This is a genomic window from Streptomyces sp. NBC_00104 (assembly GCF_045160825.1).
Lineage (GTDB): Bacteria > Actinomycetota > Actinomycetes > Streptomycetales > Streptomycetaceae > Streptomyces.
Genome location: NZ_CP108215.1, coordinates 1,321,956 through 2,244,701 on the forward strand (window position 1 = coordinate 1,321,956; position 922,746 = coordinate 2,244,701).

General features: G+C 70.9%; 775 protein-coding genes, 8 tRNA genes, 3 rRNA genes, 31 pseudogenes and 3 riboswitches (2 of these 820 running past the window's edge). Of the genes and pseudogenes, 346 read left to right on the forward strand and 471 right to left on the reverse strand.

All coding sequences use genetic code 11. The features are described from left to right. From OG272_RS05675 to OG272_RS05690, 4 genes and pseudogenes are all read right to left on the reverse strand, one after another. Positions 1-1,051: the 5' portion of a GAF domain-containing protein gene (locus tag OG272_RS05675; RefSeq protein WP_405892734.1), read on the reverse strand. 284 nt of this gene lie to the left of the window's left edge; only the first 1,051 of its 1,335 coding nucleotides appear in the window; it begins with the start codon at positions 1,049-1,051; the stop codon falls past the left edge of the window. A 436-nt stretch (positions 1,052-1,487) separates the two neighbouring features. Next, complete coding sequence (locus tag OG272_RS05680) at positions 1,488-3,437, reverse strand: PAS domain S-box protein (RefSeq protein WP_327730955.1); 1,950 nt, start codon at positions 3,435-3,437, stop codon at positions 1,488-1,490. A 368-nt stretch (positions 3,438-3,805) separates the two neighbouring features. Continuing rightward, positions 3,806-4,207: pseudogene (locus tag OG272_RS05685) on the reverse strand (LuxR C-terminal-related transcriptional regulator); the annotation flags it as partial. A 172-nt stretch (positions 4,208-4,379) separates the two neighbouring features. Beyond that, positions 4,380-4,838 (reverse strand): annotated as a pseudogene (locus OG272_RS05690) (transposase); the annotation flags it as partial. A 50-nt stretch (positions 4,839-4,888) separates the two neighbouring features. Between OG272_RS05690 and OG272_RS05695 the strand changes: the two are divergent. Further along, positions 4,889-5,172, forward strand: a pseudogene (locus tag OG272_RS05695) (ISAzo13 family transposase); the annotation flags it as partial. Between the two features lie 64 nt (positions 5,173-5,236). On the opposite strand, the pseudogene OG272_RS05700 reads toward OG272_RS05695, so the two are convergent. The 7 genes and pseudogenes from OG272_RS05700 to OG272_RS05730 all read right to left on the reverse strand — a co-directional run. Beyond that, positions 5,237-5,677: pseudogene (locus OG272_RS05700) on the reverse strand (transposase); the annotation flags it as partial. A gap of 221 nt (positions 5,678-5,898) precedes the next feature. Continuing rightward, a complete protein-coding gene (locus OG272_RS05705; RefSeq protein WP_405892735.1) occupies positions 5,899-9,093 on the reverse strand; it encodes an RICIN domain-containing protein in 3,195 nt (1,064 codons plus the stop codon). An 85-nt stretch (positions 9,094-9,178) separates the two neighbouring features. Next, entirely contained in the window at positions 9,179-10,948 is a 1,770-nt protein-coding gene (locus tag OG272_RS05710; protein WP_405892736.1) for an amylo-alpha-1,6-glucosidase, read from the reverse strand. A 92-nt stretch (positions 10,949-11,040) separates the two neighbouring features. Beyond that, positions 11,041-11,883, reverse strand: a complete 843-nt coding sequence (locus OG272_RS05715) for a carbohydrate ABC transporter permease (protein ID WP_327730952.1) — start codon at positions 11,881-11,883, stop codon at positions 11,041-11,043. Beyond that, positions 11,880-12,866 (reverse strand): carbohydrate ABC transporter permease, encoded by a 987-nt coding sequence (locus OG272_RS05720; protein ID WP_405892738.1) that lies wholly within the window; start codon positions 12,864-12,866, stop codon positions 11,880-11,882. The genes OG272_RS05715 and OG272_RS05720 overlap by 4 nt, the downstream gene beginning before the upstream one ends. Positions 12,867-12,885: 19 nt before the next feature. Further along, positions 12,886-14,130 carry an extracellular solute-binding protein gene (locus OG272_RS05725; RefSeq protein WP_327730950.1) on the reverse strand — a complete coding sequence of 415 codons (1,245 nt, stop codon included), beginning with the start codon at positions 14,128-14,130 and terminating at the stop codon, positions 12,886-12,888. Between the two features lie 142 nt (positions 14,131-14,272). Then, positions 14,273-15,316 carry a LacI family DNA-binding transcriptional regulator gene (locus OG272_RS05730; RefSeq protein ID WP_405892739.1) on the reverse strand — a complete coding sequence of 348 codons (1,044 nt, stop codon included), beginning with the start codon at positions 15,314-15,316 and terminating at the stop codon, positions 14,273-14,275. A 766-nt stretch (positions 15,317-16,082) separates the two neighbouring features. Between OG272_RS05730 and OG272_RS05735 the strand changes: the two genes are divergently transcribed. From OG272_RS05735 to OG272_RS05770, 8 genes and pseudogenes are all read left to right on the forward strand, one after another. Then, on the forward strand, positions 16,083-18,746 hold the full coding sequence (locus OG272_RS05735; protein ID WP_405892741.1) for a cellulosome protein: 2,664 nt from the start codon (positions 16,083-16,085) through the stop codon (positions 18,744-18,746). A 290-nt stretch (positions 18,747-19,036) separates the two neighbouring features. After that, complete coding sequence (locus OG272_RS05740; RefSeq protein WP_327730947.1) at positions 19,037-19,165, forward strand: hypothetical protein; 129 nt, start codon at positions 19,037-19,039, stop codon at positions 19,163-19,165. Positions 19,166-19,352: 187 nt separating this feature from the next. Further along, positions 19,353-19,610, forward strand: a complete 258-nt coding sequence (locus OG272_RS05745; protein ID WP_405892743.1) for a hypothetical protein — start codon at positions 19,353-19,355, stop codon at positions 19,608-19,610. Between the two features lie 168 nt (positions 19,611-19,778). Further along, positions 19,779-20,657, forward strand: coding sequence for an alpha/beta hydrolase (locus OG272_RS05750; RefSeq protein WP_327732330.1), 879 nt, complete (start codon positions 19,779-19,781; stop codon positions 20,655-20,657). A gap of 148 nt (positions 20,658-20,805) precedes the next feature. Continuing rightward, a pseudogene (locus OG272_RS05755) lies at positions 20,806-20,865 on the forward strand (hypothetical protein); the annotation flags it as partial. Further along, positions 20,862-21,257: a CocE/NonD family hydrolase gene (locus tag OG272_RS05760; protein WP_405892745.1), complete on the forward strand. Its 396-nt coding sequence runs from the start codon at positions 20,862-20,864 to the stop codon at positions 21,255-21,257. The pseudogene OG272_RS05755 and the gene OG272_RS05760, both read left to right, overlap by 4 nt. An 87-nt stretch (positions 21,258-21,344) precedes the next feature. Beyond that, on the forward strand, positions 21,345-22,457 hold the full coding sequence (locus OG272_RS05765; RefSeq protein WP_405892746.1) for a CocE/NonD family hydrolase: 1,113 nt from the start codon (positions 21,345-21,347) through the stop codon (positions 22,455-22,457). A 385-nt stretch (positions 22,458-22,842) separates the two neighbouring features. After that, on the forward strand, positions 22,843-23,604 hold the full coding sequence (locus OG272_RS05770) for a beta-glucanase (RefSeq protein ID WP_327730943.1): 762 nt from the start codon (positions 22,843-22,845) through the stop codon (positions 23,602-23,604). A gap of 319 nt (positions 23,605-23,923) precedes the next feature. Here OG272_RS05770 and OG272_RS05775 read toward each other — a convergent pair whose 3' ends face one another. Continuing rightward, the gene (locus OG272_RS05775) at positions 23,924-25,042 is read right to left on the reverse strand and encodes an acyl-CoA desaturase (RefSeq protein ID WP_327730942.1); all 1,119 of its coding nucleotides are present in this window, start codon (positions 25,040-25,042) and stop codon (positions 23,924-23,926) included. A gap of 7 nt (positions 25,043-25,049) precedes the next feature. Next, the gene (locus OG272_RS05780) at positions 25,050-26,105 is read right to left on the reverse strand and encodes a ferredoxin reductase (RefSeq protein ID WP_327730941.1); all 1,056 of its coding nucleotides are present in this window, start codon (positions 26,103-26,105) and stop codon (positions 25,050-25,052) included. Between the two features lie 86 nt (positions 26,106-26,191). On the opposite strand from OG272_RS05780, the gene OG272_RS05785 reads away from it, so the two are divergent. Then, positions 26,192-27,331 carry a helix-turn-helix domain-containing protein gene (locus OG272_RS05785; RefSeq protein WP_327730940.1) on the forward strand — a complete coding sequence of 380 codons (1,140 nt, stop codon included), beginning with the start codon at positions 26,192-26,194 and terminating at the stop codon, positions 27,329-27,331. Between the two features lie 111 nt (positions 27,332-27,442). Here OG272_RS05785 and OG272_RS05790 read toward each other — a convergent pair whose 3' ends face one another. The 12 genes from OG272_RS05790 to OG272_RS05845 form a co-directional block, all read right to left on the reverse strand. Continuing rightward, entirely contained in the window at positions 27,443-28,099 is a 657-nt protein-coding gene (locus tag OG272_RS05790; RefSeq protein ID WP_405892749.1) for an adenylate kinase, read from the reverse strand. Positions 28,100-28,141: 42 nt separating this feature from the next. Continuing rightward, a complete protein-coding gene (locus tag OG272_RS05795; protein ID WP_327730938.1) occupies positions 28,142-29,104 on the reverse strand; it encodes an electron transfer flavoprotein subunit alpha/FixB family protein in 963 nt (320 codons plus the stop codon). Positions 29,105-29,202: 98 nt separating this feature from the next. After that, complete coding sequence (locus OG272_RS05800) at positions 29,203-30,000, reverse strand: electron transfer flavoprotein subunit beta/FixA family protein (RefSeq protein ID WP_405892751.1); 798 nt, start codon at positions 29,998-30,000, stop codon at positions 29,203-29,205. Then, positions 29,997-30,842 (reverse strand): 3-hydroxybutyryl-CoA dehydrogenase, encoded by an 846-nt coding sequence (locus OG272_RS05805; protein ID WP_405895987.1) that lies wholly within the window; start codon positions 30,840-30,842, stop codon positions 29,997-29,999. The genes OG272_RS05800 and OG272_RS05805 overlap by 4 nt, the downstream gene beginning before the upstream one ends. Before the next feature lie 129 nt (positions 30,843-30,971). Beyond that, a complete protein-coding gene (locus OG272_RS05810) occupies positions 30,972-32,501 on the reverse strand; it encodes an AMP-binding protein (RefSeq protein ID WP_327730936.1) in 1,530 nt (509 codons plus the stop codon). Between the two features lie 95 nt (positions 32,502-32,596). Continuing rightward, positions 32,597-34,369: an MFS transporter gene (locus tag OG272_RS05815; protein ID WP_327730935.1), complete on the reverse strand. Its 1,773-nt coding sequence runs from the start codon at positions 34,367-34,369 to the stop codon at positions 32,597-32,599. Between the two features lie 74 nt (positions 34,370-34,443). Continuing rightward, entirely contained in the window at positions 34,444-35,562 is a 1,119-nt protein-coding gene (locus OG272_RS05820) for an alcohol dehydrogenase catalytic domain-containing protein (protein WP_327730934.1), read from the reverse strand. Between the two features lie 383 nt (positions 35,563-35,945). Next, entirely contained in the window at positions 35,946-37,115 is a 1,170-nt protein-coding gene (locus OG272_RS05825; protein WP_327730933.1) for an acyl-CoA dehydrogenase family protein, read from the reverse strand. Then, positions 37,115-37,654 carry a cupin domain-containing protein gene (locus tag OG272_RS05830; RefSeq protein ID WP_327730932.1) on the reverse strand — a complete coding sequence of 180 codons (540 nt, stop codon included), beginning with the start codon at positions 37,652-37,654 and terminating at the stop codon, positions 37,115-37,117. The genes OG272_RS05825 and OG272_RS05830 overlap by 1 nt, the downstream gene beginning before the upstream one ends. 393 nt (positions 37,655-38,047) lie before the next feature. Further along, the gene (locus OG272_RS05835; protein WP_327730931.1) at positions 38,048-38,575 is read right to left on the reverse strand and encodes a MarR family winged helix-turn-helix transcriptional regulator; all 528 of its coding nucleotides are present in this window, start codon (positions 38,573-38,575) and stop codon (positions 38,048-38,050) included. 50 nt (positions 38,576-38,625) lie between these two features. Next, positions 38,626-39,474: a fumarylacetoacetate hydrolase family protein gene (locus tag OG272_RS05840; protein WP_327730930.1), complete on the reverse strand. Its 849-nt coding sequence runs from the start codon at positions 39,472-39,474 to the stop codon at positions 38,626-38,628. Positions 39,475-39,506: 32 nt separating this feature from the next. Further along, positions 39,507-40,091, reverse strand: coding sequence for a carboxymuconolactone decarboxylase family protein (locus tag OG272_RS05845; RefSeq protein ID WP_327730929.1), 585 nt, complete (start codon positions 40,089-40,091; stop codon positions 39,507-39,509). Positions 40,092-40,293: 202 nt separating this feature from the next. On the opposite strand from OG272_RS05845, the gene OG272_RS05850 reads away from it, so the two are divergent. Both OG272_RS05850 and paaZ read left to right on the forward strand, forming a co-directional pair. Continuing rightward, the gene (locus OG272_RS05850; RefSeq protein ID WP_327730928.1) at positions 40,294-41,196 is read left to right on the forward strand and encodes a VOC family protein; all 903 of its coding nucleotides are present in this window, start codon (positions 40,294-40,296) and stop codon (positions 41,194-41,196) included. Then, a complete protein-coding gene (gene paaZ, locus OG272_RS05855; RefSeq protein WP_405892753.1) occupies positions 41,193-42,767 on the forward strand; it encodes a phenylacetic acid degradation bifunctional protein PaaZ in 1,575 nt (524 codons plus the stop codon). The genes OG272_RS05850 and paaZ overlap by 4 nt, the downstream gene beginning before the upstream one ends. Positions 42,768-43,303: 536 nt before the next feature. Here paaZ and OG272_RS05860 read toward each other — a convergent pair. Further along, entirely contained in the window at positions 43,304-44,347 is a 1,044-nt protein-coding gene (locus OG272_RS05860) for a multidrug effflux MFS transporter (RefSeq protein WP_405892754.1), read from the reverse strand. Between the two features lie 49 nt (positions 44,348-44,396). Between OG272_RS05860 and OG272_RS05865 the strand changes: the two genes are divergently transcribed. Next, positions 44,397-44,903, forward strand: coding sequence for a MarR family winged helix-turn-helix transcriptional regulator (locus OG272_RS05865; protein ID WP_405892755.1), 507 nt, complete (start codon positions 44,397-44,399; stop codon positions 44,901-44,903). Positions 44,904-45,515: 612 nt separating this feature from the next. On the opposite strand, the gene OG272_RS05870 is transcribed toward OG272_RS05865, so the two are convergent. The 9 genes from OG272_RS05870 to OG272_RS05910 all read right to left on the reverse strand — a co-directional run bounded on the left by OG272_RS05870 (position 45,516) and on the right by OG272_RS05910 (position 56,850). Continuing rightward, on the reverse strand, positions 45,516-46,085 hold the full coding sequence (locus OG272_RS05870) for a TetR/AcrR family transcriptional regulator (RefSeq protein ID WP_405892757.1): 570 nt from the start codon (positions 46,083-46,085) through the stop codon (positions 45,516-45,518). A gap of 187 nt (positions 46,086-46,272) precedes the next feature. After that, a complete protein-coding gene (locus tag OG272_RS05875) occupies positions 46,273-47,586 on the reverse strand; it encodes an SNG1 family protein (protein ID WP_405892758.1) in 1,314 nt (437 codons plus the stop codon). Positions 47,587-48,661: 1,075 nt separating this feature from the next. After that, the gene (locus OG272_RS05880; RefSeq protein WP_328222497.1) at positions 48,662-49,624 is read right to left on the reverse strand and encodes a PDR/VanB family oxidoreductase; all 963 of its coding nucleotides are present in this window, start codon (positions 49,622-49,624) and stop codon (positions 48,662-48,664) included. Between the two features lie 55 nt (positions 49,625-49,679). After that, positions 49,680-51,023 (reverse strand): SCP2 sterol-binding domain-containing protein, encoded by a 1,344-nt coding sequence (locus OG272_RS05885; protein WP_326584547.1) that lies wholly within the window; start codon positions 51,021-51,023, stop codon positions 49,680-49,682. A gap of 845 nt (positions 51,024-51,868) precedes the next feature. Next, complete coding sequence (locus tag OG272_RS05890; RefSeq protein ID WP_405892760.1) at positions 51,869-52,333, reverse strand: winged helix-turn-helix transcriptional regulator; 465 nt, start codon at positions 52,331-52,333, stop codon at positions 51,869-51,871. A gap of 189 nt (positions 52,334-52,522) precedes the next feature. Next, a complete protein-coding gene (locus OG272_RS05895) occupies positions 52,523-53,401 on the reverse strand; it encodes an alpha/beta fold hydrolase (protein ID WP_405892762.1) in 879 nt (292 codons plus the stop codon). A 105-nt stretch (positions 53,402-53,506) separates the two neighbouring features. Further along, a complete protein-coding gene (locus tag OG272_RS05900; protein ID WP_405892764.1) occupies positions 53,507-54,208 on the reverse strand; it encodes an SDR family oxidoreductase in 702 nt (233 codons plus the stop codon). Between the two features lie 470 nt (positions 54,209-54,678). Then, the gene (locus tag OG272_RS05905) at positions 54,679-56,037 is read right to left on the reverse strand and encodes a cytochrome P450 (RefSeq protein WP_405892766.1); all 1,359 of its coding nucleotides are present in this window, start codon (positions 56,035-56,037) and stop codon (positions 54,679-54,681) included. 141 nt (positions 56,038-56,178) lie between these two features. Then, on the reverse strand, positions 56,179-56,850 hold the full coding sequence (locus OG272_RS05910) for a TetR/AcrR family transcriptional regulator (RefSeq protein ID WP_326584542.1): 672 nt from the start codon (positions 56,848-56,850) through the stop codon (positions 56,179-56,181). Positions 56,851-56,954: 104 nt separating this feature from the next. On the opposite strand from OG272_RS05910, the gene OG272_RS05915 reads away from it, so the two are divergent. The 5 genes from OG272_RS05915 (at position 56,955) to OG272_RS05935 (ending at position 62,762) form a co-directional block, all read left to right on the forward strand. Further along, complete coding sequence (locus tag OG272_RS05915) at positions 56,955-58,541, forward strand: methylmalonyl-CoA mutase (RefSeq protein WP_405892768.1); 1,587 nt, start codon at positions 56,955-56,957, stop codon at positions 58,539-58,541. Positions 58,542-58,666: 125 nt separating this feature from the next. Continuing rightward, positions 58,667-60,268 carry an acyl-CoA carboxylase subunit beta gene (locus tag OG272_RS05920; protein ID WP_328222501.1) on the forward strand — a complete coding sequence of 534 codons (1,602 nt, stop codon included), beginning with the start codon at positions 58,667-58,669 and terminating at the stop codon, positions 60,266-60,268. 16 nt (positions 60,269-60,284) lie between these two features. Continuing rightward, a complete protein-coding gene (locus OG272_RS05925; RefSeq protein WP_326584539.1) occupies positions 60,285-60,491 on the forward strand; it encodes an acyl-CoA carboxylase epsilon subunit in 207 nt (68 codons plus the stop codon). A 40-nt stretch (positions 60,492-60,531) separates the two neighbouring features. After that, positions 60,532-60,993, forward strand: a complete 462-nt coding sequence (locus OG272_RS05930; RefSeq protein ID WP_326584538.1) for a cobalamin B12-binding domain-containing protein — start codon at positions 60,532-60,534, stop codon at positions 60,991-60,993. Next, entirely contained in the window at positions 60,990-62,762 is a 1,773-nt protein-coding gene (locus OG272_RS05935) for an acetyl/propionyl/methylcrotonyl-CoA carboxylase subunit alpha (RefSeq protein ID WP_405895988.1), read from the forward strand. Before OG272_RS05930 ends, OG272_RS05935 begins: the two co-directional genes overlap by 4 nt. A gap of 784 nt (positions 62,763-63,546) precedes the next feature. On the opposite strand, the gene OG272_RS05940 is transcribed toward OG272_RS05935, so the two are convergent. After that, positions 63,547-63,711 carry a hypothetical protein gene (locus OG272_RS05940; protein WP_327730914.1) on the reverse strand — a complete coding sequence of 55 codons (165 nt, stop codon included), beginning with the start codon at positions 63,709-63,711 and terminating at the stop codon, positions 63,547-63,549. On the opposite strand from OG272_RS05940, the pseudogene OG272_RS05945 reads away from it, so the two are divergent. Next, positions 63,680-63,877, forward strand: a pseudogene (locus tag OG272_RS05945) (helix-turn-helix domain-containing protein); the annotation flags it as partial. The gene OG272_RS05940 and the pseudogene OG272_RS05945 sit on opposite strands and share 32 nt — an antisense overlap. A 198-nt stretch (positions 63,878-64,075) precedes the next feature. Here OG272_RS05945 and OG272_RS05950 read toward each other — a convergent pair. From OG272_RS05950 to OG272_RS05960, 3 genes and pseudogenes are all read right to left on the reverse strand, one after another. Beyond that, positions 64,076-66,202 (reverse strand): glycoside hydrolase family 2 TIM barrel-domain containing protein, encoded by a 2,127-nt coding sequence (locus OG272_RS05950; protein WP_405892770.1) that lies wholly within the window; start codon positions 66,200-66,202, stop codon positions 64,076-64,078. 480 nt (positions 66,203-66,682) lie between these two features. Next, entirely contained in the window at positions 66,683-67,042 is a 360-nt protein-coding gene (locus OG272_RS05955; RefSeq protein WP_405895989.1) for an RICIN domain-containing protein, read from the reverse strand. Continuing rightward, positions 67,023-67,601: pseudogene (locus OG272_RS05960) on the reverse strand (LacI family DNA-binding transcriptional regulator); the annotation flags it as partial. The pseudogene OG272_RS05960 and the gene OG272_RS05955, both read right to left, overlap by 20 nt. Positions 67,602-67,952: 351 nt before the next feature. Between OG272_RS05960 and OG272_RS05965 the strand changes: the two are divergent. Further along, positions 67,953-69,263, forward strand: a complete 1,311-nt coding sequence (locus OG272_RS05965; RefSeq protein ID WP_405892771.1) for an ABC transporter substrate-binding protein — start codon at positions 67,953-67,955, stop codon at positions 69,261-69,263. A 602-nt stretch (positions 69,264-69,865) separates the two neighbouring features. Here OG272_RS05965 and OG272_RS05970 read toward each other — a convergent pair. The 6 genes from OG272_RS05970 to OG272_RS05995 are packed head-to-tail and all read right to left on the reverse strand — an operon-like array spanning position 69,866 to position 75,098. Beyond that, a complete protein-coding gene (locus tag OG272_RS05970) occupies positions 69,866-70,768 on the reverse strand; it encodes an SMP-30/gluconolactonase/LRE family protein (RefSeq protein WP_328222506.1) in 903 nt (300 codons plus the stop codon). A gap of 15 nt (positions 70,769-70,783) precedes the next feature. Then, complete coding sequence (locus tag OG272_RS05975) at positions 70,784-71,704, reverse strand: sugar kinase (protein WP_327732327.1); 921 nt, start codon at positions 71,702-71,704, stop codon at positions 70,784-70,786. Between the two features lie 32 nt (positions 71,705-71,736). After that, a complete protein-coding gene (locus OG272_RS05980; RefSeq protein ID WP_405892773.1) occupies positions 71,737-72,357 on the reverse strand; it encodes a bifunctional 4-hydroxy-2-oxoglutarate aldolase/2-dehydro-3-deoxy-phosphogluconate aldolase in 621 nt (206 codons plus the stop codon). Positions 72,358-72,407: 50 nt separating this feature from the next. Beyond that, the gene (dgoD, locus tag OG272_RS05985; protein ID WP_326584533.1) at positions 72,408-73,553 is read right to left on the reverse strand and encodes a galactonate dehydratase; all 1,146 of its coding nucleotides are present in this window, start codon (positions 73,551-73,553) and stop codon (positions 72,408-72,410) included. Beyond that, on the reverse strand, positions 73,550-74,299 hold the full coding sequence (locus OG272_RS05990; protein WP_326584532.1) for a FadR/GntR family transcriptional regulator: 750 nt from the start codon (positions 74,297-74,299) through the stop codon (positions 73,550-73,552). The genes dgoD and OG272_RS05990 overlap by 4 nt, the downstream gene beginning before the upstream one ends. A gap of 55 nt (positions 74,300-74,354) precedes the next feature. Next, positions 74,355-75,098 carry an SDR family oxidoreductase gene (locus OG272_RS05995; protein WP_326584531.1) on the reverse strand — a complete coding sequence of 248 codons (744 nt, stop codon included), beginning with the start codon at positions 75,096-75,098 and terminating at the stop codon, positions 74,355-74,357. 174 nt (positions 75,099-75,272) lie between these two features. On the opposite strand from OG272_RS05995, the gene OG272_RS06000 reads away from it, so the two are divergent. The 3 genes from OG272_RS06000 to OG272_RS06010 all read left to right on the forward strand — a co-directional run bounded on the left by OG272_RS06000 (position 75,273) and on the right by OG272_RS06010 (position 78,515). Continuing rightward, on the forward strand, positions 75,273-76,619 hold the full coding sequence (locus tag OG272_RS06000; RefSeq protein ID WP_405895990.1) for an ABC transporter substrate-binding protein: 1,347 nt from the start codon (positions 75,273-75,275) through the stop codon (positions 76,617-76,619). 64 nt (positions 76,620-76,683) lie between these two features. After that, positions 76,684-77,589, forward strand: coding sequence for a sugar ABC transporter permease (locus OG272_RS06005; protein WP_326584529.1), 906 nt, complete (start codon positions 76,684-76,686; stop codon positions 77,587-77,589). Continuing rightward, the gene (locus OG272_RS06010) at positions 77,586-78,515 is read left to right on the forward strand and encodes a carbohydrate ABC transporter permease (RefSeq protein WP_327730907.1); all 930 of its coding nucleotides are present in this window, start codon (positions 77,586-77,588) and stop codon (positions 78,513-78,515) included. Before OG272_RS06005 ends, OG272_RS06010 begins: the two co-directional genes overlap by 4 nt. A 170-nt stretch (positions 78,516-78,685) precedes the next feature. Here the strand turns inward: OG272_RS06010 and OG272_RS06015 are convergent, their stop codons facing one another. Beyond that, positions 78,686-80,749 (reverse strand): glycoside hydrolase family 2 TIM barrel-domain containing protein, encoded by a 2,064-nt coding sequence (locus OG272_RS06015; protein WP_328222508.1) that lies wholly within the window; start codon positions 80,747-80,749, stop codon positions 78,686-78,688. A gap of 159 nt (positions 80,750-80,908) precedes the next feature. Here OG272_RS06015 and OG272_RS06020 point away from each other — a divergent pair, with 159 nt between their 5' ends. After that, positions 80,909-82,201 carry a cellulase-like family protein gene (locus OG272_RS06020; protein WP_405892777.1) on the forward strand — a complete coding sequence of 431 codons (1,293 nt, stop codon included), beginning with the start codon at positions 80,909-80,911 and terminating at the stop codon, positions 82,199-82,201. A 612-nt stretch (positions 82,202-82,813) separates the two neighbouring features. After that, positions 82,814-83,188, forward strand: coding sequence for a hypothetical protein (locus OG272_RS06025; protein WP_328224800.1), 375 nt, complete (start codon positions 82,814-82,816; stop codon positions 83,186-83,188). Here the strand turns inward: OG272_RS06025 and OG272_RS06030 are convergent. The 6 genes and pseudogenes from OG272_RS06030 to OG272_RS06055 form a co-directional block, all read right to left on the reverse strand. Beyond that, positions 83,180-83,566: pseudogene (locus tag OG272_RS06030) on the reverse strand (transposase); the annotation flags it as partial. The gene OG272_RS06025 and the pseudogene OG272_RS06030 overlap by 9 nt on opposite strands. Before the next feature lie 570 nt (positions 83,567-84,136). After that, positions 84,137-87,412, reverse strand: a complete 3,276-nt coding sequence (gene tkt / locus OG272_RS06035; RefSeq protein ID WP_405892778.1) for a transketolase — start codon at positions 87,410-87,412, stop codon at positions 84,137-84,139. Positions 87,413-87,556: 144 nt separating this feature from the next. Further along, entirely contained in the window at positions 87,557-88,675 is a 1,119-nt protein-coding gene (locus OG272_RS06040) for a substrate-binding domain-containing protein (protein WP_326585937.1), read from the reverse strand. Between the two features lie 114 nt (positions 88,676-88,789). Further along, positions 88,790-90,091, reverse strand: coding sequence for an ABC transporter permease (locus tag OG272_RS06045; protein ID WP_405892779.1), 1,302 nt, complete (start codon positions 90,089-90,091; stop codon positions 88,790-88,792). Continuing rightward, a complete protein-coding gene (locus OG272_RS06050) occupies positions 90,091-91,686 on the reverse strand; it encodes a sugar ABC transporter ATP-binding protein (protein WP_405895991.1) in 1,596 nt (531 codons plus the stop codon). The genes OG272_RS06045 and OG272_RS06050 overlap by 1 nt, the downstream gene beginning before the upstream one ends. A 156-nt stretch (positions 91,687-91,842) precedes the next feature. Then, positions 91,843-92,598, reverse strand: coding sequence for an IclR family transcriptional regulator (locus OG272_RS06055; protein WP_319699156.1), 756 nt, complete (start codon positions 92,596-92,598; stop codon positions 91,843-91,845). Positions 92,599-92,827: 229 nt separating this feature from the next. On the opposite strand from OG272_RS06055, the gene OG272_RS06060 reads away from it, so the two are divergent. From OG272_RS06060 to OG272_RS06080, 5 genes are all read left to right on the forward strand, one after another. After that, positions 92,828-93,820, forward strand: coding sequence for a cyclase family protein (locus OG272_RS06060; protein WP_328222512.1), 993 nt, complete (start codon positions 92,828-92,830; stop codon positions 93,818-93,820). Further along, positions 93,820-94,887 carry an NAD(P)-dependent oxidoreductase gene (locus OG272_RS06065; protein ID WP_405892780.1) on the forward strand — a complete coding sequence of 356 codons (1,068 nt, stop codon included), beginning with the start codon at positions 93,820-93,822 and terminating at the stop codon, positions 94,885-94,887. The genes OG272_RS06060 and OG272_RS06065 overlap by 1 nt, the downstream gene beginning before the upstream one ends. Then, positions 94,884-95,846, forward strand: a complete 963-nt coding sequence (locus OG272_RS06070; RefSeq protein WP_327730899.1) for an NAD(P)-dependent oxidoreductase — start codon at positions 94,884-94,886, stop codon at positions 95,844-95,846. Before OG272_RS06065 ends, OG272_RS06070 begins: the two co-directional genes overlap by 4 nt. Positions 95,847-95,852: 6 nt before the next feature. After that, entirely contained in the window at positions 95,853-96,749 is an 897-nt protein-coding gene (gene gnd, locus OG272_RS06075) for a phosphogluconate dehydrogenase (NAD(+)-dependent, decarboxylating) (RefSeq protein WP_327730898.1), read from the forward strand. 464 nt (positions 96,750-97,213) lie between these two features. After that, a complete protein-coding gene (locus tag OG272_RS06080) occupies positions 97,214-98,665 on the forward strand; it encodes an MFS transporter (protein ID WP_327730897.1) in 1,452 nt (483 codons plus the stop codon). Here OG272_RS06080 and OG272_RS06085 read toward each other — a convergent pair. Together OG272_RS06085 and OG272_RS06090 are read right to left on the reverse strand one after the other, a co-directional pair. Then, positions 98,613-100,100, reverse strand: coding sequence for a gluconokinase (locus OG272_RS06085; protein WP_327730896.1), 1,488 nt, complete (start codon positions 100,098-100,100; stop codon positions 98,613-98,615). The genes OG272_RS06080 and OG272_RS06085 overlap by 53 nt on opposite strands. A gap of 198 nt (positions 100,101-100,298) precedes the next feature. Next, complete coding sequence (locus OG272_RS06090; RefSeq protein ID WP_327730895.1) at positions 100,299-101,639, reverse strand: MFS transporter; 1,341 nt, start codon at positions 101,637-101,639, stop codon at positions 100,299-100,301. 199 nt (positions 101,640-101,838) lie between these two features. On the opposite strand from OG272_RS06090, the gene OG272_RS06095 reads away from it, so the two are divergent. The 4 genes from OG272_RS06095 to OG272_RS06110 all read left to right on the forward strand — a co-directional run bounded on the left by OG272_RS06095 (position 101,839) and on the right by OG272_RS06110 (position 105,977). After that, on the forward strand, positions 101,839-102,771 hold the full coding sequence (locus OG272_RS06095; RefSeq protein ID WP_327730894.1) for an NAD(P)-dependent oxidoreductase: 933 nt from the start codon (positions 101,839-101,841) through the stop codon (positions 102,769-102,771). After that, positions 102,768-103,553 (forward strand): SDR family oxidoreductase, encoded by a 786-nt coding sequence (locus OG272_RS06100; RefSeq protein ID WP_327730893.1) that lies wholly within the window; start codon positions 102,768-102,770, stop codon positions 103,551-103,553. Before OG272_RS06095 ends, OG272_RS06100 begins: the two co-directional genes overlap by 4 nt. Positions 103,554-103,669: 116 nt before the next feature. Next, positions 103,670-104,719 carry an L-idonate 5-dehydrogenase gene (locus OG272_RS06105; RefSeq protein ID WP_405892784.1) on the forward strand — a complete coding sequence of 350 codons (1,050 nt, stop codon included), beginning with the start codon at positions 103,670-103,672 and terminating at the stop codon, positions 104,717-104,719. A gap of 223 nt (positions 104,720-104,942) precedes the next feature. Next, entirely contained in the window at positions 104,943-105,977 is a 1,035-nt protein-coding gene (locus OG272_RS06110) for a D-glycerate dehydrogenase (protein WP_328222522.1), read from the forward strand. A 435-nt stretch (positions 105,978-106,412) separates the two neighbouring features. Here OG272_RS06110 and OG272_RS06115 read toward each other — a convergent pair whose 3' ends face one another. Further along, entirely contained in the window at positions 106,413-107,111 is a 699-nt protein-coding gene (locus tag OG272_RS06115; protein ID WP_326584509.1) for a TetR family transcriptional regulator, read from the reverse strand. Between the two features lie 153 nt (positions 107,112-107,264). Here OG272_RS06115 and OG272_RS06120 point away from each other — a divergent pair, with 153 nt between their 5' ends. The 5 genes from OG272_RS06120 (at position 107,265) to OG272_RS06140 (ending at position 111,577) form a co-directional block, all read left to right on the forward strand. Further along, positions 107,265-107,942 (forward strand): SDR family NAD(P)-dependent oxidoreductase, encoded by a 678-nt coding sequence (locus tag OG272_RS06120; protein WP_405892786.1) that lies wholly within the window; start codon positions 107,265-107,267, stop codon positions 107,940-107,942. Positions 107,943-108,390: 448 nt separating this feature from the next. Then, complete coding sequence (locus OG272_RS06125; protein WP_327730888.1) at positions 108,391-109,362, forward strand: fumarylacetoacetate hydrolase family protein; 972 nt, start codon at positions 108,391-108,393, stop codon at positions 109,360-109,362. Then, complete coding sequence (locus OG272_RS06130; protein ID WP_328222524.1) at positions 109,359-110,099, forward strand: SDR family oxidoreductase; 741 nt, start codon at positions 109,359-109,361, stop codon at positions 110,097-110,099. Before OG272_RS06125 ends, OG272_RS06130 begins: the two co-directional genes overlap by 4 nt. Positions 110,100-110,144: 45 nt before the next feature. Then, positions 110,145-110,927, forward strand: coding sequence for a CoA transferase subunit A (locus tag OG272_RS06135; protein WP_327730886.1), 783 nt, complete (start codon positions 110,145-110,147; stop codon positions 110,925-110,927). Further along, positions 110,927-111,577 carry a CoA transferase subunit B gene (locus tag OG272_RS06140; protein WP_327730885.1) on the forward strand — a complete coding sequence of 217 codons (651 nt, stop codon included), beginning with the start codon at positions 110,927-110,929 and terminating at the stop codon, positions 111,575-111,577. Before OG272_RS06135 ends, OG272_RS06140 begins: the two co-directional genes overlap by 1 nt. 86 nt (positions 111,578-111,663) lie before the next feature. Here OG272_RS06140 and OG272_RS06145 read toward each other — a convergent pair. The 9 genes and pseudogenes from OG272_RS06145 to OG272_RS06185 form a co-directional block, all read right to left on the reverse strand. Next, positions 111,664-111,830, reverse strand: a pseudogene (locus OG272_RS06145) (thiolase C-terminal domain-containing protein); the annotation flags it as partial. A 205-nt stretch (positions 111,831-112,035) separates the two neighbouring features. After that, positions 112,036-112,773, reverse strand: coding sequence for an HAD-IA family hydrolase (locus OG272_RS06150; RefSeq protein ID WP_328222525.1), 738 nt, complete (start codon positions 112,771-112,773; stop codon positions 112,036-112,038). After that, a complete protein-coding gene (locus OG272_RS06155) occupies positions 112,770-113,576 on the reverse strand; it encodes a DeoR/GlpR family DNA-binding transcription regulator (protein ID WP_326585935.1) in 807 nt (268 codons plus the stop codon). The genes OG272_RS06150 and OG272_RS06155 overlap by 4 nt, the downstream gene beginning before the upstream one ends. An 83-nt stretch (positions 113,577-113,659) precedes the next feature. Beyond that, a complete protein-coding gene (locus OG272_RS06160; protein WP_328222526.1) occupies positions 113,660-114,694 on the reverse strand; it encodes an alcohol dehydrogenase catalytic domain-containing protein in 1,035 nt (344 codons plus the stop codon). Positions 114,695-114,743: 49 nt separating this feature from the next. After that, a pseudogene (locus OG272_RS06165) lies at positions 114,744-115,465 on the reverse strand (zinc-binding dehydrogenase); the annotation flags it as partial. Beyond that, positions 115,462-116,346: a carbohydrate ABC transporter permease gene (locus OG272_RS06170; protein WP_405892790.1), complete on the reverse strand. Its 885-nt coding sequence runs from the start codon at positions 116,344-116,346 to the stop codon at positions 115,462-115,464. The pseudogene OG272_RS06165 and the gene OG272_RS06170, both read right to left, overlap by 4 nt. Beyond that, positions 116,343-117,305, reverse strand: coding sequence for a carbohydrate ABC transporter permease (locus tag OG272_RS06175; RefSeq protein WP_405892792.1), 963 nt, complete (start codon positions 117,303-117,305; stop codon positions 116,343-116,345). The genes OG272_RS06170 and OG272_RS06175 overlap by 4 nt, the downstream gene beginning before the upstream one ends. Before the next feature lie 78 nt (positions 117,306-117,383). Beyond that, the gene (locus tag OG272_RS06180; protein WP_405892794.1) at positions 117,384-118,736 is read right to left on the reverse strand and encodes an ABC transporter substrate-binding protein; all 1,353 of its coding nucleotides are present in this window, start codon (positions 118,734-118,736) and stop codon (positions 117,384-117,386) included. 536 nt (positions 118,737-119,272) lie between these two features. Continuing rightward, complete coding sequence (locus OG272_RS06185; protein WP_326584498.1) at positions 119,273-120,790, reverse strand: FGGY-family carbohydrate kinase; 1,518 nt, start codon at positions 120,788-120,790, stop codon at positions 119,273-119,275. Between the two features lie 1,022 nt (positions 120,791-121,812). Here OG272_RS06185 and OG272_RS06190 point away from each other — a divergent pair. The 5 genes from OG272_RS06190 (at position 121,813) to OG272_RS06210 (ending at position 126,433) form a co-directional block, all read left to right on the forward strand. Further along, complete coding sequence (locus OG272_RS06190) at positions 121,813-121,923, forward strand: keywimysin-related RiPP (protein WP_326584497.1); 111 nt, start codon at positions 121,813-121,815, stop codon at positions 121,921-121,923. Positions 121,924-121,949: 26 nt separating this feature from the next. Next, entirely contained in the window at positions 121,950-123,800 is a 1,851-nt protein-coding gene (locus tag OG272_RS06195) for a lasso peptide isopeptide bond-forming cyclase (protein ID WP_327730878.1), read from the forward strand. Between the two features lie 91 nt (positions 123,801-123,891). Then, a complete protein-coding gene (locus tag OG272_RS06200; RefSeq protein ID WP_326584495.1) occupies positions 123,892-124,146 on the forward strand; it encodes a lasso peptide biosynthesis PqqD family chaperone in 255 nt (84 codons plus the stop codon). Continuing rightward, positions 124,143-124,580: a lasso peptide biosynthesis B2 protein gene (locus tag OG272_RS06205; RefSeq protein WP_326584494.1), complete on the forward strand. Its 438-nt coding sequence runs from the start codon at positions 124,143-124,145 to the stop codon at positions 124,578-124,580. The genes OG272_RS06200 and OG272_RS06205 overlap by 4 nt, the downstream gene beginning before the upstream one ends. Beyond that, a complete protein-coding gene (locus OG272_RS06210; protein WP_327730877.1) occupies positions 124,577-126,433 on the forward strand; it encodes an ABC transporter ATP-binding protein in 1,857 nt (618 codons plus the stop codon). The genes OG272_RS06205 and OG272_RS06210 overlap by 4 nt, the downstream gene beginning before the upstream one ends. 103 nt (positions 126,434-126,536) lie before the next feature. Here the strand turns inward: OG272_RS06210 and gap are convergent, their stop codons facing one another. Together gap and OG272_RS06220 are read right to left on the reverse strand one after the other, a co-directional pair. After that, positions 126,537-127,565 carry a type I glyceraldehyde-3-phosphate dehydrogenase gene (gene gap, locus OG272_RS06215; RefSeq protein ID WP_327730876.1) on the reverse strand — a complete coding sequence of 343 codons (1,029 nt, stop codon included), beginning with the start codon at positions 127,563-127,565 and terminating at the stop codon, positions 126,537-126,539. A gap of 143 nt (positions 127,566-127,708) precedes the next feature. Then, positions 127,709-127,972: pseudogene (locus OG272_RS06220) on the reverse strand (DNA-binding response regulator); the annotation flags it as partial. Between the two features lie 465 nt (positions 127,973-128,437). Here OG272_RS06220 and ppdK point away from each other — a divergent pair. After that, positions 128,438-131,131, forward strand: a complete 2,694-nt coding sequence (gene ppdK / locus OG272_RS06225) for a pyruvate, phosphate dikinase (RefSeq protein WP_327730875.1) — start codon at positions 128,438-128,440, stop codon at positions 131,129-131,131. Positions 131,132-131,696: 565 nt separating this feature from the next. Here ppdK and OG272_RS06230 read toward each other — a convergent pair. From OG272_RS06230 to OG272_RS06275, 10 genes are all read right to left on the reverse strand, one after another. Beyond that, the gene (locus OG272_RS06230) at positions 131,697-132,284 is read right to left on the reverse strand and encodes a universal stress protein (protein ID WP_327730874.1); all 588 of its coding nucleotides are present in this window, start codon (positions 132,282-132,284) and stop codon (positions 131,697-131,699) included. After that, entirely contained in the window at positions 132,281-132,721 is a 441-nt protein-coding gene (locus OG272_RS06235; protein WP_327730873.1) for a hypothetical protein, read from the reverse strand. Before OG272_RS06235 ends, OG272_RS06230 begins: the two co-directional genes overlap by 4 nt. Positions 132,722-132,796: 75 nt before the next feature. Next, positions 132,797-133,417: a hypothetical protein gene (locus OG272_RS06240; protein WP_327730872.1), complete on the reverse strand. Its 621-nt coding sequence runs from the start codon at positions 133,415-133,417 to the stop codon at positions 132,797-132,799. 219 nt (positions 133,418-133,636) lie between these two features. After that, positions 133,637-133,858 carry a hypothetical protein gene (locus OG272_RS06245; RefSeq protein WP_327730871.1) on the reverse strand — a complete coding sequence of 74 codons (222 nt, stop codon included), beginning with the start codon at positions 133,856-133,858 and terminating at the stop codon, positions 133,637-133,639. 173 nt (positions 133,859-134,031) lie between these two features. Next, positions 134,032-135,045 carry a 2-hydroxyacid dehydrogenase gene (locus OG272_RS06250; protein ID WP_327732326.1) on the reverse strand — a complete coding sequence of 338 codons (1,014 nt, stop codon included), beginning with the start codon at positions 135,043-135,045 and terminating at the stop codon, positions 134,032-134,034. A 234-nt stretch (positions 135,046-135,279) separates the two neighbouring features. After that, positions 135,280-135,792, reverse strand: a complete 513-nt coding sequence (locus OG272_RS06255) for a flavodoxin domain-containing protein (RefSeq protein WP_328222532.1) — start codon at positions 135,790-135,792, stop codon at positions 135,280-135,282. A gap of 16 nt (positions 135,793-135,808) precedes the next feature. Then, on the reverse strand, positions 135,809-136,165 hold the full coding sequence (locus OG272_RS06260) for a CBS domain-containing protein (RefSeq protein WP_327730870.1): 357 nt from the start codon (positions 136,163-136,165) through the stop codon (positions 135,809-135,811). A gap of 114 nt (positions 136,166-136,279) precedes the next feature. Beyond that, on the reverse strand, positions 136,280-137,227 hold the full coding sequence (locus tag OG272_RS06265; RefSeq protein ID WP_326584483.1) for a universal stress protein: 948 nt from the start codon (positions 137,225-137,227) through the stop codon (positions 136,280-136,282). Positions 137,228-137,440: 213 nt separating this feature from the next. Beyond that, positions 137,441-139,810, reverse strand: a complete 2,370-nt coding sequence (locus OG272_RS06270) for a glycosyl hydrolase family 65 protein (protein WP_327730868.1) — start codon at positions 139,808-139,810, stop codon at positions 137,441-137,443. Continuing rightward, a complete protein-coding gene (locus tag OG272_RS06275; RefSeq protein WP_328222533.1) occupies positions 139,807-140,565 on the reverse strand; it encodes an HAD-IA family hydrolase in 759 nt (252 codons plus the stop codon). The genes OG272_RS06270 and OG272_RS06275 overlap by 4 nt, the downstream gene beginning before the upstream one ends. Before the next feature lie 681 nt (positions 140,566-141,246). Here OG272_RS06275 and OG272_RS06280 point away from each other — a divergent pair. Continuing rightward, positions 141,247-141,810 (forward strand): cysteine hydrolase, encoded by a 564-nt coding sequence (locus tag OG272_RS06280; protein WP_327730866.1) that lies wholly within the window; start codon positions 141,247-141,249, stop codon positions 141,808-141,810. Positions 141,811-142,105: 295 nt separating this feature from the next. On the opposite strand, the gene OG272_RS06285 is transcribed toward OG272_RS06280, so the two are convergent. Together OG272_RS06285 and OG272_RS06290 are read right to left on the reverse strand one after the other, a co-directional pair. Then, the gene (locus OG272_RS06285) at positions 142,106-143,041 is read right to left on the reverse strand and encodes a universal stress protein (protein WP_328222534.1); all 936 of its coding nucleotides are present in this window, start codon (positions 143,039-143,041) and stop codon (positions 142,106-142,108) included. A 173-nt stretch (positions 143,042-143,214) separates the two neighbouring features. Beyond that, entirely contained in the window at positions 143,215-143,469 is a 255-nt protein-coding gene (locus tag OG272_RS06290; protein WP_328222535.1) for a hypothetical protein, read from the reverse strand. Positions 143,470-144,016: 547 nt separating this feature from the next. Here OG272_RS06290 and OG272_RS06295 point away from each other — a divergent pair. From OG272_RS06295 to OG272_RS06305, 3 genes are all read left to right on the forward strand, one after another. Continuing rightward, positions 144,017-144,910: a universal stress protein gene (locus OG272_RS06295; RefSeq protein ID WP_326584477.1), complete on the forward strand. Its 894-nt coding sequence runs from the start codon at positions 144,017-144,019 to the stop codon at positions 144,908-144,910. 393 nt (positions 144,911-145,303) lie between these two features. Continuing rightward, the gene (locus tag OG272_RS06300) at positions 145,304-146,182 is read left to right on the forward strand and encodes a universal stress protein (protein ID WP_327730863.1); all 879 of its coding nucleotides are present in this window, start codon (positions 145,304-145,306) and stop codon (positions 146,180-146,182) included. Between the two features lie 103 nt (positions 146,183-146,285). After that, on the forward strand, positions 146,286-147,761 hold the full coding sequence (locus tag OG272_RS06305; protein WP_326585933.1) for an AAA family ATPase: 1,476 nt from the start codon (positions 146,286-146,288) through the stop codon (positions 147,759-147,761). Between the two features lie 59 nt (positions 147,762-147,820). Here the strand turns inward: OG272_RS06305 and OG272_RS06310 are convergent, their stop codons facing one another. After that, the gene (locus OG272_RS06310) at positions 147,821-148,660 is read right to left on the reverse strand and encodes a universal stress protein (protein ID WP_327730862.1); all 840 of its coding nucleotides are present in this window, start codon (positions 148,658-148,660) and stop codon (positions 147,821-147,823) included. A gap of 360 nt (positions 148,661-149,020) precedes the next feature. Between OG272_RS06310 and OG272_RS06315 the strand changes: the two genes are divergently transcribed. After that, positions 149,021-149,536 carry a MarR family transcriptional regulator gene (locus OG272_RS06315; RefSeq protein WP_326584474.1) on the forward strand — a complete coding sequence of 172 codons (516 nt, stop codon included), beginning with the start codon at positions 149,021-149,023 and terminating at the stop codon, positions 149,534-149,536. A gap of 73 nt (positions 149,537-149,609) precedes the next feature. Here OG272_RS06315 and OG272_RS06320 read toward each other — a convergent pair whose 3' ends face one another. The 3 genes from OG272_RS06320 to OG272_RS06330 all read right to left on the reverse strand — a co-directional run bounded on the left by OG272_RS06320 (position 149,610) and on the right by OG272_RS06330 (position 151,032). Then, positions 149,610-150,047 carry a PPOX class F420-dependent oxidoreductase gene (locus tag OG272_RS06320; RefSeq protein WP_326584473.1) on the reverse strand — a complete coding sequence of 146 codons (438 nt, stop codon included), beginning with the start codon at positions 150,045-150,047 and terminating at the stop codon, positions 149,610-149,612. Positions 150,048-150,125: 78 nt separating this feature from the next. Then, a complete protein-coding gene (locus tag OG272_RS06325) occupies positions 150,126-150,518 on the reverse strand; it encodes a nuclear transport factor 2 family protein (protein WP_326584472.1) in 393 nt (130 codons plus the stop codon). Positions 150,519-150,651: 133 nt separating this feature from the next. Then, the gene (locus tag OG272_RS06330; protein WP_327730861.1) at positions 150,652-151,032 is read right to left on the reverse strand and encodes a VOC family protein; all 381 of its coding nucleotides are present in this window, start codon (positions 151,030-151,032) and stop codon (positions 150,652-150,654) included. 246 nt (positions 151,033-151,278) lie between these two features. Between OG272_RS06330 and OG272_RS06335 the strand changes: the two genes are divergently transcribed. Next, the gene (locus OG272_RS06335; protein ID WP_327730860.1) at positions 151,279-152,160 is read left to right on the forward strand and encodes a radical SAM protein; all 882 of its coding nucleotides are present in this window, start codon (positions 151,279-151,281) and stop codon (positions 152,158-152,160) included. A gap of 20 nt (positions 152,161-152,180) precedes the next feature. Beyond that, on the forward strand, positions 152,181-152,561 hold the full coding sequence (locus tag OG272_RS06340; protein WP_327730859.1) for a hypothetical protein: 381 nt from the start codon (positions 152,181-152,183) through the stop codon (positions 152,559-152,561). Positions 152,562-152,682: 121 nt separating this feature from the next. Here the strand turns inward: OG272_RS06340 and OG272_RS06345 are convergent, their stop codons facing one another. Further along, the gene (locus OG272_RS06345; RefSeq protein ID WP_327730858.1) at positions 152,683-153,405 is read right to left on the reverse strand and encodes a FadR/GntR family transcriptional regulator; all 723 of its coding nucleotides are present in this window, start codon (positions 153,403-153,405) and stop codon (positions 152,683-152,685) included. A gap of 348 nt (positions 153,406-153,753) precedes the next feature. On the opposite strand from OG272_RS06345, the pseudogene OG272_RS06350 reads away from it, so the two are divergent. Continuing rightward, positions 153,754-154,602, forward strand: a pseudogene (locus OG272_RS06350) (PucR family transcriptional regulator ligand-binding domain-containing protein); the annotation flags it as partial. A gap of 221 nt (positions 154,603-154,823) precedes the next feature. Here OG272_RS06350 and OG272_RS06355 read toward each other — a convergent pair. After that, complete coding sequence (locus OG272_RS06355; protein ID WP_405892801.1) at positions 154,824-156,161, reverse strand: ferric reductase-like transmembrane domain-containing protein; 1,338 nt, start codon at positions 156,159-156,161, stop codon at positions 154,824-154,826. A 294-nt stretch (positions 156,162-156,455) separates the two neighbouring features. On the opposite strand from OG272_RS06355, the gene OG272_RS06360 reads away from it, so the two are divergent. After that, the gene (locus tag OG272_RS06360) at positions 156,456-157,508 is read left to right on the forward strand and encodes a LacI family DNA-binding transcriptional regulator (protein WP_327730857.1); all 1,053 of its coding nucleotides are present in this window, start codon (positions 156,456-156,458) and stop codon (positions 157,506-157,508) included. Positions 157,509-157,894: 386 nt separating this feature from the next. Next, entirely contained in the window at positions 157,895-159,640 is a 1,746-nt protein-coding gene (locus OG272_RS06365; RefSeq protein WP_327730856.1) for a cellulase family glycosylhydrolase, read from the forward strand. 147 nt (positions 159,641-159,787) lie between these two features. On the opposite strand, the gene OG272_RS06370 is transcribed toward OG272_RS06365, so the two are convergent. Next, positions 159,788-160,738, reverse strand: coding sequence for an NmrA/HSCARG family protein (locus tag OG272_RS06370; protein WP_327730855.1), 951 nt, complete (start codon positions 160,736-160,738; stop codon positions 159,788-159,790). 578 nt (positions 160,739-161,316) lie between these two features. On the opposite strand from OG272_RS06370, the gene OG272_RS06375 reads away from it, so the two are divergent. From OG272_RS06375 to OG272_RS06385, 3 genes are all read left to right on the forward strand, one after another. Next, complete coding sequence (locus tag OG272_RS06375) at positions 161,317-161,784, forward strand: MarR family winged helix-turn-helix transcriptional regulator (protein ID WP_326584465.1); 468 nt, start codon at positions 161,317-161,319, stop codon at positions 161,782-161,784. A 343-nt stretch (positions 161,785-162,127) separates the two neighbouring features. Beyond that, on the forward strand, positions 162,128-162,436 hold the full coding sequence (locus tag OG272_RS06380; protein WP_405892804.1) for a GNAT family N-acetyltransferase: 309 nt from the start codon (positions 162,128-162,130) through the stop codon (positions 162,434-162,436). 29 nt (positions 162,437-162,465) lie between these two features. After that, positions 162,466-162,876 (forward strand): (4Fe-4S)-binding protein, encoded by a 411-nt coding sequence (locus tag OG272_RS06385; RefSeq protein WP_327730854.1) that lies wholly within the window; start codon positions 162,466-162,468, stop codon positions 162,874-162,876. Positions 162,877-162,949: 73 nt separating this feature from the next. Here OG272_RS06385 and OG272_RS06390 read toward each other — a convergent pair whose 3' ends face one another. Together OG272_RS06390 and OG272_RS06395 are read right to left on the reverse strand one after the other, a co-directional pair. Next, positions 162,950-163,090 (reverse strand): hypothetical protein, encoded by a 141-nt coding sequence (locus OG272_RS06390; RefSeq protein WP_405892806.1) that lies wholly within the window; start codon positions 163,088-163,090, stop codon positions 162,950-162,952. A 322-nt stretch (positions 163,091-163,412) separates the two neighbouring features. Continuing rightward, positions 163,413-165,716 carry an alpha-L-fucosidase gene (locus OG272_RS06395; protein ID WP_405892807.1) on the reverse strand — a complete coding sequence of 768 codons (2,304 nt, stop codon included), beginning with the start codon at positions 165,714-165,716 and terminating at the stop codon, positions 163,413-163,415. Positions 165,717-166,350: 634 nt separating this feature from the next. On the opposite strand from OG272_RS06395, the gene OG272_RS06400 reads away from it, so the two are divergent. The 4 genes from OG272_RS06400 (at position 166,351) to OG272_RS06415 (ending at position 171,486) form a co-directional block, all read left to right on the forward strand. Then, complete coding sequence (locus tag OG272_RS06400) at positions 166,351-167,790, forward strand: RICIN domain-containing protein (RefSeq protein ID WP_405892808.1); 1,440 nt, start codon at positions 166,351-166,353, stop codon at positions 167,788-167,790. Positions 167,791-167,842: 52 nt separating this feature from the next. After that, positions 167,843-169,120: an IS701 family transposase gene (locus OG272_RS06405; RefSeq protein WP_327727093.1), complete on the forward strand. Its 1,278-nt coding sequence runs from the start codon at positions 167,843-167,845 to the stop codon at positions 169,118-169,120. 559 nt (positions 169,121-169,679) lie between these two features. After that, positions 169,680-170,711: an LLM class flavin-dependent oxidoreductase gene (locus OG272_RS06410; RefSeq protein WP_326584460.1), complete on the forward strand. Its 1,032-nt coding sequence runs from the start codon at positions 169,680-169,682 to the stop codon at positions 170,709-170,711. Between the two features lie 31 nt (positions 170,712-170,742). Beyond that, positions 170,743-171,486, forward strand: coding sequence for an NAD(P)-binding domain-containing protein (locus OG272_RS06415; RefSeq protein ID WP_327730851.1), 744 nt, complete (start codon positions 170,743-170,745; stop codon positions 171,484-171,486). A 121-nt stretch (positions 171,487-171,607) separates the two neighbouring features. Here the strand turns inward: OG272_RS06415 and OG272_RS06420 are convergent, their stop codons facing one another. From OG272_RS06420 to OG272_RS06430, 3 genes are all read right to left on the reverse strand, one after another. Continuing rightward, positions 171,608-174,082 (reverse strand): SpoIIE family protein phosphatase, encoded by a 2,475-nt coding sequence (locus OG272_RS06420; protein WP_326584458.1) that lies wholly within the window; start codon positions 174,080-174,082, stop codon positions 171,608-171,610. 144 nt (positions 174,083-174,226) lie between these two features. After that, positions 174,227-174,790 (reverse strand): MBL fold metallo-hydrolase, encoded by a 564-nt coding sequence (locus OG272_RS06425; RefSeq protein ID WP_326584457.1) that lies wholly within the window; start codon positions 174,788-174,790, stop codon positions 174,227-174,229. Further along, the gene (locus OG272_RS06430) at positions 174,787-175,488 is read right to left on the reverse strand and encodes a TetR/AcrR family transcriptional regulator C-terminal domain-containing protein (RefSeq protein WP_405892810.1); all 702 of its coding nucleotides are present in this window, start codon (positions 175,486-175,488) and stop codon (positions 174,787-174,789) included. The genes OG272_RS06425 and OG272_RS06430 overlap by 4 nt, the downstream gene beginning before the upstream one ends. Before the next feature lie 505 nt (positions 175,489-175,993). Between OG272_RS06430 and OG272_RS06435 the strand changes: the two genes are divergently transcribed. Both OG272_RS06435 and OG272_RS06440 read left to right on the forward strand, forming a co-directional pair. Further along, positions 175,994-176,422 carry a hypothetical protein gene (locus OG272_RS06435; protein WP_327730848.1) on the forward strand — a complete coding sequence of 143 codons (429 nt, stop codon included), beginning with the start codon at positions 175,994-175,996 and terminating at the stop codon, positions 176,420-176,422. 20 nt (positions 176,423-176,442) lie between these two features. Then, positions 176,443-176,889 (forward strand): GNAT family N-acetyltransferase, encoded by a 447-nt coding sequence (locus tag OG272_RS06440; RefSeq protein ID WP_405892811.1) that lies wholly within the window; start codon positions 176,443-176,445, stop codon positions 176,887-176,889. 146 nt (positions 176,890-177,035) lie between these two features. On the opposite strand, the gene OG272_RS06445 is transcribed toward OG272_RS06440, so the two are convergent. Next, complete coding sequence (locus OG272_RS06445) at positions 177,036-178,016, reverse strand: HAMP domain-containing sensor histidine kinase (RefSeq protein WP_327730847.1); 981 nt, start codon at positions 178,014-178,016, stop codon at positions 177,036-177,038. Between the two features lie 311 nt (positions 178,017-178,327). Between OG272_RS06445 and OG272_RS06450 the strand changes: the two genes are divergently transcribed. Both OG272_RS06450 and OG272_RS06455 read left to right on the forward strand, forming a co-directional pair. After that, positions 178,328-178,948 (forward strand): hypothetical protein, encoded by a 621-nt coding sequence (locus OG272_RS06450; RefSeq protein WP_405892814.1) that lies wholly within the window; start codon positions 178,328-178,330, stop codon positions 178,946-178,948. 269 nt (positions 178,949-179,217) lie between these two features. Continuing rightward, positions 179,218-182,838 carry an eIF2A-related protein gene (locus OG272_RS06455; protein WP_405892816.1) on the forward strand — a complete coding sequence of 1,207 codons (3,621 nt, stop codon included), beginning with the start codon at positions 179,218-179,220 and terminating at the stop codon, positions 182,836-182,838. 134 nt (positions 182,839-182,972) lie between these two features. Here the strand turns inward: OG272_RS06455 and OG272_RS06460 are convergent, their stop codons facing one another. Further along, positions 182,973-183,890, reverse strand: a complete 918-nt coding sequence (locus OG272_RS06460) for a helix-turn-helix transcriptional regulator (protein ID WP_326584451.1) — start codon at positions 183,888-183,890, stop codon at positions 182,973-182,975. A 425-nt stretch (positions 183,891-184,315) separates the two neighbouring features. On the opposite strand from OG272_RS06460, the gene OG272_RS06465 reads away from it, so the two are divergent. From OG272_RS06465 to OG272_RS06495, 7 genes and pseudogenes are all read left to right on the forward strand, one after another. Beyond that, entirely contained in the window at positions 184,316-185,167 is an 852-nt protein-coding gene (locus OG272_RS06465; RefSeq protein ID WP_326584450.1) for an aldo/keto reductase, read from the forward strand. A 124-nt stretch (positions 185,168-185,291) separates the two neighbouring features. After that, entirely contained in the window at positions 185,292-186,278 is a 987-nt protein-coding gene (locus OG272_RS06470; protein ID WP_326584449.1) for an aldo/keto reductase, read from the forward strand. Positions 186,279-186,391: 113 nt separating this feature from the next. Next, positions 186,392-187,015: a flavodoxin gene (locus tag OG272_RS06475; RefSeq protein ID WP_326584448.1), complete on the forward strand. Its 624-nt coding sequence runs from the start codon at positions 186,392-186,394 to the stop codon at positions 187,013-187,015. Positions 187,016-187,191: 176 nt separating this feature from the next. Then, the gene (locus tag OG272_RS06480; RefSeq protein WP_327730843.1) at positions 187,192-187,845 is read left to right on the forward strand and encodes a (2Fe-2S)-binding protein; all 654 of its coding nucleotides are present in this window, start codon (positions 187,192-187,194) and stop codon (positions 187,843-187,845) included. A 6-nt stretch (positions 187,846-187,851) separates the two neighbouring features. Next, positions 187,852-188,832, forward strand: coding sequence for a xanthine dehydrogenase family protein subunit M (locus OG272_RS06485; RefSeq protein ID WP_327730842.1), 981 nt, complete (start codon positions 187,852-187,854; stop codon positions 188,830-188,832). After that, entirely contained in the window at positions 188,829-191,033 is a 2,205-nt protein-coding gene (locus OG272_RS06490; protein WP_405892820.1) for a xanthine dehydrogenase family protein molybdopterin-binding subunit, read from the forward strand. The genes OG272_RS06485 and OG272_RS06490 overlap by 4 nt, the downstream gene beginning before the upstream one ends. Before the next feature lie 64 nt (positions 191,034-191,097). Beyond that, positions 191,098-191,481 (forward strand): annotated as a pseudogene (locus tag OG272_RS06495) (XdhC family protein); the annotation flags it as partial. Positions 191,482-191,573: 92 nt separating this feature from the next. Here OG272_RS06495 and OG272_RS06500 read toward each other — a convergent pair. From OG272_RS06500 to OG272_RS06510, 3 genes are all read right to left on the reverse strand, one after another. Beyond that, positions 191,574-192,407, reverse strand: a complete 834-nt coding sequence (locus OG272_RS06500) for a PIG-L family deacetylase (protein WP_326584444.1) — start codon at positions 192,405-192,407, stop codon at positions 191,574-191,576. Positions 192,408-192,957: 550 nt separating this feature from the next. Then, entirely contained in the window at positions 192,958-193,998 is a 1,041-nt protein-coding gene (locus tag OG272_RS06505) for a vWA domain-containing protein (protein ID WP_326584443.1), read from the reverse strand. A 289-nt stretch (positions 193,999-194,287) separates the two neighbouring features. Beyond that, a complete protein-coding gene (locus OG272_RS06510) occupies positions 194,288-195,301 on the reverse strand; it encodes a winged helix-turn-helix domain-containing protein (protein WP_327730841.1) in 1,014 nt (337 codons plus the stop codon). Between the two features lie 593 nt (positions 195,302-195,894). On the opposite strand from OG272_RS06510, the gene OG272_RS06515 reads away from it, so the two are divergent. Both OG272_RS06515 and OG272_RS06520 read left to right on the forward strand, forming a co-directional pair. Next, positions 195,895-196,305, forward strand: coding sequence for a hypothetical protein (locus OG272_RS06515; protein ID WP_405892823.1), 411 nt, complete (start codon positions 195,895-195,897; stop codon positions 196,303-196,305). Between the two features lie 193 nt (positions 196,306-196,498). After that, the gene (locus tag OG272_RS06520) at positions 196,499-196,879 is read left to right on the forward strand and encodes a hypothetical protein (protein ID WP_405892824.1); all 381 of its coding nucleotides are present in this window, start codon (positions 196,499-196,501) and stop codon (positions 196,877-196,879) included. 147 nt (positions 196,880-197,026) lie between these two features. Here the strand turns inward: OG272_RS06520 and OG272_RS06525 are convergent, their stop codons facing one another. Then, the gene (locus OG272_RS06525) at positions 197,027-197,764 is read right to left on the reverse strand and encodes a VOC family protein (protein ID WP_405892825.1); all 738 of its coding nucleotides are present in this window, start codon (positions 197,762-197,764) and stop codon (positions 197,027-197,029) included. A 454-nt stretch (positions 197,765-198,218) separates the two neighbouring features. Between OG272_RS06525 and OG272_RS06530 the strand changes: the two genes are divergently transcribed. Continuing rightward, complete coding sequence (locus OG272_RS06530; RefSeq protein WP_405896144.1) at positions 198,219-198,380, forward strand: hypothetical protein; 162 nt, start codon at positions 198,219-198,221, stop codon at positions 198,378-198,380. A gap of 119 nt (positions 198,381-198,499) precedes the next feature. After that, positions 198,500-198,760, forward strand: coding sequence for a DUF6480 family protein (locus OG272_RS06535; RefSeq protein ID WP_327730838.1), 261 nt, complete (start codon positions 198,500-198,502; stop codon positions 198,758-198,760). 160 nt (positions 198,761-198,920) lie between these two features. Here the strand turns inward: OG272_RS06535 and OG272_RS06540 are convergent, their stop codons facing one another. Beyond that, complete coding sequence (locus tag OG272_RS06540; RefSeq protein WP_405892827.1) at positions 198,921-199,613, reverse strand: type III effector protein; 693 nt, start codon at positions 199,611-199,613, stop codon at positions 198,921-198,923. Between the two features lie 130 nt (positions 199,614-199,743). On the opposite strand from OG272_RS06540, the gene OG272_RS06545 reads away from it, so the two are divergent. From OG272_RS06545 to OG272_RS06555, 3 genes are all read left to right on the forward strand, one after another. Beyond that, positions 199,744-200,178, forward strand: a complete 435-nt coding sequence (locus OG272_RS06545) for an Hsp20/alpha crystallin family protein (protein ID WP_327730836.1) — start codon at positions 199,744-199,746, stop codon at positions 200,176-200,178. A gap of 86 nt (positions 200,179-200,264) precedes the next feature. Next, positions 200,265-200,660, forward strand: coding sequence for a DUF2267 domain-containing protein (locus OG272_RS06550; protein WP_405892829.1), 396 nt, complete (start codon positions 200,265-200,267; stop codon positions 200,658-200,660). A 163-nt stretch (positions 200,661-200,823) separates the two neighbouring features. Further along, positions 200,824-201,258 carry a DUF2267 domain-containing protein gene (locus OG272_RS06555; protein ID WP_327730834.1) on the forward strand — a complete coding sequence of 145 codons (435 nt, stop codon included), beginning with the start codon at positions 200,824-200,826 and terminating at the stop codon, positions 201,256-201,258. Between the two features lie 34 nt (positions 201,259-201,292). On the opposite strand, the gene OG272_RS06560 is transcribed toward OG272_RS06555, so the two are convergent. Further along, entirely contained in the window at positions 201,293-201,721 is a 429-nt protein-coding gene (locus OG272_RS06560) for an ATP-binding protein (protein WP_327730833.1), read from the reverse strand. Between the two features lie 548 nt (positions 201,722-202,269). On the opposite strand from OG272_RS06560, the gene OG272_RS06565 reads away from it, so the two are divergent. Beyond that, on the forward strand, positions 202,270-203,499 hold the full coding sequence (locus OG272_RS06565; protein WP_327730832.1) for a SpoIIE family protein phosphatase: 1,230 nt from the start codon (positions 202,270-202,272) through the stop codon (positions 203,497-203,499). Between the two features lie 56 nt (positions 203,500-203,555). On the opposite strand, the gene OG272_RS06570 is transcribed toward OG272_RS06565, so the two are convergent. The 5 genes from OG272_RS06570 to OG272_RS06590 form a co-directional block, all read right to left on the reverse strand. Then, positions 203,556-204,722: a substrate-binding domain-containing protein gene (locus OG272_RS06570; protein WP_405892832.1), complete on the reverse strand. Its 1,167-nt coding sequence runs from the start codon at positions 204,720-204,722 to the stop codon at positions 203,556-203,558. An 81-nt stretch (positions 204,723-204,803) separates the two neighbouring features. After that, the gene (locus tag OG272_RS06575; protein WP_327730831.1) at positions 204,804-205,928 is read right to left on the reverse strand and encodes an ABC transporter permease; all 1,125 of its coding nucleotides are present in this window, start codon (positions 205,926-205,928) and stop codon (positions 204,804-204,806) included. After that, entirely contained in the window at positions 205,925-207,472 is a 1,548-nt protein-coding gene (locus OG272_RS06580; RefSeq protein ID WP_327730830.1) for a sugar ABC transporter ATP-binding protein, read from the reverse strand. Before OG272_RS06580 ends, OG272_RS06575 begins: the two co-directional genes overlap by 4 nt. Positions 207,473-207,617: 145 nt before the next feature. After that, a complete protein-coding gene (locus OG272_RS06585) occupies positions 207,618-210,782 on the reverse strand; it encodes a SpoIIE family protein phosphatase (RefSeq protein WP_405892835.1) in 3,165 nt (1,054 codons plus the stop codon). A gap of 233 nt (positions 210,783-211,015) precedes the next feature. After that, complete coding sequence (locus OG272_RS06590) at positions 211,016-211,987, reverse strand: cyclase family protein (RefSeq protein ID WP_328222540.1); 972 nt, start codon at positions 211,985-211,987, stop codon at positions 211,016-211,018. Positions 211,988-212,153: 166 nt separating this feature from the next. On the opposite strand from OG272_RS06590, the gene OG272_RS06595 reads away from it, so the two are divergent. Then, positions 212,154-215,315 carry a beta-N-acetylglucosaminidase domain-containing protein gene (locus OG272_RS06595; protein ID WP_328222541.1) on the forward strand — a complete coding sequence of 1,054 codons (3,162 nt, stop codon included), beginning with the start codon at positions 212,154-212,156 and terminating at the stop codon, positions 215,313-215,315. 15 nt (positions 215,316-215,330) lie between these two features. On the opposite strand, the gene OG272_RS06600 is transcribed toward OG272_RS06595, so the two are convergent. Further along, positions 215,331-216,119: an SIS domain-containing protein gene (locus OG272_RS06600; protein ID WP_326584426.1), complete on the reverse strand. Its 789-nt coding sequence runs from the start codon at positions 216,117-216,119 to the stop codon at positions 215,331-215,333. A 170-nt stretch (positions 216,120-216,289) separates the two neighbouring features. Between OG272_RS06600 and OG272_RS06605 the strand changes: the two genes are divergently transcribed. The 6 genes from OG272_RS06605 to OG272_RS06630 all read left to right on the forward strand — a co-directional run bounded on the left by OG272_RS06605 (position 216,290) and on the right by OG272_RS06630 (position 225,931). After that, the gene (locus OG272_RS06605) at positions 216,290-217,174 is read left to right on the forward strand and encodes a MurR/RpiR family transcriptional regulator (RefSeq protein WP_326584425.1); all 885 of its coding nucleotides are present in this window, start codon (positions 216,290-216,292) and stop codon (positions 217,172-217,174) included. A gap of 129 nt (positions 217,175-217,303) precedes the next feature. Beyond that, a complete protein-coding gene (locus OG272_RS06610; protein WP_405892837.1) occupies positions 217,304-221,620 on the forward strand; it encodes an NEW3 domain-containing protein in 4,317 nt (1,438 codons plus the stop codon). A 74-nt stretch (positions 221,621-221,694) separates the two neighbouring features. Continuing rightward, positions 221,695-222,441 carry a peptidyl-prolyl cis-trans isomerase gene (locus tag OG272_RS06615; protein WP_405895992.1) on the forward strand — a complete coding sequence of 249 codons (747 nt, stop codon included), beginning with the start codon at positions 221,695-221,697 and terminating at the stop codon, positions 222,439-222,441. A 183-nt stretch (positions 222,442-222,624) separates the two neighbouring features. Beyond that, a complete protein-coding gene (locus OG272_RS06620; protein ID WP_327730824.1) occupies positions 222,625-223,998 on the forward strand; it encodes an extracellular solute-binding protein in 1,374 nt (457 codons plus the stop codon). Between the two features lie 2 nt (positions 223,999-224,000). Then, positions 224,001-225,020: a sugar ABC transporter permease gene (locus OG272_RS06625; RefSeq protein WP_326584422.1), complete on the forward strand. Its 1,020-nt coding sequence runs from the start codon at positions 224,001-224,003 to the stop codon at positions 225,018-225,020. Continuing rightward, positions 225,017-225,931, forward strand: a complete 915-nt coding sequence (locus tag OG272_RS06630) for a carbohydrate ABC transporter permease (protein WP_326584421.1) — start codon at positions 225,017-225,019, stop codon at positions 225,929-225,931. Before OG272_RS06625 ends, OG272_RS06630 begins: the two co-directional genes overlap by 4 nt. On the opposite strand, the gene OG272_RS06635 is transcribed toward OG272_RS06630, so the two are convergent. Together OG272_RS06635 and OG272_RS06640 are read right to left on the reverse strand one after the other, a co-directional pair. Beyond that, entirely contained in the window at positions 225,895-228,267 is a 2,373-nt protein-coding gene (locus OG272_RS06635; RefSeq protein ID WP_405892838.1) for a glycoside hydrolase family 3 N-terminal domain-containing protein, read from the reverse strand. The two genes, OG272_RS06630 and OG272_RS06635, sit on opposite strands and share 37 nt — an antisense overlap. A gap of 311 nt (positions 228,268-228,578) precedes the next feature. Next, a complete protein-coding gene (locus OG272_RS06640) occupies positions 228,579-229,643 on the reverse strand; it encodes a BadF/BadG/BcrA/BcrD ATPase family protein (protein ID WP_405892839.1) in 1,065 nt (354 codons plus the stop codon). 283 nt (positions 229,644-229,926) lie between these two features. Between OG272_RS06640 and OG272_RS06645 the strand changes: the two genes are divergently transcribed. Then, on the forward strand, positions 229,927-230,958 hold the full coding sequence (locus OG272_RS06645) for a glycosyl hydrolase (protein ID WP_405892840.1): 1,032 nt from the start codon (positions 229,927-229,929) through the stop codon (positions 230,956-230,958). A 295-nt stretch (positions 230,959-231,253) separates the two neighbouring features. On the opposite strand, the gene OG272_RS06650 is transcribed toward OG272_RS06645, so the two are convergent. From OG272_RS06650 to OG272_RS06695, 10 genes are all read right to left on the reverse strand, one after another. Further along, positions 231,254-232,759, reverse strand: coding sequence for a glycoside hydrolase family 3 N-terminal domain-containing protein (locus tag OG272_RS06650; protein WP_327730821.1), 1,506 nt, complete (start codon positions 232,757-232,759; stop codon positions 231,254-231,256). Between the two features lie 170 nt (positions 232,760-232,929). After that, positions 232,930-233,931: a GNAT family N-acetyltransferase gene (locus OG272_RS06655; RefSeq protein WP_405895993.1), complete on the reverse strand. Its 1,002-nt coding sequence runs from the start codon at positions 233,929-233,931 to the stop codon at positions 232,930-232,932. 86 nt (positions 233,932-234,017) lie between these two features. Beyond that, a complete protein-coding gene (locus OG272_RS06660) occupies positions 234,018-234,659 on the reverse strand; it encodes a DUF6629 family protein (protein ID WP_326584418.1) in 642 nt (213 codons plus the stop codon). 128 nt (positions 234,660-234,787) lie between these two features. Then, positions 234,788-235,210 (reverse strand): maleylpyruvate isomerase family mycothiol-dependent enzyme, encoded by a 423-nt coding sequence (locus OG272_RS06665; protein WP_405892841.1) that lies wholly within the window; start codon positions 235,208-235,210, stop codon positions 234,788-234,790. Positions 235,211-235,331: 121 nt separating this feature from the next. Then, entirely contained in the window at positions 235,332-236,096 is a 765-nt protein-coding gene (locus OG272_RS06670) for a Tn3 family transposase (RefSeq protein ID WP_405892843.1), read from the reverse strand. Between the two features lie 520 nt (positions 236,097-236,616). Beyond that, complete coding sequence (locus OG272_RS06675; RefSeq protein WP_327730819.1) at positions 236,617-237,408, reverse strand: ABC transporter permease; 792 nt, start codon at positions 237,406-237,408, stop codon at positions 236,617-236,619. Next, a complete protein-coding gene (locus OG272_RS06680) occupies positions 237,405-238,394 on the reverse strand; it encodes an ATP-binding cassette domain-containing protein (protein ID WP_405892844.1) in 990 nt (329 codons plus the stop codon). Before OG272_RS06680 ends, OG272_RS06675 begins: the two co-directional genes overlap by 4 nt. A 193-nt stretch (positions 238,395-238,587) precedes the next feature. Continuing rightward, positions 238,588-238,914, reverse strand: a complete 327-nt coding sequence (locus OG272_RS06685; protein WP_326584413.1) for a DUF1048 domain-containing protein — start codon at positions 238,912-238,914, stop codon at positions 238,588-238,590. A gap of 1 nt (position 238,915) precedes the next feature. Then, positions 238,916-239,272: a DUF1048 domain-containing protein gene (locus tag OG272_RS06690; protein WP_129771882.1), complete on the reverse strand. Its 357-nt coding sequence runs from the start codon at positions 239,270-239,272 to the stop codon at positions 238,916-238,918. Beyond that, positions 239,269-239,595: a PadR family transcriptional regulator gene (locus OG272_RS06695; protein WP_137982132.1), complete on the reverse strand. Its 327-nt coding sequence runs from the start codon at positions 239,593-239,595 to the stop codon at positions 239,269-239,271. Before OG272_RS06695 ends, OG272_RS06690 begins: the two co-directional genes overlap by 4 nt. Positions 239,596-239,995: 400 nt before the next feature. On the opposite strand from OG272_RS06695, the gene OG272_RS06700 reads away from it, so the two are divergent. The 5 genes from OG272_RS06700 (at position 239,996) to OG272_RS06720 (ending at position 243,383) form a co-directional block, all read left to right on the forward strand. After that, positions 239,996-240,190: a hypothetical protein gene (locus tag OG272_RS06700; RefSeq protein ID WP_405892845.1), complete on the forward strand. Its 195-nt coding sequence runs from the start codon at positions 239,996-239,998 to the stop codon at positions 240,188-240,190. A 23-nt stretch (positions 240,191-240,213) separates the two neighbouring features. Continuing rightward, positions 240,214-240,438 (forward strand): hypothetical protein, encoded by a 225-nt coding sequence (locus tag OG272_RS06705; RefSeq protein ID WP_327730817.1) that lies wholly within the window; start codon positions 240,214-240,216, stop codon positions 240,436-240,438. Positions 240,439-240,525: 87 nt separating this feature from the next. After that, positions 240,526-241,707 (forward strand): phytanoyl-CoA dioxygenase family protein, encoded by a 1,182-nt coding sequence (locus OG272_RS06710; RefSeq protein ID WP_327730816.1) that lies wholly within the window; start codon positions 240,526-240,528, stop codon positions 241,705-241,707. Continuing rightward, positions 241,704-242,045, forward strand: coding sequence for a hypothetical protein (locus tag OG272_RS06715; RefSeq protein WP_405892846.1), 342 nt, complete (start codon positions 241,704-241,706; stop codon positions 242,043-242,045). The genes OG272_RS06710 and OG272_RS06715 overlap by 4 nt, the downstream gene beginning before the upstream one ends. A gap of 219 nt (positions 242,046-242,264) precedes the next feature. Further along, positions 242,265-243,383, forward strand: a complete 1,119-nt coding sequence (locus OG272_RS06720; protein WP_405892847.1) for an SGNH/GDSL hydrolase family protein — start codon at positions 242,265-242,267, stop codon at positions 243,381-243,383. 27 nt (positions 243,384-243,410) lie between these two features. Here the strand turns inward: OG272_RS06720 and OG272_RS06725 are convergent, their stop codons facing one another. Next, positions 243,411-243,932: a hypothetical protein gene (locus OG272_RS06725; protein WP_405892848.1), complete on the reverse strand. Its 522-nt coding sequence runs from the start codon at positions 243,930-243,932 to the stop codon at positions 243,411-243,413. 409 nt (positions 243,933-244,341) lie between these two features. On the opposite strand from OG272_RS06725, the gene OG272_RS06730 reads away from it, so the two are divergent. The 7 genes from OG272_RS06730 (at position 244,342) to OG272_RS06760 (ending at position 258,400) form a co-directional block, all read left to right on the forward strand. Beyond that, entirely contained in the window at positions 244,342-245,043 is a 702-nt protein-coding gene (locus OG272_RS06730; protein ID WP_327730813.1) for a sugar nucleotide-binding protein, read from the forward strand. 246 nt (positions 245,044-245,289) lie between these two features. Further along, positions 245,290-246,279, forward strand: coding sequence for a hypothetical protein (locus OG272_RS06735; protein WP_405892850.1), 990 nt, complete (start codon positions 245,290-245,292; stop codon positions 246,277-246,279). 152 nt (positions 246,280-246,431) lie between these two features. Further along, positions 246,432-246,917: a hypothetical protein gene (locus OG272_RS06740; protein ID WP_405892852.1), complete on the forward strand. Its 486-nt coding sequence runs from the start codon at positions 246,432-246,434 to the stop codon at positions 246,915-246,917. A gap of 790 nt (positions 246,918-247,707) precedes the next feature. Then, positions 247,708-250,986: a DUF6603 domain-containing protein gene (locus tag OG272_RS06745; protein WP_405892854.1), complete on the forward strand. Its 3,279-nt coding sequence runs from the start codon at positions 247,708-247,710 to the stop codon at positions 250,984-250,986. Positions 250,987-250,992: 6 nt separating this feature from the next. Further along, positions 250,993-253,221 carry a hypothetical protein gene (locus OG272_RS06750; RefSeq protein ID WP_327730809.1) on the forward strand — a complete coding sequence of 743 codons (2,229 nt, stop codon included), beginning with the start codon at positions 250,993-250,995 and terminating at the stop codon, positions 253,219-253,221. After that, complete coding sequence (locus OG272_RS06755; RefSeq protein ID WP_405892856.1) at positions 253,221-256,859, forward strand: hypothetical protein; 3,639 nt, start codon at positions 253,221-253,223, stop codon at positions 256,857-256,859. Before OG272_RS06750 ends, OG272_RS06755 begins: the two co-directional genes overlap by 1 nt. A gap of 32 nt (positions 256,860-256,891) precedes the next feature. Further along, positions 256,892-258,400, forward strand: a complete 1,509-nt coding sequence (locus OG272_RS06760; protein ID WP_405892858.1) for a hypothetical protein — start codon at positions 256,892-256,894, stop codon at positions 258,398-258,400. Between the two features lie 38 nt (positions 258,401-258,438). Here the strand turns inward: OG272_RS06760 and OG272_RS06765 are convergent. Next, a pseudogene (locus OG272_RS06765) lies at positions 258,439-258,812 on the reverse strand (transposase); the annotation flags it as partial. Between OG272_RS06765 and OG272_RS06770 the strand changes: the two are divergent. Then, positions 258,807-258,952 (forward strand): annotated as a pseudogene (locus tag OG272_RS06770) (IS5/IS1182 family transposase); the annotation flags it as partial. The pseudogenes OG272_RS06765 and OG272_RS06770 sit on opposite strands and share 6 nt — an antisense overlap. A gap of 62 nt (positions 258,953-259,014) precedes the next feature. On the opposite strand, the gene OG272_RS06775 reads toward OG272_RS06770, so the two are convergent. Genes OG272_RS06775 through OG272_RS06790 form a run of 4 tightly spaced genes read right to left on the reverse strand, consistent with a single transcriptional unit; the run spans position 259,015 to position 264,810 of the window. Beyond that, on the reverse strand, positions 259,015-259,380 hold the full coding sequence (locus OG272_RS06775) for a hypothetical protein (RefSeq protein WP_405895994.1): 366 nt from the start codon (positions 259,378-259,380) through the stop codon (positions 259,015-259,017). 35 nt (positions 259,381-259,415) lie between these two features. Beyond that, complete coding sequence (locus OG272_RS06780; protein ID WP_405892860.1) at positions 259,416-261,560, reverse strand: integrase; 2,145 nt, start codon at positions 261,558-261,560, stop codon at positions 259,416-259,418. Then, the gene (locus OG272_RS06785) at positions 261,557-263,263 is read right to left on the reverse strand and encodes a hypothetical protein (protein ID WP_327730800.1); all 1,707 of its coding nucleotides are present in this window, start codon (positions 263,261-263,263) and stop codon (positions 261,557-261,559) included. The genes OG272_RS06780 and OG272_RS06785 overlap by 4 nt, the downstream gene beginning before the upstream one ends. 20 nt (positions 263,264-263,283) lie before the next feature. Then, positions 263,284-264,810 carry an integrase gene (locus OG272_RS06790; RefSeq protein WP_327730799.1) on the reverse strand — a complete coding sequence of 509 codons (1,527 nt, stop codon included), beginning with the start codon at positions 264,808-264,810 and terminating at the stop codon, positions 263,284-263,286. Between the two features lie 46 nt (positions 264,811-264,856). On the opposite strand from OG272_RS06790, the pseudogene OG272_RS06795 reads away from it, so the two are divergent. Further along, positions 264,857-265,042: pseudogene (locus OG272_RS06795) on the forward strand (dTDP-4-dehydrorhamnose reductase); the annotation flags it as partial. A gap of 23 nt (positions 265,043-265,065) precedes the next feature. Here OG272_RS06795 and OG272_RS06800 read toward each other — a convergent pair. The 3 genes from OG272_RS06800 to OG272_RS06810 all read right to left on the reverse strand — a co-directional run bounded on the left by OG272_RS06800 (position 265,066) and on the right by OG272_RS06810 (position 267,338). After that, positions 265,066-266,247, reverse strand: a complete 1,182-nt coding sequence (locus tag OG272_RS06800) for an aminotransferase class V-fold PLP-dependent enzyme (protein ID WP_327730798.1) — start codon at positions 266,245-266,247, stop codon at positions 265,066-265,068. A gap of 20 nt (positions 266,248-266,267) precedes the next feature. Further along, positions 266,268-266,939, reverse strand: coding sequence for an expansin EXLX1 family cellulose-binding protein (locus OG272_RS06805; protein ID WP_327730797.1), 672 nt, complete (start codon positions 266,937-266,939; stop codon positions 266,268-266,270). Between the two features lie 243 nt (positions 266,940-267,182). Beyond that, the gene (locus OG272_RS06810; RefSeq protein WP_405892861.1) at positions 267,183-267,338 is read right to left on the reverse strand and encodes a hypothetical protein; all 156 of its coding nucleotides are present in this window, start codon (positions 267,336-267,338) and stop codon (positions 267,183-267,185) included. Between OG272_RS06810 and OG272_RS06815 the strand changes: the two genes are divergently transcribed. The 6 genes from OG272_RS06815 to OG272_RS06840 all read left to right on the forward strand — a co-directional run bounded on the left by OG272_RS06815 (position 267,321) and on the right by OG272_RS06840 (position 278,719). Next, a complete protein-coding gene (locus OG272_RS06815; RefSeq protein WP_327730795.1) occupies positions 267,321-268,895 on the forward strand; it encodes an acyl-CoA carboxylase subunit beta in 1,575 nt (524 codons plus the stop codon). The genes OG272_RS06810 and OG272_RS06815 overlap by 18 nt on opposite strands. Positions 268,896-269,043: 148 nt before the next feature. After that, on the forward strand, positions 269,044-270,792 hold the full coding sequence (locus OG272_RS06820) for a fatty acyl-AMP ligase (RefSeq protein ID WP_327730794.1): 1,749 nt from the start codon (positions 269,044-269,046) through the stop codon (positions 270,790-270,792). Beyond that, positions 270,789-275,525: a beta-ketoacyl synthase N-terminal-like domain-containing protein gene (locus tag OG272_RS06825; RefSeq protein WP_405892863.1), complete on the forward strand. Its 4,737-nt coding sequence runs from the start codon at positions 270,789-270,791 to the stop codon at positions 275,523-275,525. Before OG272_RS06820 ends, OG272_RS06825 begins: the two co-directional genes overlap by 4 nt. Positions 275,526-275,547: 22 nt before the next feature. Next, positions 275,548-276,585 (forward strand): alpha/beta hydrolase, encoded by a 1,038-nt coding sequence (locus OG272_RS06830; RefSeq protein ID WP_405892864.1) that lies wholly within the window; start codon positions 275,548-275,550, stop codon positions 276,583-276,585. Between the two features lie 122 nt (positions 276,586-276,707). Next, positions 276,708-277,940, forward strand: coding sequence for a helix-turn-helix domain-containing protein (locus OG272_RS06835; RefSeq protein WP_327730792.1), 1,233 nt, complete (start codon positions 276,708-276,710; stop codon positions 277,938-277,940). Positions 277,941-278,077: 137 nt separating this feature from the next. Further along, a complete protein-coding gene (locus OG272_RS06840; RefSeq protein ID WP_327730791.1) occupies positions 278,078-278,719 on the forward strand; it encodes a cutinase family protein in 642 nt (213 codons plus the stop codon). An 88-nt stretch (positions 278,720-278,807) separates the two neighbouring features. On the opposite strand, the gene OG272_RS06845 is transcribed toward OG272_RS06840, so the two are convergent. From OG272_RS06845 to OG272_RS06855, 3 genes are all read right to left on the reverse strand, one after another. Beyond that, complete coding sequence (locus tag OG272_RS06845; protein WP_327730790.1) at positions 278,808-280,478, reverse strand: hypothetical protein; 1,671 nt, start codon at positions 280,476-280,478, stop codon at positions 278,808-278,810. 197 nt (positions 280,479-280,675) lie between these two features. Further along, a complete protein-coding gene (locus OG272_RS06850; protein WP_326584397.1) occupies positions 280,676-281,275 on the reverse strand; it encodes a hypothetical protein in 600 nt (199 codons plus the stop codon). A gap of 101 nt (positions 281,276-281,376) precedes the next feature. Beyond that, positions 281,377-282,384, reverse strand: a complete 1,008-nt coding sequence (locus OG272_RS06855) for a polysaccharide lyase family 1 protein (RefSeq protein WP_405892866.1) — start codon at positions 282,382-282,384, stop codon at positions 281,377-281,379. Between the two features lie 194 nt (positions 282,385-282,578). Here OG272_RS06855 and OG272_RS06860 point away from each other — a divergent pair, with 194 nt between their 5' ends. Further along, the gene (locus tag OG272_RS06860; RefSeq protein ID WP_405895995.1) at positions 282,579-285,740 is read left to right on the forward strand and encodes a glycoside hydrolase; all 3,162 of its coding nucleotides are present in this window, start codon (positions 282,579-282,581) and stop codon (positions 285,738-285,740) included. 52 nt (positions 285,741-285,792) lie between these two features. On the opposite strand, the gene OG272_RS06865 is transcribed toward OG272_RS06860, so the two are convergent. The 8 genes from OG272_RS06865 to OG272_RS06900 all read right to left on the reverse strand — a co-directional run bounded on the left by OG272_RS06865 (position 285,793) and on the right by OG272_RS06900 (position 297,069). Further along, positions 285,793-287,466: a cellulase family glycosylhydrolase gene (locus tag OG272_RS06865; protein ID WP_405892868.1), complete on the reverse strand. Its 1,674-nt coding sequence runs from the start codon at positions 287,464-287,466 to the stop codon at positions 285,793-285,795. Positions 287,467-287,575: 109 nt separating this feature from the next. Then, entirely contained in the window at positions 287,576-289,741 is a 2,166-nt protein-coding gene (locus OG272_RS06870) for a glycoside hydrolase family 127 protein (protein ID WP_405892870.1), read from the reverse strand. Between the two features lie 144 nt (positions 289,742-289,885). After that, a complete protein-coding gene (locus OG272_RS06875) occupies positions 289,886-290,011 on the reverse strand; it encodes a hypothetical protein (RefSeq protein WP_327730786.1) in 126 nt (41 codons plus the stop codon). Positions 290,012-290,220: 209 nt separating this feature from the next. Then, a complete protein-coding gene (locus OG272_RS06880; RefSeq protein ID WP_405892871.1) occupies positions 290,221-292,206 on the reverse strand; it encodes a glycoside hydrolase family 127 protein in 1,986 nt (661 codons plus the stop codon). Positions 292,207-292,308: 102 nt separating this feature from the next. Then, a complete protein-coding gene (locus OG272_RS06885; protein WP_327730784.1) occupies positions 292,309-293,130 on the reverse strand; it encodes a carbohydrate ABC transporter permease in 822 nt (273 codons plus the stop codon). A gap of 23 nt (positions 293,131-293,153) precedes the next feature. Then, the gene (locus OG272_RS06890) at positions 293,154-294,119 is read right to left on the reverse strand and encodes a carbohydrate ABC transporter permease (RefSeq protein WP_405892873.1); all 966 of its coding nucleotides are present in this window, start codon (positions 294,117-294,119) and stop codon (positions 293,154-293,156) included. 60 nt (positions 294,120-294,179) lie between these two features. Continuing rightward, positions 294,180-295,496, reverse strand: coding sequence for an ABC transporter substrate-binding protein (locus OG272_RS06895; protein ID WP_405892875.1), 1,317 nt, complete (start codon positions 295,494-295,496; stop codon positions 294,180-294,182). Positions 295,497-295,860: 364 nt separating this feature from the next. Then, complete coding sequence (locus OG272_RS06900) at positions 295,861-297,069, reverse strand: RNA-guided endonuclease InsQ/TnpB family protein (protein ID WP_405892876.1); 1,209 nt, start codon at positions 297,067-297,069, stop codon at positions 295,861-295,863. A 62-nt stretch (positions 297,070-297,131) separates the two neighbouring features. Here OG272_RS06900 and OG272_RS06905 point away from each other — a divergent pair, with 62 nt between their 5' ends. After that, a complete protein-coding gene (locus OG272_RS06905) occupies positions 297,132-298,160 on the forward strand; it encodes a LacI family DNA-binding transcriptional regulator (protein ID WP_327730780.1) in 1,029 nt (342 codons plus the stop codon). 299 nt (positions 298,161-298,459) lie between these two features. Continuing rightward, positions 298,460-298,897, forward strand: coding sequence for a glutaredoxin domain-containing protein (locus OG272_RS06910; RefSeq protein ID WP_327730779.1), 438 nt, complete (start codon positions 298,460-298,462; stop codon positions 298,895-298,897). 524 nt (positions 298,898-299,421) lie between these two features. Here the strand turns inward: OG272_RS06910 and OG272_RS06915 are convergent. Continuing rightward, positions 299,422-299,883, reverse strand: coding sequence for a MarR family transcriptional regulator (locus OG272_RS06915; RefSeq protein WP_326584387.1), 462 nt, complete (start codon positions 299,881-299,883; stop codon positions 299,422-299,424). A gap of 116 nt (positions 299,884-299,999) precedes the next feature. On the opposite strand from OG272_RS06915, the gene OG272_RS06920 reads away from it, so the two are divergent. From OG272_RS06920 to OG272_RS06935, 4 genes are all read left to right on the forward strand, one after another. Further along, positions 300,000-300,401, forward strand: coding sequence for an HGxxPAAW family protein (locus tag OG272_RS06920; protein ID WP_405892878.1), 402 nt, complete (start codon positions 300,000-300,002; stop codon positions 300,399-300,401). A 117-nt stretch (positions 300,402-300,518) separates the two neighbouring features. After that, positions 300,519-301,634, forward strand: coding sequence for a LacI family DNA-binding transcriptional regulator (locus OG272_RS06925; protein WP_328507680.1), 1,116 nt, complete (start codon positions 300,519-300,521; stop codon positions 301,632-301,634). A gap of 263 nt (positions 301,635-301,897) precedes the next feature. Then, entirely contained in the window at positions 301,898-303,958 is a 2,061-nt protein-coding gene (locus tag OG272_RS06930) for a discoidin domain-containing protein (protein WP_327730777.1), read from the forward strand. Positions 303,959-303,986: 28 nt separating this feature from the next. Further along, complete coding sequence (locus tag OG272_RS06935; protein ID WP_328222555.1) at positions 303,987-304,592, forward strand: TetR family transcriptional regulator C-terminal domain-containing protein; 606 nt, start codon at positions 303,987-303,989, stop codon at positions 304,590-304,592. Between the two features lie 39 nt (positions 304,593-304,631). On the opposite strand, the gene OG272_RS06940 is transcribed toward OG272_RS06935, so the two are convergent. The 5 genes from OG272_RS06940 to OG272_RS06960 form a co-directional block, all read right to left on the reverse strand. Further along, positions 304,632-305,213 carry an ATP/GTP-binding protein gene (locus OG272_RS06940; RefSeq protein ID WP_326584383.1) on the reverse strand — a complete coding sequence of 194 codons (582 nt, stop codon included), beginning with the start codon at positions 305,211-305,213 and terminating at the stop codon, positions 304,632-304,634. After that, a complete protein-coding gene (locus tag OG272_RS06945; RefSeq protein WP_326584382.1) occupies positions 305,200-305,556 on the reverse strand; it encodes a DUF742 domain-containing protein in 357 nt (118 codons plus the stop codon). Before OG272_RS06945 ends, OG272_RS06940 begins: the two co-directional genes overlap by 14 nt. 1 nt (position 305,557) lies before the next feature. After that, positions 305,558-305,986 carry a roadblock/LC7 domain-containing protein gene (locus OG272_RS06950; RefSeq protein ID WP_020114533.1) on the reverse strand — a complete coding sequence of 143 codons (429 nt, stop codon included), beginning with the start codon at positions 305,984-305,986 and terminating at the stop codon, positions 305,558-305,560. A 46-nt stretch (positions 305,987-306,032) separates the two neighbouring features. Further along, complete coding sequence (locus tag OG272_RS06955) at positions 306,033-308,462, reverse strand: nitrate- and nitrite sensing domain-containing protein (protein WP_327730776.1); 2,430 nt, start codon at positions 308,460-308,462, stop codon at positions 306,033-306,035. Positions 308,463-308,762: 300 nt separating this feature from the next. Then, positions 308,763-309,773 (reverse strand): substrate-binding domain-containing protein, encoded by a 1,011-nt coding sequence (locus OG272_RS06960; protein WP_327730775.1) that lies wholly within the window; start codon positions 309,771-309,773, stop codon positions 308,763-308,765. A 395-nt stretch (positions 309,774-310,168) separates the two neighbouring features. Here OG272_RS06960 and OG272_RS06965 point away from each other — a divergent pair, with 395 nt between their 5' ends. The 4 genes from OG272_RS06965 (at position 310,169) to OG272_RS06980 (ending at position 315,580) form a co-directional block, all read left to right on the forward strand. After that, positions 310,169-312,226: a pectinesterase family protein gene (locus OG272_RS06965; protein WP_327730774.1), complete on the forward strand. Its 2,058-nt coding sequence runs from the start codon at positions 310,169-310,171 to the stop codon at positions 312,224-312,226. A gap of 153 nt (positions 312,227-312,379) precedes the next feature. After that, positions 312,380-313,864, forward strand: a complete 1,485-nt coding sequence (locus OG272_RS06970; RefSeq protein WP_405892883.1) for an alginate lyase family protein — start codon at positions 312,380-312,382, stop codon at positions 313,862-313,864. 57 nt (positions 313,865-313,921) lie between these two features. Beyond that, on the forward strand, positions 313,922-314,296 hold the full coding sequence (locus OG272_RS06975; RefSeq protein ID WP_326584377.1) for a DUF779 domain-containing protein: 375 nt from the start codon (positions 313,922-313,924) through the stop codon (positions 314,294-314,296). A 57-nt stretch (positions 314,297-314,353) separates the two neighbouring features. Next, positions 314,354-315,580, forward strand: coding sequence for a phosphodiester glycosidase family protein (locus OG272_RS06980; protein WP_405892885.1), 1,227 nt, complete (start codon positions 314,354-314,356; stop codon positions 315,578-315,580). Positions 315,581-315,786: 206 nt separating this feature from the next. Here the strand turns inward: OG272_RS06980 and OG272_RS06985 are convergent, their stop codons facing one another. The 6 genes from OG272_RS06985 to OG272_RS07010 all read right to left on the reverse strand — a co-directional run bounded on the left by OG272_RS06985 (position 315,787) and on the right by OG272_RS07010 (position 321,108). Continuing rightward, a complete protein-coding gene (locus tag OG272_RS06985; protein ID WP_326584375.1) occupies positions 315,787-315,981 on the reverse strand; it encodes a hypothetical protein in 195 nt (64 codons plus the stop codon). 116 nt (positions 315,982-316,097) lie between these two features. Beyond that, entirely contained in the window at positions 316,098-316,967 is an 870-nt protein-coding gene (locus OG272_RS06990; RefSeq protein ID WP_327730772.1) for a phosphatidylinositol-specific phospholipase C/glycerophosphodiester phosphodiesterase family protein, read from the reverse strand. A 182-nt stretch (positions 316,968-317,149) separates the two neighbouring features. Further along, positions 317,150-318,235 (reverse strand): acyl-CoA dehydrogenase family protein, encoded by a 1,086-nt coding sequence (locus OG272_RS06995; protein ID WP_327730771.1) that lies wholly within the window; start codon positions 318,233-318,235, stop codon positions 317,150-317,152. Beyond that, complete coding sequence (locus OG272_RS07000; protein ID WP_405892887.1) at positions 318,232-319,413, reverse strand: acyl-CoA dehydrogenase family protein; 1,182 nt, start codon at positions 319,411-319,413, stop codon at positions 318,232-318,234. The genes OG272_RS06995 and OG272_RS07000 overlap by 4 nt, the downstream gene beginning before the upstream one ends. Continuing rightward, entirely contained in the window at positions 319,410-320,387 is a 978-nt protein-coding gene (locus OG272_RS07005; RefSeq protein ID WP_119581774.1) for an NADPH:quinone oxidoreductase family protein, read from the reverse strand. The genes OG272_RS07000 and OG272_RS07005 overlap by 4 nt, the downstream gene beginning before the upstream one ends. A gap of 124 nt (positions 320,388-320,511) precedes the next feature. Then, entirely contained in the window at positions 320,512-321,108 is a 597-nt protein-coding gene (locus tag OG272_RS07010) for a helix-turn-helix domain-containing protein (RefSeq protein WP_405892889.1), read from the reverse strand. Between the two features lie 77 nt (positions 321,109-321,185). On the opposite strand from OG272_RS07010, the gene OG272_RS07015 reads away from it, so the two are divergent. The 5 genes from OG272_RS07015 (at position 321,186) to OG272_RS07035 (ending at position 326,016) form a co-directional block, all read left to right on the forward strand. Then, a complete protein-coding gene (locus OG272_RS07015; RefSeq protein ID WP_405892890.1) occupies positions 321,186-322,133 on the forward strand; it encodes an NAD(P)/FAD-dependent oxidoreductase in 948 nt (315 codons plus the stop codon). 164 nt (positions 322,134-322,297) lie between these two features. After that, positions 322,298-323,836: an ATP-dependent DNA ligase gene (locus OG272_RS07020; RefSeq protein WP_405892891.1), complete on the forward strand. Its 1,539-nt coding sequence runs from the start codon at positions 322,298-322,300 to the stop codon at positions 323,834-323,836. After that, positions 323,833-324,300: an NUDIX domain-containing protein gene (locus OG272_RS07025; RefSeq protein ID WP_405892892.1), complete on the forward strand. Its 468-nt coding sequence runs from the start codon at positions 323,833-323,835 to the stop codon at positions 324,298-324,300. The genes OG272_RS07020 and OG272_RS07025 overlap by 4 nt, the downstream gene beginning before the upstream one ends. A 68-nt stretch (positions 324,301-324,368) precedes the next feature. After that, positions 324,369-325,754, forward strand: coding sequence for an NADP-dependent succinic semialdehyde dehydrogenase (locus tag OG272_RS07030; RefSeq protein ID WP_405892894.1), 1,386 nt, complete (start codon positions 324,369-324,371; stop codon positions 325,752-325,754). A gap of 25 nt (positions 325,755-325,779) precedes the next feature. Continuing rightward, positions 325,780-326,016 (forward strand): DUF6213 family protein, encoded by a 237-nt coding sequence (locus tag OG272_RS07035; protein ID WP_326584366.1) that lies wholly within the window; start codon positions 325,780-325,782, stop codon positions 326,014-326,016. A gap of 22 nt (positions 326,017-326,038) precedes the next feature. Here OG272_RS07035 and OG272_RS07040 read toward each other — a convergent pair whose 3' ends face one another. Both OG272_RS07040 and OG272_RS07045 read right to left on the reverse strand, forming a co-directional pair. After that, positions 326,039-326,701, reverse strand: a complete 663-nt coding sequence (locus OG272_RS07040; protein ID WP_326584365.1) for a transcriptional regulator — start codon at positions 326,699-326,701, stop codon at positions 326,039-326,041. A gap of 120 nt (positions 326,702-326,821) precedes the next feature. Continuing rightward, positions 326,822-328,048 carry an acyl-CoA dehydrogenase family protein gene (locus OG272_RS07045; RefSeq protein ID WP_326584364.1) on the reverse strand — a complete coding sequence of 409 codons (1,227 nt, stop codon included), beginning with the start codon at positions 328,046-328,048 and terminating at the stop codon, positions 326,822-326,824. 172 nt (positions 328,049-328,220) lie between these two features. On the opposite strand from OG272_RS07045, the gene OG272_RS07050 reads away from it, so the two are divergent. Beyond that, complete coding sequence (locus OG272_RS07050; RefSeq protein WP_326584363.1) at positions 328,221-328,865, forward strand: TetR family transcriptional regulator; 645 nt, start codon at positions 328,221-328,223, stop codon at positions 328,863-328,865. A gap of 305 nt (positions 328,866-329,170) precedes the next feature. Here OG272_RS07050 and def read toward each other — a convergent pair whose 3' ends face one another. Further along, positions 329,171-329,710 carry a peptide deformylase gene (def, locus tag OG272_RS07055; RefSeq protein ID WP_326584362.1) on the reverse strand — a complete coding sequence of 180 codons (540 nt, stop codon included), beginning with the start codon at positions 329,708-329,710 and terminating at the stop codon, positions 329,171-329,173. A 163-nt stretch (positions 329,711-329,873) separates the two neighbouring features. On the opposite strand from def, the gene OG272_RS07060 reads away from it, so the two are divergent. The 7 genes from OG272_RS07060 to OG272_RS07090 all read left to right on the forward strand — a co-directional run bounded on the left by OG272_RS07060 (position 329,874) and on the right by OG272_RS07090 (position 338,180). Then, on the forward strand, positions 329,874-331,112 hold the full coding sequence (locus OG272_RS07060) for a MurT ligase domain-containing protein (protein WP_326584361.1): 1,239 nt from the start codon (positions 329,874-329,876) through the stop codon (positions 331,110-331,112). A 38-nt stretch (positions 331,113-331,150) separates the two neighbouring features. Next, positions 331,151-331,879, forward strand: coding sequence for a glutamine amidotransferase (locus OG272_RS07065; RefSeq protein WP_326584360.1), 729 nt, complete (start codon positions 331,151-331,153; stop codon positions 331,877-331,879). Between the two features lie 244 nt (positions 331,880-332,123). Next, on the forward strand, positions 332,124-333,149 hold the full coding sequence (locus tag OG272_RS07070) for a 6-phosphofructokinase (protein WP_327730765.1): 1,026 nt from the start codon (positions 332,124-332,126) through the stop codon (positions 333,147-333,149). A 164-nt stretch (positions 333,150-333,313) separates the two neighbouring features. Further along, positions 333,314-334,258: a cytochrome c oxidase assembly protein gene (locus tag OG272_RS07075; protein ID WP_327730764.1), complete on the forward strand. Its 945-nt coding sequence runs from the start codon at positions 333,314-333,316 to the stop codon at positions 334,256-334,258. 237 nt (positions 334,259-334,495) lie between these two features. After that, positions 334,496-336,013 (forward strand): DUF6777 domain-containing protein, encoded by a 1,518-nt coding sequence (locus tag OG272_RS07080; RefSeq protein WP_405892897.1) that lies wholly within the window; start codon positions 334,496-334,498, stop codon positions 336,011-336,013. 17 nt (positions 336,014-336,030) lie between these two features. Then, positions 336,031-338,010 (forward strand): protein kinase domain-containing protein, encoded by a 1,980-nt coding sequence (locus OG272_RS07085; protein WP_405892898.1) that lies wholly within the window; start codon positions 336,031-336,033, stop codon positions 338,008-338,010. Positions 338,011-338,024: 14 nt separating this feature from the next. Continuing rightward, positions 338,025-338,180, forward strand: a complete 156-nt coding sequence (locus OG272_RS07090; protein WP_149824039.1) for a hypothetical protein — start codon at positions 338,025-338,027, stop codon at positions 338,178-338,180. A gap of 19 nt (positions 338,181-338,199) precedes the next feature. Here OG272_RS07090 and OG272_RS07095 read toward each other — a convergent pair whose 3' ends face one another. The 4 genes from OG272_RS07095 to OG272_RS07110 form a co-directional block, all read right to left on the reverse strand. Then, complete coding sequence (locus tag OG272_RS07095; protein WP_326585922.1) at positions 338,200-339,420, reverse strand: histidine kinase; 1,221 nt, start codon at positions 339,418-339,420, stop codon at positions 338,200-338,202. A gap of 245 nt (positions 339,421-339,665) precedes the next feature. Continuing rightward, positions 339,666-341,411, reverse strand: coding sequence for a cation acetate symporter (locus OG272_RS07100; RefSeq protein ID WP_326584355.1), 1,746 nt, complete (start codon positions 341,409-341,411; stop codon positions 339,666-339,668). A gap of 47 nt (positions 341,412-341,458) precedes the next feature. Further along, complete coding sequence (locus OG272_RS07105) at positions 341,459-341,818, reverse strand: hypothetical protein (RefSeq protein WP_326584354.1); 360 nt, start codon at positions 341,816-341,818, stop codon at positions 341,459-341,461. Between the two features lie 9 nt (positions 341,819-341,827). Next, positions 341,828-342,595, reverse strand: a complete 768-nt coding sequence (locus OG272_RS07110; protein ID WP_326584353.1) for a LytTR family DNA-binding domain-containing protein — start codon at positions 342,593-342,595, stop codon at positions 341,828-341,830. Between the two features lie 102 nt (positions 342,596-342,697). Between OG272_RS07110 and OG272_RS07115 the strand changes: the two genes are divergently transcribed. The 3 genes from OG272_RS07115 (at position 342,698) to rocD (ending at position 345,423) form a co-directional block, all read left to right on the forward strand. Beyond that, positions 342,698-343,189: an Lrp/AsnC family transcriptional regulator gene (locus OG272_RS07115; RefSeq protein ID WP_326584352.1), complete on the forward strand. Its 492-nt coding sequence runs from the start codon at positions 342,698-342,700 to the stop codon at positions 343,187-343,189. Positions 343,190-343,310: 121 nt separating this feature from the next. Next, positions 343,311-344,141, forward strand: coding sequence for a dimethylargininase (ddaH, locus tag OG272_RS07120; RefSeq protein WP_327730761.1), 831 nt, complete (start codon positions 343,311-343,313; stop codon positions 344,139-344,141). A 58-nt stretch (positions 344,142-344,199) separates the two neighbouring features. Beyond that, positions 344,200-345,423: an ornithine--oxo-acid transaminase gene (gene rocD, locus OG272_RS07125; protein WP_327730760.1), complete on the forward strand. Its 1,224-nt coding sequence runs from the start codon at positions 344,200-344,202 to the stop codon at positions 345,421-345,423. 256 nt (positions 345,424-345,679) lie between these two features. Here the strand turns inward: rocD and OG272_RS07130 are convergent, their stop codons facing one another. Beyond that, the gene (locus OG272_RS07130; protein WP_327730759.1) at positions 345,680-346,369 is read right to left on the reverse strand and encodes a TetR/AcrR family transcriptional regulator; all 690 of its coding nucleotides are present in this window, start codon (positions 346,367-346,369) and stop codon (positions 345,680-345,682) included. 136 nt (positions 346,370-346,505) lie between these two features. Between OG272_RS07130 and OG272_RS07135 the strand changes: the two genes are divergently transcribed. After that, positions 346,506-347,426 (forward strand): NAD-dependent epimerase, encoded by a 921-nt coding sequence (locus OG272_RS07135; protein WP_327730758.1) that lies wholly within the window; start codon positions 346,506-346,508, stop codon positions 347,424-347,426. Between the two features lie 160 nt (positions 347,427-347,586). After that, the gene (locus OG272_RS07140) at positions 347,587-348,501 is read left to right on the forward strand and encodes an SDR family NAD(P)-dependent oxidoreductase (RefSeq protein WP_327732314.1); all 915 of its coding nucleotides are present in this window, start codon (positions 347,587-347,589) and stop codon (positions 348,499-348,501) included. Between the two features lie 281 nt (positions 348,502-348,782). Here OG272_RS07140 and OG272_RS07145 read toward each other — a convergent pair whose 3' ends face one another. The 4 genes from OG272_RS07145 to OG272_RS07160 are packed head-to-tail and all read right to left on the reverse strand — an operon-like array spanning position 348,783 to position 352,664. Continuing rightward, positions 348,783-350,066 (reverse strand): FAD-dependent oxidoreductase, encoded by a 1,284-nt coding sequence (locus tag OG272_RS07145; protein WP_327730757.1) that lies wholly within the window; start codon positions 350,064-350,066, stop codon positions 348,783-348,785. Then, positions 350,063-350,866: an amino acid ABC transporter ATP-binding protein gene (locus OG272_RS07150; protein ID WP_327730756.1), complete on the reverse strand. Its 804-nt coding sequence runs from the start codon at positions 350,864-350,866 to the stop codon at positions 350,063-350,065. Before OG272_RS07150 ends, OG272_RS07145 begins: the two co-directional genes overlap by 4 nt. Beyond that, positions 350,863-351,723, reverse strand: a complete 861-nt coding sequence (locus OG272_RS07155; protein ID WP_405892902.1) for an amino acid ABC transporter permease — start codon at positions 351,721-351,723, stop codon at positions 350,863-350,865. Before OG272_RS07155 ends, OG272_RS07150 begins: the two co-directional genes overlap by 4 nt. A gap of 8 nt (positions 351,724-351,731) precedes the next feature. Further along, the gene (locus OG272_RS07160; RefSeq protein ID WP_327730754.1) at positions 351,732-352,664 is read right to left on the reverse strand and encodes a transporter substrate-binding domain-containing protein; all 933 of its coding nucleotides are present in this window, start codon (positions 352,662-352,664) and stop codon (positions 351,732-351,734) included. 198 nt (positions 352,665-352,862) lie between these two features. Between OG272_RS07160 and OG272_RS07165 the strand changes: the two genes are divergently transcribed. The 3 genes from OG272_RS07165 (at position 352,863) to OG272_RS07175 (ending at position 356,500) form a co-directional block, all read left to right on the forward strand. Continuing rightward, on the forward strand, positions 352,863-354,143 hold the full coding sequence (locus OG272_RS07165; RefSeq protein ID WP_327730753.1) for a sugar diacid recognition domain-containing protein: 1,281 nt from the start codon (positions 352,863-352,865) through the stop codon (positions 354,141-354,143). 477 nt (positions 354,144-354,620) lie between these two features. After that, on the forward strand, positions 354,621-355,340 hold the full coding sequence (locus OG272_RS07170; RefSeq protein WP_326584343.1) for a lysophospholipid acyltransferase family protein: 720 nt from the start codon (positions 354,621-354,623) through the stop codon (positions 355,338-355,340). A 134-nt stretch (positions 355,341-355,474) separates the two neighbouring features. Beyond that, entirely contained in the window at positions 355,475-356,500 is a 1,026-nt protein-coding gene (locus OG272_RS07175; protein WP_327732313.1) for an NAD(P)-dependent oxidoreductase, read from the forward strand. 86 nt (positions 356,501-356,586) lie between these two features. Here the strand turns inward: OG272_RS07175 and OG272_RS07180 are convergent, their stop codons facing one another. From OG272_RS07180 to OG272_RS07210, 7 genes are all read right to left on the reverse strand, one after another. Further along, a complete protein-coding gene (locus OG272_RS07180) occupies positions 356,587-358,176 on the reverse strand; it encodes an alpha/beta hydrolase (protein ID WP_326584342.1) in 1,590 nt (529 codons plus the stop codon). A 164-nt stretch (positions 358,177-358,340) separates the two neighbouring features. Further along, on the reverse strand, positions 358,341-359,138 hold the full coding sequence (locus tag OG272_RS07185; protein WP_405892903.1) for an urease accessory protein UreD: 798 nt from the start codon (positions 359,136-359,138) through the stop codon (positions 358,341-358,343). Next, a complete protein-coding gene (gene ureG, locus OG272_RS07190; RefSeq protein WP_326584340.1) occupies positions 359,135-359,818 on the reverse strand; it encodes an urease accessory protein UreG in 684 nt (227 codons plus the stop codon). The genes OG272_RS07185 and ureG overlap by 4 nt, the downstream gene beginning before the upstream one ends. A gap of 306 nt (positions 359,819-360,124) precedes the next feature. Continuing rightward, a complete protein-coding gene (locus tag OG272_RS07195; protein WP_327730752.1) occupies positions 360,125-360,799 on the reverse strand; it encodes an urease accessory UreF family protein in 675 nt (224 codons plus the stop codon). Between the two features lie 57 nt (positions 360,800-360,856). Further along, a complete protein-coding gene (locus tag OG272_RS07200) occupies positions 360,857-362,578 on the reverse strand; it encodes an urease subunit alpha (protein WP_326584338.1) in 1,722 nt (573 codons plus the stop codon). Continuing rightward, a complete protein-coding gene (locus OG272_RS07205; RefSeq protein WP_055523895.1) occupies positions 362,571-362,882 on the reverse strand; it encodes an urease subunit beta in 312 nt (103 codons plus the stop codon). The genes OG272_RS07200 and OG272_RS07205 overlap by 8 nt, the downstream gene beginning before the upstream one ends. A gap of 9 nt (positions 362,883-362,891) precedes the next feature. After that, positions 362,892-363,194, reverse strand: a complete 303-nt coding sequence (locus OG272_RS07210) for an urease subunit gamma (RefSeq protein WP_037705202.1) — start codon at positions 363,192-363,194, stop codon at positions 362,892-362,894. A 305-nt stretch (positions 363,195-363,499) separates the two neighbouring features. On the opposite strand from OG272_RS07210, the pseudogene OG272_RS07215 reads away from it, so the two are divergent. After that, positions 363,500-364,500: pseudogene (locus OG272_RS07215) on the forward strand (ABC transporter permease). A gap of 104 nt (positions 364,501-364,604) precedes the next feature. On the opposite strand, the gene OG272_RS07220 reads toward OG272_RS07215, so the two are convergent. Continuing rightward, the gene (locus OG272_RS07220; protein WP_405892906.1) at positions 364,605-364,883 is read right to left on the reverse strand and encodes a type II toxin-antitoxin system Phd/YefM family antitoxin; all 279 of its coding nucleotides are present in this window, start codon (positions 364,881-364,883) and stop codon (positions 364,605-364,607) included. Between the two features lie 138 nt (positions 364,884-365,021). Here OG272_RS07220 and OG272_RS07225 point away from each other — a divergent pair, with 138 nt between their 5' ends. The 5 genes and pseudogenes from OG272_RS07225 to OG272_RS07245 all read left to right on the forward strand — a co-directional run. After that, on the forward strand, positions 365,022-365,417 hold the full coding sequence (locus tag OG272_RS07225; protein WP_405892907.1) for a hypothetical protein: 396 nt from the start codon (positions 365,022-365,024) through the stop codon (positions 365,415-365,417). 141 nt (positions 365,418-365,558) lie between these two features. Beyond that, the gene (locus OG272_RS07230) at positions 365,559-366,200 is read left to right on the forward strand and encodes an ATP-dependent Clp protease proteolytic subunit (RefSeq protein WP_328507660.1); all 642 of its coding nucleotides are present in this window, start codon (positions 365,559-365,561) and stop codon (positions 366,198-366,200) included. A 7-nt stretch (positions 366,201-366,207) separates the two neighbouring features. Beyond that, positions 366,208-366,525 (forward strand): hypothetical protein, encoded by a 318-nt coding sequence (locus tag OG272_RS07235; RefSeq protein WP_405892909.1) that lies wholly within the window; start codon positions 366,208-366,210, stop codon positions 366,523-366,525. Between the two features lie 331 nt (positions 366,526-366,856). Beyond that, positions 366,857-367,068, forward strand: a riboswitch (cyclic di-AMP (ydaO/yuaA leader). A gap of 3 nt (positions 367,069-367,071) precedes the next feature. Next, positions 367,072-367,545: a C40 family peptidase gene (locus tag OG272_RS07240; protein ID WP_326584332.1), complete on the forward strand. Its 474-nt coding sequence runs from the start codon at positions 367,072-367,074 to the stop codon at positions 367,543-367,545. A gap of 77 nt (positions 367,546-367,622) precedes the next feature. After that, positions 367,623-367,900 (forward strand): annotated as a pseudogene (locus tag OG272_RS07245) (DUF6328 family protein); the annotation flags it as partial. Between the two features lie 56 nt (positions 367,901-367,956). On the opposite strand, the gene OG272_RS07250 reads toward OG272_RS07245, so the two are convergent. After that, on the reverse strand, positions 367,957-368,415 hold the full coding sequence (locus OG272_RS07250; RefSeq protein WP_326584331.1) for an ATP-binding protein: 459 nt from the start codon (positions 368,413-368,415) through the stop codon (positions 367,957-367,959). Positions 368,416-368,662: 247 nt separating this feature from the next. Between OG272_RS07250 and OG272_RS07255 the strand changes: the two genes are divergently transcribed. Beyond that, positions 368,663-369,523 (forward strand): helix-turn-helix transcriptional regulator, encoded by an 861-nt coding sequence (locus OG272_RS07255; protein ID WP_327730748.1) that lies wholly within the window; start codon positions 368,663-368,665, stop codon positions 369,521-369,523. A gap of 9 nt (positions 369,524-369,532) precedes the next feature. Then, positions 369,533-369,757: a DUF397 domain-containing protein gene (locus OG272_RS07260; protein WP_327730747.1), complete on the forward strand. Its 225-nt coding sequence runs from the start codon at positions 369,533-369,535 to the stop codon at positions 369,755-369,757. Positions 369,758-369,814: 57 nt separating this feature from the next. Here OG272_RS07260 and OG272_RS07265 read toward each other — a convergent pair whose 3' ends face one another. Further along, positions 369,815-370,945: an 8-amino-7-oxononanoate synthase gene (locus OG272_RS07265; protein ID WP_326584328.1), complete on the reverse strand. Its 1,131-nt coding sequence runs from the start codon at positions 370,943-370,945 to the stop codon at positions 369,815-369,817. 199 nt (positions 370,946-371,144) lie between these two features. On the opposite strand from OG272_RS07265, the gene bioB reads away from it, so the two are divergent. Genes bioB through bioD form a run of 3 tightly spaced genes read left to right on the forward strand, consistent with a single transcriptional unit; the run spans position 371,145 to position 374,411 of the window. Further along, entirely contained in the window at positions 371,145-372,389 is a 1,245-nt protein-coding gene (gene bioB / locus OG272_RS07270) for a biotin synthase BioB (RefSeq protein WP_326584327.1), read from the forward strand. Next, positions 372,382-373,671: an adenosylmethionine--8-amino-7-oxononanoate transaminase gene (locus OG272_RS07275; RefSeq protein ID WP_405892912.1), complete on the forward strand. Its 1,290-nt coding sequence runs from the start codon at positions 372,382-372,384 to the stop codon at positions 373,669-373,671. Before bioB ends, OG272_RS07275 begins: the two co-directional genes overlap by 8 nt. Positions 373,672-373,685: 14 nt before the next feature. Further along, the gene (bioD, locus tag OG272_RS07280) at positions 373,686-374,411 is read left to right on the forward strand and encodes a dethiobiotin synthase (protein WP_326584325.1); all 726 of its coding nucleotides are present in this window, start codon (positions 373,686-373,688) and stop codon (positions 374,409-374,411) included. Between the two features lie 81 nt (positions 374,412-374,492). Here the strand turns inward: bioD and OG272_RS07285 are convergent, their stop codons facing one another. After that, complete coding sequence (locus OG272_RS07285; RefSeq protein ID WP_405892914.1) at positions 374,493-376,709, reverse strand: LuxR C-terminal-related transcriptional regulator; 2,217 nt, start codon at positions 376,707-376,709, stop codon at positions 374,493-374,495. 109 nt (positions 376,710-376,818) lie between these two features. On the opposite strand from OG272_RS07285, the gene OG272_RS07290 reads away from it, so the two are divergent. Next, complete coding sequence (locus tag OG272_RS07290) at positions 376,819-377,505, forward strand: alpha/beta fold hydrolase (RefSeq protein ID WP_326584324.1); 687 nt, start codon at positions 376,819-376,821, stop codon at positions 377,503-377,505. Between the two features lie 188 nt (positions 377,506-377,693). After that, on the forward strand, positions 377,694-378,368 hold the full coding sequence (locus OG272_RS07295) for a class I SAM-dependent methyltransferase (protein WP_405892917.1): 675 nt from the start codon (positions 377,694-377,696) through the stop codon (positions 378,366-378,368). Between the two features lie 19 nt (positions 378,369-378,387). Here OG272_RS07295 and OG272_RS07300 read toward each other — a convergent pair whose 3' ends face one another. Both OG272_RS07300 and OG272_RS07305 read right to left on the reverse strand, forming a co-directional pair. Further along, positions 378,388-378,762, reverse strand: a complete 375-nt coding sequence (locus tag OG272_RS07300; protein ID WP_326584322.1) for a fic family toxin-antitoxin system, toxin component — start codon at positions 378,760-378,762, stop codon at positions 378,388-378,390. 4 nt (positions 378,763-378,766) lie between these two features. Further along, positions 378,767-379,006, reverse strand: coding sequence for a toxin-antitoxin system HicB family antitoxin (locus OG272_RS07305; RefSeq protein ID WP_326584321.1), 240 nt, complete (start codon positions 379,004-379,006; stop codon positions 378,767-378,769). Positions 379,007-379,246: 240 nt separating this feature from the next. On the opposite strand from OG272_RS07305, the gene OG272_RS07310 reads away from it, so the two are divergent. The 13 genes from OG272_RS07310 to OG272_RS07370 all read left to right on the forward strand — a co-directional run bounded on the left by OG272_RS07310 (position 379,247) and on the right by OG272_RS07370 (position 393,967). Beyond that, complete coding sequence (locus tag OG272_RS07310) at positions 379,247-380,104, forward strand: ABC transporter ATP-binding protein (RefSeq protein ID WP_326584320.1); 858 nt, start codon at positions 379,247-379,249, stop codon at positions 380,102-380,104. Between the two features lie 4 nt (positions 380,105-380,108). Further along, positions 380,109-382,679 carry an FtsX-like permease family protein gene (locus tag OG272_RS07315; RefSeq protein WP_328222560.1) on the forward strand — a complete coding sequence of 857 codons (2,571 nt, stop codon included), beginning with the start codon at positions 380,109-380,111 and terminating at the stop codon, positions 382,677-382,679. Between the two features lie 49 nt (positions 382,680-382,728). Beyond that, entirely contained in the window at positions 382,729-383,646 is a 918-nt protein-coding gene (locus tag OG272_RS07320) for an LLM class F420-dependent oxidoreductase (protein ID WP_405892918.1), read from the forward strand. Positions 383,647-383,757: 111 nt separating this feature from the next. Then, positions 383,758-384,183: a GNAT family N-acetyltransferase gene (locus tag OG272_RS07325; RefSeq protein ID WP_405892919.1), complete on the forward strand. Its 426-nt coding sequence runs from the start codon at positions 383,758-383,760 to the stop codon at positions 384,181-384,183. A gap of 205 nt (positions 384,184-384,388) precedes the next feature. Further along, on the forward strand, positions 384,389-385,789 hold the full coding sequence (locus tag OG272_RS07330) for a hemolysin family protein (RefSeq protein ID WP_327730738.1): 1,401 nt from the start codon (positions 384,389-384,391) through the stop codon (positions 385,787-385,789). Further along, complete coding sequence (locus OG272_RS07335; RefSeq protein ID WP_326584315.1) at positions 385,786-386,802, forward strand: hemolysin family protein; 1,017 nt, start codon at positions 385,786-385,788, stop codon at positions 386,800-386,802. The genes OG272_RS07330 and OG272_RS07335 overlap by 4 nt, the downstream gene beginning before the upstream one ends. Positions 386,803-386,967: 165 nt before the next feature. Continuing rightward, the gene (locus tag OG272_RS07340; RefSeq protein WP_405892921.1) at positions 386,968-387,807 is read left to right on the forward strand and encodes an SGNH/GDSL hydrolase family protein; all 840 of its coding nucleotides are present in this window, start codon (positions 386,968-386,970) and stop codon (positions 387,805-387,807) included. Positions 387,808-388,072: 265 nt separating this feature from the next. Further along, positions 388,073-389,413, forward strand: a complete 1,341-nt coding sequence (locus OG272_RS07345; protein WP_405892922.1) for a radical SAM protein — start codon at positions 388,073-388,075, stop codon at positions 389,411-389,413. Next, positions 389,410-390,426, forward strand: a complete 1,017-nt coding sequence (locus OG272_RS07350; RefSeq protein ID WP_327730735.1) for an aminotransferase class I/II-fold pyridoxal phosphate-dependent enzyme — start codon at positions 389,410-389,412, stop codon at positions 390,424-390,426. The genes OG272_RS07345 and OG272_RS07350 overlap by 4 nt, the downstream gene beginning before the upstream one ends. Then, positions 390,423-391,232, forward strand: a complete 810-nt coding sequence (locus OG272_RS07355) for a methyltransferase domain-containing protein (RefSeq protein WP_327730734.1) — start codon at positions 390,423-390,425, stop codon at positions 391,230-391,232. Before OG272_RS07350 ends, OG272_RS07355 begins: the two co-directional genes overlap by 4 nt. Before the next feature lie 240 nt (positions 391,233-391,472). Next, positions 391,473-392,564 (forward strand): IS630 family transposase, encoded by a 1,092-nt coding sequence (locus tag OG272_RS07360; protein ID WP_327727918.1) that lies wholly within the window; start codon positions 391,473-391,475, stop codon positions 392,562-392,564. 107 nt (positions 392,565-392,671) lie between these two features. After that, positions 392,672-393,010, forward strand: a complete 339-nt coding sequence (locus OG272_RS07365) for a DUF4326 domain-containing protein (RefSeq protein ID WP_327730732.1) — start codon at positions 392,672-392,674, stop codon at positions 393,008-393,010. 297 nt (positions 393,011-393,307) lie between these two features. Beyond that, positions 393,308-393,967: a PASTA domain-containing protein gene (locus OG272_RS07370; RefSeq protein ID WP_327730731.1), complete on the forward strand. Its 660-nt coding sequence runs from the start codon at positions 393,308-393,310 to the stop codon at positions 393,965-393,967. Between the two features lie 163 nt (positions 393,968-394,130). Here OG272_RS07370 and OG272_RS07375 read toward each other — a convergent pair whose 3' ends face one another. From OG272_RS07375 to OG272_RS07385, 3 genes are all read right to left on the reverse strand, one after another. Next, positions 394,131-394,571: an SRPBCC domain-containing protein gene (locus OG272_RS07375; RefSeq protein WP_405892925.1), complete on the reverse strand. Its 441-nt coding sequence runs from the start codon at positions 394,569-394,571 to the stop codon at positions 394,131-394,133. Between the two features lie 86 nt (positions 394,572-394,657). Continuing rightward, on the reverse strand, positions 394,658-394,993 hold the full coding sequence (locus OG272_RS07380) for a metalloregulator ArsR/SmtB family transcription factor (RefSeq protein ID WP_326584307.1): 336 nt from the start codon (positions 394,991-394,993) through the stop codon (positions 394,658-394,660). Beyond that, positions 394,990-395,454 (reverse strand): SRPBCC family protein, encoded by a 465-nt coding sequence (locus OG272_RS07385; RefSeq protein WP_327730729.1) that lies wholly within the window; start codon positions 395,452-395,454, stop codon positions 394,990-394,992. Before OG272_RS07385 ends, OG272_RS07380 begins: the two co-directional genes overlap by 4 nt. A gap of 330 nt (positions 395,455-395,784) precedes the next feature. On the opposite strand from OG272_RS07385, the gene purB reads away from it, so the two are divergent. Both purB and mug read left to right on the forward strand, forming a co-directional pair. Then, positions 395,785-397,227, forward strand: a complete 1,443-nt coding sequence (gene purB, locus OG272_RS07390; RefSeq protein ID WP_327730728.1) for an adenylosuccinate lyase — start codon at positions 395,785-395,787, stop codon at positions 397,225-397,227. After that, positions 397,224-397,769, forward strand: coding sequence for a G/U mismatch-specific DNA glycosylase (gene mug / locus OG272_RS07395; protein ID WP_326585919.1), 546 nt, complete (start codon positions 397,224-397,226; stop codon positions 397,767-397,769). Before purB ends, mug begins: the two co-directional genes overlap by 4 nt. 47 nt (positions 397,770-397,816) lie before the next feature. Here mug and OG272_RS07400 read toward each other — a convergent pair whose 3' ends face one another. After that, the gene (locus tag OG272_RS07400; RefSeq protein WP_327730727.1) at positions 397,817-398,254 is read right to left on the reverse strand and encodes a hypothetical protein; all 438 of its coding nucleotides are present in this window, start codon (positions 398,252-398,254) and stop codon (positions 397,817-397,819) included. 327 nt (positions 398,255-398,581) lie between these two features. Here OG272_RS07400 and OG272_RS07405 point away from each other — a divergent pair, with 327 nt between their 5' ends. Beyond that, positions 398,582-399,739 carry an ROK family protein gene (locus OG272_RS07405; protein ID WP_405892927.1) on the forward strand — a complete coding sequence of 386 codons (1,158 nt, stop codon included), beginning with the start codon at positions 398,582-398,584 and terminating at the stop codon, positions 399,737-399,739. Between the two features lie 236 nt (positions 399,740-399,975). Here OG272_RS07405 and OG272_RS07410 read toward each other — a convergent pair whose 3' ends face one another. Both OG272_RS07410 and OG272_RS07415 read right to left on the reverse strand, forming a co-directional pair. Further along, on the reverse strand, positions 399,976-400,737 hold the full coding sequence (locus OG272_RS07410; protein WP_327730726.1) for a GntR family transcriptional regulator: 762 nt from the start codon (positions 400,735-400,737) through the stop codon (positions 399,976-399,978). A 215-nt stretch (positions 400,738-400,952) separates the two neighbouring features. Beyond that, positions 400,953-401,840, reverse strand: coding sequence for an RNA polymerase sigma-70 factor (locus OG272_RS07415; protein ID WP_326584300.1), 888 nt, complete (start codon positions 401,838-401,840; stop codon positions 400,953-400,955). Positions 401,841-402,000: 160 nt separating this feature from the next. Between OG272_RS07415 and OG272_RS07420 the strand changes: the two genes are divergently transcribed. Next, positions 402,001-402,834: an alpha/beta fold hydrolase gene (locus tag OG272_RS07420; protein WP_327730724.1), complete on the forward strand. Its 834-nt coding sequence runs from the start codon at positions 402,001-402,003 to the stop codon at positions 402,832-402,834. A 123-nt stretch (positions 402,835-402,957) separates the two neighbouring features. Here the strand turns inward: OG272_RS07420 and OG272_RS07425 are convergent. Further along, a pseudogene (locus OG272_RS07425) lies at positions 402,958-403,791 on the reverse strand (DMT family transporter); the annotation flags it as partial. A gap of 47 nt (positions 403,792-403,838) precedes the next feature. On the opposite strand from OG272_RS07425, the gene OG272_RS07430 reads away from it, so the two are divergent. The 5 genes from OG272_RS07430 (at position 403,839) to OG272_RS07450 (ending at position 413,114) form a co-directional block, all read left to right on the forward strand. Next, positions 403,839-405,278, forward strand: coding sequence for a PLP-dependent aminotransferase family protein (locus OG272_RS07430; protein ID WP_327730723.1), 1,440 nt, complete (start codon positions 403,839-403,841; stop codon positions 405,276-405,278). A gap of 353 nt (positions 405,279-405,631) precedes the next feature. Beyond that, positions 405,632-407,227: an alkaline phosphatase D family protein gene (locus OG272_RS07435; protein WP_326584297.1), complete on the forward strand. Its 1,596-nt coding sequence runs from the start codon at positions 405,632-405,634 to the stop codon at positions 407,225-407,227. Between the two features lie 196 nt (positions 407,228-407,423). Further along, positions 407,424-408,950, forward strand: coding sequence for an SWIM zinc finger family protein (locus tag OG272_RS07440; RefSeq protein ID WP_327730722.1), 1,527 nt, complete (start codon positions 407,424-407,426; stop codon positions 408,948-408,950). Next, positions 408,947-411,664 carry a DUF6493 family protein gene (locus OG272_RS07445; protein WP_405892931.1) on the forward strand — a complete coding sequence of 906 codons (2,718 nt, stop codon included), beginning with the start codon at positions 408,947-408,949 and terminating at the stop codon, positions 411,662-411,664. Before OG272_RS07440 ends, OG272_RS07445 begins: the two co-directional genes overlap by 4 nt. Before the next feature lie 148 nt (positions 411,665-411,812). Beyond that, on the forward strand, positions 411,813-413,114 hold the full coding sequence (locus OG272_RS07450; RefSeq protein ID WP_327730720.1) for a GNAT family N-acetyltransferase: 1,302 nt from the start codon (positions 411,813-411,815) through the stop codon (positions 413,112-413,114). A 180-nt stretch (positions 413,115-413,294) separates the two neighbouring features. Here the strand turns inward: OG272_RS07450 and OG272_RS07455 are convergent, their stop codons facing one another. Beyond that, entirely contained in the window at positions 413,295-414,533 is a 1,239-nt protein-coding gene (locus OG272_RS07455; protein ID WP_327730719.1) for a PLP-dependent transferase, read from the reverse strand. 60 nt (positions 414,534-414,593) lie between these two features. Between OG272_RS07455 and OG272_RS07460 the strand changes: the two genes are divergently transcribed. Next, positions 414,594-415,085, forward strand: a complete 492-nt coding sequence (locus tag OG272_RS07460; RefSeq protein ID WP_326584292.1) for an Lrp/AsnC family transcriptional regulator — start codon at positions 414,594-414,596, stop codon at positions 415,083-415,085. 136 nt (positions 415,086-415,221) lie between these two features. Next, a complete protein-coding gene (locus tag OG272_RS07465; protein WP_327730718.1) occupies positions 415,222-416,913 on the forward strand; it encodes a DUF885 domain-containing protein in 1,692 nt (563 codons plus the stop codon). 52 nt (positions 416,914-416,965) lie between these two features. Here the strand turns inward: OG272_RS07465 and OG272_RS07470 are convergent, their stop codons facing one another. Both OG272_RS07470 and OG272_RS07475 read right to left on the reverse strand, forming a co-directional pair. After that, entirely contained in the window at positions 416,966-417,493 is a 528-nt protein-coding gene (locus tag OG272_RS07470; protein WP_327730717.1) for an immunity 21 family protein, read from the reverse strand. A gap of 65 nt (positions 417,494-417,558) precedes the next feature. Then, entirely contained in the window at positions 417,559-418,044 is a 486-nt protein-coding gene (locus tag OG272_RS07475; protein ID WP_327730716.1) for a rhodanese-like domain-containing protein, read from the reverse strand. A 131-nt stretch (positions 418,045-418,175) separates the two neighbouring features. On the opposite strand from OG272_RS07475, the gene OG272_RS07480 reads away from it, so the two are divergent. Continuing rightward, positions 418,176-418,631, forward strand: coding sequence for an Lrp/AsnC family transcriptional regulator (locus OG272_RS07480; RefSeq protein ID WP_327730715.1), 456 nt, complete (start codon positions 418,176-418,178; stop codon positions 418,629-418,631). Positions 418,632-418,669: 38 nt separating this feature from the next. Here OG272_RS07480 and OG272_RS07485 read toward each other — a convergent pair whose 3' ends face one another. Next, positions 418,670-421,663 carry an AAA family ATPase gene (locus OG272_RS07485; RefSeq protein WP_405892935.1) on the reverse strand — a complete coding sequence of 998 codons (2,994 nt, stop codon included), beginning with the start codon at positions 421,661-421,663 and terminating at the stop codon, positions 418,670-418,672. Positions 421,664-421,754: 91 nt separating this feature from the next. Then, positions 421,755-422,918 carry an exonuclease SbcCD subunit D gene (locus tag OG272_RS07490; RefSeq protein ID WP_327730713.1) on the reverse strand — a complete coding sequence of 388 codons (1,164 nt, stop codon included), beginning with the start codon at positions 422,916-422,918 and terminating at the stop codon, positions 421,755-421,757. Positions 422,919-423,611: 693 nt separating this feature from the next. Here OG272_RS07490 and OG272_RS07495 point away from each other — a divergent pair. The 9 genes and pseudogenes from OG272_RS07495 to OG272_RS07535 all read left to right on the forward strand — a co-directional run bounded on the left by OG272_RS07495 (position 423,612) and on the right by OG272_RS07535 (position 431,100). Then, positions 423,612-424,853, forward strand: coding sequence for a PP2C family protein-serine/threonine phosphatase (locus OG272_RS07495; RefSeq protein WP_405892936.1), 1,242 nt, complete (start codon positions 423,612-423,614; stop codon positions 424,851-424,853). A gap of 660 nt (positions 424,854-425,513) precedes the next feature. Continuing rightward, positions 425,514-426,062, forward strand: coding sequence for a DUF5994 family protein (locus tag OG272_RS07500; protein ID WP_326584284.1), 549 nt, complete (start codon positions 425,514-425,516; stop codon positions 426,060-426,062). A gap of 368 nt (positions 426,063-426,430) precedes the next feature. Beyond that, positions 426,431-426,777, forward strand: a pseudogene (locus OG272_RS07505) (hypothetical protein). Positions 426,778-426,820: 43 nt separating this feature from the next. Next, positions 426,821-427,543, forward strand: a complete 723-nt coding sequence (locus OG272_RS07510) for a DUF5994 family protein (RefSeq protein ID WP_327730709.1) — start codon at positions 426,821-426,823, stop codon at positions 427,541-427,543. 10 nt (positions 427,544-427,553) lie between these two features. Further along, positions 427,554-427,823: a hypothetical protein gene (locus OG272_RS07515; RefSeq protein ID WP_405892938.1), complete on the forward strand. Its 270-nt coding sequence runs from the start codon at positions 427,554-427,556 to the stop codon at positions 427,821-427,823. A 630-nt stretch (positions 427,824-428,453) separates the two neighbouring features. Then, a complete protein-coding gene (locus tag OG272_RS07520) occupies positions 428,454-428,885 on the forward strand; it encodes an STAS domain-containing protein (protein WP_405892940.1) in 432 nt (143 codons plus the stop codon). Positions 428,886-428,980: 95 nt separating this feature from the next. Continuing rightward, positions 428,981-429,553, forward strand: coding sequence for a hypothetical protein (locus OG272_RS07525; protein WP_326584283.1), 573 nt, complete (start codon positions 428,981-428,983; stop codon positions 429,551-429,553). Beyond that, positions 429,543-430,304 carry an ANTAR domain-containing protein gene (locus OG272_RS07530; protein ID WP_327730707.1) on the forward strand — a complete coding sequence of 254 codons (762 nt, stop codon included), beginning with the start codon at positions 429,543-429,545 and terminating at the stop codon, positions 430,302-430,304. The genes OG272_RS07525 and OG272_RS07530 overlap by 11 nt, the downstream gene beginning before the upstream one ends. Positions 430,305-430,383: 79 nt before the next feature. After that, a complete protein-coding gene (locus OG272_RS07535) occupies positions 430,384-431,100 on the forward strand; it encodes a GAF and ANTAR domain-containing protein (protein ID WP_327730706.1) in 717 nt (238 codons plus the stop codon). Between the two features lie 205 nt (positions 431,101-431,305). On the opposite strand, the gene OG272_RS07540 is transcribed toward OG272_RS07535, so the two are convergent. The 3 genes from OG272_RS07540 to OG272_RS07550 all read right to left on the reverse strand — a co-directional run bounded on the left by OG272_RS07540 (position 431,306) and on the right by OG272_RS07550 (position 432,424). After that, entirely contained in the window at positions 431,306-431,590 is a 285-nt protein-coding gene (locus tag OG272_RS07540) for an ANTAR domain-containing protein (protein ID WP_326584280.1), read from the reverse strand. A 115-nt stretch (positions 431,591-431,705) separates the two neighbouring features. Further along, the gene (locus tag OG272_RS07545; RefSeq protein ID WP_327730705.1) at positions 431,706-432,062 is read right to left on the reverse strand and encodes a PRC-barrel domain-containing protein; all 357 of its coding nucleotides are present in this window, start codon (positions 432,060-432,062) and stop codon (positions 431,706-431,708) included. An 83-nt stretch (positions 432,063-432,145) separates the two neighbouring features. After that, entirely contained in the window at positions 432,146-432,424 is a 279-nt protein-coding gene (locus tag OG272_RS07550) for a hypothetical protein (RefSeq protein WP_326584279.1), read from the reverse strand. A 380-nt stretch (positions 432,425-432,804) separates the two neighbouring features. Here OG272_RS07550 and OG272_RS07555 point away from each other — a divergent pair, with 380 nt between their 5' ends. Next, the gene (locus OG272_RS07555; RefSeq protein WP_326584278.1) at positions 432,805-433,017 is read left to right on the forward strand and encodes a hypothetical protein; all 213 of its coding nucleotides are present in this window, start codon (positions 432,805-432,807) and stop codon (positions 433,015-433,017) included. Between the two features lie 116 nt (positions 433,018-433,133). Continuing rightward, complete coding sequence (locus tag OG272_RS07560; protein ID WP_326584277.1) at positions 433,134-433,301, forward strand: hydrophobic protein; 168 nt, start codon at positions 433,134-433,136, stop codon at positions 433,299-433,301. Between the two features lie 109 nt (positions 433,302-433,410). On the opposite strand, the gene OG272_RS07565 is transcribed toward OG272_RS07560, so the two are convergent. The 3 genes from OG272_RS07565 to OG272_RS07575 all read right to left on the reverse strand — a co-directional run bounded on the left by OG272_RS07565 (position 433,411) and on the right by OG272_RS07575 (position 435,413). Next, positions 433,411-434,037, reverse strand: a complete 627-nt coding sequence (locus tag OG272_RS07565) for a YigZ family protein (protein ID WP_327730704.1) — start codon at positions 434,035-434,037, stop codon at positions 433,411-433,413. A 66-nt stretch (positions 434,038-434,103) separates the two neighbouring features. After that, positions 434,104-434,649: a histidine phosphatase family protein gene (locus tag OG272_RS07570; RefSeq protein ID WP_327730703.1), complete on the reverse strand. Its 546-nt coding sequence runs from the start codon at positions 434,647-434,649 to the stop codon at positions 434,104-434,106. Continuing rightward, complete coding sequence (locus OG272_RS07575; protein ID WP_327730702.1) at positions 434,646-435,413, reverse strand: hypothetical protein; 768 nt, start codon at positions 435,411-435,413, stop codon at positions 434,646-434,648. The genes OG272_RS07570 and OG272_RS07575 overlap by 4 nt, the downstream gene beginning before the upstream one ends. Before the next feature lie 293 nt (positions 435,414-435,706). On the opposite strand from OG272_RS07575, the gene OG272_RS07580 reads away from it, so the two are divergent. Then, positions 435,707-436,114: a CoA-binding protein gene (locus OG272_RS07580; RefSeq protein ID WP_405892942.1), complete on the forward strand. Its 408-nt coding sequence runs from the start codon at positions 435,707-435,709 to the stop codon at positions 436,112-436,114. A gap of 119 nt (positions 436,115-436,233) precedes the next feature. Here the strand turns inward: OG272_RS07580 and OG272_RS07585 are convergent, their stop codons facing one another. Beyond that, complete coding sequence (locus OG272_RS07585) at positions 436,234-437,211, reverse strand: universal stress protein (RefSeq protein ID WP_327730700.1); 978 nt, start codon at positions 437,209-437,211, stop codon at positions 436,234-436,236. A gap of 78 nt (positions 437,212-437,289) precedes the next feature. Between OG272_RS07585 and OG272_RS07590 the strand changes: the two genes are divergently transcribed. Further along, complete coding sequence (locus OG272_RS07590; RefSeq protein WP_327730699.1) at positions 437,290-437,658, forward strand: VOC family protein; 369 nt, start codon at positions 437,290-437,292, stop codon at positions 437,656-437,658. 85 nt (positions 437,659-437,743) lie between these two features. Here the strand turns inward: OG272_RS07590 and OG272_RS07595 are convergent, their stop codons facing one another. From OG272_RS07595 to OG272_RS07605, 3 genes are all read right to left on the reverse strand, one after another. Continuing rightward, a complete protein-coding gene (locus tag OG272_RS07595) occupies positions 437,744-439,273 on the reverse strand; it encodes a VWA domain-containing protein (RefSeq protein WP_327730698.1) in 1,530 nt (509 codons plus the stop codon). After that, positions 439,270-440,172 (reverse strand): MoxR family ATPase, encoded by a 903-nt coding sequence (locus OG272_RS07600; RefSeq protein WP_326584269.1) that lies wholly within the window; start codon positions 440,170-440,172, stop codon positions 439,270-439,272. Before OG272_RS07600 ends, OG272_RS07595 begins: the two co-directional genes overlap by 4 nt. Positions 440,173-440,272: 100 nt before the next feature. Next, positions 440,273-440,926 carry a TetR/AcrR family transcriptional regulator gene (locus OG272_RS07605; protein ID WP_328222569.1) on the reverse strand — a complete coding sequence of 218 codons (654 nt, stop codon included), beginning with the start codon at positions 440,924-440,926 and terminating at the stop codon, positions 440,273-440,275. A gap of 120 nt (positions 440,927-441,046) precedes the next feature. On the opposite strand from OG272_RS07605, the gene OG272_RS07610 reads away from it, so the two are divergent. Further along, positions 441,047-441,607, forward strand: coding sequence for an NAD(P)H-dependent oxidoreductase (locus OG272_RS07610; RefSeq protein ID WP_326584267.1), 561 nt, complete (start codon positions 441,047-441,049; stop codon positions 441,605-441,607). A gap of 102 nt (positions 441,608-441,709) precedes the next feature. Here OG272_RS07610 and OG272_RS07615 read toward each other — a convergent pair whose 3' ends face one another. The 3 genes from OG272_RS07615 to OG272_RS07625 form a co-directional block, all read right to left on the reverse strand. Further along, on the reverse strand, positions 441,710-442,267 hold the full coding sequence (locus tag OG272_RS07615; RefSeq protein WP_327730697.1) for a YbaK/EbsC family protein: 558 nt from the start codon (positions 442,265-442,267) through the stop codon (positions 441,710-441,712). A 43-nt stretch (positions 442,268-442,310) separates the two neighbouring features. After that, a complete protein-coding gene (locus tag OG272_RS07620) occupies positions 442,311-442,883 on the reverse strand; it encodes an XRE family transcriptional regulator (RefSeq protein ID WP_326584265.1) in 573 nt (190 codons plus the stop codon). Between the two features lie 166 nt (positions 442,884-443,049). Further along, positions 443,050-443,829 (reverse strand): acyltransferase, encoded by a 780-nt coding sequence (locus tag OG272_RS07625; RefSeq protein ID WP_327730696.1) that lies wholly within the window; start codon positions 443,827-443,829, stop codon positions 443,050-443,052. Positions 443,830-443,953: 124 nt separating this feature from the next. Here OG272_RS07625 and OG272_RS07630 point away from each other — a divergent pair, with 124 nt between their 5' ends. After that, a complete protein-coding gene (locus OG272_RS07630) occupies positions 443,954-444,496 on the forward strand; it encodes a gamma carbonic anhydrase family protein (RefSeq protein ID WP_326585917.1) in 543 nt (180 codons plus the stop codon). A gap of 103 nt (positions 444,497-444,599) precedes the next feature. Here OG272_RS07630 and OG272_RS07635 read toward each other — a convergent pair whose 3' ends face one another. From OG272_RS07635 to OG272_RS07645, 3 genes are all read right to left on the reverse strand, one after another. After that, positions 444,600-445,253, reverse strand: coding sequence for a DedA family protein (locus OG272_RS07635; protein WP_326584263.1), 654 nt, complete (start codon positions 445,251-445,253; stop codon positions 444,600-444,602). A 102-nt stretch (positions 445,254-445,355) separates the two neighbouring features. Continuing rightward, a complete protein-coding gene (locus OG272_RS07640; protein WP_327730695.1) occupies positions 445,356-446,957 on the reverse strand; it encodes a carboxylesterase family protein in 1,602 nt (533 codons plus the stop codon). A 161-nt stretch (positions 446,958-447,118) separates the two neighbouring features. Beyond that, the gene (locus OG272_RS07645) at positions 447,119-447,556 is read right to left on the reverse strand and encodes a DUF4442 domain-containing protein (protein ID WP_327732311.1); all 438 of its coding nucleotides are present in this window, start codon (positions 447,554-447,556) and stop codon (positions 447,119-447,121) included. A 238-nt stretch (positions 447,557-447,794) separates the two neighbouring features. Between OG272_RS07645 and OG272_RS07650 the strand changes: the two genes are divergently transcribed. The 3 genes from OG272_RS07650 to OG272_RS07660 all read left to right on the forward strand — a co-directional run bounded on the left by OG272_RS07650 (position 447,795) and on the right by OG272_RS07660 (position 450,743). Continuing rightward, the gene (locus OG272_RS07650) at positions 447,795-447,992 is read left to right on the forward strand and encodes a hypothetical protein (protein WP_405892944.1); all 198 of its coding nucleotides are present in this window, start codon (positions 447,795-447,797) and stop codon (positions 447,990-447,992) included. 126 nt (positions 447,993-448,118) lie between these two features. Continuing rightward, positions 448,119-449,195, forward strand: a complete 1,077-nt coding sequence (locus tag OG272_RS07655; RefSeq protein WP_405892945.1) for a hypothetical protein — start codon at positions 448,119-448,121, stop codon at positions 449,193-449,195. Between the two features lie 150 nt (positions 449,196-449,345). Next, on the forward strand, positions 449,346-450,743 hold the full coding sequence (locus tag OG272_RS07660) for an MFS transporter (protein WP_405892946.1): 1,398 nt from the start codon (positions 449,346-449,348) through the stop codon (positions 450,741-450,743). Here the strand turns inward: OG272_RS07660 and OG272_RS07665 are convergent. Together OG272_RS07665 and tuf are read right to left on the reverse strand one after the other, a co-directional pair. Continuing rightward, a complete protein-coding gene (locus OG272_RS07665) occupies positions 450,705-451,550 on the reverse strand; it encodes a fused MFS/spermidine synthase (RefSeq protein WP_327730692.1) in 846 nt (281 codons plus the stop codon). The genes OG272_RS07660 and OG272_RS07665 overlap by 39 nt on opposite strands. 121 nt (positions 451,551-451,671) lie before the next feature. Further along, positions 451,672-452,841 carry an elongation factor Tu gene (gene tuf, locus OG272_RS07670; RefSeq protein ID WP_326584257.1) on the reverse strand — a complete coding sequence of 390 codons (1,170 nt, stop codon included), beginning with the start codon at positions 452,839-452,841 and terminating at the stop codon, positions 451,672-451,674. Positions 452,842-453,352: 511 nt separating this feature from the next. Here tuf and OG272_RS07675 point away from each other — a divergent pair. Further along, positions 453,353-454,135 (forward strand): VTT domain-containing protein, encoded by a 783-nt coding sequence (locus OG272_RS07675; RefSeq protein WP_327730691.1) that lies wholly within the window; start codon positions 453,353-453,355, stop codon positions 454,133-454,135. Between the two features lie 109 nt (positions 454,136-454,244). Here OG272_RS07675 and OG272_RS07680 read toward each other — a convergent pair whose 3' ends face one another. Then, complete coding sequence (locus OG272_RS07680) at positions 454,245-455,414, reverse strand: thiolase family protein (RefSeq protein WP_327730690.1); 1,170 nt, start codon at positions 455,412-455,414, stop codon at positions 454,245-454,247. A 104-nt stretch (positions 455,415-455,518) separates the two neighbouring features. On the opposite strand from OG272_RS07680, the gene OG272_RS07685 reads away from it, so the two are divergent. After that, positions 455,519-455,989, forward strand: coding sequence for a helix-turn-helix domain-containing protein (locus OG272_RS07685; RefSeq protein WP_327730689.1), 471 nt, complete (start codon positions 455,519-455,521; stop codon positions 455,987-455,989). 112 nt (positions 455,990-456,101) lie between these two features. On the opposite strand, the gene OG272_RS07690 is transcribed toward OG272_RS07685, so the two are convergent. The 3 genes from OG272_RS07690 to OG272_RS07700 are packed head-to-tail and all read right to left on the reverse strand — an operon-like array spanning position 456,102 to position 458,958. After that, the gene (locus tag OG272_RS07690) at positions 456,102-456,812 is read right to left on the reverse strand and encodes a cupin domain-containing protein (RefSeq protein WP_405895996.1); all 711 of its coding nucleotides are present in this window, start codon (positions 456,810-456,812) and stop codon (positions 456,102-456,104) included. After that, the gene (locus tag OG272_RS07695) at positions 456,809-457,744 is read right to left on the reverse strand and encodes a PmoA family protein (protein ID WP_327730687.1); all 936 of its coding nucleotides are present in this window, start codon (positions 457,742-457,744) and stop codon (positions 456,809-456,811) included. Before OG272_RS07695 ends, OG272_RS07690 begins: the two co-directional genes overlap by 4 nt. Beyond that, entirely contained in the window at positions 457,741-458,958 is a 1,218-nt protein-coding gene (locus tag OG272_RS07700) for a Gfo/Idh/MocA family oxidoreductase (protein ID WP_326584251.1), read from the reverse strand. Before OG272_RS07700 ends, OG272_RS07695 begins: the two co-directional genes overlap by 4 nt. Positions 458,959-459,314: 356 nt before the next feature. Here OG272_RS07700 and OG272_RS07705 point away from each other — a divergent pair, with 356 nt between their 5' ends. The 3 genes from OG272_RS07705 to OG272_RS07715 all read left to right on the forward strand — a co-directional run bounded on the left by OG272_RS07705 (position 459,315) and on the right by OG272_RS07715 (position 461,071). Then, positions 459,315-460,190 (forward strand): undecaprenyl-diphosphate phosphatase, encoded by an 876-nt coding sequence (locus tag OG272_RS07705; RefSeq protein ID WP_327730686.1) that lies wholly within the window; start codon positions 459,315-459,317, stop codon positions 460,188-460,190. A gap of 114 nt (positions 460,191-460,304) precedes the next feature. After that, positions 460,305-460,484 (forward strand): hypothetical protein, encoded by a 180-nt coding sequence (locus OG272_RS07710; protein ID WP_326584249.1) that lies wholly within the window; start codon positions 460,305-460,307, stop codon positions 460,482-460,484. Next, positions 460,442-461,071 (forward strand): chloramphenicol phosphotransferase CPT family protein, encoded by a 630-nt coding sequence (locus tag OG272_RS07715; RefSeq protein ID WP_405892948.1) that lies wholly within the window; start codon positions 460,442-460,444, stop codon positions 461,069-461,071. Before OG272_RS07710 ends, OG272_RS07715 begins: the two co-directional genes overlap by 43 nt. 133 nt (positions 461,072-461,204) lie before the next feature. Here the strand turns inward: OG272_RS07715 and OG272_RS07720 are convergent, their stop codons facing one another. Next, entirely contained in the window at positions 461,205-461,945 is a 741-nt protein-coding gene (locus tag OG272_RS07720) for a glucose 1-dehydrogenase (protein WP_326584247.1), read from the reverse strand. A 249-nt stretch (positions 461,946-462,194) separates the two neighbouring features. On the opposite strand from OG272_RS07720, the gene OG272_RS07725 reads away from it, so the two are divergent. Together OG272_RS07725 and OG272_RS07730 are read left to right on the forward strand one after the other, a co-directional pair. Further along, positions 462,195-463,163 (forward strand): expansin EXLX1 family cellulose-binding protein, encoded by a 969-nt coding sequence (locus OG272_RS07725; RefSeq protein ID WP_327730684.1) that lies wholly within the window; start codon positions 462,195-462,197, stop codon positions 463,161-463,163. 181 nt (positions 463,164-463,344) lie between these two features. Further along, positions 463,345-464,580, forward strand: coding sequence for a serine hydrolase domain-containing protein (locus OG272_RS07730; RefSeq protein WP_327730682.1), 1,236 nt, complete (start codon positions 463,345-463,347; stop codon positions 464,578-464,580). 88 nt (positions 464,581-464,668) lie between these two features. Here the strand turns inward: OG272_RS07730 and OG272_RS07735 are convergent. The 4 genes and pseudogenes from OG272_RS07735 to OG272_RS07750 form a co-directional block, all read right to left on the reverse strand. After that, positions 464,669-465,127 (reverse strand): annotated as a pseudogene (locus tag OG272_RS07735) (DUF4291 domain-containing protein); the annotation flags it as partial. Positions 465,128-465,205: 78 nt separating this feature from the next. Beyond that, the gene (locus OG272_RS07740) at positions 465,206-466,000 is read right to left on the reverse strand and encodes a hypothetical protein (RefSeq protein ID WP_327730680.1); all 795 of its coding nucleotides are present in this window, start codon (positions 465,998-466,000) and stop codon (positions 465,206-465,208) included. A gap of 67 nt (positions 466,001-466,067) precedes the next feature. Further along, positions 466,068-466,834: pseudogene (locus tag OG272_RS07745) on the reverse strand (transposase). 44 nt (positions 466,835-466,878) lie between these two features. Beyond that, positions 466,879-467,604, reverse strand: coding sequence for a hypothetical protein (locus OG272_RS07750; protein WP_327730679.1), 726 nt, complete (start codon positions 467,602-467,604; stop codon positions 466,879-466,881). Between the two features lie 335 nt (positions 467,605-467,939). On the opposite strand from OG272_RS07750, the gene OG272_RS07755 reads away from it, so the two are divergent. From OG272_RS07755 to OG272_RS07765, 3 genes are all read left to right on the forward strand, one after another. Beyond that, entirely contained in the window at positions 467,940-469,061 is a 1,122-nt protein-coding gene (locus tag OG272_RS07755) for a hypothetical protein (protein ID WP_328222575.1), read from the forward strand. Positions 469,062-469,196: 135 nt separating this feature from the next. After that, the gene (locus OG272_RS07760; RefSeq protein WP_328222576.1) at positions 469,197-469,889 is read left to right on the forward strand and encodes a hypothetical protein; all 693 of its coding nucleotides are present in this window, start codon (positions 469,197-469,199) and stop codon (positions 469,887-469,889) included. A 193-nt stretch (positions 469,890-470,082) separates the two neighbouring features. Continuing rightward, a complete protein-coding gene (locus OG272_RS07765) occupies positions 470,083-470,676 on the forward strand; it encodes a DUF4291 domain-containing protein (RefSeq protein ID WP_327732310.1) in 594 nt (197 codons plus the stop codon). A 65-nt stretch (positions 470,677-470,741) separates the two neighbouring features. Here OG272_RS07765 and OG272_RS07770 read toward each other — a convergent pair. Beyond that, positions 470,742-470,930: pseudogene (locus tag OG272_RS07770) on the reverse strand (DUF4291 family protein); the annotation flags it as partial. Positions 470,931-471,113: 183 nt separating this feature from the next. On the opposite strand from OG272_RS07770, the gene OG272_RS07775 reads away from it, so the two are divergent. Beyond that, positions 471,114-471,608 carry a nuclear transport factor 2 family protein gene (locus OG272_RS07775; RefSeq protein ID WP_327730675.1) on the forward strand — a complete coding sequence of 165 codons (495 nt, stop codon included), beginning with the start codon at positions 471,114-471,116 and terminating at the stop codon, positions 471,606-471,608. 238 nt (positions 471,609-471,846) lie between these two features. Next, positions 471,847-473,421, forward strand: coding sequence for an apolipoprotein N-acyltransferase (lnt, locus tag OG272_RS07780; RefSeq protein WP_328222577.1), 1,575 nt, complete (start codon positions 471,847-471,849; stop codon positions 473,419-473,421). On the opposite strand, the gene OG272_RS07785 is transcribed toward lnt, so the two are convergent. Beyond that, complete coding sequence (locus OG272_RS07785) at positions 473,367-474,275, reverse strand: Gfo/Idh/MocA family oxidoreductase (protein WP_328222578.1); 909 nt, start codon at positions 474,273-474,275, stop codon at positions 473,367-473,369. The genes lnt and OG272_RS07785 overlap by 55 nt on opposite strands. A gap of 73 nt (positions 474,276-474,348) precedes the next feature. Between OG272_RS07785 and OG272_RS07790 the strand changes: the two genes are divergently transcribed. Continuing rightward, positions 474,349-474,861, forward strand: coding sequence for a DinB family protein (locus OG272_RS07790; RefSeq protein ID WP_328222579.1), 513 nt, complete (start codon positions 474,349-474,351; stop codon positions 474,859-474,861). An 807-nt stretch (positions 474,862-475,668) separates the two neighbouring features. On the opposite strand, the pseudogene OG272_RS07795 reads toward OG272_RS07790, so the two are convergent. The 8 genes and pseudogenes from OG272_RS07795 to OG272_RS07830 all read right to left on the reverse strand — a co-directional run. Further along, positions 475,669-476,751 (reverse strand): annotated as a pseudogene (locus tag OG272_RS07795) (IS630 family transposase); the annotation flags it as partial. Positions 476,752-476,852: 101 nt separating this feature from the next. Further along, entirely contained in the window at positions 476,853-477,374 is a 522-nt protein-coding gene (locus OG272_RS07800) for a hypothetical protein (RefSeq protein ID WP_326584238.1), read from the reverse strand. A gap of 169 nt (positions 477,375-477,543) precedes the next feature. Beyond that, positions 477,544-478,227, reverse strand: a complete 684-nt coding sequence (locus tag OG272_RS07805; protein ID WP_326584237.1) for a uracil-DNA glycosylase — start codon at positions 478,225-478,227, stop codon at positions 477,544-477,546. 132 nt (positions 478,228-478,359) lie between these two features. Continuing rightward, positions 478,360-479,940 carry an ABC transporter substrate-binding protein gene (locus OG272_RS07810; protein ID WP_326584236.1) on the reverse strand — a complete coding sequence of 527 codons (1,581 nt, stop codon included), beginning with the start codon at positions 479,938-479,940 and terminating at the stop codon, positions 478,360-478,362. 189 nt (positions 479,941-480,129) lie between these two features. Then, on the reverse strand, positions 480,130-480,897 hold the full coding sequence (locus OG272_RS07815) for an SDR family oxidoreductase (protein WP_327730670.1): 768 nt from the start codon (positions 480,895-480,897) through the stop codon (positions 480,130-480,132). Positions 480,898-480,909: 12 nt separating this feature from the next. Further along, positions 480,910-481,671, reverse strand: coding sequence for a 3-oxoacyl-ACP reductase FabG (gene fabG, locus OG272_RS07820; RefSeq protein WP_326584234.1), 762 nt, complete (start codon positions 481,669-481,671; stop codon positions 480,910-480,912). Positions 481,672-481,920: 249 nt separating this feature from the next. Further along, positions 481,921-482,331 (reverse strand): DUF3037 domain-containing protein, encoded by a 411-nt coding sequence (locus OG272_RS07825; RefSeq protein WP_326584233.1) that lies wholly within the window; start codon positions 482,329-482,331, stop codon positions 481,921-481,923. Then, entirely contained in the window at positions 482,328-483,083 is a 756-nt protein-coding gene (locus OG272_RS07830) for a HipA family kinase (protein ID WP_326584232.1), read from the reverse strand. The genes OG272_RS07825 and OG272_RS07830 overlap by 4 nt, the downstream gene beginning before the upstream one ends. A gap of 200 nt (positions 483,084-483,283) precedes the next feature. Between OG272_RS07830 and OG272_RS07835 the strand changes: the two genes are divergently transcribed. Beyond that, positions 483,284-483,790 carry a Rieske (2Fe-2S) protein gene (locus OG272_RS07835; RefSeq protein ID WP_326584231.1) on the forward strand — a complete coding sequence of 169 codons (507 nt, stop codon included), beginning with the start codon at positions 483,284-483,286 and terminating at the stop codon, positions 483,788-483,790. A gap of 6 nt (positions 483,791-483,796) precedes the next feature. Here the strand turns inward: OG272_RS07835 and OG272_RS07840 are convergent, their stop codons facing one another. Further along, the gene (locus tag OG272_RS07840; RefSeq protein ID WP_326584230.1) at positions 483,797-484,471 is read right to left on the reverse strand and encodes a cysteine hydrolase; all 675 of its coding nucleotides are present in this window, start codon (positions 484,469-484,471) and stop codon (positions 483,797-483,799) included. 107 nt (positions 484,472-484,578) lie between these two features. Between OG272_RS07840 and OG272_RS07845 the strand changes: the two genes are divergently transcribed. Next, a complete protein-coding gene (locus OG272_RS07845; RefSeq protein WP_327730667.1) occupies positions 484,579-485,046 on the forward strand; it encodes a pyridoxamine 5'-phosphate oxidase family protein in 468 nt (155 codons plus the stop codon). Between the two features lie 38 nt (positions 485,047-485,084). Here the strand turns inward: OG272_RS07845 and OG272_RS07850 are convergent, their stop codons facing one another. Next, positions 485,085-485,993 carry a LysR family transcriptional regulator gene (locus OG272_RS07850; RefSeq protein WP_326584228.1) on the reverse strand — a complete coding sequence of 303 codons (909 nt, stop codon included), beginning with the start codon at positions 485,991-485,993 and terminating at the stop codon, positions 485,085-485,087. A gap of 75 nt (positions 485,994-486,068) precedes the next feature. Between OG272_RS07850 and OG272_RS07855 the strand changes: the two genes are divergently transcribed. Next, complete coding sequence (locus tag OG272_RS07855; protein WP_405892951.1) at positions 486,069-486,998, forward strand: DMT family transporter; 930 nt, start codon at positions 486,069-486,071, stop codon at positions 486,996-486,998. 16 nt (positions 486,999-487,014) lie between these two features. Here the strand turns inward: OG272_RS07855 and OG272_RS07860 are convergent, their stop codons facing one another. Next, positions 487,015-488,346, reverse strand: a complete 1,332-nt coding sequence (locus OG272_RS07860; protein ID WP_326584226.1) for an aminotransferase class I/II-fold pyridoxal phosphate-dependent enzyme — start codon at positions 488,344-488,346, stop codon at positions 487,015-487,017. A gap of 35 nt (positions 488,347-488,381) precedes the next feature. On the opposite strand from OG272_RS07860, the gene OG272_RS07865 reads away from it, so the two are divergent. After that, positions 488,382-489,083, forward strand: coding sequence for a pyridoxamine 5'-phosphate oxidase family protein (locus OG272_RS07865; protein ID WP_328222583.1), 702 nt, complete (start codon positions 488,382-488,384; stop codon positions 489,081-489,083). A 182-nt stretch (positions 489,084-489,265) separates the two neighbouring features. On the opposite strand, the gene OG272_RS07870 is transcribed toward OG272_RS07865, so the two are convergent. Further along, entirely contained in the window at positions 489,266-490,270 is a 1,005-nt protein-coding gene (locus OG272_RS07870; RefSeq protein WP_405892953.1) for an EamA family transporter, read from the reverse strand. 75 nt (positions 490,271-490,345) lie between these two features. Beyond that, positions 490,346-490,915, reverse strand: coding sequence for a Clp protease N-terminal domain-containing protein (locus tag OG272_RS07875; RefSeq protein WP_405892955.1), 570 nt, complete (start codon positions 490,913-490,915; stop codon positions 490,346-490,348). 189 nt (positions 490,916-491,104) lie between these two features. Between OG272_RS07875 and OG272_RS07880 the strand changes: the two are divergent. Then, positions 491,105-491,287: pseudogene (locus tag OG272_RS07880) on the forward strand (hypothetical protein); the annotation flags it as partial. A gap of 121 nt (positions 491,288-491,408) precedes the next feature. Further along, positions 491,409-491,837 (forward strand): SRPBCC family protein, encoded by a 429-nt coding sequence (locus tag OG272_RS07885; protein ID WP_326584221.1) that lies wholly within the window; start codon positions 491,409-491,411, stop codon positions 491,835-491,837. Positions 491,838-491,941: 104 nt separating this feature from the next. Here the strand turns inward: OG272_RS07885 and OG272_RS07890 are convergent, their stop codons facing one another. Then, positions 491,942-492,580 (reverse strand): PadR family transcriptional regulator, encoded by a 639-nt coding sequence (locus OG272_RS07890; protein WP_327730662.1) that lies wholly within the window; start codon positions 492,578-492,580, stop codon positions 491,942-491,944. Positions 492,581-492,689: 109 nt separating this feature from the next. Here OG272_RS07890 and OG272_RS07895 point away from each other — a divergent pair, with 109 nt between their 5' ends. From OG272_RS07895 to OG272_RS07905, 3 genes are all read left to right on the forward strand, one after another. Then, positions 492,690-493,349, forward strand: a complete 660-nt coding sequence (locus OG272_RS07895) for an HAD family hydrolase (RefSeq protein WP_405892957.1) — start codon at positions 492,690-492,692, stop codon at positions 493,347-493,349. An 80-nt stretch (positions 493,350-493,429) separates the two neighbouring features. Further along, positions 493,430-494,209: an SDR family oxidoreductase gene (locus tag OG272_RS07900; protein ID WP_327730660.1), complete on the forward strand. Its 780-nt coding sequence runs from the start codon at positions 493,430-493,432 to the stop codon at positions 494,207-494,209. Positions 494,210-494,334: 125 nt separating this feature from the next. Beyond that, positions 494,335-495,144: a PhzF family phenazine biosynthesis protein gene (locus OG272_RS07905; protein ID WP_327730659.1), complete on the forward strand. Its 810-nt coding sequence runs from the start codon at positions 494,335-494,337 to the stop codon at positions 495,142-495,144. Between the two features lie 84 nt (positions 495,145-495,228). Here the strand turns inward: OG272_RS07905 and OG272_RS07910 are convergent, their stop codons facing one another. Beyond that, positions 495,229-496,029 carry a type II CAAX endopeptidase family protein gene (locus tag OG272_RS07910; RefSeq protein WP_326584216.1) on the reverse strand — a complete coding sequence of 267 codons (801 nt, stop codon included), beginning with the start codon at positions 496,027-496,029 and terminating at the stop codon, positions 495,229-495,231. An 89-nt stretch (positions 496,030-496,118) separates the two neighbouring features. Continuing rightward, positions 496,119-497,633 carry a glutamate--cysteine ligase gene (locus OG272_RS07915; RefSeq protein ID WP_327730657.1) on the reverse strand — a complete coding sequence of 505 codons (1,515 nt, stop codon included), beginning with the start codon at positions 497,631-497,633 and terminating at the stop codon, positions 496,119-496,121. Positions 497,634-498,207: 574 nt separating this feature from the next. Between OG272_RS07915 and OG272_RS07920 the strand changes: the two genes are divergently transcribed. Both OG272_RS07920 and OG272_RS07925 read left to right on the forward strand, forming a co-directional pair. Continuing rightward, positions 498,208-498,792 carry a hypothetical protein gene (locus OG272_RS07920; protein WP_326584214.1) on the forward strand — a complete coding sequence of 195 codons (585 nt, stop codon included), beginning with the start codon at positions 498,208-498,210 and terminating at the stop codon, positions 498,790-498,792. Between the two features lie 398 nt (positions 498,793-499,190). Continuing rightward, positions 499,191-499,397, forward strand: coding sequence for a DUF5999 family protein (locus OG272_RS07925; protein WP_326584213.1), 207 nt, complete (start codon positions 499,191-499,193; stop codon positions 499,395-499,397). A gap of 117 nt (positions 499,398-499,514) precedes the next feature. On the opposite strand, the gene gcvP is transcribed toward OG272_RS07925, so the two are convergent. Beyond that, the gene (gene gcvP, locus OG272_RS07930; RefSeq protein WP_326584212.1) at positions 499,515-502,400 is read right to left on the reverse strand and encodes an aminomethyl-transferring glycine dehydrogenase; all 2,886 of its coding nucleotides are present in this window, start codon (positions 502,398-502,400) and stop codon (positions 499,515-499,517) included. A gap of 172 nt (positions 502,401-502,572) precedes the next feature. Next, positions 502,573-502,669: riboswitch (glycine riboswitch) on the reverse strand. A gap of 123 nt (positions 502,670-502,792) precedes the next feature. Between gcvP and OG272_RS07935 the strand changes: the two genes are divergently transcribed. Further along, on the forward strand, positions 502,793-503,161 hold the full coding sequence (locus OG272_RS07935) for a PRC-barrel domain-containing protein (RefSeq protein ID WP_326584211.1): 369 nt from the start codon (positions 502,793-502,795) through the stop codon (positions 503,159-503,161). 340 nt (positions 503,162-503,501) lie between these two features. Here OG272_RS07935 and OG272_RS07940 read toward each other — a convergent pair whose 3' ends face one another. The 13 genes from OG272_RS07940 to OG272_RS08000 all read right to left on the reverse strand — a co-directional run bounded on the left by OG272_RS07940 (position 503,502) and on the right by OG272_RS08000 (position 519,012). Beyond that, positions 503,502-504,854: a DNA polymerase IV gene (locus OG272_RS07940; RefSeq protein ID WP_326584210.1), complete on the reverse strand. Its 1,353-nt coding sequence runs from the start codon at positions 504,852-504,854 to the stop codon at positions 503,502-503,504. Positions 504,855-504,912: 58 nt separating this feature from the next. Next, on the reverse strand, positions 504,913-505,557 hold the full coding sequence (locus OG272_RS07945) for a MerR family transcriptional regulator (RefSeq protein WP_326584209.1): 645 nt from the start codon (positions 505,555-505,557) through the stop codon (positions 504,913-504,915). Between the two features lie 355 nt (positions 505,558-505,912). After that, positions 505,913-506,386 (reverse strand): bifunctional nuclease family protein, encoded by a 474-nt coding sequence (locus OG272_RS07950; protein ID WP_005475662.1) that lies wholly within the window; start codon positions 506,384-506,386, stop codon positions 505,913-505,915. Positions 506,387-506,470: 84 nt separating this feature from the next. Further along, on the reverse strand, positions 506,471-507,226 hold the full coding sequence (locus OG272_RS07955; protein ID WP_326584208.1) for a MerR family transcriptional regulator: 756 nt from the start codon (positions 507,224-507,226) through the stop codon (positions 506,471-506,473). A gap of 42 nt (positions 507,227-507,268) precedes the next feature. Then, positions 507,269-508,240, reverse strand: a complete 972-nt coding sequence (locus OG272_RS07960) for an FHA domain-containing protein (protein WP_326584207.1) — start codon at positions 508,238-508,240, stop codon at positions 507,269-507,271. A gap of 61 nt (positions 508,241-508,301) precedes the next feature. After that, on the reverse strand, positions 508,302-509,177 hold the full coding sequence (locus OG272_RS07965; protein WP_326584206.1) for a DUF881 domain-containing protein: 876 nt from the start codon (positions 509,175-509,177) through the stop codon (positions 508,302-508,304). A 5-nt stretch (positions 509,178-509,182) separates the two neighbouring features. Then, a complete protein-coding gene (locus OG272_RS07970) occupies positions 509,183-509,515 on the reverse strand; it encodes a small basic family protein (RefSeq protein ID WP_326584205.1) in 333 nt (110 codons plus the stop codon). Next, positions 509,512-510,414 (reverse strand): DUF881 domain-containing protein, encoded by a 903-nt coding sequence (locus tag OG272_RS07975; RefSeq protein ID WP_326584204.1) that lies wholly within the window; start codon positions 510,412-510,414, stop codon positions 509,512-509,514. Before OG272_RS07975 ends, OG272_RS07970 begins: the two co-directional genes overlap by 4 nt. Positions 510,415-510,512: 98 nt before the next feature. Next, the gene (locus tag OG272_RS07980; RefSeq protein WP_326584203.1) at positions 510,513-513,008 is read right to left on the reverse strand and encodes a mannose-1-phosphate guanyltransferase; all 2,496 of its coding nucleotides are present in this window, start codon (positions 513,006-513,008) and stop codon (positions 510,513-510,515) included. A 114-nt stretch (positions 513,009-513,122) separates the two neighbouring features. Beyond that, entirely contained in the window at positions 513,123-513,731 is a 609-nt protein-coding gene (locus OG272_RS07985) for a CDP-alcohol phosphatidyltransferase family protein (protein WP_033528917.1), read from the reverse strand. A gap of 109 nt (positions 513,732-513,840) precedes the next feature. Continuing rightward, positions 513,841-513,957: ribosomal RNA gene (rrf, locus tag OG272_RS07990) — 5S ribosomal RNA — on the reverse strand. Between the two features lie 96 nt (positions 513,958-514,053). Then, positions 514,054-517,178 (reverse strand): 23S ribosomal RNA (locus tag OG272_RS07995). A 307-nt stretch (positions 517,179-517,485) separates the two neighbouring features. Further along, positions 517,486-519,012: ribosomal RNA gene (locus tag OG272_RS08000) — 16S ribosomal RNA — on the reverse strand. Together the 16S, 23S and 5S rRNA genes form the textbook arrangement of a ribosomal RNA operon. A 589-nt stretch (positions 519,013-519,601) precedes the next feature. On the opposite strand from OG272_RS08000, the gene OG272_RS08005 reads away from it, so the two are divergent. Together OG272_RS08005 and ptsP are read left to right on the forward strand one after the other, a co-directional pair. Beyond that, positions 519,602-520,051, forward strand: a complete 450-nt coding sequence (locus OG272_RS08005; RefSeq protein WP_326584202.1) for a PTS glucose transporter subunit IIA — start codon at positions 519,602-519,604, stop codon at positions 520,049-520,051. 75 nt (positions 520,052-520,126) lie between these two features. Continuing rightward, positions 520,127-521,797 carry a phosphoenolpyruvate--protein phosphotransferase gene (ptsP, locus tag OG272_RS08010; protein ID WP_327730648.1) on the forward strand — a complete coding sequence of 557 codons (1,671 nt, stop codon included), beginning with the start codon at positions 520,127-520,129 and terminating at the stop codon, positions 521,795-521,797. A 65-nt stretch (positions 521,798-521,862) separates the two neighbouring features. On the opposite strand, the gene OG272_RS08015 is transcribed toward ptsP, so the two are convergent. Together OG272_RS08015 and OG272_RS08020 are read right to left on the reverse strand one after the other, a co-directional pair. Further along, the gene (locus OG272_RS08015) at positions 521,863-522,774 is read right to left on the reverse strand and encodes a hypothetical protein (protein WP_405892960.1); all 912 of its coding nucleotides are present in this window, start codon (positions 522,772-522,774) and stop codon (positions 521,863-521,865) included. A gap of 79 nt (positions 522,775-522,853) precedes the next feature. Further along, positions 522,854-524,821 (reverse strand): acetoacetate--CoA ligase, encoded by a 1,968-nt coding sequence (locus OG272_RS08020; RefSeq protein ID WP_327730646.1) that lies wholly within the window; start codon positions 524,819-524,821, stop codon positions 522,854-522,856. A gap of 213 nt (positions 524,822-525,034) precedes the next feature. Between OG272_RS08020 and OG272_RS08025 the strand changes: the two genes are divergently transcribed. Then, positions 525,035-527,401: a glycoside hydrolase family 31 protein gene (locus OG272_RS08025; protein WP_327730645.1), complete on the forward strand. Its 2,367-nt coding sequence runs from the start codon at positions 525,035-525,037 to the stop codon at positions 527,399-527,401. 30 nt (positions 527,402-527,431) lie between these two features. On the opposite strand, the gene OG272_RS08030 is transcribed toward OG272_RS08025, so the two are convergent. Further along, on the reverse strand, positions 527,432-527,968 hold the full coding sequence (locus tag OG272_RS08030) for an NUDIX domain-containing protein (RefSeq protein ID WP_326584197.1): 537 nt from the start codon (positions 527,966-527,968) through the stop codon (positions 527,432-527,434). A 260-nt stretch (positions 527,969-528,228) separates the two neighbouring features. Between OG272_RS08030 and OG272_RS08035 the strand changes: the two genes are divergently transcribed. From OG272_RS08035 to glpK (OG272_RS08050), 4 genes are all read left to right on the forward strand, one after another. Continuing rightward, on the forward strand, positions 528,229-528,654 hold the full coding sequence (locus OG272_RS08035; RefSeq protein ID WP_327732309.1) for a zinc ribbon domain-containing protein: 426 nt from the start codon (positions 528,229-528,231) through the stop codon (positions 528,652-528,654). Continuing rightward, positions 528,651-529,841, forward strand: coding sequence for a lipid-transfer protein (locus OG272_RS08040; protein ID WP_327730644.1), 1,191 nt, complete (start codon positions 528,651-528,653; stop codon positions 529,839-529,841). The genes OG272_RS08035 and OG272_RS08040 overlap by 4 nt, the downstream gene beginning before the upstream one ends. Positions 529,842-530,514: 673 nt before the next feature. Beyond that, a complete protein-coding gene (locus OG272_RS08045; protein ID WP_327730642.1) occupies positions 530,515-531,300 on the forward strand; it encodes an MIP/aquaporin family protein in 786 nt (261 codons plus the stop codon). A 30-nt stretch (positions 531,301-531,330) separates the two neighbouring features. Continuing rightward, positions 531,331-532,851: a glycerol kinase GlpK gene (gene glpK / locus OG272_RS08050; RefSeq protein ID WP_405892963.1), complete on the forward strand. Its 1,521-nt coding sequence runs from the start codon at positions 531,331-531,333 to the stop codon at positions 532,849-532,851. A 123-nt stretch (positions 532,852-532,974) separates the two neighbouring features. On the opposite strand, the gene OG272_RS08055 is transcribed toward glpK (OG272_RS08050), so the two are convergent. From OG272_RS08055 to OG272_RS08070, 4 genes are all read right to left on the reverse strand, one after another. Continuing rightward, on the reverse strand, positions 532,975-533,580 hold the full coding sequence (locus OG272_RS08055; RefSeq protein ID WP_326584194.1) for an ATP/GTP-binding protein: 606 nt from the start codon (positions 533,578-533,580) through the stop codon (positions 532,975-532,977). 91 nt (positions 533,581-533,671) lie between these two features. Beyond that, positions 533,672-534,067 (reverse strand): DUF742 domain-containing protein, encoded by a 396-nt coding sequence (locus OG272_RS08060; RefSeq protein ID WP_327730640.1) that lies wholly within the window; start codon positions 534,065-534,067, stop codon positions 533,672-533,674. Positions 534,068-534,076: 9 nt separating this feature from the next. After that, the gene (locus OG272_RS08065; protein ID WP_326584192.1) at positions 534,077-534,514 is read right to left on the reverse strand and encodes a roadblock/LC7 domain-containing protein; all 438 of its coding nucleotides are present in this window, start codon (positions 534,512-534,514) and stop codon (positions 534,077-534,079) included. Further along, positions 534,511-537,387, reverse strand: a complete 2,877-nt coding sequence (locus OG272_RS08070) for a nitrate- and nitrite sensing domain-containing protein (RefSeq protein WP_327730639.1) — start codon at positions 537,385-537,387, stop codon at positions 534,511-534,513. The genes OG272_RS08065 and OG272_RS08070 overlap by 4 nt, the downstream gene beginning before the upstream one ends. Before the next feature lie 419 nt (positions 537,388-537,806). Between OG272_RS08070 and OG272_RS08075 the strand changes: the two genes are divergently transcribed. The 4 genes from OG272_RS08075 (at position 537,807) to OG272_RS08090 (ending at position 543,467) form a co-directional block, all read left to right on the forward strand. Continuing rightward, on the forward strand, positions 537,807-538,358 hold the full coding sequence (locus OG272_RS08075) for a hypothetical protein (RefSeq protein ID WP_327730638.1): 552 nt from the start codon (positions 537,807-537,809) through the stop codon (positions 538,356-538,358). A gap of 331 nt (positions 538,359-538,689) precedes the next feature. Further along, the gene (locus OG272_RS08080; RefSeq protein ID WP_327730637.1) at positions 538,690-540,156 is read left to right on the forward strand and encodes an aldehyde dehydrogenase family protein; all 1,467 of its coding nucleotides are present in this window, start codon (positions 538,690-538,692) and stop codon (positions 540,154-540,156) included. A 112-nt stretch (positions 540,157-540,268) separates the two neighbouring features. Continuing rightward, entirely contained in the window at positions 540,269-541,855 is a 1,587-nt protein-coding gene (locus OG272_RS08085) for an amino acid permease (RefSeq protein WP_327730636.1), read from the forward strand. A 61-nt stretch (positions 541,856-541,916) separates the two neighbouring features. Then, on the forward strand, positions 541,917-543,467 hold the full coding sequence (locus OG272_RS08090; RefSeq protein WP_326584187.1) for a GMC family oxidoreductase N-terminal domain-containing protein: 1,551 nt from the start codon (positions 541,917-541,919) through the stop codon (positions 543,465-543,467). A gap of 82 nt (positions 543,468-543,549) precedes the next feature. Here OG272_RS08090 and OG272_RS08095 read toward each other — a convergent pair whose 3' ends face one another. From OG272_RS08095 to OG272_RS08110, 4 genes are all read right to left on the reverse strand, one after another. Next, the gene (locus tag OG272_RS08095) at positions 543,550-548,262 is read right to left on the reverse strand and encodes a hypothetical protein (protein WP_405892967.1); all 4,713 of its coding nucleotides are present in this window, start codon (positions 548,260-548,262) and stop codon (positions 543,550-543,552) included. Between the two features lie 75 nt (positions 548,263-548,337). Then, complete coding sequence (locus OG272_RS08100; RefSeq protein ID WP_326584185.1) at positions 548,338-549,216, reverse strand: hypothetical protein; 879 nt, start codon at positions 549,214-549,216, stop codon at positions 548,338-548,340. A 148-nt stretch (positions 549,217-549,364) separates the two neighbouring features. Further along, a complete protein-coding gene (locus OG272_RS08105; protein ID WP_326584184.1) occupies positions 549,365-550,888 on the reverse strand; it encodes a hypothetical protein in 1,524 nt (507 codons plus the stop codon). 71 nt (positions 550,889-550,959) lie between these two features. Further along, positions 550,960-551,655: a GntR family transcriptional regulator gene (locus tag OG272_RS08110; protein WP_326584183.1), complete on the reverse strand. Its 696-nt coding sequence runs from the start codon at positions 551,653-551,655 to the stop codon at positions 550,960-550,962. A gap of 171 nt (positions 551,656-551,826) precedes the next feature. Between OG272_RS08110 and OG272_RS08115 the strand changes: the two genes are divergently transcribed. The 5 genes from OG272_RS08115 (at position 551,827) to OG272_RS08135 (ending at position 556,334) form a co-directional block, all read left to right on the forward strand. Continuing rightward, on the forward strand, positions 551,827-553,146 hold the full coding sequence (locus OG272_RS08115) for an MFS transporter (RefSeq protein ID WP_327730633.1): 1,320 nt from the start codon (positions 551,827-551,829) through the stop codon (positions 553,144-553,146). Further along, the gene (locus OG272_RS08120) at positions 553,143-554,021 is read left to right on the forward strand and encodes a putative hydro-lyase (protein WP_405892968.1); all 879 of its coding nucleotides are present in this window, start codon (positions 553,143-553,145) and stop codon (positions 554,019-554,021) included. Before OG272_RS08115 ends, OG272_RS08120 begins: the two co-directional genes overlap by 4 nt. A 77-nt stretch (positions 554,022-554,098) precedes the next feature. Beyond that, positions 554,099-554,857: a 5-oxoprolinase subunit PxpA gene (locus tag OG272_RS08125; protein WP_327730632.1), complete on the forward strand. Its 759-nt coding sequence runs from the start codon at positions 554,099-554,101 to the stop codon at positions 554,855-554,857. Next, a complete protein-coding gene (locus OG272_RS08130; protein ID WP_328222592.1) occupies positions 554,854-555,465 on the forward strand; it encodes an allophanate hydrolase subunit 1 in 612 nt (203 codons plus the stop codon). Before OG272_RS08125 ends, OG272_RS08130 begins: the two co-directional genes overlap by 4 nt. Further along, positions 555,462-556,334 carry a biotin-dependent carboxyltransferase family protein gene (locus OG272_RS08135; protein ID WP_327730630.1) on the forward strand — a complete coding sequence of 291 codons (873 nt, stop codon included), beginning with the start codon at positions 555,462-555,464 and terminating at the stop codon, positions 556,332-556,334. The genes OG272_RS08130 and OG272_RS08135 overlap by 4 nt, the downstream gene beginning before the upstream one ends. 22 nt (positions 556,335-556,356) lie before the next feature. On the opposite strand, the gene OG272_RS08140 is transcribed toward OG272_RS08135, so the two are convergent. From OG272_RS08140 to OG272_RS08160, 5 genes are all read right to left on the reverse strand, one after another. Then, complete coding sequence (locus OG272_RS08140) at positions 556,357-557,205, reverse strand: SGNH/GDSL hydrolase family protein (protein ID WP_327730629.1); 849 nt, start codon at positions 557,203-557,205, stop codon at positions 556,357-556,359. Next, positions 557,202-558,362: a glycosyltransferase gene (locus tag OG272_RS08145; RefSeq protein WP_327730628.1), complete on the reverse strand. Its 1,161-nt coding sequence runs from the start codon at positions 558,360-558,362 to the stop codon at positions 557,202-557,204. The genes OG272_RS08140 and OG272_RS08145 overlap by 4 nt, the downstream gene beginning before the upstream one ends. Continuing rightward, entirely contained in the window at positions 558,359-559,489 is a 1,131-nt protein-coding gene (locus OG272_RS08150; protein WP_326584176.1) for a glycosyltransferase family 1 protein, read from the reverse strand. The genes OG272_RS08145 and OG272_RS08150 overlap by 4 nt, the downstream gene beginning before the upstream one ends. 139 nt (positions 559,490-559,628) lie before the next feature. After that, complete coding sequence (locus OG272_RS08155; protein ID WP_327730625.1) at positions 559,629-561,047, reverse strand: HEAT repeat domain-containing protein; 1,419 nt, start codon at positions 561,045-561,047, stop codon at positions 559,629-559,631. Positions 561,048-561,349: 302 nt separating this feature from the next. Then, positions 561,350-561,742: an ankyrin repeat domain-containing protein gene (locus OG272_RS08160; RefSeq protein ID WP_327730624.1), complete on the reverse strand. Its 393-nt coding sequence runs from the start codon at positions 561,740-561,742 to the stop codon at positions 561,350-561,352. 271 nt (positions 561,743-562,013) lie between these two features. Between OG272_RS08160 and OG272_RS08165 the strand changes: the two genes are divergently transcribed. Together OG272_RS08165 and OG272_RS08170 are read left to right on the forward strand one after the other, a co-directional pair. Next, positions 562,014-562,208, forward strand: a complete 195-nt coding sequence (locus OG272_RS08165) for a hypothetical protein (protein ID WP_326584173.1) — start codon at positions 562,014-562,016, stop codon at positions 562,206-562,208. Between the two features lie 37 nt (positions 562,209-562,245). Beyond that, the gene (locus tag OG272_RS08170; RefSeq protein ID WP_327730623.1) at positions 562,246-563,817 is read left to right on the forward strand and encodes a hypothetical protein; all 1,572 of its coding nucleotides are present in this window, start codon (positions 562,246-562,248) and stop codon (positions 563,815-563,817) included. 66 nt (positions 563,818-563,883) lie between these two features. Here OG272_RS08170 and OG272_RS08175 read toward each other — a convergent pair whose 3' ends face one another. After that, positions 563,884-565,383, reverse strand: a complete 1,500-nt coding sequence (locus OG272_RS08175; protein WP_327730622.1) for a PLP-dependent aminotransferase family protein — start codon at positions 565,381-565,383, stop codon at positions 563,884-563,886. A gap of 99 nt (positions 565,384-565,482) precedes the next feature. Between OG272_RS08175 and OG272_RS08180 the strand changes: the two genes are divergently transcribed. The 4 genes from OG272_RS08180 (at position 565,483) to OG272_RS08195 (ending at position 568,995) form a co-directional block, all read left to right on the forward strand. After that, entirely contained in the window at positions 565,483-566,193 is a 711-nt protein-coding gene (locus OG272_RS08180) for a hypothetical protein (RefSeq protein ID WP_326584170.1), read from the forward strand. Then, the gene (locus tag OG272_RS08185; RefSeq protein WP_327730621.1) at positions 566,190-566,957 is read left to right on the forward strand and encodes a glycerophosphodiester phosphodiesterase; all 768 of its coding nucleotides are present in this window, start codon (positions 566,190-566,192) and stop codon (positions 566,955-566,957) included. The genes OG272_RS08180 and OG272_RS08185 overlap by 4 nt, the downstream gene beginning before the upstream one ends. 41 nt (positions 566,958-566,998) lie before the next feature. Further along, positions 566,999-568,354 (forward strand): MFS transporter, encoded by a 1,356-nt coding sequence (locus OG272_RS08190; protein WP_327730620.1) that lies wholly within the window; start codon positions 566,999-567,001, stop codon positions 568,352-568,354. Between the two features lie 266 nt (positions 568,355-568,620). Then, entirely contained in the window at positions 568,621-568,995 is a 375-nt protein-coding gene (locus OG272_RS08195) for an RNA polymerase-binding protein RbpA (protein WP_003977404.1), read from the forward strand. A 243-nt stretch (positions 568,996-569,238) separates the two neighbouring features. Here the strand turns inward: OG272_RS08195 and fxsA are convergent, their stop codons facing one another. The 4 genes from fxsA to OG272_RS08215 form a co-directional block, all read right to left on the reverse strand. Next, positions 569,239-569,832 (reverse strand): FxsA family membrane protein, encoded by a 594-nt coding sequence (gene fxsA / locus OG272_RS08200; protein ID WP_327730619.1) that lies wholly within the window; start codon positions 569,830-569,832, stop codon positions 569,239-569,241. Between the two features lie 91 nt (positions 569,833-569,923). Next, on the reverse strand, positions 569,924-570,739 hold the full coding sequence (locus tag OG272_RS08205) for a polyprenol monophosphomannose synthase (RefSeq protein WP_327730618.1): 816 nt from the start codon (positions 570,737-570,739) through the stop codon (positions 569,924-569,926). A gap of 588 nt (positions 570,740-571,327) precedes the next feature. Further along, entirely contained in the window at positions 571,328-572,932 is a 1,605-nt protein-coding gene (locus OG272_RS08210; RefSeq protein ID WP_327730617.1) for an amidohydrolase, read from the reverse strand. 106 nt (positions 572,933-573,038) lie between these two features. After that, the gene (locus OG272_RS08215; RefSeq protein ID WP_033532524.1) at positions 573,039-573,479 is read right to left on the reverse strand and encodes an Lrp/AsnC family transcriptional regulator; all 441 of its coding nucleotides are present in this window, start codon (positions 573,477-573,479) and stop codon (positions 573,039-573,041) included. Positions 573,480-573,746: 267 nt separating this feature from the next. On the opposite strand from OG272_RS08215, the gene OG272_RS08220 reads away from it, so the two are divergent. Both OG272_RS08220 and OG272_RS08225 read left to right on the forward strand, forming a co-directional pair. Then, on the forward strand, positions 573,747-574,190 hold the full coding sequence (locus tag OG272_RS08220) for a hypothetical protein (protein WP_327730616.1): 444 nt from the start codon (positions 573,747-573,749) through the stop codon (positions 574,188-574,190). Between the two features lie 134 nt (positions 574,191-574,324). Further along, complete coding sequence (locus OG272_RS08225) at positions 574,325-574,624, forward strand: hypothetical protein (RefSeq protein ID WP_326584163.1); 300 nt, start codon at positions 574,325-574,327, stop codon at positions 574,622-574,624. Here OG272_RS08225 and OG272_RS08230 read toward each other — a convergent pair. Next, on the reverse strand, positions 574,587-575,801 hold the full coding sequence (locus OG272_RS08230) for an acyl-CoA dehydrogenase family protein (RefSeq protein WP_326585911.1): 1,215 nt from the start codon (positions 575,799-575,801) through the stop codon (positions 574,587-574,589). The genes OG272_RS08225 and OG272_RS08230 overlap by 38 nt on opposite strands. A 357-nt stretch (positions 575,802-576,158) precedes the next feature. Here OG272_RS08230 and OG272_RS08235 point away from each other — a divergent pair, with 357 nt between their 5' ends. Next, positions 576,159-577,397, forward strand: a complete 1,239-nt coding sequence (locus OG272_RS08235) for a glycoside hydrolase family 18 protein (protein WP_327732307.1) — start codon at positions 576,159-576,161, stop codon at positions 577,395-577,397. An 87-nt stretch (positions 577,398-577,484) separates the two neighbouring features. Here the strand turns inward: OG272_RS08235 and OG272_RS08240 are convergent, their stop codons facing one another. The 3 genes from OG272_RS08240 to OG272_RS08250 all read right to left on the reverse strand — a co-directional run bounded on the left by OG272_RS08240 (position 577,485) and on the right by OG272_RS08250 (position 579,927). Then, the gene (locus tag OG272_RS08240; RefSeq protein ID WP_326584162.1) at positions 577,485-578,144 is read right to left on the reverse strand and encodes a TetR/AcrR family transcriptional regulator; all 660 of its coding nucleotides are present in this window, start codon (positions 578,142-578,144) and stop codon (positions 577,485-577,487) included. A 103-nt stretch (positions 578,145-578,247) separates the two neighbouring features. Continuing rightward, the gene (locus OG272_RS08245) at positions 578,248-578,394 is read right to left on the reverse strand and encodes an SCO1431 family membrane protein (protein ID WP_326584161.1); all 147 of its coding nucleotides are present in this window, start codon (positions 578,392-578,394) and stop codon (positions 578,248-578,250) included. Positions 578,395-578,544: 150 nt separating this feature from the next. After that, positions 578,545-579,927 carry a peptidase C39 family protein gene (locus OG272_RS08250; RefSeq protein WP_405892976.1) on the reverse strand — a complete coding sequence of 461 codons (1,383 nt, stop codon included), beginning with the start codon at positions 579,925-579,927 and terminating at the stop codon, positions 578,545-578,547. 173 nt (positions 579,928-580,100) lie between these two features. On the opposite strand from OG272_RS08250, the gene OG272_RS08255 reads away from it, so the two are divergent. Both OG272_RS08255 and OG272_RS08260 read left to right on the forward strand, forming a co-directional pair. Further along, entirely contained in the window at positions 580,101-580,754 is a 654-nt protein-coding gene (locus OG272_RS08255; protein WP_327730615.1) for a hypothetical protein, read from the forward strand. 432 nt (positions 580,755-581,186) lie between these two features. Next, positions 581,187-583,061 (forward strand): AAA family ATPase, encoded by a 1,875-nt coding sequence (locus tag OG272_RS08260; RefSeq protein WP_326584158.1) that lies wholly within the window; start codon positions 581,187-581,189, stop codon positions 583,059-583,061. Between the two features lie 176 nt (positions 583,062-583,237). On the opposite strand, the gene OG272_RS08265 is transcribed toward OG272_RS08260, so the two are convergent. The 9 genes from OG272_RS08265 to OG272_RS08305 all read right to left on the reverse strand — a co-directional run bounded on the left by OG272_RS08265 (position 583,238) and on the right by OG272_RS08305 (position 590,746). After that, the gene (locus tag OG272_RS08265; RefSeq protein ID WP_326584157.1) at positions 583,238-584,326 is read right to left on the reverse strand and encodes a hemolysin family protein; all 1,089 of its coding nucleotides are present in this window, start codon (positions 584,324-584,326) and stop codon (positions 583,238-583,240) included. Next, a complete protein-coding gene (locus OG272_RS08270) occupies positions 584,323-585,663 on the reverse strand; it encodes a hemolysin family protein (RefSeq protein WP_327730613.1) in 1,341 nt (446 codons plus the stop codon). The genes OG272_RS08265 and OG272_RS08270 overlap by 4 nt, the downstream gene beginning before the upstream one ends. A 266-nt stretch (positions 585,664-585,929) precedes the next feature. Further along, positions 585,930-586,394, reverse strand: a complete 465-nt coding sequence (locus OG272_RS08275; RefSeq protein ID WP_327730612.1) for a PH domain-containing protein — start codon at positions 586,392-586,394, stop codon at positions 585,930-585,932. A 20-nt stretch (positions 586,395-586,414) separates the two neighbouring features. Beyond that, positions 586,415-587,272, reverse strand: a complete 858-nt coding sequence (gene hisG, locus OG272_RS08280) for an ATP phosphoribosyltransferase (RefSeq protein ID WP_326584154.1) — start codon at positions 587,270-587,272, stop codon at positions 586,415-586,417. 84 nt (positions 587,273-587,356) lie between these two features. After that, positions 587,357-587,629: a phosphoribosyl-ATP diphosphatase gene (locus OG272_RS08285; RefSeq protein WP_257562976.1), complete on the reverse strand. Its 273-nt coding sequence runs from the start codon at positions 587,627-587,629 to the stop codon at positions 587,357-587,359. A 34-nt stretch (positions 587,630-587,663) separates the two neighbouring features. Continuing rightward, complete coding sequence (ribH, locus tag OG272_RS08290; protein ID WP_037701318.1) at positions 587,664-588,149, reverse strand: 6,7-dimethyl-8-ribityllumazine synthase; 486 nt, start codon at positions 588,147-588,149, stop codon at positions 587,664-587,666. 49 nt (positions 588,150-588,198) lie between these two features. Next, the gene (locus OG272_RS08295) at positions 588,199-589,488 is read right to left on the reverse strand and encodes a bifunctional 3,4-dihydroxy-2-butanone-4-phosphate synthase/GTP cyclohydrolase II (protein WP_327730609.1); all 1,290 of its coding nucleotides are present in this window, start codon (positions 589,486-589,488) and stop codon (positions 588,199-588,201) included. Further along, positions 589,485-590,117, reverse strand: coding sequence for a nicotinamide mononucleotide transporter family protein (locus tag OG272_RS08300; protein WP_327730608.1), 633 nt, complete (start codon positions 590,115-590,117; stop codon positions 589,485-589,487). The genes OG272_RS08295 and OG272_RS08300 overlap by 4 nt, the downstream gene beginning before the upstream one ends. After that, the gene (locus OG272_RS08305; RefSeq protein WP_326584151.1) at positions 590,114-590,746 is read right to left on the reverse strand and encodes a riboflavin synthase; all 633 of its coding nucleotides are present in this window, start codon (positions 590,744-590,746) and stop codon (positions 590,114-590,116) included. The genes OG272_RS08300 and OG272_RS08305 overlap by 4 nt, the downstream gene beginning before the upstream one ends. A 155-nt stretch (positions 590,747-590,901) precedes the next feature. Continuing rightward, positions 590,902-591,032: riboswitch (FMN riboswitch) on the reverse strand. An 802-nt stretch (positions 591,033-591,834) separates the two neighbouring features. On the opposite strand from OG272_RS08305, the gene OG272_RS08310 reads away from it, so the two are divergent. Beyond that, entirely contained in the window at positions 591,835-592,593 is a 759-nt protein-coding gene (locus tag OG272_RS08310; protein ID WP_326584150.1) for an NAD(P)H-binding protein, read from the forward strand. 178 nt (positions 592,594-592,771) lie between these two features. Here OG272_RS08310 and OG272_RS08315 read toward each other — a convergent pair whose 3' ends face one another. Continuing rightward, positions 592,772-594,424, reverse strand: a complete 1,653-nt coding sequence (locus OG272_RS08315; protein ID WP_405892978.1) for an ROK family protein — start codon at positions 594,422-594,424, stop codon at positions 592,772-592,774. Positions 594,425-594,724: 300 nt separating this feature from the next. On the opposite strand from OG272_RS08315, the gene OG272_RS08320 reads away from it, so the two are divergent. Then, positions 594,725-595,936: an MFS transporter gene (locus tag OG272_RS08320; protein ID WP_405892979.1), complete on the forward strand. Its 1,212-nt coding sequence runs from the start codon at positions 594,725-594,727 to the stop codon at positions 595,934-595,936. A gap of 169 nt (positions 595,937-596,105) precedes the next feature. Here the strand turns inward: OG272_RS08320 and OG272_RS08325 are convergent, their stop codons facing one another. Next, positions 596,106-597,317: a glycoside hydrolase family 6 protein gene (locus tag OG272_RS08325; RefSeq protein ID WP_405895997.1), complete on the reverse strand. Its 1,212-nt coding sequence runs from the start codon at positions 597,315-597,317 to the stop codon at positions 596,106-596,108. Positions 597,318-597,526: 209 nt separating this feature from the next. Between OG272_RS08325 and OG272_RS08330 the strand changes: the two genes are divergently transcribed. After that, on the forward strand, positions 597,527-598,210 hold the full coding sequence (locus OG272_RS08330; RefSeq protein WP_326584147.1) for a DUF5995 family protein: 684 nt from the start codon (positions 597,527-597,529) through the stop codon (positions 598,208-598,210). A 31-nt stretch (positions 598,211-598,241) separates the two neighbouring features. On the opposite strand, the gene OG272_RS08335 is transcribed toward OG272_RS08330, so the two are convergent. From OG272_RS08335 to OG272_RS08370, 8 genes are all read right to left on the reverse strand, one after another. After that, positions 598,242-599,954 (reverse strand): NAD(P)/FAD-dependent oxidoreductase, encoded by a 1,713-nt coding sequence (locus tag OG272_RS08335; RefSeq protein ID WP_327730604.1) that lies wholly within the window; start codon positions 599,952-599,954, stop codon positions 598,242-598,244. A gap of 92 nt (positions 599,955-600,046) precedes the next feature. After that, on the reverse strand, positions 600,047-600,835 hold the full coding sequence (locus OG272_RS08340) for a carbon-nitrogen hydrolase family protein (RefSeq protein WP_327730603.1): 789 nt from the start codon (positions 600,833-600,835) through the stop codon (positions 600,047-600,049). 265 nt (positions 600,836-601,100) lie between these two features. Beyond that, positions 601,101-602,300 carry an MFS transporter gene (locus tag OG272_RS08345; RefSeq protein ID WP_405892980.1) on the reverse strand — a complete coding sequence of 400 codons (1,200 nt, stop codon included), beginning with the start codon at positions 602,298-602,300 and terminating at the stop codon, positions 601,101-601,103. Between the two features lie 145 nt (positions 602,301-602,445). Beyond that, positions 602,446-603,918 carry an HAD-IA family hydrolase gene (locus tag OG272_RS08350; RefSeq protein WP_405892982.1) on the reverse strand — a complete coding sequence of 491 codons (1,473 nt, stop codon included), beginning with the start codon at positions 603,916-603,918 and terminating at the stop codon, positions 602,446-602,448. A gap of 86 nt (positions 603,919-604,004) precedes the next feature. Next, the gene (locus OG272_RS08355) at positions 604,005-605,078 is read right to left on the reverse strand and encodes an ABC transporter ATP-binding protein (protein WP_405892984.1); all 1,074 of its coding nucleotides are present in this window, start codon (positions 605,076-605,078) and stop codon (positions 604,005-604,007) included. Positions 605,079-605,081: 3 nt separating this feature from the next. After that, positions 605,082-605,930 (reverse strand): ABC transporter permease, encoded by an 849-nt coding sequence (locus OG272_RS08360; protein WP_405892985.1) that lies wholly within the window; start codon positions 605,928-605,930, stop codon positions 605,082-605,084. After that, the gene (locus tag OG272_RS08365; RefSeq protein ID WP_326584140.1) at positions 605,918-606,820 is read right to left on the reverse strand and encodes an ABC transporter permease subunit; all 903 of its coding nucleotides are present in this window, start codon (positions 606,818-606,820) and stop codon (positions 605,918-605,920) included. Before OG272_RS08365 ends, OG272_RS08360 begins: the two co-directional genes overlap by 13 nt. Then, on the reverse strand, positions 606,817-607,968 hold the full coding sequence (locus tag OG272_RS08370; RefSeq protein ID WP_405892987.1) for an ABC transporter substrate-binding protein: 1,152 nt from the start codon (positions 607,966-607,968) through the stop codon (positions 606,817-606,819). Before OG272_RS08370 ends, OG272_RS08365 begins: the two co-directional genes overlap by 4 nt. A gap of 223 nt (positions 607,969-608,191) precedes the next feature. On the opposite strand from OG272_RS08370, the gene OG272_RS08375 reads away from it, so the two are divergent. Next, positions 608,192-608,935 (forward strand): GntR family transcriptional regulator, encoded by a 744-nt coding sequence (locus OG272_RS08375; RefSeq protein WP_326584138.1) that lies wholly within the window; start codon positions 608,192-608,194, stop codon positions 608,933-608,935. Positions 608,936-608,948: 13 nt separating this feature from the next. Here the strand turns inward: OG272_RS08375 and OG272_RS08380 are convergent, their stop codons facing one another. The 6 genes from OG272_RS08380 to rpe all read right to left on the reverse strand — a co-directional run bounded on the left by OG272_RS08380 (position 608,949) and on the right by rpe (position 615,269). Further along, entirely contained in the window at positions 608,949-609,401 is a 453-nt protein-coding gene (locus OG272_RS08380; RefSeq protein ID WP_327730596.1) for an Lrp/AsnC family transcriptional regulator, read from the reverse strand. A gap of 10 nt (positions 609,402-609,411) precedes the next feature. Continuing rightward, the gene (locus tag OG272_RS08385) at positions 609,412-610,941 is read right to left on the reverse strand and encodes an amino acid permease (RefSeq protein WP_327730595.1); all 1,530 of its coding nucleotides are present in this window, start codon (positions 610,939-610,941) and stop codon (positions 609,412-609,414) included. Between the two features lie 350 nt (positions 610,942-611,291). Continuing rightward, complete coding sequence (locus tag OG272_RS08390) at positions 611,292-612,734, reverse strand: GuaB1 family IMP dehydrogenase-related protein (protein ID WP_327730594.1); 1,443 nt, start codon at positions 612,732-612,734, stop codon at positions 611,292-611,294. Between the two features lie 131 nt (positions 612,735-612,865). Next, complete coding sequence (locus OG272_RS08395) at positions 612,866-613,219, reverse strand: barstar family protein (RefSeq protein WP_327730593.1); 354 nt, start codon at positions 613,217-613,219, stop codon at positions 612,866-612,868. 182 nt (positions 613,220-613,401) lie between these two features. Continuing rightward, a complete protein-coding gene (locus OG272_RS08400; RefSeq protein ID WP_326584134.1) occupies positions 613,402-614,445 on the reverse strand; it encodes a sugar-binding domain-containing protein in 1,044 nt (347 codons plus the stop codon). Positions 614,446-614,582: 137 nt separating this feature from the next. Further along, on the reverse strand, positions 614,583-615,269 hold the full coding sequence (gene rpe / locus OG272_RS08405) for a ribulose-phosphate 3-epimerase (protein WP_326584133.1): 687 nt from the start codon (positions 615,267-615,269) through the stop codon (positions 614,583-614,585). A 161-nt stretch (positions 615,270-615,430) separates the two neighbouring features. On the opposite strand from rpe, the gene OG272_RS08410 reads away from it, so the two are divergent. Next, positions 615,431-617,605 carry an MMPL family transporter gene (locus OG272_RS08410; protein WP_327730592.1) on the forward strand — a complete coding sequence of 725 codons (2,175 nt, stop codon included), beginning with the start codon at positions 615,431-615,433 and terminating at the stop codon, positions 617,603-617,605. A 123-nt stretch (positions 617,606-617,728) separates the two neighbouring features. Here the strand turns inward: OG272_RS08410 and OG272_RS08415 are convergent, their stop codons facing one another. Both OG272_RS08415 and fmt read right to left on the reverse strand, forming a co-directional pair. Next, positions 617,729-619,159: a transcription antitermination factor NusB gene (locus OG272_RS08415; protein WP_326584131.1), complete on the reverse strand. Its 1,431-nt coding sequence runs from the start codon at positions 619,157-619,159 to the stop codon at positions 617,729-617,731. A gap of 126 nt (positions 619,160-619,285) precedes the next feature. Continuing rightward, positions 619,286-620,218 carry a methionyl-tRNA formyltransferase gene (gene fmt, locus OG272_RS08420; RefSeq protein WP_326584130.1) on the reverse strand — a complete coding sequence of 311 codons (933 nt, stop codon included), beginning with the start codon at positions 620,216-620,218 and terminating at the stop codon, positions 619,286-619,288. Between the two features lie 355 nt (positions 620,219-620,573). Between fmt and OG272_RS08425 the strand changes: the two genes are divergently transcribed. Further along, positions 620,574-621,191, forward strand: a complete 618-nt coding sequence (locus OG272_RS08425) for a hypothetical protein (RefSeq protein WP_405892990.1) — start codon at positions 620,574-620,576, stop codon at positions 621,189-621,191. Positions 621,192-621,276: 85 nt separating this feature from the next. Here OG272_RS08425 and OG272_RS08430 read toward each other — a convergent pair whose 3' ends face one another. The 14 genes from OG272_RS08430 to pyrR all read right to left on the reverse strand — a co-directional run bounded on the left by OG272_RS08430 (position 621,277) and on the right by pyrR (position 637,926). Beyond that, a complete protein-coding gene (locus OG272_RS08430) occupies positions 621,277-623,469 on the reverse strand; it encodes a primosomal protein N' (protein ID WP_327730590.1) in 2,193 nt (730 codons plus the stop codon). 177 nt (positions 623,470-623,646) lie between these two features. Next, a complete protein-coding gene (gene metK / locus OG272_RS08435; protein WP_326584127.1) occupies positions 623,647-624,855 on the reverse strand; it encodes a methionine adenosyltransferase in 1,209 nt (402 codons plus the stop codon). A gap of 240 nt (positions 624,856-625,095) precedes the next feature. After that, positions 625,096-626,298: a bifunctional phosphopantothenoylcysteine decarboxylase/phosphopantothenate--cysteine ligase CoaBC gene (gene coaBC / locus OG272_RS08440; RefSeq protein WP_327730589.1), complete on the reverse strand. Its 1,203-nt coding sequence runs from the start codon at positions 626,296-626,298 to the stop codon at positions 625,096-625,098. A 110-nt stretch (positions 626,299-626,408) separates the two neighbouring features. Beyond that, positions 626,409-626,678, reverse strand: coding sequence for a DNA-directed RNA polymerase subunit omega (gene rpoZ / locus OG272_RS08445; protein ID WP_005485492.1), 270 nt, complete (start codon positions 626,676-626,678; stop codon positions 626,409-626,411). 64 nt (positions 626,679-626,742) lie between these two features. Further along, the gene (gene gmk, locus OG272_RS08450) at positions 626,743-627,300 is read right to left on the reverse strand and encodes a guanylate kinase (protein WP_326584125.1); all 558 of its coding nucleotides are present in this window, start codon (positions 627,298-627,300) and stop codon (positions 626,743-626,745) included. A 60-nt stretch (positions 627,301-627,360) separates the two neighbouring features. Then, positions 627,361-627,684 carry an integration host factor gene (locus tag OG272_RS08455; protein WP_003977346.1) on the reverse strand — a complete coding sequence of 108 codons (324 nt, stop codon included), beginning with the start codon at positions 627,682-627,684 and terminating at the stop codon, positions 627,361-627,363. A gap of 266 nt (positions 627,685-627,950) precedes the next feature. Beyond that, positions 627,951-628,790, reverse strand: coding sequence for an orotidine-5'-phosphate decarboxylase (pyrF, locus tag OG272_RS08460; RefSeq protein WP_327730588.1), 840 nt, complete (start codon positions 628,788-628,790; stop codon positions 627,951-627,953). Then, entirely contained in the window at positions 628,787-629,893 is a 1,107-nt protein-coding gene (locus tag OG272_RS08465) for a quinone-dependent dihydroorotate dehydrogenase (protein ID WP_327732305.1), read from the reverse strand. Before OG272_RS08465 ends, pyrF begins: the two co-directional genes overlap by 4 nt. A gap of 81 nt (positions 629,894-629,974) precedes the next feature. Beyond that, entirely contained in the window at positions 629,975-633,283 is a 3,309-nt protein-coding gene (gene carB, locus OG272_RS08470) for a carbamoyl-phosphate synthase large subunit (RefSeq protein ID WP_326584122.1), read from the reverse strand. Further along, entirely contained in the window at positions 633,276-634,418 is a 1,143-nt protein-coding gene (carA, locus tag OG272_RS08475; protein ID WP_327730586.1) for a glutamine-hydrolyzing carbamoyl-phosphate synthase small subunit, read from the reverse strand. Before carA ends, carB begins: the two co-directional genes overlap by 8 nt. Further along, positions 634,415-634,981 carry a hypothetical protein gene (locus tag OG272_RS08480; protein ID WP_326584120.1) on the reverse strand — a complete coding sequence of 189 codons (567 nt, stop codon included), beginning with the start codon at positions 634,979-634,981 and terminating at the stop codon, positions 634,415-634,417. The genes carA and OG272_RS08480 overlap by 4 nt, the downstream gene beginning before the upstream one ends. After that, on the reverse strand, positions 634,978-636,264 hold the full coding sequence (locus tag OG272_RS08485; RefSeq protein ID WP_326584119.1) for a dihydroorotase: 1,287 nt from the start codon (positions 636,262-636,264) through the stop codon (positions 634,978-634,980). The genes OG272_RS08480 and OG272_RS08485 overlap by 4 nt, the downstream gene beginning before the upstream one ends. 4 nt (positions 636,265-636,268) lie before the next feature. Beyond that, the gene (locus OG272_RS08490) at positions 636,269-637,249 is read right to left on the reverse strand and encodes an aspartate carbamoyltransferase catalytic subunit (protein WP_326584118.1); all 981 of its coding nucleotides are present in this window, start codon (positions 637,247-637,249) and stop codon (positions 636,269-636,271) included. A gap of 89 nt (positions 637,250-637,338) precedes the next feature. Next, on the reverse strand, positions 637,339-637,926 hold the full coding sequence (gene pyrR, locus OG272_RS08495; RefSeq protein ID WP_326584117.1) for a bifunctional pyr operon transcriptional regulator/uracil phosphoribosyltransferase PyrR: 588 nt from the start codon (positions 637,924-637,926) through the stop codon (positions 637,339-637,341). Between the two features lie 219 nt (positions 637,927-638,145). Between pyrR and bldD the strand changes: the two genes are divergently transcribed. Continuing rightward, a complete protein-coding gene (gene bldD / locus OG272_RS08500) occupies positions 638,146-638,646 on the forward strand; it encodes a transcriptional regulator BldD (RefSeq protein WP_007380685.1) in 501 nt (166 codons plus the stop codon). Positions 638,647-638,820: 174 nt separating this feature from the next. Here bldD and nusB read toward each other — a convergent pair whose 3' ends face one another. The 20 genes from nusB to OG272_RS08600 form a co-directional block, all read right to left on the reverse strand. Beyond that, on the reverse strand, positions 638,821-639,255 hold the full coding sequence (gene nusB / locus OG272_RS08505) for a transcription antitermination factor NusB (RefSeq protein ID WP_326584116.1): 435 nt from the start codon (positions 639,253-639,255) through the stop codon (positions 638,821-638,823). A 2-nt stretch (positions 639,256-639,257) separates the two neighbouring features. Then, positions 639,258-639,824: an elongation factor P gene (gene efp / locus OG272_RS08510; protein ID WP_033532566.1), complete on the reverse strand. Its 567-nt coding sequence runs from the start codon at positions 639,822-639,824 to the stop codon at positions 639,258-639,260. Positions 639,825-639,883: 59 nt separating this feature from the next. Then, on the reverse strand, positions 639,884-640,990 hold the full coding sequence (locus OG272_RS08515; protein WP_327730585.1) for a M24 family metallopeptidase: 1,107 nt from the start codon (positions 640,988-640,990) through the stop codon (positions 639,884-639,886). A 323-nt stretch (positions 640,991-641,313) separates the two neighbouring features. Continuing rightward, positions 641,314-642,297, reverse strand: coding sequence for an AAA family ATPase (locus OG272_RS08520; protein ID WP_327730584.1), 984 nt, complete (start codon positions 642,295-642,297; stop codon positions 641,314-641,316). 177 nt (positions 642,298-642,474) lie between these two features. After that, positions 642,475-643,566, reverse strand: coding sequence for a 3-dehydroquinate synthase (aroB, locus tag OG272_RS08525; RefSeq protein WP_326584113.1), 1,092 nt, complete (start codon positions 643,564-643,566; stop codon positions 642,475-642,477). Next, the gene (locus tag OG272_RS08530) at positions 643,563-644,045 is read right to left on the reverse strand and encodes a shikimate kinase (protein ID WP_327732304.1); all 483 of its coding nucleotides are present in this window, start codon (positions 644,043-644,045) and stop codon (positions 643,563-643,565) included. The genes aroB and OG272_RS08530 overlap by 4 nt, the downstream gene beginning before the upstream one ends. 32 nt (positions 644,046-644,077) lie before the next feature. Continuing rightward, positions 644,078-645,262, reverse strand: coding sequence for a chorismate synthase (gene aroC / locus OG272_RS08535; protein WP_327730583.1), 1,185 nt, complete (start codon positions 645,260-645,262; stop codon positions 644,078-644,080). A 223-nt stretch (positions 645,263-645,485) separates the two neighbouring features. Continuing rightward, complete coding sequence (locus tag OG272_RS08540) at positions 645,486-645,944, reverse strand: (2Fe-2S)-binding protein (RefSeq protein ID WP_326584111.1); 459 nt, start codon at positions 645,942-645,944, stop codon at positions 645,486-645,488. Between the two features lie 154 nt (positions 645,945-646,098). After that, a complete protein-coding gene (locus OG272_RS08545) occupies positions 646,099-648,306 on the reverse strand; it encodes a molybdopterin cofactor-binding domain-containing protein (RefSeq protein ID WP_327730582.1) in 2,208 nt (735 codons plus the stop codon). Positions 648,307-648,509: 203 nt separating this feature from the next. Then, positions 648,510-649,349 carry a shikimate dehydrogenase gene (locus OG272_RS08550; RefSeq protein WP_327730581.1) on the reverse strand — a complete coding sequence of 280 codons (840 nt, stop codon included), beginning with the start codon at positions 649,347-649,349 and terminating at the stop codon, positions 648,510-648,512. Continuing rightward, positions 649,350-651,122 (reverse strand): endolytic transglycosylase MltG, encoded by a 1,773-nt coding sequence (gene mltG, locus OG272_RS08555; protein WP_328507602.1) that lies wholly within the window; start codon positions 651,120-651,122, stop codon positions 649,350-649,352. It abuts the gene before it with no gap. A 124-nt stretch (positions 651,123-651,246) separates the two neighbouring features. Next, positions 651,247-651,711, reverse strand: coding sequence for a Holliday junction resolvase RuvX (gene ruvX, locus OG272_RS08560; RefSeq protein WP_326585907.1), 465 nt, complete (start codon positions 651,709-651,711; stop codon positions 651,247-651,249). A 38-nt stretch (positions 651,712-651,749) separates the two neighbouring features. Next, positions 651,750-654,422 (reverse strand): alanine--tRNA ligase, encoded by a 2,673-nt coding sequence (gene alaS, locus OG272_RS08565; protein WP_326584107.1) that lies wholly within the window; start codon positions 654,420-654,422, stop codon positions 651,750-651,752. Then, positions 654,422-654,796, reverse strand: coding sequence for a hypothetical protein (locus tag OG272_RS08570; protein WP_327730578.1), 375 nt, complete (start codon positions 654,794-654,796; stop codon positions 654,422-654,424). Before OG272_RS08570 ends, alaS begins: the two co-directional genes overlap by 1 nt. 7 nt (positions 654,797-654,803) lie before the next feature. Then, positions 654,804-655,250: a DUF948 domain-containing protein gene (locus tag OG272_RS08575; protein ID WP_326585906.1), complete on the reverse strand. Its 447-nt coding sequence runs from the start codon at positions 655,248-655,250 to the stop codon at positions 654,804-654,806. A 223-nt stretch (positions 655,251-655,473) separates the two neighbouring features. Next, entirely contained in the window at positions 655,474-656,088 is a 615-nt protein-coding gene (gene rpsD, locus OG272_RS08580; RefSeq protein ID WP_005485453.1) for a 30S ribosomal protein S4, read from the reverse strand. 301 nt (positions 656,089-656,389) lie between these two features. Continuing rightward, positions 656,390-657,745 (reverse strand): replication-associated recombination protein A, encoded by a 1,356-nt coding sequence (locus OG272_RS08585; RefSeq protein ID WP_327730577.1) that lies wholly within the window; start codon positions 657,743-657,745, stop codon positions 656,390-656,392. 83 nt (positions 657,746-657,828) lie between these two features. Beyond that, positions 657,829-658,467, reverse strand: a complete 639-nt coding sequence (locus tag OG272_RS08590) for a vitamin K epoxide reductase family protein (RefSeq protein ID WP_327730576.1) — start codon at positions 658,465-658,467, stop codon at positions 657,829-657,831. A 137-nt stretch (positions 658,468-658,604) separates the two neighbouring features. Continuing rightward, positions 658,605-659,867, reverse strand: a complete 1,263-nt coding sequence (gene hisS / locus OG272_RS08595; protein ID WP_326584103.1) for a histidine--tRNA ligase — start codon at positions 659,865-659,867, stop codon at positions 658,605-658,607. Between the two features lie 13 nt (positions 659,868-659,880). Beyond that, a complete protein-coding gene (locus OG272_RS08600; protein ID WP_326584102.1) occupies positions 659,881-660,597 on the reverse strand; it encodes an MBL fold metallo-hydrolase in 717 nt (238 codons plus the stop codon). A 167-nt stretch (positions 660,598-660,764) separates the two neighbouring features. Between OG272_RS08600 and OG272_RS08605 the strand changes: the two genes are divergently transcribed. Both OG272_RS08605 and OG272_RS08610 read left to right on the forward strand, forming a co-directional pair. Beyond that, the gene (locus tag OG272_RS08605; RefSeq protein ID WP_326584101.1) at positions 660,765-661,607 is read left to right on the forward strand and encodes a peptidylprolyl isomerase; all 843 of its coding nucleotides are present in this window, start codon (positions 660,765-660,767) and stop codon (positions 661,605-661,607) included. Positions 661,608-661,742: 135 nt separating this feature from the next. After that, positions 661,743-662,972 carry a DUF349 domain-containing protein gene (locus tag OG272_RS08610; RefSeq protein WP_326584100.1) on the forward strand — a complete coding sequence of 410 codons (1,230 nt, stop codon included), beginning with the start codon at positions 661,743-661,745 and terminating at the stop codon, positions 662,970-662,972. A gap of 93 nt (positions 662,973-663,065) precedes the next feature. Here OG272_RS08610 and OG272_RS08615 read toward each other — a convergent pair whose 3' ends face one another. The 8 genes from OG272_RS08615 to ruvC all read right to left on the reverse strand — a co-directional run bounded on the left by OG272_RS08615 (position 663,066) and on the right by ruvC (position 672,461). Then, complete coding sequence (locus OG272_RS08615; RefSeq protein ID WP_328507600.1) at positions 663,066-665,627, reverse strand: bifunctional (p)ppGpp synthetase/guanosine-3',5'-bis(diphosphate) 3'-pyrophosphohydrolase; 2,562 nt, start codon at positions 665,625-665,627, stop codon at positions 663,066-663,068. Between the two features lie 306 nt (positions 665,628-665,933). Beyond that, the gene (locus tag OG272_RS08620) at positions 665,934-666,482 is read right to left on the reverse strand and encodes an adenine phosphoribosyltransferase (protein ID WP_326584098.1); all 549 of its coding nucleotides are present in this window, start codon (positions 666,480-666,482) and stop codon (positions 665,934-665,936) included. Next, positions 666,479-667,573: a protein translocase subunit SecF gene (gene secF, locus OG272_RS08625; protein ID WP_326584097.1), complete on the reverse strand. Its 1,095-nt coding sequence runs from the start codon at positions 667,571-667,573 to the stop codon at positions 666,479-666,481. Before secF ends, OG272_RS08620 begins: the two co-directional genes overlap by 4 nt. 1 nt (position 667,574) lies before the next feature. Next, positions 667,575-669,332 (reverse strand): protein translocase subunit SecD, encoded by a 1,758-nt coding sequence (gene secD, locus OG272_RS08630; protein ID WP_326584096.1) that lies wholly within the window; start codon positions 669,330-669,332, stop codon positions 667,575-667,577. Positions 669,333-669,465: 133 nt separating this feature from the next. Continuing rightward, positions 669,466-669,972: a preprotein translocase subunit YajC gene (gene yajC, locus OG272_RS08635; RefSeq protein ID WP_326584095.1), complete on the reverse strand. Its 507-nt coding sequence runs from the start codon at positions 669,970-669,972 to the stop codon at positions 669,466-669,468. Between the two features lie 174 nt (positions 669,973-670,146). Further along, positions 670,147-671,241, reverse strand: a complete 1,095-nt coding sequence (ruvB, locus tag OG272_RS08640; RefSeq protein ID WP_327730573.1) for a Holliday junction branch migration DNA helicase RuvB — start codon at positions 671,239-671,241, stop codon at positions 670,147-670,149. 51 nt (positions 671,242-671,292) lie between these two features. After that, a complete protein-coding gene (gene ruvA / locus OG272_RS08645; RefSeq protein ID WP_326584093.1) occupies positions 671,293-671,898 on the reverse strand; it encodes a Holliday junction branch migration protein RuvA in 606 nt (201 codons plus the stop codon). Next, positions 671,895-672,461 carry a crossover junction endodeoxyribonuclease RuvC gene (gene ruvC / locus OG272_RS08650; RefSeq protein WP_326585905.1) on the reverse strand — a complete coding sequence of 189 codons (567 nt, stop codon included), beginning with the start codon at positions 672,459-672,461 and terminating at the stop codon, positions 671,895-671,897. The genes ruvA and ruvC overlap by 4 nt, the downstream gene beginning before the upstream one ends. Before the next feature lie 349 nt (positions 672,462-672,810). On the opposite strand from ruvC, the gene OG272_RS08655 reads away from it, so the two are divergent. Further along, positions 672,811-673,116 carry a hypothetical protein gene (locus tag OG272_RS08655; protein WP_326584092.1) on the forward strand — a complete coding sequence of 102 codons (306 nt, stop codon included), beginning with the start codon at positions 672,811-672,813 and terminating at the stop codon, positions 673,114-673,116. A 76-nt stretch (positions 673,117-673,192) separates the two neighbouring features. Here the strand turns inward: OG272_RS08655 and OG272_RS08660 are convergent, their stop codons facing one another. The 7 genes from OG272_RS08660 to pgsA all read right to left on the reverse strand — a co-directional run bounded on the left by OG272_RS08660 (position 673,193) and on the right by pgsA (position 679,700). Beyond that, positions 673,193-673,945, reverse strand: a complete 753-nt coding sequence (locus OG272_RS08660; RefSeq protein WP_326584091.1) for a YebC/PmpR family DNA-binding transcriptional regulator — start codon at positions 673,943-673,945, stop codon at positions 673,193-673,195. A 49-nt stretch (positions 673,946-673,994) separates the two neighbouring features. Continuing rightward, a complete protein-coding gene (gene pdxT / locus OG272_RS08665) occupies positions 673,995-674,603 on the reverse strand; it encodes a pyridoxal 5'-phosphate synthase glutaminase subunit PdxT (protein ID WP_326584090.1) in 609 nt (202 codons plus the stop codon). A gap of 6 nt (positions 674,604-674,609) precedes the next feature. Next, entirely contained in the window at positions 674,610-675,527 is a 918-nt protein-coding gene (gene pdxS, locus OG272_RS08670; RefSeq protein WP_152167511.1) for a pyridoxal 5'-phosphate synthase lyase subunit PdxS, read from the reverse strand. Between the two features lie 296 nt (positions 675,528-675,823). Beyond that, complete coding sequence (locus tag OG272_RS08675; protein WP_326584089.1) at positions 675,824-676,369, reverse strand: hypothetical protein; 546 nt, start codon at positions 676,367-676,369, stop codon at positions 675,824-675,826. A gap of 405 nt (positions 676,370-676,774) precedes the next feature. Beyond that, the gene (locus OG272_RS08680; RefSeq protein ID WP_326584088.1) at positions 676,775-677,935 is read right to left on the reverse strand and encodes a glycosyltransferase family 4 protein; all 1,161 of its coding nucleotides are present in this window, start codon (positions 677,933-677,935) and stop codon (positions 676,775-676,777) included. Further along, complete coding sequence (locus OG272_RS08685) at positions 677,932-678,969, reverse strand: phosphatidylinositol mannoside acyltransferase (protein WP_327730571.1); 1,038 nt, start codon at positions 678,967-678,969, stop codon at positions 677,932-677,934. The genes OG272_RS08680 and OG272_RS08685 overlap by 4 nt, the downstream gene beginning before the upstream one ends. Further along, positions 678,966-679,700 (reverse strand): phosphatidylinositol phosphate synthase, encoded by a 735-nt coding sequence (gene pgsA / locus OG272_RS08690; protein ID WP_326584086.1) that lies wholly within the window; start codon positions 679,698-679,700, stop codon positions 678,966-678,968. The genes OG272_RS08685 and pgsA overlap by 4 nt, the downstream gene beginning before the upstream one ends. Positions 679,701-679,974: 274 nt before the next feature. On the opposite strand from pgsA, the gene OG272_RS08695 reads away from it, so the two are divergent. Both OG272_RS08695 and OG272_RS08700 read left to right on the forward strand, forming a co-directional pair. Beyond that, positions 679,975-682,173, forward strand: coding sequence for an elongation factor G-like protein EF-G2 (locus OG272_RS08695; protein WP_326584085.1), 2,199 nt, complete (start codon positions 679,975-679,977; stop codon positions 682,171-682,173). Positions 682,174-682,480: 307 nt separating this feature from the next. Further along, positions 682,481-684,151 (forward strand): hypothetical protein, encoded by a 1,671-nt coding sequence (locus OG272_RS08700; RefSeq protein ID WP_326584084.1) that lies wholly within the window; start codon positions 682,481-682,483, stop codon positions 684,149-684,151. A 127-nt stretch (positions 684,152-684,278) separates the two neighbouring features. Here OG272_RS08700 and OG272_RS08705 read toward each other — a convergent pair whose 3' ends face one another. Continuing rightward, positions 684,279-684,839, reverse strand: coding sequence for an HIT domain-containing protein (locus tag OG272_RS08705; RefSeq protein ID WP_326584083.1), 561 nt, complete (start codon positions 684,837-684,839; stop codon positions 684,279-684,281). A gap of 72 nt (positions 684,840-684,911) precedes the next feature. On the opposite strand from OG272_RS08705, the pseudogene OG272_RS08710 reads away from it, so the two are divergent. Continuing rightward, positions 684,912-685,573, forward strand: a pseudogene (locus OG272_RS08710) (potassium channel family protein). A 71-nt stretch (positions 685,574-685,644) separates the two neighbouring features. Here OG272_RS08710 and thrS read toward each other — a convergent pair. From thrS to OG272_RS08725, 3 genes are all read right to left on the reverse strand, one after another. Beyond that, the gene (thrS, locus tag OG272_RS08715) at positions 685,645-687,621 is read right to left on the reverse strand and encodes a threonine--tRNA ligase (protein WP_327730568.1); all 1,977 of its coding nucleotides are present in this window, start codon (positions 687,619-687,621) and stop codon (positions 685,645-685,647) included. A 103-nt stretch (positions 687,622-687,724) separates the two neighbouring features. Beyond that, positions 687,725-688,936: a hypothetical protein gene (locus OG272_RS08720; protein WP_405895998.1), complete on the reverse strand. Its 1,212-nt coding sequence runs from the start codon at positions 688,934-688,936 to the stop codon at positions 687,725-687,727. 218 nt (positions 688,937-689,154) lie between these two features. Next, positions 689,155-689,721, reverse strand: a complete 567-nt coding sequence (locus OG272_RS08725) for a DUF4365 domain-containing protein (protein ID WP_326584081.1) — start codon at positions 689,719-689,721, stop codon at positions 689,155-689,157. 168 nt (positions 689,722-689,889) lie between these two features. Between OG272_RS08725 and OG272_RS08730 the strand changes: the two genes are divergently transcribed. Next, positions 689,890-690,615 carry a 3'-5' exonuclease gene (locus OG272_RS08730; protein WP_327730567.1) on the forward strand — a complete coding sequence of 242 codons (726 nt, stop codon included), beginning with the start codon at positions 689,890-689,892 and terminating at the stop codon, positions 690,613-690,615. Positions 690,616-690,654: 39 nt separating this feature from the next. Here the strand turns inward: OG272_RS08730 and OG272_RS08735 are convergent. Further along, positions 690,655-690,726: transfer RNA gene (locus tag OG272_RS08735), tRNA-Val, on the reverse strand. A gap of 39 nt (positions 690,727-690,765) precedes the next feature. Next, the gene (locus tag OG272_RS08740) at positions 690,766-691,224 is read right to left on the reverse strand and encodes an SRPBCC family protein (protein WP_326584079.1); all 459 of its coding nucleotides are present in this window, start codon (positions 691,222-691,224) and stop codon (positions 690,766-690,768) included. 101 nt (positions 691,225-691,325) lie between these two features. Here OG272_RS08740 and OG272_RS08745 point away from each other — a divergent pair, with 101 nt between their 5' ends. Further along, positions 691,326-693,755, forward strand: coding sequence for an SCO7613 C-terminal domain-containing membrane protein (locus OG272_RS08745; protein WP_405893002.1), 2,430 nt, complete (start codon positions 691,326-691,328; stop codon positions 693,753-693,755). Positions 693,756-693,857: 102 nt separating this feature from the next. On the opposite strand, the gene OG272_RS08750 is transcribed toward OG272_RS08745, so the two are convergent. From OG272_RS08750 to OG272_RS08770, 5 genes are all read right to left on the reverse strand, one after another. Continuing rightward, on the reverse strand, positions 693,858-696,605 hold the full coding sequence (locus OG272_RS08750) for a Tat pathway signal sequence domain protein (protein ID WP_405893003.1): 2,748 nt from the start codon (positions 696,603-696,605) through the stop codon (positions 693,858-693,860). A gap of 112 nt (positions 696,606-696,717) precedes the next feature. Continuing rightward, a complete protein-coding gene (locus OG272_RS08755) occupies positions 696,718-697,326 on the reverse strand; it encodes a hypothetical protein (RefSeq protein WP_326584076.1) in 609 nt (202 codons plus the stop codon). 12 nt (positions 697,327-697,338) lie between these two features. Then, entirely contained in the window at positions 697,339-698,238 is a 900-nt protein-coding gene (locus tag OG272_RS08760) for a carbohydrate ABC transporter permease (RefSeq protein ID WP_326584075.1), read from the reverse strand. Beyond that, a complete protein-coding gene (locus OG272_RS08765; protein ID WP_257563056.1) occupies positions 698,238-699,236 on the reverse strand; it encodes a carbohydrate ABC transporter permease in 999 nt (332 codons plus the stop codon). Before OG272_RS08765 ends, OG272_RS08760 begins: the two co-directional genes overlap by 1 nt. Continuing rightward, positions 699,236-700,525, reverse strand: coding sequence for an extracellular solute-binding protein (locus OG272_RS08770; RefSeq protein ID WP_327730563.1), 1,290 nt, complete (start codon positions 700,523-700,525; stop codon positions 699,236-699,238). Before OG272_RS08770 ends, OG272_RS08765 begins: the two co-directional genes overlap by 1 nt. Before the next feature lie 655 nt (positions 700,526-701,180). Between OG272_RS08770 and OG272_RS08775 the strand changes: the two genes are divergently transcribed. Next, positions 701,181-701,786, forward strand: coding sequence for a hypothetical protein (locus tag OG272_RS08775; protein WP_326584073.1), 606 nt, complete (start codon positions 701,181-701,183; stop codon positions 701,784-701,786). A gap of 230 nt (positions 701,787-702,016) precedes the next feature. Here OG272_RS08775 and OG272_RS08780 read toward each other — a convergent pair. Beyond that, a tRNA-Val gene (locus OG272_RS08780) sits at positions 702,017-702,091 on the reverse strand. A 78-nt stretch (positions 702,092-702,169) separates the two neighbouring features. After that, positions 702,170-702,649, reverse strand: coding sequence for a TIGR02611 family protein (locus OG272_RS08785; protein ID WP_326585903.1), 480 nt, complete (start codon positions 702,647-702,649; stop codon positions 702,170-702,172). Between the two features lie 191 nt (positions 702,650-702,840). On the opposite strand from OG272_RS08785, the gene OG272_RS08790 reads away from it, so the two are divergent. Beyond that, on the forward strand, positions 702,841-703,254 hold the full coding sequence (locus OG272_RS08790) for an SsgA family sporulation/cell division regulator (RefSeq protein ID WP_004002642.1): 414 nt from the start codon (positions 702,841-702,843) through the stop codon (positions 703,252-703,254). Between the two features lie 304 nt (positions 703,255-703,558). Further along, positions 703,559-704,119 carry a CGNR zinc finger domain-containing protein gene (locus OG272_RS08795; protein ID WP_326584069.1) on the forward strand — a complete coding sequence of 187 codons (561 nt, stop codon included), beginning with the start codon at positions 703,559-703,561 and terminating at the stop codon, positions 704,117-704,119. 96 nt (positions 704,120-704,215) lie between these two features. Here the strand turns inward: OG272_RS08795 and OG272_RS08800 are convergent, their stop codons facing one another. Together OG272_RS08800 and OG272_RS08805 are read right to left on the reverse strand one after the other, a co-directional pair. Next, on the reverse strand, positions 704,216-704,368 hold the full coding sequence (locus OG272_RS08800; protein WP_200300465.1) for a hypothetical protein: 153 nt from the start codon (positions 704,366-704,368) through the stop codon (positions 704,216-704,218). A 180-nt stretch (positions 704,369-704,548) separates the two neighbouring features. Next, complete coding sequence (locus tag OG272_RS08805; RefSeq protein WP_405893004.1) at positions 704,549-705,004, reverse strand: hypothetical protein; 456 nt, start codon at positions 705,002-705,004, stop codon at positions 704,549-704,551. Positions 705,005-705,163: 159 nt separating this feature from the next. On the opposite strand from OG272_RS08805, the gene OG272_RS08810 reads away from it, so the two are divergent. After that, positions 705,164-705,682, forward strand: coding sequence for a DsbA family protein (locus OG272_RS08810; RefSeq protein ID WP_326584067.1), 519 nt, complete (start codon positions 705,164-705,166; stop codon positions 705,680-705,682). A gap of 80 nt (positions 705,683-705,762) precedes the next feature. On the opposite strand, the gene OG272_RS08815 is transcribed toward OG272_RS08810, so the two are convergent. From OG272_RS08815 to OG272_RS08825, 3 genes are read right to left on the reverse strand one after another with little or no spacing between them, the layout of a single operon-like run. After that, a complete protein-coding gene (locus tag OG272_RS08815; protein ID WP_326584066.1) occupies positions 705,763-706,587 on the reverse strand; it encodes a GNAT family N-acetyltransferase in 825 nt (274 codons plus the stop codon). 53 nt (positions 706,588-706,640) lie between these two features. Then, positions 706,641-707,462 carry an aminodeoxychorismate lyase gene (locus OG272_RS08820; RefSeq protein WP_326584065.1) on the reverse strand — a complete coding sequence of 274 codons (822 nt, stop codon included), beginning with the start codon at positions 707,460-707,462 and terminating at the stop codon, positions 706,641-706,643. After that, on the reverse strand, positions 707,459-708,502 hold the full coding sequence (locus tag OG272_RS08825; RefSeq protein ID WP_327730561.1) for a chorismate-binding protein: 1,044 nt from the start codon (positions 708,500-708,502) through the stop codon (positions 707,459-707,461). The genes OG272_RS08820 and OG272_RS08825 overlap by 4 nt, the downstream gene beginning before the upstream one ends. A gap of 157 nt (positions 708,503-708,659) precedes the next feature. On the opposite strand from OG272_RS08825, the gene OG272_RS08830 reads away from it, so the two are divergent. The 5 genes from OG272_RS08830 (at position 708,660) to OG272_RS08850 (ending at position 709,137) form a co-directional block, all read left to right on the forward strand. Then, a tRNA-Gly gene (locus OG272_RS08830) sits at positions 708,660-708,732 on the forward strand. A 40-nt stretch (positions 708,733-708,772) separates the two neighbouring features. After that, positions 708,773-708,846 (forward strand) — tRNA-Cys (locus tag OG272_RS08835). A gap of 1 nt (position 708,847) precedes the next feature. Continuing rightward, positions 708,848-708,919 (forward strand) — tRNA-Val (locus OG272_RS08840). A 40-nt stretch (positions 708,920-708,959) separates the two neighbouring features. Next, positions 708,960-709,031, forward strand: a tRNA-Val gene (locus OG272_RS08845). A gap of 34 nt (positions 709,032-709,065) precedes the next feature. Continuing rightward, positions 709,066-709,137 (forward strand) — tRNA-Val (locus OG272_RS08850). Between the two features lie 79 nt (positions 709,138-709,216). Here OG272_RS08850 and OG272_RS08855 read toward each other — a convergent pair. The 4 genes from OG272_RS08855 to OG272_RS08870 form a co-directional block, all read right to left on the reverse strand. Continuing rightward, positions 709,217-709,519, reverse strand: a complete 303-nt coding sequence (locus OG272_RS08855) for a zf-TFIIB domain-containing protein (protein ID WP_327732302.1) — start codon at positions 709,517-709,519, stop codon at positions 709,217-709,219. Positions 709,520-709,614: 95 nt separating this feature from the next. Further along, positions 709,615-710,562, reverse strand: a complete 948-nt coding sequence (locus OG272_RS08860; RefSeq protein WP_405893005.1) for a phosphotransferase family protein — start codon at positions 710,560-710,562, stop codon at positions 709,615-709,617. A 530-nt stretch (positions 710,563-711,092) separates the two neighbouring features. After that, positions 711,093-711,293 carry a hypothetical protein gene (locus tag OG272_RS08865; protein WP_020114444.1) on the reverse strand — a complete coding sequence of 67 codons (201 nt, stop codon included), beginning with the start codon at positions 711,291-711,293 and terminating at the stop codon, positions 711,093-711,095. Positions 711,294-711,547: 254 nt separating this feature from the next. Further along, the gene (locus tag OG272_RS08870; protein WP_033532621.1) at positions 711,548-711,787 is read right to left on the reverse strand and encodes a hypothetical protein; all 240 of its coding nucleotides are present in this window, start codon (positions 711,785-711,787) and stop codon (positions 711,548-711,550) included. 196 nt (positions 711,788-711,983) lie between these two features. Here OG272_RS08870 and OG272_RS08875 point away from each other — a divergent pair, with 196 nt between their 5' ends. Then, entirely contained in the window at positions 711,984-713,303 is a 1,320-nt protein-coding gene (locus OG272_RS08875; RefSeq protein ID WP_326585901.1) for a serine/threonine-protein kinase, read from the forward strand. 122 nt (positions 713,304-713,425) lie between these two features. On the opposite strand, the gene OG272_RS08880 is transcribed toward OG272_RS08875, so the two are convergent. The 8 genes from OG272_RS08880 to OG272_RS08915 form a co-directional block, all read right to left on the reverse strand. Further along, positions 713,426-714,244, reverse strand: coding sequence for an RNA methyltransferase (locus OG272_RS08880; RefSeq protein ID WP_326584062.1), 819 nt, complete (start codon positions 714,242-714,244; stop codon positions 713,426-713,428). A 97-nt stretch (positions 714,245-714,341) separates the two neighbouring features. After that, complete coding sequence (gene cobA / locus OG272_RS08885) at positions 714,342-715,574, reverse strand: uroporphyrinogen-III C-methyltransferase (RefSeq protein ID WP_405893006.1); 1,233 nt, start codon at positions 715,572-715,574, stop codon at positions 714,342-714,344. Positions 715,575-715,830: 256 nt separating this feature from the next. After that, positions 715,831-720,204, reverse strand: a complete 4,374-nt coding sequence (gene cobT / locus OG272_RS08890; protein ID WP_405893007.1) for a nicotinate-nucleotide--dimethylbenzimidazole phosphoribosyltransferase — start codon at positions 720,202-720,204, stop codon at positions 715,831-715,833. 347 nt (positions 720,205-720,551) lie between these two features. Beyond that, complete coding sequence (gene cbiE / locus OG272_RS08895; RefSeq protein ID WP_405893008.1) at positions 720,552-721,763, reverse strand: precorrin-6y C5,15-methyltransferase (decarboxylating) subunit CbiE; 1,212 nt, start codon at positions 721,761-721,763, stop codon at positions 720,552-720,554. 127 nt (positions 721,764-721,890) lie between these two features. After that, on the reverse strand, positions 721,891-722,526 hold the full coding sequence (locus OG272_RS08900) for a GNAT family N-acetyltransferase (RefSeq protein WP_326584058.1): 636 nt from the start codon (positions 722,524-722,526) through the stop codon (positions 721,891-721,893). Between the two features lie 147 nt (positions 722,527-722,673). Further along, entirely contained in the window at positions 722,674-723,507 is an 834-nt protein-coding gene (locus OG272_RS08905) for a MetQ/NlpA family ABC transporter substrate-binding protein (RefSeq protein WP_405893009.1), read from the reverse strand. A gap of 77 nt (positions 723,508-723,584) precedes the next feature. After that, positions 723,585-724,316, reverse strand: a complete 732-nt coding sequence (locus tag OG272_RS08910; RefSeq protein WP_327730556.1) for a methionine ABC transporter permease — start codon at positions 724,314-724,316, stop codon at positions 723,585-723,587. Next, a complete protein-coding gene (locus tag OG272_RS08915; RefSeq protein ID WP_326584055.1) occupies positions 724,313-725,365 on the reverse strand; it encodes an ATP-binding cassette domain-containing protein in 1,053 nt (350 codons plus the stop codon). Before OG272_RS08915 ends, OG272_RS08910 begins: the two co-directional genes overlap by 4 nt. A 453-nt stretch (positions 725,366-725,818) precedes the next feature. Here OG272_RS08915 and OG272_RS08920 point away from each other — a divergent pair, with 453 nt between their 5' ends. After that, entirely contained in the window at positions 725,819-726,178 is a 360-nt protein-coding gene (locus tag OG272_RS08920) for a hypothetical protein (RefSeq protein WP_326584054.1), read from the forward strand. Next, positions 726,159-726,617 (forward strand): hypothetical protein, encoded by a 459-nt coding sequence (locus tag OG272_RS08925; RefSeq protein WP_326584053.1) that lies wholly within the window; start codon positions 726,159-726,161, stop codon positions 726,615-726,617. The genes OG272_RS08920 and OG272_RS08925 overlap by 20 nt, the downstream gene beginning before the upstream one ends. 107 nt (positions 726,618-726,724) lie before the next feature. Here OG272_RS08925 and OG272_RS08930 read toward each other — a convergent pair whose 3' ends face one another. From OG272_RS08930 to OG272_RS08940, 3 genes are all read right to left on the reverse strand, one after another. Continuing rightward, entirely contained in the window at positions 726,725-727,222 is a 498-nt protein-coding gene (locus OG272_RS08930) for a GNAT family N-acetyltransferase (RefSeq protein ID WP_326584052.1), read from the reverse strand. Between the two features lie 45 nt (positions 727,223-727,267). Then, positions 727,268-727,774, reverse strand: a complete 507-nt coding sequence (locus tag OG272_RS08935) for a sigma-70 family RNA polymerase sigma factor (protein ID WP_326584051.1) — start codon at positions 727,772-727,774, stop codon at positions 727,268-727,270. Positions 727,775-727,848: 74 nt separating this feature from the next. Beyond that, positions 727,849-729,039 (reverse strand): glycerophosphodiester phosphodiesterase, encoded by a 1,191-nt coding sequence (locus OG272_RS08940; RefSeq protein WP_405893011.1) that lies wholly within the window; start codon positions 729,037-729,039, stop codon positions 727,849-727,851. Between the two features lie 329 nt (positions 729,040-729,368). Here OG272_RS08940 and OG272_RS08945 point away from each other — a divergent pair, with 329 nt between their 5' ends. Beyond that, entirely contained in the window at positions 729,369-730,043 is a 675-nt protein-coding gene (locus OG272_RS08945) for a lysophospholipid acyltransferase family protein (protein WP_326584049.1), read from the forward strand. 79 nt (positions 730,044-730,122) lie between these two features. Here the strand turns inward: OG272_RS08945 and OG272_RS08950 are convergent, their stop codons facing one another. The 5 genes from OG272_RS08950 to OG272_RS08970 form a co-directional block, all read right to left on the reverse strand. Then, the gene (locus OG272_RS08950; RefSeq protein ID WP_326584048.1) at positions 730,123-731,646 is read right to left on the reverse strand and encodes an MFS transporter; all 1,524 of its coding nucleotides are present in this window, start codon (positions 731,644-731,646) and stop codon (positions 730,123-730,125) included. Positions 731,647-731,656: 10 nt separating this feature from the next. Further along, positions 731,657-732,226, reverse strand: a complete 570-nt coding sequence (locus tag OG272_RS08955; RefSeq protein WP_327730553.1) for a helix-turn-helix domain-containing protein — start codon at positions 732,224-732,226, stop codon at positions 731,657-731,659. Positions 732,227-732,327: 101 nt separating this feature from the next. After that, the gene (locus tag OG272_RS08960) at positions 732,328-733,299 is read right to left on the reverse strand and encodes an aldo/keto reductase (protein ID WP_327730552.1); all 972 of its coding nucleotides are present in this window, start codon (positions 733,297-733,299) and stop codon (positions 732,328-732,330) included. A gap of 180 nt (positions 733,300-733,479) precedes the next feature. Continuing rightward, a complete protein-coding gene (gene argH, locus OG272_RS08965) occupies positions 733,480-734,913 on the reverse strand; it encodes an argininosuccinate lyase (RefSeq protein WP_326584045.1) in 1,434 nt (477 codons plus the stop codon). Next, positions 734,894-735,130 carry a hypothetical protein gene (locus OG272_RS08970; RefSeq protein WP_405893012.1) on the reverse strand — a complete coding sequence of 79 codons (237 nt, stop codon included), beginning with the start codon at positions 735,128-735,130 and terminating at the stop codon, positions 734,894-734,896. Before OG272_RS08970 ends, argH begins: the two co-directional genes overlap by 20 nt. Positions 735,131-735,267: 137 nt before the next feature. Here OG272_RS08970 and OG272_RS08975 point away from each other — a divergent pair. The 5 genes and pseudogenes from OG272_RS08975 to OG272_RS08995 all read left to right on the forward strand — a co-directional run. Then, positions 735,268-736,101, forward strand: a pseudogene (locus tag OG272_RS08975) (hypothetical protein); the annotation flags it as partial. 682 nt (positions 736,102-736,783) lie between these two features. Further along, entirely contained in the window at positions 736,784-737,371 is a 588-nt protein-coding gene (locus OG272_RS08980) for a pyridoxamine 5'-phosphate oxidase family protein (protein ID WP_326584044.1), read from the forward strand. 191 nt (positions 737,372-737,562) lie between these two features. Further along, positions 737,563-738,900 (forward strand): ferredoxin reductase family protein, encoded by a 1,338-nt coding sequence (locus OG272_RS08985; protein ID WP_326585900.1) that lies wholly within the window; start codon positions 737,563-737,565, stop codon positions 738,898-738,900. Positions 738,901-739,081: 181 nt separating this feature from the next. Next, positions 739,082-740,167 (forward strand): FMN-binding protein, encoded by a 1,086-nt coding sequence (locus OG272_RS08990; protein ID WP_327730550.1) that lies wholly within the window; start codon positions 739,082-739,084, stop codon positions 740,165-740,167. Between the two features lie 4 nt (positions 740,168-740,171). After that, positions 740,172-740,966 carry an FAD:protein FMN transferase gene (locus tag OG272_RS08995; protein WP_326584042.1) on the forward strand — a complete coding sequence of 265 codons (795 nt, stop codon included), beginning with the start codon at positions 740,172-740,174 and terminating at the stop codon, positions 740,964-740,966. A 208-nt stretch (positions 740,967-741,174) separates the two neighbouring features. Here the strand turns inward: OG272_RS08995 and OG272_RS09000 are convergent, their stop codons facing one another. From OG272_RS09000 to OG272_RS09030, 7 genes are all read right to left on the reverse strand, one after another. Further along, the gene (locus OG272_RS09000) at positions 741,175-741,717 is read right to left on the reverse strand and encodes an arginine repressor (protein WP_326584041.1); all 543 of its coding nucleotides are present in this window, start codon (positions 741,715-741,717) and stop codon (positions 741,175-741,177) included. Positions 741,718-741,724: 7 nt separating this feature from the next. Further along, positions 741,725-742,951: an acetylornithine transaminase gene (locus tag OG272_RS09005; protein WP_326584040.1), complete on the reverse strand. Its 1,227-nt coding sequence runs from the start codon at positions 742,949-742,951 to the stop codon at positions 741,725-741,727. Next, positions 742,948-743,868 carry an acetylglutamate kinase gene (argB, locus tag OG272_RS09010; protein ID WP_326584039.1) on the reverse strand — a complete coding sequence of 307 codons (921 nt, stop codon included), beginning with the start codon at positions 743,866-743,868 and terminating at the stop codon, positions 742,948-742,950. Before argB ends, OG272_RS09005 begins: the two co-directional genes overlap by 4 nt. Then, on the reverse strand, positions 743,865-745,019 hold the full coding sequence (argJ, locus tag OG272_RS09015; RefSeq protein WP_326584038.1) for a bifunctional glutamate N-acetyltransferase/amino-acid acetyltransferase ArgJ: 1,155 nt from the start codon (positions 745,017-745,019) through the stop codon (positions 743,865-743,867). Before argJ ends, argB begins: the two co-directional genes overlap by 4 nt. Before the next feature lie 112 nt (positions 745,020-745,131). Further along, positions 745,132-746,160 (reverse strand): N-acetyl-gamma-glutamyl-phosphate reductase, encoded by a 1,029-nt coding sequence (argC, locus tag OG272_RS09020; RefSeq protein WP_327730549.1) that lies wholly within the window; start codon positions 746,158-746,160, stop codon positions 745,132-745,134. Positions 746,161-746,185: 25 nt separating this feature from the next. Next, the gene (locus tag OG272_RS09025; protein ID WP_405893017.1) at positions 746,186-747,850 is read right to left on the reverse strand and encodes a hypothetical protein; all 1,665 of its coding nucleotides are present in this window, start codon (positions 747,848-747,850) and stop codon (positions 746,186-746,188) included. A 166-nt stretch (positions 747,851-748,016) separates the two neighbouring features. Beyond that, positions 748,017-748,421 carry a DUF5997 family protein gene (locus tag OG272_RS09030; protein ID WP_327730546.1) on the reverse strand — a complete coding sequence of 135 codons (405 nt, stop codon included), beginning with the start codon at positions 748,419-748,421 and terminating at the stop codon, positions 748,017-748,019. 140 nt (positions 748,422-748,561) lie between these two features. Here OG272_RS09030 and OG272_RS09035 point away from each other — a divergent pair, with 140 nt between their 5' ends. After that, positions 748,562-749,323: a LysR family substrate-binding domain-containing protein gene (locus tag OG272_RS09035; RefSeq protein ID WP_327730545.1), complete on the forward strand. Its 762-nt coding sequence runs from the start codon at positions 748,562-748,564 to the stop codon at positions 749,321-749,323. 110 nt (positions 749,324-749,433) lie between these two features. On the opposite strand, the gene OG272_RS09040 is transcribed toward OG272_RS09035, so the two are convergent. After that, the gene (locus tag OG272_RS09040; protein ID WP_327730544.1) at positions 749,434-751,917 is read right to left on the reverse strand and encodes an alpha-L-arabinofuranosidase C-terminal domain-containing protein; all 2,484 of its coding nucleotides are present in this window, start codon (positions 751,915-751,917) and stop codon (positions 749,434-749,436) included. A gap of 143 nt (positions 751,918-752,060) precedes the next feature. On the opposite strand from OG272_RS09040, the pseudogene OG272_RS09045 reads away from it, so the two are divergent. Continuing rightward, positions 752,061-752,495, forward strand: a pseudogene (locus OG272_RS09045) (DUF6314 family protein); the annotation flags it as partial. A 25-nt stretch (positions 752,496-752,520) separates the two neighbouring features. On the opposite strand, the gene OG272_RS09050 reads toward OG272_RS09045, so the two are convergent. The 3 genes from OG272_RS09050 to OG272_RS09060 form a co-directional block, all read right to left on the reverse strand. Next, on the reverse strand, positions 752,521-753,096 hold the full coding sequence (locus tag OG272_RS09050) for a histidine phosphatase family protein (RefSeq protein ID WP_327730543.1): 576 nt from the start codon (positions 753,094-753,096) through the stop codon (positions 752,521-752,523). A gap of 95 nt (positions 753,097-753,191) precedes the next feature. After that, positions 753,192-753,638, reverse strand: coding sequence for a GNAT family N-acetyltransferase (locus OG272_RS09055; RefSeq protein WP_327730542.1), 447 nt, complete (start codon positions 753,636-753,638; stop codon positions 753,192-753,194). Next, positions 753,635-755,101 carry a PLP-dependent aminotransferase family protein gene (locus tag OG272_RS09060; RefSeq protein ID WP_405893020.1) on the reverse strand — a complete coding sequence of 489 codons (1,467 nt, stop codon included), beginning with the start codon at positions 755,099-755,101 and terminating at the stop codon, positions 753,635-753,637. The genes OG272_RS09055 and OG272_RS09060 overlap by 4 nt, the downstream gene beginning before the upstream one ends. Between OG272_RS09060 and OG272_RS09065 the strand changes: the two genes are divergently transcribed. Next, on the forward strand, positions 755,100-756,110 hold the full coding sequence (locus OG272_RS09065; RefSeq protein WP_405893022.1) for a DMT family transporter: 1,011 nt from the start codon (positions 755,100-755,102) through the stop codon (positions 756,108-756,110). The genes OG272_RS09060 and OG272_RS09065 overlap by 2 nt on opposite strands. A 91-nt stretch (positions 756,111-756,201) precedes the next feature. Beyond that, positions 756,202-756,399, forward strand: coding sequence for a DUF1918 domain-containing protein (locus OG272_RS09070; RefSeq protein WP_326584021.1), 198 nt, complete (start codon positions 756,202-756,204; stop codon positions 756,397-756,399). Between the two features lie 24 nt (positions 756,400-756,423). On the opposite strand, the gene OG272_RS09075 is transcribed toward OG272_RS09070, so the two are convergent. Next, positions 756,424-757,683, reverse strand: a complete 1,260-nt coding sequence (locus OG272_RS09075; RefSeq protein WP_405893024.1) for a glycoside hydrolase family 10 protein — start codon at positions 757,681-757,683, stop codon at positions 756,424-756,426. 177 nt (positions 757,684-757,860) lie between these two features. On the opposite strand from OG272_RS09075, the gene OG272_RS09080 reads away from it, so the two are divergent. Both OG272_RS09080 and OG272_RS09085 read left to right on the forward strand, forming a co-directional pair. After that, positions 757,861-758,736, forward strand: coding sequence for a 3-hydroxybutyryl-CoA dehydrogenase (locus tag OG272_RS09080; RefSeq protein ID WP_326584019.1), 876 nt, complete (start codon positions 757,861-757,863; stop codon positions 758,734-758,736). Positions 758,737-758,927: 191 nt separating this feature from the next. Then, positions 758,928-759,185: a hypothetical protein gene (locus OG272_RS09085; protein WP_326584018.1), complete on the forward strand. Its 258-nt coding sequence runs from the start codon at positions 758,928-758,930 to the stop codon at positions 759,183-759,185. Between the two features lie 27 nt (positions 759,186-759,212). Here OG272_RS09085 and OG272_RS09090 read toward each other — a convergent pair whose 3' ends face one another. From OG272_RS09090 to infC, 10 genes are all read right to left on the reverse strand, one after another. Continuing rightward, entirely contained in the window at positions 759,213-759,758 is a 546-nt protein-coding gene (locus OG272_RS09090; RefSeq protein WP_326584017.1) for an NUDIX domain-containing protein, read from the reverse strand. A gap of 98 nt (positions 759,759-759,856) precedes the next feature. Continuing rightward, complete coding sequence (locus OG272_RS09095; protein ID WP_327730538.1) at positions 759,857-761,197, reverse strand: transcriptional regulator; 1,341 nt, start codon at positions 761,195-761,197, stop codon at positions 759,857-759,859. A gap of 211 nt (positions 761,198-761,408) precedes the next feature. Beyond that, positions 761,409-762,320 (reverse strand): PP2C family protein-serine/threonine phosphatase, encoded by a 912-nt coding sequence (locus OG272_RS09100; protein WP_405895999.1) that lies wholly within the window; start codon positions 762,318-762,320, stop codon positions 761,409-761,411. 352 nt (positions 762,321-762,672) lie between these two features. Continuing rightward, positions 762,673-765,195: a phenylalanine--tRNA ligase subunit beta gene (gene pheT, locus OG272_RS09105; protein WP_327730536.1), complete on the reverse strand. Its 2,523-nt coding sequence runs from the start codon at positions 765,193-765,195 to the stop codon at positions 762,673-762,675. Next, positions 765,195-766,316 (reverse strand): phenylalanine--tRNA ligase subunit alpha, encoded by a 1,122-nt coding sequence (gene pheS, locus OG272_RS09110; RefSeq protein WP_327730535.1) that lies wholly within the window; start codon positions 766,314-766,316, stop codon positions 765,195-765,197. The genes pheT and pheS overlap by 1 nt, the downstream gene beginning before the upstream one ends. 135 nt (positions 766,317-766,451) lie before the next feature. After that, positions 766,452-767,588 carry an ATP-binding protein gene (locus OG272_RS09115; RefSeq protein ID WP_327730534.1) on the reverse strand — a complete coding sequence of 379 codons (1,137 nt, stop codon included), beginning with the start codon at positions 767,586-767,588 and terminating at the stop codon, positions 766,452-766,454. A 53-nt stretch (positions 767,589-767,641) separates the two neighbouring features. Next, complete coding sequence (locus OG272_RS09120) at positions 767,642-768,499, reverse strand: RNA methyltransferase (protein WP_327730533.1); 858 nt, start codon at positions 768,497-768,499, stop codon at positions 767,642-767,644. A 307-nt stretch (positions 768,500-768,806) separates the two neighbouring features. Next, the gene (gene rplT, locus OG272_RS09125; RefSeq protein ID WP_184896197.1) at positions 768,807-769,190 is read right to left on the reverse strand and encodes a 50S ribosomal protein L20; all 384 of its coding nucleotides are present in this window, start codon (positions 769,188-769,190) and stop codon (positions 768,807-768,809) included. Between the two features lie 110 nt (positions 769,191-769,300). After that, the gene (gene rpmI / locus OG272_RS09130; RefSeq protein WP_003977225.1) at positions 769,301-769,495 is read right to left on the reverse strand and encodes a 50S ribosomal protein L35; all 195 of its coding nucleotides are present in this window, start codon (positions 769,493-769,495) and stop codon (positions 769,301-769,303) included. A gap of 131 nt (positions 769,496-769,626) precedes the next feature. Then, entirely contained in the window at positions 769,627-770,310 is a 684-nt protein-coding gene (infC, locus tag OG272_RS09135; RefSeq protein WP_405896000.1) for a translation initiation factor IF-3, read from the reverse strand. A gap of 371 nt (positions 770,311-770,681) precedes the next feature. Here infC and OG272_RS09140 point away from each other — a divergent pair, with 371 nt between their 5' ends. Further along, a complete protein-coding gene (locus OG272_RS09140) occupies positions 770,682-771,038 on the forward strand; it encodes a DUF1844 domain-containing protein (RefSeq protein WP_328222620.1) in 357 nt (118 codons plus the stop codon). A 58-nt stretch (positions 771,039-771,096) separates the two neighbouring features. Here the strand turns inward: OG272_RS09140 and OG272_RS09145 are convergent, their stop codons facing one another. Further along, on the reverse strand, positions 771,097-771,828 hold the full coding sequence (locus OG272_RS09145; protein ID WP_326584008.1) for an SseB family protein: 732 nt from the start codon (positions 771,826-771,828) through the stop codon (positions 771,097-771,099). 149 nt (positions 771,829-771,977) lie between these two features. On the opposite strand from OG272_RS09145, the gene OG272_RS09150 reads away from it, so the two are divergent. Further along, a complete protein-coding gene (locus OG272_RS09150; protein WP_327730532.1) occupies positions 771,978-773,027 on the forward strand; it encodes a serine hydrolase in 1,050 nt (349 codons plus the stop codon). Between the two features lie 177 nt (positions 773,028-773,204). Here the strand turns inward: OG272_RS09150 and mycP are convergent, their stop codons facing one another. Together mycP and OG272_RS09160 are read right to left on the reverse strand one after the other, a co-directional pair. After that, the gene (mycP, locus tag OG272_RS09155; RefSeq protein WP_327732301.1) at positions 773,205-774,440 is read right to left on the reverse strand and encodes a type VII secretion-associated serine protease mycosin; all 1,236 of its coding nucleotides are present in this window, start codon (positions 774,438-774,440) and stop codon (positions 773,205-773,207) included. Between the two features lie 140 nt (positions 774,441-774,580). Continuing rightward, positions 774,581-776,260 carry a hypothetical protein gene (locus OG272_RS09160; RefSeq protein WP_405893029.1) on the reverse strand — a complete coding sequence of 560 codons (1,680 nt, stop codon included), beginning with the start codon at positions 776,258-776,260 and terminating at the stop codon, positions 774,581-774,583. A 1,132-nt stretch (positions 776,261-777,392) separates the two neighbouring features. Between OG272_RS09160 and OG272_RS09165 the strand changes: the two genes are divergently transcribed. Next, positions 777,393-778,595 carry an amino acid deaminase/aldolase gene (locus tag OG272_RS09165; RefSeq protein ID WP_328222622.1) on the forward strand — a complete coding sequence of 401 codons (1,203 nt, stop codon included), beginning with the start codon at positions 777,393-777,395 and terminating at the stop codon, positions 778,593-778,595. A 127-nt stretch (positions 778,596-778,722) separates the two neighbouring features. Here OG272_RS09165 and OG272_RS09170 read toward each other — a convergent pair whose 3' ends face one another. The 4 genes from OG272_RS09170 to OG272_RS09185 are packed head-to-tail and all read right to left on the reverse strand — an operon-like array spanning position 778,723 to position 783,233. Continuing rightward, complete coding sequence (locus OG272_RS09170) at positions 778,723-779,658, reverse strand: DUF2510 domain-containing protein (protein WP_405893031.1); 936 nt, start codon at positions 779,656-779,658, stop codon at positions 778,723-778,725. 46 nt (positions 779,659-779,704) lie between these two features. Continuing rightward, a complete protein-coding gene (locus OG272_RS09175) occupies positions 779,705-780,496 on the reverse strand; it encodes a 3-oxoacyl-ACP reductase (RefSeq protein ID WP_326584003.1) in 792 nt (263 codons plus the stop codon). Then, positions 780,493-781,866 (reverse strand): aldehyde dehydrogenase family protein, encoded by a 1,374-nt coding sequence (locus OG272_RS09180; protein WP_328507578.1) that lies wholly within the window; start codon positions 781,864-781,866, stop codon positions 780,493-780,495. Before OG272_RS09180 ends, OG272_RS09175 begins: the two co-directional genes overlap by 4 nt. A gap of 8 nt (positions 781,867-781,874) precedes the next feature. Continuing rightward, positions 781,875-783,233, reverse strand: a complete 1,359-nt coding sequence (locus OG272_RS09185; protein ID WP_326584001.1) for a glutamine synthetase family protein — start codon at positions 783,231-783,233, stop codon at positions 781,875-781,877. Positions 783,234-783,338: 105 nt separating this feature from the next. Here OG272_RS09185 and OG272_RS09190 point away from each other — a divergent pair, with 105 nt between their 5' ends. The 3 genes from OG272_RS09190 to OG272_RS09200 all read left to right on the forward strand — a co-directional run bounded on the left by OG272_RS09190 (position 783,339) and on the right by OG272_RS09200 (position 786,467). After that, positions 783,339-784,085 carry an FCD domain-containing protein gene (locus tag OG272_RS09190; RefSeq protein WP_326584000.1) on the forward strand — a complete coding sequence of 249 codons (747 nt, stop codon included), beginning with the start codon at positions 783,339-783,341 and terminating at the stop codon, positions 784,083-784,085. Between the two features lie 136 nt (positions 784,086-784,221). Next, positions 784,222-785,661, forward strand: coding sequence for an ethanolamine permease (eat, locus tag OG272_RS09195; RefSeq protein ID WP_328507577.1), 1,440 nt, complete (start codon positions 784,222-784,224; stop codon positions 785,659-785,661). A gap of 107 nt (positions 785,662-785,768) precedes the next feature. After that, entirely contained in the window at positions 785,769-786,467 is a 699-nt protein-coding gene (locus OG272_RS09200) for a gamma-glutamyl-gamma-aminobutyrate hydrolase family protein (protein WP_326583998.1), read from the forward strand. Positions 786,468-786,616: 149 nt separating this feature from the next. Here the strand turns inward: OG272_RS09200 and OG272_RS09205 are convergent, their stop codons facing one another. Together OG272_RS09205 and OG272_RS09210 are read right to left on the reverse strand one after the other, a co-directional pair. Continuing rightward, the gene (locus OG272_RS09205; RefSeq protein WP_326583997.1) at positions 786,617-787,570 is read right to left on the reverse strand and encodes an aminoglycoside phosphotransferase family protein; all 954 of its coding nucleotides are present in this window, start codon (positions 787,568-787,570) and stop codon (positions 786,617-786,619) included. A gap of 74 nt (positions 787,571-787,644) precedes the next feature. Then, positions 787,645-788,571, reverse strand: coding sequence for a LysR family transcriptional regulator (locus tag OG272_RS09210; protein ID WP_326583996.1), 927 nt, complete (start codon positions 788,569-788,571; stop codon positions 787,645-787,647). Between the two features lie 70 nt (positions 788,572-788,641). On the opposite strand from OG272_RS09210, the gene OG272_RS09215 reads away from it, so the two are divergent. Continuing rightward, a complete protein-coding gene (locus OG272_RS09215) occupies positions 788,642-789,838 on the forward strand; it encodes a TDT family transporter (protein WP_405893035.1) in 1,197 nt (398 codons plus the stop codon). Here the strand turns inward: OG272_RS09215 and OG272_RS09220 are convergent. From OG272_RS09220 to OG272_RS09230, 3 genes are all read right to left on the reverse strand, one after another. Beyond that, positions 789,765-790,508, reverse strand: coding sequence for a helical backbone metal receptor (locus OG272_RS09220; protein WP_405893037.1), 744 nt, complete (start codon positions 790,506-790,508; stop codon positions 789,765-789,767). The two genes, OG272_RS09215 and OG272_RS09220, sit on opposite strands and share 74 nt — an antisense overlap. A 16-nt stretch (positions 790,509-790,524) precedes the next feature. After that, the gene (locus tag OG272_RS09225) at positions 790,525-791,103 is read right to left on the reverse strand and encodes an XRE family transcriptional regulator (protein ID WP_326583993.1); all 579 of its coding nucleotides are present in this window, start codon (positions 791,101-791,103) and stop codon (positions 790,525-790,527) included. Positions 791,104-791,930: 827 nt separating this feature from the next. Continuing rightward, positions 791,931-792,440 (reverse strand): glycine betaine ABC transporter substrate-binding protein, encoded by a 510-nt coding sequence (locus tag OG272_RS09230; RefSeq protein WP_327730523.1) that lies wholly within the window; start codon positions 792,438-792,440, stop codon positions 791,931-791,933. A gap of 173 nt (positions 792,441-792,613) precedes the next feature. Here OG272_RS09230 and OG272_RS09235 point away from each other — a divergent pair, with 173 nt between their 5' ends. The 3 genes from OG272_RS09235 to OG272_RS09245 all read left to right on the forward strand — a co-directional run bounded on the left by OG272_RS09235 (position 792,614) and on the right by OG272_RS09245 (position 795,977). Further along, positions 792,614-793,543, forward strand: a complete 930-nt coding sequence (locus OG272_RS09235) for a 5'-3' exonuclease (protein ID WP_327732300.1) — start codon at positions 792,614-792,616, stop codon at positions 793,541-793,543. Positions 793,544-793,718: 175 nt separating this feature from the next. Next, positions 793,719-794,564, forward strand: a complete 846-nt coding sequence (locus OG272_RS09240) for a siderophore-interacting protein (protein WP_326583991.1) — start codon at positions 793,719-793,721, stop codon at positions 794,562-794,564. Positions 794,565-794,633: 69 nt separating this feature from the next. After that, a complete protein-coding gene (locus OG272_RS09245; protein ID WP_405893039.1) occupies positions 794,634-795,977 on the forward strand; it encodes a serine hydrolase in 1,344 nt (447 codons plus the stop codon). A gap of 100 nt (positions 795,978-796,077) precedes the next feature. Here OG272_RS09245 and OG272_RS09250 read toward each other — a convergent pair whose 3' ends face one another. From OG272_RS09250 to OG272_RS09260, 3 genes are all read right to left on the reverse strand, one after another. Next, complete coding sequence (locus OG272_RS09250) at positions 796,078-802,299, reverse strand: hypothetical protein (protein ID WP_327730522.1); 6,222 nt, start codon at positions 802,297-802,299, stop codon at positions 796,078-796,080. Positions 802,300-802,405: 106 nt separating this feature from the next. Further along, complete coding sequence (locus tag OG272_RS09255) at positions 802,406-804,610, reverse strand: hypothetical protein (protein ID WP_405896001.1); 2,205 nt, start codon at positions 804,608-804,610, stop codon at positions 802,406-802,408. A 459-nt stretch (positions 804,611-805,069) separates the two neighbouring features. After that, entirely contained in the window at positions 805,070-805,642 is a 573-nt protein-coding gene (locus OG272_RS09260; protein ID WP_405893041.1) for a hypothetical protein, read from the reverse strand. Between the two features lie 199 nt (positions 805,643-805,841). On the opposite strand from OG272_RS09260, the gene OG272_RS09265 reads away from it, so the two are divergent. The 6 genes from OG272_RS09265 to OG272_RS09290 all read left to right on the forward strand — a co-directional run bounded on the left by OG272_RS09265 (position 805,842) and on the right by OG272_RS09290 (position 816,518). Further along, a complete protein-coding gene (locus OG272_RS09265; RefSeq protein ID WP_327730519.1) occupies positions 805,842-808,103 on the forward strand; it encodes an N-6 DNA methylase in 2,262 nt (753 codons plus the stop codon). A 139-nt stretch (positions 808,104-808,242) separates the two neighbouring features. Then, positions 808,243-810,234 (forward strand): class I SAM-dependent DNA methyltransferase, encoded by a 1,992-nt coding sequence (locus tag OG272_RS09270; protein WP_327730518.1) that lies wholly within the window; start codon positions 808,243-808,245, stop codon positions 810,232-810,234. Then, a complete protein-coding gene (locus OG272_RS09275; RefSeq protein ID WP_327730517.1) occupies positions 810,231-811,496 on the forward strand; it encodes a restriction endonuclease subunit S in 1,266 nt (421 codons plus the stop codon). The genes OG272_RS09270 and OG272_RS09275 overlap by 4 nt, the downstream gene beginning before the upstream one ends. Next, positions 811,493-812,719, forward strand: coding sequence for an AAA family ATPase (locus OG272_RS09280; RefSeq protein ID WP_327730516.1), 1,227 nt, complete (start codon positions 811,493-811,495; stop codon positions 812,717-812,719). The genes OG272_RS09275 and OG272_RS09280 overlap by 4 nt, the downstream gene beginning before the upstream one ends. Further along, complete coding sequence (locus OG272_RS09285) at positions 812,716-813,333, forward strand: DUF4276 family protein (protein ID WP_327730515.1); 618 nt, start codon at positions 812,716-812,718, stop codon at positions 813,331-813,333. The genes OG272_RS09280 and OG272_RS09285 overlap by 4 nt, the downstream gene beginning before the upstream one ends. Continuing rightward, positions 813,330-816,518, forward strand: coding sequence for a UvrB domain 3-containing protein (locus OG272_RS09290; RefSeq protein WP_327730514.1), 3,189 nt, complete (start codon positions 813,330-813,332; stop codon positions 816,516-816,518). Before OG272_RS09285 ends, OG272_RS09290 begins: the two co-directional genes overlap by 4 nt. Positions 816,519-816,572: 54 nt before the next feature. On the opposite strand, the gene OG272_RS09295 is transcribed toward OG272_RS09290, so the two are convergent. Both OG272_RS09295 and OG272_RS09300 read right to left on the reverse strand, forming a co-directional pair. After that, on the reverse strand, positions 816,573-816,779 hold the full coding sequence (locus OG272_RS09295) for a DUF397 domain-containing protein (RefSeq protein WP_327730513.1): 207 nt from the start codon (positions 816,777-816,779) through the stop codon (positions 816,573-816,575). Then, a complete protein-coding gene (locus OG272_RS09300) occupies positions 816,776-817,639 on the reverse strand; it encodes a helix-turn-helix transcriptional regulator (RefSeq protein ID WP_327730511.1) in 864 nt (287 codons plus the stop codon). The genes OG272_RS09295 and OG272_RS09300 overlap by 4 nt, the downstream gene beginning before the upstream one ends. 115 nt (positions 817,640-817,754) lie before the next feature. Here OG272_RS09300 and OG272_RS09305 point away from each other — a divergent pair, with 115 nt between their 5' ends. Beyond that, on the forward strand, positions 817,755-818,234 hold the full coding sequence (locus OG272_RS09305; protein WP_327730510.1) for an ATP-binding protein: 480 nt from the start codon (positions 817,755-817,757) through the stop codon (positions 818,232-818,234). Between the two features lie 5 nt (positions 818,235-818,239). On the opposite strand, the gene OG272_RS09310 is transcribed toward OG272_RS09305, so the two are convergent. Continuing rightward, positions 818,240-819,100 (reverse strand): alpha/beta fold hydrolase, encoded by an 861-nt coding sequence (locus OG272_RS09310; RefSeq protein WP_405893047.1) that lies wholly within the window; start codon positions 819,098-819,100, stop codon positions 818,240-818,242. Between the two features lie 92 nt (positions 819,101-819,192). On the opposite strand from OG272_RS09310, the gene OG272_RS09315 reads away from it, so the two are divergent. Together OG272_RS09315 and OG272_RS09320 are read left to right on the forward strand one after the other, a co-directional pair. Further along, entirely contained in the window at positions 819,193-819,648 is a 456-nt protein-coding gene (locus OG272_RS09315) for a MarR family transcriptional regulator (RefSeq protein WP_405893049.1), read from the forward strand. A 180-nt stretch (positions 819,649-819,828) separates the two neighbouring features. Further along, positions 819,829-821,379: a protein kinase domain-containing protein gene (locus OG272_RS09320; RefSeq protein WP_405896002.1), complete on the forward strand. Its 1,551-nt coding sequence runs from the start codon at positions 819,829-819,831 to the stop codon at positions 821,377-821,379. 21 nt (positions 821,380-821,400) lie between these two features. On the opposite strand, the gene OG272_RS09325 is transcribed toward OG272_RS09320, so the two are convergent. Next, positions 821,401-822,285, reverse strand: coding sequence for an N-formylglutamate amidohydrolase (locus OG272_RS09325; protein ID WP_405893050.1), 885 nt, complete (start codon positions 822,283-822,285; stop codon positions 821,401-821,403). 382 nt (positions 822,286-822,667) lie between these two features. On the opposite strand from OG272_RS09325, the gene OG272_RS09330 reads away from it, so the two are divergent. The 3 genes from OG272_RS09330 (at position 822,668) to OG272_RS09340 (ending at position 826,759) form a co-directional block, all read left to right on the forward strand. Beyond that, on the forward strand, positions 822,668-824,227 hold the full coding sequence (locus OG272_RS09330; protein ID WP_327730505.1) for an amino acid permease: 1,560 nt from the start codon (positions 822,668-822,670) through the stop codon (positions 824,225-824,227). Positions 824,228-824,616: 389 nt separating this feature from the next. Beyond that, a complete protein-coding gene (locus tag OG272_RS09335) occupies positions 824,617-825,771 on the forward strand; it encodes a hypothetical protein (protein WP_327750254.1) in 1,155 nt (384 codons plus the stop codon). A 46-nt stretch (positions 825,772-825,817) separates the two neighbouring features. Then, positions 825,818-826,759, forward strand: coding sequence for an RluA family pseudouridine synthase (locus OG272_RS09340; RefSeq protein WP_327730503.1), 942 nt, complete (start codon positions 825,818-825,820; stop codon positions 826,757-826,759). 18 nt (positions 826,760-826,777) lie between these two features. Here OG272_RS09340 and OG272_RS09345 read toward each other — a convergent pair whose 3' ends face one another. From OG272_RS09345 to OG272_RS09370, 6 genes are all read right to left on the reverse strand, one after another. Further along, positions 826,778-828,250 (reverse strand): cytochrome P450, encoded by a 1,473-nt coding sequence (locus tag OG272_RS09345; protein WP_328222630.1) that lies wholly within the window; start codon positions 828,248-828,250, stop codon positions 826,778-826,780. A 232-nt stretch (positions 828,251-828,482) separates the two neighbouring features. Next, entirely contained in the window at positions 828,483-829,145 is a 663-nt protein-coding gene (locus tag OG272_RS09350; protein WP_326583984.1) for an ATP/GTP-binding protein, read from the reverse strand. Next, complete coding sequence (locus OG272_RS09355) at positions 829,126-829,548, reverse strand: DUF742 domain-containing protein (RefSeq protein WP_327730501.1); 423 nt, start codon at positions 829,546-829,548, stop codon at positions 829,126-829,128. Before OG272_RS09355 ends, OG272_RS09350 begins: the two co-directional genes overlap by 20 nt. After that, positions 829,545-829,952: a roadblock/LC7 domain-containing protein gene (locus OG272_RS09360; RefSeq protein WP_326583982.1), complete on the reverse strand. Its 408-nt coding sequence runs from the start codon at positions 829,950-829,952 to the stop codon at positions 829,545-829,547. The genes OG272_RS09355 and OG272_RS09360 overlap by 4 nt, the downstream gene beginning before the upstream one ends. Further along, the gene (locus tag OG272_RS09365) at positions 829,949-831,586 is read right to left on the reverse strand and encodes a sensor histidine kinase (protein WP_405893051.1); all 1,638 of its coding nucleotides are present in this window, start codon (positions 831,584-831,586) and stop codon (positions 829,949-829,951) included. The genes OG272_RS09360 and OG272_RS09365 overlap by 4 nt, the downstream gene beginning before the upstream one ends. A 344-nt stretch (positions 831,587-831,930) precedes the next feature. After that, the gene (locus OG272_RS09370) at positions 831,931-832,566 is read right to left on the reverse strand and encodes a TetR/AcrR family transcriptional regulator (RefSeq protein WP_405893053.1); all 636 of its coding nucleotides are present in this window, start codon (positions 832,564-832,566) and stop codon (positions 831,931-831,933) included. A gap of 192 nt (positions 832,567-832,758) precedes the next feature. Between OG272_RS09370 and OG272_RS09375 the strand changes: the two genes are divergently transcribed. The 4 genes from OG272_RS09375 (at position 832,759) to atzF (ending at position 839,779) form a co-directional block, all read left to right on the forward strand. Then, positions 832,759-833,583, forward strand: coding sequence for an urea amidolyase associated protein UAAP1 (locus OG272_RS09375; protein WP_405893054.1), 825 nt, complete (start codon positions 832,759-832,761; stop codon positions 833,581-833,583). A gap of 68 nt (positions 833,584-833,651) precedes the next feature. Next, the gene (locus OG272_RS09380) at positions 833,652-834,353 is read left to right on the forward strand and encodes an urea amidolyase associated protein UAAP2 (RefSeq protein ID WP_405896003.1); all 702 of its coding nucleotides are present in this window, start codon (positions 833,652-833,654) and stop codon (positions 834,351-834,353) included. Further along, positions 834,350-837,877: a 5-oxoprolinase/urea amidolyase family protein gene (locus tag OG272_RS09385; RefSeq protein ID WP_405893055.1), complete on the forward strand. Its 3,528-nt coding sequence runs from the start codon at positions 834,350-834,352 to the stop codon at positions 837,875-837,877. Before OG272_RS09380 ends, OG272_RS09385 begins: the two co-directional genes overlap by 4 nt. A 243-nt stretch (positions 837,878-838,120) precedes the next feature. Continuing rightward, positions 838,121-839,779, forward strand: coding sequence for an allophanate hydrolase (gene atzF, locus OG272_RS09390; protein WP_405893056.1), 1,659 nt, complete (start codon positions 838,121-838,123; stop codon positions 839,777-839,779). A gap of 136 nt (positions 839,780-839,915) precedes the next feature. On the opposite strand, the gene OG272_RS09395 is transcribed toward atzF, so the two are convergent. From OG272_RS09395 to OG272_RS09445, 11 genes are all read right to left on the reverse strand, one after another. Next, on the reverse strand, positions 839,916-842,765 hold the full coding sequence (locus OG272_RS09395; protein WP_327730495.1) for a DEAD/DEAH box helicase: 2,850 nt from the start codon (positions 842,763-842,765) through the stop codon (positions 839,916-839,918). 153 nt (positions 842,766-842,918) lie between these two features. Beyond that, positions 842,919-843,869 carry a twin-arginine translocase subunit TatC gene (gene tatC / locus OG272_RS09400; protein ID WP_405893058.1) on the reverse strand — a complete coding sequence of 317 codons (951 nt, stop codon included), beginning with the start codon at positions 843,867-843,869 and terminating at the stop codon, positions 842,919-842,921. A 50-nt stretch (positions 843,870-843,919) separates the two neighbouring features. Next, positions 843,920-844,207 (reverse strand): Sec-independent protein translocase subunit TatA, encoded by a 288-nt coding sequence (gene tatA, locus OG272_RS09405; RefSeq protein WP_327730493.1) that lies wholly within the window; start codon positions 844,205-844,207, stop codon positions 843,920-843,922. 258 nt (positions 844,208-844,465) lie between these two features. Then, positions 844,466-844,660, reverse strand: coding sequence for a hypothetical protein (locus OG272_RS09410; RefSeq protein WP_327730492.1), 195 nt, complete (start codon positions 844,658-844,660; stop codon positions 844,466-844,468). A gap of 10 nt (positions 844,661-844,670) precedes the next feature. Then, complete coding sequence (locus OG272_RS09415; protein WP_326583972.1) at positions 844,671-844,970, reverse strand: hypothetical protein; 300 nt, start codon at positions 844,968-844,970, stop codon at positions 844,671-844,673. A 90-nt stretch (positions 844,971-845,060) separates the two neighbouring features. Then, positions 845,061-846,059, reverse strand: coding sequence for a WYL domain-containing protein (locus OG272_RS09420; protein WP_326583971.1), 999 nt, complete (start codon positions 846,057-846,059; stop codon positions 845,061-845,063). A gap of 15 nt (positions 846,060-846,074) precedes the next feature. After that, positions 846,075-847,028 carry a WYL domain-containing protein gene (locus tag OG272_RS09425; protein ID WP_327730491.1) on the reverse strand — a complete coding sequence of 318 codons (954 nt, stop codon included), beginning with the start codon at positions 847,026-847,028 and terminating at the stop codon, positions 846,075-846,077. 150 nt (positions 847,029-847,178) lie between these two features. Then, positions 847,179-847,550 (reverse strand): FKBP-type peptidyl-prolyl cis-trans isomerase, encoded by a 372-nt coding sequence (locus tag OG272_RS09430; protein WP_319067263.1) that lies wholly within the window; start codon positions 847,548-847,550, stop codon positions 847,179-847,181. A 62-nt stretch (positions 847,551-847,612) separates the two neighbouring features. Next, on the reverse strand, positions 847,613-848,605 hold the full coding sequence (locus OG272_RS09435; RefSeq protein ID WP_326583969.1) for an FKBP-type peptidyl-prolyl cis-trans isomerase: 993 nt from the start codon (positions 848,603-848,605) through the stop codon (positions 847,613-847,615). 130 nt (positions 848,606-848,735) lie between these two features. Further along, on the reverse strand, positions 848,736-850,097 hold the full coding sequence (gene pafA / locus OG272_RS09440; protein WP_037701799.1) for a Pup--protein ligase: 1,362 nt from the start codon (positions 850,095-850,097) through the stop codon (positions 848,736-848,738). A gap of 9 nt (positions 850,098-850,106) precedes the next feature. Further along, the gene (locus OG272_RS09445) at positions 850,107-851,366 is read right to left on the reverse strand and encodes an MFS transporter (RefSeq protein WP_326583968.1); all 1,260 of its coding nucleotides are present in this window, start codon (positions 851,364-851,366) and stop codon (positions 850,107-850,109) included. Positions 851,367-851,475: 109 nt separating this feature from the next. On the opposite strand from OG272_RS09445, the gene OG272_RS09450 reads away from it, so the two are divergent. After that, entirely contained in the window at positions 851,476-852,495 is a 1,020-nt protein-coding gene (locus OG272_RS09450) for a LacI family DNA-binding transcriptional regulator (RefSeq protein WP_327730489.1), read from the forward strand. Positions 852,496-852,646: 151 nt separating this feature from the next. On the opposite strand, the gene prcA is transcribed toward OG272_RS09450, so the two are convergent. The 6 genes from prcA to arc all read right to left on the reverse strand — a co-directional run bounded on the left by prcA (position 852,647) and on the right by arc (position 858,796). Then, positions 852,647-853,387, reverse strand: a complete 741-nt coding sequence (gene prcA, locus OG272_RS09455; protein ID WP_326583966.1) for a proteasome subunit alpha — start codon at positions 853,385-853,387, stop codon at positions 852,647-852,649. A 67-nt stretch (positions 853,388-853,454) separates the two neighbouring features. Next, positions 853,455-854,300 carry a proteasome subunit beta gene (prcB, locus tag OG272_RS09460; protein ID WP_326583965.1) on the reverse strand — a complete coding sequence of 282 codons (846 nt, stop codon included), beginning with the start codon at positions 854,298-854,300 and terminating at the stop codon, positions 853,455-853,457. Further along, positions 854,252-854,845 carry an endonuclease VII domain-containing protein gene (locus OG272_RS09465; RefSeq protein ID WP_405893062.1) on the reverse strand — a complete coding sequence of 198 codons (594 nt, stop codon included), beginning with the start codon at positions 854,843-854,845 and terminating at the stop codon, positions 854,252-854,254. Before OG272_RS09465 ends, prcB begins: the two co-directional genes overlap by 49 nt. 33 nt (positions 854,846-854,878) lie before the next feature. Continuing rightward, a complete protein-coding gene (locus tag OG272_RS09470) occupies positions 854,879-855,094 on the reverse strand; it encodes a ubiquitin-like protein Pup (protein ID WP_123544333.1) in 216 nt (71 codons plus the stop codon). A gap of 189 nt (positions 855,095-855,283) precedes the next feature. Then, positions 855,284-856,795: a depupylase/deamidase Dop gene (gene dop / locus OG272_RS09475; protein ID WP_405893065.1), complete on the reverse strand. Its 1,512-nt coding sequence runs from the start codon at positions 856,793-856,795 to the stop codon at positions 855,284-855,286. A 234-nt stretch (positions 856,796-857,029) separates the two neighbouring features. Beyond that, positions 857,030-858,796, reverse strand: coding sequence for a proteasome ATPase (arc, locus tag OG272_RS09480; RefSeq protein ID WP_326583963.1), 1,767 nt, complete (start codon positions 858,794-858,796; stop codon positions 857,030-857,032). Between the two features lie 245 nt (positions 858,797-859,041). Between arc and OG272_RS09485 the strand changes: the two genes are divergently transcribed. Continuing rightward, positions 859,042-859,347 (forward strand): ferredoxin, encoded by a 306-nt coding sequence (locus OG272_RS09485; protein ID WP_327730486.1) that lies wholly within the window; start codon positions 859,042-859,044, stop codon positions 859,345-859,347. A gap of 91 nt (positions 859,348-859,438) precedes the next feature. On the opposite strand, the gene OG272_RS09490 is transcribed toward OG272_RS09485, so the two are convergent. The 3 genes and pseudogenes from OG272_RS09490 to OG272_RS09500 all read right to left on the reverse strand — a co-directional run. After that, on the reverse strand, positions 859,439-860,014 hold the full coding sequence (locus OG272_RS09490; protein WP_326583961.1) for a hypothetical protein: 576 nt from the start codon (positions 860,012-860,014) through the stop codon (positions 859,439-859,441). 249 nt (positions 860,015-860,263) lie between these two features. Next, positions 860,264-861,166 (reverse strand): tRNA (adenine-N1)-methyltransferase, encoded by a 903-nt coding sequence (locus OG272_RS09495; protein ID WP_326583960.1) that lies wholly within the window; start codon positions 861,164-861,166, stop codon positions 860,264-860,266. A gap of 72 nt (positions 861,167-861,238) precedes the next feature. Continuing rightward, positions 861,239-862,408, reverse strand: a pseudogene (locus OG272_RS09500) (site-2 protease family protein); the annotation flags it as partial. A gap of 1,266 nt (positions 862,409-863,674) precedes the next feature. Between OG272_RS09500 and OG272_RS09505 the strand changes: the two are divergent. Both OG272_RS09505 and OG272_RS09510 read left to right on the forward strand, forming a co-directional pair. Continuing rightward, positions 863,675-864,598 (forward strand): RecB family exonuclease, encoded by a 924-nt coding sequence (locus tag OG272_RS09505; protein WP_326583959.1) that lies wholly within the window; start codon positions 863,675-863,677, stop codon positions 864,596-864,598. A 15-nt stretch (positions 864,599-864,613) separates the two neighbouring features. Further along, on the forward strand, positions 864,614-865,285 hold the full coding sequence (locus OG272_RS09510; RefSeq protein WP_326583958.1) for a response regulator transcription factor: 672 nt from the start codon (positions 864,614-864,616) through the stop codon (positions 865,283-865,285). 97 nt (positions 865,286-865,382) lie between these two features. On the opposite strand, the gene OG272_RS09515 is transcribed toward OG272_RS09510, so the two are convergent. The 4 genes from OG272_RS09515 to metH form a co-directional block, all read right to left on the reverse strand. Then, a complete protein-coding gene (locus tag OG272_RS09515; RefSeq protein WP_326583957.1) occupies positions 865,383-866,966 on the reverse strand; it encodes an ABC transporter substrate-binding protein in 1,584 nt (527 codons plus the stop codon). 92 nt (positions 866,967-867,058) lie between these two features. Further along, the gene (locus OG272_RS09520; RefSeq protein ID WP_326583956.1) at positions 867,059-868,663 is read right to left on the reverse strand and encodes an ABC transporter substrate-binding protein; all 1,605 of its coding nucleotides are present in this window, start codon (positions 868,661-868,663) and stop codon (positions 867,059-867,061) included. 418 nt (positions 868,664-869,081) lie between these two features. Continuing rightward, the gene (locus OG272_RS09525) at positions 869,082-869,786 is read right to left on the reverse strand and encodes an HAD family phosphatase (RefSeq protein ID WP_326583955.1); all 705 of its coding nucleotides are present in this window, start codon (positions 869,784-869,786) and stop codon (positions 869,082-869,084) included. A gap of 195 nt (positions 869,787-869,981) precedes the next feature. Next, positions 869,982-873,509 (reverse strand): methionine synthase, encoded by a 3,528-nt coding sequence (metH, locus tag OG272_RS09530; RefSeq protein ID WP_328507566.1) that lies wholly within the window; start codon positions 873,507-873,509, stop codon positions 869,982-869,984. A 382-nt stretch (positions 873,510-873,891) separates the two neighbouring features. Between metH and OG272_RS09535 the strand changes: the two genes are divergently transcribed. The 5 genes from OG272_RS09535 (at position 873,892) to OG272_RS09555 (ending at position 881,182) form a co-directional block, all read left to right on the forward strand. Continuing rightward, a complete protein-coding gene (locus OG272_RS09535; RefSeq protein ID WP_326583953.1) occupies positions 873,892-874,656 on the forward strand; it encodes an IclR family transcriptional regulator in 765 nt (254 codons plus the stop codon). 374 nt (positions 874,657-875,030) lie between these two features. After that, positions 875,031-875,828: an MIP/aquaporin family protein gene (locus OG272_RS09540; protein ID WP_405893069.1), complete on the forward strand. Its 798-nt coding sequence runs from the start codon at positions 875,031-875,033 to the stop codon at positions 875,826-875,828. Positions 875,829-875,929: 101 nt separating this feature from the next. Beyond that, positions 875,930-877,468, forward strand: a complete 1,539-nt coding sequence (glpK, locus tag OG272_RS09545; RefSeq protein ID WP_327730480.1) for a glycerol kinase GlpK — start codon at positions 875,930-875,932, stop codon at positions 877,466-877,468. Positions 877,469-877,522: 54 nt separating this feature from the next. Beyond that, positions 877,523-879,139, forward strand: coding sequence for an FAD-dependent oxidoreductase (locus OG272_RS09550; RefSeq protein WP_405893070.1), 1,617 nt, complete (start codon positions 877,523-877,525; stop codon positions 879,137-879,139). A 150-nt stretch (positions 879,140-879,289) separates the two neighbouring features. Further along, positions 879,290-881,182 (forward strand): AMP-binding protein, encoded by a 1,893-nt coding sequence (locus tag OG272_RS09555; RefSeq protein ID WP_327730479.1) that lies wholly within the window; start codon positions 879,290-879,292, stop codon positions 881,180-881,182. Between the two features lie 46 nt (positions 881,183-881,228). Here the strand turns inward: OG272_RS09555 and OG272_RS09560 are convergent, their stop codons facing one another. Beyond that, entirely contained in the window at positions 881,229-882,950 is a 1,722-nt protein-coding gene (locus OG272_RS09560) for a GNAT family N-acetyltransferase (RefSeq protein ID WP_327730478.1), read from the reverse strand. A 145-nt stretch (positions 882,951-883,095) separates the two neighbouring features. Here OG272_RS09560 and OG272_RS09565 point away from each other — a divergent pair. The 4 genes and pseudogenes from OG272_RS09565 to OG272_RS09580 form a co-directional block, all read left to right on the forward strand. Continuing rightward, positions 883,096-883,467: pseudogene (locus OG272_RS09565) on the forward strand (purine-nucleoside phosphorylase); the annotation flags it as partial. Then, positions 883,400-883,912: pseudogene (locus OG272_RS09570) on the forward strand (amidohydrolase family protein); the annotation flags it as partial. The pseudogenes OG272_RS09565 and OG272_RS09570, both read left to right, overlap by 68 nt. 66 nt (positions 883,913-883,978) lie before the next feature. Beyond that, on the forward strand, positions 883,979-884,650 hold the full coding sequence (locus OG272_RS09575; protein WP_326583947.1) for a FadR/GntR family transcriptional regulator: 672 nt from the start codon (positions 883,979-883,981) through the stop codon (positions 884,648-884,650). Between the two features lie 157 nt (positions 884,651-884,807). Next, entirely contained in the window at positions 884,808-885,836 is a 1,029-nt protein-coding gene (locus OG272_RS09580) for a PAC2 family protein (RefSeq protein ID WP_327730477.1), read from the forward strand. A 120-nt stretch (positions 885,837-885,956) separates the two neighbouring features. Here OG272_RS09580 and OG272_RS09585 read toward each other — a convergent pair whose 3' ends face one another. Beyond that, entirely contained in the window at positions 885,957-886,961 is a 1,005-nt protein-coding gene (locus OG272_RS09585) for a superoxide dismutase (RefSeq protein WP_327730476.1), read from the reverse strand. A gap of 153 nt (positions 886,962-887,114) precedes the next feature. Here OG272_RS09585 and OG272_RS09590 point away from each other — a divergent pair, with 153 nt between their 5' ends. Next, complete coding sequence (locus tag OG272_RS09590) at positions 887,115-887,255, forward strand: hypothetical protein (RefSeq protein WP_405893071.1); 141 nt, start codon at positions 887,115-887,117, stop codon at positions 887,253-887,255. A gap of 129 nt (positions 887,256-887,384) precedes the next feature. Here OG272_RS09590 and mshC read toward each other — a convergent pair whose 3' ends face one another. The 4 genes from mshC to OG272_RS09610 form a co-directional block, all read right to left on the reverse strand. Next, on the reverse strand, positions 887,385-888,614 hold the full coding sequence (mshC, locus tag OG272_RS09595; RefSeq protein WP_327730474.1) for a cysteine--1-D-myo-inosityl 2-amino-2-deoxy-alpha-D-glucopyranoside ligase: 1,230 nt from the start codon (positions 888,612-888,614) through the stop codon (positions 887,385-887,387). A 101-nt stretch (positions 888,615-888,715) separates the two neighbouring features. Further along, positions 888,716-889,573 carry an SCO1664 family protein gene (locus OG272_RS09600; RefSeq protein ID WP_327730473.1) on the reverse strand — a complete coding sequence of 286 codons (858 nt, stop codon included), beginning with the start codon at positions 889,571-889,573 and terminating at the stop codon, positions 888,716-888,718. Continuing rightward, complete coding sequence (locus OG272_RS09605) at positions 889,537-890,127, reverse strand: DUF3090 domain-containing protein (RefSeq protein ID WP_326583942.1); 591 nt, start codon at positions 890,125-890,127, stop codon at positions 889,537-889,539. The genes OG272_RS09600 and OG272_RS09605 overlap by 37 nt, the downstream gene beginning before the upstream one ends. Before the next feature lie 96 nt (positions 890,128-890,223). After that, on the reverse strand, positions 890,224-890,910 hold the full coding sequence (locus tag OG272_RS09610) for a histidine phosphatase family protein (RefSeq protein WP_327730472.1): 687 nt from the start codon (positions 890,908-890,910) through the stop codon (positions 890,224-890,226). A gap of 73 nt (positions 890,911-890,983) precedes the next feature. On the opposite strand from OG272_RS09610, the gene corA reads away from it, so the two are divergent. Then, positions 890,984-891,967, forward strand: coding sequence for a magnesium/cobalt transporter CorA (gene corA / locus OG272_RS09615; RefSeq protein ID WP_405893074.1), 984 nt, complete (start codon positions 890,984-890,986; stop codon positions 891,965-891,967). 88 nt (positions 891,968-892,055) lie between these two features. Here corA and OG272_RS09620 read toward each other — a convergent pair whose 3' ends face one another. Continuing rightward, positions 892,056-892,844 carry a ferritin-like domain-containing protein gene (locus OG272_RS09620; protein ID WP_327730470.1) on the reverse strand — a complete coding sequence of 263 codons (789 nt, stop codon included), beginning with the start codon at positions 892,842-892,844 and terminating at the stop codon, positions 892,056-892,058. 282 nt (positions 892,845-893,126) lie between these two features. Next, a complete protein-coding gene (locus OG272_RS09625) occupies positions 893,127-894,182 on the reverse strand; it encodes an LLM class F420-dependent oxidoreductase (protein ID WP_327730469.1) in 1,056 nt (351 codons plus the stop codon). 224 nt (positions 894,183-894,406) lie between these two features. On the opposite strand from OG272_RS09625, the gene OG272_RS09630 reads away from it, so the two are divergent. Then, on the forward strand, positions 894,407-895,390 hold the full coding sequence (locus OG272_RS09630; protein WP_326583937.1) for an aldo/keto reductase: 984 nt from the start codon (positions 894,407-894,409) through the stop codon (positions 895,388-895,390). Beyond that, positions 895,387-897,723 carry a helix-hairpin-helix domain-containing protein gene (locus tag OG272_RS09635; protein ID WP_405893077.1) on the forward strand — a complete coding sequence of 779 codons (2,337 nt, stop codon included), beginning with the start codon at positions 895,387-895,389 and terminating at the stop codon, positions 897,721-897,723. The genes OG272_RS09630 and OG272_RS09635 overlap by 4 nt, the downstream gene beginning before the upstream one ends. A gap of 245 nt (positions 897,724-897,968) precedes the next feature. Here the strand turns inward: OG272_RS09635 and OG272_RS09640 are convergent, their stop codons facing one another. Next, the gene (locus OG272_RS09640; RefSeq protein ID WP_326583935.1) at positions 897,969-898,658 is read right to left on the reverse strand and encodes a hypothetical protein; all 690 of its coding nucleotides are present in this window, start codon (positions 898,656-898,658) and stop codon (positions 897,969-897,971) included. A gap of 48 nt (positions 898,659-898,706) precedes the next feature. Here OG272_RS09640 and OG272_RS09645 point away from each other — a divergent pair, with 48 nt between their 5' ends. Then, on the forward strand, positions 898,707-898,895 hold the full coding sequence (locus OG272_RS09645; protein ID WP_005485166.1) for a DUF5703 family protein: 189 nt from the start codon (positions 898,707-898,709) through the stop codon (positions 898,893-898,895). Between the two features lie 69 nt (positions 898,896-898,964). Here OG272_RS09645 and OG272_RS09650 read toward each other — a convergent pair whose 3' ends face one another. The 3 genes from OG272_RS09650 to OG272_RS09660 form a co-directional block, all read right to left on the reverse strand. Further along, positions 898,965-899,927: a chaplin family protein gene (locus tag OG272_RS09650; protein WP_405893079.1), complete on the reverse strand. Its 963-nt coding sequence runs from the start codon at positions 899,925-899,927 to the stop codon at positions 898,965-898,967. Positions 899,928-900,061: 134 nt separating this feature from the next. Next, positions 900,062-900,295 carry a chaplin ChpH gene (gene chpH / locus OG272_RS09655; RefSeq protein WP_326583932.1) on the reverse strand — a complete coding sequence of 78 codons (234 nt, stop codon included), beginning with the start codon at positions 900,293-900,295 and terminating at the stop codon, positions 900,062-900,064. Between the two features lie 218 nt (positions 900,296-900,513). Further along, entirely contained in the window at positions 900,514-901,839 is a 1,326-nt protein-coding gene (locus tag OG272_RS09660) for a M20/M25/M40 family metallo-hydrolase (RefSeq protein WP_327730466.1), read from the reverse strand. Positions 901,840-902,038: 199 nt separating this feature from the next. On the opposite strand from OG272_RS09660, the gene OG272_RS09665 reads away from it, so the two are divergent. The 4 genes from OG272_RS09665 (at position 902,039) to OG272_RS09680 (ending at position 908,373) form a co-directional block, all read left to right on the forward strand. Then, positions 902,039-902,123, forward strand: a tRNA-Leu gene (locus OG272_RS09665). Positions 902,124-902,406: 283 nt separating this feature from the next. Beyond that, positions 902,407-906,282: a Pls/PosA family non-ribosomal peptide synthetase gene (locus tag OG272_RS09670; RefSeq protein ID WP_405893081.1), complete on the forward strand. Its 3,876-nt coding sequence runs from the start codon at positions 902,407-902,409 to the stop codon at positions 906,280-906,282. Positions 906,283-906,359: 77 nt separating this feature from the next. Further along, positions 906,360-907,742, forward strand: a complete 1,383-nt coding sequence (locus OG272_RS09675; protein WP_327730464.1) for a M1 family metallopeptidase — start codon at positions 906,360-906,362, stop codon at positions 907,740-907,742. Between the two features lie 187 nt (positions 907,743-907,929). Beyond that, entirely contained in the window at positions 907,930-908,373 is a 444-nt protein-coding gene (locus OG272_RS09680) for a YchJ family protein (protein WP_405893083.1), read from the forward strand. A gap of 176 nt (positions 908,374-908,549) precedes the next feature. On the opposite strand, the gene OG272_RS09685 is transcribed toward OG272_RS09680, so the two are convergent. Continuing rightward, a complete protein-coding gene (locus OG272_RS09685) occupies positions 908,550-909,257 on the reverse strand; it encodes a FadR/GntR family transcriptional regulator (RefSeq protein WP_326583927.1) in 708 nt (235 codons plus the stop codon). Between the two features lie 142 nt (positions 909,258-909,399). Here OG272_RS09685 and OG272_RS09690 point away from each other — a divergent pair, with 142 nt between their 5' ends. Both OG272_RS09690 and OG272_RS09695 read left to right on the forward strand, forming a co-directional pair. Further along, positions 909,400-909,918 carry a gluconokinase gene (locus tag OG272_RS09690; protein ID WP_327730463.1) on the forward strand — a complete coding sequence of 173 codons (519 nt, stop codon included), beginning with the start codon at positions 909,400-909,402 and terminating at the stop codon, positions 909,916-909,918. A 123-nt stretch (positions 909,919-910,041) separates the two neighbouring features. Beyond that, the gene (locus OG272_RS09695) at positions 910,042-911,439 is read left to right on the forward strand and encodes a gluconate:H+ symporter (RefSeq protein WP_327730462.1); all 1,398 of its coding nucleotides are present in this window, start codon (positions 910,042-910,044) and stop codon (positions 911,437-911,439) included. 109 nt (positions 911,440-911,548) lie between these two features. Here the strand turns inward: OG272_RS09695 and OG272_RS09700 are convergent, their stop codons facing one another. From OG272_RS09700 to OG272_RS09710, 3 genes are all read right to left on the reverse strand, one after another. Next, positions 911,549-912,172: a cytochrome b/b6 domain-containing protein gene (locus OG272_RS09700; protein WP_327730461.1), complete on the reverse strand. Its 624-nt coding sequence runs from the start codon at positions 912,170-912,172 to the stop codon at positions 911,549-911,551. Next, complete coding sequence (locus OG272_RS09705) at positions 912,156-912,947, reverse strand: molybdopterin-dependent oxidoreductase (RefSeq protein ID WP_327730460.1); 792 nt, start codon at positions 912,945-912,947, stop codon at positions 912,156-912,158. Before OG272_RS09705 ends, OG272_RS09700 begins: the two co-directional genes overlap by 17 nt. 87 nt (positions 912,948-913,034) lie before the next feature. Further along, positions 913,035-914,690 (reverse strand): FAD-binding dehydrogenase, encoded by a 1,656-nt coding sequence (locus tag OG272_RS09710; protein WP_326583922.1) that lies wholly within the window; start codon positions 914,688-914,690, stop codon positions 913,035-913,037. 306 nt (positions 914,691-914,996) lie between these two features. Here OG272_RS09710 and OG272_RS09715 point away from each other — a divergent pair, with 306 nt between their 5' ends. The 8 genes from OG272_RS09715 to OG272_RS09750 all read left to right on the forward strand — a co-directional run bounded on the left by OG272_RS09715 (position 914,997) and on the right by OG272_RS09750 (position 921,693). Further along, positions 914,997-915,899, forward strand: a complete 903-nt coding sequence (locus OG272_RS09715) for a DMT family transporter (protein ID WP_326583921.1) — start codon at positions 914,997-914,999, stop codon at positions 915,897-915,899. A 551-nt stretch (positions 915,900-916,450) separates the two neighbouring features. Beyond that, positions 916,451-916,966, forward strand: coding sequence for an NUDIX domain-containing protein (locus OG272_RS09720; RefSeq protein ID WP_327730459.1), 516 nt, complete (start codon positions 916,451-916,453; stop codon positions 916,964-916,966). A 51-nt stretch (positions 916,967-917,017) separates the two neighbouring features. After that, positions 917,018-917,410, forward strand: a complete 393-nt coding sequence (locus OG272_RS09725; RefSeq protein WP_326583919.1) for a DUF202 domain-containing protein — start codon at positions 917,018-917,020, stop codon at positions 917,408-917,410. After that, positions 917,407-917,724 (forward strand): DUF202 domain-containing protein, encoded by a 318-nt coding sequence (locus tag OG272_RS09730; protein WP_326583918.1) that lies wholly within the window; start codon positions 917,407-917,409, stop codon positions 917,722-917,724. Before OG272_RS09725 ends, OG272_RS09730 begins: the two co-directional genes overlap by 4 nt. Positions 917,725-917,905: 181 nt before the next feature. Beyond that, on the forward strand, positions 917,906-918,202 hold the full coding sequence (locus OG272_RS09735; protein WP_326583917.1) for a hypothetical protein: 297 nt from the start codon (positions 917,906-917,908) through the stop codon (positions 918,200-918,202). Positions 918,203-918,339: 137 nt separating this feature from the next. Continuing rightward, positions 918,340-919,251: an MBL fold metallo-hydrolase gene (locus OG272_RS09740; protein WP_327730458.1), complete on the forward strand. Its 912-nt coding sequence runs from the start codon at positions 918,340-918,342 to the stop codon at positions 919,249-919,251. Positions 919,252-919,438: 187 nt separating this feature from the next. After that, positions 919,439-920,473, forward strand: a complete 1,035-nt coding sequence (locus OG272_RS09745; protein WP_327732297.1) for a phosphotransferase family protein — start codon at positions 919,439-919,441, stop codon at positions 920,471-920,473. 5 nt (positions 920,474-920,478) lie between these two features. Next, the gene (locus OG272_RS09750; protein ID WP_327730457.1) at positions 920,479-921,693 is read left to right on the forward strand and encodes an acyl-CoA dehydrogenase family protein; all 1,215 of its coding nucleotides are present in this window, start codon (positions 920,479-920,481) and stop codon (positions 921,691-921,693) included. Positions 921,694-922,217: 524 nt separating this feature from the next. Here OG272_RS09750 and OG272_RS09755 read toward each other — a convergent pair. Next, a protein-coding gene (locus tag OG272_RS09755) for a TetR/AcrR family transcriptional regulator (protein WP_326583914.1) crosses the window boundary here: on the reverse strand, positions 922,218-922,746 show its 3' portion. The gene runs 65 nt beyond the window's last position; the window shows 529 of its 594 coding nt (coding positions 66-594); the start codon falls outside the window, past its right edge — the gene reads right to left on this strand; the stop codon is at positions 922,218-922,220.

The following is a 922,746-nucleotide window of genomic DNA, read 5'->3' on the forward strand; positions in this document are numbered from 1 at the left end:
GCAGCAGCGGACCGGGACAGCGGTCCAGCGCCTCGGCGACCCGGCCCTGGGCGAGCAGCGCGGCCACGTCGGCGAAGTCGGTCCGCACAGGGCGCAGCAGAGCGTACGGCCGTGATCCGAGCAGGGCGGGGCCGAGCACGGTGCGCAGCCGGGTCAGCTCGGCACGCAGTGTCGACGAGCACACGTCCCGCTCGGACAGGTCCACCGCGAGCCGTTCGCCGGTGACGCCCCGGCCCTCGATGACGAGCGCTACCACGATCTCGCTGTGCCGCGGGCTCAGCCGGTGGACACGCCCGTCGCACCGCAGCAGAGCGTTGTCCCGGCCCAGCGCGGTCAGCCGTACCTCCGTCTCACATCGGGCGGCGGACGCACGCAGCACGTGCCCGTCGGGGCCGAGCAGGGCCGGCGGTCCGGGCAGCGCACGGGCGAGTTCCGCCTCGGCCGCCAGCGCGGCCCCTCGCACCGCGGCCAGGGCGGAGGGCGTGGCGATGGTGCCGCCACCGGAGAGGTCGACCACGCCGAGCACCCGCCCGGTGCCGGGGTCGCGCACGGGAGCGGCGGCACACGACCAGCCGTGCACCGCGGAGCTGTAGTGCTCGTCGGCCACGATCTGCACGGGGTGGCCCACCTCCAGCACCGTGCCCGGCGCGTTGGTCCCGGCCTGCGCCTCCGACCACAGGGCCCCCTCGACGAAGCGCATCCGCTCGGCACGCTCGACGGCCGCGGAATCCCCCTCGACCCACAGCAGCGTCCCGTCGGCGTCGCCGACCGCGAAGACATGCCCGTCGTCCGCGGCGCCGGCTCCCAACAGCTCCCGGAACAGGGGCAGCACGGCGGCCAGCGGGTGGACGCTGCGGTACACGGCCAGTTCCTCGGACGTCCTGGGCGAGGGAGGTGGACGACTGCCGTCGGGCCGTACGCCGCACGCTCTGCAACGCCGCCACGAGTCGGCCACCAGACGCCGCACTCCTGACGGCGTTCCGGGTGAGGTCACGAACCGCTCGTGGGCTGCGCGCAGCGTGGAGGCCGAGGCCGCGGTGGAAGCATCCATACGGCCAGCACCTCCCAAGCTCCCTGCTCACTGTCCGGTCGCGCCAGCCTCACCCGTACACGGGACGAGTCGTAGAGGCCGAACGGCCTTCGTGCCTGGGCCATTTGGGTCCTGCCGCTACGAGATGCCCCGTCTGTCGGCCACTCGCCCTGGCGGACGGTCTGCGGGTTCACACGGCGCCGGGCGGAAAGCGATCGACGGCCGCAGGAGCCATCTCGTCCTGGACAACCGTGGACCGGCGCCTCACCCGCCGTACGGCCCGTCCCGCGTACGGCCCCTCCCGCCGAGCGGAGCGACGGTGCCCCGCGCTGTCCGGCGCAGACGGCCCGGCCGACGTGGAACGCCCGGACCGGGGTGAACCACTCGGCTTCGCCGAAGTCGTCGCGCGACGGCTCGGCTCTGCGGGCCAGGGTCACGCCGTCCCGCACCGGGCGGCCTACTCCGGGGAGTCGCTCGGATCGTCCGTCCCGTTCTCGTCCGGGCGGTGGGCGGAGCCGGGCAGGGGGAGCGAGAACCACACGGTCTTGCCGTCCTGGGTGAGCAGGGTGCCCCAGGCCGAGGCCAGTTGGTCGAGCAGGACCAGTCCGCGTCCGGACTCCTCATCGGGACCCGCGGTCCTGGCACGGGGCAGGACCGGGCTGCCGTCGCAGACCTCGATGTGGAGTTCGTCCCTGGCGCGGCGCAGGCGCAGGCGCAGGGGGTCACAGGCGTGGCGCACCGAGTTGGCCATGAGTTCGGAGGCCAGCAGACAGGCGGTGTCGGTGAGGTGCTCACAGTGCCAGTCCCGCAGGGTGCGGCGCAGAAAGCGGCGCCCCTCCCCCACGCTGACCGGTTGCGCGGGCAGCAGCGCGGACACCACGGTCATCGGAGCGGGGGGTATGCGGGCCAGCAGCAGGGTCACGTCGTCGCTGTAGTCCTGGGGATCGGGCAGCAGGGCGGTGAGGACGGAGTCGGCGGCCCGCTCCAGGCAGGGAATGTCGGCGAGGGCCTTCTCCAGAGCTATGGCGAGGGCGTCGATCTGCAGTTCGATGTCGCTGGTGGGGGTTTCCACCAGGCCGTCGGTGTACAGGGCCAGTACCGAGGCCGGCGGCACGGTCATCCGGGTCTCCTGGTGGGGTACTTCTCCGACGCCCAGGGGCACGCTGACCGGAACCGGGAGCCTGCGGACCTGTCCGGTGGGGTCCACCAGCAGCACCGGCAGATGCCCGGCGGAGCACACGGTCAGGGCGCTCTCGTCCGGGTCCAGGACCAGGTAGCAGCAGGTGACGAGCTGGTCGGGCAGTTCGCTGACGACCGCGTCCAGGGCCCGCATCAGCTGCCAGGGGGGCATGCCGGTCTTGGCCAGGGCGTGCGAGGCCGAGCGCAGTTGGCCCATGACGGCGGCGGCCTCCAGGCCACGGCCCATGACGTCGCCGATCAGCACTCCCATGCGACCGCCGCCCAGGGCGATCAGGTCGAACCAGTCCCCGCCCACACCGGGACCCTGCCGTGCCGGGAAGTAGCGACTGGAGGTGTCCATGCCGGGCAGGGGAGCGGGAGAGCCCATCAGGCTGCGCTGCAGGGTCAGGGCGACATGGCGCTGCTGTTCGTAGAGTTCGGCGAGCTGGGCCTCGGCCCTCTTGCGTTCGCTGACGTCGCGGATGGCGGCGGAGACCAGGGTGCCGTCCGGGGTTTCCAGCGGACTGAGGCTGATCTCGACCGGGAACTCGACTCCGTCCTTGCGCAACCCGTACAGGTCCAGGCCGGCGCCCATGGGGCGCACTCGGCGGTTGTCGACATAACCGTGGCGGTGGGCAGGGTGGTGGTGATGGAACCGCTGGGGGACCAGGACTTCCACCGGGTGTCCCAACAGCTCTTCGCGCCGATAGCCGAACAGGGCCTCGGTCTGTGCGTTGACCAACTGGATCGTGCCTGCGTCATCCACGATGACGATGGCGTCGGGAGCCGCCTCCAGCAGCGCGCGGAAGCGTGCTTCGGCCGCCTTGCGCTCGCTGACGTCGCGCACGGCGGCGGAGATCAACAGTCCGTCGGGGGTCTGCAGCGGGCTGAGGCTGATCTCGACCGGGAACTCGGCTCCATCCTTGCGCAGCCCGTAGAGTTCGAGGCCGGCGCCCATCGGACGGACCTGCTGGTTGCCGGAGTAGCCCGCGCGGTGGCCCGGGTGCTGGGCACGGAAGCGCCGCGGGACCAGCATCTCGACGGGCCGGCCGAGCAGCTCGTTCCGAGGGTGACCGAACAGCGCTTCGGTCTGGGCATTGACCAGGCGAATCACCCCGGCGTCGTCCACGATGACCATCGCGTCGGGAGCCGCTTCCAGCAACGCGCGGAACGGTTCCTCGGCCACGGGGATCGAGCCGGGTTGCGCCTTGTGCTCGCCTGCTTCCATGGCGCATCTCAGCATCGACCGACCCCGGAGCGGGCACCTTGTCACTGATTGCCCGTCTATGACATTTTCCCGCCGAAATAAGAGGGATCGGGTTCCGGACGCGGGACGGCCGAGCCGGAGACGGCCGCCCCTGGCCGGCCCGACCGGCACGGAGCCCTGTCGCTCGCGCACGCCGACGGTCGGCCTTTACCGCCTTTGGCGTCCCGCGACCGGCACTGGCCGTCTTTGCGTGGGTGCGTCGGGAACAGGGGTTGACGTCCCGTCACACGGGGCAGTACGCGACCATGTCCAACGGCAGGGCCCGGTGTCTGCGGTTCCCGGTCAGCCCGGTCGAGGGGGCCGGCGCCGCGCCGCCGTCACCGGGATCCTCAGCGGCCCTCCTGCTTCGACCGGTCCTGCGCCTGGGTGGCGATGACGGCCGCCTGGATGCGCCGCTCCACACCGAGCTTGGCCAGCAGGCGGGAGATGTGGTTCTTCACGGTCTTCTCGGCGAGGTAGAGCCGCTGGCCGATCTGGCGGTTGGTGAGTCCTTCGCCGATCAGGGCCAGGATCTCCCGCTCCCGGCCGGTCAGGCCCGGCAGCGCGTCCGGTTCCGTCTCCTCCGGCTGCTGGTCCTGACGGAGGCGGGCCAGCAGCCTGGTGGTGGCGCTCGGGTCGAGCAGGGACTGGCCGGCGGCCACGGTGCGGACGGCGGAGACCAGGTCCGAGCCCCGGATCTGCTTCAGGACATAGCCGGACGCCCCGGCCATGATCGAGTCGAGGAGTGCCTCGAAGCGTCCCGTGGTGATACCGACGCTCAGGGACAGTCCGTTGATGACCAGCGCGAACCCGCCGTCTTCCACATCACTCAGGGCACGCGCGAGCACCGTGAAGGACAGCGCGACGTGCGTGGGCACCTGGCTAGGGTCTGTGTAGCGAACGGTGAAACTCAGTCGGTTTTGTTCAGCGTCGTCCGGCGGTGAGCCGGCCGTCGAAGGTGATGTCGAAGGCTTGGAGCGCGGCCTTCCAGCGCATGGTCCAGCGTTTGCGTCCGCTGCCGGTCGGGTCCAGGCTCATGACGGCCAGGTAGACGCACTTGAGAGTGGCCTGGTCGGTGGGGAAGTGTCCCCGGGCCCGGACGGCCTTGCGGATCCGCGCGTTGATGCTCTCGATCGCGTTGGTAGTGCAGACGATCTTGCGGATCTCCACGTCGAACCGGAGGAAGGGCACGAACTCCGCCCAGGCCGCCTCCCAGAGCCGGACGATCGCCGGATCCTTCCCGCCCCAGGTGTCGGTGAACTCCACGAACCGCTCCAGCGGCGCCTCTTCAGTCGGGGCGGTGTAGACGGGCCTGAGTGCCTTCGCGATCTTCTCCCAGTCCTGCCGGGCCGCGTAACGAAAGCTGTTCCTCAGTAGGTGAAGCCGTAAGGAATCAAGGTGTCGCTTCCGGGGTTGCGTCTCGTTGGTCTGGTATGGCGATTTCGGAGGGGGATCTCGGGCAGCTCGCTGTGCGGTTCGGGGTACTGCTGCCGCACCTGGACGAACGACAGCGGCGTTTGCTGATGGGGTCCGAGGCGAGGCTGCTGGGGCATGGTGGCGTTCGAGCTGTTGCACGGGTCACGGGGGCCAGCGAGACCACGGTTCGACGGGGCGTCTTCGAGCTGGAGGCCGGCGAAGGCGTGGTAGGTGCGGGGTGCGGGTTCGGCGGCCGGGCGGCGGACGCAAGCGAGCCGAGGAGCTGGATCCGGAACTGGTGGACGATTGACGCAGGCCAGACCGTGTTCACGGCGTTCGGGAAGCCGGTCAGGCCGTCGCAGACCAAAGACGACCGGGTAGACGCTGTCCAGGGGACGGTTCTGCCAATCCGTCATGCCGGCCATCACGCTGTCGGTGATCGTGGAGATGGTGGACTTGGAGATCTCCGCGCCGTACACCTCGGCGAGATGCGCGGAGATCTCCCCGTGCGTCAGCCCTTTCGCCGACAGCGACAGGACCATCTCGTCCACCCCGCCCAGACGCCGCTGACGCTTCTTGACCAGTTGCGGCTCGAACGACCCGGCCCGGTCCCGCGGCACCGCGATCTCGACCGGCCCCGACTCGGTGATCACCGTCTTGGAGCGGTGCCCGTTGCGGTAGTTCTCCCGGCCGCCCTCGGCCCGCTCACCGGGCTCGTGCCCCAGATGATCAGTGAGCTCGCCCTCCAGCGCGGACTCCAGCACCCGCTTCGTCAGCTGCTGCAGCAGGCCGTCATCCCCGGTGAGCTTCACCCACCGGCCTGGGCCCGGGCCACCAGCTCGGCGACCAGCCCGTCATCCACGGCGCCCGCCCCACTCACAACGGCCTCCCCGGCCCCGATGTCACTCGCCACGTCAGTCATCAACTGTCGCTTCCAGCTCGGGAGTTACACCGCGCACCGTACAGACCCGACCTGACCTGTGGGGTCCGCCGGAGCCGGCCGGAAGACCCCACAGGGTGCCGGGCGTCAGCTCTTGCCGAGCAGGCGCCAGATCTGGTTCTTCTTGGTGCTCAGAGTGCTCGCGGAGTCGCAGGGCCACTGGTGGATCTTCGCGCCGGAGGCGGTCGATATGTTGCTGACGTCGACGCACTTGCCGCTGTTGACGGCGACCAGTTGGTAGTCCTGGCTGTTGCCGAGCGCGGTGACGGGCTTGAGGGTGAACCGCTGGTTGGTGTCGCCGTGGCAGGTCCACTGCTGGACGGCGGCCCCGTTGGCGGTGGAGTAGGCGGAGATGTCCAGGCACTTGCCGCTGGAGTGGTTGACGATGGTGTAGGTGTCGGTCGCGCCGCTGACGGGGTGGAAGTCGAAGCGCTGTTCCTGGCCGCTTCCGCAGGTGTTCTGCTCGTACTGGGTGCCGTCCGCGGTGGACTTGGCTGGGTCTTCCAGGCAGAGCCCGCTGTGCTGGGCGACTGCCGTGGAGGAGAAGCCGGTCGAGGCGCCGATGTGCAGACTCGCCGGTGCGAAGGAGACCTGGTCGAGGTGGGGCGCGGAGCTGGAGCGCATGGGCTGTCCGATGTCGCTGCCGCCGCCGGAGTAGACCAGGCCTATGGTGGTGCCGTCGTAGTTGTAGAGCTGTGAGGAGGTGAACCTGACGGTGTTGGCGCCCTTGGCGAGGGTGACGGGAACGGTGTAGTCGTTGAACTGGTTCCAGTGCAGCGTGCTGGCGAAGTTGACGCGGGTGGCGTCACCGCCGTTGACCCTGACATCGGCGTGTTCGGCCATGAGGTCGGGGTTGTAGTGCTTGGAGGGTAGTTCCTCGGCGTTCGCGTAGCGCATGGTCATGGCGTACGTGCCGGCCTCGGGCGCGTTGACGTTGAGGGTGAGGGCATTGGCGGTTCCGTTGCCGATGCCGGTGACGACGCCGCCGTTGGCCTGGCTGTAGGTGGTGTCGGCGGCCGCGGTGCCGGTGAGGGTGCCGTTCTCGGCCTGGTAGGTGACGACGTTGCCGGTGGTGACGGCGTTGGTGGGGCTGAACGGTGTGACTGCCAGGCGGTCCAGGGTGAGGGTGCCACCGGCGCCGGTCGCCCTGACCTTGTTGATTCCGGCGTTCAGGTAGACCCGGTTGGCGGAGGTCGACCATGCGTCGGCCGTCGCGCCGGCGAGGGTCTGGTCGTTGACGGTTCTGCCGTTGACGGTGAGGCCGGCCTGGCCGGTGTTGCGGTAGCGGGCCGTCAGGTCCGCGTAGCCGTCCCGCTCGGAGTAGACCCAGAACGTCGCGGACTTGCCGGAGGTCAGGTTCACCGCGCCCGCGCCGGACTGGCCCTGGGAGGTGTAGGAAGTCGTGCCGTTGTCGGACAGCGAGGCCTGCTCGGCCTCGTGGACGGTGGTGCCCTGGACACTGGAGTCCTGGTACTGGAGGTCGATCTTGTCGACGATGGCGTCGCCGTCGGTCGCGGCACCGTTGTCGCCGGTTGTGGCCAGGCTGATGGTGTGGCTGCCCGCGGTCAGGTGCACGGTGGCGTCGCTGTGGCCCCACACCACCCACTGGAAGCCAACCGGCAGGTCGACCCTCTTGGACGCGCCGCCGTCGACGCGCATGTACACATTGGTCGGGCCCTTGACCTGGGCGTCCTTGCGGTAGCTGTTGGCGAAGACCGACACCTTGTAGTCGCCGGTGGTGGGCACCGTGACGGGGAAGCCGATGACGGTGTCGGAGCCGGTGCGCAGGCCGCCGACGTCCCGGCGGCCAGAGGTGGCGAAACCGCCGACGTTGCTGGGCGTGCCCTCGGTGTTGATGTTGTGGTCGCTGCCGCTGAGGTTGGCGTTCTCGGCCTCGTACGTGGCCGTCCAGGTGCTGTCGGAGGCGGTGCTGCTGCCGGTGCCGCCGGGGGAGACGATGATCTCGTAGGCGGACATGGCGTCAAGGGTGATCGGTATGGTCACCGAGCCGTCGGAGCCCACGCTGACGTCGGTGTCGGAGAGCCTGGTCGGGGTGGCCGCCGCGCCGAGGTAGCCGCTGTAGCGGTCCTGGAAGACGCTGACGTGCACGGTGCTGCCGAAGACCGTGGGGTCGATGCTCTTGATGACCGTGTTCGAGTCACCGCTGGTGCCGCCCCCGGCGAGGATGACGCGGGCCTGCTTCTTGTCCGTGTCGAGGCTCGCCAGGCCCTGGAGGGTGTACGCGGCGTCGTTCTCGGCGCCGGTGACCTTGACGGTGTCGCCGCTCATGGAGGTGTACCAGTTGTACAGCCACCACTGGGCGTTGGGGGTGTTCTGGGCGGCGGCGGAGTCGCCGAGGTTGCCGTTGATGTTCCAGTACGGCAGGTTGCCGTCGATCTTCTTGTCCTCGATGGCCGAGATCCACTGCACCATCTGGCCGGGGTCGGTGAGGTGGTAGCGGTGGGCGTACTCGTTGAGGTTGATCGGCAGGTGTGAGGGGATGCCGACCGAGGTCTCGGCGGCGCGGTAGTTGTCGACGGTGCTGCGCACCTCCGCCGGGCTGCCCAGGGTGTGCCAGGTCACCACGTCCGGCAGGCAGTTGTTGGCCTTGCAGTAGGTGAGGAAGCCCTTGAGGGAGGACTCGGTGTAGCTGGAGGTGTTGGGCCCGGCCAGACGCGCCTGAGGCCAGATGCCCTTGATGAAGTCGTAGGTCTGGCGCCACTCGGAGTTGAAGGCGGCCAGCGGCCCTGCCTGTGTGCGCATGCCCTGGAACCACATACCGTCAGGCTCGTTGTAGGGGACGAAGACGATCCGGTCCTTGTAAGGGCTGGCCATCGCCTGTTCGACCTGGGTCTTCATGGCCGCCTGGTAGGCGGCGTAGTCGGCCCGCTCGTAACTGAACGTGCGGTACACGTCCGTCATGTAGATCATGATGTCTTTGCCGCCGCTGTCCACGAAGGGCTTGGCGACCTCCAGCGCGTCCGAGCCGGGGTGCTGCTGTCCGTCCTGGGCCTTCGTGTTGGTGGTCTGGAGTCCCATCCCCTCAATGAGGTTGTTGGTCGGTATGTCCGGGCCGTACAGGCCGTACAGCGCGCCGGAGGCGCCGTAGTGGAGGGCTCCGGTGGTGGTGCCCAGGTCGACGGTGAGGGTGGGGGTTGCGGCGGAGGCCGGCGTTACCGTCCCGGTGGTGACGCCGGCTATCACGGTCAGTGGAATCAGCGTTCTGGTGATGCCGTGGAGAAGGCGTCTCGTGGTCGAGCGCCGTTGCCTGATTCTTGGCATGTGCTTACGTCCCTTCAGGGGTACGGCTGGTTGTTGCTGCGCCGGCCCCCGTGCCGGACGTGTGGGTGGGTTGTCGCTTCGCTGGTCAGGCGACGGTGGTGGCAGTGGTGTCGGTACCGGCGTCCGCGCGGCGCTGTTGGTGGTCGCGGGCGAGGAGGAGGTAGCTGCTGGCGGTCCAGGTGTAGGCGCGGTCGCGCAGGCCGGTCCCGGTGAGGGCGTCGAAGTTCTCGGCGAAGCCGTAGGTCTCGCAGAGGGTTCGGAAGCGGGCGCTGATCTCGTCCGCCAGACGCCGGTGGCCGGCGCGGCGCAGGCCGTCCTCGACAAGAACTGTGGCGGGGGCCCAGATCGGGCCGCGCCAGTAGCCGTCGGAGAGGTAGTGCGGCGAGGTGGGAAGTTCGGTGGCCAGACCGTGCGAGGTGAGGTGGGCCTCGATCCGGTCGGCCAGCACGCCGCTGACGCTTTCGGGCAGGTGTTCGCCCAGCGCGATGGGCATCAGGTCGAGCAGGCTGGAGCTGCTCCAGGTGTCGTCGCTGTCCACACCACGGGCGACGAACCGTTCGCCGGTCCAGAGCTGGTCGAGCATCGCGGCCTGGGTCGCGTCAGCCGTACGCGTCCAGGTGTGGGCGTCGTCGGGCCGGTCCAGTTCGGCGGCCAGGTCGGCGAGTTCGCGGAGCTGGAGGATGAGGAAGGCGGCCAGATCGGCGGTGACGGCCACGCGTTGGGGGTCGAAGGTGGTGGCGTTGTCCCAGCCGCTGTCGTTGCCGTGCTGGTAGTGGGGCAGGCCCGCGCCGGGTGCGCGCCGTGCGGTGAGCCAGAAGTCAGTCCAGCGCGCGAGCCTGTCGTACGCCTCGGTCAGTTCCGTCCGGCCGGGAGGCTCGGGGAGCCGCCTGCGCAGGTGGCCCAGGGTCCAGCCGTGGATGGGTGGTTTGACGAAGTTGTAGAGGACCTCGGAGTGGGTGACGGAGTCGGGCAGGGCCCCGGCCTCGTCCTGGTGGTCGAACGGCAGGGAGAACTGGTCCCAGGCCAGGCGGGGGGATCCGGGGGCCAGGGCGAGGGCGTTGAAGCAGTGGTCCCAGCTCCACACCTTGTCCATCCAGTGCTTGGACATCAGGACGGCGGGCCGGGTGACCAGCCCCGCCGGGCGCACGGTCGCGGACCACACCACGTAGGCGGCGAGTTCGGCGGCCGGGGTGGCGGCCGAGCGCCACGGGGCGGCCGTGTCGACGAACTCGGCGAACGACTGCCGTGCGGCCTCCGTGACCTCGCCGAACGTCGACGACGAGCGGAAGGGCCGTCGCGCGCTGTCGAGTTCCTCGACCGCGGCCTCCCACGAGCCGTCGGCCCCGGCGGTGACCGTGAGACCGCGCTCACCCGCGCCCAGTGTCTGGTAACCGGACACGTCGGCGACCGTGCCGGACAGCACGGTGACCCGGTAGCGGCGCCCGGTCTCGTAGGAGGTGAACACATGCGCGTCGTCCACCGGGTCACGGTAGAAGTAGGTGCCGCTGAAGGGAGTCAGGGTCTTCGCCGCCGCGGTGACGCGCAGGCCCAGTCCCTCGCCGCGCACGCGGACGGTGTCCGGCGACTCGTAGGCGAGATCGATACGCCCGTCCGTGCCGGTCCAGCTGAGCAGGCTCGGCGTCGCCCGGACGGTGGTATCGGCCCGCTCGCCCGTCGCCGCGTCGAGGGGGACGAGGCGCAGGACGGGGTGCATGCCGTTCTGGTGCGAGACGAGGTGGAGGTCCTCGGCGCGCGTCTTCTCCGCCAGCACGGGAGAGATGCCGAACCAGGCTCCGTGCGTGCTGAAGGGGATGTCGTGAACGGAGAAGGCCGGGCCGGATGAGGCGGCGGTCATGAAGGCGGCACTCATTTCTTGAGTGGGGGTGGTCGGCGGTCTGCCGGGTGGGGCGACGGCGCCCTCGGGGGCGCGAGCCGGGTGGTCCGGCGTCAGTCCTTGACGGCGCCGGCGGTCACGCCGGCGGCGACGTAGCGCTGGGCGAGGACGAGTATGACCGCGGCGGGCAGGGAGGCCACGACGGCGGTGGCCATGATGGCGTTCCACTCCTGGTTGTTGTTGCCGATGTACTGGTAGATGCCGAGGGTGATCGGCTCGTGGGCACCTCCGTTGACCAGGGTGCTGGCGAAGATGAAGTCGGACCAGGACCACAGGAACGCGAACAGCGAGACCGTGACGATCGAGTTGCGGCTCATCGGCAGGACGATCGACCAGAAGGTGCGCAGGGGGCCGGCTCCGTCTGTCTTCGCGGCCTGGAGCAGTTCGCCGGGTATCCCCGACATGAACGCGGTGAAGATGAGGACGGCGAAGGGGACGGCCAGCGTGGAGTCGGCGACGATCAGGCCGGACATCGACTGGAGCAGGTCGAGCTGGAGGTAGATGGCGTAGAAGCCCATCGCCATGATGATGCCGGGGATCATCTGGGCTGCCAGCAGGACGAAGTTGAGGACTCCGCCGCCGCGCGGGCGCAGTTTGGCCAGCGCGTATCCGGCGGGTGCGGCCAGCGCCACGGTCAGGGCGACGGTGCCCAGGCCGATGACGAGGCTGGTGCCGAGGTAGGGCAACTGCTGGTCGACGACGGCCCGGTAGCCCTCCAGGGTGGCGTGGGCGGGGAAGAGGTCCGGCGGGCTCTTGCGCATGTCCTGGTCACGGGTGAAGGACACGTTCAGCATCCAGTAGACCGGGAAGAGCATGACCGCGGTCAGCAGGAGACCGATGACCGTCTTCCACCACGTACGGGGGTGCCGGTTCGGGACTGTCTGTGCACTCGTCATGACAGCGCCTGCTTCCGCTGGACTCGGACGTAGACCAGGCCGAAGACCAGGGCGGCGACGACGAGCAGGTTGCCGACGGCCGCGCCGGGGCCGAAGGCGGGCAGGAGGTTGCCGAAGCCGAGTTGGTAGGACCAGGTGGCGAAGGTGGTGGACGAGTCCGCCGGGCCGCCCTTGGTCATGATCCAGATGATGTCGAAGACCTTGAGCGTGTAGACCAGACCCAGCAGCAGGGTGATGGCGGACACCGGGCGCAGGAGCGGGAAGGTGATGCTCCAGAAGCGTCGCCAGGGGCCCGCGCCGTCGAGGGCGGCGGCCTCGTACAGGCTGGTGGGGATGGACTGCAGGCCGCTGTAGAGCACGACCAGGTTGAACGGGACGCCGATCCAGATGTTCGCGATGATCACCGAGGTCAGCGACCAGGACGGCGAGGTCAGCCAGTTCACCGGGCCGATACCGACCGCGTGCAGTACGGCGTTGACGATGCCGGAGTCGCTGTTGAGCATCCACGACCAGGTGGAGGCCGACACGATCAGCGGCAGCAGCCACGGCACCAGGAACAGCGCCCGCAGGGTTGCCGAGAGCCGGAAGTGCTGGTGGAAGAAGACCGCGAGGGCTAGGCCGATCGCGTACTGGAAGAAGAGGCATACGGCGGTGAACACCACGGTGTGCAGGAGTGCGGGGGCGAAGGCCGGGTCGTCGAAGACGGTCCGGTAGTTCGCCAGGCCCGTGAACGGCGCGTCACCCTGGACGAAGGAGCGCACCGTGTAGTTCCGTAGGCTCAGGTCGAGGTTGCGGTAGAGCGGATAGGCGTAGAAGAGGACGAGGTAGAGGACGACCGGGGCGAGGAACGCCCAGGCGGCCCACTGCGGGGAGGCGGGACGGCGCCGGGCCGTGGTGTGGGCCGGGGGCGGAGCGGCAGAGATCGCCGCTCCGTTCCGGTCGCGCACCGGCCGGCGGTCCGGCAGCTGTGTCGTGTGCTTCATCGGCGGGCCCGCGTTCCGGTTACTTGACGGCGGACTGAGCGGCCGTCAAAGCGTCCTTGGGCGACTGGGACCCGCTCAGTGCGGACTGGACGGCCTTCCACATCTGCTCGGAGATCTTGGGGTACTTGGTGCCCAGGTCGTCGCTGGTGCGTCCCTTGGCCGCCTTGACCGCGTCGACCCACGGCTTCAGCTCGGCGTTCGCCGCGACCTGCTTGTCCTGCACCTCCGTGGTGGGGGCGACGTAGGACAGGGTCGTGTCGGTGGCGAGGAGGTTGTCGGTGCTGGTCAGGCAGGTCACGAGCTTCTGCGAGGTGGCGTAGCGGCCGGTTTCTCCCTGGACCGGGACGGTGACGAACTCGCCGCCGGTCGGGGCGGCCGCATTGCCACCGTCGGCGCCGGGGACGGGGATGACGCCGTAGTCGAAGCCGGCCTTCTCCGCGTTGGCGAGCTGCCAGGTGCCGTTCTCGGCGAACGCGTAGTCGCCGCTCGCGAACTCCTGCCAGCTGGTCGTCTGCGTATTGTTGATCACCGAGTTGGGGGCGTAGCCCTTGTCCAACCAGTTCTTCCACAGCGACAGCGCGGACACCGCCTCGGCCGAGCCGATGTCGGTGAGCTGCGCGCCCGAGCCCCAGAACCACGGCAGGAACTGGAAGCTGCCCTCCTCGGTCCCGATCGCCGAGAACGTGATCCCCTTCTTCCCTGCCTTCTCGACCTTCGCCAGCGCCGCCGTCAGCGAGTCCCAGTCCTTCACCGAGGCGATGTCCACGCCGGCCTTCTTGAGGACCTCCTTGTTGTAGTAGAGGGCCAGGGTGTTGGCGCCGACCGGAGTTCCGTACGTCTTCCCGCCCGACTGACCGGCCCCGAGCAGGTTGGCGTCGACGGCCGAGGTGTCCAGCTTGTTGTCGTCGGTCGTGGTCAGCACGCCGGCCTCGGCCAGGGTGGAGACGACCGGGTTGTCGACTATGAGGACGTCCGCGGAGTTGTCCTGCTGCGCCGCCAGCAGCGCCTTGTTCGTCAGGTCGCTGGTGTCGAACGCGGTCCGCTTGATCTTCACTCCGGCCTTGCTGCCGCAGTCGTCCAGCAGCTTCGCCCACGCCGAGCCCTTGTCGAACTGCGGGTACGGGTCCCAGATCGTGTACGTACCGCCGTCCGCCGCCTTCGTGGAGGTATCGCCCGAGCCGGAGGAGCACGCTGTGGCGCCGGCGGTGACGGTGACGACGGTCAGGACTGCGGCGGTGAGACGCCGTCTGGCAGATCGGTTCATGGCGCGTTCCTCATGGTTCTTGGCACGGGTGTGCCCTGGGACAGGTGATCGGTGGCTGCTGAGTTCGCCGAACTCGGGCGGTGAGCTGCTGGGGCGGCCGGTATGGGATGCGGAGGCTGAAGAGGACGGTGTGGAATGACGGTCAGGGGTGCGTGAGGGCAGCGGGGTCGGCTGGGGTGATGCCGGTAGGTCCGGTGCTCGCTCGCAACGAGATCGGTGGCGCGAGCAGGTGATTCCGGGCCGGTGCGTCGGGGTGGTCGAGCCGCTCCACGAGCAGCTCGACGGCGAGGCGACCCATCTGTTCCGCCGGTACGTCCGCTGCGGTGAGCTGCGGCGTCACGGTCTCCGCCCACCTGCTGGCCACCACTCCGGTGACGGAGAAGTCGCGTGGCACATGGCGGCCGGCCTGGGCCAGCCCCCGGTAGAGGCCGCCGAGCGCGGCCTCGTTCAAGGTGACCAGGGCCGTAGTGGCGGGGTTGTCATGCAGGATCCGCTCAAGACAGGCGAGGCCCGAGGCGGCGTCGTCCTCGCAGCAGTACGTCCGGACGGTCAGCCCGCGTTCCGCCGCGGCCTTGGTGAACCCCTCGAGTCCCCGGTGGGCGGACTCGTACCCGGCCCGCAGCAGCTGCTCGGGCCGGTTGACGAAGGCCACCCGATGGTGACCCAGGTCCGCCAGGTGGTGCACACAGGCCGCAGCCAGTGCCGTGTGGTCCAGACCCACCCACCAGCTGCCCTCCGGATGGGCGGTGCGGCCGATGGCGACGGAGGGGAAGTCCACCGTGGTGAGGTGGTCGATCCTGTCGTCCTCCAGCCGGATCTCCATCAGGATCGCGCCGTCGACCCGCCGCTCGCCCAGCAGCCGCTGGAACGAGCGGTCGCTGTCCACACCACTCGGAGAGAGCAGCACGTCGTAGTCGTAGGCCGCGGCGGCCTCGGTGACGCTGCCGATGAAGTCCAGCTGCATGCCGGTGTAGTGGTTCCCGGCCGGAGGAAAGACCAGACCGATGGTGTTGGTCCGGCCGTTGGCGAGGGCCCGCGCACTCGCGTTGGGCTGGTAGCCCAGCTCGTCGATGACCCGCTGGATCTTCTGACGGGTGTCCTCGGACACGGGGCGCTTCCCGCTCAGCGCGTAGGACACGGTGCTCCGCGAGACACCGGCCCGCTTGGCAATCTCACCGATGTTCACGGGGACTCCTCACAGAGAGCAGTCGAATCGGTTCGATGATTCCTGAGAACAAGATCGGCCGGATACCGACCATCGAACCGGTTCGCGTGAAGTGAAGGTAAGAGCAACCAAGACGGGTGTCAACGCACCGTGTCAAATTTTCCGTAACGGCCTGGAAACCTAGGCGTACGGAGGCGTGACCCCTGGCCCGCCTGGACTCGCGCACGCTTACCAGCAGGCCAAGAGACCACATCGGCGGACGGCAACACCTTTCCGCCGTCAGGGCGGCCGACCGCACGCGACTGAAAGAAACGCGTCGGGGGTATTGCTGGCCAGTTTCCTCGGTGCTAGCTTCCCCGAACCGGTTCGACAACGCATCGACAGGCCATGACCGCTATCGAGGCGTCACTCACGCATCGGAGCGTCGCCGGGGACCTGACCCCCTGTACATCCGCCGCCCGAAGCTCCCCCTCCGGGCGGCGGATGCCACCGAGTGACCGTCGCCCTCGTACGTGCCGGCGGTGGCTCGCTGACTCGGCACACCCGCCGCAACGGCATGCGGTTCGCCTCCCGAAGGCCGTCCGAGTGCTCCGTAACCCGGAACCTGAGCACCGGTGAACTGAGGCGACTCCTGTCGGGCAGCGGAACGTCGAACCGATTCGCCCCCTGGCGGGACGGGGCCGGGACCGCCACACGGCCGGCCCCGTCCCGTACGAAACGCATCGGATCCAGCGTCCGAGATGCCATGGAATCCACGGAGACCTCAGTGCGACAAGGAAAAAGAACGATGAGAGCGGGCACCGCGGTGGCGGCCGTCCTCACGACCATGCTCGCCGTGCCGTCCGCCGGAACGGCACAGGCCGCGGAGCCGGAACGGCTCGTCATCGATCTGGCCACCGATACCGGTGCCTTCCACGGCGGGGCGAGCGGCTCGCTGTATGGGATCTACGGCGACGGCGCGCCCAGCCGCAACCTCATCGAGGGCATGAACCTGCGCACGGTGTCCACCAAGGCGCAGGACGGCCCGCAGCACCCGGGCGCGGACGCCCTGGAGATTCTGCCGCCGTTCGTGGACTCGGGCGGCAAGGACGTCTACATCTACATGACCGACATCTACCGAGGGTTCCCGTACCAGTGGCCGGGCGCCAACGGCCCCGAGCGCCTCGCGGACTTCAAGGAGAAGATCAGAAAACAGGTCGCCCAGGTCAAGACGATGGGCGACTACAAGGACCACGTCGTCTACGTCCCCTTCAACGAACCCGAAGGGAACATGTTCGGCTCGGGCGCGTGGAGCTACAACAACGTCTCCTGGCTGAACGACCCGCAGCACTTCTTCGCGGCCTGGAAGGAGACCTACCAGCTCATCAAGAGCCTGGACCCGGACGCGCGGATCGCGGGCCCGAACACCTCCCTCCTCTTCGACCAGGTCAAGGGCTTCCTGCAGTACGCCAAGGCCAACAACGTCGTCCCGGACGTGATGACCTGGCACGAACTGTCCAGCCCCGCCGCGGTCCGCACGAGCGTGGCCAAGTACCGGCAGTGGGAACAGGAGGTCGGAATCGATCCGCTGCCGATCAACGTCAACGAGTACGGCCACAACTACCACCTGTCCGTGCCCGGCCAGGTCGTCCAGTGGGTCTCCGCCATCGAGGAGTCGAAGATCGACGCCGACCTGGCGTACTGGAACATCGACGGCAACCTCAACGACTCGGCCGTCGACGCCAACAAGGGCAACGGCCAATGGTGGCTGTTCAACGCCTACGGCCAGATGTCCGGACACACCGTCCAGGTGACCGCTCCCCATCCGAACCAGCAGTACACCCTCCAGGGCGTGGCTACGCTGGACGCCGACAAGAGGCAGTCCCGGACGGTCTTCGGCGGCAAGAGCGGCGACGCGGACATCGTCTTCGACAACATCGACCCGAAGCTGTTCGGGACGACGGTGCACGCGACCGTGCATGAGATCCCGTGGACCGGGCAGGTCGGTGACTCGGCCCAGCCTCAGCGACTGGCGGACCAGGAGGTCACCGTCGGCGAGGACGGCACAGTGACCCTGCCGATGACCGGCATGAACGAGATGTCCGCCTACCAGGTCATCCTCTCCCCCGGCGGGAACGGCGGAGAATCGGCCGAGCCCTCCGTCAGCTGGCGGAAGTCCTACGAGGCGGAGAACGCCACCTACACCGGCAGCGGTTACTCCAAGAACGGTCCCGAGGGCACACCCTCCAACGTCGGCAAGTTCGCGACAAGCGGCAACTACAACGTCGGCGGCCTGCGCACCGGCTCCGACGGCGTGCTCGCCTTCGACGTGGACGTACCGCAGGACGGCACATACGACCTGAGCGTCTTCGCCAACTCCTACAACCTGGACGGCCGGGTGAAGGAACAGGGCCCCACCAATGTCTTCCTCCGCGTCGACGGCAAGGACCCGCAGGAACTGCGGCTGTCGCTCGGCTACAAATGGGTGGTCTGGGGCCACACCGACACCACCGTGAAGCTCACCGCCGGCAAGCACAAGATCACGCTCTCCGCGAAGGACACGGACCTGGGCGTCACCAAGGGCGACGCGATCATCGACAAGATTGACCTGGCCCTGCGCGACGAGCACGTGACCCAGCCGGCGATCTACGAAGCCGAGTACGCCACCCTCACCGGAACCCGGCCCGGCTACACCTACCCCGAGGCCTCGGGACCGGGCGCGGTGCCGCTGCCCAAGAGCGCCTCCACGACCTTCTGGGTCCACGCCCCCACCGACGGTGAGGCCACGGTCTCCCTCGACCACCTCGGCGGCGGCAAGGCGAAGGTGTCCCTCAACGGTGACAAGCTCGACATCCCCAAGGTGGGCGCCGGCAACAGGGGCACGGACGTCGTACGGGTCTTCCTGTCCGCGGGCATCAACAAGATCACCGTCACCGGCACCAAGAAGGAACTGGTGGTCGACCGGCTGCGGGTCGCGGCGTCGAGCGGCAACCTGGCGACCAAGGTGTACCAGGCGGAGGGAGGCACCCTGAGCGGCGCCGCCAAGGCCACCGAGGCGTACACCTTCGCCACCGGCGGCAAGGCGGTCACCGACATCGGAGACGGAACGGCCAACGCCCTCACCCTCGACGTCGTCGCCAAACGCGCCGGACAGCACGCGGTGACCATCCGCTACTCCAACGCCGAACAGGCACCTGCCACCCACTACAACCCCGACCCGATCGCCCGTCACGCCGACCTCTCGGTCAATGGCGAATCGACACACCAGATCCTGTTCCCGACCACCTTCCACTTCAACAGCTTCCGGGACCTGACCGTCCCGGTCACCCTCAAGAAGGGGACGAACCGACTTACCTTCACCGCCGAAGAGCTGCCCGACTTCAACGGCGACACCTACAACCCATACGACCAGCGATCCCCCTACGCGCCGGTGATCGACCAGGTCGCCGTCACACCGCTGACGGAGAAGTAGCCGCCCGGCCTCGCCGGAACGCCCAGGTGCCGACCGGACTCCGGTCGGCACCTGGGTATCCACAGGTTCCTTGGCCCCGGAGTGGATCGACCTGCCGCAACTACCTCTCAAGCGTGCAGGCCCAACCTCACCCGCAGCTCAGGGCAGTCTGGTCGTCGATGGACTGCGGACCGCCTGGCCGCACACGAGGCAGCGGGCCAGTGCGCGGCGCAGCGGGTAGCAGCGCCGGGTGAGGCACGTTGGGCGACGAACGCCTGGCGAGGCAGGGGCTTCGCAGCGGTAAAGAAAGGATGCCTGCCTACAAGGTGTTCCTGGTATCCCGGATGCGGGAGCAGTACGACCAGCTGGGCAACAGCACGCAAACCGGGGCGACGAGGCTCAGCTCCATCGGCCGCCTGGTCGTGAGCGCTCTGCACTGATGCGCCTGCTGCTCGCGGCGATCGGGACAAGCGGTGTGCCGCCCATCAAGTGTTCGGTGTCGGCATGGTGTTCGGTCCTGACTGACGCGCATCCTGCCAGGAACGGCCGTCATGAGACTGCCGGGCAGGACGGCATGATGGGATCCGGGCCCGCTTCTCCGACCGGTTCGGCATCAAGGAGACCGACGTGTCGGCCGAAACCGACGAGCGGGCGCCTATCGCCTGCTACCTGAAGCCTGCGAGCGGGGTGCCGGTGGCATGGGGGGGGACACAATGCCGGGGACTCACTCCGCCGACCACTCCCCTCCCCCGCAGGCGCGACGATGATGGCGGTGGTTCGATCACCATGTACGTGGAAAGCCTGACCAGCGCCCTCTTCGACGGCGAAGGTATGAGCTGTCATCAGCCCGCCGCCCTGCACCTCACCCACCCCGAACCTATCTGAAGCGCCCCTCCGACATGGTCGGGAAAGCCGGCCTCAAGCTCCTATCGGTGACCCGACTCGGCTGATGCCGCCCTTGAGCTTGCGCTTGGAAACCGATCGGTTTACTGTAGCGGAAACCGATCGGTTTCCGAGTCTATGGAGGTAGCCATGACCGCGCTGAAGGGCGAGATGCCCAGCCACGAGTCACGTCCCACGATTCACATCCCGGGGACCACCAGCCACACCCTCGCCCCGCGCACAGGACGCCACAGCCGCGAGGGAACACTGCGCTACCTCAAGGCGGGCACCGGTGCCCCCCTGGTCCTGCTGCACACCGTGCGCACCCAGGCCGAGCACTTCCGCCACCTCATCCCCCTGATCGCGGACCAGTACACCGTGTACGCCCTCGACCTGCCGGGGATGGGCTACTCCGAGATCGTGCCCGGTGCGTCGTACGACGAGCCGGCCATGCGCGCGGGCGTCAAGCGGCTCCTCACCGAACTCGACCTCCACGACGTCACACTGGTCGGGGAATCCATGGGGGCGGTGCTCGCCCTGACCACCGCAGCCGACCTTCCGGAGCGGGTCCGGCGCGTCGTCGCGGTGAACACCTACGACTTCCGCGGCGGAATCGCCCGGTCCAGCCTCCTCGCCCGTGTCGTGGTCACCGGTGTCCTGGCCCCGGGGGTGGGTCCGGTGATCGCCGGCGTGGAGCCCAAGCCCGCCCTCAGCAAGATCCTCCAGGGCGGCCTCGGCGACAAGAGCGCACTGCGGGAGGACTACATGGACGAACTCCTCCAGGTGGGCAGCCGCCCCGGCTACTCGACCGTCGCCCGAGCCGTGTACCAGGCCCTGCCCAGCCTCATCGCCGCCCGCTCGCGCTACCCCGAGGCCAAGGCGCCCGTCCACCTCGTCTACGGCGAGAAGGACTGGTCCCGGCCCTCGGACCGGGAGGCCAACAAGAAGCTGCTGCCCGCCGCCGAGTTCACACAGGTGCCGAAGGCCGGCCACTTCATCGCCCTGGAACGGCCTGATGTGCTGGCCGACCTGCTGAACGCGGTGGCCTGACCGTCCCGAGGGCGCCGTGCCCACCCCCCCCCATCTGGGGGTGGTGCGTGACCGGGACCGGGTTCGACCATGTCGCGTGACAACGTCGTGGCAGGCAAAGGAACAGTACATGCCAGAGATGCAGATCGAGTTCGATGTCCCGGCTCAGATGCGTGACGGCACGGTGCTGCGCGCCGATGTCTACCGGCCCGGGGGCACGGGACCGTGGCCGGTGCTGCTCATGCGGCTGCCGTACGGCAAGCAGACGCCCCTGCTGGCCGCGGCGTTCGATCCCCTGGCGGCGGGCGGCGGGCGGCGGCCCGGCGCTGCTTCATGGTGGTCGTCCAGGACACCCGTGGCCGGTTCGCCTCCGAAGGGGAGTGGGAGCCGTTGACGTACGAGGAGAGCGACGGGTACGACACCGTACGGTGGGCCGCCGCCCTGCCCGGCGCGAACGGCTCGGTCGGCATGCTGGGCGCCAGCTATTTCGGCAACACCCAGTGGATGGCGGCGCTGCCCAAGCCGCTGGAGCTGAAGGCGATCGCCCCGATGGTCACGTGGTCCCACCCGCACGACGGACTGTGGACACGCGGCGGCGCATCGAACTCGGTACGACCGTGACCTGGTCGCTTCTGCACGGCGCCGACACCCTGATGCGCCGTCACCGCACCGACCCCGCCGCGCTCGTGGCCGGGCCTCGGCGGGCTCGTGCGGGATGTCGACGGCCTCGCGGGCGACGGCTACGCGGAGCTGCCCGCCGGGCAGTTCCCCGCGTTCGCCCGGCACGACCTTCCCGAGCTGGGCTACGAGCGGTCCCGGCGCGAGCCCGACTGGGCGCGCTCCTGCACGATCGCGGGCCGGCACCACGAGGTCGACCTGCCCACCTTCCAGAGCGGCGGCTGGTACGACATCTTCAGCCAGGGCACGCTCGACAACTTCACCGCCATGCGCAGCGCAGGCCGGCCCGCCACGCTCGTCATGGGGCCGTGGACCCATGTCAACCGGGGGCACGTGATCGGTGACGTCAACTTCGGGTTCGGCGCGCACTCCGACTTCATGGGCATGCGGGGCCGCGCGATCGACATGCAGATCGACTGGTTCCAGCGCACGATCGGCGACGGTGAGGCTCTGGAACCGGACACCGGCCAGGTGCTGCTGTTCGTCATGGGTACCAACCAGTGGCGCGAGGAGACCGAATGGCCCCTGTCCCGCGCCGTGGACACCGACTTCCACCTGCGCGCCGACGGACGCCTGACCGCAGAGCCGCCGCCGGTCGCCGAGCAGGCCGAGGAGTTCACCTACGACCCGCTGGATCCGGTGCCCACCACGGGCGGAGCGCTCCTCATGCCCGACGACTTCCGCCCCGGGCCGCTCGACCAGGCGGCCGTGGAGACGCGCGAGGATGTCCTGGTCTTCACCACCGAACCACTCACCCAGGACACCGAGGTGACCGGCCGCGTCCGCGCGGTGCTCTTCGCCGCCACCGACGGCCCCTCGACCGACTGGGTGGCACGCCTGTGCGACGTCGACGAGAACGGCGTCTCCCGCAACGTCACCGACGGCATCGTGCGCGTACGCGCGGCAGCCCCGGGCGAGGCGGCCGAGCATGTCGTGGACCTGTGGTCGACCAGCATCGTCTTCCGGGCAGGACACCGCATCCGGCTTCAGGTCACCTCCAGCAACTTCCCGCGCTGGGACCGCAACCTCAACACCGGCGAACCCGAGGACAGCGCCACCACCGCCCGAGTCGCACGCCAGCAGATCTTCCACGACCCGGACCGGCCCTCCCGCATCATCCTGCCCGTGGTGCCTCCCGCCTGACCGGAAACGGGGAGAGCCGGCCATTGAAGAGAAGGTCACCGCATTGTGTGACGGGACTCTGCGCAGCCGGAACAGAGCCATCTCAGGGCATTCGACGACGACGGCAACTCGTACGAGATCCATGGCGACATCGCACACCCTCCGACCGTCGAGAGAAGGAGTGGGCGCAGCGGGCAACACTCTGTCGAATCAGTAAACCGCTCCGGAGATGAAGTCCACGGTGTCCTCCACCGGCTGGCCAGCTTTGATCACGGCGGCCAACGGCGGCTGATCGCCTCAGTGGACACAACCAATTTTGTGACACGAATTCACCCGTACGAGTTTTCCATTCCGTGGGTTCACCAGCATTTGCATGCCGAAGTCAGATACGGAGCAGCATCCGTGCATGGAGAGTTCTGGATACGACGGAACACCGTCGGCAGAGACGATTTTGTCTGGCACTGAGGTCGTCTTCACGGCGGACTTCGCATCTACCCGTCAATGGGTGGCAGGGCGTTCGTGGGCATATCCGAACGGCGGACCGATCAACCCCGGTGACAACAAGCTGGATCACCTGACGGCGGACCCCGCCTACAGCCGTTCGGGCACCTTCCGTGCCACCCGCCGCAAGGACGGCCGGTGGGACACGGGCCTGCTGACCACGGAGGGGAGCGAGGAGGACTTCACCGTCCGCGCGGGGGATGTCCTAGAGGCACGGGTCAGGTTGCCGTACGAGGTCGGGGCATGGCCGGCCATCTGGACCTGGCGGGACGGCGACCAGGAGATCGATGTCTTCGAGTACCACCCCGACAACGCCGACCTCCTGGAGCTGACCAACCACGTTCGCGGCAGCAACCTCTACTACCGCGACCCCGCCATCGGCCCGGGCACGTGGGTCGATCTTCGCGTCGAGTTCGGTCCGAGGTCCGTGATCTGGTGGGTGAACGGCAGTCGGGTGTTCGCCGACCGCCGAGGTGTGGGACGTTCCTGGCACGCCTACCTCATCGTCAATCTGTCGGTGTGCGCAGGCCAATACCACCCCCCACCGGAACCCCACGTCAAGGAGATGTCGTACAAGGTCGAGCACCTCGCGGTGCGGCGGCCAGTCGCACTCTTGGAGGCACTGTCCGACGAATCCGAGGAGGTGTCCGACAACGACGGACCGTGAGCCTGCGGGGCGACGGAGATGTTCCGCAGGTGCCAGTCGTGAGTCGGCCACGCAATCCTGGATCAGTCTCACCAGAGCATGGCCAAGGTGCTTCTGGGGAGGCGGCAAGGCAGAATTCGTGCAGGTCACTGAACTGCCCCAGCAGGTCTTCCTCGGGCCGTCGACGGAAATGTCCGTCCCATGACCGATCAAGGAAGCGGCCTCGCTGTCGTCGGTCGGCAGACAGGTCCCCCGTCAGTTGCCACCCGGTCACCACCGAGTCTCACCGAAACCTGCGGTGCCGCCGGTACGGCCGAAAGATCTGAACCAATACCGGGAATCAGGCCGCGACGAGCTCCTGCTCGCGGTCCGGCGTGTTGACCTTGGGCTTCTTGTTCGGCAGTGAGAGCCGGAAGACCTTGTGCCACGCGGAGAACACCTGCTTGGGCAGCGGCCCGGTGACGTACTCCAGCTCGTACTTCTCGAACAACGCGCGCACCTTCACCGCGACCTCGGCGTACCGGTTGCTCGGCAGGTCCGGGAACAGGTGGTGCTCGATCTGGTGCGACAGGTTGCCGGTCATGAAGTGCATGGCCTTGCTGCCGCTGATGTTCGCCGAGCCCATCATCTGGCGCAGGTACCACTGGCCGCGCGTCTCGCCCTTGATCGACCGGCGCTCGAAGACCTGCACACCCTCGGGGAAGTGCCCGCACATGATCACCGAGTGGGTCCAGATGTTGCGGACCAGGTTCGCGGTGAACGTGGCGGCGAGCGTCGTGAGGAACGACGGGCCCGACAGCAGCGGGTGGATCACGTAGTCCTTGAGCACCTGCTTGCGGATCTTGCGGCCCACGGCCCTGGCCCGCGCGCGGAACTCCGGGTTCTTGCGGCGGCGCTTGTGAAGGTTCTTGCCGAGTTCCAGGTCGTACGCGGCGATGCCGTACTCGAAGAAGCAGGCGTTGATGAAGTTCCACAGCGGCTGGCCGAGGTGGAACGGGTGCCACCTCTGGTCCTCGTCGACGCGCATGATGCCGTAGCCGAGGTCGTTGTCCTTGCCGATCACGTTGGTGTACGTGTGGTGCAACTCGTTGTGCGAGTGCTTCCACTGGTCGGCCGGCGAGACGTGATCCCATTCCCAGGTGGTGGAGTGGATCTTCGGGTCCCGCATCCAGTCCCACTGGCCGTGCAGGATGTTGTGGCCGATCTCCATGTTGTCCATGATCTTCGCGACGGACAGACCGGCGGTGCCGATCAGCCACGCGGGCGGGAAGATCGAGAACAGCAGCACGCCCCTGCTGACCAGCTCGAGCTTGCGCTGCGCCGAGATGACCTTGCGGATGTACGCGGCGTCTTTCTCGCCGCGGTCGGCGATCACCTCGTCGCGGATCGCGTCCAGCTCGCGGCCGAGCTCCTCGATCTGCTCCGCGGTCAGGTGGGCGGTGGGGTCGATGGCGGTCAAGGTGCTCCTACCGTTCGATGTCGCAGGGGCCCGCCGCGGCGGACACACAGGTCTGGATGAGGACGCCCGGCTCGGCCTCGGTGATCTCGCCGGTGCGCAGGTCGCGGACGGCGCCGGCCTTGAGCGGCGTGACGCAGCCGAAGCAGATGCCCATACGGCACCCGGACGGCATGAGCACGCCGGCCTCCTCGCCGACGTCCAGCAACGGCGTGGCGCCGTCCGCGTCGACGGTCTTGCCGGTGGTGCTGAACGTGACCTCGCCGCCGTCGCCGGCGACAACGATGCTGGGGCGGAAGCGTTCGGTGTGCAGGCGCTCTCGGACGCCGTGCTCGGTCCAGTGCTCCTCGGCGGCGTCGAGCAGGCCCGCGGGCCCGCAAGCCCAGGTCTCGCGCTCGGCCCAGTCGGGCACGAGTTCGTCGAGACGGGCGATGTCGAGCATGCCGTCTGTGTCGGTGTGCACCTCGGTGAGCCGCAGCTTCTTGTCCGCGACCAGGTCGTGCAGTTCGTTGCGGAAGATCACGTCTTGCGGCTGTGGCGCGCAGTGGACCATGACGACGTCGTCGAACTCGATGTCGCGCAGCATGCCCATCACAGGCGTGATGCCGCTGCCGGCCGTCAGGTAGAGCACCTTGGCGGGCTTGGCCTGCGGCAGCACGAAGTCACCGGTCGCCTGGTCGAGCTGGATCAGCGTGCCCGGTTTCGCCCTGCGGACCAGGTGGTTGCTGACCTTGCCGTCCGGGATCGCCTTCACGGTGATCGTGACGCGGCCGTCCTGCCGGTTTGTCGGGGAGGTGACCGAGTAGGCGCGCCACAGGCGCACCCCGTCGACATCGACCCCGATCCGCACGTACTGACCGGCTGTGTGGCCGCGCCAGCCCCGTCCCGGCCTGATCACGATGGTCGCGGCGCTACCCGTCTCGGGGTGCACGGCCTCGATGCGCCCACGCAGGTCAGCGCCCGCACGCAGCGGGCTGACCAGGTCGAGGTAGTCCGACGGCAGCAGCGGCGTCGTGACCATCTCCAGTAGTTTCCACGCCCTACTGCGGAGGGCTGCACTCGTCATGACTCCAGCTTGATGCGCCTCAGGGCGTAAAGTCCTGTCCGCAGGACGTAAATCTGGTCGGCTGAATTGTTCGCAGGGAACAAAACATGAGCCATGCAATCCGGAGGGCCACCGAGCTGGCCCTGGATGAGACGACGGTCACCGCACTTCGGGCCGCGCTGAAGACCACCGCCGACGAGGTCGTCCAGGCGATCATCGACGAGGTCCCTCCCTACGCCAACGCCCTTTCGGGCCGCATGGGCGGCACCATCCGCCGAGCCGTCCGCACCGCCCTGGGGCACTACCTGGACCTCGCGAGCGGGAAGGCCACGGGCGGCGACGCCGGTGACGCAGCTTACGAGCTGGGCCGCGGCGAGGTGCGCGACGGCCGTTCGATGGACGCCCTGCTCAGCGCCTACCGCGTCGGCGCCCGCGTGGCCTGGCGATGCCTGGCCGCGGGTGCCGTACCCGCAGGCCTGCCCGCCGCCGACGTCGCCAAGTTCGCCGAGCTGACCTTCGCCTACATCGACGAGCTCTCCGCCGCGAGCGCCGCGGGCCACGCCGACGAACTGGCCGCCTGGGGCAGGGCCCACGAGCGCCACCTGGAACACCTGGCCCGCGACCTCCTCGCCGACGCGAGCCCGGACGTGCTGCTGGCCTCTGTTCAACGGGCCGGGTGGCAGCCTCCGGTTTCACTGACCGCGGTCCTGCTGCCCGCCGCCCAGGCCCGGCCTGCCTACCGCGCGCTCGACCCGAGCACCCTCGTCCTCGACGATCTGCCGGACGCCACCGGTGTGCTGCTCGTCCCCGACGCCGACCGGTCACGTCTCTTGAGGCAGCTGACCGACCGCGCCGCCGTGGTCGGCCCGGCTCGGCCATGGACTCGTGCGTCCGCCTCGTACGCACGAGCCGTACGCGCGCGCTCCCTCTCCTCTGATATTCGCGACACCGAGGACCACCTGCCGGAGCTGGTGCTGAGCGCCGATGTGGACGCGTTCGCAGACCTGCGTGCCCGAGCCCTCGCACCGTTGCGGACCTTGCCTGTCGCCACCGCGCGGCGACTGGAGGAGACGTTGCGGGCGTGGCTGCTGCACCAGGGCAGGCGGGACGAGGTGGCGGCGGCGTTGTTCGTCCATCCCCAGACCGTCCGGTACCGGATGTCGCAGCTGCGGGAGCTGTTTCCGGATCTCGGGTCGCCGAACCGGGTCCTAGAACTGACGCTGGCGGTCGGTCTTCGGGGCAGCTGATGCGTTCTTCGACCGTCCACGACCGCGTCCGCGAGCGGTCCAGGAATCATGTCTCGTCCTCGGTGCGAACAGCTGGCTCATGCGGCCCGGGGAAGAGCGGTATTGCTGAGCTTACCCGCTGCCCTCTCGCAAAGCATTCATCGAACGCTCGGTCACGCGCGCCACGGGACCCAGGGCTGAGACGCTGACGACCAGTTTCCGCGACCGGTAGTAGTCGATGACCGGAGCGGTGGAGCGATGGTAGACATCGAGGCGTTCGCGGACCGTTGCCTCGGTGTCGTCCTGTCGCTGGTGCAGTTCGCCGCCGCACAAGTCGCAGAGCCCGGGTTCACGTGGTGCGTTGTACATCAGGTGGAAGATGTGACTGCCGTCGTTCCGGCAGATCCGTCGGCCCGTGACCCGCCTGACGGCCTCCTCCTGCGGCACCTCCAGGTCCAGTACCGCGTCGAGCGAGCACCCGTCGTCCTTCAGCAGCTGGTCGAGCGCCTCGGCCTGGAACACATTGCGCGGAAAGCCGTCCAGCAGGAAGCCCCTGTCGGCATCCGGCTGCTCCATACGGGACCTGGCCATGCCGATCGTCACCTCGTCGGGTACCAGCTGTCCGGCTCGCATGTACTCCCGCGCCTGCCGTCCCAGGTCCGTGCCCCGGCTGATGTTCACCCGGAAGAGGTCACCAGTGGAGATGTGCGGAATACAGAGGTTCTTGGCAAGGTGAACGGCCTGCGTACCCTTCCCGGCGCCGGGCAGCCCCACCAGCACTATGCGCATCGGTGTTGAGCCCCTTCGTCATCGTGCGGCGACTCGCCAGAGCTACGCACGCGCGGTCTTGATCTTCTCGGTGAGCTGGGGGACGACGTCGAAGAGGTCGCCGACGACGCCGTAGTCGACGAGGTCGAAGATGGGGGCCTCGGCGTCCTTGTTGACGGCCACGATCGTCTTGGAGGTCTGCATGCCGGCGCGGTGCTGGATGGCGCCGGAGATGCCGTTGGCGATGTACAGCTGCGGGGAGACACTCTTGCCGGTCTGGCCGACCTGGTTGGTGTGCGGGTACCAGCCCGCGTCCACCGCGGCGCGGGAGGCGCCGACGGCGGCGCCGAGGGAGTCGGCGAGGGCCTCGATGAGTCCGAAGTTCTCGGTGCCGTTGACGCCACGGCCGCCGGAGACCACGATCGCGGCCTCCGTCAGCTCCGGGCGCCCGGTCGACTCGCGCGGGGTACGCGCGGTGACCTTGGTGCCGGTGGCCAGCGCACCGAACGTCACGGCCAGCGCCTCGACCGTACCGGCGGCCGGGGCGGCCTCCACGGCGGCGGAGTTGGGCTTGACGGTGATGACCGGGGTGCCCTTGGAGACACGGGTCCTGGTGGTGAAGGAGGCGGCGAACACCGACTGCGTGGCCACCGGACCGGAGTCACCGGCCTCCAGGTCGACGGCGTCGGTGATGATGCCGGAACCGATGCGCAGCGCCAGACGGGCGGCGATCTCCTTGCCCTCGGCGGAGGACGGGACGAGGACGGCGGCCGGGGACACGGCCTCGACGGCGGCCTGCAGCGCGTCGACCTTCGGCACGACCAGGTAGTCGGCGTACTCGGCGGCCTCGTGGGTGAGAACCCGGGTCGCGCCGTGCTCGGCGAGGGCGGCGGCCGTGCCGGCGGCGCCGGCACCGAGCGCGACGGCGACGGGCTCGCCGATGCGGCGGGCCAGGGTCAGCAGCTCCAGGGTGGGCTTGCGGACGGCACCGTCCACGTGGTCGACGTAGACGAGAACTTCAGCCATGGGATTGCTCTCCTGCGGATTGCGAAGGCCCAAAGGGGGCGGGGCTGTGAAGGGTCGGGCCTCGGCCGGACCCACGGGTCGCGGCGGGCCACAGGGCCTTAGATGAACTTCTGGCCCGCGAGGAACTCGGCGAGCTGCTTGCCGCCCTCGCCCTCGTCCTTGACGATCGTGCCGGCGGTACGCGCCGGGCGCGCGGCCGCGGAGTCGACAGCCGTCCAGGCACCCTCCAGACCGACCTCGTCCGCCTCGATGTCGAGGTCGGACAGGTCCCAGGCCTGCACCGGCTTCTTCTTCGCCGCCATGATGCCCTTGAAGGACGGGTAACGCGCCTCACCCGACTGGTCGGTGACCGACACCACCGCCGGAAGCGACGCCTCAAGCTGCTCGGACGCGGTGTCACCGTCACGACGGCCCTTCACCACCCCGTCCTCGACGGACACCTCGGACAGCAGCGTCACCTGCGGAACACCCAGACGCTCCGCGACCAGCACCGGAACCACACCCATCGTGCCGTCCGTCGACGCCATACCGGAGATCACCAGGTCAAAGCCGGCCTTCTCGATCGCCTTCGCCAGCACCAGCGACGTACCGATCGCGTCGGTGCCGTGCAGGTCGTCGTCCTCGACGTGGATCGCCTTGTCCGCGCCCATCGACAGCGCCTTGCGCAGCGCGTCCTTGGCGTCCTCCGGACCCACCGTCAGCACGGTGATCTCGGCGTCGCCTCCTTCCCGTTGGCACTCCTCCGCGATCTGCAGCGCCTGCTCCACCGCGTACTCGTCCAGCTCGGAGAGCAGACCGTCCACGTCGTCACGGTCGACGGTCAGGTCATCGGCGAAGTGCCGGTCGCCAGTGGCGTCGGGCACGTACTTCACAGTGACAACGATCCTCAAGCTCATCTGACTTTCCTTCCAGCCGGAGTGCCGGAGTAGTCGTGGAAGCCCCGGCCCGTCTTCCTGCCGAGGAGACCGGCGTCCACCATCCGGAGCAGGAGGGGCGGTGCGGCCTGCAGCGGTTCCTTGTACTCGGCGTACATGGAGTCCGCGATCGCCTTGAGGGTGTCCAGGCCGATCAGGTCCGCCAGGCGCAGGGGGCCCATGGGGTGGGCGCAGCCGAGCACCATGCCGTTGTCGATGTCGTCGGCGGAGGCGAGGCCCGACTCCAGCATGCGGATCGCGGACAACAGGTAGGGCACCAGGAGGGAGTTGACGACGAATCCGGCCCGGTCCTTGGCGTGGATGACCTGCTTGCCCAAAGTCAGGCTGACGAACGTCGCTGCCCGGTCGCGGGTCTGGTCACTGGTCAGCAGGGACGGGACCAGCTCGACGAGGTCCAGTACCGGCACCGGGTTGAAGAAGTGCACGCCGATCACCTGCTGCGCGCGTCCGGTCGCCGTGCCGAGTTTCATGATGGGGATGGAAGAGGTGTTGGAGGCGAGGATCGCGTCCGGCCGGGCGAGCACCTTGTCGAGTGCCGCGAAGATCTCGGCCTTGACCTGTCCGTCCTCGGCCACCGCCTCGATCACGATGTCGCGGTCGGCGAGGTCGGCCAGGTCGCTGGTGAAGCCGATCCGGCGGAGGGACGTACCGCTGTCGGCCGGGGCGAGTCTGCCGCCGCGTACCGCGCGTGCCAGGGATCTGGCGATTCTTTCACGGCCCGCCTCGACCGCCTCGGGGCCGGTCTCGCTGACGAGGACGTCGAGGCCCGCGCGGGCGCAGACCTCGGCTATGCCGCTGCCCATGAGTCCCGCTCCGACGACACCCACGCGGCGGATGGGCTCGGGGGCCGCGCCGTCGGGGACGGCGTCGGAGGGGGTGCCTGACGGCTGTGTGGTCATGAGTACCTCTCCATGTGTCTGGTCCGGCCGGGCTCAGCCCCGCAGCAGGCTGCGCTGCAACTTGCCGGTGGCGGTGCGCGGCAGACGTTCCCGGATTTCGAGCCGACGGGGGATCTTGTGTCGGGTGAGCGAGGCGGACAGGAACGTCTGGATGTCTTCCAGGGAGCAGTCCGCACCCTCGGCGGGTACGACGATGGCGGTGACGACCTCTCCCCAGACGGGATCGGGCGTTCCGACGACCGCCGCTTCGTCCACGCAGGGGCACGCCGCCAGCGCTTCCTCCACCTCCGTCGGATCCACGTTCTCCCCGCCGGTGATGATCGTGTCCTTGATCCTGCCGACCACCACCAGGCGGCCCTCGGAGTCCATGTAGCCCCGGTCGCCCCCGTGGAACCAGCCATCGGCGTCGCGGGCCGCCGCCGAGTCCTCCGGCAGGCCCAGGTATCCGGCAGCCACGCTGGGGCTCCGGACGACGATCTCCCCCGTCGTGCCGTGCGGCACGGGGCGGTTGTCGGCGCCGACGATCCGGACTTCGGCCAGCGGGGCGGCCAGTCCGGCCTCGCCGGAGCAGCCCGGGCCGTCACGCGGGTCGCGGTAGGTGACGCCGGCGGCGGTCTCGGTGAGGCCGTAGGAGCTGAGGACCGGGATGCCACGGCGGTGGAACACCTCGGCGACCGGCGCCGGTGCCGCCGCTCCCCCGCTGAGGATCCAGCGCAGAGAGGACAGGTCCGCCGCTGCGAAGCCCGGGTGTCGTGCGATCAGGGCGAGCATCGCCGGTACGGCGAAGGTCACGCTGACCCGGTGCCGTCGTACGGTCGTCAGGAAGCCGTCGACGGAAAAGGTGGGCTCCAGGACGACGGTTCCGCCCTTGGCCCAGGTGTACGAGCCCACGCCGCTCAGTACCGCTATGTGGAAGACGGGTGTGGTGATGAGCGTGACGTCGTCCCGGGCCAGGTCCAGGCCCAGGAGTCCGTTGACGCAGCTCCAGAACACGTTGCCGTGGGTGAGGAGCACACCCTTCGGACGGCCGGAGGTGCCTGAGGTGTAGGCGATGAGGGCGAGGTCGTCCTCTGTCACGGGTGCCGGGGTGTCGTCGCCGACGGGTTCGTCCGGCGTCCGGTTCAGTGGGGTGTATCCGTCGGGTGGCTCCTCGTCCAGGCACAGACGGGTGACGCCCGGCGGTACGCCGCCGCCGACGAGTTTCGCGGCGCAGGGGGCGTCCGTGATCAGGACGTCCGCCCCCGAGTCCGCCAGCAGGTAGGCGATCTCGGGAGGCGTGGCCGCCCCGTTGACCGGGACGAACACGCCTCCGATGCGGGATGTGGCGTACATCAGGACGAAGACCTCCGGGCGGGAGGCGCCCGCGTAGGCGATGACGCTGCCCGGCCCGGCACCGTGCCGGCGCAACTGCCGCGCGGAGGCCACGATCCAGTCCCGCAGCTGCCCGTAGGTCCATGCGCGGTCACCGAATACCAGCGCCGTGCGGTCGGGGTGCAACTGGGCGCGGCGTTCCAGCAGCTGGCCCAGGCGGAACATGGAGCGTGATCGGGTAGGGCCGGTCATGGCGTCGGTCCTTTCAGACGTGGCGGCCGGTGGCGCCGGTTCTGCTTCGGGGATCGGTTTCGTCGGTGCGGATGACCGTGAGGTCGTGCGGTCCGTCAGGCATCGGCCGGCTCCGCGGTGGCAGGAGCGTCCGGCCGGTCCCCCTTGATCAGGACGACGGTGACCACCGCCGCCGCGACGGCGCACAGCCCGACGATCAGGTAACCGAGCGAGTACGCGTTGCCCAGGGCCTCGAAGGCGGTGTCCTTGAGCGGGTTGAACGGCACGGTCGAACCGTCGGGCAGGGAGACGGTCCCGGGGACGGCGTTCGCGCCGAGGGGGCCGGAGTTGACGGCCGCGACGGCACCCTGCACGGCCTCCTGCTGCCCGTCCGGAGCGGTCGCCGCCGAGGCGTTGAAGGTGTCCAGGGCCTGGCCGAGGGCCGGGTCGGACGCGACCTTGTCGCTGATCTCGTGCGCCGCCCGGCTGAGGGCGATCGCACCCACGACCGCCGGGCCGAGGGTGAACCCGAAGTCGCGCAGCAGGCTGGTCCAGCCGGCGGCCATGCCGGCGAGGTTGTGCGGCACGGTGTTGATCACCACGGCGGTGACCGCGGACAGCACGAACGCCACGCCGGCACCCGCCACGACGAGCGGAGCGATGAGGGGGGTCACGGACTGCTGGCCGATCGGTATCGAGGCCATCCAGAAGTCGCCCGCGCCGAGGAGCAGAAGACCACCGCCGAGGATCCATTTCGGGTCGTACCGCTCGATGAGGCGGGAAGCGATGGGCACCTGGATCAGAGCCGAGACACCGTTGAACACGATGAACGCGAGGGATGCCTTCAGGGGCGTGAAGCCCTGGATGGCGGTGAGGCGGATGCTGGTCACATAGCCGGTGCCGAGGTAGCAGAACATGCCGACGACCGTGACGATCGCCGCGACGGTGAAGTTGCGGTTGGCGAACAGGTCGAGCTGGAGCAGCGGGGACGCCGAGCGACGTTCGGCGAGGACGAAGGCGACCAGGAAGACGGCGGCCACGACGAAGCCGCCGATGACCTCGATGCTGGCCCAGCCGCTCGTGGGTCCCTGGATGACGGCGAACAGCAGGGCGACGGCGGCGACGGCGATCGTGATCTGCCCCGGCCAGTCGAGGGAGCGGCCCTCGGGCGACTTGGAGTCCTTGGCCAGGACGAAGGCGAGCACGGCCGACACAGCGGCGAGTGCGACCACGACCAGGAACGCCCACCGCCAGCCCGAGTTCGGCCACGAGCCGAACTGCGACTGCGCGACCAGGCCGCAGGCCAGGGGCGACAGCACACTGCCCATGGACAGCGCGGCCGCCCAGACGGAGATGGAACGCGCTCGGGCGCGCGGCGTGTGCGTGCCCGCGGCGATCATCGCCAGCGTCGTCGGGATCACGGCTGCCGCACCGATACCGGCGATGATCTGGCCGGTCCACAGCACGGCGAGCCGGGTGCCGTGGTCGGCCTCGGGTCCCGGCGTCAGCACGCAGACGGCGAACCCGACCGCCACCAGCACCGAACCGCCGACCAGCAGCCGACGCCGTCCGAACATGTCACCGAGCAGACCGAAGGTCAGCTCCAGGACCGTGACAGGGACGAGGAAGGCATCGGTGATCCAGGTCAGCTCGGAGGCCGAGGTGTGAAAGTCCTGCTGGAACAGGCCGTTGAGGCCGGCGGGCACGGTCAGGGCGAACTGGGCCATGAAGACGCAGAGCGCCGCCGCGATGAGCGTGCCCCGTGCCAGGGTGTCGATGCCGAGTGCCTGCTCGTTCTCCTGTTTCACCGTCGAAGAGGCGGTCTTCGCTGACGATGAGGCGGTCGGGGAGCCGGCGCCGCTTCCGACGCCGGTGTCGGATCTGGCCATACGTGGGTCCTTCCGAGGTGATGCGTGACGTGACCTGTCGGTGAGGGGGTGGCTGGTCGTGCTGGTCGTGCTGGTCAGCGCCCGGAGGCGGGTGAGATGACGAAGTTGCTGAACCCCCCGTGGCGGGAACCCACGCTGTTGATCGCGGCGTTCACCTCGTCGAGCGGGTAGACGTGGTGGCGCAGCGGCGACAGATCGAGCGAACCCGCTTCGGCCATGTCGGCCATGTCCTGTCCCTCGCCGGGCGTGAACCAGACCGATCCGCGGACGATCTGGTCCATGTCCATCATTCGGTGCAGGTCGAGGGGCACCTCCCCGGCGACGGCGCCGATGTTGACGGCGATGCCGCCGCGGCCCAGCGCACGCACGCCCTGCTGAAGGGTTTCGTGGGGCGCGCCCGGCCCGAGGGCGTCGATGTAGACGTCCACACCGGCCCCGCCGGTCTCCGCCGCGATCCACTCGTCCACCGGACCGTCGTGCAGGGAGTGCAGGCGCAGCCGCCCCGGGGCCAGCTTGTCGATCTCCGCCAGCAGTTCGCGGTCGCGGCCGGTGCCGTACAGCGTCGTGATGCCCATCGCCGGGGCCAGCAGGGCCGCGGCGATGCCGAGTGTGCCGGTGATGCCGTTGACCAGGACGCTGCGTCCCGGTCCGGCGGCGGCCTTGCGGAGCGCCGAGTACATCGTGCCCAGGTAGCCGAAGCGCGCGGCGGCCTCGAACGACACGGAGTCCGGGATGCGGACGAGCGAGGAAGCCGGAGCGATCATCTTCTCCGCGAGTCCGCCCTGGTAGCGGTCGAGCAACCGGACCGAGGTGGCCGAGAAGCCGAAGTAGCCGGCGAAGGCGTAGCTCGCGCAGTGCACGATCCTGCCGTTGCGGCAGGCGCGGCACGCGCCGCAGGTGCGGCACGGGTTGACGTACACCCGGTCGCCGACCTCGACGCCCTCGACCCCTGCGCCGACCTCTTCGACCACGCCCGCGGGGTCGAGCCCGAACACGGCCGGCAGCGGCGGCAGCGGGTTGAGCGGGAACCAAGTCGTCCAGTTACCAAGGATGTTGGCGAGGTTCGGTACGATGTTCACGGCGTGTACCGCCACCCGGACATCGCCCGGGCCCGGTGCCGGGACGGCAATCCGCTCGATCCTCATCGGCTCGCCGACGTTGTGCATTCGCGCTGCGCGCATGGTCGAGGTCATGGCCTCTCCTCGTTGAGGGCGAAGTTGTCTCCGCGTACGACAGGGCCGCGCACCGGCCAATGAGGGCAAAGAGTGCTGTCGGCCGCTGCCGCCGCGGTCTTCCGGTGGCTCCACGGGCGGCCCCTGAGCCTGGTGACGACACGGGTCGTCGGAGCTGTTCCAGAGGCGTGTGAAGAGTGGGCGAACCCGGTGTGCGGGTCGCGCGGTGAGGGCCGGAGGGGCGTCGGTGTGTCACCTGACGTCGGTCCCAGGTCGGCTTCTTATACGTACGTGCTGGTGGGCGGCCCGGCGGCGAGGCGTCTGTTCCCGTGCTCGGGGTCGTGCCGGCCCTTGCGCGGTGGTCCTACGCCGCGTCGCGCGGGGCCGGTCTCACGGCCGCACGGTCAGCGGTATGCGGCGAGGCCCGTGACGGACTCGCCGACGACCAGAGTGTGGATCTCCTCGGTGCCCTCGTAGGTGAGCACCGTCTCCAGGTTGTTGGCGTGCCGTAGCACCGGGTACTCGGTGGTGATGCCGTTGGCCCCGAGGATGGTGCGGGCTGTCCGGGCGGTGTCGAGGGCGGCGCGGACGTTCGCGAGCTTGCCCAGGCTGACGTGCTCCGGGTGCAGCTGCCCGGCGTCCTTGAGCTTGCTCAGGCGCAGGGCGAGCAGCTGGGAGTGCACGAGGTCGACCTGCATGCCGGCCAGCTTCCCCTGAGTGAACTGGAAACCGCCGATCGGCCGCCCGAACTGCTCACGGGTGGTGGAGTACTCCAGCGCCGACAGGTAGCAGGTGCGGGCCGCTCCCACGACACCGCACAGGATGCCGAAACGCGCCTCGGACAGGCAGGACAGCGGCCCGCGCAGCCCGGTCACGCCCGGGAGCACCGCGGAGTCCGGCAGTCGCACGTCCTCCAGGTGCAGTTCGGCGGTGACCGACGCGCGCAGCGAGAGCTTGCTGTGGATCTCGCTGGTGGTGAAGCCGGGGGTGTCCTTGGGGACGAGGAAGCCGCGGATGCCGTCCTCGGTGCGGGCCCAGACGACGGCGATGTCGGCGATCGAGCCGTTGGTGATCCACATCTTGGTGCCGTTGAGGATCCAGTCCTCGCCGTCACACTTGGCCACGGTGCGCATGCCGCCCGGGTCGGAGCCCTGGTCGGGTTCGGTGAGCCCGAAGCAGCCGATCGCCTCACCGGAGGCAAGCTTGGGCAGCCACTCCTGCTTCTGCTCCTCCGAGCCGTAGCGGTGGATGGGGAACATGACCAGGGAGCCCTGGACGGAGACGAAGCTGCGCAGCCCCGAGTCGGCCGCCTCCAGCTCGCGGCAGGCCACCCCGTACGCGGTGGCACTGGCCCCGGCACAGCCATAGCCCTCCAGGTGCATGCCCAGGAGGCCCAGCTTGCCGATTTCCGGGCCGAGTTCGGCGGTCGGGAAGGTGCCCGCCTCGAACCAGCCGGCCACATGGTCGGTCACGCGGTCGCGGACGAAGGCGGCGACGGTGTCACGGATGAGTCGTTCGTCGTCGTCGAGTTCACTGTCCAGGTCGAGGGCGTCGACGGGGTTGAGGTGGGGCATCAGGAGTTCCTCCGGGCACCGATGAGAACGAAGAGCAGGGTCGCGGGTGAGGTGGAGCGGTTGCGCCAGGCGTGGCGGGTGCCGTTCTGCACGACGACGTCGCCCGGGGCGAGGGTGGTCTCGTTGCCGTCGTCGAGTTCGAGGACGATCTCTCCCTGGAGGAGGACGCCGTAGTCGACGGTGTCGGTGGTGTGCATGCCGGGGTGGTCCGGCTCGAACAGTTCGGCCAGGCCGGGGCTGGTGCGCAGGCGTTCGGCGACGGCCGCGGCCGGGTCGAAGTCCTCGCTCGCGTAGACCGTGTCCGGCGGGATGACCAAGTGCAGCACGCGGGTGGCACCGGACTCGGGGGCGTACGAGGTGACGGCGGGTGTCGGGTCGGTGCCGTCGAAGGGCACGGTGGGCTCGGCGGGGGTGGCCCAGACGAGGGACGAGACGAAGCCGGGGGTGTGCTTCAGTGCGTTGGTGCGGGGTGGCTGCCCGTCCTGGACGACGGCGGCTTTGCCGTCCGCCGTCCGGCCGGTGACGATTCTCCGTGGCATGGTGCGGCTCCTCGGAAGGGGAGGTGCGAGGCCGTGTGTCGGCATATCGGGCGGGCGGGTGGAGAGATGATCGCGCGGGTGCCCGAATCGGACTGACGACGAGGGGCGGCCGGGAGAGGCCGTACGGCTCGAATTGCTGAAGATGTGCGTGACTGCCTGGACTGCCGACAGCGGGTGGCGGCTCGCTGACCCGGGGCAGCGGGAAGGGAGGGACGGCGGTGTTCTCTCCGTCGTTCTCCAGCTGGTGGAGGCGTTTCGTCGGCCACTGGGCGCTGCGTGACCGGAAACTATTCGTAAGAATCCTGACCGTCAAGGGCCGTACAAAACGGTCGTACAGAACGGGCCGACGTCCCACCGAATGCCTCGCGGCACGACGGGGTTCCGTCGAAGCCCCTAGGCAGGGCGCTCCTGGTTGACCAGCCTGCCGAGCAGGACCACCAGCCGGGAGACCTCCTCGTCGTCGAGGACGGCCAGCCAGGCGTGCTCCCGGGCGGTCTGCCCCTCGATCGCCTGGTGCAGCAGGTCCAGCCCGGCCGGCGTCAGTGAGACACGGACGACCCGGCGGTCGTCGCGCTCACGGCGCCGTTCGACGAGCCCGCGCTCCTCAAGGGTGTTGAGCGCGCTGGACACACTCGCCCGGGTGGTGCCGGAGATGCGGGCGATCTCACGCTGCTCCAGATCGCCGAAGATCCACAGCGTGTTCATGATCCGGAAGCCGGCCCAGGTCATCCCGAGCGGCCGGTGTACGGCGCCTTCGAAGTCCTGGACCAGGCGGGCAACGAGCCGGGTGAGGTGGGTGACCGCCTCGACTCCTCGGATCTGGCGCTCCGCGTGGCCCAACTCCTCGTGGTGTGCCCGTACCTTGGCGGCGAACTCGCGGGAGCGCGGATGATCGACGGCGTCACCGGGGACATCCGACACGGGCAGAGCTCCCTTCAGAGGCGGCGGCGCCGTGAGAGCGCCCGGCAGATTCAGCGGCTGATCGGATTGCGCATCGTACCGGCCCCCGAAACCTCGGTCGTCAGCGTCATCCCGGGTTCCAGGTACAGCCGAGGCGTGCGCCGGACCCCGCAGCCGGCCGGGGTGCCGGTGAAGACCAGGTCGCCCGGCTCCAGGGTCACGTACCGGGACAGCCAGGAGACCAGCTCGGGGACGCTGAAGATCAGGTCCGAGGTCCGGCCGCGCTGCACCTCCAAGTCATCGACCCAGCCCGCGACCTCGATGTCGTTCGGGTCGTCGTACTCGTCGACGGTCGCCATCAGCGGCCCGCACGGGCTGAAGGTGTCGTAGGACTTGGCGAGGCTGAACTGGTTCAGCGGCTTACGCCACTGCTCCTTGCGGTCGGTGACGTCCTGGCCGGCGGTCACGCCCGCGATGTTCTGCCACACGTCCGCCTGCTCCACGGCGCGGATGGTGCGGCCGATCACCACCACGACCTCGGCCTCGAAGTCGACCTTGTCGATGCCCACGGGCACGGACACCGGCTCGTACGGGCCGGCCAGCGAGCTGGTGAACTTGGCGAAAATGCCCGGCTCGGCCGGGATGGGCATGCCCGACTCCTCGGCATGACCTCGGTAGTTGAGCGCCACACCCAGGATCTTCCCGGCGCGCGGAGAGACCGGGCCCAGGTGCTTCTCGTCGTAGACGACCAGGTCGGTGCCGGTCGCCGACTGCGCGAGGCGCCGCAGTTCGCCATGGTTCGCCAGGTCGTACAGCACGGCGGGGTCGGGGCCGAGCGCCCCGTTGCTGGCCTTCTCCACGTCGAGGGCGCGGTCGCCGACGATGATGGTGGCCCGGCCGGCGAGGTTGGCGAGCTTCATACGTGTTTCCTCCTCGGAGTTGGGATGGGTGGTCAGGACACCGTCGGCGCGGGCAGCGGGAGTTCCTCGCGCAGCGCGGCGATGTCCGGTTCGGGCTGGATACGGAAGGTATTGATCGCCATGGCCACGGTCTGGTACTGGCCGACCGTGTACACGAGATCGATGAGCTGCTCGGTGGCGAGGTGCTCGCGCAGCTCCTTCCACACGGTGTCGTCCAGGTCGGCTCCCCTGAACAGCTGATCGGTCGCGGCGAGCAGGGCCCGCTCCACGCCGCCGAACCCGGGATCGCCGGGCAGACCGAGGGCGCGGATCTCGTCGTCGGACACCCCGGCCCGGCGGGCGATACGGACGTGCTGCAACCACTCGTACTCGGCCTGGGCGAGCCAGGCGATCCGCAGGATCACCAGTTCACGGGACCTCGCGGGCAGCGTGTTCTTGCCCAGGACGTGGTTGCCGAAGACGAGGAAGCGGCGCAGCGCGTCCGGGTGGGCGGCCAGGGTCGCCCAGATGGCGTAGATCTCGCCGTCGCCGCCCCGGTACGGCCGCAAGGCTTCCAGGGCCTTGTCCGGTATGGCCTTCTCTTCCACCGGAGCCAGGCGCGGCTCGGTTACAGGCATGGCATCGCCCTTCACAGGTGACCGGCGTTGGTTCACGCCACGGACGATAGATAGATAGAACCCAGATAGTCAACAGGTTTACATTTCCGGGTTTCGTCTGTATGAATTTTGATGATTAGAACTCGATCAGACTGACCTGTCGGCAGCCGGGCCATCCCGCACCGCCACCGAGCAGGCCACACAACGACCATGGGAGGTCTCGGTGAGCATTCGCAGCCTGGGTTACCTCGGCATCGGCACCCCTGACCCCGACGGCTGGGTCGCCTACGCCAACGACGTCATCGGCACCATGCCCGTCGGGCCGCCAGGCTCCCCGGGGGAGCGGCTGCTGCGGCTGGACGAGCACCCGTACCGGTTCAGCGTCGAGAGCGCCGAGTCGGGAGGCGTCACCCGGATCGGCTGGGAGATCGGCGATCCGCCCGGCCTGGAACGGATGGCACTGCGGCTGCGCGCCCACGGAGTGGAGATCCATGAAGGGACGCCCGAGGAGTGCGCCGACCGGCAGGTCGACCGCATGGTGTGGTTCGACGGACCGTGCGCGGTGCGCACCGAACTGTTCACCGGCCGGCACCTGTCGCCCGCACCCTTCGTCTCGCCGCTCGGCGTGACGTTCGTGACCGGGGACCAGGGGATGGGGCACGTGGTCCTGAAGTCGCCCCGCGCACTGGAGGCGGTCGACTTCTACCGGAACGTCATGGGCTTCCGGCTCAGCGACGTGACCCACCTGCCGCTGGGCGGGACGTTCTACTTCATGGGCTGCAACCCCCGCCACCACAGCATCGCCTTCGTCGAGTCCCGCAAGCGCGAAGGCACGCACCACATCCTGTGCGAGGTCTCGGACATGGACGCCGTCGGCCGCGCCCACGACCGGGCCCGCACCCACAAGGTCCCACTGATGGCAACGCTCGGCCGGCACTCCAACGACCTGATGTTCTCCTTCTACATGCGCTCCCCCGCCGGCTTCGGTATCGAAGTGGGCTCCGAGGGACGGCGGGTGGACGACGAGACGTGGGTGAGCCGCGTCTATCACTCGGACATCTGGGGCCACCACCCGGTCAACGAAGGCGACGACGCGTACGCGGGAACGGAAAGGACGGCCCGATGAACCTGCTGCCGAGCTATGTACAGGACCGGTGGTACACCCCGACCGGGGACGGCACGCCGGTGTACGACGCGGTCACCGGCGAGGAGATCGCCCGGGCCTCGTCCGCGGGCATCGATATGGCGGAAGCGCTCAACCACGCGCGTACCGTCGGCGGGCCGGCGCTGCGCGCGCTCACCTTCCACCAGCGCGCCGCACTGCTCTCGGACCTCGCCGCCCATCTGCGTGGCCACCGCGAGGAGTTGTACGCCCTCTCCGCCCGGACGGGCGCGACGCCGTACGACTCGAAGTTCGACATCGACGGCGGCATCAGGGTGCTGCTTCACTACGCCGCGCTGGGGCTGCGTGAACTGCCCGGCGGAGACGAGCGGTTGGTCTACGCGGAAGGTCCGCAGGAGTCCCTGAGCCGGGACGGCAGCTTCGTCGGCGGGCACGTCTGCACGCCGCTGCGAGGTGTGGCAGTGCAGATCAACGCGTACAACTTTCCCGTGTGGGCTCCTCTGGAGAAGCTGGCCCCGGCCGTGCTCGCCGGCGTCCCCAGCCTGATCAAGCCCGCCACCCCGACCTGCGTACTGACCAGCCGGCTGGTCGAGCTGATCGTGGAGTCCGGTCTGCTGCCGCCCGGGAGTCTGCAGTACGTCTGTGGCGGCGCCGGCGACCTGCTGGACCACGTCACCGAGCAGGACCTGGTGTCCTTCACCGGCTCGGCGGCCACCGCCGAACGGCTGCGCACCCACCCGGCGGTCGTCCGGCAGGCGGTGCGCTTCAACGCCGAAGCGGATTCCGTCAACTGCTCGGTGCTCGGCCCGGACGCCATCCCCGGAACTCCTGAATTCGACCTCTACATCGATCAGTTGATCACCGAGATGACCGTGAAGGCGGGGCAGAAGTGCACCGCCATCCGCCGCGCCTTCGTCCCCGTCGACCTGATGGACGCCGTCGGTGAGGCCGCCGCGGCCCGGCTGGCAGAGGTCGTCGTGGGCAACCCGGCGGACCCGACCGTGCGCATGGGCGCGTTGGCCGGGCTCGCGCAGCGCGACGAGGTACGCCGCTGTGTGAAGACGCTCCTGGACTCCGCGCGCCTGGTCTTCGGGCACCCGGACCGGGTGGACGTCCGGGGCGCCGATGCCGAACGGGGCGCGTTCCTCTCCCCGTTGCTGCTGCGCTGCGACGACCCCGGCGCCTCCGCACCGCATGAGGTGGAGGCGTTCGGCCCGGTCAGCACGCTCATCCCCTACACGTCACCGGAGCACGTGGCCTTCCTGGCCTCCCTCGGCCGAGGCAGCCTCGCGGGGTCCGTCGTCACCGGCGACGCGGCCTTCGCCCGTGAGGTGGTCCTGGGGGTCGCGCCGTGGCACGGCAGGCTGCTGGTCCTCGACACCGAGTCCGCCAAGGCGTCCACCGGCCACGGTTCCCCGCTGCCCGCCCTGATCCACGGCGGTCCCGGGCGGGCCGGCGGCGGCGAGGAGATGGGCGGCCTCCGCAGCGTTCTGCACCACATGCAGCGCACCGCCCTCCAGGGCAGCCCGCGCATGCTGGCCACGCTCACCGGCCGCACGGCCGAGGAGCGGTGACGGGCGGGAACGACCGCCTCTGAAACCCCGTGGGAGGCCCCTACCCCTGCCTCCCACGGCGACAGGCGGCCAGGCCGGCGCCACGACGGGATGTCCGCTCACCGCACGGCGGGCATCCTGGCCGGTCCGGCCGCCGGGCAGTCACATCGGACGCGATGGCGGCTTCTCCCCTCAGTGCTGCTCCTGCCCCGCAGGCTCCAGCTCTGCGCGGCCCACTGGCACTTGTACCTTCGTGTGCCGCACCGCGTCGCCGACCAGCTCGCTCACAACGATCTTGGTTGAGCCACCCCGGCGCGCCGGGGCCCTGCGCAGAGGGGCGGCCCGCCAGAACCCCGTGGGGCCTGTTTTCGGCCCGGGCGTACCAGGAACACCAGGCACAGAGTGGCGCAGATCAGCGAAACGAGCATGATGGCCGCCATCGGCATGGCACTTGCGGTGCCGAACGCGCCGACGAGCGGTGAGGCGAGGGCGCCGAACAGGAACTGGATGCCGCCGAGCAGTGCGGAGGCGGCTCCGGACGCCTCCCGTCCGAGCGACTAGCCCATGCTCATGCTGGCCGGGAAGATGCCGCCGATACCGAAGGCGGCGAAGAAGAGGGTGACCCAGGTGCCGGCCAGGCTGCCGCCGACCGTGACCAGGAGGAGCACCTGGACCAGTACGGCGGCCACCGCGACCGCCACCGAGGCGCTCAGCAGCGTGCCCATCGTCAGTCGCCGCGAAAGCACGCCGAACACCGCACCGACGAGCAGCATGCCGCACGCGTTCACCGCGAAGACCAGGCTGTAGAGCCCGGCGGAGGTGTCGTACACCTCCTGGAAGACGAAGCTGGAGCCGGCGATGCAGGCGAAGAGCGCGGCGGCGGCGAACGCCAGCGTGAGCGTGCAGCCGAGGAAAGTTCGATGGCCGAGCAGCCGGACCATGGCGCGGAAGCTGCTGGCCACCCCGCCCTGGTGGCGCCGCTCCGGCGGGAGGGACTCGGGGACCCCCGGCAGGACTGCCAGGAGGAGCAGGGCCCCGAAGATCGCGAGTGCCACGAAGGCGAGACGCCAGCTTCCGACCGACAGCAAGGCGCCGCCGATCACCGGCGCGACGACCGGCGCCACGCTCAGCACCATGGTCAACAGCGAGAAGTAGCACGGCAGTTCGGGACCATGGAAGCGGTCGGTGAGGACCGCGCGGGCCAGCACCATGCCCGCGGCACCCGCGACGCCCTCCAGGAAGCGGGCGGTTATCAGCAGCTCGATGGTCGGGGCGAAGGCGCACACCAGCGACAGCACGGCGAACAGCGCGGTGCCGGGGACCAGCAGCCGACGGCGGCCGAGGCCGTCGCTGAGCGGGCCGATGAGCAGTTGGCCGATGACCAGCCCGGCCAGGAACGAGGTCATGGACAGCTGCACGGCCGAGTCGCTCGCGCGCAGCGTGCGGCCCATCTCCGGGAAGCCGGGGACGTACATGTCGGTGGCGAGAGGCGCGATCGCGGTCAGTGCGCCCAGCAGCGCGATCAGCGCACCGGCCCGTCGGGGCGAGGCGGTGACGACCGACGTCTCGGATGCCGGTTCGGAAGTCGTGGTGGGTACCATGAACCGCACGGTAAACTATTTGTCTACCAGTTAACAATTGGCGGCAACAATGACTTCCCCGTCGACCCCCGAGGACTTCCGCGCCATGTGGACGGCAGCACGCCCCGACCTCGACACCTCCCCCATGGATGTCGTGGGCCCCGTCAAACGCATCGAGGCGCTGCTGACCACCGCCCTGGAGCCGCTGTACGAGGGCGCCCCGCTGACCGCACCGGAGCTGGACGCTCTCGTACAACTCCGGCACGCCGAGGGCCCGGTGATCGCGCGTCGGCTCGCCGAGACCCTGGGCTGCTCCCGCGCGGCCGTCAGCAAGACACTGGCCAAGCTGGAGAAGCGCGGCTTCGTCGAGCGCCGTCCGAGCCCCGCGGACCGCCGCGCCGCCCTGGTCACCGTCACACCGGCGGGGTGCGACGCGATCGACACCATGTTCCCCCGACAGCTGGCGGCCGAGGCCGAACTGATCGACGGCCTCGGCGCGGACCGCGACCGGGTCGTGGAGGCACTGAACCTGCTGGAAGAGGCCCTTCAGCAGCGAGTGGTGAGACAACGCGCCTGACACCCCCGCCCGCGTACACGGCTGGCGGCCCCGCCTCGATGCGAGTCGCGCACAGCAGCCGGACCTGGGCGGCAGACCGGCCTGCCCTTCCGCCGGTGGCCCGCCGAAGCGACAGTCGGCCGTCATCCGGTGAATGTCTCGGCATGCCGACGGCTCTCGGCCCGCCGACCTGCCGCTCACCCTCTTCCACGCTGAACTCGCGGCCCGCCGCCCCGCGCAGGTCAGGCGCCGACACGAAGCCGTTCGATGTCGTCGAGGACCCAGGCGGCGGCGAGGGGTCCGGCCGCACTGCTCCACACGTTCCCGTCGACCAACGAAGACCTCAGCGCCGGCCTGGCGGAGCGAGTGCGCGCGTTCGTCGTCCGGCTCACACCACCGATCGCGCCGGCGGCACCGGTGACAGGACGGAATTGCGCTCCGCCATCAAGGTGTCCTCTGCCTGATGGGGTGGGGCAGCTGTTCGGAAAGCCCAGTCAGCGCCTGCGCGTCAGCCGGTCAGACCGACAGGACCACCAGCTTCTTCGCCTGCGGCAATGCTCGGCAGCACGCTTGCGGCCATCGCGCTCCCCCCGATGGCCGCGCGGTGAGGGAGCGCCCTGGAAAGGTGACGCGTCAGCCCACGCCTGCCGCGTCGAGCAGGGTGGTCACCGTGGGTGCGACGAGTCCCGTGAGCTTGTCCGCCCCGATGCCCGCGCGGGCGCTGGCGCCGTCGAAGACCAGGCTGAGCTGCCGGGCCAGCAGGTCCGGATCGGCCGCCCCGCCCCGTTCGGCCTCGACGCGGAAGAAAGTGGTCAGGTTCACCTTGACCTGATGGGCGACCCGGCTCGCGGGGTGGCTCTGGTCCTTGAGTTCGATCTGCACGGCCAGGTACCGGCAGCCTCGGAACTCGGGCGCCCCTGCCTGCGATTCCACCTGCTCGAAGACGTACAGGATCCGCTCGCGGGGCGACCGGCCGCCGTCCGCCGCAGGCAGGAGAGTTGCCACGTAGGCGGCGGCGCGCTCCTTCAGGCTCGCCGCCAGCAGTTCGTCCTTGCTCTCGAACAGTTGGTACATGGAGCGCTTCGACACCCCTGCCGCCTTGCACAGTGCCTCGACGCCGATGCCGACACCGTCTCGGTAGGTGAGCGTGGCCGCAGCCTCCAGCAGTCGCTCCCTGGGGCTCAGTTTCACTTCGGTGGTCATACCAAGAGGTTAACCCGAAGCGGACGAAATGAAAACCGATCGGTTTCCAGGGCCTGCAGGCATGGGCTCGGCGGGCCTGGGGGAAAGACCGTCGCCGAGCCATGATGGTGTGCGCGCCTGTCGTTCCCGGCAGGGCGACACACACCGGGGCCACTTCGAGTAGTGGCCCGTCCTGGGTGGTCTGCCGTTACGCCGGGGCGGCGGTTTTCCCGGGCTTCGTCTCCTCCGGGATGCGGTGCAGTCCCTTGCGGTCGTACCACCCCAGTACGCCGAAGCCGAACAGTGCGGCCGCGACGAGGCCGGCCGCCATCATGACCCAGCCCCGGGTCAGCCCCGCGTCGCCCTGGGCGTCGTAGTAGAGGATCGAGCGGATGCCGCCGGTGATCTGCCGCAGCGGCTCGAACTCCGCGAGGAAGCGGTAGAAGCCGGGCAGCGCCTCGATGGGGGTGGTGGCCCCGGACGTGGGCACCGCCATCCCGATGAAGACCAGTGTGACCACCAGCATGCCGGGCGTGCCGAAGACCGCGAGGAGGGTGAGCGCGCCGATCCCGGTGACGGCGATGGCGCACACCGAGTACAGCCACAGCAGGGGCAGGTGGGCGGCGTCCATGCCCATGATGCCGACCGCGCCGGCCATGACCAGGGTGCCCATCGGCAGGGACAGGGCGGCCGTGAGGGTGCTGCTGATGGTGAGGGTCTGGACCCGGGTGGCCCGGATGAGCGGGCGGTGCAGGCGCAGGGGGCCCATGTCGTTGTGGGTGTAGCCGAGGGCGTGGTCGACCTGGCCGCTGATGACGTTGGCGGAGAGCATGCCGACGACCACGAGGGTGAGCGCGTAGTAGAACGCCGTCAGGCCCAGGCCGCTGTGCGAGTCGAGGGGGTGGCCGTCCTCGACTCGGACGGCGGCCGGGTCGGTGAGCAGGACGCGTGCCGCGGCGGGCAGCTTCGCCTGCCCGGGTCCGATCTGGGCGGCCAGTTCCCTGCCCACCTGGAGCGAGGCGTTCTCGGCCGCCTGGGTCGTCGCCGTCCGGGCCAGGCCGGAGCCCAGGCTGCCGGCGGACTGGTTGGTCAGCACTGTCAGGGTCGGGTGGGCCGGGGTCCCGGTGGGCACGGTGCCGGTCAGTGCGGTGCCGGTCAGTGCGGTGGCGGAGGTGGTGAAGTCGGCGGGCACGACGAGCGCGCCGAACAGTTTGCCCTTGCCGAGCTCGTCCTTCATCTCCTTCTCGTCCATCACCTTCCAGTCGATCCTGTCCCCGCTCGCGGTCGACTTCTTGATCGACTCGGTGATCTGCGCCCCGAGGTTGACCTGCTTGCCGCCGACGGCGGCTCCCTCGTCGGCGTTGACCAGGCCGACGGGCAGGTTCTTCATGTGATCTACGGGATCGATGTTCGCGCCGACGTAGAACACGGCGAACAGCAGCGCGAGTACGCCTGTGATGACGCCGTTCGCGATCCACAGAGGCTTGGCGCGCAGGACGCGGAAGGGGTGAGTGCCACTCATGACGTACGTGTCTCTCGGTCGGTGGACGCGGGGCGTTTCGCCGGGGGCTGCCAGCCGCCGGTGACTTCCTTGACGGGCTTGTGGGGGAAGCGGCGACGGGCGTACTCCTGCGCGTGCGAGCCCGGCAGGACGTAGAGGGTTTCCTTCTTCGATCCATCAGAAGGGCCCTGCCCCAATCCGGCCCACCCCCTCTTCGCAGTGCGGCCCGCGGTCGGCACGCACGGCCGCGCCGTCAGCGACAGGACGCCCGGGGAGGCCGACGCCGGGCGAAACCAATGAGCGGGCGCCTGTCGCGCGGGCCGCACCCTGCGAGCGGGGTGCCGGTGCCATGGAGACGCCCCGCCAGGGCTCACTACCGACCACCCTTCTGCCTCGCGGGCGCAACAATGGTGGCGACGGTTCGACCGCCATGCGCGCGGAAGCCCGACCGCGCACCCTCCGGCAGCGAATCCCCCCGTGCCTCTCCCACGTTTCGCGGCCACCCGAGACCGTGCGGTGCGGATCTCGGCGTGCAGTACTCCAGCCCATGACATCGCGCTGTTCTGGGACGGGGCCTTGCCCGACCGTCCCCCCTGGACACTTGTGCAGACCCACCGTCCACCCACAGAACGGCTGGTGCCCTGCCGCTCGGCGCGCCCGACGAGGGGCGACATGGCCGACAAGACCCGGGGTCGGTCTGCCGGGGTTCCGGCTGGTCCGCCATGACGGCGCGGTCGGAACGCCTGCCAGGCGCCGTGTCCCGGTCAATTGCCGCCGGTCCGGCTCTGGCCGGCGAACGTGGTCAGGTTCAGCCTTGTCACCGCCCGGGCCAGACCCGGGGCCTGGTCGGCGCGCCGGTCGGTGAGTGCGGTGATCCGCCCGGCGTAGGCCTTCCGCGATCGTGGCGCGAGAGCACCAGCCTCAGATACCCCGTGGGCGGCCGGCGCCGCGCCGCCCGGCTCCGCCCGACCAGGCCTACCAGGCCTACCAGGCCTACCAGGCCACCCTCTCGTGTGTGTTCGTGCGATCCGACCTGAAGCGAACCGTCAGCGCCCAACCCACAGGATGGGCTGCGGTCGTCTGCTCCCGATGTGGGTCAGAGGTCGAGGACCAAGCGGTCGCCCTTGGCCCGGGAGACGCAGATCATCATGGTGTCGCCTGCGGCGCGCTCCTGGGTGTCCAGGACCGAGTCGCGGTGGTCGATCTCCCCGGACAACACCTTCGTCTCGCAGGTTCCGCAGATTCCCTCCTCGCACGATGTCATCACCGGCACACCGGCACCTTCGACGGCCTCGAGGATGGACATGTCCTCAGAGATCGTCAGCGTCCTGCCGGACTGGGCGAGTTCGACCTCGAAGGTCGTGAGCGGCCCGGCGGTGGCGTCCTTCTTCGGGGCGAAGCGCTCCAGGTGCAGAGATCCGCTCGGCCACTTCTCGCAGCCGGCCTCGATCGCCGCAAGCAGCGGTTCCGGTCCGCAGGCGTAGACGGCTGTCCTGCGTTGCGGCTTGCCGAGTAGCGAAGCCAGGTCCAGCAGCCCGTATTCATCCTGCGGCCGCAGGCTCACCCGTTCTCCGTATGCCCGCTGCAGGGTCTCACCGAACGCCATCGAAGCTCGGGTGCGGCCCCCGTAGAGGAGGCGCCAGTCGGCGCGGGTCGCGTTGACGGCTGCCAGCATGGGCAGGATGGGGGTGATCCCGATTCCGCCCGCGATGAACAAGTACTTTTTGGCCTTCACGAGCGGAAAGTGGTTGCGTGGCCCGCGGATACGCACCTGCTCGCCTTCTGTGAGCACCTCGTGCACGTAGCTCGACCCGCCGCGGCTTTCCGGTTCACGCAGCACCGCGACCTGGAGGCGGGACCGGTCCGCCGGGTCCCCGCAGAGTGAATACTGCCTGACCAGGTCGGCTCGCAGTATCAGATCGATGTGGGCTCCCGGCTGCCATTCCGGCAGCGGACGGCCTTCCGGGTCCCGCAGCGTCAGCAGCACGACACCTTCGGCCATCGTTTCCTTGCGTTCCAACACGAGGTCGAGCTCGACTTCGGTGCTGAGAGTGCTCATGATCCGCCTTTCAACTCTCACAGTGATGATTCGGTGATGGGTTCTTCCTGACCGATCAGGACGGGAAGCAACGGCCGAAGTCGCGCAGCAGTCGGGGGGAGCCGTGCAGCTTGATCTGCCGACGTACAAGTGCCCACGCCAGCAGTGACGGCTTGGCGAGGAAACGCAGCCAGGTGCGCGTGTCGGCGGTGATCCTGAGATCCGGCTCACCGTGATGTCCGTCGGAGACGTCGAGTTCGCGGTCGCGGATGGTCACGGTGATCTGCCGGGACTCGTCGCCGGTGAAGGTGAAGTGGTAGGTGGCGGACATGTCCTTGGCCTGTTCGCGCTGAAAGATCAGCGGCAGGCCTTCCACGAGACCGTCGATGCTGTTCGCTCGCAGGCTCATCGCCACATGCTTCGTGCTCTTGTTCGGGAACCGATTGGCCACGTGCTGCTCGGCGTCGGAACCCGGGACGACGTAGACGGTCTCCTCCTTGTCCAGCAGGGGGCGCACGACCTGGGTCAGATGTGCCTTGCGATCGTCCAGCCAGGGGCCGATGACGTCCTCGCCGGCCGGGCAGACCGACATGCAGTAGGCGGCTTTGTAATTGGCGCCGAAGGACAGGCTCTGCCACATGGAGGCGCTCTCGCTGTCGCTCACTCGCGAGCGGTAGTCGTGTGCGTTACGGCTTTCTGCGACCTGTTCGGCCCAGTCGCCGAAGCCACCCATGAACTCGCGGTAGTTGTGCGTGTAGCAGGCGGAGAAGTTGAAGTGACCGTCGGAGGCGATCGCCCCGGTCGGGCAGGCTGTCACGCACAGCTTGCATTCCAGGCAGGGGTTGTACTCGATAGGGCGTGTGTATTCGCTGACCTCAGCGTCGATGAGGACGGTGCCCAACAGGATGAAGTTGCCGAATTTGGGGTGGATGACGTTGCGGTGGATACCCATCTTGCCGAGCCCGGCCGCCACGGCGACCGGCTTGTGCGAGACGACCCACGCCTTCCTGGGGAACTTGTCCATCTCCATCGGAAAACCCATCGCGGGGTTGATGGCGCGCACGCCCATCGCCTCCAGCTTGCCCACCACTTCCCGGCCGACCTCGTTGGAGTGGTCGCCGGTGTGATGGAACTCCAGGTTGGCGACCGAGCGCGCGGGAGTGCGGATGTTCTCCCGGTTCATTCGGGACACGATGCTGATCAACGTTCGGACGCCCGGCAGCGCGGCGTCCAGATCCTCTCGCTGGTCGGCGATGTCCGGCCGGCCGATCTCGACGAAGCCGACGTCGTCCGCACCCGCGTCGAGACACAGCTGGCGCAGCCACGACGCATCCAGCGGCTCGGCGGGCCGGGCGGCGGCGCGGTCGCGTCGGCGGGCTTGGACGACGGTGGGATGGTCTTCGAGCTTGTTCTTGGCCATCGAGCGTCACCTCACGGGGCGGGGTACTTGCAAGTTTCATGAAGCAACTCGAACCCTAGCCGGGTGAGTTTCATGAAGCAACTTGCGGTCGGGCTGTGATCATTCCGCCGAGCCTTCCGCTGGATGCGAGTACAGCCGACCGGCCCAGAAGGGGAGTTCGGCATGCTGCGTTCACCGAACCGCGAGAACGGCCTGCACTCCTAGCAGTTACGGCAGCAATAGGAGGTGCGCCCTGATGGTTCACGCCCGGCGGGCAGGGGTGGGAGATGCCGCTGGAGTTCGTCATCCGGTCGGCCGTCCACCACCACTTCTGCCACAGAGGGCGGAAGGCCGGCTTACCGCGGCGTCGGCAAAGCACTCCGGCGGGATGTCGAATCGGATCCCCGGCGAGAGGGTGACGATGTATCAGGCGTCGGCGTGAACTCCGACTGCGAGCCGTTCTTCGCGCGCACTCCAGGGGCGAACCGACCAGCAAGGTCCACCTCACCGCTGACGGGAAGTGCCGCCCACCGGGATGGCGTTCGTCCTGACTGGAAAGACAGGTCACCGACAGCGCGCAGTTCAACCCCGCCTGGGCAAAGAGCGGATCTGCCGGCCCGTCGGCCGCCCCCGCATCGGTCCAGACGGCGATCGAACCGGTGATGACGCGTACTCGGCAGACGCAAACCGGCGGTGGCCCGCCCGTCAGTCGCGCTGCAGATCTCCCCCAGGGAGAGGATCATCGTTGAAGCGTCAACCGCGTGCCGCGATGACGTGGAGCAGGCCTCACGCGGGCCACCCGCTGACAGGGACTCGGCACGCGCCCCAGCTGGTGGTGGCGAGTCCATCGAGGAACATTTCGGATGTCAGGCCGGCGAGTCGGTGAGTGCTGGGCCGGGGAGCAGGTGAACGGCGTCCGGGCCCACCGTTTGTCCGCATTCGGTGCACACGAGCCGTTCCCGAACGTTGCCCCCGCATCCCGCATGGCTGGCGATCCGCGGCGGACCGGCCGGATCCCCGGCGTGCTCATCGCCCCAGTGCATCAAGGCGAGCACGGCAGTGAGCAGGTCCTTGGCCTTGCTCGTCGGCCAGTACTCATAGCGGGCGGGCCGCTCCTGGTAACAGACCCGATCCAGCAGCCCCTCGTCGACCAGCTTGGAGAGGCGGTTGGCAAGCACATTGCGGGCGATACCGAGACTGTCCTGAAATTCCTCGAACCGGCGCAGCCCAAGCTGCGCGTCGCGAATGATCAGCAAGGTCCAGCGCTCGCCCACAACCTCCAGAGTCCTGGCGATGGAGCACAGTTGACTGTCGTATGTTTGGCCCAACATGCTGCGAATTTAGCACGTTGCGTCAAGCAACTGACCGCTGCGAGGGGTGAGGTCGCTCGCCTCTCGAGACGGGCGGCGAGCGCAGCGGCTCGTTCTGTGACCGACGAGTCCGCGGAAGGTCAGCGCCCGCGTCGGGTCACCGGGGCAGGCATCTCCCCGGGGCCGGGTGACCACGGCGCTCCGGGGGGATCAGGCCACCGCGTTCAACAGGTCGGCCAGCACGTCGGGGCTTTCCAGAGCGATGAAGTGGTCCGCTCCCGGCACCTGGGTGAAGTCGGCAGCGGACAGCAGCTGCCTGTTGGCTTGCCGGTCCGAGGGCCGGGACCAGTCGTTCTCCCCGTAGACGAGGTGGACGGGGGCCTTGACCTCGGGGTAGCGCGAGCGGGCCGCGATGAGGCTGGGCATGTTCCGGTACAGAGCGCGGACGACGGTCGGGTAGCCGGGACGCCTGCCCACCTGGAGGAGCTCGTCCAGGTAGTCGTCCCGGAAGGCGGTCTTGTCACCCACGCCGCCCTGAAGGATTCCGCGAAGAATGGGCCTGGGCTCCTGCTGGGCGATCACCGGTCCCACCCCCGGAGCGATGATCCCGCCGATCACTACACGGGCGAGGAGGCTGGAGCGGGCGATTCCATCGCGGTAGTCGTACGCGTTCACCGCGACAACGCGTCGTACCCGCTCCGGGAGATCGGCCGCCGTGGTCAGGGCGAGTACCGCACCCAGCGACTCCCCGACCAGAGTCACATCATGAAGGTCGAGTTCGGTCAGGAGCCGCTCGACGCCCGCGCGCAGCGCCGGCTCGTCGTACGACGCACCGGGCACGATCTCGGAGTAGCCCATCCCCGGCAGGTCGAGGGCGTACACGGTGTACCGCTCCGCGACCAGCGGGATGAGATGGCGGAAGTGCTCGGCCTGCGTGCGCACGGTGTGCAGAAGGACCAAGGGGGCACCCGCGCCCGCCTTGAGGTAGCGCAGCGTCCCCTCACGGCTGCGGCGCCCCGCGCGCGGGGCGAGGGTGTGACTGGCGGTCCCCGGAATGTGGATCGTGGGACCTGAATCGAGGCTGGGCATCTCGCCGACTCCTGGCGTGTGAGTTGTGGATGGGGTGATGCGGGTGTGGGTCCGGGCCGGGAGGGGTGACGTCGAGGTCGCGCGGTCTGCGGCCCCTGCCGCGCTCTACTTCGCCAGCTGGGCGTACAGCCCGGCCAGGTCGCCGGCGAGACCTGCCTTGACCTGCCGCGAGATGTCATCGGCGAGCACCTCGTACGCGCCCGCCTCAACCCCGTCGAGGGCGAGTGCGGCGACGTCACGGGGGGCGGACTTGGGTGCGTCGACGCCGGCCGCCAGGTCGGTGTCCACGTATCCCACGTGCAGCCCCGTGACAGCGATGCCGCGCGGCTGAAGCTCCAGTCGCAGGGAGTTGGTCTGCGACCACAGGGCGGCCTTGGAGGCGCTGTAGGAGCCACTGAGGGCCAGCCAGGAGAGCACGGAGTGCACGTTCAGGAGGTGGCCGCCGCCGTTGCGCTCGATGACCGGCACGAAGGCCCGGGTGACCAGGAGCGGGCCGTAGAAGTTGGTCTCGAACTCCCGGCGTACGTCGTCGACCGGGGAGTCGAGGAAGGACGCGCCGACCGCGGCACCGGCGTTGTTGATCAGTACGGTGACGTCTTCCGCCTGTGCGGCGGCCGCCGCCACGGAAGCCGGGTCGGTGACCTCCAGCGCCACCGGGACCGCATCGGGGTGCGTCACGGCGCGCGCGTCGCGGGCCGTGGCGTAAACCTTGCCGGCACCGCGCGCGTACAGCTCCTCCACCAGCGCCTTGCCTATACCACGGCTGCCACCGGTGACGAAGACGTTGGCGCCCTTCAATGCGGTCATGACTACCTCCACAGAATGAGAAACCGATCGGTTTCCGCCATAGTAAACCGATCGGTTTTCGAACGCAAGGTCAGGCAGGAACTGCTGCCCGGACCGGACAGCGGTGAACTCAGGTCGATCCGCGATCAGGGAACCGCCGCCCGGCCGGCCAGGCCGGACACATTTCGCCCTCGGGGTTCCGGCGAAGCCGGGCGGAGGGCCGTCATGGAGCTAAGCAATCCAGGATCTTCAGGTCGACCGCGATCTCGCTGGTCTCGGCGAGGGGGGCGGAGGTCGCGGCGCATCCTGGCCCGGCCGGCGATGCCGAAGGCATCCTTCGTGCCCAACACACCCGCATCCACCTGGAGCGACGCACCGCCGAAGGAAAGGGAAGACGCGAGGTCATGCGCTGCCTGAAACGCTACGCAGCCCGCGAGGTGTATCTCCTGATCCGCGATGACATGATCACGCGCCCCCAGCAGCCCGATCCTTCAGCAACCCTGGTGGCCGCAGCTTGACGAACACAGGGGCATCCGTTCGACCACCAGCCTCAACGGCGCCCTGAACGACAGCAGATCGAGCATGGGTGGTTCCGGCGCCCCGGTTGCCGGCTGGATGTGCGGGAGTCCGCGTGCTGCCGCGCGCAGGGCCACCGCTGCCTCCGTGCGCGCCAAGGAGGCGCCGGGGCAACGGTGACGACCGGCACCGAAGGCCAGATGGTGGCGGACGTTCGGTCGGCGCAAGCACATCCGTTCCGGCTCCGGAAAGATCTCCGGATCGGATCCGCTGCCCATGAGCATCAGCAGCAACGGTGCGCGAGCCGGCAGTCGCACCCCGCCCAGTCGAGTGGCCTGCGCGGTCACGCGCCGCCACGTGGTCACCGGCGGCTCTCGCCGAAGGATCTCTTCCACCCACGCCTCGGCCAGGCCCTCCTCTCCCGCCAGCCGCGCCCACATACCGGGCTCGGCCAGCGCCCGGCGCAACACGGTGGCTATGAGCTGCCCGGTCGTGGACTGCCCGGCGATGAGGACGAAGAAGCACGCGGCGACCGCCGTCTCGACATCCAGTGGTCTGCCATCGGGTAGCCGGTGGCGAGCGAGCGCCCCGATGAACGACTCGGCAGGGGCTGTGCCGCTACGCACGGTCCCGGTGAGCCACTGGTGGAAGTCCGCGACGAGTGCCGCCGGCTCCAGTTGGCGCTGGAGTGGGTTCCTTCCCCAGAACAACTCCAGTGCGGCGTCGCTCCAGCGGATCAGAGTGGCCGGCGCAATGCCCTGGACACCGAGGAGTTCCATCAACACCCGGCACGGCAGAACCTGCGCGAACGAGGGGAACAGATCGCAGCCACCGGTGGATTCGAGTTGGCCACGCGCTCCGTCGAGCAGTTCGTCGGCTACGGCATCGATCATCGGTACGGCGGCTTGGACACGCTGGGCGTTGAAAAAGCGCGTGACCACTCGACGCAGTCCAAGGTGGCTCGGGGTCCCGTTGTTGGCGAGCGCGGGTGGAAGGGTGAATCCGGCGCGGGCGAGGACGCGCAGGACTGATACGGGCAGCGGGGTGACAGCGTGCTGGGCGTTGTCCGGGAGGAACCGTTCCGTATCGAGCAGGACCCGGCGTATGTCCTGGTGACGGCTGACCAGCCACAGACCGGTGGCAGGGTCGTAGTGGACAGGCGACTCGGATCGCAGGCGATCCAGCCAGGGGTAGGGGTCGCGAACGAAGGGGTCACCGAACAGGTCGAGCAGATCGAGAAGATCAGGGCTGTGGGAAGGTTCCGGAGTGGTCGCCGAGTCGCGCCCGGCTCCTCCGGTACCGGATTCGAGGGCGTTGAGAGCCGGGGAGGTCACGGCGGGAAGCTAGCACGCGCGCGACACGGCCCCGCATCGGTTGTGCGCGGCATCACTCGGTACTCCGCCGTTCAACTCGCGGTGGTCCAAGCGGCCGGTCGGTGGCCTGGACCACACGAAGCGACAGCCCCAGGCAGAGTGTCACTCTTCGACGAGGCGCCGTAGCTCAGGGAGCAGTTCTTCGATGTCCTGTCCCGTGCGGAACGCGACGACGGTGGTCCCCGCTCCTCTCTCCAGCGGGGAGCCCGGCGCCGGAAAGAGCGAGAGTACTTCCCGCATCGCCTCGTCGACCTCCGTGACAGGGTCGGCGGACTCCCCTCGCAGCCACCGCCGTAGCACGTGATTGTGGGCCGCAACGACGGACGCTGCCATGAGTTCGGCTCTCAGCGACGCCGACTCCGTCGGATCTCCCATCCAGTCCGCGATGAACTCGCGGAACAGCCGCTGATACCGGGCCACACTCGCGATCTCCCGGTCACGCAGGGCGCCCACCGAGCTGGTGAGCACGTACCGGCGGCGAGCCAGTTCACCTTCGTCGATGTAGTGCAGCAGGACCAGGCGCACCGCGTCGGAGACCGCGACCAGGGCGGTGCTGTGGCTGGAGGTCGCCAGCCGGTCCCTGATCAGATCCAGCAACCGGTCATGGTCGGGAAAGACGACCGCTTCCTTGGACCCGTAGTGCCGGAAGAACGTCGTCCGTCCCACTCCCGCTCGTTCGGCGATGTCGTCGACGGTGGTCTGCTCGTATCCGCGCTCGTCGAAGAGGGCGAACGCGGCGTCCGCGAGTCGCGTTCGCGCAGGTGACTTGCTCATGACCGGACATCCTTCCCCGTTACCAGCCTCCGGGGCCACTTGCCTCAAGCAATGGAACTGAGTACCGTAAAATTGATATTGAGTACCAGTATGGAGGTTCCGGCGTGGATTCCGTTGCACACAGCGAGTCCGGTCTGCCGATCCAGCCGGTCTACGACGGCCGGGCGCTCTCGGGCTTCGACGCGGGCGCCGGTCTGGGCGCTCCGGGTCGGTTCCCGTTCACCCGGGGTGTGTATCCGTCGATGTACACGGGCAGGCCGTGGACGATGCGGCAGTACGCCGGGTTCGGCACGGCGAAGGAGTCCAACGAGCGGTACCACGAACTGGTCGGTGCCGGCACCGGTGGCCTGAGCGTCGCGTTCGACCTGCCGACGCAGATGGGCTACGACTCCGACGAGGCCATCGCCCGGGGCGAGGTCGGCAAGGTCGGTGTGGCGATCGACTCGATCGAGGACATGCGGACGCTCTTCCAGGGCCTGCCGCTGGACAAGGTCTCGACGTCGATGACGATCAACGCACCCGCCTCCGCCCTCCTCCTGCTGTACCAGCTGGTCGCGGCCGAACAGGGCGTGAGCGGCGACCAGCTGACCGGCACGATCCAGAACGACGTGCTCAAGGAGTACATCGCCCGCGGCACCTATATCTTCCCGCCGAAGGAGTCGCTGCGGTTGATCAGCGACATCTTCGCCTACTGCCACAAGGAACTGCCGCGCTGGAACACGATCTCCATCTCCGGTTACCACATGGCCGAAGCCGGGGCGAGCCCCGCGCAGGAGATCGCGTTCACCCTGGCCAACGCGAAGGAGTATGTGCGTACGGCGACCGCGGCGGGTCTGGACGTCGACGACTTCGCGCCACGTCTGTCGTTCTTCTTCGTCGCCCGGACCACGCTGCTGGAGGAGATCGCCAAGTTCCGCGCCGCCCGCCGTATCTGGGCCCGGATCATGCGTGACGAGTTCGGTGCGAAGAACCCCAAGTCCCAGATGCTGCGCTTCCACACCCAGACCGCCGGTGTGCAGCTGACCGCCCAGCAGCCCGAGGTCAACCTCGTCCGAGTCGCCCTGCAGGGTCTGGGTGCGGTGCTGGGCGGTACTCAGTCCCTCCACACCAACTCCTACGACGAAGCCATCGCCCTGCCCACCCAGAAGGCGGCGCGGCTCGCCCTGCGGACCCAGCAGATCATCGCCTACGAGACCGACGTGACGAAGACGGTGGACCCCTTCGCCGGGTCGTACGTCATGGAGTCGATGACCAACGACCTCGAAGCGGCGGCCCTGGGGCTCATCCAGGCTGTCGAGGACCGCGGGGGCGCGGTCGCGGCGATCGAACAGGGCTTTCAAAAGTCGGAGATCGAGAAGTCGGCGTACCGAATCGCTCTGGAGATCGACAGCCAGGAGAGGACCGTCGTCGGTGTCAACAAGTACGTCCTGGACGAGGAAGAGCCCTACGCAGCACTACGCGTCGACCCCCAGATCGAGAGCGAACAGTGCGAACGCCTCACGGCGCTGCGCAGGGAACGGGACAACGGCGCCGTTCAGCGTGCCCTCGATGCCCTGCGCACTGCAGCGCGTGGCACGGACAACGTCCTGCCCCCGATGCGCGAGGCCCTGGGGCTGTGCGCCACGGTCGGCGAGGTCTCCCACGCCCTCCGCGACGTCTGGGGCGTGCACGTCCCGCACGACGTTTTCTGACGCAAGAGAACCGATCTCTCTTCGGGAGCCCTCGCACACCACTTCCGGAGTACGAGCATGACACCTCAACGACTTTCCTCAGCGTGCCTGCCGTTCGGCCGCCTCAACCAGAAGGGACCCACCCGGTGAGCACCCGGACCACAGACCCGTCCGACGCCGACATTCACACGACCGCGGGGAAGCTCGCGGATCTGCAGCGCCGTATCGATGAGGCGACGCACGCCGGCTCCGAGCGCGCGGTGGAGAAGCAGCACGCCAAGGGCAAGCTGACGGCCCGTGAGCGGATCGAACTGCTCCTCGACGAGGACTCCTTCGTGGAGTTCGACGAGTTCGCCCGGCACCGCTCCACCGACTTCGGCATGGAGAACAACCGCCCCTACGGCGACGGTGTCGTGACCGGCTACGGCACGGTCGACGGCCGCCCGGTCGCCGTCTTCTCCCAGGACTTCACCGTCCTCGGCGGCTCGCTCGGCGAGGTCTTCGGCCAGAAGATCATGAAGGCCATGGACTTCGCCCTCAAGACGGGCTGTCCCGTCATCGGCATCAACGACTCCGGCGGCGCCCGCATCCAGGAAGGCGTCATGGCCCTGGGCATGTACGGCGAGATCTTCCGCCGCAACACCCACGCGAGCGGTGTGATCCCGCAGATCTCCCTCGTGGTCGGCCCGTGCGCGGGCGGCGCGGTCTACTCCCCCGCGATCACCGACTTCACGGTCATGGTCGACCAGACCTCGCACATGTTCATCACCGGCCCGGACGTCATCAAGACGGTCACCGGCGAGGACGTCGGCTTCGAGGAACTGGGCGGCGCCCGCACCCACAACGCCACCTCCGGCGTGGCCCATCACATGGCGGGCGACGAGAAGGAGGCGATCGAGTACGTCAAGCAGCTCCTGTCCTACCTCCCGTCGAACAACCTCAGCGAACCCCCCGCGTTCCCCGAACAGGCCGACCTCGCCCTCACCGACGAGGACCGCGAACTGGACACCCTCGTCCCCGACAGCGCGAACCAGCCGTACGACATGCACACCGTCATCGAACACGTCCTGGACGACGCGGAGTTCTTCGAGACCCAGCCCCTCTTCGCCCCGAACATCCTCACCGGCTTCGGCCGCGTCGAGGGCCACCCGGTCGGCATCGTCGCCAACCAGCCGATGCAGTTCGCGGGCTGCCTGGACATCGACGCCTCCGAGAAGGCGGCCCGCTTCGTCCGCACCTGCGACGCCTTCAACGTCCCGGTCCTGACCTTCGTCGACGTCCCCGGCTTCCTCCCCGGCGTCGGCCAGGAACACGAGGGCATCATCCGCCGAGGCGCCAAGCTCATCTACGCCTACGCGGAAGCCACCGTCCCCCTCATCACGGTCATCACCCGCAAGGCCTTCGGCGGCGCCTACGACGTCATGGGCTCCAAGCACCTCGGCGCCGACCTCAACCTCGCCTGGCCCACCGCCCAGATCGCCGTCATGGGCGCCCAGGGCGCGGTCAACATCCTCCACCGCCGCACCATCGCCGCCACCCCCGACGACGAGCGCGAGGCGGTACGCGCCCGCCTCATCCAGGAGTACGAGGACACCCTCCTCAACCCCTACACCGCGGCCGAACGCGGTTACGTGGACGCGGTGATCATGCCCTCCGAAACCCGCCGCCACCTCACCCTCGGCCTCCGTCAACTCCGCACGAAACGCGAGTCCCTCCCCCCGAAGAAGCACGGAAACATCCCCCTCTAGGCCCCAGGAGCGTGCCATGACGATCAAAGTCGTACGGGGCAATCCGACCCCGGAGGAACTCGCCGCCGCCCTGGCGGTGGTACACGCTCGCGTCGCGGCGGCATATGTTCCCAAAGCACCCGAGCGGCTTTGCGAGTGGGCGGACAAAGCGCGCGATATCCCTCGCCACACCCTCACGCAGCCGGGGTCGACAACCTGGCGAACCTCCCATTGGCCCCGTTGAACGAGCGGGGTCCCGCCTCGTCCCGCGACTTGGAGAACTCATGAATGCCCTGCAACAGCGGCCGGAGCCCAGCACGGCTCCGGCACCCCGCGCCCGCGTGGTGGTCGCCAAGCCAGGACTCGACGGCCACGACCGGGGCGCGAAGGTCATCGCCCGGGCACTGCGTGACGCCGGCTTCGAGGTGATCTACACCGGCCTCCACCAGACTCCCGAACAGATCGTCGCCACCGTCATCGCCGAGGACGCACCCCTCCTCGGGCTCTCCGTGCTGTCGGGCGCTCATCTGACGATCGTCGAGAGCGTATTCCAGCTGCTGAAGCAGGAAGAGGCTGGTGACGTCCGCGTTCTTGTCGGCGGCATCATCCCCGACGACGACATCCCCACGCTGGAAGCCCTCGGCGTCGACGCGGTCTTCACCCCCGGTTCGGGCATCAGTCAGATCGTCGAGGCGGCGAACCGCCTCACCACGATTCGGAGCGACACACTGGAGCCGTCATGCTGACCAAGGTGTTGATCGCCAACCGAGGCGAAATCGCTGTCCGCGTCGCCCGGGCATGCCGGGACGCCGGGATCGCGAGCGTGGCCGTGTATGCCGAGCCGGACCGGGACGCACTGCATGTGCGGGCCGCGGACGAGGCGTTCGCGCTGGGTGGTGACACGCCGGCGACGAGCTACCTGGACATGGGCAAGGTGCTGCAGGCGGCGAAGGACGCCGGTGCGGACGCGGTCCACCCCGGCTACGGCTTCCTTTCGGAGAACGCGGAGTTCGCGCAGGCGGTGCTGGACGCGGGTCTGATCTGGATCGGCCCGCCGCCGCAGGCGATCCGCGACCTGGGCGACAAGGTGGCCGCCCGTCACATCGCCCAGCGTGCCGGCGCCCCGCTCGTCGCGGGCACCCCCGACCCGGTCTCGGGCGCGGACGAGGTCGTGGCGTTCGCCCGGGAGCACGGTCTGCCGATCGCCATCAAGGCCGCCTTCGGCGGCGGCGGGCGCGGCCTGAAGGTCGCCCGCACCCTCGAAGAGGTCCCCGAGCTGTACGACTCCGCCGTCCGCGAGGCCGTCGCCGCGTTCGGCCGGGGCGAGTGCTTCGTGGAGCGCTACCTCGACAAGCCCCGTCACGTGGAGACCCAGTGCCTGGCCGACAGCCACGGCAACGTGGTCGTGGTCTCCACCCGTGACTGCTCCCTGCAGCGCCGTCACCAGAAGCTGGTCGAGGAGGCCCCGGCCCCCTTCCTCTCCCCGGCGCAGAACGCCGAGCTGTACGCCGCGTCGAAGGCCATCCTCAAGGAGGCCGGCTACGTCGGCGCCGGCACGGTGGAGTTCCTGGTCGGCCTGGACGGCACGATCTCCTTCCTGGAGGTCAACACCCGCCTGCAGGTCGAGCACCCGGTCACCGAGGAGGTCACCGGCATCGACCTGGTCCGCGAGATGTTCCGTATCGCCGACGGCGAGGAACTCGGCTACGACGACCCGCCGCTGCGCGGCCACTCCTTCGAGTTCCGCATCAACGGCGAGGACCCCGGCCGGGGCTTCCTGCCCGCCCCCGGCACCGTCACCACCTTCGCCCCGCCCGCCGGCCCCGGTGTCCGCCTGGACGCGGGCGTGGAGTCCGGCAGCGTGATCGGCCCGGCCTGGGACTCCCTGCTCGCCAAACTGATCGTCACCGGCGCCACCCGGCAGCAGGCCCTGCAGCGTGCCGCCCGCGCCCTGGAGGAGTTCCACGTCGAGGGCATGGCCACCGCCATCCCCTTCCACCGCGCGGTCGTCACCGACCCGGCGTTCGGCCCCGAACTCACCGGCTCCACCGACCCCTTCACGGTCCACACCCGCTGGATCGAGACCGAGTTCGTCAACGACATCAAGCCGTTCGCGACCCCGGCCGACACCGAGACCGACGACGACACCGACCGCGAGACCATCGTCGTCGAGGTCGGCGGCAAGCGCCTGGAGGTCTCCCTCCCGGCCGCCCTCGGCATGACCCTGGCCCGCACCGGCCTCGCGGCCGGCGCCAAGCCCAAACGCCGCGCGGCGAAGAAGTCCGGCCCGGCAGCCTCCGGCGACACCCTCGCCTCACCCATGCAGGGCACCATCGTCAAGGTCGCCGTCGAGGAAGGCCAGGAGGTCAAGGAAGGCGACCTCGTCGTCGTCCTGGAAGCCATGAAGATGGAACAGCCCCTCAACGCCCACCGCTCCGGCACCATCAAGGGCCTCAGCGCGGACGTCGGCGCCTCCATCACCTCCGGCGCCACCATCTGCGAAATCAAGGACTGACCCACGCATAGAACCCCCGCGCCCCCTGCTCCACAGGGGCGCGGGGGACCGCGCGAGCAGCCCGCCGACGCGTGCGCGGCCCGTGCGCGGCATTCCTGGAAGCCGGGTCAAGGGGTCCATCGGCCCCACATACTCCCTCGCCCACTGCAACCGACGTCGGGCCGAGCCCGAGCCGACTCGTCCTCAGCACGGGCCAGCTCGCCGATACGACGCTCCAATGCCGTGCAGTACGCGCTGAGGACAGCAGCCTCCTGCCGGCGCCCGGCCTCTTCGCGAAGTGCGTCGGCGAGTTGATCGCGAACAGCTCGTCAGACGAACTCCATCTGCTGCCGCGTCACAGTCTCCCCGGCAGTGAGTCCGAGCGCGGGCAGGCCGCGCCCCATCCACACCTGAGGGTAGGAGCCCGGCCATTGGCCACCGCCTGCGGCCACGGCCAGCGGACGTCGCCCCGCAGTGACAGCGTGCAGGGCAGTGTTGGCCGCCGGCGCCACTGCCTGGCAGGAAGTACGAGCAGTTGCCGTAGCCCCCGACCGCTGCCTAGCACCAGGCGGCCGCCCCGGGCAGAGCACGATCCGGACCATTCCCGGGCCAATGGCTCCGACGAGCTGCCCGTAGTCGCCATGTGCGCAGGTCAGCGATGCATTGGTGCTGTACCACCAGCAGACGAAGAATCTGCCGGTGAGCTACTCACCGAAGAAGCTGGGCTTCTTCTACTGGCTCATCTCGATTGGTGGGCTGGGTAATTGATCGGTCGTCTCTGAAGCGGCGACCTGCCTCCAGGTGGTCATGGGGTGGCTGTGGGGCGTCGTCCGGAGGTGTTCGTCCGGCCGGTCAGTTTGGAGGAGGGTCGGCGGCTGCAGCGGATCAGCCGGACCGCGAAGGATCCGGTGAGGCTGCGGCGGGCGATCGTGGTGATGATGTCCGCCAAGGGCCGGTCGGTGCCGGACATCACCTCGCTGTTGCAGGTCAGCGCCGACTACGTCCACGATGTGATCCACGCGTTCAACGAGCGAGGGTTCGACGCGCTGGACCCAAAATGGAGCGGGGGACGCCCCAGGACGATCAGTAGCCGAGTGCGCGAGCACATCTGCCTGATCGCTCGGACGTCCCCCGCCGACTGGGGACTCACCGGCCCTCCGCGGCGCCCGGCGAGCGGGCCGGCGGCATGCAGCGGCCCGGCTGGACGGTCCCGCCCGGTTGCGTGCCGAGCGCGGGCCCCAGCCGGGTGGCAACGGGTGGCACCGCCACGTGAGCGCCCGCCCTTGCCTGGAACAGGCAGCGGCCGCGACGGCGCCGAAAGCCTTCACTCGATCTCAGGCGAGAGTCCAATTGACGCTGTCGGTGTACGTGGAGCCGTTGATGGTCGCGGTCACCAGCACGGTGTTCTGCCCCGGCTTCAGTGTGATGCCGGCCCACCTGAAGATGTGGTCGCCGCTGCTCAGGGTTCCCAGGGAGGTGCCGTTGAGGGTCGCGGTGACCTGGTCCGCGTTGGAGTAGACCTTCAGCTCGGTGGTGGCATCGGTTCGCTGGGTCCAGCGACGACTGGTGATGTGAAGGGTCGGAGTGCTCGCCCAGTTGGCCTTGTACCAGTAGAAGGCGTCCTTGCGGATCTGCCGGTCGCGGGTGACCAGGCCCTTGTCGTTGATTCCGGGCCGGTCTCCTTCGTTGCGGCCGTCGGAGGCGAAGTCGAACATGGCCCAGACGAACGAGCCCCACATGTACGGACGGGCGGCGAGCTGTTTCCAGGCCGCCTCGTGGAACAGCGCCTGGTACTCCTCCGGGTGCCAGGAACCCCCGGGTGCGGGCTTGGGCGGGTTCAGGGCGTGCTGGGTGGTGCTGGCGCCGACGCCGTACTCCGACATGGCGATCTTGCGGGACGGGGAGTTCGCGTGCAGGTTGTCGGCCCAGGCACCAAGGTCACCGTCCTTGGAACCGTAGTACCAGCCGTAGTACTTGTTGAAGCCCGTGGTCCGCGTGTGCAGCCCTGCCTGCGCGTTGTCGGGGTCTTCGCCGCGCACCGCGTAGGTGGAGAGCCGGTCCGGGTCCTCGGCCTCGATGATGCCGGCCAGTGACGCGAGCAGTCTGTTCGTAGCGGTGCCGTTGTAATCGGTCAGCTCGTTGCCGATGCCCCAGAAGACGATCGACGGGTGGTTGTAGTTCTGCCGGATCAGCTCACGCATCTGGTTCTGGGTGCTGGCAGTGAAGGCGGGCGAGTCGGTGACGGAGTTGACCAGCGGGATCTCGGCCCAGACGATCAGCCCGCGTTCGTCGGCGAGTTCGTAGTCCTTCTGGTCGTGCTGGTAGTGCGCCATCCGGATGGCGTTGGCGCCGAGTTCCCGGATGAGGTCGAAGTCCTGTGTGTGATCGGCGTCGGTCACCGCCCAGCCCTTGACGGCCCGCTCCTGGTGCAGATTGACGCCGTGCAGGCCGAGGTGGCTGCCGTTGAGGTGGAAGCCGGTGTCGGCGTCCACTGCCACGGAGCGAAGGCCCAGGCGTTCGGTCACCACATCCGCGATCCTGTCCGCGCCCGCGGTGACGTCATGGATCTCGACGCTTGCGCTGTAGAGGTACGGATCCGCCAGGCCGTTCCACAGGCGGGGGCGGTCGATGCCGAGGGTCTGTCTGATCTCGGCGCCGGCGGCCGCGGCGAGGGTCTGCGCGGTACTGCTGCTCTCCGCGACGACGGTCCCGCTCTTGTCGGCGATGACGCTGCGGACGACCACCGATCTCGTGGTGCTGCTGTCGTTCCACAGCTTCGTCGTCACCGTCACCGTGGCCGATGCCGCGGTCACGTTGCTCTGCCGCAGGTAGATCCCGGGGCCTGCGTAATCCTCCATCCGCACATGCAGGTTGTCGATGGCCCACAGGCTCACATTGCGATAGATGCCACCCTCGAAGGTGTAGTCCGCGCTCACCGGCGCGATGTTGGTGTCGCGGGCGTTGGTCACCTTCACCGCGATCACGTTGTCCCCGCCCGCAACGAGCACGCCGGTGACGCCGAACCTGAACCGGGAGTATCCGCCCTTGTGCTGCCCGAGATACGTGCCGTTGACCCACACGTCGGCGACCTGGTTGACCCCGGCGAACTGCAGATACAGCCTCTTCCCGGCCAGTTCGGACGGGACGGTGTAACGGCGGCGGTACCAGCCCACTCCACGGTGGTAGTTGTTGCCACCGTCGGCACCGTCGACGGCGTTCCAGGTGTGCGGTGTGTTGATGGACGCCCATCCGGAGTCATCGAATCCGGGATTTTCCGCACCGCTGACGTCTTCTCTGACGAAGCGCCACCCCTTGTTGAGGTCGATGCGAACACGCGGGTTCGGCGCCGTGTACGTCGTGGCCGCGAAGGCGGCGCCGGCCGGCGGAATCCCCGCCAACGAGGCAAGCACTCCCCCGGCCGTCCCGCTCAGCACCTGTCGGCGCGTGGGGAAACCTGTCATCTCATGACTCACTTTCTCAGAGGTGAAGTAGAAGGCTTTTCTGGTGGCGCTTCGTCGACGGACCGCGGCATCACGTTCACGCCGGCGTCACCGTCGCCTCGGCGAGCTGCAGGCGGTACGTGGTGGTCTCGTCCGACGCGGGCTTGCCGAGCTCGGTGACGCGCAGACGGAAGGGACGGCCGGTGGCGGAGGTGAGGGTGTAAGTCCGGGCGGCCCCGTTGGGGTTTGGTTCGGCAGTGATGGTGCGGAAGGTGGTGTGGCGCTGACCCCGCCGGGCCGGCCCTGAAAGGTGAAGTCGACGGGAAGCCCGCCGTGCCGCCGCCGGACTCGCCGGTGTCCGTGCGCGGGTGGAGGGTGACGGAGCCGATCCACCCACTGGCTCGTCGAACTGGCCGCCGCCCAAATCCACTTCGCGCTCAGCAGACCGCGGCGGACGTCATGGAGGGCGAGCGGAGGCCGTGCGGGACAGAGCTGCCGGGCTCACCGACTTGGCCCGCGTGCCCGGCAGGCGGGATGTTGGTCGTCCCTGCCTTTCGTCTGGTCAGTTGATGCGGACGATCTTCCAGAGCTGGTCGTCAAGCTGAGGCTGTTCCACTGGACGACGGCCGCACCTGCCGTGCTGGAGGAGTTGCGGATGTCGAGGTTGAGGTTGCTGTTGCTGTTGACGTTCCTGATGGTCCAGGCTCCGCCGCCGGCGGACCGGAAGGTGAACAGTTGGCAGGCGCAGGCTGAGTCGCGCCGCTGGTTGGCGGCGGTGTTGGCGGTGGTGGAGCCCTGGGGGATGCCGAGGTACTTGCCGCTGTTCTTGTCGACGAGGACGTACGGTCGTATGGCCCAGATCCAGCAGGTGCTCGGTGGCCGCCCGCGCCAGTTCGTACGCGCCCACGCCCACTCCCACGGTCAGGGTCCGGGCGCAGGCGAAGGCCGGTGGCGCGCCCAGGAAGAGGACGGGCGCGTCGATCATGACGGGCACCTCCCCTTCCACGACGGGCTCGGAGACGACGACACCGTCAACTCCCTGTTCGAGGAGCGACAGCACGGCGCCGGCGATGCCTTCGGGGTCACCGTCCACCGTGTTGACCACACGGAGCGCGTAGCCGGCGTCCCGTACGGCCCTCTCGATGCCCACCAGGAGTGAGGTCGTTCCATACCCGGCCGACCCCAGGGCGGCCACACCGATCGAACGATTTCGGCCCGAGGCCACCGCCCTGGCCGCGTGGTTCAGCCGGTAACCGAGTTCCTGGGCGGCTTGGAGAACGCGTCGACGGGCCTCGTCGGAGACATACGGCTCGTTGTTGAGGACCCGCGACACCGTCTTGCGCGAATCGCCGGCCGCACGAGCCACGTCCTCGCGGCGCGGCGCGGGGGGACCCGCGCCGCGCCCCACCACTGGTGTCATGGGAACTCCCGACGAGTGTGACCACGAGTGACCATCGAACGAGGTCAACCGTATGACCGCGCGGTCACTGACCGCGCGGTCATGTCTACGTAGCCGCAGGCTCCGCGTCAAGAGAAGGTGCAGCATTTCTTCCGTCGCCGACCGGATTCCCTCGCCAGGGGCGGTTCGCTCAACTCGTTCTCCGCAGACGCTTGACAGCCAGTCCCTGGAAAGTTCACTCTTCGACGCGTCAGCCGATTGGATCTGTCCGATCACGTTCGCTTCTGGTCGCATCGTCGACCGCTTCTTCCCGCCACGCCCCCTTGAGCCGATGTGCCATGCCCGGGTTGTGACAGCCTCTCAGGAGCCGAAATGCGCCATTCACCCCTTGGTCAGTCCTTGCCTGGCACCAGCCGCCGCGCCGTGCTGCGCGGACTCGGTGGGGCCGCACTCCTCGGTACTGGTGTCCCGCTGCTGTCCGCCTGCGGCGGCAGTGGCACCGCGGCCGACCCCAAGACCGTCACCGTCGGCTCCAACGCGTCCGACGCCGTCCCGAAGAAGGGGTACGCCGACGTCTACGCGGCCTTCACGAAGCAGTCCGGGATCGCGGTCGACATCAACACCAAGGACCACAACACGTTCCAGGAGCAGATCAACACCTACCTGCAGGGCACGCCGGACGACGTGTTCCAGTGGTTCGCCGGCTACCGGATGCAGTTCTTCGCGGCCAAGGGGCTGGCCACCCCGATCGACGACGTGTGGAAGTCGATCGGCGGCAACTTCCCCGGTGCCATGCACGACCTGAGCAAGGGTCAGGACGGCAAGTACTACATGGTGCCGCTGACGACGTCCCCGTGGGCGGTCTTCTACCGCAAGAGTGTCTTCCAGCAGTACGGCTACGAGGTCCCCACCACGTGGGACATGTACGTCGCCCTGTGCAAGCGGATGAAGAAGGACGGCCTCGTCCCGATCGCCTTCGGTGACAAGGACGCGTGGCCGGCGATGGGCTCCTTCGACCAGATCAACTTCCGCCTCAACGGCTACGACTTCCACGTCGAACTGATGGCGGGCAAGGCCTCCTGGACCGACGCGAAGGTCCGCAAGGTCTTCGACACCTGGGCCGAGACCCTCCCCTACCACCAGGAAGGCGCGGTCGGCCGTACCTGGCAGGACGCCGCCCAGACGCTGGTGGCGAAGAAGGCCGGCATGTACATGCTTGGCATGTTCGTGGCCCAGCAGTTCACCGACAAGGCAGACCTGGACGACCTCGACTTCTTCGCCTTCCCGGAGATCGACCCGACGTACGGGCAGGACACCGTGGAGGCGCCGACCGACGGCATCATGCTCAGCAAGAAGCCCAAGAACCACGCCGGCTCCGTCAAACTGCTCGAATTCCTGGGCACGGCCCAGGCCGAGGAGATCTACCTGAAGGCCGACCCGAGCCTTATCGCCGCCTCCACGAAGGCCGACACCTCCGGCTACAGCGCCCTGCAGAAGAAGGGCTACGAGATGATCAGCGGCGCGAAGCATCTCACGCAGTTCATGGACCGTGACAGCCGGCCGGACTTCACCTCGACGGTCATGCAGCCCGCGCTGCAGAAGTTCATCCGCAATCCCAAGGACATCGACAGCCTGTTGTCCTCGATCGAGCGCCAGAAGAAGACGATCTTCGCGTCCGACTGAGACCGACCCCCTTCTGAAGCGGATGAGCACCGACACCATGAGCTCCGAAACGACCACGGAGATCCCGGAGGCGGCCGCGGCGCCGCCTCCGGGCGCCGCGGGCGGCAAGGGGGCGGGTTCCACAGGACCACCGGCGGCTGCCGACCCGCCGAGACAGGCTCACGCTGGGCCTGATGGCGGGTCTGCCGGCCGGACTGGTCGCATCCGGCGCGCTCGACCCCCACGTCACCGACGTCGCGCTCTCTTCGAACATGTCCGGCTCGGTCCCGGCCAGGATCCCGCGGCCAAAGAGCCGCTTGCCGGCGTCACGCAGGAGCAGGACGCACCCGCCGGGATCGAGGTCGTCCGGCGCCGGGGCGCGGAGGCAGACTGCCTGTTCCTCATCGACCACACCGGAAAGGGCGCCGAGGCACCTGCCGAAGGCGTCGAACTCCTCACGGCACACCGGTCACCGGAACCATCACCGTCCCACCGGGAGGCGTCGCCGTCGTCCGCGAGCCCGGCTGATCCACCTGCCGAAGTGACCGGACCGCAGCACCATGCCAGGTGCCGGCCCGGTCACCTGCGCTGTGTCGAAGCCGCTGATCAGTGCGTCCGGGCGGTCAAGCGATGGTGGCCGGACGCGGTCGGCGCCAGGAGCAGGCCTCCGTTCCTCCGACCGGTACGGAGACGCTCAGCACCGCGCCCGAGGCCGCAGTCGGGTTCGTCACCCCGTAGCGAGCGGTGGTGATGTAGAGGCGGTTGTCGCCGGGGTGCAGACACACCGACGTGGGGTGGGGGGCCGGCACGGTCAGGGTGTGGAGCAGGTGACCGTCGGGGTGGTAGCGGCGGACCGCGGAGGCGCCCCACATCGCGACCCACAGGCAGCCCTCCTCGTCGACGGTCATCCCGTCGGGGCTGCCTTCGCCGTCGCGCAGTCGGGCGAAGGTCTCCGGGCCGCCGACGAGGTCGCCGGAGGCGGGGTCGACCCGGCAGCGGAGGATGGTGCCGACGGCCGTGTCGGCGAGGTACATGGTCGTGCCGTCAGCGGTGAAGGCCGGCCCGTTGGCGATGGTCAGGCCGTCGAGGACGCGAACCACCGTGCCGTCGGGGTCCGTTCGGTAGAGCGAGCCCGCGCCGGGGGTGCCGTCGTAGGCCATGCTGCCGGTCCAGAAGCGGCCCGCGGGGTCCGCGACGCCGTCGTTCATGCGGCCGGCGACGGGAGTGCGGTCCTCGGGGCGGTCCAGCCATTCCAGTGCCCCATCGGCGGTGAGCAGCGCGATGCCGGTGCCCGCGGCGGCGATCCACGCCCCAGGCCGGTCCCCCACCGGCGCGACGGCGCCCAACGGCACGTCGAGCCGGGCCAGTTGGCGTGGTGTCGCCAGGTCGGTGCCGTCTCGGAGTTCGAAGAGCCGACCGCTGAGAATGTCGACGTACACGTACCGGCCGTCGATCCAACGGCCGCCCTCGGCGAGCTCGTACGCGCCGTCCACGACGACCGACGTCGGTGTTGATGCGGATGTCATGATCAGTTCTCCGGGTCAGCGAATGGTCGTGCCCTCGGGCTCGTCGAACAGGCCGAGTTCGTCCCGTGTCGGCAGGCCCTCCCAGTCACCCCGGGTGGCGACGGCGAAGGCCGCGGTGGTGACCGCCCGGTGCAGCCGGGCGGGGATGTCCGTGCCGTCAAGGAGGCCGGAGAGGTATCCGGCCACGAAGGCGTCGCCCGCACCGACCAGGTCGACTGCGTCAACTTCTCGCGCGGCACGGTCGGTCGCGCCGTCGGCGGTGAAGACGGTCGCACCCCGGGCGCCCCGCTTGACGACCACCTCGGCGACGCCTGCCGCCAGCACGGTGTGCACGGCCTCGGACTCGCCCGCCCCGGGCACTTCCTGCACCAGCGGCAGTTCGTCCTCGGAGGCGATGAGCAGGTCCGTATGGTCCAGGATCGGTCGCAGGGCGGTGCGGGCGCGGTCGGACGTCCACAGCCGGGAGCGGTAGTTGACGTCGAGGCATACGGTGACACCGCTCTCGCGGGCGGTCTTGGCGGCGGCCAGGACCGCCTCGGCCGCCGAGGGACCGAGCGCAGGCGTGATGCCGGTCAGGTGCAGAACGCGGGACCCCGGGGCCAGCGCGGGCAGTACGTCGTCCGGTGCGACTGCCGAACCCGCGGAACCCGCACGGTAGTAACTGACGCGGGTCAGCGTTCCCAGACGAGGTTCGGTCAGCAGCAGTCCCGTGGGCCGGCCGGCGTCGTCGGTGACCACGTGGTCGGTGTCGACGCCCTCGGCGCGCAGCGTGCGCAGGACCAGCGCGCCGAGTTCGTCCGCACCGACGCGGCCTGCCCAGCGCACCCGGTGGCCGAGCCGGGCCAGGCCGATCGCGACGTTGGACTCGGCTCCGGCGACGGACAGGCCGAGACCACCGCCCAGCCGCAGCGCGCCCTGGGCCCGGAGCGCCGCCATGGTCTCGCCGAAGGTCACGACTTCAGGTGGTGTCACGGCCTCTCCCCGACGGCCATCTCGCGGAACTCGGCGGCGCGGGCTCGGAGTTGGCCCAGGTCGCCGCCGTCGGCCGCGTCCCCGACGAGCGGAGAGCCGACGCCGACGGCGAGGGCACCCCGGTCGAGGTAGTCGCGGGCGGCCTGCGCGTCCACTCCGCCGACGGGCACGAAGGGCACCTCGGGGAAGGGGTCGCGCAGAGCCTTCAGATAGCCGGGTCCGCCGAGGGAGCCGGGGAAGAGCTTGATCGCGTCGGCGCCACGTGCGAGGGCGGTTTCGATCTCGGTCGGTGTCAGGGCGCCCATCAGCACGGGTACGCCGTAGGGCTCCAGTCCGTCGACCAGTGCCGGGGTGACGAGGAAGGAGGCGCCCGCGTCGACGGCACGGGCGGCGTCCGCGGCGGAGCGCACGGTTCCCGCGCCGAGCAGTGCGTCGGGGCCGAGTTCGGCGCATGCCTGCCTGATGACGGTCAGGGCGTCGGCGGTGGTCAGCGAGACCTCGACGGCCGCGATGCCCTCCTCGGCGAGGGTGTGTACGGTGCGCAGTGCCGCGGCGGGGTCCTTGCCGCGGACGATCGCCAGCAGGCGGTGGGTCCGGAGCGATTCCACCAGGTTCATACGAGCGGGTTCTCCTTGGGCGTGGGGTGCGGGGGTCGGCCTGGTGGTGGTCACCACTCGGTGAACGCCCCGTCGGACCCGCGCCATATGGGGTTGCGCCAGCGGTGTCCGGTCTCGGCTGCGCGGCGTACCGCCTTCTCGTCGATCTCGACGCCGAGCCCCGGGCGGGACCCCAGGACGGCGTAACCGTCCACGAATCGGAAGGGTTCGGGGTCCATCACGTAGTCCAGCAGGTCGCACCGCTGGTTGTAGTGGATGCCCATGCTCTGTTCCTGGATGAGGAAGTTCGGCACGGAGAAGGCGATCTGCAGGCTGGCGGCCAGGGCGATCGGTCCGAGGGGGCAGTGCGGAGCCATGGTCACGTCGTACGTCTCGGCCATGGCGGCGATGCGGCGGACCTCGGAGATACCGCCGGCGTGCGAGAGGTCGGGCTGGGCGACGGCGATGCCGCTGGTCATGACCTCGCGGAAGTCCCAGCGGGAGTAGAGGCGTTCGCCGGTGGCGAGGGGAACGCTGGTGGACTCGACCAGGCTGCGCAGGTTGCCCGAGTGTTCCGGCGCGACGGGTTCCTCGACGAACAGCGGGTGCAGCGGCTCCAGTTGGGGCAGCAGGCGGCGCGCCATGGCGGTGGAGGCGCGGCCGTGGAAGTCGACGGCGATGTCGCGCTCGTCGCCGAGCACGTCACGGACCGCGGCGACGCGTTCGACGACCTCGGCGGTGCGGGCCGGGGTGTCGATCGGGGCGAGTTCGGCCGAGCCGTTCATCTTCACGGCGGTGAAGCCCGCCTTCATCTGTTCCTCGGCCAGCTCCGCGACCTCGCTGGGGCGGTCGCCGCCGATCCAGGCGTACATCCGGACGCGGTCGCGGACGGGGCCGCCGAGGAGGCGGTGCACCGGGACGCCGTAGGTCTTGCCGGCGATGTCCCACAGCGCCTGGTCGATGCCGGCGACGGCGCTGGAGAGGATGGGGCCGCCCCGGTAGAAGCCGCCCTTGGTGAGCACCTGCCAGTGGTCCTCGATGCGCAGCGGGTCGCGGCCGACGAGGTAGTCGGCCAGTTCGTGGACCGCGGCGCGCACGGTCTCGGCGCGGCCCTCGATCACGGGCTCGCCCCAGCCGGTGACGCCCTCGTCGGTGGCGACACGTAGGAACAGCCAACGCGGGGCCACCAGGAACGTCTCAAGTCCGGTTATCTTCAAGGAAGTTCCTTCGGCAGCGAATCGGTCGCCGCGTCGTCGTGGTCGTCCCGGTCGGCGCGTACGGCTGCCAGGTCGTCGGAGGCCTGGGCCAGGAGGGACTCGACGGCGGCCACGGCAGCGTCCGGATCGCCCGCTTCGACCGCGTCCAGCAGTTCCTGGTGCACGGGGATGGAGTCGGAGAAGTGCCGGGCGCCGTGCACGATCCGGTCACGGATCCGCAGGCCGGCCTCGATGACGACCTCCATCCGGCTGAGCAGTTCGTTGTGCGCGGCGTCCAACAGGGCGCGGTGGAAGGCCAGGTCCGCCTCGACCATCGCGTCCGCGTCCGTCCCGGCCGCCGCCATCGCGTCGAGCGCCTGCCGCATCGCGTCCAGGTCGGACGTGGTGCGGCGCACGGCGGCGAGCCGAGCTCCGGCGGGCTCGACTATCGCGCGGACCTCGCCGAGGTCCTCCAGGAAGCCCTCGGTGGGAGCGCTGCTGCCCTGCCAGCGCAGCAGGTCGCTGTCCAGCAGGTTCCAGTCGGCACGGGGCCGGATGGTCGTACCGCGCTTCTGCTTCGACTCGATCAGACCCTTGGACGCCAGCACGCGCAGCGCCTCGCGCACCACGGTCTTGCTGACGCCCAGCTCCGTCTCGAACCTGACCGGGTCCACCACGGAGCCCGGAGGGTAGTCGCCGCGAATGATGCGCCGGCCCAGCTCCTCCACGGCCTGTCCGTGCAGCCCCTTGGGGGGATGGGTCACCACGTTCTCCGTTTCCGTATCGGTCCTGTCGGTCGGCGCCCCGCTCGGGGCGCGGCGCTCACGAGGACTCCTTCATGACGCTCCATCCTCCATCGACCACGAGGCTGGCTCCGGTCACATAGGAGGCGTCCGCCGATGCCAGGAAGGCTACGGCGGCGGCCACCTCCTCGGGCCGGCCGAACCGCTTCGCCGCCGTGGCCGCCACGCTGCGCGCGCGGTCGGGCTCCGGTATGCCTTCCCAGGCGGCGGTGAGGATGGGGCCGGGGAGGACCGTGTTGACCCGGATGTCCGGCCCGTACTCGACGGCCAGTTGGCGCCCCAGTGCGCACAGCGCGCCCTTCGCGGCGGCGTAGGCGGCGTGGCCGGGCAGTCCGATGACCGCGTGCACCGAGGAGGTGAGGACGACGGACCCCGAGGATTCGCGCAGCAGGGCCGCGAACGTCTTCATCGCCCGCCAGGCCGGCTTCAGCAGCACGGCCATCTGGCCGTCCCACTCGGCTTCGCTCAGTTCGTGGGCGGGCTTGTTGAGCTGGGCGTAGGCGTTGCTGTGCAGTACGTCCAGCCGGCCGTGGTGCTCGGCGACGTGACGGGCCAGGTTCTCCCAGTCGGCGGCCGAGGTCACATCGCAGCGCACGTACTCCGCGCGGCCTCCGCTGTCGGTGATGCCTGCCGCGACCTCCTTGCCGGCCGCGTCGTCCACGTCCGTGACCACGACCACCGCCCCTTCGGCCGCGAGTCTGCGAGCCGTGGCCGCGCCGATTCCGTGCGCGGCACCGGTGATCACCGCCACGCGCCCCGTCATCCTGCGGCATTCCGTCATCACGTACGTCTCCCCTCGCTCCTGCCTACGCGCCCACCATAGCTGTTTCAATTAATTATGAATATATCTTGACGGGGTGGTGATGCCGCTCCGAAACTGACCGGCAGCACAGGCACCTCTGTACGAAGCGAGGAAGGACCTCCTCCCATGAGCCGCATGAGCCGCACCAAACACCTCCGCAGAAGCCGAGGCGCACTCGCAGTGACCCTTGCCGCCGCCGCCCTGGTGATCTCCGCCTGCGGGGGTTCGACCGGTTCGAAGGACCCCGCAGTCCAGGAACCCGCCAAGCCCGGCCAGAAGGTCGACCTGCGCTTCTGGTCGTGGGTTCCCGGCGTCGACAAGGCCGTCGACAGGTGGAACGCCACCCACCCGGACATCCGCGTCAAACTGGAGAAGATCCCGGCAGGCAGCAGTGGCGGCTACGCGAAGATGCGCGCCGCGCTCAAGAGCGGCAACGCGCCCGACCTGGCGCAGGTGGAGTACCAGGAGATCCCTTCGTTCCTGCTGGAGAACGGCCTGGTGAACCTGTCGCAGTACGGCGCGGACAAGGACCGGTCGAAGTTCGTGGACTGGCAGTGGCAGCAGGGAGTCTTCGGCTCGGCCGTCTACGCGATCCCCCAGGCGTCCGGTCCGATGGGCCTGTTCTACCGCGCCGACCTGTTCAAGAAGTGGGGCATCACGCCGCCCGCCACCTGGGACGAGTTCGCCCAGGCCGCGGAGAAGATCCACAAAGCCGACCCGAAGGCCTACATCAGCACCTTCCCCGCCGGCAACTCCGCCTGGTTCACCGCACTCGCATGGCAGGCCGGCGCCAAGTGGTTCGGCGTGAACGGCGACACCTGGTCGGTGAACATCGACTCCCCGCAGACCCTCAAGGTCGCCGCCTTCTGGGACGAACTGCGTAGCAAGAAAGTGATCAAGACCGAACCTGACTTCGCCAACGGCTGGTACAAGGACCTGCAGACCGGTGCCATCACCTCGTGGGTCAGTGCCCAGTGGGGCGACGCCATCATCAGCGGAAACGCTCCTCGGACCACCGGCAAATGGGCGGTCGCACCCATGCCGCAGTGGACCAAGGGCTCGAACGTGTCCGCGAACTGGGGAGGATCCTCCACGGCTGTCCTCAAGGGCGCCAAGCACATCCCCGAGGCCCTGAAGTTCGCCGAATGGCTCAACACCGACCCCGCGAGCGTCGACCTGCTGCTGCAGGGCGGATACGGCTGGCCCGCGGCGGCCGACGGGTACAAGGGCTCCTCGCTGGACAAGCCGTCGACGTTCTTCGGAGGCCAGAAGTACAACGAGGTCTTCGCGGAGGCGGACAAGAACATCGACACCTCGTGGAAGTGGATACCGACGATCGGCGCCACCTACCAGCACCTCAACGACGGCTTCCAGGCCGCCCTGGCCGGCAAGGGGACGTTCGTCTCCGCGGTCCAGCAGGCGCAGAAGCAGACCGTCGAGGACCTGAAGAAGAAGGGTTTGAAGGTTTCCACCGGCCAGTGACCACCTCCGGAGGGCGCGACACGGCCGCCGCCGCTCTCCCCTCCGGACTCCAGAAAGAACCCTGATGCCCACCCGAGCGCCCCGCCGCCGCAGAAATCTGGCGCCCGTCGTCTTCGTCGCGCCGTTCCTCCTGCTGTTCCTCCTGACCTTCGCCCTCCCCATCGGCTACGCCGTCTACCAGAGCGTCATGGATGTCGAGCGCACCGGAGCCCTGGGGCTCGGCGGCAGCCATACCGTCTTCGCAGGGCTGCGCAACTACTCCGACGCGTTGTCCAATGACGCCTTTGTGCGCAGCATCGGTCGCGTACTGCTGTTCGCGGCCGTCCAGGTGCCGGTGATGGTCGCGTTGGCCGCCGGGCTCGCGCTGCTGCTGGACAGCGCCTCGGCCAGAGGCGTGCCGTTCTTCCGCGCCGCCTTCTTCCTGCCCTACGGCGTTCCCGGGGTCATCGCGTCCATCCTGTGGGGCTTCTTGTACGTGCCGGGAGTCAGCCCTCTCGTGGACGGCATGCGCCACCTGGGGGTGTCGGTCGACCTGCTGGGCGGAGACACGGTTCTGTGGTCCATCGCGAACATCGTCACGTGGGAGTTCGCCGGCTACAACGTCCTGGTTCTCGTCGCCCAGTTGCGCACCATCCCCGCGGAACTGTACGAGGCCGCCCGCATCGACGGCGCCAGTGCGTGGATGACCGTCCGGCACGTCAAACTGCCGCTGCTGCGCCCGGCGCTGATCCTCACCACGGTCTTCACCATCATCGGCACGCTGCAACTGTTCGCGGAACCGCTGGTGCTCAAGCCCGTCTCATCGAGCATCGACAGCGCCTACACCCCCAACCTCAGCGCCTACAACGAGGCGTTCACCAACGACAACTACCACCTCGCCGCCGCCGAGGCAGTGCTGCTCGCCCTAGCCGCGTTCGTGCTCTCCTTCGGTTTTCTGCGGCTGATCAACAAGAGGGGTGGGGACGCGTGAGTCTCAAGACACCGGCCCGCACGGTCCCGCCAAAGGGCGAGACGCCGGCCCCAGACGACGGCACGACGCCGCGCGGCGGCATCACCGGGGTCACCACGCGCAGTCGTATCCTGGTCACCGGCCTGCTGGTGGCGGCCGCCGGGTACTTCCTGCTCCCGGTGTACTGGCTGGTCGTGGCGTCCACGAAGTCCACCGGCGACCTGTTCGGCAGCTTCGGGTTGTGGTTCTCCCATCCCCGGTTCCTGAGCAACCTGCACCAGGTGGTCACCTACGACGATGCGATCTACCTGCGCTGGGCCGCCAACAGCCTGCTGTACGCGGGCGTCGGCGCGGGTGTGGCGACGCTGCTGGCCGCGATGTCCGGCTACGCGCTGGCCAAGTTCTCCTTCGCCGGCCGCGACACGATCTTCAACATCGTGCTGGGTGGCGTCCTGATCCCTGCCACGGCGCTGGCGCTGCCCATGTACCTGCTGTTCAGCGAGGCAGGCATGGCCAACACCTACTGGGCCGTACTGCTGCCGAGCTTCGTCAGTCCCTTCGGCGTGTACCTGTGCCGGATCTACGCCGCGGCATCCATACCGGACGAGCTGTTGGAGGCAGCCCGCATCGACGGCGCGGGAGAGCTCCGCATCTTCACGGTCGTCGCTCTGCGCATCATGACCCCCGCCCTGGTGACGATCTTCCTTTTCCAGTTCGTCGGCATCTGGAACAACTACTTCCTGCCGCTGGTCATGCTCTCCGACTCCAGGCTGTACCCCATCACCCTCGGTCTGACGTCGTGGCAGTCCTTCGCCGACCGCCAACCGCAGCTCTATCAAATGACCGTGGGAGGTGCCTTCGTCTCCGTCGTCCCTCTGATGATCGCCATGATCGCCCTGCAGCGCTTCTGGCGCAGCGGTTTGACCGAGGGCAGCGTAAAGGGCTGACGCCGCCGGAGAAACAAGATGTTGGCGTACTGGTCGTCGTCGGGCAGCGCCTCGGCCAGTTCGCGCGTCCACGTGGACGGTGTGTGCGGCGGCCGCCGCGTCGCTGAGCGCTCGAAGGCGGAAGGGGGAGGGGCGGACCGCCCCTCCCCCTTCCGCCGCACCCTGGCAGGTCACCTGCCCCTGGGATTCACCGCCTCGCGGAACGCGTCGTGGACCAGCTTGGGCCGTTCCTCCTCGAAGGTGAGCAGGCCCATGACGGAGATGCCGTTGTAGGCCTGGTTGTACCCGGCCCGCTGCTTGTAGTCCTTGAGGACCCAGTACGTGAAGCCGGCGACGAACTCGCTGCGCGCGGTCACCTGCGCCCAGTGGGCGGTGAAGCTCGCCGCCTGCCACTCCTCCGTACCCTGTGTGGTGCTGGGGCCGTGGGTGCCCGCCACGGACCAGGTGCCGTTCTCGGTGATCAGGATCGGCTTGCCGGGATACTTCGCGTGCACCGCGTCCAGCGTGGGGCCGAGGTCGGCGTCCTTGCCGTAGAAGTAGCCGAAGTACTCGTTGAACCCGATCACGTCGGCGAGGTCGAAGGCGGGGTCGTTGCTGGTGTTGGAGGCCCAGGTGACGGGGCGGGCGGTGAGGTCGACCGCCTTCACGGCCGCCTTGAGGTCGGCGAGCCAGGCTCGGTAGACCGGGGCGCCGTCGGCGTCGATCTCCGACTCGTTCTGGAGGCACCAGAGGATCACCGACGGGTGGTTGTGCTGGTTCCACGCCATGGTCAGGGCCAGGGCGCGGGCAAGGCCGTAGCGTTCGGTCTGCAGCTTCTCCTGGGCCGTGTTGAGCCACATGGTGTCGATGTCGTCCATCACCAGCACGCCGTGCCGGTCCGCCCAGTCGTAGACGTACGGGTGGCGGTTGTAGACGCAGTTGCGGATGAAGTTGGCGCCCACTGCTGTGACATGGCCCAGTTCCCGGTCGTACTCGGCCGGTGTCATCGCCCTACCGTGCGCGGCGGTCTCCTCGTGCCAGTTGAGGCCCTTGAGGAAGAGAGGTTTGCCGTTCAACCGCAACTGGGCCTCGCCGATGGTCAGTTCACGCACGCCGTACCCGGTGGACAGCGTGTCCACCCGCGCCCCTGAGTGCCTCCCGGCGGTCAGGGTCGCGCGGGCGGTGAGCGTGTGCGGCGCGGCCGGGCTCCAGCGCGGGGCGTGGGGTATCGGGACCGAGACGCGGACCACGCCCGCCGACCGGGCCGCGATCCGGGCCGCGACCACGACGGGCCGACCGCCGCTTCCCCGGCCGGGATCCAGGGTGAGCCGGCCCTCGAAGTCGGAGGCGCTGTGGTTCTCGACGACCGCGCGTGCCTCAAGGCGCCCGTTCGCGCCGACGGCGAGCAGCTTGGCGATGGTGACCTGCGGGACCGCCTCGATCCAGGCCGACCGGGTCAGGCCCGCGTAGGGCCAGTAGTCGACGGGCTTGTACGGCAGCTCATGGTCGTCCGTGACCGGCTGGGGAGTCGAGTCCGTGTAGTCGGTGTAGCTCGCCCGGCGGAAGACCCGGACGGCGATCGTCTGACGCGTTCCCGGTCTCAGCGCCCCCGCCACCGGAAGCGCGAAGGGGGAGTTGGCCCCCTCGTGCTTGCCGAGATGCCTGCCGTCGAGCCAGACCTCGGCGCTGTACCCGGCGGCGAGGAAGGCGATGCGTACGTGCCGGGCACGCCAGGACGCGGGCACGTCGACGGTGGTGCGGTACCAGGCGTAGCCGTCGCTGAACGCGGTGCCCCGGGCGAAGGGGCCGGTCTCCGAGCCGAATCCGGGAGTGTCCAGCAGGTCCCAGGCCGCCGGGACGTCGATGCGGCCCCACGTCCTGTCGTCGTGGTGCGCGGACTGCCAGCCCTCGCCGAACCCCTGGTTGTCGGGGTCGAAACGGAAGCGCCATTTCCTGTCCAGGGACAGGTACTCGCGGGTCGGCTCATGGGTGCGCCAGCCGTCGAACGCGGGGAGGACCGCGCCGTACCGGAAGACAACGTTGGTGCCGCCGATGTCACGCACATGGGTGCCGGAGGGCTCGGTGGTGGGGTGGGTGTCCAGCACCGGGCCGTCCGCGGCGGCGGCCGTACCGTCTGCCGCTCGCGCCGTCTCCGGCCAGGCCGGCAGGGCGACGAAGGCGGCCGCGCCGAGTGCCGTGACGACGGTGCGCCGGGACGGGACGGTGCGCCGGGACGGATGGATGGATTCGGTCATGGCAGACGGCTCCTCGGATCACGTACGTGTTCGTCCGCCCCACAGCCTGGACAACCCCGCCACCCTCGTCAAGGATTATTCATAAATAATGAATTGAGCTAGCGTGGTGCCGTCGAGCCGCCGACGGCGTCCTACCGCACACGAACGACGGGTGACCTCATGACCACCACACCGCAGCGAACAACCACGAGCGAGCCCACGGGCCGGCTCGCCATCACCTTGTGGGACTTCAGCTGGTACACACAGGCAGGACCCGGCGAACCGTTCGCCGACCTCGACCGCGCCTTCGCCGAGACGGTGGAGCGGGGCTTCAACACCGTCCGCATCTGCGCCATGCCCTTCCTGCTGTTCTCCGGACGCGTCCACGCCCCGGAGTCCATCCAGGTCCGCGGCCTGGGCGAGCAGTTCGGGCAGCGCACCCGCTGGTACGACGTGCGTGGCGACTATCCGCTGGACGGCCGCCGGCGGCTCGTCGAGCTGTTCGAGGCGGCCGCCCGCCACGACTGCAAGGTGATCGTGTCCTCGTGGGAGTACCAGCAGTCCCCCAGCTTCGCCGACACCGACGCCTGGCACCGCGCCCTGGCCGCGGTTCCCGGCCCGGACCGCGCCGAGGCGGTGGCCGAATCCCTCGCCGAACTGCTGGACTTCCTCACCGGACGCGGGCTGGCCGACCACGTCGCCTACGTCGAGGTGCACAACGAGGTCGACAACTGCGACCTGGTGCCGGCCGACGGCACCCCCGGCCACTACGCCCGGCTGCGCGGCCCCCTCGAACGCGCGGTGAAGCTGCTGCGGGCACGCCACCCCGACATCCCCGTCACCTACTCGCTGGGTGAGCCCTGGCCCGACGAGCTCGACGACCTGCCGGAGCAGGCCCAGATCGCGCACTTCCACTTCTACGTCTACGGCGTGCTCGGCGCCCTGTACGAGGTGGTGGGACTCGGCCACGGCACCGAATCGGCACCCGAGACGGCCACCTGGCCCACCCCCGAACTGGCCGCCATGCTGCGCCCCGACGCGCCCGCCTTCGCCGACTACCAGCCGGACGAGCCCTGGCGGCTGGCCGCCACCGGCATTCCGCGCGAACTGTTCTACGCCCACGACTGGGTCGACCCCGACCGCTGGGACCTGTGGCTCTACGAGAACTATCCGGCGCACCGACAGGCCATGCGGGAGACCCTGGCCGGATGGGTCGACTCGGTCGCCGAGTTCGCCCGCCGCCGCGGCATCCCCGCCGTCCTCGGCGAAGGCGTCGTGGGCTACACCCCCCTGCTGACGCGCTTCGAGGAGGACGCCGTCGGCAAGGACATCGCCGAGTTCGTCGTCGACAGCTGCCTCGCCGCGGGTTTCCAGGGCGTGCTCCTGACCTCCAACGCGGCCCCGCACCACCCCATGTGGCACACCGACGCGGACTGGATGCGACGGGTCAACTCCCGTATCACCGCGGACTGAACCCGAGTCCCACGGCGGCCCGGGGTGCGGACGGCAAGCCGATCGGGCAGGGCGTCATGCGGTCCGGGTCAGGCCGAGGGACAGCTCACACCGGAGCATGAGCACCGGCTGTCGCGGGAGTGCCCCCAACGCTCCCGTACGTCGGGGGGCTCAGCCGAGGCCGTCCGCGCCGACCTGCACGGCGGACTCGTCGAGACGACCCTGGCAACCCCTGCGGGCGGCGTGACAGGCGGTGGACAGACCGGTGAGGCACCGCCTACCACCACCACGTCCGCCTCGTCGGGCAGATCCTTTCCGGAACGGTGTGCTTATGGCGTGCCTCCTCTGTGTTCGATGTCCGGTAGTCGGCAGCCGCAGCGAGTGCGAGCTCCGCGTCACCCGGGAAGATCCGGTTCAAGTCCACATGGCCCCAGGCCCCTGGCTCGATGTCCTGCTAGGCCGTTGAACCGGCCTTTCGACGCGCCTGACAGGGCCCATGAGAACAAGCGTCCCTGGTCGTCTCCGAGTCCTGAGGAACGGCTCCTCGTCGCCCGTGGTGACGGCTGGTCACAGTCGCGCCGCTACACGATCCCGCACGGCGCCGAACACGCCATTCCGTGGTGCAGTCTGGTCATGGCCTCACCGCTCGAGGACGACCAGGACACCCCGGCGCCTCCCCAGACCCGCGAACGCCCCTCCCTGCTCATAGACATCGCGGTCGCCCTGCTGTTGCTGGTCGCGGACGCGGTCATCGTCGCAGTCGCCACGATGCTGTTCGTCATGGTCGGCATGGGCAGCGCGCAGCCGCCGCGCTCCTCCGCAACCACGCACTCCCGCGACGTCCCCGTCCTGATATGGCTCGTCGTCTGGGGCGTTCCGGCCGTGGCGGCGACCGGTGCCGTCGTGCACGCCCGCCTGAGAATGCCGGTCAGCGCCGTCGTGCAGAGCCTGTTCGCGCTCACCTGCGCGTTCCTCGCCGTGATATGGACGCGAATGCTGCTGTCGTGACGCCGGTCGTTCCGGCGCCGAGGCTCCCCGTCCGCACGCGGCAAAGTCCGGCCGCTGCCCCTTCGCGCCACGTCCGGCCGAAAGCCTCTGCCAGGCCCTCTTCGGCACCTTCTTCACCAGCACATCAGCGCGGAACGGGCCTGCGCCGGTGGTCATTTCGGCTGAGCAGGCCACCGCGAGAACATAACCGGTGCCGCGGTATTCCAGCGCGGATCGCAGTATCGGGTTGCCGCCGTAGACCTCGTCACCCGTGGCCCAGCCGACGCTGTGTCCAGTGTCCAGGAACCTTTCGATCACCATCCGGGCCACTTCCGGCTTGGCCGCGATGACGGTTTCCTCACTGAGTCCCGCGGCCCGGCAACGGTCCGGATCGCAGGTTCAGGAGCGGGGGATCGCCGAACTGTCCGGCCGTCCCCTGCCGACCGGGACACCAAGGCCAAGGAACGGCTCGGCAACCGCGACCGGCCCGGCCGCACCTGACGGCCGGGCAAGGACCCGATCCGCGTGGAGCGGTGTCGGTGCCGTCCTTCTGCTGTTTGCCCTCGCGGCCGTGGCCCTGACCGCGGCCCTCGGCGTGCTCGGCGACGCGACGTGAGCTGATCGCCAGGACGGCATCCGATCCACCGCCCTGCGCCGGTGCCAGAGCATATGGACGGTCTCGCCGAGATCCTCGCCGGTCCTCTCAAGGTCCTGGGCCCGCGCCCCGCGTAGCCGGGTCCAGGCGCACGGGACCAGCGGCCGTCCTGGGCTTCCGGCAGGCCGTCGCCGACCGTGCCGTTGTGCCAAGTCGTGCGCAACGCCCCGCCCCACCCCGCCCCGCCCCGCCCCGCCCCGCCCCGGTGATATGACGCGATGGGCTGGGTCGATGGACTGGGTCGATGCGCCGTTCACTCGGCTGCCAGCCCGTCACGCATCCATCTCGGACCCTCTCGGAGTCGGCCGGCCATCTCAGTCGGCAAGAGCGCTCGCCTTCGGCGGCCGCGCATGCCGTACGGCGTTCAGGAGGCTGTCCCAGGACTGCTGGAACTTCTGGAGCCCTTGCTCCTCCAGGACGTGGGCGACATTGCGGTAGGAGACGCCCAGCCCGGCGAGGGCATCGAGGTCGGCACGGGCCTGCTCGTACGTCCCGGCGATGGTGTTCCCGGTGATCTCGCCATGGTCGGCAGTGGCATCGAGGGTGGCCTCCGGCATGGTGTTGACCGTGCCCGGAGCGACCAGTTCGGTGACGTAGAGAGTGTCGGGATAAGAGGGGTCCTTCACCCCCGTCGAGGCCCACAGGGGGCGCTGCTTGTTCGCCCGGTCCCGGTCGAGGTCCGCCCAGGCGCCGGAAGGCCGTGTCGATCCGTCGGCAGAGCCGAACACCTCCTCGTACGCCTGGTAGGCGAGGCGGGCGTTGGCCAGTGCGGACTTGCCGCGGGCCCCCTTGGCCTCCGGGGTGCCGATCGCGTCCAGTCGCTTGTCGATCTCGGTGTCGACGCGGGACACGAAGAAGGACGCCACCGAGTGGATCTTCGACAGGTCCAGGCCGCGCTCCTTGGCCTTCTCCAGGCCCGCGAGGTACGCGTCCATGACCGCGCGGTAGCGCGCGAGCGAGAAGATCAGTGTGACGTTGACGCTGATACCGAGGCCGATGACCTCGGTGATCGCCGGCAGGCCCGCCATGGTGGCCGGGATCTTGATGAGGGTGTTGGGGCGGTCCACCAGCCAGGCGAGCTGCTTGGCCTCGGCCACGGTCGCGGCCGTACCGTGCGCGAGGCGCGGGTCGACCTCGATGGAGACCCAGCCGTCACGGCCGCCGGTGGCGTCGAAGACCGGGCGCAGGATGTCGGCGGCGTCGCGGACGTCCGCCGTCGTGATCATGCGGACGGCCTCGGAGACCGTCACCCCACGCAGCGCCAGTTCACGGATCTGGTCCGCGTAGTCGTCCCCCTTGCCGACCGCCTGCTCGAAGATGGTGGGGTTGGTGGTCACGCCGACCACATGCTTGCGCTTGATCAGTTCGGCGAGGTCGCCGGAGGTGATCCGTCTGCGGGAGAGGTCGTCCAGCCAGATCGCGACGCCTTCCTCGGAGAGGTGCTTGAGTGCGTCGCCGGTCATGGAAGTCGCTTCTCCTATCTGGTGGTGCTCGCGGTTGCGGTCGCTGTCCAGGGCGGCGATGGACTCCCGGGCCTTGGCGGCCACGTTCTCGGCGGTGAAGCCGAACTCCTGGAAGAGGACCTTGCCGTCGGCCGAAGCACCGAAGTGCTCCAGCGAAACGATGCGACCGGCGTCACCGACGTACCGGTGCCAGGTCAGACCGATCCCGGCCTCGACCGCGACACGCGCCTTGACGGACGGCGGCAGAACGCTCTCCCGGTACCCCTGGTCCTGCTCCTCGAACCACTCCACCGACGGCATCGAGACGACCCGCGTGGGCACCCCGCCGGCCTCGAGCCGCTCACGCGCCCCGACGGCCACATGCACCTCGGAACCGGTCGCGATCAGCACGACCTCCGGGCTTCCGGTGGAGGCCTCGAACAGGACGTAACCACCCTTGGCGGCATCCTCGTTGGCCTCGTACGTCGGCACACCCTGACGGGTCAGCGCCAGACCGTGCGGCGCGCCCTTGCCGAACTCCTTGGTCCAGCGCCTGAGGATCTCGCGCCAGGCGATCGCCGTCTCGTTGGCATCGGCCGGACGGACCACGTTCAGGCCCGGGATCGCCCGCAGCGCGGCCAGATGCTCCACCGGCTGGTGGGTGGGGCCGTCCTCGCCCAGACCGATGGAGTCGTGCGTCCACACATACGTCACCGGCAGGTGCATGAGCGCGGAGAGACGGACGGCGTTGCGCATGTAGTCGGAGAACACCAGGAACGTGCCGCCGAAGATACGGGTGTTGCCGTGCAGCGCGATGCCGTTCATCTCCGCGGCCATCGCGTGCTCACGGATACCGAAGTGGATCGTGCGGCCGTAGGGGTCCGCCTCCGGCAGCGGGTTGTCCGCCGGCAGGAACGAACTGGCCTTGTCGATCGTCGTGTTGTTCGAACCGGCCAGGTCCGCCGAGCCGCCCCACAGCTCCGGGATCACCGCGCCCAGCGCCTGCAGGACCTTGCCGGACGCGGCACGGGTGGCGACACCCTTGCCCGTCTCGAACTCCGGCAGATGCGACTCCCAGCCCGTCGGCAGCTCACCCGCGCTGATCCGGTCGAACTCGGCCGCCCGCTCGGCGTTGTTGTTGCGCCACTCCTGGAGCTGCTTCTCCCAGGCCGCCCGGGCCTCACGGCCACGCTCGCCCAGGGCGCGCGTGTGCGTGATGACCTCGTCGGTGACCTCGAAGTTCTTGGCCGGGTCGAAGCCCAGGACCCGCTTGGTGGCGGCGACCTCGTCCGCACCCAGCGCCGAGCCGTGCGCGGCCTCGGTGTTCTGCGCGTTCGGGGCGGGCCAGGCGATGATCGAGCGCATCGCGATGAACGACGGCCTGTCGGTGACCGCCTTCGCGGCCTCGATCGCCGCGTACAGCGCGGCCGGGTCGAGGTCGCCGTCCGGCTTCGGCTCCACACGCTGCACATGCCAGCCGTACGCCTCGTACCGCTTGGCGGTGTCCTCGGACACGGCCGTCTCGGTGTCACCCTCGATCGAGATGTGGTTGTCGTCCCACAGCAGGACCAGGTTGCCGAGCTTCTGGTGACCGGCCAGCGAGGACGCCTCCGCGGAGATGCCCTCCTGCAGACACCCGTCACCGGCGATCACGAACACGTGGTGATCGAACGGGGAGTCGCCCTGGGCGGCCTCCGGGTCGAACAGACCACGCTCGTAGCGGGCGGCCATCGCCATGCCCACCGCGTTGGCCACACCCTGCCCCAGCGGCCCGGTCGTCGTCTCCACACCCTTGGTGTGCCCGTACTCGGGGTGGCCCGGGGTCTTCGAACCCCAGGTGCGGAAGGACTCCAGGTCCGCCAGCTCCAGGCCGAAGCCGCCCAGGTACAACTGGATGTAGAGGGTCAGGGAGGAATGACCGGCGGACAGGACGAACCGGTCACGGCCCACCCAGTCGGGGTCGGCCGGGTCGTGCCGCATCACCTTCTGGAAGAGGGTGTACGCGGCGGGCGCCAGGCTCATCGCCGTACCCGGATGGCCGTTGCCGACCTTCTGTACGGCGTCGGCGGCCAGGACGCGGGCGGTGTCCACGGCCCGCTGGTCCAACTCGGTCCACGCGGGGGCGGAAGCGGTCGAGCGCGGATTCACGCGTGAGCTCCTGTGTCTACGGAAGGACGGTGAGGACGTGGGAGAAGGTGAGGACGGACGGAAAAAGAGGAGACCGGGGCCGAGGGAGCCGCCCCCGCCCGCCGGGGAGCGACGGGAGGGACGTGCCGGCGCCGACGGTGTCGTCTACTTGCCCCAGAGCTTTCGGTACGCCTCGCGGTATCCCTCCGGGTCCCAGGAGGAGCCGCCGCCGCTGTTGGCCGCCGTGGTGATGTGTACCGGGGCGACGTAGCCGCTGGCGGGCTTGCCGGCGAAGGCGCGGTTGAACTCGTCGACGATCTGCCAGCCCTGCTCGGACAGCGGTTCGGGCACCGTGGCCGCCTGGAACTGCTTGCTGTTGATGCGCTGGAAGGCCGAGGGGTCGCCGTCACCGGCGCCGATGCTGAACGGGGCACCGTTGCCCTGCTTGCCGCCCGCCCGCAGCGCGGGTGCCGCGTCGGCGAAGTACAGGTCGTTGATGGCCACCGAGTGCGTCCACTTGGTGCCGAAGCGGGACAGCAGCGCGGAGACCTCCTGGGGGGTACGGCTGCTGGCGTCGGCGATCGGGATGTTGGAGGTGGACAGCACCTTGGTGTCGGAGCAGGTGGCGAGCTCCTTCTCGATCAGGTCCGACTTGCCCTTGGCGAACGGGATGGAGGCGTCGGTGAAGACCACCACGCCGGCTCGGCCGTTGGACTGGCTGATGACCCAGTCGGCGCTGATCTTCGCGACGTCCTCGACCTTGGTGGTGATGTTGCTGAAGAGCTTCGGGTTCGTGCTGGGTCCGGGGGTACCGACGGCGTGCCAGCCGATGAGCGGGATACCTGCGGCGTTGGCCTGTGCGACCTGCTGTGCGGTCGACTTGGGGTCGAAGCCGGACAGGACGATGCCGTCGGGCTTCACGGCGACGGCCTGGCTGACGGCGGCCTGGATACCGGCCGGGGTGCCCTGTCCGTCGATGATCCGCGCCTTCCAGCCGATGGCCTTCGCGGCCTCCTTGACGCCTTCGGCGGCGCCCGCGACGCCGGGATTGGTCATGCTCTGGGCGACGTAGACGACCGTCTTGCCGGCGACCGCCTTGGGGCCCGTGGTCGGCCCACCCCAGGGGGCGTCGACGGCCTCGGCGCCCGCGACCGCCTTCTTCGCCTTCGCCAGGACGGCCGGACAGCCGGCCTCCGAGGACCCGCCGACGGAGGTGGAGCCGGCGCCCTCGGAGCCCCGGGTGCAGCCTGCGACGGAAGCGGTGAGCACGGCCAGGGCGGCCACGGCTCTGATGGTTGCCTTGCGAGTGGGGTGGTACGACACGGTGGTGCTCCTTGAGGGCGATACGACAGACGGGAGTCGAGCAGGCGACGAGACGGGCGCGGAGGTTGTCCGCGGTCAGGGGGTGTGCGGCGCGTCGTCGTCGGACGCGGCGGTGACGGACGTGACGGACGGACCGGGCGCGGACGAACCGATCACGGCAGGAGCCGGATGCTCCGCCGCGGGTTCCGCCGCGGGTTCCGCCGCGGGTTCCGTCCCGGGTGTGGACAGTGAGCGGCGGGTGGCACTGGCGCCGGCGCGCAGCCGGCGGCGGGCGGAGTAGCCGGCCAGGCCGACCGCGAGGAGCAGCGTGCCGCCGTTGAACAGGGAGGTCGCCCAGAACTCGGCGCCGAGTTGCTGGATGCCGGCCAGGCCGATGGCGAGGATGGCGACGGCTACGACGGTTCCGGCGGCGTTGGCGCGGCCCGGTTTGATCGCGGTGGAGCCGAGCAGGGCGCCGACGAAGGCGGGCAGCAGGTAGTCCATGCCGACACTCGGGTTGCCGATCTGCTGCTGTGCGGCGAGCAGGACGCCCGCGAAGCCGACGACGAGTCCGGAGCCGGCGAAGGCGTAGATGCCGTACCGGCGGGTGGGGATGCCGACGAGGTCGGCGGCGCGGGCGTTGGAGCCGATGACGTACAGGTAGCGGCCGAGCGGCAGGCGCTCCAGCAGCAGCCAGAGCACCAGGGCGAGCGCGAGGACGTAGAACGCGGGGACCGGCAGGCCGAGGAACGTGGAGTCGTACAGGTCGGTGAAGGCCGGGGGCAGGCCGCCTGGGCCGGGTACGATCCGGGCGCCGTCGGTGATCCAGCCGGTGCAGGCGTACAGGAGGCTGCCGGTGCCGAGGGTGGCGATGAAGGAGTCGATCTTGGCGAACTCCACCAGCAGGCCGTTGAGTACACCGACGATGCCGCCGCCGAGGATGACGACGACGCAGGCGATCGGCCAGGGCCAGCCGCTGTTCACGATGAGCTGCATGGCCAGGACGTGGGCGAAGCCGAGTCCGTAGCCGACGGAGAGGTCGAACTTGCCGGTGACGATGGGGATCATCGCGCCGAGGGCGAGGATCGCGGGGATCGACTGGTTGGACAGGATCGACGAGGCGTTGTCCATCGTCGGGAAGGTGTCCGGCAGGGCCAGCGCGAAGATCACGAACAGCAGGAGGGTCAGGCCGAACAGGCCGTAGGTGCCGATGAGATGGCCGCCGCGCAGCCGGGCGACGAGGGAGCCGCTGCTCGCGTCCTTGTCGGCGCCGCCCGGGGACTGCTTGCGCGACCCGCGGGGTGTTCCCTTGCGGGCGCCGTCCCCGACGGTCCCGTCCTGCGGTGGGGTTCCGCCGTGGTCGGCCCGCGGGCGAGCGGCTTCGGTCTCGGTGGCCATCAGTTGTCCGCCGTTCCGGTCAGCGCCGGCATGGCCGACGCGGCGTGGGTGAGTTCGGTGACGGTGAGGGCTTCGCCGCTGAGTTCGGCGGTCACGTGGCCCCGTACGAAGACCAGGGCGCGGTGACACACGTCGGCGACTTCCTCGAAGTCCGTGGAGATGAGGAGGACGGCGAGTCCCTGGGCGAGCGCGTCGTCGAGCAGGCGGTAGATCTCCGCCTTGGCGCCGACGTCGACTCCCGCGGTCGGCTCCTCCAGGATCACGACGCGCCTGCTGAGGCGCAGCCAGCGGCCGATCATGACCTTCTGCTGGTTGCCGCCGGAGAGGGTCGCGATGGGTGCCTCGGAGTTGGCCGGGCGTACGCCGAACCTCTCGACCAGCGCTGTCGCCCGGGCGCGCTCGCGTGACGGGCTGATCCAGCGCCACGGGGAGCGGCTGTCGGCCCGCGGGTTGGCCAGGAAGTTCTCCCTGACGGTGAGTTCGAGGGCGCAGCCCTCCTCCTGGCGGTTGCTGGTGACGAAGCCGATGCCCGCGTCGACGGCCGCGGCGGGCGAGTCGGGCCGGTAGGGCCTGCCGTCGAGCAGTGCCTCACCGTCCCGGATCGGCCGGGAACCGGCGAGGGCACGGCCGAGATCCATGTGGCCGGCGCCGGTGAGGCCGACCATGCCGAGGACCTCCCCGGCGCGCAGTTCCAGGTCGACGGGGCCCGCGCCCTCGGTGGTGACACCGGTGAGACGCAGCACGGTAGGGGCCTCATCGGTGGGGGCCTTGGGGCCGGGCTCGGGGCGGTGGGTCTCCGCTTCGTGGCCGACGATGTCGCGCACGATGCGGTCGGGGCCGTGGTCGGCGAGGCGGCCCTCGCTGATGAGGTGACCGTCGCGCAGGACCGCGAAGCTGTCGGCGACCTGGTAGACCTCGTCGAGCCGGTGGCTGACGTAGACGATGCCGTGTCCTCGGTCGCGCAGGGTGTGCAGGACGTCGAAGAGGCGGGCGCAGTCCGCGGCGGGCAGGCTCGCGGTGGGTTCGTCGAGGACGATGAGCCGGGCCCGGGTGGAGAGGGCGCGGGCGATGGCGACGAGGGAGCGCTCGGCGCGGGTGAGGTCGGCGACCGCGGCGTCCGGGTCGAGGTGACCGGCGACGATGTCCAGCGCCTCGGTGCTGCGCTCGCGGACCTGCCTCCAGGAGACGAGCCCGGCGCGGCGCGGGTAGCCGGTGCCGAGTGCGATGTTCTCGGCGACCGTCATCCATTCGACGAGGCCGAGGTCCTGGTGGATGAAGGACATCTCCGCGGAGGCGGCCTCGGTGCCGAGCAGGTGGCCCGCGACGGTGACCTCGCCCTGGTCCGCTTTGTAGACCCCGGCGAGGACCTTGATCAGGGTCGACTTACCGGCACCGTTGTGACCCAATAGGGCGAGAACCCTGCCCGGGTGAAGGTCGAGGTCGACGTCGGCGAGGGCGAGAGTGCCGCCGAATCGCTTGCGCAGCCCCCGGATGCTTACCAGGGGCCGGTGTGGAGCTGTGTCAGCTGTGTCAGCTGTGTCATCGGGAGCGTCATACACGGACTTCTCCGAAGGGATCTGCCAGCCGAGGACCATTCCATCGGCTCGACCAGAATCCTGTACAGCTACCAGCATGTTGGTCAATGGTTCTGCCGGTTTTTTATTGCCTCAAAGTTACGGCGGCCGTACGGAGAGAACTCCGTACGGCCGCCGCGGGTGACACCGAAGAGGGCGCGCGCAGGCCCTCGAAACTCAGCCGCCGGGCGGCGCCCCCTGCGGAAGCATGGGGTTCTCCAGCCCTGCGGCGATGGTCCGCAGGTCCTTCAGCAGGGCCTCTCGGAACTCGTCGTCGAGCCGGGCCTTGAGCACGGTGACACTGATCGCGAAGGGCGCCGAGTCCGTACGGAAGCCGTTGACCGGCACGGCCAGGCAGAGGATGCCCGCCGTGGCCTCCTCGTCGTCGATCGCGTAGCCGCGCTCCCGAGCCTTCGCCAGGTCGTCCATCAGGGCGGGCACGGAGGTGATGGACCGCTCGCTGAGCGCGGGCAGGGTACGGCCGCGCAGCCGGTCCTCGGCCACGGCCGGATCCAGTGTGGACAGGATGGCCTTGCCGGTGGCCGTGCAGTTGGCCGGGAAGCGGTCACCGATGTTGGCGGTCAGCCGCAACGGCTGCGTGCCGTCGTAACGCCCCAGGTAGAGGACGTCCAAGCCGTCGAGTACGGCCACCCGTGCGGTCTCCCGCGAGATGTGGGCACTGCGCCGACACAGCTCGTAGAAGTCGCGCAGCTGATCGACGGTGGCCAGGTAGCGGCCACCCAGCTCGACGAGCTTGCGCCCCAGACTGAAGCCCGAGCCGTTGCGCGCGATCATGCCGGCCGCCTCCAGCGAGGCGCACAGATTGCCCGTCGAGGACTTCGGCAGGCCCAGGGCGCGCGCGATCTCGCTCACCGACAGCGGGCGCCCTTCCGCCTCGCCGAGTGCGTCGAGGATGGCCACGGCCCGCGTCACAGCGGGAACGAGGCTACCCGGGTCACTTGCGCTCACCAGCAACTCCACCCATCATTCTGTTCGTCGTTCAGCATATTGGCTATTGTCTCTCGTGTGCCCCCGAACGACAATGCCGTCGGCGCACGCTTTGCCGTCGAGATTCTCCGCATCCCTTCGGGACCACTCGACCGTAGCGCGCCCTCCGGGCCGGCCGACGACACCCTGCGAGCCTTGGAGCGCTGAGCAGCAGATGACCAGCAGCCCGCACGATCCATCTCCCCCCTCCCCCCGCGACCACGCCTCCGGCCGCGAACCGGACAACGGACCCGCCCTGTCCCGCGCACAGTTCGACACGCTCTTCGACCAGCTGAGCACCTGGGGCCGCTGGGCCCCGGCCGACGCCGACCGCGGCGCCTGGAACCGGGTCACCCCCGAGCACGCCCGCCGCGCCACCGCCCTGGTCCGCACCGGCACCACCGTCCCGACGGCCCTGCCGTGGAACACGGCGCCCGGCCCGGACAACGGCAAGCCCGCCCTCCACTACATGTCCGACCTCGGCGACGTCGAGGCCCCCGAACCGTCCTGTCACAAGGACTTCATCGCCGTCGACTACCACGGCAAGGGCGTCAGCCACCTCGACGCGCTCTCCCACATCGCCTACCGCGGACAGCTCTACGACGGCCGCACCGCACGCGAGGTCGTCGACGCGGGCGGCGCCCGCTTCGGCGCCGTGTCCTCGCTCGGCCCCTTGGTCACCAAGGGCGTACTGATCGACATGCCCGCCGTCCTCGGCACCGACTGGCTGGAGCCCGGCCGGGCCGTGCACGCCGAGGACGTCACCGCCGCCGAGAAGACCCTCGGCATCACCATCGGCGACGGCGACGCCGTGCTGCTGCGCTCCGGCCACTTCCGGCGCCGCGCCGAGCTCGGCGCCTGGAACCCGGACGACGCGAGCGCCGGCTTCCACGTGGACGCCATGCCACTGTTCGCCGAGCGCGGGATCGCGCTGCTCGGCGGCGACGGCGACAGCGACGTACGGCCCTCCCCGGTCGAAGGGCTGCACTCCCCCGTGCACGCCCTCGCGATCACCGCCATGGGCGTGCCGCTGCTGGACAACCTCGACCTCGAAGCGCTCTCCGCCGCCTGCGCGCAGGCCGGCCGCTACGAGTTCCTGTTCGTCGTGGCCCCACTGAACGTCCCCGGCGGCACGGGTTCGCCCGTCAACCCGATCGCGGTGCTGTGATGAGCGCCGCGGGGTTCAGAGTCGGAGTCAGCCGGGACTTCCTGGACGCGGACGGCCGCAACGTGTGGGGCGACATCCGGCTCGGCGAACTCGACGCCGCCGGCGTCGACTGGCACTACCTGCCGCGCGACACCCAGGAACTCCTCGCGGCGGACGTCGACGGCCTGGACGCCGTCCTGTTCGCCGGCCCCGCCGTCACGGCGCGCACCTTCGAGGGCGCCGCCCGCCCACCGCTCCTCTTCGCCCGCTTCGGCGTCGGCTACGACACCGTCGACCTCGACGCGTGCACCCGCAACGGCGCCCTGGTGACCATCACCCCGGACGGCGCCCGGCGCCCGGTCGCCACCGCCGCCCTCGCCCTGCTGCTCGCCGTGCTCCACAACGTGACCACCAAGGACCGGCTGGTCCGGGAGGGGCGCTGGGCCGAGAAGGAACAGTGGATGGGCCTGGGGCTCACCGGCCGCCGTATCGGTCTGATCGGCCTCGGCAACACGGCCCGCGATCTGGTCGGACTGCTGCGGCCGTTCGAGGTCGACATCGTGGCGTACGACCCCTACTGCCCGCCGGAGACCGCCGCCGGGCTCGGCGTACGGCTCGTCGACGTCGACACCGTGATGGCGCGGGCCGATGCCGTGATCGTGATGTGCGCGCTGACGGAGGAGACCCGTCATCTCGTCGACGCGCGACGGCTGTCGCTGATGAAGCCCACAGCCGTCCTCCTCAATGTGGCCCGCGGACCCATCGTGGACGAGGCCGCCCTGATCGACGCGCTGCGGGTACGGCGTATCAGGGGCGCCGGACTGGACGTGTTCGAGAGCGAACCGCCCGCCGCCGACAATCCGTTGCTGGGCATGGACCAGGTCGTGCTCAGCCCGCACGCCCTGGCGTGGACGGACGAGATGTCCGCCGGGAACGGTGGCAGCGCGGTCCGGGCCGTGCTGGAGGTGTCGGCGGGGCGCGTACCGCCCTTCGTGGTCAACCGGGATGTGATCGAAAGCCCCCGACTGATCGGCCGCCTCGCCGAGTTGACGGCTCGTCAGAGCACTCCGGCGGGAGCCGGCGCATGAGTGTCGCCGACATCGGCCCCGGCACCGGGCGGCCCGGCCGTCCGGCGACTGTCGGATTCCTCGGGCTCGGCGCCATGGGCCTGCCCATGGCGGTGAACCTCGCCCGGGCCGGTTTCGACGTACTCGCCTGGAACCGCGGCCGGACCCCGCTGCAGACCGCCGCGGCCGCCGGCTGCCGTACCGCCGACAGCCCGGAGCAGGTGGCCGCCGCCGCACCGGTCGTCCTCACCATGCTCCCCGACCTCCCCCAGGTGATCGAGCGGCTGGACGGCCCGGACGGACTGCGCTCCGGACAGCCGGTCATGGACACCCTGGTCGTGATGGGCACCGTCTCCCCCGTCGCGGTACGCGCCCTGGCCGGGAAACTGCGCCCGCAGGGCATCACGGTCGTCGACGCCCCCGTCAGCGGCGGCGTGAGGGGCGCCCGCGACGCCACCCTGTCGATCATGGCCGGGGGCCCGGCCGAGACGGTCGCACGAATCCGCCCGTATCTGGAGGCGATGGGCTCGACCGTACGGCGCCTCGGGGACACCGGCTCCGGCTCCCTCGCCAAGGCCTGCAACCAACTCGTCGTCGCCGGAACCCTGGTCGCGCTCGCCGAGGCCGTCCTGCTCGGCGAACGCGGCGGCCTCGAACCCGCCGCACTGCTCGACGTACTCGCCGGCGGGCTCGCCTCCTCCGAGGTGCTCGCACAGAAACGGCACCACCTTGCCGGGGGCGACTTCACCCCCTCCGGCCCGGCCCGCTACCTCCACAAGGACCTCGGGTTCGTCCTGGACAGCGCCGCCGACGAACGCGTCGCACTGCCGCTCTCCACGACCGTTGCCGGGCTGTACGCGGCGGTCGTGGAACAGGGCCTCGGCGACCTCGACAACAGCGTCGTCCTCGGCCTGTTGCGCGGCGCCTCGCCCCACTCCTCCGATCACCCCCACCCCTCCGATCACCGCACGAAGGACTGAAGGCACATGCAGATAGGAATCGTCGGACTCGGACGCATGGGCGGCAACATGGCTGCCCGCTGGCGGGACCGCGGCCACGAGGTGCTCGGCTACAGCCGCACCTCCCCCGACCGCGACGCCGACTCCCTGGAGGAACTCGTCGCGAAGCTCGCCGGACCCCGCGTGGTGTGGCTGATGCTCCCCTCGGGCGACCCGACCCGCCAGGCCCTGCGGCAGCTCGCGGAACTGCTGTCCCCCGGCGACGTGATCGTCGAGGGCGGCAACTCCCGCTTCAGCGACGACACCGAGCACGCCCGGATGCTCGCCGAGCACGGTATCGGCTACGTCGACTGCGGGGTCAGCGGCGGCGTCTGGGGCCGGGAGAACGGCTACGCCGTGATGTGTGGCGGCCGGGACGAGCACGTCGAGCGCGTCTGGCCGCTGCTGGAGGCGCTCGCCCCCGACCGGGACGGGCTGTGCCACGCGGGCCCGGTCGGCGCCGGGCACTACGCCAAGATGGTCCACAACGGCATCGAGTACGGCATGATGCAGGCGCTCGCCGAGGGCTACGAGCTGCTGGAGGCCAGCGAGTACGTGCCCGACGTGCCCAAGGTGCTCGCCTCCTGGCGGCACGGCACGGTCGTCCGCTCCTGGCTGCTCGACCTCCTGGTGCGGGCCCTGGACGAGGACCCGGGCCTGGCCACCCTCTCCGGCCGCGTCGACGACTCGGGAGAGGGCCGCTGGACGGTCGAGGAGGCGGTACGCCTTTCCGTGTCCGCCCCCGCCATGACCGCCGCCCTCTTCGCCCGCTTCGCCTCCCGCAAGCCGGACGCGGACCAGCTCAAGGCCCTCGCGGCGATGCGTCGGCAGTTCGGCGGCCACGCGGTGCACGCCACCGCCGGGGGCGGGGCGACGCAGAGCTGACCGCCCCTGCCGTGTCCCGCCGGGGACCCGCACCAGGTCGGGGAACCGCCGAAGGCCGTACGGCAGCCGTACGCACTGCAGGTGGTCGACGTCCCCGGACGACGGCCCCCCGAAGAGCGAGTGCCAAGCACCACGCGCTCACACCGGGGCCCTCGAGTCGCCCCCCGGTCCGTGGTCCGCGCCCCGCCACGCCCCGGATACCCCACGAGTTCGCCGGGGGAGGCGAGGACACCGTCCGGTCCCGAGGCGGATGCCCCGGGGGCGGGCGACCAGGAGCCGTAGCGGCGGACTGCCAGGGGCGGACACGCCGGCGTGATGAGTGAAGGACACCATGCACACCCAGGACGGCGACAACCCGACGGGCGTCGCCCGTTCGGCGCTCACCCGCCGACGCCGATGTCCGTGCCCATGAGCACCGGCACCGGCGGGCCGTCGTCGGGACAGCACAGTACGGAGAGGCACCGGTGAGTGGCGGGGACGGCCCGAAGGGCTCGGTAGCGGGCCGGGCACTGGCTCTGCTGGTCGCCGGGGCCTTCTTCATGGAGAACCTGGACGGCACGATCATCTCGACGGCCGCCCCCGACATGGCCGCGTCCTTCGGGGTGCGACCGGCCGACATCGGCGTCGCCATGACGGCGTATTTCGTCGCGCTGGCGGTGTTCATCCCGGTGAGCGGCTGGGCCGCCGACCGCTACGGCGCCCGCCGGGTCTTCGTCTGGGCGATCGCCGTGTTCACTCTCGCCTCGGCGCTCTGCGCGGCGGCGGGCGGGCTTCCCGAGCTGGTGGTGATGCGCGTCGCGCAGGGCATCGGCGGGGCGATGATGGTGCCCGTCGGCAGGCTGGCGGTGCTGCGCTCCACCCGGAAGCCGGATCTGCTGCGGGCGATCGCCTGGCTGACCTGGCCCGGACTGCTGGCCCCGGTCCTCGCACCGGCGCTGGGCGGGCTGTTCACGACGTACGCCTCCTGGCACTGGATCTTCCTGGTGAACGTGCCGCTGGGCGTGCTGGCGCTGCCGCTCGCCCTGCGGCTCGTCCCCGATCTCCGGCGGCCGGAGCGCACCCGTCTCGACTGGGTGGGCTTCGCGGCCGGCGGTGCCGGGCTCGCGGCCTTGGCGCTGGCGCTGGAGCGGTTCGGGGATGCGCCCGCCGCCTGGGGCGCGGGCGCGTCCTGGTTCACCGCGGGAGTCGCCCTGTGTTTGATGACGGTGCGTCACTTCCAGCTCAGCCGAAGCCCGTTGCTCGACCTCGGAGCACTGAAGGTGGACACCTTCCGGGTGTCGAACGCGGGTGGCGCCCTGTTCCGCGCGTCGATCACCGCCGTGCCGTTCCTGCTGCCCCTGATGTTCCAGGGGGCCTTCGGCTGGAGCGCGGCCACCGCCGGGCTGGTGCTCATCGCGGTGTTCGCGGGCAACGTCGCCGTCAAACCGCTCACCACCCCGCTGCTGCGCCGCTTCGGCTTCCGTACGGTGCTGCTGGTGAACGGTGTCGCGACGGCGGTGACCTTCGTGCTGTGCGGGCTGCTCGGCCCGCACACGCCGATGGCCGTCGTGGTGTCCGTGCTGTTCATGAGCGGTGTGTGCCGGTCCGTCTCGCTCAGCGCGTACGCGACGATCGGCTTCGCCGACATCGAGGCGGACCGTACCAGCGGCGCCAACACGCTCTCCAGCACGGTGCAGCAGCTCGCCGCCGGCCTCGGGGTCGCCTTCGGCGCCCTGGCGCTGCACGCGGCGGGCCCGATCGCGCCCCTGCTGGGTCTGGCCGGTCCCGCCGCCCCCTACCGGGTGGCGTTCGCGCTGCTGGCCCTGCTTCCCCTGGTCACGGTCGCGGAGGCGGCGCGACTGCGGCGGGACGCCGGCGCGGTGGTCATCGGTGCGGCCTCTGCACCTCGCGCAGGAGCTGGTACAGCTGTTCGCTGAGTCCGCGGGTCTCCGCCAGCCGTCGCGCCGCCGTCGGATCGGGGGTCACGGTGCGGTGGGCGCGGGCACCGGGCACCGGAGAGGTCAGCGAGGGCAGGGCTCCGAGCGCGTGCCGGGCGAGCAGTGCCGCGCCGAAGCCCGAGCCCGCGGTGTCGTCGGTGATCTCCAGCTGCATGTCGAGCGCGGCGGCGACGATCTCCGCCCACAGGGGGGAGCGCAGGGCTCCCCCGGTGGCCCGTACCGAGGTGATCGGCGCGTCGGCGGCGAGCAAGGAGTCGCGTACCAGGGCGAGTTGCTGCCCGACACCCTCGATCATGGCCCGGGTCATGTGGGCTCTGCCGTGTCCGCGGCGCAGCCCGATCAGGGCGCCGCGCGCGTCCGGGTCCCACCAGGGTGCGCGTTCCCCGAGCAGATGCGGCAGGGCGATCAGGCCCTCTGCGCCCGGCTCCACCTGGCCCGCCTCCTTCAGCAGATCGCCCACGTCGACGCCGCCGAAGGACTCGGCGGCCCACTGGGCGACGACCCCGGCGTTGCTGACCGCCCCGCCGAGTACCCACAGCCCGTCCGCGAGGTGGTAGCAGAACACCCGGCAGCGTTCGTCCACGCCGGGCCGGTCGCGTACGACACGGAGGGCGCCGCTGGTGCCGAGGGACAGCGCGGCCGTGGCCGGAGCGGTGGCCCCGACGGCGAGATTGGCCAGCGGGCCGTCCCCGGCCCCCGCGACCACGGGCAGCCCGGCGGGCAGGCCCAGCGCGGCGGCGACGTCGGGGAGCAGTGTGAACGCGGCGGTCGTCGGCACGAGTTCGGGCAGCCGGTCGGCGCTCACCCCGGCGATGTCCAGGGCGGGGCCGTGCCATCGGGTGGTGCGCATGTCCAGCAGGCCGGTGGCGGAGGCGCAGGACCGGTCGGTGACCAGCCGACCGGTGAACCGGGAGAGGACGTAGTCCTTCAGGCCGCACCACGTGGCCGTGCGCCGTACGAGGTCGGGCTCGTGTGCCGTGAACCAGGCGAGTTTGGTGAGCGGGGCCATGGAGTGCACGGGGGTTCCGGTCGCCCGGTGCAGCGCGTCGGCGCTTCCGGTCGCGCGCAGCCGTCGGGCGACGTCGGCGGCCCGGGTGTCGGCCCAGCTCAGCGCCGGGGTCAGCGGTTCGCCGGAGGAGTCCAGGGCGAGCAGGGTGTGCAGCGCGGCGCTGAAGGACAGGGCGACGACCGGGAGACCGCGCCCGGCGCAGATCCCGGCGCTCTCCCGGACCGCTTCGATCGCTCCGGCCAGCACCGTCTCCGGGTCGTGGACGGCTTCCCCGTGCCGTCCGGTGCGCAGGGGTGCGGGTCGCTCGACGGTCGAGACCACACGGTAGGCACCGTCCACCGCGACCACTTTGGTCGCGGTGGTACCCAGGTCGATCCCGAGCACCACCTGGGTCTCGTCCTTCATCACTGTCTCCTTCTCCGTTTCCGTGGCGGGTCTCGACTCGGTGTGCTGTTCCGTGGGGTGGCGTGGATGCCGGCCCCGCGCCCGCGGGCAGGGGGCAGGGCGCGGGGCCGGCTGTCTCAGGGCCCGCCGTCCGGGGGCCGGGCTCAGGGCCCGCCGTCCGAGGGCAGGGGCCGGGCCGCCGAGGGGCGGCCGGATCGCTCAGCGGGCGTCGGCGAGATCGGTGAGATCCCGGCCCCGGGTCTCCGGAGTGACGAAGGTGGTGACGAAGGTGATCAGCGAGAGGACGACGACGTAGGCCGCCAGCGGCCACCAGGCGTCGTCGAAAGCCAGCAGCAGCGTCGCGCCGAGCAACGGGGCGATACCGCCGGCGATGATCGCGCTGAACTCTCGACCGATCGCGACGCCGGTGTAGCGGTGTCTCGCCCCGAACAGTTCGGCGAGCAGCGCGCACTGGGACCCCAGCATGCCGTTGACGCCGACTCCGATGCCGAGGGTGATGACCACGCAGATCAGCACGGTGTTCCCGGAGCTCATCAGCGCGAAGGCGGGGACGGCGAAGACCGCCTGGAACAGTGCGGCCATCCGGTAGAGCGGAACCCGGCCGATCCGGTCGGAGAGCATGCCGAACAGCGGGATGGTGACGATACCGGCGAGCGAGGCGCAGGCCACGGCGAGCGGGCCGACCGAGTTGGAGACGCCGATCACGGTGGTCACGTAGCTGATGCTGAACGTGGAATAGAGATACGAGGTGCCGTTCTCGGCCATCCGCAGGCCGAAGGTGATGAACAGATTGCGGCGGCTGTTGACCATGAGGTCGCGCAGCGGTCGCCGGCTGATCTCGCCGCTCTCCTCCAGTCGCTCGAAGGCTGGGCTCTCCTCCAGCTTCAGCCGGATGTACACCGCGACCAGGATCAGTACGGCACTCAGCAGGAACGGCACCCGCCACACCCAGCCGAACAGCACGTCCTCGTCGAGCTGGGCCAGCGGGATGAACAGGGCGGTGGCGAGCAGCATGCCGACCTGGATGCCGACGAAGGGCAGTGCCGCGTAGTAGCCGCGTCGGGCCGGCGGGGCGTACTCGGCCATCAGCGTCGAGGCCCCGGCCTGTTCCGCTCCGGCTCCGAAGCCCTGGAGCAGACGCAGGAACATCAACAGGACGGGGCTCCACACCCCGGCCGTGTGGTAGGTGGGCAGCAGCCCGATGGCGAAGGACGAGCCGCCCATCAGCGCGACGGTCACCACCAGCACGGCCTTGCGACCGTGCCGGTCTCCGAGCGAGCCGAAGAAGAGCCCGCCGAGCGGGCGGGCGAAGAAGCCGACCGCGTAGGTGGCGAAGATGGCGACGAGCCCGACCGCCGGGCCGAGTCCGGGGAAGAAGAGGTGCTTGAACACCAGGGCCGAGGCGGTGCCGTAGATGGCGAAGTCGTAGTACTCGAGGGCACTGCCCACCGAACTGGTGACGAGCGCACGGCGCAGACGGGGGTTCTTCCGGTCGCTCGCCCCGTCGGCAGGCCGGGATGTCGTCGTTCGCACCTGCATGGGATGCCGCCCTTCCGTCTCCACGGTGCGCGGTGACGCGCCGTACATCTGTAGACGCCCAGGACCGTAACAGCATGCGGGACTCAAGCCAATATGCTGAACAGGCAAGGATGCACGGCGACGAACAGTTGCACTTCCCCATCACCTGCGGCCAGTATGTTGTTCGACGAACAGCATTTGGTTCAGGAGGTTGGTTTGAGTGTCAGGACATCCAGAGGTGGGCCTCGCCGGGCTCGGGGTCATGGGGTCGGCCATCGCCCGCAGACTGCTGCGGCGTGAACGCATCGTGCGGGTCTACGACGTCCGGCAGGACGCGGTGGCGGATCTCGCCAGGGACGGCGCCGTCCCGGCGGACTCGGCGGCACAGCTTGCCTCGTCCTCCGTGGTGATCCTCTCCCTCAACACCGCCGACATCGTCGAGCAGGTGGTCTTCGGCCCCGAAGGGGTCCTCACCGCCACACCCGAGGGCGTCCTGGTCATCGACATGTCCAGCATCGATCCCGGGCGCACCCGCGACTTCGCCGAACGTGCGGCGAAGCTCGGCGCCGGCTGGGTCGACGCCCCTCTGTCGGGCGGCGCGCCGGGCGCGGAGCGCGGCGAGTTGACGCTGATGCTCGGCGGCGAGGACGACCAGGTGGAGCGGGCGCTGCCCGTGCTCGGGGCGCTCTCCTCCCAGCTCACCCACCTCGGCCCGGCCGGCTCGGGGCAGCTGGTCAAGTCCGTCAACCAGGTGCTGGTCGGCTGCGGTCTCGCCGCCCTCGCCGAGGCCGCCGCCCTGGTGCGGGCGGCCGGTCTGCCGCCACGGCAGGTACAGGCGGCGCTCACCGGGGGCAGGGCCGACTCGGCGCTGCTCCAGGAGTTCTTCGTCAAGTTCGCCGAGATCGATCTCGCCCCCACCGGACGGGTCAGCAACATGGTCAAGGACCTGGAGGCGGCCCGCGACTACGCACGCTCGGAAGGAGTGCCGCTGCCGGTCACCACCGCCGTCTCCGAGCTCCACCGCTGGCTGGCCGCGGCGGGCCACGGCGACGCCGACAACGCCGCACTCATGCACTACTACGGAACCGGAACCGGAATGGGAATGGGAATGGGAATGGGAACCGGAAACGGTCCGGCGGGAGACGGGTCATGACGGTTTCAGCCAAGGGCCCTTCGCTGTTCGACCTCTCCGGCCGACTGGCCCTGGTCACCGGATCCAGCAAGGGCATCGGATTCGCCCTGGCTGCGGGACTGGCCGAGGCGGGCGCCGAACTCGTCCTCAACGGCCGCGATCCCGAGGCCCTGGAACGCGCCCGCGCCGAACTCGCCGAACGCACCGGGACCAAGGTGCACGCCGTGCCCTTCGACGTCACCGACGAGGCGGCCGTACAGGCGGCGGTCCAGGAAATCGAGAACGGGGTCGGCCCGCTGGACATCCTGGTCAACAACACGGGCGTACAGCACCGCGAACCGCTCCTCCAGGTCTCGGCCGACAACTTCGAACGGGTCCTGCACACCAACCTCACCAGCGCCTTCCTGGTCGGCCGCGCGGTGGCCGCGGGCATGGTCGGGCGCGGCCACGGAAAGATCGTCAACATCTGTTCCGTCCAGACCTGGCTCGCCCGTCCCGGCATCGCCGCCTACGCGGCCTCCAAGGGCGGCCTCGCCATGCTGACCCGGGGCATGTGCGCGGAGTGGGCCGGGTCGGGGCTGACGGTCAACGGCCTGGCGCCCGGCTATGTGGTCACCGAACTGACCCGCCCCCTCGTCGACGACCCCGCCTTCGACTCCTGGATCCGGGGCCGTACCCCGGCCGGGCGCTGGGCCTCGGTCGAGGATCTCGTCGGCACGCTGGTGTGGCTCGCCGCCCCCGCGTCGGACTTCGTCAACGGTCAGGTGATCGCCGTCGACGGCGGCCTGACCGCGGTCATCTGAGAAGGACCGAGGACATGAACCCAGCAAACTCGTCGAGCTCGAACCCACCGAGCACGAACCCACCGAGCAATAACCCATCAAACTTTCCCTCATCTTCCTCATCTTCCTCACCGACGATGCGAGCGGTCGTGGCCCACGGGGCGGGCGACCTGCGCGTGGAGGAGCGGCCGGTGCCGGTGCCCGGCCCCGGCGAGGTGGCGGTCGACGTCCGCTACGGCGGGATCTGCGGCTCCGACCTGCACTACTGGCGGCACGGCGCGGTCGGCGAGTTCCGGCTGCGCGAACCACTCGTCCTCGGTCACGAGATCGTCGGCCTGGTACGCGCGGCGGGCCCCGGCACGCAGGCACCGCCGCCCGGAACCCCGGTGGCCGTGCATCCCCTGGCCTCCTGCGGCACGTGCCGACAGTGCGCGGCGGGACGGCGCAACACCTGCCTGGACACCGGTTATCTGGGCAGCGCCGCCCGCAACCCCCACGTCCAGGGCGGCTTCGCCGATGTCCTGGTGGTGCCCGCGGAACGGGTCCTGCCCCTGCCCGTGGGCCTCGACCTGCGGCTCGCCGCGGTCGCCGAGCCCGCGGCGGTCGCCTGGCACGCGGTACGACAGGCCGGCGACGTACGGGGCAAGCGGGTCCTGGTGACCGGTGCCGGACCGATCGGCTGCCTGGTGGTCGCGGCCCTGCGCGCCGCCGGAACCGGTGAGATCACCGTGACCGATGTCCACGAGGCGCCGCTGGCCGTCGCCAAGCAGGTGGGCGCCGACTCGACCGTACGGATCGGCGGCCCCGCGAGTACCGGGGACGGTTTGGAGGGACTGGCGGCGGACATCGCCATCGAGTCCTCGGGCAACCCCGCCGGGCTGCGCACCTGCGTGTACGGAGTGGACCGCGGCGGCCTGGTGGTGGGCCTCGGCCTGCTCCCGCCCGGGGACACCCCGGTCGCCGCGAACGCGGTGATCACGAGGGAGCTACGGCTGGTCGGCTCCTTCCGCTTCGACACCGAGCTCGGCGAGGTACTCCGGGCGCTGGCCGACGGCCGCCTCCCGGTGGACCCGGTGGTGACCTCCGTACTCCCCGTGGCGCACACCGGCGAAGCCTTCGAACTGGCAGCCGACCCGGCGCGGTCCTGCAAGGTGCTCCTCGACTTCTCGGATGCGACGAAGCCCTGACGCGGTCCGACTACGCCCTGACCCGGTCCGACTACGCCCGCACGCGGACCGGCCACGCACCGGACCGCCTGTCGCGGCGGCGGTCGTGTCCGCCCGCCGGGCCCGAGCGGCTCCTTCCCTGGCCAGTTCACCCGCACGGTCCCGGCGAGGTGCCCCATCCACTCCGGCCCACCCAGGGCTACCCCTCACCCGCCAACATCCGCTCCGACCATGGGAGTTCAGCATGTCGGGCACACCCGTACCCCGTCCCCGCGTCGCGGTGAGCCGCACCGGCCTGCCAGGCCCCGCCGTCGGACGGCTCGCCTCGCGATACGACGTCACCGCCTGGGAAGGAACGGCGCCCCCCGGCTCCGCCGAACTGGGCACGCTGGTCCGCGGCTGCGAGGGGCTGCTCGTCCTCGGCAGCGACCGGGTGGACGCCGCACTGCTGGACGCGGCCGGCCCCGGCCTCCGCGTCGTGGCGCTCGCGTCGATGGGCTACGACGGCGTGGACGTCGACGCCGCCGCCGCGCGCGGCGTGGTGGTCACGCACACCCCCGACGTGCTCGCCGACACCACCGCCGACGTGGCGATGGCGCTGATCCTGATGGCGCGGCGGCGCCTCGGCGCCAGCATGGCCGCGTTGCGGCGCGGCGAGTGGGGCGCCTTCAGCATGGACGCTTTCCTGGGGCTCGACGTACAGGGCGCGACGCTCGGGCTGATCGGCTACGGGCAGATCGCCAAGGCCCTCGCACGGCGGGCGGCCGGATTCGGCATGCGGGTCCAACACCACCATCCGCGCCGCAAGGAGGACGACGACCTGTCCCGCTGGGTCACCTTCGACGAGCTGCTGCGCACCAGTGACGTGGTGTCCCTGCACACTCCCCTGACGCCCGAGACCGCCGGCATGATCGGCGCACCGGAACTCGCCCTGATGAAACCCACGGCGACGCTCGTCAACACCGGACGGGGCGGAATCGTCGACGAGGAGGCACTGGTCGCCGCGCTGCGCGCCGGGAAGCTGCACTCGGCGGGACTGGACGTGATGGTGGACGAGCCCCGTACGGACCCGGGCGATTCACTCTTCGCCGAGCCTCATCTGGTGGTGCTGCCGCATGTGGGCTCGGCGACGGAGGCCACGCGCGCGGCGATGGTTGAGCTGGCGGCGAGCAATATCGAAGCGGTGCTGGAAGGCGAACCGGCACCGACGCCGCTGCCGGGGACCAGGGCACGGCCGGCGGTGGCCCGGACGAACGGTCGGGCTGACGTGGCGAAGTGATAACCCCAGGCCAATCGGCACACGCCTTCCGTTTCGACTCCGAGGTCGACGACCCGATCGGCCTGCCGGCCCGGGGCCGCCCGTCAACGCGATCGTGACGCGCACCCTGAGGTAGCGCCGCATCCCTCCTTCTACGGGCCAAGCGGGGCTTTCCAGGCCCGGAACGGGCGTCCACGGAACCCCGGCTCGAAATCCGGCGGACGTCAACGCGCCGACGCGCCGACGCGACGGCTGAGAGCACCGGCGCCTCCTGTTCGAAGCGATGAGAACGGGCAACGCTGGTGGTGTGGGATGCGCACGCACGTCGCGACCCGTGCCCTCGCCGGGCTCTCCGGACCGCGGTGCGCCGCATCCAACGCGACGTGCCGCCCTGGTCGCCCTTTCCGAGCGTGCTGCCGCCGCGATTGACCCAGGTACGGCGGGACCGACCTGAGGTCAGCTGGTCGTGTCCGGTTCCGGCGTGGTGAGGTCGGCGGGACTGGCACGGAGCATGGCCTTGTGGAGGTCGTCGTGCGGGGGCGAGGGAGGCAGGGGCCCGCGGGCCGGGGCCTCCAAGGACTGGACGAACAGGGCGACGACGCGCCGCCAGGCGTCGGGGGCGGCGGCGCCGGTGGCGTTGACGACGCCGGCGTTGGCCATGTGGAGCAGCACGATGTCCGAGGAGTCGAAGTCCTCACGCAGCCGGCCCGCGGCCTTGGCACGCTCAATGAGCCGCAGCATGCCCTCGAGTGCCTCGTTGCGGCGCCCCTCCATGTCCTTGGCCGTGGGGAAGGACGTGGTCAGCACGTCGGCGAAGCCGTAGTCGGCGGCCTGCATCGCGCAGGCGGTCTCGAGGTAGCCGACGAAACCGTGCCAGGGATCGGGGTCGTCGAGGGCGGTGGCGACCGCGTCGGCGTAGGCGTCCATCCGGTCGGCGAAGACGGCGGCGACCAGCTCTTCCTTGGTGGGGAAGCGCCGGAACATGGTGGCGATCCCGACACCTGCCTCGCGGGCCACGGATGCCATGGAGGCGTTCAGGCCGTCTCGGGCGAAGACCCCGCGTGCGGCGGCGATGATCCGCCCCCGGTTGCGCTCGGCGTCGCTGCGCAGCGGCTGGGCGGCGGTGTCGTCGGGGTGCTGGGGGCCAGGGGTCATGTCTGCCAGTCTAGCAATCGGATTGACCTATCCATTTTTGGTGCTAGCCTGGCGTCGACGAGCCGGAAAGGTCTATCCGGTTCTTGAATCGGATAGACCTTTCCAATTACTGTCGCTTCCCCGCTCCCTACCGAGACTTACGAAAGGATCGCTGTGACCAGCATCGCCATCATCGGGGCCGGCCCTCAAATGGGCATGGCCATCGCCCGCACCTTCGGCTCACAGGGCTTCGACGTCGCCCTGATCTCCCGCAACCGCGAGAAGCTCGACGGCCTCGTCGACACACTCACCGCCGAGGGCATCACCGCCGCCGCGTTCCCCGCCGACGTGCTCGACCACGACGCGCTCACCCAGGCGCTCAAGGACGCCGCGGCCCGGTTCGGCGGGATCGACGTCCTGGAGTACTCCCCGCTCGCCGTGGAATCCACCATGCTGGTCACTCCGGCCGAGAGCGACCCCTCCCACATCCAGCACGAGATCGAGTTCCAGCTGTACGGGGCCATGGCGGCCACCAAGGCGGTCCTGCCCGCGATGCGCGAGGCCGGCACGGGCACCCTGCTCTACACCACCGGCGCCGGCTCACTCGACCCGCTGCCGATGGTCGGCAACGTCAACGCCGCCGCCGCGGCGCTGCGCAACTGGGTGGTCAACCTGCACAAGGAACTGGAGGGCACCGGCATCCAGGCCGCCCACGTCGCCATCGACGTCGCGCTCGGCGGCGCCTCGATCGACCCCAACCTGAAGGCGGCCACGCCCGAGGCCATCTCCTCCGTCTACTGGGACCTGCACACCACCAAGCGCGACCAGGGCGAGATCGTCTACAGGGGCTGAGGCCGCGTCGGCTCCCGCGCCGACCCTTGGTCGCGACGCGGTGCGGCATGCCGTTCCGCGTCGTGACCAAGGGGAAGGCTGCCGCTCCGGTCACGTGCCGATCGTCCACCGCACGGGCCCGCACCCCTCACCGGGTTGGTCTGCCACCGAGCGGTACGACGACGACCAGCAAGAATAAAACTTGTGGATACCGAACATCCACATAATCGATTTCCCTGATTGTGGCGGCGGGGTCCAGATTGGTCAGACCGCAATCGGGAGGACCCGTCCGTGAAACCTGAACCCGCGCCCGCACACTTCGCCGGGCCATGCGCCCTCGCCGAACGCGGTGTCTTCGTCACCCCGCCGGTCTGACCCCACCCCGACTCCCGGAGGCGCGGTGGCCCTGTCAACCGCCCTGACTGCCCAGCGACGCGCCCCCGGGCCCCAGCCTGCCAGGAGCCGCACCATGCGTTTCGCCACCTACGAACACCAGCACCGCCACCGCGTGGCCGTCGTGGAGGACGACGGCACACTCCTCCCCCTCCCCGGCGTCACGTCACTCACCGCCCTGTTGTCGGAAGCCGACGGTCTGCCAGGGTTGCTGGCCGCGGGCGCGGCCGCGCTGGACGTACCGCCCGGCCCCCATGTCTCGGAGGTCCGGCTGCTGCCTCCTCTCCAGCCCGCGTCGGTACGGGACTTCGTCACCTTCGAGGAGCACGTGGAAGGCGTACGGCGGTCCGTGCAGAGTGCCGTCGGTGTACCCGAACAGTGGTACGCCGCTCCGACCTTCTACTTCACCAACCCGCACGCCCTGTACGGCCCCCATGACGACATTCCGGTGCCACCCGGCTCCAGGGTCCTGGACTTCGAGCTGGAGGTCGCCGCCGTCATCGGCCGCGAGGGCCGCGACCTCACGCCCGAGCAGGCCCGCGACCACATCATCGGCTACACCGTCTTCAACGACTGGTCCGCCCGCGACCTGCAGTCCGCCGAAATGAAGGTCGGCCTCGGCCCCTGCAAGGGAAAGGACACCGCCACCACCCTCGGCCCCTACCTGGTGACCAGCGACGAACTGGAGCGCTACCGCGACGGCGAAGGCTTCCTGCGGCTGGCGCTCACCGCCGACGTCAACGGCGAGGTCGTCGGCCGGGACCTGCTGTCCAACATGAGCTGGACGTTCGAGGAGATGGTCGCCTACGCCTCGCGCGGTACGCGGGTGATGCCCGGCGATGTCCTGGGCTCCGGCACGTGCGGCAACGGCGGCTGCCTCGCCGAGCTGTGGGGCGTACGCGGCGAGCAGACCCCACCTCCCCTCAAGCCGGGCGACACCGTCACCCTCACGGTGGAAGGCCTCGGCAGCGTGTCCAACACCGTCGTCCCGGGCGCCGATCCGGTGTCTCTTCCCGCCGGCCGACGCCGGTCCCGGGAGCGGCCATGAGCGACCTGTATCGCAAGAGGCTCCTGGGCAAGGTCGTCGTCGTCACCGGCGCGGCACGCGGCCAGGGCGCTGCCGAGGCCCAGGCGCTCACCCGGGAGGGCGCGCGGGTGATCGCCACCGACGTGACGCCGGAGGGCGACTGCCGCCGACTCGACGTCACCAGCGAGCAGGGCTGGGCCGAACTCGCCGCCGAGCTGAAGGAGGCGTACGGGCAGGTGCACGGCCTGGTGAACAATGCCGGCATCACCTGGCGCGCCCGCCTCGGCGACGTACGGGCCGAGGACTTCGACCGGGTCCACGCCGTCAACGTCACCGGCCCGCTCCTCGGCATCCAGTACCTCGCCCCGCTCATGCCGCCCGGCTCCTCGATCGTCAACGTAGGCTCGTCCGCCGCGCTCACCGCTCACTATCCGGTCGCCTACACCGCCAGCAAGTGGGGGCTGCGCGGCCTTTCCAGCGTGGCCGCACTGGAACTCGGGCCACGCGGAATCCGCGTCAACACCGTCCACCCCGGCTACATCGAGACCGAGATGACCGCCTCCGCCGCACCGGCCTTCCGCGAAAGCAACATCCGGGAGACCCCTCTGGGGCGCACCGGAACCGTCGGCGAGGTCGCGCCCCTGGTCGTGTTCCTGCTGTCGGACGAGTCGTCGTTCATCACGGGCGCCGAGATCCCGGTCGACGGCGGCCTGACCGCGCACGGCGGCGTCAAGTCCGTGTCCGACGCCCTGCGCTAACGGGACCAACCGGAGCCGCTTACTCAAGGATTAGGAATTCACACCGTGGACAAAGTCATCGGCAGCGCCACCGAGGCGGTCGCCGACATCCCCGACGGCGCCTCGCTCGCCGTCGGCGGCTTCGGCCTCAGCGGCATACCCGCCGTTCTGATCGGCGCCCTGCATGCCCAGGGCACCGGCGCTCTGCGAGTCGTCTCCAACAACTGCGGGGTCGACGGCCGCGGCCTCGGCGTCCTGCTCGCCGACGGGCGCATCGCCCGGGTCACCGGCTCCTACGTCGGTGAGAACAAGGAGTTCGCCCGGCAGTACCTGTCCGGCGAGCTGGAGGTGGAACTCGTTCCGCAGGGCACGCTCGCCGAACGCCTGCGGGCGGGCGGCGCGGGCATCCCCGCCTTCTACACCCCGGCCGGCGTCGGTACTCAGGTCGCGCAGGGTGGCCTGCCCTGGCGCTACGCCCCCGACGGCTCGGTCGCCGTAGCCTCCCCGCCGAAGGAGACCCGCGACTTCGCGAACCGCCCGTACGTCCTGGAGCACGGCATCACCACCGACTACGCGCTCGTCCGCGCCTGGCGCGGCGACCGGCACGGCAACCTCTGCTTCCGCCGCGCAGCCGCCAACTTCAACCCGCTGGCCGCCATGGCCGGCCGCGTGACCATCGCTGAGGTCGAGGAGCTCGTCGACGTGGGCGAGCTGCGTCCCGACGCGGTGCACCTGCCCGGCGTCTTCGTCCAGCGGGTCGTGGCTCTCACCGCTGAAGAGGCCGCCGACAAGCAGATCGAACACCTCCTGATTTCCGCGTCTTCGACACGAGGGACGGTACGACGCTGATGCCCTGGACCCGCGACCGGATGGCCGCCCGCGCCGCCGCCGAACTCACCGACGGCTCCTACGTCAACCTCGGCATCGGCCTGCCCACCCTGATCCCCGGCCACCTCCCGCCCGGCGTGCACGTCGTCCTCCACTCCGAGAACGGCATCCTGGGCACCGGCCCCTACCCCACCGAGGACGAGGTCGACCCCGACCTGATCAACGCGGGCAAGGAGACCGTCACCGTGCTGCCCGGCGCGAGTTTCTTCGACTCCGCCCTGTCCTTCGGCATGATCCGCGGCGGCCACATCGACACCGCCGTCCTCGGCGCCATGCAGGTCTCCGCGGCCGGCGACCTGGCCAACTGGATGATCCCCGGCAAGATGGTCAAGGGCATGGGCGGCGCGATGGACCTCGTCCACGGCGCCCGCCGCGTCATCGTGCTCATGGACCACACCGCCAAGGACGGCAGTCCGAAGATCCTCACGGAGTGCACCCTGCCGCTCACCGGTGAGCGCTGCGTCCACCGCATCATCACCGACCTCGGTGTCCTCGACGTCACCGCCGACGGCCTCGCGCTGGTCGAGACCGCTCCCGGCGTCAGCGTGGAGACCATCCGAGCCCACACGCACGCCCCTGTACGTCTGGACACCCTCACGGCCGCCTTCTGACCCACCCTTTCCCACCCGCTCCCTGCCGCACAGGTCCGCCGCCTCTCCCTTGGCGAACCGCTCCGGACTCGGAGGGCGATGCCGTAGAGCGTGACTACGCAGGCTCCGCCCAGGCCGATGGTGTGCTGGAGTGCGGTTCGTGCGTTGTCGACCTGGCGGGAGTCGGCCTGGCCGCGCAGCTGCCAGACGAGTTCGGCGCACTGGGCCAGAGCGGTGGCGCCCAGGGGTGCCCTTTGGAGAGCAGGCCGCCGGAGGCGAACCTACGCGGTCACGGCACCGGCTCCTCGCCTGCGACGGGTTCCTCGCCGACGTGCGCGCCGACCCGACCGTTCGCGTCTCACCGGTCCTGCCGGAGCCTGGGCGGAACCCCGGCCGACCGGGTTCCGCCGCCACACCGTCGGCTCCGCGGCCTCGGCCTGCGTCGCGAAGACGTCCGTCCACGCGGACCGTCGCCGCTGTCAGGTGACCAGCCGCAGCACATCCGTCAGGCCGCGCTCACCGGTGCGGTATTCCGCCGGCAGGATGTAGGTGCGCAGGCCGCAGGCGGCCGCACCGCCGTCGCGGACCGGGTTGTCGCCGACCATGAGGGTGGCGCGGGGGTCGACTCCGAGGTCGGCGCAGGCTTTGAGGAAGAGCTGCGGGTCGGGCTTTTCGCGGCCCTGCTCGTAGGAGATGACGCAGGTGTCGATCAAGGCGTCGTGCCCGTGGTGGGCGAGGTGGGTGCGCAGGTCCCAGGCGAAGTCGCTGACGACCGCGATGCGCAGTCCGCGTTCGCGCAGGGCGCGCAGGACCGGCTCGGTATCGGAGTAGGGGACCCAGGCGTCCGGGGCGGTGAGCTCCCGGTACGCCTCCTTCTCCGCGCCGCGCAAGAAGTCCACCTGCTCCCACCAGGCGTGCATGGCCCGGCGGTGCTGCTCGGCGGAGAGGTCCCGGCCTCTCTGCAGGGCGACGACGGAGGGCAGCCGGAAGGCCGCGCGCAATCGGTCGGAGATCTCGGACACCGCACCGGGCTCGTCCAGCACGGCGGACCGGCCCGTGGCGGCACCGACCCGGCGCAGCCATGTCTCCAGGTCGATCATCTGGAAGATGGTGTTGCTGAAGTCGAACAGCACGGCCTGCACCGGCGGCACAGGCGCGGCCATCTCGACGTCACTGGGGCGGTAGGCGCTCGGTGTTTCGAACAGGCTGTGAATCATGAGGAGGGCTCTTCTGGGTCGACCGTCTCGACGGGGACCCCGAGGTCGCGCATGGCCGCGAGTTCCGCCTCGGGGGTGCCGGTGTCGGTGATGACGGTGTGGTAGTCGGCCACGGTGCCGTACGCGTGCGTGGCGGTCTTGCCGAACTTGGAGTGGTCCGCCAGCAGCAGGGCCTGTTCCGCGGAGGCGAGCATGGCCAGCTTCACCTCGACGTAGTCGTTCAGAGGGTGGAAGAGCCTGCCGTCCAGGACGGCGGTGGCGGACATCAGGGCGAGGTCGGCCCGGATCCGGGACAGGGCGCGGGTGACGGTGGGGCCGGTGCAGGAGTTGAAGTCGCCACGGTAGTGGCCGCCCAGCAGAGTGACGCTCACGCCGGGCGCGGACCCGAGGCGTTGCGCGAGGCCGACGGAGTTGGTGACGACATGGATCTGGTCCAGCTCGGCCAGCGCGGGGACCAGCGGGAACAGGGTGGTCGAGTCGTCCATGAGCAGCGTGCTTCCCGGGCCGATCCGGTCGGCGACGGCCGCGCACAGCGCGTGCTTGGCCGCGAGGGCGCTGTTCTCCCGGAAGCGGGTGGCCGTCTCCATGGTGAGGGCGGGGAAGGCGACGGCCCGCCCTCGCTGCTTGCGCAGGAGATGGCGCGCGGCGAGGTCGTCCAGGTCCCGGTGCATCGTCATCAGGCTGACATCGAACTGCCGGGCGAGGTCGTCGATGCGGGTCTCGCCGTGCTCGGCGACGTACGCCAGCACGGCCTGGCGGCGCTCCTCGACGGCGGCCTGTGACAATCGCGTTCGGGCGGTCACAGCACCCCTCCTTCCCGGTCGTTGCGGTCTCGCAGTTTCCCACACGGGCCGGTGCGGGGCCGGGGTCCGTCCGGCTTCCCGGCCTAGGGACCGTCCACCGTGACCAGCACCTTGACCTGCTCGGGGTCGACGGACGCGGCGAACGCCTTGGCGGCGTCCTGGAGCGGGAAGGTGGCGGTGACGATCTCGGCGGTGTCCACGGCGCCCGAGGCGATCAGCGACATCGCGGTGCGGTAGTCGTCGCCGGTGTACATCAGGGTGCCCTCGATACGTATTTCCCGGTCCTGGACCAGGTCGAGGCGGACGGAGGTGGTCCCTGCGGCTCCGACGCCGACGACGATGATCGTGCCGCCCTTGGTGACCAGGTCGGTGGCCTGGGCCATGGACTGCTCGCGCGCCACACAGTCGAAGACGACGTCGATCGGTCCGCCGAGCGCCGCGCGGGCCTGCTCGACCAGGTCCGTGGCGTCGGCGGCCAGGGCCGCGTCGGCGCCGAGGCGGAGGGCACGGTTCCGCTTGCCGTCCAGCAGGTCGGTGACGGCGATCTTCGTGGCGCCCGCGTGCTGGGCGGCGGCGAGTACGAGCAGGCCGATGGGTCCGGCGCCGAGGACGACGACCGTGCGTCCGGTGAGGTCGCCGGCCTTCGCCACGGCGTGCACCGGGGTGGCCAGGGGCTCGACGAGGGCGGCCTCGATGTCGGTCATGCCGTCGGGGACACGGTGGACCCGGTCGGCCGGGATGGTGAACAGCTCGGTCATGGCGCCGGGCGTCTGGCAGCCGAAGACCTTCAGCTCCTGGCAGATGTTGTAGCGGCCGGAGCGGCACTGGGGGCACCGGCCGCAGTACAGGTTGGGCTCGATGATCACCCGGTCGCCGGGCGCGAAGTCCTCGGCCCCCTTCCCTGCCACCGCGACGACGCCGACCGCCTCGTGCCCGGGGCGGTAGGGCAGGTCGATGAAGGGGTGATGGCCGGCCGCCGCATGGGTGTCGGAGCCGCAGATGCCGACGACCGTGGTGCGTACGAGGAGTTCGTCGTCCTCGGGCACGGGCACGGGTACCTGCTCGATCATGATGTCGTCGAGGGAGCGGACGAGAACGCGGCGAATCTGCTCGGTCATGGTGGGGGTCCGTTCGGTTCGGGTGTTCACGCGGAGGTGAGACGAGGCCGGGCTGGATCTGGATCTTGCGGCCGATGCCCGCCCGGAAGCGGGCGATCGCGTCCGGGAAAGCGGCCAGGGAGAGGAGAGGCGGTCACTGATGAAGACGTCCGGGTCGATGACACCGGCGGCGAAGAGGCCGCGGCACGTTCGAAGCTGTGCAGGACGGCCATGGAGCCGGTGATCGTGATCTCCTGGTGGCAGATCCGGTACGGCTCGTTGGTGGCCCGTGCGGCGTAGTCGGCGCCCCCGAACTGCGGGTACGTACCGCCCTTGCCGACTCTGCCGAGGGCGTCCTGGATGGCCTGGGCGTTGCCGGTGGCGTCGACGACCAGGTCACGGCCGTAGGGCGGCCGGTCAAGCTCGTCGGCTGACGTGGCTCGGCCGGATCAGCCCGACTGCCGGGCCGTGGCCAGGCGTCCGGTGTTGGTGTCGACGACGTCGACGCTCGCGGCGCCGGTGGCCTTGGCGAGCTGAAGCATCATCCTCGGCGGCGGCGCCCGGGTGGGTGACTCCGATCGCGGCCCCTCGTTCGCAGCGGTTGTTGTGGCCGGGGCGGCAGTAGTGGCACGCGAAGCAGTACAGCGACGGGTCGACCGCGACCCGCGCGCCGACGGCGAGTTCGGTGACGGTGGAGCCGACCGCGACGACGACCTCGCGCGGGCCGGGGGCCGGGGCGTCGACGCTGGCTGGTGCGACACTGCCGGGCTGAATGATGACGGCTGCCTTCACTTGACGGCTCCCAGCGAGAGGCCGCGGACCAGTTTGTCCTGGGCGGCGAACCCGGCGATGAGGACCGGCAACGACACCAGCGTGGCCGCCGCGCACAGCCGAGCCAGGAACAGACCCTCGTTGGTGATGAAGCCGACGAGGAACACCGGGGCGGTCGATGCCTGGGTCGCGGTGAGGTTGACGGCGAACATGAACTCGTTCCAGCTGAAGATGAAGCAGATCAGCGAGGTGGCGGCGAGTCCGGGCATGGCGACCGGCGCGACGACCCGCAGCAGCACGGTGGGCAGGCCCGCGCCGTCGACCTCGGCGGCCTCCAGGATCTCCTTGGGGACCTCGGCGAGGAACGAGCGCATCATCCACACCGCGATCGGGAGGTTCATGGCGGTGTAGAGGACGATCAGCGTCCACACGTTGTCGAGCATTCCGGCGTCCTTGACGATCAGGTACACGGGAAGCAGGGCCGCGATGGCGGGGAGGAACTTGGTGGACAGGAAGAAGAACATCACGTCGGTCCACTTCTCGACCGGCTTGATGGACAGCGCGTAGGCCGTCGGCACCGCCAGGGCGAGCACCAGCAGCGTCGAGATGACGCTGGCCATGGCCGAGTTGAGGAGGAAGGGGGTGATGTCCCGGCTGAAGAGGAGTTCGTACTGGTCGAGGGTGAGGGCGGCGAGGGGGGTCGGCGGGTTGGTCGCCGCGTCCGCCTCCTGGTGGAAGGAGGTGAGGACCATCCACGCCACCGGAGCGAAGAACGCCAGCGTGGCCAGCCACGCGACGAACGTCCACAGGGGGGAGAGCCGGGGCGCACCACCCTGGTCGTCGCGTCGGCGGCGCAGGAGCTTGGTGAGCCTGCCGGGGGTGGCGACTGCTGTGTGGCTCATCGGGATACCTCCTCGCGGAACAGCGACGCGATGGTGCGCAGCGCGAAGGTCGCGATCACGAACGCGCCGAGCACCACGACGACACCGGCGGCGGCCGCCTCGCCGTACTCGTACTTGCGGAACATGGTCAGGTAGATCTCGTAGGGCAGGTTGGTGGTCTGCGAGCCGGGGCCGCCCTGGGTGATGGTGAAGACCGCGTCGAAGGTCTGCACGACGTAGATCGTGCCGAGCAGGACGCCCAGCTCGAGGTACTGGCGCAGGTGCGGCAGCGTGATGTGGCGGAAGGTCTGCAGCGCGGAGGCGCCGTCCATGCGGGCCGCCTCCAGGACGTCACCGGGCTGCGCCTGCAGGCCCGCCAGGAGGATCAGCATCATGAACGGCGTCCACTGCCACACCAGCGAGATCACGACCGCCGGCATCGGGTACGACGAGATCCAGTCGATGGTGGGGCCGTGGTCGGCGCCGAAGAACCGGTAGACGGTGTTCAGGGTGCCGTTGAGCAGGCCGTAGTCGGGGTTGTAGATGGCGTGCTTCCACAGCAGCGCCGCCGCGACCGGCATGACCAGGAACGGGGCGATGAGCAGGGTGCGCGCCAGCCCTCGGCCCACGAAGCGGCGGTCGAGGAGCATCGCCAGCCCGAGGCCGAGGAGCACGCTGATGAGCACCACCGACGCGGTGAGGACGATGGTGTTGAGTACGGCGGTGCGCAGTCGCTCGTCGGTGAAGACGAACGTGAAGTTGGACAGGCCGACGAAGTGCCTCTCGCCCGGCTTGAGGATGTTCCACCGGAAGGTGGAGATGACGAGCGTGGCCACGAAGGGCAGCTGCGTGACGGCGATGGTGAAGACCAGCGCGGGCAGCAGCGGGACGCGGCGCTTCCATTTGGCTGCCGTGCCCGAGGGCTTGCGGGTACGGACGGGTGGGGGTGCCTGCTTGGGGGGTGCGGTGAGCGTGGTCATGGATGGTTCCTCCGCCGGTGACGGCCGGGGTCGGGGAAGCGGCGCCCGGCCGGCGACGGGCCGGCCGGGCGCTGAAGGTCACTTCTGGTAGGTCTTGGCGACGTCCTCGGCGAGCTTCTGGCCGTCGTCGAGGGCCTTGTCCACGCTGGTCTTGCCGGCGATGGCGGCGGAGATCTCCTGGGTGACCTTGGTGCCGAGGTCCTGGAACTCGGGGATGGCCACGTACTGGATGCCCACGGTCGGCCGGGGCTGGACGCCCGGGTTCGCCGGGTCCGCACCCTCGATGGACTTCAGGGTGATGTCACCGAACGAGGCGGCGGCCTTCTTGTACTGCGGGATCTCGTACGTGCTGGCCCGCTTGCCGGCCGGGACACGCGCCCAGCCGAGGTTCTCGCCGACGAGGTTCTCGTACTTCTTGCTGGAGGCCCACAGCATGAACTGCGAGGCGGCGTCGGCGTTCTTCGTGGTCTTGGGCATGGCCCACGACCAGGCCCACAGCCAGCCGCTGCTGTCCGTCTCGACGGTCGGGGCGTACGCGTAGCCGACGCTGCCGGCGATCTTGCTGGAGGCGGGGTCCTCAAGCGATCCGGCGGCGCTGGTCGCGTCGTACCACATCGCGACCTTCTTCTGGCTCAGCGCGTTCAAGCACTCGGTGAACCCGGCCTGCGGGGCGCCGGACTCGCCGTGCTCGCGGACCAGCTTGACGTAGAACTCGGTGGCCTTCTTGAATCCACCGCTGTTGACCTGGGCCTTCCAGTCCTTGGTGAACCAGGTGCCGCCGAAGGTGTTGACCATGGACGTCAGCGGCGCGCCGAGCTCGCCCCAGCCGGCCAGACCGCGCAGGCAGATGCCCTTCATGCCGGGCTCCGCGCCGTCGACCTCGGCCGCGATGTCGGCGATCTGCTGCCAGGTCGGGTGCTCGGGCACCGTGATGCCCTTCGCCTTCATGACGTCCTTGTTGTACATGAGCATCGAGGACTCGCCGTAGAACGGCAGGGCGTAGAGCTTGCCGTCCGAGCCGGTGAGCGACTGCACCATCGGCTTGAGCAGGTCGGCCTTGTCGAAGCTCGTGTCCTTGTCGGCGTAGGAGCCGAGATCGTGCAGCCAGCCGTTCTTCTCCCAGATGGGCACCTCGTAGGCGCCGATGGTGGCGACGTCGTACTGGCCGGCCTGGGTGGCGATGTCCTGGGTGACTTTGTCGCGCAGCTCGTTCTCGGGAAGGATCGTGAAGTTGACCTTGATCCCGGTGTCCTTGGTGAAGTTGTCCTTGGTGAGCTTCGCGATGTCCTCCATCTGCGGGTTGCCGACCATGAGGACGTTGATGCTCTTGGCCCCGCCCGAGGACCCGCCGGCTCCGGCTCCGGAACAGGCGGTGGCGAGGAGGGCGGTGGCGGCGGCGCCAGCGATGAGGGCGTATCTGTTCGATCGCATGTAGACGGGGGACCTCTCGTGCGGGTTCGTCGGGACCTCGACTGAGGCTCGGCGGGGAGGGCGGAGGGGTGGGGTGGGGTGGGGTGGGGTGGGGTGGGGGTGCGTCACTGGGGAGTCGGGCGCGTTTCGATGGCCGAATTATTAGCAGGAGACCGCGCCGTTGTTAACACATATTGCGAGAAAACTTCTTCGAAGTTATCGTCACGCCGTCTCGCGAGGGCTACTGGGCTCCGCCGAACCGCCCCGACCCCTCCGCCCCTCCGCCCCTGCGGCCGACGGCGCCGCGGCCTACCGGCCGCGCCCGGGCGGCTCATGCCTCAACGCCGTCACCGGTCTCCGCCACCTCGGAGTCCCCACGGCACTGCTCGCACGCATCTCCGACGACCACTTCGGCGGCCTGCTGCGCGCACCACACGGCATTCCGGCACCCGGCTCACCCACATGCCGCAGATGTCCGACCCCACCGCGGCCTCGCCGCCGTACACCTGCGCGAGGGCGGGTCGGCCTGCTGTCGGCCCCGACGTAGGCCTTCGTTGTTACTCGGCGGCTTCGGACGCGTCCAGGCGGGCCCAGACCGGCCCGAGCGCATCCATTGCCTCCTGGTACACCTGGTACGCCTCGTCGAGTACGGCGACCCGGTCGGGGCGGGGTTCGTGGCGTCTGAGCACGGCGGCGTCGGCGCGCGGGTCCGTCACGCCCGCGAGAAGCCCGACGGCGGTGGCGGCGAGCAGGGCCGCTCCCCGGGCGGCGCTCTCCTGCACGTCGGTCACCACGACCGGCCGCCGCAGAGCGTCGGCGAACATCTGGCTCCACACCTCGCTGTGCGCGGCGCCGCCGGTCAGCCGGGCCGTCGCCCCGGTGATCGGCAGCTTGGAGCAGAGTGCGTCGACGTGCCAGCGGTGATTGAGGACGACGCCTTCCATCAGGGCCCGTAGGAGATGCCCACGGCCGTGCCAGCCGCGCAGGCCGAGGAACGTTCCGGAGGTGGGGCGCGGGTGCGGGGAGCCGTAGACGAAGGGGTGGAACAACACCTCGGACGGTCCGGCCAAGTGCGCCTCGACCTCGCGGCCGATCGCCTCGTGGATGCCGTCCCGGTGCTCGGCCGGTGTGCCCGTGACCCGCAGGAACCACTCCAGGTTCGCCACCGACGTGGGCGAGGTGGACATGGTCATCCACTGGCCGGGGCGGACGAAGTGGCGGACCTGCCAGCGCGGATCGACGACGGGGCGCTCGCTGACCACCTGGTTGATGCTGAACGACCCGGCGATCAGGGACAGTTCGCCCGGCGTCGTGCCGCCGACCCCGATCGCGGCGGCGTCGACGTCGTGGGCGCCCGTGATGACGGGCGTGCCGGGGGCGAGCCCGGTGAGCGCGGCAGCCTCGGGAGTGACCGTGCCGCTCACCGCGTCGCAGGCCACCACGGGTGGCAGCTTGTCGGCGAGCGCACCGAGGCCGTACAGGTCGAGGAGCTCCGGTGAATAGCCGCCGCGCCGTATGTCGGTGAAGGAGGCACTGGCGTCCGTGGGATCGGTGGCCACCTCACCCGTCAGCCTCAGGCGCAGCCAGTCCTTGCAGGACAACAGCCAACGGACCTGGTGAAGCACTCTCGGCTCATGGCGGGCGAGCCAGACCAGCAGGGCGGCCGGGGACCCCGGGAAGGGCACCGTGCCCGACAGGTCCAGGGCACGGGACCAGACCGGAGTGCCCCGCCACTCCCCCAGCACCGCTTCGGCTCGCGTGTCCATCGCGACGATCGAGGCCCGCACCGGCCGGCCCCGCTCGTCGACGGCGTACAGCCCGTCACCGTGCCCGGCCAGCCCCACTGCGGCGATGGCGCGCCCCGCGTCCGGGCCCGCCTCGGCGAGACAGGCTGCGATGGCTTGATGCGCCGTCCGCCACACGTCGTCCATGTCCCGCTCGACCCAGTGGGGACGAGGGGTGGTCAGCGGAAGCATGCCGCTGCCCCGCGCCACCGGCCGGCCGAAGGCGTCGAACAGCACGGCCTTGGTCACCGTGTGGCCCGCGTCGAGACCGAGCACCAGTTCACGCGTCACCGTTCACACCCACCCCGGGTCGCGGGCCTTGACCGCGTTGGTGCACCAGCCGGTCGCAACGAGCTCGGCGATCTCCTCGGCGACGAGCCACGTCAACGCGACATCGTGGATGTCGCATCACCGGCGTAGCCGACACCCTGGCATCACCCACCGGGTCCATGATCCCGCCGGACACCGCCACCGTCCTGGCCTCGCACCGCTCCACCACGCAATGCGGTCTCCTCACGTACCGAAGCCACACCACACCCACCACATTCCGATCGTCCCACGCAGGGGGGCGGTGGGCCGGTCCGCCACCGTCGGATGGCCCGCGGAGCGGTGGTGCGACCACCCGATAGGGACTCCCGTTCGACCGGCAGCCCCGAGATCGGTACGCCTACAGCTACTGGAACCCGAGGCGCCCCCTGATCCGCCCGAACTCCGTGGCGGTACGAGTTCTGCCAATTGCCGGTTCGTTCCGGGGTGCTGGGCGTCGGTTGCCGGGTGGTGGCGGCCCAGGACCAGGCGGTCGCGAAAGGCGCGGCGGGCGCGGTCGCGGGCCTTGGGGTCTCCGAGGAGCCGGCAGGCGACATTCGATTCGAGGATCGCGCCGTGCAGCTCGAAAACGAGCCGGTCGGTTCGGAGATGGAGCGGCTGGAGACGGCGCACGTCCGGGAGCGACGAATGCGCCCAGCGGCGCCGCCCATGGTCGCCGTCCGGCGCGTCCGACAGGAGCGGCAGGCAGCGACCGAAGCACAGGTCGAAACGTTTCTTTCAACAGACGAACGCCCGAGCATCGAACAATTCAGCGCAAAAGCAATCACAAGGAGAGGGGCACGGATTCCGAGGAATTCAAATTCCTCATATGAGATGAGCTTCGCGCATGCTCTTGCCCTGGGCTCACGGTCTGCAGCTAGCTAGGTGCTGCGCCCACTTCCTGGCCCGGGTTCCCGATGAGCCCTGGGCAGACCGACGGCACACCGGGCGAGTCCCGCGGCCGCCGCTCAGGGAAGTGGCCGGAAAACCGTAGATGAGGAGTAGTCATGCAGAAGGCATACGAGGCCCCGACGCTCGTCCGGCTCGGTACGTTCCGCAAGGAGACGGGGCTCCTGGGACGCGCCGGCAACGACCGGCTGATCCTGAGCAAGAACTGACGAGCGGCGGTCCTTGACCCGACGTCATGACTGCACTGCACGAAAGTGCGGGGACGGGCCCCGGCGACGCGCACTTCGCGGTCTTCACCGACCGTGCGGACGCGGCCGCCGTGGCCCGCTCCTTCGCCCGTCCCGGTAGCCGGACCCTCGCGCATGCGTCGGGCCGGCCCTGGCTGGTCGGCCACTGGCACGACGACGAGGTCGTCACCGCGACCGTCGGCGGCGTCGGCCTCGCCCTGGTCGGCTGCTGCCCGATCGACGCCGACGCGCTGCGGCGGCGAGCCGCACAGCTGCGTGATCTCGCGGAACTCGACGCACTGGCCCGGTCCCTTCCCGGCAGTTTCCACCTCGTCGGCTCCCTCGACGGGCAGATCAGGGTTCAGGGCACGGCCTCCGGACTGCGACTCGTCTTCCACGCGGAGATCGACGGCGTACGGGTGGCCGCCACCCGCGCCGACACGCTCGCCGCCGTCCTGGGCCTCGACCCCGACGTCGAGGAGTTGGCCGTAAGGCTGCTGTGGCCCGCCCCGTATCCGCTGTTCGAAACGTCCCTGTGGCGTGCGGTCACCGCCGTTCCTCCGCAGGACGCCGCGATCGTCGCGGCGGACGGGCGCACCGTACGGCACACCCGGTGGTGGACGCCGCCGGAGCCGGTCCGGCCGCTCTCCGAAGCGGCGCCCCTGATCCGCAAGGCACTGGAGGAGGCCGTCGACGCCCGGACCCGGCAGGGCGGCGTGGTCAGCTGCGACCTGTCCGGCGGCCTGGACTCGACCTCCGTCTGCTTCCTGGCCGACCGCTCCCCCGCCCGCGTGGTGGCCAGTACGTGGCCGGGTCGCGATCCGGCGGACACCGACCTGTACTGGGCCGAACAGGCGATGGGCCACCTCCCGGACGTCGAGCACGTGGTCTGGGACGCCGACGCGTCGCCGCTGGTCTACGAGGATCTGCTCTGCATCGACGACCTCCTCGACGAGCCCACCATCGGTGTCATGGACCGCTCCCGGGTCCTGCACCATCTGCCCGGACTCGCCGCACGCGGCAGCCGGTTGCACCTGACCGGCATCGGCGGCGACCACGTGGCATGGTGCTCCGAGGCGTACTACCACCGAATGCTGCGCACCCGCCCGCTGTTCGCCGTGCGGCAGTTGCGCGGGTTCCGGGCACTGTGGCAGTGGCCGCTCGGCGGCACGGCCCGCGCGCTCGCCGACTCCCGGCCGTACGGGACGTGGCTCGCCGACGCCACCGACCACCTGCGTGACCCGTCGCCCCCCTCCGTCGCGACGGGTCTCGGCTGGGGCATGGCCCCGCGCCTGTTCGACTGGGTGACTCCCGAGGCCGAACGCATGGCACGCCGGGCGCTGCACGGGGCCGCGGCGAGCGTTTCGCCGCTGCATCCGGACCGTGGCATGCACAGCGACCTGGAGCAGATCCGCTCGTGCACCCGGGTCATCCGCCAATGGGACCGGATGGCGGCCCGCGCCGGTCTGCCGATGGCCTCTCCCTTCCTCGACGACCGCGTGATCGAGGCCTGTCTCGCCGTACGCCCGAGCGAGCGCGTCACGCCCTGGGCGTACAAGCCCGTCCTGAGGGCCGCGATGCGCGGGATCGTCCCCGAGGCGTGCCTGGGGCGGGCCAACAAGGCCACCGCCTCGATGGACGCCGCCAACGGACTGCGGGAACACCGCGCCGACCTGCTGGCTCTGTGGGAGGACTCGCGGCTGGAGGCGCTGGGCCTGGTGGACGGAGCCGAACTCCGCCGCCTCGCCCGGCGGCCCGCCACACCGGGACTGTCCGACGCCATCCTCTACTCCACGATCGCCGCCGAGGTGTGGCTGCGGGGGCTCTCCCGCGGCCACACCCGGGTCCCGCGCCCCTGAGACCCCGTCCCCACGTCCCTGAGACCCCGTCCCCGCGCCCCTGACCCCGTCCCCCCGTCCCCACATCCCCGCGTCAGAAAGGTCCCCCCACATGTCCCTGCGTTTCGGCGACAACGTCTCCACGGCCGAGACCGACTACGGCACGGTGCTTCTGGACGAACGGGCAGGCGCCTACTGGGAGTTGAATCCGACCGCCACCCTGGTCGTGCGGACGCTGCTCGACGGCGGCGACGAGTCGGACGCGGCCGCCGCCCTGGTCCGGGAGTTCGACACCGACCGGGCGCAGGCCCTGCGGGACGTCGAGACCCTGGTGGGGCAGCTGCGCAGTGCGGGGCTCGCCTCATGACGACGCCCAGCGCGCTGGAACGACCCACCGGTGTTCCCCTGGCCCGACGCCTGTCCGCCCGCCTCGTCCTGCTCCCGGCCGTCGCGCTCGCCCTCCTGCCGCCCCGCCGCATCCGCGCCGTACTCGGCGTCCTGCGACGCGGTGCCGCTCCCGCCACCACCACACAGGCCCGGAACGCGCGCGACGCCATGTGCGCCGCCAGCCTGCACTGCGCCGGGCCGAAGGGGTGCCTGCCGCGCTCCCTGGGGGCGGCACTGCTGTGCCGGCTCGGCGGGACATGGCCGACCTGGTGCACCGGCGTGCGCGTCGTCCCTCCCTTCACCGCGCACGCCTGGATCGAGGCGGAGGGCCGTCCCGTCGGCGAGGGCGCGCCGGAGGGCTACTTCGCCCCGCTGATGACCGTCGGCCCGCTGCCACGACCGACGGACCGATGACCGGCACGACCGCTCTGGACGGCGGCCGGGCCGAGATCACCGACGGCGACAGGTCCACCCGGGCGGCGGTGGCCACGATGTACCGGCTCACCGCCGGGCACCGCAAAGCCATCGCCGTCGCCGCCGTACTGACCCTCGTGGCCTCCGCCCTGGGGTTGACCCAGCCGCTCGTCGCCAAGCACGTCGTGGACGCGAGCGGCCGCGGGCAGGTCATCTGGCCGCTGCTGGCACTCCTGGGCGCCCTGTTCGTCGCCGAAGCGGCGACGGGGTCCGTGGGGCGCTTCCTGCTGGAGCGGATGGGCGAAGGCGTCGTACGGCAGCTCCGGCACGGTCTGGTGGGACGACTGCTCCGGCTGGACATGAGGGAATACGACCGCCACCGGGGCGGCGACCTCATCTCCCGGGTGACGGCCGACACCACCCTGCTCCGGGAGGTCGTGTCGCAGGCCCTCGTCGATCTGGTGACGGGCAGCCTCGTAGCCGCCGGGGCGATCATCCTCATGGCGTGGCTCGACCCCCTGCTGCTGCTCCTGGTCGCCGTCATCGTGGCCATGGCGGCCCTGGTCGTCACCTCGCTGCTCAAGGGCATCCGATGCGCGTCCGAGCACATGCAGAACTCGGTCGGTGCCATCGCCGCCGACCTCGAACGCGCCCTCGGTGCCCTGCCGATGGTCCGCGTGCACCGTGCCGAGGAGCGCGAGGCGGCGGGCATCGGCGCACGTGTCGAGGCGGCCTACGGCGCGGGGATACGCACCGCGAAGCTCGCCTCGGTCATGAGCCCCGCCGTCGAACTCGCCGTCCAGGGCTCCTTCCTCATCGTCCTGGTCGTCGGCGGCCTGCGCGTCAACGGCCACGCCGGCTCCCTCGGCGACCTCGTCGCCTTCCTGCTGTACGCCTCGTACCTCGTCCTGCCGCTGTCCTCCGTCTTCCATGCCGTGGGTCTCATCCAGCGCGGGATGGGTGCCTACCAGCGCATCGAGGAGGCGCTCTGCCTGCCCGTGGAGCCGACCGCACCGCTGGTGGCGCGCATCCCCGCACCCACGCGGCGGCCGGCCGGGCCCGTCACCTGCCCCGAACAGCCCGCCCTCGCCCTGCACGACGTGCACTTCGGCTACGACCCGGAACGGCCGGTCCTCCGCGGCGTCTCGTTCACCGTGGCGCACCGGCAGCACGTCGCTCTGGTGGGCCGGTCGGGAGCCGGCAAGAGCACGGCGTTCGCCCTGGTGGCGAGGTTCTACGAGCCGGACGCCGGCTCCGTGCTCTTCGACGGGCGGCCTGCCACCGAACTCACCCTTGACGCCTGCCGCCGACGCATCGCCGTCGTCGACCAGAACGCCCACGTCGTCCACGGCACCCTGCGCGACAACATCACCTACGCCGTGCCCGATGCCACGGAAGCCGAGATCCGGCGCGTCGTGGAACTGGCCCGACTCGAAGAAGTCGTCGACCGTCTGCCCGGCGGCCTCGCCGCCGTGATCGGCGAACGCGGCGGCACCCTCTCCGGTGGCGAACGACAACGCGTCGCCATCGCCCGCGCGTTGCTGGCCCGCCCCTCGCTGCTCCTGCTGGACGAGCCCACCTCCCACCTCGACGCGATCAACGAATCGGCCCTCACCACCGTCATGAAGGACGTCGCCCAGGAGTGCGCGCTGCTGGTCATCGCGCACCGCCTGTCCACCGTGCAGCACGCCGACCACATCGTCGTGCTGCAGGACGGCCGCACCGTCGCCGGCGGACGCCACGACGAGTTGCTGGCCGGCAACGCTCTCTACCGCGAGCTGGCCGCGAGCCAGATGCTCCGGCCGGGCCGGGGCCCAGGGAGCGCCGGCCAACCGGGGACATCGGGCGGCTGAGTCCCTTCGCCGAGCGGTAGAGCGCGGCGCCCCGTTCACCGCCGGGGCGGGCGCCATGAAGGTCGCGACGCCCGTCGCGCCCCTGTCGTCGGGGTCTCTCGGGTCAGGCCTGCGGGAGCCTGGCGGCGACGTACTCGGTGAGGTCCAGGAGCCGGTTGGTGTAGCCCCACTCGTTGTCGTACCAGCCGAAGATCTTGACCAGTTCGCCGTGTGCCTGGGTCAGCGGGGCGTCCAGGACGCATGAGGCGGGGTCGCCGACGATGTCGCGGGAGACGATCGGGGCGTCGGAGACCCGCAGGACGCCCTTGAGCGGCCCGTCGGCGGCCTCCCGGAAGGCGGCGTTGACCTCGTCCGCGGTCACGGGCCGCTCCAGGACCACGCTCAGGTCGGTCAGGGAGCCGTCCTCGACGGGGACGCGTACGGCGATGCCGTCCAGCGTGCCGGACAGTTCCGGCAGCACGAGGCCGACCGCGCGGGCGGCACCGGTGCTGGTGGGGATGATGTTGACGGCGGCGCTGCGGCCGCGGCGCAGGTCCTTGTGCGGGCCGTCGAGGACGACCTGGTCGTTGGTATAGCCGTGGATGGTGGTCATCAGGCCCTTGACGAGGCCGAAGTGCTCGTCCAGCACCTTCACCATGGGGGCCACGCAGTTGGTGGTGCACGACGCGTTGGAGACGACGTGGTGCTGCTCGGGGTCGTAGGTGCCCTCGTTGACGCCCATGACGACCGTGGCGTCGACTCCCTTGCCGGGCACGGAGAGCAGGACCTTGCGTGCCCCTGCCGCCAGGTGCGCTCCGGCCTGTTCGCGGGTGCGGAAGCGGCCGGTGGACTCGATGACCACGTCCACGCCGTACTCGCCCCAGGCCAGCTTCGCCGGGTCCCGCTCGGCGGTCACGGCGACACGGTGCCCGTCCACGGTCAGTGAGGCGTCGTCGTGGTCGACGGTGCGGCCGAGCCGCCCGTACGTCGAGTCGTACTGCAACAGATGCGCCAGCGTGGCCGGCGAGGTCAGATCGTTGACCGCCACCACCTCGACGGGGGTCCCGGTGCCGTTCCGCGCGCGTTCCAGTACGCAGCGCAGGTAGTTGCGTCCGATGCGGCCGAAGCCGTTGATACCCACGCGCACGCCCATGTCCCGTGTCCTCCCGATCGATCCCAGGTCTGTGTCTGTTGCACAGCGTGGGCGAGGCGGGCCGGGCGGAACATGGGCCTTACGGGGGCGGGATGAGGGCCGTTCGGCCCGGCGGACCGCACGGCCCTCCGAAGCCGGGGGCTCGGTGTCCGTCCCGCTTCAACCGCTTGACGGAGCCGGGCCATCACCCTGGTGGTGGTGCTGGGGTCGAGCGGGGACTGGCGCCTGGCCACCGTGCGGACCGCCGAGACCAGGTCCGGCATGCGCGAGCGCGTTTCCCGGCACACGCTCACGCCGTCTCCGTCTCCGTCTCCGTCTCCGTCTCCGTCTGGCAGGCGCACGTCGAGCACCGTCACCTGAGCACGCAGGGCGGGAACACGTACCAGGGCGTGCTCGACGGTGGCGGCCGTCGAGGTCGCCGCCCGGAAGACGTCCCGTCCCGCACTCGGCATCCGCATCGGGCCTGTCACCCACGCCGTCCCGTGCCAAACCGTCCCGTGCCATTCCGCCGCCCCCGTCGCGGTCGTCCCGCACGCCCGAGAGCCGGCCCGCTGGAGGCCGCGTCGGGTTCCGGAGGTCGAAGGGCCGGTTTCCGCACGTGCTGAGGGCCGAAGGTCTCATCGCCAAGGACCTCCGGTACCTGCCCTCGCACCGGTGCGGAGCCCGAACCTGGAGCCGCACCGTACCGACAGACACCGACAGACACCGACCGATCCGGGGAACATCGGATGAAGGCAGCGGTCGCCCGGTCCTTCGGCGAGCCGCTGGTGAGCGAGGAGCGGCCCGCCCCGGAGCCCGGCCCCCGGAGGCCGGAAGCCAGAAGCCGGGAGCCGGAAGCCGGAAGCCAACAGTCAGAAGGATGTGCACACGTCATGGTCCGTTATGTGTACGAGTTCACCGAAGGCGGCCGGGACATGGCCGACCTGCTCGGCGGCAAGGGCGCCAACCTGGCCGAGATGACCCGGATGGGCCTGCCGGTGCCGCCCGGTTTCACCGTGACCACCGAGGCCTGCCGGGCCTTCCTGGCCACAGGCTCCGAGCCGGCCGGTCTGGCCCACGAGATCTCCGAGCACCTCACCGCACTGGAGCAGGCCTCGGGACGGCTGCTCGGAGAGCCGGACGATCCGCTGTTGCTGTCCGTCCGCTCAGGGGCACGTTTCTCCATGCCCGGCATGATGGAGACCATCCTCGACATCGGTCTCAACGACGAGTCCGTGCTGGGATTGGCCAAGACCTCCGGGAACGAGCGCTTCGCCTGGGACTCCTACCGCCGCCTCGTACAGATGTTCGGCAGTACGGTCATGGGTGTCGACGGTGCGCTGTTCGAGGACGTCATGGCCCGCCTCAAGGAGGCCCGCGGGGCCACGGACGACCTGGGGCTGGACGCGACCGATCTGGCCGAGCTCGTCGAGGCGTACAAGGAGCTGATCCGCCAGCAGACCGGCGCGTACTTCCCCCAGGCTCCGGCCGAACAGCTGCGCCGGGCCGTTCTCGCGGTGTTCGAGTCCTGGAACGGCGGACGTGCCCGGCTCTACCGCCGCCGCGAGCACATCCCCGACGACCTGGGCACCGCGGTCAACGTGCAGACCATGGTCTTCGGCAACCTCGGCCCCGACTCCGGAAGCGGCGTCGCCTTCACCCGCGACCCGGCGACCGGCCACACCGGCCTGTACGGCGACTACCTGTCCAACGCGCAGGGCGAGGACGTCGTCGCCGGCATCCGCAACGCCGTCCCGCTGACCGAGCTGGAGCGCCTGGATCCGCCGTCGTTCGCTCAACTGCGGGACCATCTGCGGACGTTGGAGTCCCACTACCGGGATCTGTGCGACATCGAGTTCACCATCGAGCGCGGCAAGCTGTGGATGCTGCAGACCCGGGTGGGCAAGCGGACCGCCGAGGCGGCGTTCGCCATCGCCGCCGCGTTGGTCGACGAGGGCCTGATCACGCCGGAAGAGGCTCTCGCGCGCGTCAGCGGAGACGGGCTCGCGCGACTGATGTTCCCGCGGTTCGACACCTCGGCGGTCGGCGAGGCTCTCGCGCATGGCATCCCGGCCTCGCCCGGTGCCGCTGTCGGCGCGGCCGTCTTCGACTCCGCCGAAGCGGTACGGCGCGCGGCCGCCGGGGAGAAGGTCGTCCTCGTACGGCAGGAGACCACCCCCGACGACCTGCCCGGCATGGTCGCCGCCCAGGCCGTGCTGACCAGCCGTGGCGGCAAGACCAGCCACGCGGCCGTGGTGGCCCGGGGCATGGGCAAGGTGTGCGTGTGCGGTGCCGAGGAGATCACCGTGGACCCGCAGGGGCGCCGCTTCACCGTGGGCGCCACCACGGTCGAGGAGGGCACGGTCATCTCCGTCGACGGATCCGAGGGCGCCGTGTACCCGGGCGCGGCGTCGTTGGTCGACTCCGCGGTGATGCGGTACTTCGAGACCGGCGGGCTCGGTGAGCGGTCGGCCGGGCTGGTCGACGCCGTGGCCCGCGCCATGCGGCAGGCCGACGGGGTACGGCGGCTTGGCGTGCGGGCGAACGCCGACACCCCCGAGGACGCCGCACGGGCCCGGCGCTTCGGCGCCGAGGGCATCGGGCTGTGCCGTACCGAGCACATGTTCCTCGGCGACCGGCGGCAGTTGGTCGAGGCGATGATCCTGGCCCGTACCGACGCCGACCGTGAGCGGGCACTGGACGCGCTGCTGCCGCTGCAACGGCAGGACTTCACCGGCATTCTGGAGGCGATGGACGGGCTTCCGGTGACCATCCGGCTCCTGGACCCGCCGTTGCACGAGTTCCTGCCGGACCGCACCGAACTCGCCGTGCGTCTCGCGGCCGCCGAGGCCCAGGGCAGCCCGCCCAGCGCGCACGACGCCGAACTGCTGGAGGCCGTGAACCGCATGCACGAGGAGAACCCGATGCTCGGCCTGCGCGGCGTGCGCCTGGGACTGGTGGCACCCGGCCTGGTCGCCATGCAGGTGCGCGCGATCGCCGAGGCGGTGGTGGACCGCAAGCGGGCAGGCGGAGATCCACGGGCGGAGATCATGGTGCCGCTGATCGACACGGTCGAGGAACTGCGTCTCGTACGCGAGGAAGTGCGGCAGGTGCTGGCAGAGGTCTCCGAGGCCTCGGGGATCACCGTGGAGTGCCCGGTCGGCACGATGATCGAACTCCCCAGGGCCGCGCTCACCGCGGGAAAGATCGCCGAGGAGGCACGGTTCTTCTCCTTCGGCACGAACGACCTGACCCAGACCACCTGGGGCTTCTCCCGCGACGACGTCGAGGCGGCGTTCTTCTCCGCCTACCTCGACAAGGGAATCTTCAAGGTCTCTCCGTTCGAGACGATCGACCGCGAAGGCGTGGGCCGACTCGTCGAGATCGCGGTCGCGGAAGGCCGCGCGGCGCGCCCCGACCTGAAGATCGGTGTGTGCGGCGAGCACGGAGGGGATCCGGAGTCGGTGCACTTCTTCCACGCTGTGGGGCTGGACTACGTCTCCTGCTCGCCCTTCCGGGTCCCGGTCGCCCGCCTGGAGGCCGGCCGCGCCGCACTTCGACCGACGGAGACCAGTGACAGCAGATGAGCGCAGAAAGGGAGTGGCGTGCGCACGCGCCACGACCGCGCGGGACCTGATGTCGACGCCCGCCATCACCGCGCACCCGGAACGGGGCGTCGCGGACGCCGCCCGGGTGGTGGAACGTGGTGGAACGCCATGGGCCAGGCCGTCCCACACCGTGATCGTCGCGGTCCGGGACGGCCTGGCCACCCCGAAGGGACGGTTGGAGCCCCGGGGCCCGGTCCTGGTGAAGTGGTGGCCGCCGGCCGTCCCGCACCACGTCGTCATCGGCTTCTTCGTCGGCGGCCGGCACCTCGGCCGGTGGGACGGTGGACGCGTCGCCGTACTGACGTTGATCGCCGCCGTGACCATGGCCTTCACCGAGAAGTACCCCCACGGACCTGGTCGACCTGATCCTCGGCCTCAACCGGTGGGTGCCGCGGGTCGCCGCCCACGGCTCCCCGATGACGGACGCGTATCCGCCCTTCCGGCTCGACACGGGCGGTAGCGAGCCAAGGGCCGCCGAGAAGCCGTCATGGCCCCCGAGCCGGTGTCGTCGCCGCCGTGACCCGCGACTGCCCGGGGGCTGTGATCAGTCGTGCGGGATCACCGCCACCGGCGCGGAGGCGTGGTGGAGCACCTCGTGGGTGACCGGGCCGATGTGGCTGCCGACCGGTGCGCGGCGGATCCGTCGTCCCACGACGACCAGCGCCGCTTCCCGGGACGCGTCCACGAGGTGGGCGCCCGCGCCACCGACCACGCTCTGCGTACGCACCTCGACGTCGGGGAACTTGTCCTTCCACTGCTCCAGTACATCGGCCGGCCCACGTCGTTCCCGCACGGCCGGCCCGGCGTCGAGCCCGGTGTCCAGGGCATCCTCGTCGCCGTAGGAGGGCGGCACGCTCCAGCCGTGCACGACGCGCAGGACCGCCGCGCGGCGCCGGGCGGCGTCGAACGCGAACTCCACGACCGCGTCGCCGGGGTCCACGAGGTCCAGCCCCAGCACGACCTCCCGGCGGGGGAGGGCGCTGGACGGGGTTCCCGTGGCATCGGGCAGATGCTCGTCCTCGGCGCGCCCACCCGTCCGTACGAGGACGACGGGCCGCTCGGCGCGGGCCAGGACGGCGAGGGCGACGGAGATGGTCGGGCATCTGGGCGTGGACCATACGTTCGACTTCATCCTGGAACAGGCCGGCCGTGCCGACGAGCGGTCGTGGCGACGGTCTCGACCACGAGCCGTCGCGTCTCACCGGGCCGAAGGACGCGCAGACTCTCGGTGCCCGTGCCGGGGCCCGCGGCCATGAAGCGTCCGTCGCGTTCCTCGACCCTCTGGGCGCTCAGGCGAAGGCCCGCGGAGCCCGGCCCCGTCAACTCTGCTTCCATGTCGTGGACCGCTTCCCTGGCGTCGTTGCGGATCTCGAGGAACACCAGCCCCGGGTCACGCCGTATCACGGCGGAGACCAGACGGGCCGTCGACGCTTCACGGTCTCGGAGCTCGGACGCCAACCTCCTGTTGTCCCTGAAGGAGACCAGGAGAGCCACCACGACCGCGGCCAACGTGCCGAGCGCCCCTGCCACCTGCCCAACGGCGCTCAGCCAGTCGGTGATGGACGACATCCACAGGCCCCCTTCCCGGACGGCACCACCCTGCCTTGATCTCTGCCCCGGTGCGCCCCGAGCGAGACCTGCCGGTCAGAGCAGCCACCGGTTCCGGCTGACGAACGGCAGTCGTGCCCATGCCCTGCCGAGCCCCCAGGTGGCACCGGCGCCCGCGGCCGCCAGCGCGATGAGGACGACGGCGTAGACGAGGTGGTAGTCGGCGAACGGGTTGGTGGACATGCTCGCCGAGCCGTCGGAGAGGTGCTGGGCGGGCGGCCACTCCGCGATCCACATGAACGCCATCATCGCGGTCCCGGCGACGGCGGCGAGCCGCAGACCTATGCCCGCCACCAGGGCGAGACCGACTCCGAGCAGGCCGAGCATGAACAGCCAGTCGGCCCAGGTGTCGCCGGCCCAGGAATGGAAGGTGGACTCCATCGGCCCGACGGCCACGCCGCCGAGGAAGCCCTTGGTCGGTGAGCCGCCGTCGATCCAGGCCCTGCCCGACTGGGTCGCGTAGCCGAGGCCGAAGGTCTTGTCCAGGAACGCCCACAGGAAGACGAACCCGGTCAGCAGACGCAGGCCGGCGAAGACGTACGAGGTGGTCGTGATGGTCGCGGTGGTCGCGGTGTCGCCCGCCTGGGCGGCACCGGTCCGGCGCCGCGACGGGAGGTGGAACCGTGTGTGCCGGTGGGGGTGTCCGTGAACCGCCATGTCACTCATCCCTTTCGGAGAGGTTCTGCACGAAGCCTCGGCGACTCCGTCACCCCCTCAATGTCCCGCTCACGCAAGGGAGTTCGGAGGGGCCGCAGGCCCCGGGCACCGGGGCCGAACGTCCCTGCCCGACGGGGACTCACCGGCCCGGTCCTCGTGCAGCCGTTCAGACGCGGGACGGGACGCACCGCGCCGTCGTGGACGGGGTCGAGGAACTGCTCACGCACCCGCTCTCGGCGTGCGGCAGAGCCCGTGCTCCACCCTGCGCAGACCGCCGTTCGGCATGGTCGCGCGCTTCAGCACGTCGAAGTCGAGGACGCCCTCGCGCCGCTCCTCCGGGAAGGGGGCGCTGGCCTGCTGCCGGACGGCGTGCGTGCGGTCCGTGGGACCGGTCAGGATGGACGCGTCACCTTCGTACGGCTGCACAGGTGTGCCTCTCATCTCCGATGCCGGTCTTTCGCGGTACTCGTGGGCCGTTCGGCCGACAGCCCCGCCCGACGGCCTTGAGCACAGCAGCGGTTCGGGCCGCACGACATGGTGGACAAGCGGCTGCTGCCACGGTTTCGCCGGGGACGGACCGCCGTTGCGGGCTCCGCGCCCGTCCGCGCCCGCCCTCAGGTCGGCGAGGGCCGGACGAGGATGTTGTCACCGGTGCGGCCGGCGACGTAGTCCTCGATGTTGGTGACCGTCGTGGCGACGATCTGTTCCACGGCGTCCCGAGTGAAGTACGCCTGGTGCGAGGTGACCAGCACGTTGTTGAAGGTCATCAGCCGGGCGAGGCGCTCGTCCGTCATCACCTCCAGGGACTTGTCGAGGAAGAACAACCCGGCCTCCTCCTCGTACACGTCCAGGCCGACACCCCTCAGCCGCCCCGCGCGCAGGGTGTCCAGCAGGGCGTCGGTGTCGATCAGACCGCCGCGGCTGGAGTTGACCAGGATCGCGTCGTCCTTCATCAGGGCCAGGGCTTCGGCGTCGACCAGATGATGGGTGTCCGACAGGAGCGGCACATGCAGACTGACCAGGTCCGCCTCGGCGAACAGCTCCTCACGCGTGGTGTAGCGCATGCCGAGGGCCAGGCAGTCGGGATTCTCGGTGCTGTCCCAGCCCAGCAACCGCATGCCGAAGCCGTGGGCGATCCGGGCGAACGCGGTCCCGATCCTGCCCGTGCCCACCACACCCGCGGTCCGGCCGTGCAGGTCGCGGCCCATCAGTCCGTCGAGCCGGAAGTCGAACTCCCGGGTGCGGTGAGCGGCCCGGACGATCCGGCGGTCGACGGCCAGCGCCAGCGCCCAGGCGAACTCGGCGACCGCGTACGGCGAGTAGGACGACACCCGGGCCACCGTCAGCCCCAGCTCCTCGGCCACCGTCAGGTCGATGTTGTTGAAGCCGGTGGCCCGCTGGGCGATCATCCTCGTGCCGCCCGCGGCCAGCGAGCGCAGCACCTTCGCGTCCAGGGTGTCGTTGACACCGCAGAGCACGATCTCGTGGCCGTCGGCGGTCGGGGTGGTGTCCTCGTCCAGGAACAGCGACAGACAGCGGAGCCGATGACGGCCGGCGAACGCCCGGTCGAACGCCTCCCGCAACAGCGGCTCCTCGTCCGCCTGGACGCCGTACGCGACGATCTCCACGTGCTTTCCTCCCATGAGGGCGGTCATGAGGACGGGTGGTCCACCTCTCCACCGTAGGACGACACCCATGAGACGACGGGCACGGCGGGCCCCACCGTGGGGCCCACTGGCGCACACCTGCGGAAAAGTGACCCGTTCCGCGCACAGTGGCGACGGCGTCGTGGTGCCGAAGGGCGGCCCTGGCACCTCGCCGCCCCCGAACGGCCGCTGCCCTGTGCGTCGGTGAGGCGGGGGTCAGCTCCTTCCCTGCTCAGCGCCCACGAGTTCGGCCGCGATGCGGGCGGCCCACTCCTGGATGGCGGTGAAGTCACGGAAGTCGCCCCCCTTTCCGGAGCGGAGGATCATCCCGGCGACCCATCCCTTCGCGCCCTCCTCCAGGCAGCCACCGAAGGTGACGTGTTCCCTGCAGTCGAGGCGGTCCATGTCCTTCTTCACCCCCGGTACGGGCGGGATGTCCCGCTCCGAGGCGGAGGGGTCGAGCGGGCCGCTGCTGAACAGCCACAGCGGGCGTTCGGCGAGTTCGTGACGGTGACGGCGGACGAAGCGTCGGGCGTCCCGGTGCCAGCGCCCCGCGTACAGTCCACCGCCGACCACCACGGCGTCGTACGACGCCACGCTCGCCACGGACCGGGCCGGCAGTGCCTGGGCGGCGAGTCCCTCCTTGCTCAGGACCTCCGCGATGGTCTCGGCGATCTGCGCGGTCGATCCGTTCGTCGTTCCGTAGGCGACCAGCACGCTGGTGGGCATGGCGGTCCGCCTCCTCTCACAAGTGTCGTGGTGCGGTCTCGACGATGGGGTGCTCGGTGACGGACGGCCGGGTCATCGACTGGCCGGCGGTACGGGCCTGCGCCTTCGAGGCCCGCCTCCGGGCGCCGCGTGCCAGTCCGGACAACCGGGAGCGACGCTTCGGCCGCCAGGGATCGGGGGTGTCCGCCGGCCGCGACATCAGGTCCGTCTCGGAGATGACGCCGATGGCCTTGCCATCGCCGTCGCCCACCGGCAGTCCACCGACCCGGCGGCCGGCCGGCCGGCGCACCACCTCCTCGAAGGGGGTTCCGTACTCGGCGGGGACGACCTCCGTGGTCATCACGGAGCCGGTCTTGTTGTGTCTCACGTCCATCTTCCCTTCTCGTCGGAGTCGGCGCAGAAGCGTGTGCGGGGGATCTCGCGACGCCCATATCCGTGGGGGGGGGATCTCCATCGTGCGTTCCCTCCTCGACCTGCGCGTGGTGCGTCAGTCGTGTGCGATGACGGCGACGGGAGCGGCGGCATGGTGCAGGACGGCGTGGGTGACCGGGCCGATGTGCGCGCCCAAGGGACTGCGGCGGATCCGTCGGCCGACGACCACGAGGGAGGCCTCGCGAGAAGCGTCGACGATGTGGTGGGCCGCGCTGCCCCAGCGGGGCACTTCGACGACGTCGACGGCGGGGAACTTCTGCCGCCACGGGGTCAGGGCCTCGGTCAGGAGGGTTGCCTGCTGCTTCCTCAGTTCAGGGCCGAGCTCCGGATCGGCCGGGATGGCGTACGCGTAGTACGGCGGCGGGTTCCAGCCGTGGACGACCCGCAGGGTGGTCTCCCGCCGAGCCGCGGCGTCGAAGGCGAATGCGATCACCGTGTCGTGCGGGTGGTCGGTGTCGAGGCCGAGGACGACGGGCCGGAACGGAGTGCCGTCGCCGGACGGGATTCCGGCCGGGTCCACCGCGTGCTCGTCCGCGGTCTGCTCCCCGGCTCGGACCAGGATCACCGGCCGCTCGGAGTGGGCGACGACCAGCTGGCCGACGGAGCCCACCAGGAAGCCACCGATGCCGCTCAGGCCACGGGAGCCGAGGACCAGCAGTTCGGCGTCCTTCGCGACGCGTGTCAGCACCTCGCCGGGCCGGCCGCTGATCTGTTCCACGGTCACGTCCACCTCGGGGTGGCGCACCCTCAGTCCTTCGGCCGCCCCTCGCGGTATCCTCCCCCAGCCTTCGGCCGGGGGTACCCCCATATCGCTTCGCTCGCTCCAGTGCCGCAGCGTCTCGGCACCGAGGAGCGGCGCCTGGGCCATGGGCTCGGGAACGGGTTCCCAGACGTGGACGAGCTTCAGCGGCAGGCCGCGCAGCTTCGCCTCGCGGGCCGCCCACTCCGCGGCGGCCAGGCTCTCGGCCGAGCCGTCGATGCCTGCGACAACGGGGTTGACCATGGTTCTGCCTCCTGAAACGGGATGTGATTCCAGCGTCGCCGCCGGGGAGTCGCCCGTGCAGGGGCCGCAGGTCCCGGCCCGCGGCCCGAGCGGCCCTGAGACCCGCCGGGTGCGGCACGGGTCCGTGGCTCGGTACACGGCATGCGGACGGGGCCGAGGAGGGAGCGTCACCGCGCTGTCCGGCCCCTTACTCGTGCGGGCAGGCCGCGGACGTCAGTCCGGGAGGACCAGTCGGCTCCTCTCCCCCGGCTGGAGACACACACCACGATCGGGCAGACGGACGTCGATCGGGTCCCGGTCGGACGACGGCACCGCGATCTCCACCCACCCGCGCTCCAGCCGCAGCCGCACACCCCAATGCCCCTGGTAGCGCAGGGTGAACCCGTACGACGACAGTTCCGGTAGCGGCACCGGGTCGAGCCACAGCGCATCGTCGCGGGTCTCCAGTCCGGTCAGCCCGCGCTGGACGAGGTCGAGGGTGCCGGCCATGGCCCCGAGATGGATGCCCTCGCCCGTGGTGCCGCCCTGCAGATCGGCGATGTCGCCGCGCAGGGCCTCCTGGCAGAACTGCCACGCCTCGGCGCGCCGCGCCCGGGACAGTACCCAGCCGTGCACCAGGCCGCTGAGGGTGGAGCCGTGGCTGGTGCGTGCGAGGTAGTGGTCGACGGTGCGCCGCCAGGCGTCCTCGTCCAGTCCGTAACCCAACCTGCCGAACAGACCTTGGAGTTCGGCCGGTGAGAAGAGGTAGCCGAGCATCAGGACATCGGCCTGCTTGGACGCCCGGTAGCGGTTCACGCTGTCACCCTCCGCCTCCAGGATCCGATCGAGGCGCCGGATGTCGCCGTACCGCTTCCGGTAACCGTCCCAGTCGAGTTCGGCGAGGTCGCCGTACCCCTCGAACTGGCTGACGACGCCCTCGTGGAAGGGCACATGGAGGGTGCGCGAGACGTCCTCCCACTGTTCGAGCTCGCCGCCGTCCAGGCCGGTCCGCTCGACCAGTTCGCGTCGGCGGGGCTCCGGCAGTGCCCGCAGCACCTCGAGCGTGCGGGTGAGCACCCACACGGCGGTGACGTTGGTGTACGCGTTGTCGTCGAGACCGGGCTCCTTCGCGCCGGGATAGGCGTCGTGGTACTCGTCGGGGCCGACCACACCTCGGATGCGGTGCCGTCCGAGGCTCTCGTCCCAGGTGGCCGAGTCCGCCCAGAAGCGGGCGATCTGCAGCAGCATCTCGGCGCCCTTGGTGTGCAGGAACTCCGCGTCACCGCTGGCCTCGCAGTACCGCCAGACGTTGTACGCGATCGCCGACCCCACATGGTGCTGGAGCCGCGAGTGGTCGGGCAGCCACCGTCCGGAGCGCGGGTTGAGGTGCAGTTTCTGCGTCTCCTCACGCCCGTCGCTGCCGCTCTGCCACGGGTACAGCGCGCCGCGCCGCCCGACCGCGCGGGCCGCGGTACGGGCCTGCTCCAGACGGCGGTGGCGATAGCGGAGCAGGGCGCGGGACACCTCCGGGAAGTGCAGGTTGAGGTACGGCAGCACGAACAGTTCGTCCCAGAAGACGTGGCCGCGGTAGGCCTCGCCGTGCAGCCCGCGGGCCGGGACGCCGACGTCGAGGTCGGCCGTGTGCGGGGAGAGGGTCTGCAGGACGTGGAAGAGGTGCAGCCGCAGGATGTCGCCCGCCTCCCCGCGGACGTCGAGCTCGGCCCGTCGCCACAGCTGGTCCCAGGCCGTGAGATGAGTGTCGAGCAGCTCCTCGAACGCGGGCGCGGCGCCCACCCGCTCGATCGCGGCGTCCAGGGGGTCACTGATCGCGGGGTCGCGTGAGGTGTGCAGGGCGATGGTCTTGTCGACGGTGGCCGCGGTGCCGGGGGTCAGGTGCAGGCGCACGCGCTGAATGGCGTGCGGGGGTGCGTGCCCGGCCAGGACCGGGGCGTCGGCGGTCAGCCTGGCCGCCATCCCGATCCGGATGTCGGAGGTACGTGTCCGGCAGCGCAGCCACACCGTGTCCGGGGCGGCGGAACCGGTGTGCACGTGGGTCAGGTGGTGTCCGTCCAGGTCGCGGTAGCGCGGCACCCCGGCGTTGGTGACGCCGCCGTCGAGCGTGGCCTCGACCTCGACCTCGCCGGAGAACCCTTCGGCGGTGAACTCGGTGCGTAGGGCCGCCAGATGGGGGTCGGCCATGTGCACGAGACGCTGCTGGCGCACCGACAGCACCCGATCCCCGCCGAGCGCGTACCGCGTGCGACGCTCAAGGAGTCCGGAGGCCAGGTGCAGCACCTGCCGGTGGTCGAGGACCTGCGCGGTATCGGGGGTCAGCCAGTGCTCCCCGGCGAGCCGGAACCGGAGCGGCAGCCAGTTCGGGAGGTTGACCATGTCCTCGTTCTCCACGCGGTGTCCCGCGACGTCCGAGGTGAGCCTGTTGTAGCAGCCGGCCGCGTAGGTGCCCGGGTAGTGCACGTCGTCCGCGGCGCATTCGGGCAGCACCCCGCGGGTGGCGAAGTAGCCGTTGCCGAGCGTGCACAGCGACTCCCGCAGCCGCTCGTCCGCGGGCTCGTAGCCCTCGTACTCCCAGAACCAGCCCGTCACGTCGGTGCTCCTCCCCCGACCAGTTCTCCGAGGTCCCGTACGACGATGTCGGCGCCGTGCCGCCGCAGCGCCTCTGCGGTGTCCGGACCGGCGGTGCGGTCCACGCCGACGACGAGGGCGAACCCTCCGCTCCGGCCCGCCTCCACACCTGCCAGCGCGTCCTCGACGACGGCGGCGCGGTCGGCGCCGACGCCGAGCCGTCCGACGGCTTCCAGGAAGAGGTCGGGCCGCGGCTTGCCCGGCAACGCCAGCCGAGCAGCCTCACCACCGTCGACCAGCACCTCGAACAGGTCCAGGACCCCGGCGCGCGTGAGGAGCTCACCGGCGTGGCGGGACGCGGAGGCCGCGGCCAGCGGCACCCCTGCCCGGCGCAGGGCCTGCACCAGCCGGACCGTCCCCGGATAGGCGTCGACGCCGTGCGCGCGCAGCCGCTCGGTGAACAGTCGCTCCTTCTCCGCGGCGACGGCCCGCACCGTCTCGGCCGACGGATCGAGGCCGCGCGAGGCGAGGAAGGCGGCGGCCCCGTCCGAACGGGACTTGCCGTCCACGTACCGCAGGTAGTCGTCCCGGGTGTCGAACGGGCGTCGCTGCCCGGGATCGTCGGGCGGATGTTCGCCCAGGAAGGCGTCGAAGGCGGTCTTCCAGGCGGCGGCGTGCACACGCGCCGAGTCGGTGATCACTCCGTCGGTGTCGAAGACGACGGCCCGTACGTCCCGCAGTACGGGTGCGAGCGCGTCGCGGGACTGTACGGGCATGAGTACTCCCCTGTGAGCGAGTCACCGGTCGGTCCTGATCACACGTTCGGCCAGTCGACCACACCTGTCGCGAACGATCGCCGGCGGACACGGCTGGTGGCACGGCAGCATGTGGGCCACCCGGCCGAGCAGGAGTCCGGAGTGTCCCTGCCCGCGCCGGGCCGGACACCCACGACCAGGTGCGGCTCCACCTGTCCCACCGCCTTTCGCCGGGCCGCAGGGGTGTGCGGGGCTTCATCGCCACTTTCGCACCGTCGGCGGGGTGACGGGAGAGGCCGTTCGGCCCTTGCGCCCTGGTCACCGGTCACCGGTCACCGGTCCTGAGGACGTCGGAACACCGGCGGGCCGGGGTGATGACTAGGGCGTGTTTCGGAAGTGCCTTCTGCTCTGCGACGTTCGGCACGCTCCCCCACTCTCGGCTCCGCTCGAGCGGGAGGGACCCCCACCGCCGCGCCGGACGAAAGGCCAAGTACGCCCAGTACGAGGCCTTTCGTCCGGCGCGCCGAGAGCACGCACCGGACGCCGCAGAGCCGCCCTTCGGGCGACGAAGGGACTTCCGAAGCACGCCCTAGAAGCCGCGGAGTCCGAGGGCTCCTGGGAGAGGATCTCCGAAACCTCCGCCGCAGCTCGGTCGATCCACCAGACCTGCCGTTGTTTCCCAAGGGAGAAGAGGCGGCGGGCATGGCGAACAGCGCGCTTCTGGTGATGGACGTCCAACGGGACGTCGTGGCGATCGCCGATGACGGTTCCGGATATCTGCCGCGCCTGCGCAGGGCGATCGACGGTGCCCGGGCCGCCGGTATCACCGTGATCTACGTGGTGCTCGGGTTACGGCCCGGCGATCCAGAAATCAGCCCCCGCAACAGGGTGATGACCAACGTCATGCGGGCCGGCCTGTTCCGCGAGGGGGCCCCTGGCACCGAGATCCATGACGACGTCGCGCCCCAGCAGGGCGACGTCGTGGTGACCAAGAGGCGGGGGAGCGCCTTCTCGGGCAGCGACCTCGACCTGGTACTCAGGGCTCGCGACATCGACAGCCTTGTCCTCACCGGCATCGCCACCAGCGCTGTAGTGCTGTCCACCCTGTGGCACGCCATCGACCTGGACTTCGGCCTCACCGTCCTGGCGGATGCCTGCCTCGACACCGATCCCGAGGTGCACACGATGCTCACCGAAAAGCTGTTCCCGCAGTGGGCGGATGTCGTCGCCGTCGAGGACTGGCTCCAAGCCATCGCACCGCGATAGCGGGAGGCCCTCCGGCCACCGAAACTCTCGTTCGAGGCGATGCCGTCGCCCTCGACCCACAGCAGGGCCCCGTCGGCGTCACCGACCGCGAAGACGTGCCCGTCGTCCTCGGCACCGGCACCGGCACCGGCACCGGCACCGGCACCCAGCAACTCCCGGAACAGGGGCAGCACCGCGGTCGGCGGATGCGTGCGCCGGTGCGCGTCGCGCGTCGCGCGGCGCGGCAGCCGAGACTGCGGGGGCGGGTTGTTCACGGCGTCGGGCCCGGCCACGGCCCGACGCCCGGGCGAGCGGGTCAGCCGTGCGGTACGACGGCGACGGGGCAGCCGACGTGGTGCAGCACCGCGTGCGTGACGGGCCCGGTGTGCGGGCCGAGGCGGCCCGCCCGGGTCCGGCGGCCCACGACGAGGAGGGAGGCTCCGGCCGACGCGCGCACCAGTGCGGTGGCCGCCCGTTCCTCGGAGACGGTCTCGGTCACGGCGACGCCGGGGAACTTCTCGCACCAGGGGCGCAGCGTCGCGACGACGGCGTGTTCTCGCGCCGCGAGCAGTTCGGGTCCGGCCGGGGCCACGGGCAGTCCGGGTCCGGGCTCCATGTCCGCACCGAGGCCGGCGCCGCCGGTCCGCGTGGCGCTGAAGGCGTGGACCACGTGCAGGGCCGCGCCGTAACGCCGGGCGGCCTCGAAGGCGAACTCGATCAGCTCGTCGCAGGGACGCCGGGTGTCCAGCCCGAGGACGACATCGCGGAACGGGGTCTCGGGGATCTCGTCCGGGGAGACACCGTCGGACGCCGGGAAGTGTTCGTCGGCGGAGGTCTCGCGCGCCCGGACGAGCACCACGGGACGCGGGGACCTGGCGACCAGCCGCTGCGACACCGAGCCGAGTATGAACCCCGCGACACCACTCAACCCGCTGGAGCCCAGCACCAGTACCTCCGACTCCGCCGCCCCGGTGAGCAGGGCGTCGACAGCGGAGTCGGACACCAGCTGCTCCACGATCCGCAGTCCCGGGTGCGCGGCACGCACACTCGTGACCGCCTGGTCCAGGGTCCGCTCGGCCCAGTCGCGCTGGCTCACGTCGATCGGTACGGAGGGGGCCGGGTTCGGGTACCACGTCCAGGCGTGCACCATCCTCAACGAGACGCCGCGGCGCAGGGCTTCCCTGGCCGCCCAGTGTGCGGCCGCGAGACTCGCGGGAGACCCGTCGACTCCCGCAGTGATGTGCCGAAGCATGCTGCGCACCTCCTCCGTCCAAGCCTGTTCGTTCTTCCGCTCCAGCGTCGTGCGTGGCCGGCTTCGCGCTAAGGGGCCGTACAGGCCCTTCCCGGGGGCCCTTCGGCCCAACTCCCTTTGTGTGAAGGGCTCACGCGGCCCGCAGCCGGGACCCGCCCGGGACTCTCGCCGGTTCAGTGCCGGACCAGCACCCCGGCGATCGGGTCGACGGGGCGCTTGGAATGGACCGGCGCACGGTATTCCTTGGTCCCGAGCCCGCGGGCGGGCCGCGTCGGCAGTGCGGTCGGTGGCTCATGGTGCGCGTGGCGGCCCCGCCGGCGCGGCGCGAGCGCGTCGAACAGCGCGGTGAGAACGAAGGTCCCGCCCATCGCCGCGAACAGCAGGAGCGCGAACCGCTTCCGGTGGTCCGGTGTGAGAGTCGTACGCACGGTCCTCGTCCCTCCTCGGGTGGGCATCTTCCTCTGCCGCTCCCAGTCAACTTCGATGCGCCTCGGCCCGCATGAGCCATGAGTCCCGAACGAAGGGCCGCAGTGCCCCTGCCTCTGGCCCCTGCCCCTGGCCTCGTCCGCGGTCCCGCAGCCGCAGCCGCAGCCGAGCGCAGATGCCACGCCGCCCTCGGCAGCCGGACCCTGCGGGCACGTGCCCTCACCTGGCACAACGCACGAGGAGACATCCCCGGAACGGTGTGCGCGGCGGGCGGGACGCGCCTGGGCCGACCGGTCCCGCGGGAGACCCGATCAGCCCCGGTCGGCGGGCCGCCCTGCCCGGCGCCCGGCCCCGACGAGCCGGCATGCGCCGGACGGCTGCCCCGACGCCTCGTACCGCGCCCCGAAGCCGCGATGACCAGCGGAAAGGTCCGTTCGGCCCAGGGCGGGGGCCGTATCGGCCCCCGCCGGTGCCGGTGCCGCGCGGGGATACTGGTAGTGGTCGGCCGCACAGGCACCAGCGGGAAACCGATCCCGGGAGGTGTTCGCCGTGCTTCGCCCTGTGGTCGTGGGACTGGACGGTTCGTCCGAGAGCCTCGCCGCCGCCGAGTGGGCGGCCCGGGAGGCGCTGAGGCGCGACCTGCCACTGCGTCTGGTGCACGCGTGGCCGGGCGGTGTGACACCCGCCGGGTCGGGGCTGCCCGAGTTGGACGCACCGCGTCTCTGGGCGCTGCGGATTCTGCGCGATGCCATGAACCGGCTCGACGAGCGCTACCCACGGGTCCGTCTGAGCGCCGATCAGGTCTCCCGGCCCGCGGCCGAAGCTCTCGTCACGGCGGGCGACGAGGGCGAGCTGCTGGTTCTGGGCAGCCGGGCGTTCAGCGGCTTCGGCGGCTTCATGGCCGGTTCGGTGGCGCTGGCGGCGGTGGCCCGCGTGTCACGCCCCGTCGTGCTCGTACGGGCCGACCGGACCGTCGAGGACGAGCACGTGCCGGACGAGGACGGCCACCGCTCCGCCCTCACGCCGTACCGCGCCGTCGTCGTCGGCGTGGATCCCACGACTCCGTGCGAGGAGTTACTCGCCTTCGCCTTCGAGAGTGCGACGCTACGCTCGGCTCCGCTGCGGGTGGTGCACGCGTGGCAGCTGCCGTACATGCCCAGCGCGCTGGAGGCCAAGGCCTGGAAGGCGGTACGCGGATCCGCCGAGCGCGCTCTGGTCGCCGTACTCGCACCGTGGAAGGAGAAGTACCCCGCGGTGGAGGTCCGCGAGCTGGTCGAGGAAGGACGTCCGGCGCAACAGCTGCTGGAGGCGACACGCGATGCCGGTCTCCTCGCCGTCGGCCGCAGGATCCGTCCCCAGAAGCTCGGCGCACACACCGGGCCGATCGCGCACGCGGTGATCCACCACGCCCGTTGCCCGGTCGCGATCGTGCCGCACACGTGAGTCCACCACGGCGGCTCAGCCGCCACCCCACGCAGCGGCACGGCCGGCATCCGCACGCGTCTCGCGCCGAGAACCTCGGCGGCATGGTCGCCGCAGCTGTTCGGAGATCTCCGCCCGTGGCACGACGGGGGCCCGGATCCGGCGTGCCACAGACGGAAGCCCGGAGACGGGAGCCCGGAGACGGAAGTCCGCAGACGGAAGCCCGGCCCGGTCGGCGGCGAGCTTCTCGCGTTCACCACCGTTTCGCGGACCACATGCGCCACCGAGAGATCTGCGGTACTCCTCGACGGAGAAGCGCCGTGCTCGGCGCGCCGACGGACGGGGACGGCGGCAGTCCGATCGTCGGCAACACTCACCCGTCCTTCCAGCTCTTACGACAGGGAGGCAGTCGTCATGGAAAGAGCCCTCACCGTCGGCCTCGACGGCTCGCCCGAGAGCCTCGCCGCCGCCCACTGGGCCGCCGACGAGGCCGAGCGACGCAGACTCACCCTGCGCCTGCTGCACGCCTGGCCCCTGCTGGTGCCGGAACCGACCCACGTCCCCTCGGAACTGGACCAGAACTACTGGGCGAAACGGCTCGTGCACAACGCTCAGACAGAACTCCAGGCACACCACCCGGGCCTCACCGTCGTCGGAAACCTCGTCGCCGACGACGCCGAGGACGCACTGCTCCAGGCCGGGTCCGACTCCGAGATGCTCGTACTCGGCTCACGGGGCCTGACTCCCGTGGAGAGCTACTTCATGGGCGACATCAGCATGATCGTCGTGGCACGCACCGAGCGGCCCGTGGTCCTGGTGCGCGCGGACAAGCCGGCAGAAGGATCCTCGGCACCCGAGCCAGGTGCGGCAGGGGGTGTGGTCGTGGGACTGAAGCTGCGCGCCCCGTGCGAGGACCTGCTCGAATTCGCCTTCACCACCGCCGCGGCCCGAGACGTGCCCCTCCGCGCCGTCCACGGCCGCAGCACGCCACTCCACGCCTACACCCCCTGGGGCGTGGACCACACCCTGACCCAGGAGATCGTCCAGGACGCGCGGAATCACGTGAACCAGGCCCTCCGCCCCTGGCGCGAGAAGTTCCCGGGCGTGGACGTGTCCGACACCATCCGGCTCGAAAGCCCCGCCAAGGCCGTCGTGGAGGCCGCCGAGGGCGCAGACCTGCTGGTCGTCGGCCGGCACAAACACCACCCCGACCTGGGGCCCCGCCTGGGCCCCGTGGCCCAGGCCGCCGTCCACCACGCGCGCTGCCCGGTCGCCGTCGTCCCCCATGACTGAGCCCAGCCCTCACGGAGAGCCGGTGGGATCGGTTCAGCGGTCCGACGCCTCCGTACTCCGCAGCGGCGCCGCTCACGGGGCTCCGCCGCTGCCGCGTGCGGAGGTGCGCGAGACCCACACCGCCGTGGTCCTCTTCATCGGGGAACGCGCCTACAAGCTCAAGAAGCCGGTCGACCTCACGTTCCTGGACTACACCACGGTCACCGCCCGTCGGGCCGCGTGCGAGCGGGAAGTCGTCCTCAACCGCCGCTTCTCCCCCGACGTCTATCTCGGCGTCGGTGAATTCCACAGCCCGGACACGGACGCGCCCGAGCCCGTCGTCGTCATGCGCCGCATGCCCGACGAGCGCCGCCTCTCCCGACTCGTGCGGGAGGGCGCGGACATCGACGACGCCCTGCGCGCCGTCGCCCGGCTGCTCGCCGCCCACCACGCGAACGCGCCCCGCAGCCGGGAGGTGGACGAGCAGGCGACCCGCGACGCGCTGGCCTCACGCTGGGAGGCGAGCTTCGCCCAGGTCCGCGCACTCTCCGACGACGGCACCGCGCCCGACGGCGTGTCGGAGACCGAGCGCCTGGTGCGCCGCTATCTCGCCGGCCGCGAACCCCTGTTCGACACGCGGATCGAGGAGGGGAGAGCGGTCGACGGCCACGGGGACCTGCTCGCCGAGGACATCTTCTGCCTCGACGACGGCCCGCGCGTCCTGGACTGTCTGGAGTTCGACGACAGCCTCCGCCACGTCGACGGCCTCGACGATGCCGCCTTCCTGGCCATGGACCTGGAACAGCTCGGCGTACCGGAGGCCGCGGCGTACTTCCTCGCCGAGTACGGCGAGTACTCCGGCGACCCGGCACCGCCCTCCCTACGGCACCACTACGTCGCCTACCGCGCCTTCGTCCGTGCCAAGGTCTCGCTGATCCAGGCCCACCAGGGTGCCCCGGGTGCGGAGGCGGCGTCACACCGACTCATCACGACCGCCCTGCGGCACCTGCGCGCCTCCACCGTCGGCCTGACCCTCGTCGGCGGCCTCCCCGGCAGCGGGAAGTCGACGCTCTCCGGCGCCCTCGCCGACCGCCTCGGCGTCACACTGCTCAGCAGCGACCGCCTCCGCAAGGAACTGGCCGGCATCCCGGCCGAACAGTCGGCCTCCGCCGCCTACGGCGAGGGCCTGTACTCACCCGCATGGACCAACCAGACCTACGCGGCCCTGCTCGACCGCGCGTCCGTCCTGCTGTCCCGCGGCGAGTCCGTCGTCCTGGACGCCTCCTGGTCCGACCCGGAACAGCGTGCAGCCGCCCTGCGCATGGCCGAACGTACCCACGCCGACCTGGTGGCCCTGCACTGCCGGGTTCCGGGCGAGACCACGGCCGCCCGTCTCGCCACCCGCGCCCCCGGCGCATCCGACGCCGACCTCGACGTGGCCACCGCCATGGCGGCCACGGAGCCGCCATGGCCGCAGGCCGTCGCGGTCGACACGAGCGGCTCCCTGGAGGCAGCGGTCGTCCAGGCCCTGGCGGCCATCCGCCCGCACGCCGCTGAACAGGCCCCGGTCTTCCGCCGCCCCTACATGGAGCCGGACTAGACGCGTGCGTGCCGAACGGCCCGGTCGGCCGCGGCCAGGCTTCCGTCCGAGCCGTCCTGTCATACGTTCGGCACCACGAGGACAGGGCAGTGCGCCCGGTGCAGCAGAGTGTGGAGGGTGTGGGCGACCGGCCCGAGGCGTGCGCCGAGCATGGTCGCACGGTGGTGGGCACCGATGACGACCACGGCGGCCTCGCGGGTCGTCTCCAGCAGGACGGCCGCGGGAGCGGCGCGGACCGTGCGGGTCTCCACCTCGACGGCGGGGTACCGGTCCCGCAGTCGCGTGAGGGCGTAGCGCGGTACGGGCCCCTCGGCTCTGGCGTCCTGGGTGAGCAGTTCCTGTCCCGGGCTACGGGCCGGTATGAGCGAGGGCAGTTCGGGGGTGTGGTGCCGATGAGTCCGGGAATGCAGGACGCGCAGCCTCGCACCACGCCGCTCGGCCTCCTGGAAGGCGTGGTCGGCCGCCTGGCCGTCGGTGTCGTCCTCCAGTCCGAGCAGCACATCCTGCCCCTGGTCACACCGGTGATCCCCGCGTACGACCAGGAGCGGGCCCCGTGCGAGCGCCGCGAGCCGCAGGCTCACCGAGCCGAACGCGGCACCGGTCAGAGCACCGAGGCCGCGTGTTCCCACGACGGTCAGCTCCGCGTCCGCGCTCTCGCGCACCAGCACCGGTACCGCTCCGCCCTCCGCGGCGACGGTCTCCACCGCGAGATCCTGATACCGCTGTCGTACGCGCGACGATGCGGAGGCCAGGACCGGTGCGGCCTCGTCGCGGTCCGCGACCGCGTACACCACGCGCAGGGCGGTGCCACGGCGGACGGCCTCCGCCGCGGCCCAGTCCAATGCCCGTACGGAGACCAGGGAGCCGTCCACTCCGACGACTGTGTGGTGGAGAGTCATGGCCGTGCTTCCCCTCTGTCGGCGACCGTCCGATGGAGGCGTCCGGCCCGAGGGCCCCGCCTCTTCGAACGATGCTCGCCGTGCGCCGCCTCCCAGGGGCAGAAGCCGGGAGGGCCGTGGAAACGCCGAACGGCCCCTGTTCCAAGGGCCGTTCGGTCCACGCCGGGGAACCCCGGTCGGCAGGGTGGGGAAGGGATGTCCAGCCGTGGCAAGCCGGTCCACGAGCTGGGTCAGGGCCTGCTCGGCCCCCGACCTCCAGCAGGTCGGGCCGTACGGGATGGTAACTCCAGTCCGTACGATCGAAAGGGCAGTACCCTACAGTTAACTGTCCATGGAAGATAATTCTTCGGAAGATGAGTGATGGCTGACGCCGACCTGAAGCTGCTGTACCGGGAGCTGGTCTCGCTGGAGATCGAGATGTGGGACGGCATCGAGGGGCGGTTGCGGGCCGAGTACGACATGGCACTGACCTCGTTCGAGGTGCTGCACCTGCTGCTGCGGCGGCCCGGGCGGCGGATCCAGGACATCGCGGAGGAGTTCTCGATCACGGTGGGTGGCACGAGCAAGGTGGTCGATCGTCTGGAGGCGGCGGGCCTGTGTGGGCGGCGGGCCAATCCGGACGACCGCCGTTCCTCGATCGTCGAGCTGACGCCCGAGGGGCGGAAGCTGGTGGACGGGGCACTGAAGGTCTTCGAGGAAGAGCTGGAACTGCGGATCGGGTCGGTGATTCCCGAGCAGTCCGTACGCGAGGTGACGGCGGTCCTCAGCACACTGCGGGCAGCCGGACGCGCCCTGGACGCGGAGCGGAAGGCCGCCGCACGGACGCCGGCGCCGGCTGTGCGGGGGCGGAAGCAGCCCGGCCGGCCGGCCTCGTGAGCGGCGTCGGCTCCGCAGTGCGCGTAAGTTGATCAGCCGGGGCCGGACGGACACAACTCCCGGCCCCGGCCCGTCAGTCCACGACTCGGTCGGCGATGCCGGCGAAGGCGATGACCTTGTCGATGCGCCCCCGGACGAGGAGGTTGCCGGGGCCGCCGTTGCGTGCGGCGTACTCCTCCGTGCGGTCGTCGCCCATGTATCGGGCGCCGAGGAGGCCGCCCCAGCGCACCATGTCGTCCGCGTCCTCGGAGACCGTCGCGCGGCCCTGGAGGAGAACGAACGCGTACGGGGGCCGGTCCTCGTCGACGCAGAGGGCGAACCGTCCGTCGCGGGCGAGGTTGCGGCCCTTGACCCCGTCCTTCTCGGTGGTGAGCACGATGTCGTCGCCGTCGAGGAGGAACCAGACCGGTGTCACATGGGGGCTGCCGCCGGCGCGGACGGTGGACAGCTTGCCGGTGCGGGTGCCGTGCGTGACGAACGCCCGCCACTGCCGCTCGGTCATCTTCCGCATGGGGGCGCCTTTCGTGTGCGTACGGATCGGCTCGTGGGTGCCCGAGGCCGAGTTCGACGGCCTCGGGCACCGCGGGTTCTAGCCCCAGAAGGCGTCTTCGGCGGCCGGGTCGGAGGAGAAGAGCCACATCTCGGTGATCCTGCCGTTCTCGATGCGCAGGACATCGACGCCGTCCATGCTCATCGACGCGTCGCCGTGGCGGCCGGTGAAGTGGATGGTGGCGGCGACCAGGTCGCCGTTGCCCATGAGGGTGTCGATCTTGTCGATGGCGAAGGAGCCCTGACTGGCCTCCATCATGCCGCCGAGCATCTGGAAGACGGCGGCCTGGCCCTTGTGGTCACCGGAGAACCGGTTGGCACCGGGCTGGTGCCAGACGATGTCGGCGTCGAGGAGTTGGCCGAGAGCGGCCATGTCTCCGGTCTGGACGGCCTGGAAGTAGGTGCGGGCGATGTCGATGTTCGCGCTGGTCATGTCGTGTGCTCCTTGGGTTGGGGTTCTTGGGGTTCTTGGGGGTTCTTGGGGGTTCGTGGGCGAGGGTGGGTGGCTATCGGCGAAGTCGAGGCGGTCGGCGAGTCCGGCTTCGGTGGCGGCCCGCGCGGGCAGGTCAGGGGGCGGGTGTGGAGAAGACGCCGAAGTGATTGCCCGCCGTGTCCCGCAGCCGGGCGAAGCTGAAGCCGGCGGCGTCGGAGACCGGCCCCATGAGCACCTTGGCGCCCAGTTCGCCGGCGCGCTCGACGGTCGCCGCGATGTCCTGGACGAGGACGTAGAAGATCGCGTAGTCGGGGAACTTGCCCTCCGACTCCCACACGCCGCCCGCCGGCTGCTCGGCACCGGGCGGCATCACCGAGTGATAGGTGACGCCCGGGGTGTCGGTGTTGAGGACATAGCTCCAGTCGAAGAGCTCCCCGTAGAACTCCTTGACCTTCTCCGGCTGGTCGGTGCCGAACTCGAACCAGGCGACCGAGTTGAAGGCGGGAACGGTCATGACACTCACTCCTCGACGGTCCCATAGCGGGACAAAGGAAACCCTTCACGGCGGGCTCGATCCGGAGGGCGATGGCCGCACTCCACCGGCATGGCTCACAGGGCCTGCCTGCTGGAGCAGGCAGCCAAGGCCCCGGATCGGCCGCCCGGCAAGCTAACCATTTAGATTCCATGGAATCAACTTCCAAGGATTATTGTTCTAGGTCATACAGGCTGCAGGCTGCAGGTTGCTGAGAGGAAGCCCGTCATGGAACCGGTCGAGATCGAGGCGAAGACCTTGATCCAGAAGTCGAAGACCCCGTCGAACGACTACGTGATCAACCCCTACACCGGCTGTGTTCTGGGCTGCGCGTACTGCTTCGCCTCTTTCGCGGGACGGCAGTTCGGCCGGTCGGCCAAGGAGTGGGGCGATTATCTGTACGTGAAGAGGAACGCCGTCGACCTGGCCCGCAAGGAGCTGGCCAGGATGCCCGAGCACAAGCGCCACGGCACGATGCTGCTCAGCTCGGTCACCGACCCCTACCAGGGCCACGAGACGCGGTACCGGCTCACCCGGGGCATCCTGGGCGAGCTGGAGGCGGTCGAGTACCCGGGCCTGGTCCGCGTCCTGACCAAGTCGCCCGTCGTCACCCGCGACATCGACCTGCTCACCAGCCTGCCCCGGGCGGAGGTCGGCATGACCGTGACCACCGCGGACGACAAGGTCAGCCGCTGGCTGGAGGTGCGCGCCCCGCTCGCCTCCCGCCGCCTGCGCACCCTCGCGGAACTACGTGAGGCCGGCATCCCCACCTTCGCCTTCGTCGGCCCGCTCCTGCCCCACTTCGCCACCCGGCCGGAACTCCTGGACCACCTCTTCGGGCAGCTCGTCGAAGCCGGCGTCACCGAGGTGTTCATGGAGCACATCAACCTCAAGCGGTACATCCGCGAGCGCATGGACCAGGTCCTCGCCGACGAACCCGACGAGGTGCGCGAGGCGTACGTACAGGCCCGCACCCAGGAACACCGCGAACAGCTCGACGCGATCGTGGCCGGCCTGCTGGCCGAGCACGGGCTGCGACTGCGCTTCGACGAGGTCGTCCACCACGACGACAACGACGCCCTGCGGCAGAGGCTGGCGGGCTCGGCCTGAGCGGCGTCGCACCAGCGGGAATGTCAGGTGACGGCGTCGGGCTCGGGACCGGGGACCGCCTCGAGCGCCCTGACGTCACCGGTGTGGTCTCCGTCGGCCAGTACCCCGCGATCACCGGGCCGGACCTGGCCGAGGCGTTCGGCACCCGGCTCGGCCGGGACGTCGTCTTCGGACCGATCACCCCAAAGGAGATGCGCGCCTCGATCGCACGCCTGATCGGGGAGGGCGCGGCCGCTGACATCGCGGGGGCCTACCGGGCGATGAGCACCATGCCGGGCCGTTCGATCGCGCCGGAGGCCTCCGCCCAGAAGCTGCTGGGCGTCACTCCCCCGGACCACGGATCGGAGGCTGGCCGACATCGGCGTCTGACCGTCGTCACCGCCGGCTTCGACCGGGTTTGACAGGCAGCACGTGGCAAGTCGCCCAGCCCTGCGAGCGGCCTGCCACGAGGTGACGGACACCGGCCGCGACACGAGAGGTGAGGGTGTGCGGCAGGGCACTGTGGCGGGCGGCGCGCGCCCGTCACGTGCGCGCTGTCGTCCCGAAGGGGAGAGGTTCGCCGGAGCGCAGGTGTTCCCTCAGCCACTGCTCGGTGTTGCTCACGTGGAGCAGCGCGGCGGCCTGGCTGAGGGCGGCGTCACGGGTGGACAGCGCGTTGAAGATCGCCTCGTGCTCGGCGAGCGTGCGGCCCGCGGCCTTGTCGTCGACCAGACCGCGCCAGATGCGGGCACGCAGGGTGCGACCGGAGATGCCCTCCAGGAGGGTGAGGAGGGTCTCGTTGCCCGTGGCCGAGATGACCGCACGGTGGAAGGCGGCGTCGTGGGCGTTGAGCTGTTCGACATCGTCTCGGGCCTCGCGCATGGCATCCAAGTGCCGCTTCACTTCGGCCAGTTGGGAATCGGAGATCCGGGTGGCGGCAAGGGCCGTGGCGAGCGGTTCCAGGAGCCGCCGTACCTCCATCAGGTCCTGCAGGGCGACCGAGTCCCCCTGGAGCAGCTCCACCGCACCGCCGAGCCCCTCCAGCAGCAGGCTCGGCTGGAGGCTGGTCACGTAAGTGCCGTCGCCCCGCCTGACCTCCAGGACCCGTGCGACGGCCAGCGCCTTGACCGCTTCGCGGGCGAGGTTGCGGGACAGGCCCAGCTGCGCGGCCAGGTCCGGCTCCGGCGGGAGCTTCGACCCCGGAGGCAGGGCGCCGGTCCGGATCAGCTCACGGATCTCATCGATGGCCTTGTCCGTCAGAGACACCGCTCATCCCTCCCTCCACCGTGCACTTGCCGATCATGGAGTTCCACGTGTCGTCCGACCTGTTCCGGAGTCCGTATGCCGAGGGTGACGTTGATGATACGGGGATGCGTGTGCGGGAACGCGATCACGGCGGCGGGCAGAGTGATCCCGTGCCTGCGCCGCGCGGACCTCGGCGATCGCCGAGCTCGGGCGACCGGAGTCGGCGGGGCGTCCTGGTAGTCGTCCCTCATGCTCTCGGCGGGCCGGTCGCGGGAGAGCAGTCCCGAGTTGCAGACACCCACCGCCACCACGCTCCTGCCCGGCGTAGGCAGGCGGCGGCACCATCACGTGGGACCCCATGGAGACACCGTGAACGACAACCACCCGGCCGGCCATGGGCCCACTCGCGCGGTCACCGTCGCCGACGTCCTGGCCCTTCCCGTCCTGGCCGCCGGACAGCCCCAGGTCGTCACCGGTGTGCCCCACCTGGACCGGCCGGTCGGGTGGGTCCACATCACCGAACTGACCGACCCCGCGTCCTTCCTCAAGGGCGGCGAACTCGTCCTGACCACCGGAATGCCGCTCCCGGACGACGTGGCCGGCGTGCGCCGGTACGTCGACGAACTCGCCGACGTCGGGGCCGCGGCGCTGGTCATCGAACTCGTACGCCGCTATCACCGCCCGCCGGACGCACTCGTCGACGCCTGCCGCCTGCGGGGCCTTCCCCTCGTCACGCTCGCCAAGGACGTCAACTTCCTGGAGGTCACCCAGGTCGTGCACGCGCTCCTGCTCGGCAACCAGGCGGACGCGATGCGCCGCACCCAGCGCATCCACGAGACGTTCACCGCCCTGACCCTGCGCGGCGCCGGCCCGGAGGACGTGGTGCGCGCGGCGGCGGAGATGTGCGGCCGCACGGTCGTCCTGGAGAACCTGGTGCACCAGGCACTGATCTGCGAACCGTCCGGAGGCACGGTGGAGGAGGCGCTCACCGGTTGGGAACAGCGCTCCCGAGCCACCGGGGCGGGTGATCACCCGGCGACATGCGGCCCGGCGGGCTGGCTCACCGCACCCGTCGAGTACCAGGGCGAGCGCTGGGGCCGTGTGGTCATGCTCCCGGCCCGCGCCGACGGCCCCGCCTTCGGTCCGGAGGACGTCACCGTGCTGGAGAGGACCGCGATGGCACTGACCGTCGCCCGCCTCATCGCGCACCGAACTCCACGCGGCTCTCACGGCACTCGATGTGCTGCGAGCCCACTGACGTGGAACGAGCCGCGGCCTCGGCAACGCTCCTCCCACCACCGGCGAACACGGCAACCGGACGACCGAGTCCGGCTCGACGACGGCCGGCTCGACGACGGCCGGCCCGCCATCGTCGAACGCGCCCCGTCGAACGCGCCCCGGCGGACGGGGTCGCCGGACGGGGCGGCCGTACAGCGCCGTCAGGCCAGGCCGAACCGCTCGGCGTGCACCTGCTGGTGGGGAACCTTCAGGGTGCGCAGGGCACTGAGCACGGTCGAGGTCATCGCGGGCGGGCCGCAGACGTACACGTCGCGTTCGGTGATGTCGGGAACCAGGGTACGGAGACTCTCCGGCTCGAACGGCGGGCTGCCCTCCCCCGTGCGGCCGGTGAGCAGGTGCAGCCGCCCGCCGCGGTCCGCGACCAGTGTGCGTACCTCGGCGGCCAGCACGGCGTCGTTCTCGCTGCGCACCCGATAGAGCACGACGACGTCGCCCGCCGGTTCCTCCTCCAGCAGGGCTCGAACCGGCGTGATCCCCACTCCTCCGGCGATCAGCAGTGCGCCGGGCCGCGTTCGGTGCAACGAGGTGAAGGCCCCGTACGGCCCCTCGACGAACGCGCGGCTCCCGACCGGGAGATGCCGCAGGCCGGCGCTGGCGCTGCCGACCGCCTTGGCCGTCAGGCGCAAGGTGCGGCCGTCGGGTGCCGCCGACAGCGAGAACGGATTGGCCAGCCACCAGTGTTGGTGCCCGGGGAACCGCCAGATGCAGAACTGGCCCGCCCTGGCCGGCAGCCTGTCGAGGTGGCGGCCGGTGACGTGCACCGACACCACGTCGTCCGACTCCGGCACCACCGCCACGACCTGGAATCGGTGATAGGCGTTGCGCCACAGAGGCATCACGATCCGCCCCGTGACCAGGGCACCGAACGCGAACAGCCACAGGGCCCACCAGTAGATCATCGCGGGCGCGGAGGAACTGAAGGTCGTGGTCTCCTGCAACTGGTGGACGAACGCCAGCCCCAACGCCAGGTACAGCAGCAGGTGCACGCCGTGCCACGTCTCGTACCGCAGCCGCCGCCTCACCTGTCGGGCGGAGACCGCGGCGACCACGACGACGATCGCCGCGGCGAGCATCCCGAGCAGGGAGGCCGGCACTCCGGCCAGCGCGAAGAACGTCTTCGTCGTCGACGTGTCAGAGAGCCGCGCGTAGCCCAGCACGACCAGCACGGCGTGGGTGAGCAGGGTCCACAGCAGGGTGAAGCCGACCCACCGGTGCCACACCGTCAGCCGGTCCATGCCGATACGGCGGTCGAGCCAGGGCAGCCGGGCCACCAACAGCAGTTGGAACAGCATCAGTTCGGCGGCGTGCAGGCCGAAGAACTTGGCGACCGTGAGCACCCCGTTCTTGCCGGTCCCGGCGGTGAGGAACAGGACCTCGACGATCACCAAGTTGACGATGACAAACGTCCACAGCGCCCATCGCGCCGCGACGACCGGAGGTATGGTGCGCTGCCGCACCTGTGTACTCGTCGCCTCCACCGCGTCCCCTCTTGTCCATGTGAACTACTGGCGCCCGGAGCCCGCGAGGTCGCGGGGACCCGAGCGTCCTGATCTGCGTCCTGATCTGATACGGCCCCTGGGCGGGGCAAGAATACGGAACATGGCGAGAAGTTGGCCCTACTTGGCCTCAGCTGTTCTTGTTCCGAGAACATCTGGCATCTGCTCACTCCTCGCCCGACGGCAGCCGTCCCGGCCGCCGTCGCCGGTACGCTGAGTGATTAAGGCGTTAACCACAAGCCCTCATAGGGCTGTTGGGGTGCATGGGGTACACACATGACGAGCTCGCGTGTCTGGCGGCGTCCCACGCTCGGCGCCGTGGCGGCGCGGGCGGGGGTGTCCACGGCCACGGTGTCGAACGCGCTCAACGGCACCGGGCGACTGTCCGAGGCGACCAGGCAGCGCGTGCTCGCCGCGGCGCGCGAGGTCGGTCACGCCCCGGCCAGCACGGCCCGGGCCCTGGCCCGCGGGAGCACGGGAGTGCTCGGCCTGACCATGACGACGTACGGCGACCTTCCCGTCTCGTACATGGAGATCCCCTATTACGCACAACTGGCGCTGGGCGCGATGTCGGCGGCGCACGAGCGCGGCTACATGCTCATGGTGATGCCGAGTTCCCTGTCACCGTGGATGTGGCTCAACACGCCGATGGACGGCGTCATCCACGTCGGGCCACGGGCCGACGACCCGGTGTGTTCCATCCTGCGGGAGCGGGGTATCCCGATGGTCACCGACGGCCGGCCGCCCCGGCCGCACTGGCGCGACGCGTGGGTGGACCCCGACTACGAAGCGGGCCTGCGCCTGCTGCTCGACCACCTCACGGAGGCCGGCGCCCGGCGGATCGCCCTCTCCCAGCCGCTGCACGACGACGAGTATCCGCACCTGATCGGACGCGCCTACGCCTCCTGGTGCGCCGAGCACGGCCTGCCCGCCCTCGTCGAGGAGTACGCCTCGCTGCCCGACTACTTCACGGCAGAACGGGACGCCGTCGGCCGGCTGCTCGACCGCGATCCACGGCCGGACGCCGTCATCGGCGTCTACTCCGACTCCGGTCACAACATCCTCGCCGCCGCCCGGCGCCACAGGCTCCGGGTGCCGCAGGATCTGCTGGTGACGTGCATCAGTGAGGATCCGGACTACGCGACGACGACCCCGCCCGTCACCACGCTCAGCCTCCGCCCGGACCGGGTGAGCGACGAAGCGGTCGACCTGCTGATCGCTCTGGTCAACGCACGCAGCGGAGTGGACCGGCATCGGCTCGTGCAGCCGGCCCTGACCCCTCGCCGGTCCACACGACGCCCGGTACGGCGAGGGAACGGCACCACCTGATCGCAGGGCCGCGGACCGCATCGGCGGGGCCTTGCCTCGCCCGGCCGCCTCTCCGCCTCCGCCGCGGGGCGCTCCGAGCGAGCCGGTCGGAACGGGCAGGTGTCCCTCCAGCGCGTGACCAGAGAAGTGTCGCTCCCCTACGGCCCGACTCGTGCTCGAACGACATGGGGCGCAGGTCCGCGTGGCGCGTACGAGTTCCGCGTCGAGGCCGGGGCCCGCGACGTTCGGCGCCCCCTGACGGACACGTGACCTCGCTCGATCCGACCGCCGGCCGAAGAGGGGCCGGGTCGGCGGATCTGTGTACTTGCTGTGAAGGTCGGCAACCTCCTGCCCGTCGACGGCGACTGAGGGGGGAGACCGGCTCGATCTTCCAGAACGGATGAGCAATGAAGAAGCAGCAGGCCCCACAGCACCGCCGACGCAACCTTCGGCTGGCAGTGGGTACGCCGCTGGCGGTGGCGGCCGCGGGCGTTCTCGCCTACGGCACGGTCTTCGGGACGTTCGGCGACGACGCCCGGCCCGAGGCGGCCGCGGCACCGGTTCCCGGCGACGCGATGGCCGCCGTGGCCGCGATGCAGCCGGGCTGGAACCTGGGCAACAGTCTGGACGCCATCCCGGACGAGACCTCGTGGGGCCAGCCCCGCACCACGAAGGCCCTGCTCGACAAGGTCCGCGCCCAGGGCTTCAACAGCATCCGCGTCCCTGTGACCTGGACCGACCACCAGGGAGCCGCGCCGAACCACACCGTCGATCCGGCGTACTTGAAGCGGGTCAGGCAGGTGGTCGACCAGGCGCTCGACAGCGGCTTCTACGTGATCATCGACATCCACCACGACTCCTGGCAGTGGGCCGACTCGATGTCCACCGACCACGACAAGGTGCTCGCCCGCTTCAACGCCACCTGGACCCAGATCGCCACCGCGTTCAGGAACGAGTCCGCCAAGCTGGTCTTCGAGAGCGTCAACGAGCCCCAGTTCGAGCACGCCGACGATGCCCGGAAGGCCGAGCTCCTCAACGAGCTGAACACGTCGTTCCACAGCATCGTGCGCAAGTCGGGCGGCAACAACGGCAAGCGGCTGCTCATGCTGCCCACCGAGGTCTGCACACCGGACCAGCGGCTGATGAACAACCTCGCCACCACGATCAAGTCGCTGCACGACCCGCGGCTGATCGCCACCGTGCACTACTACGGCTACTGGCCGTTCAGCGTGAACGTCGCCGGCAGAACCCGCTTCGACACCACAGTGCGGAAAGACCTCAGCCAGACCTTCAAGCGGATACACGACACCTTCGTCGCCCAGGACATCCCCGTCGTCATCGGCGAGTACGGCCTGCTCGGCTACGACCACGGCCCCGGCGCCGTGGAACGCGGCGAGATGCAGAAGTACTTCGAGGCGCTGGGCCACACCGCCCGCACCAACAAGGTCACCACCGTCCTGTGGGACAACGGCGCCTTCTTCGACCGCGGCGAGCTGCGGTGGAAGGACGCCGGGATGTACCGCCAGATCAAGTCGAGCTGGACCACGCGCTCGGCCACCGCTTCCACGGACACCGTCTTCGTGCCGAAGGCCGGCCGCGTCAAGGACCGTACACTCACCCTGAACCTGAACGGAGCCGCCTTCAAGGCGCTCAGGCACGGCACGACCAAGCTGGTCGACGGCAAGGACTACACCCTCGCCGGCAACCGGCTGACGCTGAAGGCGGCCGCGCTCACCCGGCTCGTCGGGGACCGTTCCCACGGCGTCAACGCGACGCTGCGGGCCGAGTTCTCCCGAGGCGTCCCCTGGCGGATCCAGGTGATCACCCAGGAGACCCCGGTGCAGTCGAACACGACCGGGACGACGAACTCGTTCCGGATCCCCACGCGGTTCAGGGGTGATGTGCTGGCGACGATGGAGGCCACGTACACGGACGGCGGCAACGCCGGCCCGACCAGCTGGACGCCCTACCAGCAGTTCAACACCGCGTTCGCACCGGACAAGGCCGAGAACACCATCAGCCTCACCCCCGCCTTCCTCGACGCGGTGAAGGGTGACGCACGCGTGAAGCTCACCTTCCACTTCTGGAGCGGCGCCACCACGACGTACTACGTGACCAAGTCGGGAAGCACGGTGACCGGCACGACGTCCTGAACGAAGGCCGGTGCCCGCCCGGGAGGCTCCCGGGCGGGTACCGCGCTCAGCCGCGGGAAACGGCACCGCGACGCGTTCACCGGACGTGACGCGCGATGCCGGTCGCCTTCGCCGTCAGCCACTCCAGCACCCGATTCGCCCGCCCGCTCAACTCTTCTTGATCTTCGAGGAGTTGTCGGCCAGCCAGGCGTCGAAGCTCTTGAGCGCCGGGTTGAGCTCGCGCACCTTGTCCAGATCACGGGCGCCGGTGAACTCCTGGTCGAAGTCGCCGTAGTACTGGAACATGTTGCCGAGCTCGTCAGCGGCCGGGATGTCCAGCGAGCGGAACACGTCGTAGGGCACCGACTGGAAGCGCACCGGCTCGCCGAGCACGGCCTCGAACTTCGCCGCGTACTGCGCTCCGGTCAGATGGTCGCCGGCCAGGCCGACGGTCTCGCCGATGTACCGCTCGCCGCCCTTGAAGAGGGCGAGAGCCGTACGGCCGATGTCCTCGACGTCCACTCCGGAGAGCAGCTTTCCTTCCTCGATCGGCAGGGACAGGGTCAGCACGCCGTCCTCACCGCGCTGGGGCCCGACCGCATCCAGGAAGCCCTGGAAGAAGAAGGTCGTGTTCAGGAAGGTGGTCGGCACCCCGGCCTGGCGGAAGAGTTCGTTGGCCTCGCCCTTGGCGTCGAAGTGCGGCACGTTGTATTCGTCCTGGAGGACCGGCATCCGCTCGTCGTCCAAGGGCAGCAGCTCGCGGGTGTCCTCCAGCGTCGACCAGACGACGTGCTTCAGTCCCGCGGCCTTGGCGGCCCGGACCAGGACCTCGATCTCCTCGATCTCCTTGGCCGCCGAGCCGTGCGCCCAGAAGTTGGTGACCAGAAAAGCGCCGTAGGCACCGTCGAAGGCCTTGTGCACGCTCGGCTCGTCGTAGAAGTCCGCCTGGACGACCTCGGCGCCCAGCGCGGCCAGCTCCCGGGCGGCGGGCGAATCGGGGTTCCTGGTGAGCGCGCGCACCGCGAAGCCCGAATCCGGGTCGGCGAGGATCGCCCGCGCGGCACCGCCGCCCTGGGACCCGGTTGCTCCGGTGACCGCGATGATCCTGTGGTCGCTCATGGCTGCTGCCTCTTTCCGAAGAGAACCGTAAAGTTGATGTGTCAATTAAGCGTAAGGCCGCATGGATGATACGTCAACCTTTTCGGTGAGGCTTGAGTCATGAGTGACTCCCGGGGGCCGACCCAGGCCCCGCCGCATGCCTGGCGGGACTTCAGCGCCATGCAAGCGGCGCTGTCCGGGCGCTTGAACACGTACCTGCAGGAGGACAGCCGGCCGCCCTCCGCGGACTACGCGGTCCTGGTGGCAGACGTTCCGACGCCGTACGGACCGAAGCCGGACGTGCCGCCACAGAAGCCGCCGCACCGTGCCATGCGGCCCACGTACGCGCATGGTCCGTCAACGCGGTGACCCCGGATCAGCTCACCGCGTTCGGCCAGATACGCGAAGCGGTGCCGGCCCGGGTGAACACGCCGGAGGACGACCCCTGCCTGCTGGGCCGCCAGACCTCCGCGGTAGATCCGCGTCCCCCGTCGATCTGCGGCAGGGCGACCTGCCCTTGAAGCCGAAGCGGGTGCCGGTCATCCGCCACATCGACCGATGTCCGGATGACGCGTCAACAACTCGTTACACTTACACGTATGACGGACACACCGCGCTGGCTCACCGAGTCGGAGCAGCACGCCTGGCGAAGCTTCGTACGGCTGCAGGACAAGCTCATCGGCCGGCTGGCCCGCGAGGTGCAGGCCGAGTGCGGTCTGTCGAGCGCCGACTACGGAGTGCTCGTCCACCTCGCCGAGGTACCCGAGGGCCGGCTGCGCCTCCTGGAGCTCGCCAAGGCGGTGGAATGGGAGAAGAGCCGGATGTCCCACCACATCAACCGGATGACCAAGCGCGGCCTGGTCGTCCGGGAGGAATGCGCCGATGACGCGCGCGTGGCGTTCGTCGTCGTCACTCCCGCCGGCCGTGAGGCCCTCGCGACCGCGGCTCCCCTTCACGTCGAGGGGGTCCGCCGCCTTTTCATCGACCCGCTCACCCCGGCAGAGCTCGCCATGTTCGCGCAGATCTCGAACCGCATCCTCGAAGGGCTGGAGGAGGACTGCCCGTGAGCGCGACGCGGTGACCGCCGGTCAACGGCACGACGCAGCCGGACACCTGTTCGCCTGTTCACCTCAAGACGCCCCACCGCCGTGAATCCGGCCGTCGACCCCACCACGCAACCGAGTTTCACCCTGAGCCACCGCGCACCTCCGGCACAGCCGAGCACCACCGCCCACAGAAGTTGACCCATCAACTCCTGGTCCCGTATTTTTGTAGACGCATCAACCAGGTTCCCGGCAGCGAACACCCCCCAGCCGGGCATGTGGACGGCCCGTCTCCGGCGGCACCGGTCCTTCGAGCCGCTGCCGGACGGCGTTCCCTCGATCTGGGGTCGGCCCTCAAGGAGGACTTATGACGGTCAAGGTCATCGACGTACCCGGAGCACGTCGCTACGAGGCACGGATGGACGGCGATTCCGCGGTGGCGGGCTTCGCGGAGTACATCCGCACGGCGGAACTGATCGCGTTCGTGCACACCGAGGTGGCCCCGGAACACGAAGGCAAGGGCGTGGGATCCGAGCTGGTGCGGACCTCCCTCGACGAGGCCCGCACCGCGGGACTGCGCGTGCTGGCCACCTGCCCCTTCTACGCGGGCTGGATCGAGCGCCACCCCGAGTACGCCGACCTGCTGTACCAGGCCCGGAGCCAGGTCAGGGACTGACTGGCCTAAGACGCAGTGAGAGAGGCCGCATGAGCGATCAGCCCCAGAAGAAGACGTACAAGGCGCAGGCCATCACCGTGACCTTCGAGGCGACACGCTGCCTGCACGCAGCCGAGTGCGTCAGCGGCCTGCCCGAGGTCTTCGACTCGAGCAAGCGCCCGTGGATCCGGCCGGATGCCGTCCCGGCCGACCGCCTGGCCGACGTGGTGCGCCGCTGCCCGTCGGGCGCGCTGCGGTACGAACTGGCGGATGGCGGGACGGAGACTCCCGACCGGCCCACCCGGATCACCCCGACACCGACCGGCCAACTGGTCGTGCGAGGCGAGCTGTCGCTGGACACGCCACAGGGGCAGCGCGCCGAGACCAGGGCCGTGCTGTGCGGCTGCGGGCACAGCCGACTGCGGCCGTACTGCGACCACTCGGGCGCCTGCGGCCGGTGATGCCGACGGCGACCGCCACCCACCCCCTTTCCCGGAGCGCCGTGGCGCGACAGCAGGGCTGCGAAGTCCGCGCTCAGCGCGGCAGTTCCGTCTGCAACGGCTGGGAGTTCCAGCCGGTGGAGGTGTCGTAGCGGCCCAGCTTGGTGAGCAGCAGCACCTTGGTGGCCTTGGCCACCACCAGGGTGGAGCCGCCGGCGGTGACCGAGGCGTTCACGCCGGTGACGACGACCCGGGTGACGCCCTCGTAGGTACGCCCCCTTCCCCGCGGGGTAGGTACCGCGCAGGTTCAGATAGCCGTCGCCGCCGCTGACGGTTCTGCGGTCGAGCGGAAGATCGGAGAGACCCATGGTGTGGTCCCTTGCGTATCGGCGGGGTGACCCACCCGGGCGCCGGACGGACGCACGGTCGCGTCGGCTCCGGTCCGGGACCGCTGGGTGAGCAGGGGTGGCACAAGGAGCGTGCTCGACCGACGTGAGGGACCGGTGCCGCGGTGCGGCACGGCACCGGTCCCTCACTGAACGCCGTTCGCCGGACGGTTACAGGGCGACGAGCTGCCATTCCTGGTTGGACCCGCTGGTGGTGGGCCACTGGATGACGTGGGCGCCGTCCGTGGTGGAGGCGTCCTTGACGTCGGCGCACCGTCCGTTGCCGACGTTGACGAGCCGGTAGTGGCCGCTGGTCGCGGCGACCAGCTTCCACCACTGGTTGCTGGTGCCGGCGTCGGCCGACTGGTCGAGCTGTGTTCCCTGCGCGGAACCGCTCGGGCACTCCAGGAGTTTGCCGCTGCGGACGTTGGACAGCCGGTAGGAGCCGTCGCTGTTCGGCAGCAGCTTCCACTGCTGGTTGGTACCGCCGGTGGAGGGCCACTGGATGATGACGGCGCCGTCGGCGCTGGACGCGCCGCTGACGTCCAGGAGCTTGCCGCTCTTGCGGTTCACCAGCTTGAAGGTGCCCAGGTCCGCGCTGAAGGGCCGGTCGTAGAGCTCCAGGTTGCGGATGGAGGCCCACACCCCGGTGGGCAGGCCGGTGACCGTCACCCGTACGTACCGGGCCTCGGCACTGAGCACCATGGTCTGCACCTGGCTGGTGCTGGTGGTGTCGGTACGGTCGACGAGGGTGGTCCAGGTGGTGTTGTCGGTGGAGCCCTCGATGCGGTAGCGGTAGTTGGTGGCGTCCAGCTCCCAGGCGATACGGGCGCCGGTGAGGGATTTGGTCGCCCCCAGGTCCACCTTCAGCCAGTTCCCGACGCTGCCGTTGTTCGCGCACCAGCGGGTCGCGGTGGAACCGTCGACCGCCTTCGCCGCGGTGTTGCCCTTGGATGTCTCCTGGCTGCTCGCCGTCGCCGTCCTGCCCACGGCGATGTCGGCCGGCTGCACCGTCCGGTCCAGGGTCACGCCGACGACGCTGTCCTCGGGGATACGGGTGCGGTTGATGCCGGTGACGGTCACCTTGCCGTCCGAGCTGACGGTGTACGCCAGGTCGGTGCCCGAGGCCACGTCGAAGACACGGGTCACGCTCGCGTCCCCGATGGACGGGGTGGTGAACGAGGTGCCGCTGTAGCCGGACAGCAGGTGGACGTAGAAGGTGCTGTCCTTGTACGTGTAGCCGTACTTGCCGTCGACCGGGTTCCACGGGCCGCCGCGGGTGCCGTACACGGCCTCGCCGCACGTGGTCATGAAGGAACCGATCCGGCGCACCAGGTCGGCCTGGGCGGTGGGCACCACGCCGGTGCGGTCCGGGCCGACGTTGACCAGGCAGGTGATGTTCCGTACCCAGGAGTTGACCAGGAGGTTCATGGCCGTGCCGAAGCCCATCACGCTCGTGCCGGCCTTGTAGCCCCAGGCTCCGCCGATGGTGAAGCACTTCTCCGCCACCTTGCCGGTGCGGATCGCGCCGGACGGGACAGAAGGACCCTCCTCGCTGGTGAAGTCGCCGATCCAGCCGGCGCGCAGAGTGGTGACCGCGTCCGGCTGGTGCTTGCGCACCAGGCCGGTCAGGCCCAGCGGCTTGCCGGTGGCGGCGTCGGTGTCGCTGTAGGCGGAGTCCACCGGCCACTCGTTGGAGGCGTCGCGGAACTTGCCGGGCTCCCAGAAGAAGGCCGCGTCCCGGTCGGAGCCCTGCTGGCCCAGCCAGCCACCGTCCCACCAGATGTCGTCGATCGCGCCGTACTCGGTCACCAGCTCCTTGACCTGCTGATACACCTCGTTCTTCATGATCCGCGCGTTCTCCTTGTGCGCGGGATCGGTGGTGTAACCCCAGGCGTTGTCCAGGCAGTTGGTGCCGTGGACGTCGTAGTAGCCGGGGTAGCGCCAGCTCAGGGGCGAGAAGTACAGGCCGACCTTCAACCCGGCCTCGCGCACCGCGGTCACGTACTGGCTGATGAAGTCACGCTGCAGCGGCGCCTGACCACTGTGCCAGGCATTGTCGTGGGTGGAGGGCCACAGCGCGAAGCCGTCGTGGTGGCGGGCCGTGAGCACCGTGTACTTCGCACCCATGTCCTTGGCCAGCTGCGCCCAGTCGGCGGGATCGTAGGCGCTGCCGGTGAACTGCTCGCCGGTGGCGTCGGTGACGTACTTCTTGTAGTTCTCCGGCGTGACGGCGGCGTTCTCCATGTACCACTCGCCCTTGGCCGGGCCGGAGTAGGGGCCCCAGTGGATGAACATGCCGAGCTTGGCGTCCTGCATCCACTGGATCTTCTCGTTGGACTGCTGCTCGACGCCCATGTCGATCTTGGGGATGCGCAGGGGCGGGAGCGGCAGCGGCTCACCGGTGGTGGCGGCAGCGTGGGCGGGTATCGCCAGTGTCGGGGTGATAGCGGCGGCGACCGTCATGGCAGCCATACCGGCAAGCACCCTTCGTCGAGTGAGCGGTTCTGACAACTGGATCTCTCCTCATGGTCCACAGGGCAGCACGGACCTTCTGCGGCTCAGCATCCGGCCGAACAGAGGGGATGTTCACCGACAGGTGGCGGGTGCAGGGGAGCCGCTGGGAAGCGTGCACCTCGCCCCTTTGAACATCGGATGTATTAACGGGCATGAAACCTGGATATGTCCAGAGGGAGGGCAAAATTACCAGTCGCGACGCGCCGGCTGATCAGACTGAAGCCGTCAGCGCCACATACATAGGAGGTATGGCCAGCTCCTCAGGTTGCGAGGGTCTCGCCCTCCTTCAGACCCGACTCCCGGCCCGGCCGGCCACTCCGATCCCGTCCGGATCATTGACGAAGTACGACTCGCACCTCTAGCGTCCTCCGACGGAGCCGCACACAATCCAACAATTCAGACCGTGTCGACATGGTCCGCCGTGTTCTCGCCCCGATCCGCCGGGCGTCCGCGAGCCGGCCCCCATGAGCGCCCCCGGCCCAGTCGCCCTTCGCGGACGCGGCCGTCGGGCGGCCCGCGCCCCGTGCCCCTCACCGTCGGCACCGGACCTCGTCATCCGCCCGGCCCTTCACCTCTTCCAGAAGGAAACCTGATGCTCCGACGCGCCCTCACCCTGGTGCTGACCGCCGCAGTGAGCGCTTCCGCACTGCTCATCACCGCGTTCCCCGCCCAGGCCGCCCAGGTCACCGTCACCAACGCGACGCAGTTCACCGACACCACGGGAGCCGTCGTGCACGCCCACGGCGGCGGGGTGATCAAGGTCGGCTCCTCCTACTACTGGTTCGGCGAGAACCGCAACGCCGACAACACTTTCAAGGCCGTCTCCGCCTACCGCTCGACCGACCTGAAGACGTGGGAGTTCAGGAACGACGTCCTGACCCAGTCCAGTGCCCCCGAGCTGAACGTCGCCAACATCGAGCGCCCCAAGGTCATCTTCAACAGCACCACCGGCAAGTTCGTCCTGTGGATGCACAAGGAGAACGGCAGCGACTACACCCAGTCCCGCGCCGCCGTCGCCGTCTCCGACACCGTCGACGGCGACTACACCTGGCAGGGCAGCTTCCGGCCGCCGACCGGCACCACGTCCCGGGACATGACGCTGTTCAAGGACGACAACGGCACCGCCTACCAGATCACCTCCGCGGCCGGCAACGCCGACCTGCAGATCTGGAAACTCAACGCCGACTACACCGCCTACGACAGCCTGACCGCCAACCCCTGGCCCGGCACCTTCCGGGAAGCGCCCGCACTGTTCAAGCGCAACGGCGTCTACTTCATGCTCACCTCCGGCAACAGCGGCTGGAAGCCCAATCAGCAGAAGTACGCCACCGCCAGCAGCATCGCCGGACCCTGGACCGCCATGACCGACATCGGTGACTACACCGGGTACGACTCCCAGACCACCTTCGTCCTGCCCGTCCAGGGCACCTCGGGCACCTCGTACCTCTACATGGGCGACCGGTGGGGCAACTCCATGGGCGGCACGGTCAACGACTCGCAGTACGTCTGGCTCCCGCTGACCTTCCCCACCAAGACCACCATGAACCTGCCGTGGTACCCGCAGGTCGCCATCGACACCACCGCCGGAACCGTCACCGGCGTGGGCGGCGGCCCCTACTACGACCTGGTCGCCCGGCACAGCGGCAAGTGCCTCGACATCTCCGACAACTCCGCCGCCGACAGCGCGGTCGCCGTCCAGTACACCTGCATCGGCGGCCTCAACCAGCAGTGGCGGCTGCAGGACGCCGGTGACGGCTACGTCCGCGTCCTCGCCCAGCACAGCGGCAAGTGCCTGGACGTGGCGAACAACTCCACCGCCGACGGCGCCTTCGTCAACCAGTACCGGTGCGGCACCGGCACCAACCAGCAGTTCCAGTTCCAGGACCAGGGCAACGGCTACTACCGCCTCATGGCGCGGCACAGCGGCAAGTGCCTCGACGTGAGCAACGCGTCCACCGTCAACGGTGCCCGCCTCATCCAGTGGCCCTGCGGCACCGGCACCAACCAGCAGTTCCAGCGCCGCACCGCCTAGTAGGACTCCGTTAGGTCTGTCTCGCGGTGCTGTTTGGGGGCATGGTGGGTGTGTGGATGCACATGAAGTGAACCGTGCCCGGGCGAAGTTGGCGTTGTTCGTGGCCGATGTGTTCGCGTCGGTGCCGCGCAAGGATCAGCGGGCCAAGAGTGACTGCTATCTGCGGGGACTGATGGTGGACGGTCGCCGCAAGTCCATCCAGGCCATGGCCTCGCGGCTGCCGGACGGCAACGAGCAGAACCTGCAGCAGTTCGTGAACCAGTCGACCTGGGATCCCGTGCCGGTGCGGCGGCGGATCGCGGAACGGATGGTGCCGAGAATCGGCCCGGATGCCTGGGCGGTCGACGATGTGTCGTTTCCCAAGGACGGGAAGATGTCGGTCGCTGTCGCTCGCCAGTACTGCGGGGCTTTGGGCAAGCAGGCCAACTGTCAGGTCGCGGTCAGCGTGCACGCGGTCTCCGACACCGCGTCCTGTCCGCTGCAGTGGCGCCTGTTCGTGCCCCGGGAGTGGGCGGATGATCCGGTCCGCCGACGCAGGACGGGGGTTCCTGAGGAGGTCGGGCACCGGGAGAAGTGGCGCCTGGCCCTGGACGTCTTCGACGAGCTGGCCGGGTGGGGGCTGGTGCCGCCGGCGGTGGTGGCCGACGCCGGCTACGGGCAGAACGCCGACTTCCGCGACGGGCTGGAACGTCGGAACATCGGCTACGTGGTGGCGATCCGCTCGGACGTGACCGTCCACCCGCACGATGCGGTGCCCGCTGCCCCGCCCTGGTCCGGCAACGGCCGCAAGCCTCAGCCCCGCTACCGCGACAAGCCGTCCCCGGTGGCCGCGCTCGCGGCGGACCAGGGGCGGCAGGCCTTCACCGAGGTGACCTGGCGTGAAGGCTCACGCGGGCCGATGCGCTCGCGCTTTCTGGCGCTGCGCGTGCGGCCGGCCGGTGTCCGGTCCCGCCGCCTTGCCCAGGCCGCCGCCACCGCGCAGGAGGGTTTGTGGGACGGTGTCCTGCCCGACGTCACGCTGCTGGTCGAATGGCCCGAAGGCGCCGAAGCACCCACCGATTACTGGCTGTCGAACCTGCCGGCCGACACCCCGCACGCTGAACTGGTCCGCCTGGCCAAGATCCGCTGGCGCATAGAACACGACTACCGGGAACTCAAACACGGCCTCGGCCTGGACCACTTCGAAGGACGTTCCTGGACCGGCTGGCACCACCACGTCACCCTGGTCACCGCCGCCCACGCGTTCCTCACCGAACAGCGCCTGGCCCCAAAAGCCGATACAGCGGACTCACCCTCTACCAGATCCTCGACACCATCCAGGACCTGCTGAACTGCTGGACCGGCACCTGCACCACCTGCCACCGCCCCCTGCCCAGAACATCCACCACCAGCCAGAACCCAAGAGCCAGAGCAACTTAACGGAGTCCTACTAGCACTCCAGTCCAGTTCGCTGTCACCGCCGCTCAGGGCGACCAACTCATCGGATGGGTCACGTCGTTGCCCAGTGGTGCGCGACGCGGTAGCGCGAGGCCGGTGCGTCGGCAGAGCAATGCGCCGCTGATACGGCCGAGGAGTTCACGCGAAGCCGATCCGCACAGCCGTCCGGCGTTCGGCGCGCTCGTTTCGAGACGGGTACGGAGCGTCGCCGCACACCGGAAGGCTTCCGCGCGCTCTGCCGTGGGCACCACCTCGACGCCTCGGCTGTCGGTGGCACGCGGAACTTTCTTGCCTCGTTCCGCCACGGTAGTGCCGCCCATCCCATTTGTTGACACGTCAAGCACATGGGGTAATGATTGACACGTCAACGAATTAACCGGCGTGCTCGATCGAGCTGACGGGTCGCCATCGCACCCCGCGGGTGCGAGAACCGCTCACGAAGGAGTCCGCCCATGTCTGATCTCGTCTTCGGTCTGGACACGTTCGGCGATGTGCCGGAGGACGACTCCGGCACCCTCGTTTCCGACGCGAGGGCCATCCGGCAGGTCGTCGACGAGGCCGTGCTCGCGGACGAGATCGGCGTCGACGCCATCGCCCTCGGTGAGCACCACCGCCCGGAGTACTCGATCTCCACTCCGGAGACCGTGCTCGCCGGCATCGCCACGCGCACCAGCCGTATCCGCCTCGCCTCCGGCGTGACCGTGCTGAGCTCCGACGATCCGGTCCGCGTGTTCCAGCGGTTCGCGACCGTGGACGCCCTCTCGAACGGCCGGGCCGAGGTCATCCTCGGCCGCGGCTCCTTCACCGAGTCGTTCCCCCTCTTCGGATACGACCTCAGCGACTACGACGTGCTGTTCGAGGAGAAGATCGAGCTCTTCGCCAAGCTGCTCGAGGAGAAGCCCGTCACCTGGAGCGGCACCAAGCGTGCGCCCCTCGACAACGCCGACGTCTTCCCCAAGACCGAGTCCGGACACCTCACCACCTGGGTCGGTGTCGGCGGCTCACCCCAGTCGGTCATCCGCACCGCGCGCTACGGACTTCCGCTCATGATCGCCATCATCGGCGGCAGCCCGGAACGCTTCGCGCCCTATGTCGACCTCTACCAACGAGCCACCGCGGAGTTCGGCACGACCGCCCATCCGGTCGGGATGCACTCACCGGGCTTCGTCGCCGACACGGACGAGGAAGCCCGGGAGCTGCACTGGCCCCGCTACCGGGTCATCCGTGACCGCATCGGCGCCCTGCGGGGCTGGCCACCGGTCCGCCGGGAGGAGTACGAGAACGAGATCGCACGCGGCTCCCTGTACATCGGCTCGCCCGAGACGGTCGCCCGCAAGATCGCAGGTGCCGTCACAGCCCTCGGGGTCGGCCGGTTCGACCTCATCTACACCGCGGGATCCATCCCGATCAGCGCTCGCCTGCGCGCCGTCGAGCTGTACGGCACGAAGGTGATCCCGATGGTCCGCGACATCCTCGCCGGCTGACACCGTGAACGGAGAAGAGAACGGAGAAGGCATGACCAGCGCGGACATCGCCACGGTCGGCATCCTGGGGGCGGGGAAAGTCGGCACCGTGCTCGCGCGCCTGGCCCTGGCAGCCGGCTACCGCGTGCTGGTCGCCGGATCGGGCGACCCCGCCAAGATCGCCCTCACCGTCGAAGTGCTCACGCCCGGCGCGGTCGCCGTCACCGCGACGGAGGCCGCGGCCCGGGCGGACATCGCCATCCTCGCCCTCCCGCTCGGCAAGTACCGCACCATTCCCGCCGAAGCACTGCAGGACAAACTCGTCATCGACGCGATGAACTACTGGTGGGAGGTCGACGGCGTCCGCGAGGACCTCACCGACCCACACACGTCGTCAAGCGAGATCGTGCAGGCGTTCCTGCCCGGAACGCGCGTGGTCAAGGCGTTCAACCACATGGGCTACCACGACCTTGAGGACGGCGCCCGGCCAGGGGGAACACCGGGACGCAAGGCGATCGCGATCGCCGGTGACGATCCGGGCGACCTCGCCACCACCGCGCGCCTCGTCGACGCCTTCGGCTTCGACCCCGTCATGGCAGGCCCCCTCGCCGAAGGCGTACGGCTCGAACCGGGTACCGAGCCCTTCGGGGCCAACGTCGACGCCGGGGAGTTGCGCGCGATGCTCGACCGCTTCCCGGAGTCAGAGCGCGGACGAGCCGTCATCAGTGCGAGGGCCGCTGCTTCGGCAGGCCAGGAGGGGAACACGGTTTGTTCGTCGAACAGTTCCCCTGGCTGAAAGCAGTGGTAGCGCTGACCGGTCAACCGGTGAACAGGTGCTGCCGGATCGATCGACCATGGCCCGGGCCACCTGTACGCCGCTGCCACTCACTACGAGCTGGTCAGGTCCGCTCTCAGCGTCAGCCGCGCGTACTGGGCCGGCTGTCGCGCTCGCGCGCACGCTCATCCGGCAGGGGCTGTTCCGCCCAGATCGTCTTGCCGACGGAAGTCTGACGACTGCCCCAGCGCTCGGCCAGTTGGGCGACGAGCAGCAGGCCACGTCCGCCCTCGTCGAAGACGCGGGCCCGCCGCAGGTGCGGGGCGGTGCTGCTGCCGTCGGAGACCTCGCAGATGAGTGCGTCGGCGCGGATGAGCCGCAGCTCGACGGGGCCGTTGCCGTACCGGATGGCGTTGGTGACGAGTTCGCTGACGATCAACTCGGTGGCGAACTCGAGCTCGGCCAGCCCCCAGGTGTCCAGCTGCTCGGACGCCGCCTTGCGGGCCCCGGCGACGGCCGCGGGATCCCTGGGCAGCTGCCAGGTGTGCACCTGGTCCGCGCCGAGAGTGGAGGTGCGGGCCAGGAGCAGGACGATGTCGTCGGCAGGGGGTTCGGGCAGTACCTTGCGCAGCACTTCGTCGCAGGTCTCCTCCAGGTCGGCGGCCGGGTGGCGCAGCGCTTCGCACAGCAGGTCGAGTCCGACGTCGATATCGCGGCCGGGGGTTTCGATCAGGCCGTCGGTGTAGAGGGCGAGCACGCTGCCCTCGCCCATCTCGATCCGGGCGGCCTCGAAGGGCAGTCCTCCCAGGCCGAGCGGTGGCCCCGCGGGCAGGTCCAGTACGTGTACGGTCCCGTCGGCGGTCACCAGGACGGGCGACGGGTGCCCTGCCCGTGCCAGGTCGCAGCGGCCGGTGACGGGGTCGTAGACGGCGTAGAGGCAGGTGGCCCCGACCTCTCCCGAGGTCCCCTCCGCCTGCCCTCGCGCATCCGGGCCTTCCTCCCGGTCGAGGCGGACGACCAGGTCGTCCAGCCGGGTGAGCAGCTCGTCGGGGGCGAAATCGGCGTCGGCGAGGGTCCGTACCGCGGTGCGCAGGCGGCCCATCGTGGCCGAGGCGTGCACGCCGTGGCCCACGACGTCACCGACCACCAGCGCGACCCGTCCCCCGGACAGGGCGATCACGTCGAACCAGTCTCCGCCGATCTCGTCCCCCGAACCGGCGGGGAGGTACCGGTGGGCGAGGTCCACCGCATCCGCTCCCGTCAGCCGCTCGGGCAGCAGACTGCGCTGGAGGGTGAGCGCGGTCCGGTGCTCGCGGGTGTAGCGGCGGGCGTTGTCGATGCTCACCGCCGCCCGGGCGGCTATCTCCTCGGCCAGCGTCAGATCGTCCTGGACGAAGGGATCCGCCGTACGGTGCCGCAGCAGGTGCATCACGCCCAGGGTGACGCCCCGCGCGCTCAGCGGCACCATCATCACCGAATGGATCTTCAATCGCCTGATGCTCTCGGCACGGGCCGGGGAGGCCGTCGACCACTCGCGCAGCAGCGGGTCGCCCACCGTGTGGTAGCTGCCCCGGCCGGTGATCAGCGCCCGGGCCTGGGGTGAGCCGGGAGGGCAGACGTCGGTGTCGCCCACCGGGATCACGGATTCCGGGCATCCCGGGAGCACCGACCGTTGCGCGGTCCGGCGGCAGACGACCGGTGTGGCAGGGGGTATCGGCTGCGGCTCGTGTCCCTGGACGACCGATTCCAGCAGGTCGACGGTGACGAAGTCGGCGAACCCCGTCACGGCCACCTCTGCCAGTTCCTCGGCTGTCCGGGTCACGTCCAGGGTGCTGCCGATGCGTACGCTGGCGTCGTTCAGCACCGCCAGGCGCCGCCGGGCCCAGTACTGCTCGGTGATGTCGATCACCAGCGCCGACACCCCCAGCACCGCGCCCGCCCGGTCCTTCAGCGGGGAGAGGAACAGCGACCACGCGTGATCCCGGACCTCACCGGAAGCGCGAAAAGGCTGCTCCTCACGGAAGATCGTCTCCCCGGTGCGTACGACCTGGTGCTGGAGACGGTCGATCTCGTCCAGGGGCGGGGCGGGATAGATCTCCCACAGTGTCCGCCCTCTCATCTCCTCCGGCGTCAGCCCCATCGCCTGGCTCATCACCTCGTTGCAGGTGACGAACCGCGCCTCGCTGTCGTAGATGGCCACGGGCAGCGGGAGCTGCGCGAGCGTGAGGTTCCACAGTCCCGCCGTCCCCGGATCGGTCGGCCGGGAGGAATACGTCAGCGCCGCCGGGGTGACGACCCAGTGGTTCCCGCCGTCCGCGTCCACCAGCGGCGTGCCCCGGAGCCGCACGGTGACACGGTCTCCGTGCCGGTTCCGCAGCGCCAGATCGCTCGTCCACGGCTCCCCGGCGGCCACGTGGTGCCGCATGGCGTAGGGCAGCTCCGCGGCGAGCAGGTCGGCGGCCGGCCGCCCCGTCACTTCCTCCGGCTCGTACCCGAGCAGCCGCCCGGCTCCGGCACTCCACACCATGACGGCACCGCGGGCGTCGATGACGACCGCGAAGTCGTCGGGTGCGGCTACTCCCCTTGCTCCTATGGTCGTGTCGGGCTCATCGTCCATGGGTATCCCGACCTCGTTCCTGCCGCACCCCGTCACGCCGCTGCGTCACCCACGGGGTGCTGCCTCCAGCATCTCGCCGCGGGACACTGCTCTCAACCGGCCGCAGCGGACCGGGCGGCCGACGCGTCTCGGGGACCAGCCGGGCTAGAGGGGCGTCGTCGCCGACGGCACGAAGGGCGCCCCGTGTCCCGGCACGATCAGGGCCGGGCCGAGAGCCAGGACCTTCTCCCTGGCCGCCCGCAGTTGATCGCGGTCGGGCGCGAAGGGGTCGTCGGCCGGTCCTTCGGCGGTCCACCACAGATGGGTCAGGACCACCAGGCCCTCGTCCGCCGTCACCAGGGTGCTGACGTCCTCGGCGGTGTGGCCGGGCGTCGTCATGAGCGTGATCGACGGGGAGAGCCGGTATCCGTCGGCGTTCCGGTCCTCCCAGACGTCGTCGTGGTAGATGGCCATGTGGTCGTGGAAGCGGGCTTCGGGAAACAGGGCGGCGTTCAGCGTGTGGTCCGGGTGGTGGTGGCTGAAGATCACGTCGGTGACGTCCGCGGGGGCCAGTCCGTGGGGCGCCAGCGGGTCCAGGATGAGGCGGCGGTCCGCGACCATGCCGGGATCGACGATCGCGACGGTGGCGCCGTCGACGAGCAGGGTGACGGTGCCGGCCACCCGCGTGTCGGCGTAGCCGGTGGTCAGGACGTGGAACGAGGCGGTCATGACGGGGCTCCTCCGGTGAGGCCTTGAGTGAGGGGTGTGAGGGGTGTGAGGGGTGCGAGGGGTGTGGGGCCGTGCGCGCCGGTCACCGGGGGAAGGAGCGCCCGGAAGCCGGTGATCAGGGCGCGGAGACCGACGTCGAAGGCGAGTTCGGCGCGGCGGTGGTCGGCCGGGGTGTGCGCGAGTACGGCGGTGAGGTGCGGGGCGGTTTCGCGGGTCACGTCGCGGACCATCACCGGCGGGGCTACGAGATCGAGAGCGGATCCGAGGATGAAGCTCTCCATCGCGGTGATCAGAGGCATGACCTGGCTCGCGCCGAAGCCGGCGGTCAGCAGGAGTCGGGCGACCTTCTCGTACATCGCGTGCAAGAGGGGTTCGGCGAGCGGGGCGGTGGCGAGCAGGGGCACCGCCCCGGGGTGCGCGGCGAAGGCCCTGCGGTAGGAGCGGGCCCATTCCTCCAGGGCCTGCCCCCAGGGCTGTGCCGCGTCCCAGGCGTCGGGGCTGGTCTCCCGGGCCAGCTCTTCCCGCATGAGCGAGATGATCTCGTCCCGGCCCGACACATGGTGGTAGAGCGCGGAGGGGGCGACGCCGAGCTCCCTGGCCAGGGCGGGAATGGTGAGGACGCCCTGGTCGTCGGCGAGTCTCAGCGCTGCGGCGCCGATGCGGCGGCGGTCCAGCAGAGGGGTGCGCGGCCTTGGCACGAGGGCTCCTCTTCGTATGTCCCGCCGTTCGGCAGGCGGCACGGCCGCCCGCACGACGTCACCGGAACCTTATCGAATGGCATTCAGTAAAACTCTCCGGTCCTCGCGGTGCGGATCGGCCGCGAGCGGCCGGAGGTCTGCGCGAAGCTCGGTTCACGGCGGGCGCCCTCGGGTACCGCCGTGCCGGTCACCGCGTCCCTGCTGCCCGCTCAGCCCTGTGCGGCGGACGCCTGCGCCCGGAAGACGTTGTTCGCGACAAGGGTCGCCGACTCCCCATCCCCCGCGATCCGCAACGGACCACGACTCACGTGCCGATGGGAGAACTCAAAACCAGCCACCAGGGCATGTCCGGCGGATCTCACGTCCTTGCCGAGCGCCACCAGGGAGCATGCATCATGAGCGGGTGACGACATCTGAATCTGCCGCAGCCCGGTCTCTGTCACCTGCTGACGCGGGCGCGTTGCTTGCGCTGGCTGACAGCCACCATGCCCGCACCGTACGCCCGTTGGGCAGTTCCGAGGTTGCCGGGCACGTGGTGAAGTCCTATGCGATCGAGGCGCCTGGGCGGACCGTGACGGACCGGGACGCACAGGCCGCGCTGCGGATCGCGGCCGACCACCTGTCGTCGGCTCATCTGCGGGGCTCACTCGGGCTTTCCGTGCTGCTGATGCATGCCGGTGGCGACGGTGACTACGTTCTGGTGCACACCTGGATCGAGGGGTACATGTCCGACCTCGCCTTCTTCACCGGGCCTGCCGGGGACCTCGGCCGGCTGCGGCCCGGCCGGTCGGGCCTTGCTCCCTGCGTGTGGGAAGCGGCGGTGCTGGCTCACGAGCGGGACTCGTTCAGCCGGCAGGTGCTGGATGGAGACGGCGCTCTCGAAGAGCGGCTGACCGCGTGGCGCGGCGACGTGCTGGAAGGCGAGGTTCGTTGACGGGCACCGGGGTGCCTCGGGTGCGGCATGCGCGCCCCGCCGATCTGCCGCACATCGCCCGGCTGGCGGCCGAACACGCCGCGTACGAGGGGGCGGTGCCGCCGCCTGCCGACCTGCCCCACCGGCTGGAGCCACTGCTCTTCGGTCCGGCGGCTCCGCGCCTGTGCTGCTTCGTCGCGGAGCAGGCCGACGGCGAGCTCATCGGATACGCCTCGTGCGCGCCCGAGTTGTCCACCTGGGACGGTACGGAGTACCTCCACATGGACTGCCTGTTCCTGCGAGACGGTCACCGGGGCCTGGGCGTCGGCCCGATGCTGGTGGACGCCGTGCTGGCCGAAGCACGTGCACGGGGACTCAGCCAAGTCCAGTGGCAGACTCCACCGTGGAACGAGGACGCGATCAGGTTCTATGACCGGCTGGGTGCCCGGGCGAAGGAGAAACGGCGGTACTTCCTGTCGGTCGACTGAGGTGCGGTTGTCGGCCCGTTGCCGGAGGCACGCTCTGACGGCAGCCACCGTGCCGGCCCCCTGGAGGACGTGGGCCCGCTCGATACCCCCTACGGATGTCCTCCGGCGGAGGTCGGGGCCTTGCTCGTGGGCCCGCTCGGGGATGCCTACGGCGTGCCGGGAAGCCGGACCGTGACGAGGAGACCGCCGACGGGGCGGGGGACGAGGTCGAGGGCCCCGTCGTGGGCGCGGACGATGCTGTGCACGATGGCCAGACCGAGGCCGACGCCGGCGTGCTGGTCGGTGCGTACGCGTTCCGTTCCTCGGCGGAAGGGTTCGGTGAGGGTCGGTACCAGTTCTGGTGGGAGCCGACGGCCCGTGTTCTCGACCCGCAGCACGCTCGTGCCGCCGTGCGCCTCGGTGCGGACCGTCACGGTGCTGCCGCCGGGGAGATTGTGGACGATGGCGTTCTGGACGAGGTTCGTCACCATCCGCAGCAGGAGCTCCGCCGAGCCGCTGGTGCGGGCCGCCCCGCCGGAGACCTCGAGCGTGATCCGGCGCTGTTCGGCGAGGGGAAGCAGCGTTTCGGCGGCTTCTTCGGCGATGAGGGAGCGGTCGACGCTCTCGCGGGTGAGGTTTCCTCGATCGCCGCGGCCGAGCAGCAGGAGGGCCTCGGTGAGGTCGATCGCCCGCGTGGTGACAGCGTGCAGGCGTTCGATGAGTTCGCCCGGGTCCCGCGTGGGGTCCTTGCGGGCGACGTCGAGAAGCACCCGCGAGATCGCCAGCGGGGTGCCCAGTTCGTGGGAGGCGTTCGCGGCGAACCGCTGCTGCTCGGCGACGTGCGACTCGAGCTGTTCGAGCATCGAGTCGAACGTGTCGGAGAGTTCGCGGAATTCGTCCTGGCGGCCCGTCATGCGGATCCGGTGGGAGAGCGACCCGTTTCCGGCCATCCGTGCCGCATCCGTGATCCGTGTGAGTGGTGCGAGCATCCGGCCGGCGAGGATCCATCCCCCGACGAGGCCGAACACGAGCAGGAAGACCATCGCCACGGCCGCGGCGGGGGCGAAGGTGCGGACAAGGAGGTAGCGGTTGGGCGAGATCCCGAGAAGGCCCTGGGAGTTGTCGGGTACGTAGCGCAGCAGGAACATTATGCCCGCGATACACGCAATCCCAGGACCTCTCAGGCAGCGCCGGGGATATCACCGGAGGCGGGCGGCTGCCAACCGTGCGGTGGACACCGGCTTCGTGCGCTCACGGCACGCCTGCACCACCCCTACCTCCGGTCATGGCGATTGATAGGTGGGCCGGGAGGGGCTGCCCATCAACTCTGGGCGTACTGGAGTTGCTGGCGTTCACCCCGTGTCGGGGAGTTCGAGGCCGGGGCATGCGCCGGCCTGTCATTCCATTGCCAAGGTGTGCTGGGGCCGATCGGCCACCCGCACCGCCAACGGGAGGTTTCGTGAAGTTCGTCAAGGGTGTCCTTGCCACCGTCATGGTGGCCGGGATGGTGTCGGCTGTCGCACCGTCGGCCTCGGCACAGCCGGCGTCGGCTGATTCGGCTGAGGGGACGGACAAGGCGGACGCGATACAGGTGGTCGACCGTGACGGCCGGCCGTTGTCGGCGGAAGGCATCGGGTACGGCGCCACCGGGAGGGCGCAGGCAGCCAATCCGCCGCTGGGCAGCAGCTTCGACGGGTACGTCAGCGGGGTACTGGTGCACTTCAGTAACGCGTACCAGTGGCTCGACCGCGGAGGAAGCTGGAGATTCGGCAACGCCCGGCTGTCCATGCAGACCGACGGCAACCTGGTGTTGTACGACGTGCGGAACAACGCGGCGCGGTGGGCGAGTAACACCAGAGGCTCGGGGGCTACCCGGATGCTGTTCCAGCCCGACGACAACCTGGTTCTCTACACCGCTGGTGAGACCGCCCGGTGGGCGACGAATACCACCAACGACTGCGGCAGCCTCGTCCCGCTGCTGGCTTTGCAGGAGGATTCGAACTTCGTGATCTACTGCGGCCAGGTCAGCGGCGGCAGCCTCAGCGTTCGTCCGATCTGGGCCACCAACACCAGGTTCTGACAGGCAAGGTCCACCAGGTCCACCAGGTCCACCAGGTCCACCAGGTCCACCAGGGATGGGACCCCAGCGGAATCGGGTTGTCCCTCCCGGGTGGACTCGGCAGTGGCTGATGCTGATGGCGTACCCCCACGAGAGGCGGATCGGCTCGACGGTGTCTGGCGGCGGTGCACCGGTGTCCTACACGGTTGGTCCAGATCGCGGAGACGTCGGTACGCCGACCCTTCGTGATCACCACCAACGTCGTGTCAGCCGCAGGGGGGAAACAGAAGATGGGCCGCCGTGAGAGTCCGCTGGATCCCGAAGCCGGGCCGGTCCAGCGTTTCGCCCATCAACTGCGCACGCTGCGCCAGGAGTCCGGCGGGATCACCTACCGCGCCATGGCCGAGCGTGCCGAGTATTCGGCCCCGACCTTGTCCGAGGCCGCCGCAGGAGAGCGGCTGCCCTCGCTCCCGGTGGTCCTGGCCTACGTAGCGGTGTGCGGCGGGGACCCTGAGGAGTGGGAACCGCGCTGGCAACGGGCGCTGGACGAGTCCTTACAGCCGCCGCATGACGACGGGGCGGTGGCGCCGTACTCGGGTCTGGCCCGATTCGAGCCGGACGACCGTGACCGGTTCTTCGGCCGTGACCGTCTGATAGCCGAACTGGTCCAGTTGGCGGGGGCGCACCGTTTCGTGGGTGTCGTCGGTACGTCCGGCAGCGGGAAGTCGTCGCTGCTGCGGGCCGGGCTGATCCCGGCGCTGCGCTGCGACCGCCCGCCCCAGGACCGTCCTGCGGCCATCAGGATCCTCACCCCGGGTCAATATCCGGCCACCGCGCACGCGCACGCGTTCATCCCGGTGGCGGGCGAGGCGGACACGTGGGTGGTCGTGGACCAGTTCGAGGAGGTCTTCACCCTCTGCCAGGACACCGCCGAACACGACCGGTTCATCGGCCTGTTGCTGAGCGCGCTCGATCCAGGCCGCCGGCTGCGGGTGGTGATCGCGGTGCGGGCGGACTTCTACGGCCACTGCGCCGACCACCGTGCCCTGGCCGACGCGCTGCAGGGGGCGCATCTACTGGTCAGACCGATGAGCACGGACGAGCTGCGGGAGGCGATCGTCAGACCTGCGGCCGCCGACGGCCTGACCCTTGAGCGCGCGCTGACCGCCCGGGTCATCGCCGAAGTCGACGGCCAGCCCGGTGCTCTGCCGATGATGTCCCACGCCCTGCTGGAGACTTGGCGCCGCCGCCGCGGCAAAACGCTCACGCTGAAGGCGTACGAGGCCGCCGGTGGCGTCCTCGGTGCCATCGCCGGCACGGCAGAACACGTCTACACCGACCTGTCGTCCGGCCAGGCCGCACTCGCCCGCCGCCTGTTGCTGCGGCTGATCACACCTGGTGAGGGGGCACAGGATTCCCGTCGCCCCGCCCGCCGCACCGAATTCGCCGGCAGCGGCCCCGAAGGTGCCGACACCGCCCTGGTCCTGGACCAGTTGGCCCGCGCCCGCCTGGTCACCCTCGATGACGACACCGTCGACCTCGCCCACGAAGCGCTCATCACCTCGTGGCCCCGGCTGCGCACCTGGATCGACGAGGACCGCGAACTCCTTCGCCGGCACCGCCGCCTCACCGAAGCCGCCACCACCTGGCAGGAACTGGACCGCGACCCCGGAGCCCTCTACCGCGGCACCCGCCTGGCGTCAGCCGCCGAACTCACGCGGATGTCCCTGTCCACGGGAGAACAGGAATTCCTGGAGGCCAGTCTGGCGGCGCAAGCGGCCGAACACACGGCGGCCGGTCGCCGCGCCCGGCGCCGCCGCCAGACGGTGGCGATACTGAGCGTCCTCCTCGTGTTGACCGCCACCACTACCGTCGGCGCGGTGCGGGCACAGCGAGCGGCGGAGCGCCAGCGCGATGTCGCGGTTTCCCGGGAACTCGCGGTGCGGTCGGACGCGCTTGTGTCGCAGCGTCCGGAGGCAGCGATGCTGTTGGCGCTCAAGGGATTTCGGCAGGCGCCCACGGTGGAGGCTCGCAGCAGTCTGCTCAGCGCCTACGGCATGTACCGCGCCAACGAGTTCACGGGACACACCGAGAGCGTGGAGGCGGTGGCCTTCGACCCCGACGGCCGCACCCTTGCCACGGCCGGTGCCGACCACAGCGTCAAGCTGTGGGACACGGCCACGGAACAGCTGCTTCGCACCCTGAGGGGGCACACGGACGCGGTGACCGCGGTGGCGTTCAGCCCCGACGGCCGCACCCTGGCCACGGCCGGCGCCGACCACAGCGTCAAGCTGTGGAACACCGCCACGGGACGAGAGACCGCCACCCTCACAGGCCACACCGGCCCCGTCAACGCGGTGACGTTCAGCCCCGACGGGCGCACCCTGGCCACCGGCGGCAGCGACGGCACGACGCGCCTGTGGAACACGTCCACCCGCCGGACGGCTGCCACGCTGACCGGGCACGACAGAGCGGTCAGGGCGGTGATGTGGTCACCGGACGGGCGTAGGGCGGCGACAGCCGGCGCCGATGGCACCGTGCGGGTGTGGGACGTGGCGTCGCGCCGCACCACGGCTGTTCTCACCGGGCACACCGACGCCGTCGGTGCACTGGCCTTCTCCCCGGACGGCCGCACCCTGGCATCGGGCGGCGATGACAGCACCACCCGGCTGTGGAGCATCGCGGCGCGGCGAACCGTCGCCGTCCTACGCGGCCACAACAGCTCCGTGGAAGCGGTGGCCTTCGGTCCGGACGGCCGCACCCTGGCTACCGCCGGTATGGACGGCCGCATCATGCTGTGGAACCCGCGCACACACCGCCGGACCGCCACCCTCCCCGCCTATGAGAACGCCGCCGTGAACGCGGTGACGTTCAGCCCTGACGGCCGCACCATGGCAACCGCCGGCGCCGACGGCACGACGCGCCTGTGGAACACGGCGATACGCGAATCAACCGCCATCCTCGGCATGGAAGGCGCCGTGCGGGTGGCCTTCAGTCCGGACGGCCGCACACTCGCGACCACCTCCGCGACGGGCACCGTCACACTGCGGGACGCCAGGCGACAGCGGGTGACGGCTACGCTCACCGGCCACGAGAACGTGGCCTACGCCGTGGCCTTCAGCCCGGACGGCCGCACGCTCGCCACCACTGGCGCCGACCGCACCGTCCGGCTGTGGGACACCGCCACACACCGGCAGACCGCTGTCCTCACCGGCCATACGAGCACCGTGCTGGCGGCTGCCTTCAGCCCGGACGGACGTACCCTCGCCACCGGCAGCTACGACCGGACCGTACGCCTGTGGAATGTGGCCGAGCGGCGCACGTCCGCCGTGTTCAGGGGACACGAGGACGGCGTCTTCGCCGTGGCCTTCAGTCCTGACGGTCACACGCTCGCCACGGCGGGCGGCGACCGGACAACCCGATTGTGGAGTGTCACCGGCCGTCGGGCCGGTGCTGTGCTCGCCGGGCACACCGACGCCGTCCACGCCCTCGCGTTCAGCCCGGACGGGCGCATCCTCGCCACCGCCGGCGCAGACCGGACGGTCAAGCTGTGGAATGCCGCCACGCATGAGGTGAGCGCCACCCTGAGCGGTCACAGTCAGGCGGTCTCCGCGCTCGCCTTCACCCGGGACGGACAGACCATGATCACCGGCAGCCACGACCGCACGCTGCGCCTGTGGAATGTCAGGACACGACGCGTTACGGCCGTCATCTCCGGCGGAACGGACGGCGGCGTCAGCGCCCTGGCAGTCAGCCCTGACGGTCACACCCTCGCGGCCATCGGCGGGGGCGAGAGGCGTTCATGGATCCTCGAGACCCGACAGATCACCCAACGCATCTGTCAGGCCAGCACGACCCACCACTGGCCCACGCTCATGACCGACTACCCCGGCGATGCGCTCTGCACCTGAACCCAGGTGACCGCTGAGGCGGCGGGCACCTGCGCGACCTCGCCCGGCCTTCCCCCCACCGGTCCCGTACCGGTCCCGTTCCGGGGAGCCGACGGTCCGGGTCGTCCGCCTGGCCCCCGGCGCCATCGTGTCGGTCAGGACCGGGGGCCCGCCTGGTGCTCGGCGTTCGTGTTCCGGTGGTCGGTGGACTGGGGCCCGGTCATGTCGAGCAGGAGCATCGTGTCGTGGTCGGGGCTGCCGGGTTCGGCGGTGTAGACGCCGAGGCGCTGGCCGGGGGTGCCCTCGAGATGCATGCCCTGGCCGTTGAGGGTGAGGATGCCGACCTGGGGGTGGTGGAAGGTCTTCTGGATCTTCTTGCGCCCGACGACGTCGTAGCGCTCCCACAGCTTGGCGAAGTCGGGGCTCTTGAGCAGGAGTTCACCCACCAGGTTGGTGAGATCGGGGGCGTCCGGATCCATGCCGGCCAGGGCTCGGAGCCGGGCGACACAGGCGCGGACCTGGTTGTCCCAGTCGGGGAAGAGGGTGCGGGCGGTGGGGTGGAGGAACAGGTAGCGGGCGAGGTTGCGCTGGGTGGCGGGCCAGTCCGCGAGGCCCGCGTACAGGGCCAGGCCGCCGGGGTTCCAGGCGAGCAGGTCCATGCTGCGGCTGACGACGTAGGCCGGGCTCGGCCGCAGGGTCTCCAGGACCACTGTCAGATGCGGGCGCACGGTGCGGCTGGGCGGCGGCGCCGGTTCGGGAGCGTACCGCGCGGCTCGGGCGGCGAGCTCGCGCAGGTGCTGGTGCTCCGCGTCGTCGAGGCGCAGGGCACGGGCGAGGGCGTCCAGCACGGAGGGGCTGGGGCGGGTCTCCTTGCCGCGTTCCAGCCGGACGTAGTAGTCGATGCTGATGCCGGAGAGCGTGGCCAGTTCCTCGCGGCGCAGGCCAGGGGTGCGGCGCAGTCCGGGGCCCACGGTGAGGCCGACCTGGTCGGGGCTGGTCTGGGTGCGACGCGCGCGCAGGAACCGGCCCAGTTCCATGTCGGCGCTCCTGCCGGTGCTCTGCTCGGATGCCATGGCTCCAGTGTCACACCGCGCTGACCTGCGCGGCAGGCGTGTGGGGGGTCCTGTCACACCCCTGAACACCACTCCCTGGCACATCCCGGCCTGCCACAGAACGGGAAAAGGCGCGAGGCTCTCTTTGTGTCAGTACCTGGTTCCCGCGCAGGCGTCAGTGGGCGGTCACGAACCGCGCTCTCAGTACCTGGTTCCCCGTGCAGGAGATCGTTCCTTGTCCCCGTCCGCCTTCGTCTTCATGGGCCCCGTCGCCCGGTGAAGGTGAGGGTGCCCGTCGGCGTCGGCGGCGCGCCGGCCGTGCCGGCCCTGACGGCGCTCCCGCTGAAGCAGGTCCCCGCCGAACGGACCGATGTCGTCGCCGGGCCCGAACATCCGTCTACTGATCGCCGCCACGGCCCCACCCGTCCAGTACAGAGAGAAATCCCATGCAGAACGTCACCCTGAACAACGGCGTCGAGATGCCGGTCCTCGGTTTCGGTGTCTTCCAGATCCCGGCGGAACAGACCGAGCAGGCCGTCACCGAGGCCCTCGCGGCCGGCTACCGGCTGCTGGACACGGCCGCCGCCTACCAGAACGAGGAGGCCGTCGGCCGCGCCATCAAGGCCGCCGGCATCCCGCGCGAGGAACTGTTCGTCACCACCAAGCTGTGGGTCCAGGACGCGCCCGGCGAGGAGAACACCAAGCGCGCCTTCGAGACCTCGCTGACCAAGCTCGGCCTGGACCACCTCGACCTGTATCTGATGCACCAGCCCTACGGCGACGTGTACGGCCAGTGGCGCGCCATGGAGCAACTGAACCGGGAGGGCCTGGCCAGGGCGATCGGCGTCGCCAACTTCTACCCGGACCGGCTCCTGGACCTGATCATCAACAACGAGATCACCCCGGCGGTCAACCAGATCGAGACCCACCCGTTCTTCCAGCGCACCGCCGACCAGGAACTCATGCGCGAGCACGGCGTCCAGATCCAGTCATGGGGCGGCTTCGCCGAGGGCAAGAACGACCTCTTCACCAACCCGGTCCTGAGCGGCATCGGCGAGAAGCACGGCAAGTCCGTGGCGCAGGTCGTGCTCCGCTGGCTGACCCAGCGGGGTGTCGTGGCGATCCCCAAGTCGGTCCGTGCCGAGCGTATGGCGGAGAACTTCGACATCTTCGACTTCGAGCTCACCGACGACCAGATGGCGGCCATCGCCACCCTGGAAACCGGGGCGAGCCTGTTCTTCGACCACCACGACCCCCAGATGGTCAGCTGGCTCAGCGCACGGCGCCTGGACGCCTGAGCCGGTCGCCGCGCACCCGACGACAGAGCGGACGCGGATGCCCAGGGCACGCGAGCACGGGACATCCGCTCCGACGCCACACCGCGGCCTGGAACACAGCCCGTACGTCATGAGGAGAAATGCCTTGATCACCCGCACTCTCGGCCACAGCGGACCGAAGGTCTCCGCGATCGGACTGGGCTGCATGGGGCTCAGCCACGGCTACGGCCCGGCAGTCGACGACCAGGACGGCATCGCCCTCATCCGCGCCGCCGTCGACCAGGGCGTCACCTTCTTCGACACCGCCCAGGTCTACGGCCCGTTCACCAACGAAGAACTCGTCGGGCGGGCCCTGGCACCCGTTCGCGACGACGTCGTCATCGCCACCAAGTTCGGCTTCTCCTTCGACGGCTCCCGGTCCACCGGCCTGGACAGCCGTCCCGAGCACATCCGGTCGACGGTGGAGGACTCCCTGCGCCGACTGGGCGTGGACAGCATCGACCTGCTCTACCAGCACCGCGTCGACCCCGACGTGCCGATCGAAGAGGTCGCCGGCGCGGTGAAGGGACTCGTGGAGGCCGGCAAGGTCAAGCACTTCGGCCTGTCCGAGGCCGGGGTGGACGTCATCCGCCGCGCCCACGCCGTACAGCCGGTCACGGCGCTGCAGAGCGAGTACTCCCTGTGGTGGCGCGAGCCCGAGGAGCGGATCCTGCCCACGCTGCTCGAACTGGGCATCGGATTCGTCCCGTTCAGCCCCCTGGGCAAGGGCTTCCTGACCGGCGCGATCTCCAGCACCACGTCCTTCGGCGACTCCGACCTGCGAGGCAGCCTGCCCCGGTTCACCGAGGAGGCCCGCGCCGCCGACCAGGCCCTCGTCGACCTGCTGTCGGCCGTCGCCGCGCGCAAGGGCACCACCAACGCCCAGATCGCGCTGGCCTGGCTGCTGGCCCAGCACCCCTGGATCGTGCCGATCCCCGGCACCACGAAGATCCATCGCCTGCGGGAGAACGCGGGCGCGGTCGACGTCGAACTCACCCCGCAGGAGCTGGAGGAGATCACCGAGGCGGCCGACCGGGTCGACGTCAGCGGCGACCGCTACCCGGAACAGATGCAGCGATGGATCAATCGCTGAACCCGTCCATGGGGCGGCCCGGCGCCGGACGACTCGGCGCCGGGCCGGGCGAACCCGCCGCGCCGGGGCGACGCGCGCTCCTTCGTGGCGTACTTCTGGGAGGAGCCACCGTCATGACCGGCGTACAGCTCACCGGCTGCGGCTCCCCGTCACGGTCGAGCGGCACGGCGCCGGGGGCAGGCGAGCGAGCTGCCCCGACGGCCTCACCCGGGAGCCGGGTCCTGCTGGCGTACTTCTCCCGGCCGGGCGAGAACTACTACTACGGCGGGCGTACGGACCTCAGGATCGGCAACACCGAGGTCCTCGCCCGGATGATCAGCGACCACATCGACTGCGACACGCACCGCATCGAAGCCGTCGCCCCCTACTCCGACGACTACGACGAGACGGTCGCCCGCAACCTCCGCGAGCAGGAGGCCGACTCCCGGCCCGCGATCGCCGACCCCCCGGCCTCGATCGAGCGTTACGACGTGGTGCTGCTGGCCGGCCCCATCTGGAACGTCCGGGCACCCATGATCATGTCGACCTTCGCCGAGAGGTACGGCTTCCGCGGCAGGACGGTCCATCCGGTCACGACGTACGCGATGAGCGGACTGGGCACCACCGAGCGCGACTACGCCGCGTCCTGCCCGGGCGCGACCATCGGGGAAGGGCTCGCGGTGCGTGGCGAGGAGGTCCGGAACGCCGATGCCGAAGTCCGGGCGTGGCTGCGCCGCACAGGCCTGCTCCGGGACTGACCGACCCCTTTCCCAAAAGGTTCAGTCTGACAGTGCCGTGGCCGGTGGGACAGGTGGGTGAGGGGCCCTGACACACCCCGGCTGGCCGCTCCACGGCACAACACGGCCTGCCACAGGGCCAGTTGTCCCGCCAGGCTGGGGGAATCCCCCACGTTCCCCGTGCAGAGAGAGTGAGCATGTCCACCGAAACCCCCGAGTCAGCCACGTCTCCCCCCACCCGGGCCGCGTCCACACCCTCACGCCGTACGTTCATCGCGACGACCTCCGCGGCGGGCGGTGTCATCGCGGCGGGCGGTCTGGTCGCGGGTCCGTCGCTGCTGGGCGCCGAGGAGGCCACCGCCGAAGAGGCCACCGCCCTCGATGCGGCGCCCGGCAGCCGCGTCTCGATGACCGTCAACGGCGAGCGGCACACCGTCACGGTCGACAACCGCACCTCGCTGCTGGACCTGCTGCGCGAGCACCTCGGCCTGACCGGCTCGAAGAAGGGCTGCAACGCCGGTGCCTGCGGGGCCTGTACGGTCCTGGTCGACGGACGCCGGGTCAACTCCTGCCTGACGCTGGCCGTTCGTCTGGAGGGGGCCGAGGTCACCACCATCGAGGGCCTCGCCGACGGAGACGAACTCCATCCGCTGCAGCAGGCGTTCATCGACCAGGACGCCTTCCAGTGCGGCTACTGCACGCCCGGCCAGATCGTCTCGGGCGTCGGCTGCCTGCGGGAGGGCCACACCGGTTCCCCGGAGGAGATCCGGGAGTGGATGAGCGGCAACATCTGCCGCTGTGGGTGTTACGTGAAGATCGTGCGCGCGGTCGAACAAGCCGGTCGGAAGTGAGTGCCCATGTACCCCTTCTCCTTCACCAAGGCGTCCGACACCCGGGAAGCCCTCGACGCCGGTCGTCGTGGCGGCCGTTACATCGCGGGCGGGACCACTCTGGTCGACCTGATGCGCGAGACCGTCGAGCGCCCGGAAACCCTCGTCGACATCAGCGGGCTGCCGTTGGACGAGGTCACCGTCACCGAACGGGGCGGTCTGCGCATCGGCGCGCTGGTGACCATGAGCGAGGCCGCCGCCCACCGCAAGGTGCGCACGCTGTATCCGGTCGTCTCGCAGGCGCTGGAGCTGAGCGCCTCCGCCCAGCTGCGCAACATGGCCACCATCGGCGGCAACATCATGCAGCGCACCCGGTGCACGTACTTCCGGGACGTGACCGCCGACTGCAACAAGCGCGAGCCCGGCTCGGGCTGCGCCGCACTGGAAGGCGTCAACCGCACCCACGCGATCCTGGGCACCTCCGACGCCTGCGTCGCCACCCATCCCTCCGACGTGGCCGTCGCCTTCGCCGCCCTGGAGGCACGGGTGCGTCTGCTCGGCCCGGACGGGCGGCGCACCGTCGCCTTCGCCGACTTCCTGCTCCGGCCCGGCAGCACACCGAACCACGAACAGGCCCTGCGGAAGGGCGAGTTGATCACCGATGTGGAGATCCCGGCCCACCCGCGCCCGCTGAAGTCCGGCTATCTGAAAGTGCGGGACCGGCAGTCCTACGAGTTCGCCCTCACCTCCGCCGCCGTCGCCCTGCAGGTCCGTGGCGGTGTGATCCGTGAGGCCCTGGTGGCGGCCGGCGGCGTGGGCACCGTGCCGTGGAAGCTCTCGGCGGTCGAACGAGCCCTCATCGGCGAACGCCCCTCGGAACGTCTCTGGACCCGAGCAGCCGCGTCGGCTGCGGACGGGGCCCGGCCGTTGGAGCACAACCGCTTCAAGGTCGAGCTGCTCAAACGCACCGTCGAACGCCAGCTGCGCATCGTAGGAGACCACACATGAGCCCCCAGCCGCAGGCAGCCGTCGGCGCACCGCTCTCCCGGGTGGACGGGCGCCTGAAGGTCACCGGGCAGGCGAAGTACGCCGCCGATCACGAACCTGATGGACCCAAGAGCGTCGTGCACGCCGTCGTGGTCGACAGCAGCATCGGCCGGGGCCGCATCACCGCCATCGACACCCGCGCCGCCGAGGCCCAGCCCGGCGTCCTGAAGGTGATCCACCACCGCAACGCCCCCAAGCTGCCGTACGGGCCCAACGCGGGATCGCTCAACCTTCCGGGCGAGCGGCTGCGCGTCTTCCAGGACGACCGGGTCCACTTCCACGGCCAGCCGGTCGCCGTCGTCGTCGCCACCACCCTGGAGGCCGCCCAGCACGCGGCGAGCCTGGTGGAGATCGCCTACGAGGCCGAGCGGCCGGTCACCGATCTGACGGACGCCCCGGCGGCGGGGGAACCCCGCACCTACGCGCGCGGCGACGCGGAGACGGCCCTGCGCGACGCCCCCGTACGGCTGGAGATGACCTACCGGACGGCCCGCAACCACCACAACGCGATGGAGCTCCACGCCACCGTCGCCCGCTGGGACGGCGAGCGGCTCACGCTGTGGGACAAGACCCAGTGGGTGCAGAGCCCACGGGACGAAGTCGCCGCCAACTTCGGCATCCCGGCGGAGAACATCCGCGTCGTCTCACCGTTCGTCGGCGGCGCGTTCGGCAACGCCGCGCGGGCCTGGCCGCACATCACCGTCGCCGCTCTCGCCGCCCGTGAGACGGGCCGCCCGGTCAAGCTCGTCCTCACCCGCGGGCAGCTCTACTTCGGGGTGGGCTTCCGGCCGTCGTACGCGTACAAGGTGCGCCTGGGCAGTGACCGCCGCGGGCGGCTGACGGCGATGACCCACGACCTGCGCGCGGAGACGTCACGCTACGAGACGTTCACCGAGCGCGGTGTCCTCGTTCCGGGACAGATGCTCTACACCACGCCCCACGTCAGCCAGACGCACCGGACGGTGCCGCTGGACGTGAACACCCCGACCCCGATGCGCGGGCCCGGGTACTCCAGCGCCGCCTTCCCCGTCGAGAGCGCGATGGACGAGCTCGCGCACGAGCTCGGTATCGACCCCATCGAGCTGCGGCGGCGCAACGAACCCGAGAACGACCAGTCGAGCGGGCGACCGTTCTCCACCAGGCGACTGCGGGAGTGCTACACCGTGGGCGCCCGGGAGTTCGGCTGGAACCGCCGCAACCCGAAGCCCCGCTCGACCCGCGACGGCGACTGGCTGATCGGCACCGGCATGGCGACAGCGCTCTACGACACCCTGCGGGCGCCGGGCCGGGCCTCGGTGCGCCTGGACGCCGACGGCACCGCCCTGGTCGAGTCCTCGACCAGCGACATGGGCCCCGGCACCTACACCTCCATGACGCAGGTCGCGGCCGACGCCCTCGGCCTCACGGTGCGCAACGTCACCTTCCGGCTGGGCGACACGAACATGCCCACGGCCCCGCTCCACGGCGGCTCGCTGACCATGGCCAGCGTCGGGTCGACCGTCCAGGACGGCTGCGACGCACTGCGGCAGCAGGCCATCGAACTCGCCGTCGGGGACGAGGACTCACCGTTGTACGGCGCCGATACCGAGGACGTCGTCGTACGGGGCGGCCGGCTGCAGGTGAGGACCGACCCCACCCGCGGGGAGACGTACCGGCAACTCCTCACCCGCAACAAGCGCGAGTCCCTGGAGGTCATGGGCTCCTGGACCCCGGGCCAGTCGCGGTCCTCGATGTACGCGTACGGCGCGGTGTTCGCCGAGGTCGCCGTGGACGCCCGCCTGGGACTGGTCCGGGTGCGGCGCATGCTCGGTGTCTTCGACGCGGGCCGGATCATCAGTCCGAAGCTGGCCGACAGCCAGGCCATCGGCGCGATGACCGGCGGGATCGGCATGGCCCTGCTGGAACACACGGTCACCGACCACCGTGACGGCCGGATCGTCAACGCCGACCTCGCCGACTACCTGGTCCCGGTCAACGCGGACGTCCCCGACCTGAAGGCGATCTACGTCGACGGCCGGGACGACGAGGCCGACCCCCTCGGCGTCAAGGGCCTCGGGGAGGTGGTCCTGGTGGGCGTGGCACCCGCCATCGCCAACGCGGTCTTCCACGCCACCGGCCGCCGGGTCCGTGACCTGCCGATCACGGCCGAGTCCCTGCTGTGAGCCGAGCCCTGTGCGGCGGTGCACAGCACCACCGCACAGGCCGCCCTTCCTGGAGATCCCACCCATGCTGAACATCGCGGACACGCTGCGCACCTGGTGCCACGAGGCCCGCCCCTTCGCCCTCGCCACCGTGATCCAGGTCAGCGGCAGCGCACCACTGCCCGTCGGCAGCGCGCTGGCCGTGGACGCCGATGGCACCGTGGTCGGCAGCGTGTCCGGAGGCTGCGTGGAGGGCGCCGTCTACGAGCTGTGCCGACAGGTACTCGAGTCGAACGAGCCCGCGACCCGGGCACGGTTCGGCTACTCCGACGACGACGCCTTCGCCGTCGGCCTGACCTGCGGCGGCGAACTGGACGTCCTGGTGCGGCGGATCGACCCCACCGGCCGTCGTGACCTCACCTCGGCCCTCGACGAGATGACGTCCGGCCGGCCCGCCGCCGTGGCCCGTCGGCAGCGCCCTGGAGGAGACTGCCGACCGGGTGTGCGAGCACGCCCGGTCGAACCGTACGGGCCATGAGCTCTCTGCCCCCGAGGGGCGGATCAGCGCAGTCCGGCGAAGAGGTCCCTCTCGGGCACGGCCGCGCCGGTGGTGTCCTGGACACGTACGAAGGTCTCGACGCCCATCAACCCGGTGAACCTCTCCTGGCCCATCCTCAGGAAGAAGATGTTCTCACCCTGACTGGCGTGCGCGGCCAGCGCATCGAATTTCTGGCCGCCGAACGCGGTGGTGTCCACCCAGGTGGTGATCTCCTCGTCGGGGAGTCCGATCTCGGCCATCGCGGCGGCCTCGGCGGGATCCGGCTCCTGCTCGTCCGCACCGAACTCGCGCATGACCTCGCCGAACCGCTGCATCATCGAGCGAGGCGCCGTCGTCCAGTACACCTTCGGTGTCAGCGCGGTCATGGCCAGCGCCGCCATCGTGATGCGGTTGGCCTGGATGTGGTCGGGGTGGCCATAGAAGCCGTTCTCGTCGTAGGTGACGACCACATCGGGCTGGTAGCGCCGCAGTAGTTCCGCGAGTCGGGCAGCGCCCTCCTCCACGGGTGTCTGCCAGAAGGAGCCGGGGGCGTCATTGGTCGGCCAGCCCATCATCCCGGAGTCGGCGTAGTCCAGCATCTCCAGATGACTGACCTTCAGGACTTCGCAGCTCGCCTCGAGTTCTTGACGCCGCAGCAGGGCGACGGCCGCCGGATCGTGCCCGGGATCGCCCGGCTTGAGACCCCCCGGTCCGTCACCGCAACCGCCGTCGGTGCACGTCACGAGGACCGTGCGCATGCCCTCCGCCGCGTACCGGGCGAGGACACCTCCTGTTCCTGTGGCCTCATCGTCGGGGTGGGCGTGTACCGCCATGAGCGTCAAGGGCCGGTCATTCATAAAACAGTCCTCCTGTATGAAAAGGCCTCGGTCCGAGTCCGCGGCAGGCGTATGAGCAGTCGTCTCTCAAAACACCACGATGAGGGAAACATTCCAGCGCGATGCGTTCGCGCATGATGGACCGCACCCCCGAGCCACCGCCTGAGCAGGTCATCACCGCCCCGTTCGGCCAGTGCCGACGTGCCGGCGGATACAGCCTGTCCATCGGGACGCCGTCGGCCGACAGCGGTCCCGCGTCAGCACGCCCAGCGCCGGCCGCTCTCCGCTGCCCGCGTCCGCGTCCGCGTCCGCGCCGATCATCACGGATCCGCTCGCTCCGCCGGTGCTCCTCACGCGTCGCCCGAGGCCACCGCGCCGGTGCCGCTGGCACCGACCGGAGGCGTCGCGGGCGATGTCGAGCCGGCTTCCACCAGTTCAGGTTCCACCGGGTTCGGGCTCCACCGGTTCGGGTTCCACCAGCGTGGCATTCAGCGTCCCCCCGGGGTACGGCCAGCCGGTCGTGCCGGTCCCGGACAGCCGCAGCGCATCGAACGCGTACTCCAGTAAGGCGTCAGAGCATCAGCAACAGCCGCGTGTTCGGTACGAGCTTGCGGTTCACGCTGGTGCTCTGCACGAAGATCGTGAAGTCGTCGTTGTGGTCCGGCTTGACGCGGACTTCCGTGTTCGGCAGGCCGAGCAGGGCCCGGGCCTCGGGCCCCGTGTACACCCGGTCCGTCTTCTTCTCCAGCACCGCGATCTGCTTCCTCGCCTGGACCTTCTCCGACTTGCTCAGCTGGTAGAACGCACCACCGGTGCGGTAGGTGTGCCCGCATTCGACGACCCAGTCCCGGATCGCCGCGTCACGGGCCACCGGGATCAGCTGGTACCCCGACGGATCCACCGGGGTGAGGCCGGCCGCCTTGATGGTGTCCTCGTTGACCGCCTCCGCGCCGGTGGAGAACACCGCCCGCGACCCCCGGATGCCCTGGGTACGGCCCACCATGAAGTTCTCGGTGGCCTGCCGGATGACCTGCCCGGCCTCCTCCAGACCCTGCGTGCTCGTGGCGTCCCAGATGGCGATGTTGTCCTTCGGGAAACCGCACTGCATGGCTTCGCGCTTGCCCATCTGGTCCGGCACAAGGACGGCCAGCGTCCAGTTGTCCTCCTGTGTCGCGATCATCTCGGCCACGGCCTTGACCAGTTCACGCGGATCCCTGACAGGGGCGTCCGGGCAGCGATGACTTGCGTTCTCCTGCCCGTCGGTCAGGACGAACGTCAGGAAGCTGTGGTCGCCGTACAGTTGAGCCGTCTGCGCCAGCTCCCGCTGTGACTTCAGTGCGGCCGCCAGCAGAGCAGTCATGCCACCGGCCCGATACAGCGTCTTCAGCGACGGCATCCGCAGCACGTCCTTGTCGTAGATGACGCACTCGACCTTGTCCGCGAAGACGTACACCGTGACGCGGGTCTCCTGGTCCAGTTCCCCCGACCGGCGGGCAAGGTACGCGATCTGCTGGTCGGCGACTTCGACGACCTTGCGGCTCAGGTGCGACATGGACGAACTGGCATCCAGCACGAGAGCAACGTGATTGATGTAGTTCTGGCTTCCGGACATGACAAGCTCCCCCTCTTTCCGAACTCTTTCCGGCTCGATGCTCCTACCGTCTCACCCACCACTGACAATCGATCTTGGCTCCCGGACCCGGACGAAGGGGTGCGCCGGCCTTCCGGTGTACTGGAGTTGGCAGGGGGTCGAAGACGGCTTCCGCCACGATGGGCAACCCCACCGGGATGCCGCCCTCGCCCGCCGCGCCGAGGACGCCCGACGCCGCCAAGCGGCGGAAGCAGCCGAACGCGAGCGCCAGGAGCGGCTGCCCCGCGGCGGGTCCGTCTCTCCATCGCCCTCAGGCCGCCGGGTGGTGCGGCGGGAGTTCGCCGCGGAGCAGCGCGGTGCCCAGCGGGGTGAGGGTGTGTACGACCTGGGAGCCGGTGCGCCGGCTGTGCGCGAGGCTGACCTCGCGCAGGGCGGTGATGTGTTCGCTCGCCGAGGGCGCGGAGATGTTGAGGCGTCGGGCGACTTCTCCGGTGGTCGCGGTGGTGTTCAGGGCGGCCAGCACGCGTGCGCGGGTCCGGCCGAGCAGGGTGGCCAGGGCTTCGGGGCGGCGGTCGCGGGTGACGGGCGGTGCCCAGACCGGGGGGTGGGTGACGGGGTAGGCCAGGACTTGGGGCAGGGAGGGGTCGGCCAGGGCGATGGGGGTCCTCCAGCAGAAGTGGGAGGGGATCAGCCGCAGGCCGCGTCCGCCGAGGTGGAGATCCCGGTCTTCCGGGTAGCGCACATGCAGCACGGGCGGCCGCCAGTCCATCAGCGGACGGAAGGAGTCCAGCAGTCCGTGCACACCGCGATCGCGCAGGACGCGTGTCCGCAGGGCCCGGTCGGCCTCCGTGGTCCTGGCCGCCCCGGTCCAGTCAGGTGTGATGATCGTGCGGTGCACCAGACGGAACGCCGTCGCGACCTCCTCCATCCGGTGCGGCTCGCCCCCGGCGAGACGGTGTGCCCAGCCCGGCAGGGGGTGGGTCTCGGACAGCCGGTCCATCTCCTGGCGTAGCCGCGGCTTGGGGGTGGCCCGCAGTGCTTTGAGCGCGGTCTCCAGGCCATCGGCCGAGGCGCCGGGGGTCAGGAAGTCGGGCCAGTAGCCCGCCGAGGCGGGGGCCAGGGTGGAGAGCATCCGCACCGGGCCCGCCAGGTGCCCCTCGGCCAGTCTGGCGCGGGCGTCGCGCCGCCAGGGGGCGAAGACCGGCAGTCCGCGCCGTGGCGCGGTCAGCTGGTGCAGACCCAGCAGGGTCTCCCAGACCGGGTCGGGCTCCCGGGCCAGATGGACGCGGGCCAGGTCCCCGTCGGTGAAGTGAATGCGCAGCACGTTGTCTCCCCCGTGTGTGGGTCGGTGTCGGGACACGCCGTCCGGCAGGTGTCCTGGATGACGCGGGCTGCCCGTCGCCGTGCGGAACGGATCGCGCGGACGGACAGCGGCGTCACCGCCCGCAGGGCGGGCGTGGCGACGGACAGCCTGTTGCGGACTCCCGGGAGCGGAGCTCCGGTCGGTGGGGTCCGGCAGCGGTCGGCCCGGAACGCGGCCTTCACTCCGGCGGGCGGTCGTCTCCGATTCGGGCCGCCCGGAGGCCTTCGCTCGTGTCCGGCACCCGGTTCACGCCGGAAAGCAGGCGTGTCTTCATCCCGTCGTCCCCCTCGATCAACAGCTGCGAACGCACTGCTCGTCCGGTGGTCAGCCCGGTCGGCGGAGCGGCCCTCCCAGGGTCGTACAGGGGCATCCCCTTTGTCAGGAGGCCAGTGGTGAGGAAATTGCGCATGCTCGGTGCGGCGGCCGTTGTAGCCGCGGGCGGCCGGAACCACCGGCTTTCGGCCCTGACCGAAAGGGGGCGCGGATTCGCCTCGCGGGTCGGCAGGCTTCGGTGCAGGACTGGACCGAAGCGAAAGGGCACACCTGATATGAGCATGGGACGCAGGAAGATGCTGGCCACCGCGACCACGGCGGTCGCCGCCGTGGCGGCGCTCCTGGGAACGGCTGCGCCTGCGAACGCCGCGATCCACCAGTGCGAGAGATCCGGCAGCTGGATTCCCTGCACCACGGTCACCGGCATTGACCCCGGCTCGTATCTGTTGGTGCGCCGGGGCCCCGGCTACGGCTACGACTCCATCGAGGCCGCCTACAGCAGGCTGTACAACGGCAACGAGGTCGGTCTGTCCTGCTGGAAGCTCGGCGACGGGGCCTACGACAACCCCAACTACCGCTACTGGATGTCCATCGAGCTTCCCAACAGCCGCTCGGGCTACGTCAACGACTGGTACCTGAACACGGGAAACCCCGACGTCTGGAAGCAGCAGATCCGCCAGTGCCCCTCCTGACGCACGGCAGGACACACCGGTACCGCGTCTGCGACGACCGGGCGAACCGCGTCACGACCACCGGCGTCAACACGGCCCATGCGTACGGCGAGTGGGGGCGCCAGATCCGCGGCTGAGCCTCGACGGAACCACGACGGAACCACGACCCACGAACCAGGAACACACACATCCTGATAGGGAAAGGAACGTTCACATGAGGCTTCGATGGCTTGTCGCCACTGCCGGCCTGGCCGCGGCGATCGGCACGACCGTCGCGTCGCCGTCCGCGTCCGCCGCCGCCGGCTGTTGGCCGCACGCCGACGGCAACAGGTACTGGTGTGAGAACGTCTCCGGAGCCCCGGTGTACGGATCGATAGGGAACAGCCGCCTGTATCCCAACCCCGACCACGTCGTCGGCGCCATGTACTCCAATCCGAGTTGGTTCTACTGCAAGGTGGACGGACAGGCTTACGTGGGCGGGCCGCACCCGACGCGCTGGCTCAGGACCGTCGCCGACAACGGCCAGTACGGCTGGATGAAGGACACCGCCATCTACAGCGAGACGGACCCAGTGCGCGGCTGCTACCCCTCGTGACATCAGGGGCTGCCGCACCGAAGGACCACCCCGAACCGGTGCGGCAGCCGGCCACGGCCGACTCAGTGGACCGCGCGCTGCCGGGAGCCGGATCAGGATGACGCCGACCAGGATGTGCGGCGAGCTGGTGCCGGACGGATTTCCGTGTCAGCCCCGGCCGAGGACGCAGAACTCGTTGCCCGCGGGGTCGGCCAGGACGACCCAGGAGACGTCGCCCTGACCCACGTCGGCCCGTACCGCGCCGAGGCCTTCGAGCCGGGCGACCTCGCTCGCCTGATCCTTGACGGGGTCGGACATCACGTCGAGATGGACGCGGTTCCATACGACCTCGTCGTCGGGCGTACGGCGGAACTCCAGGTACGGCCCGACGCCCTTGACGGAGCGCAGCAGGGCGCGGTCGTCGGTCAGCTCGTGGACGGTCCAGTCGATTGCCTCGCCCCAGAACCGGACCATGGCCCGTGGGTCGGCGCAGTCGACGACCACGGCGGCTATCGGCCCGGTGTCCCGGTAGAGCTCCCGGGGCTCCAGGACGCTGAACACGTTGCCTTCCGGGTCGGCCATCACCGTCCACGGCGCGTCGCCCTGGCCCACATCGGCGGGCGTCGCCCCGAGCTCCTTCAGACGTGCGACCAACTCGGCCTGATGGGCGTCGGAGGTGGTGGCGAGCTCGATGCGCACGCGGTACTTCACCGTCTCCGGGTCCGGGACGCGGACGAGATCGATGCAGACGGCGGACGGGTCCGGCCAGTCGAAGCCCACGGGTTCCAGGTTGGTGACGCCGGGCCCTTCGCTGGAAACATCCCAGCCGAGCGCCTCCGCCCAGAACCGGCCGAGCGCCGAGTCGTCCCGGGCCTTGAAGTTCACCTGAACAAGTTGCAGCGTCATTCCGCGTACCTTACGGACCATTCCCAGCGCCGGAGCCGGGCTGCCGCCCCCCTGAGCACAGCAGAACACTTCCGCCCCGGCCGAGGCGTTCTCGCAGGGTGAGTGACGGCCCAAGGAGGCCACCGGCCGAGGGAGCCCCTGTATGACGCGATACCTGATCCGGACTGGAAAGGCAGCAGGCGAGCGTCGTGGCCACCGACGGCCCTCTGATCGAGGACGACCGCCGCGGCTGGGGCCTGGCGCTGAACGCCGGCATCCTGGGCGCGCGCTCCCGGACACCGCGTGGGCATCGCCGCTCCTGATCACCTGATCACCTGATCACCTGATCGCCGTCCAGGCCTGGCGATTGCGTGGGTTTTTTCGGTTATGGGTACTCGGGAGGCCGAGCGGCGGTGAAAGTGCCGTCCACTCCACGGAGGGATGGTTCCCATGTACTCGGCATGTCGGCGACGTCATGACGAGCGCCCCGGTGGCCGTCGAGCCGCGGACCTCGGTGGCGGTTGTCGTCGACGAGGGGCAGCACGCGGTGGGCATCGTCTCCCTCGGCGACCTGGCCATCGAGCGTGACCCCGAGTCGGCTCTCGGCGACATCGGCTCCACGAGGCCCAACAAGTGACGCGGCTCGCCCACGGGATCCCCCGAGCGGATCGGGCCATCCCACCGAATGCCATCCCACGGAATGCCATCCCACTGAATTCCGGCACCAGCAGCTGAGCCCCGAAGGGAGCGTGCGCCATGACGACTCCTGATCCCGACCCCCGGCCCACCCCGGGAGCTCCCGACCGCCCACCGCGACGAACCCCGGGAGTCGAAGCACATGGCGGTGTGCCCCCCGGTGAGACCCCGCCCGCCGAAGGAGGGACGTACGGAATCTCCCATCCGGAGCCGCCCGAACTGCGCAAGGGATGGGGGCCGATGCCCCTCGTCCTGATCATGGCGGTGGTGGCGTTGATAGCGATCGGACTCATCGGCATGGCGGTGTCCCTGATGCTGTGACGCATCCTCCACACCCCGGAAGCCTCTGCGGGGCGTCGTCGGAACGATGGCTGCCGGACGGGACATGGATCGAGGCGACGGTACGGTCCTCGGCCATCCCGCCACCGACACCGACACCCAGGGCCTCGGCCATGCCGCCACCGCCCCTGCTCTCCCCTGCTCAGGGCGTGGGCGGCTTCCCTCGGCGTTGGTCACCGCTGTGTCGGCGGAGTCGGTCGGCGTGGCGGGCGACGTCGTCCACGCGCGCCGCGAGGTCGGGGTGCCCGGACGCCAGATGCGTGTGCGTGTCCGTCAGGGGTCCGACGAGGGCGGCGGCGTCGTCGTCGGCGAGGGCGGCGGTGAGTTCGACGAGCGGGGTGCGGGCGGCTGCGGGAAGGTCGGCGAGCGCGGTGATCTGGCCCGCGAGCTGGCGCAGGTCCGCGGCGTTGGCGCGAGCCCAGGTGGTGACGGTGCGGTCGGCGGCGCGGCGGTCGCGGGTGGCCTGCACCCGCTCTTCGCCCGTGGAACCCGGGCTTCCGGGACGTACGCGCAGGTAGCGGCGTTCGGCGGCCTGTCGGCTGGACACGCCGAGGGGGTGGGCGAGGTCGGCCCAGCTGGCGCCCGCGTGCCGGGCTTCTTCGATCAGGCCCGGTTCCCATTCGGCGAGCTGATCGCGCACTTCGCGGAGCAGCAGGAGCGCGGCGAGTGCCTGCTGCGAGCCGGCCGGTTCGGGTTCGGGCCGCTGTCCGTCGTCCGAGGTCCGAGCGGTGCGCAGGGCCTCGTGGATCGTGTTCAGCGCCGCGGCAGCGAGAAAGGACGTGGGGGTGAGACCCCGCGGGCTGGGGTTGGGGCTGGGCTGATCGGCGGTGGTCATGGAGCCTCCGACACTGTCATCGCCTTGATGACTTTCCACTTGTCATCGTTTCGATGACATGTTACAACGAAGACAGGTGAACCGCATTGGCAGGAACGTGCCTGACCCGAACAACTGGAGGTGTTTCACGATGTTGATGCGCACCGATCCGTTCCGTGAGCTCGATCGCCTGACCCAGCAGCTGCTGAACACGACCGGCACCTGGTCGCGGCCGTCGGCGATGCCGATGGACGCCTACCGCGAGGGCGAGGAGTACGTGATCGCCCTCGACCTGCCCGGCGTCTCCACGGACGCGATCGACATCGACGTCGAGCGGAACATGCTGACCGTCAAGGCCGAGCGACGGCCCGTCACCAAGGCGGACGACGTGCAGATGGAGCTCTCCGAGCGGCCCCTGGGCGTCTTCTCCCGCCAGCTCGTGCTGGCCGACACCCTCGACACCGAGCGCATCAAGGCGGACTACGAGGCGGGGGTGCTGACCCTGCGGATCCCGATCGCCGAGCGCGCCAAGCCCCGCAAGGTCGCCATCGGCGGCGGTGCCGCGCACAGGGAGATCAGCGGCTGAGTACTCAGCCGTGCCGGAGACGGAGGACGGCCCGCCCGCGGCCGTCCCCGTCCTCCGCCCGTCGCCCCACACACGAGGGAGCCACGATGGCCATGCGATGGGCCGCGTTCCTGGACCGGGTCAAGGAACGCGGAGAGTACGAGAGCACCGAGGAAGCCGAGCGGGCGGCCCGCACGGTGTTGGCCCTGCTGGGCGCGCACCTGCTCGGGGAGGCACGGGCGGAGCTGGCGGCCCGGCTGCCGGAGGAGTTGGCGCTGGTCCTGCTCAATCCGCTCCGGGCGTATGAGCCGCTCTCCCCCGAGCGGTTCGTGCGGGCCACCGCGGCATGGATCGAGGGAGCCACCGAACAGACCGCGGCCTGGGACGTGGGGGCAGTGCTCAGCGCCGCCGCGGACGCCGCGGGCGAAGAGCTCACCCGGCGCATCCTGTTCCAGCTCCCGGCCGGCTACGACCTGCTGTTCGGTCACCCCGAGCGCCTATAGCCCGGGCAGGCAGCGACCTCTTTCCCCGGGGCCTCCCCCGGCCTCCTCCGACTTCTTCCGACTTCTTCCGACTTCTTCCGACTTCTTCCGACCGAGCGAAACCGGTGGCCGGCGGGCCCCGGTTCCGCGCCCCACCTCAGACGAGAAAGGCAACCGCGTCACGATGTTTTCCCTGCAAGAGCCGTGCCGGCAGACCGTGGGCATGACGTTCGAGCAGATGCTGGAAAGAGTGCGCTACGAAGGCGCGTACCCCACCCGCGCACGGGCCGAGGAAGCCGTACGCACCGTGCTGGCCGCCTTCGGACGCCAGCTCACGGGCGACGAGCGCGTGGACCTGGCGGCCAGACTGCCCTACGAGGCCGCCGCCGTCCTCACCTCCGAGATCCCCACCACCGAACCCCTCACCGGCTGGGGCTTCGTCAAGGACCTGGCATCCCGCACCGGCGCCACGGCGGCCACCACCCGCTGGGACACCGGTACCGTCCTGCGCATCGTGGCGCAGCTCGCCGGCGAGGACCTCCTCGACCGCGTCCTCGCCCAACTCCCCTCCGGCCACGCCTTGCTGTTCGGCCGAGCCGAACTCACCCAGGCGGCCTGACACGCGGGGAGACCCGTGAGGTGTCCGGCCGAGGTCATGGCAGGTCGCGTGCGGTGGCGCCGGCTCCGGGGGCGTCGGTCAGGGCGATGCGGGCGGTGATGCGTTTGCCGACCGTCTGACGCTGGACGGCGAGGCTCTGGGTGACGCCCTCGACGATCTCCAGGCCGTGCTGGCCTATGCGGTCGGGGTCGGTGGCCCGGGCCGTCGGCACGGTGGGGTCGCTGTCCCACACGGCGACCACCACCGTGGTGCCGGAGATGCGCAGCTCCATGAGGACGGGCCCGGAGGCGTACTTGCGGGCGTTGGTGACCAGCTCGCTGACGACCAGCTGGGTCAGGTCGATCGCGCGCGGGGCGACGCTCAGGCCGTGCTCGTCCTTCAGACGGGTGAGGAAGTCCGCGGCGTGGTGGCGGGCCCGGGCGATGCATCCGCCGTCTCCGGTCAAGGCGTAGCCGACCTGCATCGGATGGGCACCGGGGCCCCTACAGCCCCCGTCGTCGGATCGTGGCTCCACCGGCATCGCCTCCTGCTCCCCCGTCGCGCGTGCGGGTGCGGGTGCCCGCCACGCGCCCATACATGCCACAGGCATCTTGTCCGGGCGTCGAGCAGGCCCTGACTCCCTCACCACCGCGCTCTCTTCGTCACCACCGCCCGGTCCCCCCGGTCACCGTCGCGCGACGAAGTGACGCAGGTGCAGCATCTCCACACGGCCGACCCCATCCACCGGCAGCGAGCCACCGGCCACCGGTCGGCCGGGAGCACTGTCCGGCCGGGCAACCCGGGCCGCTCCCGGAGCTTCACTCTTTCGGTCCCCACCGCCGGCCCGGTACGGGGGCTGGTCACCGGCCCGGACGACCGCCGAGGTCTGGTGCTCACGGAAGGCCACGCGACATCGGCAGGGACGGGCCGGGAGGAGCTCGGCAGCGATGCTGCGGAACTGCCGGGTGCCGCGAACGGTTCACGCCTATCGTGGAACGACACACCGACGCTCGGCGCCAAGGCAGGCTGGACATGAGGGAACCGCATATCGACTATGCGGAGGTCTTCCGGGCCCTGCCCGGCATGGTGGCGCTGCTCACGCCCGATCTGGTGTACGCCGATGCCAACGAGGACTTCCTGCGGCTGGCGGGGCGCAGCCGCGAGCAGCTGCTGGGCCGCTACATCTTCGACGTCTTCCCGGAGAACCCGAACGAACCGGCCGCGGCTGGCATGCGGGAGACGGAGGCGTCGATGCTGCGCGCGGTGGCCACCGGTGAGCGCGACACGATGGCGCTGATCCGCTACGACATCGAGGACCCGCAGCGGCCCGGCCACTGGCAGGAGCACTACTGGAGCCCGGTCAACGCCCCCGTCCTCGGCCCCGACGGGAAGGTGGCTCTGATCGTCCACCGGGTGGAGGAGGTCACCGAACTCATCCGCGCCCGGGGCGGCCCGGGCGGCGACAGCCGGGCCCGGGTGCTGGAGGCCGAGCTGTACACCCGTGCCCGGGAGTTGCAGGAGGTCAACGAGCGACTGCGGACGGCTCACGCCCACGAGCGCGAGGTGGCCCTGGCCCTGCAGGCGGCGATGCTGCCCCCGCCCGGTCCGATCGGGGCGCACGACGCGGCCGTGCGCTACCGGCCGGCCATCGGCGCGCTGAACGTGTGCGGCGACTGGTACGACCTGGTCGGCCTGCCCGGCCAGGGCCTCGCGGTGGCCGTCGGCGACGTCGTCGGCCACGGCCTGGCGGCCGCCTGCGCGATGGGGCAGCTGCGCAGCGCCCTGAGCGGGGCGACCCGTGTGGCCGACGGTCCGGCCGAGGCGCTGGAGGCTCTCGACCTCTACGCCCGCTCCGTCGACGGCGCCGAGTCGACCACCGTCGTGACGACCTTCATCGACTGGGACAGGCACACCATCACCTACAGCTGCGCGGGCCACCCGCCGCCCGCCCTGGTGCACCCCGACGGCACCGTCACCTTCCTCGACGGCGCCACCGATCCTCCGCTCGCCGCCCGGCCCACGCATGTCGCCCGGCCCCAGGCCCGTATGCCCTTCGTCGACGACTCCACCCTGGTGCTGTACACGGACGGGTTGATCGAGCGCCGTACCGAGGGCATCGACACGGGTCTGCGGCGCCTCGCCGACTCCCTGGCCCACCATCGCAAGCACGACCCCGAGACCCTGGCCGACGCCCTCCTCGCGGATCTCCTTCCGCCCGCCGGCACCACCGACGACACCGCGCTGATCGTTCTGCGTCTGTGACCGTCGCGCGGTGCCCTGAGCCGACGAGGACGGTCCGACGAGGCTCGGCGGCGCACTCACCTGCCCCAGATCTTCCGGTACCCCTCCCGGTAGCCCGACGGGTTCCAGCTCGTGGCGCCGTCGCTGTTGTCGGCCGTACTGATGTGGACGGGCGCCACGTAGCCGCTGGCGGGGCGGTCGGAGAAGGCGCGGTTGAACTCGTCGACGATCTGCCAGCCCTGCAGCAGGAGCGGTTCGGGGACGGTGGCCGCCTGGTACTGGTCGCTGTTGACGCGCTGGAAGGCGGAGGGGTCGCCGTCCCCGGCGCCGATGTTGAAGGGCGGGCCGGAGCCGTCCTTGCCGGCCGCGCGGAAGGCGGGGGCGGCGTCGGCGAAGTACAGGTCGTTGATGGCGACGGAGTGCGTCCAGTCGCTCTGGAAGCGGGAGAGCAGCGAGGAGACCTCGCGGGGTGTGCGGCTGCTCGCGTCGGAGATCGGGATGTTCTCGTACGCCAGGAGTTTCACCCCCTCGCAGGTGGCGAGTTCCTCCCTGATCAGGTCGGACTTGTTCTTGGCGAAGGGGATCGAGGCGTCGGTGAAGATCACGACTCCGGCGTCGCCGTCGGAGGTCGAGATGACCCATCGCGCGCTGATCCGGGCCACGTCCTCGACCTGGGTGGTGACGTTGGTGAACAGGGCGGGGCGTCGGCTGGGGCCCGGTGCGGCGACCGCGTGCCAGCCGATGAGGGGGATGCCCGCCTGCTCGGCCCGCACGACCTGCTGCGAGGTCGCCCCGGGGTCGAAGCCGCCGATGACGATGCCCGAGGGGCGGAGCGTCACGGCCTCGTTCATCGCGGCCTGGATACCGGCGGGGGTGCCTCCGCCGTCGATCACCCGGAGGTTCCAGCCGATGACCCGCGCGGCTTCACGGACTCCGTCGGCGGCGCCCGCGACTCCGGGGTTGGTCATGGTCTGGGCGACATAGACGATGGTTCTGCCGGTGACGGCCTCGGGTCCGCTGGTCGGGCCGTTCCAGGGGACGTCGGTCCGCTCCGCCCGGCCGACGGCGGAGCGGGCCTCGGCCTGGACCGCGGGGCAGCCGCTCGTGCCCGAGGCGGCGTCTTCCGGGTCGCTCGACGATCCTCGTTCGCAGCCGGTGAGCAGGGCGGCGACAGCGGCCGGCAGGACGGTCGCCGCGTACCGGGCCTTGAGTGTGCCGGAGCGGGCCTTGCGGTGGTGGTGCACGAAAGACTCCTCGCGGAGGGACGAGCGGGAGAACACGGCCGGGGGACATGACCGAGGGACCTGACCGGGGGACGCGGCCGCTCACGGACCGCGGTCCGTCGGGCCACCGCCCGGCGGCGGTGAGGACGGGCGCTCCGGGGTCGCGGTGGGCGCGTCGCGGGCCGCGAAGACGCCGGTGCGGGTCCGGCGGCGGGCGGCGTATCCGGCCAGCCCGACGGCGAGGAGCAGGGTGGCGCCGTGGAAGAGGGGCACCGTCCAGAAGTCGGCACCCATCTGGGCGATGCCGGTGAGGCCGACGGCGAGGACGGCGACGGCGACGAGGGTGCCCAGGGGGTTGGGGCGGCCGGGTTTGATCGCGGTGGAGCCGAGGAGGGCCCCGACGAAGGCGGGCAGCAGATAGTCGAGGCCCACGCTCGGATTGCCGATCTGCTGCTGGGCCGCGAGCAGCACCCCGGCACAGCCGACGATCAGGCCCGACGCGGCGAAGGCGCAGACGGTGTACTTGCGGACGGGGATGCCGACGAGGTCGGCGGCGCGCGGGTTGGATCCGACGACGTACAGATACCGGCCGATCGGCAGCCGCTCCAGCACCAGCCAGAGGACGGCCGCGAGCGCCAGCACGTAGAAGGCGGGGACCGGGAGGCCGAGGAACGTGGAGGTGTACAGGTCGGTGAAGGCGGGCGGGAGTCCCTGCGGGCCGGGGACGATCCGGCCGCCGTCGGTGATCCAGCCGGTCACGGCGAACATCATGCTGCCGGTGCCGAGCGTGGCGATGAAGGAGTCGATCCGGCCGAACTCGACGATGACCCCGTTGAGGACGCCCACGACCGTCCCTCCGACGATCACGGCGAGACAGGCCGTCGGCCAGGGCCAGTCGGCGTCGACGACGAGGTACAGCACCATGACGTGCGCCAGGCCCAGGCCGTAGCCGATGGAGAGATCGAAGGCACCGGTCACGATCGGGACCATGGCGGCGAGCGCGAGGACGGCCGGGATCGACTGGCTGGAGAGGATCGAGTCGACGGTGTCCAGGGTGGGGAAGGTGCGTGGCAGGGCCAGGGAGAAGACCAGGACGAGCAGGGCGGTGAGGACGAGGAGGCCGTAGGCGCCGATGAGGTGCCCGCCGCGGCCGCCACGGGAGCCGAGCCGGCTCGGCGGGCGCGGTCGACGCGGGCGCGGTGGGGACGGCGAGGGCGGGGCCGTCACGGGTTCGTCGCGGTTCCGGCGGGGGGCAGGGCCGAGGCCGCCCGGGTCAGTCCCGCGACCGTGAGGGCCGGACCGCTCAGCTCGGCCGTCACGACTCCCCGGACGAAGACCAGGGCACGCCCGCACACCCCCGCGACCTCCTCGAAGTCGGTGGAGAGGAGGAGGACCGCGAGGCCTGCGGCCAACGCCTCGTCGAGCAGGCGGTGGATGGCGGCCTTGGCGCCGACGTCCACGCTCGCCGTCGGCTCCTCCAGGATCAGCACGCGCAGCCCGGTCCGGAGCCAGCGGCCGATCATGACCTTCTGCTGGTTCCCGCCGGACAGGGTGGCGATGGCCGCCTCGCTGTCACGGGGCCGCACCGAGAACCGTTCGATCAGGGCGGCGGCCTCGGCGCGTTCACGGCGGGGGCCGATCCAGCGCGGCGTCGGCCCGTCTCCGGCGTGGGGGTTGGCCAGGAGGTTCTCCCGCACGGTCAGTTCGGCGAGGCACCCCTCGCGCTGTCGGTCGCCGGGCACGAAGGCGACACCGCGCGCGACGGCGTCGGCGACGGTACGGGGCCGATACGGGCCGCCGTCGAGCAGGACCCGTCCGCCGAGGAGGGGGCGGGCCCCCGCGAGGGCCCGGCCGAGGTCCAGGTGGCCGGCGCCCGAGAGACCGACCATGCCGAGGGCCTCTCCGGCGCGCAGCTCCAGGTCGACCGGTCCCGCGCCGGAGGTCCGTACGCCGTCCAGGGACAGGACCGCCGGGCCGCCGGCCGGTGCCGTGCCGGGTCGGTGGCCGGCCGGTTCCTCTCCGGTGATGTCGCGCACCAGGCGCAGGGGGCTGTGGCCCGCCGTCGAACCGTGACTGACGAGACGGCCGTCGCGCAGCACGGCGAAGGTGTCGGCGACCTCGTACACCTCGTCGAGGCGGTGGCTGACGTAGAGGATGCCGTGGCCCCGGTCGCGCAGGGTGTGCAGGACGCGGAAGAGGCGGGCGCAGTCCGCGGCGGGCAGGCGGGCGGTCGGTTCGTCGAGGACGATGAGCTTCGCCCGGGTGGCCAGGGCGCGGGCGATGGCGACCAGGGACCGCTCGGCGGGGGCGAGGTGGGCGATCGGCGCGTCGGGGTCGAGCCGGCCGCCGACGAGCGCCAGGGCCTCGGTGCAGCGGTCCCGGGTGCGCCGCCAGGAGATCAGTCCGGCGCGGCGCGCGTACCCGGTGCTCAGCGCGATGTTCTCGGCGACCGTCATCCATTCCACGAGGCCGAGATCCTGGTGGATGAAGGACATCCGGCGGGAGGCGGCGTGGGTTCCCAGCGGATGCCCGTCCACGGTGACCCGGCCCGAGTCGGCGTGGTGGACGCCGGCGAGGATCTTGATGAGGGTGGACTTTCCGGCTCCGTTGGGGCCGAGGAGCGCGAGAACGCTGCCCGCGTGGACGTCGAGGTCGACCCCGGCCAGTGCGAGGGTGCCACCGAATCGTTTGGTGAGGCCGCGGACACGGACCAGCGGTTCCGGCCCGCTGGGCGGGGCCGGCTGCGCAGAGATGTCGTGAGCGTCGTGCACGGACAGCTCCGGGGGTCGGCCTGGCGGGTTCTTCCCGACTTCGACTTGCGCCAGCGATACTAGCCACCCTTATCAGGTCATTTGCGGCATTTGACCATTCTCTCTGACCCCAACGGGCCAGTGGGCCGCCCCGGCGCCGACCGCGTCACCCGCCGTCCAGCCCGCATTCGGCCCAGATGACCTTGCCCTCCGGGGTGTAGCGCGTGCCCCAGCTCCGGGACAGCTGGGCGACGAGGAACAGACCCCGTCCGCCCTCGTCGGTGGTGGCCGCCCGGCGCAGGTGCGGGGCGGTGCTGCTGGTGTCGGAGACCTCGCAGATCAGGGAGCGGTCGCGGAGCAGCCGTACCCGGATGGGCCCGGTGCCGTGGCGGACGGCGTTGGTGACCAGCTCGCTGAGCACCAGCTCGGCGGCGAACACGGCCTCGTCGAGACCCCAGTCGGCCAGTCGCCGGAGGGCGGCGGCGCGGACCTCGCTGACGCGGGCCGGGTCGGCGGGCAGCTCCCAGGTGGCGATCCGCCGCGGGTCGAAGGCGTGGGTGCGGGCGACGAGCAGGGCGATGTCGTCGCCCGGGTGAGGGGACGCCACGGTGTCCAGGACCACCTGACAGGTCTCCTCCGGGGTGTGCTCGGGGTGGGCCAGGGCCGCGCGCAACTGGTCGAGGACGACGTCGACGTCGCGGTCGCGGTCCTCGATGAGTCCGTCGGTGTAGAGGACCAGCCGACTGCCCTCGGGCAGGTGGATGTCGACGGCTTCGAAGGGCAGTCCCCCGAGGCCGAGGGGAGGCCCGGCAGGCAGTTCGGGGAACGACACGGTGCCGTCGGGCTGGACCAGGGCGGGCGGCGGGTGGCCGGCGCGGGCCAGGGTGCACTGCTGCGTGGTCGGGTCGTAGACGGCGTACAGACAGGTCGCGCCGATGATGCCGCCGCCGTCGGAGACGGGGTCCTCCCGGTCCAGTCGGCCCACGAGGTTGTCGAGGTGGGTGAGGACCTCGTCCGGGGGGAAGTCGAGTTCGGCGAAGCTGCGGGCGGCCGTGCGCACCCGGCCCATGGTCGCGGCGGAGAGCATGCCGTGGCCGACGACGTCGCCGACGAAGAGGCCGACACGGGTGCCGGAGAGCGGGATGACGTCGTACCAGTCGCCGCCGACGTCGGATTCCGCGGGCAGATAGCGATGGGCGACCTCGACGGCGTCCTGGTCGGGGAGCCCCTGCGGGAGGAGGCTGCGCTGCAGGGCCAGGACCATGGTGCGTTCGCGGGTGTAGCGCCGGGCGTTGTCGATGGACAGGGCGGCGCGGGTGGCGAGTTCCTGGGCCAGCGAGCGGTCGTCGTCGCCGAAGGGCGCCGGGTCCTGCGCGCGGTAGAAGGCGGCGACGCCCAGGACGACGCCGCGGGCGACCAGGGGGACCGCGATGAGGGAGTGGACGTGGCTCAGCAGCCGGTCGGTGTGCTCGGGGTCCTGCGCGAGCCAGCCCGCGGCCGTCTTCAGGTCCGGTTCCAGCACCGCCTCCCCGCTGGTCAGACAGCGCAGCTGCGGGACGGTCGGGCCGTAGTCGACCTGCTTGCCGACCGGGCTGAAGGGGAGGTCGTCGCGGATGCCGTGGACCACCGTGCGCCGCAGGTCGCTGCGGGCGTCCGCGGCCTCCTCTCCGCGCAGCACGGGCTCGGCGAGGTCGATGGTGACGAAGTCGGCGAGGCGTGGGACGACCGTCTCGGCGAGTTCCCGGGCGGTGCGGCGCACGTCCAGGGTGGTTCCGATACGGGCGCTGGCCTCGGACAGCAGCTCCAGCCGACGGCGCGCGGCCAGGGCGTAGCCACCGACGTGGGGCTCCCCCACCATCAGGAGACCTCTCTCGGGGGCCGGGGTACCGGGACGGCCGCCGGGGAGACCGTCGGCGGTGGGCGGGACGCCATGAGCGGAGGATGAGGAGCCATCGGCAGCCGGCGGCACGCCATGAGCGCGGGACGGAGAGCCATCGGCAGCCGGCGGCACGCCATGAGCGCGGGACGGAGAGCCATCGGCAGCCGGCGGCACGCCATGAGCGCGGGACGGAGAGCCATCGGCAGCCGGCGGCACGCCATGAGCGGGGGACGGAGAGCCATCGGCAGCCGGCGGGACGCCTTCGGCAGGGGGCAGAAGGCCTTCGGCGGTGCGACCGTCGGCCATGACGACGTCGACACCCGCGGTGATCCTGCCGGGTGGTGCGGCGTCGCGCCGGTGACCGGGCACCGGGACTGCGGAGAGCGGGCGGGTCGCCGCGGTGAGAGGGGCGCCCCGCAAGAGCCGCGCGGTCGGGGTTCCGGCGGGCGGGCCGGGCCGGACGGACCCGGCGGGGAGGCTCAGCACCGGCTCGACCTGGTGGGGGGCGGCGAGGGTCCGCAGCCGTGCGGAGTCGGGAAGGACGGCCTCGACGGCGATACCTTCCACCCCGGAGGCGCTGGTCATCGGTCGGCTCACGAGTGTGACGCGCCTGCCGTCCGTCAGGGGCACCTCGACGGCGGCCCGCTGCGCGCGGGAGATCAGCTCGGCGGCCTTCTCCAGGAGGGTCGCCCGGTCGACGGGGTGCAGCCCGAGGACCAGTTCGTCGACGCCGACGCCGAGGTGCGGCCCCGCTCCCGCCTCGGCCCCGGCGTCCCGGTACGCCCGCAGCAGGGAACGCTCACGCGTGGAGCTCTGCGCCAGCAGCCGCCGCTCGATGGCCGCGGCCGCCCGGCGGATCACGCCGTCCAGCGCCGGGTTCTCGAAACCACGCGGATATCCGAAGCACAGGACGCCCTCGATACGGCCGCTGAGCAGGTCGCGCACGGGAAGCGCGCGGCAGGCGCTGGCCTGGGAGCGTTCGGCGAAGTGCTCGGCGCCGTAGACCCGGATGAGCCGCCGTTCCGCCAGGGCGAGACCGATGCCGTTGGTACCGGCGAACCGCTCGGCGAACACGAATCCGGGGACGGTCTGGATGTCCGGGAGCGCTCGGGCCAGCGACGCCTGGCCGAAGCGGCGCAGGAGGACCGTGCCGTTCGCGTCGGCGACGGAGATGTTCATCGCGCTGCCGGCGAACCTGGACTCCAGTCGGTCGAGCACCGGCGCGGCCGCGCGGGAGACCCGGCCGTCCGGGTCGAAGTCGTCCCGGAAGGGGAGGTCGGAGCTGTCCGGCGAGAGCCCCAGGGACCGGCACCGCTGCCAGGAGTTCAGGATCGACGCGCGGACGCCCCTCTCCACTGACTCACCCTGCAGAAACCGCTCACGCGACAGGGTGGGGCCCGTGCCGTCTGTCGCACGTCCCGTGAGTACCGGCTCGCCGTCGGACCGCACCACGCTGGCCTCACTCGCGCCTTGAACAATCCGCTTATCGGATATATCTGGCATTGACGAGGATACGGGCATCGGCAACACGAGTCACGGTTCGCGGCTGTCCTCACGTCCGGTGACCGGCCGGAGCGGACCTCGACCGGCCGGGGCCGAGTACGACCCGTCGGGGGCCGGTGCACGACCCATCGAGTCCAAGGCCCGACCGGTCGGGGGGCCGGCATGACCCGTCGGGCCCGGTGTCACAGGACCGCGACCGGATTGACGGGTGAGCCCGTCCCGCCCGGGACGTTCAGCGGGGCCACGACGAGCAGGAACTCGTACCGCCCCGCCTCCGCGGTCGCGTCGGCCAGCGCTTCCAGGTCGAGGTTGTCCAGCAGCGGCACCCCCATCGCGGCCACCGCCAGGGCGTGCACCGGGGAGTGCACACCCTCCACGGGCGAGGGCCGCACATCGCTGTCGCCGTCGCCGCCGAGCAGCGCGATGCCCCGTTCGGCCAGCAGGGGTACGGCGTCCACGTGGAACCCCGCGCTCGCCACGCCGGGGTCCCAGGCGCCGAGTTCCCTACGGCGGCGGACGTGACCGGAGCGCAGCAGCACCGCGTCGCCCTCGCCGATCGTCACGCCGAGCGCCTCCTCCGCGGCGACGACGTCCCCGGCGCGCACCGCCCGCCCCGGCTCCAGCCACGGGACGCGGAGGACGGCGGGGAGGTCGAGGAGCACCCCCCTCGTGACGAGGGGCCCGAGCTCCGACACCGCGCCGAACCGGGCGCCCCCCGCGTCGACGGCCTCGCGGGCCGGGCGGCCGTCGTAGAGCAGCCCCCGGTAGGCGATGTGGCTCAGCGCGTCGAGATGCGTGACGCCCTTGCCGTGGTAGTCGGCGGCGATGAAATCCTTGTGGGTCGTGGGCTCCGGGCTCTCCACATCGCCGAGATCGGTCATGTGGTGCAGAGCCGGCTTCTGGTTGTCCGGGCCGGGCCGGGTGTTCCAGGGCAGCGCCATCGGGACGACCACGCCGGACCGCACTCCGGCCACGGCCCGCCGCACATGATCCTCGGTCACCCGGTTCCAGGCCCCGCGATCGGCCCTGCCCCAGCGCCCCCATGTACGGACCGTCCCGAAGATCCCGTCGAACTCCCGACGGGAGACGGCGGGTCCGCTGCCGCTCCCGGAGGTCGGCTCGGGAGGCGGCGCTGCGGCGGGGTTCGAACTCATCCGTACTCACCGTTCACCTTCGGCGCGACATCCGGGAGGACCGATGTCCGAAAAGTACCTTACGGCGCCTGCCGAGGCGGCGGCCCCACCGCGACCGCCCGGCGCGGAACGGGGCATCGAACCCGGGGGTCTTGAATGCTTGATTCAGCAGCTCTAGCCTCTTTCGATGGCTTCAATCACCCCTCGCCTCCCACGCCCCGAACGCCCCCACAGACCCCCCACATCCCCCACGACCCGCAGGCCCAGGAAAGCCCGGCGTCTGCGCTGGGCCCTGTTGCTGGCCCTGAGCCTGAGCCTCCCCTCCCTGCCCTCGGCCGCCGCCGCGCCGTCCGCCGCGAAGCCCCCGCCGGTCCCCGAGGTGTGGCCGACGCCCCGGCACATCGAGGGCGGCGAGCGTCAACTCGCCGTTCCCGGCCGGGTGGTGGAGGTTGTCGGGCCGGACACCGACCCCGCCGCCCGCCGGGTCGTCGAGGCCGCGCTGCGGGCGGCCGGGGCCGACCGGATCGTCACCGTCCCGGCCGGTGAACGCCCGCCCGCCGCCGGACTCACCGTCTATGTCGGCGGCCCCGGCGAAAACCCGGCGACCGAGGGCGCGTTGCGGCGGCTGGGCGTCAAGTCCCCGGCCGGGCTGCCCGCGGAGGGGTACGTCCTGGCCTCCGGCCGCCACGCGGGGCGCGCCCTGCTCGCTCTCTCCGGCACCGACACCACCGGCACCTTCTACGCCGCCCAGACCCTCCGCCAGCTCCTCACCCGCAAGCGCCTGCCCGAGGTCACGGTCCGCGACTGGCCCACGGCCAAGCTGCGCGGCGTCATCGAGGGCTTCTACGGCACCCCGTGGACCCACGCCGAGCGGCTGCGCCAACTCGACTTCTACGGCCGCACCAAGCAGAACGTGTACGTCTACTCCCCCAAGGACGACCCCTACCTCCGGGAACGCTGGCGCGACGCGTACCCGGCCGCCCAGCTGGGCCGGTTGCGCGAGCTCGTCGACCGGGCAGCCGCCCACCACGTCCGCTTCACCTACGCCCTCTCCCCCGGCCTGTCGGTGTGCTACTCCTCGGCCGACGACGTCACGGCGCTGGTCCGCAAGTTCGCCTCGCTGTACGACATCGGCGTGCGCTCCTTCGCGATCCCGCTGGACGACATCAGCTACACGAAGTGGAACTGCGCGGCGGACGAGGAGAAGTTCGGCAGCGGGGGCGGGGCCGCCGGTGCCGCCCAGGCCCAGTTGCTGAACCGGGTGTGGGAGGAGTTCTCCGCCGGGCGCACCGGGCTCCAACCGCTGGAGATGGTCCCCACCGAGTACTCCGACCTCGCCGACACCCCGTACAAGAAGGCGCTGCGCGAGCGGCTGGACCCGGACGTGGTCGTCGAGTGGACCGGCGTCGGCGTGATCGCGCCGACCATCACCGCCGCGCAGCTGCGGCAGGCGCGGGAGGTCTACGGGCACCCGATCCTGGTCTGGGACAACTACCCGGTCAACGACTACGTCACCAGCCGTCTCCTCCTCGGCCCCTACACCGGCAGGGAGGCGGACGTGGCCCGTGAGTCCGTCGGCGTCACCGCCAACCCGATGGTGCAGGCCGAGGCGAGCAAGCTCGCCCTGTTCACGTCGGCGGCCTATCTGTGGAACGCGGACGCGTACGACCCCAGGGCGGCCTTCCTCGCCTCCGTCCGGGATCTGGCGGGGCCTGGCGCCGCCAAGTGGCTGCGGATCTTCGCCGAGAACAGCTACTCCTCCCAGCTGGACGCCACCGAGTCCCCGACGCTGACCAAGCTCGTCGCCGACTTCCGCGAGGCGTACGAGGAGGACAGCGGTCTCGACCGGGCGGCGGCCGCGCTGCGGTCCTACTTCACCGACATGGCGGCCACACCCTCGAAGTTGCGCGGCCGCCTCGCCAACCCCGGTTTCCTGAAGGAGACTTCGCCCTGGCTCGACAAGCTCGGCTCGTACGGCGGCGCCGGACTGACCGCCGTGGATCTGCTGCTGGCAGGCAAGCGGGGTGACGCCGAGGCAGTGTCGACGTACTGGAACCGGCTGCGGAGCGAGCGCAAGGCGCTGGACGCGGTCCCGCAGCAGGTGTCGCCCGGGGTGATGGACCAGTTCCTGTACAGCGCGATGCTCCAGCACGCCCCCGACCCCGGCGTCGACGCCTCCTTCGCCCCGGGGTCGCTCTCCTTGAAACCCGGGGCCTCCGGCACGGCGACCCTCCGTTTCTCCTCCTCCGCCGAGGCACGGACGGTGACCTGGAAACTCGACGTGCCGGACGGTGTCACCGCCTCCCCCGCCGAGGGAACCGTGACCGTCCCCGCCGGGGGCAGCGCCTCGGCCACCGTCACCGTGACCGGTGTCGCCGAGGGCGTCCACTCCGTCGTGGTGTCCGGCTCGGGCGTCCTCGACCGGGCGATCCCGGTCCGGGTCACCGACGGGGACGGCACGCCGCGCGCCCTGACGGCCAACTTCAGTGGCGCGTCGGTCAGTTCGATCGACCTGTCGTCCGGCAAGAGCACGGACATCGCCGTCGGGAACAACCCCGGTGACGTGGTCGTGAGCGCCGACGGCCGTACCGCCTACGCCGCGAACCAGGGCTCCGATTCGGTCAGTGTCATCGACGTGGCGCGCGGCACGGTCACCGGCACGGTCGCGGTGGGCCGCGTCCCCGCCGGGCTCGCGGTCACACCGGACGGCGGCACCCTGTGGGTCGCCAACTACACGGACGGCACGGTCCAGCCCGTGGACACAGGCACACTCAAGGCCGGTGCGACCGTCACGGTCGGGTCGGGGCCGGAGAACATGGCGATCACCCCCGACGGCCGGACGTTGTACGTGGCGAACATCCACGACAACACCGTCACGCCGGTCGACCTCGACACCCGGAAGGCAGGGGCGGCGATCCCCGTCGGCCCCCGCCCGTTCAACGTCGTCGCCGCACCGGACGGGAAGCGGGTGTACGTGTCCAACTCCGGTGGTTCGACCGTGACTCCGATCGACACGGCGACGAACGACACCGAGCCGACACTCCTGGTCTCCGGCCAGGCGTACGGCCTCGGCCTGTCGCCGGACGGGCGGACTCTGTGGGTGAGCCCCAGCACCGGGGACCACGTCACGCCCGTCGACACGGTGACCGGCGCCCCCGGCGCGAAGGTCACCGTCGGCAGGTCCGCCTTCGATGTCGGCCTGGACTGGGACGGCGGCACGGCCTACGTCACCACGGCCGACGGCAACAGGCTGGTGCCCGTCGACACGGCGTCCGGCACCGCCGGGGCACCGCTGACGACCGGCGCCTATCCGCTGGCGGTCGCGCTGACGCCCGTACCGGTGCCGTAGGGAATCCGGGGGTGATCAACTGGCGGTACGCCGGATCCGTCCGGCGTACCGCTTCTCCAGCTCCAGGTTGCCCTCGAAACCGCCGGGCACGTTGGCGGAGACATAGACCGGAGGGCGGTCACCGGAGGCGAGGAGCTGGGCGGCCGCCTCGGCGACCGTCATCTGCACGAGCATGACGCCGGTCAGGGTGGACAGCGCGCACACGGCACCGCCGGTCGGCAGCTCCAGCAGCGCGTCGCCGCGCGGGGCGGCGTTGTCGAGGACCACGTCGGCGAGGTCGGCGAGCTTCTTGCCGCTGGGGTGGGTGGCGGCCACGGAGTGGGTGTGGGCGAGGGAGGTGAGGGCGAGGAGGCGGTGGCCGCGTTCCTTGGCGTGCAGGGCCATCTCGACGATGACGTTGTTGACACCGGAGTTGGAGACGACGACGAAGAGGTCCTGGGGGCGGGGGTCGGCCAGCTCGTAGAGGCGGACCGCTATGCCGGGCTCGCGTTCGAGGAGCGGGTCGTCGAGGCCGCTGGGGTGGTCGCCGCCGAAGAGGACGAGGTCGGCCATCTGGATCCGGTTGGTGGGCACGAAGCCGCCCGCGCGGCCGGCGAGTTCGAGGACCAGGGCCTGGGAGTGGCCGGTGCCGAAGGCCTGGACGACGCCGTCCTCGCGGACACAGTCGGCGATCAGCGCCGCGGCGGCGCTCACGTCGGCGCGCGCGGACCCGGTGAGACGGTTCAGGACGGCCAGGCCCTCGCGCGCGAAGCGGTCGGCGCTCACCGGCTCGGTCACGGACTCGTTGGCGGACTCGACGGACACCTGAGACTCCCCACTGGTGGATTGAACCACCCCATACACACCTATCAGTGAATCACTGAATCACAGGCTCGGCATCGAGGGCAATGGCGCAGTTCACCCCCGAGTGCGGCAGCAAAGTCCGGTCCTGGTATTCAGCCATCGGGTCAACGGGTGGCTGATACCTTCTCTGCATGCCCTCGACCGATGTCACCACCCTGATCCGCACCGAGTTGCCCCGGCTGGCCGGCTCCCTGCGGAAGGTCGGCGAGCTGATCCTGGAGGATCCCGCCGCCGTCACGCACTGCTCGGCCGCGGAGCTGGGCCGCCGCACCGGCACCTCCCAGGCCACGGTCACACGGTTCTGCCGGGCCATCGGCCTCGACTCCTACCAGCACCTGCTGATCGAGCTGGCCCAAGAACGGGGCCGGGGTGAGTCCTCCGAGTGGGGCAGCGCCGAGATCGGCCCGGACATCTCCCCCGACGACAGCCTGGAGCGGGTCGTCCAGGTCGTCGGCACCGCCGATCTGCGGGCCGTCCAGCAGACCATCGACCGGATCGACCTGGACTCCGTCGAGCGCGCGGCCCAGGCCGTGGCCCGCGCCCGGCGCGTCGACGTGTACGGCGTCGGCGGCAGCGGCGCGGTCGCGCAGGAGACGGAGACCCGGCTGTTCCGCATCGGCTGCGCGGTGCGCGGCTGGACCGAGGTGCACGCGGCCACCACCTCGGCCGCCCTGCTCACCCCGGCGGACGTGGCGATCGGCATCTCCCACTCCGGCGCCACCCGCGAGACGATCGAGCCGTTCGAGCTGGCCAAGGACCGTGGCGCCACCACCGTCGCCCTGACCGCCGACCCGCGCTCACCGCTGGCCCGCGCCGCCGACATCCGGCTCATCTCCTCCTCCTCGGAGACCAGCTTCCGCACCGGCAGCATCGGCGCCCGCCACTCCGTGCTGATGCTGATCGACTGCCTCTACGTCCGCGTCGGCCAGCTCTCCTACCAGCGGGCGAGCGCCTCCCTGGCGCTGACCGACCACATCGCCGGCGCACACGCCGTGAAGTCCCGGCGGAGCCGCTGACCGGGCCTCGGTTACCCCTTCGGGCCGACCGAGTATGCATGGATGAATCAACCAGTATTCCGATGCATGGTTGATTGAACCATCCCGCGCTGCCAGGATGGGGCTCCGCCGAGCACTCGTAGGAGCCTCATGCGCGTCATCTCTGTCGAGTCGACCGAGCTTTTCGTCGGGACGGAGGACCAGCCGCACCAGGTGGTCGCCGTCGAGGTCGAGCACGACCCGGGCCGGCCGGTCCGGCTGTGTGCGGAGGGGCCGGGCGTGCGGGGCGTCGGGGAGACCGCCGTCACCGTCGGCGAGGACGGGACCGTACGCGCCGAGATACCCGTGGCCGTCGACGGCCTCGTTCCCGGTGACCGCCGCGAGATCACCGTCACGGCCGCCGACGGGGACCGGGTCGTCCGGCACAGCGCCGGGTTCACGGTCGCCGAGCCCGGCTGGACCATGTTCATGGTCAGCCACTTCCACTACGACCCCGTCTGGTGGAACACCCAGGCCGCCTACACCGAGACCTGGGACGTGGCCGACGACCCGGCCGTCACGGGCCTGCCCGCCCGGACCTTCGACTCGCGCGGGCAGAGCGGGATGAGCCTGGTGCGGGCCCACTGCGATCTGGCCCGGCGCGACCCGGCGTACACCTTCGTGCTCGCCGAGGTCGACTACCTCAAGCCCTACTGGGACGCCTTCCCCGAGGAGCGGGCCTTCCTGCGGCAGCTGATCCGCACCGGCCGGGTCGAGATCATGGGCGGCACCTACAACGAGCCCAACACCAACCTCACCGGCGCCGAGGCGACCGTACGCAACGCGCTGTACGGCGACGGCTTCCAGCGCGGGATCATCGGGGCCGCGCCGGAGACCGCCTGGCAGCTGGACGCGTTCGGGCACGACCCGCAGTTCCCGGGGCTGATGGCGGACGCGGGGGTCACGTCGAGCTCGTGGGCGCGCGGCCCGTTCCACCAGTGGGGGCCGACCCTGTCGGTGTTCGGCGAGGAGCCGCGCGACCCGCAACGGATGCAGTTCCCGGCGGAGTTCAGCTGGATCGCCCCCTCCGGGCGCGGGCTGCTGACCGCGTACATGGTCAACCACTACGGCGCCGGCTGGGCCATCGACAACGCCCCCACCCTGCCCGAGGCGGAGGCCGCCGCCCTCAAGCTCTTCCGGGGACTGAAGAAAGTCGCGCTCACCCGCAACGTCCTGCTGCCGGTCGGCGGCGACTACGCCCCGCCGTGCCGCTGGGTCATGGGCATCCACCGCGACTGGAACGAGCGGTACGTCTGGCCCCGGTTCGTCAGCGGCATCCCCCGGGACTTCTTCGCCGCCGTACGGGCCGAGCTGGAGCGGGAGGGGCGCACGGCGTCCCCGCAGACCCGGGACATGAACCCGGTCTACACCGGCAAGGACGTCTCCTACATCGACACCAAACAGGCCCAGCGGTACGGCGAGGCGCTGCTCGCCGACGCCGAGGCCTGGGCGACCCTCGCCTCCCTCACCACCGGGCACCCCTACCCGGACGCGGCCCTCGACAAGGCCTGGCGGCAGCTGATCTACGGCGCCCACCACGACGCCATCACCGGCTCCGAGTCGGACCAGGTGTACATCGACCTGCTCACCGGCTGGCGGGAGCTGTACGACCTCGCGGAGACCGTGCACGCCGACGCCACCCAGGCGCTCGCCGACCGGGTCGTGCCACTGCCGGGCGACGGCACCGACCTGGTCGTCTTCAACTCCGCGACCTGGCAGCGGAGGGACGTGCTGAGCGTCGCCGACCCCGGCCGGGTCCCGCTCGACCACACGGGGCTGCCGCTGCCGGCCGTGCGCGAGGACGGCCAACTGAAGGTCGTCGTGCCGGAGGTGCCCGGCATGGGCCTCAAGGCGCTCGCCCTCGCGGAGGGTTCGGTGGCCGGCTGGACGGCCGGCGAGGGCACGACTATCCGCAACGAGTTCTACGAGGTCACCGTCGACCCCGCGCGCGGCGGCGGCGTCAGCAGTCTGCGCGCGCTCGCCGAAGCCGGGGCCGACGGCGAGGACGGCCGGGAGCTGCTGCGCGCCGGGGACATCGGCAACGAGCTGGTGGTGCAGGAGGAGTACCCGAGGCACCCGCGCTTCGGCGAGGGCCCCTGGCACCTCACCCCGACCGGCACCACCGCCGCCCGCAGCCGGGACGTGACGGCTGACATCGATGTCGAGCACTCGTCGGCCGGCTCCCGCCTCACCGTCCGCGCCGACCTGGGCCTTTTCCGCTACACCCAGCGGCTCACGCTCTGGGCCGGCGTCGACCGGCTGGACGTGACGACGACCCTCGACGGCTATGACGGCGCCGACCGGCTGATCCGGGTCCGCTGGCCCTCGGACGTGCGCGGCGGGCTGCCGGTGCACGAGGTCGCGGACGCGGTGATCGGGCGTGGCTTCGGGTTCGTGGAGGTGGACAGCGAGCAGTTCCCGTGGACGCTGGACAACCCCGCCAACACCTGGTTCGGGCTGGGCTCCACCGCCCGGGTCGCCGTCCACGACGACACCGGCGCGCTCCTGGGCCACCGGTCGGTCGGCGTCGCCGAGCTGATCTTCAGCGACTGGGACACCGCCGGTGAACTGGGCACCCCGCTCGCGGCGGCCCTGGTGCGCACGGGCGTCACGGCCACCTCGACGATCGCGGGCGGCCCCCGCTACGGCGATCTGGAGGTCGACTCCAACCTGCCCGACATCCGTATCGCCGTCGGCGGCCCGGAGCGCAACTCCCTGGTCGCCGAGGCCCTCGGCTGGGACCCGGCCGCCGCCCGCGAACTGCGCCGCCAACTGGCCCGGGACGGCCTGGCATCGGTGTGGGTGGCTCCCCGCGCCTCCCTGCGCGAGGAGTGGGTGCCCGGCGCCGACCTGCGCGACCTGGAGCGACTGCCGCTGCTCGTGGTGGCGGGCGCCCGCCCCGAGGACGACGCGAAGGCCGTCGACGCGCTCGTCGCCGACCTGGACGACGCGACCGTACGGGCCACCGCGGCCGGCGGTGGCGAGGCGCTGCCGCCGGGCGACGCCTGGGACGGGCGGGGCTTCGCGATCCTCAACCGGGGCACCCCGGGGTGCGTCGTCACCTCCTCCGGCGATCTCCACATGTCCTTGATGCGCTCCTGCACCGGCTGGCCCTCCGGTATCTGGGTCGACCCGCCCCGCCGCACCGCCCCCGACGGCTCCGGCTTCCAACTGCAACGCTGGTCCCACACCTTCGAGTACGCGGTCGTCGCGGGCGAGGGCGACTGGCGCGACCTGAGCTGGCCGCGCGAGGGGCACGCCTTCAACCATCCGCTGACGGCGCGACTGCGGGAGCCCGACCATCCGCTCACGGCACGGCTGCGGGAGCCCGCCGGGGCACCGGCCGGCCTGCCGAGGTCCGCGGCCCTGCTGGCGCTGGAGCCCGAGGGCAGGGTGGTGCTGGACGCGTTGAAGCCGGCCGGGTCGCCGCTGGCTCGGGGCGGTACCGCGCCCGCGGACCCGGCGCGCGGGGTCGTCGTACGGGCACACGAGGTGGACGGACGGCCGGTGCGGGCGCGGGTGACGGGTCCGTCGGTGTGGGCCGGAGGGAGCCGGGCCGACGTCCTGGAGCGGCCCGGTGAGGCCCTGACCCCCGGCACGGACGGGGCGTTGGAGCTGGACCTGACGGGGTTCGAGGTGGCCACCGTGCTGGCCTCGCCGGTGGACGGCCGCCGGATCGAGGGCCCGGGTGTCGCCGCGCACGAACCCGCGCAGCCCGTGCACACCCGGTACTGGCTGCACAACTCCGGCCCCGCGCCCCGGGGGAACATGCCCGTGGCCGTCTACCTCTCGCCGGCCGCGCTGACCGCCGACGGCCCGGTCACCGCGACGGTACGCATCTCCTCCGAGCTGACCGACGCGCCGGTGTCCGGCACGGTGGCCCTGGAGGTCCCACCCGGCTGGCGTGCCGAGCCCGCCGAACTGGCCTACGCGCTCGGTCCCGGCGGCTTCTCGCTCACGGAGGTCACCGTGGCACCGCCGCCGGACCCGGTGCCCGGCCGTTACCCGCTCGCCGCGCGGCTGGCGTACGGCGGGCAGACGTTCGAGGACGTGGTCGCCCTGGACGTGCCCGGCGAGGCGGCGGAGGGCGAGCCCGACGGGCGGACCGGGCCGAGTGTCGTGCTGGAGCTGGGCGTCGACCGGGTCGAGGTGCGCCGGGGCGAGCGGGTGCGCGTGCCGGTGCGCGTGCGGAACACGACCCGGGGCCCGGTGAGCGGAACGCTGTGGGCGCTGTCGCCCTGGGGCACCTGGGCGGGCGTCGAGCCGGGCCTCCAGGGGTTCGCCCTGGCCCCCGGGGAGAGCGCGGACCGCGTCGTCGAGGTGGACGGCTCGGCGGTGCCCCCGGGGTCGTACTGGCTGATGGCGAAGGCCGGCTGGCACGGCTGCGTGGCCTATACGGAGGCGGTCGTACTGGAGGTGACGCCATGAGCGGGCACCCGGCGCACGGCGACCGCACGGTACCGGGCGACCACGCCCCGCCGCACAGGCACCCGGCGCACGGCATGCACGCCGAGCCGGGCGGACGCCCCGCACCGGCCGGACACGCGGAGCCGGACGAGTACGCGGGAGACAGCGGCCACGTGGCGCCCGGCAGCCATGCCCCGCCGCACGGGCACCCGGTTCCGAGCCCGCACGCGGCGCTCGTGGGCGGTGAGACCGTCCCCCGGGAACGGGTCGACGCCGTACTGGACGCCGTGCCCGCCCGGGACCGGGAGGCACGGCCGGAGGGGCAGGCGCGAGCGGAGCGGCAGCGGCGGCGATGGGCGACGCAGGTCGTCGTCGCGGACGAGCTGGCCCGGCGGGCGTGTGCCGCGCGGGGGCTCGCGCCACCAGCCGAGCGGGCGCCGGCGCGGGGGCTCGCGGTGTCCGGGACCGAGGTCGCCGACCTCGGCAGCATCATCGCGGTGGCGCTCGCCCACTCCCCCGCCGCGCGCACCCTGCTGTCGGCTCTGGAGGCCGAGCAGAGGGTGCCGGAGAAGGCCGTACGGGGCTACTACGACCGCAATCCGGACCGTTTCCTCACCCCGGAGGCGCTGCGGCGCGGGGTCGACCCGTACGGCGGGGCGGGACCGGGCGACTTCCTGCCGTACGACGCGGTCCACGACGACGTCGTGCGGGAGCTGCGGCGGGCGATGGGGCGGCAGGCGTTCTTCGACTGGCTGGACCGGGCCCGCGCCGACGTGGAGTACACGCCGGGGCACGAGCACCCGGGCGACCCGTCGCACCCCGACCACGAACACCGCCACTGAAACCCGCGGCCGACGACCCACCGACGACTCACCGACGGCTCACCGACGACTCGGAACCTAAAAGCAACACGGCTAGGCATTGACCTCCGATGAATTCTGGTCCACCTTTTCATCAATCGGAGTCCAAGTTGGTGATTTGAACCAGCAGCGTGACCCAGCAGCTGACTGATCGCAGGAGGCAACATGCGCGCGAGAAGACTGACCGGATGCGTGGCGGGCGTCATCGCCCTCACCCTGACCGCCGCCGGCTGCGGCCTGTCGGGCGGGGGCTCCGACAGCGGGGACGCCACGGCCGGCGGCTGCAAGGTCGACGAGGGCAACGTCGGTTCCGGGAAGCTCACCGGCGACGTCAAGGGGACGATCACCTTCCAGACGACCAACCTGAAGAAAGACTTCGGCGGCTACTTCAACGGCGTCATCAAGGCCTTCGAGAAGGCCCACCCCGACACCACCGTGAAGTGGGTCGACGACCCGGGTGACGCCACGTTCACCCAGCGCCTGGTCGCGGACGCGCAGGGCTGCACGCTGCCGGACGTGGTGAACATCAACGTCAACACGGCGATCGCGCTCACCAAGAACGGCTACCTGCTCGACCTGGACAAGAAGGCGCCGGACGCGGGCGAGCCGTTCGTGCCCAACCTGTGGAAGTCGAGCAGGTACGCGGACTCCTCCGGCGCCAAGGTGCACAGCGTGCTGCCCTGGTACTCCGGCGGCATCGTGCAGACCTTCAACACCGACCTGATGACGAAGGCGGGCCTGGATCCGGCCAAACCTCCGACGACTGTGCTCGGTCTGTTCGAGGACGCCCAGAAGGTGGCCGAGGCCTCGGACGGCAAGTACTACGCCTTCCTCGCCAACCCGCAGCTGCGCATCCCGGCCGACTGGCAGCAGATGGACATCGGGATCCTGTCGTCCGACGGCAAGAAGTTCACCTTCGCCGACGACCCGAAGACCACGCAGTGGGTCGAGGCCATGACGAAGCTCTACAAGGCCGGCGGCATGCCGAGGGACTCGCTCTCCTCCACCCAGGACCCGGCCAACGTCTACGGTCAGGGCAAGCTGGTCTACGGCCCGACGAACCCCAACTTCCTGCGCTTCATCCAGCAGAACAACCCGAGCGTCTACAAGAAGACCGGGGTCGCCCGCTTCATGCTGGACGACCTGGGCCACACCGTCGGCGCCCCGCAGTACGTGGGTGTCGCGTCCACGAGCAAGAACGCGGCGACCGCGCTGTCCTTCGCACGGTTCCTGACCAACGCGGAGAACCAGCTGGAGTGGGCGAAGGACCCGAACGTCGTCATCTTCCCCTCCACCACGGCCTCCCTGGACGACCCGTTCTTCCAGTCGGTCAAGGGCGACGACCCGTTCGCCGAGGCCCGCAAGATCGTCGCGAGTGACCGCAAGACCTCCACCGCCGACGAGATCGCCCTCACCCCCGGCGAGTTGAACGCCATCACGGCCCAGATCCAGCTGGCCATGCAGGGCAAGAAGAGTGCCCAGGACGCCCTCGACGAGGCCCAGAAGAAGGCCAACGAGCTGATCGAGCAGGGCAGTTGAGTATGACCACCCTTTCTCCCCCCACCAAGGGCTCGGGGGTCGCGGTCTCCGCCCGCGACCCCCGGTCCGGGGCACCGAGCGGCCGGCGCCGCCCGTTGCGGGCCCTCAGGCCGGGCCCCACCGCCGACGCGGGCGGCGCCGCGCTGTACCGCCGCTGGTGGCTGCCGTGGCTGTGGATGTCACCGGCGATCATCGGCGTCACCGTCTTCGGTCTGTACCCGTTCCTGAACACGCTCCTGCTGTCGTTCACCGACGCCAAACCGCTCGGCGGCGCCGCCTCGTTCGTGGGCCTGGACAACTACACGCGGATGCTGGGCGACGCCGACTTCTGGCTCGCCACCCGCAACAGCGTGCTGTACGCGCTGATCGTGGTCCCGCTGATGGTGCTGCTGCCGCTGATGCTGGCCGTGCTGGTGGAGAAGAACCTGCCGGGCATCGGCTTCTTCCGCTCCGCCTTCTACACCCCGGTCCTCGCCTCCAGCGTGGTCGTGGGCCTGAGCTGGCAGTGGCTGCTCAGCGACCAGGGCCTGGTCAACACCTGGCTGCAGAAGGCCCACATCATCCGGTCGGCGATCCCGTTCCTCTCGGACTCCTGGCTGATCCTGCTGTGCGCGATGGGGCTCACCCTGTGGAAGGGCCTCGGCTGGTACATGATCTTCTACCTGGCCGCGCTGGGGAACGTCCCGAAGGAACTGCACGAGGCCGCCGCGGTGGACGGCGCGGGCGCGATCCGCCGCTTCTGGCACGTCACGATGCCCGGTGTCCGCACCTCGATGATGCTGGTCGGCACCCTCACCGGCATCGGCTCGCTGCGGGTGTTCACCGAGATCTACATGCTCGGCGGCGCCACCGGCGGCCCCGGTGGCGCCGACCGCACCCTCCCCTTCTACATCCGGGACGTCGCCCTCGACCCGCTCACCGGCAACGCGGGCTACGGCTCGGCGGTCAGCGTCGCCCTCTTCGTCCTCACCCTGGGCCTCACGCTGCTCGCACAGCGCCTGACGAAGGAGGACGCGTCATGACCACCGCCGTGAAGGAGCAGCGGACGGCGGCGGCCGTGCCCGGGGTGGAGAAGCGGCGGCGCCTGATGCCGCGCTGGCGGGACTACGGCCGGCCGCGCGAACTCGTCGTCCGCTACCTGCTGTTGCTGTTCGTCCTCGGCATCACGGTCGGCCCGCTGCTGTGGCAGCTGCTGTCGTCGCTGAAGGGCGTAGGCGAGGACGTGTTCGGCGAGAACGCCTCCCTCTTCCCGAGCGACCCGACGCTGCGCGCCTACCGCGAGGTGTTCGCGCAGGTCCCGGTGTGGACATACATCGGCAACAGCATGGCCGTCGTCGCGCTGTCGGTCACGAGCCAGCTGGTGTTCTCCACGCTCGCCGGCTACATGCTCTCCAAGCCGAGCTGGAAGGGCCGCAAGCTGGTCTGGGTGCTGCTGATGGCGTCCATGATGTTCCCCTTCGAGTCGATCATGGTCTCGCTGTTCCTCAGCATCCGGGACCTCGGCCTGCTCGACAACGTGGCGGGCGTCTGGCTGCCCGGCTTCGTCGCCGCCATCAACGTCCTCATCATGCGGGCCGCGTTCCTCGCCGTGCCGCGTGAGATCGAGGACGCGGCGATGCTGGACGGGGCGGGCGAGTGGAAGCGGTTCCGGTATCTGTATCTGCCGTCCGCGTGGGGAGCGATCCTCGTCGTCACCATCAACACCTTCATCAGCGCCTGGGACGACTTCCTCTGGCCGCTGATCGTGCTGCGCACCGAGGACCACTTCACCCTCACCCTGGGCCTCGCCCGTCTGCAGTCCTCCTCCTTCGGCTACGACCAGCGGATGGTGATGGCGGGCTCGGTGATCTCCGTGATCCCGGTGCTGGTGCTGTTCGTGATCACCCAGCGGTGGTTCTACAAGGGGGTGTCCTCCGGGGCCGTCAAGCTCTGAGGCCGCTCCCTCAGGTCCAGGACCAGGGGTAGGACGGTGAGCGCCTCTCGTGCCGACCGGGCGACGCGGATCTCGACGGCGCCGACCCCCGTGGGCACGTCGAAGGACAGGGAGACCGTACGGCGCTGCCCCGGCGCCAGGCCGACGCCCTCGAACGCGCACAGTTCGAGGGTGCGCGGCCATACGGGAGTGATCAGCCGGCGCAGGTACACCTGGACGACCGTACGCCCGTGCCGTTTCCCCGTGTTGGTGACGTCGACCTCGACGGCGGACCCGGACAGGCGTGGCGTGCCGTACGCGAAACTCGTGTACGACAGCCCGTGCCCGAAGGAGTGGAGCGGCTCGGCGCTCTCGTCCACGTAGGCGCCGTACTCGGTGTCCTTGTGGTTGTAGTGGACCGGGAGTTGGGCCGCCGAGCGCGGCACCGAGACGGGCAGTCGGCCCGTGGGTTCCGCGAGTCCCAGCAGTACCTCGGCGATCGCGGCGCCGCCCCACGGGCCCGGGTACCAGGCGGTGAGCAGCGCGCCCGCCGTGTCGGGTACCACGTGCGGACGGCCCTGGATCAGGACGACCGCCGTCGGCGTCCCCGTCGCGACGACCGCGTCCAGCAGCGCGTGCTGGGCCTCCCCCAGGCGCAGCCCCGCGAGGTCGACGCCCTCGCCGCAGGTCATCTCGGACACGACGGTCCGCGCTGCCCCGTTGGCGTCGAACTCCGTGTCGGGCGTGCGGGCACTGCTGCCGCCCAGCACGAGCACGGCCAGGTCGGCCGCCGCGGCCTCGGCGACCGCGGCCGGGATGTGGGCGCGGTCGGCGCCGGTGAGGGCCGCGCCCTCGGTGTGGCGGACGTCCGTGCCGGGCGGGGCGAGCCGACGCAGGGCGTCGAGGACGCTCTCGCCGGTGCCGGGGCGCTGCGGGGCGGTGTAGTCGCCGAGTTGGTGGGCGGTGGTGGCGGCGTGCGGGCCGAGCACGGCGACACGGCGTACCGAGGGGCCGATGGGCAGCACGCCGGTCGGGTTGTGGAGGAGGGTGACGCAGGCGCGGGAGAGGTCGGTGCTCAGGGCGCGCCCGGTGTGCTCGGGGATCGACGCGCGCCGCGCGTAGGGGTTCTCGAACAGGCCGAGGCGGAACTTCAGGCGCAGGACCCGGGCGACGGCGGCGTCCAGCGCGGTCTCGCTCACCAGGCCCCGTTCGACGGCCTCCGCCAGGTGCGTGAAGCCCTCGTCCCAGAGGCTGAGGTCGATCCCGGCGTCGAGGGCGAGGGCGCCTGCGGAGACCTTGTCACCGGTGATGCGGGCGAGGCGGTCCACGGCGAGTCCGTCGGCCATGACCAGCCCCTCGAAGCCCCAGCGGTCCCGGAGCAGGCCGGTGAGGAGGGCGCGGTTGCCGGAGCAGGGCAGGCCGTCGACCTCGTTGTAGGCGGCCATGACGGCGGCGGCGCCGGCCCGGACTCCGGCGCGGGCGGCCGGGAGGTGGATCTCGCGCAGCTCGCGAAGACCCAGTTCGGACTCGGCGGAGTTGCGGCCGCCGACCGTCGCGCCCTGGCCGGCGAAGTGTTTGAGGACGACGGGGGCGCGGTCGGGGGCGAAGGATCCGTCCATGCCCGGTGTTCCCCCCGCTCCCCCCGCTTCCCCCGGACCCTCCGCTCCCCCCGGACCCTCCGCACCCTCCGCTCCCTCCACGCCCTGCATTCCGCGGACGAGTGCCTCCGTCAACCGGGCCGCGAGGTACGGGTCCTCGCCGAAGCACTCCTCGGTACGGCCCCAGCGCGGGTCCCGGGCGATGTCCAGCGCGGAGACGAGGGCCACGTGGCCGCCGCGGGCACGGAGTTCGGCGGCGGCATGCGCGGCGGCCCGCTCGAACAGGGCGGGGTCCCAGGTGGCGCCGACGGCCAGGTTGACGGGAAGGACCGTGCCGTCGAGGGCCATGTGGCCGTGCGGGACCTCCTCGACGAACAGGGCGGGGATGCGCAGGCGGCTGCGTTCCAGGACGTGGCGCTGGACCAGGTCGGCGAGGTCGGCGCTGTCGTCGGCCCCGGGTCCGTGGCCGTGGTCGACGCCGGACCAGGCGTCGGCGCGCATCAGACCGTAGAGGGCGCCGAGGCCCGCGAAGCGCTCGGTCTCGGCGTACAGGGCGTCGGTGAGTTCGAAGTCTCCGTCCCGGGTACGGCGGTAGGCGTCCCAGCCGTACATCCGCTGGTTGAGCTGGCCGACCTTCTCGCGCCGGGTCATGCGGGACAGAAGGTCGGCGACGCGGGTGTCGAGGGGGGCGGCCGGGTCGAGGTACGGGGGCTGCGCGGGGGCGGCGGCCGGGGCGACCGTCCGGTCCTGAGGGGGCATGGGTCGTCCTTGTCGGCGGGGGGGAGGGCCTGGTAGGCGGAGAGGCTTTGTCGGGGACGGGTCTTGTCGGGGACGGGCTTTGTCGGGGGGTGGGTTTTGTCGGGGGGTGGGTTTTGTCGGTGTGGGAGTCGGGCCGCGTCGGCGTGAGGGTGTGGTCACGGTCGTCGCCGCGGTCGTCGTAGAGCCGTCGTGCGGGTTGCCGGGCGGTCTCGGGCAGTCATCGGAGGGGCGCCGGGCGATCTCGGGCGATCGTTTGGCGGCCGTCGGGCGGTCTTCGGGCGATCGTTTGGCCGTCGGGCGGGCCGAGTGGTTCAGCCGCCCGTGGCGTGGGCGAGGCGGGCCAGGGCGACGGCGCCCGGGGAGCCGTCCGACACCGGGGTGACGGCGAGTCCGAGCGGGGCCAGGCGTTCGGTCAGCGGGGACAGCAGGGGGCCGTTCGGGGCGAGCAGGCCGCCCGTGGCGACGAGGGGTTCGTCCGGGCGGGGTGCCAGGGCCGAGACGGTCTCGGCCAGGCGGCGGGCGGCCTCCTGGAGGATCCGCACGGCGACGGCGTCCTTCTCCTCCGCGGTCCGCACCACCGCGGGCGCGTGGTCGGCCAGGCGGACGGGGGACCGGTCCATGACGGCGGGCAGCAGCCGGGCACGGTAGGCGGTGCGCCGCTCGGCGCTCCACGCGACGGCGCCGGTGGCTCCGTAGCCCTCCGGCGGCAGAACCTCCGTCGGCAGCCCGAGGTCCCGGCCGACGGCCAGGACGAGCGCGGTGGGCCCGCTGCGGCCGTCGGCCGCGCGCAGGGCCGCCCGCACGGCCGCGCGGCCGATCCAGAAGCCGCCGCCGTCGTCTCCGAGGAGCCAGCCGTCACCGCCCGAGGTCGCGGTCGGCACCCGACCGGCGATCCGGGCCGCGACCGCGCCGGTGCCGGCCACGAGGACGAGCCCGTCGGCGGGGTGGCCGGGGGCCGCGGCGAACGTCGTCTCGATGTCGCTGTGGACGCCGACCGCGGCGGCGGTGATACCGAGCCGGGCGAGCGCGGCGGACAGGGCGGCCCGGGCCCGTACCCGGCCGGGCTCGTCGGCGCCCTGGGCCTGGTGACCGGCCCCCGCGAAACCGCCCGCCACCGCGACCACCCGCCCGCGCAGTCCGTCGGGCACGGCCTGCCCGACGGCCTCGGCGAGGTGGTCGGCGAGCGCCGGCCCGGGCACGGTCAGCGAGTTGCCCGGCCCCGCCGTCCCCTCGCCCCGGACCCGCCCGTCTCCCAGGTCGGCGAGGACCGCACGGGTACGGGTGCCGCCGGCGTCGAGACCGACCACGTAGGCGGGGGAAGGCGCGGCGACCGCGGATTCCCCGGCAGCCGGAGAATCCGCGAAAGCTTGGTTCAAATCACTATTCATTGCCGTCCATGGTGGTTGATACATTCGCCGGACACAAGGTCCATCTCCTGAGGAGGACGCCATCAGCACGCCGCCCTCGCCCGCGCCCGCGCTCCGTTTCGGAGTCAACTACACCCCACGCCGGGGCTGGTTCCACGCCTGGCACGACTTCGATCCAGGGCTCGCGCGCGAGGACCTGGCACAGATCGCCGGGCTGGGCCTGGACCACGTCCGGGTCTTCCACCTCTGGCCGCTGCTCCAGCCCAACCGCACCGTGGTCCGGGCGTCGGCCGTGGACCAGCTCGTCCACCTGGTGGACCTGGCCGGCGAGTGCGGTCTGGACGTCCTCGTGGACGGCGTCCAGGGCCATCTGTCGAGCTTCGACTTCTACCCGGAGTGGACGCGCGGCTGGCACCACCGCAACGTCTTCACCGACCCCGAGGCGATCGAGGCCCAGGCCCTGCTGCTGCGCACGCTCGGCGGCGCCCTGTCCGGCCACCCCCACGTCATCGGCCTCCAGCTCGGCAACGAGCTCAACAACCTGGTCGAGCACAATCCGGTCTCCGTGGCCGAGGTCGACCACTACCTCGACGCCCTGCTGGCCGCCGCGCGGGACGGGCTCGGCGAGGGCGCCGGCCTGGTCACGCACTCGGCGTACGACGCCGCCTGGTACGGCGACGACCATCCCTTCACCCCCGAGGCCTCCGCCCGCAAGGGCGACCTCACCACCGTCCACCCCTGGGTCTTCTCCGCGGACTGCGCCCGCCGCTACGGCCCGCGCTCACCGCAGGTGCACCACCTCGCGGAGTACGGCACGGAACTGGCAGCCGCCTACGCAACCGACCCGGCGCGCCCGGTCTGGGTCCAGGAGACCGGCGCCCCCGAGCCGCACATCCCGGCGGCCGACGCCCCCGACTTCGCCCGCGCGACCCTGCTCAACGCGGCCGGCTGCGCCCGCCTGTGGGGCGTCACCTGGTGGTGCTCGCACGATGTCGACCGTTCCCTGGCCGACTTCCCGGAACTGGAGTACACACTCGGCCTGTTCGACTCCTCGGGCCACCCCAAGCCGATCGCGGACGCCCTGTCCACGACGGTGGCCGAGCTCCGCACCGCCGCCGCCACGCCCGCCCCCCGCACGACGGCCCTGGTCCTGGACTGCACCCCGTCCACGCGCTCGGTCTCCGGCCCCGGCGGCGCCTTCTTCGACGCCTGGATGCGTCTGCGGCAGGAGGGCACCCACCCGGCGGTGGTCCTGGCGGAGCGCGCGGAGGACACGGCGTATCTCGCGGCGAGGGGGGTCACGGAGCTGATCGGGGGGCAGTGAGGCAGGCGGGCGCGGGCTCGGGCGCCGGTGGACGGAAGCGGGGCCGAAGCCCTGGGAGGCGGGGGGCGGGGTGCTGGCTGGCGGGAGGCGGGGTGCTGGCTGGCGGGAGGCGGGGCGAGGCGCCGGGGGCGGGGGCGGGGGCGGGGGCGGAGCACCGGACGGTCGGGGCCGGGGCACCGGACGACAGGGGAACCGGCTCCGGCCCACCTCCCCGTCTGGGCGTCCGTCAGGGCGTCCGTCGGCACCCAGGATCCGCCCGCGCCAGGGCGTCAGCCTCCAGGGGCGTCCACCCCTGTCAGGACATCCGCCCCGCCAGAACCTCGGCCACCGCCCGCAGATTCACCCGTCCCCTCCCGTGCGCGGCAAGCGCACCGCCCGCTTCCGGCAACCCGGTCGAGACCACCAGCGCATCCGGCCGTCCCGCCAGCAACGCGTCCCGTAGACGCCCTTGCCAGGGGTACAGCTCCGCATCGCACAGGGCGACGACCAGGGGCCGCCCCTCGGCGGCCCGCAGCACCTTCCCCACGAGGGCCCCGTTGTCGTCGGGCTCCCCGGCGACCGCCGTCCCCGTGGCGGTCGGATCGAGGGCACGGACCTCGGTCAGCAGATCCTCGCCGCCCCAGTTGAGGGCGGGATGCGGGGGTGGGAAGCAGTCGACGACATGGGCGCCCGGCACCGGTTCCGGCACCGGTTCCGGCAATGGCCCCCCGCTCCGCACGGCCCGCCGCGCCGCCGTCAGCCCGGCGTCCGCGTCCCACACGGCCACGGCACCCGGCCGGTACGGCACCGCGTACCGCAGCGCCAGCCGTTGCACCCGTTCCGCGGCCTCGACCACGCGCTCCTCGGCGAGGTCGCCCGTCCGCAGGGCGTCGAGCACGGCATCGCGGCAGGCGAGGGTGACCTCCAGGTCGGGTACGGCGACGATGACCTGGTCCGCTCCGGCGGCGAGCGCGAGCCGGGCGCCGGCCGCCTCGCCGTAGCGGTCGGCGATGGCCTTCATCTCCAGCGCGTCGCTGACGAGGACGCCGTCGAAGCCGAGCTCGCCGCGCAGCAGTTCGGAGAGGATGCGCGGGCTGAGGGTGGCGGGCAGGTCGGGGTCGAGGGCCGGAAAGACGACGTGGGCGCTCATCAGCATGGGCACGCCCGCGTCGACGGCGGCCCGGAAGGGCGCGAGGTCGAGTCGCTCGTACGGCCGTGGGTCGACCGCCAGCTCGTGATGGCTGTCGGTGACGGTCCCGCCGTGGCCGGGGAAGTGCTTGGCGCAGGAGGCGACACCGCGTGCCTCGGTGGCCTCGATCCAGGCACGCAGATGCCGGGAGACCAGTTCGGGGTCGCCGCCGAAGGCGCGGGTGCGCACGATCGGGTTCTCGGGCCGGCTCTGGACGTCGGCGACGGGGGCGTAGGAGGCGGTGATGCCGAGCGAGAGCAGGTGTCCGGCGAGGGCGTCGGCGCAGGCAGCGGTCAGCCGGGGGTCGTCGGCGGCACCGAGCGCCCATGAGCCGGGCACCTCCGGGGCGCCCGCGGCGACCAGATGGCCGATGCCGCCGCCCTCGTTGTCGATGGCGACCAGCAGGTCCGGACGCAACATCCGCAGCACGCCGGTGAGTTCGCGGACCTGGTCGGCGTCGCGGATATTGCGGGTGAACAGGATGACCCCGCCGAGTCCGCGGTCGATCAGCCGTTTCAGGGTGTCGGGGACGGTCGTCGTACCGTCGAAGCCCGCGACGAGGCAGCGGTGGGCTGCCTCGTCGAGGGCCGCGGGGAGGACCGGGCCGACCGGCCCGGCGGCGGTGTGTTTCACCTCCGAAATCCTCTGGCTGACCAAGCCGAAAGTCAACAGCTCGGTGGATGAATGATTCACCAAACCTGGGCAGGCGGGAGTGGCACCGCCTTCGCCGCTCAGCTCCCGGCCGCTGTTGCCGCTGAGGTCTCGATCGCGGTTGCCGCTCAGGCCTCGATCGCGGTTGCCGCTCAGGCCTCGATCGCCGTTGCCGCTGAGGCCTCGACCGGCTTGCGGTAACGGACGTACTCACTCCGGCGGCGGAACCCGACGCTCTCGTAGAGGTCGTAGGAGCGGTGCGGATTGGCGGTCCCGGTGTAGAGGCGCGCGGTCTCGGCGCCGTGCTCGCGGAGGCAGCGCAGCCCGTCGAGCAGCAGGGCCCGGCCGAGCCCCAGCCGTCGCGACTCCGCCCGGACGCTCAACTCCTCGACCTCGCCCACCGCGCCGTCCCGCCGGCGGACGGAACACAGAGCGACCCCGGCCATCCGGTCCCCGTCCCAGGCGGCTCGCCAGCAGGTCGGGTCGGCCGTGGCGAGGAACCTCTCGTACGTCCACCTCTGGGTGAAGGCGGCGTCCGCATAGGAGTCGACGACCGCCTCCCATGCGGCGCGATGGTCCCCCGGCCCCACGGCGCCGAGTCGGACACCGGTCGGCAGTGGCTTGGCCTCGGGCAGTCGTCGGAGGTCGGCCAGCTTCAGCTCCACCAGGCTGAAGACCCTCCGGTAACCGCCGGCCAGCAGCAACGCCGTCGCGTCCGCCTCACCGGCCGTGGCGTTCGCGCCGAACACGGCCCGCCGGGCGGTGCCGTGCTCCCGCACGAGCCGGCGGATGCGGTTCTCGGCCCAGTCGAGCATGGCCGAACCGATGCCCTGGCCGCGATGCCGGGGCAGCACATAGCCACGGTGCAGGTACAGCCACGTCCCGTCCCGCTCCTCCCACCACCTGATCGTGGCGTAGCCGACGACGCGGCCTTCGCCCTGGCCCTGACCCTCGTACTCCACGAGGATCTGGTTCTCGTGGGGGTCTTCCAACTCGGCGCAGGACTCCGCGATCTCGGCGGCCGTCGGGAGCCCCTCCACGACCGACCCGGCGTCGACCCGGTCCCGCTCCGCGCAGCCCAGCCGTACGGCGGCCATCGCGTCATGGTCTTCCTGGCCCCGGTACGGCCGGCAGGCATAGCGCTCCACATCCATGGCCAAGATCTCTCGTACCCGCAGATGCCCTGTCAATCGCCTTTCTGAGGCTCCCGCCGCTCTACGGCGCGGAGGCTCCCGCCGCTCTACGGCCAGGTGACGGAACGGCGGCGAGGAAGCCTCGCCCGTGCGCGCACCCAGCCGAACAGCACCACCGAGCACAGGGCGGCGAAGGCGCACCAGGTCGAGACGAACTCCATCCGCCACAGGGTCCAGCTGATCACGGCACCGACGGCGGCCAGGAACCCGAGCACCACGAGCCTGCGGTCTCCGGAGAGGAGCAGGGAGCCGACGGTGGCGAGGAGGTAGCCCGCGACGAGGAGCACCGGGTGCGACAGGTCGATCGTGTAGCCGACGGTGTGGCCACGGATCTCGGCCGTCACCGGGCCCGTGGCGAGGCCGTGGGCGAGCGGTACGGCGGTCGCGGCCCCGACCGCGAGCAGCACGGCAAGCCGGGTCCGGGCGTGCGGCGGGGCCGCGCACCACACGCCCACCGGTACCCACAGGGCCAGCAGCGGCAGTGCGACGACGGCCCAGGCGACGGTGGCGGGTCCACTGCCTCCGTCCGAGGACCAGACCACCGACTCCACGATCTGGTGGGTCCCGAGCAGCAACGGCAACGCGGCGAGCGGCAGGTCCCGACCAGTGCGCACCAGCGCCACACAGGCCACCCCGACAGCGGTGACACCGACGCCCGCCACGAGATCGGCCGTCGCACTCCAGCACATCGCGCCACCATGGGGTCGACCGTCGTCTGCGCGGGCCACGCTACGTCGCTCCCGACGGACCTTCCCGGGACGACACGGGGGCACCGGGCTACGGGGCTACGGGGCTACGGGGCTACGGGGCTACGGGGCTACGACAGTGTGGCCGCGAGCTTCTCCGTTCCCGGGCCGGAGACGCCCGCGAGCCCCGCCGGGCGTCCCGTCGCCACGAGGAGCAGGTCGGCGACCGGTCCGCGGACCTCGTCGGGGCCGGTTCCCGCCGACCAGGCCGCGTCGGTCGCCACCAGTCGCACGCCCCGCAGCCGTTTGCGTGCCCCGTAGAAGGGGCTGGCCACCACGTGGGCGAGCGCGGCGGTGGCCTGTTCCGTCGGCATCTGGCGGTCCCGCCCGAGGGGGCGCGCGATGTCCTGGCCGTGGACGAGGAAGTCGACGAGCGGGTCCAGCGGCGCGGCCAGGGGCGCGCGGCGGGAGGAACCCGCCGTCTCCCGGATCTGCGCGACGAGTTCGGCCGGCCCGAACCGACCTGCGCGTTCCCGGGCGAAGTCGCATTCCATCCGATTGGGGTGCCGTTAACGAGCGGCGAACCAGGTGAGAAGTAACCCGCCAGTAGCTTTCAGATCAAAGGTCGGCCCCCTTGCCAGGACGTAGCGTGGGGGCCGAGTGGTTTTGCTGGCGTCAGGCCGCGGCCGGCTCGGGCTCCGGTTCCTGGGGGACGGGCTGAGCGAGCTGGAGGCGGCTGCCCATATTCAGCCGCACCTCGCCATAGGGCTGGAGGTGCATCCAGAACAGCGAGGTCAGGGCGCGTTTGTCCTCCTCAGTCAGGAGGTTCACCCACTCCGGATCGGCGAGCATCTCCTGGATCATCAGCGTATTGACGAAGACGAGCGCGGTCTGGAGGAGATGGAGCGCGAGGACGGATAGTTCTTGCTGGTCACGGCGGTTGGAAGAGAGCTCGCTGCTCTTGCCGAAGAAGATGATGTCGTTGGCGCCGTTCCAGCCCTCGACGACGTTCAGCCCTTCTTGGATCTCGCGCTGGAGGTCGCGGTCGCGCAGGTAGCGGGCGACGAAGATGGTCTTCTGGGCTTTGCCGACCTCCAGCATTGCCTGGTAGACGGGGTGGGAGGCGGTGCGGGTGAAGCGCCGCAGGATGGCCTCGGTGGAGGCGGTGCCGACCCGGATCGCTGTGGCGTACTTGATGCGCTGGTCGTAGTTGTTCTCGATGACGTCCCAGCGGATTGGGCGGGTCATCGCGTCGGCCAGGCGCTCGTAGCTGTCCTCGTCCTCGCGGCCGGGCCGGTACAGCTTGACCTTGTTGAGCTGCTTGATGCGGGGCAGCAGGTCGTAGCCCAGGAGCCTCGTCAGTCCGAACCCGATTTCCGACTGGCCATGCGAATCGACGTAGTTGCCCTCGGTCTGCATCGTGGTCGCGTGCCGCATCATGCCCTCGGTGGTAGGTGGTGGATGAGTCCTTGTGCCGCTCGATCAGCTTCAGCGCCTCCATGACGGGCTTGTGCTGGTCGTCGGAGGAGCGGAAGCCGAGCACGCCGAGCAGCTTCATGAGCCCGCTGCGGTAGTGGTTGGAGTAGGAGGACTTGAACACCTCCCGCTTGTTGCGGGCGAACTCCGCGTTCGTCGCCTTCATCTCGGCGCCCAGGTCCTTCAGCGTCTTCTCCCCGCCAGCCGCGGGGAAGACCACGGAGCGGACCGAGCCGTCCGGGGCGCCGAGCGAGGCGGCGGGCCGCCCTCGCGCACCCGCCAACCGCCGTCGGTCGGAATGAGGGTGGCGGCGACGAGAAGCTGGCACAGTCCGATGTGGATCAGTGGGGTGTGCCGAGATCGGGCCAGAGCCAGCCCGCCAAGGGCCGAGATCGGCCCCGCCACCGGCCCGGCATACGGGTGCGGATCTGCGCGCGGAGGGGGCGAGATGAGGTGTGGGAGGCGGCCAATGCGGTCGTCTCGATTACTTCGGGTCGCGGTTGAACTGCGCCGTCGACCAGCGGTAGCCGAGCGCGATCAGGCCGACGCACCAGACGACCGCGATCCAGCCGTTGTTGCCGATTTCGGTGTCGAGCAGGAGGCCGCGGAGGGTTTCGATGGCAGGGGTGAAGGGCTGGTACTCGGCGATCGGCTGGAACCAGCCCGGCATCGTACCGGCCGGGATGAAGGCGCTGGAGATGAGCGGCAGGAGGATCAGCGGCATGGCCATATTGCCGGCCGCCTCGGGGTTCGGACTGGCCGCGCCCATCCCGACGGCGATCCAGGTGAGTGCCAGGGCGAACAGCGTGATCAGCCCGAACGCCGCGATCCACTCCAGTGCCGTGGCGTCCGTGGACCGGAAGCCCATCGCCACCCCGACGGCGCCGACGAGGACCACGCTCATCACGCACTGCAGCACGCCGCCGACGACATGCCCGACGAGCAGAGAGCCCCGGTAGATCGCCATCGTGCGGAAGCGGGCGGTGAGGCCCTGGGTCATGTCCACGCAGACGGACACCGCGGCCCCGATCACGGTGCTGCCGACGGTCATCAGCAGCAGACCGGGGACGATGTAGGCGATGTAGTCGGAGCGGTCCGCGCCGCCGCCACCGATCCCGGCGCTCATCACGTCGCCGAAGATGTAGACGAAGAGCAGCAGCATCATGATCGGTGTGAGCAGCAGGTTCAGGGTCCCGGACGGGTAGCGCCATGCGTGCAGGAGGTTGCGGCGCAGCATCGTGTTCGAGTCGCGTACAGCGAGCGAGAGGGAGCTCATCGCACGTTCTCCTTGGGCTGGTTGGGGACGTTGGCTGGGCCGGTCAGGGCGAAGAACACGTCGTCGAGGTCGGGGGTATGTACGGTCAGCTCGTCGGCCTCGATGCCGACGGAGTCGAGCCAGTCGAGAATGGAGCGCAGTTCGCGCTGACTACCGTCGCTGGGGATGGACAGCGACAGTGCCTCGTCGTCCCGGGTGATTTCGCGCAGGGCGTCAGCGGCGGACTGGTACGCGACCGGGTCGGTGAAGCGGAGCCGGATGTGCCCGCCCGGGATGAGCCGTTTGAGCTCCTCGGCGGTGCCCTCGGCGGCGATCTTGCCGTCGTTCAACACGGCGATGCGGTCGGCGAGTTCGTCGGCCTCCTCCAGGTACTGGGTGGTGAGGAAGACGGTGACGCCGTCGGAGACGAGGCCGCGGATGATGCCCCACATGTTGTGGCGGGAGCGTGGGTCGAGCCCTGTCGTCGGCTCGTCGAGGAAGATGATCCGCGGGTTGGCGACCAGCGTCATCGCGAGGTCGAGGCGGCGCTTCATACCGCCGGAGTAGGTCGAGGCGGGCTTCTTCGCGGCCTCTGCCAGGTCGAAGCGCTCCAGGAGTTCGGCGGCGACCCGTCGTCCCTCGCTCTTGGACAGGTGGTGCAGGTCCGCCATGAGGAGCATGTTCTCCTCGCCGGTGATCAGGCCGTCAACGGCGGAGAACTGCCCGGTGACACCGATTGCGGCACGGACCGCCTGTGGGTCGGCGGCCAGGTTGTGCCCGCCGACGTGCAGGTCACCAGCGTCGGCGGTGATGAGCGTGGACAGGATCTTGACGGCGGTGGTCTTGCCGGCGCCGTTCGGGCCGAGCAGCGCGAACACGGACCCGGCCGGGATGCGCAGATCGATGCCGTCAAGGACGGTCTTGTCGCCGTACGACTTGCGTAGCCCTACGGCGGAGACGGCGGTCGGCGGCGACGGGTGACCGTCATCCTGCCTGGATGTGGGCATGACAGATGAAGGCATGGTGACTTCCCTTCGGAAAATGGTGTGGAGCGACCCGCCGCCGGAGACCTGCTCGACCACCTCGGTGGCAGGATCTGCGGCGGCATCTGGTGGCCGGTCGGCCCGCATCTACTCGCGCCGCGCCGAGGCGAACGAACCGCGCGTGCGGGCTAAGTCGACTGGTATAAGGCGACGAGTGCTACTTCTCGGCCGTGCCGGATTCCCCGCTGACGGACTCCTGATAGACGTCCGCGTAGGTGCGTGAGTCCTTGATCAGATCGTCGCAGAACGCGGCGACGTCCGTGCCGATGAGCTCCAGGACCCCCTTTCCCATGGCGGCGCCCTCCTCGAAGAAGTCGACGATCCCGGGGAGCAGGGGCCCGTCAGGCAGGTCGATCGGGCCGACCTTGAACAGGTACTTCTGCATCTCCTTGTAGACGATCTGGTAGTCCTGCGGGAGCACCTTGACCCGGGCCATGTGCGCCCGCCACTGCTTCTTGCCCTCGATGATGTCTTGGATGCTCACGTCAGCCTCCCAGCCGGCTCAGCTTCTTTGCGACGTTCCTGTTCAACTGCTCGCGCCACCGGTCGCGATAGGTTCGAGCCCCTTCTCCACCGGCCAGCGCGGTGCAGAAGCCTGGGATGTCGTCGCCGAGCACCTCGTGGACGCTCTGCCCGTCGGCCGCTGCTACTTCGAGCAGCCCCAGGGCGGCGTCGAGGATCGGCATCAGGTTGCGACCGGTGAAGTCCCCATAGGGGAAGAGGTGGGCGATGATCTGCCCCCACGCCGCCCGGTAGTCGTCCGGCAGGACCTCGGCCCGGGTTTCGAACGCCTTCCATTCCCTGGTGAGATCGCTGCCTGTGATCTTCTCCCAGAAGTTCATCTCCCGCCCTCCTTAAGCTTGTTGATGCGTGATGAGACGTACTGCCATTTCGCCCAGAACTTCGCGAGTTCCTCGCGTCCGGCGTCGTTGAGCGAGTAGAACTTGCGCGGCGGACCGACCCCAGATGGTCGTTTCGTCACCTGGACGAGCTTGTTCCTCTCCAGTCGCAGCAAGATGGTGTAGACGGTCCCCTCGACGACGTCGGCGAAGCCGAGCTCGTTCAGCTGACGAGTGATGGCGTACCCGTAGGTTTCCTCGCTGCCGATGATTTCGAGCACGCACCCTTCGAGCGTGCCCTTCAGCATCTCCGTCAGGTCGTCCATCGCGAATCCTCCTCGGCCTAGCGGTACTACGTAGTACCGAGTACCACTATACGGTATCACTGAGTAGTGGAGGGCGACAGCGCCTCCGGTTGGCGCGAACGGACCCGGGGCCGACCTTGCGAGGGCCCAGGCTCCGCGGCTGCGGCTGCGGCTGCGTCTGCGTCTGCCCCATCGGCCTGGCTCCATAGTCGGCGGGGGCTCGTACGTCATCACCGCAATGCCCCGACCTCGACATCCCAAGGTGGCTTGCCGGCCGGCTTGCGGCTGTCGGTAAACGAACGAATGACGACAGGCAGCCCGCGTGTCCAATGAACCCGGACTTCCCCGGGCCCGACGGCGGCGCCGATCCAATCAGATCCGATGAAGGATGATGACAGGGTTTGCTGACAGCCAGGGTCGAATGACGACCGCCGGCACGGGGAGCAGGATGGCCAACCTGGTCTACAAGCGGGTGTCGACCGACCAGCAGTCGACCGACCGTCAGAACCTCGTCCTCACCGAGGCCAGGATCGAAGATCCGGTCGTCTTCGAGGAGACCGCGGGCACCTCCAGCCGCCTCCACCCCCGGAACGGCCGAAGTTCGTCGAACTGCTGACGTACGCGCGGCCGGGCGACACCGTGCACATCTCCGAGATGTTCCGCCTCGTACGCGGTACCGGCCACATCCTCGACGTGCTCGACGTCCTGCACCGCGACCAGGTGGCGCTACACATCCACGACGGAGCGTTCTCCGCGATGGACCTCACCGCCCGCCACCCGCGCACCGGAGAACTGCTGTCCGACAGACGACGTCGATCCCGATCGCGTGCAGGTGCCGCCTCGCCCATGTCCCACGTTTCGTGAGGTCTTTTTGATGTGTTTCCGCGCATTGAATGATGGGTTCGAGCTCCTCAGACTGGCAGAGACACTAGGGCTGCGAAAGGAGCCGCGATGCCCCCCATCGCCGCGGTGTCACGGACCTGGCTGTCCGAGGCCGACTGCGATCTCGACACGTTCCGCGCACTCGTCGAGCAGGACACCGACCCCGCCGACCATCCCTCGGCCGAGCGGGTCGATCGGAACGTGCCGCTCTACGACAGCGAACGGCTCCGCGCTCTGACGGCCACATCGGAGGGCCGTCGGACCATACAGACCGAGCTGGTCCGGGCCCTGCTGGACGGCCCCGGAATCGTCGTGCTCAAGGGCGCGTTCACCGACCCGGCCGTCGTGGACCGGGCGTCCGACGCCTTCCGTGAACTGATCGAGGAGGAGCGCGCGGCGGGTACGGCCCGGGGCGACCACTTCGCGAAGCCGGGCGCCAACGACCGCGTCTGGAACGCGCTGGAGAAGATGGCCGTACGGGCCCCGGACGTCTTCGCCGACTACTACGCCAACGACATGCTGGCCCTGATCTCCGAGGCCTGGCTCGGCCCCGCCTACCAGGTCACCTCGCAGGTCAACGTGGTCAACCCGGGGGGCGCCGCCCAGAGCCCGCACCGCGACTACCACCTCGGCTTCCTCTCCCAGCGGCAGGCCGCCGCCTACCCCGCGCACGTCCACCGCCTCTCCCCCGTCCTCACCCTCCAGGGTGCGGTCGCCCACTGCGACATGCCCGTCGAGTCCGGCCCCACCCTCTACCTGCCGCACTCCCAGAAGTACGAGCCCGGCTACCTCGCCTGGCGACTCCCTGAGTTCGTCGAGTACTTCGACGCCCACCACGTCCAACTCCCCCTGGACAAGGGCGACGCGGCCTTCTTCAACCCCGCGCTCTTCCACGCCGCCGGGCACAACCGCTCCTCGGACATCCGGCGCATGGCCAACCTGCTCCAGATCTCCTCCGCCTTCGGCCGCGCCATGGAGAGCGTGGACCGCGGGGCGATGGCGCACGCGCTCTTCCCGGTCCTGCTGCACCGCAAGTCCGAGGGCGCCCCGGAGGATTGGCTGCGCCGCGTCGTCGCCGCCACCGCCGAGGGCTACGCCTTCCCCACCGACCTCGACCTCGACCCGCCCGTCGACGGCCTCGCGCCGCCCGCGCAGGCCGACCTGCTCTGGCAGGCCGTCAGCGAGACCTGGACCCCGGAGCGACTGCGCCGCGAACTGGAGGCGGGCGCACGGCGCCGAGGGCGCTCGTGACCCCGGGAGTTGGCGGCCCCCCTGACGTCAGCGGAGGCCGCACGGCGCCTGGACACCCACGGCAACCCGATGGGTACCCCGCACCGCTTCGTCCACGACCTCACCGGCACCGCCCCACGCTGCGACACGACCACGACCACGACCACGACCACGACCACGACCACGGCTACGGCTACGGCTACGGCTACGGCTACGGCTACGGCTACGGCTACGGCTACGGCTACGGCTACGGCTACGACCCGGTGCACGGCCGAGACGCCCCGGGCGCGGCCACGAAGGCCTGGGCCGACGCATGCGTACGCCTGCACACCACAGCCGATCTCAGCCACCAGCCCTGACCAATGGGGGCGGTCGGCCGAGGTCTCCACAGCCTCCAAGGTCTCCATTGCCTCCCCCGTACGGCGACCGCGCACTGAGCCCGTGTGGCCGCCGGACGGTCGCGGACGCGCGTGACGGATGTCGTCGCGAGGGGTTGACGGCGGCGCGCGGGACGGCCACCTTCGATAGCGCGTGCACGGTGGGAGCGCTCCCACATTCCTTGTGTCGAAGGGACGGCCATGCAGACCCCTCGCCAGATATCCCGACGGACGTTGGTCGCCGCCGCCGCGGCCGGCCTCGTCTCGACCGTCGTCTCCCCCGCGCAGGCCGCCGAGGTGCGGGCGGCCCGGTTCCACACGGTGGGCCGGGTCAAGAAGGCAGCCGACGGAACCGTTCAGTACGGCTGGCCCGGCGTGTACTTCGAGGGGAGGTTCCGAGGGACCGGTGTCGGGGTGGTCCTTGACGACGCCGACAACGACTACGACGTCCAGGTCGACGGAACGACCGTCGCCACCCTGGTCACCCCGGGCCGGACCGTCTCCTGGATCGACGGTCTCGCCGACGGCGGACACCGCGTGCGGGTCGTGAAGCGGACGGAGAGCCCGTGGGCGGCCGGCCGGTTCGGCGGATTCGTCGCGGCTTCCGGTGGCGCGATCCTGGCGAGACCCCGGGCGCGGAGCAGGCAGATCGAGTTCATCGGCGACTCGTACACCGCCGGCTACGGCAATGTCTCCGAGATCCGGGACTGTTCCGGAAACGGCGGGGTCAACCGGAACAGCAATGCCGATCTCGCGTTCGGCGCGCTCACCGCAGGGAAACTGGACGCCGACTACCAGATCAACGCCTTCTCCGGCCGTGGAATGGTCCGCAATTACAACGGCGGCGATCCCGGGACCGACTTTCGCACGTACTACGACCGGGCCCTGCTGAACGTCGAGGGCGACGTCTGGCGGAAGCCGCACAGCTGGTGTCCGCAGGTCGTCATGGTCGGGCTCGGCATCAACGACTTCTCGACGCCCCTCAACCCCGGGGAGCGCTGGAGCACGACGGCCGAGCTGGTCGCCTCCTATGAGAGCGCCTATCACGGCTTCCTCGACAGGCTGCGCGCCCGGTACGGGCCCAGGACGTTCCTCGTGGTCGCCGCCGCCCACCTCTGGAACACCACCGCGTTCGCGGAGGCCACCCTGCGGATCGTCGAGGAGCGCGGCCGACAGGGCGACGGCCGGGTCAGCCACTGGTACTACGACGACCCCGCCCTCGATCACCTGGGCTGCGACTGGCACCCCTCGCTCCATGACCATCGCATCATCTCGGGGCTGCTCGACGAGCATCTCGCGGGGCTGCCGCTGCGCTGGTAGCCGGCTTCGGCGGGGTGCCGCGCGGGCTCAGACCGTCAGGGGCTGCCCCGGCTTCAGCATGTCGAGGAGTCCGGCGTGGTGCAGGGTCGCGACGGGGGCGAGGAGGTCGGGGTGGCGCAGGAGTGCGGCCGCCCGTCGGTCGGACTCGTCCGGGGCGAGGAGGCGGCGGAAGGCCACGGGGGCAACGGCCGTGTGGGGTGAGTCGGTGAGGGCGGCCACGCCGGAGTGGGCCAGCTCGGGGTCGGCCAGGAGGCAGGCCGCCCAGCTGGCGACGACCTCGTCCACCCAGGTCCGCCAGGCGTACTCGTCGGGTGCCGGGTCCTCGTCGCAGCCGGTGATCCAGTCGAGCCGGGCGGAGCCGCCCGGCCCCGCCACGCCGACGAGGGCGGCGTCCATCGGTGTCGGATAGCGGAGCCAGGCCGCCACGGTTACGGCCTGCCGGGCCTGCGCCTCGGAGAGCGCCCCGTCCAGCGCGCCGCCGCCCGCCGGATAGGCGCGCGTCAGCCATTGGGTGGTCGCCGCTATGAGCGGGGAGAGATCCGTGAGCACGCTGGGCCATCCGTGGGTTCTGGGGAACGCGTTGCACAACGTAGCCATGCACTGGCGCGCCGGGAAATGGCGCAGGCCACGGAATGGGCGTGTGCTGGGCCACATCTTCCTGGCGCACCGACTCACCGGGACGTCACCGACGGAGATCGCGGGCGACCCGGCATGGGAGGTGACGACGTCGCACCGCTGACAACTGCCCGCCCGGGCGGACGGGTTCGGGCGCCACGATCGCGGGCACCGGGACCTGCGGACGTCAGCCACCGGCCCGCCCGGCCGCGGGGAGCGTGGCGCTCGTCCCCCGGCGGCGGGGGGGCGAACGTGGCGCTCGTCGCGGAACGGGCGGGCGGCCTCGCCACCGTCGGCCCCGCCCGCCGGACCGTACGGCGCGCACCCCCTACCGTGTCCCACCATGAAGCTCCTCATCATCGGTGGCAGCGGGTTCCTGGGCGGCGAGTTGTCGCGGCGGGCCCGGGCGGCGGGACACGAGACGGCCGCGACCTACTCCACCCGGCCGCCGGAGACCGCGGGGGGCGTCTCCTGGCACTCCCTCGACGTCCGGGACCCCGCGCGGGTGACCGGGGTGATGGCGGAAGTGGCTCCCTCGGTCGTCGTCAACGTGTCGAGTGGCGACGCCGATTGGGCGGTCACCGCCGAGGGCGGGGTCCGGGTGGCGATGGCCGCGGCCGAGCGGGGCTGCCGTCTGGTCCATGTGTCCAGCGACGCCGTGTTCTCGGGCGATCGGGGCCGCTACGACGAGACCTGCCTGCCGGACCCCGTCACGCCCTACGGTGCCGCGAAGGCCGCGGCGGAGGCCGGTGTCCGGCTGCTGGCGCCGCACGCGGTCGTGGTGCGGACCTCGCTGATCATCGGGGGCGGGCCCGCGCTCTCCGTACATGAACGGCATGTGCACGACCTCGTGGCCGGGACCCGTGACGGCGTGCTGTTCACCGACGTGGTGCGCTGTCCGGTGCATGTGGCCGACCTGGCCGCCGCTCTGCTGGAGTTGGCCGCTTCCGGGGCAGGAGGTATGCGGCACATCGCCGGGCCGGACGCCCTCACCCGGCACGTTCCCTGTCAAGTTCATCTGTTCGCATTCTGTGGAGTGCTCTGAGGATCCGAGACGCTGTGACTGATTCCCAATCATCGTTGTCAAGCAGTCGTAGGGTTGTGCGGGAGAGCGAGCTCGCGGTCAGGGACGTGCGTCTTGGTGGTCCTCAGTACTGACGCCGAGGGCGGCTCGGGCCACCGCCAGGCGCTCCCTGGACTCGGATATCCACCCTTCACCTGGTGTTCGACTGCCTTCAGTGGCACGACATCGACGTGGAGGACCCGGACGGGACGGTGCGCCGCCGGCCCGATGCAAAAGGTCCGCTGGCGGCACAAACTCCCGCTCCATCCCAGCGACGCCCAGGTCATCACCTGCCAGCAGGACCACCTGCGGCGCCATTCCCCGCACCTGTTCCATGAAGACGGACGGCCCCGCTCGACCTGCATGGTGCTGTTTCCCACCCCGCGCCGCTCCCGCGCCAACGCGCTCGGCGAGCGGCCCTACGACAGCAGCACGATCGGTTACTGGCTTCAGACCTGGCTCGACCAGTTCGCAGTGACCGACGAACAAGGCAAGCCCTTCGACCCGGCACGGGTGCTCCCCTACGCCTTCCGGCACACCTACGCCCAACTCCGCGCCGACGCCGGCGTCCCGCTCGACATCCTGCAAGTCCTCATGGCCCACCAGGACCCCTCCACCACACAGGTCTACTACCGGCCCTCGCACCCCCGACGGGTGGAAGCGGTGCGCGCCATCGCCGCCAAGTACCAGTTCGACCTCACCGGCGGCCGGATCCGCGCCCGCACCCCCGACGATGACCTTGCCGACCGGATCCGCGCAGGCGTCGGCTCGGTGCCCGTCCCCGCGGGACGCTGCCACGAGATGAACAACGTCCGCGCCGACGGGCACGGCTGCCCGGTGTACAACCGCTGCTTCTCCTGCACCTTCTACACCACCGACTTCACCCACCTGCCCGAGCTGCGCCAATTGCGCGCCGGGAAGGCGGAGCAGCTCGCTGCGCTGGAGAGCGCCTACGGCGGCGTGCTTACCGCGGGACCGTTGAGCGCGGCGAGCCTGGAGCTGCTGCGCCAGGAGGTTCAGCAGATCGACGAACGCGTCGGCAAATGCGAAGCCGACATCAGCTCCCTCACTCCCGAGAAAAGGACCACGGTGGAATCCTGGCTCCACACCAGAGACTGGTTTCTCACCGTCATCCCCGTGGCGGCGGTTCTGGCCGGGCAGCAGCGTCTAGACCAGCCGACCGTCGACCCGATCGTCACCGAATCGACGACGGGATGACGCGCCCGGCCACCCCGCACAGGCAACCAGGCCGGGTGCCAATCCCCGCTCGTCGGGCCGAAGTCCTCGACGCGGGCAGGGCGGCCGCCGTTCAACGGCGCCGTGCCGACAGCGAACAATGCCGACAGCGGGTCCTCGCCGTCCTGGCCGCGATGCGCAAGAGCCGCCAGGCCTTCTCCGACGCGGAGATCACCCGGCGGGTCGCCGTCAACTCGCAGAACCTTCAACGCCGCCGCGATCTTAAAGTCGCAGCCGAGGCCGTCCGCGCCCATCTCGCTCAGGACCCGTCACGAGCTGCGGCAACTGCAACCGCCCGTAAGGAGACAGCACTCGAAGTCGAAAACCGCATGCTGTTGGAACAGAACGCCGCCCTGCAACGGACCCTTCACGAGATCCAGAACGAGCTACGCACGCTACGCGCCAACGACCTGGGTGCCCGCCTCCGCGACGGCATGAACGCCCCCTCGCCGCGGGACTCGGAGATGGAGGAACTGCGCGCGCAACGAGACGCAGCACTCGCAACCGGCCGTCAAGCAGAGACTGCCATGCAGGCACTCCGTAACGTCAACCAGCGGCTGATGGTCGAGAACGGCCGGTTGATCGCCGCGGATTCTGCAGAGCCCCTGATCAATCAGTAGATGCCTGTCAGGCACGGTTCGCTGCGGGCTACTTACCTCCCACGCGCCTGTCGCATCTCTCGCACCCAAGGTAGTGCTGACAGCGTGGACGAGGTTCCGGTTCACGGGCATCGAGCACCTGGAGTTTGACCTGTAGCAGCACCCCGACGGAGGTTCCAGAACGTCGACCCCGCCCACCACCTGCGCGGCACCGTCGTCTACCTGCTGGAACAGCGTCACGCCGACTGCGCCCTGTCGGCCAAGGGCAACCAGGCGGCCCCGCTCGCCTGGGTCCACGCAGTTCTGCCACCCGCGGTCCCCGAAGCGGAGGAGCACGTCCAAACCGAGCGTTCCCGGTCGGATCATCCGCTCGTCGGTCTGGACCGCCCCGCTACCTGATCAACTGACTTTGACGCTGCCCTGGGGGCACATGGCCGAATTCCGCGATTCGGCTATTCAGTCGAGACGGCGGATGGCGAAGTGGAGCGGGCTGCGGGCAGCGGGCTCGGTCGTCTACAAATGCGCCGACTAAATCGATTCTCCGAACGACCCTTCGATTAGGTGTCCGCTTTCGGCGGCCCGTAAAATAGTTGAATCCCAACACATAAAAGCGCGTTTGACGGGCGAGAGGTGCCCATTTCCAGGTTCCTGGTCGGTGTTTTCCAGACGTAATGGCGGATGGCTATGCCACACGCACGTTCCATATTGATGTTTCCGTGAACCCTCGCCTATTTTATTTTCCGTAACGGCACAGAGGCCCCGTATTTTCGCGGGCGCCTCAACCAACCGTGTCCACAGGCGGGGGTCACCCATGGCGCTGACGGTCGACGAACTGGTTGCACTGTTCCCGGCGGAGGGTGCCGGTACGTTCGAGCTCGACACCGGGCGGCTCGGGCTGACCGGTGAGTCCGAGTCCCTGGAGCACCTGCCCAGCGGCATTCTGACCCTCACTGAGGCGACTGCCGACAGCGCCGCTCTGACAGTGACCGGCAAAGTCACTTTGGCCGGTGAGGAGATGCCGGCCAGCGCCCGGTTCTTCGCCACCGGCACGGCGGTCAACGCGTTGCTCTTCGAGGCGAGCCCGGCGACCTGGCTGCTCCAGACCGCCGTCGCCCGCGTCGACCTGTCCGGACTGTCCGGCGGCCGGTCACTGCGGGTCCTGCTGGCCGCCGGACAGGCCGCGGCCGCGGCCGGACGGTGCCCCGGCACCGGGCCCTGGGTGGGCTTCCAGCTCGGCGGGGCGGTCGCCGACCCGCTGGAGTTCCGCGCCGAACTGCGCAAGGAGTCCATCGGCACGGCCCAGCCCCTCGACGGACCGCCGCTGCTGATCACCCCGCTGCTCGAAGCCCTCGGCGAGTACGGCGTCGAACTGCCCGGCCCGCTGGTCGACTGGCTGGAGCGGGTCCAGCTGCACCAGCACCCGATGGGCAAGACGGACAACCTGATGGTCACCGCCGAAGCGCCGGTGGACCACGGCACCGGCGCGAACCCAGTGGAACTGCTGGTGCTGCGGACCACGGCGCTCGGCCGCACCGGCCAGGACGGCAAACCCAAGGCCACCACCGTCGCCATGGTCCGGGTCCGCACGGACTGGGACGGTTCCGGGCTGCCGGTGGTCGGACCCATGATCGGCAACGGGCTGCTGTCCCTGCCCGCGCTCCAGATCATGTATGTCTCCGAGAACCTCAGCGCCGAAGACGTCATCAAGATCAACCGGGTCGTCACGGAGTACAACCTCGGCCCGCTCCAGCAGTTGCCGGTGGTGAACGAGGCGGCAGGTGTCCCGCTGGGCAAGAACGTGAGTGCGGCGGCCTACCTCGCGGTCATGGGCAATCCGACCCCGGCACTGGTGATCACCGTCCCGCCGAAGTTCGGACCGGCTCCGGAGAGCCCGGAGAAGCCGAAGCTCGAATACGAGTTCGTGATCGGCAAGCAGTTCGGGCCGGTCTACCTCTCCGCGATCGTGTTCCGCTACGACCTTAAAAAAGGTTTGCTGATCGAGCTCCAAGGCCAGGTCACGGTCGGTTCTCTCACCTGGCAGGTCGCCGGACTCGGCTTCTACGTCGGCATGAGCGGCGGCTTCCCGCTGCTGCCCTTCCTGCACGGCATGAACATCGAAGCCACCGCCGCCGACGGGCTCATTGGCCTCAAGGGCGGCCTGCTCAACAAGAAACCCGACGACTCCACCCTCGACTTCGAACTCGCCGGACTGATCCTCGTCCAGGCGATGGCGGTCGAACTCGGCGCCCAGGCCGTGTGGGCACGCAGCGTCGAAGGCTGGCACTCAGTCTTCATTTACGGCGAGATCTCCCTCGTCGGCGGCGCCTCGGTCTTCGGCCCGCCGCCCTTCACCGTCACCGGCTTCTCCGCCGGATTCGGGATCAACAGCTCCTTCAAGAAGGTCCCCACCGGCGCCGAGCTCGCCGAATTCCCGCTGGTGGCACGGCTGGACGCGGCCCAAGCCCTGCCCGGCATGCCCGCCCCGACGCCGTACACCCCCGAGGACGCGCTCAAGGCCCTCACCGGACCCACCGGCTGGATCCGCCCCACCGAGGGCCAGTACTGGATCGCCGCCGGAGTGAAGTTCACCAGCTTCGGCTTCATCGAGACCAAAGCCCTCGCCGTCATCGAACTCGGCGACTCCGTCAAGGCCATGCTGCTCGGCCGCACCTCCGTCAGCCTGCCGCGCACCCTCAAACCGAACGCCCGGGCCATCGCCAGGGTGAACATCGGCCTGAGCCTCGGCTTCAGTTCCGCCGAGCACTGCCTGTCCATGGACGTGGCTCTGCTGCCCGGCAGCTATGTGCTCGACCCGTCGATCGAACTCACCGGTGGCATTGCCGTCTACGTCTGGACTGGCGGAGGCCGCGCCGGGGATTTCGCCATCAGCCTCGGCGGCTACCACCCCGCCTACAACGTCCCCACGCACTACCCCCGGCCCAAGCGACTCGGGTTCGTGTGGTCCCCGGCCAGCGACATCACCGTGCGGGCCGAGGCCTACGCCGCGATCACCCCCGCCGCGTTCATGTTCGGCGGGCGCCTGGCCGCCGTCTACGACAAGGGCATCTTCTCCGCGTGGTTCACCGCACACCTGGACGTGCTGGTCCAGTGGAAACCCTTCTACCTCGATGTCCGGCTCGGCATCAGCATCGGCGTCGCGGCCACCATCAAGGTCTGGTTCGTCCGGGTCCGCATCTCCGTCGAGGTCGGCATCGACCTCCACCTGTGGCTGCCGCCCTTCGGGGGCCGGGCCACCGTCAAACTCTGGTTCATCTCCTTCAGCTTCGGCTTCGGCTCCTCCCGCGACAGCACCCCCGCCGTGGACTGGCCCGAGTTCCGCACCCAGATCCCCGCACCCGTCCGGGTCATCCCCAACGAGGGCCTGCTCGCCGACGCCGATCAGGGTGAGATCGCCCGGCGCGCGGCTGCCAAGGAACCGGCCCTCGTCTCCTCGGCCGGATTCACCTTCACCACCGAAGCCGGCATCCCCGCCTCGCACCTGTACATCAACGAACGGTTGATCAAGCAGTCCGACGAGGGGAGCATCGACATCCGCCCCATGCGGAAGACCGGTGTCACTTCCGCCCACCGGGTCACCATTACCAAGGACGGCACGACCTTCCACCCCACCGACCATCACTGGGTGGTCAAGCCGGTCACCGGCACGGTCGCCCCCGGCCTGTGGGGCAAGCCCCTGGCCAAACCCGGAGATGCGCTCGACGGCGACCAGCTGCTCGAAAACCGCCTCACCGGACTGAGGATCACCCTCCCCAAGCCGGACTACGGCACCGACACCGGGCCCGTCACCTCAAAGGCGCTCTCGTACGAAGGACTCCCGGACGGTCGCATGCCCCTGCGCGTGTCCGACCCCGCCGGGCCCGAGCCGCGGGCCGACGACCAAAGCGTCCGGACCATCGTCGACACCGTCGCCGCCGACACCGTCAAGGACCGCCGCACCGCCGTGCTCAGCACCCTCGCCCGGCTCGGCGCGGGACCCGGCGCCGACACCGACAGTCCGCTCACCGGCTACGCCGCACTCGCCGGCCGCAGCCTGACCACCCCGCCCCTGACCACCACCGCGACGAGGTGACCGGCCGTGACCGCTGAACCGGATCTGCGCATCCACTTCCTCGACCACCTGATCCCGCGTGCCACCCCCGGCGACTACCGGGTCGTCGTCAAGAACACCCTCAGCGACCCCGGCGGCGAACTGGACGCCCAGGACAAGCTGCTCCCGTCCGAGGAGACCTTCGAGATCAAGGCCGTCCGCTTCGTGCTCAGCGAAGCGTCCGTCCACGCCTACTACCCGCCGCGCGAGAGCACCGGCGCCTACACCCGGACCCTGCCGCACATCACCCTCAGCCGGTCGATCCTGCCCTGGGAACGCAACCTCGCCGGAACCCGCGCCGAGCAGCCCCCGGCCCGCCCGCCCTGGCTCGCCCTGCTCGTCTTTGGCGAGAACGAACTGCCCGACGACCCCGCCGCGTCCGGGGACACCGTGCTGCGCACCGTCGAGGAGCTGCGGAACCCCGCCGAGGCGGGGGTCAAGGGCCCGGACCTGCCGTCCGGCGGCGTCGACGAGGCTGAGGCCCGAAGCAAGTGCCGGACCATCGACGTCCCGGCGGACCTCTTCAACGCGGTCGCCCCGCGCGACGACGAGATGTACTACCTCGCCCACGTCCGCAAAGTCGTCGACGCGAACAAGACCCGGGCCGACGGCGAAGTCCTCGAAGAAGGGGAGTACGCGGTCGTCAACGCCAACCGCTTCCCCCACCACCCCGGTAACTACGCCGTCCACCTCGTCTCCCTCGAAGGCTTCGAGGGCCGCCTGTCCGGCACCCTGCCCGGCGGCACCACGGCCGTCCGCCTGTGCTCGCTGCACAGCTGGAGCTTCACCAGCAGCGAAGGGCCCGCCGCCGACCCCGGAGCGCTGCTGGAGAACCTCGTCGCCCCCGGCGCCGAGGACCCCGAAGAACTCGCCCTGCGCCTGCCGGTGACCGCACCGGTCACCGACGACCCCGAGGACGACTACGTCCGCGACCGCCTCGCACGTGGCTACACCGCCGTCCCGCAGCTGACCCTCTCCGGTGAACGCACCTTCGCCTGGTACCGCGGCCCGGCCACCCCGGTCACCGCTTTCGACGTGCCCACCGAGCACAGCCCCGGCCCGCACACCACTTCCGACCACGCACTCATCTACGAGCCCGTGCACGGGATCTTCGACGTCAGCTATGCCGTCGCCTGGACTCTCGGTCGCACCATCGGCCTGGCCGACCCCGAATACACCACCGCCGTCGGCCGGGCCCGCCGCGAACTCGCCAACCGGGCGACGACGCTGATGGCGCTGGCCGGAGATCCGGCGCGCGCCTCGGTCGACCCGGATGCCCCGCCCGCCCTCGGCGCGCTGCGCGAACTCGCCTCCGCAGGCTTCCGCGAGCGGCTCAGCACCGGGCTCAAGAGCCCCCAGCTCCCGGATGACGCCGGACGCAGGACACCGCGGCCGAGAGTGACACGTACACAGTCAAGGTCCGTCCTCGCGGAAGAACGCGCCGTCTCCCTGCTGCGGACCACCGCGGAACGCAACGCCGAGGCCATCGCCGCCTGGCAGGCCCGCCTCGGCCTGCTCCAGGGCGTGCCGTTCCACCACCTCGTGCCCGACCCGCGCATGCTGCCCCTGGAATCCCTGCGGATGTTCCGCCTCGACCAGGGCTGGCTGGACGCGCTCGTCGCCGGAGCCGCCGACGTCGGCGTGCACACCTCCGTCGACAGCCGCCTCGCCCCCGAACTCAACCGGGCCACCGCCCGGTCGGGCAGCGCGAAGCGGGCCGCCGGCGGGCTGCTCATCCACTCCGAACTCATCCCCGCCTGGCCGGACATCAAGGTCAACGCCTACCTCAAGGACGGCACCGTCCTCACCGAACTGCGCCGCGCCAAACCGGACAAGAGGATCCTGCTCGTCCTCTGGGACGGCGTACCCGACAAGGTCGTCATCCGCGAACCGGGGCAGGGCATCCACTACGGCATCGACTCCGGGAACCGCCTCGGCCTGCGCAGCCTGGCCGCCGACCCGCCGATCGGCACCCCGCTGGAGACCTACTACCCCGCCACCGGCAGCCTCTTCGACCTCCACCTGCGCTCCGACCCGGACGCCGGACCCGCGGTGCTTCAGATGTTCGGCACCGGCGGCCTGGTGCCCGCCCTGGCCCAGGAGTTCGGCCTCACCGATCTTGACCCCGGACAACTGGCCCTGGAACTCGTCAACGCCCCGCTGGAACAGGAAATCCTCAGCACCACCGGCACCGCAGCCCGGACGGAGACCGCCTGATGAGCGCCACGGACCTGATCGTCCCCGTCAAGGTGAACGCCCTTGTCGTCAACCGACTGACCCGCACCGCCGAGACGTTCAACCGGTGGACACCGAACTTCGACGCCATGATCGAGGAGGGCACGGGCGCGGAACCGCCCCCCGGCGTCGGCACCGAGACCATGGGCCCGGACAGCGAAGGCGTCTACGTCCACTGGCAGTTGCCCGAAGCGCTGGCCAACGGGCACTACGACCAGACGACGGGGGAGACGACCTTCCCCTTCGTCCCCAACCGCTGGCTGGTCGTGCGCTACAGCACCACAGCGGCGGCGGCGGACCGCAAGGCCGTCGGCTGGATCGTGCAGAGCGACTACCTGGAGAGCCGTCCGGTCCAGGACGCCGACGGCAACGACATCTACGGCACCAACAAGCACCCGAACCCCGATTCACCGGAGGGCGCTCCGCTGGAGCTGACCTTCCTCGGCCGCCGCCACGACCTCACCCAGGCGCCGTGGACCGAACCACCCGCCCAGAAGCCGCACCTGACCGCGGCCGGGCCCGGACTGCCCGGCTTCGCGGCCTACCAGCCGTACAACAAAGACGTGTTCTCGATCCACGACACCCTTGAGGACCTCAAAGGCGACCTGGACAACTACCCGCCCGACGCGACGCTCAGCTACTTCGTCGTCGGCTGGTACAGCGACGACGCACTCGACTACCTCAACCGCGCCGCGTCCGTGCCCGGCCTGCTCCCACCGGACGCGGACGGGACGGCCGACCTCCTCGAAGCCCTCGGCTGGGCCACCCCCGAAGGCACCGCCGCCGACGCCCTGGACCGCACCCTCTACAGCGGCTCGGCGCTGGGAGTCGACTGGCAGCGCGAAGGCGCCACCCACGAGTCCGACAAACCGAGCAACATCGAGCTCAGCAAGATCCTCACGCTGGGCAGCAGCAGCGCCGAAGCCCTCGGCCGGCTGGCCGCCCGCCAGACCCGGTCCGCGCGCACCGGGGACCTCGTACGCTCCCTCTTCCACGGCACCCTCGAAACACTCGACACCGCCGACGGCGAAGAGGACCTCGACACCCTCACCCATCACTCCTGGTTCGCCGGCTCCGACGGCGGCCATGTCTGGAAGGTGACGGCGCGCCCCGTCGAAGGCGACGACGAGCTGCCGCCCCCACCGCCGGAACCCGGATGGCTGACCGAACTCAACGAGGTCCAACGGCAGTACGACGACCTCACGCCCCGGCTCCGCCGCTCCCAGCAGCGCCTGTGGAACATCTGGTGGCTGCGCAACAAGCCGGTTCCCCCGTTCACCCCTGAGCACCCCGCAGGGTTCGACGCCGCAGCCGATGTCCAGCTCAACGAGAGCGACGCGACGAGTCTGGCCGGGCGGACCAAGGCTCTGCTCGACGAACAGTTCGTGCTGTCGAGGCAACTGCCCACCGGAGGCACCCCGGAGGAACTCACGGCCGCCATCGGGAAGTACGCGACCGAACGCGGACTCGACCCGCGCTACCAGCTGGAGCGCACCGCCCGCGAGTCCTACTACCGCCCCGCCGACCCGGTCGTGCTCATCAAGGACACCGGCGCCAAGGAACCCCTCACCCGGGACACCCCACTGCCCTGCCGCCTCCCCGAGGCCCTGATCACCCGGATCACCGTCGGCGGCACGACCTACGACCGGCCCACCACCCCGCCCAGCCCGGGACTGGCCGGACTCCCCGACGCCTGCACCCCGCTCCTCGCGGAGTTCGCCCTCCTGGACCAGGTGGCCCGGGTCCCCGGCGCTCTCGACGCGGCGCTCAAGGACCCCGCCGCCGTCACCGGGCCCGTCCCCGAGCACACCGCGCCGTGGCGGCAGCCCTGGCTGCCCATGCACCTCGAATACGAACTGAAGTACTGCCCCACGCCCTTCCAGACCGGCGACACCACCTACTGGACCTTCAACGGCAGCCGCTACGAATGGTCCGGCCGGGGAGCCCAGCCCGGCGGCGGCGAAGCCGACCTGCGCTGGCTCACCTTCAAGAACCGGGCGTTCCTCACCCCGAGCGCGCCGTTCGTCCTGCAGAAGCAGATCGACCGCTACCTCGACACCTACTCCGGCGCCCCCACCGAAGGCCTCCTCGCCCTGCGCGAGGAACTCGGCGACCCCGGAATGCTCTCCCAGCGCCTCGACGGCTTCCACGACTGGCTCGTCCAACAGGACGGCACCGCCAGGACCACCGTGCACGTCCCCCAGGCCGTCGCCAGGCTCGTCGGCGACATCCAGAGCGTCCCGGAAGGCGGCCCGCTCGAACCGCCCGCCGACGACCCCGGAACACCGTTCCAGCCGGTCCGCGCCGGCCAGTTCACCTTCCACGACCTGCGCATCGTCGACCGCTTCGGCCGCACCTACGACATCGTCAACAGCGGCAACTACGAACAGGTCTCCCTCACCCTCGCGGAGAGCGTTGCCCCTGATGAGGTCCTGCACGAGGACCTCATCGGCACCGCCCGCTTCGTCCAGCTCGGCCCGCGTCTCCTCCAGGGAGCCCGCCTGCGGCTGGAGACCGTACGCGCCGGGGACGGACAGCGGCTCTCACCGATGGCTCGCGCGGCCACGACGGAAAACCCCCTGGCCGGCTGGCTGCTGCTCAACCATCTCGACCAGACCCTCGTCGTCCACGGCCCCGACGGCGTCTGTCTCGGCGAACTCCGCGTCGTCAAGGACATCGACGCCGCGGACGACAGCGTGTGGCTACCGCTCCCCGGCTCGCCCCATCCCGACGTCGACGCCCAGGAGTTCGAGGACGCCATGCCGCACCTGGCCCGGTTCGTCCGCACCCTGAAGGACAAACCCGCCGCCGCACTCACCGGTCTGCTCGACACCATCGACCAGACCCTCGACACCATCCTCGACGACGCGGCCCAGGAAGACGGCTCTCCGCTGCGGCTCATCGGCCGCCCGCTCGCACTGGTGCGCGCCGATCTGGGCGTCGAGCTCGAAGGACCGCTGCTGAGCAACCCGAGCTGGGACCAGGTACTGGGGGAGTCGGAGGAGGAGTACGACGGCTACCGCTGGCCGGTCCGGCTCGGCAACGAGAAACGGCTCGGCGACGGCCTCATCGGATACTTCGCCGGGGCGACCGGACCCGACCAGGAGACTTCGTACGAGCGCTTCCACGCGGTCATGCCGAAGGGCGGCGGGGGCTACCTGACCCCGATCGACAAAGGCCACGGCCTGGCCGTGCCCGCGCGCAGCCCGGACCAGCCGGTGACGCACCACCTGACGCTGCTGATGGATCCGTACGCGGCGGTGCATGCCACCACGGACATCCTCCCGGTGACCAAGGTCCAGCTGCCCGACGACCTGGTGTCCGAGGCGATGCGGCGGATCCGAGCGTCCTTCCGGCTCGGCCCACTGCTCGCGGCCGAGCGGGTCGACAAGGCCGAGCAAGCCCGGCGGGCACGGGCGGGGGAGGAGCCGACGGAGGCGGGTGTGGTGCTGCCGCAGCCCGCGTCGTGGCACGGAGCGTGGAGCTGGGCCGAGCCGCGCGGGTCGGAGACCGAGTGGGTGGAGCTGCCGATCGTTCCTGCTGACTCCGCGGCGCACTTCGGGGATCCGCAGGCGGAGGCCCGCTACGGATACCTGCTGCTCGACGCGACCGAGAAGTAGTCCTGAACCTCCGTTAACAGAAGGGCTGTTGCATGAGCGTTGTCATGGTGAACGCCACCAACCTGCTGCCGTACGAACCGTCGACCGACCCGACGCCGTTGCGGGTGAGCTCAGCCGAGGAAACCGAGTACGGCTCCGTCAACATCAATGTCGGCGGCGGGATCACCACGTCGGCCTGGTGCAACAAGATCACCGTCCGGGTACCGGTCGGAGCGGGGGCCGAGCACCTCACCACCGAGGGCGCCGACATCAAGACCGGTGCCAGCACCGGCTGGACGCCGTCCGCCCCCACCGTCTCCGGCGGCTTCGCGGTCATCACCTTCACCCCGGCCCGCGCGGTGCAGTTCACCGGGCAGATCGTCACCCTCACCCTGTCCAACATCGCGGTCAACCGCACGGCGGGTCAGGTCTCCATCGCCATCGTCGAGAGTTCGTCAAGGACGAACGGGAGCTTCACCAACAAGGACGCCGAGGTCGTGGTGGACAAGTTCCCGGCCGGGTTCGTGTTCCGGAATTTCGCGCCCGAGAAGATCATGGTGGAGAACGGTGAGGTCGCCGTGCTCCGCTGGGAGGGCTCGGACGCGAAGTACACGATGCACTGGGGCGACACCCCCGCCGGAGTCTCCCTCGACAAGGAACGTGTCTGGCCCACCCCGCGCGGTCTGACCACCGTCACCGGCTTCATGCTCCGCGCCGAAGTCACAGCCGGCGGCGTCACCCTCACCCACACCCTGACCACGGCGGTCACCGTACGCATTCCTGACCTCGTCGTCAGGAACCTCACCGTCCAGGGCCCGGCCACATTCGCCGACAGCGTCAGTCTCAGCAACACCGCCAAGGACCTGACAGTCGCCGGATCGGTGCGCGGCGCGGGCAGCAACCCGCTGCGGATCAGCCAGAACGCGGGCCTGAAGGTCGACGCGGCCCTGAACGTCACCGGGGCGAGTACGTTCGCCAACAGCGTCAGCCTCACCAACGCCGCCAAGGACCTGACGGTCGCCGGATCGGTGCGCGGCGCGGGCAGCAACCCGCTGCGGATCAGCCAGAACGCGGGCCTGAAGGTCGACGCGGCCCTGAACGTCACCGGGGCGAGCACCTTCAACAACAGCATCACGACCATCGGCGCCGTCACCGTCGGGGGCACGCTCACCGCCAACGGCAACCTCAACGCCGTCGGGACAGGGACCGTCCGAATCGCCGACCTCCGCGGCCCGTACGGCGAACCGCTCAAAATCAACAGCCACGTCAACGTCTTGCCCGGCAACAACGTCACCATCACTGACAATCTCACCGTCGGCGGCAAGCGGGCTATCCGCGCCGGTGACCGCATCAAGCTGGAGGTCAACAGCCACAACAAGGAGCTTTATCTCTACTGTGAGACCGGTTCCCATAACAACGTCTACGGGGGCAGTAGGAACTACTCCAACGCCACCTGGCGAGTTCATTACTACGACTCCCGCAGCAGCGTGAACGATGCTTCGGACGGCCAAGGAACCATCGCTGAACCCGACGGAGGCGACATCCGCTCGGCGGATGACTGACTGAGCGTTTCGCCCTGTGAGGTGTGTTCGCTCCCAGGTCAGGTTCCGCGCCAGTTGGGGGTGGCTTCGCCGGTGAGGCGGCGGGCCATGAGGTCGATCATCGCGAAGTGGACCATGGCTTCGAACCGGTGCGGGTGGGTTTCGTAGTCTCGGGCGAGTCGGCGGTGGTGCATGAGCCACCCGATGCTCCTCTCGATCGTCCAGCGTCTGGGAATGGCCGTGAACCCCTTGACGCGCCCCGGGGTTAGACGGGGTGGACGTGGATGCCCAGGCGGGCGCCGTGTTCGATGGCGGTGGTGCGGTAGCTGCCGTCCACCCAGACCTTGGTGACGCGCGGGTGGGCGGCGGCGATGCGGGTGAGTAAGGTGACACCGGCCGCGGTGTCGGAGACGCTGGCGGCGGTGACCAGGACTCCACCGCCGGCCGCACCCTCCTGGAGCAGGCCGCCGCCGACCACCCCAGCCTTCGCAAATCTGGGTCGACGGCGGCTACCGCAAGCACTTCGTCGAGCACGCAGCCGCCCTAGGTATCGACCTCGGAATCCTCCAACGTGCCAGACGCAGAGGAGCCGCCCCGGTGTGACGGTGGCCGGGGCGGCTCTGTAGGCGGAGTGGTCAGCGGTTCGGTGGTCGGAATGGGACGACGTTGTCCGCGACGGGAGAAGGCTCGCTCTCGGATTCCTTCTCCCGGGTGAGAACTGCGCTGGCGAGGGTCAGCAGGGTCACCTGCTGACGAAGCTCCTGGAGCTCTGCTTCCTTATTGGCCAGAGTCTTCTTCACTTTGGAGACGGTTTCGCGGAGTCGCTTTTCGCTTTCCGGCATCTGCTTGGTCTCGGTGCGGACGCGCTCGTAGAACTCGTTCTTGAGATCGGCATGCCGTTTCATGAGAGCCATGCGGTGGACGTCAGCCTCGACGGCGAGCGCGACGATGGTGAGACTCCCGCTGGAGACTGTGGGCTGCCCGTTCAAGAGCCGGTCCATGGCCTCGCGGATGCGGGTGCGTTCGTTCTGTTGGTTCACGCGGCAGCCTCGGCAGGTCGGGCGGTAGCGTCGTGTGTGTCGGCGATGGTGCGGAGCTTGTCAGCGTTGTGCCGCAAGCGTTTGCCGAGCGGGCCGGGCGAGTATGCCGCGAGTTGGTCGATCTCGTCGGCCCGTTCCCGCAGCTGCCGGGCATGGGAGTCGGTTCGAACTGTGTTGCCGCAACCGGACTGGCAGGCGTACTGCCGTGGGGCTGTTGCTCCTGGCTCGGGGTCGCAGAGCGCGGTCTCCCGCTTGAATGCGCAGATCAGCATGGCGTCGGGGTTGTCAAAGAGGACGACGCCGTCCCGGGCGAGGAATGCGGCTGCCTTCTTCGCGAACGTCTTGGGGACGATGCGGCCCTCGAACCGTGGGGTCGTGGCTGCGTCGGTGAGAGCCCGGCGGGCGGCCGGCCCGGAGACCTTCTCGCCGGCAGCGATGCGTTCGCGGAGGCGGGCGGCGGTGTCAGCGGCGGCCAAGGCTGTCTCGACATCGAGGACGGAGTGCATTCCGCTCCGGCTGCGAGAGCCGTATCCGCTGGAAACTCTGGCGTCCAGGACGGTGCGCATGTGCCCGTACTGAATGGCCAGTGCGACCAGGCCGCCGGGGCGCCGGGCAATGTGCCAGGCCAGACTACGTCTGAACCGAGACATTCCGATCGCGCCATGAGGGTCCTCGGGGATGACCTGGCCGGACAGGCCCTGGGCCTGTGCCTCGTAGTTGACCCAGGCCACGAAGTCCTCGATGCGCTTGTTCAGCCCGCTGCCTTTCAACGCCCCGTGCCGGCCGCGTTGGAACGCGAAGTCGTGGTGAGAAGCGCTCAAGAGGAGCTCGCCGTCGGGGACCATGCGCTCCAGGACGCGGATGGCGTGAACGACTGGGGTGATGGCGACCCAGGGGACCTCACGAGCTTCGCCGGCGGATATGTGGTTGCCGTCGTCGTCGACGACGTTCTTGTAGTGCTGACTGCGGATCAAATGCCGACTGGCACTGCCTTGGGCGCCGGGTTCTGGATCGGGGCAGCAGCCTGTCCGTAGCCCTTGAACTTCTTGCGGACGCATGCCTGTGAGGTAAAGACATACGACCACCGCGGCGGTGCCCAGGTGACGCATCAGGCTGGCAGCCTCATCGAAGTCCATACGCTCGCGCCAGGGGTTCCCGTTGATCTGCCCGCTGACCGGCACCTCCAGCGGGCACGGGCCCGGGTGCTCGTTCGCCAGGCCGGAGAGCTGGTTGCGCGCGACGAAGTGGTCGATCTGTTTCACGCTCGCGCCGGTGACGGCGGAGATGTAGGAGCGAGCCAGCCCCCGGCGGCCGTGCATCCGGGCCGAGGGCAGCCCGCGGCCCGACCGGACATTCGGCAGCAAGAACTCCGCAAGGACGGCCTGCCCCTCGGGGATGGCCGGGTTGGCCTCGGCTGCCGCGATCAGGCGGCTCCTCTCGGCCCACGCTGCCAGGATGTCGTCGGCGAAGTCATCGACGAACCGGATAGCCCATACCAACAGCGGCCCCAGGACTGCCGGATCCAGAGGTTCCGTACTGTTCTCTCCGCGTGCCGGGCTGTTGGCGGCGGGAAGGAAGTCGTCGATGCCCTCGACGTCCCATGGCGGCCGGGTGACGCCCGCGGGCCTGGCACTGAGCTGGTCGAACGCCCACAAATCTGTCAGCTTGCCGCAGACCCTCGCGGCGTGGTCGCGGGAGACCCCGTCGCCCCAACGCTGGGCGATATAGGCCCGCCACATGTCGTCGGTGCAGTCGGTAAGGCTGCTGAGGCGGCGCGCGTGCAGCCATCGCGCCAGCCGCATCCACTCATTGCAGGTGTCCCTGATGTCCGCAGCGGACGTCCTGGCCCGGGAATGGCTTCCTCGCGTCAGAAGGTAGGTAGGACGAAGCCGGCCATTGATCATCGTCCAGGTCGTCTGTTTGACCTGGGCGAGCAACGGGTCGGGACAGCCCTGCCAGTAGATGGTGGCCAGCTCGGTGCTGGGGCTGTCGATGAGCGGAGCCAGCGGCCAGACGGGATCACGGTACTGCGCGTTCGGGTGCGTATTGCCGGGGCTGATCCATAGGGATAGCACCACGGGGCTGTTCGGATTCGGCGGAGCCAGAATGTATGGGTCGTTCTCGACGGCAAGGCTGGTCACTGGGCGAGGTCTTCCTTCAACAAGAGCTGGACGACGGTGCGGTCGGTGTCGCTGACGCGGGTCAGGGCCGCCTTCCAGGCAGCGGGGCCGACCTTGTCCCGCAGGTTCTCCAGACGCAGCAGATGGTCGTTCCAGCGGCTGAGGAATGTGTCATCGTCCAGGGCGGAGCGCAGGCTCAAGATCTGCTGGTGCAGCAGAGCGAGCCGGGGATGGTGGCCCGGGTGGACGTGGGCATTGGGACAGGCCATGCAGAGCAGGAAATCCGCTCCGCAGCCGCCGCCCGGAGCCGGCCAGGGCGTGGTGGTCTCGTCCTCGCAGTCCACTGTCGCGGTCGGCTGATGACCCGGGTCCGCCTCGTCCGTGATCTTCCCGCCGAACACAGCGGCCATCGCCTGTTCCAGAGCCTCATGGGCGCCAGCCTCGAACACGTCCTGGGAGGCGCGCTGGACCTGCTTGTCGGGCAGCACGTAGACGCTCTCGTGAGTGCCCTGGGTGTGCTGCAGGGGGCGTCCCTCGCGGGTCACCGTCGTCCGGCGGGTTCGCTGGAACGGTGATCCGTGCAGCCCGTGGCTGCGGGCCCACGACTTGGCCATGGCGTAGGAGATTCCGAACGACAGGGGCTCCACCGCCGATGGACGATCCAGCCCCAGATGTCCCTGTCCCGGTTGGTGAGCACGAGCGACCATCAACAGATCTATCTCGGGTGCCAGACGGTTCGCCAGCGCGCGTCCGTGCGCCGTGGCCTCCAGCGCCTGGGTGATCAGCCGCCCTGGGGAGTCGGCTCCTGCGTCGGTGATGTTCTCGGTCGAGAACCAGTGCCCCCTCCCAGCTCTGCGCTTTTCGAGCTGGACCTGGTAGGTGGCCGAGGACGTCTCGCCGACCGATGGCGCGGTGGTCGGCACGGGCATACGGCTGTAGAGAGACAGGTTCCACCCGAACCGGTCAGTCAGAAGCACGGCCAGCGCGGTGAGCTCCCCGCGGGTCAAGAAGAGCCTGCCCCAGGTCTTCTCCGACCTGTTGCCGCCCAACAGTTTGTGGTTGGTCACCGCTCTCTGCCCGGAGGGGCGAAGAGTGCGAGGAGCATCACCGGTGCGGGCGATATGGTCGAGGATGGCGCCGATTTTCCATTCGCGGCTGCCCTCTGTGATGTCGCCGGCCCGCCACCTGTTCAGCAGGCTTGTGTTCTCGTTGATCCGAAGCCAGGCCGAGCGGAATTCGCGCTGCGCGGCCAGCACCACCCGGTTCCGTTCGTCCTCGTCGTAGGACTGCTTACTCGGTGTCGGCCCAGGAACCCGGCGAGCCACTTCTTCGGCCAACGGCCCAGTAGAGAGCCGGGGGTCCCGCCGCAACAATCCACGGATGGTGCCCAGCACGCTCCGGCCGCTGTTGGTGCCGATGTTCTGGTTCCGCCAGCTCTGAAGCGCTTCGACGGTGAGACCGTCCAGATCGTCTGGCGGGCTGTCCAGGCCCGAGACGAATTTGGCGAACTGGTCGATGTGCCGCCAGTTGGTCCCAGCTGTCAGATGACTGGTCCACCCACGAGATCGGACCGCGAAAACTGCGGCCAACGAGCGTTGCATCGGCTCAGCTACCGGCAGTTCGGCGAAGTCGTACTCCTTGAAGCCAGCCTTGCTGACCACGGTGACCGCGAGTCCGTCCGGAGCAAGAGGTGACCTGGTGTGGTGATCGGCCGGCGGGAGCACAGCCTTGCGTCCCCGCCCAGTCACGAGGCCACCTTGAGGAGGGCATCAATGTCCTGGATGCCGGCGGTCTCCCGGGCCAGGCGAGCAAAGACACCGTCCAGGTCCTCCGCCTGCTCACTCTCGTCCTCGTCAGCCATCGCCAGGATCGACTCCAGCTGCAAGTGGGCGACCGGCGCGAGGTAGTGCCGTTTCGTCGTCTCCACATCCGTGTGCCCGAGGATCGTCTTCACCAGCCACCACGGGTCACCGAACAACAGGGCGAAGTCCCGCCTCTCCGCCTTCGTCAGCCCGTAACGGGACTCCATCAGCTGATTCAGCACGATCAGCAAATAGAGCGCCGCCGAGTGCCGAGCAGAATGCGGCGTCGCGTACGGAGACTTCCCCAGCACCTCCGCAAGCCGGAAGTCCCGGGTGATCTTCCGCTCCTCCTCGGTAAGCAACGTTTCCTCGCAGCGCAGGTTCGCAGTCCTGAACACCCCGTTCCACCGCTCGGGGGCCATCGGCAGACCCTGCTCCGTCAGCCACAGATATGCAGGCTCCGGCCCCTCTGCCCCCTCCAGAAACAGTGACTGCCGGTCCATCCAGCCCAGACGGCTCAGCTCCCGAGCACCGGCGACACCGTCGCGGTCCACCCACTCCACCGTCGGGTTCCGCCCATTCGTCACCCGAGTGATAAGCCGCATCACCGGCAGCCGCTCGTAGCGGCCCGCTGCCTGTGCTCGCTGGATTGCCCAAGCCCGTTCGGACTGGATGTAGACCTCGACCTGCCCGACCGCGTCCACCGTGGCGTAGAACACGCGGCTGCTCTTCGATCGCGTCACGGCACCGGCTATTCGGCCGTGGCAATATCGCCCGCGCCGAAGACGTTGCGTCGGCAGCTCGAACGTCAGCAACGACCCGCCCTCCTGCCGCCTCAGGGCCGAGGACAGCAGCAGCTGAACGAAGCTTGTATTCCGCATCTCCGTCCGGGAATCCCACCCCGGCGCCGGCAAACCAGCACGGGTGTGGCCGCGCAGACCGACGTCGGACCACAGGCCCCAGGTTCGCGGCGTCAGCCACGACACCCGCGAACTGACCGAGTCCGCCGCCCGGTCCTCCCGCCGCGAGACGTCCACCGGCAGCGGGCGTACATCGCCCCACCGGAACAACTTCGTGAACGCCGCCGCCTCCCGGTCCCATTTGGTCCCGCTGATGCTGTCCGTGTTCTCCGGTGCTTCACATCGCCAGTGCCGGAAGTCGTTCAGGTCCTGTTGCGTCGCTCCCCGCCACTCGACCTGCCGCGAGGACAGAAATTCGAGCAGCAGACGCATATCCGTCGAGTAGTTCCGCTTCGACTCACGTTCCATAGACCTGAACGCGTCCGAAAGGACGAAATTCAGAAGGTCCGCGTCAACCATTCCATCCGGCCGAACGAACACCGGATCACCCGGTTCGAGACCGATCCGGGTAACCGCCTCGGGCAGATCCCGTACCCCCAGCACCCCCTCAGCGGGGAGCTTCCCCCACCGGCCCGGATCCGGCACCCGCACCACTTGCCACGTACTCAACTGCTACCTCCACTGATGCTTGAACACGCTCAAGCATCAGGGAAGCCACGAGTTGGGCGTCCTCGTCGCCCGTCGCGACGGCCTCGACGCGTCGCGGCTGCCCGCCGGACGACGGGCCGGCAGCCCCCTGCGAGGAGCCCTTGACGTCCGGCTGGACAGCCGGGTGACCCAGCGGCGGCTGCGCACCCGGCTGCGTGGCGCCCGGGAGTTCCTCGCCGAGCGGCACGCCTGAAGGACGGATGCCTGGCGGTCGTCTCAGCCGGCGGTGCGGGCGATGTCGGCCATGGCCTCGACCGTGCGGTCGAGTTCGGCCTCGGTGTTGTAGTAGTGCGGGGAGAGCCGGACCAGGGGGTGGACGCCTCGGTGTTCGGTGTCGAACTGGGTGTGTTCGGGGTCGGTGGTGGTCACGTTGATCCGCTGCCGGGCGAGGGCGGCGGCGACCTCGGGGGCGGGCAGGCCGTCGACCTTGGCGGTCACGATGGCGCAGCGGTGTTCGCCGAGGTCGTGGGTGGTGACGCCGGGGAGAGAGTCGAGGCGGTCGCGAAGGTACGCGCCCAGGGCGACGGCGCGTTCACCGATGCGGTCCAGGCCGAGGTCGAGGGCCTGGCGCACGGCCGCGTCGAGGCCCAGGACACCCGCGTAGGCGGTCTCCCAGGTCTCGAAGCGGCGGGCGCCGGGCTGCCAGGTGAAGCCGCGTCCGCCGTCCCAGGCGGCGGAATGGATCTCGATGACGTGCGGGTCGAGGTGCTCCAGCGCCTCGGAGCGCACCCAGAGGAAGCCCGTGCCGCGCGGGCCGCGCAGGAACTTGCGGCCGGTGGCGGTGAGCATGTCGCAGCCGATGGCCTCGACGTCCACCGGGAACTGGCCCACGGACTGGGTGGCGTCGAGGAGGAACGGGACGCCGGCGGCGCGGGTGATCCGGCCGATCTCGGCCGCCGGGTTGATCAGGCCACCGCTGGTGGGGATGTGGCTGATTCCGACCAGTCGGGTGCGCTCGTCGATCAGGGTGGCGAGGGCGGCGGTGTCGAGCTGTCCGGACGCGTCGTCGGGGACGACCACGATCTCGGCGCCGGTGCGCCGGGCGACCTGGAGGTAGGCGAGCACATTGCTGCCGTACTCGGCGCGGCCGGTGAGGATGCGGTCGCCCGGCTTGAAGGTCAGTGCGTAGAACGCGGCGTTCCAGGCGTGGGTGGAGTTGTCGAACAGCGCGATCTCGTCGGGCCGTCCGCCCACCAGCCGGGCGAGGTTGTCGTAGGTGGCGTCGATCCGCTGCCGTTCCTGATTCGCGGCCTCGTAGCCGCCGATGGCCGCTTCGAGTTCCAGGTGGGCGGTCATGGTGTCCAGGGTCCGCCGGGAGAGGAGGGCCGCTCCGGCGTTGTTGAGGTGCACGCGGTTCGCGGTGCCCGGTGTGTCCCGGCGCAGTGCGTCGATGTCCATGCCCACACTCTTCCCACGCGTCAGCGTTGGGTGAACTGGGCGCGGCCGGGCTGGTCGACGTTCGGGGTGATGGTGATGCCGGTGTCGGTGAGGGCCTGGCCGTGGATGTCGGTGACGCGGATGTCGGAGCCGCAGCCGGTGCCGTCCGCCGAGACGAAGTAGTTGTATTCCTGGCGCGGCAGTTGGCGCCAGGTCGTTCCGGTGCGGACCTCCAGTGTGGCGACGGGGTTGCGGTGGTTGCGGACCTGGATGCCGCACCACCACTGCGTGGACCCTTCCTTGTAGCGGTAGGCGACCGTGCCGCCGATGTCCGGGCTCACCAGGGTCCAGGTGATCGGCACCCGGCCGGCCACGGGGTCGGCGATACGGGCGAAGGCCTGCTGGCCGAGGTCGACGTCGCCGGGGGCGCACTCCGGGCAGCGGTCGACGATCTTGACGGTGAGCTCACCGCGGGGTCCCTTGACGCGGATGAAGGCGCCGCACATGCGGGCGTTGTCGTAGTCGGTGTGGTTGAGGGCCGCGATGGCGATGTCGCCGGTGGCGTCGTAGAGGCAGTTCCCGACGCCGGTCGCGCCGTAGAAGGTGCCTTCGCCGGAGTAGGTGACGCCGGGCTGGACACTGGCGTACGCCGGCGCCGTGGCCGTGGTCAGGAAGGCCGTGACGGCGGCGAGGAGGGCGAGTCGGCTGCGCATGTCGATGCCTTTCGAGGACGGTGGGACGTGCTCGGGCGCCGAGATCCTGGCATCGTTGAAAGGTCAAGTGAAGCGTGATGGCAGTCATACGTCTGGAACGCCCCGGTCGCTCCCGGGCTCTTGTCACCCACGGACGAACCCCGGCCCCTCGGGACTCATCTCCCGCACACAGAACGGGGATCGACCCGGTCCACGCCTCCGGCGCTGCCATATTCGAAAGCCACTTCGGAGGTGGCTGTGACGCTAGAGGTGACGACGTCCCGGGCGAGGCAGGTGGCGGAGCGGGCGACAGCCCGCATGCCCGAACCCGCCGATGAGCGCGTCGACGAGCGCGTCGATGAGCGCGTCGACGAGCGCGTCGATGAGCGCATGGATGAGCGCATGGATGAGCGCGTTCACGAACAGGTCCACGAGCGCGTCGGTGAACCCGCCGTCGACCGGACCGCCGACCGCATCGCCGAGTTGGAGGGCCGCCGGGCGCGGGCGGTCGCGCCCGGCGGGGCCAGGAGACGTGGGGAGTACGGCGCCCGGGAGCGGATCGATCTGCTGCTGGACGCGGGCTCGTTCACGGAGACGGGCCAGTTCGTACGGGCCCGCCCCACCGGGGACGGCGCCCGGCGACCGTACGGCGACGGGGTGGTCACCGGGCACGGCACGATCGACGGCCGCGCCGTCTGTGTCTTCGCCCAGGACGCCACGGTCTTCGGTGGCAGCATGGGCGAGGCCTTCGGCGAGAAGACGATCGCGCTGATGGACCTCGCCCTGAAGACGGGCTGTCCGGTCATCGGCCTCAACGACGGCGGCGGCGCCCGCATCCAGGAGGGCGTCACCTCGCTCGCCCTCTACGCCGAGCTGGTGCGCCGCAACGTGCAGGCGTCCGGGGTGATCCCGCAGATCTCGGTCGTCCTGGGCCCGTGCGCGGGCGGGGCCGCGTACTCGCCGGCCATCACCGACTTCACCGTGATGGTGGACGGCGCCTCGCACATGTTCGTCACCGGGCCCGACGTGATCGAGACGGTCACCGGCGAACGCACCAGCGCCGAGGAGCTGGGCGGCGCCCGCACCAGCAACACCGTCAACGGCAACGCCCACTTCCTCGCCGCCGACGAGGTGAACGCCCTCGACACCGTGCGCGACCTGCTGTCGTACCTGCCCGCCAACAACCTGGAGCGGCCCCCGCAGTACGCGCCGGGGGCCGCGCCCGCCGGGCCGGGTCTCGACGCGGTGGTGCCGGACCGGCTCGGGCAGGCCTACGACATGCGGGACATCCTGCGCGCGGTCGTCGACGACGGTGAACTCCTGGAGGTGCAGGAGCTGTTCGCGCCGAACATCATCTGCGCGTTCGCGCTCGTCGAGGGCGCCTCCGTCGGCGTCGTCGCCAACCAGCCGCTGCACGCCGCCGGGGTCCTCGACATCGACGCCTCCGAGAAGGCCGCGCGGTTCGTACGGTTCTGCGACGCGTTCGGCATCCCGCTGCTGACCTTCGCCGACGTCCCCGGTTATCTCTCCGGTGTCCGCCAGGAGCAGGCCGGCATCATCCGGCGGGGCGCGAAACTCCTGTACGCCTACGCCGAGGCCACCGTCCCGAAGGTCACGGTGGTGGTGCGCAAGGCGTACGGCGGCGGATACGCGGTGATGGGGTCCAAGCACCTCGGCGCCGACGTCAACCTGGCCTGGCCCACCGCCCGGATCGCCGTCATGGGTGCCGAGGGCGCGGTAGGGGTCCTGAATCGCCGCGAACTCGCCGCCGCGGCCGACCCCGAGGCCCTGCGCGCCCGCCTCGTCACCGCGTACGAGAGCACGTACGGCACCCCGTACCTCGCCGCCGAACGCGGCTACGTCGACGCCGTCATCGCTCCGCGCGACACCCGCGCCCACATCTGCCGCGCCCTGCGCGCCCTGCGCGGCAAGCGCGCCCCCATGCCGGAACGCCGCCACGGCAACATCCCGCTCTGACCTGCCTCCGACCGCTGCGCGCGGCCCGGCTGCCGTGCTCCGCGCGGCCGTCGCCGCACGCGCCAACCGCTCTGACCTCTCTGACCGCTCTGACCGCTCTGACCGCTCTGACCGCAAGTCGTCCCCGCGACGTGAGGAGCCTTGCCCGATGGACAGCCGCCGCCCCCCGCTCGCGCCCGCGTTCCGCAGTCTGCCGGAGTATGTCCGGCACTGGGCCGAGACCACCCCCGACCGCCGGGCGTTCACCTTCGTCGACCATCCCGCGCCGCAGTCGCGGGGCGTCCACCGCACGCTGACCTGGCGCAGGCTGGACCTGCGGATGCGGGCCGTGGCCGCCCGGCTCGCGGCGGAGGCCGAGCCCGGGGCACGGGTCGCTGTGCTGTGCCCGCAGGGCACGGAGTACGTCACCGCGTTCCTCGGGGCGCTCGCCGCCGGTCTGGTCGCCGTACCGCTGTATCCGCCCGGTCTGCCCGGGCAGGGCGACCGCCTGTCGGCGGTCCTGACCGACGCGTGCCCGGCGGTCGTCGTCACGACGCGCCGCGCCCTCGCCGAGGTGACACGGCTGTGCGAGGGCCGGGCGGTGAAGGTGATCGCCGTCGACGAGGTGCCGGACGCCGCCGCCGACGACCGGCCGCCGTCCGCCCCCGACGACACCGCCGTCGCCTATCTCCAGTACACCTCCGGCTCGACCCGCACCCCGGCGGGCGTGGAGATCACCCACGCCAACGTCGTCGCCAACGCCCGCCAGGCGCTGGCCGCCTACGGCGCCGACGCGCATGCGGTGACATGTGTGGGCTGGCTGCCGCTCTACCACGACATGGGGCTGGTGCTGAGTGTCGCGGCGCCGGTGGTGCGGGGGCTGTTGTCGGTGCTCATGGATCCGGTGGCGTTCCTGCACGAGCCCGTGCGCTGGCTGCGGCTGCTGGCCGCGCACCCCCGCGCGCTGAGCGCGGCGCCCAACTTCGCCTACGACTACTGCGCGTCGACGGTCACCGACGCGCAGAAGGCCGGGCTGCGGCTGGACGGTGTCTTCGCCCTGATCAACGGGAGCGAGCCGGTCCGACCCGGCACGGCCGACCGTTTCCACGCCGCGTTCGCCGCGCAGGGTCTCGTCCCGGAGACGCACTGCCCGTCGTACGGGCTGGCCGAGGCGACCGTCTTCGTCAGTGCCGCCCGCCCCGGGGTGCCGCCCCGCGGTTTCGCTCTCGACCGCGACGCCCTGGCCACCGGGAAGGCCCTGCCCGCGCGGCCCGACGATCCGAGGGCCGTGCTGCTGGCCGGCTGCGGCGCCCCGGCCGGCCAGCGGGTGCGGATCGCCGACCCGGTGTCCCGGGTCGCGCTGGCCGAGGGGGAGGTCGGCGAGATCTGGGTGCAGGGTCCCAACGTGGGGCGGGGCTACCGGAACCAGGACCGGCAGACCCGGCGCGTCTTCGGCGCCGTCCTCGCCGATGTCACGGCGGGGCCGGGCGCGTGGCTGCGGACGGGCGACCTGGGGACGGTCCTGGACGGGCAGTTGCTCGTCACCGGGCGGCTGAAGGACCTCATCGTCGTCGACGGACGCAACCACTACCCGCAGGACGTGGAGGCCACGGCCCAGGACGCGCACCCGGCCGTGCGGCGCGACCGGCTCGCCGCGTTCGGTGTGCCGGGCGGCTCCGGGGAGCGGGTGGTCGTCGTCGCGGAGCACGCGCGGGCCGTGCCGCTCGCCGACATCGACGTACCGGCGCTCGTCACGACCGTGCGCGCGGCCGTCTCCGCGCGGCACGGGCTGCGGCTCTCCGACGTCGTCGTCGTCCCGCCGGGCACCGTGCCCCGTACGTCCAGCGGGAAGGTCTCGCGGGCGCTGACCCGTGAACGTTATCTGGCGGGTGCCTATGCGGTGGGGGTCGTGGGATGAGGGTCGTGGGGGACGACGAGGGCAGCCTGCGGCGGCCGGTCGCCGGCGGTACGGAAGGCGCGGTGCGGCGGCTGATCGCCGAGCAGGTGGCCGCCTGGAGCGGCATCGCCGTCGAGGACGTGGCGATGGACCGGCCGTTCGCGGATCTCGGGATGTCCTCGCGGGACGCGGTCGTGCTGGCCGGGGAGTTGTCGCGGGCGACGGGCCGTGAACTGCCGGCGACGCTGCTGTGGGAGGCGTCCACCGGGGAGGCGCTGGTGGCGCGCCTGTGCGGTACGGCGGCGGACATCGCCCCCAGGCCGGCCCCACCTGCGAGGGCACCCGCGCCGCCCGGTGAACCGGTCGCCGTCGTCGGGGTCGGCTGCCGGCTGCCCGGGGGTGTGCACGGCCCGGCGGACTACTGGCGCCTGCTGCTCGACGGCGTCGACGCGATCCGCCGGGTCCCGGAGGACCGGTGGCGGGACTTCACGCCGTACCCGCCCGCCGACGCGCTCCCGTACGGCGGCTACCTGGACGACATCGCCGGGTTCGACGCGGACTTCTTCCGCATCACGCCGCGCGAGGCCGCGGTGATGGACCCGCAGCAGCGGATCCTCCTGGAGGTGGTGCGGGAGACCCTGGACCACGCCGCGGTCCCGGCCGCCTCGCTCGCGGGCACCGCCACCGGTGTCTTCGTCGGGGTCTCCGCTCCCGAGTACGGACAGCTCACCGGCGCGGACCCGGCCGCCGTCGACCCCTGGGCGCCGGCCGGCGGGGCGCTGAGCGTGGCGGCGGGCCGGCTCGCGTACGTCCTGGACACGCGCGGGCCGAGCATGGCCGTCGACACCGCGTGTTCGTCGTCTCTGGTGGCCGTGCACCACGCGTGTGTCAGCCTGCGCACGGGCGAGAGCGATGTCGCGATCGCCGCCGGGGTCAATCTGCTGCTCTCCCCGACCGTCACCGTCGCGTTCCGGCGGGCGGGGGCCCTCGCGCCGGACGGGCGGTGCAAGCCGTTCTCGGCGGCGGCCGACGGCATCGGGCGGGGCGAGGGCTGCGCGGCCGTGCTGCTGAAGCGGCTGTCCGACGCCGAGCGGGACGGCGACCGCGTCCTCGCCGTGATCCGGGCCACCGCCGTCAACTCCGACGGCCGCTCCAACGGCCTCCTCGCCCCCAACCCGGCCGCCCAGCAGGCCCTGCTGACCACCGCCTACGCGCGAGCCGGTCTCTCCCCCGCGCACATCGACCACGTCGAGGCGCACGGCACCGGCACCCCGCTCGGCGACCCCATCGAGGCCGGTGCGCTCGGCACCGTCCTCGGTACGGGCCGCGACCCCGACCAGCCGCTGCTCCTCGGCTCCGTCAAGGGCAACCTGGGCCACCTGGAGTCCGCCGCGGGCATCGCCGGCCTGGTGAAGACGGTGCTCGCACTCCACCACGACCTGATCCCGCCCTCGCTGCACTGCGCCGGGGGCAGCGCCCTGGACGACGACGGACGGCTGCGGGTCGTGACGGAGGCCGAGCCGTGGCCCCGGTACGGCGGTACGGCCACCGCCGGGGTCTCCGGGTTCGGGTTCGGCGGCACCAACGCCCATGCCGTCCTGGAGGAATGGCGGCCCGGCGCCCTGCTCCCGCCCCCGGCCGAGGAACCCCCGGCCCGCCTCCACCTCCTCTCCGACACCGACACCACCCGCGTCCGCGACACCGCCGCCCGGCTGGCGGACTGGCTCGACACGCCCGAGGGGAGTGCCGCGCACCCCGCCGATGTGGCGCGCACGCTCGCCGGGCGGGCGGGGCGCGGGCCGGTGCGCGCCGCGATCGTCGCCGGTGACCGTGCCGAACTCGCGCACGGGCTGCGCGCGTTGGCGGGCGGTCACCCCGACGCGCGGGTCGTGACCGGCGACCGGGATCTCGTCGGACGTGGCCCGGTGTGGGTCTTCTCCGGGTACGGCAGCCAGTGGGTCGGCATGGGACGCCGACTGCTCGCCGAGGAACCCGCCTTCGCCGCGGCCGTGGAGAAACTGGACGCGCAACTGGCCCCCGAGTGCGGGCTGTCCCTCTATGACGAGCTGTCCTCCGGCGGCGACCTCGACCGCCTGGAGGTCGCCCAACCCGTCCTCCTCGGACTGCAGTTGGCGCTCGCCGAGCTGTGGCGGGCGCACGGTGTCGAGCCCGCCGCCGTCATCGGCCACTCCCTGGGCGAGGTGGCCGCCGCGGTGTGCGCGGGCGCGCTGGAGGTGTCGGACGCGGCCCGTGTGGTGGCCGTACGGGCCCGGCTGCTCAGCGGGCTGCGGGGCGGGGCGATGGCGGTGGTCGACCTCGACGACTCCGAACTCTCCACCCTGGCACGGGACTTCCCCGGGGTCCATGTCGCCGTGCACTCCTCGCCCGGTCAGAAGGTGGTCACCGGGGAGGAGGAGGCGGTGGCCCGGCTGGTGGGGTGGCTGGAGGAGCAGGGGCGGGCCGCCCGTGCGATGCGGGTGGTCGGGGCGGGGCACTCCCCCCAGGTGGAGCCGCTGCTGGCCGAGTTGACGGCGGAGTTGGCCGACATCCGGGGCGGGCGCCCCACGGTCCCCGTCTACTCCACCGTGCTGGACGACCCGCGTGGGGACTGTGTGTTCGATGCCGGGCACTGGGCCGCCAACCTGCGGCGTCCCGTGCGACTCGACCGGGCCGTCGCCGCTGCCGCCGCCGACGGCCACACCACGTTCGTCGAACTCTCACCCCACCCGGTCCTGACCCGGGCGGTCACGGACACCGCCCCCGGCGCCCTCGCCCTCGGCACCCTCCGACGCGACGCCGACACCTGCGCCGGTTTCCTCACCCAGGTGGGCATCCTGCACACCGCCGGACTGCGGCTGCCGCTGCCACCCGGCCGCGTCACCGACCTGCCCGGGCCGCGCTGGCGGCATGGGCGGCATTGGTGGACGGACGGGCGAGCGGGTGTCGCGGCGACGGGCCGGACGACAGCGGGGGCGGAGGGGAGCCGCGTGTCCGGCGGGGCCCATGTGACGGCCGGGAGCGACGAGTCCGGCGCGATCCACGTGTCGGCACAGGGCCACGAAACGGGCGGAGTCCGCGTGACGGCGGAGGGCCGTGAAACGGGCGGAGTCCGTGTGACGGCACAGGGCCACGAAACGGGCGGAGTCCACGTGACGGCCGGGGGCCTCGTGGTGGCCGGACGGGACATCCCGGAGGCGGACCGCACGGCGGCAGGAGGCCATGTCGCGGAAGGGCGCCCCGGAGGGCCGGCGCTACGGGGCGCCTTCCCGCCGGAGGAGAGTCGGCAGCTCGACGGACGCCACGGACTGGACGGCAGCAGTGGGCCGGAAGGGTTGCGCGCGACGGAGGACGCCTCGGTCTCCGCCCGCCTCTGTCACCACATCGCCGCCGTCACCGGGCATCCGCCGACCCGGATCACCCCGGCCACCACCTTCGCCGAGCTGGGCCTGGACTCCCTGATGGCCGTCCGCATCCGCGCCGCACTGGAACGGGAGTTCGGCATCGAACTCCCCCTGCGCGACCTCCTGGGCGCCGCCACGGTCGAAGCCACGGCGGCCCACGTCCAGCGGGCGCTGCCGGGGGAGGCGACGCCGTCCGGGGATTCCCGGCCGGCCGTGCGGACGGAGACGACATCGGCCGAAGGCCACCGGGCACAACCGACGGCACCGGCTCCGGCCGAAGGCCACCGGGCACAGCCGACGGGCCCGGATCCGGCCGAAGGCGTCCACCCCGCGTCGCCCGCGAGAACGACGGGTGGGCACGCGCCCTCGCCGGCGCCCTGGGCATCGGCCGAGGACGCCCTGCCGTCGGCCGGCCCCCGAGCGGTCGACAGGGAGCCCCTGCCGCGGCTCCCCCGCGCGGCCGGCGAGGACGCGTCGTCGCCGGCCGGGAGAGCGTCGCGCGAGGACGCCCTGCCCCAGCCCCGCAACACCTCCGCCGCTCACCATCCGATCCGCACCCTCCACCCCTCCGGCCCCCACCCCCCGCTCTTCCTCGTCCACGCCGCCGGCGGCACCGCCGACGTCTACCGCTCCCTCGTCGAACGGCTCGGCGGGGAGCGGCCGGTGTACGGGCTGGAGCGGATCGAAGGGGCGCGTACGGTCGTCGAGAAGGCCCGGCGTTACGTGGAGGCGGTGGCCGCCGTGTACCCCGACGGGCCCTGTCTGCTGGGCGGTTGGTCGTTCGGTGGCTTCGTCGCGCAGGAGGCGGCGCGGCAGCTGACGGCCGCCGGGCGGGACGTGCGCCTGGTGGTGCTCATCGATTCCGTACGGCCCCTCCCCCGCCCGGAGGGAACACCGGCCGAGCGGATCCGCGCGCACTTCACCGGCTTCGCCCGCCACGTCGCCGACGCGTACGGAGTCGAACTGACGCTGCCGTACGACGAGTTGGCCGCGACGGAGGACGACGGCGAGCGCGTCGACACCGTGCTGCGGGCTCTGCGTGAGGCGGCCGACGTGCCGCAGGCGGCCCTCGATCACCAGAGGTCCTCCTATCTGGACCTGAGGATCGGCGAGGCCCACCGCCCGGGGCGCCACGACGGCCGGGTGGTGCTGTACCGGGCCACCGAGCCCGCCCCGCACACCGTGCGCGACCCCGCGTACGAGCGGGACGACGAGGCGCTCGGCTGGGACGAGGTGTGTCCACGCCTGACCGTCGTCCGGGTCACGGGTCACCATCTGTCGCTGCTCGACCCGCCGCACGTCGACGAGATCGCCGCCCATCTGCGGCGGGAGCTCGCCAGGGACAACCGCTGAACCCGATCCGAGGAGAGCCGCCATGCCCGACCGCACCGACCCCACGCACCCCATGCACCCCACCGCCGGATTGTCCCGGCGCTCCGTCGCCAGGGCGGCGGTCGCCACCGGCCTGGCCGCCCTCGTCGGTGCCGCGACCACCGGCACCGCCGGGGCGACCGGTCGCCGGTCTCCCGTCGGCCGCACCCGCACCAACCGCGCTGCCACCGCCCCCGCCGCTCGGACCGTCACCCGCCTCGGCCCCCGTACCCTCGACGTCTCCCTCCCCTCCGCCGCCCTGGGGCGGAACGCGACGGTGCGGCTGATCCTCCCCTCGTCCTTCGCCGCGCAGCCCGCCCGGAAGTACCCCGTGCTGTATCTCCTCCACGGCGCGCACGACGACTACACGTCATGGACGCGGGAGACGGACATCGAGGCGTTCACGGCGGGCCGGGAGCTGATCGTGGCGATGCCGGACGCGGGGCCGACCGGCATACCCACCGCCTGGCGGAACGGCCCCGACTACGAGACGTTCCAGATCCGCGAGGTACCGGCGCTGCTCGCCCGTGACTACCGGGCGTCCGGGGTCCGGGTCGTCGCCGGTGTCTCGACCGGCGGCTACGGGGCGATGGCGCACGCGGCACGTCACCCGGGGACGTTCGCGGCGGCGGCCTCGTACAGCGGCATCCTCGACACCACGGCGCCCGGGGTGCCGACCCTGATGGACGCCATCGTGGCCCGCGAGAACCTGACGCCCCTGTCGCTGTGGGGCAACCCGATCCTGAACGTGCTCACCTGGCGGGACTTCAACCCGCGGTCCCGCGCGGCCGGACTGCGCGGCACCGCCCTGTACGTGTCGAGCGGCAGCGGAGTGATCGGCGGGACCGGCGACTGGCTCCCCGAGGCGCTGGAGAGCGCGCTGTGGCCGTCCGCGCACGCGTTCACGGACACGCTCGCGCTGCTGCGGGTCCCGGTGACCACCCATTTCTACGCGGGAGGAGGGCACAGCTGGGCCTACTGGAAGCGGGAGTTCACCGCGTCGTGGCCGATGCTCGCCGGTGCGCTGGGGGTGCCGGCGTGAGGCCGGTGCCGTCGGGGCACGGAACGGAGCGCAGGGGACGTACGTCCAACCCAGGACTTGTCCCTCGCCCCACGGGCACCAGCCCGCGGGTGAGCCGCTTCCGGGTGAAAGGAGGGTCCGCCTTGGCTGCCCCCACCCCGCCGCACGGTGTGCCGGACGGTCCCGGCGCCGCCTCTGTGCCGCCCGAACTCGCCAAACTGCTGCGCGACCAGTTGGAGGCCGTCGCCGACGAGGTGGAGGAGGAGGTGCGCAGACAGGTCCCGGAGTACGCCCGGCCGGCGGACGGGGCGTATCGCGCACAGCTCAGATCGGGGGTCGTCCAGGCGCTGACCCTGTTCGTCGACCACATCGCCGATCCGCGCGGCCAGGGTGCCGCGATCACCGCGACCTACTACGAACTCGGGCGCGGCGAGGCCCTGGAGGGTCGCGGTCTGGACGCGTTGCAGTCGGCGCTACGGGTCGGGGGTCTGCACGCCTGGCGGCTGATGGGCCGTACGGCGGAGGAACTGGGCCTGGACTCCTCGGTGGTGGCCGCGCTCGGCGAACTCGCTTTCCAGACGGTGCACGAGGTCGCCGAGGCGGCCGCATCCGGCTTTGCGGAGGCCCAGCTGCGCAGCACCGACGAGTTGGAGCGACGGCGCAGGCGGCTGCTCGATCTGCTGCTGGGAGACCGGCCGGTGGCCCCGGAGGCGGTGCAGGATCTGGCGCACGGCGCCCGGTGGTCGGTGCCGCGGCAGGTGGCGGTGGTCGCGCTGGCGGCGGCCCCGGACCAGCGGGAGGCGGACCGGCCGTTGGCCGCGGCGGGGGCGCTGGTGGACATGGAGTCCCGGCCGCCCCGGATGCTGGTGCCCGACCCGGACGGTTCCGGCCGTTTCGGCGGCCGGGCGTTCACGCTCGCGCTGCGCGGCCGGCCCGCCGCGATCGGCCCGACGGTCCCGCTCGGCGAGGCGGCCCGTTCCCTGCACTGGGCCACCCGTGCGCTCGGGCTGATGGGGCGCGGCATCCTGCCCCGGCAGGGCGTGGTGCGTTGCGCCGACCATCTGTCGACGCTGCTGCTGTACAGCGACGAACCGATGCTCGCCCACCTCCAGTCGCGGGTGCTGGCCCCGCTGGACGCCGTCGCCGAGGGGCCGCGCGGCCGGCTCGCCGAGACCCTTCTGGCGTGGCTGCTCGGCGGCAGCAACGTGCCTGATGTCGCCGCCCGCCTCCACATCCACCCGCAGACGGTCCGCTACCGCCTGCGGCAGCTGGAGAAGCTCTTCGGCGAGGCCCTGCACGACCCCGGTACCCGCCTCGACCTCATCCTCGCCCTGCGCGCGGAGGCATTGCGGGACGACGACACGTTCACCGCATAAAAATATCGACTCACCTCGGCACAAAAACAAAAGCGATTTCTGAATTCTCGTCCATAACACTCGGCCTGGCACAGCGAATATCTTCGGGACGTCCTTTTCCACAGGCGCTCCACGCGCCCCACCCTCAAAGGATCCCCATGCGTATCCGCTTGTGCCTCGCCGCGCTCTCGCTGGCCGGCGGGGCCGGACTGGCCACCGTCTCGGTACCCACGGCCACGGCCGCGGCCTGCACGGACATCGACGTCGTCTCAGCTCGCGGCACGTTCGAGCCGGGCACGCTCGGCTTCATCGTCGGCGACCCCGTGTATTCCGCGCTGCAGAAGAAACTCACGGGCAAATCCCTGTCCAGCTACAAGGTGAACTATCCCGCGGACCTTTCCCTCACCTCGGCCGCGCAGGGAAACGCGGACCTGGTGAACCACGTCAGGAGCCAGGCCGCCGCCTGTCCGAACCAGCGTTTCATCCTGGTCGGCTATTCGCAGGGCGCGAACGTCGTCGACAACTCCATCGGCATCAGCAGCGCCGGCGCGGTGGTCGGCAGCCCCATCGTGGCCACCATTCCCGCCGCGCTCGAACCGAAGGTCTCCTCGGTGCTGCTGTTCGGCAACCCGATCCGGGCCATCGGCAAGAGCGTCACCGGCATCTACCAGAGCCGCACCATCGACTTCTGCGCGGCCGGTGACCCGGTCTGCGAGAACGGTGGGGGCGACACGGGCGCGCACCTGAGCTACCGGGCGAACGCGGACGCGGCGGCGGCCTTCGCCGCGACCAAGGTCTGACCGACCCCACGCACGGTGGGACCCCACGCACAGTGGCGAAGGGCCCGGGAGGAGATCCTCCCGGGCCCTTCTTCCATGGGGGCGACGGCTACTCGATGTCCCGCGCGAACTCCGTGAGACTCGTGGAGACGGGTTCGGGACGGCCGTTGTTCTGGGTGGGCGCGGCGGTCAGCACGTCCAGGTGCTGGTAGCCGTCGGCGACCACGGGGTCCAGGTCGGCCGGGACGCGGCCGGCCAGCAGTCCGTCGCCCGCGAGCACGGTGAGCGTCGGGTTGGCGGTGAGCCCGTCCGGGTGGACGACGAGCCGCTTCACCTGGGGCGAGGTGGCCAGTTGGAGGTCGGTGACCAGTTTGGTCGGGAAGTACTGCTCGGTGAAGTCCAGCGGCTGCTGGGCCATGCTGCGGGCCAGCTCCTGGATGTCGGTGACCTCCTTGCCCGCGTCGGTGAACGGGGTCCCGTCGGCCGCCCGGTACCCGGGGTCGTCGGGGTCACCCACGCGGTCGTAGTTCCGCCAGGTGTAGAGCGGGCCGCCCGGCCGGTCGGGGATGGCCTTGTACTCGCCGCCGAACAGGGCGGGTTGCCCGTCGCTCCCGTTGGCGACGGGGAAGTTCTTGTCGACGACCGGCCCGCCGTCGAAGAAGCCCACGCTGCTCTGCAGGAACGCCAGCGGTACGGAGTGGTCGTCCATCAGCGCGCCGAGGATCGCCTCGTTGGTGAGCCGGAAGTCCTTCACCGCCGGTGAGCCGGACAGGAAGGTGGCGGTGTCCTCGGAGAACAGGAAGCGGTTGCTGACCTCGATGTTGGTGTTGAGGGGCAGGTAGTCCGGCAGGGTGGCCTCGCCGCCCGGGTCCTGCAGCGCGCCCAGGCCGGCGATGGCCAGCAGGGTCATCATCTCCGGGTTGAGGAGCACCGGCGCGGACAGCGTGCGCGGCAGCAGTCCGCTGTCGAGCCCGGCCTGCACCGTGCCGTAACCGAGGCCCACGTCGGGGAGGTTGGTGTCGTCCGGGATGCTGCCGCTCAGGTCGGCGAGGGAGGTGGAGACGGTGGTGTCGAGGGCGAAGTAGCCGGCGCACTGGCGGTGTCCGGCGTCCGCCGTGGTGGCCCGGTCGCCGTCGAAGTCGGCGGTCGCGAAGTACCCGGTGATCACCCCGCCGAGGGAGTGCCCGCCGCACAGCACCTTCTCCTTGCGCACCCGCTGGTCGGGCAACTCGGCGGTGAGCAGGTCGTACTGGTCGCGGACGGTCCGCTCGACGCCGAGCTTCGCCATCCAGCCCAGCTCGCCGTTACCGACGAACCCGTCGAAGGTGCGGCCCGCGACCTGCTTGTCCCGGTAGTAGTAGTCGACGGCCGTGTCCTGGTCTCCGGAGGCCACACCGGTGCGGTCCTCCAGGCAGTTGGAGCGCCGGTCCAGGGCCCAGAACTCGATGTGCCGGCCCTGTTCGGCGGCGCGTGCCACGGTGTTGCGGGCGACGCTGTCGAAGGCTCCGGCGCCTTCCAGGATTCCCGGCTGGGCGACGAGGATCCGGTCGGCGTCGGCCGAGGCCGCCGGTCCGTCGGCGGACCGGTAGCGCAGGTACGACAGCCAGTCGCACGCCGCCGGGCGCGCCCCGAAGGACGCCGGCAGCGGCGCTCTCACCCGCACCAGCGTCTCGGTCACCCCGGCGACCGGACTCGTCGACGCCACGGCCGTCTCGGTCCGCGCGTCCTCGCCCCGGGCGTCCGGGGCGGCTCCGGTGAGCGCTCCGACGATCAGCAGCACCGCCGGCGCGGCACCTCTCCATGCCTTCAAGGTATTCGAGGGGTTCGAGGTATTCGAGGGGTTCTTTCCGCTGCGACTCGTGTTCATGCTGGGACGGTAGGACCGCGAAAGCGGCCCCACCGCCCCATGCTCACAACAACGCAGCGACCGTCGGCACCTTTGTCACCAGGCACCAACTCCCTCTGTTACCAACCGACTTACAGTCCGTCACTCACCATCGCGGCCACGATCCGGACGTGCCGGTCGGCCGCCGTGCCGGAGTACTCGTTGTCGTAGTTCAGCCCGTACGGCCAGAAGTGGCCGCCCCCGGTGGAGATCTTCGCGCTCGACCCGTCGTACTGCCGGACGAGCGCCGTGGCCCCCGCACCGGTCCAGGTGCCGCTGCCGCCCAGCCGTGACCAGCCCGCACTGGTGCCCACGCCTATGGTGTGCGCGATCTCGTGCAGCGCGGTCCGCTCGTTCATATAGCTGCGGTTGCCGAAGCGGATGGTCCCGTTGATGTTCCCGTCGGCGGTGGGGACGCCGGGCTCGTAGCGGACGGTGATGTTCTTCCCCAGGTCGCTGAGGTTGTTGTACCGGGCGACCGCGGCGTTCATCGCCGAGGTGATGAGGTTGTACGCCGTCTGCTGGTCCTGCGTCGGGTTGCTCGCCCGGACCAGGGTCCAGGTGATGGTGGCCGCCGCGGCCTGTTCCCGGGGCACGGGCGCGGCCTGCGGTGCGGCCTGCGCGACACCGGGAGCGGCGAGCAACGCGGCCGCCAGTGCGGCCACGACCACCTTCTTGCGCGGTGAGTTCATCGGGGTCTCTCCTGTTTTTCGTGGGGGGATGCGGGGAGTGTGGGGGATGCGGGGAGTGTGGGGGATGCGGGGGGTGTGGGGGGTTTGGGGGTGCGGGGGGTTCAGGCACCGATCTTTCCGATGCCCGCCCCGGCCCTTACGAGGGCCGGGACGTCCGCGGCGGGGTCCAGCGTGTACGCGTAGTAGGTGCGCGGCTCGGTCACCGTGCCGTTGGTCTCACACGTACCGGACCCGGGGAAGAGGTTGTTCCGCTGCACCAGCCGGCCCGGCCCGGACGCGTCGTAACCGCTGGCGGACCAGCAGGGTTTGGGGACCCCTTCGAAGTGGTTGCCCTCGACCACGACGCCCGCGTTCATGGTCGAGGCGACGCCGTAGACGGCGTTCCCCTTGTAGTAGTTGTTGTAGACGTGCACCGGCTCGCCGAACCGGACCCGGGGATGCCGCTGCCGTGAGCCGTCGAAGAAGTTGTGGTGGATCGAGACCTTCAACTTCCCGGTGTCCTGGCTGCCGTTGCCGTCGGAGTGCCCGAGCAGCATGCTCTTGTCGGTCTTGTTGAACCAGTTCCAGGAGACGGTGACGTACTCGGCGCCGCGCACGACGTCGACGGCCCCGTCGAGGGGCGCGACGAACTCGTTGTGGTCGATCCAGATGTGGTGGGACTCCTGGCCGACGCTGACGGCGTCGTCCTCGGCGTCGGTGAACTTGATGTTCCGCACGATGACGTTGTACGAGCGGTAGAACTCCAGGCCGCCGCCGTTGATGACGGCCGACGAACCGACCCCGATGATGGTCTTGTTGGGCCGGACGCCCTGCTTGCTGGTGATGTCGATGGTGCCCTGGACCCGGATGACCAGCGGGCCCACCGTGTCGATGTACTCCAGGAACTGCTCGGTGGTGGTGGCGGTGACGGTCGCTCCGCCGACCCCGCCGGTGGTGCCGTTCTGCCCCAGCGCGTTGACGGCGGCGAAGCCGGTGGGGGATGTTTCCGCGACGGGGGCCACCGCCGTGTCGGCGACCGCCCCCGCCTGGACGGGCGCGATCGCGGCGAGCAGCAGGCCGAGCGCGAGAGCCGGAACGCCGCGTGCGACGCGTGACGACAACGACCTCATGTGATTCCTCCCGGGACGAGTGGGGGACGTTCCTGGGCCGTGCGAAAAGCTGCACACAAGGGACTAGAAAGCGCTTTCAGTTTCCTGAATGCTAAGCACGTGTTTTGGGCATGTCAACGAAATCGCGTTCGCCTCGTGTTGTGGAAGGGAGTGTCGTGACTCCACGACATCGCATCGTCCGGGCCCTGGCGCCCATGGTTCCCCTGGTGCTCGCCGCCGGTCTGACGGCCGCCCCGCCGGCGACCGCGGACACGTCGGCCACGGCGGCGCGGAGCGCGGTCACCGTACGGATCGACCCGTCGTACCGGCAGCAGGAGTTCGAGGGGTGGGGCACGAGCCTCGTCTGGTTCGCCAACGCCACGGGCGGCTACCCGGAGCCCATCCGAAGACAGCTCGTCGACATGCTGTTCGGCGAGGAAGGGCTCGGCCTCACCATCGCGCGCTACAACATCGGCGGCGGCAACGCCCCGGACGTCCGCAAGGACTACATGAAGACCGGCGCGACGATGGACGGCTTCTGGAAGGCCCCCGAGGGCACCACCCGGCAGGACATGGAGTGGTGGAACCCGGACAACCCCGACCACTGGGACTGGGACGCCGACTCGGGCCAGCGCTGGTGGGTGGACCAGATCAAGGACAAGATCACCACGTGGGAGGCCTTCAGCAACTCGCCGCCCTGGTTCCAGACCGTCAGCGGCTATGTCTCCGGCGGCTTCGACGCGAACACGGACCAGATCCGCGCGGACCGCGCCGACGAGTTCGCCACCTATCTGGTGAAAGTCAGCGAGCGCCTCGAAGAGGAGCACGGCATCGACTTCGACACCATCGCCCCGCTGAACGAACCCAACACCAACTACTGGGGCACCCAGATCGGCGCGAACGGCCAGCCCACCGGCGGCCGCCAGGAGGGCGCGCACGCGGGACCGGCGCTCCAGCAGAAGGTGCTCCTCGCGCTCGACAAGGCGCTCGAAGGGGCGAAGACCGACGCCGAGATCTCGGCGATGGACGAGACCAACCCCACGATCTTCACCCAGAACTGGAACGCGTACGACAGCGCCGCGCGGACGGCGGTCCCCCAGCTCAACGTGCACACCTACGGCACCGGTATGCGCACCAGCGCCCGCGACATCGCCAAGGGCGCGGACAAGAAGCTCTGGATGAGCGAGGTCGAGGGCACCTGGGGCACGGGCACCGACTTCACCAGCATGGAACCGGGCCTCGGCATCGCCACCCGCATGGTCGACGACATGCGTGAACTGGAGCCCTCCGCCTGGGTGTTCTGGCAGCCGATCGAGGACTCCGTCCCGCAGGCGGCGGCGGGCAAGAACTGGGGCAGCATCCACGTCCCGTTCAACTGCACGGCCACGGACACCCTGGAGACCTGCCCGATCCGGGCCAATTCCAAGTTCCACACCATCCGGAACTTCACCCACCACATCCGCCCCGGCGACCACTTCGTGAAGGTCGACGACCCGTCCAGCGTCGCCGCTGTCAAGAAGTCCGGGCGTGCGGCCACCGTGGTCCACGTCAACGGCGGCACGACCGCGCGTTCCGTCTCCCTCGACCTCTCGCGCTTCGGCAGGGTCTCGTCCCGCGCCACCGTCACCCCCGTCGTGACGAGCGCCGACGGCGCCCTCGTCGAGGGCACCCCGGTCCGCGTGACCGACCGCTCGGCCACCCTCGACGTCCCCGCCAAGTCCGTCACCACCTTCCTGGTCGAGGGCGTCGGCGGTGTGGCGAAGGACGCCGCACTCGTCCAGCCCGACCACGTCTACCGCCTCCAGGGCGCGCAGAGCGGCAAGTCGCTGACCCCGTCGGAGGACGGCACCAGCGTCGTCATCCGCACGACCGACGCCGCGAGCGCCCGGCAGCTGTGGTCGGTGGAGCAGCTGACCCCCGGCACCGACAACCGCGAGCGCTACGCCCTCACCAACGCCGACACCGGCGGGCGGCTCGCCGTGCGCGACAACCAGGCCGTCCTCGAGGACCCCGCCGACGGCGAGGTCCCGGCAGCGGCGCAGTGGATCATGTCGACGACGGGCGACGGCAGTTGGACGTTCGTGAACGCCGCCACCGGCCGTCTCGCCGAGGTCGCCGGTCAGTCGTCGGCGGACGGCGCCAAGGTGTCGACGTACACCCCGACCTCGGCGGGCAACCAGCGCTGGGCCGTGACCGACGAGACCGTGCTGCGCACCGAACGGGCCGAGGCGTTCACCGTCCCCGGTCTGCGGCCGAAGCTGCCCGGGACGGTGACTCCGGTGTTCCGGGACGGCGCCCGTGGCTCCCTGCCCGTGGTGTGGGACCTGCCGTCGGACCGGAGGTGGCGCAAGCCGGGGACCGTACGCGTGACGGGTGAGGCGACCGACGCCCTCGGCCGGAAGATCGCCGCGAAGGCCCTCGTCACCGTCGACACGATCGCCTCGACCGTCCCCGCCCGCGCCAAGACGTACGTGGGCGGCGAGCCGGAACTCCCGGCGACGGTCGTCGGCGTCGGCCGACACGGTGGCCGGACCACCCTCCCGGTGACCTGGGACGCGGCCCCCGCCGGAGCGTTCGACAAGAGCGGCGTCGTGACGCTGTCCGGCACCGCGGAGGTCGTCGACGGCTCCACGGCCGACGCGACCGTACGGGTCCAGGTCACCGAAGCGACGGAGGCCAACATCGCGACCGACACGGGCGTCTCCGTCGCCGCCACCTTCACCGAGAGCGGCTACTCCGCCGAGCGGCTGCGCAACGGCACCACCGCCGAGAAGGCCTGGTCCAACTGGAAGTCGGGCACCAAGAACCCGTCCGACACCATCACCTTCGGTCTCCCGAAGGCCCGCGACCTGACCCGGATCGTCGCCCACTTCCACCGGGACGGGACCAACGCCTCCTTCCCCGAGAGCCTGAAGGTGCAGGTCCGGGCCACCGAGAACGGTCCGTGGACCGACACGGGTGACTCCGTCGCGGTCGGCACCGAGGGCACCCCGGTGATCGACGTCCCGCTCGACGCGGGCCCGGCGACCGGCGTGCGCGTGGTCATGACCGCGCGTCAGGGCGGCTACATCACGATGGGCGAGATCGAGGTGTACGCCAAGGCCCCCGGCGTCTCCTCGGACACCGCCGCCGCCTCCATCGAGGTCGCCGGCGAGCCGATCGGCTCCTTCGACCCCGACACCACCACCTACCGGGTCGTCACGGACCACCCGAGCCGGGCGGAGGTCACGGCGACGGCCCGCGACCCGTACGCGACCGTCACCGTGGACAGGACCGGCGGGTCCGGCGGGTCCGGCCGGGCCTCGGCCGTCGTCACCGTGACCGGCGAGGACGGTTCGGGGACCCGGAAGTACCGGATCGAGCTCGTACGACGCTGAAGCGGCCGGCGGGGGCCGGTGACGGTCCCCGCCGGTCGGCACGCGTCCCAGGTCAACTGCTCGTGCAGGTCGCCCCGTTGAGCGTGAACGCGGTCGGTGCGGTGTTGGTGGCGCCCTTACTGCCGATGAACCCCACCGTCACGGAGCCCGCGGCCGGGATGGTGGAGGTGTAGGAGGCGGGCTTCACGCTCACCGAACCGCCGCTCTGCGTGGCGGTCCCGCCCCACATGTTGGTGATCGTCTGCCCGTTGGCGAAGGTGAAGGCCAGGGTCCAGCCGCTGACGGCGGTGGTGCCGGTGTTACGGATGACGATCTCGCCCTGGAAGCCGCCCTGCCACTCGTTGGTGGCCCGGTACGTCACGGCGCAGTTTCCGCCGGGTGTGCCGCCGCCCTCGTCCGTCGTGACGTTCACCGTCGCCGAGCGGGCCGACCGGTTCCCGGCGGCGTCCCGTGCGTAGACGGCGAAGGTGTACGCCGTGTCGGCGGTGAGGCCGGTCAGGGTGACGGAGTGGGTGGTGGAGGCCGCGAGCTTGGTCTCGGTGGAGCCGCTCACCCGGACGACGTCGTAGCCGGTGACGCCGACGTTGTCGGTCGCGGCGGTCCAGGAGAGCGTCGCCGAGGTCGCCGTCACCGCCGAGGCGGCCGGGGTGCCGGGGGTGGTCGGCGCCTGGGTGTCGCCCGGGTTTCCGCCGCCGAAGACGGTGGCTTCCTTCGCCGTCTGCGCGATGCCGTCGGCGCCGTTGAAGATGCGTTGGCCCCAGGCGCTGAGCCGTGTGGGGTCGAAGCCGATCGACAGATCCAGGATCGGGTCGGTGTTACCGCTCCAGGACCACGCCAGATAGCCGAGGTCGAGCTGCTCGGCGGTGGCCATCATGGTGTCCTCGTCCGGATCGCCCCACTGGTCGGCGGGTCCGCCGAACTCGCCGATGAGGATGGGCAGTCCCGCGTCCACGAAGGCGCCCAGGTAGTCGGTGATCTCCGCGGCGGTGTCGAAGACGCTGTACATGTGGATCGAGAAGATCAGGTTGCCGGTGGTGTCGGCGTCGTACACGGACTGGGCGTTGGCGCGCATGACACCCTGCCAGTCCTGGCCCCAGTTGGGCGCGTCCACCATGATCGTGTGCTCGAAGCCCGCGGCCCGCAGCTTCTGCACGGCGGCGATGGTGGGGGCGGTCCAGCCTGCGGGGTCGGTGTTGCCCCAGGGCTCGTTGCCGATGTTGACGATGACGTAGTTCTCCTCGCCGGCAAGGACGTCCTTGAGGCCGATCCAGTAGTCGGCCGCGTGGTCGAGCGTCCCGGCCGCGGCCTCCTCGCCGTATCCGGTGGTGTCGTGCACCTCCAGGACGCAGATGAGCCGGTTGGCCTTGCACTGCGCGACGACGTTCGCCACGTCGGCGGGGCTGTTCTCGGTCCAGCGGTGTCCGTCGGAGAGGACGACGCGGACGGTGTTGGCGCCCAGCGCCTTGATGTCGGCCAGCGACTGCGTCTCGCCCGGGTACCAGGTGTGGGCGTGGTTGACGCCGCGCATCACGAAATCGTTGCCGTTGCCCTCCAGCAGCCGGCCGTCGCTGATGTGCAAGCCGGCGGCTTGGACCTCGGGCGCCGACTGGGCCAGGGCGACGGACGGGGCGAGGACGCCGAGGAGCGTGAGCCCGATCAGGCCCGCGAGTCCGGCCAGCAGGGCGCTCAGGGGGTTTCTTCGCTGCGTGCTTCTTCCAGTTCTCATCGCGACTCCAGGTGGGGGTGGGCGCCGAGAAACTCAGGCATCGAAAAGTGTGGGGTGGTTGCCATGAGCTATGGGAGCGCTCCCATGAACCCATCTCGCCCCGTACACGTCAACCCTTCGCGCGGGTTCGGCTCCGCAGACCCGCCCGGACCGCCGCGGCGACGACCGCGTCCCGTTCCGCTCCGGTGAACCGGCCCTCGGACACCCACCCGTCGGCGAGGGCCCGTACCGCCCGTACGAAAGCCTCGGACGCCGGGAAGGGCGCCTGCGCCCAGAGCACGTCGAGGAAGGTCAGACCGTCGCCTCTGGTGCGGTTCGGGACGCCCGAGTCGGCCGTGCCGAACACGACGAGCGGCTCGGAGCGCCTGAAGTAGGCGTGGTAGCGGACGTCGTTCCCGACGAAGAACGGCGCGAGCGTCAGGCCGTGCGTGGTGAAGTGCAGGGGCCTGCCCTCGGGGCGGATCACGTCCGCGAGATCGCCGCGCAGGGTGAAGTCCTTGTAGAAGGAGAGGCTCCGGAACCCGGCCTCCGGGCTCTGCGCGACCAGCAGCAGCGGACCGAAGAACACCGACTGGACCGTGGGATCGTCCAGGGCCCTCTCCACCCGCAGCCGGTACGGCGCGGAGATCCCGATCCGGTCGCCGCGCCGCCAGTTCCGGCTCAGCGTGAGGTACGACCCGGGCACGGCCTCGACCCGCTGCCGGACCCCGTTGACCGTGACGGTGAAGCCACCCGTGGCCCAGGACGGCACCCGCAGCCTCACATCGAGCCTGCCCCCGCCCTCCCGGAACGTCAGGGTGCGGACGCCCTCCGCCGGGTACGCGCTCGTCTGCTCGACGACGAGACCCCGCTCCGGCCACCGCAGGGTCGAGGCGAGATACAGGTTCACGTACAGCGTGTCGCCGGCGGCGGAGCGGAAGTACACCGAGTCCTGGTACTTCGTGTGGTTCTCCATGCCGGTGCCACCGCAGCAGGTGCCGGTGTTGCCGTACTCGCGCACGACCCCCGGGCCCATCCCGACGAAGTAGGTGACCTCCGGACCGCTCGTGCTCGCCGCGTCCCGGCGGGAGGCGAGGATGTGGTTGGTCAGGCCCCGCTCGTAGTAGTCCATACGGGCCGCGTCCGGCTCCCGGAAGAACAGCTGCCGGCTCAGCTTCAGCATGTTGTACGTCGCGCAGGTCTCGGCGTTCCTGTCGTCCAGCGTGGCCGCGATGGCGCCCCGCGCCTTGAACATCTCGCCCTGCCCCGTACCGCCCAGGCTGTACGTCCGGGGTCCGGCGACCATGCCCCAGAAGTTCCGCGCGGCCTCCGCGTACCGCTCCTCCCCCGTCTCGTCGAACAGCCGCAGATACCCGGTGAACTGCGGGATGTGCTGGTTGGCGTGCCGCCCGTCGAGGATGTCCCGGTCCTGGGAGCAGGCCTCCAGCAGCGCGGTGTTGTCGAAGCAGCGGGCGGCGGCGAGGTGTTCCGCCCTGCCGGTGAGGGCGTGGAGGTCGGCCATCACCTCGTTCATGCCGCCGTACTCACCGGCGATATAGAGGGACCACATGCGCTCCAGCTGCGTCTTGGGCAGCCCGCCGAGCCTGCTGTGCACCCAGTCGCCCATGGCCGAGGCGATGGTCAGGGCCTGTGCGTTCCCGGCCAGGGTGTGCGCGTCGAGGAGACCCCGCATGATCTTGTGGCAGGTGTAGTACGGCGCCCAGATGGTCGGGTAGGTCGCATAGCTCTCCAGCAGGATGAACTGCGTCTCCGGGTACGCCGCCAGGAAGCCGGGGTGGCTGGGTCTCGGCGTACCGCGCTCCGCCAGCGCGGCCTGGCACTCCCCCAGCGCGCCGACGAGATAGTCCAGCTTGGTCTTGAGGGCGGCCTCCCGGGTGTCCGCGTACGCCTGGGCGACGAGAGTGAGGAAGTGGCCGCCGTAGTGGCCCCGCAGATTGCCGTCGGCGGTCTCCCAGCCGCCGGGCGGCCGGGCCCCACGCGTGTCGAGACCGGCGTTGGCGCGGAAGACGGCCAGGACGCGGTCGGCCGGGTAGGACCGGGCGTAGGTGAGCATCAGGTCACGCTTGGCCTTGAACACACCTTCGCCGAGGGTGACTTGGTCCAGGGGGAAGGGACGTACCGCCCAGGTGGAGGGGAGGGGCGGCGGGGCCTGGGCGGCGGCAGCTCGTGTCGCCGGGGCGGCATGCGCGAGCGAGGTCGCCTGCACGAGCGGAGCGGCGGCCGCCGCTCCGGCGGCGAGGGTCAACAGCCTTCGCCGGGTGGGGGGTTGGGACATTCTCTCGACTCCGATCGTCGGTTGTGCGGTGTGTGGGGGGACGGGTGAGCGCCGGTCCGGGGAGGCAGGCGGTCACCGAGCGGTCATGGAGAGCCAGTCGTGGGCGGTACCCGGGGGCCGGTCCCGGACAGTCGTGGAGGGCCGTCACGAGCCGTCGTCGTGGGTGGTGACGACGGTCGCCGGCCGGGTGGCCGCCCGGCCGGACCGGGTGGGGACGCGCTCCTCCACGAGAGCGGTGATCTCGACCGCGCCGGTCCGCCGTACCCGCACGGTCGCGGTGTCCGGCCGTGCGGCCCGGTCGGCGATGCCGGTGCCCCCTACGCTCGTGCCGCCCTCGGCGACCTGCTCCTCGGTGAGGGCGGGCCGGGGCGGGCGAGCGGGCCGTGGTGCCGTCCCCGTACACCGGCGTCACCTGACCGGGCAGTGCCGGGACCGTGCCAGGGTCCTGTGCCGGTGCCGTCCTCGTGGTCCGCGCACGACTACCTCCCCGCGCCGGTGCCGCTGTCCGCGCCTTCGCTCCTGCCCTCTTCGGCCGTCGGAAGCCACACCCGCATCGTCGAGGGGCCCCGATCGGCCCAGGAGTGGTAGGGCACCAGGACGATCTCGGCGGGGTCGGCGGGCTGCTGTCCTCGCGGGTGGCCGAGCGGCTGGTACGGCCAGGCCGCCTCGCTCCGTCCGCCGCGCACGGCGACCTCGCCCGCGACCACGACGGTGTCGCCCGCGCCCTCCGTACGGCCCGGCCCGTCCTCGGGTTCGACGGACGTGTCCACCCGTACCGCGTCGACCTCGTGCCCGTCCGGGAGGTCGACGGACTCGGCGCAGTACACCAGCGGACCGCGCTGGACGGCGACCGTGCCGCGTACGGCGTCGATGCGGGGGTCGGCGTGGATCCAGCGCGGGGCGACGGGCAGTTCGAGCCGTATCTCGTCGCCGGGCCGGAAGACCCGGGTGACGGCCGCCGTGCCGGGGGCGGCCGGGCGGCGTACGCCGTCGGGGTCGACCAGCCACGCGGGGGCACCGGCCGCCCACTGGGGCACCCGCAGGGACAGGGTCCAGGGGGCGGCCGGGGAGCGGGTGATCCGGACGGTCACGGTCCCGCCGGAGGGGTAGTCGGTGCGGACCCGCAGGGCGACGCCCCGGCCGCCGGTGAGGGAGGTGGCGAGGTCGGCGTCGGCGTACTGGTGCAGTTGCACGCCCTCGTCGTCCGCGGTAGCCAGGTAGCCCGGCAGTTGGGCCAGGGTCCGCGCCACGTTGGTCGGGCAGCACGACACCGCGAACCAGGGGGCGCGCAGCCCCGAGTCGGCCCGGGGGCTGTCGACGTCCGGCCGCGGTGCCACGCCCCGGTGGCGTCGGTGCAGGGTGTTGGCGTAGAAGAAGGACCGGCCGTCCGCGGACGGGGAGGTCGCGACGACGTTGAACAGGGTGCGCTCGACGAGGTCGGCGAAGCGGGGTTCGCCGGTGGCGAGCAGCAGTCGCCAGCCGAGCATCACGGAGGCGACTCCGGCGCAGGTCTCCGAGTAGGCGCGGTCGGGGGGCAGGACGAAGTCGGCGCCGAAGGACTCGTCGCGGTGGTGCGAGCCCATTCCGCCGGTCAGGTAGGTGCGGCGGGCGACCGTGGCCTCCCACTGCCGTACGACCGCGGCGAGCAGTTCGTCGTCGCCGGTCTCCACGGCCACGTCCACGGCGCCTGCGGCGAGGTAGAGGGCGCGGACGGCGTGGCCGCGCAGGACCTTGGCCCCGCGGACCGGGAGGTCGTCCTGGAAGTAGGCCCGGCCGAACTCGCCCTCGGCGAGGGTGCCGTGGCCGCGTCGGTCGACGAAGAGCGCGGCCTGGTCGAGGTAGCGCTCCCGGCCGGTGAGCCGGGCCAGTTCGACGAGGGCCGACTCGATCTGCGGGTGGCCGCAGACGCCCTCGATGCCGCCGGGGCCGAAGGTGGCGCAGACGTGGTCGGCGGCGCGCCGGGCGATCTTCGCGAGTTCGCCCTCGCCCCGGGCGCGGGCCTGGGCCACACCGGCCTGGACCAAGTGCCCCTGGCAGTACAGTTCGTGGCCCTCTTCGAGGTCGCTGTAGCGGGACGGTTGTCCCGGGCGGCCGAAGGCGGTGCTCAGGTAACCGTCCGGTTCCTGGGCGGGGGCGACGAGGTCGGTGAGGGCGGCGATCCCGGCGTCCAGCGGGGCACCGTCGCCGTTCGCCGCCGCCCAGGCCATGGCTTCGAGCAGCTTGTAGACCTCGGAGTCGGCGAACTCCCGGCCGCGCCGGTCCCGTGGGAGCCTGCCCTCGACCGCGGCCCGGAAGTTGCCGGTCCAGCCGACGCGGTCCATCCAGTCGCGGCAGTGGTCGAGCGTGGCGGTGGTGTTGGTGTGCCGTCGCCGGGCCCAGAAACCCCCGGTGATCCTGACCTCGTCGAGCCCGAGCGGCCGCAGCCGGCCGCGGGTCGGCGCCACGGGCAGGACGGATGACGTCACCGCGTTCTCCCTCACCTGTTCATGCCTTCGGTTGGTCCCTTCGGTCGTCGGTCGTCGGTCGTCGGTCGTCGGTGGGCCGCCACGTCCTCGGAGACGTGGGGGTCAGCCCTTGAGCGCGCCGGACATGAAGCCCCGGACGTAGTGCCGTTGCAGGAGCAGGAAGAGGAGCAGGCAGGGCACGGCGAGGACCACCACGCCCGCCTCGGTCGCGCCGTAGTCGACGGCGCCCATGCTCTGCTGCCGCAGATTGGCGACGGCCAGCGGCAGGGGCGCCTTCTCGCTGTCGGAGATGAGGATCAGGGGCGCGATGAAGTCGTTCCAGGCGGCGAGGAACGCGAAGAGGCCCACGGTGATCAGTCCCGGCCGTACCGCCGGGAGGAGCACCCGGCGCAGCGCGCCCGCCGTGCCGCAGCCGTCGACGAGCGCCGACTCCTCCAGTTCACGCGGCACCGCCTCGAAGGAGATCCGCATCATGAAGGTGGCGAAGGGGAGTTGGAACATCGCGAGCACCAGGCTCAGCCCGATCAGCGAGTTCTGCAGATGGAGTCTGCCGAGCAGGACGTAGAGCGGGATGAGGAGGGTCGCGTACGGGACCATGAGGATGGCCAGGGTGAGCAGGAACAGCAGGTTCTTGCCGGGGAAGTCGAAGCGGGCGAAGGCGTAGCCGCCGAGCAGGGAGACGCCGAGGGTGAGGGCGACGGTCAGCGCCGAGACGACCGTGCTGTTCAGCAGGTACCGCCACAGACCCGCGTCGTACGCGAGCAGCGTCCGGTAGTTGCCGAGGCCGTGACCCGAGTCCTGCGCGGTGCCGGGCTGCGGGCTGACCGACGCCCAGGTGTTCCATAGCAGCGGAAAGAGGAAGATGACGGCCAGACCTCCGGCGACGACGTAGTACGGCGTACGGCCGAGGGTGCGGGACAGCACGGTCGGTCCCCTCTCATGAGGTCTCATGACTCGTCGGCGCGGCGCAGGCCGCGGAACTGGAGGGCGTTGAGCAGGAGCAGCACGGCCAGCACGATGATCGACAGGGCCGCGGCGGTGCCGAGGTCCAGCCGTTGGAAGGCCTCTCGGTAGATCAACTGCACGACGGTGACGGTGCTGTTGTCGGGGCCGCCCTTGGTGAGGATGAAGAACTGGTCGAAGGCGAGCAGCGATCCGGTCACGCACAGCAGCAGGGTGAGGGCGAGGGACGGGCGCAGCAGGGGCAGCGTGATGGAGCGGAAGATCTGGGCGCGACTCGCGCCGTCCATCCGGGCCGCCTCGTACACCTCGTGCGGGATGCGCTGCAGACCCACGAGCAGGATCAGCATGTAGAAGCCGGCGAACTTCCAGACGATGAGGAACACCGTCGACAGCAGGGCGGCCGTCGGCGTGCCGAGGAACGACACCTCTTCGTCGACGAGACCGAGCCCGTCCAGGATGTCGCCGAGCGGGCCGGTGGCCGGGCTGTACAGCCCCCAGAAGAGCAGGGAGGCCGAGGCCAGGCCGAGGGCGCTGGGCAGGAAGTAGACCGTGCGGAAGAAACCGGCGCCCGGACGGGACTCCTGGACGAGCAGGGCGAGCAGGAGCGCCAGGCCGAGGAGGACGACGGTGACGACGCCGGTGTAGAGGAGCGTGAAGCGGACGGCGGGCCAGAAGAGCGGGGCGTCGGTGATGTCGGTGTAGTTCTCGGGGGCGTTGACGCCCCGGTCGCCGGTGAGCAGCGGCCAGTCGCTGAGCGACATCTGCCCGACGAGCAGGAGGGGCAGCAGGAAGAAGACCGCGACGAACACGGCCGTGGGTGTGGCGTAGGCGAGCCCCTGAACCTTGCGGGACCGCCACCGGGGTGCCGACGCGCGTGGCGGGCGGCCCCGGTGTTCGTCGGGCCGGGCCCGGTATGCGGTCGGCGCGGACTCGGCCACCTTCACCTGCATGCCTCTCCTCCGATGACGGTTCCGATGACGGTCGCGGGGGCGTGGGAGGCGTGACGAGCCTCAGTCGGCGAGCGACTTGCTGACCGCCTCGTTGTCCTGGTCCACGGATGTCCCGTCGCCGAAGACGGCGTCGCGCATCAGCGTCAGCCAGGGCCCGTTGGGGTCGTTGAAGGTCTGGCCGAACTTCAGCGCGTACGGGGTGTGGCCGTCGGCGACGAGTTCGTTGATGGCGACGAGGCGGGGGTCGGCGTCGGAGTGCTTGTTGGACGCCAGGTCGGTGCGGGCCACGACGTCCTTGTGCGCGGCGACGACGTCGACCTGGGCCGTGTCGCCGAGGGTCCAGGCGAGGAAGTTCCAGGCCTGGTCGGCCTTCTCGCTGGTCGCGGCGATACCGATGGCGTCGCCGCCGACGAAGGTGGACCTGCCGCCGTCGGGGCCGGGGATGGGGGCGACGCCGAGGTCCATGTCCTCGGGCATCAGTCCGAGCGTGGTCGACGGCATGGGCATGACCCCGACCTTGCCCTTCGGGAAGATCCCGGTCCAGGTCGTGCCCGTCTCGTCCTTCGCGCCGGGCGCCACGATGTCGTCGTCGACCCAGCCGCGGTAGGTGTCGTAGACCTTCTTGGCGGTGGCGGATGCGAGTCGCGCCTCGGTGCCGTCCTCGTTGAGCACCTCCTCGCCTCCGGCCCAGATGGACGGCCACCAGGTGAAGACGCCGCAGCCACCGCAGTTGCCGCCGAAGAAGGTCCCGTCGACGCCGCCGAGCGCGTCCACGGCCCGCGCCTGCTCGTCCCACTCGGCCAGGGTCGTGGGCGGCTTCTCGGGGTCGAGCTTCGCCTTCCGGTAGAGGTCCTTGTTGTAGAAGAGCACCGACAGGTCGAGGGTGTGCGGCACCACGTACTTCTTGTCCTCGTACGTACCGGCCTTGATGTGCGACTGGGCGAGGTTCTCGGCGAAGGGCAGCGCGTCGACGCGTTCGGTGAGGTCGGCGAAGAGGCCACTGGAGGTGTAGTTCGGCACGAAGACCACGTCGGAGGCGAACAGGTCCGGCAGGTCCCGGGAGCCGGCGGCGGCGCCGACCTTGGCCTGGTAGTCGTCGGTGGGGACGACGGTCAGCTCGACCTTGTTCTCGTGGCTCGCGTTGTACGCCTTGACCAGGGCCTCGCTCTGCGGTCTGGTCGCGGCGCGGGTCCACATCGTCAGCGTGGCGCCGTCGTCGACGCCGGTGGCGTTCGCCGCTCCGCCGTCCTTGCCGCCGTCGTCCGCGCTGCCGTCCCCCGCCCCGCAGGCCGTGATCAGGCTCGCGGCGGCCAGCAGTGCGACGGCGCCTGTGACGAGGCGGCTCGCGCGGCCACGTGGTCCGACCGTGCTCCCCATGTTCGATCCCCCTTGTTTCGCGACGGGCCGTGCGGGGCCCGCCGGCCGGGACGATGGCTGTGGTGGCACTGAACCGAGTGTCGGAAACGAGCGGAAACGAAAGAAACTACGTGGGAACGAAAGGAACCGAAAAGGCTTTCTGAGACGCTAGGCCGCACCCGAATACCCGTCAATCCCCTTACAGGGAGCGGTTGTCGGCGGCACACAGAAACCCATGACAGCATCGTGACCGAAAAGCTTCGCGTAAGGTCGTAGGGTTCCGCGTGGGGCGTGCCGTCCTCGGTGAGATCGGCACGCGTGGCGAGACAGGAGATCACCCGTGACTCCACCCACACGTAAACGCGCGGGCTTCCTGTGTCGGTGGCTAGGCCACGTCGCAGAGGACCAGCCCGGCCCTGTTGAGGACGTTCGTCGCGCCGACGTGGTCCGCGTTCGCGGTGAACCCGCATCTGACGCATGCGAACTTCGCTTGGGTGGCGCGGTTCTCCTTCGCGGCGTGCCCGCATGTGGGGCACGTGCGGGAGGCGTTGCGCGCGTCCACCGGAACCACGAGGCGACCGGCGCTCTCAGCCTTGTTCGCCAGGATCTGGAGGAACCGCGTCCAACCCGCTTCGAGGATACTGCGGTTGAGCCCCGCCTTGGCTGCGGCGCCGTTCGGAAGGAAAGCACCGCCGCCTGCGTGGTCGGGCTTGGGCTCGGGTGTGCGGGTCATCCCCGCCGTGTTCAGACGCTCGTGCGCGACCGCGTCGTAGGCCTGTACCAGAGCGCGGGCCGTCTTGTGGTGGAAGTCGGCACGCCGGCGACGGATCTTCGCGTGCGGCTTGGCGACTTTCCGGGCCGCGGCGCGGTGGCGCCTGGTGCGCTGCCGGGTCCGCTTGGGGAACGTAGCGAGATGCCCCTGCGCTTCGGCCAGTTCAGCGGCCATCGCGTCGAGGAAGCGCGGGTTGGCGACGTGTTCGCCGTCCGAGGTGGTCAGGAAGTGCGTGACACCCATGTCGATGCCGACCACCGCGCCCGTCGGAGGGAGGGGCTCGGCGGGGACGCCGTCGCAGGAGAGGACCACGTACCAGCGGTTCCCCTCGCGCTTGACCGCGATCGTCTTCACCCGGCCCTTGACGGGCCGGTGCTGGTGCACGCGGACGTGCCCGACGCCCTGGAGGCGGACGCGGGTCTGCGAGTCGTCTGGGGTCGAGTCCCAGCGGCAGCCGTCGCCGTCCTTGGGGAAGACGACGGTGTCGAAGTGCCCGACGCCCTTGAACCTGGGGTAGCCCGGCGTCTCGCCGTTCCTCACACGACGGAAGAACGCCTGGAAGGCCTTGTCCAAGCGGCGCAGCGTGGCCTGCTGGGAGGAGGACGACCAACGCCCCTGGCGCTCCGCATCGAACGCCCGGATGTCCTTGAGCTGGGCGGACCGGTCGCCGTAGCGGACGGTGGTCTTCGAGCTGTGCCGGTAGGCGTCCCGGCGCTCCTGAAGCGCGCCGTTGTACAGCGAGCAGTGGTCACGCAGCATGTCGCCCAGCGCGGCCGTCTGACGGGCGGTGCGGCGCAGGAGGAATTCGTACGCGCGGATCACGCCTGCCCCTCCTTCTTCCAGGGACGTTCCCGCTGGGTGTCGACGTATCGAAGGAGATCTGAATGGCACAGGCCACCGGCCCCTCTCGTTCGCAGCCCGCCACGCTCGGCGACGTCGCCCGGCTGGCGGGCGTCTCGATCGCGACGGCGTCCAAGGCCCTCAACGGCCGCAGCCAGGTCCGCGCGGAGACCAGGCAACGGGTCGTCGAGGCCGCCGAGCGGCTGTCGTTCCGCCCCAACCAGGTGGCGCGCGGTCTGCTCGCCGGGCGCACCGGCACCGTCGGGCTGATCACCAGCGACCTGGAGGGCAGATTCGGCATACCCATCCTGATGGGCGCCGAGGACGCCTTCGGCGCGGGCGAGGTCGCGGTCTTCCTGTGCGACGCGCGCGGCGACGCGATCCGTGAACAGCACCATCTGCGGGCCCTGTTGGGCCGCCGCGTCGACGGTCTCATCGTGGTCGGCAGCCGCACCGACCCGCGCCCCTCCCTGGGCCGCGAGCTCCCCGTCCCGGTCGTCTACGCCTACGCCCCCTCCGACGCCCCGGAGGACTTCTCCGTCGTCCCGGACAGCGTCGGTGCCGGCCGGCTCGCCGTGGACCACCTCCTCGCCTGTGGCCGTACCCGGATCGCCCACATCACCGGCGACCCCGGCTACCTCGCGGCACAGGACCGGGCCGAGGGTGCGCGGGCCGCGCTCGCCGACGCCGGACTCGCCCTCATCGGCGAACCGCGGTTCGGGGCCTGGTCGGAGGGCTGGGGGCGGGCCGCCACCGCCATGCTCCTGGACCGCCACCCCGACATCGACGCCGTCCTGTGCGGCAGCGACCAGATCGCCCGGGGCGTCATGGAGGTCCTCCGCGAGCGCGGCCACCGGGTCCCCGACGACATCGCCGTCATGGGCTTCGACAACTGGCAGATCATGACCGCCGGCTCCCGCCCGCCCCTGACCAGCGTCGACATGAACCTCGAACAGGTCGGCCGGGTCGCCGCCCACGCCCTCTTCGCCGCGATCGCCGGAACCCCCCGCACCGGGGTCGACACCCTCCCCTGCAAGGTGGTGATCAGGGGCTCTACGGCACCACTGTCGTGACGGGGCCGTGGCCCGTCCCGGTCATCACAGCCCTGATCCGAAACGCGCGCCGGACGGACCGAGGGCGGCATTCACCGCGGCGGGAAAGTCTCCATAGTCGAGCCGAGCGCGCCCAGTCCGCCCCGGAGCAGCAACGCGTCCGCCAACTCGAACAGCGCGTCCTCGCCCACGGGCAGGCAGTCGAACAGGTCGTCCAGAATACCTCATGGTGTCTGCCAAGCGTCCGATGAACGCCCAAGTGAGCGACCTGGCAGGCCTAGTTCGAGGAGCATGTCGACTCATCGATAGCCTGCGTCATCATGACGCGCACTTGGATCCTGCCGGTACTGCTGGTGCTCTGCGGTTCAGTCATTGCGACCGGCCTGGTCTTCAGCGGGAGCCCCGGTGAAGCCGCGGCACTTCTGCTGCTGTTTGTGCTGATCGCAGGCGTGAACTCGCCTCTGGTCTTCCCGAGATCGATTGGCGCGCTGGAAGCACAGCGCCGCAGCGCGGTCGACGGCCGGCCGGTCGTCTACTGGCGGTCAGGCTGCACATACTGCCTCCGCCTGCGCATCCGGTTGGGCCGCAACGCCCGCCAGTTGCATTGGGTCAACATCTGGCGTGACCCGGCTGGAGCGGCAGCGGCGAGGGCAGCCAACGATGGCAACGAGACCGTGCCGACCGTCGTCGTGGCGGGCCGGCCGCACACCAACCCCGATCCTGAATGGGTACGCGAACAGCTCTCGCCTTCCGCGTGATCGGGAGCGCTGCTGCATCGGCGAGCTTCCCGCACCGCGTCGACCCGAAAGATCGTCAGACGGAGGTGAAAGGGCAAGCTCGGAGCTCGCGCAGATAGGCGGTCAGCGGGGGCCACCGGGTAGACCTACTCGGCCCCGGCCCCCATGCCGACCGTCAAGGACGCCGGACACGGAGCGGCGGCGTACGGAGGCGACGGCGAGGAAACCTCCGCGCCCAGCCCCCGCCGCCCGGGTCGTCGAACTCGTCGGAAGTCGAACGCGTCGCAAACGGTGACGCCTTTCGCCGTCGGCCACCTTGCGGCGAGCCTGGAAGGCCACATCCCGGCGGACGGACTGCGGCCAGGCACGTGGTGGCCGCCGCGACGCTCAGCACCGGGAGGACATCCCCACCGACCAGACCCACGACACCCTCGACCGCGACTCGTGCTCGACGACGCGACTGTCCTCGCCACGCCTGCACCACTCCCGTCCGCTCCTCACCACGCGACCCGTCCTCACCGCGCCCCTCCCCGCCCCCTCCGCTCCTAGCAGGACTCGTCCAGGTACCCGCGCGCCACCTCTCCCGCACGCGTGAACCAGTCGGTGAGCAGGGCCAGTTCATCGGCCGAGTACCCGGCGAAGAGCTCGGCGAGGCGGGCGTAGAACGGGCCGTAGACGGCCACCACCCGCTCGGCGGCGTCCGGGACCGCGACCACGCGGACCCGTCGACGGTCGGCCGGATCCGGCTCCCGGGTCACGAACCCGCCGCGCTCCAGGCGGTTGAGGACACCGGTCACCGCCCCCGTGGTGACATGCGCCCGCCCGGCCAGATCACCGGCGGTGACCGGAGTATCCCCCGCCTCCAGGACGTACGCGAAGCAGACGAGGTCCGTCACGCTCAGCCCGAGGTTCCGGGCGAACTCCTGCTGGCCGACGATCATCGTCGCGATCAGGCCGTCCATGGCAGCGATCGCGTCCGGAACGGAGGGGCCGCGTTCGGGCTCCATTGATTTCACCTCCGGGCCAGGCTAAATTCCTTACTCGCTAAGACATCATAGTCCGGCGCCGTGGGCGTGGCCGCGGCGTGCCGTGGTACGACCCGGCGCGCGAGGGGAGCAGACACGTGAGTCTTCACGATGACGGCCACACCGTCGCCGGCTGGACCGGCACCGCCATCGGCACCGCAGGGTCGGCGGCACTCGGCCTGGCCGTCTGCGGCTGGACCCCGGGGTTCGCCCTGGGTATCGCCCTCTCGGTCCTGGCACTCCTGGTCACCTGGGGCCTGCACCTCGCCGGCTGGGGCAAGCCGCCGGGCCCCCGCCCCCGCGACCAGTGGAGCCCCCGGGTCCGCGACCGCTCCGCACGCGGCGGCCACGTGGGCTGCCTCGGCTGCCGCCTGGCCGGCCGCCGCCGCACCCCGGCCCCGCTCCCTGCCGTACCCGGGCCCGCCACCAGCCCCGACGAGGGCACCGGCACCACCGGCACAGCGGCGGCCACGGTCTCGGCGGGCGACTCGTCGTCCTGATCCGGCGGTACGGCAGCGCAAGGGCGGTGCGGCGACAGTAAACGCTTACCGCGACAGAGGGCGCCTGGTTCCCGAACCCTGGGCCGCTCGCCCCCGACCATGCAGTAACGTCGAACCGTGACGGTCAATGAAAACGGTCGCCGGAGCAGCCCCGAGCCCGGTAGGGCCAGGCGTCGGCGGAGCAGCACCTCGGGCGGCGAGCGGCCGAGCACGATTCGGGACGTCGCCGCGCAAGCCGGGGTGTCCGTAGCAACCGTTTCCCGCACGCTCGCCGGCAACTACCCGGTGTCCACGGAGACCAGGGCCCGGGTCATGGCGGCGGTCGAGTCACTGCACTACGTGGTGAACGTGCACGCCAAGGCGCTCTCCGGCCGGGTCGCCGGCCCCGTCGCCCTGGTCATCAAGGACATCACCGGCCCCTCCCTCGCCCATGTAGCGGCGGGGGTGGAGCAGGCTGCCGCCGACCGGGGCCGGCTGAGCCTGGTGTGCGCCACGCACGACGACGCGGCCCGCGAGGACGACCTGGTGCAGCTGATGCGCGAGCAGCACGCGGCCGCGGTCCTCCTCGTCGGCGGTGCCACGCAGGACGAGGCGTACCGGCGGCGGATGGCCGAGTACGCGACGGCGCTGGACGCGGCGGGCTCCCGGCTGGTGCTGGTGGGCCGCCCGCCGCTGCCCGGCGATCTGCCGGTCACGGTGGTGCAGTACGACAACCGGGGCGGCGCCTTCCAGGCCGCCGACCATCTGCTGACCGCCGGGCACCGGCGCGTCCTCTTCCTGGGCGGGGTCCCCGGCCTCAGCACCTCCGACCAGCGCCGGGACGGCTTCCTGCACGCCCTGCGCGCCCATGGGGTGGCGCACGCGGAGGAGTTGGAGCTGCCCGGCCCGTACACCCGGGTCTCGGGCTATCAGCGCACCCGGGAGGCGCTGGCCGCCGGCCTCGATTTCACGGCCGTCTTCGCGGGCACCGACATGGTGGCCACGGGGGCGCTGGCCGCGCTGCGCGAGGCCGGACTCGACGTCCCGGGCGACGTCTCCCTGGTCGGCTTCGACGACGTCCCGTTCGCCGCCGACCTCTCCCCCGCACTGACCACGGTGCGGGTGCCGTACGAGGATCTGGGGCGCACGGCGGTCCGGTTGGCGCTGGAGCGGGAGGAGCGCCTCGGCGGCGACGACCACGTGGTGCTGAGCACACAGCTGGTGATCCGCCAGTCGGTACGCACGCTTTCGTGACGTACATACCGGTCGGTCGAGGCGGCGGGTCGGACAACCACCGTCCCTCCAGCGGCATGTGACGGGACGTCTTCCAGCCCTACCGCCACACGTGGCATCAGGTCAACCGTCCCGGACTATTGACTCGGATCACCTCAGTGGCGATTCTCGTCACATCGCTTGTGCCAGCCATGACAATCGGACTATGGCGTCGTGGGTGTTCAACGCGTCCCGGAACGGTCTGGCCGATCGACCGCGCATCCCCCCGACCGAGGACGTGAGTGATGACCAGGACTCCGCGCGCCCACCGCAGACGCAAACCCCTCATGGTGCTGGCGCTGTTCCTCACCACGATGGGCATGCTGCTCAGCCCGTCGTCCAGTTCGGCCGCCACCGCCGACTGGTGGCTGCCCACCTCCCGGCCCTCGCCCGACTCCCAGATCAACGTGACGGGCGAGCCGTTCAAGGGGACGACCTCGGCGGGCGATGTGCGCGGGTTCGTCGACGCCCACAACCACCTGTTCTCCAACGAGGCGTTCGGCGGCCGGCTCATCTGCGGCAAGGTCTTCTCCACGTCCGGCATCGCCGACGCGCTGAAGGACTGTCCCGAGCACTACCCCGACGGCAGCCTCGCGCTGTTCGACTACATCACCCACGGCGGCGACGGCAAGCACGACCCGGTCGGCTACCCGACGTTCAAGGACTGGCCGGCCTACGACTCGATGACCCACCAGGCCAACTACTACGCCTGGATCGAGCGCGCCTGGCGCGGCGGTCAGCGGGTGCTGGTCAACGACCTGGTCACCAACGGGATGATCTGCTCGATCTACCCGTTCAAGGACCGCAGTTGCGACGAGATGACCTCGATCCGGCTGCAGGCGAAGCTGACGTACGCCCTGCAGGACTACATCGACGCGCAGTACGGCGGCACCGGCAAGGGCTGGTTCCGGATCGTCACCGACAGCGCGCAGGCCCGCTCCGTCATCGCGCAGGGCAAGCTCGCCGTGGTGCTGGGCGTGGAGACCTCCGAGCCGTTCGGCTGCAAGCAGATCCTCGACATCGCGCAGTGCGGCAAGGAGGACATCGACAAGGGCCTCGACGAGCTGTACGACCTGGGTGTGCGCAGCATGTTCCTGTGCCACAAGTTCGACAACGCGCTGTGCGGTGTCCGCTTCGACGAGCACGGTCTCGGTACGGCGATCAACGTCGGTCAGTTCCTGTCGACCGGCACCTTCTGGCAGACGGAGAAGTGCAAGGGCCCGCAGAAGGACAACCCGATCGGCGGCGCGTCGACGGAGGCCGAGGAGGACCTGCCGGCGGGCACCGAGGTGCCGGAGTACGACGCGGATGCGCAGTGCAACGTACGGGGGCTGACCGATCTCGGTGAGTACGCCGTGCAGGGCATGATGAAGCGCAAGATGATGCTCGAGATCGACCACATGAGCGTCAAGGCCACCGGCCAGGTCCTGGACATGTTCGAGGCCGCGTCGTACCCGGGCGTCCTGTCCTCGCACAGCTGGATGGACCTGAACTGGACCGAGCGGGTCTACTCCCTCGGCGGCTTCGTCGCCCAGTACATGCACGGCTCCGAGGAGTTCAGCGAGGAGGCCGGGCGCACCGACGCCCTGCGGACCAAGTACAACGTGGGCTACGGCTACGGCACCGACTTCAACGGGATCGGCGATCACCCCGCCCCGCGCGGCGCGACCACCTCGAACCCGGTGAAGTACCCCTTCAAGAGCGTCGACGGCGGCTCCACGATCGACAGGCAGACCACCGGTTCGCGCACCTTCGACTACAACACCGACGGCGCGGCCCATGTCGGCATGGTCCCCGACTGGATCGAGGACATCCGGCTCGTCGGCGGCCAGGGGGTCGTGGACGACCTCTTCAAGGGCGCCGAGTCCTACCTCGACACCTGGGGCTCCTCCGAGGGCCACCAGGCGGGTGTGAACCTCGCCAAGGGCAGGACGGCGACGGCCAGTGCGTCGGAGTCGAACCCGGTCACCAGCTACCAGCCCGGCCGGGCCGTGGACGGTGACGGCGGCACCCGCTGGGCGAGCGACTGGAGCGACTCCCAGTGGTGGAAGGTGGACCTCGGCACCTCGCACACGATCAAGAAGGTCACCCTCGACTGGGAGCGGGCCTACGGCAGGGCGTACCAGATCGACGTCTCCACCGACGGCTCGACCTGGAAGACCGTGTGGTCCACGACCGCCGGTGACGGCGGTCTGGACACGGCCAAGTTCTCCGGTGTGACGGCCAGATATGTTCGGATGCTGGGAACCGACCGCGGCACGGACTGGGGTTACTCCCTCTACGAGGTCGGCGTCTACAGCGGCTGACCGCACACCACGGGGGAAAGGGATCCACATGGCACGCTTGCCGTCGGCCGAGCGGCGCAGACAGCTCACCGAGGCGGCGATCCGCGCGATGACCCGGGACGGCGTCCCCAGGACGACGACCCGGTCCATCGCGGCCGAGGCGGGCGTGTCACTGAGCGTCTTCCACTACTGCTTCGAGTCGAAGCAGGAGCTGATCGAGTCCGTCATCACCACCATCACCGGGCACTACGTGACGCTGGTGCGGGAGGCGATCCGGCCCCGGGAGACGCTCAGGGAGACCGTCCGGGCCGGTTTCCAGGCGTACTGGGACCATGTGTCCCTCCACCCGGGCGAGCACATGCTCACCTACGAGCTGACCCAGTACGCCCTGCGGGAGCCCGGGTTCGAGCATCTGGCGCGGGCGCAGTACGAGATGTACCGCGCCACCTACGCCGAACTGATCGAGCAGCTGCGGCAGTCCATGGAGTTCGAACTGACCGTGCCCGTCCCGGTACTGGCCCGCTATCTGGCCGCCATGACGGACGGTCTCACCCTCAACTTCCTTGTCCTGGGCGACGACGCGGCCTGGACGGACATCCTCGACACGATCACCGACCACGTGGCCGGCCTCGTGCGCGAGGAGGTCCGGCCGTAGGGCTGCGGCGTCGGCCTCGACGGCGGCGCCGCCCCTGCGTCAGCGGGCCGACGCGGCGATCAGCTGGTCCAGGAGCGCGATGAGGACGTCACGGCACGACGTGCGTTCGCGGGCGTCGAAGAGCAGTACCGGGGTGTGCTCCGGCAGGGCCAGGGACTCGCGGATCACGTCGGGCTCGTAGGGGTGTTCGCCGTGGAAGCCGTTCACGCCGATGACGAACGGGATCTTGCGGCGTTCGAAGAAGTCGATGGCGGCGAAGCTGGACTCGGGGCGGCGCACGTCGACGAGGACCACCGCGCCGAGGGCGCCGATCGCGAGGTCGTTCCACATGAACCAGAACCGTTGCTGTCCGGGCGTGCCGAACAGATAGAGCACGAGGTCCTGGCCGATGCTGATCCGGCCGAAGTCGAGGGCCACCGTGGTGGCGTGCTTCTCCGGGATGCCGTCGAGGTCGTCGACACCGAGACCGGCGGTGGTCAGGGGTTCCTCGGTGCGCAGCGGGACGATCTCGCTGACCGACCCGACCATGGTCGTCTTTCCGACGCCGAATCCGCCGGCGACGAGGATCTTCACCGTGTCGGGAGCCGAAATCCCCTGGGGGGTGGGGTCAGAGCCTGCCAAGGCCGTCCCTCACTTTCTTCAGCAGGTCCAGGTCGGGGGCGCGGGAGATCAGCCGCGGCTGGCGCACGCCGATCCGGCCCGCTTCCAGCAGGTCGCAGAGCATGATGGCGACCACGCTCACCGGCAGGTCGAGTTTGCTGGCCAGCTCCGCCACCACGATCGGCTTCGCGCACAGCCTGAGGATCCGCGCGTGCTCCGGCTGCGGACGGGTGCCGCCGACCGGCTGCGGGTCCACGGCCGTCACCATGGTGATGAGGGTGAAGTCGCCGCGGGCGGGCCGGGTCCGGCCGCCCGTCAGGGTGAACGGGCGAACCAGCCGGCCCGCCGCGTCGCCTCCGTTCACCTCACTCGCCGCTGTCGGCCGCGACGACACCCGCGCGTGGGGCCGCGCTGAGGTGCTCGCCGATCTTCTTCACCAGCATGTTCATCTGGTACGCGACCACGCCGACGTCGGCGCCCTGCCGGGTCAGCACGGCGAGGTTGGCGCCGGGTCCGGCGTTGGTGAGGATCAGGAAGGCGTTGCCCATCTCGATGAGCAACTGGCGCACGGGTCCGCCGCGGAAGTCCATGCTGACGCCCTTGCTGAGGCTCATCAGGCCCGAGGCGGTCGCCGCCAGCCGCTCGGCGTCGTCGCGCAGGAACGCGGTGGACTTGCTGACGACCAGTCCGTCCTCGGAGAGCACGACGGCGTGGTCGACCTCGGCGACCCGGTCCACCAGTCCGGTGAGCAGCTGGTCGAGCTGGCTGTGCGTGGCGGGGATGGGGCGTGTCATCTGTGTGTCCTTCAATGAGCGGGCTGCGTGGGGAGTCGATGGGACGTCAGGTGCCGGAGGCGGTGATCCGGTCTCCTGGGTCTTCGGATGTGGATTCCTCCCCTGGTGCGTACTCGGGTTCCGCGTCGCCGTCACGTGCCTGCAGGGTTCCGCGCTGGAAACCGGCGAGTGAGGAGGCCGCGCGCTCGGCCGTGAAGTCGTCGGTGTCGCCGTCGGGGCAGGGCTCCGCCTCCTCCATCAGCTCGGCCGCCAGACTGGTCTGCGGGATCCGGCGGGGCAACGGCATCAGTTCGCCCTCCTTCCCGGCCAGAGGCTTCCCGGCCAAAGGCTTCCCGGCGGCGGCCGGCCGTGTCCCGTCGCCGTCGGCGTCCTCGGCGGCGTCGGCGGTCCGCGCGTGCGCGGTGGGCCGTTCCTCAGGCGTACGGTCCGGGTCCCGCCGTACGGGTTCGGGCTCCGACTCCGCCGCGGCGGCGACCCGTGCGGCCACGAGCGAGGTACGGGACGGCGGTTCGGCCGTGTCGGTGCCGTCCTCGCCGGGGGCGGGGGCCTCGCGGACCACGGTCTCGTCCGGGATCAGCACGATGGCGGTGGTGCCGCCGTACGGCGAGGCGCGCAGGGTGACGGTGATGCCGTGCCGGGTGGCGAGGCGGGCGATGACGAACATGCCGAGCCGGAGGTCGTCGGCGAGCGCGACCACGTCGAACTGTGGGGGCACCGCCAGCTGGGCGTTGAACGCGGCGTAGTCCTCCTCCGACATGCCGAGCCCCCGGTCCTCCACTTCGAGGGCGAGTCCCTTGGCGACGATCGCGGCGCGGACGCTCACCGGGCTCGGCGCGGGTGAGTACGTGGTCGCGTTGTCGATGAGCTCGGCGAGGAGGTGGATGACGTCGGCCACGGCGGGCGGGGCGATCCACACGTCGTCCTCGGTGTGCACCTCCACCCGCTGGTACTCGGCGACCTCACCGACGGCGCTGCGCAGGATGTCGATCAGCGCGACCGGTTCGGTCCAGCTGCGGCCGGGCCGCTCGCCGCTGATGATGACCAGGTTCTCCTCGTAGCGGCGCAGCTGGCTCGCGGTGGAGTCCAGCTCGTACAGGCCCTTGAGGATCTCCGGGTCCTGGTGCTGGCGCTCCAGCTTGTCGAGCTTGGCGAGCTGGAGGTTGACCAGGTTCTGGCTCTGCCGGGCGATGCCGAGGATGACGCGCTGGAAGCCGCGCCGGGTGTCGGCGAGCTCGACGGCGGTGTGCACGGCGGTGCGCTGGGCGGCGTTGAACGCCTTGGCGACCTGGCCGAGTTCGTCGGTGCCGTAGTCCAGCGGGGCCGCGGCGGCGTCCACGTCGACCTTCTCGCCCCGGTCGAGGCGGGCGACGATGTCGGGCAGCCGCTCCTCGGCGAGGCTGAGGGTGGCCGTGCGCAGGCCGGTGAGCCGGCGGGACAGGGAGCGGGTGATGCGCCAGGACATCACGACGCACACCAGCAGCGCGGCGAGACCGCCGGCGCTCAGCGAGCCCGCAGTGATCAGCAGCCCGCGTGCCTCCTCACCACTGCGTTCCAGCAGCCCCCGGGTCTGCTCCCGGATCAACTGCTCGTACTGGACCGACAGCTTCGCCATCGCGGCGTCCCAGCTCTTCTGGACGTCCGGCAGTGGGGTCTTGCGGGAGCCTCCGGTGCCCGTGGTGCGGGCCGCGATGACCTGGTCCTCCGCGGCCTGCAGCGCCCGCCAGTCCCGGCCCTGGACGATCCGTTCGACGGCGATCTTCACCTCTCCCTCGATCGAGGGCACGAGCTGGTTGTCGACGAGCCAGCGCCGGGCGCTGACCACCTGGGTGAAGCGCTCCCGGGTCGGTTCGTCGAAGTGTCCCGACGGCCAGTTGAGGGTGAGCAGGGCGTCCTCCTGGGAGACCAGCTCCGCGGCCTGTGAGAGCGTGACGAGAGGACCGGCCTGCGAGGTGAGGTCGCCGTCGTCGACCTGCGTGAGCTGCTGGAAGGCGTGGATCTGGCCGTCGATGATCGAGCTGTAGTGGTCCAGGGCCTGCTCGGGCGTGATGTCGGTGGGGTTGTCCACCTGGTCGCGGTAGTACTCCAGGCTGTTCGACGCGCCCATGACCGAGTACAGCTGATCGCCGATGCGGTCGGGGGCGTCCTCGATCTCGCTCGCACGGCGGTCCAGTTGGGCGACCGCCTTGTCGGTCTCCCGGCGCTGCTGCGCCAGGGCGTCCATGGAGCTGCCGGGGGCCGCCATGTAGGCGGCCGACAGGGCACGCTCGCGCTGCAGGGCGAGGGTCGCCTCGGTTCCCATGGCGCCGGTGGACTTGCTCAGTCCGGTCTGCGACCGCAGCCTCAGTCCCTCCGAGAACATCTGGGTCGTCGTCACACCCCAGCTCGCGGCCAGCGTGACGCTGGGGATCAGGGCCAGGAGGATCAGCGAGAGACGTATGGAGCCGAGACGGCGCCGGGCGCCGGTCCGTGAGGGCATCGTCGTCCTTGGGCGGTTGGCGGGGAGCGGAAGGGATCGGGCGGGCGGGGCGACAGAGGTCCGGGGATGGGGGTGGACACCTGTCAGTACGGCGCACAGGGGATGCGCAGGATGCTATCCGTACAAGTGAGCGCACGTCGCAGGGGTGGTAGGAAGTTTGGCGTCGCCGTTACACGACCGTTCCGGATGCTTGGGTTCCGGGGTGCGGTCATGCCCGAACGGAAGGTTCCGTTTGTCCGTGCGCGGCGGCCCGGAGGCCTCGGCCCGACGAAGGTCTCGCGGGAGTCCGGGCACCCCACGTCAACGGGTCCCGTTGGCCGCGAACTTGGCGATCCCGGCGACGTTCCTCTTGGTCACGAACGCGGGGCCGGTGAGCACGGGTTCGACGCCGCCGCCGCTGATGTTGCCGTTGGTCTCGTAGAGCCAGAGCCCGTCGACCGCGAGGTAGCCCTGGAGGTACGGCTGCTGGTCCACCGCGAACTGGATGTCGCCGCTCTTCACCGCCTCGACCAGGTCCTCGTTGAGGTCGAACGTGGCGACCTCGGCCTTGCTGCCCGCGTCGTCCACCGAGTTCACGGCTGCGAGCGCGAACTGCGCCCCGAGCGTGACGACCTCGTCGATGGTCGGGTCCTGGCGGAGCTTCGCGGCGATCGAGCCGGTCACCGAATCCATGTCGGTGCCGTCCACATAGAGGTTCTCGGTCTGTCCGCCGAAGGTCTTGCGCACACCGGCGCAGCGGGCCTCCACGGCGACGTTGCCGCGCTCGTGGATGACGCAGAGGGCGTGCTTGGCTGCGCGGGCGTCGAGTTCGTCGCCGAGCGCCCGGCCGGCGACGCTCTCGTCCTGGCCGAAGAAGCCCAGCAGACCCTGCGCCTGCCAGGCGTCGATGCCGGAGTTGAGGCCCACCACGGGTATGCCCGCGGCGCGGGCCTCGGCGACCGCGCCGCGCATCGCCTGCGGTTTGGCCAGGGTCACCGCGATGCCGTCGACCTTGTCGGCGATCGCGTCCCGCACCAGCTTCGCCTGCCCCGCGGCGTCGGGGTCGCTGACGAAGGTCAGCTCGATGCCGTCCTTCGCGGCCGCGACCTCCGCGCCCTTGCGGACCAGATCCCAGAAGGCGTCCCCCTCGGCGCTGTGCGTGATCAGCGCGATCCTCATCCCGTAGCCCGAGGCCCCCGACGTGTCCGTGTCCGAATCGGCCTCCGACCCACCGAACACCGAGCAGCCGGCGACGGTCAGGCCGACGGCGGCGGCGAGCGCCGTGGCGCGGAAGGCGGTGAGGATCCTGCGGGACGCGGAGGGGGGGTTCATGGGGCGCGGCACCTCGCTGTGCGACCGGGGTGGGACGTAGGGGAGAGCGAGGTCGCCGCCATCACCGCGATGACGTGCGGTGACTGGCTGACTTTCGCTGGGCGGAGCCAATCGCGTGTGACGCCCGGTAGTCAAGTGAACATCGGAATCGATGTATTGCTGTGACGGCCAGGTTCTGACCAGCGCACACGTGTCAACGGCCGCCGTCGGCCCCGCGCGAGGAACCTGGACCGTTCCACCCCGCTCGCGGGGGTCGGTTCTCGGTCATTTCCGGACCCGGTCCGAAGTTCCGGTCGTCTGGCCGAAATTCGCACCCGAAGGCGGCAACCTCTCCCCGTCCGGCGGCGACTGCTCGGCTGACGACCACCATCCCCCGCACGGAACGGAATCGACGCGTGAGCGAGAACCACGGCAAGGCCCGCCACCGCAGAAGGAAGACCGCCCTCGTGGCCGGTGTCCCCCTGGCCCTGGCCGCCGCCTCGGCCATGGCCTACGGCACGGTCTTCGGCGTGTTCGGCGAGGACGCCCAGCCCCGGGCCGCGGCCGCCACCGCGTCCTGGGCCGCCGAGTCCGCCGACGGCTTCGCCTCGGTCAACGCGCTCGGCCAGAACGGGACCTACGGCGGCCGGGACGGCAAGACGGTCACCGTGAAGACCCTCGCCGACCTGGAGAAGTACGCGACCGCCGCCGAGCCGTACGTCATCGTCGTGGCCGCGACGATCACCATGAACCCGGTGGGCAAGGAGATCAAGGTCGCCTCGGACAAGACGATCGTCGGCTCCGGGACCTCGGGGCACATCGTGGGCGGCGGCTTCTTCCTCGGCTCGGGCGTCCACAACGTCATCATCCGCAACCTGACGATCCGTGACTCCTACCAGGGCACCTGGAACGACAAGGACCACGACTTCGACGCGATCCAGATGGACGGGGCCCACCACGTCTGGATCGACCACAACGACCTGCGGCACATGGCGGACGGCCTGATCGACAGCCGCAAGGACACCACCTACGTCACGGTGTCCTGGAACAGGCTGAGCCAGAACAACAAGACCTTCGGCATCGGCTGGACCACCAACACCACCGCCGATCTGACGATCCACCACAACTGGTTCCGCGAGACCGAGCAGCGCAACCCGTCCACCGACAACGTCGCCCACGCGCACCTGTACAACAACTTCCTGGAGGACGTGTCCGGCACGGACATCACCTCCTCGTACGGCAACTACGCGCGCGGCAACACCAAGATGGTCCTGGAGAACAGCTACTTCCAGGGCATGAGGAACCCCGTCACCAAGGACTCCACGGCCGCCCTGGTCCAGCGCGGCAACGTCTTCTCCGGTACCTCCGGCCGCAACGAGAGCGGCGGCACGGCCTTCGACCCGAAGACGTACTACCCGTACACCCTCGACAAGACGGCCGACGTGCCCGCCCTCCTCAAGTCCGGTACGGGGCCGAGGAGTTCGATCGGTACGACGGCGACGGCCAAGGCCGCCGCGGCCACCACGCTCACCGTCGCCAAGGACGGCAGCGGTCAGTACACGAGCGTGCAGAAGGCCGTCGACGCGGTGCCCGCGAACAACGCCTCGCGCGTGGTGATCTCCGTCAAACCCGGCACGTACCGTGAGGTCGTCAAGGTTCCCTCCAACAAGCCGCACGTCACCATCCAGGGCTCGGGCGGCAGCCGCAAGGACACGACGATCGTGTACGGCAACGCGGCCGGGATGCAGAAGCCGGACGGCTCCGGCACCTACGGCACCCCGGGCAGCGCGACCATGTCCATCCAGTCCGACGACTCCCAGGTCCGCAACCTGACCGTCACCAACGACTTCGACGAGGCGGCGAACCAGTCCCTCTCCGGACACCAGGCGGTCGCGCTGCTGACGCAGGCCGACCGGATCGTCCTCGACGGGGTCATCGTCGACGGCGACCAGGACACCCTGGAGCTGGAGACGGCCGCCAAGGACAAGGTCGGCCGGGTCTACGTCACCAACTCCTACGTCATGGGCAACGTCGACTTCATCTTCGGCCGGGCGACCGTGGTGGTCGACAAGTCGATCATCACCCTGAAGAAGCGCTGGAACGGCACCTCCGCCGGATACGTCACCGCGCCCAGCACGGCCGCGAACCACAAGGGCATCCTGATCAACCGCACCACCGTCAACGGCGACGTCTCCGCCGCCAGCTTCTTCCTCGGCCGCAACTGGCACCCCGGCGGGGACACCACCGTCGACCCGCAGACCACGGTCCGCAACTCCACCCTCAGCGCCGCGATCAAGACCACACCCTGGTCCGACATGGGCGGTTTCTCCTGGAAGGACGACCGCTTCGCCGAGTACAAGAACACCGGCGCCGGATCGGGCAGCGCGAGCAGCAACCGTCCGCAGCTGACGGACGCCCAGGCCGCCGACCAGGAGGTCGCGGACTGGCTGGGCGGCTGGACACCGGGCACCTGACGCCTGACGCCTGATTCCGCACGGAGACGCACCGCCCCCCTTTCTGTTTTCTGTTATCTCCCCGGGGGCCGGTGCGTCTCCTGTTCGCAGCCGCCCGCGCGGGCCGACGCGGGCACGAGCTGCGACCCGTACCCGAGACCCGAGGACCCCCACGTGACAGCACAGATCAGCCGTCGGAGCACGTTGAAGATCGCCGGTATCGCCACGGGCGCGGCGGGCCTGGGATTCGGCACGGGCCTGGCGGCGACGCCGGCCTCGGCGGCGGGCGAGGCCTTCGCGCACCCCGGTCTGCTCCACACCGAGGCCGACCTGGCCCGTATGGCGTCCAAGGTGAAGGCGGGCGCCGCGCCCTACACGGCGGGCTTCGCGAAGCTGACCGCCAACCCCCACGCGCAGAGCTCCTGGACACCCCGCCCCGCCGCCACGGTCTACCGGGGCGGGGGCTCCCCGCAGAACTACGCCGCGCTCTACAAGGACATCCACGCCGCCTACCAGAACGCCCTGCGCTGGCACATCACCGGCGAGACCGCGCACGCCGACACCGCCGTGCGGATCCTCAACGCCTGGTCGGGGACGCTGACCAGCGTGCAGGGCAGCGCCGACCGGTTCCTCGCAGCCGGCCTGTACGGCTACCAGTTCGCCAACGCCGCCGAACTCGTCCGCGACCGCGACGACTTCGAGCTGGACCGCTTCAAGACCATGCTGAGCGAGGTCTTCGCCCCGCTCAGCGACGACTTCCTGGCCAAGCACAACGGCGCCGTCGTCACGAACTACTGGCCCAACTGGGACCTCGCCAACATGGCGTGCGTCCTGGCCACCGGCGTCTTCTGCGACGACAAGGCCCAAGTCGCCCGCGCGGTGGACTACTTCAAGAACGGCGAGGGTCTCGGCGCCGTCAAGAAGGCCATCCCGGTCGTCCACGACGACGGCCTCGGCGAGTGGCTGGAGGCAGGCCGCGACCAGGGTCACGCACTGCTGGGCGTCGGCCTCATGGGCACGTTCTGCGAGATGGCCTGGAACCAGGGCATCGACCTGTACGGCTACGACGACAACCGCTTCCTCAAGGGCGCCCAGTACGTGGCCAAGTGGAGCCTGGGCGGCGCGGTGGCCTACACCGCCAACACCCGTGCGAAGGGCGCGATCAACGGCTGGTCCGGCAGGGAGACCGCGTCCGACGCGGCCGGCGTCGACCCGAACATGACCCGCCCGATCTGGGCGATGATCGCCAACCACTACACCAGGCGCCGGCGCCTCGACGCCTCCTACCTCACCCGCATCGCGGCCAAGGCGGCACCCGAGGGCGGTGGCGGCGACTACGGCCCCAACAGCGGCGGCTACGACCAGCTGGGCTTCGGCACCCTCGCCTTCACCCGCGACAGGGCGACGGCCGCCGAGGCGGGCGCGGCACCGTCGGCGGCCACGGCCGCGTCGGGCTCGGACACCGGCTCGGGAGCCACCTCGAAGAAGGGCGCGTCGTCCTCCTCCGCGAGCGCCCAGGGCGGCCGGGACGAGGACCTGGCCGCGACGGGCACCACCGACCTCCCGGCCTGGACCGCCGCCGGCGGAGTCGCGGCCCTCGCGGGCGGCCTCCTCCTGCTGCGCCGCCGCAACCGCGCCGTCGGTCGGCCCGAGAGCTGACCGTCGGATTCGGGGCACGCAACGTCCTCGCAACCTGCCGAGGCGTCCACTACGGCCATGGATGTCGTCCCGCGCGTAGAACTGACCCCCGCGGCCGCCGATCTCGTCCGGCGGCTGCGGGCGGCCCACGGCCCGTTGATGTTCCACCAGTCGGGCGGCTGCTGCGACGGCAGCGCCCCCATGTGCTACCCGGACGGTGAGTTCCGAACGGGAGACTCGGACGTCCTCCTCGCGGAGCTGACCGTCGACGGGGTCGACGAAGCAGTCGGGTTCTGGATGTCCCGCAACCAGTACGAGGTGTGGAGTCACACCCGGCTGATCGTCGACGTCGTACCGGGCCGAGGCAGCGGTTTCTCGCTGGAGGCACCCGAAGGAGTGCGTTTTCTCATCCGTTCCCGCGTCGTCGAGGCCGGGCGACCGCCCGGCCGGTAGTCGTCTGGTGCACTTCCTCTGAGTCCTGGGACAGTTGACGAGACATCAGGGGGCACCGTGACACGTCGTGGCGGGCGGTTCCGAACGGTACTGACGGTTCTCTCGGCGTGGAGTGTGCTGGCCGGCGCGGCCCTCGTGGGGGCGGCACCGGCCAGTGGCGCGTCCGGGGCCGTGGTCATCGCGCCGGGCATCGAGTACCGCCAGTTCGACATCCAGGCGGCCAAGGGCGTGACGCACGCCCATGTACTGAGCGTCGACCTGCGCAGCACCCAGGTGGGCGTCGGACTGCTGTACCCGGGGAAGGTGGCCGCGCGGGCGACCGTGTCCCGGCTGGCCGGCTCGGCGGGTGCCGTGGCCGGGGTCAACGGCGACTTCTTCAACAACACCGAGACCCAGCACCCCGGTGTCGCGGCCACCGGAGCGCCGGTCGGCCCCGCGATCGCCGGCGGGCACGCGCTCAAGGCGGCCGTGCCGAGGGGCCAGCGCTTCGGCCCGGCCCTGCCGCCCGGTACGGGCACCAAGGACGTGCTCGGCGTCACGACCGACGGCACGGCCCGTCTCGACAGCATCGCCCTCGACGGTTCCGTCACCACCACCGGGGGCGATCTCCCGCTCCGCGGCCTCAACCAGTACGCCCTGCCGGTCGGTTCCGTCGGAGCGTTCACCTCGGACTGGGGCGAGGTCTCCCGGATGCGGGCCGTCTGCGGCACGGACACCGACCGGGCGGCCCCGTGCAGCACCGACACCCACGAGGTGCTGGTCGCGAACGGCCACGTGGTCGGCTCGGCCGGCACCCCCGGCAGCGGCGCCATCGAGGCCGGAGCCACCGTGCTCGTCGGCCGCGAGGCGGGCGCCCAGCAGTTGCGCAAGCTCTCCCCCGGCGATCCGGTGGAGGTACGCCACCGCCTCGTCGCCTCGACCGGAACCCCGTACGCCTTCGCGCTCGGCGGCTACCCGGTCCTACGGGGCGGCGTGCCGCTCCCCGGCCTCGACGACACGACCTCGGCGGTACGCACCGCCGCGGGCGTCGCCGACGGCGGCCACCGTCTCCTGCTCCTCGCCCTGGACGGCGCCGCCGCCTACCGCACCGGGCTCACCATCGCCGAAGTCGCCGCCACCATGCGGGGGTTGGGATCCGTCGACGCGTTCAGCCTCGACGGCGGCGGCTCGTCCACCCTGGTCGCCCGCGCCCCCGGAGCGAGCGCCGTCACCGTACGGAACCATCCGAGCGACGGCGCCGAACGGGCCGTACCGAACGGCATCGGCGTGTTCGCCACCCCGTGATCGGTACGTTCTTCGGCCGCGGGTGAGTGGGGCTTCTCGCGCGGTTCCCCGCGCCCCTGAAAGACCAGGCCCCTGCGGGCCTCAAAGGCACGGGGCGCAGCCCCGGCTATTCAGGGGCGCGGGGAACCGCGCGACCAGCCCCCACCGGACCCGCACCCGCCGACGCCGCCGCACCCCCGAGCCGTGACGCGCCCCCCGCCCGCACGTCACGGCTTCAGGCTGCTCACGATGTCCGCCGTCGCCGTCAGCCCGTGGTGAATCGTCGGCGCCAGGCTCGTGCCGGCCATGTGGAAGCCGAGCAGCACGCAGATGGCGGCGTGCGAGAACTTCAGCGCACCGTTGCGCAGGAAGATCACCATCAGGATCACGAGCAGCACCACCACAGAGATGGAAATGGCCATCGTCAACCTCCTCCGCCACGCCCGCTTCGCGGTATTCGGCCGCAAGTGTGACGTAGCGGAGGGTTCGCCCGTGCGGCTGACGTGTCCGCCGAACGAGTGGTGTCGACATATCGCGCCTACGCCGACCGGCGGGCGTCCAGGAACGCTTCGAGGCCCGCGAGGTCGTCCGTGTTGAGATGGTCGACGTCGGCCGCGACCAACTCGCCCCACAACGCGTCCCGGGCCGGGCCCGCCAGGTCGGGCGTCGCCCAGAACCGCACCCTCTGCCCGCGTCCGTGCGCCGTCGAGACGATCTGCCGCAGCCTGGCGCGCTCGGCTTCCGGGAACGGACCGACGCCCTGCCAGGTGAAGTTGAGCGTCCAGTTGTCGGAGATCAGCGGGATGAGGGAGGCGGGTGCGGGCGTCGTACTCACGAGGTCGGCGAGCCGGCCGTCGTAGAAGGCGCGCCGCACGCTCTGCGCCTCCATGGGCACCCGGGCGGCCCGGTCCCCGGAGATCACGGCCGTGACCGCCCCCGGATACACACGACCGTGCGCGTACGTCGTGAACAGGTGCCGGTGGCGCCGCAGACGGCGGTCGAGTTCGAGGTACGTCGACGCGCCCTCGGTCTTGATGTCGATGAGCAGTTGGAGCGGCTTGCGGTATCCCCGGTACACCGAACCGTGGTGGGCGCGGACGCGGGCGGCGAGCGGGTCCAGGTAGAGGGATTCGAGGGTACGGCCGGGGTCGAGGTCGGTGGCGTCGTGGGCGACGAGCAGTTGGTCGCCGACGAGGAAGATGTCGGCCTCGACGCTGCCGAAGCGGTGGTCGAGGGCGTCCAGGAGGGGGCGCGGGTGCTCGTAGTCGTTGTGCGCGTGGGCGCGCCACAACGGGCGCGGGCGGTGCTTGCGTTCGCCGGCCAGCGCGGTCGTGGCGGGCAGGGCGACCGCGCCCGCGAGGGCGGCGCCGAAGGTGGTGAGGGCTCTGCGACGGGTGGTGAGGGCCATGCTCTTCCTCCCGGGTGGGCCGGTTGTGGACCCAGCGAGTATGCGAGCCGGAAGGGGCCGATGAGCAGTGTCGTGCGGGGAGTTGGCCGGAGCGCCGTCGTACGTTCACTCGGCCGCCGTGCGCACACGACGAAGCCCGCCCCAGGTGGGGCGGGCTTCGCCTGCTCTTCTCCAGAGGTACGTCAGGGGGCCTGGAGGTCCACCAGTTCGGCCAGGGCCGCCCGGTGGGCACCCGCCGTGCCGTACGCGATCGAGTCGGCCTTCGCCCGCTTCAGATACAGGTGGACCGGGTGTTCCCAGGTCATGCCGATCCCGCCGTGCAGTTGCAGCGCCTCCTCGGCCGCGTGGACGGCCACGGGCGCCGCGAAGGCCTGGGCCACGGCCACCGCGAGGTCGGCGTCCGCACTGCCGGTGGCGAGCTGGTCGGCCGCGTTCCGGGCAGCCGCCCGCAGGTTGACGACCTCCAGCCACAGGTGCGCGAGGCGGTGCTTGAGCGCCTGGAAGCCTCCGACGGGCCGGTTGAACTGCTTGCGCTCCTTCAGGTAGCGGACCGTCTCGGTCAACGTCCACTCCGCGAGGCCGAGTTGCTCGGAGGCGAGGAGACCGGCTCCGGCGCGCAGGGCCCGGCGTACGGCGGGTTCGGCGTCGCCGAGGAGCCGGCCCGGCGCCCCGTCGAACACCACCTTCGCCAGCGGCCGGGTCAGGTCGAGGGACACCTGTGGGGTGACGGTCACGGCCGAGGCGTCGACCGCGTACAGCCCGCCGTCGTCGGCGGGCACCAGCAGGACATCGGCGACGGCCGCGTCCGCGATTCCGGTCAACTCCCCGTGCAGGGCGCCGTCTTCGTACCGTACGACCTTGTAGGCGCTGTCGGCGGGGAGGTTCAGCGCGACCGCGAGGGCGCCGATCCTGCGGCCGGAGGCCAGGTCGCCGAGCAGGTCTCCAGCCTCTCCGGCGTCACCGGCCAGCAGGGCTTCGGTGGCGACGACGGCGCTCGTGAGGAACGGCACCGGGGCGACGGCGCGCCCCAACTCCTCCAGCACGACGGCGACTTCGCGGTGGCCGGCACCCTGGCCGCCCAGTTCCTCGGGGACGAGCAGCCCGGCGAGGCCCATGCCGTCGGCGAGCAGCTTCCACAGTTCCCGGTCGTGCGGGGCGTCCGACTCGACGCGCGCGATCACGCCCGCCGCGTCGCAGTGGTCGGCCAGCAGGTCGCGGACGGCCGCGCGGAGGGCCTCTTCCTCCTCCGAGTACAGCAGGTCGGTCATCGGGCGAGGTCCTTCCAGGCGACGTCCTTGTCGGTGCGCGGCTCACTGGGCAGGCCCAGGACGCGCTCGGCGACGATGTTCAGCAGGACCTCGGTGGTCCCGCCCTCGATGCTGTTGCCCTTGGAGCGGAGGTAGCGGTAGCCGGCGTCACGGCCGACGAAGTCGACCAGCTCGGGGCGCCGCATGCTCCAGTCGTCGTACAACAGGCCCTCCTCGCCCCGGAGTTCGACCTCCAGGCCGCTGATCTCCTGGTTGAGGCGGGCGAAGGCGAGCTTCATGCCGGCGCCCTCGGGGCCGGGCTGTCCGGCGACGAGCTGCTGGCGCAGCCGCTCCGCGGTGAGCCGGGCGGCCTCGGCCTCGACCCAGAGCTTCAACAGCCGCTGGTGGAGGTCGTGGGTGCGCAGTTCGGGACGCTCGCGCCAGGTCTTGGCCACCGGGCCGATCATGCCGCCCTCGCGGGGCAGCCGCATCCCGCCGATGGCGACGCGTTCGTTGTTGAGCGTGGTCTGCGCGACCTTCCAGCCGTCGCCGATCTCGCCGAGGCGGCGGGAGTCCGGGATGCGGACGTCGGTGATGAACACCTCGTTGAACTCGGCCTCGCCGGTGACCTGGCGCAGCGGCCTGACCTCGACGCCCAGGTCGGTCATGTCGCAGATGAAGTAGGTGATGCCGCGGTGCTTGGGCACGTCCGGGTCGGTGCGGGCGATGAGGATGGCCCAGCGGGCGACGTGCGCGCTGGACGTCCACACCTTCTGCCCGTTGACCACCCATGCGCCGCCCTCACGGACGGCCCGCGTGCCCAGCGCGGCCAGGTCGGACCCGGCACCCGGCTCGCTGAAGAGCTGGCACCAGACCTCCTCGCCGGTCCACAGCGGCCGCAGGTACTGGCGCTTCTGCTCCTGCGTGCCGTAGGCGAGGATCGTCGGCGCGGCCATGCCCAGGCCGATGCCGATGCGTCGCGGATCGTTGTCGGGGGCGCCTTCCGCCTCCAGGTCCGCGTCCACCACGGCCTGGAGGGAGCGCGGGGCGCCGAGCCCGCCGAGGCCCTCGGGGTAGTGCACCCAGGCGAGCCCCGCGTCGAAGCGGGCACGCAGGAAGTCCAGGCGGTCGGTGGTGGCGGGCGGGTACGCGGCCAGCAACTCGGCCGTGCGGCGCCTGAGGTCGGCTGCGTCGGTCATGCGGCGGCTCCGTTCTCCAGCGAGGGCACCACGACGACCCGGCCGGTGGTGACGCCGTCCGCGACGCGCTGCACGGCGGCCGCGGCCCCGCCGAGCGGCGTGCGCTCGCTCACCAGCGGCTTGACGACGCCCCGTGCCGCCAGCTCGGTGAGCTGCTCGTGGCAGTGCTGGACCAGCTTCGGGTTCTTGGTGTTGTACAGACCCCAGTGCAGGCCGAGGATCGAGTAGTTCTTGACGAGGGCGTGGTTGAGGCCGGGGCTGGGGATCGTCCCGCTGGCGAAGCCGACGACCACGATGCGTCCCTCGAAGGCGACGACCTTGGTCGACTGCGTGTAGGCCTCGCCGCCCACGGGGTCGTAGATCACGTCCGCACCCCGGCCTCCGGTGGCTTCCTTCACGGCGGAGACGACGTCCTCGCTCCGCCGGTCGACCACCACATCACAGCCCAGTTCCCGGGCCACGGCAGCCTTGTCGGCGCCGCCGACGACGCCGATGACCGTCGCCCCGGCCGCCTTGCCGAGCTGCACGGCCGCGCTGCCGACCCCTCCTGCGGCGGCGTGGACGAGCAAGGTCTCCCCCGCTTCGAGGCGGGCCCGGCGGTGGAGACCGAACCAGCCCGTCTGGTAACCGATGTGCAGGGCCGCAGCCTCGGCGTCGTCCAGCGCCTCGGGCGCGGGCAGCAGCGCGGCGGCGTCCGCGACCGCGTACTCGGCGAGACCGCCGTACGGCAGCGCCGGGTTGGCGATGACCCGGCGGCCGTCCTCGGTCTCACCGCAGATCTCCACGCCCGGGGTGAACGGGAGCGGAGGCCTGACCTGGTAGTGGCCCCGGCACATCAGGACATCGGGGAAGTTGATGTTCGCGGCGCGCACCTTCAGCAGGACCTGGCCGTCACCGGGCGTGGGCCGCTCCACGTCCTGGAGCCGCATCACCTCGCTCGGCTCGCCGTTCTCGTGCACTTGCCATGCCTGCATGCGGTGCCTCCACGGACTGCTTCGGACTTCTTCGTCTGACCCGGGGCCGACTGTCGCATGCATACTAAGCGGTCGCTTGCCCTCCGGGGAACAGTCCGGGGGCGGTCGGGACCAGTAGCGTGCGTCACGGACGCGCGGGCCTGGCCCGTACGTGCATCCGCTCCCCCTGCGGCCCGAACAGACTGAGGAACTCCACCGGCCCCTCCCCCGTCGACCCGAACCAGTGCGGGACCCGGGTGTCGAACTCGGCGGCCTCCCCGGCCACCATCACCACATCATGTTCGCCGAGCACGACACGCAGTTTCCCGGACATCACATACAGCCATTCGTAGCCCTCGTGGACGCGCGGCTCCGGCTCCTGCCGCGACTGGGGCACGAGGACCTTGAAGGCCTGGAGGCCGCCCGGCTGCCGGGTGAGCGGCCAGTACGTCCGCCCGTGCCGCTGGATCGGCTTCGACCGCACCCGCGGGTCGCCGACCGGCGGCTCCCCGATGAGCTCGTCCAACGGCACCTGGTGGGCCCGCGCGATCGGCAGCAGCAGTTCCAGGCTGGGCTTGCGCAGTCCCGACTCCAGCCGCGACAACGTGCTCACCGAGATACCGGTCGCCTCGGACAGGGCCGCGAGCGTCACCTCCCGTTCCTTCCTCAGCCGCCGCAACCGCGGCCCGACCCCGGCGAGGACCTCGTCCGTGCCACCCGTCCGCTCACTCGTGTCACTCATACCGCTATTGCAGTTTCGGCAAAGGCGTTTGTCAATGCGGCACCGCTCGGGCGACCGTCGTCGTGGAGGTGGTCACCATGACCGAGCAGGACGGAACGACCGAGCGGTACGAAGTGATCGTCATCGGCGGCGGCGCGGCGGGGCTCTCCGCCGCCCTGGTCCTCGGCCGGTCCCGGCGCCGGACCCTGGTCGTCGACGCGGGCGAGCCCCGCAACGCGCCCGCCGCACACATGCAGGGCTTTCTGTCGCGGGACGGGATGCCGCCGGCGGAGTTCCTGGCCGTGGGCCGGGAGGAGATCGCCCGGTACGGCGTCGAACTGGTCGAGGGGCGGGCCGTGGACGCGACCCGAAGTGATGACGGCCGGAGCTTCACCGTGACCCTCGCGGACGGCCGAACCGTGCGCGCCCGGCGCCTGGTCGTCGCCACCGGCCTGAGGGACGAGCTGCCGGCCGTCCCCGGCATCGCGGAGCGCTTCGGCAGGGACGTGCTCCACTGCCCGTACTGCCACGGCTGGGAGGTCCGCGACGAGCCCTTCGGCGTCCTCGCCACGACCCCGATGAGCGTCCACCAGGCCCTGATCGTCTCCCAGTGGTCCAAGGACGTGACCCTCTTCCTGCACACTGTCGCCGAGAGCGACCTCTCCGACGACGACCTGCGCCGCCTCGCCGCCGCCGGGGTCCCGGTGGTCCCGGGCGAGGTCGAGGGCCTGCTCGTCACCGACGACCGCCTCACCGGGGTCCGGCTCACCGACGGCACCGCATACGCCCGCTCGGTGCTCTTCACGGCCCCTCGCCCGATCCCGCGGACGAGCCTGCTGGAGAAGCTGGGCGCCGCCCTCGACGAGACCCCGTTCGGCACATACCCCGTGGTCGACCCGACCGGCCTGACCACCGTCCCCGGCGTCTGGGCGGTCGGCAACGCCATGGGCTTCTCCGAACAGGTGATCAACGCGGCTTCCTCCGGCTACCGAGCGGGAGCGACGATCAACGGAGAACTCCTGATGACGGACCTGGACGCGACATGATCGATCGGCCGCCCGAAGGGGCGCGGGGAACTGCGCGACAAGTCACGACGCGCCCGCACCCGCACCCGCACCCGCACCCGCCACGGCACACGCACCCCCGCCCCCCTAGGCGTCCGACAGTCGTCCGATAGGCGTCCGGCGATCCCCCGTAGGACCATGGCCCCATGCTGTTCGCCCGGCTGGCCCATGTGTCCCAAGAGGTCGCCACCACCTCGGCCCGCTCACGAAAGACCGCGCTGCTCGCCGAACTCTTCCGGGACGCCGACCCGGCGGACGTCCCGATCGTCATCCCGTACCTCGCGGGCCGGCTGCCCCAGGGCCGGCTCGGCATCGGCTGGAAGGTTCTGAACCAGCAGATCCCGCCGGCCACGACCCCGACCCTCACCGTCCGCGAGGTGGACGCCCGGCTGACGGCGATCGGCGCTGTCACCGGCGCCGGCTCACAGGCCGAACGCAGGCGCCTGGTCGGCGCGTTGCTGGCGGCGGCCACCGAGGACGAACAGCGGTATCTGTTCGGCCTGCTCACCGGTGAGGTCCGCCAGGGCGCCCTGGACGCGGTCGCCGTGGAGGGGCTGGCCGGGGCCACCGGGGCGCCCGCAGCCGACGTACGGCGGGCGGTGATGCTCGCCGGCTCGCTGCAGTCCGTGGCACAGGCCCTGCTGGCGGAGGGACCGTCGGCCCTCGAAGGGTTCCGGCTCACCGTCGGGCAGCCCGTCCTGCCGATGCTGGCGCACAGCGCGACCTCCGTCGAGGAGGCCGTGGCGAAACTGGGCGTGTGCGCGGTCGAGGAGAAGCTGGACGGCATCCGCGTACAGGTCCACCGCGACGGCGACGACGTACGCCTCTACACCCGCACCCTGGACGACATCACCGACCGGCTGCCCGAACTCACCTCCGCCGCACGGGAGTTGCGGGGCGAGCGGTTCATCCTGGACGGGGAGGTGATCGCGTTCGACGAAACCGGGCGGCCGCGTTCCTTCCAGGAGACCGCCGGGCGGGTCGGCTCACGACTGGACGTGACGACGGCGGCCCGGCAGGTGCCCGTCTCCCCGGTCTTCTTCGACGCGCTGTCCGTGGACGGCCAGGACCTCCTCGACCTGCCCCTCACCGACCGCCACACCGAACTGGCCCGGCTCGTCCCCGAGCCGATCCGGGTCCGGCGCACCCTGGTGAACGGCCCCGGCGACCTCGCCGAGGCCGAACGATTCCTCGCCGGCACCCTGGAACGCGGCCACGAAGGGGTCGTACTGAAGGCCCTCGACGCCCCCTACAGCGCGGGCCGCCGCGGGGCGTCCTGGCTGAAGGTCAAGCCCGTGCACACCCTCGATCTGGTGGTCCTGGCCGCCGAGTGGGGCCACGGCCGCCGCACCGGCAAGCTCTCCAACCTCCACCTCGGCGCCCGTGCGGCCGACGGCTCCTTCGCGATGCTGGGCAAGACCTTCAAGGGCATGACCGACGCGCTGCTGAGCTGGCAGACCGAGCGGCTCACGGAGCTGGCCGTGCGGGAGCACGGCTGGGGCGTGACCGTACGCCCCGAACTCGTCGTCGAGATCGCCTACGACGGCCTGCAGCGCTCCACCCGCTACCCGGCCGGCGTCACCCTCCGATTCGCCCGCGTGATCCGCTACCGCGAGGACAAGACACCGGCGGAAGCCGATACGGTCGAGACCCTGCTCGCCGCACACCCCGAGGTGACCCGTTGACCACCCCCAAGCGCAGTGCCGGACTGCTGCTCCACCGCCGCACCGAGGACGGCGTCGAGGTCCTGCTCGGCCATATGGGCGGCCCGTTCTTCGCGCACAAGGACGCGGGGGCCTGGAGCGTGCCCAAGGGCGAGTACGAACCGGACGAGCCCGCCTGGGACGCGGCCCGTCGGGAGTTCCAGGAGGAGCTGGGGCTGGCACCGCCCGAGGGGGAGGCCGTACCGCTGGGCGTGGTGCGGCAGGCGAACGGCAAGCTCGTCACGGCCTGGGCCATCGAGGCGGACCTCGACCCGGCGACCGTCGTGCCGGGCACCTTCCGGATGGAGTGGCCGCCGAAATCGGGGCAGATCCAGGAGTTCCCGGAGCTGGACCGCGTGGAGTGGCTCACCGTCGAACGGGCCCGGGCCGTGATCGTCCCGGCCCAGGCGGAGTTTCTCGACCGTCTCCTGGAGCACTCGGCCTGAGGGGTCCGCGTTGCGGCATGCGCCGTCGCGCGGGAAGGTCGAAGGACAGCCCACGCAGGAGGCCAGACATGCCCATCGCCACGGTCAACCCGGCGAACGGCGAGACGCTCAAGACGTACGACGCCCTGGGCGAGGAGGAGATCGAGCGCCGCCTCGCCACCGCCGACACCACCTTCCGTACCTACCGGACCACGTCCCCGGCGGAACGCGCCCGGCTGATGCACAGGGCCGCCGACCTCCTCGACGAGGACACGGAGGACGTCGCCCGGGTGATGACCACGGAGATGGGCAAACCGGTCAAGCAGGCCCGCGCCGAGGCCGCCAAGTGCGCCAAGGCGATGCGCTGGTACGCCGACCACGCCGAGGTGCTGCTCACCGACGTGGAGCCGTCGGACGCGGACGTGAAGGACTCCGGCGCGTCCCGCGTCCTGGTCCGCTACCGGCCGCTCGGCCCGGTGCTCGCCGTGATGCCGTGGAACTTCCCGCTCTGGCAGGTGATCCGCTTCGCCGCGCCCGCGCTGATGGCCGGCAACGTGGGCCTGCTCAAGCACGCCTCCAACGTCCCGCAGACCGCGCTCTACCTGGAGGACCTCTTCCGCCGGGCGGGCTTCCCCGAGGGCTGCTTCCAGACCCTGCTCGTCGGCTCCGGCGCCATCGAGGACATCCTGCGCGACCCGCGCGTGAAGGCGGCCACCCTCACCGGCAGCGAGCCCGCCGGCCGGGCCGTCGCCTCGGTCGCCGGGGACGAGGTCAAGAAGACGGTCCTGGAACTGGGCGGCAGCGACCCGTACGTCGTGCTGCCGTCCGCCGACATCGACCGGGCCGCCCGGGTCGCCGTGACGGCCCGGGTGCAGAACACCGGGCAGTCGTGCATCGCCGCCAAGCGGTTCATCGTGCACACCGACGTGTACGACGCCTTCGCCGAGCGGTTCGTCGAGGCCATGAAGGCGCTCAAGGTCGGCGACCCGCTGGACGAGGACACCGACGTCGGCCCGCTCTCCAGCGAGCGGGGACGCGAGGATCTGGAGGAGCTGGTCGACGAGGCCGTGGAGAGCGGCGCGACCGTCCTGTGCGGCGCCGAACGCCCCGACGGGCCCGGCTGGTTCTACCCGCCCACAGTCCTCGCCGACATCACGCCCGAGATGCGCGTCCACCACGAGGAGACCTTCGGCCCGGTCGCCACGCTGTACCGGGTCGCCGACCTCGACGAAGCGATCGCGATCGCCAACGACACGCCCTTCGGGCTCAGCTCCAACGTGTGGACCCGGGACGCCGCCGAGGTCGACCGCTTCGTCCGGGACCTCGACGCCGGAGCGGTCTACGTCAACGGGATGACCGCCTCCCACCCGGCGTTCCCGTTCGGCGGGGTCAAGCGGTCCGGATACGGACGTGAGCTGTCCGGACACGGAATCCGGGAGTTCTGCAACATCACCACCGTATGGCACGGGGCGTGAGCGTTCCGCGACTACCATCCCCGTTGTGAACCGCGAAGTGACTCTGCCTCTGATCGTCGACGACCGCGGGACCCTGCAGGTGGCCGCGGCCGATGTGAGCAAGCTGCTGCGGACGGTGGGCGGACGATGGCTGCACCTCGTGGAGGCGGGTGAGGAACTCGACGAGGACACGGTGGCGGCGCTGACGATCGAGCTGGCGAAGTTGGCGGACCGGATCGACGTGGCGTGCATCGCCCACAGCAGTGGAGCGGCATCGGGTTGAGAGTCGGCCGTTCCCCGTGCCCCTACAGCGACGCGAGTGTGTGCCAGAACATCGATTCGTAGCTCTGCAGCAGGCGGCCATGACGGACGGCGAGATGGCCGTCGATCCGTCCGGTGTCCAGTCCCGCCTGTACCGCCGCCCTCGCCCTCTCCTCCAGTTCCGGTGACGGTTCGGCGAAGAGGTCGAAGAAGGCGCAGGCTTCGTCGGTGAAGGCGTGGTGATGGCGGAGGGCCTTCGCGATGGTCGCGCAATAGCCGCCCCAGGAAGCGAAGTTGGCGCTCAGGACGAGTACCACGTCGGCCGGGGACTCGCCGAGCGCGAGGCGGGCGACGTACGACGGGTAGGCCTGACAGCCCGGGAGGGGCTCGTACGCGGCCGCCCGCTCCTCGTCCACACCGCACGCCTCCGCGTACGCCACGAGCCGCTCCGCCGCCACCGCCTCCCCTTCCGCGAGCATCTCGAAGAAGGGGGCACTCGCCGGTTCCTCGGTCGCCGACCGCTCGGCCAGATGGCGGAAGGAACGCAGGTCGGCGGCGATGACGACACGCTGTTCCATGGCCAGCGCGGCAAGGGTGTCGAGACCGGCCGCACCGGAGGTGATCAAGGGCAGCAGAGGGTTGGCGTCGGGGGCCGGGGCGAGGGTCGCGGTGGTGCTCTCCAGCAGTCGTACGGCCGTGCGCGTCATCGAGGGCTCCCGTCCGTTCGCGCCTGTGTCGCCGCCGATCGGTGCCCCGCCAGGGGCGCGCGGAACTGCGCGAGCAAACACAACACTCCCGCAGTCCGGATCGCACGGCACCCCACGACGCTACCGAATGGGCATCCCCGACAGGGTCCGGGCGATCACCAGCCGCTGCACCTCGCTCGTACCCTCGAAGATCGTGTAGATGGCCGCGTCCCGGTGCATCCGCTCCACCGGGTACTCCCGGGTGTAGCCGTTGCCACCCAGGATCTGGATGGCCTGCGCCGTGACCTTCTTCGCCGTCTCACTCGCGAAGAGCTTCGACTGGGACCCCTCGGCGGCGGTGAACTGCTTCCCGTTGATCGCCATCCAGGACGCACGCCACACCAGCAGTCGCGCCGCGTCCACGGACGTCCGCATGTCCGCGATCTGGAAGGCGACGCCCTGGTTGTCGATGATGGGCCGCCCGAACTGCTCACGGGTCTTGGCGTAGTCGAGGGCGACCTCGTACGCGGCACGGGCGGTGCCCACGGCCATGGCCCCCACGGCCGGGCGGGACGCCTCGAACGTGGCCATCGCCGCGTTCTTCACCCTCTCACCGCCGGCCTTCGCCCGCTCGCGGGCCCGCGCCAGACGCTCGTCGAGCTTCTCCTTGCCGCCGAGCAGGCAGGAGCCGGGGATCCGCGCGTCCTCCAGGACGACCTCGGCGGTGTGGGAGGCGCGGATGCCGTGCTTCTTGAACTTCTGGCCCTGGGACAGGCCGGGCGTGTTCGGCGGGACGATGAAGGACGCGTGGCCCTTGGAGCCGAGCTCGGGGTCGACCACGGCGACGACGACGTGGACGTTGGCGATGCCGCCGTTGGTCGCCCAGGTCTTCGTGCCGTTGAGGACCCACTCGTCCTTGGCCTCGTCGTACACGGCACGGGTGCGCATCGAGGCGACGTCGGAACCGGCGTCGGGCTCGGAGGAGCAGAACGCGGCGACCTTGACGTCGTTGGCGTCGCCGTACATCTGGGGGATCCAGGTGCCGATCTGCTCCTCGGTACCGTTGGCGAGGACACCCACGGCGGCCAGGCCGGTGCCGACGATGGAGAGGGCGATGCCCGCGTCGCCCCAGAACAGCTCCTCCATCGCCATGGGGATGCCGAGGCCGGTGGGGTCGAAGTACTGCTGGGCGTAGAAGTCGAGGGAGTAGATACCGACCTTGGCGGCCTCCTGGATCACCGGCCAGGGGGTCTCCTCGCGCTCGTCCCACTCGGCTGCCGCGGGGCGGATCACATCGGCGGCGAACCCGTGGAGCCAGTCGCGGACCTCTCGCTGTTCCTCGTTGAGTTCCATCGTGAACTCGGCCATGACGCGCCTCCAGCACTGCACTAAGATGTTACCTACGGTAACTTGAGTCTGTTACCGGTCGGTAGGAAAAGTCAACTCCCGAGCCCGGCTCGGCAACCCGTTCGATCGGGCCGTACCAATCAGTGTTAGTTTGCGCAGGCGTCACCGTCATCAGCATGTGGGGGAGAGACTCATGGACACCACGCAGCGGACCGACCAGGAGCGGTCCGCCGATCGCCGTCGGCGCGAGCTGCTGGAGGCCGCGGACCGAGTCGTGCTCCGCGACGGACCAGGAGCGTCGATGAACGCCATCGCCGCCGAAGCCGGCATCACCAAGCCGATTCTCTATCGCCACTTCGGCGACAAGGGCGGACTCTACGCCGCCCTCGCCCAGCGCCACACCGACGCCCTCCTCGACTCCCTGCGGGCCGCCCTGGACGCCCCGGCGGAGCGCCGCGAACGCGTCGAGGCGACCCTCGACACCTATCTGGCGGCCATCGAGGCCCGTCCCCAGGTGTACCGCTTCCTGATGCACCCCGCCGAGGGCGGCCAGCCCGGCGACCACGGCTTCGACGTCGGCAAGCACTCCGCCCCCCTCCTGCGCCGTATGGGCGAGGAACTCGGCAGGGTCATAGAGGACCGCCTCGACCTCGGCCCCGACAGCCGCCGGCTCGCCCGCGTCTGGGGCCACGGCATCGTAGGCATGATGCACGCGGCGGGAGACTGGTGGCTCGGCGAACGCCCCTGCACGCGGGCAGAGTTGGTCCACTGCCTGGCAGACCTGCTCTGGGGCCGCCTGGCGGCCGCGGGGGACAAGGTGGGCGGCCCGGGGTTCTAGGGCGTGTTTCGGAAGTCCCTTCGTCGCCCGAAGGGCGGCTCTGCGGCGTCCGGTGCGTGCTCTCGGCGCGCCGGACGAAAGGCCTCGTACTGGGCGTACTTGGCCTTTCGTCCGGTGCGGCGGTGGGAGTCCCTCCCGCTCGAGCGGAGCCGAGAGTAAGAAAGCGTGCCGGGCGTCGCAGAGCAGAAGGGACTTCCGAAGCACGCCCTAGCGGGTTCTTTCTCACGGCGGGTGGGGATCGCGCCCCGGAAGGGGCGCGGGGAACCGCGCGAGCGGCCACGACGATCCCGCGGCCGCCACACGGCTCACCGCCCCCACGGCGCCTTCGCGACCTTCCGCATCACCCGGGAGCGACGCCACCCCGAAAGCCGGTCCACATACACCTGGCCCTCGAGGTGATCACACTCATGCTGAAGGCACCGCGCGAAGAACCCGCTCCCCCACACCCGCACCCGATCGCCGTCGACCGTGAACCCCTCCACCACGGCCTCGTCGTACCGCTCCACCCCCGCCTCCAGGCCGGGCAGCGACAGACACCCCTCGGGCCCCCGCAGTATGATCCCCTCCGTCGAGACGAGCCGCGGGTTCACCACGTGGCCGAGATGGCGCACCTCCTCGTCGTCCGGACAGTCGTATACGAACACCCGAAGCCGCCGGCCCACCTGGTTCGCGGCGAGCCCCACACCCCGCGCGTCGTACATCGTCGCGAACATGTCCTCCACAAGCCGCACCAGTTCGGGCCCGAATTCCGTCACCTCTTCACAGGGTGCCTGCAATACGGGGTCCCCGAGCAGTGACATGGGGAGAACGCGCCCTCGGGCGCCGGGAATCGAGCCGCTTCGCATGGCCGCAAGGGTACGTTCAGACCCGATATCGCCGGTCCGGCCGGTGCGACGTCACGTGCGACGGCCGGACGAGATTCGGGCGCGTGAGTGGATCTCGATAGGCTTCGGTCCACACGTTGCCGGGACTGGGCGCGGCGCTGTACGCAAGGAGGATCGAGAACTGATGGCAGGCAACTCGGACCCGCTCACGCCGCGGGCCAAGCTGGCCGTGACGGCGGGCAAGGCGGTCGCGGCGGCATCGCGTGCCGCGGGGCGCGGTAGCGGATCTGTGATCGGCGGCCGGGTGGCACTCAAACTCGACCCCGACCTCCTCGCCCGGCTCGCACAGAGCCTGGACGTCGTCCTGGTCTCGGCCACCAACGGCAAGACCACCACGACCCGGCTGATCGCCGAGGCGCTGCGGGCCGCGGGCCCCGTCGTCTCGAACGCGCTCGGCGCCAACATGCCCGCGGGCATCACCTCGGCCCTCGCCGGGAACTCGGACTCCAAGTTCGCGGTCATCGAGGTCGACGAGAAGTACCTCGCCGGTGTCGCGCGGGACACCGACCCCAAGTGCATCGCACTGCTCAACCTCTCCCGCGACCAGCTCGACCGCGCCGCCGAGACCCGCATGATGGCGGAGGCGTGGCGGGAGGGCCTGGCCGGCACCAAGGCCGTCGTCGTCGCCAACTGCGACGACCCGCTGATCGTGTGGGCAGCCTCGTCGTCCCCGAACGTGATCTGGGTCGCGGTCGGCCAGATGTGGAAAGACGACGCCTGGTCCTGCCCGTCCTGCGGCGGTGTGATGCAGCGGCCCGGCGACGACTGGTTCTGCGGCGAGTGCGGTTTCCGCCGCCCCACGCCGAGCTGGGCCCTCTCCGGTGACCACGTCCTCGACCCGCACGGTTCGGCCTGGCCGATCCATCTCCAGCTGCCGGGCCGCGCCAACAAGGCCAACGCCGCCTCCTCGGCCGCCACCGCCGCCGTCTTCGGTGTACCGCCGCAGGTCGCCCTGGAACGCATGTACCAGGTCCAGGCGGTGGCCGGTCGGTACGACGTGGTGCAGTTCATGGAGCGCGATCTGCGGCTGCTGCTCGCCAAGAACCCGGCGGGCTGGCTGGAGACGTTCTCGCTGATCGACCCGCCGCCCTCGCCGGTGATCCTGTCGGTGAACGCGCGCGGCGCCGACGGCACCGACACGTCCTGGCTGTGGGACGTCGACTACACGCGGCTGACCGGCCACCCGATCTTCGTGCTCGGCGACCGCAAGCTCGACCTGGCGGTGCGGCTGGAGGTCGCGGGCCAGCACTTCCAGGTCTGTGACACCCTCGACCAGGCGGTGCAGATGTGCCCGCCGGGGCGGATCGAGGTCATCGCCAACTACACCGCGTTCCAGGACCTGCGCCGCCGCGTGGGCAACTGAGCGTCCGACCACGAACGACTCTGAGGGGCACTGACTTCATGAGTGACAACAGCCTGCGGATCGTCTGGGTCTACCCGGACCTGCTCAGCACCTACGGCGACCAGGGCAACGTCCTCGTCGTCGAGCGCAGGGCGCGCCAGCGCGGCCTGGACGTGGCCCGGCTGGACGTGCGCAGCGACCAGCCGATCCCCACCTCCGGCGACATCTACCTGATCGGCGGCGGCGAGGACCGGCCGCAGCGGCTGGCCGCCGAGCGGCTGCGCCGCGACCGGCATCTGTACCAGGCGGTGAACAACGGCGCGATCGTCTTCGCGGTCTGCGCCGGCTACCAGATCCTCGGCCACGAGTTCGTCAACGACCTCGGCCAGCGCGAGCCGGGCCTCGGCCTGCTCGACGTGACCACGACCCGCGGCGAGGGCGAGCGGTGCGTCGGCGATGTCCTCGGGGACATCGACCCGCGTCTCGGGCTGCCCCAGCTGACCGGGTTCGAGAACCACCAGGGCGTCACCCACCTCGGCCCCACCGCCCGCGCGCTCGCACAGGTGCGGCTCGGCAAGGGCAACGGCACGGGCGACGGCACGGAGGGCGCGTACAACGACACCGTGTTCGGCACGTACATGCACGGGCCGGTGCTGGCGCGGAACCCGCAGATCGCGGACCTGCTGCTGAAGCTGGCACTGGACGTGAACGCGCTGCCGCCGACCGACGACCGCTGGTTCGAGGCACTGCGGGGCGAGCGCATCTCGGCGGCCCAGCAGCCCGCGTAGGCCGTACGGCAGGAAGCCGAGGCGCCTGAGAAACGGTTCCTCAGTGCCCGTACGAAAGCCCGTCTGACAGCCCCCGCGCTCACGTGTGAAAGCCCGTCTGACCAGGGCTCCGCTCACCTGTGCGGGGCCGTCCAGCAGGCGGACGCCCGCTACGGCCCCGCCCCCTGCCGCCGGTAGGGTGGCGGGGATTCCAGCCGGACAACGTGGTCCGGTCCCCGGCCCACGTGGAGAAGGTATTCGGGCTATGCGCATTGGTGTCCTCACGTCCGGCGGCGACTGCCCCGGGCTGAACGCCGTCATCCGGTCCGTCGTGCACCGTGCCGTCGTCGACCACGGCGACGAGGTCATCGGCTTCCGGGACGGCTGGAAAGGTCTCCTGGACTGCGACTACCTCAAGCTCGACCTGGACGCGGTGGCGGGCATCCTGGCCCGCGGCGGCACGATTCTCGGCTCCTCCCGGGTCCAGCCGTCGCATCTGCGGGACGGGGTGGCGCGGGCGAAGGGCCATGTCGAGGAGCTCGGCCTCGACGCGATCATCCCCATCGGCGGTGAGGGCACGCTCAAGGCGGCCCGGCTGATGTCGGACAACGGCCTGCCGATCGTGGGTGTGCCGAAGACCATCGACAACGACATCGCGGTCACGGACGTCACGTTCGGCTTCGACACGGCCGTGGGGGTCGCCACGGAGGCCCTGGACCGGCTGAAGACCACCGCCGAGTCCCACCAGCGGGTCCTGGTGGTGGAGGTCATGGGCCGCCACACCGGCTGGATCGCGCTGCACTCCGGCATGGCGGCCGGCGCCCACGCCATCGTCGTACCGGAACGCCCCTTCGACATCGACGAGTTGGCCACGAAGGTCGCCGAGCGGTTCTCGGCGGGCAAGCGGTTCGCGATCGTGGTGGCGGCGGAGGGGGCCAAGCCGAAGGCCGGGTCCATGGAGTTCGACGAGGGCGGCAAGGACATCTACGGGCACGAGCGGTTCGCCGGGATCGCTCGGCAGCTCTCCGTCGAACTGGAGACGCGGCTCGGGAAAGAGGCACGGCCGGTGATCCTCGGGCATGTGCAGCGGGGTGGTACGCCGACCGCCTACGACCGGGTGCTGGCGACCCGGTTCGGGTGGCATGCGGTGGAGGCCGTGCACCGGGGTGAGTTCGGGAAGATGACCGCACTTCGGGGGACGGACATCGTGATGGTGCCGCTGGCCGAGGCCGTGGAGACGTTGAAGACGGTGCCGCAGGAGCGGTACGCCGAAGCGGAGTGCGTGCTCTAGCCGGTGGGGCGAGTGCGGGTGGCTGTGGCTGGTCGCGCGGTTCGCCGCACCCCTGAGGTCGGCTGAGGTCGGCTGCCGTGCCTCCGGTCATGATCGTGACCGGGGGCGGTTCTAGTCTGGGGGCGGACAGACAGCACAACCCCCCACGAAGCAGGAGCCGGCGGATGGATCACAGCGGGCACGGTATGGGGCTTTTGCCCTTCACCCTCGGGCGGGGACTCGCGTGGTCGGCCGACCCGTTCTTCCTCGTCGCCTGCCTGGTGGCCCTCGCTCTCTACGGCTGGGGAGTCACGCGGCTCGTACGCCGCGGCGACAAGTGGCCCGTCGGGCGGACCGTCGCATTCGTCGTCGGTGTGCTGCTGGTGCTGCTGGTGACGTGTACCGGGCTGAACGACTACGGCATGGTCATGTTCAGCGTGCACATGGTGCAGCACATGGTGATCAGCATGCTGGCGCCGATCGTGCTGCTGCTGGGGGCGCCGATGACCTTGGCGTTGCGGGCGCTGCCGGTGGCGGGGAAGGGCCGGAAGGGGCCGCGTGAGCTGCTGCTGATGTTCCTGCACAGCTGGTACATGAAGATCGTCACGCATCCGGCGTTCACGATCCCGATGTTCATCGCGAGCCTGTACGGCCTCTACTTCACGCCGATCTTCGACTTCCTGATGGGGTCGACGCCGGGGCACATCGTGATGATGACGCACTTCCTGATGGTCGGGCTGTTCTTCTTCTGGCCGATCATGGGCGTGGATCCGGGGCCGCACCGGCCCGGTTATCTGATGCGGATGCTGGAACTGTTCGCCGGCATGCCGTTCCACGCGTTCTTCGGCATCGCGCTGATGATGGCGTCCGCGCCCATGGTGAAGACGTACGAGAACCCGCCCGCCTCCCTCGGCATCGACGCGCTGGCCGACCAGAACGCGGCCGGCGGCATCGCCTGGGCGTTCAGCGAGATCCCCTCGGTGCTGGTGCTGCTCGCGCTGCTCTTCCAGTGGTACGGCTCCGAGCAGCGGCAGGCCCGGCGCTCGGACCGCGCGGCCGACCGGGACGGCGACAAGGAACTCGAGGCGTACAACGCCTATCTCGCCTCACTCGACGCACGTAGCCGCTGAGCCCCCTTTCTTTTCCGTGCCCTCATTCCCGTGTTTGGCCACACGACCGCACTCCTCTCTTTTTCCCTTGACCGAAAGGCTTTGCCCTTCAGTAGCATGATGCGTGAGCCCCGCGTCCGCTCTGCGGGGTGACGGGGGAAACCGCCGGGGGGAGCGGTCATGACAATTCACGCATGCTTGCGAACATGTTTACGAAAAGCGGGGAAATCCGCTGCCCGGAGGATCGCCGTCCTGCTGGTGGGCACGGTGATCCTGAGCGGGTGCGGTGATTCGGCTCCGTCACTGCTCGCGGTGAAGGCGGTGGCCGCCGGGGTACCGTCCCTCGCCCCCTTCTTCGACGAGGGCGAACAGCTGGGCCGGGACGAGCCCGACCTCACGTCCCTGGAGCCGCACAGCGGTCTGCAGCAGGGCAACACTCCCGGCCTGTACGGGGGCACGCAGAAGCCGAAGGTCTGCGACGTGCGCAAGCTGGAGAAATTCCTCACCGCTCCGGAGAACAAGAAAAAGGCTCAGGAATGGGCCCGGATCGCCGAGGTCGATGTCGACGGAATCGGAAATCATCTCGACGAACTCACACCCGTTCTCCTGCGCCACGACACCCTCGTGAAGAACCACGACTACAAGAAGGGCAGGGCCGTCCCCTTCGACGCGCTGCTGGAATCCGGTATCGCGGTATTGGTCGACGATCAGGGCCTGCCCGCCGTGAAGTGCAGCTGCGGAAATCCGCTGCGCGCGTTCGACGAGAACCCGGACCGCATCGAGGTGGAGTTCACCGGCGACAACCAGGAGTGGGAGGGCTACGACGAGTCCGCGGTGGTCGTCGTCAAGCCCGCGCCCGAGCGGCTCGAGGAGATCAAGCTCGTCGACGTCGAGGACCCGGACCAGGGCATCAGCCGGAAGGTCGGCAGCACGGGCGAGTCCGACACGACGTTCGACACGCGTGCGCGGCAGGCCGTGCCGAAGGTGCGCGGGATGACCTTCGGCGAGGCCAGTGCGGCCCTGGCGGACAAGGGCCTGGCGGTGACGGTCGCCGGGGACGAGATGCCGCCGGGGGACGCGCCGGTGACCGGGTCGAACCCCGGGCCGGGCACCGAGCTGGGGTTCGGCACCGCGGTGGCGCTGCACGTGGACTGGCCGGGCCGGACCGCCGAGGAGAGCACCGAGGAGCGCACCGACGACCCGGGATCCGGGCCGGGGTCCGGCTCGGGCGGCGGGTCGGGCTCGGACTCCGGCTCCACGGGGACGGAGACGGGGACGGGTCCGGGGCCGACCGAGCCCTCGGAGACGGAACGCTCGTCGTCGGGTGGATCGCCGTCGGAGAGCGGATCGACGCCGACGGACCGGAACACGCCCCCCTCGGGCGGGCAGTCCTCCCCCACGGACGGCGGACCGTCGCCCACGGAGTCGACCACTCCCCCGTCGACGGGTGGCACATCACCGGCACCGTCACCGTCCAGGTCCCCCGAGCAGCCGTCACCGGACCCCACTCCCACGTCCACGCCCACCCTTCCGTCGACCCCTCCCAGCCCGTCCAGGTCGACCAGGCCCCCGACGACGCCCGCCCCCGACCCCACCCCACCGGAGGACAGCGGTCCGCCCGGCGACACCCCGACGGCACACGATCCCGATCCGACCGGTGATCCGCCGTCCGACGACCCGGGCGACCCGGGGGCCTCAGGGGATCCGAGCGGTTCGGGGGATCCGGGAGACCCGGGCGATCCCGTCGAGGACCCGGCCCAGCCCGTATGGATCTGAACCCTGGGGAGTGACCGATGCAGTCAGGAGCACCGAAGTCGGGAGTCGGCCGGGTCATCGCCGACCGCTATCTCCTGCTGAACCGGCTGGGCAGCGGCGGCATGGGCCATGTCTGGCTGGCGCACGACCGTCAGCTGGACTGCGAGGTGGCCCTCAAGGAGATCGTGTTCCGCAATCCGGGCGAGGCCGAGCGGGAGCGCACGGCCCGGGTGGCCCGCGCCCGCGCCGAGGCCCGGCACGCCGCCGGGCTGCGGGCCCACCCCAACGTGGTCACCGTGCACGACGTCCTGGAACACGACGAACTGCCATGGATCGTCATGGAGTACGTGCCGGGGGCCCTCGATCTGAAGGCCCTCGTCACCCAGCGGGGCGCCCTCGCGCCCGCCGAGTGCGCCCGCATCGGACTCGCCGTCCTGGACGCGCTGACCGCCGGGCACGAGCGCGGCATCATGCACCGGGACGTCAAGCCGGCCAACATCCTGCTCGCCCCGGACCGCGCCGGATCGCCGTACGCGCGCGTCCTCCTCACCGACTACGGCATCTCCGTCCAGCCCGACACCCAGGAGACCCGGTACACCCGTACGCACGTCCTGGTCGGGACCGCCGGATACCTCGCGCCCGAGCGGGCGCAGGGCGGGCCGCCGACCGCCGCGTCCGACCTGTTCTCGCTGGGCTGCACGCTGTACCACGCCGTCGAGGGGTACGGGCCCTTCGACCGCGCCTCGGAGATCGCCGCGCTGACCGCGGTCGTCCTGGAGGAGCCGCGCCCCATGCTGCGGGCGGGCGCGCTGGAGCCGGTGCTGGCCGCCATGCTCGCCAAGGATCCCGTGCGCCGGATCGCGGCCGCCGAGACCGAGGCGGTGCTGTCCGCGATCGTCACCCCCCAGGCCCATCCCCGCGCCGAGCCCGACCTCGGCTCTCAGCCGCAGTGGGCGAGCGAGCCCACGCACACGGCGGAGCCGGAGATCCCCGTCGTCCCCCGGGTCGCGCACGAGACGCCGTGGTACGCCCCCTCGGGCGGGCACGGCGGACACGGCGGGCAGGACGTCTGGTCCCCGGCGGAGCACCGGTCGGCCGGCGGACAGGGCTTCGCCCCTCCCCCGCGGACCACCGGTGCCGGCGCCGGCACCGGCGGACGCCCCCGTCGGCACCGCGGCCGGGCCCTCCTCGCGGGCATGGCCACCACCCTGGGACTGGCCCTGGTGGTCGGTGGGACCTGGTACGCCATGGAGAACCTGAAGGACCTCCCGGGCGGACTGGGCGGCAGCGGAGACACCCGGAGCGCGGAGCTGCCGTACGGGACGACCGTGGGGCTGGTGGAGCCGCTGAAGGACGGCGACTGCGTGGACGTCACCTGGACCGACACTCCCTTCACGGACGCCGCCCGGTTGCGGGTCGTGCCCGCGTGCGCGGGGCGCACGATGGACGGCCAGGTGATGGCCTCCTACGAGGCGTCGTCCGCCGAGGACGCCCGGACGGGCGGGGCCGCCCAGTGCGAGCAGCTGACGGTGGAGGCCCGCGAGAGGCTCGTGGACGTCCGTACCTACGCCGTCCTCCCGACCGACGACGGCTTCGACGCCGCGGGCCATCGGGTCGCCTGTCTGCTCCTGGGCGAGCGCAGGCCGGTGTACGGGCCGATCGGCGAGCACCGGACGGTGGGTGAGACGGTGCTCGTCGACGTGGCCACCCTGCAGAAGCAGGACTGCCTCGATCCGATCTCCGACAACAGGATCCGGCTGGTCTCCTGCCAGTCCCGGCACCGGCAGAAGGTGCTCGGCTTCTACGAGATGAGCCCCGGGACCACGTACGAAGAGGCTCAGGACCAGGCGCTCGCCGTCTGCCGGGACAACCTGCCGCCGCAGCAGTACGGCTATGAGCCCGGTGTCACCGGTTCCGGTTTCTGGATCAGCGAGGACGGCTGGAAAAAGGGAGCACATTACGTCGTCTGCACTGTCATTTCCGGTAGTGGGGGCACCATGGAGGGAGAAGAAGCCTGAGAAGGGGTGTTGCGATGCCCGGTTCGACGAAGGCCATGGGGGTGCTCACCGTCGGTGGGCTGGTCGTGGTGACGGCCTACTCGGTGGCGCTCGGCAGCAACGGCTGGCTGTGGTTCGGATGGGTCGTGCTGGGCCTGCTGACGCTGGGGATGGTGGCGTCGCGCACCTGAGGCTCACGCCCTGCGCCCCTCAGGCGCGGGGTATTCCCCCGTCCGGGTGTACGCCCGGCTGGTATTTGGGCAGCCGGGCGGTGATCTTCATGCCCGCGCCGACCGCGGTCTCGATGACGAGGCCGTGGTCGTCGCCGTACACCTGGCGCAGCCGCTCGTCGACGTTGCTGAGGCCGATGCCGCCCGAGGGGCTGCTCTCGCCGGCGAGGATGCGGCGAAGCACCTCGGGTTCCATGCCGACGCCGTCGTCCTCGATGACGACGAGCGCCTCGGCGCCCGCGTCCTGCGCGGTGATGCTGATGTGGCTCTTGCCCGCGGCAGCCACTGTCCTGCCTTCGAGGCCGTGCTTCACCGCGTTCTCGACCAGCGGCTGGAGGCAGAGGAACGGCAGGGTGACCGGCAGGACCTCCGGGGCTATCTGGAGCGTGACCGAGAGCCGGTCGCCGAAGCGGGCCCGGACCAGCGCCAGGTAGTGGTCGATGGCGTGGAGTTCGTCGGCGAGGGTCGTGAAGTCTCCGTGTCTGCGGAACGAGTAGCGGGTGAAGTCGGCGAATTCCAGGAGGAGTTCGCGGGCGCGCTCGGGGTCGGTACGGACGAACGAGGCGATCACCGCGAGCGAGTTGAAGATGAAGTGCGGGGAGATCTGGGCGCGCAGGGCCTTGATCTCTGCCTCTATCAGCCGGGTGCGGGACTGGTCGAGATCGGCCAGCTCGAGCTGGACGGAGACCCAGCGGGCGACCTCCCCGGCCGCTCGTACGAGGACGGCGGACTCGCGGGGCGCGCAGGCGACGAGCGCTCCGTGGACGCGGTCGTCGACCGTGAGGGGGGCGACGACCGCCCAGCGGACCGGGCAGTCGAGGATGTCGCAGGTCAACCGGAAGGCCTCGCCCCGGCCGGTCTCCAGGGGGCCCGCCAGCCGTCCCATGATCTCGGCGCGGTGGTGCTCCGCCACGCCCTCCCAGGCGAGGACCGACTCGTGGTCGGTGAGGCACAGCGCGTCGGTGCCCAGCAGGGTGCGCAGCCGCTTGGCGGATCTGCGGGCGGTCTCCTCGGTGAGGCCGGCGCGCAGCGGGGGCGCGGCGAGGGTGGCGGTGTGCAGGGTCTGGAAGGTGGCGTGCTCGACGGGCGTGCCGAGTCCGCCGAGGCTGTTGCGGGGCCGGGCCGTGCGGCGGCCGAGCCAGAACCCGGCCGCGAGCAGCGGGAGCACGGCCACGCAGAACCCGGCGAGGAACCCGGTCACTTCACCGCTCATCGTTCACCTCCTGCAATGGGTACACCGCTCACCGCTCGTGGGTTCCCTTCCGCCGGTCCTCGCGTCGCCCTGGTCCGCGCAGCCCTCGTCCGGCGCCCTCGTCCGCGCAGCCCTCGTCCGGCGCCCTCGTCCGCGCAGCCCTCGTCCGGCGCCCTGGTCCGGTCGGTCCTCGTCCGGTCGGTCCTCGTCCGGTCGGTCCTCGTCCGGCGCCCCGGTCGGATCGGCCCCCGTCCTCATCGCCGCCACAGTTCGATCTCCTTGGTCGCCGCGCGCGCCCGGCCGCCGACCAGTTCCTCCGGCAGATGGAAGCGGGCCAGGATCGCCGGTGTCTCGGGCGGGACCCTGCCAGGGGTGGCCAGGGACACCAGGACCATCGTGAGGAAGCCGAGCGGTACGGACCAGAGGGCGGGCCAGGCCAGCAGGGCGTGCAGGGTGCCGGTGCCGGGGTATCCGGCCATGGTCGCGGCGACCGCGAGGAGGGCCGCGCCGCCGCCGACGAGCATGCCTGCGGCGGCGCCCGGCGGGGTGAGGCGCCGCCACCAGATGCCGAGGACGAGCAGCGGGCAGAAGGAGGAGGCGGACACGGCGAAGGCGAGGCCGACCGCGTCGGCGACGGGCAGCCCGCCGACCAGGCCGCTCGCCGCGAGCGGTACCGCCATGGCGAGGACCGTGCCGAGCCGGAAGTGCCGTACGCCGCGCGTGGGCAGGACGTCCTGGGTGAGCACGCCCGCGACCGCCACGGTCAGCCCGGAGGCGGTGGACAGGAACGCCGCGAAGGCACCGCCCGCGACCAGCGCGCCGAGCAGGTCGCCACCGAGACCGCCGATCATGCGGTCCGGAAGGAGGAGGACGGCCGCGTCGGCGTCGCCGGTGAGGGTGAGGTCGGGGGCGTAGAGCCTGCCGAGCGCCCCGTAGAGCGGCGGCAGGAGGTAGAAGAAGCCGATCATGCCGAGGACGACGACCGTGGTGCGGCGGGCGGCGACGCCGTGCGGGCTGGTGTAGAAGCGGACGACGACGTGGGGCAGGCCCATGGTGCCGAGGAAGGTGGCGAGGATCAGCCCGTAGGTGGCGTACAGGGGGCGTTCCTCGCGGCCCGCGGCGAGGGAGGTGGACATGCCGCCGTTGGTGCCGCGGTCGGCGACGGGGACGGTGTCGCCCTTGGCGAAGGTCAGGCGGGTGCCCCGGTCGATGCGGTGGGTGCCGGCGGGCAGGTCGACGCGCCGGTCGTCGAGGCGGCGGCCGTCGATCGTGCCGGAGGCGGTGACCGTCAGCGGGCCGGTGAGCTTCAGGTCGAGGGTCTCGTCGACGCGGACGACGCGCTGTTCGCGGAACTCGGCGGGCTCGTCGAAGGCGTGGCGCGGGGCGCCGTCGCCCTGCCAGGCGAGGACGAGGAAGAGGGCGGGGACGAGGAGGGCGGTGAGCTTGAGCCAGTACTGGAAGGCCTGGACGAAGGTGATGCTGCGCATGCCGCCGGCGGCGACCGTGGCGGAGACGACGACGGCGACGATGACGCCGCCGAGCCACTCAGGGGCGTCGGTGAGCACGTTCAACGTCAGTCCGGCGCCCTGGAGTTGGGGCAGGAGGTAGAGCCAGCCGACGCCGACGACGAAGGCCCCCGCGAGCCGTCGTACGGTCTTGGAGGCGAGCCGGGCCTCGGCGAAGTCCGGCAGGGTGTAGGCGCCGGAGCGGCGCAGCGGGGCGGCGACGAACAGCAGGAGGACGAGGTAGCCGGCGGTGTAGCCGACCGGGTACCAGAGCATGTCGGGGCCCTGGACGAGGACGAGGCCGGCGATGCCGAGGAAGGAGGCGGCGGAGAGGTATTCGCCGCTGATCGCGGCCGCGTTGAGGCGGGGGCCGACGGTGCGGGAGGCGACGTAGAAGTCGGAGGTGGTCCGGGAGATGCGCAGGCCGAAGGCGCCGACGAAGACCGTCGCCACGACGACCAGGGCGACCGCGGGGACGGCGTAGTTCTCGTTCATGCCTTGCTACCGGTCTTCTCGTTCACGGGTTCGTGGCTTCCGTCGCCTCAGCGGTCCTCGACGAGCCGGACGAGGTCCTGCTCGTTGCGTTCGGCGCGGCGTACGTGCCAGTACGCGAGGAGGACCAGGGGCGGGTAGATGCCGAAGCCGAGCAGGGCCCACTCCAGGCCGGCGCCGTCCGGTATCGCGGCGAAGACCAGGGGCAGCGGGGCGACCAGCAGGACCAGGACCGCGAACACGGCGAGGGCGGCGCGGAGTTGGCTGCGCATGAGGGAGCTGACGTAGGTGTGCCCGAGGGTGGTCTGTTCGTCGATCTCGGTGCGGGGGCGGTGGTGTCCCGAGGTGCGCCGGGTGCGGCGGGGCACTCCGGTGACGACGACGCGGCGTTCGGTGGGGTCGTTCGGCATGGCGGCTCCTCAGCCCGTGGTCCGGCGCATCAGCAGATCGCGCAGCTCGCGTGCGTGACGGCGGCTGACCTGGAGTTCCACGGAGCCGACGAGGACGCTGACCGTGCCCGCGTCCAGGCGGAGTTCGCCGACGTGGCGCAGGGCGACGAGATGGCGGCGGTGGATGCGGACGAACCCGCGTGCGCGCCAGCGCTCCTCGAGGGTGGACAGGGTGATGCGGACGAGGTGGCTGCCCTGGGGGGTGTGCAGTCGGGCGTAGTCGCCCTGGGCCTCGACGTGGGTGATGTCGTCGACGGCGACGAAGCGGGTCACCCCGCCGAGCTCGACGGGTATCTGGTCGGGGTCGGGTTCGTGGACGGGTATCGGCGGGGCCGAGGCCGTGGTCGCCTCGCGGAGCTGGGCGGCCCGGCGTATCGCCTCGGCGAGACGTTCCCGGCGGACGGGCTTGAGGACGTAGTCGACGGCCTTGAGGTCGAAGGCCTGGACGGCGAAGCCCTCGTGCGCGGTGACGAAGACGACCAGCGGGGGCCGGGCGAAGCCGGTGAGGAGGCGCGCGAGGTCGAGGCCGTCGAGTCCGGCCATCTGGATGTCGAGGAAGACGACGTCGATCGCCTCGGGTCCGTCCGGCCCGGACTCCAGGGCGCGGTTGATCCGCCGCAGCGCCTCGGTGGCGTCGCTCGCTCCCTCGGCGCTGCCGACCCGTGGATCGGCGTTCAGCAGGTACAGCAGCTCCTCCAGGGAGGGTTTCTCGTCATCGACGGCGAGCGCGCGCAGCATGAACGTGGAGTGTAGGAGTAATTCGCACGCCTGCACACGGGCGCGCGCCGGAGGCCCTCGCGTAGCGGGTCGCGGAGGCCTCCCGCTGGATACAGTGCCCGCATGAGCAGCAAGTCCGCGGCGTTCGACGAGCTCGACCGCAAGATCATCACGGCGTTGATGGCGAACGCGAGGACCAGCTTCGCCGAGATCGGTTCGGCCGTCGGCCTTTCGGCCACCGCGGTCAAGCGGCGGGTGGACCGGCTGCGCGAGACCGGGGTGATCACCGGGTTCACGGCCACGGTTCAGCCGGCGGCGCTCGGCTGGCGCACGGAGGCGTACGTGGAGGTGTACTGCGAGGGCGCGGCGCCGCCCCGGCGGCTCGCGGAGGTGGTGCGCAACTACCCGGAGATCACCGCGGCGATGACGGTGACCGGCGGAGCGGACGCACTGCTCCACGTACGGGCCATCGATGTGGAGCACTTCGAGGAGGTGCTGGAGCGGATCCGCGCGGAGCCGTTCATCCGGAAGACGATCAGTTACATGGTGCTGTCGCACCTGCTGCCGGAGGCTCCGGAGGCGGGCGCGACACAGGACGCAGCGAACGTGCGCTGAGCCCGCCGAATACGCAGCATTACTGCGCGGACACGCAACGTTCGCTGCTTGTCGTGCGCCTGTCCCGATTCCTACCGTGGTGTCATCCCAGCCGACACCGCAGGAAGCGGAGAGACCCTCTGTGCCCGACAGCCGTGTGCCGCGCCTTCGGCGCTTTCTCGTCTGCGAACCCAGACACTTCGCCGTGCAGTACTCGATCAATCCCTGGATGCATCCGGACACCCCCGTGGACGTCGATCTCGCCCAGGATCAGTGGCAGGAGCTGATCCTCGCCTACCGGACCCATGGCCACACCGTGGACAGCGTGGAGCCGGTGGCGGCGCTGCCCGACATGGTGTTCGCGGCCAACTGCGCGCTCGTTCTCGGCGGCCGTGTCCTCGGCTCGCTGTTCCACGCGCCCGAGCGGCGTCCCGAGTCCACCGCGTACGACGCCTGGTTCAAGAGCGCCGGGTACGACGTGCTGCGCTCCGAGTCGGTGTGCGAGGGAGAGGGCGACCTGGTACCGACCGGCCGCTATCTGCTCGCCGGGACCGGCTTCCGCACCACCCGTGAGGCCCATCGCCAGGCGCAGGAGTTCTTCGGCGTCCCCGTGATCAGCCTCCAGCTGGTGGACCCGCGCTTCTACCATCTGGACACCGCCCTGTTCGTCCTCGACGACGGCGGTGACGGCTCCGCGGGCAACATCGCGTACTACCCGGAGGCGTTCTCGCCCGGCAGCCGCGCGGTCCTCGCCCGCCTCTACCCGGACGCGGTGATCGCCACCCGCGAGGACGCCATGGCGTTCGGCCTGAACTCGGTGTCCGACGGCCGTCATGTGTTCATCTCGCCCCGCGCCAAGGAACTCGCCGACCAGCTCGCCCGGCAGGGCTACGTTCCCGTCCCCGTCGACCTGTCGGAGTTCCAGAAGGCCGGCGGCGGCATCAAGTGCGTCACCCAGGAGATCCGCCCGTGACCCAGGAGACCCGCCGCCCGGTTCGGGCGATCCGCCCCGTGACCCTGGAGGTCCGCTCATGACCGCTCCCGCCCCCACGCGTTCGTCGGCCGACCTCATCCGCGCCGAGGAGCCCGTCCTCGCGCACAACTACCACCCGCTGCCCGTGGTCGTCGCCCGGGCCGAGGGCACCTGGGTCGAGGACGTCGAGGGCCGCCGCTATCTGGACATGCTGGCCGGCTACTCCGCCCTCAACTTCGGCCACCGCCACCCGGCGCTGATCGAGGCCGCGCACCGCCAGCTCGACACGCTCACCCTCACCTCGCGGGCCTTCCACAACGACCGGCTCGCCGAGTTCGCCGAGTCCCTGGCCGAGCTGACCGGCCTGGACATGGTGCTGCCGATGAACACCGGCGCCGAGGCAGTGGAGAGCGCGATCAAGGTGGCCCGCAAGTGGGCGTACGAGGTGAAGGGCGTCCCCGCCGACCAGGCCACGATCGTGGTCGCCGCCGACAACTTCCACGGCCGTACGACGACGATCGTCAGCTTCTCCACGGACCCGGTGGCCCGCGACGGGTTCGGCCCGTTCACGCCCGGCTTCCGTGTGGTCCCGTACAACGACCTCGCCGCGCTGGAGGCGGCGATCGACGAGACGACGGCCGCGGTGCTGATCGAGCCCATCCAGGGCGAGGCGGGCGTGCTCATCCCGGACGACGGCTATCTGCGCGGGGTCCGCGAGCTGACCCGCCGCACCGGCTGCCTCTTCGTCGCGGACGAGATCCAGTCCGGTCTCGGCCGCACCGGCCGGACGCTCGCCGTCGAGCACGAGGACGTCCTGCCCGACGCCGTACTGCTCGGCAAGGCACTCGGCGGCGGCATCGTGCCGGTGTCGGCGGTGGTGGCCCGCCGGGAGGTGCTGTCGGTCCTGCGTCCCGGCGAGCACGGCTCGACCTTCGGCGGCAACCCCCTCGCGGCGGCGGTCGGTTCGGCGGTGGTCGAGCTGCTGCGGACGGGAGAGTTCCAGCAGCGGGCCACCGAGCTGGGCGGGCTCCTGCGGGACGGGCTCACGGAACTGGTCGGCCGGGGCGTGGTCGGCTTCCGGGCACGCGGACTGTGGGCGGGCGTCGACGTCGACCCCGCGATCGGCACGGGCCGCGAGATCAGCCACCGCCTCATGGCCGAGGGAATCCTGGTCAAGGACACCCACGGCTCGACCATCCGCCTGGCCCCGCCATTGACGATCACGGCCACGGAACTCCGGTCGGCGCTGGGGACGTTGGGGGAGGTTCTGAAGCAGGGTTGAAGCCCGACACCGCGCCCCGAAAGGGGCGCGGGGAACGGCGCGAGCAACCACGACCAACCCGCAGACAACGCACCGCACCGGGAGCGGGGTCGGAGGGGCAGCCGGCTCTGGAGATGAATACGAGCTGACCCGAGACGATGTCCGCGCTCAGGTATGCCCGCTCACGGCCGGGGCACAGCGGGCGGCCAAGCCTGAGATCGCGACGCTCCACACACCGATGCTCGCCTCTTGGTCTGCCGGCGGTGAACGGGTGCGCCTACAGTCCGAGCAGTTCGGCCACGTGGCGCATCTGGAAGTCGAAGTAGGTGTTCCGTGCCTCGATGACCTCGGGGAATTGACCGAACACCTCGAAGCTGACGGCGCCGAACAGGTGGGTACGGCCCAGGAAGCCGAGGGCCAGCAGGGGTTCGGGCAGGTCGGGGAGGTGATCCTGCCGGATGCGGGTGAAGTCGGCGCGCACGTCGTCCGGAAGTGCGATCGGGCCCGCATCGGGCAGTGCGCCGTCGCGGAAGCCGTCGATGAGGATCTGCAGGAGCGCCCGCGGGGTGCGGGTGGCCGCGGGGAGGGTGTCCGGCGGGGCGGTGTAGCCGGGGACCGGGCTGCCGAAGATCAGCGCGTACTCGGCACGGTTGGCCAGGGCCCAGTTCCGCACGCCGTGGCAGATACCCAGCCAGCGGCCGCGCAGGTCCGCGCGGTCGGCGACGGCCGCGTCCCCGGCTTCGGCCGCGTCCCCGAGAGCGTTGTAGGCGTCGATGATCAGCGCGGTCAGCAGGTCGTCACGGCTGGCGAAGTAGCGGTACAGCGCCGAGGGCACCAGCTCCATCTCCCGGGCAACCGCGCGCAACGAAAGGTTCGCGCCGCCTGCTTCGAGCTGGCGGCGGGCCGCGGCCTTGATCTCTTCACTCATCTCGGCCCGCAGGCGGGCCCGTATCGATGTGGCTGACATACCAGGCAGTGTGACACACGTCGAGAACGGCCGCACCGATGCGAGAACACCCGTTCTTGATAGCAGTCCCTCCCTGGTGAACAGTTGCTCTCACATGAGAACGCCCGCTCTCCAAGAAACGGAACGAGGTGCCCACATGGCCCTGCATGTGATCGCCGGCGCCAGTGCCAGCGGCGTGGCCACGGCGAAACTGCTGGCCGAGCGCGGCGAACAGGTCCGGCTCGTGTCCCGCCGAGGCACCGGCCCCGAGCACGCCGGCATCGAGCAAGTGGCCGCGGACGCCACCGACGCCGAGCGCCTCACCGCGCTCACCGCGGGGGCGGTGGCGCTCTACAGCTGCGCGAACCCCGCATACGACCGCTGGCTGACCGACTGGCCGCCGCTGGCGTCCTCGCTGCTCACCGCCGCCGAGCGCACCGGTGCCGTCCTCGCCTCGATGGCGCCCCTGTACGGCTACGGGCCGGTAACCGGGCCGATGACGGAGCGCACGCCGCTCGTCGGGCCCGGTGCGCACCCCAAGCTGCGGCTGCGGGCCCAGATGTGGCGCGACGCCCTGGCCGCCCACGATGCCGGGCGGATCCGCGTCACCGAGGTGCGCGCCAGCGACCTGGTACAGGGCACCGGGGGCTTCAGCCTGTCCGTGGCCAAGCCCTTGCTCGCCGGCAAGCGCGCCGTCGCGGCCACGCCGCTGGACCAGCCGCACACCTTCACTTCGGTCAACGACGTGGCCGCCGCGCTGGTGGCCGTGGCGGCCGACGAACGAGCCTGGGGCAAGCCCTGGCATGTCCCCTCGAACGATCCTGTGACGCTGCGTCAACTGGCCCACCGGTTCGTCGAAGTCACCGGCTCGGGGGCGCCGAAGCTCACGACGATGCCCTATCCGGTGCTGTGGGCCGCCGGGGTGGCCGTGTCGATCGTGCGCGAGTTGCGGATCACCCACTACCAGTGGGACCGGCCGTTCGTCATGGACTCCACGGCCGCCACCCGCGTTTTCGGCCTCAAGCCCGAGCCTCTGGACGACGCCCTGCGCGATGCGGCTCGGCTCCTGCGTGCGTGAGTTCCTCGGAGCCGGATCTCCTGACGGACGGACGGCGCCGATGACCAGCAAGTCTCCCTCTCAGGACGGGAAGATCCGCAACCTCGTCTCCACTCGGCTGCTGCTCGGGCCCGCCGCGCAGCAGCCCCACCCCAACACGCTCGACATTCAGGAGGATCCCGTGAGCAACAAGTGGACCGAACACAGTGTCCCCCGCCAGGACAACCGGGTGGCCGTCGTCACCGGCGCCAACACCGGCCTCGGCTTCGAAACCGCACGCGTCCTCGCCGAACGCGGAGCGACCGTGGTGCTCGCCGTGCGTGACGTCGAGAAGGGCAAACAGGCCGCTACCCGTATCGCTGAGCAAGTACCCGGTGCCGACCTCGCCGTCCAGCGGCTGGATCTGACCTCACTGGAGTCCGTCCGCACCGCGGCGGCCGAGCTGCATGCCACACACCCGAAGATCGACCTGCTCGTCAACAACGCCGGCGTCATGTACCCGCCCAGGCAGTCCACGCGCGACGGGTTCGAGCTGCAGTTCGGCGTCAATCACCTCGGGCACTTCGCGCTCACCGGTCTCCTGTTGGATCAGCTGCTGCCCGTGCCCGGCTCCCGCGTGGTCACGGTCGCCAGCGTCGCCCACCGCGTCCGGGCGGACATCCACTTCGACGACCTGCAGTGGGAACGCTCCTACAATCGGATCGCGGCCTACGGACAGTCCAAACTCGCCAACCTCATGTTCGCCTACGAGCTGCAACGCCGCCTCGCCTCGCAGGGCACGACCATCTCCGTTGCCGCCCACCCGGGCATGGCCGATACCGATCTCTCCCGCTACGTGCCCGCCCCGGTGCGCCTGATAACTCCCGTGATCGGGCCCCTGATCACTCAGAAAGCGTCCATGGGTGCGCTGCCGACCCTGCGGGCCGCCACCGATCCCGAGGTCCTCGGGGGCCAGTACTACGGCCCCGCCGGCCGACGGGAGATCAAGGGGCATCCCCGCGCAGTCGCGTCCAGCGACCTCTCCCACGACGAAACCGTCCAGCGACGCCTCTGGGACGTGTCCGAAGAGCTCACCGGAGTGAAGTTCCCCATCTGACCATCGGCTGTCCGTGGTCTCGGGAAGCCGGCCAATGTCTGACGCCACTCCCGCCACTCCCGCCACCACCCCGCTGAGCGGGTGGACTCGGCAGGAGCCGATTGACCCGGGACCGCCTTGAGCGGAGACGGTCCCGACGCGCCGAATCCGTGGGGACGGGATCGGCGCGAGGTCCCGGGTCCGGCGGTGGACCTTCCCCCCAGTCCGCCGCCGGACCCGAGGACGCCACCGCGCTCGGGATGCCGGCCGGCCCCCGGGTCGCCGGGGGCGAAACCCCGTGCTCAGGACGGCAGCCGGTCGAAGCGGAACGGCGTGAGGACGTCGGGCCGCCGCCCGGTGACGACGTACTCGGCAAGCCGGTGCCCGGTCACCGGCCCCAGTGTGACCCCCAGCATCCCGTGCCCGGTCGCCGCGTACGCGTTCTCGTGGCCGGGGACCCGGTCGACGACGGGAAGGCCGTCCGGAAGGAAGGGCCGCCCGCCCACCCACGGATCGCGGATGAGGCCGACCAGGTCGTCCGGATCGTCGAACCACCGGCCCAGATAATGACGGCTGGCCAGGGCGACCGCGACGACCCGGCGCCAGTCGAGGCGGTTGTTGTTGCCGCTCAACTCCATCGTGCCGCCGATCCGCGTGGTGCCCCCGATCGGTGAGGCGACAGCCCGCCGTTCGCCGAAGTACAGCGTGTGGCGCGGCGCCGGATCCAGGTCCACCGAGAAGCTGTAACCCTTGCCCGCCTGGAGGGGCAGCGGACTCCCCAGGGCGCGCAGCAGACCGGGCGAACGCATCCCGGCCGCGACCACGACCGCCGAACAGGGGATCTCGCCCTGCGCGGTGCGCAGCGCGGTGACCCGACCGCCGCCGGACCGGAATCCGGTGGCCTCCGCGTTCTCGTGGACCTTCACACCGGCCGCGGCGAGCGCCTCCCCGAGCGCGCGGGCGAAGGCCTCCGGATCGACCACCCCCTCCCCCTCCACGAGGTACGCCGCGCGCACCCCGGATGACAGCGCGTCGTCCAGCAGACGGGCGTCGGCGCCCGTGGTGACGTCGTCGGGCAGCGGGTAGCGGCCGTCCGCCATCTCCCGCTGGACCGCGAGGTGATGGCGGGCCTCGGCCGGCGACAGGAAGGCGTGCACCATGCCGGGTCGGGTGAGCGTCGTGTCGACGCCCGCCTCGCGCAGCCCGTCGAACAGGTCGAAGGTGGTGTGGTTCAGCTCGGCGATCGCCGCGTAGCCGCGCCGGAACGCGGCCGGGGTGCTGCTGCGCCAGAACCGCCACAGCCACCGTACGAACGCCGGGTCCGGCAGCGGCCGTAGGTACAGGGGCGAGTCGGGGCGGCCGAGGGAGCGCAGGGCGTAGCGCAGGACGCCCGGCGCCGGCACCGGAGTCGAGTGGCTGAGGCAGACCCAGCCCGCGTTGCCCCGGGACACCCCGGAACCCAGACCGCGCCGCTCGACGATCTCCACCGGCACCCCGGCCGCGGCCAGGTAGTACGCCGTGCACAGCCCCACCACGCCACCGCCGACGACCACGACCGGGCTCCCCGGAGCGAGCGCACGGGTCATGACGCCGTCCCGTACGACGCGAGGAACTCCCGGGTGCGGGCGCGGGCCGGACGGTCGAGGACCGCCTCGGGCGGGCCCTCCTCCACGATCCGGCCGCCGTCGACGAAGACGACGTGGTCGGAGACCTCGCGGGCGAAGGGCAGTTCATGGGTGACCAGGAGCATGGTCATGCCGTCGGCGGCGAGTTCCCGCATCACGCTCAGTACCTCCCGGGTCGCCTCCGGGTCGAGGGAGGAGGTGGGTTCGTCGAAGAGGAGCACTTCCGGGGTGAGGGCGAGGGCCCGTGCGATGGCGACGCGCTGCTGTTCGCCGCCGGAGAGCTGGTCTGGCAGGGCGAGGGCGCGGTGGGCGACCTTGACCCGGCGCAGCAGGGCGACGGCCCGCTCCAGCGCCGGCTGCTCGGGGACGCCCGCCTTGCGCTGGGCGAGGACGACGTTCTCGACGGCCGTGAGATGCGGGAAGAGGTTGAACCGCTGGAAGACCATGCCGACCGTGCGGCGCAGCCGGGCCAGGTCGCGGCAGACGGTACGGCCGCCCTGGTGCACCACCTCCCCGACGACCTCGACGGTGCCCCGGTCCGGGCGTTCCAGCAGGTTGACGCAGCGCATCAGCGTGGTCTTCCCGCCGCCGCTCTGCCCGATGACGCTGACGATGCGGCCCCGGGGGACCTCCAGGTGGACGTCGTCGAGGACCAGACGGCCGTCGAAGGACTTGCTCAGGCCTTCGATGCGTACGACCGCCTCCTGGGCCGGCGCCGGAGTGGTGGCCCCGGTCGTCGTCGAGGTGACCGAGTCGGTCATGCCGTCGCCTCCTTCGTGCCGGTGTTCGGGCCGGCGTTCGTGCCGGTGTTCGGGCCGGCGTTCGTGCCGGTGTTCGGGCCCGCGTTCGTGCCGGTGTTCGGGCCCGCGTCCACGCCGGTGTTCGTGATCACGTCACCGCCGAGCAGGGCGCGGGCCGCGCGCAGCCGCCGCCGTCGCCACGGGGAGAGGGGGACCCCCGCCCGTACCTTCCGTTCCACGAGCAGGAGGAGCTGGGAGAGGGGGTAGCAGAGGGCGAAGTAGACGGCCGAGACGACGAGGTACACCTCCAGGGCGCGGAAGGTGGCCGAGGTGATGAGCCGGCCCTCGGACATCAGCTCGGCGGCGGAGACGGTGACGAGCAGCGAGGTGGACTTCAGCAGGTCGACCAGCATGGTGTTGGTGCCGGGCAGTGCCTGCCGTACGGCCTGGGGAAGGATGATGTGGCCGAAGATGCCCGCCCTGCCCAGTCCCAGCGCCTCCCCGGCCTCCGTCTGCCCGGCGTGCACCCCGCTGATCGCGGACCGGAAGATCTCGGACAGATAGGCGGCGTAGAAGACGACGAGGCTGAGGCAGCCGGCCGTGAACACGTCCAGCCGGAGTCCGGCGGAGGCCAGGCCGAAGTAGGTCAGGAAGATGATGGCGAGCAGCGGGACGTTCTTGAAGACCTCGGTGTAGACGGCGGCCAGGGCACGCGCCGGCCAGGCCCTGCTCAGCCGGAGCAGGGCGACCGCCAGGCCGAGCAGTACGGCTCCGGCGAAGCTCACCGCCGTGTAGGAGAGGGTGCGCCCGAGTGCGTCGAGCAGGTCGGGCCGGTAGTCGGACCAGGGGACTTCGAAGAAACCTGCGAGATCGGACATGTCGTCCCTCACTGCGCGATGGACGGCGGGGTCCAGTCCTGGGGCCGGTCCACGCCCCGGCGCGCGGTGGCGACGTCGGCGGCCGGCTTCAGGAACTGCTCGGGGTCTCCGCCCCACTTCTCGACGAGCTTCTTCAGTTCGCCGTCGCCGTACATGGCGTCGATCTCCGCGGAGATCGCCTTCTCCAGCGCGGTGGCCTTCTTGGGCAGGTAGAAGCCGGTCTGGTAGGGCTGGAAGTACTGGTAGGCGGGTTCGGCCTTCACCTGTGCGGCGGTCGGCGGCGTCATGTACCGGGTGTCGATCTTCAGGTCGGGCCGTTCCTTCTGCGCCGCGATGATGAGCAGCGGGTCGAGGAACCCGACGTCGATCCGGCCCGCGCCGAGGTCGTCGAAGACTCCGTTGGCGTCCGGGTAGGCGTGCAGCTCGGCGCCGGGCACGGCCTGGATGGACTTGACCCACACATAGCCCTCGACGGTCCCGAGTTCCAGGCCCTTCAGATCGTCGACGGTCCGGTACGTCCTGCCGGACCGCACGGCCATCGCCGGGGGCGAGTAGTAGGGCGGGTCCGTGAACAGGCCCTGCTTCTGCCGGTCCGCCGACCAGGCGACCCCGCCTATGGTGATGTCCACCCGACGGGACTGCACTCCGGCGAGCATGCCCGCGAAGTCCGTGACCTGGGGCTCGACCCGGAGGCCGAGTTTGTCCGCGACGCGGTTGAGGATGTCGCCGTCCAGCCCGACGATCGTGTCGCCCTGGACGCTGGTGTAGGGCGCGTACGGCTGGACGGCCACCTTGAGCACGCCGGGGGTGAGGGTGCCCAGCGCGGCGGTCTTCGCGGACACGTTCTTCGGGCCGTCGTCGCCGTCCGCACCACAGGCGGCGACGGTGGACAGCAGGAGGGTCGCGGACAGAGCGGCGACGAGGGAACGCAGACGGTTCATCGGCGTGGGCCTTCCGTATCGGCCTGCGGGATCCCGCCGTTCACCGCGGTGTGCCCCGGCGGGAGGTGATGGGCCCAAAGGCTATGAGCGGGCCGGTCGCGGGTCACTGTTCACTTCGTACGAACTTGTGGTGAGCACAGCCCGCTCCGCTGTACGGTGCGTCCAGCTCCGGTCCACCCCCCGACGGGAGGAACGCCCTTGCTGAGCCCGTCACTCGCGCAGGAGATAGCCGGGGACACCTCCGCGGTCATCGGTTTCAACGTGCTGATCACCGATGCGGAGGGCATGGTCATCGGCAGCGGCGACCGCAGCCGGGTCGGCACCTTCCACGAGGCCTCCGTCGAGGTGATCCGCACCCAGGAACCGGCCGCGCACAGCGCCTCACAGGCTCTGGTGCTCCGGGGTGTGCGCCCCGGCGTCACCCTGCCGCTGGTCACGGACGGGCAGGCGGTGGGCACGGTCGGGATCACCGGGACTCCCGCCCAGGTGCGGCGTTTCGGCCTGCTGGTGAAGCGGCAGACGGAGATCCTGCTGCGGGAGTCGGTGATGCTGCGCTCCCGGCTGCTCGCCGAGCGGGCGGCCGAGAAACTCTTCGCCGACCTGGCCTCGTACGACCCTCAGGTGGTCGAGGGCGACTTCCTGCTCTTCCGCGCCGCCGAGCTGGGCTTCGACCTGCGGCTGCCCCGGGTCGCGGTGGCGTTCGAGGTGACCGTGGCCGCGCCGGGCAACCGCCGGCCCGGCGCACCCACCCGGGACATGGCGCTCGTGCGCTCGGAACTGCTCCGCACGGTCCGCGAGGTCTTCGCCGATCCCCAGGACATCGTCGCCACCACCGCTCCCGGCCGGCTCGGCGTACTGCACCGGCTCCGGCCCGACCGGCCGACGGCGTCGCTGGTCGCCGACTGCCGCCGGGTCGCCGACGTCATCGCCGCACAGAACTCCCTCACGGCCCGCGCCGGCATCGGCGAACCGGCCGACTCCGTCGGCGCGCTCCACGACTCCTACCAGGACGCCTGCGACGCGCTCCACCTGACGGCCCGGCGGACGAGCGGTTCCGCCACGCATCTGACCGCCCGCGGGGCGGGCGGCGCCCCGGTCCATCTGATCTCCGATCTGCGGATCCACCAGGTCCTGGCGGCGGTCGGCCAGCCCGCCCGGGGCCGTCTGCTCGCGGTGACCGCCGCGGAGCTGCGCGCCCAGCCGGACTGGCCGGTGCTCCGCGACACGGTCACCGCGTGGTGCGAGGGCGGCTTCAACCTCGTACGGGCGGCCGAGGCGCTCCACGTCCACCGCAACACCGTGGTCTACCGCATGCAGAAGATCGAACAGCTCACCGGCCGCCCCCTGCGCGACCACCGCACCACCATGGCGCTCTATCTCGCCTGCCTGTCCGACGAGTTGGGCGGGACCCCCGAGCCACCCCCGCGGCCCCATGAGCTCTCGGTCGATCTGCCGACGAGGCCCACGCGTACCAGCTGAGAGAAGGCGACGAGCCCCGACGCCGAACGGTTCTTCAGAGCTGCTGGCGGTGGCCGGGGCCGTGGCGGGCCCGGGGTGGCTTCCCGTGGTCGGCGCCGGCACCGGGGTTTCCCTGCTGTTCGCCGCCGCCTCCCCGCTGTTCGCCACCGCCTCCTGCTGTTCGGCGCCGCCCGGCACACCCGACGGCCGCTGCCCACGCGGTTCGGCCGGAAGACCGCGCAAGGTGACGCAGGCGAGCCGGGGTCCTCCCGGTGACATGGGGCGTGGGGCTACGATCAATCGTCGACACGCAGGACGAGGCTCACCAGGGCACATGCGCCTGACGCAACGTCAGCAAAGTCAGCGAGGAGTCAGCGTGAGTCCGATCAGACCTGCCCGCAGACGGCCGCACCCGCACCACGATCGAGTGCGCGCATGTCTGCTGTGACCTGGCGGAACACGTCCATAGAGCCGATCCGGTAGCGCGAGGGAGACGCCGTGTTCTATTACCTGCTCAAATACGTGCTTCTGGGTCCCCTGCTGAGACTGGTCTTCCGGCCTCGCATCGAAGGCCTCGAACACGTACCGCCGTCGGGCGCGGCCATCGTCGCGGGCAATCACCTGTCCTTCTCGGACCACTTCCTGATGCCCGCGATCCTCAAGCGCCGCATCACGTTCCTGGCGAAGGCCGAGTACTTCACCGGCCCGGGCCTCAAGGGCCGGCTGACGGCGTTCTTCTTCCGCAGCGCCGGGCAGATCCCGGTCGACCGCTCCGGCAAGGAGGCGGGCCAGGCCGCCATCCGCGAGGGTCTCGGCGTGCTGAGCAAGGACGAGCTCCTCGGCATCTACCCGGAGGGCACCCGCTCGCACGACGGCCGCCTCTACAAGGGCAAGGTCGGTGTCGCGGTCATGGCGCTCAAAGCCCGTGTGCCCGTCGTCCCCTGCGCCATGATCGGCACCTTCGAGGCGCAGCCTCCCGGCAAGGTCATCCCCAACATCCACCCCGTCGTCATCCGCTTCGGCAAGCCCCTCGACTTCTCCCGCTACGAGGGCATGGAGAACGAGAAGGCCGTCCTGCGCGCCATCACCGACGAGATCATGTACGCGATCCTCTCGCTCTCCGATCAGGAGTACGTCGACCAGTACGCGGCCGTCGTGAAGGCGGAGGAGGCCGCGGCGGCGAAGGAGCGCAAGTTCCCCCGTATGCCGTTGAGTTGAGCGGGTCTCGGCCGATGGCGCCGAGTGTTCGGTAGGTTCCCGCGGCCGACCCTGTCGAGGCGTTCTGCCGTTGGCAGAGCGTCCCGCCGGAGCGGTCGCGGGCGTCGTACGGTCGGGACATGACACGACGTGCTGTGGTGATCGGAGCGACGGGACAGATCGGCCGGGTGGCCGTGGGTGTGCTGGCGCGGGACGGCTGGGCGGTGACGGCCGTCTCGCGGGGCGGCGGCCGGGACACCGGCTGGCCGGAGGACGTGCGGGCCCTGCCGGGCGATCGCGGCGACGACGCGGCGCTGGCGGCCGCGGTCGGCGACGGCTGTGACGTGCTGGTGGACATGGTGGCGTACGGCCCCGAACACGGCCGACAGTTGCTCGCGGTGGCCGACCGGGTCGGCTCGGCGGTCGTCGTCTCCAGCGTCTCGGTGTACGAGGACGACAAGGGCCGCAACTTCGACACCCAGGCGGAGCCGGACGGCTTCCCCGAGTACCCCCTGCCCCTGCCCGAGAGCCAGCGCACGATCCGGCCGGACGACACCTCGTACAGCACGCGCAAGGCGGGTCTGGAGCGCGAACTCCTCGCCGGGGGCGACCGGTTGCCCACGACCCTGCTGCGCGCGGGCGCCGTCCACGGGCCGCACTGCCGTACGCCGCGCGAGCTGTATGTCGTGAAGCGCAATCTGGACGGCCGGCGCCGCCGGGTCCTGGCGTACGGCGGTGCGAGCCGTTTCCATCCGGCGAGCGTCCACAACATCGCCGAACTGATCCGGCTGGCGGCCGCACGGCCCGGGAGCCGGGTGCTGAACGCCGTCGACCCGGACGCGCCGACGGTCGTGGAGATCGCCGCGGCGATCGACGCGGTCATGGGCGTCGAGACGGAGAACGTGCTCGTGGACGGCCCCGCCCCGTCGCCCACCGTGGGCGACACGCCCTGGTCGGTGCCGGTGCCCGTGGTGTGCGACATGTCGGCGGCGGAGCGGGAGTTGGGCTACCGCCCGGTGGTCCGGTACGCGGAGTCGTTGCCGGAGACGGTCGCGTGGATCGAGAGCCGGTTGACGGCCGGACGGGACTGGCGGGAGGCGTATCCCAGGATGGCCGAGGTGTACGGGGACCTCTTCGACTACGCGGCGGAGGACGCGTGGCTGACCGGGCGGCGGGCGTGACCACCTGACCGCGTGCGCGCACGCGGAAGGGGGCGACCGGGTCTCCCGGTCGCCCCCTCGCGTCGATCATGGGCCTACGACTGGACCTACGGCGTCGGCGTGGCGTGCGGTGCGCACTTCACGTCGGCCGCGCCCACCTTGCCGGTGAGCAGGTAGGTGTCCACGCGCTCGTTGACACACGGGTTGACCAGGCCGGTGACTCCGTGGGAGCCGGCCTTCGTCTCCGTGATCAGACGGGAGCCCTTGAGCCGCTTGTGCAGCTCGACGGCACCCTCGTACGGGGTGGCCGCGTCACGCTCGGACTGGACGATCAGGACGGGCGGCAGGCCCTTCTTGGTCTTCACGTCCACCGGGGTGTACTGCTTGGACTGCCAGGTGGCGCACGGCAGGTTCATCCAGGCGTTGGCCCAGGTCATGAACGGGTGGTTCTTGTGCAGCTTCGTGTTGTCGCGGTCCCACTTCTTCCAGCTGGTGGGCCACTTGGCGTCGGTGCACTCGACCGCCGTGTAGACGGCGTTGCCGTTCTCCGAGGCGGCGTTGCCCGCCGTGTCGGTGAGGTCCGGGGCGGCCGCGTCGACCAGCGCCTGGGTGTCACCGGCGGCGTACTCGCTCCACACCTGGGCGGTGGGCACCCACGCGGAGTCGTAGTACGGGGCGCTCTGGAAGAAGGAGATCAGCTCGGCCGGGCCGACGAGCCCGCCGATCGGGTTCTTCTTCGCGGTGGCGCGCAGCTCCAGCCACGCGGCCTGCACCTCGGCCTGGGTGTCACCGAGGTGGTACGTCGCGTCGTTCTGCGCGACCCACTTCGTCCAGTCCTTCCAGCGGCCCTCGAAGGCGATGTCCTGGTCCAGGTTGGCCTGGTACCAGATCTTCTCGCGGGAGGGGTTCACCACGCTGTCGACGACCATGCGGCGCACGTGCTTCGGGAAGAGGGTGCCGTAGACGGCGCCGATGTACGTCCCGTAGGAGACGCCGAGGAAGTTGAGCTTCTTCTCCCCCAGGGCGGCCCGGATGACGTCCAGGTCACGCGCGGTGTTCGGCGTCGTCATGTGCGGCAGCATCTCGCCGCTGCGCTTCTTGCAGCCGGCCGCGTACTCGGCCGCCAGCTTGCGCTGCTTGAGCTTGTCGGCCTCGGAGTCCGGGACCGGGTCCATCTTCGGCGCCTTCACGAACTCCTGCGGGTCGACACAGGAGATGGGCGCCGACTTGCCCACGCCACGCGGGTCGAAGCCCACGAAGTCGTAGGCCTTGGACGTGTTGACCCACAGCGGGGCCTTGGTGGTGACCCGGCGCGGGAAACGCAGACCCGAGCCGCCCGGACCGCCGGGATTGTAGACGAGCGCGCCCTGGCGCTCCTCCTTCGTACCGGTGTTGCCGATACGGTCCACGGCGAGCTTGATCTGCTTGCCGTTCGGCTTGGCGTAGTCCAGCGGCACGGTGACCCAGCCGCACGTGATCGGCTTCTCCAGGCCCCAGCTCTCGGGACAGTCCTGCCAGTCGACGCCCTTCTTCGCCGCCTTCGCGGCGGCGACGGCGACGCCCTTGGCCTCGCGGTCCTGCGCACTCGCGCCGTCCGCGGCGGTGGCCACGGGGGCGGCGACGGCACCGGCTATCAGGGTCGCCGTGACGAGCAGGCCGGCGGAGCCGAACGCCGCCGTCCTTCTGGTCGGCCTCATACCTCGCAAGAGGGAACTCCCCGTACATCGTTTCGAAGTTTCGAATGGTCACGGGGATCCTCGTGCCTGTGCGGCACCTGAGAACAGAGGCGCGAAGAGTTCTTTACTAATCCGATAACCGGTACGGAAAGTCCCGTTCAGCGGACCTCCCTCACAAACCGTCCTCAACCATCCAGCTCGGCAAGGGCTTCGTCGAGCACGCGCCGCAGCCGCAGCGCGTCCGGCGCGAGCGCGCTGACGAGTACGGCGGGCCCGGCGAGCGGAGTGAGCGCGGCGGTCTCCCCCAGCACCTTCGGCCCGGGCATCCGATCGGCGAACTCCGGTCTTACGACGACGAGTTGCCCCAACGCACGAAACCCGCCCAGCACGGCGGGCCCGTCCCAGCCACCGGGCGCCCCCGGCCCGCACCCCACCTGCTGATCGAGCAACGGCCGCCCGCCCGACCACACACCGAGCCGGCTGGTGAGCCGTCCGGGCTCCTCCCCCACCCGTCCGAGCACCTGCTCCTCCCGGAACACCAACCGCGCCCCGACGCCGAGTTCGACCCGCGTCGACGCCCACAGATCACTCCCCTGGGCGGAGATCAACTGCTCCGGCAGCCACCGCAGTTCGCCTCCGGCGGCGACATCGATCCGTACGTCGTAACGGGCCTCCCCCTTGGCCTGCCCCGGCAACGCGATCGTCGCGGCGGCCGACCCGACGCGCAGCCGGGCCCCCTCGCCGACCTCCGCCTCGACGGCGAACCGGTCCCCGCCGAGCGGCCCGCTCATGGCCCCGACCAGCATGACCCGCGCCTCGTCGCCACTCCCCCGAGTGCGGCGCAACGCCAGGGGCCCGTCGCTCTCCAGCACGGGCAGGGCCGTGCCGCCCCGCCCGTCGACGCGGGCCGCGATCCGTGCGGTGGCCTTGACCCCGGCGGTACCCGTGCCCCCGTCCGCCCCCGCCTCTCCTGCCGTCCTCATGCCGTCCACGCCACGAGCTTCTCCCGCACCCACGCGGCGACTTCCCCGACCCCGGCCTCACTCCGCAACGACTGGAACACCACCGGCAGCTCCGCCCGCTGCGCCTTCGCGTCCGCGGCCATCCGGGCGAGGTCGGAACCGACGTACGGCGCGAGGTCGGTCTTGTTGACGACCAGCAGGTCGGCCGTGGTGACCCCGGGCCCGCCCTTGCGCGGGATGTCGTCCCCACCGGCCACGTCGATGACGAAGATCTGCGCGTCGACGAGCCCCTTGGAGAAGGTCGCGGTGAGGTTGTCACCCCCGGACTCGACGAGAATGAGATCGAGCGGTCCGACCTCGTCCTCCAGGTCCTCGACGGCCTCCAGGTTCGCGGAGATGTCGTCCCGGATGGCCGTGTGCGGGCACGCCCCCGTCTCCACGGCAGTGATCCGCTCGGGCGGCAACACGGCTTCGCGCAGCAGGAACTCGGCGTCCTCCCGCGTGTAGATGTCGTTCGTCACCACAGCGAGCGACAACTCGTCCCGCAGGACCTGGCAGAGGGCGGCGACGGTAGCGGTCTTGCCCGACCCGACGGGCCCGCCGAGCCCGATACGCAGGGCGCGCCGACTGCCGTCGGGCCGGTGCGCGTCGGCACTCACGGCGGAGGGGCCGTCGTGGGAATGAGCGTGATCGAGATGCATGAATACGGCTCCTTGTTCGACTGCGGGGCGCGGGAGGGCTCGGGCGGCACGGTTGTACGGCGGGTGCGGGTGGGCGGGGGCTGTTCGCGCAGTTCCCCGCGCCCCTGAAAAGCAGGGGCTGCGCCCCTTTGCTTTTCGGCCCGCAAGGACCGTAGGCCTTTAGGGGCGCGGGGAACTGCGCGAGAAGCCCCACCGGACCCGCACCTGGGGGTCGAAGGGGCGCAGCCCCTGGATGGGGGCACCTCCCGCTCGAGCGAAGCCGAGAGTGGGGGAGGGACGGGTAGGGGCGGCGGGGGCGAAGAGAACTCAGGACGCGAACAACCGCACAGGCCAAGCCGCATGCACCTCCGCACTGATCTCCAACAGCGGCGCGGAAGCCGCAGGCAGACTCCCGACCCCTCCGCCCCCCACTCCCCGCGCCGCATCGACCGCCGCCCCCACCACCACATCCATCTCGGGAGCCAACCGCGCCAACACCCGGGTCGCATCGAACGGATCAAGACTCAACAACCGCACCGTCGCACTCGTCGCCCCGCTCACACTCTCGTACACGGAGCAGTACGCCGCGTCGTCCGGCCCCAACCCGGCCGCCCTGGCCACCACCCCCAACACGACAGGCTGATGCGCCCCCTTGGGGAACTCCCGTGCCAGCGCGTCCAGTTCCTCCGACGGCCAGGTCGCCCGCGCCGCCCGCATCAACTGCCGCCCCAGCCTCCGCGAAGCGACCCGCAGGGCGATGGACGGCGTCCGGGCATCGGCGGCGGCGTCCAGGGCCGACGGATCCACCCCGAGCGCGGCCGCGGCGGCCAGCGCCGCCGACACCAGCCCCGCCGTGTGCAACCGCCCCCTGCAGAACGCCTCCAGCCCCTCCGCCCCGGTGATCAGCCCGGCCTTGACGGCCGCCTCGGCCCCGCCGGAGTGCGCGTGCCCTCCGGCGGGGAAGCGGCCGTCGGCCAGGACGAGAAGCGCTGCCCTAGACAACCCGGCTCCCGGACATGAGGCATCGCGACGCGGACATCACGCATCCCACCTCGGCCATCAGAAGAGGAAGTACCGCTGTGCCATGGGAAGTTCGGCGGCCGGTGTGGCCTCCACCAACTCCCCGTCGATGTGCACGGCGAAGCTGTCGGGGTCGACACGCACCTCGGGCCGCGCGTCGTTCTCGCGCATGTCGGCCTTCGTGACGCCACGGGTCGACTCGATGGCGACGAACCGCTTTCCCAGCGAGAGCCGCTCGGGCAGCCCGTCCTCGATGGCGAGCGGTGCCACGAAGTTGAACGAGTTCGAGGCGGGCGCCCGCCCGATGGCCCCGTACATGGGACGCGGGAGGATCGGCTGCGGGGTGGGGATGGAGGCGTTCGCGTCGCCCATCTGCGCGTACGCGATCTGCCCGCCCTTGATCACGAGGTGCGGCTTGACGCCGAAGAACGCGGGCTCCCAGACGACGAGGTCGGCGAGCTTACCCGTCTCGACGGAGCCGATCTCGCGGGCGAGCCCCTGTGCGAGGGCGGGGTTGATCGTGTACTTGGCGACATATCGACGTACCCGGTGGTTGTCCGCCCGCCCGTCACCCGGCAGCGCACCCCGCCGCCGCTTCATCACATGGGCCGTCTGCCAGGTCCGCAGGATGACCTCACCCACCCGGCCCATGGCCTGGGCGTCCGACGAGATGATCGAGATCGCGCCCAGGTCGTGCAGGATGTCCTCGGCCCCGATGGTGGAAGGCCGGATACGGGACTCCGCGAACGCGAGATCCTCCGGCACGGCCGCGTTCAGGTGGTGGCAGACCATCAGCATGTCGAGGTGTTCCTCGGCGGTGTTGACGGTGTAGGGCCGGGTCGGGTTGGTGGAGCTGGGCAGGACGTGCGGCTCGGAGACCACGGTCATGATGTCGGGCGCGTGCCCGCCGCCGGCGCCCTCGGTGTGGTACGCGTGGATGCCGCGTCCGGCGATGGCGGCGAGGGTGTCACCGACGAACCCGGCCTCGTTCAGGGTGTCCGTGTGGATGGCGACCTGGATGCCGGTCCGTGCGGCGACGGTCAGCGAGGCGTCGATGACGGCCGGGGTCGAACCCCAGTCCTCGTGCAGCTTGAGGCCGAGGGCCCCGCCCCGGATCTGGGACAGCATGGCCTCGTGCGAGACCGTGTTGCCCTTGCCGAGGAAGCCGATGTTGAGCGGGTACTGCTCCATCGCCTCCAGCATCCGGGCGAGGTGCCAGGGGCCGGGGGTGACGGTGGTGGCCTTAGAGCCCTCGGCGGGTCCCGTACCGCCGCCGACCAGCGTCGTGACACCGGACGACAGTGCCTCGTCGGCGATCTGCGGACAGATGAAGTGGACGTGGGCGTCGACGCCACCGGCGGTGACGATCCGCCCGTTGCCCGCGATGATCTCCGTCTCGGGGCCGATGACCAGGTCGGGGTGGATCCCGTCCATGGTGTCGGGGTTGCCGGCCTTGCCGATGCCGGTGATCCGGCCGTCGCGGATGCCGATGTCGGCCTTGACGATGCCCCAGTGGTCGATGATCACCGCGCCGGTGACGACCGTGTCCGGGGTGCCCTCTGCGCGCGTAGCACGCGACTGGCCCATGGATTCGCGGATGACCTTGCCGCCGCCGAACACGGCCTCGTCACCGGCGAGTCCGGGCCCGCCGGAACGGTCCTCCTCGATCTCGACCAGCAGATCGGTGTCGGCGAGCCGGATGCGGTCACCGGTGGTGGGGCCGAACAGGTCGGCGTACGCGGCACGCGAGATCTCAGGCATCGAGGGCACCTCCGGTCTCCCCGCGCAGGCCGGGCACGACACGGGCGCCGGTGAGCGGGACGAGTTCGACGTCGACGGGGATCCCGGGCTCGAAGCGCACGGCGGTGCCGGCGGCGACGTTCAGCCGCTTGCCGCGCGCGGCGGCGCGGTCGAACTCCAGGCCGGGGTTGGCCTCGGCGAAGTGGTAGTGGGAGCCGACCTGGACGGGCCGGTCGGCGGCGTTGAGAACGGTGAGCCGGGTGACCTCACGGCCCTCGTTGTAGACGATCGGGTCCTCGGCGAAGAGGATCTCTCCGGGAATCATCGAGCCCCCTCAGACGATCGGGTCGTGGACGGTGACGAGCTTGGTGCCGTCCGGGAAGGTCGCCTCGACCTGAACGTCGTGGATCATCTCGGGGATGCCCTCCATGACGTCGTCCCGGGTGAGCAACTGCCGCCCGGACGCCATGAGTTCGGCGACCGTACGGCCGTCCCGCGCGCCTTCGAGGATGTGCGCGGTGATGAGCGCGACGGCCTCGGGGTGGTTCAGCTTCAGCCCGCGGGCCCGGCGCTTCTCCGCCACGTCGGCCGCCACATGGATCAGCAGCCTCTCCTGCTCGTGCGGGGTCAGTTGCACGGCGTCCACCTCACATCCTCGCTCCGGACCGTGCGGGGTCCGGTTGCCTCGCCACCGGGCAAATTCGCTGGTGGCGTGGCCGCAGGCTAATTGGGCGGCGTTTCGGCGACGTTAACCGGACCGTGATCCACGTGCGTCGTTCCGCCGCGAAGCGGTTCGGCCCCCTAAGGAGAACCATGTCCGCCCCGCCCGCCGCACCCACCTCGGCCCAGGCCACAGACACAGGCGCGGGCACCACCCCCGCCCCCGCCGGCGGCGGCGCGGCGGCCCCGGCCCTCTCGCACTCGATACCCCCGAGCCGCCGCATGGCCGCGGTCATCGTCCTGATCCCGATCATCGCGGCGCTCGCCCTCTGGGCCTTCGCCTGGCCCAACGCCCGCACCGCGCCCCGCGACCTGCCGCTCGGCGTGGCCGGACCGGCCACCGCCACCGCCCAGGTCGAGCGGCAGCTGCATCAGCGGGAGGGGGCCTTCGAGATCCACCACTACGCCGACGAGGCGGCCGCCCGGGACGCGATCGAGGACCGGACCGTATACGGCGCGGTGGTCGTCACCCAGGCCGGACCCAAGCTGCTCACCGCCTCGGCCGCGAACCCGATGGTCGCCCAGTTGCTGCAGCAGGCCGTGACCCAGCAGGCCGCCGAGGAGGGCGTCCGGGTGATGTCCGCCGACGTGGTGGCCACCCCGGCGAACGACCCGCGGGGCTCGGCCATCGCTTCGAGCGTGCTGCCGCTGGCTCTGGCCGGCACCGCCTCCGGCGCCGCGGTCACCCTGCTCGTACTGCGCCGGGGGCGCGCGGCCGCCGCGCTGGTCGGGGCCGCCGCCCTCGTCGGGATCGTCGCACCGCGATCGCGGACAGCTGGCTGGGCGTGCTCGGTGGGAACCAGTGGGCCGAGGCCGGCGTGCTGAGCCTGGCGACACTCGCCGTCGGTGCCACCGTGGCCGGCTTCGCCGCGCTGCTCGGCAGGGCGGGCATCGGTCTGGGCGCCCTGCTGACCGTGTTCCTCGGCAACCCGTTCGCTGGCGCCTCCACGGCACCGCGGATGCTCCCCGAACCGGTGGGGGCGCTCGGCCAGTTCCTCCCGCCGGGTGCGGGTGCGTCACTGTTGCGCTCGGTGTCCTTCTTCGACGGCGCAGCCGCTCTCACGCCGGCCCTCGTCCTGACCACGTGGGCGGCCTTCGGCCTGGCGGCGGTCCTCCTGGGTGACCTGCTCAAGCGCCGCCCGAAGCCCACCGAGCGGGCCACGGCCGCACCGACCCCGGACCCGGACCCGGCCCCGGCCCCGGCCCCGGCCCCGGCGCACTGACCCACCACCGAAGCCGAGCCAGCCACCACCCCCGGACCGCCCCACCACCCTGACCGGCCGCGCGCCCCCGCTGTGGCGGACGGGGGCGCACGGCCTCTCGGTCCCTATGAAGCCCCCGGCCCCCGATGCTCCGCCGCGATGCCGAACCGCTGCTGCTCCCTGGGCGTCGGCGTGCCCTCACGGACTCGGGAGACGGCGCTGATCACCGGCTCGTCCGCGGGTTCCTGGAGGGCTTCGAGCTGCTCCAGGTCGGCGGCGGAGACCAGGGCGACGAGGGGCTTCCCGTGCCGCGTCACGACGACGCGCTCGCCGCCGTAGACCACGCGGTTGATCAGATCGGCGAGCTCAGCCCTGGCTTGCGTCACCGGAATCTCGTAGGCCATGAAGCCCAGCTTAGACCGGGCGCCGCGCGCCGCCCCGAGCGGAAGATCCCATTCTGCTCCGCGACGATCTCTCCGTTCGTACGATCGGGCTGGCCCTCCCGCAGGAGGCGTCCATGACAACCGAACAGAGGGGGATCCATGTCCAGCTTTTCCAGGCGTTCGCTGCTCGGGTACTCGGGATCGGCGGCGGCGGGGGCGGTACTCGCGTCGGGCGGGACGGCGCAGGCGGCTTCGACGGTGGGCGCGAGCACCGCGGTGGGCGCGAGCGCCGAGAGCGAGGCGGCAGCGGTGGAGTTCCCGCCCGGCACCGAGTTCTCGGGGAATTCCAGTCTGAGCGTGGAGGACGAGGATGCCTACTACTACCTGAAGATCGGGTTCACGTTGGAGATCTCCGGATGGAACGGCGACACGCCACCAGCGGAGAATGTCGTCACGCCCGCCGAGATCGCGAGCGCCCTGTCCGCGATCGCGGTCTCGAAGGGCTGGCCCCCGATCACCTTCTCGGGCAGACCCGCCCCCGTGGCCATCAACTGAGTTCCCCGCCCCGCACTCCTCGGAGCCCCGGACCACCTCGGTCCGGGGCTCCGTCCTTTTCCTCTTCCTTCGACTCCCCTCCTCATCGCCTCGTACGTCCTGTACATTCTGTACAGAAATCGATCAGAGGAGGCGCGCCCCATGCCCGCGAACCGACCCTCGGCCCGTCATGTGCTGCCCGAGTTCACCGAGCGCACCAGTGCGGGTCACCGAACGATGGATCCGTACTCGAAGTTGCTGGAAGAACGGATCGTGTTCCTCGGGACGCAGATCGACGACACGTCGGCGAACGACGTGATGGCGCAGTTCATGCACCTCGAGTACCAGTCGCCGGACCGCGACATCTCGCTGTACATCAACTCGCCGGGCGGCTCGTTCAGCGCGATGACAGCGCTCTACGACACGATCCGGTTCGTCACCTGTGACGTGGAGACCATCTGTCTGGGACAGGCGGGGTCGGCCGCCGCGGTGCTGCTGGCGGCGGGCACACCGGGCAAGCGGTTCATGCTGCCGGGGGCACGCGTACTGATCCACCAACCGGCGGTGGCCGACCGGATCGAGGGACAGGCGAGCGATCTGGCGATCCGGGCCGAGGAGCTGATGCGCAACCGCCGGAAGCTGGAGGAGATGCTCGTCCGGCACACGGGCCAGAGCCCCGAGCGGATCAGTGCCGACATCGAGCGGGACAAGTTCCTCGACGCCGAGGCGGCGGTGGAGTACGGCCTGGCGGACCGGGTGATCCCGAGCCGCAGGACCTCGCCCACGCTCCCCGGCGCGAGGTGAGCCACCGATGCTCCCACCCGAACTGCCGCCGCTGCCCGCGCTCACGCGCGCCGAGGCGGAGCTGATCGACCGTTACCTGGACGTGGTCGACCTGGTCGGCCGGATCAATCCGGCGCGCCCGGGCGACACGTACCGCGGGTTGCGTGCGGCGCAGGCGCTCGTCGCCAAGGCGACCGCTCTGCGCGACGCGCTCGAACTGATGCACAGGCGCGGGGAGAACGAGGTGCACGCCCCGACGCTCGCGCGCGCCCTGCGGGTCCTCGACGGAAAGCGGCGGACGGGCCTGGTGGCGCTACCCCCGGAGCCGGAGGACTGGCCCGCCTGAACCGATCCCGGGCCGCTCTCCGTACTACTGACGGGGCGTCCGGCCCGGGCTTCGCGCCCTCCGGACGGCCTACCGCGATCGACCCATCGGCCCATACGTCGTGAGGACCTGTGAAGTTGCACAACGCGCCCGCTACGCGGTCGGAATGCACTGTTCCGGTGCTGGTGCGGACCTCCTCGAACACGTGGACACAACAGCCGAAATCATTCTGTCCACCCGAACGGGTGAGTGGTGAGTAAGACCACAAATCCATGGTTCCGTTGGGATTTTCGGACGTTCGTGCGTCAAGATCCCTTCCTGACGACAAGCCCCCGCCGCAGCGGCGGGGCGATCCGGGTGGACGCCGAGTCCTGCCGCCGCCCGGATGACCGGTCGACAGGAGTGCATCGGCAGGAGTGGAGGACCCAGGCACGACGGGTCGCCGGAACGGTCAAGCCATGACCGCGCCGAGCAGCCCTTGGGGTGAAGCCGCGTCAGCGGCCGGGCAACTTTGTCAGCCCGAATCCGACAGGTCATCCTTCACAGGCGGCTGACGAAGGGTTGCGCATGTCTGCGCTGAATCGTGTCCCGTCGCTGTTGACCCGGGCCGGCACGGCCTCGGCTCTCACCATCGCCGCAGTGAGCGGCAGCATCGTGGTACCGGGCGTCGCATCCGACGCCGAGGCCGCCACCGTGGCGTCGAAGGCACTCAAGGTCGCGGCTTCCAAGAAGGGCTCCCCTTACAAGTACGGCGCCACGGGCCCGGGCAGGTTCGACTGCTCAGGGCTGACGCTCTACTCGTTCAAGAAGGCGGGCAAGAAGCTGCCCCGTACTGCTCAGCAGCAGTACAACAAGACGAAGCACATCTCCGCGAGCAGCCGCAAGCTCGGAGACCTCGTCTTCTTCCACTCGGGATCGAGCGTCTACCACGTCGGTATCTACGCGGGGAAGGGAAAGATCTGGCACTCGCCGAAGACGGGTGACGTCGTCCGGCTGCAGAAGCTCTGGACGAAGAACGTCTGGTACGGCCGGGTCCGCTGACCCACCGTCGGGGGCGGCGGATCTCTCCGCCGCCCCCGACGGGCGTGCGACGGGCCTTTCTGGTTACCCGCTCGTCCGTGGCCGACGCACGCACCCGCCCCGCACGCGACGAGACACCCCTCGAACGCGCCGACCGCGACTCTCCGAGCTGCTCCAGGAGTTGCGGGTCCCCCAGACCGGGGGAGAGGTCCTCTTCGCGTTCCTGCCGACGCCGGCCTTCACTCCGCGCTTCCCGGACCTGGACTCCGTCCAGCGCGCCACCTACGTCACCACCCTGGTGCCGGCGGTCCTCGCGGCGGCGCTCTGCACCGCCCCGGCCGCCCTGCCCCGCTCGCTCTTCCAGCAGAACACCGAAACCCCGGACGTGGCACTCTGCCGAACGGACGACGCGGTCGCCAGTGGAGAGCCCTGTCAGGTCTCCTGCGGACCGCCTGCCCCGACCGGCTGCACGGGGGCCGTCCAAGGAAGTTCGATCGCCACCGTCTTGCCGCCCTCCCGTGTGGGTCTGACGCTCAGCCTGCCGCCGCACTCGGCGGTCAGCCAGCGGATGATGACCATGCCCCGGCCGTTGTCCTGCTGGACGGCGGCCGGCAGCCGTTTGGGAAAGCGTGGATGACTGTCGGTGACGCCGATGCGCAGGTGCTCGTCCCGGTCGAGTGCCATGTCCACGGTGAAGGTGGGCGACTGACCGAGCGTGTGCTGGACGGCGTTGGTGGCGAGTTCGGACACGATCAGGCGCACGGTGTCCGCGGTGTCCGTGTCGCCCGGCAGGCCCCATTCGGCGAGCACACTGGCGACGTAGTTCCGGGCGGCGGACACCGAGGCGGGATCGCTCGGCAGAGTGACGGATGCTTCCAGGTGATCTGCCATGGCGAGACGTCCCTTTCCCACGGGACCGGTGTCCGACAGGGAGCGGATGGTTCGACTACGGTCCCGGACTGGTGCTTCGCGCCAGACTGCCACTACCTGGGCTGTCACGGGTGGCGATCCACCAAGATATGCATATATCTGTCGCTCGAAGCGGTGAACTATCCGACGGCCGACCGTATTCGGGTGGGGCCTTCGTCCATCCTCTGTCGTCACCCCGACTTCGCGCGCCGGACGGAAGGAGAAACCCATGCAGTACGGTCCGGCGGTCCGCCGCCGCAAGCTCGGCGCCGAGTTGCGTGTACTGCGCACCCGTTCCGCGCTCACCAGTATCGAGGCGGCCCATCGCGTGGGCTGGCACCAGTCCAAGGTGAGCCGGATCGAGACGGGCGCCAGCGGGGTGAAGCCCGCGGACGTCCGCAAGCTGCTGGACGCGTACGGAATCGACGACACGGAGTTACGGGAGCTGCTCCTGGCGTTGGCGGGCTCCGAGGACGGCGGCGGGCGGCACAACTGGTGGCATGCGTACCGGGGCGTACTGCCGCCGACGTACCGGGACTTCATCAGTCTGGAGTCGCAGGCCGGGGGGATGCGGACGCTGGAGACCTCGGTGGTGCCGGGGCTGCTGCAGATCCCCGAGTACGCGCGGGCGGTGACGCGGGCCGCGGTGGAGGGGCTGGAAGACGACAAACTCGACGCGCTCGTGGAAGTACGGCTCGCGCGGCAGGAGGTGCTGCGCGGGAACCCGCCGATGGAGCTGAGCGCCGTGCTCGACGAGGGCGTTCTCCGGCGCGAGGTGGGCGGTCCCGAGATCATGGCCCGGCAGCTGGGCCGTCTGGTCGAGGCGGCGCGGCTTCCTCAAGTGCGACTGCAGGTACTGCCGTTCACTGCCGGGGCGCACATCGGCGTCACGGGTCCTTTCGTAATTTTCTCATTTCGGAGCACATCCGATCTGGACGTGGTTGTTCTCGACCACTTGACGAGTAGCCTCTATCTCGAACGGAAAGAAGACCTCAAGGCGTATGTCGAGGCCTTCAACACCCTTCAGATCCACGCCCTTTCGCCCGAGGACTCGTTGGATTACATCGCCGGGCTAGCCGCCGGCGCGTAAGGAGGCACCATGTCCGCACTGCCTCGGAACGTAACCACCAGTACCGAACTGCGCGGAGTGCGATGGCTGCGCAGCAGCCGCAGCACGGGAATGAACAACTGCGTGGAGACGGCCCGTCCCGGGTCCGGCCGCTGGGCCGGACTGGTGGCCGTACGCGACTCGAAGAACACGGCGGGGCCCGCCCTGCTGTTCGACCCCGAGGTCTGGGAGGGATTCATCACCACGCTGCGGTGACCACCACCGACAGCGCCCGCACTTCCGCTTACGGCGACGCTCGGCCGGGACGCCGACTCACGGTCGCGTATCGCCGATGATCCCCACGGCTCGGTCGATCTGCCCCTCCGTGAGATCCGCGCGGGCGGTCAGCCGCAGCCTCGACACGCCGTCCGGCACGGACGGTGGGCGGAAGCAGCCGACGGCGAGACCCGCCGCCCGGCAGTCCGCCGCCCACCGCACCGCCTGTTCCGGCGACGGCGCGCGCACGGACACTACGGCGGCGTCGGGCCGCACCGCTTCATGGCCCGACGCCGTCAGCCGTGTGTGCAGCTCCCTCGCCACCTCGCGGGCCCGCGCGGCCCGCTCCGGCTCACGGCGCAGCAGCCGGAGCGCGGCGAGCGCCGCACCCGTCGCGGCCGGGGCGAGACCCGTGTCGAAGATGAACGTCCGGGCCGCGTTGACCAGGTGGTCGATGACGTGCGCCGGGCCGAGGACGGCACCGCCCTGGCTGCCCAGCGACTTCGACAGCGTGACCGTCACGACCACGTCGGGGTCGCCCGCGAGCCCCGCCGCGTGCGGCGCGCCCCGGCCCCCGTCACCCAGGACGCCGAGCCCGTGCGCGTCGTCCACGACGAGCCCGGCGCCGTACTCCCGGCAGGCGGCGGCCAGTCCGGCCAGTGGGGCGGCGTCACCGTCCACGGAGAACACCGTGTCGGAGACGGCGACGGCAACCCCCTGGCCCCCGGTGCCCAGCGCCTTGCGGACGGCGTCGGGGTCGGCGTGGGCCACGACCTGGGTGGTGCCCCGGGCCAGTCGGCAACCGTCGATGAGGGAGGCGTGGTTGCCCGCGTCCGAGACGATCAGGGAGCCGTGCGGCGCGAGCGCGGTGACGGCGGCGAGGTTGGCCGCGTAGCCGGAGGAGAAGACGAGGGCGGCCTCGAAGCCGCAGAAGTCGGCCAGTTCCCGCTCCAGCTCGCCGTGCAGCTCGGTGGTGCCGGTGACCAGCCGGGAGCCGGTGGCCCCGCCGCCCCACCGGCGCGCGGCCTCGGCGGCCCCCTCGGTGATCTCGGGGTGCCGGGCCAGACCGAGGTAGTCGTTGCTCGCGAGGTCGAGGAGCGGCGAGTCGGCGGGGCGGGGGCGCAGGGTGCGTACGAGCCCGGCCCGGCGGCGTGCCGACGCCTGCTCGTCGATCCAGCCGAACGCCATGGGTCCTCCGGGGGTGGTGGGGGCAGCCCGCGGCGCCGGCCTGTCGTGGGACGGCGCGGCGGGGGCATTTGTAGGCAGTGCACAGACACTAATGGCACGGTCGGCCGCCCACGATGTGGCAATACCCACACGTCGAACCCACTCTGTTGTCCGAACTCTCCTTGGCCGGGAGCGGTCCCGTAGGACAGGATCGGCTCTCATGGACCTGCTGAACACGCTGGTGGACAAGGGGCTCCGGCGCGAGCCGCTGAGCCGTGCCGAGGCGCTCGCCGTCCTCGGCACCTCCGACGACGAGCTGTTGGACGTGGTGGCCGCGGCCGGGAAGGTGCGCCGGCACTGGTTCGGGCGCCGGGTGAAACTGAACTATCTGGTCAACCTCAAGTCCGGTCTGTGTCCCGAGGACTGCTCCTACTGCTCGCAGCGGCTCGGCTCGACCGCCGGCATCCTCAAGTACAGCTGGCTCAAGCCCGACGAGGCCTCCGAGGCCGCCGCGGCCGGGCTCGCCGGGGGCGCCAAGCGGGTCTGCCTGGTGGCCTCCGGGCGCGGTCCGACCGACCGGGACGTGGACCGGGTCTCCGACACCATCAAGACCATCAAGGACCGACACGAGGGCGTAGAGGTGTGCGCCTGCCTCGGTCTGCTCTCCGACGGCCAGGCCGAACGCCTGCGCGAGGCGGGCGCGGACGCCTACAACCACAACCTGAACACGTCCGAGGCGACGTACGGCGAGATCACGACGACGCACACGTACGCCGACCGCGTCGACACCGTCCAGAAGGCGCACGCGGCGGGCCTGTCGGCCTGCTCTGGCCTGATCGCGGGCATGGGCGAGAGCGACGAGGACCTGGTCGACGTGGTCTTCTCCCTGCGCGAACTCGACCCGGACTCGGTACCGGTCAACTTCCTGATCCCGTTCGAGGGCACCCCCCTCGCCAAGGAGTGGAACCTCACCCCGCAGCGCTGTCTGCGGATCCTGGCGATGGTGCGGTTCGTCTGCCCCGACAGCGAGGTGCGGATCGCGGGCGGCCGCGAGGTCCATCTCCGTACGATGCAGCCGCTCGCCCTGAACCTGGCCAACTCGATCTTCCTCGGCGACTACCTCACCAGCGAGGGCCAGGCCGGCAAGGCCGACCTGGAGATGATCGCTGACGCCGGCTTCGAGGTCGAGGGCACCGATCAGGTGACCCTGCCGGAGCACCGGGCGACCGTGTCCGCCGGCGGGGGCTGCGGGTCCCGGGAGAGCGCCGGGTGCGGGTCGCACGAGGGTGGCGGCTGCGGGTCGCACGAGGACGCGGGCGCGGGCTGTGGGTCGCACGCGGGGGGCGGGGTGTGCGGTTCCGCCGCCGAGGCCCCGGCCGTCGAGACCCCGGCGGGCGAGGCGCGAACGGATCTGGTGGCCGTACGCCGTCGGGGCGCCGGAACGGATCTCGCGCCCAATGCCTGACCTGCCCCGTCCGACCGTGCCCGAACTGTTGGAGCTCGACCGGCGGCACGTGTGGCATCCGTACGGGCCCATGCCGGGCCGGCAGGAACCGCTCGTCGTGAAGTCGGCGAGCGGGGTCCGGCTGCAGCTCGCGAACGGCTCGGGTGAGCTGGTGGACGGCATGTCGTCCTGGTGGTCGGCCATCCACGGCTACAACCACCCGGTGCTCAACGAGGCGGCGCGCGAGCAGCTCGGCCGGATGAGCCACGTCATGTTCGGCGGGCTCACCCATGAGCCCGCCGTGCGGCTGGCGAAGCACCTTGTCGACATGTCGCCCGAAGGCCTGGAGCATGTCTTCCTCGCCGACTCGGGGTCGGTCTCCGTCGAGGTCGCGGCCAAGATGTGCCTGCAGTACTGGCGTTCGCTCGGCCGCCCCGGCAAGCAGCGCCTGCTGACCTGGCGCGGCGGCTACCACGGCGACACCTGGCAGCCGATGTCGGTGTGCGACCCGGAGGGCGGGATGCACGAGCTGTGGCAGGGCGTCCTGCCCCGGCAGGTGTTCGTGGACGCGCCGCCGGTCGCGTACGAGGAGTCGTACGCGGAGCTGCTGCGTTCGGCGATCGAGCGGCACGCCGACGAGCTGGCCGCCGTGATCGTGGAGCCCGTGGTGCAGGGCGCGGGCGGGATGCGGTTCCACTCCCCCGCGTATCTGCGGGTGCTGCGCGAGGCGTGCGACGCGCACGACGTGCTGCTGGTGTTCGACGAGATCGCGACCGGGTTCGGGCGTACGGGCGCGTTGTTCGCGGCGGACCACGCGGCGGTGACGCCGGACGTGATGTGTGTCGGCAAGGCACTGACCGGCGGTTATATGACCATGGCGGCGGCGCTGTGCACCGCCCGGGTGGCCGACGGGATCTCACGGGGCGAGGTGCCGGTGCTGGCCCATGGGCCCACCTTCATGGGCAACCCGCTGGCGGCGGCCGTCGCCTGTGCCTCGATCGAGCTGCTGCTCGGCCAGGACTGGCTCGCGGAGGTCAAGCGGATCGAGGCGGGGCTGCGGGACGGGTTGGCGCCGGCGCGTGAGGTGCCGGGGGTGAGGGACGTACGCGTCCTCGGCGCGATCGGGGTCGTGCAGCTGGACCGCCCGGTGGACATGCGGGCGGCCTCGGCGGCCGCCGTTCGCGAGGGCGTGTGGCTGCGTCCCTTCCGCGATCTCGTCTACACGATGCCGCCGTACGTCACGGGCGACGAGGACGTGGCACGGATCGCGCGCGCGGTGTGCGCGGCGGCGACGGCGGGATGACGGAGGAAGGTGACATGACGGTCCTGGTGATCACGGGGACGGGCACGGAGGTCGGCAAGACGGTCACCACGGCGGCCGTCGCGGCGGTGGCCGTGGCGGCCGGCCGGTCCGTGGCCGTGCTCAAGCCCGCGCAGACGGGTCTGCGGCCGGACGAGCGCGGCGACGCGGACGAGGTGGCCAGGCTCGCGGGCACCGTGACCGTCCGCGAACTCGCCCGCTATCCCGAGCCGCTGGCTCCCGCGACCGCCGCGCGACGCTCCGGCCTGCCCCCGGTGCACCCGGAGGACGTGGCCGAGGCGGCGGCCAAACTCGCCGTCGACCACGACCTGGTGCTGGTCGAGGGCGCGGGAGGGCTCCTCGTCCGCTTCGACGAGGCGGGCGGCACGCTGGCGGACACGGCCCGGCTGCTCGGCGCGCCGGTGCTGCTGGTCGCCTCGGCGGGGCTGGGGACGCTGAACACGACCGAGCTGACGTCCCGTGAACTCCGGGTGCGTGAGGTGGAGTTGGCGGGTGTCGTGATCGGCAGCTGGCCCAAGGCCCCCGATCTGGCGTCCCGTTGCAACCTGGCGGACCTGCCGGTGGTGGCCGACGCACCGCTGCTGGGGGCGGTTCCCGCGGGGGCGGGGAGGTGGGAACCGGCCGACTTCCGGGCGAGGGCCGCCGACTGGCTGGCACCGGGGCTGGGTGGCGTATGGGATGCCGCCGCGTTCACGGCACGGCAGAGCGCCGCTGCGTCCTGAGGCCGGGCCGCGCCCCGAAAGGGGCGCGGGGAACTGCGCGACCAGCCACGACGAATCCGCGGTCGACACAAGTCAGCACCCCTACGGCTCCGTTTGCTCCCCCAGCAGCCTCACCAACTCGATCCTCGACCTGATCCCCAACCGGGAGAACACCCCCCGCAGATGGTGGTCGATCGTGCGCGGGCTCAGGAGCAGCCTCGCGGCGATCTCCCGGTTGGTCGCGCCGTCCGCGGCCATGCGGGCGATCATGAGCTGCTGGGCCGTCAACCGGGTCGCGAGGGCCTCCGCGGCCGGGGCGGTGGAGGCGCGCTCGCCGAGGGCGCGGAGTTCGGCGCGGGCCTGGGCCGCGCAGTGCGGTGAGCCGAAGTGGTCGAAGGCCTCCAGGGCACTGTGGAGCCGGTCGCGGGCCTCGGTGCGGTTGCGCAGGCGCCGCAGGGCGCTGCCGAAGAGCAGTTCGGTGCGGGCGCGTTCGAAGTCGCGGGTGCCTGAGGCGTGCAGGTCGAGGGCCGCCCGGTAGTGCTCGACCGCCTCCTCCCCGGTGGCGAGCAGCGCGCGGCAGCGGGCGCTGAGGGCGAGGTCGTCGGCGCTGCGGACGGTGCGGGCCCAGCGGTCGTAGTCGGCGTGCGCGGCGCGGGCCACCCGGGTGTCGCCTGTGCGGACGGCGGCCTCGACGTAGTGCGGGGTGGCGATGTGCCGGATGGCCCGGTGCCCGTGCCCGGGACCGAAGCCGGCGAGCGCGCGGAGGCGGGCGGCCGAGGCGGCGTACCGGCCGGTGCTCAGGTCGAGGAAGGCGAGGGCGAACATGGCGAGGGCGGCGGGCAGTCCGAGGCCGCGTTCCAGGGCGTAGGCGCGGGCGGACTCGGCGCGCTCCCGGCAGACCTGCTCGTCGCCGGTGACGGCGGCGAACATCGCGAGGGCTGCCTGGAGGTGGCAGGCCCCGTTGTCCTGTCCGGTGGCGTACGCCTGGCGCAGGGCGTCGAGGGCGGCGGCCTCGGCGGCCTTGGGGCGCCCGGTCCAGAACTCGGCGTAGGCCCGGAACTCCATGGCCTGCGGCACGGTCACCGTCTCACCCCTGGCCCGTGCGGAGGCGGCGGCGCGGGCGGTGGCGGTGACAGCGCGGGTGTGGTCGCCGAGGAGCAGGGCGGCGATCCCGGAGTGGATCAGCTGGGTGGGGTCGCCACCGGGGCCGCAGCGCCCGGCGGCGGCTTCGAGGACGTCCCGGGCGTCGTCGTACCGTCCCTCGAACGCCGCGGCGAGGGCGCCGAGGGTGCTGGGCGGCAGGATGCCGAGTCCGTCGGCGACGGCGGCGGCCTCCCGGCAGCGGCGCAGGTCACCGGTGTAGATGGCGGCCTCGGTGGCTCGTGCCAACAGATGGGCAGCCCTGTCCGTGGTGTGGTCGCCGACGTGCCGGACGCTGGCGGTGAGCAGGGCGTCGAAGGCCTCGGCCGCGTTTCCGGCGCGTAGGGCGAGCAGTCCGGCGAGGGCGTCGTCGTCGGTCGCGGCGACGAGGCGGCGGGCGCGGTCGCCGTCGCCCGCCTGCCAGGCCTCGGCGGCCGCCTGGGCGAGCAGGGGCATGCGTTCGGCCGGTTCGGGGGTGAGGCCGGCGGCGCGTTCGGCGAGGGCGGAGGCCAGGGTGGGGTCGCCGATGGCACGTGCCACCCGTGCCGCCAGGCGCAGTTCGGCGGCGAGGCGGCGGCTGGGGCCGAGGGCGGCGGCGGCCCGGTGCCAGGACCGGCCGGGTCTCTCGCCCTCGCCGCTGAGGACGGCGGCGAGGAGGCGATGGGCCTCGCGCCGGTCGGCCATGGACGCGGACTCGTACACGGCGATCCGGGTCCAGGCGTCCCGGAAGACGATGCCCTGGGCCGTGGCGTGCGCGAGGCCCGCGGCCTCCGCCGTGTCGAGGGGGCGGGTGTCGAGCCGGGCCGAGGTGACGGCGCGCGCGTAGGCGTGGGTCGGGACCGGGTGCTGGTCGGCGGCGGCGAGGAGCAGCAGGAACCGGGTGTCGTCGGGCAGGGCCCGTACGTCCCGGCGGTGGGTCCGCAGCAGGGCGGGGGCCAGCGACAGGGGCTCGGCGGGGAGCGGGTCGAGTCCCGTGAGCTGGCGTGGGGTCAGGGCGGCGGCGAGTTCCGCGGCGGCCCGCGGGTCGCTGTGGGCGGCGTGCAGCAGGCGTACGCGCACGCCTTCGGACAGCGTGGGCACGGCGGCCGACGCTGCGTCCGGGCTCGACCACACGTTCGTGGGGGGCGGTGGCGAGCGATGCGGAAGTCGTGGGGGGTTCACCGGAGTCACCACACCCATCACGTTACTTGCGAGTTAACCGACCAGTAAAGACCGGCGATTTCGCCGATGCGGCGCGCGTAGACCCCCCTGACACTCCGAACGAACCCCACCCGTTTCAGGAGGCACCATGCAGCGCCGCATGCGCCGTATCGCCACGGCCCTCGGGACCGTGACCACCACGCTCCTTCTGTCGCTCACCTTCTCCGCGCCTTCCGCTCAGGCCGCGACCCACAACCCCGTCGTCTTCGTACACGGTCTGAGCAGTTCGTCCGGCACCTGGGACGACTGGATCTCGTACTTCAAGGCCGACGGCTACACGTCCTCGGAGCTGTACTCCTGGTCCTACGACTGGGGCCAGTCCAACGTCACGACGGCCGCGCAGCTCAAGACGAAGATCGAGAGTGTGCGCGCCGCGACGGGCGCCTCCAAGGTCGACGTGGTCGTCCACTCGATGGGCGCGCTCAGCTCCCGCTACTACCTCAAGAACCTGGGCGGAACGGCGTACGTGGACGACTTCGTCTCCACGGCCGGCGTGAACCACGGGACGACCGTCGCCGGCTGGTGCCGGTGGCTCTACACGTCCTGTGGCGAGATGTACACCGGCAGCTCGTTCCTGACCGCGCTGAACTCCGGTGACGAGACACCGGGCAGTGTGTCGTACGCCAGCTACTGGTCGAACTGCGACGACGCGCTCACCCCGGACACGTCCGCGATCCTCAGCGGCGCGACGAACGTCGAGGTCGGCTGCGTCGCGCACAACGAGATGAACAACGACGAGGGGATCTACGAGCAGGTCCGGGCCTTCATCGCCTGACCCTCCCGGCTCAGCACTCGAACGTCCCGTGCCCGTCGCGCGGCCTCCTCCCCAGGGCCGCGCGGCGGGTGAGCCGTTCCCGCTCCGGGCCGCGACGGGTGAGCCGTTCCCACTCCGGGCCGCGACGGGTGAGCCGGTGCTTCCCGGGGGACAATCGCGGTATCTGCCGTCCGCTTCGGGAGGTCCTCATGGCCCGCGCCCGCGCCGCGAAGGACGCCGTGCACCACCCCCTCTTCGCCCGGTTCTACGCAAGACTGAGCGTGTCGGCGGAGCCGAGGATCGGCCCTCTGCGCGACGAACTGCTCGCCGGGCTCTCGGGCCGGGTCATCGAGATCGGCGCCGGAAACGGGCTGAACTTCGCGCGCTTCCCGAGCACGGTCTCGGAGGTGGTGGCGATCGAGCCGGAGCACTCCCTGCGGCAGTTGGCCCTGGAGGCCGCCCTGCGCGCCGAGGTGCCCGTGGACGTGGTGCCGGGCGCGGCGGAGGCGCTGCCGGTCAAGAGCGAGGGGTTCGACGCGGCCGTCGTGTCGCTGGTGCTGTGCAGTGTGCGGGACGTACGGCGCTCGCTGAGCGAGGTGCGCCGGGTGTTGCGTCCCGGCGGTGAGCTGCGGTTCTTCGAGCACGGCCGGGGCGGCGGACGGGCCATGCGGACGGCCCAGCGGGCGCTGGACGCCTCGGTGTGGCCGCTGCTGTTCGGCGGCTGCCATGTGTCCCGCGACCCGGTCGGCGCCATCCGGGCCGCCAGGTTCGAGATCGGGACGGTCCGGGAGGTCCTGGTGCCCGAGAACGGGCCGCGGCTGCCCAGTTCCTACTGTGTGGTGGGCCGGGCGCGACGTCCCGAACTCGGCGACGGCGAGAGCTGACGCGTGTGCGGGGCCCGCCTCACAGGCTCCACTGGCGCAGCTCCCGCGTGATGGCGTGCACGGTGGCCTCGCCGCTCTTGACCAGTCTGGCCAGTTCGCGCACCTGCTCGGCGGAGGTGACGACCTTGACGCCGCTGGCCACCAGGTAGCCGTAGGCGACGGCGGAGGCGAACAGCGCGTTGGAACGCTCCAACGCGGGGACGTGCATGAGCAGTTGGAGGAGCGCGGCGGCCCGGGCGTGCGGGGTGTCGTAGACGGGGACGTCGAAGATCTCGGCCTCGTGCCGGGCGACGGCCGCGACGAGGGCGCCCCAGTCGGTGACCTGGGGGTCTCCGGGCGTCTTCTGTTCGGCGACCATCAGGAGCCAGGCGAGGTCGATTCTGAGCTGGCTCAAGGGATCAGTGACGTCCCTCGCGCCGGCCTTCGAGCTCCGCGCCGAACTCCTCGACGAAGACCGCCTCGTACTGCTTCATGAAGTCGGCGGCGGACTCGACGAAGGTGTGGCCCGCTTCGCCGGCGTCCTGCCGGACCAACTCCTCGATGTACCGGTTCACACTCATCCCGCGCTCCAGGGCTCGTTCACGGGCCGCTCGGGCCGTGTCCTCGTCCACCCGGACATTCAGCTGAGTCTTGGCCATGACTCGACGCTAGCGCCGGAGTGCTAGCGAGGCAAGGGCGCCTTTCCCCCGATACCCCGAGTGCGCCGTCCGCGCCGCCCCCGAGACCCCACCTTGCGTGCCCCTTACATCGATACCGGATGCCCGACCTGCGACGGAGACGGCCTCGGACTTCGGGGGGATTCCTGCTGTGCCCTGAGTCACACTAGGCTCGGCCGGGAAACGCCCGGAATTCGAACTGGTTCGAGCCTGGAGGCCGTTTTGTCCACTGCTGCCGCTGAGCACACCCTCGGCCGCGCGGAAGCCGACGGCATCGCCGCCCGCGCCCGGGGCCTGACGAAGGCGTACGGCTCGGGCGAGACGACGGTGCTCGCCCTCGACTCGGTCGACGTGGACATCGCGCGCGGCCGCTTCACCGCGGTCATGGGCCCCTCGGGCTCGGGGAAGTCCACGCTGATGCACTGTCTGGCGGGGCTCGACACCGTCTCGGCCGGACAGGTGTGGCTCGGGGACACCGAGATCACCGGCCTCAAGGACCGCGATCTGACGCGGCTGCGCCGGGACCGGATCGGCTTCATGTTCCAGTCCTTCAACCTGATCCCCACGCTGAACGCGGCCGAGAACATCACCCTGCCCATGGACATCGCGGGCAAGAAGCCCGACGAGAAGTGGCTGGACCAGGTCATCGACACCCTCGGGCTGCGGGACCGGCTCAGGCACCGGCCGTCCCAGCTCTCCGGCGGCCAGCAGCAGCGCGTCGCCTGTGCCCGCGCGCTCGCCTCCCGGCCCGAGCTGATCTTCGCCGACGAGCCGACGGGCAACCTCGACTCCCGCGCCGGGCTCGAAGTACTGGGCTTCCTGCGCGAGGCGGTCGACCAACTGGGCCAGACGGTCGTCATGGTCACCCACGACCCGGGCGCCGCCGCCCACTCCGACCTGGTGCTCTTCCTCGCCGACGGCCGGATCGTGGACCGCATGGAGCGGCCCACGGCCGAGGCCGTCCTGGAACGCATGAAGCGGTTCGACACGATCCGGGCGACGTTCGACGGCGAGAGCGCCCCCACCGGTGCACCGGCCGACGGGCCCACCGGCGAGTCCATCGACCTCGACAAGGACTGAGACCGTGCTCAAGGCGACCCTGCGGAGTTTCCTCGCGCACAAGGGGCGGCTGCTGCTCTCGGCGCTGGCGATCGTCCTGTCCGTGGCGTTCGTCGCGGGCAGCCTCATCTTCTCGGACACGGTCACCCGTACCTTCGACCGGCTCTTCGCCTCCACCTCGGCCGATGTGACGGTGGGCCCGAAGGACGACGATCTGACGGGGCAGCTGCCGACCGGGGCGGTCGAGACCGTGCCCGCCTCGCTCGCGGGGCGGATCGCGGGCGTCGACGGCGTCGCGGACACCCATGTGGACGCGGCCGTGGAGAACGTCACGGTCGTCGACAGCGAGAACGAGTCGGTGGGCCCGACGACGGGCGCCCCCACCATCGCCACCAACTGGTACCTCACCGACCGCAGCCCGGTGGAGCTGACCAGCGGACACGCACCGCAGGGCCCCGGCCAGGCGCTGCTCGACGCGGACACCGCGAAGAACAAGGACGTGCGGATCGGCGACACCCTGACGGTGCTCGCCCAGCCGGGCTCCTTCAAGGTGGAAATCGTCGGCATCGCCACCTTCACCACCACCAACCCCGGTGCCGCGCTGGTCTTCCTCGACACCCGGGCTGCGCAGACCGAGCTGCTGGGCGACCCCGACGCCGCCACGACCATCTCGGTGACCGCCGAGCCCGGTGTGAGCGACGACCAGCTCAAGCGGCGGATCGCCGACGCGCTGGGGCCGACGGCGTACGACTACCAGACCGCCGACGAACAGGCCGAGTCGGCCGCGGCCTCGCTCGGCGGATTCCTCGACGTCATCAAGTACGTGATGCTCGGCTTCGCCGGGATCGCCACGCTTGTCGGGATATTCCTCATCGTCAACACCTTCTCCATGCTCATCGCCCAACGCACCCGCGAACTCGGCCTGTTGCGGGCGCTGGGCGCCGACCGGCGGCAGGTGCGGCGGTCGGTGCTCACCGAGGCGGCGCTCCTCGGCCTCGTCGGGTCGACGCTCGGCCTCGCCGCGGGAATCGGGCTGGCCTTCGGGCTGATCGAGCTCATGGGCGCCTTCGGAATGAACCTGAAGTCGACCGAGATGGTGATCGGCGTGGGCACGCCGGTCGCGGCATACGTCGTCGGGCTCGGCGTCACCTTCGTCGCGGCCTATCTGCCCGCGCGACGGGCGTCGACCGTGTCGCCGATGGCGGCGCTCTCGGACGCCGAGATCGCCGGAGTGGGGCGACCGCTGAAGGTACGCGCGGTGGTCGGCGGGATCGTGGGGGCGGCCGGTGCCGCCGCGCTCGTGGGGTGCGCGGTGTCGTCGGACACGGGTTCGGCGGCCTCCCTGCTCGGCCTCGGCGTGGTCCTCACCCTCGTCGCGACGGTCATCGCGGGACCGCTGCTCGTACGGCCGGTGATCCGGGTCCTGGGCGGCGCCTTTCCCGCGCTGTTCGGCTCCGTCGGCCGGATGAGCCAGCGCAACGCCCTGCGCAACCCGCGCCGGACCGGGGCGACCGCCGCCGCGCTGATGGTGGGGATCGCGCTGGTCGGCGGGATGTCCGTGGCCAGCGCCTCGATGACCAAGTCCTTCGACGACGAGATCGACAACACGCTCGGCGCCGACTTCGTCATCCAGAACCAGAACTTCCTGCCGTTCCCGCCCGAGGTCACCGACAAGGTCCGCGCCACGGACGGCGCCGGCCTCGTCGTACGGCAGCGGTTCACCCCGGTCGAGGTACGGCTGCCCGACGGCGAGCGGGTCGAGACGACCGCCGCGGCCTACGACCCGCGGCTCGACGAGGTCGCGAACGTCACCTACGCCCAGGGCGACAGCGCCGCCGCGCTGGCGGACGGATCCATCGCCATGGACGTGGAGTTCGCGCGGGAGCACGACGTGAGGGTGGGCAGCACGATCCCCGTCCGGTTCCCGGCCGGGAAGAACGCCGAGCTGAAGGTGGCCGCGCTCACCGACCAGGACACCGCCGACGGCTTCGGGGTGCGGGGCGGGCTGTACTTCGGGATGGGCACCATCGAGAAGTACGTGCCCGAGGGCCAGGACTCGGCGCTGTACGTGAACGCCGGCTCCGGCGTCGACGCCGACGAACTGCGCGCGAACCTGGAACGGACACTGGACGCGTATCCGCAGGTACAGGCCCGTGACCAGGCCGACTACAAGGAGCTGATCCGCAACCAGATCGCCGTACTCCTCTATCTGGTCTACGCGTTGCTCGGCCTCGCGATCGTCATCGCGGTGCTCGGCGTGGTCAACACCCTCGCCCTGTCGGTGGTCGAGCGCACCCGGGAGATCGGGCTGCTGCGCGCGATCGGGCTGGGCCGACGGCAGTTGCGGCGGATGATCCGGCTGGAGTCGGTGGTGATCGCCGTGTTCGGGGCGGTCCTCGGGCTCGCGCTGGGGCTGGTCTGGGGGGTGTGCGTGCAGCAGGTGCTGGCACTCCAGGGCATGAAGGCGCTGGCGATCCCGTGGGGCACGGTCGTCGCCGTGGTGATCGGCTCGGCGGTGGTGGGCGTCGTGGCGGCGCTGCTGCCCGCGCTGCGCGCATCCCGGATGAACGTGCTGGCGGCCATCGCGCACGAGTGATGTACTCGACGGGATGTCGGCTCAAGTCCCTTACAGGTGAGGAGAGTTCATGCCGCGCCCGTTCCGTTTCGGAGTCAATCTGCTCAGCCCCACGTCAGCCGGGCAGTGGCGCGCGAAGTGTCGCCGCGCCGAACAGCTCGGCTACGACGTGATCCTGGTCCCCGACCATCTGGGCATGCCGGCCCCGTTCCCGTCCCTGGTCGCCGCGGCGGAGGCCACCGAACGGCCACGGCTCGGCACGTTCGTGCTGAACGCGGGGTTCTGGAACCCGACGCTGCTGGCACGTGAGGTGGCCACCACGGACGCGCTGACCGGCGGACGCCTGGAGCTGGGGCTCGGCACCGGGTACGTACCGGCCGAGCACGAGAAGGCGGGGCTGCCCTGGGGGTCGCCGGGCGAGCGGGTCGACCATCTGCTGCGCACGGTCGAGGAGTTGGACCGGCTCCTCGGCTCCGATGAGCTCCCCCACTCTGGACTGCGTTCGAGCGGGGAGACCCCCGTGCCGCGTCCGGCTCAGCGGCCCCGGATGCCGCTGCTCATCGGCGCCAACGGCGACCGGATGCTGCGGATCACCGCCGAGCACGCGGACATCGCGGCGTTCACGGGCGCGCGGACGGTGGCCGACGGCAAGCTGGAACCACTGACCGCCGAGGAACTCGATGAACGGGTCGGCCGCTACCAGGAGTTCGCCGCCGGGCGGAAGGAACCCGCCGAGCTCAACCTGCTGGTCCAGATCGTCGAGCTCACCGAGGACCGCGGCGCCGCCGTTCGGCCGTGGCTCAGCCACCTCCCGAACCTGAGCGAGGAGCAGGCCCTCCAGCTGCCGCTGGTCCTCGTGGGGACGCTGGAGGAGATCGTCGACCAGGTGCTGGCGCAGCGGGAGCGGTACGGATTCTCGTATCTGACGGTTCTGGAGCCGAACATGGAGGCTTTCGCGAAGGTAGTCGAGGCGCTGCACGGCAGATGACATGCGCCGGCGCGAGGTCGGGTGCGGGACCGGTCGGTCCGCCACCGCGGGACCCCGGTCCGGATCCTGGAATTCCAGGCCCCCGTCCGCCCCCCGTGGTGGGATCGGCCCATGACCGACCTGCGCATCCGGGCCGCGACGCCCGACGACCTCGACACCGTCCTCGCCTTCTGGAAGGCGGCCGCGGAGGGCACGAGCATCAGCGACGACCGCGAGGGCGTCGAGCGGCTGGTGGCCCGTGACCCCGAGACGCTGATCCTCGCCGAGCTGGACGGCGAACTGGTGGGCACGGTCATCGCCGGCTTCGACGGCTGGCGGTGCCATCTGTACCGGCTCGCGGTGCACCCCGGGCGGCGGCGCAGGGGCATCGGCTCGGCGCTGCTCACCGCGGCCGAGGAGCGGTTCGTACGGCTCGGCGGGCGACGTGGCGACGCGATGGTGCTCGTCCGCAACGAAACGGCCCAACATGCGTGGCGGGCGGCCGGGTACGCACCCGAGGAGAAGTGGCGGCGGTGGGTGAAGCCGCTCGGGGGCTGAGGGCCCGGAGAGCTCGGAGGCGACAGGAAGGCGCTTTGCCGATCCTTTACCATGGGTGGACCAGTGAACCTCTACGGAAAGGTTGTGAGCGTCCGCCCATGGGCGAGCCTCCCAGTACCCGACCCGGTACACCCCGTACCCGAGCCGGTGGACGACATCGCGCGATCCTCCCGCCCCTGTCCGACCATGGGACGGAGGTGACCCGATGACCGAAGTGCTCCTCCTTCTGGTGGCGGTGCTGCTCTCGCTGATCTGTGGTGCCTTCGTCGCCGCCGAGTTCTCCCTGACCACGGTCGACCGCGGCCGGCTGGAGCGGGCGGCGGAGCGCGGCGAGCGGGGCGCCGCCGGCGCCCTCAAGGCCGTACGGAACCTGACGTTCCAGCTCTCCGGCGCCCAGCTCGGCATCACCGTCACCAACCTGGTGGTCGGCATGCTCGCCGAGCCGTCCATCGCCAAGCTCATCGCGGGCCCGCTGGAGGCGGTCGGCGTGCCGGCTTCCGCGTCGAGCTCGGTGGCGCTCGTGATCGGTACGGCCCTGTCGACGATCGTGCTGATGGTCGTCGGCGAGCTGGTGCCCAAGAACTGGGCGATCTCCGCCCCGCTGCCGGTGGCGAAGAAGGTGGCGACCCCGCAGCGCTGGTTCAGCGCCGCGTTCCGGCCCTTCATCTCCCACCTCAACAACACCGCCAACCGTCTCGTGCGCCTCTTCGGCATCGAGCCCGCCGAGGAGCTGGCCTCCGCGCGCGGCCCCCAGGAGCTGGCGGCACTCGCCCGGCACTCGGCCAGGGAGGGCGCCCTGGAGGAGGACACCGCCGAGCTGTTCGTGCGGACGCTGAACCTCGCCGATCTGACCGCGGAGAACGTGATGACCCCGCGCGTCCAGGTCATCGCCCTCGAAGCACAGGCGACCTGCGAGGACGTGGCGAACGCGACCCGGGCCACCGGCCTGTCCCGCTTCCCCGTCTACCGCGGCAGCCTGGACTCCGTCGTCGGCACCGTGCACATCAAGGACGTCCTCGCCGTGCCCGCCGAGCGCCGGCTGCGCACCTCCGTGGCGGAGCTGCTGCGCGAGCCGCTCCTCGTCCCCGAGTCACTGACCGTCGACCGGGTCCTGGACCGGCTCTCGGGCAAGCGCACCATGGCCGTCGTCATCGACGAGTACGGCGGGACCGCCGGCGTCGTGACCCTGGAGGACATCGTCGAGGAGGTCGTCGGCGAGGTACGGGACGAGCACGACCCGCACGAGACACCCGACCTGGCCCCCGTCGGCACCGACGAGCACGGCCGGGAGCTCTACTCGGCCGACGGCTCGGCCCGCACCGACCAGCTGGCCCGCGTGGGCCTGCGGACACCCGAGGGGCCGTACGAGACGCTCGCGGGCCTGATCGCCACCGAGCTGGGCCGTATTCCGGCCGTCGGCGACACCGTCGAGGTCGTCGGCTGGCGGCTCGACGTGGTGGACGCCGCAGGCCGCCGGGCCGCGCGGGTGCTGCTGCACGCGCCGGCCGCGTCCGACGAGGAGCACGAAGAAGACGGGAAACGCGAGAAGCGCGACAAGAACGACAAGCACGAGGAGCACGAGAAGCACGAGGAGGAGACCCGATGACCGCCGTCCAGCTGCTGATCGGTTTCGCGACGCTGGTCGTCAACGCCTTCTTCGTGGGCGCCGAGTTCGCCCTGATCTCGGTGCGCCGCAGCCAAATCGAACCGTACGCCGAACAGGGCGACCGGCGGGCGCGCAGCGTGCTGTGGGGTCTGCAGCACGTGTCCGCGCTGATGGCGGCCGCGCAGCTCGGCATCACACTGTGCACCCTGGTCCTCGGTGTGGTCGCGGAGCCCGCGATCGAGCATCTGCTGCAGCCGTTGTTCCACGCGGTGGGTGTGCCGGAGGGCGCGGGGCACGTGGTGTCCTTCGTGATCGCTCTGGCGCTCGCCACCTATCTGCACATGCTGCTCGGCGAGATGGTGCCGAAGAACATCGCCCTCGCGGAGCCGGTGCGCAGCGCCCTGCTGCTCGGCCCGCCGCTGGTGGCGCTGTCGCGAGCACTGCGCCCGGTGATCTTCACGGTCAACGCCTTCGCGAACGCGCTGCTGAAGCTGATGCGGATCGAGACGAAGGACGAGGTCACAGCGACCTTCTCGGACACCGAACTCGCCCGTCTGGTCCGGGACTCCAGCGAGGCCGGACTCATCGACGACCGCGCGCAGGAGCGGCTGCGCGACGCCCTGGAGCTGGGCCGCCGGCCCGTGCGCGACGTCGTGCTCCCGCTGGAGCGGGTCGTCTACGCGGGCATGGGCGTCACCCCGGAGGAACTGGAGCGACTGTCGGCCGAGTCCGGGTTCTCCCGTTTCCCCGTGGTCGACGAGGGACGCCGGATCGTGGGCTATCTCCATGTGAAGGACGCGCTGGACGCGGCCCCGCGCGACGTGCCGTTCTCCGTGCGGGACATGCGGTCCATCGCCCGGGTCCGGGAGACCACACCGCTGGACGACGTGCTCACCGCGATGCGCCGCAGCCGGACGCACCTGGCGGCCGTGCTGGGCGAGGACGGCCGGCTCGCGGGCATCGTGACCATGGAGGACGTGCTGCGGGAGCTGCTCGGGCAGCCATCCGTCTGACTCGTCCGAGGTCCGTCCGAGGTCCGTCCGAGGTCCCGTCCGAGCCCGTCCGCGGTCCCGCCCGAGTCCCGTCCGTGTGCCGCCCGAGTCATGTCCGAGTCACGTCCGAGGTGGAGGAGGCCGACCGACCGACGGGTATGTGAACGCGTTAGCATCGTTTCCGCCATGCAGACGAATCCCACATACTCCAGCCTTGTCACGGTCGGCGACTCCTTCACCGAGGGCATGTCCGACCTCCTTCCCGACGGTACGTACCGGGGCTGGGCGGACCTCCTCGCGGGCCGCATGGCCGCGCAGACGCCCGGCTTCCGGTACGCCAATCTCGCGGTGCGCGGGAAGCTGATCGGGCAGATCGTCGCCGAGCAGGTGGAGGTCGCGTCCGCGATGGAGGCGGACGTGATCACGCTGGTCGGCGGCCTGAACGACACCCTGCGTCCGAAGTGCGACATGGGCCGGGTGACCGGACTGCTGGAAGAGGCCGTGGAGCGCCTCGCCCCCTCCTGCAAACAGCTCGTCCTGATGCGCAGCCCCGGCCGCCAGGGCCCTGTCCTGGAGCGGTTCCGGCCACGCATGGAGGAACTGTTCGCCTGCGTCGACGGCCTGGCCGCCCGGCACGGCGCCCTCGTCGTCGACCTGTACGGCGCGCCTTCGCTGAGCGACCCCCGCATGTGGGACGTGGACCGGCTGCATCTGACGGCCGACGGGCACCGCCGGGTCGCCGAGGCGGTCTGGCAGGCACTCGGTTACGAGGCGGAGGACGCGGAGTGGCGGACGCCGATGCCCGTGACGCCACCGCCCGGATGGACCGCACGCCAGGTGGCCCACGCGCGGTTCGCCCGCCAGTACCTGCTGCCGTGGATAGGCCGCCGCCTCACGGGCCGCTCCTCGGGCGACGGCCGGACAGGCGCCCAGTTCAACGCCGAGCTGGGCAAAGCCTTCTGGGTCACCCCTGCGGACCACACCACCCCCGGCCCTGTGACGGACTGGCGACAGGTGGGGCCCTGACCCGGAGCCCGCCCGGCTGCCGTGCGGGCTCCGGGAGACCGATCGCGGCGCCGTCAGCTTTGGCATCGGGGTGCGATCGGGTACTCGTGGCGAAGGGCAGGTCCTCGGCCACACCGGCTGGTCAACGGTCTCCAGGTCACCAGTGGCCGTGTCGTGGACCGCGACAGGGCGGGGCGTGTCGTTGACGACGGATCGGATCGGGACACCGCGCTCCGCCTGCAGTTCGGCCCCTGTCGTCTGGGGCCCGTTCATGCATGATGACGGGATGAACCATGGCGACCAGCGCTTCCACGTCATCGTGCTGTCGAACTTCGCGAAGGGCTTCGACAAGTACGCGTTCGCTTACGGTAAGGCGGGGATTCCCGAAAGTACCTATCCCGACCGGTTCCACCTGCTGACCCGTGCGGAGTTGGGAATCGGCATCGGCAAGGCGCGACGCCTGCTGGACCGTCTGGCCATTCCGGGTGACCGGCTGCTGGTGCTGGAAACCATGGTGGACCCCGACAAGCTGGTGCCCAACGTGTCGACCGGCCTCGGCATGGAACTGCGCGAGGCTCGCATCCGGTTGTCAGCAGTCCACGAGCTCGACCAAGCGGGCGACGAGTTCACTCTGCGCCCGACGACCGTCGAGGATGCGATGGCGTCCTCCCTGCACCTGCACGGTTCGGCACTGCGTCGCTACGCCGACACGCGACCGCGCTCGGTGTCGCTTCTGCCGGTCGCCTCCGCCTGCCAGGCCCGCTGTTCGTTCTGCTTCTCCGCGGCTTCGATCTCCAGCGACCAGGCACCGGCACGGGTCCCGTGGGACGCGGTCGCCCAGTGGCTGGAGCGCGCCCGTGCGGCGGGTGCCGAGCGTGCGGTGATCACCGGCGGCGGGGAGCCCACGCTCATACCGTTCGAACAGCAGCTGCGACTGGTGTCCGCCTGTTCGGCGGCCTTCCCGAAGGTCGTCCTGATCACCAACGCGCACACCCTGGCGAAAGGCCGGCACGCTGATCGGGCCGACCGCCTCGCAGCCCTCAGCACGGCGGGCCTGAGCGTGCTGGCGGTCTCCCGGCACCATCAGGACGACGCCGTCAGCGAGCGGCTGATGATGCTGCGCACGCCGGTGAGCTCTGTCGTCGACACCTGGCGCGTGGAACGTGACCGCTGGCCGGGGCTGCGGATGAGGTTGATCTGTGTACTCCAGCACGGCGGCGTCGCCGACGCGGCCGAGGTCGCCGACTACCTTTCGTGGGCCGCGGCTCTCGGTGTCGAGGAAGTCTGCTTCAAAGAGCTCTACGTATCCACCAGCACCGAGTCGCTCTACTTCGACCGCGCCGCCAACGTCTGGAGCCGAGAGCACCAGGTGTCGCTGTCCCTCGTCACCGGGTTCGCCGAGCAGCACGGTTTCGAACTGGCGAGCCGCCTGCCCTGGGGGGCGCCGGTCTACCACGGCAGCTGGGACGGACGGCCGATGCGGATCGCCGCTTACACCGAGCCCAGTCTGCTCTGGGAACGCACCAGCGGGATCGCACGCAGCTGGAACGTCATGGCCGACGGACGCTGCTACGCCTCCCTGGAAGACCGGGCCAGCGAGATCGTGCCGGAAGGCGCGGCGGCATGAGGTTCGAGGAGTTCCTGGAATTCCGGCAGCGGCAACTCAGTGCTTCCTCGTCGCTTCTGGACGCCGCCGAGACCAACGTGTACCGGGCGCTTGCTCCGGTGCGGCCGGAACCGCCGACCGACATGAGTACGGTGCACCGGTGCGATCTCGCCCGTGCCTGGCTGCGGCGCTTCGAGCTGCCGGAAGAGTGGTCCGGCCACGCCATGGTCTGTCGAGGGGTCCGGCACGGGCTCGGTGTGGTGTTCCACTGGCTGCGCGCCGTGCACGCGCGGTTGTGGCTGCCCGGTGACGTGTACCCGGTCTACTTCGAGCTGGCCCGCGCTGCGGGCCTGGCGCCCATGTCCTATCCGACGCTGCCGGCGCCGGCCCTGCCGAGCTCGCCGGCGGACGACCGGCCCGAATACCTGCTGCTCGCCAACCCCAGCAAGCCGCTCGGCCGTTACCTGTCCGACGCCGAGTGCGCCTCGGTGATTTCGTGGTTGCGGGAATCACCACGCCGCCGCCTGCTGATCGACAGCGTCTACGACCTGGGAGCCCCGTTCGCCGCCGGCACACGGCGGTTGCTGGACACCGGTTGTGCGGTCCTGCTGCATTCGGTCACCAAGGGATGGCTGTGGCCACGCACGTTCGGCGTGGTCCTGCTGGGCCCGGCGCACGCCGCATTGGCCGAAGCGTTCCGGGCGGATCCGCCGACGCCGGCACAGCTGAGGCTCGCCGACCGTCTGCTGACCGAGCACAGCGACGTGCCCCGGCAGGTCGTCGACGAACTGGCCGCACGGGCTGAGCGGCTGTTCGAACGGTTGCCGGACGAAGTGCTCGGGGCGATTCCCACGGCGAGCCGGACGTGTCCCGGCAACTATTTCTTCCCGGTTGGAATCCCGGCGGAGACGCTCCAGCGTGAATGCGGCGTACTCGCCATGCCGGTCAGCGTGTTCGGGGAGAGCAGTTGGTCCGGCTCCATCCTGACCAGCCTTGCTGACGCTTTCGGCCCGACGCCGGTGGTGGCGCGATGAAGCCACTGGAGGACCTGGCCGTATACGACGATGCGGACTTCTACGATCAGGAGTTCACCGCACGCACCCACGACATCCCGTTCTTCCTCGACCAAGCGGTCCGGGCGGGCGGTCCGGTCCTGGAGGTGGCCTGCGGAACCGGGCGCATCACCCTGCCGATCGCGCGGGCGGGTGTCGAGGTCACAGGGCTCGACATCATGCCCTCGATGCTCGCGCGTGCCCGTCAGCGGGCCGAGGACGAGCGACTGCCAGTCGAGTGGCTGGAACAGGACTGCCGAGACATCCGCTCCGACAGGCGCTTCGCCCTGGTGTTCTCGGCAACCAACGCGATGCAGCACCTGCACGACCTGGATTCCGTGGTCGCGTTCCTCGCCTCGGCGCGAGACGTGCTGCGACCAGGCGGGACCCTGATCCTGGACGTCTTCAACCCCGACATGGCCAAGCTGTGCCGGCTCCCCGAGTCGCCCTACCACCACAAGTCGGTCGTGGACCGGGACGGGGCGAGGCTCGACGTGCGAGCGACGACCAGCTACGACGCCGCCGCGCAAGTGCTGCGCTTCACGCTGGACTACCTACGCGACGGCGTGTGCGTACGCACCAAGAAGGTCAGCATGCGCTGCTTCTTTCCCGAGGAACTCCTGGCGCTCTGCCGGCTGGCCGGTCTCGACGTCGCGCAGCGCTACGGGGACTACGATCGATCCCCGTTCACGAGCACCTCGCCGAAGCAGCTCCTGTTCTGCCGCTCCCGAACCGCCAACGGCCAGATCGGTGATCCGCCGTCGGTACCGGTCAGGCATCCGAGCTGAGCCGGCACCGCATTCCGGGCAACATGCCTGTTCGGAGGCCGCACGAGCGGTGATCCTCGCTGTCGCCCCCGCGTTCCGGACCAGGGCGTGTTTCGGAAGTCCCTTCTGCTCTGCGACGCCCGGCACGCACTCTCGCCGCACCGGACGCCGCAGAGCCGCCCTTCGGGCGACGAAGGGACTTCCGAAACACGCCCTAGTGTTCTGAGTCGGGAATTCTGTTCAGATGTATAGGCTTGCTCCATGGCACGGACGGGGCGGCCGAAGGCCGAGTTGACACTGTCGGACGAAGAACGGGCCGCACTCGAGGAGTGGGTGCGGCGACGTTCCACGCCGCAGGCATGGGCGTTGCGGTGTCGGATCATCCTGGCCTGCGCCGAGGGCGCCTCGAACAAGGACGTGGCTGCTCAGCTCGGTTCCACACCCCATGCGGTGGGCCGCTGGCGGGCCCGGTTCGTGCAGTACCGGATCGCCGGTCTGGGTGACATGCCGCGTCCGGGCGGCCCAAGGACCGTGACGGACGAGCAGGTTGCCGCGGTAGTCACCAAGACGCTGGAATCCACTCCGAAGAACGCAACGCACTGGTCGACGCGGTCGATGGCGAAGGAGACGGGCCTCTCGCAGTCGTCGGTTTCACGGATCTGGCGGGCCTTCGGCCTGCAGCCGCACCGGTCGGAGACCTTCAAACTGTCGACCGATCCGTACTTCGTCGACAAGGTCCACGATGTCGTCGGCCTTTACCTGGACCCGCCCGAGCGGGCCCTGGTGTTCTGCGTCGACGAGAAGTCGCAGATCCAGGCCCTGGACCGATCCCAGCCCGTGCTGCCAATGATGCCCGGGGTTCCCGAGCGGGTGACCCACGACCACGTCCGCGCCGGCACCACCACCCTGTTCGCCGCCCTCGAGGTCGCCACCGGCAAAGTGATCGGCTCCCTGCACCGCAGACATCGGGCTGAGGAGTTCAAGAAGTTCCTCACCAAGCTCGACAAAGAGGTGCCCGCCGACCTGGATGTCCACCTCATCTGCGACAACTACGCCACCCACAAGACCCCCGCCATCAAGAAGTGGCTGCCGGCCCACCCCCGCTTCCACCTGCACTTCACACCGACCGGCTCGTCCTGGCTGAACCTCGTCGAGCGATGGTTCGCCGAACTGACCAACAAGCAGATACGGCGCGGCGTTCACAGGTCCGTCCAAGCCCTGGAGAAGGACATCCGCAACTGGATCGCCGCCTGGAACACCGACCCGAAGCCCTACGTCTGGACGAAGACCGCAGACGAGATCCTCGAACGCCTCGCCAGTTATCTGAACAGAATTCCCGACTCAGAACACTAGTTGCCCCATGGGTACACCGTCCGGCGACGGCGTGCCGGCCAAGCGGCCCGAGTTGCTGCCGTACGAGGGCCCAGTAGCGTAGGGAGCCGCCGCACCGGGAGGCACGCGTGTCCACGACAGTGATCAACCTGAAGGGCCGCATCCGCGACTTCGGCCCCCGGCTGGAGTACGCCCCCAGCGACCTGGTGTACATCGGCCGCCGCTGGACCATGGGCCACTGGGACCTGCCGCAGCATCCGCTCTTCAACCCGTTCCAATACGACACCGAGAAGAAGAAGCGCGACGGGACGCGGGCCGAGGTGATGGCGAAGTACCGGGAGTACCTGACGGCCGCCCCCGAACTGATGGCCCTGGTGCCGGAGCTGCGCGGCAGGACGCTGGCCTGCTGGTGCGCGCCCGAGCCGTGCCACGGGGACATCCTGGCGGAGCTCGCCGACGAGCGGTGAGGGCCCGGAAGCCGCAGGTGCCGGCGGTGTCGACGGGGGCTGATGGCCGCGCAACCGGCTTCATAGGTTCCTCCGAAAAGACTCAGGCACACGAGGCCCCCGGCCGGGCAGGTGACCGGGGGTCCTCACGTTTCCGCGCGCACCAGCGCGGATCGCCCAAACAACGGGGCGGCGAAACCCGCCGCATCCACCCTGCACGCCCACCCGTTCAGGTCACGGAACCGCCACACACCCCACGCGCCTCGGTAACCCCTCATACGCTGCCTCCTCATGACAACCCGCACAACAGGGGCAACCATGGCCAACTGGAAAATCATCGGCAGCGTCATCGCAGGCGTACTCGTCCTCGGCGCCATCGGCAACGCCATCGACGGCAACGACCCCGCCGGCACGCCATCCGCAGCCACGAGCAGCAGCCCGAACGCGGCCGCCGACGGCAGGCAGAGCGCAGTCGCCGACGACAAGCCGAAGACCGAGAAGGCCACCGTCCCCAACTTCGTCGGCATGGGCCTCCAGAGCGCCCAGGACACAGCGCAAGACGCCGGGTTCCACAGCCTGAAGTCTCACGACTCCCTCGGCCGTGGCCGTCTGCAAGCCTTCGACCGGCACTGGAAGGTCTGCTCCCAAAACATCAAGGCCGGCACCAGCACGTCGACGGACACCGAGTTGGACTTCGGCGCCGTGAAGCTGGAGGAGGACTGCCCGGCCAAGGACCAGACCGAACCGTCGGCCGCCAGCGGAAGGATGCCCGACTTCACGGGCACGTCCGTGAACACCGCCCGCGCCGCGCTCGATTCCAGCACCTCGCTCACCGTGGAGGACGCGTCCGGCGAGGGCAGGTTCATCCTCATCGAGTCGAACTGGAAGGTATGCACCCAGACGCCGACGAAGGGCACGAAGCTGAACGGGCAGCCAGTGAAGCTCACCGCGGTCAAGTTCGAGGAGAGCTGCCTCTGAACGCGGCCGCGGCCCCTGGGCCACCCGGCTTCGGGGCCACCCGGCTTCGGGGCCACCGTCCACTCATGGGCGCTGCCGCTACACGTCGCCCAGGACTTCTTCGCGGGCGGCCTCGGCCTTCCGGACGAAGAGCTCGCTTCCGCCAGTACGTGGCGGGCAAGGTCTAGTGCCAGTTGCTGATCTTGACGTCGTGCGGCGCCGGCTCACCCTTGCCGGTTTCGACCAGCTTCTTGAGGCTCATCAGGAAGGTCGCCCACTTGGTGCTGCAGTGGTACATGAACTCCACCGGCTCCTTCCAGCCCTCGTGCCGGAACAACACGATCGTGAAGCCGTCCTCCTGCTTGAGCTCGAAGCGGATCCGCGTGCCGATCCACTCCTCGGGACCGTCGACGACCTCCCAGAGCACGCGTTCGGCGGGCTGAGCCTCCAGGACCTTCATGTCGAACCCGCCGGGCTCGAAGCGGAACCGGATCACTCCCCCGACCCTGCCGTCACCGTCCGTTTCCTCCGTCCACCAGCTCGCCAGCCCATCGACCGTGGTCAAGGCCGCGTAGACGGCGTCGGGAGACGACGTGACTCCGATCCTGTGCAGGATGTCCACCATCTCGATACCTCCTTCTCGTGCAACCGCCCGCATGCGGGCGGTTCATCAGCGCCGCCACGGATGCGGCGACGTGCGTTCGTGAGGTGTCAGCCCTCCTGGCTTCGCTGGATTGCTTCGGCGATCCGCTTGATGCGACGCAGCCGGGCGTCCCAGGTGGCCCCGACCGCCGACAACTGCGCGACCGCGCGGGCGAACTGGGCCTCGTCCACCTCGTAGAGACGCTCGCGTCCGGACGGCGTGACGTGGACCAGCCCGACCCGGCCGAGTACGGCGAGGTGTTTGGCGACCGCCTGCCGCGTGACCGGCAACTGCTCGCTCAGCGTGGTTGCCGTCCCGCCGCCCGCCAGCAGCAGGTCGAGCATCCGCCGCCGGACGGGGTCCCCCACCGCCGACCAGAGCTCGTCGTCGATGATGACGCTCATGGCGTCGACACCAGCCGAGCGACATACGTGACGAGGCGGGGCAGGAAGTAGTCCCAGCCGTTGACGTGCTCGCGGTACTGCTCCTCGAGCACGGCCGCCTCCCAGCCCTTCTCCCGGAACCCCTCCTCGCTGAAGCGCAGCAGTGTGCCCGTACCCGACGGGACCAGCTCGAAGGTGACCAGGAGCGAGTTGGCCGGCGTCGCGGCCTCACCCTCGCCGTACACCCACCGGAACGAGAACCGCCGGGGCGGATCGGCCTCCAACACGGTGACCGGGGCGACCTGCGCCTCCGGCGTAGACCTGTCGCCGAACGAGATGACCCCGGTGGCGCCGGGCACCGGCTCGAGTTCCGCTTCGTCCGGCCACCACTCCCGCAGGTGTTCGGGCTTGCTGATGACCTCGTAGACCACCTCGGGCGTGGCCTCGACGTGGATCTCCCGCTCGATGCTGCCGTACTCCATCCCACTCCCCTCCTCGTGCAACCTTTGGTTGCGCATTACCGTACGCCACCCCTCCGGCATGCGCAACCATTGGTTGCTCTAAGGATTCCCCGGCAGCAGGTCACTCATCTGCGGCGCCGCGCCGTCGCCGCTCCTCGCACCCGCAGCGAGCGCGACACCCTTGCGTACGCCGGGTGCCGGAACACGTCGGAGGCCGACCGCAGCGGCCGACGTCTCGCGCTCGTCTCACGGCCTCGGAGAACGCCCCTGTCCACAGCGCCCGCGACCTGGGCACTCTGGACAGGGTGGACGTTCCGGTGGCGCTCTGGACGCCGGGTAAACTCCGTCCACGTGACTTCTGCGCCAGCCAAGCCCCGTATCCCGAACGTCCTCGCCGGACGCTACGCCTCCGCCGAGCTCGCCACGCTCTGGTCGCCCGAGCAGAAGGTGAGGCTGGAGCGGCAGCTCTGGCTGGCCGTGCTGCGGGCCCAGAAGGACCTCGGCATCGAGGTGCCGGACGGGGCGCTCGCCGACTACGAGCGGGTCCTCGACACCGTCGACCTGGCCTCCATCGCCGAGCGCGAGAAGGTCACGCGGCACGACGTGAAGGCGCGGATCGAGGAGTTCAACGACCTCGCCGGGCACGAGCACGTGCACAAGGGCATGACGTCCCGCGATCTCACCGAGAACGTCGAGCAGCTGCAGATCAGGCTCTCCCTGGAGCTGGTCCGCGACCGTACGGTGGCCGTGCTGGCACGCCTCGGCAAGCTGGCCGGTGAGTACGGCGAGCTGGTCATGGCCGGCCGCTCGCACAACGTGGCCGCGCAGGCCACCACCCTCGGCAAGCGGTTCGCGACCGCCGCCGACGAGCTGCTCGTGGCGTACGGCCGCGTCGAGGAGCTGCTCGGCCGCTACCCGCTGCGCGGCATCAAGGGCCCGGTGGGCACGGCCCAGGACATGCTGGACCTGCTGGGCGGGGACGCTGCCAAGCTGGCGGAGCTGGAGGACCGGATCGCCGGGCACCTCGGCTTCGCGCAGGCGTTCACCTCCGTCGGCCAGGTCTACCCGCGCTCGCTGGACTACGACGTGGTGACCGCGCTGGTGCAGCTGGCGGCGGCGCCGTCCTCGCTGGCGAAGACGATCCGGCTGATGGCCGGGCACGAGCTGGTGACCGAGGGCTTCAAGCCCGGTCAGGTCGGTTCGTCCGCCATGCCGCACAAGATGAACACCCGCTCCTGCGAGCGCGTCAACGGCCTCATGGTCATCCTGCGCGGCTACGCCTCGATGACCGGCGAGCTGGCCGGCGACCAGTGGAACGAGGGCGACGTGTCCTGCTCGGTGGTGCGCCGGGTCGCGCTGCCGGACGCCTTCTTCGCGCTGGACGGTCTGCTGGAGACCTTCCTGACCGTCCTCGACGAGTTCGGCGCGTTCCCGGCCGTCGTCGCGCGCGAGCTGGACCGCTACCTGCCCTTCCTCGCCACGACCAAGGTGCTGATGGGCGCGGTGCGCGCGGGCGTCGGCCGTGAGGTCGCGCACGAGGCCATCAAGGAGAACGCGGTCGCCTCCGCCCTCGCGATGCGCGAGCAGGGTGCCGAGCGCAACGAGCTCCTCGACAAGCTCGCCGCCGACGACCGCGTCCCGCTGGACCGTGCCCAGCTCGACGCGCTCATGGCCGACAAGCTCTCCTTCACGGGTGCCGCGGCCGACCAGGTCGCCGTCGTCGTCGGCCGGATCGAGGAGATCGTCAAGCAGCGCCCCGAGGCCGCCGGTTACACGCCCGGAGCGATCCTCTGACCCGCTTCACCCAGGCCGAACTGGAGGCCGCCCGCGACCGGCTGGTGCCGGATGTCACCGCGGACGGCCTCCGGGTCCTTTTCTGCGGGATCAATCCGGGGCTGATGACGGCGGCGACCGGCCACCACTTCGCCCGCCCCGGCAACCGCTTCTGGCCCGTCCTGCATCTGTCCGGCTTCACGCCCCGGCTCCTCAAGCCGTCGGAGCAGGGCGAGTTGCCGTCGTACGGGCTCGGTATCACGAACGTCGTCGCGCGGGCCACCGCGCGGGCCGACGAGCTGACGCCGGAGGAGTACGTCGAGGGCGGGCGCCTGCTGACCGCCAAGGTCGAGCGGATCCGGCCGCGCTGGCTCGCGGTGGTCGGCGTGACCGCGTACCGGGCGGCCTTCGGCGACCGCAAGGCCTCCGTCGGGCCGCAGGAGCGGACCATCGGGGCCTCGCGTGTGTGGGTGCTGCCCAATCCCAGCGGGCTGAACGCGCACTGGACGGCGGCGACGATGGCGGAGGAGTTCGGGCGGCTGCGGGTGGCGGCGGAGGACTGACGGGCGCAGGACTTGACCGGCGGGGGTCGGCGCGGCGAGCCGGCGCCTCATGGTGGGGCGATCTCCGTTATCAGGGCGACGAGTTGGAACGGCAGCTCCTTGTCCCACTGGGAGACACCGAGGGCCACCCAGCGGCCGTCGGCCCGCCAGAGGTGCACGTCCGGGACGTGGGAGCTGAGCACCGCCCAGGGCTCGGGCAGGTCCTCGCCGTCCATGGACCGGTCGAGAACGCTCCACAGGCTGAACACGTCCGGTGCGCCCCAGCGTTCGGCCAGCCGCTCCGACAGGGCGTCCCGGTCCGCCTCGTACTGCTCCTCGGCCTCCTCCCGCCGCGTGCCGTCGTCCTCCCAGAAGTCGGCACTCGTCCGTAACTCGGCGACGTGATAGCCCGGTCCGGCCGTGCCGACGTCCGACCGGCCGGGCTCCGCCGGGAACTCCTCGGAGCACAGCCGGTCGATGACGGCGAGGTGCTGCGTGATGCTCATGCGGTCCAGTAAACCGGGCACCACTGACAATTGGCGCTGCGTCAGGAGGTCGTGCACGCGGTCCGGCCGGTCGTCGGAGCCGAGACGCCGGGTTCGCGGCGCGCGCGGCCCGGCCGGGAGCGCGGTCTGGACGGGCGCGCAGTCTGGACGGGCGCACGGCGGGCGGCCGTGGGGATGGCGAGCCGGGCGGCCGGGCGCCGGTGGTGAGGGTGGGCGGGCCGGGCGCCCGTGGTGGGATTCCGCAGGTCGGGGGCGTCAGGCACTCGCCGGGGTGCGTCGCGGCGAGTACGATCCGGCAGACACGGGCGCGAGCTGGGAGGACGGACGTTGGGGCGACTGACCGGCGGGGATCCTTCTCTGCTCCGAAGAATCAACTCGGCCGTGGTGCTGCACGCGCTGCGCGCCACGGACCACGCGACGCTCACCGAGATCACCACCGTCACCGGGCTGTCCCGGCCCACGGTCGAGGGCGTCGTCGAAGGCCTGGTCGAGGCCGGGCTGGTGGTCGAGCAGGCCGCCGAGGAGGGTGCCGCCCGGCGGCAGGGGCGCCCGGCACGGCACTACCGGTTCCGGGCCGAGGCGGGCCATCTGCTGGGCCTGGACGTGGGCTCGCACCAGGTGACCGCGCTGCTCGCGGACCTCGACGGGCGGGTGCTGGGCTCGCTGTCCAAGGACGTCTCCGAGTCCGCGTCGGCGGACGACCGGCTGGAGCGGCTGCGCTCGACCGTCGCCGAGCTGCTCCGCAGGTCCGGCGTCTCGCGCGGCTCGCTGCGGGCGGTGGGTGTGGGCAGCCCCGGGATCATCGAGGCCGACGGCGCCGTCCGCCTCTGCTCGGCCCTGCCGGAGTGGACGGGCCTGAACCTGGGTGAGCGGTTGAGCCGCTCCTTCAAGTGCTCCGTCCTGGTCGAGAACGACGCCAACGCCGCCGCCGTCGCCGAGCACTGGAAGGGCGCGGCCGTCGAGTCCGACGACATGGTGTTCGTACTCGCGGGGCTGAGTCCGGGCGCCGGTTCACTCATCGGGGGGCGGCTGCACCGGGGCTACGGCGGCGCGGCCGGGGAGATCGGCGCGCTGCACCTGCTGGGCCGCGAGGCCACCCCGGAGGCGCTGCTGTCGACCACGGGCGAGCCCCTGCATCCGCTCGACGAGCAGGCGGTCGCCGAGGTCTTCAAACACGCGCGCGAGGGCGACGAGCGGGCCCGCGAGGCCGTCGACCGTTTCATACAGCGCCTCGTCCACGACGTGACGGCCCTCGTCCTCGCCCTCGACCCCGAGCTCGTCGTCGTCGGCGGCTGGGCGACCGGCATCGACGACGTCCTCGATCCTCTCCGCCAGGAGCTGGCCCGCTACTGCCTGCGCCCGCCCCGCGTCGCCCTCTCCCGACTGGGAGAGGCGGCCGTCGCCATGGGCGCGCTCCGGCTGGCCCTGGACCACGTCGAGGAACAGCTGTTCGCGGTCGAGGGCACGGTGACGGCACGGCGCTGAGCCCGCGCCGGTGCCGTCCCGATGCCGACGCCGATGCCGTCCCCATGCTGGTGCCGGTGTCCGTCCCGATGCCGGTGCCGTCGTGGTGCCGGCGTCCGTCCCGATGCCGGTGCCGGAAACGCTGCCGAGCCCAGGACCGCCTCGGCCCCGCGGCCCCGGTACGCACAACGCCGCGCCCCGGAAGTCCGGGGCGCGGCGGGTGCGGCGGGTGCGGCTCGTAGGGACTGCCCGCGTCGTCAGGACGCGCGGCGCTCCGGGCCGTGGTGGATCTCGACGCCGCCCGAGTCGCCGAAGGTCAGGCGGCACGTGTCAGCGCGGTAGGTGGCCATGGAGACGGCCGCCGTGCGCCCCTCGGCGAAGAAGCGGGTGGTGACGACGAGGACGGGCGCGCCGGGCAGCCGGTCGAGTTCCTTGGCGTCGTCCGCGCGGGCGGAGCCCAGCTCCACCGAGCGGTCCTGCCCCTCCAGCTCCAGGCGCTGCAGCTCGCGCAGCACGGCACGCGCGCGTGCGGCGCCGGAGGGCGTGTCTATGGCGGACAGGGCGGGCACCGAGCCGGCCGGGATGTAGAGCAGCTCGGCGGCGACGGGCTGGCCGTGCGACATGCGGGAGCGGCGCACGACGTGCACCTGCTCGCCGTGGACGCTCTCCAGCATGTCGGCGACCGCGGCGGGCGGCGCCGCGGCCGTGCAGTCCACGGCCTGCCAGGTGTCGCCGACGGTGCCCGGCCACGCGTGCTGCTCGGTGCCGACCGCGACCCCCACGCGCGGGGGTGCCACGGTGGTGCCGACGCCGCGGCGGCGCTGCAGGCGGCCCTCCAGTTCGAGCTGCTCCAGCGCTTGGCGGAGGGTGGCCCGGGCGACGCCGAAGCGGGCCGCCAGGTCACGTTCGTTGGGCAGGATCTCGCCCACCGAGAACTCGGAGTCCAATGCCTCACTGAGCACGGTCTTCAGATGCCAGTACTTCGGTTCCGGCACCGATTCCAGCTGCTGGGTCCCCACCCTGTCCTCCGCTGCTTCGCCGTGGCCCGGCGGCGTTTTTAGCGCCCTTGTTTATTAAAGGTTGTTGCACTTTCCTGCGACCATAGGCCTGCCCCCACCCTTGGTCAAGACCAATCATCGAACGCCCGGCCACCCGACGAGTCGTACGCACGACAGCGTTCATCGAGGCTTCACGGCCGCGAGGCGCACGAGGCCGAGTACCAAGGACGTACGGCCTACTGATCCAGCGTCAGGGAGAGCAGCTTCTCCGGGTTGCGCACGATGTAGACGCACTGGATACGGCCGTCGGCGACATCGAGTTGGAACACGCTGTCGACCTTGGCGCCCGACAGGAGGACCACCGCGAATCCGCCGTTGATCTCCATGAAGCGGAACGACGCGTCGACGAGGCCCTTGCGGGAGACACCGTGCACGAACCGTCCCACCTTGTCGGCGGTTTCGAGGACACGCACGGGGGCCTTGCTCAAGCCGCCGGCGTCGCCCACGAGACGGACGTCGGGGGCCAGCAGCGACATCAGGCCGTCCAGGTCGCCGTCGGCCGCGGCGGCGAGGAACCGCTCGGTCAGCTCGCGGCGTTCGGCCGGGTCGACCTCGTAGCGCGGGCGCCGCTCGTCGACGTGCCGGCGGGCCCGCCCGGCGAGCTGGCGCACGGCGGACTCCGTGCGGTCGATCATCGCCGCGATCTCGGCGTGCGGGTAGCCGAAGGCCTCCCGGAGCACGAACACCGCGCGTTCCAGGGGCGAGAGGGACTCCATGACGACGAGGACGGCGAGCGAGACGGTGTCGGCGAGGACGGCCCGCTCGGCGGTGTCCGGGACGGTCGCCGCGTAGTCGGTGGCGTACGGCTCGGGCAGCCACGGACCGGGGTAGGCCTCGTTGCGGGACTGCACCTGGCGCAGCCGGTCGATCGCGAGCCGGGTGGTGACGCGGACCAGGTAGCCACGCGGTTCGCGCACGTCGGACCGGTCGGCGCCGGACCAGCGCAGCCAGGCCTCCTGGACCACGTCCTCGGCGTCGGCGACCCGGCCGAGCATGCGGTAGGCGACTCCCATGAGGACGGGGCGGTGTTCTTCGAAGACGTCGGTCGCGATGTCGGTGGTCACCGTTCCATCCCATCGCGAGGGACGCGGCCCTGTCCAGGCGATTCCGACGACGCGCGCGGGCTTGTTACTCCCGAGGACTACCGGCCGGTAGCAGTTGCTGACAAGCTGTCTACGAACGCCGTACACCTGCGCGCCCGCCTCACAGACGAGGAGCTGCTCCATGTCCGCCGCCACGGTCTCCTTCCAGGTCCCCTCCCCGCTCGGCCCGCGGCCCGTGACGGTCTCCTACACGCGCGAGGGCACCGGCGAGCCGCTGCTCCTGCTGCACGGCATCGGCCACCACCGGCAGGCCTGGGACCCGGTGACGCACATCCTGGCGGCCGAACGCGAGGTCATCACCGTGGACCTGCCCGGCTTCGGCGAGTCCCCCGCGCTGCCGGACGGCCTCTCCTACGACCTGCCCACGACGACCGCCGTGTTCGGCGCCTTCTGCGAGGCGCTGGAGCTCGACCGCCCGCATGTGGCGGGCAACTCCCTGGGTGGTCTGCTCGCCCTGGAGCTGGGCCGCGAGAAGCTCGTACGGTCCGTCACGGCCCTGTCCCCGGCCGGTTTCTGGAACGAGGCCGAGCGGCGTTACGCGTTCGGCGTCCTGCTCACCATGCGGCACATCTCGCGGCGGCTGCCGCTGCCCCTGGTCGAGCGGCTGTCGCGTTCGGCAGCCGGCCGCACCGCCCTGACGAGCACCATCTACGCCCGCCCGAGCCGCCGTTCACCCGAGGCGGTGGTCGCCGAGACCCTCGCGCTGGCCGGGGCGACCGGGTTCGACGACACCCTCCGGGCAGGCGGCAGCGTCCTGTTCACCGACGACATCCCGGGGCTTCCGGTCACCGTGGCCTGGGGCACGCGGGACTGGCTGCTCGTGCGCCGTCAGGGCCTCCGCGCCAAGCGGGTCATCCCCGGCGCCCGGCTGGTACGGCTGCCCGGCTGCGGCCACTGCCCCATGAACGACGACCCCGCCCTGGTCGCCCGCGTCATCCTCGACGGCAGCCGCTGACTCGACGGCGGCCGCTGACTCGACGGCGGCCGCTGACCGGCGGCGTGCCGACGCCCCCGATCCCAGGGCGACTCCGGCGCCCACCAGCGCGCTGCCGACGGCCTGCGCGGCGCCGTAGGAGCCCGTGCCGACGAGGGGTGCCGTGCAGGCGGCGGCCACCGGGATGAGGCCGGAGAAGAGGGTGGCACGCTCGGCGCCGATGCGCTGCATGCCCATGTACCAGCACACGAACCCGATGACCGTGACGACCGCCGCCTGCCACAGCAGCGCGGCGGTCTCCGTGGTGTCCGGGCGGCGCAGCCATGCGCCGCCGTCGACGACCAGGCCGACGGCGGCCGACTCGATCGCGGCGACCGCGCAGACGGTCGCCGACAGGAGCCTCGGTCCGAGCGGTCGCAGCACCGGCACGGCCAGCACCGCGAAGCCGACCTCGCCCACCAGCGCGCACACCGAGAAGGCGATGCCCACGCCGTCCGTACGACCCCATCCCTGGACGGTGGACGCGCCTGCCGCGACCAGCAACGCCCCGTAGAGAACCAGCCGTTGTGGACGCCGGCCCTCCATCAGGGGGACGAGGACGGCGACGACCACCGGGGCGCAGCCCACGAAGACCCCCGGTACCGCCGGTTCCGCCGTGCGTTCGGCGGCGATCACGGCAATGTTGAAGCCGAGCATGCCGACCGCCGCGAGCAGGCCGAGCCGCGCCCACTGCCGTGCGGTCAGGCGACGCAGGGGGGCCGTGCCGCCCGGGCCGAGGAGCGGGAGCAGCAGGAGGCAGGCGAGGCCGTAGCGGAGGAACTGGCCGCCGGCGTACGGGTACTCGCCCAGGACGCTGTTGGCGGTGAAGGAGCCGCCGACGAGGACGCAGGCGAGGGCGGCGAGGAGGGTTCCGCGGGTGCCTGCGGCGGGCGTCGCCGTGGAGCTCGTGGCGGTGGTCCGCGCGGTCATGGCTTTCATGGCCGTGACGCTAGGGACGCGGGCGGTCCGGATTAAGGTCCACTTTCATGACGTCATCGGGGACCAATGCGGAGACGAGGGATCCCTCCAGGCCCGTCGCATGGACCGCCGCCTGGGAGTTGCTGCTGCCGGTCGCCGACGCGCCCGCACGCGCGCGTGGGCGGACCCTGCAGGCGGCGCTGCGGGAGGCGATCCGGTCGGGGCGGCTCTCGCGGGGGACGCGGCTGCCGGCGAGCCGGGAGCTGGCCGCCGATCTCGGGGTGTCGCGCGGGCTGGTGACGGAGGCGTACGAGCAGTTGGTCGCGGAGGGGTATCTGCGCAGCGGCCGGGGTGCCGGGACCTGGGTGGGCGCCGCCGTGCGGGCCGCCCTTCCACGCGCGCGTGACCGCGCTCCGCGCTCCCCCGGGGCCCGCGCCGACTTCGTGCCCGGGACGCCGGACCTGTCGCTGTTCCCGCGTGCCGCGTGGGCGGCGGCCCAGCGCGGAGTGCTCGCGGAGCTGCCCCATCAGGCACTGGGCTACCCCGACCCGCGCGGCCTGCCCCGGCTGCGTACGGCCCTCGCGGAGTTGCTCGTCCGGCGCCGGGGCGTGGTCGCCGACCCCGAGCGGATCGTCGTGGTCTCCGGGGTGGCGCAGGCGACGACCCTGCTCGGATTCGTGCTCCACGCGCGCGGGATACGCACGGCCGGCGTCGAGGACCCGGGCAGCCCCGAGCACGGGACGCTGTACTCCGCCGCCGGGCTCGACACCGTGCCGCTGCCGCTGGACGAGGAAGGGCTGGCCGTCGGGCCGCTGCGGGAGTCCGGGGTGCGGGCGGTGGTGACGACGCCGGCGCATCAGTTCCCGTCGGGGATCGCGTACTCCGCGCGGCGACGGGCCGAACTGCTGGACTGGGCGCGGGCGGTGGACGGACTGATCGTCGAGGACGACTACGACGGGGACTTCCGCTACGACCGCGCGCCGGTGGGCGCGTTGCAGGGGCTCGACCCCGAGCGGGTGGCGTACGCCGGGTCCGTCAGCAAGTCCCTCGCGCCCGGGCTGCGGCTCGGCTGGCTCCTCGTACCGGCGTCGCTGGCGGAGGAGGTCGTCGAGCGCAAGCGGACCATGGATCTCGGCCATCCCACCCTCGACCAGGCGCTCTTCGCCCGGTTCGTGGAGCGGGGGGACTACGACCGGCAGCTGCGGCGGTGTCAGCGGGCCTATCGGGAGCGGCGTGACGCGCTGGTCTCCGCGCTCGACGAGCACTTTCCCGGGGCGGAGGTGTCCGGGATCGCGGCAGGGCTGCACGTCATCGCCGCGCTGCCCGATCGCTACGGGCCGCTCGACCGTTTCCTGGAGCGGGCGGCGGCCGCGGGGGTCGCGGTGCGGGGGCTGGCGCAGTACGGGCGGGTGCCTGACGAGGGGGTGCGGTTGGTTCTGGGGTACGCGCATCTGTCTCCCGCGCGGATTCGGGAGGGGGTGGGGGTGCTGGCATCGGCGGCCGGGTGACCTGTGGGTTTTCCTCGCCCCCGCCGCCCCTACCCGTCCTGTCCCAGGGGCTGCCGCCCCTTCGACCCCGCTCAGGTGAGTTCTTCGGCTGCGGGTGGGGGGAGCGGGTCGCGCAGTTCCCCGCGCCCCTGAAAGACTCCGGGCGCGCCCCATGCCTTCAGGGGCGCGGGGAACTGCGCGAGCAACCACACTGCACCCGCACCCGCCAACACACCGCCCCCCGAGCTCTCAGACGGCGTCGGTGCTTCCTTCCTCCCCCGGCCAGTTGTTCACTTGTCGTTTCCGTGTGCGCTGCGGCGTACCCGTAGTTGTGGCTGTGCACATTGGCCGGATCCGTCGCTGGAGGCGCATTCATGTCACACCGTCCGCCGAGTTCCCTGCCCGGTCGCCGCAGCGTGCTGCGCGGCTCGCTCGCCACGTCGGCGGCGCTGGCGCTGCCGGGTTCCGTCGCGCTCGGCTCGGTGCCGGCGCTGGCCCTGTCGGGACGGCCGAAGGCCGGCTGGGGTGTGCAGGCCGGGGACGTGACCGCGCACTCCGGGCTGGTGTGGGTACGGTCGGACCGTCCGGCGCGGATGATCGTCGAGACGTCCGCCACCGAGTCGTTCCGCGACCCGCGCAGATGGCACGGCCCGCTGCTCGGCGCCGGCACGGACTTCACCGGTACGACGCGGCTGCGCGGTCTGCCATCGGGCGAGCAGATCCACTACCGGGTGCTGCTCGCCGACCCGGACGACCCGCGCCGCACCGGCGAGCCGGTCACCGGCACGTTCCGTACGACATCGCTGAAACGGCGCTCCGGGGCGCGGTTCGTGTGGTCGGGCGACCTGGCCGGGCAGGGCTGGGGGATCAACCCCGACCGCGGCGGCTACCGCATCTTCGACGCGATGGGCGCGCTGGACCCGGACTTCTTCCTGTTCAGCGGCGACACGATCTACGCCGACGGCCCGATCGCGGCGACGGCGGCGCTCCCCGGCGGCGGCACCTGGCGGAACGTCACCACCGAGGAGAAGTCCAAGGTCGCGGAGACGCTGGCCGAGTTCCGGGGCAACTTCCGCTACAACCTGCTGGACGAGAACCTGAAGCGGTTCAACGCCCAGGTCCCGGCGATCGTGCAGTGGGACGACCACGAGGTCACCAACAACTGGTACCCGGGCGAGATCCTCACCGACACCCGGTACACCGAGAAGAGCGTGGACGTGCTGGCGGCACGGGCGCGGCGGGCCCTCGGCGAGTACTTCCCGATCTCCACGCTGCGGCCGGGCGCCCGGGAGGGCCGGGTGCACCGCGTGCTGCGCCACGGCCCCCTGCTGGACGTGTTCGTGCTGGACATGCGGACCTACCGCAACGCCAACTCGCCAGGCACGCAGACCACCGACGCGGTGGGCATTCTCGGCGCCGAGCAGCTGGAGTGGCTCAAGCGGGAGCTGTCGCGGTCGCGGGCGGTGTGGAAGGTGATCGCCTCCGACATGCCTCTCGGCCTGGTCGTACCGGACACCGGGGACGGCAAGCCGAACGTCGAGGCCGTGGCACAGGGCGACCCGGGCGCGCCGCTCGGGCGGGAGCTGCAGATCGCCGAGCTGCTGCGGTTCATCAAGCACCGGAAGATCACCGGCACGGTGTGGCTGACGGCCGATGTGCACTACACCTCGGCGCAGCACTACCAGCCGTCGCGGGCCGCCTTCACCGACTTCGAGCCGTTCTGGGAGTTCGTCTCCGGCCCGCTCAACGCCGGCGCCTTCCCGGCGAACGCGCTGGACAACACCTTCGGTCCCGAACGGGTGTTCATGAAAGCGCCGACCACGGCGAACGTGTCCCCCGCGGGCGGCTACCAGTTCTTCGGCGAGGTCGACATCGACGGTCACAGCGGGGAGTTGACGGTACGGCTGCGGGAGCAGGACGGGACCGTGCTCTACACGAAGGTGCTCCAGCCGGGTCGCGTCGGGCAGTGACCCCCGTGTCGTAGACCGATCGCCGGCCGACGCCCGCCGCCCCATCTGCCGCCTCACCGGCCGGCTCACCGGCCGGCTCACCGGCCGGCTCACCGGCCGGCTCACCGGCCGGCCGGATCATCTCACCGGCTCGTTCCCGCAGGCTCGTTCTCGCAGGTCAGGGCCGATTGTCAGTGGTCGCTTCTACGGTTTTCCCATGACGCGATCTTTGCAGGCCGTGGCCTACACGCGACCCTCCGTGCTGGAGTCCGTGGCGGGCGGACACCGGCTGGGGCTGGAGACCTCACGGGGTGCGACCCCGACGGGGTTCGAGGACCATCCGCGGTTCTTCACGGGCTTCCTGACCTCCCCTCAGGTGGCCGCGGCGGGGCTGCTGGCGGTGGCCGACGTGGCGGCGGCGCGGTACCACCAGCAGCAGCTGCGGGCGTCGCTGGACCCGGTGGTGACGGGCAACGGGGACCGGCTGCGGTTCGAGTCGTTCTCGGGCTGCGGCGGGGTCTACGCCCGCCTGGACGTGCTGAAGCCGGGCCTCGACGGCGGCGAGGTGGGTCATGGCACGACCAATGTGGACGTCAACAACCCGCTGCGGGAGGCGCTGTCCCGGATCGGCGGGGACGATCCGCTCCATCTACGGGTCGGCCCCGAGGAGTTGGCGGTGACCACGGCCGCCGGTCCGGTGGTGGAGAAGAAGGTGCCGCTACCGGACCGCTGGCTGCGTGGTTTCGCCGAGGCCCAGGTGATCGCGGCCGGGTTCGATCTGCGGGCCGAGCTGCCGGCCGCCGAGGCGGTGCGCTTCCTGCGGTCACTGCCGCGTGGTGGCTCGCGCGGGGCCTCGCGGGGCGCCCAGTGGGTCGTGCCCGCCGGACGCGCCCTGCGGCCGACCACCCGGCCCGTCCCGGGCGCGGTGTGTCTGCCGGGCCCGGAGCGGCTGGTCGCCCTGCAGCGGGTCCTGCGCCATGCCACGGCCCTGCGCGTCTACGGTCCGCCCGCCACTGGTCAGGCCGCTCTCGCCAGTGCCTGGGAAGTCGTGTTGCCGGGCATGCGGCTCACCCTCACGCTGTCCCCGGAGGCCGCACGGGGCTTCTCCGGCGAGGGCGGTGTCCTGGACGCCCTCGCCACGGACGAGGCCGCCGAGGACGCGGAGCTGATCGCGGTCCTGCTGGCCTGGGAGCCGCGCGTCGACGTCGGGGACCTGGCCGCCTCCTCCGGCCTGCCGGCCGAGCGGGTGCGGGCGGCGCTGACCCGGCTGGGCACCTCGGGACGCGTCGGCTACGACACGGCGGAGGCCGCGTACTTTCACCGCGAACTCCCCTACGACGCCGACCGCGTCGAGCGCCACAATCCCCGCCTGCGCTCGGCCCGCGCCCTCGTGGCCGCGGGAGCCGTCTCCCTGGAGAACGGCCTCGGCACGGTCACCGCCGAGGACGGCCATGTCCACCGGGTACGGGACAGCGCGGGCACCCTCAGCTGCTCCTGCCTCTGGTGGGCGAAGTACCGGGGCGGCCGCGGTCCCTGCAAACACGCGCTGGCCGTGCGCATGGTCCGCCGCGGCGCGACGGCGGAACCGGGCAGGGCCGAGACCGGCGCCGAACGGGTCGGGACACCGACCGGCCCCGGGCCGGGCGGGCAGCGGGGCGGGGCGCGGGCCGAGACCAAGCCTGATGGCACACGGGCCGACGCCGGACAGGTCGACGGGGCACGGATCGAGGGGGGCGCGCGATGAGTTCGCAGGCGCTGATCAGCGCGGTGCGGTCGGGGAACCTGAGCGACCTCGTCGCTCAGGTGGACGGCATGACGGACGGCGAACGTCGCGCGTGCATGCCGGAGTTGCGACAACTGCGCAAGGAGTTGCGGGCGGAGCCCTGGGATTTTCGGGCCCAGCGGGCGTATCCGGCGCTGCACGCGGCGGGCGCCGCCTGCCAGACGGGGGCCGCCGCCGTGGCGACCTGGCTCACCGGGTCCGAGCTGCGCTGGCGGCAGGCACCGCCGTCGGTCCTGATCGACGTGCTCGGTGACCGCGATCCCGACTGGCTCGCCGACGTCGTGCACCGGCTGGCGGAGCGCCCGCTCTCCGCCGACGTCCCGTACGAGCTGATGGCCGGCCTGGTCCGGCTCGCGGGCTGCCCGGTGCCCACGTCCGAGGCCTATGTGCGGGGCTGGATGGACCACATCGGCCGGACGCGCCGGGAGGCGGGCACGGTCATCGGGAACCTGCGCAAGGATCCGCATCTCAGGGAACTCGTCGCCGCGCTGTTCGAGATCGAGGAGATCGGCGCCCGCAGCGACTGGCGGTACGGCGACGGCCTGAACGACTGGACGTACGCCCTGACCCAGCTGACCCGGGTAGGCTTCCTGGACCGCAAGGTCATGGTCGACGGGTGTGTGGCGCGGCTGCTGCGCGGCGGCGGCTCCGCGGCGGACAACAAGGTCTTCCTGGGCCTGTTGACCGCGCTCGACCTCACCCGCGACGAACAGCGCGAGCGGATCCCGGACTGGACCGCCCTGTGCTCCGAGGCCCCCTCGACGGTGGCTGCGCACGCCCAGTCCGTCCTCGCGGGCTTCGCGCTGGACGACGAGCTGGGGTCGCGCCGGCTCGCCGAGATGTCCGGCGCGGTGCTCTTCCGCACCGAGAAGAAGCTCGTCCGGGCCCAGCTCATGTTGCTGGGCAAGGTGCTCAAGCGGGAGCCGTCCACCGTGGCCGCGCTGCTGCCCGTGGTGGCCCTGGCCTTCGGGCACGAGGACACGGATGTGCAGGAGCGGGCGCTGAAGCTGGTGGAGCGGCACCTCGGCGACCTCGATTCCGACACCGACCTCGACCTCGATTCCGACACCGACTGCGACACCGACTCCGGCCCAGACGGCGGCGCCACGATCAGCGTCCGGGACGAGATCGCCGACGCTGCCGCCCGGTTGAGCCCCGGCCTGCGCGCCCGGGCCCGGCAGCTCCTCGGTGTCGCGGCCGCCGCACCCGCCCCCGAGGTCCACGAGGAACTGCTGCCGCCGGTGCCCCTGCCGACGCGCCTCGCGCCGGCGCCGGAGACGTTGGCCGAGCTCACCGAGGAGGTCGGCGCCCTGCTGGCCGCGCGCGACGAGGGCGCCGTGTTCGAGCGGACACTGGACGGGCTCGTACGGCATGCGCACCGCGACCGGGAGGCGCTGGTGGAGGCCCTCGGGACGACGACCGCCCGCGGCTGGTGGGACGGGATGAGCCCGGCCGCCCTCGACCAGCACTTCCGCACCAGGCCGCACGGCCTGGCGCTCGTCATCGCCACCCTCTTCGAACGGGTGGACACCGAGACGCTGCGTTCGGTGCGGTACGGGGCCGCCGAGTCCTCCGGCTGTGTGCACGACGGCCTGCTCTGGGCGTTCGACGCCCGGCTGCGGGAGATCTCGTACCGGATCCGTACCGACCCGCTGCCGTTCCTGCTGTCGACGCCCAGCTGGAGCACGGGTTCGCTGGAACCGGCGGACCTGGTGGAGCGGCTGGACGCCTACCGGCGGTCGGGGGCCCGCCCGGGCGAGGTGGACTTCGCGCAGGCGCTGCTCCGCGTGCGCCGCGACGACCCGGCCGCGCTCGCGTCCGCCGCGGTGGCGGCTCGGGAGCTGGGCACGAGGGCAGGGGACCGGCTGGCCGAGTGGCTGCTGACCGAGGTGCCGTCCCAGCCGTTGGAGCGCAGCCGTACGGCCGGGCCCCGAATCCTGGTGGAGTTCGGTGAACTGCCCGAGTTGCAGGGCGAGTCGTTCCCACCGGAGTTCCGTCGGCTGGGCCGCCCGCTGTCCGTGTACGCGGAGCGCTCGTACTGCCACCACTGGGGCGACACGAACTGGCGGCACTGGCTGGCCATGGTGCCGAACCGGCCGGAGCTCGTGGCGGGGCGCGTCCTGCGCGATCTCTCGATGAGTGTCATCGACGACGGCACACAGGCCGGGTTCTCGTTCCTGCCGGTACTCGCCGAGGCGGAGGGCGAAGCGGGTCCGGCCGTGCATCTCTGCGTCGCCTACGGGCTGGGCGCGCGGCGCCCGGAGGACCGGCTCGCCGCTGTGGACGCCTTGCTGGTGCTGGCGGCTCGTGGGCAGTTGGACGCGGAGCGGCTGGGCGCCGACCTGGGAAAGCTCGCGGCGCTGGGAAGCGTGAAGCCGTCGCGGCTCGCCGAGGCGATACGGACGGTCGCGGCGACCGGGGCGTACGGCACCGGCTGGTCGGTGCTGCGGAACACCCTGCCGCCGCTGCTGGCCGAACTCGCGGGCGAGGGGGCGGCGAAGACGCCGGCGCGTGGCCTCGGAGATCTCCTGGCCGTCGCCGCCGAATGCGTGGAGCGGTCCGGGGCACACGGGGAGCTGCCCCATCTCGCCACGGCGGCTCAGCGGCGGGGCTCGTCCCGGCTGGTGACCCAGGCCCGGCGGCTGCGCGCGGCGCTGGCGGAGGCGCCCGTCTGACCTCTACGGTCACCGTTGGCATCGGTTCCGACAGCATCAGTCATACAAAAAGCAACAAAGGGTGCGGAACGATGCTTTTACCGGTCAGTCACAAAGCGTTCGTGATCACGCAACACCGTTCGTTCACAGTGGCCCCATGACTCCAGACATGTCTGATGTGACGCGGGCGAAGAACGCCCGCCCGGTACACCACCGGCTGCTGTCGGCCACGGCCGGCTTCCGTAGCTGGTGGGAACGGCGCCACGGTCACGCGCCGCCGACGGGCGATACCGACGCCCGGCCGCCGCTCGCCGAGGGGCAGCAGGCCGGGCCGTCCGAGGCGGTCGGCGCGGTGGTCACCGGTGCGACCCTGATGTGGCGGATGCGGACGACGGTGAAGGACGAACCCGGTTCGCTGGCCGCGCTGTGCACGGCACTGGCGGTGCACAGCGTCGACATCCTCAGCCTGCAGACCCACCCGCTGGCCGAGGGCACGGTCGACGACTTCCTGCTCCGGGCGCCCGAGGAACTGTCGGCCGCCGAGATCGGCCGGGCCGTGTCGGAGGCGGGTGGCACCGGCACCTGGATCGAGCGCGGTGACGCCCACGACCTGGTGGACGCACCGACCCGGATCCTCGGCCTGGCCACGCGTACGGCGCTGGACGCGGCGGAACTCCCGCTCGCGCTGCGGCAGTTGCTGGGCCGTTGCACCATCCGCTCGCTGCCCGCCACCGCTCCCGGCTCGGGCCGGGCACAGGAGAGCGCCCCGGTCGAAGGGGTGCTGGAGGAGACGGTGATGCGGCTGCGGGCGCCGGAGGGTGGGGTGATCACGGTGGAGCGGCCGTATCTGCCGTTCACCCCGACGGAGTTCGCGCGGGCGCGGGCGCTGGTGGAGCTGGACGCGCGGCTGGGGCCGCGGATCCCGCGCAGCCAGGACGTGCTGACGCTGCCGGAGGGCAACGACCTCATGGTGCGGCGCGCCGACGCCGGGGACCTGCGGGCGGCGAAGGCGATGCACGAGCGGTGCTCCGCGCGCACGCTGAGCATGCGGTACCACGGGCCCGTCGGCGACGCGGACCGCTATCTCAGGCATCTGCTGAGCCCGCGCTTCGGGCGGACGCTCGCCGCGCAGACGGCCTCGGGGCGCCTCGTCGGCCTCGGTCATCTGCTGTGGGACGGCGACGAGACGGAGATCGCGCTGCTCGTCGAGGACGAGTGGCAGCGGCGTGGGATCGGCGGTGAGCTGCTTCGCCGACTGGTGGACATGGCGGCCGAGACGGGCTGCGAGAACGTGTACGTGGTGACGCAGTCGTCCAACACGGGGATGGTCGCGGCGATGCGGGGGCTCGAACTGCCGCTCGACTATCAGATCGAGGAGGGGACGCTGGTGATCACCGCGCGGCTGGATGAGGGCACGGTCGCGTCGCGTGCGGCGCGACGTCGCGAACGACCGGTCGGAATGACCGAGTAGCACCGGGGGGCTTGTGAGCCGTTGTCGGGTGCGGGTGCGTGGGGGCTGGTCGCGCGGTTCCCCGCGCCCCTGAAGGGCGCGGCTGCGGGGCGGTGGTTACACGGCCCCGCACGCCCGAGCAACTCGGATCAGCCCTGGTGACCGGCAGGAAACCCCGGTGACCTGGATCAGCCCGAGTACTCAGGCCCGCCTCGTGGACAGCACGGCCCTCTCGTCAGCGGTCCGCTCCCCCATCGCCCCCTCAGCCCCCATCTCCATCCCCATCCCCAACGCGCCGTCCAGATCAGCCCACAGATCCTCCACGTCCTCCAGCCCCACCGACATCCGCAGCAGCCGGTCGCTCACCCCGGCGCCCCGACGGTCCGTCTCCTCCACGATGCGGTGGCTGATGGAGGCCGGGTGCTGGATGAGGGTGTCGACGCTGCCGAGGCTGACGGCGGGGGTGATCAGGCGGACGGAGGCGATGACGTCGTGGGGATCGCCGTGGACCTCGAAGGCGATCATGGCGCCGCCGATGCGCGGGTAGTGGACGCGGGCGACGCGCGGGTCGGCGGCGAGGCGGCGGACGAGTTCCGCGGCGGTCGCGGAGGCCGCGCGGACGCGGACCGGGAGCGTCGACAGCCCGCGCAGCAGGAGGTAGCCGGCGAGCGGGTGGAGGACACCGCCGGTGGCGAAGCGGACCTGGCGCAGCCGCCCGGCGAACTCCTCGTCGCAGGCCACGACGCCGGCCATCACGTCACCATGACCGCCGAGGTACTTGGTGGCGCTGTGCAGGACCAGCCGGGCACCCTGCTCGACCGGGCGTTGCAGGACGGGTGTGGCGAAGGTGTTGTCCGCGAGGAGCGGGACCGAGCCGCAGGCGTGGGCGAGGGCCCGCAGGTCGAGTTCGGCGAGGGTCGGGTTGGCCGGGGACTCGACCAGGACCAGGCCCGTGTCGGGGCGCAGCGCGTCCGCGACGCCGGCCGGGTCGACCCAGGTGACCTCGGTGCCGAGCAGCCCCGCGGTGAGGAGATGGTCGCTGCAGCCGTACAGGGGTCGTACGGCGACGACGTGGCGCAGGCCCATCGAGGCGCGGACCAGGAGCACGGCGGTCAGTGCGGCCATACCGCTGGCGAAGGCGACGGCGCTCTCGGCGCCTTCGAGGCGGGCAAGGGCGGTCTCGAAGCGGGAGACGGTCGGGTTGCCGAGCCGTCCGTAGACCGGCGGGCCCTCCGGCTCGGCGCCGTCGCCGGCGAAGGCGTCGATACGGGCGGCCTCGCCGCGGCTGTCGTACGAGGGGTAGGTGGTCGACAGGTCGATCGGCGGGACGTGCAGGCCCTGACGCGCGAGGTCGTCGCGGCCGGCGTGCACGGCCTCGGTGGCCAGTGCTCTCGGCGTGGTGCGTGCGTGGTCGTACGCGTGCGTGCTCGCTGAGTTCATGGGCGTCAGAGTGAACAACGGCCGGGCTGGGGTGATCGAACGCCGTGTTACGTTCGAACAATGACCGAATCCGTCGTACTCGATCCGGTGGACCTCCATCTGCTGCGGCTGTTGCAGAACGACGCCCGGACGACGTACCGGGATCTCGCGGCGCAGGTCGGGGTCGCGCCGTCGACGTGTCTGGACCGGGTGACGCGGCTGCGGCGCGCGGGCGTGATCCTCGGGCATCAGCTGCGGCTGGATCCGGCCAAGCTGGGGCGTGGGCTGGAGGCGCTGCTGTCGGTGCAGGTCAGGCCGCATCGACGGGAGCTGGTGGGGCCGTTCGTGGAGCGGATCCGGGCGTTGCCCGAGTCACGGACCGTCTACCACCTCACCGGGCCGGACGACTATCTCGTGCATGTCGCGGTCGCGGACATGGCGGATCTGCAGCGGCTGGTGCTCGACGGGTTCACGTCACGGCGCGAGGTGGCGCGGGTGGAGACCCGGTTGATCTTCCAGCAGTGGGACTGCGGGCCGCTGCTGCCGCCGGACATCGAACGCCATGCGCCGTGAGACCTCCGGCCCCAGCCTGCGACCTCTCCGGCCCTCCGGACGCGGATCACGCCCTGAGCGGAATCCGGCCGACGTAAGGTTCAAGCGCCCGTTAAGCAGCTGACGCCACCCCCGCCGCCGTACCAAGATTGTCGGCATGTCTGACACCAAGAGCCCCCTGCCCCGCGAGGTCGCCGACGCCTACGTCGACGACCTCATCGCCCTCGACCCCGTGACCGGCACGTACCTGGGTGTGAAGGAGAGTTCCAGCAGGTTGCCGGACACCTCGCCGGCGGGTCAGGAGGCCCGGGCGGAGCTGATCCGGGCGACGCTCGCGCGGCTCGACGAGGCCGAACGGCAGCCGGGCGCGAACAGTGACGCCGAGCGCCGGTGCGCGCGCCTGCTGCGCGAGCGCCTGACGGCGGAACTGGCCGTGCACGAGGCCGACGAGGGGCTGCGTGCGGTCGGCAACATGGTCACGCCGCCGCACGAGGTGCGCGAGGTCTTCACCATCACCCCGTCCGAGACCGAGGAGGACTGGGCGGCGATCGCGGAGCGACTGCGCGCGGTGCCGACGGCGTACGCCGGGTACCGCGCGTCCCTCGCGCTCGGCCTGGAGCGCAAGCTGTACGCGGGCCCCCGCCCGACCGCGACGTTCATCGGCCAGCTCACCGAGTGGGCGGACACGGACGGTTCGGGGCGCGGCTGGTTCGAGGACTTCGCGTCGGCGGGCCCCGAGTCGCTGCGCGGTGAACTGGACGAGGCCGCCCGCGCGGCCACCCGGGCCGTGGTGGAGCTGCGCGACTGGATGCGGGACGTGTACGCCCCGGCCGTCGAGGGTGCGCCGGACACGGTCGGCCGGGAGCGCTACGGCAAGCTGGTCCGCTACTTCACCGGCTCGGACCTGGACCTCGACGAGGCGTACGCGTACGGCTGGGCCGAGTTCCACCGGCTGCTCGGCGAGATGAAGCAGGAGGCGGCGAAGATCCTGCCCGGCGCCGAGACGCCGTGGGTGGCACTCGCGCACCTGGACGAGCACGGCCGGCACATCGAGGGTGTCGACGAGGTCCGCGACTGGCTGCAGTCCCTGATGGACGAGGCGATCGAGGCGCTGGACGGCACGCACTTCGACCTCGCCGAGCCGGTCCGCAAGGTCGAGTCGTGCATCGCCCCGCCCGGCGGCGCGGCGGCCCCGTACTACTCGGCCCCGACCGAGGACTTCTCCCGCCCGGGCCGCACCTGGCTGCCGACGATGGGCGCGACCCGCTTCCCGGTGTACGACCTGGTGTCCACCTGGTACCACGAGGGCGTCCCCGGCCACCACCTCCAGCTCGCGCAGTGGGTGTACGTCAAGGACGACCTGTCCCGTTACCAGGCCACGATCGGCGGGGTGAGCGCCAACGCCGAGGGCTGGGCCCTGTACGCGGAGCGGCTCATGGACGAGCTGGGCTTCCTCAAGGACGCGGAGGAGCGGCTCGGCTACCTGGACGCGCAGATGATGCGGGCGGCCCGGGTCATCGTCGACATCGGCATGCACCTGGAGCTGGAGATCCCGGCGGACTCCCCCTTCCACCCGGGCGAGCGCTGGACCGTCGAGCTGGCCCAGGAGTTCTTCGGCGCCCACAGCAGCCGCCCGGCGGACTTCGTGGAGAGCGAGCTGACGCGCTATCTGACGATGCCGGGCCAGGCCATCGGCTACAAGCTCGGCGAACGCGCCTGGCTGCTGGGCCGGGAGAACGCGAAGCGGCGCCACGGCGACGCCTTCGACGCCAAGGCCTGGCACATGGCCGCGCTGTCCCAGGGCTCCCTGGGCCTGGACGACCTGGTGGACGAGCTGTCCCGGCTGTGAGGGGCCGGCCGGGCCCACCGCCGTCCGCGGCAGGGCCCGGCGTCGCGCCGGTTCAGTCCGTGAGAGGTCTCACCCGCACGAGGCCGAGCCAGGTCTCCGGGCCCGTCGCGACCTGGGCGGCGCGAACCCCGTAGTGGCCGGGGTCCAGCTCCACCCGTACGTGGTCCGTCTCCCGGAAGGCGTTCCCGGGCCAGACGGCGTCGAACAGGACGACCGGACCCGGCACCCGCCACCGCACCTCCGGCTCCCAGGCGGCCGTGTCGAGGGCCGCCGGGACGTCCGCGAGGAGTTCGGCCTCGGAGTCGGCCGCGTACCAGCGGACGAAGGTGCCGTGCTCGGGCAGGTACGTGGTGGAGGCGGGTTCGTGGCCGAGGACCAGGGCGCGGGTGTCGCCGACCGGCAGCAGGCCGACGTGTCCGTCGATGTCACAGGCCCGGTCGTAGTCGGACGACGTCTCGTCGCCGTCGGCGCCCGCCCAGAACGCCAGCACCGCTTCCGGTATCGCTATGAGCGGTCCGCCGCTCGACTCCACCCACCGCACCACATCGGGAACCACCGCAGCATCCACGTATCCAGCCATGCCCAGAAGCTACACGGCGTCCGCGGTACCTAACTCGCCACCCCCGAGGGCTTGTTGACAGTTTGTCAGCAACCGCAGTCGTCGGCACCCACCGGCGTGGTCAGCGGGTCGGCACCGCCCGTCGCCTCGCCCTCCCAGGTCTCGTAGGTGAGGCCCTCGCGCGCCCAGTACTCGAAGCCGCCGAGCATCTCCTTGACCTGGAAGCCGAGTTCGGCGAGGGCGAGAGCGGCGCGGGCCGCGCCGTTGCAGGCGGGGCTCCAGCAGTAGGTGACGACCGGCACGGACTTGTCGAGCAGCCGCTCGGCCTGCTCGGGGATGAGCGCCGTGGGCAGGTGGACCGCGCGCGGGATGTGGCCCTGATCCCAGGACTCGGTGGAGCGGGAGTCGAGGACGACGAAGCCGGGGTCGCCGTCGGCGGCGAGGGCGGCGGCCACGTCGGACACGTCGGTGTGGAAGGCGAGGCCGGCCCGGAAGTACGCGGCGGCCTCGGTCGGAGCGGCGGGTGCGACGCGCAGGACGGAGTTGACGGCGGACGTGGTGGTGACGCTCATGAGCTGGCCTTTCCCTCGCGGAGGTCCTTGTTTCCCTGACCAGAAATCTACGAACGAAGAGCCGCCGTCTGAAGGCGCGTTCCACGGTCCAGGTCTTGATCGGCCGGGGATTCCCCTGCTATCCATCGGACATGACCACGAATCCCCCGTACGAGCCCGACGCCACCGACTGGCGCGTTCTGGAGGTTCTCCAGCGCGAGGGCCGGGCCAGCTTCGCCGAGCTGGCCCGTGCCGTGTCGATGTCGGCGAGCGCCGTGACCGAGCGGGTCCGGCGGCTGGAGGAGGCGGGCGTGATCCGGGGGTACACGGCCGTCGTGGACCCGGAGCGGCTGGGGCTGCCCATCCTGGCGTTCGTCCGCCTCCGCTACCCCAACGGGAACTACAAGCCGTTCCACGACCTGGTGGCCGTCACGCCCGAGATCCTGGAGGCACATCACGTCACGGGCGACGACTGCTTCGTGATCAAGGTCGCCACCCGTTCGATGCGCCATCTGGAGGAGGTGTCGGGCAAGATCGGCACACTGGGGTCGGTGACGACGAGCGTCGTCTACTCCTCACCTCTCCCCCGGCGGCCCCTGGGGCACTGACGGCCCGTGGCCAGTGACGGCCCCTGGGTCAGTGCCGGTCACCGGCCTCGCTGCCGAACGACCGACCCGGTCCGCTCCTTCACGACCTCCAGCTGCGCGTGGACGCGCCGCCGCAGATCGGCGACATGGCTGACGATGCCGACGCTGCGGTCGCGTTCGCGGAGCGCGTCGAGGACGTCGAGGACCTCGTCGAGGGTCTGTTCGTCGAGGCTGCCGAACCCCTCGTCGATGAAGAGGGTGTCGAGCCGTACGCCGCCCGCCTCGTCGGTGACGACGTCGGCCAGGCCGAGGGCGAGCGCGAGGGAGGCGAAGAACGTCTCGCCGCCGGAGAGCGTGGCCGTGTCCCGCTCCCGCCCGGTCCAGGCGTCCACGACGTGCAGCCCGAGCCCGCTGCGACCGCGCCCGGCCCGGTCGTCGGAGTGGACGAGGGTGTAGCGGCCCGAGGACATGCGCTGGAGCCGTACGGTCGCGGCTGCGGCGACCTGTTCCAGGCGGGCGGCGAGGACGTACGCCTCCAGGCGCATCTTGCGCTCGTTGTCGGCGGAGGTGCCGGCCGTGAGCCCCGCCATCCGGGCGACGCGGTCGTACTCCTCCCGCAGCGGTGCCAGCCGGCGTACGGAGGCGGTGGCCCGCGCGGACAGCCGGTCGAGTTCGGCGCGGCGCCGCTCGGCGGCGTCCCACGCGGAGACGGTGTCCTGGAGTCGCCGGGCGGCGGCCACCGCGTCCTGCTCGGCGGTCGCGAGGTCGGCGGGCGGCCGCTGGGCGGCGGCGGCCGTCTCGGCCTCGGCGAGCACGGCCCGGACGGCCGCCTCCTCCGACTGCCGGGCGTCGAGGCGGTGTTGGAGGTCACGGTGGGCGGCGTCGTCGAGGACGGCGGCGGCTGCGGCCTGCGGGGTGTCGAACCCGGCACGGAAGGCAGCGTCGGCGAGACGCGCGTCGGCGTCCTTGAGGCGCTGCGCGGTGTCGTCGGCCACCCGGGCGGCCTCGGCGGCCCCGCCGAGCAGCGCGGCCCTCCGCTCCAACTGCGCGGCCCGCACGGCCACGCTCTCGGCGTCACCCCGGGCCTGCGTCAACTCCCCTTCCAAGGAAGCCCGTTCCCGCTCCAGCGCGTCCCGCCGGGTGTCGCGGGACGCGGCCCGCACGGCCGCCTCCTGCTGGGCGGCGATCCGCCGGTCCCGCTCACGTTCGGCGTGCAGCAGGGCTTCCTGTGCGGGATGCAGTCCGGAGGCGTCCACCCGCGCCCGCGCGTATCGCTCCTCCAACTCTTCGACCAGCGAGGCGAGTCGACCCGTCGGCTCGTCACCGGCCTCGGCGCTCGCGGCGGCGTGGGCCTGCCGTACGACACCCAGTCGCCGCTCGGCCTCGGCCCGCTCCTCGTCGGCGCGCTGGAACGCGGCGAGCGCCCGCTCCTCCGTCTCGCGGTCCACGTGCCCGGAGACCTTCTGAGCCGGCTCGGGGTGTTCGGTGCCACCGCAGACGGCGCACGGCTGCCCCTCGACGAGTCCGGCGGCGAGCTCCGCCGCGATGCCCGACAGCCGCTGTTCCTTGAGGTCCAGCCAGTGGGCGCGCGCCTCGACCGACCGCTCGGCCAGCCTGAGCACCCGCGCCTGGGCGTCGTCGGTGTCGCGCCCGAGCTGGTCCCGCAGTCGTGCGGCCGCGAGCCGTTTCTCGGCGGGTTCCCGCTGCACGGCGAGCTGTTCGGCACGGGTGGCGGCCTCCTGGGCGGACTCGATACGGGTCCGCAGCTCCGCCCGGGTCGACTCCCACTCGGTCAGCCAGCCCTCGGCGTCCTGGAGGACGTCCTCGTCGGCCCGCTCCTCGCCGTCCAACTCCGCCTGCTCAGTGAGGAGGACGGCCAGTCGCCGCTCCGCGCGGCGGGCCGACTCCAGACCGCCCAGCTCCTCCGACGCCCTGCGGGCGGCGGCGGCGAGCCCGGCGGCGCCTTCGTCGGCGTATGTCCCCGACAGCCGGGCACGCGCGTCCTCCTCGTCAGCGCTCGCCCACCGGTGCTCGCGCTCGGCCTCGTCCCGCAGCTCCAGCGCGGGCACCACGGCCTCCGCCTTGCGGGCCCGCTCCATCCGCGCCCGGTCCTCCCGGTGGGCGTGGGCCCGCTCCTCCAGCCGCGCGGCGCGCTCCCGCGCCTCCGCGAACCGCCGTTGCAGCCGCGCCACTTCGCGTACGTCGTCCAGTACGCGATCGGCGGCGGCCCGCGCCGACTCGGCCGCCGCCCGCGCGCAGTGGGCGACGGTGAGCCGTTCACGCGCGGTGCTCCGGGCGATGGCGGCCCAGCCCAGCACGGCCTCGGCCAGCCCGGGGTCGCCGGGCGCCAGCTCGGGCAGCTCCGGGGCGTCTCCCGCCGCCTGCTGCATGCGGTGGGCGTCGGCGAGCAGTGCCGCGTCGCCCTCGCGCACCCGGGCCTCGGTCGCCCGGCGCCGGTCGGCGAGCCGCTTCTCCACGGCGGCGAAGTGATGGGTGTCGAAGAGACGGCCCAGCAGCCTGCCCCGGGCCTCGGCGTCGGCGCGCAGAAAGCGCGCGAAGTCGCCCTGGGGCAACAGCACGACCTGGCAGAACTGCTCCCGGCTCATCCCCAGGACCTGGGTGATCTCCTCGCCGATCTCCTGGTGGGAGCGGCTGAGGTCCTTCCAGGACGCCGCGACCGCGTCGTACTCGCGCAGCCGGCTCTGCGCCTTGTCGACCGTGGTCCCGGGGCGGTTCCCCTTCTTGGGCCGCTCCCAGGGCGGCTGCCGGGTGATCTCCAAGCGGCGTCCGGCGACGGTGAGTTCGAGGCGGACCTCGGTGCGCGTCGAGGGTGCCGCGTGGTCACTGCGCAGGGTCATGCCCTGGCCGCTCTGCCGGGCGCCCGGCACCGAGCCGTACAGCGCGTAGCAGACGGCGTCCAGGACCGAGGTCTTGCCGGCGCCGGTCGGGCCGTGCAGCAGGAAGAGCCCGGCCGCCGAGAGATCGTCGAAGTCGACGGACTGGGCGCCGCCGAAGGGGCCGAAGGCCGTGATGTCGAGCCGGTGCAGCCTCATCGGGGCCCTCCCGAACGGGTCCGGCCCAGCCGGTGCGAGCAATTCACCGGGCCGCTCGGGCGACCCGTCGGACGGCTCATCGAGCAGCGGCTCACCGGGCGACCTCCCGGACCGTCTCGTCGGCCCTTACGGCGTCGAACGCGTCCCTGAGGACGGTCCGTTCGTGCTCGTCGGGGCCCGTTCCGCGGACATGGGCCACGAAGTCCTCGGCGATCTGCTGGTCGTCGCGGCCGGCGAGGCGCCGGGCGTAGGAGACGTCCGGGTCACCGGGGGCGCGCTCGGGGTCGAAGACGAGGCTGAGGGTGTGCGGGAAGCGTTCGCAGAGCCGGGCCATGGGCTCGGCGGGCCGGACCGGGTCGGTGAGCGTGGCCTCGACCCACGCCTCCTCGTGCCGGGCCTGCTCAGGGTCGACGAGCAGGTCGTCCAACCGTCCCCGGATCCGGGCGAGCGGGCGCGGTACGGGGCAGTCGATCCGCTCGGCGTCCACCGTTCCGTCGGCGCCGAGGTCCACGAGCCACATGCTCTTGCGGTGGTCGGTCTCGGAGAAGGAGTACGGCAGCGGGGAGCCGGAGTAGCGGACGCGTTCGGTGAGGGTCTGGCTGCCGTGCAGATGTCCCAGTGCCACGTAGTCGACGCCGTCGAAGACACCGGCGGGCACGGAGGAGACCCCGCCGACGGAGATGTCCCGCTCGCTGTCGCTGGGCGCGCCGCCGGTGACGAAGGCGTGGGCCAGGACGACGGAACGGGTGCCTGCCGGGCGGGTGGCCAGGTCGGTCCGTACCCGGTCCATGGCAGCGGCGAGCACCGCCTCGTGGCCCGCCTTCTCCACCCCGAACTCGTCCTTCACCAGGGCGGGTTCGAGATACGGCAGCCCGTAGAAGGCGACGTCGCCGTGGGTGTCCGGCAGGATCACCGGGGTGCCGACGGCGGAGGCGGCCGTCCGCAGATGGATGCCCGCCCGGCCGATGAGGCCGGCGCCGACGCCGAGCCGCCGCGCCGAGTCGTGGTTTCCGGAGATCATCACCGTGGGCACGTCCAGCTCGGCCAGGCGGTGCAGGGCGTCGTCGAAGAGCTCGACCGCGGCCAGCGCCGGCACCGCCCGGTCGTACACGTCCCCCGCCACGACCACCGCGTCCACGTCGCGCTCCCGCACGGTCGTGACCAGATGACCGATGAACTCGGCCTGCGCGCCGAGCATGTTCACCCGGTGGAACGCCCGACCGAGATGCCAGTCGGAGGTGTGCAGCAATCTCATGAATCCGCTCTGACCTGCACGTTTCTCCCCACGACGCCCCCATGGCCAGCATCGACCAGCACGGGCACGCCGGTCGGCACCCACCACGCTAACGCTTGTCGGCACCTGATTCACCAAGGACCTCACATCGCGACCTCGCCCCGGCCTGCGGATCGCCAGGAAAACGGCCGTGCGCTTCCCGGGACAGCCAGGGTCGACAGCCGAGTGATCGGGGGCCGCGCGACGAGCGCGACCGGGACCGGGACCGGCGCGAAGATCCCGGCCCACGGAGCGGTCGCACGGATGGCCCGCCCGGAAGTGCCCGATGGGGCCGAGCCGCTTAGCGTCGTCGTGCACAGGCCGCGTAGACCACGCAGACCACGCAGACCACGCAGACGATGCAGACGATGCAGACACCACGCCTCGGCGCGCCGAGGCGATTGAGAGGCACCTCCATGGCAGTCGTGATGACCTTCGGCTGGGGGTCGAGAGCGACCCCCAGCCGGAGTTCTTCCCGCTCCACAGACGCTTCGTCGCCCCCGGCGTCACCGGTGCCGCCTGACCCCGCGTCAGTGGACATCGCCACGTGGGTGCCCGCGCCGGTCGGCAGCCCGTGCGCCGCAGCCGGGACACCGGGCCGCCTGGCAAACACCGCGTGGACGCAGCCACCCCGCTGAGTTCCCCATGTCAGGGGACGAAGGGAAGCAGACAGCGATGACGGACGGTGGGCGTAGGCCGGACAGGGTCGGGGTGGACCGGTCCGAGGGGTTCGGCGAACGGCTGCTCGGGGTGCTGCTGGACCGCGCTCACGAGATGCCGCCGGAGTTGATCGCCCCGCTCGTCGCGGAAGAGGTGGCCAGGGTCGGAGGGCGGGATGTCTCCATCCTCCTGCAGGACTACGAACAGGTGCTCCTGGTGCCGCTGCCGGGCCGGAGACTGAAGGTCGGCGGCCCCGAGCCGGTCGAGGACTCCCCCGCCGGCGAGGCGTTCCTGAGCCGCAGAACGGTGGAGGTGCCGAAGGACGGCAGTGTGCGGATGTACCTGCCACTGCTGGACGGAAGCGACCAGATCGGGGTGATGGCCGTCACCCTGGACCGCGTCGATGACGACGACCGGCGGCTGCTGCGCAGACTCGGCGGTCTGGTCGCGGACATGATCGTCACCAAGGACGCCTACACCGACCAGTTCTTCCAGGCCCGCCGCAGCGCCCCGATGAGCGTGGCCGCGGAGATCCAGTGGTCGTTGCTGCCCCCACTGTCGATGACGATTCCGCAGGTCGAGGTGGCCGGGATCCTGGAGCCCGCCTACGACGTGGCCGGCGACAGCTTCGACTACGCCCTCAACGGCGACGTCCTGCACATGGCCATGATCGACGCGATGGGCCACGGGCTGGACGCGGCGACCATGGCGACCGTGGCCATCGGCGCCTACCGCCACACACGGCGGGCCCACACCGATCTGTCCCAGGTGTACGCGTTCATGGACAGGGCCATCAACGAGCAGTTCGGCCCCGACCACTTCGTCACCGCGCAGATGATGATTCTGGACATCACCACCGGCCGACTGCAGTGGGTCAACGCGGGCCACCCGGCCCCGTTCCTGATCCGGGACCGCGCCGTGGTGGACCGGCTGGTGAGCCCGACCACGCTGCCGGTCGGCTTCGGCGGTGAGGAGCCGTCGGTCAGCGAGCGGATGCTGCGCCCCGGCGACCGGTTGCTGTGCTTCACCGACGGCCTGATCGAGGAGCACCACACCGGCGGGGAACAGTTCGGAGAGGAACAGCTCATCGAATGGACCAACCGGATCCTCCGCGAGCGCACCGAGGTACGGGCGGTGGTGCGAGCCCTCTCCCACGCCCTGAAACACGAACGCGGCGGCACCACGACCGACGACGCGACCATCTTCCTCATGGAGTGGCGAGGCGGCGACGCCGATCACCTCACCACCCTCGACTGAGCCCTGGGGCAGAATCCGCGACGACACCCATGCCGGCACCCCTGCTCTCACCTGGCCCGACCGCCCGTCTGTCGTCCTTCGGGCCCTTGGGTGCGGTTCTCGTGAGCGAGGCTGTCCGGGCGGGCAGCCGAACGTGGTCCGACGGGCAGGACCACGGCCCTCCGCAGCGCGGCATCGCCGACCGGAGGACCTTGGGATCCGCCGGCCGGCGGATCGCCCCGGCGTACCGCGACATCCGCCGTCGCTTCGACACCACCGAGCAGCGCAGCCACCCCGCGGGCCTCGCCGGCGGGACCCGCCTCTACCTCACCGTAGACACCACCCGCGCGGCAGAACCCGCCCGCTCGTGGCTGGAGACCGGCCGGTCCGCGAAGACCAGCCGGTCCGCGGCGACGCCCGGTCCGTTGAGGACAGCCGGTCCGCCGACGACGGCCGGTCCGTTGAGGACAGCCGGTCCGTTGAGGACAGCCGGTCCGCCGAGGACGGCCGCGTCGGCGGAAGTGAGGCGGTATCCGAGAACAACCCGCCCGGTCCCTTCGGGGAGTAGCGTGAACCCACTGGGAGCACTTCGCACACCAGCTTCGATGCCGGTGTCGTTCCCAGTGAGCGACGACACCGGGCGGCTGCCCTCGCGCAGAGGTCCGGAGACAGGTTCGCGCAATGCCCGCGACCATCCCTCACCGCCCTCTACGGCCCGTTCCTTTCCGAGCCCCGAATGCGCGCATCGCGCTGAGGACCAAGAGCCCCTCCGCAGGGCCCGCCGAGTTGGACGGCGCCTGGTGGCCCCGTTCACGGGACCTGCAGAGCGAGCTCACCGCCCTGGCGGACGTGCTGGATCCGCTGTGGGGACGGATCACCCGTATCGCGGTCAACCCCCGACACTGGCCGATCCTCCCGCCTCGGATCTTCGTCAACGGCCATGTGGTGAAGGTCGGTTGGTTCACCTCGGACCTCGATCCGCACGCGATCCTGTTGCTGTCCTACACCGCGGGCCGCTGGGACCTCCTCGTGATCCCCCCGGAGACCGGCGCCCCCTCGGCCGCCCGGCTGATGGCCGCCGCGAGTGCGGACGCCGGCCCGCCGATGACCGCGACCGCGCTCATGACGGCGGAACGGGCCCGTACCGGAAGCCCGGAGGCCGGGGAGGACGGGAGCGGCGGTGTTCTCGGGTCTCACGGCCGCGATCAGCGGCGCGCCATGGGGACATGACGACCCGTGGTCACCGCCCTGGCCGTAAGTGCGCTGCCGGATCCGGCCGTTGTCCGGCGGGGTCATGCGCCGGATCCCCGGTGTGACACATCGCAGGAAACGCATCGCCCGCCGGAGCCGGGGTGGTACAGGGCGGGTGCCTCGCGCGCACGACACATGGCGGGTGCCCCGCGCGCACGACGGAACGACGATCACCGCCGTCTCACCATGAATCGGATGCTGAAGGGCGGATCACGGAATGCCCCCACCAGGTCACTCGCAACAGGCGACCGCGGTGGCCGGGACAGGATCGGCCAGGGCTCCGCAAGCCTGAAACAGGCCGTCGAGAAGACCAAGGACGCCTTCGGGCGGGACGGAAGCGGCACCCGATGACGTACGACCAGACTCGCGCCCAGCAGCCTGCGGACCAGACAACGGGCTCCGGCAGACGCCGTACCCCGGGCCCGGAGCCGCTGCTCCCGTCGGCCGAGCGGGACAAGATCCTCCTGCGCCTACGACGCGTCCTCAACACCTTCGCCGATACCCCGCGCGAGGCGCTGGAGAGGCCGAGAGCGCCTACGACGCGGCCACCTCCCAGCTCGTGGGCGCCCTCGAAGGACGGCGGTGTGTCCTGCGCGCCGGGTGGCAGGACCGGGACCCCGAGACGCAGTCCGACGAGCTCCGGCAGGTGCTGAGGCAGTACCGGGAGATCACCCAACGGCTGCTCCATCTCTAGGCCGTTGCACGCGGGCCCGCGGCGCGGCGGAGCGCGGAGTAGTGTGAACAGTACCGAGAGCATTTCGCACACCGGCTTCCACGCCGGGTCGTTCTCGGCGCGAGATGAACCCCGGGCCGCCGCAGAGGCGGTCCGGAGACGGGTCCGCATCATGTCGGCGACCTTGCTCCCCACCCTGCCGCACCACGCGCCCGTCGCAGCCCCGGCCGCGCGTCTCGCGTTGAAGACCGACGGCACGTCCCGCGGACTCCTGGACGGCGCCTGGTGGCCCCGCTCCCGGGATCTGCTGGTCGAACTGCCCGCACTGCTCGATGTATTGGACCCCCTGTGGGGCCGCGTCACCCGCATCGCCGTCAACCCGACGTACTGGCCGGTCATCCCTCGCAAGGTTCCCGTGGACGGCCACATCGTCAAGGTCGGCTGGTTCACTCTGGAAATCGACCCGCACAAACTGCTGCTGCTCTCCCACGGCGCCGGCCGCTGGGACCTGCTGGTCATCCCGCCCGAGACCGGGGCGGAGTCGGCGGCCCGGCTCATGGCAGCCGCGTCCGACCACGACGGCCCGCCACTGACCGCGAGCGCGCTCATCGCCGCGGACGAGGAGCGGCACGGCGTCTCCCCGGCACACGGTGTCTCCGCGACCGACGAGCCACTGGACCCGGACGAGCCATGGGAGTACGAGGGCGGCGCCTCAACGGTCCCCGCGGCCGTTCCGGAGCAGGCCGGGCCGCCCAGTCGGACCAGTCGTCTGATCATCGGTATGTGAGGTGGTCTCCATGTACGTGTTCCTGACAGCCGTCGCCTTCGTGGTTCTCATCGCGACGGGGGCATACGTGATCCACCGGCTCAACATCCAGCACGCCGGCAGGATCGCCGCGCACCGGTACAGCTCCGCACTGCACGGCCGCCGCGGTCGCGGCAGGCCGCGGCCCCCGGTCGGACCGGACCGGTCCGAGTCGCCGACCGGCGGCGAACGGCCGGACCACCGCGACGGGGGCCGTGGCCGCTTCCCACCAGGCCGCAGCCGTACCCCTCACCCCCGGTGACCAGCCGGTTTCCTCTTTCCTCCATGAACCCCGCGCACGGATCGCCGACTCGGCTCGTACCGCCGTGTGCGCCCCACCGCGCACCGGCTCCGATCGCGCGCTCCTGTGAGGGGCCGGGCCGGAACCGACTTCCGCAGAGCTGAACTGTTCGGCTCCATCATGCGGGCCACCTGCTGGAGCGGGTTACGGAGTGCCATGCTCGGGCGGCCGTCATGAGTGCTCACGTCCAAGCGCCGTGCGGCGCCTCGGACATACACGTGCCACTTCGTTTCCCCACCGTCCGCATCCTGGGATCGGGCCGCTCCGGACCGTCCGTCACACGACGCGAGGACTACTCTGGTGGGGAGACGCCCGAGACCCCGGCGGCATGTTGCTGAACACAGATGGCTGCGGGGTGCGGGCTCTTCGTCTGTCACCCGGCGCATCCCTGGAGGGAACCGGGTGGGTCCTCTGTACTGCTACTGCTACTGCCGTACTGCGGCACTGCTACCGCTCTACTGCGGGGCAGGCTGCCGGACCGACCGTCGCTCTGCCTCCGCCGCACATCGCCCCTGCCGTGAGCGCGCTGAGGGAACCGGGACTCCGGCACCCGCGCGTCCGCTGCCGGACGGCCTTCCGAACGGAGGCGTCATGTCCCTGCCACAGCTGACCGTCTACCGCCATGACCGAAGGACACGGGCGCTGATCACCCTGTCCGGTGAGATCGACCTCGCCTCCGCACCTTTGGTGCGCGATTCCCTGGCTCGGTGCCTGCGAGACGGTATCCGCACCATCGACGTCGACCTCACCCCAGCCACCTTCTGCGACTGCAGCGGGCTCAGCACATTCCTCCACGCCGCGCGTCAGACCACCGTGGCCGGCGGGACCCTGCGGCTGCACCACCCGCCGGCGATGCTGGCTCGGATTCTCGACCTCGCCGGCTGCGAGTTCCTGGTCCTCGGTCTTCCGGCCGCCCACCTGCCACCTCCTCGCGGACTCGGTGATACGCCGGCCATGCCCCGTCCAGCCCCGCCGCACCGCTCTGTCCCGCGTGCGCCCGCTCTCTCGGGCGATGTGCGATGACGGCCGACCCCGGGCGGGGGCAGTCACGGAAACCGAAGGACGGCGAGCCATCCGCCACGGCTCCGGTGCGGTTGCGCCGACTGAACCGTTGGCTGGTGGAGAGCCTGCGTGAGGATCTGGTGGATCTGTACGGGGAGTCCCGCGCGGCCGCGCCGGGTGATCCGTACCGCCTTCCCAGCCGTCAGAACTTCTCGGACCGTCTCACCACGGACATGCGCCGACCGGGTTTCGCCCTGGTGATCGCCGAGACGGACAGCCTGATGGGCTGCGCCTTCGGATTCCCGGTGGGCGGCGACGGCTCCTGGTGGCTCGGCTTCGAAGGAACACTGCCGCGCGGCGTCGGCCGACTCACGGTGTCCGGCGGCGTCTTCGCGTTCGCCGGCATCGTGATCCGGCCGCACCCGCAGGACCGGGGGATCGCCCGCCGTGTGCAGGAGCGGTTGCTGACCGACCGCCAGGCATCACTCGGCGCCACCCTGGTGGACCAGGCCGATCGCCCGACCCTCGCCGCGCTCCACTCCTGGGGGTGGCTGGACATCGGGGAGCTTCGCAGGCCACTGGGTGCCACCACGTTCCGCGCGCTGGTGTATCCCCTCGGGGAACGCGCCACGGCGCGGCTGGAGGGACTTGTCACGCTGCCTGGAGGCGGTGGCCCGGGTGGGACCTGACAGGCGATCGGCCCGCATCCGGCTGCTGGTGGCGGAGCAGGCGGTCCGACGAGGTGCCCGGGTCGGTGTCGTGGACGTGTGCACCGCGGCCGTGGCCGCGCTGCCGGTCGGCGGAGCCGGGCTGTCGGCGATGTCCCGGACCGCGGCGAGCCATCCGTTGTGCAGCACCGACGACATCAGTGAGCAGTTGGAAGAGCTCCAGCTCACGCTGGGCGAGGGGCCCTGCGTGGACGCCTTTGTACGCGGCTCGGCCGTCCTGACACCCGATCTGCTCACCGCCGCACTTCAGGATCACTGGACCGCGTTCGCCGATTCGGCCCTGGAGGCCGGAGCCCGCGCGATGTTCTCGCTCCCCTTGCACAAGGGCACGATCAGCCCGGGAGTTCTGGACCTGTACGTCGGCATTCCGACCGTACTGACCACGGAGGAACTGGCCGACGCACTGGCCTTCGCCGATCTCGCGACACTGCTCCTGCTCGACACAAGGATCGACGAGACGGGCGCACCCACCGACCGATCGATGCCGGAGCGCGGCTTCGAGGATCTGGGCGCGTACCGAGCGGAGATCGACCAGGCCAGCGGGATGCTCACGGTCCAGCTCGGAGTCGGCATCGAGGAAGCCTTCGTCCGGCTCCGCGCCTACGCCTATACGCGGGGACGCCGGCTCGCCGACGTGGCCGCGGACGTGGTGGCCCGTCGGCTTCGTTTCTCACCGGACACGGAGCCGGAGCAGTCCGATGAGGAAATCTGACGTATCGGTGCCGGCCGAGGAACGTGCCGTCCTTCCCGCCCCTTCAGGTCGGGACCAGTCTCAATCGAGGGTGCCCACCATGGATCAACAACTTCTGGCCAAGACCTTCGTCGAGCTGGCCGACAACCTGGTCGCCGACTTCGACCTCATCGATTTCCTGCGCCTGCTGACCGACCGCTGCGTCGGCATGCTCGACGCGAGCGCCGCCGGGGTGCTGCTCGCCGACCAGGACGGCGGACTCCGCGTCATGGCCGCCTCCGACGAACAGGTGCGCCTGCTGGAGCTCTTCCAGCTTCAGAACGACGAAGGCCCCTGCCTCGACTGCTTCCGCACCAACACACCGGTGATCATCCACGACCTGACCCGGGAGATCGACCGCTGGCCACGCTTCGTCACCGCGGCCCACCGCAGCGGCTTCGGGGCAGTCCAGGCCCTGCCCATGCGCCTGCGGGACGAGACCGTGGGCGCCCTGAACCTCTTCCGCGCCGCCCCCGGCCCCTTCGATCCGACCGCCACACTCGTCGCCCAGGCGCTGGCGGACGTCGCCACCATCAGCCTGCTGCAACAACGCACCACTCAGCGCAGCACAGTGCTCAACGAGCAGCTGCAGACGGCGCTGAACAGCCGGGTGCTGATCGAACAGGCCAAGGGGAAGCTCGCCGAACGCCAGGGCATCGACATGGAGCAGGCGTTCAGCGCGCTGCGCGGCTACGCCCGCGCCCACAACCGGCGCCTGGCCGACGTGGCCCGCGCCCTCATCGACAGCTCCGAACCCCTCGTCGGCCTGGAGTCCTGACCCACACCCCTCGCGGGGCCCTGGGCCAGTCGCCGCTCCCCGGCGCGAAGCAGTGGTCAGACGGAACGGACGGTGAACCACTGGACCGGTGTTTGGGGGCCACGACGCGGGCTACACAACAGATACGTCCGACGGCCGTCCTGGACGAAGGCACCGGAGAGTTGAGCCTACAGCTCCCGGTGCCGTCCGCTGGGCACGTACGCCGTCATCTCCGGTCCGCCGCGTGGAAGCGCCGCAGTGCTCGGCGCAGCTCCCGCCGTATCGGTTCCGGGAGCGTCCGGCCCTTCGTCGTGGCGACCAGAGCCGCAGCCACGTCCCGGAGCTTGATGTTGCAGTGCTGCGACACGCCCACCAGCAGGTCCCAGGCGTTCTCACTGGAACACGGCGCCAGCGCCATCACCATGCCGCGCGCCTGGTCGATCACCGCACGGCTCGCCATCGCACGGCCCAACTGCTGGTTCGTGGCGCGCAGTTCGACGACCTCGGCCAACAGAGCCGCATCCCCCGCTGACGGGACAGTCCTCAACAAGCGCTGTTCCACACGGGGCGGGGTCACCTGGTGCATGGTTCGTACCTCACAGAGCAGCCATCCCGTCCATAGGTGGTCAGCGACGCGCCAGTTGCCGCTCTCCGGCCGCACCGGGCTTGTAGGCCAGCTCGTAGTGCTTGAAGATCGCTTCCTCCTGCTCGGCGGGCAGCACGTCGTCGGTGCCGATCGAAGGGGCCTGCTTCACCAGCGTTCTGGCATAGCCGACCCGGAGATAGCCCGGTCCGACGATCGCGTTCTCGATGGGGACGAAGACCAGACGGTGCCGGGTGGGCAGTCCCGTCCGTACCGTGGCCATGGCCGGCTCATCGGTGGTGGTGTCCACATAGACCGCCTCAAGGACACCGATCTTGCGCGACTCGGCGTCAACGACATCACGGTTGCGCCATTCTCGGACGTCGGCTGCGTGAATCATGGTCTCTCCCTACCTGGACGAACCAGCTGCCTGGGGAGCGTGAGTCGCGCCCTTGGCCTTGTGCGTGCCGGCCACCGCACGGGTCACCCGCGGCGTTCGCGATCCCGGCGGTCCTCGCGCCTCCAGCGCGCCCGGTGCTGACGGCTGTAGCGGCGGTCCCAACGTTCCTGACGATTCCGGCGCTCCTGGTAGTCCCGGTAGTCCCCGAGATCGGAACCACCGCTACTGCTCCGGCCTCCGCCTCGATCGCGGCCGTGGCGGGTGGTGCCGTAGACCAACACCGCAGCGGCCACCCACCAGATGGGATCGAGGAAGCCGAAGCCGAACAGGACCGCGATGAGGACGAGGAGCAGGACGAACACGGTGGGCCTCCCCGGGAGCAGGACACGGCATCGATACCGGGGACTGGGGCCTCACCTCACAGCGTAGCCCTGCTCAAGGGTTGCGGATACCGTGCGACGTCAGCGCGTCCTGCCTTGCGCGGATGGCTGCTTGACACCTGTCGGGGAACTCCCGCAAGCGCTAGCGTGCGACATGCCGCCCCTGCCCCCGGCAGCGTCGCACCGCCAACGCGCTCTCCAGGGGGCGCCCCTGCACATCGGTGCCGGAACCCACCGCGTCACGCGCGAGGCCGTTCCCGTACGCCTCCTTCGCCATGTGGTCCTGGCGCGCTGTCGATGTGCTCCACAGCGGGCACGGCTCTGCTGCCCGCCGCGTCGCACATGTCCCGCAGGCGGTACCCATGTACGCGCTGATCCTCTCCGCTTCGACCCCCTTCGTGCTACTGGCCGCCGTGATGGCCCTGTCCTGGTGGGAGGACCGCATCCTGCCGACGCCGCCGGCCGTGCCGGCCGAAGCCCTCACCGAGGCTCCGCCCACCCCGGCGATCCCTCCCCGGCTCCCAGAACTCCTCCGTACCGAGCCCGCGTTGACACGGGACGGTGCCGGGCGTTGACTGGCGGCATGGCGTAGGGCTGTGCCATCCGGATCGTTCGGCCGCAGCATTCCGCCTTCCCGCTTCGCCCGGACCCCGCGGAATCAAGGAATTCCTCGCGCTCCGGAGGCCCCGCGATGTTCTGGATTCTTCTCCTTCTGCTGATCCTGGTGGTCTTCGGGTTCGGATTCACCATGCAGGCCCTGTGGTGGGGCGCGGCCGTCCTGCTGGCTCTCTGGATCGTCGGCTTCATCGTGCGCGGACGCAGCGACGTCAGGCGCCGCCACAGCCGTGGCCGCAGGTGATCCGCTCCACGTCCTGTCCCCGAGGCCCACCAGTTCGTGAAGCAATGGGCCGCTGTCCAGGAGCAGTTCACCGAAGCACCGCAGCAGGCCGGCACCGATGGACGCCGGGTCACGCGTCCCCGTACGCCTCTCCCCCGAGTTCGAAACCGGCGGTGCCCGCGGTGGCGTCGGCGAGCCAGGAGCGGAAGGCGTCCACGTCGGCGTCGGGCAGTCCGATCTCGATGGTGACGGCCTCGCCGTAGCGCACGTCACGGACCTCGCGTCCGGTGGACCGCAGGTCGTTCTGCACCTTCCCGGCGCGCTGGTGGTCGACGGTCACCGTGGCCAGCCGGAAACGTCGGCGCGTGATGCCGCCGAGCGCGTCGAGCGCCTCGCCCACGGCACCGCCGTACGCCCTGATGAGGCCGCCCGCGCCCAGCTTGACCCCGCCGTAGTACCGGGTGACGACGGCGACGACGTACCGCATGTCCCGTCGCAGCAGCATCTGCAGCATGGGGACGCCGGCGGTGCCGCCGGGTTCCCCGTCGTCGCTCGCCCGCTGGACGGCCGCGTCGGCACCGATGACGTACGCGAAGCAGTTGTGTGTGGCGTCGGCGTGCTCCTTGCGGACGGCCGCGACGAAGTCCTGGGCCTCCTGCTCGGTGGCCACGGGGGCGAGCGCGCACAGGAACCGGGAGCGGTTGACCTCGGTCTCGTGCACGCCGGCGCGGGCGACGGTGCGGTACTCGTCCTGCATTCGGCCAGCCTATGCGCAGGCCGGCGCGCGCCCGTGCCGGGGCGTCGCCCGGGGACCGGTTGCCGGTCAGGCCTTCTTCTTCCCCCTGGCCACGATCATGTCCGTCAGCAGTGCCGTGCCCGGGGCGAGCGAGGCCCAGGTCCGGCCGTGCCAGGAGAGAAAGGCGATCGCCGAGGTGGGGAACTTGGTCCGTACGTCGTCCAGCACGTCGTCGAGGGCGTCCCCGGCCAGGTCCAGGACCAGTTCCTCCAGGCCGGGGTTGTGGCCGACGAGCAGCAGCGTCCGCACATGGTCGGGGGCCCCGCGCACCACGTCCAGCAACTCCGGCACCTCGGCCGCGTAGACCCGCCCGTCATGCTGCACGGGCGGCGGCGTCCCCCACTGCGCGGAGGCCAGCTCCCAGGTCTGCCGCGCCCGTACGGCCGTGGAGCACACGGCCAAATCGGGCAGGCAGTCCGCCTCGGCGAGGGCCCGCCCGGCGGCGGGGGCGTCACGGCGCCCGCGTGGCGCCAGGGGCCGTTCGTGGTCGGGGACGCCCGCGGGCCAGGCGGACTTGGCGTGCCGCAGGACGACGAGTCTGCGCAGGGGGCCTGCTCCGGCGCGCGCCATCATGCCGATGCTCCGATCTCCCGGGTGAGCTCCAGGCCGAGGAGCCGGTCCGCGTAGGCGTAGGTCTCGAATCGCGCGCCGTCCGGCACGTCCTGCGCCCCCGCCACGTCCCGCAGCACGTCGAGCACCGCGAGTACGTCGACATCATCCTCCCAGGCGTCGCGCAGGGCCTGCCGTACGGGCTCGGGGATCGGCCTCGACGGCCGCGTCGCCCAGGCCGCCACGGCCCGGCGCCAGCGGTCGAGCGTGTCGGCGGCCTCGGTGAGGGTGATGGCATCGAGGGTCACGGGGGTCCGGCGGGGGCGGGTGAGGAGAGCGAGCCGGAGGACGGTCCCCGTCGTGGCCGGCTCCTCGGGCCCGGTCACCGGGGCGACCTCGACCCTGACGTCGGTGTCGGAGCGGCCGGGACCTGTGCCGGAACCTGCGGCGGGACCTGTGGCGTCACCACCGCCGCCGGCGCCGTCGGCACCGCCGCCCATCGACTCACCCGAGCCGATCACATGCAGCACCCGCCGCCCTCCCCTCGTCGCGGTCGCCTCGCTCGGCCGGATGCCGAGGTCGTCGGCGCGCTCCCGCAGCGCGGCGGGCGGGTCGGCGACGAGGAGGACGGGGCTCCCGCCCAGTTCCAGTACGCGGGCGAGGACATCGGCGACCAGCAGGACACGCAGGGCCGAGGGGTCGTCCCCCGACACATGGGCATGGACCCTGGTGAGCGCCCTGCGGATCTCGGCGGGCTGGCCGGTCCGGGCGTCGGTGATACGCAGCACGGCCTGAGCGTAGGCGCGGGAACGGCCGAACGCAGTGCGGAGGACGATATTCCGGACGTCGAGCCGTATCGCTCGCACGAGAGCCGGGGCCCGCACGCACGAGAGCCCGGGGTCCGCACGCACGAGAGCCGGGGCCCGCACGCACGAGAGCCCGGGGTCCGCGCGCACGAGAGTCGGGGCCCGCACGCACGACGGCCCGGGTCCCAGGACCCGGGAATCGCCGGGCACCGCCCGCTGTTGCCGCAGGCAGGCCCCGCTCGTGGGTGCTCCCACACGGACAGAGGAGACGGCACATGTACGGCGACCCCGCCACGGTCCGCAAGATCCTGACGGAACTCGGGGACACCTGGGCCGTCGTCGGCCTGTCCACCAACCGCGACCGCGCGGCGTACGGCGTCGCGGAGGTCCTCCAGCGCTACGGCAAGCGGGTCGTGCCGGTGCACCCCAAGGCCGAGACGGTGCACGGCGAGCAGGGCTACACCTCCCTCTCCGACATCCCCTTCCCCGTGGACGTCGTCGACGTCTTCGTCAACAGCGACCTCGCCGGGCCCGTCGCCGACGAGGCCGTCCGCATCGGCGCGGACGCGGTCTGGTTCCAGCTGGGAGTGATCGACGAGGAGGCGTACGACCGGACCCGCGAGGCCGGGCTGGACATGATCATGGACCGCTGCCCGGCGATCGAGATCCCGCGGCTGGGCTGAGCGGCCCCGGGGTCCGAAGATCCAGGGGTCCTGGCGTTCAGGGATCCGACGCCTCCCCGGGGCGGGACCTTCCGAGACGGGCGACCATGCCGTACCGGACCACGGTGGTGCCCGGTGTCTCAGTCGTGGGGGACGACCGCCACCGGCACCCCCGCGTGATGGAGCACCGCGTGCGCGACCGGCCCGATGTGCGCCCCCAACCGTGCATGACGGACGCGCCGCCCGACGACGACCAGGGAGGCGTCCCGGGACGCCTCCAGCAGATGGTCCGCCGCCTTCCCCCGCCGTGACTCCTCCACCGCCTCGACGGACGGATACTCCAGCCGCCAGGGACGCAGTGCGTCACTCAGCCCGGCGGCATCGGCACGCCCCAGGCCGGCATCGAGATCGGCCTCCAGACCGGGCCGCTCCCGCAGGCCGGAGTGGGGCGGGGGGCTCCAGTCGTGAAGGATGCGCACCGTGGTCTCCCGCAGCGCGGCGGCCTCGAACGCGAACCGGATCAGCGTGGGGTCCGGGTGCGCGAGGTCCAGGCCGAGCACGACGGGCCGGAAGGGCGTCGCGGTGGCCGGAGCGTCGGCCGGCCCCGGCGCGTGCTCGTCGGCCGCCTGTTCCCCGGCCCGCACGAGGACGACCGGCCGCTCGGTGTGCGCGACCACGTGCAGCCCCACGGAACCGAGAAGAAAGCCGGCGATCCCACTCAGCCCACGGGAGCCGAGGACCAGCAGTTCAGCCTCGGGAGCCGCCTTCACCAGCTCCTCCGTCGCCCGCCCGGTCAACTGCTCGACACCGACGTCGACGCCTGGGTGGCGCAGCCGGATCCCGTCGGCCGCCTCCCTCAGGACCTTCCCGGCGCCCGGCCCACGATCCGCGCCCCCTCCCCGCCCCTGCTCCGCCTCCGGCGCCTCCTGGGCCTCCCGCCGGTCCGCTCCCCTCTCGGTACCCAGCACCGGCGCCCGCCCCATCGGCTCGGGAACCAGCTCCCAGACGTTGACCAGCCGCAGCGGCAGCGCGCGGAGCCGTGCCTCCCGGGCCGCCCACTCCGCGGCGGCCAGGCTCTCGCGCGAACCGTCGATACCCACGGTGACGGTGCGGAACATGGGGCGCACCTCCTGAGGTCGAGGCCTGTTTCCAGCATCGCCGCAGGGCGGCCGATCCGCAGGGGCCAGAATCGGACCATGCTGAGAATCGGATCCGTGGTGATGGGCGCGTCCGACGTACGGCGGGCCGCCGCGTTCTGGACGAAGGCCCTCGGGTACGTCCCGCGCGAGGAGCCGGAGGACGACTGGGTCGTGCTGGTGCATCCGCGGGGCACCGGCGCCCAGCTCTCCCTCGGCCGCAGCGAGACCCCGGTGCAGGAGCGTCCCCGGGTGCATCTGGACCTCTACGCGGGGAACGCGGAGGAACAGGCGGCCGAGGTCGAGCGGCTGCTGGACCTGGGCGCGACCCGCGTCGACTGGGACGACTACCCGGAGGGCGCCGACTTCGTCGTGCTCGCCGACCCGGAGGGCAACCGCTTCTGCGTGATCGACACCGCCCCGGAATGACCTCGGCAGCCGCGGGAGCGACCACCGCACCCGGCCTGCGCGCCAACACCCCTCGCACAACCCCTCGCCCCGCTCGCACCACCCTTCACACCGGCAGCAACCGCGTCACCAGTTCCCCCAGCCGCCGCGCGTTCCGGCAGGCGTGCATCTCGACGATCTCGGCATAGACATGGGCCGCGGAGTCGCCCGTCGCCCACTGGCTCGGCGGCTCGGGGTTCAGCCAGTGGACGCGGCGGGCGCGGGCCACGATCCGCCGCAGGGCCTCCGCGTCGGGGTCGAACCCGTTGGTGCGGGCGTCACCGAGCACGATCACCGACGTACGGGGGCCCACGGCGTCGAGGTGGCGCTCGGCGAACTCGCCGAGCGCGGCTCCGTAGTCGCTGCTGCCGTGCCAACCGGTGATCGCGGCCTCGGTGGCGATCCGGCGGCCGAGTTCGGCGGGGTCGGCCTCCCCGGTGGTGACGAGGCGGGTGACCTCGTCGACACGGTTGACGAACGCGTAGACCCGCACCTTGCTGAACTGGTCCCGCATCGCCTGCACCAGGAGCATCGTGAAGTTCGCGAACCCGGCGACCGACCCGGACACGTCGCACAACAGCACGATCTCCGGGCGCGCGGGCCGATGCCGCCGATAGGCGGGGCGCAGGGGCACCCCACCCGTGGACAGCGAACGCCGTAGCGTGCGCCGGATGTCGATCTGGCCGCGCGCGGCCCTGCGCCGCCGGGCGGCCAGCCGGGTCGCGAGCTTACGGGCCAACGGCTGGACGGTACGGCGTAGTTCGACGAGCTGCTCGCGGCTCGCGATGAGGAAGTCCACCTGGTCGGCGCTCGGCGCGATACCCCGCTCGGCGATCATCTCCGCTCCCCGGCGCTCGGCGACCCGCCGCCGCGCCTCCGTACGCACCCGGTTCCGGAAGTCCTCGATACGACGCCGGATCTCATCGGCGTCCAGCCGATCGGTGAACCCACCCGACCCGAGACCGGAGCCGGGGGCGGAACCGGATCCCGAGCCCACACCCCTTCCCTGGCCGAACGTGAACCCGCCACCGAATCCCATACGGAACCCGCCACCGGCCCCCGCGCCGGACGTGCCACCCGCCCCGCTCGCCCCCGGTGCCCCCTGCGACGCGGCCAGGATCCGTGCCAGCAGCGTCTGCGGCCGGAGCCGGTCCAGCGTCTGATGGGCCGACCAGCCGTCCGAACCGGGGGAGCCGTAGCGGCCGAGCAGGTCCACGGCCTCGCCGGCGAGTCGGCCGAGCGCGGCCGTGTCGTTCGCGGCCAGCGCCTCGGCAAGCCGGTCGCGCAGCTCGTCCCGGTCCCCGGCCGAGGCATCCCGCGCGCCCGTCAACTCCCCCACGCCGAGCGGGAAGTACAGCTCGAAGGCGGCGTCGAACACGGCGCGCTGCCGGTCGGCGCGCAGCAGGGCTGCCGCCAGCCCCTCCCGGATCCGCTCCCGGTCGGCGAGGCCCAGCACTTCGAGCACGGCCGCCGCGTCCACGGTCTCGCCGGGCCCGATCCGTATGCCGTGGCCGCGCAACGCCCGTACGAACGCGGTCAGCCGCTCGGTCAGCGCGGAGCCCGGAGCCGTGCCCGCGCCTCCGGCACCGGCGCTCATACCAGCGTCAGCTTCCGCGCGGCCTTCTCGATGTCGTCCTGGTGCTTGAGGATCACGCCCAGGCTGTCCCGTACGACGGTCTCGTCGAGGGTGTCGGCGCCGAGGGCCAGCAGGGTGCGTGCCCAGTCGATGGTCTCGGCGACGGAGGGGGCCTTGCGCAGCTCCATCTCGCGCAGCGCGCCGACCACACGGACCAGGGAGTCCGCGAGGGTGCCGTCCAGGCCCGGGACCCTGAGCCGTACGATCCGGCGCTCCAACTCGGCGTCGGGGAAGTCGAGATGGAGGAAGAGGCAGCGGCGGCGCAGGGCCTCGGACAGCTCCCGGGTGGCGTTGGAGGTGAGGACCGTGAAGGGGCGCCGGGTGGCGGTGATCGTGCCCATCTCCGGGACGGTGACCTGGAAGTCGCTGAGCACCTCCAGCAGGAGCCCTTCCACCTCGACGTCCGCCTTGTCGGTCTCGTCGATGAGGAGCACGGTCGGCTCGTCGCCCCGGATGGCGGTCAGCAGAGGACGGGTGAGCAGGAACTCGTCGCTGAAGATGTCGGTGCGGGTGTCGTCCCAGGCCTCGTCGCGCCCGGCGGTGATGCGCAGCAGCTGCTTGGCGTGGTTCCACTCGTACAGGGCGCGGGACTCGTCGATGCCCTCGTAGCACTGGAGGCGGACCAGGCGGGCGGCGCCGACCCGGGCGACGGCCTTGGCCAGCTCGGTCTTGCCGACGCCCGCCGGGCCTTCCACCAGCAGGGGCTTGCCGAGCCGGTCGGCCAGGAAGACGGTGGTGGCGACGGCGGTGGAGGCCAGGTAGCCCGCTTCGGCGAGCCGCGCGGAGACGTCGTCCACGGAGGAGAAGAAGCCGGTGCCGGTGATGTCCTGCCGCCCGTTCCCACCGTTCTCGTCGGTCATGTGACCCTCCCCCTCACGTGGCGTGCGAGGCCGCTCCCCGGCACGTGCGCTCCAAGTTACCAAGCGGTCGCTTTTGCCGTCTCGGTCGAGCGTCCCGGATCTACTCCACGACCAGCCGCTCGACCAGGTCCCCCCACCCCAGCTCCAGCCGGTCCAGCGACATCCCCCGCCGCCCCACCAGATGGTCGACGAGACTGATGTCCAGATAGCCCAGCAGGGTCTGCGCCAGCAGTTCGACGTCGCCCCCCGTCCCGGCACGGCGCAGCAGCATGCACAGGTGGCCGAGGCGAAGCTGGTTGGCCGGGCTGGTGTGGCGGCGGGAGACGTCCGTGTGGGCGGCGAGGTAGAGGTCGCGGTGGGCGTACTCGTGCCGGATGACGGCGGCGCCGAAGGCCCGGAGACGCTCGACGGATGGCGCGTCGGGGCCGAGGGGCGGCGGGCCGGTCAGGAACGCGGCCTGCAGCTCCCGCTCGTGATGGTCGAGCAGCGCGAGCATGAGCCCGAACCGGTCACCGAAGCGCCGGAAGACGGTGCCCTTGCCCACCTCGGCGGCGGTGGCCACGGCCTCCATGGTCAGATTCGCGGCCCCGCACTCCGCCGCCAGCCGGGCGGCGACCTCCAGCAGCCGGGTGCGGTTGCGGGCCGCGTCCGCACGCAGGCGCGGCTGGTCGGAGGTGGTGGGTGCGAGGCTCAGCAGCCCGTCGAGGGGGTCGGGTTCCTGAGGCGCCGGGAGGGGCGGCAGCGACTCTTTCATGAAGGGAGCGTAACGCTCGCCACAGACAAGTGGACCCCGGTCCGGATAGGTGCTACAAATTTCAACGGACCCCGGTCCGCTTAGCTTTTCCCCGTGCACATCCTTGCTAGGAGTCAGCTCATGTCCGTACGCATCCTCGCGCTCGTCGGCAGCCTTCGCGCCGGTTCGCACAACCGCCAGCTCGCCGAGGCCGCCGTGAAGTACGCCCCCCAGGGCGTCGAGATCGAGCTGTACGAGGGCCTGGCCGAGATCCCCTTCTACAACGAGGACCTCGACACCGAGGCCGCCCTCCCGGCCACCGCCGCACGGCTGCGCGAGACCGCCGGCCAGGTCGACGGCTTCCTGCTCTTCTCCCCCGAGTACAACGGCACCATCCCCGCCGTCCTGAAGAACGCCATCGACTGGCTGTCCCGCCCGTACGGCGCCGGCTCCTTCACCGGCAAGCCGGTCGCCGTGGTCGGCACCGCGTTCGGCCAGTTCGGCGGCGTGTGGGCGCAGGACGAGACCCGCAAGGCCCTCGGCGTCGCCGGTGCCACGGTCCTGGAGGACGCCAAGCTCTCCATCCCCAGCTCCGTCATCCGCTTCGCCGAGACCCACCCGGCCGACGACGCCGAGGTCGTCACCGGTCTCACCGAGGTCCTGAACCAGCTCAGCGCCCGGGCGGGCACCGCCGCCGCCTGATCCGGCCCCAGCCGCACATCGCCGGCCTCCAGCCGCACGTCGCCGGGTTCCGGGTCATGCGCCCGGGGCCGGCGTCGGCGTCCCGGCGCCGGGGTCCGCCCGTCAGGCGACTCCCAGACCCTCCAGCACCACCGCGTTCGGCAGTTCCGCGAACGCCTTCCCCGGCACCAGCAGCTTGCCGCGCCGCCGTCCACTGCCGACCAGGACGTACGGCAGGTCGATCACGGCCGAGTCCACCAGGACCGGCCACGACGCGGGCAGCCCGACGGGGGTGATGCCGCCGTACTCCATCCCGGTCTCCCCGGTGGCGGTGTCCATCGACGCGAACGAGGCCTTGCGGGCACCGAGTTGGCGGCGGACCACGCCGTTGACGTCGACGCGGGTGGTGGAGAGCACGACACACGCGGCCAGGCTCGACCCGCCGCCCCGCTTGCCCGCGACGACCACACAGTTCGCGGACCGTTCGAGCAGTTCCTGCCCGTAGTGCTGGACGAACACCGCGGTGTCGGCCCACCGCGGGTCCGTCTCGACGTACAGGATCTGGTCGGCGGGCACGCTGCCGGGCCAGCCGCGTACGGCGTCGGCGACCGGGCCGACCAGGTCGTCGAGGCAGTCGGGGGCAGGGGTGGCGTGGTCGAAGTCTCCGATGGGTGCGCGCATGGGCCGCACGGTAACAAAGCCCGCGGACGGCCGGACCGGGGTCTCAGTGCACGGCCGGCACCGACACCGTCAGCACCATCTCCGTCGGCACGTCACCCCGATTGGCGTACTCGTGCGCCGCGTTGGCCTCGAAGGTGACGCTCGCTCCGGCCGGGACCCGGTACTCCGCGCCCTCGACGGTGAGGGTCAGCTCGCCCGCCGTGACATGGGCGATCTCGACCGTGCCCGCCGGGTGCGGGTCCGACCGGCTGCCCTCCCCCGGCATCAGCCGCCAGTTCCACATCTCCAGCGGGCCGGGCGCCTCCGTACCGGCCAGCAGCTTGCTGTAGCTGCCCGCCTCGGTGTGCCACAGCCGGACCACCTGCTCGGCCGGGACGACCCGGACCCTGGGCCCCTGTTCGTAGTCGAGCAGCGTGGTGATGCTGACACCGAGGGCATCACCGATCTTGACGACCGTGCCGAGGCTGGGGTTGGTGCGGGCCTGCTCGATCTGGATGAGCATGCCGCGACTGACTCCGGCACGGGCCGCCAGGGTGTCCAGGGTGAACCCTCGCTCGGTGCGCCAGCGCTTGACGTTCCGCGCCAGAGACTGGGTCAGCAGGTCGAGATCCGACACATTCCGTCCAATATTCTCAATGAAAGAGTTCAACGCGGTGAACTACGGTGTCATGGACTCCAGGTTCACCGAACTGTACTGCGAGGCCGACCGCGCCCCAGGAGGCGCGGGGGCGTGACCGGCCGCGGAGGACCCGCACCCGCCGCCGCACCAGGGCGCCGAGCTCCTATGCGGACTCCCCGGCCCCCTCGGCGTCCCACTCGGCCAGCGCCATCAACTGCTCCGGCGTGACCCCGTCGGGTATCGGCACCGGTGCGGGCGTCCGGATCGGCGGCTGCCACCCCTCGGCCGGATCCCACCGCCGCACGACCCGCGCGGGCGCCCCGGCCACCACCGAGTGGTCCGGAACCACCCCCCGCACCACCGCGCCCGCGGCGACCACCACGTTCCGCCCCAGCCGCGCACCGGGCAGAATCACCGCCCCCGTACCGATCCAGCACCCCGGCCCGATCGACACCGGATCCATACGCGGCCACTGCTTGCCGATCGGCTCGTGCGGGTCGTCGTACGAGTGGTTCGTGGACGTCACGTAGACATACGGCCCGAAGTAGCAGTCGCTGCCGATCGTGACGGTGGTGTCGGCGATGACATGGCTGCCCCGCCCGAGGACGACACCGTCACCGATGCGCAGGATCGGTTCCGCACCGAGGTCCAGATCGGGCATCAGCCCGGCGGTCAGGGTGACCTGCTCGCCGATGATGCAGTGGGAGCCCAGATGGATCCACGGCTCACCGAAGACCGTGCCGAGCGGAAAGGCCAGCCTGGTACCCGTTCCCATCGCGCCGAAGCGGAAGCGGCCGGGCCGCTCGGCCGTCACCGAACCCGTGCGCTGCAGCCACGCCCAGCCCGCATGGACGGCGCGCTGCACGAGGCGGCCCCGCCGGGACGAGAACGTGTTCTTGCTCTTCGGCACCCGCTCACCGTACTCACCGGGCGGCACACGCATGGCGTCGTACGGCTGTGATCTTCACCCCACGCGACGCCCACCCCATGGCTTACGGTGCGGGTGAGGAATGATCCACTCGGCCGTCACGGCCACCACGCACCACGCTCACCACCAGGAGGCGGCGATGAACCGGCAGCGGGCCCTGATCACGACGTTCGGCGGCAGGAAGCCGGATGTGGAGGAGGCCGCGTTCGTCTCCCCCACGTCGGTGGTGATCGGCGACGTGACGCTGCGGCCGGGGTCGAGTGTCTGGTACGGAGCGGTGCTGCGGGCCGAGTTCGAGCCGATCGTCATCGGCGCGGACGCCAACGTCCAGGACAACTGCACGTTGCACGTCGACCCGGGTTTCCCCGTCTCGATCGGCGAGCGGGTCTCGATCGGGCACAACGCGGTGGTGCACGGGGCGACCGTCGAGGACGACTGTCTGATCGGGATGGGGGCGACCGTCCTGAACGGCGCGGTGATCGGGGCGGGTTCCCTGGTGGCCGCTCAGGCGCTGGTGCCTCAGGGGATGCGGGTGCCGCCCGGGTCGCTGGTGGCGGGGGTTCCGGCGAAGGTGAAGCGTCCGCTCACCGATGAGGAGCGCGACATGGTCACGTTGAACGGGACTCACTACGCGGAACTGGCGAAGGCGCACCGGACAGCGCAGGAGGAGTACGGCGTGTAGCGGTCCGCCGGTCGTGCGCGGCCGGTCGCGTCGGGCGGCGGAGCCGCACAGCGGCACGGCCCCGCACCTCTCAGACGTCCCTCAGGCGTCCCTCAGGCGTCCCTCAGGCGTCGGCGGCGGTGACCAGTTCCCCCTCGGTCTCCTCCGCCTTCTCCGCCGCCTTCTTCGCCTTGCGCTTGATCACGAGCATCGAGCCGACGCCGATCAGGACGGCCAGGACCAGGCCCAGCCAGGAGAAGCGCTTGAGCCAGGCCTCGGCGACGACGCCGACGTAGTAGATGACGGCGGTGGTGCCGCCGGCCCAGAGGATGCCGCCGAGGACGTTGGCCACGAGGAAGCGCCAGTACGGCATCTGGAGGACGCCGGCGAGGGGGCCGGCGAAGATGCGGAGAAGGGCGATGAAGCGGCCGAAGAAGACGGCCCACATGCCCCACCGGTCGAAGGAGCGCTCGGCGACGGCGATGTTGCTCTCGCTGAAGTGTTTGGGGAACCTTCGGTTGAGCTTGGCCAGCAGGGGGCGTCCGCCCTTGCGGCCGATGGCGTAGCCGATGGAGTCGCCGATGATCGCGCCGGCGGTGGCGCACGCGCCGAGGACGAACGGGTCGATCTCACCGTGCTGGGAGGCGAGCAGCGCGGAGGAGACCAGGATGATCTCGCCGGGCAGCGGGATACCCAGGCTCTCCAGGCCGATGACCAGCCCCACCAGCAGGTAGATGCTGAGCGGGGGCACTGTTTCTAGCCACTCCTGCACGTGCAAAGCCGGTTCCTCCCGTGTAGCGGATCAAGGGCCCCCGGCGTGCGGTCACGACAGAGCGCACGCCGGGGAAGCGTACCCGCTTACTCGGACGGCGACGGAGTCCTACAGGTTGTCCCACAGTCGGCATCGATGCTCACCGTGCACGGTCGTGCTCAGCGCGTTGCCGCCCTCTGCCGCGGTCCGGAAGGTGAGGACTTCCCGTCCCCCCGCCGGGATCGTGGGCTGGCCCGCGGCCCTCGGCACCCCCTCGCGGATGAAGGAACCCCAGTAGTCCGTCATCTGGCGGGACAGCCTGCGCTGCTCGGCGTTCAGCGGGGTCTCCAGGCCGAAGTGGCGGAAGAGGTACTGCACCTCGTTGACGTGGGTCGCGCCGAAGTCGAAGTCCGTGTCCAGGTCGCGGAGCGAGGCGAAGGGCGGGGAGGTGCGGTCGGCGAACTCGTACGCGTACACCGGTCCACGTCCGGCGAGGACCTGGTTCAGCCGCAGCGCGGGGCAGGCGAAACGCTGGTCGCCCTGGGCGGTGGCGTACGCGAGGGTCGGCGAGGCATGGGCGGACAGGGGGTAGCGGGCCAGGGCGCGGTCGCCGAAGTCGGTCCGCATGACGGTGGGGTACTGCTCGGCGGTGAGCGGGGCGCCGGAACCGTCGAAGCGGCCGAAGGCGAAGAGGCGGCCCTCGTCCTGGTTGGCGCCGTTGAGGACGGGCACGCCGGCCGCCGCCCCCTCGGCGTACGCCTCCGCCGGCTGTACGGGCAGGAAGGCGCCGCCGACGACGGGGCCCCAGTTCAGCCCGGCCTGGGCGGCGAGGATCTCTTCGGCCGGTCTGCCGCGCAGACAGGCCACGTCCGCGCAGTCCAGCCTGGCGAGGAAGGTCCGGCCCTGGGCCACCGCCGCCTGCGGGGTACGGGCCGCGCAGTCGCCGTACGCGCCGCTCTGCACGATCCCGGCGCGGAAGAGGCCCTTCGCGGTCGGCGAGGCCAGCTGGGTGCAGACCGAGCGGCCACCGGCGGACTCGCCCGCGACGGTGACCCGGCCCGGATCGCCGCCGAAGCGGCCGATGTTGGACCGTACCCAGCGGAGGGCGGCCTGCTGGTCGAGCATCCCGAAGTTGCCGGAGACCCCGTCGCGCGACTCGTCGTCGAGCTCGGACGTGGCGAGGAAACCCATGGCGCCGAGGCGGTAGTTGACGGTCACGACGACGGTGCCGGTGCGGCGGGCGAAGGCGTCCGGCACGACGTCCTCCCCGGCGCCCGCGGTGAGCCCGCCGCCGTGCAGCCAGACCATCACCGGTCGGCGTGAACCGCTCTGCGGGGCGTACACGTTGAGGTCGAGGCAGTCCTCGGTGTGGCTCGGCTGTTCGTAGCCGGGGTCCCAACTCGCGCTCTGCACGCATCTGTCGCCGAACTCGCCCGCCTCACGGACCCCTTGCCAGGGCCGGACGGGCCGGGGCTCGGTCCAGCGGAGGTCTCCCACGGGTGGCTGGGCATAGGGGATGCCGAGGAACTGCCGCCCCTCGGCGGTGGCGTCGCCCCGGACCCAGCCGGAGTCGGTGCGGACGAGGGTCGGCCGCGGGGTCGCCGCCTGCGCGGGGGCGGGGGCCAGCAGGGCGGCGGCGAGGGCCGTCGCCGCCAGGCCCAGTCTCCTCGGGCCCGAGCCCGGCCGTCCGGGGCGGATGGCGCCGAAACGCCGGGACACGGTCTCTGGCATGAGCCGTCACTCCTTCGTGCAGGCCGTCGTGGTGGACGTCGTGCGCGCGTGTCGGCGGGGAAACTAGGGCCGGAGGTGACTCGTGTCAATGACGTGAACAAGACACCCCCGCCACTCTCGACGAAACGGGAGGGCGGCGAGGGCCGGGGGCGGGCCGGCGGTCAGCTGTGGGGACGCAGGGTCCAGACCACCGTCATCTCGCCGGTCACGGCGCCGTCGGCGCGCTGGATGGCGACGGCGACGGGGAACTCGGGACGCTGTCCCGCGTCGAGCTCGGCGACGACCTCGGCGGCGGGGCGGCCGAGCGTGGCGGTGGCCGTGACGGGGCCCATCGCGAGCTTCCGGTAGGCGATCTCCGCGCTGACCGCGAGCGGCACGGCACGGGAGAGCTGGTCGCCGAAGGCGGCGAGCACGATCGCCCCGCTCGCCGACTCGCCCAGGGTGAACATCGCCCCGGCGTGCGGCCCGCCGACGTGATTGTGGAACTCACCCTGGTCCGGCAGTGCCACCACGGCCTTCTCCGGCGCGGTCTCCAGGAACTCCAGTTTCAGGGTCCTGGCCATCGGCACCGTGGCGGCGAGCATCTCGCCGATCGACATCTGGTCTGCGCTCATGGCGCGATGTTACCCACGAGTAGACACCCCTGACCAGGGACGCCGATGTGATGTATCCCTGCCGCCCATGCGGCCAGGAGAGCAGCCGCCGAACCCCCGGGCCGGGAACGGCACCGAAGCGACCGTCGCGGGACGGAGGCCCGTGGTGAACCCGGACGTCGGCGTCGCCTTCGACGTCCCGGCCGGCACCCTCCTTCCTGAAGGAGGATAGGAGTGGTATGGCGTGGCGAGAACGGGGAGGTGCCGGACGGACGGGAAGTCGACGACGTTCGCGTTCCAGAACGCCGAAGGGGACCTCGTGGCGTGGTCGTTCGTCGGGCCGACGGGGGTGGCCGAGGAGGTCCCGGACGCGACGGTGGGCAAGATTCTCGGGACGGTACGCCTCTCCGAACGCCTCTCCGAGGATGCGACCACCTCCTGACAACCCACGTGCCCCGGGTCAAAAGTCGTCAACCCGGGGCGTTTTGGAGCCGTTCGTCCCGACTGCAAAGCTGCTTCGTGGACTCCCGTGGCACCCCGCCCCCTGGCGCATCTATGGTTACCAGCCATGTGGCCAGGACAGCAGCAGCCGCCCGGGGGCGAGCACCAACCGCAGCAGCCGAACCCGTACCAGCAGCCGGGGTACGGCCAGCCGGGACAACCGGGGCAGCCGGGACAGTCGGGACAACCGGGATACCAACAGCCGGGGTACCAGCAACCCAACCCCTACCAGCAGCCCGGATACCAGTCGACGGGCCAGCAGGCCCAGTACGGGCAGCAACCGCAGTGGGGCGCGCAGGCCCCCGCGGGCCCGCCGGTGCCGCCGGGCGGAGGCGGCGGCAACCGGACGAAACTGATCGCGATCATCGCGGCCACGGCCGTCGTCGTGGCGGCCGGAGTGACGGGCTTCCTGGTCCTCGGTGGCGAGGGCGACAAGGACAAGTCCAAGACCCAGTCCGCTCCCTCGGCCTCCCCGTCGCCGACCGTGTCCGAGAGCACCGAGGACAACCCGCGCGGCGACGACGCCGGGGCGAAGCCGACCATCGCGGGCTGGAAGGTCGTCGTCAACCCCAAGTGGGGTACGGCCTTCGACGTGCCCGCCGAGTGGGACGTGCAGTCGCCCGACACCTTCATCGGGTCCGAGGACGACGAGAAGGGCGACGGGTCGGTCCTCATCGGCATGTCGGCACCCGCCATCCTCAAGGAGGAGTGGTGCACGTCCGACGACGACAAGGACGGCAACGAGGAGTCGAGTTCCCTGGCCGCCGTGGGCACCAAGGGCCAGCAGGGCGCCAAGGGCAGCGAGGAGATCGCCCGCAACGACTCGGCGTGGTGGGTCTTCGGTGGTTACACCGACCAGAAGGACACCTCCAAGAAGAAGATGACCATCGGCAAGCCCAAGGCGTACACCACGACGTCGGGCGTCGAGGGCAGTGTCGCGACCACGTACTCGAAGGGTGTCGCCAAGAAGGGCAAGTGCGACACCGACGGCAAGGCGACCACGTTCGCCTTCAAGAACTCGGCCGGTGACTACGTCTCCTGGACCTTCCACGGCGCCAAGGACGTCGATGACGAGGTCCCGGACGCGACGGTACAGAAGATCCTCAGCACGGTACGGCTGTACGGCGAACCGACGGGCGGCTGAGCCGACACCGGGCACCGGGGCGGGGCGAGGTACGGCGAGGCGGCGCAGGCGGGGCGGCGTCGACGGGGCCGTCTCGCCCCTGGCCCGATTCGGCCGCATCCCGTGCTGAAACGGTTTGGCGGAAGGGGGCGGGGCGGCGATAGTCGGCGGGTGACCACTCCCGCCGCCTTCCGACGCCGCCCCGCCTGGGCCGGCCGCAACTACACCCTGCTGACGACGGCCGCGGTCGTCACCAGCCTGGGCAGCAACGGCGCCCTGATCGCGGCCGCGTTCGCGGTCCTGGAGGCGGGCGGCGACGGCGGGGACGTCGGTCTGGTCGCGGCGGCACGGACCCTGCCGCTGGTGCTGTTCCTGCTGATCGGCGGTGCGGTCGCGGACCGGCTGCCCCGGCACCGCGTAATGGTCGCGGCGAACACCCTCAACTGTCTCTCCCAGGCCGTCTTCGCCGTGCTCGTGCTCACCGACGAGGCACACCTCTGGCAGATGATGCTGCTCTCCGCGCTCGGCGGCACCGGACAGGCGTTCTTCAGCCCGGCCGCGGAGGGCATGCTGCTCTCCTCGGTCACCGCCGAGCAGGCGGGCCGGGCCTTCGCGCTGTTCCGCTTCGCGTCGCAGGGCGCGACGATGACCGGCGCGGCCCTCGGCGGCGCCCTGATCGCGGTGATCGGCCCCGGCTGGGTACTCGCGGTGGACGCCGCCGCGTTCGCCTTCGCCGGGGCCCTGCGTGCCTTCCTCGACGTGAGCCACATACCGGAGCGCGAGCCGGGCCACGGCATGCTCGCCGATCTCCGGGACGGCTGGCGGGAGTTCACCGGCCGCACCTGGCTGTGGGCGATCGTGGTCCAGTTCTCCCTGGTGAACGCGGTCATCGTCGCCGCCGACGCGGTCTACGGCCCCCAGGTCGCCCGCGACAGCCTCGGCGGGCCCGGCCCCTGGGGCCTGGCACTGGGCCTGTTCGGGGCCGGCAACGCCGTCGGCGCGCTGCTCATGGCCCGCTGGAAACCGCGCCGCCTCCTCCTCGTGGGTGTCCTGTGCGTCTTCCCGTTCGCCCTGCCGTCCGCCGCGCTCGCCGTACCGGTGCCGATCGCCGTGCTGTGCCTCGCCATGTTCGTCAGCGGTCTGTCGATCGAGGTGTTCGGCGTCTCCTGGATGACCGCGCTGCACCAGGAGATCCCCGAGGACAAGCTGTCCCGCGTCTCCGCGTACGACTGGTTCGGCTCGGTGGCGATGGTGCCGCTCGCCGCCGCGCTGGCGGGTCCGGCGGAGAGCGCCTTCGGGCGTACGGCGGCCCTGTGGGGCTGCGCCGCGCTGTGCGTGGGGGCCACGGCGGCGGTCCTGTGCGTACGGGACGTACGGAACCTGACCCGGCACGGCAAGCCGGTGGCCCTGGCCAAACCCGACGCCGAACCCGACGTCGAGACCGATGCCGAGACCGATGCCGAGTCCGATGCCGAGGCCGGTGCCGAGTCCGAGGCCAGGCCCCACGCCGAGACCGAGGCCAGGCCGGGCTCAGCCGATGCCGAAGGCTCCGTCGGGCGGCTCGGGTGACGGTACGGCGTCCTCCTCGCGCACGGGTGCGGCACCGCCGATGAAGTCGCGCAGCGCCGGGCCGTGCTCGACGCGCGCCGGGAAGGCGTCGGCGGCGGTCCGCCGGGCCAGGAAGGCGATGTCGAGCGGCTGATGGGAGGCGACGAGCACGGCGTTCCCGAACCGCCGGCCGCGCAGTACCCCCGGCTCGGCGATCAGCACCAGTTCCTCGAACACCGTGGCGAGCGTGGCCAGTTGCGACCGCAGGAACGCGAACGGCGCCGCATCGGCCAGGTTCGCGAGATACACCCCGTCCGCGCGCAGCACCCGCTCGGCGGCCCGCGCGTACGCCACGGTCGTCAGATGCGCGGGCACCCGCGAGCCCCCGAACACATCCCCCACCAGCACGTCGGCGGAGTCCGTGGGGGCCGCTTCGAGCCATTCCCGGGCGTCCGCGCCGTGCAGCGCGATCCCCGCGTCGCCGGGCAGCGGCAGCTGCTCGACGACCAGGCCCAGCAGCGCCCGGTCGTACTCGACGACGTCCTGCCGGGACCCGGGCCGGGTGGCGGCCACATACCTGGGCAGCGTGAGCGCGCCCCCACCGAGATGCAGCACGTCGAGCGCCCGCCCCGGCTCCGCCACCATGTCCAGCACATGCCCGAGGCGCCGCGCGTACTCGAACTCCAGATGCGTCGGCTCGTCCAGGTCGACGTACGACTGCGGCGCCCCGTCCACGGTCAACAGCCAGGCCCGCTCCCGGTCGACGTCCGGCATGAGCTTGGCGGTGCCTTGATCGATGGCGCGGAGGACGGGTATGGGCTCGTTCACGGGCCCATTGTGCCGGGTGGGCCACGCGACCGTGGGGCGAGTGCGGCGCCCGGAACGGGGCGCGGGGAACCGCGCGACCGGCCATGAACCGGCCCGCGGTCCCCCGCACACGGCAACCCGCCTACTGAACGGCCGTCACCGTCCCCGCTCCCACGGTCCGACCGCCCTCACGGATCGCGAACCCGAGACCGGCCTCCAACGGCACCTCCCGGCCCAGCTCCACACTCATCGTGACCCGGTCGCCCGGCCGGGCGACGGCGATCTCGCCCAGATCGACGTCGCCCACCACATCCGCCGTACGGATGTAGAACTGCGGCCGGTACCCGGTGGACACCGGCGTCGTACGCCCGCCCTCGCGCGCCGACAGCACATACACCTGCGCGGTGAAGTGCCGACTGGGCACGACGCTGCCGGGCGCGGCCACCACGTGCCCGCGTCGGACGGCGTCGCGGCCCACCCCGCGCAGCAGCAGCGCCACGTTGTCCCCGGCCTGCGCCTCCGACATCGGCTTGCCGAAGGTCTCCAGCCCGGTGACCACGGTCTCCACCTCGGCGCCGAGCACCTCGACCCGGTCGCCCACGTGGATCGTGCCGCGCTCGACGGCCCCCGTGACGACGGTCCCGCGACCGGTGATGGTGAGGACGTTCTCCACGGACAACAGGAACGGCGCGTCCAGATACCGCTCCGGCATCGGGACGTACGTGTCCACCGCGTCCAGCAGCGCGTCGATCGACGCCGTCCACCGTGGGTCGCCTTCGAGCGCCTTGAGGCCGGAGACCCGTACGACGGGTACGGAGTCACCGCCATAGCCGTGCGCGGTGAGCAGCTCGCGGACCTCCAGCTCCACGAGGTCGATCAGCTCCTCGTCGCCCGCGTCGGCCTTGTTGAGCGCGACGACCACGTGGTTCACCCCCACCTGCCGGGCGAGCAGCACGTGCTCGGCGGTCTGCGGCATGATCCCGTCGAGCGCGGAGACGACGAGGATCGCCCCGTCGAGCTGCGCGGCCCCGGTGACCATGTTCTTGACGTAGTCGGCGTGGCCGGGCATGTCGACGTGCGCGTAGTGCCGGGTGTCGGTCTCGTACTCGACGTGCGCGATGTTGATGGTGATGCCGCGCGCCGCCTCCTCCGGGGCACGGTCGATGCGGTCGAACGGCACGAACGTGCCGGCCCCGCGCTCGGCGAGGACCTTGGTGATGGCGGCGGTCAGGGTGGTCTTGCCGTGGTCGACATGACCCATCGTGCCGATGTTGAGATGCGGTTTCGTGCGGACGTAGGCCGTCTTGGACATGGCGGTACCTCGAAGTCTCTTCAGCGGTACTGAGTGAGGCCCCGGCGCGACTACGGGCGCTGCCGGGACGGGGACCCCGAGGTCTGGCCGACCCTCCCCCTGCGGGGTCCGCCGGAATGTCCGGGAAGGGTCAGCTTCGGGCGCCGTCTGCGGCGGCCACGACGATCAGAAGGGCAGCCTTCGGGGCATCCGCGCCTGTGGCGGATGCGGCGAGAGCGAAGGCGTGCCGGAACATGACGCCGATCATCGTCGACAAGTCGGCCCCCGTCGAATGGTTTTCGGTACGCGCGAGTTCCGAGGTGCGGACGAAGAGAGATGCTTCACAAGAGGGTGCGCGGGATGAACGGTGCCGAGGCCGGGACCGTGTTCCGGAAGGCGCAGGCAGCACGGTGCGCGGTGCTCGGCGGGGCCCGCGTACGCCGGGCTCGTCGAGCCCGTTGTTCCGCCTGCTGTGACCCCCGTGAGACGTTCCGTTGGGCATACACGGACATGGGTCGGTTACCGTCGACGAATGCTCGATGCCACCACCCGCTCTGGGGGCACCGCCACGGTCCTTCCCCGGACCGCCGCCACGGAGCTCGCCGTCGCCACACCCGTCGCCGTCCCAGCCGTACCGCTGGGGCGGGCCGCCCGCTGGGGCAGAGTGCTGCTCTCACCGTGGGCGCGGTTCTCGCTGCTCGTGGTACTGCTCCTGGGCGCCGTGTCCACGGTGCTGCTGTTCGAGCCGCAGCGGCTGCTGGCCGACGGCTGGCCGCCCCAGCTGAGCGGCGCGGCGGCGGTCGTGATGTTCGCGGTGGCGTACGGGCTGTGCACGGTCGCCTTCGTGCCCCGGCCGATCCTCAACATCGCGGCGGGCGCCCTCTTCGGCTCCCAGCTGGGTCTGACCTCGGCGCTCGCGGGCACGGTCCTCGGAGCCGGCATCGCCTTCGGCCTGGGCCGCATGCTCGGCCAGGACGCCCTGCGCCCCCTCCTCCGCCACCGCTGGCTGAAGTCCGCGGACGGCCAGCTCAGCCGCCACGGTTTCCGCTCGATGCTGGCGGCCCGTCTGTTCCCGGGAGTGCCCTTCTGGGCGGCCAACTACTGCGCCTCCGTCTCCCGCATGGGTTACCTCCCCTTCCTCCTCGCCACCGCTCTCGGCTCGATCCCGAACACCGCCGCCTACGCGGTGGCCGGTGCCCGAGCCTCGTCCCCGACGTCCCCGGCCTTCCTGATCGCCATGGCGTGCATCGCGATCCCGGCCCTGATCGGCGCGGCGATGGCCTGGCGAAAGCGCCACCACTTCCGAGCCCGCTGAGGCCGATGGGGGCAGGCCCGAGGGGCCGCCCCTCCAGGGGCGCGGGGAACCGCGCGACCGGCCCCCACCCGCCCCGTACCCGACGAAGAACAACGCTTCCCGGCCGACTTCACACCGCTTCGAGCACCATCGCGTTGGCCAGCCCACCCGCCTCGCACATCGTCTGCAGCCCGTAGCGGGCGCCGCGCTCCCGCATGGCATGCACCAGCGTCGTCGTCAGCCGCGTGCCACTCGCGCCCAGCGGATGCCCCAGAGCGATGGCGCCCCCATGGACGTTGACCTTCGCCGGATCGGCCCCGGTCTCCTGCTGCCAGGCGAGCACGACACTGGCGAACGCCTCGTTGACCTCGAAGAGGTCGATGTCGTCGAGGGCCAGGCCCGCGCGGCGGAGCACCTTCTCGGTGGCCGGGACGACCCCCGTGAGCATCAGCAGCGGATCCGAGCCGGTGACGGCGAAACTGTGCAGCCGAGCCAACGGACGCAGCCCGAGCCGGTCCGCCGTCTCGCCGGAGGCGATGAGCACGGCCGAGGCACCGTCGTTGACGGGGCTCGCGTTGCCCGCGGTCACGTTCCACTCGATCTGCGGGAAGCGCTCGGCGAACCCGGGGTCGTGGTAGGCGGGCCGGAGACCGGCGAGGATCTCGGGCGTGCTGCCGGGCCGGACGCACTCGTCGCGCGTCACCCCGTCCAGCGGCGCGACCTCGGCGTCGAAGAGGCCGCTTTCCCAGGCCTCGGCGGCCTTGTGATGGGACGACACGGCGAAGGCGTCCATCCGCTCACGGCCGAGCGACCACTTCGCGGCGATCAGCTCCGCGCTGATGCCCTGCGGCACGAGCCCCTCGGGGTAGCGCGCGGCGACACCGGGGCCGAACGGGTCCTTGCCGGGCGGCACGTTGGACCACATCGGCACCCGGCTCATCGACTCCACGCCGCAGGCGACGACCAGGTCGTACGCCCCCGACATGACGCCCTGGGCCGCGAAGTGCACGGCCTGCTGAGAGGAACCGCACTGGCGGTCGACCGTGGTCGCGGGCACCGTCTCCGGGAAGCCCGCCGAGAGGACGGCGTAGCGCGTGGTGTTCATGGCCTGCTCGCCGACCTGGTCGACGGTGCCGCCGATGACGTCGTCGACGAGGGCCGGGTCGATGCCCGCACGGTCGACGAGGGTGCGCAGGGTGTGGGCGAGGAGTTCGACGGGGTGGACATGGGCGAGGGCTCCGTTGGGCCTGCCCCTGCCCATCGGGGTGCGTACGGCTTCGACGACGACTGCGTCACGCATGGGCCGGCCTCCAACGAGTACCAGACGAATACCGGTGAGTAGGAAATCCAAACTCACCATAGCCCTGCGAGTTGGAAAAACAAACCCTCCCCTAGACTGGCCGCATGCCCGCCTCCGGAGATCCGCGCCCCTGCTCCATCGCCGACACCCTGGCGATCGTCGGTGAGAAGTACTCCCTCCTGGTCCTGCGCGAGGTCTGCCTCGGCAACGGCCGCTTCGACCGGCTGGTCCGCAACATCGGGGCCCCGCGCGACGTGCTGGCGACCCGCCTGCGGCGCCTGGTGGACGCGGGCGTCCTGGACAAGCACGTCTACAGCGAGCGCCCGCAGCGCTTCGAGTACCGGCCCACGGAGGCGGGTCTCGAACTGGAGCCGGTCCTGATGACGCTCATGGCGTGGGGCGACCGCCATCTCCGGAAGGACGACGAGCGTCCCATGGTGATCGAGCACAGCTGCGGCGACGAACTGGTCCCGACGGTCACCTGCGCGTCCTGCGGCGGCGAGGTGCGCCACGAGGGCCTCACGGCGCACCCGCAGTCCCCCGGCTGGTCGGTATCAGGGCCGACGGCAAGGTGAGACGCCGGATCACACGAGCGCACCGAAGGGGCGCGGGGAACTGCGCGACAAGCCACACACACCCCGCAGCCGCCACACCGCGGCACTCCCCCAGCGCGAAGGCGCCCGGCGCTCAATCCCCCTTGTAGACGTCCAACCGCCCACACATCCCGAACTTCCCGTAAGCGGAAGGCTCCTCGGCCCGTACGACAGCGTCGGCGAGGTGTGACAAGTCCCCCCGCTCCAGCCGGTCCAACTGCTCCCCGGTCGCGGCGGCAGCCGCCCGCGCACCCCGCTCCCAGCGCGCCCGCCACTGCGCGAGCCGAGGCCGTACGAGCGCGGCGGCGGCCCGGTGGAACGCGGCGAGCGGCTCGGGGCCGGAGGCGTCGCGCAGCGCCCGGTAGCCCTCCAGGGCGAGGTCGCGCCGGGCCAGGGCGACGCGCTCCTGCTCCTCCTCCGGGGCGTCCACCGGGATGCGGGTGGCGGCGGCGTACGTCTCCGGGTCGGTCAAGTACTCCGGGGGCAGGGTGAGGACGGCGTCGCCCGCCTCCGGCAGCCCGTTGTTCTGCATGAGGACGGTGATCCGCAGATCGTCCTCGTTGACCAGCCGGTGGATGGTGCCGGGCGTGAACCAGGCGACCGTCCCGGGCGCCAGCGGCGTGACCTCGTACCCGGAGGTCGTCAGCGTCTGCACCGCGCCACGCCCCCCGGTGACGACATACGCCTCCGAACAGGTCAGATGCATATGGGGAGTTCCGCCGCAGACCCCGTCCGCGGCGGGCCAGTCGTACACGGACAGGTGCGAGACGGCGACCCCGCCCGGCAGTCCCTCGTAGCCGTTCACCACGGGTGCGCCTCAAGGTACTTGGCGATCTCCTCCCGCTCCCAGGCCCCGTCCGCGACGACGACCCGGTAGCGGCGGGTGAGCGTGTCGCCGGGAGCCAGCTCCAGCTCCTCGAAGAACGCCCAGGAGGGGGCGACGGCGGCGAACGGCTCGATGCGGACGAACCAGTGCGCGGGGTGGGCGCCCAGGTCTCCGGTGTGGTCGTTCTCCGGCGCGTGCGCGAAGACGAGCGTGGCGTGTCCGTCGGTGCCGTCGTGCTCGCCCGAGTACGCCAGCCAGGGCGCCTGCTCGCCCATCAGCTCGGGCCCCTCGGAGTCGGGGCCGATGATCCGCCCGTCCCGGAAGGCGCGCGGGCCGCGCCAGAACAGGCCCGTGTAGCCGGCCATCTCCCGCCCGGCGGTGGTGGGACTGCCGAACAGCAGCGGCTCGTCCCGGCGGTTGGTGATCGCGCTCGTCCAGGTCAGCGCCCAGGAGCCGGACTCCGTGTCCACGTCGTGGATCTCGATCCGGCGCTCCTCGTCGGCCCACAGCTCCCCGGTGTGCGGGTGCCAGGTCAGCCGCTCGGCGATCACGACCCGCTCGCCGTCCGACTCGACGACGTCGAAGCCGACGTGCGCCATCGAACCGACCCGCTCCGGAAGCGGCAGGTAACCCTCTCCGTGCACATACGAGTTGCCGCCCCACAGGTTCTGGCCCGACAGGTGCGAGGCCGTCAGCTGCAGGCCCTTGTGCCAGCGGTGGTCGTTGGGCCGGAAGTCGGTGACGACGTCCCCGGCCAGCGTCCGGATCGGGTGCAGATACGGCTTCGGCGCCTCCCAGGCCGCCTCCGGCCGGTAGACGTAGCTCAACAGCTCGACGCCGGTGGCGGGTTCGGTGACCGTGATCCGGTCGCCGTGGGCGTGGACGACGCGCAGCCCGTCGTGGAAGGTCATGCCGTGATCTCCTCGGTCGCGTCGGCGGACACCTGGGCGGTTCCGGGCGCCCACCCGGGGGCGCCTCCGTGCATGGCCGTGTAGTACGGGTCCCCGGGCCCGATCTCCCCCCGCCGTACGGTCGCGCCCGTGAACGCCGACTTGTACAGCGCGGCGATCAGCTCCAGGCTCGTACGCCCGTCCGCGCCGCTGCTGCGCGGCCGCTCGCCGGCGCGCATGCTGGCCACGAGTTCACGCAGCTGGGCGAGGTGCGAGCTCGGTACGTCCTCGCCGAAGTCCCGCCAGGCCGCCGCGTCCGCCTCCGGGGTGCCCGGAGCGGGGGTGATGGACCAGTTCGCGTTGGAGTGGCCGTACAGATGGGTCAGTTCGACGGTGGCGCGCTCGCAGTCGACGCGGATACGGCTGACCTCGTCGGGGCTGAGGACGCTGTTGACGACGGTGGCCAGGGCTCCGCTCTCGAAGCGGACGAGGGCCGTCGAGACGTCCTCGGTCTCCACGTCGTGGACCAGTCGCCCGGCCATGGCCCGGACCTCGCTCCACGGGCCGAGCAGATCGAGCATCAGGTCCATCTGGTGGATGCCGTGGCCCATCGCGGGCCCGCCGCCCTCGGTCTGCCAGCGGCCGCGCCAGGGCACGGCGTAGTAGGCGGTGTTCCGGTACCAGGTGGTCTGGCAGTGCGCGACGAGCGGGCGCCCGAGGCTCTGCTCGGCGATCAGCTTCCGTACGTGCCGCGCACCCGATCCGAAGCGGTGCTGGAAGACGATCGAGGCGTACGGCCCCCCGGTCTCCGCGCCTTCCTCCGCCTCGACGGCGTCGAAGTCGGCCAGCGTCGGGACCGGCGGCTTCTCGCACCACACCCAGGCGCCGGCCCGCAGCGCGGCGATCGTCTGGTCGCGGTGCAGGGTCGGCGGGGTGCAGACACTGACCAGGTCGGGCCGTTGCTCCGCCAGCATCCGGTCCAGATCGGTGTAGCCGTGCGGGATGCCGTGCTCCGCGCAGAACTTCGCCACCGCGTCGGCGTCGATGTCGACGGCCGCGACGACCTCGGTCTCGCCCTCTTCGGCGAGCCGCGCGAGCGCGGGCAGGTGCGAGCCGCCGCCGATGGCGCCGATGCCGATGATCGCGGCACGGACACGGCGGCCGGCGAGCGGGGCGGGGGGACGGGCCGGCAGGTGGTCCGGAGTCGGGCTCGGGTCGTTGCTGGGTGTGGGCATGGACGTGATCAGCACTCCATCGAACGTGACGTCGGACGTTGGCCAACGCCTGGTGGCGGGGGCTCCGGCGGAACGGCGACCCTCGCAACGGCAAGCGCTTTCCTCGCCAGCAACGTATGTGCGGACATAGTGACTGGTCAACACCACGGATCCGGCCGTTCCACGCCTCGGAACGTCCACGCTCCACCCGCCCGCCGCACACCCTTCACGCGCCCCCCGCCCGGCCCTGCGAAACCCCTGTGACAGCCCTGTCTTCAAGGGGCGCTAGGCTGCCCCCAGCACCTGTGATCACCCGCCCCGCGGCGCGGCACGTCTCCGTCGGCCCTCCACGATCAGCGCTTGGACCACGTAACTTCATGTCTTGGTTTGAATCCCTCATCCTCGGACTCGTCCAGGGGCTGACCGAATTCCTCCCCGTCTCCTCCAGCGCGCATCTGCGCCTGACGGCGGCCTTCTCCGGCTGGGAGGACCCGGGCGCGGCCTTCACCGCGATCACCCAGATCGGTACCGAGGCCGCGGTGCTGATCTACTTCCGCAAGGACATCGCCAACATCATCTCGGCGTGGTCCCGCTCCTTGTTCGACAAGGAGATGCGCAGCGACAACGACGCCCAGATGGGCTGGCTGGTGATCGTCGGCTCCATCCCGATCGGTGTCCTCGGGGTGACCCTCAAGGACCAGATCGAGGGCCCGTTCCGTGATCTGCGCCTCACGGCGACCATGCTGATCGTCATGGGCATCGTGCTGGGCGTGGCGGACCGTCTGGCCGCGCGCGACGAGACCGGTGGCAAGCACCGCGCCGCCAAGGAGCGCAAGGGCCTCGAACAGCTCAGCGTCAAGGACGGCCTGATCTTCGGCCTCTGCCAGGCCATGGCCCTCATCCCCGGCGTCTCCCGCTCCGGCGCGACCATCAGCGGCGGCCTCCTCATGGGCTACAAGCGCGAGGCCGCGGCCCGCTACTCCTTCCTCCTCGCCATCCCCGCCGTGATCGCCTCGGGCGGCTACGAGCTCAAGGACGCGATGGAGGGTGGCCACGTCTCCTGGGGCCCGACGATCTTCGCCACGGTCATCGCCTTCTTCGTCGGTTACGCGGTCATCGCGTGGTTCATGAAGTTCATCTCCACCAAGAGCTTCATGCCGTTCGTCTGGTACCGCATCGCCCTCGGCATCGTCATCGTCGTCCTGGTCTCCCTGGGCGTCCTGAGCCCGCACGCGGGCGAGTCGGCGGGCTGACCGGCCCGTCCAGAGCAGCCCGTTCCTCCCCAACTCCCCTCAGTGACCAACCACATACGGCATCCGTAGCCGAGCGGTAGCGCACGGTCAGTCCTGACGCCTACTCTTGTCCGCATGTCCCCCGATTCCCCCGTCCGTGGTTCCGTGCGGTCCGCCGCCGACTTGAACGACCAGATCCGAGCCCTGTGGCAGCACGCGGGAGGCTCACTCTCGGCACAGGAGCGGGCGGAGTACGAACTGCTGGTCGCGAAATGGGCGGCCGCGATCCGCGGAGACGTCATCGAGGCAGCGTGAGCCCGGCGGAACAGGCCGCCGGCGAGCAGACCCGCGCCCCCGGCGGCCTGATCATCTTCCTGAACGGCACGTCCAGTTCGGGGAAGTCGAGCATCGCCGCGGAATTGCTGCGCATCCTGGACGAGCCGTACTTCCACCTTCCGGTCGACGCGTTCCACGCCATGCGTACGCGTCAGGAGATGCCACCCGAGCAGCTCAACGCCGTTCTGCACAACACCTGGCGGGGCTATCACCGCGCGATCGCCGGCATGGCGGCCGCGGGCAACAACATCGTCATGGACCACGTCCTGAGCGCGGAATGGCGACTGCGGGACTGCCTCGACCTCTTCGTGCCGCAGGACGTCGTGTTCGTGGGCGTGCACTGCGACCGCGCCGAGCTCGAACGACGTGAACGGGGGCGGGGCGACCGGCCGTCGGGGCTGGCTGCGCGCCAGTTGGGGCAGGTGCACGCGCACGGGCTCTACGACGTCGAGTGCGACACCGGCCGGGCGGACCCGCTCCGATGCGCCTCGCTCATCAAGGAGTTCCTGGCCGACCGGCCCACGCCGACCGCGTTCCAGCGACTGCTCGACAAGCGGCGCGGCTGACGGCCACCGGCCCGCCGAGGGCTCCGAGGGCTCCGAGGGCTCCGAGGGTGCCCCGAAGGGGCGCGGGGAACTGCCCGAGCAACCAAACCGCACACGACCCGCCGCCCGCCACCAAACCGAGCCCCACGGCGCTTCACCGGCCGCCCGACACCCGCAGCACCGCTCCCGTCGTGTACGAGGCCTCCGGGGACATGAGCCAGGCGATGGCCGAGGCGATCTCGTCGGCGCGGCCGGGACGGCGGAGGGGGACGGAGGCCGCGATGCGGTCGGGGCGTTCCGGGTCGCCCATCCTCGCGTGGATCTCGGTGTCGATGACCCCGGGCGCGACCGCGTTGACACGGATCCCGTCGGGACCGAGCTCCTTCGCCAGCCCCGTCGTGAGCGCGTCGACCGCGGCCTTGGTCGCCGCGTAGTGGACGTACTCGCCGGGACTGCCCAGCGTGGCCGCCGCCGAGGACACGTTCACGATGGCCCCGCTCCCCCCGGCCGACATCACCCTGGCCGCTCGGCGCGAACACAGCAGCACACCGAGGAGGTTGACCTCCACCACCCGTCGCAGCACATCCGTGTCGGTGTCGGCCAGCCTCCCGAACGGGCCCGTCATCCCGGCGTTGTTGACCAGCCCCGTCACCGGCCCGAGCCGCTCCGCCGTCGTCTCGAACAGCCGGTCCACATCGGCCTCCACCGACGTGTCCGCCCTGACCGTGACACAGCGCGCCCCGTTCGCCCGCACTCCCGTGGCGATCCACTCGGCGGCCGCCCCGTCGTGCACGTACCCCACGACCACATCGTGCCCGTCCGCCGCGAGCCGCAGGCAGGTCGCGGCACCGATCCCCCGGCTCCCACCCGTCACCACCGTGACCGGACGTGACATCCCGAACCTCCCTGAGACAACGGACGTACGACACACGACAAACGACGTACGTCGGGCGACGCCCGCCGACGACGTTCCGCGGCCGAGCGCGGCGACCGATCATCCTACGGTCGCAGCCCTGCCTCCCTGCCCCATCGAGGCAACCATTCCCGCCCCGGCGGCAACCGATGAGTGGCAAGCTCCTTTCACGCGAGCCCCACACGCATCACGCTTTCTCCCGAACCGCTCATGGAATCGAAGGACTTGAACGTGGCAGCCCGTTCCCACCGCTCCTCCCGTACTCCCCAGCGGCGCACCGCCCTCATATCCGTCGCCGCCGTGGCCGCCGTCGGGCTCGCCGCGTCGCTCGTCATCGCCTTCGGCCCCGACCGCGAGACCGGCACCGAAGCCTCCGGGAAGGCCGGGGCCGCACCCGTGGCGACCACCCCCCGGGCGACCGGTCCGTCCTCCGACGCACCGGAGCGGAAGCCCTCCGCCACACCCTCGAAGTCCCCGTCCCCGTCGGCCTCGAAGACCACCCCGTCCGCGACCCCGTCGACCGAGCCCACCCGGCCGAAGCCGGCCGCCACCCGGCGGGCCGGGTCCGCCTCGGGACAGCTGGCGGGACGTATCCGTCCCGGGGTCGACTACGAAGGGGTCGCCACCTTCTACGACGCCGGGACGGGCGAGGGCGGCGCCTGCTCGTACGGCCCGAGCGACGACGTCATGACGGCGGCCATGAACACCACCGACTACGAGGTCTCCAAGGCCTGCGGGGCGTATGTGCGCGTCCGCGCGGCGGGCGGCGCCGCCGTCACCGTCCGGATCACCAACGAGTGCCCGTCGCCCTGCCGACCCGGCCAACTCGACCTCAGCGCACAGGCCTTCGCCAAGCTCGCCGCCCCCTCACGCGGCCAGATACCGATCACCTGGAGCCTGCTGAGCCCCGGCACGTCCGACACACTCTCGATCCGGTACAAGACCGGGTCCAGCCAGTACTGGTGCGGCATCCAGGTGATCGGTCACCGGAACCCGGTGGCACGGCTGGAGGTCCGCGACGGCGGCGGCTGGGCCCCGCTGCCCCGGACCGAGTACAACTACTTCCTCTCCGAGCAGGGCGGCGGGTGCGGCGGCGCGCTCCGGATCACCGACATCTACGGAGAGCGGCTGACCGTCGAGGGGATCGCGGTGCGACCGGACGTCGTACAGCCGACCGGGGTGCAGTTCGCCGCGCGCTGACCGCGCCGCCGCCTCCGCCGCCTCCCCCCGCCTCCGCCACCTCCCCCAGCCTGTGGCACCTCCGCCACCGACATCAGGTCGCGGAGCCGATCGGCCGGATAGAGCAAGCTCGGCGAGCGCGTGACCGTGGTCCCGGCCGATGCTGAGGGTGCCCCTGACCGCCGATCCTCCCGGGACCCCCATGCCACTCACGCCCGCTTCCCGCCCACGCTCCCGTACCCGTACCCATACCCGTACGGGTCACCGTTCCCACCTCCGCCTCTGCCTCGTCGCCCTGCTCGGCGCCTCCTGCCTCGGCGGCCTGCTCCTCGCCCCTGCGGCGGGCGCCGCCGACGGCGGCTCCGACGGCGGGAGCGAGCGCGCCCTGCGACGACAGCTCGAAGAGCTGGTCGCCACGCCCGGAGGTCCGCCAGGTGTGATCGTCGTCCTGCAACGGGACCGTACGTCACGTGTCCTGCGCGCCGGTGTCGCCGACCTGGCGACCGGCCGTCCGATCGAGCCCACCGACCACATGCGGATCGCCAGTACGGCGAAGGCCTTCAGCGGCGCCGTGGCGCTGCGTCTGGTGCAGCAGGGTGCGCTCGACCTCGACAGCACCATCGGCCGCACCCTGCCGCGGCTGCCGCGCGCCTGGCGGTCGGTCACCCTCCGCCAGTTGCTGAACCACACCAGCGGACTGCCCGACTACACCGAGGACCCGGAATTCCTGGAACTCCTCCTGGCGGACCCTCGCCGTACCTTCGACCCCCGCCGGCTGCTGGACTTCGTCGCGGACGAACCGCTGCGCTTCCGCCCGGGCTCGCAGTACCGGTACTCCAACTCCGACAACATCGCCGTCGCACTGATGGCGGAGGCGGCGACCCACAGGCCCTACGAGGAGCTCCTGAGCCGGATCGTCTACCGGCCCCTCGGCCTCCGCGACACCAGCCTGCCCCTGGGCTACGAGATGCCGGAGCCGTACATGCACGGCTACGCCGTCGAGCCGCCCGCGCCGCCGGAGGACGTCAGCGAAGCGCTCAGCGCGTCCGGTGTGTGGGCCTCGGGCGGGATCGTCTCCACGCCGCGTGACATGACGCGGTTCATCCGCGGCTACGCCGCCGGAGAGCTGACGTCGAGAGCGGTTCTGCGCGAGCAGCGCCGCTGGATCGAGGGGGCCTCCGAACCGGCCGGTCCCGGCCGTAACACGGCGGGACTCGCCATCTTCCGCTACGACACCCGCTGCGGAGTGGTGCTGGGGCACACCGGGAACTTCCCCGGCTACACCCAGCTGATCGCCGCGACGCCCGACGGCCGGAAGTCCCTCACCTTCTCGCTCACCACCCAGGTGAACAAGACGCTCGACCCCGACCTCGTGGAGAAGCTCCGCACGATCGAGGAGAACGCGGTCTGCGCACTGCTCGGCCGACAGCCCGGCTGAGCCCGCCCTGCTTCGGGCTCAGCGGCGCGGAGGGGCCGGCACCCGATTCGGGCTCAGCGGCACAGAGGGGCTGGCACCCGCTTCGGGCTCAGCGGCGCAGAGGGGCCAGCACCTCGTCCGCGACGGGGTACGGCCACTCCTCGGGCAGCAGGGCGGTGGCCGCGTCCAGGTCACCCGCCCGTACGAGGCCGTGAACTTGCCTGGCGAGCGGCGTCACGTCCTCGATGCCGACGATCCACTCGTCCGCGTACCGTGCCGCCGCCTCACCCGACAGCCCCAGCTGCAACGAGCGGTACGGCAGCGTGGTGAGGCGCAGGTCGCGCTCGGGGTCCCACTGCACCCGGGCGGGCGACCGGCGCAGCTCCCGCTGCCAGGCGGCCCGGTTCTCGTGCACCTCCGGGACGTAGTGCGAGAGGCAGGAGTTGCGCAGGGCCCACTCGAAGCCGTCGCGGCCGATCTCGACGGCCAGCACCGTCTCCTGGCCCTCCTTCAGACCCCAGCCGCAGCGGTACATCATCCACAGGAAGGACGGCTTGATCCAGGTCAAGCAGTGTTCACAGCCCTTTACGCCAAGGGTGTTCGGGCTGGTTTTCCATGACCGTGCCTCTGCGGACGCTGGGCAACATCAGCCGCGTCGCTGCCACCAGCGCCGCTTGCGCTCGATCGTCTGGGGACGAGTTGCGGTCCCGTCAAAGGCCGGCGGGGTGTTCGAGGGGAGGGAGTTCAGAGCGGCGCGGATGCGATCGAAGGGGGCAATCCCGTGTTGACCGTCGACGGGCAGGGCCACGCCGACGCAGACCAGCTTGAAACTGTTCCCGCCGAGGCGAGCGCCAATGAATACCGGTGCGCCCACGCACCCTTGCGGCAGGTCGCCGACCCATTGGAGGGCGCCGTCGCTGGTGCGCACAACCTGGCCGACCACGACAGCCTGTTCCCGGTCGCCGTCTTCGGTGATGTGGCCCAGCACGTAGGCCGCGACCGGCGCCTCACCAAGGTCGGCGATGTCCTCTTCCGTGGCGGCGATGCCGTCGGTGATCTCGTCGGTCGTCCAACTCCATCCCTTGCGAGCGCCGTGCGCGTGCAATCCGGTGGTGGGCATGACCGCCACCCCCAGGTCGCCGAGATGGGTCCACCCCTCCGCGAAGTCGATCATCATCAGCTTCTCTGCGCTCATCGCGGGCGTGCACAAATCCGGACGCAGGGTGAACTCGGCCAACTCCACTCTCGCCGGCCCGCTGGCGGTCACCAGGTACTGCCGGATGACCTCCTCCTCGCCGGTCGTCTCCACGAGCTCGTTGAACCAGAAGGCCGTGGCGTGTTGTTCATCCCGGTTCGCTCGCTGGAAGGGAAGCGTCGAGCGTCCGGCGTGACTGACTATGGCGTCGATGGCCGCGTCATGAAAGTCGGGAAGGTCGGACACAGTTCGAGAGACTAAGGGCTGTCCCGCAAATGATCTTTGACGCGCGGGAGGACCCGTCGGTCGTGTGTCATCCAGTGAGGGTGAGGTTGTGCAGTCGGGCGATGCCGAGCATGGTGTGGTGGATGCCGTCACCTTTGAGGCGGCAGTCGCGGAGGATCTTCCAGGTCTTCATACGGGCGAAGGTGTGCTCGACGCGGGCGCGGACCTGCTTGTGGGACTTGTTGTGCGCCTGCTTCCAGTCGGGTAGTCCCTCGCCCTTGCGGCGGCGGTGCGGCATGACGAGTCCGGTGCCCGGATAGCCGCCATCGGCGATGGTCATGGCGGTGCCGACGGCGGCCTTCGCGCCGGATTCCTCCCACGCCTTGCAGTCGCTGCGGTCTCCCGGAAGAGGCCGACCGACCGCGACGACCAAGCGGGTGTCGGCGTCGATGACGACCTGGTGGTTGGTCGGGTAGCGGTGGTTCTTCGACTGTTCAGCGACGCTGTGGTCGCGAGTGGGCACCAGGGTTCCGTCCACGATCAGGACGGCATCCCTGCGGAACCGTTTGCGGGACTGGAGCGCGAGCGACGGGCCAAGATGATCGATGATACGGTCGGCTGCGGACTTCGACACCCCGAACAGCGGCGCCAACTGCCGCATTGTCAGGTTGGTCCGCCAGTACGCGGTGACAGCAGCACCCGGTCCTCCAGCGGCAGGCTCCAGGGCCGCCCCCTGCGCACAGGGCCCACGCCCCTTCTCCGCAATGCGGTGACCAGTCTGCCGAACTGACGTGGGTTCAGCCCGGTGAACGGGACTATCCAGGACGGCTCGGGCGCCGTGATCACTCCTGTCATACGGAGAGCATCTCGCGCGACGGCCTCCACCCCCGCGGACTTGCCTATGCGGACTGCAACTCGCGAACTCGAGCACGGAAGATACGCCAGCGCCGCTCGTTGTCATGCACCAGCATCGCCGACTCCGCCATAAGGTCCGCCGCCCGATCCAGCAGTTCGGAAGCCGAATGCAGGTAGGCGGGGGCCCGTCGTTCACCTGCCAGGTCGGCCCGTAGTGCCGCCGGCGCGAAGTCGACCTTGGCCAGCAAGTCAAGGGCGCGCCGCAGCAGCCGCGCGATCAGGGACTGCAGGGCAGCCGACTGCCAGTCATTGGAGATGATCCGGTGCCGTTCCCCGAGCAGGTCGGCCAGCGCGGGGTAGGCGGCCAAGCTCCCCGCGATCTCCCAGGCCTGCTCCATCGCCTGAGTCAGCCAGGCACCCGTCTGTTCGGCGTCATCCGCGACCTGTCGGACCTCACGCTTCAACCGTTGCAATTCGGCCGGCTCGCCCTCACCCTCCATGAACAGGACTCCCGATTCCGCGACGAGTCCGGGGGCATTCAGGTCCTCCGCACCAGTGAACCCGACCTCCGACGCCTGCTCGCCCACGCTGACCTCGCTCCACCGGTCGGCCAGCGCCTTCAGCACCCGAGAGCGCGCCTGTAGCTCACTGGCCTGCCGCAACGGCGCCTGAGAGTAGTACTCCTCATGCTCTCGATGGAACCGCGCGAGATTGCCGATCAACTGCAGGAGCGACTCAGGAGGGCTGACCTGCGCTTCGTTCTCAGCCATGCCGACAGTCTGCACCGCTCGCACGCGCACAGATGCCGAGGCACACGCCCGCCGCAGCGGATTCCAGCCATCTGTCACACAGAGATCATTTGCGGGGGTCCTTAGCACAGGGTGCGCTTCTACCGAGCAGCAGGCGGGTCAGGCCCTCTACCGCCCTCGGGTCTCAACCTTCGGTGTCGGCAACGCGCAGGGGTCTGTCAACGTGGCTCGGTGATTCATGTCAAACCCTGTTGACATACCTCTTGCCAGGCTGCGGGCAGCCCGTGGAACGGAGTCACCATCCAGCCGTCCTGGAAGATGTGCGCATGGTTGAGCACAGTTCCCCGATACCTCTCATGTCACTCCTGAACGACATGCAGGCGCTTGCGCTCTCCGGTGACGCAACGACCAGCGACAGCTACACCTTCGGCAGCAACACCGCCGTCATCGGTAGCGCCGGAACGGTGATCATCGTGGAAGCAGGAGATGCACTCAACAGGAGCAGCGTGTGGAACGCCGAGGAGGTCCGATTGCTCGGCCCGGCTCCGACGCCAGTCAGAGAACGACTTGTGGATCGGCCAGGGGAATGGGGCACGAGCGACGCGAGGTTGCCTGTCCATCTGATGGCCCGTCTACCGCAAGGCCTCGTGTATCTCGGCACCGGCACCGTGGCTCAAGCCGGAACGGAACTGCGTCCGGGCCATGCCGAGCACATCCTCACCGACTGCGTTCTTCGGCTCGACACCGCACTGAGCAGGCCCGACCTGGACCGGGTCCGTCCCGTGCTTCCTCCGCCGGATCTCCCGGGCCTGGAGTGGCTGAGCAACGTGAACCGCGACAGAAGGACCGCGCTCGAACAGTTCTTGACCGGCTGGTACCCGGCGATGTCCGAGGCCCTCGAAACACCATCGGTACAGGCTCCCGCGCTCGACCTGCCGGAAGGACTGAGGTACTTCTACCACCTGTCACAGCGTCACCCGGATGCCCTCGGAGTGCAGAACCGGATCCTTCCCGCGGCCAAGCTCGGGACCGACCATGACGGGCTGATCGTCTTCGGCGAAGAGAACCAGGGAGGGTTCGTCTGGGCGATGGCGCGGACGCCAGATGGGCCCGCAGCCGATCCGACCGTCTGGTTCCGGGGGTACGACGAGCCTCCCGTCGCCGAACAGGAGCCGCTCAGCGGCTTCCTCCTCCAGTTCGCTCTCTTCGAAGCCGCAATGGGAGCCGACTACCTGGCACTCCCCCACGAACCAACCGCGCAACAGGTCCAACGGCTGACCGAGGGACTGCACCCCGTGCCCCTGCGTCCCTTCTGTCCGTGGTACCCAACCCGGTTCTATGTGGCTTCAGGGCTCATTTTGCACGTCTCGGGCCCAGCAGGTGACGACAGCTTCAGCGTCTGGGCCGGCGCTACCCACCGCAGCGCCCTCGCCCCATTGGCCGATGCGGCGATCGAGTGGAACCAGTTCGACGGGTGACCTCACTTCGCCCCGTCGTTGCCCGGCCGCACAACACGGACGCGGGTCTGTGAACGCGGCTTGATGACGCATGTCGAGCCTCGTTCACAGACCCCACCCGCCGTGATCGAAGGGGGAACGTCTGCCCTCTTCTGCATGGCGGGCGGCTACCACCAGCATTGTCTCGACCGGAACATCAACCGCCGCGACAGGACCGCGCCTCCTGTCCTATTGATGTGGCCTTGGCCACGGGGGAGTTTCGTCATCGACCCTGATCTCCTGGCGGCTCTGTGGAGAGAACGGCATCCGTCGGGCCCTCCCGTCGCTCACACGTTTCGCACCAGGTACGCGGATCGCTGGGTTCGCTTCCACAGCCTCCCCGGCTCGAAGCGCTACCCGGAGTCCGGGGACGAGTACGCGATCGTGCTGGACCGGTACAACACGATCCTCGACGAGTTGTTCGCGGACACTGATGTGTTCGTGGTGACGATGGACTGGTCGGACACACCGACCGGGCCCCCGGGCTACTCGACGCCACGGCCGACACTGCACCCGGACAGCATCCGCTGGTGGACCGAGTCGGACCAGGATGACCCCGACCCGGAGTTCCACACCCACACGCGTCTGTACGCCGACCGACGACGGTGGAGTCACGGCTGCATCGACGGGCTGTTGCGAGCAGTCGCGGACGAAGCGCTCGTCGAAGTCTTCATCGCCGACACGGAACTGCGCCATATCCACCATCCCTACGACGGCGGCGCAGACGTCATCCTTGCCACGCCCGCAGAGCGTGACCGTGTGCGCGACCGACACACAGACTGGCTTTCGATCCACCCAGCCGGCCTCTGAGAACCGCAGTGACTCCGTCTCCGGCCGACGCTCAGCGGTCTGGGAACGCTGCTCGACGTTGTCAAGTGGTGTTCACAGCTCCGAGACGGTTCCACCCCTTGAAATCGACACTGCCGACGCCGATCGTCTGGGCACTGCCACCCAGGACAAAAATCAATGGCCACCTGAGCTGACCGAGTCCACGCTGTGCGCCATGGAAGAACCGCTCCGCAGAATCCGTGCGCTCCACACGGCGTCCACGATCACCGTCTACCAGGCGTACTCTCCTGGGATCGGACTGCCTGCCGTCCGAGACGGCCGCTTTCCGGCCGCGTGGAAGCCGGACCGCATGACGTGGATCAAGCCCAGTTTCATGTGGATGATGTACCGCTCCGGCTGGGGCATGAAGGAGGGTCAGGAGACCGTCCTCGCCGTCGAGATCACTCGCGACGGCTTCGAATGGGCGCTGCGCCATGCCTGCCTGTCGAGTTTCGTCCGCGGATTGCACGCCGATCGCGGCACCTGGCAGCGTGATCTCAAGCATGCACCGGCCCGCGTCCAGTGGGATCCCGAACGCGATCTGCACCTGCGTCCCCTGCCGCACCGCTCGCTGCAATTGGGGCTCTCGGGTCAGGCATCCGCGCGTTACGCGGACGAGTGGATCGTGTCCATCAGCGACGTCACCCCGCTCGCCATCGAGATCCACGCACTCGTCAGGGACGGCGAACTGGACTCAGCTGCCCGACTGCTCCCTCAGGAACAGGAATACCCCGCCAGTGCAGAACTCCTGGCTCACCTGTGTCCCTGACCGGCAATCCGGGCACAACCGTCGGCACCACCCACCGGTCACATGGCGGCAGAGGTCTGCGAACGCGGCTTGATGACCCAGGTCATCCGGTCCCGCTTCCACGCGGCCGGAAAACGACCGTGCCGCGCGGCCGGGCCGCCGATCTCCGGGCGGTACGCCTGGTAGACGGTCACCGTGTCGGCGGTGTGGCGGGCGCGGACACGGAACCTGGGCTCGGTCGCTGAGGGACGTTCACTCTCACTCACGGGGACCAGGTTCGATCACGGCCGTGCTTCCGAGCCACCGAATATCGGCGGCCACACGCCGTGACCGGCAGCCCGGTCCCTCGCCCGTCCCCTCTCCGATCCTTCTCCGATTCCTTCTCTGATCCCTGACATATCCCCCATCTGCCCGCACGCCCCTTGGCGTGGCGCGTGTCCTGCCCCAACACTGACCCGATGACGCAGCGCGTGGAGCTCGCGACCGTGATGGACCGACTCGCCGTCGACGGCCTGATCACCGAGTACGCGGTGGCGGTGGACGACGGCGACTGGACGGCGTACCAGGACCTGTTCGCACCGGAGGGCCGCGCGGACTACCGCTCGGCAGGGGGGATCGAGGGCGACGCCGCACAGGTCGCCGGGTGGCTGGCGCGGAGCATGGAGCTCTTTCCCATGCGGCAGCACCTCATCGTCAACCGACGGGTGCGCTTCGGATACCTGGAGCAGGACACCGGTGACACCGCCCAGGTCCAGGCGGACTACATCAACCCGATGCGCTTCGCCGGACACGACGGCGGATCCACCGCCCCCGACTTCGTCTGCGGCGGGCGCTACGCCTTCTCCCTGATCCGCACCCCCGACGGCTGGCGCCTCCGCGAGGTCGTGGTCCAGGAGAAATGGCGCCGCGCCCCCGAGGGCCTCACCCCCGCCCAGCACCCCTCCCCGGCCTGAGCACCACCCTGATCAGCCGTTCGGCCGAACGGGACGAAACACCTGGAAACACCCTTTTCTGGCGATCTCTCCGGCCCGTCCTCGGCATCCGGATCCGGCCCGCGTTCCCCGGCCGCCACCGTCCCCCCGTTCCCGGCCCCGCCCCGCTGACCACCCACGCCCCACCCACGCCCCCTGTCGGAGATCGTCCCCGGCGCGCACACTGGAGAGACGCACCGCCGGGGAGGGAGGCGCTGAGATGAGGACGCCGGACTGGGTCGCCTCCCCATGGCGGCGCCGGGGCGCCGTCGTCGTGGCCGGGGCCCTGCCCGTGCTCGCGTTCCCGGCGCCGGGCCTGTGGTGGTTCACGTACGGGGCGCTGGTGCCGTGGATGCTGCTGGTCCGCACGGCCCCGACCGGCCGCCGGGCGATGTACGACGGCTGGCTCGGCGGATGCGCGTTCATGCTGGCCATGCACCACTGGCTGCTGCCGAACCTCCATGTGTTCACCTTCGTCATCGCCGGCCTGCTGGGTGCGCTGTGGGCGCCGTGGGCCTGGCTGGTGCGCCGGTTCCTGGCCGGTACGCCCTCGCCGGGGCGGGTCGCCGCCGCGCTGCTCGTCGTGCCGTCGGGCTGGCTGGCGATCGAGCTCGTCCGCTCCTGGCAGGGCCTCGGCGGGCCGTGGGGCCTGCTGGGGTCCAGCCAGTGGCAGGTGGAACCGGCGCTGCGGCTGGCCTCGGTCGGCGGGGTCTGGCTGCTCAGCTTCCTGGTGGTGGCCGTCAACGTCGCGGTCACCGTGCTGGTCTCGGTACGCCGGTCCCGGGCGCCGGCGCTCGCCGGTCTCGTCGCGACGGCCACCGCGACCTCGGCGGTGTGGCTCTGGTCGCCGCGACCCGACGTCCGGGGCGAGGTGCGGATCGCCGTCGTACAGCCCGGTGTGACCGACGGCCCCGACAGCCGGTTCGCCCGCGAGGAGACGCTCACCCGGCGGCTCGCCGGTCAGGACCTGGACCTGATCGTGTGGGGCGAGAGCAGCGTGGGCCACGACCTGGCCGACCGGCCCGACCTCGCCGACCGGATCGCCGCCCTGGCCCGTGAGACGGACACGAACATCCTGGTGAACGTCGACGCCCGCCGCTCCGACCGTCCGGGCATCTACAAGAGCTCGGTGCTCGTCGGCCCCGACGGCCCCACCGGCGACCGCTACGACAAGATGCGCCTCGTCCCCTTCGGCGAGTACATCCCGATGCGCTCGCTCCTCGGCTGGGCGACCTCCGTCGGCGAGGCGGCCGGCGAGGACCGCAGGCAGGGCACCACCCAGGTCGTGTTCGACTCCGGGAAGGGGCTGCGCATCGGCCCCATGGTCTGCTTCGAGTCCGCGTTCCCGGACATGAGCCGCCGTCTCGTCCGGGACGGCGCCGAGTTGCTGCTCGCGCAGTCGGCGACCTCGACGTTCCAGCAGAGCTGGGCCCCGGAACAGCACGCCTCGCTGGCAGCGCTGCGGGCCGCCGAGACCGGCCGCCCGATGGCGCACGCGACACTCACCGGCGTCTCGGCGGTGTACGGCCCGGACGGCGAGCGCGTCGGCTCCTGGCTCGGCACGGACGAGAGCACGACGGCCGTGTACGAGGTACCGCTGGCCGGCGGTACGACGCCGTACGTCCGCTTCGGCGACTGGCCGGTGCACACGGCGCTGCTGGTGCTGGTGGTGTGGGGCACCTTCGAGGGCGTTCGGACCGTGCGGCTCAGGCGGCGGAAGGGTTCGCCGCCGCCCTCGGCTCAGGCGGCGAACCCGTCCTCCACCGCGCGCACCACCCGCTCGCACAGTTCATGAGTCGCCAGCGCGTCCCTCGCGCTGAGCACCTTGCCCGCGCGCACCGCGTCGAGGAAGGCGAGGACGGCCTGTTCGACGCCGCGCTGCCGGGCCACCGGCACCCAGTCACCGCGCCGCCGCACGGACGGCTGCCCCTTGTGGTCGACGACCTCGGCGAGGTTCACCACCTGCCGCTTGGTGTCCTGCCCGGACACCTCGAGGATCTCCTCCGCCGAGCCACTGAGCCGGTTCATGACGCCGAGCGCGGTGAACCCGGCCCCGGAGAGCTGCAGCACGACGTGGTGCAGCAGCCCGCCCTCGGTCCGGGCGCGGACGGTCACGTCCTCCACCTCCCCCGGCACCAGGAACCGCAGGGTGTCGACGACGTGGATGAAGTCGTCCAGGATCATCGTGCGCGGCAGCTCGGGCAGGCCGATGCGGTTCTTCTGCATGAGGATCAGCTCGCGCGGGTGGTCGGCGCACTGCGCGTACCCCGGTGCGTACCGTCGGTTGAAGCCCACGGCGAGCCCGGTGTTCCGCTCCTCCGCGAGCCGTACGAGCCGTTCGGAGTCGGCGAGTTCGTACGCGAGCGGCTTGTCGACGTACGTCGGTATGCCCGCCTCCAGCAGCCGCTCCACGATCTCGGGGTGGGCGCCGGTGGGCGCGTGCACGAAGGCCGCGTCGAGGTTCTGGGCGAGCAGCGCGTCGAGGTCGGTGTGCCGCTGTCCGGGCGGGAGGTGGAGGCCGTCGGCCACGCGGGTGAGGGTGTCGGGGGTCCGCGTCTGCAGATGGAGTTCGAGCCCCGGCCTGGTGCCGAGCACCGGCAGATACGCCTTCTGCGCGATGTCGCCGAGCCCGATGCAGCCGACCTTCACAGGGGTCTCCCGTCCGCGGTGTGCCGTCGAAATGCCTCGTCGGCAGCATACGGGGGCTGCGAGGATGGCCGGCATGACTATCCAGCGCACCGAACCCTCCGTCACCGCCGGTGAACGGACCATGCTCGAAGGCTGGCTCGACTACCACCGCGAGACGCTCGCGATCAAGTGCGAGGGCCTCGACGACGCCCGGCTGAGGACCGCCTCGGTGCCGCCTTCGGAGCTGTCCCTGCTGGGGCTGGTACGGCACATGGCCGAGGTCGAGCGCATCTGGTTCCGCAAGGTGCTGGTGGACGACGACCAGGGGCCCATCTACTTCAGTGAGGAGGACCCGGACGGGGAGTTCCACCTCACCGAGGCGGACACCTGGGAGGAGGCGCGCGGCACCTGGCAGGAGGAGATCGCGATCGCCCGGCGCAACGTGGAGGGCTTCGCCCTGGACGACGTCGGCAAGGCCGTGCACCGGCGAGCGGGCGAGGCGCCGAGCCTGCGGTGGATCTACACCCACATGATCGAGGAGTACGCGCGGCACAACGGGCACGCGGACCTGATCCGGGAGCGGATCGACGGGACCGTCGGGTACTGAGCGGATCGACAGGACCGTCGGGTACAGAGCGAATCCGGGCGCCAGGCGTACGGCGCGCGCGCCGCGCGACCTCCGGGCGGGGGAGCGCGGCGTCGTCGGCGGGCCCGGGCGTCACCCGTGTGGGGGCATCCTTCGCCTCCCCCTCCCCAAAGCGGCGCGGACACAGCAGAGTTGCGCGCGTGCATCGACCGACCACCACCGCAACGCTCCTGATCACCGTGGCAGTCTCGGCCCTCACCGGCTGCGTGACCGCGCAACACCCGCCGCCCGCGCCCCAGACGTCGCCCGTCCCGGCCCGGCCGCCCGAGCCACGCCCGGACGGCACCACCGCGACACAGATCGTGCAGGCCCCGGCGCGGGAGGCGCTGGCGCTGGTCGGCCCGCCCCGGGAACCCACACCGAGCGCGTCCACGGCGCCGAGGCCCACCGCGTCGACTCCCGCAGCCGCCACCCCCACCACACCCCCACCGCGCCGGGAGGAGCGGCAGGGTCCCCCCGACCGGCCCGGCCCACCGCCCGAGTCCCGGCCCCACATCGAGATCCCGCCCCTCCCCGAGACCATCCCGACGCGCCCACCGAAGTACTCCGACATCTGCGCACTCGGCCACACCTACGGCGGCTGGGGCAAGGACACCCCACAGGCGGCCATCTGCAAGAACGTGTACGGCCGTTGACACACGGGCGCCACTCGCACCACACGCGCGCCTCGGAGCGGACAGGCACCCCGGCGCGGGCGCGCAACGCCGGACGGGCACCCGCCCCGGCGCGAGCCCGCGACCTGGCGCGGCTGCCGCTGTCCCGGTGCTGGTGATCTGGTCCGGAGATCCTGTCGCAGTAGCGGCAGATCCGGTCGATGATCTGGTCGGCTGTCTTGGTCCACTTGAACGGCCTGGCGTCCTCGTTCCAGGTCTTGATCCAGTCTTCGAGCGCGGTCTTGAGTTCGTCGAGGGAGCAGAACACGCCGCGTTCGAGGCAGCGCCGCTGTAGTTCGGCGAACCACCGCTCGACCTGGTTGATCCAGGACGAGTACGTGGGCGTGAAGTGCAGCTCGAACCGGGGGTGCGCGAGCAGCCATTTGTGCACCACCGGTGCCTTGTGGGCGGAGAGGTTGTCGCAGATCACGTGGACCGTCAGGCCAGGATCGGTCTGGCGGTCGATCTCGTCGAGGAAGTCGCGGAAGTCCACGGCCCGGTGCTGTGCGGACAGTTTGCCGATCACCTTGCCGGTGGCGGTGTTCAGGGCGGCGAACAGGTCCACGGTGCCGTGCCGGACGTAGTCGAAGCTGCGGCGCTCCGGGGTGCCCGGGATCATCGGCACTACCGGAGCTGTCCGTTCCAGGGCCTGGATCTGCGGTTTCTCGTCGACCGCGAATACGGCCGCGTTCGCCGGCGGGGCGAGATACAGTCCGACCACGTCACGGATCTTGTCGATCAGCAGCGGCTCCGGAGAGATCTTGAAGGTCTCCGTGCGCCAGGGCTGCAGCCCGAAGGCCCGCCAGATCCGCAGCACACTCGTCGGTGAGATCCCCACCCGCCGGGCCAACTCCCGCTTCGACCAGTGGGGGGCGCCTTCGGGCACCTCTTCCAGCGTGCGCACCACCACCTCTTCCACCTGGGCGTCGGTGATGGTGCGGGGCACGCCGGGACGCGGCTCGTCGGACAGGCCATCGAGACGGCGTTGCAGAAATCTGGTCCGCCACCGGCTCACGGTCCCGCGATCGGTGTCCAGCCGCGCGGCCACCGCGGTGTTGTTCAGCCCGTCCGCGCAGGCCAGCACGATCCGTGCCCGCTTGGCCAGGCCCTGCGCGGTTGTCCGCCGTTTGGCCCACCCCCGCAACACCAGCCGCTCGTCCTCGGATATCACCAGCGGTTGCAGCCTGCTGTCCCCCATTCCACCAGCAGACCGCAACCGCCAGCCGCTGTCACCGCCCAAGCCGAAATCTGAAACGAACCACGACTCACGTGGCGAGACGTGAACTCAAGACCAGATCACTAGGGCCGCTGCCGCGGTGGCCCCGGCGTTTCCCCTCCGGCGGGGCCCGCCTCGTCGAGCCGGGCCTCCAGGCGGGTCAGGGCGGCGCGGACGCCGTCGCCGTGAGCGGCGTTCTCCAGCGTGGCCAGCGCGCCCCTGGCCAGCCGTAGATGGCTGCGGGCCGCGTCGTGGCGGCCCAGCTTGGCGTAGTCGGCGGCGAGGTTGAGGTGGAGCGAGGGGTAGAAGGCGCGCACCGCGAGCTCGTCGTGGTGCTCCGCCGCCCGGCCGTCGGACAGTTCGTCGGCCGCCGACAACGCCCGGAGGTCCCAGGCCAGTTCGGCATCCAGGTCGTCCTGGGTGTCGGCCATGTAGTGCGCCAGCGTGCAGCGGTGGAGCGGGGCGCCGTCGTCGCCGATCTCCGCCCACAGCTTCAGAAGACGGTCCCGGGCCTCCTCGCGGTCACCCCCGTGGTGCAGCATGACCGCCTGCCCGATCCGGGTCATCGTGGCGTCCGGCGCCACCTGCTCCTGTCGCTCCACCACCGCGTCCTCCGCACTCGTCGCCCCCTGTGCCGCCTGTCCCTCCCGACGCTAACGGCAGGCACCGGCAATCCCCGTCAGGCCGCTCCGTACGACCGCGGGGGCGCCCCGGCGGCCGTACGGCGGGCAGCCGGACGGGCGGACAAGCGGGTGAAGGGGGACGAGCCGCCGGTCAGCCGAGGTCGGGGATCGTCCAGTCGATCGCCTCGTGGCCCTGCTGGGCGACGGCCGCGTTGATCTGCGTGAACGGCTGGGACCCGAAGAACTTCTTGGCCGACAGCGGCGAGGGGTGCGCGCCCTTCACCACCACATGGCGCTCCTCGTCGATCAGCGGGAGCTTCTTCTGGGCGTAGTTGCCCCACAGCACGAAGACCGCCGGGTCGGGCCGGTCCGCCACCGCGCGGATCACGGCGTCGGTGAACTTCTCCCAGCCCCTGCCCTTGTGCGAGTTGGCCTCACCGGAGCGGACCGTGAGGACCGCGTTGAGCAGCAGCACGCCCTGCTGGGCCCACGGCATCAGATAGCCGTTGTCCGGGATCGGGGTGCCCAGCTCGGCCTGCATCTCCTTGTAGATGTTCCGCAGGGAGGGCGGAGTCTTCACCCCCGGCCGCACGGAGAAGCACAGGCCGTGGCCCTGGCCCTCGCCGTGGTACGGGTCCTGGCCGAGGACCAGCACCTTCACGCTGTCGTAGGGCGTGGCGTCGAGCGCGGCGAAGACCTGCTCACGGGGAGGGTAGACGGGACCCTTGGCACGCTCCTCCTCGACGAACTCGGTGAGTTCCTTGAAGTAGGGCTGCTGCAGCTCGTCCCCCAGGACCCCGCGCCAGGACTCGGGCAGCATGGCGATGTCGGTCACGTCAACTTCCTCCGGTGTGCGCTCACTTCACGGCCACGGAACACGAGGCCATGGGCGGCCGCGCGAGGCGCGACCGCCGTCAGAGCACAGAACCTACAGGCGCCCACTGACAATCGGGCCGCCCCCTGGGAACTACCAGCTGGTCTTCCAGGACAGCTGCCAGAGGATCATCATCGTCGCGGGGTCGATGACGTTCTCCAGGCCGGCGATCTCCTCGTTGGCGGCCGTGTACGCCTTGCCCTGCCACAGGGGGATCAGGCGGGCGTCGTCCACGAGGATCTGCTGGGCCTCCTCGAACTCCTCGGAGACGGCCCCGCGGTCGCTCTCGGCACGCGACTCCGGCAGCAGCTTGTCCGTGATCTCGGGGGCCTTGTACGGGGTGCCGAGCGCGTTCTGCTCGCCCACGAACGGGGCGATGAAGTTGTCGGCGTCGTTGAAGTCGGGGTTCCAGCCACGCCCGAAGACGGGGTACTCGCCCTTCTGGTAACCCTGTGAGTAGGTCTTCCAGGGACGGCTCTTCAGCGTGACCGAGAACAGACCGGACGCCTCCAGCTGCCGCTTCAGCTCCTCGAAGGCCGGCTTGGTCTGGGAGCCGTACCGGTCCGTGGTGTACCAGAGCTCGAGAGGAACCGTTTCGGTGATGCCCGCCTCGGTGAGGATGGACTTCGCCTTGGTCGCGCTGGGGTTGCCGTAGTCGTCGAAGAAACCGGTCGTGTGGCCCACCAGCCCCCTGGGGATCATGGAGTACAGCGGCTCGACCGTGTCCTTGTAGATGTTGTGGGCGAGCGCCGGCCGGTCGAGGACCTGGGCGACGGCCTTGCGGACCGCGGGGTTCTTGGCCCAGGGGTCCTTGGGGTTGAACACCAGGTAGCTGATCTCGGTGGTGGCGTTCTCCACGATCTGGAGGCCCTCTTCATCGTGGTTGGCCTGGATGTCCACGATGTCCGCGGCACCGAGCCCCCGGTAGATGACCGAGATGTCCTTGTTCTTGAGGGCCTTGACCATCTTGTCCGACTGCTGGAAGTACTCGATGGTGACGGCGGAGTTCTTGCGCTCCGCGAGGCCCTTGTAGTTCTCGTTGCTGACCAGCTCGGCCGTCTTGCCCTCGTCGTAGGAGGCGAGGTCGTAGGGCCCCGAGCCGGTGATCTTCCCGTCCTCGCGGAGCTTGTCCGCGGGATAGTCCGCCGGGTCCACGATCGACATGGCGGGCGTGGTGAGCACGAGGGGGAAGGTCGCGTCGGGCTGGCTGAGGTGGAAGACGACCTCGCGGTCGCCCTTCACCTGCACCCGGGAGAGGGTCGTCAGCAGGCCCGCGGGGCCACCGTTGACGTTGATCTTCTTGATGCGGTCGAACGAGTACTTGACGGCCTGCGCGTCGAGCGTGTTCCCGTTGGAGAACTTCAGGCCCTCACGCAGCGTGCAGCTGTACACCGTGCTGGAGCTGTCCGTGAAATCGCAGCTCTCGGCGGCGTCCGGCTCGGGCTCGGACCCGCCGGGCGAGTAGCCGAGCAGGGGCTGGAAGACGTTGCGCATCAGCTCCCAGGAGCTGTCCCAGGCCGCGGCCGGGTCCAGGGTGCTCGGCGTACTGGTGGTCCCCACGATGATGGGGTCCGCGTCTTCGGAGGCATCCGAGGAGAACACACCACACCCGGTCACCATGGATATGGACGCGATCACCGCGAGTGGCGGCAAGTATCGGTTCCGGTTGAACACGCGCATGCTCCTCGAAAATGCCGTACCAAGAGTGGGCGAACGATACCGCAGGCCCCGCGAGCGGCTCCCGCACGGCTGGCAAAGCCCTTGATCAGTCCGCGTGTGACGGCGTTGTCGAGCCCCGGTGAGGGGTGCGGACGGGCGCCGGAGATGTTCGGTGAATCATGCACCGGCACCCGCCGTACTCTGTCAGCCCACCCCGGCGTTGAGGAAGATGCCGCCGTCGACCACGAGGGTCTGGCCGGTGATCCAGTCGGACTGCTCGGAGGTGAGGAACGCCGCGGCGCCGCCGATGTCGGAGGGCACGCCGAGCCGGCCGAGCGGGTAGGACGCCGCGGCCTCGGCCTCCCGGCCCTCGTACAGGGCCTGGGCGAACTTGGTCTTCACCACAGCGGGCGCGATCGCGTTGGCCCGCACCTTGGGCGCGTACTCGTGCGCCAGCTGCAGGGTCAGGTTGATCATGGCGGCCTTGCTGATGCCGTACGCGCCGATGAACGGCGACGCGGAGACGCCGGCGACGGAGGCGATGTTGACGATCGCACCCCCGTTGTCCTTCTGCCAGGCGTGCCACGTCCGCTGGGCGAAGCCGAGGGCCGAGACGACGTTGGTCTCGAACACCTTGCGGGCCACGTTCAGGTCGAGGTCGGCGATCGGGCCGAACACCGGGTTCGTACCGGCGTTGTTGACCAGGAAGTCGACGCGACCGAAGGCCTCCATCGTGCGCTCGACGGCGAGCGCCTGGTGGGCCTCGTCGTGGGCCTTGCCCGCGACGCCGATGACGCGGTCGGCGCCGAGCCGGTCGACGGCCTCCTTGAGCGCGTCCTCGTTGCGGCCCGTGACGCAGACCCGGTCGCCGCGCGCGACGAGGGCCTCGGCGATGCCGTAGCCGATGCCGCGGCTGGCGCCGGTGATGAGGGCGACCTTGCCCGAAAGCTCGGGGAGTTCCACCGAAGTCATGTTCCCGATCCCCTAGTTGAGCGGTCCGCCGGCGACGTACAGCACCTGGCCGGAGACGAATCCGGCGTCCTCGCCCGTGAAGTAGGCGATGGCGCCGGCGATGTCCTCCGGCCGGCCCACGCGCTGCACGGGGATCTGGGTGGCGGCCGCGGCCTGGAACTCCTCGAAGCCCATGCCCACACGCGCGGCGGTGGCGGCGGTCATGTCGGTGACGATGAAGCCGGGCGCGACGGCGTTGGCGGTGACGCCGAACTTGCCGAGCTCGATGGCGAGGGTCTTGGTGAAGCCCTGCAGACCGGCCTTGGCGGCGGAGTAGTTGGCCTGACCCCGGTTGCCGAGCGCGGACGACGAGGACAGGTTGACGATCCGGCCGAACTTGGCCTCCACCATGTACTTCTGGACGGCCTTGGCCATCAGGAAGGCCCCGCGCAGGTGCACGTTCATGACCGTGTCCCAGTCGGACGCGCTCATCTTGAACAGCAGGTTGTCGCGGAGCACGCCCGCGTTGTTCACCAGGATGGTCGGGGCGCCCAGCTCCTCGGCGATCCGGGTGACGGCGGCCTCGACCTGGGCCTCGTCGGAGACGTCGCAGCCGACCGCGAGCGCCCTGCCGCCGGCGGCGGTGATCTTCTCCACGGTGTCCTTGCACGCGGCCTCGTCGAGGTCGATCACCGCGACGGCCCGCCCCTCGGCGGCAAGACGTACGGCGGTCGCGGCGCCGATGCCGCGCGCGCCACCGGTGACCACGGCGACACGCTGCTCAGTGGTGGACATTGCTGGTTCTCCTCGCCCTTGGGATGCGGCTCCTGCGGCGCCCCCCATTGTGGTGAGCGACCGCTTAGTACCTTCAGCACACGTGACGCTAGAAGTCCTGGCACCCGGTGTCAACGCTCCACCAGGTGTGATCCCTTACGTCCGTCTTCCGGCGACCGGCCGGCGGTCCCGCCGACGGCCGCTCACCCGGCCGTCACACGCCCGTCCGTCAGCAACCATCCGTCACACCCGTCCGCCGGGCACCGTCCGTCACTTCACCAGCAGAGCGAGCAGCCGCTCGGCCTCGGCCGCCGGATCCGCGGTGAGCCCAGTGTGCACGGGTCCCGCCTGGACGACCGTGGAACGGGGCGCGACAAGCCACCGGAACCGCCGTCCGGCGTCGTCGCGGGCGGCCTGCCCGGCCGCGTCTCCCCCGGCGCACACGCCCTCCACGGCGCGCAGCGCGGCGCGTACGCCCGCCACGTCCGCCCCGGGGTCCAGGACGAGCAGCTTGGCCTCGTCGAGGTGGGTACGGGCCGCGACGAGGGCCCGGGAGCGGCTGTACACGAGGACGCCCGCGTTGAAGCACTCGCCGCGCTCGATCCGGGGCACGACCCGCAGCAGCGCGTATTCGTAGACGTCCTGCCCGGTCGCCCCGGTCGCCAGGAAGCGGTCGCTCACTTGATCCCCTCGATGCGTTCGTGAATGCCGGCGGCCCGTGCGAGCAGCGGCTCCGCGTACGCCCGCCGCAACGCGTCCGGCGTGTCGAAACCGGGCTCGTCCGCCAGCCAGACGTCCGGGATCTCGGCGGTCACCTCGGCGAGCAGTTCCTCGGTGACCTGGGGCGCGAGCGCGGCGGCGGCCGCCGCGACGTCGGGGCCGAACCGCGCGAGGGCGTGGTCGGCGGCGTCGTACGGCTTGGCGGCGGAGGTGCGGGCGCCGGGCCAGTGGTGGTGCCAGATCATGGTGGCGCCGTGGTCGATGAGCCACAGTGCGCCGTGCCACATGAGCAGGTTCGGATTGCGCCAGGAGCGGTCGACGTTGTTGATCAGCGCGTCGAACCAGACGATCCGTCCGGCCTCCTCGGGGCTCACCTCGAAGGCGAGCGGGTCGAAGCCGATCGCGCGGGTCAGGAAGTCCATGCCGAGGTTGGTGCCGCCGCTGGACTTGAGCAACTCCTGCACCTGCTCGTCGGGTTCGCCGAGCCCGAGGACGGGGTCGAGGTCCACGGTGACGAGGCCGGGCACCCGCAGTCCGAGCCGCCGGGCCAGCTCACCGCAGACCACCTCCGCGACGAGTGTCTTGCGGCCCTGACCGGCGCCGGTGAACTTCAGGACATACGTTCCGCGGTCGTCGGCCTCGACGAGACCGGGCAACGAGCCGCCTTCTCGCAACGGCGCGATGTACCGGGTCGCGCTGACTTCCTTGAGCATCGCCCCAGGTTACCGGCGTGCCGGAGGCCCCCGGGGGCGACCCGTCCGGCGGCGGCGCCGACCGACAGCTTCCAGACAGCTGCTTTTGACGCCGTCGTGATCTCGGACAGGCCAAGATGTGCACCCTGTCTGAACGTTCAAGCACGGGCCCGCCGTATCCATGGGCGAAAGTGCGAAGCCATCTGGAAGGAACCGTCAGCATGACCAGCGAAACGAACAAACCCGCCTCGATTCCGGGCCGTCGCACCGTCATGGCTGCGGCAGGCGTGGCGGGACTCGCCGTCACGCTGACCGCGTGCGGGTCGGAGGACGACTCCTCGACCTCGGTCTCGTCCGGTTCCGGGGCCGGCGACGGCGCGAGCGGCGACTCGACCGCCGAGGCGAGCAGCGGCAGCGCGAGCGGCGGCGACAGCGCGGGCGGCACGGAGATCGCCAAGACCACGGACATCCCCGAGGGCGGCGGCAAGATCTTCGCGAGCGAGGGCGTGGTCATCACCCAGCCCGAGGCGGGCACCTACAAGGCGTTCTCCTCCGCGTGCACCCACCGGGGGTGTGCGGTGAAGTCGATCGCCGACGGCGTGATCAACTGCCCCTGTCACAACAGCAACTTCTCGATCACCGACGGCAGCGTGAAGAGCGGCCCGGCCACCAAGCCGCTGCCGGCCAAGGAGGTCAGCGTCTCGGGCGAGTCCATCATGCTGGCCTGACGCCTGTCAGGTACCGGCGGGCCGCCGCTCGGGCCTTTCGAAGCGGGCCAGCACCTCGTCCGTGGTCGCGACCGTGGCGACCAGTGCGAGGGTGTGGCGGATCATCGCGGGGGTGTAGTCGGCAGGCACCCCCGCGATGGCGTCCCCGGGCACGACGACCGTGTAGCCGAGGTTCACCGCGTCGAACACCGCGTTGGGTACGGCCACGTTGGCCGAGACACCGGTGACGATCAGCGTGCGGCACCCCAGGTTCCGCAGCAGCGCGTCCACCTCGGTGCCCGCCAGCGGGGACAGCCCGTGCAGCCGCCGTACGACCAGGTCCTCCTCGGCGACCTCGATGGGTGGCGCGATCCGTACGGCCGCGGTACCCGTCAACTGCCGTACGGGCAACCGCTCGGCCGCGCGGAACAGACGGGCGTTGCGGTTGGCGCCGCGCCCGTCGGGCCGCCGCTCGGCGACCGCGTGCATGACCTGCACCCCTCTCTCGTGGGCCGCGGCGACCAGCCGGGCCACGTTGGCGAGCGCCCCCGACGACCGGGCCTCCCGGGCGAGTTCGGGCAGCGCGCCGTCGGGTCCGACGACACCCCGCTGGCACTCGACGGTGAGCAGGACGGTGGTGGCGGGATCGAGAACCCCGCCCAGCTCCCGCTGCCGCTTCGACTCACTCGCGTACGACGGCATGACGTTCCCCTTGTCGCCGGCGATCGGGCGGGCGAGCGTAACGCCCCTTGCGCATGGACGGAAGACGACCCATGCTCTTCTGACGCCACGTCAGCGGAGGGGATCCCATGACCGTCACGCAGCGCCGGGGCCGGAAGATCATGATGGAGCCCGCCGAGCTGGACGAGTTCCTGAAGGTCCGGCGGACCTGCCGGGTCGCGACGGTCTCGTCGGACGGGTCCCCGCACGTCAGCCCGCTCTGGTTCGTCTGGGACGGCACCTCGCTCTGGCTCTACTCGATCACCCGCAGCAAGCGCTGGTCCGCGCTGCGCCGCGATCCGCGCGTCGCCGTCGTGGTCGACGCGGGTGAGGAGTACGGCGAGCTGAGGGGCGTCGAGCTGTCCGGCACCGTCGAGTTCGTCGGGGAGGCACCGCGCACGGGCGAGCCGGTCCCCGAACTCGTCGAGGTGGAGGGGCTGTTCGCCCGCAAGAACTTCGGCATCGACGAGATGCCCCACGACGGCAGGCACGCCTGGCTACGGCTGACACCGCACACGATCGCGTCCTGGGACTTCCGCAAACTGGGGTCGCTGTAGCCCGGCCCGTTGGCGGGGGCCGGGACAGCCGTGAGAGCTCAACCCGCCCCGCACACGGCCCCCGCCGCCCTCAGCGCCTCCACGGCCGCCCTGATCGACGGCCGCCGGTCGGCGTCCGCGCGCCACACCGCGTAGACGCTGCGGTGGACCCGGGGGCGCACCGGCACGGTCCGCATGCCGGCCGGCATGGGGTCGCGGCCGAGCCGGGGCGCGATGCAGACACCCAACCCGGCGGCGACCAGGGCGAGTTGGGTGTGGTGCTCGCCGGCGCGGTGGGCGATGTGGGGCTCGATGCCGTGGGCGCGGAGCGTGTAGAGCAGCCACTCGTGGCAGAACTCACCCTCGGGCCAGGCCACCCATGGCTCCTCCGCCAGTTCCCGCAGATCGATCTCGTCCCGGCCGGCGAGCGGGTGGTCCTCGGGCAGCGCCACCTCCACCGGGTCGTCGAGGATCGCGGCCCTGGCGAGCCCCTCGGGCACGGGCAGCGGCTTGTTGTACCAGTCGAGGACGACGGCCAGGTCGACGTCGCCCCGGATCACCGCGTTGATCGCGAGTTCGGGTTCCAGCTCCCGTGACCGCACGCGCAGCGCCGGATGACCGTCCCGCAGTGCGCGGAAGACGGCGGGAAACAGCCCCCGGACGGCCGTCGGGAACGCCGCCAGCCGCAACTCGCCGACCACCTGCCCCCGCTGCGCCTCCAGTTCCGACTGCGCCAGCTCGACCTGCGACAGGATGCGCGCGGCGTGCTCGGCGAGCAGCCGCCCGGCGTCGGTGAGGCGCACTCCCCGCCCGTTCTTGGCGAGGAGCCGCTGCCCCACCTCCCGCTCCAGCTTGGCCATCTGCTGCGAGACGGCCGAGGTCGTCACATGCAGCCCGTCGGCCGCTCCGCTGACCGAGCCGTGCCGGGCGAGGGCGTCGAGGGTGCGCAGGCGCTCCAGGTTCAACACGTAAGCAATGCTACGAGATTCCTCCCACGGATTCTCGCTTGTGCTACGAGATCGTCCGGCATCATCGTTGTGGGCATGACCACCGCCACGCCCACCCGAGCCCCCGACCGCGTCCCCGACCGCCCGCGCGCCGCCGTCGACTGGCGGCTGCGCTTCGCCTTCCTCTCCCTCGTCTGGGGCTTCAGCTTCCTCCTGATCAAGGTGGGCACGCAGGCGTACGCGCCCTTCCAGGTCACCTTCGGGCGGCTGCTGTTCGGCACGCTGGTCCTGGCGGCGGCGATGGTGGTGAAGCGTGAGCGACTGCCGCGTGGCGCCCGCACCTGGGGGCACCTGACGGTGGCGGCCCTCCTCCTCAACGCGCTGCCGTTCTCCCTGTTCGCCTACGCGGAGCTGACCGTCCCCTCCACGCTGGCGGGCATCTGCAACGCGACCTCACCCCTGTGGGGCATGACCCTCTCCCTGGTCGCGCTCTCGGAGGACCGCCCGACGCGGGTGCGGGTCGCCGGTCTCGGTCTCGGCTTCCTCGGCGTGCTCACCGTGCTCGGCGCCTGGCAGGGCTTCAGCGGCCTGGACGCCTCGGGCACCGCGATGGCCCTGCTGGCCTCCCTCAGCTATCCGATCGGCTGGATCTACGTCCGCCGCACCCTGGCCGGCACCTCCTCGTCACACCTCTCCCTCACCGGCGCCCAACTCCTGCTGGCCACCGCCCAACTGGCCTTCGTCACGCCGCTGTTCACGTCCCTGCCGAGCAGCTTCCCGGTCCTGCCCCTGCTGGCGATCGTCGCGCTCGGCGCCCTCGGCACGGGGGTCGCCATGCTCGTCCAGTACGGCCTCGTGTCCGAGGTCGGCCCGACGACGGCCCAGATGGTCACCTACTTCATCCCGGTCATCGCCACGGCCGCCGGCGTCACGCTCCTCGGCGAGTCCCTGACGTGGTCGACCCCGGTCGGCGCGGCGATCGTCCTGGCGGGCGCGGCACTGACCCAGGCGAGGCCGCGCGACTGAGCCGCCGCGGACGACCTCACGCGTACCCCGTCCCCGCCCCCGGCCCGATCGCCGAGGCCACCGCGTCCGCCACCCTCCCGATCTCCTCCTCGGTGAGGGTGGAGACGGTGATCCGGATCCCCTGCGGGGCGCTCATCCGGAAGCGAGCGCCGGGCGCGACGGCCCAGCCCGCGTGCAACAGCCGGGCGACCGCGCCGGTCTCGTCCGGGACCCGGATCCACACGTTCATCCCGCTGACCCCGTGCGCCTCGACCCCGCGCCGCGCGAGGGCGCCGATCAGCGCGTCCCGCCGCCGCCCGTACGCCGCCGCCACGGCCGGAGCGTCCACCGCGTCACCGGACCACAGCCGCACGACGGCCCGCTGCACCACCCGGCTCACCCAGCCCGGCCCCAGCCGCTGGCGTCCCCGCACCCGGTCGACGGTGGCGGCGTCCCCGGTGAGCACCGCCAGCCGCAGGTCGGGGCCGTACGCCTTGGCGACCGACCGCACGAACGCCCAGCTACGGGTGACCTCGGCCAGCGGATGGAGGGGCTGGTCGACGATCCGGTAGCCGTGGTCGTCCTCGATGAGCAGGGTCTCCGGATGCTCCCTCAGCACGGACCGCAGGGCACGCGCGCGTGCGGCGCTCACGGCCGCGCCGGTCGGGTTCTGCGCCCGGTCGGTGACGATCAGGGCCCGCGCCCCGGCCGCCAGCGCCTGGCGTACGTCGTCGGGGAGCGGCCCTTCGTCGTCGACGCCGACCGGGACGACGCGCAGTCCGAGCGCCGGGACGAGGTCGAGCACACTGCCCCAGCCGGGGTCCTCGACGGCGACGGCGTCCCCGGACTTGAGGTGGACGGCCAGAACCCGCTCGATGGCGTCGAGAGACCCGGAGGTGACGGTGACCGGCCCGCCCGGCACCCCGTCGGCGTCCAGGTCGGCCCGCGCGATCCGCGCCAACTCGGGTTCCACGGCCGCCGATCCGTACAGCACGGGCTCGCGGTCGCCCTGCTCGGCGGCGGCCGCGAAGACCTGCGCCAGGCGCGGCAGCAAGGTCGTGTCGGGATTTCCGTCGGCGAGGTCGCGCACCCCTTCCGGCACGTCCACCCGGATGTACTCGCGCCCCGTAGTCGCCGGCCGGGGCCGCACACGGCTCCCCCGCCGCCCGGCGGTCTCGATGACCCCGCGCTCGCGCAGCGTGCGGTAGGCGGCCGCGACGGTGTTCGGGTTCACCCCCAGACGATCCGCCAACTCCCGCATGGGCGGCAGCAGTTGACCGGGCTCCAACTCGCCCTCCCCCACCGCCCGCTCGACGCTCGCCGCAATCTCCGCCGCACGCCGCCCCGTGATCATGTATTCTCCTAGCACAAAGCAGATTATGCACTAGCGCAATGGAGAACGCAATGACGGGGACCCCTCGGTCGACGACACCACAGCCGACGACTCCACCGCCCGCCGCCTACACCCCCACCGACCGCACCGTCCCCACCCGGGGCACACAGAAGGCCTCGTACGACAGGGAACTGGTGCACGCGATACTCGACGAGGGGTACGTCTGCCACCTCGGCTTCGTGCGCGACGGTGCCCCGGTGGTGCTGCCCACGCTGTACGGCCGGGTCGGCGAGACGCTCTACGTGCACGGTTCGACGGGCTCGCGTCCGCTGCGGATGACGGGCCAGGCCGACCCGGGCCTCCCGGTGTGCGTGACGGTGACGCACGTGGACGCGCTGATCCTGGCCCGCTCCGCCTTCCACCACTCGATCAACTACCGCTCGGTCGTGGTGCACGGCACCGCCCACCAGGTCACCGCCCCGGAGGAGCGCCGGATCGCCCTGGACGCCCTCGTCGACCATGTCGTGCCGGGCCGTTCGCAGGACTCCCGGCCCGCCAACGGCAAGGAGTTCGCGGCCACCGCCGTGATCCGCCTCGATCTGAACGAGGTCTCCGCCAAGACCCGCACCGGCGGCGTCAACGACGAGCCCGAAGACCTCGCCCTCGCGCACTGGGCCGGCGTCGTCCCCCTCCGCAAGGGCTACGAGACCCCGATCCCCGACCCCGACCTGGCACCGGGCACCGAACTCCCCGACTACCTCAAGACCCTGTGATGCCCGTCCGGCGGGCAGCCAGGGCGATCCGTCTGCCCGCCGGCCCACCGCGCCCGCACCTCAAGGGCCGCGGGGAACCGCACGAGCAACCACACCCGCCCCGCTGACCACGAGGCCCCAACGGGGCTTCCAGCGGGCCGGCCGGAGTCGCTCGTCCCCTCATCACAGCCTCATCGGCCTCATCAGCGACGCCCCACCGACAGCTCCGGTTCGACACCCTCCCCGCCGGACGCCACCAGCCGCGGCGAACTCCTCCCCGGCGCGGACCGCTGCGCGACGAACGCCCCGGCCAACACCACCGCCCCGCCCACGAGCTGCGGCGCCGACAGATGCTCCCCCAGCAGCACCCACGCGAGCACGGTCGCCACCACCGCCTCCAGGCACCCCACCACCCCCGCCACCTGCGGAGACAACCGCCGCACGGCCACCACGCCGGTGACATACGCGAGCACCGTGGCGATCAGCACGACCCACCCGAGCAGCAACCACGCCGGGACAGCCGTGCCGTCCATCCGCGCGACACCCCCGAGCACCGCCCCCTCCATCCCCCACGGCCGGGCCACCACCGTGAGCACCACCGCGCCCACCAGCAACCCGTAGGCGATGACCCCGAGGGGATCCGGCGCCTCCGCCCCCGCGTCGCTCCCCTGGTCGGACAGCACGAAGTACCCGGCCTGACAGCAGGCGGCCCCGAGCGCGAGCAGCAGCCCCAGCGGGTCGAAGCTCAGCCCCGACCAGATCTCGACGACACAGGCGAGGCCACCGACCGCGAGGACGACCCCGGCCGCCGCGGCCCGCGTCACCGGCCGCCGCTGCACGAACCGCACCCAGCCGAGGACGATGGCCGGGCCGAGGTACTCCACGAGGAGGGCGACGCCGACGGGGATGCGGGAGATCGACGCGAAGTAGAAGGCCTGCACACCGGCCACGGCGAACAGGCCGAACCCGACGAGCAGCGCGGGCCGCCGGCGCACCAGATCCCGGTGCCGCACGGCCAGCGGCAGCATCACCAGCGCGGCGCCCACCACGCGCAGCCACACCACATGCAGTGGGTCGAGCCCCGCCTCGATGAGCGGTTTGGCCGCGGTGCCCGATCCGCCGAACGCGACCGCCGACCCGAGCGCGAGCACCAGCCCGGCCCCGGGCCCGCGTTGTCCCTGACTCCCCTGAGACGTATGCACCGGCACATGATGACAGCCGACGACAGGAGCGTCACCCCCGATGACACCTGTCTCACCGACTGGACCCCGGGTGGGCGCGGATCAACGCTCCCCTTCTCCGCCCACCACGTACGCCTCGCCCCGGCCCTCGCCCGTCCTCGCGATCCGCCGCGCCACCGCCCCCACGTCGACGCCCATGGTGCCCAGCACTTCCACCGCCCTCGACCCCGCGGCCGCGACCAGCACCGCGAGCAGATCGACGCCGTGGGCCGACCACTCGCCCCGCCGCACGGCACGGTCGTACGCCTGCGTCATCGCCCGGGCCGCCACCGGCGACCAGCCGGGCGTGCCCGGCACCCCCGGGACGACACCGGCATCCTCGACACCGATCCGCCAGCGCAGTCCGTAGCCGATGCTGCGCTGCACCAGATAGCCGAGCAGCCGGGCGACCTGCGGGGCGTCGAACACGGCGCGGACCTCGGGGTCGGACTCCAGGAGCGCGTGCAGCAGATGAGCGGTGTCGATCTGCCGGTCCCCGTCACGGAGGGCCCGTCTGCGCGCACCGGTGACCACCGAGGCCAACTCATCCGTGAGCCTGCCCTCGGTCTCCACGTGGTCCGGACCATGGTCGACGGCCGACTGCCGGGGAATACGGGATCGCACGCCCTCCACCCCATCAGTTCCGCCACCCCCGGGTCATCCACGAAAGGAAGCATCTTCGCGTCCGACACAGGTTGCGCAGGGAGGGCCCTCGTCTCCTCCCTACGGATGAGATCCGATCGCTCCCGCCCCAGGGGCGCGCGCCGCCTCGCCCCGCGCCCCGCTCGCAACCGCATCGCACCGGCGCTCGTCCCTCACGGCATGGAGAGCGGGTGCTGGCTGGTGACCCTGCCGGCGATCGACGGCAGGCAGTGCGTGTACCGGGTGTACGCCCCCGAGAACGCGTTGCCCGCCGACCTGTTCCGGGAGGCCCGGCACTGCCACGACGAGAGCCGTCTCCCGCGCGCGTGGGACCTGTTCGACGCGGCGCTCATCCGCCAGGTGCGCCAGGTGCGCCAGGCACCCGGCTACCCGGGCCCACTCCTGACAGTTCATCAGTATTGAATGTTCCGAGCCGCACGGCTACGTTCCGCGACACCACCGTCCGAGACGAAGGGGTTGTCGCATGGCCGATGTCAGCGCGGAGGCACGCATCGAGGCGCCCGCCGAGCAGGTCTGGGCCCGGCTCGTCGACTGGTCCGCGTACGGCGAGTGGAACACGACCCACACCGCCTTCCCCAAGGGCGGCCCGGAGACCCTCGCGGTGGGCGGCACCTTCCAGGAGAACCTGAAGCTCATGGGCTTCCCGGCGGAGGTCGAGTGGACCATCGCCGAGCTGGAACCCGCGCGCACCCTGGCCATCCGCGGCAAGGGCCCCATGGCCGTGGACCTCGCCACCCGCTACACCCTCATCCCCGACGGTGACGCCACCACGGTCCGCATCGACGGCCGGTTCACCGGCGCGGCCGTCTCCCTGATGGCGGGCAAGCTCAAGGACTCCGCCACGGCCGCGCTCGGCGAGTCCCTGCGCAAGCTGGGCGGTCTCATCACCTGACCCCACACCCCCGCCCACCCCACGCGCGCGCCCCGCGCGCAGAAAGGCGCCCCGCGGACCTGTCCGCGGGGCGCCTTCTCTCACATGTCATCCACGCACTGCCGTCAGTCCTCGTCGGCGAGGATCAGGTACAGCTTCTTGCGGGCTTCGTTGATCACCGACAGCGCCTTGTCGCGCTGGTCCTTGTCGCCGGTCTTCCAGACCTGGCCGAACGCCTCCATCAGACCGAAGCCGGCCTGCCGGATCTCGCTCAGCGCCTCCCAGTCGACCCCGCGCCCGGCCTCCTCCCAGGGAGCCTCGGGCCCTTCTTCGGCCGCGGTGCGACCGGCCTCGGTGAGCGAGAACAGCTTCTTGCCGCCCTCGCTCGCGCTGGCGATCAGCCCCTCGTCCTCCAGCAGCTGGAGGGTGGGGTACACCGAGCCCGGACTGGGCTTCCACGCCCCGCCACTGCGCTCGGCGATCTCCTGGATCATCTCGTAGCCGTGCATGGGCCTGTCCTTGAGAAGGGCCAGGATCGACGCGCGTACGTCGCCCCGCCGCGCCCTCCCCCTGGGTCCGCCTCGGCCGCGCCCACCCCAGGGGCCCCCACCGAAGGGTCCGAACGGCCCGGGACCACCATGGCCCGGCCCGAAGGGCCCGAAGGCGGCGCGCGGCGCCTCGCCGTCACCTCGGCCGCGAGGGTGCTCCCCACCACGGCATCCATGTCCACGCTCGAATCCGAAGTCCTGTCCACGGGAACGCATCGCCATCACTCCATTCCATCGTTGATCTGTCGCGATGCCTCAACGATATATCGGGAACTGTCGCCTGGCAACCCCCGACTCGGCACGCCGTCGTGCTCTACTGCCGCACATGCCCTTGCTGCTGCTCGACCTCGACAACACCCTGATCGACCGCGACGCGGCCTTCCGTGACGCCGCGGCCGCCTTCCTCGCCGAGCACGGCCTGCCCGACGCCGACCTGGCGTGGGTGACGGCCGTCGACGCCGGCGGCTACACCCCGCGCCACGAGGTCGGCGCCGCCCTGACCGACCGCTACGAGAACGCGGTGCCGCCCGCCGCCGTCCGCGCCCTGCTCGACACCGGCGCCGCCGACCGCGTCGTCCTGGCACCCGCCACCCGCGAGGCATTGGAAAAAGCAAGGGCAGGCGGTTGGACCCCTGTGATCGTCACCAACGGCCGAACCGTCCAGCAGGAAGCGAAGATCCGCAACACCGGGCTCGACCGGCTCGTCCAGGGCTGGGTCGTGTCCGAAGCCGTCGGCCACAAGAAGCCCGAACCGGAGATCTTCCACGCCGCGGCCGCCACCGTCGGCCCCGCCCTGCCCAGCGCGTGCGTCATCGGCGACTCGCCGCACGCCGACATCGCCGGGGCGGAGGCACTCGGTCTGCGCAGCGTGTGGGTGGCGAACGGCCGGGCCTGGGCCCAGGACGCGTACCGGCCCACGTACATCGCAGCGGACGTCACCGCCGCGATCGACCACGTCATCGACACCCGGACCCCACCGGAATGACCGGGCCGGGGAATTGCAGTGCAGGACACCGCCGCTCCCCCGCACACCATCGCCGTCGACGCGCCCTCTAGGGTGCGGGAATGATCTCCGACACCTACCTCTCCGAACTGTTCTCGCTGGACGGCCGGGTCGCCGTGGTGACGGGCGGCAGCTCCGGCATCGGCAAGGCCATCGCCGGGGCCCTCGCCCGGGCGGGAGCGAGCGTGGTGATCGTCGCGCGCAAGGAGGCGGAGCTGACGGCCACGGTCGAGGAACTGACGGCGGACGGCTGCCGGGCGGCCTGGGTGAGCGGCGACCTGAGCACCCGTGCCGGTGTGCGCGCGGCGGCGGAGCAGACGGTCGAGGCGTTCGGCGAGCCCGACATCCTCGTCAACAGCGCCGGCATCAACCTGCGTCCGCCGCTGAGCGAGCTGGGCGAGGACGTGTGGGACACCACCATGGCCGTGAACCTGGACGCGCCCTTCCTGCTGGGCCAGCGTTTCGGGCCCGGCATGGCCGAGCGGGGCTACGGCCGCATCATCCACATCACCTCCCAGCAGGCCCACCGGGCGTTCGTCCGAAGCGGCGCGTACGGCGTCTCCAAGGGCGCCTTGGAGTCGCTGGCCCGCTCGCAGGCCGAGGAGTGGTCGCCCCACGGCGTCACCTGCAACACCCTGGTCCCCGGCTTCGTCCCGACCCCGCTCAACACGCGGCTGTCCTCCGACCCGGAGAAGGTGGCCGCGCTCGCCGCCCGCACCCTGGCCGGCCGCAACGGCCAGGCCGACGACTTCGCCGGAGCCGCCGTGTTCCTGGCCGGCCGCTCCGCCGGCTACATCACCGGGCAGGCGATCTTCGTCGACGGCGGCTTCTCCGTCCACTAGCCCGCCCTTCCCGCGCCATACGGGATGCCGGCCCCCGGGAATGGCCTGGATGGCCCCGAAAAACCGGTCCACCATCCCGGAATTGGACTTGGTCCGTGGCGTCACCGACCGCCTAGCGTCGTCCCATGCGCATTCGTATCGTCGACGCCTTCACCGACCGCCCCTTCTCCGGCAACCCCGCCGGAGTTCTCCTCCTCGACGCCTTCCCGGACGACGCCTGGCTGCAGAACGTGGCCAAGGAGGTCAACCACGCCGAGACCGCGTTCGCCCACCCCCTCCCCGAGGGCGGCGAGGCCGACTGGGCACTGCGCTGGTTCACGCCGGTCGCCGAGGTGGCACTGTGCGGCCACGCCACACTGGCCACCGCACACGTCCTGACCAGCACGAACACCCATGAAGGCCCGGTGCGGTTCGCCACGCGCAGCGGAGTGCTCATCGCCACGCCCCGGCCGGACGGCACCCTCACCCTGGACTTCCCGACCGCGCCCCTCACTCCGGTCCCCGTCCCGGACGGCGTCGCCGAGGCCCTGGGCGCCGAGCCGCTCAGCGCCTTCGACACCGGCCCGAACGTCGGCGACCTGCTGGTCGAGCTCGCGGACGAGAAGACGGTCCGGGGCCTCGCCCCCGACCTTCGGGCCCTCGGCCGCTACTCCGAGCGCGGCATGATCGCCACCGCCCGCGCCGCGGACCCCGCCGCCGGCCACGACTACGTCTCGCGCTGCTTCTTCCCCAACCTCGGCATCGACGAGGACCCGGTCACGGGCAGCGCCCACACCGCCCTCGCCCCCTACTGGTCCGAGCGCCTGGGCAGCCCGGAGCTCACCGGCCTCCAGGCCTCCCCCCGCTCGGGCCACGTCCGCACCGAACTCCGCGGCGATCGCACCCTGCTCTCCGGCCGCGCGGTCACGGTCATCGACGGCGACCTCCTCGCCTGACCGCACCACCCTCACCGCACGCCGTGACGTCACGGCCGTGACCGAACGGCCGTGACGGCGCGGCCCTGCCCGTACGGCCGTCTCTCACGGGGTGGGCAGCCAGCCCACCTTCCCCGCCAGCAGCGCGTACCCGACGAACGCCCCGATGTCGAGCAGCGAGTGGGCCACCACGAGCGGGCCCACTCGGCCCCATCGCCGGTAGAGATAGACGAACACCACGCCCATCACCATGTTGCCGACGAACCCGCCGATGCCCTGATAGAGGTGGTACGAGCCGCGCAGCACCGAGCTGGCCGCCAGCGCGCTCCCCGGTGACCAGCCCAGCTGCTGGAGCCGGCGCAGCAGGTACCCGACCACGATGACCTCTTCGAGGACCGCGTTCTGGATCGCGGAGAGGATCAGTACGGGGTACTTCCACCACACCTCGGGCAGCGCCTCCGGCACCACGGTGAGGTTGAAGCCGAGGCCGCGCGCCGCCAGATAGAAGGCGATCCCGGTGCTGCCGATCACCGCGGCGATCGCCGCGCCCCGGCCGAGGTCGGGCCACGGCTTCGTACGGTCGAACCCGAGGGTGCGCAGCCCCGCGCCCTCGCGCAGCAGGAAGTGCGCGACCAGGGCGACGGGCACCAGGGCGGTCGTGATCCCGAAGAGCTGCCACGCGAGGTCGAGCCAGGGCCGGCCCGGCGCGGCCGAGGCGTTCATGGTGGCCGCCTGGTCCTTCAGCCCGCCCGGCTTGGTGACCGATCCGATGAAGCTGATCAGCGCGGACACCCCGCTCGCGCCGAGCGAGATCCCGAGCACGAGCAGCGTCTCGTCCCTCAGAACCCGTCGGCCCGGCCGCTCCCACGGCACCGCGTCCTCCACCGACTCCGCCTGCCCCTGCACCCACGCCTCCAGTTGTCCGGCCCCGCCGAGGGTCCATCATCACCCGCGGCGGTCCGGAACATTCCGGCGGCTGCCTCGCAGACGGCCCCTCAGCCCAGCGGCACCGGCTCCGGCAGCCCCACCGGCCAGCTGTGGACCGGCTCCCCGGAGTGCATCAGCTCGCCGTAGCGCCGCGTCGTGGCGGCCAGCGCCGCATCCCGGCCAAGGCCCTTGGCTAGAGCCCGATGGAACGTTTCCACCTGCCAGGACGCCCCGTTGGCCCGGCGCCGGCAACGCTCCTCGATCACCCCGAGGTAGAAGTCCCGGTCGACCGGCTCGACACCCCACGCGTCCAGCCCCGCCTCGGCGAGCGGCAACAGCTCGTCCCGTACGAGGTTCACCGCGTCCACCGGTCCCACCCCGCCGTACCGCCCGCGCGGCCACTGCAACCGCGCCTCGATGCCGTGCCGGCACGCCTCGTCGAAGTTGGCGGCGGCCGCCTCGAACGGCAGCCGCGTCCAGACGGGCCGCGACTCCTCGGCGAGGGCGCGCACGACCCCGTAGTAGAAAGCCGCGTTGGCGATCACGTCCGTGATGGTCGGCCCGGCGGGCAGTACCCGGTTCTCGACGCGCAGGTGCGGGACCCCGTCGGCGATGCCGTAGACAGGCCGGTTCCAACGGTAGATCGTGCCGTTGTGCAGGGTGAGTTCGGCGAGTGAGGGAACACCGCCCGCGTCGAGGACGCCCATCGGATCCTCGTCGTCGCAGATCGGCAGCAGCGCCGGGAAGAACCGCAGGTTCTCCTCGAAGAGGTCGTACGCCGAAGAGATCCAGCGCTCCCCGAACCAGGTGCGCGGCCGTACCCCCTGGGCCTGGAGTTCGGGCGGCCGGGTGTCGGTGGACTGCTGGAACAGCGGCGGCCGCGACTCGCGCCACAGCTCGTGCCCGAACAGGAAGGGCGAGTTGGCGCCGATGGCGACCTGTGCGGCGGCGACCGCCTGGGCGGCGTTCCACACGTCGGCGAACCGGCCCGGGGTGACCTGGAGGTGCAACTGCACGGAGGTGCAGGCGGCTTCGGGCGCGATGGACTTCGAGGTGCAGACGAGCCGCTCCACCCCGTCGATGTCCAGGGTGAAATCCTCACCTCGGGCGGCGACGATCTGATCGTTCAGCAGGGTGTAGCGATCGCCGGCGGAGAGGTTCGAGGAGACCAGGTCGTCACGGCCCAGTGTGGGCAGAATGCCGATCATCACGATTCCCGCGCCCACCTCGATCGCCTTGCGGTCGGCATACGCGAGGGAGGTGCGCAGCTCCTCGGAAAGCTGGTCGAATACCCGCCCGCCCAACCGGTGTGGAGCTATGTTGACTTCCAGATTGAACATGGCGAGTTCTGTTTGGAAATCTCGGCTCGCAATCCGCTCAAGTACTTGCGCATTCATCATTCTCGGCAGACCGTCGCCGTCGACGAGGTTCAGCTCGATCTCCACCCCCATGAGGTTCTTGGGGCGGTCGAACCGCTTCTCCTCCAGCAGTCGCGCCAGCCCCGCCAGGCACTGCCGAAGCTTGTCGCGGTACTGCTGACGATCGGAGAGGCCGAACGGCCCCGCCACGACCTTCTCTCCCATCTAGGTGTCCCTCCTTGGATGGGTGGGCAGGCCGACGAACCGGCCACTGCTGTCCCGGGTCCACGGATGATGATGCCCCCGTAGAGCCACTGATAACGTCCCGAGCGCGACCTGCGCACGCTAGGCTGAACCCGGTTGCCTCCGACCTTATTCACTCGGCGTGCTTCTGGCACATTCAGCGGGCAAGAATGAGCACGCGCTTTCCGCCTGTTGCGCTTTCGTGAAAAGCGCCGACGGGAACCGGCCGTCCGCTACGCGACGGTAATCCGAGGTCACCGACGTACTCCCACGGGAAAACGGGGTTCCACCCATGTTCCGGCGACCGGATATCGCCTTGCTCTTCATATCCGGAACGGCTAGACGAAACATCGTGTGAACACGTGTCGTATAAACTCCGCAAACGAGGCTGAGAGCCGGCACTCGCGGTCCTCGGTCCTGCCGTCAGGCCACACGCGGCGGACCCTACCCACGCACCGGACCCCGGGCACCCGTCTCTCCGATCCCCGAGAGCTGACAGCGCCGTCCGCCCCCGCCCTCGCGCCACCGTGCCTGTCGAATTGAGAGGCGACCCACCATGCCGCTGCATGTACCCCCGGCTCCCGCGCCCGCCCTGCGCACCGTCCTCACGGCACTCGGTTCCCCCACCGCCGTCCACGAGGCGCGAACCCCCTCCCTGAAGAACGCACAGGGCCCCGCCACACCCGAACTCCCGCTGCCCCTCCACGTACTCGACCGGATCACCCCGGAGGGCACGGGCACGGCCCGGCTCACCGGATGGCGGTTCCTGATCCGCTGCGGCGACCGCGCCGTGGCCGCCGCCGAGACCCGGCTGACCCCGGACGGCTGGGCGTTCTCGCACTTCTTCGAGGGCCCGTACATCGCCTCCACCGAACGCGCCCTGCGCCAGGCCGAGGTCATGCAGCAGCCCTACCAGCCACGCCTGCTGTCGGTGCCCGAGCTGTACATGCTCACGCTCTGGCTGCACGCCGACCCCACCGCCGACGGCGCCACCGGCCACCCGGCACCCTCCGACCTACTGGTCCCGCTGGCGCCCGCACCACCCGGCATCGCGGCCCACCGCCCCCACCGGGTCGCCGATCTCCTCCCGGTACTGACCATCCGGCTGACGCCCGCTCCACTCCTGGGATCGCCCGCCTGAAACCAGGGCCGCCTCGCCCTTCGTACCGCTTGCGCCCCGCCGCCGATATCCCGGTGACGGGGCGCTTGTATGCCCCTACCGAGAATTGCCGCTCTTTCGGGCGTCAATACGCTCGTACGAGCTATTCACAGGCCTTCCCGCCATCGGACTAGCCCCATCCGACCACTGCGAACCACCCGAAGGGGCAGTGCGGTTCGGATGAACCGTCCGCGCGGGCGATGCGTCATCAACCTGTGAAGAAGCCGTGCTGCGAAATGCCTGCGGATTGACGCCCGTGGGGCAACACTGGGACCGGACCGATTTATCAACGGGGGGCGGCCATGAACGGGGCTTCAAGCCGCGGGACAGACAAAACAGCCATCTCAGACCACACGACAAACCGAGAGATCCCAACAATCATGTGCCAGCACCAGCCACTGTGCCCGACAGCCGAATCCGCCGACCGGGAAGGCGCCCGACTCATGGCGCACCACCCGGAGCAGGGATGGAGCCTGCTCTGCAACGGCGTTCTGCTCTTCGAGGACACCGGTGAGCTCCTGCCGGACGGCCAGATCATCGCCCCACACCGCCCCATGGGCACCGACACGGTGATGACAGCCGCCTGAGAGCGCACTCACGTGCGCGCAGGGCGAGCGTCCCCGCACAGGACGTCCGCCCGAACAGACGAGGGGCCGGCCGGAGAAGCACTCTCCGAACCGGCCCCGACGCGTATCCGCGCCCGACTACTCTTCGTAGGCGTCCAGCGGCGGGCAGGAACAGACCAGGTTCCGGTCGCCGAAGGCCTGGTCGATCCGGCGCACCGGCGGCCAGTACTTGTCGGCGGGCGAGACCCCGGCCGGGAAGACCGCCTCCTCACGCGTGTAGGCGTGCTCCCACTCCCCGCCGAGCGCGGCGGCGGTGTGCGGCGCGTTGCGCAGCGGGTTGTCGTCCGCCGGCCACTCGCCCGAGCCGACCTTCTCGATCTCCGCGCGGATCGCGATCATCGCCTCGCAGAACCGGTCCAGCTCGCCGAGGTCCTCCGACTCGGTCGGCTCGATCATCAGCGTCCCGGCCACCGGGAACGACATCGTCGGCGCGTGGAAGCCGTAGTCGATCAGCCTCTTGGCGATGTCGTCGACGCTCACCCCGGTCGACTTGGCCAGCGGCCGCAGGTCGATGATGCACTCGTGCGCCACGAGCCCGCCCGGGCCCGTGTACAGCACCGGGTAGTGCGGCTCCAGCCGCTTGGCGATGTAGTTGGCGCTGAGCACCGCCACCTGTGTGGCCCGCTTGAGCCCCTCACCGCCCATGAGCCGGACGTACGCCCACGAGATCGGCAGGATGCCCGCCGAACCCCAGGGAGCGGCGGAGATCGGGCCCACACCCGTCTCAGGACCGGCAGCGGGCTGCAGCGGATGGTTCGGCAGGTACGGCGCGAGGTGCTCGCGCACCGCCACCGGCCCGACGCCCGGCCCGCCGCCGCCGTGCGGGATGCAGAACGTCTTGTGCAGGTTCAGGTGCGAGACGTCACCGCCGAAGTGGCCCGGCTTGGCGAGACCCACCAGCGCGTTGAGGTTGGCGCCGTCGACGTACACCTGGCCGCCCGCGTCATGCACCTGGGCGCAGATCTCGGCCACGTGCTCCTCGAACACCCCGTGCGTCGAGGGGTACGTGATCATCAGCACGGACAGCTCGTCGCGGTACTGCTCGATCTTGGCCCGCAGATCCTCGACGTCGATCTCGCCGTCCTCGGCGGTCTTCACGACGACGACCTTCATCCCGGCCATGACGGCGCTCGCCGCGTTGGTGCCGTGCGCCGAGGACGGGATGAGACACACGGTCCGCTGCTCGTCGCCACGGGCCCGGTGGTACCCGCGTACGGCCAGCAGCCCGGCCAGCTCACCCTGCGAACCCGCGTTCGGCTGCAGGGACACCTTGTCGTACCCGGTGGCCTCCGCCAGCCGCTCCTCCAGCTCACGGATGAGCGTGAGGTACCCCTGCGCCTGCCCGGCGGGCGCGAACGGGTGCAGCTGCCCGAACTCCGGCCACGTCACCGGCTCCATCTCGGTGGTCGCGTTGAGCTTCATCGTGCAGGAGCCCAGCGGGATCATCCCCCGGTCCAGCGCGTAGTCCCGGTCGGCGAGCCGGCGCAGGTAGCGCAGCATCGCGGTCTCGGAGCGGTACTCGTGGAACACCGGGTGCGTGAGGTAGTCGTCCGCCCGCAGCAGCGCCTCGGGCAGCGTGTCCGCCGCGGCGTCGTCGAGGGCCTCGACGTCCCCCTCCACCCCGAACGCGGTCCATACGGCCCCCAGCTGCGCCCGCGTCGTCGTCTCGTCGCAGGAGATCGACACCAGGTCGGCGTCCACGAGGTGCAGGTTCACGCCATGTTCCCGCGCGGCGGCCACGACCTCACCGGCCCGCCCCGGCACCCGCACGGTGAGCGTGTCGAAGTACGCGCCGTGCACGACCTCGATCCCTCCGGCCGTGAGCCCCGCGGCGAGCACGGTGGCGTACCGGTGCGTACGCCGGGCGATGGTCCGCAGCCCCTCCGGCCCGTGGTACACGGCGTACATGCCGGCCATCACGGCGAGCAGCACCTGAGCCGTGCAGATATTGCTGGTCGCCTTCTCCCGACGGATGTGCTGCTCACGCGTCTGCAGGGCGAGCCGGTACGCCTTGTGTCCGTCCGCGTCCACGGAGACGCCCACGAGCCGCCCGGGCAGACTGCGCGCGAACTTCTCCCGTACGGCCATGTAGCCCGCGTGCGGCCCGCCGAAGCCCATCGGCACACCGAACCGCTGCGTCGTCCCCACCGCGATGTCGGCGCCGAGCTCACCCGGGGAGACCAGCAGCGTGAGGGCGAGCAGGTCGGCGGCGACGGTGACGAGCGCGCCGAGCTCGTGCGCCTGCTCGATGACCGGCTTCAGATCCCGTACGACACCGGAGGCACCCGGGTACTGCAACAGCACCCCGTTGATCTCCCGCGCGGCGATGTCGGCCGGAATCCCCTCACCGAGGTCGGCGACGACGACCTCGACACCGGTCGGCTCGGCACGGGTCTCGATCACGGCGATCGTCTGCGGCAGCACGTCCGCGTCGACGAGGAAGAGGCCCTTCTTGTTCTTCCCCATACGCCGGGACAGCGCCACGGCCTCGGCGGCGGCGGTGCCCTCGTCGAGCAAGGAGGCGCCGGAGGTGGGCAGCCCGGTCAGATCGGCGACCATGGTCTGGAAATTGAGAAGGGCCTCGAGCCGCCCCTGGGAGATCTCCGGCTGATACGGCGTGTAGGCGGTGTACCAGGCCGGGTTCTCCATGACATTCCGCAGAATGACGGGCGGCGTGAACGTCCCGTAGTACCCGAGCCCGATCATCGATCCGAGCACCTGGTTGCGGTCCGCCAGCGAACGCAGCTCGGCGAGTACCTCGGCCTCGGTGCGCGCGCCCGGCAGATCCAGCGCCTCGGCGTTCTTGATCACGTCCGGGACCGCGGCGGCCGTCAGCTCGTCGAGCGAGCCGTATCCGACGTGCGCGAGCATCTTGGCCCGGGCTTCGACGTCCGGTCCGATATGGCGCCGCTCGAAGGGGATTCCCTGTTCGAGCTCGGAGAGCGGGATGCGATGGGCGGTCATTACGGAGGCCTCCTGGTCTGACACGACCTTCGAGGGGCACCACGGCACGGGTGCCCGTACGGCCTCCCCCTCTGTCATCTCAACCTGAGAGCTTCACCGGTCCAGGTGCGGACCGGCTTTCACCGTCGGTGAGAGCGGAAGCCGTGACACCCGCCCTGCTTTCCAGAGTGACCTCGTCCATGCGGTACGTGAGCCTGAGAGATTCCGGGGAGGAGTTGCTCCTTCGGCGCCTCCGGATGGTTTCCGGAGGACTCTCCCGCACGGGGTCAGCAGCCGGTGCCAGCGTATCAGCGCGGTCCACGCACGAGTCTTCGAGTGGCCACCTTCCCCAATGTGCCTTTTCGTAGGGGTGAGGATGATTCGCGACTCCTCTGCGACCTCTTGGAGGGCCCGTGCAGACCGACATCGATCCGCGCAACCTGATCGGCCGCAAGGCGTTCGACCGCAAGGGCAGCAAGATCGGCACCGTGGACGAGGTCTACCTCGACGACGCCACCGGCATCCCCGAGTGGGCGGCGATACGCATGGGCTTCTTCGGTCGCGACGCCTTCGTACCCCTGGAGCCGAGCGAACTGATCGAAGGCACCCTCCGCGTCCCCTTCGACCGCGCCCTCATCAAGGACGCCCCCGACTTCGGCGTCGGCCGCCACCTCTCCCCCGAACAAGAACTCCAGCTCTACCACCACTACGGCCTCGACCTGGCCCCACCCCCGCCCATGGACCACGACTTCGGCAACGTGACGGGCCAGGAAGAACCCTGAGCAAGACCCTCATCCCAACCCCCACACGTCTCCCGAGCCCGCTCCCCCTCACCCCGCTCCCCCCACCCCCGCGGCCTCTGCTCCACGCGCACCCCTGCGGCCGCAGAGACTCCCGGCACTCGACCACGCGGCCGCTGACGCTTCTCGCCCCCACCTCGCCCCGCCTCTGACGCACCTCACCCCCACCCCGCGTCTCCCACGCCACTGTCCTCACCCGACGCGGCCCCTCGTGCGGCCCCCTCGGACCCGCGCAAACCCGCGCACTTTCTCGTGTCGGCCCCCTCGCTCCAGCCGCAACGACGCCCCACCCCGACAACGCGGACCGGCAGCCCCACCAGCCTCAGCCCCGCACCCCACCCGGCACCAACGGCAAGGGCTCCGCCGCCTCCAGCGCCGGATCATCGGTCCTGAAGGTCCGTACCCGCCCCGGCCCCACGTCGTCCGGTGTCTCGAACCGCACGGTCACCCGCCCCAGCCCACTCCCCTGCACCCACCCATGCCCGTACTCGGCATGCCGCACGTCGTGCCCGGCCCTCCAGAGCCGCTCCCCGCCCCCACGCTCCTCCACGGCGGACACCTCCGCGGCGGAACCGGCCTCCTCCTCCACCAGGTCCGGCTCCCCGGCCGCCTGCGCGAACAAGTCCTCCTGCGTGTAGTCGGCGAGCCCGCTCACTCCCACCCCCAGCAACCGCACCCCACCCGTCGTGTCCACGGCCTCCAGCAACCGCCCCGCGGCCTCCCGCACCACCGCGGGGTCGTCCGTGGGCCCACGCAACGTCTCGGATCGGGTCAACGTCGAAAAGTCGTACCGTCGCACCTTCAACACGATCGTCCGCCCCGACAGCCCGGCCTCCCGCAGCCTCCGCACACACCGGTCCGCGAGCCGCTGCACCTCCATCCGAACCCGCACCCGGTCGTGGATGTCCACGTCGTACGTGTCCTCCACCGACACCGACTTCGTGTCCCGCTCGGCCACGACCGCCCGGTCGTCCCGCGCCAGCGCCATCGCGTACAGCCCATGCCCATGGGCCTTCCCCAGCAGCCGTACGACCTCGTCCTCCCCCGCCTCCGCGATCTCCTCGACCGTGGTGATGCCGGCCCGCCGCAGATGGTCCCCGGTCGCCGGCCCCACGCCCGGCAGGATCCGCACGGACATCGGCCCCAACAACGCCCGCTCGGTCCCGGGCTCGATCAGCACCAGCCCGTCCGGCTTGGCCTGCTCGGAGGCGATCTTCGCGAGCATCTTGGAGGCCGCGAGCCCCACGGACCCCGTGAGCGCCGTCACCGCCCGTATGTCCGCACGCAGCCGCTCCCCCACCAGCCGCGCCGACTCCGCGTCCCGGGCCGCGCCCCCGGCCTCCAGGTCCACGAACGCCTCGTCCAGGCTCAACGGCTCCACCAGTGGCGACAGATCACGCAACAACCCCATGACCTGATCGCTGATCGCCCGGTAGAACGTGAAGCGCGGCGTCAGATACGCGGCGTTCGGCGCGAGCCGGCGCGCCTGCGCCATCGGCATCGCCGAGTGCACCCCGAAGACCCGCGCCTCGTACGAGGCGGTCGCGACCACCCCACGCGGCCCCAGCCCACCCACGACCACGGCCTTCCCCCGCAGACTCGGCTTGGACGCCTGCTCCGCCGAGGCGTAGAAGGCATCCATGTCGAGATGCAGGATCGTGGGCGCGGTTCTCACATCTCCGATGCTGCCCTACGCCACTGACAACCCCCCGTACGACGAGCGGCGGGGCCGGTCAGACCGCCCGGTTCCGCCGCCGCGCGAGCTCGTCCGCCGGATTCTGGCCCACGAGCGTCTCCCCCGTGTCGACCCGCTCCCCGTGCAGCTGCGAGAGAGCGCTTTCCACATCACGCCAGACCACCCCTACGGCGATCCCGAAGACCCCCTGGCCGCCCTGGAGCAGGGCGTGGACCTCGTCGGGCGAGGTGCACTCGTAGACCGTCGCCCCGTCACTCATCAGCGTCATCCGCTCCAGATCGCTGAAGCCCCGCTCCCGGAGGTGCTGGACCGCGGTGCGGATGTTCTGCAGCGAGACCCCCGTGTCGAGGAACCGTTTCACGATCTTCAGGACGACGACGTCCCGGAAGCTGTAGAGGCGCTGCGTGCCCGAGCCCTGAGCGGACCGCACACTCGGCTCCACGAGACCGGTGCGAGCCCAGTAGTCGAGCTGCCGGTAGGTGATGCCGGCGGCCGCACACGCGGTGGGACCGCGGTAGCCGACGCTCTCGTGCGGCTCGGACTCCGCATCCGCGCTGTCCTGCACGGCCGTGGGCCGCTGCGGGACGTGACCGGCCGCGCTGCCGTGAAGCGGGTACGGGCCACTGTCCCCCAGCATGCGTCCGGGGACACCCCCAGCCGTACCGTCGCCGCTGCTTCTCACGCCGACCTCCGTCCTTGACCTGCCTTATCGACGGTAGGCAGCCACCAGGGGTGCGTCAACGACCACCGCATTCGCCACGCCGAGTGATAATCACCTTGAGAGTGGTTTCCCGTGCCCTCCCGTGGGGAAAGGCTAGCCGAATGCGCTCCGGCCGAGCTGCCTGACAGCGCACTGACCCTGGGCATGTGCCGACCTCCGGAGAGTCACGCCGCCCACGTCTCCGCCCGTCGTTCGCGCGGCGACCTCCCGCAGGCGGCACCCGTGGCCCGTCTCATCCGCCGCGAGAGTCCGCCGACGGCGCGGCAACCGGCGGCGTCAAGGCCCCACAGTCCCGTACGACACGGCCCGCCCGGCCTCACTGACTGTTCGTTCCGAAGTCCTCGGGCGAGATCTGGTCGAGGAACTCGCGGAACTTCTCGACCTCGTCCTCCTGCTCGTCCGGGATCGCGATGCCCGCGTCGTCGAGCACCCCGTCACTGCCGAAGATCGGCGTCCCGGTACGCAGCGCCAGCGCTATGGCGTCGGAGGGCCGGGCACTCACCTCGACCCCACTGGCGAACACCAGCTCCGCGTAGAAGACGCCCTCACGCAGGTCGGTGATGCGCACTTCCGTGAGCTCCTGGCCGACGGCCTCCAGCACGTCCTTGAACAGGTCGTGGGTCAGCGGTCGCGCGGGGGCCATGCCCTGTTGGGCGAAAGCGATCGCCGTCGCCTCCCCCGGCCCGATCCAGATGGGGAGGTAACGGTCGCCTCCCACTTCGCGCAGGAGCACGATCGGTTGGTTGGAGGGCATTTCGACCCGGACACCTACGACATCGAGCTCGTTCACACAGCAACCCTAGGCCGTGCCCGGGATGTTTGGGTAGTCGGGCACAGATCGGCCGACCGATCCGCCCAAGGCGAACACCACGCCTCAGCGGAGCCGTACCCCCAGCGCGCTCTGCACGAGCGCGGCGTGCAGCTTGACAGTGAGCCCCGCCAGCTCCCTCGCACGGTCCTCCGCATGCGCCCTGGTCTGCGGATTACGGTGGAGCCTCAGCGGCGCCACAACCTGGTCGACGAGCCCCGCCTCTCGGTCCGCGGCGGCCCGCATCACCCTCAGATGCCGGGGCTCGATACCGAACCGCCCCAGTTCCACCACAAGCGTGGCGACAGTGAGGACCTCGGCGTCGTACGAGCCGTCCGGCAGCGGGGCCACCAGCCCGTACGACTCCCACTCGGCCAGCTGCTCCTCGTCGATCCCGGCTCCCGCGACGAGCTCGCCGCGCCCGATCCGGGCGGCCGTCGGCTCCTCGGGCTCCCCGAAGAGCTCGCTCAGGCGCTCCCCGTCACCGATGTCGCGCTGGCGCCCCACGGACGGCAGCCGTACGTCCTCACCGCGCTCCAGGGCCTCCAGATACTCACGGATCACCTTGAGCGGCAGATAGTGGTCCCGCTGCATCCTGAGGACGTGTCCGAGCCGCTCGACGTCCTCGGCGCTGAACTTGCGATACCCCGAGGGGGTCCGCTGCGGCTCGATGAGCCCCTCCGACTCCAGGAAACGGATCTTGGAGATCGTCACTTCGGGGAACTCGTCGCGCAGCGCGTTCAGCACCGTGCCGATGCTCATCAGGCCACTGTCCGCGGCGGTGGTGCCGTGGTCGGCACCACCGCTCGTTGTTCGAAGCATGGACCTTCCCTGGGGTCCCCCCGGACACCGTCCGGGGGAGGGTCAGTAGCCCCGCTGGCTCGCGTAGAAGACCAGCCGGTACTTGCCGATCTGCACCTCGTCACCGTTGTGCAGGGCGACCTGGTCGATCCGCTCACGGTTGACGTACGTACCGTTCAGGCTGCCGACGTCGGCGACCGTGAACGAGCCGTCCTGACCCCGGCGGAACTCCACGTGGCGACGCGACACGGTCACGTCGTCCAGGAAGATGTCGCTCTGCGGGTGACGGCCCGCCGTGGTCAGATCGCCGTCCAGCAGGAAGCGGCTGCCCGCGTTCGGACCGCGGCGCACGACCAGCAGCGCCGAGCCGAGCGGCAGCGCGTCGACGGCGGCCTGGGCCTCGGGGGAGAGCGCCGGCAGCTGGGTCTGGCCGGTGACCTCGGAGTCATAGGCCTCGAGGCCGGAGATGGAGATCGTGGAAGTCGTCTCGGACGGACGCTCGGCGGCCGCGCCGGCCCGCAGCGGTGCGCCGCAGTTCGAGCAGAAGCGGCTGTTCTCCGCGTTGCGGTTACCGCACCTCGTACACACCAGGGCCGACATCGACGGATCCTCCTGCCGCGGCTGCCCCGCCGGGGCATTGGACGCATACGGGTCTGAAGCAAACCCTCCACCCGTACCTGAGGCTGACGGTTCCCCGAAACCTATGCGGCCCGACTGGGCAGGGTCAACAGACGGCGCGCCCTGACCTCCGGAAATGTCACCTCCCGGACCAGTGACCTGGTCCCGGAACAGCGGACGCTCACCGTCCTGCCCCTCCGCTTCCGAAGGCTGCACGCGATGGCGGGAGGTCGCGTTGTCGCTGCCCTCTCGCGCGCTCTTGCCGAACAACTTCGCAAACAACTTCACGGGCGATTCCCCTTGACCGAAACAGACCCGCCCGTGGGGCAGGACGAACCCTGACTGAACACACCGGCCGAGCCGGACAACCTCACAACGTCCGTATCCACCAGACAGTTTCCACCACGCACCACCCATTCGGTGCGCCGACCCCCCGCAACCTCATGCCCTGGCCGGACGGGCCCCATGCACCCGCGGTTCACTGGGAGGACGACCGAGCGTAGTCAGGCCGCTTCGCCGCCCGCAAGGCGTCCACGACGATCTTGTCCGCCCGCTGCACGGTCACGGTGGCCTGCTCCTTCTCCAGTGTCTGCACCACGCCTCCGGGGATGTTCAGTGCGGGCTCGAGGTCCTGCGGGTTGCCGATGACCTTGAAACGAAAGGGCTGGGTGATCTTGTTCCCGTCGACCCTGATTCCGTCACCGGAATCGGTCAGGTAAGTGCTGGCCACGACCCGTACGCCGTTCACCTGGATCGCCTCCGCGCCGGCCGCGCGCAGCTCCTGGATCGCGTCGAGCAGCATGTCCGCCTCGACCGTCCCCTTCGTGTCGTCGATCGTCAGTGTGATGCCGGGTCCCTGCGCCGCCACCGTGCCCGCCAGAATGCCGAGTTGCCGTTCCTTCTCGACCGTCTGCTTGCGCGCCTCCTCGGCCTGGTCCGAGCTGTTCTCCAACTCGGTGCGCTGATCCTCGAGACCCTGCTTCTCCTCCTCCAGACGCTGAGTACGGTCATCCAGTTCATCGAGGATGCGTACGAGATCTTCCTGACGTGCTCCGCGCAGCGCGCTGTCGTCGTTGTTGGAGGCCACCTGGATGGCCAGCCCGAAGCCGAGGCCGAACAGCAGGAGGGCCACGATGAGTTGGGCGCGGGTGAAGCGCGGCGGCCACATCCCCTGAGCCAGCCGCTGCCGCCCGGTCAGCTTGCCCTTCTCCTCCTGGGGGGCCTCTCCGGGCCTCTCGGCGGCTGTGGGGGGCACTTCCTGGGGGAGTTCCCGGCGCAGCCGGGTCGTCGGTGTGTCGTCCTCTCCCCCGCTCGGAGTCGGCTTCGGCCTCGGCGTCTCGTCCCGGTCGCTCATCGGCCTCACGCCCGGAAGACGTGCCGGCGGATCGCCGCGGCGTTGGAGAAGATACGGATACCGAGGACGACCACGACGCCCGTGGACAGCTGGGCGCCGACGCCCAACTTGTCGCCGAGGAAGACGATGAGGGCGGCCACGACCACGTTGGACAGGAACGACACCACGAAGACCTTGTCGTCGAAGATGCCGTCCAGCATCGAGCGCAGACCACCGAAGACGGCGTCCAGTGCCGCCACCACGGCGATGGGGAGGTACGGCTCGACCACCACCGGTACCTCGGGCCGGACCAACAGGCCGGCCACGACTCCGAGGACGAGGCCCAGTACGGCGATCACGATGTGCCCTTCTCTGTGCTCGGTTGTGCTGTTCGTACGATCACGCTCGGCGCGGCCGGCACCTTGATGTCGTCCTCGACGGAGATGCCCGTCCGGATGCCGAAGTTCTCATGGAGGGCGTGCAGATACAGCCCGTCGGGGCTGTTCTGGAACCTGGTGCTCAACCGCTGCCCGTCTCCCACCGCGAGGACCGTGTAGGGCGGGGCCAGTGGCTTGTTGTCGACCAGTATCGCGTCGCCGGCGGCCCTGATCGCCGACAGTGCGGTGAGCCGCTGTCCGTTGATCGAGATGGCCTCGGCACCCGACGCCCACAGCCCGTTGACGACCCTCTGCATGTCCCGGTCGCGCACCCGGCCGGTGTCCGAGAACCCGGACGTCTCGCGGGGATCACCGTCACCGCCCTGGCTGGCGCCCTTGGAGTCGTTCACCACGAGCCGGACCCCGGGGCCGTGCACCTCGACGGCGCCCGACAGGATGCCCACCAGGTCGTTCCCGTCGCCGCCGTCGTCCTTGAGCGCCTTGCGCTGCCGCGCGCTCACGTCGTCGCGGAGCTCGTCCACGGAGTCCTCGAGGCTGTCCGCGGCGGCGGTCTCCTCCTGGATGCGGTCGATCAGCTCCTCGCGCTCCTTGGCGACCACGGGAGCGCTTATCCGCGTCTGCGCGGCACCCACCGTCACCACCAGGGCGGCGAGCACCAGACCGACCGCGAGCCCCAGCTTGGCCCGCACCGTCTTCGGCAGGCCCTCGGTGCCCGCGGCCTTCTTGCGGGCGGCTGCCTCGGCGTATCCGTCGTCGAGGCTGTGGTCCATGACGTTGGTGAGCAGCGACATGGAGGCATCCGGACGCGACGGGCGCGTGGGTGTGCTCCGAACGGGGGGCTGCTGCGGCATGCCGCACATCGTCGCACGTCGCGACCACTACCTCCGAATGGCCCCACCGGCGTGCCGGACAGGCCCCGTTGGGGGCACTTGTCCGGCACGCGCGCGTGCGAGGCGGTTCAGCGGCCGGCGCTGTCCACGACCGTCGACCACTCGTCGAGCAGAGCCTGCGCGGAGGCGTCGTCGGGCCCTTCGGCCCACAGATGCGTGACGGCCTCGGCCGGGTCCGGCAGGACCATCACCCACCGACCGTCCGTCTCCACGACCCGCACACCGTCGGTCGTGTCGACGAAGCGGTCCCCGGCCGCTTCCACGACCCGTCGCATCACCAGGCCCTTGACGGCCCACGGTGTCGCGAGATCCCGCTTCAGGACGTGCGCCCGGGGAATCCGGGCGTCGATCTGGCTGAGCGTGAGCTGCGTGCGCGCCACCAGTCCGATGAGCCGCACGAAGGCCGCCGCGCCGTCGAAGACGCTGCTGAACTCCGGCACGATGAAGCCACCGCGTCCGTCACCGCCGAAGATGGTCGTCTCCTCGCCGCCGACCCGCGTGAGGTCGTCAGGCGAGGTGGTCGTCCACTCGACCTGAGTGCCGTGGTACGCCGCGACCTGCTCACCGATCCTCGTGGTGGTCACCGGCAGCGCCACCCGCCCGCTCCGCCGTTCCGCGGCCACCAGGTCCAGCATGACCAGCAGGGCCCGGTCGTCCTCGACGATCCGCCCCTTCTCGTCGACGAGCGAGAGCCGTTCACCGACCGGGTCGAACCGCACGCCGAACGCGGCCCGCGAGGACGCCACGATCTCGCCCAGCCGCACCAGCCCCGACCGCCGCATGTCGCCCGTCTCCGTCGGCCTCGACTCGTCGAGACCGGGGTTGATCGTCAGCGAGTCGACACCCAGCTTGCCGAGCAGACTCGGAAGCACGAGTCCGGCGCTGCCGTTGGAGGCGTCCACGACGACCTTGAGCCCCGACTCGGCGATCCCGGTCGTGTCGACGTTCCGCAGCAACGACCCGGTGTACGAGTCGAACACGCTGGCCGGGAAATACAGGTCCCCGATCTCTCCCGGGAACGCACGCCGGTACTCCTGCCGCGCGAACACCCGGTCCAGCTTTCGCTGGCTGGCCTGCGACAGATCGGCGCCCTGCCCGTCGAAGAACATGATGTCGACGGAGTCCGGAACCCCCGGCGTCGTCCGAATCATGATCCCGCCGGCACTGCCCCGCGCGGTCTGCTGCCGCGCGACGGGCAGCGGTACGTTCTCCAGATCCCGTACGTCGATGGCGCTGGCCTGCAGCGCCGAGATGACCGCCCGCTTCAGCGCACGGGCGCCTCGGGAGTGGTCACGGGCAGTGGTGACCGTGGAGCCCTTCTTGAGCGTCGTGGCGTACGCTCCGGCGATTCTCACGGCCAGCTCGGGGGTGATCTCCACGTTCAGGATGCCGGAGACTCCACGGGCGCCGAACAGATGCGCCTGTCCCCGGGACTCCCAGATCACCGAGGTGTTGACGAAGGCGCCGGCCTCGATCGTCTTGAAGGGATAGACGCGTACGTTCCCCTGGATGATCGATTCTTCGCCGACGAGGCACTCGTCGCCGATGACCGCGCCGTCCTCGATCCGCGCGGCCCGCATGATGTCGGTGTTCTTGCCGACCACACATCCGCGGAGATTGCTGTGCTGCCCGATGTAGACGTTGTCGTGGACTACGGCCTTGTGCAGAAAGGCCCCGCTCTTCACGACGACATTCGAGCCCACGACGGTGTGTTCACGGATCTCGGCGCCGGCTTCGACCTTGGCGTAGTCCCCGATGTACAGCGGCCCGCGCAGCACGGCGTCGGGGTGCACTTCGGCGCCTTCGGCGATCCACACACCCGGCGAGAGCTCGAACCCGTCGAGCTCGACGTCGACCTTGCCCTCGAGGACGTCGGCCTGGGCCTTCACATAGCTCTCGTGCGTACCGACGTCCTCCCAGTAGCCCTCGGCGACATAGCCGTAGACCGGCTTGCCCTCCTTCATGAGCTGCGGGAAGACATCGCCGGACCAGTCGACGGGAACATCGGCCTCGACGTAGTCGAAGACCTCGGGCTCCATCACATAGATGCCCGTGTTGACGGTGTCCGAGAAGACCTGACCCCAGGTCGGCTTCTCCAGGAACCGCTCGACCTTGCCTTCCTCGTCCACGATGGTGATACCGAATTCCAGCGGATTCGGCACCCGTGTCAGACAGACGGTGACCAGCGCACCCTTTTCCTTGTGGAAATTGATGAGCTCGGTGAGGTCGAAGTCGGTAAGGGCATCGCCGGAGATGACGAGGAACGCATCGTCCTTCAGCGCTTCCTCGGCGTTCTTGACGCTCCCGGCGGTACCGAGTGGCTTCTCCTCATTGGCATAGGTGAGCTCCATGCCGAGCTCCTCGCCGTCACCGAAGTAGTTCTTGACGAGTGACGCCAGGAACTGGACAGTAACGACGGTCTCGTTGAGCCCATGCCTTTTGAGCAGCCTCAGTACGTGCTCCATGATCGGGCGGTTCGCCACGGGCAGGAGCGGCTTGGGCATGCTCGAGGTCATGGGGCGAAGGCGTGTGCCTTCACCTCCGGCCATCACGACGGCCTTCATGTCGGAAGCGTCCTCCTTGAAGAGACACGGTCTAGCCGACTTCACCCGTCCAGATTGTCCCGCATATGTCCGACGCGGGCCATCGAGCCTCTACGGCCGTTCAATCGGGCGGGCTCAATCGGCCATGGCGTCCGCACTGACGAGTCGGCGGACCTGAACCACGTAGAGGATTCCTGCCCACCAGTACAGCGTTGTACCCCATCCGGCGAACGCCCATCCGAAAATAGCAGCGAGTGACGAGATCCATCCACTTCCGTCACTGAGCAGCAGCAACGGGAAGGCGTACATCAAGTTGAAGGTAGCCGCCTTCCCGAGGAAGTTCACCTGCGGCGGCGGATAGCCGTGCCGCCTGAGGATGCCCACCATCACCAGCAGGACCAGTTCCCGCAAGAGCAGTACAGCGGTCAACCACAATGGCAGAATCTCGCGCCAGGTGAGTCCCACCAGAGTTGACAGAATGTACAACCTGTCAGCTGCGGGATCGAGAAGCCGGCCAAGACTGCTGATCTGGTTCCAGCGCCGCGCCAGCATGCCGTCCAGATAGTCGCTGACGCCGCTGAGAGCGATCACCAGGAAGGCCCAGCCGTCGACCTTGGGGCCGCCGAACTCGGGCCAGAGAACCAACCACAGGAAGACGGGCACGCCAACGAGCCGCGCCATGCTGAGAATGTTCGGGATGGTGAGGACCCGGTCCGTCTGGACCCGGGTCTCCTGTACCTCCACCCGGGGGCCTCCTGTGGGAAATGAGCCAACGATGCCCCCTGACCCTACCTCAACGCAAAAAAGCTCTGGCTCTTGGGCAGTGTGCCCAAGAGCCAGAGCTCTAAAAGGAGTTCGGCGGCGTCCTACTCTCCCACAGGGTCCCCCCTGCAGTACCATCGGCGCTGTAAGGCTTAGCTTCCGGGTTCGGAATGTAACCGGGCGTTTCCCTCACGCTATGACCACCGAAACACTATGAAACACTCAACCGCACCATCCCCCGTGACCAAACAAGGGAATGGGGTTGTTCGTGGTTTCAGAACCAACACAGTGGACGCGAGCAACTGAGGACAAGCCCTCGGCCTATTAGTACCAGTCAACTCCACCCGTTACCGGGCTTCCATATCTGGCCTATCAACCCAGTCGTCTACTGGGAGCCTTACCCCATCAAGTGGGTGGGAATACTCATCTCGAAGCAGGCTTCCCGCTTAGATGCTTTCAGCGGTTATCCCTCCCGAACGTAGCCAACCAGCCATGCCCTTGGCAGAACAACTGGCACACCAGAGGTTCGTCCGTCCCGGTCCTCTCGTACTAGGGACAGCCCTTCTCAATATTCCTGCGCGCGCAGCGGATAGGGACCGAACTGTCTCACGACGTTCTAAACCCAGCTCGCGTACCGCTTTAATGGGCGAACAGCCCAACCCTTGGGACCGACTCCAGCCCCAGGATGCGACGAGCCGACATCGAGGTGCCAAACCATCCCGTCGATATGGACTCTTGGGGAAGATCAGCCTGTTATCCCCGGGGTACCTTTTATCCGTTGAGCGACGGCGCTTCCACAAGCCACCGCCGGATCACTAGTCCCGACTTTCGTCCCTGCTCGACCCGTCGGTCTCACAGTCAAGCTCCCTTGTGCACTTACACTCAACACCTGATTGCCAACCAGGCTGAGGGAACCTTTGGGCGCCTCCGTTACCCTTTGGGAGGCAACCGCCCCAGTTAAACTACCCATCAGACACTGTCCCTGATCCGGATCACGGACCCAGGTTAGACATCCAGCACGACCAGACTGGTATTTCAACGACGACTCCCCCTGAACTGGCGTCCAGAGTTCACAGTCTCCCAGCTATCCTACACAAGCCGAACCGAACACCAATATCAAACTGTAGTAAAGGTCCCGGGGTCTTTCCGTCCTGCTGCGCGAAACGAGCATCTTTACTCGTAGTGCAATTTCACCGGGCCTATGGTTGAGACAGTCGAGAAGTCGTTACGCCATTCGTGCAGGTCGGAACTTACCCGACAAGGAATTTCGCTACCTTAGGATGGTTATAGTTACCACCGCCGTTTACTGGCGCTTAAGTTCTCAGCTTCGCCACCCCGAAGAGTGACTAACCGGTCCCCTTAACGTTCCAGCACCGGGCAGGCGTCAGTCCGTATACATCGCCTTACGGCTTCGCACGGACCTGTGTTTTTAGTAAACAGTCGCTTCTCGCTGGTCTCTGCGGCCACCCCCAGCTCGAGGAGCACGTCCTCTCACCAGTGATGGCCCCCCTTCTCCCGAAGTTACGGGGGCATTTTGCCGAGTTCCTTAACCATAGTTCACCCGAACGCCTCGGTATTCTCTACCAGACCACCTGAGTCGGTTTAGGGTACGGGCCGCCATGAAACTCGCTAGAGGCTTTTCTCGACAGCATAGGATCATCCACTTCACCACAATCGGCTCGGCATCAGGTCTCAGACTATTGCCAGGCGGATTTACCTACCTGACGTCCTACACCCTTACCCCGGGACAACCACCGCCCGGGATGGACTACCTTCCTGCGTCACCCCATCACTCACCTACTGCAAGTCTGGTCCGTCGGCTCCACCACTTCCCTTTCCCCGAAGGGTCCGGGACGGCTTCACGGACTTAGCATCGCCTGGTTCAATGTTTGACGCTTCACAGCGGGTACCGGAATATCAACCGGTTATCCATCGACTACGCCTGTCGGCCTCGCCTTAGGTCCCGACTTACCCTGGGCAGATCAGCTTGACCCAGGAACCCTTGGTCAATCGGCGCACACGTTTCTCACGTGTGTATCGCTACTCATGCCTGCATTCTCACTCGTGAACCGTCCACAACTCGCTTCCGCGGCTGCTTCACCCGGCACACGACGCTCCCCTACCCATCCCAGCCCCCGTTGGGGGTATGTGCTGGAATGACACGACTTCGGCGGTACGCTTGAGCCCCGCTACATTGTCGGCGCGGAATCACTAGACCAGTGAGCTATTACGCACTCTTTCAAGGGTGGCTGCTTCTAAGCCAACCTCCTGGTTGTCTGTGCGACTCCACATCCTTTCCCACTTAGCGTACGCTTAGGGGCCTTAGTCGATGCTCTGGGCTGTTTCCCTCTCGACCATGGAGCTTATCCCCCACAGTCTCACTGCCGCGCTCTCACTTACCGGCATTCGGAGTTTGGCTAAGGTCAGTAACCCGGTAGGGCCCATCGCCTATCCAGTGCTCTACCTCCGGCAAGAAACACACGACGCTGCACCTAAATGCATTTCGGGGAGAACCAGCTATCACGGAGTTTGATTGGCCTTTCACCCCTAACCACAGGTCATCCCCCAGGTTTTCAACCCTGGTGGGTTCGGTCCTCCACGAAGTCTTACCTCCGCTTCAACCTGCCCATGGCTAGATCACTCCGCTTCGGGTCTTGAGCGTGCTACTAAAGTCGCCCTGTTCGGACTCGCTTTCGCTACGGCTACCCCACCCGGGTTAACCTCGCAACACACCGCAAACTCGCAGGCTCATTCTTCAAAAGGCACGCAGTCACGACGCACCGAGCAAAGCTCGATGCGCGACGCTCCCACGGCTTGTAGGCACACGGTTTCAGGTACTATTTCACTCCGCTCCCGCGGTACTTTTCACCATTCCCTCACGGTACTATCCGCTATCGGTCACCAGGGAATATTTAGGCTTAGCGGGTGGTCCCGCCAGATTCACACGGGATTTCTCGGGCCCCGTGCTACTTGGGTGTCTCTCAAACGAGCCGTACAGATTTCAGCTACGGGGGTCTTACCCTCTACGCCGGACCTTTCGCATGTCCTTCGCCTACCCATACGGTTTCTGACTCGCCGACCAGCCGGCAGACTGATCAAGAGAGATCCCACAACCCCGTATACGCAACCCCTGCCGGGTCTCACACGCATACGGTTTGGCCTCATCCGGTTTCGCTCGCCACTACTCCCGGAATCACGGTTGTTTTCTCTTCCTGCGGGTACTGAGATGTTTCACTTCCCCGCGTTCCCTCCACTTGCCCTATGTGTTCAGGCAAGGGTGACAGCCCATGACGACTGCCGGGTTTCCCCATTCGGACACCCCCGGATCAAAGCCTGGTTGACGACTCCCCGGGGCCTATCGTGGCCTCCCACGTCCTTCATCGGTTCCTGGTGCCAAGGCATCCACCGTGCGCCCTTAAAAACTTGGCCACAGATGCTCGCGTCCACTGTGCAGTTCTCAAACAACGACCAACCACCCGTCACAACCCGCTCACACGGATTTTTACCGGGGTCGGCACTGAAGGCAGCCATACGGCCATACCCTCAGACACCCAACAGCGTGCCCGACCCGATCGACGTCCGGAGATCATGCTTTCCACGCCCTTGCGGACAGTACTCACAGCCTCCGACCCGTGAACCGGTCGAATAATCAACGTTCCACCCTTGAGCTGACCACCGCAGAACATTTGCCTGCGTAGTGGCTCTGGATCTCTTGCGAGACCTAGATGCTCCTTAGAAAGGAGGTGATCCAGCCGCACCTTCCGGTACGGCTACCTTGTTACGACTTCGTCCCAATCGCCAGTCCCACCTTCGACAGCTCCCTCCCACAAGGGGTTGGGCCACCGGCTTCGGGTGTTACCGACTTTCGTGACGTGACGGGCGGTGTGTACAAGGCCCGGGAACGTATTCACCGCAGCAATGCTGATCTGCGATTACTAGCAACTCCGACTTCATGGGGTCGAGTTGCAGACCCCAATCCGAACTGAGACAGGCTTTTTGAGATTCGCTCCGCCTCACGGCTTCGCAGCTCATTGTACCTGCCATTGTAGCACGTGTGCAGCCCAAGACATAAGGGGCATGATGACTTGACGTCGTCCCCACCTTCCTCCGAGTTGACCCCGGCAGTCTCCTGTGAGTCCCCATCACCCCGAAGGGCATGCTGGCAACACAGAACAAGGGTTGCGCTCGTTGCGGGACTTAACCCAACATCTCACGACACGAGCTGACGACAGCCATGCACCACCTGTACACCGACCACAAGGGGGCGACCATCTCTGGCCGTTTCCGGTGTATGTCAAGCCTTGGTAAGGTTCTTCGCGTTGCGTCGAATTAAGCCACATGCTCCGCTGCTTGTGCGGGCCCCCGTCAATTCCTTTGAGTTTTAGCCTTGCGGCCGTACTCCCCAGGCGGGGAACTTAATGCGTTAGCTGCGGCACCGACGACGTGGAATGTCGCCAACACCTAGTTCCCACCGTTTACGGCGTGGACTACCAGGGTATCTAATCCTGTTCGCTCCCCACGCTTTCGCTCCTCAGCGTCAGTAATGGCCCAGAGATCCGCCTTCGCCACCGGTGTTCCTCCTGATATCTGCGCATTTCACCGCTACACCAGGAATTCCGATCTCCCCTACCACACTCTAGTCTGCCCGTATCGAATGCAGACCCGGGGTTAAGCCCCGGGCTTTCACATCCGACGCGACAGACCGCCTACGAGCTCTTTACGCCCAATAATTCCGGACAACGCTCGCGCCCTACGTATTACCGCGGCTGCTGGCACGTAGTTAGCCGGCGCTTCTTCTGCAGGTACCGTCACTTTCGCTTCTTCCCTGCTGAAAGAGGTTTACAACCCGAAGGCCGTCATCCCTCACGCGGCGTCGCTGCATCAGGCTTTCGCCCATTGTGCAATATTCCCCACTGCTGCCTCCCGTAGGAGTCTGGGCCGTGTCTCAGTCCCAGTGTGGCCGGTCGCCCTCTCAGGCCGGCTACCCGTCGTCGCCTTGGTGAGCCGTTACCTCACCAACAAGCTGATAGGCCGCGGGCTCATCCTTCACCGCCGGAGCTTTCCACACTCATCGGATGCCCGAGAGTGTTGTATCCGGTATTAGACCCCGTTTCCAGGGCTTGTCCCAGAGTGAAGGGCAGATTGCCCACGTGTTACTCACCCGTTCGCCACTAATCCCCACCGAAGTGGTTCATCGTTCGACTTGCATGTGTTAAGCACGCCGCCAGCGTTCGTCCTGAGCCAGGATCAAACTCTCCGTGAATGTTTTCCCGACTGTGCTTAATGAAAAGCGCGGGTCTACACCACGAGAGCGGAACCACCGGAGGAATGATCCGATGGTTCACAGCGTCCTCGCTGTGTTTTACTTCAAAGGAACCTCGCCCCAACCGGAAACCGGCCGGGAACGGGGTATCAACATATCTGGCGTTGATTTTTGGCACGCTGTTGAGTTCTCAAGGAACGGACGCTTCCTTTGTACTCACCCAAGTAATTCCCTGGGCTTTCCTCCGGGCGCTTCCCTTCGGTGTTTCAAACTCTATCAGTGTTTTTCCGGCCCCCTGACCACCATCCTGCAGACATGCAGAAGACGATCCCGGGATAGGATCTGAACGATCTGAACGAGTTCGATGCTGCCGGGGTCGGACACAAAGTGCCGCTCGCCCCGAAGCAGGTGTACGACTCTACATCGGGCCGCGGAGCCCGTGCAAATCGCTTGGAGGGGTGGTCTAGACCTCTAATGCGGAGCTATGGTGCGGAACGGGTACTTCATCTGACCTACCCTGCTGCTCAGCACGCCGTCCCGGGACAAGCGGGGACGGTGTCCTCATAGATCTCCACCTGGGAGGCTTCCCATGACCACCGTGACGTCCCCTCTTGCAGGACGCGCCATCGGACTGGCCGCCGTACCGGACCCGGTCTTCTCGGGAGCGATGGTCGGCCCCGGCACCGCGATCGACCCCGTGCGTGAGGCGGGGGAGGCTGTCGCCCCCGTGGACGGAGTCATCGTCTCCCTGCACCCGCACGCGTTCGTCGTGGTCGACGGTGAGGGGCACGGTGTGCTGACGCACCTCGGTATCGACACCGTGCAGCTCAATGGTGAGGGCTTCGAGCTGCTCGTCAACAAGGGCGACACCGTGCAGCGCGGGCAGGCCGTGGTGCGCTGGAACCCCGCCGCAGTCGAGGCCGCGGGCAAGTCCCCGGTCTGCCCCGTCGTGGCCCTGGAGGCCACGGCCGACTCCCTCTCCGAACTCCGCGAGGACGGCGATGTGAAGGCCGGCGACACGCTCTTCGGCTGGCAGTGATCAGGGCCGTACCGGATCGCAAGTTCCACAACCACCGCGGCGGCGGGGCCCGCCGCACTATCGGAGACAGGTGAGATGGAGACAACGCTGCGAGGCGTCGGTGTGAGCCACGGTGTGGCGATCGGCGAGGTTCGGCATATGGGAACAGCGGTACTGGAGCCGCCCGCCAAGCAGATCCCGGCGGAGGACGCGGGGCGCGAACAGGGACGTGCCCGTAAGGCCGTGGACGCGGTGGCCGCCGATCTGATCGCGCGCGGCAACCTGGCCGGGGGCGAAGCCCAGGCCGTACTGGAGGCCCAGGCCCTGATGGCCCAGGACCCCGAGCTGATGGCGGATGTGGAACGCCGTGTCGCCGTGGGGAGCACGGCGGAGCGCGCTGTCTACGACGCCTTCGCCGCGTACCGGGCGCTGCTGGCGGGGGCCGGCGAGTACCTCGCGGGGCGCGTGGCCGACCTCGACGACGTGCGGAATCGTATCGTCGCCCGGCTTCTCGGGGTTCCCATGCCCGGTGTGCCGGACAGCGACGAGCCGTACGTCCTCATCGCGCGTGACCTGGCGCCCGCCGACACCGCACTGCTCGACCCGACGCTCGTCCTCGGTTTCGTCACCGAGGAGGGTGGGCCGACCAGTCACAGCGCGATTCTGGCGCGGGCGCTCGGGGTGCCGGCCGTGGTGGCGCTGCCGGGAGCCGGGGAGCTCGCCGAGGGCACGGTGATCGCCGTGGACGGCAGCACCGGTGAGATCTTCGTGAACCCGAGCGCGGAGAAGAAGGCCGAGCTGGAGGCCGCCGCGGCGGCGCGGAAGGCCGCGCTGTCGGCATCGAGCGGGCCGGGGGCGACCTCCGACGGGCACAAGGTTCCGCTGCTGGCCAATGTCGGTGGTCCCGCAGACGTACCGGCGGCCGTGGAGGCCGGCGCCGAGGGTGTCGGGCTGTTCCGTACCGAGTTCCTCTTCCTGGACGACAGCAAGACGGCGCCGTCCGAGGGGAAGCAGGTCGAGGCGTACCGGAAGGTGCTGGAGGCCTTCCCCGAGGGGCGTGTGGTCGTGCGGGTGCTCGACGCCGGCGCCGACAAGCCGCTGGAGTTCCTGACCCCGGCCGATGAGCCGAACCCGGCGCTGGGTGTGCGCGGGCTGCGCACGCTGCTCGACCACCCCGAGGTGCTGCGCACGCAGCTGACGGCGCTCGCGAAGGCCGCCGAGGGTTTGCCGGTCTACCTCGAGGTCATGGCGCCGATGGTCGCGGACCGCACGGACGCCAAGGCGTTCGCCGACGCCTGTCGTGAGGCGGGGCTGCGGGCCAAGTTCGGTGCCATGGTGGAGATTCCGTCGGCGGCGTTGCGGGCGCGTTCGATCCTGCGGGAGGTCGAGTTCCTCTCGTTGGGGACCAACGACCTCGCGCAGTACACGTTCGCGGCCGACCGGCAGGTGGGTGCGGTGTCCCGGCTGCAGGATCCGTGGCAGCCCGCGCTGCTCGACCTGGTCGCGCTGTCCGCCGAGGCGGCGAAGGCCGAGGGCAAGAGCTGTGGTGTCTGCGGTGAGGCGGCGTCGGATCCGCTGCTCGCGTGTGTGCTGACCGGGCTGGGTGTCACCTCCCTTTCCATGGGTGCGGCGTCGATTCCGTATGTGCGGGCGACCTTGGCGAAGTACACGCTGGCGCAGTGCGAGCGTGCCGCGGCCGCCGCGCGTGCGGCGGACACGGCCGAGGAGGCTCGTAGCGCGGCGCAGGCGGTGCTGTCGGGCGAGTAGGGCCCACAGCGATCGGGCTGGTGTCGAGGGGCGCTCCACCTGTGGGTGGGGCGCCCCTCGCCCGTTCAGTGGGTGTGCCGTCCGTCCGGGGTCGGGCCTCCCCTGCCGAGGTCGTCCCCGAGGTCGGGTGGGGTGCAGTAGTCGACGCCGGACTCCGGGGAGACGAGGTCTCCGGATTCCATGTCGGTGCAGTAGGCGTCGAAGACCTCTCCCGCGGTGAGGGGTTCGAGGCCTTCGCCGCGCAGGCGCCAGCCGTAGACGCGGTCGGTCGTGTCGGGGGTGGTGGTGCGCATGACGAGTCCGCCGGGGCTTCGGGTGGCGATGCCGAGGGCCAGGACCGTGGCGAACTCCAGGACCTCCGACTCGTCGAGCCGGGTGGTTCCTTCGTCGTCCTGGTCGGCGTGCAGGACTGCGGCCAGTGCTTGGGGCTTGGCGGAGACGCTGCACACGAGGTGGCGTTCGCCGGGGGCCGCGGTGTCGAGGACGCGCCCGAGCAACTGCATGGCGCGGGCGAAGGCGGCGCGTCCGATGTCCTCGCCGCAGGAGGCGCAGTCGCCGACCTGGGCGAGGAGGGTGGTCGCGTACTCCCAGGTGGCGAGGCGGACGGCTTCGTCGATCAGTTCGGGGACGAGCTCGGTGAGGGGCTGTCCTTCGTACGGGAGGACCGCGCCGGTGGTGGCCAGTTCCGCGATGAAGCGGGTGCGGCTGGACGGGGTGTCCGGTTCGAGGCCGGTGTCGGCGCAGAACTCGGCGTACTCCTCCGGGTCGAAGAGGGCGACCGTCGTGTGGTTGCCCTGCGCGGCGAGGGTCCTGAGCAGGGCTTCCACCTGTCGGAGATAGGTCGTGTGGTCGTCGAAGGTGAAGCTGCGGTAGCGCCGCATCGCGGTGAAGTCGTGTTCGTCGGCCAGCAGGCCGATGGTGCCCGCGATCTCGCGGCGCAGGACGCGTCGCATGCTCTGGTGGCTGGTGTGTGCCATGTCTTTCCCCCTGTGCGAGCAGTCGATCAATGCTCACTCACAGTAATCGGGGGCACTGACAACGCGGTCGCCCGAGGGGTCAGGCTCGTTTGCGGGCCAGGTCCTCGTAGAAGCGCAGAAGGTCGAGGTTGTCGATGGAGCCGGGGTTGACCGCCTTTTCCAGGGGGGTGCCCTGGAGGAGTCGTTTGACGGGGACCTCGATGCGTTTGCCGGTGAGGGTGTGCGGGACTCCGGGGACCTCGATGACCTCGTCGGGGATGTGCCGCGGAGAGAGCTGTTCGCGGATGGTCCGCTTGATGCGGTCGAGGAGGGCCTCGTCGAGGGCTGCTCCCGGGGCGAGTTGGACGAAGAGGGGCATCCAGTAGCCGCCGTCGGGCTGTTCGATGCCGATGACGAGGGATTCCTTGATCTCGGGGAGGCGTTCGACGGCTTCGTAGATGTCGGCCGAGCCCATGCGGACACCCTGGCGGTTGAGGGTGGAGTCGGAGCGGCCGTGGATCACGACGGAGCCTCGGGAGGTGAGGGTGATCCAGTCGCCGTGGCGCCAGACGCCGGGGTAGGTGTCGAAGTAGCTGTCGTGGTAGCGGGTGCCGTCGGGGTCGTTCCAGAAGTGGATCGGCATGGACGGCATGGGGTTGGTGACGACGAGTTCGCCGACCTCGTCGACGAGGGGTTGGCCGCTGGGGTCCCAGGACTGGAGGTCGGTGCCGAGGCCGGGGGCCTGGAGTTCGCCGATGTGGACCGGGAGCGTGGGGACGGCTCCCGCGAAGCAGGAGCACACGTCGGTGCCGCCGCTGACGGAGGCGATCCAGAGGTCCTCGCGGACCTCGTCGTGGAGCCAGCGGAAGCCGTCAGGTGGAAGCGGGGAGCCCGTGGTGCCGACGCACTGGACGCGGGAGAGGTCGTAGTCGCGGCCCGGGTGGACGCCGGCCTTGCGGCAGGCCATGACGTAGGCGGCGGAGGTGCCGAAGAGGGTGGCGCCGGTGCGCTCGGCCACGCGCCACTGGGCGCCGGTGTCGGGGTAGCCGGGGCTGCCGTCGTACAGGACGACCGTGGTGCCGGTGAGGAGGCCGGAGACCAGGAAGTTCCACATCATCCAGCCGGTGGAGGTGTACCAGAAGAAGCGGTCGTCGGGGCCGAGGTCGCAGTGGAGGCCGAGCTGTTTGAGGTGTTCGACCAGGATGCCGCCCTGGGACTGGACGATGGCCTTCGGAAGGCCGGTGGTGCCGGAGGAGTAGAGCACCCACAACGGGTGGTCGAACGGGACCTGTTCGAAGGTCGGCGTGGCGTCCGCGGAGGTCAGCGCGGACCACTCCAGGGCGCCTTCGGGGGCTTCGGTGCCGAGGACGGGGATGTGGACGACGGCGCGCAGCGTGGGCAGTTCACGGCGGAGTTCGGCGACGATGTCGCGGCGGTCGTGTTCCTTGCCGCCGTAGCGGTAGCCGTCGACGGTGAACAGGACGACGGGTTCGACCTGTTGGAAGCGGTCGAGGACGCTGCGGGCGCCGAAGTCCGGGGCACAGGAGGTCCAGACGCCGCCCACGGCGGCCGTGGCGAGGAGGGCGACGACGGCCTGGGGGATGTTCGGGAGGTAGCCGCTGACGCGGTCTCCGGGGCGTACGCCGAGGGCGCGCAGTTCGGCGGCGAGCGAGCCGACCTGGCGGCGGAGCTCCGACCAGGTCACCGGGCGCTGTTCGTGGGTCTCGTCGACGTGGAGCAGGGCCGGTTCGTCGGCGCGGGTGTCGGCCGCGCGGAGGGCGTGTTCGGCGTAGTTGAGGGTGGCTCCCGGGAACCACTCGGCGCCGGGCATCGCGCGATCGCCGAGCACGCGCGCGTAGGGGGTGGAGAACCGTACGTCGAACCATTCGGTGACGGCCTTCCAGAACGTCTCGAGTTCGTCGACGGACCAGCGGTGCAGGGCCGGGTATCCGCCGTCGGCGGGGGCTCCGTGGTGCTCGGCCGCCCAGGACTGGAACGCGGTGATCCGCGCCCGGGCGACGCGTTCCGCGTCGGGCTGCCAGAGCGGCGAGGGGTTCGCTGAGGTCATGGGGCGGCTCCCGGGACTGTGCGCGTGGTGTGCGACGGACGCGCACGGGCAGGGGTGTGCGCGTGACGCGGCTGACACGGACGATGCCATGTGATCGACTTCCGCACCAGGGTGAGCCTCGGATGGACCGCGACGTGAAGTGTGCCGCCACCACGGGTGAACGGAAGTTGAACGGCTCACACGAATGGGCCGGTCGATGGCAGGGTGAGCGGCATGAACGGTCGTGACCTGGTGCGTTCGGTGAAGGCGATCGGTTCGGCGGGGGCGGCTCAGGGGCTGCGCACCGTACGGGCCGCATGGCGCAGGAGGCGTGCCGACGCCCTCGGGTTGCCGCCGCGGGGCGCCGAGCGGGCCCGGGTGCCCGGTCCGGTGGTGGATGTGGAGCCGGCCCCCGGCGGCGGGATCGTCCGGTTCGGCCGGTCCGCGCTGCGGGTCACCGTCGATGTGAACGGGGCGGTCTTCTGGGGCTGGGACGGGGCCGGGCCGGAGCCGTCGTACGCGCTCGCGGGCCGGTGCCCGGAGCCGGATCCGCGGGCCGTTCTGGAGCCGGACAAGGACGGTGGCTGGCGGGTCGTGGCGGAGCGGGTGACGGTCGTCGTGTCTCGGCACGGCGCCGTCGAGGTGCGTACGCCCGGTGGAGTGACCCTGCGGCGTGATCTGCCGCCCCGGTGGTGGGAGCCGGTCGGTGGGGGCGAGGCGCGGTGGGTGCAGCGTTCGGAGGTGGCGGCCGACGCGCGGTTCTTCGGTCTGGGCGGCCGGGCGGCCGGGCCCCGGCTCCGGGGCGGGACGTACCGGCTGTGGAACACGGACCCCGGTCATACGTTCGCGCCCGGCGACGATCCGCTGTACATCACGATGCCGGTGCAGATGGTGGTGGCCGACGCGGCCACGCATCTGGTGTTCCACGACACCACGTGGGACGGCACGGTCACGCTGCGCGAGGGCGAGGAGGGTGCCGGGTCGGGGCACGACCGGGCCGGGACGTCGGAGCTGCGGATGGACGGGGGGCCGCTGCGCTGTTGGGTGATAGTGGGCACCCCCGCGCGCGTGCTGCATGCCTGGGCCGCTCTCACGGGGGCTCCGGCGCTGCCGCCCGCGTGGGCGTTGGGGCATCATCACGCGCGGTGGGGTTTCGGGAGTGAGCGGGAGGTGCGACGGATCGTCGCGGGCTATCGGGAGCGCGGTCTGCCGCTCGACGCGGTTCATCTGGACATCGATCACTACGACGCCCATCGGGTGTTCACGGTCGACGCGGAGAACTTCCCGAAGCTGCCGGTTCTCGCGGAGGACTTGCGGCGCGACGGGATACGGCTGGTGTCCATCGTCGACGCGGCGGTCGAGGCGCGGCCGGGCAACGCGGTGTACGACAGCGGGACGGCCGAGGACGCGTTCGTGCGGGATGCCGCCGGGCAGGTCGTGGAGGGGCTCGTGTGGCCCGGGGAGTCGGTCTTTCCGGACTTCACGCACGCGCGTACGCGCGCGTGGTGGGGCGGTCTCTACGAGGAGCGTCTGGCGCAGGGTTTCGCCGGGTTCTGGCACGACATGAACGAGCCGACATCGTTCACGGCGTTCGGTGAGAACACGCTGCCCCGGTCGGTCCGGCACGACCTGGAGGGCCGGGGCGGTGATCATCGCGAGGCGCACAACGTGTACGCGCTGTGCATGGCCCGCGCCGGGTACGAGGGCCTGCGTCAGCTGGTGCCCCAGGAGCGGCCGTTCGTCTTCTCGCGCTCCGGGTGGGCCGGCATGCAGCGGTACGGAGGGACGTGGTCCGGGGACGTGGCGACGGGCTGGCCCGGGCTGCGGGCGTCGCTCTCGCTGGTGCTGGGGCTCGGATTGTGCGGGGTGCCGTACTCGGGGCCGGACGTGGGCGGGTTCGACGGCAGCCCGTCACCGGAGCTGTATCTGCGGTGGTTCCAGCTGGGCGCGTATCTGCCGCTGTTCCGTACGCACGCCAGTCTGCGGGCGGGGCGTCGGGAGCCGTGGGAGTTCGGGGACGAGGTCCTCGAGCACGCGCGCGTGGCCCTCGTCGAGCGGCGGCGGCTGTTGCCGTACTTCATGACGCTGGCCCATCTGGCGCGTCGCACCGGGGCGCCCTATGTGCGCCCGCTGTGGTGGGGTGCGCCCGAGGACCGGGCGCTGCGCGACTGCGAGGACGCGTTCCTGCTGGGTGACTGTCTGCTGGTGGCGCCGGTGCTGGACCCGGGCGCGGACCGGCGTGCGGTGCAGCTGCCGCGGGGGCGCTGGTACGACACGGTGACCGGACGGGCGTACGAAGGGCCGGGGCAGGTGCTGCTGGAGGCGCCCCTGTCGCGTGTCCCGGTACTCGCGCGCGCGGGTGCCGTGTTGCCGGTCCGGGGCGCCGACGGCGGCCTGGAGCTGGAGGTGTGGGCACCCGCGCACGGGCGGACGGGGGGTGGGCTCGTGGTGCCGGACGCGGGCGACGGCTGGGACGAGCCGGAGGTGGAGCGGTACACGGTGCGTCGGGAGGGGCCGCGTGTGGTCGTGGAGCTGGACGGGGAGGGGGGGCCGGTCGAGCCTCCGTATCCCGTGCGGGTACGTGGGCTCGACCGGGAGTGAGCCCGGGTTCGGCTCAGGCGTGGCTTCGGCTCAGATGTAGCGGCCGTCGAAGAACGCCTGGACGGCCAGGGTGTGCAGGGGGAAGGCGAGTTCGGTGGGCCTGCGCAGCAGGTGCCAGCCCTCCGTCTCGTCCGTGGCGGCGGACTCCGGCAGGGTGGCGGCCGGGCGCTCCGGGAGCAGCCCGAACAGCAGCAGATGACCGTCGGGTGAGCTCATGGCGTCGGCGAGGCGCACGTCGCGGTCGGCCACGCAGATGCCCGTCTCCTCCTTGAGCTCACGGACGACGGCGTGCCGCCAGTCCTCCCGGTGGTCGATGAAGCCGCCGGGCAGGGCGGTGCCCCCACGCGCGGGGGCGATGGTCCGTGTGATCACGACGAGGGCTGTGCCCTTGGTGTCGTACACGGGCTGGAGGGCCACCGCGACGGGGAGCGGATTGCGGTAGGCCACGGTGCGGCAGGCCTCGCAGGTGCGGGGCCAGCCGGAAACGCCCTCTCCGTAGGGCGCTCCGCAGCTCGAACAATGCGAGTTCGGTGCGAAGTTGGCGGTTGGCTGTTGGTTCGCGGACACGCGGCGGACTGTATCCGATCATCTGCTGGTCGTCTTACCGGGGCGGGTCAATGCGCCACGCCGCGGAGCCTGCCGGTACGGGTGAGGGCCGGCCGGAACCACCCCCGTGGGCCCCGGCCGGCCCTCCCGATACTCCGACGCCTGCCGGGGCTGGTTGGTTCTGCCGGAACCTGCCCAATTCGAGATGCCCGTGCCAGACTTTCTGACGGTTCATCAGATCTGTTCACCTGGGAGGGACTTTGTCGCGAAGTCGCGCACCTGTGGTCGTCGGCTGGTTCACCGGGGAGGGCGAGGGGTTCCGGCTGCTCGGCACACGATGTTCGGCGTGCGCCTCGGTGTTCTTCCCACGTGAGGACGCCTTCTGCCGCAACCCGGGCTGCCCGGGCGGCGACCTGCACGAGGTCGCGTTGTCGCGCCGGGGCCGTGTGTGGTCGTACACCGACGGCCGGTACCGGCCTCCGTCACCCTACGTGTCCGATCCGGAACTTCCATGGGAACCGTACGCGTTGATCGCTGTGGAACTGGCCGAAGAACGCCTCGTGGTGCTGGGACAGGCGGTTCCCGGGGTCACCGTCGCCGATCTGGCGGTGGGCATGGAGGTGGAGGTCGTTCCCGGTGTGCTGAACGAGGACGCGGAGACGACCTGGACTACATGGCACTGGCGGCCGACGGGGGTGAGGGCGTGACTGGCGAGGTGGCGGTGCTGGGCGCGGGCATGCACCCATGGGGCAAGTGGGGAAGGAGTTTCGTCGAGTACGGGACGGTGGCGGCGCGTGCGGCGCTGGCCGACGCGGGGGTCGACTGGCGGGACGTCGGCTCGATCGTCGGCGCGGACACGGTGCGTGGCGGTTATCCGGGCCATGTGGCGGGGGCGACCTTCGCGAAGGCGCTGGGCTGGCAGGGGGCCCGGGTCACGAGCGTGTACGCGGCCTGCGCGTCCGGGGCGCAGGCGGTGGGCACCGCGCGCGCCCAGATCCTCGCCGGCCTCGCGGACGTGGTGCTCGTCGTGGGTGCGGACTCTGCCCCGAAGGGGTTCTTCCGGCCCGCCGGCGGGGACCGGGCGGACGATCCGGACTGGCTGCGGTTCCGGGTCCTCGGGGCCACCAATCCGACGTACTTCGGGTTGTACGCGCGGCGACGGATGGCGGTCCACGGGGACACACCGGAGGACTTCGCGCGGGTCAAGGTGAAGAACTCCGCGCTGGGGGCGCTCAATCCGTTCGCGCGCTATCGCAAGCGGGTCACCGCCGAGGAGGTCGCGGCCTCCGCCGTGGTCGCCGATCCGCTGCGGCTGCTGGACATCTGTGCGACCTCGGACGGGGGTGCGGCGCTCGTGCTGTCCAGCATGGAGTTCGCGCGGCGGCACGGAGTGGCCGAACCCGTGCGGATACGGGCGGTGTCCACGGTGACGCCCCGCTATCCCAACACGGTGCTGGATCTGCCGGACATCGCCACGGATTCGGCGGTCGCGGTGGCGCCGCCGGACGAGACGTTCCGGGCGTCGATCGCGCGGGCCGCGTACGAGGAGGCGGGTGCCGGCCCTGAGGATCTCTCGTTCGCCGAGGTCTACGACCTGTCCACGGCGCTGGAGTTGCAGTGGTACGAGGATCTGGGGCTGTGCGGCGAGGGCGAGGCCGCGAAGCTGCTCCGGGACGGCGTGACGACGCTGGGCGGGCGCATACCGGTGAACGTCAGCGGCGGGCTGGCCTCCTTCGGGGAGGCGGTTCCGGCGCAGGCGATCGCCCAGGTGTGCGAGCTGGTACGGCAGTTGCGGGGCGAGGCGACCGACCGGCAGGTCGAGGGGGCGCGGGTGGGAATCAGCGCCAACCAGGGGCTGTTCGGGCACGGATCGGCGGTGATCGCGGTTCGGTGAGGCTCGGGCAGGTGTGCGCGCTCGGCTGTGACGGCCGGGGGATCCCGCGTGAACAGCGCGCCCATCGCGTCCGGGGCCGCGTCGGCAGCGCCATCATCCTCGCGCGCTCCCGATGGGACACGCTCCGCTTCGCCTTCCAGCCGATCGTCGACCTGACGCGGGAGGGGTCGCGGAGCCGGCGATACTCGCGCGTCCGGAGACCGGTGACGTCCTGGCGCAGGCCAGCTGAGAGCCCGAAGTGACAGCAGGCCGGCCGTTCGGCGATCCGGTCGGCGGCTTGCCGGGAGAGACGGCCGCCCCCCTCCACGCACACGCCGCCTCCCGCCCGCTTCCGTGCCCCGTCGGTGCCGGGTCGGGGCCGCGCTGGTGTGTGCGCCCCGTAGCCGTCTCCAACCATTGCTGTCCGTGTTCTTGACGCCCCCTGGGTGCCGGTGAACACTTCCGGTGTCGGTCGGCATCGCCGGATTCGGGCGTCTTTGTGCACTGCGCCGCTCGGGCTTCCCGCCTGCGCAACAGGCCATCCCCACGGGCGATTCGGCTGCGACGGCACGCTCGTCACGGACGCCGGGCGGGGCGCGGGCCCCTCCCTGCCTTCGGCTGCATCAGCCATGGGAACGCACCCTGCACGGAAGGTCCGGGGTCGAGCACTCCGGGCCGGGGCCAAGGAGCCGCCATGAGCAACGGAGACATATTCGTCGGTGAGGTCATCGGTACGGCGATCCTGATTCTGTTCGGCGCCGGTGTGTGCGCCGCCGTCACTCTCAGGTTCTCGAAGGCGAGGGCATCGGGCTGGATCGTCATCGCGTTCGGCTGGGGCTTCGCCGTGCTGGCGGGCGCCTACACCGCCGCGCCCTTGTCGGGCGGACACCTCAACCCGGCCGTGACGCTGGGGATCGCGGTCGACACCGGCACCTGGGACAAGGTCTGGGTGTACCTGCTCGGCCAGATGCTCGGCGCGATGGTCGGCGCGGTCCTCGCGTACCTCGTCTATCTCGCGCAGTTCCAGGCGAACGTCCGCACGGAGGGCACCACGGAGGGCACGGCCGACGAGCCGACGCCGACCCTGGGCATCTTCTCCACCATCCCGGAGATCCGGAACCCGGCCGCCAACCTGATCACGGAGATCATCGCGACGATCGCCCTGGTCCTGCCGATCCTCGCCTTCGGACGGAACACGGGCATCGGCATCGGCCAGATCCCCGGTGAAGAGGCCGGAATCTACGGCTCCGGCATCTCGGTCCTGCTGGTGTCCTTCCTGGTCGTCGGCATCGGTCTCTCCCTCGGCGGGCCCACCGGCTACGCGATCAACCCGGCCCGTGACCTCGGCCCGCGCATCGTGCACACCTTCCTGCCGATCCCGAACAAGGGCACCTCGGACTGGGGTTACGCCTGGATCCCGGTCGTCGGCCCCCTGGTCGGCGGCGTCCTCGCGGGCCTCATCTACAACGCAGCCTTCTGACTCAACCGACGGAAGACATGAGGGGACGTCATGCCGGACAACGCCCAGAAGTACGTCGCCGCCATCGACCAGGGCACCACTTCGAGCCGCTGCATCATCTTCGACCACAGCGGCGCCATCGTCGCCGTCGACCAGCGCGAACACCGCCAGATCTTCCCCAAACCGGGCTGGGTGGAGCACGACGCCACCGAGATCTGGTCGAAGGTGCAGGCGGTGGTCGCCGGGGCGATCGCCAAGGCGGGCCTGCGCGCGGACCAGATCAGCGCGCTCGGCATCACCAACCAGCGCGAGACGACGGTCCTGTGGGACCGCGCCACGGGCAAGCCCGTGCACAACGCGATCGTCTGGCAGGACACACGAACGTCGGCGCTCTGCAGCGAACTCGGCGGCTCGGACGGGCAGGACCGCTTCCGTGAACAGACGGGCCTACCGCTGGCCAGCTACTTCTCCGGCCCGAAGGCCACCTGGCTGCTCGACAACGTGCCCGGCCTCAGGGCCCGAGCCGAGCGCGGCGAGATCGCCTTCGGCACGATCGACTCCTGGCTGATCTGGAACCTGACCGGCGGCACGGACGGCGGCCGGCACGTCACCGACGTCACCAACGCCGGGCGCACCATGCTGATGAAGCTGGAGAGCCTCCAGTGGGACACCTCGATCCTCTCCGCGATGAACGTCCCGGAGGCGGTCCTTCCGGAGATCAGGTCCTCCGCGGAGGTGTACGGCACCGCCGTGGGCCCACTCGCCGGCGTACCCGTCGCCTCGGCGCTCGGTGACCAGCAGGCGGCGGTGTTCGGCCAGGCCTGCTACGACGTGGGCACGGCCAAGAACACGTACGGCACCGGCAGCTTCCTGCTGCTCAACACCGGGAACCGGCCCGTGCCGTCGAAGAACGGGCTGCTCACGACCATGGGGTACAAGATCGGCAGCGAGGCGCCGGTGTACTGCCTGGAGGGGTCGATCGCGATCACGGGCGCCCTGGTGCAGTGGTTCCGCGACCAGCTCGGCATCATCCGTACCGCCGACGAGATCGAGCCCCTGGCGGCGAGCGTGGACGACAACGGCGGGGCGTACATCGTGCCCGCGTTCTCGGGCCTGTTCGCCCCCTACTGGCGCTCGGACGCGCGCGGGGTCGTCACCGGGCTGACGAGGTACGTCACCAAGGCGCATCTCGCGCGGGCGGTGCTGGAGGCGACCAGCTGGCAGACGCGGGAGGTCGTGGACGCCATGTTCCAGGACTCGGGGGTGCACATCACGACCCTCAAGGTCGACGGCGGCATGACCAAGAACAACCTGCTGATGCAGCATCAGGCGGACGTCCTGGACGTGCCGGTGATCCGGCCGCGGGTCTCGGAGACGACCTGCCTGGGAGCCGCGTACGCGGCCGGGCTCGCGACCGGGGTGTGGAACGACCTGGACGAACTGAAGTCGCACTGGCGGAAGGACGTCGAGTGGACACCGGCCATGGAGGCCTCCGTCCGTGACCGCGAGTACCACAACTGGCGCAAGGCGGTGGAGAAGAGCCTCGGCTGGCACGAGGACGACGACAGCTGAGAGGACGACAGCTGAGAGCGAGGCCCACGCGCGCGTGCGCGCGTCCTTCGCGTGGACGGGGTCCACGCGCGCGTGCCCATGGCCACGGCTCGTACCCCTGTCGGCGGGGGTACGGGCCGTGCCTCAGGTGGTGAGGGGCTGGCGGTGCTCCGCCGCGTAGGCCATCGCGTGCCGGACGACGGAGACCAGGACGTCCTTGACCGAGTCCCGCTGACGCGCGTCGCACAGCACGACCGGCACGTCCGGGTCGAGGTCGAGGGCCCGGCGGACGGTCTCGGCCGGGTAACGCGCGGCCTCGTCGAAGCAGTTGACGCCGATCACGAAGGGTATGGAGCGCCGTTCGAAGTAGTCGACGGCGGCAAAGCAGTCCTCCAGGCGACGTGTGTCGACGAGCACCACGGCGCCGAGGGCACCGGAGGCGAGTTCGTCCCAGAGGAACCAGAAGCGGTCCTGGCCGGGGGTGCCGAACAGGTACAGGACGAGGTCCTCGCGGAGGGTGATGCGGCCGAAGTCCATGGCGACGGTGGTGGTCGTCTTGTTCTCCACGCCCCTGGTGTCGTCGACCGGGCGGCCCGCCTCGGTGAGCACCTCCTCGGTGCGCAGCGGCTTGATCTCGCTGACCGCGCCGACGCAGGTCGTCTTGCCCACACCGAAGCCGCCCGCCACGAGGATCTTGAGCGTGACGGGCTCGACCGGAGGTTTGCCGCGCTCAGAGCGCCCGAGGATCATCGGTCTCTTCTCCTGCTGGTGGTTGTCGCGCGACGGGTGGGCCGTGGCCCCCGCCGCCCAGGGTTTCGCTGACGGCTCGTGAACGCGCTGCTCAGAGCGCCCGGAGGCCATTGATCACGTCGCGCAGGATGCTCTCGTCCACCAGCTCGGCAGGCGGTACGGGGCGGGTCACGTGGACGAGTTCCTCGTCCACGAGGTCTCCGACGAGGACGCGGACCACTCCGATGGGGAGGTCCAGGTCGGCGGCCAGTTCGGCCACCGACTGGGGGGTGTCACGGCAGAGCTCGACGATACGGACGTGCTCAGGGGAGAGGGAGTGGTCCTCCTCCCGGTCGTCGACGTGCGGTTCCGTGACGACCACGGCGATCAGGTCGAGGCGGTGCTGGATCGCGTGGTTGGTCCGGCCGCGCGTCATCGCGTACGGACGCACCACTGGTCCGGCCTCGTCGTCGAACCAGTGGCTTCTTCCCTGACCGTCTCGGCTCATGCCATCCCACTACCCGCCCTGGGGCACATCGGTGCGCGGGGCGGAGCCCAGATGTACCCCGACCCGCTTGACCAGGAGGGTCATCTCGTAGGCCACCTGACCGATGTCGGCGTCGGCGTCGGCCAGGACGGCGAGGCAGCTGCCGTCGCCGGCCGCCGTGACGAAGAGGAAGGCCTCGTCGAGTTCGACGACGGTCTGCCGGACACTGCCCGCCTCGAAGTGCCGGCCGACGCCCTTGGCGAGGCTGTGGAATCCGGAGGAGACGGCGGCCAGATGCTCGCTGTCCTCCCTGGTGAGGTCGTTGGAGACGCCCGTGGGCAGTCCGTCGCTGGAGAGCACGAGCGCCTTGCGGATGCTGGCGACGCGCTCCACCAGGTCGTCCAGGAGCCAGTTCAGCTCGCCGGACGTGCCGGTCGCGGTGGGCCCCTCGGCCTTCGGTGCGGTCATCGACCGTCCCCCTTAGTCGTTCCTCGTGGTGCTGAGACGTCGTGGGCGTCGTCGCCCTCGGCGTTCTCCTCGCGGCCGCGCTGCCAACCCCGTTGGAGCGAGGCCATACGGCTGCGTACCTCGTCGGCGTCGCGTTCGCCGAGGTCCGGGCGCCGCTCGGGACGGGACCTGTCGCGTTCGGCACGCCGGTCGGGGCCGTCCTTCAACTGCGGTGCCAGGCTGGCCTGTCGGACGCGACGGGGCAGCGGGCTCGACGTTGATTCTGCCTGGTCGGTCGTCGTGTCCGTGCGCGGGGTGGGCTCGCCCACCCCGTACTGCGAGGTCGTCGGGGCGGCGTCGTCCGAAGGGGGCGTACGGCGGCGCTGGGGCAGGGCGTGGCCCTCGTACCCGCCTGGGGGCCGCGCTCCGGCGGGGTGCGCCCCCGGGGGGACGGCGGGTCCGGGGCGGTCGGTTCCGGGGTGGACCGGCGGTTCGGCGCGGTCACCGCGCAGGGCGGTGAGCGGCCGCGTTTCGGCACCCTGCTCGGGACCGGGCGTACGGCCCTGCTCGGGCTCGTCCTCCGTGTGCCTCGACCTGGACCCGGTCACCGAACGGCCGTGCGAGCTGACGAGGTGCGGGGTCCGGCGCTGGGGCAGCGGGACGGGGCCGAGCGTCGGGTCGGGATCGGTGAGCGGGGCCTGCTGCCCTTCGCCGTCACGGGCAGCCCGCTGCTGCTCGTCGGCGACGCCGGTGAGGGAGCGGCGGGGCCGGAACAGGCCGCTCCGCTCGGCGTCCTCGTCGGTCAGGGCGCCCGGGAAACCGCCCAGAGGCTCCAGGTCGACCGGGGCCTCCAGTTCCACCGGGCCGTCCAGGATGGCGGAGGTGAGCCCGGGAAGCCGGACCGGCACCTGGGAGAGCGCCGCGTTGCGCTCCTCCTCCAGTTCGGCCTCGCGGGTGGGGTGGGCGCGGTCGAGACGGAAGCCGATGCCGTTGGTGTCGGGGACGTCGTCGGTGAGCAGGGCGTCCGGGATGAACACCACGGCCGTGGTGCCGCCGTACGGGGAGGGCTGGAGGGAGACGCGGACCTTCTGCCGCTGGGCGAGCCGGCTGACCACGAAGAGACCGAGCCGGTCGGTGTCGGAGAGTTCGAAGTCGGGGGTCTCGGCGAGCTTGAGGTTGGCGTCGAGGAGCGACTCGGCCGACATGCCGAGGCCCCGGTCGTGGATCTCCAGGGTGAAGCCGTTGGCGACGCGCTCGCCGTGCACCTGCACGGCGGTGTGCGGGGGCGAGAACACCGTGGCGTTCTCCAGGAGTTCGGCCACGAGGTGGGTGAGGTCGGCGACCGCGGGGCCGGTCACGGCGACCCGGGGCAGGCGGCGGACCTCGATCCGCTCGTAGTCCTCGACCTCGGCGACGGCCGCGCGGACGACGTCCATGAGCTGGATGGGCTTGCGCCACTGCCGGGACGGGGCGGCGCCGGAGAGGATGACCAGGCCCTCCGCGTGCCGGCGCATACGGGTCGTCAGGTGGTCCAGGCGGAACAGGTCGGCGAGTTCGTCGGTGTCCTCGGTCCGGCGTTCCATGGTGTCGAGGAGGGTGAGCTGCTTGTGGAGCAGGACCTGACTGCGGCGGGCGAGGTTGACGAAGACCTCGGAGATGCCGCTGCGGAGTTCGGACTGCTTGACGGCGGCCTCGACGGCCGCCCGCTGCAGGGTGTTGAGGGCCTGGCTGACCTCGCCGATCTCATTCTTGTCGTACTCCAGGCGCGGCACCTCGGTCTCCACGTCGACCTGTTCGCCCGCGGCGAGCCGGCGCATCACGCTGGGCAGCCGGACCCCGGCGGTGTCGTGGGCCTCCTGGCGGAGCCGGCGCAGGTCGCGGATGAGGACGCGGCCGATGCGGACGGACATGAAGAGCGAGACGAGCAGGGCGAAGAGGCCGAGGACCCCGGATACGGCGGCCTTCAGGATGACGTCGGTGGCCAGCGGGCGCACGCGGTCCTGATAGCGGTCGCCCGCCTCGAGGCTGAGGTCGCGGAGGTCGGCGAGCACGGGCTCGACCGAGGTGTCCCAGCTCTTCGCGGTCACACCGGTGGGCTTGCCGGGATCGGAGCCGATGACGGCCTGTTCGACCGAGCGCAGGGGCGCGGTGCTCGCGTTCTTCCAGTAGCCGTAGAAGCGGTCGCGCTCGGAGGCGGGCAGCTGCGGCAGGCTGATGTCGTACATCAGGGTGCGCTGGGCGACGAGGTCGGAGAAGTCGCGGATCTCGTCCTGGGTGATCCGGTTCGCGACCAGCACCGAGCTGAGCAGGGCGTCCTCACGGGAGAGGAGTTCGCGGGCGCGGCCGACATTGACCAGGGCGCGGCCCTGCTTGTCCATCTCCACGTCGTCGAGCGCGGGGAGGTCGGACAGCAGCGTGAAGCAGGGGTCGACGAGCTCGTTGTAGAAGCGGAGGGCCTCCGGGACGGGGACCGTGCCGTTCTCGACGCTGGTCCGCAGGGACGGCAGACCGTCGAGGGCGTCCAGGATCGCCGTGAGCTGCAGCGAGGTGGCCTCGCCCATCTCGTCCCGCAGCTCGGCGTCCTGGGCGTGTTCGCGGAACTCCTCGACGGACTTGTCCGTGGCGGCCCGGCTGCGGTCGAGGGCGGTGAGCGCCTCGGAGGCCCCGGGGTCGGCGAGGTAGACGAGGGTCTGGCGGCGTTCCTGCTGGAGCACACGGATGGTGTCCTCGGTGGGGAAGCCGACCTCCTCGACGATGTCCGCCACCCTGAAGAGATCGCTCGCCTCACGGCCCGTCAGCACCGTGGCGAACGTCCAGACACCGGTCAGGGCCACCAGGGGCACGAGCAACAGCGCCACGATCTTCCGGCGGATCGATTTCCCGCGAAAGCGCATGGCCTCCCCCAGCTCGACCCCCGCCAGGCCCGGGGGCACACATGTGCGTCAACAAACGGCGTGAGCCTACTACCGACTCACACCTATCTCGAAGAGCCCGCCGCACGCGCTCCGCACCCGAGGCGAACCAGACATGGGGAGTTGTCCGTTCATTGGGGGAGATTGCCTCCCGCTGTCGGGCACTTGAACCCATGGCATCCCGTCGGAGAAGTTGGCCGGTTGGCCGGATTTTTTCGCCGCCTGGGAATCTTCGACGCACGTCGATCGTCTTTCTGTACGGGAGTTGGGGGCGGAATGGGCCACAGACCCCGCATGCCGCTTCCAGGCGGCGTGAATCGGAGGAAGTCGGGCACCAGTGGGGGACCGGGTCTCGGGATCCGGTGACTGTTGGTCCACCGGCGGTGGGGAGTGACGAGTTGATGGGCACGGCGGAGCGGCGCGTAGCGCCCGGGGACGGAGCGGCGACGCCCGAGGTGGCGGCGCGGAGCGCTCAGGCACCGGATCGCGGCCTCCTGACGGGGGAGAGCGTCGCGGTGGAAGAACGGAGGCTCTCCGCCCGCGGCGACGAAGAGCTGGTGCATTACCGGCCGTTGTGGATCGAGGAGCCGGCGCGCAAGCGACGGCTGCCCGACCCGGTGCGGACGGCGGCGGTGCGGGCGGTCCTCATCATCGCGGTGACGCTGATTCAGGCGATGGTGGCGTTCCTGTGCACCCTCGCGGGTTCCTGGCCGGCGTTCCCCATGGTGCTGAGCACCGTGGCGAGCACGATCGCGGCGACCTGGGGCGTCCTGGACGTCTGGGTCACCCGCCAGGTGTGGAACCAGCGCAACGGCGTGATCTCGACCCCGAGCAGCACGGCACGGTCCCTGCGCCGCGAGCGGCGGCGGGCCCGCCGCGATGCGCAGGCGACGGAGCGCACGCAGGAGCGGATACGCCGACGGGGTGGCGCCGGGCAGCTGTCGCACCCGTAGTACGGCCGGGGTGGGCTCATGCGACGCATGGGCCCACCCTCCGGGCGGCCGGCGAGCCGCCTCCTCCAGGTCGGCCCCTCGGCGAGGGCGGCCAGGGCCTCGCGGGCGCGGCCGACGGGTGGTGTGCTGGTCGACACCAGCACCGCATCGGGGTAACTCGCGAGTGGCTGCCGCAGCAGGTGAGAGCGGTTCCCTCGGATGTCCAGACTTCTGGCGAGGCGTGTCGACTGTCACATTTGACTCCCTCTTGGGCATAGAACGCGGTCTTCCGGTTAGACGCTCAGCCGCTAGGGCGCCTGCCGTACGGCGCTGACCAGGAGGAACGAGAGACATGCCCGAACTTTTCATCGGCGGAGCATGGCGGTCCGCGCTCGACGGGCGGACCCGTGAGATCCGCTGCCCCGCCGACGGCAGCCTGGTCGCGGTCGTCGACGAGGCCGGCGCCAAGGACACCGTGGAGGCGATCGCGGCCGCGCGTCGCGCCTTCGACGAGGGCCCCTGGCCCACCACCTCGCCCGCCGACCGCGGTGACCTGCTGCTTCGGGTCGCCGATCTCCTCGTACGCGACAAGGACGCGCTCGCCCGCGCGGAGTCCCTCGACACCGGCAAGCGGCTGGTGGAGAGCGAGTACGACATCGACGACATCGCGAACTGCTTCCGCTACTTCGGGCGGGCGGCCACCACCGAGACGGGCCGGGTCGTCGACACCGGCCAGGCGGGCGTCGACAGCCGGGTCGTGTACGAGCCGGTCGGGGTGTGCGCGCTGATCACCCCCTGGAACTACCCCCTCCTCCAGACGGCCTGGAAGGTCGCCCCGGCGATCGCGGCCGGCAACACCTTCGTACTGAAGCCGAGCGAGCTGACCCCGCACACCGCGATCCATCTGATGCGCCTCCTGGAGGAGGCCGGGCTGCCCGCGGGCGTGGCCAACCTGGTCCTCGGAGCCGGCCCCGAGGCGGGCGCACCGCTCTCCGACCACCCGGACGTGGACCTGGTCTCCTTCACCGGTGGCCTCCAGACCGGCCGGTTCCTGATGGCCAATGCCGCCGCGAGCGTGAAGAAGGTGGCCCTGGAACTCGGCGGCAAGAACCCGAACATCGTCTTCGCCGACGCCGACTTCGACACGGCCGTCGACATGGCGCTGACCGCGATCTTCCTGCACTCGGGGCAGGTGTGCTCGGCGGGCGCCCGCCTGCTGGTGGAGGACTCGCTGCACGACCGGTTCGTCGACGAGGTCGTCCGCCGGGCGCGCGAGATCCGGCTCGGTGGCCCGTTCGACGAGCGGGCGCAGACCGGACCGCTGATCTCGGCGGCCCATCGCGCGAAGGTCGAGGAGTACGTCGCCCAGGGCATCGCCGAGGGCGCGGTGCTGCGCTGCGGCGGCGAGCGGCCGAGCGGCGACGCGTACGACAAGGGCTTCTACTATCTGCCGACCGTCCTGGACGAGTGCACGAGCACGATGTCCGTGGTCCAGGACGAGTCGTTCGGTCCGGTGCTGACGGTGGAACGGTTCAGCACGGAGGACGAGGCGGTACGGCTGGCCAACGACACGATCTACGGTCTGGCCGGCGCCGTCTGGACGACGGACGAGGCCAGGGCCCAGCGGATCGCGACCCGGCTCCGGATCGGCACGGTGTGGATCAACGACTACCACCCGTATGTGCCGCAGGCCGAGTGGGGCGGTTTCAAGCAGTCCGGCTTCGGTCGTGAGCTCGGGCCCGCGGGGCTCGCCGAGTACCGCGAGGCGAAGCACATCTGGCGCAACACGGACCCGTCACCGCAGGGTTGGTTCGCCTAGCTTCTGGTCTTCCCCACGCACCGCCCTCCCTCACCGCACCCCCCACCCCACCCTTCTCGGCACCCGCGAGAGCCGCTCCCCCACCTCCCCAAGGCCCACCAGGAGTCCGCTCATGACGACCATTGAGCAACCCACCGGACCGAAGAACACCTCCGACGACACCGAACTCACCGAGTTCGGCTACAAACCCGAACTCAAGCGCACCCTCGGCAACTTCCACACCTTCGCCGCCGGGATCAGCTACATCTCGATCCTGACCGGTACCTTCCAGCTGTTCTACTTCGGCTTCGCCAGCGGCGGCCCCGCATACTGGTGGTCGTGGCCGATGGTGTTCATCGGCCAGTTCATGGTCGCGCTCTGTTTCGCCGAACTGGCGGCCCGCTACCCGGTGGCGGGCTCGGTCTACAACTGGTCGAAGAAGATAGGCAACCCGCATCTGGGCTGGCTCGCCGGCTGGATGATGCTGACCGCCTCCATCGTGTCGATCGCGGCGGTCGCGCTGGCCTACCAACTGACGCTGCCCCAGATCTCCGACGTGTTCCAGATCGTCGGCGACGGCACCGGCAAGTACGACGTGGCGACCAACGCGGTCATCCTGGCCGCGGTGTTGATCCTGTTCACCACCCTGGTGAACGCCTTCGGCGTCAAGCTGATGGCCCGGATCAACACGGCGGGCGTGTTCATCGAGCTGATCGCCACCGTCGTGCTGATCGTGCTGTTCGCCGTACACATCACCCGGGGCCCGCAGGTGGTCCTGGAGACGAACGGCACCGGCGACGGTTACGGCAACGGCTATCTTGGCGCGTTCCTCGTGGCCTCGCTGGCGTCCGCGTACGTCATGTACGGCTTCGACACGGCCGCCTCGCTCGGTGAGGAGTCGCTGGACCCGACCCGGAACGCGCCGCGCGCGATCATCCGGGCGATCATCGCCTCCTTCCTCCTCGGCGGCCTGATCCTGCTGCTGGCGCTGATGAGCGTCTCCAGCCTGAAGGGCGAACAGCTGTCCACGGACGGCTTGCAGTACATCGTGCTCAACGTGCTCGGCCCGACGGCCGGCAAGGCGATGCTGTGGTGCGTCCTGATCGCGGTCACCGTCTGCGCCCTGGCCGTGCACACGGCGGCGGTCCGGCTGGCGTTCGCCATGGCCCGCGACAACAACCTGCCCGCCTCCTCGAAGCTGGCCAAGTGTCACCCGAAGTTCCAGACGCCGGTGCTGCCGACCGTGATCATCGGGGTGCTGGCGCTGGGGATCCTGGTCGTCAACATCCGTCAGCCGCAGATCTTCACCGTGGTGACCAGCATCGGCATCATCATGATCTACCTGGCGTACCTGGGCGTCACCGTGCCGATGCTGGTCGCGCGGCTGCGCGGCAAGTGGCAGCCCGCCGGGGACGGCCGGTTCTCGCTGGGCCGCTGGGGCCTCCTGGTGAACGTCCTCGCCGTGGTGTGGGGCGCGGGCATGACCCTCAACCTGATCTGGCCGCGGGCCTCGGTCTACAACGCGGCCGCCCCGTTCCACTGGTACCTGCAGTGGGGTGCGGTCCTCTTCGTCGGGATCATCGCCGGCGGCGGTTTCGCCTACTACTGGTTCATCCAGCGACACAGGACGGGCGTGCTCGCCGAGCACCGCGTGGCCGCCGAGTCCGGGTCCGGGACCATCCCGCCCGCCACGCCCCTCGCCTCCCCGGCGGCCGACTGAGAGCCGTCTCCCGACAACCCGACTCAGCACAGCAGCACAGCGCACAGGAGGCCAACTCCCCATGAAAGCAGATGAGTTCGACTATGTCGTGGTCGGCGGCGGTACCGCGGGAAACGTGGTCGCGGCCAGACTCTCCGAGGACCCGTCGGTCACGGTGTGCGTCCTGGAGGCGGGCCCCAGCGACGTCGGCGACGACGACGTCCTGAAACTGGAACGCTGGATGGGCCTGCTGGAGTCCGGATACGACTGGGACTACCCGGTCGAGCCGCAGGCCAGCGGCAACAGCTTCATGCGGCACGCGAGGGCGAAGGTCCTCGGCGGCTGTTCGTCCCACAACTCCTGTATCGCCTTCTGGGCACCGGCCGAGGACCTCGACGACTGGGCGGCCGCGGGCTGTACGGGCTGGTCCGCGGCCGACCTCTTCCCGCTCTACCAGCGCCTGGAGACCAACGACGCGCCCGGCGACCACCACGGCCGCACCGGCCCGGTGAAGCTCCGCACCATCAAGAGCGAGGACCCGTGCGGCAACGCCCTGCTGGAGGCGTGCGTCCAGGCGGGTATCCCGACGACGCCGTTCAATGCGGGAACGACGGTGGTCCGGGGCGCCAACTGGTTCCAGATCAACTCCGACGAGAACAACATCCGGCAGTCCTCGTCGGTGGCGTATCTGCACCCGATCATGGGCAAGCGCCCGAACCTGGAGGTACGCACCGGGGTCCGTGCCAAGAAGCTGGTGCTGGACGGGCGGCGCTGCGTCGGTGCCGAGTATCTGGACCCTGACCTCATCCACACCCGGACGGTGCGCGCCCGGCGTGAGGTCATCGTCTCCTGCGGTGCCATCGACACACCGAAGATCCTGATGCTCTCGGGCATCGGCCCCGCCGCACAACTGCGCGAGGTGGGGGTCGACGTGGTCGTGGACTCGGCGGGTGTCGGCGAGAACCTCCAGGACCACCCCGAGGGCGTGATCATGTGGGAGGCCGCACAGCCGATGCCCACCACGTCCAACCAGTGGTGGGAGGCGGGCATCTTCTACGACACCGAACCGGGCCTGGACCGGCCGGACCTGATGTTCCACTACGGGTCCGTGCCGTTCGACATGAACACGGCCCGGCATGGATACCCCACGTCCGAGAACGCGTTCTGTCTGACGCCGAACGTGACGCGGGCGAAGTCCCGGGGCACCGTGCGGTTGCGCACCCGGGACTACCGGGACAAGCCGAAGGTCGACCCGCGCTACTTCACGCACGAGCACGACGTGCGCGTGATGACGTACGGCCTGCGGCTCGCCCGGCAGATCGCGGCGCAGCCGGCGCTGAGCGGGTGGGCCGGAGCCGAGCTGGCGCCCGGTCCGGACGTCCGGACCGACGACGAGCTGCTCGACTACATCCGCAAGACCCACAACACCGTCTACCACCCGGCCTGCACGGTGAAGATGGGGGCGGACGACGACGCCTCGGCTCCGCTGGACGCGCGGCTGCGCGTGAAGGGGATCGAGGGGCTGCGGGTGGCGGACGGGTCGGTGATGCCGGATCTGGTGACCGTGAATCCGTGTATCACGACGATGATGATCGGCGAGAAGTGTGCGGATCTCTTGAAAGCCGACGCCTAACGGGGCTGTTAACGGGGCTGTGCTTCGGGGCGTGGGGCGGCTGCGGGTCCGTCGTGGCCGGTCGCGCGGTTCCCCGCGCCCCTCAAGGGGCGGCTGTAGTGGGCCTCTTGTACATGCGTGTCGCGGTGATCTCCGTATGTGCCACCTCCCCCGCCTGGGGCTGCTTGGGCAGTCCCGGGCGGAGGTGTTCCTCGACGCTGATGTACTTCAGGCCCGCCCGTAGGTCGGCGTCGTTGCGCAGGCGGATGACCAGGGGGAACTCGGCCAGGGCCGTGGTGTCGAAAAGGCCGGTGGTGTACAGGAGTTGGACGCCGAGGGCGTCCGAGACCGCTCGCTGGAGTTCCAGCAGGTAGGTCGCGTTGGCGCGGCCGATGGGGTTGTCGAGGAACAGGGTGCCGGCATGGCGGTGCTTGTCCCTCCCCCGGTCGTTGCTCCGCAGCGCGGCCATCGTGCAGTAGAGGGCGATGGCGGCGGTGAGCAGCTGGCCGCCGGAGAAGACGTCGCCCATCTGGCCCACGGGGACGCGCTCGGCCCTCAGCACGGCGTCCGGCTTGAGGATCTCCACGGCCACGCCCTTCGGCTGGAGCGCGGCGCTGACGCCCCTCAGCAGCAGGGACATGCCGTCACGGCGCATGTCGGAGTTCTTCTTCACGGCCGCGCGGGTCGCCTCGTCGACGACCTCGCCGAGGCGCTCGGTGAGGGTGGCCTGGTCGGGCTCCTCGAAGCGGATGCGGAGGAACTCCTGGCCGGACCACTCCCCCAGACCCTCGGGGAGCCTGGACAGCCGCTGGGCGGAGCGGAGGGTCGCGAGGGCCGATTCCACGAGGCCCCGCAGCCGGTCGACGATCGAGTCCCGGTTGCGCTCCAGCTGGGCCAGCTCGTCGGTGAGGACCCGGAGCCGGGGTGCGAAGGCGTCGGCCCACTTCTGGGCGTGCTCGGGGAGCGAGGAGGCGGGCAGCTCGCGGATCTGCTGGCGGGCCGGGGTGCGGACCTGCTCGTAGCGGGTGGAGTTGGCGTGGCGGACGAGGACGTCGCAGGCCTCGCGTACGGAGCCCTCCGCCGCGGAGAGGTCGGCGGCGCAGGCGCGCAGGGAGCGGCGGGCCTCGGCGGCGGCGCTGCGGGCCTCTTCGGGGCCGCCCGGGTAGGGCTCGGGCTCGTCCTGGTCGTCGTCCGTGGAGTGGTCGCGCAGGAGGTCCCGGAGGAGGGCGGCGGTCTCGTCGAAGCCGCCTGCCGCGTCCTGGGCGGCGCGGTGGGACTCCAGCAGTTCGGCGTGGGCCTCGCGGGCCTGGGTCAACGCCTCGGCGCGGGAGGCCAGTTCGGCGGTGGCGGTGCGCAGCAGGGCCTGGGCGTGGTCGGCGTCGCGCGGGAGCAGCTCCTCAGGGAGCTCGGTGTGCGCCTCGCCGTCCTCGGGCGCGAGCCGCTCGGCCTCGCCGCGCAGCCGTCCGAGCTGCTCGCTCGCGGTGGACACCCGGGTTTCGAGGAGCTGGACGAGTTCCTCGGCACGCGAGGCCGCCGCCTGCCGGGAGGGTCCGTCGGAGCCGTCGGGCGACTGGAGCAGTTGCTCGGCGCGGTTGCGGACCTTGTTGGTCAGCCGGTCGAGCTCGGCGATCGCGGAGCTCTCGTCGCTCTCGGCCCGCGCCTGCTCCGCCCGCAGGTCGGCGCCGACGCCGACCTTCTCGTACAGCTGGGAAGCGGCGCGGTAGGCCTCGCGGAGGGCCGCGAGGGGCTGCTTCGGCCCGTCGGAGTCCGTCTCCGGTACGTCGTCGGGGGCGCCCGCGATCTCCGCGCGCTCGGCGCGCAGCGCACGCGCCGTGCGGCGGGCGTCGTCGGCGCCGCGCTGGGTGGCGCGGCGGTCCTCGTCCGCGGCGCGGGCCCGCTCCAGGCATGACTGGGCGCGGGCCTCGGACTCGGTGGCCTCGTCGGCGAGTTCACGGAGCTTGACCTGCCAGCCGGCGCGCTCCCGCAGCCGGAAGGCGAGTCCGGCGAGGGCGTCGGCGGCACGGCGGGCCTTCTGTGCGGCCTCCTGCCGCTCGTCGCGCACCTGGGCCGCCTCGGCGGCCGCCTCCTCGGCCTCGGCCCGCACGGTCCGCGCCTCCGAGAGCTCCGTCTCCGCCTCCTCGGCGAACCCGCGCGTCTCCCGCGCGGCCGCGGCCAGCTCGGTGAGCCTGCCCGCCGGGCACCCCGTGCGCCACGAGGAGAGCCGGGCCGCCAGCTCCCGGTCCTTGCCGAGCCTGGCCGCGAGCTCCCGGATCTCCTCGTCCCGCTCGGTGGCCCGCGCGCGCAGCGTCTGCCGCTCCTCGTCGGCGGCGTGCTCGTCGTGCATGGCGGGGTTCGGCGGTACCAGGAACACGTCGGCGGCGGGGCCGCCGCCCGCGTCCAGGGGCGGCGTGGGTGCCAGCAGGGCGGCGGCCGTGCCGACGGCCACGGCGGACCTCGGGAGCAGCGCGGCGTCGCTCAGCGCCTCGCGGGCCCGGGCGTGCGAGTCCGGGTCGGTGATGATCACGCCGTCGACCAGCTCCGGGCGCGCGGCCAGCACGCGCGCGTGGTCGGCGGGGTCCACGGCCTGGGCGAGGTACCGCCAGCCGGGGAGGGCCGGGATGCCGTGCTCGCCGAGGAACTCGACGGTCGCCAGGACGTCCGGTCCCGGCGGCAGCAGCCCACCGTCGCCGAGGGCACCGAGGATGCGGGAGTCGTCGGCCGCGGCGGTGCGCAGCTCGAAGAGGTGGCGCTCGGCGGACGACACGTTCTCGTCGAGCAGTTCACGCAGCTCGTCGGCGAAGCGGTCCAGTTCCTCGGGGGTGAGGGGGCCTTCGGCGGGGGCGCGCGTGGCGTCGGCGGAACCGGAGGCCGTACGGGAGCCGGCCGCCGACTCGGCGGCGTTGCCCGCGCCGCCGTCGGCCGCGTCTCCTCTGCGCGGTACGGGCACCCCGGCCCGCGCCCTGCCGGTCGTGTCGGGCAGGCTCAGCAGCTCCGCCAGCCGCTCCTCCGCCGCCAGGGCCTGCGCCGTACGCCGCTCCCCGTCGTACGCGCGCTCGGCGGCGGTCGCCGCGTCGGCCGCGCGTGCGGCCGTCAGCTCCGCGCGGGACTCGGCGGAGGCCGCTTCCCGGGCGTGCTCGGAGGCGCGGCGCGAGGCCTCGCGTGCGGTGTCCCAGGCGGCGACGGCCGTCTTCTCGGCGTCGCTGGCGGCGAGGGCGGCCCTGGCCGGATCGGCGTCGGGCGCGCTGTCGTCGAGCCAGCCGGCGCGGACGGCTTCGGCAGTCTCCTGCTCGACCTCGCTGAGCCGCTGCTTCAGGTGCCCGACCTCGCTACGGGCGCGCTGCGCCTCGGTGGCCGCGACGGTCGAGTCCCGGTGCGCGGCCTCGCCGACCTCCTGCAGGGCGGCCGACCGCTCCTCGCCCTCGTTCGCCAGATCCTCGGCGCTCGCGGCGGCGGCGGCCAGGGCGCGTACGAGGTCGACGGCGGCCTTGGCGCGGGCGGCGAGCGCCGGGGCGGCGTCGCGTTCGGCCTCCTGGATGGCGGCGGACACGCGGGCGACCCGGTCGGCGGCGGCCCGGTGCCTGAGCACGGCCTCGGCCGCCTGCCAGGCGGAGTGCAGGGTGCGCGCGTCGGCCAGCTCCCGCTTCTGCGCGGCGGCCGACTTCTCGGCGGCGGCCAGCGCCAACGAGGCGTGCCGGTAGGCCAGTTCGGCCGCGATCAGCGCGCTGCGGTCGCGGGCGGCCTCGGAATGCGTGACCGCGTACGCGGCGGCGGTGACCCGCTGGGCGAGATCGGTGCCCCGCAGCCGCTCCCGCGCGGCCCGCGCGGACAGCCGCCGGACCAGGGTGCGGGTGCGCCGCTCGGCGCCCGCGTGGACGTCCCGGGCCCGTGACCGCCCCTCGGCGGCCTCGACGATCCGGCCCAGCAGGTCCACGGACCCGGCCGTGAAGTCGCGCTCGGCGATCAACTCGGCCCGTCGCCCGAGCTTGTTGCCGAACCCGCCGACCAGGTCGGCCAGCCCGTCCGTGTCCCGGGTGTCGGTGACGGCCCGCAGCAGCAGGTCGGTGAAGTCGGAGTCCTTCTTCACCGCGAAGAGGCCGGCGGCCTCACCCTCGTCGGCGTTCATCTCCCGCTGGTAGCGGAAGAGTTCGGGGTCGAGGCCCAGGTCCGTCAGATGCTCGTTCCAGCGGTCGTGGATCTCCTCCCAGTGCACTTCGAGGTGCGGATACGCCTTGCCCGCCTCGGTGATGGCGTCCCGGAAGCCCTTCATGGTCCGCCGCCGCCCCTGCGCCCCGGACGCGCCCTCGACGGGCGGCCGTACGGCGGTGGACTCGGCGACGGGCAGGTTGTCCAGGCTCAGTCCCGGGCCGGGCCGGAAGGAGTACCAGGCCTCGGCGAACTTCCGCGGATCGTTGGAGACCTGACGTCCCCGCCACTCGCTCGCCTTGCCCACCACGACACACTCGCCGGTCAGCGTGTGCTGCCACTCCAGCGCGACGTGCCCGCAGTCGTCCGCCAGCAGGAACTTCCGGAGCACACCCGAGCTGGCACCGCCCAGGGTGTTCCGGTGGCCCGGCAGCATCACCGAGAAGATCAGCTTGAGCAGGACGGACTTGCCGCCGCCGTTCTCCAGGAAGAGCACACCGGCCGGAGCCGGCCTGCGCGGCGGTCCGGTCGGCTCCTCCTCGAAGAACTCCGCCTGCTGCGGCGCGGGATCGGGCACGAACTCGCCCACACCCCTCAGGTCCAGCACGGTGTCGGCGTAACGCGCACCTGCCGGCCCGATGGAGTAGAGGCGGACCCGGGACAGCTCGTACATGGCGGCGGACTTTCGCGGTCGTAAGGGTGGTGCGGTCGGTGGTGCGTGAAGCAGGGATACGGAAGGGGGCGGGGATCAGGAGTGGAACGGCAGGCCGGCGTCGGCCACCAGCTCCAGATCGTCGGTGTCGTCGGCGGGCAGCAGCGTGGCGGAGCCGTCGGTGACCGGCACGATGCCCAGCTCCAGCAGTTCGGCCATCGCGGCACTGCCCGCCATGTCCCGCACCTGGAGCTGATAGCGCGCGGTCGTCCGATACGTCCCGCCGTTGTCGTCCCCCGTGCGCTGGAGGAACCCCGAGTCGGTCAGGAAGCCCACCGCCTTGCCGATGATGCCGGTGGTGGACCCGGCCAGCCGGCGCGCGTCCTTGGTGGCCCCGGTGGAGCTGCGTCTCGCCCAGATCCGCCAGGCGGACTCCAGGCCCGGCGCGTCGGAGGCCGGGTCGGTGTTCTCCCCCTGCTCCTCGGCCCGTTCCTCCAGCCGCCGACAGGCCTGCCGCACGAAGGCGTCGACCCCGTTGACCGAGACCCGCCCGATGTACCCGTCGTCCGCGAGGTCCTCCGGCCGCGGAAACGCCATCGCGGCCACCGCGAGATGCGCCAGTCCGTGCAGGAAGCGGTCCACCGAGTCCGCCGACGTCCGCCGCGCGTAGTCCCCCATCCGCACCGCGAACACCGAGTCCTCGGCCGCCGTCACCGCCATCCCGGCCCGCGGCGACACCTCCAGCACGACCAGCCCCAGCCCGGTGGCCACGGCATCGGCGAGCCGCGCGAACGCCGGATCCTCCCGATACCGCCGCAGCAACTCCCCGTACTCCTGGTCCCGGGCGGGCTGCAGCTTCGGCTGAAGCCCGAAGGCGACGAGCCGAGCGGCATCGGCGGCGTCAGCGGGAGTGAGGGCAGCGGCCACCGGAGCGGCAGCCACTTCCGGCTCGCTCCACTCGACGTGCTCACTCACGGCAAAACTCCTCGATCTCATAGCAAGGGGGTACGGCGGCAAGGTCAAGGGCGCGGGGCTGCGGCGCCCCTGTGCGGCTCCGCCGCGGGGGCGCGACCGGCCGCGAACAACCCGCAGCCCAACGACGGCCGAAGGCCCGACGGCGCTCTCACGCGGCCTCCCTGTCCGCCGCCATTCCGGCCGCATCCAACAAGGCCATCCCCACGATCAAATCCGCCCCACCGAACTCGGGATCGTCCAACTCCACCCCGTCGTCCACGGCGAAGAGGAGTTTCCGCTCCCCCTGCCGATAGGCCGTACCCACCGGCGGACTCGCCGCATGCACAGCCAACAGGGCAACCAGATAAGGCAGTTCAGGGTCCTGAAGCCGCGCTTCGGCCAGCAGCCCCGACAACCGCCGAGGCGCGTCCGCGGGCAGATCGAGCAACTCCTTGGCCGCCGCCAACTGCTCCTCGCTGAACCGGCTGTCGTCGGGCGTGGCGATCAGATCCGGCTCCGGCATCTCCGCCCCGAGGTGCTCCCGCTCCACCGGCGGCGTGAACAGCAGCTCGACAAGGTCCCCCACCCGCACGGACCCCGGCGTACGCAACCCCGTCCCTCGGGCGAAGAACGCGTCGGTGACCCGCCGGGCCCGCTCCAGGGGCAGCGGCAGCAGCGGCGCGACCAGATGCCCGTAGAGGTCTGTCCCCGAGGTCGTCATCGGCGTACCGAAGGCCTGCCGGTCCTGTTCCGCGCGGAACAGCGGTCCGGCCTCCAGCAGCCGGGACTGCAACTGCGTGTGCCGCCGGATGCAGTCCTTCACGATGTCGACCAGCTCGGCGGCACGCCGCTTGTGCTCGGGGTCCTCGGACTCGTCGCGGGCCTTGCGGATGTTCGTGAGGATCGCGTTCTCGTGGCGGTAGCGGTCGGCGACGTGGTCGAGCGCCTCGGCGATCATGTCGGGCACGGTCTGGAGCCAGTCGACCGCGCGGACGTTGCGGCGGGTGGCGTCCAGTGCCCTCCGCAGCGTCTCCGAGTACTGCACGGTCCGGTAGCGCGCCTGCTCGGCGGCGAGCTGGGCGTCGGCGAGGCGGCCCCGGCTGATCAGGATCTCCAACTTGACCTCGGCGGCGATCTGCGCGCTGGTGACATCGGTGTCGAGGGCGCCCACGAGGACGTTGACGGCCTCGTCGGTCGTACGGAGGTACACACCGCCGCCGTAGCCGGGGACCTCCTCGATCAGCTTGAAGTCGTAGTCGCGGCGGACATAGGTGCCGTCGGGCGCGAAGGTGCCGTAGACGGCCCGGAAGCCGCGGTCGACGCTGCCGACGTTGATCAGGTTCTCCAGGACCCAGCGGGCCACCCGCTCGTGCTCCTCGACGGGCCGCCGCGGGGCCTGGGCGGCGATGCGCGGGATGAGGCGGGCGACGATCTGGTCGTGGTCCGCGCCCGTGTCGAAGTCCATGTTCAGTGTGACCAGGTCGATGGCGGCGAGGGCGACCTCGGCCATGCCGTACACGGAGTACTCACCGGCGAGGTTCGCCTTGCGCGCGTCCAGGTCGTGCAGCGGCGCGGTGCAGGCGAGCGCGCGCAGCCGCCGCGCCAGTCCCTCGTCGGCGGCCGGGCCCAGCGCGGGGCGCGGCCCCGCGCTGAGCTGGGGCGGAACACTGTCCGTCGATGCGGGTGAAGTCACGGTGCACAGACTAGGTCCTGGGTCCGACAACGGCCCAAATCGTTCCGCCGGGAGGGGCCGGGCACGGCGCCTCAGGTGACGTCGGCGACCCGGCGGCCGTACACCTCCACCAGGTTCTCCAGCGAGTCGTCGAGGTATGCCGCCAGCAGGTGCTCGGCCTCGTCCCGCTCCCCTCGCTGCAGCGTCTGGAGGATGAGGAGGTTGCGCGCCAGGTACGGCTCGTACAACCTGCGCGGATTGTCCACCACGTGGAACGCGAGCCGGAGTTCGGCGAAGACGCTGCGCATCAGCTCGTCGGTGCGGGCGCTGCCGGCGAGGGCGACCAGTTCGCGGTGGAAGTGGATGTTGGCGGTGGAGACACCTTTCCAGTCACCTTCACGCGCCTCGCGCTGCCCTTCCGCGACGGCTTCGGCGAGGCCGTCGAGACCGTACGGCGGGGCCCCGAGGCCGCGCACGACGGCGCACTCGACGAGGCGGCGGGTGCGGTAGATGTCCTCGACGTCCTCGACGGTCAGCACGCGCACGAAGACGCCGCGGTTGAGCTCGTGGACGAGGAGCCGTTCATGGGTGAGCAGGCGGAACGCCTCGCGGAGGGTGTTGCGGGAGACACCGAGGGCACCGCCGATGCTGTCCTCGGACAGCCGTGTGCCGGGCGGGAAGAAGCCCTCGGCGATGCGGCTCCGGAGGATGTCCGAAACCCGCTCGGCGGTGCTGGTGCGCCCCAGGAGGGCACGGTCGTCGGCAAGTCCGGTCAGTTCGGCGGCCATGCGCGGAATTCAACCGCAGACACAAGAACGAAACAACACGGGTATTGAAGGATTGTTCAACGATCCTCTACCTTGCTGGACAGGCGCCCTCCGCACGGCTCCACTGCACGGCATGGCACAACGGCACGGCTCGGTCCCCCTGCCCTCCCCCTCCCTCACCGCGAGGTGTCCATGAGCACGCCCCCTCCCTCCCCGGCCCTCTCCTCCACGACCAAGCCCGACCAGGGCGAACCGATCTCGGACGACGGCGCGTTCGGCTGGCTGCGCGCCCTCGGACCGCGTGGTCGCCGCGCCTTCGGCGGCGCGTTCGGCGGCTACGCGCTCGACTCGTACGACTACTTCACGCTGCCGCTGAGCATGGTCGCGCTCACGGCCTACTTCGGCCTGGACAACGGCCAGACCGGACTGTTCACCACGGTCACCCTGGTCGTGTCGGCGATCGGCGGCGCCGCCGCGGGCGTGCTCGCGGACCGGATCGGCCGGGTGAAGGCGCTGATGATCACCGTGGTGACCTACGCGGTCTTCACCGTGGCCTGCGGCTTCGCGCCCAACTACGAGACCCTGCTGGTCTTCCGCGCCCTTCAGGGGCTGGGCTTCGGCGGTGAGTGGGCGGTCGGCGCGATCCTGGTCGCCGAGTACGCGAGCGCCAAGCACCGGGGACGTACGCTCGGCGCGATCCAGAGCTCCTGGGCCGTGGGCTGGGGACTGGCCGTGATCGTCTACACGATGGTCTTCTCCTTCCTCGACGACGACCTGGCCTGGCGCGTGATGTTCTGGACCGGCGCACTGCCCGCGCTGCTCGTGATCTGGGTGCGCCGCTCGGTCGAGGACGCCCCGCAGGCCGCGGCCGCACGCGAGAAGAGCGCCGAGAGGGGCTCGTTCGCCGCGATCTTCCGGCCGGGCACGGCCACCCAGCCGGGTCTGCTGCGCACCACTGTGTTCGCGGTGCTGCTCTCCACCGGCGTCCAGGGCGGCTACTACACGCTGGCGACCTGGGTGCCCACGTATCTGAAGACGGAGCGGGGTCTGTCGGTCGTCGGCACCGGCGGCTACCTCACCCTTCTGATCTCCGGCGCCTTCATCGGCTACCTGACCGGCGGCTATCTCACCGACCGGCTGGGCCGCCGGCGGAACATCTGGCTCTTCGCGGTGCTCTCGGCGCTGTGCATCCTGGCGTACGCGAACATCCCGAGCGGCGCCGACACCCTTCTCCTGGTCCTCGGTTTCCCCCTCGGGTTCTGTATGTCGGCGATCTTCAGCGGCTTCGGCTCGTTCCTCAGCGAGCTGTACCCGTCGGCCGTGCGGGGCACCGGGCAGGGCTTCACGTACAACACCGGCCGTGCGGTGGGCGCCGTCTTCCCGACCACGGTCGGCTTCCTGGCCGACAGCTGGGGCGTCGGCGGCGCGCTGATCTTCGGCGCGATCGGCTACGGCCTGGCGGCGGTGGCCCTGCTCGGCCTCCCGGAAACACGCGGAAAGGAACTCGTGTGAACCACGTGACGACTCACGACCGTCTCCCGACCGGCGCCACCCAAGGCCCCCCGGCCTCCGCCCCGCACGACCGCCCCTTGACCCTCGTGGACCCGCACGCGCACGCGTGGACCCCCGAAGAGGCGCGCGCCCGGTTCCGTTCGGGCGTGTCCGGCCCCACCGCCGGGGTCGCCGCCGGGCACACCCAGGCGAACCTGATCTCGGTGCCCGCCGACTGGGCGTACGACATGCTGCTGTTCTGCCAGCGCAACCCCAAGCCGTGTCCCGTGCTCGACGTCACGGACGCCGGCGCGTGGACGACCCCGCTCGCCGAGGGCGCGGACCTGCGCACGGATCTGCCGCGCTACCGGGTCTGGGAGCACGGCGAGTTGGTGGCCGAGCCGACGGACGTGGTGGACGTCTGGCGCGAGGACCTCGTGTCGTTCCTGATCGGGTGCAGTTTCACCTTCGAGTGGGCGCTGACCGAAGCCGGCGTCCCGATGCGCCACATCGAGCAGGGCCGCAACGTCTCGATGTACGTCACCGGACGCCAGTGCCGGCCCGCCGGCCGGATGCGGGGCCCGATGGTCGTGTCGATGCGTCCGGTGCCGCCCGAGCATCTGGCCGCCGCGATCCGGGAGAGCAGTCTGCTCCCGGCCGTGCACGGTGGCCCGGTGCACTGCGGCGAGGCGGCGGGCCTCGGCATCGCGGACGTGTCCCGCCCGGACTTCGGCGACCCGGTGGACGCCGAACCGGACGACGTCCCGGTGTTCTGGGCCTGCGGGGTGACACCCCAGGCCGCTGTGATGGCCTCCCGCCCACCGTTCGCGATCACCCACGCACCGGGCCAGATGTTCCTGACCGACGCCCGCGACGAGCAGTACCGAGTCTTCTGACGGACGGATCCGACAGGAACCGGTCACCGGAGAAACCAGAGCAACAGACAGAGGAAACAAGCAGGAGAATGGGACCCATGAGCTCCATCGATCTCAACGCCGACCTCGGCGAGGGCTTCGGCCGCTGGACACTGACCGACGACGAGGAGTTGCTGTCCGTCGTCACCAGCGCCAACGTGGCCTGCGGCTTCCACGCCGGGGACGCGGCCACCATGCGGCGGGTCTGCGAGCTGGCGGCCGAGCGCGGCGTGCGGGTCGGAGCCCAGGTCTCCTACCACGACCTGGCGGGCTTCGGGCGGCGCGCGATGGACGTGCCGCCCGCCGAACTGGCGGCCGAGGTGGCGTACCAGATCGGCGCCCTGGAGGTCTTCGCCCGCGCGGCGGGCACGCGCGTGTCGTACGTGAAGCCGCACGGCGCGCTCTACAACCGGGTCGTGCACGACGAGGAACAGGCGGCGGCGGTGGTGGAGGGGGTACGCCTCGCCGACGCCACGCTCCCCGTCCTCGGCCTGCCCGGCTCATGGCTCCTCAAGCTGGCCGAGGCGGCCGGTCTGGCCGCCGTCACCGAGGCGTTCGCGGACCGCGCGTACACCGACCAGGGCACGCTGGCACCGCGCGGTCACGAGGGTGCCGTGATCACGGATATCGAGGCCGTGATCGAGCGGTCCGTCGGCCTGGCCCGTTCCGGCACGGTCGTCTCCCACTCGGGGGAGCGCATCCTCGTCCGGGCCCGCTCCCTCTGCCTGCACGGTGACACGCCGGGCGCGGTGGAGCTGGCCCGGCGGGTGCGGGCCGAGCTGGCGGCCGCCGGGGTACGCGTGGAGGCGTTCTCATGAGGGCGCTGCCGGTCGGGAACCGCGCGCTGCTGATCGAGGTGGGCACGGGCGAGGAGGCCGAGGCCCTGCACGCCGAGCTGCTGCGCCGCCGCGCGAGGGGCGACCTGTCGGTGGCCGAGATCGTCCCCGCCGCCCGTACCGTCCTCCTGGACGGCCTCGACGACCCGGCCCGTCTCGCCGAGCGCCTCGCCTCCTGGAGGGTTCCGCCCGTCGCGCCGCGCGCGGAGGAGGTCGTCGAGATCTCCGTACGGTACGACGGCCCCGACCTGCCGGACGTCGCCGCCCACTGGGGTGTCGACGAGGCCGAGGTCGCCCGGATCCACGCGGCGGCCGAGTACCGCGTGGCCTTCTGCGGCTTCGCCCCGGGATTCGGCTACCTCACCGGGCTGCCCCGCGAGGTCCCGCGCCGGGCGACCCCGCGCACGGCCGTCCCTACGGGGGCGGTGGCCCTGGCCGGCCCGTACACCGGCGTGTACCCGCGTTCCTCCCCCGGCGGCTGGCAGCTGATCGGTACCACGGACGCCGTTCTGTGGGACCACACGCGCGTGCCGGCCGCTCTGCTGGCTCCGGGTACCCGGGTCCGCTTCACACCGGTGGCGACCCCGTGACCGACCGCGCCCTCGTCGTCGTCCGGGCCGGCGCCCTGACCACCGTCCAGGACCGCGGCCGTCCCGGACACGCCCACCTCGGCGTGCCCCGCGCGGGCGCCCTCGACGCCCCGGCGGCCGCCCTGGTCAACCGCCTGGTGGGCAACCCGCCGGACGCGGCTGTCCTGGAGACCACGCTCAACGGCTGTTCCGTGCGGCCCCGCTCGACGGTCGTCGTGGCGGTCGGAGGCGCCCCCTGCGCGGTCACCGTGAACGGCCGCCCGGTCGCCTGGGGAGCGCCCGTACGGGTCCCCGGAGGGGCGGTGCTGGACATCGGGCCGGCGCGCTCCGGCGTACGCGGCTATCTCGCCGTCTGTGGCGGTGTGACCGTGGAGCCGGTCCTCGGCAGCCGCTCCACCGACCTGCTGTCGGGCCTCGGCCCGCCTCCGCTGACGGACGGCACGGTGCTCCCGCTCGGCCGCCCGAGCCATCTCCACGCGCGCGTGGACGTCGGCCCGCACCCGGCGCCGCCCTCGGAGCTCGTCCTGCGCGTCACCCTGGGCCCGCGCGACGACTGGTTCACGGACGCGGCGCTGCACACCCTCACCAGGCACCCTTACGCCGTCTCCTCGGCGAGCAACCGCATCGGGCTGCGCACGGAGGGGCCCGCCCTGGAGCGCTCCCGGGCGGGTGAACTCCCCAGCGAGGGCATGGTGCTGGGCGCCGTCCAGGTGCCACCGGACGGCCGCCCGGTCGTCTTCCTCGCCGATCACCCGACCACCGGGGGCTACCCGGTGATCGCGGTGGTCCATTCGGCGGACCTGCCCGGCGCGGCCCAGGCCACGCCGGGCACCCCGGTGCGCTTCGTCGCCGTACGGCACCGCCGTTGACCAGCGCCGTTTTCCTGTTGCCTCACGCCACCTCCGGCCGCTGACCGGACACGGCCGGCGCGGCCAGGGCCGACGCCACCGCGTGGGAGGCGGACAGGTCCAGTCGGGCACTGGTGCCGCGCGCCTTGTGGCGTACCTCGGCGGCGGCGAGGGTGAGGAGCTGCGGGAGCAGGTCGGTGCAGCGCCGGGCCACCCAGCCCGTCCCCGCCGTGGCCAGCCACCAGAGGCCGGCGCCGCGCGTGGGCGCCGGGAACTGGGGCTCGGCGGCAGGGGCGGGCCCCGTGGCGATCCCCGCCTCCGTGAGCAGGGCGTGGAAGCGGACGGCGAGTTGCCGGTGCCCCCGTTCGCCGGGGTGCAGCCGGTCCGCGCTCCACATCGCGGGGTCCGTGAGCCAGGCGCCCTCCGAGGCGTGCAGATGGACCGCCCCGTGGCGCTCGGAGAGGGCGTGCACGACCGTGTTGACGGCCCGCTGTCGCCGGGCGAGGGGGCGGGCGAGCGCCCCGGGCAGGCCGAGCATCGCCCCGGGGTCGGGCAGACACGCGGTGAGCAGCACCGCGCCCCGCTCCCGGAAGGCCGCGTAGATCTCGTCGAGGCGGGCGGCTACGGCGTGGATGTCGAAGGTGCGGCGCAGGGTGTCGTTGACCCCGATGACGACGGAGGCGATGTCCGGGCCGAGCGCGAGCGCGGCGGACAGCTGCCGGTCCAGCACGTCGCGTGTCTGGGAGCCGCTGACGGCCAGGTTGGTGAACTCCACGGCGGGACCGAGCCCGTCGGCGAGCAGCGCGGCCCAGCCCCGCCGGCCGCCTTCGACGGGGTCGCCCACGCCCTCGGTGAGGGAGTCGCCGAGGGCCACGAACCGCAGGGCCCTCATCCGACGCCCTCCCGCACGGGGCGCCCGACGGTCGCGTCGTGCGCGGCGAGGAACGCGTCCACCGCGGTCTGCCAGCCGAAGCACTCGGCACGCGCGCGTGCCGCGTCCCGGCGCTCGCCCTCGGGCCGGTCCAGCAGCAGCTCGACGGCGTCCGCGAAGGCCTCCCCGTGGTCCGCCGCCGTGGCCCCGGCCGACCCGATGACCTCCGGCAGCGCCGACGAGGAGCTGGCCACCACGGGCGTCCCGCAGGCCATCGCCTCCAACGCGGCGAGACCGAACGTCTCGGCGGGCCCGGGGGCCAGGGCCACATCGGCGGAGGCCTGCAGGGCGCCCAGCGTGTCGCGGTCGCCGACATGCCCCAGGAAGGTCACCGGCAGCCCCTTCCCCCGCTGTTCGAGCCTGCCGCGCAGCGGCCCGTCCCCGGCGACGACCAGCACGGCCCGCAGACCGCGCCGCAGCAGAGCCTCCAGGGCGTCGAGGGCCGTCCCGGGCCGCTTCTCGACGGACAGCCGGGAACACATCACCAGCAGAACTTCGTCCACGCGCGCGTGCCGCTCGCGCAGCCCCGGGTCCCGCAGCGCGGGGTGCCGTCCCACGAGGTCGACGCCCAGGGGTGCCCGTACGACGTTCCGGGCGCCGATCCGTACGAACTCCCGTTCGGCGAACTCGGTGGTGCACACCACCCGCGAGTAGGTGTGGGCCGTACGGACGTTGAGGGCGTCGGAGGCCCGCCGGGCCAGCCCCTCGGACAGCCCCCAGGTCCGCAGCACCCCGTCGGCGGTCTCGTGCGAGACCATCACCGCGCGCACCCTGGCCCGCCGGGCCCACGCCCCGGTCCAGCGCAGCGTGGTCCGGTCGGAGACCTCCAGCCGGTCGGGCTCCAGCGACTCCAGCAGGCGGGCCACCCGCCGCTTGTCCGCGAGGACGCGGTAGCCACCGGTCCCCGGCAGCAGCGGCCCGGGCAGCGTGATCACCCGGCCCTGCTCGGTCGCACGGTCGGTGTACCGCTCGCCGGGCACGACGAGCACGGCCTCGTGCCCGGCCGCCTCGAACCCCTTGCCCAGCTCCCGCAGCGCGGTCCGCAGACCGCCCGAGGTGGGCGCGACGAAGTTGGCGAGCCGTACGATCCGCAGCTTCGGGGAAGCGGCCCCGCTCATGCCGCCACCACCGTCCGCGCCGCCAGCACATCGGCGTAGTGCCCGATGAGCTGATCGCCGACGGCCGCCCAGGTGCGCCCCTCGACCATGGCCCGTCCGGCGGCCCCGTACGCGGCCCGCAGCGCGGGATCGGCGGCCAGGGACCACACGGCGTCGCGTACGGCGGCCGCGTCTCGCGGCGGGACCAGCAGTCCCGTGCGCCCGTGGGCGACGAGGTCCAGCGGGCCTCCGGCGGCGGGCGCCACCACGGGCACCCCGCTGGCCATGGCCTCCTGCACGGTCTGGCAGAAGGTCTCGAAGGGGCCGGTGTGGGCGAAGACGTCGAACGAGGCGAAGATCCGGGCGAGTTCGTCGCCGGTGCGGCGGCCGAGGAAGACGGCTCCGGGCAGGGCCTCGCGCAGGCCGGGCTCGCTGGGCCCGTCGCCCACGACGACGACCCGTACACCGTCCAGGCCGCACACCCCGGCGAGCAGCTCGATCTGTTTCTCGGGGGCGAGGCGGCCGACGTAGCCGACGATCAGCTCACCGCCCGGCGCCAGTTCGCGACGCAGCGCCTCGTCGCGCAGGTCGGGGCGGAACCGGACGGTGTCGACGCCGCGCGGCCACAGGCTGACCCGGGGCACGCCGTGTGCCTCCAGGTCGCGCAGGGCCGAGCTGGACGGGGCGAGGGTGCGGTCGGCGGCGGCGTGCACGGAGCGGATGCGCCGCCAGGCCGCCGCCTCACCGGCGTGGACGTAGGTGCGGGCGTATCCGGCGAGGTCGGTCTGGTAGATCGCGACGGCGGGTACCCCGAGGCGGGCGGCGGCCGCCATGCCGCGGACGCCGAGGACGAAGGGGCTGGCCAGGTGGACGATGTCGGCCCGGTGTTCGACGATCGCCGCGGCGACCCGGCGGCTGGGCAGGGCGACACGGACCTGGGGATAGCCCGGGAGCGGAAGGGAGGGGACACGGACTACGGGGCACGGTGCCTGGAGGTCGGCTCCCGCTCCGGTTCCCTGGGCGGTGGCCGGGGCCACGACGAGCGGGGCGTGCCCCCGCGCGACGAGGTGCCGCGCGGTCTGCAGGGCGCAGTGGGCCACGCCGTTCACATCGGGGGGAAAGGACTCGGTCACTATGACGACACGCATACCGGTGTTGTCGTCGTACCGGACGTGGCCGCGTCAACGTGGATCTTTCCGGGCGGGGAACGTCCCATGAGCGTTGCGCTGCACACATGTCCAGGTCGGACCGCGTCCATGCCCTCCTGACTTCCGGGTCACCCGATGTTCACACTGCGGGCATGTCAGGACCGATCCGGCTGCGTACGGCTGTCTGGACCTCGGCCTCCTCGGCCGGGTCGGCGGCCAGTCGACGGAGTTGGTCGACGACGCGCGTGTCACCGGTCTCGGCGTGCCGAGCGGCGATCTCACGGGTGGTCTCCTCGCAGTCCCAGAGGCACTCGACGGCGAAGCCGGCCGGGAAGGAGGGGTCGGTGGCGGCGAGCGCGCGGGCGGCGCGGCCCCGGAGGTGGGAGGAGGCGGTCTCGCGGTAGATGTGGCGCAGAACGGGTGCGGCGCAGACGATGCCCAGGCGGCCGGTGCCGTCGACGAGCGTCCACAGGGTGGGCGCGTCGGGCCCTTCGCCGCGTACGGCCTCCCGCAGCGCGCCCAGCACCAGGTCGCTGTCCTTGGTCCCGCCGAGACAGGCGAGCATGCGTCCGGCGGCGGCACCCAGCGGGTCGGGCCGGTGGACCCAGCCTCGCGCCCGGTCGACGGCGGCCATGCTGCGCATCCGTTCGAAGGCGGCGACGGCGGCCTCCACGACCATCGTCGTCCCGTCGGTCACGGCGCCCTCGATCAGGTCGAGGGCCTCGGGATCGTTGCCGTCGGCGAGGTAGCGAAGGGCGGTGCAGCGGGCACCGTCGTCACCGAATCGGGCGGCCTGGAGGATCTCGGGCCGGTCCTCGGGGCCGGCGACGGCGGTGAGACACCGGGCGGCCGGCACATGGAGGACGGCTCCGCGTTCGATGCCCTGCTGGGCCCACTCGAAGACGGCCTTGACGCTCCACCCCGGCCGGGGTCCGCTCGGTCGCATCTGCCGCTGCCAGCGGTCGAAGCAGCCGGTCTCGTGGGCGGCACGCACACGCGTGGCGATGGCTTCGCGGGGGTCGTCGGCCCACAGCCGCCAGGGCCGGGGTTCGAAGGCGTCGCGGACGGCGGCGGCCAGTTCGGCCTCCCCCTCCGGATCGGTGGTGAAGCGGGCCAGGACGGGTTCGGCCAGGGCGCGCAGCCCCTCGTCGTCGTCCCTGAGGGCCAGCTCGTCCAGGGCCCAGGCCCAGCTGGTGCCCACGGCGGCGTACCTGCGCAGGAGGTCGAGCGCGTCCCGCCTGCCGTACGAGGCGAGGTGCCCGAGGACCGCGAGGGCCAGCCCGGTGCGTGACTCGTCGGTGTCCAGCACGTCCTCGGCGTCGAAGAGGTGCCGCTCGATCTCGTCGAGCTCGCCGCTCAGATCGAGGTAGAGACGGGCGTAGTACAGGGAGCGGTTCTCCACCTGCCAGTCGTGGCGGGGGTCGCTCAGCACACAGTGGTTCAGTGCCGCGAGCGCCTCGTCCCGGGGGGCGGTGAGCGCGTGCAGGGTGCCGTCGCCGCGGCCCCGCTGCAGCAGGCCGAGCAGCGTACCGCTGGGCGCTATGACCGGTTCGAACATGGGAAACAGCCTCACATCAAGCGTCGACGCAACCGGGGATCTTGCTTTACCTGGCCGCGTGACAACACGTCGGGGCGCCCGCCGTCTCTTGCTTGCTGTAGACCATCTTCCTCTGCCTCTCGTCGGTGGCCCATGCGGACCGCATCACGGCCCACGCGGTGCGGCAACACCTGCCCAGCCATCATGTCCGTGAATCACGACGTCATGATGACCCGGCGGTTCTTCCTGCCGCGACCGAAATATCCGGCGGCCCCGTACCGCCTCCCCCGTCTTTCGTGTTTTGCCTGGTCAGAACATGTTGATCAGCGTGCTGCGAACAGTTCGAGCAGTTCGGCCTTGTCGAACATCCGGGCGGTGTCGACCGCGTTCGGAGTGCCCGCGACCGGGTCGGCCCCGCCGTCCAGAAGGACCCGGATGACAGCTTCCTCACCCTTGAAAACCGCCCCGGCGAGGGGAGTCTGGCCTCGGTCGTTGACGCGGTCGGCCGCACCGCCACGGGCCAGGAGGGCCCGTACCGCGTCGGCGTGACCGTGGTACGCGGCGAGCATCACGAGCGAATCGCCGCGGTCGTTGGTGAGGTCGGCCGGAACACCCGCGTCGACGTACGCCACGAGCGCCTCGGTCTCGCCCCGCCGGGCCAGATCGAAGATCTTGGTCGCCAGCTCCACGACCTCCGGGTCGGGGGCTTCGCTCATCGCCGGGACCACCTCTCACAAACGCGCCTCGAGCCAAACGGGTGAATCGCCAGAGTACTGGCTTCCCGCGCACATCAGCGGACAGAGTCGAGGCAAAGATCACACCGAGTCCCGTCGCGCGCAACAGCCCAGCCCGGACGGCCCAACGAGGATTCGGCCACTCAGGCGAAATCTGCCGAATTTCACTCATTTGCACCTTTTATCGTATGGATACATGCTGTGACCCTGGAAGAACTCATGGTGACTGTCCCCATCAACCAGGAGAACCCAAATGGTCTTGAACATCTCAGGCGTCGTCCTGCTCGGCGTCATCGTCTTCCTGTTCTTCCGCAAGGACGGCCTGAAGGCCTCGCACTGCATCGTCGTCACGCTCTTCGGCTTCTACCTCGCCAGCACGGGCATGGCCTCGAGCATCACGGCAGGCGGCGAGAGCCTCGCGAGCCTCCTCGGCGGGATCAAGTTCTGACCCCGTCCCCATCCGCACGCACCCCCAGGAGACAGCCGTGGCCCGGGTCCCCCTCCCTCGCATTCTGAGCACCGGCGGCGCGCACCTCGCCAGGAGCCGGGAGCTGGCCCGGACGGCGGCCGACGGCGCCACCGACGTCCTCCACCCGTTGATCACGATCACGCGTGGACTGCGCCGGCTGGTCGCCGCCGGACGGCTCAGGTGGACCGAGACCCCGAAGGACCGACGCGGGTCGCTGCTCTTCCTGGCGGCCTCGGTCGTCCTGGTCGTGACCCTGGTGCCGTACGGCCCGCTGCTCGCCGTCATCGTCCTGATGGCGGCGGCAGCCTGGACGGGCCGCGACAGCGCCGCCTCGCAGCCCACCGGCCCCGACGAGTCCCAGACCCAGCGTCTGCGGTCCCTCTACGAGGCCCTGGTCCCGTACTTCTCGACCGCCGAGGACCCCGAGCCCCTCTATACGCACGGCGGCGCCTGGGACAAGGCCTTCCCCACCTACGCGTTCGACGGCACCGGCCGCGTCTGCCATCTGCTGATCCGCTACCCGGCGTACTTCACGGACGGCGAGGCCGAGGCCCGCGCGCGCATCGAGCAGCTGCTGCACGCCAAGGCGGGCCGCGGCCGTGAGTACCGCTTCACCTGGGACGAGGAGGGCAACGAACTCACCGTCGCCGTCCTCCCCCCGCTCTGCACCGACATCACCGCCCAGCGCTTCGTGACGGCACCGGGCGAGACGGTTCTCGGCTTCACCGACGCGAGCCAGGTCCAGCGCACCCTCCCCCTGTCCTCCGGGGAGGAGCGAGTCCCCTCCGGAGAGCAGCAGCGCGACGTACCGCCGGTCATCTGGCGCACCGGCGTCCGCTCCACCGAACCGCACCTGCTGGCCGTGGGCGAACCGGGCAGCGGCACCACGACCCTGCTCCGCTCGATCGCCCTCCAGGCCCTCCAGCACGGCGACGTCGTCATCGTCGAGGGCGGCGGCAGCGGCGAGCACGCCTGCCTGACCGGCCGCGACGGGGTCCTCGCCGTGGAGTGCGGCCTCTCCGGGGCCCTGACGAGCCTGGAATGGGCGTCCCAGGAGACGGAGCGCCGGCTGATCGCCACGAACCGCGCCCGGCAGGCGGGCCAACCCGCGCCGGACGACATCCGCCGTCCCCTCTGGCTCCTCCTCGACCGCCCGAGCGTGCTGACCCACCTCGCCGCGGCCGAGGGCCGGCGCGACCCGCAGTCCCTCCTAGAGATCCCCCTCCGGCACGGCCGCGCGGTCAACGTCACCGTGGTGGTCACCGAACAGTTCGACCACCTGGACACCCTCACGGACGCGGTACGCAGGCACACCCGCGCGCGCGTCGTCCTGGGCCCCGCCTCCCTCGACCAGGTCGAAGCGGTCCTGGGCGCCGCGCCCCCGACCACACCCACCCCGGACGTCCCCCCGGGCCGCGGCTACGCCCGCCTCGGCCCCGCCCCCACCCTCCGCCTCCAGGTCCCCACCACCCCGGACCCCTACGACGAGAACACGCCCGAACCCCACCGCCAGGCAGTCCTCGCCCTCCTCCCACCCCACACGACCCCGGCGGACTCGCTCACCAAGGCAGCGGTGGCCGAAACCTGAGGCGACCGCCCCTGTTTCCCGGCTGTGGGCACGTGGCGCCGCCAGGACGCGCCACCCGGCCGGCCCTCACGCCACGAACGTCCGCGGCCCCTCGCTCCCACCCGACGCCCCGTCCCGCACCAGCCGCGCCGCCGAGGCCAACCGCGCGGCCGCCTCCTCGGCCACCGCACCCCCCACGGTGAACGGCAGCCGCACATACCCCTCGAACGCACCGTCGACCCCGAACCGAGGCCCCGACGGCACCCGGACCCCCACCCGCTCCCCCACCTCCGCGAGCCGCGACCCCGACAGGCCCCCGGTACGGACCCACAGCGTCAGCCCACCCCGAGGCTCGGAGAACTCCCAGTCCGGCAGCTCCCGACGCACCGCGGCCACCAAGGCGTCCCGGTTCCCCCGGGCCTGCTCCCGCCTGATAGCCACGGCCTGCGCCCAACCGCCCGTACTCATCAGCCAGTTCACGGCCAGCTGCTCCAGCACGGGCGTCCCCAGATCCGCGTACGCCCGCGCCGCGACGAGACTGCGGATCACATCCGGCGCGGCCCGCACCCACCCGATCCGCATCCCCGCCCAGAACGCCTTGCTGGCCGACCCGACCGTGATGACCGTGGACCCCGCCGGATCGAAGGCACACACGGGCCTCGGCATCCGCACATCGTCGTCGAGCCACAGCTCACTCATCGTCTCGTCGGCGACGAGGACCGTCCCGGCGCCCCGAGCCGCGTCGACGAGCCCCCGTCGCCGGTCCTCGTCGGCGAGCGCGCCCGTCGGATTGTGGAAGTCGGCGACGACGTACGCGAGCCGGGGCGCCGCGTCCCGCAGGACCTGCCGCCACCGGTCCATGTCCCACCCGGCGAGCCCGTCGGCCATGGCGACCGGCACCAGCCGCGCCCCCGCCTCCCGCATCAGCTGAAGGATGTTGGCGTAGGAGGGCGACTCCACGGCGATCCGCTCACCCCGCCCCGCGAAGAGGTGGCAGATCGCGTCCATGGCGCCCATGGCCCCCGTCGTCACCATGATCTGCTCGGGCATCGTCGGGATGCCGCGCGCGGTGTAGCGCTCGGCGAGCATGGAGCGGAGCGCGGGCAGCCCGGCCGGATAGTCGCCGTGCGTATGGGCGTAGGGGGGCAGCTCCTCCAGCGCGCCCTGCACGGCCCGGGTGAGCCAGGGCTCGGGCGCGGGAAGGGCCGCACAGCCCAGGTCGATCATCGAGCCGAGCGCCTCGGGCGGCAACGGTTCCAGACCACGCGCGGGCAACGGCTTCCCGGCCGGTACGGCGGTCCAACTGCCCGCGCCCCGCCGGGACTCCAGGAACCCCTCCGTGCGCAGCGCCTCGTAGGCCGCCGCGACGGTCGTACGGCTGACGGAGAGGGACAGCGCGAGTTCCCGCTCGGCGGGCAGTCGGGCGGCCACGGGCACGCGGCCCTCCAGCACCAGCAGCCGGATCCCGTCGGCGAGCGCCCGGTAGGCCGGCGGGCGGCGTGTGCCGGGGCCGGCTGGGCGCTCCTGCTGCGAGGTGAGCAGCCGCGCGAGCTGAGCCGCACCGACCGCCGAAGTCCACTGCGCCATGATTTCCAGTCCACCTTCCCTGAATTGGCCATGGATGGCTTCACTCTCCAAGCCACAGAGTGTCATGCGTCAGGCCACCGGCACCACCAGGGGGACGTCTTGCCCGCACAGCACGAGCCGCCGCACGAACCGCAGCAAGGCCCGCAGCAAGGCCCGCAGGACCCTCCACAGCGCCGACTGGGCCGACGGCTGACCCAGCTCTACACCGGCCTCGCGCTGTACGGCGCCAGCTCCGCGCTCCTCGTGGAGTCGGGCCTCGGCCTGGAGCCCTGGAACGTGCTGCACCAGGGCCTGGCGGAGCTGACCGGCCTGACCATCGGCGTGGTGTCGATCGTCGTCGGCGCGGTGGTGCTGCTCCTGTGGATCCCGCTCCGCCAGCGCCCGGGCCTCGGCACGGTCTCCAACGTCTTCGTGGTCGGCATCGCGATGGACGCCACCCTGGCCCTCGTGCCGCAGGCGCACACCATGGCCGTACGGGTTCTCCTCCTCGCGGCCGGGATCGTGCTCAACGGCGTGGCGACCGGCCTGTACATCGCGGCCCGGTTCGGCCCGGGCCCACGCGACGGCCTGATGACGGGACTGCACCGCCGTACCGGACGCTCGGTCCGGCTGATGCGGACGGCCGTGGAGGTGGCGGTGCTGGCGACCGGCTTCGCCCTCGGCGGCACGGTCGGCGTGGGCACTCTGCTCTACGCCCTCTCCATCGGTCCGCTCGCCCAGTTCTTCCTGCGCGCGTTCGCCGTCCCCTCGGAATCCGGCAGCACGGTCGTTGCCACCGGTCCATCGAAGCGGGCCATACTGCCCGGGTGACCGCCCTCATACGCCACCCCTACCTCGACCATCCGGGCCCGATCGCCTTCGCCCACCGGGGCGGGGCGGCGGACGGGCTGGAGAACACCGTGGCCCAGTTCCGGCGGGCGGTGGAATCGGGTTACCGCTACATCGAGACCGACGTCCACGCCACGCTCGACGGCAAGCTCGTCGCCTTCCACGACGCGACCCTGAACCGGATGACCGACGGGACGGGCCGCATGGCCGACCTGCCGTGGAAGGAGATCCGCCGCGCGCGCGTGGCGGGCGTCGAGCCGGTCCCCCTCTTCGAGGAGCTCCTCGAAACCTTCCCCGAGGTCCGCTGGAACGTCGACCTCAAGGCGGAGCCCGCGCTCCACCCCCTCCTCAATCTGATCGCCCGCACCGACTCCTGGGACCGTGTCTGCGTCGGCTCCTTCTCCGAGTCCCGGGTCGCCCGCGCCCAGCGCCTCGCCGGCCCGCGCCTGGCCACCTCGTACGGCACGAGCGGTGTGCTGGGGCTGCGGCTGCGGTCGTGGGGCATCCCCGCCACGGTGCGCCGCTCGGCGGTCGCCGCACAGGTGCCCGAGTCGCAGTCCGGGGTGCCCGTGGTCGACCACCGGTTCGTGCGCGCCGCCCACGCGCGCGGCCTGCAGGTCCACGTGTGGACCGTGAACGAACCGCAACGTATGCACCGGCTCCTGGACCTGGGCGTCGATGGCATCATGACCGATCACATCGACACGCTGCGCAAGGTACTCGAGGACCGGGGGACCTGGGTCTGACGCCCTCGCGCGGCCCGTTCACGGGGAAGCGAGGGGCACGGGTGGGCACCGACACCGTGCGGACGGACGCGGGCGACGAGGCCGCGGGCCGGCGGCGCGAACAGCGCGGCTGGTACTTCTACGACTGGGCCTGCTCCGTCTACTCGACCAGCGTCCTGACCGTGTTCCTCGGCCCCTATCTGACCGAGGTCGCCAAGTCCGCGGCCGACCCGGACGGTTATGTGCACCCCCTGGGCATACCGGTCCGCGCGGGCTCCTTCTTCGCGTACTCGGTGTCCCTGTCGGTGATCCTCGCCGTCGTGATCATGCCGCTGGTGGGCGCGGCCGCGGACCGTACGGGCCGCAAGAAGCCCCTCCTGGGCGCGGCCGCCTATGTCGGTGCCGCCGCGACCGCCGGCATGTTCTTCCTGGACGGTGACCGCTATCTGCTCGGCGGCCTCCTGCTGGTCGTGGCGAACGCGGCGCAGTCCGTGGCGATGATGCTCTACAACTCCTATCTCCCCCAGATCGCACCCCCCGAGGAACGCGACGCCGTCTCCTCCCGGGGCTGGGCCTTCGGCTACGCGGCCGGCTCTCTGGTCCTGGTCGCCAACCTGATCCTCTTCACCTCCCACGACAGCTTCGGCGTCTCCGAGGGCATGGCGGTCCGCATCTGCCTGGCCTCGGCCGGCCTCTGGTGGGGCGCCTTCACCCTCATCCCGCTCCGCCGCCTGCGCGACCGCCGCAGCCCGTCGGGCGGGAGCGGGGAGGCGACCGCCCCCGGTCTGCGCCAGCTCGCGGCGACCGTCCGCGACATGCGCCGCCACCCACTGACCCTGAGCTTCCTCCTCGCCTACCTCGTCTACAACGACGGCATCCAGACGGTGATCTCCCAGGCCTCGGTGTACGGCTCCGAGGAACTCGGCCTGGAGCAGTCCACACTCATCGTGGCGGTGCTGCTCGTCCAGGTCCTGGCGGTGTGCGGCGCCCTCGGCATGGGCCGGCTCTCCCGCCGCTACGGCGCCAAGCGCACGATCCTCGGCTCCCTGGTCGCCTGGACCGTGATCCTCGCCGCCGGCTACTTCCTCCCGGCGGGCGCCCCACTGTGGTTCTTCGTCCTCGCCTCGGGCATCGGTCTGGTCCTCGGCGGCAGCCAGGCCCTGTCCCGTTCCCTCTTCTCCCACCTCGTACCGCCCGGCAAGGAGGCCGAGTACTTCTCCGCGTACGAGATGAGCGACCGCGGTATGAGCTGGCTGGGCCCGCTGCTGTTCGGTGTGACGTACCAGCTGACCGGCAGTTATCGGGACGCGATCATCTCCCTGGTCGCCTTCTTCGTCCTGGGATTCGCCCTGCTCGCGAGGGTTCCGGTGCGCCGGGCGATCAGCGACGCGGGCAATCCCGTTCCCGACAGGATTTAGCGCCGGAAGCGAAAGGGCTGTAGTGTACGCGTTTGGCCTGCCAGGCGTACCGTTACTGCGCGTCAAAGATGCCGAAACGCTGGGTGACATCTGCTATTAGATGTGACAAACCGGGCGCCGGTGGGTACAACAAGGGCGGCTACGACGGCGACGCATGACCCGGAACGGGACACGGAACGGGAATCTTTACCGCCGACCGGACGTTGACCGGATGACGACGACAGCGACACCTGTCCTGTGGGCGACAAGCCCGGGAGGCACGATTCATGAGTGAGCGAGCTCTTCGCGGCACGCGCCTCGTGGTGACCAGCTACGAGACGGACCGCGGCATCGACTTGGCTCCGCGCCAGGCCGTGGAGTACGCATGCGAGAAGGGGCACCGCTTCGAGATGCCCTTCTCGGTCGAGGCGGAGATTCCGCCGGAGTGGGAGTGCAAGGTCTGCGGGGCCCAAGCACTCCTCGTGGACGGCGACGGCCCGGAGGAAAAGAAGGCCAAGCCCGCGCGTACGCATTGGGACATGCTGATGGAGCGGCGCACCCGTGAGGAACTCGAAGAGGTCCTCGAGGAGCGCCTCGCGGTTCTCCGCTCCGGCGCGATGAACATCGCGGTACATCCGCGAGACAGCCGCAAATCCGCCTAGCCCGCCCCTTTGGGGGTCAGGCGGACCACAGCGCAACCGATTGACCGCGGGCGCCGTACGCACATGTACGGCGCCCGCGGTCTTTCTCGCGCCCCTCAGGAAGCACGGGGCGCAGCAGCCCGTGCTTCCTGAGGGGCGCGGGGAACTTTGCGAGAAGCCCCACCGGACCCGCGCGCTGGGGGTCGAAGGGGCGCAGCCCCTGTGGAGGGGAACGGGTAAGGGCGGCGGGGGCGAAAAAACGCCTCAGCGGTCCAGCGGCGGGCGCGGCCCCTGCCCCGGCGCGTCGCCGGAAGCCGCGTCGTCGCGGATCACCTCACCCTGCACGACCTTGCCGTCGGGCCGATGCATGCGTGCCTGCTGAAAGGCATCCCCGAACGTTCCGGAACCCGCCTCACGGATCTTGCGCTCGAAGGTCCGCTCCGTATAGCGCCCGAGCGCCTTCTGGACCGGCGGAATCAACAGCACCAGCCCCACCGCGTCCGAGACCATCCCCGGCAGCATCAGGAGCAGGCCACCCAGCATCAGGAACCCGTTGCCCTCGCTCTTGCCGGCCCCGGCTTCGGTGCCGGTCGCGGCCGCCCCGCCCTGCTGCTGTTGCAGCGTCTCGCTCAGCACCCGGAACGCCCGCCGCCCGGCCCGCTTGACCACCGCCGAGCCGACGAGGAATCCGGCGACGAGAAGCAGGAAGACCGTGAACCCGCCGGCCGCGCCCGCGACCACCGTGAGCAGCCAGATCTCCAGCACCAGCCACGCGGCGACACCCAACGGCAGAAACGTGCGCAGCCGGGAGCGCCGAGGCCGGGCGGGAAACGTCGGAGTGGAAGCGCCAGTCGTCATGCTCCCAGTGTGCCTGGCCCCGGCTCAGCTCGGGATAAGCGGATGATCAGCCCGGCCGTGGAACACCACCGGCCCCGGCCGTCCCTCCGTCTCAGCCCTGCTTGCCTTCCCCGGACCCCTTGCCGTCCCGCCCCAGGATCTTGCCGACCCGCTCGCCCACACCCCACGCCGTGACCCGCCACAGCGCCTCGACGAGGATGTCCCGGCTCATCTTGGAGTCGCCGAGCTCACGCTCGACGAAGGTGATGGGCACCTCGACGACGTGGTAGCCCGCCCTGATCGCGCGACGGGCGAGGTCGACCTGGAAGCAGTAGCCCTGGGAGGCGACCTCGTCGAGGCCGAGCCCTTCGAGGGTCTCGGTGCGGAAGGCCCGATAGCCGCCGGTGACGTCACGGACGGGGACGTCGAGCAGGACCCGGGAGTAGAGGCTGCCGCCGCGGGAGATGAACTCGCGGGACTTGGGCCAGTTCACCACGCGCCCGCCCGGCACCCAGCGGGAGCCCAGGACGAGATCGGCGCCCTTGAGCGCGATCAGCAGCCGGGGCAGTTCCTCGGGCTGGTGCGAGCCGTCGGCGTCCATCTCGATGAGGACGCCGTAGCCGTTCTCCATGCCCCAGCGGAAGCCCGCGAGGTAGGCGGCGCCGAGCCCTTCCTTGCCCTTGCGGTGCAGCACCTGGACGTGGTCGTCCTCGGCGGCCAGTTCGTCGGCGAGCTTGCCGGTGCCGTCGGGGCTGTTGTCGTCGGCCACCAGGACGTGGGCGTCGGGGACGGCCTTCCGCACCCGGCCGACGATCGCCTTGATGTTCTCCGCCTCGTTGTAGGTCGGGATGATCACCAAGGCCGTGCCGAGCGGGCCGAACCGCCTCTCCTGGCCTTTCGCCGCGAGGGTCCCGTCGCCGTCGTTCACTGCTGCCCCTTCAGTCCGTACGCAGGGGACCACCATAGTGGCCACGGCCTGCGGGGGAGTGTCGGCTCGTGTCCGGAGGGATGTCGATTCAACAAGGGGTGCGCGGGAGTGCGCTCTGAGTAGCCAGTGCGCCGCCACAGAACAAATCTCGTACCAGCACGGCTCGAAGTACAGAGGTCGTGCGCTGCGGATGGGGGCCCGACGCCCTTCGGGCCGACCTGGGGCCCGCTGGCTGCGGGTCGACCGAAAGCCGTTGTCTACTGAGCGTCCGGGCCCCACCCGGGTCACACCTACCCGACCGAGCCGGAACGTTCACTCGCCGTAGCGCGAACCCTGGGCCTGGCTGCCAGTGGTCGTGCGCCGGTGCGGCGCACCACCCCTGACCCAGCGGCGCCTCGACGACCGCTCGGAAGTTCCCCGGTCGGATGTCCGGTGGTGGACCCGGCCGAACCTACCCGTCCCCTGCAGCCCACTGTCAACCGCCGTTTGACCTGCGAAGTTTTCCTCAAAGCCCTGGTGGGAGGGGAGGACTCGCAGGTCGCGCGGCGCGCCGACGGACCGTGCTCGGCTCCGCGTCGTCCCGGGAGATCACTCACCCGGCCGTACGAAGACCGTTCGCCCGGCCACCACGGTCCGCAGGCAGACGGGCAGGTCGGTGCCGGGGCTCAGGTCGGGCAGGCCGGGGGTGCCGGAGCGGGGGTCGGTGGACCAGCGGGCGACGCGGTCGTCGGGGGCCTGGACGACGAGTTCGCCGGTGCGCCACACCGCGTAGTCCGCGGGCGCGCCCGGTACGAGGACGCCCGCGTCGTCCCGTCCGATCGCCCGCCAGCCGCCCCGTGTGTGCGCCGTGAACGCGGCGCGCACGGACACCCGGTGCTCCGGCGTGCGGTGGAAGGCCGCCGCGCGGACGGTGCCCCACGGGTCGAGGGCGGTGACCGGGCTGTCGGAGCCGAAGGCCAGGGGCACGCCGGCGCGCAGCAGGGCCGCGAACGGGTTGAGGGTGCGGGCACGTTCGACGCCCAGCCGCTGGGCGTACATCCCCTCCTCGCCCCCCCACAGCGCGTCGAAGACGGGCTGCACGGAGGCGGTGAGGCCGAGATCGGCGAAGGCGGCGATGGTGTCGGGGGTGAGCATCTCGGCGTGCTCGACGCGGTGTCGCGCCGCCCTCACACGGGCCGGGCCGACCTTCTCGGCGGCCGCCCGCACTCCTTCGACCACCGAGGCCACCGCGGCGTCCCCGATGGCGTGGAAGCCCGCCTGGAGGCCTGCCTCGGTGCAGGCGACCACATGGGCGGCGACTGCCGCCGCGTCCAGGTAGGCCGTGCCGGTGTGCGCGGCGTCGGCGTAGTCCGCGTGCAGGCACGCGGTGTGCGAGCCGAGGGCGCCGTCGACGAAGAGGTCGCCCGCGGCGCCGACCGCCCCGAGGGCGCGCGCCTTCTCCACGTCCCGCTCGGCCCAGTAGCCGACCACGCGCGGGCCGGGCTCCTCGGTGGCGAGTCGCAGCAACCCCGTGAAGTCGTCCTCGGAGGAGATCTCGGGGCCCGCGCACTCATGGATCGAGCCGATGCCGAGCGAGGCGGCGTGGGCGAGGGCGGCGCGCTGGGCCTCGGTGCGCTGGGCGGGAGTGATGGCGCCGAGGGCGGTGGCCCGTACGGCGTGGTGGGCGTCACGGGTGAGCGGGCCGTCCTCGAAGGCGTCGGCGCCCGGGACCAGATCGAGCAGGGCCGTGGTGACGACCGCCGAGTGGACGTCGATCCGGCTCAGGTAGAGCGGTCGGCCGCCGGTGGCCTCGTCGAGTTCGGCGCGGGTCGGCGGGCGGCCGCCGGGCCAGCGGGCGGCGTCCCAGCCGTGGCCGAGGAGGACGCGGTCCGCCGGGCGGGTGGCCGCGAATTCCCGTACGAGAACGAGGGCGGTCTCCAGGGAGGGGGCGGCGGAGAGGTCGAGGCCGGTGAGCGCGAGGCCGGTGGCCGTGGTGTGCACATGGGCGTCGGTGAACGCCGGGGTGACCAGGGCGCCTTCGAGGTCGATCACCTCGTCGACGTCGGCTCCGAAGGCGTCGGCGGCGCCCTCGGAGCCGACCCAGGCGATCTGGCCGTGTTCCACGACCATCGCGGTGGCGAACGGGTCGGCGGGGCTGTGGACTTCTCCACCACGGAGCAACACGGTCTTCGACGAGGCGGTGCGATCACTCATGGGGACAGTTTCGCGTGTGCCGACCGTCGCGCCGCACCCGGGCACGCTTTCAGGGCACTCTCACCCGGCGGAACGCCTGCCCGCAGCGGTGACCGGCGACCGACGGTCAGATCCTCGGCGGCCTCGCCTCGTACGGCGTGGACAGCACCACCGTCGTCCGCGTCGACACCCCCGCCAGGGACCGCAGCCTCGCGAGCAGTTCCTCCAACTCGTGCGGGGTCGCCACACGGACCTTGAGGATGTAGTTCTCGTCGCCGGCGACGCTGTGGCAGGCCTCGATCTCCGGGACGCCTGCGAGGCGTTCGGCGATGTCGTCGGGGGCACTGGGGTCGAAGGGTTTGACCGAGATGAACGCGGTCATCGGCAGCCCGACGGCCTCCGGGTCGACGACCGCGGCATAGCCCCGGATGACGCCACGCTGCTCAAGTCGGCGCACACGCTGATGCACCGCCGACGTGGACAGGCCCGTGGCCTTGCCCAGGTCGGTGTAGCTCATCCGCCCGTCCGCGACGAGCAGCTGCACGATCTGTCGGTCCAGCTCCTCCATGGCGCAAGAACCTACAGGGCGGTTGATCGCCTCCGATACCTGAGCGGCGCAGGTCATACCCGGTTCGTGACGTGACGGAGAGCCGCCTGTGGGCCAGACGGGTGACAGCCGCGCCGTGCTGGGCATCTGCGAACGGCATGTGACGAAGACCACAGCACCCGAACAGGCTTCGTGATGATCTCGTGATTACCGCCGAGACGAGGCGGGAAATGCTTGCTGTGGTCGAGGCCGCAGTGCCTTCACGGCCCACCTGAGGGGGAGAATCCCATGCAGAATCCCAAGCGCCCTGGTCGTACCGCACCCAAGCGGCTCCAGGCAGTCATCGAGCCCGAGCCGGAGGGTCTCGAACCGGACGACGAGTTCGACGCGTACGACACCTTCGAGATGTACCGGGTGATCTGCCCGGACTGCACCCAGCCCATCGCGCTGCTGTCCGACGAGGACCGCCTGCCCGAGCACGCGCTGGTCGTGTCGCCGTGGAACCCCTTCGGGCTCACGGTCTGCGCCGGCACGGGCCGTTCGGCCGACGACGCCCGGCCCGCGGACGAGTCCGTCGAGCCGCAGGAGCAGGACACCGCCCTTCTGTTGACGCTCCCTCAGGGCCTCGACTGGCGGACCCAGCCCTTCTCGCACGTCGGCGGTCCGGGCTCACGCCCGATGCGCGTGCAGGTGATGCGGCGTCAGCAGCCCGAGCGGCGCCAAGCCGCCTGACGTCAGGGCCGGTTCGGCCCACGGCGTCCGCGCCCGGCGGGCAGGACTCGTCCTGCCCCGTTCGGTACCGTCGCGAACTCAGACACGATTCCCCGGAGCGGTGACCGGTCCGCCCTCACGCGCGTTGGGCCGGTATGACCCCAACATCTTCGGTGACCGGGCGTCGTCGTCACATCTTCGTGCCGGCTTCGGAAGAATCGCTTCCGCAGGGGCCGGCCTCGCATCAGGACCCGCCGATCTACCGGGCCCTGATGCGGACTTGGGCCGAACGAGGCCGCACCTTGCCGGGGCGTCACGATCCGGAGTGGGTGCGACTGGCGACGCCGCCGAGCGGCCTCGACCAGTTCGTCACCACCATGGATCCGTTCGGTGTGCCCGACTTCTTCCGTGGCTCCTTCAGCGTGACTCGGGCCCCGCGAGGTGACGGGCGATGACCATCCGCTGGATCTGATTGGTGCCCTCGACGATCTGGAGCACCTTCGCCTCGCGCATGTACCGCTCGGCGGGGAAGTCCGCCGTGTAGCCGTACCCGCCGAGGATCTGCACGGCGTCCGTGGCGACCTTCATCGCGGCGTCGGTGCACAGGAGTTTCGCCATGGCCGCCTGCTTGGAGAAGGGCCTGCCCGCGTCGCGCAGCCGTGCGGCGGAGAGGTAGAGCGCGCGGCCCGCCTCTATCTGCGTCGCCATGTCCGCGAGCATGAAGCGCAGCCCCTGGAAGTCGGAGATCGGCCGCCCGAACTGCTGCCGCCCGGTGGCGTAGGCGACCGCCTCGTCCAGGGCGGCCTGGGCGACGCCGATCGCGCAGGCCGCGATGCCGAGCCGCCCGGAGTCGAGCGCGGACAGGGCGATCGCGAAGCCCTGGCCCTCCTCGCCGATGCGCCGGCTGTCGGCGACGCGCACCCCGTCGAAATGGAGCTGCGCGGTGGGTGAGCCTTTCATGCCCATCTTCTTCTCGGGTGCCGCGGCGCTCAGCCCCTCGGCGTCACCCGGCACGAGGAAGGCCGTGATGCCCCGGGAACCGGAGCCCTCACCGCCCGTGCGGGCCATGACCGTGTAGAAGTCCGCGATGCCGCCATGGGTGATCCAGGCCTTGGTGCCGGTGATCACCCAGTCTCCCCCGCTCCCGGCTCCGCTCGAGCGGGCGGGGCCCCCATCGTCCCGCACGGCCTTCGTCCGCAGGGACGCGGCGTCCGAGCCGGACGAGGGCTCGGAGAGGCAGTACGCGCCGAGCAGACGGCCACCGAGCATCGCCGGCAGATGTTCGGCCTGCTGCTCCTTGGTGCCGTAGTTGGCCAGGGCGTGACAGGCGAGGGTATGGACGCTCACACCGAGGCCGACGGTGAGGCGGGCCATGGCCAGCTCCTCCAGGACCTGGAGGTAGACCTCGTACGGCTGGTCGCCGCCGCCGTGTTCCGAGTCGTACGGCAGGCCGAGCAGCCCCGACTCCGAGAGCAGGCCGAAGAGTTCGCGCGGGAAGCGACCGGCGTCCTCCTCCTCGGCCGCGTGCGGGGCGATCTCCCGCTGCGCGATCTCGCGGACGAGCGAGATCAGATCCCGGGCCTCTTCCGTGGGCAGTTGACGGTCCACCGGCTGCGGGGCGCGGTCGGGCATGGCGACGCTCTCCTCCCTGTCGGGCACTGCGGCGGACACGCACCGGGGATGAGGTGGTGCCGCCGGGTCTCACGTGCCACAGCCGATGGTCCTCCTCCGGATCACGGAAGCCGCTGATCAGCGGCGGTGGCGCTTGGAGTATGCCCGATCCGGAGCAGCGAGTCACCAGTTAACGACCGTTCATTAGGACACATTCGGCGGCCCGCCGCACCCGGCCGGAATTGGTCCGAACCATTGACCCAAGTGGTCTAGTCCTCTACGGTCTCCCCCAACAACCCGCCACCGCGTTCATGCCAATCGGCCCAGCGGGTCCAGGCAGCACCCTTCCCCGCCATGCTCCCCTCCCCCGGAGTCACGATGCTCAGACCGCACAGCTCCCGCGTCCCCGTCAGGACGCTCGTCGCCGCCACGTGTTGCGCCGCCCTCGGCGCCGGACTCCTCGCCGGAGCGGGCTCCGCGACCGCCACGCCCGGCGCCGAGCGCGACACCGCCGGCACGACCTCCTCGAAGGTCGTCGGCTACTTCATCGACTGGGGCATCTACGGCCGCCAGTACTACGTCAAGAACATCGAGACGTCCGGTTCGGCGAAGAAGCTCACGCACATCAACTACGCCTTCGGCAACGTCGTCGACGGCAAGTGCGCGCTCGGCGACCCCTGGGCGGACACCGACAAGCCCTTCACCGCCGAGGAGTCCGTGGACGGCGTCGCCGACACCGCGGACCAGCCGCTGAGCGGCAGCTTCAACCAGCTGCTCAAGCTGAAGAAGCTGCACCCGAACCTCAAGATCATCTGGTCCTTCGGCGGCTGGACCTGGTCCGGCGGCTTCGGCGAGGCGGCGAAGGACCCCGAGGCCTTCGCGAACTCCTGCTACGACCTCGTCGAGAACTCCAAGTGGAAGGACGTCTTCGACGGCATCGACATCGACTGGGAGTACCCCAACGCCTGCGGCCTCACCTGCGACACCAGCGGCAGCGAAGCCTTCGAGGACGTGATGGCGGCACTGCGCAAACGATTCGGCAAGAAGGAGCTGGTCACCGCCGCGATCACGGCCGACGCCAGGAGCGGCGGCAAGATCGACGCGGCGGACTACGCGGGCGCCGCGAAGTACGTCGACTGGTACAACCCGATGACGTACGACTACTTCGGCGCGTGGGACGCGACCACCGCCCCGCACTCGCCGCTGTACGCCTACCCCGGCATCGCCGACAAGGCGTTCAACACCGCCGCCACCATCAAGAAGCTGAAGAGCCTCGGCATCCCGTCCTCCAAGCTGCTGCTCGGCCTCGGCTTCTACGGACGCGGCTGGACCGGTGTCACCCAGTCGGCGCCCGGCGGCACGGCGACCGGCCCGGCGGCGGCGACGTACGAGGCGGGCTACGAGGACTACAAGGTGCTCAAGACGACGTGCCCGGCCAACGGGATCGTCGGCGGCACCGCGTATGCCAAGTGCGGTGACGACTGGTGGAGTTACGACACCCCGCAGACCATCAAGGGGAAGATGGCCTACAAGGACGCGCAGGGCCTCGGCGGCACCTTCTTCTGGGAGCTGAGCGGCGACACCGCGAACGGCGAGCTGATCAAGGCGATCAAGTAGCCACCGCGACGGGGGACTTGGGGTGGGGGTCGGTCGGTCGACCCCCACCCCGGGTGTGCGGGCCGGACCGCCACCGCCCGGCGGCGCTCAGGCGTCGCGGCGGGCGGGCTCCGGTGCGAGGTAGGCCGGGGCCAGCTCCTCGATGGCGCGCAGCGAGCCGCCCAGCATCTTGACGAGCAGGTCGCACATGGTGTCCCGGGACAGCTCCGGGCGGTCGATCCAGTCGAGGGTGGCGCCCTCGACCGCGCACACCCAGCCGAACAGGCCCATGCGGGCCACCGGTTCGATATCGCTCCTGCCGTACGCGCCCTCGGCGATGGTGGCGACGATGGCCTCGCGGACGCCGTCCCGGATGGCGTGCACCTGGGCGTCGAAACCGACGCCCCCGCTGACGATCGTGCGGTAGGCGGCCTGATTGTCCTCCGCGTACCGCAGGTAGCACTCGATGGTGCGGTGCACCCGCTCCACGGGCGGCAGTTGGAGGCCGCTCGCCGCGAACGTGATCAGATCCGCCACCGAGTCCTCGACGATCGCGAGGTAGTAGCCGCGCTTGGACTTGAAGTAGTAGTAGATCAGGCCCTTGGCCACGTGCGCCTGCCGCGCGATGTCGTCCATCGACAACGTGTCGTACGACGTGTCGGCGAACAACTTGCGCCCGATGGAGATGAGTTCGGCGCGGCGCGCCAGCGAGCGGTCGGTACCGCGGGCCCGCGGCACTTCGACACCACGCTGTTGACTACTATTCAATTTCGGTCCTGGTCTCCAACTGCCAGCGGGACAACCGCAGTATGGCAGACCCTCACCACCAGCTTGTTCGACTCTGATCGACAGAATCGACCGGCGGATCAGGTCACAGCAGACCCAGCTGGGTCACCAGCATCGCGACGACCACGACCAGGGTCCAGCCCATCAGGTGCTCGACGATCTTCGGGCCGTCGTCCTTGGGGCCGCCCGTGCGGGCACGGACGCCGGTGGCGGTGGCGGAGGTCGCGGTCATGGCAGCTCGCTGGTGTGATCGGCGTGCGGTGGGCTCCCCCACCGTTGCGTCCACCTTGCCACCGCATGGGCGGTTCGCGGCCGAGAGCTTGGTCACACGAGGGCGTGGCCCCCGGCCTCCCGGGAGCCACGCCGTTATCGACACCTCTCGTCAGATGACGCCCACCGCCGCGAGCGCCGCGCGCTGGCGGGACGTGGGCCGCGCCGGGAAGTACAGGTAGCAGACGCCGCCGGTGCCGGAGACGACCTTGCCGGCGGCGTTGTACCGCTTGGTCCGCAGCCAGATGTTCTCCCACTCGCGCCGCCGGTAGATCCGGCGCACCGCCTCGTTGGTCGGCGAGTTCGGGTCGTTGGCGATGACGTCGCCGTCGGCGGTGAAGCCGATCACCGTCATGAGATGGCCGGCCGTGCCGTAGCCCGCGCCCGTCAGTTCCTCCGCCAGGAACGACTGGGAGGTGATCGCCGGAATGCCCGCCGCGATCAGCGTCTCCAGGTCGGTGAGCGAGCCCAGCCGGGTCACCACGCCCTGGAGGTCCTTGAAGGTGGCGGCGTACGCGGCGTTGAAGGGCCAGTTGCCGCAGCCCTCGTACTGGTAGTCGAAGGTGAACCGCGCCGCGTGGCACACCTGCGGGTCGGCGAACGCCGGGTCGACCCAGGCCAGGTCCGCGGCGCTGGGCTTCCGGCCCCAGAACTCTATGATCATCTGCGAGGACGTGGGGCTGCACCAGGCCTCGCCGCCGTTGTCGTACTCCGGGTACTGACCCTTGTGGGTCTCCTGGGAGTAGCGCGGGACGTTCAGCTCCCGCGCGAGTCCGGGCGTCGAGGCCGGGACGGTGAAGCGGTCGGGGACGTCGGAGCCCATCGCGCCGAGCCGCCACACCGTGGGGGTGAGCCGGGTTCCGGGCGTGCGGTACAGGGTCAGACGCAGCCGGCACGAGACGAGGCGCAGGCCCGTGGCCGGGTCGTCGATCGCGAAGGTGTCGGTCCAGACGCTGCTTCTGCCGTCCTCCTGGCCGTCGACGGAGGTCCGTCTGATGTCCTGGTCGCCGGCCGCCCAACGGCCCAGCACGTACCAGGGCGTGTCCGCCCCGTCGGAGTACGTGCCCTTCAGCTCGATCTGGACCCAGGTGCCGTCGGGGGTGCGGGCGTTCCAGGACGGGACGACCTCGGTGGCGGGCACGGTGAGCCGGTGCACCGGGGAGGTCCAGGTCGCGTACTCCCAGGAGGCCGTCCGCCCGGTGTGCGGGTCGGTGTAGTCGGTGGTGCCGAGCGGCGCGTCGATCACCAGCCCCGGCCGCTCCCCCGGCTTGGCCCGGGTGCCCTTGGCGCGGCCGGCACGCCAGTCGGTGTACGAGGTCCAGGCGCGGTAGTCCGCGAGGCGTTCCGGTGTGTGCGCGAGGCGGGCGGGGGCTTCGCCCCGGCCGCTCGTGGTGTCGGCGACCGCCTGACCCGCCGCTGCTGCGGCCGTCGCGGCGGCGGTGGCGACGGCTGCGGTCAGGACGGTTCTGCGGGACGGCTCGGAGAGGCTCGTCATCTGTGGGTGACCCCCAGTGGTCCGGAAGGAACGGTTCAGACGCACGGCTGTTCGCCCACTATGAACGCCGGGGAACGACTTCTGCCAGCACCTCGCGCCGCGCCACGCCCGGCAATATTGGTCGACACCACTGGCGTGCTCCGGGGCCGCACGGCACGGTGTTCAATCCACGTATGCACGCCTCCCCCGCCCCCGCGGACCCCGCCGTCGACGACCTCGCCGCCCGGCTGCGACGGCTGCCGCCCTCATGCGGGCCGGTCCGGCTGGTCGCGGTCGACGGGCACGCGGGATCCGGCAAGAGCACCTTCGCCGGGCGGCTGGCCGACGCGCTCGGCGGTGCCCCCGTTCTGCACCTCGACGACATCGCCACGCACGAGGAGTTGTTCGCGTGGACGGAGCGCCTATGGGACCAGGTGATCGAACCGCTGCGGCTCGGCCGGAGCGCGCGCTATGCCCCGTACGACTGGCACGAGCGCGGTTTCGGCCCGGCGCGTGTGCTGCCCTGCGCGCCGGTGATCGTCATCGAGGGGGTGGGCGCGGGTCGGCGCGCGCTGCGCCGGTATCTGGCGCGGCTGGTGTGGATGGAGTTGCCGGAGGAGGAGGCCTGGGCACGGGGGCGGGCGCGGGACGGAGCGGAACAGAGGGAGTTCTGGGCCGGGTGGGTCCGAGCGGAACGTCGGCATTTCGCCGAGGATCCTTCTCGGCCGTTCGCCGATCTTCTGATTCGGCCGGGAAACACGGGGTACGAGGTGCTCACGGGGCCTGGGATGACTCCAGGATCGGGGCCTCACCTCACTCAGGGTGACGACCCATCCGCAATGTGCTGAACTTGTGAAGACGGCTGTCGGAGAAGTTCCTTGAGTGCCCCAACTCGGCTTGACCGGGGGGCCGTACAGGACTTACGTTCTCAATGTGCGGTCATTCGATACCGCCCCTGTACGCGAAGCCCCCGGTTGTTCCCCCGTGATCGGGGGCTTCGTTCTGTCCTCTTCCGGTTTTCCGGACGCCCTGGGGCACGATTCCTTCACCCTCGGTCACCGTCCGCAATGCGCCCCGTCTGCTCCCACCTCGTAAGACGAGGGCTGCGGCACCCTTCGAAGGGCGCCCGACCCGCAGGTACGATGCCCAAGGCGCGACCTTCGGACGGCTGCAGCAACGCACCGGCGCAACTCCCGTCCGCGGCACAGCGGTTCGACGAAGGCTGCCGACGGGCACCGGCCCGTTCGGTTCCAGCGGGGGCACGGTTTGTGGGGGACGTGATGGACTTCGGCTCGCGGGGCCCCGAGGCTCCGGCGGACCTCGCCTGGCTGCGAGGCGTGGACGCCTACACGATGGGCGCCTATCCGCAGGCGGAGGAGGAGTTCCGCTCCGCGGTGCGGATGGATCCGGGGATGGCCGACGGCTGGCTCGGACTGCACGCGCTGCGGGTGGACACGACGACCGCGCTGCTGAGGATGTTCCGGCACCGGGAACGCTTCGGGGAGCAGCGCTCCCGGCACCGGCGCACCCTCAACTCCTGGTACTGGCTGGGCTGGTGGGTGCAGCCGGTGCTGGAGAGCCCGCGTGATCTGCTCCTCGCGCACGCCTCGCACTGGCTGGACGGGCGCCATGTGCCCGAGCTGGACCGGGCGCTCGCGGGGCTGCCGCCGGTCGACGCCGACCACCAGGTGCGCTTTCTGCACGCCTGTCGCGCCTACCTGGTCAAGGACTGGGAGCAGCTGGTCCGGCACACCGATCCGCTGCTCGACGATCCGCTGCTGGGGATCGAGGCGGGTCTGTTCGGCGGGATGGCCCGGGTCCGGTTGGAGACGTACGGGCAGGCCGAGCCGCTGCTCTCCGCCGCGCTGATGCGCTGCCGCAGCGAGCAGCCGCAGCGCAAGGAGCTGCGGTACTGGCTGGCGCGCGCCCACGAGGGCACGGGGCGCAGCGCGGCCGCGCTGCCGCTGTACCGGGCCGTGCACCGGGTCGACCCCGCTTTCATGGACACCTCCGCACGGCTGGCGGCGATCGCCGAGGGGGACGGGTACGACGACGACGCGAGCGACTTCGCGGCGATCGCGCTGGCCGGGATCGGGCAGGACGTGCTCGACGGCGACGGTCTGGAGCCGTTCTTCGACCCCGAGGGACGGGACCTGAAGGTGTCCGATCCCGGACCTCCGCCGCCGGGCGGGCTGCCGCCCGAGGCCGGCGACACGTTCGTACGGGAGAAGTCCGTGGTGCCGGTGGAGCCGCTGTCCCTGCCGGCCGGGCCGACGGATCCGGAGCTGCTGGAGGAGGCGCTCGCGGAGCTGGAGCGGATGGTCGGGCTGGAGCCGGTGAAGCGGCAGGTCAAGGCGTTGTCCGCGCAGCTGAACATGGCGCGGTTGCGGGCGGGGCAGGGGTTGCCGGTCCAGCCGCCCAAGCGGCACTTCGTCTTCTCCGGGCCGTCCGGGACCGGGAAGACGACCGTGGCGCGAATACTGGGCCGGGTCTTCTACGCGCTCGGGCTGCTGGGTGGCGATCATCTCGTCGAGGCCCAGCGCGCGGACCTCGTGGGCGAGTACCTCGGGCAGACCGCCGTGAAGGCCAACGAGCTGATCGACTCGGCGATCGGCGGGGTGCTGTTCGTGGACGAGGCGTACTCCCTGTCCAACTCCGGCTACGGGAAGGGCGACGCGTACGGCGACGAGGCGCTGCAGGTGCTGCTGAAGCGGGCCGAGGACAACCGGGATCATCTGGTCGTGATCCTCGCGGGTTACCCGGAGGGCATGGACCGGCTGCTGACCGCGAACCCCGGTCTCTCCTCCCGGTTCACGACCCGCGTCGACTTTCCCTCCTACCGGCCCCTGGAGCTGACCTCCATCGGCGAGGTGCTCGCGGCCGAGAACGGGGACGTCTGGGACGAGGAGGCCCTCGACGAGCTGCGCTCCATCTCCGGGCATGTCGTCGACCAGGGATGGATCGACGAGCTCGGCAACGGGCGGTTCCTGCGGACGCTGTACGAGAAGAGCTGCGCGTACCGGGATCTGCGGCTGTCGGGGTATCCGACGATTCCGACGCGGGACGATCTGTCGACGCTGCGGCTGCCGGATCTGATGCAGGCGTATGGAGAGGTGCTGTCGGGGCGGGGGCCGCAGGATCCGTCGGCGATGTGAGTTTCTCGCCCCCGCCGCCCCTACCCGTTCCCGTCCCCAGGGGCTCCGCCCCTTCGACCCCGGGGCCGTGAGTCGTCTGCGGGTGGGTGGGGCTTCTCGCGCAGTTCCCCGCGCCCCTGAAAAGGGGCGCGGGGAACTGCGCGAACGGGGTCCGGGGCTCCAGCCCCGGGGCGACATCAGCTCGCCAGGGCCTCCTCCGGGGCTTCGCTGCCCCTCGGCTCTGTCACGCGGACCTGCGGTGGCTCGCGGTGCGCCGGGTCGCGGACCTCTCCGACCAGGAGCTCCAGGACGTCCTCCAGGGCGACCAGACCCAGCACCTTGCCGGAGGCGTCCGCGACCTGGGCCAGGTGGGTGGCCGCGCGGCGCATCACCGTCAGCGCGTCGTCCAGAGGCAGCTCGGAGCGAAGCGTGGTCATGGGGCGCCAGATCTGCTGGGGAACGGCGCGGTCGGAGTCCTCCAGGTCGAGGACGTCCTTGACGTGGAGGTAGCGGCCCATGAAGGCGCCGTTCTCCGCGACCACCGGGAAGCGGGAGTATCCGGTGCGGGCGGTCAGCGCCACGACCTGGGCGGGGGTCACCGAGGGGACCACCGTCACCAGGGAGTCGCGCTTGAGCAGGACGTCCGTCACCGGGCGGGAGCCCAGCTCCAGCGCGTCCTCCAGGCGTTCCTGCTCCTCGGGGTCGAGCAGCCCGGCCTGACCGGAGTCCTCGACCAGCCGCACCAGCTGGACGCTGGTGAAGACGGCCTCGACCTCGTCCTTGGGTTCGACGCCGAAGAGTCTCAGGACCACCCGGGCGCACGCCCCCAGGCCGACCGTCACCGGCTTGCACAGCCGTGCGAAGGCCACCAGCGCCGGGCTCAGCCACAGCGCCGTCTTCTCCGGTGCGGCCATCGCCAGGTTCTTCGGCAGCATCTCGCCGATGACGAGGTGCAGGAAGACGACGACGGCGAGGGCGATCACGTACCCCAAGGGGTGGATCATGCCGTGCGGCAGGTGGATCGCCTCGAAGACCGGCTCCAGCAGCTTCGCCACCGTCGGCTCGGCCACCGCGCCCAGCGTCAGCGAGCAGACGGTGATGCCGAACTGGGCCGCCGCCATCATCTGGGGCAGGTTCTCCAGGCCGTAGAGGACCTGTCGGGCCCGGGCGGTCCCCAGCGGTTCGATCTGGCTGCGGCGGACGGAGACCAGGGCGAACTCGGCGCCGACGAAGAAGCCGTTGGTGAGCACGAGGAGCAGGGCGAACAGGAGTTGGAGCACGCTCATCGGGCCGCCTCCACCACGACGGCGGTCTCCGCGACGGGGACCCTCACGAGCCGGACCCGCTCGGCCCGGTAGTGCCCGACCTGCCGCACGGCGAGCCGCCAGCCCGGCAGCTCGGCGCGGTCGCCGGGGGCGGGGATGCGGCCGAGCAGATCGGCGACGAGGCCGGCGACCGTCTCGTACGGGCCCTCCGGGACGTCGAGGCCTATGCGCTGGAGCACGTCGACGCGGCAGCTGCCGTCGACGTCCCAGGCGGGGCGGCCGTCCTCGGGCGGGGCGGCGGCGAGTTCGGGCCTTTCGTGCCCGTCGTGCTCGTCGCGCACCTCGCCGACCAGTTCCTCGACGATGTCCTCCAGGGTCACGACCCCGGCCGTACCGCCGTACTCGTCGACGACGACGGCGATGGGCTGCTCGCTGCGCAGCCGGGCCAGGAGCGGCTGCACGGGCAGCGTCTCCGGGACGAGCAGCGGGGACTTGGCGATACGGCCGACCGGGGTGTGCAGCCGGTCGTGGGCCGGGATCGCGAGGGCGTCCTTGAGGTGGACCATGCCGACGATCTCGTCGATCCGCTCCCGGTAGACGGGGAAGCGGGACAGACCGGTGGCCCGGGTCAGGTTGACCACGTCCTCGGCGGTGGCCGACGACTGCAGGGCGCTGACCTTCACGCGCGGCGTCATCACGTTCTCCGCGGTCAGCTCGCCCAGGGAGAGCGTGCGGACGAAGAGGTCGGCCGTGTCCTGTTCCAGGGCGCCGGCCTGGGCCGAGTGCCGGGCGAGGGAGACCAGTTCGCCAGGGGTGCGGGCGGAGGCCAGCTCGTCGGTGGGCTCGACGCCGAAGGCGCGGACCAGACGGTTGGCGACCGCGTTGAGGCCGGCGATGACCGGGCGGAAGAGACGGGAGAAGACGTACTGGGGGCCCGCGACGAAGCGGGCGACCTGCATCGGCTTCGACACCGCCCAGTTCTTGGGCACCAGCTCGCCGATCACCATCTGCACGGCGGAGGCCAGCAGCATGCCGACGACGACGGACACACCGGACACGGCGCCTTCGGGTATGCCGACGGCGGTGAACGGGCCGTGGAGTATCTCCGCGAGCGCCGGTTCGGCGAGCATGCCGACGACGAGGGAGGTGATGGTGATGCCGAGCTGGGTGCCGGAGAGCTGGAAGGACAGCTCCTTGAGCGCGCCCACCACCTTGGCGGCGCGGCGGTCTCCCTCGGCGGCGGCCTTCTCGGCCTCGGGCCGTTCGACCGTCACGAGGCCGAACTCGGCGGCGACGAAGAAGCCGTTGGCGAGGATCAGCAGGAACGCGGCTCCGAGGAGCAGCAAGGGGATGGTCATGCCGCCGCCTCGATCAGTCGGGAGGGGGCGGCGCAGGTACTACAGGACGATCCGTCCATCGCTGGAGGGAGTCACTCCTCGAATAGCAGGGAGCCTCCGCCTTCCGGGGTGGCACGACAGAGGCGGAGGCGCAACGAAAACGCCTCCGCCAACAGATTAATCAAGACATGGGCCGGTGCGGCAGGGGCGTAGGCCCTGAGTCGGCCCCGTTCTTGCTCGGGGCCGCCCCGGAAGCGGAACCGTGCCGACTCCGACACCGAGCCGATTCAGCCCTGGCGCTGCTCCGGCTCGGTGACCGACCGGGCCTCCACCAGCGCCCGAAGGGTCCGGGCGTCCTCGATGGCGCGTTGTCTGGCGATGCCCGGCTGGATGCCGAGCGCGGGCAGGCTGGTGCCGTCGGTGAGGTCGAGGAAGACCCAGGGGTCGCCGACGCGCAGGTTCACCTGCACGATCTCCGCCCAGCCCAGGTGCCGTCGCCCGGCGATGTTGACGACGGTCACGCCGGACTCGTCGGCCACGACCTTGGGCCGGGAGAGCATGCACAGCACTCCGGCGAGCATGCCCGCCGTGAAGACGAAACTGAGCCGCTCGCCCGGACCGAGCTTCGGCAGCAGCAGCGCGACCACCGAGATGACCACGAAGATCGCGCCCGCCGCGGTCAGCAGCACGGCCCGGGTACGGCCCGGCCGAAAAGTGACCGGCAGGGCGGGGAGGGAGGACTGGTCCGGCATGGCGTACGACTCCCCGGCCGTCAGAGGCGGCAGGCGTGGATGGCGGTGGTCAGGATGGCCCGGGCGCCGATGTCGTACAGGTCGTCCATGATCCGCTGGGCCTCCTTGGCCGGGACCATGGCGCGCACGGCGACCCAGCCCTCGTTGTGCAGCGGCGAGACGGTCGGGGACTCCAGGCCCGGCGTGAGCGCGACGGCCTTCTCCAGCTCCTCGACGCGGCAGTCGTAGTCCATCATCACGTAGGTCCGGGCCACGAGGACGCCCTGGAGGCGGCGCAGGAACTGCTGCACCTTGGATTCGTTCTCCGTGGAGGTGTCGGCGCCGACGCGGCGGATGACGACGGCCTCGGACTTCATGATCGGGTCGCCGAAGACCTCCAGCCCCGCGTTGCGCAGCGAGGTGCCGGTCTCGACGACGTCGGCGATGACCTCGGCGACGCCCAGCTCGATGGCGGTCTCGACGGCGCCGTCGAGGTGGACGACGGAGGCGTCGACGCCGTGGTCGGCGAGGTGTCCCGCGACGATGCCCTCGTAGGAGGTGGCGACCGTCATGCCCTTCAGGTCCGCGACGCCGTTCGCCGTGCCGGGCTTGCCGGCGAACTGGAAGGTGGAGCGGGCGAAGCCGAGCGGCAGGATCTCCTCGGCCTTGGCGCCGGAGTCGATGAGCAGGTCACGGCCGGTGATGCCGATGTCGAGGCGGCCGGAGGAGACGTAGATCGCGATGTCGCGGGGGCGGAGGTAGAAGAACTCCACCTCGTTGACCGGGTCGACGATCCGCAGTTCCTTGGACTCCCGGCGCTGCTGGTAGCCGGCCTCATGCAGCATCTCCCCCGCAGGTCCGGACAGGGAACCCTTGTTGGGGACGGCGATGCGCAGCATGAGGCGAGCTTCCTTCGTTCGTGTTCGTGCGTACGGAGTGGGGTGGGGTGCAGTGCGGTGCGGTGCGGTTTATGGCGTTACGGCTCAGAGGTGGGCGTACACGTCGTCCAGGGAGATGCCGCGGGCGACCATCATCACCTGGACGTGGTACAGCAGCTGCGAGATCTCCTCGGCGGCCGCTTCCTTGCCCTCGTACTCGGCGGCCATCCAGACCTCGGCGGCCTCTTCGACGACCTTCTTGCCGATGGCATGGACGCCCTTCTCGACCAGCTCTGCGGTGCGGGAAGTGGCGGGGTCGCCGTTGGCGGCCTTGTGCTGGAGCTCGGTGAAGAGCTCCTCGAACGTCTTCTTGGACATGGTGAGGCTCAGCCTACGCGCAACCGCCGGTGTCTCAGCGCCAGGGTTCAGATACTGAGCGGAGGGTGGCCGCCGTCGCCACGGCAGCCGTCACCGCCTCGTGGCCCTTGTCCTCGTTCGAGCCCTCGATGCCCGCGCGGTCCAGGGCCTGTTCCTCGGTGTCGCAGGTCAGTACGCCGAAGCCGATGGGGACGCCGGTGTCGACGGAGACCTGGGTGAGGCCCTGGGTGACGCCGTGGCACACGTACTCGAAGTGGGGGGTGCCGCCACGGATGACGACGCCGAGGGCGACGATCGCGTCGTAGCCGCGGCCCGCGAGGACCTTGGCGACGACGGGGAGTTCCCAGCTGCCGGGGACCCTCAGGAGGGTCGGCTCGTCGATGCCCAGGTCGCGCAGGGCGCGCAGGGCGCCTTCGACGAGGCCGTCCATCACCTTCTCGTGCCACTGGGCCGCGATGACCGCGACGCGCAGGTCGCCGCAGTTGCGTACGGACAGTTCGGGTGCGCCCTTGCCGCTCACGTTGCTCCTTGGTTCCTGGAACTCTTGCTCGTTGGTCTTGCCGCTGGTGTTACTGGTCGCCGCAGGTGGACGCGGTGGCCGCGTCCAGCCACGGCAGGTCGTGGCCCATCCGGTCCCGCTTGGTGCGCAGATAGCGGAGGTTGTGCTCGCCCGCGCGGACGGGCATCGGCTCGCGGTCGATGACGTCGAGGCCGTGCCGGACGAGGGCGTCGGTCTTCTCGGGGTTGTTGGTCATCAGGCGCACGCTGCGGACGCCCAGGTCCTGGAGGATCTGCGCGCCGGCGCCGTAGTCCCGGGCGTCGGCGGGCAGGCCCAGCTCCAGGTTGGCGTCGAGGGTGTCGCGGCCGAGCTCCTGGAGTTCGTACGCGCGCAGTTTGGAGAGCAGTCCGATGCCGCGTCCCTCGTGGCCGCGCAGGTAGACGACGACGCCCCGGCCCTCGGCGGCGATGCGTTCGAGGGAGGTCTGCAGCTGGGGGCCGCAGTCGCAGCGCAGCGAGTGGAAGATGTCGCCGGTGAGGCATTCGGAGTGGACGCGGACGAGGACGTCCTCGCCGTCGCCGATCTCGCCGTGCACGAGGGCGACGTGCTCGACGCCGTCGACGGTGGAGCGGTAGCCGTAGGCCGTGAAGTCGCCGAAGGCGGTGGGCAGTTGGGTCTTCGCCTCGCGCTTGACGGTGGGCTCGGCGGAGCGGCGGTAGGTGATCAGGTCCTCGATGGAGATGATCGTCAGGCCGTGCTTGCGGGCGAACGGGATCAGTTCGGGCAGGCGCAGCATGCGGCCGTCCTCGCCGGCGATCTCGACGATCGCTCCGGCCGGGCGCAGGCCCGCGAGGCGGGCGAGGTCGACGGCGGCCTCGGTGTGGCCGTCGCGGACGAGCACTCCGCCGGCGCGGGCGCGCAGCGGGAAGATGTGGCCGGGGCGGACGAAGTCGCCCGGCTCGGCCGTGCCGCTCGCCAGGAGCTGGAGGGTGGTGGCGCGGTCGGAGGCGGAGATGCCGGTGGTGACGCCGTGCTGGGGAGCGGCGTCGACCGTGACGGTGAACGCGGTGCGCATCGACTCGGTGTTCTGCTGCACCATCTGCGGCAGTTCGAGCCGGTCCAGTTCGTCGCCCTCCATGGGGGCGCAGATCATGCCCCGGCACTCGCTCATCATGAAGGCGATGATCTCGGGGGTGGCCTTCTCGGCGGCGATGACGAGGTCGCCCTCGTTCTCGCGGTCCTCGTCGTCGACGACCACGACCGGGCGGCCCGCCGCGATGTCGGCGATGGCCTGTTCGATCGGGTCGAGCCCGAAGTTCTCGATGCCGTCGGTGCTGTACAGGATCGGCGCCGTGGTCATGCCGGGGCTCCTTCCAGGGTGGGCCTGCGGGAGCGCAGCCACCAGTCGCGCATGCCCCACAGGACGAGCGCGCCGTAGATGATGTAGACGAATCCGGAGAACGCGTAGCCGTTGGCGAAGTTGAGCGGTACGCCCACGAGGTCCACCAGCAGCCAGGCGAACCAGAACTCGACCATGCCGCGCGCCTGGGCGTACATGGCGACGATGGTGCCGGTGAAGATGTACGCGTCCGGCCAGGGGTCCCAGGACAGGGTCGGGAACGCGGTGAAGAGGCCGCCGACGGCGAGGGTGCCGAGCACGGCGCCGGCGATGAGGTAGCCGCGCTCGCGCCAGGTGGCGAAGCGCGGGGCGATGGCGCCGTCCGCCGCCTGCTTCTGCGTACGGTTCCACTGCCACCAGCCGTACGCGGCGACGGCCATGACGATGACCTGCTTGCCGGCGCTGCCGGTGAGGTGGCCGACGAAGGCGCCGAAGAGGACGAGGCCGGAGAGGAACTGCACGGGCCAGTTCCACAGGGAGCGGACGGCGCCGAGGGCGAGGGCGATCAGGCCGAGGATGTTGCCGATCATGTCCGACCAGAGGATCTGCTGGCCGAAGGCGGTGAAGGCGACGGTGTTCAGCGAGTTCACTGCGCCGCCCCCTGGATGCCTGTCCCCCGGTCGTCCGCTCCCCGCGTGCCCAGCAGCCGCTCGACGTACTTGGCGATGACGTCGACCTCGAGGTTGACCGGGTCGCCGGGCTGCTTGCGGCCGAGCGTGGTCAGGTCGAGGGTGGTCGGGATGAGGCTGACGGTGAAGTAGTCGGGGCCGGCGTCGACGACGGTGAGGCTGATGCCGTCGACGGTGATGGAGCCCTTCTCCACGACGTACCGGGTGAGGTCCGCCGGGAGCGAGATCTTGACGATCTCCCAGTTCTCTGACGGCTTGCGCTCGATGACCTGGCCCGTGCCGTCGACGTGACCCTGCACGATGTGCCCGCCGAGGCGGTCGCCGACCGCCATCGGGCGTTCGAGGTTGACGCGGGAGCCGGTGGTGAGGGCGCCGAGGCTGGAGCGTTCGAGGGTCTCCGCCATGACGTCGGCGGTGAACCAGTCGTCCTCGTGCTCCACGACCGTGAGACAGACGCCGTTGACGGCGATGGAGTCGCCGTGGCGCGCGCCCTGCGTGACGACGGGGCCGCGCAGACGAAAGCGGGAGGAGTCGCCGAGCTTCTCGACGGCGGTGACCTCACCCAGCTCTTCGACGATTCCGGTGAACACTTCCCGGGTCCTCCTGCCTCGTGGGGCACGGACTCCGGGGCTGTCGAAGACGACAGACATGAGCGGACAGCGGCACAGGGAGCGACGCCGTGTGAAGACCCACCCCTGTCGAGGTAGGCCAAAAACAGACGGCGGCGCGCACGAATGCCCGCCCGCCGCGCACTGCCTCCCATCCGGACTTTAACCGTCGGTCCAGGAATTTCACCTGGTCAACCGGCCGCTGGAAGCGACCGGGTCGCGGACTGTAACCGCCGGTTCGGACTTTCACCGACCCCGGAGTGCGCTGCTTCTGGTACATGGCCAGTGTGCCACGCCCGGTTGGCACCCATGCGGGTGAGCGCTGTGGGGTGGCTCACAGGCCGTGTCGCTGGACTTCCCCAGCGAAGCACGGCGGGTTTCGGCTATCACTGACCAAGGGTCAACTTCCGTCACAGTGGCCCCACTCGAAGGGGCACGGACCCATTGACCCGCTTGGTCTAGTCCTTTTAAAGTCTGCGGTCGCGGTACCCGCCTCGAACGGCCCGGCGGCGGTGACGACGGCCCTTGCCCCGCCGCCGGGTCCCACGCGTGTGTCTGCCGGCGCCTCCTGGAGAGCGCGGGCGGGCGCTCCGGGCCGAGCCCGGCAGACGGTGGGTCGGACCGAAAGGGCGAGGGCGGTGCGCTTCGAAAGGCCCGGTTCGAGCCGACGGTGGAGCGGCGTGGTGACGGACATGCGGGTCGTGGTGAACCCGGACAAGCTGGAGTTCGCGGGACGGCGACAGGCCGGAGCGTGAGCGCGGGACGGCGACAGGCCGGAGCGTGAGCGCGGGACGGCGACAGGCCGGAGCGTGAGCGCGGGACGGCGACAGGCCGGAGCGTGAGCGCGGGACGGCGACAGGCCGGAGCGTGAGCGCGGGACGGCGACAGGCCGGAGCGTGAGCGCGCGAGCCGACCCGGGCGGGACCGGGCGAGCCGACCGGGCATGACCGCGTGTCGGCTCTGATCACTCTCCCTCGCCGTGGTTGTCACATTCCGCGGGGCGACTGCGTCGTAGCTGCCGTAGGGCGTTTCCAGCCGGGAGCGTCCGGCGAACGAAGGGGATGGACAGCATGACCACGATCCTGGTGACCGGCGGCACCGGTGTCCTCGGCCGGCACGTCACCGAGCGGCTGCGGGCGGACGGGCACGAGGTACGGGTGCTCAGCCGGCACGCGCGGCCGTACGCCGTCGATCTCGTCGCGGGCGGGAGCGGGCTGGACACGGCCGTGACGGGGGTGGACACGATCGTGCACTGCGCGACGTCGCCGCGCGGGGGCGACGAGAAGGCGGCGGAGAACCTGATCGCGGCGGCGCGGCGGGCCGGGGTGCGGCATCTGGTCTACATCTCGATCGTCGGTGTGGACCGGGTGCCGTTCGGCTACTACCGGTCCAAGCTGGCCGTCGAACGGCTGGTCGAGGAGTCGGGGCTGGGCTGGACGACCCTGCGCGCGACCCAGTTCCACGACCTCCTCGTGATGCTCTTCCAGGGCCTCTCCAAGCCGCCGGTCATGATGCTCCCCGCCGGGGTGAGCGACCAGCCCGTCGCCGTCGCCGAGGTCGCCGACCGCCTGGCGGAACTGGCCGTGGGCGCCCCCGCCGGCCGCGTCGACGACATGGGCGGCCCCGAGGTCCTGTCCTTCCCCCAGCTGGCCCGCGCCTACCTGACGGCCACCGGCCGGCGCCGCCCCCTGCTGAACGTCCCGCTGTTCGGCAAGGCCTACCGGGGCTTCCGGACCGGGGGCCATCTCACGCCGGGGCGGGCCGTGGGGAAGGGGACGTTCGAGGAGTATCTGGCGAAGCGGTTCGGGGCGGGGCGGGGGAAGCACTGAGGAGCGGGACGGGCCGCCGACCTCTGGCCGCCGGACGCCGGACGCCGGACGCCGGACGCCGAGGAGGGTGGCGGTGGCGGTAGCCGGGGCGGTGATCCCGGTGGAGACCGTGGGCCGGTGGGCCGGTGGGCCGGTGGAGACGGTGGGCCGGTGGTGACGCGCGGCTCGGCGCCGAGCGCTATCGCGCGGGCGGTGCGAACAGCTCGTCCTGAGCCGCCTCCCGGGCCATGAGCAGCGCGCCCCGCAGTACGGCGGCCCCGCCGAGGCCGCTGGCCCGGACCTCGGTCGGCAACGGCGACATGGCCGCCAGCCGCTGCCCCACCCTGACGGCGAGCTCCTCCCCACCGGCCTGCCCGACCTCACCCCCGAGCACCACACAACCGGGGTCGAGCACGGCGACGACGGAGGCTGCGCCTATGGTCAGGCGGTCGGCGAGGGCGTCGAGGAAGCGGGCGTGGGGGTCGGCGGGAGGGGCGGGGGCCGCAGCGGGGCGGGGCCTGTACGGCGAAGGGTTCGCCGGGTCCGCCGACGGGGTCCGTGTCGCGGCCGAGGGGGGCGACACGTCCATCGTCCGCGCAGCCACCGCCCGCGCCGAACGGCTCGGCCCGCCCGCCGAGGAGCCCGTGGCCTCGACGGACGTGCTCGCGTCCGTCACCGACGTGCCCCCGGCCCCCGTGGAACGGTCCCCACCCTCCGTCGACGACGGGCTCACAGCGCCGCCGGAACGTCCCCCGACCTCCACCGGCAGGCCCGCTGACCCCGCCGGACGCCCCCCGCCCCGCACAGGCGGGCCCGGGACTGCCGCAGAACGCCCGTCGGCCTCCACCGACGGACGCGCCCCCGGCGCGCCGCCCCCGGCCTCCTCCTCCGACCGGTTCGGGGCTCCCGGTGACAGGCCGGGACCGTTCGGGGAGGTCGTCGCGCCGCTCGCCGTGAGCCCGGCGGCAGCCACCCGTACCAGCGTTGCGGCGTACGGCTCGTTCGTCGCCGCCTCGGCCGCGATGCCGTGGGCGGTGGCCAGTGCGACCACCGCCGCCGCGCCGCCCAGGGAGTGGAAGCCGCCCTCGCAGTCGGTGGCCGAGGGGACCGTGGCCGTGCCCGGGACCGGGAGGAAACCGATCTCGCCCGTGCCGCCGGAGGCGCCCCGGCGGAGGCGGCCGTCGAGGACGACGGCGGCGCCGGTGCCGAGGCCGAGCCAGAGCAGGACGAAGGTGTCGCGGTCGCGGGCGGCGCCGTCGCGCTGTTCGGCGAGGGCGGCGAGGTTGGTCTCGTTCTCGACGAGGATCCGGGCGGGAAGCCGTTCACCGAGGGCGGCGACCAGGCGGCGGTGCCATGCGGGGAGACCGCCGGAGTCGCGGAGTTCACCCGTGGCCGGGTCGATGAGGCCGGGGGCGCCGATCGCCACCGTGTGCAGCCGGTCGGCACCCGCCTCCTTCGCGGCGCGCTCCACCAGCGCGACCGCCTGCTCCACCGCCGGCCCCGTGCCGGTGTCGTCCGCGATCGGGACGGACGCCCGCGCCAGCTCCTTACCGAGCAGGTCGGCCACGACGACCGTGACACCCTCGGTGCGCACATCGAGGGCGGCGAGGTGCGCGAGGTCGGCGACGATGCCGTAGAGGCGGGCGTTGGGTCCGCGCCGCTGCTCCCCCGACTCCCCCACGACCTCGATCAGCCCGGCGGCCGTGAGGCGCTCCACGAGGTCGGCGACCGTCGGCCGGGACAGACCGGTGAGCTGCTTCAACTGCCCGGCCGTCAGCGGCCCTTCCTGCTGCAGCAGCCGCAGGGCGAGCCGGTCGTTGAGGGCTCGGGCGGTGCTGGGTGATGCGGGCATGCCGGGATCCTCCCAGATCTGCGGCGCCCTACGGCCGGTGGCCCTCGGGCGCGCACTCCCTATCTATCAGGCAGGGTTCCTGATAGTTTACGTCGGCGTGACGGAGGCCGGGTGGGCCGAGGGCATCGGGGAACCGGACGTTCGAGGCAGCGGGCGAGGAGAACAGCGGGCGGGCCGGAGTGTCGAAGCCCGGGTCCCGCGACGCGGTGACGTGGAAGCCCCGGCGACACTCGGTAGCGACGACGGCGAGAGCCGAGCGCGCCGGCAGTGCGGCGTACCGACGGGTCAGGGAGGCGGAGAATGAGCGCGGTGGTCTACGAGCAGCGCGAGGTGAGGCGGGCACGGTACGCCGTGGCGGCCGTGTTCGCGGTGCACGGCGCGGTCACCGGTTCGTTCGCGACCCGTGTGCCGTGGATCCAGGACCACGCGGGGGTCAGCGCGGGCCAACTGGGCCTCGCACTCGCCTTCCCGGCGATCGGCGCGTCCGTGGCGATGCCGCTCGCGGGCCGGATCAGCCATCGTTTCGGCGCCCGTACGGCGCTGCGGGGACTGCTCGCGCTGTGGACGCTCGCGCTGGTCCTGCCGTCGCTCGCGCCGAGCCTCTGGACGCTCTGCCTCGCGCTGTTCGTGTACGGCGCGTCGGCGGGCATGGCGGACGTCGCGATGAACGCGCTCGGCGTCGAGGTCGAGAACCGCCTCGGCAAGTCGATCATGTCGGGCCTGCACGGTATGTGGAGCGCGGGCGCCCTCGTCGGCTCGGCGGCCGGCACCCTCGCCGCCCACCTCGGCTCGGACGCCCGGCTGCACCACGCGCTCGCCGCGGTCACGCTCACCGTCCTCGGACTGGTCGCCTGCCAGTGGGTACTGGACCTGCGGCCCACCGAGGACGAGGAGCCGCCGCCCCGGTTCGCGCTGCCGCCGAAGTCGGCGCTGCTGATCGGTGCGGTCGGGTTCTGCGCGGTGTTCGCGGAGGGGGCGGCCCTGGACTGGTCGGCGGTCTATCTGCGGGACCAGTTGGAGACCTCGGCCGGGCTCGCGGCGGCGTGCACCACCGGTTTCATGCTGACCATGGCGGTGGCCCGGCTCGGGGGTGACGCGGTGGTCAACCGCTTCGGCTCGGTCCGGACCGTACGGGCCAGCGGTGTCCTGGCCGCGCTCGGCGGGGTCCTCATCGTCGTCGCGAACCAGCCGGCGGTCGCGATGGGCGGCTTCGCGCTGATGGGCCTCGGCATCGCGGTCGTCGTCCCGCTCTGCTTCGCCGCCGCCGGCCGCAGCGGGCCGAACCCCAGCCAGGCCATCGCGGGCGTCGCGACCATCACGTACACCTCCGGGCTGGTCGCGCCGAGCGCGATCGGTGGTCTGGCACAACTGACCAGCCTGGTCGTGTCGTTCGGCCTGGTGACCGTGCTGGCGTGCGGCCTCGTCGCCTTCGCGGGCGTGCTGCGCACCAGCGACCGGGGCCGCCCGAAGGTCACCCTGCCGGACACGCCCGTGCCCGACCCGAGGCCCTGAAGCGGCCGGTCCGGGAGATCGCCCTCAGGGCGCCCCCGTCCAGCCGTACGAGGGGGCGGGGACAAGCACGGGTGCCGGGGCGGGTGCGGACATGTGCTCGGGTGCGGGCATGTGCGCGGGCTCGGGCCGTATCCGTACCGCGCGTGTCCGGCCGATGCCCCGGCGGGCCTCACCCGCGCGCCAGCTCGTACGCGTACCCCGGTGAGAACTCCCCCGCCCTTCCCCGGCAGCCGTCGGACTCGCCCGGCAGCTTCACCCACAGGTAGGCGTCGATGCGGGACGCGCCGGTGGTGAGGGTCGGTGGCCGGCCGAGGCCTCGGCCCGCGGGGTCGCACCACTCTCCGTCGGCCGGGGCGCCGTTGCCGTTGCGGCTGGTGTCGATGACGGCGCCGAGGCCCGCGGGGCCGCCGAGGGCGTCGAGGGCGTCGAGGGCGTCGAGGACCTGACGGGTGTAGGCCCCCTCGGCCTCCGTGCGGTTGAAGTTGGACACGTTGCTGAAGACGCCGTCGGAGCCGTCGGCCGAGGCGGCGCCCGCCTGCCGGAGGAGCGCGGCCTGCTTGTCCGGCGGGTTCCATTCCGAGTGCCCGGCGTCGTAGTAGACGCGGGCTTCGGGGTTGGCCGCCTTGAGGACGCGGCCGGCGCGGGCGAGCGAGGCGAAGCGGTCGGCGCGGGCGCCGGCGGAGAGGCAGTCGGACTGGGCGATCCCGTCCGGCTCCAGGATCACGATGACGTCGTCCGAGCCGAGCCCGGCGGCGAACGCGTCGATCCAGGCGTCGTACGCGTCCAGGCTCGACGCTCCGCCCTGGGACGCTCCTCCGCAGTCGCGGTCGGGGATCGCGTACGCCACGAGGACCGGCACCTGCCCCCGCGCGGCGCCCGCGGAGGCCACCGCCGCGACCTGGGTGGTGGCGGTGGCCGGGGTGGGGTCGGTGAACCAGACGGCGGCCGGCCGGTCGGCGATGCCGGTCGCGATGGCTGTGCTGCGCCGGTCCTGCGGGTGGCCCCGGACCCAATCGAGGACCTTGGAGTCGGGGTGACGGTAGAGCCGGCCGGGGCCGGCCACGGGTACCGTCCGCTGTTCGGTCCGCTCCGCCGAGGGCCGCACACCGGCCTTCTCGGAGGGGTCGGGCGACTTCGAGGACGACGGCGGGGGCGACGCGCGCGACGGGGAGGGCGAGCCCTGAGTCGGTTCGGCCTGATCGGACGGATCAGACGGGTCAGACGGATCTGATGGATCAGACGGATCGGATGGATCGGATGGGAGTGCCGCTGCGCGGCTCGTCAGTGGCCGGGCCTCGTCGGCGCCTCTGTCGCCGCCCATCGCGGCCACCATCCCGGTGACGGTGCCGACGACGGCCACGACCGACGCCGCGGCCACCATGGCGCCGCGCCTCGCCGCCCGCCCGCGTTCGGCTCGGCGTGCGGCCAGACGCTGGGCGCGTAAGCCTGACACGTGGTGCTCCCCCCTGCTCCCCGGACCGCGCTCCATCGGCTCACCGGTACTTCCCGCCGCGCCCGCGTTACCCCGTTCCGGGGACGCGCCGGGCACGGCGGCGCCGGTGTCAGCGTAGGCCTGGGACCCTGCCCCCTATGGCGCAGTTGGAACATTTCATCAATTCCGTGGACTCAGTGGACACCGTCGTCTCCCGTATGCGCGCCCTGGACGCGGTCCTGCCCGAGCGGGACGGGATCGCCGTCTTCAACCGCGTCTACCTCACCGTCACGGAGGCCGTCGACCGGCGGCTGGACGCCGGCCACTTCCCGGACGCCGAGGCCGCGATCACCTTGGACGTGCTCTTCGCCGAGCGGTATCTGAGGGTCGCCGAAGGCGGGTGTACGCCCGCGTGCTGGCGGCCGCTGCTGCAGTTCCGGCGCCATCCCGGCGTACGACCGCTGCAGTTCGCCCTCTGCGGCATCAACGCGCACATCGGGCACGATCTCGCGCTCGCCGTCGTGGACACCTGTCGTACGCTCGGCTGCGAACCCGCCGACCTGGAGGACGAGTTCGAGCAGGTGGGCGATGTCCTCGTCTCGCTGGAGGAACGTATCCGCGAGGAGTTGATGCCGGGCCCCGATCTCCTCCAGATCGCCGATCCGCTCACCCATCTGCTCGGCGCGTGGAGCCTGGAACGGGCCCGTGAGTCCACCTGGTCGGCCGCCCGCGCACTGTGGGCGCTGCGCGGACTCCCCGATCTCGCCGAGGAGTTCGCCCACCGCCTGGACGCGGCGGTGGGCCTGGCGGGCCGCATGCTGCTGACCCCGCTGCCGGCCTGAACGGCTCGCCGCGGCCCCCCTCCAACAGGCCCTAGTCCTCCGGCAGTTCCACCGGTGCGATCGTGTCGTAGACGTCACCGGGCCCGGGGTTGGTCGCGTCGGTGGTGCCCCCGAAGTGGTGCATGACGCCCCAGACCGCGTTGAGCGCGGTCTGGATGGCGCCCTCGGCCCAGCCGGCCGTCCAGGAGATGTCGTCGCCGGCGAGGAAGATTCCCCGTTTGTCCTCGGGCAGCCGGTCCTGCATGAAATGCGTGAACAGGCGCCGCTGGTAGCGGTAGTGACCGGGCAGGTTCGCCTTGAACGCGCCCATGAAGTAGGGCTCGTTCTCCCAGGAGACGGTCACCGGGTTGCCGATCACGTGGCTCCGGATGTCGACGTTCGGGTAGATCTCGCCGAGCGACTTGAGCATGACCTCCATCCGCTCGTTCGCGGACAGCGGCAGCCACTTGAGGCTGTCGTCGCACCACGTGTAGGAGAGACAGATGACGGCGGGCTTGTCCGGACCGTCGTCGAGGAGGTAGGTCCCGCGCGTCATACGGTCGGTGAGCGTCATCGACATGACGTCACGGCCGGTCGGAAGTCCCTTGTCGTCGACGGCCTTGTCCAGCCAGAAGGGCCGGTCGACGGGGACGAACAGCTTGCTGGACTCCATGTAGTGGGTCCGCTCGATGGCGGTCCAGTGGTCGATCGGGAAGAGCGAGTCGTCGCAGGCGATCTTCGACAGCAGCATCCAGGACTGGGCGGTGAAGATCGCCGCCTCGTAGGTGCGGATGTCGCCGTCGGCGTCCGTCACGGTGATCCGGTTGCCGGCCGTGCGGTGCAGCCGGGTCACGGCCGGACGCGGCTCACCGTCCGCGTGCAGGGACTTCAGGGACGTCCCGTACGGCCAGTGCACGATCTTCTCCGGCTCGCGCTCCCAGAGCCGCAGCGGAAGCTGCTGGCTGCCGCCGACGATGCCGCGGTGGTGGTCGTCGGCCTCGGTGTAGACGACGCGCAGGATCTCCAGGATGGAGTTGGGGAAGTCGGTGTCCCAGCCGCCCGTGCCGAAGCCGACCTGGCCGAAGATCTCGCGGTGCCGGAAGGACTTGAAGGCCTCGGAGTCACAGAGGAAGCCGTAGAAGGTCTGGTTGTCGAGCCGCTCGACGAGCTTCGCCCAGATCTCCCGGATGCGCGGCACGTCCCGCTCTCGCAGCGCCCGGTTCATGTCGGAGAAGTCGGCGCCCTCTTCGAGGCAGGCGTTCCAGGCGGCGGCGACGTCCCGGTACACCTGAGGCAGGTCGTCGATCGTCTCGGCGTAGTGGGACTCGCCCTTGAGGTCGACGACGGTCGAGGGCGTCGCCTCCGCGAGGGGGTTGGGGAAGGGCCGGGTCTCCAGACCCGCCAGGTCGATGTAGTGCTGGAGCGCGGTGGAGGACGGCGGGAAGCGCATCGCCCCCATCTCGGCCGTGAGCGACGGATCGCACCCCTCGAACCCCACGGTCCGCAGCCGCCCGCCGATCCGGTCGGCCTCGTACACGACCGGCTTGAGCCCCATCTTCATCAGCTCGTACGCCGCCACGATGCCGGACAGCCCGCCGCCGATGACCGCGACCTCGGTGCCGTGCTCGGTGGCCGGTACCTGGCCCAGACCGGCCGGGTGGGCCAGGAAGTCGTCGTACGCGTACGGGAAGTCCGGGCCGAACATGGTGATCGGCGGCTGCTGTTCGTCTGCGTGCTCGATGGCGTTGGGCACGGTGGACGTCATGGGGTACGGACTCCTTGCGACGAGAAAGGTCGAGAAAGGTACGGAGGGGGCGGATACAGAGGCGGATACGGGGGCGGATAAGTGGGCGGATCTCAGACGAGGGACCCGTAGAGACCGGGGCGACGGTCCTGGAGGTACGGGTTCGCCGCGCGGGAGGCCGCGAGGAAGGCGGGGTCGGCATCGGCGAGGACGAGCGCGTCCTCGCGTCCGGCGCGGGTGCGCGCGATCCCGTCGGGCCCGGCCAGCGTGGAGAGCCCGACGAACTCGAACTCCCCTTCACGACCGACCCGGTTGACGTAGGCGACGTACATCTGGTTCTCGAAGGCCCGCACCGGGATCATCGACTCGGCGACGAACTGGAACGGATGCATCTGGGCCGTCGGCACCACGAGCAGATCGGTGCCGGCGAGGGCGTGGGCGCGGACGTTCTCGGGGAACTCCACGTCGTAGCAGATCAGGATCCCGACGCGGAGCCCGCCCAGCTCCGCCTGTACGACGGACCGCTCCCCCGGCGTGAAGTGATCGCGCTCGAAGCAGCCGAAGAGATGGGTCTTGCGGTAGTTCACCAGCCGGACGCCGTCGGCGGAGACGAGCTGCGCCGAGTTGAAGACCGCGTCACCGGCGCGCTCCGGATACCCGTAGGCGATCGCGACCCCGTGCCGCCCCGCGATCTCGGCGACCGCGTCGGCCGAGTCACCGTCCGCCGCCTCGGCGAGCCGCGCGATGTCATCGCCGATCGCATACCCCGTCAGGAACATCTCCGGCGCCACCACCAGGCCCGCCCCGGCCTCGGCGGCCCGCCCCGCGGCCTCGTCGAGCACCTTCAGGTTCCCGACGACCGAGCCGGGACGACCGGAGCTCTGGAGCAGGACGGTACGCATGCGTGTTCCTCACCGGGACAAAGGGGGTTGGGGGCCACATAGACGGTACGGTCGGCGCGCCGGGCCGGACAAGCGGAGGCCATTGCGCGCCGACGGGGTATTCGTTGCGTCCGGAGCGGGGCGGACAACGATTCGTTGCGTGTCCGGCCGACGGTGCCCCCGGTTCCCCCGAGGGGCGCGGGGAGCCGCGTGGCCGGCCACGACGAACCCGCGGCCGCCCACGGCCCCCACGCCCCACCCCCTACGCGCCTCTCCGCCCCACCCCCTACGCGCCCCTCCGCCCCAGCAGCACGATCGCCGTCACCAGATACGGCACCGCGAACACGGCGAACGCGGTCCTGTGCGCATGGGACGCACCGATGGCGGCGTACGCGCCGAAGACGGCGACCGTCGCCATCTCGGTCCCCATGCTCGCCACGGACGTCACCGTCGCCCGACGAGCCCCGTCGATCCGATCCTGCAGTCGCGCGTCGGCGAGAACGTTGACCAACTGGAAACCACCGAAGGCGACAGCGACCAGAGCGATACCGGCCGGAGTGCCCGTCAGCGAACCCACCGCCAACGCGAACGCGCACCCCGCCAGCACCACCCCCAGCCCGGCCGTGCTCAACCGCTCCCCCGCCCCGGTCAGCAGGCTGCCGATCGCCGGCCCCACCCAGATCACCAGCAGCAGGTACGGAACCGTCTGCTCGGCCACCCCGGTGTCCCGGACCAACAGCGGCGTGTACTCGTCGAGGGCGCCCCACACCGCACCGACGGCGGGCACGAGCAGCAGCGCCCCGCGCACGGACCGGTCCCGGCGGACCTCCGCGAGTCCGGTCCGCAGGGTCGTGAGGATGGAGGCCCGGTCACCACCGCCCGCCTCGGCCGACCGGTGCTCCGGGAACCGTGTGGCCACCAGCGAGGTCAGCACACAGACCAGCACGCTCGCCGCGCCCACGGCCGGGTAGCCACCGAGGTCGAGGACCGGCCCGGCCAGCCCCATCGCCGCCATCACGGCGACCATGCCGACGGCCTGGGCGCGGCCGACGACCCGCGCATACCGGTCGGCCGCGCCGAGCCGGTCCAGTTCGTCGTAGACCAACGCTTCCAGCGCGCCGGAGCCCAGCGCACCGCGCACACCCCAGAGGACGAAGCCGAGGGCGAAGGCCCCGTACGACGGGACGATCACCCACAGGGCGAAGCCTGCGGCGGTGAGCAGCGGGCCCAGCCACAGCAGCAGCCGTCGGGAGACGGCGTCGGCCCAGGCGCCGGAGGGGACCTCCAACAGGATCCCGGTGACCGACCACAGGCCGAACAGGGAGGAGATCTGCCAGATCGACAGACCGGTGTCGCTGAACAGCAGCGCGTACACCGGGTAGAGCAGCACGAAGTCGTCGAGGAACGCGTAGCCGTACAGCGTGGCCGTCAGCCGCCGGACACCACTGGTACCGACACTGGGCACACGCGCAGGTGAGAGAGTCATGAGGCCTTCCCGAAGGAGCGAATCGGACGTCCGCGATACGGCGTCCGAGGCGGCCCTCGGGAGGCACGGCTGGTGGATCAATGTCGCCAGGTCATGGCACCGATGCTAGTCGGGTCGAACCCTGCGGCACAGCGGGATTTCGGGGTCACTCCTGCTGGGCGGCCGTCACCGGCGCGAACGTGGTGATCACCGCCGCGTGGTCCGACGGCCAGTCGTTGTCCTCGACGTCCGGCCAGGTGCGGGGTGTGCCGCTGACATGGGTCCGGGAGTCGAGCACCGCGAGGCCCCGGTGCAGGACGAAGTCGATCCGGTCCTGCGGCTCCGGCCGGCCGCTGCCGTCCTCGTGTTCGGTATGGACCGGCGACCAGGTGTGGCCCGGCTCCCGTACGGGGTCGGGGTGGGCCTCGCGGTAGGAGTCGCGCAGGCCGGCCGCCTCGGCGGCCCTGGTGACCGGCCAGTCGACGTCCGGCCGATCGAGGTGGGACGGGCTGTTGAAGTCGCCGACCACGACGACCGGCACGGTGCCGTCGATCCGGCTCAGGCAGTCCCGCAGCCGGGCGAGCCGCACCTCCTCGTGGGCGGTCAGCTCGGCGGCCTCCAGCCCGTCGAAGGCGGCCTCGTAGGGCCCGTACGGCTCGCAGTCCAGGTGGACCGTCCAGATGTCCACCTCGGTACCGGAGCCGGTCCTGATCCGGACGCCCGCCGCCCCGTAGAAGCCGACGTCGGGGTCGCCGAAGCGGGCCGTGATCGGGTGGCGGCTGATGATGCCGAGGTTGTCGCCGGCCCGGTGGTGGTGCCAGCCGAGGGCGTCGGCGAGTTCCCGCGCGGCGGTGCCGTACGTCTCCTGGAGGCCGACCACGTCGACGTCCGTCTCGGTGATGACCTTGAGCTGCTTGGCCCGGTGGTCCCGGACCCTGGTGCCGCCGTGCCAGAGGTTCCAGGTCATCACGCGCAGGACGGGCCCGTCGGGGGCGACCAGCCGGCGCAGGCTCGCCGGTGTCACCGATTCCAGGCTCTCCCGTACGGTCCGCCCCGGGGCCTCGTCGATGGGCGCGAGCGAGGGCACGGCGAGGACCACGCAGCCCGCCGCCTCGGCCGAGGCGACACCGGTCTCGGTGTCCTCGACGGCCACACAGGCGGCGGGGTCGACGCCGAGGGCGCGGCAGGCGGCGAGGTAGGGGTCGGGGGCAGGCTTGGTGTGCTCGGTGTCGTCGGCGGTGACGGAGACGGCGAACAGGTCGCGGCCGAGGGCGTCGAGGACGGTGTCGGCGACGGCTCGCGGGGACGCGGTGACCAGGGCGGTGGGGACGCCCTCGCGGGCCAGGGCCCTCAGCAGCTCCAGCGCGCCCGGGCGGGGTACGGTCCCGGTGCGGACCCGGTCGGCGAACTCCCGGTGCAGGTCGGCGGCCACCCCGTCCCGCGGTGCGCCCGTGATCCCGGCGAGCCAGGCGGCGGTGTACTCGACCGGACGGCCCAGCACGTCCGGCTGGTCGGCCTCGGTCAGTGTGCGCCCGAGGCCGGCGGCCACCTCCTCCACCGCGTCCCACCAGAGCCGCTCGGTGTCGACGAGCGTGCCGTCCATGTCGAACAGGGCGGCCTGGAGCGGGAGTCGAGACAAGGGTTCCTCTTTCGGTGGGGGGTGTCGGGGCGCTGCCCGGCGGTGGGGGCCGGGCGGGGGTGTCCAGGGGGTGGCGCGGGCGGAGTTCAGCGGGTGGCGCGCGCGGCGACCAGTACCGGCCGCTCGGGGAGGCTCACGGTCACGGCCGCTCCGGCGCCGAGGGCCGCCGCCTCGTGCGTGGGCAGGTCGGCCTTGACCTCGGTGCCGTCGGCGAGCCGTACGGTGAGGCGGGTGGCGGCGCCGAGGAACGCGGTGGCCACCACCCGGGCGTCGCCGGTGTCGTCCGCCCGTACCCCGACCGCCTCCGGCCGTACGAGTACGTCCACCTCGGCGGCGGTCGGCGCCGCGCCGTCCACGGGCAGCCGCCGGCCCAGCACCTCGACCGTCGTGCCGTCCAGCCGGCCCGGGATCCGGCTCATCGTGCCGACGAACTCGGCGACGAAGGCGGTGGCCGGACGCCCGTACAACTCGACCGGGGCCGCGCACTGTTCGAGCCGCCCGGCGTGCATCACGGCGACCCGGTCGGCCATGGACAGCGCCTCCTCCTGGTCGTGGGTCACGAACAGGGTGGTGATGCCCAGCTCCTGCTGGAGCCGGCGGATCTCCTCGCGGAGGGTCAGCCGCACCTTGGCGTCGAGGGCGGAGAGCGGTTCGTCGAGCAGCAGCACCCGGGGCCGCAGGGCGAGCGCCCGGGCGAGGGCGACGCGCTGCTGCTGGCCGCCGGAGAGCTGATGGGGGTATTGGGCGCCCTTGTCGGCGAGGCCCACGAGGTCGAGCAACTCGGTTGCCCGGGACCGCCGTTCGGCTGTGCGCACCTTGCGCATGCGCAGCCCGAAGGCCACGTTGTCGAGGGCGCTGAGGTGCGGGAAGAGGCTGTACGACTGGAAGACCATGCCGGCGTCGCGCCGGTGGGCCGGGACGCGGGTGACGTCCTCCCCGTCGACCAGCACCTCGCCGGAGTCGGGGTGTTCGAAGCCGGCGAGCATCCGCAGCGCGGTGGTCTTGCCGCAGCCGGACGGGCCCAGCAGCGCGAGGAGTTCACCGGGCCGGACGGTCAGGTCGAGTCCGTCCAGGGCGACGGTGGCCCCGAACTCCCGGCGCAGGCCCCGGAACTCGACGGTGGCGGCGGTGTCGGTCGCTGTTTTCTCAAGCACGGTCATGGTTCATCCCCGGGAGGCGGAAGCGGTTGGGGTGCGTCCGCCGAACGAGGCGAGCGCGAGGAGCATGGCCCAGGTGACGAGCAGGCTGAGGACCGAGACGGCGACGGAGAGCTGGGCCTGCGAGCCGCTGACGTTGACGATCCACACGGCGAACGGCCTGAAGCCCAGCAGCTGGGCGACGGTGAACTCGCCGAGCACGAGGGCCAGGGTGAGGAAGGCGGAGTTGAGCAGCGCCCCGCGCAGATTGGGCAGCACGGCCCGCACCAGCGCCTGCGGCCAGCTCGCCCCGCAACTGCGGGCGGCCTCGACGAGGGTGGGTACGTCCATGGCGCGCAGCCCCGCGTCCAGCGCCCGGTACACGAAGGGCAGCGCCATCACGACGTAGGCGAGGACCAGCACCAGGGGGAAGTCGGGGTTCTGGATCGCGACGAACGTCTGGAACAGCGGGGTCCGGGAGAGGTGTTCGGGCCCCCACTTGAGCACGGTCCCGAGCCCGGCGACGAACGCGATCGGCGGCACCACCAGCGGCAGGGAGCACACCACCTCCACGACGGGCCGCAGCCTGGGCGCGCCGAGCCGCAGCGCGACCATGGCGGGCACCATCAGCAGCAGGACGACGGCGATCGTCACGGCGGCCAGCTCCAGCGAGAGCAGCAGGCTGGTCAGGAAGCCGTCGGTGCCGAGGATCCGGCTGTATGCGCCGAAGGTGATCCCCTCTCCCGGCACGTCGACCGTGAAGATCACGGAGGCGGCGAGCGGGACGAGGAAGTACAGCCCGGCCAAGGCGAGGACGAGCGGGCGCCACAGGGCGGGGCGCCGCGGTGCCGGGCGCCCGGGGTTCAGGCCAGCCATCGCGCGCTCCGTCGTTGCAGGGGCAGGTACACGGCCATGACCAGCCCGGCGATCAGGACCATGTCGAGGCTGAGGGCGAGCGCCACGTTCTCCTGGCCGACCAGGACGTTGCCGGAGATGGCGTCGGCGATCTGCAGGGTGACCAGCGGGATCGAGCTGCCCACCATGGCCGCGGCGGTGGCGTACGCGGCGAAGGCGCTGCCGAAGAGCAGGACGAGCCCGCCGAGCAGGGAGGGCGCGAGCACGGGGAGCGCGACGTGCAGCCAGTACTGGAGGCCGGTGGCGCCGTTGTTCTGCGCGGCCTCCCGCCACTGGACGCGCAGTCCGTCGAGGGCGGGGGTGATGGTGAGGACCATGAGCGGGATCAGGAAGTACAGGTAGACGATGACCAGTCCCCAGAAGCTGTAGAGGTCCCAGCCCTTGTCCGTCAGACCCAGCTGCCTGGTCAGCACACCGGCGTTGCCGAGGGTGGCGACGAACGCGAAGGCGAGCGGGACACCGCCGAAGTTGGCGAGCACCCCGGAGGCCGTGAGCACGGCCTCGCGCAGCGCCGGGAAGCGGGACGTCACCACGGCCTGGGCGAGCGGCAGTCCCAGTACGGCCGCGAGCCCGGCCGAGACGGCGGACAGCTTCACGCTGCCGAGCATGGCCGTGAGGTAGGCCCCCTGCACGGAGGCGGTCATGTTCGCCGTGGTGTACGAAGTGGCGCCCGTGGTCTGGTCCTTGACCGTGAACGCGCCGTTCAGCATGGCGAGGGCGGGCAGCCCGAAAGCGACCGCGACGAAGGCCAGCAGCGGGAGCACGGCGAGCCATCCGCCGGGGCGGGGCCGCCGCTTCACGGAAGCGGCGGCCACCAGCGCGGTGTCGGCCTCGGTGACGACGGCGGTCACCCGGAGACCGCCTTGGCCCAGCCCTGTCCGAGCACGTCCTTGGCCTTGGTCTGCTGGTCCTCGGTCGGGAACTCGGGCGTGCCGGACACCTCGGGCAGCTTGGCCGCGGCGGTCTTGTCCAGCGTGCCCGCCTTCTCCATGGCGGTCATCAGGGCCGGGCGGGCGTATCCGGCGAGCCACAGGTTCTGGCCCTCGGCGCTGTAGAGGTACTCCTGCCAGAGCCGGGCGGCGGCCGGGTGGGGCGCGTCCTTGTTGATGGCCTGGGAGTAGTACTGGGAGAACTTGCCGTCCTCAGGGACGACGACCTTCCAGTCGACGCCCTTGGACTTGAACTCGTCGGCGTACCCGGCGTTCAGGTAGTCCCAGTCGATGCTGATGGGCGTCTCGCCCTTCTCGACGGTGGCCGGCGTCGACTCGACGGGCGTGTAGTTGCCGTTCTTCTTCAGCTTGGCGAAGAAGTCGAGTCCGGGCTGGATGTCGTCGAACGAGCCGCCGCTCGCCAGGGAGGCCGCCCACACCCCGCCGAAGGCGGAACCGGACTTGGTGGGGTTGCCGTTGAGCGCGACCTGCCCCTTGTACCGCGGCTTCAGCAGGTCGGCGAAGGTCTCCGGACATTCCTTCACGCGCTTGGCGTCGCACCCGATGGATATGTAGCCGCCGTAGTCGTTGTACCACTGGCCCTTCGGGTCCTTCTGGCCCTCGGGGATGTCGGCGAACGCGGCCACCTTGTACGGGGCGAGCAGCCCCTGCTGGGCGGCGCTCAGAGCGAAGGAGCTGCCCAGGTCGAGCACGTCGGGCGCCCGGTCCTGTCCCTTGCGCGAGGTGACGGCGTTGATCTCGTCCTGGCTGGCCCCGTCCGGGTTCTCGACCTCGATCTTGATGCCGTACTTCTTCTCGAACCCGTCGATCAGCGCGCCGTAGTTGGCCCAGTCGCGGGGCAGGGCGATCGCGTTGAGCGTGCCCTCCTTCTTGGCCGCCGCGACCAGCGCGTCCAGGCCGCCGAAGTCCTTCGCCGAGGTCGCGGTGGCCGCGTTCCTGCCGTCGGTGGTGGTCGTGGTCTCGGGGGCCGCGCCACAGGCACTGAGAGTGAGTACGGCGGCGGCGAGGGCGCCGCCGATGACGGCGGTTCTCGGCGGGAAGAGGGTCACGGGCTCTCCAGGGGTACGCGCAGGGACGATCTGGGTGGAGCACTTGTCTGAACAAGTTGGCCTCATTAGGTCCGCGCTTCATATCACGCGCGTAAACTCCGGCGAAATACTCGTGCACGTGTTCCGCACCATCACCGGTCGATCAACTGGCTCGGTAGTTTCCTCGCCACCTCATTAGGCTGGCCGTGCTGTGCACAGCGGGCTACCGGGATGCGGAGGGACCATGGCGGCGCGACACGAGGAGATCGCCGAGGCACTGCGGCGGGCGATCGACCGTGAGGACTACACGGTGGGGAGTCTGCTGCCCCCCGAGACCGAACTCGCGGCCCGCTACGGCGTCTCGCGCGGCACCGTCCGTCAGGCGGTGGCGACCCTGACCGCCGAGGGCCTCATCGGCTCACGCCAGGGCGCCCGCCGGGTGGTCCTGGCCGGCCGCCGCAGCCAGAGCTTCGCCGAGTTGCGCAGCTTCGCCCAGTGGGCGCGCGCGATGGGCCGCGAGGCGACGGGCCGGGTGATCGCCCAGGAGTACCGGACCGCCGGCGCCGAGGACCGCGTACGCCTCCAGCTCACCCCGGGCGCCCGCGTCCTGCACGTGCTGCGCCTGCGCGGTCTCGACGGCCGGCCCGTCCTGCTGGAGCGCACGGTCTACGCCGACTGGATCTCCCCGGCCGTCGAGCCCATCGAGGCGGACTGTCCCTCGGTCACCCAGCGCCTGCTCGACGACACGGGCCTGGTCTTCGCCTACGGCGAGCACATCATCGACGCCGTGGCCGCCGGCGCCCAGGACGCCGAGTTCCTGGCCGTGCGCCGCACGAGCCCCCTCCTGCGCGTCCGGCGCGTCACCACCACCCGCGAGGGCCGCCCGGTGGAATGGTCCGACGACCGCTACCGCCCGGACGCGGTGAGCTTCAGCGTGCACAACTCGATAGGGAACAACGCGCTGGCGAGGAAGACCGCGGCTCCCTGAGAGGCGCGCCCTCTCAGGCGGGCGCCCCGGAGGAGAACCGCCGCAGCAGGGGCGACAGCACCAGCACGGACTTCGTCCGCTCGACGAACGGCTCCCCGGCTATCCGCTCCAGCACCCGCTCGAAGTGCCGCATGTCCGAGGCGAAGACCTGCACCACGGCATCGGCTTCCCCCGTGACCGTCGACGCCGCGACGACCTCCTGATACCGCTCCAGCCCCCGCTGGATCGTCTCCGGCGACGTGTTCCGCCGGCAGTAGATCTCGACGAACCCCTCGGTCTCCCACCCGAGCGCGGCGGGGTCCACCCGAACCGTGAAACCGGTGATCGCCCCGGTCGCCCGGAGCCGGTCCACCCGCCGCTTGACCGCGGGCGCGGACAGCCCGACGAGGTGGCCGATGTCGGAGTAGGAACGGCGGGCGTCCTCGGCGAGGGCGTGCACGATGCGTTCGTCGAGATCGTTCAGCACTGCGGGTGGATCACTTCTCTGGAGTCGACGGAGCCGATGGGGACGAGGGAGTCGATGAGGACGAGGGAGCCGAAGGGGTCGAGGGGATCGCGAGACGCGAACGGCGATAGCCGTAACTGAAGTAGAACACGAGCCCGACGGCCATCCAGACCCCGAAGACGACCCAGGTGACGGTGTCGAGGCTGCCCATCATCCAGACGCAGAACGCGAATCCCACCGCGGGCAGCACCGGCGACAACGGCACCCGGAACGTGCGCGGCATCTCCGGCCGGGTCCGCCGCAGCACCACGACGGCCACGTTGACCAGCGCGAACGCGAACAACGTGCCGATGCTCGTCGCGTCCGCGAGCTGCCCCAGCGGAATCGCGGCGGCGAGCACACCGCAGAACAGCGAAACGATCACGGTGTTGACGCGCGGTGTCCCGGTCCTCGGGTGCACGCGCGAGAACACCTTGGGCACGAGCCCGTCCCGGGACATGGCGAACAGGATGCGGGTCTGCCCGTACAGCACGGTCAGCACCACACTCGCGATGGCGATGACGGCCCCGGCAGCCAGCAGCGTCCCCCAGAACGCGTCCCCGGTCACGTCCTTCATGATCCCGGCGAGCGCGGCCTCGGACTCGCCGAACCGCTCCCAGGGCCGCGCCCCGATCGCGACGGCGGCGACCAGCACGTACAGCGCGGTCACGATGACCAGCGAGAGCATGATCGCGCGCGGCAGATCACGCTGCGCGTTCTTCGCCTCCTCGCCGGCGGTCGAGGCCGCGTCGAACCCGATGTACGAGAAGAAGAGCGTCGCCCCGGCCGCACTCACACCGGCCATGCCGAGCGGCATGAAGTTCTCGTAGTTGCCGGACCGGAAGCCCTGCAGGCCGATGAGGCAGAAGAGCAGCAGGGCGGCGATCTTCACCACGACCATGATCGTGTTGGCCCGGGCGGACTCCCGGGCGCCGCCCAGCAGAAACGCCATCGCGAGGAGCACGACGATCAGCGCGGGCAGGTTGAAGACGCCCCCGTCGCCGGGCGGTGCGGACAGCGCGGCCGGGATGGTGACGCCCAGGGTCCCGTCCAGCAGCTCGTTGAGGTACTCGCCCCAGCCGACGGCGACGGCCGACACCGAGACGCCGTACTCCAGGACCAGACACCAGCCGCAGACCCACGCGACCAGCTCGCCCATCGTTGCGTACGTGTACGAGTACGAGGAGCCGGAGACCGGGATGGTACCGGCCAGCTCCGCGTACGACAGGGCCGAGAACAGCGCGGTGAGGCCGGCGATCACGAAGGAGAGGGTGACGGCGGGCCCGGCCTTGGGGACCGCCTCGCCGAGGACGACGAAGATGCCGGTGCCGAGCGTGGCGCCGATGCTGATCATCGTCAGCTGCCACAGCCCGAGGGACCGCCGCAGCGACCCTCCTTCACCCTGGCCCCCCTCCGCGACCAGGCGTTCCACGGGCTTGCGGCGCATCAACCGCGCCCCGACGCCTCCGGACGGCGGGGCCGGCTGATTCTCATGCTGCGGGGGTGCGCCTTGGTCGAGCACGCGTGGCTCCTTCATCGCTGCCGGTCAGGGCGGGTGAGGACCGACGGCACCGAACAGCAGGGGGCCACCGAGCAGGAGGTCCCCGCCACGCCACGTACAGCGCATGACCCTATGAGCCAGAGCTTCACAAGCGTAATGCGGCAACCTTGCGCATCCACGCAAGATCGTTGCGTGCATGGAACGACGGCGCAGCTTCGTTGCACGGCCCCTTAAAAGCCTTGCGCCACGCCGGCGGGGTCAGGGGCGCGGGGCCGCATTCGATACGCGGCCCCGCCGCGTGGGCGCGACCAGCCACACCGAATCCGCACCCGCACCCGCCGACGCGTCGCTCCCCCGAGCTCGAAGGCGCCCTAACTCCAGCTGGCGTGCAGCGGCTTGCCCTCCGCGTACCCGGCCGCACTCTGAATCCCCACGACGGCCCGCTCCGCGAACTCCTCCAGCGACCCGGCCCCGGCATACGTGCACGACGACCGAACCCCCGCGATGACCGAGTCGATCAGGTCCTCGACTCCCGGCCGTGCCGGATCCAGGTACATCCGCGACGTGGAGATGCCCTCCTCGAACAACGCCTTGCGCGCGCGGTCGTAGGCCGACTCCTCGCTCGTACGGTTGCGCACGGCACGCGCCGACGCCATCCCGAAGGACTCCTTGTACAGCCGCCCGTCGGCGTCCTGCTGGAGGTCCCCCGGCGATTCGTACGTCCCCGCGAACCACGACCCGATCATCACGTTCGACGCGCCCGCCGCCAAGGCCATGGCGACATCGCGGGGGTGCCGCACCCCGCCGTCGGCCCACACGTGCTTTCCGTACTTCTTCGCCTCGGCCGCGCACTCCAGGACCGCGGAGAACTGCGGCCGCCCGACCCCGGTCATCATGCGGGTGGTACACATCGCACCCGGTCCGACACCGACCTTGACGATGTCCGCGCCCGCCTCGATCAGGTCCCGCACGCCCTCGGCCGCGACGATGTTGCCGGCCACGATCGGCACCCGGGGGGCGAGGTCGCGCACCAGCTTGATCGCGTTGATCATCGACTCCTGGTGGCCGTGCGCGGTGTCGATGACGAGGGTGTCGACGCCCGCGTCGAGCAGCTGCTTGGCCTTGCCCTCGAAGTCGCCGTTGACCCCGACGGCGGCGGCGACGCGGAGCTTGCCGCTCGCGTCCACGGCGGGGGTGTACAGCGTGGCCCGGAGCGCGCCCTTGCGGGTGAGGATGCCGGCGAGGCGGCCGTCCTTGTCGACTGCGGGCGCGTACCGGCGGTTGGCCGCGTCGAGCCGGTTGAAGGCCTCGCGCGGGTCGATGTCGGCGTCCAGGAGCAGCAGGTCCCGGGACATGACGACTTCGAGCTGGGTGAAGCGGTCGACGCCGGTCAGGTCCGCGTCGGTGACGACACCGACGGGCCGGAGCGCCTCGTCGACGACGACGCCCGCGTTGTGCGCCCGCTTCGGCAGCAGGGCCAGCGCGTCGGCGACCGTCTGGTGCGGGTTCAGCACGATCGGGGTGTCGAGGACCAGGTGGCGGCTCTTCACCCAGGAGATGACGTCGGTGACGACCTCGTTCGGGATGTCCTGCGGGATGACCACCAGCCCGCCGCGGCGGGCGACCGTCTCGGCCATACGGCGGCCGGCGATGGCGGTCATGTTCGCGACGACGAGCGGGATGGTGGTGCCCGTGCCGTCCGGGGAGGCCAGGTCCACCTGCTGCCGCGATCCGACGGCGCTGCGGCTCGGGACCATGAAGACGTCGTCGTACGTCAGGTCGTACGCGGGCTGGATGTCATTGAGGAAACGCACGTGCCGCACATCCCGGTCGATCAGAGGTGACCCCCTGACAGGACCGCCAGGGGGAAGAGCACGTACTTCATTGTCCCATGTCGGCAGGTATGAGCGGCCCCGACGGATCGTCCTAAGGGGCGGTGGGCGGCCTAGGAGGATCCTCCGAGAGCGAGCACGATCCGCAGCTCGGTGCCGGTGCCGTTCCAGTGGTCGGCGGCGTCGGCGAACACCTCGCGCGCGAGGTGCCAGTCGCTCGGCTGGGCCCTCGCGTACTCCTGCCAGCCGGTGACCTCGACGAGGCGTCCCCGTACCGGCGGCGACCACGACAGGTCGGTGAGGCAGTCGGCGAGGGCGTCCCAGTTGCGGCCGAAGAACTCGGGCAGGTCGAAGGCGCGGGCACAGCGGTCCATGAAGGCGGGTTTGTCCGTGACCCCGCCCAGCTCCAGCTCGATGTGCGCCCAGCCGCCGACCGCCAGCACCTCGGCGAGTGTGCCGTCACTCATCTCCACACCCATCCCGCACGCCTCGTACTCATCAGGGACCGCTCAGGAACCGCGCCCCGTGAGGGGCGCGGGGCCGCATTCGACATGCGGCTCCGCCGCGTGGGCGCGACCAGCCACGACGAAGCCGCGGCGATCCCCCGCCCCCACCCGACCACGCACCCCACCGGCCACCCGGCGGAGCGCTACGGCCCGTCCGGGTCCGCCCGGTTGAGCGCCGGCCGCGGCGTCTGGCCGGCCGTCAGCAGGGAGTCCGCCGCGGAGGTGTCGGTGACGAGGCTGGTCACCAGCCCCGACCGCAGCACGGCGTCGATCGCGGCCGCCTTGCGCTGCCCGCCCGCGATCGCGACGACCTCGGGGATACGGCGGAGCTGGTCGGCCTTGACCGTGATGCACCGCTCGCCGAGGTCACGCCCGACACGGCGGCCGTCGGCGTCGAAGAGGTGCGCGGACATCTCGGCGGCGACACCGAGGGAGGCGTAGTGGCCGCGCTCCTCGTCGCTGAGCATGTCGTGCACCGTCGAGATGCCCGCCTCCCAGGAGCCGATGGAGACACAGGCGACCGTGACCTTGTCGAAGTACTCGAAGGCCCGCGCGATGCCGGTCTGGTGGCGCAGCGCGGCCGCGGTGGCCGCGTCCGGCAGCAGCATCGGCGCGTAGATGGGGTGGGCGTCGCCGCCCGACACCTGCGCGGCCCGCCGTACCGCCTCGACCGAGCCGCGCTCGGCGGTCCCGGCGTCGTACACACCCGTCAGCTGCACCACCGTGCAGGGCGGCAGCCGGTCCAGGGCGGCCGCCATGTGGATGGTGGAGCGGCCCCAGGCGAGACCGAGGACGTCGCCCTCGTTGACCAGTTCGCCGAGCAGGTCTGCGGCGACCTCGCCGAGGTTCTCCGGGTCGGGCGACTCCTCGGCGTCCGCCGGGGACTCGACGACCACGGCGTGCCGAAGGCCGTAACGGGCGCGGAGCGCGTCGGAACGGTCCGCGTCCAACTCCGCGGGGACGCGGATCTCGATACGTACGAGATCCCGTTCGAGGGCGGTCTCCAGAACCCGGGCCACCTTGAAGCGGCTGACGCCGAACTCCTCGGCGATCTGGATCTTGGACTTGCCCTCGAGGTAGAAGCGACGAGCCATGGCCGCCGCCTGAACCAGCTCAGCGGGTCCCATCCGCATGGCTGACCGGCCCGCCGACATACCCGACACGGTCATCTCCTCACTGCTCTTCACACATGGATACGTCGTTCATCCTTGCAGATCCGACGTTTTCGATCAGCCCGAAGGAAAGTCGTTCACGTTCCCTTGGCTCTCTGGACGCACGACGTGCCCCGCCCGCCTCGGCGTTCGCACGGCCGTTCCTCCGTGACTCAGTGGCCGCAGGCCCAGCCGGCGGTCGCCGTGGCGGCCTCCGCCCGGGCCCGCAACGCGCGCACGGCCTCGGCCGGGTCCTCCGCCCCGTAGACCGCGGAACCCGCGACGAAGACGTCGGCGCCCGCCTCGGCGCAGCGCTCGATGGTGGACTCGGCGACCCCGCCGTCGACCTGGAGCCACAGGTCGAGGCCGTGCTTGCTGATCAACTCGCGGGTTCGGCGGATCTTGGGGAGCATGATGTCGAGAAAGGCCTGGCCTCCGAAGCCCGGTTCGACCGTCATGATCAGCACCATGTCGAGCTCGGGCAGCAGGTCCTCGAACGGCTCGATCGGTGTCGCGGGCCTGAGCGCCATGGAGGCCTTGGCTCCCTTGGCCCGGATCTCGCGGGCGAGCCGCACCGGTGCGGCAGCCGCCTCGACATGGAAGGTGACGGAACCGGCACCCGCTTCCACGTACTGGGGCGCCCACCGATCGGGGGCCTCGATCATCAGATGGCAGTCCAGCGGCGTCCGAGTCGCACGGGCCAGGGACTCCACGACCGGCACACCGAGCGTGAGGTTCGGGACGAAATGGTTGTCCATCACGTCTACATGGAGCCAGTCGGCCCCTTCCACCGCCTTCGCCTCGTCGGCGAGACGGGCGAAGTCGGCGGACAGGATGCTTGGGTTGATCTGCGCGGCCATGGAGCAAGCCTCCCATGTCCAGCGGGGCTTGCGGGCATCGGTCCAGAATGGGCACGGTGGTACGTCGGCTGCGGGCCGCCTTCCGCCGAGCGCGCCCACGGGCCGAAGCCGCGGATGTCACCGCCCCGCGCCCCCCACGGAACCCGGTTGTGGGGGTGGCCATGACAGGGAACCGAGGCATCGCGCACCTCGTGTGCGGGCGGCGTGCCAAGTGGGTCGTCCTGGTGCTGTGGCTGGTGACGCTCTTCCTGACCGCGCCGTTCGCGACCAAGCTCACCGACGCCCAGGACAACGACGCGGCCTCCTGGCTGCCGGGCTCGGCCGAGTCCACGCAGGTCCTGGAGATCTCCGAAGGCTTCCGGCCCGAGCAGATCCCCGCCGTCGTCGTCTACGCCCGGGAGAGCGGCCTCACGGCCGAGGACCGGACGCGGATCGAGGAGGACGTACGGGAGCTCAAGCAGCTGACCGACCACGGGATCATCGGCGCCCAGACCCGCGGCCCCGTCTACGACCGTGCGACCGACCCGAGGGCCGCGCAGGTCTATGTACCGATCACGATGGACGAGAAGGGGTGGGAGCGGATCGCGCCGGCGGTGGACTCGATCCGGGAGTCCTCCGGGGAGGGCGGCGGCGGACTGTCCGTGCACATCACGGGTCCGGGCGGTACGTCCGCCGACTTCTCCGAGGCCTTCGAGGGCATCGACTCCACGCTGCTGCTGTCCGCGATGGCCGTCGTCATCGTGATGCTCCTGCTCACCTACCGCAGTCCGACCCTCATCCTGGTCCCACTGCTCGCGGTCATCGCCGCCCTGTTCACGGCCCAGGCCCTGATCTACCTGCTGGCGGAGCACACCGGCTTGACCGTGAACGGCCAGAGCGCGGGCATCCTCACCGTCCTCGTCTTCGGCGCGGGCACCGACTACGCCCTGCTGCTCGTGGCCCGCTACCGCGAGGAACTGCGCCGCCACGAGGACCGTCACGAGGCGATGGCCCTCGCCCTGCACCGGGCGGGTCCGGCGGTGCTGGCGTCCGGCGCGACGGTCGTCCTGAGCATGCTGGTGCTGCTGGCCGCCGAGATGAACTCCACCAGCGGTCTGGGCCCGGTGGCGGCCATCGGCGTCGCGGTCGCCCTGCTCGCGATGATGACGTTGTTCCCCGCCCTGCTGGTGATCTGCGGCCGCTGGATCTTCTGGCCGGTGATCCCGCACTTCGGCAGCGCCGACCCGACCGAGCACGGCGTATGGGCCCGCATGGGCCGTCGTTTCTCCCGCCGCCCCCGTACGGTCTGGGTCGCCACGGCGGCCGCCCTCGCCCTGTGCTCGCTCGGGCTGATCCAGCTCCGCGCGGAGGGCATCGGCAACGCGGACGCCTTCACCGGAAAACCGGACTCGATCGTCGGCCAGGAGGTCTCCGCACGCTACTTCCCGGCAGGCAGCGGCGACCCTCTCGTGATCATCAGCAACCAGGCGCAGGCCCGGGAGGTGGGCCGCACCGTCGCCGACACGGAAGGCGTCGTGGCGGACTCGCTCCGCCTGCCACCCGGCACGAAACCCGCCCACGAGGGCCAGGTCCTCTTCGAAGCCACCATGTCCGACCCCGCCGACAGCGAGGCCGCGAAGCAGACCGTGGAACGGGTCCGCGACGCCGTCCACGACGTGCCGGACGCCGACGCCCAGGTGGGCGGCGGTACGGCGGCGCTGCTGGACATGGACGAGGCGACGACCCACGACAACATCCTGATCATCCCGCTGGTGCTGCTCGTGGTCCTGCTGATCCTCTGTGCGCTGCTCCGCGCCCTGATCGCCCCGCTCCTGCTGGTCGGGACGGTCATCCTGTCCTTCGCCGCCGCGCTGGGCATCAGCGCGCTCGCCTTCCGGTACCTGTTCGACTACGCGGGCGAGACGACCGACTTCCCGCTGTTCGTCTTCGTGTTCCTGGTCGCCCTGGGCATCGACTACAACATCTTCCTGACCACCCGTATCCGCGAGGAGGCCGCCCACCAGGGCACCCGTAAGGCCGTGGTGACGGGCCTCGCGACGACCGGCGCGGTGATCACCTCGGCCGGCCTGGTCCTCGCCGGCACCTTCGCCGCCCTCGGCACACTGCCCATGGTCGCCTTCGCCGAGATCGGCTTCGCGGTGGCCCTGGGCGTCCTCCTGGACACCTTCATCGTGCGATCCGTGCTGGTCACGGCCCTGTTCATGGACGTCGGACCGAAGGTGTGGTGGCCACACCGGCTGGCCCACGAGGACGGCGGCGCCCCGCCGCCACCGAAGGAACCTGCGGGCAGCACTGCCGGTCCGGGCGGGGAGGGGCCCGTGGGGTCGGGCCGCTAGTAGAAGGCCCATGAGGATCTTGGGTTCTGGCCCTGCCGCGTCAGCGGCAGGGCCAGAACCCAAGATCCTCATGGGCCTTCTAGGGACTCCCGCGGGACGGGCCGGCTACGAGCTGCCCACGAGCTACGCGACCCGGCGGATGAGGGCCAGGTACATGGCATCCGTCCCGTGCAGATGCGGCCACAGCTGCACATCGGGCCCCTCGCCCAGCGCCGGTACGCCCTCCAGCAGGGGCCGCGCGTCGATGAGGTCGGCCGCGTCGCCGTACTGCTTGAGCACGTCGTCGACGACCGCACGGGTCTCGGCGAGGTGGGGCGAGCAGGTCGCGTAGCCGACGACACCGCCGACCCGCACGGATTCCAGCGCGGTCCGCAGCAGCGCGCGCTGGAGCGGGGCGAACCCCTCCAGGTCCTCGGGCCGGCGCCGCCAACGGGCCTCGGGGCGCCGCCGCAGGGCCCCCAGCCCCGTACAGGGCACGTCCATCAGCACCCGGTCGAACACTCCCGGCCGCCAGGGCGGACGGGTGCCGTCGGCGGCGATCACCTGATACGGCCCCGGATTGCCGTGCAGCGCCTTCGCGACCAGCCCGGCCCGGTGCGGCTGCTTCTCGGACGCCAGCAGCACGGCCCCCCGCTCGGCGGCGAGGGCGGCGAGCAGCGCGGCCTTGCCGCCGGGCCCGGCGCACCCGTCGAGCCACACCTTGTCGCGCCCCTCCACCGGGGCGCTCGCGAGGGCGAGCGCCACGAGCTGGCTGCCCTCGTCCTGCACACCCGCACGGCCTTCCCGTACGGCGTCCACGGCGCCCGGTTCCCCGCCTTCGGAGAGCCGCACGGCGTACGGCGACCAGCGCCCCGCCACCGCGGCCTCCTCCCGGAGCAGTTCCTCGGTGGTGGCCCGTCCGGGCCGGGCGACGAGCGTGACCTCGGGCCGCTCGTTGTCGGCCTCCAGCAGGTCCTCGATGCCGGCGCGCCCGCCGCCGAGTGAGTCCCACAGGGCGGAGACGACCCAGCGCGGATGCGAGTGCACGACGGCCAGGTGATCCTCCGGATCGTCGTCGTAGGGCGGCGCGACCCGCTCCAGCCAGCCGTCGAGATCGTGCGCCGCGATCTTGCGCAGCACGGCGTTCACGAACTTGGCCCGTCCGTCCCCGAGCACGACCCGCGCGAGGTCGACCGAGGCGGACACGGCGGCATGGGTGGGGATCCGTGTCCCCAGCAGCTGATGCGCCCCGAGGCTCAGCACATCGAGCACCGGCGGGTCGACCTCACGCAACGGCCGGTCCACACACGCGGCGATGACCGCGTCGTACGTCCCCTGCCACCGCAGCGTTCCGTACACCAGCTCGGTCGCCAGCGCCGCGTCCCGTCCGTCGAACTTGTCGGGCCCCTCCTTCTCCCGGGCCCTGCGCAGCAGCGGTGGCAGAACGAGGTTCGCGTACGCGTCCCGTTCGTCCACGGCCCTGAGCGCCTCGAAGGCGAGCATACGGACGGGGTCCTTCTGAGGACGGCGGTACGGCTTGCCCGGCTTGTGCGGACGACGGGACTGCTCACTCACGAAAAAGGTGCTCCGGATACGGGACGAGATACCGAGCCCAGGGTACGCCGCGCGGACGAACCGCCGGGCGTGGGCCACCTGGGCCTGCGGGCATGGTGATGGGGTCTGTCGGGCGTCGGTCCCCGGTCAGTCTCCGACGGACTCGCCGGAGTCGATCCGCACTCCGCGCGCCCAGTCGGCGGCCCGCATCGGCTTCTTGCCCTGCGCCTGCACCCAGAGCAGCTCCACGGCGTACGACCCGGTCCCGACGTGCACGTTGTTCTTGCCGGCGTCGAGCGCGCCCGGCGCGAGATCGGTCCGCGCGGGCACCGGTACGACGTGGATGAGCTTCAGCCGCTCACCGCGGAAGGTCGTCCAGGCGCCCGGCGCGGGCGTGCAGCCGCGCACGACCCGGTCCACGCGCAGCGCGGGAGCGGCCCAGTCGATCCGGGCGTCCTCCACGGTGATCTTCGGTGCGAGGGTGATCCCGTCGGCGGGCTGCGGCACGGCCTTCAGGGTCCCGTCCTCGATCCCGTCCATCGTGGCGGAGAGCAGCCCGGATCCCGCGAAGGCGAGCCGGGTCAGCAGATCACCGCTCGTGTCCGTCGGCCGGATCACCTCGGTGACCGTCCCGTACACGGGCCCGGAGTCGAGTCCCTCCTCGATCAGGAAGGTGGACGCCCCGGTGATCTCGTCCCCCGCCATGATCGAGTGCTGTACGGGGGCGGCGCCCCGCCAGGCGGGCAGCAGGGAGAAGTGCAGATTGACCCACCCGTGGGCGGGCACGTCCAGGGCGACCCGAGGCAGCAGGGCCCCGTAGGCGACGACAGGACAGCAGTCGGGCGCGATCTCCCGGAGCCGCTCGAGAAAAGCCTCGTCCCGGGGCCGGTTCGGCTTCAGCACCTCGATGCCCGCCTCGTCCGCCCGCTGCGCCACCGGGCTCGCGACCAGCCGCCGCCCCCGTCCCGCCGGCGCGTCCGGCCGCGTCACGACAGCGGCCACCTCATGCCTCCCCGACGCGATCAACGCGTCCAACGCGGGAACAGCGACCTCTGGGGTACCAGCGAAGACAAGCTTCATGGATGACTGACGGCCTCTCGCACGGAAGTTCGTACGCCCCACACGCGACGACGCGGGACAACACACCAGTCTATGCCGCGACGCACCGACCGCCCGCAGCCGCCAACGGCGTTCGGCCCCCACGGGAAACCCGCATTTCCGTGAGAGGGAGTAACGGGCGGTGCGCGGGTGGAAGACCCGGTCAGAGCCCAGTGGCAGCAGGGGCGCACCCCCACCCACGCGCCCCACGCATATGCCCCCGCGCCCCCACCCCGTTACCAGCGGAGCGAATTCGCGTTGGTCAAGAAAGAGTTGACCACTACGGGCCGCAATCGCGGCACCTCCCCTTTTCAACGCCGGTTCGAGAGGCTTGTTCATGGCCGACCACGCAACCCACGACGCCCAGGCTCGGGCCAGCCTGCACTTGCTGGTGCGGGACATCGAGCGGGTCCGCCGGCAGGTGGACGCACTGCGCACCCTCACCGCCCAACTGGGCAACGTCTACCGCCCGCGCCGCTCCGGCCCCTCCACGGGCTTCGTCGTCTACGGACGCGCCCCCGCCCCGACCGTCCGCCTCGCCCAGGAGTTGCGGGACAGTGTCGAGACCCTGGTCACGGCCGCCGTCGACTTCGACCGCTCACTCGGCTTCTCGTGGGACGCGGTGGGCTCGGCCCTCGGGGTCACCAAACAGGCCGTACACCGCCGTTACGGTGCCCGCCGCGCCGCCGCCCAGGCCGCCGCGGATGCCGAACGCACGGGTGACCCCCAGAGCAGCCGCACCGTCAACGTCGGCTCCGGCATCCCCACGGTCCCTGCGGCCCGCTCGATGCCCGCCCCGATGCCCGCCCCGATGCCCGCCCCGATTCCGGCCCCGGTTCCGGCCCCGGTTCCGGCCCCGGTGCCCGCGCAAATGCCGACCCAGCCGACAGCGGGCAGCCCCACCCTCCGCGACGACGTGAGACCCACGGCCTTCCCCGGCCCGCGCAACGGCTGACCTGTCTGCCTCCCGGTGTCCGACCGGGAGGCAGTCGCATGTCGCCGGGGCTCCCGGCCGCCACCCCGCCCGCAGCCGGGGCCACTCACCCGATGTCCAACGGATCCACCCGAATCCGCACCCGCGCCCCCTCGCTGACCCCACGCGCCATACGCGCCGCCTGCGCGCTCTTCAACGCAGCGGCCAACGCCGCCCCACTCCCCGGCGGCACCCGGATCAACGCCCGCTCCCCTTGCTCCCCCCTGGGGGGCGCACCCGGCCTCCGCGCCCCCCCGGCCTCCGCGGCAGCCCCGGCACCGGCCCCTGAGACCGGCGGACCGGCCATGGGCACCGGCCCCAACACCTCCGCGTCCGGCGGCAGTTCCACCGCACCCAGAAAATCGACCACGGCCTGGGCCGTCCCGGACACGGCGGCCATCCGCGACACCGGCGGAAACCCCAGCTCGGCCCGCTCGGCGAGTTCCCGCACCGCGTGTCCCACGGGATCCCAGCGCACGAGCGCCTGCACGGGCCGCAGGGTCGGCTCGGCCACCACGACGACCGTGCCACCGGCCCCTTGGTCCCGTACGAGCGCGGCAGCACCGATCCACCGCCGCAGGGCGTCCTCCCCGGCCCGCAGATCGGGCCGTCCGAGCATGGCCCATCCGTCGAGCAGCAGGGCGGCCGCATACCCGCCCTCGGCGACCGGCTCGGCCCCGGGCGTGCTCACCACCAGCGCGGGCGTCCCCGGCACCGTGTCCAGCACATGTTCCCGCCCGGAGGTCCGCACCGGCACGGCGGGAAAGGCCCGCCCCAGCTCCTCGGCGGTCCGCCGCGCTCCCACGACCTGCGCCCGCAGCCGGTAGCCCCCGCACTCGGGGCAGTGCCAGCCGGCCTCCTCCCGCCCGCACCACCCGCACAGCAGGGCCCCGGCGCCGTCCCGGGCCTCCAACGGCCCCGCGCAGTGGCGGCACCGCGCGGGCTCCCGGCACCGCGCACAGGCCATCCGCGGCACGTACCCCCGCCGAGGCACCTGCACGAGCACAGGGCCGTCCCGGAGACCTTCCCTCGCGACCTGCCAGGCGAGACTCGGCAACCGCGCCGCCCGCGCCGCCTCGTCCCGCGCGAGGTCCCCGTCCCCCACGGTCCGCACCAGCGGCGCGGTGGCCCGCACCTGCTCCCGGCCGGCCACGATCGGCGCGGCCCATCCGCTCTCGACGAGCTGGGCGGCCTCGACCGTACAACTCCAACTTCCCAGCAGGAAAGCGCATTTGTCCCGGGAGGCCCGCAGCTCCAGCACCTCCCGCACATGCGGGAAGGGAGCGTTGTCATCGCTGTGACTGGCGTCGCCGTCGTCCCAGACGACGACCAACCCCAGATCCCGCACCGGCGCGAACATGGCCGCCCGTGTACCGACCACGGCCCGCACGGCCCCCCGCCGCACGGCCAGCCATTCGCGGTAGCGCCGCTCCGGACCGGCGTCGGCGGTCAGCAGCGCATGCCGCCCCTCCCCCAGCGACTCCCTGAGCGCCTCGTCGACCCGGGTGGCGGGCCGCCCCGCCGGTACGACGACGAGCGCCCCCCGCCCCGACGCCAGCGTCGCCCGCACGGCCCGCGCGATCTCCTCGGCCCATTCCGGCCCCGGCAACGCGGTCCACACGGCCCGGGGCGCGCCCCCGCCGGCCAGCGCCCGCAAGAACCCCTCACCGCGCCCGTACCGCAGCCACGTCCCGGGCTCGGGTGCGGCGGGCGGGGGCGGCGGTCCGCCCATCTCCACGGCCTCCGCCCGGCCGTGCCGAGGTGGAACGGCCAGCTGCAGCACGTCCGCGAGGCTCCCCGCATACCGGTCCGCCACGGCCCGCGCCAGCCCCAACAGCTCGGGGCCCAGCACCGGCTCCGGCGACACCACCTGCGCGAGCGCGGCCAACGGTCCCGCGTAGTCCGACTCCGCGACCCGCTCGACGAGAAACCCGTCGATCAGTGAGCCGCCCTCTCGCCGCCCGTTCCTGACATTCCGCCCCCCGGCCCCGAACCGCACCCGCACCCGCACCCCGGGCTGGGCGACGGCGTCCAGCTCCTCCGGCACCGCGTAGTCGAAGTACCGGTCGAGATGCAGCACACCCTTGTCGACCAGCACCCGAGCGACCGGCAGCTCCTTCGCCAGCGCCGCCCCCCGCCAGGTCCGCGGCTTGGCCCGCGGCACCTTGGCCTTCCGCACGGCCTCCCGGACGAGCGCGAGCTGCTCCGGCTCCGCGTCACCCGGCGCGCCGCCGCCCCTCGTCCCGTCCTCGCTGCTCACGCTTGCATTCTTACCAAACCCCGCTGACAACCGACGCCGCCCGAGATCGCAGCGGACTCCGCGGGCACCTCGTGGGCAGTCGGCCGTCCGACAGCCGGAGAGCCGATGAACGCGGCGAGGCCCGGCGCCCCCGAAAGGGACACCGGGCCTCGCCGGAGAACCGAAGTGCCGTGGGCCTTACAGCCCCGCGGCCTTGCGCAGCGCCTCGACCCGGTCCGTGCGCTCCCAGGTGAACTCGGGGAGCTCGCGGCCGAAGTGACCGTACGCGGCGGTCTGGCCGTAGATCGGACGGAGCAGGTCGAGGTCGCGGATGATGGCGGCCGGGCGGAGGTCGAAGACCTCGTCGATGGCCTTCTCGATCCGGTCGGTGTCGACCTTGGCCGTACCGAAGGTCTCGACGAAGAGACCGACCGGCTCGGCCTTGCCGATCGCGTACGCCACCTGGACCTCGCAGCGCGAGGCGAGGCCGGCCGCGACGACGTTCTTGGCGACCCAGCGCATCGCGTAGGCGGCGGAGCGGTCGACCTTGGAGGGGTCCTTGCCGGAGAAGGCGCCGCCGCCGTGGCGGGCCATGCCGCCGTAGGTGTCGATGATGATCTTGCGGCCGGTCAGGCCGGCGTCGCCCATCGGGCCGCCGATCTCGAAGCGTCCGGTCGGGTTGACCAGCAGGCGGTAGCCCTCGGTGTCCAGCTTGATGCCGTCGTCCAGCAGGGCCTTCAGCTCCGGCTCCACCACGAACTCGCGGATGTCGGGGGCGAGGAGGGACTCCAGGTCGATGTCGCTCGCGTGCTGCGAGGAGACGACGACCGTGTCCAGACGGACCGCCTTGTCGCCGTCGTACTCGATGGTGACCTGGGTCTTTCCGTCGGGACGGAGGTAGGGGATCGTGCCGTTCTTGCGGACCTCGGAGAGGCGCTTCGACAGCCGGTGCGCCAGGAAGATCGGCAGCGGCATCAGCGTCGGTGTCTCGTCCGACGCGTAACCGAACATCAGGCCCTGGTCGCCCGCGCCCTGGCGGTCCAGCTCGTCCTCGTCACCTTCGACCCGGTTCTCGTAGGCCGTGTCCACACCCTGCGCGATGTCGGGGGACTGCGCACCGATCGACACCGACACACCGCAGGAGGCGCCGTCGAAGCCCTTCTTCGACGAGTCGTAGCCGATGTCCAGGATGGTGTCGCGCACCAGCTGGGCGATCGGCGCGTACGCCTTGGTCGTGACCTCTCCGGCCACGTGCACGAGGCCGGTCGTGATGAGCGTCTCCACTGCGACGCGGGACGTGGGGTCCTCGCGCAGGAGCGCATCGAGAATGGCATCGCTGATCTGGTCAGCGATCTTGTCGGGGTGACCCTCGGTCACTGACTCCGAGGTGAACAGACGACGGGACACAACGCTCCCTGGGGTTGCAGCGGCTGCTGGCTGATCATTGGCGGACGGGCTCGGGGGCTGCGCCCGGCGTCGTCCGAGAACAGTTTATCGGTCGGGCTCGGCCACCGGCCCACCTGTCTCGCCTCTCGGGAGCTCTGTGACCTGCGGCACGTGCATTCTGCCCAAAGGCCGTAGCTGTCCGCCAGGGTCGCCACACCCCAATGTGCGAGGTTCGGGGCAGACGTGACGCGAATGGCAGCGTCAGTCGAGTCGGCTCAGGACCAGGTCCCACACCGTTTCGGCCAGGGCTTCCTTCGGGCCGTACGGCACCGGTGTCTCACTCCCGTCGGCGCCCAGCACCACGGCCTCGTTCTCCTCGGAACCGAAGGTCTTGCGCTCCCCGACCTCGTTCACCACCAGCAGATCGCACCCCTTGCGTGTCAGCTTGGCGCGGCCGTTGGCGAGGACGTCGTCGGTCTCCGCGGCGAAGCCGACGACCACCTGTCCGGGGCGGGGGCGGTCCGCCGAGATCTCCGCGAGGATGTCCGGATTACGTACCAGGACGATGGGCTCGGGCTCCTGACCGTCCTTCTTCTTGATCTTGCCGGTGACGTACGTCCCGGGGCGGAAGTCGGCCACCGCGGCCGCCATCACCACGACGTCCGCGTCCGGCGCCGCCTTCAGCACCGCCTCACGCAGCTGGACCGCCGTGCCGATCCGGACGACGTCCACGCCCGCGGGGTCCGGCAGCCCGGTGTTGGCCTCGATCAGCGTGACCCGGGCGCCCCGCGCGGCGGCCGTACGGGCCAGTGCGTAGCCCTGCTTGCCGGAGGAGCGGTTGCCGAGGAAGCGGACCGGGTCGAGGGGCTCACGGGTGCCGCCGGCGGTCACGACGACATGCCGGCCGACGAGGTCCGGCTCGGTGACGCCACGAGCCAGCACCCGGCGACAGGTCTCGAAGATCTCCCCGGGGTCCGGCAGCCGGCCCTTGCCGGTGTCGACGCCGGTCAGCCGGCCCACGGCGGGGTCGATGACGAGGGCGCCCCGGCGGCGCAGCGTCGCCACGTTCTCCTGGGTCGCCGGGTGCTCCCACATCTCGGTGTGCATGGCGGGGGCGAAGACGACCGGGCAGCGCGCGGTGAGGAGGGTGTTCGTGAGGAGGTCGTCGGCCAGGCCGTGGGCGGCCTTCGCCAGCATGTCGGCGGTAGCCGGGGCGACGACCACCAGGTCGGCCTCCTGTCCGATGCGGACGTGCGGCACCTCGTGGACGCTCTCCCAGACCTCGGTGGAGACCGGGTTGCCGGAGAGCGCGGACCAGGTGGCGGCGCCGACGAAGTGCAACGCGGAGTCGGTGGGTACGACCCGTACGTCATGCCCGGACTCGGTCAGCCGGCGCAGCAGCTCGCACGCCTTGTAGGCGGCGATCCCACCGCTGACCCCCAGAACGACCTTCGGCTTGCCCACCGGAGCCTCCCCACACTCGGAAACGTACGACCAACTCCATGACACACCACAGGCCCGGCAGGAGCACTGCCGGGCCTGTGGAAAAACCTACCGCGATCTGCAGATAAGACTTACGCGGGGCCCTCGACGGCCTCGGAGGTCAGCAGACCCGCGTTGATCTCGCGCAGGGCGATCGAGAGCGGCTTCTCGTGGACGTGGGTGTCGACGAGGGGACCGACGTACTCGAGGAGACCTTCGCCGAGCTGCGAGTAGTACGCGTTGATCTGGCGGGCACGCTTGGCCGCGTAGATCACGAGGCTGTACTTCGAGTCGGTGGCCTCGAGGAGCTCGTCGATCGGCGGGTTGATGATGCCCTCGGGCGCGGAGATGGAAGAGGACACGCTCTACCTTCCGATGGATGGGAAAAGATCGGTCGTGATCACAGAAAACGGACAGAGCCCGTGATCACACAACATCCATCAAGGCTAGCAGCTCGCGGGCCACGTCCTCGACGGAGGTGTTGACCAAGGTCACGTCGAACTCCGGCTCTGCCGCCAGCTCGATCTTGGCCGCCTCGAGGCGGCGTTCGATCACCTCGGGCGGTTCGGTGCCCCGCCCGGTGAGCCTGCGCACCAGTTCCTCCCAGGAGGGAGGAGCCAGGAACACCAGCTGGGCGTCCGGCATGGTCTCACGGACCTGCCGAGCACCCTGGAGGTCGATCTCCAGCAGGACCGGCTCGCCCCGCTCCAGGCGTTCGAGCACGGCGGCCCGGGGAGTGCCGTAGCGGTTGCCGGCGAACTCGGCCCACTCCAGCAGCTCGCCGTTGGCGATCAGCTTGTCCATCTCCTCGTCGGTGACGAAGAAGTAGTGGACTCCCTGCCGCTCACCAGGGCGCGGCTTGCGGGTCGTCGCCGACACCGAGAGCCAGACCTCGGGGTGTGCCTTGCGCATATGGGCGACGACCGTGCTCTTGCCGACCCCGGAGGGGCCGGAGAGCACGGTCAGCCGCGGACGTTCACTCATGCAGCGATTATTCCAGCAATCCCGGACTGCCCGGGACTCCCTTCCCGTCAGGAGCCGGGATCAGGAACCGGTGCTGCCGAACTCACGCTCCAGGGAAGCGATCTGGTTGGAACCGAGGCCGCGTACACGACGGCTCTCGGAGATGCCGAGTCGCTCCATGATCTGCTTGGCGCGGACTTTGCCCACGCCCGGCAGGGACTCGAGCAGCGCGGAGACCTTCATCTTGCCGATGACGTCGTTCTCCTGGCCCTGCTTGATCACCTCATGCAGGGAGGCGCCGGAGTGCTTGAGTCGATTCTTGACCTCGGCCCGCTCCCGGCGAGCCGCGGCGGCCTTTTCGAGCGCGGCTGCGCGCTGTTCAGGGGTAAGGGGCGGAAGAGCCACGCCTACGTCACCTCGGATGTCGAACTGTCGGATACGGACCGGTGAGGAACCTAGTCGCCCCACACCTGGGGAGCCACGAGCAACACGCTTGCCCGTTCACCCTGCTCGGAGACTAGCGGCCAACTCCGCCAGAGTCAGCGAGAACAGCGGAAAAGTCCTGGTCAGCCTCCATGGAGTCGGACATAAGCCGCATAATGCCCCGGATTTGAGAATGTATTCAGACTCAAGCCGTCCTGGAACCGCCCCTCGGGCACTCATCGGAGGTCTCAGGCGACTGCTGCCGCGGCGCGGATCTCGTCCGCGAAGCGTTCCGACGCGTCACGCAGCGCGACGGCGCCGGGACCGTGACGAAGAACACCCCGACTGACGTTCGGGACCACATTGCGCACGGCGGCCCCGAAGACCTCCGGAAGATCGGCCGGGGTGGCCCCCTGGGCACCGATCCCGGGGGCGAGGAGAGGTCCGTTGATGTCCAGGTCGTAGGACGAGAGGTCACCCAGCGTGGCACCGACGACGGCGCCGAAGGATCCCAGGGGCTCCTCCCCCGCGTTCTCGGCCGCGAGATGGGACAGCATCGTCGCGCCGACATCGCGCCCGTCGCCGCGCATCGCGTGCTGCACCTCGCCGCCCTCCGGGTTGGAGGTGAGCGCCAGCACGAAGAGCCCGGCCCCGCTCGCGCGCGCCAGGTCCACGGCGGGCCTCAGGGAGCCGTAGCCCAGGTACGGCGACACCGTCAGCGCGTCCGAGAAGAGGGGCGCGCCCTCGCGCAGGAAGGTCTCGGCGTACGCGGCCATGGTGGAGCCGATGTCGCCGCGCTTGGCGTCCATGACGACCAGCGCCCCGGCCGCCCGCGCTTCCTGGACGGACGCCTCCAGTACGGCGATGCCCCGCGACCCGAAGCGCTCGAAGAACGCGCTCTGCGGCTTGAGGACGGCCACCCGGTCGGCCAGCGCCTCCACGACCGTACGGCTGAAACGCTCCAGGCCGGCGATGTCGTCGTCCAGGCCCCAGTCGGCGAGCAGGGAGGCGTGCGGGTCGATGCCGACGCAGAGTGGCCCGCGCTCGTCCATGGCACGGCGCAGCCGCGCACCGAAGGGCTCAGTCATACCGTCTTCCTCACGTCGGCGCCGACGGCGTCGGCGAGGGTGGCGTACGGGCTCGTACGCAGGCGGGCGGCGAGGCCCTTGTGGATGGCGCGTGCCCAGAAGGGGCCCTCGTAGATGAAGGCGCTGTAGCCCTGGACCAGCGTGGCGCCGGCCAGGATGCGCTGCCAGGCGTCCTCGGCGTTCTCGATGCCGCCGACGCCCACCAGGGTGATCCGGTCGCCCACGCGCGCGTAGAGGCGGCGCAGGACCGCCAGGGAGCGGGCCTTGACGGGGGCGCCGGAGAGTCCGCCCGTCTCCTTCACCAGCGAGGGTTCGGATTTCAGGCCGAGCCCCTCGCGCGCGATGGTGGTGTTCGTGGCGATGATCCCGTCCAGACCGAGCTCCACGGCGAGGTCGGCGACGGCGTCGATGTCCTCGTCGGCGAGGTCCGGCGCGATCTTCACCAGCAGCGGCACCCGGCGCGTGCGGACCGTGCGGTCGGCTGCCTCGCGGACGGCCGTGAGCAGGGGCCGCAGCGCCTGAGTGGCCTGCAGGTTGCGCAGGCCGGGCGTGTTGGGCGAGGAGACGTTGACGACCAGGTAGTCGGCGTAGGGCGCGAGGCGCTCGGTGGACTTCACGTAGTCCCCTGCGGCCTCGTCCTCCGGGACGACCTTGGTCTTGCCGATGTTCACGCCCACGACGGTCCTGAAGACGGGGTTGCGGGAGGCGAGGCGGGCGGCGACGGCGAGCGAGCCCTCGTTGTTGAAGCCCATGCGGTTGATCAGGGCACGGTCGGCGACCAGGCGGAACAGCCGCTTCTTGGGGTTGCCCGGCTGGGCCTCGCCCGTCACCGTGCCGATCTCGACGTGGTCGAAGCCGAGCATCGACATCCCGTCGATCGCGACCGCGTTCTTGTCGAAGCCGGCGGCCAGCCCGAACGGGCCGTGCATGCGCAGCCCGAACGCCTCGGTGCGCAGTTCCTCGTGGCGGGGCGCCAGAGCCGCCGCGACGAAGGTACGCAGGACGGGGACGCGGACGGCCAGACGGATCCAGCGGAAGGCCAGGTGGTGGGCCTCCTCGGGGTCCATCCGCTTGAAGACCAGACGGAAGAAGAGCTTGTACATGTTCGTGTCCTCGAAGGAGCGCCTCACGAAGAGGTCTCATTGAAGAGGGGGACACCGTTTCCGGTGTCCCCCTCAGGGCTGCTAGTCGCGGGCCGCGGTCAGGTGTTCGGCGTGTTCCTGGAGTGAGCGCACGCCCACGTCGCCGTGGTTGAGCGCGTCGATGCCCTGGACGGCCGCGGCGAGCGCCTGGACGGTCGTCAGGCACGGCACGGAGCGGGCCACGGCCGCCGTACGGATGTCGTAGCCGTCGAGGCGGCCGCCGGTGCCGTACGGGGTGTTGACGATGAGGTCGACCTCGCCGTCGTGGATGAGCTGGACGATGGTCTTCTCGCCGCCCGGGCCGGTGCCCTCGGACTGCTTGCGGACGACGGTGGCGTTGATGCCGTTGCGCTTGAGCACCTCGGCCGTGCCGGACGTGGCGAGCAGTTCGAAGCCGTGGGCGACGAGTTCACGCGCCGGGAAGATCATCGAGCGCTTGTCACGGTTGGCGACCGAGATGAACGCGCGGCCCTTGGTGGGCAGCGGCCCGTAGGCGCCGGCCTGCGACTTGGCGTACGCCGTGCCGAAGACCGAGTCGATGCCCATGACCTCGCCGGTGGAGCGCATCTCCGGGCCGAGGATGGTGTCGACGCCGCGGCCGTGGATGTCGCGGAAGCGGGACCACGGCATGACGGCCTCCTTGACGGAGATCGGCGCGTCGAGCGGCAGCTCACCACCGTCGCCGTTGGCCGGAAGCAGCCCCTCCGCCCGCAGCTCGGCGATGGTCGCGCCCAGCGAGATCCGGGCGGCGGCCTTGGCCAGCGGCACCGCGGTCGCCTTCGAGGTGAAGGGCACGGTGCGCGAGGCGCGCGGGTTGGCTTCGAGGACGTAGAGGATGTCCCCGGCCATCGCGAACTGGATGTTGATCAGACCGCGCACCCCGACGCCCTTGGCGATGGCCTCGGTGGAGGCGCGCAGGCGCTTGATGTCGAACCCGCCGAGCGTGATCGGGGGCAGGGCGCACGCCGAGTCGCCGGAGTGGATGCCGGCTTCCTCGATGTGCTCCATCACGCCGCCGAGGTACAGCTCGTGGCCGTCGTACAGGGCGTCGACGTCGATCTCGATCGCGTCGTCGAGGAAGCGGTCGACGAGGACCGGCCGGGAGGGGCTGATCTCGGTCGACTCGGCGATGTACGACTCCAGGCGGGCCTCGTCGTACACGATCTCCATGCCGCGTCCGCCGAGCACGTACGACGGGCGGACGAGGACGGGGTAGCCGATCTCGTCGGCGATGGCCTTGGCGCCGGCGAAGGTGGTCGCGGTGCCGTGCTTCGGCGCGGGGAGCCCGGCCTCGGCGAGGACCTGGCCGAAGGCGCCGCGGTCCTCGGCGGCGTGGATGGCCTCCGGAGGGGTGCCCACGACCGGTACGCCGTTGTCCTTGAGCGCCTGCGCCAGGCCCAGCGGGGTCTGGCCGCCGAGCTGGACGACGACGCCCGCGATCGGGCCGGCCAGTGACTCGGCGTGGACGATCTCCAGCACGTCCTCGAGGGTCAGCGGCTCGAAGTACAGGCGGTCGGAGGTGTCGTAGTCCGTGGAGACGGTCTCCGGGTTGCAGTTGACCATCACGGTCTCGTATCCCGCGTCGCTCAGCGCGAACGAGGCGTGGACGCAGGAGTAGTCGAACTCGATGCCCTGGCCGATGCGGTTCGGACCCGAGCCGAGGATGATCACGGCCGGCTTCTCGCGCGGGGCGACCTCCGACTCCTCGTCGTAGGAGGAGTAGAAGTACGGCGTCTTCGCGGCGAACTCGGCGGCGCAGGTGTCGACCGTCTTGTAGACCGGGCGTACGCCCAGCGCGTGCCGGACCTCGCGCACGACGTCCTCGCGCAGCCCGCGGATCTCGGCGACCTGCTGGTCGGAGAAACCGTGCCGCTTGGCCTCCGCCAGAAGATCCGGATCGAGCTTGTCGGCCTGGGCCAGCTCGTCCGCGATCTCCTTGATCAGGAAGAGCTGGTCGACGAACCACGGGTCGATCTTCGTGGACTCGAAGACCTCCTCGGGTGTGGCGCCCGCGCGGATGGCCTGCATGACGGTGTTGATGCGGCCGTCGGTGGGCCGGACGGCCTCGCGCAGCAGCTCCGCCTTGTCGCCGGGCTCCCCGACGAACGTGAACTGGCTGCCCTTCTTCTCCAGCGACCGCAGCGCCTTCTGCAGCGCCTCGGTGAAGTTGCGGCCGATCGCCATGGCCTCGCCGACCGACTTCATGGTCGTGGTCAGGGACGAGTCGGCGGAGGGGAACTTCTCGAAGGCGAAACGCGGGGCCTTCACGACCACGTAGTCGAGCGTCGGCTCGAAGGAGGCAGGGGTCTGCTCGGTGATGTCGTTCGGGATCTCGTCGAGCGTGTAGCCGACGGCCAGCTTGGCGGCGATCTTGGCGATCGGGAAACCGGTCGCCTTGGAGGCGAGCGCCGACGACCGCGACACACGCGGGTTCATCTCGATGACGATGACCCGGCCGTCCTCGGGGTTCACAGCGAACTGGATGTTGCAGCCGCCGGTGTCGACGCCGACCTCGCGGATGACCGCGATGCCGATGTCCCGCAGGGTCTGGTACTCGCGGTCGGTGAGGGTCATCGCGGGCGCGACCGTGATCGAGTCACCGGTGTGCACGCCCATGGGGTCGAAGTTCTCGATGGAGCAGACGACCACGACGTTGTCGTTCTTGTCGCGCATCAGCTCCAGCTCGTACTCCTTCCAGCCGAGGATGGACTCCTCCAGGAGCACCTCGGTGGTCGGCGAGAGGGTGAGGCCCTGGCCGGCGATGCGGCGGAGCTCCTCCTCGTCGTGTGCGAAGCCGGAGCCGGCGCCGCCCATGGTGAAGGAGGGGCGGACGACGACGGGGTAGCCGCCGAGGGTCTCGACGCCCCTGATCACGTCGTCCATGGAGTGGCAGATGACCGAGCGGGCGGACTCGCCGTGCCCGATCTTGGCGCGGACGGCCTCCACGACGTCCTTGAAGAGGTCGCGGTCCTCGCCCTTGTTGATGGCCTCGACGTTGGCGCCGATCAGCTCGACGCCGTACTTCTCCAGCGTCCCGGCCTCGTGCAGCGAGATGGCCGTGTTGAGGGCCGTCTGGCCGCCGAGGGTCGGCAGGAGGGTGTCCGGGCGCTCCTTGGCGATGATCTTCTCGACGAACTCCGGGGTGATCGGCTCGACGTACGTGGCGTCGGCGATCTCCGGGTCGGTCATGATCGTCGCCGGGTTGGAGTTGACGAGGATGACGCGCAGACCCTCGGCGCGCAGGACGCGGCACGCCTGGGTGCCGGAGTAGTCGAACTCGGCGGCCTGCCCGATGACGATCGGGCCGGAGCCGATGACCAGGACGGACTGGATATCGGTGCGCTTAGGCACGCTGGCCCTCCATCAGGGATACGAAGCGGTCGAACAGGTAGGCGGCGTCGTGCGGGCCCGCTGCCGCTTCGGGGTGGTACTGGACGCTGAACGCCGGCCGGTCGAGGAGCTGGAGCCCCTCCACCACGTTGTCGTTGAGGCACACGTGGGAGACCTCGGCGCGGCCGTAGGGGGTGTCGGAGACCTGGTCGAGCGGGGCGTCGACGGCGAAGCCGTGGTTGTGCGCGGTGACCTCGACCTTGCCGGTCGTACGGTCCTGCACCGGCTGGTTGATGCCGCGGTGGCCGTACTTCAGCTTGTAGGTGCCGAAGCCGAGAGCGCGGCCCAGGATCTGGTTGCCGAAGCAGATGCCGAAGAGCGGGGTGCCGCGCTCCAACACCGCCTGCATGACGGCAACCGGGTGGTCGGCGGTGGCCGGGTCGCCCGGACCGTTGGAGAAGAAGACGCCGTCGGGGTTCACGGCGTACACGTCCTCGGCCGTCGCCGTGGCGGGCAGGACGTGCACCTCGATGCCGCGTTCGGCCATGCGGTGCGGGGTCATGCCCTTGATGCCGAGGTCGACGGCGGCGACGGTGAACTTCTTCGTGCCGATCGCCGGGACGACGTACGTCTCCTGGGTGGCGACCTCCGCGGAGAGGTTCGCGCCCTTCATCTCGGGGGCCTGGCGGACCTCGGTGAGCATGGTGCCGTCGTCGGGCAGCGCGTTGCCGGAGAAGATGCCGACGCGCATGGCGCCGCGCTCGCGCAGATGGCGGGTGAGGGCCCGGGTGTCGATGCCGCTGATGCCGACGACGCCCTGATTGGCGAGCTCTTCGTCGAGCGAGCGCCGGGAGCGCCAGTTGGAGGGCACGCGCGCGGGGTCGCGGACGACGTATCCGGAGACCCAGATCTTCTTGGACTCGGGGTCCTCGTCGTTGACGCCGGTGTTGCCGACGTGCGGGGCGGTCATGACGACGACCTGGCGGTGGTACGACGGGTCGGTGAGGGTCTCCTGGTAGCCGGTCATCCCGGTGGAGAACACGGCCTCGCCGAAGGTCACCCCCACGGCCCCGTAGGCACGGCCGCGGAAGATCCGGCCGTCCTCCAGGACGAGTACGGCGGGAACCCTGGTGGCTCCCCGGGTGGAGGTCGTCATCGTGCGCCTTCCGTTTCCGTCTTGTTGATCATCTGGTTCAGGGTCTCGACCCACTCGTTGTGCTCGGCCGCGCGGTCGGAGCGGAACCCGGAGTCGAGCAGCTTGCCGCCGTGCTCCCAGGTGACGACCAGCAGACCGCCCTCGGTGAGGACCTTGCCGGCGATGCCCTTGTCGAGCCGGGCCTCGCGCAGGGCCTCGACGGGGACGAAGAAGTCCGTCGCTCCCGGGCGTACGACGTCCAGGCCGGCATCCGTCAGCGTCAGCTCGACCCTGCTGCGGGTGCCCAGGCCGTGCGCCACGATGCGGTCGAGCCACTGCCCGGCCGTGGTGGAACCGTGGTAGCGGCCGCTCATGCCCAGTCTCGCCTCACCGGGCTCGTCCGGCGCGCCGAGGAGGGCGGGCAGGTCGCTCTGGAGCGTGCCGCGCCACTTCCAGCCCTCGCGCATCAGCCAGTAGACGAGCGCGACGAAGAGGGCGAGTCCGACGACCCAGCCGATCCGCGCGGCCCAGTCGGTGACCTCGGCCGATTCCTTCTCGGCGGCCAGCAGAATTACAGGTGTCACGTGAGCTTCCCGTCGACGAGCGTGGCCTTGCCCCGCAGCCACGTGTGCGTGACACGGCCCGGCAGCTCGCGGCCCTCGTACGGGGTGTTGCGGCTGCGCGAGGCGAAGCCCGCGGGATCCACCGACCCACGGTATGCCGTGTCGACGAGCGTGAGGTTGGCGGGCTCACCTGCCGAGACGGGACGTCCGTGCCCGGCCGCCCGCCCGATCTTGGCCGGCTTGACGGACATACGGTCCGCGACGCCCGCCCAGTCGAGCAGACCGGTCTCGACCATCGTCTCCTGGACCACCGACAGCGCGGTCTCCAGGCCGACCATGCCCATGGCGGCCGCGCCCCACTCGCAGTCCTTGTCCTCGTGCGGGTGCGGGGCGTGGTCGGTGGCGACGATGTCGATCGTGCCGTCGGCGAGCGCCTCACGCAGGGCCAGCACGTCGCGCTCGGTGCGCAGCGGCGGGTTGACCTTGTAGACCGGGTTGTAGGAGCGCACCAGCTCGTCGGTGAGGAGGAGGTGGTGCGGGGTGACCTCGGCGGTGACGTCGATGCCCCGGGACTTGGCCCAGCGGACGATCTCCACGGACCCGGCGGTCGAGAGGTGGCAGATGTGGACGCGGGAGCCGACGTGCTCGGCGAGCAGGACATCCCGGGCGATGATCGATTCTTCGGCCACCGCGGGCCAGCCGCCGAGGCCGAGCTCGGCGGAGACGACACCCTCGTTCATCTGGGCGCCCTCGGTCAGCCGCGGCTCCTGCGCGTGCTGGGCGACGACCCCGCCGAAGGCCTTCACGTACTCCAGGGCCCGCCGCATCATCACCGCGTCGTCGACGCACTTGCCGTCGTCCGAGAAGACGGTGACCCCGGCGGCCGACTCGTGCATCGCGCCCAGCTCGGCGAGCTTCTTGCCCTCCAGGCCGACGGTGACGGCCCCGATGGGCTGGACGTCGCAGTACCCGTGCTCCTGGCCGAGGCGGTACACCTGCTCGACCACACCGGCGGTGTCGGCGACCGGGAAGGTGTTGGCCATGGCGAACACGGCCGTGTAGCCGCCGGAGGCCGCCGCGCGCGTGCCGGTCAGCACGGTCTCGGAGTCCTCGCGGCCGGGCTCCCGCAGGTGGGTGTGCAGATCGACCAGGCCCGGCAGGAGCACCTTGCCGTCGGCCTCGACGACCTGGGCGCCCTCGTCGGAGAGCCCGACACCGATCTCCGCGATGACCTCGCCGTCGATCAGGACGTCCCGCGCCTCGCCGCCCAGCACCTTCGCACCACGGATCAGGATCTTGCTCATCGTCTTACTTCTCCTCGGTGGTGCGGGTGTGGGTGACGGCGGGCTCGTTGCCGCCGAGCAGCAGGTACAGCACGGCCATGCGGATGGAGACGCCGTTGGCGACCTGCTCGACGACGGTGCAGCGGTCGGAGTCGGCGACCTCGGCGGTGATCTCCATGCCGCGGACCATCGGGCCGGGGTGCATCACGATGGCGTGCTCGGGCATCCGCGCCATGCGGTCGCCGTCGAGACCGTAGCGCCGCGAGTACTCGCGCTCGGTCGGGAAGAACGCGGCGTTCATCCGCTCCCGCTGTACGCGCAGCATCATCACGGCGTCGGACTTGGCGAGCGTGCTGTCGAGGTCGTAGGAGATCTCGCAGGGCCAGGAGCCGACGCCGACCGGGACCAGGGTGGGCGGGGCGACGAGGGTGACCTCGGCGCCGAGGGTGTGCAGCAGGTCCACGTTGGAGCGGGCGACCCGGCTGTGCAGGACGTCGCCGACGATCGTGATGCGCTTGCCGGACAGGTCCTGGCCGAGCCCGGCGTCCCGCCCGACGAGGCGGCGGCGCATGGTGAAGGCGTCCAGCAGGGCCTGGGTGGGGTGCTGGTGGGTGCCGTCGCCCGCGTTGATCACGGCCGCGTCGATCCAGCCGGAGGTCGCCAGGCGGTACGGGGCCCCCGAGGCACCGTGCCGGATGACGACGGCGTCGACGCCCATGGCTTCGAGGGTCTGGGCGGTGTCCTTGAGGGACTCGCCCTTGGAGACGCTCGACCCCTTGGCGGAGAAGTTGATGACGTCCGCGGAGAGGCGCTTCTCCGCGGCCTCGAAGGAGATCCGGGTGCGGGTGGAGTCCTCGAAGAAGAGGTTGACGATCGTACGGCCGCGCAGGGTCGGCAGTTTCTTGATCGGCCGGTCGGCGACCCGGGCCATCTCCTCGGCGGTGTCGAGGATCAGGACGGCGTCGTCACGGGTGAGGTCGGCGGCCGAGATGAGATGACGCTGCATCTTTCAGGCTCCGTAAGGCAGTTCGGGAGATTACGGGCAGTCAGGGGCATCGCGAGGGGACGTACGGCACGGGGCCGCACGCGCGCGTGCTACTGCTGGGCGGTCCGCTTCGCACCGAGCAGGACGGTGTCCCGACCGTCTTCCTCGGCGAGCTGGACCTTGACCGTCTCCCGCAGCGACGTGGGGAGGTTCTTGCCGACGTAGTCGGCGCGGATGGGCAGTTCGCGGTGGCCCCGGTCGACGAGGACCGCGAGCTGGACGGCGCGCGGGCGGCCGATGTCGTTCAGCGCGTCGAGCGCCGCGCGGATCGTCCGGCCGGAGAAGAGCACGTCGTCGACGAGGACGACCAGTCGGCCGTCGATGCCGTCACCGGGGATCTCGGTGCGGGCCAGCGCACGCGGCGGGTGCATGCGCAGGTCGTCGCGGTACATGGTGATGTCGAGCGAGCCGACCGGGATCTTGCGGTCGGTGATCTCCGCAAGCTTGGCGGCGAGCCGCCGGGCGAGGAAGACGCCCCGGGTCGGAATGCCCAGGAGCACCACGTCGTCGGCACCCTTGGCGCGTTCGACGATCTCGTGGGCGATACGGGTCAGGACGCGGGCGATGTCGGGGCCTTCGAGAACGGGCCTCGCATCGGACGACTGCGGATCCTGCTGCGGGTTTTCTTGCGAGTCCATAAGAAACGGACCTCCTTCTCCGCCTCACGGGACGGACCTTAAAGGACGTCGGAATTGCGCCGTCAACGTTATCAGGCCCCGGCAACGCCCCTGATCACCCCCCTGGCGCAAGGGGAGGCGTTTACCACGGAAGAGCCGGTCCGGACCATCCGGCTTGACGGGGAAGAGTCACGCTGCGTAACCTCACAGTGAGTCACCAGCCTTCGTCCGGGGAGCCACATGTCCAGCGAATACGCCAAACAGCTCGGGGCCAAGCTCCGGGCCATCCGCACCCAGCAGGGCCTATCCCTCCACGGTGTCGAGGAGAAGTCCCAGGGACGCTGGAAGGCGGTCGTGGTCGGTTCGTACGAGCGCGGCGACCGCGCCGTCACCGTGCAGCGCCTCGCGGAGCTGGCGGACTTCTATGGGGTTCCCGTGCAGGAGCTGCTTCCCGGGACGACCCCCGGTGGCGCCGCGGAGCCGCCGCCGAAGCTCGTCCTCGACCTTGAGCGCCTGGCCCACGTGCCGGCCGAGAAGGCGGGCCCGCTGCAGCGTTACGCGGCGACGATCCAGTCCCAGCGCGGTGACTACAACGGCAAGGTGCTGTCGATCCGCCAGGACGACCTGCGCACACTCGCCGTCATCTACGACCAGTCCCCCTCGGTCCTCACCGAGCAGCTGATCAGCTGGGGCGTCCTCGACGCCGACGCGCGCCGCGCGGTCTCCCACGAGGACAGCTGACGCTCCGGGCAGCGCCCAGCAGAAACGTGCCGCCGGGGTGACCCGAACCGATTGGTTCGGGTCACCCCGGCGGTTTTCTGCTCTTGAGGGGCGCGGGGCACCGCGCGATCGGCCACAGTCGACTCGTGGCCGGACTCGCACAGCACCCCAACGGCGCTTCCCCGCTCGTGTCGGCTAGTCGGCTTCCCTGCGCAGCGAAGGCTTCAGGTCCTTCAGACGGCCCAGCAGACCGTTCACGAACGACGGCGAGTCGTCCGTGGAGAACTCCTTGGCCAGCTGCACCATCTCGTCCAGCACCACCGCGTCGGGAGTCGCGTCGACCCAGATCAGCTCGTACGCACCGAGGCGCAGGATGTTGCGGTCCACGACCGGCATCCGGTCGAGCGTCCACCCCACCGAGTACTGCGCGATCAGCTCGTCGATCCGCTTGGCGTGCTCCGAGTACCCCTCGACCAGCTGCATGGTGTACTCGCTGACCGGCGGCTGTCGGGTGTCGTTGTGAGCGTGCCGGATCCAGTCCGCGAGGACGGTCAGGACGTCGGCCCCGCGTTGGTCGCCCTCGAAGAGGATCTGGAAGGCGCGCTTGCGGGCCGTGTTGCGGGCAGCCACGGTTAGCTGTTCACCCGGCCGAGGTAGTCGCTCGTGCGGGTGTCGACCTTGATCTTCTCACCGGTGGTGATGAAGAGCGGGACCTGGATCTGGTGGCCGGTCTCCAGGGTGGCGGGCTTGGTGCCACCGGTGGAGCGGTCGCCCTGGACGCCCGGCTCGGTCTCCTGGATCACGAGCTCGACGGCGGCCGGCAGCTCGACGAAGAGCACCTCGCCCTCGTGCTGCGCGACGGTGGCGGTGAAGCCCTCGATCAGGAAGTTGGCGGCGTCACCGACGGCCTTGCGGTCGACCATGAGCTGGTCGTAGGTCTCCATGTCCATGAAGACGAAGTACTCGCCGTCCATGTAGGAGAACTGCATGTCGCGCTTGTCGACAGTGGCCGTCTCGACCTTGACGCCGGCGTTGAACGTCTTGTCGACGACCTTGCCGGAGAGCACGTTCTTGAGCTTGGTGCGCACGAAGGCCGGGCCCTTGCCGGGCTTGACGTGCTGGAACTCGACGACGGACCAGAGCTGGCCGCCTTCGAGCTTGAGCACCAGGCCGTTCTTGAGGTCGTTCGTGGAAGCCACGGTTGCGGAATCTCCTGGACTGACGTGGACGACCCCGGGCCACGCGCACAGCCGATGAGCTAGAGCGCGAGCAGCTCCTTGGTCGTGATGGTGAGTAGCTCGGGTCCGCCGTCCGCCTCGGGGCGTACGACGAGCGTGTCATCGATCCGGACACCGCCCCGGCCCGGGAGGTGGACCCCCGGTTCGACGGTGACCGGCACACAAGCGTCCAGTTTACCCATGGCCGCGGGGGCCAACTGCGGCTCCTCGTCGATTTCGAGTCCGACCCCGTGCCCCATCAGTACCGGGAGGCCGTCTCCGTGCCCCGCGGAGTCCAGGACCTGACGGGCCGCACGGTCCACGGCGCGGTACGCCGCACCCGGTGCCAGTGCCTCCCGTCCGGCGCGCTGGGCTGCGAAGACCACGTCGTACAGCTCGATCTGCCAGTCGGCCGGCGAGGTGCCGATCACGAAGGTACGGCCGATCTCGCAGCGGTAGCCGCGGTAGGTCGCACCGAGGCAGACGGAAAGGAAGTCGCCCTCCTCGACCCGACGGTCGGTGGGGACGTGACCGCGACGACCGGAGTTCGGGCCGGTGGCGACGGAGGTGGTGAAGGCCGGCCCGTCGGCACCGTGGTCGACGAGGCGGCGCTCCAGCTCCAGGGCGAGGTGGCGCTCGGTGCGGCCGACGAGAATCGATTCGAGGAGTTCGCCCAGTGCCTGGTCGGCGATCTCCGCGCCGATCCGCAGACAGGAGATCTCCTCCTCGTCCTTGATGACTCTCAGCTGCTCGACCGCGCCACCGAGGTCGCTGAGCCGCAGCCGGGGCGCGACCGAGCGGATCGCGCGGTGGCGGGACACGGTGAGGTGGTGTTCCTCCACCGCGAGCGACTCGGCGCCCAGGGCCGTGGCCAGATCGGCCGCCGCGACCGCCGGGTCGCCGCCGGGTCTCGGCAGCACCTGGACCCGTACGGCCTCGTCGGGCCGCCCCTCTCCGATCTCACCGCTCGGCGGGGCTCCGCAGACCAGGAGCTCCTCGCTCCTCCCGAGCAGCAGGACCGCGCCCTGGGGCGCGGCGCCCGCGAGATAACGCACGTTGGCCGGGCGGGTCACCAGTGCGGTGGCGCTGCCGCTCGCGTGGCAGCGTTCTCTCAGCCGAGCGCGGCGGGCCGCGTACACCTCTGACATGTGCCGAGCGTATGAGCTTCGCCGGTGGGCCGCCGGTTGAGCGCAGCCGACTGGGGGCACCGTCGCGGGGCACGGGGTACGGCACGGGGTTGCATGCCGTCCACCGGCCGGTGGGCAGCTTGTCGCGCAGTTCCCCGCGCCCCCTTGGCACCGGTGGCCGCCCGTCAAGCGCAGCCGACTGAGGCACCGTCGCGGAATACAGGGGGGGCGGCGCCAGGTCGCATGCCGTCCGCAGGCCGGTGGGGGTTTCTCGCGCAGTTCCCCGCGCCCCTTTGGCTTCGCTCAGTCCGGCGTGTTCACCGGTGCCGTCCGCTGGTGCGCGGCTACCACTTCGGTGGGCTCGCGATCGACCTCGCCAGGACCTCGTCCAGGACCCTCGCCGTGGCCGGGACATCGAGCTGGGAGTTGTCGATGATCGGAAGCCCTGAGCCGTACCAGCCCGCCATCCGGCCGTGGATGCGGGCGACCTCCTCATCGCTGAGGCGGCGGTTGCCCGAGCGCTCGGCGTTGCGTTCGAGGACAATCTCCAGGCCCGGCAGGAGGACGACCGGCAGCAGGCCGGGGCCGACATGTCGCTTCCAGCCGCCGAGGCCGACGACCGGGCGGTCGGGGAAGACGGCGTCGTCGAGGATGCAGGAGATGCCGTTGGCCAGGAAGTTCCGGGCGGAGAAGCCGCAGGTGCGGCGGGCGAGACGATACTGCGCCTCGGAGTTGTCGTTCCAGCCGGACTGCGGGTCCGCGAAGCCCGAGCGCACCCACTCGCGTACGTCGTCCAGGCTGATGTGCGCGGTGGGCACCCGGCGGTGGTCCGCCCAGTACTTGGCGACGCTGGTCTTGCCCGCCCCGGCGGGTCCGATGAGCAGCACCGCGAGCGTGGTGGTCGTGACGTCGGGCGCGCCGGTGGCGGACGGCGGCATGGTGACGGGCCCGCCCGGCGGCAGTTGCACGTGTCCGGTGGTGTCCCTCGGGACCCTGGTCTGCTGCGGGGACGCGGTGTGCGGTTGCCCGGGGCCTCCGGCGAAGCCCGGCGCGGGCGGGGGCACCGACCCGGGAGGTGCGGGCGGAGGGACGGAGGCCGGGGGCGCTGCCGGGGTGGGCGGAGCCATCGGCGCGGGCGGGGGCCCTGGATGCGTGCCCGGGGGCACCGGGTGGCTCACGCCCGTGTGCCCCGGAGGGTTCGCGCCCGGCGCTCCCGGGTGATGGGGGGCCGGGTGTCCCTGGTGGTTCACGGTCGGCGACCAAGGGGCCGCCGGGTCCTGCCCCGGCCGATGGGGCGGCGGCAGCGGAGCTCCCACTGCGTGCTGCATCCGGTGCCACTCCGTCTCGTACAGTCACATCGACACTGGCGGGCGGGGCCTTTCGACCCCGCCCTTACCGAACGGTACCGTCCCCGGCCTCCGTTTGGTGAACGGCCGGGGGCAGCCCGAAGTGCCCAAGTGGCCATGGACACAAGGCGAATCGGGCAAGAGGTGCCCGAGCGGGCGTTACTGGCCCACTTCGCCGTAGGCGGCCAGCAGGATCGCCGGGTCGGGCCCTTCCAGGACGGTAGGCTTGGCCAGACCGTCCAGGACGATGAAACGCAGCAGGTCGCCCCGCGACTTCTTGTCGACCTTCATCGTCTCCAGCAGCCTGGGCCACTGGTCGTAGCGGTAGTGCAGGGGCAGCCCGACCGCTTCCAGGACCGTGCGGTGCCGGTCGGCGGTCGCGTCGTCCAAGCGCCCCGCCAGACGGCCCAGTTCGGCGGCGAAGTGCATGCCGACGGACACGGCCGCGCCGTGGCGCCACTGGTAGCGCTCGTTCTTCTCGATCGCGTGCGCCAGCGTGTGCCCGTAGTTGAGGATCTCGCGGCGCCCGGACTCCTTCAGGTCGCCGGAGACGACCTCGGCCTTGACCCGGATCGACCGCTCGATCAGCTCGGACGTGTGCGGTCCGGCGGGCGTGCGGGCGGCCTGCGGGTCGGCCTCGACCAGGTCCAGGATCACCGGGTCCGCGATGAAGCCGGCCTTGATGATCTCGGCGAGCCCGGAGACGTAGTCGTTGACCGGCAGCGAATCCAGGGCCGCCAGGTCGCAGAGCACCCCGGCCGGCGGGTGGAAGGCACCGACCAGGTTCTTGCCCTCGGCCGTGTTGATCCCCGTCTTGCCACCGACGGCCGCGTCCACCATGGCCAGCACGGTCGTCGGGATGGCGATCCAGCGGACCCCGCGCAGCCAGGTCGCCGCCACGAACCCCGCGAGATCCGTCGTCGCGCCCCCGCCGACACCGACGATGACATCGGTGCGGGTGAACCCGGACTGCCCCAGCGCCTTCCAGCAGTACGCGGCGACCTCGGCCGTCTTGGCCTCCTCCGCGTTCGGCACCTGGATCGCGACCGCCTCGAACCCCTGCCCCGCCAGATCGGCCCGCAGGGCTTCGGCGGTGTCGTCCAGCGCCTCGGGATGGACCACGGCGACCCGCTTGGCCCGGTTGCCGATCAACCCGCCCAGCTCACCGAGGAGTTGACGCCCCACCAGGACCTCGTACGGCTCGGTACCCGCCGTACCGCCGACCTGGATACGGGTCACTGTCTCGCTCATGCTTCCTTCAACTCCAGTGCGTCCAGGGCCGCTTGGGTGACTTCCTCGGGCGTGCGGCCGTCGGTGGCGACGACGGCCGTGGCGACCTCCTCGTACAGGTTCCGCCTCGCCTCCATCAGCTCCCGCCACTGCTTGCGGGGGTTGACGGCCAGCAGCGGGCGGGCGGCGTTGAGGCCGGTGCGCTTGACCGCCTCCTCGACGTCCATCGAGAGGTAGACGACCCGATGCCCGGCGAGGAGCGCCCGCGTGTCGGCGTCGAGGATCGCGCCGCCGCCGAGGGCGAGCACGCCGTCGTGCCCGGCCAGTGCCGTGTGCACGGCCCGCTTCTCGAGGGCGCGGAAGGCGGCCTCGCCCTCGTCGACGAAGATCTCCGCGATCGCGCGGCCCTGCTCGGCCACGATGTCGTCGTCGGTGTCGCGGTAGGCGACGCCGAGCCGCTCGGCGAGCAGCTGTCCGACGGTGGACTTGCCGACGCCCATGGGGCCGACGAGTACGACCAGAGGCACCGGGCTCACCGGATCGCGAGGTGGTCGAGGTAGGAGCGGACGTTGCGGGCCGTCTCGGTGACGTTGTCGCCGCCGAACTTCTCCGCCACCGCGTCGGCCAGGACGAGGGCGACCATGGCCTCGGCGACGATTCCGGCGGCCGGGACCGCGGAGACGTCGGAGCGCTGGTGGTGGGCCTGCGTGGCCTCGCCCGTGGTCACGTCGACCGTCTGCAGGGCGCGCGGCACGGTCGCGATCGGCTTCATCGCCGCCCGCACCCGCAGCAGCTCGCCCGTGGTCAGACCGCCCTCGGTACCACCGGAGCGGCCGGAGACCCGGCGGATGCCCTCGGGCGTGTTCACGATCTCGTCATGCGCCTTGGAGCCGGGCACACGCGCCAGCTCGAAGCCGTCACCGATCTCGACGCCCTTGATCGCCTGGATGCCCATCAGGGCGCCCGCGAGGCGGGCGTCCAGCTTGCGGTCCCAGTGGACGTGCGAGCCGAGGCCCACGGGCACGCCGTACGCCAGGATCTCGACGATCCCGCCGAGGGTGTCGCCGTCCTTGTGGGCCTGGTCGATCTCGGCGACCATCGCCTTCGACGCGTCGGCGTTCAGGCAGCGCACCGGGTCCGCGTCCAGCTTCTCCACGTCGGCCGGGGTCGGGTACACGCCCTGGGGGGCCTTCGCGGAGGCCAGCTCGACCACGTGGCTGACGATCTCGATCCCGGCCGTCTCCTTCAGGTACGACCGGGCGACGGCGCCGAGGGCGACCCGGGCGGCGGTCTCCCGGGCGGAGGCGCGCTCCAGGACCGGCCGGGCCTCGTCGAAGCCGTACTTCTGCATCCCCGCCAGGTCGGCGTGCCCGGGCCGGGGGCGGGTCAGCGGGGCGTTGCGGGCCAGGCCGGCGAGGATCTCCGGGTCGACCGGGTCCGCCGACATCACCTGCTCCCACTTCGGCCACTCGGTGTTGCCCACCATGATCGCCACCGGGGAGCCCATGGTCAGACCGTGCCGCACGCCGCCGAGGAACGTGACCTCGTCGCGCTCGAACTTCATCCGCGCACCGCGTCCATAGCCCAGGCGCCGCCGGGCCAGGTGGTCCGCCACCATCTCCGTGGTGATCGGCACGCCGGCGGGAAGGCCCTCCAGCGTCGCGACAAGTGCGGGACCGTGGGACTCCCCCGCGGTCAGCCAGCGCAACCTGCTCAACGGTGCTCCTCAGTGCTCGCGCCCGGTACTGCGTACTGCCTCTGGTGGTACGCGCGTCCTCGCGTACGGCGACGGCTACCGGGTGCGCGGCCCCGGCCCGCCATCTCCGATCCTCCCACGTCCGGGGCGGGAGCCGGTTCACAGGTCCAGCAGACGGACGGCCGTGCGCGGTGCGTGGTGCCGTCCGGCGGGCGGACCGCCCTGCGCGGAGCGCCCGGCCACGTCACCCCATCTTCGCCGCCGCGCTCTTGATCGCCTCGCGGATACGGAAGTACGTGCCGCAGCGGCAGACGTTCGCGATCTCGTCGATGTCGGCGTCGGTCGGATCGCTGGTCCGCCTGAGCAGGGCGACGGCGGCCATGATCTGTCCGGGCTGGCAGTAGCCGCACTGGGCGACATCCTGCTCCAGCCAGGCCTCCTGGACGGGGTGCAGCCGGTCGCCGTCGGCCAGCCCCTCGATGGTGGTGACCTCGCGGCCGGCCGCCTCGGCGACCGGGACCACGCAGGGCCTGACGGCCTCACCGTCGAGGTGGCTGGTGCAGGCCTTGCAGACGTCGATGCCGCAGCCGTACTTGGGGCCGCGCACACCGAGCAGGTCGCGCAGCGCCCACAGCAGGGGCAGGTCGTCGGGGGCGTCGACGGTGACGGTCTCGCCGTTGACGGTGAAGGTGTGGGAGGGCATCGATGTGCTCCTGGAGCCTGGCGCAGGTCGGCGCGGAACGTATGAGGGGGCTCGGCGGGTGACGGATCGGCCGGGCGGGCCGGCTGACTGGCTGACTGGGCGGGCGGGCGGGCTGGCTGGCTGGCTGGCTGGCTGGCTGGGAACGCCCGCGGGCTCAGCGGGGGAAGGGCGTGAAGTCCACGTCGAAGTTGACGGGGAAGCGGCGCGGCTTGGTGCCGGTGGCCCGCGCATAGGCGTTGGCGACGGCGCCGACGGCCGCCGGCACGCCGAGTTCGCCCGCGCCGCCGGGTTCGTCGGCGCCCTCGATGACGAAGATCTCGACGTCCTTCGGGGAATCCTTCTGGCGGGCGTAGTGGAACTGCGAGTAGCTGCCTTCCAGCGGCAGCCCCTCGTCGATGTGGAGCCCGGCGCGCAGGGTGGTGGAGATGGCGTCCGTGAGGCCGCCGAGCAGCTGGGCCTCCAGTCCGCGCGGGTTGATCACCCGGCCCACGTCGGCGGCGATGACCGCCTTGGTCACCCGGGGCTTCTTCGGATCGGTGGCGTCGATCTCGACCAGGCAGGCCGTGCAGGCCTTGTACTCGTCGTGGAATCCGACGCCCTGTGCCCACCCGTCGGGCAGGCTCCGTCCCCAGTCGCCCGCCTCCGCGACCTTGGCGAGCACGGCCCTGTGCCGCGCCGTCTTGAGGAACTCCCGCCGGAAGTCGACCGGGTCCTTGCCGAGCTTCGCCGCCAACTCGTCGACGATGATCTCCTCGGCGCCTCGCGTGTTGGCCGAGTACACCGAACGCCACGACCCGGTGTGCATCCTGATCGGCACCTCGGTGAGCGTCTGCGTGGTGACGCCGAAGTTGTACGGGGACTTCACCGTGGTCAGGAACAGGGTCTGCGCGAAGGTCGCGTTCCCGACGCCGGACGGCAGGCTCGCCGCGGCGGCGGTGACCGCGTCGCCGAGGCCGTGCCGGAAGTCGGTCTCCACCGCGGCCACCTGGTGCTGGAAGGTGAGCACCTGTCCCGCCGCGTACGTGGCCCGGACCCGGTGGTGAGTGGCGGGCCGCATCCGCCCGTGCCGCATGTCGTCGATCCGCGACCACATCAGCCGTACGGGCCGCCCGCTCTTCTTCGACACGACGGCGGCCTCCAGCGCCGCGTCGTAGAACAGCCGCCGCCCGAAGGACCCGCCCGACTGCACGACATGGACCTTCACCTCGGACACCGGCAGTCCGACGGCTTTCGCGATGGCGGCCTGGGCGACGATCGGCGACTTCAGCCCGGACCAGATCTCGGCCCGGTCCTCCCGCACATCCGCGACGGCCGAGTTGGTCTCCAGCGGCGCGTGACTGGCGAAGGCGAAGTCGAACTCCCCCTCCACCTTCTTCACCAGCAGCCCGAGCACGTCCAGCGAGGGCGTCGCCGTCTTGAGCCGGGCCCTGATGCCGTCGTCCGACAGCGCGTCGACGCTCCCCGGGCCCCAGGTGACGTCCAGCGCCTCCTTGCCGTCGAGCGCCTGCCCGAACGTTTCCGCGACCACCGCGACGCCACTGTCGATGGTGACCACGTCGAGCACGCCGGGCATGGCCCGCACGGCGGGCTCGTTGTTCACCGCCTTCACCGTGCCGTTGATCGTCGGCGGCCGGCGCACCATGCACGGCTTGGCCCCGGGCACGTCGAGGTCGAGCGTGTAGACCTGCTTGCCGGTGACCAGGGCACGGGCGTCGATGCGCGAGGTGGGGGTGCCGACGAGGGTGTGCTCCGACTCCTTCTTCGTCGTGACGACGAGGGAGCCGAGATCGAGGGAGGCGGCGGCCGCCGACAGCGATCCGTAGGAGGCGGTACGCCCGTCCGGCGCGACCACCACGCCTTGACGGACCGTCAACTCACTTGCGTCGAGCCCCCATTGCCTGGCGGCGGCGCGAACCATGCGCGCCCGCGCGGCAGCCGCCGTGTGCCGCACCGGGTCGTAGAGGGAACGGATGGAGTTGGAGCTGCCGGTGAGCTGGTTGAAGAGCAACTCGGGCCGGGCATCGTCCAGTTCCACGCGCACGCGGTCGAGCGGGGTGTCCAACTCCTCGGCGACCAGCATCGCCACCGCCGTGGTGAGCCCCTGCCCGACCTCTTCCCTCGGCAGCCGGAAATGGGCGACGCCCTCCTCGTCGACACTCAGCACCAGCATGTTCGCCGTCGGCGCCCCGGCCAGAATCAGCAGATCACCGAGGTCCACCAGATCCGCCGGCGCCGGCAACGTGGGAATCGCCGCCTCCGCGCTGCCCGGGTCATAGACGTCCAGACCTATCTTGGTCGCGACGGCGAGAGTGGGCGCGGCCACCAGATAGGTGAGAAACCGGCGCCGGGAGTGACGTGACATAGGGGGCTCCGTTCAACGCCCCGCCTGCGTCGCCGGGCCGCCCGGAGATGATCCCCGCTGGTTACCCCCTGGTACAAGGGCTTCACAGCATCACCACACGGGGGCCTCGCCCTCAGCCCTTCCCTGGCTACGGGCGGTCCTGCCGACGGGGCGACTCGGGCACCTCCCGCTCGCGCGAAGCTGAGCGGGAGGACAACCGAGCACTATCCCCGGTCGGCCAGCGCCCGCTCCCCCGCCGTCCGCATCGCCGACACCGGCGCCGTCTTGCACCCGGTCATCTGCTCGACCTGCAACACGGCCTGGTGCACCAGCAGATCGAGCCCACTGACGACGGCACCCCCGTACGCCGACCAGCGCGCGGCCAGAGCCGTCGGCCACGGGTCGTACAGCACATCGAACAGCGTCGTCGGCCGCTCCGGCACCGCACCGGACAGCGCGTCCGTCGCCCCGGCCGGTGTCGTGGCGATGACCAGCGGAGCGCTCAGCCCTCGCTCGGCGTCCGCCCAGTCCTCCGTACGCACCTCGACGCCCAGCCGCTCGCCCCACTGCCGCATCTCCGCGGCGCGGGCCTCGCTCCGCACGTACGCCACGACCTCACCGGTGCAGATCCGGGCGAGCGCGGCCAGCGCGGAGGAGGCGGTGGCGCCCGCACCGAGGATCGCGGCGGACTCCACCTGCTCGATCCCCCGCTCCCGCAGGGCGGCCACCATCCCGGGGATGTCGGTGTTGTCGCCGACCCGCCGCCCGTCCTCGGTGAACACCAGGGTGTTGACCGTCTCGACGGAGGCCGCCGTCTCACTGATCTCGTCCAGCAGCGGGATGACCGCGCGCTTCAGCGGCATGGTCAGCGACAGCCCCGCCCATTCCGGTCCGAGCTTGTCGACGAACCCGGGCAGCGCCGCCTCGTCGACCTCGAAACGGTCGTACGTCCAGTCGGTGAGGCCGAGTTCGGCGTACGCGGCCCGGTGCAGCACCGGGGAGAGCGAGTGGGCGATCGGCGAACCGAGCACGGCGGCCCGGCGCTTGGTGGCGGTGCGGCTCATCTATCCGTTCTGCGCTTCCTGGTACTTTTCGCGGTTCCGGTTGTGCTCCGCGTTGGTGACCGCGAAGAGCGTCTCGTCCTTGCTGATCGACACGAAGTAGTACCAGTCACCCTTGGCCGGCTTGAGAGCTCCCTCGATCGCCTCGCCGCCGGGATTACCGATCGGCCCCGGCGGCAATCCATACACCTTGTACGTGTTGTACGGGTCATCGATCTGCCGCAGCGAGTCGACCGAGCCGGTGGCCAACTTGGATTCACCACGCAGGTAGTTGACCGTCGAGTCGAAGTCGAGCAGACCAGCCGTCTCCGCATTGTTGGGCTCAAGCCGGTTGTAGACGACCCGCGCGATCTTCCTGTAGTCCTTCTTGTTGTTTCCCTCGGCCTGCACGAGGCTCGCGACAGTGAGTACCTGAAGCGGATTTTCCAGCTTCAGCCCCTTGGCCTTGCCCGCCAGGTCCAATTGCTCGTACTTCGCCTTGGCGAGGGCGACCATTTCCTTCAGGACGGCCTCGGGCTTCATGTCCTTGGCGATCGGATAGGTGGACGGGTAGAGGAATCCTTCCAGCGGATCCTTGATGTCGTCGTTGTCGTTCGCCCAGTCGGGCAGGCCGAGGGTCTCCCACTTCTTCTCGGCGACATCCTCGGTCGTGCCCTTCTTCAGGCCCAACTCCTTGTCGATCGCGGCGTAGACCTCGTTGTTCCGCCTACCTTCGGAGACAGTGAAGCTGTTCTGACTCTTCGGGTCGAGCATCAGGGCGATAGCGCTTTCAGCGGACATCTCCTTCTTGAGGAGATAGACGCCCGCCTGAATCTGCGGCTTCTCGGGATTCTGCGCCAGTGCGATCGTGAAGGCGTCCACACTCTTGACGACTCCGGCCGCCTTCAGCTTCTGGCCGATCACCGACCCGAATTCGCCCTTGGCGACCGTGATCGTAACGGTCTCGTTCGTACCGTTCCCCGAATAGTCGGGAGTCTCGGCGAAACGGCTCTGGTAGAACTGGTAACCGAAATAGCTGACGCCGGCGAGGCCGCCGCCGAAGACCATGACGACCACCAGGCAGGCACACCCACTGCGGCGCTTCTTGCCGCCCTTGCCCGTCTTTCCGGACTTGCCGCCGCGGCCCTTCCGGTCACCCCGGCCCGCGCGTTCCTCGGCCTCGTCGTCATCGTCGTCATCGCCGCCACCCGCGAAGAAGGCGTGTTCTCCCTGGTCCGGCCCGGGATCCCAGTCCGTCCGCTCGGCGACCGGCTGCGGCTCGGGTTCGGGTGCGGCTGCGGGTGCGGGCGTGGGTTCCGCGCCACGACGCGAGGGCGGCTCCGGCGGTGGATACGCGTCGGGCGTGCCGTAGAAGTCCTGTTGGCCACCGCCGTAGGCCATCGGCTGCTGCTGCCCCCCGTAGGGGTCGGTCGGGTCGGCGACGTAAGGGGCCTGTGCGTGCTGGTGCGTTCCGTTGTTCCAGCCGCCGTTGACCTGGTCGTACTGCTGCTGGTGCTGGTTCTGGCCGGGGTACTGCTGACCGGGCTCGCCGTACTCCTGCTGGTACTGCTGCTGGGCGTAGGGGTCCTGATGCCCGTTGACCCAGCCGCCGTTGCCGTTGTCGTGACCGTAAGGCTGCTGGTACTGCTGCTGCTCGGGGTAGTGCTGCTGCGGCTGGCCGCCGTAGGCGGACTGCTGGCCCCCCTGGGCCTGCTGCCCGTCCCATCCGCCGTCCCCGTACAACGGGTCGTCCGGATGCCACGGTTCGGAGCCTGGGCCCCGGCCATACTCAGTCATCGATCCCCTAGAGCCGCGAGGCGGCGGTCACGCGGGGCCTGTGGCTCAGCTTTCGTCCCCGCCTCTTTTTGTGCGGTGGCTGTTCGAAGGCCACCGCATCGCGCGGAACGTTACCGTATCGCGATCAGATGACCACTTCGACGCCCTCGCCCGGAGCTTTACCTGACACCCGTTCGGATTCCAGGGCCTGTTGCAGGATGATCACGGCTGCCACCTGGTCAATGACCGACCTGCCCTTTTTGGATTTCACCCCTGAGGCACGCAGCCCTTGGCCGGCCGTCACTGTGGTCATCCTCTCGTCGACGAGTCTGACCGGAACGGGCGCGATCATACGGGCCAACTCCTGAGCGAATCCCCGGACCTTGACAGCGGCCGGACCTTCGCCGCCCTTGAGGGAACGCGGAAGTCCGACGATGACCTCTATAGGTACGTATTCGTCGACCAGTTGTCTCAATCGCCGCTGAGCCGCGGGGACATCGCGTCCGGGAACAGTCTCGACCGGGGTCGCGAGGATCCCGTCGGGGTCGCAGGAGGCGACCCCGATGCGGGCGTCCCCGACGTCGATCGCGAGCCGACGGCCACGGCGCATGGCCGGGCCGTCGTCTTCGCTCGCGTGAGGCGTCGTGCTCACTTGGCCGTCTCGGCGACCAGGCGCTCGACCGCGTCCACGGCCTCGCCGATGGCGGCCGGGTTCTGGCCACCGCCCTGGGCGACGTCCGGCTTGCCGCCACCGCCCCCGCCGAGGGTCTTGGCGGCCGTACGGACCAGGTCGCCGGCCTTCAGACCGCGCTCGCGGGCAGCCTCGTTGGTGGCGATGACCGTCAGCGGCTTACCGTTCACGGCGGTGAAGAGGGCTACCACGACGGCCCGGCCACCCTGGATGCGTCCACGCACGTCGAGCACCAGCTTGCGGAGGTCGTCGGCGGTGGTGCCGTCCGGGACCTGACCGGTCACCACGGCAACGCCGGAGACGTCCTTGGCGGACTCGGCGAGACCGGCGGCGGCCTGCAGCACCTTCTCGGCGCGGAACTTCTCGATCTCCTTCTCGGCGTCCTTCAACTTGCCGAGCATGGCCGAGACCTTCTCCGGAAGCTCCTCCGGACGGCCCTTGATCAGCTCCTGGAGCTGAGCGACGACCGTGTGCTCACGGGCGAGGAAGTTGTAGGCGTCGACGCCGACCAGGGCCTCGATACGGCGCACACCGGAGCCGATGGACGACTCCCCGAGCAGCTTGACCAGGCCGAGCTGAGAGGTGTTGTGGACGTGCGTGCCGCCGCACAGCTCCTTGGAGAAGTCACCGATGGTGACGACGCGGACGCGCTCGCCGTACTTCTCGCCGAACTCGGCGATGGCGCCCTGCTTCTTGGCCTCGTCGAGGCTCAGGATCTCCGCGTGCACGTCCAGGTCACGGGCGAGCACCTCGTTGATCTTCTGCTCGACGTCGGTCATCACGGCCGTCGGAACGGCGGACGGGGAACCGAAGTCGAAGCGGAAGCGGCCGGGCTGGTTCTCGGAACCGGCCTGGGCGGCCGTCGGGCCGAGGGCGTCGCGCAGGGCCTGGTGGGTGAGGTGCGTGGCCGAGTGGGCGCGGGCGATGGCCGTACGGCGACGGCCGTCGATCGAGGCCTGGGCCTTGGCGCCGACGGTCACCTCGCCGACCTGGACGACGCCCTTGTGGACGTACACACCCGGGACCGGCTTCTGGCAGTCGCGGATCTCGATGACGGCACCGGAGTCGACCTTGATCCGGCCGGTGTCACCGATCTGACCGCCGCCCTCGGCGTAGAACGGGGTGCGGTCGAGGACGATCTCGACCTCGTCGCCCTCGGTGGCGGCGGGCGACGACAGACCGTCGACGAGGATGCCGACGACCGTCGACTCGCCCTCGGTGTCCGAGTAGCCGATGAACTCGGTCTCCCCGGCGGCGTCGGCGATCTCACGGTAGGCACCGAGGTCGGCGTGGCCGGTCTTCTTGGCGCGGGCGTCGGCCTTGGCGCGGTCCCGCTGCTCCTTCATCAGGCGGCGGAAGCCGTCCTCGTCCACGGAGAGGCCCTGCTCGGCGGCCATCTCCAGGGTGAGGTCGATCGGGAAGCCCCAGGTGTCGTGGAGCAGGAAGGCCTTGTCACCGGCGAGGACCTGGCCGCCGGAGGCCTTGGTCTCCGTCACGGCGGTGTCGAGGATGTTCGTGCCGGCCTTCAACGTCTTGAGGAAGGCGTTCTCCTCGGCGAGGGCGACCTTCTCGATGCGCTCGCGGTCGGTGATCAGCTCGGGGTACTGCTGGCCCATCATGCCGATGACGACGTCGATGAGGTCCTGGACGACCGGGCCGGTGGCACCGAGCAGCCGCATGTTGCGGATGGCACGGCGCATGATGCGGCGCAGGACGTAGCCACGGCCCTCGTTGCCGGGGGTGACGCCGTCGCCGATGAGCATCACGGCGGTGCGGATGTGGTCGGTGACCACGCGCAGGGAGACATCGGACTCGTGGGCGTCGCCGTAGCGGACACCGGTGAGTTCGGTGGCCTTGTCGATGACGGCCATGGAGGTGTCGATCTCGTACATGTTCTGCACGCCCTGCAGAATCATGGCGAGGCGCTCCATACCGAGGCCCGTGTCGATGTTCTTGCTGGGCAGCTCGCCGAGGATCTCGAAGTCCTCCTTGGAGGTGCCCTCGCCGCGCTCGTACTGCATGAAGACCAGGTTCCAGATCTCCACGTACCGCTCGTCGTTGACGGCGGGGCCGCCCTCGACGCCGAACTCCGGACCGCGGTCGTAGTTGATCTCGGAACACGGGCCGCACGGGCCGGGAACGCCCATGGACCAGTAGTTGTCCTTCATGCCGAGGCGCTGGATGCGCTCCTTGGGCACGCCGATCTGCTCGTGCCAGATGCGCTCGGCCTCGTCGTCGTCCTTGTAGACGGTGATCCAGAGCTTCTCCGGCTCCAGGCCGTAACCACCCTTGTCCTGGGGGCTGGTGAGCAGCTCCCAGGCGTGCTTGATGGCGCCTTCCTTGAAGTAGTCGCCGAAGGAGAAGTTGCCGCACATCTGGAAGAACGTGCCGTGCCGGGTGGTCTTGCCGACCTCTTCGATGTCCGGCGTGCGGACGCACTTCTGCACGCTGGTGGCGCGGGCGAAGGAGGGCTTGACCTCACCGAGGAAGTACGGCTTGAAGGGGACCATGCCCGCGTTGACCAGGAGCAGAGTCGGGTCGTCCGCGATGAGCGACGCCGAAGGGACGACGGTGTGACCGCGCTCCTCGAAGAAGCTCAACCAGCGGCGGCGGATTTCAGCCGACTCCATCAGTGGTCCTCATTCCGGTTGTACGGGTACGACGAGTTGTCGACGTACCTCGGATTCCTGCTGTACTTCGGGGTGTTGCTGTTCTCGATGGCGACGACGCGCCTCGCGGCCGGGAGTTGCGGGTACTGGTCGGGATTGGCCTCGATGCCGAGGGCCTCACCCAGTTCGGCCTCCCGCTGAGCCATGTTGTCGCGGACGTCGAGGGCGAATCCGACCGCCCGGTCCTTGAGCTTGTGGCCCGCCTCGACCGCCTTGTGGGCGGCCTGGGTGGCGAGGTGCTCGGGGGTGAGCTGCTTGAGCTTGCGGTTGACCTTGGTGGTGGCCCACACTCCGGCGGCGACACCTGTGGTGAACCAGAACGTACGGCGGAACATCGCTCGGTCAGTCCTTCTTTCCACGGGTGCTCCGCCTGCTCCGGCGCGTGCCCGGAACGGTGCGCCCCACGATCACGGTACGGCGCCGCTCCTCGGCGGGTTCGCCCTCCCGGCGGCCGCCCATGGCCCGGCGTACGCCGTAGCCGAAGGCCGCGACCTTGACGAGGGGGCCGCCGAAGGTGGACGCGACGGTCGTGGAGAGCGCCGAGGCGTTCGACGTGACCTCCTGGACGTCGGACGCGATGGCGTCGACCCGCTCGATCTGGGTCTGCGCGGAGCGGACGGCGGTGGACGCGTCGGCGAGGAGGGGGACGGCCTGGTCGGTCACGTCCGCGACGAGCTTGGTGGTCGCCTTGAGCGTCTGGGCCAGCCTCGCCAGCGCGACGGCGAGGAAGGAGACCAGGATCGCCCAGAAGACGGCCACCAGGATCCCGGCCACCTCTCCACCGGACACTGTGTGCACCCGCTCCCTGGAACATGCCTGAACGTCGAAAAGTCGTGTCCCGAGCCTATCGCGCCGTGGCGATCGCTCAGTACCGCATTAATGCGGACCGCGATACCTGCCGCAGTAAGGCGAGAGCCCGCCGCCCCGCCCGCCTCGGAAGGCGGGGAGACGACGGGCTGACGCTCGGTGCGTGCGTACTGCGTCCGGCTGTGCTACGTCCGTCGAGGACGGATCAACGGGCGTAGTACTCGACGACCAGCTGCTCGTCGCAGATGACCGGAACTTCCTTGCGGTTCGGCTCGCGGTCCAGGCGGAACGCCAGGGCCTTGAGGTTCACCTGCAGGTAGCGCGGGGTCTCACCGTCCGCGGCGAAGCCACCCTCGCGGGCGACCTCGAACAGCGGCTTCTGACGGCTGCGCTCACGGACCATGACGACGTCGTCCGGCTTGACGCGGAAGGACGGCTTGTCGACCTTGTGGCCGTTGACCTCGATGTGGCCGTGGACGACCATCTGGCGGGCCTGGTAGATCGTGCGGGCGATGCCCGAACGCAGGACCAGCGCGTCGAGACGGCGCTCGAGCTCGATGATCAGGGCCTCACCGGTCTTGCCCTGAACCTTGGAGGCACGCTCGTAGGCGCGGACGAGCTGGCGCTCGGACACGTCGTACTGCGCGCGCAGACGCTGCTTCTCGAGCAGACGGACCTTGTAGTCCGAGTTCTGCTTGCGGCCGCGGCCGTGCTCGCCCGGCGGGTAGGGGCGGGCCTCGAAGTACTTGACGGCCTTCGGGGTCAGCGCGATGCCGAGGGCACGCGACTTCTTGACCTTGGGGCGGGACTGGTTCGCCACTTCTTTTCCTTTTCCTTATCGGCTGCCTCAGGGTTACGGGAGGTCGCATCCGCAGCCGGGGATTCCCGTCTCGTCCACGAGGGACTTGTCGGGCAGCCGTTCCCCTAGTTCTGGGCACATACGTGCAGCACACGAACGGCCCACCGACCGGTCCCGGAATTCCGAGTGGTGGTGGGCGGCCCGCGACACCTACGACGGTGCGCGACGCTCCTGGATCAGAAGATCCGGCTGGATGTCCCGCCTGAGGCGCCGACCGGAGCCGGACACGGGACGCAGCACTGGGGAGGAGTCTACAGGGGGTTCAGGACTGCTTCCGACCGAGGTGCTTCCTCGTCCACTCCACCGCGTCGGCGTACCGGGCCTCGGCCCCGTGCCTGGTCGGGGTGTAGTACTCCCGCCCGTTGATCGCGTCCGGCGCGTACTGCTGGGCGGCGATCCCCTCGGGCAGGTCGTGCGGGTACACATACCCCTGGGCGTGCCCGAGCTTGGCCGCGCCCTTGTAGTGCCCGTCCCGCAGATGCGGCGGCACGGGCCCGGCCAGCCCCTTGCGTACGTCCTCCAGGGCGGCCTGGACCGCCGTCGTCGCGGAGTTCGACTTCGGGGCGAGGGCGAGGGCGATCGTGGCATGGCTGAGGGTGAGCGCTGCCTCGGGGAAGCCGATCATGGCGACGGCCTGGGCGGCCGCGACGGCTATCGGCAGCACGTTCGGATCGGCGAGGCCGATGTCCTCGCTGGCGGAGATCATCAGCCGGCGGGCGATGAACCGGGGATCCTCACCGGCCTCGATCATCCGGGCCAGATAGTGCAGCGCGGCGTCGACGTCGGAGCCTCGGATGGACTTGATGAGCGCGCTGGCCACGTCGTAGTGCTGGTCGCCGTCGCGGTCGTACTTGACGGCGGCGCGGTCGACGGTCTCCTCGAGGGTCTGGAGCCCGATCTCCTCCTCCCCCTTGTCGAGTGCGGCGCCGGCGGCGGCCTCCAGGGCGGTCAGGGCGCGGCGGGCGTCGCCGCCGGCGATCCGCAGGAGGTGGGCCTCGGAATCCTCGGGGAGGGTGACGGCACTCTTGAGGCCGCGCTCGTCGGTCAGTGCCCTCTTGAGGAGTCCGCGCAGGTCGTCGTCGGTGAGCGGCTCCAGGGTGAGGAGCAGGGAGCGGGAGAGCAGGGGGGAGATCACCGAGAAGTACGGGTTCTCCGTGGTCGCCGCGATCAGGGTGACCCAGCGGTTCTCGACGGCCGGGAGCAGGGAGTCCTGCTGGGCCTTGCTGAAACGGTGGATCTCGTCGAGGAAGAGGACGGTCTCCTTGCCGAAGCCGCCGGTGGCGCGGCGGGCGCCCTCGATGACCGCGCGGACCTCCTTGACCCCGGCGGTGATCGCGGAGAGCTCCACGAAACGCTTGTTGGTGGCCTTGGAGACGACGTACGCCAGGGTCGTCTTGCCCGTGCCGGGCGGACCCCAGAGGATCACCGAGGAGGGGCCGGCCGGGCCGCCGCCGGACTCGCCGACCAGTCTGCGCAGGGGTGAGCCGGGCTTCAGCAGGTGTTGCTGGCCCACGACCTCGTCGAGGGTGCGTGGACGCATGCGTACGGCCAGGGGGCTGGCCGTAGGGTCCTTCTCCTGGCGTTCTTCTGCGGCGGCGGTGAACAGATCGGGCTCCACACCGAAAACCCTATGTCACGCCACTGACACTCCGGACGAGTCCGCCGGAGGCCGGGCCTCTGCGGCGGTCCGCCCTCCGGCTGTCAGCTGGTCCAGAAGTCCCACCAGCGGGTCAGGATCAGCATGCCGATGACGCCGATGTGCATCACGGGCAGGACCCAGGTGAACTCGCCGAAGAAGCTCTTCAGCCAGCCGGGCGCGGGCAGGAAGCCGTGCCGGATGTTGAAGGACGTCACGTACCAGAACATCAGGATCGTGGCGACCCAGGCGAGGCAGCACCACAGGCAGAGCGAGTTGATGTTGTACAGCGACTGGTACTGGAGCCAGGTCACGAAGCCGACGCCGAAGGCGGTGCCCGCGTTGAAGGTCAGCCAGTACCAGCGCGGGTAGGTCGCCCGGGCGAGCAGGCTCATGCCGACGCCGATGACGATGCCGTACGCGACGAGGCCGAGCATCGGGTTGGGGAACCCGAAGACGGACGCCTGGTCGCTCTTCATGATGTTGCCGCAGGAGACCACCGGGTTGAGGCTGCACCCGGGGGTGAAGTTCGGGTCCTCCAGCAGCTTGAACTTGTCGAGCGTGATGACCCAGGACGCGAGCAGCCCGGCGGCGCCGGTGATCAGCAGCAGGATCGCGAAGGCACGACTGCCGCCCACCGTGCGCGGGACCTCGGGGTGTTCCCGCTGGGCGGCGGAGACGTCCTTGACTGTCGTCTTGCTCATCACGTCGATTCCATAGCGTCGAAGGGGCCGCTGGGGCACGGTCATTGTGCCGTACACCCTCGCGCGCGCACCGTTCGCTGGACATAAATGTCGCCCCTACCGCCCGTAAGGGGCGGTAGGGGCGACAAGGGTTCGACTCAGCCGAGCCGGGCCTCCAGCTCTGCCACGATCTCGTTCACGCCGACGGCGACCTGCTCGCCGGACTCCATGTCCTTGAGCTGGACGACGCCCTCGGCGAGGTCGCGTTCACCGGCCACGACCGTGTAGCGCGCGCCACTCCGGTTGGCGTTCTTCATCGCGCCCTTCAGGCCCTTCCCGCCGTACGAGAAGTCGGCCGCGATGCCCACCTTGCGCAGCTCGGTGACCTTGGCGAACAGGAGGCGGCGGGCCTCCTCGCCGAGCGGGACGGCGAACACGCTGGTGGCGGCCGGGAGTTCGAGCTCGACACCCTCCGCCTCCAGGGCCAGGACGGTGCGGTCGACGCCGAGGGCCCAGCCGACCGACGGCAGCGCGGGGCCGCCGATCATCTCGGAGAGGCCGTCGTAGCGGCCGCCGCCGCCCACCGCGGACTGCGAACCCAGTCCGTCGTGGACGAACTCGAAGGTGGTGCGGGTGTAGTAGTCCAGGCCGCGCACCAGCTTCGGGTCGTCCTCGAAGGAGACGCCCGCCGCCGTGATCAGCTCGCGCACCTCCTCGTGGTACGCCTTGCAGGCGTCGCAGAGGTAGTCGCGCAGCAGCGGGGCGTCCCCGAGCTGCTTCTGGACCGACTCGCGCTTGTCGTCGAGGACCCGGAGCGGGTTGATCTCCGCGCGGCGGAGCGTGTCCTCGTCCAGGTCCAGGCCGCGCAGGAACTCCTGCAGCGCGGCCCGGTAGACGGGACGGCACTCCTTGTCGCCCAGGCTGTTCAGCAGGATGCGGAAGTCGCGCAGGCCCAGCGAGCGGTACGCCTGGTCCGCCAGGATGATCAACTCGGCGTCCAGGGCCGGGTCCTCGGCACCGATCGCTTCGGCGCCGACCTGGGAGAAGTGCCTGTAGCGGCCCGCCTGCGGCTGCTCGTAGCGGTAGTACGAGCCCGAGTACCAGAGCTTGACCGGAAGGTTGCCCTGCCTGTGCAGGTTCGCCTCAAGTGCCGCACGCAGTACGGACGCGGTGCCCTCGGGGCGCAGGGCCAGCCTGTCGCCGCCCTTCGTCTCGAATGCGTACATCTCCTTGGTCACGATGTCGGTCGACTCTCCCACACCGCGCGCGAAGAGCTCGACGTTCTCGAAGCCGGGCGTCTCGACATATCCGTACCCGGAGTTGCGCAACGGGCCGGCGATCGCCTCACGGACCGCGAGGAAAGTCGCGGAACGGGGCGGCAGCAGGTCGTACGTGCCCTTGGGGGCCTGAAAGGTGCTCACGGAAGGTCTCTCGTCACATTCCTCGTCGGGGAGGGGTCGTCGGACCCGCTCCCTGGCCGCCGGCGGCCACCTGCCGCAGATACGGGTTGGTGGCGCGCTCCTGGCCGATGGTCGTCTGGGGGCCGTGGCCGGACAGCACCACGGTCGAGTCGTCGAGCGGCAGGCACACGCGGGCCAGCGAGTCGAGCATCTCGGCCATGTCACCGCCGGGCAGGTCGGTGCGTCCGATGGAGCCGGCGAAGAGCAGATCCCCGGAGAAGAACACGGAGGGGATCTCCGTGTTCTCGGGCATCCGGAAGGTCACCGACCCCTTGGTATGGCCGGGCGCGTGCGCGACGGACAGCTCCAGACCGGCCAGTTCGAGCTTCGCGCCGTCGGTCAGCTCCTTGACGTCACCCGGCTCCCCCACGGTCAGCTCGCCCATGAGCGGCATGCCGATGGAACGGCCGAGCGCCTTCTCGGGGTCGCTCATCATGTACCGGTCCTCGGGATGGATCCACGCCGGTACGTCGTGCGCGCCGCACACCGGGACGACCGAGGCCACGTGGTCGATGTGGCCGTGGGTGAGGACGACGGCGACGGGCTTGAGCCGATGCTTCTTCAGCGTCTCCTCGACTCCCTGGGTGGCCTGGTGGCCCGGGTCGATGATCACGCACTCCTCACCGGCGGCGGGGGCGACCAGATAACAGTTGGTCCCCCAGGCCCCGGCGGGGAACCCGGCAATGAGCACGATCGTCCTTCTTGTGTCGTACGAGGGTGGGTTGCTGTGGATCAGAGCCTACCGGCGCTGCCGTTTCCTCAGCGAACCCATATACGGTACGGGTCACACGCAAACAGTCGACTCACGAGACGCGCGACGCACCTGTCGACGTACGAGACGCATGAGGAGAGAACCCCGTGGTCAGCCAGGATCAGCGGCGGCGTCAGCTCGCCCGGGAGAAGTTCTTGCGGCAGCAGCAGCGACGCACGTCCGCGCGGCGCAAGGCCCATGTCCGCAACGCCGTGATCGCCTCGGTCCTCGGCGTGATCCTGGTGGGCAGTGTGGCGCTCTACACGACCGACGTCCTCAAGGGCGACGACAAGAAGGACAACGCGAGCGCCGAGGTGTCCCCGAGCACCTCGCCCAGCGCCAGCAAGGCGCCGGACCCCTGCGAGAAGCCGGCCGCGGGCAAGGTGAAGAAGCTCACCTACAAGAAGGAACCCGCGATCAGCGTCGACAAGACCGCGAAGTACACGATGGATCTGCGGACGACCTGCGGTTCCATCCCCATAACGATGGACGCGGCGAAGGCCCCGCACACCGTGAACTCGTTCAACTTCCTGGTGAACAAGGGCTACTTGGACCACACCAAGTGCCACCGGCTCACCACGCAGGGCATCTACGTCCTGCAGTGCGGTGACCCCCAGGGCACCGGCATGGGCGGTCCCGGCTACACGATCCCGGACGAGAACCTGAAGGACTCGCGCCTGAAGGGCGATGTGTACCCGGCGGGCACGGTCGCGATGGCGAACCAGTTCAACGCCCAGACGGGCGAGGGCAAGAACAGCGGCGGCAGCCAGTTCTTCCTCGTCTTCCAGGACAGCCCGCTGCCGGCCAACTACACCCCGTTCGGCACGATCTCCGAGGCGGGCATGAAGGTCCTCACGAAGATCGCCAAGGCCGGCGAGAACACCGGCATGGGTGATGGGACGCCCAATGCGACCGTTGTGATCGACAAGGCGACTGTCAAGAAGTCCTGACCACCGACGGTGAAATTTCGGTCGCGCGGGATGCGGACAGGCAACCCGCCGGTCGCCTATGTTGGCCGTGACGAAACTGTGGACGATGCTCGGGGGCGCTGAGGCCCCTTGCAGGCATCATGTGGAGGAGGCGCTGTGAGCAGCGACCCGTGGGGCCGCGTCGACGAGACGGGGACCGTGTACGTGCGTACGGCCGACGGCGAGCAGGTCGTCGGTTCCTGGCAGGCCGGCTCCCCCGAGGAGGCGCTGGCCTACTTCGAGCGCAAGTACGAGGGCCTGGTTGTCGAGATCGGCCTCCTCGAGAAGCGTGTGAAGACCACCGACCTGTCGGCGAAGGACGCCCAGGCCGCTATCGACCACATTCGCGAGCAGGTGGACGCGCACCACGCCGTCGGTGACCTGAACGCGCTCAAGGTGCGGCTGGACAAGCTCGTCGAGACGGTCGAGGCACGCCGCGAGGAGCGCAAGCAGCAGCGGGCGAAGCAGTCCGACGAGGCTCGGCACGCCAAGGAGGCCCTGGTCACCGAGGCGGAGGAACTGGCCCAGTCCGACCAGTGGCGGTCCGCCGGTGAGCGGCTGCGCGCGCTGGTGGACACCTGGAAGGGTCTGCCGCGGCTGGACCGCAAGTCCGACGACGAGCTCTGGCACCGCTTCTCGCACGCCCGCTCGGCGTTCTCCAAGCGTCGCAAGGCCCACTTCGCGCAGCTCGACGCGCAGCGCGAGGACGCCCGCAAGACCAAGGAGAAGCTGGTCGCGGAGGCCGAGGCGCTGTCGAACTCGACCGACTGGGGTCCCACGGCGGCGCGCTACCGCGAGCTGATGGCCGACTGGAAGGCCGCGGGCCGCGCCCAGCGCGAGCACGAGGACGACCTGTGGAACCGCTTCCGCGGCGCCCAGGACGTCTTCTTCGCCGCCCGCAGCTCCGTGTTCGCCGAGCGTGACGCGGAGCAGTCGGAGAACCTCAAGCTCAAGGAGGAGCTGGCCGGGGAGGCGGAGAAGATCCTGCCGGTGACGGATCTGAAGACGGCCCGTGCCGCCTTCCGCTCGGTCAACGAGCGCTGGGAGGCCATCGGCCATGTGCCGCGCGACGCCCGCCCGAAGGTCGAGGGCCGGATGCACGCGGTGGAGCGGGCGATCCAGGAAGCCGAGGAGGCCGAGTGGCGCCGCACCAACCCGGAGGCCCGCGCCCGCGCCGCCGGTCTCACGGGCCAGCTCCAGGCCGCCGTCGACAAGCTGACGGGCCAGATCGAGGCCGCCCGCGCCCAGGGCAACAACGCCAGGGCCGACAAGCTCCAGCGCGAGCTCGACGGCCGCCAGGCCCTGCTGGACCAGGCGCTGAAGGGTCTGCAGGAGTTCGGCGGCTGACACCGACGGCACACGAGTGAGGGGCTCCCGTACGCACCGTACGGGAGCCCCTCACTCGTTCGTCCGGCCTTCCGCCGGCCGTTCACCGGCCCGCTACGGCCTCCGTGCCGATGTCACCCGGTACACGTCGTACACGCCTTCCACGCCGCGTACGGCCTTCAGGACGTGGCCGAGGTGTTTCGGGTCGCCCATCTCGAAGGTGAAGCGGGAGGTGGCGACGCGGTCGCGGGAGGTCTGGACGGCCGCGGAGAGGATGTTGACGTGCTGGTCGGACAGGACACGGGTGACGTCCGACAGCAGACGGCTGCGGTCCAGGGCCTCGACCTGTATGGCGACGAGGAAGACCGACGACTGGGTGGGTGCCCACTCGACCTCGAGGATGCGCTCGGGCTCGCGGGACAGCGACTCGACGTTGACGCAGTCGCTGCGGTGAACCGATACGCCGCTGCCGCGGGTGACGAAGCCGATGATGGGGTCGCCGGGGACGGGCGTACAACAGCGGGCGAGCTTGACCCAGACGTCGTCGACACCCTTGACCACGACACCGGGGTCGTTGCTGCCGCGCCGCTTGCGGCCGCGGCCGCGGGTGGGCGGTACGGCCTCGTCCATCTCCTCGGTGGCCGCCTCCTCGCCGCCGAGGGCCTGGACCAGCTTCTGCACCACGCTCTGCGCGGAGACATGGCCTTCGCCTATGGCCGCGTAGAGGGCGGAGATGTCGGGGTAGCGCATCTCGTGGGCGAGGGTGACCAGTGAGTCGCCGGTGAGGATGCGCTGGATCGGCAGGTTCTGCTTGCGCATCGCGCGGACGATGGCGTCCTTGCCCTGCTCGATGGCCTCGTCGCGCCGCTCCTTGGAGAACCAGGCGCGGATCTTGTTGCGGGCCCGCGGCGACTTCACGAAGCCGAGCCAGTCGCGGGAGGGGCCCGCGCCGGCCGCCTTGGAGGTGAAGACCTCCACCAGGTCGCCGTTGTCGAGGGTGGATTCGAGCGGGACCAGCCGGCCGTTGACCCGGGCGCCTATGGTGCGGTGGCCGACCTCGGTGTGGACCGCGTAGGCGAAGTCGACGGGGGTGGCGCTGGCCGGCAGCGCTATCACGTCGCCCTTCGGTGTGAAGACGAAGACCTCGTTGCGGGACAGGTCGAAGCGCAGGGACTCCAGGAACTCGCCGGGGTCCTCGGTCTCCTTCTGCCAGTCCAGCAGCTGACGCAGCCAGGCCATGTCGTTGAGGTGGTCGTCCTTGCCGGTGGTCCTCGGCTGGTCCGAGCGCACCTTGGAGGCGCCGGCGACAGCCTCCTGCTTGTACTTCCAGTGCGCGGCGATGCCGTACTCGGCGCGGCGGTGCATGTCGAACGTACGGATCTGGAGTTCGACGGGCTTGCCGTTGGGCCCGATGACCGTCGTGTGCAGCGACTGGTACATGTTGAACTTGGGCATCGCGATGTAGTCCTTGAACCGCCCCGGAACCGGGTTCCAGCGGGCGTGGACGGTGCCCAGGGCCGCGTAGCAGTCGCGGACGGTGTCCACCAGGACGCGGATGCCGACCAGGTCGTAGATCTCCGCGAAGTCACGGCCGCGGACGATCATCTTCTGGTAGACGCTGTAGTAGTGCTTCGGGCGGCCGGTGACGGTCGCCTTGATGCGGGCGGCCCGCAGGTCCTGCTGCACCTCGTCGGTCACTATGGCGAGGTACTCGTCACGCTTCGGTGCCCGCTCGGCCACCAGCCGGACGATCTCGTCGTACATCTTGGGGTAGAGGATCGCGAAGGCGAGGTCCTCCAGCTCCCACTTGATGGTGTTCATGCCCAGGCGGTGGGCGAGGGGCGCGTAGATCTCGAGGGTCTCGCGCGCCTTCTTCTCCTGCTTCTCGCGCTTGAGGTAGCGCATGGTGCGCATGTTGTGCAGGCGGTCGGCGAGCTTGATGACCAGGACGCGCGGGTCCTTGGCCATGGCGACGACCATCTTGCGCACGGTCTCGGCCTGGGCGGCCTCGCCGAACTTGACCTTGTCGAGCTTGGTGACGCCGTCGACGAGGAGGGCGACGGAGTCGCCGAAGTCGCGGCGGAGCTGGTCGAGGCCGTACTCGGTGTCCTCGACCGTGTCGTGCAGCAGGCCCGCCATCAGGGTGGCCGGATCCATGCCCAGCTCGGCGAGGATGGTGGTGACGGCGAGCGGGTGCGTGATGTACGGGTCGCCGCTCTTGCGCTTCTGGCCTCGGTGCCAGCGCTCGGCGACCTGGTAGGCCTTCTCGATCTGGCGGAGCGTCGCCGTCTCGATCTTCGGGTCGTTGCTGCGCACGATCCGCAGCAGCGGCTCCAGGACCGGGTTGTACGGGTTGGAGCGCTGGACGCCGAGCCGGGCGAGCCGGGCGCGTACGCGGTTGGAGGAGCCGGAGCGGGCGGGCTGGCCGGTGGCGGCGGGGCGTGCCGGGGGCGCCGGAGTGGGCGCGGGCGCGGGGCTCTCGGGTGCGGCGGGCTTGGGGCGCGACGGGCCGGCGGCCTTGTCGGCGGGCGCGGACTGGGCGTGCTCGACCGAGCCCTGCGCGGACGTGGCGGCGCTCTCGGGGTTCGCCTTCGTCGTGTTCTGCGCGGGCTTGGCCGCGGGGCCCGAGGCGGACTCGGGCTTGGCGGCGGTCAGGTGCTGGGCCTCGTCTGCCAAGAGGGCTCCTCGTGCGCGATCCGGGTCCCCCGGTCAGGCTCCGGAGCACCCATGGTAGCGATCCCGCGCGTCAGGATCGCCTTCAGGCCACTGTGAAGGCCGTCAACCCGTGAAACACCGGAGACGGGAACCGGATTCCTCGGGGCCCGGCTCGGGGTCCGCGCCGTGGTGCGCGCGGTGGTACACGCACTGGTAGGAGCCGTGGTGCGCGCGGGCGTGGGCTGCGGCGCGTTCCGTGTGCCGGGACGTGCGACGGGCGCCCCGGAAAGGATTCCGGGGCGCCCGTCGGGTGTCGTGTGCTGCGGGTCAGACGGTGATCAGGGCCTCCAGCGGGGCCCCGGCCAGCGCGGACTCCAGGCGCTGCCGGCCCGCCAGGAAGGACAGCTCCATCAGGACAGCCACACCGGCGACCTCGGCGCCCGCGCGGCGGATCAGCTGGAGGGAGGCCTCGGCGGTGCCGCCGGTGGCGAGGACGTCGTCGATGACCATGACGCGGTCGCCCGCGGTCAGGTCCTCGGCGTGCACCTCGATCTCGGCGGAGCCGTACTCCAGGTCGTAGGCCTGGCCGAGCGTGGCTCCGGGGAGCTTGCCCGCCTTGCGTACGGGGATGAAGCCGACGCCCGCGCGGACGGCGGCCGGGGCGCCCAGGATGAAGCCCCGGGCCTCCAGGCCGACGATCTTCGTGGCGCCGTGCCGCAGGGCCAGCTCCGCCAGCGCGTCCGTCAGCGCGGTGAACGCCGCCGGGTCGGCCAGCAGCGGGGTGATGTCCTTGAACATCACGCCCGGCACCGGGTAGTCCGCGACATCGCGTATGCGGCTGAGCAGCAGCGTCGTGACTTCTGCGAGCTCGGTCATCGCCGCTTCCCGCCCCGGCCCCGGCTGCGGCTCCCGGACTGGGCACGCGGGCCGACGACCGCGGGGGTGACGTCCGCCGGCTCGTCGTCGTACGACTCGTCGCCTGTCGGATCCACGTCGCGCTCGGCCTGGGCCCGCTTGGCGAGCACGCGCTTCTTGAGGGCCTTCATCTGCGGCTCGCGCTCCTTGAGGTCGGCGACGAGCGGCGTGGCGATGAAGATCGACGAGTACGCGCCTGCCGCGAGGCCGACGAACAGCGACAGCGAGATGTCGTTGAGCATGCCCGCGCCGAGGACACCGCCACCGATGAACAGCAGGCCTGCGACCGGCAGCAGCGCGACCACCGTGGTGTTGATCGACCGCACCAGGGTGCTGTTGATCGAGCGGTTCGCGACGTCGCTGTAGGTCCACCGGCTCTGCTTGGTGATGTCCTTCGTCTGCTCCTTGAGGCTGTCGAAGACGACGACCGTGTCGTAGAGCGAGTAACCGAGGATCGTCAGCAGACCGATCACCGTACCCGGCGTCACCTCGAAGCCGACGAGGGCGTAGATGCCGATGGTGATGGTGATGTCGTGGATCAGGGCGACGAAGGCGGCGATGGCCATGCGCCACTCGAACGCGATCGCCAGGTAGATCACCACGAGGACCAGGAAGATCCCCAGGCCCTGCCAGGCCTTGTTGGCGATCTGGTCACCCCAGCTGGGGCCGACCAGGTCGGCGTTGATCGCTTCCGAGTCGACCTTGAGGTCCTTGGCGAGGTCGTCCTTGATCTGGTCCGACTTGCCCGTGTCCACACCTGAGATCTGAATGCGCAGGGTGTCGTTGCCGAGCTTCTGGACGATCGCGTCGTGGCCGGAGGCCTCTTCGGCGTACGTCTCGGCCTGGGAGACCGAGACGCTCGTCTTCGGCGTGGTGAAGACGGCACCGCCCTGGAACTCGATGCCCATGTTCATGCCGCGCACCCCCAGGCCGAGGATGGCCGTGATGGTGATCAGGATGGAGACGCCGTACCAGAGCTTGCGGTTACCGACGAAGTCGTAACCGACCTCGCCGCGGTGGAGTCGGGCTCCGAGGTCACCGAGCTTCGACATCTCAGGCCTCCTTCGGGTCGGCGGGGGCGGCGGGACGGCGAGTGCGGCGCAGCGGAGGCCGGGCGCCCAGTCGCTTCGGGTCCAGGCCGGACCAGCTGTGGCCGTTGCCGAAGAACTTGGTGCGGGCCAGCAGCGTCAACAGCGGCTTGGTGAAGAAGAAGACGACGACCACGTCGAGCACGGTCGTCAGACCGAGCGTGAACGCGAAGCCCTGGACCTTGCCGACGGTGACGATGAACAGCACCGCGGCGGCGAGGAACGACACGAAGTCGGAGACCAGGATGGTGCGCCGGGCCCGCGGCCAGGCCCGCTCGACCGCGGGCCGCAGCGAACGGCCCTCGCGGATCTCGTCCCGGACGCGTTCGAAGTACACGATGAACGAGTCCGCTGTGATGCCGATCGCGACGATGGCACCGCAGACGGCCGGCAGGTTCAGCGCGAAGTGGATGGTCGGGCCGAGCAGCGTCATGATCACGTAGGTCAGGATCGCGGAGGCCAGCAGCGAGGCGATGGCGATGAGCGACAGGCCGCGGTAGTAGACGATCAGGTAGATCATGACCAGGGCCAGACCGATCGCACCCGCGATCAGACCGGCCTCCAGCTGCTCACCACCGAGCGCGGGGCTGACCGTGGTGACGCTGGACTCCTTGAAGGTCAGGGGGAGAGCGCCGTACGACAGCATGTTGGAGAGGTTCTGGGCCTCTTCCTGCGTGAAGCTGCCGGAGATCTCGGCCTTGCCGCCGGTGATGGGCCCGTTGACCTCGGGGTGGGAGACCACCTCGTCGTCGAGGACGATCGCGAACTGGTTCTGCGGGGAGGTCTGGCTCGACAGCGTGGTGGTGACGTCGGTGAACTTCTTCTCGCCCTTGGAGTCGAAGTTCATGACGACCTTCCAGCCTGAGCCCTGGGTCGTGTCGAGGATGGCCTCGGCCTTCGTGATCTCCGTGCCGTCGACGCCGACCGGGCCGAGCACGAACTTGCTCCAGCCGCCGTTCTCCTTGCCACAGGCGACGACGGGCTCCGTGCTCTTGCCCTTGCCGGCCTGGGCCTGCTGCTTCGGGTCGGTGCAGTCGAGCTTCGCGTACGCCGCTTGGAGCGCCTGGATCTGTGGGTCGGCGGTCGGGCTGGCGGCCGGCGCGCTCTCGGAGGCCTTGGGGGACTCCGAGGAGGTCGTGGAAGGCGTGGGGTCTGCCTTGAGCGCGTCCGTCACCGCACGCCCCTGCGAGGTGGCGGTGGCCGACGGGCTGGCGGACTCGGAGGAGGCTGCCTTGTCCGTGTCGTCGGAGGTCGTCGGGCTCGGCGAGGCGCTGCCGCTGGAGCTCGGAGGGGCACTCGGGGTGGCCGTCGCGCCCGAGGCCTCCACCTGCAGGACCGGACGGAAGTACAGCTTGGCGGTGGTACCGACCTGGTCCCGGGCTTCCTTGGAGTTCGTGCCCTTGGGAATGTTGACAATGATGTTGTCACGGCCCTGGGTCTGGACCTCTGACTCCGACACACCCAGACCATTGACACGACGGCTCATGATCTCGACCGCTGTGTCCATGTTGGTCTTGTTGATCGCGTTGGGCTGGCCGGGCTCGTTGATCGCCGTCAGCGTGATGCTCGTACCACCGGCCAGGTCGATGCCGAGACGCGGAGTGGTGTGTCCGGAGGCGAACATTCCCCCGGTGAGCGCCACGATGGCGATCAGGATGAGGGCCAGCGCGCGCCCAGGCTTGCCCTGGGCGCTCGCGCTCCGGCCCTTCTTCGGTGCTGCCACCTTCTCGTACTCCCTCTCGGGCCGCCGTGCGCGGGGTCAGCGCGGGACGGCCATGACTGGTGTCGGGGAATCCGGGCGAAAACGGCACGTGCCCAGGGCGCGGGCGGTTCTCGCTCGCACTCCCGGGACGTGACTACTTCGCGTCGGACTCGCCGTCGGTCTTCTTCGGCTCTGCTTCGTCGGCCTTGTGGGCGGCCTTCGCCTCGGCGGTCTCGTCGGCCGCGTCGTCGGACGCGTCCTTCTTGCCGAGGTCGATGGGCTTGTCGTCGGAAGCGGCGGAAGCGTCGTCGGAGGGCTCGTCGGTCTCGGTGAGGGAGGAGGCGTCGTCCGGGACGACGTCGGACTTCAGGTCGTGCTCGATGCCGTGGACGATGCGGTTGTACTCCTCGTCGCTGAGGACGGCACCGATGGAGTTCTTGGCGAACAGCAGCTCGACGCCCGGCCCGGCGTCGAGGAGGACCGTGTCCTCGCTGACCTCCTTGACGGTCGCGTACATGCCCCCGATCGTGCGGACGCCGGAACCGGGCTGCATCTGGTTCCGCATGTCGACGGCCTGCTGCTGCTTCTTCTTGGCCGATCGGGTCATCAGGATCATGGCCCCGATGAGCACGATGAACGGGAGGAGGGTCACGAGACTCACGGGTCGGAACTTCCTTCACACGACCGCGATGGCGAGCGGCCTGATGGTTGGGGGTATGTGTGCTGCCGACAAGGGCGGCATCGGCGGAGTCTAAGCGAGTCCACCGTGATGGAACAACGCACAGCATGTCACCGGGGTTCCTTGCCGGGCGAGTACCGCGCCGTCACGAGACGGTCACGCCCCGAACAGGTCCTGTTGTCCGTTTCCGCCGGTCGTGCCGCGTGGCGGGGTGAGTCCGAGATGGGCCCAAGCGGCGGGCGTCGCCACCCGGCCCCGGGGGGTCCGGGCGAGCAGTCCCTCGCGGACGAGGAAGGGTTCGGCGACCTCCTCGACCGTCTCGCGCTCCTCCCCCACGGCGACGGCGAGCGTCGAGAGGCCGACGGGGCCGCCGCCGAAGAGCTTGAGCAGGGCTTCGAGCACGCCCCGGTCGAGGCGGTCGAGGCCGCGGGCGTCCACCTCGTAGACGGCGAGGGCGGCCGCGGCGATGTCGCGCGTGATGACGCCGTCCGCCTTGACCTGCGCGTAGTCCCGTACGCGGCGCAGCAGACGGTTGGAGATACGGGGTGTGCCGCGTGAGCGGCCCGCGATCTCGGCGGCGCCGGCCGTGTCGATCTCGACGTCGAGGAGGTTCGCCGAGCGGTGGATGACGCGCTCCAGCTCGGCAGGTTCGTAGAACTCCATGTGCGCGGTGAAGCCGAAGCGGTCGCGCAGCGGCGGCGGCAGCAGACCCGCGCGTGTGGTGGCGCCGACCAGGGTGAAGGGCGGTAGTTCGAGGGGGATCGCCGTGGCGCCGGGGCCCTTGCCGACGATCACGTCGACGCGGAAGTCCTCCATCGCCATGTACAGCATCTCCTCGGCGGGCCGGGACATGCGGTGGATCTCGTCGAGGAAGAGGACCTCGCCCTCCTGGAGGGAGGAGAGGATCGCGGCCAGGTCGCCGGCGTGCTGGATGGCGGGGCCGGAGGTGATGCGGATGGGGGCGCCCATCTCGGCCGCGATGATCATCGAGAGCGTGGTCTTGCCGAGGCCCGGGGCGCCGGAGAGCAGGACGTGGTCGGCGGTGGCACCCCGCGCGCGTGCCGCCCGCAGGACCAGGTCGAGCTGCTCGCGGACCTTCTCCTGGCCGATGAACTCGTCCAGGTCCTTGGGGCGCAGGGCTGCCTCGACGGCCTGGTCCTCACCATCGGCGACAGAGCCCACCAGCCGCTCCGCGGCGGGACCGACGAGCCCCTCGGGGGCGGTCTCGTCGGTCGTGTCGTCCCAGTTCATTGCGTGTGCCTCGCGGGTCGCGGTCGGATGGGTGAAGCGTCAGTGCGTGCGTCAGCGTGTTCTGTTGAGCGTCTGGAGCGCGGCCTTCAGCAACTGGCCCACCTGGGGCGTGCCTTCGGTGGCCTCGGCCTGGGGTGCCACGGCCGAGACGGCCTCGTCGGCCTCGCGGGTCGCGTAGCCGAGGCCGATCAGGGCCGCGTGCAGTTGGTCGCGCCAGCCGGTGGTGATCGCGGTACCGATCACGGGTGCGCCGATCGGTTCGCCCAGGCGGTCCTTGAGTTCCAGGAGGAGCTTCTGGGCGCCCTTCTTGCCGATGCCGGGGACGGCGATGAGCGCTTTCTCGTCGCCGGTGGCCACCGCTCGGCGCAGTGCGTCGGGGCTGTGCACGGCGAGCATCGCCTGTGCCAGCCGGGGGCCCACGCCGCTCGCCGTCTGCAGCAGTTCGAAGACCTGGCGTTCGTCGTCGTCCACGAAGCCGTACAAGGTCAGCGAGTCCTCCCGGACGACAAGGGAGGTGGCGAGCTTGGCCGGGCGGCCCATGCGGAGCCCGGACAGGGTGTTGGGCGTGCACTGGACGGCGATGCCGATCCCTCCCACCTCGACCACCGCGGAGTCCGGGGCGAGGGCGGCGACCGGGCCACTGACGAAGGCGATCATGCGGGGCGGCCTTTCGATGCGATCGACGCTCTGTCGGCGATCGGTGCTTTGGTTGCGTGCAGGGCGACGGCCTGCTGGAGCCGGTTCTGGGCGGGGGCCCGCCAGATGTGGCAGATGGCGAGTGCGAGGGCGTCGGCGGCGTCGGCGGGTTTCGGGGGAGCGTCGAGCCGCAGCAGGCGGGTGACCATGGCTCCGACCTGGGCCTTGTCGGCGCGTCCGTTGCCGGTGACGGCGGCCTTGACCTCACTCGGGGTGTGCAGGGCGACGGGGAGGCCGCGCCGGGCGGCGCAGAGCATGGCCACCGCGCTGGCCTGGGCCGTGCCCATCACCGTACGGACGTTGTGCTGACTGAACACGCGCTCCACCGCGACACATTCGGGCTGGTGCTCGTCCAGCCACTGTTCGATGCCCTGCTCGATGGCGACGAGGCGGTCGCCCAGCTCCGCGTCCACGGGCGTACGGACGACTCCTACGCCACGCAGGGTCAACGGTCGCCCCGCGACACCCTCGACCACACCGACGCCGCAGCGGGTCAGCCCGGGATCCACACCGAGTACACGCACCTTGGTCCGTTGCCTCCTCATTCCTGTCCATCCTGCCCGGTCAGGCTATCCGGCGGCACCGACAACGTCCGCAGGCCGGGTCGGGATGCGGCTGAGGCACGGGCGGCAGGACCGTCACCAGGACCACGCAAGCTCCACAGGATATGCAAAGCAAGAGCAAAGGATCTTCACCCGAGCATCCCGATACTCCAGACATGTCGTCAGAAACCGCTGCCGCTGCGGCCTTTATTGATTGCCTCGAACACTTGATCACTTATATGTTCCGGCACGACGCGGACGGCAGACCACCGTCCGCTTTCCAGCGAAGTGATGTTCGCATCAATCGCATCGCACAAGAATCGGGGAATCCATGCGTTCCATAGCGAAGATCGGCGTGACCGCCACCGCCCTGCTGGCGACGGGCCTGGCGCTCGCGACCCCCGCCCAGGCGGCGGCCGACGCCAAGCACACCGGTCGCAGCGGCTGCTTCAACTGGTCGTGGGCCGACGGTGTTTCGACCACCACCGTCTACTACCACAACATCTGCGACAAGAAGGCGACCATCAACATCTGGTGGAAGGACGGCAAGGTCGAGTACATGAAGGCCGACACCGTCGCCGCCGACGGCAAGGGTCACCTCAAGCACACCGGTGACGTGAAGAGCATCGACGGCTGATCGAACGCCGGAACATGACGAATGGCCCGCCGAAGTTCGCTTCGGCGGGCCATTCGTGCGTCGCGGCTGCCGACGATCAGGCGTCGACCTTGGCCATGACGTCGTCGCTCACGTCGAAGTTGGCGAAGACGTTCTGGACGTCGTCGCTGTCCTCCAGGGCGTCGATCAGCTTGAAGATCTTCCGGGCGCCCTCCTCGTCCAGCTCGACCTGCATGGTCGGGACGAAGTTGGCCTCGGCGGAGTCGTAGTCGATGCCGGCCTCCTGGAGGGAGGTGCGGACCGCGACCAGGTCGGTGGCCTCGCTGAGCACCTCGAAGGACTCGCCCAGGTCGTTGACCTCCTCGGCACCCGCGTCGAGCACGACCTCCAGGACGTCGTCCTCGGACAGCTCGCCCTTGGGGACGATCACGACGCCCTTGCGGTGGAAGAGGTACGAGACGGAACCGGGGTCGGCCATCGAGCCGCCGTTGCGGGTCATGGCGACACGGACGTCGGAGGCGGCACGGTTGCGGTTGTCGGTGAGGCACTCGATGAGCACCGCGACACCGTTCGGGCCGTAGCCCTCGTACATGATCGTCTCGTAGTCGGCGCCACCGGCCTCGAGACCGCCGCCGCGCTTGACCGCGGAGTCGATGTTCTTGTTCGGGACCGACTGCTTCTTCGCCTTCTGGATGGCGTCGTACAGAGTCGGGTTGCCCTCGATGTCCACGCCGCCCATGCGCGCCGCGACCTCGATGTTCTTGATCAGCTTCGCGAAGAGCTTGCCGCGCTTGGCGTCGATCACGGCCTTCTTGTGCTTCGTCGTAGCCCATTTAGAGTGGCCGGACATCTGCCTGTCTCCTTCGCGTAACCCATCTCTGCAACGAACCCCAGAGATCCTACAAGGACTCCGCCACCCGGTTCGCGCGCACCATCTCGACGAACAGCGCGTGCAGCCGGTGGTCGCCGGTCAGCTCCGGATGGAACGACGTGGCAAGGGCGTTGCCCTGGCGTACGGCGACGATGTGGCCCTTGTGCTCGGCCAGCACCTCCGTCTCGGCGCCCACGGACTCGACCCAGGGGGCGCGGATGAAGACGCCCTCCACAGGATCGCCCTCGACACCCTTCACGTCGACCGCCGCTTCGAACGACTCGTTCTGACGCCCGAAGGCGTTACGGCGCACGATCATGTCGATACCGCCGATGGTCTCCTGGCCCGAGCGCGGGTCGAGGATCTTGTCGGCGAGCATGATCAGGCCGGCGCAGGTGCCGTACACGGGCATGCCGTCCCGCACGCGCGCGCGGAGGGGTTCCATCACGCCGAAGAGGACGGCGAGCTTGGAGATGGTGGTGGACTCGCCGCCGGGGATGACGAGGCCGTCCACCTCGGCGAGTTCCTCGGGGCGCCGCACCGCCCTGGCCACGGCATCGGCCGCGGCCAGGGCGACGAGGTGCTCCCGTACGTCGCCCTGGAGAGCCAGGACGCCTACGACGGGGGTGTCGCTCATGGGTGCTTACCAGCCCCGGTTCGCGTAGCGCTCGGCCTCGGGGAGGGTGTCGCAGTTGATGCCGACCATGGCTTCGCCCAGGTTGCGGGAGGCGTCCGCGATGATCTTCGGGTCGTCGTAGAAGGTGGTGGCCTTCACGATGGCGGCGGCGCGCTTGGCCGGGTCGCCGGACTTGAAGATGCCGGAGCCGACGAAGACGCCCTCGGCGCCGAGCTGGCGCATCAGCGCGGCGTCGGCGGGGGTGGCCACACCGCCGGCGGAGAACAGGACGACCGGGAGCTTGCCGAGCTCGGCGACCTCCTTGACGATCTCGTACGGGGCGCGGAGCTCCTTGGCGGCGGCGTAGAGCTCGTTGTTGTCGAAGCCGCGCAGCTTGGCGATCTCGTTCTTGATCTGGCGCAGGTGGCGGACGGCCTCGACGACGTTGCCGGTGCCGGCCTCGCCCTTCGAGCGGATCATGGCCGCGCCCTCGGCGATGCGGCGCAGGGCCTCACCGAGGTTGGTGGCGCCGCAGACGAACGGGGTCGTGAAGGCCCACTTGTCGGAGTGGTTGACCTCGTCGGCCGGGGTGAGGACCTCGGACTCGTCGATGTAGTCGACACCGAGGGACTGCAGGACCTGGGCCTCGACGAAGTGGCCTATGCGGGACTTGGCCATGACCGGGATGGAGACGGCCTCGATGATGCCCTCGATCATGTCCGGGTCGGACATCCGGGCCACGCCGCCGTCCTTGCGGATGTCGGCGGGGACCCGCTCCAGGGCCATGACCGCGACGGCGCCCGCGTCCTCGGCGATCTTCGCCTGCTCGGCGTTGACGACGTCCATGATCACACCGCCCTTGAGCTGCTCGGCCATGCCGCGCTTCACGCGGGCGGTGCCGGTCTCGGGGGTCTGGGCGGTGGGGTTGGAGAGCGTGCTCGACACGGGTTTGACCTCGCTCGGGGAAGAGGGTTTCTGCAATCACCGAGGAAACGTGAGGGGAGCAGGCCACTGCAAGGGCCAATGGGGAGGCGGTGGATCGTTTTCGCCCCCGCCTCCACCTTCCCGTCCCCTCCCATCCCAGGGGCTGCCGCCCCTTCCCCCGCCACGCGGGAGAGCTCGGGGTGTTCGTGGGCGGGTGCGGGTGCGGGTGCTCGCGCAGTTCCCCGCGCCCCTGGAAAGCAGGGGGGCTGCGCCCCTTGCTCCGCACGGGCGGCCAGGGGGGCGAGACACCCCCGGGGTCACGTGCCCGCTCGGTCCGCCACGGCGGCCGGCGGCTCGTCGTCCATCTCGAAGGCCAGCGGGAACGGGGCGTGGCCGGCGAGGCGGAACCAGCGGACCGTGCGGTGGCGGCGAAGGGCGCGGGCCGCGCGGACGGCGTCGTTGTGGAAGCGGCGGGCCATGGGGACCCGGCGGACGGCCTGGGCCAGCTCGTTGGCGGCGTCCTCACCTCCGGGGGCCGCGCGTACGACCTCCACCTGCTGCGCGTCCTCGAACACGGCCCGCAGCGCCTGGCTCAGCTCGCTCTCGGCGACCTCGCGTTGTTCCTCCTCGGCCTGCCGGGCCGCGTGCGCCGCCTCGTAGAGGACGATCGAGGCGGCCGGGTCCAGTACCCCGGAGGTGGCCAGTTCCTGGGCGACCGACGCGCGGCGCAGCAGCTGCGCGTCGAGCGCGGCACGGGCGGCGTCGATGCGTGCGTGCAGTCGGTCGAGGCGTCCCGCGGTCCAGCTCAGATAGAGGCCGATCGCGAAGAGGACGACCGCGATCCAGATGAGTGTCGAAGTCACGGGCGGCAAGGCTACCCGTGTCGGCCACGCCGACCCGCAGCGCCCGAACCCGAGCCTCCGGAGGGGAGTTTCCTCCCGAGAGCGGGTCGCGCCCTCGAGAACCCCGGCGGGCACGACGCCACGAGCCGAGGGCGCCGACCGCCACGGCACACAGGGCAACCCGCGGCGGCCACCGCCGGTCTCAGCGAACCGGTCCCTGCGGCCCCGGGTACGGGCCCCAGCCGTCCGTCAACTCCGAGCCGCTGCCCCACCAATCCGGGACCACAGCCCGCCACCCCAAGCCGCCGCCCGACCGCCCAGCGGTCCCGGTCAGGACACCGGTCCGGGGGCACGGCCCGATCGGCGGACACCGGTTCCCTGGCCACGGCCCGCCGATCCCGCAGCACCGCCCCGTGCGGCCCCGTCTCAGTCCCGGGCCAGCCCCAACCGTGCCCGCAGTCCGGCCCGTTCGTCCGCCGCCACCGAAGCCGCGCCCTCCGTGACCGTCTCGTAGACGCCGAGGATGTCGGCGCCGACGGTCGACCAGTCGAAGCGGCGGACGTGGGCGCTGCCGCGCTCGCGGAGTTCGGCGCGGCGGGCCGGGTCGCCGAGCAGGCGTACGGCGGCTGTCGCGAGGGCGTCCGCGTCCTCGTTGGCGAACAACTCGCCCGCGCCGCCCTGGTCGAGGACCTGGGCGAAGGCGTCGAGGTCGGAGGCGAGGACGGGGGCTCCGGCGGACATGGCCTCGACGAGGATGATGCCGAAGCTCTCGCCGCCGGTGTTGGGTGCGACGTAGACGTCGACGCTGCGCAGGAAGCGGGCCTTGTCCTCGTCGCTGACCATCCCGAGGAACTCGACGCGGGAGCGCAGCTCCTGGGGCAGCGTCTCGACCGCCTCCTTCTCGTCCCCGCGCCCGGCGACCAGCAGCCGGGTCCGGGGGCGCTCGGCGAGGATCTTCGGGAGGGCCTTCATCAGCACCGGCAGCCCCTTGCGGGGTTCGTCGATGCGACCGACGAAGCCGAGCGTGTCGCCCTGCCAGTCGGGGTTGGGCTTGGCGCGGGCGAAGAAGTCGACGTCGACGCCGTTCGGGATGACGACCGCGTCGCCGCCCAGGTGTTCGACGAGGGTGCGGCGGGCGTACTCGCTCACCGCGATCCGCGCGCTGATCTTCTCCAGCGCGGGCTGGAGGATCGGGTACGCCGCGATCATCGCCCGGGAGCGCGGGTTGGAGGTGTGGAAGGTGGCGACGATCGGGCCCTGCGCGGCCCAGCAGGCCAGCAGGCCGAGCGACGGTGAGGCCGGCTCATGGATGTGGATCACGTCGAACGTGCCGTCGTGCAGCCAGCGCCGCACCCGCGCCGCCGACAGGAACCCGAAGTTCAGGCGGGCCACCGAGCCGTTGTAGGGCACCGGGACCGCGCGGCCCGCCGAGACGACGTACGGCGGCAGCGGGGTGTCGTCGTCGGCGGGGGCGAGCACCGACACCTCGTGGCCGAGGCGGATGAGGTGGTCGGCCAGGTCGCGGATGTGGAACTGGACTCCCCCGGGCACGTCCCAGGAGTACGGGCAGACGATCCCGATCTTCACGGGCGTCCCTTCTCGGAACCCGGCTTCGTGGCCGTCTCGGAACCCGGCTCCGTGGCCGTCCCGAAACCCGGCTCCGTGGCCGTCTCGGAACCGCTGTCCGAACCCGTCCGGGAAGTCGCGGGGCCGTCGGGACTCTTCGCGGGGTCCAGGTCGGCGAGCCACAAGCGCTGGAGCATGTGCCAGTCCTCCGGGTGGTCGGCGATGCCGGTGGCGAAGGCATCTGCCAGCGCCTGTGTCATGACAGACGTCTTCTCGGCGCGGGTACCTGCCTCGGGTACCTCGATCGGGGGATGCAGACGTCCCCGCATGACGGGCGAGTCGTCGTACCAGAGCGTCACCGGCAGCAGCAGCGCGCCGGTCTGCTGGGCGAGGAGGGCCGGTCCGGCGGGCATGCGGGTCGGCTCGCCGAAGAAGTCGACCTCGACGCCGGACGCGGACAGGTCACGGTCGGCGACCAGGCAGACCAGGCCGCCGTCGCGCAGCCGCCGCGCGAGCGTGCCGAAGGCGGAGCCGCCGCTGTGCGGCAGGACCTCCATGCCGAGGCCCTCGCGGTAGGCGACGAAGCGGTCGTAGAGTGTCTCGGGCTTGAGGCGTTCGGCGACCGTCGTGAACGGGGTCTTGAGCTCGGTGGTGACCCAGGCGCCGGCGAGGTCCCAGTTGGCGAGGTGCGGCAGCGCGAGGACGACGCCCCGGCCCGAGGCGAGACCGTCGGTGAGGTGGTGCAGGTCCTTGGCGGCGAAGCCGGTCCTGATGCGCTCCTCGCTCCAGGACGGGAGGCGGAAGGACTCCATCCAGTAGCGCAGGTAGGACCGCATGCCCGCGCGGGACAGCTCGGCGAGGCGCTCGGGGCCCGCGTCCGGGACCACGCGCGCGTAGTTGGCCTCCAGGCGGCGTACGAGGGGGCCGCGTCTCTTCCAGGTGGCGTCGGCGATCGCCCGGCCGAGGCGCACCGCGACGGGTTCGGGAAGCTTCTTGACCGTGCCCCAGCCGAGGCCGTACAGCCCGTCGGTCAGACGCTCCCGCAGAGCGCTCACGGGGTCGCCTCGCTGTTGCGGGACGTGTCCGGCGTCTCCTGCGCGGTCGCGGCGGCCGCCTCCGCCTCGGCGGACTCGCGGCGGACGGTGACGACACGCTGGATCAGCGTGACGAGGCTGCCGACAGCGACGATCCACAGGGCGATGGGCAGCAGGACGTCGATGCCGGGCACGCCGAACGCGTGCAGGCCCGAGAGGCCGGCCGCGACCAGCGAGATCACCAGGCGTTCGGCGCGCTCCACCAGGCCGTTGACCGCCACCGGCAGCCCGATCGACTCGCCGCGCGCCTTGGTGTACGACACCACCTGGCCGCTCGCCAGGCAGAAGATCGAGACGGCGCACAGGGCGATGTCGTCGCCGTTGCCCGCGTACCAGAGGGCGAAGCCGCCGAAGATCGCGCCGTCGGCGACACGGTCGAGCGTGGAGTCGAGGAAGGCGCCCCAGCGGCTGGAGCGGCCCATCTGGCGGGCCATGTTGCCGTCGACGAGGTCCGAGAACACGAACAGTGTGATGACGATCGTGCCCCAGAAGAACTCGCCCCGGGGGTAGAAGACCAGCGCGCCCGCGATCACTCCGGCGGTGCCGAGGAGCGTGACCGTGTCGGGGCTGACACCCCTGCGGATCAGAAACGCGGCGAACGGTGTGAGGACACGCGTGAAGAATGCACGCGCGTACTTGTTCAGCATGGCCTTCCCGAGGGTCGGTGTCGCCGCGTGGCCCCTGCTGGCCATCCGGCTGGCCCATCGTAGCCACGCGCGCGCGTGTGCGACCGTCGGGCACCAGCCCACCGTGTCCTGTCCTGATCGCACCGGTGTCACCGGGCGATCACGGAACGTCCCCACCGGGGCCCACCTGGGCCGCGAGAGCGATCGCGTCCTTCGTATGGACGCACAGTGACGCGAGTGCAAAGCTCGAAGGCACCGCGGGCGTCATCGGAGCCGCCACCGCACGCGGATCCGTATGTCCGCGCCCACAGTGACCTCACCGTGCACGGGAGGCAGGATCATGGGCGACAAGGCGAACGCACACCCCGGAGCCGCCGGCAGGGCTACGGCGGCCGACCACCCCGCGTCCGTACGGAATGTGGTGCTGGTCGGCCACTCCGGTTCGGGCAAGACGACTCTGGTGGAGGCTCTCGCGCTGACGGCGGGAGCGGTGAACCGGGCGGGCCGTGTGGAGGACGGCGGCACCGTCTCCGACTACGACGAGATCGAACACCGGCAGCAACGCTCGGTGCAGCTCTCGCTCGTCCCCGTCGAATGGGGCGGGTACAAGATCAATCTGTTGGACACCCCCGGATACGCCGACTTCGTCGGGGAACTCAGGGCCGGTCTGCGAGCGGCGGACGCGGCCCTTTTCGTCGTCTCGGCGTCGGACGGCGTCGACGGCTCGACCCGCATGGTGTGGGAGGAGTGCGCGGCGGTCGGCATGCCGCGGGCGATCGTGATCACACACCTGGAGGCCGCCCGGGCGGACTTCGAGGAGATGACCAAGGTCTGTGCGGAGACGTTCGGCGGGGACGACCCCGACGCCGTACTGCCGCTCTACCTCCCGCTGCACGGCCCGCAGGGTCCGGACGGGCACGCGCCCGTGACCGGACTGACCGGGCTGCTGTCGCAGAAGCTCTTCGACTACTCCTCCGGCGAACGCAAGGAGTCCGAGCCGAGCCCCGAGCAACTGCCGGCGATCGAGGAGGCCCGCAACCGGCTCATCGAGGGGATCATCGCCGAGAGCGAGGACGAGACCCTCATGGACCGCTATCTCGGCGGCGAGCGGATCGACGTCACGACCCTCGTCGAGGACCTGGAACGGGCCGTCGCCCGCGGGGTCTTCCACCCCGTGCTGGCCGCGGCCCCCGCGGCCGACGGCGCCAAGCAGGGGCTCGGCACGGTCGAGCTGCTCGAACTGGTCACCGGCGGCTTCCCCACCCCCCTGGAGCGCGCGACCCCCACGGTCACCACCCCCGAAGGCCGCCCCCGCGAGATCAAGGCGACCTGCGACCCGGACGGACCGCTGGTCGCCGAGGTCGTGAAGACCGCCAGCGACCCCTACGTGGGCCGCATCTCGCTGGTACGGGTCTTCTCCGGGACCCTGCACCCCGACGAGACGGTGCATGTCTCCGGGCACGGGCTCGCCGACCGGGGGCACGAGGACCACGACGTCGACGAGCGGATCGGCGCCCTGTCCACACCGTTCGGAAAACAGCAGCGGACGCTCACCCACTGCATCGCGGGCGACCTGGCGTGTGTGGCGAAGCTGAACCGCGCGGAGACCGGGGACACCCTTTCGGCCAAGGACGACCCGCTGCTCATGGAGCCGTGGGAGATGCCGGACCCGCTGCTGCCGCTCGCCATCCAGGCGCACAGCAAGGCCGACGAGGACAAGCTCTCCCAGGGGCTCGCCCGGCTCGTCGCCGAGGACCCGACCATGCGGCTCGAACAGAACCAGGACACCCACCAGGTGGTCCTCTGGTGCCTGGGCGAGGCGCACGCCGACGTGGCGCTGGAGCGGCTGCGCAACCGCTACGGCGTCCAGGTCGACGTCGTACCGCACCGGGTCTCCCTGCGGGAGACGTTCGCCGACAAGTCGGCCGGGCGCGGGCGCCATGTGAAGCAGTCCGGTGGGCACGGGCAGTACGCGATCTGCGAGATCGAGGTGGAGCCGCTGCCCGGCGGCTCGGGCATCGAGTTCGTCGACAAGGTCGTCGGCGGTGCCGTGCCGAGGCAGTTCATCCCGTCCGTCGAGAAGGGTGTGCGGGCACAGGCCGCCAAGGGCATCGCGGCCGGGTATCCGCTCATCGACGTACGGATCACGCTGCGGGACGGCAAGGCGCACTCGGTGGACTCCTCGGACGCCGCGTTCCAGACGGCGGGCGCGCTGGCGCTGCGCGAGGCCGCGGCCGACGCGAAGATCCACCTCCTGGAGCCGGTGGCCGAGGTGTCGGTCCTGGTCGGCGACGCGTACGTGGGCCCCGTGATGAGCGATCTGTCCGGGCGGCGCGGCCGGGTCGTCGGCACGGAGCAGGCGGGCGGCGGACGCACCCTCGTCCGGGCCGAGGTACCGGAGATCGAGATCGACCGCTACGCCGTCGATCTGCGTTCCCTGTCCCACGGCACCGCGCGCTTCGGCCGCCGGTACACGCGCCACGAGCCGATGCCCTCCCACGTGGCCGAGAAGGTCCGCGCACAGACGAAGGAGAACTGACGAAGGGGAGCTGACGAAGGAGAGCTGAAGGGGACCGGCGATTCGGGACCGGCAGAAAGGCCCTGGCGGTCCGTCGGCGGGCGGCTCCGGCCGTCCGCCGCAGACTGCGGGGCGGGACAAGGCCGGTTCACGGCAGGTGGGTTCCGTGAATGTCCGTTCTTCGCACCACACGATGTCCGTGGCTGCCGATACGCTGATCACCTGATCTACAAGTGTGGCTCGATCAGGCCCAGATCGGGTTATGACCTGATCAACAGGTGTGCGGAGCACGGAAGTCGGGAAGAGCCGCAGGAGCGAGTGTGCGGCGATGGGGGCGGCGGCGGTGGCGGACAATTTCGATTTCACTCCCGGGGCACAGGTGCCGCTGATGGGCACCGCGGGCCAGACCGCGGCGACGTACGCCCTGGCGTCGGCGGCCTACCGGGACAACGAGATCGCGGAGATCCTCAAGGCCAACAACGATTGGCACAAGTCCACGGTCAAACCGGGCCGCAAGTGGGCGACCATCTTCCGGCCCAACCTCGGGGAGGCGTTCTCCCTCGCGGTGCGGGACCGGATGGTCGGCGCGGGCCGCAAACCGCTCATCCAGTCCTTCGGCATGGAGCCGCAGGTCGTCGTCGAGCACTGCCTCGCGGCGAACAACATCCGCAGGGAGCGCGACAACTGGCTCTCGGCGGTCATGGTCCTGTGCGGCCTGCTCTTCCTGCCCGGCCTGCTCGTGTGGCTGCTGGTCTTCCAGATCCGCACGACGGTCGCCAAGCGTGACAAGCGGGCCGGCGCACTCGGCACCACGCTGCTGGTCGCCGTGGGCGCCCTCGCCGTGATCTTCCTGCTCAAGATGCCGTTCGACGGCATCTGGGCCTGGTACGCGCGTGCGTGCGTCGTGCTGCCCGTGGTCGGCTGGTTCTGGGCCAAGCAGATCTGCGAGCGCGCCGCCACGGACCTGCGGGACCGCTGGTCCGGCCTGCTGGCCGGCGGTGGCGTCGGCGCCAAGATCCCCGAGGCCGTACCCGGCAGCCCCAACGAGACCAAGGCCGAGCAGCTGCGCAAGGAGCTCGCCCGGCTCAGCGCCGAACAGCGCTCCAACCTCGTCTTCTACGCCGGCCCCAAGGGCATCCTCGGCATGGGCACCCGCTGGGGCGCCTGGCAGCTCGCCGAGGACCTCGTGCCGGCCGACTCCGGCAAGGAGATCCACCCGTTCCGCAGCTGGGACGTCATACGCGCCATCCACGACCAGCTGCGCATGCTGGAGCGCACCCCCCTCAACACCGGTGGTTTCACGGCGCCTTCGATCAAGCACTGGATCGTCAGCCCCATCGGCGAGGGCGCCGGCGCCGTGGCCCGGCCCGACAGCACCGACGTGGACGCCTACCAGTACAAGAACCACGCCATACAGGAGATCTGCAACAAGCAGCACTTCGGCAGCGGCAACCGGCACTACCTGGGCGTCCAGTGGACGCTCTGGGACGGCCAGTTGATCATCACCATGCTGGTCACGGTCACCGTGCTGCACCACACGCTCCGCATCGAGGTGACCGGGCACGCCCTGGGCCCGGTGCACGGACTGTTCACCACCGGCCCGGCGGCCAAGGAGAAGGAAGTCCAGAAGTCGCTGAGGTTCTGGGAGACCCGCAAGGTGAAGCTCCCCCTCGTCGACGCCGACGAGGTCGTACGGCTCGCCGCGCGCGCCCCGCTGACCTGGTACCCGCCACTGCTCAACTGGCTCGGCGGGTCCATGGGCCTGCCCGAGCCGTTCGGTCTGCGGCACGCCTGGGCCGACCAGCCGTGGCGGCACCGCTTCATGGCCGACGACGCGCTGCGCGCCGCCACGCCGGTGCTCCGCGTGGTCCACAACGCCGCCATCAAGGTCCTGAAGGAGAACGGCGTGGACACCGAGAAGTTCGGCTCGCGGGCCGGGTTCCTCAGCGGGGCGGTGCAGGACCCTACGCCGCGGAAGGCCGACCTCTACGACGCGTGAGCGCTGCGCTCGCTTGGGGGACGAGGGGGTGTGGAGCCGGGGTTCGTTGGCGGGTGCGGGTGAGTTGGGGGCTGGTCGCGCAGTTCCCCGCGCCCCTGAAAAGCAGGGGCCGCGGGCCTGGGCCTTCTCACACCCCCGGCCAGGCCTCCGCGAGCATCTTCCTCGTGTCGGCCAGCAGTTGAGGCAGGATCCGTGTGTGGCCCACCACCGGCATGAAGTTGGTGTCGCCGCCCCAGCGGGGCACGATGTGCTGGTGGAGGTGGGCTGCGATACCGGCTCCCGCGACCGTGCCCTGGTTCATGCCGATGTTGAAGCCGTGGGCCCCGGAGGCGGTGCGGAGGGCGGTCATGGACTGCTTGGTCAGCTCGGCCAGCTCGGCGGTCTCCGGCACGGTGAGATCCGTGTAGTCGGCGACGTGCCGGTACGGCACGACCATGAGGTGGCCGCCGTTGTACGGGTAGAGGTTGAGCACCGCGTACACGTGCTCCCCGCGCCTGATCACCAGGCCGTCCTCATCCGATTTCGCCGGAATCGAGCAGAACGGACAGCCGTCGCCGGCCCCGGGGCCGGTCGGCTTGTTCTCGCCCTGGATGTACGCCATCCGATGAGGCGTCCACAGGCGCTGGAACGCGTCCTGCGTCCCCACTCCGATCTGCTGCTCCGGCTCACTCGTCATGCCATGCAGCATATTGCTTCGCCCGTTCACGGCGTGTCGCCGGGTGCCGGGGCGGCACGGGCGGGGCCGGGCCGGGCCGAGGCGATGGACCACGACAGCCGCGCGCTCCGCCGGGAGCGGCGTACCGGGCACGTCCTCGCCGGGGCGTCGGCCCTCTTCCTCGCCTCCCGCACGGTACGGGTACCGGCGCACGGCCTCCCCCCAGGGCCGACTCGACCTCTGTCTCGCGGTGACCCTGCTGACCTGGGCGGTCTTCGGGCTCGGCTATGCGGTGCACCGACGGCTGAGCGGCTCGGCCCGAGGTGCGCCCGCCTCCACCGGCTTGACACCCTCGTGCTCGTACTGCCACTGCTGCGGCCACCGCGCATCGCGCGGATCCACGACGCCGTGCGGCAGCATCACCACGACCGGCCCCGGCTCTCCCCGCACGCGCGCGTGGCCGTCTACGCGGGCCTGTCCGCGCCCCTGCTCGGCTTCACCGGCGCCCTCGCCGTCCAGCAACGGGAACACGCGGCACCCGACGCGACGATCCTGACCTTCGGGGACGCCGTGTGGTGGGCGTACGCCACGCTCGCGACGGTGGGGTGCGGGGACGTCACGCCCGTGACCCCGGTGAGGCGGTTGGTCGCCGTGGGCCTGATGGCCTGCGGTATCGCCTGCTCGGGGCCGTGACGGGGTCGTTCTCGTCGTGGCTGCTGCGGGTGTTCGCGCGGGAGGACGAGCGGAGGCCCCCGGGGAGCTGCTGAACCCCGGGGGCCTCGGAGCACGCAGTCACGTACTCGGGTCTTGCCCCACGCCTCACATCTGGACGCGGTCCTCAGATCTGGACGCGGTCCTCCACGACCTTCGCGATCTTCGCGATGGCCTCCTCGACGGGGATGCCGTTCTCCTGGGAGCCGTCGCGGTAGCGGAAGGAGACGGCGCCGGCCGCCATGTCCTCGTCGCCCGCGATGACCATGAAGGGCACCTTGGCCTTCTGGGCGTTGCGGATCTTCTTCTGCATACGGTCGGAGGAGGCGTCGACGTCGACGCGCAGGCCCTTCTTCTTCGCCTCGGCGGCGAACTTCTGCAGATACTCCACGTGCGCGTCGCCGATCGGGATGCCGACCGCCTGGACGGGCGCCAGCCAGGCCGGGAACGCGCCCGCGTAGTGCTCCAGGAGCACCGCGAAGAAACGCTCGATCGAGCCGAAGAGCGCGCGGTGGATCATGACCGGGCGCTGCTTGGAGCCGTCCGGGCCGGTGTACTCCAGGTCGAAGCGCTCGGGCAGGTTGAAGTCGAGCTGGACCGTGGACATCTGCCAGGTACGGCCGATCGCGTCCTTCGCCTGGACGGAGATCTTCGGACCGTAGAACGCGGCGCCGCCCGGGTCCGGGACCAGCGGGAGGCCCTGCTTCTCGGCGACCTGGCGGAGTGTCTCGGTGGCCTCCTCCCAGGCCTCGTCCGAGCCGACGAACTTCTCCGGGTCCTTGGTGGACAGCTCCAGGTAGAAGTCCGTGAGGCCGTAGTCGCGCAACAGGTTCAGGACGAAGGTGAGCGTCTTGTCGAGTTCGTCGGCCATCTGCTCACGGGTGCAGTAGATGTGCGCGTCGTCCTGGGTGAAGCCGCGGGCACGGGTCAGGCCGTGCACGACGCCGGACTTCTCGTACCGGTACACGGTCCCGAACTCGAAGAGGCGCAGCGGCAGTTCACGGTAGGAGCGGCCGCGCGCGTCGAAGATCAGGTTGTGCATCGGGCAGTTCATGGGCTTGAGGTAGTAGTCCACGCCCTCGTCGAGCTGCATGGGCGGGTACATGCCGTCGGCGTACCAGTCCAGGTGGCCCGAGACCTCGAAGAGCTTCCCCTTCGTGGCATGCGGGGTGTAGACGAACTCGTAGCCCTCCTCCTCGTGGCGACGGCGCGAGTAGTCCTCCATCACCCGGCGGATGATGCCGCCCCTGGGGTGGAAGACGGCGAGGCCCGAGCCGATCTCGTCCGGGATGGAGAACAGGTCGAGTTCGTTGCCCAGCTTGCGGTGGTCGCGCTTCTCTGCCTCGGCGAGGAAGTCGAGGTGCGCCTTCAGCTCCTCCTTGGAGGGCCAGGCGGTGCCGTAGATGCGCTGGAGCATCGGGTTCTTCTCGCTGCCACGCCAGTAAGCGGCGGCGTTGCGCATCAGCTTGAACGCCGGGATGTTGCGGGTGGTGGGCAGGTGGGGACCGCGGCAGAGGTCCTTCCAGCACAGGTCACCGGTCTTGGCGTCCAGGTTGTCGTAGATCGTCAGTTCGCCGGCGCCGACCTCGACGTCCGCGCCGTCGTCGGAGGAGGCCGAGCCCTTGAGGCCGATCAGCTCAAGCTTGTACGGCTCGTTCGCCAGCTCCTCGCGGGCGGCCTCGTCGGTGACGACGCGGCGTGAGAAGCGCTGCCCGCGCTTCTGGATCTCCTGCATCTTCTTCTCGACGGCCTTGAGATCCTCGGGCGTGAACGGCTTCTCGACGTCGAAGTCGTAGTAGAAACCGTCCCGGACCGGCGGGCCGATGCCCAGCTTCGCCTCGGGGAACAGCTCCTGTACGGCCTGGGCCATGACGTGCGCGGTGGAGTGGCGCAGGATGTTGAGGCCGTCCTCGGAGGAGATCTCCACGGCCTCGACGGTCTCGCCGTCCTGTACCTCGTACGCGAGGTCCTTCAGCTCACCGGCCACACGGGCGGCGACGACGGTGCGCTCGCCGGCGAAGAGGTCGGCGGCCGTAGTGCCCGTCGTCACCACGCGCTCGTCCCGCTCGGAATCGCGTTGGATGATCACACGGACGTCGGACACCGGTTTCTCCTACCTGAAGGGGCGGCCCGGTCGGTCTGCTGCTGCCTGGGCCATTGGGAAGGATCGTACCGAGCCCGGGGTGCTCCTCGCGAAACAGATACCTCTAGTCCCCTCCGCAGGCCTCCTCGAAGAAGGCCGTGATCTCCGCGGTCTCCTGGAGCGACTTCATCAGCCGGTCCCGCTCCGCCTCGTCGACCTGCACGGGTGCGATCCCGTCGGCGTCGGTGAGCCGCCGGAACCCGCCCCGGCTCTCCAGCCTCCCGTGCACCCGGACCGGCAGTCCGACGAGATGGGCCTGTCCCGCGATCCGGTACGACTCCTCGTCCAGGGTCATGCGGACGTGCGGGACCTCGGCGCCGGCGATGACCCGCAGCCGTACCGTGCCCTCGCCGCGCGCCGCCGACCGGCGCATCCGCACCACGGCCCCGGTGATCCGCACCGGCATCGACGGCTCCTCGCGCAGATAGCGGGCCCCGGCCTCGCGCAGCACCGGCAGGTCGCCCGGTGAGAACTCGACGGGCTCGGCCGGTGTCGCACCGCCCTCGGGGACCCCGGCGGCGGGCGCCCAGTCGACGGCGACGCGGGCGCCCTCGGTGCCGCGGACGAGGGCGACGAGGGCCTCGGTGAGTTCGTGGCTGACCCCGGCCTCGACGGCGCCGTCGAAGGCGTCCATGCCACCGGTGGCGCGCCGGTAGTCGATGGCCTCGCGGACCGCGTACAGGGCCTGATGGAGGCGTAGGGCGAGGGGGCGGCCGGTGGCCACGGGGACGAAGGCGGTCAGGCGGCGGCCGCCGGGGACGGCGCCGACGAGGACGCCGTCCAGTGAGGCGGCCGCGGGCAGGCGGTGCCGGGCGCCGTAGTACCCGGCACGCGCGCGGGTGGCCAGCGCGGCCGCGAGGAGCATCTGGCGCGCGGCCGAGCGCAGTTGGTCCTCGACGACCCAGGAGGCGGTGCCCAGCGGGCCGGTCGGCACGTCCCGCCACCAGTGGATCTCGTCGCTGGGCACGGCGAGGGCGACCAGCACGTCCCGCGCGGCGGGCGAACCGCTCCGGGACAGGGCCGTGAGGGCTTCGCCGAGCAGGTCGTCGCTGTCGGGGAAGGCCCGGTTCTCCGGCACCAGCAGGCTCATGCCCCGCCCGGCCGGTCCCGGTGGGGTCCAGCGGCCGTACCGTCCGGCGGCCCCACCACGCCGCTGCCAGCCGTGCCGGAGCAGCAGGGTGCCCAGAACGGCGGGGTCGACCTGGGCGGGGTCGGGGGGCCGGGTCCAGGTGGGCTCGACGGGGTGGGGCCGCACGGCACGGACGGGTTCACCGATGGGACGGCGTACGGGCGTCCTCTCGTCGTAGGGACGACCGGCCGGCCCGTCCTCGTCACGGGGACGACTCGTCGGCCTGTCCGCGGCGTAGGGACGTCGGCCGGACGTGTCCTCCCCGTGCGTGCGGCGGCCGGATGCGTCGTCGTAGGGCCGTCGGCCGGGTCCCCCTTCACCATGGGGGCGGCGGCCGGGGCCGTCGTCGTCGATGGGGCCGTGGGTCACGGTCTGCCTCCCGTTCCGACCCGCGTCATGATCTCGCAGAGCGCTCGGTCGTCGAAGATGCGCGAGGTCGGTATGCGCACGGTGGTGCGGCGCCTACCGGTGATCGGGTGTCCGGCGAGGTTGATCCAGTAGCAGCAGTGCCGCAGGTCGAGCCGGTCGTGGCCGGCCCGCAGCCACTGCTCCTGCGATCTGGGGACGATCATCACGACCAGGATCTTGTGCACCGAGACGGGGGTCCGGGCGAGCTTCGCCAGGTGCTCGTTGTCGAGGGTGAAGGAGAAGAACCGGCCCGCCGGGTTCGGTGCGAGCTGGTAGGTGGCCTTGAGCTGCACCTTGATGGTGACCTCGTCGTCGACGGTGTGTCCCGGCGAGCCGTGGCTGACGTGCCAGTCGATGCCGTTGTCCGGAAAGGGCTGGGACAGGGAGCAGCCGGCCGCTGCCGCGACCGCGTGCAGGTAGCCCACCTGCAGGGTCTCCATGCAGGCGGTGGTGGCGAGGGAGCCGCGGAGTGATGCCGCGTGCTCGGGCAGCAGCCCGCCCCGCTCGGGCTGCGCAATGGCCATGACCAACAGCCTTCCCCTACAGGTGTTTCCCCGTGCCGGGCCCCTGAACTGCACGGACCCGTACTTCTGTTGTCTCCTTCCGGCGTACGGCGCAAACAGCCCGGGTATCACCAAACAGGCAGAAGACGGGACGTCAGCTGCCGTGGGTGAACGAGGAGTTGTGTACGCATGACGTGTTGGTACGAGGGGCCCTTGGCGGCGTTCGACACGGAGACCACGGGTGTGGACGTCGAGACCGACCGGATCGTGTCGGCCGCCGTCGTCGTCCAGGACGCGCCCGGCACCCGCCCCCGGGTGACCCGGTGGCTGGTGAACCCGGGCGTGCCGGTGCCCGCCGCGGCGACGGCGGTGCACGGGTTGACGGACGAGCGACTGCAACGCGACGGCCGCTGGCCGGCGCCGGTGATGGAGGAGATAGCCAGGGCGCTGGCCGAGCAGGCGGTGCGCGGCCGTCCGCTGGTGGTCATGAACGCGCCGTTCGATCTGACCCTGCTGGACCGCGAGTTGCGACGGCATCGCGCCTCGTCGCTGGACCACTGGTTCGAGGCGACGCCGTTGCGCGTCCTCGATCCGCGGGTCCTGGACAAACATCTGGACCGCTACCGCAAGGGCCGGCGCACGCTCACGGATCTGTGCGCGCACTACGACGTCGTCCTGGACGGCGCGCACGACGCGGGGGCCGACGCACAGGCGGCGATGGACGTCGTGCGCGCGGTGGGGCGCCGTTTCGCGACCCGGCTCGAACGCCTCTCCCCCGCCGAACTGCACACCCTGCAGGCCGTGTGGCACGCGGCCCAGGCACGTGGTCTGCAGGCCTGGTTCGCCCGCAGCGGCACGGAGGAGGCGGTGGACCCGGCATGGCCCCTGCGTCCGGAGCTACCGGCGGCGGCATGAGAAAAGCCGGTCCGCTACTGCGGACCGGCCTTCACCCGGTGGGCGATACTGGGTTCGAACCAGTGACCTCTTCGGTGTGAACGAAGCGCTCTCCCACTGAGCTAATCGCCCGGGAACGGACTGAACAATACAGGTCCCGGCGGCTCTGGTTCAAACCGCTTGTCCATGAGCCGTGAGGTACGCGAGGAGTCCTCGTCGTCCTGCCCGCATCATCAGCGCGTGGTTGGCGCGGAACACGGGCCGCCCCGGTACGGCGAGCCGTCTGAGCAGGGGCTTGGTGACGTCGACTTCCTGGTCGTAGCGGGCGAGGGTGCCGGCCCCGTCGGCGGTGAGCGTCCAGCGGGCCCAGCCGTCCAGGTCGCCGGTCATCCCGATCTCCAGGATCCCGGCCGCCGTGTCGCGCCGTAGCTCGCGGGCGGTGAAGGCGAGGTCGTACGGCAGGAGCGAGCGGATCCGGACGGTGCCGGTGGTGTCATCGATCCGGATCACCTCGCGGACCTGGGGCCACCAGCGCGGGTAGTCGTCGGCCCGCTGGAGCTTGTCGTACACGGCGGCGGGCGGCGCGGGCAGGCTCCAGAGAGTGCGGAAGCGGTAGTGGCACCAGTCCATGGTCGGATTCTGCCCGCACAGGGGGCCTCCGCGCGGGATCTGAGTACGTCCTGAGTACCCGCACTCATGCCCTACGGCGTGACGCGGACCACACTCCAGGCATGACGCATTTTCCGTCCCCGGCCGAGGAGTTGCGGGTCCTCGACTCCGAGCTGCGGCAACTCGACGCCCGCCGCGGCTTCCTGCTGGCGCGCCGCGCCTGGCTGATGAACGCCCTGTACGCACCCTCGTCCGCGCCCCCGCCCGCAGCGCCGCCCGTACGGCGACCCGAGGCGACGGCGCCCAGCGTCCAGAACGTGCTGCTGATCCTCGGGGGCGTCCTGCTGACCGTCGCGGCGATCGCGTTCACGCTGGTCAGCTGGGGACACATGGGAATCGCGGGCCGGGCCCTGGTCCTCGGCGCGGTGACCGTGGCCGCGCTCGGCACCCCGGTGCCGCTCCTGCGTCGTGGCCTGCGCTCGACCGCCGAGACGGTGTCCGGTCTCGGCCTCGCCCTGACGGTCCTGGACGCGTACGCCCTGCACGAGGTCGCGTTCACCGGGGCGGACGGCACGGGGTACGCGGCTGCCGCGTCGGCGGTGCTGGCGGCGATGTGGGCGGCGTACGGGCTGGGACTCGGCGCGCTGGTGCCCCGGGCCGCGGACACCGACTCGGCGATCACCCGCACCGCCCTCGGTCTGCCGCTCCCCCTCGCCCTCGTCGCCGCTCAACTCCCCTTCCTCCTCTGGTCGTTCGCGATGAACGCGGGCGTGCAGACGGTCACGGCCGTGGTGCTGGTGACAGCGGCGGCCGACACCGCTATCGCGCTCCGGGTGTCCCTCAAGCCGGTACGGATCGTCGCCGTCGTGGGCGCGTCCGGCTGGGGTGCCTGGGGTGTCCTGGCGGCCGGGTGGCTCTCGTGGGCCGCCGCCGGCCCGAGCGCCGCCGCCCGTGCGGCGGCGCTCCTCGCCCTAGCCGCGGCGATCGCCCTGACCACCGCCTGGCTCGCCCCGAAGCCGACCCTGGCCCTCGGCACCGCGGTCGCCGGAGGACTGCTCGCGGTGACGGGCCTCGGCGGCATCGCCCGCGCGGTCCTGCCCGACGTGTGGACGGTCCCGGGCTATCTGCTCTGCGGAATCGCCCTGTTGGCGACCGTGCGGACGTCCGCTCCCGAGCCCGTACGCCGAGGCCTCGCCCACGCCTCCGCCGTCGTCCAGGCCCTCGCCCTGGCCACCGCGCTGCCGGTCGTGGCCATCGCGCTGCTCGGCCCGGTCAGCCGACTGGAGCGCATCTGGTCCGGCGCGCCCGAGGACGCCCGTGCGGCGGTGACGCTCGACGTGCCGTGGCCCCCGAACACGGCGACCGTGCCCCTCATGCTCGCCGTGGTCGCCGGAGTACTGACCTTGACCGCGCGCACCGCCTCGTGGCGAACCCAGGCCCTGGTCGGCGCCTTCGTCCTCGCCTGGGCGACGGCCCTGGTGCTCCCGGCGGTCCTCGAACTGCCGTACACGGCCGGGCTGGTGGCGCACGGCCTCCTGTGCGTGGCCACGCTCGCCTTCGCGGGCCTCGCACGGTCGGCGCAAACCCAGCGGCTCCGGGCACCGCTGCCCCTCACCGGCGCGCTCCTGGCCCTCGTCACGTCCCTGAACCTGGCCCTCCACTCCCTCGCCACCGAACCGGTGACCCTCACCGTCCTCGCCGCCTCGACCGTCCTCTTCGCGGCGGCGGCATGGCGCACGGGCCTCGGCCCCCTCACCGCGCCCGCCTCCCTCGTCCACGCCACCGCCCTGACCTGCGCGATCGGCGCGTCTGCCGGCTGGGAGCCGCAGCACACGGCCCTGCTCGTCCTCGCCGTCCCGGCCGTCGCGGCCCTGGTCGCGGCACGCCTCGGCGCCTCGCCCATGACCATCCCGGTCGAGGCGGCCGGCGCCGCGGCCGGCCTCCTGGCGATCGCCCTCTCCGCCACGCACCCGCCCCTGCTGGCCCTGACCCTCGCGCTCTGCGGAGTCATCGCCGCGGGTACGGCCGTACGACCGGAGCGCAGAGCCGTCGGCTACGCCTCCGCCGCTCTGTTCGTGCTGGCCTCCTGGGTTCGGCTGGCGGTCTGGGAGGTCGGGTCCCCGGAGGCGTACACCCTGCCGGTGACCGTCCCGGCCCTGGTCGTCGGCCATCTGCGCCGGCGCCGGGACCGGACGACCTCGTCCTGGACGGCCTACGGCCCGGGACTCGCCGTCACGCTCGTCCCGAGCCTCGTCGCGGCCTGGGGCGACGAGCACTGGCTCCGCCCCCTGCTGCTGGGCTCCGCCGCCCTGGCCGTCACCCTGCTGGGCGCCCGCCACCGCCTCCAGGCCCCCCTGCTCCTCGGCGGCGCCGCACTCGCCCTGGTCACCCTGCACGAACTCGCGCCGTACATCGCCCAGGTCGTCGACGCCCTCCCCCGTTGGGTGCCTCCCGCACTCGCGGGCCTGGTACTGCTCGCCCTGGGCGCCACGTACGAGCAGCGGTTGCGTGACGCACGGCGTATGCGGGACATGCTCGGAAAGCTCGGCTGAGGCACCTCTCAGGGGCGCGGGGAACTGCGCGACCCGCCACAACGGACCCGCAGTTCCCCACCACGCCAAGCGTCCCCAGCCCCCGGCGCCCCGAGCGGAGCGTCACGGCATCTTGTCGCCCACCAACGCCAGGTTCTGGATCGCCGCCAACCCGTACAGCGCCGTCGCGTTGGTCGACACCCATGCCGCCTCGCTGCCCGGCACGAGCGCCGTCGGCCCCTCGATCTTCTTCGTGGACCAGTCGGTCGACTCCTTGTAGTCCCAGGTGTCGACGCTGTTGTAGAACTGCCGCCACGCCCGGGCCGCCAGCTTGTCGTCGCCCAACTGGACCGCCGCGTACGCGTCCTGCCGCGAATGGCCCTGGAAGAGCAGCAGGGAACCGAAGTTGGAACCGTAGCGGGCGGCCTGCTCCGCCTTCGTCGCGTTGAAGTAGCGGCAGTAGTCGAGCCACGCCTCCTTGAACTTGGGCATCTCGACCTGGTCGAGGAGTTCGGCGTTCAGCTCGACCAGGCCGAACATCGCCGACAGGTGCGAGACGCCGACCCTGGGCTCGGTGGCGACGGCGAACTTGCCGGTGTCCAGGTCGTACAGCGCGTTGCCCTGGACGAAGCCGTTGGGCTGGGCCGCGATCGTCTCCATCGTCGACAGCACGCGCGCCTTGGCCTTCTCCCACTTCGGGCCGCGCCGCTCCCACTCGGTCAGCCAGGCCGACACGAGCCCCGACCAGTCCGTGCCGAAGCCGATCGACAGAGCGTGCCGGTCGGGCGTGTACGGCTCGGTGCGGATCTTGCGGATGGGGTCGAGGACGAGGAACGTCTCGTCGGAGTCGACGTTGGCGTGCATGAGGTCGCCGACGCGTTCGTCGGCGGTGAGGAAGTAGTAGTAGCGGCGGTAGGTGGTGTTGGCGATCCGCTGCTGCTTGGCGCTGTCGGCGTAGTGCTGGACGCCGTGGCGGGTGCCGAGACCGGCCCATTTGCCCAGGTGGTAGACGTCGACCTCGCCGGTGTGGCGGGTCATGGCCTCGGCGAAACGGAAGATGTCCGCACGTCCGGAACGCATGTACGCGAACCAGAGCCACAGGTCCGGGGAGAGTTCGGAGTTGTCCCAGGCGTAGCCGCCGACGTCGTAGCACCACTGGTGGCGGCTGGGGTCGTAGCTGTGCATGATGTCGCCGTAGTCCCAGAAGCCGTACCAACGGCGCATCTCCACCTGGTCCTTGTAATAGGTGAAGAGGAAGTCGAGGTGGTCCTCGATCTTCGCCTTGGCGGCGGTGGAGCGGTCCGGCTCGGAGAACAGCTTGCCGAAGACGCCCGCCTTGATGAGCTGCTTGGGCGGGGCGGCGAGCTGCGGGGGTGTGCGGACGGCCTCGACCTGCTTGGCCATGTCCTCGGCGCTCGGGGTGGACTCGTGGGCCCAGAAGAGGAGTTCGCTGGTGCGGGCGATGCCGTAGGGGGTGCCGAACTCGGGCTCGTAGTCCTCGTACGTGATGTTGAGGCCTTCGAGCTGCTCGGGGTAGGTGTCCTGGCCCATGCCGTCGTGGTAGAAGCGCAGGTCCATGGGCTGCGCCTCGGGCGACCAGAGCCAGAGGGTGACCTCGGCGGTGTCGGTGTGCGCGTCGCGGATGTCGAGCTGCGCGGGGAACTTCTCCCAGAAGTCCCGCAGCCCGAAGGCGAAACCGCCGGACGCGCCGCCGACGTACCCGAAGCCGCTCGCCCGCCGGCCACCGCCGGCCGGGATCCAGCCGTGGCCCTTCTTGGTGCGCTTGCGGACACCGAAGCCATCGGCGGACAGCTGCGAGAGCGTGTAGTCGCCCCACTCGGGGATGTACTGCAGCCGGGTCGTCACCCGTTGGTCCCAGGTGGACGGGTCCGGCAGCTTCTTCCCCTCGAACTGGGCCGTGCGGACCGCCGTACCCGGGTCGCGCCGCAGACCCGTGACGCCCTTGACCGCCTCGCGCAGCAGGCCCGTGCCCTCACCGCCGATGCGGATGTGCCGGTCGTACGCGGCGTCGCGCATCGGGACCTTGAAGCGGACGCCGATGCCGCGGATGAAGTCGCCGCTGGCCTTTCCGGGCTCCTGGGTGCCGTCGAAGGTGATCGTGTGCACCATGCGGAACGACTCGGCGCCCGCGTAGAAGTAGAGGCGGATCGAGAAGGGCAGCCAGCTGCGGCTTCCCTTGCGGTGCTTGCCGTCGATGCGGACGACGGCACGGACCGGGCCCTCCTGCTCGGCCTCGACCTCGTCGATGACGCTCTCGAAGCGCTCGTACTTCTCGGTGCCCTGGTCGCCGTCCTCGATCTCGGGCTGGCGCAGCAGGACCAGACGGCCGGTGTTGGCGATCTCGGTGGAGCCGCGCAGCACGGACTTCACGAGCGTGGAGCCGCTCTTGCCGATCCTGGCGGTGATGACACCGGTCGACACGTCGATGGTGCCGCCGCTCTTGTCGACGGTGACCTTCTTCTGGGGCGCGGCCGGCGTGCCCGCGGCGAGGGTGAGCTTGCCGGAACCGGCGCCCGCCCCCACCGCGTGTGCCGTCCACTTCACGGAGCCGTCGGGCCAGTAGCCGATCGGCCAGGACTGCACCGCCACGGCCTTGCCGTCCGCGTCCGTCAAGGAAAACGACTGTTCTTTTTCGTACGCGCCCTTCGGCCACGGCACACCCACCGTCGAACCGGGAGCGGCGCCGAGTCCGCCGTCCTCCAGCCAGTCCAGGGTCACCGGGTCCGCCTCCGCGGCCTCGGCTCTGGGCGCGGCCTGCGCGCTCGTACTCCCTAGAGCCCAGCTGAACTGCGCGGCGGCTCCTGCGACGGCGGCCGCCTTGAGAAGGGACCTGCGGTCGATGGGGGACATGGCCTTTCCTTTCCGAACGGGAAGTCTTGCGTGCGGGTAGTCAGGGGCATGACAGAGAGAGGTGCGGCACCTCCGAGGGCACCGACCTGGGTGCGAGGCTCCGCCGCTTCGGTCAGCGGCGGCGCCGGTACCGCTCCTCGACGGCGACTGCCGCTGCCGCGACGGCCCCGAGAACCGGGATCGCCAGAGGCGCGACGAACCAGGCGGAGCAGGCCACCACGCCCAGTCCGCCGACCAGCAGAAAGGATCCGGCGGGGTCGAGCACCGTCCGCCGCCCGGCCGCGCCGAGCAGGGCCCGCCAGGTGGCACCGGGCCGCCAGACCGCCGCCGCGCGCAGTCCGGCGACGGCGGCGCCGATCAGCGCGAGGATCCCGATCGCACCGACCAGCGGCCCGCCCGGGATCCCGGCGCGTACGGCCTGGACGTCCACCCACACCGCCGCGAGCGCCACCCACCCGGCGAGCCCGACGAGCCAACCTCCGCGCACCGCCGTCCGGAAGTCGGCCACGAACTCCCGCCAGCCGCCGCCCTCATGAGCCGTCCGACGCCTCAGGTGGCGGGAGCCGGCGGCGAACGCCGCGGGGTACGTCACCAGCGGCAGCGCGGCCAGCGCGATCCACACTCCGGTGAGCAGACACTCGGCGAACAGCGCGAACCGTTCGGCGAGCACGGACTCCTCGCGGGGTGCGGCGGCCTTCGCACGGGCACGGGCCTGGGCCATGGTCAGCTCACCTCAGCCCTTCAGGCCCGAGGTGGCCATGCCGTCGATCAGATACCGCTGGAAGGCGAGGAAGAAGGCGAGCACCGGCAGCAGGGCCACCAGCGACATCGCGATCATGCCGCCGTAGTTGGCCACGGCGTCCTGGTCCACGAACATCTTCAGACCGAGCGAGACCGTGTACTTGTCGGGCGTATTCACATAGATCAGCGGGCCCATGAAGTCGTTCCAGGCGTTGATGAAGGTGAAGATCGCGCTGGTGATGAGCGCGGGCCGACACAGCGGCAGCACGATCGACCAGTAGATCCGGAAGTGGCCGCAGCCGTCGAGCCGGGCCGCCTCGTCGAGTTCCTTGGGCAGGTTCCGCATGAACTGCACCATCAGGAAGACGAAGAACGCCTCCGTGGCCAGGTATTTCGGGAGCAGGAGTGGGGTGTAGGTGTCGATCGCGCCCATGTTGCGGAACAGCACGTACTGCGGGATCAGCAGCACGTGGTAGGGCAACAGGAGGGTGCCGATCATCAGCGTGAAGAGCAGATTGCGGCCCGCGAACTTGATCTTCGAGAAGGCGTACGCGGTCAGCGAGCAGGACACCAGGATCCCGACCACCGAACCCACGGCGAGGGTGAGCGAGTTGAAGAAGAACGTGGAGATCGGGATGTCGGCGATGCCGTCGGTGAGCCGTGTGTAGTTGGAGATGATCGGATCGCTCGGCAACAGGTCCAGGCTGCCGACGATGTCATCGCTGTTCTTGAACGAACCCCCCACGACCCAGATCACCGGATAGAGGATCACCGCGAGGATCAGCAGGGATCCGATGTGCCAGGCGAGGGAGCCGGGCAGCTTGCGCCGGAGGGCGCCCCCCTTCGTGGACGGGGCCGGGGCTGGGGTGATCTCGGTGGCCTGTGCGCTCATCAGGCACCCTCCTCGTAGTGCACCCAGCGCTTCTGGGACCAGAACAGCACCGCCGTCACCAGGGCGACCGCGACCAGCAGCACCCAGGCCATGGCGGAGGCCAGGCCCATGCGGCTGTTCTCGAAGCCCTGGACGTACAGATAACAGGTATAGACCATCGAGCCGTCGGCCGGACCGCAGGCGCTGCCTCCGGCACCGCCGCCGACGATGTACGCCGAGCTGAAGATCTGGAACGAGTGGATCGTCTCCAGCAGGACGTTGAAGAAGAGGACCGGGGAGATCATCGGCAGGGTGATGTTCCAGAACCGCCGGAACGTACCCGCCCCGTCGACCTCGGCTGCCTCGTACAGCTCACGCGGCACCTGCTTGAGACCGGCGAGGAAGATGACCATGGGGGCACCGAACTGCCAGACGGTGAGCGCCACCAGGCTGTAGATGATCAGGTCCGGGTCACCGGTCCAGCCGCCGACGTCGATCCCGAAAAGCTTCTGCGTACGGTCGACGATGGCGTCGTCCGAGAAGATCGCCTTCCACACGATCGCGATGGAGACGCTCGCCCCGATCAGCGACGGGGCGTAGAAGGCGGCACGGTAGAAGGCCTGTCCGCGCCGCTTCTGGGCCAGCAGTAGCGCCACACCGAGGGCGGCGATCAATTTGATCGGCGTACCGACGACGACGTACCAGAGGGTCACCCGCACCGAGTTCTGCCAGCGCGGATCGGCGAACATCTCGGAGAAGTTGTCGAGGCCGATCCACTTGGGGGCGTCGAACAGGTTGTAGTCGGTGAAGGCGAAGTAGAGCGAGGCGACCATAGGGCCCGCTGTCAGCAGCAGGAACCCGGCGATCCACGGGGACATGAAGAGATAGCCGGCCAGGGTCTCCCGGCGGCCCCGCCGCTTGAGTGCGGCGGGGCGAGGAGACTTGGCCGGACGGTGCCGCGGCTCGGAGTCCTTGGTCAGGTCCTCCATCGCAGGGGCGTGTGTCACGGCGGTTCCCATCAGCTACCGAGAGCCGTCTTCGACTCGGTGAAGAACTGCTTGACGGCGTCGTCCACCGACCGCTTGCCCAGAGCGAGTTCATCGGCGATGCGCATGAACCCGGCCTCGCAGATGTCCGCCCCGTTCGGATGCGGGGTGATGGGCTCCAGGACACCGGCGTCGACGAGGGACTGCTCGTACTCGGCGATGGCCTTGTTCACCGGGTCGGTCGGCTTGAACGCGTCGTACTGGGCCTGTGTCGCGGGCACACCGCGGTCGTAGCCCATGATCTTGGCGACCTCGGGCTCGTGCACCATGAAGTCGATGAACTGCGCGACTTCCTTGGGGTGCTGGGTGCGCTTGGACGCGCTGAGCATGAGGGAGCCGAGGTACTGGCCGGTCTTCTTGCCGTCGGTGGTCGGGATGGGAGCCAGACCGTACTCGCTCTTGCCCTCGGAGGTGTAGCGGACGGTGAAGTTGTCCCAGGTGAACTCACCGGCGGCGAGTTCCGCGGCGACCGCCGACTTGGGCTTGGTCTGGGCGACCTTCTTGGGGTCGGCGTAGATGCCCTCCTTGATGCCCTTCTCGGCCTTCGTCCACCACTCCTTCAGGTCCGCCTCGGTGAAGCCGAGACCGGTCTCGGTGAAGAACGCCTTGCCGTTCTGGCGCAGGTAGAGGTCGTACAGGTACATGACCCCGTACATGCCGCTGTCGCCGGCGCGCCCCGCCTTGTCCCGGATCTTCTTCATCGCCGCGTCGAAGTCGTCCCAGGTCCAGCCCTGCTCCGGCTTCACACCGGACTTGGTGTACACGGGCTTGTCGATCACCAGCGCCATCGAGTTGGAACCGACCGGAACCCCGAGCAGCCTTCCGTCGACCTCGCCGAACTTCTCCAGGCCCGCCCGGAAGCCGTCCAGGGAGAGGTTGCCCGCCTCGACCTGTGCGTTGAGATCGAGCAGCACATTCTTCGCATCATATTTCCGCAGGAAGCCAATGGCATTCTGGAAGACATCCGGCGGATTGCCGCCGGAGGCCTGGGTGTTGAACTTCTTCCAGAAATCGGGATACACCTGGAAGTCCGTCTTCACCTTGATCTTCGGGTACTTCTTCTCGAAAAGCGCGATGGTTTTCTTGATGCGCTCCGCCCGGTCCTCCGCACCCCACCACGCGTAACGGATCGTCACCGTCCCGTCCCCCGACCCGCTGCCACCGCCGCAGGCCGTGGCCGTCGCCCCCAGACCCGCGACGGCCAGTGAGGCTCCGGCCGCCTTGAGGATCGTCCGCCTCTCCACGTTCTTGCCCTGCTGCATGGTTGAGCCTCCCCGCGACACCGCGTCCGCCTCATGAATCGTTTCAAGTAAGCGCTTGCTGGCACAAGCTACGGAGCCCCGCAGGAGACGTCAATGATTCGGACAGGATTTACTCGAACGCCGAGAGACAGCCGGGCAGGCCGCGAGGGCCCTGTCGTGACGGCCGGTCAAGTAAACGCCCAGGTAGGAGAGTTGCCGTCGACGGAACGGCCGCGACCACGACCTTGAGACGCATTCGGGGCGGGGCTGAAAGCGCCACGCGGCGGACAGGACCCCGCCACGCGCCGCGATCAGGTGGCGGACGGCGCCAACCGTGCGGGTGAGGTGCGCGCTCCGACCTGGCGCTCGCCCACCTTCGCGCCGACCTCACGCGAGGCGGGGACGGCGGTGCGGGAGGACGCCGGGACGAACACGGCACCCTCGCCACTGTCGAAGCGTGGAGAACTCCATGATCCATCGGAGGCCCGTGCCCGTCCGGTTCCAGGAGAACGCCACCAGCGACCGACTCAAGATCAGGCGATCCGGCCGGAGCCCCATAGGGCACTGCCCTTTGGGGCACTATCGCGCCTGATCAGACCTCTGAAACGATCCGGCTCGGGCTCGACTCGACGAGCTCCGCATCGCTTCGATTCCCGAATGGGGCGAAAGGAACCTCATGCGTAGGACATTAGGCCTGACCCTGGCCACCGTCGCCGCCGTCGGCAGCCTTGCCGTCACCACTCCCGCGTCCGCCGCGCCCGTCGCGCCGGTCACCGCCGTGACGGCGCAGGTCGCGCCCGCCGCTCCCGCCACCGACGCCTCGGCGGCGGGTTCGCGTCTGCTCTACAAGTACAACTTCCAGATCGTGAAGCGAAAGACGAAGGCCGGCGCCGAGAAGAAGGCGTTCAACGCCCTGAAGAACTGCTTCGGCGGCTGCACCTTCCCCGTCAAGGGCGCCGCGAAGAAGCTTCCCACACGCGACGGCACGACCATGAACCTGACGGCGTGCTTCGCGGATCCCTTCGGCTGCAAGAAGGCCCCGGTGAAGGTCTACCGCGGCGGCGTCAAGTACGGCTGGCACTTCATCGCGAAGAAGGGCCACTTCGACGGCACGGGCTCCCGGATCTACTTCACCATCTACCGGAAGCACGGGTACCTCTACCTCGGTGTCCGCGCCTACGTCACCAAGCCGACCATTCCGGACGGGCTGAACAAGAACACTGCCAACAGGACGTGGGGGACGTTCGCCGCCAACATCGGCCACAAGATGGGCAGTAGCTGAGCGGCCTTGCCTGATGTGTGCCCATGCACCCGGGCACGCTCCTGATGAACTTCGTAGCCGGGTCCTGCAGTAAGCAGTCCCATCAGTTCGAGCAGTTCGAGCAGTGAATGCCAGCGCGACATGAGCAGGCGGCAGACGGCCGGGTTCAAGCGGGGGGTGCACCCGGAAAGCGACCCACCATGACGAAAACGACCCGGCCCACGGTTTCCGTGGGCCGGGTCATCATCGGGTGGTGGGCGATACTGGGTTCGAACCAGTGACCTCTTCGGTGTGAACGAAGCGCTCTCCCACTGAGCTAATCGCCCGGATGCAGAAAGAACATTACCCCATGTCAGAGGGTGCCTCCGACCACACCCCGGATACCCCGTGCGACCCGGCGGGATTCACTGGTCCTTGATGTTCCAGGGCATCTCGAAGCCGAACTTCCAGACGTAGAAACCGACGAGGGCGGCCACGATCACCAGGCCGATCGTCGTCAGAATGATGTTGCGACGCCGGACTCTGGGGTCGAGCGCGCGCTGCGTGGCCTCGGTGACCTTCCGCTTGGTCCAGCGCAACACCAACTGGGCCCAGACGAATTCCGTCGCCCAGATCGCCATACCGCCGAAGATCACCACCCAGCCGGGGCCGGGCAGCGGCAGCATGATCACGCCCGCCACGACCACCGCGAGCCCGACGATGAAGATGACCACCTGCCAGCTCAGGTGCAGCATCCGCCGCGCCTTGACGAACTCCGGCGCACGAGATCCGAGCGGCGCTTCGTCCTTGGCCACATCGGCCTCACTGTTCGCTACGTTCGTGTCACTCTTCGTTCCGTCGGCCGCCGCGGCGGCCTCCTCCGTCCCGTCACTCCCCGTGTCCATACAGCCAAACCCTACCGGAGAGAAACCGGTCACCGGAATGGCCGTATCCACAGAAGACGGTCTCGGCCGGATGAGCTACTAAAAGCGACGCAAAACTCCCAGAGGGGTTTACAACGGCACCGTAGGTGGCATGTCGATTTCGCCGACGTGCGAATCCCCGAGCGCACACTGAGCGAAAGGCCTTGGCGCTTATGAACACCACGGTCAGCTGCGAGCTGCACCTGCGCCTCGTTGTGTCGAGCGAGTCCTCACTGCCTGTTCCCGCGGGACTGCGGTATGACACGGCCGATCCCTACGCCGTGCACGCCACCTTCCACACCGGAGCAGAGGAAACGGTCGAATGGGTGTTCGCCCGCGACCTCCTCGCCGAGGGCCTGCACCGGCCCACCGGCACCGGCGACGTCCGTGTCTGGCCGTCGCGCAGCCATGGCCAGGGCGTCGTGTGCATCGCCCTGAGCTCCCCGGAGGGCGAAGCCCTCCTCGAAGCCCCGGCGCGGGCCCTGGAGTCCTTCCTGAAGCGCACAGACGCCGCCGTGCCACCTGGCACGGAACACCGGCACTTCGACCTCGATCAGGAGCTCTCGCACATCCTGGCGGAGAGCTAGGGGGCGAGGGCCCACAGAGCCGCCCGGCGCCGTCCACTCGGGGAGACGGCTCGGGCCTAGACAACCGAATACGGCTTCAGGCCGACCCACCGACGCCGTCGTCGCGGACCTCCGCGCGGCGGCGTCGCCGTGCCGTGACCGAGCGGAACGGGACCGGGGCACCAATCGGCCCCCTGGGCCGTTCCGCTCGTACCAGAGGTGTGCGCCGAGCCGGTCCACACCGGCCCACCGCCTCGCCGAGCCATTACCATCGGCCAGCATCGGCGGGCGCCCGCCCGACCCTCGCAGGCCAGGGAGCGAATACGTGCTGATCACCCACGACACCCGGTGTTCCCTCGACGCCGTGGTGGATCTGGTGAACACCGTGCCGGAGAACGACACGGCGACGGACGGGCTCGCGGATGTCGCGGCGCTCGCCGACTTCGTACGAAACCACGAGGTCAGCGATGTCGGCGTGCTGTCGGAGTTCGACCTCGCGGCCGTACGCAAGGTCCGCGGCCGGTTCGCGGAGGTCTTCGCGGCCCCCGAGGCGGCCGATGCCGCCGCGGTCATCAACGATCTGATCGCCGCGGCGGGCACCACGCCCCGGCTCACCGATCACGACGGCTACGACTGGCATGTCCACTACTTCGCGCCCGGCGCGTCCCTCGCCGACCATCTCGCGGCCGACTGCGGCATGGCGCTCGCCTTCTTCGTCGTCGCCGGGGAGCAGGAGCGGCTGCGCCGCTGCGAAGCGCCGGACTGCCGGCGTGCCTTCGTCGACCTCTCCCGCAACCGCTCGCGCCGCTACTGCGACAGCCGCACCTGCGGAAACCGCCTGCATGTCGCCGCTTACCGGGCACGCCGCAAGGAGGCGGCGGGCTGAGGCGACGGGCCGGGGGCGGGTCGGCCTCGGCGGCGAGGGTGTGGACCGGGACTGACGGAGCCCTCGACGGGTGACGTCAGGGGCTCCGTTTACGGCTCAGAGCATCAGCAGGTCGTGCAGTGACGCCATGAGCAGCAGGCAGCCGATCACCGCTAGGAAGATCATCAGCGGTGGCTGGGAGAGCGCGAAGAGACAACCTCGCCGCTCCTGGGGTGGGGCGGTGGTGTCGCTCTGTGTTGTGTCCAGCATCTCGCCGCGATGATGACGCAGCGGAGACCCTCCGCGCGATCAACCCACCAGGAATGACGGAGAGTTCGCCAATATCCACACCCTACGGAGCGAACGTGATCACTTCGGTGCCGCCGCCCGACCTTCTGTGTCGTTTCAGTCCGCGGCGCTCCCGGCGGCCCTCGGCCGTGCTCCTGGAGGTCAGATGCCGTGCTTCTTCAGGATCGCCTCGATGTCGCTGAAGTCGTCCGCCCCGGACGTTCCCGAACGGCCGGCCCGGGGTGCCGCCGCCGGGCGGGCAGCCGGCCGGGATCCCTGGCCCAGCGAGGGCGCCGAGGCCGCCGGGGCTATCGCCCCGGTGCGGGACGCCTTGGCCTCCTTGCGTTCCTTGCCGGGGGCCGCGCGGCGTCGCTCGACGACGCGAGTGGTCATGAACAGGAACCAGGCGGCGCCGAGCACGCCGAAGCCTGCCCACGCGGTCGGACTGAACGCGCTGTCCGCCACCCACTCGACGACCCCGGTCATCACCAGACCGAGAGGCACGAGGGAATAGGCGGCGATACGGGTCGCCCGCAGGAAACGCTTCCGATACGCCGTGATCGCGGCGATGCCCAGGCCTGCCACGGAGACGGCGGCGCAGACTGTCTCGGCAATCATCCGATCCTCCAGGCGGTGCTCGGGCGGGCGGTCTCGCTCCGTCCCTTCCATCCTGCACCGCCATGCGTCCGATATGCCATGCTCCGGGGAGACCTCAGGGACATCTCCGGGTCGTCTCGGGGTCGGTCCCCCTCCCGGGAAGCTGGAAGACTGATCACCATGAGCGACTTCTCCCCCGCACCGTCCGCCGTCGTCCTGGACGTCTGGTGCGAACTCCAGTGCCCCGACTGCCGCGGCGCCCTCGACGACATCCGCACACTGCGGGCCCGTTACGGCGACCGGCTCGACGTACGGCTGCGGCACTTCCCGCTGGAGAAGCACAAGCACGCCTTCGCCGCCGCGCAGGCCGCCGAGGAGGCCGCCGAGCAGGGGCAGGCGTGGCCGTACGTGGAGGCCGTGCTCGGCCGGGTCGAGGAGCTGGACCGGACCGGAGAGCCGTTCCTGGTCGAGGCCGCCAGTGAACTCGGTCTGGACGCCGAGGAGTTCGACACCGCGCTGATCGACGGCCGGCACATCCTGATCGTCGACGCCGACCAGGCCGAGGGCAAGGCCATCGGCGTGACCGGCACCCCCACCTACGTCATCGGCGGCGAGCGCCTCGACGGCGGCAAGAGCCAGGCGGGGCTGCGCGAGCGGATCGAGGAGATCGCCGACCGACTGCTGGCCGAAGGCACCTGATGGTTGGGGCACCCGACGGCCGGGGCAGCCGACGACCGGGGTGACGCACCGCGAGCGCCGCGGGCGCCTGTCGGCGGCCGTCAGAGCAGTGGCTTGGACAGGTGGTAGGTCGTCGTCTCGTAGCCGAGCGACTCGTAGAGGCATTCGGCCCGGACGTTTCCCGCGAAGACGTTGAGCGCGATCGCGGTCTTCCCGGCCACCGTCGCCTGGGCCTCCGCCAGCAGCATGAGCGTCCGGCCGTGCCCCCTGCCCCGATGTCCGGCGTCCGCCTCCACGTCGTACACGAAGGCGGTGTCGTCACGCAGCCACAACCACAGCGTGCCGACTCTCGTGCCCTCGTGTTCCAGCACGCTGCACAGGTTGTCCTCGGTGGCCACTCCCTGCGGCAGGCACCGCACGTAGTCGTCGGCGGCCCTCGCGTACGCCTCCGCCTCGGGCACGCCACGGGTGATCAGGTCCTGTGCGTAGCCCTCCAGCCCGGCTTCCTTCCACGGCCCGTACTCGGCCTCTGTCATGGGCCGGCCCCGGCTGCCGACGGGCAGTTCGGGCGGGGTGGCGTCGAGGGGCTTGCGCATGCTCCGGTTGCGCAGGACGTAGCCGAGCGCCTGCGTCAGCCGCAGTGCGGGCTCGGCGGCGGCCGGGACGGCGGCCTCGATCCGCCGGCAGCCCCACCCACGGGCCACCTCCTCGGCGGCGAGTGCGGCCACCGTGGCCCGGCCGCGCCGCCGGTCGGGTTCGTCGATCCGCAGATCCAGGATCCGGGCGGCCGAGGTCCCTGGATCGGGGCGCGTACCGAGGTGTATCTCGCCGACGGGACGGCTGTTCACGCACACCTGGTAGCGGCGCGAACGCGAACCGTCGGCGGCGTGCTGAAGCGGCTCGAGGGGCCGCAGGGTGGTGGTCATCACGGGTGTTCTACCCGCTCCGGACCGCCGGGTCAGCTCAATATCCGAGGCTTTTACGGATCAAGGTCGTCACCGGACCGCTCGTCGAAGACCCGCATCGCCTTGGCTGTCACCGGGCCCGGGGTGGCGGACAGTTCGCGGTCGTCGACGCGGTGTACGGACTGCACGTCGCGCAGGCTCGACGTCAGGAAGACCTCGTCGGCGCGCTCCAGGACGTCCAGGGGCAGGTCGGTCTCGCGGGCGCCCGTCCACTCGACCACGAGCGCGCGGGTGATGCCCGCGAGGCAGCCGGAGGCGATCGGCGGGGTGTGAATCTCGCCGTCGAGGACGACGAAGACGTTGGAGCCCGTGCCCTCGCAGAGCCGACCCACCGTGTTGGCGAACAGCGCCTCGGTGGCGCCCTGTTCGTGGGCGCGGGCGAGGGCGACGACGTTCTCGGCGTACGAGGTGGTCTTCAGGCCGGTGAGGGCGCCGCGCTCGTTGCGGGTCCAGGGGACGGTGATCGCGGCGGTGGAGTCGGCGCGCCGGGCGGTCTCGCCGAGGGCGACGACGAGGGTCGGTCCGTGGTCGCCACGGTCGGAGCCGAGTGGGGAGACCCCGCCGGTGTAGGTGATGCGCAGCCGGCCGAGCGCCACCGGATCGGCCTCCAGGACCGCGGAGCAGGCGCGGCGCACCTCGTCGAGGTCGGGCTCGGGCAGTCCGAGGCCGCGGGCCGAGAGGGCCAGCCGGTGGAGGTGGCGGGTCAGCGCGAACGGCCGCCCGTCGACGGTCTTCACGGTCTCGAAGACGCCGTCGCCCACGGTCAGTCCGTGATCGAGGACGGAGACACGGGCGGAGTCGATGTCCTGCAGTCCGCCGTCGAGCCAGATCTTCACGTAAGGGTCCTCCCACTCGCCTCGTACGTTCCCGACGCTACCGCGAGCAGCCGGGCGGCCTTCAGCTCGGTCTCCCGCCACTCCGCCTCGGGGTCCGACCCCCAGGTGATGCCCGCGCCCGTGCCGAAGCGGAGCTCGCCCGCCGCCCGGTCGATCCAGAAGGTACGGATGCCGACGGCCAGTTTTCCGGTGCCCCGGTCCGCGTCGACCCAGCCGATGCCCCCGCAGTACGGGCCGCGCGGGGCGGTCTCCAGGGCGTCGATGATCCGCAGGGCGCTCGACTTGGGCGCCCCGGTGACGGAGCCGGGCGGGAAGGCGGCCGCGAGCAGTTCCGGCCAGCCGGCGCCGTCGCGCAGTTCACCGCGCACCATCGACACCAGGTGCACCAGCCCCGGATGCTTCTCGACGACGCACAGGTCGGGCACGGTCACGGTGCCGGTGGCGCAGACCTGCCCGATGTCGTTGCGCACCAGGTCGACGATCATGACGTTCTCGGCGTAGTCCTTCTCCAGGAGGTCCGCCTCGGTGCGTCCGGTGCCCTTGATCGGGCCCGACTCGACGACCCGGCCGTCGCGTCGCAGGAAGAGTTCGGGGGAGGCGGTGGCGATCTCGACGTCGTACGCGGGGAGGCGAATCGTTCCTGCAAAGGGTGCCGGGTTGCCACGGGCCAGCAGCGCGGTCAGGGCGTCCACGTCGGCGTCCGGCGCGACGGGCGCGGACAGCACCCGGCAGAGATTCGCCTGGTACACCTCGCCGGCGGCGATGTGCTCGCGGATCCGGCGCACCCCCGCCGTGTACGCGGCGCGGTCGAGGGACGTCGTCCAGTCGTCGACGCGCGGCCCGTGCCATCCCCCCGGCACGGGAGCGGGCGCGGGCTCGCGACGTACGTCACGGAAGCGCGCGCACACCAGACCGCCCTCGTAGTCCGCGCACACGGCCCAGAAGCCGGAGGAGTCCAGGGCGGCGGCGTCGCTGGTCACATCGGTGAGACCGGTGGCCACGAGGTTGCCGAAGCGGGCGAGCGGAGGGAGGTCGGGCACGCAGTCGAGTCTAGGACGGGTGCCCCGCGGGCGGCCCCGGCCGGGTCTCGGACTGGACGCACCGCAGCACGCTGCACAAACGCGTTTTTGTACTGGCCCCGGAATCCGCTAGAGTTCAACTCGTCGCCGGGACGCGAAAGCGGGCCGGAACCGACAAGCGGACGTAGCTCAGTTGGTAGAGCGCAACCTTGCCAAGGTTGAGGTCGCCAGTTCGAACCTGGTCGTCCGCTCGTAGGAAGCCGGGGGATCTTCCCGAACCCCCGCACTCCTGGTGGAGTGGCCGAGAGGCGAGGCAACGGCCTGCAAAGCCGTCTACACGGGTTCAAATCCCGTCTCCACCTCCAAGGACGATTAGCTCAGCGGGAGAGCGCTTCCCTGACACGGAAGAGGTCACTGGTTCAATCCCAGTATCGTCCACTGAGGTCTCAGGACTTCTGGAGCCGCAAGGCTTCGCCCCGCGCGATTAGCTCAGCGGGAGAGCGCTTCCCTGACACGGAAGAGGTCACTGGTTCAATCCCAGTATCGCGCACGCAAGATCCACAGCCCCCGGGTTGTGATCCCGAGGACGATTAGCTCAGCGGGAGAGCGCTTCCCTGACACGGAAGAGGTCACTGGTTCAATCCCAGTATCGTCCACTCCCACCGAGCCCCCGGCCGTCTCGTACGGCCGGGGGCTTCGTCGTGCGTACGGGCGCGGGAGCGCCCGACGCGCGGCTCAGCTGGAGAACAGCATGTGGCCGAAGCCGCGGTTGTGACCGTGGCCCCCGTGGTGGCCTCCGTGGTGACCGCCGTGCGGGGCGCCCCAGGCAGGAGCGTTGTGAGCGCCGCCCGCCGGGTACTGCGGGGCGGCCGGCGGCGGCGGAACGGCCGCGCCGCCGCCCCACTGGCCCTCCATGCGGGTCAGCGCCTCCAGCTCGCCGTAGTCGAGGAAGATCCCGCGGCAGCCGCTGCACTGCTCGATCTGGACGCCACTGCGGTTGTAGGTGTGCATCGGCGCATGGCACTTCGGACACTGCATGTGCATGGTTCGGGTCAACTCCTCGGCGTTCGGTACCGCTTCGCTGCTTCGCGTTACGCCAGGACAGACACTGTCCGGCTGCGGTCGGTTGCACCCTACTTCGGGAAAGGGCCTGCCAACTCCGGCGGGATGCCTCCCATTCGGTCACAGGCGTCCACAACGGACCGCTGCGCGTCGTCGAGGGGCAGGCCGGCCGCCGTGGACTTCGCGATCGCGAGGGCGGCGCTCTGTACGGTGAGTGCGCGGGCCGGTACGTCCAGTACGGGCCAGGGGTCGCCGTGCGCGGGGACGGCGGGGCCGTCGGCCCGCTGGTACGCGGTGAGAAAGCGCGTCCACGCGTCGGGGTGCAGGAGGCCGCAGGCGAACCAGGCGGCCGGGCGGGCGAGGTCCCAGGCGGGGACGCCCACGCCCAGGTCGTCGACGTCTATGAGTCGCCAGGGGCCGAGGGGCGCCGGGTGGCGGACCAGTTGGCCGAGGTGCAGGTCGCCGTGGCAGAGGGTGGTCGAGTCGGGCATGGGGGCCTCGGCCCTGGCCCAGGCGGGGAGGGTGTGCCAGGCGCGGAGTATCCGGTCTGTGGCGGGATGGTGGGGGGCGGTGGCCCTGAGGCGGGCGATGGCCTGGGCGGCCTTGGCGGGGCCTCGCATGGGCGGCAGGCCCCGGGGTGGCGGCTGCCGGTGGAGGCGGGCGAGGAGCATGGCGGCCTCCTCCCAGGGGGCGGCCTCCGGAGTGTCGGGGTCGACCGGGGTGCCGTACGGCCAGAACGTGACGAGGCGGCCGTGGAGAGGGGCGGGGGTGGGGCGGAGGGGGGCGAGGAGGATGTCGGGGTGGGAGGTGGCGGCGGTCAGGCGGAGGGTGAGGTGGGCGGGGTCGGTGTCGGGGGCGTGGGCCTTGGCGACCGTGTCGGCGTGGCGGACGACTGTGCCGTCGGCGCGTTCCGCGAGGACCGTGTCGGGATGGGAGCAGGGGGTGGATTCGGGGTGGGCCGCGCTGCGCACCTTGGCCCTGAGGGCGGGGAGTACGTCGGCATCGGCGGTGGCGGTCATGGGTCCCCCTGCGAAAGTCGTACGGCGATGCTGAGCGAGAGCCTACGCAGCCGGGTGCCGTGAGCTGGGGCGGGCCGAGGGTTCCGCGGCTCGGCGGTCACGAGGCGCCGCCGCGCCCACCCGTGCCGCCCCAGCGGCACGATTGCCCGCAGTCAGGACCGGCGGACCCGGCCCCCGCCACTGCCGGGGTGGGCTCACCCCCAGCGCCACGAACGCCCGCGATCAGGACCGGCGGACCCGGCCCCCGCCACTGCCGGATGGGCTCCGCATCCGTGCCACGAACGCCCGCAGCGCGTACAGGCGGGGCCCTTCCTTCCGCTGCCGGGGGGCGCCGCGCCGGTGGAAGGGGATGCCCGCCGTCAGGGTGGTCGGTAGCGGCTGCGGGCGTCGAGGGGCTGGGGGCACGACGACGCCCGCGCAGCTCCCCAGCTGCGCGGGCGTCTATTGCCGTCCGCCGCACCCCCGTCCCCACGGGGTTTCATGGATGGATGTCCCCGCCCGGACCGCTCTTCCGGGCCTGGGGTCGCCGCTCAGCGCCCCAGCATCACACCCACGGACGACGCTTGTGTGACCACTGCTTCCCAGCCGCCGAAGGCGTACACGAGCAGGGCCGCCAGGGGAAGGACCATCGCGGTCGCCACCAAGGGGTGGCGACGACCCGGACGGCGGTCGGCGGTGAACGTCCTGCGCTCCCGTGTGCGGATCGCGGTCCGCGGTGCCGTGTGGGCCATGGTCCCTCCTCTGACCTTCTCGTCGGTGTTGCTTGTGGTTGGCAGCGGCGGGTGTCTGACCTCGGGGGACGAGTGCTGCACCCGCCGCTTGACCTCAAATCTAGGCGGGCGGCGGGCGCGGGTCGTCATGCCCTCGTATCGATTGCCGGGCCTCCCCGAGGATGAGCGATGACCTGCGACGTACTCCCCAGGGTGGAGACGAGGCCCCAGGTCTCGGGGTCTTCCCGGAAGGGACGTCCGGTCTGCCCCTTGTGTTACGCCGTCCGCTCCGAGCCGTCCTCGCGCGGCACCGGCTGCTCGACCAGCGCCAGGACCCTGTTCGCCATGAACCGGGCCGTCCGGACCACCGATCCGTTGCGGGTGACTTCGCTCACTTCCACGACACCTCGCCGTACCGCGGTCTCCACCCGGCGGCCCGCCCTGCTCGCGATCACCTCGTAGGTGCGCGTCGTGTCCCCGGCGTCCACGACTATCTCCACTCGGTCACCCTTCACGGGTTCAATCCCCCTTCTGTGGTGGCTGGTTGGGATCAAGAGGAGCCCAACACCGCCCCGAACTGCTGTTCCCTGACCACTCTTCAAGTTTCCCACCCGGCACTGACAATCGATCGGGTCGCGAGGGCGCGGCCTCTGCGCACGCCCGGCCGTGGAAACGTAAGCTGTGGCTCGTCAGACGGAACGGGCAGCGGGGATGAACATGGCGATGATGCGCCTGAGGCGCGAGGACCCGCGCGTCGTCGGCTCGTTCAGGATCCACAGACGGCTCGGCGCGGGCGGAATGGGCGTCGTCTACCTGGGCTCCGACCGGCGTGGACAGCGCGTCGCGCTCAAGGTGATCCGGCCGGATCTGGCGGAGGATCAGGAGTTCCGGTCGCGCTTCGCGCGCGAGGTGTCGGCGGCGCGGCGGATCAGGGGCGGGTGCACCGCCCGACTGGTCGCCGCCGATCTGGAGGCGGACCGGCCGTGGTTCGCCACGCAGTACGTACCGGGGCCCTCGCTGCACGACAAGGTCGCCGAGGAGGGACCCATGTCGGCCGCCGATGTGGCCGCCGTCGGCGCCGCCCTCTCCGAGGGGCTCGTGGCCGTGCACGAGGCCGGTGTCGTACACCGGGATCTGAAGCCGTCCAACATCCTGCTGTCCCCGAAGGGGCCGCGGATCATCGACTTCGGTATCGCGTGGGCGACCGGGGCCTCGACCCTGACCCATGTCGGTACGGCCGTGGGATCGCCCGGATTCCTCGCACCCGAACAGGTGCGCGGGGCCGCGGTGACACCGGCCACGGACGTCTTCTCCCTCGGCGCCACACTCGCCTACGCGGCGACCTCCGACTCGCCCTTCGGGCAGGGCAGTTCGGAGGTCATGCTCTACCGGGTGGTGCACGAGGAGGCGCAGCTGCGCGGGGTGCCCGACGCGCTCGCCCCCCTCGTCCGCGCCTGTCTGGCGAAGGACCCGGAGGAGCGGCCGAGCACACTGCAACTGTCGCTGCGGCTCAAGGAGATCGCCGCCCGTGAGGCGCAGGGCCTTGCGGATGTCCGGCCGCCGGCGCCGCGTACGGATCCGGACCGGCCCTCGGGGCGGCTCGCGGAGCAGTACGTCGAGCAGCGCACGCTGCGGCAGCCGCCGGAGCCCCGTGGGACGCAGCCGGGCAGGTCGGGTGCGCCCGGCACGCCGCCGCCCCGAAACGGTTCCCGCACGGGCGGGGCCGGTGCGCGGACCGGCGGTGGATCGCGGCCCGGGGCGCGGGGCGCGCCGGCCCGAAACACCACCGGGTCCGGGAGGCGGCCCGCGCCGCGCCGTGGCGCGGGGCGGTCGGGGCCACGGACCAACGGGACGGGGCGACGGCCGGCCAATCCTCGGTTGCTGCGTCAGCGGATCGTGGTGTTCGTCGTGGTGACGTTGCTGGCGGCGCTCGGGATCGCTACGGCACAGGGGTGTCAGGGGCCGTCGCGAGGGCTCGGTGGGGATGGCCTCCGGCAGGAGCAGCCGTTTGAGGGGTTGGACGGCGACTGACTCCTTGCCCCGGGCGGCGAAAGGACAGAGCTCGGGACTGCGGGTCGGCGGTGCGCTGCGGGTCGTAGGAGGCTGGTCGCGCAGTTACCCGCGTCCCTTGCGGGGCTGTGGCTCAGCCCCCTTCAGAGTTGTGGGCGCCCCGTCGCCACCGCGTAGAAGGCGACTGCCGCTGCCGCGCCCACGTTGAGGGAGTCGACGCCGTGGGCCATGGGGATGCGGACCCATTCGTCGGCGGACATGAGGGCCTTGGTGGAGAGGCCGTCGCCCTCGGCGCCGAGCATGAGGGCCACGCGGTCCATGCGGTGCGGGGCGGTCTCGTCGAGGGACTTCGCCTTCTCGTCCGGGGTGAGGGCGAGCAGGGTGAAGCCGGCGTCGCGGACCGCGTCGAGACCCTTGGGCCAGGAATCCAGGCGGGCGTACGGGACGGAGAAGACCGCGCCCATGGAGACCTTGACGCTGCGGCGGTAGAGCGGATCGGCGCAGTCCGGGGAGAGCAGGACCGCGTCCATGCCGAGGGCGGCGGCCGAACGGAAGATCGCGCCGATGTTGGTGTGGTCGTTGACCGACTCCATGATCACGACCCGGCGGGCGGCTCCCAGGAGCTGGTCGGCGGTCGGCAGGGGCTTGCGCTGCATGGAGGCGAGGGCGCCCCGGTGCACGTGATAGCCGGTCACCTGTTCGGCGAGCTCGGGGCTGACCGCGTAGACGGGGGCCGGGAGTTCGTCGATGACGTCGTGCATGACGTCGACCCACTTGGCGGAGAGCAGCATCGAGCGCATCTCGTAGCCGGCTTCCTTGGCCCGTCTGATGACCTTCTCGCCCTCGGCGATGAACAGGCCCTCGGCGGGTTCGCGCCTACGGCGCAGCTCCACGTCGGTCAGGCCGGTGTAGTCGCGCAGGCGCGGGTCGTCGGGATCCTCAACGGTGATGAGATCGGCCACAGGGTGATACTGCCTTGTCCTGGGTGTGGTGCCAACGGCTTGGGACGGGTTGGGTTACCCGTGGTTACGTACTGCGGTCCGGGGTCTCCGAACGGAATCAGGCGTTCACCTCGGGGCCCACGTTCACGACCTCTCCGATGACGATCACCGCCGGCGGCTTGACCTCCTGCGTACGCACGGTCTCGGCGACCGTGGCGAGGGTCGCGTCGACCCGGCGCTGGGCGGCGGTGGTGCCCTCCTGGACCAGGGCGACCGGGGTGTCCGGGGACTTTCCGTTCGCGACCAGGGTCTCGGCGATCCGGCCGATCTTGTCGACGCCCATGAGGATCACGAGGGTGCCGGTCAGCCGGGCGAGGGCGGGCCAGTCGACCAGGGAGCGCTCGTCGTCGGGGGCCACATGGCCGCTGACCACGGTGAACTCGTGGGCGACGCCCCGGTGGGTGACCGGGATGCCGGCCGCGCTCGGGACGGAGATCGAGCTGGAGATGCCGGGGACGACCGTGCAGGGGATGCCCGCCTCGGCGAGGGCCTGGAGCTCCTCCATGCCACGGCCGAAGACGTACGGGTCGCCACCCTTGAGGCGTACGACCGACTTGCCCTGCTTCGCGTGCTCGATCAGCGCGTTGTTGATCGCTTCCTGCGCCATGAAACGGCCGTACGGGATCTTCGCCGCGTCGATCACCTCGACGTGGGGCGGGAGTTCGGCGAGCAGGTCGCGCGGGCCCAGGCGGTCGGCGATGACGACGTCGGCCTCGGCGAGGAGGCGACGGCCGCGGACGGTGATCAGGTCCGGGTCGCCGGGGCCGCCGCCGACGAGGGAGACACCGGGGGTGCGGGTGCGGTGGTGGGGGGCGACGAGGGTGCCGTCGCGCAGGCCCTCGACGACCGCGTCGCGGATGGCGGCGGTGTGGCGGGGGTCGCGGCCCTCGGCGCGGGCGGTCAGGACGGCGACCGTGACGCCCTCGCTGTGGCCGGTCGCCGGGGTCCAGGCGGTGGCTTCCTCGGCGTTGTCCGAGCGGACGCACCAGATGCGGTGCCGCTCCGCTTCGGCGGACGCACGGGCGTTCGCCTCCGGGTCGCCGGTGGCGATCAGGACGTACCAGGCCTCGGCCAGGTCGCCCTCCGCGTAGCGGCGCCTCTCCCAGGTCAGCTCGCCCGCGTCCGCCATCGCCTCCACGGAGGGGGTCGCGCTCGGGGACACGAGGACGATGTCGGCGCCGGCCGCGATGAGGGCGGGGAGACGGCGTTGGGCGACCTGGCCGCCGCCGATGACGACCACTCGGCGGCCGGTGAGGCGGAGGCCTACGGGGTAGGCGGGGTGTTCGGCCATGAGGGTGCGGCTCCTCGGGCTGGCGGCGGTGCGGTGGGGGCGCTGCGGCTTTGGAGCGGCCCTGACGTGGGAATTTTAGGCTGCGGGTCCGGTGGGTGGCTGAGGTGGGTGGGGTTCCTTTCCCCATGCCCACCCCTTCCCGAAACCGGGGGCTCTGCCCCCGGTTTCCCGGATGGGGAGTGAGCACCGTTGCCGAGTGCGGCCCGGTGGGCACGACCTCGGCCGGGTCGGAGAAGCACCCGCGGCACCCGCTCCCCTACTTCTCGGTTACCCCCGCCGAGTCGAACGTCGCCACCTCGTGCATCGCCCGGGCCGCGCTCTGGACGACCGGGAGGGCGAGGAGGGCGCCGGTGCCCTCGCCGAGGCGGAGGTCGAGGTCGACCAGGGGGCGCAGGCCCAGCTTCTGGAGGGCGGCCACATGGCCGGGCTCGGCGCTGCGGTGGCCCGCGATGCAGGCGGCGAGGACCTCGGGGGCGATGGCGCGGGCCACCAGGGCGGCGGCGCCGGCGCTGACGCCGTCGAGGATGACCGGCGTGCGGAGGGAGGCGCCGCCCAGCAGGAGACCGACGATGGCCGCGTGCTCGAAGCCGCCGATCGCCGCGAGGACGCCGATGGGGTCGGCGGGGTCCGGCTGGTGGAGCTCGATGGCGCGGCGTACGACCTCGGTCTTGCGGGCGAGGGTCTCGTCGTTGATGCCGGTGCCCCGGCCGGTGACCTCGGAGGGGTCCGCGCCGGTGAAGACGGCGATCAGGGCGGCCGAGGCCGTGGTGTTGGCGATGCCCATCTCGCCCGTGAGGAGCGCCTTGTTGCCGGCCGCGACGAGGTCGCGGGCCGTCTCGATGCCCACCTCGATGGCCTGCTTGGCCTCCTCGCGGGTCATCGCGGGACCGGTGGTCATGTCGGACGTACCGGCGCGGATCTTGCGCGGCAGCAGTCCCGGCGTGGCCGGGAGGTCGCTGGCCACACCCACGTCCACGACGCAGACCTCGGCGCCCACCTGGGTGGCGAAGGCGTTGCAGACGGCTCCCCCGCCCAGGAAGTTGGCGACCATCTGGGCCGTCACCTCCTGGGGCCAGGGGGTGACGCCCTGGGCGTGGACACCGTGGTCGCCCGCGAAGATCGCGACGGCCGCGGGCTCCGGGATGGGCGGCGGGCACTGACGGGACAGGCCGGACAGCTGGGCGGAGATGATCTCCAGCATGCCGAGGGCGCCCGCGGGCTTGGTCATGCGCTTCTGACGCTCCCACGCCTCGCCGAGCGCCTTGGCGTCCAGCGGGCGGATCCCGGCGACGGTCTCGGCGAGCAGGTCGTGCGGCTCGGCGCCGGGCAGGGCGCGGCGGCCGTACGTCTCCTCGTGGACGACCCAGGACAGCGGGCGGCGCTTGGCCCAGCCCGCCTGCATCAGCTCGGGCTCCTCCGGGAACTCGTCGACGTATCCGACGCACAGGTACGCCACGACCTCCAGGTGGTCGGGCAGGCCGAGGGCGCGGACCATCTCGCGCTCGTCGAAGAAGCTGACCCAGCCGACGCCGAGGCCCTCGGCGCGGGCCGCGAGCCACAGGTTCTCGACCGCGAGGGCGGAGGAGTACGGGGCCATCTGCGGCTGGGTGTGGCGGCCCAGGGTGTGGCGGCCGCCACGGGTCGGGTCGGCGGTGACGACGATGTTCACCGGGGTGTCGAGGATCGCCTCGATCTTCAGTTCCTTGAACTGCTTCGCCCGGCCCTTCGGCAGCGACTTCGCGTACGCCTCGCGCTGGCGCTGGGCGAGTTCGTGCATCGTGCGGCGCGTCTCGGCCGAGCGGATGACGACGAAGTCCCAGGGCTGCGAGTGGCCGACGGAGGGCGCCGTGTGGGCGGCCTCCAGGACGCGGAGCAGCACGTCGTGCGGGATCGGGTCGTTGCGGAAGCCGTTGCGGATGTCACGGCGTTCGCGCATGACCCTGAGGACGGCTTCGCGCTCGGCGTCGTCGTAGGGGGGCGCGGCCGGGCCCGTGGGCTGCCGTACTTCCCGTACGTCTTCCCGTACTTCTTCGGGTGCTTCTTCCACCGGGGCCGTGCTCTCTTCGGCTGCTTCTGTTGCTTCTGCTTCTGGCGCCGCTGCTTCGCTGTCTTGCTGGTCCTCTTGGTCGGCGGCCCTGGTGTCCAGGTCCTCGCCGTTCTGGACGACGTCCGGGTGCGCGTCGGCCGCCACGAGCGGCTGCGGTACGACGATCGTCTCGGCCTCGGAGTCCCGGGGGGCGGGGACCGTGGCCACGGGCTCCCGCTCTGCCTCCGGGGCTCCCTCGACCACCTCGTGCTGCCCCTCGGCCGCCGAGGACTCGGCGACGGCGGGGGTTGGCCGGTCGTCCTCGGGCATCGGCGGGACCACCATCCCGTGGGGCGGGGTCGGGGCCGGATGCGGAGTGGTCGGCACGGAGCCGTCGACGGGCACGAACCGGCCGAGCGGCTGGTCGTCCTCCGCCTCGGCCTGGGGCGCGAGCTCCTGGAGGGCGCCCACGAGCGGGGCGTCGGGGGCGGACTCGGCCGGGGTCCGGACCACGGCGCCCTGGGGGGCATCGATCCGGGAGGGCAGGGGGGCCGGGGCCTCTGCGCCGGGAGCCTCCGTGGCGGAGGGGTCCACGGTCGCGGGGTCCACCGCCGACGGGTCGGGCGCGGGCTCCGTGGCTTCGGCGGGAGCCGGAGCCTCGCCGGTCAACTGGCCGGCGGGGATGGCCTCCTGGGCAGCCGCGCTGTCGGCCGGCTGGTCCGCCGGGTTCACCTCCGTGGCCTCGGACTCGACGACGGCCTCGGATACGGGGGGCTGCTCGGAGTCCGACTGCGAGGCGGTCTCGGCGGCCTGCGCCACCGCGACCTGGTCCCGTTCCTGGTCCTGGAACTGTTCCTGGTTCTGGTCCTGGTTCGCGACGTCCGCGACGGGTGTGATCGGCTCGGTGGCCTGTGAGTCCTGGACGGCCGGCTGCGCGGGCTCCAGCGGCTGAGCCGCCTCGGTCATGACCTCGGGCCGGGGCTGTGCGGCCTCCGCCACAGGGGCTTTTTCCGGGGTCGGTGCCTCGGCTGTCCCGGGCTCCGTCGGCTGCGGCTCCTCGGCGACCGGCACCTGAGCCGGCTGCTGGGGGTCCTGCGCGAGGGCGGCATCCTGTGCGGTGTCCGGTGCGAGGCCGACGGCCTGCTCGTCCGTGGACGCCCTCGCCTCGTCCGGCGCGGCGGTCTCGATCTGTGGATCCGGCACGGCGGCGAGGGCCTGCTCGTCGGCCACGGCGGTCGGCACCCGCTGCTCGTCGGGAGCGGCGCCCTGCTCGGCCTCATCCGCCCCGGCCGGCGGCACCGCCGTGTCGGCCTGCGCGGGCAACGCGGCCGCGGCGTCGGCCTGCGGCGGTGCGCCGGCCTCGGTGGGCCGGGCCGGTACGGACGCGTCGGCGGGGTCGGCGCCCTCGTCGGCCTCTCGCGGAGCCTGGGTGACGTCCTGGGCCTCGGCGACGGTCTGGACCGGCACCGGCTCGGGCCCTTGGGCGGCCGGGGGGAAGGGTGTCGCGTCCGGCGCCTGCGCGGCCGGAGCGGCGGGCGCGACCTCCTCGGAGGCCTGCGTCTCGGGAGCCTGGACTTCGGGAGCCTGGGCCTCGGGTGTCGAGGGCACCGCCTCGGGCTGGGGCATCTCGGCCTGCGGAGCCTGCGCGGGCTCCTCGACGGCCACGGCCTCGGCGGCCTCCGGATCCGGGGTCCGGCCGACGACCGAGACTTCGGCGGCCTCCGGGACCTGAGCCTCGACGGCAGCCGGCGCCTCGACCACCTGGGGAACCTCGGCCTGAACGGCAACCGGTGCTTCGGCCGCCTCCAGAACCGCTTCGACGGCATCGGGCACTTCCGCGGTCTCCGGGGCCTGGAACTGCGCGGCGGCGACCGGCGTCCCCACGGCCTCCGGGGTCCGGAACTGCGCGACCGCGGCCTCCTGGGCCAGGGCGTAGGCGGCGTCCTGGGCCTGGTGGAGGGCCTCGGCGTCCTGGATCTCCTCGGATACGTCCGCGACCTGCGGAGCCTCAGCGGCCAAGGGCGCCTCCGCCACGGCCACGGAAACCTGCTCCTCCTGCGGAACGACCGTTTCTGCGGCCGCTCCCCCTGCGGCCACTCCCGGTGCGTGGGCGGCCGGGGCGGGGGCACCGACCCACTGCGACACGGGCTGCGGGGGCCCGTCGAGGTACTCGGGGCCGGGGTTGCGTACGGCGCCGGGAGGGACGGGGGCGCCCGCCGGGCCTCGGTCGGCGAGGGAGCGGACCGGGCTGGCGGAGGCGTCGGGGGTGGGCGGACCGAGGTGCAGCGGGCGACGGGCCACCGGCGGCTGGGGGACGGGGGTCGCGACGGGGGTGCGGACGGCGCCGAGGTCGAGCGAGCCACTGTCCCGGCCGGACATCTCATGCGGGCCCGGCTCGTGGACGACCTGGACGACGGGCTCGGGGGCGGGCGGCGGCATTTCGTTGCCCCACGCGCCCTGGGCGCCCGGCAGCAGGAGGTCTTCGTCCTCGGTCGTGGTCTCGGAGAGGTAGGTGTACGCACCCGGCGCAGGGACGCCCGGCTGCTCCACCATGCCTGCGCTCTCCGGCAGTCCCTCGCCCGGGACCTGGCCGGTGTCGGTCATGCGTACCCCTCGCCCATCGGTTAGTGCCTCCATGCCAGCTGGCCCGGGAACGGCGCACCTACCGCCCCACTGTGGAGAACGAGCGTGCGCCCCCAGCGGCACGTGACGACCCGGCTGCATGTCGACAAAGCCATTGAAGGGCCATTGTCCCCGTCGTCCCGCCGTCGCGACAGCTTGATCCGCGACGGTCCGCTGTGGACTGCGCCACGTTGCGCGTCCTCCCCGTTTCGCCGTACCACACACGCCCTCAAAACGGGCGCGTTTTTAGGACATTGACCGACGAAGTGCCGGGCGTCCCCATGCGGTACGACAGTCGGCCAGCCTACCGCGCCGGTACGACAACCGGATCACAGGGAACGTTCGGGCAAGGTCCCGCTGAGCAGGAACGCGACGCTCCGTTCCCTCTCCGTCCAAGCCCTTGTATCGAGTTCGACGGACTGGACGAACTCGCAGCGGACCTCGTATCCGTGCTCGGTCAGGTCGCGTCCGATGCGCTCGGCGGCGGGGCGGGTGAGGGCGTGGGTCACGATGCACTGCGGGCGGCGATCGGCGACGGCGGAGACCACCGCCGCTCCCCCGCCGCCGACCCGTACGACGTCGGGTTCGGGGAGGTTCTCCAGGATGTGCGGGGCGGGGCCGTGCACCACCTGGAGCTGTACGCCGAAGCGGCGGGCGGCGAGGGTCGTACGGCCGCAGGCCTCGGGGTCGCGGTCGACGGCGATGACGGCGGCGCCGCAGCGGGCGGCCTCGGTGGCGAAGGCGCCGCTGCCGGAGCCGATGTCCCACACCAGGTCGCCCACGCGTGGCCCCAGGCGGGCCAGTTGGGAGGAGCGCAGCAGTTCGCCCTCGCCCTCGCCCAGGGCGCCGCCGTAGACGCCGGAGGGCAGGGTCAGCCCGCGCGGTCCGGTGCCGGGGTCGCGGCCGGCGAGCCAGCCGCCGCCCTCGGCGGCGGAGGCGTGGCCGCCTATGACGATGACCAGGTTGGGGTCGCGCCAGGTGTGGTCGACGGCCTTGTCGGAGGTGACGACGGTGACGCGTTCGCGTGCGGTGCCGAGTTCCTCGCAGATCACGAAGGTGCGGTGAACTCCGTCGAGGAGCAGGCCCAGTTCGGCGGGGCCGGCGCCGGGCGAGGTGAGGACGGCGACCTTGGTGTGGGCGCGGCACACGTTCACCGCGCGGCGCAGCGTACGGCGGTGGGCGACGACCACCTGCGCGTCGTCCCAGGGCATGCCCGCGCGGGCGAAGGCGGCGGCCACGGAGGAGACTCCGGGGACGACTTCGACCTCGAGGCCGAACTCGGGGGCCCTGAGGGTGCGGACGACGCCGAAGAAGCCCGGGTCGCCGTCGGCGAGGACCACGGCGGTGCCTCGGTGGCCGGCGATGCGGCGGGCGGCGAGGGCGACGCTGCCGAGGCGGATGCGTTCGGCGGCCGGGGGCACCTCGGGCAGTGCCAGGTGGTGGCCCGCGCCGGCGACCAGTGTGGCGGCGGCGAGGGCGGAACGCGCCGCGGCGGTCAGGGGAGAGCCGTCCCAGCCGATCACCGTGACCCGGTCGGCCATCTTCGTCAGTCTCCAGAGGGTCTTCGCAGGTCGTCGGGAATGCCCGCACGGGGTCCCGTGAGAGTACCCGGTGACACCGTGGGCCCCGGCGGCCGGGCAATGGCCGTGCGGCGTGCCCGTGGGTCGTTCAGTTCCAGTCCGAGTAGCCGAAGCCACCGCTGTCGGCCAGTTCCTCGCTGACGCCCTCGATGTCCTCGGGGAGGAGGCTCCAGACGATGAAGTCGGTGCGGATCTCGGTCCAGTGGTCGTCGGCGGTACGGGCGCGCGCTATGCAGGCGTTGCGCAGCACTCCCTCGCTGATACAGCCGATCTTCTGCGCGACCTGCTGGGAGGCGGTGTTGTCGGCGGCGGTGCGCAGCTCGATGCGTTCGAACTTCTGCTCGCGGAACAGCCATCGGGCGGTCGCGAGGGCCCCTTCGGAGGCGTAGCCCTCGCCGCGCGCCCAGGGGGCGACGACGTAACTCAGCTCCGTGGCCCGCACGTGCCAGTCGGTCCTGGTCAGCTGGATGACGCCGACCAGGCGCTGGGTGAGGAACTCGGTGACCGCGAGGTCGAGGCCGCGTCCCGAGGTGCGTTCGGTGGGCGCGTACTCGGTGATCCAGGTACGCGCCTCGCGTTCGGTGAAGGGCTGCGGGACATCGGTCCAGGCCATCACCTGCTCGTCGTTCATCATCTCGGTGAACGCCTGGATGTCGTCCTCGTCGAACGGGCGCAGAACCAACCGCTCCGTGCTGATGGAGATGTCGGGAAAGGTGCTCATCATGCGCCGCTCCGTAACCTTCGAAAACTTTGAGGGCCTGCTGAACTGCCCAGCATGCAGCATGAAAGCACCGAACCGCACCACGGGGCCCCACTCGCCGTGAGGGAGTGGACCCCGTGCGTGGCGATACGTCGTATACGTGCTGTCGGCTCAGAAGGACGGGATGACGGAGCCGTCGCTCCACTTGTCCTCGATGAACTTCCTGACCTCGTCGGAGGTGAGGAGCTTGGCGAGCTTCTTCACGCGCGGGTCGTCCTCGTTGCCGTTCTTGACGGCGAGGAAGTTGCCGTTCGGGTTGTTCTTGGCGGGCTCGACGGTGAGGGCGTCGTCGGCGGGCGAGAGGTCCGCCTCAAGGGCGTAGTTGCCGTTGATCACCGCCGCGTCGACGTCGTCCAGGGAGCGCGGGGTCTGGGCCGCCTCCAACTCCTTGAACTGGAGCTTCTTCGGGTTCTGGGCGATGTCGGCGGGGGTCGCGTCGGTGCCGACGCCGTCCTTGAGCGTGATGATCCCGCTCGCGTCGAGGAGCTTGAGGGCGCGTGCCTCGTTGACGGTGTCGTTCGGGACGGCGACGGTCGCGCCGTTCCTGAGGGCGTCGGTGCTCTTGACCTTGTTCGAGTAGAGGCCGAGGGGTTCCAGGTGGACCGTGACGACGGGCACGATGTCGGTGCCGTTCTTCTTGTTGTAGTCGTCGAGGTACGGCTGGTTCTGGAAGTAGTTGGCGTCCACGGACCCGTCCTCCGTCGCCGGGTTCTGCAGGACGTAGTCGCTGAACTCCTTGACCTCCAGCTCCAGGCCCGCGTCCTTCGCCAGGTTGTCCTTCACGAAGTCGAGGATCTCGGCGTGCGGGGTCGGGCTGGCGGCGACGACCAGCGGGCCGCTCGTGTCGGACGCGCCGTCGGACTGGTCCGCGCCGCAGGCGGTGAGCCCGAGGGTGAGGGCTCCGGCGGCGAGTACGGCGGTGGTGAGCTTGACGGTGTTACGCACGAAAAGTGCCTTTCCTTGTGGGTGGAGCGATCCCGTCGTGGGTGGGACGGGGCATCTGCGGGTGCCCGGGGTACGGGCTAGGCCTTGGTGACCGTGGGCGCGGTGGAGTCGGTCTTCAGCAGCCGGAGCCTCGGTGCGGCGCCCGAGTGGCTGCCGCGCCGGTGGAGGGCGCGGGCGGCGTGGTCGCCGGCGAACTGGACGACGGAGATGACGACCGCGAGGACCGCCACGGTGATCCACATCAGCTCGGTCTCGAAGCGCTGGTAGCCGTACCGGATGGCGATGTCGCCGAGGCCGCCCGCGCCGACGGTGCCGGCCATGGCCGAGTAGCCGATGAGGGCGACGACGGTCGTGGTCGCGGAGGAGATCAGCGAGGGCAGGGACTCGGGGACGAGGACCCTGCGGACGACGGTCCAGGTGTTGCCGCCCATGGCCTGCACGGCCTCGACGAGGCCGTGGTCGACTTCGCGGACGGCCGTCTCGACGAGACGCGCGAGGAACGGGATCGCGCCGATGGCGAGCGGCACGATGGCGGCCTCGCGGCCGATGGTCGAGCCGGTGACCCAGCGGGTGAAGCCCATCAGCGCGACCATCAGGATGATGAACGGCATCGAGCGGGCGACGTTCACGATCTGCCCGATGATTTTGTTGGCGAGGACGTGTCGCAGCATGCCGCCCCGGTCCGTGAGGACGAGCAGGATGCCGAGCGGGAGTCCGCCGACGACCGCGATGAGGGTGGACCAGCCGACCATGTAGAGGGTGTCCCCACACGCCTGCTCCAGCAGGGGCTGCATCTCGTTCCAGGTCACTTGGCACCCTCCTTCACCGGCGTGGACGCCTGGGCGTCCTGGCCGAACACGTCGATGCGCAGGCCCCGTTCGCGCAGGAAACCGATGGGGACCACGTTGTCCTCGTAGCGGCCGGGCAGTTCGATGCGCATCCGGCCGATCTGGAGGCCGCCGACGGTGTCGATGGCGGCGCCGAGGATCGAGATGTCGATGTTGTAGGTGCGGGACAGCTGGGAGATGACCGGCTGGGTCGCGGCCTCGCCCTGGAAGGTGACGTCGAGGACCGTGCGGTCGTCGCCGGAGGCCTCGCCGCCCACCGGGAAGAGGGCGGCGGCCAGTTCGGAGCCGGGGGTGGCGAGCAGTTCGCTGACCGTGCCGGACTCGACGAGGCGGCCCTTCTCCATGAGGGCGGCCGAGTCGCAGATCGTCTTGACGACGTCCATCTCGTGCGTGATGAGCAGGACGGTCAGGCCCAGCTGCCGGTTCAGGTCGCGCAGCAGCGTCAGGATCGAGCGGGTGGTCTCCGGGTCGAGGGCGCTGGTGGCCTCGTCGGAGAGGAGCACCTTCGGGTCACCGGCCAGCGCGCGGGCGATGCCGACGCGCTGCTTCTGGCCGCCGGAGAGCTGGGCCGGGTAGGCGTTCGCCTTGTCGGCGAGGCCGACGAGGTCGAGCAGTTCCAGGGCCCTGCGGGAGCGGTCCCTGCCCGACCGGCCGAGGATCTCGAGCGGCAGCTCGACGTTGTCCCGGACGGTGCGGGAGGAGAGCAGGTTGAAGTGCTGGAAGACCATGCCGATACGGCTGCGCGCCCGGCGGAGTTCCCGGCCGGCGCGGGGGCCCCGGCCGGCCAGGGCGGTCAGGTCCTGGCCCGCGACGGTCACGGTTCCGGAGGTGGGGCGTTCGAGGAGGTTGACGCAGCGGATCAGCGAGGACTTGCCGGCGCCGGACTGGCCGATCACGCCGTACACCTCACCCTCGCGTACGTGCAGGTCTACGCCGTCGAGGGCGGTGACCTCGCGGCCACGACCTCGGTCGGCCCGATAGATCTTCGTCAGGCCCGATGTGGTGATCACTGGATTTCCGTCACTGTCGAGTGCGCGGGCGTGGGTGTGCCCGGGCACGGGTGCAAGCGGTCAGGGACGCGACACGGTTCTCGCGGTGGCGAGGGAACCGGGGGAGAACATGCGCGCGGGGAGGCTCGGTCCGTCACGCGGAACGGCGTGCGGGGCCTTCTAGAAGGCGCACATTCGACACATACAACGAGCACCGGGCGTCAGGGTCGCCTCGGTCGCAAGGGTGCGGTAGCTCGTCGTGGTCATGAGATCAGTAAAGCAGATGTAGGGAGCAGGTGAGAGAGGGCTGTCCGTATAGCGGACGCCTTTGAGAGACATACCTGCAGGTGCGATGCGGTGACGTCCACCTTGTGGGCATGAGCCGTTGTGGCCAAGGCCACGATGTGCGGTGCATGGGTTTGCCGGACCGGGGTCGGGCGCGGCGGGGGTTTTGGGCCGTAATAGGGTCGCGGCATGCTTGTTGCCCTGACGGTGACGACCGCCGTCGCCGCGCTTCTGCTCGCCGCCTGGTGCGGCTGGGCCGCGTACCGCGATCAGCCGACCAAGGACTGGCACTTCATCGGCATGGCCGTGGTGTCGGTGCTGGCCCTCGTGCAACTGGTCGTCGGGATCGTGCAGTTGGCGCGTGGGGAGAAGCCGGAGCAGGGGACCACGATCTTCGTCTCCTACCTCCTCGGGGCGTTCGCCTGCGTTCCGGTGACCGGGTTCATGTCGCTGGCGGAGCGCACCCGCTGGGGCAGTGTGACCGTCGCGGCCGGGGGCGTCGTGCTCGCCGTGCTGCAGGTGCGGCTCCATGACATCTGGGGAGGCTGACGTGACCGTCACGGACCGCGAACCACGGGAGAACGAGCGGGCGCGGCTGATCAGCGGGCCGGGGATGCTGCTGGTGTGGCTGTACGGCGTGATGGTCGTCGGCGCGGTGTCGCGGTCGATCGTGCAGATCTCGACCGAGTTCGAGCACGCGCCGCTCGCCTACTCGCTGTCCGCGGTGGCCGGTGTGGTGTACGGGTTCATCACGTACTCGCTGGTGCGGGGCGGGGAGTTCGCCCGGAGGGCCGCACGCATCTGCTGTGCGGTGGAACTGGCGGGCGTACTGATCGTCGGCACCTGGACACTGGTCGAGCCGTCGGCGTTTCCGGACAAGACGGTGTGGTCGGACTACGGGATCGGGTATCTGTTCATTCCCGTGATCCTTCCGGTCACCGCGATGTACTGGCTGCGCAAGAGCGCGCGGCAGGGGGATGCCGCCTGAGGGTCGTCAGGCGGCCGCGGGCCGTTCGTGACTGGTCGCGCCCACGCGGCGGAGCCGCGCATCGAGACAGCCCATCGCCCCTGAAGTCGCGCTGCCCCGAAGCTCTTTCACGCCGTTGCCGCGTACACTCCCGCCGGCTTCTCCAGCACCACCATCGGTACGCCGTCCCGGCCCTGGCTGGTGCCCACGGTCTCGTAACCGACTCGGCGGTACAGGCGGAGGTTGCCCTCGCTGCGGTGGCCGGCGCTGAGGCGGAACCTGGTGACGCCGTGCTCCTCGGTGAGGGCCGACTCGGCGGCGCGGAGAAGCCTCGCGCCGATGCCGTGGCCCTGGAGGCGCGGGTGGACGCAGAGTTTGCCGATGGCGGCGGTGCCGTCGCCGTCGAGGGCGCCGCGCACGGAGCCGACCACTTCGTCACCCAGCCGGGCCACGAACACACAGTCCGCGGCGACCTCCTCGCGGACGGAGTCGAGGCTCTGGACGAGCGGATCGATGCGGTAGTTGCCGTACAGTGCCGCCTCGCTCTGGAAGCACAGGTACTGCAGCCTGAAGATCTGCTCGGCGTCCTGCTCGGTCGCCACCGAGATGGTCACGCTCATGCCCATGTGTGCACGCCTCCCGCTCACCTGCTCACCCGATGTCCTTCACTCCTATCCCCGCGGTTCGGGTGCCGCAACCTCCGCGGCCAGCAATCGCCGCAGACATCCCAGGCATCTGGAACGTTCCGGGCCGAGGCTGCCCTGTGAGATACCCAACTCGCCCGCGATCTCACGGTAGGTGAGGTCCTTCGGGGACAGCAGGGCCGCCAGCAACCGGGGGCAGCGGCCGGGGAGCCGGCGTACGGCCGCGTACAACGCGCGGCGGCGGGCGGCCGTGAGCGCCTGCTGCTCGGGGCCCGGTGCGTGCTCGTCGGCGGGCTCGGCGGTGTAGGGCCGTTCCAGCCGGGCCTTGCGGCGGCTCAGCCGGGCCTCGAAGCGGACGGCGCTGCGCAGCCAGCCCTCGGGGTCCTCGGGTGGACCGTCGGCGTCGAGCCGTTCCAGCAGGCGCAGCCAGACCGCCTGTTCCAGGTCTCCCGCCTCGGCTCCGGCCGCGTGGGCCTCGGCCGACACCTCCGCGACCAGCAGGGGGCGGAGGGTGGCGAGCATGTCGTGGGTCATATGCCCCGGGACGCCGCCGCCCCGACGCGAGGTTGCCGGGGCGGACGGGAGTCACCCCAATCGGGGCATGGGGCTCAGTCGTTGACGAAGTCCGCGTGGGCCAGCAGGCCCGTGTCCGTGTTGTCGGTGAAGATGCCGTCGATGCCGGTGTCGAAGTACACCTTGAACGCGCCGAAGGCGTCGCCGTAGGCGTTGGGGTCCGTGCCCTTGCGGAAGTTCGCGGGCAGGAAGGTGTTCTCGTTGCGCATGGTGTAGGGGTGCAGGATCAGGCCCTCGGCGTGGGCGTCGGCGACGAGGGTGGTCGGCGTGGTGAGCTTGCCGCCCGAGTCGCGCGGGATGATCAGGTCGAGCGTGGGGCCGATGCCGTTGGCGTACGAGGCGATCCAGGCCAGGCCCTCCGGCTTGACCAGGTCGGCGACGGTGCGCGGGTCGCCTGCCTCGACGAAGTCCCAGGGGCGGGTGGCGGCGCCGGAGAGCAGGACGACGAGGGGGCTGTCGACCAGACGGTTCAGGCGCTGGATGCTGCTCGGCTCGAACGACTGCAGGAAGACGGGCGAGTTCTTCCGGTGCCGGTCGTACCTGCGCAGCAGCTTGGCGAGCGGCTCCTCCAGGCCGAGGCCCAGCTTGCGGAAGTAGGTGGGGTGCTTGGTCTCGACGTGCAGCCAGATCCGCCTGCCGCGCTTCCTGCCCTCCTTCTCGGCCCAGCGCAGCACCTCCTCGAAGGAGGGGATCTCCCAGCGGCCGTCGTAGAGGGTGTTCTCCTGGCGGTTGCCCGGGATGCGCTCCTTGGCGCGCAGGGTCTTCAGCTCGGCGAGGGTGAAGTCCTCGGTGAACCAGCCGGTGTAGCTGACGCCGTCGACGACCTTCGTGGTCTTCCGCGCGGCGAACTCGGGGTGCGCCGCGACGTCGGTCGTGCCGGTGATGTCGTTCTCGTGCCGGCATACGAGATGGCCGTCCTTGGTGGGCACGAGGTCCTGCTCGATGACGTGCGCGCCCATGTCGAGGGCGAGCTGGTACGAGCCGAGGGTGTGCTCCGGACGGTAACCGCTGGCGCCCCGGTGCGCGATGATCGTCGGTACCGGCAGACTGCGGTAGCCGCCGCCCGACTTCGCGCCCGACGCGGCCTCGTCGGCTCTCGCCGTGGCCGGCGCGCCGAGCACCGCTCCGCCCGCGCCGAGGACCACAGCACCGAGCAGCGCCCGCCGGCCCGTTCCCCGTCCCTGCTCGTTCGGGTCCTGCGACTGCCGCGACTCCTGCGTCCCCATGACCGGCTCCTCCACCGTGATGCCCTGCACCTGTCAAAGCGGGACGATCGTAGGTGTCCCGAGGTGACCGTTGGGAGACCTGGGACCGAACACGCGGAAGACGCCTCGTGTCACGCCGGAGGCGAAAGGTGACGGAGTGTCGGTTCGGCGGCGCGATGTCCGTCACATTTCGGGCCGGTGACAGCCCGCCACCTCGACGTCACCGCAGGTAAAGTCCCGTCAAAAGTCGGTATCCACTCGGTGAACCCGATGTGCGTCGGGGTGTGAGCCGGGAGTATCGTCCTCACCTGCACAGACTTGTACCGGAACGCTAGACATGGGAGGGCCCGTTGTCCCGCTTCGCGCTCATCAAGGCAGTGCTCGGACCGATCATGCGCCTGATGTTCCGCCCACGGGTGGAGGGTGCGGAGCACATTCCGGGGGACGGTCCGGTGATCCTCGCCGGCAACCATGTGACCTTCATCGACTCGATGATCCTGCCGCTGGTCTGCGACCGGCAGGTCTTCTTCATCGGCAAGGACGAGTACGTCACCGGCAAGGGGATCAAGGGCCGCCTGATGGCCTGGTTCTTCACCGGCGTCGGCATGATCCCCGTCGACCGCGACGGCGGCCGCGGCGGGGTGGCCGCGCTGATGACCGGGCGTCGGGTCCTGGACGAGGGCAAGGTGTTCGGCATCTACCCCGAGGGGACCCGGTCGCCCGACGGCCGTCTGTACCGGGGACGTACGGGCATCGCCCGGCTGACGTTGATGACCGGGGCGCCGGTCGTTCCCTTCGCGATGATCGGGACGGACAAGATTCAGCCGGGGGGCGCCGGGCTGCCGCGCCCGCATCGGGTGACGGTGCGGTTCGGTGAGGCGATGGAGTTCTCCCGGTACGAGGGGATGGATCGGGATCGGTATGTGCTGCGGGCGGTGACCGATTCCGTGATGACCGAGGTCATGCGGCTGTCCGGGCAGGAGTACGTGGACATGTATGCGTCGAAGGCCAAGGAAGCGGCGTAGCTCCGCCGGGAGTCCGGGGACTTCGGTCGTTCGTCGGCTGCGGGTCGGTGGGGGCTGGTCGCGCGGTTCCCCGCGCCCCTCAGGCCCTGCTGTCCAGCCGTTGGCCGCGCAGCAGGAACCAGGCTGCCACCGCCGTTGCCAGCAGTACCGCCGCGCCTGCGCCGGCGGCGATGGCGAGGCCGTCCACGAATGACTCCTGGGCCGACGTCAGCATGTCCTGGGCCCTGTCCGTCGGCATTCCCGCCGCCGCTTGCACCGCTCCGCCCAGTGACTCGTGGGCCTCGGCCGGGGTACCTGTCGGGGCCGTGAAGTCGCGGTACACGCCCGTCACGATGGAGCCCAGGACCGCGATGCCCAGGGCGGCGCCCAGTTCGTAGGCCGTTTCGGAGACCGCTGAGGCCGCGCCCGCCTGTTCGTCGGGGACGCTGGAGAGGATGACGTCGGCGGTGACGGTGAAGGAGAAGCCGGCGCCGATGCCGACGACCAGCAGGGCGACGCCGATCAGGGGGTAGCCGGTGGAGCGGTCGACCAGAGTGAGCAGGGCGAGGGCCAGGCCGATGGCCGCGAGGCCGCCCGCGACGACGGAACGGACGGAGTAGCGGCGGGCCACGGATCCGGCGATCAGGCCCGCGACCACCGCGCCGATCGCCGCCGGGAGTTCGGCGAGACCCGCTTCCAACGGACGCCTGTCCTGCACGAGTTGCAGGAACTGCGAGAGGAAGAAGATCAGGCCGGACAGGCCGAGGACGGTCAGCAGGTCGGCGAGGACGGCTCCGGAGAAGCCCCGGTTGCGGAACAGGCGCATGTCCAGCAGCGGGTACGGCAGGGTGAGCTGACGGCGTACGAAGAGGAACAGCCCGGCGATGCCGAAGAGGCCCGCGGCGAGCGCGTTGCCGTCGAGGCCGTGGGTGGCGGTCTCCTTCACCGCGTACACGACACCGATCATGCCGACGAGCGACAGGACGACGCTGAGCGCGTCCCACGGACCCGGGCTCGGGTGGCGGGACTCGGGCAGCAGCTTGATGCCGACGAGGACGAGGACGGCCATCACCGGCAGGTTGATCAGGAAGACCGAGCCCCACCAGAAGTGTTCGAGCAGGAAGCCGCCGACGACCGGTCCGACCGCCATACCGGCGGAGGCCGTGGCGCCCCAGATGCCGACGGCGAGGCTGCGTTCGCGCGGGTCGTGGAAGAGGTTGCGGATCAGGGCGAGGGTGGCGGGCATCAGGGTCGCGCCCGCGACACCGAGCAGCGCCCGCGCGAAGATCATCATCTCGGGCGTCGTCGCGTACGCGTTGAGCACGGATATCGCGCCGAACGCCGTGGCGCCCATGAGCAGCAGCTTCTTGCGGCCGATGCGGTCGCCGAGGCTGCCGGCGGACACGAGCAGGCCCGCGATGACGAACGAGTAGACGTCGCCGATCCACAGGAGCTGGTTGCCCGAGGGCTTGAGGTCCTCGCTGATGTAGGGGGTCGCGAGACCGAGGACGGTCGCGTCGACGGCCACCAGCAGCACGGCGAGCACGAGGACGGAGAGCGCGAGCCAGCGGCCCGGCCTCTTCTCCGCCTCCGTCGCGCGGGCCGGCCGCAGGGTGCTGGTCATGGTTCCTCTCTCAGATGTTCGGGATGTCCGGCTGCTCGGGATGACGCAGTACGCCGCCGAGCAGCAGCTCGACGATCATGAAGGTGAAGTCCTTGGCGGCCACGCGGCCTTCGGAGACCGCCCAGGCACCGGAGGCCAGCAGGCCGTACAGCGCCTCGGTGAGCCAGCCCGGGGTGAGGTCGATACGGAATTCGCCGGCCGCCTGGCCGCGTGTGAAGAGGGCCGCGATCCGGTCGTCGATCCGGGCCCAGCCCTCGTGCTGCTCGTCCCCCTCGAACAGCTGGTTCTCGGTGTAGAGGAAGGCGAGCAGGCCCGCGACCGGTTCGATCTCCCGCACGAGCCGCCGTACGGCCTCGCGTGCCGGGCCCTCGGCCGGGCGGGCGGCGTCCAGCGCGGCCTCGCACTCCGCGATGCCGAGCGCCTCCAGCGCCCGGACGAGCGCGTCGCGCCCGGCGAAGTGGCGGTGCAGCGTGGCACGGCTGATCCCGGCGGCCTTGGCGACCTCGTCCAGGGTCGCGGTGGGTCTGCGGGTCAGCAGGGCGGCTGCGCTGCGCAGCACGTGGTCACGATCGACAGCCATGAGACAACCATAGCCCATGTGAGACATTCTTGTCTCATCACGGGCATGGCTGTCTCATGGCGGGGTCGGACCCGGGTCCTCTCGGTGCCGGGCCGCCGTTCTCAGTGCCAGGGCAGGCTGCCGCGCTTCTCCCAGTACGTCCGCGGGTCCTCGGCCAGGCCCGCGAGGAGGGTCAGCTGCTCGTCGTCGAGGTCGACGACCGCCGCGTGCAGGTTGGAGGCGAGCTGGGTGAGGGTGGCGGCGCCGGAGAGGACGACCCCGGCCCACGGCTGCCGCAGGACCACCGCCAGGGCGACCGCGTCGCAGCCGAGGCCCGTCTGCTCGGCGACGGCCCTGAGCGCGTCCGGGGCGTGCGGGCCCGCCAGCCGGCCGTTGGCCATGCCCTCCTTGACGATCACGGTGAGCCCGGCGTCGTGCGCCTCGGCGAGGGCGGGGGCGGCGGAGGTCTCCAGCGCGTTGTACGTCGACTGGACGGTACCGAAGAGGGGTTCGCCGTCGACGGTCACGGCGAGGGCGGTGCGGATGGCCTCCGCCTGGGCCGGGCCGCTGGTGGAGAAGCCGACGGTGACGCCCTGGGCCGCCGCCTCCGCCAGCCGGGCGTGGAGTTCCTTGTCGGTGAGGGCCGGGCTGTCCGGGGTCACCGAGTGGATCTGGTAGAGGTCGAGGCGGTCGCCGAGCAGCTCGGCGCTCTCGGCGCGCTGCCGCTCGTACGTCTGGAGGCTGTGGTCCTTGACCTCGTGCTTCTCGGCGTCGGTGGTCCAGTCGGCGGTGTAGGTGTAGCCCCACTTGCTGCCGATGACGATGTCGTCGATGTCGGGGCGGGCCTTCAGCCAGTCGGCGAGGAACTCCTCGGAGAGGCCGTACGAGCGGGCCGCGTCGAAGTAGCGGACGCCCTGGGCGTGGGCGGCGTCGAGGAGTTCATGGGTGCGGGTGCGGAGGGCGTCGACGGTGCGGGTCTCACCGAGGTCGGCGTCGCGGCCGAGGTTGATGTAGCCGGGGCGGGCGACCGCGGCCAGGCCGAAGCCGATGTGGCAGGTGGGGGTGGTCGCTGTGGCCAGTCGGGCGAAGGGCATCGCGGGCTCCGTACGGTCGGCTCCTTGGGACTTCCGACCAACGTAACGCGCGATGACGCCCCGCTGGGTGAGCCGGGGCGCCCAAGAGCTCGGGGCTTGTTGTGCTTCGGCGGGTGCGGGTGCGTCGTGGCTCGTCGCGCAGTTCCCCGCGCCCCTGAAGGACAGGGGCGCGGGCCCTGCCTACTTGTTGCCCTTGGCGGTCGCCCACGCGTGCTGGGCCGCCACGTCCGTCTTGATGTCCGCCAGCTGGATCGCCACCGCGCTCGGGGCCGTGCCGCCTCGGCCGTTGCGGGAGGCGAGGGCGCCGGGGACGTTGAGGACCGTGCGGACCTCGGGGGTCAGGTGGGAGGAGATCTTGGCGAACTGGTCGTCCGTCAGGTCGTTGAGTTCCTTGTTCTCGGCCTCGGCGGCCTTGACGCACTCGCCGGCGACCTCGTGGGCGACACGGAAGGGGACGCCCTGCTTGACGAGCCACTCGGCGACGTCGGTGGCGAGGGAGAAGCCGGCGGGGGCCAACTCCTCCATGCGCTCGCGGTGGACGGTGAGGGTGGCCATCATGCCGGTGAAGGCGGGGAGGAGGACCTCCAGCTGGTCGATGGAGTCGAAGACCGGCTCCTTGTCCTCCTGGAGGTCGCGGTTGTAGGCGAGGGGCAGGGCCTTGAGGGTCGCCATCAGGCCCGTCAGGTTGCCGATCAGCCGGCCGCTCTTGCCTCGGGCCAGCTCCGCGATGTCCGGGTTCTTCTTCTGCGGCATGATCGACGAGCCCGTCGAGAACGCGTCGTGGAGGGTCACGAAGGAGAACTCCTTCGTGTTCCAGATGATGACCTCCTCGGCGATCCGGGAGAGGTTCACGCCGATCATCGCGGTGATGAAGGCGAACTCGGCGACGAAGTCGCGGGACGCCGTGCCGTCGATGGAGTTCGCGGAGCTGCCGTGCTCGAAGCCGAGGTCCTTGGCCACCGCCTCCGGGTCCAGGCCGAGGCTGCTGCCCGCGAGGGCGCCCGAGCCGTACGGGGAGACGGCCGTGCGCTCGTCCCACTGGCGCAAGCGCTCCGCGTCCCGGGAGAGGGACTGGACGTGGGCGAGGACATGGTGGGCGAAGAGGACCGGCTGGGCGTGCTGGAGGTGGGTGCGGCCGGGCATCGCCACGTCCGGGTGGGCCTCCGCCAGGCCGATCAGCGCGTCCTGGAGCTCGGCGATCAGGCCGCCGACCGTGCGGGCGTGGTCGCGGAGGTACATCCGGAAGAGGGTCGCGACCTGGTCGTTCCTGGACCGGCCGGCGCGCAGCTTGCCGCCGAGGTCCGGGCCGAGGCGCTCCAGGAGACCACGCTCCAGAGCGGTGTGCACGTCCTCGTCGGCGACGGTGCCGACGAACTCACCCGAGGCCACGTCCGCTTCGAGCTGATCCAGGCCGGCGACCATCCGGGACAGCTCGTCCTCGGTGAGCAGGCCCGCCTTGTGCAGCACGCGCGCGTGGGCGCGGGAGCCCGCGATGTCGTACGGGGCCAGCCGCCAGTCGAAGTGGACGGACGCGGACAGCTTCGCCAGGGCCTCGGCGGGACCGTCGGCGAAACGGGCGCCCCAGAGCCGTACGTCACCGCTGTTGCTGCTCACTTGCGTTGCTCCTAGAGAAGGGGTGGGCGGACCGGTCGAAGGTGTCACCAGTGTCGTACGTCGCGAGGTCGAAGTCGCACCGGACGACTCGGAGCGTCGGCCGGTCACGACCGCGCGCGACCGCCGGGAGGCAGTCCTCCTCGGCGAACCCGTCCACCACGACCGCGATGACGCGCACCGCATTCACCGTCATGCATGAGTATGCAGTGCTCTGCATGAATCGTCAATCTGGGAGAAGTTTGCGAGATGCCGAGAAAGCTTTGAACAAATGAAATCGCTTTCCCGTAACTCTCCCCGAACGCAGGCGCCGCGTTTGTAAACACCGACCACACCCGACTCGAGTGAGGCATCCGCATGTCCAGGGCTCTTCCGAAGTACAACAAGCGTCGCGTAGGGATCATCGGCGGCGCCGCCGCGGTCGTGCTCTCCGGAGCGGTCATCGCGGGTTCCGCCCTCGCCGGTGAGGGTGCCGACAACAACGGTCAGGACGCGGCGAACGCGGGCCCCGGCACCATCTCCTGCCCGGCCGTCGCGGGAAGCCTGCCGGCGATCCCCGCCTCCGCGCAGGCCGAGGTCGACCGCAACCTGGCCCTGCTCGACACGCAGATCCAGGAAGCCAACCAGCGCCTCATCGACACCGTCGGCCAGGGCGGCGCCAACTTCGTCCAGAACGCCATCCTCGGCCCGCTGGAGGACAAGCGCGTCGCCACGCTGAACCGCATCGAGACCGCCATCGGCCGCGCCGCCGCCAAGCCCGAGGGCCTGGAGGCGCTCGCCCCCTGCGAACTCGTCCAGGGCGGCGCCGCGGGCGCCGGCGAGGAGGCGGACGCCGGTGCTGAGGCCGGTGCCGGTGCGGAGGCGGGCGCGGGTGCGGAGGACGCGGGCAACGCCGGCGCCGCGGGCACCATCACCTGCCCCGAGGTCGAGGGAAGCCTCCCCGAGATCCCCGCCTCCGCGCAGGCCGAGGTCGACCGCAACCTGGCCCTGCTCGACACGCAGATCCAGGAAGCCAACCAGCGCCTCATCGACACCGTCGGCCAGGGCGGCGCCAACTTCGTCGACAACGCCATCCTCGGCCCGCTGGAGGACAAGCGCGTCGCCACGCTGAACCGCATCGAGACCGCCATCGGCCGCGCCGCCGCCAAGCCCGAGGGCCTCGAGGCGCTCGCCCCCTGCCAGCTGAACGAGGGCGCCGGCGAGGAGGCCGGTGCCGACGCCGGAGCCGAGGCGGGTGCTGAAGCAGGCGCCGAAGCGGGTGCCGGAGCCGAAGCCGGTGCGGAGGCCGGTGCGGGCGAGGACGCGGGCAACGCCGGCGCCGCGGGCACCATCACCTGCCCCGAGGTCGAGGGAAGCCTCCCCGAGATCCCCGCCTCCGCGCAGGCCGAGGTCGACCGCAACCTGGCCCTGCTCGACACGCAGATCCAGGAAGCCAACCAGCGCCTCATCGACACCGTCGGCCAGGGCGGCGCCAACTTCGTCGACAACGCCATCCTCGGCCCGCTGGAGGACAAGCGCGTCGCCACGCTGAACCGCATCGAGACCGCCATCGGCCGCGCCGCCGCCAAGCCCGAGGGCCTCGAGGCACTCGCCCCCTGCCAGCTCAACCAGTAACCAGTAGTCCGCGGTCTCGACGACGACCGCACCCGACGACCGCTCACGCTGAGCGGCCCACGATGAGCCGGCCATCCGGCGAGTGACCTCCTGTGCCCCCTTGGGGGCGACAGGGGCCGTGGCCGCCCCGCGCGCCGGCCGGGGCGGCCACGGAAGACCTGGTTCCGGGTGGATCCCAGCGATGGGATCCACCCGGAATTCGTGTTCCCGGGCCCAATTCCTTAGACAGGCGAAGCGTTTCCGCCGATAATCGTTAGACATGGGAAAGACTTACGAGCGCATCGACGGCCGCCTGCGTACGTTCATCGAGGCACAGCCCCTCTTCTTCACCGCGACCGCGCCCCTGTCCGCCGACGGCACGGTCAACCTCTCCCCCAAGGGCCTGCGCGGCTCGTTCGTGATCCTCGACGAACTGACCGTCGCCTACCTGGACTTCGCCGGGTCCAACGCGGAGACGATCGCGCACCTGCGCGAGAACGGCCGGATCACCCTGATGTGGTGCGCCTTCCAGGGACCGCCCAACATCGTGCGCGTGCACGGCACGGGCGAGGCCGTCTTCCGCGACGACCCGCGCTTCACCGAACTCCTCGCCCGCTTCCCCGACATCGACCCCGCGTCCCACGGCCTGCGGGCGATCATCGTGGTCCGCGCCGAGCGCGTCCGCGACAGCTGCGGCTACTCCGTGCCGTTCATGGCGTACGAGGAGGACCGCGATCTGCACGGCAGGCGCTTCGCGCGCGAGGACGACGACTCGCTCAGCGCCTACTTCAGCTCCAAGGAGCACATCGCGACCAGTCTGGACGGACTGCCCGGGCTGCCCCTGCCCCTGCCGCCCTCCGCCGTCTGACGGGCGCGGCGCGGCGGCCGTCGTCCGATACCGACCGTTCCGCAAGGCAGGTACCGACCGTTCCGCAAGACAGTTGTTCACACCGTTGAACACACGGCACTCCCAGCACGTACGTGTGGGCCAAGGGTCCAGCCCACCACGGAGGAACCGTGTCCACGATCGCCGGAGGTCGCGCCGCGCGCCGCCAGACGATGCGCCGCATCCGACCTCGTCGTTCTCCCGCCGTCCCGCTGCTGCTCGCCTTCTGGGCGGGCGCGGCCGCGGTGGTGTGGCTGTGGTGGGACAACACCCCGTCCATCGCGGACCAGGGCAGCAAGATGGTCAACGCCGGACGGATCACGGGCCTGCTCGGCGGGTATCTGATGGCCCTGGTGGTGCTCCAGATGGCCCGGGTGCCCGCGCTGGAACGACGGGTCGGCTCCGACCGGGTGGCCCGCTGGCACGCGATGACCGGCCGCTACACGCTCTGCCTGGTCGTCGCGCACGTCGTCCTCACGATGTACGGGTACGCGCTGCAGGCCGGTCTCACCCACACCGCGATCCTGCAGCAGACCATCGACTCCATCAACCAACTGCCGGACATGGGCAAGGCCGCCATCGGCACCGGTCTGCTGGTGTTCATCGGGCTCATCTCGATCGGCCCGGTGCGCAAGCGGATCCCGTACGACGTCTGGTACCACACGCACCTGCTGACGTACGCGGCCACGTTCCTGACGTTCTGGCACCAGATCACCACCGGCAACGAGTTCGCCGCCACCCCCGCCGCGAAGACCGGCTGGTACGCGCTGTACGGCTCGGTGACCGCGCTGGTGGTCTGGTACCGGATCATCGTCCCGATCAAGCTGAACATGAAGCACCGGCTGCGGGTCGAGGCGGTCATCGAGGAGTCGCCCGGCATCGTCTCGGTACTGATGAGCGGGCGCAAGCTGCACCGGATGGGCGCGGAGGCCGGGCAGTTCTTCCGCTGGCGGTTCCTCGCGCCGGGCATGCGGTTCAGCTCGCACCCGTACTCGCTGTCGGCGGCGCCCCGCCCCAACATGCTGCGCATCACGGTCAAGGCGATCGGCGACCACAGCTCGGCCCTGCGCGACCTGGAGCCCGGCACCCGGGTGTGGGCCGAGGGCCCGTACGGGGCGCTCACGGCCGGCAAGCGCAGCCGGGGCAAGGTACTGCTGGTGGCCGGCGGCGTGGGCATCACGCCGATGCGGGCCCTGTTCGAGACGCTGCCCGGCGCGGCCGGTGACCTGACCCTGCTCTACCGGGCCAACACCACCCAGGACCTGGCCCTGTGGGACGAGCTGGCGCAGATCGCGGAGGAGCGCGGGGCGCGGCTGATGTACGCGGTGAACAGCCCGGAGGGCGAACGGCCCGACATCTCGCCGGACTCCCTTCGCCGCAAGATCCCGGACATCGAGAGCCACGACGTCTTCCTGTGCGGGCCGCCCGGCTTCGCCCAGGGCGTCTACGAGGCGCTGCGCGGCGCGGGTGTCCCGACCCGCCGTATCCACCACGAGTCGTTCGAGATGTGAGCGACGGGACCGCTCGCCGCCGGTCCCACCCGCCCGACCGTCCCAGCCACAGGTCTCCACGACCGTCCCAGCCGTAGGTCTCCACGACCGTCCCACCCCGACTTCTGGCCATGGGTTTCCCCACGGGTTCGCCCCTCGGGTCTCCCCCGCGAGACTTCACACTTCAGGAGCTGAAGGAGCGATGAAGAAGAGCCACCCCATCCGGCGGACCCTGCTCGCCACCGCCGCCACCGTGTCCGGCATCGTGCTGCTGCTGTCGCTGAAGCCGGCCACGGACGCCGGATCGGTACAGGCCGGAGCGGCCGGGGGCGCGCCTTCGGCACAGGGCGGGGTGGCGGCCGGGGCGCAGACCCTGACGGGTACCGCCGTCACGACCGAGTACGGCCCCGTCCAGGTCCGGATCACCGTCAACGGCGGCAAGATCACAGGCGCCGAGGCCGTGCAGCAGCCCACCGGCGGCCGCTCCACGCAGATCAGCGGCGACGCCATCCCCAAGCTCAACCAGGCGGCCGTGGCGGCGGGCAGTGCCGAGATCGACGCGGTCTCGGGCGCCACCTACACCAGCGCCGGCTACAAGGAATCCCTCCAGTCCGCCCTGGACCAGGCCGGCAAGGCCCAGGACTCGGGCGCCCAGGTGCTCACGGGCACCGCGGTGCAGACCGACTACGGGCCGGTCCAGGTCCGGATCACGGTCAGCGGCGGCAAGATCACAGGCGCCGAGGCCGTGCAGGCGCCGAGCGGCGGCCGCTCCACCCAGATCACGGGCGAGTCGGTGCCGAAGCTCAACCAGGCGGCCGTGGCCGCCGGCAGCGCCGACATCGACGCCGTCTCGGGCGCCACCTACACCAGCGCCGGCTACAAGGAATCCCTCCAGTCCGCCCTGGACCAGGCCGGCAAGGCCCAGGACTCGGGCACCGAGGTCGAGGCGGGCGGCTCGCAGGACGCGGGCGGCGCCGCCGAGGGCACCGAGAACTCCGGGGCCGGGCAGGCGACGGGCACCCAGGTGCTCACGGGCTCCGCCATCAAGACGGACTACGGCCCGGTCCAGGTCCGCGTCACGGTCACCGACGGCAGGATCACAGGCGCCGAGGCGCTGCAGCAGCCCACCGGCGGCCGCTCCACCCAGATCAGCGGTACCGCCATCCCCCAGCTCAACCAGAACGCCGTCTCGGCAGGGAGCGCTGACATCGATGCTGTCTCGGGCGCCACATACACCAGCGGCGGTTACCAGCAGTCCCTCCAGTCCGCTCTGGACCAGGCCGGCTGATCCGGTGGCCGAACCCGCCGGGGCCGCCGCGCCCTCCCAGCTGCGGCACGCCGAGGAGGTCATGGGCACCGTCTTCTCCTTCGACGTCCGAGGAGGCGAGCCCACGGCGGTCAGGGCCGCGCTCGACGAGGCGGTGGCCGGACTCCACGCCGTGGACGAGGTGTTCAGCACCTACCGGGAGCACAGCCAGATCTCCCGGCTCGCCCGGGGCGAGGTGACGATCGAGGAGTGCGCTCCCGAGGTCGCCGAGGTGCTCCACCTGTGTGCCGAGGCCGAGCGGTTGAGTGACGGCTGGTTCAGTGCCACGTACGCGGGACGCTTCGACCCGACGGGGCTGGTGAAGGGGTGGGCCACCGAACGGGCCGCCCTGCGTCTGGTCGAGGCCGGGGTGGCCGGGGTGAGCGTCAACGGGGGCGGTGACGTCCAGTTGTGCGGTGTCCCCGGTCCCGAGCGGCCGTGGCGCGTGGGCGTGGCCGACCCGCTCCGTCCGGGTGGCCTCGCCGCCGTCGTCACCGCCGCAGGTACCGACCGCCTCGCCGTCGCCACCTCCGGCACGGCCGAGCGCGGCGCCCACATCGTCGACCCCCGCACGGGGAAGTCCGCCGTGACGGACCTGGTCTCCGTCACGGTCGTCGCCCCCCGCCTGACCTGGGCGGACTGCTGGGCGACGGCCGCCTTCGCGATGGGTTCCCGTGAGGGCCTGGCGTGGCTGGAGTCCCTGGAGGACGCGGAGGCGTTGCTGATCACGGCGGGCGACGAGGTCCGCTGCACGGGAGGGCTGGCCGCGCGGCTGGGCTGAGCGGGCGGCGGGTTTCGCTCACCGGCGCTCACCGGCGCTCACCGACTCTCACCGGGTGCCGCCGCGCCCACCCGTGCCGCACCGGCGGCCCGCCTGCCCGCGGCCGGTCAGGCGGGAAAAAGAGGGCGAAGCCCCTTTTCAGGGGCGCGGGGAACTGTGCGACCAGCCACCACGGACCCGCGGCCGGTGTCCCCGCGAAGCACCCCCTTCAGTGCCCGTTCCCGTTCTGAGCCAGCCTCAACAGGTGATCCGCCAACGCCTGTCCGCCCACGGGGTCCCGGCTGATCAACAGCAGCGTGTCGTCACCGGCGATGGTCCCCAGGATGTCGTGCAGCTCCGCCTGATCGATGGCCGAGGCCAGGAACTGGGCCGCCCCCGGCGGCGTACGCAGGACGACCAGGTTCGCCGAGGCCTCCGCGGAGATCAGCAGCTCCGCGGAGAGCCGCCGCATCCGCTCCTCCTTCGCCGACTCCCCCAGCGGGGCCCGAGGGGTGCGGAAACCCCCCTCGCTCGGCACCGCGTAGATCAGGTCGCCGTCGTTGTTGCGGATCTTCACCGCGTTCAGCTCGTCCAGGTCCCGGGAGAGCGTCGCCTGCGTGACGCTCAGCCCGTCGTCGGACAACAGCTTCGCCAACTGGCTCTGCGACCGCACAGGTTGCCGGTTGAGGATGTCCACGATCCGCCGGTGGCGTGCGGTGCGGGTCTGCGGCACGGCGGGCCCCGCCTGGTCGTGCTCCTGCGCCTGGCTCATCGTCGTCTCATTCTCCGGCTCGTCCGTCCCCGCTGGCTTCGTGCGCCGCCCGCGCCGCGTCGAGGATGCCGGGCAGAGCCTGGAGGAGGGCATCCACGTCCGCGTCACCGATATTGAGCGCGGGCATCAGCCGTACGACATCGGGGGCGGGCGCGTTCACCAGGAAACCGGCGTCCTGAGCGGCCTGTTGCGCCAGGGGCGCGAGCGGCTCGGTGAGCACGATACCCAGCAGGAGGCCCGCGCCACGGACATAGTCGATCATCGGGTCGCCGAGGGACTCGATTCCGTTCCGCAGCTTCTCGCTCTGCCGCTTGACGTTCTCCAGCAGACCCTCGGCCCGGATGGTCTCCAGGACGGCGAGTCCGGCGGCGCAGGCGACCGGGTTGCCGCCGAAGGTGGTGCCGTGCTGGCCGGGCTGGAGCAGTTCGGCGGCCCGGCCGAAGGCGACGGTCGCGCCGAGCGGGAGTCCGCCGCCGAGGCCCTTGGCGAGGGTGACGACGTCCGGCAGGACGCCCTCGTGCGCCTGGTACTCGAACCAGTGCCCGGTCCGGCCGACGCCGGTCTGCACCTCGTCGAGGACCAGCAGCGAGCCGCTGGCGGCCGTGATGGCCCGCGCGGCCTTCAGATAGCCGGCCGGCGGGACCACGACACCCTTCTCGCCCTGGACGGGCTCGATGATGACGAGGGCCGTCTCCTCGGTGACCGCGGCGGCCAGGGCCTGCGCGTCGCCGTACGGGACGTGCGTGACGTCGCCGGGCAGCGGGTGGAAGCCGGTCTGCTTGCCGGGCTGGCCGGTGAGGGCGAGGGCACCCATGGTCCGGCCGTGGAAGCCGCCCTCGGTGGCGACCATGTGGGGCCGCCCGGTCAGCCGGCCGATCTTGAAGGCGCCCTCGTTGGCCTCGGCTCCCGAGTTGCAGAAGAAGACCTTGCCGTCGCGGCCGAAGTGCTCCAGCAGCCGTTCGGCGAGCGCGATGGGCGGCTCGGCGATGAACAGGTTGGAGACATGGCCGAGGGAGGCGATCTGGCTGCTGACGGCCTCGACGATCGCCGGGTGGGCGTGGCCGAGCGCGTTGACCGCGATACCGCCGACGTAGTCGACGTACTCCTTGCCGTCGGCGTCCCACACCCTGGTGCCCGCGCCGCGGACGAGCGAGAGCTTCGGGGTGCCGTAGTTGTTCATGAGCGAGCCCTGCCACCGCTGGGTGAGCTCTGCGTTCTTGGCGGTCTCGGTCATTCGGCATCCCCCTCTTGCTCGGCGTCGGGCACGACCATCGTGCCGATGCCCTCGTCGGTGAAGATCTCCAGCAGGATCGAGTGCTGGACCCGGCCGTCGATGACGCGGGCGGTGTTCACGCCGCCCCGCACGGCGTGCAGACAGCCCTGCATCTTCGGCACCATGCCGGAGGACAACTCCGGCAGCAGCTTCTCCAGTTGGGAAGCCGTGAGGCGGCTGATCACCTCGTCGCTGTTGGGCCAGTCCTCGTAGAGGCCCTCGACGTCCGTGAGGACCATGAGGGTTTCGGCGCCCAGAGCAGCAGCGAGTGCCGCAGCCGCCGTATCAGCATTGACGTTGTAGACATGCCCCATGTCACCTTCGTCCTGGCTCCGGGCGATCGAGGAGACGACCGGGATGCGGCCGTCGGCGAGCAGTGCCTCGATCGCGCCCGTGTCGATCGCGGTGATCTCGCCCACCCGCCCGATGTCGACCAGTTCGCCGTCGATCTCGGGCTGGTGCTTGGTGGCGGTGATGGTGTGCGCGTCCTCGCCGGTCAGTCCGACGGCGAGCGGTCCGTGCTGGTTGAGCAGCCCGACCAGCTCGCGCTGCACCTGTCCGGCGAGCACCATGCGTACGACGTCCATGGCCTCCGCGGTGGTGACGCGCAGGCCGGCCTTGAACTCGCTGACGATGCCGTGCCTGTCGAGGGCCCGGCTGATCTGCGGGCCGCCGCCGTGCACGACGACCACGTTGAGGCCGGCCTGCCGCAGGAAGACGACGTCCTGGGCGAAGGCGTGCTTCAGCTCCTCGTCCACCATGGCGTTGCCGCCGAACTTGATGACGACGGTCTTGCCGTGGTGGCGGGTCAGCCAGGGCAGCGCCTCGATCAGGATGCGGGCCTTGGGAAGGGCGGTGTGCTTCCGCGTAGTGCTCATGACGAGTAGGCGCTGTTCTCGTGGACGTAGTCGGCGGTGAGGTCGTTGGTCCAGATCGTGGCGGTCTCGGACCCGGCGGCGAGGTCGGCGACGATGTGCACCTCGCGGTAGCGCATGTCGACGTTGTCGCGGTCCTCGCCGACACCGCCGTTCTTGCAGACCCAGACTCCGTTGATGGCGACGTTGAGCCGGTCGGCCTCGAAGGCGGCCCTGGTGGTGCCGATGGCGGACAACACCCGTCCCCAGTTGGGGTCTTCGCCGTGGATGGCGCACTTGAGGAGGTTGTTGCGGGCGATGGAGCGGCCCACCTCGACGGCGTCGTCCTCGGTCGCGGCGTTGACCACCTCGACCCTGATGTCCTTGCCGGCGCCCTCGGCGTCCCGGATCAGCTGCTGCCCGAGGTCGTCGCACACCTCGCGGACGGCCTCCGCGAACTCCGCGTACTGAGGGGTGACTCCGGAGGCTCCGGAGGCGAGCAGCAGCACGGTGTCGTTGGTGGACATGCAGCCGTCGGAGTCGACGCGGTCGAAGGTGACCCTGGTGGCGGCCCTGAGGGCCTTGTCCAGGGTCTCGCTGTCGAGGTCGGCGTCGGTGGTGACCACGACGAGCATGGTGGCGAGGCCGGGGGCGAGCATGCCCGCGCCCTTGGCCATGCCGCCCACGGTCCAGCCGTTCCTGGAGACGACGGACGTCTTGTGCACGGTGTCGGTGGTCTTGATCGCGATGGCGGCCTTCTCGCCGCCGTGCTCGGAGAGCTGCGCGGCGGCCGTCTCGACGCCCGGCAGCAGCTTGTCCATCGGCAGCAGTACGCCGATGAGGCCGGTGGAGGCGACGGCGATCTCGCCCGCGTTGTGTCCTTCGAGGACGTCCGCGACCTTCTCGGCGGTCGCGTGGGTGTCCTGGAAGCCCTTCGGGCCCGTACAGGCGTTGGCGCCACCGGAGTTGAGGATGACGGCGGAGACCTGGCCGCCCTTCAGCACCTGCTCGGACCAGAGCACCGGCGCGGCCTTCACCCGGTTGGAGGTGAAGACGCCCGCGGCGGCGAGGCGGGGCCCGGTGTTGACCACGAGGGCCAGGTCCGGGTTGCCGTTCTCCTTGATTCCGGCGGCGATGCCCGCCGCCGTGAACCCCTTGGCTGCCGTCACGCTCACTGCGTCTCCTCGTTCGCCCCGCCGCGGAAGCGGCTGATGTCGCTGTCGCCCGTGCAGCGCAGCGGTGCGGCCATCGTCGTCGTCTGCGGCCCGGCGGCTGCGCGTGCGTCGCTCACGGTGCGACCCCGATCGTGGAAAGCCCCGTCGTCTCGTGGAGTCCGAGGGCGATGTTCATGCTCTGGAGGGCGCCACCGGCGGTGCCCTTGGTGAGGTTGTCGATGGCGCTGATCGCGATGATGCGGCCCGCGGCCTCGTCGTACGCGACCTGGATCTGAACGGCGTTGGAACCGTAGACGGACGCCGTCGCCGGCCACTGCCCCTCGGGGAGCAGGTGGACGAACGGCTCGTCGCCGAAGGCCTTCTCGTACGCGGCGCGCACCGACTCGGCGGTGACGCCGGGCCTGGCCTTCGCGGTGCAGGTGGCGAGGATGCCGCGGGGCATCGGCGCGAGGGTGGGCGTGAAGGACACGGAGACCGGCTCGCCCGCGACGCCGCCGAGGTTCTGCATCATCTCGGGCGTGTGCCGGTGGCCGCCGCCGACGCCGTACGGGGTCATCGACCCCATGACCTCGCTGCCGAGCAGGTGCGCCTTGGGCGCCTTGCCCGCGCCGGACGTGCCGGAGGCGGCGACGATCACGGCCTCGTTCTCGGCGAGGCCCGCCGCGTACGCCGGGAACAGGGCCAGCGTCACGGCCGTGGGGTAGCAACCGGGTACCGCGATGCGCTTGGACCCCTCCAGCGCGGTGCGGGCACCCGGAAGTTCGGGAAGGCCGTAGGGCCAGGTGCCGGCGTGGGGCGAGCCGTAGAACCGCTCCCAGTCCGCCGCGTCCCTCAGCCGGAAGTCGGCGCCCATGTCGACCACGAGCACCTCCGGGCCGAGCTGCTCGGCCACGGCCGCGGACTGCCCGTGCGGCAGCGCGAGGAACACCACGTCGTGCCCGGCGAGGACCTCGGCGGTCGTCTCCTGAAGCACCCGGCCGGCCAGCGGCAGCAGGTGCGGCTGCAGCCCGCCCAGGCGCTGTCCGGCGTTGGAGTTGCCGGTCAGTGCACCGATCTCGACCTCGGGGTGGGCGAGCAGCAGGCGCAGCACTTCGCCGCCCGCATAACCACTCGCTCCCGCCACCGCCACACGTACCGCCATGGAACCCTCCTCTTGGATGGCATGACTATACGTTTCGATGCACGTTTATGCAATCCACGAGGGGGCGGCTGCCTACTGACGGGCCGGGTGAGCGGCTCGACGCCGGTGGCGGCAGGTCCTGGGGCAGCAGTTCCCCGGTCATCTCCCCAGTCGTCCTCCCGGTCATCTCCCTGGTCGCTTCCCCGGTCAGCTCCTCCATCACGGCGAGCGGGAGCGAGGGGTTGGCGGCCGCGGCTTCCGCCACCTGCGGGTCGGTGTCGGTGAGCAGGTCCGTGACGGCCTGGGGCGGGAGGGCCGGGTGACCGGCGGCGAGGGGCCTCGCCCGTTCGTCCGCCAGGCAGGCGAGCAGCGCCGGGGCCGTCGCGTGGGGGTGCCGGGCGATCTCGCGGAACGCCTTCCGCGCCGGGGGCGCGTGCCGGGACAGGTGCTCCAGCAGGGCCGGGCCGGCATCCGGGTTGGCTGCCACCCCGGCGATGACCTGGACCCCGTGCCGGTCGACCATGGCACGCAACCGCGCTTCGCCGAGGCTGGGGTGCGGCGCTATGGACTTGGCCACCTTCGCGTCGGGGTCGTCGGCCAGCGTGGCGCGGATCGCGGCCGGCAGATCACGCCGCGTGGCCAGGAGCATGCGCACGACGGCGTGCGGCGAGCGCACCAGCTCCTCGACCTCGGCGGCCGTGGCGGAGGCGATCCGCGGCAGGAGGGTGCTGCCGATCCTGGTGGTGGCGGCCAGGTGGGCGAGCACGTCGAGGGGCACCCGCGGGTTGTGCGCGAGCCCGCGCCGGACGTCGGGGGAGGTGTCGTCGGCCAGCGCGCGGATCAGGGTGTCGTCGATCGCGGGGTTCTCGGCGAGATCGGCGCGGGCACCGGGCGTGGGATCCACGGCGAGCCGTGCGTACGCCTCCGGGGGCAGACCGGGGCGGGCGGCGAGCGCCCGGCGCAGCAGCGGCGACGGGTGGTCGGCGAAGCCCGCGACCGCCCGCGCCGGTGTGGCCGGGTTCTCCAGGGCCGCCCGCAGCAGGTCGAGCGCGGTGGATTCGTGGGAGCCGTCGCAGGAGGCACCCGGCCGCAGATCGCAGTCGGGCCGCGGGCAGCCCTCGCCGTGCGTGAAGGGTGGCTCCTCGTGGTCGCAGACCAGGCAGCGCCGCGCGGGCGGCAGCCCCTCGCCACTGACGAGCGCCGCCAGGACGTCCGGCGGTGTCGCCTCGTTGGCCGCCACCGCACGGCGGACCTCGGCGTGCGGATGCTCGGCGAGACGGGCGGCCACGTCCGGCGCGGCCCGCAGGGCGAGCTCCGCGACGACCTGTACGTCCGAGTCCGCGGCGAGGGTCTCCACCACGTCCGGCGGCAGACCGGGGCAGGCGGCCAGCTTCTCCCGGTGCGCGACCACCGGATCCGCCGCGAGGAGGCGAGCCCACTCCGGGGCGCCGGCGCCCTCGTCGAGGAGGGCGAGGGCGACCAGCGGTTGTGCCGTGGGATCGACGTCGGCGGCGGTCAGCATTCCCCCGTACGCCAGCCGCACGCCGTTCCCCTCGTCCAGCGAGGCGAGCGTGACCGCCTGCGCCCGGCTGAGGTCGGCACGACGGGCGAGGTCGTCGTTCACATCGGCGTCCGCGAGCGCGATCAGCCGGTCGACCAGCTCGGACGGCAGAGCCGGATTGGCGGCGAGCCCGCACAGGAGATGCTTCACAGAGGGCATCCTGCCCAGGGCCCCTGCCGAACGGTTCATGGTTTTCGGCCGAGCAGCAGTCGTGCGGGGGCGGTGCGCGCGGGGGCGGTGCGCGCGGTCAGGCCGACGGTTGCTGCCCGCACGCTTCCACGCGCGTAGCCGGGGTCCGGTGTACCGCCGAACCGGGTCAGGAGCGCCGGTCGTCCGACCGGGCCGCCCGCTCGGCGTCGCGCTTCTTGATGCGGGCGCCTTCCTTGCGGACCTCGGCCTGGGTGGCGCGCTCCTTCTGCAGCCACTCCGGGCTGTCCTGCTTCAGGGCCTCGATCTGCTCGGTGGTGAGGGCCTCGGTGATTCCGCCGCGCGCGAGGCCCGCGATGGAGACACCCAGCTTCGCGGCGACCACGGGGCGGGGGTGCGGGCCGTTGCGGCGCAGTTCCTCCAGCCAGGCCGGCGGGTTCGTCTGGAGCGTGGTCAGCTCGGCGCGCGAGACGACGCCCTCCTGGAACTCGGCGGGGGTGGCTTCGAGGTACACACCCAGCTTCTTCGCCGCGGTGGCGGGCTTCATGGTCTGGGTGGTCTGGTGCGACGTCATGAGGTCAAGGGTATCGACCGTGTGCGCGACCGCTGACCACGGCCGACGACCGGGGTCCGTCGCCGTACCCGTGCCCGCCGGCCGGGCACCTGGCCGCCCGCGGTGACCGGACCCGTGCCCCCGCCCGTTAGCCTGGTCATGTGACAGGCTCGGAAGCATCCCCTTCGTTCCGGCTCGCGTACGTCCCGGGAGTGACGCCCACGAAGTGGGTGCGGATCTGGAACGAGCGGTTGCCCGACGTCCCCCTGACCCTCCTCCAGGTGTCCACCGCCGAGGCGTTCGGCGTCCTGCGGGACGGCGGTGCCGACGCCGGTCTCGTACGGCTGCCGGTGGACGGCACCGACCTCAGCGCGATCCCGCTCTACACCGAGACCACGGTGGTCGTGATCCCCAAGGACCACGTCGTCGCGGCGGTCGACGAGGTGACCACCGGGGATCTCGCGGACGAGGTCGTGCTGCATCCTCTCGACGACACCCTCGGCTGGGAGCGCCCGCCGGGCGAGCCGGCGTTCGAGCGCCCCGCCACCACGGCGGACGCGATCGAGCTGGTGGCGGCCGGGATCGGGCTGCTCGTCGTCCCCCAGTCGCTCGCCCGGCTCCACCACCGCAAGGACCTGACCTACCGCCCGGTCACCGACGCCCCCGAGTCCCGCGTCGCCCTGTCCTGGCCCCAGGACGCGACGACCGACCTGGTCGAGGACTTCATCGGCATCGTCCGGGGCCGCACGGTCAACAGCTCACGGGGCCGCGCGAAGCCCCCGGAGGAGAAGAAGCCGCAACAGAAGCCCAAGCGCCCCGGCACGGGCAAGCCGACCACCCGCACCCCCCGGGGCGGCTCGTCCGGCGGCGGCAAGAACACCAAGAGCGGCGGCAAGGCCGGAAAGCCCCGCCGCCGCTCGTAGGCGAGGTACGCCCCTGGATGGGCCGCAGGCCCAATCAGGGGCGCGGGGAACTGCGCGACCAGCCCCCACGCACCCGCGCCCGGCTCACCAAGCCCGGGCCGCTTCCCCCGTCACCTCTTCTTGATCCGCAGGAACGTCACCGAGTTCGCCGGAAACGTATAGCTGAACTCCTCAGCCACCCCACGGAACGTGGACGTCACCGGCGCCACCGGCGTAGCCGTCTCCGTGTTCACCGCGTCCGGCGCGGCCGCGAGCGTGGTGACCCGCGCCTTGGCGCGGACCTTCGCACCCCCGAGATCGATCGCCGTACGCGCGGCCACCGACTGCGCGTTGACGACCTTGACGATCAGATCGCCGGTCTTCGCGTCACGCGTCACCACCTGCCGGAACGGCTCGGCCGGCTTGTCGTCGGTGAAGCTGCCCCACTCCTGGCCGTCCAGCAACAGGGTCACCTGCCGCCCCCGCACCTTGACCTCGAGGTCGTACGCACGGCCCGTCTCGATCGTGCCCGGCTTGGACATCAGCGAGGACTTGCCGCCGTCCACGGCCTGCTCGACCGCGCTGGTGGTGTTGTTCCAGCCGCCGAGGTTCCACCAGTAGAAGTTCCCGGTGTCCTTGACGCCGAAGGCGACGAGGAAGCCCTCCTTGCCGGCCTTCTTGGTGGCCTTCACCTTGACGTCGTAGTCGTGCCAGGCGGTGTCACCGGCCGAGACCATGGTGTTCTCGGCGGCCACGTCGGTCTGCACGTACTGTCCGTCCTGGATGCTCCAACTGCCCTTGCCCGTGTGGGTCCACTTCGAGGCGTCCCCGCTGAAGTCATCGGTGAGCAGGCTCGTACCGTCCGCCGCCGTCACCTTCACATCGTCGTACGCCGCTGTCGTGGCCCAGGTGGAGAGGCCCACGGCTCCCGAGATCGGGCCGGTCAGCGCCGGTGTGCCGGTGGCCGTCGACGGCACCACCCGGTCGCCGACGTTGTTCATGAAGAGCTTCTGCGTCTCGTAGTTGGCGGAGTTCCACGACGCCCGGTTGTTGAACCAGATCATGTCGGGGCTCCACTGCACGTAGTCCTCGTTGGCGAGGAGCGGTGCGTAGGAGGCGAGCTTCACGATGTCGGCGTTGCGCTCCAGGCCGGTCATGAACGCGGCTTCGGAGAGGGCGTTCTTGAAGGCGTTGCCCTGGGAGGCGTACTCGCCGAGGAAGACCTTCGGGCCGCCGCGGTCGTAGGAGTCGTAGCGGTCGTTGTTCTGGAGGAACCACTGGGGGCTGTTGTAGTAGTGCTCGTCGACCATGTCGACGCGTCCCTCGCGGTTCAGCTTCCACGCGGTGTCGAAGGTGGTGCCCGTGTCGTCGGGGCCGGAGTTCGAGATCACCTTGATGTCGGGGTACTTCGCCTCGATGGCGGCCCGGAACTTCTGGAAGCGGGCGAAGAACTCGTTCGGCAGGTTCTCCTCGTTGCCGACGCCGAGGTGGGTGAGGTGGAAGGGCTTCGGGTGGCCCATCCGCGCCCGCTTCTTGCCCCACTCGCTGGTCACGGGCCCGTTGGCGAACTCGATGAGGTCGAGCGTGTCCTGGATGTGCCGCTGGAGCAGGGCCTCGTCGTCGGTGGCCCTGTTCTGGCCGCAGCCGGTGACGAGGGCGGGCACCACGGGCAGCGGCATCGCGCCGATGTCCTCGGAGAACTGGAAGTACTCGTAGTAGCCGAGGCCGTAACTCTGGTTGTAGCCCCAGAAGTTGGAGTTGGTGGCGCGCGTCTCGACCGGGCCGATGGTGTCCTTCCACTGGTACGAGCGCTTGCGCTCCCAGTTCGAGGCCTCGCTGTAGTCCTGCATGGAACCGGTGTTGACCAGGCAGCCGCCGGGGAAGCGGACGAAGCCCGGCTTCAGAGCGGCGATCTTCTCGGCGAGGTCCTTGCGCAGACCGTTCCTGTGGCCCTTGTAGGTGTCGCGCGGGAAGAGGGACACCTCGTCGAGGGCGGCGGCGCCTGCGGAGGCGACCGTGAGACGGCCGTCGCTGCTGGTGCGGGTCGCGGTGAAGGTGGCCCGGTACTTGGCCCAGCCGCCCTTGACAACCACCTGGCGGGCCTTGGCCAGCGTGCCGTCGGCGTCCTGGAGGGTGACGGTCAGCGCCGTACGGCTCTCGGCGCGCGCCCACACCGAGAAGTCGTACTTCTTGCCCTCCTCGACCCGGACACCGGTGTTGTAGCCGGCGTTCGTGACGGCCGAACCGGCGCCCAGGGAGAGGTAGTTGCGGTTGCGCTCGTTGAGCCGGCCGGCGTCGTTCACGACCTGCGCGGTGCCGTCGACGGCCCAGGAGGTGAGGGGGGTGTACGCGCGGTTGTCGGCGGTCGAGTACTCGAAGGAGCGGTTCTGCACGAGCTCGGCGTACAGACCGCCGTCGGCGGCCCGGTTGATGTCCTCGAAGAAGACGCCGTACATCGTGTCGTCGATCTTGGCACCCTTGGCGCTCGGGTCGACGGTGATCGCGTAGTCGGTGACGTCCTCGGCGTGCGCGGGGGCCGGGACGGAGGCGGCCGCCACCAGGAAGGCGGTGGCGGTGAGGCCGAGTCTCCAACGGGTACGGGTGCTGCGTGACATGGATACTCCGCGGCTCGGGGTGGGGGTCTGGAGTTGTTCGAAATATCAGACAATGATCAGCACTTCGAACGGCAAGATAGGGAGGTGACCAAGACAGCGTCAACGGGTCGCACAGCACCGAAAGTGTCGGAAGTGAAGGACGGATGGGCGTTTTCCTGCCAGTTCCCGATGTACTGGCTCATCTCTCCGGAAGGTGGCGGGTCCTGCGGTCCGTGCGGGATCTGGCGAACGGGGCGCAAGGGGAGTTCTCCGGGACGACCGTTTTCAGCCCGTCGGACGACGGCGGTCTCCTCCACCGGGAGATCGGAACTTTCGTCTGGCAGGGCGTGCCGCGTCCGGCCGAACGCACCCTGCGCTTCCTGCCGGGCCCGACCCCCGGCACGGCGGACGTCCGCTTCGCCGACGGCCGCCCCTTCCACGACCTGGACCTGACAGCCGGCCGCTGGCGCACGACCCACCCCTGCGTCGCCGACCTCTACCGGGGCGAGTTCGCGGTGTACGACGAGGATCGCTGGCGTACGACCTGGCGGGTCGGCGGCCCAGCGAAGGACCAGCTCCTGGTCACCGAGTACACCCGCGCGCCCGCGTCAGGACCCGCCCCGCCTACTGCGCGGCGCCCAGCCGCAGGTTCCAGCGGCCCGCGTGACCCGCGACCGTGACCGTCGACAGGGGCCGGATGTCCATGTTCCAGTACGACGACGGCGGGGCCTTCAGCGCGTAGACCAGGGCGGCGCGCAGCACGGACGGCTCGGCCACGGCGACGATACGACCGCCGTCGCCCGCGGGGCGGGTCTCCAGCCAGCCGCCTATGCGGGAGATGAAGGCGATCAGCGACTCGCCGCCGTGCGGGGTGGCGCGCGGGTCGGCGAGCCAGGCGTCCACGGCCGAGGGCTCCCGGGCCATGGCCTCGCCGAGCGTGAAGCCGCGCCACCGGCCCATGTCGCAGTCCCGCAGCGCGGGCTGGGCCAGCGGCGCGTAGCCGAGGGCATCCCCGGTGGCCCGGCTGCGGGGCGTCGGCGAGCAGTAGCGCAGCTCGGCCGCCGCCAGCGGCACCAGCTCGTGGGCGGCGCGCTGCACTTCGTCCCAGCCGGCCTGGTCCAGCGGCCGGTCGTCCTCGAAACGCTCCGTGAGCAGCGAGGAACAGCGCGCGGCGGCGACGAACGTGACCCGAAGAGGCATGCGGCGATGGTGGAACGGGGTTCTCCGCAGGTCAAGAGGCGTGACTCAGGAGTTACGCGGGGCCCCGGGGGACACTCGTCGCCCAGCAGTGCGGCTCACTCGAACACGAGCGCCATCCACTGGTCGGGCTCGGCGAGCGGCGCGAACCCGAGCTTCGCGTAGACGCCGTGCGCGTCGTGCGTGGCGAGCATGATGCGACGCAGCCCGTACGGCCGCAGGTGCTCGCGCACGGCCGCGACCAGGGTCGTGCCCAGGCCCTTCCCCCGCGCCGACCGGTCGACGTACACGTCGCAGAGCCACGCGAACGTGGTCCGGTCGGTCACCACCCGGGCGTACGCGACCTGCTCCCCCGAACCCACCTCGTACACCCCGAAGTTGAGCGATCCCCGGATCGCGCTCTCCTGCTTGTCGCGAGGGCGGCCGAGGGCCCAGTACGCGTCGGTGGACAGCCAGTGGTGGACCCGTCCGACGTCGATGCGGTCCGGGTCGGCGGACATCTCGTAGCCCTCGGGCAGGCCGGACGGGGTCGACTCGTCGTTCATGGGTGGACGCTCGCAGGCCAGGAGCCCGCTGTCGAACCGTTTACGGCCGCCCTGAGCCTCCGTACACCTTCCGTGATCTCCCCCGCCCCCGCGACGCCGGCGAAGCTCAACCGCAGGTGACCGGCCGGGGGTTCGGCGCTGAAGTAGGGGCGGCCGGGGGTGACGGCGACGCCCGCGCGGAGGGCGGCGGCGACCAGGGCGGGCTCGTCGGTGCCGTCGGGGAGGCGCAGCCACAGGTGGTAGCCGCCGGAGGGGATGTGGGGCAGCGCCAGTTCGGGCAGCCCCAGGCGCAGCTCGGACGTCAGCGTGTCCCGGCGGTTCTTCAACTCCCTGGAAACCGACCGGAGATGGCGGGGCCAGGCGGGCGAGCCGACGAGTTCGAGTGCGGCCTCCTGGAGGGGACGCGGTACGAAGAAGGTGTCGACGACCTGGATGGCGCGCAGCCGTTCCAGGACCGGGCCCCGCGCGGCCAGGGCACCCACCCGGAAGCTGGGCGAGGTCGCCTTGGTCAGCGAGGAGACGTGCACGACCACACCGTCGGGGTCGTCGGCCACCAGCGGCCTGGGCAGCGGCCCGGCGTCCTCGTGCACGAGACGGCGCACGAAGTCGTCCTCCACGACGAAGGCTCCCGCCGCGCGGGCGATCCGCAGCACCTCGCCCCGGCGGTCGGCCGACAGGGCGGCGCCGGTGGGGTTCTGGAACAGCGGCTGGCAGACGAAGACACGGGCACCGGACGCCTTGAACGCGTCGGCCAGCAGGGCGGGTCTGACCCCGTCCGCGTCCACCGGCACCGGAACGGGCCGCAGCCCGGCCGCCCGCGCGATCGCCAACATGCCCGGATACGTGGGCGATTCGACGAGCACGGGCGCCCCGGGCGGCGCGAGGGCGCGCAGGGCGGTGGTCAGGGCGGACTGGCCGCCCGCCGCGACGATCACCTCGGCCGCGGTGATCGCCCCGCCGATGCTCCGCGCGAACCACTCGCGCAGTTCCGGGACGCCCTCGACCGGTGGCCGCGCCCATACCCCGGGCCGCCGCCCGGCCCTCGACAGGGCCGCGGCCATCGCCTGCTCCGGCTGCAGCGACGGGTGCAGATAGCCGCCGTTGAACTCGATCACGCCGGGCGGCGGAGAGGCGAGCGAGACCAGCACTCCGGAGGCGTCCACCGTGCGGGGCGACGGCTCGGCGCTGCCGTCCGCGCTCAGCGCGACCTCCTGCCAGGACGTGTCCCCCACGACCGCCGCCCCGCTCTCGCGCGGCCGCGCCCGGAAGGCGCCCGCCCCCGGCCGGGTCACCACGAGCCCCTCGGCGGCCAGCTGCGCCAGGGCCCGTGAGACGGTCACCGGGCTCACTCGGAACCGCTCGACGAGCGCCCGGCTCGACGGCAGCTTTCCACCCGGCGAGTAGCGGTCCAGCTCCTTCCGCAACTGCTCCGCCAGCTCCGCGCCACTGCTACGCTCATGCATGAGAGCAGAGAGTAGCGCTATCGCCCAGGATTCAGTAGCGGTGGGCGGTGGCCGGGAAGGCACCGACCCGCGACCGGCCACCTCCGCAGCCCGGTCCTCCGCCGACGCGGGCCCGGCTACGCCCGCACCCACGCCCTCGCCCGATCGCCGCCTCCGCACCGGCGGCACCCTCCAGGCCGCCCTCGGCGTCACCGCCTTCTCCCTCACCTTCCCCGCCACCGCCTGGGGGCTGGAGGGCTTCGGCCCCTGGTCCCTGGTCGCCGTGCGGAGCGTCCTCGCGGCCGTCATCGCGGGCGGCTGTCTGCTGGCCCTGCGGGTGCGGCCGCCCGGTCGCCGGCACTGGGCCGGACTCGCCGTGGTCGCCGCCGGAGTGGTCGTCGGCTTTCCCCTGCTCACCACGCTCGCCCTGCGGACCTCGACCACCGCGCACGCCGCCGTGGTGGTCGGTCTGCTCCCGCTGACGACCGCCCTGTGCTCGGCGCTGCGCATGGGCACGCGCCCCTCGCGCACCTTCTGGACCGCCGCCCTCGCCGGCGCCGCCGCCGTCCTCGCGTTCACCGTGACGCGGAGCGGCGGCGCCCTCACGACGGCCGACCTCTTTCTCTTCGGCGCCCTGCTGGTGTGCGCGGCCGGCTACACCGAGGGCGGCCGACTGGCCCGCGTGATGCCGGGCTGGCAGGTCATCGGCTGGGCCCTGGTGCTGTGTCTGCCGCTGAGTGTGCCGGGGGTTTTGCTGGCCCTGTCGTACGAGCCGGTGCGACTGACCGCGCACAGTGTGGCCGGGCTGCTGTGGGTGGCGGCCGGGTCCCAGTTCCTGGGGCTGGTCGTCTGGTACCGGGGCATGGCGGCGATCGGCATACCGAAGGCCAGCCAGTTGCAGTTGGCGCAGCCGCTGCTCACACTGGTGTGGTCGGTGCTGCTCCTCGGCGAGCAGCTCACCCCGGCCGCGCCCCTGACGGCCGCCGCCGTGCTGGTCTGCATCGCGGTCACCCAGCGCACTTCCGCCTGAGAGTCCGTACGCACACCGGTCCAACCGGCGCCGCCCGCAATAGACTGCGGTCACGGACCGCCACTCCCGTGCAAGACGAGGAGGCCCCCCGATGCAGGCAACCGTAGGCGACACCCTGCTGGTGCACGGCAGGACCGTCGGGCACCACGACCGGACCGCGGAGGTCCTGGAGGTGCTCGGCCAGGACGGGAATCCGCCCTACCGGGTCAGGTTCGACGACGACGGGCACGAGGCACTGATGTCCCCGGGCCCGGACACCGTCGTCCGTCATCCCGGGGACCCGAGGTAACCGCTCCGCCCCACCCCGGTCCCGTCAGCGCGGTGGCTCCGCCGGCTGCTGGTAGTGGTCGGCGACCACGCGTGCCATCGTGCCGATCCTGTCCTGCCGGACGTCCTTGGCCGAGAAGAAGGCGTGTCCACGCGCCTCCGGAAAGTCGCGGGCCAGGGTGAGGTGCGCCGAGAGTTCGGCCGGGTCCTGCCAGGCCGCGGGCTGCGCCGGGTCGCCCGCCTTGTACAGGGCCTCCCCGATGTACAGCCGCGTCCCGCTGCCCCGGGCGGTCTCGGCCCACCAGGGCAGCAGCTTGGCGTAGTCGGCGGCGCCGAAGCCGATGTTCCAGTACAGCTGCGGCACGATGTAGTCGATCCAGTTCTCCCGGACCCACCTGCGCGTGTCCGCGTGCAGGTCGTCGTAAGTCTGCACGCCCGCGCGGGTGTCCGAGCCCAGCTCGTCGGTCTCGGCGTTGCGCCACACCCCGAAGGGGCTGATCCCGAATTCGGTGCCGGGGCGGATCGCCTTGATCTCCGCCGCCGTCTCCCGCACCAGCCTGTCGATGTTGTCGCGCCGCCAGGCGGCCCGGTTGGGGAACCCGCCGCCGTGCTGGTCGTACGCCGCGTCGTCGTCGAAGACCTGGCCCGCGACCGGGTACGGGTAGAAGTAGTCGTCGAAGTGGACGGCGTCGACCGGGTACTTCCGTACGGCGTCGAGCATGGCCGTCCGCACGAAGGCGCGGACGGCGGGGATGCCGGGGTTGTAATAGAGCTTGCCGCCGTAGGGAACGACCCAGTCGGGGTTCTTCCGGGCCGGGTGAGAGGCGACGAGACGGCTCGGGTCGGCGTGGATGGCGACGCGGTACGGGTTGAACCAGGCGTGCAGTGAGAGGCCCCGGGCGTGCGCCTCCTCGACCGCCGTGCCCAGCGGGTCCCAGCCGGGGTCCTTGCCCTGGGTGCCGGTGAGGTACTGCGACCAGGGCTCGTACGGGGAGGGCCAGAGGGCGTCGGCGGTGGGCCGGACCTGGAAGATCACCGTGTTGAGGCGGCAGTCGACGGCGGTGTCGAGATGGGCGAGGAGCTCGGCGCGCTGTTCGTCGGGGGTCAGGCCGGACTTCGAGGGCCAGTCCCGGTTGAGGACGGTGGCCAGCCACATGCCGCGCAGCTCGCCCTCGGCCGCCCTGCGGCGGGGGGCGGGCTCTCCGCCGGCGATGGCGGTGCCCGCCGCCACACCGCCCGCCGCCACGAGAGTCGACACCGCGGTCGCCCAGAACGCCCGTCGTGACATCCGTGGCTTCCGGTGCATCGTCCTACCTCCGCTTACCGCGTCCCGCGTGTCCGCCCCTCGCGGACCGTCCCCGGGCCAGCCTTCCATGTGACACCCGGAATACTGATCAGTAGACGTCGCGGGTAACGTGCAGGTTTGGCGCATGCCCACACCAGGGGTGTCCGCCAGGCACACAGAGCCAGTGAAAGGGACGATGTGACGGACATCCCGGCGGGAGACATTGCACGCGTCGGAGTCGTGGGCTGCGGCCAGATGGGAGCGGGCATCGCCGAGGTGTGCGCCCGCGCCGGACTGGACGTCAAGGTCGCCGAGACCACCGGCGAAGCCCTGGAGATCGGCCGTACCCGGCTGTTCAACTCCCTGTCCAAGGCCGCCGAGCGCGGCAAGATCACCGAGGCCGAGCGGGACGAGACGCAGGCGCGGCTGAGCTTCACCACCGATCTCGGCGAGTTCGCCGACCGGGACCTCGTCATCGAGGCGGTCGTGGAGAACGAGCAGGTGAAGACCGAGATCTTCCAGGTGCTCGACCAGGTGGTGACCCGTCCGGACGCGATCCTCGCCTCCAACACCTCCTCCATCCCGCTGGTGAAGCTCGCGGTCGCCACCTCGCGCCCCGACCACGTCATCGGCATCCACTTCTTCAACCCGGCCCCGGTACAGAAGCTCGTCGAGCTGATCCCGGCGCTGACCACCTCCGAGGGCACCCTCAGCCGGGCGCAGCTGTTCGCCGAGAAGGTGCTCGGCAAGCACGCCGTGCGCGCCCAGGACCGCTCGGGCTTCGTCGTCAACGCGCTGCTCGTGCCGTATCTGCTCTCCGCGATCCGGATGTTCGAGTCGGGCATCGCCAGCCGCGAGGACATCGACAACGGCATGGAGATGGGCTGCGCCCACCCGATGGGCCCGCTGAAGCTCTCCGACCTGATCGGCCTGGACACCATCGTCTCCATCGCCCACTCGATGTACGAGGAGTACAAGGAGCCGCTGTACGCCGCTCCCCCGCTGCTCCAGCGCATGGTGGACGCAGGGAGGCTCGGCCGGAAGGCGGGGTCGGGCTTCTACTCGTACGCCTGATCACGGACGGTCAGCTTCCCTTTCCCGCACGGGCCCGGCACCGAAATCGGTGCCGGGCCCGTCGTATTCACACACCGTGTGCGCGGCGGACACGCATATGCCGTTCGCACACTCTCCCCACGCGCCGACCAGGCGAGTTGACTTGCCGTGCGCATGCAAGGGACGGCACGACTACAGAAAGGAGCGGACTCGTGGCCATCGACCCCGAGCCTCCCGTGCTCCACGGTGAACTCGCAGAGTTACGCCGCCGCCTGGACGTGGCGCACGCCCGCGTCGAAGGCGGGCACACCCTGCTGAGCCACCGCGCCGAGCAGACCGCCAAGGAACTGGACGATCTGAGCGCACGGATCGTCGCCCTGGAGCACGGCCGCTGGCCCCTGCCCGCGGTGGCGGCCCTCACCGCCCTGGGCGCCCTGGTGGTGTCCGTCTGGCAGGCACTGGGCCGCTAGCCGGCCGGGCGGGACACGAGGGGGAGTTCAGCCCCTGGCATCCTGCCCGAGACGCAGGTGGTGCAGCAGGAGCAAAGCGGCCGCCATGTTGGCGGCCGGGACCTCGCCGCGGGCGACCATGTCGGGAACGAGTTTGAGGGGAACCCATTCCCGACGGTCCGACTCGAAGTCGTCCACGGGGTGACCGACATACGCGCCCTCGTCGGCCCAGTAGATGTGGTGCCGGGCGTCGGTGAGCCCGTTGGAGGGCTCGACGCTCATCAGGTGGTGCAGGGGTCCCGGCCGCCATCCGGTCTCCTCCTCCAGTTCGCGGGCGGCCGCCGCGGCGATGGCTTCGCCGTCCTCGACGACGCCTGCCGCGAGCTCCCACCCCCAGCTGTCGGTGATGAAGCGGTGCCGCCAGAGCAGCAGCACCTCGTTCGCCTCGTTGACCACGGTGGCCACGGCGACGGGCCGCAGCCGGATCAGGAAGTGATCGAGGTGCTGCCCGTCCGGCAACGCGACATCTGCGAGATTGACGCTGAACCAGCGGTTCGAGTACACAGTTTGTTCGCTCTGCTTCGTCCACTGCACGGTTCTGCCACCTTCCGCTGAGTAAGTGGCAATATCGCAGCAGGAGCTTGGTGACAGCAGGCGCACAGCCGGTGCACGGCCGCGCCCCGGGGACGGTGTCAGAGCGGTACGCGCAGTGCTCCGTCGATGAGTTCGGCGGCTTCGGAGGTCCCCGCGCAGCCGCTGCGCGCGAGGTGTTCGCGTACCGCCCGCAGTCTGTCACGCAGGCGCATGGACTCCATTCCACGCGCCCGCTCGGCCATCTCCACGGCGGTGGCCACCGCCTTGTCCGCGTTGCCCTGCCGCAGCTCGATCTGGCTGAGCATCGCGAGCCGGTGCACCCGCCCCCGGTCGTGCGCCGGGGTGTCGACGGCGGCCGCGGCGTGCTCCGCCGCGGCGGTCAGTTCGCCGAGGCTGAGCAACGCCTCCGCCACCTGTACGTTCACCAGGCCGGGTTGGACATAGCCGGTCTCATCGGGTTCGTACCCGCGCCGGATGCGCTCGGCGGCCTGCTCGGCCCGCCGGATGCAGGACAGCGCACTCGTGCCGTCGCCCAGGTGCGCGTACGCCTTCGCCTGCATCGCGTAGAGGTCGGAGGCGAGTGCCGGCGTGATGTGCGGGCCGGCGGTGCGCAGCGCCGCCTCGGCGAAGGCGACGGCCTGCCGGTACTCCCGCATGAACAGCGCCTGGTTGACGAGCAGCGCGATGACGTACGCCCCGAGCCCCCGGTCCCCGCTGGCCTTCGCCAGCCGCAGCGCCTGGTGGAAGTACCGCTGGGCCAGCCCGTGGGCGTCGGAGTCGTAGGCGCAGATCCCGGCGATCGCGACCAACCCGCCGGTGGCCCGGTGCAGTTGGCGCCCGGTGGCATCGGTGTAGCTGCCCCGCAGCAGCGGCGCGGCCTCGGCGTTGAGGAACCCCACGATCCGGGTGCGCGTGGCGACTCCTCCGGCCTTGCGGTACATCTGCTCGTAGTGCGTACGGGCCGCGCGCAGCATCTCGATGTCGGCCATGCTGACGCGATGCCGCCCGCCACGGGACACATCGACGTCCTCCGGCGGGTTCTCCCACTCCCATACGGGCATCACGGCGGGCGTCCCGGTGACGGCGGGGGCACCGAGGACATGGGGGCGCTGTTGTTCGTCGGAGCGCCACAGGGCGGTGGCTCGCTCCACGAAACCGGAGAGCCCGGCACCGTGCGGGGAGATCGCCTCGCCCGGCACGCCGAGCCCGATGTCGTCGAGGGTGACGGTCCGGTGCAGCCGCCCGGCGAGCACCTCACAGATCAGGTCGGGCACCTGCCCTCGCGGCCGCTGCCCCTTCAACCACCGCGCCACGGCGGTGTGTTCGTACCTCAGTGCCAGCCCACGGACCCGCCCCGCCTGGTTGACGTGCGCGGCGAGACCGGCGTGGGAGATACCGGCCTCGTCGAGGATCGCGTCGAGCAGGGTGTTGGGCTGCATGGAGGCCCTCCGGTGGCTCGGTGCCGGCGAGTGGCAGCGTAGCGCCTCTCCTTTCACACGGGGTGTGAAGCGAACGCCCGAATTCGGGCTGTGCACGCGCTGTCGCAGAGAGTTTCGGACCGGTTGACTGAAATGCCTCGCAAGAGGCCGGCCGGGCCGCCGGCTCCCCCTCGTACAGTGCGGCGGCCCGGCCGGGCCGAACCGGGGGCGACTACGGGGCGGGAGCGACAGGTGGGTTGTCGGCTGCGGGTGTGTCGTGGCTGGTCGCGCAGTTCCCCGCGCCCCCAAAAGCACGGGTCCGGCTGATCAGCCGGTCGTTGCGGAGTACCAGTATCGCGATGTCGTCCTTGGGTCTTCCCCCTGCGTGGCGGAGGAGTTGAGTGAACACCGCGCGGAGCACCGACTGGGGAGAGACGGGGAGGCCTCGTGCGGCTTCCCGCAGCGCGCCCGCCAGGGGAAAGAAGCGACCCTGCCCGTCCCTCGCGTCCTCCACCCCGTCCGTGTGGAGGAACAGGGCCTCGCCCGGGAGGAGTTGACCGCAGGCGGTGACCGGGAGCTCGGCGGGTAGCGGGAAGAGCCCGAGCGGGGGCATGGGGTCGGCGTGGGTGACAGGTGCCGCACGGCCGACGCCCAGCAGATAGGGCCACGGGTGGCCGCAGTTGAGGGCGTTCAGTTCGCCGTCGGGGGCGATCTCCAGGAGGAGGACGGTGACGAAGTCCTCGGTGTCCTCGGGGCGGGCGCCGTCGCGGAGGTGGCGGGCGAGGGCGCGGTCGAGACGGGCGAGGACTCCGGCGAGGTCGGCCTCGTCGTGGACGGCTTCGCGGAAGCTGCCGAGGACGGCGGCGACGGTGCCGACGGCGGCGAGGCCGTGGCCGCGTACGTCGCCCATCACCACCCGTACGCCGTGCTCGGTGGCGATCACCTCGTACAGGTCGCCGCCGACGCCCGCGCCCCGGTCGGCGGAGAGTTGGACGGCGGCGGTGGCCAGACCCTCGATCCGCGCGGGCAGCGGCCTGAGCAGCGCGCTCCGCGCGGAGCCCGCGGCCTCGCGCGCCTGCCGCACTTCCCGCAGCATCACCTGCCTGACGTGCAGCATCAGTCCGGTGCCTACCGCCAAGCACACGGCACCACCGGCGATCCGGGCGCCGATCAGCGCCCGCCGCACGGACCGCCGGCCGGAGAGACGACGCCCCCGGGACAACGCCCGCCGAGGAGACCCAGCCCTGATTCGAATCATGCCGTTGGCCCCCCATCAGGCCCGGACAGCGCGAACGGCCCCGAGAGACCGGTCCGATTCTGTCGACCGGATGCCCCGATTGGGGAGATCGTCCAGGATTGTCACCCGAATGAGTGAGGTGACTCGGGGAGGGTCTCGATGAGGGCGAAGCCCCATCGAGGGGCGTGGGGAACTGCGCGACCAGCCACGAACACCCCGCGGCCGCCGTACCGGCGCAGTCCCCCACCCCCTGGGCGCCCTAACTACGAAGCACGGCCCCCGTACGCTCGCCCGCGAGCGCGACCGCCGCGTCCCGAGCGGCCGAAGCCTCATCCACGGTCAGCGTCCGATCCGCCGCGCGGAACCGCAGCGCGTACGCCAACGACTTCCGCCCGTCGCCCAGCTGCTCCGCGTTCTCGTAGACGTCGAACAGCCGGATGCCCTCGAGGAGTTCACCCGCGCCCTCGCGCAACGCGGCCTCCACGTCGGCGTGCGGCACGAACGCGTCGACCACCAGCGCGACATCCTGCGTGGCGACGGGGAACGAGGAGATGCTCGGTGCCTGCGGGGTGCTGTCCCCCACCTGCTCCAGGGCGTCCACGTCGATCTCCATCGCGGCGGTACGGGCCGGCAGCCCGAGCGCCTTGAGCACGCGCGGGTGCAGCTCACCGGCGTGGCCGACGACCCGCTCGGTGCCGTCGGCGACGATCACGAACTCGGCACAGCGGCCCGGGTGCCAGGGGCCGTACTGCCCCTTGCGGACGACCAGTTCGGCACCGGCCTCGCGCGCGACCGCGCGCCCCGCCTCGATGGTGTCGGCCCAGTCCGCCGGGCGGCCCTTGCCCCACCAGCCGGCCTGCTCACGGGCTCCGGCCACGACGACGGCGACGTGGCGCGGCTGCTCGGGCAGCGCGGCGTTCAGCGTCGCGATCTCCTCGTCGGTGGGCCGGCGGTCGACCGGCGGCGCGACGGCGACGCGCCGCTCCTCACGCGGGAGGAACACCAGGCCGGTCTCGAACAGGGCCAGGTCGTGCGTGCCTCGGCCGTCGTTGCGCCGCAGCGCGCCCAGCAGACCCGGCAGCAGCGACGTGCGGAGCGCGGGCTCCTCGTCGTTGAGCGGGTTGGTGAGCTTGACGACGCGGCGGGCCGGGTCGTCGGCGTCCAGACCGAGCTGGTCGAAGACCTGCTCGCCGATGAACGGGTAGTTGGGCGCCTCGACGTATCCGGCGCCGGCCAGCGCCCGGCCGACCCGGCGGTGCAGCCGCTGCCGGTGGGTCAGGCCACGGCCCGACGGGGGCTTGGGCAGCGTGGAGGGCAGGTTCTCGTAGCCCTCCAGCCGGATGACCTCCTCGGCGAGGTCGTTGACCTCGGTGAGGTCGGGCCGCCAGGACGGCACGGTGACGATCAGCTCGTCCTGCCCGTAGACGTCGCAGCCCACCTCCTGGAGGCGGCGTACGACGATCTCGCGGCCGTACTCGACGCCCGCGACCCTGTCCGGGTGGCTCGCGGGCATGGTGATGGTGTGCGGCGCGGACGGGGCGATCACCTCGGTGACGCCCGCGTCGGCCGTACCGCCGGCGAGGAGCACCAGCAGGTCGACGGTGCGCTGGGCGGCGGCGGCCGCGGCCATCGGGTCGACGCCGCGCTCGAAGCGACGGGACGCCTCCGACGACAGCTTGTGCCGGCGGGCCGTGCGCGCGATGGCGACCTGGTCGAAGTGGGCGGCCTCGATGACCACGTCGGTGGAGGCGTTCCCCCCGTTCTCGGCGGCGTCGTGGTCGGCGATCTCCGTGTCGGCGCCGCCCATGACACCGGCGAGGCCGATGGGACCGCGCTCGTCGGTGATCACCAGGTCCTCGGCGTGCAGGGTGCGGGTGGTGCCGTCGAGGGTGACGATCTTCTCGCCCTCCTCGGCCCGGCGCACGCCGATCGTGCCCTGGACCAGGGAGCGGTCGTAGGCGTGCAGCGGCTGGCCCAGCTCCATCATCACGTAGTTGGTGATGTCGACGGCGAGCGAGATCGGGCGCATGCCGACCTTCTGCAGCCGGCGCTTGAGCCAGATCGGGGAGCGCGCCTCGGGGTCGAGGCCGGTGACGGTGCGGGCGGTGAAGCGGTCACAGCCGAGCGGGTCGGAGACCTGGACGGGGTGGCCGAACGCGTTCGGCCCCGGGACGTCGAGGAGCGCCGGGTCGCGCAGCGGCAGGCCGTAGGCGATGGCGGTCTCGCGGGCGACGCCGCGGATCGACAGGCAGTCGCCGCGGTTGGCGGTGACGGCGATGTCGAGGACCTCGTCGACCAGCTCCAGGAGCTCGATCGCGTCCTTGCCGACCTCGGTCTCCGGCGGCAGCACGATGATGCCCTTGGTGCCGTCGTCGCCCATGCCCAGCTCGTCGCTGGAGCAGATCATGCCGTGCGAGGTGTGGCCGTAGGTCTTGCGGGCGGAGATGGCGAAGCCGCCGGGCAGTTCGGCACCGGGCAGGACGACCACGACCTTGTCGCCCACCGCGAAGTTGCGGGCGCCGCAGACGATCTCCTGGGGCTCGCCGGTGCCGTTGGCGGTGCCGACGTCGACGGTGCAGAAGCGGATCGGCTTCTTGAACTCCGTCAGCTCCTCGATGGTCAGCACCTGACCGACGACGAGGGGGCCCTTGAGGCCGTCGCCGAGCTGCTCGACCGTCTCGACCTCCAGGCCGGCCGAGATGAGCTTGGCCTGGACGTCACGGCCGGTCTCGGTGGCCGGCAGGTCGACGTACTCCCGCAGCCAAGAAAGCGGGACCCGCATCAGATCTCCATCCCGAACGGCCGGGTGAACCGGACGTCACCCTCGACCATGTCTCGCATGTCTTCGACGTTGTGGCGGAACATCAGCATCCGCTCGATGCCGAACCCGAAGGCGAATCCGCTGTACTTCTCCGGGTCGACGCCGCAGGCGGTGAGGACCTTGGGGTTGACCATGCCGCAGCCGCCGAGCTCGATCCAGCCCTCGCTGGAGCAGGTGCGGCAGGGGCGGTCGGGGTTGCCGACGGACTCGCCGCGGCAGACGTAGCACACCATGTCCATCTCGGCGGACGGCTCGGTGAACGGGAAGAAGTTCGGCCGCAGCCGGGTCTTCATGCCCTCGCCGAACAGGGCCTGGACCATGTGGTCCATCGTGCCCTTGAGGTCGGCCATGGTGAGGCCCTCGTCGACGGCCAGCAGCTCGACCTGGCGGAAGACCGGGGTGTGCGTGGCGTCCAGCTCGTCGGTGCGGTAGACGACGCCGGGACAGATCACGTACACCGGCAGCTCGCGGTCGAGCAGGGAGCGGATCTGCACGGGCGAGGTGTGGGTGCGCAGCACGACGCCGGACTCGGTGCCGCCCTCGGGGCCCTGCACGAAGAAGGTGTCGGCCTCGCCGCGGGCCGGGTGGTCCGGGCCGATGTTGAGGGCGTCGAAGTTGAACCACTCGGCCTCGACCTGGGGGCCCTCGGCGACCTCGTAGCCCATGGCCACGAAGACGTCCTCGATGCGCTCCGACAGGGTGGTGAGCGGGTGGCGGGCGCCGGCCGGTACGCGGTCGTAGGGCAGCGTGACGTCCACGGCCTCCTCGACCAGCACCCGGGCGTCGCGCTCGGACTCCAGCTCGCTCTGACGGGCGGCGAGGCCCTTGTTCACCGCGCCCCGGGCCTGGCCGACCAGCTTGCCGGCCGAGGCCTTGGCCTGCGGGGGCAGCGCGCCGATCTCGCGGTTGGCGAGGGCCAGCGGGGAGGTGCCGCCGGTGTGGGCGACCTTGGCCTCCTGGAGCGCGTCGAGGGAGTCCGCGGCGGCGAAGGCGGCGAGCGCCTCGTCCCGCATGCGCTCGATCTCTTCCGGTTTCAAGGCCTCGACCTCTACAGGGTCGTACGACTTATTCGGTGCCGACATCTCTTCCCGTGCTTCCGATTGGCTGGCTGAAGGTCCCCGTACCGACTCGTGGACAGATCGTCACGGTTTTTGGGACACAAAGGTGCCAAAGGCCGAGTCTAACGGGGTGGAGGTGAACGAACGCGCCCGTGGTGCTCAGGCCAGGTAGGCCGGAGCGCTCACGGGCAACGTAAATCGGAACTCGGCGCCGCCGCCGGGGGCGCGTCCGACGGTGATGGTGCCGCCGTGGGCTTCGACGATGCCCTTGACGATGTACAGCCCGAGGCCGGTGCCGCCGCGCTTGCTGCCCCGCCAGAAGCGGGTGAAGACGCGGTTCATGGACTCCTCCGGGATGCCACTGCCTTCGTCGCTCACCGTGACCGACGTACCGGTGTCCTCCCCTTCCCGGGGGGACGCCGTGGGCGTGACGTCAATCGTGACGGTTCCCTCGCCGTGCCGCACCGCATTTTCCAGCAGGTTGCTCAGCACCTGGTCGATCTTGTCCGGGTCGGCCCACAGATCGGGCAGCGGCTGCTCGATCCGCAGCAGGAACCGGTCGGCCGGCTGCCCCGCGGCGACGTACGCCTGGATGTGCCGCCCGACGGCCGCGCCGATGTCGACGGGCTGCCGCCGCACTTCGAGCCGCCCGGAGTCGATCCGCGAGATGTCCAGCAGCTCCGCGATGAGCCGGGTGACCCGATTGGCGTCGGCGTCCACGGTCTCCAGCATCAGCTTCTTCTGGTCGTCGGTGAACCGCTCCCACTTGGCCAGCAGCGTCGCGGTGAATCCCTTGACCGACGTCAGCGGCGAGCGCAGCTCATGGGCCACGGTGGCGATCAGCTCGGCGTGGCTGCGCTCGGTGCGGCGCCGGGCCTCGGTGTCGCGCAGGGAGACGACGACCCGGCGGACGGGGCCCTTCGGCTCCGTACGGATGTAGCGGGCCGATACGAGGATCTCGCGCGCCCCGGGCAGGAGCAGGTTCCGCTCGGGCTGTCCGACCCGGATGGCGAGCCCGCCGTACGGGTCGGTCAGCTGCCACCAGCGGCGGCCTTCGAGGTCTTCTAAAGGGAGGGCCCATTCGAGGGGGCGGCCGAGGGCGTCGGCGGCGGGGGTGGCGGTGATCCGGGCGGCGGCGGCGTTGAAGCAGATCACGCGGCCGTTCTCGTCGGCCACGACCAGTCCGTCGGGGAGGTCGTCGGGGTCGATGCCGAGCTCGGCGAGGTCATCCTGCCGGGCCGCAGGTGTGGCGAGCACGTCCCGTGCCCCCCGTGCGCTGCTCGTGCCGACCCTCATCCCCGTACCCCACCTCTCGCGTTGTGCAGTGGGCCCCCGAGCCCGTCACCCTACTAGCTGGGCGTGACGGTGCGGCACCCTCCGAAGGCGCGCTGTGCACGGGCGGACGCGTAGAGACATACGGCGGCGGCGGTCGCCAGGTTCAGGCTTTCCGCCTTTCCGTGGATCGGTACGCGTACGACGGCGTCGGCGAGCCCCCGCGTCTCCTCGGGCAGCCCCCACGCCTCGTTCCCGAACACCCACGCCGTGGGCCCGCCCATCGTCCCTTTGTCCAGCTCGTCGTCGAGGTCGTCCTGTCCCGCCCCGTCGGCCGCGAGAATCCGCACACCGGCGCTCCTGAGCCCCGCCACGGCCTCATCGACGGGCACGCCGACGGCGACGGGCAGATGGAACAGCGACCCGACGGAGGCACGCACGGCCTTGGGGTTGTAGAGGTCCACGGAGGCGTCGGTGAGCACGACGGCCTCGGCCCCCGCGGCGTCGGCGCAGCGCAGTACGGTGCCGGCGTTGCCGGGGTCGCGGACGTGGGCGAGCACGGCGACCAGCTTGGGACGGCCCTTGAGGATCGTCTCGAAGGGGGTGTCGAGGAACCGGCAGATCCCGACGAGGCCCTGCGGCGTGACGGTGGTGGAGATGTCGGCGACGACCGCCTCGTCGGCGAGGTGCACCCGTGCCCCGACGGCGCGGGCCTCCCCGACGATGTCGGCGTACCGCTCCGCGGCCTCGACCGTGGCGAACAGTTCGACGAGGGTGGGCGTGCCCTGCACCTGGTGCCCGGCCGCCTCCCGCACCGCCTGCGGGCCCTCCGCCAGGAACAGCCGGTCCTTGCCCCGGAAGTTCCGCTTCGCGAGCCGCCGCGCGGCGGACACGCGGGCGGAGCGGGGGGAGATCAACTCGGGGGCGGGGGGCATGGGTCACCTTTTGGATCGGGTGGGTGAGCGGGTGGACTGGGCGCCTGAGAGCTCGGGGAGTGCGGTGCGTTCGGCGAGTGCGGGTGGGTGGGGCTCCTCGCGCAGTTCCCCGCGCCCCTCAAAGACCAGGCCCCTGCGGGCCTGAAAAGCACGGGCGCAGCCCCTGCTTTTCAGGGGCGCGGGGAACTGCGCGAGGAGCCCCACGCACCCGCAGCCGACAACGCACCCGAAAACGCCCGGACCCGCAGGCGGCGAACACCTGCGGGTCCGGGTCACAACACACGCGGGGCTCGAGCCAGCGCGAGCGTCACGCTGCCTTGGGCGCGTTCACGTCCGCCGGCAGCGCCTTCTGGGCCACCTCGACCAGCGCGGCGAAAGCCGTGGCGTCGTTGACGGCCAGCTCGGCGAGGATCTTGCGGTCCACCTCGATGTTGGCGGCCTTCAGACCCTGGATGAGGCGGTTGTACGTCATGCCGTTCTGGCGGGCCGCAGCGTTGATGCGCTGGATCCACAGCTGACGGAAGTCGCCCTTGCGCTTCTTGCGGTCGTTGTAGTTGTAGACCAGCGAGTGGGTGACCTGCTCCTTGGCCTTGCGGTACAGGCGCGAACGCTGACCGCGGTAGCCGGAGGCCTGCTCGAGGATCGCCCGGCGCTTCTTGTGGGCGTTGACTGCCCGCTTGACGCGTGCCACTTGTTAACTCCTTGTAGCGGGGCCGTGGGTGTCCTCACACGACCCGAATTCGATGGGGTCCCGGTCCTGACGTACGGCGCGCACCGATCGGTTGATCAGGTGCCGTCGCGTCACTTGCCGAGAAGCTTCTTGATCTTCGCGGCGTCGCCCGGGGCCATCTCGGCGTTGCCGGTGAGGCGACGCGTCACGCGGGACGACTTGTGCTCGAGCAGGTGGCGCTTGCCGGCGCGCTCACGGAGCACCTTGCCGGAGCCGGTGATCTTGAAGCGCTTGCTGGCACCGCTGTGCGACTTGTTCTTCGGCATAGCGCCGTTCTCTCCTCGTCAGTGGCGCTCCGGTGCCCGGTCGCGAAACCGGGCACGACGGAACGTCATTTCTATCGGTTGACACCCTGGACCGGTGTCCAGGGTTTCCCCCGGACTCGCGTCCCGGGGACTTACGCCTCGGCAGGCTCCTCGGCAGGCGCCTCGACCTCGGCCTCGACGTCGTCGGAGTCGGCGGCGTTCTGCGACTTGCCGGGGTTGGCCTTCGCTTCGGCCTTGCGGGCTTCCTGCGCCTGGCGGGCCTCGGCCATCGCCTCGGTCTTCTTCTTGTGCGGACCGAGAACCATGATCATGTTTCGGCCGTCCTGCTTCGGGTTCGACTCGACGAACCCGAGGTCCTCGACGTCCGAAGCGAGACGCTGCAGCAGTCGGTAGCCCAGCTCGGGCCGGGACTGCTCGCGACCACGGAACATGATCGTGATCTTGACCTTGTCGCCCTGCTTGAGGAACCGGACGACGTGACCCTTTTTGGTGTCGTAGTCGTGCGGGTCGATCTTCGGCCGGAGCTTCATCTCCTTGATGACCGTGTGCGCCTGGTTCTTGCGCGCCTCACGGGCCTTCATGGCCGACTCGTACTTGAACTTCCCGTAGTCCATGAGCTTGCAGACCGGCGGACGTGCGTTCGCGGCCACCTCGACCAGGTCGAGGTCGTACTCCTGCGCAAGCTCCAGGGCCTTGGCAAGCGGAACAATCCCGACCTGCTCGCCGCTGGGACCGACAAGTCGCACCTCGGGAACGCGAATCCGGTCGTTGATGCGGGGCTCGGCGCTGATGGATCCTCCTCGGTAGCACCACACGACGGTCTGGCGGACCGCCGCGTTATGTCTGGTTGACATCCGGACCAACCATCGCGGCGCATGAAAAATGCCCCGGACGGGACACAGGCGGGGCTCCATGTACTGCCGGAGCACCGCCGCGGGTGTGCCGCGGGGCGCAATATCGGACGACTCCACCGTCCGTACGGAACGGTGGGGGCCGCCTGACCGGATGACCTGCCATCCCGGGGGACGGTCAGGTGGGAGTTCGGAGCCTCCACTTGCGGGCCGGGCACACAGGTGTCCAGCCGGTCGTAGAACTAACCATAGCGGGTTCAAACCTGCGGTGCCAATCGGGGCGCAGCGGACTCCCGCAGGTCGGGGCGTACGCGCCGGGGCCTATCGTGTGGGGCATGAGTGAGACCCCTCCTGAGAACCCCGACTTCGACTCGATGACCCGCGACATCGCCGAGGTCCCCGCGGTCGAGGTGATCGTGACGGTCGCCGTCAACCTGATGAGCGCCGCCGCGGTGAAGCTCGGTCTGACCGAGGAGGGCGACAAGTACAAGGACCTGGACGAGGCCCGCAAGCTGGTCACCGCCCTCGCCGGTCTGCTGGACGCGTCCGCGACCGAGATCAGTTCCTTCCACGCGGCCCCGCTGCGCGACGGTCTGAAGTCGCTGCAGCTGGCGTTCCGCGAGGCGTCGGTCGTCCCGGACGAGCCGGGTCAGGGCCCGGGCGAGAAGTACACGGGCCCGATCTACGGCTAGGCCTTCGATCCCGCTTTCGCTGGCGTACGTACGGCTCTCACCGGCGTACGGACAGCTTTCACCGGCGTACGTACAAGGGCTCGCCCGGCGGCGTCGCCCCGGCCGGCAGCAGTGCCAGGTCGAGGCCGCGTACCAGGCGGGCCCGCAGCGTCTCGTCGGCGGCGAGTCGTCCGGCGACGGACCGCGCGGTCTCGGCCTGGGCGGCGGCGGGGTCCAGGACGAGGGCGAGGGTGCCGTCGGCCTGTCCGGGGCCGAGGTGGGCGCGGAGGACGGCCGGCTCGGCGGCGACGGCGGAGCGTACGGCGTCGAGGACGGCGGGGTCGACGAGCGGGTCGGTGGTGGTGCGGCCCTCGGCGAGGGCGAGCAGGGCGCGGCCGGTCAGCTCGTAGGGGACGGGCCCGGCGAGGTCGAGGACGATCGTGTCGGCCTTCTCGTGCGCGGCGGCCTGCAGGGCCTGGTGCAGCGGTACGGCGACGGGGCGGGCGGCGGGGTCCCAGCGGGCCAGGGAGTCGGTCGAGGTGAAGGCGGGCAGGGCCGTGCGGTCGCCGGCCTTCAGGGTCGGGACAGCCATGTCGCTGGTCTTCTCGCGGCGCAGCCCGTTCTCGTCCACCTCGACCTCGCCGAGCACGGCCACGACGGGGACGAGCAGCCGGGCGCCCTTGAGCGCTTCGAGGACGGGGCCAACGGCGGTCCGGTCCTCGGCCCAGGCGGCGAGCGCGGCGCTCAGCCGGGGGTCGGCGGAGCCGTCGTCGTCGGAGAAGCCTGGGTCGGGAATGTTCTTGTTCGCCACGGTCGTCGACCCTATCGGGGGACGTCTCCCAGGCGTTCGGCAGGCCGGAAACGTGACGGTCACATCACTCACGGTTTTCTCAGCTTTTCCTGACAAGCATCTAACACGCGCCTAACCCGCCGCACAGCCCGGCGCAGAACCATCGCGGCATGCCCTCTCCCAGAGCGCGTCGCCTCGCCCGCCCGTCCGGGCGCCGTCCGTTCGTCCACGCCGCGCTCGTCGCTCTCGTCCTGGTGGGCGGCACGGCCGCCGGGACGGTGTACATGAGGGCCCAGGCGCAGGACGGCGGGAGTTCCGCCGTATCGTCGTCGGCGTCATCGTCGGTATCGCCCTCGCCCTCGGCCTCCGCCTCCACCGCGCCGGGCGCGGACACGGTCGCTGAGGAGGCTTCGGTGGAACCAGTGGCGGCGCCCGAGGCGGACCACGACGAGCTGCTCGCGGCGGCCCTGGCGGACGTGGCCGTCGAGGACGGGGCGGCGGTGTCCGTGGCCGTGCTCGACGTGGCGTCCGGGGACTCGGCCGGGTACGGGGACGCACGGTTCGACACCGCCAGCATCGTGAAGACGGACATCCTGGCGGCGCTGCTGCTCCAGGCGCAGGACGCGGGCCGGCAACTCACCGCGCAGGAGAAGGCGTACGCCTCCACGATGATCCGTGACAGCGACAACGTCTCCGCGACGGCTCTGTGGATGGCCATCGGGCGGGCGGACGGCCTGGACGCCGCGAACGAGCGGTTCGGGCTCACGGACACCGAGGGCGGCGACGGCCTGTACTGGGGCCTCACCCAGACCACGGCCAGCGATCAACTCGCCCTGCTCCAGCAGGTGTTCGGGGACGACGACACGTCCGTGCTGAGTGCGGCCTCGCGGGCGTACGTCCAGGAGCTGATGGGACAGATCGCGGCGGGCCAGGACTGGGGGGTGTCGGCGGCCGTGTCCGGGTCCCCCGCGGCGGCGTTCGCCCTGAAGAACGGGTGGTTGCCGCGTACCGCGACCGGGCTGTGGGTCATCAACAGCGTCGGCCGGGTCACGGTGGACGGGCGGGAGTACCTGGTCGCGGTGGTGTCGAACGGCAACACGACGAAGGCGAAGGGGATCTCGCTGGTGGAGGCGGCTGCGAAGGCGGCCGTCTCGGTGTTCGGGGACACGGAGAGTCCGGCGGACGCGACGGTCACGGCGAGCGCGGCCACGACGTCGTAGGAGCACGGGGTCATAGGCGTACGGGGCCGGAGGCGTACGGGGCCGGAGGCGTACGGGGCCGGAGGCGTACGGGGCCGGAGGCGTACGGGATCGTAGGCGTACGCGTGAGTATCGGCGTGGGCCTGGACCCGGACCCGGGCTTAGGCCTGGGCCTGGGCCTAGGCCTGAGCCTGAGCGTCAGATGACGTACTCGTCGGGGCGGCCGCGACCGCGTCCGCGCCAGACCACCACCGCGGTGACCAGCAGGACCACGCCCAGGCCGCCCGCGGCGGGGGCGGCCCAGCCGGCGGTCGGGTCCTCCTCCTCGACCGGGTCCGGGCCCGAGCCGAAGTACTTGCCGCCGTACGAGGCGGACGCGAGGTCGTCGGGCGTGAGCTTGCCGCCCTCCTCGATGGCGGCCGCCGGGTCGACGAAGCCGAAGCCCCGGGAGTCGTCGCGACCGCCGACGGGGACTTCGCGGGCGGTGCTCTCCAGGAGACGCTTGACCTGGGCGGGGCTCAAACCGGGGTGGGCCGCCTTGATGAGGGCGACGGCGCCGGAGACGAAGGCCGCGGCGGCGCTGGTGCCCCAGCCCTCGTAGTACTTGCGGTCGGGGTCGGCGATGACGACGTCCACGCCGGGGGCGCTGACGGTGGCGTACCAGCGGCGGGTGGAGAACGGGGCGCGGTCGCCGTCCTCGTCGACGGCCGTCACCGCGATCACGCCCGGGTAGGCCGCCGGGTACGAGATGTGGTCGCCCTTCTCGCCGCCGTTGCCGGCCGAGGCGACGACGATCGAGCCCTTCGCCAGGGCGTACTGGACGGCGGCGTCCTCGGAGGGCTCGGGGTGGGCGGACTCGGAGTCGTCGCCGAGGGAGAGGTTGATGACGTCGACGTCCTGGTCGGCGGCCCAGCGGATGCCCTCGGCGAGGGCGTTGCCGCGGGTGCTGCGGGCCTTGGAGCGGGCCGAGTCACCGTCTTCGAGGATCACGCGGACGGGGAGGATCTCGGCCTCGGGGGCGATGCCGAGGACGCCGTCCCCGTCGTTCACGCCGTGTCCGTGTCCGGCGATGATCCCGGCCATGGCGGTGCCGTGGCGGGCCCAGGAGCGGTCGCCGCGCGACGCCCCGAAGCCGACCATGTCCTTCGTCGGCAGGACGTTCCCGGCCAGGTCCGGGTGCTCGTCGTCGACGCCCGTGTCGAGCACGGCGACGGTGATGCCGGCGCCCTTCGTCGTACGCCACGCCTCCTGCGTGTGCATCGCGCCCAACGCCCACTGCTGGTCCCGGATGCCGTCGGCGTGCGCGGCGGTGGACGGCAGGAGGGCCAGGGAGGCGGCGAGGGGGACGCTGAGGAGCCCCAGCCGCGAGGGCCGACGACGACGCGGCCCCCGCCGACCGCCTCCGGCGACGACCGCGGACGCCTCGTCCCGCATCGCGATCCCGGCCCGGGTGGGCGTCGGGGCTTGCCCGGATGCGCTCGCCGACGTGGCCGTGATGGCTGACGTGGCTCTCTCGGCGGTCTCGGCCTTCCCCGCTGTCGGGGGTTTCGCGGCGGTCTCGGGTTTGTGGGCTTTCATGAAGGCTGCTCCGTGGCGGACGCGGCGGTCTTGCGCAGGCCGCGTTCGACGCGGTCGGCGAGGCCCTTCGCCTCGTGGCCGAGGCCGGACTGGGCGGGCGCGGTGGTGGCGCCGGACTTCATGGCGTCCTCGGCGGGCTGCGGTTCGGTGACCGTACGGCCGTCGGCGAAGCCCGAGACCGCGTACACGACGACGGGGACGTCGGTGAGGACGGAGATCGTCCAGGAGGCCCGCTGGTCGTCGCCGAAGCCGGCGGCGACGGTGTCCTCGGCGGCGTACGGGCGAGGCATCAGGTCGGTACGGCGGTCGAGGCCGTCCTTGGTGAAGCGGTTCCTGAGCGCGGCCATGGCGGCGGTGTCGGTCTTGGTGAACAGCAGGCCGACGGTGGTGACGTTGCTGTGGGTCGCGTCGGTGTAGGTGGCGCGCAGCAGCCGCAGGCAGCCGACGGGGGCGAGGGCCTTGCGCAGCAGCGGGTCGAAGGCGTCGGCGCAGCCGCTGTCGGGCGCGACGGCGACCCGGGTCCAGGTGCGGTCGGTGCCGCCGGGGCCGGCGCCCTCTCCCCGGACGGTCGGCGGGAACAACTCGTCGACGGGTACACCGTGCCACAGCTCTCCGGCCGCCGCGAAGGTGTCGCGGGAGCTGTCCGCCCCGGGGTCGCCGCTGAGCCAACTCCCGGCCGCCGCACCGCCGATGAGGCCGACGCCGAGCACCACGCACGCGGCGACGGCCGCCGCCCGTGCCTTGGTGGGCCGCGGCTTGCGCCGCCCCTCGTCCGACTCGGGCGGCGTCCACGGCGAGGTGTCCGGCTGCGCGAACGTCACGTAAGGCCGCCCGGGGGACGCCCCGAGCACGGAGTCGAGCGCTTCGGCCGACCGCCGGGAGGACGCCGACGGAGGCTGCCAGCCACCGGGGCGCTCCGGGGTGATGGGCCGCGGCCGGGGAGTGCCCTCGGGACCGGTCTCCTCGGGCAGGGGACGACGGAGGGGCGAGGCAGGGGGCGGAACGGCACCTCCGGGAGCGGAGACGCCGTTGTGGGGCGCCGACCTCGGGGGCGGTCCGGACGGACGGGGCGACGTGGAGCCGGGGGCGGAGTCGGAGGGACGGGGCGGGCGGCCGCCGCCGGAGGAGGAGCCGGAGGGCCGGGGTGGTGCGCCGTCGGCGGAAGGGCCGGACGGCCGGGACGAACGGTCGTCGACAGGCGGGGCCGAGTCACCGGCACGGGCACCCGAGGTCCGCGCGGCACCCGCACGCGGTCCGGCGTCGCGCACCGAGGGTGGGGTCTCGGGGAAGCGTGCCGGGGCCGAGGGCGGGGTGTCGTCCGGGAGACGGGCGGCGGGCGGGCCGTCCGGGAAACGAGCCGACGCCGCCGGTGGGGCGTCCGGGAAGCGGGTCGAGGCCGACGGCGGGGCGTGGAGGAAACGAGTCCAGGCCTCCGGTGGGGCGTCGGAGAAGCGAGCCGAGCCCGCCGGTGGGGCGTCCGGGAAACGGGCGGAAGCCGCCGGGGGCGGCGGGGTGGCCGGGGTGCCGCCGTTCTGGCTCGCGGCGCGCCGGAAGTCGGAGAAGCGCGGGTGTTCGGCGCGGCGCTGGGCGGTGCCGCCGTCCACGGCGGAACCACGCGCCGGGTTACGGCCGGTCATCGCCTGGCCGGAACCCCCCACGGGAGCCTGCTCCGTCACAGCCTGACCCGAACCACGCACGGGGCTGCGCCCGCCCGCCTGCCCGGAACCACGGACAGCACCCTGACCGCCCGCCTGACCGGAACCACGAGCAGCACCCTGAGCACCCGTCTGACCGGAACCACGCGCGGAGCGCTGTCCGGTTGGCTGGCCGGAGCCTCGCGAGAGGCCGCCCTGGCCGGCCGCCGGGCCGGAGCCGTGCGTACGGGAGGGCAGGGGGCCGGCCTGGCTGCCGGAACTCCGGTTGTTCTCCGTGGTGTTCGGCTTGTTCTCCGTGGTGTTCGGCGTGTCCGCCGTACCCGGGTGCCGTACGTCCCGAGTCGCGCCCGGCGTCGGCGAAGGCGCCGAGGACGGACGAGGCGGGCTGCTGGGTCGCGCGGGGGCACCCGCCACCGGGGGTCGCTGCGGGCGGCGTGGCACAGTCGGGCCGTTCCCGGTCGAGGGCTCGCGATCCGGGCGGGGCGGCAGGGCCGAGGATCCCCCCACCGGGCCGGAGCGGGGCGGAGGAAGCGGGCCGGACGGACCGGAGGCCGACCCGGCCGCAGCGGACTCGCGCGAGGGAGGCGGCGCCGATCCGTCTCGCACCGGCGGCACCGGACCGGCGGCGCCACCCGCGGACGGACGCGATCCCGCATCACCTGCGGCGGACGGACGCGCGCCCGGCGCCTCGCTGTCGTCCCTGGGTGCCCACGCCGGCGGTCGAGTCGGGGCCCCCGGCGTCGCGGTGGCCGAGGTCGGGTCGCCCGGCGTCGCGGCGGACGGATCCTGGCCCGGTGGTATGGACGGGCGGGGTGGGGCCGGCGGGCGCGGGGGGATGGAGGCGCGGCGCGCTTCGGTGCTCATGCACCCCCCGTTTCCTCGTCCCGTGCGGACCCGGAGGTCGTCCGGGCGCCCGACCACCCGTGGGGAGCGGTCGTCACGCATACCGTGGGAGTCGGCCCGCCGACGGCCTGCCAACACCACGGGCAAGCCATACCCGTGGCAGCGGATCGGCATCCCCGTCGAGGTCGTCCCTGCGTGCGCGTCACTCTACGGGTTGGCCCCCGCCGAACGGGAACCAGTCCGCCGGCCCGCGGCTTCTGCCCGGAACGTCCCCCTACCCTGCGGTAATCATGTCTGGCAGGCTTCGTGCATGACTGCGCGCGCCGCCGACCGGGCCCGGTACGACCGGGCCACAGCTCATCTCGACGCCCCTCTGGCGATCGTCGACCTCGACGCCTTCGACGCGAACGCCGACGACCTCCTCCGCAGGGCCGGCGGCAAGCCGATCCGCGTCGCGAGCAAGTCCGTTCGCTGCCGGGCGCTCCTGGAGCGGGTCCTGGCCCGTGAGGGCTTCCAGGGCATCATGTCGTTCACCCTCGCCGAGTCCCTGTGGCTGGCCCGTTCCGGTTTCGAGGACATCCTCCTCGCCTACCCGTCGGCCGACCACGAGGCCTTCGCCGAACTGGCGGGCGATCCCAAGCTCGCCGCCGCGGTGACCGTCATGGTCGACGACCCCGCCCAGCTCCAGCTGATCGACAACTCCCGGCGGGGCGGCACCGAAGTCGTGCGCGTCTGCCTGGAGTTGGACACCTCGCTGAAGCTGCTCGGCGGACGGGTGCGCGTCGGCGCCCTGCGCTCCCCGTTGCGCTCCGCCGCGCAGGTCGGCGAGATGGCCCGCGCCGTCGCCGAGCGCCCGGGGTTCAAGCTGGTCGGGATCATGGCGTACGAGGGCCATATCGCCGGTGTCGGCGACTCGGTGGCCGGGCGGCCGTTCCGGTCGCGTGCCATCCGGCTGATGCAGGCCACCGCGAAGAAGGAGCTGGCCACGCGGCGGGCCGAAGTGGTGCGCGCCGTACGGCGGGTGGCGCCGGACCTGGAGTTCGTCAACGGCGGCGGCACGGGCAGTGTGCAGCACACGGCGGCGGAGGACGCGGTCACCGAGATCGGCGCCGGTTCCGGGCTCTATGTGCCTCGGCTCTTCGACAACTACACCTCGTTCAGCGGGCGTCCGGCCGCGCTGTTCGCCATGCCCGTCGTACGGCGCCCCGGGGTCGGGGTCGTCACCGTCCTGGGCGGCGGCTACCCGGCCTCCGGCGCGCCCGGCCCCGACCGGCTGCCGGTGCCGTATCTGCCCGAGGGGCTGAAGTACGACCCGCAGGAGGGCCCCGGCGAGGTGCAGACCCCGCTGCTCGGCGCGCCCGCGGACGACCTGCTGCTCGGCGACAAGGTGTGGTTCCGGCACGCCAAGGCCGGCGAGCTGTGCGAGCGGTTCGACGTGCTGCACCTGGTCGAGGGCGACGAGGTGACGGCGGCCGTGCCGACGTACCGCGGCGAGGGCCACACGTTCCTGTAGCGGGGCCACATGTTCCTGTAACGGGGCGCACGTGCCTGCAGCGGGGCCACATGTTCCTGTGGCCCCGGAGCGGCCGGGAGCCCCACCGGGGTTCCCGGCTCCGCACGCGCCGTGGGCCGGCTCGGGCTCACGACGGGCCGAGGCTGCTGCCCACTCCCCCGCCCGTATCCCCGTCCCCGCCCGCGTCGCCCACCGGCCGGATGCCCTCGACGATCTCGTCGATGTCCCCGACCGGCGGACCGTCGTCGCCCGCGTCGACGGCGAACCGGACGAGGACCGGGGCCTCGGAGCCGCGGCCGGACGGGAAGACGAGGGACTGGACGTAGCCGCCGGGTCCGGCCCCGGTCGTGACGCGCCAGCGCACGTAGTAGCCGGCCCGGCCCGCGACGGCGACCGAACCGGAGCCGACGACCTCGTGGCCGGTGATGCCGTCGTACGGCTGCCGGTCCAGGACGTCGCGGTCGAAGGCGTCGTTGGCGGCGTCCTCGATGTCGTTCTCGGCGAGGGCCTTCGGGGAGGTCTCGTCGCTGCCGGTGACGGTCCGTGAGACGACGACGCCACCGCGGCACACCCCGCCCTCGCCGGGGCAGTCGAAGGTGCCGTCCGTGACCAGGACCGCGTCCTCCTCGCCGGATCGGTCGCCGTCCTCCCAGCCGTCGGGGATCGGGAAGGTGATGCCGTTGAGGTCGTCCACGACGACGCTCGGGTCGCCGGTGGGGGACGCGGTGGCGGGCTTCGTGGGGGACGGGCTGTCGTTCCCGTCGGCGTCGGAGGTCGGGGAGGTCGTGGCGGTCCTCGTCTCCTGGCCGCCGTCGCCGTCCTTGCCGAGCAGGAGGACCCCGCCGGTGACCGCCCCGGCGACCAGGACGGCCCCGACGACGGCCAGCGCGACGACCTTGGTGCGGCCGGCGCCCCTGCCCGGGGGCGGCTGCGGCTGGAACACCGGCTGCACGGGCTGCTCCGGCTGGCGCCGGTGATCGGTCCAGGCGGTCCCGTCCCACCAGCGTTCGGTGAGCGGGAAGGACGGGTCGCTGTACCAGCCGGGCGGAGGCGAACTGCTCATCCCGGCACTCTAATCACACACCGACGGTGTCGGTGTTCCGGTTGCCCTAGAGGGGGGTGACGTAGGCGCCCGAGATGCCCCCGTCGACCAGGAAGTCGGTGGCGTTCACGAAGGACGAGTCGTCGCTCGCGAGGAACGCGACGGCGGCCGCGATCTCGGTGGCCTCGGCGAACCGCCCGACCGGGATGTGCACGAGCCGGCGCGCGGCCCGCTCCGGGTCCTTCGCGAACAGCTCCTGGAGCAGCGGGGTGTTGACCGGCCCCGGGCAGAGCGCGTTGACACGGATGCCCTCCCGCGCGAACTGCACGCCCAGCTCCCGCGACATGGCCAGCACGCCGCCCTTGGAGGCCGTGTAGGAGATCTGGGAGGTCGCCGCGCCCATCCGGGCCACGAACGACGCGGTGTTGATGATCGAGCCCTTGCCCTGGCGCCGCATGTAGGGGATGGCTGCCTTGCAGCACAGGTACACGGAGGTGAGGTTGACCTCCTGGACCCGCTTCCAGGCCTCCAGGCCGGTCTCCAGGATGGAGTCGTCGTCGGGCGGCGAGATGCCCGCGTTGTTGAAGGCGATGTCGACGCTGCCGTAGGTGTCGTACGCGGTCTTGAACAGCGCCTCGACCTGCTCGGGGTCGGTGACGTCGACCTTCACGAAGATCCCGCCGACCTCTTCGGCGACCGCCTTGCCGCGCGCCTCGTCCACGTCGCCGCAGACGATGTGCGCGCCCTCGGAGGCGAGCCGGCGCGCGGTGGCGAGGCCGATGCCGCTGCCGGCGCCGGTGATGACGGCGGTGCGGCCGACCAGACGGCGGCAGATGTTCTCGTCGGGAGATGAGGTCACTGTGCGGGGCCTTCCGTGCTGATGAAGACGTTCTTGGTTTCGGTGAAGGCGGTCAGGGCGTCCGGGCCGAGTTCACGGCCGATGCCGGACTGCTTGAAGCCGCCGAAGGGGGTCCAGTAGCGGACGCTGGAATGGGAGTTGACGGACAGGTTGCCCGCGCGGACACCCTGGGAGACGCGCAGCGCGCGGCCGACGTCCCGGGTCCAGATGGAGCCGGAGAGGCCGTACGGGGTGTCGTTGGCGAGCCGCACGGCGTCGGCCTCGTCGGTGAAGGGCAGCAGGACGGCCACCGGGCCGAAGATCTCCTCGCGGGCGGCGGCCGAGTCGGGCCGCTCCCCGGTGAGCACGGTCGGCGGGAACCAGAAGCCGGGGCCCTCGGGGGCGCTGCCCCGCAGGGCGGCGGCCTCGTCGGGCACGAACTCCCTTACGCGGTCCAGCTGCTGACGGGAGATCAGCGGGCCCATCTGGGTCTTCTCGTCGGCGGGGTCGCCCACGACCACGGCGGCCAGCGCCTCGGCGAGCAGGCTCCGGACCTCGTCGTACACGGACTCCTGGACCAGGACGCGGGTGCGGGCGCAGCAGTCCTGGCCGGCGTTGTCGAGGAAGGAGAAGGGGTCGACGGCGGCCTTGAGGTCGGCGTCGGCGAAGACGATGTTCGGGCTCTTGCCGCCGAGTTCGAGGGTGACCTGCTTGACCTGGTCGGCGCAGAGTTCCATGACGCGCTTGCCGGTCCGGCTGGAGCCGGTGAAGACGATCTTGGCGACGCCGGGGTGTCGCACGAGGGCCTCGCCGGTGATGTCACCGCGTCCGGGCAGGACCTGGAAGAGGTGTTCCGGGAGTCCGGCCTCCAGGGCGAGTTCGGCGAGGCGCAGCGCGGTGAGCGGGGTGGTCTCGGCGGGCTTGAGGAGCACGGCGTTGCCGGCGGCGAGCGCGGGGGCGGTCCCCCAGGCGGCGATCGGCAGGGGGAAGTTCCACGGCGCGATCACGCCCACGACCCCGAGGGGTTCGAGGATCGTGACGTTCAGGCCGCCGGGCACGGGGATCTGCCGGCCCGAGAGCCGTTCGACGCCGCCGGCGGCGTAGTCGAGCAGGTCCCGGACGTTGCCGGCCTCCCAGCGGGCGTTGCCGAGGGTGTGTCCGGCCTCGCGGACCTCCAGGCGGGCGAGTTCCTCGACGTGGTCGTCGACCACGGAGGCGAAGCGGCGCAGCAGCCGGGCCCGGTCGGCGGGGGCGACGGCGGCCCAGGCCCGCTGTGCCTTGTCGGCCCGGCGCACGGCCGCGTCCACGTCCTGCTCGGCGGCGCCCGCGACGGTGGCGATGACCTCCTCCGTGGCCGGGTTGAGGATGTCCAGGGTGTGGTGCTGGGACAAGTCGTTCCTCACAGACGTTCGAAGGAGCGGCGCAGCTCCCAGTCGGTCACGGCGGCGTCGAAGGCGGCCAGCTCGACGCGGGCCATGTTGCTGTAGTGCGCGACGACCTCGTCGCCGAAGGCGGCCTTGGCGATGGGGCTGTTCTCCCAGAGCTCGGCGGCTTCGCGGAGGGTGGTCGGCACCTGGTCGTATCCGGCGGTGTACGCGTTCCCCGTGCACACCTCCGGCAGTTCCAGCTTCTGCTCGATGCCGTACAGCCCGGCCGCGATCAGCCCGGAGACGGCGAGGTGCGGGTTGACGTCACCGCCGGGGAGCCGGTTCTCGAAGCGCATCGAGCGGCCGTGGCCGACGACCCGCAGGGCGCAGGTCCGGTTGTCGTATCCCCAGGCCACGGCGGTCGGCGCGAAGGAGCCCGGCTGGAACCGCTTGTAGGAGTTGATGTTGGGCGCGTAGAGCAGCGAGAAGTCGCGCAGCGCGGCGAGCTGTCCGGCGAGGAAATGCCGCATGACCTGGGACATCTCCTGCCCGTCGGCCATGACGTTGGCGCCGTCGGCGTCCGCGAGCGAGAGGTGGATGTGACAGGAGTTGCCCTCGCGCTCGTTGAACTTCGCCATGAAGGTGAGCGAGACGCCCTCCTGCGAGGCGATCTCCTTGGCGCCGGTCTTGTAGATCGCGTGCTGGTCGCAGGTGACCAGGGCCTCGTCGTACTTGAAGACGATCTCGTGCTGGCCGGGGTTGCACTCGCCCTTGGCGGACTCGACGGTCAGCCCGGCGGCCTCCATGTCGTTGCGGATCCGGCGCAGCAGGGGCTCGATTCGGCCCGTGCCGAGGACCGAGTAGTCGATGTTGTACTGGTTCGCCGGGGTCAGCCCCTTGTAACCGGCGTCCCAGGCCTGCTCGTAGGTGTCCTTGAAGACGATGAACTCCAGCTCGGTGCCCACGTTGGCCGTGTAGCCCAGTTCGGCGAGGCGCTCCAGCTGGCGGCGCAGGATCTGGCGGGGCGCGGCGACGACCGGTGAGCCGTCGTTCCAGGCCAGGTCGGCGATCAGCATGGCCGTGCCCTCGTTCCACGGCACCCGGCGCAGGGTGCTCAGGTCCGGGCGCATGGCGAAGTCGCCGTAGCCGCGGTCCCAGGAGGACATCGTGTAGCCGTCGACGGTGTTCATCTCGGTGTCGACGGCGAGGAGGTAGTTGCAGCCCTCGGTGCCGTGGTCGAGCACGTCGTCGAGGAAGAAGCGCGCGGCGAACCGCTTGCCCTGGAGGCGCCCTTGCATGTCGGGGAAGGCCAGGACGACAGTGTCGATCTCACCGCCCGCGACGAGGGCGTGGAGTTCCTCGACGGAGAGCGGGGGTGTGCGGTCTGCCACGGGAAAGCCTCCTAGAAGCTTCTTCGGCCACCCCGGAGCCATTCAGCCACCCGGGAGCCATAAGGTATTACCCGTAACCATTAGTTGGGAAGGGGCAACGTCCACATGTCGCAGACAGGGGCGGAACCGGGCACTCCCTGGGCCGACGACCGGCTGGCGTCCGTACTGCGGCCGGTGCGGGCGGGCAACGGCTTCGAGGAGGCCCTGGAACAGATCCTGCAGGTGGTCCGTCTCGGCCTGGTGCCGGGCGGCGAGCGGCTGCCGGCGGAGCGCGAGCTGGCCGAGCGGCTCGGGATCAGCCGGGTGACGCTGCGCGAGGTGCTGAAGGTGCTGCAGGACCAGGGTCTGATCGAGGCGCGGCGCGGGCGGTACGGAGGAACGTTCGTGCTGCCGCGCGTCGCCACCCCGGGCGAGGACGAGCTGCGCCGCCGCCTGAAGGGCATCGACGTCGAGGACACGCTGCGCTTCCGGGAGGTGCTGGAGGTGGGCGCGGCCGGGCTGTGCGCGGCCCACGGCCTGACCGGCGACCAGACCGAGCGGCTGCGGACGGCCCTGGCGCGTACGCACAACGCGCCGCTCACGGAGTACCGCCGCCTGGACACCCTGCTCCACCTCACCGTCGCCGAACTGTCCGGCTCCCCCTCGCTCGCCGCCCAGTACGCGGCCGTCCGCGCGGGGGTCAACGACCTGCTCGACTGCATCCCGCTCCTGGTACGGAACCTGGAGCACTCGCAGCAGCAGCACACGGCCCTGGTGGAGGCCGTTCTCGACGAGGACGCCGAGGCGGCGCGGGAGATCATGCGGGAGCACTGCTCCGGCACGGCGGCCCTGCTGCGCGGCTTCCTCGGATGAGACCGGCCGTGGGACCGACCGTGGGACCGGCGCCGAAAGTGCACGGATTTACGGACGCGTAACGCAGGGGTATTGCTTTTCGGCCACCCACCCCACAAAGGTATGGATCCATTCCTTTGCGTGGGGAGAGTGCGCCATGTCCCTGAAAGCCACGGAGACCGCCGATGCGGCGGACGACTATCTGGAGCGCCGAACGCTCCGCCGGGGCAGCGCCGGCTGGGTACTGCTGACCGGCCTCGGCGTCGCCTATGTCGTCTCCGGCGACTTCTCCGGCTGGAACCTCGGCCTCGCGGAGGGCGGCTTCGGCGGTCTGGCGATCGCCACGGTGCTCATGGGCACCATGTACGCCTGTATGGTCTTCGCCCTCGCCGAGCTCTCCGCGATCCTGCCCACGGCGGGTGGCGGCTACGGCTTCGCCCGCCGGGCGCTCGGCCCGTGGGGCGGCTTCCTGACCGGCACGGCGATCCTGATCGAGTACGTGCTCGCACCGGCCGCCATCGTGATCTTCATCGGCGAATACGTGAAGTCGCTCGGCCTGTTCGGCCTGACGTCGAGCTGGCCGGTCTATCTGTTCTGCTTCGCGTTCTTCATCGGCATCCACCTGTGGGGCGTCGGCGAAGCACTGATCGCCAGTTTCATCGTGACCGGCATCGCGGTGTTCGCCCTGATCGTGTTCGCCCTGGGCGCGCTGCCCGACTTCAGCGTCTCGGCCCTCGACGACATCCCGGTCGACTCCTCGGCGTTCGGCGCCAGTTCATGGCTGCCGATGGGACTGCTCGGCATCTGGGCGGCATTCCCCTTCGGCATGTGGTTCTTCCTGGGCGTCGAGGGCGTGCCGCTGGCCGCCGAGGAGACCAGGGACCCGGCCCGTACGCTGCCGAAGGCGATCCGCTGGTCCATGGGCGTCCTCGTGGTGCTGGCCGTGATCACCTTCCTCGCCGCCGCCGGGGCGCGCGGCTCCGCCGCCATCCAGGACGCCGGCAACCCGCTCGTCGAGGCGCTCCAGCCGGACGGGAAGGCCACCGCGCTCAGCCGTTTCGTGAACTACGCCGGTCTGGCCGGCCTCGTGGCATCCTTCTTCTCCTTGATCTACGCGGGCTCCCGGCAGCTGTTCGCCCTCTCCCGGGCCGGCTACCTGCCCCGGGTCCTCTCCCTCACCAGCGGCCGCAAGGCCCCGTACCTGGGCCTGCTGGTCCCGGGCACCATCGGCTTCGCGCTGGCCGCCGCCACCGGCGACGGCGGCCGGATGCTGAACATCGCCGTCTTCGGCGCCACGATCAGCTACGCCCTGATGTCCCTGTCGCACATCGTCCTGCGCCGCCGGGAGCCGGGGCTGGAGCGGCCGTACCGTACGCCGGGCGGGGTGCTGACCTCGTCGGTCGCCCTGGTCCTCGCGTGCTCGGCGCTGGTGGCGACCTTCCTGGTGGACGTGACGGCCGCGTTCATCGCGCTCGGCGTGTACGCGGTCGCGGCGGCGTACTTCGGGCTCTACAGCCGTAAGCACCTGGTGGCCAAGGCGCCGGAGGAGGAATTCGCCGCGCTGGCCGCCGCCGAGGCAGAGTTGGCCCGGGACTGACCGTGCCGGACCACGACCGTGGAGTCGGCACGGAACCGACCGTGCCGGGCCATGAGTGCGGGACCGGCGCGGGAACGACCGTTCCGTTCCATGAGTGAGGAGCACGTGTGACCAGGCCGCTGATCGGTGTGAGTACGTATCTGGAGTCCGGCGCGCGCTGGGGCGTCTGGGAGCTGGAGGCGGCCCTGCTGCCGATCGGCTACCCCCGGCTCGTGCGGGCGGCGGGCGGCGTCGCCGCGATGCTGCCGCCGGACGACCCGTCGTACGCCGCCGGGGCGGTCGCCCGTCTCGACGGCCTGGTCATCGCGGGCGGGCCCGACGTGGACCCCGCCCTCTACGGCGCCGAGCGCTCCCCGCGCTGCGGCCCGCCCGCACCCGAGCGCGACGCGTGGGAGCTGGCCCTGATCAGGGCCGCGCTGGACTCCGGCACACCGCTCCTCGGCATCTGCCGGGGCATGCAGCTCCTGAACGTCGCCCTCGGTGGCACGCTGATCCAGCATCTCGACGACCACGTCGTCGAGGTCGGCGTCTTCGGCCGCCACCCCGTCAAGCCCGTACCGGGCACGCGCTACGGCGACCTCGTCCCCGAGGAGACCGACGTCCCGACCTATCACCACCAGGCGGTGGACCGACTCGGCGACGGCCTCCTCGCCTCGGCCTACGCGTCCGACGGCACGATCGAGGCCATCGAACTGCCCGGCCCCGCGTGGGTGCTGGGCGTCCAGTGGCATCCGGAGATGGGCGAGGACGTACGGGTGATGAGGGCACTCACGAAGGCGGCGTCCACAGCCACCTCGTGCGCCTGACAGCCCTGGAGAGCGAGGGGCGCAGCCCCCGCTCTCCAGTGGCGCGGGGAACTGCGCGACCAGCCCCCACCGAACGCGCACCCGCGGGTCGAAGGGGCGCAGCCCCTGGAGGAAGGGACGGATAGGGGCGGCGGAGGCGAAGAACACCCTCACCCAAGGCGTACCCTCAGCCACTCCACCGCGGCCTCTCCCTGCGCACGCTGGAAAGGGCGCAGGGTGGGAATGCCGGGGACCGGCGCGCGGCGGGAGCGCTCGATCAGGAACCCCGCGAAGGCGGCCAGGGTGGCGGTGACGCCGTCCGGGTCGGCGTCCCGGCCCAGGGGGTGGGTCGTGAACACCGCCTCGGGATCGGGTCCGCCCTGGGCCCGGACGCAGGGCAGCAGCAACAACAGGTCGAACCAGGGCGCCGCCCCGCTGAGGGCGTGCGGCCAGTCGACGAAGACGACCCGGCCGTCCCCGGTGAGCAGCATGTTGTCGGCGCGCAGATCGCAGTGGGCGAGGGTGTCGCCGACGGCGAGGTCGGCCCAGCGGGCGGAGAGTGCGGCGAGCCGGGGCAGACGCCGCACGGTCCACAGGTCGAGCCCCGCCCCCGTGTCCCCCTGGTCGATCATCCGCTGCCACCCCCGGAAGGTGCCGGTCAGGCTCTCCACCAAGGGCGGCGCGGTGATGGGCGCGGGCGTGAGCGTACGGCTCAGCTCTCCCACCGCGTCCAGCACGACCCCCAACTCGCCCTTCCGCCAAGGGACATGAGGCTGTCGGCCCACCACGTCCTCGAACACCAGGGCCACCCACGTACCGTCGTCGTACGTACCGAGCAGCCGGGGCGCGGGCACCTTGGCCGGCAGCGCGGCGGCGTTGCGCGCCTCGTCCCGGTGGATGCCCGGGCTGTCGGGGTTGGCGTGCGCGCTCACCGCCTTCACGAAGGCGCGGCGCCCTCCGGCCGTGGCGACCCGCGCGGCGACCCCGGGCGAGAACCCTCCGGACTGCGTCACCGCCTCCACCACCGGGTCACCGAGCACCTCCGCGACGGCGTCACGGACGGGCGCGGGCAGGTCCCCCCAGGGCTTACGGACGCCGGTGGCGGGCGGGGCGGTGGAGGTCATGCCCGCCATGGTGGAGGTTCCGCGCCCACCTGTGCCAGGGCTTTTCCCGCGCTCCCACCACCCTCCTCGGACGCTCAACCGCCGACCGCGGCCCCCCGGGTGAGCCCCAGCAGATCCCGCGCGGGCCCGGTCGGCCGATGCCCGGTCGGCCACACCGCCCGCAGGGCGCGCCGCAGACGTACGCCGTCCACGGGGATGCGGACCAGGCGGCGGGCGGAGAGTTCCTCGCCGAGGGCCAGCTCGCTCAGGACGGCGGGCCCGGCGCCGCTCAACGCGGAGGACTTGACCGCGGTGGTGGAGGAGAGCTCGATGAGGGGGCGGGCCAGGCCGCCCAGGGCCGCCTCCAGGACCTGCCGCGTGCCGGATCCCTTCTCGCGCAGGATCAGCGGCGTGGAGGCCAGTTCGCCCGCGTCCAGGGGCTTGCGCCGGCGCGCCCAGGGGTGGCTCGGCGCGGTCACGACGATCAGATGGTCGTGCGCTATCACGGCCGCGTCCAGTCCGGCCGGAACCGTCGGCCCCTCGACGAAGCCCAGGTCGGCCTCGTCCGCGAGCAGCCGCTGCGCGACGACCGTCGAGTTGCCCGCGAGGAGCGACACCGCCGTGTCCGGGCGCGCGGTGCGCAGCGCGATGAGCCAGCCGGGCAGCAGATACTCGGCGATGGTCATGCTCGCGGCGACACGGAGCCGGGAGTCGCGCCGGTCCCGCAGCGCCTGCGCGCCCACGTCGAACGCCTCGGCCGCCTCCACGATCCGCCGGGCCCAGTCCGTGACGAGCGCCCCCGCGTCGGTGAGCCGGGACCCGCGCGGCGACCGGTCCACCAGCGCGACCCCCAACTGCCGTTCCATCGAGCGGATCCGGCTGCTCGCGGCCGGCTGGGTGATCCCCAGCTCCCGGGCCGCCCGCCCGAGCGAGCCCAGCCGGGCCACGGCCAGCAGCAGTTCGAGCGCCCCGAGATCCGGAACCCGATGGGCCAGCCCGCCCCGCTGCTCGCTCTCACTCATAACCCCAGCTTATGCCCCCATACAACCGAACTCCCTGGTGGGTCCCGCGCGGCAGCGGGACGCTCGCATCATGGTCACCGCAGTACGCCCGGTCCGCACGGTTCGCCCCGCTCGGCCGACCCGTCCGTCCACGGCCCACCCCGGCCCCCGCCTCCCCGCCCTCCCCGTCCTCCGCCACCTCGGCCCCCAGTGGTACGCCCCGGTCATGGGCACCGCGATCGTGGCGTCCGCCGGTGCCGGGCTCCCCCTGGACGTACCGGGCCTGCGGACGGCCTGCGCGACGGTCTGGGCGCTCGCCCTCCTCGTCCTGGTCGCCCTTCTCGGCGCCCGCGCCCTGCACTGGACCCACCACCGCGACCAGGCCCGCGCCCACCTCCTCGACCCGGCCGTGGCCCCCTTCTACGGCTGCCTCTCCATGGCCCTGCTGGCCGTGGGCGGCGGTGCCCTCGTCGTCGGCCGGGACTGGATCGGGGTGCGCGCGGCCGTCGCGCTGGACGCCGTGCTCTTCGGCGCCGGGACGCTCGTGGGCCTGGCGGCCGCCGTCGTCGTGCCGTACCTGATGGTCGTCCGTCACCGCATCGAACCGGGCCAGGTCACCCCCGTACTGCTGCTCCCCCTCGTCGCGCCGATGGTCTCCGCCGCGCTCGGTCCGCTGCTCGTCCCGCATCTGCCGCCCGGGCAGGCCCGGCAGACGCTGCTGTTCGGCTGTCTCGCGCTGTTCGGGCTGAGCCTGCTGGCCACGCTGCTCGTACTGCCGCTGCTGTTCGGCCGGCTGATCACGGCGGGGCCGTTGCCGCTCGCCCTCACACCGAGCCTGTTCCTGGTCCTGGGGCCGCTCGGACAGTCGACGACCGCCGCCGGCAACCTCGCCGACGCCGCCCCGGGCGCCGTACCGGCCCCGTACGCTCACGGGTTCACCGCGTTCGCGGTCCTCTACGGCGTCCCGGTCATGGGCTTCGCGCTGCTCTGGCTCGCGCTCGCCGCGGCCATGGTGGCGCGGGCCCGGCGGCGGGGCATGGGGTTCTCGATGGCGTGGTGGGCGTTCACCTTCCCGGTGGGCACCTGTGCGACCGGTGCGGAGGGGCTGGCCCGGCGCACGGGACTCGTCGCCTTCGACGTCCTCGCCGTCGTGCTCTCCGCACTGCTGATCGCGGCCTGGGTGACGGCCGCCGCGCACACCGCGCGCGGGCTGGTCAGCGGCGAGCTGCTCGCAGGGCCGCGCCCAGCACCCGCGGGGCCTCGGCCAGCGACGGCCCGTACCAGGTGAGATGGCGGCCGCTCAGCAACGCGCACGGGAGCCCGGGGAACGCCTCGGGGCCGTCGTCGGCGGTGAAGCGGTACGGCTCGTCGGGCAGGATCACGACGTCGGGCGCGGCGGCCCGCAGCTCCTCGACGGGCACGCGCGGATAGCGCTCCGGATGCCCGGTGTACAGGTGGTCCACACCGAGCCGGGCGAGCACGTCACCGGCGAAGGTGTCCCGGCCGAGGACCATCCAGGGCCGCCGCCAGACGGGCACCACGGCGGTCGTACGACGGCCGGGGGTCAGCGGGCCGGCTGTCGGATCCGGCAGCCGGGACCACGCCGACTCCGCCTCGTCCAGCCAGCGCGGCCGGGACCGCGCTCCGCAGGCCCGCAGCACGCGGTCCAGTTCGGTGAGGGCGCCCGGCACGTCCCGCACCTCGGTGACGAGGACCTCGACGCCCGAATCCCGCAGGGCGGTCAGGTCGGGCTCGCGGTTCTCCTCCTCGTTGGCGATCACGAGGTCGGGGGCGAGGCGGGCGATGGCCTCGGTCCTGGGGTTCTTGGTCCCGCCGATCCGCACGACATCGAGATCACCCGGGTGAGCGCACCAGTCGGTGGCGCCGACCAGCACGCCGGGCAGCGAGACGGCGACGGCCTCCGTCAGCGACGGGACGAGGGAGACGACACGGGACACGGAGCGCGCGGCGACGTCACGCGCCCTGGCGATGACGGTCCTCCAGGGCCTCGATGTGGTCCGCGACGGCCACCACGATCACCCGGGTCTCGGGCTCGGTGGCCCGCCAGCGGTGCCGTACGCCACCGGACATGTACAGCGTGTCGCCGCGTCCGAGACGGTGGGCGCGGCCCTCGGCCTCGACCTCGACGGCGCCGTCGACGACGTACATCAGCTCGTCGTTGCGGTGCTGGACCTCACGGCCCTCGTCGTGGTCGCCGGTGAACTCCATGGCGTGCAGCTGGTGGTGGCCGCGCACCAGGGAGCGCGAGCAGGAATCGGGGGGCGTGAAACCCTCGTCGGCGGCGCGTACGACGTCGACGCTGCACGCCGGGTCGGCCGCGGCGAGCAGTTCGACGGCGGTGGTGCCGAGGGCGTCGGCGATGCGTTCCAGGGAGGGCCTGCTGGGGCGGGCCCGTTCGTTCTCCACCTGGCTGAGGAAGGGGACCGACAGGCCGCTGCGTTCGGCCACGACGGCGAGGGTGAGCTCCTGTGCCCGGCGCCGCCGCCGGACGGCCGCGCCCACCCGAAGGGGCTGTTCTTTGTGGTCGCCCATCGCTCCGGCTCCCTCCTTCGCTCGTCGGTCGGCTCGCGGCCCCCCACCGGGTCGGCTCGCGAACGCCCTGCTGGTCCGTACGGATGTCACCCGTCCGGCACTCATCGGGCGCACTTCTCCTGATGAGTTCTCTGCACCCTACGCATGTTCGGCAAACCGTTTCACGCGCCCGTCACATCCCTGTGAACGGGCAGGGGCTCCATGCTCACACTTCTCGCCAGAGAGCCGCTGGTGCCGGGGCCGCGCGGAACGACCCGACCGGCACCCCCCGCACCGGGTTCGGCTGGTCAGCGGCCTCGGCCTGCCGCCCGGCGAAGTCCCTCGGAGGCGACCGGAGTTGGGTCGACAGCGGGTGCCGGTTGTCCGGATCCTTCCCGTACGCCAGTACGGCACCGCTTCGCCCGTTCGCCGCGAGGGGCACCACCCCGAAACCGTGCCTGGCACAGGACAGCCTGGCGGCCACGTTCCTCGCCCCCGGTCCCGCCGCCCACGCCGGCGAGACCGAGAGCGGGACCAAGCGCTGCGGCCAGGGCCAGCAGGTGATCATCTCGTCCGTCACCGGCGGCCGTGTCGTGCACAGGTTCCACGCCCCGGTTCCACGCCCCGGTTCCACACCCCGGGCAAGGGTCACCGCGCGTCCACGCACGACTTCGGCAACGCCTTCGTCCAGGAGAAGCACCTTCTGTGCCGCATGTTCTGACGGAACGTCACACGAGCGGGCCCCGGCCGACGGTCCCACCGTCGGCCGGGGCCCGACACCGCACCGCACCGCACCGCAGCGCAGCGCACCGCGTCGCACCGCGTCGCGTCGCGTCGCGTACGTCCGGCTACTTCACCGGCGCCATCTCGTCGACGATCCCCGGATGCGCGTCGATCCAGTTCTGGACGCCCTCGCCCTCCCGGCCCCGCCCGGCCTTCTGGATCGCCTGTTCCAGGCTCATCAGCTCGTCCGGGGCCATGTGCCAGTTCTTCCGCCAGCCGTTCAGCTCGGAGTACTTCTCGGGGAAGCCCTTGTTGGCGAGCGTACGGATCTGGTTGTTGGCGCCCCAGGTCTTCTCGGGGTCGGCGACCCGGGTGAGGTCGTACTTGTCGTACGCCCAGTGCGGCGACCAGAGCGTGACCGCGATCGGCTCGTTCTTCTGGTACGCGCGGTCCAACTGGGCCGGCATGGCCGAGGTGTTGGACTTGACCGGCTCGTACTCGCCCTTGAGCCCGTAGGCGTTCTGGACCTTGTCCTCGTAGAGCTTGGTCTCGCCCGCGCCCGGCTCGATGCCGTAGATCTTGCCCTTGAACAGATCACACGGGACGCGGCCGGAGTACGCACGGGACGCGGGCAACGGTCAGGGGGTTCACGGGACGCGGGCGGGGGCCGGGGTTCACGGGACGCGGGCGGGGGCCGGGGCCGGGGCCGGGGAATTCACCGGACTCGGGCCGGGGGCGTTCACGGAACGCGTGCACGCAGGGCACGGGTGGCTGCGTCGGGAACCGCGTGTCGGTGGCGTACGGCATGATGCGGGGCGTGACCCGACGCCTGATGCTTCTCGACACCGCCTCGCTGTACTTCCGCGCCTACTTCGGGATGCCGGAATCCGTGAAGGCCCCGGACGGCACCCCGGTGAACGCCGTGCGCGGGCTGCTCGAATTCATCGACCGCCTGGTCAAGGACCACCGGCCGACGGACCTGGTGGCGTGCATGGACGCGGACTGGCGGCCGCAGTGGCGGGTCGACCTGATCCCCTCCTACAAGGCGCACCGCGTCGCCGAGGAGCACGAGGCCGGGCCGGACGAGGAGCAGGTGCCGGACACCCTGTCGCCCCAGGTGCCGGTCATCGAGGCGGTGCTGGACGCGCTCGGCATCGCGCGCGTGGGCGTCGCCGGGTACGAGGCGGACGACGTGATCGGCACCTTCACGGCCCTCGCGAAGGACCCGGTCGACATCGTGACCGGCGACCGCGACCTGTACCAGCTGGTCGACGACCGCCGCGGGGTCCGTGTGCTGTATCCGCTGAAGGGCGTGGGCACGCTGCAGCTGACCGACGAGGCGTGGCTGCGCGAGAAGTACGGCGTGGTGGGGCGCGGGTACGCGGATCTGGCCCTGCTGCGCGGCGACCCGAGCGACGGCCTGCCGGGGGTGCCGGGCATCGGCGAGAAGACGGCGGCGAAGCTGCTCGACCAGTTCGGCGACCTGGCCGGGATCATGGCCGCGGTCGACGACCCGGCGGCGAAGCTCACACCGTCGCAGCGCAAGAGGCTCGACGAGGCGCGCCCTTATGTGGCGGTCGCCCCCAAGGTGGTCCTGGTGGCGGCCGACGTACCCTTGCCGGACGTCGACACGGCACTGCCGCGCGAACCGCGGGATCCGGCGGCGCTGGAGGCTCTCGGGGCGCGCTGGGGGCTCGGCGGATCGCTGCAGCGGCTGCTCACGACGCTGGGGGCGTGAGGGGGGACGCCCCTCGGACGAGGCGTACGCCGGAGGGCGGAGTGAGACTGCGGTAGTGAGGACTCTGAGGCGCGATTCACATCGTGAAGTCCTCGAAATGCCTCAGACGTGGGGTGTTCGCAAGGGGGAGATGGTAACTTAGGTAAGCCTTAGCTAGGTATTTTGGGAGGCCGTCATGGCAGAGCGTCCGGTACGCAGGACCCCGAAGCCCCACTCCGCGCGAGTCGTCCGCACCGAGCGGCTCACGCCGCACATGCAGCGCGTCGTCCTCGGTGGCGACGGCCTCGCCGACTTCTCCCCGCGCGGCAGCACCGATCATTACGTGAAGCTGCTGTTCGGCCCCGAGGATGTGACCTACCCGGAGCCCTTCGACCTCGAGCGGATCCGCGCGGAGTTCCCCCGGGACCAGTGGCCCGTGACCCGGACGTACACCGTGCGTGCCTGGGACCCCGAACTGCGCGAGCTGACCATCGACTTCGTGCTCCACGGCGACGAGGGCCTCGCCGGCCCCTGGGCGACCCGCGTCCAGCCGGGCGAGCTGGTGCGCTTCCTGGGACCGGGCGGTGCGTACGCGCCCAATCCCGAGGCCGACTGGCATCTCCTCGTCGGCGACGAGAGCGCCCTGCCGGCGATCGGCGCCTCCCTGGAGTCCCTCCCCGACGGCGCCCGCGTCCACGCGATCGTCGAGGTCGCCGGCCCCGAGGAGGAGCAGAAGATCAACTCCGATGTGGAGGTGGTCTGGCTGCACCGCGGCGACCGTCCCGTCGGCGCGGCCCTCGTCGAAGCCGTACGCGCGCTGAAGTTCCCCGAGGGCCGACTGCAGGCCTTCATCCACGGCGAGGCGGGCTTCGTGAAGGATCTGCGCCGCCTGCTCCGCGTCGAACTCGCCGTTCCGCGTGAGGACTTGTCGATCTCCGGCTACTGGCGCCTCGGCCACGACGAGGACGGCTGGCAGGCGGCGAAGAAGGAGTGGAACGCGCGCGTGGAGGCGGAGCAGGAGGGCGAGCCCACGCCGACGTGACCCACGAGGGCCCGGCGACCGGCCTACGGGGGACGACGGGACCCACGAGGGCCCGGCGACCCTGCCGACGTGCCTCGTGCGAGTGCGACGACGCGAACTCGTGTGTCCCCGGACACCGTGTTCCAGCTGGCGTCCCTGTCGACGCCGCTCGCCTCGACCGTGGTCGCCGGGGCCGTCGGCGACAAGACCGTCGGCTGGGACGACCCGGTGTCCGAACACCTCCCCGCCTTCGCCCTGAAGGACCCCTGGGTGACCGGCCATGTCACCGTCGCCGACCTCTTCTCCCACCGCAGCGGCCTGCCCGACCACGCCGGGGACCTTCTGGAGGACCTCGGCCACGACCGCGACTACATCCTCGAACACCTCCGCCTGGAGCCCCTGACACCGTTCCGGGCGAGCTACGCGTACACCGACTTCGGTGTCACGGCGGCGGGCGAGGCCGTCGCCGACGCCGCCGGGACGACCTGGGAGAAGCTCTCCGAGGACACGCTCTACAAACCCGCCGGCATGGACGCCACCAGCTCCCGCTTCAGCGACTACGAGGGTGCGACCAACAATGCCTTCGCCCATGTCCGCGAGGGCGGCACCGACAGCGGAAGCACCGGCGACTGGGAGACGAGGTACGTACGGGACGCCGACGCCCAGTCCCCTGCGGGCGGGGCGAGTTCCACGGTCCGCGACCTCTCCCTCTGGCTGCGGCTCCAGCTCGCGAACGGCGAACTCGACGGCGACCGGATCATCGCGGCCGACCCCCTCGAACGCACCCACGTCCCCGAGATCGTCGCCCAGCCACCGCCCGCACCGGCCCGCCGCGCCGGCTTCTACGGCCTCGGCTGGAACGTCTCCTACGACGACCTCGGCCGCCTCCGCCTGAGCCACTCCGGCGCCTTCGCCCTCGGCGCCCACACCAACGTCACGATACTGCCCGGCGAACAGCTCGGCATCGCCGTCCTCACCAACGGCGAACCCGTCGGCCTCGCGGACGCCGTCGCCCTCGACTTCTTCGACACGGCCCAGTACGGCGAGCCGACCGAGGACTGGCTCGGTCTGACCGCTCAGCTCCACGAGCAGGAGGAGCAGAAGCTCCGCTCCCCCACCGACTACTCCAAGCCCCCGGACGACGCCTCCGACGCCCGCTCCGACTCCACCTACACCGGCACCTACGCCAACCCGTACTACGGCCCCCTCACGGTCACCGAGACCAACGGCGACCTGACCATGCGCCTCGGTCCGAAGCCCATGACCTTCCGCTTGACCCACTACGCGGGCGACACCTTCTTCTTCGAGACCGTCGGCGAGAACGCCACCGGCCCGTCCGGCGTGACCTTCAAGGGCGACGAGAACGGCAGGGCGACGTCGCTGACGATCGAGGCGTTCGACGCGACCGGGCTGGGGACGTTCACCCGCGACTAGCCTCCCTCCGCCCGATGCGGACGGGAGCATGCCAAGTAGCCGGTGGCGGACGTGGCAGCGCACGCGCCGCAGAAGCTGGGCGCGTGCGCTGCCACATCTGTCAAACGCAGAAGGTCACGCACCGGCGCAGCAGCGGCTCCAGGCGCAACTGGGCTTCTTCCCTGTCGAACACCTGAAGGGCATCAAGGCACGCGAAGATCCAGCGAGCTTCGTCCTCGTCGCCGTTCTGGTACGCGATGGCGGTCACAACAGCCTCCACGTCGGCCAGGTCCCCGCCGAACTCATCGGCGATGGCCCGATACCCCGCCGCGAGGTCCGGGTGTGTGAACACACCGGTCGCGTCAAGGAACGTACGAGCCGCTGACCGGTCCGTGAGTATGTCGGCCAGGCGCCGCAACGCGTCGTCGGGGTCGCTGAGTTCGTCGTGCAGCCGGTGGGCCCGGTCGACAAGGAGTGGCCAGCCACCGGTGAGCCCGTAGAGCCGGTCCAGACGTTCGTCCGTGCTGAAGACCTCGGTTCGCTGTGCCCAGCCACGCAGGCTGCGGCGGTCGTGCCGACGCAGGATCACGGGAACCGCCGTGGTGCGCTCCTCACCCGTGAGCAGAGCACGCCACAGGTCCAGTTGACCGGTGTCGGTGACGAGCACCACGGCCCGGGTGACACCCGGGGTGCTGGGCAGCAGGGCGTCGGCCAGGTCCACGGCCTCGCGACAGGTCTCCGGCTTCGCCGGGTAGCGGGCGAAGTCGCTGATGATCACGCGACGTTCACGGGGGTGTCCCCCCGTAAGCTCCTGCTTGAAGACGCTGAGCCTGCCGATGGGAGGAAGCGTCCAGTCGGCGATGCGTCCGGCCACCGCGCGCAGGGTGTCACCCACGTCGGTGGCTCCGGTGGCCGGGGTGCCGAGAACAACCCTCGTCTGGTTGGCGCGCTCGCCGAGAAGATCGTCGAGCTGGGTGATCGTGAGCGGGGCGGGCCTCCCGTCGGGCAGCTCCGGCCGCCCTTCCAACACGATGCTCTCCTCCAGTTTGCAGTCCTGCTCGGCCCTCAGCAGACGCGCCTCCACCTCATGAGGTGTGCCGATCATGCGGAGTGCGTTCGGGCCGCGCAGATGCCAGCCCTGTCCGTCGTGGTTGGGAGCGAGGACACCCAGGCCCACCATTTCGGAGAGATAGGCACGGAACCCCTCGGTGTCGAGCTGTTCGAAGCCCGCACGCCACCACGTCTCGCACTCCTCGCGCAGTTCGGCGTCGCTCAGACGCATTTCCAGGCCACGGTGGCGCGCGTGGTACGCGAGGACGTTGGCGATCACGTCATACCGGTGGTCCAGGCTCAGTGTGTCCTTGAAGGCGTCGGAAATGCCCGTCCTGAGGTCGACGTCCGACTGCACGGCCTCGATGTCGGCGACATCCACGGTGTACGGAGGCCCCTCGACTCCACGCCGCGTCCGCTTGCGGTGCATCACCTCGACCAGACGGTGACCGAACATCTGCAGCAGGAACGGCTGGTACGAGCAGTAGCCCAGCACGCGGTTCACCAGGTCCACGTCCGCGAACTCGAAACCGAGCGCACGCATCGGTTCCACCAGCAGATCGGCGGCGAACTGCGGGGCGAGCGGCCCGATCACTTTCGGGGTCTGCGCGAGATGCCCGAACGGTCCGTTGCTCGCGAGTTTGGAGAAGCGCTGCACGGAGTGCAGGCCGGCGAAGACGACCTTGGCCCGGTCCTTGGTGTCGGACCCGAGTCCCTTCAGCTTCTTGGTCTGGTCGAACCGAGGGGCGTCCGCCTCGAAGAACTGGTCGCATTCGTCGAGCAGGATCAGCAGGCGCCGCCGGGAGTCCCCGTCGAGCCAGCTGCGGATTCCCGCTCGCACGCGCTCCGAGCGGTCCTTCGGCGACTTGCGTCCCTGGGGTCGGGCCAGCACCTGGACGCCGGTCAGTTCCCGGTCCAGGACACTCCAGAGGGCCTCCGGTCCGAGGGAACTTCCCTTGCCGATGTTCTCCTGGTCCAGGTTCACGTACACCGACTGGTGGAACCCGGGGCGCTGGTCCGTGAAGCGCTCCCCCGCATCGCTGAGCAGCGCCGACTTGCCCAGGCCCCGGCCACCGAAGATGACCTGGGTGCCACGCGGGTCGAGAATGCTCTTGCGTTCGGCGTCGCGTCCGTAGAACATCTCCCCGCCGATCCGGCCGCGCTTCTCCCGGATGTACGGGTTCACGCCGGAGAACGGCAGCAGAATCTGGGTGGCCGTACCGACCTGCCGGTTACCGCGGGCCGCGAGATAGGCCAGGGCGGCATCGTCCACGACCAGCAGCGGCTGCAGACGATCCGATCCGGCGGCGAGTTCCGCGCGCGCCTCACGGCCGAGCGTGCCGAAGTAGAGGACCAGGAGGCTGGTCTCGCTGGGGTCCTGCGACGCACGGCTGATGACGATCTCGGCGGGTGGACGGCCCCAGAGCATGAGCACCCGGAAGGTGCCGCCCTGCTCCTTGATCTGTGAGCCGAAAGCGGGCACCTTCGCCCGGCCGTTGACCTCCACGCCGGTCACTTCGAAGAAGCGGTACTCGCGACGGTGTGGCGACAGTTCGTCCAGTGACGGGGCACTCTTGGCGTCGTAGCCGAGGAGTTTCAGTGCCGGGAGCAGCTTCCGACGGGCGGAGATGTTCGGCCGGTCCTTCGGTTCCGCGGCGCCCAGCTCACGCCATTCGTTCAGGGCGTCCGCCGCCAGTGCCGCTTCCTCGCTGGAAAGGTTCCCGTAGTCCAGGACGGGGACAGTCGGGTGCTTGCCGCCGGAGCGGACCAGTTCGACGAGCTCGTGGTCGATGCCCTTGGGCAGTCCGTCGGGCACCACCGGGAAGAACTCGGTCAGATGGGACTCGCCGGCCTCGATCTCGGGCACGGGTTCGCCGATCTCCAGGAAGTAGACGAGATCGGCCGCCGTCGCCAGACCACCGGTGTCCAGGTGCCGCAGCACCTGTGCCCGTTCACCCTCCGTGAGGTCCAGGGCGTCCAGCCGGGCCCGGATCCGGTCGGCCGCCTCCCGCCGGTGCTTCGGCAGGTCACCCCGCACCCTGGCCAACGCCCGCCGCACGTCGGTCAAGTCACGCTGGTCGGTGTTGTCCAGTCGCGTGCGTGCGTCGGCCAGCAACTCCTGGAGTCGCAGGTCCTGGTCGTCCGTCACAGCGCCGTCGGCCTGGGCCCGATGCATCTCGGCGACGAGTTCGTCGTGGTCGGCGCGGAGAGCCACCCGCCTCGTGGTCTCCCGCTCCGCGATCAGGTGAGCTGTCTGCGGCTCGAAGTCAACGCTCCCCGGGCCCGGCAGCCCCCGCTGGTCCGCCAGTTCCAGAATCGTGCGGGCGGCCGTGAACGCGTCATGGTCGAGTCGCTCCCGCAGTGCTTCGTCCCAGCTGCGGTCGACCGCGGTCAGGAGCCGGTCGAGCGTGGGCCGTTCCTCAACCGTGTCGCAGACCTTCAGCAGTTCCACGTCCAGGACGAGTTCCGGGTCGGCCCCGCTGCCGGAGAGCGTGGCCCGGGTGTCGCCGGACAACAACGCGAAGAGTTCCTCCATGGAACTGCGCGCCGCCCACGCGGCCGCGGCGACGAAGGTGCCGGGCCGCTTTGCCAGTTGATCAAGTTCCGTCAGGACGGCGTCGTGCCGTGTCAGCATCGACTGGCGCAGGGACGAGATTTCCTTGGCTGCCCGGTTCGCGTCGGACCGGTCGCCCCTGCGGGCACCGTCGACTGCCAGACACCACTCCTTGGCCAGGCCTGCGGCCCGTTCGACGACGTGGACCAGGTCCTGACGTCCGGAGCCCTGGAGCGGCTTGCCGCTGGATGTGCGGTACTTGCGATCCATGCGGTCGATCTCGCCGTTGATCTCGGAGAGTTTCGAGAGACGCTCCGCCTTCTCCCGAACAGCCGACAACGCATCGCGGTCGTCGTCGATCACGGCCGTGAGCATGGAGCCCAGCAGCCCGTCATCGGGAACCAGCCAGCGCTTGGCTATGTCCGACGCCCTGGCGAACCGGAGGCGCTGCGGGGCCATGAGGGCGCCGCACTGTTCGCGGAGTTCCCGCAGTCGGGCTTCGGTCTCGGATACGTCAGCGATGACGACGAGGGGGGAGGCGATCATCAGGGCACCACTGAGTGCTCGGTCCGCGACGGTGGTCGCCACCTCTCCCAGTGCCTCGGGAAGGCGGGGCGCCATGGCCTTGAGCTGGGCCCCGGCCAGGTGATCACCGGTCACCAGAGCCACCCGCAACAGGGCTGGCAGCAGGACGAGTTCGCAGCCCTCCGTGTCACGGCCGACATGACCGCTCTGCTGATGCAGCAGGCTGGCGACCAGAGGGGCGCCGTGGCCGATGCCGGAAGTGAGCATCGCGGCCGCGCCGGCGAGCCGGAGTGCCGTCACCTGCGGTTCGGGGCGGCCGACGGAGCGTGCCACATGGTGGGCGAGTCCGAAGCGCCGCTCCGCGACCAGTCGTGCCAGGGCATGCTCGGCCGATGCCTCGTCGCCGCCTCGGTCCGCCGCCTCCTCCGCCGCCTCCTCCGGCACCTCACTCTCGCGCTGTGCGACGGTGATGGACGTGGCCGTGGGCGTGGGGGCGGTGACGTCCACCCTGGGAACCGTGTCCGGGACGAGTGCGGCCCTCGGCTCCGAGCCGTCGCGCGCCTCCGGACCCTCGACAAGGCCCACCACCAGGTGCTCGTCCGTCTGCGGGGAGGCCGTCGCCACGGTCACCGGTCCTACGGCGTCCGCCACCGCGCCGTCGCCCCCGCCGATCTCCGCGGCTTCCAGGACCCGCGGGATGTGCGGGACCTGCGGGACCTCGGAAGCGTCCGAAGTCGTGGCTGACGCTTCGGATGCCTCCCGTGCCACACCCTGGGTCTCCTCGGCCCGCACCGCGTCCGAGTCGGCACAGGCGGGTTCTGAACCGGACAGGGCCTCGGTCCGTTCCGGCAGGGTGAGTTCGTGTGCCATCACTGCGGCGGTCGCACAGGCGGGCAGGACCCGCACGACCTGCTCCTGAAGGGCCAGGATCTCCGCCGCGGCGTCCGGCTGCCGGCCCAGCCCGACAAGGTCGGCGAGTGCCATGAGCGCGGAGCTCTCCTGCCGTTCCGTCACTCCCCAGGCCTGTGTGTCGAGGAGCCGACGGGCAGCGGCGCGGACGGCTTCGGCGGCGGCCGCGGCGGGGCCGGCCGGCCGACAGCCGATGAACAGAAGTTCCCCCAGCGTCTCCCGCTCGGCCCGGTCACGGTCGCGCATCGCCCGATGTGCCTGCGCCGCCTGGACCATGTCTTCGAGCCGGAGCGGCCCCGGTTCGATGCCCGCCGCGGCCGACACGGTCCGTACCCTGTCGAAAACGGCCCTGAGCCCCGTCAACGGCGTCAGATCGGCCTCGGCGGGCGGACGCCCGTCCTCGATCGCCCCGGTCGTCCTCCGGGCGGCCCGCACGGCTTCCTCGACGGCGGACGCCAGCTCCCGGCAGGCATCCTCCGGATCAGTGCCCTTACCGACCCCGGCCGTGTCGGAGGCCGGGACGGCCCTGCTCTGGACCGGAATGCCGCGTACCGGCTCCTGGGAAGCGGGGGTTTCCGCGGTGGGCAAGCCCTGGGCGAGGGTGTCCGGCGCGGGGTCGGAACCCGTCCGGCCCGCTGTGGGGAGCCGGTCCTCGGCCGTCGTCGGCCGTGCTCCGTCCCGCTCGGGTTCGACAGGTACGAAGTCCGGGTTCGCCTCGACGACGGACCGTGCGAGGGCGCGTACGGCGTCGAGCCGTTGCCCTTCGCCCTCCGCCGTGGCCGACGCCCCAAAAAAGTCGTGGTCAGCCGCCCAGGCAAGGACGTACGCATCGGCGACCGATGCGTTGCACCACGCGAAGACCGCGGCCCGGAGCAGCGTCGCGCCCCACCGGGAGACGGGAGCGGGGACAGGTACGGAGCCGGACCCGGAGCCGTGATCGTCCTCCGCGAAGACAGTCCCGACAGCGTCGTTGATGACACTGTGGGTGAGGTCCTTGACGCCACAGGTGCACGCGTGTTGCCGGGCCTCACGGCGCAGCCTGGCGAGGATGTCCCCGCACAGCGCGCTCCCTGCCCGCCGTGGGGCCGCGATCCGGATGCCCAGGCGGACGAGCAGCCTCTGCCGGGCCTTGGGGCGGAGGGAGTTGAAGGCCAGTTCGATCATGCCGACCGTCAGGTCGTCCAGTGCCGCGGCCACGGGACGATCAAGTACGTTGAGGGCGTCGGCCAGAGCCTCCAGGCCCTCGACCGACCCGTCTTGCGGGGACAGGGGTGGTTCCGTGACGACGTGGTAACGGCTCTGCATAGGCCGCGTACTCCGTTCCGTGTTGGTCTCTCATGGGTGTCTCACTGGTGTCGGTGTGCACCGGTGAGGGAAGTGACGTGGCCGCCGGACGGTCCTGGCGGGTGGTTCAGTGGCCGCGCGTGTGCTCGGTCACGAACGTGTAGCCGTAGGGCAGTTCCCAGCCGTCGGCCTTGCCGAGCCGGCGGCAGTGTTCCCGGAAGGCGGCCCTCTGCGCGTCGCTCGGGGAGCGCCCTGGCAGCAGTCGGCGCAGGTGTCCGGGTACGTACTGCAGACGCATGGTTCCGGTCGTCGGGCCCGTGGCGCCCCAGGGCTGTATCACGCGTATTCGGGCCGGGCGGTAGGCGATCAGAGGGATCTGCGGTTGACCGGGGCGCGCCGGGAAGTGGGGCCGGCCGGTGGCATCGCGGCTGCCGACGGCCGGTTCGAGGCGCCGCTCGGCGAGGAGTTCCGCGACGGCGTGCTCCAGGTCGGCGCTCTGGGAGCGGGCCGGTCGGCAGCCGTAGGCGGCGACGGGCAGGCCCGAGCGGTCGAGCAGGGCGTGGCCATCCAGCGTGAGCAGCCCGCAGCGGCGCACGGTGCGCATGACCAGCTGCCTGGGGCTGAGACCCGCTGCCGTGTCACCGCTGCGGCTGCTGCCCGGAGCGTCCTCACGGGTCAGGACACGCGGTTCGTAGCAGTGCCCGATCACTCGGTCGTCGATCTGCACCGGCTGGTCGAGCGGGCTCGTGACGACCCGGAGCATCCGCCTGCCCCGGGGCCAGTGGAAACGCAGCACCAGGCCAGGGAAGAAGTCTGCGGGCCAGACCACGCCGGTGAGGCAGCCGGTCCCGTCGCCGAGTTCCGCGACGGCGTTCTGAACGGTTTCGCCCCCACTGAGCACGCCGCCCGGGTGTTCGAACTCGAGCCGTAGCGTGGGCTGCCGCCCGTCAGCCGCCCTCAGTTCCTCTGCCACGAGCGGGTCCAGAGGGAGACGGCCGTCGATGAGGTGGGCCAGTCGTAGGGGCTGCCTCCAAACGATCTCACCATCGCCGGTCCGTAGCAGTTTGCTGACCCCGAGGGCGGAGTCGTCCGCGAGCGACACGTCGACGGGTGCCCGCTCGGTCTCCTGCACGGGCTCCGGATTCACGGGCTCCGCCGCTGCCGTGGTGGACGCCCACCCTCGTCCGGTGGGTGTCAGGGGATCGCTCGGGCCCTCCGCCTCCCCGGGGTGATGGGAGCGCCAGACGCCCCCGCCTTCGAAGGCGTCGTCGAGTCCGACCCGGGTGCCGTTCGCGAACAGCCCCCGCTCGCTGTCCCGTTGCACCACGTCGGCGAGTGTCACGTTCGCCCGGCACACTGCTGCGGCGTACTCCACACCGCCGAGCAGTTCCTCGGCCCCGGGGAACGTGCGCAGCCGGGGCCCGACCGCTGTGTACACGGTGACGGGGGCGGTCAGTCCGTAGCGGCGCCGCGACGGGGTGGCCGCGCGTTCCACGGCCGCCGCCAGTGTCCTCAGGTCGTCGCCGCCGAGCGGACCGGTGTCGCGCCAGCCCGCCGCGAGAGCGTCACGGGTCATGGCGTACGGACCCCACGTACGCAGCAGATCACTGGCGGCGAGAGTGCGGCGCACCGTGTCGAGGAGGCAGGACAGACCGGCGCGGAGCGCGTCCTCGTGCGTGCCGCCGACGAGTTCGACGAGGGACACGGGGACATAGGGGCTGAGGAGCTGCGCTCGTGCGGTGGTCAGCAGATGGTCCGCGTAGACGGTCAGGTCGTCGCGCCGGGCGGCTTCCCCGGACGGGTAGCAGGCGTCGATGACGACGTGACCGTCCTCGTTGATCCAGCGCTGGTGGGCCCTTAATCGGCGAAGCTGGGCAGGCGTGGGACTCAGAGCGGGGCCGAATGCGTGCGGGTCCGGGACCAGGAGTTCACGGCGGCGGGGAGACGCGGCCGTTCCCGGCCGGCCGGGGCCTTCGGCGCCCGCGGGCGCTCCGGAGATCCAGGCAGGTACGTCGCCGAGGCCGCTCACGTCCGGGTGAGCGCCCTCCTTGTAGACGATCTCGGCATAGAGGGGGTCCGCCCCGGTGACGACGCGCACCATGGCGCCGACGGGAAGTGCCGGCACGCACTCGCCCAGGGTGACCACGGGAAAGTCGTCCAGTTGGAGAGGGCTCCGGCCGTAACCGTCACCGTCGAGGTCGTAACCGAAGTAGACGGCGTTGAATGCGACGGCGGTGTGCACGGGCGCCCGCCGGGCCGCCACGACCGCTTCCAGGTACCGCCGCAGTCGCTCCCGGTCCACGGCCGGTACGTCCTCGTGGCTCTGGGCCATGGCCGGGGTCAGCAGGGCGTGTTCGCCGTACGGGCCGGGTACTTCGGGCACGACATGGCGTGTCCGTGAGGCGCCTGCCCCCTCCCGGCACTCCCCGCTCTCCGGCCTCTCCGGCCTCTTCGGATGACTCGCCGAGTGCTTCGGATGCTCTGCTGTCGATCCTCCATGCTTCTTGACGGCTGCTGGTACCTGCGGCTCCCCACCCATGACACCTCCGCCGCACCATGGGTCGTCCCCGCCCACGTGCTTCGCTTTACGCAGGCTATGCCTGACTTTGATACGCCGACCACACTTTCGACACCTTCACGAACACCTCAAGGCGCACACCGTGAAGCGCACGCCCCATGAGTGCTTCCACGCCCCAGAGCCCAGGGCCCATCGGGACACGAAGCCCTCGGGCGGCAGAGCAGAAGGGAGCGGAGCCTCCGGGACACCGTCACCTGGAGGCGTGAGCCGCGCTCACCCCACCCGCTTCCACTCCTTGCACCGGTTCGTCTTGAAGTACTCGCCCTTGTTGAGAGTCACCCGCCCCGGCCCCTCCAGGTTGTTGTTGGCGATGATGGAGTCGAACTCGCCGCTGGCGTCCTTGGCGCGCTCCCAGTAGCAGCCGTACTCCCCCTCCGGTCCGGCCGTCTTGTACGTGCCGGGCTTGATGTCCTCGCCCACGAGGAACTCGCCCTCACCGGAGAAACTGCTCGCCGGACCGGCCTTCTCCGTCTTCTTCGGCTTGGCGGTGACCGTCTCGGTGACGGTGGGGCCGGGCTCGGCCTCCGCCTGTTCGGTCGCCGTGACGGTCACGGTCGGCCGCGGCGCGGCCTTCACGTCGGCGGTGTCACCGGAGCCCTCTCCGCCGCCACCGATCGCGCCGATCCCCGCGCCTACCAGCAGCGCGGCGACGGCCACGGCACCGTGTGTGAGCAGGGCTCTGTTGCGCCCCGGGGCCTTGGGGGCGGGTGGCGCGGGTGGCATAGACGGGCCCCAGCCACCCTGGGGGCCGTTGCCGGACGGGAAGTTCGGGGGCGGAGTGGCCATGGTGAGTCCGTTCTCGATGGGTCGGCAGAGCATGACGAGTCGGCGGTTGAGCGGTTCCAGCGGTGTCCGGAGAGGCGAAACCATCCGGAAGCAGAACCAGGCAAGCATGTCAATGAAAGCACTGTCAATCATCTTGACGAATTTGACGAGCGCTGTAGGTTGTTAGCTGTTCGCTACCGAGAGGCCCAGGACATTCGCCATGCCCCAGCCATCCGCACTGGTCACCGCCGCGGAGATCTCCCGCATCGCGGGCGTCACCCGCGCCACGGTCAGCAACTGGCGCCGTCGGCACGACGACTTTCCCGCCCCCTCCGGAGGCACGGACAGCAGCCCCCTCTACGACCTGGAGGCCGTGCGCTCCTGGCTGGCCGGACGCGGTCACACCTCGTCGGCGAGCCCCTCGGAGGAGCTGCGCACGACGCTTCGGCTGCACGCGCCGGCCAGCGACAGCGCCACTTCGGACCTGCTGCTCCTCGTTCTCGCGGCCGGCCGTCGCTCACCGGACGAACTGACCGCGTTCACCGAACTCCCCGACGCCGACGTCGTCGAGGGCGCGGACAGCGCCGTGGCCGGTCTGGCCGATACCGTGCCGGGCGCGGACGCCGTCCGTTTCCGTGCGGGTGATGCCGCCGTGCTGCGCGCGCTGCTCCTGTGCGTACGGGACGAGGGCGGCGAGGCGGCGCTCGGGGTGCTCGCGGAGCGGGAACTGGAGGACAGTGCCACCGGCGGCACCTACCGGACACCCGCCCCGCTCGCGGACCTCGCGGCCCGCCTGCTCCCCGGCTCCCCGGCCCGTGTCCTCGACCCCGCATGCGGCAGCGGCTCCCTCCTCACCGCCGCCGCCCGCCGCAAGGCGACCGAGCTGTACGGCCAGGACAGCCTCCCCGTGCAGGCACGCCGCAGCGCGGTCACCCTCATGCTCACGGCACCGGACGCGGGAGTGACCGTGCGCACCGGTGACAGCCTCCGCGCGGACGCCTTCCCCGGCCTCCTCGCCGACGCGGTCCTGTGCAACCCGCCCTACGGCGACCGCGACTGGGGCCACGACGAGCTGGCGTACGACCCCCGGTGGGCGTACGGCGTGCCGGCCCGTGGCGAGTCGGAGCTGGCCTGGGTCCAGCACGCGCTCGCCCATCTCGAACCCGGCGGCCACGCGGTCCTGATCCTCCCGCCCGCCGTGGCGGGGCGCGCCTCGGGCCGCCGCGTACGCAGGGAGCTCGTGCGGAGCGGCGCCCTGCGCGCGGTGGTGGCGCTGCCTGCCGGGGCGGCTCCCCCGCTACACGTCGGCCTGCAGATCTGGGTGCTCCAGCGACCCGAGCCGGGCGGGCCGGAGCGCAAGTCGGTCCTCTTCGTGGACACGGCGACGACGGGCGGGTCCGGTCGTGGTTCCGGCTCATCCGGCTCAGGTGCCGCGGCCGGTGCGACTGCCGGGTCAGTGCCCGGTTCCGGGGCCGGGTCCAGCCGTAAATCGGTGCCGTCGGCGCGTACGAGGAGTGGTGGGCGGGCTGCCGCGCTGGACTGGGACGCGGTCACGAAGGAGACCCTGGCCGTGTGGGAGGCGTTCGTCCGTGACCCGGACGGCTTCACCGACGAGCCGGGCCTGGCACGCGCGGTCCCCGTGGTCGACCTGCTGGACGACGTGTCCGACCTGACTCCGGCCCGCCAGGTCCGTATCACGCGTCAGGACGTGGCCCCGGACGCCCTGGCCGCGGAGCTGGCCGCCGCGAGGTCCGAACTCCTGCGTTCCACAAGGTCGTTCACCCGCGCCGCCCGCGACACCGACTTCGTCTCCGAGGGCGCCTCCAACGCGGAGTGGCGTACGGCGACGGCGTCGGACCTGGCGCGGGGCGGCGCGCTGACGCTGCTGCGTACGACGCCGGAGGCCGCGCAGGAACCGGACGGCGCCGACGCCGAGTCGCTCCCGGTCCTGACCGCCTCGGACATCCGGCAGGGTACGGCCCCGACGGGCGACCCGGCCGAGCTGCGAGGCGGTTCCGCGCCGGTCGTAGCCGAGGGAGATGTCCTCGTACGGGCGATCGCTGGCGGCGAGGGCGCCATGGCCCGGGTCGCCGACGAGCGGGACGCCGGGGCGCTGCTCGGCCCCGGCATCCACCTCCTGCGCCCCGACCCGAAGCGCCTGGACGCATGGTGCCTGGCCGGCTTCCTGGGCTCGGAGGACAACATCGCGGGCGCGTCGACGGGCAGCACGATCCTCCAGGTCAGCCCGGGGCGTCTGCGCGTGCCGCTGCTGCCGCTCGCCGTGCAGCAGCAGTACGGGAGGGCGTTCCGCCGGGTGCACGAGCTACGGGCGGAGGCCCTGCGCGCGGCGCTGCTGGCGGAGGACACGGCACGACTGCTGGCGGGGGGCCTGACGGGTGGGCAGTTCATCCCGTTCGGTGAGACCGCCGGCGATCCCGGTGACAGTTTCCAACAACGATCTCGACAGCGATCCCAAGGGTGACGATTCGCCCGCATAGGCAGTTCGCTCTTCACACACGGACCACACTGGTCGGGTCGGCGGAACAGCCACCAAGGACAGTCGCGAAGGACTGCGGCCAGGACCGGGCCGAGGACAGTACGGAAGGAACTCGGGGAGTCTCTTGAACAGCAGCAAGCACACGGAGTTGGCGAACCACGCGTGGTCGGTCGCCGATCTCCTGCGCGGTGACTACAAGCAGTCGGACTACGGCAAGGTGATCCTGCCGTTCACGGTGCTGCGGCGGCTGGAGTGCGTACTGGAGCCCACGCGGGAGAAGGTCACGGCGGTGGCCGAGCAGTACAGGGACACCGAGATCGACCCGGACGACTGGCTGCGCCGCGCCTCGGGCAACTCGTTCTACAACAAGTCGAACCTGACCCTGAAGAAGATCGCGGCGGACCCGCAGAACGCGGCGAAGAACCTCATGGTGTACGTGGGGGCGTTCTCGGAGAACGCGCGGGGAGTACTGGACCGCTTCGAGTTCGCGCAGCAGATCAAGCGGCTGGACAGTGCCGGGCTTCTGTACCTGGTCATCGGCAAGTTCACCGACCTGGACCTGCGCCCCGCGACCGTGCCCAACCACAACATGGGCTACATCTTCGAGGAACTGATCCGCCGCTTCGCGGAGCAGTCGAACGAGACGGCCGGTGAGCACTTCACGCCCCGCGAGGTCATCAAGCTGATGGTGAACCTCCTGATCGCCCCGGACGGCGACGCGCTCACCGTCCCGGGCACGGTCCGCAAGGTCATGGACCCCGCGTGCGGTACGGGCGGCATGCTCTCAGCGGCCGAGGACCACATCCTGTCGCTCAACCCGGACGCCGCCGTGGAGGTGTACGGGCAGGAACTGAACCCCGAGTCATGGGCGATCTGCCGGTCCGACCTCATGATCAAGGGCCAGGACCCGGAGAACATCGCCTTCGGCAACTCCTTCTCCGACGACGGCCACGCCCGCCAGAAGTTCGACTACCTGCTCGCCAACCCGCCGTTCGGCGTGGAGTGGAAGAAGGTGAAGGAGGACGTCGAGTACGAGCACAGGTCGCTGGGCGAGGCGGGCCGCTTCGGCGCGGGCCTGCCGCGCATCAACGACGGCTCGCTCCTCTTCCTCCAGCACATGATCTCGAAGATGAAGCCGGTGGACGTGAACGGCGGGGGCGGCTCCCGCATCGCGATCGTCTTCAACGGCTCGCCCCTGTTCACGGGCGCGGCGGGCTCGGGTGAGTCGGAGATCCGGCGGTGGATCCTGGAGAACGACTGGCTGGAGGCCATCGTCGCGCTCCCGGACCAGCTCTTCTACAACACGGGTATCTCCACGTACTTCTGGATCCTCACCAACCGCAAGGACGCGGAGCACAAGGGCAAGGTCGTACTCCTGGACGCGCGCGATCAGTGGCAGAAGATGCGCAAGTCGCTGGGCGACAAGCGCAAGCAACTGGGCAAGGAGCACATCGCGACGGTGACACGGCTGTACGGCGAGGCGATCACCGTGGCCGGGGACCCGGAACACCCGCTGCACGGCAAGGTGAAGGTCTTCTCCAACTCGGACTTCGGGTACCAGCGGATCACTGTCGAGCGGCCGTTGAAGCTGCGGTTCGAGGTGACGGAGGAGACGTTGGCGGCTCTGGCCACGTCGAAGCCGGTGCAAAAGCTGGAGCAGAGCGAGGAGTTCGTGACGGCGGCGCGTACGCTGCTGGGCTCGTCGTGGGGGAAGGAGTCCGACGCGCTCGTGGCGTTGAAGGACGCGGTGGTGGCTGCTGGGTTGCTCTGGCCGGCGGGGGCGCCGTTCGCGAAGGCGGTACGGGGGTCGATCGGCGTACGGGATCCGGAGGGCGACGTGCAGCGCGTCAAGGGTGCACCGGAGCCGGATTCTGAGCTTCGGGACTACGAGAACGTGCCGCTGGGCGAGGACGTCGAGGAGTACTTGAAGCGGGAGGTGCACCCGCATGTGCCGGATGCGTGGATCGACCGCAGCAAGACGAAGGTGGGATACGAAATCCCATTTACGCGGCACTTTTATGTGTACACGCCACCACGGCCACTCACGGAGATCGACGCCGAACTAAAGGCCCTTGAGACCGAAATCCAGGCTCTACTCGGGGAAGTGGCCCGGTGAACACCTCAGTCTTCGACCCGCGCTCCCTCAGGCTCCCCGACACCTATGAATTGGTGCGCCTCGGCTACGTCGCCCACTTGCAGAACGGGCTGACCGTCGACGCAAAACGCGACGTCACAGGCGACGTCGTCACACGACCCTACTTGCGCGTCGCCAATGTTCAAGCAGGAAGCCTCAGCCTCGAATCGGTCACGGAGATCACCGTGCCCCGAAGCGTGGCCCGTCGCAGCACGCTTCGCCCAGGCGACGTCCTGATGACGGAAGGTGGGGACCTGGACAAGCTGGGCCGTGGGACGGTCTGGCAGGGTGAACTTGAAGGCTGCCTGCACCAGAACCACATCTTCGTAATTCGCCCCGATCCGCAGCGCCTCAACGGCCGGTATCTCGCCTACTTGACTCAGTCTCTGTACGGACGCTGCTACTTCGAGAGCACAGGAACGAGAACCACAAACCTGGCTTCCACCAATAGCAACAAGATCCAAAGTTTCCCTCTACCGCTCCCACCCCTGGAAGAACAGCGCCGCATCATCGAATACCTCGACGCCGAGACCATCCGAATTGACCATCTCGTCTCCCTTTTCACGAAACAACGAGATTTGGTAAATGAACGTGAAAGAGCGGCCCTACCTTTGATTGTGGGCGGCGCCCTCCTGGGTGGCGGACAGATGCAGTCAGGCGTGCCCTGGTTCCCCAAAGTTCACCCTGAGGCACTTCTCGTACCGCTCGTTCGTGTACTCCAACTTCAGAGGGGCGTTGACCTCACAGAATCTGAGCGCCGCTCAGGCGGAATCCCCGTGTTCACCACTGCGGGCCACGCTGGCTGGCACGACAAGGCCATTGCAAGCGGACCCGGGGTTATTATTGGACGATATGGATCCGTGGGTAACGTGCACTGGACCGAACAGCCCTACTGGCCGCACAACACGACTCTATATGTCAAGAACTTCGATGGAAATAATGAGCGGTATTGCTACCACCTTCTCCGTGCGCTCCCATATGAAATGGAGCAGGCAAGAGCGGCGGTTCCGGGCGTGAACAGGAACGACTTGCATAAGCAGCTTGTTCCGCTTCTTCCTCGTCCACTTCAACTATCAGCGTCGAAGCAAGCGGACGAGCAGATGTCTTGGCTCAAAGCCACGCACACTCGAATTGAGCGTGCGAAGGCGTTGCTGACTGAACGCCGCCAAGCCCTCATCACCGCCGCCGTAACCGGCCAGTTCGACGTCTCCACTGCCTCCGGCCGAGGCGTTGACGTGGCATGACGTCCACTCACAACGGAGCTCCGCCGTTCATCACGCGCGTGCAGATCGAGAACTACCGTTCCATTGCGGCCTGCCACGTACAGCTCAGCCCGCTCACCGTCCTCGTCGGGCCGAACGCGGCCGGGAAGTCGAACTTCCTCGACGCGATCCGGTTCGTCCGGGACGCCCTCCATTCCTCGCCCGGACAGGCGCTGGAGTCACGTGGCGGTCTTCAGGAGGTCCTCCACAAAGGTCCATCGGGGCAGGAGACCGACCTCTTCCGGATCCGTCTGGACACACATGTCCCCGAACCGGGAGCGGAGCAGCACGGCCTCGATTTCACCTACGTTCTCGAAGTGGGAGCCAGCCCGGCCGGCGGAAGCGCCCCCGTGCTTCGCCGCGAGGAGGTCAAACTCTCGGGACTCGGGCGAGGAGATCAGTTCATCCCGGAGATGGCGCAGGGCCGCGGAGTCGCATGGCGGGACGACATCCTCCTGCCCAGATCCGCCCAGACGGACGCCGATGTGGAAGCTCTGTACCTGCGCCTGCGTGACATGCGCTTCCACGAACTCCTCACCCCGGTTCTTCGTGCCGTCGACGACACGCCGAGCAGCACCGGCGGTGGGATGTTCGGAGAACGCGGCGAGCATCTGGCACGCGTACTCTCCGCATTGGCCCAACAACATTCCTGGGTCAAGGAAACCATCGACGGCTACCTCAGTGGCATGGTGGACAACGCCTCCGGAGTGGACGGAGTGGAGGTGCCCGAGGGGGATCTGGCGTTCGTTGTCGGCCGTTTCCTCGACGCAGACGCACAGGTGGTGAAGGTCGACCGCCGGTCGCTCTCGGAAGGCACGCTCCGCCTCGCCGGCGTCCTCGCCGCGCTCTTCCAGCCCAGGGCGCTGACCGGCGAGATTCCCTTCATCGGGATCGAGGAGCCTGAGATCTCCCTGCATCCTCCGATGGTGGGTGCCCTGTACGACGCTCTGGTGGCTGCCGCACGCAACACGCAGGTGATGGTGACCACTCAGAGCGCCGACCTGCTGGACAACGCAGCCGTGGACCAGGGGCACCTGCTGGTCGTGCGCGATGACGGGAGCGGTACAGCGATCGGTCCGATCGACGAGGGCGGCCGACGGCTGCTCGACGACGGTGTGCTGACCCTGCCCGATCTGCTGCGCAGTGGTGAGATGCGTCCGGCGAAGACCGCCGCCGGAGAGAACACACGGGCGGGAATGCGGTGAGCGCTCCCTACCCTGTGATCGCGTCGATCGTCGAGGGGCACGGCGAGGAGAGAGCTCTACAGGGACTCCTGCACCGGCTCGTCCCGTATCTCCTCCCCGATGCGTACGCCGACATCCAACGCCCTCACCGTCTCCCCCGCGATCGGATGCTGAAGCGCGATCCGCTCGCGCAAGCCCTCACCGTCGTCATGGCACGTACACCCCGTCCCACCGGCGTTCTCGTGCTGTTGGACGCCGACGACGGCTGCGCCGTCGAGTTGGCTGAACAGTTACGCACCCACGCGCAGGCAACCCATGCCCATGTTCCTCTCGTCGCGGTCGCGGCAGTCCGGGAGTTCGAAGCCTGGTTCCTGGCCGGGGCGGCCGGACTCGCGGGGCTTGCCGGGCTGCCCGACGACCTCGTTCCGCCACCCACCCCCGAGGCGATCCGCGGCGCCAAGGAATGGTTGTCCAAGCGGATGCCGCCCGGATCCACGTACCAGGAGACCGCGCACCAGCCGTCCTTCGCCCAGCGGTTCGATCTCAGTGCAGCCAGCGCCGGCGCGCCCTCGTTCGACAAGTTCTGCCGCGACGTTCTGTTCCTCCTCACCGGAAAGCGAGACGCTTCGCAATGAGCCCCGTGCACGACGAGTCCGCCTTCGGGTCCGCGATCGTCTCCGCGATGACCGGACACGGCTGGCGTGAGGCGAGCCCCGTCGACTACACCGCCGATCTCGGCCTGGACACCAACGAGCTGTACACCTTCCTCGGCGAGACCCAGCCCGACGAATGGCACGAGCTCCGGACCGTCTACGGCGACGCCAACGAGGCCCAGCGCGGCTTCGCCCAACGCCTCGACCGGGCCATCGCCGACGACGGGCTCCTCCACGTCCTCCGCAACGGCGTCAAGGACCGTGGGGTCCTGCTCCGCGTCGCCTACTTCAAGCCCAACCTGATCTCCGACGACTCGGTCCTCGACGGCTACCGCGCCAACCGCCTCACCGTCGTCCGCGAACTCCGCTACGCCACCAAGCAGGCCGACTGGGGCCACGAACTCGACCTCACCCTCTTCCTCAACGGCATACCGGTCGCCACGGCCGAGTTGAAGAACCCGCTCACGGGCCAGGGCGTCGAGCACGCCAAGGAGCAGTACCGGACCGACCGCGACCCGACCGAGTTGATCTTCACTCGCCGGGTCGTCGCGAACTTCGCCGTGGACCCGGACCTGGTCTTCGTCGCGACCCAGCTGCGCGGCAAGAGCACTCAGTTCCTGCCCTTCAACACCGGCTCGAACGGCCCCGGCCGCCCCGGCGGAGCCGGGAACCCGGCGCCCACCACCCACGGCACGTACGCCACCTCGTACCTCTGGGAACAGGTCTGGCAGCGCGACAACTGGCTCGACCTCCTCCAGCGCTTCGCGCACCAGCAGAAGCACAAGACGCCCGGCGGCGGCACCACCAAGTCGACGATCTTCCCCCGCTACCACCAGTGGGACGTGGTCAAGAAGCTCACCGCCCACGCGGCCACCCACGGCGTCGGCCAGAACTACCTCGTCATGGCCTCCGCCGGCTCCGGCAAGTCGAACACCATCGGCTGGCTGGCCCACCGCCTCAGCGACCTCCACGCGGACGCGGACCCCCGAACCCTCGACCCCGAAGCTCTCGCCAACAACCGCCTCACCCCCGGCGAACCCGTCTTCGACAAGGTCATCGTCATCACCGACCGCCGCAACCTGGACGCCCAACTCCGCGAAACGGTCGGCAGCTTCTCGCAGACGGACGGCCTCGTCGTGAAGATCGACGAGAAGCACGGAGCCAAGAGCGAACAGCTCGCCCGCGCCCTCTCACGCGACACCGGCAAGATCGTCACGGTCACCCTGCACTCGTTCCCGGCCCTCCTCGACTACATCAAGCGCAACCCCACAGACATCAAGGGCACCCGCTTCGCCATAGTCGTCGACGAGGCGCACTCCTCCCAGTCCGGCGACGCCGCCACCGCCGTGAAGTCCGCCCTGCGGGACCTCGGCCTGGACTCCGACTCCGAGGACGCGGGCACGACCACCGTCACCGTGAACGACAAGCTCAAGGCGAAAGCCGTCGAGCGCTCCCAGGCCGCCAATCTCTCCTACTTCGCCTTCACGGCCACCCCCAAGGCGAAGACCCTCGAACTCTTCGGCACCGAGGACAGCGGTATCGCCGAGAACGGCAAGGCGGTCTACCGCCCCTTCCACACGTACTCCATGCGCCAGGCCATCGAGGAAGGCTTCATCCTCGACCCGCTGCGCCACTACGTCACGTACGACACCTACTGGAAGCTGGTGAACCAGAACCCGGACGAGAAGGAGGTCGACCCCTCCAAAGCCAACAGCCTGCTCGCCCGGTTCGCGCTCACCCACGAGCACACCGTCTCCCAGCACGCCATGGTCATCGTGGAGCACTTCGTGACCCACACCCGCGGCCGGCTCGGCGGACGCGCCAAGGCCATGGTCGTCACGGCCTCACGCCACTCCGCCGTGCAGATGGCCCGCGCGATCAAGAGCTACATCAAGGACCGCGACTACGACACCAGGTACCCCGACCTGGGCGTCCTCGTCGCCTTCTCCGGTTCCCTCACCATCGACGACGAGGAGACCACCGAGGTCAAGGAGAACGGCGGGCTCTCGGAGAGCGCGCTGCCCAAGGCGTTCGCGTACACCCGCGCCGACGACAAGGCCGTCAAGGCGGGCGGCAAGGGGCAGCAGGAGTACAAGATCCTGGTCGTCGCCGAGAAGTACCAGACCGGCTTCGACCAGCCGCTTCTCACGACGATGTACGTCAACAAAACCCTGACCGGCATCGCCGCCGTCCAGACCCTCTCCCGCCTCAACCGCACCGCCGAACGCAAGTCCCAGGCCGACCTCGCCGTCCTGGACTTCGTCAACGACGCGGAGGACATCAAGGACGCCTTCCGCCCGTACTTCGAGGAGGCGGAGACCCTCCCCTCCGACCCCAACCTCCTCTACACCGCCCAGAGCCGCGTCATGTCCGCGCCGATCATCTCCGAGCAGGACATGGACGATTTCGCCTCCGCGTACTTCGCGGCGAAGGAGAAGGCGGGCGGCTCCCAGGCCAAGTGGGAGAAGCTGCACGCCGAGCTGTACCGGCTCCTCTCCCCCGCCGTCATCCGCTTCACCGCGCTGCTGGAGAGCGAGGAGGAGGACGACGTCGAGACGACCGAGGACTTCCGCGCCAACCTCAACGACTACGTCCGCAAGTACGGTTTCCTCGCCCAGATCGTGCCGTATCGCGACGCCGACCTCGAACGGCTCCACCTCTACGGCCGCTACCTCCTCAACCGCCTCCCCCGCCGCGCCGACGGCGGCGTCGACATAGGCGAGGTCGACCTCAGTCACCTGCGGGTCGCGAAGACCGGCGAACACGACGTCTCCCTCAGTCCCGAGGGCCCGGCCGAACTGAAGGGCTTCGGCGACGGCGTGGGCGGCGCCAAGGAGGCCGAGAAGTCACTCCTGTCGGAGCTGATCGACAAGTTCAACGCGAAGTTCGGCACGGACTTCACCGAGGAGGACGTCCTCCCGGCGTTCAACGCGGCCAAGAACGACCCCAAGGTCCGCGCCGCCGCCGTCGTCAACGACGAGGACAACTTCGGCGTCGTCTTCGACAAGGCCTTCAACGGCTACATGATGGATCACGTCTCGACGATCGACACGCTCGGCAAGCGCTACTTCGGCGCGGACCGTAGCTTCAAGTCCAACCTGGACCGGAGCGCTCGGCGCGCGGCGTGGCGGATGATCCGCAACGAAGAGGGTTTGGACGACCTGTAGTTGCGGACGCGGCAGAGGGCCCGGCCTTACGGCAGGGCCCTCCTGTTCATGTGCTCAGCGGCCTGCTGCCAAGGTCACCAGCCCAGCCCACGCCTCAGGCCCAACCGCCAGTACGGGCCCAGTGAGCTGCTTCGAGTCTCGTATCAGTACAGCCCTGGGAGTTGTGGCGACCTCGACGCATTCGCCGCCTCCACCCGTGCTGTAGCTGCTCTTGAACCAAGCGGCCTCCGGCACGGCCGCCTGGCTGCGGTGAGCGTTCATGCCTCTCCCATCAGTTGAACGATGAATGCCGACGACTCACTCGGTGTCAGCGCCTGTGATCGGAGGATGCCATAGCGGGCTTCGAGCTCACGAACCCTCGGCGCATCGGTGTACAGGCGGCTGTCGTCCTGTACCTCGGCGTACGCGATTCGACGGCCCTTGTCCGCGTCGATCAACGTGAAGGGGCCGCCGAGTGCAGCATTGTCCTCGCGCTCCGTTGGCATCACTTGCACCTCCACGTTCCTCATCTGCCCGATCAACAGAATCTGTTCCAGCGTCCCGCGCAGCGCCTTCCGGCCGCCGATCGGTCTGCGCAGCACAGCCTCCTCGATGACGAAGCTCACCAGTGGGGCAGGGCGCCGGTTGAAGATCTCCTGCCGCGCCATGCGAGCTTCCAGGCGCTGCTCGATAACCTCGTCGGGCAGCAAAGGCCGCTGCATCTGGAACACGGCTCGTGCGTAGTCCTCCGTCTGCAACAGACCCGGGACAGCAAATACGGCGTACACGTTCAGTGCTGTGGCTCTCGCCTCCAGACGGGCCGCATCTCGAAAGTAAGCCGGATACTGCGCCCGCGCCAACTCCTCCTTCAGCGCGACCAACACACCCCCGGCCCCCAGCACCTCATCCGCCCGGTCCACAAACCTCGGCTGCGGAATCCGCCTCCCCTGCTCGATCGACGCGACCGAGTCCGCCGCGTACCCCACCTGCTTCCCGAAGGCCGCCCGGTCCAGCCCCGCCCGGACCCTCAGCAGCTTCAACTGCCGTCCGAACGCGGCCACGACCCCCGTCCCCGGCTCGTCCTCCGGCCGCTGCCCGACCCCGTCGGCCCGGTCCACCCCGTCGACATCATCGTCCCTCATGGGTCACCGCCTCCACCCGTACCGCACGTACACGCACAGCACCCCCGCGTACAACCAGCCCGCGACGGCGCGTCACCACTAGTAACGCTACGCCACCACGGGCCACGGTGGAGACATGACCAGCAACCCCACGATCACCACCCCCACCGCACCCCCCACCACCCAACTCACGAACCCCACCCACCACTTCGCCATGCGCTTCACCTCGACCCGGCGCGGTGCCCGCCTCGCCCGTCGCCTGTGTGGGGTGCGGCTCGACGCCTGGGGCATCCCGTACGACTGCGACGCGCACGACGCGCTCACGCTCATCGCCGCCGAACTCTGCGCCAACGCCGTGCGGCACGGGACCGTGCCCGGACGGGACTTCCACCTACGGCTCACCGCTCGTGACAGGGTCGTACGCCTGGAAGTGACCGACACACGCGGCGAACGCATCCCGGTCCTGGCCCCGCACGGCACGCCCGCCGACCGGACCGACGGACGGGGCCTGCTCCTCGTCGCCGAACTCGCGGACCTCTGGGGCTGGTTCCCCCGCGCGGACGGCCCGGGAAAGACGGTGTGGGCCCAGCTGGCCGTCCCGGCCAGTAGCCCATAGAGGGTTCAGGGCTTGTCGAGGAAGTCCAGGACCTTGCTGTTGAGTGAGGCGGCCCGGGTGAACGGGACGCCGTGGTGCGACAGGCCGGGGAGTACCGCGGTTTCGACATGGGGCAGGTGCAACCGCGCCGCCGCCTCGACGCGCCGAACGTCGTGCGCCCTGCTGTCCCCGGCAAGCAGGACCAGCGTCGGGGTCGTCGAGCTCCCCAGTTGCCGGGACGTCGGGCGTTTGCCCACGACGACCTTCGTGCGCGGGAATTCGGCGGCGAGGCCGTACAGCTCCAGCCATGCGGGGTCGACTTCCGCGCCGTGGGTTTCCCAGGCAAGGAACGCGCGGGCCCGTCGGCTGGTGGCCCGGATGAGCAGCGGAAGGGCGCGCAGCAGGTACTCGGCCCTGTATCCGGCGAAGCACTGGGTGGGATCGAGGAGAGCGAGCTTGCGGACCCGCTGCGGCGTGCGCAGCGCATAGGTGAGGGCGATCCATCCGCCATAGGAGTGCCCGCACAGGTCGACGCGGCTCGGGCCCGAGCCGTCGAGTCCGCCGTCCAGCACGCCGTCCAGCCAGTCAAGAAGGTCGTCGACGGACCGGACGGGTCGGCCCCCGCGCAGGCTGCGGCCTGCCTCGCCGATCCGGTCGACGGCGTAGACGCGCCGGGTGCGGCTCAGGTCGGCCACGTTGGCGAACCACACTGCCGAGGTGGCGCCGCCACCGTGCAGCAGCACCAGCGGCTCCCCGTCCACGGGGCCGCACGCGATGACCCGGGTGGTGCCGTACACCGACGCCAGGTCCATCCGGTCGACAGGCACGGGCCAGTGGTCCAGGACGGCGTCGTACGCCGCCAGAAAGCGAGTCGGGTCTTCTGCCATGGGGTGCCCTCGGAGAAGTAGGTCGCTGCGCAAGTATCTCGTCGAACGAGATATTATGCGCACTGGATCGATCATGGAAGGGCGGAAACGGCATGGATGAAGGAGAGCCTGGACTGCGGGTTGTGCATCGGCTACGCGCCATCACCGTCGAACTCGACCTGCTCGGAGCCGAGTTCGCGCAACGCAACAGCCTGCACCCGACCGACCTGCGCGCCCTGATCTGCCTGTTGGACGCCGCTCGGGCACAGACGCCCGCGACGCCCGGCTGGCTCGGGCGGCAGCTCGGCCTGAACTCCGCGGGCACCACGGCCCTTGTCGACCGGCTGGAGAAGCTCGGCCACGTGCGGCGCACACGAGACAGCCGCGACCGTCGTCGCGTGCTGCTTGAGGTCGATGAACGGGCAGTCACCCTCGGACAGTCGTTCTTCGGACCGCTGATCGCGGAGGTCATCGCCGCGACGCGAACCTTCTCCGACACGGACCTGGCAACAATCCAGCGCTTTCTCCTGAACGTGCACGAGGCCGTCGCCGCACAGCGGGCCCCTTAGGCCCCGACGCGCCCCGCTGGACGGAAGATCCCCACAGCCGGAAGACTGGTCCCCGACCAGTCGGACCGGCGCCGACCCACCGCACGCCGGCGACAACACTCGACGGGGGCAGGGGCAAGGGTGTCGCAGAAACCGGTCGCGGGGCGCTACGAACTGCTGGAGGAGCTCAGCCACGGCGGTATGGGCGACGTGTGGCGCGGTTACGACGCCGTGCTGGACCGTCCGGTCGCCGTGAAGGTGATCCGGGGGCAGGCCGCCACGTCCCCGCAGCTCGCCGAGGAGCTGGCGAAGCGGTTCCGGCGCGAGGCGCGGATCACGGCACGTATCCAGCACCCGGGCGTGCCGCAGGTGTACGACGCGGTGCTGGACGACTCCGGCGCCGACTCCGACACCGCCTCCTACGAGCGGCTGTTCCTGGTGATGGAACTGGTCGACGGCGTCCCCCTGACCGGCTACATCCACCCCGACCGGCCCCTGCCCGTCAGCTGGGCGGTGGCCGTCGCCGCGCAGGTGGCCACGGTGCTGTCGTACGCGCACGACGTGCCCGTCATCCACCGCGACCTGAAACCGAGCAACATCCTCGTCGCGCACGACGGGACGGTGAAGGTGCTCGACTTCGGCATCGCGGCGATCCTGCGGACCGACGTCACCAAGCTGACCGCGACCGGCAGCCCCATCGGCACGTACCAGTACATGTCACCGGAGCAGGTGCGTGGCGGCCAGGTCACACCCAAGGCCGATCTGTACGCGCTGGGGTGCGTGCTGCACGAGTTGCTGAGCGGGCGGCTGCTGTTCAGCGCGGACAGCGAGTACCTGGTGATGTACCAGCACGTCAACGGCGCGCCGACACCGCTTCGGCGGTTACGTGCCGAGGTGCCGGTCGAGCTGGAGGAACTCGTACTGCATCTGCTGCGCAAGGCACCCGAGGCACGCCCCGCCGACGTACAGGAGGTGTACGAGCGGCTTCGTCCTTTCCTGCCGACCGTCGGGGAGGACGCCGCGCCGCACGAGGCGGGACCTGCGGGGGCGCCCGACCCGACCGGGGTGTTCCGCCGCCCGTACGCGCCCCGTCGGCGCGGTGGGGCGGTCGGGCAGCCCGGCCCCGTGGCCCCCGAGGCACCGGCCGTACCCGTACCCGCGCCGCTGCCGGAGACCCTGCGCGCTCAGATCCGTGACGTGCGGGAGCACTACGACGCCTTGATGGAGGAGGAGCGGTTCGCGCAGGCGGCCGAGGTGGTGGGCGAGGTCGTCGAGCCCGCCGCGCGGGCCCTGGGCGCGGAGAACAAGGTGGTCCTGGCACTGCGTATGCGGCGGGCGGGCGCCCGGCTGCTCGGTGGTGACTTCCGGGCCGCGCTGCCGGAGTTCGAGGCGCTGGCGGAGACCTACGGGCGGATCAACGGCCCGACGAGCAAGCTCGCCCTGGACTGCCGTGCCCAGGCCGCCCGTTGCCGCGCCGAACTCGGCCAGGGTACGGAGGCACTGGCGGCGCTGCGGGGCGTTCTCGACGTCGTACGGAGCGTCGACAGCGACGTCAGCGAGGAGGCCGTGTTCCTGCGCAGGGACATCGGCATGCTGCTGCTCGCGCAGGGGCAGGCCGAGGAGGCCCGACTGCTGCTCGACCCCCTCCACGCCGACCTGTGTCTGGTCTACGGGCCCGAGGACGAACTGACCGTGGAGGTCGCGGAGGCGCTCGCCCTCATCCGGCTCGGACTGGACGACACCGGCACCTGAGAAACACTTGCCCGACTGGCCTCACCACTGAAGGGGGCGAAGGAAAGACAGATCCGCACCATCCGGATCGGCCAGGTGTGCGCGGTGTCGTGAGGCGGTGGTCACCACATCGACGAGACGGCCGAGGGCGTCCGCCAGTGGGTCCACTCCCTGCCCCGCCGACCCACCCGGCTCGGTCATGTAGACGTCCCGGCGGATCTCGATCATCAGGGCGGTCACCCTCGGGTCGTGCCCGTAGTACTTCAGCGGGACGTACGCGCCGCCGAACGGGCTGTTGACGCCGATGCCACCGAACCCGGCGAACGCGGCCTCGGCGGCGGCCAGCAGGTCGGCCGACGTGTGGAAGCGGTCGCTGCCCAGACAGACGGGCGGGCGAGGTCCCTCACCGTGGAGTTCGTAGGGGAGGGGCTCGGTCGGGTACGAGTGGACGTCGATGACGACCGCCCGGCCGACCGTCTCCAACAGGTGCGTCACGGCATGGGTCATGGCGGCGGCATAGGGGTGGAAGTAGCGGTCGACGAGCGACTGTCCGCCGAGCGGCCGGCCGTCGTCCCCGGCCGGGCGGAGCACCTCCCCGTGCGTGGTCCTCGTGTAGACGGCGCCCATACCCACGGCCAGCATCTCCTCACGCTCGTCCGGGAACCGCTCGGGGTCGATGACGAGCCGGGACAGCTGGTTCACGAACCTCCAGGGCCGCACGGCCGACCGCCCGGCGGCCCGCTCGGCGATCCGGTCCGTGTACGCGTCGGTGATGTGGTCCAACTCCCGCTCCAACGCGACGTCGTCGAGGACGATCGCGTCCCGTACGGCCGCCGGGATCACCCGGGAACTGTGCGGCACGTGCAGAAGCACGGGTGACTCGGGCGCGCCCGGAAGGAGCCGGTAGGAGGGCGACGCGTCGTTCATCCGGAGATCCTCACTGTGGGGGGAGGGGGCGGGGCAGGAGGCTTTGGCCTCGCGGCACGTGGGCACGGGGGCACGGGGGCACGGGGGCGGCGGGGTCGGCGGGGGCACGTGGGCGCGGGGGCTGTCGGGCCATCGGCCTGCGGGTTGTCCGGGGCCGCTCGGCGGAGGGGCGACGGGACGCCCGACGGCGTCCGGAATCCCTCGTGCCGTCCCCTACGCCCAACGGCTCGCCCCCGAAAAAGTCGTGAGGATTTGGGCGCGCCCCGGACACGGTCGCGTGACACGTGCGACACAGGCCTCCCCTAATTTCTGTCGCCCGACAGGTATTCGCGCCGCTCGGGCGCGAACGCTCGCGCCGCTTGTGCGAAAGCAGGTTGCCGCCATGACGAGCACCGCCCCCGATGTGCGTCCGGAGCCGCCCCGCTCCCCCGACGACCGTTCCCTGACCGAGTTCGGCTACCGCCAGGAGCTGCACCGCAGCCTGAGCAGGTACGCCTCGTTCGCCGCCGGTTTCTCCTTCATCTCGGTCCTCACGACCGTATTCCAGTTCTTCGCCTTCGGGTACGCGTTCGGCGGCCCGGTCTTCTTCTGGACCTGGCCGGCGGTGCTGCTGGGCCAACTGCTGGTGGCCGCGTGCTTCGCGGAGCTGGCGGCGCGCTACCCGATATCGGGCGCGATCTACCAGTGGTCGTCCCGACTGTCCAACCGGACGTTCGGCTGGTTCGCCGGCTGGATCATGGTGATCGGGCAGATCGTGGTGGTCGCGGCGGCCGCGCTCGCGCTGCAGATGGTGATGCCGGCGATCTGGTCGGGCTTCCAGATCGTGGGCGGCGACCCCACACCCACCTCACCCACGGGCGCGGCGAACGCGGCCGTCCTGGGCGTGATCCTGCTAGTCCTCACCACGGTCGTGAACTCCCTCGACAACCGGGTGCTTTCCGTCGTCAACCGGGTCGGCGTGACCGCCGAGATCATCGGCGCGATCCTGATCATCGTCCTCCTCCTCACGCACTCCGAGCGCTCCCCCGGCATCACCTTCCACACGGCCGAAGGCAGCACCGACCTGCTGGGCGCCCTGCTGGTGGGCTCGTTCATGGCGGCGTACGTGATGATCGGCTTCGACAGCGCGGGCGAGATGAGCGAGGAGACCCACCAGCCTCGCCGCACCGCGCCCCGCACGATCCTCACGGCACTCGGCGCGGCAGGCCTGCTCGGCGGTCTCATCGTCCTCGGCGGCCTGCTCGCCGCGCCGAGTCTCACCGACGGCAAGCTGGGCGTGGACGGCCTGAGTTACGTCCTGACCAGCAGCCTCGGCGACGGAGTGGGCCGCGTCCTGCTCGCCGACGTGGTGGTGGCGATCGCCGTGGCCACGCTCGCGATCCAGACGTCGGCCTGCCGCATGCTCTTCTCGATGGCCCGCGACGGCCAACTCCCCTTCGCCGGACGGCTCGCCAAGGTCAACCCGCGCACCGGCATGCCCACCGCCCCCGCCCTGGTCGTCGGCGTTCTCGCCGCCGCCCTGCTGCTCCTCAACTTCGCCTCACCGGAGGCGTTCCTGGCCATCGGCACCACCTGCATCGTCATGCTGTACCTGGCGTACGCGATGGTCACCGGCCCCCTCCTCATGCGGCGCCTCAAGGGCACCTTCCCCACCGACGGCACCGACGAGACCGACGAGACCGGCAAGCCCCTCTTCTCCCTCGGCCGCTGGGGCATCCCCGTCAACGCCCTCGCCCTCCTCTACGGCCTCTTCATGACCGTCAACCTGGCCTGGCCCCGAGCAGAGGTCTACGACCCCGCGGGCGGCCACTGGTGGTTCCAGTGGTTCACGCTGCTGTTCCTCCTGGCCACGGTGGCTACAGGCCTCCTCTACCGCCTGACACGTAACCGCGGCGCGCTCCCCGCCGGGGACACCGCTCCGGTGCCGCCAGGGCAACCCTGACAATCGAACAGGCGTGATCGAAGCAGGGGACATCTCCAGCCAGCCTGGGTATCATTCGTGACAAATTTTCAACCGAATGCGCCCCTTATGTGCCGCAGTACGCTACCCGTACGCCCCTTCACGGCGGCCGGTTGTCGCCCGCACGCTGGGATTGCAGCCAGAAGTGGGGACTTCTTGCGGAGGCTCGGGCTATGGCATCAAGTGGCGTTGGGGTCTCGATGGTCACCCCGGACATGCTCGCCTGGAAGGGCTCTGCGCGAGAGGCCCTGGAGCGGCTGTCAGACACGAGGGGGATTCAGGAACTGCTGCATCGTTCGCACGAACTCTGGTGCGGAGCGGATTGTGATCGCGATACGGCGTGTTCGTTCCTGCACTACGTGCGGAACCCGATGAAGGCCGACCGCCCCGCGACCACAAGGTCCCGGTACAACAAGCACACCGCTCACCTGTACGCCGTCATGGGCGGGGACGGATACGCGGGCCCGGTGGCCCAGTGCCACGAGGTGAATGTGTGGCCGCTGCTGGAAAAGGTGACGGAACGGTGGGACGCGGTACAGGCACGAGGCGGCGGGACTCCTGAGCACTACTCCGACTGGACGAAGAAGCGTGACACCGAAGCCGCCGACACGGTGTCACGCGCTTGCCGGGACACCATCCAGTGGATGGCCTGCTGGTGCGGTGAACGATTCGACGCGGATCCACTGGGGCTCCACTACATAGCCTTCGCCACCGTCATCGACGACATCTGCATACCCCCGCTCGATCTGGTCCAGGGCCGCTTCCGCATGTACGGCCGATCGGTACCCGACCTGGTGAGGGCGATGGACGCCGCCGGCTGGGGGCGCGACGCGGTCCACGCGCTGCTGTCACTGGTCCGGCAGGCCATCGTCCAGTACGCGGAGAAGATGGACTTCCCGCCGGGGGACGAACACGTCGGGCTCCAGGCCGCGCTGAACGACTCACCGAACATGTGGGACGGGGTCATGTTCCGGGGCAACACCGGAAACGCGTACGGAACCGCCATCATGGTGGCCCGGAACAGCGCGACAGGCCCCGTGTCCTTCCCCTGGCTCATGGACAGCGCGATCTGCGACTGCCTCTCCATGGATCTGTGCAAGTCCGCGCTCGGCATCTACTCCACGGACGATCATCAGCCGACATCGAGCACACACCGGGCCGACGAGCGGAAGGCCAGCTACCGGTCGATCTATCTCGACCTCATCGACGACCTGGTCTTCGCCGGCGCACCCGAGCCGTTGGTCCACTTCGGCCGCAGCGGCTTCCTCTTCGTACAGATCCAGGACCGTTACCAGGAACGCCGACAGGGAAGGCGCTTCCCGCTGGCTCCGCCGATGCTCCGCGAGCTCGAACGGCTCTTCGGCGAGGTACCGACGGACGAATGGCTCGACGAGGCCTTCACCGCGGCGAATCGAATCCGGCTCGCCGGGTCTCACGGTCACACCCGCGCCCAGGAGGTCGAACCGCCTCATCGTCTCCACCCGAGTGTGCCGCAGGAGACGCGGGCGACGAGGCTCCCCGCCTGACCGAGCGTGCCGGGCGGTGCCACCACCGCTCGTATGCTTGACCGTGATGAGACGCCGCACTCCGTCCCCGCCCTCACCCCTGCCGCAGCGCGACGGGGTGGATCCGGTGCGGGTGCGGTTGCCGGCCGGGGACGCGTGGGCGACGGTACGGGATCATCTCGTGGCGCGGCTCTCGGCCGGCGCCGAGGTGATCGACGGGATGCTCGACGCGGGGCTGATCGTGGACGTCACCGGGCGTCCGGTGCCGCGGGACATGGCGTACGCGCCGGGAACGTCCGTATGGTTCCACCGGGAGCTGCCCGACGAAGAGCGGGTGCCGTTCGAGATCGGTGTCCTGTACCGGGACGAGCACCTGGTGGTGGCCGACAAGCCACACTTCCTGGCCACCACTCCGCGCGGCAGCCATGTCGCCGAGACGGCCCTGGCCCGGCTGCGCAGACTCCTGGGCATCCCGACGCTCGGCGCCGCGCACCGGCTGGACCGGCTCACGGCCGGGGTGGTGCTGTTCACCGTGCGCCCCGAGGAGCGCGGCGCGTACCAGTCGCTCTTTCGGGACAGGCGGATGGCGAAGGAGTACGAGGCAGTCGCCCCGTACGACCCCGCGCTGGCTCTGCCGCGCACCGTCCGCAGCCGGATCCTGAAGGAGCGAGGGGTCATGGCGGCCTACGAGGTCGAAGGCGAACCCAACGCCGTCAGCCGGGTCGAGTTGCTGGAGCACCGAAACGGGCGAGCCCGGTACCGGCTGGTGCCGAGTACCGGGCAGACGCACCAACTGAGGGTGCACATGAGCGCGTTGGGGGTGCCGATCCTCGGCGATCCCCTGTATCCGGTGGTCACCGCGCCCGTGCCGGCCGGCGACTTCCGGCGACCGCTCCAACTGCTGGCGCGGAGCCTGGAGTTCACCGACCCGGTCACGGGGCGCGCGCACCGGTTCGTCAGCCCGCGTGAGCTGCGGGCCTGGTCCTCGTACGAGGTGTGGGCGACGTAGCGTCGGTGCCCGGTCGGCTCATTTGCCGCCGAACCAGCGCAGGATGCGCCGGAACACGCCTGGCCGGCGGGCCGGTTCGGGCTGCGGCGTGGGCTCGGCGGCCGGGGCGGCGGGTTCCGGGGACGTGGCCTGCGGCTGCTGTGTGCCGCCCCGCCGCTGATACGCGTCCTGCGCCGGAACAGGGTTGACGGCGGGCCGCTGCATGACGTCCTGCTGGGGCCTCGGCACGAACGTCACCGGCAGTTCCACCAGGTGCCGGTTGGAGATGGACGCCCGCCAGCGCAGTTCGTCCTCCGCGCAGGCGAGTTGGATGTCCGGAACGCGGGTCAGCAGCGCGTCGACGCCGACATCGGCGATGGCACGGCCGATGTCCTGGCCCGGGCACTCGTGGGGGCCGCCGCCGAAGGCGAGGTGCGAGCGGTTGCCCTGCATGTTGGCGTCGAGGTCGGGGCGGACGCGGGGGTCGACGTTGCCCGGTGCCATACCGAGGAGGAGTCCGTCGCCCTTGTGGATGCGCTGTCCGCCCAGTTCGGTCTCCTGCTTGGCGAAGTAGGCGAAGACGGTGCTGAACGGCGGTTCGTCCCACAGGGACTGCTCGACCGCCTCGGGGACGGTCATCTGGCCGCCCTTCAGCTGGGCGCGGAAGCCGGGGTCGGTGAGCACCACGCGCAGCACGTTGGCGAGGAGGTTGGCGGTGGCCTCGTAGGCGGCCAGGAGCACCACGCGCAGATGTTCCCTGACCTCGTCGTCGGTGAGTCCGGCCGGGTGCGTGACGAGGTGGCTGGTGAAGTCCTCCTGGGGCTGGGCGCGGCGGCGGGCGGTGAGCCGGTCGAGGGCGTCCATGACGTAGGCGTGGCTGACGAGCGCGGTCTCGCTGCCCTTCAGGCAGTCACGGGCGGCGTGCACCATCCGGTCGTCGTACTCCTCGGGCATGCCGAGGATCTCGCACATCACCGCCATCGGCAGGTGTTCGGCGAACTGGCCGACCAGATCGGCCCTGCCGTCCTCACAGAACTTGTTGACGAGGTGCTGGGTCGCTCGGTTGATGTAGCGGCGGATGCCCCGGTGGTCGATGGTCGACATGGCGCCGGTGACGGCGCCGCGCAGCCGCAGGTGCTCGTCGCCTTCGGCGTGGGCGCAGATGGGCTGCCAGGCGAAGTGCGGCATCAGCGGGTGGTCGGGCTTGACCGTGCCCTCCCGCATGGGGTTCCACAACCGGGTGTCCTTGCAGTACTGCGACGGCGTGCTCACCATGTGCATGTTCTCGCCATGGCCGAGCACCACCCAGATCGGCACGTCGTCGTGGAGCAGGGCGGGGGCCACCGACCCGTGTTCCGCGCGCAGTTTCTCGTACACGGCTCCCAGGTCCTCCGCCTCGGGGCCGTACAGCCGGCGCAGTCCGCCGGGGCCCGTGCCGTGGGCGGGGCAACCGGGGGGCGGCCCGAGCGTGGGGTCGTCCGTGCCGGTCAGGGAGTTTGATTCAGGCGTCACGGTGATCGCTCCGAACTGAGGTGGATCCGGTGTCTGGAAGGTTGCGGGGAGGCCGGGAAGGGACGTTCGTGCGGGACGGCACGGCTCCCGGCCGAGGGGACGGGCACGCGGCGCGCGCGTACAGGGCGTGCACGCGGCGCGCGTACCGCACGCGCGCGGGATGAGCACGCGGCGCGCGTGACGGGTCCGCGCACGGGACTCGTGCGGGACTCGTGCGGGGTTCACTCGGGGGTCACGCCGATGCCGCCCCCGACGCCGTCCCCGATGCCGCCGCTCCTGGCGTCGCCCCCGACATCGCCAGGGAGTGCAGGAACGTCATCAGGGTCATGAGGACGTCCCGGCTGGACGCCCGGCGGCGTGCGTCGCAGCGGATGATCGGGATCTCCGCGGCCAGGTCGAGGGCCTGACGCAGTTCGTCGATGGCGTAGCGGGGCCCGTCCGGGAAGTCGTTGACCGCCACGACGAAGGGCACACCGCGCTCCTCCAGGCGGCCCATGACGTCGAAGCTGACCTCCAGCCGACGGGTGTCGACCAGGACGACCGCGCCGAGGGCGCCCTCGAACAGGCCGTTCCACAGGAACCAGAAGCGCTCCTGTCCGGGGGTGCCGAACAGGTAGAGCACCAGCTCGTCCGTGATGCTGATGCGGCCGAAGTCCATGGCCACGGTGGTGGCCGTCTTGGACTTGGAGCCGAAGTTGTCGTCGACCCCGATGCCGGCCTGCGTCATGGTCTCCTCGGTCGTCAGCGGCCTGATCTCGCTGACGGACCCCACCATGGTCGTCTTGCCGACGCCGAAACCGCCCACGATCACGATCTTCGCCGCGGCCTGTGCGGTGTGCGGCAGGTGGTCCTCGGTCCGTGGACCCGTGATGGTGTCAGAGCTTTTGAAGTCCATGCATCACCGCTTCGAGGAGGGAACGGTCTGCCCGCGCCTGCCGGACGACCGGTGCGCGCGCCTGTACCAGTTCGGCCGTCAGCAGCTCGGTGAGCAGGACGGTCACCACGCTGATCGGCAGGTTGAGATAGGCCGAGATCTCGGCCACGGACAGGGGGGCCTGGCAGATCCGGAGCAGCGCCGTCTGTTCCGGAGCGGCGGACGGCGGCGGATCGGCGCGCGCCACGATTAACGTGACGAGGTCGATCGGAGCTCGCTCGCCGTCCTCGCCGGTGAGGATGTAGAGCCGCTCGGGGGGGCGCTCCCCCGTTCCGCCGACAGGGCCGCCGGTGAGGTCGTCCTGGGGCGGCGGGGGCGACGGCTCGTCCTTGGGCTGGCGCCGCTGGCGTTGCGGAGGCGTCATACGGTCTGCCCGTTCCGCCGCGGCGGACTGGTGAGGTGGGAGCCGATCCGGTCGACGAGGTCGCGCATGCGGTTGCTCATCAGTCCCGGCTCGGCGATCTCGTTGGCGAGCACCGCGAGATAGGCGTTGGAGCCGGCGGCCATCAGATAGAAGTAGCCGCCGTTGATCTCGATGATGACCATGCGCATGTGGCCGTCGCTCTGCGGGATCTCGCCGGCCACGGCGCCGGCCAGGCTCTGCAGCCCCGCGCAGGCCGCGGCGACCCGGTCGGCGGCGTCCGGGTCGCCGCCGTAGCGGGCGATCCGCAGGCCGTCGGCGGAGAGCACGACGATCTGCTGGATGCCGGGTACGCCGTCGGCCAGATCCTTCAGCATCCAGTCGAAATTGGCTCGTTGCTGGATCACTTGAGGTCCCCCTCGTCGTCGGCCTCGGTGCGGGCCGGCTCGGTGTTCGCGGTGACTGCGGTGGACGCCGTCGAGTCGTCCGGGTTCCGAAAAGCGTTCGGATCGGGGTCGCCCTTGAGCCCGGCCATGAACGCCTCGACCCACATGCCGGGCGGGGGCAGCTCCTTCTCGGGTTCGGGCTCCGGCTGCCACACGGGGGCGGCGGCCATGGCGGCCTCGGCCGCGGCCTCCGCGGCGGCGGCCTCGGCGTAGCGCTGGCTGAGCGGGATCTTGCTGCGGCTGCGGCGCTGCGGCAGGCCGTTGGCCGTCCACTCGGTGACGACGGGGACGTCGTCCTCCATGCCCTCGCCCATGTCCTCCGCGGAGCTCGGGATCCGCGGTCCGGTGGTCGGGCGGCGGCGCTTGGGCTTGCGGTTGGGTCCTTCGACGCCGCCGGTGTCCATGGTCGGTACGGCGGCGGCGCCGATGCCGTGGGCGAGGCCGGGGGCGGGCTCGTCGGTGAGCATGTCGCGGGGGACGACGACGACGGCGCGGACGCCGCCGTAGGCGGACGGACGCAGCGAGATCTGCATCTTGTACATGGTCGACAGGCGGCCCACGACGGCGAGGCCGAGGCGCGGGCTGTCGCCCATGTCCTGCATGTCCATGCCCTGCTGGGCCTGGGCGAGCATGTTCTCGACCTTGGCGCGAGTCTCCTCGCTGAGGCTGATGCCGCCGTCCTCGATCTCGATGGCGATGCCGGTCTGCACCTCCACGGCGGTGACGTGCACCTTGGTGTGGGGCGGTGAGTAGCGGGTGGCGTTGTCGAGGAGTTCGGCGCAGGCGTGGATGACCGGTTCGACGGAGACGCCGTTGACGTTGACCTTGGCGATCGAGTCGAGCTCGATACGGCGGTACTCCAGGATGCGGGACATGGCGCCGCGCAGCACGCTGTACAGCGGGACGGGCCGGGGCCACACACGGCCGGGGCGGCTGCCGCCGAGGACGGCGATGGAGTCGGCGAGGCGGCCGATCAGCGCGGTGCCGTGGTCGATGCGCAGCAGGTCGTCGAAGACCTCGGGGTTGCGCCCGTGGTCCTCCTCCATCTCCCGGAGTTCCTTGTTCTGCTGGTGGACGATCGCCTGGACACGGCGGGCGATGTTGACGAACGACCGCTGGGAGGAGTCGCGCAGCGCTTCCTCGCGGTCGACGATGGTGAGGAGGGTGCGGATCAAGTCGCGCTGCGACTGGGGAAGTTCGCGCCACTCGGCGTCACCGTCGATGACATGACGAATCACCTCTGAGGGGGATTCTCCGCCGCGCAGCCGGTACAGCGCGGCGGGCAGGATCTCCTTGCCCAGCCGGGTGAATTCCTGGTCGTGGGCGGTGATCCGCTGTTCGAGGAAGGCGGTCCGCCGCTGCTGTTCGGCGCGCAGTTCGCGGACCGTCCGACGGCCGCCGCGCACCGCGACGACGGCGACCACGATCAGCAGGAGCGTCGCGACGGCTCCGCACACGCCGACGGCGAGCCGGGCCGGCCCCGTCACCAGGGAGACGGTGGTTCCGGTCGCCGCGGCCATCAGTATCGCGGGGAGCGACAGTACGCGCGCGTAGGGAAGTTCACGGCCACCGGGAGGCGATTGAACACTCACCATGTATGCCCTCTAAAGACAGATCGGCTGAAGGTCGGGGGACTTGCGGGGAGTTGCTGGAGGTTGCTCGGGTTCATCCGCGAATCAAACTGGATCTTCGGTATTTTTTGGAACAAGCGCACGAATACATCTCAACTCGGTGCGCTGCGGGCGAGCTTAGTCCGACCGGATCATCGCTGTGTCATATTCAGCAACCGCCTGAAATCACCCTCGCGACAGGAGTACGCTCTGGTTATTTACACGCTGGGGCGCCATTCGCACACACTGCGTAACGGCGCACAGGCATACGAAAAGAGCCCCTTGACAGGGTGAATCGGTGCCGGGGCCGAGTGCCGGGGGCGCGCTCCTCAGACGCCGGCGATGCGCAGCGCGGCGTCCGCCGTTGCCTCGGCAAAGGCGGCGACGGGGCGGTCCGGGCCCGAGCGGTGGACGAGGATGACGCCCTCGATCAGCCCGAAGACGAGATCCGTCCGCAGATCCAGCTCACTCTTGGCGAGCGCCCCTCCCGCGGCCGTCGCCGCGATCAACTGCCGGTAGGCGTCCTTGAGTTCGGCCCGTACGGCATGGAAGCCGGCGAAGCGTTCGGCGCGGACCTCCGGGAGCAGGTAGAGGCCGCCGAGGTTGTGCGGGCCCCCGCAGAGGAGGGCGACGTCGGCCCGACACAGCTCCCAGAGCCGTCCCTCGGGGCGGGCGCCGTCCTTGGCGAGCAGCTCACGGGCGTACGCGAGCGACGGGGTGACCGTGGACTCCAGCAGTTCGGCGAGCAGCTCCTCCTTGCCGGAGACGTAGTGGTACATGGTCGCCTGACGCATACCGGCGCGCTCGGCGACGGCCCGCGTGGTGGTGGCCGCGTAGCCCCGCGTCGTGAACAACTCGGCGGCGGCCACGAGCAGTTCGTCCCGGGGCGACAGCCCGCTCTCCGGCCGCCCTTCGGCCCGGGGCCTGCCGACCCGCCGTCCACCGGTGCCGCCCGAGCTTCCCATGCGTTCGATCCTCGCACACGGCGCCCACCCACCCGTGGTGACCGATCGCACGGTTCCCCGCACCCCCGGCGAGGCACGATCATCGTGAGGGGTCGGTAACCGCCTCGCAACACAAGGGACATGGCGTCGACGCGCCCCCCTTCTAATTTCTGTCGCACGACAGAAATACACGCCGCACCCGGAGGTCCCGCGATGGCGACATCGACGACGTACGGAGCACGTGATCACGCCCGAGCCCAGGAGGGCGCCCAGGCCGAGGCTATGCCCGTGGTGCCCGCGAACCGCTGGCCGACCCCACCCTGCGAGGCCGAACGACTGGTGTGGGCCGAGACGGTGGCGGGCGGCAACTACACGCACCGCGTACTGGCCCGGGGCACCGAGGTCCGGCTGACCGATCTGCACGGCGACGCGTGCGCGCATCTGCTCCTGCACCACGCGGAGCGCCCCTGGGAGCGGCTGAACGTCGCCGACACCGTCAAGGTCCAGTGGAACGCCTACCTGGGCGAGGGCGTCCTGCTCCTGTCCGACCAGGGCCGCGTCCTCGCCTCGGTCGTCGCGGACACCTCCGGTCGCCACGACGCGCTGTGCGGCACCTCCACCCTCGTACGCAACACCGAGCGGTACGGGGACGGCAGCCCGCAGTCCCCCTCCCCCGCCGGACGCGAACTGTTCAAGCTGGCCGCCGCCAAGAACGGCCTCGAACCCCGGGACCTCCCGCCCTCGCTCTCGTTCTTCCAGGGCGTGGACGTACGCGAGGACGGCACCCTCGACTTCACCGGCTCCGCCGGCCCCGGCGCCGCCGTGACCCTGCGCACCGAGCAGGACGTGACCGTGCTGCTCGCCAACGTGCCGCACCCGGCCGACCCGCGCCCCGAGTACGTCAGCACCGCGCTGGAGGTGCTCGCCTGGCGCGCCGACCCGACCCGCCCCGGCGACCCCCTGTGGGACGCCACGCCCGAGGGCCGCCGTGCCTTCCTGAACACGGCCGAGTTCCTCGCCGCGAGGGGGATCGCATGAAGACCGGGGATCGTATGGAGACCGGGGATGACGTGAAGACCGGGGATCGCATGAAGACCGGGGATCGCATGAAGACCGTCGTTCCGGCCAGGGCGGCCTGGTCGTCCGTGATCCGCGCCGGCGAGACCCTCACCCTCACCGATCTGCACGGCAACCAGGCCGTCGACTTCCTCGTCTACGACGCCCACGACACGGCCGTCCGCTACAGCGCGCCCGACACGATCCACGCGCAGGGCGGCATCTTCCTCACCACCGGCAGTGTGCTGATGTCCAACGAGCACACCCCGCTGATGACCGTGGTCGCCGACGACGTGGGCCGGCACGACACGGTCGGCGGCGCCTGTTCCAAGGAGTCGAACACCCTGCGCTACGGGCACCACACCTGGTCGCAGCACGCCTGCGTGGACAACTTCCTCGCGGAGGGCGCCAGGCACGGCCTCGGCAAGCGCGACCTCGTGTCGAACATCAACTGGTACATGAACGTGCCGGTCGAGAAGGACGGCACCCTCGGCATCGTCGACGGCCTCTCCGCACCGGGCCTCGCCCTCACCCTGCGCGCCGAGTGCGACGTACTCGTCCTGGTCTCCAACTGCCCCCAGATCAACAACCCCTGCAACGGCTTCGACCCGACGGCCGTGGAGATGACCGTCGAGGCGCCCGCCCAGGACGAGAGTGCGCCCGCCCAGGACGAGAGCACACCCGAGCAAGGCCGGGGCACACCCGAGCAGGGCCGGGGCGCGTCCAGGCAGGCCCAGGGGGACCCGGCATGACCTTCGACACCCTGCTCGTCGCCAACCGGGGCGAGATCGCCGTCCGCGTCATCCGCACCGCCCGCGAACTGGGCCTGCGGACGGTCGCCGTGTACTCCGACGCCGACCGCGCCGCCCCCCATGTCCGGCTCGCCGACGAGGCGGTGCGGCTCGGCCCGGCGCCCGCGAAGGAGTCGTACCTCGACGCGGACCTGGTCCTGAAGGCCGCCAAGGACACGGGCGCGGGCGCCATCCACCCCGGCTACGGCTTCCTCTCCGAGGACGCTGACTTCGCCCGCCGCTGCGAGGACGCGGACATCGTGTTCGTCGGCCCCACCCCCGACCAGCTGGAGCTGTTCGGCGCGAAGCACACCGCTCGGGCGGCCGCCGAGGCCGCGGGCGTCCCGCTCCTGCCCGGCACCGACCTGCTCCCCTCGCTCGACGAAGCCCTCGACCACGCCTCGGCCATCGGCTACCCGGTGATGCTCAAGGCCACCGGTGGAGGCGGCGGTATCGGTATGTCGGCGTGTCGATCCGCCGACGAACTGGCCGAGGCCTGGGAGCGGGTGCAGCGCGTCGCCGCCGCCTCCTTCTCCTCGGCAGGCGTCTACCTCGAACGCCTCGTCGAGCGGGCCCGCCATGTCGAGGTGCAGGTCTTCGGCGACGGCGACGGTCTCGTCGTCACCTTCGGCGACCGCGACTGCTCCCTGCAGCGCCGCCACCAGAAGGTCGTCGAGGAGGCCCCGGCCCCCGGTCTCCCCGACCACGTGCGCGAGCGGCTCACCGCCTCCGCCCGCGACCTGTGCGCGAGCGTCGAGTACCGGTCCGCCGGAACCGTCGAGTTCGTCTACGACGCCGCACGCGAGGAGGCGTACTTCCTGGAGGTGAACACCCGCCTCCAGGTGGAACACCCGGTCACCGAGGAGGTCTACGGCGTCGACCTCGTCGCCTGGATGCTGCGCCTGGCCCGCGGCGACTCCGCCGTCGTCCGGGCCCCGGGGCAACCCCGCGGCCACGCGGTCGAGGCCCGTGTCTACGCCGAGGACCCCTCCCGTGAACACCGGCCGAGCGCGGGTCTGTTGACCCGGGTCGAGTTCCCGCAGGGCGTCCGCGTCGACGGCTGGGTCGAGACGGGCACCGAGGTCACCACGTCCTACGACCCGATGCTCGCCAAGGTCGTCGCGTACGGCTCCGACCGCGCGCACGCCCTGCGCCGGCTCGACGAGGCGCTGGCCAGGACCCGGGTCGACGGCATCGAGACGAACCTGGGCCTGGTCAGGGCGGCCCTCGACGACCCGGACTTCCGGCGGGCCACCCACTCCACGGCCACCCTCGCGACCGTGACCGACCCGACCCCCCGCATCGAGGTCGTCTCCGGCGGCACCCTCACCACCGTCCAGGACTGGCCCGGCCGTACCGGCTACTGGCAGGTCGGCGTCCCGCCCTGCGGCCCCATGGACGACCTCTCCTTCCGGCTCGGCAACCGGGCACTCGGCAACCCCGAGGGCGCCCCGGGCCTGGAATGCACCCTCCAGGGTCCCTCCCTCCGCTTCACCCACGCCACCACGGTCTGTGTGACGGGCGCCCCTGCCCACGTCACCCTGGACGGCTCACCGATCGCGCACTGGGAGCCGGTGACCGTGCCCGCCGGAGCAGTACTGGCCGTCGGCGCCCCCACGGAACACGGACTGCGCACCTACGTCCTCTTCGCGGGCGGCGGCCTGGACGTCCCGTCGTTCCTGGGCAGCGCGGCCACCTTCACCCTGGGCCGCTTCGGCGGCCACGGCGGCCGGGCGCTGCGCACGGGCGACGTCCTGCGCGGCGGAACGGTCACGGCGGAGGGAAGCCCCGTCCCGCCGGGAGCACGCCCGTCCTTCACCTCCTCCTGGCAGGTGGCCGCCCTCGAAGGCCCGCACGCGGCACCGGAGTTCTTCACCGAGGAGGACATCCACGAGTTCTACGCGGCCGACTGGAAGGTCCATTTCAACTCGGCCCGCACCGGGGTACGGCTGGTCGGCCCGAAGCCCCGCTGGGCCCGCACCGACGGCGGCGAGGCGGGCCTGCACCCCTCCAACATCCACGACACCCCGTACTCGGTCGGCGCCGTCGACTACACCGGCGACATGCCGGTCCTCCTCGGCCCCGACGGCCCCTCCCTCGGCGGCTTCGTCTGCCCGGCCACGGTCGTCTCCACCGAACGCTGGAAGCTCGGCCAGCTGCGCCCGGGAGACACGGTCCGCTTCCTCCCGGTGGCGGACGACGCCTCGCCCCGGGCCGCGATCGTCGACGGCGGGGTCCTGGCCCGCGACGGCGACGTGACGTACCGCCGGAGCGGCGACGACAACCTCCTGATCGAGTTCGGCCCCATGCAGCTCGACCTGGCGCTGCGCATGCGGGTGCACGCCCTGATGGAGGCGGTCACCGAAGCGGGCCTCGACGGCGTCACCGACCTCACCCCCGGCATCCGCTCCCTCCAGATCCAGACGGACCCGACGCTGCTGCCGCAGACCGAACTCCTCACCGTGGTACGGCAGATCGTGTCGGCCATGCCCCCGGCGGACGAACTCGTCGTCCCCTCCCGCACGATCCACCTCCCCCTCTCCTGGGACGACCCCGCGACCCGCGAGGCCATCGCCCGCTACATGGCGGGCGTCCGCGACGACGCGCCCTGGTGCCCCTGGAACATCGAGTTCATCCGCCGCGTCAACGGCCTGGACTCGGTGGCCGACGTGTACGACACGGTCTTCGCCGCCGAGTACCTGGTCCTGGGCCTGGGCGACGTCTATCTGGGCGCCCCGGTGGCGACCCCGCTGGACCCCCGCCACCGCCTGGTGACGACGAAGTACAACCCGGCCCGGACGTGGACGGCGGAGAACTCGGTCGGCATAGGCGGCGCGTACCTCTGCGTCTACGGCATGGAGGGCCCCGGCGGCTACCAGTTCGTCGGCCGCACCACCCAGGTCTGGTCCCCCTGGCAGCAACGCGGCGCCTTCGAGCCCGGCTCCCCCTGGCTGCTCCGCTTCTTCGACCGCGTCAAGTGGTACCCGGTGGACCCCGACGAACTGCTGGCCCTCCGCGCGGACATCGTGTCGGGCCGCTTCGTACCGCGTGTGGAGCACGGCACTTTCTCGCTGGCCGCGTACGAGACGTTCCTCGCGGAACACGCCGACTCCATCGCCGAGTTCAGGTCCCGGCAGCAGACCGCCTTCGCTGCGGAGAGGGCGGCCTGGGAGGCCGCCGGCGAGTTCACGAGAGCGGAATCGGCGACCGCCGCACCGACGCCCCCGGCGGAGGTGCGCGTCCCCGAGGGCGGCCACCTGATCGAAGCCGAGTTCGCTGCCTCGGTCTGGCAACTCCACATACGGCCCGGCGACCAGGTGACCGCCGGCCAGCCCCTGCTGACCCTGGAGGCCATGAAGATGGAGTCCCGCGTCCTCTCCCCGACGGACGGCGTGGTCGAGCAGATCCTCACCGGGCCGGGGGCTCAGGTGGAGGCGGGCACGGCCCTGGTCGTCCTGGCACCGACCGGCACCGGGGAGGAGTGAGAACCTGCCGGATGGCCCACGCCCGACCACTCCGCCGCACCCCACACACCGCCCGACGGCACGCGCCCGACCATTCCGCCGCACCCCACACACCGCCCGACGGCACGCGGCCGGCCGCACACCACCGGGCACCTCACAACCCCGCCGGTGGTGTGTGGGCAGTCGTTCCGCAGGGCGGAACGGGTGGGCACACACCACCCACCGGCCCGCAGCCGACGGAACCACCCCAGCCGAGGAGCACCGATGTCGCAGTCCCAGACCCTCACCAGAGTCCGCATGGCCTACGCCCGCATCGACGCCGTGGACCGCCCCGAGATCTGGATCGACCTACGCCCCCAGGCCGAGGTCGAGGCCGAGGCCCGCTCCATCGACGAACGGCTCACCGCAGGCGACCACCTCCCCCTGGCCGGCCGCCTCTTCGCCGCGAAGGGCAACATCGACGTCCACGGCCTCCCCACGACCGCAGGCTGCCCGGCCTACGCGTACACCCCCGAGGCCGACGCCCCGGTCGTCGCCCGCCTCCGCCAGGCCGGCGCCCTCGTCCTCGGCACCACCAACCTCGACCAGTTCGCCACCGGCCTCGTCGGCACCCGCTCCCCGCACGGCGCCGTACGCAACGCCCACGACCCGTCCCGCATCAGCGGCGGTTCCAGCTCCGGCTCGGCCGTGGCGGTGGCGCTCGGCATCGTCGACTTCGCCCTGGGCACCGACACGGCGGGCTCCGGCAGGGTCCCCGCCGCCTTCAACGGCATCGTCGGCCTGAAGCCCACCCGGGGCCTGGTCCCCACCACCGGCGTGGTTCCGGCCTGCGCCTCGATCGACTGCGTCACGGTGTTCGCCCGCACCCTCCCGGAGGCCGAACAGGCCCTCGCCCACATGGCCTCCCCGCCCGACCGAGCCCTCCCGTCGCTCCCCCGGCGCACTCCGGGCCCGTGGCGCATCGCGGTCCCCCCGCGCGAGCAGCTCGGCGAGCTGGACGAGGGCTGGGCTGAGGCGTACGAAGCGGCCGTGATCCGTCTCGCGGCCTCGGGCGCGGACGTACGCCCCCTCGACCTGACCCCCTTCACCGAGGCCGCGGCCATGCTCTACCAGGGTGCGTTCGTGGCCGAGCGCTACACCGCGGTCGGAAGCTTTGTCGACAAGGCGATCGCGGACGGCGTCGACTCCCTGGACCCCACGGTCGCCGGCATCATCAGCCGAGCCCGCGACATCCCGGCCCACCAGCTCTTCGCCGACCAGGACCGGCTGGCGGCGCTGCGCACCCGGGCCCTCACCGAACTGGCGGACGCGGACGCCCTGTTGCTGCCGACGGCACCGGGCCACCCCACGCTCGCCGACGTCGCCGCCGACCCGCTGGGCGAAAACGCCCGCCTCGGCCGTTTCACCAACTCCACGAACCTCTTCGACCTGGCGGCGGTCGCCGTCCCCGCGGGCGAGGTGAACGGCCTCCCCTTCGGCGTCATGCTGATCGGCCCGGCCTTCACCGACGACCGTCTGGCCCGCCTCGCCGCCCTCCTCCAGCCGGAGACCCTCCTGGCGGTGGTGGGCGCCCATCTCTCGGGCCAGCCGCTGAACCCCCAACTCCTGTCCCTGGGCGCCCGCCTGGAGCGAACCACCGGTACGGCCCCCGTCTATCGCCTCCACGCCCTCCGCACGACCCCGCCCAAGCCGGGCCTGGTCCACGTGGGCGAGGGCGGCGCATCCATCGAGACCGAGCTCTGGCGCCTCCCCGCAGAGGGCCTGGGCCGCCTCCTGACAGCCCTCCCCCGCCCCATGACCCTGGGCAGCATCGAACTGTCCGACGGCACCCGGGCCCCGGGGTTCCTCTGCGAGCCATCAGCCCTGGAAGCCGCCCCGGACATCACGGAGTACGGCGGCTGGCGAAGCTACCTGGCCCGCTGAACAGCGCCCGCGCTCCCCGTCCGGGGTGCGCGGGCCGACATCCGTCCGGGGCGCTCGGGCCGACATCCGTCCGGGGCGCGGGGAACCGCGCGACCAGCCGCACCCCGCCCCCACACCGGGCCGAAAACCCGAAGACTCACCCCACCGAGGAGTAAGCCACAACCCCCCGCAACAGCCCGTCAACGGCCTTCCGCGCGCTCTTCCCCACGGTCGACCCGGGCGGCGCCGCCGCCGAGATCTGCCCCAGCACGTCGAGCACCTGCTTGCACCACCGCACGAAGTCACCCGCGGGCATCTCCGCCTCCCGCAGCACCTCGTCGAGCCCCGACCCCGAGGCCCACATGTACGCGGCCCAGGCGAAGCCGAGGTCGGGCTCCCGCTGCCCCACCCCTTCGCTCTGCGTGATCCGGAACTCCTCCTCCAGCGCGTCCAGCCGCCCCCAGATCCGCACCATCTCCCCGAGCGCGGCCTTGGCGTTCCCGGACGGCAGCTTCGGCGCCATCGCGTCGTCCGCGGCCCGGGCCTCGTACACCAGCGCGGAAACACAGGCCGCCAGCTCGGCGGGGCCGAGCCCTTCCCAGACACCCGACCGCAGACATTCGCTCGCCAGCAGATCCAGCTCGCCGTAGAGCCGCGCGAGCCGCTTGCCGTGCTCGGTGACCTCGTCACCCCGCAGGTAGTCCAACTCGGTCAGCAGGGCGACGATCCGGTCGAAGGTCCGGGCGATCGTGTTCGTCCGCCCCTCGATCCGCCGCTCCAACTGCGCGGTGTCCCGCTTGAGCCGGTAGTACCGCTCGGCCCACCGCGCATGGTCCTCACGGTCGCTGCACCCGTGGCAGGGATGCGCCCGCAGCTCGGCCCGCAGCCGGGCGATCTCACGGTCGTCCGCGGCGGCGGCCCTGCGCTTGCGGTGCCGGTCGGGCTCGATGTGCCCTGCCTTGGTGCGCAGCGCCGACGCCAGGTCCCGCCGCGACTGAGGCGAACGCGGGTTGAAGGACTTCGGGATCCGCATCCGCTCCAGCGCCTCCACCGGCACCGGGAAGTCCATGGACGCCAGCCGCTTGACCTGCCGCTCGGCGGTCAGCACCAGCGGACGCGGCCCGTCGTGGTGCTCGAACCCCCGGTGCCCGTTCGAGCGCCCGGCGGGCAGCCCCGGGTCCAACACCAGCGCCAGACCCGCGTACTTGCCGGTGGGGACATGGATGACGTCACCCGGCTTCAGCTTCTCCAGCGCGACGGCGGCCTCGGCGCGCCGCTGGGCGGCCCCCTGCTTGGCCAGTTCGGTCTCGCGGTCCTTCAACTCCCGCCGCAGACGCGCGTACTCCTCGAAGTCCCCGAGGTGGCAGGTCATGGACTCCTGGTAGCCCTCCAGCCCCTCCTCGTTGCGCTGCACCTGCCGGGAGATCCCGACGACCGACTTGTCGGCCTGGAACTGCGCGAACGAGGTCTCCAGCAGCTCGCGCGAGCGGTGCCGGCCGAACTGCTCGACCAGGTTGACCGCCATGTTGTACGACGGCTTGAAGCTGGAGCGCAGCGGATAGGTACGGGTGCCCGCGAGTCCGGCCAGGTGGTCGGGGTTCATACCGCGCTGCCAGAGCACGACGGCGTGGCCCTCGACGTCGATGCCGCGCCGGCCCGCACGCCCCGTCAGCTGGGTGTACTCCCCGGGGGTGATGTCGGCGTGCTGCTCGCCGTTCCACTTGACGAGCTTCTCCAACACCACCGAGCGGGCGGGCATGTTGATGCCGAGTGCGAGGGTCTCGGTGGCGAACACGGCCTTGACCAGGCCGCGTACGAAGAGTTCCTCGACGACCTCCTTGAACGTCGGCAGCATGCCCGCGTGGTGGGCCGCGATGCCGCGCTCCAGGCCTTCCAACCACTCGTAGTAGCCGAGGACATGGAGGTCCTCGTTCGGGATCGACGCCGTGCGCTCCTCGACCAGGGCGCGGACCCTGAGCCGGGCGTCGTCGTCGTTCAGCCGGAGCCCCGCGTACAGGCACTGCTGGACTGCGGCCTCGCAGGCGGCGCGGCTGAAGATGAAGGTGATGGCGGGCAACAGGCCTTCGGAGTCGAGCCGTTCGATGACTTCGGGCCGGCTCGGGATCCAGATCCGGGAGCGCTGTCTGCGCTCGCGCTCACGGTCGGCCTCACGCATGGCGCGGCCGCGTCGGCGGTCCTGGAAGGAGGGGCGGCTGGCCTCCATCCGCGCCATGCGCGTGAGGTCGGGGTTGACGGCCTTCTTGTTGCCCTCGCCCTCCTCGAAGAGGTCGTACATCCGCCGCCCGGCGAGCACGTGCTGGAACAGCGGCACGGGCCGGTGCTCGGAGACGATCACATCGGTGTCGCCGCGCACGGTGTCCAGCCAGTCGCCGAACTCCTCCGCGTTCGACACGGTGGCCGACAGGGAGACGAGGGTGACCGACTCGGGGAGGTGGATGATCACCTCTTCCCAGACGGCGCCGCGGAAGCGGTCGGAGAGGTAGTGCACCTCGTCCATGACCACGTACCCGAGGCCGAGGAGGGTCTGGGAGCCCGCGTACAGCATGTTCCGCAGGACCTCGGTGGTCATCACGACCACGGGGGCGTCGGAGTTGACGCTGTTGTCACCGGTGAGCAGGCCGACCCTGTCGGCGCCGTAGCGGCGGCACAGGTCGGCGTACTTCTGGTTCGACAGCGCCTTGATGGGTGTCGTGTAGAAGCACTTCTTGCCCTGTTGGAGGGCGAGGTGGACGGCGAACTCGCCGACGATCGTCTTGCCTGAGCCGGTGGGGGCGGCCACCAGGACGCCCTTGCCGGCCTCCAGCGCCTGGCAGGCCTCGATCTGGAACGGGTCGAGACCGAAGTCGTACATCTCGCGGAAGGAAGCGAGCGCGGTGGCCTGCTCGGCAGCGCGCCTACGTGCTGCCGCATACCGCTCGGCCGGTGAGAGGTCCTCTGTCATCGTGCTTTCGAGCGTACCGGGCCCCACTGACAACAGGACGATCATTATCCGGATCGTGCCACCGTCGAGATCCGGACCGCCGTCCGTCCGAAAAGGAATCCGAGAACGACGAGACGGCGAGAACGGCGGTGGGCCCCACCGAGAACCTTCGGTGGGGCCCACTGTCGTCGTCGCCGCACTCGGCGCGGTGGCCGGTGCTCAGGTGGCGTCGTCGTATCCGTTGATCCGTTCCCGCTCGGGCTCCGTCTGCGCGGGGAGCGCCTTGGCCGCCGAAACGGTCTCGATCTCACCGACGTCCTCGGGCGTGAGGTCCAGCTCGGAGGCCTCGTCGTCGGCGGGGCCCAGCGCGTCGCGCCGCCGCCTGCGCTTGTCGTTCAGCAGGGAGAACCCGGTGGCCACGAAGTAGAGCGCGATGATCGGCGCGGCGAGCGAGAGCATCGAGACCGGGTCGACGGTCGGGGTGGCGAACGCGGCGAACACGGTGACGCCCATGATCATGGCCCGCCACCAGCCCAGCATCCGGCGACCGGTGACCATGCCGGTCATGTTCAGCATGACCAGCACGAGCGGCAGCTCGAAGGAGAGCCCGAAGACGATCACCATGCGGGTCACGAGGTCCAGCAGCTCGTCCAGTGGCAGCAGGTTGACGGCGTTCTCAGGAGTGAAGTCGAGCAGGACCTCGGCAGCCGCGGGCAGCACGTGGTACGAGAAGTAGGCGCCCACCATGAAGAGGGGGAAGCCCGCCGCCACGAACGCCATCGAGTAGCGCTTCTCGTGCCGGTGCAGACCCGGCGCGATGAAGGCCCAGAGCTGATACAGCCAGACCGGGCTGGCGATGACCACACCGGCCGTCAGGGACACCTTGATCATCAACGTGAACGGGCCCATCAGACCCGACATCGTGATGTTGCCGCAGGCTCCCTTGCTCTCCTTGGCGAGCTCCGTGAAGTCGCGCGTGCAGCCGACGGCTTCCTGGACGGGCCGGGTGAGGAAGTTGATGATCTCCTGATAGAAGACCAGACCCACCACCGAGGCCAGCACGATGGCCAGGAGCGCTTTGCCGAGCCGGTTGCGGAGCTCGCGAAGGTGCTCCACGAGGGGCATCCGCCCCTCGGGATCCTTCTCCTTGTTGCGGGCAGACTTGAGCAACCCACGTCCTCATCTCGTGCGGCAGGCCGGAAGTCTTGTCCGGCCTTGCGTCAGCGCTTGGTCGTGTCCGTCGGCTCGGCGACCGGGCGGGAGCTGGTCACATCGCCGGGGGCGGCCTGGATGGTGCGCTGCGCGGGGGCCTCGCCGTTCGGGTGCGGAGGCGCGGCCGCCGCGGTGGTGTCGTCCTGGCCGTCGGACTTCATGGCCTTGGCCTCGCTCTTGAGGATGCGGGCGGACTTGCCCAGCGAACGCGCCATGTCCGGAAGCTTCTTCGCACCGAACAGCAGGATGATGACGACGAGGATCAGAATGATCTCGGTGGGGCCGAGCCTACCCATAGCTGTCTACCTTCTTCACCGAGGCGGCGGGTGGGTGCTGTCCGACCGGTCGGACAGGTGTCCGAACGATCGTACTGGCAACGATCGTAACGCTCAGGGGTGAATGCTGGGCAATGCCTGTGCGTACTCCCGATTCGCGACCCGGGCCTCGTTCTCCGTGCCGCGACAGGCAGCGTACCTGCCGAAGGTGAGAAGGTGACAGGGCGAAGTGGCGCAAAACGCACCGGGCAGCCAACTCACAGGGGCCTCGGCCGCAACTCACAGAGTGTCCACGGAGCGGGCCGCGCTCGCCGTCGCCCGCTCCAGATCCTCCGCCGCCCGGTTGATCCTCCGCGCCGACTCCGTGACCTGCTCACCCAGCCGCTGAGCCTCCAGAAAGACCCGCACGGCCAGCACCCCCAGCACGACGAGCCCCACAAAACCCACAGCCACCGCGAACATCGCCCAGAACATGGCGCCGACCCTAGCCCGCCGAATGCAGCCGCAGGGTCCGCACCCCGCCCCCGGTCAGGAGCTCGACGATCCGCTCGCCGGCCGGCTTGCGGACGGCGGTGCCGCACTCGGGGCAGGTGAACGAGTAGAACGTGGTCTTGCTGGTGGCGCCGATGGCCAGGCGCAGCGCGCTCGCGCCCAGCTCGACGTTGGCCCGGCAGTCGGGGCAGCCGGCTCGGAACACCACGTCGACCGCCCTCTTCATGCCCGCGAAGGCGACCGCCGCGGTCATCTCCCGGATCTCCTGGATCTCCTGCACACCGGACTTCATGCCGGCCTTCACACCCGACACAACCGACCCGCCGCTCACAGCCCTAGCCTCTCCCTTTTCCGGTCGTACGCCGTCGTCACGCTCGCGTCGTCACGCTCGCGTCGTCACGGTCTCGTCGTAGGCCGTCAGAGCCTCGCGGGCAGCCCGGCGGGCACTGTCGGCGAGATCCTGCGGGGAGACGATCCGGCCGTCGCGCCCGAGCCGCAGCGCGAGACGCCGCAGCGAGGCGGGATCAGGGGTACGCAGACTGATGCGCAGCCCGCCCTCCGGCAGCTCCTCGGCGCTGTCGTGCGGGTAGTACTCGGCGACCCAGCGCCCGCCGGGGCCGACCTCGACGACGACCTCGGGGTCCTCGGCGGCGGGCTGCACCAGCGCCTCCGACAGGTCCCGCAGCTCTATCTCGGGCGGCGCGGACGGCTCGTCGAGGATCTTGATCTCGGCGACCCGGTCCAGCCGGAACGTACGGCGGGCCTCGGAGCGGCGGCACCAGGCCTCGACATAGGTGTGGCCGACGCTGACCAGGCGGATCGGGTCGATCTCGCGCTCGGTGACCTCGTCCCGGGCGGGCGAGTAGTAGCGGATCCACAGCCGCCGACGCTCCGAGATGGCCCGGTCGACGTCGGCGAAGACCCCGCCCTCGGCCTCGAAGGTGACCGACAGCCGTGAGCTGGCGCCCGCCGCCTCCCCGGCCGCGGTCTCGACCTTGGCGGTGGCCCGCAGCAGGGCCTGCCGGTCGCTCTCGCGCAGCCCGGGCAGCGTCGCCACCGCACGGGCGGCCACCAGCAGCGCGGTGGCCTCGTCGGCGGCCAGCCGCAGCGGCTCGGCGGCCTCCGCGCCCAGGGCGGCCGGGTTGTGCCACCAGATCCGCTCGCCGTCGGTGTCGATGTCGAGCAGATCGCCGCCGCGGAAGCTGGTCCCGCACATGGGCAGCACATCGAGGTCCGAGACCAGCTCGTCCTCGGTGATCCCGAAGGCACGGGCGACGTCCTCGATCCGGGCGCCGGGCCGCTCCCGCAGATAGGTCACCAGGGAGAGCATCCGCCGCGTCTGGTCGAGGGCGTTCGCCGGCCGGGCCGGTTTTCCCACCACGTTCTTACGTCCCCCTCAACCCTTGGCCACGGCACGCAGCCGGTCGACCACGTCGGCCCGCAGCTCGGCAGGCTCCAGGACCACCACGTCGGGCCCGAACTCGACCAGCCAGGCGTCCAGACCGTGCCCGTACGGAATCTCCAACTCGTCCCAGCCGTCCCCGAGTTCCCGGACGGCGGAGGCCTTCGCCCGCAGCGGGTAACCGGCCCCGGAACGCAGCCGGATCAGCGCGGAGCGGTCGGCGGTCTCCCCCGCCCAGCTCGCGACCGTCTCCCGCACGGTGACGACGTCCGGCACCTCGGCGGTGAAGGCACTGCCCCGGCTGCGGACCTTGCCGGTGATCCGGGAGAGCCGGAAGACCCGCTCAGCACCCCGGTCGCGGTCGAAGCCGGCCAGGTACCAGTGACCGCGCCAGCACTCCAGCGCCCACGGCTCGACATGGCGGGGCTCGGGGCGGACGGCGGTGGCCTTGCGGTACTCGAACAGGACCGGGCGGCGGTCCCGGCAGGCCAGCATCAGCGGTTCGAAGGCGGCCTCGTGCACCGGGATGCGCGGCTCCAGCGCCCCATGGCTCTCGTACGGGTCGACGTCCTCGGGCAGCCCGGCCGCGCGCAGCTTCTGCAGGGCACCGCTCGCGGCTCCGGCGAAGCGGGCCTGCTGCCACACCTTCGCGGCGAGACCGAGGGCCGCGGCCTCCTCGGCGTCGAGGGTGATGGGCGGGAGGCTGTTGCTGTCACGACGGGCCAGATAGCCGATCTCGCCGTCGAGGTTCTCCACCGTCTCGATGACCAGACCGAGTTCGCGCAGATCGTCCTTGTCGCGCTCGAACATGCGGTTGAAGGAGTCGTCCGAACCAGCTTCCAGATACGCCTCGATGGACTCCCGCAACTCACGCTTGCTGAGTGGCCGGCGCGTCCCCAGCAGACACAGCGCCAGGTTCATCAACCGCTCGGCCTTGGCAATGGCCATCGACGCCCTTCCTCCGGGTGTTTCCGCGGCACGACCGTACCGCTACGAAGCGTCGCGGCAAAAGCCGAGGGTCCATGCCCGAACAGGCATGGACCCCAGACAGTCGAGACCGGTCGCGGCACGATCGGCCCCGACACGGCATCCGACGGATCAGACCCCGAGCAGGTCCACCACGAAGATCAGCGTCTCGCCGGGCTTGATCGCCGGGGTGGGGCTCTGGTTGCCGTAGGCGAGGTGGGCCGGGATGGTCAGCTGGCGACGGCCACCGACCTTCATGCCCTGCACGCCCTGGTCCCAGCCCTTGATGACACGACCGCCACCGAGCGGGAAACGGAACGGCGCGCCACGGTTCCAGCTGGCGTCGAACTCCTCACCGGTGGAGAAGGACACACCCACATAGTGCACGGTGACGGTCTGGCCCGCCTGGGCCACCTCGCCGTCGCCCTCCCAGATGTCCTTGATCTCCAGGTCCGCCGGCGGCTCGCCCTCGGGGAAGTCGATCTCGGGCTTCTCAATGCTCACGTCTTCATGCTCCTGCTTGTGTATGTACGGGGCAACGCCGGACAGTCTCGCATCCCGGGGTGCTACATCTTCGCGAGGATGTCCACGGTGAACACCATCACGGAGTCCTTCTTGATGTCGCTGCCGCTCGGCGGCGTGTCCCCGTAACCCAGCTTCGGCGGGATGACGATGAGGAGGCGACTGCCCACCTTCTTCCCGGTCATGCCCTGCGACCACCCCTTGACGACCTGCTTCAACCCGAACGAGCTGAGCGCCTCGCGGCTGTAGGAGGAGTCGAACTCCTTGCCGGTGTCCCAGAGCACGCCCTTGTACTGCACGAGGAGGCTGTCGTCGGCGCCGACCTCGGGGCCGTCACCCTCGATGATGTAGTTCGCGACCAGCTTGGTGGGCGGGTCGACCTTCGGGATCTCGACGGAGGGAGCCTTGCCGTCGGTGTTGGTGCCCACCTTCGGCAGATCCACGTTGTCCTGCGCGACCTTCGTGCCCTTGGCCGAGCTCTTGCCGTTGAAGGTGTTCTGGATGTCGACGACGAAGACCAGCGTGTCGGTGCCCTTGATCCCCGCCTGCGCGTTGCCGTCCGGGCCGTAGCCCCAGGTCGGCGGCACAGCCATCTCGACCCGGCTGCCGGCCTTCTTGCCGGTCAGCGCATACCGCCAGCCGTCGATGATGCCCTGCGGGCTGAGCTGGATGACCAACGGCGTCTTGCGGTCGTAGGAGTTGTCGAAGACCTTCGCCGAGGCCCAGATCTGCCCCAGGTAGTTCGCCTGGATGTAGTCGCCCTCGGCGACCGTCTGCCCGCTGCCCGCGATGACCGTCTTCACCGCCAGATCCTTCGACGGATCGCCACTGCCCTTCGCGACGGTCGGCTTCTCGTCGAACTTCACACCCTCCGTGATCGCCGGCAGCGGACCGTCCACGATCTTCGGCGGCTTCGCCCCACTCGCCGACGCGGACGGGCTGCTGCTGGCCTTGGCCGAGTCGGACTCACCGTCACCACAGGCGGCGAGCGTGACCAGTCCAGCGGGGACAGCGATGAGGAGGGAGCGTCGGCGCACGGTGAAGGCCTCGTATCGGTCGATCTTGTCGGATGGCGTGCGCGCAACTCTACGACGTGAGAAGGGCGCCGTACGGCAAACGTACGGCGCCCCGCGTTGCGTTCCGGAATGACCCCCGGAACATCGCTGCTCACATTCCCGCGATGAGCTTCTCCACCCGGTCGTCGACGGAACGGAACGGGTCCTTGCACAACACCGTGCGTTGCGCCTGGTCGTTGAGCTTGAGATGCACCCAGTCGACCGTGAAATCACGACGCTGTTCCTGCGCACGCCGGATGAAGTCACCGCGCAGCCGCGCCCGAGTGGTCTGCGGCGGAACCGACTTGCCCTCGAAGATCTTCAAGTCATTGCAGATACGGGTGGCTTGACCTTTCCTCTCCAGCAGGTAGTAAAGGCCACGACGGCGGTGGATGTCGTGATACGCGAGGTCTATCTGCGCGACCCGCGGATGCGACATGGTCATGTTGTGCTTGGCGCGGTACCGCTCGATGAGCTTGTACTTCATCACCCAGTCGATTTCGGTACCGATCCGGTCGAGGTCCTCGGCCTCGATCGCGTCCAGCGTGCGGCCCCACAGCTCCAGGACCTGCTCGACGGTGCCCGTACGGATGCCGCGGCGCTCCACGAAGTCCACGGCCTTCTCGTAGTACTCGCGCTGCACCTCCAGCGCGGAGGCCTCACGGCCGCTGGCCAGCCGCACCTTGCGACGGCCGGTCAGGTCGTGGCTGACCTCGCGGATCGCCCGGATCGGGTTCTCCAGAGTGAGGTCACGCATGACCGTGCCCGCCTCGATCATGCGCAGCACCAGGTCGGTGGCACCGACCTTCAGCAGCATGGTCGTCTCGGACATGTTCGAGTCGCCCACGATGACGTGGAGACGGCGGTACCGCTCGGCGTCCGCGTGCGGCTCGTCGCGGGTGTTGATGATCGGCCGGGAGCGGGTGGTCGCCGAGCTGACGCCCTCCCAGATGTGCTCGGCACGCTGGCTCACGCAGTACACCGCACCACGCGGGGTCTGCAGCACCTTGCCCGCGCCACACAGCAGCTGCCGCGTGACGAGGAACGGAATCAGGATGTCGGCGAGCCGGGAGAACTCCCCGTGCCTTGCCACCAGATAGTTCTCATGGCAACCGTATGAGTTGCCCGCCGAGTCCGTGTTGTTCTTGAAGAGGTAGACGTCGCCCGCGATTCCCTCCTCGTGCAGGCGGCGTTCGGCGTCGACCAGCAGTCCTTCGAGAATGCGCTCGCCGGCCTTGTCGTGAGTGACCAGTTCGGTCACGTTGTCACATTCGGGTGTCGCGTATTCCGGATGTGAGCCCACGTCGAGATAGAGGCGGGCCCCGTTCCGCAGAAACACATTGCTGCTGCGGCCCCATGACACGACACGGCGGAAGAGGTACCGCGCCACCTCGTCAGGAGACAGACGGCGCTGTCCCCTGAACGTGCACGTGACGCCGTACTCGTTCTCCAGCCCGAAAATGCGGCGGTCCATGACTGAACATTACGCCCGATCCACCGAGCTGAAACGGGGTTCGGCAGCACGGTTTGGATCATTTTCCGATGAGACCGCAACGACCGCCCCCTCGGAGGGAACAGCGAGAACCCTCCCGGTCGCCAGCAGAACCAGCAACGACACGGCCCCCGCGGCACCCGGCACCACGAACCCCCACAGCGTCCCGCCCCACTCGACGACCGGACCCGCGACGGCCGTTCCGGCCGACTGGCCCACAGTGAACGTCGTCACGATCCACGAGAACGCCTCGGTCACCGTGCCCCGCGGCGCGTGCCTGTCGACGAGGACGAACACACAGGCGATGGCCGGCGCCAGGAACACACCCGCGAGCGCCGTCAGCCCCGTCATGCCCACCGGACCCGGCATCAGGGTCAGCGGCACGTAACAGACCGCCAGAAGCGCCACCAGCACCTGCAGACGCCGCTCCGGAGCCCCACTCCACCGCCGCGCGCCGTACACCGTGCCACCCACCAGCGCGCCCAGCCCGACGCCCGCCATCAGCCAGCCGTAGACGGCGTCCCCGCCATGGCCGTCCGCGTACGAGACGGCGGCCACGGTGATCGAACCGAGCGCGATACCGACGAAGAGGAACGCGCCGAGCAGCGCCAGCAACCCCGGCGAGCGCAGCGCGCCCAGCCAGTGCGCCTCACGCGGAGCGGAACGCCACGCCCGCGAGGGCGGTGAGACGACCACCCACAGGGCGCCGAGCACCCCGATGACACTGAGCACGACGAGCGCGGCCGACGCCGACCACAGCGCCACGCACAGGGTCACCAGCAGCGGCCCGACCGTGAACATGACCTCCTGGGCCACCGCGTCCATCGCGTACGCCGTGTGCACCTGCTCCTCCTTGCGCAGGACGCAGGACCACAGGGCCCGCAGCCCGCCCTCCAGAGGAGGCGTGAACAGCCCCGCGACGGCCATGGCGAGATACGCCACCGGCAGCGGATCCAGCCCCGACAGAGCGAATCCGGTCATGGCGAGGGCGGAGACGACAGCCGCCGGCAGCTGGACGCGCGGCTGTCCGTACAGGTCCACCAGCCGCCCCAGCAGCGGCTGCCCCACCGCGTTGGCGACGCCGTACACGGCCGCCAGCGCGCCCGCGAGACTGTAGGTGCCGCCCTCCGCGCGGACGAAGAGCACGATCGCGATCGCGGCGGTGGCGTTCGGCAACCGGCCCACCAGCGTTCCGGCGAGCAACCGCGCGGCGTGCCGCGTCCTGAGGATCTCGAGGTATCCGGCGGCCATGTCCTGCCTCTCGATGGGCTCTCGGCGAATGAAGTGTTACGTATAACGTCGGTCGGTCATACGTACCATGTGCCCTGTCCACGAGTCCAGACGAGGGAGCAGGCCGACAGTGGCACGAGGTAGTACACGGCCCACGAGCCGTGACGTCGCCCAGGCCGCAGGCGTCTCCCAGGCCGCCGTCTCCCTGGTCCTCGGCGACAAATGGCGCGGCCGCGTCTCGGAGACCACGGCCGAACGCGTACGCGAAGCCGCACGGGACCTGGGCTACCGCCCCAACCTCGCCGCCCGCAACCTCCGCCTCGGCCGCACCCGCACCGTGCTGCTGGTGGTACCCGCCCTGACGACCGAGTTCTTCGCGGGCGTCTACACAGGCGCCGCCCGGGTCGCCGCACAGCACGGCTTCGGCGTGGTCCTGTACCCCTCCCCCGAAGGCGTCGGCCCCGCCCGCGACCCCTTCGCCTCCGCCCAGGCCGCACTCGACGGCGTACTCGCCTCCTCGATGGCCGCGGACGCCCTCACCGCGATCCGGGGCGACCAACTACCCCTGGTGATGCTGGACAGCGACCCGGAAGGCAGCCTCGGAGCCGCCACCGTCAACCTCGACATCCGCGACGGCGTCCGACAGGTCACCGAGCACCTGCTCGGGCTCGGACACCGCCACTTCCTGCATCTGGCCGCCGACATCCCCTCCTGGACCTTCCACATCCGCGCGCGCGAACTGGCCAGGGGAGTGCGTTCGGTGCCGGGCACCTCCCTGCGCACGGCCGCCGCGCCGATCTCCATCGAGGGGGCACTGGCGGCGGCGGAGACGGCACTGGGCCAACCGGGGCCCGAGCCCCGGCCCACGGCACTGGTCTGCGACGACGACAAACTGGCGGCCGGCGCGTACAAGGCCGCACGGCGACTCGGACTACGCATCCCGCAGGACGTCTCCGTGACCGGGCTCGACGACCTGGCCCTCGCCACGGCACTCGATCCCGAGCTGACGACCGTGCGGCTGGACGCGGAGCTGTTCGGGGAGCGCGGGATGGAAGCGCTCCTGGCCGTCCTGGAGGGCCGCACGCCCGCACAGGGGGACATTCCCGTGGAGCTGGTGGTTCGGGGGTCCACGGCACCACCAGAGGCCTGAGAAGGGTTGCCCGACCGCCGGGACACCTGTGGCTGGTCGCGCCGTTCCCCGCGCCCCGTTCCTGGGCTCCGCCGTGAGACCGCATCACGCCGCGCGCCCCGGCCTCAATCGGCCGGGGCGCACTACGGGCGGGGTTTCGCAGACGCCGGTACTACTCCTCTTCCTCCGAGCTCTCGGCCTCGGTGGCGGCACCCTCGGCCTCCAGCAGGCGGGCCAGCTGGCGGCCCACGATGCGCTTGAACTTGCGCTGCTGCGGACGCGTACGGTCGAGGACGGCGACTTCCAGGCGCTCGGCGGGGATCTCCCGCTGCGTGCCGTTGGTGTCACGGGACAGAGCCTGGACGGCGAGCTTCAGCGCCTCCGCCAGGGACACACCATCCTCATGACGCTGGTCCAGATAGCTGCTGATCTGCTCGGCGTTACCACCGACCGCGACCGAGCCGTGCTCGTCCACGATCGAACCGTCATGCGGCAGCCGGTAGATCTGATCGCCCTCGGGGGTCTCCCCCACCTCGGCCACGACCAACTCCACCTCGTACGGCTTCTCGGCCGCCGAGGAGAAGATCGTGCCCAGGGTCTGGGCGTAGACGTTGGCGAGACCACGGGCGGTCACGTCGTCACGGTCGTAGGTGTAACCACGGAGGTCGGCGTAGCGCACCCCGCCGATCCGCAGGTTCTCGTACTCGTTGTACTTGCCGGCGGCCGCGAAGCCGATCCGGTCGTAGATCTCGCTGAACTTGTGCAGCGCGCGGGACGGGTTCTCGCCGACGAACACGATGCCGTCGGCATACTGCAGCACGACCAGGCTGCGGCCACGGGCGATGCCCTTGCGGGCGTACTCCGCCCGGTCGGCCATCGCCTGCTGGGGTGAGACATAGAACGGCGTCGACACCGGTTATCCGTCCCTTTCTGTCGAAGTCACTGGATCACCTTGAAAAGAGGGCCGTCGACCTGACCGGCTAGAGCAGCGCGGCGCGCGGGCCGTCGGGCTGCTCCAGGCGCCGCTCCAGGATCGAGCGGGCGATCTCGGAGGACTCCTCGTCGGTGAGCCGGCGGAAGCCGTCCTCGGTGATCACGGTGACGATGGGGTAGATCCGGCGGGCGACATCGGGACCACCGGTGGCCGAGTCGTCGTCCGCCGCGTCGTAGAGGGCCTGGATCACCAGGGTCGTGGCGTCGTCCTCGGAGAGGTCGGCGCGGTAGAGCTTCTTCATGGCACCGCGCGCGAAGATCGAACCGGAGCCGGTGGCGGCGTAGCCGGTCTCCTCGGAACGGCCGCCCGTCACGTCGTACGAGAAGATGCGGCCCTTGCCGCGGTCGACGTCGAACCCGGCGAAGAGCGGGACGACGGCCAGACCCTGCATGGCCATGCCCAGGTTGGAACGGATCATGGTCGACAGACGGTTCGCCTTGCCCTCCAGGGAGAGCTGGGCGCCTTCGACCTTCTCGAAGTGCTCCAGCTCCAGCTGGAACAGCTTGACCATCTCCACGGCCAGACCGGCCGTGCCGGCGATGCCCACCGCCGAGTACTCGTCCGCCGGGAACACCTTCTCGATGTCCCGCTGCGCGATCATGTTCCCCATCGTGGCCCGGCGGTCACCGGCGAGCACCACACCCCCGGGGAACGACACGGCCACGATCGTCGTGCCGTGCGGGGCCTCGATGACACCCTGGGTCGGCGGCAGCTGCCGCTTGCCGGGCAGCAACTCCGGCTGGTGGTCCGACAGGAAGTCCATGAAGGACGACGACCCAGGCGTCAGGAAGGCAGCTGGTAGACGCCCGGTGCTACGAGTGTTGGCTTCCACGAAGTTCCCTCCAAGTAGGCGGCAGCCCGACGAACAGCGTCGGGATCGTCTCCCAACTTGCCGATGGCCGAATTACAGTTGAAGCACAGTACGCCTCGGACCCTACCCGTCTTGTGACAGTGATCCACATGAACGGCCGGGGCTTTCAGGCAGATCACGCAGAAGCCCATCTGCGAGGCGATCATCTCGTCACGCTCGGCCTCGGTCATGCCGTACTGGCGCTTCAGGTGCCCGGCACGCCCCTTGTTCGCCCGGCACGCTCTACAGCTTGTCGAGAGGCCGTCTGAGGCAGTCGCATTGCGATGCCACTCGCCATGGGGCTTGATCTTGCCGCAGCTATGGCAGAACTTATGCCCCTCAGGCGTCTGCACTCGTGGCCGGACGTTCTTGCCCTTGGCCAACTGTCGAGACTGGTGATACTCCGCCCCACACTCCCGACAGTAGGCCTGCAGCCCATCGCGGGCCGACTTGTTGCCCGCGAAGGCCGCCCGCGGCCTGGACTCCTTGCACCGCGAGCAGCGCTTCACACCCTCTTCGATTGTCAACCTCAGAGACCCCCGAGACCTTCGATTCGAAGGTTACTCGCCACCCTTCTGAACGAAACTTCGAACGAAGTCCTCGGCATTCTCCTCGAGGACATCGTCGATCTCGTCCAGTACCGAGTCCACGTCGTCGCTCAGCTTCTCCTGCCGCTCCTTGAGGTCCTCCGAAGCCTGCGCCTCGGGTGCTTCCTCGACCTCTTCGGTGGAACGCGTGGCCTTCTGCTGGCCGCCGCCGGTGTCCTTGGTCGCCATAACCCTCACCCCGCTCAGTTCGCCCGACATGGTCGGCAGGTCTGCTTTCCTGCCGATCGGTGATGATCAGACCCTACAAGCCGGATCTGACATTGGCCCCGTCGTTTCCACAACGTCCGGGGACCACCTCGATGATTCCCGGACGGCGGTGTTTCCACCCTGCTCGGCTGATCACGATTGAAGCCCGGTTCAGTGGCCGGACAGGACCCTGACCAGGTCTTCTGCCGTGCGGCAGCGGTCCAGGAGCTCCTTGACGTGATTTCGCGTTCCGCGAAGCGGTTCGAGGGTTGGGACGCGCTGGAGCGAATCCCGGCCGGGGAGATCGAAGATCACCGAGTCCCAGGAGGCCGCCGCGACGTCGTCCGCGTACTGCTCCAGACAGCGCCCGCGGAAGTACGCACGGGTGTCCTCCGGCGGCTTCGTACGGGCCCGGTCGACGTCCGTCTCGTCCAGGAGCCGCTTCATCTTGCCGCGGGCCGCGAGACGGTTGTAGAGGCCCTTCTCGGCGCGTACGTCGGCGTACTGGAGGTCGACGAGGTGGAGCCGGGCGGCGTCCCAGTCGAGGTCGTCCCGGCGCCGGTAGCCCTCCATGAGTTCCCGCTTGGCCACCCAGTCCAGCTCGCCGGAGAGGCTCATCGGGTCGTTCTCGAGCCGGTTGAGGGTGTCCTCCCACCTGCTCAGGACATCCTTGGTCTGTTCGTCGGCGTCGGCCCCGAACCGCTCCTCGACGTACTTGCGCGACAGCTCGTAGTACTCCATCTGGAGTTGTACGGCGGTCAGCGTGCGGCCGCTGCGGAGGGTGACGAGGCGTTGCAGGGACGGGTCGTGCGAGACCTGGTGGAGGGTGCGTACCGGCTGGTCGACGGCCAGGTCGACGGCGATGAAGCCGTCTTCGATCATCGAGAGGACCAGGGCGGTCGTGCCCAGCTTGAGGTAGGTGGAGATCTCCGAGAGGTTCGCGTCGCCGATGATCACGTGGAGGCGGCGGTATTTCTCCGCGTCCGCGTGGGGTTCGTCCCTGGTGTTGATGATGGGGCGTTTCAGCGTCGTCTCGAGGCCGACCTCGACCTCGAAGTAGTCGGCGCGCTGGCTGAGCTGGAAGCCGTGTTCGTGGCCGTCCTGGCCGATGCCGACGCGGCCGGCGCCGGCGAAGACCTGGCGGGAGACGAAGAACGGCGTGAGGTGGCGCACGATGTCCGAGAAGGGGGTTTCCCGCTTCATCAGGTAGTTCTCGTGCGTGCCGTAGGAGGCGCCCTTGTTGTCGGTGTTGTTCTTGTAGAGGTGGATCGGCTGGGCGCCGGGGAGCTGGGCGGCGCGTTCGGCGGCTTCGGCCATGATGCGTTCGCCGGCCTTGTCCCACAGGACGGCGTCCAGCGGGTTGGTGACTTCGGGGGCGCTGTATTCGGGGTGGGCGTGGTCGACGTAGAGCCGCGCGCCGTTGGTGAGGATGACATTGGCGAGGCCGATGTCCTCGTCGGTGAGCTGGCTGGAGTCGGCGGCCTCGCGGGCGAGGTCGAAGCCTCGCGCGTCCCGCAGCGGATTCTCCTCCTCGAAGTCCCAGCGGGCCCGGCGGGCCCGGTGCATCGCCGCTGCGTAGGCGTTGACGATCTGGGACGAGGTGAGCATGGCATTGGCATTGGGGTGGCCGGGGACGGAGATCCCGTACTCCGTCTCGATGCCCATTACTCGCCGTACGGTCATGCGGCCCTCCTTGCCCGGCGGCGTCCTCGGTCGGGGACGCCGCTCAAGTACCGCTGGCGCTCCGGTGCGTGTGCGGTGCCCGTCCCCGCACTGCGCGACTCGGCGGTACGAAAGAGCCTAGAACGCCTCTGCGCTGGTGGGGAGATCATTTGCGTCATTGCCTTGCTCCGGCCTTTGCCCGAAAAACAGTCGGCTGCGGGTACCCAGTGAGGGCACCCGCAGCCGCCCTGTCTTTTACAGGTACTGTCCGGTGTTCGCCACCGTGTCGATGGAGCGTCCGGTGTCGGCGCCCTGCTTTCCGGTGATCAGCGTACGGATGTAGACGATCCGTTCGCCCTTCTTTCCGGAGATTCGGGCCCAGTCGTCCGGGTTGGTGGTGTTGGGCAGGTCCTCGTTCTCCTTGAACTCGTCCACGCAGGCCTGGAGGAGGTGGGAGACGCGGAGACCCTTCTGGTTCTTGTCGAGGAAGTCCTTGATCGCCATTTTCTTGGCGCGGCCGACGATGTTCTCGATCATGGCGCCGGAGTTGAAGTCCTTGAAGTAGAGGACTTCCTTGTCTCCGTTGGCGTAGGTGACTTCCAGGAAGCGGTTTTCCTCGGATTCGGCGTACATGTGTTCCACTGCCGTCTGGATCATGCTCTGGACGGTGGTGGCCTTGGAGCCGCCGTGCTCGCCGACGTCGTCCGTGTGGAGCGGGAGACGTTCGGTGAGGTACTTCTGGAAGATGTCCTTGGCCGCTTCGGCGTCCGGACGCTCGATCTTGATCTTCACGTCGAGCCGGCCGGGGCGCAGGATGGCGGGGTCGATCATGTCCTCGCGGTTGGAGGCGCCGATGACCACGACGTTCTGCAGGCCTTCCACGCCGTCGATCTCGGCGAGCAGCTGCGGGACGATGGTGTTCTCCACGTCCGAGCTGACACCGGAGCCGCGGGTGCGGAAGAGGGATTCCATCTCGTCGAAGAAGACGATGACGGGGGTGCCCTCGCTGGCCTTCTCCCTCGCACGCTGGAAGACGAGGCGGATCTGTCGCTCGGTCTCGCCGACGTACTTGTTGAGGAGCTCGGGGCCCTTGATGTTGAGGAAGAAGCTCTTGCCCTGGGCCTGGCCGGTGACTTCGGCGACCTTCTTGGCCAGTGAGTTGGCCACGGCCTTGGCGATGAGTGTCTTGCCGCATCCGGGGGGTCCGTAGAGCAGGACACCCTTGGGCGGACGCAGTTCGTGCTCCTTGAACAGGTCAGGGTAGAGGTAGGGGAGCTCGACCGCGTCGCGGATCATCTCGATCTGGTTGCCGAGGCCACCGATCTGCTCGTAGCCGATGTCCGGGACCTCTTCGAGGACGAGTTCCTCGACCTCGCTCTTCGGAACGACCTCGTAGACGTAGCCGGAGCGGGGTTCGAGCAGGAGGGCGTCGCCGGGGCGGATGGTGATGTCCAGCAGCGGCTCGGCGAGCCGCACCACCCGCTCCTCGTCGGTGTGCCCCTGCACGAGGGCGCGCTCGCCGTCCTCGAGGATCTCCTTGAGGGTGACGATGTCGCCGACGCTCTCGTACTCCATGGCCTCGACCACGTTGAGCGCTTCGTTGAGCATCACTTCCTGGCCGCGCCGGAGCTCTTCCAGGTCGACGCTGGGGCTGACGTTCACCCGGAGCTTTCGGCCTCCGGTGAAGATGTCGGCCGTGCCGTCCTCGTTCGCCGTGAGGAAGACACCGAAGCCGGCCGGCGGCTGTGCGAGCCGGTCGACTTCCTCCTTGAGGGCCACGATCTGGTCGCGGGCCTCACGGAGCGTGTTGGCGAGCCGCTCGTTCTGTGCGGACACGCCGGCCAGATTGGTCTGCAGTTCGACGATCCGCTCTTCGAGAATCCTCGTGTGTCGCGGAGAGTCGGCGAGCTTGCGTCGCAGGACGGCGATCTCCTGCTCAAGGTAGGCAATCTGCCCGGCCGGGTCGTCGGACCCTCGTCCCGGGCGGATGCCGCGGTTCATGTCGTCGTCGTGGGCTGCCACGGTCCTCACCTCCTCCAAGGGGAGCTGGACGCTTCCAGACCCTACCTGGGTGGGTGTCGATTGAAACCCCTAGATCACAAAGACGGTCGGGGTGTGTCCGATCTTCACCCTTGCGCTCTCCCTCACGCCAGGGGAATACCCACGGAACATGATTGGGAAGCCGCCCCGGGTAGGGTCGAAGTGTTCAACACCCGTCAGAGCCTGCATCGTTCCCGACCGGCTCGACGATCGAGACGGCAGGAGAGATGACCGTGCAGCAGGAGGCCGGGGCCGAGGGCGAGACGCTGGAGGTCTGGATCGACCAGGATCTCTGCACCGGTGACGGTATCTGCGTCCAGTACGCGCCGGAGGTGTTCGAGCTGGACATCGACGGGCTGGCCTATGTGAAGAGCCCGGGCGACGAGTTGTTGCAGGCCCCGGGGGCCGCAACGCCCGTTCCGCTGCCGCTTCTCACGGATGTGGTGGACTCCGCGAAGGAGTGTCCTGGCGAGTGCATCCATGTGCGTCGGGTTTCGGACAGGGTCGAGGTCTTCGGGCCTGACGCGGAGTGACCCGACGGGCACTCCGCGTCGCCCTGTGTCTGGTTTCTCACACCGGGTTTGCCGGGTGATCGTTTCCCGTTCGCCCGGGGGCGGGCGGTGATCAGACGCTTTGTGCTCCGGCGGGCGTCGAGCGCGTGAACGCCCCGTTCTTCCACTGCCACTTGACGAGGTCCTTGACGTCAGGACAGCAGTTGGGCACGTCGGCCGACGAGTAGCCGTGCAGGGTGGCGGTGACGGCGGCGTCACGGACGGCGAAGTCGGTGACGGTCTTGCGGTCCTTGGGGTTCACCAGGGTGGCGACGACCCTCGGCTGGGCCGCGTCGGTGGAGCGGGTGAGGACGTACACGCCGTCGGGCGGGGTGCCCATGCTGGCGTCGCAGTGCGCGACGGCCACGGTCTCGGGGCGGCCGTCTCCGTCGAGGTCCCCGGAGCCCTTGTTCTTCACGACGACACCGACGGGTCCGCAGTCGAGCGGGAGGTCCACCTCGGTGGGGTCGGGGGCCGTCACGACGGCCGGGGCCCGGTCGGCCTTCGGGTCGGGCTGGGCCGCTCTCGCCGCGTCGGGTTGGAGTGCGGACGACAGGGCCACGACAGCGGCGAGGGCGGTGGCCGTGGCGAGCCAGTGGATGGGGCGGGTGTGCGCGTGTGCCAGTTCCGGGACGGCGGATTGCTGCACTAGGAGCGTCTCCTGGGGGTGCTGTGCCGGTTGGGATGACCCGCATGGTGCCACACGTCACAGGGGTGTGGAACGGCGGGGTACGTGGTTCCCGCAGCTTTCCGGTGGCGCGTCAACGGGAGAGCGCCGTGGCCGAGTTCCCGGGCGCTGCGGGGAACTCGGCCACGTCGAGGGAGCGTTGTGCGCGGCGGGCGGCCGCCTGTGGTGACAGGTGGACGGCGCCGGGCCGTTCACCGGGTGGGGCGGGGGTCAGCGGCCGCTGCCGCCGTCGGCGTTGGGGCCGGCGTAGTCCTCGCCGTACGCGCCCTTGGCGGGGCGGCGGCGGCGCATGGGCGGCTCGACGCCGTCGGCGAGGCGACGGGCGGTGAGCAGGAAGCCGGTGTGGCCGATCATCCGGTGGTCGGGGCGGACGGCCAGGCCCTCGATGTGCCAGTTGCGGATCATCGATTCCCAGGCGCTCGGCTCGTTGAAGCAGCCGATCTCGCGGATGGACTCGACGGTCCGGGCGAGCTGGGTGGTGGTCGCCACGTAGCAGCAGACGATGCCGCCGGGGACGAGGGCCTTGGAGACGGCCTCCAGGCATTCCCAGGGGGCGAGCATGTCGAGGATGACGCGGTCGACCTCGGTGTCGCTCAGGTTGTCCTGGAGGTCGCCGACGGTGAGCTGCCAGGCGGGGTGGGGGCCGCCGAAGTAGCGCTCGACGTTGGCCTGCGCGATCTCGGCGAAGTCCTCGCGGCGCTCGTAGGAGTGCAGCATGCCCTGGTCGCCGATGGCGCGCAGCAGGAAGCTGCTGAGCGAGCCGGAGCCGACGCCGGCCTCGACGACGCGGGCGCCGGGGAAGATGTCGGCGAAGGCGAGGATCTGCCCCGCGTCCTTGGGGTAGACCACGGCGGCGCCGCGGGGCATGGACAGGACGTAGTCGGGGAGCAGGGGGCGTAGCGCCAGGTAGGCGACGTTCCCCGTGGTGCGGACAACACTGCCTTCGGGAGCGCCGATCAGCTCGTCGTGCGGGAAGGAACCCTTGTGGGTGTGGAAGTTCTTTCCCTCTTCGAGCGTGAACGTGTAGTGGCGTCCCTTGGGGTCGGTGAGCTGGACCTGGTCCCCGACCTTGAAGGGCCCGCGACGGCGGGCGGCACCGGTCGGTTCGGACATGTGACCAGCCTACCGGCGATTGGGAGGGCCGCCGACCACCGCTTGGGGTGAGCGGGGTCGGGCGAAGGGGGCTCAGGAGGGCCTGGCCATGGCCTTCACGAAGGCTCGCTCCACGTCCGCCGCGGAGAGGACTCCGTAGATCTCGCCCGAGTCCTCCACGACGAGGTACTCGGTGGCGGGGGCCGCGCGGAGGGCGTCGAGGAGGGCTTCGCCCGCGAGTTCCGCGGAGACTCGCATGCCGTCGGTGAGGTCCTGGGCGAGGCCGCCGACGGCGACCCAGGGGCGGCGGTGTTCGGGGACGCCGACGATGGCGGCCTCGCGGACGAGGGAGAGGGGTTCGCCGTCGGGGTCGACGACGACGAGGGCGCGGGCGCCGGCTTCGTTGGCGCGGCGGAGGGCCTCGGAGAGAGGGGTGTCGGTCTCGACGGGGACCGCGCGCCGGGTGAGGGCGCGGGCCTGGAGTTCGGGCAGGTGTTCGCGCAGGCGGGCCATGCGGAGGCTGTTGCCGGCGCCGGTCCAGATGATCGCGGCGAGGATCGCGGCCAGCAGGGCGTCGAGGACGGTGTCCATGCCGACGCTGTCCTCGGCGGCGGAGCCGAGCAGGCCGGACTGGGTGAGCAGGGGCAGTCCGATGAGGACGGAGACGGCGAGGGCGCGGCCGACCCAGGCGGCGGCGATCGTGCCGGTCATCGGCCTGCCGGTGATCTTCCAGACGACGGCGCGGAGCATGCGGCCGCCGTCGAGTGGCAGTCCGGGGAGCAGGTTGAACGCGGCCACGATCAGGTTGGAGATCATCAGTCCGGCGAGGAGGACGCCGGGCACGGTGCCGGGCTCGACGGCCAGCAGGGCGACGTAGAAGACGCCCGCGAGGATCAGGGAGAGCAGAGGGCCCACGAACGCCAGGACGAACTCGCGGCCCGGGGTCTCGGATTCCTTCTCGATCTCCGAGACGCCGCCGAAGAACTGGAGCTGGATGCGGCGCACCGGCAGTTTGTAGCGCAGGGCGGCGATGGTGTGGGCGAGTTCGTGGACGAGTACGGAGGCGTAGAAGGCGACCGCGAAGAACAGGGCGACGAGGTAGCGGAGGGCGCCGAGTTCGGGCAGGACGCGGTCGAGCTGGCCGCCGAAGACCCAGGTGATCAGGGCGGCGACGAGGAACCAGCTGGGCGCGACGTACACGGGTACGCCGAAGGGGCGGCCCATGAGGATGCCGCCGCCGGGCTCCTTGGGGCGCCGGGGCGGTTTGGGAGCGGCGTGCGAGTGTGCGTGGGTGCGCGCGGGTCCCACTGTGTGCTCTGACCCGTCCGCCGGAGCCTTGTCCATGTCGGGTGGGGTCGCCGGGGTCCCTGAGTCCGCCGAGGGCTTGGTCACCGGGTTCGCCCACGGTTCGTTGCCGGTGTCAGCCGCTTGCTGGTTCGGCGCCTCGGGCGACGGTTTGCGCAGGGGGGCCGAGGGCGGTCGGTCCGCCGGGCCGGCCGGCGGCTTGTCGGCCGAGTCCGTCGGGGGTTGATCCGTGGGGCCGGCCGACGGCTGGTCCGCCGGACGCGTCGGCGGCTCGGGCGCCGGGCGCTCGGACGGTCGGGCTGCCGTGTCCGCCGGTGGCTGGTCCGCCGGGTCGGCGGGCGGCTGGTTCGGCGGGTTCGACGGGGGTTGATCCGTGGGGCCGGCCGACGGCTGGTCCGCCGGACGCGTCGGCGGCTCGGGCGCCGGGCGCTCGGACGGCCGGGTCGCCGTGTCCGCCGGTGGCTGGTCCGCCGGGTCGGCGGGCGGCTGGTTCGGCGGGTTCGACGGGGGTTCGTGCGTCGGGGTGGCGGGCGACTTGTGTACGGGGGGTTCCGATGGCTTCGCGGATTCGGGGTCGCCGGGGGTTCCGGCGGCGGAGGGGTCCTCGGCGGAGCCGTGCCGCTCGGTGGCGTCGTGTTCCCCCACGGCACCCCGGCCCTCTACCGCTCCCGGCTTCCCGGCGGGGCTCGGCTCCTCGTCGGCACTCGGTGCCTTGCCCGTGCCCTTGCCCGCGTCGGTGTCCTGCTGCTCCGCATCGTCGGAGTGCTGGGATCCGCCCGGTGCTTCGGAGGCGTCGGTCTCCTGGGGGGCGTCGGCCGTGCGGGGGCTGTCGGGCGTTCGGTGGGCGTCGGGCGTTCGGGGAGTCCCGGAGGTGGTGGCGGCCTCGCCGGGGGTGCGGTGGGTGGGGGCGCCGTTCTCCGCCGGTGTCTCGGTCGTGTCGCGGTGTGCGCGCTCGGGCGCCGCGTCGCTGTCGGACCGCGGCTGCCCGCTCCCGCCGCTCGTCTCCACGATGTCCCCTCGTTCGAAGCGTCTTCCGCGCCCGGTGGCCGGGCGGAAGGGTCTGCGGTCGATGCTATGCGGTCGCCGGGGCGCCTTCCGCCCCGGCACCCCCTCTCTTTCCCCGCGTCGCACGAGGCACACGGGTTTCGACGGCCGTGGTGTCGGGCGGTGCTCGCGCGGGCCCGTGGCTGTCACTGTCAGTGGTGGGCCGTATGGTCTGTGGTCATGGAAACCAGCACCGACGGCGCCGCCGCCGTGCCCGCGGGCGGCGAGGATGGTCGTCCTGCCGTGCGGGCCGCCGCGCCGCCTGCCTCGCTGTCGCCGTCGCGGGCGAGTGACTTCATGCAGTGCCCTCTGCTGTACCGGTTCCGGGTGATCGACCGGCTGCCGGAGAAGCCGAGCGAGGCGGCGACGCGCGGCACGCTGGTGCACGCGGTGCTGGAGAGACTCTTCGACGCGCCGGCGGCCGAGCGGACGGCGCCGCGGGCCAGGTCGCTGGTGCCCGGGCAGTGGGACCGGCTGCGGGAGAGCAGGCCGGAGGTCGTGGAGCTGTTCGCGGACGACGCGGAGGGTGAGCGGCTGGCGCGCTGGCTGGCGGAGGCCGAGCAGCTGGTGGAGCGCTGGTTCACGCTGGAGGATCCGACGCGTCTGGAGCCCGCCGAGCGGGAGTTGTTCGTGGAGACGGAGCTGGAGTCGGGGCTCAGGCTGCGCGGGATCATCGACCGGGTGGATGTGGCGCCCACCGGCGAGGTGCGGATCGTCGACTACAAGACGGGCAAGGCGCCGCGACCCGAGTACGCCGAGGGCGCGCTGTTCCAGATGAAGTTCTACGCCCTGGTGGTGTGGCGGCTGAAGCAGGTGGTGCCGCGCCGCCTCCAGCTGGTCTATCTCGGCAGTGGTGATGTGCTGACGTACGACCCCGTGATCGCGGATCTGGAGCGGGTGGAGCGCAAGCTGCTGGCGCTGTGGGAGGCGATCCGGCTGGCCACGGAGAGCGGGGACTGGCGGCCCCGGCCGACCAAGCTGTGCGGCTGGTGCGACCACCAGTCGGTATGCCCGGAGTTCGGTGGTACTCCCCCGCCGTACCCGCTGCAGGTGAGGTCACCCGAGTCGGTCGGCGAGGGGCAGGGCAGAATGGGCCCGGCCTAGCCGAAGGAGATTTTCGTGGCCATCCGCGTCCTACTGGTCGACGACCAGCCGCTGCTGCGTACCGGGTTCCGGATGATTCTGGAGGCGGAGCAGGACCTCGCGGTCGTCGGGGAGGCCGGAGACGGCCTGCAGGCGCTCGACCAGGTGCGGGCGCTGCAGCCCGATGTGGTTCTGATGGACATCCGGATGCCGCGGATGGACGGCGTGGAGGCGACCCGGCAGATCACCGGGCCGGGGCGGGACGGTCCGGCGAAGGTGCTGGTGCTGACCACGTTCGACCTGGACGAGTATGTGGTGGAGGCGCTGCGGGCGGGTGCCAGCGGGTTCCTGCTCAAGGACGCGCCGGCCATTGAGCTGGTGCAGGCGATCCGGGTGGTCGCGGGCGGGGAGGCGATGCTCGCGCCGAGCATCACGCGTCGGCTGCTCGACAAGTACGCGGTGCATCTGCCGTCGGGCGACGAGCCGGTGCCGGACGCGCTGCACACGCTGACCGACCGTGAGGTCGAGGTGCTGAAGCTGGTGGCCCGGGGTCTGTCGAACGCGGAGATCGCCGCCGATCTGTTCGTCAGCGAGACCACGGTCAAGACGCATGTGGGTCATGTGCTGACCAAGCTGGGGCTGCGTGACCGGGTGCAGGCGGCGGTGTACGCGTACGAGAGCGGGCTGGTGCGCCCCGGCGCGCAGTAGGCAGGCCGCACTCCGTACTACGCGCCGAGGGCGCCCTCTTGCGGTGAAGAGGGCGCCCTCGGTCGTGCGTGGCTGTCGGCGTCGGCCGTTGCTCGCGTCAGCCCTTGCTGATCTCCCAGAAGCGGAAGACGGTCGAGGCGTCCAGGCAGTACTCCAGGCCGTAGACGTCGTCGCGGACGACGGCGTACTGCTTGGCCTGCCAGATGGGGATGAGGGGGATGTCGGTGGCGACGATGTTCTGCAGTTCGGCGTACTCCTTCTCCGTGGAGGAGCGCTCGCTCTCGGCGGCGGTCTTCGTGAGGAGTTCACCGGTGATGGTGTTGTTGGTGTAGTTGTTGTCCAGCACGTTGCCCTTGCCGAAGAAGGGGCCGGTGAAGTTGTCGGGGTCCGGGTAGTCGGGGACCCAGCCCTTCACGTACACGCCGTACTTGCCGGCGGCGATGTCCTTCTCGTACTGGTCGAAGGCGACGGATTCGACGGTCGCGTCGAACAGGCCGCTGTCGTTGAGCTGTTTGGCGATGGCCTCCAACTCCTGGTCGGTGGAGGGGCCGTAGCGCGACGGGGTGGACCAGAGGGTCAGTTCGACCTTGTCGTCGATACCGTCGGCGCGCAGCGCGGCCTCGGCCTTGTCCTGGGAGGGACGGGCGCCGAAGGTGTCGAAGAACGCCGTGTTGTGGCCGGTGATGCCGGCCGGGATGATCGAGTACAGCGGTGTGGCGGTGCCCTGGTAGACCTCGTCGACGAGGGCCTCGCGGTCGAGGAGGTAGGCGATGGCCTGGCGCACGCCGAGCTTGCCGGTGACCGGGTCGTCCATGTTGAAGACGAGGTGCTGGACCTCGGCGCCGGTGCCGTCGACGATCTCGACGCCGCTGGCGGTGGAGGTGTCGGTCTCGATGTCGGAGATGTCGGAGGCGCTGAGTCCGCGGTAGGTGACGTCGAGGTCGCCCTCCAGCAGGGACTTCTTCAGGGCGTCCTGGTCGCCGTGGAAGAACTTGAGGGTGACGCCGCTGTTCTCGACGTCGGCGGTGCCCTTGTAGTTCTCGTTGACGGTGAAGACGGCCTCGTCCTTGCCGAAGGACTCCAGCTTGTACGGGCCGGAGCCGACCGCCTCGCCGTCCTCGCGGAGTCCGTCGGCGTCGTAGGAGCTCTCGTCGACGATCGAGCCGGCGCCGGAGGCGATCTTGCTGGGGAAGGTCGCGTCGGCGTACTTGAGGTCGAAGCGGACGGTCTTGTCGTCCGGGGTCTCGACCTTGTCGAGCATGGGGAACATGATCGCGGGGCCGGCGTCGTCGTTGATCTTCAGCATGCGGTCGAAGGAGAACTTGACGTCCTTCGCGGTGAGCGCCTCACCGTTGCTGAACTTCAGGCCGTCCTTGAGGGTGCACTCGTAGACCTTGGCGCCGCTGTCCGCGAAGGAGCACTCCTCGGCGAGGTCCGGTTCGGGCTCGGTGGCGCCGTTGGGGAAGCTCAGCAGCGACTGGAAGACGTTGTTGAAGAGGAGCCAGGATCCGGGGTCGTAGCCGGAGGCGGGGTCGGTGGCCAGGACGTCGTCGGACATCCCCATCACGACGTTGGAGCCGGAGTCCCCGGCTCCCCCCGAATCGGAGCCGCAACCGGTCAGCAGGCCGGCGGCAAGCCCTGTCGCCATGGTCAGGACGGGCCACTGGGTGCGTATGTTCACGTATGGATGCCTTGTGTCGTCGGGTGCATTGCGGGCGCTCCGGGCTCCCCCGAGGCCGACCGGCCTCTGTCCGGAGGGGTGGTGAGGTCCGGTCAGTTGTCTCTGCCGCGGCCCAGCTCCCAGAGCTGGAGCGTCGAGGCGGCGTTGAGGGCGTACTCGGTGCCGGTGACGTCGTCGCGGGCGGCGACGTACTGGTTGCCCTGCCACAGCGGCAGGATCGGCACGTCGTCGGCGACGATGTCCTGGATGCCGGTGAGGCTCTCCGAGGCGGTGAGGCGGTCGGCCGCGCGGCGGGACTCGGGGATCAGCTTGCTGCGGATCTCGCGGTTCGCGTACGGCGAGCCGAGGAAGTTGTCCTTGTCGAGGAAGGGCGCGAGGTAGTTGTCGGCGTCGGGGAAGTCCGGGAACCAGCCCATGCCGTAGACCGCGTACTCGCCCTCCTGCTCGGCGGGGCGGAACGTGGACCAGGGGGCGCCCTTGATGGTCACGTCGAACAGCCCGCTGTCGTCGAGCTGCTTCTTCAGCAACTCGAACTCCTTCTTCGTGGCCGCGCCGTAGTGGTCGGTCGTGTAGTGGAGGGTCAGCTTCACCGGGGTGGTGATGCCCGCGGCCTCCAGGGTCGACTTCGCCTTGCCGACGTCAGGGTCGCCGTACTCGTTGAAGAAGGAGTTGGAGTGGCCGGTGATGCCGGCAGGGACCAGTGAGAAGAGGGGTTCGGCCTGGGAGCCGTACACCTTGGAGACGAGTTCGCCCCGGTCGATGACCTCGGCCATGGCACGGCGGACGGCCGTGCTCCCGACCGGCGAGGCGTCGGTGTTGAAGGCGAGGTAGCGGATCTCCAGGCCGGCGGACTCGATCACGTCGATGTCGCTGTCGGCGGACTCGGAGAGCTTGGTGATCTGCTCCGGCGTCATGGTGCGGGTCATCAGGTCGATGTCGCCGTCCTCGAGGGCGGTGCCCATGGCGTCGGCGCTCGCGAAGGAGCGCAGTTCGACCTTGTCGTTCTTCGGGTCCAACTGCCCCTTGTAGTTGGGGTTCTTGGTGAAGACGGCCCGGACCAGCTCGTTGTTCTCGACCTCGGCGTCCAGGGTGTACGGGCCGGAGCCGTCGACCTCGAAGCCGTCGCGCAGCTCGCCCTTGTCGTAGTCGGCGGGGTTGACGATGCCGGCGACGGGGGTGGACAGCTTGTACGGGAGGGTCGCGTCGGGGCTGTTGAGGTGGAAGATCACCTCGTTGTCGCCCTTGGTCTCGACGAGGTCGATGGTGGACAGCAGGGCGAAGACACCGCTGTCGGCCTTGAGGGAGCGGGCACGGTCGATGGAGAACTTCACGTCCTCGGCGGTGACCGGATCGCCGCCTGCGAACTTCAGGCCACTGCGCAGTGTGCAGGCGTAGCGCTCGTTGCCGGTGTCGGTGAAGGAGCAGCTGGAGGCGGCCTCGGGTTCCGGTTCGCCGTCGCCGCGCGGCTGGACCAGGAGGGTCTGGACGGTCTGGCGGAGGATGTTCCAGGTACCTACGTCGTAGGCGTAGGCCGGGTCGACGGGGGCCGGGGCCTCCTTCGAGGCGGTGAACCGGTCGGTGGTGCCGACGACGATCGCGTCACCGCTGCCGCCCGCGCTGTCGGTGGCACCGCAGGCGGCGAGTACCGGGGTGAGCAGACCGATCACGGCCGGCAGCACCAAGGTCTTGCGGTTCATGCGCGGGTTTCTCCAGAGCTGTGTTCCGGGACGGGTGCCAGCGGGGTGGTGCGAGCGCGTCCCGGGAAGTGCGGCGATGTTCTCGCGACGAGATTAGCCCGCACCGCCATAGGGGCTCGTACACACCGGAGTTGAGTTCCCATCACGCTGCGGAACCGGGTGTGGACACAAACGGTGTAGCACGCACGGAATGTTTGGGTGCACCCTTCTCCAATCGGGACACAAGGGCGTACCGAACGCCCCCGAATACGCGGATTGGACGCACCGAAGGGCCTCCCCGGAGGCCCTTCGGAGTGGTTAACGTCACAGATGAAAAGGGGTTCCCGGGAGCGGGAATTCAGTCATCGCGACGCGACCGAATTCCCCGTCCCGATCCCCGCCCGTCAACCGGTGCGCGATCTTGGAATTCCTTGCGCTTTCAATTGCTTGTCGACGCCATCAGGCCACGCAGGAATGGCAGGTCGACCTCTTCCAGCGAGGTCACGACGGTGCGCCGGGTGGCGGGGGCGATGGGCGCCACGGACGGGACGGCGACCACATGGCAGCCGGCGGCCTCGGCGGCGGCGACACCGGTCGCGGTGTCCTCGATGACCGCGCACCGGATCGGATCCGCGCCGAGGCCGGAGGCCGCGAGGAGGTAGGGGTCGGGGAACGGCTTGGTCCGCTCGACCTCGTCGCCCGCGACGGTCAGCGCGAAGTGCCGGCGGCCGAGGGAGCTCAGCACCCGCTCGATGATGCGGCGGTGGGAGGCGGAGACCAGGGCGGTGGGGATGCTGTGCGCGGCGAGCTCGGCGAGGAGTCTGGAGGCGCCGGGCATCAGCGGCAGTGTCCGCCCGATACGGGCCTCGAAGCCGTCGTTCAGCAGCACGGTCAGCTCGGGGAGAGTGATGTCGGCGCCGGTGGCCTCGATCAGGAAGCCCGCGCTGCGGCTCATGGGGCCCCCGACCACGACATGGCGCCAGGAGTCGTCGAGGGCGTGTCCGAGGCCGGCGAAGACCTCGACCTCCACGTCCCACCAGAAGCCCTCGGTGTCCACCAGGGTGCCGTCCATGTCGAGGAGCACGGCCTGCAGGGCGGAGCCTTCGGCCGTACGGGTTCCTAGCGCGGGGATCGTCGTGGTCATCCGGCGCACCTCCTTGTGGGACGAGCAGGCCGGTTCCCTGGTGGGGAACCGGCCTGCGGTGGACCGACCAGTGTACGACTTCGCGCGGGGAAGCGCCTCGCGGCCGAGTCGTGCCGCATCCCGTAAGGGGCAAGGGGCACGGCGTGACCAGCCGAAACGGCCCCGTTGACGCAAGCGGGCTCCCCGCACGGAGCGCTACCGCGCGTTGAAGTACTTCGCCTCGGGGTGGTGGATCACGATCGCGTCCGTGGACTGCTCGGGATGGAGCTGGAACTCCTCCGAGAGCTGTACGCCGATCCGCTCGGGCTCCAGGAGTTCAGCGATCTTGGCGCGGTCCTCCAGGTCGGGACAGGCGCCGTAGCCGAGGGAGAAGCGGGCACCCCGGTACTTGAGGTCGAACATGTCTTCGATCGCGGCCGGGTCCTCTCCGGCGAAGCCCAGCTCCGAGCGCACCCGGGCGTGCCAGTACTCGGCGAGTGCCTCGGCCAGCTGCACGGACAGCCCGTGCAGTTCGAGGTAGTCGCGGTAGGCGTTGGCCTCGAAGAGCTTGGCGGTCTCCTCGCCGATGCGGGAGCCGACGGTGACGACCTGGAGGCCGACGACGTCCATCTCGCCGGACTCCTCCGGGCGGAAGAAGTCGGCCAGGCACAGCCGGCGGCCGCGGCGCTGGCGGGGGAAGGTGAACCGGGTCCGCTCGTTGCCGTCGTCGTCCAGGATGATCAGGTCGTCGTCCTTGGACACGCAGGGGAAGTATCCGTAGACGACGGCCGCCTCGAGCAGGTTGTCGGTCTGCAGCTTGTCCAGCAGGCCGCGCAGCCGGGGCCGGCCCTCGGTCTCGACGAGTTCCTCGTACGTCGGTCCTTCGCCGGTGCGGGCCTGCTTGAGTCCCCACTGCCCCTTGAAGAGGGCACCCTCGTCGAGCCAGGCCGCGTACTCCTTGAGCTGGATGCCCTTGACGACGCGGGTGCCCCGGAACGGGGGTGTGGGGACGGGATTGTCGGTGGCCACGTCGGAGCGGACGTGCCCCTCCTCCGGGCGCTCCTCGACCGCGGTGGCCGTGGCCGTCGCCCGTACCCGGCGCTGCCTGAGCTCGGGCAGCTTCGCGCCCGGCACGCCCCGTTTGACGCCGATCAGGGCGTCCATCAGCCGCAGCCCCTCGAACGCGTCCCGGGCGTAGCGGACCTCGCCCTCGTAGATCTCGTGCAGGTCCTGCTCGACATAGGCGCGGGTCAGGGCGGCCCCGCCGAGGATGACCGGGTAGTCGGCGGCCAGCTTGCGCTGGTTGAGCTCCTGAAGGTTCTCCTTCATGATCACCGTGGACTTGACCAGCAGCCCGGACATCCCGATCACATCGGCCCGATGCTCCTTGGCGGCGTCCAGGATCGCCGAGACCGGCTGCTTGATACCGAGATTGACCACCGTGTAGCCGTTGTTGGACAGAATGATGTCCACGAGGTTCTTGCCGATGTCATGGACGTCACCGCGCACCGTGGCCAGCACGATGGTGCCCTTGCCCTCGTCGTCGGTCTTCTCCATGTGCGGCTCCAGATGCGCCACCGCACTCTTCATGACCTCGGCGGACTGCAGCACGAACGGCAGCTGCATCTGGCCGGAGCCGAACAGCTCACCGACCACCTTCATCCCGTCCAGCAGCGTGTCGTTGACGATGTCCAGCGCCGGCCGCTCCCGCAGGGCCGCGTCCAGGTCGGCCTCCAGGCCGTTCTTCTCACCGTCGATGATGCGGCGCTTGAGACGCTCCTCCAGCGGCAGCGCCGCCAGCTCCTCGGCCTTGCCCGCCTTCAGCGACCTGGCGGTGGCGCCCTCGAACAGCGCCATCAGCTTCTGCAGCGGGTCATACCCCTCGGCCCGCCGGTCATGGATGAGGTCCAGAGCGGTGGTGACCTCCTCCTCGCTGAAGCGGGCGATCGGCAGGATCTTCGAGGCGTGCACGATCGCCGAGTCCAGGCCCGCCTTCACACACTCGTCCAGGAAGACGGAGTTCAGCAGGATCCGGGCGGCCGGGTTCAGACCGAAGGAGATGTTCGACAGCCCCAGCGTGGTCTGCACCTGCGGATGGCGGCGCTTGAGCTCACGGATCGCCTCGATGGTGGCGATACCGTCCCCGCGGGACTCCTCCTGACCGGTACAGATCGTGAAGGTCAGGGTGTCGATGAGGATGTCCGACTCGTGGATACCCCAGTTCCCGGTCAGATCCGCGATCAGCCGTTCGGCGATCTCGACCTTCTTCTGCGGGGTACGGGCCTGCCCCTCCTCGTCGATGGTCAGCGCGATCAGCGCCGCCCCGTGCTCCTGGGCGAGGCGGGTCACCCTGGCGAAGCGGGACTCGGGGCCGTCGCCGTCCTCGTAGTTGACGGAGTTGATGACGGCCCGCCCGCCGAGCTTCTCCAGCCCGGCCCGGATGACGGGCACTTCGGTGGAGTCCAGGACGATGGGCAGGGTCGAGGCGGTGGCGAACCGGCCGGCCAGCTCGGCCATGTCGGCGACGCCGTCGCGGCCCACGTAGTCGACGCAGAGGTCGAGCATGTGGGCGCCCTCACGGATCTGGTCGCGGGCCATCTCCACACAGTCGTCCCAGCGGGCCTCCAGCATCGCCTCACGGAACTTCTTCGAGCCGTTGGCGTTCGTGCGCTCGCCGATGGCCATGTACGCGGTGTCCTGGCGGAAGGGCACGCTCTGGTAGAGGGAGGCGGCGCCGGGCTCGGGGCGCGGTTCGCGGGCGGTGGGGGTGAGGTCCCGGACCCGCTCGACGACCTGGCGCAGGTGCTCGGGGGTGGTGCCGCAGCAGCCGCCTACCAGGGACAGGCCGTACTCGCGGACGAAGTTCTCCTGCGCGTCCGCCAGCTCCGGAGCGGTCAGCGGGTAGTGGGCGCCGTCCTTGGTCAGGACCGGAAGCCCGGCGTTGGGCATGCAGGACAGCTGGATGCGGGAGTGGCGGGCCAGATGGCGCAGGTGCTCGCTCATCTCCGCCGGGCCGGTCGCGCAGTTCAGGCCGATCATGTCGATGCCCAGCGGCTCCAGCGCCGTCAGCGCGGCGCCGATCTCCGAGCCCAGCAGCATGGTGCCGGTCGTCTCGACCGTCACCGAGACGATCAGGGGGACGTCGTATCCGGCCGTCTCCATCGCGCGGCGTGCGGCGATGACGGAGGCCTTCGTCTGGAGCAGGTCCTGGGTGGTCTCCACCAGGAGGGCGTCGGCGCCGCCGGCCAGCAGACCCTCGGCGTTCTGCTGGTACGCGTCACGGATGGCGGTGAAGGTGGTGTGGCCGAGGGTGGGCAGTTTGGTGCCCGGGCCGATGGAGCCCAGCACCCACCGCTGCCGGCCGTCGCGCGCGGCGAACTCGTCCGCCGTCTCCCGGGCGATGCGGGCGCCGGCCTCGGACAGCTCGGCGGTGCGTTCGGGGATGTCGTACTCACCCAGTGCGGTGAGGTTCGCGCCGAAGGTGTTGGTCTCCACGCAGTCCACACCCGCCTCGAAGTACGCGGCGTGCACCGAGCGCACGATGTCGGGGCGGGTGGCGTTGAGGACCTCGTTGCAGCCCTCCAGCTGCTGGAAGTCCTCCATGGTCGGGTCCTGCGCCTGCAGCATCGTGCCCATCGCGCCGTCGGCGACCACCACACGGGTGGCCAGCGCCTCCCGAAGCGCGTCGGATCGGGCCCGGCCGGTGGCGGCGGACGAGGAGGACGGGTTCGGCAACGAGGCCATGGAGCTGCTCCCTGGAGTGCGACGGCTGTCGGCTTTGCGGCTTCCCGTGGAAGGCGCACGCCGCAAGGGTAGCCCGGAGCGGCGCGGATGGTCAGAGGCGTCCACGGGACGGACGGGCGTGGCGTACCCGCCCGGGTGCGGTTTACTCCGACGACGAAACGAACGCCGGACACCGCTCCGCCACCGCACGGACACCTCACGATCACATGATCACCCAACGGGCACCGGACGGGCACGGGAACCTCACCGCACGGCGGGCGTGGCCGAAAAGCTGGTGACGGCCATTAGCGGGAGGTCGGCAACGACCGGTAGTGTTCGACATTGCCGAACGATGGAAGTTCAGTCGCGAACGGCGGCCGAAGGGGACGGAGGCAGGACGGGGATGGCACGGAACATCCAGTCGCTCGAACGGGCGGCCGCGATGCTGCGCCTGCTCGCGGGCGGCGAGCGGCGGCTCGGCCTGTCGGACATCGCCTCGTCGCTGGGACTCGCCAAGGGCACCGCCCACGGCATACTGCGCACGCTCCAGCACGAGGGGTTCGTCGAACAGGACGACGCCTCCGGGCGGTACCAGCTGGGGGCCGAGCTGCTGCGGCTCGGGACCACCTATCTCGACGTCCACGAGCTTCGGGCGCGTGCGCTGGTCTGGACGGACGACCTGGCCCGCTCCAGCGGCGAGAGCGTCCATCTGGGGGTGCTGCACCAGCGGGGCGTGCTGATCGTGCACCACGTCTTCCGGCCCGACGACAGCCGACAGGTCCTGGAGATAGGGGCCATGCAGCCGCTGCACTCCACGGCCCTGGGCAAGGTCCTCTCGGCCTACGACCCGGTCGCGCACAGCGAGGTCCTGGAGAGCGAGCGCAAGGCGTTCACCGAGCGGACCGTCTCCGAGTCGGCCGACTTCGAGGCCGTCCTGGACATCACCCGCGCGCGCGGGTACGCGGCCGACGTCGAGGAGACCTGGGAGGGCGTGGCATCCATCGCCGCCCCCATCCACGACCGGCGCCGTATGCCCGTCGGCGCGGTCGGCATCACCGGCGCCGTGGAGCGGCTGTGCCGCGAGGGCGAGCTGCGCCCCGAGCTGATCGCGGCCGTACGGGACTGCGCCCGCGCGGTGTCGCGGGATCTGGGCGCCGGGCGGTTCTGACGGCCGTCCGGCCGCACCTCACCTGACCGGCGAAGGCCGGGACACCCCTGCGGTGTCCCGGCCTTCGCCGTGCCGGGGTGCCCACGCGCGCGTACGCCTGTCGCGTCGGCGTGGGCACCCATAGCAGCCATCTCAAGATCGATAAGCCACTTCGATCAATAACGATCGTGTTTTCGACAACAGGACCCTTGACTAGGCACTCACGCCACAGCAAGACTCCCGTCCATCGGTCGGCATTGTCGAACACCTACCGGCAATACGCGCTAGAGTGTCACGACGCCAAGGGCCGACATCGCTCTCAGCCAACGAGAGCACGAACCACCGGTGGGACCCGGGGTTCGGCTTCCCCTGGACGAAGGACAAAGGAGTCGCGGGTGTCCAGCTCCGACATCTTCATCGGCGAGACCATCGGTACCGCCATACTCATCCTGCTCGGCGGCGGCGTCTGCGCGGCCGTCACGCTCAAGGCCTCCAAGGCCCGTAACGCCGGTTGGCTCGCCATCACCTTCGGGTGGGGTTTTGCCGTTCTCACGGCCGTCTACACCTCCGCGCCGCTCTCCGGCGCCCACCTGAACCCGGCCGTGACCCTCGCCCTCGCGCTGAAGAAGAAGGGCATCGGCTGGGACCAGGTCCCGGTCTACTGGAGCGGGCAGATGCTCGGCGCCATGATCGGCGCCGCCCTGGTCTGGGTCGCCTACTACGGCCAGTTCCGCGCCCACCTCACCGACCGGGAGATCGTCGGCGAGCCGGCGGAGGCCGCCAGGACCAAGTCCGTCGAGGCCCGGGAGACCGGCGCCGGCCCCGTGCTCGGCATCTTCTCCACCGGCCCCGAGATCCGTAACGCGGTACAGAACACCGCCACCGAGGTCATCGGCACCATCGTGCTCGTCCTGGCGGTCCTCACGCAGGGCCTGAACGGCGAGGGCAAGGGACTCGGCACCCTCGGCGCCCTGATCACCGCACTCGTGGTGGTCTCCATCGGTCTGTCCCTCGGTGGCCCGACCGGTTACGCGATCAACCCGGCCCGTGACCTCGGTCCGCGTATCGTCCACGCCCTTCTGCCCCTGCCCAACAAGGGCGGCTCCGACTGGAGCTACGCCTGGGTCCCGGTGGTCGGTCCCCTGATCGGCGCAGCCATCGCTGCAGGCATCTACAACGTCGCCTTCGCTTAAGAGCACCGAGCCGCCGATCCCGGAAACCCCGTGATCCCGCGAAACGCTCAGCACGCGCCGTACGTACATCCCTTTGACCAGTGAACTTTCAGGAGCACACCGTGACCGACGCCCACACCGCCGGCCCTTTCATCGCCGCCATCGACCAGGGCACCACCTCCAGCCGCTGCATCGTCTTCGACCGCGACGGACGTATCGTCTCCGTCGACCAGAAGGAGCACGAGCAGATCTTCCCGAAGCCGGGCTGGGTCGAGCACAACGCCACCGAGATCTGGACGAACGTCCAGGAGGTCGTCGCCGGGGCCATCGAGAAGGCCGGCATCACCCGCGACGACATCAAGGCCATCGGCATCACCAACCAGCGCGAGACCACGCTGCTCTGGGACAAGAACACCGGTGAGCCCGTCCACAACGCCATCGTCTGGCAGGACACCCGTACCGACGCCCTCTGCCGCGAGCTCGGCCGCAACGTCGGCCAGGACCGCTTCCGCCGCGAGACCGGCCTGCCGCTGGCCTCGTACTTCGCCGGCCCGAAGGCCCGCTGGCTGCTCGACAACGTCGAGGGCCTGCGCGAGCGCGCCGAAGCCGGCGACATCCTCTTCGGCACCATGGACAGCTGGGTCATCTGGAACCTGACGGGCGGTGTCGACGGCGGCCACCACGTCACCGACGTCACCAACGCCTCCCGCACCATGCTGATGAACCTGCACACGCTGGAGTGGGACGAGAAGATCGCCGAGTCCATCGGCGTTCCGCTGTCGATGCTCCCGGAGATCCGCTCCTCCGCCGAGGTGTACGGCGAGGTCACCGGCGGCAGGCTCGGCGACCTGCTCGGCGGCATCCCGGTCGCCTCCGCGCTCGGCGACCAGCAGGCGGCCCTGTTCGGCCAGACGTGTTTCGCCGAGGGCGAGGCCAAGTCCACGTACGGCACCGGCACGTTCATGCTGCTGAACACCGGCGAGAAGATCATCAACTCCTACAGCGGCCTGCTGACCACGGTCGGCTACCGGATCGGCGACCAGAAGCCGGTCTACGCGCTGGAGGGCTCGATCGCCGTCACCGGTTCGCTGGTGCAGTGGATGCGCGACCAGATGGGGCTCATCTCCACCGCCGCCGAGATCGAGACGCTCGCGCTCTCGGTCGAGGACAACGGCGGCGCGTACTTCGTGCCGGCCTTCTCCGGTCTGTTCGCCCCGTACTGGCGCTCCGACGCCCGCGGTGTGATCGCCGGTCTCACCCGGTACGTCACCAAGGCGCACCTCGCGCGCGCCGTCCTGGAGGCCACCGCCTGGCAGACCCGTGAGATCACGGACGCCATGACCAAGGACTCGGGCGTCGAGCTCGCGGCCCTCAAGGTCGACGGCGGCATGACCTCCAACAACCTGCTGATGCAGACCCTCTCGGACTTCCTCGACGCCCCCGTGGTGCGCCCGATGGTCGCCGAGACCACCTGCCTCGGCGCCGCCTACGCCGCCGGTCTCGCCGTCGGCTTCTGGACCAACACCGACGACCTGCGCGCCAACTGGCGGCGGGCCGCCGAGTGGACCCCCCGCATGGACGCGGAGACCCGTGACCGTGAGTACAAGAGCTGGCTCAAGGCCGTCGAGCGGACCATGGGCTGGCTCGAGGACGAGAGCTGAGAAGGAGCCCGCGAAGGCTCCGGCACCGGCTCTGATGAGGAGTAAGAACCACACATGACCAGTCAGACCACCCTGCAGACCCTGCCTGCCCTGGGGACGCGCCCGGCGTCCGGCTCGAACCCGAGCCGTGCCGAGACCCGGGAGCAGCTCGCCAAGGCGTCGTACGACCTCCTCGTGATCGGCGGCGGCATCCTGGGTATCTCCACCGCCTGGCACGCCGCGCAGTCCGGGCTCAGGGTGGCCCTGGTCGACGCCGGCGACTTCGCCGGCGCCACCTCCTCCGCCTCCTCCAAGCTGCTCCACGGCGGTCTGCGCTACCTGCAGACCGGCGCGGTGAAGCTGGTGGCGGAGAACCACTTCGAGCGCCGTGCGGTCTCCCGCCAGGTGGCCCCCCACCTGGCGAATCCGCTCACGTTCTACCTCCCCGTGTACAAGGGCGGGCCGCACGGCGCGGCGAAGCTCGGGGCGGGCGTCTTCGCCTACTCCGCGCTGTCGGCGTTCGGTGACGGCGTGGGCCACCTGCTCTCCCCCGCCAAGGCGGCGCAGGACGTCCCCGAGCTGCGCACCGACAACCTCAAGGCCGTGGCCGTGTACGGCGACGACCAGATGAACGACTCCCGGATGGCGCTGATGACGGTCCGCGCGGCCGTCGAGTCCGGCGCGGTGGTGCTGAACCACGCCGAGGTCACCGGGCTGCGCTTCACCAGGGGCCGGGTGACCGGTGCCGAGCTGCGCGACCGTCTCTCCGGCGACGAGTTCGGGGTGAGCGCCCGGCTGGTGCTGAACGCGACCGGGCCGTGGGTGGACCACCTGCGCAAGCTGGAGGACCCGAACGCGGCCCCGTCCATCCGGCTGTCCAAGGGCGCGCACCTGGTGCTGAAGCGGACGGCTCCGTGGAAGGCCGCGCTCGCCACCCCCATAGACAAGTACCGCATCACCTTCGCCCTCCCCTGGGAGGACATGCTGCTGCTGGGCACCACCGACGAGGTGTACGAGGGCGACCCGGCGGACGTCGCGGTCAACGACAAGGACATAGCCCAGATCCTGGACGAGGCCGCGTTCTCCATCCGGGACCAGCAGCTCGACCGTGACCTGATCACGTACGCCTTCGCCGGTCTGCGCGTGCTGCCCGGCGGGCCCGGCGACACCGCCAAGGCCAAGCGGGAGACGGTCGTCACCGAGGGCCGGGGCGGCATGCTGTCCGTCGCGGGCGGCAAGTGGACGACCTTCCGGCACATCGGCCGCACGATCATGAAGAAGCTGGAGGCGCTGCCGGGCCACCCGCTGGGCGAGGACTTCGAGCCGGTCTCCACGCTGCCGAAGAAGCTGCCCCTGCCGGGTGTCGCCAACCCGCGCGCGGTCGCCCACCGGCTGCTGGTGGACCGCCCCGCGCCCGGCCCCCGCATGGGCGCCGACACCGCGCGCCACCTGGCCACGCACTACGGGTCGCTCGCCTTCGACATCGCCCGCCTCGCCAACGAGAACCCCGAGCTGGGCGAGCGCGTCCACCCCGACGCCCCCGAGATCTGGGCGCAGGTCGTCTACGCCCGCGACACCGAGTGGGCCGAGACGGTGGACGACGTGCTCCGCCGCCGGACGACGCTGACGATACGGGGACTGGCGACGGACAAGGTCCAGGCGAAGGTGCAGGGCCTGCTCGACAAGAAGTAACCGGGTTTCGGTGCCGGCCCCTCCCCCTGACCGGGGCCGGCACCGAACGGAAAGGGGCGGCTCCACACCGACTCGGCGGTGGAGCCGCCCCTTCTGCATACCGTCGGATCGTCTTCCCGCGCCGCGCCCTCTCTGGGATGATCAACGGTCATGAACGGGGCGAAAGAACTACACCAGTTGTTCGAGAGATGGGCGCGGGAGACTCCGCACCGGCCCGCGGTGGTCACCCGAGGAGCGCGGCTCACCTACGGGACGCTGGAGGTCCGGGCCAACCGGCTGGCCCGCCATCTGCTGCACCGGGGGCTCGGTCCGGGTGACACCGTGGCCGTGTGCCTCTCCCGGCTGCCGGATCTGCTGGTCGCCGTGGTCGGCGTGCTCAAGGCGGGCGGGGCCTTCGCCGTGGTGGACCCGCGGCAGCCGACCGGGGAGATCGGGCGGTGGCTGGAGCTGGCAGAGGCGAACACCGTACTGACGTACGAACAGTTCAGGCCGGGCGTCGACGACGGCACCGGCCGTCGCGTCGTCTGTCTGGACGCCGACGCCGACCTCGTCGACGCGCACTCCCCCGAGCCTCCTTCCGCGCCCTGCGGGCCGACGGCCGCGGTGCTGTTCACCGCCGGCACGACGGGGCGGGCGCGGCCCGTCGACGCGGCACACCGGCGGCTGCGCGCCGCGTACGAGTCCTGGGCCGAGGTGTTCGGCCTGCGGCCCTCCGACGTCCATCTGGTGACCGCGCCGACCGACACCGCCGCCTTCACCTACGGCTGGATACGGGCGCTGTGCTCCGGTGGCACACTGGTGCTGCCGGAGAGCGAGATCGGGCCGACGCTGTGGGGTCAGTCGTTCGCCGAGGGCGTCACGGTGCTCGACACCGACCCGCTCACGGCCCGGCTGCTGCTCGACAGGTCCGCGCCGCCCGCGGGGCTGCGTCTGGTGGCGGTCGGCGGGGAGCGGCTCTTCCTCGACGAGCAGGTGCGGCTCCAGGGGCGGATGGCACCGGGGGCCCGGCTGCTCCAGGTGTACGGGACCGTGGAGGTCGTGGGCTGCGGCACCTGGTTCGAGACGGACCAATGGTCCGGCCCAGTGGCGGAAGCCGGCCAGGTGAGTCTGCTCGGCCGCCCGTTTCCCGGCTGCCGGGCCGAGGTCCGCAAGGGCCAGATCTGGCTGACGCCCCCCGGCGACCCCGCCGACGCCGACGCCCTGCCCACCGGTGACGCCGGCACCATGGGAGAGGACGGTCTGCTGCGGTTCGCCGGTCGGCTGGCGCACCGGGTCACCGTCCGCGGCCGTACGGTCGATCCGCACCGGGCCGAGGCCGCGCTGGCCACCCACCCCGAGATCCGGGAGACCGCGATCACCGTCGTGGACGACGACCGGCTGGTCGCCTACGTCGTGCCCGGGACCCCCACCGCCGCCCCGGGCGCCGAGACGGTGCGTACCCATCTGGCAGGTGTGGTGCCGGACCCGGAGATCCCGGTGTCGGTGGTGAACATGGGTGCCCTGCCCCGTAATCGGGCCGGGAAGGTCGACCGCCGTCTGCTGCCACTGCCCGCGCAGCGCGGGGCGTACGGCGGGAAGGGCGGTAAGGGAGGCGGAGCACCGGGGCACCCGGAGGCGGCCCTCAGGGTGACGGGGTGCGCGATGCTGGTCGTGGTCCTGCCGCTGGCCGCGCTGCTCACCGACGTGTTCTGGCCGGGCTCCACCGACCTCACCCACGTTCCCGCGCCGTGGTCGTGGCTCTTCCGCGGTCTGTACCTCGCCGAGCTGCTGGCCTTCTGCGCGGGCCTGGCCTTCCTGTTCGCCGGGCGCCCGCTGATGCGCGACCAGGGCCGCTCGGCCGACCTGACGACGGCGGCGCATCTGGGCATCGTCTGGCTGCTGGTGTCCTGGTGGCCGCAGGACAACCTCTACCGGCTCGCCGCGAAGGACGACTGGGAGCGGCAGGCGGCGCTGGTGTACGCCTTCAACGTGCCGTTGATGATCGCGGCGGCGGTCGTGGCGGTGTTCGTGACGCGGCGCCCCGAACCCGCGGCCACGGAGTGACCCCCGGTCCCGCGCCCGGGACGTGATCAGCCGGTACGGGTCCTAGCTAGGAAAGGAACATCCGCCCGGTGTCCTGGGCGGCGGTACGCACCAACGCCTCGGCGGCGTCGAGGCGTTCACGGGTGTGCGCGGCCAGGACGACGCCGAGCCGGGGGGCCGGTTCGAAGGCGGCGGTAGGGATCGAGGGCACCAGGACGGCGTCGATGCCGCCGCACCGCCTCGCCGTCTCCCTCAGGAAGGCGGACAGTTCGGGGCCGGGCAGCCGGGCGCCGAGCGGGACGTGGTCGACGGTGCGGACGAGGTGGTCGCCCCCTCGGATCTCGTCGAGCCGCGCCTTGACCATGAAGGCGACGGACGGGCCCGTCATCCGGAGGTTGATCTCGGTGGGTGCCGGACGGCCGTCGGAGCCGGTCACGAAGTCGACGTCGAACCACCCCCGGTACCCACTCGCGGCGATCCGCTCCCCCACGGCCCTACCGAAGCGCGCCACGGTCCCGGTGAGCGGTGGCGGCACGACACCGGGGCCGACGGTGGCGCCCCGGTAGGCGGTGCCCTCGACGTCCATGACGGCGACACCCACCTCGTGCACCCGGCCTTCCGCGTCCACCAGTCCGTCGAAGGTCAGGTCCCGGGGCTCGGTCGCCCCGGAGACGAACTCCTCCAGAAGCAGGGGCCCGCGCGGCAGCGAAGACGCCCTGAACCCGTGGTTCCGTATCACCCAGGTACCGGATCCTCCGGCGCCGTGCTCGGTCTTCACGACGGTGGCACGCCCCGCGCGGCTCCGCGTCCTGAGCAGTCGCGCCGCCGCGCGCCGGGTCGCCGCCCGCCACTGTTCGGGCACTCTGATCCCCGGGTGGGCCGGTGCGAGCCGGGTGAACAGCTCGTGCGAGGCCCGCTTGGACTCGTACCGCAGAGCGTCGGGGCCCAGTGGCTCGCCGGTGAGTTCCGCGAAGGCGGGGGTGCGGCCCCACGGCACAAGGGGCAGGCCGAGGGACTTCAGCCGCTCGGCGAGCGCGGGGCGCGACAGGACGGCCCGGCTGAGATCGCCCGCCCGCTCGCGCGACAGGCCGTCGTACACCTCCACGGGGCCCCAGCCCAGGACGCCGCCGACCAGGTCGATCCAGTCGGGCGGGACCTCCCGGGGCAGGATCAGCGCGGCCGGGTGGGGCGAGATGAAGGCGGCCAGACAGGAGTAGTGCGCGGCCTCGGTGGAGGCGGGGCCGAACTGGGACTGGAACTCGGCGACGTTGCCGAGGTGGATCGCGCGACGGCCCTCCGTCCAGGCGTACGTCCAGCCGTCGCCCGGGGTCGCGAAGAGCACGTCCAGGAGGGGCAGTTCACGCCCCTCGACCGAGCCGGAGGGGGTGTCTCCGCAAGGTCGGGCACCCATCCGGCGGTAGAACGGCTCCGCGTGCGGGTCCGACTCGATGGTGATCCGCGTGAATCCGAGCGCGCGGGCGGTTCCCATCACGTGGGAGTACAGCGCGCGGCCCACCCCGCGCCCGATGGCGTGGGGCTCGACGAAGCAGAGACCCAGACGTCCGTGGGGTGCCGTGCCCTCCAGGGAGGCGGCACCGAGCATCCCGAGCGCCTCGTCCTCGGCGACGACGATCCGGCGGTCGTCGATCTCGTCCGCCCGGATGGTGAGTTCCTCCCGGCATGCCGCCAGGAACTCCGCGTCGTAGCCCCAGTGCGCCTTCGAGCGCACGACCAGCTCGGTCAGCGCCGTCGCCTCGTCGGCCCGCGCGGGTCTGATCCGCACCTCCACCCCGTGCCTCCTGACGCCGGATCGGATGATCAGACTAGGACGTGGGCGCGGCGGCTTCGGGAGGCGGCGCCTTCCGACGCCCTCGGGCGAGCGGGGCCACAACCGCCCGTACCGCGTCCATTTTCGTCAACTCCTCACGGCGGACACCGAGTTCGCGCACGGCGCGGGCGGGCCCGGTGCGATCCCGCTGTTCCGGGAGCCGGCGGACGCGCGGGTCCGCACGTTCCCGCGGTTCGGCACGGCGGGCGCGATGAAGCCGGGGATCGGCGACGGTGACGGCGACCTCGTCATCGCCGAGGCCGCCGTACGCGACGACGGTGTGACCCAGCGGTTGCTGCCGCCCGAGTCCCCCGCGGTCTCCGTCCCCGAGGCGGTCCTCGCGCTCCAGCGCGCCGCCCGCGAGGTGGGAGCGCCGCATCATCGGGGCATCGTAGGGACGAGGGCGGCCTTCCGGCCCGGACTCATTGCGCTCGACGCGTACGACCGGGCCGGGCTCGCGGCCATCGAGAGGGAACTTGGGCTGCGGGATCGCCCCGGTGCCCCGGCTGCTGAGCGCGGGCGTCACGGTGGGGCTGGGCACGGACGGAGCGGTCAGCTCCAACACGCTGGACGTGCTGGGTGCCGTACGGCAGGCCGCGCTGGTGCACAAGGCGGCCGGCGGTCCCACGGCGGTCGGCGCCGAACAGGCGGTACGCATGGCGACGATCGAGGGCGCCCGCGCGCTGGGGCTCGGCGACCACCGGGGCTCCCTGGAGCCGGGCAAGCGGGCCGACCTGATCGTGCTCGACCTGGGCGGACCGCATCTGCGACCGCGCCACGACCCGTGGTCCACCCTCGCCTACGCCGCACACGCGGCGGCCGTACGCGACACGGTCGTCGAGGGGAAGGTGCTGATGCGGGACCGCGTCCTGGCCACCCTCGACGAGGCCGCGGCCCTGGCCGACCTGGAGGCTTTGGCCTGATAGTGCCGAGAGAGCCGCCATAATGGCCTGAGACATCGGATGTCTGAACGACAGGGAGGGTCCGCCATGGCAGTCACCGACGAGGCGATCGAAAAAATCAAGGGCATGATCGTCTCCGGCGCGCTGCGCCCCGGCGACCGGCTTCCGAAGGAGAGCGAGCTCGCCGCCGATCTCGGGCTGTCCCGCAACTCCCTGCGCGAGGCCGTGCGCGCCCTGTCCTTGATCCGCATCCTGGACGTACGGCAGGGCGACGGCACCTATGTGACCAGCCTGGATCCCCAACTCCTGCTCGAGGCGCTGAGTTTCGTCGTCGACTTCCACCGCGACGACACGGTCCTGGAGTTCCTCGCCGTGCGCCGCATACTGGAGCCGGCGGCGACGGCGATGGCCGCCCTGAAGATCAGCGAGCAGCAACTGGACGCGCTGAGCTCCCAGCTGGACAAGCTCGGCACCGACCCGTCGGTGGAGGAGCTGGTCGCCTGCGACCTGGAGTTCCACAGGGGCATCGTGCAGAGTTCCGGGAACTCCGTGCTCTGTTCGCTCCTTGACGGTCTGTCGGGCCCGACGACGCGGGCCCGCATCTGGCGCGGACTGACCCAGGAGGACGCCGTCAGCCAGACCCTGCACGAACATCGAGCCATCCTGGCGGCCCTCCGCGACCGCGACGCCGACGCCGCGCGTTCCTGGGCGACGGTGCACATCGCGAGCGTGGAGCAGTGGCTGCGGTCGTCGCTGTGAGAAGTCGATCACTTGAGCCCCGAGGGCCGACGCGTGTTTGAGCCGTCCGAACGGGGCATTGATCCGTTCACTCCCCCGTGCAAGGGGGCTGCGGAGGGCTCCTCGGCACGCCGTAAGGTTGGGGCGTACGCGAGGGCACGTCGGAAGGAGGCGCTGGGTGATCGAGCTGGAGGGGGTTCCCGAGCTGATCGACCCAGTGATGGTGGCCGCGTTCGAAGGCTGGAACGACGCCGGCGACGCCGCCTCCACCGCGGTCGCGCATCTGGACCGGGAATGGAAGGGCGAGGTGTTCGCGGCACTGGACGCCGAGGACTACTACGACTTCCAGGTGAACCGTCCCACGGTGTGGCTGGACGGTGGCGTACGGAAGATCACCTGGCCGACGACACGGCTGTCGGTGGTCAGGGTCGGCGGCGACAAGCCCCGTGATCTCGTCCTCGTCCGGGGCATCGAACCGTCGATGCGCTGGCGCTCGTTCTGCAACGAACTGCTGGGCTTCGCCCACGAACTGGGCGTGGAGCTGGTGGTCGTCCTGGGCGCGCTGCTCGGCGACACCCCGCACACACGTCCGGTCCCGGTCAGCGGTGTCACGTCCGACCCGGACCTCGCGCAGCGGATGGATCTGGAGGAGACCAAGTACGAGGGCCCCACGGGCATCGTCGGCATCCTCCAGGAGGCGTGCACGCACGCGGGCGTCCCGGCGGTCTCGCTCTGGGCCGCGGTGCCGCACTACGTGTCGCAGCCGCCGAACCCGAAGGCGACGCTGGCCCTCCTGAACCGGCTGGAGGACCTCATCGACGTGCGCATCCCGCTGGGCGAGCTGCCCGAGGACGCGCGCGCCTGGCAGGTGGGCGTGGACCAGCTGGCGGCGGAGGACAGCGAGGTCGCCGAGTACGTGCAGACGCTGGAGGAGGCCCGGGACACGGCGGAGCTGCCGGAGGCGTCGGGCGAGGCGATCGCTCGCGAGTTCGAGCGGTACCTCCGGCGCCGCGACGGTGGTGGCGGCCCCGCCGGACCGGCAGGGGGGCACGCCACGGCCGACGGGGGTGACACGGGGCCCGGCGCGTGGAATCCGAAGGACAACCCCGGTGGCCGTCCGCGTCCGCCGAAGCCGACTCGGCCGGAGGCCACGGACGAGACCGTGGACGGGCCCGTGGACGAGGACGAGGATTCGTCGGACGACTGAGACGCCGGATTTCGACGGGTGACACCGCGCGGGATCCGCGGGATCCGCGGGCTCGTCGTGGCTGGTCACGCGGTCCCCCCGCGCCCCTGGGAAGCAGCAGGGACGCGGGGGGACCGATGTCTACACGACACCCCTCTTCACCGCGACCACCGCGTACGTCGTGTCCGGGGTCGGGGTCGTCGTGAAGCGGGCGTTGGGCAGGTAGAGGCGGTTCTTGTGGGCCGCGACCGTGGTCGGGACGTCGAAGTCGGAGACCGTGAGGCGGCCCTCGAAGACGCCGCTGCGGCCGTCGTCGGCGAGCTTGAACACGTCGATCGCGTTCTGGCGGTTCTGGACGGCATAGAGCCGCCGGCCGAGGAGCAGCAGGCCGTCGCCGTTGCTGAGGGGCGCCGCGTCACCGAGGTCGACGAGCTCGGTGCCCCCGGTCCTCGGGTTCACCCGGTGGAGGCCGCCGACTCCGGACTGGACGACCAGGAGGGCCTTGCCGTCAGGAGTGCCGGTGATGCCGTTGGCGTTGACGGCCCCGCCGGGGACCTGGGTCCAGTCGCCGCTCAGGGTGACCGTCACGACCTCGTTCGCCTTCGGCAGCCGGCCGTCGTGGCCGAGCGGCAGGGCGTACAGGGCGGGCTGGAACGAGTCGGTGAACCAGGCGGCACGCGGGGTGAGGAAGACGTCGTTCGCGAAGGTCGGCGTCTTCGTGGTGAGCGTGTACGACGCGATGATCTCGCCGGTACGGACGTCCACCACCCGGGCGCCCTGACCCCGCCCGGCGACGAACAGCCGCCCCCGGTCGTCGAGTTTGAGCCCGACGGAGGGCGTACCGGGGCCCGCGGAGATGATGCCGCCCTCGCCGGTGCGCAGGTCGGCGCGGTAGATCGAGCCGTCGCCGAGGGAGCCCAGGTAGGCGTAGGGGCCGCCGCCGATGGTGATGCCCTCGGGGCGGAAGCCGTTGGGCAGGGGGATGACGTCGGGCCAGGTGTCCCCGGAGGCGGAGGCTTTCGCGGAGGCGGTCGCGGCCGAGGCCCCGAAGAGCAGCGCGCCTGCGGTGGCGGCCGAGGTCGTGAGCAGTCTGCGCCGACTGAGGTGACGAGCGGAGGAGGAATGCGGGGGTTGCGGGGGAGCCACTGTGCGTCCCTTCCACGAAGGAACCGGCAGCCGGCCGGTCCGGCTTCAACTGATGTCTGTCACCCCATCACATGCCGACCGGCCCTGCAGCCCTTCGACGATCGACCGACAGCGCCTTGACAGCGGCGGGAGCGCTTCTGGGCGGATTGTGGCGTGACCTCCGGTGTGGCCGACGGCCGCGCCGGCATCGGCCATCCGCTCCAGGGGCGGCCGCGCGCCGGACCTCCCCCGCCGGCGGCGGGCCTGCGCGGGGTACGGATCGTGGAGCCGACCGCGGGTTCCGAGTCCTCGTGAAGGGACGAAGGGCGCTTCCTCCGGCCGGAGGAAGCGCCCCACCGTTCTCGTCCCGTATCTCGTCCCTTACGGCCCGCGTTACCCGTGTGACGTCTCCGACGCCTGCGCAGAGTCGTTACTGCAGTTGTTTCACAGGGCCACGCCGAGGAGCGCGTCCACGGCACGCGAGGCGACGCCGGGCGCGCCCTCGTCCGTGCCGCCCCGCTCCTCCTGGAGCGCGGCCCAGCGGTCGACCGCGGCGAGCGCGGTCGGCGCGTCCAGGTCGTTCGCCAGGGCCTCGCGGATCTCCTCGACGAGGGCCTCGGCGGGCGGTCCGTCGGGCCGGGAGACGGCGGCGCGCCACCGGCCGAGCCGTGCGACGGCGTCCTGGAGGACCTGGTCGGTCCACTCCCAGTCGGCGCGGTAGTGGTGGGCGAGGAGCGCGAGCCGTATCGCGGCCGGGTCGACCCCGTCGCGGCGCAGCTTGGAGACGAAGACCAGGTTGCCCTTCGACTTCGACATCTTCTCGCCGTGCAGCGCGACCATCCCGGCGTGGACGTACGCCTTGGCCATGGGGAACTCACCGGTCAGCGCCTGCGCGTGCGAGGCGCCCATCTCGTGGTGCGGGAAGGCGAGATCGGACCCGCCGCCCTGGACGTCGAAGCCCATGCCGAGATGGTCCAGGGCGATGGCGACGCACTCGATGTGCCAGCCGGGCCGCCCGCGTCCGAGGGAGCCGCCGTCCCAGCTGGGCTCGCCCTCACGCGCGGCCATCCAGAGCATCGGGTCGAGGGGGTTCTTCTTGCCGGCCCGGTCCGGGTCGCCGCCGCGCTCGGCGGAGAGCAGCCGCATCGTGGCCGCGTCAAGGCGCGAGACCTTGCCGAAGTCGGGGTCGGACTCGACGGAGAAGTAGATGTCCCCTTCGAGTTCGTAGGCGGCGCCGGAGTCGAGGAGCCGCTCGACGAGCGGAACGATTCCGGGGATGGCCTCGACCGCGCCGATGTAGTGGCGCGGCGGGAGCATCCGCAGGGCGGTCATGTCCTCACGGAAGAGGGCGGTCTCCTTCTCGGCGAGGGCCACCCAGTCGATGGCGTCGCGCGCGGCCCGCTCCAGCAGGGGGTCGTCGACGTCCGTCACGTTCTGGACGTAGTGAACCTGCCGCTTGGTGTCGAGCCACACGCGCTGTACGAGGTCGAACGCGTTGTAGGTCGCCGCGTGACCCATGTGGGTCGCGTCGTAGGGGGTGATACCGCAGACGTAGATACGGGCGACGGGACCGGGGTCAAGGGTGATGAGCCCATCGGTCGCGGTGTCGTGGATCCGAAGGTCGCGGCCCTTGCCGGGCAGGGCGGGGACCTCAGAAGCGGGCCAGGCATGCATGCCACGAGCCTAACCCGATCGCTGCGCCGTTAAGCCGGGCGCCTGTCCACTCGGGGGTACGCCCCGTTTTGGGGTGCGTCTCAGACCGGCGGCCATGCGTCTCAGACCGGCGGCCAGGGGATCGCCGGCCAGTCGCCGCTCGGCTCAGGGTGGCGGCCGCTCTTCAACAGGGCGGCGACCCGCTCCCTCGTGGCGTCGAGCTCCGCCGGTGTGATCAACGAGGACAGCTTGGCGGCGAGCGCCCCGCCATCGCCCAGAGCGTCGCGCAGCCGCTCCAGCACGCCCACGGCCTCCTCCGTGAGCGGCTCCCCCGCCCACCCCCACAACAGCGTCCGCAGCTTGTTCTCGACGTTGAAGGTCACTCCGTGGTCGATGCCGTAGAGCCGCCCCTCGGCGGCGGGCAGCAGATGCCCGCCCTTGCGGTCGGCGTTGTTGACGATCGCGTCGAGGACGGCGAGCCGCCGCAGCCGCTGGTCGTCGGCGTGTACGAGGAGCGCGGTCCTCCCGTCCCCGACCTCCGCGAACCCGACGGCCTTCCAGCCGTCCCCGGCCTCCTCGCCGTCCATGAGGGCCAGCAGCTCGGACCCGGGCTCACCCTCGATCCACAGTTGGCACATGCCCTCCCCGTACGGCCCGTCCCGCAGCACGGTGGGCGGGACGAGCCCCCAGCCGGTCGCCTCGGACACCTCGTACGCGGCGATCTCCCGCTGCGCGAGCGTCCCGTCGGGGAAGTCCCACAGGGGCCGCTCCCCGGCGACGGGCTTGTAGACGCAGGCGGCTTCCCGTCCCTCGTGCGAGACCGTGCAGTACAGCACCGCGTTGGACGCCTCCCGCACCTGCCCGCGCACGGTCAGCTCACCCTCGGCCAGGAGTCTGACCGACGGCTCGATCGACGGGACGGGCGACGACTCGGCGGAGGGGGTCACGCCCCGCGCCGGTATCCGTTCTGGCGCGGACATACGTGTCCCTCCGGATCGAGCGGCAGACTGCACAGCGGGCACGGCGGCCGGCCCGCGTTGACCACGTCGAGGGCGCGCTTGGCGAAGGCCCGGGCCTGGGTGCCGGTGAGGCGGACGCGGAGCATCGGCGGGCCGTTCTCCTCGTCCTGGAGCATCCGCTCCTCCGCCTCGGCCAGGTCCTCCTCCGAGTCGGCGTCCAGCTCGACCAGGGCCTGGGCCTCGACGATCATCCGTTCTTCGTCGCCGTCCCAGGCCAACGCCATGGTGCCGACCCGGAACTCCTCCTCGACGGGGGCCTCCAGCGGCGCCGTGTCCGACACCTCGGTGGGTGCGACGGCCGGCACCGCGGCGCTTCCGCCGCTGCGCCGCACGACCTCGTCGAGCAGTTCGTCCATGCGCTCGGCGAGTGCGGCGACCTGGGTCTTCTCCAGGGCGACGCTGGTGACACGCTGCCCCGAGGAAGCCTGCAGGAAGAAGGTCCGGCGCCCGGGCAGCCCGACCGTACCGGCCACGAAGCGGTCCGGGGGGTCGTAGAGGAACACCTGACGGGACACGTCCTGTCTCCATTGGAATCGACGTCGGGACCGGTCGCGTCGGCTGCTGACTGGCTCAGCGCCGCCGCGAACGCTTCACCCTACTGCGGTTGACGATCACGGTGCCCCCGCACCGCCCCCGACGGTCGCGTCACCGCTCGGGGGCTCCTCGCGCGGCGCCAGGGACGAGAAGTCCCCGGTGTCACCGAGGCGGACGAGAAACGGCCTGAGTCGTGTGTAACGGATCGCGGTGATGGAACACGGTTCCACAGAGATCCGCTGGAAGAGGTCCAGATGAAGTCCGAGTGCGTCCGCGACGAGCGACTTGATGATGTCGCCGTGCGAGCACATCAGATACACGGCGTCGGCGCCGTGCTCGCGCTCCACGCGCGCGTTCCACTCCCGTACCGCCTCGGCGGCCCGGTGCTGCATGGCCCGCATCGACTCGCCGCCGGGAAACTGCGCCGCCGTCGGATACGTCTGTACGACCTCCATCAGCGGCTCGTCCTTCAGCTCGGCGAGCTTGCGGCCGGACCAGTCGCCGTAGTGGCACTCGCCGATGCGGTCGTCGGTGTGCGGGCTCAGTCCGGGCCGGGCGTCGAGGAGCGGACGGATCGTTTCCTGGCAGCGCTGGAGCGGGCTGGTGACGACCTCGGCGATCGGCAGTCCGGCGAGACGGCCGGGCAGCGCCGCGGCCTGCGCGACGCCCCGCTCGTCGAGCGCGACCCCGGGCGTCCACCCGGCAAGCACTCCCTCGGTGTTGGCGGTGGAACGTCCGTGCCGGACAAGGATCAACGTAGGCATGCGCCCCAGCCTAGACGCCCGCCCCACGGCCTCCCTCGGCCCTGTGGACAAGGCCTCTGCGAAAGGAACTCCTGTGATCGTCGACTGCGCCGTCTACCACGACGGGCACCGCACCGAGGGCCCCGACGCCCTGGCCGCGGCCCGCGCCTGTGGCGGCTTCGTGTGGATCGGCCTGCACGAGCCGTCGGAGAAGGAGTTCGCCCTGGTCACCGAGGAGTTCGCGCTTCATCCGCTGGCCGTGGAGGACGCGCTGAAGGCCCACCAGCGGCCCAAGCTGGAGGTCTACGACGACTCGCTGTTCATGGTCCTCAAGCCGGTCGTGTACGAGCCGTCCAGTGACACGGTGACCAGCGGCGAGGTGATGGTCTTCCTCGGCCACGCCTTCGTCGTGACCGTCCGCCACGGCGAGGGCTCGCCCCTGGGTGTCGTACGCCGTCGCCTGGAGCAGGAGCCCGAACTGCTCGGCAAGGGGCCCACGTCCGTGCTGTACGCGATCACGGACGCCACCGTCGACCACTACCTGGACGTGGCGACCGAGCTCCAGACCGACCTGGAGGAGTTGGAGGCGGAGGTCTTCTCCCCCGACCTCGGCGGCTCACGGAACACGGCCTCCCGGGTCTACACCTTCAAACGCCAGGTCCTGGAGTTCCGCCGGGCCACCGGGCCCCTCGCCGCGCCGCTCGTCCGGCTCGCGGGCACGGGCAACCTCACCACCGCGGTGCCCTTCGTCGACGAGACGGCCCAGCCCTTCTTCCGCGACGTCCACGACCACCTCACCCGCGTCAACGAGTCCGTCGAAAGCCTGGACCGGCTGGTCTCCGACATCCTCTCCGCCCACCTGGCGCAGATGAGCGTCCGCCAGAACGACGACATGCGGAAGATCTCCGCCTGGGCCGCCATGGCCGCGATCCCCACCATGGCCGCCGGCGTCTACGGCATGAACTTCGAGCACATGCCCGAACTGCGCTGGGTGTGGTCGTACCCGGCGCTGATGGCGCTGATGGTCGTGACGGAGGTGCTGGTGTACCGGCTCTTCAAGCGCCGGGGCTGGCTGTAGCCCGCCGCGTGCCGCGATGCCGTACGCGCGCGTGGACGAACAGACGAACATGGTCGCCCACGCGCGCGTATCGGGTGGGGAAGGTGCCTCAGGCGAACTCGGGGGCCGCCGTCGCGGGCCCGCCCAGCGCGTCTCGGCGCTCCGGCATCTCCAGCGTGACCATGCGACGCCAGCCGAGGGCACGCTCGTACGCGTACACGGCGCGGATGCCCGCGGCGAGGACGGCCGCCTTGGCCTTCGGCCAGCCCAGGATGCGCCCCATCCGGTCCATCACGGCGAGGCTGACGTCCCGGTGGACGGCGATCTCCGCGAGGGCGCACTCGCGCAGGGTCCGCTGGATGAGGCGGCCGTGTCCGGCGGCCGCGTAGCGCAGTAGTTCCTCGTGGGTGTAGGCGAGGTGGTTGTCCTCGTCGTCGGAGATCATCCGGACGGCCTTGCCGATCTCGGGGTGGCCCACGAAGTGCTTGCGGAGCATCGCCATCTGGTCGGCGGCACGCTGTTCGGTGACCCTGCTGTGGGACAGGTAGACGATGATGTCCGGCACCGTGAGGGCCTGGTCGGCCTTGAGCCTGTCGTGCGCGAGACCGATGCCGCCGCGCTCCAGGAGCATGGTGTAGTCGGTCTCGGGCGGGACCTCCACGGGTTCGAGGCCGCGCTTCTTCATGAGGGCGTTGAAGATCCGCCCGTGCTTGTCCTCGTCGGCACCGTGGCGGCTGATCTTGGGTGCGAGTGCGCGCTCGCTCCGCGGGACGAGCGCGGCGATGCGCGCGTTCTCCCAGCCGCCCTGCGTCTCGCCGCCGGCGGCGATGGAACAGAACAGTCGGAACGACTCGTCGTTGTCGACGATCTCCTGGAAAAGACTCTTGGCCGAAAGCATCTGAGGCACCTCTCTGCAGGGGTCCTGGCAGGGTCCTGCAGAAAACGAGTCAAATGGGGTACACGGAGCCGGGCAACAGCTGTGTCGGACAAATCCGCCGAACGAAGGATGCCGGGGCGGCGCGGACGCGTAACCGAGCGGGCCGCGCCGCGTTGTCCCCGATGACGGCCGTGGCGGGGAAGACCCCCGAGCCCCCACCACGGCCGTAGTACTTTTCGAACCCGCTGTTCGATCCCGCCGTTCGGCGGATTCCCGCTCTCGCCGGCCGCTGCGCCGTTCGGGTTACGCGAGCCCGGCCAGCTCGATGGCCTCGGAGCCGGCCCGGAGCGAGGCGATCCGCTCGTCCAGGGTGAAGCCCGCCGGGGCGAGGGTGAGCGTGGTGACCCCGGCCTCGGCGTAGGCCTTCATCCGGTCGGCGATGCGCTCGACGGAACCGAGCAGCGTCGTCTGGTCGATCAGCTCGTGCGGGATGGCGGCCGCGGCACCGGCCTTGTCGCCGGCCAGGTACTTGTCCTGGATCTCGGCGGCCTCCTTCTCGTATCCCATGCGCTGGGCGAGCTGGTTGTAGAAGTTCTGCTTGCGGCTGCCCATGCCGCCGACGTACAGCGCGGTGTACGGGCGGAAGGTGTCGGCGAGCGTCGTCACGTCCTTGTCGTCGCCGACGGCGAGGGGCAGGGTCGGACAGACGTCGAACCCGTCGAGGGTCTTGCCGGCCTTCTCCCGCCCGGCCCGCAGGTACTTGACTGCCGTGTCCTCCAGGTGTGCGGCCGAGGGGAAGATCAGCAGGGCGCCGTCGGCGATCTCGCCGGTCTGCTCCAGGTTCTTCGGGCCGATCGCGGCGATGTACAGCGGGATGTGCTCACGGGTGGGGTGCACGGTCAGCTTCAGCGGCTTGCCGGGGCCGCCGGGCAGCGGCAGCGTCCAGTGCTCGCCGTCGTGCGACAGACGCTCGCGGGTCATCGCCTTGCGGACGATCTCCACGTATTCGCGGGTGCGGGCGAGCGGCTTGTCGAACTTGACCCCGTACCAGCCCTCGGAGACCTGCGGTCCGGAGACGCCGAGGCCGAGCCGGAAGCGGCCGCCGGAGAGCGAGTCCAGCGTCGCGGCGGTCATCGCGGTCATCGCCGGCTGACGGGCCGGGATCTGGAAGATGGCCGAGCCCACGTCGATACGGTCGGTCTTCGCGGCGACCCAGCTGAGCACGGTGGCGGCGTCCGAGCCGTACGCCTCCGCCGCCCAGCACACCGCGTATCCCAGCCGGTCGGCCTCCTGGGCCACGGCCAGGTTGTCCCCGTCCATTCCGGCGCCCCAGTAGCCGAGGTTGATCCCGAGCTTCATATAGACCCGCCTTCCCCTTACCGATCAGTAACGTCCCTTGTGCCGCCGACCCTACCGGGGGGGACGGGGCCGTGGGGCGAGTGCGGGTGGGGTGTGGCCGGTCGCGCGGTTCCCCGCGCCCCTCAACGGCATGGGGCGCGCCCGGAGTCGACGAACGCGCCCCGGGGAAATCGGTTGTCCACAGGCCCCCACTCCACGAACTCCGGCCAGTAATGTCGGCGTGCATGGAGCAGAGGCATCTCGGCCGTACCGGCCTGCGTGTGTCCCGGATCGGGCTCGGCACCCTGACGTGGGGCCGCGACACGGACGAGCATGACGCCGCGGACATGTTGAAGCTGTTCTGGGAGGCGGGCGGCACCCTCGTCGACACGGCGGACGTGTACGGGGACGGCGAGGCGGAGTATCTGCTCGGGCAGTTGATGGACGGACTGGTGCCCCGCCGCGACCTGGTCATCTCCACGAAGGCCGGCAGTGTCCCGGACCCCGACCGCCGTTTCGACGGCTCCCGCGGCCATCTCCTCGCCGCCCTGGACGCCTCCCTCGCCCGCCTCGGCACGGACTACGTCGACGTCTGGCACATCCACGCCTACGACCCCGGAACCCCGCTGGACGAAACGCTCCAGGCCCTCGACCTGGCCGTCAGCAGCGGCCGCGCCCGTTACGCCGGCGTCTCCAACTTCTGCGGCTGGCAGCTCGCGAAGGCGGCCACCTGGCAGCTCGCGGCCCCGGGGATACGCACCCGCCTGGCCAGTACGCAGTTGGAGTACTCCCTGCTGCAACGCGGCGTCGAGCGCGAGGTGCTGCCCGCCGCGCTGGACCTGGGCGTCGGGCTGCTCCCCTCCTCGCCGCTGGGCCGCGGGGTGCTCACCGCCAAGTACCGCCACATCACGCCCCCGGACTCACGGGGCGGCTCGGAGCACATGGCGCCGTTCGTCGCGCCGTACCTCGACGAGACGGCGACCAGCATCGTGGAGGCGGTGCAGACCGCCGCGGACGGTCTCGCGGTGACCCCGCTCCAGGTGGCCCTCGCCTGGGTGCGCGACCGGCCCGGCGTGGCCGCGCCCATCGTCGGCGCGCGCAACGCGCTGCAGCTCACGGGGGCATTGTCAGTGGAGACCCTTAGTCTTCCTGACGAGATCTGCCGGGCTCTCGACGACGTGTCGGCGCCCGTGCACCGCTATCCCGATCACGACTGGAGCACGCTGTGAGCACGGAGCCCGCGACCACGGAGACGGACGAGCCGGGGGGACGGGGCGACGGGACGCCCGCCGACGGCACCGACGCGCCCGGCGGCGCGCCCGACGACCGGAGCGCCGCCCTCGCGGCGACGCCGGAGGGCGGGGCCACGGCCGAGGGCGAGGCCGCCGAGAGCGGCCCAGCGGGTGGCGCGGGTGCTGCGGGCGGCGACCAGGACGCGGGCGACGACACCCCGACGGCGGCGGACGGTGAGTCGGCGGGCGCCGCCGAGGGCGCCGGCGGCGAAGCCGCTTCCGATGTGTCCGAGGCGCAGGCCGAGTTGGCGGCTCAGCGGCTGGAGCGGGAGCGGATCGAGCGGCGCAAGGCGGAGAAGAGGGCGCCGATCACGAGCGGGGCCAAGCTCAGCGGCACGGCCGCCGATCTGCTGGCCGCCGTACGGGCCGTGGAGGGCGGCGAGAAGCCCACGGCCACTGCCTTCGGCGGGTCGGAGCCCGCTCCGCGCAGGCCCGCGCCGGAGCCGGTGCGGCGACCGCAGCCCGCGGCGCCGGCGGCCACCGCGGTCGCCCCCTCGGGCGAGACGGTGGACGCGGTGCGCGCGGTGCTGGCCGAGGGCGGCGCGCCCGAGGCACTGGTGCCGCAGGTCGCCGAGGCGCTGGGCGAGGGCGCGGGCGCCCGACTGCGCGAGGATCCCTGGCAGTTGCTGCGGGTTCCGGGCGTACGGCCGGAGCAGGCCGACGGGTTCGCGCGGGCGCTGCTCGGCGCGGAGTGCGTCCCGGACGACGAGCGGCGGGGCCGGGCGGTCACCGTGTGGCTGCTGGAGCAGGCGGCCGTCGCCGGGCACACGGCGCTGGAGGCCCCGGCCCTGGCCGCCGCGCTCGCCCAGCGCTCCGTGCCCGACCCCGACGAGGCCGTCCGCAGCACGGTCGCCGAGGGCGAGGCCCTGGTCTTCCAGGACGCGCTCGACGACGCGCCGACCGCGACACGCTCCGCGTCTCCGCCCGCCACGGCGTCCGGCGGCCCCGACACCGAGGACGCCGAAGCGGAGGAAGAGCGCCCGGTCCGCGTCCTCATCGGTCTGGAGCGTTACGCCCTCGCCGAGGAGAGCCTCGCCGACGGACTCGCCCGTGTCATGAACTCCCTTCCCAAGGAGGACCCGACGGACTGGGTCTCGGCGGCCGCGTCGGCACCGCGCCCCGCCGCCGAGCTGATCCGCGCCGTCGCCGGACACGGGCTCGTGCTGCACACCGGCGGCGAGGCGGCCCGCGCGGAACCGGCTGCGCTGGTCACGGCCGCCCGGGCGCTCGGAGTGCGGGCGTACGCGGCGACGCACAGCGCGGACGGGGTCCGACGGTTCACGTCCCAACTGGGCTCCGCCGAGGGAGGCGACACCGTCGTGACGACCCTCGCGGGTCTGCTGTCCGGCGCCGAGGGGCCCGGCCGTGACGCGGACGGCGCGCTCGACCTCGACCTTCTCGTGGTGCTGGACGCGCCCCAGTTGGACGTCGAGACCGCGGCCCTGCTCGCCGAGTCGCTGCCCGACGGGGCCCGGCTGGTGCTCAGCGGCGACCCGGGGGTGCTGTGGTCCGCCGGGCCGGGCCGGGTCTTCACGGATCTGCTCGCCGCCCGCGCCTGCCCGCAGGTCGCCTCGCGGACGCCCGACCCCGGGCCCGTCGGGGAACTGGTCTCCGGGATCGGGATCGGCGAGCTGAACCAGGTCGAGGCGCCCGGCAAGGAGGTCGTGATCGTGCCGGTGCGGGACGCGGGCGAGGCGGTGCACCGGACCGCTCAGCTCGTGGTGGACTCGGTGCCGAGGGCGTTCGGGATTCCCGCCGAGCAGGTGCAGGTGATCACCCCCGGGCATGGTGGCGCGGCCGGTACGCGTGCGCTCAACACCGCGCTCAAGGAGCGGCTGAACCCCGGTCCGGGCCGTTTCGGCGGGTTCGACCCGGGAGACCGTGTGGCCTACTCCCCCGCGCCGGGCCGTACGACACCCGGGCGCGTGGTGCAGGCCGACGCCGAGGGCCTGCACCTGGAGTGTGCGGGCGCGGCCGTCGTCGTACCGAAGGAACGGGTGGAGCAGACCGTGCGGCACGGGTGGGCGCTGACCGCACACCAGGCCGTGGGGCATCGGTGGCCGGCCGCGGTGGTGGTACTGCCGGGAGACGCCGCGCAGGCGCTGACCCGGCCCTGGGTCTACACGGCCTTCGGACGCGCCGAGCGGCACCTGTCCGTGGTGCACGGTGTGGAGCAGGCCCTGCCCCGGGCGGTCGCAGAGGTTCCCGCGAAGCCTCGCACCACACGGCTGCCGGTGTTGTTGACGGCTCAGGTGCCGGCGGCCGAGTGATCATGCCGCGGGGTGGGGCTGGGCGGGGGTGGGTCACGCGGCCCCGGCGCTGACGGGATGCCGCCTGCGCCCACCGGTGCCGCCCCAGCGGCACGACGGCCCGCACCACGGGCCATGCATGCGCGCGCCCCTGGAGCGGCCCGCAGGGCCGTCTTTCAGGGGCGCGGGGAACCGCGCGAGCAACCACGAACAACCCGCGGCCGCCCGCCGACGGACGCCCCGAGCTACTGGGCGCCCCGTAACCGCTACCGGTCAGCGTCCAGCGGTTCGAGTTCCCCGTCCTCGTCCAGCTCCGCTTCGAGCGCGAGGTCGTCGTCCAGGTCGTCGTCATCCGGCTCGTCGTCGAAGACCGCGCTGACGTCGAAGCGGCAGACGACCCTCTGCGGATCGACCCCTTCGAAGGGTGCCTCCAGCCACTCGCCGGGCTCGGCGGTGTCGTCCGCGGCGGTCACCCAGAGCGTGGAGTCGCCCTCCTCCAGGCCGAACTCCTTGTGCCGGGAGGCGATCTCGTCCGGTTCGAACTCACCGAAGAGCAGGCCCAGGGCCCCGTGCACCGTGCTCGCCACCCCGTCGGCGACGGCCGGCTCCTCGGCCGCCTCCACCCGCTGCGCCTGTGCCAGCAGCCGCTGCGGCTCGGCCACCGTGTAGTCCCGGCGGATCAGCACACTGAGCGCGCTGGGTTCCTCGGGGCCGGTGTACGGAGGCAGTTCCTCGGTGCCGGGGATCTCGAAGGGGGTGACCTCGTCATAGCGGTCGTAGAGCAGTTCGTCGTACTCCTCGGCGGCCGCGGCCAGCTCGTTGAACGCCTCGTAGACGGCCGGGTCGTCCTCCCCCGACCGGCGTTCGACCGCGGCCAGGTGGCGGTCGAGCGCGGTCTTGACCGCCTCGGCGGCGGCGCGTACCTCGGCAGCGGTGGGCTGCGCAGCATCAGACATAGTGCAGACGCTATCCGTACCGGGCCCCAGCCCGCACAATAGATACCGATGCCGGAATACGAATTTGTCGACGTGTACGTACCGCGCGGGGTCTCCCGCAAGGACGCCACACGCCTGCTGACGGACCATGCCGAGTACGGACACTGGGAGTTGGACCGACTGAGCCTGCTGCGTGACGGCAGCCGCAGGGTGCGGTTGCGCCGACGGATCATCCGCCAGGTGCGCGCCACGTGGTGAGTGGGCGGAGTGAAACGGAGCGGGCCCCGCTGGTGCGGGGCCCGCTCCGTTTCGGGTGTGCCGGTCCGGCTACAGAGCGGCGGCCCGTGCCTTGCGGTAGATCAGGGCGCCCCCGATCAGTGCGCCCGCGCCCACCGGAAGCGTGAGCCCGAGCGGCAGGTCACCGCCGGTCTGGGCGAGCTGCGCGACGCCACCGGGCTGGGTGACGGTCTGCGTGCCCGGGGTGTTGGTGTCACCGCCGGGGGCCTCACCGCCCGGTGTGCCCGGTTCACCCGGCTCGCCCGGTACCTGCGGGGACGCCTCCTCGGAGTCGCCCGGCGGGTTCTGGTGGCCGCCGCCCGGATTCTCGTGCGCCGCTCCGCCGCCCGAGTTCCCGCAGTCGTTGCCCGTGACCCCGTTGCCGATACCGATCGCACTGATGTTGTTGCCGCACAGGTTGACCGGCACATCGACCGGAACCTGCACGTGGTTGCCGGAGGCCACGCCCGGCGAGCCGCTGGTGCGACCGTCCGCGTGGGAGCCACCGTCCGAGGAACCGTGGCCGCCGTGGCCGTGGTGTCCTCCGCCCCCGCCCCCGCCGTTGTAGCAGTCGTTGTCGGCGGCCGGATTGCCGACGCCGACGACGTTGACGCTGTTGCCGCACACGTTGACCGGCGCGTGCACGGGAGCCTGCACGTGGTTGCCGGAGGCCACGCCCGGTGAATCGGATGCGTGACCGCGGGCCTGGGAGCCACCGTGCGAGGAACCGTGGCCTTCGCCGTCATGGCCGACGCGGGCGTGCTTGCCGCCTCCGCCGTTGGAACACTTGTTGCCCGCCGCCGGGTTGAGCAGCCCGACGACGTTCACCGTGTTGCCGCAGACGTTGACCTCGGCCTCCACCGGCGCCTGCACGGTGTTGCCGGAGAGCACTCCGGGCGAGTTGCCGGCGGAGCCCTGCGCACCGGAGTCGGCGTGCGCTGCACCGCCCGCGGCGGCGAACATGCCGGACGCGGCCGCCACCGTGATGAGGCCTTTGCGGGTGACCTGTCGCATTGCTGAATTACCTGCCTTAGCCCTGTGTTCTGATCTTTCACACCTTGTCCCGAGACCGAGCGGCCCCGGAGTGCATGGCGCGCACTCCGGGGCCGACGGTTACTTCAGCCCCTCACCGGAGGTGAGGCGCAACGTCACTTGTTGATGCAGGTGTTGCCGAAGGCGGGGTTCAGCAGCCCGATCACCGAGATCGTGTTGCCGCACACGTTCACGGGGACGTGAACCGGCACCTGGACGACGTTGCCGGACGCGACACCCGGGGAGCCGACGGCGGCACCCTGGGCCCCGGCGTCGGCGACGGCCAGACCCGCGCCCGCGAGAACCAGGCCACCAGTGGCAGCCGCAGCGGCGACGACCTTCTTGATCATTATTCCTCCTTGTAGGCAAAGCGACCCCAAGTAGCGAGTCACACCACCTGTAACGAGGAGGAGGTAATGGAGCTACGAGCTTATGGTCCGATTCACCCGTCACGGTCGATCTTCGTACGCGCTGCCGAATAGTGGAGTCTCGTTTCAGCACGCGATTCCGGACAGAACAAAGGCGATGAGGGAGCGGTCGGAGACGATCAAGGTCCCGTCGTGGAAGGTCAGGACGCGTCGATGAAACGGTCGAGCACGCGCACGCCGAACTTCAACCCCTCCACCGGCACCCTTTCGTCGACGCCGTGGAACATGCCCGCGAAGTCCAGCTCCGGCGGCAGCTTGAGCGGCGCGAAGCCGAAGCCCCGGATGCCGAGGTCGTCGAAGGACTTGGCGTCCGTACCGCCGGAGAGCATGTACGGGACCGCCTTCGCGGCCGGGTCCTCGGCGAGCAGCGCGGACTGCATGGCGTCGACGATCGCCCCGTCGAAGGAGGTCTCCAGTGCCTTGTCGGAGTGCACGTCCTCGCGCCGCACCTCGGGGCCGAGGATCTTGTCGAGGTCGGCGAGGAACTCCTCCTCGAATCCGGGCAGGAACCGTCCGTCGACATGCGCGGTGGCCTCGCCCGGGATGACGTTGACCTTGTAGCCGGCGCCGAGCTGGGTGGGGTTGGCGGTGTTCCGCAGGGTCGCGCCGATGAGCTTGGCGATACCGCCGAGCCTGGCGAGGGTGCCCTCCATGTCCTCCGGGTCGAGCTCGGTGCCGAGGGCGTCGCCGAGTTCGTCGAGGAAGGCCCGGGTGGTCTTGGTGACCCGCACCGGGAACTGGTGGCGGCCGAGGCGCGCGACGGCCTCCGACAGCTCGGTGATGGCGTTGTCCCGGTGGATCATCGACCCGTGGCCAGCCGTGCCGGCCACGGTCAGCTTCATCCAGTGCATGCCCTTCTCGGCCGTCTGGATCAGATAGAGCCGCCGCTGCTCGCTCACGGTGAACGAGAACCCGCCGACCTCGCTGATCGCCTCGGTGACGCCCTCGAAGAGGTCGGCGTGGTTCTTGACGAGGTGCTTCGCCCCGTACGTGCCGCCGGCCTCCTCGTCCGCGAGGAAGGCGAGCACGATGTCGCGCGGGGGCTTGCGGCCGCTGCGCAGCCGGTCGCGGACGACCGCCAGCGTCATCGCGTCCATGTCCTTCATGTCGACCGCGCCCCGGCCCCAGACACAGCCGTCCGCGACCTCGCCGGAGAACGGGTGGTGGGTCCAGTCCGCCGCGTTGGCCGGTACGACGTCGGTGTGGCCGTGGATGAGCAGCGCGGGCCGGGACCGGTCCTCACCCTCGATGCGGGCCACCGTCGAGGCACGGCCCGGGTGCGACTCGAAGATCTGCGGCTCGAGCCCCACCTCGGCGAGCTTCTCGGCGACGTACTCGGCGGCCTTGCGCTCCCCCGGGCCCGAGTGGTCGCCGAAGTTGCTGGTGTCGATCCGGATCAGCTCGCGGCAGAGGTCGACGACCTCGTCCTCGCCGGTCACGCGCCTGCCCGTGTCCGTCTCACTCACGCTGGTTCCTCCCGCTGTCGCTGCTGGTGGTTCCCCCTCATCCTCCTCCTGCCCGACCGCTCGCCCCAAGACCGGGACCGGCCCGTCACAAGCCGTTCACGCCCGGCCGGACGGGGGCCGGGGTGTGATCGGGGGCCCTCGAAAGCCTGGTAATGTTTCCTTCGTCGCCGCGAGGGAGACCCCGCGCGACAGACACCTTGTCCGGGTGGCGGAATGGCAGACGCGCTAGCTTGAGGTGCTAGTGCCCTTTATCGGGCGTGGGGGTTCAAGTCCCCCCTCGGACACATAGTGGCGAAGGCCGCGACCCTCGGGTCGCGGCCTTCGGGCGTTTACCCCGACGAAATGTGGGCGACGTCTCTCCCCACCGGAAAAACCCCAGGTCACGTCCCTCACCCTCGCCCCTCCGAGTCGCCCGGCGGACGCCCCCGCTTGGCCGACACGACAGGCCGTAGTCACCCGAGCACTAGAGTATTGGGCTTGTTCGGTACCGGTACGGAAATATCCCCAGGCAGACCTGCGGGCCCGCCGGCGCCCCCGGATGGTCCGGGTTCGAGAGGCGAGGATCCGATGGCCGCCGTATACGAGAGTCCTGACCTGACGCTGCTCGACGGAGAGCTGGCGGAGGGAGCCGGGGGGTTCGTCGGGGCGGCGCGGTTCTCGGCCGGTGCCGCGGCCTCCCCGCGCACGCTCGTGGACGTCTTCGAGGCGTCCGTGCGGTCGTACCCGGACGAGCCCGCGCTGGACGACGGGAAGCTGCGGCTGACCTATCGCGCGCTGGCGGTCGAGGTGGAGAACCTGCGGCGGCGGCTGGGGGCGGCGGGGGTCGGGCTCGGGGACCGGGTCGGGGTGCGGGTGCCGTCGGGCACCAATGAGCTGTATGTCGCCATCCTCGCGGTGCTGGCCGCCGGGGCCGCCTATGTGCCCGTCGACGCCGAGGACCCCGAGGAGCGGGCCGAGCTGGTGTTCGGGGAGGCGGAGGTGCGGGCGGTCATCGGGGCCGGGCACCGGCTGACCGTCGACGGCGCGTCCGACTCGCCCGCCGCGCGGCCCGGGGTCGAGCACGACGCGTGGATCATCTTCACGTCCGGGTCGACGGGCAGGCCCAAGGGTGTGGCTGTGAGCCACCGCAGCGCCGCCGCGTTCGTGGACGCCGAGGCGGAGCTGTTCCTCGCCGAGGAGCCGATCGGGCCCGGGGACCGGGTGATGGCCGGCCTCTCGGTGGCCTTCGACGCGTCCTGCGAGGAGATGTGGCTGGCCTGGCGGTACGGGGCCTGTCTGGTGCCGGTGCCGCGCTCGCAGGTCAGGAGCGGTGCCGATCTGGGGCCCTGGCTGGTCGAGCAGGAGATCACGGTCGTGTCGACCGTGCCGACGCTGGCCGCGCTGTGGGAGCCCGAGACGCTCAACGACGTACGGCTGCTGATCTTCGGTGGTGAGGCCTGCCCGCCGGAGCTGGCGCAGCGGCTGGTCACGGAGGGGCGCGAGGTCTGGAACACGTACGGGCCGACCGAGGCCACCGTCGTCGCCTGCGCCTCGCTGATGTCCGGCGAGGAGCCGATCCGGATCGGGCTGCCGCTCGACGGCTGGGAGCTGGCGGTCGTCGACGAGGCCGGGGAGCCCGTGCCGATGGGTGGCAGTGGGCAGCTCGTGATCGGCGGGGTCGGGCTCGCGCGGTATCTCGACGCCGAGAAGGACGCGGAGAAGTACGCGCCGCTGGAGTCGCTGGGCTGGGAGCGGGCCTACCGCAGTGGTGACCTGGTGAAGGCCGAGCCCGAGGGGCTGGTCTTCCTCGGGCGGGCGGACGAGCAGATCAAGCTCGGCGGGCGGCGGATCGAGCTGGGCGAGGTCGACGCCGCGTTGCAGGGGCTGCCCGGTGTCGCGGGCGCCGCGGCCGCCGTTCGGACCGCGCGGAGCGGGAATCAGCTGCTCGTCGGGTACGTGGTCACCCAGGACGGGTGGGACCGCGCGACGGCCGTCGAGAAGCTGCGGGCGGAGCTGCCGGCCGCGCTGGTGCCGCTGCTGGCGCCGGTGGCGGAGCTGCCGACCCGGACGTCGGGGAAGGTCGACCGGAACGCCCTGCCGTGGCCGTTGGCGGATCTGGAGCCCACCGGGCCGGCCGAGCAGTTGTACGGGACCGAGGCGTGGCTCGCCGAGCAGTGGGCCGAGGTGCTGGGGATCGCCGTCGGCGGCGCGGGGGACGACTTCTTCGCGATCGGCGGCGGCAGCCTGGCCGCGGCGCAGCTGACGACGCGGTTGCGGAGCCGGTACCCGAACGTCGCGGTCGTGGACGTCTACCAGCGGCCCACGCTCAGGAAGCTGGCCCGGTATCTGGAGGAGTCGGGCGAGGAGGACGGTCCCAGGCGGGCCGTGGCACCCGTGCCCGTCCGGGCACGGCTCGTCCAGCTCCTGCTGCTCGTCCCCTTGTTCACGCTGCTCGGTCTGCGGTGGGTCGTCCCGCTGGCAGCGCTCGGGAATCTGCTCGCGCCGTACGCCTGGCTGCCGGCCGCGCCCTGGTGGGCCGTGGCGGCCGGGGCGGTGCTGTTCTTCACACCGCCGGGGCGGCTGGCGATCGCGGCGGGCGGGGCGCGGCTGCTGCTGCGAGGGGTCGAGCCGGGGCGGTACGCGCGCGGCGGGAGCGTGCATCTGCGGCTGTGGGCGGCCGAGCGGCTGGCCGAGTTCAGCGGGGCGACCTCGCTGACCGGGGTCTGGCTGGAGCGGTACGCACGGGCGCTGGGCGCCAGGATCGGGGCCGATGTCGACCTGCACACACTGCCGCCGGTGACCGGGATGCTCAAGCTCGGGCGGGGTGCGGCCGTGGAGTCCGAGGTGGACCTCTCCGGGTACTGGCTGGACGGGGACCGGCTGGAGGTCGGGCCCGTCAAGGTGGGCGGCGGTGCGGTCGTCGGGACGCGGAGCATGCTGCTGCCGGGGGCCAGGGTCGGCAAGCGGGCCGAGGTGGCGCCCGGGTCCGCCGTCGTCGGGCAGGTTCCCACCGGGCAGCGCTGGGCCGGGGCGCCCGCGGTCAAGCTGGGCAAGGCGAAGCGGAACTGGCCCAAGGAGCGGCCGCAGCGGGGCTTGTTCTGGCGGATGTCCTACGGCGTGACGGGGGTCGGGCTGACCGCGCTGCCGGTGCTCGCCGGGGTCGCCGCGCTGACCGTGCTGAGTCTGTTCGTGGCCCCGGACGCCGGGCTCGGCGAAGCCCTGCGGGGAGCGGCGCTCGGGCTGGTGCCGGCGACGCTCGCGTTCGGGGCGGCGTACGCGCTGCTGCTGCTCGTCGCCGTACGGCTGCTGAGTCGGGGGCTGCGGGAGGGCACGCATCCCACGCACAGCAGGGTCGGGTGGCAGGCGTGGACGGTCACGCAGCTGATGGACCGGTCGCGGCAGACGCTGTTCCCGCTGTACGCCGGGCTGGTCACGCCGGTGTGGCTGCGGCTGCTCGGGATGCGGATCGGGAAGGGCGCCGAGGTGTCCACCGTTCTCGCGCTGCCGAGTCTGACGACGGTCGGGGACGGGGCGTTCCTCGCGGACGACACGTTGACCGCGCCGTACGAGCTGGGTGGTGGCTGGCTGCGGATCGGGCGGGCGGAGATCGGGCGGCGGGCGTTCCTCGGGAACTCCGGGATGACCGCGCCGGGGCGTTCCGTGCCGGACGGCGGGCTGGTCGGTGTGCTGTCGGCGACGCCGAAGAAGGCCAAGAAGGGCAGCTCGTACCTGGGGCTGCCGCCGGTGAAGCTGCCCCGGTCGGCCGCGGACGGTGACCAGAGCCTGACGTACGAGCCGCCCGCGCGGCTGCTGTGGGCGCGGGCCCTGGTGGAGCTGTGCCGGATCGTGCCGGTGTTCTGCTCGGCGGGCCTGGCGCTGCTGACGGTGGCGGCGCTGAGTGTGCTGGGCGGCTGGGCGTGGCTGCTGGGCGGGGTCGTGCTGCTCGGCGCGGGTGTGCTGGCGTGTGCGGTGTCCGTCGTCGCGAAGTGGCTGCTCGTGGGGCGGCACCGCAGCGGTGAGCATCCGCTGTGGAGCGGTTTCGTGTGGCGCAACGAGCTGGCGGACACCTTCGTGGAGGTGCTGGCCGTGCCGTGGCTGGCCGGGTCGGTGCCCGGTACGCCGGTGCTGAACGTGTGGCTGCGCGGGCTCGGGGCACGCATCGGCAAGGGGGTGTGGGTGGAGAGTTACTGGCTGCCCGAGACCGATCTCGTCACGCTCGGCGACGGGGCCACCGTGAACCGGGGATGTGTCCTCCAGACCCACCTCTTCCACGACCGGATCTTGCGGACGGATACTGTTGAACTCCGTGAGGGTGCCACCTTGGGCCCCGGCGGAATCGTCCTGCCCGGCAGCGTGGTCGGGGCCCGCACCACCTTGGGGCCCGCGTCGCTGGTCATGGCCGCGGAGTCCGTTCCCGACGACACGCGGTGGCTGGGCAACCCGATCGAAGCATGGCGCCGCTGAGTGCGGCTCGTGCGGCGTCGGGTGACTCGGGGGACGATGGACGTCGTACGAGAGCGAAGCGGGGAGCAGAAGCGGCAGTGGCGGTTCAGCAGTCAGTGGGTCCGGACCCGTACTTCCCGGCGAACGGCGATTCCCGTTACCGGGTGCATCGGTACGAGCTGGCTGTGGACTACCGGCCGGGGCCGAACCGGCTGTCGGGCACCGCGCGGCTCAACGCCATAGCGGGCCGGGTCGCGCTCGCCGAGTTCCAGCTGAACCTCGCCGACTTCAAGATCGGCCGGGTGCGGGTCGACGGCCGGGCGCCGCACTACACGCACCGGGGCGGCAGGCTGCGCATCCGGCCCGCCAAGCCGATCCGGCCGGGGGCCGCGTTCACGGTCGAGGTCCACTGGTCGGGCAACCCCAAGCCGGTGAACAGCCCCTGGGGCGGGCTCGGTTGGGAGGAGCTGACCGACGGGGCGCTGGTGGCGAGCCAGCCGGTCGGGGCGCCGTCCTGGTATCCGTGCAACGACCGGCCCGCCGACAAGGCCTCGTACCAGATCTCGGTCACGACGCCGTCCGCGTACCAGGTGGTGGCGGGTGGGCGGCTGCTCACCCGTACGGCGAAGGCGTCCACGACGACGTGGGTGTACGAGCAGTCGGCGCCGACGTCGAGCTATCTGGTCGGTCTGTCGATCGGCAAGTACCAGACGGTGCTGCTGGGTGATCCGAGGCCCGGCGGGGTGCCGCAGCACGGCCACATCCCGGCCCCTCTCCTCACGGAGTTCTCCCGGGACTTCGCGCGGCAGCCGGCCATGATGGAGCTGTTCGAGGAGCTCTTCGGGCCGTACCCCTTCGGGGAGTACGCGGTGGTGGTGACCGAGGAGGAGCTCGATGTCCCGGTCGAGGCACAGGGGTTGTCGCTGTTCGGCGCCAACCATGTGGACGGGGCGCGGGGTTCGGAGCGGCTGGTCGCGCACGAGCTGGCGCATCAGTGGTTCGGCAACAGTGTGTCCATCGCCGACTGGCGGCACATCTGGCTGAACGAGGGGTTCGCCAAGTACGCCGAGTGGCTGTGGTCGGAGCGCTCCGGCGGCCGTACGGCGCATCAACTGGCCGCCGCCGCCCACCAGAAGCTCGCCGCGCTCCCCCAGGATCTCCGGCTGGCCGACCCGGGCCGCAAGCTGATGTTCGACGACCGGCTCTACGAGCGCGGCGGTCTCACCGTCCACGCGGTCCGCTGCGCGCTCGGCGACGACGCGTTCTTCCGGATGCTGCGCGGCTGGGCGACGGTCCACCGCGGCGGCGCCGTCACGACGGCCGGTTTCACCGCCCACGCCGGGCGCTACGCGGACGGACCGCTGGACGCCCTGTTCAGGGCGTGGCTCCAGGAGCCCGCCCTCCCGCCGCTGCCCTCACCGAGAAGCCCCGGGGTCCCGGCGCGACCGCCGTATCCGCCGACGAACGCGGGCTCGGCGTAGGCAGGCCGCGACGCGGGGCTGCGCGGGTGGTGAGCCACCCGCCGACGCGGGCTCGTGCCGGGGCCTTGAGCCGCCTGCCGACGCGGGCCCACGCGTGGGCCTTGAGCCACCCGCCGACGCTGGCTCGGTGCAGGCCGCGACGCGGCCCGTGCGGGGCGGGGTTCGCGGGGCGGGCAGAATGGCGTCCATGTCGTCGCGCCGCAGTGGTTCCAAGGCCAGGTCGAAGAGTGCTTCACGCGTCTCCTCGCCGACCCCTCGCACCTGCCCCTGCGGGCTGCCCGAGGCGTACGAGGCCTGCTGCGGCCGCTATCTCTCCGGTACCGCCGCCGCACCGACCGCCGAGGCCCTGATGCGGTCGCGCTACAGCGCGTTCGTCGTGCGCGACGAGGCCTACCTCCTGCGCAGCTGGCATCCCCGGACGCGGCCCGCCGACGTCACCTTCGACACGACCATGCGCTGGACCGGCCTGGAGATCCTCGACACCCACGACGGTTCCCCCTTCCACACCACCGGCACGGTCACCTTCCGCGCCTCGTACCGGGGCGGCTCGATGCACGAGCGCAGCCGGTTCGAGCGGGTGGACGGGGCCTGGGTCTATGTGGACGGCGAGTTCCCGGCAGAAGCCCCCTAGGTCCCCCTAGGTCCCCCTAGATCCCGTCGGCGGCCTTGCCGAACCAGCGGACGAGGTGGTCGTCCCCAGCCGCAGGATCACAGCTCCGACGGGCCCGTGGTTGCAGGGCGAATCCGGGGTATCGGCTTGGCTCGGCTTGGCCGGGTCGAGCTCCTGGGTCAACCGGCCGTCGCCGACTAGCCGTTGGGTGCCAGTATGTCCAGTTCCTGGAGGGCGCCCACGGTGATTTCCCGGGTGAGTCGTTCGGCTCGGGCGGCGTCGCGTTCGCGGATGGCTTCGGCGACCTGGACGTGGAGGGTGACGGCGGCGGGATCGGGGTCGTCGAACATGACGGCGTGATGGGTGCGGCCGGCGAGGACCTCCTCGACGACGTCGCCGAGGCGGGCGAACATCTCGTTGCCGGAGGCGGTGAGGATCAGGCGGTGGAAGGCGACGTCGTGGTGGAGGTAGCCCTCCAGTTTGTGGCCGCGTGAGTGGGCGACCATGCCGATGGCGCATTCGGTGAGCGCGGCGCACTGATCGGCCGTGGCGTTGCGCGCGGCGAGCCCCGCGGCGATCGGTTCGACGGCCGAGCGCAGGACCGTGAGCGAGCGCAGCTGGCGCGGGCGGTCCGCGCCGGCCAGGCGCCAGCGGATGACCTGGGGGTCGTAGACGTTCCACTCGACGGACGGGCGGACGATCACGCCGACCCGGCGGCGGGACTCGACCAGGTGCATGGACTCCAGTACGCGGACCGCCTCGCGCATCACCGAGCGGGACACCTCGAAGGTCTGGGCCAGTTCGTCCGTGCGCAGCACACTCCCCGGCGGGTACTCGCCCGCCGTGATCGCCGGTCCGAGGGTTTCCAGTACTCGGCCGTGCAGCCCTCGGCCCGGTGTGCTCATGGGGATCAGGGTACGAGGAGGGGAGCCCGGAGAAAAAGTCAGACTTATTTGGGTCCGGGGCTTGAATTCGTCGTACCTAATGCGTTTCAGTGTCGTCGACGTCGGTGACGTCCCAGATGTCGACGAAGACAGCGAGGTAGTGATGCGTACCCCTCACGTCGTCGTGGTGATGGGCGTGGCAGGGACCGGGAAGACCACGATCGGCCCCCTGCTCGCGGCCCGGCTCGGCGTTCCGTACGCCGAGGGCGACGACTTCCACCCCGAGGCCAACATCGCCAAGATGTCGGCCGGGACACCGCTGGACGACACGGACCGGTGGCCGTGGCTGGACGCCATCGGCGCGTGGGCCCACGGCCGGGCCGGACTCGGCGGAGTGGTCAGCTGTTCCGCGTTGAAGCGCGCGTACCGGGACCGGCTGCGGGCCGCCGCGCCCGGAGTCGTCTTCGTGCACCTCGCCGGTGACCGTGCGCTCATCGAGGACCGGATGTCCCACCGGCAGGGCCACTTCATGCCCACGGCGCTGCTCGACTCGCAGTTCGCCACGCTGCAGCCGCTTCAGGCGGACGAGGCGGGTGTCTCGGTCGATGTGTCGGGCGCGCCCGAGGAGATCGCCGAGCGGGCGGTCACCGCGCTGCGGGAGTTCGACCCGGCGACGTCGTAGACACCTGTCGCCCCGTCTGTCGTTCTCTCTGCCTCGGTCTCTCTGCCTCGGTCCCTCTGTTTTCGTTCCCTCTGTTCTCGTTCTCCGACTCTCCCCCAACTTCCCCCCATACAAGGATTCACCGTGACCAGACTCAACGTCGAGCTGCTGGCAGCGGACCCCGTCGAGCCGATCACCTCGGCAGGGCACGCGCAGCTGGGCATCGCCGTACTGGCGGGCATCGCCGTCATCGTCGTGCTCATCACCAGGTTCAAGGTGCACGCCTTCCTGGCACTGACCATCGGCTCGCTCGCGCTCGGCGCGTTCGCCGGGGCGCCGCTGGACAAGGCGATCGCGAGCTTCACCGCCGGACTCGGGACGACCGTGGCCGGGGTGGGTGTACTCATCGCGCTGGGCGCGATCCTCGGCAAGCTGCTGGCGGACTCCGGGGGCGCCGACAGAATCGTCGACACGATCCTCGCGAAGGCCGGCGGACGGGCGATGCCGTGGGCGATGGTGCTGATCGCCTCCGTGATCGGGCTGCCGCTGTTCTTCGAGGTCGGGATCGTGCTGCTCATCCCGGTCGTCCTGATGGTCGCCAAGCGTGGCGACTACTCGCTGATGCGCATCGGTATCCCGGCCCTCGCCGGTCTGTCCGTCATGCACGGGCTGATCCCGCCGCACCCCGGTCCGCTGGTCGCGATCGACGCGGTGCAGGCCAACCTCGGTGTCACGCTGGCGCTGGGACTGCTGGTGGCGATACCGACCGTGATCATCGCCGGGCCCCTGTTCTCGAAGTACGCGGCCCGCTGGGTGGACGTGCCCGTCCCCGAGCGCATGATCCCCGCGCGTGCCTCGGAGGAGCTGGAGAAGCGGCCCGGGTTCGGCGCGACCATCGCGACCATGCTGCTGCCGGTGGTGCTGATGCTGGCCAAGGCGCTGGTGGACATCGTCGTGGACGATCCCGAGCAGATGGTCCAGCGGATCTTCGACGTGGCCGGCTCGCCGCTGATCGCGCTGCTCGCGTCCGTGATCGTGGGCATGTTCACGCTGGGGCGGGCGGCCGGGTTCACCAAGGAGCGGCTGGGGTCGACCGTCGAGAAGTCCCTCGCGCCCATCGCGGGCATCCTGCTGATCGTCGGCGCCGGTGGCGGGTTCAAGCAGACCCTCATCGACTCCGGGGTCGGGCAGATGGTCCTGGAGATCTCCGAGGACTGGTCGATCCCGGCGCTCGTCCTGGCCTGGCTGATCGCGGTGGCGATCCGGCTGGCGACGGGTTCGGCGACCGTCGCGACCATCTCGGCCGCGGGGCTGGTGGCCCCCCTGGCCGCGGACATGTCGACGACCCACACGGCCCTGCTCGTGCTGGCGATCGGCGCCGGCTCCCTCTTCTTCAGCCACGTCAACGACGCCGGGTTCTGGATGGTGAAGGAGTACTTCGGGATGACCGTCGGCCAGACCATCAAGACCTGGTCGGTGATGGAGACGATCATCTCGGTGGTGGCGGGGGCGATCGTGCTGCTGTTGTCGCTGGTGATCTAGGCGTACCGGACTCTGGTGATCCGGGCGTACAGGACGCCGGTGATCCAGGCGTACGGGACGCCGGTGATCCAGGCGGTACCGGACCGGGGACTCCCGGCTGTGTCCGGCGCTACGGCCGCCACAGCGGGTGTTCCCGGTCCGCCCACTCTCTGCTCACCAGGCCCGTGCGAAGGCCCCGGCGGGACTCCGGGTCACCCAGGGCCATGCCGATGTGGCCCGCCAGGACGATGCCGATCGTCAGGGCCAGCCAGTCGTGGACGAAGGTCGCGCTGGTGCGCCACATCAGGGGGGTGAGGTGGGTGAACCACATCATCAGACCCGTGGCGAGCATGACGAGGGTGGCGCCGGCGAGCCAGGAGGCGTAGAGCTTCTGGCCGGCGTTGAACTTGGCGGCGGGGCGCGGGCCGGGTGCGCGGCGGCGGGCGGCGCGGAGCCAGAGGCGGTCGTGCGGGCCCCAGCGGTTCAGCCGGCCGACGTCCGCGCGGAACGCGCGGGAGGCGAGGCCCGCCAGGACCGGGAGGGGCAGAAGCAGGCCCGTCCACTCGTGGACCGTGACCACCAGGGCCCGGCGGCCGACCAGTTCGGCGAGCGCGGGGACGTAGAGGCAGGCCGCCGTCGCCACGCAGACGCCCATCAGGGCCGCCATGACCCGGTGGATCCAGCGTTCGGCGGGGGTGAAGCGCCGGACGCGGGGCTCGGCCTGGACCGGGGGCGTCTCAAGTCGTCGGTTCATCGTCCCGCCCGTTCGATCGGCCGACCCACGCGTCGATGTCGTAGCCCCGCTCCTCCCAGTAGCCGGGCTCGACCTTCTCCGTCACCTCGATGCCGGAGAGCCACTTGGCCGACTTGTAGAAGTACATGGGGGCGACGTACAGGCGCACCGGGCCGCCGTGGTTGTGGCTGAGGTCCTTGTCCTGCATACGGAGGGCCACCAGGACGTCGGCGCGGCGGGCCTGCTCCAGGGTGAGGCTCTCGCTGTACGCCCCGTCGAAGCAGGTGAAGCGGACCGCGCCCGCCGAGGAGCGCACCCCGGCCGCGTCCAGCAGCACGGAGAGCCGTACGCCCTCGAACGGGGTGTCCGGGACTCGCCAGCCCGTGACGCACTGGACGTCCTTCACCATCCGGGTCTGCGGGAGGGCCCGCAGGTCGGCGAGGGTGTACGAGGCGGGCTTGTCGACCAGGCCGTCGACGGTGAGGCGGTAGTTCTTCGCGGTCCTGCGGGGGACGGACGACGTCACCGAGTAGTAGCGGAAGCCGCCGCCGTTGGGGAGCAGGCCGGTCAGGCCGGTGGGGTCCTTCTGGGCGGCCTCGCCGAGGAACGCCTCCATGCCGCGCTGGAGGACGGGGGCGGAGACCACGCCGAGGGCGCCGAGTCCGAGGGTGCCCAGGAGGATGCGGCGGCCGATGGGTTTGCCCCGCTCGGGTTCCCGGCCGCCGTGGCCTTCCTGGTCCTCGTCCTCGGGGTGCTCCGTCGGCGTCTGCCGCGCTTCGGGATGTTCAGGGTTCACCCATCGATTCGACCATCCGCCGCCCCGGTCGGGCCAGTGGCGGCGGATATTCGTCAGGATTCGGTAAGCCCTACGCGGGTCCCCGGCTCAGCGCACGGCCTTGGCCGCCGCCCGGCCCGCCGTGCGGCCGGAGAACAGGCAGCCGCCGAGGAACGTGCCCTCCAGGGAGCGGTAGCCGTGGACTCCGCCGCCGCCGAAGCCGGCGGCCTCGCCCGCCGCGTACACGCCCTCCAGCGGGTCGCCGCCCTCGGTGAGGACCCGGGAGGAGAGGTCGGTCTCCAGGCCGCCGAGGGTCTTGCGGGTGAGGATGTTCAGGCGGACGGCGATCAGCGGGCCCGCCTTGGGGTCGAGGATGCGGTGCGGGGTGGCGGTGCGGATGAGCTTGTCGCCGAGGTAGTTGCGGGCCCCCCGGACCGCCATGACCTGGAGGTCCTTGGTGAAGGGGTTGGCGACCTCACGGTCCCGGGAGACGATCTCGCGGCGCAGCTCGGCCTCGTCGATCAGCGGCTCCTTGGTGAGCGCGTTCATGCCGCGGACCAGGGAGCCGAGGTCCTTCTCGACGACGAAGTCGACGCCGTGGTCCATGAAGGCCTTGACCGGGCCGGGGACGTCCGCGCGGGCCCGGATGAAGACGTCCTTGACGGACTTGCCGGTCAGGTCGGGGTTCTGCTCGGAGCCGGAGAGGGCGAACTCCTTGCCGATGATCTTCTGGTCGAGGACGAACCACGTGTAGTCGTAGCCGGTCTTCATGATGTGTTCGAGCGTGCCGAGGGTGTCGAAGCCGGGGAACAGCGGGACCGGGAGCCGCTTGCCGCGCGCGTCCAGCCAGAGCGAGGACGGGCCGGGGAGGACGCGGATGCCGTGGTTCTCCCAGATGGGGTTCCAGTTCTGGATGCCCTCGGTGTAGTGCCACATGCGGTCGCGGTTGATGAGGTTCGCGCCCGCCTCCTCGGCGATGCCGAGCATCCTGCCGTCGACGTGCGCGGGCACGCCGGAGATCATCTTCTCCGGGGGGTTGCCGAGGCGCTCGGGCCAGTTGGCGCGGACGAGGTCGTGGTTGCCGCCGATGCCGCCGGAGGTGATGATCACGGCCTGGGCCTTCAGTTCGAAGGCGCCGGTGACGTCGCGGCTGCTGGCCTGGCCGCGCTCGATGGTCGACGCCTCCAGGATCTCGCCGGTGACGGTGTCGACGGCGCCCGCGCTGCGCGACAGGCCGGTCACCCGGTGCCGGAACTTTAGCTGGACCAGCCCCCGGGCAACGCCCTCCCGCACCCGCCGCTCGAAGGGCTCGACGAGGCCGGGGCCGGTGCCCCAGGTGATGTGGAAGCGGGGGACGGAGTTGCCGTGCCCGTTGGCGTCGTAGCCGCCGCGCTCGGCCCAGCCGACCACCGGGAAGAACCGGACGCCCTGCTGGTGGAGCCAGGAGCGCTTCTCACCGGCCGCGAAGTCGACGTACGCCTCGGCCCACTTGCGCGGCCAGTGGTCCTCCTCGCGGTCGAAGGCGGCCGTGCCCATCCAGTCCTGGAGGGCGAGGGCGTGGCTGTCCTTGATCCGCAGGCGGCGCTGCTCGGGCGAGTCGACGAAGAAGAGCCCGCCGAAGGACCAGTGCGCCTGGCCGCCGATCGACTGCTCCGGTTCCTGGTCGAGGAGGATCACTTTGCGGCCCGCGTCGACGAGCTCCGCGGTCGCCGCGAGCCCGGCGAGGCCCGCCCCGATCACGATCACATCTGCGTCGTACGACATGGAGGACGTCCTCTCGGGAACGGTTCGGGCAAGCGAGGGCAGCCCGAAACAGGCCAGGCACGGCCCCCCGCTTTGTTACTGGCCGGTCAGCAGCTTTGGGATCAGATCCTTCGGCAGAAGGAGTGACCTAGTCAACTGCCGAGATGTGTCTGCTCTTACGGACAGCCCCCGGCGGGGCGGCTACAGTCTCCCGAATACGTATCGGGCCACCCGTCGGGGTACAAATCGCCCTCCGACAGGGATGCCGAGCGGATGCCCCTCGGGGAACACTCGCCGCGGCCCGTCCGACGACCCGAGGTATTCCGCGTGTCGGTTCTCGTTCTTCTTCTCTCCGTGGGCGCCGCCTGCTGTCTGGGCTTCGGCTTCGTACTCCAGCAGCAGGCCGCGGCGCACGCCCCGCTGGGCGACTTCCTCTCGCCCCGGCTGCTGCTCGACCTGATCCGGGTGCCGCGCTGGCTCGGCGGGATCGGGCTGATGGTGTGCGGCATGGCCCTGGGTGCGATCGCGCTCAGCCAGGGCGAGGTCACCCTCGTGGAACCGCTCCTCGCCACGAACCTCCTCTTCGCGCTCGCCCTCTCCCGCCGGCAGAACCGTCAGCCGCTGGGCCGCCAGGGCTGGGCGGGGCTGGTGCTGCTCGCGGGCGGCGTCACCGCGTTCATCGTCGCCGGGCGGCCGGAGGGCGGGGCGGCGGTCGGCGGCCCCTTCCGGCAGTGGCTGATCATCGGCGTCATGCTGGGGCTCGCGCTCCTGCTCACGGCGTACGCGAAGCGGTCCCGGCTCAGCGCCGCGCCGGTGCTCCTGGCGGTCGCGGCCGGGCTCCTCTACGGCGTCCAGGACGCGCTCACCCGGGTCAGCGGGCAGCGCTTCGCGGAGACCGGGTGGGGCGGGCTGTTCACCTCGTGGGAGCCGTACGGAGTCGTACTCCTCGGCGCGACCGGGCTGCTGCTCGTCCAGAGCGCCTTCGAGACGGCCTCGCTGCGGATGTCCCTGCCCGCGCTCACCGCCGCGCAGCCACTGGCGGGGATCGCGTGCGGCGTGGGGTTCCTCGGGGACCGGCTGCGGATGGACGCGGGGGCGCTCGCGTGGGAGGGGGTGGGGCTGGCGGGGATCGTCGTCGGGGTGGTGCTGCTCGGGATGCATCCGGCGATGCCGTGCGGCTCCGCCGGGGGGACGCGGGAGAGCTCGGGGGTGCGGGTGGGCGCCTCGTAGCTCGGGGGTGTGCGGTGGGCGCCTCATGGCTCGGGGGTGCGGGTGGGTGCCTCATAGCTCGGGGGTGTGCGGTGGGCGCCTCATGGCTCGGGGGTGCGGGTGGGTGCCTCATAGCTCGGGGGTGTGCGGTGGGCGCCTCATGGCTCGGGGGTGCGGGTGGGTGCCTCGTAGCTCGGGGGTGTGCGGTGGGCGCCTCATGGCTCGGGGGGTGCGGGTGGTGTGGCGGGTGCGGGTCCGGTGGGGGCTGGTCGCGCAGTTCCCCGCGCCCCTGAAAAGCAGGGGCTGCGCCCCGTGCTTTTCGGCCCGCAGGGCCGTCGTTTCCAGGCCCGCAGAGCCATCGTCTCCCAGTCCCGCAGGCCCGTGATTTTCCAGACCCGCAGGCCCGCCGCCTTCCAGACCCGCAGAGCCATCGTCTTCCAATCCCGCAGGCCCGTCGTCTTTCAGGCCCGCAGGGCCTGGTCTTTTAGGGGCGCGGGGAACTGCGCGAGCAGCCCCCACCGGACCCGCGGACGGACTCAGCCGCTCGACCCAGCCCCTGCTTGGATGGAGTCATGAGCGCCGCCGACGAGATCCTCGACATCGTGGACGAGAACGACCAGGTCATCGGGCAGGCCCCGCGGGGGGAGGTGTACGCCCGGGGAATGCGGCATCGGGCCGTGTTCGTGCTGGTCAGGGACGCCGAGGGGCGGGTGTTCGTGCATCGCCGTACGGCCACGAAGCTGATCTTCCCGGCGCTGTACGACATGTTCGTGGGCGGGGTCGTCGGCGCGGGCGAGTCCTACGACGACGCGGCTCTGCGTGAGGCCGAGGAGGAACTGGGCGTCACGGGGCTGCCGCGCCCCGACCCGCTCTTCAAGTTCCTGTACGACGACGGATCCGGACGGACGTGGTGGTCGGCCGTGTACGAGGTCCGCTGCGAGCTGCCGGTACACCCGCAGGTGGAGGAGGTCGCCTGGCACGGGTTCCTGGCGGAGGCCGAGGTGGAGCGGCGGCTGGACGAGTGGGAGTGGGTGCCGGACGGGGTGGCGGCCTACGAGCGACTGAGGGGGCGCAGGGCCGCGGAGTGAGGCACGAGGAGGGCGATCTACGCCGGGAAGCCGACCGGTAATGTCCTGTACGTGATCGAATTTGCACGGAACGTCCGGCTGTGGTTCGTCCCCGCGGAGGTCCGGGAGGACGGCCGAACCCCGGACTACCGGTTCTCCCTGGCCAATGAGCGGACGTTCCTGGCCTGGCTGCGCACCTCGCTCGCGCTCATCGGCGGCGGTTTCGCGGTGGACCAGTTCCTGCCGGACCTGCGCTGGGGCTGGCGCGTCGGGCTCGCGCTCGCCCTGCTGGCGGCCGGGGTGCTGTGCGCGCTGCGGGCGGTCAACCACTGGGTGCGCTGCGAGCGGGCGATGCGGCGCGGGGAGGACCTGCCGGTGTCGCGCTTCCCGGCGATGCTCAGCCTCGTGGTCGCCGTGGTCGCCGTCGCCATGGTCGCCGTCGTGCTGCTCGGGTGGGAGGGATGAGTCTCGCCTCTCCCGCCCGTGACCCGGGGCTCCAGCCCGAACGCACCCGGCTGGCCTGGCGGCGTACGACCCTTACGGGTGCCGTGATCGCCGTGCTCGCCGCGAAGTCCGCGCTGCACGGCGGGCCGTCGACGGCCGGTGTGGTGGCCGCCGCCCTGTGCGCGGTGCTGTGGCTGGGCTTCCTGGCGCTCGCCCACCGCCGCATCCACGCCCTGTCGGCCTCCCGACCGCCCGTCCTCGCGCCCCGGACCGCCGTGACGGCGGTCCTGTGCGTGATCGCCCTAGCGGTGTGCGGCGCGGCCTTGGTGTCCTGAGACCGCGCCCTGACATCCCGGGACCCCGCCGCGCGACGGGACGTGGCACAGCGACGGGAGCGATCGAGCAAACCGAAGCGGGGGCAAGCCTTGGTGTGTGCATGGGGTTTCGAAAAGGAAGAACCGGGACTTCTGTGACTAGCCTGGTCATGTCACCCCCGTACCACCGAAGGTGAGCGCGATGACCACCCTGCACCAGGAACACCCCGTCCACGACCACGCCCACGGTCCGGCCTGCGGACACACCGCCGTACCGCACGGTGACCACACCGACTACGCGCACGACGGGCATCTGCACCGCGAGCACTCCGGGCACTGGGACGAGTGCGAGCCGAAGGGGCACACCGCGCACGACGGCCACGCCCACGAGCACGGCGAGGACTGCGGGCACCCGACGGTCACGCACGGGGACCACGTGGACTACGTGCACGACGGACACCGTCACGCCGCCCATGACGGGCACTGGGACGACCACTGACGCCACCGACGGCCGGCGGCGGGCACCAGCGGCATCACCCGCACCGTTTCCGTACACCCCGGATTCTCCCGGATCATCGCCGACTGGCAGGCTCTGTCCACCAGTTGGCGACGCTTCGGGGGATGAAGGGGTTCACTATGACCGCAGGAGAGCCGTACACCGTCGAGCTCGCGAGCGACGTGTACGCGTATGTGCAGCCGGACGGCGGGTGGTGTCTGAACAACTCCGGTTTCGTGAGTGACGGGACCACCACTCTGCTCGTGGACACGGCGGCGACGGAGCGCCGGACCCGCGCCCTGGGCGCCGCGCTCGACGCGACCGGCGTCCCGAGGCCCCGTCTCCTGGTCAACACCCACCACCACGGGGACCACACCTACGGCAACGGCTTCTTCACGCCGGCCGCCACCCTCGTCTCGCACTCGGCCTGCCGCCGTGAGGCCCTCGCCAGCGGGCAGCACCTCCATCTGCTGTGGCCGCAGACCGACTTCGGCGACGTCGGCATCCGGGGCGCGGACCTGACGTACGACGACCGCGTGACGCTCCACGTCGGTGACATCGAGGCGCAGGTCATCCACCCGGGCATCTCGCACACGGTCGGCGACTCGGTCGTCTGGCTGCCGCACCGGCGGGTGCTGTTCGCCGGGGACCTGGTCTTCGAGGGCGGAACGCCGTTCTTCCTGATGGGGTCGCTGAGCGGTTCGCTGCGGGCGCTGGCGCTGCTGCGCGAGCTGGGCGCCGAGACCGTCGTACCGGGGCACGGGCCGGTGACCGACCCGTCGGCGTTCGACAAGGCCGAGCGGTACATGCGGTTCGTGACCGACATCGCCGAGAAGTCGCACGCGGCGGGCCTCACGCCCCTGGAGGCGGCCCGGAACACGGATCTCGGGGAGTACGCCGCGCTGCCGGAGAGCGAGCGGCTGGTGGCGAACCTGCGCCGGGCGTACGCCGAGCTGGACGGGCACCCGGAGGGCGAGGGCGTCGACCCGTTCGCCGGGTTCATGGACATGGCGACCATCAACGGCGGGGAGATGATGACCTGCCACGCGTGACGCCCGGGAGGAGTCGGCGGGCCGGGTGGCCGGGGCGCCGACGACCGGACGCCGACGACCGGGTGGGGATCCGGCTTTCCGGCCGGATCCCGTCGAGACTCCGATCACTTTCGTGTCACCCACTGGACGACATACCGACCGGTCGGCATCATGAGAGGGTCCCGGTAACCCGCGTGGAGGAGCGATGATGCACCCAGACCACCCGCCAGGTCTCGATCCCGACCGGCTCCGCGCCCTGCTCGACGCCGAGCGGCCCGGACTCGTGGGCGGCCCGCTCACCGGCCGGCTGATCGAGGGCGGGCGGTCGAACCTGACGTACGAGGTCACGGACGGCACCGCCAAGTGGGTCGTACGCCGGCCGCCGCTGGGCCATGTGCTGGCCACCGCGCACGACATGAAGCGCGAGCACCGCGTGATCAGCGCGCTGCACCCGACCAACGTACCGGTGCCGCGTCCGGTGCTGCTCTGCGAGGACGAGGACGTGCTCGGCGCGCCCTTCTACGTCATGGACTTCGTCGAGGGCACCCCCTTCCGCACCGCCGATCAGCTGGCCCCGCTGGGTCCTGAGCGCACCCGGGCCGCCGTGCTGGGCCTGGTCGACACCCTCGTCGAACTGCACGCGGTGGACCCGGCCGAGGTGGGCCTCGCCGACTTCGGGCGCCCGGAGGGCTTCCTCGACCGGCAACTGCGGCGCTGGGGCAAGCAGTTGGCCGCGTCCCGCAACCGCGAGCTGGCCGGCATCGACGAGTTGCACGCGGCCCTCGGCCGGCAGCTCCCCCCCTCCCCCGCCCCGACGGTCATCCACGGCGACTACCGGCTCGACAACGTACTGCTCGGTGGCGACGACCGGATCAAGGCCATCCTCGACTGGGAGATGTCCACGCTCGGCGATCCGCTCACCGACCTGGGCCTGCTGGTGATGTACAGCGTGCCGCTCGCCATGCCCGACTCGCCCGTCTCCACGACCGCGGCGGCCGCCGGGCACCCGGATCCGGCCGAGATCGTCGAGCGGTACGCGGCCCGCTCGGGCCGTGACGTGTCCTCGGTGTCCTGGTACACGGCGTTCGCGTGGTTCAAGCTCGCCGTGATCCTGGAGGGCATCCACTACCGGTACACCCTCGGCCAGACGGTCGGCCGCGGCTTCGACCGCATCGGCGACCTGGTCCCCGTCTTCATCGAACACGGCCTGACGACTCTTCGCACCGGCTCCCAGGAAGGCTGACCAGCATGGACTTCGCATTCGACGCCCGCACGGAGGAGCTGCGTGCCAAGCTCCTCGCCTTCATGGACGAGTACGTCTACCCGGCGGAGGCCGTGGCCGAGGAGCAGCGGGCCGAGCTGGCCTCGCCGTGGGACACCCCGGCCGTGATGGAGGACCTGAAGGCCGAGGCCCGCAGGCAGGGCCTGTGGAACCTCTTCCTGCCCGACTCCGAGTACGGGGCGGGGCTCACCAACCTCCAGTACGCGCCGCTCGCCGAGATCACGGGGCGGTCCCCGCAGCTGGCGCCGACCGCGCTGAACTGCGCCGCGCCCGACACGGGCAACATGGAGGTGCTGAGCCAGTTCGGCGACGAGGCGCAGAAGAAGCAGTGGCTGGAGCCGTTGCTCGCCGGTGAGATCCGGTCGGCCTTCGCGATGACCGAGCCGGAGGTGGCCTCCTCGGACGCCACCAACATCACCACGCTGATCGAGCGGGACGGCGACGAGTACGTCGTCAGCGGGCGCAAGTGGTACATCTCCGGGGCCATGAACCCCGACTGCCAGATCTTCATCGTGATGGGCAAGACGGACCCGAACGGGGCCGACATCCGCCGTCAGCAGTCGATGATCCTGGTCCCGCGCGACACTCCGGGCGTCACGGTGAAGCGCGCGATGCGGGTCTTCGGGTACGAGGACCACTCCCACGGCGGCCACGCCGAGGTCGTCTTCGAGGGTGCGCGGGTGCCGGCCGCCAACCTGATCGGCGAGGAGGGCGGCGGTTTCGCCATCGCGCAGGCGCGGCTCGGTCCCGGCCGCATCCACCACTGCATGCGGCTCATCGGGATGGCCGAGCGGGCGATCGAGCTGATGTGCCGGCGGGCGGTGGCGCGGGAGGCCTTCGGCAAGGCGCTGGCGCAGCAGGGGGTCGTGCACAACTGGATCGCCGATGCGCGGGTCGCGGTCGAGCAGTTGCGGCTGCTGGTGCTGAAGACGGCGTGGATGATGGACACGGTGGGCAACAAGGGGGCCCACGCGGAGATTCAGGCGATCAAGATCGCTACGCCGCGGACTGTCGTGGACATCATCGACCGGGCCATTCAGCTGCACGGCGCGGGAGGTGTCAGCCAGGACTTCCCGCTGGCCGAGCTGTACGCGGGGGCGCGGACGCTGATGATCGCGGACGGGCCCGACGAGGTGCACCAGCGGTCGCTGGCTCGACGGGAGCTGAAGCGGTACATGTGAGCGGCGGGGGGTTCGTTGTCGGGTGCGGGTCCGGTGGGGGCTGGTCGCGCAGTTCCCCGCGCCCCTGAAAGACCAGGCCCTGCGGGCCCGAGAGACCACAACCCTGCAGGCCGGAAGGCCACGGGGCTACGGGCCTGAAAGCCACGGGGCTACGGGGCTGCGAGCCGGAAGGCGACGGGGCTACCGGGCTGCGGGCCGGAAGGCCACGGGGCTCCGGGCCTGAAGGCCACAGGGCTACGGGCCCGAAGGCGACAGGGCTACGGGCCTGGAGGCCACAGGCCGGAAGGCTACGGGGCTACGGGGCTACGGACCGGAAGGCCACGGGGCTGCAGGCCGGAAGGCCACGGGGCTGCAGGCCGGAAGGCCACGGGGCTGCGGGTCGAGAAGCATGGGGCGCGGCCCCTGCTTTTCAGGGGCGCGGGGAACTGCGCGAGAAGCCCCACCGGGCCCGCGCCCGCCAGACCGACCGAACCCCCCGAGCTGTCAGGCGCCCACGCGCCCACGCGCCCAGGCGCGCACGCGCCCTACGGCCGCAGCGCGCGCAGCAGCAGGTCCGCCAAGTGGTCCGCGACCTCCTGCGGGCCCATGGGGCCATCCGGGCGGTACCACGTCGACAGGTGGTGGACCGAGCCGAAGTGGTAGTCGACCACCAGGTCGGCCGGGGTCGCCTTCGAGAAGACGCCCGCCTCCTGCCCCTCCTCCACGAGCGCACGGAAGCGCTCGTGGTAGCGGCGGCGTTCCGCGCGGACCTGCTTGTTCTTCTCGGGGCTCAGGTGGTGCATGGACCGGAAGAAGATCATCGCGTCGTCGAGGTTGTCGATGGTGGTGACGACGACATCGGCGGCGGCACCCCGCAGCCGCTCCTCGACGGGCGCGTCGGCCCCCGCGAACGCGTCGAGCCGCTCCTGCTGGATGCGCAGCACACGCGCGTACACCTCGTGCAGCAGGTCGTCCTTGGAACCGAAGTAGTGGTACAGCGCACCCTTGGTGACGCCCGCCGCCTCGACGATCTCCTGCACGGAGGTGCGGTCGTAGCCGCGCTCGGCGAAGAGC

Bases quoted from the DNA above. Each gene is read 5' to 3' on its own strand.
- OG272_RS05680 (WP_327730955.1), bottom strand. From the start codon at position 3,437: ATGGAAGCAGGCGAGCACAAGGCGCAACCCGGCTCGATCCCCGTGGCC.
- OG272_RS05705 (WP_405892735.1), bottom strand. From the start codon at position 9,093: ATGCCAAGAATCAGGCAACGGCGCTCGACCACGAGACGCCTTCTCCAC.
- OG272_RS05710 (WP_405892736.1), bottom strand. From the start codon at position 10,948: ATGACCGCCGCCTCATCCGGCCCGGCCTTCTCCGTTCACGACATCCCC.
- OG272_RS05715 (WP_327730952.1), bottom strand. From the start codon at position 11,883: ATGACGAGTGCACAGACAGTCCCGAACCGGCACCCCCGTACGTGGTGG.
- OG272_RS05720 (WP_405892738.1), bottom strand. From the start codon at position 12,866: ATGAAGCACACGACACAGCTGCCGGACCGCCGGCCGGTGCGCGACCGG.
- OG272_RS05725 (WP_327730950.1), bottom strand. From the start codon at position 14,130: ATGAACCGATCTGCCAGACGGCGTCTCACCGCCGCAGTCCTGACCGTC.
- OG272_RS05735 (WP_405892741.1), top strand. From the start codon at position 16,083: ATGAGAGCGGGCACCGCGGTGGCGGCCGTCCTCACGACCATGCTCGCC.
- OG272_RS05740 (WP_327730947.1), top strand. From the start codon at position 19,037: ATGCCTGCCTACAAGGTGTTCCTGGTATCCCGGATGCGGGAGCAGTAC.
- OG272_RS05750 (WP_327732330.1), top strand. From the start codon at position 19,779: ATGCCCAGCCACGAGTCACGTCCCACGATTCACATCCCGGGGACCACC.
- OG272_RS05770 (WP_327730943.1), top strand. From the start codon at position 22,843: ATGGAGAGTTCTGGATACGACGGAACACCGTCGGCAGAGACGATTTTG.
- OG272_RS05780 (WP_327730941.1), bottom strand. From the start codon at position 26,105: ATGACGAGTGCAGCCCTCCGCAGTAGGGCGTGGAAACTACTGGAGATG.
- OG272_RS05785 (WP_327730940.1), top strand. From the start codon at position 26,192: ATGAGCCATGCAATCCGGAGGGCCACCGAGCTGGCCCTGGATGAGACG.
- OG272_RS05790 (WP_405892749.1), bottom strand. From the start codon at position 28,099: ATGCGCATAGTGCTGGTGGGGCTGCCCGGCGCCGGGAAGGGTACGCAG.
- OG272_RS05795 (WP_327730938.1), bottom strand. From the start codon at position 29,104: ATGGCTGAAGTTCTCGTCTACGTCGACCACGTGGACGGTGCCGTCCGC.
- OG272_RS05800 (WP_405892751.1), bottom strand. From the start codon at position 30,000: ATGAGCTTGAGGATCGTTGTCACTGTGAAGTACGTGCCCGACGCCACT.
- OG272_RS05805 (WP_405895987.1), bottom strand. From the start codon at position 30,842: ATGGGCAGCGGCATAGCCGAGGTCTGCGCCCGCGCGGGCCTCGACGTC.
- OG272_RS05810 (WP_327730936.1), bottom strand. From the start codon at position 32,501: ATGACCGGCCCTACCCGATCACGCTCCATGTTCCGCCTGGGCCAGCTG.
- OG272_RS05815 (WP_327730935.1), bottom strand. From the start codon at position 34,369: ATGGCCAGATCCGACACCGGCGTCGGAAGCGGCGCCGGCTCCCCGACC.
- OG272_RS05820 (WP_327730934.1), bottom strand. From the start codon at position 35,562: ATGACCTCGACCATGCGCGCAGCGCGAATGCACAACGTCGGCGAGCCG.
- OG272_RS05825 (WP_327730933.1), bottom strand. From the start codon at position 37,115: ATGCCCCACCTCAACCCCGTCGACGCCCTCGACCTGGACAGTGAACTC.
- OG272_RS05830 (WP_327730932.1), bottom strand. From the start codon at position 37,654: ATGCCACGGAGAATCGTCACCGGCCGGACGGCGGACGGCAAAGCCGCC.
- OG272_RS05840 (WP_327730930.1), bottom strand. From the start codon at position 39,474: ATGAAGCTCGCCAACCTCGCCGGCCGGGCCACCATCATCGTCGGCGAC.
- OG272_RS05845 (WP_327730929.1), bottom strand. From the start codon at position 40,091: ATGCCTGTAACCGAGCCGCGCCTGGCTCCGGTGGAAGAGAAGGCCATA.
- paaZ (WP_405892753.1), top strand. From the start codon at position 41,193: ATGAACCTGCTGCCGAGCTATGTACAGGACCGGTGGTACACCCCGACC.
- OG272_RS05860 (WP_405892754.1), bottom strand. From the start codon at position 44,347: ATGGTACCCACCACGACTTCCGAACCGGCATCCGAGACGTCGGTCGTC.
- OG272_RS05865 (WP_405892755.1), top strand. From the start codon at position 44,397: ATGACTTCCCCGTCGACCCCCGAGGACTTCCGCGCCATGTGGACGGCA.
- OG272_RS05870 (WP_405892757.1), bottom strand. From the start codon at position 46,085: ATGACCACCGAAGTGAAACTGAGCCCCAGGGAGCGACTGCTGGAGGCT.
- OG272_RS05875 (WP_405892758.1), bottom strand. From the start codon at position 47,586: ATGAGTGGCACTCACCCCTTCCGCGTCCTGCGCGCCAAGCCTCTGTGG.
- OG272_RS05880 (WP_328222497.1), bottom strand. From the start codon at position 49,624: ATGAGCACTCTCAGCACCGAAGTCGAGCTCGACCTCGTGTTGGAACGC.
- OG272_RS05885 (WP_326584547.1), bottom strand. From the start codon at position 51,023: ATGGCCAAGAACAAGCTCGAAGACCATCCCACCGTCGTCCAAGCCCGC.
- OG272_RS05890 (WP_405892760.1), bottom strand. From the start codon at position 52,333: ATGTTGGGCCAAACATACGACAGTCAACTGTGCTCCATCGCCAGGACT.
- OG272_RS05895 (WP_405892762.1), bottom strand. From the start codon at position 53,401: ATGCCCAGCCTCGATTCAGGTCCCACGATCCACATTCCGGGGACCGCC.
- OG272_RS05900 (WP_405892764.1), bottom strand. From the start codon at position 54,208: ATGACCGCATTGAAGGGCGCCAACGTCTTCGTCACCGGTGGCAGCCGT.
- OG272_RS05910 (WP_326584542.1), bottom strand. From the start codon at position 56,850: ATGAGCAAGTCACCTGCGCGAACGCGACTCGCGGACGCCGCGTTCGCC.
- OG272_RS05925 (WP_326584539.1), top strand. From the start codon at position 60,285: ATGACGATCAAAGTCGTACGGGGCAATCCGACCCCGGAGGAACTCGCC.
- OG272_RS05930 (WP_326584538.1), top strand. From the start codon at position 60,532: ATGAATGCCCTGCAACAGCGGCCGGAGCCCAGCACGGCTCCGGCACCC.
- OG272_RS05940 (WP_327730914.1), bottom strand. From the start codon at position 63,711: ATGTCCGGCACCGACCGGCCCTTGGCGGACATCATCACCACGATCGCC.
- OG272_RS05950 (WP_405892770.1), bottom strand. From the start codon at position 66,202: ATGACAGGTTTCCCCACGCGCCGACAGGTGCTGAGCGGGACGGCCGGG.
- OG272_RS05965 (WP_405892771.1), top strand. From the start codon at position 67,953: ATGCGCCATTCACCCCTTGGTCAGTCCTTGCCTGGCACCAGCCGCCGC.
- OG272_RS05970 (WP_328222506.1), bottom strand. From the start codon at position 70,768: ATGACATCCGCATCAACACCGACGTCGGTCGTCGTGGACGGCGCGTAC.
- OG272_RS05975 (WP_327732327.1), bottom strand. From the start codon at position 71,704: ATGGCGGCGCTCCGGGCCCAGGGCGCGCTGCGGCTGGGCGGTGGTCTC.
- OG272_RS05980 (WP_405892773.1), bottom strand. From the start codon at position 72,357: ATGAACCTGGTGGAATCGCTCCGGACCCACCGCCTGCTGGCGATCGTC.
- OG272_RS05995 (WP_326584531.1), bottom strand. From the start codon at position 75,098: ATGACGGGGCGCGTGGCGGTGATCACCGGTGCCGCGCACGGAATCGGC.
- OG272_RS06000 (WP_405895990.1), top strand. From the start codon at position 75,273: ATGAGCCGCACCAAACACCTCCGCAGAAGCCGAGGCGCACTCGCAGTG.
- OG272_RS06005 (WP_326584529.1), top strand. From the start codon at position 76,684: ATGCCCACCCGAGCGCCCCGCCGCCGCAGAAATCTGGCGCCCGTCGTC.
- OG272_RS06015 (WP_328222508.1), bottom strand. From the start codon at position 80,749: ATGACCGAATCCATCCATCCGTCCCGGCGCACCGTCCCGTCCCGGCGC.
- OG272_RS06020 (WP_405892777.1), top strand. From the start codon at position 80,909: ATGACCACCACACCGCAGCGAACAACCACGAGCGAGCCCACGGGCCGG.
- OG272_RS06025 (WP_328224800.1), top strand. From the start codon at position 82,814: ATGGCCTCACCGCTCGAGGACGACCAGGACACCCCGGCGCCTCCCCAG.
- OG272_RS06045 (WP_405892779.1), bottom strand. From the start codon at position 90,091: ATGGCCACCGAGACCGAAGCCGCTCGCCCGCGGGCCGACCACGGCGGA.
- OG272_RS06050 (WP_405895991.1), bottom strand. From the start codon at position 91,686: ATGGTCCTCGGCTGGCAGATCCCTTCGGAGAAGTCCGTGTATGACGCT.
- OG272_RS06060 (WP_328222512.1), top strand. From the start codon at position 92,828: ATGACCAGCAGCCCGCACGATCCATCTCCCCCCTCCCCCCGCGACCAC.
- OG272_RS06065 (WP_405892780.1), top strand. From the start codon at position 93,820: ATGAGCGCCGCGGGGTTCAGAGTCGGAGTCAGCCGGGACTTCCTGGAC.
- OG272_RS06070 (WP_327730899.1), top strand. From the start codon at position 94,884: ATGAGTGTCGCCGACATCGGCCCCGGCACCGGGCGGCCCGGCCGTCCG.
- gnd (WP_327730898.1), top strand. From the start codon at position 95,853: ATGCAGATAGGAATCGTCGGACTCGGACGCATGGGCGGCAACATGGCT.
- OG272_RS06085 (WP_327730896.1), bottom strand. From the start codon at position 100,100: ATGAAGGACGAGACCCAGGTGGTGCTCGGGATCGACCTGGGTACCACC.
- OG272_RS06090 (WP_327730895.1), bottom strand. From the start codon at position 101,639: ATGCAGGTGCGAACGACGACATCCCGGCCTGCCGACGGGGCGAGCGAC.
- OG272_RS06100 (WP_327730893.1), top strand. From the start codon at position 102,768: ATGACGGTTTCAGCCAAGGGCCCTTCGCTGTTCGACCTCTCCGGCCGA.
- OG272_RS06105 (WP_405892784.1), top strand. From the start codon at position 103,670: ATGCGAGCGGTCGTGGCCCACGGGGCGGGCGACCTGCGCGTGGAGGAG.
- OG272_RS06110 (WP_328222522.1), top strand. From the start codon at position 104,943: ATGTCGGGCACACCCGTACCCCGTCCCCGCGTCGCGGTGAGCCGCACC.
- OG272_RS06115 (WP_326584509.1), bottom strand. From the start codon at position 107,111: ATGACCCCTGGCCCCCAGCACCCCGACGACACCGCCGCCCAGCCGCTG.
- OG272_RS06125 (WP_327730888.1), top strand. From the start codon at position 108,391: ATGCGTTTCGCCACCTACGAACACCAGCACCGCCACCGCGTGGCCGTC.
- OG272_RS06130 (WP_328222524.1), top strand. From the start codon at position 109,359: ATGAGCGACCTGTATCGCAAGAGGCTCCTGGGCAAGGTCGTCGTCGTC.
- OG272_RS06140 (WP_327730885.1), top strand. From the start codon at position 110,927: ATGCCCTGGACCCGCGACCGGATGGCCGCCCGCGCCGCCGCCGAACTC.
- OG272_RS06150 (WP_328222525.1), bottom strand. From the start codon at position 112,773: ATGATTCACAGCCTGTTCGAAACACCGAGCGCCTACCGCCCCAGTGAC.
- OG272_RS06160 (WP_328222526.1), bottom strand. From the start codon at position 114,694: ATGACCGAGCAGATTCGCCGCGTTCTCGTCCGCTCCCTCGACGACATC.
- OG272_RS06170 (WP_405892790.1), bottom strand. From the start codon at position 116,346: ATGAGCCACACAGCAGTCGCCACCCCCGGCAGGCTCACCAAGCTCCTG.
- OG272_RS06175 (WP_405892792.1), bottom strand. From the start codon at position 117,305: ATGACCACGCTCACCGCACCCCCCAAGCAGGCACCCCCACCCGTCCGT.
- OG272_RS06180 (WP_405892794.1), bottom strand. From the start codon at position 118,736: ATGCGATCGAACAGATACGCCCTCATCGCTGGCGCCGCCGCCACCGCC.
- OG272_RS06190 (WP_326584497.1), top strand. From the start codon at position 121,813: ATGCAGAAGGCATACGAGGCCCCGACGCTCGTCCGGCTCGGTACGTTC.
- OG272_RS06195 (WP_327730878.1), top strand. From the start codon at position 121,950: ATGACTGCACTGCACGAAAGTGCGGGGACGGGCCCCGGCGACGCGCAC.
- OG272_RS06200 (WP_326584495.1), top strand. From the start codon at position 123,892: ATGTCCCTGCGTTTCGGCGACAACGTCTCCACGGCCGAGACCGACTAC.
- OG272_RS06205 (WP_326584494.1), top strand. From the start codon at position 124,143: ATGACGACGCCCAGCGCGCTGGAACGACCCACCGGTGTTCCCCTGGCC.
- OG272_RS06210 (WP_327730877.1), top strand. From the start codon at position 124,577: ATGACCGGCACGACCGCTCTGGACGGCGGCCGGGCCGAGATCACCGAC.
- gap (WP_327730876.1), bottom strand. From the start codon at position 127,565: ATGGGCGTGCGCGTGGGTATCAACGGCTTCGGCCGCATCGGACGCAAC.
- ppdK (WP_327730875.1), top strand. From the start codon at position 128,438: ATGGTCCGTTATGTGTACGAGTTCACCGAAGGCGGCCGGGACATGGCC.
- OG272_RS06230 (WP_327730874.1), bottom strand. From the start codon at position 132,284: ATGAAGTCGAACGTATGGTCCACGCCCAGATGCCCGACCATCTCCGTC.
- OG272_RS06235 (WP_327730873.1), bottom strand. From the start codon at position 132,721: ATGTCGTCCATCACCGACTGGCTGAGCGCCGTTGGGCAGGTGGCAGGG.
- OG272_RS06240 (WP_327730872.1), bottom strand. From the start codon at position 133,417: ATGGCGGTTCACGGACACCCCCACCGGCACACACGGTTCCACCTCCCG.
- OG272_RS06245 (WP_327730871.1), bottom strand. From the start codon at position 133,858: ATGAGAGGCACACCTGTGCAGCCGTACGAAGGTGACGCGTCCATCCTG.
- OG272_RS06255 (WP_328222532.1), bottom strand. From the start codon at position 135,792: ATGCCCACCAGCGTGCTGGTCGCCTACGGAACGACGAACGGATCGACC.
- OG272_RS06260 (WP_327730870.1), bottom strand. From the start codon at position 136,165: ATGGACGTGAGACACAACAAGACCGGCTCCGTGATGACCACGGAGGTC.
- OG272_RS06265 (WP_326584483.1), bottom strand. From the start codon at position 137,227: ATGGTCAACCCCGTTGTCGCAGGCATCGACGGCTCGGCCGAGAGCCTG.
- OG272_RS06275 (WP_328222533.1), bottom strand. From the start codon at position 140,565: ATGCCCGTACAGTCCCGCGACGCGCTCGCACCCGTACTGCGGGACGTA.
- OG272_RS06280 (WP_327730866.1), top strand. From the start codon at position 141,247: ATGGCGAACAGCGCGCTTCTGGTGATGGACGTCCAACGGGACGTCGTG.
- OG272_RS06285 (WP_328222534.1), bottom strand. From the start codon at position 143,041: ATGCTTCGGCACATCACTGCGGGAGTCGACGGGTCTCCCGCGAGTCTC.
- OG272_RS06300 (WP_327730863.1), top strand. From the start codon at position 145,304: ATGGAAAGAGCCCTCACCGTCGGCCTCGACGGCTCGCCCGAGAGCCTC.
- OG272_RS06310 (WP_327730862.1), bottom strand. From the start codon at position 148,660: ATGACTCTCCACCACACAGTCGTCGGAGTGGACGGCTCCCTGGTCTCC.
- OG272_RS06315 (WP_326584474.1), top strand. From the start codon at position 149,021: ATGGCTGACGCCGACCTGAAGCTGCTGTACCGGGAGCTGGTCTCGCTG.
- OG272_RS06320 (WP_326584473.1), bottom strand. From the start codon at position 150,047: ATGCGGAAGATGACCGAGCGGCAGTGGCGGGCGTTCGTCACGCACGGC.
- OG272_RS06325 (WP_326584472.1), bottom strand. From the start codon at position 150,518: ATGACCAGCGCGAACATCGACATCGCCCGCACCTACTTCCAGGCCGTC.
- OG272_RS06330 (WP_327730861.1), bottom strand. From the start codon at position 151,032: ATGACCGTTCCCGCCTTCAACTCGGTCGCCTGGTTCGAGTTCGGCACC.
- OG272_RS06335 (WP_327730860.1), top strand. From the start codon at position 151,279: ATGGAACCGGTCGAGATCGAGGCGAAGACCTTGATCCAGAAGTCGAAG.
- OG272_RS06340 (WP_327730859.1), top strand. From the start codon at position 152,181: ATGTCAGGTGACGGCGTCGGGCTCGGGACCGGGGACCGCCTCGAGCGC.
- OG272_RS06360 (WP_327730857.1), top strand. From the start codon at position 156,456: ATGACGAGCTCGCGTGTCTGGCGGCGTCCCACGCTCGGCGCCGTGGCG.
- OG272_RS06365 (WP_327730856.1), top strand. From the start codon at position 157,895: ATGAAGAAGCAGCAGGCCCCACAGCACCGCCGACGCAACCTTCGGCTG.
- OG272_RS06370 (WP_327730855.1), bottom strand. From the start codon at position 160,738: ATGAGCGACCACAGGATCATCGCGGTCACCGGAGCAACCGGGTCCCAG.
- OG272_RS06375 (WP_326584465.1), top strand. From the start codon at position 161,317: ATGACGGACACACCGCGCTGGCTCACCGAGTCGGAGCAGCACGCCTGG.
- OG272_RS06380 (WP_405892804.1), top strand. From the start codon at position 162,128: ATGACGGTCAAGGTCATCGACGTACCCGGAGCACGTCGCTACGAGGCA.
- OG272_RS06385 (WP_327730854.1), top strand. From the start codon at position 162,466: ATGAGCGATCAGCCCCAGAAGAAGACGTACAAGGCGCAGGCCATCACC.
- OG272_RS06395 (WP_405892807.1), bottom strand. From the start codon at position 165,716: ATGGCTGCCATGACGGTCGCCGCCGCTATCACCCCGACACTGGCGATA.
- OG272_RS06400 (WP_405892808.1), top strand. From the start codon at position 166,351: ATGCTCCGACGCGCCCTCACCCTGGTGCTGACCGCCGCAGTGAGCGCT.
- OG272_RS06410 (WP_326584460.1), top strand. From the start codon at position 169,680: ATGTCTGATCTCGTCTTCGGTCTGGACACGTTCGGCGATGTGCCGGAG.
- OG272_RS06415 (WP_327730851.1), top strand. From the start codon at position 170,743: ATGACCAGCGCGGACATCGCCACGGTCGGCATCCTGGGGGCGGGGAAA.
- OG272_RS06420 (WP_326584458.1), bottom strand. From the start codon at position 174,082: ATGGACGATGAGCCCGACACGACCATAGGAGCAAGGGGAGTAGCCGCA.
- OG272_RS06425 (WP_326584457.1), bottom strand. From the start codon at position 174,790: ATGACCGCCTCGTTCCACGTCCTGACCACCGGCTACGCCGACACGCGG.
- OG272_RS06445 (WP_327730847.1), bottom strand. From the start codon at position 178,016: ATGTTCCTGCTGCGCTACGTACCCGACAACTCCCAGGGCCTTCTCGGG.
- OG272_RS06455 (WP_405892816.1), top strand. From the start codon at position 179,218: ATGGGCCGCCGTGAGAGTCCGCTGGATCCCGAAGCCGGGCCGGTCCAG.
- OG272_RS06460 (WP_326584451.1), bottom strand. From the start codon at position 183,890: ATGGCATCCGAGCAGAGCACCGGCAGGAGCGCCGACATGGAACTGGGC.
- OG272_RS06465 (WP_326584450.1), top strand. From the start codon at position 184,316: ATGCAGAACGTCACCCTGAACAACGGCGTCGAGATGCCGGTCCTCGGT.
- OG272_RS06475 (WP_326584448.1), top strand. From the start codon at position 186,392: ATGACCGGCGTACAGCTCACCGGCTGCGGCTCCCCGTCACGGTCGAGC.
- OG272_RS06480 (WP_327730843.1), top strand. From the start codon at position 187,192: ATGTCCACCGAAACCCCCGAGTCAGCCACGTCTCCCCCCACCCGGGCC.
- OG272_RS06485 (WP_327730842.1), top strand. From the start codon at position 187,852: ATGTACCCCTTCTCCTTCACCAAGGCGTCCGACACCCGGGAAGCCCTC.
- OG272_RS06490 (WP_405892820.1), top strand. From the start codon at position 188,829: ATGAGCCCCCAGCCGCAGGCAGCCGTCGGCGCACCGCTCTCCCGGGTG.
- OG272_RS06500 (WP_326584444.1), bottom strand. From the start codon at position 192,407: ATGAATGACCGGCCCTTGACGCTCATGGCGGTACACGCCCACCCCGAC.
- OG272_RS06505 (WP_326584443.1), bottom strand. From the start codon at position 193,998: ATGTCCGGAAGCCAGAACTACATCAATCACGTTGCTCTCGTGCTGGAT.
- OG272_RS06515 (WP_405892823.1), top strand. From the start codon at position 195,895: ATGGGACGCAGGAAGATGCTGGCCACCGCGACCACGGCGGTCGCCGCC.
- OG272_RS06520 (WP_405892824.1), top strand. From the start codon at position 196,499: ATGAGGCTTCGATGGCTTGTCGCCACTGCCGGCCTGGCCGCGGCGATC.
- OG272_RS06525 (WP_405892825.1), bottom strand. From the start codon at position 197,764: ATGACGCTGCAACTTGTTCAGGTGAACTTCAAGGCCCGGGACGACTCG.
- OG272_RS06530 (WP_405896144.1), top strand. From the start codon at position 198,219: ATGACGAGCGCCCCGGTGGCCGTCGAGCCGCGGACCTCGGTGGCGGTT.
- OG272_RS06535 (WP_327730838.1), top strand. From the start codon at position 198,500: ATGACGACTCCTGATCCCGACCCCCGGCCCACCCCGGGAGCTCCCGAC.
- OG272_RS06540 (WP_405892827.1), bottom strand. From the start codon at position 199,613: ATGACCACCGCCGATCAGCCCAGCCCCAACCCCAGCCCGCGGGGTCTC.
- OG272_RS06545 (WP_327730836.1), top strand. From the start codon at position 199,744: ATGTTGATGCGCACCGATCCGTTCCGTGAGCTCGATCGCCTGACCCAG.
- OG272_RS06550 (WP_405892829.1), top strand. From the start codon at position 200,265: ATGGCCATGCGATGGGCCGCGTTCCTGGACCGGGTCAAGGAACGCGGA.
- OG272_RS06555 (WP_327730834.1), top strand. From the start codon at position 200,824: ATGTTTTCCCTGCAAGAGCCGTGCCGGCAGACCGTGGGCATGACGTTC.
- OG272_RS06560 (WP_327730833.1), bottom strand. From the start codon at position 201,721: ATGCAGGTCGGCTACGCCTTGACCGGAGACGGCGGATGCATCGCCCGG.
- OG272_RS06565 (WP_327730832.1), top strand. From the start codon at position 202,270: ATGAGGGAACCGCATATCGACTATGCGGAGGTCTTCCGGGCCCTGCCC.
- OG272_RS06590 (WP_328222540.1), bottom strand. From the start codon at position 211,987: ATGAGTTCGAACCCCGCCGCAGCGCCGCCTCCCGAGCCGACCTCCGGG.
- OG272_RS06595 (WP_328222541.1), top strand. From the start codon at position 212,154: ATGGCTTCAATCACCCCTCGCCTCCCACGCCCCGAACGCCCCCACAGA.
- OG272_RS06605 (WP_326584425.1), top strand. From the start codon at position 216,290: ATGCCCTCGACCGATGTCACCACCCTGATCCGCACCGAGTTGCCCCGG.
- OG272_RS06610 (WP_405892837.1), top strand. From the start codon at position 217,304: ATGCGCGTCATCTCTGTCGAGTCGACCGAGCTTTTCGTCGGGACGGAG.
- OG272_RS06615 (WP_405895992.1), top strand. From the start codon at position 221,695: ATGCACGCCGAGCCGGGCGGACGCCCCGCACCGGCCGGACACGCGGAG.
- OG272_RS06620 (WP_327730824.1), top strand. From the start codon at position 222,625: ATGCGCGCGAGAAGACTGACCGGATGCGTGGCGGGCGTCATCGCCCTC.
- OG272_RS06625 (WP_326584422.1), top strand. From the start codon at position 224,001: ATGACCACCCTTTCTCCCCCCACCAAGGGCTCGGGGGTCGCGGTCTCC.
- OG272_RS06630 (WP_326584421.1), top strand. From the start codon at position 225,017: ATGACCACCGCCGTGAAGGAGCAGCGGACGGCGGCGGCCGTGCCCGGG.
- OG272_RS06635 (WP_405892838.1), bottom strand. From the start codon at position 228,267: ATGCCCCCTCAGGACCGGACGGTCGCCCCGGCCGCCGCCCCCGCGCAG.
- OG272_RS06655 (WP_405895993.1), bottom strand. From the start codon at position 233,931: ATGGATGTGGAGCGCTATGCCTGCCGGCCGTACCGGGGCCAGGAAGAC.
- OG272_RS06660 (WP_326584418.1), bottom strand. From the start codon at position 234,659: ATGTGCTGGAGTGCGACGGCCGATCTCGTGGCGGGCGTCGGTGTCACC.
- OG272_RS06665 (WP_405892841.1), bottom strand. From the start codon at position 235,210: ATGGAATGCGACTTCGCCCGGGAACGCGCAGGTCGGTTCGGGCCGGCC.
- OG272_RS06670 (WP_405892843.1), bottom strand. From the start codon at position 236,096: ATGATGCGGCACGCGACCACGATGCAGACCGAGGGCAACTACGTCGAT.
- OG272_RS06675 (WP_327730819.1), bottom strand. From the start codon at position 237,408: ATGAGCTCCCTCTCGCTCGCTGTACGCGACTCGAACACGATGCTGCGC.
- OG272_RS06680 (WP_405892844.1), bottom strand. From the start codon at position 238,394: ATGCCCACATCCAGGCAGGATGACGGTCACCCGTCGCCGCCGACCGCC.
- OG272_RS06690 (WP_129771882.1), bottom strand. From the start codon at position 239,272: ATGAACTTCTGGGAGAAGATCACAGGCAGCGATCTCACCAGGGAATGG.
- OG272_RS06695 (WP_137982132.1), bottom strand. From the start codon at position 239,595: ATGGACGACCTGACGGAGATGCTGAAGGGCACGCTCGAAGGGTGCGTG.
- OG272_RS06700 (WP_405892845.1), top strand. From the start codon at position 239,996: ATGACGACCGCCGGCACGGGGAGCAGGATGGCCAACCTGGTCTACAAG.
- OG272_RS06710 (WP_327730816.1), top strand. From the start codon at position 240,526: ATGCCCCCCATCGCCGCGGTGTCACGGACCTGGCTGTCCGAGGCCGAC.
- OG272_RS06720 (WP_405892847.1), top strand. From the start codon at position 242,265: ATGCAGACCCCTCGCCAGATATCCCGACGGACGTTGGTCGCCGCCGCC.
- OG272_RS06730 (WP_327730813.1), top strand. From the start codon at position 244,342: ATGAAGCTCCTCATCATCGGTGGCAGCGGGTTCCTGGGCGGCGAGTTG.
- OG272_RS06735 (WP_405892850.1), top strand. From the start codon at position 245,290: ATGCAAAAGGTCCGCTGGCGGCACAAACTCCCGCTCCATCCCAGCGAC.
- OG272_RS06740 (WP_405892852.1), top strand. From the start codon at position 246,432: ATGCGCAAGAGCCGCCAGGCCTTCTCCGACGCGGAGATCACCCGGCGG.
- OG272_RS06745 (WP_405892854.1), top strand. From the start codon at position 247,708: ATGGCGCTGACGGTCGACGAACTGGTTGCACTGTTCCCGGCGGAGGGT.
- OG272_RS06755 (WP_405892856.1), top strand. From the start codon at position 253,221: ATGAGCGCCACGGACCTGATCGTCCCCGTCAAGGTGAACGCCCTTGTC.
- OG272_RS06760 (WP_405892858.1), top strand. From the start codon at position 256,892: ATGAGCGTTGTCATGGTGAACGCCACCAACCTGCTGCCGTACGAACCG.
- OG272_RS06775 (WP_405895994.1), bottom strand. From the start codon at position 259,380: ATGGACCGGCTCTTGAACGGGCAGCCCACAGTCTCCAGCGGGAGTCTC.
- OG272_RS06800 (WP_327730798.1), bottom strand. From the start codon at position 266,247: ATGGACATCGACGCACTGCGCCGGGACACACCGGGCACCGCGAACCGC.
- OG272_RS06805 (WP_327730797.1), bottom strand. From the start codon at position 266,939: ATGCGCAGCCGACTCGCCCTCCTCGCCGCCGTCACGGCCTTCCTGACC.
- OG272_RS06815 (WP_327730795.1), top strand. From the start codon at position 267,321: ATGGATGAGCGCGTTCACGAACAGGTCCACGAGCGCGTCGGTGAACCC.
- OG272_RS06820 (WP_327730794.1), top strand. From the start codon at position 269,044: ATGGACAGCCGCCGCCCCCCGCTCGCGCCCGCGTTCCGCAGTCTGCCG.
- OG272_RS06825 (WP_405892863.1), top strand. From the start codon at position 270,789: ATGAGGGTCGTGGGGGACGACGAGGGCAGCCTGCGGCGGCCGGTCGCC.
- OG272_RS06830 (WP_405892864.1), top strand. From the start codon at position 275,548: ATGCCCGACCGCACCGACCCCACGCACCCCATGCACCCCACCGCCGGA.
- OG272_RS06840 (WP_327730791.1), top strand. From the start codon at position 278,078: ATGCGTATCCGCTTGTGCCTCGCCGCGCTCTCGCTGGCCGGCGGGGCC.
- OG272_RS06850 (WP_326584397.1), bottom strand. From the start codon at position 281,275: ATGAACTCACCGCGCAAGAAGGTGGTCGTGGCCGCACTGGCGGCCGCG.
- OG272_RS06855 (WP_405892866.1), bottom strand. From the start codon at position 282,384: ATGAGGTCGTTGTCGTCACGCGTCGCACGCGGCGTTCCGGCTCTCGCG.
- OG272_RS06860 (WP_405895995.1), top strand. From the start codon at position 282,579: ATGGTTCCCCTGGTGCTCGCCGCCGGTCTGACGGCCGCCCCGCCGGCG.
- OG272_RS06865 (WP_405892868.1), bottom strand. From the start codon at position 287,466: ATGAGAACTGGAAGAAGCACGCAGCGAAGAAACCCCCTGAGCGCCCTG.
- OG272_RS06870 (WP_405892870.1), bottom strand. From the start codon at position 289,741: ATGTCCCAACCCCCCACCCGGCGAAGGCTGTTGACCCTCGCCGCCGGA.
- OG272_RS06890 (WP_405892873.1), bottom strand. From the start codon at position 294,119: ATGCAGGTGAAGGTGGCCGAGTCCGCGCCGACCGCATACCGGGCCCGG.
- OG272_RS06895 (WP_405892875.1), bottom strand. From the start codon at position 295,496: ATGGGGAGCACGGTCGGACCACGTGGCCGCGCGAGCCGCCTCGTCACA.
- OG272_RS06905 (WP_327730780.1), top strand. From the start codon at position 297,132: ATGGCACAGGCCACCGGCCCCTCTCGTTCGCAGCCCGCCACGCTCGGC.
- OG272_RS06910 (WP_327730779.1), top strand. From the start codon at position 298,460: ATGACGCGCACTTGGATCCTGCCGGTACTGCTGGTGCTCTGCGGTTCA.
- OG272_RS06915 (WP_326584387.1), bottom strand. From the start codon at position 299,883: ATGGAGCCCGAACGCGGCCCCTCCGTTCCGGACGCGATCGCTGCCATG.
- OG272_RS06930 (WP_327730777.1), top strand. From the start codon at position 301,898: ATGACCAGGACTCCGCGCGCCCACCGCAGACGCAAACCCCTCATGGTG.
- OG272_RS06935 (WP_328222555.1), top strand. From the start codon at position 303,987: ATGGCACGCTTGCCGTCGGCCGAGCGGCGCAGACAGCTCACCGAGGCG.
- OG272_RS06950 (WP_020114533.1), bottom strand. From the start codon at position 305,986: ATGACACGCCCCATCCCCGCCACGCACAGCCAGCTCGACCAGCTGCTC.
- OG272_RS06955 (WP_327730776.1), bottom strand. From the start codon at position 308,462: ATGCCCTCACGGACCGGCGCCCGGCGCCGTCTCGGCTCCATACGTCTC.
- OG272_RS06960 (WP_327730775.1), bottom strand. From the start codon at position 309,773: ATGAACCCCCCCTCCGCGTCCCGCAGGATCCTCACCGCCTTCCGCGCC.
- OG272_RS06975 (WP_326584377.1), top strand. From the start codon at position 313,922: ATGGATGTCGTCCCGCGCGTAGAACTGACCCCCGCGGCCGCCGATCTC.
- OG272_RS06985 (WP_326584375.1), bottom strand. From the start codon at position 315,981: ATGGCCATTTCCATCTCTGTGGTGGTGCTGCTCGTGATCCTGATGGTG.
- OG272_RS06990 (WP_327730772.1), bottom strand. From the start codon at position 316,967: ATGGCCCTCACCACCCGTCGCAGAGCCCTCACCACCTTCGGCGCCGCC.
- OG272_RS06995 (WP_327730771.1), bottom strand. From the start codon at position 318,235: ATGACCGACCTGCTGTACTCGGAGGAGGAAGAGGCCCTCCGCGCGGCC.
- OG272_RS07000 (WP_405892887.1), bottom strand. From the start codon at position 319,413: ATGACCGACGCAGCCGACCTCAGGCGCCGCACGGCCGAGTTGCTGGCC.
- OG272_RS07005 (WP_119581774.1), bottom strand. From the start codon at position 320,387: ATGCAGGCATGGCAAGTGCACGAGAACGGCGAGCCGAGCGAGGTGATG.
- OG272_RS07010 (WP_405892889.1), bottom strand. From the start codon at position 321,108: ATGAGTGACACGAGTGAGCGGACGGGTGGCACGGACGAGGTCCTCGCC.
- OG272_RS07015 (WP_405892890.1), top strand. From the start codon at position 321,186: ATGACCGAGCAGGACGGAACGACCGAGCGGTACGAAGTGATCGTCATC.
- OG272_RS07020 (WP_405892891.1), top strand. From the start codon at position 322,298: ATGCTGTTCGCCCGGCTGGCCCATGTGTCCCAAGAGGTCGCCACCACC.
- OG272_RS07030 (WP_405892894.1), top strand. From the start codon at position 324,369: ATGCCCATCGCCACGGTCAACCCGGCGAACGGCGAGACGCTCAAGACG.
- OG272_RS07040 (WP_326584365.1), bottom strand. From the start codon at position 326,701: ATGACGCGCACGGCCGTACGACTGCTGGAGAGCACCACCGCGACCCTC.
- OG272_RS07045 (WP_326584364.1), bottom strand. From the start codon at position 328,048: ATGGCCGAGTTCACGATGGAACTCAACGAGGAACAGCGAGAGGTCCGC.
- OG272_RS07050 (WP_326584363.1), top strand. From the start codon at position 328,221: ATGGACACCACGCAGCGGACCGACCAGGAGCGGTCCGCCGATCGCCGT.
- def (WP_326584362.1), bottom strand. From the start codon at position 329,710: ATGCGAAGCGGCTCGATTCCCGGCGCCCGAGGGCGCGTTCTCCCCATG.
- OG272_RS07060 (WP_326584361.1), top strand. From the start codon at position 329,874: ATGGCAGGCAACTCGGACCCGCTCACGCCGCGGGCCAAGCTGGCCGTG.
- OG272_RS07065 (WP_326584360.1), top strand. From the start codon at position 331,151: ATGAGTGACAACAGCCTGCGGATCGTCTGGGTCTACCCGGACCTGCTC.
- OG272_RS07070 (WP_327730765.1), top strand. From the start codon at position 332,124: ATGCGCATTGGTGTCCTCACGTCCGGCGGCGACTGCCCCGGGCTGAAC.
- OG272_RS07075 (WP_327730764.1), top strand. From the start codon at position 333,314: ATGGATCACAGCGGGCACGGTATGGGGCTTTTGCCCTTCACCCTCGGG.
- OG272_RS07085 (WP_405892898.1), top strand. From the start codon at position 336,031: ATGCAGTCAGGAGCACCGAAGTCGGGAGTCGGCCGGGTCATCGCCGAC.
- OG272_RS07090 (WP_149824039.1), top strand. From the start codon at position 338,025: ATGCCCGGTTCGACGAAGGCCATGGGGGTGCTCACCGTCGGTGGGCTG.
- OG272_RS07100 (WP_326584355.1), bottom strand. From the start codon at position 341,411: ATGAACGAGAACTACGCCGTCCCCGCGGTCGCCCTGGTCGTCGTGGCG.
- OG272_RS07105 (WP_326584354.1), bottom strand. From the start codon at position 341,818: ATGCCGAACGACCCCACCGAACGCCGCGTCGTCGTCACCGGAGTGCCC.
- OG272_RS07110 (WP_326584353.1), bottom strand. From the start codon at position 342,595: ATGCTGCGCGCGCTCGCCGTCGATGACGAGAAACCCTCCCTGGAGGAG.
- OG272_RS07115 (WP_326584352.1), top strand. From the start codon at position 342,698: ATGAGCAGCAAGTCCGCGGCGTTCGACGAGCTCGACCGCAAGATCATC.
- rocD (WP_327730760.1), top strand. From the start codon at position 344,200: ATGACCGCTCCCGCCCCCACGCGTTCGTCGGCCGACCTCATCCGCGCC.
- OG272_RS07130 (WP_327730759.1), bottom strand. From the start codon at position 346,369: ATGTCAGCCACATCGATACGGGCCCGCCTGCGGGCCGAGATGAGTGAA.
- OG272_RS07135 (WP_327730758.1), top strand. From the start codon at position 346,506: ATGGCCCTGCATGTGATCGCCGGCGCCAGTGCCAGCGGCGTGGCCACG.
- OG272_RS07145 (WP_327730757.1), bottom strand. From the start codon at position 350,066: ATGACCCGTGCGCTCGCTCCGGGGAGCCCGGTCGTGGTCGTCGGCGGT.
- OG272_RS07150 (WP_327730756.1), bottom strand. From the start codon at position 350,866: ATGACCGACTCGGTCACCTCGACGACGACCGGGGCCACCACTCCGGCG.
- OG272_RS07155 (WP_405892902.1), bottom strand. From the start codon at position 351,723: ATGTCCGATCTCGCAGGTTTCTTCGAAGTCCCCTGGTCCGACTACCGG.
- OG272_RS07160 (WP_327730754.1), bottom strand. From the start codon at position 352,664: ATGAACCGTCTGCGTTCCCTCGTCGCCGCTCTGTCCGCGACCCTCCTG.
- OG272_RS07180 (WP_326584342.1), bottom strand. From the start codon at position 358,176: ATGAGGCCGACCAGAAGGACGGCGGCGTTCGGCTCCGCCGGCCTGCTC.
- OG272_RS07185 (WP_405892903.1), bottom strand. From the start codon at position 359,138: ATGAGGACGGCAGGAGAGGCGGGGGCGGACGGGGGCACGGGTACCGCC.
- ureG (WP_326584340.1), bottom strand. From the start codon at position 359,818: ATGCATCTCGATCACGCTCATTCCCACGACGGCCCCTCCGCCGTGAGT.
- OG272_RS07200 (WP_326584338.1), bottom strand. From the start codon at position 362,578: ATGCCTGAGATCTCGCGTGCCGCGTACGCCGACCTGTTCGGCCCCACC.
- OG272_RS07205 (WP_055523895.1), bottom strand. From the start codon at position 362,882: ATGATTCCCGGAGAGATCCTCTTCGCCGAGGACCCGATCGTCTACAAC.
- OG272_RS07220 (WP_405892906.1), bottom strand. From the start codon at position 364,883: ATGGCCTACGAGATTCCGGTGACGCAAGCCAGGGCTGAGCTCGCCGAT.
- OG272_RS07225 (WP_405892907.1), top strand. From the start codon at position 365,022: ATGTCCAGCTTTTCCAGGCGTTCGCTGCTCGGGTACTCGGGATCGGCG.
- OG272_RS07230 (WP_328507660.1), top strand. From the start codon at position 365,559: ATGCCCGCGAACCGACCCTCGGCCCGTCATGTGCTGCCCGAGTTCACC.
- OG272_RS07235 (WP_405892909.1), top strand. From the start codon at position 366,208: ATGCTCCCACCCGAACTGCCGCCGCTGCCCGCGCTCACGCGCGCCGAG.
- OG272_RS07240 (WP_326584332.1), top strand. From the start codon at position 367,072: ATGTCTGCGCTGAATCGTGTCCCGTCGCTGTTGACCCGGGCCGGCACG.
- OG272_RS07250 (WP_326584331.1), bottom strand. From the start codon at position 368,415: ATGGCAGATCACCTGGAAGCATCCGTCACTCTGCCGAGCGATCCCGCC.
- OG272_RS07255 (WP_327730748.1), top strand. From the start codon at position 368,663: ATGCAGTACGGTCCGGCGGTCCGCCGCCGCAAGCTCGGCGCCGAGTTG.
- OG272_RS07260 (WP_327730747.1), top strand. From the start codon at position 369,533: ATGTCCGCACTGCCTCGGAACGTAACCACCAGTACCGAACTGCGCGGA.
- OG272_RS07265 (WP_326584328.1), bottom strand. From the start codon at position 370,945: ATGGCGTTCGGCTGGATCGACGAGCAGGCGTCGGCACGCCGCCGGGCC.
- bioB (WP_326584327.1), top strand. From the start codon at position 371,145: ATGGACCTGCTGAACACGCTGGTGGACAAGGGGCTCCGGCGCGAGCCG.
- OG272_RS07275 (WP_405892912.1), top strand. From the start codon at position 372,382: ATGCCTGACCTGCCCCGTCCGACCGTGCCCGAACTGTTGGAGCTCGAC.
- bioD (WP_326584325.1), top strand. From the start codon at position 373,686: ATGACGGTCCTGGTGATCACGGGGACGGGCACGGAGGTCGGCAAGACG.
- OG272_RS07285 (WP_405892914.1), bottom strand. From the start codon at position 376,709: ATGGGTGTGGTGACTCCGGTGAACCCCCCACGACTTCCGCATCGCTCG.
- OG272_RS07290 (WP_326584324.1), top strand. From the start codon at position 376,819: ATGCAGCGCCGCATGCGCCGTATCGCCACGGCCCTCGGGACCGTGACC.
- OG272_RS07295 (WP_405892917.1), top strand. From the start codon at position 377,694: ATGGCCCGCGCCCGCGCCGCGAAGGACGCCGTGCACCACCCCCTCTTC.
- OG272_RS07305 (WP_326584321.1), bottom strand. From the start codon at position 379,006: ATGGCCAAGACTCAGCTGAATGTCCGGGTGGACGAGGACACGGCCCGA.
- OG272_RS07320 (WP_405892918.1), top strand. From the start codon at position 382,729: ATGCCGCGCCCGTTCCGTTTCGGAGTCAATCTGCTCAGCCCCACGTCA.
- OG272_RS07325 (WP_405892919.1), top strand. From the start codon at position 383,758: ATGACCGACCTGCGCATCCGGGCCGCGACGCCCGACGACCTCGACACC.
- OG272_RS07330 (WP_327730738.1), top strand. From the start codon at position 384,389: ATGACCGAAGTGCTCCTCCTTCTGGTGGCGGTGCTGCTCTCGCTGATC.
- OG272_RS07335 (WP_326584315.1), top strand. From the start codon at position 385,786: ATGACCGCCGTCCAGCTGCTGATCGGTTTCGCGACGCTGGTCGTCAAC.
- OG272_RS07340 (WP_405892921.1), top strand. From the start codon at position 386,968: ATGCAGACGAATCCCACATACTCCAGCCTTGTCACGGTCGGCGACTCC.
- OG272_RS07345 (WP_405892922.1), top strand. From the start codon at position 388,073: ATGAACCATGGCGACCAGCGCTTCCACGTCATCGTGCTGTCGAACTTC.
- OG272_RS07350 (WP_327730735.1), top strand. From the start codon at position 389,410: ATGAGGTTCGAGGAGTTCCTGGAATTCCGGCAGCGGCAACTCAGTGCT.
- OG272_RS07355 (WP_327730734.1), top strand. From the start codon at position 390,423: ATGAAGCCACTGGAGGACCTGGCCGTATACGACGATGCGGACTTCTAC.
- OG272_RS07360 (WP_327727918.1), top strand. From the start codon at position 391,473: ATGGCACGGACGGGGCGGCCGAAGGCCGAGTTGACACTGTCGGACGAA.
- OG272_RS07370 (WP_327730731.1), top strand. From the start codon at position 393,308: ATGGCCAACTGGAAAATCATCGGCAGCGTCATCGCAGGCGTACTCGTC.
- OG272_RS07375 (WP_405892925.1), bottom strand. From the start codon at position 394,571: ATGGTGGACATCCTGCACAGGATCGGAGTCACGTCGTCTCCCGACGCC.
- OG272_RS07380 (WP_326584307.1), bottom strand. From the start codon at position 394,993: ATGAGCGTCATCATCGACGACGAGCTCTGGTCGGCGGTGGGGGACCCC.
- OG272_RS07385 (WP_327730729.1), bottom strand. From the start codon at position 395,454: ATGGAGTACGGCAGCATCGAGCGGGAGATCCACGTCGAGGCCACGCCC.
- OG272_RS07400 (WP_327730727.1), bottom strand. From the start codon at position 398,254: ATGAGCATCACGCAGCACCTCGCCGTCATCGACCGGCTGTGCTCCGAG.
- OG272_RS07420 (WP_327730724.1), top strand. From the start codon at position 402,001: ATGTCCGCCGCCACGGTCTCCTTCCAGGTCCCCTCCCCGCTCGGCCCG.
- OG272_RS07430 (WP_327730723.1), top strand. From the start codon at position 403,839: ATGACGTCATCGGGGACCAATGCGGAGACGAGGGATCCCTCCAGGCCC.
- OG272_RS07435 (WP_326584297.1), top strand. From the start codon at position 405,632: ATGTCACACCGTCCGCCGAGTTCCCTGCCCGGTCGCCGCAGCGTGCTG.
- OG272_RS07440 (WP_327730722.1), top strand. From the start codon at position 407,424: ATGACGCGATCTTTGCAGGCCGTGGCCTACACGCGACCCTCCGTGCTG.
- OG272_RS07445 (WP_405892931.1), top strand. From the start codon at position 408,947: ATGAGTTCGCAGGCGCTGATCAGCGCGGTGCGGTCGGGGAACCTGAGC.
- OG272_RS07450 (WP_327730720.1), top strand. From the start codon at position 411,813: ATGTCTGATGTGACGCGGGCGAAGAACGCCCGCCCGGTACACCACCGG.
- OG272_RS07455 (WP_327730719.1), bottom strand. From the start codon at position 414,533: ATGAACTCAGCGAGCACGCACGCGTACGACCACGCACGCACCACGCCG.
- OG272_RS07460 (WP_326584292.1), top strand. From the start codon at position 414,594: ATGACCGAATCCGTCGTACTCGATCCGGTGGACCTCCATCTGCTGCGG.
- OG272_RS07465 (WP_327730718.1), top strand. From the start codon at position 415,222: ATGTCTGACACCAAGAGCCCCCTGCCCCGCGAGGTCGCCGACGCCTAC.
- OG272_RS07470 (WP_327730717.1), bottom strand. From the start codon at position 417,493: ATGGCTGGATACGTGGATGCTGCGGTGGTTCCCGATGTGGTGCGGTGG.
- OG272_RS07475 (WP_327730716.1), bottom strand. From the start codon at position 418,044: ATGAGCGTCACCACCACGTCCGCCGTCAACTCCGTCCTGCGCGTCGCA.
- OG272_RS07480 (WP_327730715.1), top strand. From the start codon at position 418,176: ATGACCACGAATCCCCCGTACGAGCCCGACGCCACCGACTGGCGCGTT.
- OG272_RS07485 (WP_405892935.1), bottom strand. From the start codon at position 421,663: ATGAGGCTGCACCGGCTCGACATCACGGCCTTCGGCCCCTTCGGCGGC.
- OG272_RS07490 (WP_327730713.1), bottom strand. From the start codon at position 422,918: ATGAGATTGCTGCACACCTCCGACTGGCATCTCGGTCGGGCGTTCCAC.
- OG272_RS07495 (WP_405892936.1), top strand. From the start codon at position 423,612: ATGACGGACGGTGGGCGTAGGCCGGACAGGGTCGGGGTGGACCGGTCC.
- OG272_RS07500 (WP_326584284.1), top strand. From the start codon at position 425,514: ATGCCCGCGACCATCCCTCACCGCCCTCTACGGCCCGTTCCTTTCCGA.
- OG272_RS07515 (WP_405892938.1), top strand. From the start codon at position 427,554: ATGTACGTGTTCCTGACAGCCGTCGCCTTCGTGGTTCTCATCGCGACG.
- OG272_RS07520 (WP_405892940.1), top strand. From the start codon at position 428,454: ATGTCCCTGCCACAGCTGACCGTCTACCGCCATGACCGAAGGACACGG.
- OG272_RS07535 (WP_327730706.1), top strand. From the start codon at position 430,384: ATGGATCAACAACTTCTGGCCAAGACCTTCGTCGAGCTGGCCGACAAC.
- OG272_RS07545 (WP_327730705.1), bottom strand. From the start codon at position 432,062: ATGATTCACGCAGCCGACGTCCGAGAATGGCGCAACCGTGATGTCGTT.
- OG272_RS07555 (WP_326584278.1), top strand. From the start codon at position 432,805: ATGTACGCGCTGATCCTCTCCGCTTCGACCCCCTTCGTGCTACTGGCC.
- OG272_RS07560 (WP_326584277.1), top strand. From the start codon at position 433,134: ATGTTCTGGATTCTTCTCCTTCTGCTGATCCTGGTGGTCTTCGGGTTC.
- OG272_RS07565 (WP_327730704.1), bottom strand. From the start codon at position 434,037: ATGCAGGACGAGTACCGCACCGTCGCCCGCGCCGGCGTGCACGAGACC.
- OG272_RS07570 (WP_327730703.1), bottom strand. From the start codon at position 434,649: ATGATGGCGCGCGCCGGAGCAGGCCCCCTGCGCAGACTCGTCGTCCTG.
- OG272_RS07580 (WP_405892942.1), top strand. From the start codon at position 435,707: ATGTACGGCGACCCCGCCACGGTCCGCAAGATCCTGACGGAACTCGGG.
- OG272_RS07585 (WP_327730700.1), bottom strand. From the start codon at position 437,211: ATGTTCCGCACCGTCACCGTGGGTATCGACGGTTCGCGCGAGAGCCTG.
- OG272_RS07590 (WP_327730699.1), top strand. From the start codon at position 437,290: ATGCTGAGAATCGGATCCGTGGTGATGGGCGCGTCCGACGTACGGCGG.
- OG272_RS07595 (WP_327730698.1), bottom strand. From the start codon at position 439,273: ATGAGCGCCGGTGCCGGAGGCGCGGGCACGGCTCCGGGCTCCGCGCTG.
- OG272_RS07600 (WP_326584269.1), bottom strand. From the start codon at position 440,172: ATGACCGACGAGAACGGTGGGAACGGGCGGCAGGACATCACCGGCACC.
- OG272_RS07605 (WP_328222569.1), bottom strand. From the start codon at position 440,926: ATGAAAGAGTCGCTGCCGCCCCTCCCGGCGCCTCAGGAACCCGACCCC.
- OG272_RS07610 (WP_326584267.1), top strand. From the start codon at position 441,047: ATGTCCGTACGCATCCTCGCGCTCGTCGGCAGCCTTCGCGCCGGTTCG.
- OG272_RS07615 (WP_327730697.1), bottom strand. From the start codon at position 442,267: ATGCGCGCACCCATCGGAGACTTCGACCACGCCACCCCTGCCCCCGAC.
- OG272_RS07625 (WP_327730696.1), bottom strand. From the start codon at position 443,829: ATGCGTGTGCCGCCCGGTGAGTACGGTGAGCGGGTGCCGAAGAGCAAG.
- OG272_RS07630 (WP_326585917.1), top strand. From the start codon at position 443,954: ATGAACCGGCAGCGGGCCCTGATCACGACGTTCGGCGGCAGGAAGCCG.
- OG272_RS07640 (WP_327730695.1), bottom strand. From the start codon at position 446,957: ATGCCAGAGACCGTGTCCCGGCGTTTCGGCGCCATCCGCCCCGGACGG.
- OG272_RS07645 (WP_327732311.1), bottom strand. From the start codon at position 447,556: ATGTCGATCGGCGAGATGCTCGCCGCCACGGTGCCGATGGCCAGGACC.
- OG272_RS07655 (WP_405892945.1), top strand. From the start codon at position 448,119: ATGTGGCCAGGACAGCAGCAGCCGCCCGGGGGCGAGCACCAACCGCAG.
- tuf (WP_326584257.1), bottom strand. From the start codon at position 452,841: ATGTCCAAGACGGCCTACGTCCGCACGAAACCGCATCTCAACATCGGC.
- OG272_RS07675 (WP_327730691.1), top strand. From the start codon at position 453,353: ATGCTCGATGCCACCACCCGCTCTGGGGGCACCGCCACGGTCCTTCCC.
- OG272_RS07680 (WP_327730690.1), bottom strand. From the start codon at position 455,414: ATGCGTGACGCAGTCGTCGTCGAAGCCGTACGCACCCCGATGGGCAGG.
- OG272_RS07685 (WP_327730689.1), top strand. From the start codon at position 455,519: ATGCCCGCCTCCGGAGATCCGCGCCCCTGCTCCATCGCCGACACCCTG.
- OG272_RS07695 (WP_327730687.1), bottom strand. From the start codon at position 457,744: ATGACCTTCCACGACGGGCTGCGCGTCGTCCACGCCCACGGCGACCGG.
- OG272_RS07700 (WP_326584251.1), bottom strand. From the start codon at position 458,958: ATGCCCACACCCAGCAACGACCCGAGCCCGACTCCGGACCACCTGCCG.
- OG272_RS07705 (WP_327730686.1), top strand. From the start codon at position 459,315: ATGTCTTGGTTTGAATCCCTCATCCTCGGACTCGTCCAGGGGCTGACC.
- OG272_RS07710 (WP_326584249.1), top strand. From the start codon at position 460,305: ATGTCCCCCGATTCCCCCGTCCGTGGTTCCGTGCGGTCCGCCGCCGAC.
- OG272_RS07715 (WP_405892948.1), top strand. From the start codon at position 460,442: ATGGGCGGCCGCGATCCGCGGAGACGTCATCGAGGCAGCGTGAGCCCG.
- OG272_RS07720 (WP_326584247.1), bottom strand. From the start codon at position 461,945: ATGTCACGTCCGGTCACGGTGGTGACGGGTGGGAGCCGGGGGATCGGT.
- OG272_RS07730 (WP_327730682.1), top strand. From the start codon at position 463,345: ATGCCACTCACGCCCGCTTCCCGCCCACGCTCCCGTACCCGTACCCAT.
- OG272_RS07750 (WP_327730679.1), bottom strand. From the start codon at position 467,604: ATGGCTGAGAACGAAGCGCAGGTCAGCCCTCCTGAGTCGCTCCTGCAG.
- OG272_RS07755 (WP_328222575.1), top strand. From the start codon at position 467,940: ATGTCACTCCTGAACGACATGCAGGCGCTTGCGCTCTCCGGTGACGCA.
- OG272_RS07760 (WP_328222576.1), top strand. From the start codon at position 469,197: ATGGCGGGCGGCTACCACCAGCATTGTCTCGACCGGAACATCAACCGC.
- OG272_RS07765 (WP_327732310.1), top strand. From the start codon at position 470,083: ATGGAAGAACCGCTCCGCAGAATCCGTGCGCTCCACACGGCGTCCACG.
- OG272_RS07775 (WP_327730675.1), top strand. From the start codon at position 471,114: ATGACGCAGCGCGTGGAGCTCGCGACCGTGATGGACCGACTCGCCGTC.
- lnt (WP_328222577.1), top strand. From the start codon at position 471,847: ATGAGGACGCCGGACTGGGTCGCCTCCCCATGGCGGCGCCGGGGCGCC.
- OG272_RS07790 (WP_328222579.1), top strand. From the start codon at position 474,349: ATGACTATCCAGCGCACCGAACCCTCCGTCACCGCCGGTGAACGGACC.
- OG272_RS07815 (WP_327730670.1), bottom strand. From the start codon at position 480,897: ATGACTTCGGTGGAACTCCCCGAGCTTTCGGGCAAGGTCGCCCTCATC.
- fabG (WP_326584234.1), bottom strand. From the start codon at position 481,671: ATGTCCACCACTGAGCAGCGTGTCGCCGTGGTCACCGGTGGCGCGCGC.
- OG272_RS07830 (WP_326584232.1), bottom strand. From the start codon at position 483,083: ATGCTCAAGGAAGTCAGCGCGACCCGGTACATCGCGCCGTTGCGAGAA.
- OG272_RS07835 (WP_326584231.1), top strand. From the start codon at position 483,284: ATGACCAGCGAAACGAACAAACCCGCCTCGATTCCGGGCCGTCGCACC.
- OG272_RS07840 (WP_326584230.1), bottom strand. From the start codon at position 484,471: ATGCCGTCGTACGCGAGTGAGTCGAAGCGGCAGCGGGAGCTGGGCGGG.
- OG272_RS07845 (WP_327730667.1), top strand. From the start codon at position 484,579: ATGACCGTCACGCAGCGCCGGGGCCGGAAGATCATGATGGAGCCCGCC.
- OG272_RS07855 (WP_405892951.1), top strand. From the start codon at position 486,069: ATGACCACCGCCACGCCCACCCGAGCCCCCGACCGCGTCCCCGACCGC.
- OG272_RS07865 (WP_328222583.1), top strand. From the start codon at position 488,382: ATGACGGGGACCCCTCGGTCGACGACACCACAGCCGACGACTCCACCG.
- OG272_RS07885 (WP_326584221.1), top strand. From the start codon at position 491,409: ATGGCCGATGTCAGCGCGGAGGCACGCATCGAGGCGCCCGCCGAGCAG.
- OG272_RS07890 (WP_327730662.1), bottom strand. From the start codon at position 492,580: ATGCGTTCCCGTGGACAGGACTTCGGATTCGAGCGTGGACATGGATGC.
- OG272_RS07895 (WP_405892957.1), top strand. From the start codon at position 492,690: ATGCCCTTGCTGCTGCTCGACCTCGACAACACCCTGATCGACCGCGAC.
- OG272_RS07900 (WP_327730660.1), top strand. From the start codon at position 493,430: ATGATCTCCGACACCTACCTCTCCGAACTGTTCTCGCTGGACGGCCGG.
- OG272_RS07905 (WP_327730659.1), top strand. From the start codon at position 494,335: ATGCGCATTCGTATCGTCGACGCCTTCACCGACCGCCCCTTCTCCGGC.
- OG272_RS07915 (WP_327730657.1), bottom strand. From the start codon at position 497,633: ATGGGAGAGAAGGTCGTGGCGGGGCCGTTCGGCCTCTCCGATCGTCAG.
- OG272_RS07920 (WP_326584214.1), top strand. From the start codon at position 498,208: ATGCCGCTGCATGTACCCCCGGCTCCCGCGCCCGCCCTGCGCACCGTC.
- OG272_RS07925 (WP_326584213.1), top strand. From the start codon at position 499,191: ATGTGCCAGCACCAGCCACTGTGCCCGACAGCCGAATCCGCCGACCGG.
- gcvP (WP_326584212.1), bottom strand. From the start codon at position 502,400: ATGACCGCCCATCGCATCCCGCTCTCCGAGCTCGAACAGGGAATCCCC.
- OG272_RS07955 (WP_326584208.1), bottom strand. From the start codon at position 507,226: ATGCTTCGAACAACGAGCGGTGGTGCCGACCACGGCACCACCGCCGCG.
- OG272_RS07960 (WP_326584207.1), bottom strand. From the start codon at position 508,240: ATGGGTGGTGCGTGGTGGAAACTGTCTGGTGGATACGGACGTTGTGAG.
- OG272_RS07965 (WP_326584206.1), bottom strand. From the start codon at position 509,177: ATGAGCGACCGGGACGAGACGCCGAGGCCGAAGCCGACTCCGAGCGGG.
- OG272_RS07975 (WP_326584204.1), bottom strand. From the start codon at position 510,414: ATGTGCGGCATGCCGCAGCAGCCCCCCGTTCGGAGCACACCCACGCGC.
- OG272_RS07980 (WP_326584203.1), bottom strand. From the start codon at position 513,008: ATGAAGGCCGTCGTGATGGCCGGAGGTGAAGGCACACGCCTTCGCCCC.
- OG272_RS08005 (WP_326584202.1), top strand. From the start codon at position 519,602: ATGACCACCGTGACGTCCCCTCTTGCAGGACGCGCCATCGGACTGGCC.
- ptsP (WP_327730648.1), top strand. From the start codon at position 520,127: ATGGAGACAACGCTGCGAGGCGTCGGTGTGAGCCACGGTGTGGCGATC.
- OG272_RS08015 (WP_405892960.1), bottom strand. From the start codon at position 522,774: ATGGCACACACCAGCCACCAGAGCATGCGACGCGTCCTGCGCCGCGAG.
- OG272_RS08020 (WP_327730646.1), bottom strand. From the start codon at position 524,821: ATGACCTCAGCGAACCCCTCGCCGCTCTGGCAGCCCGACGCGGAACGC.
- OG272_RS08025 (WP_327730645.1), top strand. From the start codon at position 525,035: ATGAACGGTCGTGACCTGGTGCGTTCGGTGAAGGCGATCGGTTCGGCG.
- OG272_RS08045 (WP_327730642.1), top strand. From the start codon at position 530,515: ATGAGCAACGGAGACATATTCGTCGGTGAGGTCATCGGTACGGCGATC.
- glpK (WP_405892963.1), top strand. From the start codon at position 531,331: ATGCCGGACAACGCCCAGAAGTACGTCGCCGCCATCGACCAGGGCACC.
- OG272_RS08055 (WP_326584194.1), bottom strand. From the start codon at position 533,580: ATGATCCTCGGGCGCTCTGAGCGCGGCAAACCTCCGGTCGAGCCCGTC.
- OG272_RS08060 (WP_327730640.1), bottom strand. From the start codon at position 534,067: ATGAGCCGAGACGGTCAGGGAAGAAGCCACTGGTTCGACGACGAGGCC.
- OG272_RS08065 (WP_326584192.1), bottom strand. From the start codon at position 534,514: ATGACCGCACCGAAGGCCGAGGGGCCCACCGCGACCGGCACGTCCGGC.
- OG272_RS08070 (WP_327730639.1), bottom strand. From the start codon at position 537,387: ATGCGCTTTCGCGGGAAATCGATCCGCCGGAAGATCGTGGCGCTGTTG.
- OG272_RS08075 (WP_327730638.1), top strand. From the start codon at position 537,807: ATGGGCACGGCGGAGCGGCGCGTAGCGCCCGGGGACGGAGCGGCGACG.
- OG272_RS08080 (WP_327730637.1), top strand. From the start codon at position 538,690: ATGCCCGAACTTTTCATCGGCGGAGCATGGCGGTCCGCGCTCGACGGG.
- OG272_RS08085 (WP_327730636.1), top strand. From the start codon at position 540,269: ATGACGACCATTGAGCAACCCACCGGACCGAAGAACACCTCCGACGAC.
- OG272_RS08090 (WP_326584187.1), top strand. From the start codon at position 541,917: ATGAAAGCAGATGAGTTCGACTATGTCGTGGTCGGCGGCGGTACCGCG.
- OG272_RS08095 (WP_405892967.1), bottom strand. From the start codon at position 548,262: ATGTACGAGCTGTCCCGGGTCCGCCTCTACTCCATCGGGCCGGCAGGT.
- OG272_RS08110 (WP_326584183.1), bottom strand. From the start codon at position 551,655: ATGGCCGCCGAACTGACCGGACTTGCCGACGACCGTGCCCTCCTGGGG.
- OG272_RS08115 (WP_327730633.1), top strand. From the start codon at position 551,827: ATGAGCACGCCCCCTCCCTCCCCGGCCCTCTCCTCCACGACCAAGCCC.
- OG272_RS08125 (WP_327730632.1), top strand. From the start codon at position 554,099: ATGAGCTCCATCGATCTCAACGCCGACCTCGGCGAGGGCTTCGGCCGC.
- OG272_RS08130 (WP_328222592.1), top strand. From the start codon at position 554,854: ATGAGGGCGCTGCCGGTCGGGAACCGCGCGCTGCTGATCGAGGTGGGC.
- OG272_RS08140 (WP_327730629.1), bottom strand. From the start codon at position 557,205: ATGAGGGCCCTGCGGTTCGTGGCCCTCGGCGACTCCCTCACCGAGGGC.
- OG272_RS08145 (WP_327730628.1), bottom strand. From the start codon at position 558,362: ATGAGCGGGGCCGCTTCCCCGAAGCTGCGGATCGTACGGCTCGCCAAC.
- OG272_RS08150 (WP_326584176.1), bottom strand. From the start codon at position 559,489: ATGCGTGTCGTCATAGTGACCGAGTCCTTTCCCCCCGATGTGAACGGC.
- OG272_RS08155 (WP_327730625.1), bottom strand. From the start codon at position 561,047: ATGTTCGAACCGGTCATAGCGCCCAGCGGTACGCTGCTCGGCCTGCTG.
- OG272_RS08160 (WP_327730624.1), bottom strand. From the start codon at position 561,742: ATGAGCGAAGCCCCCGACCCGGAGGTCGTGGAGCTGGCGACCAAGATC.
- OG272_RS08165 (WP_326584173.1), top strand. From the start codon at position 562,014: ATGGTCTTGAACATCTCAGGCGTCGTCCTGCTCGGCGTCATCGTCTTC.
- OG272_RS08175 (WP_327730622.1), bottom strand. From the start codon at position 565,383: ATGGCGCAGTGGACTTCGGCGGTCGGTGCGGCTCAGCTCGCGCGGCTG.
- OG272_RS08195 (WP_003977404.1), top strand. From the start codon at position 568,621: ATGAGTGAGCGAGCTCTTCGCGGCACGCGCCTCGTGGTGACCAGCTAC.
- fxsA (WP_327730619.1), bottom strand. From the start codon at position 569,832: ATGACGACTGGCGCTTCCACTCCGACGTTTCCCGCCCGGCCTCGGCGC.
- OG272_RS08210 (WP_327730617.1), bottom strand. From the start codon at position 572,932: ATGAGTGATCGCACCGCCTCGTCGAAGACCGTGTTGCTCCGTGGTGGA.
- OG272_RS08215 (WP_033532524.1), bottom strand. From the start codon at position 573,479: ATGGAGGAGCTGGACCGACAGATCGTGCAGCTGCTCGTCGCGGACGGG.
- OG272_RS08220 (WP_327730616.1), top strand. From the start codon at position 573,747: ATGCAGAATCCCAAGCGCCCTGGTCGTACCGCACCCAAGCGGCTCCAG.
- OG272_RS08225 (WP_326584163.1), top strand. From the start codon at position 574,325: ATGACCCCAACATCTTCGGTGACCGGGCGTCGTCGTCACATCTTCGTG.
- OG272_RS08230 (WP_326585911.1), bottom strand. From the start codon at position 575,801: ATGCCCGACCGCGCCCCGCAGCCGGTGGACCGTCAACTGCCCACGGAA.
- OG272_RS08235 (WP_327732307.1), top strand. From the start codon at position 576,159: ATGCTCAGACCGCACAGCTCCCGCGTCCCCGTCAGGACGCTCGTCGCC.
- OG272_RS08245 (WP_326584161.1), bottom strand. From the start codon at position 578,394: ATGACCGCGACCTCCGCCACCGCCACCGGCGTCCGTGCCCGCACGGGC.
- OG272_RS08250 (WP_405892976.1), bottom strand. From the start codon at position 579,927: ATGACGAGCCTCTCCGAGCCGTCCCGCAGAACCGTCCTGACCGCAGCC.
- OG272_RS08255 (WP_327730615.1), top strand. From the start codon at position 580,101: ATGCACGCCTCCCCCGCCCCCGCGGACCCCGCCGTCGACGACCTCGCC.
- OG272_RS08260 (WP_326584158.1), top strand. From the start codon at position 581,187: ATGGACTTCGGCTCGCGGGGCCCCGAGGCTCCGGCGGACCTCGCCTGG.
- OG272_RS08265 (WP_326584157.1), bottom strand. From the start codon at position 584,326: ATGAGCGTGCTCCAACTCCTGTTCGCCCTGCTCCTCGTGCTCACCAAC.
- OG272_RS08270 (WP_327730613.1), bottom strand. From the start codon at position 585,663: ATGACCATCCCCTTGCTGCTCCTCGGAGCCGCGTTCCTGCTGATCCTC.
- OG272_RS08275 (WP_327730612.1), bottom strand. From the start codon at position 586,394: ATGCCGGACCAGTCCTCCCTCCCCGCCCTGCCGGTCACTTTTCGGCCG.
- hisG (WP_326584154.1), bottom strand. From the start codon at position 587,272: ATGCTGCGCATCGCCGTCCCCAACAAGGGTTCCCTGTCCGGACCTGCG.
- OG272_RS08285 (WP_257562976.1), bottom strand. From the start codon at position 587,629: ATGTCCAAGAAGACGTTCGAGGAGCTCTTCACCGAGCTCCAGCACAAG.
- OG272_RS08295 (WP_327730609.1), bottom strand. From the start codon at position 589,488: ATGACCACGGCGCCGATCCTGTACAGCACCGACGGCATCGAGAACTTC.
- OG272_RS08310 (WP_326584150.1), top strand. From the start codon at position 591,835: ATGACCACGATCCTGGTGACCGGCGGCACCGGTGTCCTCGGCCGGCAC.
- OG272_RS08315 (WP_405892978.1), bottom strand. From the start codon at position 594,424: ATGCCCGCATCACCCAGCACCGCCCGAGCCCTCAACGACCGGCTCGCC.
- OG272_RS08320 (WP_405892979.1), top strand. From the start codon at position 594,725: ATGAGCGCGGTGGTCTACGAGCAGCGCGAGGTGAGGCGGGCACGGTAC.
- OG272_RS08325 (WP_405895997.1), bottom strand. From the start codon at position 597,317: ATGGTGGCCGCGGCGTCGGTCGTGGCCGTCGTCGGCACCGTCACCGGG.
- OG272_RS08330 (WP_326584147.1), top strand. From the start codon at position 597,527: ATGGCGCAGTTGGAACATTTCATCAATTCCGTGGACTCAGTGGACACC.
- OG272_RS08335 (WP_327730604.1), bottom strand. From the start codon at position 599,954: ATGACGTCCACCGTGCCCAACGCCATCGAGCACGCAGACGAACAGCAG.
- OG272_RS08340 (WP_327730603.1), bottom strand. From the start codon at position 600,835: ATGCGTACCGTCCTGCTCCAGAGCTCCGGTCGTCCCGGCTCGGTCGTC.
- OG272_RS08345 (WP_405892980.1), bottom strand. From the start codon at position 602,300: ATGACTCTCTCACCTGCGCGTGTGCCCAGTGTCGGTACCAGTGGTGTC.
- OG272_RS08355 (WP_405892984.1), bottom strand. From the start codon at position 605,078: ATGACCGTGCTTGAGAAAACAGCGACCGACACCGCCGCCACCGTCGAG.
- OG272_RS08360 (WP_405892985.1), bottom strand. From the start codon at position 605,930: ATGGCTGGCCTGAACCCCGGGCGCCCGGCACCGCGGCGCCCCGCCCTG.
- OG272_RS08375 (WP_326584138.1), top strand. From the start codon at position 608,192: ATGGCGGCGCGACACGAGGAGATCGCCGAGGCACTGCGGCGGGCGATC.
- OG272_RS08395 (WP_327730593.1), bottom strand. From the start codon at position 613,219: ATGAGTGACGGCACACTCGCCGAGGTGCTGGCGGTCGGCGGCTGGGCG.
- rpe (WP_326584133.1), bottom strand. From the start codon at position 615,269: ATGGCCGCGCAGATCAACCCAAGCATCCTGTCCGCCGACTTCGCCCGT.
- OG272_RS08410 (WP_327730592.1), top strand. From the start codon at position 615,431: ATGACAGGGAACCGAGGCATCGCGCACCTCGTGTGCGGGCGGCGTGCC.
- fmt (WP_326584130.1), bottom strand. From the start codon at position 620,218: ATGAAGCTTGTCTTCGCTGGTACCCCAGAGGTCGCTGTTCCCGCGTTG.
- OG272_RS08425 (WP_405892990.1), top strand. From the start codon at position 620,574: ATGGCCGACCACGCAACCCACGACGCCCAGGCTCGGGCCAGCCTGCAC.
- gmk (WP_326584125.1), bottom strand. From the start codon at position 627,300: ATGAGTGAACGTCCGCGGCTGACCGTGCTCTCCGGCCCCTCCGGGGTC.
- pyrF (WP_327730588.1), bottom strand. From the start codon at position 628,790: ATGACTGAGCCCTTCGGTGCGCGGCTGCGCCGTGCCATGGACGAGCGC.
- OG272_RS08465 (WP_327732305.1), bottom strand. From the start codon at position 629,893: ATGTACAAGCTCTTCTTCCGTCTGGTCTTCAAGCGGATGGACCCCGAG.
- carA (WP_327730586.1), bottom strand. From the start codon at position 634,418: ATGACGACCTCCACCCGGGGAGCCACCAGGGTTCCCGCCGTACTCGTC.
- OG272_RS08485 (WP_326584119.1), bottom strand. From the start codon at position 636,264: ATGAGCAAGATCCTGATCCGTGGTGCGAAGGTGCTGGGCGGCGAGGCG.
- OG272_RS08490 (WP_326584118.1), bottom strand. From the start codon at position 637,249: ATGCAGCGTCATCTCATCTCGGCCGCCGACCTCACCCGTGACGACGCC.
- pyrR (WP_326584117.1), bottom strand. From the start codon at position 637,926: ATGGACTCGCAAGAAAACCCGCAGCAGGATCCGCAGTCGTCCGATGCG.
- bldD (WP_007380685.1), top strand. From the start codon at position 638,146: ATGTCCAGCGAATACGCCAAACAGCTCGGGGCCAAGCTCCGGGCCATC.
- OG272_RS08515 (WP_327730585.1), bottom strand. From the start codon at position 640,990: ATGTCAGAGGTGTACGCGGCCCGCCGCGCTCGGCTGAGAGAACGCTGC.
- OG272_RS08520 (WP_327730584.1), bottom strand. From the start codon at position 642,297: ATGCAGCACGCAGTGGGAGCTCCGCTGCCGCCGCCCCATCGGCCGGGG.
- aroB (WP_326584113.1), bottom strand. From the start codon at position 643,566: ATGAGCGAGACAGTGACCCGTATCCAGGTCGGCGGTACGGCGGGTACC.
- OG272_RS08530 (WP_327732304.1), bottom strand. From the start codon at position 644,045: ATGGGCGTCGGCAAGTCCACCGTCGGACAGCTGCTCGCCGAGCGGCTC.
- OG272_RS08540 (WP_326584111.1), bottom strand. From the start codon at position 645,944: ATGCCCTCCCACACCTTCACCGTCAACGGCGAGACCGTCACCGTCGAC.
- OG272_RS08545 (WP_327730582.1), bottom strand. From the start codon at position 648,306: ATGTCACGTCACTCCCGGCGCCGGTTTCTCACCTATCTGGTGGCCGCG.
- OG272_RS08550 (WP_327730581.1), bottom strand. From the start codon at position 649,349: ATGAGCCGCACCGCCACCAAGCGCCGGGCCGCCGTGCTCGGTTCGCCG.
- mltG (WP_328507602.1), bottom strand. From the start codon at position 651,122: ATGACTGAGTATGGCCGGGGCCCAGGCTCCGAACCGTGGCATCCGGAC.
- ruvX (WP_326585907.1), bottom strand. From the start codon at position 651,711: ATGCGCCGTGGCCGTCGGCTCGCGATCGACGTCGGGGACGCCCGCATC.
- alaS (WP_326584107.1), bottom strand. From the start codon at position 654,422: ATGGAGTCGGCTGAAATCCGCCGCCGCTGGTTGAGCTTCTTCGAGGAG.
- OG272_RS08570 (WP_327730578.1), bottom strand. From the start codon at position 654,796: ATGTTCCGCCGTACGTTCTGGTTCACCACAGGTGTCGCCGCCGGAGTG.
- OG272_RS08590 (WP_327730576.1), bottom strand. From the start codon at position 658,467: ATGAGCAAGACGACAGTCAAGGACGTCTCCGCCGCCCAGCGGGAACAC.
- OG272_RS08620 (WP_326584098.1), bottom strand. From the start codon at position 666,482: ATGACCGAGCTCGCAGAAGTCACGACGCTGCTGCTCAGCCGCATACGC.
- secF (WP_326584097.1), bottom strand. From the start codon at position 667,573: ATGTCGAAGCTCGGTGACCTCGGAGCCCGACTCCACCGCGGCGAGGTC.
- ruvB (WP_327730573.1), bottom strand. From the start codon at position 671,241: ATGAACTGGGACGACACGACCGACGAGACCGCCCCCGAGGGGCTCGTC.
- ruvA (WP_326584093.1), bottom strand. From the start codon at position 671,898: ATGATCGCCTTCGTCAGTGGCCCGGTCGCCGCCCTCGCCCCGGACTCC.
- OG272_RS08655 (WP_326584092.1), top strand. From the start codon at position 672,811: ATGCGTTCCATAGCGAAGATCGGCGTGACCGCCACCGCCCTGCTGGCG.
- OG272_RS08660 (WP_326584091.1), bottom strand. From the start codon at position 673,945: ATGTCCGGCCACTCTAAATGGGCTACGACGAAGCACAAGAAGGCCGTG.
- pdxT (WP_326584090.1), bottom strand. From the start codon at position 674,603: ATGAGCGACACCCCCGTCGTAGGCGTCCTGGCTCTCCAGGGCGACGTA.
- pgsA (WP_326584086.1), bottom strand. From the start codon at position 679,700: ATGGCCAGCAGGGGCCACGCGGCGACACCGACCCTCGGGAAGGCCATG.
- OG272_RS08695 (WP_326584085.1), top strand. From the start codon at position 679,975: ATGGGCGACAAGGCGAACGCACACCCCGGAGCCGCCGGCAGGGCTACG.
- OG272_RS08700 (WP_326584084.1), top strand. From the start codon at position 682,481: ATGGGGGCGGCGGCGGTGGCGGACAATTTCGATTTCACTCCCGGGGCA.
- OG272_RS08705 (WP_326584083.1), bottom strand. From the start codon at position 684,839: ATGCTGCATGGCATGACGAGTGAGCCGGAGCAGCAGATCGGAGTGGGG.
- OG272_RS08725 (WP_326584081.1), bottom strand. From the start codon at position 689,721: ATGGCCATTGCGCAGCCCGAGCGGGGCGGGCTGCTGCCCGAGCACGCG.
- OG272_RS08730 (WP_327730567.1), top strand. From the start codon at position 689,890: ATGACGTGTTGGTACGAGGGGCCCTTGGCGGCGTTCGACACGGAGACC.
- OG272_RS08740 (WP_326584079.1), bottom strand. From the start codon at position 691,224: ATGGACTGGTGCCACTACCGCTTCCGCACTCTCTGGAGCCTGCCCGCG.
- OG272_RS08745 (WP_405893002.1), top strand. From the start codon at position 691,326: ATGACGCATTTTCCGTCCCCGGCCGAGGAGTTGCGGGTCCTCGACTCC.
- OG272_RS08750 (WP_405893003.1), bottom strand. From the start codon at position 696,605: ATGTCCCCCATCGACCGCAGGTCCCTTCTCAAGGCGGCCGCCGTCGCA.
- OG272_RS08755 (WP_326584076.1), bottom strand. From the start codon at position 697,326: ATGGCCCAGGCCCGTGCCCGTGCGAAGGCCGCCGCACCCCGCGAGGAG.
- OG272_RS08760 (WP_326584075.1), bottom strand. From the start codon at position 698,238: ATGAGCGCACAGGCCACCGAGATCACCCCAGCCCCGGCCCCGTCCACG.
- OG272_RS08765 (WP_257563056.1), bottom strand. From the start codon at position 699,236: ATGGGAACCGCCGTGACACACGCCCCTGCGATGGAGGACCTGACCAAG.
- OG272_RS08770 (WP_327730563.1), bottom strand. From the start codon at position 700,525: ATGCAGCAGGGCAAGAACGTGGAGAGGCGGACGATCCTCAAGGCGGCC.
- OG272_RS08775 (WP_326584073.1), top strand. From the start codon at position 701,181: ATGCGTAGGACATTAGGCCTGACCCTGGCCACCGTCGCCGCCGTCGGC.
- OG272_RS08785 (WP_326585903.1), bottom strand. From the start codon at position 702,649: ATGGACACGGGGAGTGACGGGACGGAGGAGGCCGCCGCGGCGGCCGAC.
- OG272_RS08790 (WP_004002642.1), top strand. From the start codon at position 702,841: ATGAACACCACGGTCAGCTGCGAGCTGCACCTGCGCCTCGTTGTGTCG.
- OG272_RS08800 (WP_200300465.1), bottom strand. From the start codon at position 704,368: ATGCTGGACACAACACAGAGCGACACCACCGCCCCACCCCAGGAGCGG.
- OG272_RS08805 (WP_405893004.1), bottom strand. From the start codon at position 705,004: ATGATTGCCGAGACAGTCTGCGCCGCCGTCTCCGTGGCAGGCCTGGGC.
- OG272_RS08810 (WP_326584067.1), top strand. From the start codon at position 705,164: ATGAGCGACTTCTCCCCCGCACCGTCCGCCGTCGTCCTGGACGTCTGG.
- OG272_RS08815 (WP_326584066.1), bottom strand. From the start codon at position 706,587: ATGACCACCACCCTGCGGCCCCTCGAGCCGCTTCAGCACGCCGCCGAC.
- OG272_RS08855 (WP_327732302.1), bottom strand. From the start codon at position 709,519: ATGCAGTGTCCGAAGTGCCATGCGCCGATGCACACCTACAACCGCAGT.
- OG272_RS08860 (WP_405893005.1), bottom strand. From the start codon at position 710,562: ATGACCGCCACCGCCGATGCCGACGTACTCCCCGCCCTCAGGGCCAAG.
- OG272_RS08865 (WP_020114444.1), bottom strand. From the start codon at position 711,293: ATGGCCCACACGGCACCGCGGACCGCGATCCGCACACGGGAGCGCAGG.
- OG272_RS08875 (WP_326585901.1), top strand. From the start codon at position 711,984: ATGAACATGGCGATGATGCGCCTGAGGCGCGAGGACCCGCGCGTCGTC.
- cobA (WP_405893006.1), bottom strand. From the start codon at position 715,574: ATGGCCGAACACCCCGCCTACCCCGTAGGCCTCCGCCTCACCGGCCGC.
- cobT (WP_405893007.1), bottom strand. From the start codon at position 720,204: ATGACCGACACCGGCCAGGTCCCGGGCGAGGGACTGCCGGAGAGCGCA.
- cbiE (WP_405893008.1), bottom strand. From the start codon at position 721,763: ATGGCCGACCGGGTCACGGTGATCGGCTGGGACGGCTCTCCCCTGACC.
- OG272_RS08900 (WP_326584058.1), bottom strand. From the start codon at position 722,526: ATGATGAGCACCTTTCCCGACATCTCCATCAGCACGGAGCGGTTGGTT.
- OG272_RS08920 (WP_326584054.1), top strand. From the start codon at position 725,819: ATGCTTGTTGCCCTGACGGTGACGACCGCCGTCGCCGCGCTTCTGCTC.
- OG272_RS08925 (WP_326584053.1), top strand. From the start codon at position 726,159: ATGACATCTGGGGAGGCTGACGTGACCGTCACGGACCGCGAACCACGG.
- OG272_RS08930 (WP_326584052.1), bottom strand. From the start codon at position 727,222: ATGGGCATGAGCGTGACCATCTCGGTGGCGACCGAGCAGGACGCCGAG.
- OG272_RS08935 (WP_326584051.1), bottom strand. From the start codon at position 727,774: ATGACCCACGACATGCTCGCCACCCTCCGCCCCCTGCTGGTCGCGGAG.
- OG272_RS08940 (WP_405893011.1), bottom strand. From the start codon at position 729,039: ATGGGGACGCAGGAGTCGCGGCAGTCGCAGGACCCGAACGAGCAGGGA.
- OG272_RS08950 (WP_326584048.1), bottom strand. From the start codon at position 731,646: ATGACCAGCACCCTGCGGCCGGCCCGCGCGACGGAGGCGGAGAAGAGG.
- OG272_RS08955 (WP_327730553.1), bottom strand. From the start codon at position 732,226: ATGGCTGTCGATCGTGACCACGTGCTGCGCAGCGCAGCCGCCCTGCTG.
- OG272_RS08960 (WP_327730552.1), bottom strand. From the start codon at position 733,299: ATGCCCTTCGCCCGACTGGCCACAGCGACCACCCCCACCTGCCACATC.
- OG272_RS08970 (WP_405893012.1), bottom strand. From the start codon at position 735,130: ATGCAGAGCACTGCATACTCATGCATGACGGTGAATGCGGTGCGCGTC.
- OG272_RS08980 (WP_326584044.1), top strand. From the start codon at position 736,784: ATGGGAAAGACTTACGAGCGCATCGACGGCCGCCTGCGTACGTTCATC.
- OG272_RS08985 (WP_326585900.1), top strand. From the start codon at position 737,563: ATGCGCCGCATCCGACCTCGTCGTTCTCCCGCCGTCCCGCTGCTGCTC.
- OG272_RS08990 (WP_327730550.1), top strand. From the start codon at position 739,082: ATGAAGAAGAGCCACCCCATCCGGCGGACCCTGCTCGCCACCGCCGCC.
- OG272_RS09000 (WP_326584041.1), bottom strand. From the start codon at position 741,717: ATGAGCCAGGCGCAGGAGCACGACCAGGCGGGGCCCGCCGTGCCGCAG.
- OG272_RS09005 (WP_326584040.1), bottom strand. From the start codon at position 742,951: ATGACCGAGACCGCCAAGAACGCAGAGCTCACCCAGCGGTGGCAGGGC.
- argB (WP_326584039.1), bottom strand. From the start codon at position 743,868: ATGAGCACTACGCGGAAGCACACCGCCCTTCCCAAGGCCCGCATCCTG.
- argC (WP_327730549.1), bottom strand. From the start codon at position 746,160: ATGGCGGTACGTGTGGCGGTGGCGGGAGCGAGTGGTTATGCGGGCGGC.
- OG272_RS09030 (WP_327730546.1), bottom strand. From the start codon at position 748,421: ATGACGTCGCACCAGACCACCCAGACCATGAAGCCCGCCACCGCGGCG.
- OG272_RS09040 (WP_327730544.1), bottom strand. From the start codon at position 751,917: ATGTCACGCAGCACCCGTACCCGTTGGAGACTCGGCCTCACCGCCACC.
- OG272_RS09050 (WP_327730543.1), bottom strand. From the start codon at position 753,096: ATGCCTCTTCGGGTCACGTTCGTCGCCGCCGCGCGCTGTTCCTCGCTG.
- OG272_RS09055 (WP_327730542.1), bottom strand. From the start codon at position 753,638: ATGAACGACGAGTCGACCCCGTCCGGCCTGCCCGAGGGCTACGAGATG.
- OG272_RS09065 (WP_405893022.1), top strand. From the start codon at position 755,100: ATGAGAGCAGAGAGTAGCGCTATCGCCCAGGATTCAGTAGCGGTGGGC.
- OG272_RS09060 (WP_405893020.1), bottom strand. From the start codon at position 755,101: ATGCATGAGCGTAGCAGTGGCGCGGAGCTGGCGGAGCAGTTGCGGAAG.
- OG272_RS09070 (WP_326584021.1), top strand. From the start codon at position 756,202: ATGCAGGCAACCGTAGGCGACACCCTGCTGGTGCACGGCAGGACCGTC.
- OG272_RS09075 (WP_405893024.1), bottom strand. From the start codon at position 757,683: ATGCACCGGAAGCCACGGATGTCACGACGGGCGTTCTGGGCGACCGCG.
- OG272_RS09095 (WP_327730538.1), bottom strand. From the start codon at position 761,197: ATGCAGCCCAACACCCTGCTCGACGCGATCCTCGACGAGGCCGGTATC.
- pheT (WP_327730536.1), bottom strand. From the start codon at position 765,195: ATGCGGGTCCCGCTTTCTTGGCTGCGGGAGTACGTCGACCTGCCGGCC.
- pheS (WP_327730535.1), bottom strand. From the start codon at position 766,316: ATGTCGGCACCGAATAAGTCGTACGACCCTGTAGAGGTCGAGGCCTTG.
- OG272_RS09115 (WP_327730534.1), bottom strand. From the start codon at position 767,588: ATGAGGGTCGGCACGAGCAGCGCACGGGGGGCACGGGACGTGCTCGCC.
- OG272_RS09120 (WP_327730533.1), bottom strand. From the start codon at position 768,499: ATGCCCCCCGCCCCCGAGTTGATCTCCCCCCGCTCCGCCCGCGTGTCC.
- rpmI (WP_003977225.1), bottom strand. From the start codon at position 769,495: ATGCCGAAGAACAAGTCGCACAGCGGTGCCAGCAAGCGCTTCAAGATC.
- OG272_RS09140 (WP_328222620.1), top strand. From the start codon at position 770,682: ATGAGTGAGACCCCTCCTGAGAACCCCGACTTCGACTCGATGACCCGC.
- OG272_RS09150 (WP_327730532.1), top strand. From the start codon at position 771,978: ATGCCCTCTCCCAGAGCGCGTCGCCTCGCCCGCCCGTCCGGGCGCCGT.
- mycP (WP_327732301.1), bottom strand. From the start codon at position 774,440: ATGCGGGACGAGGCGTCCGCGGTCGTCGCCGGAGGCGGTCGGCGGGGG.
- OG272_RS09165 (WP_328222622.1), top strand. From the start codon at position 777,393: ATGACTGCGCGCGCCGCCGACCGGGCCCGGTACGACCGGGCCACAGCT.
- OG272_RS09170 (WP_405893031.1), bottom strand. From the start codon at position 779,658: ATGAGCAGTTCGCCTCCGCCCGGCTGGTACAGCGACCCGTCCTTCCCG.
- OG272_RS09190 (WP_326584000.1), top strand. From the start codon at position 783,339: ATGTCGCAGACAGGGGCGGAACCGGGCACTCCCTGGGCCGACGACCGG.
- eat (WP_328507577.1), top strand. From the start codon at position 784,222: ATGTCCCTGAAAGCCACGGAGACCGCCGATGCGGCGGACGACTATCTG.
- OG272_RS09205 (WP_326583997.1), bottom strand. From the start codon at position 787,570: ATGACCTCCACCGCCCCGCCCGCCACCGGCGTCCGTAAGCCCTGGGGG.
- OG272_RS09210 (WP_326583996.1), bottom strand. From the start codon at position 788,571: ATGAGTGAGAGCGAGCAGCGGGGCGGGCTGGCCCATCGGGTTCCGGAT.
- OG272_RS09215 (WP_405893035.1), top strand. From the start codon at position 788,642: ATGGTCACCGCAGTACGCCCGGTCCGCACGGTTCGCCCCGCTCGGCCG.
- OG272_RS09225 (WP_326583993.1), bottom strand. From the start codon at position 791,103: ATGGGCGACCACAAAGAACAGCCCCTTCGGGTGGGCGCGGCCGTCCGG.
- OG272_RS09235 (WP_327732300.1), top strand. From the start codon at position 792,614: ATGCGGGGCGTGACCCGACGCCTGATGCTTCTCGACACCGCCTCGCTG.
- OG272_RS09240 (WP_326583991.1), top strand. From the start codon at position 793,719: ATGGCAGAGCGTCCGGTACGCAGGACCCCGAAGCCCCACTCCGCGCGA.
- OG272_RS09250 (WP_327730522.1), bottom strand. From the start codon at position 802,299: ATGCAGAGCCGTTACCACGTCGTCACGGAACCACCCCTGTCCCCGCAA.
- OG272_RS09255 (WP_405896001.1), bottom strand. From the start codon at position 804,610: ATGGCCCAGAGCCACGAGGACGTACCGGCCGTGGACCGGGAGCGACTG.
- OG272_RS09260 (WP_405893041.1), bottom strand. From the start codon at position 805,642: ATGGCCACTCCGCCCCCGAACTTCCCGTCCGGCAACGGCCCCCAGGGT.
- OG272_RS09265 (WP_327730519.1), top strand. From the start codon at position 805,842: ATGCCCCAGCCATCCGCACTGGTCACCGCCGCGGAGATCTCCCGCATC.
- OG272_RS09280 (WP_327730516.1), top strand. From the start codon at position 811,493: ATGACGTCCACTCACAACGGAGCTCCGCCGTTCATCACGCGCGTGCAG.
- OG272_RS09290 (WP_327730514.1), top strand. From the start codon at position 813,330: ATGAGCCCCGTGCACGACGAGTCCGCCTTCGGGTCCGCGATCGTCTCC.
- OG272_RS09295 (WP_327730513.1), bottom strand. From the start codon at position 816,779: ATGAACGCTCACCGCAGCCAGGCGGCCGTGCCGGAGGCCGCTTGGTTC.
- OG272_RS09300 (WP_327730511.1), bottom strand. From the start codon at position 817,639: ATGAGGGACGATGATGTCGACGGGGTGGACCGGGCCGACGGGGTCGGG.
- OG272_RS09305 (WP_327730510.1), top strand. From the start codon at position 817,755: ATGACCAGCAACCCCACGATCACCACCCCCACCGCACCCCCCACCACC.
- OG272_RS09310 (WP_405893047.1), bottom strand. From the start codon at position 819,100: ATGGCAGAAGACCCGACTCGCTTTCTGGCGGCGTACGACGCCGTCCTG.
- OG272_RS09315 (WP_405893049.1), top strand. From the start codon at position 819,193: ATGGATGAAGGAGAGCCTGGACTGCGGGTTGTGCATCGGCTACGCGCC.
- OG272_RS09320 (WP_405896002.1), top strand. From the start codon at position 819,829: ATGGGCGACGTGTGGCGCGGTTACGACGCCGTGCTGGACCGTCCGGTC.
- OG272_RS09325 (WP_405893050.1), bottom strand. From the start codon at position 822,285: ATGAACGACGCGTCGCCCTCCTACCGGCTCCTTCCGGGCGCGCCCGAG.
- OG272_RS09330 (WP_327730505.1), top strand. From the start codon at position 822,668: ATGACGAGCACCGCCCCCGATGTGCGTCCGGAGCCGCCCCGCTCCCCC.
- OG272_RS09335 (WP_327750254.1), top strand. From the start codon at position 824,617: ATGAAGGCCGACCGCCCCGCGACCACAAGGTCCCGGTACAACAAGCAC.
- OG272_RS09340 (WP_327730503.1), top strand. From the start codon at position 825,818: ATGAGACGCCGCACTCCGTCCCCGCCCTCACCCCTGCCGCAGCGCGAC.
- OG272_RS09350 (WP_326583984.1), bottom strand. From the start codon at position 829,145: ATGGACTTCAAAAGCTCTGACACCATCACGGGTCCACGGACCGAGGAC.
- OG272_RS09355 (WP_327730501.1), bottom strand. From the start codon at position 829,548: ATGACGCCTCCGCAACGCCAGCGGCGCCAGCCCAAGGACGAGCCGTCG.
- OG272_RS09365 (WP_405893051.1), bottom strand. From the start codon at position 831,586: ATGGTGAGTGTTCAATCGCCTCCCGGTGGCCGTGAACTTCCCTACGCG.
- OG272_RS09370 (WP_405893053.1), bottom strand. From the start codon at position 832,566: ATGGGAAGCTCGGGCGGCACCGGTGGACGGCGGGTCGGCAGGCCCCGG.
- OG272_RS09375 (WP_405893054.1), top strand. From the start codon at position 832,759: ATGGCGACATCGACGACGTACGGAGCACGTGATCACGCCCGAGCCCAG.
- OG272_RS09380 (WP_405896003.1), top strand. From the start codon at position 833,652: ATGAAGACCGTCGTTCCGGCCAGGGCGGCCTGGTCGTCCGTGATCCGC.
- OG272_RS09385 (WP_405893055.1), top strand. From the start codon at position 834,350: ATGACCTTCGACACCCTGCTCGTCGCCAACCGGGGCGAGATCGCCGTC.
- atzF (WP_405893056.1), top strand. From the start codon at position 838,121: ATGTCGCAGTCCCAGACCCTCACCAGAGTCCGCATGGCCTACGCCCGC.
- OG272_RS09395 (WP_327730495.1), bottom strand. From the start codon at position 842,765: ATGATCGTCCTGTTGTCAGTGGGGCCCGGTACGCTCGAAAGCACGATG.
- tatA (WP_327730493.1), bottom strand. From the start codon at position 844,207: ATGGGTAGGCTCGGCCCCACCGAGATCATTCTGATCCTCGTCGTCATC.
- OG272_RS09410 (WP_327730492.1), bottom strand. From the start codon at position 844,660: ATGTTCTGGGCGATGTTCGCGGTGGCTGTGGGTTTTGTGGGGCTCGTC.
- OG272_RS09415 (WP_326583972.1), bottom strand. From the start codon at position 844,970: ATGAAGTCCGGTGTGCAGGAGATCCAGGAGATCCGGGAGATGACCGCG.
- OG272_RS09425 (WP_327730491.1), bottom strand. From the start codon at position 847,028: ATGGCCATTGCCAAGGCCGAGCGGTTGATGAACCTGGCGCTGTGTCTG.
- pafA (WP_037701799.1), bottom strand. From the start codon at position 850,097: ATGGACCGCCGCATTTTCGGGCTGGAGAACGAGTACGGCGTCACGTGC.
- OG272_RS09445 (WP_326583968.1), bottom strand. From the start codon at position 851,366: ATGGCCGCCGGATACCTCGAGATCCTCAGGACGCGGCACGCCGCGCGG.
- OG272_RS09470 (WP_123544333.1), bottom strand. From the start codon at position 855,094: ATGGCGACCAAGGACACCGGCGGCGGCCAGCAGAAGGCCACGCGTTCC.
- dop (WP_405893065.1), bottom strand. From the start codon at position 856,795: ATGACCGTACGGCGAGTAATGGGCATCGAGACGGAGTACGGGATCTCC.
- OG272_RS09485 (WP_327730486.1), top strand. From the start codon at position 859,042: ATGACCGTGCAGCAGGAGGCCGGGGCCGAGGGCGAGACGCTGGAGGTC.
- OG272_RS09495 (WP_326583960.1), bottom strand. From the start codon at position 861,166: ATGTCCGAACCGACCGGTGCCGCCCGCCGTCGCGGGCCCTTCAAGGTC.
- OG272_RS09505 (WP_326583959.1), top strand. From the start codon at position 863,675: ATGGAAACCAGCACCGACGGCGCCGCCGCCGTGCCCGCGGGCGGCGAG.
- OG272_RS09520 (WP_326583956.1), bottom strand. From the start codon at position 868,663: ATGAACCGCAAGACCTTGGTGCTGCCGGCCGTGATCGGTCTGCTCACC.
- OG272_RS09525 (WP_326583955.1), bottom strand. From the start codon at position 869,786: ATGACCACGACGATCCCCGCGCTAGGAACCCGTACGGCCGAAGGCTCC.
- metH (WP_328507566.1), bottom strand. From the start codon at position 873,509: ATGGCCTCGTTGCCGAACCCGTCCTCCTCGTCCGCCGCCACCGGCCGG.
- OG272_RS09535 (WP_326583953.1), top strand. From the start codon at position 873,892: ATGGCACGGAACATCCAGTCGCTCGAACGGGCGGCCGCGATGCTGCGC.
- OG272_RS09550 (WP_405893070.1), top strand. From the start codon at position 877,523: ATGACCAGTCAGACCACCCTGCAGACCCTGCCTGCCCTGGGGACGCGC.
- OG272_RS09555 (WP_327730479.1), top strand. From the start codon at position 879,290: ATGAACGGGGCGAAAGAACTACACCAGTTGTTCGAGAGATGGGCGCGG.
- OG272_RS09575 (WP_326583947.1), top strand. From the start codon at position 883,979: ATGGCAGTCACCGACGAGGCGATCGAAAAAATCAAGGGCATGATCGTC.
- mshC (WP_327730474.1), bottom strand. From the start codon at position 888,614: ATGCATGCCTGGCCCGCTTCTGAGGTCCCCGCCCTGCCCGGCAAGGGC.
- OG272_RS09600 (WP_327730473.1), bottom strand. From the start codon at position 889,573: ATGTCCGCGCCAGAACGGATACCGGCGCGGGGCGTGACCCCCTCCGCC.
- OG272_RS09610 (WP_327730472.1), bottom strand. From the start codon at position 890,910: ATGCCTACGTTGATCCTTGTCCGGCACGGACGTTCCACCGCCAACACC.
- OG272_RS09620 (WP_327730470.1), bottom strand. From the start codon at position 892,844: ATGCTTTCGGCCAAGAGTCTTTTCCAGGAGATCGTCGACAACGACGAG.
- OG272_RS09625 (WP_327730469.1), bottom strand. From the start codon at position 894,182: ATGAAGCTCGGGATCAACCTCGGCTACTGGGGCGCCGGAATGGACGGG.
- OG272_RS09630 (WP_326583937.1), top strand. From the start codon at position 894,407: ATGGAGCAGAGGCATCTCGGCCGTACCGGCCTGCGTGTGTCCCGGATC.
- OG272_RS09640 (WP_326583935.1), bottom strand. From the start codon at position 898,658: ATGTCTGATGCTGCGCAGCCCACCGCTGCCGAGGTACGCGCCGCCGCC.
- OG272_RS09645 (WP_005485166.1), top strand. From the start codon at position 898,707: ATGCCGGAATACGAATTTGTCGACGTGTACGTACCGCGCGGGGTCTCC.
- OG272_RS09650 (WP_405893079.1), bottom strand. From the start codon at position 899,927: ATGCGACAGGTCACCCGCAAAGGCCTCATCACGGTGGCGGCCGCGTCC.
- chpH (WP_326583932.1), bottom strand. From the start codon at position 900,295: ATGATCAAGAAGGTCGTCGCCGCTGCGGCTGCCACTGGTGGCCTGGTT.
- OG272_RS09670 (WP_405893081.1), top strand. From the start codon at position 902,407: ATGGCCGCCGTATACGAGAGTCCTGACCTGACGCTGCTCGACGGAGAG.
- OG272_RS09680 (WP_405893083.1), top strand. From the start codon at position 907,930: ATGTCGTCGCGCCGCAGTGGTTCCAAGGCCAGGTCGAAGAGTGCTTCA.
- OG272_RS09685 (WP_326583927.1), bottom strand. From the start codon at position 909,257: ATGAGCACACCGGGCCGAGGGCTGCACGGCCGAGTACTGGAAACCCTC.
- OG272_RS09690 (WP_327730463.1), top strand. From the start codon at position 909,400: ATGCGTACCCCTCACGTCGTCGTGGTGATGGGCGTGGCAGGGACCGGG.
- OG272_RS09700 (WP_327730461.1), bottom strand. From the start codon at position 912,172: ATGAACCGACGACTTGAGACGCCCCCGGTCCAGGCCGAGCCCCGCGTC.
- OG272_RS09710 (WP_326583922.1), bottom strand. From the start codon at position 914,690: ATGTCGTACGACGCAGATGTGATCGTGATCGGGGCGGGCCTCGCCGGG.
- OG272_RS09720 (WP_327730459.1), top strand. From the start codon at position 916,451: ATGAGCGCCGCCGACGAGATCCTCGACATCGTGGACGAGAACGACCAG.
- OG272_RS09730 (WP_326583918.1), top strand. From the start codon at position 917,407: ATGAGTCTCGCCTCTCCCGCCCGTGACCCGGGGCTCCAGCCCGAACGC.
- OG272_RS09735 (WP_326583917.1), top strand. From the start codon at position 917,906: ATGACCACCCTGCACCAGGAACACCCCGTCCACGACCACGCCCACGGT.
- OG272_RS09740 (WP_327730458.1), top strand. From the start codon at position 918,340: ATGACCGCAGGAGAGCCGTACACCGTCGAGCTCGCGAGCGACGTGTAC.
- OG272_RS09745 (WP_327732297.1), top strand. From the start codon at position 919,439: ATGCACCCAGACCACCCGCCAGGTCTCGATCCCGACCGGCTCCGCGCC.
- OG272_RS09750 (WP_327730457.1), top strand. From the start codon at position 920,479: ATGGACTTCGCATTCGACGCCCGCACGGAGGAGCTGCGTGCCAAGCTC.